At 71.8% G+C, this 915,502-nt stretch carries 841 protein-coding genes, 9 tRNA genes, 9 pseudogenes and 3 riboswitches (2 of these 862 cut by a window edge); of the genes and pseudogenes, 362 read left to right on the top strand and 497 right to left on the bottom strand.

Annotated elements, in window-relative coordinates; all coding sequences use genetic code 11:
- Positions 1–1,386 carry the 5' portion of a DAK2 domain-containing protein gene (locus tag AMK26_RS12420; RefSeq protein WP_241837865.1) on the bottom strand. 282 nt of this gene lie to the left of the window's left edge, so only the first 1,386 of its 1,668 coding nucleotides appear in the window; the start codon lies at positions 1,384–1,386; its stop codon lies off the left edge, out of view.
- Positions 1,387–1,627: 241 nt separating this feature from the next.
- On the opposite strand from AMK26_RS12420, the gene rpmB reads away from it, so the two are divergent.
- The gene (gene rpmB, locus AMK26_RS12415) at positions 1,628–1,813 is read left to right on the top strand and encodes a 50S ribosomal protein L28 (protein WP_064070327.1); all 186 of its coding nucleotides are present in this window, start codon (positions 1,628–1,630) and stop codon (positions 1,811–1,813) included.
- A gap of 87 nt (positions 1,814–1,900) precedes the next feature.
- Here the strand turns inward: rpmB and thiD are convergent, their stop codons facing one another.
- Both thiD and AMK26_RS12405 read right to left on the bottom strand, forming a co-directional pair.
- A complete protein-coding gene (gene thiD / locus AMK26_RS12410) occupies positions 1,901–2,683 on the bottom strand; it encodes a bifunctional hydroxymethylpyrimidine kinase/phosphomethylpyrimidine kinase (RefSeq protein ID WP_073754559.1) in 783 nt (260 codons plus the stop codon).
- Positions 2,680–3,651: a thiamine-phosphate kinase gene (locus AMK26_RS12405; protein ID WP_073754558.1), complete on the bottom strand. Its 972-nt coding sequence runs from the start codon at positions 3,649–3,651 to the stop codon at positions 2,680–2,682. The genes thiD and AMK26_RS12405 overlap by 4 nt, the downstream gene beginning before the upstream one ends.
- 203 nt (positions 3,652–3,854) lie before the next feature.
- Between AMK26_RS12405 and AMK26_RS12400 the strand changes: the two genes are divergently transcribed.
- Both AMK26_RS12400 and AMK26_RS12395 read left to right on the top strand, forming a co-directional pair.
- Complete coding sequence (locus AMK26_RS12400; RefSeq protein ID WP_028802415.1) at positions 3,855–4,088, top strand: Lrp/AsnC family transcriptional regulator; 234 nt, start codon at positions 3,855–3,857, stop codon at positions 4,086–4,088.
- A gap of 20 nt (positions 4,089–4,108) precedes the next feature.
- On the top strand, positions 4,109–4,603 hold the full coding sequence (locus AMK26_RS12395; protein WP_073754557.1) for a DUF3515 domain-containing protein: 495 nt from the start codon (positions 4,109–4,111) through the stop codon (positions 4,601–4,603).
- A 49-nt stretch (positions 4,604–4,652) separates the two neighbouring features.
- Here AMK26_RS12395 and AMK26_RS12390 read toward each other — a convergent pair whose 3' ends face one another.
- The 3 genes from AMK26_RS12390 to AMK26_RS12380 form a co-directional block, all read right to left on the bottom strand.
- Positions 4,653–5,801, bottom strand: a complete 1,149-nt coding sequence (locus AMK26_RS12390; RefSeq protein WP_073754556.1) for a D-alanine--D-alanine ligase family protein — start codon at positions 5,799–5,801, stop codon at positions 4,653–4,655.
- Between the two features lie 62 nt (positions 5,802–5,863).
- A complete protein-coding gene (locus tag AMK26_RS12385; protein WP_073754555.1) occupies positions 5,864–6,892 on the bottom strand; it encodes an NAD(P)H-dependent glycerol-3-phosphate dehydrogenase in 1,029 nt (342 codons plus the stop codon).
- Positions 6,889–7,641, bottom strand: a complete 753-nt coding sequence (locus AMK26_RS12380) for a lysophospholipid acyltransferase family protein (protein WP_073754554.1) — start codon at positions 7,639–7,641, stop codon at positions 6,889–6,891. Before AMK26_RS12380 ends, AMK26_RS12385 begins: the two co-directional genes overlap by 4 nt.
- Positions 7,642–7,854: 213 nt before the next feature.
- On the opposite strand from AMK26_RS12380, the gene cofC reads away from it, so the two are divergent.
- Together cofC and AMK26_RS37685 are read left to right on the top strand one after the other, a co-directional pair.
- Complete coding sequence (gene cofC / locus AMK26_RS12375) at positions 7,855–8,493, top strand: 2-phospho-L-lactate guanylyltransferase (RefSeq protein WP_241837883.1); 639 nt, start codon at positions 7,855–7,857, stop codon at positions 8,491–8,493.
- A 10-nt stretch (positions 8,494–8,503) separates the two neighbouring features.
- Positions 8,504–8,707 carry a hypothetical protein gene (locus tag AMK26_RS37685; RefSeq protein WP_241837864.1) on the top strand — a complete coding sequence of 68 codons (204 nt, stop codon included), beginning with the start codon at positions 8,504–8,506 and terminating at the stop codon, positions 8,705–8,707.
- Positions 8,708–8,793: 86 nt separating this feature from the next.
- Here AMK26_RS37685 and AMK26_RS12370 read toward each other — a convergent pair whose 3' ends face one another.
- The 4 genes from AMK26_RS12370 to leuC all read right to left on the bottom strand — a co-directional run bounded on the left by AMK26_RS12370 (position 8,794) and on the right by leuC (position 12,221).
- Positions 8,794–9,459, bottom strand: a complete 666-nt coding sequence (locus AMK26_RS12370; protein WP_073754553.1) for an HU family DNA-binding protein — start codon at positions 9,457–9,459, stop codon at positions 8,794–8,796.
- Positions 9,460–9,600: 141 nt separating this feature from the next.
- Positions 9,601–9,828 carry a hypothetical protein gene (locus AMK26_RS12365; protein WP_073754552.1) on the bottom strand — a complete coding sequence of 76 codons (228 nt, stop codon included), beginning with the start codon at positions 9,826–9,828 and terminating at the stop codon, positions 9,601–9,603.
- Between the two features lie 368 nt (positions 9,829–10,196).
- Positions 10,197–10,790 carry a 3-isopropylmalate dehydratase small subunit gene (leuD, locus tag AMK26_RS12360; RefSeq protein WP_073754551.1) on the bottom strand — a complete coding sequence of 198 codons (594 nt, stop codon included), beginning with the start codon at positions 10,788–10,790 and terminating at the stop codon, positions 10,197–10,199.
- 6 nt (positions 10,791–10,796) lie between these two features.
- A complete protein-coding gene (gene leuC, locus AMK26_RS12355; RefSeq protein ID WP_073754550.1) occupies positions 10,797–12,221 on the bottom strand; it encodes a 3-isopropylmalate dehydratase large subunit in 1,425 nt (474 codons plus the stop codon).
- Positions 12,222–12,409: 188 nt separating this feature from the next.
- Here leuC and ndgR point away from each other — a divergent pair, with 188 nt between their 5' ends.
- Positions 12,410–13,126, top strand: coding sequence for an IclR family transcriptional regulator NdgR (ndgR, locus tag AMK26_RS12350; protein WP_017947593.1), 717 nt, complete (start codon positions 12,410–12,412; stop codon positions 13,124–13,126).
- Between the two features lie 135 nt (positions 13,127–13,261).
- Here the strand turns inward: ndgR and AMK26_RS12345 are convergent.
- The 10 genes from AMK26_RS12345 to AMK26_RS12300 all read right to left on the bottom strand — a co-directional run bounded on the left by AMK26_RS12345 (position 13,262) and on the right by AMK26_RS12300 (position 17,925).
- Positions 13,262–13,334, bottom strand: a tRNA-Glu gene (locus AMK26_RS12345).
- A 19-nt stretch (positions 13,335–13,353) separates the two neighbouring features.
- Positions 13,354–13,425, bottom strand: a tRNA-Gln gene (locus AMK26_RS12340).
- A gap of 16 nt (positions 13,426–13,441) precedes the next feature.
- Positions 13,442–13,514, bottom strand: a tRNA-Glu gene (locus AMK26_RS12335).
- A gap of 60 nt (positions 13,515–13,574) precedes the next feature.
- Positions 13,575–13,647: transfer RNA gene (locus tag AMK26_RS12330), tRNA-Glu, on the bottom strand.
- A gap of 39 nt (positions 13,648–13,686) precedes the next feature.
- Positions 13,687–13,758, bottom strand: a tRNA-Gln gene (locus AMK26_RS12325).
- A 90-nt stretch (positions 13,759–13,848) separates the two neighbouring features.
- Positions 13,849–14,568 (bottom strand): HAD family hydrolase, encoded by a 720-nt coding sequence (locus tag AMK26_RS12320; protein WP_073754549.1) that lies wholly within the window; start codon positions 14,566–14,568, stop codon positions 13,849–13,851.
- Between the two features lie 9 nt (positions 14,569–14,577).
- Positions 14,578–15,255 carry a DUF4241 domain-containing protein gene (locus tag AMK26_RS12315; protein ID WP_073754548.1) on the bottom strand — a complete coding sequence of 226 codons (678 nt, stop codon included), beginning with the start codon at positions 15,253–15,255 and terminating at the stop codon, positions 14,578–14,580.
- Positions 15,256–15,408: 153 nt separating this feature from the next.
- The gene (gene gltX, locus AMK26_RS12310) at positions 15,409–16,881 is read right to left on the bottom strand and encodes a glutamate--tRNA ligase (protein ID WP_073754547.1); all 1,473 of its coding nucleotides are present in this window, start codon (positions 16,879–16,881) and stop codon (positions 15,409–15,411) included.
- Positions 16,874–17,662, bottom strand: a complete 789-nt coding sequence (locus tag AMK26_RS12305; RefSeq protein ID WP_073754546.1) for a fumarylacetoacetate hydrolase family protein — start codon at positions 17,660–17,662, stop codon at positions 16,874–16,876. The genes gltX and AMK26_RS12305 overlap by 8 nt, the downstream gene beginning before the upstream one ends.
- A gap of 77 nt (positions 17,663–17,739) precedes the next feature.
- Positions 17,740–17,925, bottom strand: a complete 186-nt coding sequence (locus tag AMK26_RS12300) for a hypothetical protein (protein WP_073754545.1) — start codon at positions 17,923–17,925, stop codon at positions 17,740–17,742.
- Between the two features lie 587 nt (positions 17,926–18,512).
- Between AMK26_RS12300 and AMK26_RS12295 the strand changes: the two genes are divergently transcribed.
- From AMK26_RS12295 to AMK26_RS12260, 8 genes are all read left to right on the top strand, one after another.
- Positions 18,513–22,217, top strand: a complete 3,705-nt coding sequence (locus tag AMK26_RS12295) for a sensor histidine kinase (protein WP_073754544.1) — start codon at positions 18,513–18,515, stop codon at positions 22,215–22,217.
- Between the two features lie 9 nt (positions 22,218–22,226).
- A complete protein-coding gene (locus AMK26_RS12290) occupies positions 22,227–22,640 on the top strand; it encodes a roadblock/LC7 domain-containing protein (RefSeq protein ID WP_064070344.1) in 414 nt (137 codons plus the stop codon).
- Positions 22,641–22,761: 121 nt separating this feature from the next.
- Positions 22,762–23,169, top strand: a complete 408-nt coding sequence (locus AMK26_RS12285; RefSeq protein WP_064070345.1) for a DUF742 domain-containing protein — start codon at positions 22,762–22,764, stop codon at positions 23,167–23,169.
- Positions 23,150–23,737 carry a GTP-binding protein gene (locus AMK26_RS12280; RefSeq protein ID WP_073754543.1) on the top strand — a complete coding sequence of 196 codons (588 nt, stop codon included), beginning with the start codon at positions 23,150–23,152 and terminating at the stop codon, positions 23,735–23,737. The genes AMK26_RS12285 and AMK26_RS12280 overlap by 20 nt, the downstream gene beginning before the upstream one ends.
- Before the next feature lie 340 nt (positions 23,738–24,077).
- Positions 24,078–27,284: a sensor histidine kinase gene (locus AMK26_RS12275; protein WP_073754542.1), complete on the top strand. Its 3,207-nt coding sequence runs from the start codon at positions 24,078–24,080 to the stop codon at positions 27,282–27,284.
- A 10-nt stretch (positions 27,285–27,294) separates the two neighbouring features.
- Complete coding sequence (locus AMK26_RS12270; RefSeq protein ID WP_006127847.1) at positions 27,295–27,708, top strand: roadblock/LC7 domain-containing protein; 414 nt, start codon at positions 27,295–27,297, stop codon at positions 27,706–27,708.
- Positions 27,709–27,805: 97 nt separating this feature from the next.
- Positions 27,806–28,387, top strand: a complete 582-nt coding sequence (locus tag AMK26_RS12265) for a DUF742 domain-containing protein (RefSeq protein WP_073754541.1) — start codon at positions 27,806–27,808, stop codon at positions 28,385–28,387.
- The gene (locus tag AMK26_RS12260; RefSeq protein ID WP_069978110.1) at positions 28,368–28,949 is read left to right on the top strand and encodes a GTP-binding protein; all 582 of its coding nucleotides are present in this window, start codon (positions 28,368–28,370) and stop codon (positions 28,947–28,949) included. The genes AMK26_RS12265 and AMK26_RS12260 overlap by 20 nt, the downstream gene beginning before the upstream one ends.
- A gap of 493 nt (positions 28,950–29,442) precedes the next feature.
- Here the strand turns inward: AMK26_RS12260 and AMK26_RS12255 are convergent, their stop codons facing one another.
- From AMK26_RS12255 to AMK26_RS12235, 5 genes are all read right to left on the bottom strand, one after another.
- Positions 29,443–29,640, bottom strand: coding sequence for an acyl-CoA carboxylase subunit epsilon (locus AMK26_RS12255; protein ID WP_073754540.1), 198 nt, complete (start codon positions 29,638–29,640; stop codon positions 29,443–29,445).
- Positions 29,641–29,651: 11 nt separating this feature from the next.
- On the bottom strand, positions 29,652–31,235 hold the full coding sequence (locus AMK26_RS12250) for an acyl-CoA carboxylase subunit beta (protein ID WP_073754539.1): 1,584 nt from the start codon (positions 31,233–31,235) through the stop codon (positions 29,652–29,654).
- Between the two features lie 154 nt (positions 31,236–31,389).
- Positions 31,390–33,717, bottom strand: a complete 2,328-nt coding sequence (locus AMK26_RS12245; protein ID WP_073754538.1) for a polysaccharide lyase 8 family protein — start codon at positions 33,715–33,717, stop codon at positions 31,390–31,392.
- A 52-nt stretch (positions 33,718–33,769) separates the two neighbouring features.
- Positions 33,770–36,169, bottom strand: coding sequence for a polysaccharide lyase 8 family protein (locus AMK26_RS12240; RefSeq protein ID WP_073754537.1), 2,400 nt, complete (start codon positions 36,167–36,169; stop codon positions 33,770–33,772).
- Positions 36,170–36,337: 168 nt separating this feature from the next.
- Positions 36,338–40,147: an endo-alpha-N-acetylgalactosaminidase family protein gene (locus tag AMK26_RS12235; RefSeq protein ID WP_073754536.1), complete on the bottom strand. Its 3,810-nt coding sequence runs from the start codon at positions 40,145–40,147 to the stop codon at positions 36,338–36,340.
- Between the two features lie 1,289 nt (positions 40,148–41,436).
- Here AMK26_RS12235 and AMK26_RS12220 point away from each other — a divergent pair.
- Positions 41,437–42,048: a YceI family protein gene (locus AMK26_RS12220; protein WP_073754534.1), complete on the top strand. Its 612-nt coding sequence runs from the start codon at positions 41,437–41,439 to the stop codon at positions 42,046–42,048.
- On the opposite strand, the gene AMK26_RS12215 is transcribed toward AMK26_RS12220, so the two are convergent.
- Together AMK26_RS12215 and AMK26_RS12210 are read right to left on the bottom strand one after the other, a co-directional pair.
- Positions 42,032–42,808, bottom strand: coding sequence for a class I SAM-dependent methyltransferase (locus tag AMK26_RS12215; protein ID WP_073754533.1), 777 nt, complete (start codon positions 42,806–42,808; stop codon positions 42,032–42,034). The two genes, AMK26_RS12220 and AMK26_RS12215, sit on opposite strands and share 17 nt — an antisense overlap.
- Positions 42,809–42,812: 4 nt before the next feature.
- Entirely contained in the window at positions 42,813–43,223 is a 411-nt protein-coding gene (locus tag AMK26_RS12210) for an ATP-binding protein (protein WP_073754532.1), read from the bottom strand.
- 111 nt (positions 43,224–43,334) lie between these two features.
- On the opposite strand from AMK26_RS12210, the gene AMK26_RS12205 reads away from it, so the two are divergent.
- Genes AMK26_RS12205 through yidD form a run of 3 tightly spaced genes read left to right on the top strand, consistent with a single transcriptional unit; the run spans position 43,335 to position 44,792 of the window.
- Positions 43,335–44,159, top strand: coding sequence for a helix-turn-helix domain-containing protein (locus tag AMK26_RS12205; protein WP_073754531.1), 825 nt, complete (start codon positions 43,335–43,337; stop codon positions 44,157–44,159).
- Positions 44,156–44,398 carry a DUF397 domain-containing protein gene (locus AMK26_RS12200; protein ID WP_073754530.1) on the top strand — a complete coding sequence of 81 codons (243 nt, stop codon included), beginning with the start codon at positions 44,156–44,158 and terminating at the stop codon, positions 44,396–44,398. Before AMK26_RS12205 ends, AMK26_RS12200 begins: the two co-directional genes overlap by 4 nt.
- Entirely contained in the window at positions 44,379–44,792 is a 414-nt protein-coding gene (gene yidD / locus AMK26_RS37680) for a membrane protein insertion efficiency factor YidD (protein ID WP_241837863.1), read from the top strand. Before AMK26_RS12200 ends, yidD begins: the two co-directional genes overlap by 20 nt.
- On the opposite strand, the gene AMK26_RS12190 is transcribed toward yidD, so the two are convergent.
- The 9 genes from AMK26_RS12190 to ureA all read right to left on the bottom strand — a co-directional run bounded on the left by AMK26_RS12190 (position 44,716) and on the right by ureA (position 54,459).
- On the bottom strand, positions 44,716–45,831 hold the full coding sequence (locus AMK26_RS12190; RefSeq protein WP_073754529.1) for an acyltransferase family protein: 1,116 nt from the start codon (positions 45,829–45,831) through the stop codon (positions 44,716–44,718). The two genes, yidD and AMK26_RS12190, sit on opposite strands and share 77 nt — an antisense overlap.
- Positions 45,832–45,847: 16 nt before the next feature.
- Positions 45,848–46,462: a 2'-5' RNA ligase family protein gene (locus AMK26_RS12185; protein ID WP_143608502.1), complete on the bottom strand. Its 615-nt coding sequence runs from the start codon at positions 46,460–46,462 to the stop codon at positions 45,848–45,850.
- Positions 46,463–46,505: 43 nt separating this feature from the next.
- Positions 46,506–46,862 (bottom strand): nuclear transport factor 2 family protein, encoded by a 357-nt coding sequence (locus tag AMK26_RS12180; RefSeq protein WP_073754527.1) that lies wholly within the window; start codon positions 46,860–46,862, stop codon positions 46,506–46,508.
- Between the two features lie 2 nt (positions 46,863–46,864).
- Positions 46,865–48,211 (bottom strand): hypothetical protein, encoded by a 1,347-nt coding sequence (locus AMK26_RS12175; RefSeq protein WP_073754526.1) that lies wholly within the window; start codon positions 48,209–48,211, stop codon positions 46,865–46,867.
- A gap of 51 nt (positions 48,212–48,262) precedes the next feature.
- Positions 48,263–49,906 carry a citramalate synthase gene (gene cimA / locus AMK26_RS12170; RefSeq protein ID WP_073754525.1) on the bottom strand — a complete coding sequence of 548 codons (1,644 nt, stop codon included), beginning with the start codon at positions 49,904–49,906 and terminating at the stop codon, positions 48,263–48,265.
- A 444-nt stretch (positions 49,907–50,350) separates the two neighbouring features.
- A complete protein-coding gene (locus tag AMK26_RS12160) occupies positions 50,351–50,905 on the bottom strand; it encodes a TetR/AcrR family transcriptional regulator (RefSeq protein WP_073754795.1) in 555 nt (184 codons plus the stop codon).
- Between the two features lie 98 nt (positions 50,906–51,003).
- Positions 51,004–52,020, bottom strand: coding sequence for an agmatine deiminase family protein (locus AMK26_RS12155; RefSeq protein WP_073754524.1), 1,017 nt, complete (start codon positions 52,018–52,020; stop codon positions 51,004–51,006).
- A gap of 13 nt (positions 52,021–52,033) precedes the next feature.
- The gene (locus AMK26_RS12150) at positions 52,034–53,755 is read right to left on the bottom strand and encodes an urease subunit alpha (protein WP_073754523.1); all 1,722 of its coding nucleotides are present in this window, start codon (positions 53,753–53,755) and stop codon (positions 52,034–52,036) included.
- Positions 53,752–54,459, bottom strand: a complete 708-nt coding sequence (gene ureA / locus AMK26_RS12145; protein ID WP_073754522.1) for an urease subunit gamma — start codon at positions 54,457–54,459, stop codon at positions 53,752–53,754. The genes AMK26_RS12150 and ureA overlap by 4 nt, the downstream gene beginning before the upstream one ends.
- A 144-nt stretch (positions 54,460–54,603) precedes the next feature.
- Here ureA and AMK26_RS12140 point away from each other — a divergent pair, with 144 nt between their 5' ends.
- Complete coding sequence (locus AMK26_RS12140) at positions 54,604–56,028, top strand: cytosine permease (RefSeq protein WP_073754521.1); 1,425 nt, start codon at positions 54,604–54,606, stop codon at positions 56,026–56,028.
- Positions 56,029–56,157: 129 nt separating this feature from the next.
- Here AMK26_RS12140 and AMK26_RS12135 read toward each other — a convergent pair whose 3' ends face one another.
- The 5 genes from AMK26_RS12135 to AMK26_RS12120 all read right to left on the bottom strand — a co-directional run bounded on the left by AMK26_RS12135 (position 56,158) and on the right by AMK26_RS12120 (position 60,670).
- Entirely contained in the window at positions 56,158–57,249 is a 1,092-nt protein-coding gene (locus tag AMK26_RS12135) for a branched-chain amino acid aminotransferase (protein WP_073754520.1), read from the bottom strand.
- Between the two features lie 244 nt (positions 57,250–57,493).
- On the bottom strand, positions 57,494–58,537 hold the full coding sequence (locus AMK26_RS12130; protein ID WP_073754519.1) for a 3-isopropylmalate dehydrogenase: 1,044 nt from the start codon (positions 58,535–58,537) through the stop codon (positions 57,494–57,496).
- Positions 58,538–58,640: 103 nt separating this feature from the next.
- The gene (locus AMK26_RS37245) at positions 58,641–58,781 is read right to left on the bottom strand and encodes a hypothetical protein (RefSeq protein ID WP_198944036.1); all 141 of its coding nucleotides are present in this window, start codon (positions 58,779–58,781) and stop codon (positions 58,641–58,643) included.
- Positions 58,782–58,999: 218 nt separating this feature from the next.
- Positions 59,000–59,545, bottom strand: coding sequence for a GNAT family N-acetyltransferase (locus AMK26_RS12125; RefSeq protein ID WP_073754518.1), 546 nt, complete (start codon positions 59,543–59,545; stop codon positions 59,000–59,002).
- Positions 59,546–60,301: 756 nt separating this feature from the next.
- Entirely contained in the window at positions 60,302–60,670 is a 369-nt protein-coding gene (locus AMK26_RS12120) for a hypothetical protein (protein WP_073754517.1), read from the bottom strand.
- 193 nt (positions 60,671–60,863) lie between these two features.
- On the opposite strand from AMK26_RS12120, the gene AMK26_RS12115 reads away from it, so the two are divergent.
- Complete coding sequence (locus tag AMK26_RS12115; RefSeq protein ID WP_073754516.1) at positions 60,864–61,808, top strand: RNA polymerase sigma-70 factor; 945 nt, start codon at positions 60,864–60,866, stop codon at positions 61,806–61,808.
- A 128-nt stretch (positions 61,809–61,936) separates the two neighbouring features.
- Positions 61,937–63,139, top strand: coding sequence for an NAD(P)/FAD-dependent oxidoreductase (locus AMK26_RS12110; RefSeq protein WP_073754515.1), 1,203 nt, complete (start codon positions 61,937–61,939; stop codon positions 63,137–63,139).
- 78 nt (positions 63,140–63,217) lie between these two features.
- On the opposite strand, the gene pruA is transcribed toward AMK26_RS12110, so the two are convergent.
- The gene (gene pruA, locus AMK26_RS12105; RefSeq protein ID WP_073754514.1) at positions 63,218–64,849 is read right to left on the bottom strand and encodes an L-glutamate gamma-semialdehyde dehydrogenase; all 1,632 of its coding nucleotides are present in this window, start codon (positions 64,847–64,849) and stop codon (positions 63,218–63,220) included.
- A 17-nt stretch (positions 64,850–64,866) separates the two neighbouring features.
- A complete protein-coding gene (locus tag AMK26_RS12100) occupies positions 64,867–65,793 on the bottom strand; it encodes a proline dehydrogenase family protein (protein WP_073754513.1) in 927 nt (308 codons plus the stop codon).
- A 173-nt stretch (positions 65,794–65,966) separates the two neighbouring features.
- Between AMK26_RS12100 and AMK26_RS36120 the strand changes: the two are divergent.
- Together AMK26_RS36120 and AMK26_RS38330 are read left to right on the top strand one after the other, a co-directional pair.
- Positions 65,967–66,815 (top strand): annotated as a pseudogene (locus AMK26_RS36120) (PucR family transcriptional regulator); the annotation flags it as partial.
- 558 nt (positions 66,816–67,373) lie between these two features.
- Positions 67,374–67,787: pseudogene (locus tag AMK26_RS38330) on the top strand (PucR family transcriptional regulator); the annotation flags it as partial.
- A 12-nt stretch (positions 67,788–67,799) separates the two neighbouring features.
- Here the strand turns inward: AMK26_RS38330 and AMK26_RS12085 are convergent.
- The 7 genes from AMK26_RS12085 to AMK26_RS12055 all read right to left on the bottom strand — a co-directional run bounded on the left by AMK26_RS12085 (position 67,800) and on the right by AMK26_RS12055 (position 78,274).
- Entirely contained in the window at positions 67,800–68,000 is a 201-nt protein-coding gene (locus tag AMK26_RS12085; protein WP_073754512.1) for an EF-hand domain-containing protein, read from the bottom strand.
- 192 nt (positions 68,001–68,192) lie between these two features.
- Positions 68,193–69,794 (bottom strand): phosphoglycerate dehydrogenase, encoded by a 1,602-nt coding sequence (serA, locus tag AMK26_RS12080; RefSeq protein WP_073754511.1) that lies wholly within the window; start codon positions 69,792–69,794, stop codon positions 68,193–68,195.
- Between the two features lie 249 nt (positions 69,795–70,043).
- On the bottom strand, positions 70,044–71,045 hold the full coding sequence (gene ilvC / locus AMK26_RS12075) for a ketol-acid reductoisomerase (RefSeq protein WP_073754510.1): 1,002 nt from the start codon (positions 71,043–71,045) through the stop codon (positions 70,044–70,046).
- A 74-nt stretch (positions 71,046–71,119) separates the two neighbouring features.
- The gene (gene ilvN, locus AMK26_RS12070) at positions 71,120–71,644 is read right to left on the bottom strand and encodes an acetolactate synthase small subunit (protein WP_019889675.1); all 525 of its coding nucleotides are present in this window, start codon (positions 71,642–71,644) and stop codon (positions 71,120–71,122) included.
- 21 nt (positions 71,645–71,665) lie between these two features.
- Positions 71,666–73,525, bottom strand: a complete 1,860-nt coding sequence (locus tag AMK26_RS12065) for an acetolactate synthase large subunit (RefSeq protein WP_073754509.1) — start codon at positions 73,523–73,525, stop codon at positions 71,666–71,668.
- Positions 73,526–73,738: 213 nt separating this feature from the next.
- Entirely contained in the window at positions 73,739–76,993 is a 3,255-nt protein-coding gene (locus tag AMK26_RS12060) for an EAL domain-containing protein (RefSeq protein WP_241837862.1), read from the bottom strand.
- 330 nt (positions 76,994–77,323) lie between these two features.
- Positions 77,324–78,274, bottom strand: coding sequence for a 2-hydroxyacid dehydrogenase (locus tag AMK26_RS12055; protein WP_198944035.1), 951 nt, complete (start codon positions 78,272–78,274; stop codon positions 77,324–77,326).
- 47 nt (positions 78,275–78,321) lie between these two features.
- Between AMK26_RS12055 and AMK26_RS12050 the strand changes: the two genes are divergently transcribed.
- The 3 genes from AMK26_RS12050 (at position 78,322) to AMK26_RS37240 (ending at position 80,795) form a co-directional block, all read left to right on the top strand.
- On the top strand, positions 78,322–79,335 hold the full coding sequence (locus AMK26_RS12050; protein ID WP_073754507.1) for an aldo/keto reductase: 1,014 nt from the start codon (positions 78,322–78,324) through the stop codon (positions 79,333–79,335).
- Positions 79,336–79,483: 148 nt separating this feature from the next.
- Positions 79,484–80,608, top strand: coding sequence for a PQQ-dependent sugar dehydrogenase (locus AMK26_RS12045; protein WP_198944057.1), 1,125 nt, complete (start codon positions 79,484–79,486; stop codon positions 80,606–80,608).
- Positions 80,609–80,621: 13 nt separating this feature from the next.
- Complete coding sequence (locus tag AMK26_RS37240) at positions 80,622–80,795, top strand: DUF6191 domain-containing protein (protein WP_198944034.1); 174 nt, start codon at positions 80,622–80,624, stop codon at positions 80,793–80,795.
- Positions 80,796–81,199: 404 nt separating this feature from the next.
- On the opposite strand, the gene AMK26_RS12040 is transcribed toward AMK26_RS37240, so the two are convergent.
- From AMK26_RS12040 to AMK26_RS12020, 5 genes are all read right to left on the bottom strand, one after another.
- Entirely contained in the window at positions 81,200–84,295 is a 3,096-nt protein-coding gene (locus AMK26_RS12040) for a helix-turn-helix transcriptional regulator (RefSeq protein ID WP_443333155.1), read from the bottom strand.
- Between the two features lie 20 nt (positions 84,296–84,315).
- Positions 84,316–84,501: a hypothetical protein gene (locus AMK26_RS12035; protein ID WP_073754505.1), complete on the bottom strand. Its 186-nt coding sequence runs from the start codon at positions 84,499–84,501 to the stop codon at positions 84,316–84,318.
- Between the two features lie 128 nt (positions 84,502–84,629).
- Positions 84,630–85,190, bottom strand: a complete 561-nt coding sequence (locus AMK26_RS12030) for a hypothetical protein (protein WP_241837861.1) — start codon at positions 85,188–85,190, stop codon at positions 84,630–84,632.
- Positions 85,191–85,247: 57 nt separating this feature from the next.
- The gene (locus AMK26_RS12025) at positions 85,248–87,560 is read right to left on the bottom strand and encodes an MMPL family transporter (protein ID WP_073754503.1); all 2,313 of its coding nucleotides are present in this window, start codon (positions 87,558–87,560) and stop codon (positions 85,248–85,250) included.
- Between the two features lie 191 nt (positions 87,561–87,751).
- A complete protein-coding gene (locus AMK26_RS12020) occupies positions 87,752–89,815 on the bottom strand; it encodes a phosphocholine-specific phospholipase C (RefSeq protein ID WP_241837881.1) in 2,064 nt (687 codons plus the stop codon).
- A gap of 490 nt (positions 89,816–90,305) precedes the next feature.
- Between AMK26_RS12020 and AMK26_RS12015 the strand changes: the two genes are divergently transcribed.
- Complete coding sequence (locus tag AMK26_RS12015) at positions 90,306–91,106, top strand: SDR family oxidoreductase (RefSeq protein ID WP_073754501.1); 801 nt, start codon at positions 90,306–90,308, stop codon at positions 91,104–91,106.
- Positions 91,107–91,213: 107 nt separating this feature from the next.
- Here AMK26_RS12015 and gatB read toward each other — a convergent pair whose 3' ends face one another.
- The 9 genes from gatB to AMK26_RS11970 all read right to left on the bottom strand — a co-directional run bounded on the left by gatB (position 91,214) and on the right by AMK26_RS11970 (position 102,130).
- Positions 91,214–92,728, bottom strand: coding sequence for an Asp-tRNA(Asn)/Glu-tRNA(Gln) amidotransferase subunit GatB (gene gatB / locus AMK26_RS12010; protein ID WP_073754500.1), 1,515 nt, complete (start codon positions 92,726–92,728; stop codon positions 91,214–91,216).
- A gap of 16 nt (positions 92,729–92,744) precedes the next feature.
- Positions 92,745–92,984 (bottom strand): hypothetical protein, encoded by a 240-nt coding sequence (locus AMK26_RS12005; RefSeq protein ID WP_073754499.1) that lies wholly within the window; start codon positions 92,982–92,984, stop codon positions 92,745–92,747.
- Positions 92,981–94,492 (bottom strand): Asp-tRNA(Asn)/Glu-tRNA(Gln) amidotransferase subunit GatA, encoded by a 1,512-nt coding sequence (gatA, locus tag AMK26_RS12000; RefSeq protein ID WP_073754498.1) that lies wholly within the window; start codon positions 94,490–94,492, stop codon positions 92,981–92,983. Before gatA ends, AMK26_RS12005 begins: the two co-directional genes overlap by 4 nt.
- Before the next feature lie 2 nt (positions 94,493–94,494).
- Entirely contained in the window at positions 94,495–94,791 is a 297-nt protein-coding gene (gatC, locus tag AMK26_RS11995; RefSeq protein ID WP_016642027.1) for an Asp-tRNA(Asn)/Glu-tRNA(Gln) amidotransferase subunit GatC, read from the bottom strand.
- 538 nt (positions 94,792–95,329) lie between these two features.
- On the bottom strand, positions 95,330–97,438 hold the full coding sequence (locus tag AMK26_RS11990; protein ID WP_073754497.1) for a putative bifunctional diguanylate cyclase/phosphodiesterase: 2,109 nt from the start codon (positions 97,436–97,438) through the stop codon (positions 95,330–95,332).
- Positions 97,439–97,664: 226 nt separating this feature from the next.
- Complete coding sequence (gene ligA, locus AMK26_RS11985) at positions 97,665–99,854, bottom strand: NAD-dependent DNA ligase LigA (RefSeq protein WP_073754496.1); 2,190 nt, start codon at positions 99,852–99,854, stop codon at positions 97,665–97,667.
- A 17-nt stretch (positions 99,855–99,871) separates the two neighbouring features.
- Complete coding sequence (locus AMK26_RS11980) at positions 99,872–100,876, bottom strand: methionine synthase (RefSeq protein ID WP_073754495.1); 1,005 nt, start codon at positions 100,874–100,876, stop codon at positions 99,872–99,874.
- Positions 100,873–101,562, bottom strand: a complete 690-nt coding sequence (locus AMK26_RS11975) for an SDR family oxidoreductase (RefSeq protein WP_073754494.1) — start codon at positions 101,560–101,562, stop codon at positions 100,873–100,875. Before AMK26_RS11975 ends, AMK26_RS11980 begins: the two co-directional genes overlap by 4 nt.
- A 28-nt stretch (positions 101,563–101,590) precedes the next feature.
- Positions 101,591–102,130 carry a TIGR00730 family Rossman fold protein gene (locus AMK26_RS11970; RefSeq protein WP_073754493.1) on the bottom strand — a complete coding sequence of 180 codons (540 nt, stop codon included), beginning with the start codon at positions 102,128–102,130 and terminating at the stop codon, positions 101,591–101,593.
- 51 nt (positions 102,131–102,181) lie between these two features.
- Between AMK26_RS11970 and AMK26_RS11965 the strand changes: the two genes are divergently transcribed.
- Positions 102,182–102,505, top strand: a complete 324-nt coding sequence (locus AMK26_RS11965; protein WP_073754793.1) for a DUF427 domain-containing protein — start codon at positions 102,182–102,184, stop codon at positions 102,503–102,505.
- 43 nt (positions 102,506–102,548) lie between these two features.
- The gene (locus tag AMK26_RS11960; RefSeq protein ID WP_073754492.1) at positions 102,549–103,337 is read left to right on the top strand and encodes an alpha/beta fold hydrolase; all 789 of its coding nucleotides are present in this window, start codon (positions 102,549–102,551) and stop codon (positions 103,335–103,337) included.
- 7 nt (positions 103,338–103,344) lie between these two features.
- On the opposite strand, the gene AMK26_RS11955 is transcribed toward AMK26_RS11960, so the two are convergent.
- The 4 genes from AMK26_RS11955 to mnmA form a co-directional block, all read right to left on the bottom strand.
- Positions 103,345–103,938 carry a hypothetical protein gene (locus tag AMK26_RS11955; protein ID WP_073754491.1) on the bottom strand — a complete coding sequence of 198 codons (594 nt, stop codon included), beginning with the start codon at positions 103,936–103,938 and terminating at the stop codon, positions 103,345–103,347.
- Complete coding sequence (locus AMK26_RS11950; RefSeq protein ID WP_073754490.1) at positions 103,935–105,704, bottom strand: alpha/beta hydrolase; 1,770 nt, start codon at positions 105,702–105,704, stop codon at positions 103,935–103,937. Before AMK26_RS11950 ends, AMK26_RS11955 begins: the two co-directional genes overlap by 4 nt.
- Entirely contained in the window at positions 105,701–106,144 is a 444-nt protein-coding gene (locus AMK26_RS11945; RefSeq protein WP_338015571.1) for a hypothetical protein, read from the bottom strand. The genes AMK26_RS11950 and AMK26_RS11945 overlap by 4 nt, the downstream gene beginning before the upstream one ends.
- Before the next feature lie 187 nt (positions 106,145–106,331).
- Complete coding sequence (gene mnmA / locus AMK26_RS11940) at positions 106,332–107,456, bottom strand: tRNA 2-thiouridine(34) synthase MnmA (protein ID WP_073754489.1); 1,125 nt, start codon at positions 107,454–107,456, stop codon at positions 106,332–106,334.
- Positions 107,457–107,516: 60 nt separating this feature from the next.
- On the opposite strand from mnmA, the gene AMK26_RS11935 reads away from it, so the two are divergent.
- A complete protein-coding gene (locus AMK26_RS11935; RefSeq protein ID WP_073754488.1) occupies positions 107,517–108,176 on the top strand; it encodes an N-acetylmuramoyl-L-alanine amidase in 660 nt (219 codons plus the stop codon).
- Here AMK26_RS11935 and AMK26_RS11930 read toward each other — a convergent pair.
- From AMK26_RS11930 to AMK26_RS37235, 3 genes are all read right to left on the bottom strand, one after another.
- A complete protein-coding gene (locus AMK26_RS11930) occupies positions 108,169–109,338 on the bottom strand; it encodes a cysteine desulfurase family protein (RefSeq protein ID WP_073754487.1) in 1,170 nt (389 codons plus the stop codon). The genes AMK26_RS11935 and AMK26_RS11930 overlap by 8 nt on opposite strands.
- Before the next feature lie 70 nt (positions 109,339–109,408).
- A complete protein-coding gene (locus AMK26_RS11925; protein ID WP_073754486.1) occupies positions 109,409–109,678 on the bottom strand; it encodes a DUF4190 domain-containing protein in 270 nt (89 codons plus the stop codon).
- A 10-nt stretch (positions 109,679–109,688) separates the two neighbouring features.
- Complete coding sequence (locus AMK26_RS37235) at positions 109,689–109,835, bottom strand: hypothetical protein (RefSeq protein WP_198944033.1); 147 nt, start codon at positions 109,833–109,835, stop codon at positions 109,689–109,691.
- A 117-nt stretch (positions 109,836–109,952) separates the two neighbouring features.
- Between AMK26_RS37235 and AMK26_RS11920 the strand changes: the two genes are divergently transcribed.
- Entirely contained in the window at positions 109,953–110,570 is a 618-nt protein-coding gene (locus AMK26_RS11920; RefSeq protein WP_073754485.1) for a TetR family transcriptional regulator, read from the top strand.
- Here the strand turns inward: AMK26_RS11920 and AMK26_RS11915 are convergent.
- From AMK26_RS11915 to AMK26_RS11865, 11 genes are all read right to left on the bottom strand, one after another.
- Entirely contained in the window at positions 110,539–111,522 is a 984-nt protein-coding gene (locus AMK26_RS11915; RefSeq protein WP_073754484.1) for a helix-turn-helix transcriptional regulator, read from the bottom strand. The genes AMK26_RS11920 and AMK26_RS11915 overlap by 32 nt on opposite strands.
- 10 nt (positions 111,523–111,532) lie before the next feature.
- Positions 111,533–112,351, bottom strand: a complete 819-nt coding sequence (locus tag AMK26_RS11910; RefSeq protein WP_073754483.1) for a thioesterase family protein — start codon at positions 112,349–112,351, stop codon at positions 111,533–111,535.
- Between the two features lie 26 nt (positions 112,352–112,377).
- Positions 112,378–113,052, bottom strand: a complete 675-nt coding sequence (locus tag AMK26_RS11905) for a trimeric intracellular cation channel family protein (RefSeq protein ID WP_073754482.1) — start codon at positions 113,050–113,052, stop codon at positions 112,378–112,380.
- 641 nt (positions 113,053–113,693) lie between these two features.
- Positions 113,694–114,899 carry an ABC transporter ATP-binding protein gene (locus AMK26_RS11900; protein WP_073754481.1) on the bottom strand — a complete coding sequence of 402 codons (1,206 nt, stop codon included), beginning with the start codon at positions 114,897–114,899 and terminating at the stop codon, positions 113,694–113,696.
- On the bottom strand, positions 114,896–115,960 hold the full coding sequence (locus AMK26_RS11895; RefSeq protein ID WP_073754480.1) for an ABC transporter ATP-binding protein: 1,065 nt from the start codon (positions 115,958–115,960) through the stop codon (positions 114,896–114,898). Before AMK26_RS11895 ends, AMK26_RS11900 begins: the two co-directional genes overlap by 4 nt.
- Positions 115,957–116,964, bottom strand: coding sequence for an ABC transporter permease (locus AMK26_RS11890; RefSeq protein ID WP_073754479.1), 1,008 nt, complete (start codon positions 116,962–116,964; stop codon positions 115,957–115,959). Before AMK26_RS11890 ends, AMK26_RS11895 begins: the two co-directional genes overlap by 4 nt.
- Positions 116,965–117,045: 81 nt before the next feature.
- On the bottom strand, positions 117,046–118,797 hold the full coding sequence (locus AMK26_RS11885) for an ABC transporter substrate-binding protein (protein ID WP_198944032.1): 1,752 nt from the start codon (positions 118,795–118,797) through the stop codon (positions 117,046–117,048).
- A gap of 85 nt (positions 118,798–118,882) precedes the next feature.
- Positions 118,883–119,881 carry an ABC transporter permease gene (locus tag AMK26_RS11880; protein ID WP_073754477.1) on the bottom strand — a complete coding sequence of 333 codons (999 nt, stop codon included), beginning with the start codon at positions 119,879–119,881 and terminating at the stop codon, positions 118,883–118,885.
- 327 nt (positions 119,882–120,208) lie between these two features.
- The gene (locus AMK26_RS11875) at positions 120,209–121,024 is read right to left on the bottom strand and encodes an enhanced serine sensitivity protein SseB C-terminal domain-containing protein (RefSeq protein WP_073754476.1); all 816 of its coding nucleotides are present in this window, start codon (positions 121,022–121,024) and stop codon (positions 120,209–120,211) included.
- Between the two features lie 36 nt (positions 121,025–121,060).
- The gene (locus tag AMK26_RS11870; RefSeq protein WP_073754475.1) at positions 121,061–121,831 is read right to left on the bottom strand and encodes an enhanced serine sensitivity protein SseB; all 771 of its coding nucleotides are present in this window, start codon (positions 121,829–121,831) and stop codon (positions 121,061–121,063) included.
- Between the two features lie 74 nt (positions 121,832–121,905).
- Positions 121,906–122,577: an AAA family ATPase gene (locus AMK26_RS11865; RefSeq protein ID WP_073754474.1), complete on the bottom strand. Its 672-nt coding sequence runs from the start codon at positions 122,575–122,577 to the stop codon at positions 121,906–121,908.
- A 154-nt stretch (positions 122,578–122,731) separates the two neighbouring features.
- Positions 122,732–122,825: riboswitch (glycine riboswitch) on the top strand.
- 155 nt (positions 122,826–122,980) lie between these two features.
- Between AMK26_RS11865 and gcvT the strand changes: the two genes are divergently transcribed.
- From gcvT to bla, 5 genes are all read left to right on the top strand, one after another.
- Entirely contained in the window at positions 122,981–124,096 is a 1,116-nt protein-coding gene (gcvT, locus tag AMK26_RS11860; RefSeq protein ID WP_073754473.1) for a glycine cleavage system aminomethyltransferase GcvT, read from the top strand.
- Between the two features lie 70 nt (positions 124,097–124,166).
- Positions 124,167–124,544 carry a glycine cleavage system protein GcvH gene (gcvH, locus tag AMK26_RS11855; RefSeq protein WP_073754472.1) on the top strand — a complete coding sequence of 126 codons (378 nt, stop codon included), beginning with the start codon at positions 124,167–124,169 and terminating at the stop codon, positions 124,542–124,544.
- A gap of 12 nt (positions 124,545–124,556) precedes the next feature.
- On the top strand, positions 124,557–125,816 hold the full coding sequence (glyA, locus tag AMK26_RS11850) for a serine hydroxymethyltransferase (protein ID WP_073754471.1): 1,260 nt from the start codon (positions 124,557–124,559) through the stop codon (positions 125,814–125,816).
- A 150-nt stretch (positions 125,817–125,966) separates the two neighbouring features.
- The gene (locus tag AMK26_RS11845; protein ID WP_073754470.1) at positions 125,967–127,337 is read left to right on the top strand and encodes an L-serine ammonia-lyase; all 1,371 of its coding nucleotides are present in this window, start codon (positions 125,967–125,969) and stop codon (positions 127,335–127,337) included.
- Between the two features lie 79 nt (positions 127,338–127,416).
- Entirely contained in the window at positions 127,417–128,355 is a 939-nt protein-coding gene (gene bla, locus AMK26_RS11840) for a class A beta-lactamase (protein ID WP_073754469.1), read from the top strand.
- Here bla and AMK26_RS11835 read toward each other — a convergent pair.
- The 8 genes from AMK26_RS11835 to AMK26_RS11800 all read right to left on the bottom strand — a co-directional run bounded on the left by AMK26_RS11835 (position 128,348) and on the right by AMK26_RS11800 (position 136,283).
- Entirely contained in the window at positions 128,348–129,289 is a 942-nt protein-coding gene (locus AMK26_RS11835) for a CopD family protein (RefSeq protein ID WP_073754468.1), read from the bottom strand. The two genes, bla and AMK26_RS11835, sit on opposite strands and share 8 nt — an antisense overlap.
- Positions 129,286–129,501, bottom strand: a complete 216-nt coding sequence (locus AMK26_RS11830) for an EF-hand domain-containing protein (protein ID WP_073754467.1) — start codon at positions 129,499–129,501, stop codon at positions 129,286–129,288. The genes AMK26_RS11835 and AMK26_RS11830 overlap by 4 nt, the downstream gene beginning before the upstream one ends.
- 86 nt (positions 129,502–129,587) lie before the next feature.
- Positions 129,588–130,235 carry an ADP-ribosyltransferase gene (locus tag AMK26_RS11825; RefSeq protein ID WP_073754466.1) on the bottom strand — a complete coding sequence of 216 codons (648 nt, stop codon included), beginning with the start codon at positions 130,233–130,235 and terminating at the stop codon, positions 129,588–129,590.
- A gap of 119 nt (positions 130,236–130,354) precedes the next feature.
- The gene (locus AMK26_RS11820; protein WP_073754791.1) at positions 130,355–131,503 is read right to left on the bottom strand and encodes a YVTN family beta-propeller repeat protein; all 1,149 of its coding nucleotides are present in this window, start codon (positions 131,501–131,503) and stop codon (positions 130,355–130,357) included.
- A gap of 394 nt (positions 131,504–131,897) precedes the next feature.
- The gene (locus AMK26_RS11815; protein WP_073754465.1) at positions 131,898–132,413 is read right to left on the bottom strand and encodes an ATP-binding protein; all 516 of its coding nucleotides are present in this window, start codon (positions 132,411–132,413) and stop codon (positions 131,898–131,900) included.
- 230 nt (positions 132,414–132,643) lie between these two features.
- Positions 132,644–133,411 (bottom strand): enoyl-CoA hydratase/isomerase family protein, encoded by a 768-nt coding sequence (locus tag AMK26_RS11810; RefSeq protein WP_073754464.1) that lies wholly within the window; start codon positions 133,409–133,411, stop codon positions 132,644–132,646.
- An 84-nt stretch (positions 133,412–133,495) separates the two neighbouring features.
- Complete coding sequence (locus AMK26_RS11805; RefSeq protein ID WP_079277545.1) at positions 133,496–134,761, bottom strand: L,D-transpeptidase; 1,266 nt, start codon at positions 134,759–134,761, stop codon at positions 133,496–133,498.
- Positions 134,762–135,080: 319 nt separating this feature from the next.
- Entirely contained in the window at positions 135,081–136,283 is a 1,203-nt protein-coding gene (locus AMK26_RS11800) for a L,D-transpeptidase (RefSeq protein WP_107420922.1), read from the bottom strand.
- Between the two features lie 197 nt (positions 136,284–136,480).
- On the opposite strand from AMK26_RS11800, the gene glgX reads away from it, so the two are divergent.
- The gene (glgX, locus tag AMK26_RS11795; RefSeq protein ID WP_073754462.1) at positions 136,481–138,763 is read left to right on the top strand and encodes a glycogen debranching protein GlgX; all 2,283 of its coding nucleotides are present in this window, start codon (positions 136,481–136,483) and stop codon (positions 138,761–138,763) included.
- Here the strand turns inward: glgX and AMK26_RS11790 are convergent.
- Genes AMK26_RS11790 through AMK26_RS11775 form a run of 4 tightly spaced genes read right to left on the bottom strand, consistent with a single transcriptional unit; the run spans position 138,760 to position 142,314 of the window.
- Entirely contained in the window at positions 138,760–139,416 is a 657-nt protein-coding gene (locus AMK26_RS11790) for a response regulator (RefSeq protein WP_073754461.1), read from the bottom strand. The two genes, glgX and AMK26_RS11790, sit on opposite strands and share 4 nt — an antisense overlap.
- Positions 139,409–140,647, bottom strand: coding sequence for a sensor histidine kinase (locus AMK26_RS11785; protein WP_073754460.1), 1,239 nt, complete (start codon positions 140,645–140,647; stop codon positions 139,409–139,411). The genes AMK26_RS11790 and AMK26_RS11785 overlap by 8 nt, the downstream gene beginning before the upstream one ends.
- 21 nt (positions 140,648–140,668) lie before the next feature.
- Positions 140,669–141,403 (bottom strand): ABC transporter permease, encoded by a 735-nt coding sequence (locus AMK26_RS11780; protein ID WP_073754459.1) that lies wholly within the window; start codon positions 141,401–141,403, stop codon positions 140,669–140,671.
- Positions 141,400–142,314 (bottom strand): ABC transporter ATP-binding protein, encoded by a 915-nt coding sequence (locus AMK26_RS11775; protein ID WP_073754458.1) that lies wholly within the window; start codon positions 142,312–142,314, stop codon positions 141,400–141,402. Before AMK26_RS11775 ends, AMK26_RS11780 begins: the two co-directional genes overlap by 4 nt.
- A gap of 152 nt (positions 142,315–142,466) precedes the next feature.
- Here AMK26_RS11775 and AMK26_RS11770 point away from each other — a divergent pair, with 152 nt between their 5' ends.
- The 4 genes from AMK26_RS11770 to AMK26_RS11755 all read left to right on the top strand — a co-directional run bounded on the left by AMK26_RS11770 (position 142,467) and on the right by AMK26_RS11755 (position 149,321).
- Positions 142,467–144,263, top strand: a complete 1,797-nt coding sequence (locus AMK26_RS11770) for an ABC transporter ATP-binding protein (RefSeq protein WP_073754457.1) — start codon at positions 142,467–142,469, stop codon at positions 144,261–144,263.
- Between the two features lie 161 nt (positions 144,264–144,424).
- Positions 144,425–146,350 (top strand): ABC transporter ATP-binding protein, encoded by a 1,926-nt coding sequence (locus tag AMK26_RS11765; protein ID WP_073754456.1) that lies wholly within the window; start codon positions 144,425–144,427, stop codon positions 146,348–146,350.
- Positions 146,351–146,403: 53 nt separating this feature from the next.
- Complete coding sequence (locus AMK26_RS11760) at positions 146,404–147,006, top strand: flavodoxin family protein (RefSeq protein ID WP_073754455.1); 603 nt, start codon at positions 146,404–146,406, stop codon at positions 147,004–147,006.
- Between the two features lie 269 nt (positions 147,007–147,275).
- Positions 147,276–149,321, top strand: coding sequence for a M4 family metallopeptidase (locus tag AMK26_RS11755; protein ID WP_073754454.1), 2,046 nt, complete (start codon positions 147,276–147,278; stop codon positions 149,319–149,321).
- Here the strand turns inward: AMK26_RS11755 and AMK26_RS11750 are convergent.
- From AMK26_RS11750 to AMK26_RS11685, 14 genes are all read right to left on the bottom strand, one after another.
- The gene (locus AMK26_RS11750; RefSeq protein WP_073754453.1) at positions 149,302–149,835 is read right to left on the bottom strand and encodes a flavin reductase family protein; all 534 of its coding nucleotides are present in this window, start codon (positions 149,833–149,835) and stop codon (positions 149,302–149,304) included. The genes AMK26_RS11755 and AMK26_RS11750 overlap by 20 nt on opposite strands.
- Positions 149,832–150,275 carry an acyl-CoA thioesterase gene (locus tag AMK26_RS11745; protein ID WP_073754452.1) on the bottom strand — a complete coding sequence of 148 codons (444 nt, stop codon included), beginning with the start codon at positions 150,273–150,275 and terminating at the stop codon, positions 149,832–149,834. Before AMK26_RS11745 ends, AMK26_RS11750 begins: the two co-directional genes overlap by 4 nt.
- Positions 150,272–156,238 carry a type I polyketide synthase gene (locus AMK26_RS11740; protein WP_073754451.1) on the bottom strand — a complete coding sequence of 1,989 codons (5,967 nt, stop codon included), beginning with the start codon at positions 156,236–156,238 and terminating at the stop codon, positions 150,272–150,274. The genes AMK26_RS11745 and AMK26_RS11740 overlap by 4 nt, the downstream gene beginning before the upstream one ends.
- The gene (locus AMK26_RS11735; protein WP_073754450.1) at positions 156,235–157,203 is read right to left on the bottom strand and encodes an enediyne biosynthesis protein UnbU; all 969 of its coding nucleotides are present in this window, start codon (positions 157,201–157,203) and stop codon (positions 156,235–156,237) included. Before AMK26_RS11735 ends, AMK26_RS11740 begins: the two co-directional genes overlap by 4 nt.
- Entirely contained in the window at positions 157,200–159,137 is a 1,938-nt protein-coding gene (locus AMK26_RS11730) for a CRTAC1 family protein (RefSeq protein ID WP_073754449.1), read from the bottom strand. Before AMK26_RS11730 ends, AMK26_RS11735 begins: the two co-directional genes overlap by 4 nt.
- A gap of 2 nt (positions 159,138–159,139) precedes the next feature.
- Positions 159,140–160,135: a DUF1702 family protein gene (locus AMK26_RS11725; protein ID WP_079277544.1), complete on the bottom strand. Its 996-nt coding sequence runs from the start codon at positions 160,133–160,135 to the stop codon at positions 159,140–159,142.
- A 1-nt stretch (position 160,136) separates the two neighbouring features.
- Entirely contained in the window at positions 160,137–161,459 is a 1,323-nt protein-coding gene (locus tag AMK26_RS11720; protein ID WP_073754448.1) for an ABC1 kinase family protein, read from the bottom strand.
- A gap of 36 nt (positions 161,460–161,495) precedes the next feature.
- Complete coding sequence (locus AMK26_RS35600) at positions 161,496–162,047, bottom strand: hypothetical protein (RefSeq protein ID WP_079277543.1); 552 nt, start codon at positions 162,045–162,047, stop codon at positions 161,496–161,498.
- A 278-nt stretch (positions 162,048–162,325) separates the two neighbouring features.
- Entirely contained in the window at positions 162,326–164,944 is a 2,619-nt protein-coding gene (gene glgP / locus AMK26_RS11710) for an alpha-glucan family phosphorylase (protein ID WP_073754447.1), read from the bottom strand.
- Positions 164,945–165,081: 137 nt separating this feature from the next.
- Positions 165,082–166,368, bottom strand: coding sequence for an FAD-dependent monooxygenase (locus AMK26_RS11705; RefSeq protein ID WP_073754446.1), 1,287 nt, complete (start codon positions 166,366–166,368; stop codon positions 165,082–165,084).
- A gap of 12 nt (positions 166,369–166,380) precedes the next feature.
- On the bottom strand, positions 166,381–167,502 hold the full coding sequence (locus AMK26_RS11700; RefSeq protein ID WP_073754445.1) for a monodechloroaminopyrrolnitrin synthase PrnB family protein: 1,122 nt from the start codon (positions 167,500–167,502) through the stop codon (positions 166,381–166,383).
- A gap of 61 nt (positions 167,503–167,563) precedes the next feature.
- Positions 167,564–168,958: an MFS transporter gene (locus tag AMK26_RS11695; protein ID WP_073754444.1), complete on the bottom strand. Its 1,395-nt coding sequence runs from the start codon at positions 168,956–168,958 to the stop codon at positions 167,564–167,566.
- Positions 168,959–169,460: 502 nt separating this feature from the next.
- Positions 169,461–170,912 carry a 4-hydroxyphenylacetate 3-hydroxylase family protein gene (locus tag AMK26_RS11690; protein WP_073754443.1) on the bottom strand — a complete coding sequence of 484 codons (1,452 nt, stop codon included), beginning with the start codon at positions 170,910–170,912 and terminating at the stop codon, positions 169,461–169,463.
- A 118-nt stretch (positions 170,913–171,030) separates the two neighbouring features.
- On the bottom strand, positions 171,031–172,005 hold the full coding sequence (locus tag AMK26_RS11685; protein WP_073754442.1) for an AraC family transcriptional regulator: 975 nt from the start codon (positions 172,003–172,005) through the stop codon (positions 171,031–171,033).
- A gap of 141 nt (positions 172,006–172,146) precedes the next feature.
- Here AMK26_RS11685 and AMK26_RS11680 point away from each other — a divergent pair, with 141 nt between their 5' ends.
- From AMK26_RS11680 to AMK26_RS11650, 6 genes and pseudogenes are all read left to right on the top strand, one after another.
- Positions 172,147–173,088: an SDR family oxidoreductase gene (locus AMK26_RS11680; protein WP_198944031.1), complete on the top strand. Its 942-nt coding sequence runs from the start codon at positions 172,147–172,149 to the stop codon at positions 173,086–173,088.
- A gap of 262 nt (positions 173,089–173,350) precedes the next feature.
- The gene (locus AMK26_RS11675; protein WP_073754786.1) at positions 173,351–175,336 is read left to right on the top strand and encodes an alpha-1,4-glucan--maltose-1-phosphate maltosyltransferase; all 1,986 of its coding nucleotides are present in this window, start codon (positions 173,351–173,353) and stop codon (positions 175,334–175,336) included.
- Positions 175,333–177,027 (top strand): annotated as a pseudogene (gene treS, locus AMK26_RS11670) (maltose alpha-D-glucosyltransferase); the annotation flags it as partial. The gene AMK26_RS11675 and the pseudogene treS, both read left to right, overlap by 4 nt.
- Positions 177,028–178,048: 1,021 nt before the next feature.
- Complete coding sequence (locus AMK26_RS11660) at positions 178,049–179,431, top strand: maltokinase N-terminal cap-like domain-containing protein (protein ID WP_073754441.1); 1,383 nt, start codon at positions 178,049–178,051, stop codon at positions 179,429–179,431.
- Between the two features lie 29 nt (positions 179,432–179,460).
- Positions 179,461–181,761, top strand: coding sequence for a 1,4-alpha-glucan branching enzyme (gene glgB / locus AMK26_RS11655; protein WP_241837860.1), 2,301 nt, complete (start codon positions 179,461–179,463; stop codon positions 181,759–181,761).
- A 59-nt stretch (positions 181,762–181,820) separates the two neighbouring features.
- Positions 181,821–182,126: a hypothetical protein gene (locus tag AMK26_RS11650; protein ID WP_143608500.1), complete on the top strand. Its 306-nt coding sequence runs from the start codon at positions 181,821–181,823 to the stop codon at positions 182,124–182,126.
- Here AMK26_RS11650 and AMK26_RS11645 read toward each other — a convergent pair.
- From AMK26_RS11645 to AMK26_RS11635, 3 genes are all read right to left on the bottom strand, one after another.
- Complete coding sequence (locus AMK26_RS11645) at positions 182,116–184,338, bottom strand: HelD family protein (RefSeq protein WP_073754438.1); 2,223 nt, start codon at positions 184,336–184,338, stop codon at positions 182,116–182,118. The two genes, AMK26_RS11650 and AMK26_RS11645, sit on opposite strands and share 11 nt — an antisense overlap.
- Positions 184,339–184,490: 152 nt before the next feature.
- Entirely contained in the window at positions 184,491–184,868 is a 378-nt protein-coding gene (locus AMK26_RS11640) for a DoxX family protein (protein WP_443333154.1), read from the bottom strand.
- The gene (locus AMK26_RS11635) at positions 184,865–185,695 is read right to left on the bottom strand and encodes a class I SAM-dependent methyltransferase (RefSeq protein ID WP_073754436.1); all 831 of its coding nucleotides are present in this window, start codon (positions 185,693–185,695) and stop codon (positions 184,865–184,867) included. The genes AMK26_RS11640 and AMK26_RS11635 overlap by 4 nt, the downstream gene beginning before the upstream one ends.
- An 89-nt stretch (positions 185,696–185,784) precedes the next feature.
- On the opposite strand from AMK26_RS11635, the gene AMK26_RS11630 reads away from it, so the two are divergent.
- Entirely contained in the window at positions 185,785–186,450 is a 666-nt protein-coding gene (locus AMK26_RS11630; protein WP_073754435.1) for a winged helix-turn-helix transcriptional regulator, read from the top strand.
- Between the two features lie 9 nt (positions 186,451–186,459).
- Here the strand turns inward: AMK26_RS11630 and trxA are convergent, their stop codons facing one another.
- From trxA to AMK26_RS11610, 4 genes are all read right to left on the bottom strand, one after another.
- Entirely contained in the window at positions 186,460–186,807 is a 348-nt protein-coding gene (gene trxA, locus AMK26_RS11625; protein ID WP_073754434.1) for a thioredoxin, read from the bottom strand.
- Positions 186,804–187,193 (bottom strand): MerR family transcriptional regulator, encoded by a 390-nt coding sequence (locus tag AMK26_RS11620; protein WP_073754433.1) that lies wholly within the window; start codon positions 187,191–187,193, stop codon positions 186,804–186,806. Before AMK26_RS11620 ends, trxA begins: the two co-directional genes overlap by 4 nt.
- A 1,638-nt stretch (positions 187,194–188,831) precedes the next feature.
- A complete protein-coding gene (locus AMK26_RS11615) occupies positions 188,832–189,098 on the bottom strand; it encodes a hypothetical protein (RefSeq protein ID WP_073754432.1) in 267 nt (88 codons plus the stop codon).
- Positions 189,099–189,182: 84 nt separating this feature from the next.
- Positions 189,183–190,763, bottom strand: a complete 1,581-nt coding sequence (locus tag AMK26_RS11610) for an MFS transporter (protein ID WP_073754431.1) — start codon at positions 190,761–190,763, stop codon at positions 189,183–189,185.
- Between the two features lie 103 nt (positions 190,764–190,866).
- On the opposite strand from AMK26_RS11610, the gene AMK26_RS11605 reads away from it, so the two are divergent.
- Complete coding sequence (locus tag AMK26_RS11605; protein ID WP_073754430.1) at positions 190,867–191,466, top strand: TetR/AcrR family transcriptional regulator; 600 nt, start codon at positions 190,867–190,869, stop codon at positions 191,464–191,466.
- Between the two features lie 2 nt (positions 191,467–191,468).
- Here AMK26_RS11605 and AMK26_RS11600 read toward each other — a convergent pair whose 3' ends face one another.
- Both AMK26_RS11600 and AMK26_RS11595 read right to left on the bottom strand, forming a co-directional pair.
- Positions 191,469–192,650 (bottom strand): YncE family protein, encoded by a 1,182-nt coding sequence (locus AMK26_RS11600; RefSeq protein ID WP_073754429.1) that lies wholly within the window; start codon positions 192,648–192,650, stop codon positions 191,469–191,471.
- A gap of 147 nt (positions 192,651–192,797) precedes the next feature.
- Positions 192,798–194,144 carry a cation:dicarboxylate symporter family transporter gene (locus tag AMK26_RS11595; protein ID WP_107420937.1) on the bottom strand — a complete coding sequence of 449 codons (1,347 nt, stop codon included), beginning with the start codon at positions 194,142–194,144 and terminating at the stop codon, positions 192,798–192,800.
- 124 nt (positions 194,145–194,268) lie between these two features.
- On the opposite strand from AMK26_RS11595, the gene AMK26_RS11590 reads away from it, so the two are divergent.
- From AMK26_RS11590 to AMK26_RS11580, 3 genes are all read left to right on the top strand, one after another.
- The gene (locus AMK26_RS11590; RefSeq protein WP_073754427.1) at positions 194,269–195,915 is read left to right on the top strand and encodes a sensor histidine kinase; all 1,647 of its coding nucleotides are present in this window, start codon (positions 194,269–194,271) and stop codon (positions 195,913–195,915) included.
- Complete coding sequence (locus AMK26_RS11585; RefSeq protein WP_073754426.1) at positions 195,912–196,616, top strand: response regulator; 705 nt, start codon at positions 195,912–195,914, stop codon at positions 196,614–196,616. Before AMK26_RS11590 ends, AMK26_RS11585 begins: the two co-directional genes overlap by 4 nt.
- Before the next feature lie 175 nt (positions 196,617–196,791).
- Entirely contained in the window at positions 196,792–197,409 is a 618-nt protein-coding gene (locus AMK26_RS11580; RefSeq protein ID WP_443333159.1) for a helix-turn-helix domain-containing protein, read from the top strand.
- Positions 197,410–197,469: 60 nt separating this feature from the next.
- Here AMK26_RS11580 and AMK26_RS11575 read toward each other — a convergent pair whose 3' ends face one another.
- Complete coding sequence (locus tag AMK26_RS11575; RefSeq protein WP_073754425.1) at positions 197,470–198,483, bottom strand: helix-turn-helix domain-containing protein; 1,014 nt, start codon at positions 198,481–198,483, stop codon at positions 197,470–197,472.
- Between the two features lie 191 nt (positions 198,484–198,674).
- The gene (locus tag AMK26_RS11570; RefSeq protein WP_073754424.1) at positions 198,675–199,700 is read right to left on the bottom strand and encodes an ATP-dependent 6-phosphofructokinase; all 1,026 of its coding nucleotides are present in this window, start codon (positions 199,698–199,700) and stop codon (positions 198,675–198,677) included.
- Positions 199,701–199,951: 251 nt separating this feature from the next.
- On the opposite strand from AMK26_RS11570, the gene pta reads away from it, so the two are divergent.
- The 3 genes from pta to pyk all read left to right on the top strand — a co-directional run bounded on the left by pta (position 199,952) and on the right by pyk (position 204,761).
- A complete protein-coding gene (gene pta / locus AMK26_RS11565) occupies positions 199,952–202,033 on the top strand; it encodes a phosphate acetyltransferase (RefSeq protein WP_073754423.1) in 2,082 nt (693 codons plus the stop codon).
- Positions 202,030–203,256 carry an acetate kinase gene (locus tag AMK26_RS11560; protein WP_107420919.1) on the top strand — a complete coding sequence of 409 codons (1,227 nt, stop codon included), beginning with the start codon at positions 202,030–202,032 and terminating at the stop codon, positions 203,254–203,256. Before pta ends, AMK26_RS11560 begins: the two co-directional genes overlap by 4 nt.
- A gap of 74 nt (positions 203,257–203,330) precedes the next feature.
- Positions 203,331–204,761 (top strand): pyruvate kinase, encoded by a 1,431-nt coding sequence (gene pyk, locus AMK26_RS11555; RefSeq protein WP_073754422.1) that lies wholly within the window; start codon positions 203,331–203,333, stop codon positions 204,759–204,761.
- Positions 204,762–204,936: 175 nt separating this feature from the next.
- Here pyk and AMK26_RS11550 read toward each other — a convergent pair whose 3' ends face one another.
- From AMK26_RS11550 to AMK26_RS11515, 7 genes are all read right to left on the bottom strand, one after another.
- The gene (locus AMK26_RS11550) at positions 204,937–205,167 is read right to left on the bottom strand and encodes a hypothetical protein (protein ID WP_073754421.1); all 231 of its coding nucleotides are present in this window, start codon (positions 205,165–205,167) and stop codon (positions 204,937–204,939) included.
- A gap of 4 nt (positions 205,168–205,171) precedes the next feature.
- Complete coding sequence (locus AMK26_RS36940) at positions 205,172–209,008, bottom strand: hypothetical protein (protein WP_073754420.1); 3,837 nt, start codon at positions 209,006–209,008, stop codon at positions 205,172–205,174.
- Positions 209,009–209,047: 39 nt separating this feature from the next.
- Positions 209,048–209,953 carry an FG-GAP-like repeat-containing protein gene (locus AMK26_RS11540; protein WP_107420918.1) on the bottom strand — a complete coding sequence of 302 codons (906 nt, stop codon included), beginning with the start codon at positions 209,951–209,953 and terminating at the stop codon, positions 209,048–209,050.
- Between the two features lie 273 nt (positions 209,954–210,226).
- The gene (locus AMK26_RS11535) at positions 210,227–211,528 is read right to left on the bottom strand and encodes a hypothetical protein (RefSeq protein WP_073754419.1); all 1,302 of its coding nucleotides are present in this window, start codon (positions 211,526–211,528) and stop codon (positions 210,227–210,229) included.
- Positions 211,518–212,072, bottom strand: a complete 555-nt coding sequence (locus AMK26_RS11530) for a DUF6114 domain-containing protein (protein ID WP_073754418.1) — start codon at positions 212,070–212,072, stop codon at positions 211,518–211,520. The genes AMK26_RS11535 and AMK26_RS11530 overlap by 11 nt, the downstream gene beginning before the upstream one ends.
- Positions 212,073–212,178: 106 nt before the next feature.
- Complete coding sequence (locus AMK26_RS11525) at positions 212,179–212,832, bottom strand: DUF6230 family protein (protein WP_073754417.1); 654 nt, start codon at positions 212,830–212,832, stop codon at positions 212,179–212,181.
- Positions 212,833–213,420: 588 nt separating this feature from the next.
- Entirely contained in the window at positions 213,421–214,392 is a 972-nt protein-coding gene (locus AMK26_RS11515) for a tetratricopeptide repeat protein (RefSeq protein WP_073754416.1), read from the bottom strand.
- A gap of 342 nt (positions 214,393–214,734) precedes the next feature.
- On the opposite strand from AMK26_RS11515, the gene AMK26_RS11510 reads away from it, so the two are divergent.
- Entirely contained in the window at positions 214,735–215,364 is a 630-nt protein-coding gene (locus tag AMK26_RS11510; RefSeq protein WP_073754415.1) for a TetR/AcrR family transcriptional regulator, read from the top strand.
- Here AMK26_RS11510 and AMK26_RS11505 read toward each other — a convergent pair.
- Positions 215,355–216,344, bottom strand: a complete 990-nt coding sequence (locus tag AMK26_RS11505) for a GDP-mannose 4,6-dehydratase (protein WP_073754414.1) — start codon at positions 216,342–216,344, stop codon at positions 215,355–215,357. The genes AMK26_RS11510 and AMK26_RS11505 overlap by 10 nt on opposite strands.
- The gene (locus tag AMK26_RS11500) at positions 216,341–217,456 is read right to left on the bottom strand and encodes a UDP-N-acetylglucosamine--N-acetylmuramyl-(pentapeptide) pyrophosphoryl-undecaprenol N-acetylglucosamine transferase (RefSeq protein WP_073754413.1); all 1,116 of its coding nucleotides are present in this window, start codon (positions 217,454–217,456) and stop codon (positions 216,341–216,343) included. The genes AMK26_RS11505 and AMK26_RS11500 overlap by 4 nt, the downstream gene beginning before the upstream one ends.
- Before the next feature lie 65 nt (positions 217,457–217,521).
- Between AMK26_RS11500 and AMK26_RS11495 the strand changes: the two genes are divergently transcribed.
- The gene (locus tag AMK26_RS11495; RefSeq protein ID WP_073754412.1) at positions 217,522–218,211 is read left to right on the top strand and encodes a response regulator transcription factor; all 690 of its coding nucleotides are present in this window, start codon (positions 217,522–217,524) and stop codon (positions 218,209–218,211) included.
- Positions 218,208–219,605: a sensor histidine kinase gene (locus AMK26_RS11490; RefSeq protein ID WP_073754411.1), complete on the top strand. Its 1,398-nt coding sequence runs from the start codon at positions 218,208–218,210 to the stop codon at positions 219,603–219,605. Before AMK26_RS11495 ends, AMK26_RS11490 begins: the two co-directional genes overlap by 4 nt.
- Here AMK26_RS11490 and AMK26_RS11485 read toward each other — a convergent pair.
- The 5 genes from AMK26_RS11485 to AMK26_RS11465 form a co-directional block, all read right to left on the bottom strand.
- Complete coding sequence (locus tag AMK26_RS11485) at positions 219,586–220,077, bottom strand: GNAT family N-acetyltransferase (protein WP_073754782.1); 492 nt, start codon at positions 220,075–220,077, stop codon at positions 219,586–219,588. The genes AMK26_RS11490 and AMK26_RS11485 overlap by 20 nt on opposite strands.
- Positions 220,001–220,498, bottom strand: coding sequence for a hypothetical protein (locus AMK26_RS11480; protein WP_073754410.1), 498 nt, complete (start codon positions 220,496–220,498; stop codon positions 220,001–220,003). The genes AMK26_RS11485 and AMK26_RS11480 overlap by 77 nt, the downstream gene beginning before the upstream one ends.
- Before the next feature lie 10 nt (positions 220,499–220,508).
- Positions 220,509–222,209, bottom strand: a complete 1,701-nt coding sequence (locus AMK26_RS11475; RefSeq protein ID WP_073754409.1) for an acyl-CoA mutase large subunit family protein — start codon at positions 222,207–222,209, stop codon at positions 220,509–220,511.
- Between the two features lie 75 nt (positions 222,210–222,284).
- The gene (locus tag AMK26_RS11470; RefSeq protein ID WP_073754408.1) at positions 222,285–222,617 is read right to left on the bottom strand and encodes a DUF3817 domain-containing protein; all 333 of its coding nucleotides are present in this window, start codon (positions 222,615–222,617) and stop codon (positions 222,285–222,287) included.
- A gap of 58 nt (positions 222,618–222,675) precedes the next feature.
- Complete coding sequence (locus AMK26_RS11465; protein ID WP_073754407.1) at positions 222,676–223,185, bottom strand: MarR family winged helix-turn-helix transcriptional regulator; 510 nt, start codon at positions 223,183–223,185, stop codon at positions 222,676–222,678.
- A gap of 159 nt (positions 223,186–223,344) precedes the next feature.
- On the opposite strand from AMK26_RS11465, the gene AMK26_RS11460 reads away from it, so the two are divergent.
- On the top strand, positions 223,345–224,364 hold the full coding sequence (locus tag AMK26_RS11460; RefSeq protein ID WP_073754406.1) for a glycoside hydrolase family 6 protein: 1,020 nt from the start codon (positions 223,345–223,347) through the stop codon (positions 224,362–224,364).
- Positions 224,365–224,518: 154 nt separating this feature from the next.
- Here AMK26_RS11460 and AMK26_RS11455 read toward each other — a convergent pair whose 3' ends face one another.
- From AMK26_RS11455 to AMK26_RS11425, 7 genes are all read right to left on the bottom strand, one after another.
- A complete protein-coding gene (locus AMK26_RS11455; protein WP_073754405.1) occupies positions 224,519–226,477 on the bottom strand; it encodes a kelch motif-containing protein in 1,959 nt (652 codons plus the stop codon).
- Positions 226,478–226,480: 3 nt separating this feature from the next.
- The gene (locus AMK26_RS11450; protein ID WP_073754404.1) at positions 226,481–228,280 is read right to left on the bottom strand and encodes a glycosyltransferase family 2 protein; all 1,800 of its coding nucleotides are present in this window, start codon (positions 228,278–228,280) and stop codon (positions 226,481–226,483) included.
- A 125-nt stretch (positions 228,281–228,405) separates the two neighbouring features.
- On the bottom strand, positions 228,406–229,056 hold the full coding sequence (locus AMK26_RS11445; RefSeq protein WP_073754403.1) for a TetR/AcrR family transcriptional regulator: 651 nt from the start codon (positions 229,054–229,056) through the stop codon (positions 228,406–228,408).
- Positions 229,053–229,733: a DUF4166 domain-containing protein gene (locus AMK26_RS11440; RefSeq protein ID WP_073754402.1), complete on the bottom strand. Its 681-nt coding sequence runs from the start codon at positions 229,731–229,733 to the stop codon at positions 229,053–229,055. The genes AMK26_RS11445 and AMK26_RS11440 overlap by 4 nt, the downstream gene beginning before the upstream one ends.
- On the bottom strand, positions 229,730–230,530 hold the full coding sequence (locus AMK26_RS11435) for a hypothetical protein (RefSeq protein WP_073754401.1): 801 nt from the start codon (positions 230,528–230,530) through the stop codon (positions 229,730–229,732). Before AMK26_RS11435 ends, AMK26_RS11440 begins: the two co-directional genes overlap by 4 nt.
- Positions 230,531–230,668: 138 nt before the next feature.
- Positions 230,669–230,962, bottom strand: coding sequence for an MTH1187 family thiamine-binding protein (locus AMK26_RS11430; protein WP_073754400.1), 294 nt, complete (start codon positions 230,960–230,962; stop codon positions 230,669–230,671).
- On the bottom strand, positions 230,959–231,303 hold the full coding sequence (locus AMK26_RS11425) for a DUF3817 domain-containing protein (protein ID WP_073754399.1): 345 nt from the start codon (positions 231,301–231,303) through the stop codon (positions 230,959–230,961). The genes AMK26_RS11430 and AMK26_RS11425 overlap by 4 nt, the downstream gene beginning before the upstream one ends.
- 148 nt (positions 231,304–231,451) lie before the next feature.
- Between AMK26_RS11425 and AMK26_RS11420 the strand changes: the two genes are divergently transcribed.
- From AMK26_RS11420 to AMK26_RS11405, 4 genes are all read left to right on the top strand, one after another.
- Entirely contained in the window at positions 231,452–232,090 is a 639-nt protein-coding gene (locus AMK26_RS11420) for an AIM24 family protein (protein WP_073754398.1), read from the top strand.
- The gene (locus tag AMK26_RS11415) at positions 232,090–232,740 is read left to right on the top strand and encodes an AIM24 family protein (protein ID WP_073754397.1); all 651 of its coding nucleotides are present in this window, start codon (positions 232,090–232,092) and stop codon (positions 232,738–232,740) included. The genes AMK26_RS11420 and AMK26_RS11415 overlap by 1 nt, the downstream gene beginning before the upstream one ends.
- The gene (locus AMK26_RS11410; protein WP_073754396.1) at positions 232,737–233,510 is read left to right on the top strand and encodes an AIM24 family protein; all 774 of its coding nucleotides are present in this window, start codon (positions 232,737–232,739) and stop codon (positions 233,508–233,510) included. The genes AMK26_RS11415 and AMK26_RS11410 overlap by 4 nt, the downstream gene beginning before the upstream one ends.
- 137 nt (positions 233,511–233,647) lie before the next feature.
- Positions 233,648–234,124: a MarR family winged helix-turn-helix transcriptional regulator gene (locus AMK26_RS11405; RefSeq protein ID WP_073754395.1), complete on the top strand. Its 477-nt coding sequence runs from the start codon at positions 233,648–233,650 to the stop codon at positions 234,122–234,124.
- Positions 234,125–234,129: 5 nt separating this feature from the next.
- Here AMK26_RS11405 and AMK26_RS11400 read toward each other — a convergent pair whose 3' ends face one another.
- Both AMK26_RS11400 and AMK26_RS11395 read right to left on the bottom strand, forming a co-directional pair.
- Positions 234,130–235,485: a sensor histidine kinase gene (locus tag AMK26_RS11400; protein ID WP_073754394.1), complete on the bottom strand. Its 1,356-nt coding sequence runs from the start codon at positions 235,483–235,485 to the stop codon at positions 234,130–234,132.
- On the bottom strand, positions 235,482–236,141 hold the full coding sequence (locus AMK26_RS11395) for a response regulator transcription factor (RefSeq protein ID WP_073754393.1): 660 nt from the start codon (positions 236,139–236,141) through the stop codon (positions 235,482–235,484). The genes AMK26_RS11400 and AMK26_RS11395 overlap by 4 nt, the downstream gene beginning before the upstream one ends.
- 117 nt (positions 236,142–236,258) lie before the next feature.
- On the opposite strand from AMK26_RS11395, the gene AMK26_RS11390 reads away from it, so the two are divergent.
- Positions 236,259–236,636, top strand: coding sequence for a PepSY domain-containing protein (locus AMK26_RS11390; RefSeq protein ID WP_073754392.1), 378 nt, complete (start codon positions 236,259–236,261; stop codon positions 236,634–236,636).
- A gap of 347 nt (positions 236,637–236,983) precedes the next feature.
- Here AMK26_RS11390 and meaB read toward each other — a convergent pair whose 3' ends face one another.
- Positions 236,984–237,943 carry a methylmalonyl Co-A mutase-associated GTPase MeaB gene (gene meaB / locus AMK26_RS11385; RefSeq protein WP_073754391.1) on the bottom strand — a complete coding sequence of 320 codons (960 nt, stop codon included), beginning with the start codon at positions 237,941–237,943 and terminating at the stop codon, positions 236,984–236,986.
- A gap of 28 nt (positions 237,944–237,971) precedes the next feature.
- Positions 237,972–239,180: an acetyl-CoA C-acetyltransferase gene (locus tag AMK26_RS11380; protein WP_073754390.1), complete on the bottom strand. Its 1,209-nt coding sequence runs from the start codon at positions 239,178–239,180 to the stop codon at positions 237,972–237,974.
- A 137-nt stretch (positions 239,181–239,317) separates the two neighbouring features.
- On the opposite strand from AMK26_RS11380, the gene mce reads away from it, so the two are divergent.
- The 9 genes from mce to AMK26_RS11335 all read left to right on the top strand — a co-directional run bounded on the left by mce (position 239,318) and on the right by AMK26_RS11335 (position 253,937).
- Positions 239,318–239,758, top strand: a complete 441-nt coding sequence (gene mce, locus AMK26_RS11375) for a methylmalonyl-CoA epimerase (RefSeq protein ID WP_073754389.1) — start codon at positions 239,318–239,320, stop codon at positions 239,756–239,758.
- 199 nt (positions 239,759–239,957) lie between these two features.
- Positions 239,958–244,043: a polarized growth protein Scy gene (gene scy, locus AMK26_RS11370; protein ID WP_073754388.1), complete on the top strand. Its 4,086-nt coding sequence runs from the start codon at positions 239,958–239,960 to the stop codon at positions 244,041–244,043.
- Positions 244,044–244,158: 115 nt separating this feature from the next.
- The gene (locus AMK26_RS11365) at positions 244,159–245,097 is read left to right on the top strand and encodes a cellulose-binding protein (protein ID WP_073754387.1); all 939 of its coding nucleotides are present in this window, start codon (positions 244,159–244,161) and stop codon (positions 245,095–245,097) included.
- A gap of 154 nt (positions 245,098–245,251) precedes the next feature.
- Positions 245,252–246,187, top strand: a complete 936-nt coding sequence (locus AMK26_RS11360; RefSeq protein ID WP_073754386.1) for an ABC transporter ATP-binding protein — start codon at positions 245,252–245,254, stop codon at positions 246,185–246,187.
- A 2-nt stretch (positions 246,188–246,189) separates the two neighbouring features.
- On the top strand, positions 246,190–246,969 hold the full coding sequence (locus tag AMK26_RS11355) for an ABC transporter permease (RefSeq protein ID WP_073754385.1): 780 nt from the start codon (positions 246,190–246,192) through the stop codon (positions 246,967–246,969).
- A 250-nt stretch (positions 246,970–247,219) separates the two neighbouring features.
- On the top strand, positions 247,220–248,182 hold the full coding sequence (locus AMK26_RS11350; RefSeq protein WP_073754384.1) for a pectate lyase family protein: 963 nt from the start codon (positions 247,220–247,222) through the stop codon (positions 248,180–248,182).
- 109 nt (positions 248,183–248,291) lie between these two features.
- Positions 248,292–251,849, top strand: coding sequence for a substrate-binding domain-containing protein (locus AMK26_RS11345; protein WP_073754383.1), 3,558 nt, complete (start codon positions 248,292–248,294; stop codon positions 251,847–251,849).
- A 112-nt stretch (positions 251,850–251,961) separates the two neighbouring features.
- A complete protein-coding gene (locus AMK26_RS11340; protein WP_073754382.1) occupies positions 251,962–253,119 on the top strand; it encodes an ABC transporter ATP-binding protein in 1,158 nt (385 codons plus the stop codon).
- Positions 253,116–253,937, top strand: coding sequence for an ABC transporter permease subunit (locus AMK26_RS11335; protein WP_073754381.1), 822 nt, complete (start codon positions 253,116–253,118; stop codon positions 253,935–253,937). The genes AMK26_RS11340 and AMK26_RS11335 overlap by 4 nt, the downstream gene beginning before the upstream one ends.
- A gap of 16 nt (positions 253,938–253,953) precedes the next feature.
- Here AMK26_RS11335 and AMK26_RS11330 read toward each other — a convergent pair whose 3' ends face one another.
- Positions 253,954–254,283 (bottom strand): ATP/GTP-binding protein, encoded by a 330-nt coding sequence (locus AMK26_RS11330; protein ID WP_073754380.1) that lies wholly within the window; start codon positions 254,281–254,283, stop codon positions 253,954–253,956.
- Positions 254,284–254,476: 193 nt separating this feature from the next.
- Here AMK26_RS11330 and AMK26_RS11325 point away from each other — a divergent pair, with 193 nt between their 5' ends.
- Positions 254,477–255,511, top strand: a complete 1,035-nt coding sequence (locus AMK26_RS11325; protein WP_073754379.1) for an LLM class flavin-dependent oxidoreductase — start codon at positions 254,477–254,479, stop codon at positions 255,509–255,511.
- Between the two features lie 66 nt (positions 255,512–255,577).
- Here AMK26_RS11325 and AMK26_RS11320 read toward each other — a convergent pair whose 3' ends face one another.
- Positions 255,578–255,970: an SCO5389 family protein gene (locus AMK26_RS11320; protein ID WP_064071815.1), complete on the bottom strand. Its 393-nt coding sequence runs from the start codon at positions 255,968–255,970 to the stop codon at positions 255,578–255,580.
- Between the two features lie 221 nt (positions 255,971–256,191).
- On the opposite strand from AMK26_RS11320, the gene nucS reads away from it, so the two are divergent.
- Complete coding sequence (gene nucS, locus AMK26_RS11315; RefSeq protein ID WP_179166412.1) at positions 256,192–256,854, top strand: endonuclease NucS; 663 nt, start codon at positions 256,192–256,194, stop codon at positions 256,852–256,854.
- 62 nt (positions 256,855–256,916) lie between these two features.
- Here the strand turns inward: nucS and AMK26_RS11310 are convergent, their stop codons facing one another.
- The 4 genes from AMK26_RS11310 to AMK26_RS11295 form a co-directional block, all read right to left on the bottom strand.
- Positions 256,917–259,718, bottom strand: a complete 2,802-nt coding sequence (locus AMK26_RS11310; RefSeq protein WP_073754377.1) for an AAA family ATPase — start codon at positions 259,716–259,718, stop codon at positions 256,917–256,919.
- A 221-nt stretch (positions 259,719–259,939) separates the two neighbouring features.
- A complete protein-coding gene (locus AMK26_RS11305; RefSeq protein WP_031073773.1) occupies positions 259,940–260,263 on the bottom strand; it encodes an STAS domain-containing protein in 324 nt (107 codons plus the stop codon).
- A gap of 170 nt (positions 260,264–260,433) precedes the next feature.
- Positions 260,434–261,282: a 3-hydroxyacyl-CoA dehydrogenase family protein gene (locus AMK26_RS11300; protein WP_064071818.1), complete on the bottom strand. Its 849-nt coding sequence runs from the start codon at positions 261,280–261,282 to the stop codon at positions 260,434–260,436.
- Positions 261,283–261,440: 158 nt separating this feature from the next.
- Positions 261,441–262,088: a TetR/AcrR family transcriptional regulator gene (locus tag AMK26_RS11295; RefSeq protein WP_073754376.1), complete on the bottom strand. Its 648-nt coding sequence runs from the start codon at positions 262,086–262,088 to the stop codon at positions 261,441–261,443.
- 80 nt (positions 262,089–262,168) lie between these two features.
- Between AMK26_RS11295 and AMK26_RS11290 the strand changes: the two genes are divergently transcribed.
- The 3 genes from AMK26_RS11290 to AMK26_RS11280 are packed head-to-tail and all read left to right on the top strand — an operon-like array spanning position 262,169 to position 264,296.
- Complete coding sequence (locus AMK26_RS11290; protein ID WP_073754375.1) at positions 262,169–262,951, top strand: ABC transporter ATP-binding protein; 783 nt, start codon at positions 262,169–262,171, stop codon at positions 262,949–262,951.
- A 9-nt stretch (positions 262,952–262,960) separates the two neighbouring features.
- Positions 262,961–263,710, top strand: a complete 750-nt coding sequence (locus AMK26_RS11285; protein WP_073754374.1) for an ABC transporter permease — start codon at positions 262,961–262,963, stop codon at positions 263,708–263,710.
- A gap of 13 nt (positions 263,711–263,723) precedes the next feature.
- Entirely contained in the window at positions 263,724–264,296 is a 573-nt protein-coding gene (locus tag AMK26_RS11280; RefSeq protein ID WP_073754373.1) for a cob(I)yrinic acid a,c-diamide adenosyltransferase, read from the top strand.
- A 177-nt stretch (positions 264,297–264,473) separates the two neighbouring features.
- Here AMK26_RS11280 and AMK26_RS11275 read toward each other — a convergent pair whose 3' ends face one another.
- Positions 264,474–265,043: a hypothetical protein gene (locus AMK26_RS11275; protein ID WP_073754372.1), complete on the bottom strand. Its 570-nt coding sequence runs from the start codon at positions 265,041–265,043 to the stop codon at positions 264,474–264,476.
- A gap of 161 nt (positions 265,044–265,204) precedes the next feature.
- Here AMK26_RS11275 and AMK26_RS11270 point away from each other — a divergent pair, with 161 nt between their 5' ends.
- The 3 genes from AMK26_RS11270 (at position 265,205) to AMK26_RS11260 (ending at position 269,051) form a co-directional block, all read left to right on the top strand.
- Positions 265,205–266,407 (top strand): sensor histidine kinase, encoded by a 1,203-nt coding sequence (locus tag AMK26_RS11270; RefSeq protein ID WP_073754371.1) that lies wholly within the window; start codon positions 265,205–265,207, stop codon positions 266,405–266,407.
- Positions 266,404–267,069, top strand: coding sequence for a response regulator (locus AMK26_RS11265; protein WP_073754370.1), 666 nt, complete (start codon positions 266,404–266,406; stop codon positions 267,067–267,069). Before AMK26_RS11270 ends, AMK26_RS11265 begins: the two co-directional genes overlap by 4 nt.
- 119 nt (positions 267,070–267,188) lie before the next feature.
- Entirely contained in the window at positions 267,189–269,051 is a 1,863-nt protein-coding gene (locus AMK26_RS11260) for a glycoside hydrolase family 18 chitinase (RefSeq protein WP_073754369.1), read from the top strand.
- On the opposite strand, the gene AMK26_RS11255 is transcribed toward AMK26_RS11260, so the two are convergent.
- The 29 genes and pseudogenes from AMK26_RS11255 to AMK26_RS11115 all read right to left on the bottom strand — a co-directional run bounded on the left by AMK26_RS11255 (position 269,044) and on the right by AMK26_RS11115 (position 298,661).
- Positions 269,044–269,742, bottom strand: coding sequence for a 4'-phosphopantetheinyl transferase family protein (locus AMK26_RS11255; RefSeq protein WP_158071110.1), 699 nt, complete (start codon positions 269,740–269,742; stop codon positions 269,044–269,046). The genes AMK26_RS11260 and AMK26_RS11255 overlap by 8 nt on opposite strands.
- A gap of 31 nt (positions 269,743–269,773) precedes the next feature.
- Positions 269,774–270,220 carry a DUF2550 domain-containing protein gene (locus tag AMK26_RS11250; protein WP_073754367.1) on the bottom strand — a complete coding sequence of 149 codons (447 nt, stop codon included), beginning with the start codon at positions 270,218–270,220 and terminating at the stop codon, positions 269,774–269,776.
- 147 nt (positions 270,221–270,367) lie between these two features.
- Entirely contained in the window at positions 270,368–270,742 is a 375-nt protein-coding gene (locus AMK26_RS11245) for a F0F1 ATP synthase subunit epsilon (protein WP_073754366.1), read from the bottom strand.
- Between the two features lie 154 nt (positions 270,743–270,896).
- Positions 270,897–272,339, bottom strand: a complete 1,443-nt coding sequence (gene atpD, locus AMK26_RS11240; RefSeq protein ID WP_073754365.1) for a F0F1 ATP synthase subunit beta — start codon at positions 272,337–272,339, stop codon at positions 270,897–270,899.
- Positions 272,339–273,256, bottom strand: a complete 918-nt coding sequence (locus tag AMK26_RS11235) for a F0F1 ATP synthase subunit gamma (RefSeq protein ID WP_073754364.1) — start codon at positions 273,254–273,256, stop codon at positions 272,339–272,341. Before AMK26_RS11235 ends, atpD begins: the two co-directional genes overlap by 1 nt.
- Positions 273,257–273,276: 20 nt before the next feature.
- On the bottom strand, positions 273,277–274,875 hold the full coding sequence (gene atpA, locus AMK26_RS11230; protein ID WP_073754363.1) for a F0F1 ATP synthase subunit alpha: 1,599 nt from the start codon (positions 274,873–274,875) through the stop codon (positions 273,277–273,279).
- A gap of 127 nt (positions 274,876–275,002) precedes the next feature.
- Entirely contained in the window at positions 275,003–275,818 is an 816-nt protein-coding gene (locus tag AMK26_RS11225) for a F0F1 ATP synthase subunit delta (RefSeq protein WP_073754362.1), read from the bottom strand.
- The gene (locus AMK26_RS11220) at positions 275,815–276,360 is read right to left on the bottom strand and encodes a F0F1 ATP synthase subunit B (protein ID WP_073754361.1); all 546 of its coding nucleotides are present in this window, start codon (positions 276,358–276,360) and stop codon (positions 275,815–275,817) included. Before AMK26_RS11220 ends, AMK26_RS11225 begins: the two co-directional genes overlap by 4 nt.
- Before the next feature lie 41 nt (positions 276,361–276,401).
- The gene (gene atpE, locus AMK26_RS11215; RefSeq protein WP_023586533.1) at positions 276,402–276,644 is read right to left on the bottom strand and encodes an ATP synthase F0 subunit C; all 243 of its coding nucleotides are present in this window, start codon (positions 276,642–276,644) and stop codon (positions 276,402–276,404) included.
- A 79-nt stretch (positions 276,645–276,723) separates the two neighbouring features.
- The gene (gene atpB, locus AMK26_RS11210) at positions 276,724–277,536 is read right to left on the bottom strand and encodes a F0F1 ATP synthase subunit A (protein WP_073754360.1); all 813 of its coding nucleotides are present in this window, start codon (positions 277,534–277,536) and stop codon (positions 276,724–276,726) included.
- A gap of 225 nt (positions 277,537–277,761) precedes the next feature.
- Positions 277,762–278,199, bottom strand: a complete 438-nt coding sequence (locus AMK26_RS11205) for a hypothetical protein (RefSeq protein WP_073754359.1) — start codon at positions 278,197–278,199, stop codon at positions 277,762–277,764.
- A 263-nt stretch (positions 278,200–278,462) separates the two neighbouring features.
- Positions 278,463–279,779 (bottom strand): MraY family glycosyltransferase, encoded by a 1,317-nt coding sequence (locus AMK26_RS11200; RefSeq protein ID WP_073754781.1) that lies wholly within the window; start codon positions 279,777–279,779, stop codon positions 278,463–278,465.
- A gap of 106 nt (positions 279,780–279,885) precedes the next feature.
- Complete coding sequence (gene glyA, locus AMK26_RS11195) at positions 279,886–281,139, bottom strand: serine hydroxymethyltransferase (protein WP_073754358.1); 1,254 nt, start codon at positions 281,137–281,139, stop codon at positions 279,886–279,888.
- 150 nt (positions 281,140–281,289) lie between these two features.
- Positions 281,290–281,519 (bottom strand): annotated as a pseudogene (locus tag AMK26_RS11190) (protein-tyrosine-phosphatase); the annotation flags it as partial.
- Positions 281,520–281,618: 99 nt separating this feature from the next.
- Positions 281,619–282,257, bottom strand: a complete 639-nt coding sequence (locus AMK26_RS11185; RefSeq protein ID WP_073754357.1) for an arsenate reductase/protein-tyrosine-phosphatase family protein — start codon at positions 282,255–282,257, stop codon at positions 281,619–281,621.
- A complete protein-coding gene (locus AMK26_RS11180) occupies positions 282,254–282,901 on the bottom strand; it encodes an L-threonylcarbamoyladenylate synthase (protein WP_073754780.1) in 648 nt (215 codons plus the stop codon). Before AMK26_RS11180 ends, AMK26_RS11185 begins: the two co-directional genes overlap by 4 nt.
- 172 nt (positions 282,902–283,073) lie before the next feature.
- On the bottom strand, positions 283,074–283,955 hold the full coding sequence (prmC, locus tag AMK26_RS11175; protein ID WP_179166411.1) for a peptide chain release factor N(5)-glutamine methyltransferase: 882 nt from the start codon (positions 283,953–283,955) through the stop codon (positions 283,074–283,076).
- A 32-nt stretch (positions 283,956–283,987) separates the two neighbouring features.
- Positions 283,988–285,067 (bottom strand): peptide chain release factor 1, encoded by a 1,080-nt coding sequence (gene prfA / locus AMK26_RS11170; protein WP_073754355.1) that lies wholly within the window; start codon positions 285,065–285,067, stop codon positions 283,988–283,990.
- Positions 285,068–285,173: 106 nt separating this feature from the next.
- Positions 285,174–285,395, bottom strand: a complete 222-nt coding sequence (rpmE, locus tag AMK26_RS11165) for a 50S ribosomal protein L31 (RefSeq protein WP_073754354.1) — start codon at positions 285,393–285,395, stop codon at positions 285,174–285,176.
- A gap of 133 nt (positions 285,396–285,528) precedes the next feature.
- Positions 285,529–286,623, bottom strand: a complete 1,095-nt coding sequence (locus tag AMK26_RS11160) for an LCP family protein (protein ID WP_073754353.1) — start codon at positions 286,621–286,623, stop codon at positions 285,529–285,531.
- 261 nt (positions 286,624–286,884) lie between these two features.
- The gene (locus tag AMK26_RS11155; protein WP_073754352.1) at positions 286,885–287,427 is read right to left on the bottom strand and encodes a hypothetical protein; all 543 of its coding nucleotides are present in this window, start codon (positions 287,425–287,427) and stop codon (positions 286,885–286,887) included.
- An 89-nt stretch (positions 287,428–287,516) separates the two neighbouring features.
- The gene (locus AMK26_RS11150) at positions 287,517–289,295 is read right to left on the bottom strand and encodes a trypsin-like serine protease (RefSeq protein ID WP_241837859.1); all 1,779 of its coding nucleotides are present in this window, start codon (positions 289,293–289,295) and stop codon (positions 287,517–287,519) included.
- 283 nt (positions 289,296–289,578) lie between these two features.
- Positions 289,579–291,681: a transcription termination factor Rho gene (rho, locus tag AMK26_RS11145; RefSeq protein ID WP_073754350.1), complete on the bottom strand. Its 2,103-nt coding sequence runs from the start codon at positions 291,679–291,681 to the stop codon at positions 289,579–289,581.
- A gap of 383 nt (positions 291,682–292,064) precedes the next feature.
- Complete coding sequence (thrB, locus tag AMK26_RS11140; protein ID WP_073754349.1) at positions 292,065–292,982, bottom strand: homoserine kinase; 918 nt, start codon at positions 292,980–292,982, stop codon at positions 292,065–292,067.
- A 293-nt stretch (positions 292,983–293,275) separates the two neighbouring features.
- Positions 293,276–294,334, bottom strand: a complete 1,059-nt coding sequence (gene thrC / locus AMK26_RS11135; RefSeq protein WP_073754348.1) for a threonine synthase — start codon at positions 294,332–294,334, stop codon at positions 293,276–293,278.
- Between the two features lie 6 nt (positions 294,335–294,340).
- Positions 294,341–295,630 carry a homoserine dehydrogenase gene (locus AMK26_RS11130; protein WP_073754779.1) on the bottom strand — a complete coding sequence of 430 codons (1,290 nt, stop codon included), beginning with the start codon at positions 295,628–295,630 and terminating at the stop codon, positions 294,341–294,343.
- Positions 295,631–295,728: 98 nt separating this feature from the next.
- Complete coding sequence (lysA, locus tag AMK26_RS11125; protein ID WP_073754347.1) at positions 295,729–297,120, bottom strand: diaminopimelate decarboxylase; 1,392 nt, start codon at positions 297,118–297,120, stop codon at positions 295,729–295,731.
- Positions 297,121–297,127: 7 nt separating this feature from the next.
- Entirely contained in the window at positions 297,128–298,102 is a 975-nt protein-coding gene (gene nrtL, locus AMK26_RS11120; protein WP_073754346.1) for an ArgS-related anticodon-binding protein NrtL, read from the bottom strand.
- A gap of 76 nt (positions 298,103–298,178) precedes the next feature.
- A complete protein-coding gene (locus tag AMK26_RS11115) occupies positions 298,179–298,661 on the bottom strand; it encodes a response regulator (RefSeq protein ID WP_079277538.1) in 483 nt (160 codons plus the stop codon).
- Between the two features lie 110 nt (positions 298,662–298,771).
- Here AMK26_RS11115 and AMK26_RS11110 point away from each other — a divergent pair.
- Positions 298,772–298,846, top strand: a tRNA-Arg gene (locus AMK26_RS11110).
- Between the two features lie 212 nt (positions 298,847–299,058).
- Here AMK26_RS11110 and AMK26_RS11105 read toward each other — a convergent pair.
- The 13 genes and pseudogenes from AMK26_RS11105 to AMK26_RS11050 all read right to left on the bottom strand — a co-directional run bounded on the left by AMK26_RS11105 (position 299,059) and on the right by AMK26_RS11050 (position 306,982).
- Positions 299,059–300,428 (bottom strand): annotated as a pseudogene (locus AMK26_RS11105) (tyrosine-type recombinase/integrase).
- Complete coding sequence (locus AMK26_RS11100; RefSeq protein WP_073754778.1) at positions 300,425–300,598, bottom strand: helix-turn-helix transcriptional regulator; 174 nt, start codon at positions 300,596–300,598, stop codon at positions 300,425–300,427. Before AMK26_RS11100 ends, AMK26_RS11105 begins: the two are co-directional and overlap by 4 nt.
- A gap of 11 nt (positions 300,599–300,609) precedes the next feature.
- Complete coding sequence (gene repSA, locus AMK26_RS11095; RefSeq protein WP_073754344.1) at positions 300,610–301,983, bottom strand: replication initiator protein RepSA; 1,374 nt, start codon at positions 301,981–301,983, stop codon at positions 300,610–300,612.
- Entirely contained in the window at positions 301,980–303,059 is a 1,080-nt protein-coding gene (locus AMK26_RS11090; RefSeq protein ID WP_073754343.1) for a DNA cytosine methyltransferase, read from the bottom strand. Before AMK26_RS11090 ends, repSA begins: the two co-directional genes overlap by 4 nt.
- A gap of 5 nt (positions 303,060–303,064) precedes the next feature.
- On the bottom strand, positions 303,065–303,244 hold the full coding sequence (locus AMK26_RS11085) for a hypothetical protein (RefSeq protein ID WP_073754342.1): 180 nt from the start codon (positions 303,242–303,244) through the stop codon (positions 303,065–303,067).
- 90 nt (positions 303,245–303,334) lie between these two features.
- A complete protein-coding gene (locus tag AMK26_RS11080; RefSeq protein ID WP_073754341.1) occupies positions 303,335–303,649 on the bottom strand; it encodes a SpdD-like protein in 315 nt (104 codons plus the stop codon).
- A gap of 23 nt (positions 303,650–303,672) precedes the next feature.
- Positions 303,673–303,828 carry a hypothetical protein gene (locus AMK26_RS36100; protein WP_103838579.1) on the bottom strand — a complete coding sequence of 52 codons (156 nt, stop codon included), beginning with the start codon at positions 303,826–303,828 and terminating at the stop codon, positions 303,673–303,675.
- 9 nt (positions 303,829–303,837) lie between these two features.
- Positions 303,838–304,029, bottom strand: coding sequence for a mobile element transfer protein (locus tag AMK26_RS11075; RefSeq protein ID WP_073754340.1), 192 nt, complete (start codon positions 304,027–304,029; stop codon positions 303,838–303,840).
- A gap of 18 nt (positions 304,030–304,047) precedes the next feature.
- Positions 304,048–304,719: a DUF2637 domain-containing protein gene (locus AMK26_RS11070; protein ID WP_073754339.1), complete on the bottom strand. Its 672-nt coding sequence runs from the start codon at positions 304,717–304,719 to the stop codon at positions 304,048–304,050.
- A gap of 76 nt (positions 304,720–304,795) precedes the next feature.
- Complete coding sequence (locus AMK26_RS11065) at positions 304,796–304,981, bottom strand: hypothetical protein (RefSeq protein WP_073754777.1); 186 nt, start codon at positions 304,979–304,981, stop codon at positions 304,796–304,798.
- Between the two features lie 2 nt (positions 304,982–304,983).
- Positions 304,984–305,190 (bottom strand): hypothetical protein, encoded by a 207-nt coding sequence (locus AMK26_RS11060; RefSeq protein ID WP_073754338.1) that lies wholly within the window; start codon positions 305,188–305,190, stop codon positions 304,984–304,986.
- An 82-nt stretch (positions 305,191–305,272) separates the two neighbouring features.
- On the bottom strand, positions 305,273–306,628 hold the full coding sequence (locus AMK26_RS11055; protein WP_073754337.1) for an FtsK/SpoIIIE domain-containing protein: 1,356 nt from the start codon (positions 306,626–306,628) through the stop codon (positions 305,273–305,275).
- A 3-nt stretch (positions 306,629–306,631) separates the two neighbouring features.
- On the bottom strand, positions 306,632–306,982 hold the full coding sequence (locus AMK26_RS11050; RefSeq protein ID WP_030170301.1) for an SCO3933 family regulatory protein: 351 nt from the start codon (positions 306,980–306,982) through the stop codon (positions 306,632–306,634).
- A gap of 154 nt (positions 306,983–307,136) precedes the next feature.
- On the opposite strand from AMK26_RS11050, the gene AMK26_RS11045 reads away from it, so the two are divergent.
- Both AMK26_RS11045 and AMK26_RS11040 read left to right on the top strand, forming a co-directional pair.
- The gene (locus AMK26_RS11045; RefSeq protein WP_073754336.1) at positions 307,137–307,868 is read left to right on the top strand and encodes an XRE family transcriptional regulator; all 732 of its coding nucleotides are present in this window, start codon (positions 307,137–307,139) and stop codon (positions 307,866–307,868) included.
- A 38-nt stretch (positions 307,869–307,906) separates the two neighbouring features.
- Positions 307,907–308,377, top strand: a complete 471-nt coding sequence (locus AMK26_RS11040; protein ID WP_073754335.1) for an NUDIX hydrolase — start codon at positions 307,907–307,909, stop codon at positions 308,375–308,377.
- Here the strand turns inward: AMK26_RS11040 and AMK26_RS11035 are convergent.
- The 3 genes from AMK26_RS11035 to AMK26_RS11025 form a co-directional block, all read right to left on the bottom strand.
- Positions 308,365–308,925 carry an HD domain-containing protein gene (locus tag AMK26_RS11035; protein ID WP_073754334.1) on the bottom strand — a complete coding sequence of 187 codons (561 nt, stop codon included), beginning with the start codon at positions 308,923–308,925 and terminating at the stop codon, positions 308,365–308,367. The genes AMK26_RS11040 and AMK26_RS11035 overlap by 13 nt on opposite strands.
- Positions 308,926–309,460: 535 nt before the next feature.
- Positions 309,461–310,543: a restriction endonuclease, SacI family gene (locus tag AMK26_RS11030; protein ID WP_073754333.1), complete on the bottom strand. Its 1,083-nt coding sequence runs from the start codon at positions 310,541–310,543 to the stop codon at positions 309,461–309,463.
- Positions 310,544–310,565: 22 nt separating this feature from the next.
- Complete coding sequence (locus AMK26_RS11025; protein ID WP_107420915.1) at positions 310,566–311,738, bottom strand: DNA cytosine methyltransferase; 1,173 nt, start codon at positions 311,736–311,738, stop codon at positions 310,566–310,568.
- Positions 311,739–312,256: 518 nt separating this feature from the next.
- Between AMK26_RS11025 and AMK26_RS11020 the strand changes: the two genes are divergently transcribed.
- The 4 genes from AMK26_RS11020 (at position 312,257) to AMK26_RS11010 (ending at position 314,882) form a co-directional block, all read left to right on the top strand.
- The gene (locus AMK26_RS11020; RefSeq protein WP_073754331.1) at positions 312,257–312,871 is read left to right on the top strand and encodes an NYN domain-containing protein; all 615 of its coding nucleotides are present in this window, start codon (positions 312,257–312,259) and stop codon (positions 312,869–312,871) included.
- 149 nt (positions 312,872–313,020) lie between these two features.
- Positions 313,021–313,080, top strand: a tRNA-Arg gene (locus AMK26_RS36935).
- A 301-nt stretch (positions 313,081–313,381) separates the two neighbouring features.
- A complete protein-coding gene (locus AMK26_RS11015; protein ID WP_073754330.1) occupies positions 313,382–313,657 on the top strand; it encodes a hypothetical protein in 276 nt (91 codons plus the stop codon).
- Between the two features lie 349 nt (positions 313,658–314,006).
- A complete protein-coding gene (locus tag AMK26_RS11010; RefSeq protein ID WP_073754329.1) occupies positions 314,007–314,882 on the top strand; it encodes an SGNH/GDSL hydrolase family protein in 876 nt (291 codons plus the stop codon).
- A gap of 7 nt (positions 314,883–314,889) precedes the next feature.
- Here AMK26_RS11010 and AMK26_RS11005 read toward each other — a convergent pair whose 3' ends face one another.
- From AMK26_RS11005 to ku, 4 genes are all read right to left on the bottom strand, one after another.
- Positions 314,890–317,580 carry a DEAD/DEAH box helicase family protein gene (locus AMK26_RS11005; protein ID WP_073754328.1) on the bottom strand — a complete coding sequence of 897 codons (2,691 nt, stop codon included), beginning with the start codon at positions 317,578–317,580 and terminating at the stop codon, positions 314,890–314,892.
- 13 nt (positions 317,581–317,593) lie between these two features.
- On the bottom strand, positions 317,594–319,462 hold the full coding sequence (locus tag AMK26_RS11000; protein WP_073754327.1) for a site-specific DNA-methyltransferase: 1,869 nt from the start codon (positions 319,460–319,462) through the stop codon (positions 317,594–317,596).
- Positions 319,463–319,763: 301 nt separating this feature from the next.
- Positions 319,764–320,531: a hypothetical protein gene (locus AMK26_RS37670; protein ID WP_241837858.1), complete on the bottom strand. Its 768-nt coding sequence runs from the start codon at positions 320,529–320,531 to the stop codon at positions 319,764–319,766.
- 232 nt (positions 320,532–320,763) lie between these two features.
- Positions 320,764–321,786 (bottom strand): non-homologous end joining protein Ku, encoded by a 1,023-nt coding sequence (gene ku, locus AMK26_RS10990; RefSeq protein WP_073754326.1) that lies wholly within the window; start codon positions 321,784–321,786, stop codon positions 320,764–320,766.
- Between the two features lie 40 nt (positions 321,787–321,826).
- Between ku and ligD the strand changes: the two genes are divergently transcribed.
- Complete coding sequence (ligD, locus tag AMK26_RS10985) at positions 321,827–322,711, top strand: non-homologous end-joining DNA ligase (protein ID WP_073754325.1); 885 nt, start codon at positions 321,827–321,829, stop codon at positions 322,709–322,711.
- Positions 322,708–323,613 (top strand): ATP-dependent DNA ligase, encoded by a 906-nt coding sequence (locus AMK26_RS10980; RefSeq protein ID WP_198944030.1) that lies wholly within the window; start codon positions 322,708–322,710, stop codon positions 323,611–323,613. Before ligD ends, AMK26_RS10980 begins: the two co-directional genes overlap by 4 nt.
- Here AMK26_RS10980 and AMK26_RS10975 read toward each other — a convergent pair.
- Entirely contained in the window at positions 323,610–324,410 is an 801-nt protein-coding gene (locus AMK26_RS10975) for a nuclease-related domain-containing protein (RefSeq protein ID WP_073754324.1), read from the bottom strand. The two genes, AMK26_RS10980 and AMK26_RS10975, sit on opposite strands and share 4 nt — an antisense overlap.
- A gap of 224 nt (positions 324,411–324,634) precedes the next feature.
- Between AMK26_RS10975 and AMK26_RS36635 the strand changes: the two genes are divergently transcribed.
- The 7 genes from AMK26_RS36635 to AMK26_RS10935 all read left to right on the top strand — a co-directional run bounded on the left by AMK26_RS36635 (position 324,635) and on the right by AMK26_RS10935 (position 333,126).
- Positions 324,635–326,854, top strand: a complete 2,220-nt coding sequence (locus tag AMK26_RS36635; protein ID WP_073754323.1) for a PBS lyase — start codon at positions 324,635–324,637, stop codon at positions 326,852–326,854.
- A complete protein-coding gene (locus AMK26_RS10965; RefSeq protein ID WP_073754322.1) occupies positions 326,851–327,099 on the top strand; it encodes a zinc-ribbon domain-containing protein in 249 nt (82 codons plus the stop codon). The genes AMK26_RS36635 and AMK26_RS10965 overlap by 4 nt, the downstream gene beginning before the upstream one ends.
- A gap of 91 nt (positions 327,100–327,190) precedes the next feature.
- Complete coding sequence (locus AMK26_RS10960; RefSeq protein ID WP_241837857.1) at positions 327,191–327,904, top strand: hypothetical protein; 714 nt, start codon at positions 327,191–327,193, stop codon at positions 327,902–327,904.
- On the top strand, positions 327,904–329,205 hold the full coding sequence (locus AMK26_RS10955) for a sensor histidine kinase (protein WP_073754321.1): 1,302 nt from the start codon (positions 327,904–327,906) through the stop codon (positions 329,203–329,205). Before AMK26_RS10960 ends, AMK26_RS10955 begins: the two co-directional genes overlap by 1 nt.
- A 570-nt stretch (positions 329,206–329,775) precedes the next feature.
- Complete coding sequence (locus AMK26_RS10945; protein ID WP_073754319.1) at positions 329,776–331,128, top strand: FtsW/RodA/SpoVE family cell cycle protein; 1,353 nt, start codon at positions 329,776–329,778, stop codon at positions 331,126–331,128.
- Positions 331,125–332,630 carry a penicillin-binding transpeptidase domain-containing protein gene (locus AMK26_RS10940; RefSeq protein WP_073754318.1) on the top strand — a complete coding sequence of 502 codons (1,506 nt, stop codon included), beginning with the start codon at positions 331,125–331,127 and terminating at the stop codon, positions 332,628–332,630. The genes AMK26_RS10945 and AMK26_RS10940 overlap by 4 nt, the downstream gene beginning before the upstream one ends.
- 43 nt (positions 332,631–332,673) lie before the next feature.
- The gene (locus AMK26_RS10935; RefSeq protein WP_073754317.1) at positions 332,674–333,126 is read left to right on the top strand and encodes a DUF3291 domain-containing protein; all 453 of its coding nucleotides are present in this window, start codon (positions 332,674–332,676) and stop codon (positions 333,124–333,126) included.
- Here the strand turns inward: AMK26_RS10935 and AMK26_RS10930 are convergent.
- Entirely contained in the window at positions 333,123–333,968 is an 846-nt protein-coding gene (locus AMK26_RS10930; RefSeq protein ID WP_073754316.1) for a hypothetical protein, read from the bottom strand. The genes AMK26_RS10935 and AMK26_RS10930 overlap by 4 nt on opposite strands.
- Before the next feature lie 35 nt (positions 333,969–334,003).
- Positions 334,004–335,107 carry a ferritin-like domain-containing protein gene (locus tag AMK26_RS10925; protein ID WP_073754315.1) on the bottom strand — a complete coding sequence of 368 codons (1,104 nt, stop codon included), beginning with the start codon at positions 335,105–335,107 and terminating at the stop codon, positions 334,004–334,006.
- A 160-nt stretch (positions 335,108–335,267) separates the two neighbouring features.
- On the opposite strand from AMK26_RS10925, the gene AMK26_RS10920 reads away from it, so the two are divergent.
- The 5 genes from AMK26_RS10920 to AMK26_RS10900 all read left to right on the top strand — a co-directional run bounded on the left by AMK26_RS10920 (position 335,268) and on the right by AMK26_RS10900 (position 341,032).
- On the top strand, positions 335,268–336,203 hold the full coding sequence (locus AMK26_RS10920) for an AurF N-oxygenase family protein (protein ID WP_073754314.1): 936 nt from the start codon (positions 335,268–335,270) through the stop codon (positions 336,201–336,203).
- Positions 336,204–336,245: 42 nt separating this feature from the next.
- Complete coding sequence (locus tag AMK26_RS10915; protein WP_073754313.1) at positions 336,246–336,974, top strand: TetR/AcrR family transcriptional regulator; 729 nt, start codon at positions 336,246–336,248, stop codon at positions 336,972–336,974.
- Between the two features lie 10 nt (positions 336,975–336,984).
- Positions 336,985–337,251 carry a hypothetical protein gene (locus AMK26_RS10910; protein ID WP_073754312.1) on the top strand — a complete coding sequence of 89 codons (267 nt, stop codon included), beginning with the start codon at positions 336,985–336,987 and terminating at the stop codon, positions 337,249–337,251.
- 74 nt (positions 337,252–337,325) lie between these two features.
- The gene (locus AMK26_RS10905; RefSeq protein ID WP_073754773.1) at positions 337,326–339,818 is read left to right on the top strand and encodes an outer membrane protein assembly factor BamB family protein; all 2,493 of its coding nucleotides are present in this window, start codon (positions 337,326–337,328) and stop codon (positions 339,816–339,818) included.
- 98 nt (positions 339,819–339,916) lie between these two features.
- Positions 339,917–341,032, top strand: coding sequence for a C40 family peptidase (locus tag AMK26_RS10900; RefSeq protein WP_073754311.1), 1,116 nt, complete (start codon positions 339,917–339,919; stop codon positions 341,030–341,032).
- A gap of 21 nt (positions 341,033–341,053) precedes the next feature.
- Here AMK26_RS10900 and AMK26_RS10895 read toward each other — a convergent pair whose 3' ends face one another.
- The 6 genes from AMK26_RS10895 to AMK26_RS10870 are packed head-to-tail and all read right to left on the bottom strand — an operon-like array spanning position 341,054 to position 347,364.
- A complete protein-coding gene (locus tag AMK26_RS10895) occupies positions 341,054–341,416 on the bottom strand; it encodes a hypothetical protein (protein WP_073754310.1) in 363 nt (120 codons plus the stop codon).
- An 11-nt stretch (positions 341,417–341,427) separates the two neighbouring features.
- On the bottom strand, positions 341,428–342,684 hold the full coding sequence (locus AMK26_RS10890) for a styrene monooxygenase/indole monooxygenase family protein (protein ID WP_073754309.1): 1,257 nt from the start codon (positions 342,682–342,684) through the stop codon (positions 341,428–341,430).
- A 16-nt stretch (positions 342,685–342,700) separates the two neighbouring features.
- Positions 342,701–343,324 (bottom strand): GTP-binding protein, encoded by a 624-nt coding sequence (locus AMK26_RS10885; protein WP_073754308.1) that lies wholly within the window; start codon positions 343,322–343,324, stop codon positions 342,701–342,703.
- Positions 343,305–343,715, bottom strand: coding sequence for a DUF742 domain-containing protein (locus AMK26_RS10880; protein WP_073754307.1), 411 nt, complete (start codon positions 343,713–343,715; stop codon positions 343,305–343,307). The genes AMK26_RS10885 and AMK26_RS10880 overlap by 20 nt, the downstream gene beginning before the upstream one ends.
- Complete coding sequence (locus tag AMK26_RS10875; RefSeq protein ID WP_073754306.1) at positions 343,712–344,221, bottom strand: roadblock/LC7 domain-containing protein; 510 nt, start codon at positions 344,219–344,221, stop codon at positions 343,712–343,714. Before AMK26_RS10875 ends, AMK26_RS10880 begins: the two co-directional genes overlap by 4 nt.
- The gene (locus AMK26_RS10870) at positions 344,218–347,364 is read right to left on the bottom strand and encodes a nitrate- and nitrite sensing domain-containing protein (RefSeq protein WP_073754305.1); all 3,147 of its coding nucleotides are present in this window, start codon (positions 347,362–347,364) and stop codon (positions 344,218–344,220) included. The genes AMK26_RS10875 and AMK26_RS10870 overlap by 4 nt, the downstream gene beginning before the upstream one ends.
- 369 nt (positions 347,365–347,733) lie before the next feature.
- On the opposite strand from AMK26_RS10870, the gene AMK26_RS10865 reads away from it, so the two are divergent.
- Positions 347,734–348,513: a hypothetical protein gene (locus tag AMK26_RS10865; protein ID WP_073754304.1), complete on the top strand. Its 780-nt coding sequence runs from the start codon at positions 347,734–347,736 to the stop codon at positions 348,511–348,513.
- 25 nt (positions 348,514–348,538) lie between these two features.
- Here the strand turns inward: AMK26_RS10865 and AMK26_RS36930 are convergent, their stop codons facing one another.
- The 4 genes from AMK26_RS36930 to AMK26_RS10845 form a co-directional block, all read right to left on the bottom strand.
- On the bottom strand, positions 348,539–348,742 hold the full coding sequence (locus AMK26_RS36930) for a hypothetical protein (protein WP_073754303.1): 204 nt from the start codon (positions 348,740–348,742) through the stop codon (positions 348,539–348,541).
- Positions 348,743–348,811: 69 nt separating this feature from the next.
- Positions 348,812–349,243 carry a MarR family winged helix-turn-helix transcriptional regulator gene (locus tag AMK26_RS10855; RefSeq protein WP_198944029.1) on the bottom strand — a complete coding sequence of 144 codons (432 nt, stop codon included), beginning with the start codon at positions 349,241–349,243 and terminating at the stop codon, positions 348,812–348,814.
- A 204-nt stretch (positions 349,244–349,447) separates the two neighbouring features.
- Entirely contained in the window at positions 349,448–349,867 is a 420-nt protein-coding gene (locus AMK26_RS10850; RefSeq protein ID WP_073754301.1) for a RidA family protein, read from the bottom strand.
- Between the two features lie 95 nt (positions 349,868–349,962).
- Entirely contained in the window at positions 349,963–352,746 is a 2,784-nt protein-coding gene (locus AMK26_RS10845) for a M4 family metallopeptidase (protein WP_073754300.1), read from the bottom strand.
- Positions 352,747–352,895: 149 nt separating this feature from the next.
- Between AMK26_RS10845 and AMK26_RS10840 the strand changes: the two genes are divergently transcribed.
- Positions 352,896–353,879, top strand: coding sequence for a helix-turn-helix domain-containing protein (locus tag AMK26_RS10840; RefSeq protein WP_073754299.1), 984 nt, complete (start codon positions 352,896–352,898; stop codon positions 353,877–353,879).
- A gap of 31 nt (positions 353,880–353,910) precedes the next feature.
- The gene (locus tag AMK26_RS10835; RefSeq protein WP_073754298.1) at positions 353,911–354,720 is read left to right on the top strand and encodes a trypsin-like serine peptidase; all 810 of its coding nucleotides are present in this window, start codon (positions 353,911–353,913) and stop codon (positions 354,718–354,720) included.
- A gap of 496 nt (positions 354,721–355,216) precedes the next feature.
- Here the strand turns inward: AMK26_RS10835 and lon are convergent, their stop codons facing one another.
- Entirely contained in the window at positions 355,217–357,634 is a 2,418-nt protein-coding gene (lon, locus tag AMK26_RS10830; RefSeq protein WP_073754297.1) for an endopeptidase La, read from the bottom strand.
- 126 nt (positions 357,635–357,760) lie between these two features.
- Here lon and AMK26_RS10825 point away from each other — a divergent pair, with 126 nt between their 5' ends.
- Complete coding sequence (locus AMK26_RS10825; protein WP_073754296.1) at positions 357,761–358,561, top strand: nucleotidyltransferase domain-containing protein; 801 nt, start codon at positions 357,761–357,763, stop codon at positions 358,559–358,561.
- 54 nt (positions 358,562–358,615) lie between these two features.
- On the opposite strand, the gene AMK26_RS10820 is transcribed toward AMK26_RS10825, so the two are convergent.
- Together AMK26_RS10820 and AMK26_RS10815 are read right to left on the bottom strand one after the other, a co-directional pair.
- A complete protein-coding gene (locus AMK26_RS10820; protein ID WP_073754295.1) occupies positions 358,616–359,173 on the bottom strand; it encodes a hypothetical protein in 558 nt (185 codons plus the stop codon).
- Positions 359,174–359,342: 169 nt separating this feature from the next.
- Positions 359,343–360,218 carry a rhomboid-like protein gene (locus AMK26_RS10815; protein WP_198944028.1) on the bottom strand — a complete coding sequence of 292 codons (876 nt, stop codon included), beginning with the start codon at positions 360,216–360,218 and terminating at the stop codon, positions 359,343–359,345.
- Positions 360,219–360,330: 112 nt separating this feature from the next.
- Between AMK26_RS10815 and AMK26_RS10810 the strand changes: the two genes are divergently transcribed.
- From AMK26_RS10810 to AMK26_RS10790, 5 genes are all read left to right on the top strand, one after another.
- Positions 360,331–361,014, top strand: a complete 684-nt coding sequence (locus tag AMK26_RS10810; RefSeq protein ID WP_073754294.1) for a spermidine synthase — start codon at positions 360,331–360,333, stop codon at positions 361,012–361,014.
- A gap of 82 nt (positions 361,015–361,096) precedes the next feature.
- Positions 361,097–361,834, top strand: a complete 738-nt coding sequence (locus AMK26_RS10805; protein WP_073754293.1) for a response regulator transcription factor — start codon at positions 361,097–361,099, stop codon at positions 361,832–361,834.
- Positions 361,831–362,913 (top strand): HAMP domain-containing sensor histidine kinase, encoded by a 1,083-nt coding sequence (locus AMK26_RS10800; RefSeq protein ID WP_073754292.1) that lies wholly within the window; start codon positions 361,831–361,833, stop codon positions 362,911–362,913. Before AMK26_RS10805 ends, AMK26_RS10800 begins: the two co-directional genes overlap by 4 nt.
- A 269-nt stretch (positions 362,914–363,182) precedes the next feature.
- Positions 363,183–367,019 (top strand): multifunctional oxoglutarate decarboxylase/oxoglutarate dehydrogenase thiamine pyrophosphate-binding subunit/dihydrolipoyllysine-residue succinyltransferase subunit, encoded by a 3,837-nt coding sequence (locus AMK26_RS10795; protein ID WP_073754291.1) that lies wholly within the window; start codon positions 363,183–363,185, stop codon positions 367,017–367,019.
- Between the two features lie 115 nt (positions 367,020–367,134).
- Positions 367,135–367,317: a DUF6104 family protein gene (locus AMK26_RS10790; RefSeq protein WP_003961784.1), complete on the top strand. Its 183-nt coding sequence runs from the start codon at positions 367,135–367,137 to the stop codon at positions 367,315–367,317.
- On the opposite strand, the gene AMK26_RS10785 is transcribed toward AMK26_RS10790, so the two are convergent.
- Positions 367,318–368,130 (bottom strand): hypothetical protein, encoded by an 813-nt coding sequence (locus AMK26_RS10785; RefSeq protein ID WP_073754290.1) that lies wholly within the window; start codon positions 368,128–368,130, stop codon positions 367,318–367,320.
- Between the two features lie 125 nt (positions 368,131–368,255).
- On the opposite strand from AMK26_RS10785, the gene AMK26_RS10780 reads away from it, so the two are divergent.
- A complete protein-coding gene (locus AMK26_RS10780; protein WP_073754289.1) occupies positions 368,256–369,086 on the top strand; it encodes a DUF4097 family beta strand repeat-containing protein in 831 nt (276 codons plus the stop codon).
- Between the two features lies 1 nt (position 369,087).
- Entirely contained in the window at positions 369,088–369,912 is an 825-nt protein-coding gene (locus AMK26_RS10775) for a PadR family transcriptional regulator (protein ID WP_073754288.1), read from the top strand.
- On the opposite strand, the gene AMK26_RS10770 is transcribed toward AMK26_RS10775, so the two are convergent.
- From AMK26_RS10770 to AMK26_RS10730, 9 genes are all read right to left on the bottom strand, one after another.
- A complete protein-coding gene (locus AMK26_RS10770) occupies positions 369,909–370,349 on the bottom strand; it encodes a type II toxin-antitoxin system VapC family toxin (protein ID WP_073754287.1) in 441 nt (146 codons plus the stop codon). The genes AMK26_RS10775 and AMK26_RS10770 overlap by 4 nt on opposite strands.
- Positions 370,346–370,615: a CopG family transcriptional regulator gene (locus tag AMK26_RS10765; protein ID WP_073754286.1), complete on the bottom strand. Its 270-nt coding sequence runs from the start codon at positions 370,613–370,615 to the stop codon at positions 370,346–370,348. Before AMK26_RS10765 ends, AMK26_RS10770 begins: the two co-directional genes overlap by 4 nt.
- Positions 370,616–370,646: 31 nt before the next feature.
- Entirely contained in the window at positions 370,647–371,216 is a 570-nt protein-coding gene (locus AMK26_RS10760) for a Clp protease N-terminal domain-containing protein (protein WP_073754285.1), read from the bottom strand.
- On the bottom strand, positions 371,216–371,425 hold the full coding sequence (locus AMK26_RS10755) for a helix-turn-helix domain-containing protein (RefSeq protein WP_056794174.1): 210 nt from the start codon (positions 371,423–371,425) through the stop codon (positions 371,216–371,218). Before AMK26_RS10755 ends, AMK26_RS10760 begins: the two co-directional genes overlap by 1 nt.
- A gap of 32 nt (positions 371,426–371,457) precedes the next feature.
- Positions 371,458–372,798 (bottom strand): glycoside hydrolase family 5 protein, encoded by a 1,341-nt coding sequence (locus AMK26_RS10750; protein WP_073754284.1) that lies wholly within the window; start codon positions 372,796–372,798, stop codon positions 371,458–371,460.
- 59 nt (positions 372,799–372,857) lie between these two features.
- Entirely contained in the window at positions 372,858–373,823 is a 966-nt protein-coding gene (locus AMK26_RS10745; protein ID WP_073754283.1) for a zinc-binding dehydrogenase, read from the bottom strand.
- Between the two features lie 58 nt (positions 373,824–373,881).
- Entirely contained in the window at positions 373,882–375,438 is a 1,557-nt protein-coding gene (locus tag AMK26_RS10740; protein WP_073754282.1) for an alkaline phosphatase D family protein, read from the bottom strand.
- Positions 375,435–376,007, bottom strand: a complete 573-nt coding sequence (locus AMK26_RS10735) for a phosphoesterase (protein ID WP_073754281.1) — start codon at positions 376,005–376,007, stop codon at positions 375,435–375,437. The genes AMK26_RS10740 and AMK26_RS10735 overlap by 4 nt, the downstream gene beginning before the upstream one ends.
- A 278-nt stretch (positions 376,008–376,285) precedes the next feature.
- Complete coding sequence (locus AMK26_RS10730; protein ID WP_073754280.1) at positions 376,286–377,503, bottom strand: NAD(P)-dependent malic enzyme; 1,218 nt, start codon at positions 377,501–377,503, stop codon at positions 376,286–376,288.
- A gap of 561 nt (positions 377,504–378,064) precedes the next feature.
- On the opposite strand from AMK26_RS10730, the gene AMK26_RS10725 reads away from it, so the two are divergent.
- From AMK26_RS10725 to AMK26_RS10715, 3 genes are read left to right on the top strand one after another with little or no spacing between them, the layout of a single operon-like run.
- Positions 378,065–379,054, top strand: coding sequence for an ABC transporter substrate-binding protein (locus AMK26_RS10725; protein ID WP_073754279.1), 990 nt, complete (start codon positions 378,065–378,067; stop codon positions 379,052–379,054).
- 43 nt (positions 379,055–379,097) lie between these two features.
- On the top strand, positions 379,098–380,042 hold the full coding sequence (locus AMK26_RS10720; RefSeq protein WP_073754278.1) for an amino acid ABC transporter permease: 945 nt from the start codon (positions 379,098–379,100) through the stop codon (positions 380,040–380,042).
- On the top strand, positions 380,039–380,800 hold the full coding sequence (locus tag AMK26_RS10715; protein WP_073754277.1) for an amino acid ABC transporter ATP-binding protein: 762 nt from the start codon (positions 380,039–380,041) through the stop codon (positions 380,798–380,800). Before AMK26_RS10720 ends, AMK26_RS10715 begins: the two co-directional genes overlap by 4 nt.
- 51 nt (positions 380,801–380,851) lie before the next feature.
- On the opposite strand, the gene AMK26_RS10710 is transcribed toward AMK26_RS10715, so the two are convergent.
- On the bottom strand, positions 380,852–381,613 hold the full coding sequence (locus tag AMK26_RS10710) for a class I SAM-dependent methyltransferase (protein WP_073754276.1): 762 nt from the start codon (positions 381,611–381,613) through the stop codon (positions 380,852–380,854).
- Between the two features lie 84 nt (positions 381,614–381,697).
- Here AMK26_RS10710 and AMK26_RS10705 point away from each other — a divergent pair, with 84 nt between their 5' ends.
- The gene (locus tag AMK26_RS10705) at positions 381,698–382,327 is read left to right on the top strand and encodes a CGNR zinc finger domain-containing protein (protein WP_073754275.1); all 630 of its coding nucleotides are present in this window, start codon (positions 381,698–381,700) and stop codon (positions 382,325–382,327) included.
- Here the strand turns inward: AMK26_RS10705 and sodX are convergent.
- Positions 382,231–382,668 (bottom strand): nickel-type superoxide dismutase maturation protease, encoded by a 438-nt coding sequence (gene sodX, locus AMK26_RS10700; RefSeq protein ID WP_073754274.1) that lies wholly within the window; start codon positions 382,666–382,668, stop codon positions 382,231–382,233. The genes AMK26_RS10705 and sodX overlap by 97 nt on opposite strands.
- Positions 382,669–382,821: 153 nt before the next feature.
- On the opposite strand from sodX, the gene sodN reads away from it, so the two are divergent.
- Positions 382,822–383,217, top strand: a complete 396-nt coding sequence (sodN, locus tag AMK26_RS10695; protein ID WP_073754273.1) for a superoxide dismutase, Ni — start codon at positions 382,822–382,824, stop codon at positions 383,215–383,217.
- A 136-nt stretch (positions 383,218–383,353) separates the two neighbouring features.
- Here the strand turns inward: sodN and AMK26_RS10690 are convergent, their stop codons facing one another.
- Positions 383,354–384,718: a hypothetical protein gene (locus AMK26_RS10690; protein WP_073754272.1), complete on the bottom strand. Its 1,365-nt coding sequence runs from the start codon at positions 384,716–384,718 to the stop codon at positions 383,354–383,356.
- A gap of 433 nt (positions 384,719–385,151) precedes the next feature.
- Complete coding sequence (locus AMK26_RS10685; RefSeq protein WP_073754271.1) at positions 385,152–385,586, bottom strand: helix-turn-helix domain-containing protein; 435 nt, start codon at positions 385,584–385,586, stop codon at positions 385,152–385,154.
- 185 nt (positions 385,587–385,771) lie between these two features.
- Between AMK26_RS10685 and AMK26_RS10680 the strand changes: the two genes are divergently transcribed.
- From AMK26_RS10680 to AMK26_RS10590, 19 genes are all read left to right on the top strand, one after another.
- Complete coding sequence (locus tag AMK26_RS10680; RefSeq protein ID WP_073754270.1) at positions 385,772–386,017, top strand: helix-turn-helix domain-containing protein; 246 nt, start codon at positions 385,772–385,774, stop codon at positions 386,015–386,017.
- A 9-nt stretch (positions 386,018–386,026) separates the two neighbouring features.
- Positions 386,027–386,245, top strand: coding sequence for a hypothetical protein (locus AMK26_RS10675; RefSeq protein ID WP_073754269.1), 219 nt, complete (start codon positions 386,027–386,029; stop codon positions 386,243–386,245).
- 90 nt (positions 386,246–386,335) lie between these two features.
- Positions 386,336–386,722, top strand: coding sequence for a phiSA1p31-related protein (locus tag AMK26_RS10670; RefSeq protein WP_143608494.1), 387 nt, complete (start codon positions 386,336–386,338; stop codon positions 386,720–386,722).
- Entirely contained in the window at positions 386,719–387,330 is a 612-nt protein-coding gene (locus AMK26_RS36925) for a hypothetical protein (protein ID WP_073754267.1), read from the top strand. The genes AMK26_RS10670 and AMK26_RS36925 overlap by 4 nt, the downstream gene beginning before the upstream one ends.
- Entirely contained in the window at positions 387,327–388,043 is a 717-nt protein-coding gene (locus tag AMK26_RS36625) for a hypothetical protein (protein ID WP_073754266.1), read from the top strand. The genes AMK26_RS36925 and AMK26_RS36625 overlap by 4 nt, the downstream gene beginning before the upstream one ends.
- Positions 388,044–388,045: 2 nt before the next feature.
- Positions 388,046–388,258 (top strand): hypothetical protein, encoded by a 213-nt coding sequence (locus AMK26_RS10655; protein WP_143608491.1) that lies wholly within the window; start codon positions 388,046–388,048, stop codon positions 388,256–388,258.
- A complete protein-coding gene (locus tag AMK26_RS10650; RefSeq protein WP_073754264.1) occupies positions 388,255–389,049 on the top strand; it encodes a hypothetical protein in 795 nt (264 codons plus the stop codon). Before AMK26_RS10655 ends, AMK26_RS10650 begins: the two co-directional genes overlap by 4 nt.
- Positions 389,046–389,390 (top strand): hypothetical protein, encoded by a 345-nt coding sequence (locus AMK26_RS10645; RefSeq protein WP_073754263.1) that lies wholly within the window; start codon positions 389,046–389,048, stop codon positions 389,388–389,390. The genes AMK26_RS10650 and AMK26_RS10645 overlap by 4 nt, the downstream gene beginning before the upstream one ends.
- Positions 389,387–389,773: a hypothetical protein gene (locus AMK26_RS37665; protein ID WP_241837855.1), complete on the top strand. Its 387-nt coding sequence runs from the start codon at positions 389,387–389,389 to the stop codon at positions 389,771–389,773. Before AMK26_RS10645 ends, AMK26_RS37665 begins: the two co-directional genes overlap by 4 nt.
- Positions 389,773–390,072, top strand: coding sequence for a hypothetical protein (locus AMK26_RS10635; RefSeq protein ID WP_073754262.1), 300 nt, complete (start codon positions 389,773–389,775; stop codon positions 390,070–390,072). The genes AMK26_RS37665 and AMK26_RS10635 overlap by 1 nt, the downstream gene beginning before the upstream one ends.
- A gap of 210 nt (positions 390,073–390,282) precedes the next feature.
- Positions 390,283–390,696, top strand: a complete 414-nt coding sequence (locus tag AMK26_RS10630) for a hypothetical protein (RefSeq protein WP_073754261.1) — start codon at positions 390,283–390,285, stop codon at positions 390,694–390,696.
- A gap of 17 nt (positions 390,697–390,713) precedes the next feature.
- Positions 390,714–391,421, top strand: a complete 708-nt coding sequence (locus tag AMK26_RS10625) for a hypothetical protein (protein WP_073754260.1) — start codon at positions 390,714–390,716, stop codon at positions 391,419–391,421.
- Positions 391,422–391,448: 27 nt separating this feature from the next.
- Positions 391,449–393,005, top strand: coding sequence for a helix-turn-helix domain-containing protein (locus tag AMK26_RS10620; RefSeq protein WP_073754259.1), 1,557 nt, complete (start codon positions 391,449–391,451; stop codon positions 393,003–393,005).
- Positions 392,989–393,318, top strand: a complete 330-nt coding sequence (locus AMK26_RS10615) for a hypothetical protein (RefSeq protein WP_073754258.1) — start codon at positions 392,989–392,991, stop codon at positions 393,316–393,318. Before AMK26_RS10620 ends, AMK26_RS10615 begins: the two co-directional genes overlap by 17 nt.
- Positions 393,315–393,551 (top strand): hypothetical protein, encoded by a 237-nt coding sequence (locus AMK26_RS10610; protein ID WP_073754257.1) that lies wholly within the window; start codon positions 393,315–393,317, stop codon positions 393,549–393,551. The genes AMK26_RS10615 and AMK26_RS10610 overlap by 4 nt, the downstream gene beginning before the upstream one ends.
- 18 nt (positions 393,552–393,569) lie before the next feature.
- A complete protein-coding gene (locus tag AMK26_RS10605) occupies positions 393,570–393,767 on the top strand; it encodes a hypothetical protein (protein WP_073754256.1) in 198 nt (65 codons plus the stop codon).
- The gene (locus AMK26_RS10600; protein ID WP_073754255.1) at positions 393,764–394,120 is read left to right on the top strand and encodes a hypothetical protein; all 357 of its coding nucleotides are present in this window, start codon (positions 393,764–393,766) and stop codon (positions 394,118–394,120) included. The genes AMK26_RS10605 and AMK26_RS10600 overlap by 4 nt, the downstream gene beginning before the upstream one ends.
- Positions 394,117–394,956: a hypothetical protein gene (locus AMK26_RS10595; protein ID WP_073754254.1), complete on the top strand. Its 840-nt coding sequence runs from the start codon at positions 394,117–394,119 to the stop codon at positions 394,954–394,956. The genes AMK26_RS10600 and AMK26_RS10595 overlap by 4 nt, the downstream gene beginning before the upstream one ends.
- On the top strand, positions 394,953–395,678 hold the full coding sequence (locus AMK26_RS10590; RefSeq protein ID WP_241837854.1) for a hypothetical protein: 726 nt from the start codon (positions 394,953–394,955) through the stop codon (positions 395,676–395,678). The genes AMK26_RS10595 and AMK26_RS10590 overlap by 4 nt, the downstream gene beginning before the upstream one ends.
- A 47-nt stretch (positions 395,679–395,725) precedes the next feature.
- On the opposite strand, the gene AMK26_RS10585 is transcribed toward AMK26_RS10590, so the two are convergent.
- Entirely contained in the window at positions 395,726–395,989 is a 264-nt protein-coding gene (locus tag AMK26_RS10585; protein ID WP_241837853.1) for a hypothetical protein, read from the bottom strand.
- A gap of 137 nt (positions 395,990–396,126) precedes the next feature.
- Here AMK26_RS10585 and AMK26_RS10580 point away from each other — a divergent pair, with 137 nt between their 5' ends.
- From AMK26_RS10580 to AMK26_RS10405, 37 genes are all read left to right on the top strand, one after another.
- Positions 396,127–396,432, top strand: a complete 306-nt coding sequence (locus AMK26_RS10580) for a hypothetical protein (protein WP_241837852.1) — start codon at positions 396,127–396,129, stop codon at positions 396,430–396,432.
- Positions 396,433–396,505: 73 nt separating this feature from the next.
- Entirely contained in the window at positions 396,506–398,038 is a 1,533-nt protein-coding gene (locus AMK26_RS10575; RefSeq protein ID WP_073754251.1) for a hypothetical protein, read from the top strand.
- Positions 398,038–398,205, top strand: a complete 168-nt coding sequence (locus tag AMK26_RS36920) for a hypothetical protein (protein WP_158071109.1) — start codon at positions 398,038–398,040, stop codon at positions 398,203–398,205. The genes AMK26_RS10575 and AMK26_RS36920 overlap by 1 nt, the downstream gene beginning before the upstream one ends.
- Before the next feature lie 19 nt (positions 398,206–398,224).
- A complete protein-coding gene (locus tag AMK26_RS10570; RefSeq protein ID WP_143608489.1) occupies positions 398,225–398,722 on the top strand; it encodes a hypothetical protein in 498 nt (165 codons plus the stop codon).
- Positions 398,719–399,369, top strand: coding sequence for a hypothetical protein (locus AMK26_RS10565; protein ID WP_073754249.1), 651 nt, complete (start codon positions 398,719–398,721; stop codon positions 399,367–399,369). Before AMK26_RS10570 ends, AMK26_RS10565 begins: the two co-directional genes overlap by 4 nt.
- 76 nt (positions 399,370–399,445) lie before the next feature.
- Entirely contained in the window at positions 399,446–399,592 is a 147-nt protein-coding gene (locus AMK26_RS36915) for a hypothetical protein (protein WP_158071108.1), read from the top strand.
- 7 nt (positions 399,593–399,599) lie between these two features.
- Positions 399,600–399,887, top strand: coding sequence for a hypothetical protein (locus AMK26_RS10560; protein ID WP_073754248.1), 288 nt, complete (start codon positions 399,600–399,602; stop codon positions 399,885–399,887).
- Between the two features lie 176 nt (positions 399,888–400,063).
- Positions 400,064–400,318 carry a MerR family transcriptional regulator gene (locus AMK26_RS10555; protein WP_073754247.1) on the top strand — a complete coding sequence of 85 codons (255 nt, stop codon included), beginning with the start codon at positions 400,064–400,066 and terminating at the stop codon, positions 400,316–400,318.
- A 1-nt stretch (position 400,319) separates the two neighbouring features.
- Positions 400,320–400,610 carry an HNH endonuclease gene (locus AMK26_RS10550; protein ID WP_073754246.1) on the top strand — a complete coding sequence of 97 codons (291 nt, stop codon included), beginning with the start codon at positions 400,320–400,322 and terminating at the stop codon, positions 400,608–400,610.
- Positions 400,611–400,625: 15 nt separating this feature from the next.
- Positions 400,626–400,913: a hypothetical protein gene (locus AMK26_RS10545; RefSeq protein WP_143608487.1), complete on the top strand. Its 288-nt coding sequence runs from the start codon at positions 400,626–400,628 to the stop codon at positions 400,911–400,913.
- A 12-nt stretch (positions 400,914–400,925) separates the two neighbouring features.
- Entirely contained in the window at positions 400,926–401,189 is a 264-nt protein-coding gene (locus AMK26_RS10540) for a DUF7352 domain-containing protein (RefSeq protein WP_073754244.1), read from the top strand.
- Positions 401,190–401,363: 174 nt separating this feature from the next.
- A complete protein-coding gene (locus tag AMK26_RS10535) occupies positions 401,364–401,912 on the top strand; it encodes a helix-turn-helix domain-containing protein (protein ID WP_338015569.1) in 549 nt (182 codons plus the stop codon).
- Positions 401,875–403,422 (top strand): terminase, encoded by a 1,548-nt coding sequence (locus AMK26_RS10530; RefSeq protein ID WP_079277535.1) that lies wholly within the window; start codon positions 401,875–401,877, stop codon positions 403,420–403,422. The genes AMK26_RS10535 and AMK26_RS10530 overlap by 38 nt, the downstream gene beginning before the upstream one ends.
- 13 nt (positions 403,423–403,435) lie before the next feature.
- The gene (locus tag AMK26_RS10525; protein WP_198944027.1) at positions 403,436–403,612 is read left to right on the top strand and encodes a hypothetical protein; all 177 of its coding nucleotides are present in this window, start codon (positions 403,436–403,438) and stop codon (positions 403,610–403,612) included.
- Positions 403,609–404,799 (top strand): phage portal protein, encoded by a 1,191-nt coding sequence (locus AMK26_RS10520; RefSeq protein WP_073754241.1) that lies wholly within the window; start codon positions 403,609–403,611, stop codon positions 404,797–404,799. The genes AMK26_RS10525 and AMK26_RS10520 overlap by 4 nt, the downstream gene beginning before the upstream one ends.
- On the top strand, positions 404,796–405,611 hold the full coding sequence (locus AMK26_RS10515) for an HK97 family phage prohead protease (RefSeq protein WP_073754240.1): 816 nt from the start codon (positions 404,796–404,798) through the stop codon (positions 405,609–405,611). Before AMK26_RS10520 ends, AMK26_RS10515 begins: the two co-directional genes overlap by 4 nt.
- 144 nt (positions 405,612–405,755) lie before the next feature.
- On the top strand, positions 405,756–407,177 hold the full coding sequence (locus AMK26_RS10510; RefSeq protein ID WP_073754239.1) for a phage major capsid family protein: 1,422 nt from the start codon (positions 405,756–405,758) through the stop codon (positions 407,175–407,177).
- 73 nt (positions 407,178–407,250) lie between these two features.
- Positions 407,251–407,601 carry a hypothetical protein gene (locus AMK26_RS10505; protein WP_143608485.1) on the top strand — a complete coding sequence of 117 codons (351 nt, stop codon included), beginning with the start codon at positions 407,251–407,253 and terminating at the stop codon, positions 407,599–407,601.
- 4 nt (positions 407,602–407,605) lie between these two features.
- Complete coding sequence (locus tag AMK26_RS10500) at positions 407,606–407,992, top strand: hypothetical protein (protein ID WP_143608483.1); 387 nt, start codon at positions 407,606–407,608, stop codon at positions 407,990–407,992.
- A 12-nt stretch (positions 407,993–408,004) separates the two neighbouring features.
- The gene (locus AMK26_RS10495; protein WP_073754236.1) at positions 408,005–408,277 is read left to right on the top strand and encodes a hypothetical protein; all 273 of its coding nucleotides are present in this window, start codon (positions 408,005–408,007) and stop codon (positions 408,275–408,277) included.
- A 6-nt stretch (positions 408,278–408,283) separates the two neighbouring features.
- The gene (locus AMK26_RS10490) at positions 408,284–408,880 is read left to right on the top strand and encodes a phage head-tail connector protein (protein ID WP_073754235.1); all 597 of its coding nucleotides are present in this window, start codon (positions 408,284–408,286) and stop codon (positions 408,878–408,880) included.
- A gap of 11 nt (positions 408,881–408,891) precedes the next feature.
- The gene (locus AMK26_RS10485; RefSeq protein WP_073754234.1) at positions 408,892–409,092 is read left to right on the top strand and encodes a hypothetical protein; all 201 of its coding nucleotides are present in this window, start codon (positions 408,892–408,894) and stop codon (positions 409,090–409,092) included.
- Entirely contained in the window at positions 409,076–409,519 is a 444-nt protein-coding gene (locus AMK26_RS10480; RefSeq protein WP_241837851.1) for a hypothetical protein, read from the top strand. Before AMK26_RS10485 ends, AMK26_RS10480 begins: the two co-directional genes overlap by 17 nt.
- On the top strand, positions 409,519–410,253 hold the full coding sequence (locus tag AMK26_RS10475; protein WP_073754232.1) for a hypothetical protein: 735 nt from the start codon (positions 409,519–409,521) through the stop codon (positions 410,251–410,253). Before AMK26_RS10480 ends, AMK26_RS10475 begins: the two co-directional genes overlap by 1 nt.
- A gap of 6 nt (positions 410,254–410,259) precedes the next feature.
- On the top strand, positions 410,260–410,670 hold the full coding sequence (locus AMK26_RS10470) for a phage tail tube protein (RefSeq protein ID WP_073754231.1): 411 nt from the start codon (positions 410,260–410,262) through the stop codon (positions 410,668–410,670).
- Entirely contained in the window at positions 410,670–411,188 is a 519-nt protein-coding gene (locus AMK26_RS10465) for a hypothetical protein (protein ID WP_073754230.1), read from the top strand. Before AMK26_RS10470 ends, AMK26_RS10465 begins: the two co-directional genes overlap by 1 nt.
- A gap of 7 nt (positions 411,189–411,195) precedes the next feature.
- Complete coding sequence (locus AMK26_RS10460; protein WP_073754229.1) at positions 411,196–411,609, top strand: hypothetical protein; 414 nt, start codon at positions 411,196–411,198, stop codon at positions 411,607–411,609.
- A 153-nt stretch (positions 411,610–411,762) separates the two neighbouring features.
- Positions 411,763–413,955 (top strand): phage tail tape measure protein, encoded by a 2,193-nt coding sequence (locus tag AMK26_RS10455; protein ID WP_073754228.1) that lies wholly within the window; start codon positions 411,763–411,765, stop codon positions 413,953–413,955.
- A 13-nt stretch (positions 413,956–413,968) separates the two neighbouring features.
- The gene (locus AMK26_RS10450) at positions 413,969–417,325 is read left to right on the top strand and encodes a hypothetical protein (protein ID WP_073754227.1); all 3,357 of its coding nucleotides are present in this window, start codon (positions 413,969–413,971) and stop codon (positions 417,323–417,325) included.
- Between the two features lie 21 nt (positions 417,326–417,346).
- Positions 417,347–417,799, top strand: coding sequence for a hypothetical protein (locus tag AMK26_RS10445; protein WP_073754226.1), 453 nt, complete (start codon positions 417,347–417,349; stop codon positions 417,797–417,799).
- Positions 417,799–418,074: a hypothetical protein gene (locus AMK26_RS10440; protein ID WP_073754225.1), complete on the top strand. Its 276-nt coding sequence runs from the start codon at positions 417,799–417,801 to the stop codon at positions 418,072–418,074. Before AMK26_RS10445 ends, AMK26_RS10440 begins: the two co-directional genes overlap by 1 nt.
- A 62-nt stretch (positions 418,075–418,136) precedes the next feature.
- Positions 418,137–418,472: a hypothetical protein gene (locus tag AMK26_RS10435; RefSeq protein ID WP_073754224.1), complete on the top strand. Its 336-nt coding sequence runs from the start codon at positions 418,137–418,139 to the stop codon at positions 418,470–418,472.
- The gene (locus tag AMK26_RS10430; protein WP_241837850.1) at positions 418,472–419,314 is read left to right on the top strand and encodes an N-acetylmuramoyl-L-alanine amidase; all 843 of its coding nucleotides are present in this window, start codon (positions 418,472–418,474) and stop codon (positions 419,312–419,314) included. Before AMK26_RS10435 ends, AMK26_RS10430 begins: the two co-directional genes overlap by 1 nt.
- A 35-nt stretch (positions 419,315–419,349) precedes the next feature.
- Complete coding sequence (locus AMK26_RS10425) at positions 419,350–419,601, top strand: hypothetical protein (protein WP_073754223.1); 252 nt, start codon at positions 419,350–419,352, stop codon at positions 419,599–419,601.
- A 35-nt stretch (positions 419,602–419,636) separates the two neighbouring features.
- A complete protein-coding gene (locus tag AMK26_RS37660; RefSeq protein ID WP_073754222.1) occupies positions 419,637–419,969 on the top strand; it encodes a hypothetical protein in 333 nt (110 codons plus the stop codon).
- 859 nt (positions 419,970–420,828) lie between these two features.
- A complete protein-coding gene (locus tag AMK26_RS10410; RefSeq protein ID WP_073754220.1) occupies positions 420,829–421,569 on the top strand; it encodes a DUF6879 family protein in 741 nt (246 codons plus the stop codon).
- Positions 421,566–422,408, top strand: coding sequence for a helix-turn-helix domain-containing protein (locus AMK26_RS10405; protein ID WP_073754219.1), 843 nt, complete (start codon positions 421,566–421,568; stop codon positions 422,406–422,408). The genes AMK26_RS10410 and AMK26_RS10405 overlap by 4 nt, the downstream gene beginning before the upstream one ends.
- A gap of 804 nt (positions 422,409–423,212) precedes the next feature.
- Here AMK26_RS10405 and AMK26_RS10395 read toward each other — a convergent pair.
- The 6 genes from AMK26_RS10395 to AMK26_RS10370 all read right to left on the bottom strand — a co-directional run bounded on the left by AMK26_RS10395 (position 423,213) and on the right by AMK26_RS10370 (position 427,379).
- A complete protein-coding gene (locus tag AMK26_RS10395) occupies positions 423,213–423,443 on the bottom strand; it encodes a helix-turn-helix domain-containing protein (protein WP_073754218.1) in 231 nt (76 codons plus the stop codon).
- A gap of 805 nt (positions 423,444–424,248) precedes the next feature.
- Positions 424,249–424,701: a hypothetical protein gene (locus AMK26_RS10390; protein ID WP_073754217.1), complete on the bottom strand. Its 453-nt coding sequence runs from the start codon at positions 424,699–424,701 to the stop codon at positions 424,249–424,251.
- A 148-nt stretch (positions 424,702–424,849) separates the two neighbouring features.
- Positions 424,850–425,290, bottom strand: coding sequence for a DUF6086 family protein (locus AMK26_RS10385; RefSeq protein ID WP_073754216.1), 441 nt, complete (start codon positions 425,288–425,290; stop codon positions 424,850–424,852).
- 65 nt (positions 425,291–425,355) lie between these two features.
- Positions 425,356–425,859: a GNAT family N-acetyltransferase gene (locus AMK26_RS10380; RefSeq protein WP_073754215.1), complete on the bottom strand. Its 504-nt coding sequence runs from the start codon at positions 425,857–425,859 to the stop codon at positions 425,356–425,358.
- A complete protein-coding gene (locus AMK26_RS10375) occupies positions 425,856–426,395 on the bottom strand; it encodes a GNAT family N-acetyltransferase (RefSeq protein WP_073754214.1) in 540 nt (179 codons plus the stop codon). Before AMK26_RS10375 ends, AMK26_RS10380 begins: the two co-directional genes overlap by 4 nt.
- Before the next feature lie 21 nt (positions 426,396–426,416).
- Positions 426,417–427,379 (bottom strand): LysR family transcriptional regulator, encoded by a 963-nt coding sequence (locus AMK26_RS10370; protein ID WP_073754213.1) that lies wholly within the window; start codon positions 427,377–427,379, stop codon positions 426,417–426,419.
- A gap of 175 nt (positions 427,380–427,554) precedes the next feature.
- Between AMK26_RS10370 and snpA the strand changes: the two genes are divergently transcribed.
- On the top strand, positions 427,555–428,208 hold the full coding sequence (snpA, locus tag AMK26_RS10365; RefSeq protein WP_073754212.1) for a snapalysin: 654 nt from the start codon (positions 427,555–427,557) through the stop codon (positions 428,206–428,208).
- Between the two features lie 162 nt (positions 428,209–428,370).
- Here snpA and AMK26_RS10360 read toward each other — a convergent pair whose 3' ends face one another.
- The 3 genes from AMK26_RS10360 to AMK26_RS10350 all read right to left on the bottom strand — a co-directional run bounded on the left by AMK26_RS10360 (position 428,371) and on the right by AMK26_RS10350 (position 429,834).
- The gene (locus tag AMK26_RS10360; protein WP_073754211.1) at positions 428,371–428,829 is read right to left on the bottom strand and encodes a DUF6304 family protein; all 459 of its coding nucleotides are present in this window, start codon (positions 428,827–428,829) and stop codon (positions 428,371–428,373) included.
- Positions 428,830–428,891: 62 nt separating this feature from the next.
- Positions 428,892–429,185: a hypothetical protein gene (locus AMK26_RS10355; RefSeq protein ID WP_073754210.1), complete on the bottom strand. Its 294-nt coding sequence runs from the start codon at positions 429,183–429,185 to the stop codon at positions 428,892–428,894.
- A gap of 64 nt (positions 429,186–429,249) precedes the next feature.
- Positions 429,250–429,834 carry a dihydrofolate reductase family protein gene (locus AMK26_RS10350; protein WP_073754209.1) on the bottom strand — a complete coding sequence of 195 codons (585 nt, stop codon included), beginning with the start codon at positions 429,832–429,834 and terminating at the stop codon, positions 429,250–429,252.
- A gap of 113 nt (positions 429,835–429,947) precedes the next feature.
- On the opposite strand from AMK26_RS10350, the gene AMK26_RS10345 reads away from it, so the two are divergent.
- Positions 429,948–430,523: a TetR/AcrR family transcriptional regulator gene (locus tag AMK26_RS10345; protein ID WP_073754208.1), complete on the top strand. Its 576-nt coding sequence runs from the start codon at positions 429,948–429,950 to the stop codon at positions 430,521–430,523.
- Positions 430,524–430,614: 91 nt separating this feature from the next.
- Here AMK26_RS10345 and AMK26_RS10340 read toward each other — a convergent pair whose 3' ends face one another.
- Positions 430,615–432,030, bottom strand: a complete 1,416-nt coding sequence (locus AMK26_RS10340) for a family 2B encapsulin nanocompartment shell protein (protein ID WP_073754767.1) — start codon at positions 432,028–432,030, stop codon at positions 430,615–430,617.
- Between the two features lie 241 nt (positions 432,031–432,271).
- On the opposite strand from AMK26_RS10340, the gene AMK26_RS10335 reads away from it, so the two are divergent.
- Both AMK26_RS10335 and AMK26_RS10330 read left to right on the top strand, forming a co-directional pair.
- A complete protein-coding gene (locus tag AMK26_RS10335; RefSeq protein ID WP_073754207.1) occupies positions 432,272–432,862 on the top strand; it encodes an N-acetylmuramoyl-L-alanine amidase in 591 nt (196 codons plus the stop codon).
- 10 nt (positions 432,863–432,872) lie between these two features.
- A complete protein-coding gene (locus AMK26_RS10330; RefSeq protein ID WP_073754206.1) occupies positions 432,873–433,796 on the top strand; it encodes a 1-aminocyclopropane-1-carboxylate deaminase/D-cysteine desulfhydrase in 924 nt (307 codons plus the stop codon).
- Here AMK26_RS10330 and AMK26_RS10325 read toward each other — a convergent pair.
- Positions 433,772–435,370, bottom strand: coding sequence for a Na+/H+ antiporter (locus tag AMK26_RS10325; RefSeq protein ID WP_073754205.1), 1,599 nt, complete (start codon positions 435,368–435,370; stop codon positions 433,772–433,774). The two genes, AMK26_RS10330 and AMK26_RS10325, sit on opposite strands and share 25 nt — an antisense overlap.
- Before the next feature lie 280 nt (positions 435,371–435,650).
- Between AMK26_RS10325 and AMK26_RS10320 the strand changes: the two genes are divergently transcribed.
- The 3 genes from AMK26_RS10320 (at position 435,651) to AMK26_RS10310 (ending at position 437,507) form a co-directional block, all read left to right on the top strand.
- Entirely contained in the window at positions 435,651–435,911 is a 261-nt protein-coding gene (locus AMK26_RS10320) for a UBP-type zinc finger domain-containing protein (RefSeq protein WP_073754204.1), read from the top strand.
- Between the two features lie 241 nt (positions 435,912–436,152).
- Positions 436,153–436,566, top strand: coding sequence for an anti-sigma regulatory factor (locus tag AMK26_RS10315; RefSeq protein WP_073754203.1), 414 nt, complete (start codon positions 436,153–436,155; stop codon positions 436,564–436,566).
- Positions 436,563–437,507 (top strand): RNA polymerase sigma factor SigF, encoded by a 945-nt coding sequence (locus AMK26_RS10310; protein WP_079277531.1) that lies wholly within the window; start codon positions 436,563–436,565, stop codon positions 437,505–437,507. The genes AMK26_RS10315 and AMK26_RS10310 overlap by 4 nt, the downstream gene beginning before the upstream one ends.
- Positions 437,508–437,652: 145 nt before the next feature.
- On the opposite strand, the gene AMK26_RS10305 is transcribed toward AMK26_RS10310, so the two are convergent.
- Positions 437,653–438,084 carry a hypothetical protein gene (locus AMK26_RS10305; protein WP_073754201.1) on the bottom strand — a complete coding sequence of 144 codons (432 nt, stop codon included), beginning with the start codon at positions 438,082–438,084 and terminating at the stop codon, positions 437,653–437,655.
- Positions 438,085–438,165: 81 nt separating this feature from the next.
- Between AMK26_RS10305 and AMK26_RS10300 the strand changes: the two genes are divergently transcribed.
- Positions 438,166–439,134 carry a diacylglycerol/lipid kinase family protein gene (locus tag AMK26_RS10300; protein WP_073754200.1) on the top strand — a complete coding sequence of 323 codons (969 nt, stop codon included), beginning with the start codon at positions 438,166–438,168 and terminating at the stop codon, positions 439,132–439,134.
- A gap of 318 nt (positions 439,135–439,452) precedes the next feature.
- On the top strand, positions 439,453–439,710 hold the full coding sequence (locus tag AMK26_RS10295) for a WhiB family transcriptional regulator (protein ID WP_003953983.1): 258 nt from the start codon (positions 439,453–439,455) through the stop codon (positions 439,708–439,710).
- A gap of 137 nt (positions 439,711–439,847) precedes the next feature.
- Here the strand turns inward: AMK26_RS10295 and AMK26_RS10290 are convergent, their stop codons facing one another.
- Together AMK26_RS10290 and AMK26_RS10285 are read right to left on the bottom strand one after the other, a co-directional pair.
- Positions 439,848–441,317, bottom strand: a complete 1,470-nt coding sequence (locus AMK26_RS10290; protein ID WP_073754199.1) for a sensor histidine kinase — start codon at positions 441,315–441,317, stop codon at positions 439,848–439,850.
- 468 nt (positions 441,318–441,785) lie between these two features.
- On the bottom strand, positions 441,786–442,835 hold the full coding sequence (locus tag AMK26_RS10285) for an SIS domain-containing protein (protein WP_073754198.1): 1,050 nt from the start codon (positions 442,833–442,835) through the stop codon (positions 441,786–441,788).
- Between the two features lie 103 nt (positions 442,836–442,938).
- On the opposite strand from AMK26_RS10285, the gene nagB reads away from it, so the two are divergent.
- The gene (gene nagB / locus AMK26_RS10280) at positions 442,939–443,724 is read left to right on the top strand and encodes a glucosamine-6-phosphate deaminase (protein WP_073754197.1); all 786 of its coding nucleotides are present in this window, start codon (positions 442,939–442,941) and stop codon (positions 443,722–443,724) included.
- Between the two features lie 73 nt (positions 443,725–443,797).
- On the opposite strand, the gene AMK26_RS10275 is transcribed toward nagB, so the two are convergent.
- The 4 genes from AMK26_RS10275 to AMK26_RS10260 form a co-directional block, all read right to left on the bottom strand.
- The gene (locus tag AMK26_RS10275) at positions 443,798–445,315 is read right to left on the bottom strand and encodes a glycoside hydrolase family 3 protein (protein ID WP_073754196.1); all 1,518 of its coding nucleotides are present in this window, start codon (positions 445,313–445,315) and stop codon (positions 443,798–443,800) included.
- Between the two features lie 8 nt (positions 445,316–445,323).
- Complete coding sequence (locus tag AMK26_RS10270; RefSeq protein ID WP_073754765.1) at positions 445,324–446,100, bottom strand: carbohydrate ABC transporter permease; 777 nt, start codon at positions 446,098–446,100, stop codon at positions 445,324–445,326.
- Positions 446,101–446,189: 89 nt separating this feature from the next.
- The gene (locus tag AMK26_RS10265; protein ID WP_079277530.1) at positions 446,190–447,212 is read right to left on the bottom strand and encodes a carbohydrate ABC transporter permease; all 1,023 of its coding nucleotides are present in this window, start codon (positions 447,210–447,212) and stop codon (positions 446,190–446,192) included.
- A 95-nt stretch (positions 447,213–447,307) separates the two neighbouring features.
- The gene (locus AMK26_RS10260; RefSeq protein WP_073754195.1) at positions 447,308–448,594 is read right to left on the bottom strand and encodes an extracellular solute-binding protein; all 1,287 of its coding nucleotides are present in this window, start codon (positions 448,592–448,594) and stop codon (positions 447,308–447,310) included.
- 294 nt (positions 448,595–448,888) lie between these two features.
- On the opposite strand from AMK26_RS10260, the gene AMK26_RS10255 reads away from it, so the two are divergent.
- The 8 genes from AMK26_RS10255 (at position 448,889) to AMK26_RS10220 (ending at position 458,137) form a co-directional block, all read left to right on the top strand.
- A complete protein-coding gene (locus AMK26_RS10255; protein WP_073754194.1) occupies positions 448,889–449,653 on the top strand; it encodes a GntR family transcriptional regulator in 765 nt (254 codons plus the stop codon).
- Between the two features lie 137 nt (positions 449,654–449,790).
- Complete coding sequence (locus AMK26_RS10250) at positions 449,791–452,034, top strand: carbon starvation CstA family protein (RefSeq protein ID WP_073754193.1); 2,244 nt, start codon at positions 449,791–449,793, stop codon at positions 452,032–452,034.
- Positions 452,031–452,255, top strand: a complete 225-nt coding sequence (locus AMK26_RS10245; protein WP_241837849.1) for a YbdD/YjiX family protein — start codon at positions 452,031–452,033, stop codon at positions 452,253–452,255. Before AMK26_RS10250 ends, AMK26_RS10245 begins: the two co-directional genes overlap by 4 nt.
- 104 nt (positions 452,256–452,359) lie before the next feature.
- Entirely contained in the window at positions 452,360–452,863 is a 504-nt protein-coding gene (locus AMK26_RS10240) for a GNAT family N-acetyltransferase (protein WP_073754763.1), read from the top strand.
- Positions 452,864–452,917: 54 nt separating this feature from the next.
- Positions 452,918–453,040, top strand: a riboswitch (cobalamin riboswitch).
- 141 nt (positions 453,041–453,181) lie between these two features.
- Complete coding sequence (locus tag AMK26_RS10235; RefSeq protein ID WP_073754192.1) at positions 453,182–455,548, top strand: ribonucleoside-diphosphate reductase subunit alpha; 2,367 nt, start codon at positions 453,182–453,184, stop codon at positions 455,546–455,548.
- A gap of 107 nt (positions 455,549–455,655) precedes the next feature.
- Positions 455,656–456,612, top strand: a complete 957-nt coding sequence (locus AMK26_RS10230) for a ribonucleotide-diphosphate reductase subunit beta (protein ID WP_073754191.1) — start codon at positions 455,656–455,658, stop codon at positions 456,610–456,612.
- A 1-nt stretch (position 456,613) separates the two neighbouring features.
- Positions 456,614–457,069, top strand: coding sequence for a ribosomal maturation YjgA family protein (locus AMK26_RS10225; protein ID WP_079277529.1), 456 nt, complete (start codon positions 456,614–456,616; stop codon positions 457,067–457,069).
- Between the two features lie 99 nt (positions 457,070–457,168).
- Positions 457,169–458,137 (top strand): helix-turn-helix domain-containing protein, encoded by a 969-nt coding sequence (locus tag AMK26_RS10220; RefSeq protein WP_073754190.1) that lies wholly within the window; start codon positions 457,169–457,171, stop codon positions 458,135–458,137.
- A gap of 4 nt (positions 458,138–458,141) precedes the next feature.
- Here the strand turns inward: AMK26_RS10220 and AMK26_RS10215 are convergent, their stop codons facing one another.
- The 9 genes from AMK26_RS10215 to AMK26_RS10175 all read right to left on the bottom strand — a co-directional run bounded on the left by AMK26_RS10215 (position 458,142) and on the right by AMK26_RS10175 (position 466,724).
- A complete protein-coding gene (locus AMK26_RS10215; protein WP_073754189.1) occupies positions 458,142–458,879 on the bottom strand; it encodes a D-Ala-D-Ala carboxypeptidase family metallohydrolase in 738 nt (245 codons plus the stop codon).
- A 168-nt stretch (positions 458,880–459,047) separates the two neighbouring features.
- On the bottom strand, positions 459,048–459,680 hold the full coding sequence (def, locus tag AMK26_RS10210; protein ID WP_073754188.1) for a peptide deformylase: 633 nt from the start codon (positions 459,678–459,680) through the stop codon (positions 459,048–459,050).
- Positions 459,681–459,780: 100 nt separating this feature from the next.
- A complete protein-coding gene (locus AMK26_RS10205; protein WP_073754187.1) occupies positions 459,781–460,761 on the bottom strand; it encodes a tetratricopeptide repeat protein in 981 nt (326 codons plus the stop codon).
- A 105-nt stretch (positions 460,762–460,866) separates the two neighbouring features.
- Positions 460,867–462,189 (bottom strand): HD-GYP domain-containing protein, encoded by a 1,323-nt coding sequence (locus AMK26_RS10200; RefSeq protein ID WP_443333153.1) that lies wholly within the window; start codon positions 462,187–462,189, stop codon positions 460,867–460,869.
- Positions 462,190–462,227: 38 nt separating this feature from the next.
- Positions 462,228–463,670 (bottom strand): HD-GYP domain-containing protein, encoded by a 1,443-nt coding sequence (locus tag AMK26_RS10195; RefSeq protein WP_073754185.1) that lies wholly within the window; start codon positions 463,668–463,670, stop codon positions 462,228–462,230.
- Positions 463,671–464,006: 336 nt separating this feature from the next.
- Positions 464,007–464,306: a mycothiol system anti-sigma-R factor gene (gene rsrA / locus AMK26_RS10190; protein ID WP_073754184.1), complete on the bottom strand. Its 300-nt coding sequence runs from the start codon at positions 464,304–464,306 to the stop codon at positions 464,007–464,009.
- Positions 464,303–464,959, bottom strand: coding sequence for a sigma-70 family RNA polymerase sigma factor (locus AMK26_RS10185; protein ID WP_198944053.1), 657 nt, complete (start codon positions 464,957–464,959; stop codon positions 464,303–464,305). The genes rsrA and AMK26_RS10185 overlap by 4 nt, the downstream gene beginning before the upstream one ends.
- 269 nt (positions 464,960–465,228) lie before the next feature.
- Complete coding sequence (locus tag AMK26_RS10180; RefSeq protein ID WP_107420912.1) at positions 465,229–465,864, bottom strand: alpha/beta hydrolase family protein; 636 nt, start codon at positions 465,862–465,864, stop codon at positions 465,229–465,231.
- A 38-nt stretch (positions 465,865–465,902) separates the two neighbouring features.
- Complete coding sequence (locus tag AMK26_RS10175) at positions 465,903–466,724, bottom strand: SOS response-associated peptidase (protein WP_073754182.1); 822 nt, start codon at positions 466,722–466,724, stop codon at positions 465,903–465,905.
- A 51-nt stretch (positions 466,725–466,775) separates the two neighbouring features.
- On the opposite strand from AMK26_RS10175, the gene AMK26_RS10170 reads away from it, so the two are divergent.
- The 4 genes from AMK26_RS10170 to AMK26_RS10155 all read left to right on the top strand — a co-directional run bounded on the left by AMK26_RS10170 (position 466,776) and on the right by AMK26_RS10155 (position 470,372).
- Positions 466,776–467,468 (top strand): M50 family metallopeptidase, encoded by a 693-nt coding sequence (locus tag AMK26_RS10170; RefSeq protein ID WP_073754181.1) that lies wholly within the window; start codon positions 466,776–466,778, stop codon positions 467,466–467,468.
- Between the two features lie 130 nt (positions 467,469–467,598).
- Positions 467,599–468,915 (top strand): 3-phosphoshikimate 1-carboxyvinyltransferase, encoded by a 1,317-nt coding sequence (gene aroA, locus AMK26_RS10165; RefSeq protein ID WP_073754180.1) that lies wholly within the window; start codon positions 467,599–467,601, stop codon positions 468,913–468,915.
- Between the two features lie 4 nt (positions 468,916–468,919).
- Positions 468,920–469,933 carry a ribosome small subunit-dependent GTPase A gene (rsgA, locus tag AMK26_RS10160; RefSeq protein ID WP_073754179.1) on the top strand — a complete coding sequence of 338 codons (1,014 nt, stop codon included), beginning with the start codon at positions 468,920–468,922 and terminating at the stop codon, positions 469,931–469,933.
- A gap of 115 nt (positions 469,934–470,048) precedes the next feature.
- Complete coding sequence (locus AMK26_RS10155) at positions 470,049–470,372, top strand: DMT family transporter (protein WP_073754178.1); 324 nt, start codon at positions 470,049–470,051, stop codon at positions 470,370–470,372.
- Here AMK26_RS10155 and AMK26_RS10150 read toward each other — a convergent pair.
- A complete protein-coding gene (locus AMK26_RS10150; RefSeq protein WP_073754177.1) occupies positions 470,338–471,027 on the bottom strand; it encodes a TetR/AcrR family transcriptional regulator in 690 nt (229 codons plus the stop codon). The two genes, AMK26_RS10155 and AMK26_RS10150, sit on opposite strands and share 35 nt — an antisense overlap.
- Positions 471,028–471,136: 109 nt before the next feature.
- On the opposite strand from AMK26_RS10150, the gene hisN reads away from it, so the two are divergent.
- The gene (hisN, locus tag AMK26_RS10145; RefSeq protein WP_073754176.1) at positions 471,137–471,937 is read left to right on the top strand and encodes a histidinol-phosphatase; all 801 of its coding nucleotides are present in this window, start codon (positions 471,137–471,139) and stop codon (positions 471,935–471,937) included.
- Between the two features lie 165 nt (positions 471,938–472,102).
- A complete protein-coding gene (locus AMK26_RS10140; RefSeq protein ID WP_073754175.1) occupies positions 472,103–472,519 on the top strand; it encodes a CBS domain-containing protein in 417 nt (138 codons plus the stop codon).
- A 75-nt stretch (positions 472,520–472,594) separates the two neighbouring features.
- Here the strand turns inward: AMK26_RS10140 and AMK26_RS10135 are convergent, their stop codons facing one another.
- Positions 472,595–474,046: a catalase gene (locus AMK26_RS10135; RefSeq protein ID WP_073754174.1), complete on the bottom strand. Its 1,452-nt coding sequence runs from the start codon at positions 474,044–474,046 to the stop codon at positions 472,595–472,597.
- Positions 474,047–474,200: 154 nt separating this feature from the next.
- Here AMK26_RS10135 and AMK26_RS10130 point away from each other — a divergent pair, with 154 nt between their 5' ends.
- On the top strand, positions 474,201–474,617 hold the full coding sequence (locus tag AMK26_RS10130) for a Fur family transcriptional regulator (protein ID WP_073754173.1): 417 nt from the start codon (positions 474,201–474,203) through the stop codon (positions 474,615–474,617).
- Between the two features lie 131 nt (positions 474,618–474,748).
- Here AMK26_RS10130 and AMK26_RS10125 read toward each other — a convergent pair.
- From AMK26_RS10125 to AMK26_RS10110, 4 genes are all read right to left on the bottom strand, one after another.
- Positions 474,749–474,822: transfer RNA gene (locus AMK26_RS10125), tRNA-Met, on the bottom strand.
- A 78-nt stretch (positions 474,823–474,900) separates the two neighbouring features.
- On the bottom strand, positions 474,901–476,757 hold the full coding sequence (locus AMK26_RS10120) for a tetratricopeptide repeat protein (RefSeq protein ID WP_073754172.1): 1,857 nt from the start codon (positions 476,755–476,757) through the stop codon (positions 474,901–474,903).
- A 226-nt stretch (positions 476,758–476,983) separates the two neighbouring features.
- A tRNA-Met gene (locus AMK26_RS10115) sits at positions 476,984–477,057 on the bottom strand.
- A 76-nt stretch (positions 477,058–477,133) separates the two neighbouring features.
- A complete protein-coding gene (locus tag AMK26_RS10110; RefSeq protein WP_073754171.1) occupies positions 477,134–480,103 on the bottom strand; it encodes a UPF0182 family membrane protein in 2,970 nt (989 codons plus the stop codon).
- A gap of 137 nt (positions 480,104–480,240) precedes the next feature.
- On the opposite strand from AMK26_RS10110, the gene AMK26_RS10105 reads away from it, so the two are divergent.
- Positions 480,241–480,798 (top strand): PPA1309 family protein, encoded by a 558-nt coding sequence (locus AMK26_RS10105; protein ID WP_073754170.1) that lies wholly within the window; start codon positions 480,241–480,243, stop codon positions 480,796–480,798.
- Positions 480,799–480,991: 193 nt separating this feature from the next.
- On the opposite strand, the gene AMK26_RS10100 is transcribed toward AMK26_RS10105, so the two are convergent.
- The 4 genes from AMK26_RS10100 to AMK26_RS10090 all read right to left on the bottom strand — a co-directional run bounded on the left by AMK26_RS10100 (position 480,992) and on the right by AMK26_RS10090 (position 484,144).
- Positions 480,992–482,080 (bottom strand): YlbL family protein, encoded by a 1,089-nt coding sequence (locus AMK26_RS10100; protein ID WP_073754169.1) that lies wholly within the window; start codon positions 482,078–482,080, stop codon positions 480,992–480,994.
- Between the two features lie 69 nt (positions 482,081–482,149).
- On the bottom strand, positions 482,150–482,320 hold the full coding sequence (locus tag AMK26_RS37230; protein WP_179166405.1) for a hypothetical protein: 171 nt from the start codon (positions 482,318–482,320) through the stop codon (positions 482,150–482,152).
- A 128-nt stretch (positions 482,321–482,448) separates the two neighbouring features.
- The gene (locus AMK26_RS10095; RefSeq protein WP_073754168.1) at positions 482,449–482,910 is read right to left on the bottom strand and encodes a molybdenum cofactor biosynthesis protein MoaE; all 462 of its coding nucleotides are present in this window, start codon (positions 482,908–482,910) and stop codon (positions 482,449–482,451) included.
- Positions 482,911–483,034: 124 nt separating this feature from the next.
- Entirely contained in the window at positions 483,035–484,144 is a 1,110-nt protein-coding gene (locus AMK26_RS10090) for an SDR family oxidoreductase (protein WP_073754761.1), read from the bottom strand.
- A gap of 190 nt (positions 484,145–484,334) precedes the next feature.
- Here AMK26_RS10090 and AMK26_RS10085 point away from each other — a divergent pair, with 190 nt between their 5' ends.
- Complete coding sequence (locus tag AMK26_RS10085; protein WP_073754167.1) at positions 484,335–485,741, top strand: zinc-dependent metalloprotease; 1,407 nt, start codon at positions 484,335–484,337, stop codon at positions 485,739–485,741.
- A complete protein-coding gene (locus AMK26_RS10080; RefSeq protein WP_073754166.1) occupies positions 485,738–486,268 on the top strand; it encodes an NUDIX hydrolase in 531 nt (176 codons plus the stop codon). The genes AMK26_RS10085 and AMK26_RS10080 overlap by 4 nt, the downstream gene beginning before the upstream one ends.
- Before the next feature lie 62 nt (positions 486,269–486,330).
- Here AMK26_RS10080 and AMK26_RS10075 read toward each other — a convergent pair whose 3' ends face one another.
- The 4 genes from AMK26_RS10075 to AMK26_RS10060 form a co-directional block, all read right to left on the bottom strand.
- The gene (locus AMK26_RS10075; protein WP_073754165.1) at positions 486,331–487,086 is read right to left on the bottom strand and encodes an AIM24 family protein; all 756 of its coding nucleotides are present in this window, start codon (positions 487,084–487,086) and stop codon (positions 486,331–486,333) included.
- 19 nt (positions 487,087–487,105) lie between these two features.
- Positions 487,106–487,786, bottom strand: a complete 681-nt coding sequence (locus AMK26_RS10070) for an AIM24 family protein (RefSeq protein WP_073754164.1) — start codon at positions 487,784–487,786, stop codon at positions 487,106–487,108.
- A 13-nt stretch (positions 487,787–487,799) separates the two neighbouring features.
- Entirely contained in the window at positions 487,800–489,455 is a 1,656-nt protein-coding gene (locus AMK26_RS10065; RefSeq protein WP_073754163.1) for a TerD family protein, read from the bottom strand.
- 108 nt (positions 489,456–489,563) lie between these two features.
- Positions 489,564–490,139, bottom strand: a complete 576-nt coding sequence (locus tag AMK26_RS10060; protein ID WP_073754162.1) for a M48 metallopeptidase family protein — start codon at positions 490,137–490,139, stop codon at positions 489,564–489,566.
- A gap of 191 nt (positions 490,140–490,330) precedes the next feature.
- Here AMK26_RS10060 and AMK26_RS10055 point away from each other — a divergent pair, with 191 nt between their 5' ends.
- Together AMK26_RS10055 and AMK26_RS10050 are read left to right on the top strand one after the other, a co-directional pair.
- Positions 490,331–491,476 carry a ThiF family adenylyltransferase gene (locus AMK26_RS10055; protein WP_073754161.1) on the top strand — a complete coding sequence of 382 codons (1,146 nt, stop codon included), beginning with the start codon at positions 490,331–490,333 and terminating at the stop codon, positions 491,474–491,476.
- A 64-nt stretch (positions 491,477–491,540) separates the two neighbouring features.
- Complete coding sequence (locus AMK26_RS10050; RefSeq protein ID WP_073754160.1) at positions 491,541–492,917, top strand: ABC1 kinase family protein; 1,377 nt, start codon at positions 491,541–491,543, stop codon at positions 492,915–492,917.
- A gap of 45 nt (positions 492,918–492,962) precedes the next feature.
- On the opposite strand, the gene AMK26_RS10045 is transcribed toward AMK26_RS10050, so the two are convergent.
- From AMK26_RS10045 to AMK26_RS10025, 5 genes are all read right to left on the bottom strand, one after another.
- On the bottom strand, positions 492,963–493,160 hold the full coding sequence (locus tag AMK26_RS10045) for a hypothetical protein (protein ID WP_073754159.1): 198 nt from the start codon (positions 493,158–493,160) through the stop codon (positions 492,963–492,965).
- A 102-nt stretch (positions 493,161–493,262) separates the two neighbouring features.
- A complete protein-coding gene (locus AMK26_RS10040) occupies positions 493,263–493,598 on the bottom strand; it encodes a hypothetical protein (RefSeq protein ID WP_073754158.1) in 336 nt (111 codons plus the stop codon).
- Entirely contained in the window at positions 493,595–493,963 is a 369-nt protein-coding gene (locus AMK26_RS10035; RefSeq protein WP_073754157.1) for a WhiB family transcriptional regulator, read from the bottom strand. The genes AMK26_RS10040 and AMK26_RS10035 overlap by 4 nt, the downstream gene beginning before the upstream one ends.
- 169 nt (positions 493,964–494,132) lie before the next feature.
- Positions 494,133–494,468: a hypothetical protein gene (locus AMK26_RS10030; protein ID WP_073754156.1), complete on the bottom strand. Its 336-nt coding sequence runs from the start codon at positions 494,466–494,468 to the stop codon at positions 494,133–494,135.
- Positions 494,469–494,638: 170 nt separating this feature from the next.
- A complete protein-coding gene (locus AMK26_RS10025) occupies positions 494,639–496,852 on the bottom strand; it encodes an ATP-dependent DNA helicase UvrD2 (RefSeq protein ID WP_073754155.1) in 2,214 nt (737 codons plus the stop codon).
- 206 nt (positions 496,853–497,058) lie between these two features.
- Here AMK26_RS10025 and AMK26_RS10020 point away from each other — a divergent pair, with 206 nt between their 5' ends.
- Entirely contained in the window at positions 497,059–497,301 is a 243-nt protein-coding gene (locus tag AMK26_RS10020) for a mycoredoxin (protein WP_073754154.1), read from the top strand.
- A gap of 15 nt (positions 497,302–497,316) precedes the next feature.
- Here AMK26_RS10020 and nudC read toward each other — a convergent pair whose 3' ends face one another.
- The 5 genes from nudC to AMK26_RS09995 form a co-directional block, all read right to left on the bottom strand.
- Positions 497,317–498,264 carry an NAD(+) diphosphatase gene (gene nudC, locus AMK26_RS10015; protein ID WP_073754153.1) on the bottom strand — a complete coding sequence of 316 codons (948 nt, stop codon included), beginning with the start codon at positions 498,262–498,264 and terminating at the stop codon, positions 497,317–497,319.
- A 70-nt stretch (positions 498,265–498,334) separates the two neighbouring features.
- Positions 498,335–499,741, bottom strand: coding sequence for a dipeptidase (locus tag AMK26_RS10010; RefSeq protein ID WP_073754152.1), 1,407 nt, complete (start codon positions 499,739–499,741; stop codon positions 498,335–498,337).
- A 10-nt stretch (positions 499,742–499,751) separates the two neighbouring features.
- Positions 499,752–503,648, bottom strand: a complete 3,897-nt coding sequence (locus tag AMK26_RS10005) for an ATP-dependent DNA helicase (protein WP_073754151.1) — start codon at positions 503,646–503,648, stop codon at positions 499,752–499,754.
- 44 nt (positions 503,649–503,692) lie between these two features.
- Positions 503,693–507,625, bottom strand: coding sequence for a UvrD-helicase domain-containing protein (locus tag AMK26_RS10000; RefSeq protein ID WP_073754150.1), 3,933 nt, complete (start codon positions 507,623–507,625; stop codon positions 503,693–503,695).
- A gap of 149 nt (positions 507,626–507,774) precedes the next feature.
- Positions 507,775–508,176: an MGMT family protein gene (locus AMK26_RS09995; protein WP_073754149.1), complete on the bottom strand. Its 402-nt coding sequence runs from the start codon at positions 508,174–508,176 to the stop codon at positions 507,775–507,777.
- Between the two features lie 179 nt (positions 508,177–508,355).
- On the opposite strand from AMK26_RS09995, the gene AMK26_RS09990 reads away from it, so the two are divergent.
- From AMK26_RS09990 to AMK26_RS09980, 3 genes are all read left to right on the top strand, one after another.
- The gene (locus AMK26_RS09990; protein WP_079277528.1) at positions 508,356–510,998 is read left to right on the top strand and encodes a lysylphosphatidylglycerol synthase domain-containing protein; all 2,643 of its coding nucleotides are present in this window, start codon (positions 508,356–508,358) and stop codon (positions 510,996–510,998) included.
- A gap of 240 nt (positions 510,999–511,238) precedes the next feature.
- Positions 511,239–512,744 (top strand): alpha/beta hydrolase, encoded by a 1,506-nt coding sequence (locus tag AMK26_RS09985; protein ID WP_241837876.1) that lies wholly within the window; start codon positions 511,239–511,241, stop codon positions 512,742–512,744.
- A gap of 56 nt (positions 512,745–512,800) precedes the next feature.
- The gene (locus AMK26_RS09980; protein ID WP_073754147.1) at positions 512,801–514,405 is read left to right on the top strand and encodes an alpha/beta hydrolase; all 1,605 of its coding nucleotides are present in this window, start codon (positions 512,801–512,803) and stop codon (positions 514,403–514,405) included.
- Positions 514,406–514,470: 65 nt separating this feature from the next.
- Here the strand turns inward: AMK26_RS09980 and moeZ are convergent, their stop codons facing one another.
- The 7 genes from moeZ to AMK26_RS09945 form a co-directional block, all read right to left on the bottom strand.
- Positions 514,471–515,649 carry an adenylyltransferase/sulfurtransferase MoeZ gene (gene moeZ / locus AMK26_RS09975; RefSeq protein ID WP_073754146.1) on the bottom strand — a complete coding sequence of 393 codons (1,179 nt, stop codon included), beginning with the start codon at positions 515,647–515,649 and terminating at the stop codon, positions 514,471–514,473.
- Positions 515,650–515,710: 61 nt separating this feature from the next.
- A complete protein-coding gene (locus AMK26_RS09970) occupies positions 515,711–516,475 on the bottom strand; it encodes a spherulation-specific family 4 protein (RefSeq protein WP_073754145.1) in 765 nt (254 codons plus the stop codon).
- Entirely contained in the window at positions 516,463–517,446 is a 984-nt protein-coding gene (locus AMK26_RS09965) for an NAD-dependent epimerase/dehydratase family protein (protein ID WP_073754144.1), read from the bottom strand. The genes AMK26_RS09970 and AMK26_RS09965 overlap by 13 nt, the downstream gene beginning before the upstream one ends.
- A gap of 131 nt (positions 517,447–517,577) precedes the next feature.
- A complete protein-coding gene (locus AMK26_RS09960) occupies positions 517,578–518,675 on the bottom strand; it encodes a hypothetical protein (protein ID WP_338015568.1) in 1,098 nt (365 codons plus the stop codon).
- A 385-nt stretch (positions 518,676–519,060) separates the two neighbouring features.
- On the bottom strand, positions 519,061–520,758 hold the full coding sequence (locus AMK26_RS09955; RefSeq protein WP_073754142.1) for a DUF3492 domain-containing protein: 1,698 nt from the start codon (positions 520,756–520,758) through the stop codon (positions 519,061–519,063).
- A 196-nt stretch (positions 520,759–520,954) separates the two neighbouring features.
- Entirely contained in the window at positions 520,955–522,208 is a 1,254-nt protein-coding gene (locus AMK26_RS09950; RefSeq protein ID WP_073754141.1) for a DUF3152 domain-containing protein, read from the bottom strand.
- An 8-nt stretch (positions 522,209–522,216) separates the two neighbouring features.
- Complete coding sequence (locus AMK26_RS09945) at positions 522,217–523,188, bottom strand: alpha/beta fold hydrolase (protein WP_073754140.1); 972 nt, start codon at positions 523,186–523,188, stop codon at positions 522,217–522,219.
- A gap of 141 nt (positions 523,189–523,329) precedes the next feature.
- Here AMK26_RS09945 and AMK26_RS09940 point away from each other — a divergent pair, with 141 nt between their 5' ends.
- The 4 genes from AMK26_RS09940 to AMK26_RS09925 all read left to right on the top strand — a co-directional run bounded on the left by AMK26_RS09940 (position 523,330) and on the right by AMK26_RS09925 (position 525,068).
- On the top strand, positions 523,330–523,554 hold the full coding sequence (locus tag AMK26_RS09940) for a hypothetical protein (protein ID WP_073754139.1): 225 nt from the start codon (positions 523,330–523,332) through the stop codon (positions 523,552–523,554).
- Between the two features lie 145 nt (positions 523,555–523,699).
- Complete coding sequence (locus AMK26_RS09935; protein ID WP_073754138.1) at positions 523,700–524,341, top strand: TetR/AcrR family transcriptional regulator; 642 nt, start codon at positions 523,700–523,702, stop codon at positions 524,339–524,341.
- 85 nt (positions 524,342–524,426) lie between these two features.
- Positions 524,427–524,654 (top strand): DUF3107 domain-containing protein, encoded by a 228-nt coding sequence (locus tag AMK26_RS09930; RefSeq protein WP_073754137.1) that lies wholly within the window; start codon positions 524,427–524,429, stop codon positions 524,652–524,654.
- Between the two features lie 147 nt (positions 524,655–524,801).
- Positions 524,802–525,068, top strand: coding sequence for a hypothetical protein (locus AMK26_RS09925; protein WP_073754136.1), 267 nt, complete (start codon positions 524,802–524,804; stop codon positions 525,066–525,068).
- 274 nt (positions 525,069–525,342) lie between these two features.
- On the opposite strand, the gene AMK26_RS09920 is transcribed toward AMK26_RS09925, so the two are convergent.
- Positions 525,343–526,098, bottom strand: coding sequence for a ferritin-like fold-containing protein (locus AMK26_RS09920; protein WP_073754135.1), 756 nt, complete (start codon positions 526,096–526,098; stop codon positions 525,343–525,345).
- 272 nt (positions 526,099–526,370) lie between these two features.
- Between AMK26_RS09920 and AMK26_RS09915 the strand changes: the two genes are divergently transcribed.
- Positions 526,371–528,515, top strand: a complete 2,145-nt coding sequence (locus AMK26_RS09915; RefSeq protein ID WP_107420911.1) for a DEAD/DEAH box helicase — start codon at positions 526,371–526,373, stop codon at positions 528,513–528,515.
- 147 nt (positions 528,516–528,662) lie between these two features.
- A complete protein-coding gene (locus AMK26_RS09910; protein ID WP_073754134.1) occupies positions 528,663–529,532 on the top strand; it encodes an alpha/beta fold hydrolase in 870 nt (289 codons plus the stop codon).
- On the opposite strand, the gene AMK26_RS09905 is transcribed toward AMK26_RS09910, so the two are convergent.
- Complete coding sequence (locus AMK26_RS09905) at positions 529,517–530,440, bottom strand: NYN domain-containing protein (protein WP_073754133.1); 924 nt, start codon at positions 530,438–530,440, stop codon at positions 529,517–529,519. The two genes, AMK26_RS09910 and AMK26_RS09905, sit on opposite strands and share 16 nt — an antisense overlap.
- Before the next feature lie 174 nt (positions 530,441–530,614).
- Here AMK26_RS09905 and AMK26_RS37225 point away from each other — a divergent pair, with 174 nt between their 5' ends.
- Positions 530,615–530,767 (top strand): hypothetical protein, encoded by a 153-nt coding sequence (locus tag AMK26_RS37225; protein ID WP_198944026.1) that lies wholly within the window; start codon positions 530,615–530,617, stop codon positions 530,765–530,767.
- Between the two features lie 95 nt (positions 530,768–530,862).
- On the opposite strand, the gene AMK26_RS09900 is transcribed toward AMK26_RS37225, so the two are convergent.
- From AMK26_RS09900 to AMK26_RS09885, 4 genes are all read right to left on the bottom strand, one after another.
- A complete protein-coding gene (locus AMK26_RS09900) occupies positions 530,863–531,468 on the bottom strand; it encodes a MarC family protein (RefSeq protein ID WP_073754132.1) in 606 nt (201 codons plus the stop codon).
- A 183-nt stretch (positions 531,469–531,651) separates the two neighbouring features.
- The gene (locus tag AMK26_RS09895; RefSeq protein WP_073754131.1) at positions 531,652–532,518 is read right to left on the bottom strand and encodes a PHP domain-containing protein; all 867 of its coding nucleotides are present in this window, start codon (positions 532,516–532,518) and stop codon (positions 531,652–531,654) included.
- A 75-nt stretch (positions 532,519–532,593) separates the two neighbouring features.
- Complete coding sequence (locus tag AMK26_RS09890) at positions 532,594–533,232, bottom strand: DUF6758 family protein (protein WP_073754130.1); 639 nt, start codon at positions 533,230–533,232, stop codon at positions 532,594–532,596.
- A gap of 275 nt (positions 533,233–533,507) precedes the next feature.
- Positions 533,508–534,098 carry a suppressor of fused domain protein gene (locus AMK26_RS09885; RefSeq protein ID WP_073754129.1) on the bottom strand — a complete coding sequence of 197 codons (591 nt, stop codon included), beginning with the start codon at positions 534,096–534,098 and terminating at the stop codon, positions 533,508–533,510.
- A 449-nt stretch (positions 534,099–534,547) separates the two neighbouring features.
- Between AMK26_RS09885 and AMK26_RS09880 the strand changes: the two genes are divergently transcribed.
- Both AMK26_RS09880 and AMK26_RS09875 read left to right on the top strand, forming a co-directional pair.
- Positions 534,548–535,681 (top strand): magnesium and cobalt transport protein CorA, encoded by a 1,134-nt coding sequence (locus AMK26_RS09880; protein WP_073754128.1) that lies wholly within the window; start codon positions 534,548–534,550, stop codon positions 535,679–535,681.
- A 14-nt stretch (positions 535,682–535,695) separates the two neighbouring features.
- Positions 535,696–536,202, top strand: coding sequence for a hypothetical protein (locus tag AMK26_RS09875; protein ID WP_073754127.1), 507 nt, complete (start codon positions 535,696–535,698; stop codon positions 536,200–536,202).
- Between the two features lie 302 nt (positions 536,203–536,504).
- Here the strand turns inward: AMK26_RS09875 and AMK26_RS09870 are convergent, their stop codons facing one another.
- Positions 536,505–537,269, bottom strand: coding sequence for a hypothetical protein (locus tag AMK26_RS09870; RefSeq protein ID WP_073754126.1), 765 nt, complete (start codon positions 537,267–537,269; stop codon positions 536,505–536,507).
- Positions 537,270–537,444: 175 nt separating this feature from the next.
- Here AMK26_RS09870 and AMK26_RS09865 point away from each other — a divergent pair, with 175 nt between their 5' ends.
- The 3 genes from AMK26_RS09865 to AMK26_RS09855 are packed head-to-tail and all read left to right on the top strand — an operon-like array spanning position 537,445 to position 540,421.
- Positions 537,445–538,719 (top strand): magnesium transporter MgtE N-terminal domain-containing protein, encoded by a 1,275-nt coding sequence (locus tag AMK26_RS09865; RefSeq protein ID WP_073754125.1) that lies wholly within the window; start codon positions 537,445–537,447, stop codon positions 538,717–538,719.
- Positions 538,709–539,245: a DUF1003 domain-containing protein gene (locus tag AMK26_RS09860; protein WP_073754124.1), complete on the top strand. Its 537-nt coding sequence runs from the start codon at positions 538,709–538,711 to the stop codon at positions 539,243–539,245. The genes AMK26_RS09865 and AMK26_RS09860 overlap by 11 nt, the downstream gene beginning before the upstream one ends.
- A gap of 42 nt (positions 539,246–539,287) precedes the next feature.
- A complete protein-coding gene (locus AMK26_RS09855; protein ID WP_073754123.1) occupies positions 539,288–540,421 on the top strand; it encodes an Mrp/NBP35 family ATP-binding protein in 1,134 nt (377 codons plus the stop codon).
- A gap of 84 nt (positions 540,422–540,505) precedes the next feature.
- Here the strand turns inward: AMK26_RS09855 and AMK26_RS09850 are convergent, their stop codons facing one another.
- The 5 genes from AMK26_RS09850 to sigE form a co-directional block, all read right to left on the bottom strand.
- Positions 540,506–541,195: a hypothetical protein gene (locus AMK26_RS09850; protein ID WP_073754122.1), complete on the bottom strand. Its 690-nt coding sequence runs from the start codon at positions 541,193–541,195 to the stop codon at positions 540,506–540,508.
- A gap of 130 nt (positions 541,196–541,325) precedes the next feature.
- A complete protein-coding gene (locus AMK26_RS09845; protein ID WP_073754121.1) occupies positions 541,326–541,775 on the bottom strand; it encodes a sec-independent translocase in 450 nt (149 codons plus the stop codon).
- Between the two features lie 150 nt (positions 541,776–541,925).
- On the bottom strand, positions 541,926–543,761 hold the full coding sequence (locus AMK26_RS09840) for a S1C family serine protease (RefSeq protein WP_073754120.1): 1,836 nt from the start codon (positions 543,759–543,761) through the stop codon (positions 541,926–541,928).
- A 92-nt stretch (positions 543,762–543,853) separates the two neighbouring features.
- Positions 543,854–544,696 (bottom strand): anti-sigma factor family protein, encoded by an 843-nt coding sequence (locus AMK26_RS09835; RefSeq protein WP_073754119.1) that lies wholly within the window; start codon positions 544,694–544,696, stop codon positions 543,854–543,856.
- Positions 544,693–545,454: an RNA polymerase sigma factor SigE gene (sigE, locus tag AMK26_RS09830; RefSeq protein ID WP_179166401.1), complete on the bottom strand. Its 762-nt coding sequence runs from the start codon at positions 545,452–545,454 to the stop codon at positions 544,693–544,695. Before sigE ends, AMK26_RS09835 begins: the two co-directional genes overlap by 4 nt.
- Positions 545,455–545,597: 143 nt before the next feature.
- Between sigE and AMK26_RS09825 the strand changes: the two genes are divergently transcribed.
- Positions 545,598–546,263, top strand: a complete 666-nt coding sequence (locus AMK26_RS09825; RefSeq protein ID WP_073754117.1) for an O-methyltransferase — start codon at positions 545,598–545,600, stop codon at positions 546,261–546,263.
- A 76-nt stretch (positions 546,264–546,339) separates the two neighbouring features.
- On the opposite strand, the gene AMK26_RS09820 is transcribed toward AMK26_RS09825, so the two are convergent.
- Positions 546,340–546,507, bottom strand: coding sequence for a DUF3117 domain-containing protein (locus tag AMK26_RS09820; RefSeq protein WP_003966491.1), 168 nt, complete (start codon positions 546,505–546,507; stop codon positions 546,340–546,342).
- A 325-nt stretch (positions 546,508–546,832) separates the two neighbouring features.
- Between AMK26_RS09820 and AMK26_RS09815 the strand changes: the two genes are divergently transcribed.
- Positions 546,833–547,615 carry an enoyl-CoA hydratase/isomerase family protein gene (locus AMK26_RS09815; RefSeq protein WP_073754115.1) on the top strand — a complete coding sequence of 261 codons (783 nt, stop codon included), beginning with the start codon at positions 546,833–546,835 and terminating at the stop codon, positions 547,613–547,615.
- A 67-nt stretch (positions 547,616–547,682) separates the two neighbouring features.
- Here AMK26_RS09815 and AMK26_RS09810 read toward each other — a convergent pair whose 3' ends face one another.
- Both AMK26_RS09810 and AMK26_RS09805 read right to left on the bottom strand, forming a co-directional pair.
- Entirely contained in the window at positions 547,683–548,273 is a 591-nt protein-coding gene (locus AMK26_RS09810) for a DNA-3-methyladenine glycosylase I (RefSeq protein ID WP_073754114.1), read from the bottom strand.
- Positions 548,270–548,614, bottom strand: a complete 345-nt coding sequence (locus AMK26_RS09805; protein ID WP_198944025.1) for a DivIVA domain-containing protein — start codon at positions 548,612–548,614, stop codon at positions 548,270–548,272. The genes AMK26_RS09810 and AMK26_RS09805 overlap by 4 nt, the downstream gene beginning before the upstream one ends.
- Before the next feature lie 104 nt (positions 548,615–548,718).
- Here AMK26_RS09805 and folP point away from each other — a divergent pair, with 104 nt between their 5' ends.
- The gene (gene folP / locus AMK26_RS09800; protein ID WP_073754112.1) at positions 548,719–549,579 is read left to right on the top strand and encodes a dihydropteroate synthase; all 861 of its coding nucleotides are present in this window, start codon (positions 548,719–548,721) and stop codon (positions 549,577–549,579) included.
- A 20-nt stretch (positions 549,580–549,599) separates the two neighbouring features.
- Here folP and AMK26_RS09795 read toward each other — a convergent pair whose 3' ends face one another.
- Entirely contained in the window at positions 549,600–550,370 is a 771-nt protein-coding gene (locus AMK26_RS09795) for a TIGR00730 family Rossman fold protein (protein ID WP_073754111.1), read from the bottom strand.
- Positions 550,371–550,447: 77 nt separating this feature from the next.
- The gene (gene dapE, locus AMK26_RS09790) at positions 550,448–551,527 is read right to left on the bottom strand and encodes a succinyl-diaminopimelate desuccinylase (protein WP_073754759.1); all 1,080 of its coding nucleotides are present in this window, start codon (positions 551,525–551,527) and stop codon (positions 550,448–550,450) included.
- Positions 551,528–551,570: 43 nt separating this feature from the next.
- On the opposite strand from dapE, the gene AMK26_RS09785 reads away from it, so the two are divergent.
- Positions 551,571–552,500 (top strand): hypothetical protein, encoded by a 930-nt coding sequence (locus AMK26_RS09785; protein WP_073754110.1) that lies wholly within the window; start codon positions 551,571–551,573, stop codon positions 552,498–552,500.
- A 629-nt stretch (positions 552,501–553,129) separates the two neighbouring features.
- Positions 553,130–553,558 (top strand): ATP-binding protein, encoded by a 429-nt coding sequence (locus AMK26_RS09780; protein ID WP_073754109.1) that lies wholly within the window; start codon positions 553,130–553,132, stop codon positions 553,556–553,558.
- Positions 553,559–553,611: 53 nt separating this feature from the next.
- On the opposite strand, the gene AMK26_RS09775 is transcribed toward AMK26_RS09780, so the two are convergent.
- Together AMK26_RS09775 and fdxA are read right to left on the bottom strand one after the other, a co-directional pair.
- On the bottom strand, positions 553,612–554,709 hold the full coding sequence (locus AMK26_RS09775) for a bifunctional succinyldiaminopimelate transaminase/glutamate-prephenate aminotransferase (protein ID WP_073754758.1): 1,098 nt from the start codon (positions 554,707–554,709) through the stop codon (positions 553,612–553,614).
- An 84-nt stretch (positions 554,710–554,793) separates the two neighbouring features.
- The gene (gene fdxA / locus AMK26_RS09770; RefSeq protein ID WP_031078476.1) at positions 554,794–555,114 is read right to left on the bottom strand and encodes a ferredoxin; all 321 of its coding nucleotides are present in this window, start codon (positions 555,112–555,114) and stop codon (positions 554,794–554,796) included.
- A 113-nt stretch (positions 555,115–555,227) separates the two neighbouring features.
- Here fdxA and AMK26_RS09765 point away from each other — a divergent pair, with 113 nt between their 5' ends.
- Positions 555,228–556,229: a GNAT family N-acetyltransferase gene (locus AMK26_RS09765; RefSeq protein ID WP_073754108.1), complete on the top strand. Its 1,002-nt coding sequence runs from the start codon at positions 555,228–555,230 to the stop codon at positions 556,227–556,229.
- A gap of 5 nt (positions 556,230–556,234) precedes the next feature.
- Positions 556,235–557,059, top strand: coding sequence for a transglutaminase-like domain-containing protein (locus AMK26_RS09760; protein ID WP_073754107.1), 825 nt, complete (start codon positions 556,235–556,237; stop codon positions 557,057–557,059).
- Between the two features lie 298 nt (positions 557,060–557,357).
- Here the strand turns inward: AMK26_RS09760 and AMK26_RS09755 are convergent, their stop codons facing one another.
- From AMK26_RS09755 to AMK26_RS09735, 5 genes are all read right to left on the bottom strand, one after another.
- The gene (locus AMK26_RS09755) at positions 557,358–558,038 is read right to left on the bottom strand and encodes a PepSY domain-containing protein (RefSeq protein WP_073754106.1); all 681 of its coding nucleotides are present in this window, start codon (positions 558,036–558,038) and stop codon (positions 557,358–557,360) included.
- A 96-nt stretch (positions 558,039–558,134) separates the two neighbouring features.
- Complete coding sequence (locus AMK26_RS09750) at positions 558,135–560,096, bottom strand: hypothetical protein (RefSeq protein ID WP_198944024.1); 1,962 nt, start codon at positions 560,094–560,096, stop codon at positions 558,135–558,137.
- Between the two features lie 143 nt (positions 560,097–560,239).
- Complete coding sequence (locus tag AMK26_RS09745) at positions 560,240–560,608, bottom strand: DUF6113 family protein (RefSeq protein WP_073754105.1); 369 nt, start codon at positions 560,606–560,608, stop codon at positions 560,240–560,242.
- A complete protein-coding gene (gene mshB, locus AMK26_RS09740) occupies positions 560,605–561,489 on the bottom strand; it encodes an N-acetyl-1-D-myo-inositol-2-amino-2-deoxy-alpha-D-glucopyranoside deacetylase (protein WP_073754104.1) in 885 nt (294 codons plus the stop codon). Before mshB ends, AMK26_RS09745 begins: the two co-directional genes overlap by 4 nt.
- 51 nt (positions 561,490–561,540) lie before the next feature.
- Positions 561,541–561,735, bottom strand: a complete 195-nt coding sequence (locus tag AMK26_RS09735; RefSeq protein ID WP_031078461.1) for a hypothetical protein — start codon at positions 561,733–561,735, stop codon at positions 561,541–561,543.
- Positions 561,736–561,892: 157 nt separating this feature from the next.
- On the opposite strand from AMK26_RS09735, the gene AMK26_RS09730 reads away from it, so the two are divergent.
- Entirely contained in the window at positions 561,893–564,037 is a 2,145-nt protein-coding gene (locus AMK26_RS09730; RefSeq protein WP_073754103.1) for a S9 family peptidase, read from the top strand.
- A 124-nt stretch (positions 564,038–564,161) separates the two neighbouring features.
- Here AMK26_RS09730 and AMK26_RS09725 read toward each other — a convergent pair whose 3' ends face one another.
- The 12 genes from AMK26_RS09725 to AMK26_RS09670 all read right to left on the bottom strand — a co-directional run bounded on the left by AMK26_RS09725 (position 564,162) and on the right by AMK26_RS09670 (position 581,138).
- Complete coding sequence (locus tag AMK26_RS09725) at positions 564,162–565,235, bottom strand: ABC transporter ATP-binding protein (RefSeq protein WP_073754102.1); 1,074 nt, start codon at positions 565,233–565,235, stop codon at positions 564,162–564,164.
- Positions 565,219–566,202, bottom strand: coding sequence for an ABC transporter ATP-binding protein (locus AMK26_RS09720; protein WP_073754101.1), 984 nt, complete (start codon positions 566,200–566,202; stop codon positions 565,219–565,221). Before AMK26_RS09720 ends, AMK26_RS09725 begins: the two co-directional genes overlap by 17 nt.
- Before the next feature lie 3 nt (positions 566,203–566,205).
- Complete coding sequence (locus AMK26_RS09715; RefSeq protein WP_079277524.1) at positions 566,206–567,162, bottom strand: ABC transporter permease; 957 nt, start codon at positions 567,160–567,162, stop codon at positions 566,206–566,208.
- Positions 567,155–568,078 (bottom strand): ABC transporter permease, encoded by a 924-nt coding sequence (locus AMK26_RS09710; RefSeq protein ID WP_073754100.1) that lies wholly within the window; start codon positions 568,076–568,078, stop codon positions 567,155–567,157. Before AMK26_RS09710 ends, AMK26_RS09715 begins: the two co-directional genes overlap by 8 nt.
- A gap of 22 nt (positions 568,079–568,100) precedes the next feature.
- Complete coding sequence (locus tag AMK26_RS09705) at positions 568,101–569,726, bottom strand: peptide ABC transporter substrate-binding protein (protein WP_073754099.1); 1,626 nt, start codon at positions 569,724–569,726, stop codon at positions 568,101–568,103.
- Positions 569,727–570,178: 452 nt separating this feature from the next.
- The gene (locus tag AMK26_RS09700) at positions 570,179–571,330 is read right to left on the bottom strand and encodes an ABC transporter ATP-binding protein (protein ID WP_073754098.1); all 1,152 of its coding nucleotides are present in this window, start codon (positions 571,328–571,330) and stop codon (positions 570,179–570,181) included.
- Positions 571,323–572,348, bottom strand: coding sequence for an ABC transporter ATP-binding protein (locus AMK26_RS09695; protein ID WP_073754097.1), 1,026 nt, complete (start codon positions 572,346–572,348; stop codon positions 571,323–571,325). Before AMK26_RS09695 ends, AMK26_RS09700 begins: the two co-directional genes overlap by 8 nt.
- Before the next feature lie 11 nt (positions 572,349–572,359).
- Positions 572,360–573,310, bottom strand: a complete 951-nt coding sequence (locus AMK26_RS09690; RefSeq protein WP_073754096.1) for an ABC transporter permease — start codon at positions 573,308–573,310, stop codon at positions 572,360–572,362.
- Complete coding sequence (locus AMK26_RS09685; protein ID WP_073754095.1) at positions 573,303–574,226, bottom strand: ABC transporter permease; 924 nt, start codon at positions 574,224–574,226, stop codon at positions 573,303–573,305. The genes AMK26_RS09690 and AMK26_RS09685 overlap by 8 nt, the downstream gene beginning before the upstream one ends.
- A gap of 157 nt (positions 574,227–574,383) precedes the next feature.
- Positions 574,384–576,000, bottom strand: a complete 1,617-nt coding sequence (locus AMK26_RS09680; RefSeq protein WP_073754094.1) for a peptide ABC transporter substrate-binding protein — start codon at positions 575,998–576,000, stop codon at positions 574,384–574,386.
- 613 nt (positions 576,001–576,613) lie between these two features.
- Positions 576,614–578,521, bottom strand: coding sequence for a translational GTPase TypA (gene typA / locus AMK26_RS09675; RefSeq protein WP_073754093.1), 1,908 nt, complete (start codon positions 578,519–578,521; stop codon positions 576,614–576,616).
- Between the two features lie 277 nt (positions 578,522–578,798).
- A complete protein-coding gene (locus AMK26_RS09670; protein WP_073754092.1) occupies positions 578,799–581,138 on the bottom strand; it encodes an ABC transporter family substrate-binding protein in 2,340 nt (779 codons plus the stop codon).
- Between the two features lie 243 nt (positions 581,139–581,381).
- Here AMK26_RS09670 and AMK26_RS09665 point away from each other — a divergent pair, with 243 nt between their 5' ends.
- The 4 genes from AMK26_RS09665 to AMK26_RS09650 all read left to right on the top strand — a co-directional run bounded on the left by AMK26_RS09665 (position 581,382) and on the right by AMK26_RS09650 (position 585,805).
- A complete protein-coding gene (locus tag AMK26_RS09665; protein ID WP_073754091.1) occupies positions 581,382–581,612 on the top strand; it encodes a hypothetical protein in 231 nt (76 codons plus the stop codon).
- 655 nt (positions 581,613–582,267) lie between these two features.
- Positions 582,268–583,125: a hypothetical protein gene (locus tag AMK26_RS09660; RefSeq protein WP_073754090.1), complete on the top strand. Its 858-nt coding sequence runs from the start codon at positions 582,268–582,270 to the stop codon at positions 583,123–583,125.
- Positions 583,125–585,038 (top strand): fumarate reductase/succinate dehydrogenase flavoprotein subunit, encoded by a 1,914-nt coding sequence (locus tag AMK26_RS09655; protein ID WP_073754089.1) that lies wholly within the window; start codon positions 583,125–583,127, stop codon positions 585,036–585,038. The genes AMK26_RS09660 and AMK26_RS09655 overlap by 1 nt, the downstream gene beginning before the upstream one ends.
- Complete coding sequence (locus AMK26_RS09650) at positions 585,035–585,805, top strand: succinate dehydrogenase/fumarate reductase iron-sulfur subunit (protein ID WP_073754088.1); 771 nt, start codon at positions 585,035–585,037, stop codon at positions 585,803–585,805. Before AMK26_RS09655 ends, AMK26_RS09650 begins: the two co-directional genes overlap by 4 nt.
- Before the next feature lie 19 nt (positions 585,806–585,824).
- On the opposite strand, the gene AMK26_RS09645 is transcribed toward AMK26_RS09650, so the two are convergent.
- The gene (locus tag AMK26_RS09645) at positions 585,825–586,856 is read right to left on the bottom strand and encodes a hypothetical protein (RefSeq protein WP_079277568.1); all 1,032 of its coding nucleotides are present in this window, start codon (positions 586,854–586,856) and stop codon (positions 585,825–585,827) included.
- Positions 586,857–587,000: 144 nt separating this feature from the next.
- Between AMK26_RS09645 and AMK26_RS09640 the strand changes: the two genes are divergently transcribed.
- Together AMK26_RS09640 and AMK26_RS09635 are read left to right on the top strand one after the other, a co-directional pair.
- Positions 587,001–589,184, top strand: coding sequence for a TPM domain-containing protein (locus tag AMK26_RS09640; RefSeq protein ID WP_073754087.1), 2,184 nt, complete (start codon positions 587,001–587,003; stop codon positions 589,182–589,184).
- Positions 589,185–589,225: 41 nt separating this feature from the next.
- Entirely contained in the window at positions 589,226–589,939 is a 714-nt protein-coding gene (locus AMK26_RS09635) for a PspA/IM30 family protein (RefSeq protein WP_073754086.1), read from the top strand.
- 17 nt (positions 589,940–589,956) lie between these two features.
- On the opposite strand, the gene AMK26_RS09630 is transcribed toward AMK26_RS09635, so the two are convergent.
- The 7 genes from AMK26_RS09630 to AMK26_RS09600 form a co-directional block, all read right to left on the bottom strand.
- Positions 589,957–592,464: a SpoIIE family protein phosphatase gene (locus AMK26_RS09630; RefSeq protein ID WP_443333158.1), complete on the bottom strand. Its 2,508-nt coding sequence runs from the start codon at positions 592,462–592,464 to the stop codon at positions 589,957–589,959.
- A 181-nt stretch (positions 592,465–592,645) separates the two neighbouring features.
- Complete coding sequence (locus AMK26_RS09625) at positions 592,646–593,074, bottom strand: ATP-binding protein (RefSeq protein ID WP_073754084.1); 429 nt, start codon at positions 593,072–593,074, stop codon at positions 592,646–592,648.
- 400 nt (positions 593,075–593,474) lie between these two features.
- The gene (locus AMK26_RS09620; RefSeq protein ID WP_073754083.1) at positions 593,475–593,888 is read right to left on the bottom strand and encodes a (deoxy)nucleoside triphosphate pyrophosphohydrolase; all 414 of its coding nucleotides are present in this window, start codon (positions 593,886–593,888) and stop codon (positions 593,475–593,477) included.
- 43 nt (positions 593,889–593,931) lie between these two features.
- A complete protein-coding gene (locus AMK26_RS09615) occupies positions 593,932–594,111 on the bottom strand; it encodes a hypothetical protein (protein WP_073754082.1) in 180 nt (59 codons plus the stop codon).
- 257 nt (positions 594,112–594,368) lie between these two features.
- Positions 594,369–595,121 (bottom strand): GntR family transcriptional regulator, encoded by a 753-nt coding sequence (locus AMK26_RS09610; protein ID WP_073754081.1) that lies wholly within the window; start codon positions 595,119–595,121, stop codon positions 594,369–594,371.
- Positions 595,122–595,293: 172 nt separating this feature from the next.
- A complete protein-coding gene (locus AMK26_RS09605) occupies positions 595,294–596,448 on the bottom strand; it encodes a DUF4190 domain-containing protein (protein ID WP_073754080.1) in 1,155 nt (384 codons plus the stop codon).
- A gap of 182 nt (positions 596,449–596,630) precedes the next feature.
- Complete coding sequence (locus tag AMK26_RS09600; protein ID WP_073754079.1) at positions 596,631–598,208, bottom strand: S8 family peptidase; 1,578 nt, start codon at positions 598,206–598,208, stop codon at positions 596,631–596,633.
- 193 nt (positions 598,209–598,401) lie between these two features.
- On the opposite strand from AMK26_RS09600, the gene AMK26_RS09595 reads away from it, so the two are divergent.
- The 6 genes from AMK26_RS09595 to AMK26_RS09570 all read left to right on the top strand — a co-directional run bounded on the left by AMK26_RS09595 (position 598,402) and on the right by AMK26_RS09570 (position 603,080).
- A complete protein-coding gene (locus AMK26_RS09595; RefSeq protein WP_241837847.1) occupies positions 598,402–599,517 on the top strand; it encodes a pyridoxal-phosphate dependent enzyme in 1,116 nt (371 codons plus the stop codon).
- Between the two features lie 59 nt (positions 599,518–599,576).
- Positions 599,577–599,825: an SCO4226 family nickel-binding protein gene (locus AMK26_RS09590; RefSeq protein ID WP_073754077.1), complete on the top strand. Its 249-nt coding sequence runs from the start codon at positions 599,577–599,579 to the stop codon at positions 599,823–599,825.
- Between the two features lie 202 nt (positions 599,826–600,027).
- Positions 600,028–601,137: an ABC transporter substrate-binding protein gene (locus AMK26_RS09585; protein ID WP_073754076.1), complete on the top strand. Its 1,110-nt coding sequence runs from the start codon at positions 600,028–600,030 to the stop codon at positions 601,135–601,137.
- Positions 601,138–601,344: 207 nt separating this feature from the next.
- Positions 601,345–601,809, top strand: coding sequence for a CPCC family cysteine-rich protein (locus tag AMK26_RS09580; protein WP_079277523.1), 465 nt, complete (start codon positions 601,345–601,347; stop codon positions 601,807–601,809).
- 158 nt (positions 601,810–601,967) lie between these two features.
- Entirely contained in the window at positions 601,968–602,447 is a 480-nt protein-coding gene (locus AMK26_RS09575) for a hypothetical protein (RefSeq protein ID WP_241837846.1), read from the top strand.
- Between the two features lie 3 nt (positions 602,448–602,450).
- Positions 602,451–603,080 carry a DUF6000 family protein gene (locus AMK26_RS09570; protein ID WP_079277522.1) on the top strand — a complete coding sequence of 210 codons (630 nt, stop codon included), beginning with the start codon at positions 602,451–602,453 and terminating at the stop codon, positions 603,078–603,080.
- On the opposite strand, the gene AMK26_RS09565 is transcribed toward AMK26_RS09570, so the two are convergent.
- Positions 602,977–603,378, bottom strand: a complete 402-nt coding sequence (locus AMK26_RS09565; RefSeq protein WP_073754075.1) for a CbrC family protein — start codon at positions 603,376–603,378, stop codon at positions 602,977–602,979. The genes AMK26_RS09570 and AMK26_RS09565 overlap by 104 nt on opposite strands.
- A 170-nt stretch (positions 603,379–603,548) precedes the next feature.
- Between AMK26_RS09565 and AMK26_RS09560 the strand changes: the two genes are divergently transcribed.
- Entirely contained in the window at positions 603,549–603,818 is a 270-nt protein-coding gene (locus AMK26_RS09560) for a type II toxin-antitoxin system Phd/YefM family antitoxin (RefSeq protein WP_019434848.1), read from the top strand.
- A complete protein-coding gene (locus AMK26_RS09555) occupies positions 603,811–604,074 on the top strand; it encodes a type II toxin-antitoxin system RelE family toxin (RefSeq protein ID WP_073754074.1) in 264 nt (87 codons plus the stop codon). Before AMK26_RS09560 ends, AMK26_RS09555 begins: the two co-directional genes overlap by 8 nt.
- Before the next feature lie 134 nt (positions 604,075–604,208).
- Here AMK26_RS09555 and ychF read toward each other — a convergent pair whose 3' ends face one another.
- Positions 604,209–605,297, bottom strand: coding sequence for a redox-regulated ATPase YchF (gene ychF / locus AMK26_RS09550; RefSeq protein WP_073754073.1), 1,089 nt, complete (start codon positions 605,295–605,297; stop codon positions 604,209–604,211).
- 163 nt (positions 605,298–605,460) lie between these two features.
- Here ychF and AMK26_RS38685 point away from each other — a divergent pair, with 163 nt between their 5' ends.
- Positions 605,461–606,228 carry a DUF6542 domain-containing protein gene (locus tag AMK26_RS38685; protein WP_443333152.1) on the top strand — a complete coding sequence of 256 codons (768 nt, stop codon included), beginning with the start codon at positions 605,461–605,463 and terminating at the stop codon, positions 606,226–606,228.
- Positions 606,229–606,249: 21 nt separating this feature from the next.
- On the opposite strand, the gene ppgK is transcribed toward AMK26_RS38685, so the two are convergent.
- Complete coding sequence (ppgK, locus tag AMK26_RS09540) at positions 606,250–606,990, bottom strand: polyphosphate--glucose phosphotransferase (RefSeq protein ID WP_073754753.1); 741 nt, start codon at positions 606,988–606,990, stop codon at positions 606,250–606,252.
- Positions 606,991–607,020: 30 nt separating this feature from the next.
- A complete protein-coding gene (locus AMK26_RS09535) occupies positions 607,021–608,019 on the bottom strand; it encodes a 4-hydroxy-3-methylbut-2-enyl diphosphate reductase (protein WP_073754752.1) in 999 nt (332 codons plus the stop codon).
- A gap of 64 nt (positions 608,020–608,083) precedes the next feature.
- Here AMK26_RS09535 and AMK26_RS09530 point away from each other — a divergent pair, with 64 nt between their 5' ends.
- The gene (locus AMK26_RS09530) at positions 608,084–609,448 is read left to right on the top strand and encodes an APC family permease (RefSeq protein WP_073754071.1); all 1,365 of its coding nucleotides are present in this window, start codon (positions 608,084–608,086) and stop codon (positions 609,446–609,448) included.
- A gap of 44 nt (positions 609,449–609,492) precedes the next feature.
- On the opposite strand, the pseudogene AMK26_RS09525 reads toward AMK26_RS09530, so the two are convergent.
- Together AMK26_RS09525 and AMK26_RS38530 are read right to left on the bottom strand one after the other, a co-directional pair.
- Positions 609,493–609,996: pseudogene (locus tag AMK26_RS09525) on the bottom strand (sulfatase-like hydrolase/transferase); the annotation flags it as partial.
- A 116-nt stretch (positions 609,997–610,112) separates the two neighbouring features.
- Entirely contained in the window at positions 610,113–610,217 is a 105-nt protein-coding gene (locus AMK26_RS38530; RefSeq protein ID WP_338015566.1) for a putative leader peptide, read from the bottom strand.
- A 120-nt stretch (positions 610,218–610,337) separates the two neighbouring features.
- Here AMK26_RS38530 and xseA point away from each other — a divergent pair, with 120 nt between their 5' ends.
- The 3 genes from xseA to AMK26_RS09510 all read left to right on the top strand — a co-directional run bounded on the left by xseA (position 610,338) and on the right by AMK26_RS09510 (position 612,526).
- Positions 610,338–611,567: an exodeoxyribonuclease VII large subunit gene (xseA, locus tag AMK26_RS09520; RefSeq protein ID WP_079277567.1), complete on the top strand. Its 1,230-nt coding sequence runs from the start codon at positions 610,338–610,340 to the stop codon at positions 611,565–611,567.
- A gap of 10 nt (positions 611,568–611,577) precedes the next feature.
- On the top strand, positions 611,578–611,808 hold the full coding sequence (locus tag AMK26_RS09515) for an exodeoxyribonuclease VII small subunit (RefSeq protein ID WP_073754070.1): 231 nt from the start codon (positions 611,578–611,580) through the stop codon (positions 611,806–611,808).
- A gap of 127 nt (positions 611,809–611,935) precedes the next feature.
- Positions 611,936–612,526 (top strand): malonic semialdehyde reductase, encoded by a 591-nt coding sequence (locus AMK26_RS09510; protein WP_073754069.1) that lies wholly within the window; start codon positions 611,936–611,938, stop codon positions 612,524–612,526.
- 211 nt (positions 612,527–612,737) lie between these two features.
- On the opposite strand, the gene AMK26_RS09505 is transcribed toward AMK26_RS09510, so the two are convergent.
- A complete protein-coding gene (locus AMK26_RS09505) occupies positions 612,738–613,256 on the bottom strand; it encodes a DUF4245 domain-containing protein (protein ID WP_198944051.1) in 519 nt (172 codons plus the stop codon).
- Positions 613,257–613,392: 136 nt separating this feature from the next.
- Here AMK26_RS09505 and glpX point away from each other — a divergent pair, with 136 nt between their 5' ends.
- Positions 613,393–614,424 carry a class II fructose-bisphosphatase gene (gene glpX, locus AMK26_RS09500; protein WP_073754067.1) on the top strand — a complete coding sequence of 344 codons (1,032 nt, stop codon included), beginning with the start codon at positions 613,393–613,395 and terminating at the stop codon, positions 614,422–614,424.
- Between the two features lie 511 nt (positions 614,425–614,935).
- Here glpX and AMK26_RS09495 read toward each other — a convergent pair.
- Together AMK26_RS09495 and AMK26_RS09490 are read right to left on the bottom strand one after the other, a co-directional pair.
- Positions 614,936–615,310, bottom strand: a complete 375-nt coding sequence (locus AMK26_RS09495; RefSeq protein WP_073754066.1) for a WhiB family transcriptional regulator — start codon at positions 615,308–615,310, stop codon at positions 614,936–614,938.
- Between the two features lie 135 nt (positions 615,311–615,445).
- A complete protein-coding gene (locus tag AMK26_RS09490) occupies positions 615,446–616,132 on the bottom strand; it encodes a DUF1707 SHOCT-like domain-containing protein (RefSeq protein WP_073754065.1) in 687 nt (228 codons plus the stop codon).
- A 179-nt stretch (positions 616,133–616,311) separates the two neighbouring features.
- On the opposite strand from AMK26_RS09490, the gene AMK26_RS09485 reads away from it, so the two are divergent.
- Complete coding sequence (locus tag AMK26_RS09485; RefSeq protein WP_073754064.1) at positions 616,312–617,967, top strand: fumarate hydratase; 1,656 nt, start codon at positions 616,312–616,314, stop codon at positions 617,965–617,967.
- Positions 617,968–618,025: 58 nt separating this feature from the next.
- Here the strand turns inward: AMK26_RS09485 and AMK26_RS09480 are convergent, their stop codons facing one another.
- Entirely contained in the window at positions 618,026–619,555 is a 1,530-nt protein-coding gene (locus AMK26_RS09480; RefSeq protein WP_073754063.1) for a ricin-type beta-trefoil lectin domain protein, read from the bottom strand.
- Positions 619,556–619,659: 104 nt separating this feature from the next.
- Between AMK26_RS09480 and AMK26_RS09475 the strand changes: the two genes are divergently transcribed.
- From AMK26_RS09475 to AMK26_RS09465, 3 genes are all read left to right on the top strand, one after another.
- On the top strand, positions 619,660–621,054 hold the full coding sequence (locus AMK26_RS09475; RefSeq protein ID WP_073754062.1) for a class II fumarate hydratase: 1,395 nt from the start codon (positions 619,660–619,662) through the stop codon (positions 621,052–621,054).
- An 82-nt stretch (positions 621,055–621,136) separates the two neighbouring features.
- Positions 621,137–621,826, top strand: coding sequence for a cytidylyl-2-hydroxypropylphosphonate hydrolase (gene fomD / locus AMK26_RS09470; protein ID WP_073754061.1), 690 nt, complete (start codon positions 621,137–621,139; stop codon positions 621,824–621,826).
- 234 nt (positions 621,827–622,060) lie between these two features.
- Complete coding sequence (locus tag AMK26_RS09465) at positions 622,061–624,376, top strand: SpoIIE family protein phosphatase (RefSeq protein ID WP_107420907.1); 2,316 nt, start codon at positions 622,061–622,063, stop codon at positions 624,374–624,376.
- Positions 624,377–624,453: 77 nt separating this feature from the next.
- Here the strand turns inward: AMK26_RS09465 and AMK26_RS09460 are convergent, their stop codons facing one another.
- Entirely contained in the window at positions 624,454–626,736 is a 2,283-nt protein-coding gene (locus AMK26_RS09460; RefSeq protein ID WP_079277520.1) for a transglycosylase domain-containing protein, read from the bottom strand.
- A gap of 234 nt (positions 626,737–626,970) precedes the next feature.
- Between AMK26_RS09460 and AMK26_RS09455 the strand changes: the two genes are divergently transcribed.
- Together AMK26_RS09455 and AMK26_RS09450 are read left to right on the top strand one after the other, a co-directional pair.
- Positions 626,971–627,912 (top strand): SPFH domain-containing protein, encoded by a 942-nt coding sequence (locus AMK26_RS09455; protein ID WP_073754060.1) that lies wholly within the window; start codon positions 626,971–626,973, stop codon positions 627,910–627,912.
- Positions 627,909–628,136 carry a hypothetical protein gene (locus AMK26_RS09450; protein ID WP_073754059.1) on the top strand — a complete coding sequence of 76 codons (228 nt, stop codon included), beginning with the start codon at positions 627,909–627,911 and terminating at the stop codon, positions 628,134–628,136. Before AMK26_RS09455 ends, AMK26_RS09450 begins: the two co-directional genes overlap by 4 nt.
- Positions 628,137–628,361: 225 nt before the next feature.
- On the opposite strand, the gene AMK26_RS09445 is transcribed toward AMK26_RS09450, so the two are convergent.
- The gene (locus AMK26_RS09445; protein ID WP_073754058.1) at positions 628,362–629,315 is read right to left on the bottom strand and encodes a LysR substrate-binding domain-containing protein; all 954 of its coding nucleotides are present in this window, start codon (positions 629,313–629,315) and stop codon (positions 628,362–628,364) included.
- A gap of 131 nt (positions 629,316–629,446) precedes the next feature.
- Here AMK26_RS09445 and AMK26_RS09440 point away from each other — a divergent pair, with 131 nt between their 5' ends.
- Positions 629,447–630,001, top strand: coding sequence for a peroxiredoxin (locus tag AMK26_RS09440; protein ID WP_073754057.1), 555 nt, complete (start codon positions 629,447–629,449; stop codon positions 629,999–630,001).
- Between the two features lie 3 nt (positions 630,002–630,004).
- Positions 630,005–630,538, top strand: coding sequence for an alkyl hydroperoxide reductase (locus AMK26_RS09435; protein ID WP_073754056.1), 534 nt, complete (start codon positions 630,005–630,007; stop codon positions 630,536–630,538).
- Positions 630,539–630,609: 71 nt separating this feature from the next.
- On the opposite strand, the gene AMK26_RS09430 is transcribed toward AMK26_RS09435, so the two are convergent.
- From AMK26_RS09430 to AMK26_RS09410, 5 genes are all read right to left on the bottom strand, one after another.
- Complete coding sequence (locus AMK26_RS09430; RefSeq protein WP_073754055.1) at positions 630,610–631,311, bottom strand: hypothetical protein; 702 nt, start codon at positions 631,309–631,311, stop codon at positions 630,610–630,612.
- Positions 631,308–632,621, bottom strand: coding sequence for an AI-2E family transporter (locus tag AMK26_RS09425; RefSeq protein WP_073754054.1), 1,314 nt, complete (start codon positions 632,619–632,621; stop codon positions 631,308–631,310). The genes AMK26_RS09430 and AMK26_RS09425 overlap by 4 nt, the downstream gene beginning before the upstream one ends.
- 133 nt (positions 632,622–632,754) lie before the next feature.
- On the bottom strand, positions 632,755–633,477 hold the full coding sequence (locus AMK26_RS09420) for a transglycosylase SLT domain-containing protein (RefSeq protein ID WP_073754053.1): 723 nt from the start codon (positions 633,475–633,477) through the stop codon (positions 632,755–632,757).
- A gap of 383 nt (positions 633,478–633,860) precedes the next feature.
- Positions 633,861–635,183: a PhoH family protein gene (locus AMK26_RS09415; RefSeq protein WP_073754052.1), complete on the bottom strand. Its 1,323-nt coding sequence runs from the start codon at positions 635,181–635,183 to the stop codon at positions 633,861–633,863.
- 288 nt (positions 635,184–635,471) lie between these two features.
- Complete coding sequence (locus AMK26_RS09410) at positions 635,472–636,233, bottom strand: isoprenyl transferase (RefSeq protein WP_073754051.1); 762 nt, start codon at positions 636,231–636,233, stop codon at positions 635,472–635,474.
- A 158-nt stretch (positions 636,234–636,391) separates the two neighbouring features.
- Between AMK26_RS09410 and mgrA the strand changes: the two genes are divergently transcribed.
- Positions 636,392–637,429: an L-glyceraldehyde 3-phosphate reductase gene (gene mgrA / locus AMK26_RS09405; protein ID WP_073754050.1), complete on the top strand. Its 1,038-nt coding sequence runs from the start codon at positions 636,392–636,394 to the stop codon at positions 637,427–637,429.
- Positions 637,430–637,789: 360 nt separating this feature from the next.
- On the opposite strand, the gene AMK26_RS09400 is transcribed toward mgrA, so the two are convergent.
- Genes AMK26_RS09400 through AMK26_RS09390 form a run of 3 tightly spaced genes read right to left on the bottom strand, consistent with a single transcriptional unit; the run spans position 637,790 to position 640,681 of the window.
- Positions 637,790–639,337, bottom strand: coding sequence for a DUF2079 domain-containing protein (locus tag AMK26_RS09400; protein WP_079277518.1), 1,548 nt, complete (start codon positions 639,335–639,337; stop codon positions 637,790–637,792).
- A gap of 31 nt (positions 639,338–639,368) precedes the next feature.
- Positions 639,369–639,767, bottom strand: a complete 399-nt coding sequence (locus AMK26_RS09395) for a cupin domain-containing protein (RefSeq protein ID WP_073754049.1) — start codon at positions 639,765–639,767, stop codon at positions 639,369–639,371.
- A 53-nt stretch (positions 639,768–639,820) separates the two neighbouring features.
- Complete coding sequence (locus AMK26_RS09390) at positions 639,821–640,681, bottom strand: prepilin peptidase (protein ID WP_073754048.1); 861 nt, start codon at positions 640,679–640,681, stop codon at positions 639,821–639,823.
- A gap of 89 nt (positions 640,682–640,770) precedes the next feature.
- Here AMK26_RS09390 and AMK26_RS09385 point away from each other — a divergent pair, with 89 nt between their 5' ends.
- Positions 640,771–641,145 (top strand): DUF192 domain-containing protein, encoded by a 375-nt coding sequence (locus tag AMK26_RS09385; protein WP_073754047.1) that lies wholly within the window; start codon positions 640,771–640,773, stop codon positions 641,143–641,145.
- Here AMK26_RS09385 and AMK26_RS09380 read toward each other — a convergent pair.
- The 4 genes from AMK26_RS09380 to AMK26_RS09365 form a co-directional block, all read right to left on the bottom strand.
- On the bottom strand, positions 641,117–642,232 hold the full coding sequence (locus AMK26_RS09380) for a hypothetical protein (RefSeq protein ID WP_073754046.1): 1,116 nt from the start codon (positions 642,230–642,232) through the stop codon (positions 641,117–641,119). The two genes, AMK26_RS09385 and AMK26_RS09380, sit on opposite strands and share 29 nt — an antisense overlap.
- Positions 642,233–642,398: 166 nt before the next feature.
- Positions 642,399–642,917, bottom strand: a complete 519-nt coding sequence (locus AMK26_RS09375) for a hypothetical protein (protein ID WP_073754045.1) — start codon at positions 642,915–642,917, stop codon at positions 642,399–642,401.
- The gene (locus tag AMK26_RS09370; RefSeq protein WP_073754044.1) at positions 642,914–643,606 is read right to left on the bottom strand and encodes an Imm52 family immunity protein; all 693 of its coding nucleotides are present in this window, start codon (positions 643,604–643,606) and stop codon (positions 642,914–642,916) included. Before AMK26_RS09370 ends, AMK26_RS09375 begins: the two co-directional genes overlap by 4 nt.
- Positions 643,607–643,674: 68 nt before the next feature.
- Positions 643,675–645,831 (bottom strand): Tox-REase-5 domain-containing protein, encoded by a 2,157-nt coding sequence (locus AMK26_RS09365; RefSeq protein WP_073754043.1) that lies wholly within the window; start codon positions 645,829–645,831, stop codon positions 643,675–643,677.
- Between the two features lie 159 nt (positions 645,832–645,990).
- On the opposite strand from AMK26_RS09365, the gene AMK26_RS09360 reads away from it, so the two are divergent.
- Complete coding sequence (locus AMK26_RS09360) at positions 645,991–646,929, top strand: endonuclease domain-containing protein (protein ID WP_073754042.1); 939 nt, start codon at positions 645,991–645,993, stop codon at positions 646,927–646,929.
- Between the two features lie 887 nt (positions 646,930–647,816).
- Entirely contained in the window at positions 647,817–648,845 is a 1,029-nt protein-coding gene (locus tag AMK26_RS36910) for a DUF3089 domain-containing protein (RefSeq protein ID WP_158071107.1), read from the top strand.
- A gap of 590 nt (positions 648,846–649,435) precedes the next feature.
- On the opposite strand, the gene AMK26_RS09350 is transcribed toward AMK26_RS36910, so the two are convergent.
- Positions 649,436–649,915: a hypothetical protein gene (locus AMK26_RS09350; RefSeq protein WP_079277516.1), complete on the bottom strand. Its 480-nt coding sequence runs from the start codon at positions 649,913–649,915 to the stop codon at positions 649,436–649,438.
- 296 nt (positions 649,916–650,211) lie between these two features.
- On the opposite strand from AMK26_RS09350, the gene AMK26_RS09345 reads away from it, so the two are divergent.
- The gene (locus AMK26_RS09345; protein ID WP_073754041.1) at positions 650,212–651,063 is read left to right on the top strand and encodes a helix-turn-helix domain-containing protein; all 852 of its coding nucleotides are present in this window, start codon (positions 650,212–650,214) and stop codon (positions 651,061–651,063) included.
- Positions 651,064–651,073: 10 nt separating this feature from the next.
- Entirely contained in the window at positions 651,074–651,265 is a 192-nt protein-coding gene (locus AMK26_RS09340; RefSeq protein ID WP_073754039.1) for a hypothetical protein, read from the top strand.
- 32 nt (positions 651,266–651,297) lie between these two features.
- On the opposite strand, the gene AMK26_RS09335 is transcribed toward AMK26_RS09340, so the two are convergent.
- The 14 genes from AMK26_RS09335 to AMK26_RS09270 form a co-directional block, all read right to left on the bottom strand.
- Complete coding sequence (locus AMK26_RS09335) at positions 651,298–651,948, bottom strand: OmpA family protein (protein ID WP_073754037.1); 651 nt, start codon at positions 651,946–651,948, stop codon at positions 651,298–651,300.
- Positions 651,948–652,553, bottom strand: coding sequence for a hypothetical protein (locus AMK26_RS09330; RefSeq protein WP_073754747.1), 606 nt, complete (start codon positions 652,551–652,553; stop codon positions 651,948–651,950). The genes AMK26_RS09335 and AMK26_RS09330 overlap by 1 nt, the downstream gene beginning before the upstream one ends.
- Positions 652,554–652,582: 29 nt before the next feature.
- Positions 652,583–653,161: a pilus assembly protein TadG-related protein gene (locus AMK26_RS09325; protein ID WP_073754746.1), complete on the bottom strand. Its 579-nt coding sequence runs from the start codon at positions 653,159–653,161 to the stop codon at positions 652,583–652,585.
- Positions 653,158–653,370 carry a hypothetical protein gene (locus AMK26_RS09320; RefSeq protein WP_073754035.1) on the bottom strand — a complete coding sequence of 71 codons (213 nt, stop codon included), beginning with the start codon at positions 653,368–653,370 and terminating at the stop codon, positions 653,158–653,160. Before AMK26_RS09320 ends, AMK26_RS09325 begins: the two co-directional genes overlap by 4 nt.
- Positions 653,371–653,483: 113 nt before the next feature.
- The gene (locus tag AMK26_RS09315) at positions 653,484–654,197 is read right to left on the bottom strand and encodes a response regulator transcription factor (RefSeq protein ID WP_073754033.1); all 714 of its coding nucleotides are present in this window, start codon (positions 654,195–654,197) and stop codon (positions 653,484–653,486) included.
- The gene (locus AMK26_RS09310; RefSeq protein ID WP_073754031.1) at positions 654,176–655,441 is read right to left on the bottom strand and encodes a sensor histidine kinase; all 1,266 of its coding nucleotides are present in this window, start codon (positions 655,439–655,441) and stop codon (positions 654,176–654,178) included. The genes AMK26_RS09315 and AMK26_RS09310 overlap by 22 nt, the downstream gene beginning before the upstream one ends.
- Positions 655,442–655,445: 4 nt before the next feature.
- Positions 655,446–656,333 (bottom strand): DUF5936 domain-containing protein, encoded by an 888-nt coding sequence (locus AMK26_RS09305; RefSeq protein ID WP_073754029.1) that lies wholly within the window; start codon positions 656,331–656,333, stop codon positions 655,446–655,448.
- A gap of 14 nt (positions 656,334–656,347) precedes the next feature.
- Complete coding sequence (locus tag AMK26_RS09300) at positions 656,348–657,286, bottom strand: type II secretion system F family protein (RefSeq protein ID WP_073754027.1); 939 nt, start codon at positions 657,284–657,286, stop codon at positions 656,348–656,350.
- Between the two features lie 132 nt (positions 657,287–657,418).
- Positions 657,419–658,762, bottom strand: a complete 1,344-nt coding sequence (locus AMK26_RS09295) for a CpaF family protein (protein ID WP_073754025.1) — start codon at positions 658,760–658,762, stop codon at positions 657,419–657,421.
- A gap of 16 nt (positions 658,763–658,778) precedes the next feature.
- A complete protein-coding gene (locus AMK26_RS09290) occupies positions 658,779–659,162 on the bottom strand; it encodes a TadE family protein (RefSeq protein ID WP_073754023.1) in 384 nt (127 codons plus the stop codon).
- On the bottom strand, positions 659,159–659,521 hold the full coding sequence (locus tag AMK26_RS09285) for a TadE/TadG family type IV pilus assembly protein (protein WP_073754021.1): 363 nt from the start codon (positions 659,519–659,521) through the stop codon (positions 659,159–659,161). Before AMK26_RS09285 ends, AMK26_RS09290 begins: the two co-directional genes overlap by 4 nt.
- A gap of 10 nt (positions 659,522–659,531) precedes the next feature.
- Positions 659,532–660,782: an AAA family ATPase gene (locus AMK26_RS09280; RefSeq protein ID WP_073754019.1), complete on the bottom strand. Its 1,251-nt coding sequence runs from the start codon at positions 660,780–660,782 to the stop codon at positions 659,532–659,534.
- Positions 660,783–660,789: 7 nt separating this feature from the next.
- A complete protein-coding gene (gene cpaB / locus AMK26_RS09275) occupies positions 660,790–661,512 on the bottom strand; it encodes a Flp pilus assembly protein CpaB (RefSeq protein WP_073754017.1) in 723 nt (240 codons plus the stop codon).
- A 55-nt stretch (positions 661,513–661,567) separates the two neighbouring features.
- A complete protein-coding gene (locus tag AMK26_RS09270) occupies positions 661,568–662,410 on the bottom strand; it encodes a hypothetical protein (RefSeq protein ID WP_073754015.1) in 843 nt (280 codons plus the stop codon).
- Between the two features lie 425 nt (positions 662,411–662,835).
- Here AMK26_RS09270 and AMK26_RS09265 point away from each other — a divergent pair, with 425 nt between their 5' ends.
- Positions 662,836–664,494, top strand: a complete 1,659-nt coding sequence (locus AMK26_RS09265; RefSeq protein WP_073754745.1) for a chitinase — start codon at positions 662,836–662,838, stop codon at positions 664,492–664,494.
- On the opposite strand, the gene AMK26_RS38325 is transcribed toward AMK26_RS09265, so the two are convergent.
- Both AMK26_RS38325 and AMK26_RS09255 read right to left on the bottom strand, forming a co-directional pair.
- Positions 664,495–664,929 (bottom strand): hypothetical protein, encoded by a 435-nt coding sequence (locus AMK26_RS38325; RefSeq protein WP_073754013.1) that lies wholly within the window; start codon positions 664,927–664,929, stop codon positions 664,495–664,497.
- 35 nt (positions 664,930–664,964) lie between these two features.
- Complete coding sequence (locus tag AMK26_RS09255; protein WP_073754011.1) at positions 664,965–666,257, bottom strand: Nramp family divalent metal transporter; 1,293 nt, start codon at positions 666,255–666,257, stop codon at positions 664,965–664,967.
- A gap of 177 nt (positions 666,258–666,434) precedes the next feature.
- Here AMK26_RS09255 and AMK26_RS09250 point away from each other — a divergent pair, with 177 nt between their 5' ends.
- Entirely contained in the window at positions 666,435–667,799 is a 1,365-nt protein-coding gene (locus AMK26_RS09250; protein WP_073754009.1) for a M14 family metallopeptidase, read from the top strand.
- Between the two features lie 48 nt (positions 667,800–667,847).
- Here AMK26_RS09250 and AMK26_RS09245 read toward each other — a convergent pair whose 3' ends face one another.
- The 3 genes from AMK26_RS09245 to AMK26_RS09235 are packed head-to-tail and all read right to left on the bottom strand — an operon-like array spanning position 667,848 to position 670,152.
- Positions 667,848–668,261, bottom strand: coding sequence for a RidA family protein (locus AMK26_RS09245; RefSeq protein WP_073754007.1), 414 nt, complete (start codon positions 668,259–668,261; stop codon positions 667,848–667,850).
- A complete protein-coding gene (locus tag AMK26_RS09240) occupies positions 668,258–669,007 on the bottom strand; it encodes an IclR family transcriptional regulator (RefSeq protein WP_073754005.1) in 750 nt (249 codons plus the stop codon). Before AMK26_RS09240 ends, AMK26_RS09245 begins: the two co-directional genes overlap by 4 nt.
- The gene (locus AMK26_RS09235) at positions 669,004–670,152 is read right to left on the bottom strand and encodes a sugar kinase (RefSeq protein WP_274536114.1); all 1,149 of its coding nucleotides are present in this window, start codon (positions 670,150–670,152) and stop codon (positions 669,004–669,006) included. The genes AMK26_RS09240 and AMK26_RS09235 overlap by 4 nt, the downstream gene beginning before the upstream one ends.
- A 124-nt stretch (positions 670,153–670,276) precedes the next feature.
- On the opposite strand from AMK26_RS09235, the gene AMK26_RS09230 reads away from it, so the two are divergent.
- A complete protein-coding gene (locus AMK26_RS09230; RefSeq protein WP_073754003.1) occupies positions 670,277–671,542 on the top strand; it encodes an amino acid deaminase in 1,266 nt (421 codons plus the stop codon).
- A gap of 11 nt (positions 671,543–671,553) precedes the next feature.
- Positions 671,554–673,128, top strand: coding sequence for an N-acyl-D-amino-acid deacylase family protein (locus AMK26_RS09225; protein ID WP_073754001.1), 1,575 nt, complete (start codon positions 671,554–671,556; stop codon positions 673,126–673,128).
- Positions 673,129–673,247: 119 nt separating this feature from the next.
- On the opposite strand, the gene AMK26_RS09220 is transcribed toward AMK26_RS09225, so the two are convergent.
- Together AMK26_RS09220 and AMK26_RS09215 are read right to left on the bottom strand one after the other, a co-directional pair.
- Positions 673,248–674,789: an FG-GAP-like repeat-containing protein gene (locus tag AMK26_RS09220; RefSeq protein WP_073753999.1), complete on the bottom strand. Its 1,542-nt coding sequence runs from the start codon at positions 674,787–674,789 to the stop codon at positions 673,248–673,250.
- Positions 674,790–674,872: 83 nt separating this feature from the next.
- Positions 674,873–675,400, bottom strand: a complete 528-nt coding sequence (locus tag AMK26_RS09215; protein WP_198944022.1) for a hypothetical protein — start codon at positions 675,398–675,400, stop codon at positions 674,873–674,875.
- A gap of 552 nt (positions 675,401–675,952) precedes the next feature.
- Here AMK26_RS09215 and AMK26_RS09210 point away from each other — a divergent pair.
- The 4 genes from AMK26_RS09210 to AMK26_RS09195 all read left to right on the top strand — a co-directional run bounded on the left by AMK26_RS09210 (position 675,953) and on the right by AMK26_RS09195 (position 684,168).
- On the top strand, positions 675,953–679,321 hold the full coding sequence (locus AMK26_RS09210) for an ALF repeat-containing protein (RefSeq protein WP_198944021.1): 3,369 nt from the start codon (positions 675,953–675,955) through the stop codon (positions 679,319–679,321).
- Positions 679,322–679,485: 164 nt separating this feature from the next.
- Positions 679,486–681,444: a DNA/RNA non-specific endonuclease gene (locus AMK26_RS09205; protein ID WP_107420904.1), complete on the top strand. Its 1,959-nt coding sequence runs from the start codon at positions 679,486–679,488 to the stop codon at positions 681,442–681,444.
- A gap of 39 nt (positions 681,445–681,483) precedes the next feature.
- Positions 681,484–682,527, top strand: a complete 1,044-nt coding sequence (locus AMK26_RS09200) for a hypothetical protein (RefSeq protein ID WP_073753995.1) — start codon at positions 681,484–681,486, stop codon at positions 682,525–682,527.
- Between the two features lie 396 nt (positions 682,528–682,923).
- The gene (locus AMK26_RS09195; RefSeq protein WP_073753993.1) at positions 682,924–684,168 is read left to right on the top strand and encodes a hypothetical protein; all 1,245 of its coding nucleotides are present in this window, start codon (positions 682,924–682,926) and stop codon (positions 684,166–684,168) included.
- 41 nt (positions 684,169–684,209) lie between these two features.
- Here the strand turns inward: AMK26_RS09195 and AMK26_RS09190 are convergent, their stop codons facing one another.
- The 4 genes from AMK26_RS09190 to AMK26_RS09175 form a co-directional block, all read right to left on the bottom strand.
- Positions 684,210–684,971 carry a polyprenol monophosphomannose synthase gene (locus AMK26_RS09190; RefSeq protein ID WP_198944020.1) on the bottom strand — a complete coding sequence of 254 codons (762 nt, stop codon included), beginning with the start codon at positions 684,969–684,971 and terminating at the stop codon, positions 684,210–684,212.
- Between the two features lie 321 nt (positions 684,972–685,292).
- Complete coding sequence (gene mptB, locus AMK26_RS09185) at positions 685,293–686,756, bottom strand: polyprenol phosphomannose-dependent alpha 1,6 mannosyltransferase MptB (RefSeq protein ID WP_073753989.1); 1,464 nt, start codon at positions 686,754–686,756, stop codon at positions 685,293–685,295.
- A gap of 37 nt (positions 686,757–686,793) precedes the next feature.
- Positions 686,794–687,636, bottom strand: a complete 843-nt coding sequence (locus tag AMK26_RS09180) for a S1 family peptidase (protein WP_073753987.1) — start codon at positions 687,634–687,636, stop codon at positions 686,794–686,796.
- A gap of 497 nt (positions 687,637–688,133) precedes the next feature.
- Positions 688,134–688,913, bottom strand: coding sequence for an SDR family NAD(P)-dependent oxidoreductase (locus AMK26_RS09175; RefSeq protein WP_073753985.1), 780 nt, complete (start codon positions 688,911–688,913; stop codon positions 688,134–688,136).
- Between the two features lie 107 nt (positions 688,914–689,020).
- Between AMK26_RS09175 and AMK26_RS09170 the strand changes: the two genes are divergently transcribed.
- Positions 689,021–690,232 (top strand): pyridoxal phosphate-dependent aminotransferase, encoded by a 1,212-nt coding sequence (locus AMK26_RS09170; protein WP_073753983.1) that lies wholly within the window; start codon positions 689,021–689,023, stop codon positions 690,230–690,232.
- An 82-nt stretch (positions 690,233–690,314) separates the two neighbouring features.
- The gene (locus AMK26_RS09165; RefSeq protein WP_073753981.1) at positions 690,315–690,707 is read left to right on the top strand and encodes an SCO4983 family protein; all 393 of its coding nucleotides are present in this window, start codon (positions 690,315–690,317) and stop codon (positions 690,705–690,707) included.
- A 57-nt stretch (positions 690,708–690,764) separates the two neighbouring features.
- Here the strand turns inward: AMK26_RS09165 and AMK26_RS09160 are convergent, their stop codons facing one another.
- Complete coding sequence (locus tag AMK26_RS09160) at positions 690,765–692,531, bottom strand: Ig-like domain repeat protein (protein ID WP_198944019.1); 1,767 nt, start codon at positions 692,529–692,531, stop codon at positions 690,765–690,767.
- A gap of 226 nt (positions 692,532–692,757) precedes the next feature.
- The gene (locus AMK26_RS09155) at positions 692,758–694,584 is read right to left on the bottom strand and encodes a phosphoenolpyruvate carboxykinase (GTP) (protein WP_073753979.1); all 1,827 of its coding nucleotides are present in this window, start codon (positions 694,582–694,584) and stop codon (positions 692,758–692,760) included.
- Between the two features lie 208 nt (positions 694,585–694,792).
- Between AMK26_RS09155 and trhA the strand changes: the two genes are divergently transcribed.
- The gene (gene trhA, locus AMK26_RS09150; protein ID WP_073753977.1) at positions 694,793–695,461 is read left to right on the top strand and encodes a PAQR family membrane homeostasis protein TrhA; all 669 of its coding nucleotides are present in this window, start codon (positions 694,793–694,795) and stop codon (positions 695,459–695,461) included.
- 119 nt (positions 695,462–695,580) lie between these two features.
- Positions 695,581–696,243 (top strand): acyl-CoA-like ligand-binding transcription factor, encoded by a 663-nt coding sequence (locus AMK26_RS09145; protein ID WP_198944018.1) that lies wholly within the window; start codon positions 695,581–695,583, stop codon positions 696,241–696,243.
- Here AMK26_RS09145 and AMK26_RS09140 read toward each other — a convergent pair.
- From AMK26_RS09140 to AMK26_RS37645, 11 genes are all read right to left on the bottom strand, one after another.
- Positions 696,209–698,614: a galactose oxidase early set domain-containing protein gene (locus tag AMK26_RS09140; RefSeq protein ID WP_073753975.1), complete on the bottom strand. Its 2,406-nt coding sequence runs from the start codon at positions 698,612–698,614 to the stop codon at positions 696,209–696,211. The two genes, AMK26_RS09145 and AMK26_RS09140, sit on opposite strands and share 35 nt — an antisense overlap.
- Before the next feature lie 50 nt (positions 698,615–698,664).
- A complete protein-coding gene (locus AMK26_RS09135) occupies positions 698,665–699,861 on the bottom strand; it encodes a glycosyltransferase (protein ID WP_073753973.1) in 1,197 nt (398 codons plus the stop codon).
- Positions 699,858–701,525 carry an ArnT family glycosyltransferase gene (locus AMK26_RS09130; RefSeq protein WP_073753971.1) on the bottom strand — a complete coding sequence of 556 codons (1,668 nt, stop codon included), beginning with the start codon at positions 701,523–701,525 and terminating at the stop codon, positions 699,858–699,860. The genes AMK26_RS09135 and AMK26_RS09130 overlap by 4 nt, the downstream gene beginning before the upstream one ends.
- On the bottom strand, positions 701,522–702,778 hold the full coding sequence (locus AMK26_RS09125) for a glycosyltransferase (protein ID WP_073753969.1): 1,257 nt from the start codon (positions 702,776–702,778) through the stop codon (positions 701,522–701,524). Before AMK26_RS09125 ends, AMK26_RS09130 begins: the two co-directional genes overlap by 4 nt.
- A gap of 271 nt (positions 702,779–703,049) precedes the next feature.
- Positions 703,050–705,083 carry a thioredoxin domain-containing protein gene (locus tag AMK26_RS09120; protein ID WP_073753967.1) on the bottom strand — a complete coding sequence of 678 codons (2,034 nt, stop codon included), beginning with the start codon at positions 705,081–705,083 and terminating at the stop codon, positions 703,050–703,052.
- An 86-nt stretch (positions 705,084–705,169) separates the two neighbouring features.
- Positions 705,170–707,044: an ABC transporter ATP-binding protein gene (locus AMK26_RS09115; protein ID WP_079277512.1), complete on the bottom strand. Its 1,875-nt coding sequence runs from the start codon at positions 707,042–707,044 to the stop codon at positions 705,170–705,172.
- The gene (locus AMK26_RS09110) at positions 707,041–708,735 is read right to left on the bottom strand and encodes an ABC transporter transmembrane domain-containing protein (protein WP_073753965.1); all 1,695 of its coding nucleotides are present in this window, start codon (positions 708,733–708,735) and stop codon (positions 707,041–707,043) included. The genes AMK26_RS09115 and AMK26_RS09110 overlap by 4 nt, the downstream gene beginning before the upstream one ends.
- The gene (locus AMK26_RS09105; RefSeq protein WP_073753963.1) at positions 708,732–709,130 is read right to left on the bottom strand and encodes a hypothetical protein; all 399 of its coding nucleotides are present in this window, start codon (positions 709,128–709,130) and stop codon (positions 708,732–708,734) included. Before AMK26_RS09105 ends, AMK26_RS09110 begins: the two co-directional genes overlap by 4 nt.
- Positions 709,131–709,164: 34 nt before the next feature.
- On the bottom strand, positions 709,165–710,988 hold the full coding sequence (locus AMK26_RS09100; protein WP_073753961.1) for a condensation domain-containing protein: 1,824 nt from the start codon (positions 710,986–710,988) through the stop codon (positions 709,165–709,167).
- The gene (locus AMK26_RS09095) at positions 710,985–712,718 is read right to left on the bottom strand and encodes a carbamoyltransferase family protein (protein WP_073753959.1); all 1,734 of its coding nucleotides are present in this window, start codon (positions 712,716–712,718) and stop codon (positions 710,985–710,987) included. Before AMK26_RS09095 ends, AMK26_RS09100 begins: the two co-directional genes overlap by 4 nt.
- 69 nt (positions 712,719–712,787) lie before the next feature.
- Positions 712,788–713,510, bottom strand: coding sequence for a hypothetical protein (locus AMK26_RS37645; RefSeq protein ID WP_073753957.1), 723 nt, complete (start codon positions 713,508–713,510; stop codon positions 712,788–712,790).
- Between the two features lie 524 nt (positions 713,511–714,034).
- Between AMK26_RS37645 and AMK26_RS09085 the strand changes: the two genes are divergently transcribed.
- From AMK26_RS09085 to AMK26_RS09045, 9 genes are all read left to right on the top strand, one after another.
- Positions 714,035–715,483, top strand: a complete 1,449-nt coding sequence (locus AMK26_RS09085) for a KamA family radical SAM protein (RefSeq protein ID WP_073753955.1) — start codon at positions 714,035–714,037, stop codon at positions 715,481–715,483.
- A complete protein-coding gene (gene vioD, locus AMK26_RS09080) occupies positions 715,458–716,618 on the top strand; it encodes a capreomycidine synthase (RefSeq protein WP_241837842.1) in 1,161 nt (386 codons plus the stop codon). The genes AMK26_RS09085 and vioD overlap by 26 nt, the downstream gene beginning before the upstream one ends.
- Positions 716,615–718,489, top strand: coding sequence for an amino acid adenylation domain-containing protein (locus tag AMK26_RS09075; RefSeq protein WP_073753953.1), 1,875 nt, complete (start codon positions 716,615–716,617; stop codon positions 718,487–718,489). The genes vioD and AMK26_RS09075 overlap by 4 nt, the downstream gene beginning before the upstream one ends.
- Before the next feature lie 132 nt (positions 718,490–718,621).
- Entirely contained in the window at positions 718,622–719,656 is a 1,035-nt protein-coding gene (gene vioC, locus AMK26_RS09070) for an arginine beta-hydroxylase, Fe(II)/alpha-ketoglutarate-dependent (RefSeq protein WP_073753951.1), read from the top strand.
- 8 nt (positions 719,657–719,664) lie between these two features.
- Positions 719,665–720,408 carry a hypothetical protein gene (locus AMK26_RS09065; protein ID WP_073753949.1) on the top strand — a complete coding sequence of 248 codons (744 nt, stop codon included), beginning with the start codon at positions 719,665–719,667 and terminating at the stop codon, positions 720,406–720,408.
- Between the two features lie 76 nt (positions 720,409–720,484).
- Positions 720,485–722,512, top strand: a complete 2,028-nt coding sequence (locus AMK26_RS09060) for an NAD-dependent epimerase/dehydratase family protein (RefSeq protein ID WP_073753947.1) — start codon at positions 720,485–720,487, stop codon at positions 722,510–722,512.
- Positions 722,509–723,246 carry a PIG-L deacetylase family protein gene (locus AMK26_RS09055; RefSeq protein WP_073754737.1) on the top strand — a complete coding sequence of 246 codons (738 nt, stop codon included), beginning with the start codon at positions 722,509–722,511 and terminating at the stop codon, positions 723,244–723,246. Before AMK26_RS09060 ends, AMK26_RS09055 begins: the two co-directional genes overlap by 4 nt.
- Complete coding sequence (locus AMK26_RS09050; RefSeq protein WP_073753945.1) at positions 723,239–724,471, top strand: ATP-grasp domain-containing protein; 1,233 nt, start codon at positions 723,239–723,241, stop codon at positions 724,469–724,471. Before AMK26_RS09055 ends, AMK26_RS09050 begins: the two co-directional genes overlap by 8 nt.
- On the top strand, positions 724,468–725,649 hold the full coding sequence (locus tag AMK26_RS09045) for a glycosyltransferase (RefSeq protein WP_241837841.1): 1,182 nt from the start codon (positions 724,468–724,470) through the stop codon (positions 725,647–725,649). Before AMK26_RS09050 ends, AMK26_RS09045 begins: the two co-directional genes overlap by 4 nt.
- Here AMK26_RS09045 and AMK26_RS09040 read toward each other — a convergent pair.
- On the bottom strand, positions 725,614–727,224 hold the full coding sequence (locus AMK26_RS09040; RefSeq protein ID WP_241837840.1) for a CocE/NonD family hydrolase: 1,611 nt from the start codon (positions 727,222–727,224) through the stop codon (positions 725,614–725,616). The genes AMK26_RS09045 and AMK26_RS09040 overlap by 36 nt on opposite strands.
- 58 nt (positions 727,225–727,282) lie before the next feature.
- Here AMK26_RS09040 and AMK26_RS09035 point away from each other — a divergent pair, with 58 nt between their 5' ends.
- Genes AMK26_RS09035 through AMK26_RS09020 form a run of 4 tightly spaced genes read left to right on the top strand, consistent with a single transcriptional unit; the run spans position 727,283 to position 731,277 of the window.
- Positions 727,283–728,800, top strand: a complete 1,518-nt coding sequence (locus tag AMK26_RS09035; protein ID WP_073753941.1) for an amino acid adenylation domain-containing protein — start codon at positions 727,283–727,285, stop codon at positions 728,798–728,800.
- Positions 728,797–729,732: a macrolide 2'-phosphotransferase gene (locus tag AMK26_RS09030; protein ID WP_079277510.1), complete on the top strand. Its 936-nt coding sequence runs from the start codon at positions 728,797–728,799 to the stop codon at positions 729,730–729,732. The genes AMK26_RS09035 and AMK26_RS09030 overlap by 4 nt, the downstream gene beginning before the upstream one ends.
- The gene (locus AMK26_RS09025) at positions 729,729–730,532 is read left to right on the top strand and encodes an alpha/beta fold hydrolase (RefSeq protein ID WP_073753939.1); all 804 of its coding nucleotides are present in this window, start codon (positions 729,729–729,731) and stop codon (positions 730,530–730,532) included. Before AMK26_RS09030 ends, AMK26_RS09025 begins: the two co-directional genes overlap by 4 nt.
- A complete protein-coding gene (locus tag AMK26_RS09020) occupies positions 730,522–731,277 on the top strand; it encodes a nucleoside 2-deoxyribosyltransferase domain-containing protein (RefSeq protein WP_073753937.1) in 756 nt (251 codons plus the stop codon). The genes AMK26_RS09025 and AMK26_RS09020 overlap by 11 nt, the downstream gene beginning before the upstream one ends.
- On the opposite strand, the gene AMK26_RS09015 is transcribed toward AMK26_RS09020, so the two are convergent.
- A complete protein-coding gene (locus AMK26_RS09015; protein ID WP_073753935.1) occupies positions 731,253–731,837 on the bottom strand; it encodes a GNAT family N-acetyltransferase in 585 nt (194 codons plus the stop codon). The genes AMK26_RS09020 and AMK26_RS09015 overlap by 25 nt on opposite strands.
- A 273-nt stretch (positions 731,838–732,110) precedes the next feature.
- Between AMK26_RS09015 and AMK26_RS09010 the strand changes: the two genes are divergently transcribed.
- The gene (locus AMK26_RS09010; RefSeq protein WP_443333157.1) at positions 732,111–735,356 is read left to right on the top strand and encodes a tetratricopeptide repeat protein; all 3,246 of its coding nucleotides are present in this window, start codon (positions 732,111–732,113) and stop codon (positions 735,354–735,356) included.
- Positions 735,357–735,423: 67 nt separating this feature from the next.
- Here AMK26_RS09010 and AMK26_RS09005 read toward each other — a convergent pair whose 3' ends face one another.
- Together AMK26_RS09005 and mca are read right to left on the bottom strand one after the other, a co-directional pair.
- Positions 735,424–735,672: a hypothetical protein gene (locus AMK26_RS09005; protein ID WP_073753931.1), complete on the bottom strand. Its 249-nt coding sequence runs from the start codon at positions 735,670–735,672 to the stop codon at positions 735,424–735,426.
- The gene (gene mca / locus AMK26_RS09000; RefSeq protein ID WP_073753929.1) at positions 735,665–736,546 is read right to left on the bottom strand and encodes a mycothiol conjugate amidase Mca; all 882 of its coding nucleotides are present in this window, start codon (positions 736,544–736,546) and stop codon (positions 735,665–735,667) included. The genes AMK26_RS09005 and mca overlap by 8 nt, the downstream gene beginning before the upstream one ends.
- A gap of 105 nt (positions 736,547–736,651) precedes the next feature.
- On the opposite strand from mca, the gene AMK26_RS08995 reads away from it, so the two are divergent.
- Positions 736,652–737,053, top strand: coding sequence for a DUF4307 domain-containing protein (locus AMK26_RS08995; protein WP_073753927.1), 402 nt, complete (start codon positions 736,652–736,654; stop codon positions 737,051–737,053).
- Between the two features lie 231 nt (positions 737,054–737,284).
- Positions 737,285–737,782 carry a transcription elongation factor GreA gene (gene greA / locus AMK26_RS08990; RefSeq protein ID WP_073753925.1) on the top strand — a complete coding sequence of 166 codons (498 nt, stop codon included), beginning with the start codon at positions 737,285–737,287 and terminating at the stop codon, positions 737,780–737,782.
- A 59-nt stretch (positions 737,783–737,841) separates the two neighbouring features.
- Here the strand turns inward: greA and AMK26_RS08985 are convergent, their stop codons facing one another.
- The 3 genes from AMK26_RS08985 to ilvA form a co-directional block, all read right to left on the bottom strand.
- Entirely contained in the window at positions 737,842–738,672 is an 831-nt protein-coding gene (locus AMK26_RS08985; RefSeq protein WP_073753923.1) for an ABC transporter permease, read from the bottom strand.
- Complete coding sequence (locus AMK26_RS08980; protein ID WP_073753921.1) at positions 738,669–739,634, bottom strand: ATP-binding cassette domain-containing protein; 966 nt, start codon at positions 739,632–739,634, stop codon at positions 738,669–738,671. The genes AMK26_RS08985 and AMK26_RS08980 overlap by 4 nt, the downstream gene beginning before the upstream one ends.
- A gap of 305 nt (positions 739,635–739,939) precedes the next feature.
- Complete coding sequence (gene ilvA / locus AMK26_RS08975; protein WP_073753919.1) at positions 739,940–741,169, bottom strand: threonine ammonia-lyase; 1,230 nt, start codon at positions 741,167–741,169, stop codon at positions 739,940–739,942.
- A gap of 112 nt (positions 741,170–741,281) precedes the next feature.
- On the opposite strand from ilvA, the gene AMK26_RS08970 reads away from it, so the two are divergent.
- The 4 genes from AMK26_RS08970 to AMK26_RS08955 are packed head-to-tail and all read left to right on the top strand — an operon-like array spanning position 741,282 to position 742,815.
- Positions 741,282–741,842, top strand: coding sequence for a MarR family winged helix-turn-helix transcriptional regulator (locus AMK26_RS08970; protein ID WP_073753917.1), 561 nt, complete (start codon positions 741,282–741,284; stop codon positions 741,840–741,842).
- A 32-nt stretch (positions 741,843–741,874) separates the two neighbouring features.
- Positions 741,875–742,324: a sigma factor-like helix-turn-helix DNA-binding protein gene (locus AMK26_RS08965; RefSeq protein WP_073753915.1), complete on the top strand. Its 450-nt coding sequence runs from the start codon at positions 741,875–741,877 to the stop codon at positions 742,322–742,324.
- Positions 742,321–742,569 carry a hypothetical protein gene (locus AMK26_RS08960; RefSeq protein ID WP_241837839.1) on the top strand — a complete coding sequence of 83 codons (249 nt, stop codon included), beginning with the start codon at positions 742,321–742,323 and terminating at the stop codon, positions 742,567–742,569. Before AMK26_RS08965 ends, AMK26_RS08960 begins: the two co-directional genes overlap by 4 nt.
- Before the next feature lie 54 nt (positions 742,570–742,623).
- Complete coding sequence (locus AMK26_RS08955) at positions 742,624–742,815, top strand: DUF1059 domain-containing protein (RefSeq protein WP_073753913.1); 192 nt, start codon at positions 742,624–742,626, stop codon at positions 742,813–742,815.
- 47 nt (positions 742,816–742,862) lie between these two features.
- Here AMK26_RS08955 and AMK26_RS08950 read toward each other — a convergent pair whose 3' ends face one another.
- The gene (locus AMK26_RS08950; RefSeq protein ID WP_073753911.1) at positions 742,863–744,017 is read right to left on the bottom strand and encodes a cystathionine gamma-synthase; all 1,155 of its coding nucleotides are present in this window, start codon (positions 744,015–744,017) and stop codon (positions 742,863–742,865) included.
- 60 nt (positions 744,018–744,077) lie between these two features.
- Between AMK26_RS08950 and AMK26_RS08945 the strand changes: the two genes are divergently transcribed.
- The 3 genes from AMK26_RS08945 to abc-f all read left to right on the top strand — a co-directional run bounded on the left by AMK26_RS08945 (position 744,078) and on the right by abc-f (position 748,053).
- Positions 744,078–745,190: a hypothetical protein gene (locus tag AMK26_RS08945; RefSeq protein WP_073753909.1), complete on the top strand. Its 1,113-nt coding sequence runs from the start codon at positions 744,078–744,080 to the stop codon at positions 745,188–745,190.
- Positions 745,191–745,605: 415 nt separating this feature from the next.
- On the top strand, positions 745,606–746,268 hold the full coding sequence (gene msrA / locus AMK26_RS08940; protein ID WP_073753907.1) for a peptide-methionine (S)-S-oxide reductase MsrA: 663 nt from the start codon (positions 745,606–745,608) through the stop codon (positions 746,266–746,268).
- Between the two features lie 150 nt (positions 746,269–746,418).
- Positions 746,419–748,053 (top strand): ribosomal protection-like ABC-F family protein, encoded by a 1,635-nt coding sequence (gene abc-f, locus AMK26_RS08935; RefSeq protein WP_073753906.1) that lies wholly within the window; start codon positions 746,419–746,421, stop codon positions 748,051–748,053.
- Between the two features lie 69 nt (positions 748,054–748,122).
- On the opposite strand, the gene AMK26_RS08930 is transcribed toward abc-f, so the two are convergent.
- Entirely contained in the window at positions 748,123–748,473 is a 351-nt protein-coding gene (locus AMK26_RS08930) for a DUF1330 domain-containing protein (RefSeq protein ID WP_073753904.1), read from the bottom strand.
- An 86-nt stretch (positions 748,474–748,559) separates the two neighbouring features.
- Entirely contained in the window at positions 748,560–749,603 is a 1,044-nt protein-coding gene (locus tag AMK26_RS08925) for an NAD(P)-dependent alcohol dehydrogenase (protein ID WP_073753902.1), read from the bottom strand.
- Positions 749,604–749,730: 127 nt separating this feature from the next.
- Between AMK26_RS08925 and AMK26_RS08920 the strand changes: the two genes are divergently transcribed.
- The gene (locus AMK26_RS08920) at positions 749,731–750,591 is read left to right on the top strand and encodes a helix-turn-helix domain-containing protein (protein WP_073753900.1); all 861 of its coding nucleotides are present in this window, start codon (positions 749,731–749,733) and stop codon (positions 750,589–750,591) included.
- An 84-nt stretch (positions 750,592–750,675) separates the two neighbouring features.
- Here AMK26_RS08920 and AMK26_RS08915 read toward each other — a convergent pair whose 3' ends face one another.
- Together AMK26_RS08915 and AMK26_RS35570 are read right to left on the bottom strand one after the other, a co-directional pair.
- Entirely contained in the window at positions 750,676–751,941 is a 1,266-nt protein-coding gene (locus AMK26_RS08915; RefSeq protein WP_073753898.1) for a L,D-transpeptidase, read from the bottom strand.
- 214 nt (positions 751,942–752,155) lie between these two features.
- Positions 752,156–752,470 (bottom strand): hypothetical protein, encoded by a 315-nt coding sequence (locus tag AMK26_RS35570; protein ID WP_241837838.1) that lies wholly within the window; start codon positions 752,468–752,470, stop codon positions 752,156–752,158.
- A gap of 133 nt (positions 752,471–752,603) precedes the next feature.
- Between AMK26_RS35570 and AMK26_RS08905 the strand changes: the two genes are divergently transcribed.
- Positions 752,604–752,885, top strand: a complete 282-nt coding sequence (locus AMK26_RS08905) for a hypothetical protein (protein ID WP_073753896.1) — start codon at positions 752,604–752,606, stop codon at positions 752,883–752,885.
- A gap of 27 nt (positions 752,886–752,912) precedes the next feature.
- On the opposite strand, the gene hutH is transcribed toward AMK26_RS08905, so the two are convergent.
- The 8 genes from hutH to AMK26_RS08865 form a co-directional block, all read right to left on the bottom strand.
- Positions 752,913–754,454: a histidine ammonia-lyase gene (gene hutH, locus AMK26_RS08900; RefSeq protein ID WP_073753894.1), complete on the bottom strand. Its 1,542-nt coding sequence runs from the start codon at positions 754,452–754,454 to the stop codon at positions 752,913–752,915.
- Positions 754,455–754,947: 493 nt separating this feature from the next.
- A complete protein-coding gene (locus tag AMK26_RS08895; protein ID WP_073753892.1) occupies positions 754,948–755,502 on the bottom strand; it encodes a hypothetical protein in 555 nt (184 codons plus the stop codon).
- A 3-nt stretch (positions 755,503–755,505) separates the two neighbouring features.
- Positions 755,506–755,877 (bottom strand): hypothetical protein, encoded by a 372-nt coding sequence (locus AMK26_RS08890; RefSeq protein ID WP_241837837.1) that lies wholly within the window; start codon positions 755,875–755,877, stop codon positions 755,506–755,508.
- Positions 755,878–756,011: 134 nt separating this feature from the next.
- Positions 756,012–757,013, bottom strand: coding sequence for an ArsR/SmtB family transcription factor (locus tag AMK26_RS08885; RefSeq protein ID WP_073753888.1), 1,002 nt, complete (start codon positions 757,011–757,013; stop codon positions 756,012–756,014).
- A 193-nt stretch (positions 757,014–757,206) separates the two neighbouring features.
- The gene (locus AMK26_RS08880) at positions 757,207–758,481 is read right to left on the bottom strand and encodes a GGDEF domain-containing protein (protein WP_079277507.1); all 1,275 of its coding nucleotides are present in this window, start codon (positions 758,479–758,481) and stop codon (positions 757,207–757,209) included.
- Positions 758,482–758,526: 45 nt separating this feature from the next.
- A complete protein-coding gene (locus tag AMK26_RS08875; RefSeq protein WP_073753886.1) occupies positions 758,527–759,315 on the bottom strand; it encodes an enoyl-CoA hydratase/isomerase family protein in 789 nt (262 codons plus the stop codon).
- Positions 759,316–759,353: 38 nt separating this feature from the next.
- Entirely contained in the window at positions 759,354–760,541 is a 1,188-nt protein-coding gene (locus AMK26_RS08870; RefSeq protein WP_073753884.1) for an adenylate/guanylate cyclase domain-containing protein, read from the bottom strand.
- Between the two features lie 108 nt (positions 760,542–760,649).
- Positions 760,650–761,501: a biotin--[acetyl-CoA-carboxylase] ligase gene (locus tag AMK26_RS08865; RefSeq protein ID WP_073753882.1), complete on the bottom strand. Its 852-nt coding sequence runs from the start codon at positions 761,499–761,501 to the stop codon at positions 760,650–760,652.
- A gap of 109 nt (positions 761,502–761,610) precedes the next feature.
- Between AMK26_RS08865 and AMK26_RS08860 the strand changes: the two genes are divergently transcribed.
- Positions 761,611–763,212, top strand: a complete 1,602-nt coding sequence (locus AMK26_RS08860) for an acyl-CoA carboxylase subunit beta (protein ID WP_073753880.1) — start codon at positions 761,611–761,613, stop codon at positions 763,210–763,212.
- A gap of 9 nt (positions 763,213–763,221) precedes the next feature.
- On the top strand, positions 763,222–763,431 hold the full coding sequence (locus AMK26_RS08855; protein WP_073753878.1) for an acyl-CoA carboxylase epsilon subunit: 210 nt from the start codon (positions 763,222–763,224) through the stop codon (positions 763,429–763,431).
- Here AMK26_RS08855 and AMK26_RS08850 read toward each other — a convergent pair.
- Positions 763,428–764,576 carry an SGNH/GDSL hydrolase family protein gene (locus tag AMK26_RS08850; RefSeq protein WP_073753876.1) on the bottom strand — a complete coding sequence of 383 codons (1,149 nt, stop codon included), beginning with the start codon at positions 764,574–764,576 and terminating at the stop codon, positions 763,428–763,430. The genes AMK26_RS08855 and AMK26_RS08850 overlap by 4 nt on opposite strands.
- Before the next feature lie 98 nt (positions 764,577–764,674).
- Between AMK26_RS08850 and AMK26_RS08845 the strand changes: the two genes are divergently transcribed.
- From AMK26_RS08845 to AMK26_RS08840, 3 genes are all read left to right on the top strand, one after another.
- Complete coding sequence (locus tag AMK26_RS08845) at positions 764,675–765,271, top strand: TetR/AcrR family transcriptional regulator (RefSeq protein WP_073753874.1); 597 nt, start codon at positions 764,675–764,677, stop codon at positions 765,269–765,271.
- Positions 765,272–765,356: 85 nt separating this feature from the next.
- Positions 765,357–765,485, top strand: coding sequence for a morphogenic membrane protein MmpB (mmpB, locus tag AMK26_RS38320; protein ID WP_274536113.1), 129 nt, complete (start codon positions 765,357–765,359; stop codon positions 765,483–765,485).
- Between the two features lie 49 nt (positions 765,486–765,534).
- Complete coding sequence (locus AMK26_RS08840; protein ID WP_073754732.1) at positions 765,535–766,143, top strand: Maf family protein; 609 nt, start codon at positions 765,535–765,537, stop codon at positions 766,141–766,143.
- A 12-nt stretch (positions 766,144–766,155) separates the two neighbouring features.
- Here the strand turns inward: AMK26_RS08840 and AMK26_RS08835 are convergent, their stop codons facing one another.
- Positions 766,156–766,596 carry a hypothetical protein gene (locus tag AMK26_RS08835; RefSeq protein ID WP_073753872.1) on the bottom strand — a complete coding sequence of 147 codons (441 nt, stop codon included), beginning with the start codon at positions 766,594–766,596 and terminating at the stop codon, positions 766,156–766,158.
- 336 nt (positions 766,597–766,932) lie between these two features.
- Here AMK26_RS08835 and AMK26_RS08830 point away from each other — a divergent pair, with 336 nt between their 5' ends.
- Complete coding sequence (locus AMK26_RS08830; RefSeq protein WP_073753870.1) at positions 766,933–768,687, top strand: acetyl/propionyl/methylcrotonyl-CoA carboxylase subunit alpha; 1,755 nt, start codon at positions 766,933–766,935, stop codon at positions 768,685–768,687.
- Between the two features lie 108 nt (positions 768,688–768,795).
- Positions 768,796–769,404, top strand: a complete 609-nt coding sequence (locus AMK26_RS08825; protein WP_073753868.1) for a TetR/AcrR family transcriptional regulator — start codon at positions 768,796–768,798, stop codon at positions 769,402–769,404.
- Positions 769,405–769,684: 280 nt separating this feature from the next.
- On the opposite strand, the gene AMK26_RS08820 is transcribed toward AMK26_RS08825, so the two are convergent.
- Both AMK26_RS08820 and AMK26_RS08815 read right to left on the bottom strand, forming a co-directional pair.
- Positions 769,685–770,656, bottom strand: coding sequence for a DeoR/GlpR family DNA-binding transcription regulator (locus AMK26_RS08820; RefSeq protein WP_073753866.1), 972 nt, complete (start codon positions 770,654–770,656; stop codon positions 769,685–769,687).
- 177 nt (positions 770,657–770,833) lie between these two features.
- The gene (locus tag AMK26_RS08815; protein ID WP_073753864.1) at positions 770,834–772,273 is read right to left on the bottom strand and encodes an NAD(P)H-quinone dehydrogenase; all 1,440 of its coding nucleotides are present in this window, start codon (positions 772,271–772,273) and stop codon (positions 770,834–770,836) included.
- Between the two features lie 139 nt (positions 772,274–772,412).
- Between AMK26_RS08815 and AMK26_RS08810 the strand changes: the two genes are divergently transcribed.
- The 4 genes from AMK26_RS08810 to AMK26_RS08795 all read left to right on the top strand — a co-directional run bounded on the left by AMK26_RS08810 (position 772,413) and on the right by AMK26_RS08795 (position 777,367).
- A complete protein-coding gene (locus AMK26_RS08810) occupies positions 772,413–772,850 on the top strand; it encodes a gamma-glutamylcyclotransferase (protein ID WP_073753862.1) in 438 nt (145 codons plus the stop codon).
- Between the two features lie 180 nt (positions 772,851–773,030).
- Complete coding sequence (locus tag AMK26_RS08805) at positions 773,031–773,855, top strand: purine-nucleoside phosphorylase (RefSeq protein WP_073753860.1); 825 nt, start codon at positions 773,031–773,033, stop codon at positions 773,853–773,855.
- Positions 773,856–774,388: 533 nt separating this feature from the next.
- Positions 774,389–776,047 (top strand): phospho-sugar mutase, encoded by a 1,659-nt coding sequence (locus AMK26_RS08800; protein WP_073753858.1) that lies wholly within the window; start codon positions 774,389–774,391, stop codon positions 776,045–776,047.
- Positions 776,048–776,167: 120 nt separating this feature from the next.
- The gene (locus AMK26_RS08795; protein WP_073753856.1) at positions 776,168–777,367 is read left to right on the top strand and encodes a hypothetical protein; all 1,200 of its coding nucleotides are present in this window, start codon (positions 776,168–776,170) and stop codon (positions 777,365–777,367) included.
- Between the two features lie 17 nt (positions 777,368–777,384).
- Here AMK26_RS08795 and AMK26_RS08790 read toward each other — a convergent pair whose 3' ends face one another.
- From AMK26_RS08790 to AMK26_RS08780, 3 genes are all read right to left on the bottom strand, one after another.
- Positions 777,385–777,975 carry a PH domain-containing protein gene (locus AMK26_RS08790; protein WP_073753854.1) on the bottom strand — a complete coding sequence of 197 codons (591 nt, stop codon included), beginning with the start codon at positions 777,973–777,975 and terminating at the stop codon, positions 777,385–777,387.
- A gap of 30 nt (positions 777,976–778,005) precedes the next feature.
- Complete coding sequence (locus AMK26_RS08785) at positions 778,006–778,605, bottom strand: class F sortase (RefSeq protein ID WP_073753852.1); 600 nt, start codon at positions 778,603–778,605, stop codon at positions 778,006–778,008.
- Between the two features lie 115 nt (positions 778,606–778,720).
- A complete protein-coding gene (locus AMK26_RS08780; protein ID WP_073753850.1) occupies positions 778,721–779,968 on the bottom strand; it encodes a hypothetical protein in 1,248 nt (415 codons plus the stop codon).
- A gap of 248 nt (positions 779,969–780,216) precedes the next feature.
- Here AMK26_RS08780 and deoC point away from each other — a divergent pair, with 248 nt between their 5' ends.
- From deoC to AMK26_RS08765, 3 genes are read left to right on the top strand one after another with little or no spacing between them, the layout of a single operon-like run.
- Positions 780,217–781,173 (top strand): deoxyribose-phosphate aldolase, encoded by a 957-nt coding sequence (gene deoC / locus AMK26_RS08775; RefSeq protein WP_073754731.1) that lies wholly within the window; start codon positions 780,217–780,219, stop codon positions 781,171–781,173.
- 5 nt (positions 781,174–781,178) lie between these two features.
- Positions 781,179–782,612: an aldehyde dehydrogenase family protein gene (locus tag AMK26_RS08770; RefSeq protein WP_073753848.1), complete on the top strand. Its 1,434-nt coding sequence runs from the start codon at positions 781,179–781,181 to the stop codon at positions 782,610–782,612.
- Complete coding sequence (locus AMK26_RS08765; RefSeq protein ID WP_073753846.1) at positions 782,605–783,507, top strand: aldehyde dehydrogenase family protein; 903 nt, start codon at positions 782,605–782,607, stop codon at positions 783,505–783,507. The genes AMK26_RS08770 and AMK26_RS08765 overlap by 8 nt, the downstream gene beginning before the upstream one ends.
- Positions 783,508–783,579: 72 nt before the next feature.
- Here the strand turns inward: AMK26_RS08765 and AMK26_RS08760 are convergent, their stop codons facing one another.
- Entirely contained in the window at positions 783,580–783,942 is a 363-nt protein-coding gene (locus AMK26_RS08760) for a hypothetical protein (RefSeq protein WP_073753844.1), read from the bottom strand.
- 54 nt (positions 783,943–783,996) lie between these two features.
- On the opposite strand from AMK26_RS08760, the gene AMK26_RS08755 reads away from it, so the two are divergent.
- Positions 783,997–784,719 carry a uridine kinase family protein gene (locus AMK26_RS08755; RefSeq protein ID WP_073753842.1) on the top strand — a complete coding sequence of 241 codons (723 nt, stop codon included), beginning with the start codon at positions 783,997–783,999 and terminating at the stop codon, positions 784,717–784,719.
- A gap of 206 nt (positions 784,720–784,925) precedes the next feature.
- On the opposite strand, the gene AMK26_RS08750 is transcribed toward AMK26_RS08755, so the two are convergent.
- Entirely contained in the window at positions 784,926–785,663 is a 738-nt protein-coding gene (locus AMK26_RS08750; RefSeq protein ID WP_073753841.1) for a SigE family RNA polymerase sigma factor, read from the bottom strand.
- Between the two features lie 149 nt (positions 785,664–785,812).
- On the opposite strand from AMK26_RS08750, the gene afsQ1 reads away from it, so the two are divergent.
- The 5 genes from afsQ1 to AMK26_RS08725 all read left to right on the top strand — a co-directional run bounded on the left by afsQ1 (position 785,813) and on the right by AMK26_RS08725 (position 789,484).
- Positions 785,813–786,490 carry a two-component system response regulator AfsQ1 gene (gene afsQ1 / locus AMK26_RS08745; RefSeq protein WP_179166385.1) on the top strand — a complete coding sequence of 226 codons (678 nt, stop codon included), beginning with the start codon at positions 785,813–785,815 and terminating at the stop codon, positions 786,488–786,490.
- On the top strand, positions 786,487–787,983 hold the full coding sequence (locus AMK26_RS08740; protein ID WP_241837836.1) for a sensor histidine kinase: 1,497 nt from the start codon (positions 786,487–786,489) through the stop codon (positions 787,981–787,983). The genes afsQ1 and AMK26_RS08740 overlap by 4 nt, the downstream gene beginning before the upstream one ends.
- Entirely contained in the window at positions 787,967–788,584 is a 618-nt protein-coding gene (locus tag AMK26_RS08735; RefSeq protein ID WP_073753835.1) for a hypothetical protein, read from the top strand. Before AMK26_RS08740 ends, AMK26_RS08735 begins: the two co-directional genes overlap by 17 nt.
- A 65-nt stretch (positions 788,585–788,649) precedes the next feature.
- Positions 788,650–789,204 (top strand): VanZ family protein, encoded by a 555-nt coding sequence (locus AMK26_RS08730; protein WP_073753833.1) that lies wholly within the window; start codon positions 788,650–788,652, stop codon positions 789,202–789,204.
- 79 nt (positions 789,205–789,283) lie between these two features.
- Positions 789,284–789,484, top strand: coding sequence for a PspC domain-containing protein (locus tag AMK26_RS08725; RefSeq protein ID WP_073753831.1), 201 nt, complete (start codon positions 789,284–789,286; stop codon positions 789,482–789,484).
- Between the two features lie 179 nt (positions 789,485–789,663).
- On the opposite strand, the gene AMK26_RS08720 is transcribed toward AMK26_RS08725, so the two are convergent.
- Entirely contained in the window at positions 789,664–789,990 is a 327-nt protein-coding gene (locus AMK26_RS08720) for a hypothetical protein (RefSeq protein WP_073753829.1), read from the bottom strand.
- A gap of 128 nt (positions 789,991–790,118) precedes the next feature.
- Positions 790,119–791,273, bottom strand: coding sequence for an adenosine deaminase (locus tag AMK26_RS08715; RefSeq protein ID WP_073753827.1), 1,155 nt, complete (start codon positions 791,271–791,273; stop codon positions 790,119–790,121).
- A gap of 115 nt (positions 791,274–791,388) precedes the next feature.
- Between AMK26_RS08715 and AMK26_RS08710 the strand changes: the two genes are divergently transcribed.
- Positions 791,389–792,159, top strand: coding sequence for an alpha/beta hydrolase (locus AMK26_RS08710; protein ID WP_073753825.1), 771 nt, complete (start codon positions 791,389–791,391; stop codon positions 792,157–792,159).
- On the opposite strand, the gene AMK26_RS08705 is transcribed toward AMK26_RS08710, so the two are convergent.
- On the bottom strand, positions 792,156–793,121 hold the full coding sequence (locus tag AMK26_RS08705) for a LysR family transcriptional regulator (protein ID WP_073753823.1): 966 nt from the start codon (positions 793,119–793,121) through the stop codon (positions 792,156–792,158). The two genes, AMK26_RS08710 and AMK26_RS08705, sit on opposite strands and share 4 nt — an antisense overlap.
- A gap of 62 nt (positions 793,122–793,183) precedes the next feature.
- Here AMK26_RS08705 and AMK26_RS08700 point away from each other — a divergent pair, with 62 nt between their 5' ends.
- The 3 genes from AMK26_RS08700 (at position 793,184) to AMK26_RS08690 (ending at position 796,238) form a co-directional block, all read left to right on the top strand.
- Entirely contained in the window at positions 793,184–794,473 is a 1,290-nt protein-coding gene (locus tag AMK26_RS08700; RefSeq protein WP_073753821.1) for an MFS transporter, read from the top strand.
- A gap of 81 nt (positions 794,474–794,554) precedes the next feature.
- Complete coding sequence (locus tag AMK26_RS08695; RefSeq protein ID WP_079277505.1) at positions 794,555–795,202, top strand: L,D-transpeptidase family protein; 648 nt, start codon at positions 794,555–794,557, stop codon at positions 795,200–795,202.
- Between the two features lie 70 nt (positions 795,203–795,272).
- Positions 795,273–796,238 carry a sigma-70 family RNA polymerase sigma factor gene (locus AMK26_RS08690; protein ID WP_241837835.1) on the top strand — a complete coding sequence of 322 codons (966 nt, stop codon included), beginning with the start codon at positions 795,273–795,275 and terminating at the stop codon, positions 796,236–796,238.
- Here AMK26_RS08690 and AMK26_RS08685 read toward each other — a convergent pair.
- The 13 genes and pseudogenes from AMK26_RS08685 to AMK26_RS08625 all read right to left on the bottom strand — a co-directional run bounded on the left by AMK26_RS08685 (position 796,171) and on the right by AMK26_RS08625 (position 810,783).
- The gene (locus AMK26_RS08685; RefSeq protein WP_073753817.1) at positions 796,171–796,524 is read right to left on the bottom strand and encodes an STAS domain-containing protein; all 354 of its coding nucleotides are present in this window, start codon (positions 796,522–796,524) and stop codon (positions 796,171–796,173) included. The two genes, AMK26_RS08690 and AMK26_RS08685, sit on opposite strands and share 68 nt — an antisense overlap.
- A gap of 52 nt (positions 796,525–796,576) precedes the next feature.
- A pseudogene (locus AMK26_RS08680) lies at positions 796,577–797,165 on the bottom strand (Uma2 family endonuclease).
- Positions 797,166–797,263: 98 nt separating this feature from the next.
- On the bottom strand, positions 797,264–798,541 hold the full coding sequence (locus AMK26_RS08675; RefSeq protein ID WP_073753815.1) for a thymidine phosphorylase: 1,278 nt from the start codon (positions 798,539–798,541) through the stop codon (positions 797,264–797,266).
- 115 nt (positions 798,542–798,656) lie between these two features.
- A complete protein-coding gene (locus AMK26_RS37640; protein ID WP_107420898.1) occupies positions 798,657–799,046 on the bottom strand; it encodes a cytidine deaminase in 390 nt (129 codons plus the stop codon).
- Positions 799,043–800,314, bottom strand: a complete 1,272-nt coding sequence (locus tag AMK26_RS37635; protein WP_073753811.1) for an ABC transporter permease — start codon at positions 800,312–800,314, stop codon at positions 799,043–799,045. Before AMK26_RS37635 ends, AMK26_RS37640 begins: the two co-directional genes overlap by 4 nt.
- 91 nt (positions 800,315–800,405) lie before the next feature.
- On the bottom strand, positions 800,406–801,515 hold the full coding sequence (locus AMK26_RS08660; RefSeq protein ID WP_073753809.1) for an ABC transporter permease: 1,110 nt from the start codon (positions 801,513–801,515) through the stop codon (positions 800,406–800,408).
- Positions 801,512–803,092: an ABC transporter ATP-binding protein gene (locus tag AMK26_RS08655; RefSeq protein ID WP_198944049.1), complete on the bottom strand. Its 1,581-nt coding sequence runs from the start codon at positions 803,090–803,092 to the stop codon at positions 801,512–801,514. Before AMK26_RS08655 ends, AMK26_RS08660 begins: the two co-directional genes overlap by 4 nt.
- Before the next feature lie 231 nt (positions 803,093–803,323).
- A complete protein-coding gene (locus AMK26_RS08650; protein WP_073753805.1) occupies positions 803,324–804,367 on the bottom strand; it encodes a BMP family lipoprotein in 1,044 nt (347 codons plus the stop codon).
- Between the two features lie 233 nt (positions 804,368–804,600).
- Complete coding sequence (locus AMK26_RS08645) at positions 804,601–805,821, bottom strand: amidohydrolase (RefSeq protein ID WP_073754728.1); 1,221 nt, start codon at positions 805,819–805,821, stop codon at positions 804,601–804,603.
- Between the two features lie 239 nt (positions 805,822–806,060).
- Positions 806,061–807,098 (bottom strand): hypothetical protein, encoded by a 1,038-nt coding sequence (locus tag AMK26_RS08640; protein ID WP_073753803.1) that lies wholly within the window; start codon positions 807,096–807,098, stop codon positions 806,061–806,063.
- The gene (locus tag AMK26_RS08635; RefSeq protein ID WP_073753802.1) at positions 807,095–807,979 is read right to left on the bottom strand and encodes an N-acetylneuraminate synthase family protein; all 885 of its coding nucleotides are present in this window, start codon (positions 807,977–807,979) and stop codon (positions 807,095–807,097) included. The genes AMK26_RS08640 and AMK26_RS08635 overlap by 4 nt, the downstream gene beginning before the upstream one ends.
- Before the next feature lie 12 nt (positions 807,980–807,991).
- Complete coding sequence (locus AMK26_RS08630; RefSeq protein WP_073753800.1) at positions 807,992–809,446, bottom strand: acylneuraminate cytidylyltransferase; 1,455 nt, start codon at positions 809,444–809,446, stop codon at positions 807,992–807,994.
- Between the two features lie 62 nt (positions 809,447–809,508).
- Positions 809,509–810,783: a DUF6716 putative glycosyltransferase gene (locus tag AMK26_RS08625; protein ID WP_198944017.1), complete on the bottom strand. Its 1,275-nt coding sequence runs from the start codon at positions 810,781–810,783 to the stop codon at positions 809,509–809,511.
- A 189-nt stretch (positions 810,784–810,972) separates the two neighbouring features.
- Between AMK26_RS08625 and AMK26_RS08620 the strand changes: the two genes are divergently transcribed.
- Together AMK26_RS08620 and AMK26_RS08615 are read left to right on the top strand one after the other, a co-directional pair.
- On the top strand, positions 810,973–811,962 hold the full coding sequence (locus AMK26_RS08620; RefSeq protein WP_073753796.1) for a glycosyltransferase family 2 protein: 990 nt from the start codon (positions 810,973–810,975) through the stop codon (positions 811,960–811,962).
- Complete coding sequence (locus AMK26_RS08615; RefSeq protein ID WP_073753794.1) at positions 811,959–813,260, top strand: polysialyltransferase family glycosyltransferase; 1,302 nt, start codon at positions 811,959–811,961, stop codon at positions 813,258–813,260. The genes AMK26_RS08620 and AMK26_RS08615 overlap by 4 nt, the downstream gene beginning before the upstream one ends.
- On the opposite strand, the gene AMK26_RS08610 is transcribed toward AMK26_RS08615, so the two are convergent.
- The 3 genes from AMK26_RS08610 to AMK26_RS08600 are packed head-to-tail and all read right to left on the bottom strand — an operon-like array spanning position 813,247 to position 815,863.
- A complete protein-coding gene (locus AMK26_RS08610) occupies positions 813,247–813,513 on the bottom strand; it encodes a type II toxin-antitoxin system Phd/YefM family antitoxin (protein WP_073753792.1) in 267 nt (88 codons plus the stop codon). The two genes, AMK26_RS08615 and AMK26_RS08610, sit on opposite strands and share 14 nt — an antisense overlap.
- 52 nt (positions 813,514–813,565) lie before the next feature.
- On the bottom strand, positions 813,566–814,222 hold the full coding sequence (gene leuE / locus AMK26_RS08605; protein WP_073754727.1) for a leucine efflux protein LeuE: 657 nt from the start codon (positions 814,220–814,222) through the stop codon (positions 813,566–813,568).
- Between the two features lie 60 nt (positions 814,223–814,282).
- The gene (locus AMK26_RS08600; protein WP_073753790.1) at positions 814,283–815,863 is read right to left on the bottom strand and encodes an acyl-CoA mutase large subunit family protein; all 1,581 of its coding nucleotides are present in this window, start codon (positions 815,861–815,863) and stop codon (positions 814,283–814,285) included.
- Between the two features lie 182 nt (positions 815,864–816,045).
- Between AMK26_RS08600 and AMK26_RS08595 the strand changes: the two genes are divergently transcribed.
- The gene (locus tag AMK26_RS08595) at positions 816,046–816,903 is read left to right on the top strand and encodes a L,D-transpeptidase family protein (protein WP_241837834.1); all 858 of its coding nucleotides are present in this window, start codon (positions 816,046–816,048) and stop codon (positions 816,901–816,903) included.
- A 208-nt stretch (positions 816,904–817,111) separates the two neighbouring features.
- On the opposite strand, the gene AMK26_RS08590 is transcribed toward AMK26_RS08595, so the two are convergent.
- From AMK26_RS08590 to AMK26_RS08540, 11 genes are all read right to left on the bottom strand, one after another.
- Entirely contained in the window at positions 817,112–818,227 is a 1,116-nt protein-coding gene (locus AMK26_RS08590) for a hypothetical protein (RefSeq protein WP_073753788.1), read from the bottom strand.
- Positions 818,227–818,973 carry an RNA polymerase sigma factor gene (locus AMK26_RS08585; RefSeq protein WP_073753786.1) on the bottom strand — a complete coding sequence of 249 codons (747 nt, stop codon included), beginning with the start codon at positions 818,971–818,973 and terminating at the stop codon, positions 818,227–818,229. The genes AMK26_RS08590 and AMK26_RS08585 overlap by 1 nt, the downstream gene beginning before the upstream one ends.
- Before the next feature lie 263 nt (positions 818,974–819,236).
- Positions 819,237–820,124 carry a hypothetical protein gene (locus tag AMK26_RS08580; RefSeq protein WP_073753784.1) on the bottom strand — a complete coding sequence of 296 codons (888 nt, stop codon included), beginning with the start codon at positions 820,122–820,124 and terminating at the stop codon, positions 819,237–819,239.
- Complete coding sequence (locus AMK26_RS08575) at positions 820,121–820,681, bottom strand: RNA polymerase sigma factor (protein WP_073753782.1); 561 nt, start codon at positions 820,679–820,681, stop codon at positions 820,121–820,123. Before AMK26_RS08575 ends, AMK26_RS08580 begins: the two co-directional genes overlap by 4 nt.
- Before the next feature lie 66 nt (positions 820,682–820,747).
- Positions 820,748–821,179 (bottom strand): hypothetical protein, encoded by a 432-nt coding sequence (locus AMK26_RS08570; RefSeq protein WP_073753780.1) that lies wholly within the window; start codon positions 821,177–821,179, stop codon positions 820,748–820,750.
- A 100-nt stretch (positions 821,180–821,279) separates the two neighbouring features.
- Complete coding sequence (locus AMK26_RS08565; protein ID WP_073753778.1) at positions 821,280–821,918, bottom strand: maleylpyruvate isomerase N-terminal domain-containing protein; 639 nt, start codon at positions 821,916–821,918, stop codon at positions 821,280–821,282.
- Positions 821,915–822,166, bottom strand: coding sequence for a DUF397 domain-containing protein (locus tag AMK26_RS08560; RefSeq protein WP_073753776.1), 252 nt, complete (start codon positions 822,164–822,166; stop codon positions 821,915–821,917). The genes AMK26_RS08565 and AMK26_RS08560 overlap by 4 nt, the downstream gene beginning before the upstream one ends.
- Positions 822,163–822,987 carry a helix-turn-helix domain-containing protein gene (locus AMK26_RS08555; protein ID WP_107420897.1) on the bottom strand — a complete coding sequence of 275 codons (825 nt, stop codon included), beginning with the start codon at positions 822,985–822,987 and terminating at the stop codon, positions 822,163–822,165. Before AMK26_RS08555 ends, AMK26_RS08560 begins: the two co-directional genes overlap by 4 nt.
- Positions 822,988–823,087: 100 nt before the next feature.
- Entirely contained in the window at positions 823,088–823,369 is a 282-nt protein-coding gene (locus tag AMK26_RS08550; RefSeq protein WP_073753772.1) for a hypothetical protein, read from the bottom strand.
- 317 nt (positions 823,370–823,686) lie between these two features.
- On the bottom strand, positions 823,687–824,703 hold the full coding sequence (locus AMK26_RS08545) for a hypothetical protein (RefSeq protein ID WP_073753770.1): 1,017 nt from the start codon (positions 824,701–824,703) through the stop codon (positions 823,687–823,689).
- A gap of 156 nt (positions 824,704–824,859) precedes the next feature.
- Positions 824,860–825,393, bottom strand: a complete 534-nt coding sequence (locus tag AMK26_RS08540) for an SMI1/KNR4 family protein (RefSeq protein WP_073754725.1) — start codon at positions 825,391–825,393, stop codon at positions 824,860–824,862.
- Positions 825,394–825,455: 62 nt separating this feature from the next.
- On the opposite strand from AMK26_RS08540, the gene AMK26_RS08535 reads away from it, so the two are divergent.
- From AMK26_RS08535 to AMK26_RS08525, 3 genes are all read left to right on the top strand, one after another.
- Positions 825,456–826,010, top strand: coding sequence for an Imm21 family immunity protein (locus AMK26_RS08535; protein ID WP_073753768.1), 555 nt, complete (start codon positions 825,456–825,458; stop codon positions 826,008–826,010).
- A gap of 404 nt (positions 826,011–826,414) precedes the next feature.
- Complete coding sequence (locus AMK26_RS08530) at positions 826,415–826,708, top strand: hypothetical protein (protein ID WP_073753766.1); 294 nt, start codon at positions 826,415–826,417, stop codon at positions 826,706–826,708.
- 106 nt (positions 826,709–826,814) lie between these two features.
- On the top strand, positions 826,815–829,538 hold the full coding sequence (locus AMK26_RS08525; protein WP_079277501.1) for an N-acetylmuramoyl-L-alanine amidase: 2,724 nt from the start codon (positions 826,815–826,817) through the stop codon (positions 829,536–829,538).
- 15 nt (positions 829,539–829,553) lie between these two features.
- Here AMK26_RS08525 and AMK26_RS08520 read toward each other — a convergent pair whose 3' ends face one another.
- The 3 genes from AMK26_RS08520 to AMK26_RS08510 form a co-directional block, all read right to left on the bottom strand.
- Entirely contained in the window at positions 829,554–830,063 is a 510-nt protein-coding gene (locus tag AMK26_RS08520) for a hypothetical protein (protein ID WP_073753762.1), read from the bottom strand.
- 57 nt (positions 830,064–830,120) lie between these two features.
- Entirely contained in the window at positions 830,121–830,900 is a 780-nt protein-coding gene (locus AMK26_RS08515) for a DUF4328 domain-containing protein (protein ID WP_079277500.1), read from the bottom strand.
- A gap of 86 nt (positions 830,901–830,986) precedes the next feature.
- Positions 830,987–832,654, bottom strand: a complete 1,668-nt coding sequence (locus AMK26_RS08510; protein ID WP_073753760.1) for a beta-N-acetylhexosaminidase — start codon at positions 832,652–832,654, stop codon at positions 830,987–830,989.
- Positions 832,655–832,799: 145 nt separating this feature from the next.
- Here AMK26_RS08510 and AMK26_RS08505 point away from each other — a divergent pair, with 145 nt between their 5' ends.
- The 11 genes and pseudogenes from AMK26_RS08505 to AMK26_RS08455 all read left to right on the top strand — a co-directional run bounded on the left by AMK26_RS08505 (position 832,800) and on the right by AMK26_RS08455 (position 842,275).
- Positions 832,800–833,459, top strand: coding sequence for a 2-oxo-4-hydroxy-4-carboxy-5-ureidoimidazoline decarboxylase (locus AMK26_RS08505; RefSeq protein WP_079277499.1), 660 nt, complete (start codon positions 832,800–832,802; stop codon positions 833,457–833,459).
- Positions 833,460–833,594: 135 nt separating this feature from the next.
- Positions 833,595–833,975: a succinate dehydrogenase, cytochrome b556 subunit gene (sdhC, locus tag AMK26_RS08500; protein WP_073753758.1), complete on the top strand. Its 381-nt coding sequence runs from the start codon at positions 833,595–833,597 to the stop codon at positions 833,973–833,975.
- Between the two features lie 8 nt (positions 833,976–833,983).
- Positions 833,984–834,463, top strand: coding sequence for a succinate dehydrogenase hydrophobic membrane anchor subunit (locus AMK26_RS08495; protein ID WP_073753756.1), 480 nt, complete (start codon positions 833,984–833,986; stop codon positions 834,461–834,463).
- 22 nt (positions 834,464–834,485) lie between these two features.
- Complete coding sequence (sdhA, locus tag AMK26_RS08490; RefSeq protein ID WP_073753754.1) at positions 834,486–836,240, top strand: succinate dehydrogenase flavoprotein subunit; 1,755 nt, start codon at positions 834,486–834,488, stop codon at positions 836,238–836,240.
- Entirely contained in the window at positions 836,240–836,998 is a 759-nt protein-coding gene (locus AMK26_RS08485) for a succinate dehydrogenase iron-sulfur subunit (RefSeq protein WP_073753752.1), read from the top strand. Before sdhA ends, AMK26_RS08485 begins: the two co-directional genes overlap by 1 nt.
- A gap of 178 nt (positions 836,999–837,176) precedes the next feature.
- The gene (locus tag AMK26_RS08480) at positions 837,177–838,367 is read left to right on the top strand and encodes a cytochrome P450 (protein WP_073753750.1); all 1,191 of its coding nucleotides are present in this window, start codon (positions 837,177–837,179) and stop codon (positions 838,365–838,367) included.
- An 11-nt stretch (positions 838,368–838,378) separates the two neighbouring features.
- Entirely contained in the window at positions 838,379–838,570 is a 192-nt protein-coding gene (locus AMK26_RS08475; RefSeq protein WP_073753748.1) for a ferredoxin, read from the top strand.
- 73 nt (positions 838,571–838,643) lie between these two features.
- Positions 838,644–840,731: a DUF4132 domain-containing protein gene (locus AMK26_RS08470; protein ID WP_143608480.1), complete on the top strand. Its 2,088-nt coding sequence runs from the start codon at positions 838,644–838,646 to the stop codon at positions 840,729–840,731.
- 186 nt (positions 840,732–840,917) lie between these two features.
- Positions 840,918–841,208: a hypothetical protein gene (locus tag AMK26_RS08465; protein ID WP_073753744.1), complete on the top strand. Its 291-nt coding sequence runs from the start codon at positions 840,918–840,920 to the stop codon at positions 841,206–841,208.
- A 42-nt stretch (positions 841,209–841,250) separates the two neighbouring features.
- Positions 841,251–841,511 (top strand): annotated as a pseudogene (locus AMK26_RS37630) (hypothetical protein); the annotation flags it as partial.
- Between the two features lie 11 nt (positions 841,512–841,522).
- Positions 841,523–842,275, top strand: a complete 753-nt coding sequence (locus AMK26_RS08455; RefSeq protein WP_073753742.1) for a TetR/AcrR family transcriptional regulator — start codon at positions 841,523–841,525, stop codon at positions 842,273–842,275.
- Here AMK26_RS08455 and AMK26_RS08450 read toward each other — a convergent pair.
- The 3 genes from AMK26_RS08450 to AMK26_RS08440 all read right to left on the bottom strand — a co-directional run bounded on the left by AMK26_RS08450 (position 842,262) and on the right by AMK26_RS08440 (position 845,671).
- A complete protein-coding gene (locus tag AMK26_RS08450) occupies positions 842,262–843,815 on the bottom strand; it encodes an ABC transporter substrate-binding protein (RefSeq protein ID WP_073753740.1) in 1,554 nt (517 codons plus the stop codon). The genes AMK26_RS08455 and AMK26_RS08450 overlap by 14 nt on opposite strands.
- 90 nt (positions 843,816–843,905) lie before the next feature.
- Entirely contained in the window at positions 843,906–845,408 is a 1,503-nt protein-coding gene (locus AMK26_RS08445) for a metallophosphoesterase (protein ID WP_073753738.1), read from the bottom strand.
- Positions 845,409–845,419: 11 nt separating this feature from the next.
- Positions 845,420–845,671, bottom strand: a complete 252-nt coding sequence (locus AMK26_RS08440) for an SCO4848 family membrane protein (protein WP_073753736.1) — start codon at positions 845,669–845,671, stop codon at positions 845,420–845,422.
- Between the two features lie 85 nt (positions 845,672–845,756).
- Between AMK26_RS08440 and AMK26_RS08435 the strand changes: the two genes are divergently transcribed.
- Positions 845,757–847,031: a D-alanyl-D-alanine carboxypeptidase family protein gene (locus tag AMK26_RS08435; protein ID WP_241837832.1), complete on the top strand. Its 1,275-nt coding sequence runs from the start codon at positions 845,757–845,759 to the stop codon at positions 847,029–847,031.
- Here the strand turns inward: AMK26_RS08435 and AMK26_RS08430 are convergent.
- The 4 genes from AMK26_RS08430 to AMK26_RS08415 form a co-directional block, all read right to left on the bottom strand.
- Complete coding sequence (locus AMK26_RS08430; RefSeq protein WP_073753732.1) at positions 846,973–847,890, bottom strand: YihY/virulence factor BrkB family protein; 918 nt, start codon at positions 847,888–847,890, stop codon at positions 846,973–846,975. The genes AMK26_RS08435 and AMK26_RS08430 overlap by 59 nt on opposite strands.
- 9 nt (positions 847,891–847,899) lie before the next feature.
- Positions 847,900–848,304 (bottom strand): GtrA family protein, encoded by a 405-nt coding sequence (locus AMK26_RS08425; RefSeq protein ID WP_107420896.1) that lies wholly within the window; start codon positions 848,302–848,304, stop codon positions 847,900–847,902.
- A gap of 86 nt (positions 848,305–848,390) precedes the next feature.
- The gene (locus AMK26_RS08420) at positions 848,391–849,302 is read right to left on the bottom strand and encodes a decaprenyl-phosphate phosphoribosyltransferase (protein WP_073753728.1); all 912 of its coding nucleotides are present in this window, start codon (positions 849,300–849,302) and stop codon (positions 848,391–848,393) included.
- Positions 849,295–850,005, bottom strand: coding sequence for a phosphatase PAP2 family protein (locus AMK26_RS08415; protein ID WP_073753726.1), 711 nt, complete (start codon positions 850,003–850,005; stop codon positions 849,295–849,297). The genes AMK26_RS08420 and AMK26_RS08415 overlap by 8 nt, the downstream gene beginning before the upstream one ends.
- A gap of 178 nt (positions 850,006–850,183) precedes the next feature.
- Between AMK26_RS08415 and AMK26_RS08410 the strand changes: the two genes are divergently transcribed.
- Positions 850,184–851,563, top strand: a complete 1,380-nt coding sequence (locus AMK26_RS08410; protein ID WP_073753724.1) for an FAD-binding oxidoreductase — start codon at positions 850,184–850,186, stop codon at positions 851,561–851,563.
- Between the two features lie 31 nt (positions 851,564–851,594).
- Complete coding sequence (locus tag AMK26_RS08405; RefSeq protein WP_073753722.1) at positions 851,595–852,395, top strand: decaprenylphospho-beta-D-erythro-pentofuranosid-2-ulose 2-reductase; 801 nt, start codon at positions 851,595–851,597, stop codon at positions 852,393–852,395.
- Here the strand turns inward: AMK26_RS08405 and AMK26_RS08400 are convergent.
- Together AMK26_RS08400 and trpS are read right to left on the bottom strand one after the other, a co-directional pair.
- Positions 852,360–852,950 carry a 2'-5' RNA ligase family protein gene (locus AMK26_RS08400; protein ID WP_073753720.1) on the bottom strand — a complete coding sequence of 197 codons (591 nt, stop codon included), beginning with the start codon at positions 852,948–852,950 and terminating at the stop codon, positions 852,360–852,362. The genes AMK26_RS08405 and AMK26_RS08400 overlap by 36 nt on opposite strands.
- A gap of 141 nt (positions 852,951–853,091) precedes the next feature.
- Positions 853,092–854,105, bottom strand: a complete 1,014-nt coding sequence (gene trpS, locus AMK26_RS08395) for a tryptophan--tRNA ligase (protein WP_073753718.1) — start codon at positions 854,103–854,105, stop codon at positions 853,092–853,094.
- An 88-nt stretch (positions 854,106–854,193) separates the two neighbouring features.
- On the opposite strand from trpS, the gene AMK26_RS08390 reads away from it, so the two are divergent.
- Both AMK26_RS08390 and AMK26_RS08385 read left to right on the top strand, forming a co-directional pair.
- The gene (locus AMK26_RS08390) at positions 854,194–854,802 is read left to right on the top strand and encodes an RNA polymerase sigma factor (protein ID WP_073754721.1); all 609 of its coding nucleotides are present in this window, start codon (positions 854,194–854,196) and stop codon (positions 854,800–854,802) included.
- Positions 854,789–855,640 (top strand): hypothetical protein, encoded by an 852-nt coding sequence (locus AMK26_RS08385; protein ID WP_241837831.1) that lies wholly within the window; start codon positions 854,789–854,791, stop codon positions 855,638–855,640. Before AMK26_RS08390 ends, AMK26_RS08385 begins: the two co-directional genes overlap by 14 nt.
- Before the next feature lie 484 nt (positions 855,641–856,124).
- On the opposite strand, the gene glyA (AMK26_RS08380) is transcribed toward AMK26_RS08385, so the two are convergent.
- Positions 856,125–857,402 (bottom strand): serine hydroxymethyltransferase, encoded by a 1,278-nt coding sequence (glyA, locus tag AMK26_RS08380; protein ID WP_073753716.1) that lies wholly within the window; start codon positions 857,400–857,402, stop codon positions 856,125–856,127.
- A 36-nt stretch (positions 857,403–857,438) separates the two neighbouring features.
- Positions 857,439–857,530: riboswitch (ZMP/ZTP riboswitch) on the bottom strand.
- Between the two features lie 108 nt (positions 857,531–857,638).
- Between glyA (AMK26_RS08380) and rocD the strand changes: the two genes are divergently transcribed.
- Complete coding sequence (gene rocD / locus AMK26_RS08375; protein WP_073753714.1) at positions 857,639–858,841, top strand: ornithine--oxo-acid transaminase; 1,203 nt, start codon at positions 857,639–857,641, stop codon at positions 858,839–858,841.
- 209 nt (positions 858,842–859,050) lie between these two features.
- On the opposite strand, the gene pdxR is transcribed toward rocD, so the two are convergent.
- Positions 859,051–860,478 carry a MocR-like pyridoxine biosynthesis transcription factor PdxR gene (pdxR, locus tag AMK26_RS08370; RefSeq protein ID WP_073753712.1) on the bottom strand — a complete coding sequence of 476 codons (1,428 nt, stop codon included), beginning with the start codon at positions 860,476–860,478 and terminating at the stop codon, positions 859,051–859,053.
- Positions 860,479–860,524: 46 nt separating this feature from the next.
- Between pdxR and AMK26_RS08365 the strand changes: the two genes are divergently transcribed.
- Entirely contained in the window at positions 860,525–861,067 is a 543-nt protein-coding gene (locus AMK26_RS08365; RefSeq protein ID WP_073753710.1) for a carboxymuconolactone decarboxylase family protein, read from the top strand.
- A complete protein-coding gene (locus tag AMK26_RS08360) occupies positions 861,064–861,789 on the top strand; it encodes an isocitrate lyase/PEP mutase family protein (protein WP_073753708.1) in 726 nt (241 codons plus the stop codon). Before AMK26_RS08365 ends, AMK26_RS08360 begins: the two co-directional genes overlap by 4 nt.
- On the opposite strand, the gene AMK26_RS08355 is transcribed toward AMK26_RS08360, so the two are convergent.
- Positions 861,768–862,919: a GNAT family N-acetyltransferase gene (locus AMK26_RS08355; protein ID WP_241837830.1), complete on the bottom strand. Its 1,152-nt coding sequence runs from the start codon at positions 862,917–862,919 to the stop codon at positions 861,768–861,770. The two genes, AMK26_RS08360 and AMK26_RS08355, sit on opposite strands and share 22 nt — an antisense overlap.
- Before the next feature lie 10 nt (positions 862,920–862,929).
- Entirely contained in the window at positions 862,930–863,091 is a 162-nt protein-coding gene (locus tag AMK26_RS36905) for a hypothetical protein (protein WP_158071106.1), read from the bottom strand.
- Between the two features lie 56 nt (positions 863,092–863,147).
- Between AMK26_RS36905 and AMK26_RS08350 the strand changes: the two genes are divergently transcribed.
- The 3 genes from AMK26_RS08350 (at position 863,148) to AMK26_RS08340 (ending at position 867,130) form a co-directional block, all read left to right on the top strand.
- Positions 863,148–863,654 (top strand): DinB family protein, encoded by a 507-nt coding sequence (locus AMK26_RS08350; RefSeq protein WP_073753706.1) that lies wholly within the window; start codon positions 863,148–863,150, stop codon positions 863,652–863,654.
- Between the two features lie 101 nt (positions 863,655–863,755).
- Positions 863,756–866,599 (top strand): SpoIIE family protein phosphatase, encoded by a 2,844-nt coding sequence (locus AMK26_RS08345; protein WP_241837829.1) that lies wholly within the window; start codon positions 863,756–863,758, stop codon positions 866,597–866,599.
- 48 nt (positions 866,600–866,647) lie between these two features.
- Positions 866,648–867,130, top strand: coding sequence for a cupin domain-containing protein (locus AMK26_RS08340; protein WP_241837828.1), 483 nt, complete (start codon positions 866,648–866,650; stop codon positions 867,128–867,130).
- 2,072 nt (positions 867,131–869,202) lie between these two features.
- On the opposite strand, the gene AMK26_RS08330 is transcribed toward AMK26_RS08340, so the two are convergent.
- The 7 genes from AMK26_RS08330 to AMK26_RS08300 all read right to left on the bottom strand — a co-directional run bounded on the left by AMK26_RS08330 (position 869,203) and on the right by AMK26_RS08300 (position 877,206).
- Positions 869,203–870,162 carry an ABC transporter substrate-binding protein gene (locus AMK26_RS08330; RefSeq protein WP_073753700.1) on the bottom strand — a complete coding sequence of 320 codons (960 nt, stop codon included), beginning with the start codon at positions 870,160–870,162 and terminating at the stop codon, positions 869,203–869,205.
- The gene (locus AMK26_RS08325; protein WP_073753698.1) at positions 870,155–872,059 is read right to left on the bottom strand and encodes an ABC transporter permease subunit; all 1,905 of its coding nucleotides are present in this window, start codon (positions 872,057–872,059) and stop codon (positions 870,155–870,157) included. The genes AMK26_RS08330 and AMK26_RS08325 overlap by 8 nt, the downstream gene beginning before the upstream one ends.
- Positions 872,056–873,228, bottom strand: a complete 1,173-nt coding sequence (locus AMK26_RS08320) for a quaternary amine ABC transporter ATP-binding protein (protein ID WP_073753696.1) — start codon at positions 873,226–873,228, stop codon at positions 872,056–872,058. The genes AMK26_RS08325 and AMK26_RS08320 overlap by 4 nt, the downstream gene beginning before the upstream one ends.
- Complete coding sequence (locus AMK26_RS08315) at positions 873,225–874,763, bottom strand: GMC family oxidoreductase (RefSeq protein WP_073753694.1); 1,539 nt, start codon at positions 874,761–874,763, stop codon at positions 873,225–873,227. Before AMK26_RS08315 ends, AMK26_RS08320 begins: the two co-directional genes overlap by 4 nt.
- 15 nt (positions 874,764–874,778) lie before the next feature.
- Positions 874,779–876,275: an aldehyde dehydrogenase family protein gene (locus AMK26_RS08310; protein WP_073753692.1), complete on the bottom strand. Its 1,497-nt coding sequence runs from the start codon at positions 876,273–876,275 to the stop codon at positions 874,779–874,781.
- A gap of 134 nt (positions 876,276–876,409) precedes the next feature.
- Positions 876,410–876,955: a hypothetical protein gene (locus AMK26_RS08305; RefSeq protein WP_073753690.1), complete on the bottom strand. Its 546-nt coding sequence runs from the start codon at positions 876,953–876,955 to the stop codon at positions 876,410–876,412.
- Entirely contained in the window at positions 876,952–877,206 is a 255-nt protein-coding gene (locus tag AMK26_RS08300) for a helix-turn-helix transcriptional regulator (protein ID WP_073753688.1), read from the bottom strand. Before AMK26_RS08300 ends, AMK26_RS08305 begins: the two co-directional genes overlap by 4 nt.
- A gap of 106 nt (positions 877,207–877,312) precedes the next feature.
- On the opposite strand from AMK26_RS08300, the gene AMK26_RS08295 reads away from it, so the two are divergent.
- Positions 877,313–878,464 carry an acyltransferase family protein gene (locus tag AMK26_RS08295; protein WP_073753686.1) on the top strand — a complete coding sequence of 384 codons (1,152 nt, stop codon included), beginning with the start codon at positions 877,313–877,315 and terminating at the stop codon, positions 878,462–878,464.
- 12 nt (positions 878,465–878,476) lie between these two features.
- Here the strand turns inward: AMK26_RS08295 and AMK26_RS08290 are convergent, their stop codons facing one another.
- The 5 genes from AMK26_RS08290 to AMK26_RS08270 form a co-directional block, all read right to left on the bottom strand.
- The gene (locus tag AMK26_RS08290; protein ID WP_073753684.1) at positions 878,477–879,466 is read right to left on the bottom strand and encodes a malate dehydrogenase; all 990 of its coding nucleotides are present in this window, start codon (positions 879,464–879,466) and stop codon (positions 878,477–878,479) included.
- Positions 879,467–879,626: 160 nt separating this feature from the next.
- Complete coding sequence (locus AMK26_RS08285; protein ID WP_073753682.1) at positions 879,627–880,787, bottom strand: XRE family transcriptional regulator; 1,161 nt, start codon at positions 880,785–880,787, stop codon at positions 879,627–879,629.
- A gap of 380 nt (positions 880,788–881,167) precedes the next feature.
- Positions 881,168–882,388 (bottom strand): NADP-dependent isocitrate dehydrogenase, encoded by a 1,221-nt coding sequence (locus AMK26_RS08280; RefSeq protein WP_073753680.1) that lies wholly within the window; start codon positions 882,386–882,388, stop codon positions 881,168–881,170.
- Positions 882,389–882,554: 166 nt separating this feature from the next.
- Positions 882,555–883,493, bottom strand: coding sequence for a DUF3017 domain-containing protein (locus AMK26_RS08275; RefSeq protein WP_079277498.1), 939 nt, complete (start codon positions 883,491–883,493; stop codon positions 882,555–882,557).
- A gap of 23 nt (positions 883,494–883,516) precedes the next feature.
- The gene (locus AMK26_RS08270) at positions 883,517–884,383 is read right to left on the bottom strand and encodes a bifunctional methylenetetrahydrofolate dehydrogenase/methenyltetrahydrofolate cyclohydrolase (RefSeq protein WP_073753678.1); all 867 of its coding nucleotides are present in this window, start codon (positions 884,381–884,383) and stop codon (positions 883,517–883,519) included.
- A gap of 224 nt (positions 884,384–884,607) precedes the next feature.
- Here AMK26_RS08270 and AMK26_RS08265 point away from each other — a divergent pair, with 224 nt between their 5' ends.
- Positions 884,608–885,183: a hypothetical protein gene (locus tag AMK26_RS08265; RefSeq protein ID WP_073753676.1), complete on the top strand. Its 576-nt coding sequence runs from the start codon at positions 884,608–884,610 to the stop codon at positions 885,181–885,183.
- A 152-nt stretch (positions 885,184–885,335) separates the two neighbouring features.
- Here the strand turns inward: AMK26_RS08265 and purH are convergent, their stop codons facing one another.
- Together purH and purN are read right to left on the bottom strand one after the other, a co-directional pair.
- Complete coding sequence (purH, locus tag AMK26_RS08260) at positions 885,336–886,889, bottom strand: bifunctional phosphoribosylaminoimidazolecarboxamide formyltransferase/IMP cyclohydrolase (RefSeq protein ID WP_073753674.1); 1,554 nt, start codon at positions 886,887–886,889, stop codon at positions 885,336–885,338.
- A complete protein-coding gene (gene purN, locus AMK26_RS08255) occupies positions 886,876–887,493 on the bottom strand; it encodes a phosphoribosylglycinamide formyltransferase (protein WP_073753672.1) in 618 nt (205 codons plus the stop codon). The genes purH and purN overlap by 14 nt, the downstream gene beginning before the upstream one ends.
- A 228-nt stretch (positions 887,494–887,721) precedes the next feature.
- Between purN and AMK26_RS08250 the strand changes: the two genes are divergently transcribed.
- Positions 887,722–888,504, top strand: coding sequence for a hypothetical protein (locus tag AMK26_RS08250; protein ID WP_073753670.1), 783 nt, complete (start codon positions 887,722–887,724; stop codon positions 888,502–888,504).
- Between the two features lie 10 nt (positions 888,505–888,514).
- On the opposite strand, the gene AMK26_RS08245 is transcribed toward AMK26_RS08250, so the two are convergent.
- Positions 888,515–890,164 (bottom strand): cell division protein PerM, encoded by a 1,650-nt coding sequence (locus AMK26_RS08245; protein WP_073753668.1) that lies wholly within the window; start codon positions 890,162–890,164, stop codon positions 888,515–888,517.
- Between the two features lie 116 nt (positions 890,165–890,280).
- Between AMK26_RS08245 and AMK26_RS08240 the strand changes: the two genes are divergently transcribed.
- Complete coding sequence (locus AMK26_RS08240; protein ID WP_073754717.1) at positions 890,281–891,429, top strand: helix-turn-helix domain-containing protein; 1,149 nt, start codon at positions 890,281–890,283, stop codon at positions 891,427–891,429.
- Positions 891,430–891,619: 190 nt separating this feature from the next.
- On the opposite strand, the gene sucD is transcribed toward AMK26_RS08240, so the two are convergent.
- From sucD to AMK26_RS08205, 7 genes are all read right to left on the bottom strand, one after another.
- On the bottom strand, positions 891,620–892,504 hold the full coding sequence (sucD, locus tag AMK26_RS08235) for a succinate--CoA ligase subunit alpha (RefSeq protein WP_073753666.1): 885 nt from the start codon (positions 892,502–892,504) through the stop codon (positions 891,620–891,622).
- A 20-nt stretch (positions 892,505–892,524) separates the two neighbouring features.
- Positions 892,525–893,703 carry an ADP-forming succinate--CoA ligase subunit beta gene (gene sucC, locus AMK26_RS08230; RefSeq protein ID WP_073753664.1) on the bottom strand — a complete coding sequence of 393 codons (1,179 nt, stop codon included), beginning with the start codon at positions 893,701–893,703 and terminating at the stop codon, positions 892,525–892,527.
- 262 nt (positions 893,704–893,965) lie between these two features.
- On the bottom strand, positions 893,966–894,886 hold the full coding sequence (locus tag AMK26_RS08225) for a hypothetical protein (protein ID WP_073753631.1): 921 nt from the start codon (positions 894,884–894,886) through the stop codon (positions 893,966–893,968).
- 96 nt (positions 894,887–894,982) lie between these two features.
- Entirely contained in the window at positions 894,983–895,921 is a 939-nt protein-coding gene (locus AMK26_RS08220) for a hypothetical protein (RefSeq protein WP_143608478.1), read from the bottom strand.
- A gap of 94 nt (positions 895,922–896,015) precedes the next feature.
- A complete protein-coding gene (locus AMK26_RS08215; RefSeq protein ID WP_073753627.1) occupies positions 896,016–897,176 on the bottom strand; it encodes a vWA domain-containing protein in 1,161 nt (386 codons plus the stop codon).
- On the bottom strand, positions 897,173–899,620 hold the full coding sequence (locus AMK26_RS08210; protein ID WP_073754716.1) for a DUF5682 family protein: 2,448 nt from the start codon (positions 899,618–899,620) through the stop codon (positions 897,173–897,175). The genes AMK26_RS08215 and AMK26_RS08210 overlap by 4 nt, the downstream gene beginning before the upstream one ends.
- Positions 899,617–900,738 (bottom strand): ATP-binding protein, encoded by a 1,122-nt coding sequence (locus tag AMK26_RS08205; RefSeq protein ID WP_073753625.1) that lies wholly within the window; start codon positions 900,736–900,738, stop codon positions 899,617–899,619. Before AMK26_RS08205 ends, AMK26_RS08210 begins: the two co-directional genes overlap by 4 nt.
- 257 nt (positions 900,739–900,995) lie before the next feature.
- Here AMK26_RS08205 and AMK26_RS08200 point away from each other — a divergent pair, with 257 nt between their 5' ends.
- A complete protein-coding gene (locus AMK26_RS08200) occupies positions 900,996–902,348 on the top strand; it encodes an SWIM zinc finger family protein (protein ID WP_198944014.1) in 1,353 nt (450 codons plus the stop codon).
- Positions 902,349–902,364: 16 nt separating this feature from the next.
- Positions 902,365–903,981, top strand: coding sequence for a DUF5691 domain-containing protein (locus AMK26_RS08195; RefSeq protein WP_073753621.1), 1,617 nt, complete (start codon positions 902,365–902,367; stop codon positions 903,979–903,981).
- A gap of 516 nt (positions 903,982–904,497) precedes the next feature.
- Here the strand turns inward: AMK26_RS08195 and AMK26_RS08190 are convergent.
- The gene (locus AMK26_RS08190; protein ID WP_073753619.1) at positions 904,498–904,911 is read right to left on the bottom strand and encodes a cobalamin B12-binding domain-containing protein; all 414 of its coding nucleotides are present in this window, start codon (positions 904,909–904,911) and stop codon (positions 904,498–904,500) included.
- A 298-nt stretch (positions 904,912–905,209) separates the two neighbouring features.
- On the opposite strand from AMK26_RS08190, the gene AMK26_RS08185 reads away from it, so the two are divergent.
- Complete coding sequence (locus AMK26_RS08185) at positions 905,210–906,022, top strand: esterase/lipase family protein (protein WP_073753617.1); 813 nt, start codon at positions 905,210–905,212, stop codon at positions 906,020–906,022.
- 229 nt (positions 906,023–906,251) lie between these two features.
- A complete protein-coding gene (locus AMK26_RS08180) occupies positions 906,252–907,733 on the top strand; it encodes a M23 family metallopeptidase (protein WP_073753615.1) in 1,482 nt (493 codons plus the stop codon).
- 6 nt (positions 907,734–907,739) lie between these two features.
- On the opposite strand, the gene pcrA is transcribed toward AMK26_RS08180, so the two are convergent.
- Positions 907,740–910,220, bottom strand: a complete 2,481-nt coding sequence (gene pcrA, locus AMK26_RS08175) for a DNA helicase PcrA (protein WP_073753613.1) — start codon at positions 910,218–910,220, stop codon at positions 907,740–907,742.
- 338 nt (positions 910,221–910,558) lie between these two features.
- Between pcrA and AMK26_RS08170 the strand changes: the two genes are divergently transcribed.
- Positions 910,559–911,722 carry a C40 family peptidase gene (locus AMK26_RS08170; RefSeq protein WP_073753611.1) on the top strand — a complete coding sequence of 388 codons (1,164 nt, stop codon included), beginning with the start codon at positions 910,559–910,561 and terminating at the stop codon, positions 911,720–911,722.
- A 45-nt stretch (positions 911,723–911,767) separates the two neighbouring features.
- Complete coding sequence (locus AMK26_RS08165) at positions 911,768–913,051, top strand: glycosyltransferase (protein ID WP_073753609.1); 1,284 nt, start codon at positions 911,768–911,770, stop codon at positions 913,049–913,051.
- Positions 913,052–913,058: 7 nt separating this feature from the next.
- On the opposite strand, the gene AMK26_RS08160 is transcribed toward AMK26_RS08165, so the two are convergent.
- Positions 913,059–913,412 (bottom strand): hypothetical protein, encoded by a 354-nt coding sequence (locus AMK26_RS08160; RefSeq protein WP_073753607.1) that lies wholly within the window; start codon positions 913,410–913,412, stop codon positions 913,059–913,061.
- Between the two features lie 242 nt (positions 913,413–913,654).
- Here AMK26_RS08160 and AMK26_RS08155 point away from each other — a divergent pair.
- Positions 913,655–914,697: pseudogene (locus AMK26_RS08155) on the top strand (NlpC/P60 family protein).
- A gap of 10 nt (positions 914,698–914,707) precedes the next feature.
- Here AMK26_RS08155 and AMK26_RS08150 read toward each other — a convergent pair.
- Positions 914,708–915,502 carry the 3' portion of an alpha/beta hydrolase gene (locus AMK26_RS08150; RefSeq protein WP_079277496.1) on the bottom strand. Its footprint extends 513 nt past the window's final position, so the window shows 795 of its 1,308 coding nt (coding positions 514–1,308); its start codon lies off the right edge, out of view — the gene reads right to left on this strand; its stop codon occupies positions 914,708–914,710.

Raw genomic sequence — 915,502 nt, 5'->3', positions numbered from 1 at the left:
CTGGCGCTCGGCGAGGGCCAGTTCGCCGTAGCGGGTGGCGCCCGCCGCGGCGGTCATGGCGACGACGTCCTCGTCGAAGCGCCGGTCCGGTTCGTGGACGGCGAGGGCGGCGATGCCCTGGACTGCGGCGCGCGTCGGGACGAGGGCGACCCGGATGCCCTCCGCACGCGCCTGTTCGGCGGCGGCCGCCGCGGTGTGCCGCAGGGTGGCGTCGTTCGGCAGCAGGACCACCTCGCGCGCGTGGGCGCGCCGGATGGCCTCGACGAGTTCGCCGCTGGCCGGCGGCTCGCCGGGGCGGGCCAGCACCGTCGTCGCGCCCGCCTCGGCGCACAGGTGGGCGAGCCCCTCGCCGGGCAGGACCGCCACCACGGCGCGCCCCGCGCGTTCCTCGGGCGCCTCGCCCCCGGACGTACCGAAGTGCGTGATCCGGATCCGGTACGGGCGCCCCGCCTCGACGCCCGCCTCCACCGCCGCGCCCGCGTCGTCGACGTGGACGTGGACATTCCACAGCCCGTCGCCGCCCACCACGACGAGCGAGTCGCCGAGCCCGTCGAGCCGGTCCCGCAGCCGCGCCACGGCCGCGTCGTCGGCCTCCAGCAGGTAGATGACCTCGAAGGCCGGTCCTGCCTCCGAGCACGGCTCCGCGGAGGGCACCACGCTCGCCCGGGGCGCGCGCGGGGTCCGCGCGGGCGCCTCCCCCGACACGGCCTCCACCAGCGCGCCCAGCACCGTGACGAGCCCGCGCCCGCCCGCGTCCACGACACCGGCCCGCTGCAGGACGGCGAGCTGCGCGGGCGTGGCCTCCAGGGCCGCGCGGGCCCCCGCGTACGCGGCGCGGGCGACCGACGCCACATCGGACCCGCCGACCACGCCGGAACCGCCGGCCACATCGGACCCCTCCGCCACATCGGACACCGCCGCCACATCCGAATCGCCCGCCGCGGCGGACGCGGCCGCTGCCGCGACGCTCAGGATCGTGCCCTCGACGGGGTGCGCGACCGCCTCCCGCGCGGACACCGAGGCCCTCCGCAGCGCCCTGGCGAGGTGGTCCGCGTCACGGCCTTCGGCGAGGACCTCGCTCATGCCCCGCAGCAGCTGCGACAGGATCGTCCCGGAGTTCCCCCGGGCGCCGATCAGCGCGCCGTGCGCCATGGCGCGTACGGTGTCGGCGAAATCGGGAGCCGTGATGGCGGCGAAGACCGCCTCCACCGCCCGGGAGGCGGACTCGACCGTCAGGTACAGGTTGGTGCCGGTGTCACCGTCCGCGACCGGGTAGACGTTGATCGCGTCGATCTCCTCGCGCTCCCGGCCGAGCGCCTCCAGCGCCAGCGAGCACCAGCTACGGACCACTGCGGAATCGAGCGCCTGCGGCAGGGTCTGCGGCACCTGGTGTCCTCCTCGAGCAGCGCTGACTGCACCGCAGCGTAGACCCCGCCCCGGGCCGGGGCCCTGGGCGGGGGCCGGGCGAACCGTGGTAGTTTCGTTGAACCGAAGCAGTCGTTGTATGCTGCTCCGGTTGCCCGATGAAAGTCGGGCCATTCCCCCGGCAACGCCACTTCAGTCACCAGATCTGATTCCGGCTCGCCGGATTTCACTGTAAGTGCATCTGAAGTCTTTGGAGTGACCCGTGGCTGCCAACTGCGACGTCTGCGGCAAGGGGCCGGGCTTCGGCAACAACATCTCGCACTCGCACCGCCGTACGTCTCGTCGCTGGAACCCGAACATCCAGCGCGTGCGTGCCGTGGTCAGTGGGACGCCGAAGCGGCTCAACGCCTGCACCTCGTGCATCAAGGCCGGCAAGGTCTCGCGCTAACGCCGACGACGGTTCGTCGTAGCGCAGCCTCTGCGGTTGCCTTGAAAAGCCGGTCCACCTCGGTGGACCGGCTTTTTGCCGTACCCGCTACCTGAAGCGCCACCCGTGGTCCACCGGCCCGATGCCGCCGCCCAGCGCGAACCCGGCCGCGATCGCCCCGGTCACGTACTCCTTGGCGGCCCGTACGGCCTCCGGCACGGCCAGGCCCTTGCCGAGGCCCGCCGCGACCGCCGAGGCGAGCGTGCAGCCCGTCCCGTGGGTGTGCCGGTTGTCGTGCCGGGGCGCGCGCAGCCAGTGCTCCTGAGTGCCGTCCGTCAGCAGGTCCACGGCGTCCCCGGCCAGGTGCCCGCCCTTGATGAGCGCCCAGCGCGGCCCGTACTCCAGCACCGCCGCGGCGGCCCGCCGCAGATCGTCCTCGCCCTCCACGCTCACGCCGGTGAGCTGGGCCACCTCGTCCAGGTTGGGCGTCGCCACGGTGGCGACCGGCAGCAGCCGCTCGCGTACCGAATCGAGCGCGGAGGCGGCCAGCAGCGAGTCCCCGTGCTTGGACACCCCGACCGGGTCGACGACCACGGGCGCGTCCGTCCCGGCCAGCAGCTCCGCGACCGTCTCCACGAGCGGCGCCGACGCCAGCATGCCGGTCTTCACGGCCTGTACGCCGATGTCGTCGACCACGCTGCGGTACTGGGCCCGCACCGCCTCCACCGGAAGCTCCCAGGCGCCCTGGACGCCCAGCGAGTTCTGCGCGGTGACGGCGGTGATCACGCTCATGCCGTGCACGCCGAGCGCCAGCATGGTCTTCAGGTCGGCCTGGATGCCGGCCCCGCCGCCGGAGTCGGAGCCGGCGACGGTCAGTACCCGCGGGATCACGCGTCCTCCTCGTAGCCCCCGAAGTGGTCCCAGCCGCCCTGGGTGTGCCAGGGCGCGCCGTCGACGGTCACCTGGGGCAGGGCGGAGGGGTTGAGGACCTCGCCGATGACCTTCCAGCGGGCCGGCAGTTTCACGTCGGGCGGGAAGGTGGCGACGATCGCGTGGTCCTCACCTCCGGTGAGGACCCATTGCATGGGGTCGACGCCGACGGCCTGGCCGATGTCGTTCATCTGGGTCGGGATGTCGATGAGCCCGGAGCGCAGGTCGATCCGCACCTTGCTGGCCTCGGCGATGTGCCCGAGGTCGGCGATCAGGCCGTCGCTGACGTCGCACATCGCGGTCGCGCCGAGCCCGGCGGCCGCCGGGCCCGCGTGGTAGGGCGGTTCGGGCCGCCGGTGGGCCTCGACGAAGGCGCGCGGCGAGCGGAACCCGCGCGAGAGGACCGCGTACCCGGCCGCCGACCAGCCCAGCCAGCCGGTGTACGCGACGACGTCGCCGGGCTGTGCCCCGCCCCGGGTGACCGGTTCGTGGTTGCGCAGGTCGCCCAGCGCCGTGATGGCCACGGTGATCGTGTCGCCGCGTACGACGTCGCCGCCGACCACGGCCGCGCCCGCGACCTGGCACTCGTCGCGCAGGCCGTCCATCAGCTCGGTGGGCCACGTGACCGGGAGTTCGGCGGGTACGACCAGGCCGAGCAGCAGTGCGGTGGGGACGGCGCCCATGGCGGCGATGTCCGCGAGGTTCTGCGCGGCGGCCTTGCGGCCGACGTCGTACGCGGTGGACCAGTCGCGGCGGAAGTGCCGTCCCTCCAGCAGGATGTCCGTGCTCGCGACCACGCGCCGGTCGGGTGCGGCCACGACCGCGGCGTCGTCGCCGGGGCCGATCCGTACCGCCGGGGTGGAGGTGAGCCGGGAGGTGAGCTCCCTGATCAGCCCGAACTCCCCCAACTCGCCGACAGTGCCCTTCATCGCTGTGCCCCTTCTGCCCCAGTGCGGTTGCGGTCGCGACCCGTCACTGCTGTAGGTACCGTCAAGTAGACCGTCAACTCGGTGCTTCGTGCGCCGGCCTCGCGCGCCACCGGCCGCGCGGGTCTCCCCGCTGCCCGCGGCGACGCGGTACCGTGGCGTCCCTTTCTTCTCCACAAGATCCTCGTGGCCGCCCTGGAGGTTCCGTGGTACAGGCGTACATCCTTATTCAGACCGAGGTGGGCAAGGCGTCGACGGTCGCCGAGACCATCTCCAAGATCCCGGGGGTGATCCAGGCCGAGGACGTCACGGGCCCGTACGACGTGATCGTGCGCGCCCAGGCCGACACGGTCGATGAGCTCGGCCGCATGGTGGTCGCGAAGGTCCAGCAAGTGGACGGGATCACACGGACCCTGACCTGCCCGGTCGTACACCTGTAGCCCCCGTCTACCCTGAGCCGGTGACGTCTTCGCACCGGCTTCGCCGCCTGCCCGCCCTGCTCTTCGCCACCGCCGCGGCCGCCACTGTCCTGCTGGCGGCCGTGGGCTGTTCCCCGACGGACGCCGAGGTGTCCGTCGCGGTTCCCAGCCCGCCGTCGGAGGAAGCCGCCCTGTGCGGCGCGCTGCACGAAGAGCTGCCGGAGACCGTCGCGGGACTCGGCCGGAGTGATCCGGAGCCGGGTTCCGATCTGACCGCCGGTTGGGGGGACGGGGCGATCGTACTGCGCTGCGGTGTCCCCCGGCCCGCCCGGATGAGCGATCCCCGTGCGGAGGGCGTCGAGGCGGGCGGGGTGAACTGGATGCTGGAGCAGCGCGAGGGCGACGGGCCCCGCTTCACCTCCACGGCACGCGAGACGTACGTGGAGGTGTCGCTGGACGAGCGGTTCGCGCACGACGCCAGCCCGCTCGCGGCGCTCGCCGACGCCGTGAAGAAGACCGTCCCCCCGAGCGTGTAGCCCCCCGTGACGTGCAGTCCCCCGTGACTACCCGTGCAGCCCCGCGTGACTACCGCAGGCCGGTCGGGCGGCGCAGGGCGGCCTGGATGAGCCGGTCGACGAGCTCCGGGTAGCTCACGCCGCTCTCCTGCCACATGCGCGGGTACATGGAGATCGGCGTGAAGCCCGGCATGGTGTTGATCTCGTTGATGACGAACTCGCCGTCGTCGGTGAGGAAGAAGTCCGCGCGCACCAGGCCCTCGCAGGACGCCGCCTCGAACGCGGCGATGGCGAGCCGCTGCACCTCGGCGGTCTGTTCCGGGGTGATCGGGGCGGGGACGACACCGGAGGCCGAGTCGATGTACTTGGCCTCGAAGTCGTAGAAGTCGTGGTCGGTGACGGGCGGGATCCAGGCGGGTACGGACGCGCGCGGGCCGTCCTCGAACTCCAGCACGCCGCACTCGATCTCGCGGCCGGTGAGCAGCGACTCGACGATGACCTTGGGGTCGTGGCGGCGGGCCTCCTCGATGGCGGCCTCCAGCCCGGAGAGGTCGTCGACCTTGGTGATGCCCATCGAGGACCCGCCACGGGCGGGCTTCACGAACAGCGGCCAGCCGTGCTCGGCGGCGAAGCCGACGATCCTCTCGCGGGCGGCGGAAGGATCCTGCTCCCACTCGCGGGGGCGGATCACCTCGTACGGGCCGACGGGCAGCCCGAAGGAGACGAAGACCCGCTTCATGTACTCCTTGTCCTGGCCGACGGCCGAGGACAGCACGCCGGCGCCCACGTAGGGCACCCCGGCGAGTTCCAGGAGCCCCTGGAGAGTGCCGTCCTCGCCGTAGGGGCCGTGCAGCACCGGGAAGACGACGTCGACGTCGCCGAGGACCTTGGGGACCGAGCCGGGCTCGCTGTAGACGACCTCGCGGCTGCCGGGGTCGACGGACAGCACGACGCTGCCCTCGTCGGACTCGGCGAGGTCGGCGACGTTCGGCAGCGCGCGGTCGGCGATGGCCATCCGCTCCGGTTCGTCGGCGGTCAGCGCCCAGCGGCCGTCGGTGGTGATGCCGATCGGCAGCACGTCGTACGTGTCCCTGTCGATGGCGCGCAGGACGGCGCCGGCCGTGACGACGGAGATGGCGTGCTCGGAGCTGCGGCCGCCGAAGACGACGGCCACGCGCGGCTTGCGCCCGGTGCTGGTGGGGAGGTTCTCGCTGCTCATATCGCGTTGAGCGTACCCGCTCCTTCCGGTCGCGTCAGCGACCGGTCGGCCGCCGGTTCGTGTCAGCGCCGCTCGGGCTTGGCGGCGCGCGACATCAGCTCCTTGAGCGCCACCATGGGCGGCTTTCCCTCGTGGACGATGTCGACGACGGTCTCCGTGATGGGCATGTCGACGTCGTGGCGGCGGGCCAGATCCAGCACGGATTCGCAGGACTTGACGCCTTCGGCGGTCTGCTTGGTGACCGCGATGGTCTCCTGCAGGGTCATGCCCTTGCCGAGGTTGAAGCCGAAGGTGTGGTTGCGGGAGAGCGGCGAGCAGCAGGTGGCGACCAGGTCGCCGAGGCCGGCGAGGCCGGAGAAGGTCAGCGGGTCGGCGCCCATCGCCAGTCCGAGGCGGGTCGTTTCGGCCAGGCCGCGGGTGATGAGCGAGCCCTTGGCGTTGTCGCCGAGGCCCATGCCGTCCGCGATGCCGACGGCCAGCCCGATGACGTTCTTCACGGCGCCGCCCAGTTCGCAGCCGACGACGTCGGTGTTGGTGTAGGGGCGGAAGTACGGGGTGTGACAGGCGGCCTGGAGCCGCTGGGCGACCGCCTCGTCGCGGCAGGCGACGACGGCCGCGGCGGGCATGCGGGCGACGATCTCCTTGGCGAGGTTGGGGCCGGTGACCACGGCGACGCGGTCCTCCGGCACCTCGGCGACCTCCTGGATGACCTCGCTCATCCGCTTGGCGGTGCCGAGTTCGATCCCCTTCATCAGGGAGACGAGGACCGTGCCGGGGGCCAGCTTCGGCGCCCATGCGGCGAGGTTGCCGCGCAGCGTCTGGGAGGGGATGGCCAGCACGGTGAAGTCGGCGTCGTGCGCCGCTTCGGCGGGGTCGGTGGTGGCGCGTACCGACTCGGGCAGTTCGGTGCCCGGGAAGTAGTCCGGGTTGGCGCGGGTGGTGTTGATGGCGTCGGCGACCTCCTGGCGGCGGCCCCAGAGGGTCACCTGGCAGCCGGCGTCGGCGAGCACCATGCCGAAGGCCGTACCCCAGGAGCCGGTTCCGAAGACGGCCGCTTTCACGGGGCGTCCTGCCGTGTCGGGGCGTGTCACTTCGCTTCCTCCCCTGCGGCCCTGCGCCGCTGTTCCAGGCGGGCCTTGCGGTGGTCGTACGGCGTGGCGGGGGCCTTCTCGCCCCTGACCTCCTCCAGGAGGGAGGTGATCGCGGTCATGATGGCCTCGGTCGCCTCGCGGAGCACCTCGGGGGTGGGTTCCTTGTCGTAGAACCGGTCGAGGTCGACGGGCGGGCCGGCCTGCACGATCAGTGTCTTGCGCGGGAAGAGGCGGAACTTGTTCTCCTTGGCGTACGGCGGCATCGCCAAGTTGGCGCCCCACTGGGCGACGGGGATGACGGGCACCTTGGTGAGCAGGGCGACGCGGGCGGCGCCGGTCTTGCCCGCCATGGGCCACATGTCGGGGTCGCGGGTGAGGGTGCCCTCGGGGTAGAAGGCGACGCATTCGCCCCGCTCGATGGCGGCGACGGCGGCGCGGAAGGCGTCCAGCGCGTTGGTCGTCTCGCGGTAGACGGGGATCTGTCCGGTGCCGCGCAGCATGGTGCCGACGAACGACCCCTTGAAGAGGTCCGCCTTCGCCAGGAAACGGGGAACGCGTCCGGTGTTGTACTGGAAGTGTCCGTACGACAGCGGGTCCAGATAGGAGTTGTGGTTGACGGCGGTGATGAACCCGCCCTCGGCCGGAATGTGCTCCGTTCCCCGCCAGTCCCGCTTGAACAGAACCACCAGTGGCGGTTTTGCGATGACCGCCGCAAGGCGGTACCAGAAGCCGATTCTGCGGCGGGACACTCGGACACCTTCCTCTGGGACTGGCTTGCCGGGGGTCAAGTGTCGCCCCGGGCCCCTGGTCTGTCGAGAACACCGTACGCCCCGCCTCGGACACCGGCGCCCCCGGTCGCGCCGGGCCCGCGCCACAATGGGCCCCGACGCGCACGGCCTGCCGAAGGGCGGCCCCGAGGAAGGAGAGCCGCCACGAACGCCGACCCGACCGGCTCCTGGTCCCTGGTCGTCCCGCTGAAGCCTCTTGTACGGGCCAAGAGCAGGCTCGCCGGCGCCGCCGGTCCGCTGGTGCGGCCACGGCTGGCGCTGGCTTTCGCGCAGGACACGGTGGCGGCGGCGCTGGCCTGCCCGGCGGTGCGGGATGTGTCCGTCGTCACGGACGATCCGGTGGCGGCGCTCACGCTCGGTGCCCTGGGGGCGCGGATCGTTCCGGACGCCCCGGCCGCGGGCCTGAATGCCGCACTGGCGTACGGGGCGCGGACGGTGCGCGCGCGGCGCCCCGGCGCGCCGGTGGCGACCCTGAACGCCGATCTCCCGGCACTTCGGCCGGCGGAACTGTCGCGGGTGCTGGCCGTCGCCTCGGAATTCCCGCGCGCTTTTCTGCCGGATGCCGCCGAAATCGGTACGACATTGCTGTCGGCGGGGCCCGGAGTGGAATTGCGCCCGGCTTTCGGCGGGGAGTCCCGGCGTCGGCATTTGTTGTCGGGTGCGGTGGAAATCCTGCTGGACGGCGTCCGCTCCGTACGACAGGACGTGGACACGGCCGACGATCTGCTGGCCGCGCTGGGGCTGGGCGTGGGGCCGCGCACGGCGGAGCGGTGGGCGGTGGACGCCCGCGCGGCGGGCGGGGCGGGCGGATAAGCTGCCGTTCATGCAGGCGACCGCGTACACGTACGACCCCGAATCCCGCAGCGGGAGTGTGCTGCTCGACGACGGCACCCCGGTGGACTTCCCCACCGCGGCCTTCGACGCGGGCGGGCTGCGGCTGCTGCGGCCGGGACAGCGGGTGCGGATCGAGACGGAGGGGCAGGGCGAGACCCTGCGGATCACGCTGGTGACGCTCCAGACGTTCTGACCCTCCGGTCCCCCACGCACCGCGGGCCGGGCTCCCTCTCGGGGAGCCCGGCCCGGCGTGTGAGCGGCCCTGGGGCCTCGTGCCGCTTACTTGCTGCGCGAGGCGGTCTTCTTGGCGGTGGTCTTGCGCGCCGTCGTCTTCTTGGCGGGCGCCTTCTTCGCCGTGGCCTTCTTCGCCGGCGCGGTCTTCTTGGCGGTGGTCTTCTTGGCGGCCGCGGTGGTCTTGGCCGGAGTGGCCTTCTTCGCCGTGGTCTTCTTGGCCGGGGTGGCCTTCTTGGCGGTGGTCTTCTTGGCCGCCGCGGTGGTGGTCTTCTTCGCCGGGGTGGCCTTCTTCGCGGCGGTCTTCTTCGCCGCCGCCGCGGTGGTCTTCTTGGCGGCCGCCTTCTTGCCGGCTGCCTTGGCGATGGTGGGCGGCGGGCCCGAAAGGCTGCCCTTGGGCGCCTTCTTGACGGCGACCTCGCCGCCCTTGGGGAGCTTCTTCGAGCCGCTGACCAGGTCCTTGAAGCCCTGACCGGCACGGAAGCGCGGAACGGAGGTCTTCTTGACCCGCACGCGCTCACCGGTCTGCGGGTTGCGGGCGTAACGGGCCGGACGGTCGACCTTCTCGAACGAGCCGAAGCCGGTGACCGAGACCCGGTCACCTCCCACAACGGCACGGACGATCGCGTCGAGTACCGCGTCGACAGCATCGGCGGCCTGCTGACGGCCGCCCATCTTGTCGGCAATCGCTTCTACGAGCTGCGCCTTGTTCACGTCTTCCCCTTCGGAGACATTGCCGGAACGAAAGTGTTCAAGCTTTTTCGCACGTTAGGCAGATATATACCGCAAATCAAACACGAAACGGGCTAATCACCCTAGTGCCGCAACGAAGTCGGCCGCCGCGGAGTTCGAGTGTCAGTCCCCTTCAGGGAATCGGCCTTCGTCGACGTCCTCCATCAACCGGTCCAGCCGCCTTGCCGCGCCCGCGAGGTCGTGCTTCGCCACGGCCGTGATGGCCAACAGCTTCCGGGACAGCGTCATCCTTACGCCCTCCGGGACTTGCAGTTCACGCACTCGGGTGTGCGCTTCTTTCAGCCGGGCCGCGACGGCCTGATAGAGCTCGAGTTGGCTGTCGCGTTCCATGCACCGATTGTGCCATCTGGGGCGAGTTGTCGCCTCCGTAGGGGGTAACTGGCCTGCTGTGGCGGCGTTTCGGGACCTGCGTACGGCCTCACCGGCCGGCGGCCCTCCGGGCCGCAAATACCGTGCGCCATCACGGAGTTCGGGCACTCCACCACCCCCTCGGCATGCTCCGGGAGGGGTGTACCAGGGCGCGGGAACGGCGTCAGCCGGATGGCCCCTCGGGTGCCTCTCACGATGACAGACAAGGCCACTTTCGGCCATCGTCTCCACGGTTCGCGCGGCGGAGTTGAGCGCGCGCATACGACGGTGCCCCCGGCCGTGGATCGGCCGGGGGCACCGGATGGTGACGCGTGGGGCTGGCGGGAGGCTCAGACCTCCAGGGTGCGCGGCTTGTGCGAGGGGCGCTTTGCCTCGTACGCCGCGATGTCCGCCTCGTTCTGCAGCGTGATGCTGATGTCGTCCAGGCCGTTCAGCAGCCGCCAGCGGGCGTTCTCGTCGAGTTCGAAGGCAGCGGTGATGCCCTCGGCGCGCACCTCACGCGCCTCGAGGTCGACGGTGACCTCCGCCTGCGGGTCGGCCTCGGTCAGCTCCCACAGCGCGTCCACGGTCTTCTGGTCGAGGACCACGGTGAGCAGGCCGTTCTTCAGCGAGTTGCCACGGAAGATGTCGGCGAAGCGGGAGGAGATGACGGCCTTGAAGCCGTAGTTCTGCAGCGCCCATACGGCGTGCTCGCGCGAGGAGCCGGTGCCGAAGTCGGGGCCGGCGACCAGGACCGTGGCGCCCTGCCGCTCGGGGCGGTTGAGGACGAACTCGGGGTCCTTGCGCCAGGCCTCGAACAGGCCGTCCTCGAAGCCGTCGCGAGTGACCTTCTTCAGCCAGTGCGCCGGGATGATCTGGTCGGTGTCGACATTGCTGCGGCGCAGCGGGACGGCCCGGCCGGTGTGGGTGGTGAAAGCTTCCATGGTTGCTCAGACTCCGGCGGTCGCGGGGGCTTCGGACAGGTCGGCGGGGGAGGCCAGGTGGCCCAGTACCGCGGTGGCGGCGGCGACCTGCGGAGACACCAGGTGGGTGCGGCCGCCCTTGCCCTGCCTGCCCTCGAAGTTGCGGTTGGAGGTGGACGCGGAACGCTCGCCGGGCGCGAGTTGGTCGGGGTTCATGCCCAGGCACATCGAGCAGCCCGCGTGCCGCCATTCGGCCCCGGCCTCCTTGAAGACCTTGTCCAGGCCCTCCTCGACGGCCTGGAGGGCGACCCGGACCGAGCCGGGGACGACCAGCATCCGTACGCCGTCGGCGACTTTGCGGCCGTCCAGGATGGCGGCGGCGTTGCGCAGGTCCTCGATGCGGCCATTGGTGCAGGAGCCTACGAAGACGGTGTCGACCTTGATGTCGCGCAGCGGCTGTCCGGCGGTCAACCCCATGTACTTCAGGGCGTTCTCGGCGGCCAGGCGCTCCGAAGCGTCTTCGTACGAAGCCGGGTCGGGGACGGACGCCGAAAGCGGCGCTCCCTGGCCGGGGTTGGTGCCCCAGGTGACGAAGGGGGCCAGCTCGGCGGCGTCGATGACGACCTCGGCGTCGAAGACCGCGTCCTCGTCCGTCTTCAGGGTCTTCCAGTAGGCGACCGCCGCGTCCCAGTCCTCGCCCTCGGGCGCGTGGGCGCGGCCCTTGAGGTAGGCGAAGGTGGTCTCGTCCGGGGCGATCATGCCCGCGCGGGCGCCGGCCTCGATCGACATGTTGCAGATGGTCATGCGGGCTTCCATCGAGAGTTTCTCGATGGCGGAGCCGCGGTACTCCAGGACGTATCCCTGACCGCCGCCGGTGCCGATCTTCGCGATGATCGCCAGGATCAGGTCCTTGGCGGTGACGTCCTCGGGCAGCTCGCCGTCGACCGTGATCGCCATGGTCTTGGGGCGGGCCATGGGCAGCGTCTGGGTGGCCAGGACGTGCTCGACCTGGGAGGTGCCGATACCGAAGGCGAGCGCGCCGAAGGCGCCGTGCGTGGAGGTGTGCGAGTCGCCGCAGACCACGGTGGTGCCCGGCTGGGTCAGGCCCAGCTGCGGTCCCACGACGTGGACGACGCCCTGCTCGACGTCGCCCAGCGGGTGCAGGCGGACGCCGAAGTCGGCGCAGTTCTTGCGCAGCGTCTCCAGCTGGACCCGGGAGACCGGGTCGGCGATCGGCTTGTCGATGTCGAGGGTGGGGGTGTTGTGGTCCTCGGTAGCGATGGTGAGGTCGAGGCGCCGCACCTGCCGGCCGCTCTTGCGCAGGCCGTCGAAGGCCTGGGGGCTGGTCACCTCGTGCAGCAGGTGCAGATCGATGAAGAGGAGGTCGGGCTCGCCTTCGGCGCGCCGGACGACATGGTCGTCCCAGACCTTCTCCGCGAGAGTCCTACCCATCGCTTTCCCTCCGGCCGGCGTGGTGTGCCGGCACCTCTAGAGATCAGTGGGCCCACGCCCGTGAACCCACGTTCCACGTGTCGGACGTCGACATCGGACCCGGTGGTCGTCGGGTCGTACGTACAGGGTGGCAAGTTCCTGGAGAAATTGAACTTGCGTTTCACAGAGTGAGACGTGAATATCGTTGCATGGACAACTCTAGCGGCGTCGGCGTTCTCGACAAGGCAGCTCTGGTATTGAGCGCCCTGGAGTCCGGTCCGGCCACCCTCGCCGGGCTGGTCGCGGCGACAGGGCTCGCACGACCCACGGCACATCGCCTTGCCGTGGCACTGGAACACCACCGGATGGTGGCGAGGGACATGCAGGGCCGGTTCATCCTGGGCCCGCGGCTGGCGGAGCTCGCCGCCGCGGCCGGTGAGGACCGCCTGCTGGCCACGGCCGGACCGGTACTGACTCATCTGCGTGACGTGACCGGGGAGAGCGCGCAGCTCTACCGGCGCCAGGGCGACATGCGCATCTGCGTCGCCGCGGCGGAGCGGCTGTCCGGACTGCGGGACACCGTGCCGGTCGGCTCCACGCTCACCATGAAGGCCGGCTCCTCGGCCCAGATCCTCATGGCCTGGGAGGAGCCGGAGCGGCTGCACCGTGGCCTGCAGGGCGCCCGCTTCACGGCGACGGCCCTGTCGGGCGTACGGCGCCGCGGCTGGGCCCAGTCGATCGGCGAGCGCGAGCCGGGCGTGGCGTCGGTCTCCGCGCCCGTACGCGGCCCGTCGAACCGCGTGGTGGCCGCCGTGTCGGTCTCGGGGCCGATCGAGCGCCTGACCCGCCACCCGGGCCGGATGCACGCCCAGGCGGTCATCGACGCCGCCGCCCGCCTGTCCGACGCGCTGCGCCGCTCCGGCTGACCGTCCGTCCCTGCTGCCGACTCCCGGCTCACCGCTTCAACGCCGCAGCGGTGGGCCGGAGTTGTCTCATCTCCCTCGTCCCTGCCCTGGAACACAAAGAAGCCCTCCCCTGCTGGGGAGGGCTTCTCCTGTACGTACCCCCGACCGGATTCGAACCGGCGCTACCGCCTTGAGAGGGCGGCGTGCTAGGCCGCTACACAACGGGGGCGTGCATCCTGATTGACGCGCTGGGCTACCAGGACTCGAACCTAGACTAAATGAACCAGAATCACTCGTGCTGCCAATTACACCATAGCCCATGGTGGTTTAGACCAGTACCCCCGACCGGATTCGAACCGGCGCTACCGCCTTGAGAGGGCGGCGTGCTAGGCCGCTACACAACGGGGGCCCTAGCGATCCTGCATCGAGGACATGGGAGCTACCCAGACGACCTCGCGGGAAGGATCTGTACCCCCGACCGGATTCGAACCGGCGCTACTGCCTTGAGAGGGCAGCGTGCTAGGCCGCTACACAACGGGGGCTTTGCGGATGAGATCCGCGATGCAGATGAGCTCTGCGAGCTGGCCTACCAGGACTCGAACCTAGACTAACTGAACCAGAATCAGTCGTGCTGCCAATTACACCATAGGCCACCAAAACGCAACCCCCGCTGGGGATTTTGTTCGGGTTACGCTTCCGGGATCCGGCCCTTTCGGCCCGCTCCCCTTGGCGCAGAAAGAACATTACCCGAAGGAGTCCGGGGCTCCAAAACGGGTATCGCCGCGCAGCAGCGGGGGCAGCTGGTCCAGGCCGGTGATCCTGGTGAGCTCGGGTCTCCCGCCGATCCCCGTCCGGTCCAGCCAGATGCCGGTGAGCCCGGCCTCGACGGCCCCCCGGGCGTCGATGTCCGGGTGGTCACCGACGTACGCGACCTCCGCCGGGCACAGCCGCAGGGCGTCACAGGCGGCGTGGAAGGCCGCGGGGGCGGGCTTGGCCACGCCCAGCTCGGCCGCGCACAGCAGTGCCTCGAAACGGTCCCGTACGCCCAGTACGCGCAGCTTGCGGTCCTGGTTGTGGATCGAGGAGTTCGACAGCACGGCGTGGCGGTAGTCGGCCGCCAGGAGCTCCAGTACGGGCAGGGTGTCCGGGAAGAGCTCCCAGGCGGCCTCGTAGTGCCTCATGTACCGGTCGAACCAGGCGTCCGCCTCCGCGTCGCTCAGGTCGGCCCCCAGGAAGTCCCGCACCCGGTCGCGCCGCTGCTCATCGAACCCGACGCCACCGGCCTCGAAGCGCCGCCAGTGGAGGGTGGTGAGCTCCTTCCACCGGGTGAGGGCCTGGTCGACGGACTCGTACCCGTCCACCAGGCCCTCGGCCCGCAGATGGCACAGCATGCCGGCGCGGTCGGCGCTCGCGTAGTCGAAGATCGTGTCATCGATGTCCCACAGGACGGCGCGGATCGGCATGATCCGAGCCTACGCGGCGGCCTGCTCCGGCTCGTGCGGTACGACGAAGAAGTCCGTGACGAAGCAGGTGACGTCGCCGGAGGCGTCCCGGCCCACCCAGGTGGGGTACGCGCCGTCGCCCCAGCCCGAGGTGAAGGCGGCGATGGTATGGCCGGTGTCCGGGTCGGTGATCACGTGCGGGCCAGGGGACCAGGCGGTCGTGTCGAAGGCGTCCCACAGCGGCCCCTCGTCGCCCTCGCAGGCGGGGAAGGAGCCGTCGCACGCCGCGTCGTAGAAGCAGCCGGTGCCGGCGTCCACGCCGTAGCCGAAGAACTCGTCGTCGCCCAGTTCCGCCAGGTCCTGGCCGGGCTGCAGGGCGAGCTCCCAGGTCTCGGTGGGCGTGTCCTTGATCACCAGGCGGGCGGCCGCCACGCGCGTGTGGGGGCTGTCGGAGGGCGGCTCGCCGGGCACGGTGATCGTCACGACGGACGCCTCCACCGCGTACCGGCCCGGCGTCACCTCGGCGGTGAAGGGCTCGGTGTCCCCGGTGCCCAGGCAGACGAACGGGTCGCAGGCCACGACACGGCCGCTCGGGAGCCACAGCTCGCCCCCGGCCGCCACCGAAACCGTGCCGGTCTCGCCCGACTCGTACGGGAAGGAGTGGCCCGGCGTGAAGTGCCGGGTCAGGTCGGGAGCGGTCATGGGCATGGTGCTGGTCCCCCAGGGCGTGAGCAGGTGGCTGCGACGCGTCGGAGCCTAGTGCGCGGGTCTGACAACGCCGGAAGGGGCGGCCACCGGGTGTCCGGTGGCCGCCCCTTCCCGAGGACGTGCGACTTACGCGGCTTACGCGGCTTACGCGGCTTACGCGGCGAGCTTCGCCAGCGCGGCGTCGATGCGGGCCAGGGTGCGGTCCTTGCCCAGGATCTCCAGGGACTCGAAGAGCGGCAGGCCGACCGTGCGGCCGGTGACCGCGACGCGGACCGGGGCCTGAGCCTTGCCGAGCTTGAGGCCGTGCTCCTCGCCGGCGGCGAGGACGGCGTTCTTCAGCGACTCGGGGCTGGTCCAGTCCGCGTCCGACAGCTTCTGGCGGGCCGTGCGCAGCAGGGCGTCGGAGCCCTCCTTCATGGCCTTCTGCCAGGAGGCCTCGTCCTGGACGGGCTCCTTCAGGAACAGGAAGTCGACGTTGGCGGTGATGTCGGAGAGGACGGTCACGCGGGTCTGGGCGTGGGGCGCGATGGCCTCCCAGGCGGCCTGGTCGAAGTCCTCCGGCGCCCAGGGGGCGTGCGGGGCCTTCAGCCAGGGCTCGCAGGCGGCGGTGAACGCCTTCACGTCCAGCATGCGGATGTGGTCGGCGTTGATCGCCTCGGCCTTCTTCAGGTCGAAGCGGGCCGGGTTGGCGTTGACGTCCGCGATGTCGAACTTCTCGATCATCTCGGGGATGGTGAAGACGTCCTGGTCGGCGGAGAAGGACCAGCCGAGCAGGGACAGGTAGTTCAGCAGGCCCTCGGGGAGGAAGCCGCGCTCCCGGTAGAGGTTCAGGGAGGCCTGCGGGTCGCGCTTGGAGAGCTTCTTGTTGCCCTCGCCCATGACGTAGGGCAGGTGGCCGAAGGCGGGGATGCCCTTGGCGATGCCCAGCTCGATCAGCGCCTTGTAGAGGGCGATCTGGCGCGGGGTGGAGGACAGCAGGTCCTCGCCACGCAGCACGTGGGTGATCTCCATCAGCGCGTCGTCGACGGGGTTGACGAGCGTGTAGAGGGGGGCGCCGTTGGCGCGGACGATGCCGTAGTCCGGGACGTTGTCCGGGGTGAAGGTCAGCTCGCCGCGGACCAGGTCGGTGAAGGTGATCGGCTCGTCGGGCATCCGGAAGCGGACGATCGACTCGCGGCCCTCGGCCTCGTACGCCGCCGTCTGCTCGGCGGTCAGGTCGCGGCACTTCCCGTCGTAGCCGGACGGCCGGCCGGCGGCGCGGGCGGCCTCGCGGCGCTCGTCGAGCTCGGTGGCGGTGCAGTAGCAGCGGTACGCGTAGCCGCCGCTGAGCAGCTTGTCCGCGACGTCCTTGTAGATGTCCATGCGCTGCGACTGGCGGTACGGGGCGTGGGGGCCACCGACCTCCGGGCCCTCGTCCCAGTCGAGGCCGAGCCAGCGCAGCGAGTCGAGGAGCTGCTGGTAGGACTCCTCCGAGTCGCGGGCCGCGTCGGTGTCCTCGATGCGGAAGACCATGGTGCCCTGGTGGTGGCGGGCGAAGGCCCAGTTGAACAGGGCGGTGCGGACCAGGCCCACGTGGGGGTTGCCGGTCGGCGAGGGACAGAAACGTACGCGGATCGCGTTAGCCACGCTTGATCACCTTGTTGGTGAGAGTGCCGATGCCTTCGATGGTGACGGCGACCTCGTCGCCGACGTTGAGCGGTCCGACCCCGGCCGGGGTGCCGGTGAGGATGACGTCGCCCGGGAGCAGCGTCATGGCCTCGGTGATGTGGACGACCAGGTCCTCGATGGAGTGGATCATGTCGCTCGTACGACCCAGCTGGCGCTGTTCTCCGTTGACGGTGCACTGGATCGTGACGTCGGCGGGGTCGAGGTCGGTCTCCACCCAGGGGCCGAGCGGGCAGGCGGTGTCGAAGCCCTTGGCGCGGGCCCACTGCTTCTCGCGCTTCTGGACGTCGCGGGCGGTGACGTCGTTGGCGCAGGTGTAGCCGAAGACGACGTCCTTGACGCGCTCGCGCGGGACCTCGCGGCACATGCGGCCGATCACGACGGCGAGCTCCGCCTCGTGGTGCAGCTCGTTCGAGAAGGAGGGGTACTCGATGGCGTCGCCGGAGCCGATCACCGAGGTGGTGGGCTTGAAGAAGGCGACGGGGACCTCCGGGACCTCGTTGCCGAGTTCCGCGGCGTGCTCCGCGTAGTTGCGGCCGATGGCCACGACCTTGTTGGGCAGGACGGGCGGCAGCAGCCGGACCTTGCTCAGTGGGACCTTGGTCCCGCTGAGTTCGAAGTCGGCGTACGGAATACCCTTGATGATGTCGAGGACGAGAGCGCCTTCTTCGCCGGGGGCGCTGTCGCCCTCGACCGCGCCGAAGGCGACATTGCCGTCGATGGAGAACCTGGCGATGCGCACGGGATGCCGTGCCCCTTACTTCCGCTGGCTGGAGTCTGACGCTCCAGGCTAACGCGGGAGGCGCACGCCACCTGCCGTTATGAGCGTGCGGCCGGGACGGGAGCGTCCATCAGGGTCGTACGGCGCGGGTTGGCGGTGCTGGCGGGGAGGTCGACCGAGTGGTCCGGCCGCACGCCCTGGTCGAGCTCACCGGCGTCGGCCAGGTGCATCAGGGTGGTGCGGCGCGGGTTGGCGATGCTGCGCATGGTCATCGTCGTCTTCATCGGTGGTTTCAGACCTCGGAGTACGGGCGCCGCCAGGGCGCTTGATTGACAGAGCTTCCACTTTGTAAAGCGTCAGGCTAAACATGGGATTCCCCGCAAATGCCGGTAGATGGCAACGATCTATATGTGAGTTTGCTCACGCACTGGGGGATGATCCCGACATTACGGGTGGCGGGACAGGGTGAGGGAATCGGACATTGCGTACCTGAATGCTGCATTCCGCTGCTGATCATGGCGACTGGGACACCCCCCACCCCTACCGGACCCACCAGCGACTCGTACGCGAAAGTCCGATTCCTCCCTGATCGGTTTCTACGGCCGGTGATGTGACCCTCACGCCGTGTGACCCCCGCTCGGGTGCGGCCCGTCGGCCTTGTTGGAGATCCGGCACTGTGCTGGAATTCCACGCACCGCCGCGGGTTCCAGACCGGCGCGCTGGGGCGCAACACAGCGCCGAGCGGCGGTGAGGAAGGGGGATTTGCGCCGGTCACTCACGACCACCACTGGAGCGCGCTCGCGCTCCACGACGCCGACACCGTCCTGTCCGTTCGCGCGGGGGGACGCCTGGTCCAGAGGTTGCGACGCTAGTGCAGGGACGTTTCAAGAGGGATGGCAACGGGTCTCCCCAGGCCCGCCAGGGCCGAGGGGAAGCTGCGGCGGAGCAGGAGCCGCGCGGCGGGACCGACCGCGGCTCCTCGCCCCAGCACACCCACAACCCGGGACCGGCGGCCGCCGGCGACGGCGGTGGTGACCGTGCGGGACGTTCGGGTGCCGGGCAGGGCGGCGACGCCACGTCGAAGGCCGGCAAGGCCGCGTCGGCGAAGGGCGGCAAGGCCGCGAAGGCCGCGAAGGCCTCGCCTGCGGTCAGTGGCCCCGCCGACGCCGGTTCGCGAATAGCCCTGCGCAACTGGCGCATCAGCACGCGTCTGGTCTCGCTGCTCGCCCTCCCCGTGGTCGCCGCGACCACCCTGGGCGGCATCCGTATCAACGAGTCCATGAACGACATGGAGCAGCTGGATCACATGCAGCTGCTCACCAAGCTGACCCAGGAGGCGACCAACCTCGCCCAGGCGCTCCAGGACGAGCGCGACCTGACGGCCGGCCCCCTCTCCAACAACATCCCCGTCACCAACCTCAAGGTCACCGAGCCGCGCGAGGACGCCAACCGGGCGCAGGCGGCCTTCCTCGAGGCCACTGCGGCCATCGGCGACACCCAGGGCAACGAGGCGCTGCAGAGCATCCGCTCCAACGTGGAGCAGATCGCCCAGCAGGTGATCACCCTCGGGCACATCCGCGAGGGCGCGTACAAGGACGGTTCACAGGACTTCCAGACGGTCGAGCGCTACAACCGTCTGATCAGCTCGCTGCTCAGCCTCTCCCAGGACATGGCGCAGGCGACCAGCAACCCGGAGATGATCAAGCGGACCCGCGCGCTGGCCGCGTTCTCGTCCGCCAAGGAGTACGCCTCCATCCAGCGCGCGATCATCGCCGCCGCCCTGCCGACGACCAAGCGGGAGCGGGGCTCGCTGGACACGAACGACCGTGAGTACGGCGTGGCCGCCCGCGAGAAGGAAGAGCAGGCCATGGACTCGTTCATGGCCATCTACAGCTCGGCGGGCGGAGACCCGACGGAGCTGCTCTCGGCCCTCGGCTCGAACAACCCCTCCATCCAGACGGCCGACGAGTACGCCGAGCAGGTGCTCCGCACCGACCAGGGGATGCAGCAGCAGAAGCCCCGCGGTTACCTGGACTGGACCGACGCGTACGACTCCAAGATGAAGGCGATGGACTCCATCGAGGCCACCCTTCTCGGCGACATGGAGAGCACGGCCCGTGACCTGCGCCAGGAGGAGCAGCGCGACGCGATCATCAACGGTGCGCTGATCCTGCTCGTCCTCGGTGTCTCGCTGGTGGGCGCGTTCGTGGTGGCCCGGTCCATGATCCGGTCGCTGCGGCGGCTCCAGGACACGGCGACCAAGGTCGCCCAGGAGCGGCTGCCCGAGCTGGTCAAGCAGCTGTCCGAGGCCGACCCGCAGGACGTGGACACGTCCGTGGAGTCGGTCGGTGTGCACTCCCGGGACGAGATCGGCCAGGTGGCCGCGGCCTTCGACGACGTGCACCGCGAGGCGGTCCGCCTCGCCGCCGAGCAGGCCCTGCTGCGGGGCAACGTCAACGCGATGTTCACCAACCTCTCGCGCCGTTCCCAGGGCCTCATCCAGCGCCAGCTGTCGCTGATCTCCGAGCTGGAGTCCCGCGAGGCCGACCCGGACCAGCTCTCCTCGCTGTTCAAGCTGGACCACCTCGCCACGCGTATGCGCCGTAACGGCGAAAACCTGCTCGTTCTCGCGGGTGAGGAGCCGGGACGCCGGTGGACCCGGCCCGTCCCGCTCGTCGACGTGCTCCGCGCCGCGGCCTCCGAGGTGGAGCAGTACGAGCGCATCGAACTGGCCGCCGTACCGGCGACCGAGGTCGCGGGCCGCGTCGTCAACGACCTCGTGCACCTGCTCGCCGAGCTGCTGGAGAACGCCACGTCGTTCTCCTCGCCGCAGACCAAGGTGCGCGTCACCGGTCACGCGCTGCCCGACGGGCGGGTGCTCGTCGAGATTCACGACACCGGTATCGGCCTGTCCCCCGAGGACCTCGCCGCGATCAACGAGCGGCTCGCGTCGCCGCCCACCGTGGACGTGTCGGTCTCCCGGCGCATGGGTCTGTTCGTGGTCGGCCGCCTGTCCCTGCGGCACGGCATCCGGATCCAGCTGCGTCCCTCGGACTCGGGCGGTACGACCGCGCTGGTCATGCTCCCGGTGGATGTCGCCCAGGGCGGCAAGAAGCTTCCCGGCAAGCCCGGTCAGGGTGGCCAGGGCGGTCAGGGTGGCCAGGGCGGTCAGGGCGCGATGCCGCAGGGCCCCTCGGGCGCGGCCGGCCGGCTGCCCGGCGGTCCGGGCGCGGCCGGTGGCGGCCGCCCGGGCCTTTCCGGCGGCCCCGGTGGCCCCGGCGGTGCGGGCGGACCGGGCGGTGCGCCCGCGGGCCGGCACGGTCTCGGCGCGGGCGCCGGTGCCGGTACGGGTGCGGGCGGTGCCCGTGGCCAGGTCGGTGCCGGATCGGGTCCTCGGGCCGCGCTGCCCGGCCGGGACGACGCGGCCGGACGGCCTGGTGGACCGCAGGGCGGGCTCCAGGGCGGACCTCAGGGCGGTCGGCCGGGCTTCCAGGGCCGACCGGGCCAGTCGGGTCCGGGCCAGGCGGGCCCGGCGGGTCAGCCGCAGCAGCCCCACCAGCCCCAGAAGCAGCCGCAGGACCCGCAGCGGCAGGGCGCCGGTGTCGCGGGTGCCTTCGGCGGCGCCGGAGGCGGCAGGGGTACGCGGGACAACGGCATCCCGACGCGCTCGGACGTCTGGCAGAGCGGCCCCGCCGACCAGGGCGCCCGCAACAACGCGCAGCAGCTGCCGCCCTCCGGTGGTCCGCGCGCCGAACTCCCCGGCGCCGCCCCGCAGCAGCAGTCCCCGCAGCCGCCCGCGCAGGCGCAGCGCCCGCAGCGTCCGCAGACCACCAGCTGGGGTGCCGACGTGCCGCGCGGCCACGACGAGCCGGCGGCCACCGGGCAGTACGCCCGCCCGTCGGCCGACCGGCAGGGCCGCCAAGACCCCGCATCCACGGCGCAGTTCGCCCGCCCCGACTACAACGCCGGGCGCCCGCAACCCGAGGCGCTGCCTCCGGCGCCCGGCGCCGGGGACGGCCCTACGCCGCTGTACGACACGCTGGAGACCAACTGGTTCCACCAGAACGGTCAGGCCCAGCAAGCGCAGCAGCCCCAGCACGGCGGCGCCGGCCAGTACCCCGCCCACGACCAGACCATGCCGACCCCGGCCGTACCGCAGCAGCCCGCGCAGCCCACCCGGCCCGCGCAGCAGCGACCCGCACCGTCGCCGCGCCGCGACGGCCAGGGCGCCGGTCAGGGCGGCACCGGCCAGGCCGCGGGCCAGGGTTCCGACGCGGCCGCGTCGTGGCGCACCTCCCCCAACGACGAGCTGGTACGCCAGGCCGAGCGGGTCCGCAAGCCCGCCGCAGGCGGCGTCACCACCTCCGGCCTCCCCCGCCGGGTCCCGCGCGCCAACCTGGTGCCGGGAACCGCGCAGGAGTCCACCCACCAGTCCGGTCCGCAGGTCTCGCGTGCGCCTGATGACGTACGCGGCCGCCTGACCAACCTCCGCCGCGGCATCCAGCAGGGGCGTCAGGCAGGCAGCTCCACCACGGGCAGTTTCCAACTCGGCCCCACTCACCAGCAGGAGCGTTAGTTGAGACCGATGAGCCAAGCGGCCCAGAACCTGAATTGGCTGATCACCAACTTCGTGGACAACACCCCCGGGGTGTCCCACACGGTGGTGGTCTCAGCCGACGGACTCCTGCTGGCCATGTCCGAAGGGTTCCCCCGCGACCGCGCCGACCAGCTCGCGGCCGTGGCGTCCGGTCTGACCTCGCTGACCGCGGGGGCGTCCCGGATCTTCGAGGGCGGCGCCGTCGCCCAGACCGTGGTGGAGATGGAGCGTGGCTTCCTCTTCCTGATGTCCATCTCGGACGGTTCCTCACTGGCCGTGCTCGCGCACCCGGATGCCGACATCGGCCTCGTCGGATACGAGATGGCACTGCTCGTCGACCGCGCGGGCAGCGTCCTCACCCCTGACCTGCGTGCGGAACTGCAGGGCAGCCTGCTCCACTGAGGCGGTACGCCCCAATCCGTACCGTCCCCCCTCATGCCTTGTTCACCGTCGGCCGCCCCCTCCGGCCCCCCACCGGCCCAGTCAGACGACAGGCAGACCACCTGCTGTCACTGGAGGATCAATGACCCCGCCCCCCGCCTCTCACGATCCGTACGGCGTCCCCACGGACGCCGGGTACGGCGTTGAAGGCGACCAGCCGCTGGTCCGGCCTTATGCCATGACCGGCGGCCGGACCAGGCCGCGCTACCAGCTCGCCATCGAGGCGCTGGTCAGCACCACGGCCGACCCGGCCCACCTGGGAAGCCTGCTTCCCGAGCACCAGCGGATCTGCCACCTGTGCCGTGAGGTGAAGTCGGTGGCGGAGGTGTCGGCGCTGCTGTCGATGCCGCTGGGCGTCGCCCGGATCCTCGTCGCCGACCTGGCGGAGGCGGGCATGGTGGCGATCCACCAGCCGGGCAATGGAGAAGCCGGCGGCACGCCGGATGTGACACTGCTCGAAAGGGTGCTCAGTGGACTTCGCAAGCTCTAGCGGCGGTTCCGGAGGGGGTCGCTCGACCACGTCCGCCAAGATCGTGGTGGCGGGCGGATTCGGCGTGGGCAAGACCACGTTCGTCGGCGCCGTCTCCGAGATCAACCCGCTGCGTACCGAGGCCGTCATGACGTCCGCTTCGGCGGGCATCGACGACCTCACCCACACCGGCGGCAAGACGACCACCACGGTCGCCATGGACTTCGGCCGCATCACCCTGGACCAGGACCTGATCCTGTACCTCTTCGGTACGCCGGGCCAGGACCGTTTCTGGTTCATGTGGGACGACCTCGTACGCGGCGCCATCGGCGCCGTCGTCCTGGTCGACACGAGAAGACTGGCCGACTGCTTCCCGGCGGTCGACTACTTCGAGAACAGCGGCCTGCCCTTCGTCGTGGCCCTCAACGGCTTCGAGGGGCACCAGCCGTACACGCCGGAAGAGGTGCGTGAGGCGCTCCAGATCGGCCCGGACACCCCGATCATCACCACCGACGCCCGGCACCGCGCCGACGCCAAGAGCGCGCTGATCACGCTCGTCGAGCACGCCCTGATGGCGCGCCTCAAGTAGACGTGGACGTACGGCAGTTGTCGTAGCGGCACTCAGGGGCCGGGTGTGTCCTTTGACACGGTCGGCCCCGGGCTTCATAACGTTTCGACAGAGAATTGCGGGGCCTCGGACACGAGACGCATCCGTATGGTGCCACTGTGCTCACATGAGCCCCGCCTTTTGGCGGGGCTCGCTCTTTATGCCCGTTTTATCTGAGGTCTGAACCACTGGTGATGACCCGATCGGGGGGTTTGGAACGCGGCCGCTTTACGTGCTGCAATGCGACGAACTCCCGAGTAGTACGGCCCTGAACAGAAAAACGGCACAACATAGGTGCCGGCGCCGAGAGGTTGTTGGTCGAGTGAGGCGAAGCACGAAAAGCGCCGCAGAGCAGCAGGCGCGGGGCAACTTCACCCCGCCCGCACGCACAGCGGTGCCGCCTGCCGATACGCCCGGATCACCATCGGCCGCCTCCGGCGGCAGCGGTGCTCCGGGCAGTTCCAGCAAGCTGTCCCCGCGCAACTGGCGCGTGGCCACCCGCCTGAACGCCATCCTCCTCATACCCGTGCTCATCGGGCTCATCATGGGCGGCTTCCAGGTCAAGACGTCGATCGACACCTGGCGGGAGGCGCAGGACGCCGAGAAGACGGCGCTGGTCGTCCGCGCCGCCTCGGACTACGGCCAGGCGCTGCTCAACGAGCGTGACCTCACCGCCGTCCCGCTGCTCAGCAACCAGCGGGACCACCCGAAGGTCACCGAGGCGCGCGCCAAGACGGACGCCGCCAAGGAGAAGTTCGACAAGGCTGTCCAGGGCATGCCCTCCGGGCAGGGCCTGGAGCGCCGGCTGGAGCTCTTCCGCAACGAGGAGCCGACACTCGAGAAGCTCCGCGACGCCGCCTACTCCAAGGCCCTGGACCCGGTGAAGACCGAAGAGGGTTACACCAAGGTCCAGCACTACCTGATGGAGTTCTCCAACGAGCTCGGGCTCGGCACCGGGAACGTCACCTCCTACGGCCGTATGGTCTACGCCGTTCAGCTCGCCCAGGCGGCCCAGTCGCTGCAGCGCTCGATCGGCACCCACCTGCTGGTCCGGCCGAGCAAGGACGACTCGACGTTCGCCCAGCAGAGCAAGGCGTTCAACTCGTACAACTACCTGGAGCAGATCGCCCTCGGCGAGTACAACTCCGGTGGTACCCAGGAGGACGTGGACAAGCTCACGGCGGTCATGAAGCGCCGGGCCGCCGAGGGTGACCGGCGGCTCAAGGCCGCCAACATCACGCTGGAGAAGGACGAGTTCGGCTCGGTCCTCGCGCCGATGGCGCAGAAGATCGGCAATGCCGAGGACGCCGACGCGATCGAGGAGCTCCAGGCCCAGGGCATCAGCAAGGAGACCTGGCTGGGCGCCTCCACGTCCAAGTTCGACGGCTACGGCGAGGTGAGCACGGATCTTGTGAACAAGGCCGTGGACGAGGCCGCCGAGATCTCCAGCGACGCCAAGACCGACGCCATCGTCAACGGCGCCATCGTCGTGATCGCCCTGCTCGCCGCGTTCATCCTGGCCGGGATGATGGCCCGCCAGATGAGCACCTCGATGAGCCGGCTGCGCACCGCCGCCTTCAACATCGCCGAGCAGCGCCTGCCGATGCTGGTCGACCAGCTCTCCCGTACCGACCCGGGCCGGGTCGACACCCGCGTACAGCCGATCCCGATCGACTCCCAGGACGAGATCGGCGAGGTCGCCCGCGCCTTCGACCAGGTGCACCGCGAGGCCGTCCGGCTCGCCGCCGAGCAGGCGCTGCTGCGGGGCAACGTCAACGCGATCTTCACGAACCTGTCGCAGCGCAATCAGTCGCTGATCGAGGGCCAGCTGACCCTGATCACGGAGCTGGAGAACAACGAGGCCGACCCGGACCAGTTGGAGAACCTGTTCAAGCTGGACCACCTGGCCACCCGTATGCGCCGCAACGGCGAGAACCTCCTCATCCTCGCGGGCGAGGAGCCCGGCCGCCGCTGGAACCAGCCGGTGCCGCTGGTGGACGTGCTGCGCGCCGCCTCCTCGGAGGTGGAGTCGTACGAGCGCATCGAGCTCACCGGCGTACCGGAGTCGGAGATCCACGGCCAGGCCGTGACCGACCTCGTGCACCTGCTGGCGGAGCTGCTGGAGAACGCCACCACGTTCTCCTCGCCGCAGACCAAGGTCCGGGTCACCGCGACCCGGCTGCCCGACGGCCGGGTCATGATCGAGATCCACGACAAGGGCATCGGCCTGACCGCCGAGGACTTCGCCGACATCAACCACAAGCTGGCCAACCCGCCGACCGTGGACGCCGCGATCTCGCAGCGCATGGGCCTGTTCGTGGTCGGCCGCCTCGCCGACCGGCACGGCATCCGCGTCCAGCTGCGCCCCTCGGGCGAGCAGGCCGGTACGACGTCGCTGGTCATGCTGCCGGACGCGATCACCCATGGTGGCGGTGGCGACCCGGCGACGGAGTCCGACTTCACCGTCTCCCAGATCATCCCGGAGCAGCAGGCCTTCGAGGCGGCCCCGCTGCGGACGGCCGCGGAGCTCGGCTTCGACGACTCCCGGTACGAGCAGTCCCCGGCCGGGGACACCACGCTGGACCCGGTGGGCCGCTCCCGGATGCGCCAGGAGCGCCGTGCGGCGCTGGGCGCGCAGCTCCAGGGCTCCGAGGGCGAACGGCCCATGTTCCGCGACGAGGTGGCGCAGGATCAGCAGCAGGAGCAGTACGGCTACGAGCAGCAGCCGTACGAGCCCCAGCAGTACGAGCAGCAGCCGTACGAGCCGCAGCGGTACGAGCAGCAGCCGTACGAGCAGCCGGACGCGTACGCCCAGGACGGCTACGAGCAGCAGCAGTACGGCGGCGAGTACGCGACCGGCGAGTACGCTGAACCGTCCTATGCGGAATCCGCTTTTCCGGCTCAGGAGCCGCAGCAGCCGCAGTACGACAGCCAGTTCGACGCCCAGCCCCACCAGGGCGAGTGGCCGGATCAGGGCGGCTACGAGCGCGGTTACGAGTCCGGGTACGGAACGGAATCGGAATCTGCGCAGGGCGCTCCCACGAACGGCCGTGAGCGCGTAGGCTTCTCCTCGGGCCCCACCCCCAGCGCCGGTCACGAGCTGACCGACGCCGGCCTGCCGCGCCGCGGCAGCCAGCAGCAGGCTCCGGCCCCGCAGCAGCAGCAGGTTCCTCAGGCGGACCAGACGCAGCCGGTCCAGCGGGTCTCGCGGAACAGCAGCGAGGACAGCGGTTCCGAGGACTGGCGCTCGACCAACGACGAGCGCTGGCAGCGGGCCGAGAAGCTCCGCGAGCCTAAGGCCGGCGGGGTCACCCCGTCCGGGCTCCCGCGGCGCGTACCCAAGGCCAACCTGGTCGAGGGCACGGCGGAGCAGACCCCGCAGGGCGGCCCACAGGTCTCCCGCGCCCCGGAGGACGTGCGTGGCAGGTTGAGCAACCTGCGGCGCGGTGTCCAGCAGGGACGCAACGCGGGAACGGACACGAACGGATCGGGCCTCGGCCCGGGTAGTACCTACAACCAGGAGCGTTAGTGTGAGCCCGATGAGCCAGGCGGCGCAGAATCTGAACTGGTTGATCACCAACTTCGTGGACAACACCCCCGGGGTGTCCCACACGGTGGTGGTCTCCGCCGACGGACTCCTGCTGGCGATGTCCGAGGGTTTCCCCCGTGACCGTGCCGACCAGCTCGCGGCGGTGGCGTCGGGACTGACGTCGCTGACGGCGGGGGCGTCCCGGATCTTCGAGGGCGGCGCGGTCAACCAGACGGTGGTGGAGATGGAGCGCGGCTTCCTCTTCATCATGTCGATCTCGGACGGCTCCTCGCTGGCCGTCCTCGCCCACCCGGACGCCGACATCGGTCTGGTCGGCTACGAGATGGCCCTGCTGGTGGATCGTGCGGGCAGTGTCCTCACTCCGGACCTCCGCGCCGAGCTCCAGGGAAGTCTTCTCAACTAGCAGACAGACCGTGCGTTTATCGCCACCGCACCATAGGGTGCGGTGGCGCGGCTCCACAGGGACATGGAACCGGTGAACGGCAGTCGGAGGAGGAAAAGTGGCAACACCCCCAGGCGGACACCACCCATATGACGGTGCGCACCAGTCGCAGGGTGAGAACGGCCAGAACCGCTTCAACTTCCCTTCCGCACCGAGCGGTCAGGGCGGCATGCAGCCGCAGCAGCCCTACCAGCAGCCGCAGCCGGGTCCCAGTTACGTCCAGCCGCAGGCGCCGCGCATCCAGCCGGTGCAGCAGCGGCGTCGTCCGGAGCCCGCGCCCACGTCGGGCAACAACACCCATAATCCGCTGGTCCGTCCGTACGCCATGACCGGCGGCCGGACGAGGCCTCGGTACCAGCTCGCCATCGAGGCGCTGGTGTCCACCACGGCCGATCCGTCACGGCTGCAAGGGCAGTTGCCCGAGCACCAGCGGATCTGCCGGCTGTGCTTCGAGATCAAGTCGGTCGCCGAGATCTCGGCACTCCTCTCCATCCCCCTCGGCGTTGCCCGGATCCTCGTCGCCGACCTGGCGGAGGCCGGACTTGTCGCCATCCACCAGCCCGGCGGCGACGAGTCCGCCGGCGGCCAGCCAGACGTGACACTGCTCGAAAGGGTGCTCAGTGGACTTCGCAAGCTCTAGCGGCGGTGCAGCCCGCTCAACCACCAGCGCGAAGATCGTGGTGGCGGGCGGATTCGGCGTGGGCAAGACCACGTTCGTCGGCGCCGTCTCGGAGATCAACCCGCTGCGTACCGAGGCCGTCATGACGTCTGCGTCCGCGGGCATCGACGACCTCACCCACACCGGCGACAAGACGACCACCACGGTCGCCATGGACTTCGGCCGCATCACCCTGGACCAGGACCTGATCCTGTACCTCTTCGGTACGCCCGGACAGGACCGTTTCTGGTTCATGTGGGACGACCTCGTACGCGGCGCCATCGGCGCCGTCGTCCTGGTCGACACCCGCCGTCTCGCCGACTGCTTCCCCGCGGTCGACTACTTCGAGAACAGCGGCCTGCCGTTCGTCATCGCGCTCAACGGCTTCGACGGCCACCAGCCGTACACGCCGGACGAGGTCCGCGAGGCGCTCCAGATCGGCCCGGACACCCCGATCATCACCACCGACGCCCGGCACCGCGCCGACGCCAAGAGCGCGCTCATCACCCTCGTCGAGCACGCCCTGATGGCCCGCCTCCGGTAGCCCCCCCCCCGCGACGCACGAGGCCCGCACACCGTGACGGTGTGCGGGCCTTCGTCGTGCGGCCGCGCCGCCGGAGCCCTGCCCCCCCCGTTGTGGACAGTCGCCCCGCAGGGCGCCCTCCCTGTTGTGGGCAGTCGTCCCGCAGGGCCCCGCCCCGCCGCCACCCCCCGTTGTGGGCAGTCGTCCCGCAGGGCGGGACGGGTGGGCACAACGGGACCGGGGCGGTGCCTCTTCCCGGTTCGCCCCGGGGCGGTGCCCGAGCGGCGGCCACCACCGGGGGGGTGGGGCGGGGCCCCTTCGGGCTCGTCTCTCCCCCAGAGGGGGCACCCCCACGAGGCCGGCGGCCTTGGGTTACGTCGACAGGGAGCCGTTACGGCGCCGCCAACCTCTGCGGGGACGCCCCTGCACGGCCGCACCCCGGCCGGTGGCCGACTGCGGGCCGGTGGGATGGCGAAGGGCCCCGCACCGGGGTGGTGCGGGGCCCTTCGGGGTTTCAGCGCTGCCAGGAGTGCGGGGCGCGGAAGCCGGGCTGGCGTTCCAGGCGGCGCCAGCCGGCGGTGGAGCGGGCCCGGCGGGCCGGCGCGGCGGCCGGGCGGGCGGAGGCGCGGGCGAGGAGGACCGCGGTGATGGCCGCCAGCTCTTCGGGGCCGGCGTGGCCCTTTTCGACGCGGAGCAGGTTGGTGTCGGTCACGTGGGCTCCTGTTACTGGGGCGGGTTGCCGTGCTTGCGGGACGGCAGGTCGGCGTGCTTCGTGCGGAGCATCGCCAGGGCGGCGATGAGCACGGAGCGGGTCTCGGACGGGTCGATGACGTCGTCGACCAGGCCGCGCTCCGCGGCGTAGTAGGGGTGCATCAGCTCGGACTTGTACTCCTTGACCATGCGGGCGCGCATGGCCTCCGGGTCCTCGGCGTCGGCGATCTGGCGGCGGAAGATGACGTTGGCGGCACCCTCGGCGCCCATCACGGCGATCTCGTTCGTCGGCCAGGCGTAGGTCAGGTCGGCGCCGATGGACTGGCTGTCCATGACGATGTACGCGCCGCCGTAGGCCTTGCGGAGGATCAGCGAGATGCGCGGCACGGTGGCGTTGCAGTACGCGTACAGCAGCTTCGCGCCGTGGCGGATGATGCCGCCGTGCTCCTGGTCGACGCCCGGCAGGAAGCCGGGCACGTCCAGCAGCGTGATGATCGGGATATTGAAAGCATCGCACATCTGGACGAACCGGGCGGCCTTCTCGCTCGCCTCGATGTCCAGTACGCCCGCCAGCGTCTGCGGCTGGTTGGCGACGATGCCGACGACCTGGCCGTCGAGGCGGGCGAGCGCGCAGATGATGTTGCGGGCCCAGCGCTCGTGGATCTCCAGGTAGTCGCCGTCGTCGACGAGCTCCTCGATCACCTTGGCCATGTCGTAGGGCCGGTTGCCGTCCGCCGGGACCAGGTCCAGCAGGACGTCCGAGCGGCGGTCGGCCGGGTCCTCGCTGGGGTGGGCGGGCGGGTTCTCCCGGTTGTTGGAGGGCAGCAGCGACAGGAGGTAGCGGACCTCCGCGATGCAGGTCTCCTCGTCGTCGTACGCGAAGTGCGCCACGCCCGACGTCTCGGCGTGCACGTCGGCGCCGCCGAGGCCGTTCTGGCTGATCTCCTCACCGGTGACCGCCTTGACGACGTCCGGGCCGGTGATGAACATCTGCGAGGTCTCGCGGACCATGAAGACGAAGTCCGTCAGGGCGGGGCTGTAGGCCGCGCCGCCCGCGCACGGGCCGAGCATCACGCTGATCTGCGGGATGACGCCCGAGGCGCGCGTGTTGCGCTGGAAGATGCCGCCGTAGCCCGCGAGGGCGGAGACGCCCTCCTGGATACGGGCGCCCGCGCCGTCGTTGAGGGACACCAGCGGCGCACCGGCCGCGATGGCCATGTCCATGATCTTGTGGATCTTCGTGGCGTGGGCCTCGCCCAGCGCGCCGCCGAAGATCCGGAAGTCGTGCGCGTAGACGAAGACCGTGCGGCCCTCGACCGTCCCCCAGCCGGTGATGACGCCGTCGGTGTACGGCCTCTTGTTCTCCAGGCCGAAGCCGGTCGCCCGGTGGCGCCGCAGCTGCTCGACCTCCTGGAACGAGCCCGGGTCGAGCAGCAACTCGATGCGCTCACGAGCGGTCAGCTTGCCCTTGGCGTGCTGGGCCTCGGTAGCCCGGTCACTCGGGCCGCGCAGGGCCTCCTCGCGCAGGGCATGCAGCTCTGCCACACGCCCACGGGCATCGGTCGGCTCGCCCTGGGTTTCGTCCACAACGGTCATGCATTGACCCTACGAAGCCGACCAAGGAAAACCCGCCGTCGACTCTGTACAGTCTCGCGCCCCATCTCCTGTGAGCCCTGGACAGAACCATTGCGCGGTGCAGCCCAAGTGCCAGCCGTGGACCCCCGTGCGTTGTGGAGGTCCAACAATAGGGTCAGATGACCACCGTGCAGCGGTGCCCGCCGCCCGCCGTGCCGGGGGCGACGCGCAGCCGGAGCGTACGGCCGGTGCCCAGGACCTCCACCGACGGGTCGTGGGAGACGACGTGGCGGGCCGGATGGTGCCAGGTGATCTCCAGGGGCCGTCCGGTGCGCGGCGGCTCGCTGACGCAGACCGTCACCGTGCGGCCCTTCCGGCGTACGAGGAGACTCGCCGGCGCGCTCGTGGTGAGCGGGCCCACCGTACCGGGCTGCCAGAAGTTCGCGGCGGTCAGGCCGAGCGAGGGCACGGCGACGGCCTGGCGGGCGGCGGTGTTGTCGACGATCTCCAGCCAGTGGGGGTCGTACGCGCGGGCCGCGACGGTCCGGCGCGAGGCGCCCGGCATCAGCAGGTAGGCGTACGAGGCGTCCGCCGGATCGGTGCCGTGGTCGAGCCAGAGCGTCTGGTACCGGCGGGTGCGGCGCTCGGTGGTGGACGTGGTGTTGATGTCCCGCCAGGCGCCGGTGCGGTCCTCGCGCAGTGCCTTGACGGGGGCGCCCCCACGTAACACCCAGCCCCCGTGCCCCTCCAGGTGCGCCCAGCGGGATCCGGGCCCGGTGGTGAGACGCGCGTCGCCCGCCTCCCCCAGGTTCCGGTTGTCGACGATCGTCTCGACGGCGACGCCGTCGGCGCAGCTGATCCCCGCGCCGAGGCAGATGACGGTGTCGGCGGCGCAGAACCAGGACTTGCGGGCCTCCAGGGTGGAGCCGAGGCCCTTGAGGTGCTGGCCGACGGCGGCGAACTCCCCGTCGGTCACCCCGCCGACCCACTGGACGGCCGGCTTCGGCTCGCCCCATTCGCCGCCCGCCCGGTCGGGCAGCCGCTTGGTCGACACGGTCGTGCCGGGCAGCCGGTAGGGGTCGACGGTGGGCCAGAACCAGTCGGTGTACTGGGCGTCGCCCCCCGGGCCCCACCAGTAGAGCATTCCGGCACCGGTGTGCCAGCCGCGCGGGTTCTCGCCGTTGCCGCACTCGTAGTACGCGATCCGCTCCGACGCCATGGAGATGTTGGCCGCCCACCCGGGGCGGCGGTGCACGGCCCGGTCCATGGCGGCGAACAGCTTGTGGCCGACCGGTTCGGGCGCGGCGGGGACCGGCGAGGCGGCGACCGCGTGGAGCCGGGCGAGGTCGGCGACGCCGAACTGGCCGGCGGTGAGGACCGGACTCACGGTGTCGCGTTCGATCCAGCCCTTCACGCGCGCGTGCCACCGGTCGCGCTCGGCGGCCGAGGCCCCGCCGGCGAGCAGCGCGATGGCGGCGATGATTCCCTGGCCGTGGAAGTGGTCGCCGCGCATGATGCCGTGCGGGTCGTTGCGGAGGATGCCCCGGCTGATGGCGCGGCCGTTGACGCTGTCCATCATCAGGCCGTTGTACAGAAGGGGCGCGTAGGCGTGCTCGACGCTGTCGAGGACGATCTGGCGGTTCGGGTCGGTGACGTCCCACGGCGACCCGGCGAGCAGGGCGAACAGCCGCCCCAGCCCGTCGAGCATGACCTGTCCGTACGTACCCGAGTAGGCGACCCAGGTGTGCTGGACGAACGACCCGTCGGCGTAGAGCCCGTCGCCCTTGGTGACGTACGGGAAGACCGGCGAGAGGGCGTCCCGGGCGAGCGCGAGCTTGGCCGGCGATCTGCCCAGGACACCGCGCAGGGCGACGGAGCGGCACAGGTCGACGCGGTTGGCGCCGGTGGACGTGCCGCTGTAGTCGCCGAGCATCGCGTCGGGGACGAAGTGGTCGACGGCGGCGCAGGCGGCCTCGACACGGGCGGGGCCGACGGCGTCGTACAGAGTGGCGGTGATGTCCATGAGGAGGCGGGGGCTGCCGATCTGCCACTCCCACCAGTTGCCGTAGCGGGTGGTGGAGGGGTTGTAGACCCGTTCGGAGAGGTGGTCGAGGCCGCGCAGGACGTCGGCGAGGAGGCCGGGGTCGCCGGTGTGGCCGGTGCCCTGCTGGGCGTACGCCTGGGTCATGGTCCACAGGCGGTGGTAGCTCTGGGTGATCCCGGAGGGCGGGTTGAAGGCGTACCCGGGCCACAGGGAGGTGTCGGTGGGGGCCATGGAGGCGCGGTAGCGGGCGGCGAGGTCGCCGGTCCCGGCGAGGCGGGAGGCGTACGGTTCGGCGGCCGGGTCGTAGCCGGTGCCGAGCTGGAGGCCGAGCCAGCGGAGGCGTAGCGCCTCGAAGTGGTCGGCGGCTGCTGTTGCTTGGGCGGGCACGGTGAGTCCCAGGGCTGCGGTGGAGGCGGTGGCGAGGAAGGTGCGGCGGGACCAAGGGGGCGCTGTTGACACGGAGAACCTCCCAGAGGCTCGGCGACGGCAAACCTTGCAGTGAGCATGACACTCACCCGAGCTGCACCACCGCTTTGTGGACCGCCCCCAGCGTGCCCGGGGTGACGCGCAGCTTCAGCGCCGACCCGGTCGCGATCACCTGTACGGAGGGGTCCTTGGACGTCACGGACGACACCGGGCGGCTCCACGTCACGTCGATGGCGGCGCCGTCCCGCAGCGGCCCGGAGACACAGACGGAGGCCGTGCCGCCGCTCTCCCGGATCATCACGCTCGCGGGCGCGGACGCGGTCACCGCGCCGGCCGTGCCGCCGAACCAGAAGTTGACGCCCGTGAAGCCCAGGGACGGCACGCGTACGCCCTGGTGGTCGTTGGTGTTGGCGAGGACGGTCAGCCAGCCGGTGTCGGCGGCGCGCGCGGAGGTCTGCGCGGCGCTCGCGCCCGGCATCAGGACGTACGCGTACGTGGCCCATGTCGGATCGGTGCCGTGGTCGAACCACAGGGTCAGGTACCGACGGGTGACGGGGTCGGTCACGGCGCCCTTGTTGATGTCGGACCAGGCGCCGGTGCGGGCCTGCCGCAGCGCCTTGACGGTGGCGCCGCCGGGGAAGACGTACCCGGCGTGCCCGGCGATGTGCGCCCAGCGCGCGCCCGTCAGGGTGGCGCTCCAGCCGGGCGTGGTGGACTGCGCCGAGCCGTCGACGGTGAAGCCGTGCACGCCGTCGGCGCCCAGGTTCCGGTTCTCGACGACCGACTCGACGCCCGTGCCGTCCCGGCCGTGGATGCCCGCGCCCAGGCACACCACCGCGTCGTCCAGGAAGAACCAGGACTTCTTGGCCATCAGCGTGGAGGACAGGCCCTTCAGGTACTGGCCGACGGCCGCGTACGTCCCGTCCGTCGCCCCGCCGACCCACCGCACATCGGGCCGGGCCACGCCCCACACCCCGCCCTCGCCGTCCGCCAGGGGTTTGCGGGAGGCGGTGGTGCCGGGCAGCCAGCAGGGGTCGACCGTCGGCCAGAAGTTGTCGCTGTACTGGCCGTTGGCGAAGTCGGAACCCCACCAGTAGAGCATCCCGGAACCGCTGTGCCAGGCGCGCAGGTTCTCCCCGTTGCCGTTCTCGTAGTACGTGATCCGGTTCGACGCCATGGAGACGGCGGCCGCCCACCCGGGGCGGCGGTGGACGGCCCGGTCCATGCCGGGGAAGAGCCGGTGGCCGACGGGTTCGGCGAGCGCCGGCGAGGTCCCGTCGGCGACGGCCTTGAGGCGGGAGAGGGCCGCGACACCGAGGGCCGGGCTGGAGAGGACCGGGCTGTAGTAGTCGCGGGCGATCCAGCCCTTGACCATGCCGTCCCAGCGGGCCTTCTCGGCGGCGGACGCGCTCCGGGCGAGCAGCGCGACGCAGGCGATGACGGCGTGCCCGCGCAGATGGTCGTCCTGCCGTATCGCGCGCGTGTCGGCCTTCTGTACGCCCCTGCTTATGGCACGCCCTGAAACCCCGTCCATGGCGAGGCCGTTGAAGAGGAAGGGTGCGTACGCCTTCTCGACCGAGTCGAACACGATCTGGCGCCCGCTGTCCGTGACCTCCCACGCCGACCCCTTGAGCAGGGCGAACAGCAGGGACAGGCCGCCGAGCATCACGGCGCCGTAGGACCCGGCGTAGGGGACGTAGAGGTGCTGGATGAAACTGCCGTCGGCGTAGAGCCCGTCGCCGGAGGTGACGTACGGGAAGACGGGTGAGAGCGCGTCGCGGGCGAGCGCGAGCTTGGCGGAGCTCTTGCCGATGACGCCGCGCAGGGCGAGGACGCGGCACAGGTCGACGCGGTTGGCGCCGGTGGACGTGCCGGTGTAGTTCGCGACCGCGCTGTTGGGGACGAAGTGGTCGACGGCGGCGCAGTGTTCGGCGATGCGGGCGGCGCCGAGGTGGTCGTACAGCAGGACGTCGATGTCGAGCAGGGCCTGCGGGATGCCGATCTGCCAGTTGTACCAGTTGCCGTAGCGCGCCTGGGAGGCGTTGTACGCCTGGTCGTGGAGGTGGTCGAGGCCGGTGAGGATCTCGGCGCGGAGGGTGGTGTCGCCGGTCAGGCCGGTGCCGGGCTGGGCGTACGCCTCGGCCATGGTGCGCAGCCGGTTGTAGCTGGTGTTGAGGTTGCCCGAGTACGTGTACGACTCGGCGTCCGTGTCCGGTTCGGGGTCGGCGTACGGGAGGTCGGGCCACAGGGAGCCGCTCGCGGGGGCCATGGTGGAGCGGAGGTCCCGGGCGGTGGCGCCGAGGGCGGCGAGCTTGGTGGCGTACGGCTCGGCGGTGGGGGTGAAGCCGGTGCCGAGGACGAGGTCGCGCCAGGTGAGGCGGAGGGTGTCGTAGGCGTCGGCCGCGTGGGAAGGGGTGGCGGACAGGGCGAGCGGGGTGGTGACGGCGGCGAGCAGGAGCGTGCGGCGGGAGGGGGAGGGAGGCATGGCGGGAGGACCTCCGAGAGGGAGAGGGCTCTGAGGTGGGGACTCTGAGGTGAGGGCTCTTGGGTGAGCGGTTTCTCTCACACGAACGCACAAACAGTCAATGAATCGCACATGACGTGCGCGAATTGATCGTTCGATCGCGTCGCCCTCTCCCCCTCCTCGGCAGGATCAACCGCCGCAGTGGAACCGGGCGTTGCCCCAGTCGGCGTGGTCGTTGCCGTTGCCGTCACCGCCGTCGCCGACGACCAGGTCGACGTACGACGCGCCCGTGACGTCCGCGCTCAGCGACCAGGCGGCGTCGGTCGCCTTCAGGACCGGCGACGTCACCTTCTCCGCCCCGTCGGCCGTGACGGTGAACCGCACGGTCCCGCGCGTCGCCTGGGCGTCGTCCACGCCCACCTCGGCGGTGAACGAGGTGCACCGGCCGCCCAGGTAGTAGCGCACGGTCGCCGGGGCGTGGGTGCCCAGGCCCTTGGCGTACGCCACTCCCCCGATCCGCAGCGGGGTGCCGTCGCCGGCGGCCGTCCCGCCGTTGGACATGTCCCGCTCGACGGGGCCCCAGCCGCTGCGGGCCGACACCCAGTCCAGGTCGCTCGCCCAGGCGTCGGCGGCCGGCGGGGGCGGCAGGGTGCGCACCGAGGTGGCGGCGGTGAGCGTCCTGGCCGTGCCGCCGACCGTGTACGAGGCCGAGGCGCCGACCTCGTACGCCCGGTACGCGGCGTCCGCCGGCGGCGTCACCCGCCACGTCGCGGTGGCCTCCCCGCCCGGCTCGACCGCCCCGGGCGTGACCGGGCCGGACGGCTCGGCGGTCGAGCCCTCCGGAAGGGTGAGCGCCACGGACGGGCTCACGGCGGCCGTCTCGTCGTTGGTGAAGGTGGCCGTGACGGTGTTGGCCCGGCCCGGCTCCAGGGCCTCACCGGCCGCCAGGGCGAGCGTCCCGCAGGCGGGGCGCCCGGTGGCCGGGCCGAGGTCGGTCACGGTGAACCGGTCGAGGACGAAGTCGGCACCGTCCGGGGCGTCGGCGCGCTTGCGCAGCCCGGTCCAGGTGTCGCCGCAGCCGGCCGTGACGGTCTCACTGAAGTGGCCGGTGGTCCGCTGCTGTCCGATCGGGGTACGGCGGCTCTCGACCGCACGAGTGCCCTTGTCATACCCGGTCACCCACTCGTACGCGCCCGCGTGGCTCGACTGGTAGTCGTACTCCACCCGGTAGCTGTGCCCGTCCTTCATGGGCACGGTCCAGGGCGCGGTGCGGTAGACGAGGCCGGTGTTCTCGTCGTGGGCCTTGAGGGACTCGGCGCCCTCCAGCACGTCATCGATGAGCTTCCCGTTCCAGCCCGCCTGGGTGTACGGGGCGTGCAGCTGGCTCACATGGGTGCGCGGGTCGTTGGCGCCGCCCGCGCCGCCCTTCAGGAACGGCCCCCAGCCCTGGTCGACGGCCTCGAAGTCCTCGTACACCCCCGGCTTCACGGTCGGCGCGTTCTCCACGATCCGTACGTCGTCCACCCGCACCCGCGCCGGGCCGCTGCCGCCCTCGGCCGTGACCGACAGGGTCACCTCGCCGCTGCCCGGCGCGGTGAAGTGGACCTTCGCGCGCTGCATCGACGTGCCGTGCCAGTCGGAGGCGGCGATCCGGTTCGGCACCGTGGAGCGCTCGACGGCCACGGAGGCGCCCCCGGCCGCCAGCGTCGTACGCCGCGTCGCCCCCGGCTGGACCTCGATCCAGGCGGACGCGCTGTACCGCTTCCCCGGCGTCAGCCCCCCGATCCGCTGGGCGATCCCGGCGCGCGCCTCCCCGGTGAGCACCGCGCTGTTGCGCCCCTGCTCGTCGGTGTCCCTCGCGACCGTCCCGGTCTTGGTCCAGGCGCCCAGCCGGGCGTCGTTGAAGCCCGGGTCCTTGACCGGCGTGCCCTCGCCCCACCGCACCGACGGCTGCGCGGGCGCCTGGTCCGGGTACAGCACGTACGCCTGCCCGGCGGCGGCGGTCAGCGTGATCCGCCCGTCCGTGGACGGCCGTACCGTCCCGGTCCGGACCCGCCCGTTGTCGGTCAGCTTGTAGACCGTGTACGTACCACCGTTCACGGCCCAGGTGCTCGTACCCCCCGCCTTGTTGTAGTGGTACAGCTTGCCCTCCCAGGGCAGCAGGTACCGGTCCCCGTCCAGGACCTTGCGGCCGTTTTCGTAGAAGGTCCGCCTGCCGTCCTCGACCGTGCCGCGCACCCCGCCCGTGAAGGTGATGTCGTTGCCGTTCCAGCGGAGGATCTGCTGCCGCTGGAGGTACTTGGCGGGCAGGTTCTTCTGCCAGATGTTCGCCGTGAAAGCGGTGTAGTCGGTCTCGCCGGTCCAGCCCTCGAAGTCCTCCAGAGCGGTCTGGCCGAGGACCGGGTGGTTGTTCCAGATGTCCTTCTCGCCGTTGCGGATGAACCGGATGATCTGCGAGTTGAGGCCCTTGTTCGTCGCGCCGCCGTAGTCCAGGTCGTTGGCCCAGTGCGACCACAGCGAGGCCCGCTCGAACTTGTCGGACCACTCCGTGCCGACGTTCCAGCCCTGCGCCTGCACGGCCTGGATGGTCTTGTCGGCGATCCAGCCGTGCGTGTAGTAGACGTCGATGTAGAGGAACGAAAGATTGCGGTCGGTCTCGTCCCTCAACTGCTGGAAGCGGCGCGCCAGATCACCGCTGTTGATGTCCCGGCGCTGGTTGATGTAGTAGCTCTGGTTGAGCCAGTTCCACCCGGGTTTCGTCTTGTCGACGAGCGTCTCGCTGAAGTTCCTGGCCTCCGGGTACGACTCGGTGGCGTTGACGTGGACGCCGAAGGTGGCGCCCCACTTCTTGCCGTTGCGCAGCAGGCTGTTGAGGTCTTCCAGCCCTCCCGCCCGCTTGTTGTAGTTGCCGCCGTAGTCCGGGTGGGCGGAGTCGTGGCCTTCGGAGCCGTACCCCTTGAGCACCGCGAGCTGCCCGAGCCCGTCCGTGGAGAGCGACACCCGCTTCACGTCGTCGAGGGTGCGGGCGAAGGGGTGGGTGGCCTGGCTGGCGAAGTTGAACGGGATGTGGGTGACGACCCGGCCGGGCGTCTGCGCGCTGCCCGGGGCCTTGATGCCGATCGTACGGAAGGCGACGGCGCCGTCCTGCCAGTCGACCCGGCCGTCCCCGTTGGCGTCGGGCGTGACGACGACCTTGGCCCACGGCAGGTCGCCGCCGCTCTCCGGCTGTGGCGCGCCGGCACCCCGGTAGGTCCACTGCCCGGACCACACCCCGACGCGTACGCTGCCGTCCGCCGCCTCGCGGGCCTGGTGCCAGAAGCGGGCGTCGTCGCCGTTCGTGGGCCCGGAGGGCTTGTCGTAACTGGAGTTCGACTCCACGGCGGCGGCGAGCGAGCCGGTGTTGACGATGGCGTACGACGCGCCGGTGGGCGCCGCCTCCGGCTGCGCGGGCACGGCCCCGAAGACGTCGGCGGTACGCGTCGAATCGGGGTCCAGCTTGGTGAACGCGGTGGCCGCGCCCGGCTCGGTGGAACCGACCGACACCAGGTCGTGCCCGGGTATGTCGATGGTCCCGACCCGGAAGGCCTCGGTGTCCCGGACGCCCGTCACCCTGAAGGTGGTGGCCCGCCCGGAGACGGTGAGCGTCGCGTCCACCTCGACCCCCGGCAGGTCGGGGAAGGCGAGCGTGTAGCGGGCGCTGGTGGCGGTGACCACGGGTTCGGCGGCCATCCGGACGGCGTACGCCGTGCCATTGAGGGTGACGGCCGTGACCGGGCTCGTACTGCCGAGCAGCCGCGCCCCGCTCGCGCGGTCGGTGTACGAGACGACACGCGGGAAGTCCCGGGCGACGGCGACGGACAGCTGGGGCGACCCGATGAGCAGGCTCTCGGTCGTGGTGGGGGGTGGCCCGGCGGCGGCGGGTCCCGCCAGGGCGAACACGGCGGCTGAGGCGGCGGCGAGGGCGCACACCGCACGTGGGGAGCGGAATCGTGGCGACATGGCCACTGGCGTAACGGTCGCCTCACCACACCGTCAACGAAACGGACCCGGTGCGGCGACGGCAGTCCAACAACCCCGGTCGGTTAATCCAAGTCCCGCTTCCGCCAGACCGGTTGGCGCCGACACCGGCCCGGTGGGCACCAGCGCAACGGCCCGCCCGGGAGGGCGGGCCGTTACGACCGCGGGACTACAGCGGACGCGCCGCTTTCATCTTTCGGTACTCGTCAACCCCCCGAGCGAACCTGCACTCTCCGGTCCGCTCGTCCACCAGAATGGGCCAATTGCCGCCCAGCCGCACTCCGCTGTCCGCACGCGGTGGGTAGATGAAGACGTAGTGACCCGGCAGGTGCAACCTGTCGGCGGGGAGGACATGGCATCCCCACTCTTCCCATTGGGGGATGTTCTCCTTCCCGAACCGCTCGGCAAGGAGGGCCGCTTCTCGTTGCTCCACGCTACTTTTCCCTCCTCCCGTGTACGGCGAAGTCATAACACTCCCAGCCTGGCACGGCGTATCCGCCGGTCTGGCCATCGGGGAACGTCATGTTCCCCGCCGCGGAGTTCCCTCAGCGCAGGGCGACCGGTTCTCCGCGGGCCACAGAATGGGAGCCCACCGGCATCGCGGGCCCGATACAACACGTTCCTGGGCCGCCATGCGCGGTACATGGACCGCCCCGAGCGGCCTGAGCGAGGAGTTCGTCCGCCATCCGGTGAAGGGCGCCGGCGGGGCACGCCCCACGAGGAGTGCTCGGGTCCCCCCACCCACCTCGCCGTGACGCGCCTACGACCTGTCGTCAAAGTGATCCAGGGTCGCGGATCATGATCGGGTCATACGCCGCCACGGACTGTCCGATGCCGACTGAACTCAGTTCATCGCCGTCATGGAGGCGATATGGGCACCCCGGCTTGGGCCCGGGCGGCCGCGTATCCAGCTCGGCCACATTCTGGGCGACAAGGGCTACAGCTCCACGTCGTTGGCACCGGCGGGCGGCAGGCTCACCGCCGGCCTGGCGGCGGAACGGAGTATCGCGGGACCGCTGTAGACCGGCCCCTTGAGGCGCCGCCGGCGTCCGCGTCGGCTGAGCTGCCCCCTTCGGCTTGGTGGCGGACTCCTTGCCGTCGCACTCGCTCATATCCCCGCTTGTTTCGCAGGTGATCTGGAGACGCGCCCACGGCAGCGTAGACGCCCGCCCCGATCGGCGACACAAGAAGTGGTTGAAAGTTGAACGGAATGGGTCTACAGTCGTTCTCGTTGAAGGTTCAACAAACCATCCCGAGGGAGTTACGTCATCATGGGTCTCTTCAGCCGCAGCACCGCGACCGCCACCGCACCCACCGCCACCGCCACCGTCGACCCGGCGCTGGCCGCCCTGACCGGGACGTACACGATCGACCCGGCCCACAGCAGCATCGGCTTCACCGCCCGGCACGCCATGGTCACCAACGTCCGGGGCGCGTTCACCGACTACGAGGGCATCCTGAACCTCGACGGCTCGGACCCGGCGGCCTCCAGCGCGTCCATCGACGTCAGGATCCCGTCGATCGACACCGGCAGCGCCGACCGCGACGGACACCTCCGTGGTGCCGACTTCTTCGACGCCGAGCGGTTCCCGCTGATGACCTTCCGCTCCACGAGCGCCGAGGCGCTCGGCGGCACGGACTACCGCATCACCGGCGACCTGACCATCAAGGGCGTCACCAAGCCGATCACCATCGACCTGGAGTTCAACGGCGCCGCCAAGGACCCGTTCGGCAACGAACGCGTCGGCTTCGAGGGCAAGGCCGAGCTGCTCCGCTCCGAGTGGGGCCTGACCTGGAACGCCGCGCTGGAGACCGGCGGCGTCCTGGTGAGCGACAAGATCAAGCTGACGTTCGAGATCTCCGCGATCAAGAACGCCCAGTGAGCGGCTTACGGGCCTCGATGAGCGTCCGGCACGAGTGAGCGACAAAGGGACCTTCGGCCTCCATGAGGCCGTGCAGGTCCCTCAGTCGTTCCCGGTACGCGTCCACCGTGAAGCCCGGCACCGTCCAGATCACCTTCCGCAGGAAGTAGACGACCGCGCCGACGTCGAAGAACTCCATCCGGAGCCGCTCCATCCGTACGTCGACGATTTTCAGCCCGGCCGCCCTCGCCTCCGCCGTCTCCTCGTCCGGGTGCCGCTTGCGGCGCAGCTCGTCGGAGAGCGGCCCGAGAAAGAACTCGATCAGCTCGAAGACCGTCTCCGGCCCCACGTGCTGGGCGAAGTACGTCCCGCCGGGCCGGAGCACCCGGGCGATCTCGGTCCACCACACCGTCGCCGGATGGCGGCTCGTGACCAGGTCGAACGCCCCGTCCGCGAACGGCAGCGGCGGCTCGTCCGGGTCCGCGACCACGACGACCCCGCGCGGGTGCAGCAGCTCGGTCGCCTTGGCGACGTTCGGCGGCCAGGACTCCGTGGCGGCCATCGTCGGCGGATAGGTGGGGACGCCCGCGAGGACCTCCCCGCCACCCGTCTGGATGTCCAGGCCGGCGGACGCGGCGGCCAGCCGCTCGCCCATCAGGCGCTGGTAGCCCCACGAGGGCCGCTCCTCGGTAGCCCGCCCCTCCAGCCAGGAGAAGTCCCAGCCGGAGACGTCGACCGAGTCGGCCTCGGCCACAAGATCCTCGAATGTACGTCGTGACATACCGTCACTGTACGAACTCGCACCACACGATCTTGCCAGGGCTCCGCTCACCCACCCCCCAGGTGTCGGACAGCGCCGCCACGAGCACCAACCCCCTCCCCGACTCCGCATCCCCGTCGGGGACCTCGGCTCGCACCTCCCCTCCCCCGCTGTCGTGCAGCTCCACGCGCAGCAGGGCGCCGCCCCGCTCCCGGTGCAGCCGCAGCCGGAAGCCCCGCCCCGGCGGGACGCCGTGCACGAGCGCGTTCGTGGCCAGCTCGCTCACGCAGAGCAGTACGTCCCCGGCCCGGTCCCCCACGCCCCACCGCCACTCCGCGAGCGCCGCCGCCGCGAACCGCCTGGCAGCCGGGACGGACCGGCGCTCGCGCCGGTAGAACGCCTCGCACAGGTACGGCAGTTGAAGTTCCTCATTCATGCACCCAATGTCACCGTGAGTGACTAGACTGTGACAGCTGAGCAAGCCGTACAGACGGTTTGTACGGCTTGAGCTGGATCAGGTACTTCGCCGGGTGGGAAGAGGGCGAGCATGCACGCTTCGAGCAGGCCCCACAAGAACACGTCCTGGCACCTCATCGGTGCCCAAGTCGGCCAGCTGCGCCGGGCGGCAGGGCTCACCCAGCCCAAGCTCGCCGAGAAGCTGAACATCCATCAGGAGACGCTCGCCTCCATCGAACAGGGCCGCAGACCCCTCAAGTACAACCTGGCGCTGGAAATGGACCAGGTGCTGGAAACGCGGGGCGTCCTGGCGGCAGGGGTGGCGCGGGTGCCGGAGCGGGAGCGATATCCCGCGTTCGCACAAGACTTCATCGACCACGAGCAGGAAGCGGTGACGCTGCTCTCGTACCAGAACCAGGTCGTCCCCGGCCTCCTCCAGACGCAGGAGTACGCGGCGGCCGTCTTCTCCTGCCTGGTCCCACCGATCAGCCCGGACGAGGCGGAGGAGCGGCTCTCCGCCCGCCTCGACCGCCACAAACTCTTCGACCGCAAGCCGGGGCCCCCGGTGATGAGTTTCCTCATCGAGGAGTCCGTCCTGAGCCGCCCGATCGGTGGCCCCACCGTCCTCCGCGACCAGATCGAACACCTGCGCCGCTACGCCGAACACCCCTACGTGGGGCTCCAGATCATGCCGACGAGGCGGGAGAAGCACGCGGGCCTCAACGGGCCGATGGTCCTGCTGGAGACACCCGACCACGAGCACCTGGCCTACATCGAAGGCCAGCGGGTCAGCTTCCTCATCGACGATCCCGACGAGGTCAGTGTCCTCCAGCAGAAATATGGGATGCTCAGATCACAGGCCCTGACGCCCGAGGAGAGCATGGGCCTGCTGGACGATCTGGCAGGAGAGGCATGACACCCGCAGCGCTCACGTGGTTCAAGTCCAGCTACAGCGGCGACGAGGGCGGCGACTGCGTCGAAGTCGCCTACGACTGGCGCAAGTCCAGCTACAGCAGCGACGAGGGCGGCGACTGCGTCGAGGTCGCCGCGCACCCCTCGGCCGTCCACATCCGGGACTCCAAGAACCCCACCGGCCCGGTCCTCACCGTCTCCCCCACCGCCTGGGAAGCCTTCGTTGCCCTCGACGAAGCGTAAGCAGGACGAGGCGGACGACGACGAAGGCTGCTGCATAGGCTGCTGCGACACCTACGCGGTGTACGGCCGGTTCTGCTGCCCAGGCGGGTGGTTGAGCGCCCTCGCGCTCGCCCTGTTCCTTCCCCCCGCCCGGGGCGGCGCCGACCCGGCCGCCCCCCGCCCGCCGGGCCGTGCCGCCGCCGCGCTGTACGCGGCCGTCCGCCACTACCGCGTCACGATCAGCCCCACCCGGCCGCCCTGCTGCCCGTACACCCCGAGCTGCTCCACCTACGCCGTCCAGGCCCTCCACCGCCACGGCGCCCTGCGCGGCGCCCTCCTCACCGCCGCCCGCCTCCTGCGCTGCCGCCCCCGAGCGGCCCGCCGACGCGGCTTCCGGGACCCCGTCCCGGACTGAGCCCCCGCAGCCACCGTTCCAGCGGGTGCTCCACCCAGTGGTACGCGGCCGCCGACAGGGTCAGGCTCAGCGCGAGCACCAGCGCCCAGGTTGTCGCCGTGTCGCCGGCGCGGCCCACGGCGACACGGATCACGATCTCGTGGATCAGGTACCAGGCGTACGACCAGTGACCGAGCCGTACCGCCCACGGACCGCCGAGGCCGGTCGCCCGGCCGTCCAGGTCGGCCCGCGCGGCGGCGGCCACCAGCAGGGCGAACAGCGGCGTGGCGAGCAACTGGGAGGCCTGGTACGGGCTGTACCAGAGCGCGTCCGGCACCGCCCACGACCAGGGCACCAGCACCAGGTGCCAGCCGATGACCAGCCACACCGCCGGCCACAGCCCGATCGGGGGCCGCCGGCCGCGCGCCACCGCCAGGCCGGTCACCACACCGAGCAGGAACTGGAGCGTCCGGGTCAGCGGCAGGTAGTCCAGCGCCCACGCGCGCGTGCCGCCGTCGGCGTACAGCGAACCGCTGAGCCACAGCAGCACCACGCCCGCGCAGACCGCGACCGCGATCCACCGCCGGCCGCGCGCCGAGCGTACGGGCGGGAGGGCCATCAGGAGCGGGAAGATCAGGTAGAACCACGCCTCGTCGCTGAGCGACCAGGCCGCCGGGTTGCCGCCCCGCAGGACGACCGGGTCGGGTACCCAGGCGTGGACCAGGAGCAGGGAGGCGGCGACGGCCTTCACCGACACCTCCTTGCCCAGGGCGAGCCACGCGCCCACCGACAGGACGGTGGTGGCGGCCAGGAGCGGCCAGATGCGGGCGAAGCGCCGCCACAGGAAGACGGTCGCGGGTACGCGTTTCCCGTCGTACGTCCAGGCCAGGACGAACCCGGACAGGACGAAGAAGAACGTGACGCCACTGCGGCCGTACCAGGCCGCCTCGCTGATGAGGGGAAGCTCCCCCGCCTGCCGGGACAGGTGGTACAGCACCACCAGCAGGGCCGCCCAGAAGCGGAGCCCGGTCAGGGAGGGGAGGAGGGTGGCGGGACGCATCCCGCGATTATGCGGGTCAGGACAGTTCCCGGCGGACGAGGACCCTGAACTCGGTGACGGACATCTCCTGCTGGAGGTCCACGCTCGGCGCCGGCCCCTTGATCGACGGGAGCGTCATGCCCTTCGCCTCGGCGGTGGGGAAGTCCTGCCGCGCCAGGCCGAGGGTGACATGCGGCCAGAACCCGTCCTCCTCGATCCCCAGCCCCCGGGTGATCCCCGTCTGGATCTCGGCCAGTTCGGGGGTGTGCCCCACCCCGAGCCGTACCTGCTCCTGCCGCTGGATGACGTCCTCGTCGTAGCGGTACGCCGGGTCCTTGCTCAGCTTCCAGCTCCCGTGCCGCACCTCGCCGGTGAGCGCGACGGTGGGCGTGGGCCACGTCCGTCCGCTCAGCATCGCGGCGGCGTCCGCCAGCCGCCCGGCGTCGGCGTCGTGCAGGAAGCCGAGGGTGATGTGGATGTGGTCGCGCTGCTGCGGCTCGACCCGGTCGGAGCAGGTGCCCTGGAGGTCGACCAGGGCGTCCACCAGTTCGGCGGGGACTCGGAGACTGAAAAAGACGTTCGCGGTACGCCATGAAGTGACGGTGAGTTTCGGTGCGTCACTTTCCGCTACCGCTGCGCTGATGTCCAGCACTGGGGAGGGGTGCCGTAGCAGCCGGCCATCGGGGGCGCGCCGCTCAGTCGGGTGACGCCGGCGTGACGTGACTCAGGGCGCACCGCCAGCGGCCGTCGCGCCACAGGAACACGTCCGTCCGCCAGTCGTCGGAGCCGGCGTTCGTGACCCGTCCGGTGAAGAGCGCCGTGTCCCCGTGGATCCGGACGCGCGGCTCGCCCACCGGCTCCATCGCCGCGTGCGTCAGCTCTCCCGACGCGACCAGCGCCAGGACGTGCTCGCGGGTCGCGACGCCCGCCTCTGACACGAGGGCCCAGTCGTCGGCCAGGTATGTGGTGATACGGTCCGGGTCGTTCGAGGCGAGGGCGGCCGCCCACTCCGCGACGACGTCCGCCAGCTCGTCGCCCACGTCGTCGGGCACGGTCAGAACCCGCCGCCGAAGTCGCCGCCGCCGAACCCTCCGCCGCCGAAGTCGCCGCCCCCGAAGCCTCCGCCGCCGCCGAAGTCCGAGGCGTTGAAGTCGCCGCCGGAGAAGTCGCCGCCCTCGTACCCGGCGCCGCCGTACTCCGACGCGTACGCCGGGGTGGAGAGCATCGAGCCGAGCATGGTGCCCATCAGCAGGCCGGGCAGGATGCCGCCGCCGAAGTACCCGCCGACCCACGGGCCGTACGCCGGTCCCGCCTCCCAGTAGGGACGGCGGCCGTACGGCGTGTCGACCGTCCGGGTCATCGGGTCATCGCCCTCCGCGAGCCGGGCGGCGTCCGCCGCGCAGACCGGCACCTCGCGCACCGCGCCACCGGCCGGGGCCCATTCCACCTCGGTGGCGGCCGGGCCGTGGCGCGGGTCGAAGAAGCAAGGTGCCCGCCGCTCGGGAAGCGGGCGGCCCTCGCGGCGGGCGGACAGGACGGCCAGGGCGTAACGGCCGTCCTCGATGGCCTCGGTCACCGCCCGTACGTCGTGGGGGTGCCTGGCCTGGCCCATCAGGGACTTGGCCTTGTCGTACGAGTCGAGGGCGCGCTCGTAGTCGGCGCGCATGGCGTCGTCGGCGCCCTTCTCGCCGGGGTGGAAGTCGAGCCGGTCCAGTTCCTCGCCGTACGCGGTGATGTCCTCGTCGACGACGACCCGCAGCCTCTCCAGGGCTTCCTGCTCCTGCTGCTCGCGCAGGCGCCGCCTGCGGCGGGTGACGGTGAGGGCGGTCGCGCCGCCGGCGGCGGCCAGGGCGCCGATGGTGATCAGTCCGGCGACCGGGGTGCGGTCACCGGGGACCCCGGACCAGGTGCTGGGCGCGTCGCCGCGCATCTGCGGCAGGGCCTGGTCGACGAAGTTGTTCAGCTCGGTGGTGGCGTCCACGCCGGGCTGGCGGACGGCGTCCGCGATGTTCTGGACCGCCCGGTTGGACATCACGGCCCGGTCGGCGCCCGCGGCGAAGTCGTCGCCGAGGCGTACGCCGTAAAGGCCGGTGATGCCGGTCTGCGTACGGAGGTCCTGGAGCAGCCCCTGCTGCGGGAACTCCGCCGTGGCGGGCAGGACCGCCACGAAGACCGGCTTGTCGGCATTCTTGATCTTGTCCGCCAGCGCGTCGGCCTCGGCCTTCGGCAGTTGGTCGGCGGCCCCGGGGTGGACGTACACCGGGCCCTGCTTCAGAGCCTCGGCCGCGTCCTGGAGCCCCGTGGCCTTGGCCCCCGCACCGGGGGCCAGGGCCAGGAGCAGCAGCAGCGTCATCGTCAGCCCCGCCAAGGCCGACAGAAGGGTGAACGGCCTGGTCCTCATACCATCGAAGCTACCCCAAAAGGGGGTAAAGAGGACATACGCGTCGGCCCTTTACTCGGCGGGATCGACGCCCGCCCGCAGCAGCCCGTACGTGTACGCGTCCTCCAGTGCCTGCCAGGAGGCGGCGATGACGTTCTCGCCGACACCCACCGTCGACCACTCGCCCTCGCCGTCGGAGGTGGTGATCAGGACACGGGTGGTGGACTGGGTGCCGTGCTTGCCCTCCAGGATGCGGACCTTGTAGTCCACCAGCTCCAGCTTGGCGAGCTGCGGGTAGATCCGCTCCAGACCCGCGCGCATGGCGAGGTCGAGAGCGTTGACCGGGCCGTTGCCCTCGGCGGTGGCGACGATCCGCTCGCCCTTGGCCCACAGCTTGACGGTCGCCTCGTTGGCATGGGTGCCGTCCGGGCGGTCCTCGACGATCGCGCGCCACGACTCGGTGCGGAAGTAGCGGCGGGCGCGGCCTTCGACCTCGGCGCGGAGGAGGAGCTCGAAGGAGGCGTCGGCGGCCTCGTACGTGTACCCCTTGAGCTCGCGCTCCTTGACGCGCTCCACGACCCGGGCCACCAGGGCGCGGTCGCCGCCGAGGTCGACGCCCAGCTCCTTGCCCTTGAGCTCGATGGAGGCGCGGCCGGCCATGTCCGAGACGAGCATCCGCATGGTGTTGCCGACGCGCTCGGGGTCGATGTGCTGGTACAGGTCCGGGTCGACCTTGATCGCGGAGGCGTGCAGGCCCGCCTTGTGGGCGAACGCGGAGACACCCACGTACGGCTGATGGGTGGAGGGGGTCAGGTTGACCACCTCGGCGATGGCGTGGGAGATGCGCGTCATCTCCTTCAGGGCCCCGTCCGGGAGCACCTTCTTGCCGTACTTCAGTTCCAGGGCGGCGACGACGGGGAAGAGGTTGGCGTTGCCGACGCGCTCGCCGTAGCCGTTGGCGGTGCACTGGACGTGCGTGGCGCCCGCGTCGACGGCGGCGAGGGTGTTGGCGACGGCGCAGCCGGTGTCGTCCTGGGCGTGGATACCGAGGCGGGCGCCGGTGTCGGCGAGGACGGTGGAGACCACGGCGTGGACCTGGGCGGGGAGCATGCCGCCGTTGGTGTCGCACAGGATGACGACGTCGGCGCCGGCCTCATGGGCGGCGCGGACGACGGCCTTGGCGTACTCCGGGTTGGCCCGGTAGCCGTCGAAGAAGTGCTCGCAGTCCACGAAGACCCGCCGGCCCTGCTCGCGCAGGTGGGTCACGGTGTCGCGGACCATCGCGATGTTCTCGTCCAGGGTGGTGCGCAGCGCCAGCTCGACGTGCCGGTCGTGCGACTTGGCGACCAGCGTGACGACGGGCGCGCCGGAGTCGAGCAGCGCCTTGACCTGCGGGTCCTCGGCGGCGGTGGCACCGGCCCGGCGGGTCGCGCCGAAGGCGACGAGCTGGGCGTGCTTGAAGCGGATCTCGTTCTTGGCGCGGGCGAAGAACTCGGTGTCACGCGGGTTGGCGCCGGGCCAGCCGCCCTCGATGAAGCCGACGCCGAAGTCGTCCAGGTGCCGGGCGATGGTCAGCTTGTCGGCGACGGTGAGGTTGATGCCCTCGCGCTGGGCCCCGTCGCGCAGCGTCGTGTCGAAGACGTGGAAGCTGTCGTCGACGGCGGTGGCGCCGCTCGCGCCGGCGACGGTATGAAGACTGTCGGTCTCCGTGGTCATGACTGTGTTGGCTCCTGTCGGATGTGGCTCCGGACTCCCTGGATCCACCTGCCCCCATTCTCGCGCGCCGCCGTTCCCGGCCGGGGTCGGGCCGGAAAACGAAAAGACCCCTCGCGGGTGCGAGAGGTCTGCGCGCGGGTCTGAGACACGGTGTCCACTGCCGCGGGGGTTCTGCCGCGATTCAGTGGTCACTGCGGACCGGCGCGCTGCTGCCCATAATCATGGCGGTAGCAAGCACGGTCGCAGTCTGCCACAGATGTGAACGCCGCTGGACCCGAGTCTCACGATGCGGGCGCCGCCCCCGGGCCCGGCCCCTCTCCGTGCCCGGCGGACGGGCCGGGGCGCCGGGGGGCGTGCCCGGCGGGCGGCCGGGGCGCCGGGGGGCGGACGTTCGGGTGCGGGCCGGTGGGCACGCGACCGGCCCTGGGCCGGATGACCCCGGTGTCAGGGCAGCAGGGTGTCCTCGAGGAAGTCGTGGACGTGGGTCAGGACCTGGGCGCGGCCCGTGCCGGGGATGCCCACGGCCACGTGGACGCTGAAGCCGTCGAGGAGGGCGCGCAGGCGGGCCGCGTACCGGTCGGGGTCGACGGTGCGCAGTTCGCCACGGGATATCCCCTCGGCGAGGAGGGCGACCAGGTCGCGGTGCCAGGCGCCCTCGATGGCGGCCTGGCGGGCGCGGGCGTCGGCGTCGGCGTTCTGCGAGCGGTTCCAGACCTCCAGCCAGAGCGTCCAGTGCGGGTCGCGCGGGCCGTCGGGCACGTACAGGTCGACGTACGCGACCAGCCGCTCCCGCACCGGCGCCGGGCGCGACAGCAGTGCGCTGCGCTCGGCGCCGAGACGGCCCTCGCTCCACTCCAGGGTCTGGAGCAGCAGCTCGTCCTTGGTGCGGAAGTAGTAGAGGAGGTGCCCGCTGCTCATCCCGACCTCACGGCCGAGCCCCGCCATGGTGAGCCCGTCGAGCCCGCGCTCGGCGATGGTCGCCATGGCGGCGGCGAGCAGCTCCTCCCGGGGCGGCGCGCTGTTGCGCCGCCGTGCGGCCGGTGTCGTACGGGGTTCGTTCACTCGTACGTTGTACCCGATCGTCCCTGTCCCCGGTGTCAGACCTTGGGCTGCTGCTGGGTGATGCAGTGGATGCCGCCGCCGCCCGCGAAGATCGTCCGCGCGTCGACCAGCGTGACCGTACGGTCCGGGAAGAGGCGGCGGAAGATGCCCGCGGCGATCTCGTCGCGCGGGTCGTCGAAGGCGCACAGCACCACACCGCCGTTGCAGATGTAGTGGTTGATGTAGGAGTAGTCGACCCACTCCCCGTCCTCCTGGAGGACCGTCGGGGCCGGGACCTCGACGACCTCCAGCCGGCGGCCCTTGGCGTCGGTCTGCTTGCGCAGCAGGTCCACGTTGGCCTTGCACAGCTCGTGATCCGGGTGGGCCGGGTCGGGCTGGGTGTGGGCGACCACGACACCGGGGCGGGCGAAGGCGGCGACGATGTCGACGTGGCCACGCGTGCCGTACATGCCGTAGTCGCCGGTCAGGCCGCGGGGCAGCCAGATCGCCTTGGTGGTGCCGAGCTTGGCGTGGATCTCCGCCTCGACCTGCTCGCGCGTCCACTCGGGGTTCCGCTCGGGGCCGAGCTGGACGGTGTCGGTCAGCAGGACCGTACCCTCGCCGTCGACGTGGATGGCGCCGCCCTCGTTGACGAGCTGGCTGCTGTGTACGGGGACGCCGGCGATGTCCGCGACATGGCGGGCGATCTTCGAGTCGTGCTCCCAGCGCGCCCAGTCCGCCGCGCCCCATCCGTTGAACACCCAGTCCACGGCGGCCAGTTCCTGGCCGTTGGTGACGAAGGTGGGGCCGATGTCGCGCATCCACGCGTCGTCCAGGTCGCGCTCGACCAGGTCGATGTCCGGGCCGAGCAGCTCACGGGCGGACGCCTCGTCGCCGGGTGCGTGGACCACGGTCACCGGCTCGAAGCGGCGTACGGCGCGGGCGACCGACGCCCATGCCTCGCGGGCCTCGCGCAGCTCGTCGTCGTTGGTGAAGGTCGGGTTCGGCCCCGGCCAGGCCATCCAGGTGCGCTCGTGGGGGGCCCACTCGGCGGGCATGCGGAAAGTGCTCATGGGGTGGGTGTCCTCAGAGGAAGTAGAGGCGGTTGAGGGAGACGGATTCGGCCGGGTCGGAGCGGACCGGATCGCCGTCGAGGGTGACGAGCCCGGTGCGGCCGTCGACCGCGACCTCGCCGATACGGGAGTTGAGCAGCAGGTCGCCGGGGCCGATGCCGCGCGTGCCGCGTACGGCGACCCGGCGGCGGCGGGTGGGCATCAGGTCGTTGCCGGCCTGCGCGGCCGCCCCGGAGACGAACGCCACCGAGATGTCGGCGGCCGTCGCCCCGAACGCCCCGAACTGCGGCCCGAGGACCAGCGGTTCGCAGGTGTCGGTGGCGGCGTTCGGGTCGCCCACGACCCCGTACGCGGGGAAGCCCGACTTCAGCACGAGCTGCGGCTTGGCGCCGAAGAACTCGGGCCGCCACAGCACGATGTCGGCGAGCTTGCCGACCTCGATCGAGCCGACCTCGTGCGCGAGGCCGTGGGCGATCGCCGGGTTGATGGTGAGCTTGGCCATGTAGCGCAGGACGCGCGCGTTGTCGTCGCCGTCCCCGTCGCCTTCCAGGGGGCCCAGCTCGGCCTTCATCTTCCCGGCCATGGCGAAGGTCCGGCGTACGGTCTCGCCGGCCCTTCCCATGCCCTGCGCGTCCGACGACGTGATCCCGATCGCGCCGAGGTCGTGCAGGACGTCCTCCGCGCCCATCGTCCCTGCCCTGATCCGGTCGCGGGCCATGGCCGCGTCGCCGGGCAGGTCGGTCTTCAGGTCGTGTACGGAGACGATCATTCCGTAGTGCTCGGCGACCGCGTCCCGCCCGAAGGGAAGGGTGGGGTTGGTGGACGAGCCGATGACGTTGGGGACGCCCGCCATCTTCAGGACGTTGGGGACGTGGCCGCCGCCGCAGCCCTCGATGTGGAAGGCGTGGATCGTCCGGCCCTCCAGCACCTTGAGGGTGTCCTCGACGGACAGGCACTCGTTCAGGCCGTCGCTGTGGAGGGCGACCTGGACGTCGTACTCCTCGGCGACGCGCAGCGCGGTGTCGAGCGCGCGGGTGTGGGCGCCCATGTCCTCGTGGACCTTGAAGCCGGAGGCGCCGCCCTCGGCGAGCGCCTCGATGAGCGGGGCGTCGTGGGAGGAGGAGCCGCGGCCGAGGAAGCCGATGTTGACGGGCCAGGCGTCGAAGGCGTTGAAGGCGTGACGCAGCGCCCATGGCGAGTTGACGCCAACACCCCAGACAGGACCGAACTCCTGTCCGATGATGGTGGTGACGCCGGAGGCGAGGGAGGCCTCCATGATGCGCGGGGAGAGGAGGTGTACGTGGGTGTCCACGGCGCCGGCCGTGGCGATGAGACCCTCGCCGGAGACGATGCTGGTGCCCGTGCCGACGACGACGTCGACGCCGTCGAGGGTGTCGGGGTTGCCGGCCCGGCCGATCGCGTGGATGCGGCCCTCTCGGATACCGATGGACACCTTGCGGATGCCCTGGACGGCGTCGATGACCAGGACGTTGCTGATCACGACGTCGCAGGTCTCGCGGACGGCGGCGGCCTTGAGGTGCAGTCCGTCGCGGGCGGTCTTGCCGAAGCCGGCGAGGAACTCGTCGCCCGGCTTCTGGGCGTCCGACTCGACCCGGACCGTGAGGCCCGAGTCGCCGAGGCGGACGCGGTCGCCGGCGCGGGGGCCGTGGGTGGCGGCGTACTCGTAGGGGGTGAGGCGGCGCGCTTCGGCGGGGTGGCCTCCGGGGCGGCTCATCGGTCGGCCTCCTGGTCAGTCGTTTCCGGTACGCCGAGGTAGCCGCAGGCGGCGGCCCGGCGCAGTGCCTCCTCGCGGGCACCCGGCGCGTCCAGCGGCCCGTCGACCAGTCCGGCGAAGCCGATGGCGATCCGGTCGCCGCCGATCGGGACCAGCCCGACCTCGTCGCTCTCGCCCGGCCCGAAGCGCACGGACGATCCGGCGGGGACGGCGAGCCGCATGCCGTAGGCCTGGGCGCGGTCGAAGTCGAGCCGCGGGTTGGCCTCGAAGAAGTGGTAGTGCGAGGTGACGGAGACCGGCACGCTCGCGGTGTTGGTGACGCTCAGCCGCACCACGGGCTCCGGATCGGAGTGCCCCGGCCCCGGCAGCAGCGCGCCCGGCGCGTCGCTCTCCTGACTGCCTCCGCCGATCGGGTCGCTGACCACGGCGAGCCGGGAGCCGTCGTCGAAGACGGCCTCCACATGGACCTCGGTCACGACGTCAGCGACGCCCGGCAGGACGTCGTCGGGGCCGAGCACCGAGCGGGCCTGCTCGATCGCCTCGGCGAGCCGCCGTCCGTCGCGGGCCGCCTCGCAGACGGTGTCCGCGATGAGGGCGGTCGCCTCGGGGACATTGAGCTTCAGACCACGGGCCCGGCGGGCCCGGGCGAGCTCGGCGGCGCCGAAGATCAGCAGCCGGTCGCGCTCCGTGGGGGTCAGTCGCACGTCACCACACCTCCTGTTTGAGCAACACTCTAACCACAAGATTCCAGGGATGGAACCATTGACGTGGGCGCTGGGCATGAGTCACATTGAGCGTCACTCTAAACATCCCCCCGACGTCGACGAGCAGAGCAAGGGAGAGCGCCCATGCCGATTGAACAGCGCGGAGTCGACACCATCCCGGAAGCGGAACGCACCAGCCGGCCGCGTGACCTCGTCTCGATCCTGCTGGGCTCGAACCTGTGCCTCGGCGTGATCGTCTTCGGCTGGCTGCCGGTCTCCTTCGGGCTGGGCCTGTGGGCCTCGGTCACCTCGATCCTGGCCGGGACGATCGTCGGCGTCGCCGTCACCGCCCCGCTCGCGCTGGTCTCGCTGCGCACCGCGACGAACCTGTCGACGTCGAGCGGCGCCTTCTTCGGCGTACGCGGCAGGCTGGTCGGCTCGGTCGTGGGCCTGCTGCTGTCCCTCGGGTACACCGCGCTGACGCTGTGGATCGGCGGCGACGTGATGCTGGGCACGCTGTCCCGGCTCTTCGACGTACCGACCGGACCCGTGGCCCACACCCTCGTGTACGTGCTGCTCGCCGGCTGTACGGTCGTGGCCGCCGTGTACGGCTACCGGCTGCTGCTGCGGATCAGCCGGTACCTCGCCGTCGGCATGACCGTGCTCCTGCTGCTCGGCGTCCTCGCGTACGCGGGCGACTTCACGACCGCGCCGCCGCCGGACACCCCGTACCTGCTGGGCTCCTTCTGGCCGACGTGGCTGCTGTCCGCCGTGGCGGCGGGGCTGAGCGGCCCGATCGCCTTCATCACGCTGCTCGGCGACTACACGCGGTACGTCTCGCCGGAGCGGTACAGCCCGCGCACGGTGTGGCGGGCGACGTGCGTGGGCCTGTTCCTGGGCCTGCTGGTGCCGCAGCTGTTCGGTACGTTCACGGCGCTGGCCGCGCGGGCGGGCCTCGACTACGCCGGGCCGCTGGTCGAGACGGCGGCGCCCTGGTACCTGCTGCCGCTGCTGGTGGCGGCGAGCGCCGGGTCGGTCGGCAACGCGGGGCTGATGCTCTACTCGATGGGCCTCGACCTGGACGCCATCGTGCCGCGCGCGACGCGTGCCAGGGCCACTCTGGTGGTCGCCGCCGTGGCGACGGTGTTCGTCTTCGTGGGCCACTTCGCGTGGGACGCCCAGTCGGCGATGACCTCGTTCGTGCTGCTGCTGACCGCGATCGGCACGCCGTGGGCGGTCATCACGCTGATGGGCCACCTCCGGTGCGGCGGGGTGTACGACCCGGAGGCGCTCCAGGTCTACAACCGGCGCGCCAAGGGCGGGATCTACTGGTTCCGCGCCGGCTGGGAGCCCCGCGCCACGGTGTCCTGGGCGCTCGGCGCGGCGGTAGGCCTCGCGGCCGTCTCGACGCCCCTGTACGAGGGCCCGCTGCTGGCGCTGACGGCCGGCGTCGACGTGAGCTTCGTCCTCTCGGGCCTGGTCGGTGGACTGGCGTACGCAGCGCTCACGGCCACCGCCAAGGCCCCGGGCACCCTCCCGGTGCCCGAACCCGAGACCGCCGCGCCCTGACGCGCGGCGCACCGCGAAGCGCCCGCGCCCTCGAGCGGGGGGCGCGGGCGCTTCGTACATCCGGCGGCTTCACCCCCGGACCCCGGCGCCGCATGCGGCGGCCGGGCCCCGGAAGACGCCGCGTACGCGTCAGGCGACCTGGTGCGTCCAGCCGTGGGGGTCGGCCGCCGCGCCGGTCTGGATGTCCAGCAGCGCCTTGCGGAGCCGCAGGGTGACCTCGCCCGGCTGTCCGCCCGACTGGGTCCACTCGCCGCTCGCCGACTTGACCGTGCCGACCGGGGTGATCACGGCCGCCGTACCGCAGGCGAAGACCTCGGTGAGGGTGCCGCTCTCGGTGTCGCGCTTCCACTGGTCGATGGAGACGCGGCCCTCCTCCGCCTCGTACCCGAGGTCACGGGCGAGCTGGAGGAGCGAGTCGCGGGTGATGCCGGCGAGGAGGGAGCCGGTGAGCTCGGGGGTGACGATGCGGTTGCCATACACGAAGTACAGGTTCATGCCGCCGAGCTCCTCGACCCACTTGTGCTCGACCGCGTCTAGGTACGCGACCTGGTCGCAGCCCTTCGCGGCCGCCTCGGCCTGGGCGAGCAGGGACGCCGCGTAGTTGCCGCCGGTCTTGGCGAAGCCGATGCCGCCCGGGACCGCGCGGACGCGGTCCTCGGAGAGCCAGATCGAGACGGGCTTCACGCCGCCCGGGAAGTACGCGCCGGCCGGCGAGGCGATGACGATGAACAGGTACTCGTTGGCCGGGCGGACGCCCAGCCCGACCTCGTTGGCGATCATGAACGGGCGGAGGTACAGCGACTCCTCACCACCGTGCGGCGGCACCCACGCCTGGTCCTGCTGGACGAGCGCGTCGCACGCGGCGACGAACATGTCGACCGGCATCTCCGGCATGGCCAGGCGCTTGGCCGAGATCTGGAACCGCTCGGCGTTGGCCTCCGGCCGGAAGAGCGAGATCGAGCCGTCGGGGCGGCGGTAGGCCTTCAGACCCTCGAAGATCTCCTGCGCGTAGTGCAGGGTCATGTTCGCCGGGTCGATCGAGAGCGGCGCGTACGGCGTGAGCTCGGCGTCGTGCCAGCCGCGCCCTTCCGTCCACTTGATCGTCACCATGTGGTCGGTGAAGTGGCGGCCGAAACCGGGGTTGGCCAGAATCGCCTCGCGCTCCGCGTCGGACAGCGGGTTCGAGGAGGGCTTGAGCTCGATCGTGGGCGTCGTCGTCATGAGTGCTGTGTCCTTACACCGTTGTGTGTGACGGACCGCGCTCACGCCGCTACACCTGCTAGGACGTCCGAGCTTTCCCGCATGCCGCGGCCCCGCGTTCGATTATCGCGCGCGTGACCCCGTGCAATGAAACGGCTATGAGAGTGCGGTCCAGGGTTGATGGTGGCACCCGGGGCCGCACAGGAGAAGCCGCCGGGTGCGTGTGCGACCCGGCGGCTGTGTCTGATGATCTTCAGTCGGCGGGTCAGCTCGCTACGCGTACCGCGAGCGCGTCGCCGATCTCGTCCGTCGTACGCGGCGTCGAGCCGTCCCGTTCCGCCAGGTCGGCGGCGACCGCCTCCTCGATACGGACGGCCTCGGCCTCGTACCCGAGGTGACGCAGGAGCAGCGCGACGGACAGGATCGTCGCGGTGGGGTCGGCCTTGCCCTGGCCCGCGATGTCGGGCGCGGAGCCGTGGACGGGCTCGAACATCGACGGGAACTCGCCCGTCGGGTTGATGTTGCCGGACGCGGCCAGGCCGATGCCGCCGGTCACGGCGGCGGCGAGGTCGGTCAGGATGTCGCCGAAGAGGTTGTCGGTGACGATGACGTCGAAGCGCTCGGGCTGCGTGACGAAGAAGATCGTCGCGGCGTCGACGTGCAGGTAGTCGGTGGTGACCTCGGGGTATTCCTGGCCGACCTTGTCGAAGATCTTCTTCCACATGTGGCCGGCGTAGACCAGGACGTTGTTCTTGTGGACCAGCGTCAGCTTCTTGCGCGGGCGGGCGTTGGCCCGCTCGTACGCGTCACGGACGACACGCTCGACGCCGTACGCCGTGTTGACGCTGACCTCGGTGGCGACCTCGTGCTCCGTTCCCGTACGGAGAGATCCACCGTTGCCGGTGTACGGGCCCTCGGTGCCCTCGCGGACGACGACGAAGTCGATGTCGGGGCGGCCGGCCAGCGGGGTCGCGGTGTTGGGGAAGAGCTTCGACGGACGCAGGTTGACGTAGTGGTCGAAGGCGAAGCGCAGTTTGAGCAGCAGCCCGCGCTCCAGGACGCCGGAGGGCACGGACGGGTCGCCGATCGCGCCGAGCAGGATGGCGTCGTGCGTCTTGAGGGACTCCAGCTCCGCGTCGGGGAGGGTCTCCCCGGTGCGGTGCCAGCGCTGGGCGCCGAGGTCGTACTCCTTGGTCTCCAGCTTCACATCCTCACGGAGGACGGAGCGAAGGACCTTCAGGCCCTGGGCCACGACCTCCTGGCCGATGCCGTCACCGGGAACCACTGCGAGATTGATGCTGCGAGACATGTCCGCACCCTACTCCCCGTCCCATTGCCTGACATGAACGTTCCAGAATGTGGACGTACGTGTCAGGCGGTGTGTCAGTGACCCGGTGGGTCAGTAGCTCCGATCAGTGGCCCGTGGCCCCGCCATTGTCCCGCCGGTCGAGGGCCCGCTGCAGCGCGGCGGCCGCGTTGCGGCGCTCGGTGTCGGTGTCGGTACGGCGGGGGGCGGTGTGGCGGACGCGGCGAACGACGGTCTCAGCGGCCATGACGATCGACTCCTTGAGATCAGAACTGATTCGAGGCGCCGGAAGGGGCGGGGAGCACGGCCGCAGGGGTTGCCTGCCGGGGGCACAGCGCTCTCGTCCGCCGTTCGCTTGATGGAGCGAGACGTTCGGCTCCTACAAAGCTAAGCGGTGGCCGAGCGTCTGTCTCCACAATTACTCGGACTTCCTACTATCTGAGACGGGGGCTCCACCGGAACCGTCTACAGGACGTCGCCGTCGCGCCAGTCGAAGAGCAGCGCCCCCGCGTCGGCGGCGGGCAGGGGGCGGCCGGCCGCCGGGCGCAGGTACGTCGAGTCCTCCTCGTCCGGCAGGTGTACGACGCCGTCCGGTCCGTACGCCTCGACGCGGCCGTTCCACAACTGCCAGCCGCGCGCCCGGTACAGCTCGGCGCCGTCGTCGGACGCGGACAGGGCGCCGAACGCGTACGCCCCGTCGACGACCTCCTCCAGCGCCGTCATCACCCGGCCGCCCAGCCCCTGGCGGCGCCGGTCGGCGCGGACGGCGACCGCCTCCACGTACCCGACGCGGTACGAGCGCCCCGCGTGCGCCACCCGGCGCATGATCACGCTGCCGTGGGCGGCGATGCCGTGCTCGTCCTCGACGTACGCGTGGACGCCGCCGAGGCCGTGGTCCCAGTCCTGGTCGGTGAAGCCCCCGTCGAAGGCGGCGTTCAGCATGGCCCGTATCGCGGCGAGGGCCGCGGGGGCCAGCTCGTAGGTGTGGGCCATGCGCAAGGAGTCGGTCATGCGGCCCACTCTCCCAGCCCCACCCCCCAGAACGCAGACGCCAACCCCGCCCACAGCCCCGAACCAGCCACCGCGCTCGCCTCCACGCGGGGCTGCGCCGACCCGTGGTCCACACCGTGGCCGTGTGCCACATGCGGGCGACTCCAGGCGAGTTGTCCACCCACGGCCACGGGCTCCGGCTGGCCACCCGTGGCCCCGGGGCGTGGCTGGCCACGCCGGGCGCAGCCGACGCCCCATGGCCCCGGGGCCGTTGGCCGACGAGGCCGCGTTGGCCGTGCGACGCCATCGTTGGGGCGCCCCCGACTGCCCTCGCTGTCCGGGCCGGCGCTGGGCCACCCGTGGCTGTCGCCGGCCGCCCGGGCCGCCCGTGGCCGGCATCGGCACACCCGGCCGTGGTCGGCCGCGCCGGGCCCTGTCCGTGACCCGTGGCCACCCGGGGCCGTTGGCCGACGAGGCCGCATTGGCCGTCCGACGTCATCGTGTGGGCACCTCGATCGCCCGCGGCTGCCGCCCACCGCTGCCCGGGGCCGCCGTTCGGCCGCCCTTGAACCGCCAGGGCCGCCGTTCGGCCGCCTGGACGTGGTTGGCCAGGCCGGCCGCCCTTGCTCAGCGGGGCCGTTGGCCGGAAGGGCCGCGTTGGCCGTCCGGAGGCGTCGTCCTCGGCGACCCGGCGCCACCCCCGGCCGACCCGGCGGACGCTCGGGGGCCGCCGGGGGCGGCGGGGGCGGCGGGGCGGGGTCCTGCGCCGTCGGAGGGTCAGAGGCGCCCGCCGGTGAGGCGGGAGAGGGGGCCGCGTTGGCGCAGTCCGGCACGGCGGCCGAGGGCGTACGAGGAGGCCACCACGGTCACCACGCTCGCGCCCGCACCGGCGGCGATGGCCTTCCTGGCCTTCACCAGCGTCCAGGCCACGCCCGCCTTGCCGACGGTCTGCCCGGCCGCCGTGCTGACGGCCGACTGGACCGTCCTCGCCGCGGACCTGGCCTTTTCGGTGGTCGCACCGCCGATCCCGGCGAGCGCCTCCTTGCCGCCGCGCGCGGACTGCGCGGCGGTGCGCGACGCGTCCTTGGCCGCGCCGCGCGCCCGGTCCTTCGTTGCCGTCGTCGTCTTGTTCGTCGTGTCAGCCATGGTGTGCGGGTAACCGCCCCGCGCGCCGCCAAACTGACGGCTGTTCACCCACGCCGTGCGGGCGCGTGGTCGGCGCCCTCGCGTCCCGGGCGCGGCTGAAGGCCAACGCGCCGCCACGGCTCCGGTGTTGGGCCGGTCACCGGAAGCCCGCTGCGCACACGAAGCACCGCGTGACCGGGCTAATATCCGAGCCATGCCGCTGACCATGAAGGACGTGGACCGGTTCGAGGCCGCGAGGCCCCGTCTTGAGGCCATCGCCTATCGCCTCCTCGGGTCCGCGAGCGAGGCCGAGGACGCCGTGCAGGAAACGTTCCTGCGCTGGCAGGGCGCCGACGCCGGGCGCATCGAGGTCCCCGAGGCGTGGCTGACGAAGGTGCTCACCAACCTGTGCCTCAACCACCTCACTTCGGCCCGCGCGCGGCGCGAGACCTATGTGGGCCATTGGCTCCCCGAGCCGCTGCTCGGCACGGACCCGATGCTGGGCCCGGCCGACACCGCCGAACAGCGCGAGTCGGTTTCGTACGCCGTCCTCACCCTCATGGAGCGGCTGTCCCCCCGTGAGCGGGCGGTGTACGTGCTGCGGGAGGCCTTCGACTACCCGCACCGCGAGATCGCCGGAATCCTCGGCATCACCGAGGCCGCCGCCCAGCAGATCCACCACCGCGCCAAGAAGCACATCGCGGACGGCAAGGCCCGCACGGAGATCGACGAGGCCGCCGCCCGGCGGATCGTCGAGGAGTTCCTGGCTGCCGCCACCAGCGGGAAGACCGAGCCGCTCGTACGGCTGCTCACCGCCGACGCCGTCTCGGTCGGTGACGGCGGCGGGAAGGTCCCGGCCCGCGCCAAGCCGTTCGAGGGCGCCCTCGCCGTCGCGAGGTTCCTGCGGGGCGTGTTCAAACCCGCACGGTCCAAGCGCGCACTGGTCGGCGGCTCGCCCGGGATCTACATCGCGACCGCCAACGGCGGACCCGCCATTGTGGCGGTCCTCGACGGCCGGGTCATCGGCATCATGTGCCTGGAGATCACCGCCGACGGCATCGCCGCGTTCCGCAACCAGGTCAACCCCGACAAGCTCCAGCGGGCGACCGAGGTGTGGGCATCCACCGACCATGGAGAACCCCTGTTCCACGCCTTCTGAGCACTGAGCGCTGAGCGCTGAGCACTGGACACTGGGCACGATGTGAGGTGCTTCACACCCTGTTCCTGTCAGGAAACGGCGCGCTGCCCGGTTCAAGGGGCGAAACCGCGAGCAGACAGGAGCAGGAAATGCAGCACCGCATCATCGTCCTCGGCGCCGGGTACTCCGGAGCCTTCGCGGCCGGCCGTCTCGCCAGGCGGCTCCACCGTGACGACGTCACCATCACCCTCGTCAACGACGAGCCCGACTTCGTCGAGCGCGTGCGGTTGCACCAGCTCGCGGTCGGCCAGGACCCGAGGCCCCGGCCCTTGAGCGAGATGTTCGCGGGCACCGGCGTCGAGTTGAGGCTCGCGCGCGTCACCGGCGTCGACGTCGACCGCAAGACCGTCGCCGTCACCGACGTGAACGGCGGCGCCGGGGAACTGGAGTACGACACCCTCGTGTACGCCCTCGGCAGCGGCTGGAACGACCAGGGCGTCCCCGGCACCGCCGAACACGCCCACGAGATCGCGAGCCGGCCCGGAGCGCTTCGGCTGCGCGAACGCCTGGCCGGCCTGGACGCCGGGCAGCCCGTGGCCGTCGTCGGCGGCGGCCTCACCGGCCTGGAGGCCGTGACCGAGATCGCCGAGGCCCGCCCGGACCTCGCTGTCGCCCTCGTCACCCGGGGCGCCCTCGGCGACCGGCTCTCCGGCAAGGGCCGCGGGCACCTGCGCAAGGTCCTCGGCACGCTCGGTGTCACCGTGCACGAGCACGCCACCGTCACCGGCGTCGAGGCCGACCGCGTCACCACCGCCGACGGCACGGCCGTCCCGGCCGCGGTCACCGTGTGGACCACCGGCTTCGCGGTCCACCCGATCGCGCGGGCCACCGCCCTGGAGGTCACCGGCACGGGTCAGATCGTCGTCGACGACACCATGCGCTCGGTCTCGCACCCGGACGTGTACGCCGTCGGCGACGCGGCCATGGTCATGGGCCCCGGCGACAAGCCGCTGCGCATGTCGTGCGCCTCGGGCGTCCCCACCGCGTGGCAGGCCGCCAACGCCATCGCGGCGCGCCTGACCGGCGGGAAGCTCCCGCACATGCCGATCCGGTACTTCAACCAGTGCATCTCGCTGGGCCGCAAGGAAGCCCTGATCCAGTACGTCACCGCCGACGACCGAGCTGTCGACGCGGCTCTGACCGGGCGGTTCGCCGCCCTCTACAAGGAACTGGCCTGCAAGAGCGGGGCCTGGGGCGTCGCCCACCCGACCTTCGGCCTGCCGACCCGCCGCCGCGCCGTACGGAAGGCGGCCCGGACGGGCGCGGCCGTCAAGGCATCGGCACCGGCCTGACTGCCGCGCCGCGTGGACACAGGACCGCCCCCGTCCGGCGTGGGGGCCGGTACGGGGGCGGTGCTTGTGGAGTGGGCGTCAGCCCATGTGCGGGTACGTGTAGTCCGTCGGCGGAACCAGCGTCTCCTTGATGGCGCGGGTCAGCGTCCAGCGCATCAGGTTCTGCGGGGCGCCCGCCTTGTCGTTCGTACCGGAGGCGCGGCCGCCGCCGAAGGGCTGCTGGCCGACCACGGCGCCGGTCGACTTGTCGTTGATGTAGAAGTTGCCCGCGGCGTACCGCAGCTTGTGCATCGTGTACGCGGCGGCCGCGCGGTCGTTCGCGATGACCGAGCCGGTCAGCGCGTACGCCGACACCGACTCCATCTGCTCCAGCATCGCGTCGTACTGGTCGTCCTCGTAGACGTACACCGCGAGGAACGGGCCGAAGTACTCGGTGGTGAAGACCTCGTTGGCCGGGTCGGTGCACTCGACGACGGTCGGGCGGACGAAGTAGCCGACCGAGTCGTCGTACGTGCCGCCCGCGACGATCGTGCAGGTCGGGTCGGCCTTGGCGCGGTCGATGGCGGCCTTGTTCTTGGCGAAGGCCCGCTCGTCGATGACGGCGCCGATGAAGTTCGTCAGGTCGGTGACGTCACCCATCTTGATGCCGTCGACCTCGGTGGCGAACTCCTCCTTGAAGCCGGAGTTCCAGATCGAGGCCGGGATGTACGCGCGGGAGGTCGCCGAGCACTTCTGGCCCTGGTACTCGAAGGCGCCGCGGGTCAGCGCGGTCTTCAGCACGGCGCGGTCGGCGCTCGGGTGTGCGACGACGAAGTCCTTGCCGCCCGTCTCGCCGACGATGCGCGGGTAGCCGCGGTACTTCTCGATGTTGGTGCCGACCGTCTTCCACAGGTGCTGGAAGGTCTTGGTCGAGCCGGTGAAGTGGATGCCCGCGAGCTCCGGGTGGTGCAGGGCCACCTCGGAGACGGCGATGCCGTCGCCCGTCACCAGGTTGATCACGCCCTTGGGCAGGCCGGCCTCCTCCAGCAGCTCCATGAGCAGCACGGCGGCGTGGGTCTGCGTCGGGGACGGCTTCCAGACCACCACGTTGCCCATGAGGGCCGGGGCGGTGGGGAGGTTGCCCGCGATGGCGGTGAAGTTGAAGGGCGTGATCGCGTAGACGAAGCCCTCCAGCGGACGGTGGTCGAGGCGGTTCCACACACCCGGGGCGTTGGCCGGCGGCTGCTCGGCGAGCAGGTCACGGGCGTACTTGACGTTGAAGCGCCAGAAGTCGACGAGCTCGCACGGGGTGTCGATCTCGGCCTGCTGGACGGTCTTGGACTGGCCGAGCATGGTGGAGGCGGCCATGGTCTCGCGCCACGGGCCGGCCAGCAGCTCGGCGGCGCGGAGGATGATCGCGGCCCGGTCGTCGAAGGACATGGCGCGCCAGGCCGGGGCGGCGGCGAGGGCCGCGTCGATCGCGTCCTGCGCGTCCTGCTGCGTGGCGCCGGCGAAGGTGCCGATGATCTTCTGGTGGTTGTGCGGCTGCACGACGTGGCCACGCTCACCGCCGCCCATCCGCTTGACGCCACCGATGGTCATCGGGAGGTCGATGGGGTTCTCGGCCAGCTCCTTGAGCTTGGCCTCCAGGCGGGTGCGCTCGGCCGAGCCGGGGGCGTAGGTGTGGACCGGCTCGTTGACCGGAGCGGGGACCTGGGTCACAGCGTCCATGAGTTCCGTAACTCCTCTTAGTTCTTGGTGATCATCGAGCGGACGAAGAACAGCAGGTTGGCCGGCTTCTCCGCGAGACGGCGCATGAAGTACCCGTACCAGTCGGTTCCGTACGCGGTGTAGACGCGCATCCGGTGTCCCTCGGCGGCGAGCCGCACGTGCTCGTCGCTGCGGATCCCGTACAGCATCTGGAACTCGTACTCGTCCAGTTTGCGCCCGGCGCGGCGCGCGAGCTCCTGGCTGATGGCGATGAGTCGCGGGTCGTGCGACCCGATCATCGGGTAGCCGTCGCCCTCCATCAGGATCTTCAGGATCCGGACGTACGCCTTGTCGATCTCGTGCTTGTCCTGGTACGCGACCGAGGCGGGCTCTTTGTAGGCCCCCTTCACGATACGTACGCGGCTGCCGTTCGCGGCGAGGCGGCGGGCGTCCTCCTCGGTACGGAAGAGGTACGCCTGGATGACGCAGCCGGTCTGCGGGAAGTCCTTCCGCAGCTCCTCGTGGATCGCGAACATCGAGTCGAGGGTGGTGTGGTCCTCCGCGTCGAGCGTGACCGTGGTGCCGATGGAGGCGGCGGCCTCGACGACGCGGCGGACGTTGGCGAGCGCCAGCTCGTGCCCGCCCTCCAGGGACTGGCCGAACATCGACAGCTTCACCGACATCTCGGCCCTGGCGCCCAGGCCCAGCTCCTCCAGGTGCTCGATCAGCTCCATGTAGGCGTCGCGCGCGGCGTGGGCCTGATCGCGGGTGGTGATGTCCTCGCCGACCACGTCCAGCGTGACCTCCAGGCCCTTGGCGACCGTCTCCTGGACGACCGGAATGACCTGCTCGACCGTCTCACCGGCGATGAACCGGCCAACGACCTGCTTGGTGCCCGGAGCGGCAGAGACAAAACGGCGCATCTTGTCACTGCGCGACGCGGCGAGGATCACGGGACCCAGCACGGGGCACCTCCACGGAACACGGATTGAAGGGGGCCATTACGGAACAGATCCGGAACGGCACGGAGAACCACCGTGAAACCTAAGGATCGCTCCGATGCTGGGCCATCGACAGCTGTCACGCATCCGTGCCGCACATCTCATACAGATGTCTGAGCGGGTGGCAGAATGTCCGGGTGAAGGCCGATTACCAAGAGCTGGTCGACGAGATCTCGGCGCTGCTGGGCGCCCCCGCGACGCTGGAGAACCGCGATTTTGGGCTGATCGCCTTCGGCGCCCACGACAGCGACGACGACACGGCGATGGACCCCGTCCGTACGCGCTCGATCCTCACGCGGAAGTCCACGCCCGCGGTGCGCGCCTGGTTCGAGGGCTTCGGCATCGCCCGGGCGACCGGCCCGGTCCGTATCCCGGCCGCTCCGGACGCGGGCGTCTACCGGGACCGGATCTGCCTTCCGGTACGCCACCGGGGCGTCGTGCTCGGGTATGTGTGGCTGCTGGACGCCGACCCGGGACCTTCGCCCGACCGGCTGACGGCGGCCATGGGGGTGGCGTCACGGATCGGCGCGCTGCTCGCGGACGAGGAGCGGGCGGACGCGGACCTCTCGCGTGAGCTGCGGGGCGTCCTGACGGCCGAGCGGGGCTGGCAGTACGACATGGCGCTGGCCGCGCTGCGCACGGCACTGGGCCGCGACGCGGACGGCCTGCACGCCCTGGTGTGCGTCGCCCCCTGGCCCGGCGCGGAAACCCCCTCGATGCGCACGGCCCCGGGCGCGGCGGCCCTGTGCACGGTGCCGTGGCCGGGACGGGAGGGCCAGGCACGGGGCGCGGACGGCACGACCGGCGTGCCTGGCGCGGCCCCGGCCGGCGCGGGCGCGCACGGCGCGCACGGCGCGGGTGCGCGCGGGCTTGGCGCGTACGGGCTGGCCGCCCTGATCCGCCTCCGTTCGGCCGACTCCCTGAGCCCCGCCCTCACGGCGGCCAGCCGCCTCCGCGACGCGGCGGCCGGCGCGCCGGCGGATGTCCCGCCCACAGCCGCATGGGCAGCCCGCGGCGGCGCGGGATCTCCGGGCCGCACAGGCACCGGGGACACCGCGGCCGCCGCCCCTGCCCAGGGCGCCGGGGCCCCCGGGCGTACCGGAGACGCCGCACCCGCCGAGGGCGTAGCAGCCGTACGGGACGCGGCGGCGGCCCCAGGCGGCTGGGCCAACGCCCGGCACGGCGCGGGCGGCACCGGGCGTACCGGCGAGGCCGGCCGCAACCGGCCCATGGGGGCCCCGGAGGCCGGCCCCACCAGGGACGCCGGGGCAGCCGGGCACACCGGGACAACCGGGAACGCCGCGGCCGAGCGGGCCACGGGGGGCGCCGGGGCCTCCGCCGCCGCGGGGCGTACCGCGGACGCGGCCCCGGCCGGGCGGGGCGCGGAGGGCCCGGGTGACCGGGCCGGGGCGGGGCGCGCCCGGCGTACCGGCAACGCCGGGCCCAGCGGGGACCTCCAGGCCAACCGCCGCGCCGGGTCCCACCGGGCCGCCGGCCAGGGCGTGGGCCAGGGCGTGGGCGCCGGGCCGCGTGCCCACGCGGAGCCCGGCGTCGTCGTGGGGGTCGCCGACCCGCGGCGGGGGCTGGGCGACCTCGGGGAGGCGTGGCGGGAGGCGACGGCCGCCGCCCGCGCGGCCATGGCCCAGCCCCGGCTCGGGCCACTGGCCCAGTGGGCGTCGATCGGACCGTACCGTCTGCTGACCGCGCTCCCCCCTGCCCCGCCCCACGACCAGGCGGTCCGCGCCCTGCTCGCACCCGCGCACACGGAACTGGCCCGCACCGCCGAGGTGTTCCTCGACTGCGCGGGCCAGGCGGGCCGCACGGCGGCGGCCCTCGGCATCCACCGGCAGACGCTCTACTACCGCCTCTCCCGCGTGGAACAGCTGACCGGCCTCGACCTTGACGACGGCGAGGACCGGCTCCTGCTCCACATGGCGCTCAAGGCGCACCGGCTCTGACCGAACGCCGCCCTAGCGGACGAACTTCGCGTACTCGTCGAAGTCGATACGGCGGTCGCCGTCCTCGTCCGCCATCCTGACGATCGTGGCGACGTGCTCCTCGCTGACGCGGCCGTCGCCGTCCAGCGACTCCCTCAGCTCCTCCGCGGTGATGTAACCATCCCCGTCCGTGTCGATCCGGTCGAACTGCTGCCGCTTGTCGCTGTTGCTCACGCCAAGGCCTTTCCCTGCGGTGATGTCTGGGCTTGGCCGTGCACACAAGGCACGTTGACCCCCTCAACGATCAACGGAACGGCAGAGATACGGGCCATCCGGACCACACCGGCACAAACAGCAACGCACCCGACCCGCGGAAAGCTCCGCGAGCCGGGTGCGTGCGTGGCTGTGCCGCCGAAGCGGTGACCGTCAGGTCAGGTTGACCGAGCGGGCCGACGTCGCGCCGATCTCGTCCGCGACCTCCGTCAGCACGTGCTGCGGGACCGTGTCGTCGACCGTGAGGACCGCGAGCGCCTCGCCGCCCTCCGCCGCGCGGGCGACCTGCATGCCCGCGATGTTCAGGCCCGCCTCGCCGAGGATGCGGCCGACGGTGCCGACGACGCCCGGACGGTCCTCGTACCGCAGGACGACCATGTGGTCGGCGAGCGCCAGGTCCACGTCGTAGTCACCGACGGCGACGATCTTCTGGAGGTGCTTGGGGCCGGCCAGCGTGCCGGAGACCGACACCTCCTCGCCGCCCGAGAGCGTGCCGCGCACGGTGACCACGTTGCGGTGGTCGGGCGACTCGCTCGACGTCGTCAGCCGGACCTCGACGCCCCGCTCCTGCGCGAACAGCGGCGCGTTCACGTACGACACCGTCTCGTCGACGACGTCCTCGAACACGCCCTTCAGCGCGGACAGTTCCAGCACCTTGACGTCGTGCTGGGTGATCTCGCCGTACACCTCGACGTCGAGCCGGACCGCGACCTCGCCCGCCAGCGCGGTGAAGATCCGGCCGAGGCGCTCGGCGAGCGGCAGGCCCGGCTTGACGTCCTCGGCGATGACACCGCCCTGGACGTTGACCGCGTCCGGGACCAGCTCACCGGCGAGGGCGAGGCGCACCGAACGGGCGACCGCGATACCGGCCTTCTCCTGCGCCTCGTCCGTGGACGCGCCCAGGTGCGGGGTGCAGACGACCTGGTCGAGCTCGAACAGCGGCGAGTCGGTGCAGGGCTCCTTCGCGTACACGTCGAGGCCCGCGCCCGCGACCCGGCCCTCCTTGAGCGCCGAGTACAGCGCCTCCTCGTCGACGATGCCACCGCGCGCGGCGTTGACGATGCGGACGGTCGGCTTGACCTTGTGCAGCGCCTCGTTGCCGATCAGACCGAGCGTCTCGGGGGTCTTCGGCAGGTGGACGGTGATGAAGTCGGAGACCTCCAGCAGCTCGTCCAGCGTGAGGAGCTTGACGCCCATCTGCGCGGCGCGCGCCGGCTGGACGTAGGGGTCGTACGCGACGATCTTCATGCCGAAGGCGGACATGCGCTGCGCGACCAGGACGCCGATGCGGCCGAGGCCGACGACGCCGAGGGTCTTCTCGCTGAGCTCGACACCCGTGTACTTGCTCCGCTTCCACTCGCCGTTCTTGAGGGCGGTGTTGGCCTGCGGGATGTTGCGCGCGGTGGCGACCAGCAGACCGCAGGCCAGCTCGGCGGCGGTGACGATGTTGGACGTCGGCGCGTTGACGACCATCACACCCGCCTTGGTGGCGGCGGAGACGTCGACATTGTCCAGGCCCACGCCCGCGCGGGCGACGACCTTGAGCTTGGTGGCCGCGGCGATCGCCTCGGCGTCGACCTTGGTGGCGGAGCGCACCAGGATGGCGTCGACGTCCACGATGGCGGGCAGCAATTCGGCTCGGTCGGCGCCGTTGCAGTGCCGGATCTCGAAGTCGGGGCCGAGCGCGTCGACAGTGGCGGGCGACAGCTCTTCAGCGATCAATACTGTCGGCTTGACGGGGGGATGCGAGCTCACGTGGGTCCTCACAAGTCCAGTGCGGACGGCCGTCCCGACGGCCGCATGCGGTGGAGGGGGCTTGCCGCGTGGAAGACGCACGACGCTGTGGGCCTGACGCGTATGTGTTGAGAAGTGTAGTGGTGGTGAGTGACATCCTTTCCGCCGCGGCGGAAGGATCACCCGTCCGTGGTTGGACAGTCAGTCCAATGACCCGTCCCATGAAGACGGGCGGGCCCGGACGTCTGTCCGGACCCGCCGCCATGAGGCTTACGCCTCCTCGTTGTCCACCCAGCTCATGAGCTTGCGCAGCTCCTTGCCGGTGGTCTCGAGCAGGTGCTCGGAGTCCTGCGTCTTGTACTCGTTGTACTTCTTCAGGCCGCCGTGGTACTCGTCCATCCAGTTCTTGGCGAACGTGCCGTCCTGGATCTCGGCGAGGACCTTCTTCATCTCCGCCTTGGTGGCGTCGGTGATGATCCGCGGGCCGGTGACGTAGTCGCCCCACTCGGCGGTCTCGGAGACCGACCAGCGCATCTTCTCCAGGCCGCCCTCGTACATCAGGTCCACGATCAGCTTCAGCTCGTGGAGGCACTCGAAGTACGCGATCTCCGGCTGGTAGCCGGCCTCGACCAGGGTCTCGAAGCCCGCCTTGACCAGCGCGGACGTGCCGCCGCACAGCACGGCCTGCTCGCCGAACAGGTCGGTCTCGGTCTCCTCGGTGAAGGTCGTCTTGATGACGCCCGCGCGGGTGCCGCCGATGGCCTTGGCGTACGACAGGGCCAGCGCGAACGCGTTGCCGGTGGCGTCCTGCTCGACGGCGGCGATCGCCGGAACGCCGCGGCCCTCCTCGTACTGACGGCGGACCAGGTGACCCGGGCCCTTCGGGGCGACGAGGGCGACGTCGACGCCGGCCGGGACCTTGATGAAGCCGAAGCGGACGTTGAAGCCGTGCGCGAAGAACAGCGCGTCGCCGTCCTTCAGGTTGTCCTTGATGGACTCCTCGTAGACCTGGGCCTGGATCGGATCCGGGATCAGGACCATGATCAGGTCGGCCTCGGCGGCGGCCTCCGCCGGCGTGACCACGCGCAGGCCCTGCTCCTCGGCCTTCGCCTTGGACTTGGAGCCCTCGTGCAGACCGACGCGGACGTCGACACCCGAGTCACGGAGCGACAGCGCGTGGGCGTGGCCCTGGCTGCCGTAACCGATCACCGCGACCTTGCGGCCCTGGATGATGGACAGGTCGGCGTCGTCGTCGTAGTACAGCTCGGCCACTGGGTTTCTCCTTGGTGTGCTGATGTTGCGTCCCACCGTACGGCGGGGAGGGATGTGGAAGTTGAGGGGTCTCGCTACGCGGAACGGTCCAGGGCCCGCAGGCTGCGGTCCGTGATGGACCGGGCGCCACGCCCTATGGCGATCGTGCCGGACTGGACCAGCTCCTTGATGCCGAACTGCTCCAGCATCTTCAGCATCGCGTCGAGCTTGTCACTCGAACCTGTTGCCTCGATCGTGACCGCCTCGGGCGAGACGTCCACGGTCTTGGCGCGGAAGAGCTGGACGATCTCGACGATCTGGGAGCGGGTCTCGTTGTCGGCGCGGACCTTCACCAGGACGAGCTCGCGCTGGATGGCGGCGCTGGGCTCGAGTTCGACGATCTTCAGGACGTTGACCAGCTTGTTGAGCTGCTTGGTCACCTGCTCCAGCGGCAGGTCCTCGACATTGACCACGATGGTGATGCGGGAGATGTCGGGGTGCTCGGTGACACCGACGGCGAGCGAGTCGATGTTGAAGCCGCGACGGGAGAACAGGGCGGCGATCCGGGCGAGGATGCCGGGCGTGTTCTCCACCAGGACGGAGAGCGTGTGCTTGGACATGTTTCTTGACTCAGCTCTCTCTCAGTCGTCTTCGTTGTCGCCGAAGTCGGGGCGGACGCCGCGGGCGGCCATGACCTCGTCGTTGGAGGTGCCGGCGGCGACCATGGGCCACACCTGGGCGTCCTCGTGGACGATGAAGTCGATGACGACCGGGCGGTCGTTGATGGCGTTCGCCTCCTGGATGACCTTGTCCAGGTCCTCCGGGCGCTCGCAGCGGATCGCCACGCAGCCCATGGCCTCGGACAGCTTCACGAAGTCCGGGACGCGGGTGCCGGCGCTGGGCTGCTTGCCGTCCGCCTCGGGGCCGGAGTGCAGCACGGTGTTGGAGTAGCGCTGGTTGTAGAAGAGGGTCTGCCACTGGCGGACCATCCCGAGCGCGCCGTTGTTGATGATGGCGACCTTGATCGGGATGTTGTTGAGCGCGCAGGTGACCAGTTCCTGATTGGTCATCTGGAAGCAGCCGTCGCCGTCGATGGCCCAGACCGTGCGGTCCGGCATGCCCGCCTTGGCGCCCATGGCGGCCGGCACGGCGTAGCCCATGGTTCCGGCGCCGCCGGAGTTCAGCCAGGTGGCGGGCTTCTCGTAGTTGATGAAGTGGGCGGCCCACATCTGGTGCTGGCCGACACCGGCCGCGTAGATGGTGCCCTCGGGGGCGAGCTGCCCGATGCGCTGGATGACCTGCTGCGGGGCGAGCGAGCCGTCCTCCGGCTGCTCGTAGCCCAGCGGGTAGGTGTCGCGCCAGCGGCTGAGGTCCTTCCACCAGGCGCTGTAGTCGCCCTTGTTGCCCTCGCTGTACTCGGCCTGGACGGCCTGGACCAGGTCGGCGATGACCTCGCGGGCGTCACCGACGATCGGCACGTCTGCGGCGCGGTTCTTGCCGATCTCGGCCGGGTCGATGTCCGCGTGGACGATCTTGGCGAAGGGAGCGAAGCTGTCCAGCTTGCCGGTGACGCGGTCGTCGAAGCGGGCGCCGAGGGCGACGATCAGGTCGGCCTTCTGCAGCGCCGTGACGGCCGTGACGGCACCGTGCATGCCGGGCATGCCCACGTGCAGGGGGTGGCTGTCGGGGAACGCGCCCAGCGCCATCAGCGTGGTCGTGACGGGCGCCTCCGTCAGCTCGGCGAGTACCTTCAGCTCGGCGGTGGCGCCGGCCTTGAGGACGCCGCCGCCGACGTACAGGACGGGCCGCTTGGCCTGGGTGATCAGCTTGGCGGCCTCGCGGATCTGCTTGGCGTGCGGCTTGGTCACCGGGCGGTAGCCGGGCAGGTCGAGCTGCGGCGGCCAGCTGAAGGTGGTCTTGGCCTGGAGGGCGTCCTTGGCGATGTCGACCAGGACCGGACCGGGGCGGCCGGTGGAGGCGATGTGGAACGCCTCGGCGATCGTCTTGGGGATGTCCTCGGGCTTGGTGACCAGGAAGTTGTGCTTGGTGATCGGCATGGTGATGCCGCAGATGTCCGCCTCCTGGAAGGCGTCCGTGCCGATCGCCTTGGAGGCGACCTGACCGGTGATCGCGACCAGCGGGACGGAGTCCATGTGCGCGTCGGCGATCGGGGTGACCAGGTTGGTGGCACCGGGCCCGGAGGTGGCGATGCAGACACCGACCTTGCCGGTCGCCTGGGCGTAGCCGGTCGCGGCGTGACCCGCACCCTGCTCGTGGCGCACGAGGATGTGACGGACCCGGGTGGAGTCCATCATCGGGTCGTATGCGGGGAGGATGGCGCCGCCGGGGATGCCGAATACCGTCTCGGCGCCCACTTCCTCGAGAGAACGGATGAGGGACTGCGCACCCGTGACGTGCTCAACGGTGGCGGAGGGCTGTCCGCCGTTACGGGCCCGCGGCTGCGGATGGTGGGCCCCGGTGGCCTGCTCGGTCATCGGCATTCTCTTCTCGAAGCTGAGGGTTTTCGCGAGGTTAGCTGGGTTGGCTCGAGTGCCAGTGCAACAAAAAACCCCTCGTGCCGTGAGGCAAGCGAGGGGAGCGCGCCGGTGTGGGTCTGCAGGGCCGTCATCAGGCCGTGCTCAGCCGACGCGCTTTCCAAGTACGAGAATTCGGGTGCGCATGGCATTGACCCTCCCCCCGGCGCACTACCAGTGTCAAGTGGGTGGGACGCGAGTCTCATTATGTGAACGAAGCGGGTGGGGCGAGCGCATCGCCGGGAGGGCGCTCGGGAGGGCGGTGGGTAGGGCATGGGGGACGGTGCCGGCGAGGGTCCCGGGGAGGGCGCCGGAGGTGCCACCGGGCGCGGGGCCGCCGGGCCTGGCACCGGCCCCTGTGGCGGGCGCGGCGTCCGGCCCTGTGGGTACGGTGCCGGGCGCGGCGCCTGGTGCGGCGCTGGACGCGGCGCCTGGTGCGGCGCCTGGTGCGGCGCCTGGGGCGGCGCTGGGGGCGGTGGTCGACGCGGGGCTCGGGACACCGTTCGGGACGCCGGTCGGGAGGGCGCCGGGACGGGCGTTCGGGAGGAGGCCCTGGACGCTCTGGTAGCCGGCGGGGATGGCACCCGGGAGGGGCTTCCCGCGGGCACCCCCGGTGAGCACCGGCACGGCGGCCCCGCCGGGTACGGGGAACTCGTCCCGGACCAGGGCGCGGCGCAGCCGGTACTCGTCGAGGGGGCCGGAGAAGGCCATTCCCTGCCCATGGGTGCACCCCATCGCGCGTAGCGCCAGGACCTGCTCCGGTACGTCGACACCGTCGGCCACGGACTGCATGCCGAGGTCACAGGCGATGCGGAGCAGCCCGCTGGTGATCTTGTGCAGCCGGGCCGATTCGACGACGCCCTCGACCAGGCCTCTGTCCAGTTTCAGTATGTCCACCGGGAGCCGCCGGAGCGCGTTGATCGCGGCGTATCCGCTGCCGAATCCGTCGAGCGCGATGCGTACGCCCAGCCTTCGCAGGCCGGCCAGGCGCCGCTCCAGCTCGTCGAAGGAGATCCGCGGGTCGCTGTCGGACAGCTCGATGATCAGGGAGCCCGACGGCAGTTCGTACGTGGTCAGCAGGGCTTCGACGGTGCCGAGCGGCATGGACCGGTCGACCAGTTTGCGGGCCGGGAAGCGCACCGACACGGGCGCGCGGTGGCCGACCCTGGCGCGCTCGGCGGCCTGCTCGACGGCCTCTTCGAGGAGCCGGCTGCCGAGCTCGGCGGCGCGCTCGGCGTCGTCCGCCACCCGGAGGTACTCGGCCGGGGTGAACAGGATGCCCTGGGCGGAGCGCCAGCGGGCCTGCGCGGCGACGGCGGCGATCCGGCCGGTGGCGAGGTCCACCACGGGCTGGTGCAGGAGCACGAACTCGCCGTCCTTGGCGGTGGTGGCGGCCGTGGCGGCAGGGGCGGTGGCGGTAGCGGTGGCGGTGGTACGCGTCCGGCCGGCCGGTTCCGTGCGGCGTGCGACATCGGCCTGCATCTGGGGCGCGTACAGCTCGACGCGGTTCTTGCCGCCCGCCTTGGCCCGGTACATGGCGAGGTCCGCGTTGCGGAGGAGGTCTCCGGCGCTGATGCCGGCCTCGGCGAAGGCGACGCCGATGGACGCGGCGACCCGTACCTCCTGGCCCTCGATCCGGTACGGCTGCGAGAGCGTGAGCCGCAGCCGGTCTGCGATCTCGTGGACCTGCGGCTCCCGCGCGGACTGGTCGGGGTTGCCGTCGCCGAGGATCAGGGCGGCGAACTCGTCGCCGCCGAGGCGGGCGGCGGTGTCCCCGGCCCGTACGGAGTCCTGGAGGCGGCGGGCGGCCTGGATGAGCAGCTCGTCGCCCGCCTGGTGGCCGAGGCGGTCGTTGACGCCCTTGAAGCCGTCCAGGTCGATGAAGAGCACGGCGGTGCCGGCGTCGCCCGCGCGGCGGCCGCTGAGCGCCTGGCGGACGCGCTGGGTGAACAGGGCGCGGTTGGGCAGGTCGGTGAGCGGGTCGTGTTCCGCGTTGTGCTGGAGCTGCGCCTGGAGGCGGACCCGTTCGGTGACGTCCCGGCTGTTGAAGATCAAACCGCCCTGGTGGCGGTTGACGGTGGACTCGACGTTGAGCCACTCGCCGGTGCCGGACTTGAAGCGGCATTCGATGCGGGTCGTGGGCTCCTCCGAAGGAGGAGCGGCCAGGAACCGCCGTACCTCGTGCACGACACCGCCGAGGTCCTCGGGATGGATGAGGGAGGCGAGCTCGGAGCCGATGAGCTCGTCGGCCTCCCGCCCGTACACGCCGGACGCGGCCGGGCTGACATAGCGCAGCACCCCGTTGGGGGCGGCGATCATGATGACGTCGCTGGAGCCCTGCACCAGGGACCGGAAGTGGTTCTCCTTCTGGGCCAGTTCATGGGTGAGGGCGATGTTGTCGAGGAGCATGATCCCCTGGCGTACGACCAGGGCGAGCACCACCGTGCACGCGGTGAAGACGACGACGCGGTCCACCGTGCGGTCCTCGATGACGTTGTACAGGATGCCGAGCGTGCACACCGCGGCCGCCAGGTAGGGCGTGAGGGCGGCGAGCGACCCGGCGATGGGACGGCTGGGCTGGCGGGGCCCCCGCGGCGGGGCGGGGCTCTCGGGGGCGCGGTTGGCGCCCCAGGGGGCGTAGGCCAGGAGGAGGGAGCCGGCGAACCAGCCCGCGTCGAGAAGCTGGCCGGAGCGGTAGTGCTCGCGCAGCAGCGGCGAGGTGAACAGGGCGTCGCACAGCACCGTCAGGGCGAGTGCGGCGATGGCGGTGTGGACGGCGGACCGGTTGGCCTGGGAGCGCCGGAAGTGCAGCGCGAGCACCATGCTCACCAGCACGATGTCCAGCAGCGGGTACGCGAGGGACAGCGCGGCCCGTGCGACGCTCTCGCCCTCGAAGCGGGCGGTGTGGGCGAGGGCCAGGCTCCAGGACAGGGTCAGCAGCGAGCCGCCGATCAGCCAGGAGTCCAGGCCGAGGCAGATCCATCCGGCGCGGGTGACCGGCCGCTTGGCGAGGACGAGCAGCCCGACGATGGCGGGCGGCGCGAAGAGCAGGAAGAACAGGTCGGCGAGGGACGGCTGCGGCACGGCGCGGTCGAGCACGACCTCGTACCAGCCCCAGACGGTGTTCCCCCCGGCCGCCATCGCCGAGGAGAAGGCGAACAGCAGCCAGGCGGGCCGGAAACGGCTGCCACGCGTGCGTGCGTAGAGGAAGCACGAGACGGAGGCGACCAGTGCGGCGGCGCTGAGGCCGAAGTCGCCCATGATCAGGGCCACTTCCTCGGAGCCCCAGCCGACGGCTGCCCCGGCGGCGTAGCCTCCGCACAGCACGGCGAGGAGCAGTTGGCACAGCAGGCCGCCCGTGCCGCCACCCGCCGCGTCGTCGGCGCCGCCGCCGGAGACGGGCGGCCGCTCGATGAGCACCCCCGGGGCGCTCACGGGGACACCGCCGCGCGCGGGTCGGGTCCGTGCGGCGTCCGCGCCTTCGACAGCCGCGCCTCCGGCGGCCGGGACGCGGTCGGGGGTCGCAGTCGGCTGCCCCGTCGCGTCGGTTCGTTCGCCCAAGCCCATCGACCGTGCATCGCCCGTCGCCCCCCTCGGATTCTGATCGGCAATCACGTCGCTCCCCTGCGCCGGTCCGTGCTCGACGCGGCCCCCAGATCGGGACGATACACCAGGATCGTCACTCAGGGACAGGGGTGCTCTACGCTCCGTGACGATCATCAGTGTTATGGGCACGCACGGCGCCCATATCGCTTCGGAGCGTGTTCAGCCGGTGGTCAGGACGGTGTTCCGCAGCGGTGCGCGCTCGGCGAAACGGGTGAGCTGTCCGGCGATGAGACGCTTCGCGCGGGGCATGAACGCCGAGGTCGATCCGCCGACGTGGGGGCTGATCAATACGCCCGGGGCGTGCCACAGCGGGTGGCCGGCGGGCAGCGGTTCGGGGTCGGTGACGTCGAGCGCGGCGCTGATCCGGCCGCTCTGGGCCTCGGCGAGGAGCGCCTTGGTGTCGACGACGGGGCCGCGCGCCACGTTCACGAGCAGGGCACCGTCCTTCATCCGGGCCAGGAAGCCGGCGTCTACGAGGTGGTGGGTGTCGGGGGTCAGCGGGGTGGACAGGATGACGACATCGGCGTGCGGCAGGAGTGCGGAAAGGTCCGCGAGCGCCTGCACGGGGCCGCGCTCGGTGGTGCGCGCGGAGCGCGCGACGCGCGCCACCCGCGCGCACTCAAAGGGCGCGAGCCGGTCCTCGATGGCCGCGCCGATCGATCCGTACCCCACGATCAGGACGGATTTGTCGGCGAGGGCGGGGTAGAAACCGGCCCGCCACTCCTCCTTGTCCTGGCCGCGCACGAAGCCGGGGATGCCGCGCAGCGAGGCGAGGATCAGTGCGAGGGTCAGCTCGGCGGTGCTGGCCTCGTGGACGCCCTTGGCGTTGCACAGCGCCACACCCGCGGGCAGCGAGCCGAGCCCCGGGGTCACGTGGTCGGTGCCCGCCGAGAGGGTCTGGACGACGCGCAGGGAGGTCATGGCGGCCATCGGGCGCACCGCGATCTCCGTGCCCTTCATGTAGGGCACGACGTAGAACACACAGTCGGCCGGGTCGGCCGGGAAGTCCGGGCCGCCGTCCCAGAAGCGGTAGGTCAGGCCGGACTCGGCGGGGTCGGGGAGCCCGTCTATCTCGTCGGCCGGAATGGGGAGCCACACGTCAGCAGTCATGGTCAGGAGGTTAGTTTGGGGAGCGGCACAAGGAGGGGTACGGGGAGTTGGAGCGCAGGACAATCGGGGCGACGGCGCTCGAAGTAGGTGCTATCGGCCTCGGCTGCATGCCGATGAGCTGGGCGTACAGCGCCTCGCAACAGCGCGGCGACCGCTCCTTGCGCACCGTGCACGCCGCGCTGGACGCCGGGGTGACGCTGCTCGACACGGCCGACATGTACGGGCCCTTCACCAATGAGCTGCTGCTGGGCCGGGTGCTCAGGGAGCGCCGGGCGGATGCCTTCGTGTCGACGAAGTGCGGGCTGCTCGTCGGGGAGCAGCACATCGTGGCCAACGGCCGTCCGGGGTATGTGCGGCGGGCGTGCGACGCCTCGCTGCGGCGGCTCCAGACCGACGTCATCGACCTGTACCAGTTGCACCGCGCAAATCCGGAGGTGCCGGTCGAGGAGACCTGGGGCGCGATGGCGGAGCTGGTGACGGCCGGGAAAGTGCGGGCGCTGGGCCTGTGCGCGATGGCGGTCCGCTCGCCGCGCCGCGCCGGTCCGGGCACGGATCTTTATGAGGGAACGATTCGGCAGCTGGAGCGGGTCCAGCAGGTGTTCCCGGTGAGCGCGGTGCAGGCCGAGCTGTCGGTGTGGTCGCCGGAGCCGTTGCGGCGGCTGCTGCCCTGGTGCGCGTCGCGGGGCGTGGGGTTCCTGGCGGCGATGCCGCTCGGGAACGGCTTCCTGACCGGGACGCTGACGCCGGGCGGTGGCTTCGAGCCGGAGGACCTGCGGGCTCGGCACCCCCGGTTCACGGCCGAGATGATGGCCGCGAACCAGCCGATCGTGGTGGGGCTGCGGCGGGTGGCCGAGCGGCACGGTGGCGAGGCGGCCGGGGTGACGCCGGCGCAGGTGGCGCTGGCGTGGGTGCTGGGGCGGGGTCGGCACGTCGTACCGGTGCCGGGGACGAAGCACGAGCGGTGGGCGGTGGAGAACGCGCGGGCGGCCGGGCTGTCGCTGACGGCGGAGGACCTGGCGGAGATCGCGGCGCTGCCGCCGGCGCGGGGGTCGTGGGACTGATTCCCGGGACGGAATCTCCGGCCGGACACGGGAACGTGATCGGCGCGAGCGGTGTATCAAGAGTAGGCATGCAGCTCACACCGCCGTTGAAGGGATCGGAACTGTGCAACGTCCTGCTGTGACGGCCGTGTTGGCCGCTGGCGCTCTGATGCTCGCGGCCGGGTGCTCGTCGGACGGGGGCGCGCGCCCCGCGGACGACCGGAGCGCCGGGTCACCACCTGCCGCGTCCGCCTCGCCCCCGGGGTCGCCCTCTCCGTCCGCGCGGTCCGCGCCGCCCGCGAAGGGCACGGTGACGGTCGTGTCCACGCTCACGGAGGGGCTGAAGTCGCCGTGGGGCCTGGCCGCCCTGCCGGACGGCGATCTGCTGGTCGCCTCGCGCGACGAGGGCACGGTCACCCGGATCGACGGGGAGAGCGGTGAGAAAACGGTGATCGGCTCGGTGCCGGGGGTGGCGCCGGCCGGCGAGGGCGGCCTGATGGGCCTGGCGCTCTCACCGTCGTACGCCTCCGATCACCTGGTGTACGCGTATTTCACCACCGAGTCGGACAACCGCATCGCCCGCATGCTGTACGACGAGAAGAAGCCGGCCGGCCAGCAGTTGGGGGCGCCCGACACGGTGCTGCGGGGCATCCCGAAGGGCACGATCCACAATGGCGGGCGGATCGCGTTCGGCCCGGACAAGATGTTGTACGCGGGCACGGGCGAGACCGGTGACACCGGCCTGGCGCAGGACAAGGACTCGCTGGGCGGGAAGATCCTCCGGATGACCCCGGACGGGCAGCCCGCGCACGGCAATCCCTCCGCGGACTCGGTCGTCTACTCGTACGGGCACCGCAATGTGCAGGGGCTGGCCTGGGATTCCGAGAAGCGGCTGTGGGCGGCCGAGTTCGGGCAGAACACCTGGGACGAACTGAATCTGATCGAGCCCGGCAAGAACTACGGCTGGCCGGAGGTGGAGGGCAAGGGCGGCAGGTCCGGCTTCGTCGATCCGGTCGCCCAGTGGAGGCCCGCCGACGCCTCGCCGAGCGGGCTCGCCGTCGCGGAGGGCTCGGTCTGGATGGCGGGACTGCGGGGCGAGCGGCTCTGGCGCATCCCGCTGGCCGGGGCGGAACCTTCGGCGGACCCCCAGGCGTTCCTGGAAGAGCGGTACGGCCGGCTGCGCACGGTCCTGGCGGCGGGCGGGAACAACGTCTGGCTGGTCACCAGCGAGACGGACGGCCGGGGCACCCCGGGGGCGGGCGACGACAGGATCCTCCAGCTGGAGGTGAAGTGAGAGGCGGAAGCCGGTGTTCAACCTGATGGAAGAGCTCTTCGCGCCGGGCCGCAAACACTCCGACGAGGAGCGCCGACGCCTGGCGCTGACCCGCGAGGACCTCGGCGACAACGACCCCTCCCGCGGCCCGATAGACCTCGCCTCGGGCACGGTGACCATACGTGCCCCTCGCCCCGCCGACGCCTGACGCCACGGAACGCCTCCCGGCCAGGACCGCCCCCGATGGCCCGGCCGGACGCCCCCACGAGGCGCCCCCGGGGTGCGGCTAGCAGCCGGGGCGCGAGCCCGGCTGGGGCGGGACCGTCCGGGCCTCGGCCTCCGGGCCGTGCGCCGACCGGGCGGGCCGTGCGCCGCGCGTGCCCGGTCGCCGGGCCACTCGGCCGTGAAGGCCGGCCGAGTGGTCGTCGCGGGGGCGACAAGGCCGGTGGTCCGGCAGCCGTATGCGCGGCCGGCGGGTGCTGAGGCAAGGCAGCGCCTACGGCGGTCGCCATGGGGCACGGCTCCATGGGCGGCGGGATGCGTGCCCGGGCAGGCGTATGGCCCTGAGACGGGCCCCCGGGGCGGGGCGGGCGGTACCAGTGCCGGGCGGGGTCAGGCGAGGACTTCGGGGAGGAGGCGCAGGCGGTGGGCGAGGGCGGCGGCTTCGCCACGGCCCGAGACGCCGAGCTTGGCGAGGATGTTGGAGACGTGCACGCTCGCCGTCTTCGGGGAGATGAACAGCTCCTCAGCTATCTGGCGGTTGGTGCGGCCCACCGCGACCAGACGGAGCACGTCCTGTTCGCGGGGCGTGAGGCCGAAGCCCTCGTCGTCCGGTTCCGGTGTCGTGGCGGCGGCCGGGGCACCGAGCGGCAGGCGGGCGCGGGCCGCGAGCAGTTCCAGGTCCTCACGCAGCGGGCGGGCTCCCAGGTGGACCGCGACGCCATGCGCCTCGCGCACCAGCTCGGCGGCGCGGTCGCGGTGGCCGCCCTGGAGGAGCAGCGCGTCCGCCCAGCGGTGCCGGGCGCGGGCCAGCTCGTAGGGGCGCTCCAGCGGGCCGAGGGCGCCCACGACCTCCGTCCAGCGGTCGGCGTCGTCGCGGCCCTCGGCGCGGGCCAGCTCGGCGGCGACGAACAACGCGTACGCCCGCCACACCGGGACCGGGGTGGCGAGCTGCTTCGCGTACGAGCGGATCCGCGCCAGCGCCTCGGGGCGCCCCTCCGCCGCGCCGGGCAGCCCGCGCGCCTCCGCCTCGGCCGTGGCGGCGGTCAGCAGCAGCGGCCAGGCGTACCGCTGGCTGCCGGGCGGGAAGCCGTTCTTCGCCGCTTCGGCCAGGCCTGCCCGTACATCGGCGATACGGCCCTGCGCGGCGGCGACGCCCAGGTCGATCTGGGCCAGCGGCAGCAGGTACTGATGCATCGGGTCGTGCGTGCCGTACGCCTCCCGGGCGAGCGCCAAGTGCTCCGCGCAGACGCCCAGTTCACCGCGGAGTCCGGCCAGCTGGGCGCGCCGGAGGTGCGCGGCGGCGCGTGGCTTGGTGCTGTAGGCGACGCGCTGGAGCCGGTGCGCGCCCTCGCCGGCCTCGTCCCAGTGGCCCAGCGAGATCTGTGACTCGACGAGGTTGCCCAGGACCCAGCCCTCGTTGTCGCGCAGGCCCCGCTCGCGGGAGAACTCCACGCCCTCGGTGGCGACCCGCACCGCTTCCCGGGAGCGCCCGACACCCTCCAGGCAGGAGGCGATGTTGACGTAGGCGCGTCCGGCCTCGTTGCGCAGGCCCAGCTCGCGCGTCCGGTCGAGGACCGCGTACTTCTCCGCGAGACCCGCCTCGATGTCGCCCGAGTCGGCCATGAGACCGCCGAGGGTGAGGCGGGCGTTGAGCTCGACCGGCTCGGCCTTGACCAGGCGGGCGTACTCGACGGCCCGTTCGGCCGCGGCGAGGCTCTCCGGGCCCGGTGCGTGCAGCATGCCCCAGCCGGCTGCCACGGCGAGGACCTGCGCGTGGACGGCGGACGGCGGCAGGCCGCGCACCAGCTCCTGCGCGGTGGCGATCTCGGCCCAGCCGTCGCCACGGCCGAGGTTCGACATGAGCCGGGACCGCTCGGTCCAGAACCAGGCGGCGCGCTGAGGGTCCTTGCCGCCGGAGGCCATGGCCGGGTCGTTGTCGTCGTCGAGGATCCGCAGCGCGCGCTTGACTATCTTCAGGGCCCGTTCGCGCTCACCGCACAGCCGCGCGGCGACGGCCGCCTCGGCCAGCAGGTCGAGGTAGCGCAGGGGGGTGGTGTCGGGGCAGCCGCACGCCGGGTACGCCTCGGCGTAGTCGATGGGCCGCAGGGACGCCCGTACGTCCTCGGGAACGTCGTCCCACAGCTCCATGGCCCGTTCCAGCAGGCCCAGTTGCTCGGCGTGCGCGTGGCGCTTGCGGGCCTCCACGGCGGCCCGGAGGACGACGGGCAGGGCCTTGGCGGCGTCGTGTGCGTGGTACCAGTAGCTGGCGAGCCGGGTGGTGCGCTCGTCGGCCCGTACGAGAGAGGGATCGGCCTCCAGCGCTTCGGCGTACCGCCGGTTGAGGCGGGAGCGCTCGCCGGGCAGCAGGTCGTCGCTGACGGCCTCGCGGACCAGGGAGTGGCGGAAGCGGTAGCCCTCGCCGTCGGGCACGGCGAGCAGGATGTTGGCGTTGACGGCGGCCCGCAGGGCCTCGATCAGGTCGTCCTCGGGCAGCCGGGCGACGGCGGCGAGCAGGCCGTACTCCACGGTGGAGCCGCCCTCGGCGACGATCCTGGCGACCTTCTGGGCGTCCTCGGAGAGCCGTTCGACCCGCACGAGCAGCAGGTCGCGCAGGGACTCGCTGAGTCCGCCCGGCTCGCCGCCGCCCTCCTGGCAGACGACGAGCTCCTCGACGAAGAAGGCGTTGCCGTCCGAGCGGCGGAAGATGTCGTCGACGAGGGCGGGGGCCGGCTCGGCGGCCAGGATGCCGGTCAGCTGACGGTGGACCTCGGTGCGGTTGAACCGGGGCAGTTCGATACGGCGGACGGTGCGCAGGCGGTCCAGCTCGGCGAGCAGCGGCCGCAGCGGGTGGCGGCGGTGGATGTCGTCGGCGCGGTAGGTGGCGACGACGACGAGCCGGCCGCGGTGCAGGGTGCGGAAGAGGTAGGCCAGCAGGTGGCGGGTGGAGGCGTCGGCCCAGTGCAGGTCCTCCAGGGCGAGGACGACCGTCCGGTCACCGGCGATGCGCTCCAGGAGGCGGACGGTCAGCTCGAAGAGCCGGGCGGTGCTGTCCTCGTTGTACGGCTCCGGGCCTGTCGTGTCGCCCAGTTCGGGCAGCAGCCGGGCCAGTTCGCCCTCCTGGCCCTCCGCCGCGGCGGCGAGCTCGTCGGGGAGCGTGCGGCGCAGGGAGCGCAGCGCGGTGGAGAACGGCGCGAACGGCAGCCCGTCCGCGCCGATCTCGACGCAGCCGCCGACGGCGACGACCGCACCCTGGGCGCACGCCTCGCCGAGGAACTCCTCCAGCAGACGTGTCTTGCCGACGCCTGCCTCACCGCCGACGAGCAACGCCTGCGGCTCTCCCGCGTTCGCGCGGGAGAGCGCTTCGGTGAGTGCGGTCAATTCACCGGCTCTGCCGACGAACACGGGACTGACGGACCTGGTCTCCACGTTGCCGAGCATCGCACAGCCCTCCGACATCACGGCACCGGATATTGGTGCGACGGCCATGGCGCGGGGCCGCCCGGCCGTCACGCGGCCGTGGCGAAGCGGCCGTGGTCGGTATTCACCTGCCCTTCGGGGGCGTTGTGGCCGGATCGGCGGGCGAGGGCGCGGCGGGCCTTGCGGGCGGCCCGGGCGACGTTGGCCAACCGCTGCGCGTCGGCCTCGCGGAGGAGGTCGGCGTGACGGGCCTGCTGGAGTTCGTAGGCGAACATGAGGGTCTCCCTGGTGGTGTCGGGGCGTTTCGTGATGCCTCGACTCTCGTTCGCCAGGGGGTGCGGCCGCATCGGGAGAGTGCCGCATCTTGGGCGGCAGGGGGGCCTTAGACGTGGGTAAGGACGCCTCAGGAGCCGGTGGTGGGCAGGGACAGGAACAGGTCGGCGTACATGCCGGCGGACAGCAGCAGCCCCAGTGCGCCCAGTACGGCTCCGGCCAGGGCCACCGCCCGGATCCACAGGGGGCGCTGGGGGCGGGTGAGCACGATGAGCCCGGTGATCAGGGCCACGACGGCGAAGAGGCCGTTGACGAGGGCGGTGGTGTGCCAGGCGTCACCGTAGATCTCGGAGATCTGCTGGGCGGGGGAGCCGGTCTGGGAGGTGGTGATCTGGCCGATGAGCGTCTCGCGCTCGGAGGCGATGCGGCCCATCCAGGTGCCGGTGAGGGAGGCGATGCCGAGGGCCGTGGCGACGACGGCCGCCGCGGCGGTGGCGAGGCCGCCGGCCTGCTCGGTGGCAGGCTGCGGCTCGTGCGGTTCCTGATCGAATTCGGCGGCGTGCTCGTCGTCGTACGCGGCCTGGTGGTCCTTGGGGTCCGCGGCCGTCCCGGCCGGGGTCTCCACCGCGGTGTCGGTGGCGGTGGCGGTGTCGGTGTCGGTGTCGTCGGTCTTGGTCGTCGTGGGGTTCATGCGCGGCACGCTAGGTGCCGTTTCTGAGAGCCCCCTTAACGCGCGAGCCCTCCGCCGCTAGGGCACGAGCTGTCCGTCGTCGCTCGAACGCTGCCACGGGATCTTCGCCTGATCGGAATCGCGGCACTCGGGGTTCTCGATGCTGATGCGCGGCAGGATGCGGTCGAGCCAGCCGGGCAGCCACCAGTTGGCGCCCCCGAGCATGTGCATGAGGGCCGGGACCAGGAGCGTACGGAGGACGAACGCGTCCAGGGCGACGGCGGCCGCCAGGCCGATACCGAACATCGCGATGACCCGGTCCCCGGAGAGGACGAACGCGAGGAACACGGCGATCATGATCACGGCGGCGGAGTTGATCACCCGGCTGGTCTCGGCGAGGCCGACCCGTACGGCCCGCCGGTTGTCCCCGGTCTCCAGCCACTCCTCGTACATCCGGCTGACCAGGAAGACCTGGTAGTCCATGGAGAGCCCGAAGAGTACGGACACCATGATCACCGGCAGGAACGGTTCGATGGGGCCGGCCCGGCCGAGGCCGAGCAGTTCGCTGCCCATGCCCCACTGGAAGATCGCGACGACGACCCCGAAGGCGGAGGCGACGGCGGCGACGTTCATCAGGGCGGCCTTCAGCGGGATGCCGATCGAGCGGAAGGCGAGCAGGAGCAGCAGACAGCCCAGGGCGATGACGACGCCCACGAAGAGCGGCAGCTTGCCGATGATGACCTGGGCGAAGTCGTCGTAGCCGGCGGTGATGCCGCCGACGTACACGTCGAGGGAGGTGCCGTTCTCGGCGGTCGGCAGGACGTCGTCGCGCAGCCGGTCGACGAGGTCGCTGGTCGCTTGCGACTGCGGCGCGGAGTCCGGTACGACGGTGAGGACGGCGGTGTTGCCGCTGCCGCTGTACGTGACCGGGCTGACCGTTTCGACGCCCGCCGTGGCGCGCAGGGCGTCGGGGAGCGTGGCGAGGGCGAGCCGGTCGTCGGCGCCGTCGAGCTCGGCGACGAGCGTGAGGGGGCCGTTGACGCCGGGGCCGAAGCCGTCGGCGAGCAGGTCGTAGGCCTTGCGGGTGGTCGTGGTGGCCGGGTTGTTGCCCTGGTCGGAGGTGCCGAGGTGGAGGCCGAACGTGGGCAGCGCGAGGACCAGCATGACCACGGCGGCGACGGCGCCCAGCAGCTTGGGGTGGCGTTCGACGAACGCGGACCAGCGGGCGGCGAAGCCGGTCGGCAGCTCCGGCTCCGGGCCGTGCTCCACCAGCCGGGCGCGCTCGCGGCGCGACAGGGCGCGCATGCCGATGAACGACAGCAGCGCGGGCAGCAGCGTCACGGACGCGGCGACGGTGAGGACGACGGTGAGGGAGGCCGCGATGGCGACGCCGTTGAGGAAGCCGAGCCGCAGTATCAGCATGCCCAGCAGCGCGATGCAGACCGTGGCGCCGGCGAAGACGACGGCCCGGCCGGTGGTGGCGACGGCGTTCTGGGCGGCTTCGGCGACCGGGAGGCCGCGTTTGAGGCCCTTGCGGTGGCGGGTGACGATGAACAGCGCGTAGTCGATGCCGACGCCGAGGCCGATGAGCATGCCCAGCATGGGTGCGAAGTCGGCCACGGTCATGACGTGGCCGAGCAGCCCGATGCCCGCGTAGGCGGTGCCGACGCTGACGAGGGCGGTGGCGATCGGCAGGAGGCTGGCGGCGAGGGAGCCGAAGGCGAGGAAGAGGACCAGGGCGGCGACGGCCACGCCGACGATCTCGGCGGTGTGGGAGGCGGGCGCCTCGGTGACCGCGACGGCACTGCCGCCGAGCTCCACCTGGACGCCGTCGCTCGCGGCCGCGCGGGCGGTGTCGACGACGGCCTGGATCTGGGCGGGCGGGATCTCGTCGGCGTGCCGGTCGAAGGCGACGGTGGCGTAGGCGGTGCGTCCGTCCTCACTGACCCGGCCGGGCGCGGAGGTGACCTCGGACGGCCCGGATCCCAGGGCGGCGCTCTGGGAGGGGGCACTGGAGGCGGGGGTCTGGGAGGCGGCTCCAGGGGCCCCGGCGGGGACCTGGGCGTGGTCGTACGGGCCGGTGACGGAGGCGACGCCGGGCAGCTCGGCGACGTCGTGGAGCATGGCCTCCATGCGGTCCTCGACGGCGGCCGCGCGGACGCTGCCCTGGGTGGTGTGCCAGACGATGGTGTCGCCGTCGCCGCCCTGGCCCCGGAAGCCTTCCTCCAGGAGGGAGGCGGCGCGGCCGGACTCGGTGCCGGGGACCTCGTAGTCGTTGGAGTACGCGGAGCCGGCGATGCCGGCGGCCGCCGTGACGCCGACCAAGGCGCAGAGCCAGAGCAGGACGGCGGCGAGGCGGTGCGTGATGCACCATCGGGCGATGGCTGCCAACGGGTGTACTCCCTGAGTGGTTCGTGCTCTCTATCGGGGATTGCCCGTAAAGAACGCATGACCTACGTACCGCCACTCTGGCAGCCTAAAGAGATCGATTGTCCCTTTCGTGGCGATACTCACAGCTCAGACACCACGGTGCGCGGAAGCCCGGGCCAAAGGTCCCGGGCTTCCGCACTCCGTCCGCCCACTCAGCCCGAGACGCTCGCCCGCCCGTTCTCGATGTGCCCCATCAGCCGGCGCCGGAAGCCCTCGGGGCCGGTGATCTCGATGTCGTACCAGCCGTGCGCATCGGCGGCGGAGTGCACGACCGTACGGCTGCGGCCGGCCTTGACGGTGACCTGCCGGGTCCAGTCACCGAGGTCGGCCTCGTCGACGTAGCCGAGGGGGCGGACCGTGAAGGTGACCGGCCCGTCGCCGGTGGCGGCCAGGGTGAGGTGTACGTCGCGCTCACGCGGGTCGATGTGCGAGGTGACCTCGGCGCCGCCCGCCGCCTTGCCGGCGAACTCGCGGCGGAAGCCGTTCGGGCCGGTGATCGTGAAGCGGTACGCCTCGCGGGTAAGGGGCACCCTCCATTGAGCCGTGCCCCTTACGTCCTGGTGCTGCGGGACGGCGAACTCGCCGGCGTACGGATAGAGCGCGAAGGGCGCGCTCGCCTTGCCCGTGTTGCTGAGCGTGACGGTCAGGGCGCCGCCCTGGACACGCCCGTGCGCGTCCGGCTGGTACGGCAGGGGCCGCGCCGGCCGCGTACCGGGCTCCTGGACGGGCATGTGCTGCACCAGCGGCGGCTGCGGGCGCCAGCGGCCGGTGAACGGCGGAATGGCGCCCGGCCGCTCCACCTCCGGCTGCGGGCGGCCGCGCCGGAAGTCGAACGCGGACGTCAGGTCGCCGGTGACGCGGCGCCGCCACGGCGTGATGTTGGGCTCCTCGATCCCGGTCCAGGTCTCCAGGAAACGGATCACCGACGTGTGGTCGAAGACCTCGGAGCAGACGTAGCCGCCCACCGTCCACGGCGAGACGACCAGCAGCGGCACCCGGATGCCGAGCCCGGTCGGCAGCCCCTTCCACCGCTCGTCGGTGTCGCCGGCCGGCGGCACGGGCGGCGGGACGTGGTCGAAGAAGCCGTCGTTCTCGTCGTAGTTGATCAGTACGACGGTGTGCCGCCAGACGTCGGGGTGGGAGCCGAGCGCGTCCAGCACCTTGTAGACGAGGGTGGCGGAGGCGATCGGCGAGGACGAGCCGGGGTGCTCGGAATCGATCGCGGAGGGCACGAGGTAGGAGACCTCCGGCAGCGTGCCGGCGGCGACGTCCGCCCGGAACGCGTCCGCGAGCCCGCCGGTCTCCACCCGTCGCAGCCCTCGCTCGAACAGCGAGCGCTCCTGTGTGGTGAGGGTCGCGACACCGTCCTCCAGGGCGGCGAGCAGCCGCGCCCGCTCTGCGGCGTCACCGGTGTCGCGCACGGCCGCGTAGAAGGACTCCATGTAGGTGTGACCGCCGGTCTTGGCCAGGGCCTTGCGGGCGATCTTCTTGAAGGTGGTGAAGAACTCGATGTTGTTGTCGGTGAAGTTCTCCCACTCGGTGTACGTCTTCCAGGTCCGGCCCGCCTTCTCCAGGCGCTCGGCGTACGTCGGCCACGGGTAGCCGGGGTGGGTGCCCTCCGCGTACGCGGCGTTGGTGACGGCGCGCGAGCCGTCGGCCTCGTACCCCGTCCACCCGCTCCACAGGTGGTTGCGGTTGGGGCTGGTCGACGTATGGATGGAGGAGTGGTACGCGTCGCAGATGGTGAACGTGTCCGCGAGCTCGTAGTGCAGCGGGATGTCGCGACGGTCGTAGTACGCCATCGTCGCGGCCGTCTTGGCGGAGACCCAGCCGTCCATCCACCCGTCGCGCCAGGCCTTGGCGCCGCCGCCCCAGGAGTGGTCGAGGTCGCCGATGTACTGGAGGTCCTTCTTCTGCGTCTCGGCGACGTCCCGGACGGGGAAGGGCAGCACGGTACGGCCGAGCGGCCCGGGCTGCTCGAAGACCGGCTTGCCCGAGGGCAGTTCGACGGCGTTGCGGTCACCGAAGCCGCGGACGCCGCGCAGGGTGCCGAAGTAGTGGTCGAAGGAACGATTCTCCTGCATCAGGATCACCACGTGCCTGACCGCCCGCAGTCCGCCGGAGGGCGGAGCGGCGGCCATCGCCGCCCGCAGCGAGGGCGGCAGCAGCGACCCGGCCGCGGCGGCGCCGAGGGCGCCCCCACCCAGCGCGAGCATCCTTCTGCGTGAAATCTCCCGCGGGTTCTCCGGTGACAAGCCCGACCTCCCAGTCGACATCCAATGGTCCCTGCGCGATCCATTGAGGGGTACGGCCGGACGCTAGTGAGCCCACGTGGCCCTGGGAAGACCCCCGGAGGGACGAAAGGTGAACGTCCAACAGGTTGCGAGGTAAGTCCAAGCGGACGGTCCACGACGGTCCACGAGCCCCCAAGGGTGGTTGCACAACAAACCATTGACGCCACCCGGCCGCCTCTTCTTGGCCACAACCCGCCAGTCACGCATGCCCCCGCGCAGCGGTGGGCAGCAGATCCCCACCCCCCACGGGACGCCATCCGGTCCCAGCCGCGGCCCCGCCTCCCGCCACCCTTGGGCGGCGGGGCCGCCGGCACAGCGACCGGCGGCCCCCGACGGGTGACCGGGCGTGCCGGGCGCCGAACGGAGTGGGACAGTCGGACCACGAAGCGGACCGTCGCCGAAGGAGCTGCCCATGGACACCGTCCTGGTCACCGGCGGGACCGGGCACCTGGGGCGGGACCTGATCGGCCGGCTGAAGCCCGCCCACCGGGTGCGCGTGCTCGCCCGGACCCGGGGCACCGACCCCGATGTGGAGTGGGTACGGGGCGATCTCCGTACCGGGGCCGGGATCAGAGAGGCCATGTCGGGGGTCCGTACCGTGGTGCACGCCGCGACCTGGTCCCCCGCCGCGCGGCGCGGATACCTGCTGCCGACCGACTTCTGGCGCAGTCCGCCGGACGTCGACGTCCACGGCACACGCCGTCTGCTCGACGAGGCCGGCCGGGCCGGAGTCGGCCATGTCGCCTACGTGTCCATCGTCGGCGTCGACCGGCCGCTCCTGCCGTACCTGCGGCTGAAGCACCAGGCCGAGGAACTGGTGCGCGCCGGTGACGTTCCCTGGTCGGTGCTGCGGGCCACCCAGTTCCACTGGCTGACCGACCGCCTCCTGGGGAAGGCCGCCCGGCTGCCCGTACTGCCGCTGCCCACGGACATCGAGGCCCAGCCGGTGGACTCCGCCGACTTCGCCGCGTACGTGGCCCAGCGCGTCGCCGACGGGCCCGGCGGGCAGTGCGAGGACTTCGGCGGGCCGGAGGTGTTGCGCTTCGGTGACCTCGTCGCGCAGTGGCAGCGGATCCGGGGCCGTCGCCGCGGGGTCGTGCGGCTTCCGGTGCCGGCCCGGTTCGAGCAGGCGGCCCGCGCCCTCACCTGCCCGGCCGGCCGCCGCGGCACCGTCACCTGGTCGGCGTGGCTGCGCAGCCATCCGCCCGAGTGACGAACGGCGACTTCAGCAGGGTCCGCACCGCGGAAAGCCGCGAGGGGCGGTACGGCGGTCTCCCGACCGCCCTACCGCCCCTCGTCCGTACCGTGGGGATCAGGCCATCAGCCCTCGGTGACCCCGAGCCGCTCAAGGATGAGCTCACGTACCCGGGCCGCGTCCGCCTGGCCACGGGTGGCCTTCATGACCGCGCCGACCAGGGCGCCGGCCGCGGCCACCTTGCCGCCGCGGATCTTGTCCGCGATGGCGGCGTTGGCGGCGATCGCCTCGTCCACGGCCGTGCCCAGCGCGCCCTCGTCCGAGACGACCTTCAGGCCGCGCTTCTCGACGACCGTGTCCGGGTCGCCCTCACCGTTCAGCACGCCCTCGATGACCTGGCGGGCCAGCTTGTCGTTGAGGTCGCCGGACGCGACGAGCTCGGTCACCCGGGCCACCTGGGCCGGGGTGATGGGCAGCGCGTCGAGCGGCGTACCCGACTCGTTGGCGTTGCGGGCCAGTTCGCCCATCCACCACTTGCGGGCCTGGTCGGCCGGGGCGCCCGCCTCGGTCGTGGCGACGATCAGGTCGACCGCCCCCGCGTTGAGGATGGACTGCATGTCGTGCTCGGAGACGCCCCACTCCTCGCGCAGCCGGTTGCGGCGCACGCGCGGCAGCTCCGGCAGCCCCTGGCGGAGCTCCTCCACCCACTCACGGGACGGGGCCACGGGCACGAGGTCGGGCTCCGGGAAGTACCGGTAGTCCTCGGCCTCCTCCTTGACCCGGCCGGACGTCGTGGAGCCGTCGTCCTCGTGGAAGTGACGGGTCTCCTGGATGACCGTGCCGCCCGCGTTCAGCACGCCCGCGTGGCGGCTGATCTCGAACCGTACGGCCCGCTCGACCGAACGCAGCGAGTTGACGTTCTTCGTCTCCGAACGCGTACCGAACGTCGAGGTGCCGTGCGGGCGCAGCGACAGGTTCACGTCGCAGCGCATCTGGCCCATCTCCATGCGGGCCTCGGAGACGCCGAGCGCCTTGATCAGCTCGCGCAGCTCGGCGACGTACGCCTTGGCGACCTCGGGAGCGCGCTCGCCGGCGCCCTCGATCGGCTTGGTGACGATCTCGATCAGCGGGATGCCGGCACGGTTGTAGTCGAGCAGCGAGTGCGAGGCGCCGTGGATACGGCCGGTCGCACCACCCACATGGGTGGACTTACCGGTGTCCTCCTCCATGTGGGCGCGCTCGATCTCCACGCGGAAGACCTCGCCGTCCTCCAGCTGGACGTCCAGATAGCCGTTGAAGGCGATCGGCTCGTCGTACTGCGAGGTCTGGAAGTTCTTCGGCATGTCCGGATAGAAGTAGTTCTTCCGGGCGAAACGGCACCATTCGGCGATCTCGCAGTTGAGCGCGAGGCCGATCTTGATGGCGGACTCGACGCCGACCGCGTTGACGACCGGGAGCGAGCCGGGCATGCCGAGGCAGGTGGGGCAGGTCTGCGAGTTGGGCTCGGCGCCCAGCTCGGTGGAGCAGCCGCAGAACATCTTGGTCTTGGTGCCGAGTTCGACGTGCACCTCGAGCCCCATGACGGGGTCGTAGGCGGCGAGGGCGTCCTCGTACGACACCAGCTCAGTGATGACGGTCACGGTGAAACTTTCCCTCTCAGCCGAACAGGACGTCGTCGTCACCGACGCGCTTCAGCTCACGCACCAGGATGGCGAGACCGGTCGCGATGGCGGCGGCGGACACGACGGCGTCCAGCAGCAGAAGCGTGTCGCTCTCGGTGCGCGCCTTGCGGGCCTGCTTGACCACGCTGAGCACACCGAACGCGGTGGTGCCGATGGACAGATACGTTCCGGCCCGGGACTTCTTGAAGCCCTTGGCCTTGGTCAGTGCACTCACAGCGACGGAGCCTCCTCCAGCAGCGGGTGGCCCCAGCGTGCCACGAAGGCGGCCTCGACGGCGGCGCCGACCTTGTAAAGACGGTCGTCCTTCGTGGCGGGGGCGATGATCTGCAGACCGACCGGCAGGTTGTCCTCCGGCGCCAGGCCGCACGGCAGCGACATGGCGGCGTTGCCGGCCAGGTTGGTCGGGATGGTGCACAGGTCGGCCAGGTACATCGCCATCGGGTCGTCGGCGCGCTCGCCGATCGGGAAGGCGGTGGTGGGCGTCGTCGGCGAGACGATCACGTCGACCTGCTCAAAAGCACGCTCGAAGTCCCGGGTGATGAGCGTCCGGACCTTCTGCGCGGAGCCGTAGTACGCGTCGTAGTAGCCGGAGCTGAGCGCGTACGTACCGAGCATGATCCGGCGCTTGACCTCGTCGCCGAACCCGGCCTCACGGGTGAGGGCGGTGACGTCCTCGGCCGACTTCGTACCGTCGTCGCCGACCCGCAGGCCATAGCGCAGGCCGTCGAACCGGGCGAGGTTCGAGGAGCACTCCGACGGCGCGATCAGGTAGTACGCCGACAGCGCCAGGTCGAAGGACGGGCAGTCCAGCTCGACGATCCCGGCGCCCAGCTCCTTCAGCAGCTCCACCGACTCGTCGAACCGCTGGAGCACACCGGCCTGGTAGCCCTCGCCGCGGAACTGCTTGACCACACCCACCCGCATGCCCTGCACGGAACCGTTGCGGGCCGCCTCGACGACCGGCGGTACGGGGGCGTCGATGGACGTCGAGTCGAGCGGGTCGTGGCCGGCGATGACCTCGTGGAGCAGCGCCGCGTCCAGTACGGTCCGCGCACACGGCCCGCCCTGGTCCAGGCTGCTGGAGAAAGCGACCATGCCATACCGCGACACGCCGCCGTACGTCGGCTTGACGCCGACCGTGCCGGTGACCGCCGCGGGCTGGCGGATGGAGCCGCCGGTGTCGGTACCGATGGCGAGCGGCGCCTCGTACGAGGCGAGCGCGGCGCTCGATCCACCGCCGGAGCCGCCGGGGATCTTCGTCAGGTCCCAGGGGTTGCCCGTCGGCCCGTACGCGCTGTTCTCCGTCGACGACCCCATGGCGAACTCGTCCATGTTGGTCTTGCCGAGGATGACGACGTCGGCGGCCTTGAGCTTCTTGGTCACGGTCGCGTCGTACGGCGGGATCCAGCCCTCCAGGATCTTCGAACCGACGGTCGTCGGCATGTCCTGGGTGGTGAAGATGTCCTTCAGCGCGAGCGGTACGCCGGCCAGCGGGCCGAGCTTCTCGCCCCTGGCGCGCTTCTCGTCGACGGCGCGGGCCTGGGCGAGGGCGCCCTCGCGGTCGACGTGCAGGAAGGCGTGGACCTTCTCGTCGACGGCGTCGATCCGGGCCAGGTGGGCCTCGGTGACCTCGACGGCGGTGAGCTCGCCGGAGGCGATCTTCTCCGCGATCTCGGCGGCGGTGAGCCTGATGCAGCTCTCGATTGTGTTTTTGGCCGTCATGGTCAGTCCTCCCCCAGGATCTGCGGCACCTTGAAACGCTGCTGCTCCTGGGCGGGCGCACCGGAGAGCGCCTGCTCGGGGGTGAGCGACGGACGGACCTCGTCCGCGCGCATGACATTGGTCAGCGGCAGCGGGTGGGAGGTCGGGGGTACGTCTTGGTCGGCGACCTCGGAGACGCGGGCGACCGCGCCGATGATGTCGTCGAGCTGTCCGGCGAAGTGGTCGAGCTCTTCGTCCTTCAGCTCCAGACGTGCCAGCCGGGCGAGGTGGGCGACCTCCTCGCGCGTAATGCCAGGCATGCAGCGATCCTCAGGGGTGAGTGTGATGGTTTTGGCCCAATCCTATGGGGCGGGGCCCCATACCCGTTAAACGGTTTGCCGCGGGGCCCTCGCGGGCCGCCCACCACCCACCCACCCACCCGCACCCGCCCACCGCCCAGGGCGGCGCCGTGCCCGCCCCCACCGACCCGCACCCGCCCACCGACCGGGGCGGGGCCGTGCAGGGTCGCCCCCGCAGAGGTTGGCGGCGACGGGCGGGCTCCCGCTCCTGGCGCCCAAGGCCGCCGGCCTCGAGGAGGTGAGCCCGGAGGGGCCCCGCCCCCCACCCACCGGCGGTGTCCGCACCGCTCCCGGGCGCACCGGGAACAGGCACCGCCCCGGTCCCGTTGCGCCCACCCGTCCCGCCCCAGCGGGACGACTGCCCACAACGAGGTGGCAGGGGCACCGCCCAGCAGGACGACTGGCCACAACGACGGGGAGGGCACCGCCCAGCAGGACGACTGGTCACACCAGGGGCAGGCACCGTCCGCCAGACGGCTGGGCACGGCGGAGGCGGCGGCTACTGCACCACCTGGTCCGCGTCCTGGGGGGCCGGGGGGAGCTCGCGGGGCGGGCGGTGCCAGCCGGCTTCGCCGCGGGCGCGGAGCCAGGCCGTCGTCTCGGCCGGCGGCATCGCGGCGGCGACCAGCCAGCCCTGGACCGCGTCGCAGCCCAGGTCCCGCAGCCGCTCCCACGTCTCGTCGTCCTCGACGCCCTCGGCGACCACGAGGAGGCCCAGCGAGTGGGCCAGGTCGACGGTGCAGCGGACGATCTCGGCGTCCTCGTTGTCGACCGCCAGCCGTGCCACGAACGAGCGGTCGATCTTGAGCTCGCTCACCGGGAGGCGCCGCAGGTGGACCAGGGACGAGTACCCGGTGCCGAAGTCGTCGAGGGACATCTTCACGCCGTGGCCGGTGAGCCCCGCCAGGGTGTCGGCGGCGCGCTGCGGGTCCTCCAGCAGGACGTGCTCGGTTATCTCCAGTTGCAGGGCTCCCGCCGGGACCCCGTGGCGGGCCAGCCGCGCGGCGACGGCACCCGCGAAGCCGGGGGTGTGGACGTCGCGCGGGGAGACGTTCACGGCGACGGGGACGTACAGGCCCTGGGCGCGCCACTTGGCGACCTGGCCGAGCGCCGTCTCCAGAACGTACTCGGTGAGGTGCGGCATCAGCCCGGAGGACTCGGCGATGGCGATGAACTCGTCGGGCGGGACCTTCCCCCGCTCCGGGTGGACCCAGCGCACCAGCGCCTCCAGCCCGGCCACGTGGCCGTCGAAGCGGACCTTCGGCTGGTAGTGCAGCTCGACGTCGCCGGCGTCCAGGGCGCGCCGCAGGTCGCCGAGGAGGCCGAGCCGGTCGGGGGTGTTGGAGTCGCGCTTCGACTCGTACACCTCGACGCCGGTGCGGTCCCGCTTGGCCTGGTACATGGCGACGTCGGCCCGCTGGAGCAGCCCTTCCGCGTCGAGCGCGTGGTCGGGGAAGACGGCGACGCCCGCGCTGGCCTCCAGGACCAGCGTGAGGCCGTCGAGGTCGAGCGGCGAGGACAGCTCGGCCGCCAGCTGCCGCGCCACCCGCTGGGCGCTGGTCGTGGAGTCGGCGGTGGGCAGCAGTACGGCGAACTCGTCGCCGCCCAGCCGTGCCACCTCCGCCCCGCGCGGCAGGGCGAGGCGCAGCCGGTCGGCGATCTGGAGCAGCAGCCGGTCGCCCGCGAGATGCCCGAGCGTGTCGTTGACGGACCGGAAACGGTCGAGGTCGATCAGTACGAGCGCCGCCCTGACGCCCTCGCCCTCGGCGTCCTCCAGCGCGGACCAGGTCCGCTCCAGCAGCCACTGCCGGTTGGGCAGTCCGGTGAGCGGGTCGCGCAACTGTTCCTCGGCCCGCGCGCGGGCGATCCACAGCGTGGAGTCCAGGGCGATCAGCGGTACGGCGAACAGCGGCAGCACCACCGGCAGGGAGACCGCGACGACACAGATCAGCGGCGCGATGCCGAGCAGCGCGACCGCGACGAGCCCCTGCCGCAGCAGCGCCGTGCGGGCGGCGGTGGGCAGCCCGCCGCTCTGCGGGGCCAGCGTGTACCACAGCAGCAGCCGGGTCACCACCAGGTACGCGCCGGCCGCCAGTGCCACTTCCGGCACGGCCTCGATACCCCATTCGAGGGGCCGCCACGGCTGTTCGACCGTCGGTACGTCCCCGAACGCGGCGAGGACCAGGGCCGCCGACCCGATGCCGAGGATGTCCGCCGCGCCGTGCAGCAGCCCCTGCCGCCAGCGGTGCCGCCGCGCCGCGCCGACCAGGACGACGACGGCGAGGCTGACGAGTCCGGCCGGCACCCACCCGTACAGGAGGAGCACGGCGAGGGTGAGCGCGGCGCCTGAGCCGGTGCCGCCCCACCAGCGGTCGCGGCCGAGCGCCACGAGGTGGCCGACGATGATGCCGGTGAGCACGGCCAGCGACCAGCCGGCCGTGGAGCCGGGGAAGAGCGCGTGGCCGCCGCTCACGGCGCCGTACAGCCCGGCCATGAGGACGAAGGCGGCGACGGCCACCACGACGGTGGGGAGCCTGGATGCGATGCCCGTGGAGGCCACGTACGCACGCGGCCGTGAAACCGGGGCGGCACTCTCGGTCGGTTTCATTCCGTCCCTCTCACAGCCGGCGGTGCCGTTGCCACGCGATGGCCCGTTGTCATGCCGGCACGGCCGGATTCGACCCCGCGTCCGTGCACGACAGGCGCCGTCTCAACAGTAGGCCGCAGAAGGCTCCGACGGGCAGCGCTCTACTGGTCTTGCCCGAATGCGACCCGGCCACCCTTATCCATCTGGTATGCGCTGAACGGGTGACCTTCACCGGGCGTTCCCCGCCCTACTGTTCGAGTGGAACCGCCACCTCGCGCGCCGCGTCCGCACCCTGTTCGAGCAGCACACGGAAGCCGTCCTCGTCCAGAACCGGAACCTTCAGCTGCATCGCCTTGTCGTACTTGGAACCAGGGTTGTCACCCACAACCACGAAGGCAGTCTTCTTCGAAACGGAACCCGTCACTTTCGCTCCGAGGCTCTGGAGGGCCTCTTTTGCGCCATCCCTGGTGTGGTTCTGCAGGGTGCCGGTGACGACCACGGTCAACCCCTCCAGCGGACGCGGCCCTTCGTCCTCACCCGAGCTCTCCTCCTCCATCCGGACGCCGGCCGCCCGCCACTTGCGCAGGATCTCCCGGTGCCAGTCCTCCTCGAACCACTGCTTGAGCGAGGCCGCGATGGTGGGGCCCACGCCCTCGACCGCCGCCAGCTCCTCCTCGCTCGCCTGCTCGATACGGTCGATCGAGCGGAACTCGCGCGCGAGCGCCTCCGCCGCCACCGGCCCCACATGACGGATCGACAGGCCGGTGATGATCCGGGCCAGCGGGCGCTGCTTGGCCGCCGCGATGTTCTCCAGCATGGCCAGAGCGTTCTTGCGGGGCTCGCCCTGCTGGTTGGCGAAGACCGTGGCGATCTTCTCCTCGCCCGTCTTGGGGTCGCGCTTGGGCAGGCCGCTGTCCTGGTCCAGGACGTACGCCCTGATGGGCAGCAGCTGCTCGATGGTGAGGTCGAACAGGTCGCCCTCGTCCACCAGCGGCGGCTCGGCCGGCTCCAGGGGCTTGGTGAGCGCGGCCGCCGCCACATAGCCGAAGTTCTCGATGTCGAGGCACTTGCGACCGGCGAGGTAGAAGAGGCGTTCACGCAGCTGCGCCGGGCACGTACGGCCGTTCGGGCAGCGCAGGTCGACGTCACCCTCCTTCATCGGCCGCAGCGCCGTCCCGCACTCGGGGCACTCGGCCGGCATCACGAACTCCCGCTCCGTGCCGTCCCGGAGGTCCGCGACCGGCCCGAGGATCTCCGGGATGACGTCACCGGCCTTGCGCAGCACGACGGTGTCCCCGATGAGGACGCCCTTGGCCTTCACCACGTCCTGGTTGTGCAGGGTGGCGAACTCGACCTCCGAGCCCGCCACCGTGACCGGCTCCACCTGCGCGTACGGCGTCACCCGGCCCGTCCGGCCCACACCCACCCGGATGTTGACCAGCTTGGTGTTGACCTCCTCCGGCGCGTACTTCCAGGCGATCGCCCAGCGCGGCGCCCGCGAGGTGGAGCCGAGGCGGCCCTGGAGCGGGATCTCGTCCAGCTTGACGACCACGCCGTCGATCTCGTGCTCCACCGAGTGCCGGTTCTCACCGAAGTACGCGATGAACTCGCGTACGCCCTCGATGTCGTCGACCACCTTGTTGTGCCGGGCCGTCGGCAGGCCCCACTCGCGCAGCAGCCCGTACGCCTCCGACAGCCGGCTGATCTCCAGCCCCTCGCGCGCGCCGATGCCGTGCACCACCATGTGCAGCGGACGGGTGGCGGTGACCTTCGGGTCCTTCTGGCGCAGCGAACCGGCCGCCGCGTTGCGCGGGTTGGCGAACGGCTTGTCGCCGGCCCCCACCAGGCGGGCGTTGAGCTCCTCGAACTTTTCCATCGGGAAGTAGACCTCGCCGCGGATCTCCACGAGGTCCGGGATCCGGTCGCCCTTCAGCCGGTCGGGCACGTCCGAGATGGTGCGGATGTTCGGCGTGATGTCCTCGCCCGTGCGGCCGTCGCCGCGCGTGGCCGCGCGCGTGAGGCGCCCCTTCTCGTACGTCAGGTTCACGGCGAGGCCGTCGACCTTCAGCTCGCACAGGAAGTGGTAGGCCGAGGTGCCGACCTCCTTGGCGACCCGGTCCGCCCAGGCGGCCAGCTCCTCGTCGTCGAAGGCGTTGTCCAGCGACAGCATCCGCTCGCGGTGCTGGACGGCCGTGAACTCCGTCTCGTACGACCCCGCGACCTTCTGGGTCGGCGAGTCGGGCGTACGGAGCTCCGGATACTCCTCCTCCAGCGCCTCCAGCGAGCGCAGCATTTTGTCGAACTCGGCGTCGCTGACGACCGGCTGGTCCTTCACGTAGTACCGGAAGCGGTGCTCCTCGACCTGTTCGGCCAGCTGCGCGTGCTTGTCCCGTGCCTCCGCCGGCACGACGTCGTGCTGTTCGACAGCCACCGTCATTCCTCCCGTTACTGACGTCACTCAGGGTTGTCCGCGAGCGATCTCGCCGCCTTGACGCAGTGGGCGAGCGCGGCACGGGCATACGCGGGTGAGGCACCCGCCAGCCCGCACGACGGGGTGACCACGAGCGACTCGGCGAGAGTCCCCGGATTCAGCCCCAGCCTGCGCCACAGCGTCCTGACACCCATGACGCTACCGGCAGGGTCTGACAATGAGGCATCGGCCGACTCGACCACGCCCACCAACAGCCTCGTGCCGCCCTCGACCGCTTCACCGATCTGCTCCTCGTCACGCTCCGTGAGCAGCCCGAAATCGAACGAGATGCCCGCAGCGCCCGCGCGCCGCAGCAGCGCGAAGGGGACGTCCGGGGCGCACGAGTGCACGATCACCGGACCGTCGTTCACGGCCACCACGTCCCTGAGCGCGCTCTCCACGACCTGCCGGTCCACCGCCCGGTACGTGCGGTAGCCGCTCGCGGTCCGCACCTGCCCGGTCAGCACGGCGGTGAGGGACGGCTCGTCGAGCTGGAGCGCCACTCGCGCGCCCGGCACCCGGCGGCGCACCTCCGCGAGGTGCGCGCGCAGCCCCTCGGCCAGCGAGGCCGCCAGGTCCCGGCAGGCGCCGGGGTCGCCCAGCGCGGCCTCGCCGCCCCGCAGCTCCAGGGCGGCGGCCAGCGTCCACGGCCCCACGGCCTGGACCTTCAGGAGCCCCTCGTACCCCTGCGTGAACTCCTCCAGGGCGTCCAGGTCCTCGCCCATCCACGACCTCGCCCGCCGGGTGTCGCGGCCCGGCCGGTCGCTGACGCGCCAGCCGCTCGGCTCGACGTGCGCGTACATCTCGACGAGCAGCCCGAGGGTGCGCCCGATCATGTCGGCGCCCGGCCCGCGCGCCGGCAGCTCCGGGAGGTGCGGGAAGTCCTCGAAGATCCCGGTGACGGTCTTGGCGGCCTCCCGCGCGTCGCCGCCCGGCATGGACCCGATCCCGGTGGCCGGGCCCCAGCTGAAGTCCTCGTGCTCGCTCATCGTCCCGGCCGCACCGTCAGGTCGTTGATCTCCGCGTCACGCGGCAGGTCGATGGCCGTCAGGATCGCCGTGGCGACCGACTCCGGGTCGATCCAGCGGGAGGCGTCGTACTCCTTGCCCTCCTGCTGGTGCACCTTGGCCTGCATGGGGCTGGCCGTACGGCCCGGATACACGGACGTGACGCGCACACCGTTGCCGTGCTCCTCCTGGCGCAGTGAGTCGGCCAGCGCCTTGAGGCCGTGCTTGGAGGCGGCGTACGCGGACCATTCGGCGTGTGCGTTCAGACCGGCGCCGGAGTTGACGAACACCACGTGCCCCTGGGACACCCGCAGTTGCGGCAGGAGCAGCCGGGTCAGCTCGGCGGGCGCGATGAGGTTCACCTCCAGCTGGCTGCGCCAGGCCTTGGTGGTGAGGTCGCCGACGCGCCCGAGGTCGACGACGCCCGCGATGTGCAGCAGCGAGTCGAGCCGGTCCGGGAGGGTCTGGTGGGAGAAGGCCCAGGAGAGCCGGTCGGGGTTCGCGAGGTCGCCGACGAGGGTGCGGGCGCCGGGGTAGGTGTCCGCCAGTTCCTTGGCACGCCCGGCGTCACGGGCCAGCAGGACGAGGTCGTCGCCCCGCTCGTGCAGGCGGCGCGCGACGGCCGCGCCGATGCCGGAGCCCGCCCCGGTGATCATGTGTGTAGCCATACGGCCCATGCTCGCATCCGGACGGCGGCTACCGGATCCCCGCACTCTCCTCCAGGTAGGCGAGGGCCGAGACCCCGTCCTCGGCGAAGAACACCAGGTCGGTGAGCGGCAGCGGCAGGAAGCCCTCGGCCTCCATCCGCCGGAACTGCTCCTTCAGGCCGTCGTAGAAGCCCGCCGCGTTGAGCAGCACCACGGGCTTGGTGTGCTTGCCGTGCTTCTTCAGCTCCAGGATCTCGGTGGCCTCGTCGAGGGTTCCGGTGCCGCCGACCATGATGACGACCGCGTCGGACTTGGCGAGCATCAGCGCCTTGCGCTCGGCGAGGTCCTTGGCGAAGACCATCTCGTCGGCCCCGGGCCGCGCCTTGGCGGCCAGGAAGTCCACGGACACGCCGACGAGCCGCCCGCCCGCCTCCTGGACCCCGTCCGCGACGACCTTCATCAGGCCGACGTCGCTGCCGCCCCACACCAGGGTGTGCCCGCCCTTGCCGAGCAGCCCGGCGAATTCGCGGGCGGGCACGGTGTAGCGCTCGTCGAGATCGGCGGCGGACAGGAAGACACAAATGTTCATGACGAAACTGTACGGGGAATGGGGTCGCCGGCCCCGGCCGTTGAACCGGCCATGACGACAGGACACCGCATCACCATCGAGCAGGGCACCGAGCATGTACGCGTCGTCCACGACGGTCACGTGATCGCGGAGAGCCGGCGCCCGCTGGTGCTGCGCGAGACGGGCTGTCCCGTGCGCTACTACCTGCCCGCCGAGGACGTCCGTACGGAGCTGCTGTCGCCCTCCGACACGCACACGTACTGCCCGTTCAAGGGCACGGCGTCCTACTGGTCCCTGCCGGGCGCGAAGGACGCGGTGTGGGCGTACCCCGACCCCGAGCCGGAGGTCGCCGAGATCAAGAACCACCTCTGTTTCTACGAAACAGAGGTGGTGTGACGGCGGGCGATGAGTTCCGCGCGCGGCGCCGGTCTACCCCGGTATGGAGAACCTCAGCGGAAAGATCACGTCTGCCGACGGCACCCCCATCGCGTACGAGCGGCGCGGTGACGGCCCGCCACTGATCCTGGTCAGCGGGGCGCTGTGCACGGCGGCGACCGAGGCGCCCCTCGCGGACCTGCTGGCGCCGCACTTCACCACGTACACCTACGACCGGCGCGGCCGGGGCGGCAGCGGGGACGCCGTCCCTTACGCCGTCGAGCGGGAGGTCGAGGACCTGGCGGCGCTCGTGGCGGAGGCCGGCGGCAGCGCGAGCGTGTACGGCATGTCGTCGGGCGGCGTACTGGCCCTTCAGGCGGCGGCGACGGGGGTCCCGATTCCCCGGCTGGCCGTGTACGAGCCGCCGTACAGTGCCGACCCGGCGAACCGGGAGAAGTTCACCGAGCAGACACGGCGCCTGGAGCGGCTCCTCGCCGACGGGCGGCGCGGTGACGCGCTGGCGCTGTTCCTGTCCGAGATGCCGCCCGACCAACTCGCGGGCCTCCGCGCCTCCCCCGCCTGGGCCGCGCTGGAGGCGGTGGCCCACACCCTGTCGTACGACCACGCCGTGCTCGGCGACAGCCTGGTGCCCACCGAGCGCCTGGCCACCGTCACCACGCGCGTCCTGGTCATCGACGGCGGCGCGAGCCCGTCCTGGCTGCGCGACGCCGCCCGCACGGTCGCCCACGCCCTCCCGAACGCCCGCCACAGCACCCTGACGGGCCAGACCCACGCGGTGGCGCCGCAGGTCCTGGCGCCGCCGCTGACGGACTTCTTCCGCGAGAGCGGCTGAGCGCGGCTCAGGAGGACGGCGAGGGCGAACCGGGTACGGGCGTCTCGGCGGACCAGAAATCGGAGCGGACGTTGGGGGTGGGGATCTTGCCCAGCGGGTACGCCGGCCCGTTCGGCTTGGTCGTCGGCTCGGCGACCTCGGACTGCTGTACGCAGGGGGTAGCGACCTCGAAGACCGCCTGTCCCGCGTGGCCGAAGACCAGACTGATCCCGAAGCCGTCGGGCGACTCCGCGAAAATGGCGGGCCGGTCCACGCTCTTCCTCACAGCCGTGATCTTGTAGCCGCTCTCTTTCCAGAAGCGTTCGATCACGCCGAGGAAACTGCCCCGGCGCTCATCCGAGATGATGGTCATGACCTTCCTGCGGCGGGAGACGTCGCAGCTTCCGGTGGTCGTGTTGTGATGCGTCCACTGGATCTCCGGGACGACCGCCTTGATCGTCGTGTCCAGCATCGCGTCGGCGTGCTCTGCCGCGTCCTGCATGTCCATGGCTGCGGTACCTCCACTCTTCTCGCTACCCCCGATGATCGTGCAGCCGCCGAGCAACGCGGCTACCAGGGCAGCCGAGACCGCCGTGTGGATGGCCCGCGTCACGTGCTTCACCGGTACTCCTCCTTGATGACGTCTTGTGGACGGCCCCCGACGATCGCAGCGATGTTCTCCGCGGACACCATGTCCTTCTTCGGCGTGAAGTACTGGGAGTGGGCGTCGAAGCCGCCGAACTCGAACACCAGGCGCGGCCCGTCATCGACCAGGAAGCGCTGGGCACCGAAGGCTTCGCTGGCCGGGTCCTTGCCGAAGTAGACGTCGTCGTTGCCCACATCCAAAAGGTCACGGAAGACGAGGCCACCCAGGGGGCCTCCCATGGCGATTTCGTCCTTCGAGGGAAGGTGCGTGACCGGGTCGTTGTCCGCCGAGCCAACGAAAACATGCTCCTTGCCAACACCCAGGTCTTCGGCCTTCTCCACACCGACTCCGGGGCTGCCCAGCAGGATGATGTCGTCCACGCCCGGAATTCCGCCCGACTGCTTGGCCGCCGTGCCCACGGTGAGCGATCCGTAGGAATGCCCGATGGCGGTGACGTGCGGATCACGGTTCTCATTCGTGGCTTCCAGCCCGGACATGAAGTTGTTGTATGCGGGGGCGCCCCTTTCGGCGTCACCCGTGCTCCCGACGTCCAGGATGCCCGGAGCGTCGTAACCCAGCCAGATGATCGACGCACTGGACGGGTCCACGTCCCGGGCGCCGATCGCCGTGTCCTCCGCCCGCTTCATCGTGTCCGTGACGAACTCGTCGTCCAGCTTGGTGCCGAGACCCGGCACGTACGCCGACACGTTCTTCGACACGTCAGGGTTGCCGTACGAGACGATCGCACGGCCGTTGCCCTCGTCCCCGACACCCAGCAGGAACATGGGCGGGTCGCTCGGCTTGCTGAGCTTGTCCTGGATCATGCGCAGTGCGTCGAGCTTCGTCTGCGAGTCGTCGTCGCCCCGCGCGGCGAGGTCGCCGATGAGCAACGGCAGGTACTTCCGGTTCGCCTCGTCACGTACGACCGCCGGGATGCCGTCCACGCCCCCGATGAGGTCCGGCGCGATGTCGAGGTACTCCCGGCGCTGCTCCTCGGGCAGGCTGTCCCACCATGCCTTGCGCTCGGCAGGGGACTTGTCCATCGGAATCTCGCGGCCGAGGTGCGTACCCGCCACATCGCGTACGCCGGCGGTGTCCTGGGCGACGTCCTTCAAGGTCGCCGCGGTGACGTCCAGGCCCTTCGCCGCCTTGAGCTTGTCCAGCGTTCCGGCGTACCTGCGGTCGATCTCGGCGGCGGATCGCACGGCTTGGCCGATTCGGTCGGCGATTTCCTGAGCCTTCTCCGCGTGGGGATTGAGCGGCTTCAGGGGCGTGTGGCCGCCGTCGCCCAGGCCTGGCCGATCCAGCGGGAGGCGCCCGCTGACCTTGCCACCGGGGGCCTCGTTCTTCCCGATGAGTGTCTCGGCGGGCGCGGCCGGATAACTGACCGAGCCGTCCTCGTGGACAGTGAGCTTCAGCTCGGCCGCCTCGTCCAGCGCCTGCTTCAACTGCCGCTGCGGTACCGCCAGATCGGCGGCCAGGCCGTTCAGGGTCGTACGGATCAGCCCGCACTCGCTGTGCAGGTACTGGTAGTTGCGGCTGAGCCGCTGCAGCCGGCCGAGGGCCGCCCCCGCGGACTGGCTCTCCTGCGTCTCGCGCAGCTTCGCCGTCATCAGCCGGTCCACCCGGATCCGGTCCGAGTCGGACCGACTGGACACCTCGTGCCACTTGTCGCCCGCGTCCTCGAACTCGGCCGGCTTCAGGTCCCGCAGGAGCTGCCAGGTCAGTGTGGTGCCGGTCACCGGTCCTGGTCGCCCTTCCGGGCCGCGTTGAACGAGCTCTCCACCGCTGTGTCGGTCTCGCCCATCTCCTTGGCGACCTTCGACAGCGCCCCGGTGAGGTACTCGCACTCGTCCCGTACGCCGGAAAGGCGTTCCTCCCAAGAGGTCAGGACCGCCTTGAGGGAGGCCACGGACGTCAGGCCCGCCGCGCCCGCGTCGATGCCCTCATGGCCCGGGCCGAGCGAGCTGCGGCTCGTCTCCGTGTTGGTGCGCAGCTCGCCGGCGGTACTGGACGCCTTGGTCCACGGCCCGCCGCTGTGGTTCAGCTTGTCGCCCCCGGGGCCCGGCGCGCTCGCCGAGGCCAGCGACATCCGCTCCTGGCCCACCCCTGCCGCAGCGCTCGGTGCCGACGCCAGCTCGTACAGTTCCTGCCACCGGTCCGAATACGTCACGGACTCCATCCCCCGTATGCCTCCTTGGACGCGTACAGCCGCACGCTGTGCGCCCCGTGACATTAGCGCAGGCCAGCGGGGTTTCCGTGACCGTGGAAGGGATCAGTCCGAAGGTTGACGCCCAGCATGTAGCAGGGCCGTCCGGGCCCGCGCAAGGGTGCGGTCACTCAACCGCGCCCCGCGCGACCGCCCCTCTTCAGGCGCCGACGGCCGCCCGGCGGGTCGTCGTGGCGATGGTGGCGGAGCCGACCACGCGGGTGTCGTCGTACAGGACGATCGCCTGGCCGGGGGCGACGCCGCGGACCGGCTCCGCGAACGTCACCCGCAGCTCGCCGTCCTCCAGGGTGGCCGTGACCGGGGTCTCGCCGCCGTGGGCGCGGAGCTGGGCCGTGTAGGTGCCGGGGCCGGAGGGGGCCGTGCCGCACCAGCGGGGCTTGATGGCGGTCAGCGCGGTGACGTCGAGCGCCTCGGCCGGGCCGACGGTGACCGTGTTGTTGACCGGCGAGATGTCCAGGACGTAGCGGGGCTTGCCGTCCGGGGCCGGGTGGCCGATGCGGAGGCCCTTGCGCTGGCCGATGGTGAAGCCGTAGGCGCCGTCGTGGGTGCCGATCCTGGCGCCGGACTCGTCGACGATGTCGCCCTCCGCCTTGCCCAGGCGGGAGGCGAGGAAGCCCTGGGTGTCGCCGTCCGCGATGAAGCAGATGTCGTGGCTGTCGGGCTTCTTCGCGACCGCCAGGCCCCGGCGCTCCGCCTCGGCGCGGATCTCGTCCTTGGTGGTGAGGGTGTCGCCCAGCGGGAACATCGCGTGCGCGAGCTGCTTCTCGTCCAGGACACCGAGGACGTACGACTGGTCCTTGGCCATGTCGGAGGCGCGGTGGAGCTCCCGGGTGCCGTCCTCGCGGGTCACGATCGTCGCGTAGTGACCGGTACAGACCGCGTCGAAGCCCAGCGCCAGCGCCTTGTCCAGCAGCGCCGCGAACTTGATCTTCTCGTTGCAGCGCAGGCAGGGGTTGGGGGTGCGCCCCGCCTCGTACTCGGCGATGAAGTCGTCGACGACGTCCTCACGGAACCGCTCGGCCAGGTCCCACACGTAGAACGGGATGCCGATCACATCGGCCGCGCGGCGGGCGTCGCGCGAGTCCTCGATGGTGCAACAGCCTCGTGCGCCGGTACGGAAGGACTGGGGGTTCGCGGACAGGGCGAGGTGCACCCCGGTGACGTCGTGGCCGGCCTCGGCGGCGCGGGCGGCGGCGACGGCGGAGTCCACGCCGCCCGACATGGCGGCGAGCACACGGAGGGGGCGCTGGGAAGTCTGAGTCATAGCCCTACCAGGGTACGGGCCCCGGGAACCAAGGCGACGTGCGTAGGCGTTGACGATCACATGGGCGAGAAAAAGCGGGGGGTCGGCCGGCGGGCCGTGCTTATCGGCGGCGGGGCGGCCGTCGTGGGCGCGGCGGTGCTGGCGCGCGACGAGCTGCGGCAGGCCTGGTACCGGGTGCCGGGCGTGGAGAAGGAGCGCGTGGCCGGTGAGCTGGACCATCCGGGCGCGCAGTGGACGGCGGCGTCACGGGCGAACTGGCGGTACGCCGACCGTCCGGACGACTTCACCATCGACCGGGTCGTCATCCATGTCGTCCAGGGCGACTTCCCGACCGCGCTGAGGGTGTTCAAGGACCCGGGCCACGGGGCGGCGACGCATTACGTCGTACGCAAGGACGGGCACGTCGCCCAGATGATCCGCGAGCTGGACGTGGCGTTCCACGCGGGCAACCGGGACATGAACGAGCGGAGCATCGGCATCGAGCACGAGGGGTTCGTGGACCGGCCGCAGGACTTCACAGGGGCGATGTACGCGTCGTCGGCGCGGCTGACGGCCGGGATATGCGCGCGGTACGGCATACCGGTGGACCGCGAGCACATCATCGGCCATGTGGAGGTGGAGGGCACCGACCACACCGATCCGGGGCCGCACTGGGACTGGGACCGGTACATGAAGCTGGTACGGGACGCCTCGCGGGCCCCGCGCGCGACAGCTAGCTGAGGCCCGCCGTCCGGGCCCGCTCCACCGCCGGGCCGATCGCCTTGGCGACCGCCTCGACGTCGGCACGGGTCGAGGTGTGGCCGAGCGTGAAGCGCAGCGTGCCCCGGGCCAGGTCCGGGTCGGTGCCGGTGGCCAGCAGGACGTGGCTGGGCTGGGCGACGCCGGCGGTGCAGGCCGATCCGGTGGAGCACTCGATGCCCTGGGCGTCCAGGAGCAGCAGCAGCGAGTCGCCCTCGCACCCGGGGAAGGTGAAGTGGGCGTTGGCGGGCAGGCGGCCCTCCGGGGCCGGGTCGCCGCCGAGGATCGCGTCCGGGACCGCCGTGACGACGGCGTCGACCAGCTCGTCGCGAAGGGCGCCGATCTCGCGGGCGTACCCCTCGCGGCGCTCGGCGGCCAGCCGCCCCGCCACCGCGAAGGCGGCGACGGCCGGGACGTCGAGGGTGCCGGAACGGACGTGGCGCTCCTGGCCGCCGCCGTGCAGCACCGGCACCGGGCTGTACTCGCGGCCCAGCAGCAGCGCCCCGATCCCGTAGGGGCCGCCGATCTTGTGGCTGGAAACCGTCATGGCGGCGAGCCCGGAGTCGGCGAAGCCGACCGGGACCTGGCCGAAGGCCTGGACGGCGTCGGAGTGCAGCGGTACGTCGAAGTCCCGTGCCACCTCGGCCAGTTCACGTACCGGCATGACGGTGCCGATCTCGTTGTTGGCCCACATCACGGTGGCGAGGGCGACGCTCGACGGGTCGCGCTCGATGGCGTCCCGGAGCGCCTCGGGGTGCACGCGCCCGTACCGGTCGACGGGCAGGTACTCGACGGTGGCGCCCTCGTGCTCGCCGAGCCAGTGCACGGCGTCGAGGACGGCGTGGTGCTCGACGGGGCTGGCCAGCACCCGCACGCGGCGCGGGTCGGCGTCCCGGCGGGCCCAGTACAGGCCCTTGACGGCGAGGTTGTCCGCCTCGGTGCCGCCGGAGGTCAGGACGACCTCGCTGGGGCGCGCCCCGAGCGCGTCGGCGAGGGCCTCGCGGGCCTCCTCGACGGTACGGCGGGCCCGGCGGCCGGCGGCGTGCAGCGAGGACGCGTTGCCCGTCACGGCGAGCTGGGCGGTCATCGCCTCGATCGCCTCCGGCAGCATCGGAGTGGTCGCGGCGTGGTCGAGGTAAGCCATGGTGCAACGATTCTACGAGCCCCCCGGCCGCGAAGGATCAGCGCCGTACCGGCCGTATCGCAGCGGGCCGTCAGGCGATGCTCCACGACACCGTGCCGTCCAGTGTGACCAGCGCGGCCAGCACGACGAGGTCGGCGACGCCGAGGCCGAGCCCGAGCAGGGCCCGCCCCCGGCGCGCGGTGTCGCGCCGCAGGGCGAGGACGGCGAGGCCGATGGCGATCGGGCCGAGCACGATGTTCATCACCAGCAGGCCCACCAGCCCCAGGACGAACGCGGCGACGGCCATCCCGTCGGCGTCACGGGTGCCGACGGCATGAGAGCGGACTGCGGCGAGTCGCATGGTGGTCTCCTCAGCGGTGCTGTCGTTCCCGGACGGCGAAGATCAGCAGCCAGACACCGATGACGGTGGCGGCGACGAGGGTGACCGGGAGCGGCACGTGTGCCACGGTCCCGAGGACGACGCCCAGCATGAGCAGGGCGGCGACGATGAAGAACATCCGATGACCTCCCTCGGTCCTCAGCGGAGTTGGAAATCGGAACAGTTGTTCACTGACTACCCAGTCTATCGAGCCCGGCACTGGAGCAGTCAGGAGAACAGTTGTTTACTGAATGACATGAGTCACACCTCCGGGATCCGGCAGGCCCAGAAGCAGAAGACCCGTCAGGCCCTCCTGGACGCCGCCCTCCACCTGCTGGAGGAGCAGAGCCTGAGCAGTCTCGGCCTGCGGGAGGTGACCCGCGCGGTCGGCGTCGCCCCGGCGGCCTTCTACCGGCACTTCCGCGACACCGCGGACCTCGGCATCGCCCTCGTCGACGAGGCCCTCGGCAGCCTGCACGGCACGATCCGTACGACCCTGGCGGCGACCGGCGACAGTGACGAACGGATCGCCGCCACCGTCGAGTTGATCGCCGGGCTCGTACACGAGTACCCCGCACACGTCCGGTTCATCGCCCGCGAACGGCACGGCGGCGTGGCACCCGTACGAGAGGCGATCGGCGGCCAACTCGACCGGTTCGCCCGGGAGGTGGCCGACGAGCTGGCCAAGCACCCCGAGAGCGACGGCTGGGAGCGGGACGACCTGCTCATGCTCGCCGGGCTGTACGTCGACCACATGGTGATGACGGCCTCGGCGTTCCTGGCGACGCCTCCCGGCGACTGGAACCGGGTGGCGCGGACGGCCCGCCGGCAGTTGCGGCTGATCAGTCTGGGGCGCCGTCACTGGCTGGACTGACGTCCCCGTACAACGCGAGAACCGCCGCCGCCCGCCGCGCCAGTTCGGCCCGCACCTCGGGCGGGTCGAGGACCTCCAGGCTGGGCCCGAAGGCCAGCAGCGCGCGGGTGTGCGGCACGTCCGGGAAGGCGAGCTCGACCCGCGCCCACTCCCCCGCCGGCTCCGGCTCCCGCACGAGTTGGGCGCCATGGATCCGTACGAACAGGTCGAGGCGCGACGCCTCCACCCGGGCCCGTACGCGCAGCCCCGCCGGCCGCTCCTCCACCTGCCTGCGCAGCGCCTCCCACACCTCCGCCAGTTCCGCCCCGGCGCGCCGCCGCACAGGATCCTCAGTGACGGTCGCCCGCCGGATCCGGTCCGCCCGGTAGAGGCGGGGCGCGCCGCGGTGGTCGGCGACCAGGTACCAGACGCCCGCCTTGACCACGAGCCCGTACGGATCGACCGTGTACGTCCTGGCCGCCTCCGTACCGCTGTGGCGGTAGCGCAGCCGCAGCCGCCGGTCCGTGAACACGGCGTCGTGCAGGACGTCCAGGTCGACGGCCGGGCTCGGCCCGCGCAGCCAGCGGTCCGGGTCGACGAGGATACGGCGGCTGGTCAACTCGGCCGCCGGGCGGTGCGGTTCCGGCAGGGCGGCCATGACTTTGCGCAGCGCGGAGCCGAGGGCCCGGTCGAGCCCGAGCGCGGCGTGGGCGCCCTCGGCGGCGAGCACGAACAGGGCGCGTGACTCGTCGGCGGTCAGGCCGGTGACGTCCGTACGGAACCCGGCCAGCAGCGCGATGCCACCGTGCCGGCCCCGCTCGGCGTAGACGGGCACGCCGGACGCGGAGAGCGCCTCGACGTCCCGGTAGATGGTGCGTACGGAGACGTCGAGGCGCTCGGCGAGCTCGGTGGCGGGGACCAGGCCCCGCGTCTGGAGCAGGAGGAGGATGGAGAGCAGCCGGTCGGACTTCACCCCCCGGACATTAACCCCGTGGTGCGCGCGCGAGTTGACGGGACTGGGCGACCAGCCGGTCGGCGCTGTCCCACACTTCCGCGTCCTCCTCCAGGAAACCGCCGGCCAGGTTGCGGGTGGTGATGGAGACCCGCAGCGGGCCGGGGGCGGGGCGGCAGCGTATGTGGGTGGTGAGCTCGACGGTCGGGGTCCAGCCGGTGAGGCCGAGCTCGAAGGAGGTCGGGGGCAGGGCGTCGACGGTGAGCAGCAGCGACAGCGGGTCGGGCTCGCGGCCGTCGGCCAGGCCGAACCAGCCGCGCATCTCGCCCTTGCCGGAGGGGGCGCCGACGGCCCAGCCCAGGGTGGTGGGGTCGAGCTTGATGTCGAGGCGCTCTGTGATGGCGGAGGAGCCGGGGATGGGAGCCGGCCCGTCGGACGGGCCGAGGCAGTGCTCGCGCGGCGGGATGGCGGGCGGCTTGGCCGTCGTCCGTACGTCGTCGGGGAGGGCGTCCAGGTCGCCGTAGGAGGCGAGGACCCGGATGCGCTCGACCTCGGTGCCGTCCTGCGCGTACTGGAAGAGCGAGGCCTGGCCGGTGGAGAGCGTACGGCCGGTACGGACCGTCTCGGTCCGGATCACGGCGGGGCCCGGCACGGACGGCGTCAGGTAGTGCGCCGAGATCGTGAACGGGTCGGGGTGCGCCAGGGCGTCGCCGAGGGCGCGGCCGAGCAGGGCGAGCAGGTAGCCGCCGTTGACGGCCTGGATGATCGTCCAGCCGGCGGAGAGCTCCGCGTCGTAGACGCCGGGCTCCCGGAGGGTCACCGCGGTGTCGCGGTCGAACTCGCTGTCCATGCCCGGCACAGTACAACAGGAAACTACTAAGCGGTAGCTTTCTCGGGCTCCTCCGTGGCGGCGGAACGGCGGTTCCAGGCACGGGGCGCCCGCCAGTGGAAGCGCATCGCGAGGAGGCGGAGCAGGAACGTGGTGAGGGCCGCCAGGCCACTGGTGAACGGGTTCAGCATCTCGAAGCGGATGCACAGCGCGACCATCGTGGCGCCCACGATGGCGGGCACCGCGTAGAGGTCCCGGTCCCAGCGGAGCAGGGACGGCACCTCATTGGCGAGTACGTCACGCAGAACGCCGCCGCCCACGCCGGTGGCCAGCCCCAGCACGGCCGAGAAGGTCAGGCCCAGGCCGTGCTCGTACGCCTTGGTCGTACCGGCGACGCAGAAGAGTCCGAGCCCGGCGGCGTCGAAGACGTTCACGGCCGCCTGGGTGCGCTCCACGACCGGATGCAGGAAGAAGACCAGCACGGTGGCGACCAGGGGCATGACGAAGTACCCGAGGTCGGTGAACGCGGCGGGCGGCACGGCGCCGATCACCAGGTCCCGGAACAGCCCCCCGCCCAGGGCGGTCACCTCGGCGAGGACGGCGATGCCGAACACGTCGAAGTTCTTGCGCACGGCGAGGAGCGCGCCGGAGATCGCGAACACGAAGATGCCGGCGAGGTCGAGCGCGTGTTGCACGGAGGGGGTGAAGAATTCCTGAAGCACCGCCCAATTGTGCCGGTTCCCCCCGGGGGCTCCGCCCCCGCCGGACGGCTACCCCCACACGACAGCACCCGCACCGTGCCGGTGAGCGCGCGGCGGGGCGCTGCAGGGCGGCGCCGGGCGCTGCGGACTCGGCTCGGGCCGGTGGCCTGCCGGCACCGGCGGGCGGACCGAGGGCTGCGGTTCCCCCCGGGGGCTCCGCCCCCGCCGGACGGCTACCCCCACACGACAGCACCCGCACCGCGCCGGTGAGCGCGAGGCGGGGCGCTGCAGGGCGGGGCCGAGGGCTGCGGACTCGGCTCGGGCCGGTGGCCTGCCAGGGGTGACCCTGCACCGGCGGGCGCGTGGCGGGGCGCTGCGGGACGTGCCCTCGGGCCGCTGGGCAGGGCGGCGGGGCGGTCCGGGCCCCGGGCCGGTGCCCGGCGTGAACCGGTTCGGACCGGGTCCGCCCGGTGGGCAGGACGGGGCCGAGGGCTGCGGTGGAGGGTGTGCGGACTCTCCACCGCAAGCTCGGTCGTTTTACGTCCGCGCACCCCCAACCTCCGCCCCCGTCCCCTCGCGCGGGTGGTGCCGGGGGCGACCCGGAAGGGGGACACGCCCCACGGAGTGGACCCAACGGCAACCGAACCGGAGGGCCGGCCGCGTCAGAGCTTCTTCGGGGCCTCGCCCTCCGTGGACAGCCCGGCGGCCGGGGCCTCGGGGGCGGCCGGGGCCTCGGGGACAGCCGACTCCGGGAGCGGCTCCTGCACCGGCTCCACGGTCGGCTCCGCCGACTTCGTGGCCGGGACGATCTCGATCGCCTCGCCCGCCGAGGCCAGCGCCGGGTCGCCCGGGGCCTGGTCCGGGGCGTTCTCGGGGTGGTGGCAGGCGACGCGGCGGCCCGGGGCCAGCTCCAGCAGGGGCGGCTCCTGAACGCGGCAGATCTCCGTGGCCTTCCAGCACCGCGTGTGGAACCTGCACCCGCTCGGCGGGGCGATCGGCGACGGCACGTCGCCCTTCAGCAGGATCCGCTCGCTCTTGGCCCCCCGCCGCCTCGGGTCCGGTACCGGGACCGCCGACATCAGGGCCTTGGTGTACGGGTGCATCGGCGCCTCGTACAGCGAGGTGCGGTCCGCCAGCTCCACGATCTTGCCGAGGTACATCACCGCGATCCGGTCCGAGACGTGCCGGATGACCGACAGGTCGTGCGCGATGATCACGTACGTCAGGCCCAGCTCGTCCTGGAGGTCGTCCAGCAGGTTCACCACCTGCGCCTGGATCGAGACGTCCAGCGCGGAGACCGGCTCGTCCGCCACGACGAGGCGCGGCTTCAGGGCGAGCGCCCGCGCGATGCCGATGCGCTGGCGCTGGCCGCCGGAGAACTCGTGCGGGTAGCGGTTGTAGTGCTCGGGGCTCAGGCCCACCCGCTCCAGGAGGGCCTGGACCTCCTTCTTGACCCCGCCCTCCGGCTCGACGCCCTGGAGCCGGAACGGCGCGGAGACGATCGTGCCGATGGTGTGACGCGGGTTCAGCGAACCGTACGGGTCCTGGAAGATCATCTGGATGTCGCGCCGCAGCGGCCGCATCCCGCCCGTGCTCAGGTGCGTGATGTCGGTGCCGTCGAACTCGACCTTGCCGCCGCTCGGCTCCAGCAGCCGGGTGATCAGCCGGCCCATCGTCGACTTGCCGCAGCCCGACTCGCCGACCACGCCGAGGGTCTCACCCCGGCGCACCTCGAAGTCGATGCCGTCGACCGCCTTCACGGCGCCGACCTGCCGCTGGAGCAGGCCCTTCTTGATGGGGAAGTGTTTGACCAGGCCCTCGACCTTGAGCAGGGGGCCGGAATCGGTACGCGTCGGTTCGTTGGTCACAGCTTCGGCGCAATCTCTTCGGTCCAGATCCGCGTGCGCTCTTCCCGCTCCATGTGGCAGGCCGAGAAGTGGCCGGAGCCCACTTCACGCAGTTCCGGGCGCTCGGTGCGGGTGATCCCGCCCTTGGGCACATCCGCGTACGGGCAGCGCGGGTTGAAGGCGCAGCCGCTCGGTACGTTGATGAGGGACGGCGGCTGCCCCTTGACCGGGATGAGCCGGTCGGTCTGCTCCCGGTCGATGCGCGGCATCGACCCGAGCAGGCCCCAGGTGTAGGGGTGCTGCGGCTCGTAGAAGATCTTGTCGACGGGGCCGCGCTCCACGCACCGCCCGCCGTACATCACCAGGATGTCGTCGGCGATCTCGGCCACCACGCCCAGGTCGTGCGTGATGATGACGACCGCCGAGCCGAACTCCTTCTGCAGGTCCCGGATCAGGTCGAGGATCTGCGCCTGGACGGTGACGTCGAGCGCGGTCGTCGGCTCGTCGGCGATCAGCAGCTCGGGGTTGTTGGCCAGCGCCATGGCGATCATGGCGCGCTGGCGCATACCGCCGGAGAACTCGTGCGGGTAGGAGTCGACGCGCTTGCCGGGCTCGGGGATGCCGACGCGGTCCAGCAGCTCGATGGCACGGGCGCGGGCGGCCTTCTTGGACACCTTGTTGTGGATGCGGTACGCCTCCACGATCTGGTTGCCGACCGTGTAGTACGGGTGCATCGCGGACAGCGGGTCCTGGAAGATCATCGCCATCTCGCGGCCCCGCAGCCGCCGCACCTCGTCGGGGTCGGCGCTCACCAGCTCCTTGCCGTCGAGCCAGATCTCGCCGCTCATCCGTACGTTCTTCCCGCGCGCGCCGAGCCGGTGCAGGCCCATGATGGCGAGCGAGGTGACGGACTTGCCGGAGCCGGACTCGCCGACGACGCCGAGGGTCTTGCCCTTCTCCAGCTGGAAGGAGAGCCCGTCGACGGACTTGACCAGGCCGTCGTCGGTCGGGAAATGGACCTTGAGGTCGCGTACGTCGAGGAACGCGCGCGCTTGTGCTGAGGGCTGGGACAGTTCGGTCATGACACCCTCACGCGCGGGTCGACGACGGCGTACAGAAGGTCAACCACGAGGTTGAGGAAGACGACGAAGAACGCCGCGAGCAGGGTGACGCCGAGGATCGGCGGCAGGTCGTTGGCGACGATCGACTGCACCGCGTACTCGCCGATGCCGTGCAGCGAGTACACCGACTCGGTGATCACCGCGCCGCCGAGCAGCAGGCCGATGTCCATGCCGAAGACGGTGACGATCGGGGTGAGCGCGGCCCGCAGACCGTGCTTGGCGACGACCCGCCGCTCGCGCATGCCCTTGGCGCGGGCGGTGCGGATGAAGTCCTCGCTCATCGCCTCCAGCATCCCGGACCGGGTGAGGCGGGCGTAGATCGCCGCGTACAGCAGGGCGAGCGAGCACCACGGCAGGAACAGGGTGTTGGCCCACTGCGAGGGGTTCTCGGTGAACGGGACGTACGTCCGGCCGAAGATCTCCAGCTTGTAGCTGAAGAGCAGCAGGAACAGCTGGGCGGTGAAGAAGATGGGCAGCGAGACACCGGCGAGCGCGCCGCCCATGGCGGCCCGGTCGAAGAACGAGCCGGGCTTGAGGGCGGAGATGACGCCGACGACGATGCCGGAGACCAGCCACAGCACGGCCGCGCCGATGGCGAGCGAGACGGTGATCGGCAGCCGGTCGACGAGCTGCGGCCAGACCTCCAGGTTGTTCTTGAAGGAGTAGCCGAAGCAGGGCGCGTCGCACTGGACGGTGGTGGGGCCCCGCTCATAGGTGGCGCCGGTGACGATCCCCTTGATGAAGTCCCAGTACTGCAGGTAGACCGGGTCGTCGAGGCCAAGGTTCCGCTTGACCGCCTCGATGTCCTCGGGCGTGGGGTTCTTGCCGATGTACTGCTGGGCCAGTTGATCGGCGGTCTGGCCGGCCAGCTTCGGCAGGATGAAGAAGATGCCGAAGGTGACCGCCGTGACGACCAGCAGCAGGATCACTGCCGCGATCAGCCGGCGGATGATGTACGAGATCACGGGGACCGGCGCCGGTGCCCGCGGGCCGCACCGTGGATGCGGGGGCCCGCGGGCACCAATGCCTTCACCTGCCTTCCGGGGCTACTTCTTCGTGGTGCCGATGTTGAGGTAGTCGTACTGACCGCTCCAGGCCGCCGAGGCGGCCATGTTGGTGCCGTGCGGCGAGCGGTAGTTCAGGACCTTGAAGTAGGTCAGCGGGACGATGACCGCCTGCTCCATGACCTTCTTGTCGACCTCGACGTACGCCGCGTCACGCGCCGCCTTGTCGGTGTTGGCGATGGCCGAGTCCAGGAGCTTGTTGACCGTCGGGTCGTCCAGCTCGGAGAGGTTGGTGTTGCCGGACTGGCCGATGGCCTTGCCGTGCACGATCTGCTTCAGGTAGCCGTAGCCGGTCGGCCAGTCGGCGCCCCACTGCATCATGATCAGGCCGATGTTCTCCTTCTTGGTGAAGGACGGGACACCGGCGTAGTCGGTGAAGTACTTGCTGCCCGGGTACTGCTTGATCTTGGCGTCGATGCCGACCTTCTTCAGCGACGCGACGACGGCGGTGGCGGCGTCGATCTCGGTCTGGCGCTCACTGCGGGCGGAGATGAAGGTGGAGATCTTCTCCTGGCCGCACGCCTGCAGGTGCTGCTTGGCCTTGGCGATGTCGCCCTTGTGACCCTCGGTGGGGTACAGGTCGAACTTCTGGTGGCCGGGGAGGTCGTTCGGCATCACCGTCGTGGCGATCTCACCGCGGATCGGCCCGCCCATCGAGGTCTGCACGGAGACCTTGTCGATGGCGTACTGCACGGCCTTGCGGCACTCGACGTTGTCGAACGGCTTCACCTTGGTGTTGATCGCCATGTAGGCGAGCCGGCCGCCGAGCGCGTTGTCGGTGTTGGCCTTCAGGTCCTCCTTGGCGAGGATCTGCGCCTGCGTCTGGGCGTCGACGCCACCGCCCTTGAGGTCGGCGATGATCTCGCCGGCCATCAGGTCCTTGTCGATGGTCGACTGGTTGACCTTCAGGTTCAGGACGATCTTGTCCGGGTACTGCTTGCGCAGCGGGTCGGTCTTGGCGTCCCAGTGCTCGTTGCGGACGAGGACGACCTGCTTGCCGTCCTGGTAGGTCTCGAACTTGTACGAGCCCGAGGAGAGGATGGACTTGGTGTAGTCCGCGCCCTTGTCCTTGGCCTTCGGCACCGGGGCGGTCTGCGGGGCGCTGACCAGGTAGTCGAAGTCCGCGAACGGTTCCTTCAGCTTGAAGACGATCGTGTGGTCGTCCGGCGTCTGGATGGACGACAGGCCCTTGTCGCTCTTGTCCTTGTAGGGGCCCTTGTACTTGTCCCCGTCGGCCAGCAGCGTCTGGAAGTAGTTGGGACCGTTGGAGAGCACGTCACGCGCGAAGTTCGAGCGCTCGACGGCGTACTTGACGTCCTTGGCCGTGACCGGCGTGCCGTCGCTGTACTTGACGCCCGGACGGATCTTGTACGTCCAGGTCTTGCCGCCGTCGCTGGGGACCCCGAGGCCCGCGGCGAGGTCGGGGACCAGCTCGTTGCCCTTCTCGCCGGGGCCCGGCTTGAAGGTCGTCAGCGGGCGCGCGTACAGCCGGCTGAAGTTGTAGATGAAGGAGTAGTACGTGTCGCCCGGGTCGAACGACTCGGGGGCGTCGGCCATCGCGTAGGTGACCGTACCGCCCTTCGCGTCCGAGGCGTTGACGACACCGGTCGTCGCCGCGTTCGCCTTGGCATTGCCCTTCGCGCCGTCCTGGCCGTCGTCCGCCTTGCTGCAGCCCGCGAGGAGCAGGCTGGCACTGCTGACGACCGCGAGAGCGGCCACTGCTGACCTTCGCATTTTCGTCGAACTCCCCTTTGTTTTCGGAAATTGTCGGTACGGTCCCGGCCCGCTGGTGCGGCCGCCGTGGATGACGTGGCAGACGTCAGCGGCTGCGCGGGTCGAGAGCGTCCCGAAGGCCATCACCGAGCAGGTTGAAGGCCAGTACGGTGATGAAGATCGCGAGGCCGGGGACGAGCATGAACTGCGGATCGACTTCGAAGAAGGTGACCGCCTCCCTCAGCATGCCGCCCCATGAGGCCTGCGGTGGCTGGATCCCGACGCCGAGGAAGCTGAGCGATGCCTCGAAGATGATGTTGGTCGGAATGAGCAGTGTCGCGTAGACGGTGATCGGCCCCACGAGGTTCGGCAGCAGCTCGCGGAAGAGGATGTACGGGCCCTTGGCCCCCATCCCGCGCGAGGCGTCGATGAACTCGCGTTCCCGCAGGGCCAGGGTCTGGCCGCGCACGATACGGGCCATGTAGGGCCAGTTGAAGAACCCGATGACGAAGATGAGCACGCTGATGTGCAGGGGCAGGCCCTCCAGGCCGAAGGCACCGCCCTGCAGGGTCGCCGAGATGGCGATGGCGAACAGCAGCAGCGGGAAGGCGAGGAACGTGTCCATGAGCCGGCTGATGAAGGTGTCCACGCGCCCGCCGTAGTACCCGGCGATCAGGCCGAGCATCACGCCGATGACGTTGGACAGGATCGTCGCGCCGAAGGCGACGACCAGCGAGACCCAGGAGCCCTCCAGGATGCGGGCGAGGATGTCGCGGCCGAACTTCGGGTCGACGCCCAGCGGGTGGTCCCAGCTCATCCCGCCGAACCCGCCCTTGGGCAGCGAGGTGTTGGGATCGACCAGGTCCTGCTGGAAGGCGTTCGGGTCGAGGCCCAGTAGCGACTGCAGCGGCCGGGAGAGCACGGCGATCAGGATGAGCAGGATGACGACCACGCCGCCGGTCACGGCCAGTTTGTCCCGCTTGAAGCGGGCCCAGGCGATCTGACCGAGTGAACGACCTTCGATCTGCTTGGACTTGACGCCTTCAAGTACGGCCTCAGGCGCCGCCTCGGCCTGTGATCCGGTGGTCTCAATGGGTGCGGTCATCGTCCCTCGTGCTCGCCGTGCCGACGGTCGCCGACAGTGCTCGACAGACCGCCCGGGTCTGCGGTGCGGTCCGTTCAGGGAGTGCGCGAGTGCGCTGCACGCATGTACGACGCCCCCTGGTTGGGGGGAGTCTTCAATGGGTTCACGATCACCCGCCAGACCTCACGGGGAATGTTTGCGCAACCGTGATGCGGGTCGTGGGCTTCCGTTATCCGGACGAGGTGATCGTCTCAGCGGACCAACTCGGCCGCTATTCCACCGAAACGGACACCGGACGCGCGGCTCGGTACGCGGGCGGGCGCGCCGCTCGGGACGCGGGCGGACGCGTCAGCCGCGGGGCGGGTAGCCGTACCCCGTACCGGGCACGACGGGCGCGGTGGCGTGGGCCTCGCGGTCGTAGAAGGGGCGCGCGTTGGCGCGCAGCCACATCGTCACCGGGTCGTACTCGTCCGACATCGCCACCGTGGAGACGGGCAGGCCGTCGGGGACGGCGGCGATGGACTGCTGCATCATGGCGCGCACCGCGTCGACGGACGCCTGGCCGGTGTCGTACAGGTCCAGGCCGATCGCCAGGTACGGGGTGCCGAGGGCCGGCTGGACCCAGGCGCGGCGCAGCGAGCGGACGGCGGGGGTGCGGTGGGCGTTCTGTGTGAACAGGGCGTAGAACTGGGGGATCTGGATGCCCGGTTCGGACAGCTTCAGCGGACCGGCGGGCATCCGGTCGAGGCCGGTGGCGATCCGTCGCAGGTCGGGCCACGGGATGCCGACGCCGCCGCCCGGGGCGTGCGGGTTGAGCCAGATGCCCCAGCGGTCGGGGTAGAGGGCGCGGGCGATGTCGCGGCCGCCGATGATCTCGTGGGCGCGGTTCCAGCCGGAGGCGGCGAGCTCCTGGGCGGAGGTGACGCACGGGGCGTACCCGAGGCCGTCGACCTCCATGTTCCCGTACTGGGCGTCGGGGGAGCCGGCCTGGCCGTGCCACAGCAGCATCCACAGCCGGCCGTCGGCGAGGGCGTGCAGGAGCGCCTCGTAGGTGTCGTAGCGTCCGGGCGTGACCTGGCTCAGCAGGTGCTCGACCTGTCCGGCCGCCGCTTGGGCCGCGTGCCCGGCCGACGCTCCGGCCGCCGCGGTGCCTGACGCGCTCACCCTGGGTCCCGCCCCTCTTCCGTCCACCGGACCAGCTTATGCGTGCCCGCGCTGGTAGAAGGGCCGTACCTTCTCCAGCATCCAGTCGCCCACCGGGTCCTGCGCGACGTCGAGCAGGACCAGGTTGACCGGCCACGCGACCTGGACCCGGCCCAGCGCCCGGCCGAGGGCGTCCATCGGTACGTTACGGTCGGCGCCCTCCCAGGAGGAGAGCTGGACGCCGACGAAAAGGACGGGGCTGTCGCCCTCGATGCTCGCCAGGCAGCGGCGGGCGGTCAGGACGGTGCTGGTGGCGTCGAACTCGGCGGCCGCGGCGGACAGGAAGTCGACCGGGTCCTCCTGCCAGTCCGGCTCGAACAGCCGCACCCGGGCACCGCGCGCGGGCCCTCCCCCATAGCCTCCGGCATGGGAGGTACCCCCAAGCGGGGTGCGGCCGGTCCGGCACAGCTCGGCGACGGCGGGCGGCGGCAGGGGGGCGCCCACGGCCCCGCCGGGGTTCACGGCGATGCCGAGCTGCGGCGGCAGGCCGCGGGCGAACTCGACGGCCGGGGCGACGGTGTACGCCATGTGGGCGCCGACGCACTGGGTGAACTGCTGCTCGGAGCTGAAGACCGGCACGTAACCCTGCCCGTCGATCTCCAGGGTGGGCAGGTCCAGGTCCGGGCTGTCGGGGCCGCCGCCGTTGGGGAGGGGCACCCATATGTGGCTACGGCCCAGGACCTCGACGAGGCGGCCTCCGGCCGCGGGGTTGCCGAGGGAGGCGGCGAGCACCTCTTCGAGCTCGTTGCCCGGCCATGCAGTGTCCACTGGTGCTTCTGGTCCTTCCCGCGCGTGCCTGTCGCTGCCCGCCAGCACCCTAACGCGGTCCGCCGTACGGCGGATCAGCCGAACGCGATCCGGGTCAGCGCGGACGCCGCCGGCCGGTCCAGCAGGACGGCGGACGCGCACCCGCGCGGCACCACGCCCCGCTCCGCGTCCCGCACCAGCCGGCCCACCGCCCGGCGGTGCCGCCCGAAGGCGTACCCGGACACGCCCCGGCCCCGCTCGCGCTGCCCCTCGCGGGCCGTGCCGGGCGTGACGTCCAGCAGGAGCAGGTGCAGGGCCGTGCCCCGCCGCCCGGCCTCCCGGGCCAGCCAGCGCCGCACCCAGGCCTGCGTGCCGCAGTCGTGGACGACGACGCTCTCGCCGGAGCGCAGCGCCCGCCGCAGCCCCGCGTAGTGCGCGAGCCGGACGAGGGGGCGGTAGACCGCGTACGGCAGGAAGCCGGGCACCCGGCGCTCCCACCGCTCCCGGGCGTCCTGCGAGTCGATGCCGCGCCCCTGGGCCGCCCGGGCGATCAGCGTGGACTTGCCGCTGCCCGGCAGGCCCGAGACGACCACCAGGTCACCGGCCGCGAAGGTCAGCGCCCGGGGGCCGCGCCCGCCGCGGTCGCGGAGGTCGCGCACGACCGGCAGGGCGGCCACCCCGGCCGCCGCCCGGCCGCGCGCGGGCAGGCCAGGCTGCGCGGGCACTCCCGCGGTCGTCGCGTACGCCCCGGTCCGCTGCAACGTCATCGCTACTCCCCCAGCTGGGTCGGCATCCTCCGACCCTTGCCCAAGAAGTGTAAAGAAAGGGTAATAAGGCACAAGCGATTTGCCGACGAGACCCCGCGTGCAATGATGTGCGCGCCGACGCACACACGTGCGTCACAACCGCATACCGGCCGCTTGAATCCGCGCGGGAGAGTTCCGGGTCCACACCCGGGCGCCGAAGGAGCAAGTTCCTCCCTTGAATCTCTCAGGCCCCGTACCGCGTGGATGAGGCAGATCTGAAAAGCGGGCCGCCCCGGCGGCTCCACCCAAGGTGCAAGCCGAGGACCGTCCCCGTACGGTCACGGTGAACCTCTCAGGTTCCGATGACAGATGGGGAGGATCGTCTTCGAGCCATGCCCGTCCTGGGACCTGGGAGCCACATCCAATGAGCACTGCCCCCCGCCTGACCGCCCTCGATGCCGTGCATCGGGCGCTCGGCGCGACCATGACCGACTTCGCCGGCTGGGACATGCCGCTGCGGTACGGGAGCGAGCGCGACGAGCACAACGCCGTCCGCACCAAGGCCGGACTCTTCGACCTGTCCCACATGGGTGAGATCACCGTCACCGGACCGCAGGCCGCGGACCTCCTGAATTACGCGCTCGTCGGCAACATCGGCAGCGTCGGTGTCGGCCGCGCCCGCTACACGATGATCTGCCAGGAGGACGGCGGCATCCTCGACGACCTGATCGTGTACCGGCTCGGCGAGACGCAGTACATGGTCGTCGCCAACGCCTCCAACGCCCGGATCGTCCTGGACGCCCTCACCGAGCGGGCCGCCGGCTTCGACGCCGCCGTACGCGACGACCGTGACGCGTACGCGCTGCTCGCCGTCCAGGGCCCCGAGTCCCCCGGCATCCTGGCGTCCCTCACCGACGCCGACCTGGACGGCCTGAAGTACTACGCGGGCCTGCCCGGCACCGTCGCGGGCGTCCCCGCGCTGATCGCCCGCACCGGCTACACCGGCGAGGACGGCTTCGAGCTGTTCGTCGAGCCGCAGCACGCCGAGAAGCTGTGGCAGGCGCTGACCGAGGCGGGCGCCCCGGTCGGCCTGATCCCGTGCGGGCTGTCCTGCCGCGACACGCTGCGCCTGGAGGCGGGCATGCCGCTGTACGGGCACGAGCTGACGACGTCCCTGACCCCGTTCGACGCGGGGCTCGGCCGGGTGGTCAAGTTCGACAAGGAGGGCGACTTCGTGGGACGCGAGGCCCTCACGGCCGCCGCCGAGCGCGCCCAGATCGCGCCGCCGCGCAAGCTCGTCGGCCTGATCGCCCAGGGCCGCCGGGTCCCGCGCGCCGGGATGGCCGTGGTCGCCGGGGGCGAGGTCATCGGCGAGGTCACCTCTGGCGCCCCGTCGCCGACGCTGGGCAAGCCGATCGCCATGGCGTACGTGGACGCGGCGCACGCCGCGCCGGGCACCGAGGGGGTCGGGGTCGACATCCGCGGTACCCATGAGCCGTACGAGGTCGTGGCGCTGCCCTTCTACAAGCGCCAGAAGTGACCACCCGCACCACTCCCCCGTTCACCACCCCGTTCACCAGCACTCCCCCGCGTACAGGAGAATTCCCGTCATGAGCAACCCCCAGCAGCTGCGCTACAGCAAGGAGCACGAGTGGCTGTCGACCGCCGAGGACGGCGTGTCGACGGTCGGCATCACGGAGCACGCGGCGAACGCCCTCGGCGACGTCGTGTACGTCCAGCTCCCGGCGGTCGGTGACACGGTGACCGCGGGCGAGACCTGCGGTGAGCTGGAGTCGACCAAGTCCGTCAGCGACCTGTACTCCCCGGTGACCGGTGAGGTCGTCGAGGCCAACGAGGACGTCGTGGCCGACCCGTCGCTGGTGAACACCGCCCCGTTCGAGGGCGGCTGGCTGTTCAAGGTACGCGTCGCGGAGGAGCCGAAGGACCTGCTCTCCGCCGACGAGTACACCGAGTTCTCCGGCAGCTAAGGACCCTCCCCGATGTCGCTTCTGAACACCCCTCTCCACGAGCTGGACCCGGACGTCGCCGCCGCCGTCGACGCCGAGCTCCACCGTCAGCAGTCCACCCTCGAAATGATCGCCTCGGAGAACTTCGCTCCGGTCGCGGTCATGGAGGCCCAGGGCTCCGTCCTGACCAACAAGTACGCCGAGGGCTACCCCGGCCGCCGCTACTACGGCGGCTGTGAGCACGTCGATGTGGTCGAGCAGATCGCCATCGACCGCATCAAGGCGCTCTTCGGCGCCGAGCACGCCAACGTCCAGCCGCACTCGGGTGCCCAGGCCAACGCCGCCGCGATGTTCGCGCTGCTGAAGCCGGGCGACACGATCATGGGTCTGAACCTCGCCCACGGCGGGCACCTGACCCACGGCATGAAGATCAACTTCTCGGGCAAGCTCTACAACGTCGTCGCCTACCACGTCGACGACGCGACCGGTCAGGTCGACATGGCCGAGGTCGAGAAGCTGGCCAAGGAGCACAGGCCGAAGCTGATCGTCGCCGGCTGGTCCGCCTACCCCCGCCAGCTGGACTTCGCCGCCTTCCGCCGTGTCGCGGACGAGGTCGGCGCGTACCTGATGGTCGACATGGCCCACTTCGCGGGCCTGGTCGCCGCGGGTCTGCACCCCAACCCGGTGCCGCACGCCCACGTGGTCACCACCACGACCCACAAGACGCTGGGCGGCCCGCGCGGTGGCGTGATCCTGTCGACGGCCGAGCTCGCCAAGAAGATCAACTCTGCGGTCTTCCCTGGTCAGCAGGGCGGTCCGCTGGAGCACGTGATCGCCGCCAAGGCGGTCTCCTTCAAGGTCGCGGCGAGCGAGGAGTTCAAGGAGCGCCAGCAGCGCACCCTGGACGGCGCCCGCCTCCTGGCCGAGCGCCTGGTCCAGCCGGACGTCACCGAGCACGGTGTGTCGGTCCTGACCGGCGGCACCGACGTGCACCTGGTCCTGGTCGACCTGCGCAACAGCGAGCTGGACGGCCAGCAGGCCGAGGACCGGCTCCACGAGGTCGGCATCACCGTCAACCGCAACGCGATCCCGAACGACCCGCGGCCCCCGATGGTCACCTCGGGCCTGCGGATCGGCACTCCGGCCCTGGCCACCCGTGGCTTCCAGGCGGAGGACTTCACCGAGGTCGCCGACATCATCGCCGAGGCGCTGAAGCCGTCGTACGACGCGGACGCGCTCAAGGCCCGAGTCTCCGCTCTCGCCGCGAAGCACCCGCTTTACCCCGGTCTGTAAACTCTTCAAGGGTTACGTACGTAACAGACCGACATGCGGGGCACCGCGCACACTGACCAGTGAGTGCGGTGCCCCACTTCATGCCCCACCCCGCGTTGTCCCTGCACCACCCCGGCAGACAGCGACGTCTTCCACCCAAGGAGTCTCCCCGTGGCCATCTCGGTCTTCGACCTGTTCTCGATCGGCATCGGCCCGTCCAGCTCCCACACGGTCGGCCCCATGCGCGCCGCCCGGATGTTCGCCCGCCGCCTGAAGAACGAGGGCCTGCTGGCCCCGACCGCCTCCATACGGGCCGAGCTGTACGGCTCCCTGGGCGCGACCGGCCACGGCCACGGCACCCCCAAGGCCGTCCTCCTCGGCCTGGAGGGCAACTCCCCCCGCACGGTCGACGTCGAGACCGCCGACGAGCAGGTCGAGCGGATCAGGAGCACGGGGCGCATCAACCTGCTGGGCGCGCACGAGATCGGCTTCGACTTCGACGAGGACCTGGTCCTGCACCGCCGCAAGGCGCTGCCGTACCACGCCAACGGCATGACCCTGTGGGCGTACGACGCCGAGGGCGCCACCCTGCTGGAGAAGACGTACTACTCGGTCGGCGGCGGGTTCGTGGTCGACGAGGCCGCGGTCCAGGGCGAGAACCCGATCGTCCCCGACGACACCGTGCTGAAGTACCCCTTCCGCACCGGTGACGAGCTGCTGCGCCTGACCAAGGAGACCGGCCTGTCGATCTCCGCGCTGATGCTGGAGAACGAGAAGGCCTGGCGCACCGAGAAGGAGATCCGCGAGGGTCTGCTGGAGATCTGGCGGGTCATGCAGGCGTGCGTGGACCGCGGCATGTCCCGCGAGGGCATCCTGCCGGGCGGCCTGAAGGTCCGCCGCCGCGCCGCGAACACCGCGCGCAAGCTGCGCTCCGAGGGCGACCCGCTGGCCCTCTCCATGGAGTGGATCACGCTGTACGCGATGGCCGTGAACGAGGAGAACGCCGCGGGTGGCCGCGTCGTCACCGCCCCCACGAACGGCGCCGCCGGCATCATCCCGGCGGTCCTGCACTACTACATGAACTTCGTCCCCGGCGCCGACGAGGAGGGCGTGGTCCGCTTCCTGCTGGCCGCCGGCGCGATCGGCATGCTCTTCAAGGAGAACGCCTCCATCTCCGGCGCCGAGGTCGGCTGCCAGGGCGAGGTCGGCTCGGCCTGTTCGATGGCGGCGGGCGCGCTCGCCGAGGTGCTGGGCGGCAGCCCGGAGCAGGTGGAGAACGCCGCCGAGATCGGTATGGAGCACAACCTGGGCCTGACCTGCGACCCGGTCGGCGGCCTGGTCCAGATCCCGTGCATCGAGCGCAACGGCATGGCGGCGGTCAAGGCGGTCACGGCGGCGCGGATGGCGATGCGCGGCGACGGCAGCCACAAGGTCTCCCTGGACAAGGTCATCAAGACCATGAAGGAGACGGGCGCCGACATGAGCGTCAAGTACAAGGAGACGGCGCGCGGCGGGCTGGCGGTCAACATCATCGAGTGCTGACACGGGATGCTGACACGCGGGTGCTGACACGCCGCCGGAACGTTTCCTTCCGGTGGTTCACCCGTGATGGGCTCGGCCCATGACGGAGAACGAGAACATCTCGACGTTACGGGGCCGAGCGGCCCGCCGCACCCTGCTCACGGCCGCCGCGGGGGCGGCCGCGCTGCTGGCGACCGGCGCGGCCGGCCCTGCCGCCGCTTCCCCTCGTGCACATGACGCCGCCGGCCGCGCGTCCGCCATCGGGCGGTTGCGGGCGCTGGAGCGGCGGCACGGGGCCCGGCTGGGCGCGGTGGCCCGCAACACGGTCACCGGCGCGACGGTGCTGTACCGGGCGGACGAGCGCTTCCCCATGTGCTCCACGTTCAAGACCCTGGCGGCGGCGGCCGTGCTGCGGGACCTCGACCGGCACGGCGAGGTGCTCGCCAAGCGCATCCGGTACACCAGGGACGACCTCGTGGAGAACTCCGACACGTCGGAGGAGTACCTGGCCACCGGCATGACCGTCGCGGAGCTGTGCTGGGCCGCCATCTGTCACAGCGACAACACGGCGGCCAACCTGCTCCTGCGCGAACTCGGCGGGCCCGCCGCCGTCACCCGCTTCTGCCGGTCCATCGGGGACGGCACCACCCGGCTCGACCGCTGGGAACCCGAGCTGAACACCTGCGAGCCGTGGCGCGTCGAGGACACCACCACCCCGGCCGCCATCGCCGGGACCTACGAGCGGCTGGTGCTCGGCACCGCGCTGAACCGGCCCGACCGCGAGCGGCTGACCGGCTGGCTGCTGGCCAACACCACCAGCACGTACCGGTTCCGCGCCGGGCTGCCGGCGGACTGGCGCCTGGCCGACAAGACGGGCGGCGGCGCGTACGGCACCAACAACGACGTCGGTGTCGCCTGGACGCCCGACGGCACCCCGGTCGTCCTCGCCGTCCTGACGACCAAGCCGGCGCAGGACGCCCCGGCGGACAACCCGCTCGTCCGCGACGCGGCCTCGGTGCTGGCCGCGGCCGTCACCTGAGCAACGCCGAGTGCACGCTGAGCCAGTGGGGGTCGGGCACCACGGTCAGGACCGCCGAGACCAGCACGACCCCTGCCAGCACCGCCAGCTCGGTGCGGGCGGGGGCCGTCGCGTCCCCGCCCCGGCGCAGGCGGCGGCGCGCGCTCACGGCCAGCGCGCTGGCCACGGCCACCAGCACGAGCTTGACGATCAGGACCCTGCCGTACGCCGTGGTGAACACCACCTCGGCCGGGAGGCGGCGCAGCGTCGAGCAGGTGCCGGTGACGGCGAGCGCGGCGTACAGCCATCCGGCGAGGCGCGCGTACCGGGCCAGCACGTCCCGACCGCCGCCGCGCAGCCACATCGTCCGCAGTACGTACCACAGCCCGCCCACCCACAGGGAGGCGGCCGTCAGGTGGACGACCGTGAGTGCGGTGCCCCACTCCGGGGTGTACGGCTCGGGGTGCGCGCGCATCGCCTCCGCGCCGATCACCAGGGCCAGCGGGCCTGCCGCCCAGCCGGGGCGCCCCAGCACGACACAACCGGCCGCCAGGGCGAAGCCGTTGGCCATGGCCAGCAGCAGCCCGCCGTCCCGCGTGCCGTACGTGGCGGTGAGGTCCAGGTCGCTGACCTCGGCCAGCAGCACGATCTGCCCGGCCGACGCGGCCGCCCCGCCGAGCGCGGCCCACAGGGCCCAGGAGCGGGGCGCGCGGCCGGCTCCGGCGAGCCGGGCACCAGCCAGTTCGCCGAGGTGCAGGGCGAGGGCGGCGAAGACGGCGGCACGCAGCACGGTGGTGGTGCCGGGCGCGGGGACGTGCAGCTCGCCGGTGCCGCGCGCGGCGATCCCGGCGCCGAACAGCGCCACGGTCATCACCAAGGGCGCGCCGATCACCAGCGCGGCACGCGTACGGCGCCGCCCGGTGGTCCGGACGGCGCCGTTGGTCGGTGTGGTCACGCCTTGTTGAGGTGCGCCCAGAACTCGTCGAAGGTGAGCTGCCCGTCGCCGTTGCCGTCCTGCGCGTTGATCACGGCCTGGGCCACGGTCTCGGTGACGTTGAAGTCGCCCAGCTGCGCCATGACGCTCTTGTACTCGGCGGCCGAGATGAGCCCGTCCCCGTTCACGTCGTACCGCTCGAACGCCTTGCGCGCCGCCTCGATGTCCGCCACTGGTCCACCCCTTCTTGGTGCATAACTGACGCCGGTCAGATTATCGGCCGGGGCGGCGGGCCGAGTTGGGGGGCCGGGCCGGACGGTCAGCGGCGCCAGGGCTCGTAGTGCGGGTTGTCCTCGCACTCCGTCATGATCTCGATCTTCTTCACCAGGTCGACCGGGCAGACGCCGACGATGTGCTTGCGGGCGATCCCGCCGGGGAAGGCGACCTCCTCCTGGTCGGCGTACTTGTGCGTGTCCCCGATGGTCTTGTTGACGTCCACGCCCTTCGGGGCGTCCACGTAGTAGTTGAAGCCGCTCTTCCACTTCTTGTAGAGGTCGTGGTCGTACGTCGTCGAGACGTACGGCGAGGGCTGGTTGACCAGGACGTACTTCTCGATGTCGTACTGGCCGTCCACCGGCGCCTTCGGGTGGAAGCCCTGCTCGAAGATCACGGCCGGCGGGCGGTTGTCCGCGCGGTAGAGCTGCTTGCAGTCCTTGCGCCAGGCGGGGGCCGGGGTGATGCGGTCCGGGTCGACCCGGCGGTCCGCCGCCGGGTACAGGCGGTCCTCGACGACCGGGCAGCTCGCCGCCGCCTTGGGGGCGAAGGCCGGGGCGGCGGCGGGAGCGGCGGCACGGGCCCCGGCGGCCCCGGCGGCAGGGGCGGCCTCGGTGGACGCGGCGGGTACGAGGAGGGCGGCGACGGACACGGCGAGCGCGGCGGCGCGGCGCCGCAGGCGAGAAGTGATCATGGCGAGCAGAATGGCCGCCGCACCCTGCCACGCCGTGGATCTTCACCCGATCGGCGGCGCGTCGGGCGGCGCGTCGGGCGGCGTGTCGGGCGGCGTGTCGGGCGGCTCCGGTGCGCGGGTCAGCGGAAGACGCCGGTGTGGCCGAGCGAGTACCGGCCGGGCTGCGGGTAGACGGCCAGGCCGTGCGGGCCGCCGCCGACCGGGATGCGGGCCAGCTGCCTGCCGGTCGTGGTGTCGATCGCGTACACCTCGGAGTCGTACCGCCCGGACAGCCACAACACCTTGCCGTCGGCCGACACCCCGCCCATGTCGGGTGAACCGAAGTCGAAGACGGAGATGGAGCCCTCGCCTCGGTTGGGGATGTACATCTCCCTGGAGTCGCGCGAGACGTACAGGCCGTGGGCGCCCTTGCCGGTGGGCAGGAGCCTGGGGGTGGCGAAGGAGTCGCCGTCCAGGACCCACACGCCGTGCGCCATCATGTCGGCGACGTAGAAGGTCTTCCCGTCGGGCGAGACCTTCACGTCCTGTGGCATGGCGCCCTGGAAGGGCAGCTTCTGCTGGGCGACGACCTTCATCCGCTCGGTGTCGACCTTCAGCAGTTCGCCGGAGAACTCGCAGCTGACGATGAAGTACCGGCCGTCGGCGGAGAAGTCGGCGTGGTTGACGCCGTAGCAGGTGACCGGCTCGGTGTGGCGCCGTTCCATGGTGTGCGGGTCGCGGAAGACCAGTTCGCGGTCGAGGGAGGCCATGACGACGGCGTACGTGCCGTTGGGCGTGAAGTACAGGTTGTACGGGTCGTGGACGTCGACGTCCTTGCCCCGGGTGCCGGTGGCCGGGTCGATGGGGGTGAGCGTGTGGCCCCGGTTGTTGTTGACCCAGAGCGTCTTGAGGTCCCAGGAGGGCACGACGTGCTGCGGCTGGACGCCGACCGGGATGGTCTCGATGACCTTGTACGTCTTGGGGTCGATGACCGAGACGGTGTTGGAGAGCGTGTTGGGGACGTACACGCGGGACGGGAAGCCCTTGACCACCGGGGAAAGCCGGCCGGGCCGGTCGGCCGCGTAGATGTCCTTGGGGTCGAGGACCGGTGGCATGCCCGGCAGCCCCGCCGGGGCGGCCTTCTTCGGTACGGAGACGGGGACGGCGGCCTGGCTGCCGCGCGCCTCGGGCCGGTCACCGCCGCCGCCGCAGCCCGGGAGCACGGCCGCCGCGGCGAGCAGCGCGGTGGCCGCCAGGAGGCTCTTCGATCGCTTCGTCAGGTGGGGCATGGTCACGCGCCCCATTAAGGGCGGCGGGGCCCTCGGCGCGCTCCCCTGCCGAGTCCGCCGGCCCTGACTCCAATCGAACCGGGCCGATGAATCACCCAACGTACCCCATATTTATTCATGCTTTATGAGGCCCGTGGCCCACCTCACCTGCGATTCATTTACCCGCTGACCCGATTTGCTGATTTCATCCCGGTTTGCTCTTTTGGTGGCAAGGCCGCCCATCTGCCATAGTCGTCAGAACACGACCCCCATTGACCCGGGCCAGGTCGTCCCAGCGTCCGTGGATACACCCCCCAAGTCCACGGCGCCCCCCACGGAAGCCCCCGCGGCGCCTCACCACAGCCGCCAGGGGGCTTCCGTGCGTCTCCGGGCGCCCCCGGGGCGCGCAACGGCGTCAGCGGTCGGAGACGCGCATCTCGAACCAGGTGGTCTTGCCGCGCGGCAGCAGGTCCACCCCCCACCGGTCGGAGAGCTTGTCGACGAGGAAGAGCCCCCGTCCACTGGTGTCCATCTCCTGCACCGGCATCAGACAGGGAAGCCCGCGCGAGGGGTCGCGCACCTCGATCCGGATCCAGCCGCGGCGGCGCAGCATCCGCAGGCCGAAGACCCGTGCCCCGGTGTGCCGGACGGCGTTGCCGACGAGCTCGGAGACGAGCAGGATCGCGTGCTCGGCGATCTGCGGGGTCAGCCCCCACTGGCGGAGCACCACGCACTGGGTGAGTCGGCGGGCGGTCGCGGCCGATTCGGGGCGGGAGGGCAGCCGCACCTCGTCCTCCGTCGGGTTGCCGAACAGTTCGATCGCCTTGAGCGCCTGTTCGTCATCCGCGGCGGGTACCCACCGCGCGGCGGTAGCGCTGCCGCGCTGCCCCGGTTGCTCCATACCTTCCAGCCCCGCCATGCCCACCATCATGGCCGCCCGGCGGCCTCCGCGTGGCCGTTCCCGCGGATTCGGTGCCCCGGAACGAACGGTTCCCGGAGCACCTCCCGGCATATGACAGTGGCACGGAAGGCCCGGAAAAGCGGCCCTGAGCTGCGGTGAAGCGGCCGACCCGAAAGAGTGGCGCGCCCATGCAACCCGAAGCCCTTACACCCCCTCCAGGCCTCCCTAAACCACCCACACGGCTGACAACTCGCTCCCCTCTAGAGGAACTTGGCCTTGCCCGGTCCCTCCTCCACGAAGCTGCGCATCCCGCGCTCCCGGTCCTCGGTGGCGAACAGCCCGGCGAACCAGTTGCGTTCCACGGTCAGGCCCGTGTCGATGTCCGTCTCCAGGCCCGCGTCGATGGACTCCTTGGCCGCCCGCAGCGCCAGCGCGGGCCCCTGGGCCAGCTTCGCGGCCCACGCGTGCGCCTGCTCGTACACCTTGGCCGCCGGTACGACCCGGTCGACGAGCCCGATCGCGAGGGCCTCGTCGGCCTTCACATGGCGGCCCGTGAAGATCAGGTCCTTGGCCTTGGACGGGCCGACGAGGCGGGCCAGGCGTTGCGTACCGCCCGCGCCGGGGATGAGGCCCAGCAGGATCTCGGGCTGGCCCAGCCGGGCGTTCTCCCCCGCGATGCGGAAGTCGGCGCACAGCGCCAGCTCGCAGCCGCCGCCCAGGGCGTATCCGGTCACGGCGGCGACGACGGGCTTGGGGATGCGGGCGACGGCGGTGAACGAGTCCTGCAGGGCCTTGGAGCGCAGCACCATGGCCGCGTGGTCCATCGCCTGCATCTCCTTGATGTCCGCGCCGGCCGCGAACACCTTCTCGCCGCCGTACAGCACCACGGCACGGACGTCGTCGCGACGGGCCGCCTCCTCGGCGAGCTCGCGCAGCCGGTCCTGGGTGGCGATGTCCAGCGCGTTCATCGGCGGGCGGTCCAGGCGGATGGTGCCGACGCCTTCGGAGACTTCGAGAGTGACTGTCATACGGGGCAGGTTAGCCGCCGTTAACGACAACGGGCCCGGTGCTGTCGGTCACATCCGAAAGCCCGGGCCCGTACGTACCAGGCGTTACGCGATCCACTCCGACCAGGGCATGTTCCAGCCGTTGAGGCCGTTCTCGGGCTGGATCTGCTTGTCCTTGGAGTTCTTCACGACCACCACGTCACCGATGATCGAGTTGTTGTAGAACCAGGCCGCCGGGGTCGATCCGTCGTAGGCGCCCCGCACGTCCCGCAGGCCCACGCAGCCGTGGCTGACGTTGGCCGAGCCGAAGGTGCCCGCCGACGCCCAGTAGTTGCCGTGGACGAAGGTGCCCGAGGTGGACAGGCGCATCGCGTGCGGCACGTCCTTGATGTCGTACTCGCCGCCGAAGCCCACGGTGGCGCCGTTCATCCGGGTCACCTTGTACTTCTCGCTGATGACCATCTGGCCGTTGTACGTCGTCGTGGACGGCGCGCCCGCGGTGATCGGGATCGTCTTGATCAGCTTCCCGTCACGGACGACCTTCATGGTCTTCGCGCTCGCGTCGACCGTGGAGACCTGGCTGCGGCCGATGGTGAACTTCACCGTCTTGGCCTGCTTGCCGTAGACGCCCGGGCGGCCCTCGACGCCGTCCAGGTTCAGCTGCACGGTCACCTTGGTGCCCGCCGCCCAGTACTTCTCGGGGCGGAAGTCGAGACGGTCGTTGCCGAACCAGTGGCCCTCGATCGGCACGGACGGCTCGGCGGTCACCTTGATGGCCTTCTCCACGGCCTCCGGGTTGGTGATGCCCCGGGTGAAGTTGATGGAGACCGGCATGCCGACGCCGACGGTCGAGCCGTCCTCCGGCGTGTAGTGGCCGATGAAGGTGTTCTTCGGTACGAGCGTGGTGAAGGTGGTGTCCTTCGCCGACTCGCGCCCCTCGGCGTCCTTGGCGACCGCGTGGACCTTGTACTTGGTGGCCGCGGCCAGGTGCCGCACCGGCTCCCAGCTGGTGCCGTCCGCGGCCAGCTTGCCCTCGACCTGGTTGCCCTTGGAGTCGGCCACGGTGACCGTGGTCAGCTTGCCCTTCTCGGCGGTTACCTTCAGGGCGCCGCTCGTGGCGACCGACGCGGCACCGTCCTTGGGCGTGATGGTCACCACGGCCTGCGAGGCCGCGTTCTCCACCTTCCCGCCGTCCTTGCCGCTCTTTTCCCCGCCCTTGCCGCTGTCGGCGGCCCCCGATCCACCGCACGCCGTCACCAGCAGCAGCAACGCCCCCAGCACCAGGGCCAGCAGACCCTTGCCCGCCCCGGTTCCACGTCCACGCCCGGCACCCACCCCGGCCGATGCACCCGATATCGGCTGCACGTTCACTTCGCTGTTCTCCCCTCGCACGGCCTGGCCCCGCCACGGCCCGCACCCCCGCACGCCCACTCGCGCGTGCACCGCGATAGATAATCACACCGCGGGCGCGCCCGAGCGCCCGCGAATGTCACCGTTCAGTCCCAACTTGTCCAGGACCGGGGCGGGCCATGCCGGAACGTGCCGGAACGGCGAGGGTCGGCCAGGGCCGATGGGGTCGGCCGGGGCGGCCGGCCGGGGGCAACCAGGCCGCCGGCCGGGGTCAGACGGGGCCGCCGGACACGGCCAGCCGGGGCGGCCGGACAGGGTCAGCCGGGGCGGCCGGACAGGGTCAGTGCAGGGCGGAACCGGCCTTCCACCGCTTCCAGTCCATGTTCCAGCCACCCAGGCCATTGTCGGGAGAGACCTTCCGGTCGGTCGAGTTGACCACCTCCACGACGTCCCCGATCAGCGTCCGGTCGAAGAACCAGCCCGCCGGGGAGTCCGCGCTGCCGCCCTTCACATCGCGCAGCCCCACGCACCCGTGACTGACGTTGGCCTCGCCGAACGTGGAGGCCGGCGCCCAGTAGTTGCCGTGCAGGAACGTCCCCGAGTCGGTCAGCCGCATCGCGTGCGGCACGTCCTTGATGTCGTACTCGCCCTTGCCGTTCTTGTCCTTGAAGCCCACCGTGGCGCCGTTCATCCGCGTCACGTCGAACAGCTCCGTCACCACCATCTTCCCGTTGTACGTGGTGGTCTTGGGCGCCCCGGCCGTGATCGGCAGCGTCGTGACGAGCCGGCCGTCACGCCGTACCTCCATGGTGTGCTTCTCGGCGTCCACCAGGGAGACCTGGGAGCGGCCCACCGTGAAGCCGACCCTCTTGTGCTGGATCCCGTACACCCCCGGCGCCCCCTCCACGTCCCTCAGCCGCAGATCGACGGTGACCCCGGTGCCGGGCTTCCAGTACGCGCGCGGACGGAAGTCCAGGCGCTCCTTGCCGAACCAGTGCCCCACCACCTCCACCGGCGGCCGGGAGGTGACGCGGATGGCGCGCTCGACGGCCGCGCGGTTCTCGATGGGCCGGTTGAAGGAGAAGGAGACGATCATGCCGGTGCCCACCGTCGAGCGGTTCTCCGGCTTGAAGTAGCCGATGAACCGGTGCTCGGGGACCGCGGTGGTGAACGTGGTGTGGCGGGCCGAGCGCCGCCCGTGCGCGTCCAGCGCGACCGCGTCCACGCTGTACTTGGCGGCCAGCGAGAGGCGCGTACCGGGCGCGGGGCGCCAGCGCAGCCCGTCCTCCGAGATCGCGCCCGCCACCTCCTCCGGCTGCGCGTCCTCGACCTTCACGACCCTGACCCGCTCCAGCCGCCCGCTGGGCACGCGCACCTCCACCCGGCCGTCCGGGGCCACACCCCTGGCCCGGTCCTCCGGCATCACCCGGATGGTGTCCTCGGGCGACCGCCCCTTGCCGCCCATGCCGAGGTCCAGACCGCCGTCACCGGTGCACCCGGCCAGCCCCGCCAACAGCCCTGCACATGTCACGGCAGCGGCCATGCCGAGCCCTGCCCGCTTCAGTACGTGTCTCACGATGCGACCAACGACTGCCACCCTCCAGGGGAAACGTGAGTGCGGGTCATGTTGGGAGCGAGGCAGTCCGGGCAGAACAGGTGGAGGACCATGTGCGGGGCCGCGGCCGGGACGCCGCGGCCTCGCAGCAAGCCGGGACCGGACGAGCCGCAGGAGGCCGGCAGGTGTCGAGCGCAGCCGAGCAGCAGGCAGTGCAGGATGCGGTGGGTGAGGCGACTCCGGACGGGAGGCCCGCCCCCGCCCCCGCCCGGGCCCGGCCCCACGGGCTGAACGGGCTCCCCCGGGATCCCGACACTCCCGTACCACCCGTCTGGCCGGGCGCGTCCACGCCGCTCGGCGCCCGCTTCCGGGCCGGGCCGGGCGGTGCCACGGGGACGAACTTCGCGCTCTGGGCGGGCGGGGCGGAGGCGGTCGAGCTGTGCCTGTTCGACGCGGACGGCACCGAGACCCGGCTGCCGCTGACCGAACTGACCCACGAGATCTGGCACGGCTTCGTCCCGGGCGTACGGCCCGGGCAGCGGTACGGCTACCGGGTGCACGGCCGCTGGGACCCGTGGACGGGCGCCCGCTGGAACCCGGCGAAGCTGCTCCTCGACCCGTACGCGCGCGCGGTCGACGGCGACTTCACGCTGCCGCCCGAGGTGTACGGCCATGTGCGGGACTGGCCCGAACAGCATGTCGCCGACACCGTGCGCGACACCCGCGACTCCGCCCCGTACGTCCCCAAGGGGGTCGTCGTCCACGATGACGACGACTGGTCCGACGACCGGCGGCCCAAGACGCCCTGGGCGGACTCGGTCATCTACGAGGTGCACGTACGCGGCTTCACCCAACGCCACCCGGGCATCCCCGAGGAGTTGCGCGGTACGTACGCGGGCCTGGCGCACCCCGCCGCGATCGAGCACCTGGTGTCGCTCGGGGTGACGGCGGTCGAGCTGCTGCCGGTGCACCAGTTCGCGCACGAGGACCACCTGCTGCGGCGCGGGCTGAAGAACTACTGGGGCTACAACTCCATCGGCTACTTCGCGCCGCACGCCGCGTACAGCGCGTCGGGCACGGCGGGGCAGCAGGTCGGCGAGTTCAAGCGGATGGTCAAGGCGCTGCACGCGGCGGGTATCGAGGTCATCCTGGACGTGGTCTACAACCACACCGCCGAGGCGAGCGAGCTGGGACCCATGCTGTCGCTGCGCGGCATCGACAACCGCGGCTACTACCGGCTGGCCGCCGACGCCCGCCGGTACGCCGACTACACCGGCTGCGGCAACACCCTGCACGTCGTCCAGCCCCATGTGCTGCGCCTGATCACCGACTCGCTGCGCTACTGGGTCACGGAGATGGGCGTCGACGGGTTCCGCTTCGACCTGGCGGCGGCGCTGGCCCGCTCGATGCACGACGTCGACATGCTCTCCCCGTTCCTCGCGACGATCGCCCAGGACCCGGTGCTGCGGCGCGTCAAGCTGATCGCCGAGCCGTGGGACGTGGGCAACGGCGGCTACCAGGTGGGGGCCTTCCCGCCGCTGTGGACCGAGTGGAACGACCGCTACCGGGACGCCGTTCGCGACTTCTGGCGCGGCGCCCTGCCCGACGTACGCGACCTCGGCTACCGGCTGTCCGGGTCCAGCGACCTGTACGCGTGGGGCGGACGGCGCCCGTACGCCTCCGTCAACTTCATCACCGCGCACGACGGCTTCACGCTGCGCGACCTCGTGTCGTACGAGCGCAAGCACAACGAGGCCAACGGGGAGGGCAACCGGGACGGCACCAACGACAACCGGTCGTGGAACTGCGGCGCCGAGGGCGAGACCGACGACCCGGCGATCAACGCGCTGCGGCGGCGGCAGGTGCGCAACCTGCTCACCACCCTGCTGCTGTCGACGGGCGTGCCGATGCTGGTGGCGGGCGACGAGATGGGCCGCACCCAGGGCGGCAACAACAACGCCTACTGCCAGGACAACGAGACCGGCTGGGTCGACTGGTCCCTGCCCGGGCAACCGGGACCGCGCGGGCTGCTGGACCTGACGTCCCGGCTGCTGGCGCTGCGCCACGCCCACCCGGTGCTGCGGCGCCGGGCGTTCTTCTCGGGCCGCCCGCAGGGCGCGGACGGGCTGCGGGACCTGGCGTGGTTCACGGCGGCGGGCGCGGAGATGACGGAGGGGGACTGGTACGCCCGGACCGCGACGATCGGGATGTACCTGTCGGGGCGGGACATCCCGGGCCGGGACGCGCGCGGTGAGCCCATCACGGACGACAGCTTCCTCGCGGTCCTCCACGCGGGCGCCGAACCGGTGGACTTCCGCCTGCCGGGCCCGCCGTGGGCGGGCGCGTACGAGCTGGTGGTGGACACCTCGCGGGAGGAGCAGGCGGAGGCGCCCGGGACGGTGCACCCGGGCGGGGAGGTGGTGACGGTGCCGGCGAGGGCGGTGCTGCTGCTGAAGGTGCGGGACTAGGACGAGCCGAGGATCCCGCGCTCGTACGCCACGGCGACCGCCGCGGCCCGGTCGCCCACGCCCAGCTTGCCGTAGATGTGGGTGAGGTGCGTCTTCACGGTGGCCTCGCTGATGAACAGCTCGGCCGCGATCCGCCGGTTGGAGGTGCCCTTGGCGACGAGTTCGAGGACCTCCCTCTCGCGGGCGGACAGCGCCTCGCCGCCGGGGCCGCCAGGCGCGTTCGGGGTCCGGACGGCGGAGACCAGGCGGGACGCGACGGCGGGTGACAGGACGGTGCGGCCGTCGGCGGCGGCGCGGACGGCCGTGAACAGCTCCTCGCGCGGGGCGTCCTTGAGGAGGTAGCCCGTGGCGCCCGCCTCGATGGCGGGGATCGTGTCGGAGTCCGTGTCGTACGTCGTCAGGACGAGGACCTTCGCGCGGGCGCCGTGCCGGGTCAGCTCCCGGATCGCGTCCACCCCGCCACCGCCCGGCATGCGCAGGTCCATCAGGACGACGTCCGGGTCCAGGCGCATCGCACACGCCACGCCCTCGACACCGCCGGACGCCTCACCGAGCACCTGGAAGCCCGGCTCGGTGGTGAACATGCCGCGCAGACCGTCCCGTACGACGGGATGGTCGTCGACGATCAGCAGGGTGATCAGGCGGTCAGTCATGGGGCACCAACGGTACGCGAGCCGACACCGCCGTACCGCCGCCCGGTTCCGATTCGACCGACACGGTGCCCGCGATGCGGGCGGCGCGGGCGCGCATGCCGTCCAGGCCGAAGCCGCCGGTGCCGGAGCGGGGCGGCAGGGCGGCGGGCCCGAAGCCGTGGCCGTCGTCGCGTACGTCCAGGGTGACCTCGTCGCCCATGTAGGAGAGGGTGACGCCGGCGCGGGAGGCGTGCGCGTGGCGGGCGGTGTTGGCGAGGGCTTCCTCCGCGATGCGGAGGAGCGTGGCGGCGACCTCGTCGTGCAGGGGTTCCTCGGTGCCGGTGACGGTGAACCGGGCGGTGACTCCGGTGCGTTCGGACCAGTCGGTCACGGTCTTGTGGAGCGCGTCGGGGAGGGTGTCGTGCTCCAGGGCGGCGGGGCTGAGGTTCTGCACGGAACGGCGGGCCTCGCCCAGGCTGTGACGGGCCAGTGCGGTGGCGCGCTCCAGGTGCACGCGCGCGAGGCGGGGGTCCGGGGCGGCGGTGACGACCTGGAGCTGGGCGATGATGCCCGTCAGGCCCTGGGCGATCGTGTCGTGGATCTCGGCTGCCAGGCGGCGGCGCTCGTCGGCGACGCCCGCCTCCCGGGCCTGCACGAGGAGCTGCGCGTGCAGGCCCGCGTTCTCGGCGAAGGCCTGTTCCAGGCGGGCGTTGGCGCGTTCCAGTTCGGCGATGGTGGCGGCCCGCTCGGCGGTCCGCTCGGCCTCCTTGTCGCCGAGGTGGGCGAAGACCAGGGCCAGGCAGACGTTGAGCACGAGCAGGGCACCGAACAGCGCCCAGTGGAGCGGTGTGACCGGCGGCAGACCACCGGACTGGGCGCCGGCCATGGTGACGGCGGTGGCGAGGAGCCCCAGGCGAGCCCGGCGGGCGGGCAGCAGCCGCCCGGCGTCGAAGTAACCGACGACGGCGAAGATCGAGATCGAGAAGAGCGGGTTGAGCCAGGTCAAGGCGCCGGCGAGCACGGTCCGTACGGCGAAGTACATCTGCATGCGTGCCGTGTGGTCCGGCTCCGGCGCGCCCCACCACACCTGGAGGGCGAGCGTGGCGACGACGAGGCCCCCGGCCACGTACATCTCCGGCCGTGTCATGAAGAAGTGCGCGGCGGCCGCCCCGATGGCGGTGGCCAGGGCCAACAGGCCGTAAGGGCCCCAGCGGTGGAGCTGGTCCCAGCGTTCCTCGACGGTCGTCGTCATGCGGCCAGTCTTCCTCGCGGATCATTCCCAGCGGAACCAGCGGGCGGCCGTCCACGTCAGCAGCGCGGTCCACAGTGCCAGCACGCCCAGGTGCGTCCAGCCGGGCCAGCCGCCCGCCGCCGCGTTGTCCAGCGCCCCGGAGGCCGCGCCGAACGGGGTGAGGTGGACGATGCGCTGGAGGGTGTCCGGCATGGCCTGCACGGGCACCCACACGCCGGCGGTGAACATCGTGGGGAAGAAGACCGCCGAGCCGACGGCCGTCGCGACCTTCTGGGTGCGGGAGACCGCGCAGACGGCCGCGCCGAGCGCCAGGGCCCCCGCGACGGCGAGGAGCAGCGCCAGGGCGTACCCGGCGGGCTGTCCGGGGAGGCGTACGCCGAAGGCGGCCCGGCCGACGGCAACGACCAGAACGGCCGAGACCAGCGCCACGGCGGCGTGGACGACCAGTTGGGCGGCCAGGAGGGCGGAGGGGCGGACGGGCGTGGTGGACATGCGGCGGAGGATGCCGCGTTCCCGGTAGCCGGCCAGGACGGGGGGCATGGCCTGGAGCCCGGCCATGGTGAGGGCGAAGAGGACGGAGACGGGGACGTACAGGTCGATGACCCGCAGCCCGCCGAGGTCGTCCGACGCCTCCCGGAAGCTGGGGACGAGACCGAGGATCACCAGGAGGAGGGTCGGGGAGACGGTCACCCAGAACACGGAGCCGGGTTCGCGGGCGAACAGGCGGGCCTCGGTCTTCAGGACGGTGGTGTTCATCGGTCGGCTCCCGTGGTGAGGTCCAGGAACGCGTCGTCCAGGCTGGCTTCGGTGACGCGCAGTTGGTGGGCGGTGATGCGGTGGCGGGCGAGCAGTGAGATGACGGCGTTGACGGTCTCGTCGGTGCCTTCGACGACGACCCGGCCTTCCTGGGTCTGTACGGAGGCGGCGTGCGGGAGCGCGGTCAGCTCCCGGTCGTCGAGCGGGCCGGAGGGCGTGAAGGAGATGACGGTGGAGACGGTGGCGCGGCGGATCAGCCCGGCGGGGGTGTCGAGCGCGGCGACCCGCCCCTTGTCGATGACGGCGATCCGGTCGCAGAGCCGCTGGGCCTCCTCCATGAAGTGGGTGACGAGCAGGACGGTGACGCCGCTGTCGCGTACGTCCTCGATCAGCGCCCACGTCTCACGGCGGGCGCGCGGGTCGAGGCCGGTGGTCAGCTCGTCCAGGACGACGGCCTTCGGGTTGCCGATGAGGGCGAGGGCGATGGACAGCCGCTGCTTCTGGCCGCCGGAGAGCGTGGCGTAGCGGGCGGTGAGGTGATCGGTGAGGCCGAGCCGTTCGGCGAGGGTGCGCCAGTCGGCGGGGCGGGGGTGGAAGGAGGCGTACAGCTCCAGCGCCTCGCGGACGGTGAGCTTGGGCTGGAGCTCGCTCTGCTGGAGCTGGGCGCCGAGGAGCCGGGTGACCTTGTCGTGGTCGGCCACGGGGTCGAGCCCTGCGACGCGTACGGTGCCGGCGTCGGGGACGCGGAGCCCTTCGACGCATTCGACGGTGGTGGTCTTCCCTGCGCCGTTGGGGCCGAGGATCCCGAAGATCTCGCCCTCCGCGACGGCGAAGGAGACGTCCGCGACGGCCGTCCTGCCGCCGTAGGCCTTGCGCAGCCCGTTCACTTCCATCATGTGGGTCGTCGACATAGGACGAGCTTGCTGGTGGGGCCGGGTGCGCCACATCGGCCGTCCCGCTCGGACCGACATCAGCCGATCGATTGATGCCTGGGTACGACCGTTGACGAGATCGGGGAAAAGCGAGTGAGCGATGTCAGTGGCGAACCGTAGGCTCGCTGCTGATGTCGGAACAGGGTGCAACGACCAAGGACCGTTCAGCCGTTCGCACATTGCTGCGGCTGTGGCCGTACGTGCGTCCGGTGCGGGCACGGGTGGGGACGGCGGCGCTCGTCGCGGTCGTGGCGTCCTGCCTGGGCCTGGTCATCCCGCTCGTACTGAAGTGGATCGTGGACGGGCCGGTGGCCGGACGCGACCCGGGAGGGGTGTGGTGGGGGGCGCTGCTGGTGCTGGCGCTCGGGGTCGGGGAAGCGGTGCTGTTCGGGCTGCGGCGGTGGCTGGTGGCGCGGCCGCTGGCGGGTGTCGAGGCGGCGATGCGCGCGGATCTGTACCGGCATCTGCAGCGGCTGCCGATCGCGTTCCACGACCGGTGGCCGTCGGGGCAGTTGCTGTCGCGGGCGACGACGGATCTGTCCCTGATACGGATGTTCCTGGCCTTCCCGCTGACGTTCCTGTTCGTCAACGGCGTGACGGTGGTGGTCGGGTGCGGGCTGCTGCTGGCGCAGGACTGGTCGCTGGGGCTGGTGCTGCTGGTGCCGGTGGCGCCGCTGATCGCGGTCTGTTCGCTGTTCGAGTCGCGGTACTCGCTGGTCGCGCGGCGGGCGCAGGACCAGGTCGGTGACGTGACGACGGTCGTCGAGGAGAGCGTGCTCGGCATCCGCGTCATCAAGGGCTTCGGCCGCCACCGCAGCCAGGCGGAGGCGTTCCGCGCCCTGTCGGAGCGGCTGCGGGGCACGGAGCTGGGCAAGGCGCGGCTGCTGGCGGGGATATGGGCGGTCATCACCATCGTGCCGGAGCTGGCGGTGGGGGCGGCGCTGGTGCTGGGCACGGTGCAGGTCGCGGACGGCGGGCTGTCGGCCGGGACGCTGGTGGCGTTCCTGTCCACGGCGCTGGCGCTGCGGTGGCCGGTGGAGTCGATCGGGTTCCTGCTGGCGATGAGCCAGGAGGCGGCGACGTCGGTGGAGCGGTTCTTCGAGGTGATGGACGAGGCGGAGGAGGACGCGGAGGAGGACGCGGGCGGGAGCGGCCCGGTCGCGGGAACGCCGCCCGGCGGTCTGCGCTTCGAGAACGTGTCGTTCCGCTACCCGGACGCGCCCGAGGGCGCGCCGCCGGTGCTGGCCGGGGTCGATCTGGTCGTCCGGCCGGGCGAGACCATGGCGCTCGTCGGTGCCACCGGCTCGGGCAAGACGACGCTGACGGCGCTCGTGCCACGGCTGCACGAGGTGACGGGCGGGCGGATCCTGCTGGACGGGGTCGATGTGGCGGCCATGTCCCGCAAGCGGCTGCGGGAGCTGGTGTCGGTGGCGTTCGAGGAACCCACGCTGTTCTCCGCGAGCGTGGGCGAGAACGTCCTGATGGGCGCGGGCCCCGGGGGCGCGGGTGAGCCGGAGCTGCGGCGCGCCCTGGAGGTCGCCCAGGCCGGCTTCGTACGCGACCTGCCGCAGGGCGCCGCGACCCAGGTCGGCGAGCAGGGCCTGAGCCTCTCGGGCGGCCAGCGCCAGCGCCTCGCCCTGGCCCGCGCGGTGCTGGGCCGGCCGCGGTTCCTGGTGCTGGACGACCCGCTGTCGGCGCTGGACGTCCACACGGAGGCGCTGGTCGAGGCGGCGCTGCGGGACGTTCTGCGGGACACCACCGCCCTGGTCGTGGCCCACCGCCCGTCCACGGTCATGCTGGCCGACCGCGTCGCCCTCCTCTCGGCAGGCCGCATCGCGGCGGTCGGCACCCACCAGGAACTCCTCCGGGACAGCCCGGAGTACGCCTGGCTCATGTCGGGAGCCGAATCGACGGACGGTGCACGATGACGGACACGGTCGGTGGAACGTCCCCGACGCCCCCTGAGGACTCCCCGGTGGACAGGGCCCCGGACGGGCTCGCTCGGGCAGCGCACGGCGAGGCCCCGGCACCAGACACGCCCACCGAAGGCCGTCCGCCCTATGATCCCCACCACACGGACCCGCCGGACATGCGCGGGGCGCCCGGCGCGGGCGGGGCGCCCGGCCCAGGTGGGGCACCCGGCGCGGGAACGGCGTCCGGCGCAGGGGCGGCCTCCGGACCGGGCGGGGAGCCCGGCGCGGGCGGGGCGCATGACACCGGGGTGAGGGACGCGTTCGACCGGGACGATCTGCCCGTGGCCGAGGGGGCCACGCGGGCGTTGTTGCGGTCGTTGCTGGTGCCGCGCCGCGCCCGGGTCGTGCTCGCCGCCGTGTTGCTGCTGCTCCAGCAGGCCGCCGTACAGGCCGGGCCGCTCCTCGTCGCGTACGCCATCGACCGCGCCGTGCCCGCCCTTGGGCGCGGCGACCGGGGCCCGCTGATCGCCGTGGCCGTGGGGTACGCGGTGTGTGCGGCGGGCGCGGGGCTGCTCCAGTACGGGTTCATCCGCACGTCGGCCCGCGTCAACCAGGACGTCCTGCTCGATCTGCGCGGGCGGATCTTCCGGCACGCGCAGGCCCTCAGCATCGACTTCCACGAGCGGTACACCTCCGGCCGGCTGATCTCCCGCGCCACCACCGACGTCGAGTCGTTGCGCGAGCTGCTCAGCGAGGGGCTTCAGGAGCTGATCGGGGTCCTGCTCTCCTTCGCCGCCATCTCCCTCCTCCTGCTCTGGCTGGACCTGGGCATCGGCGCGGTCGCGGTGGCCTCCTTCGTCCCCCTGTACCTGCTCGTACGGGTCTACCGGCGGCGCGCGGCCGTCGCGTTCAGTGCGCGCTCGACGGCCATCGCCGCCGTCATCGTGACGTTCGCGGAGACGATGAACGGCATCCGGCCGGTGCGTGCCTTCCGTCGGGAGCGGGCCAACGACGCGCGGTTCCAGGCGCTCAACCGCCACCACGAGCGCCGCAACGGCGACGCGATACTGGAGATGGCCCGCTATGTCGTCGGCTCCCGGCTGGTCGCGAACACGGCGGTCGCCGGCATGGTCCTGTGGGGCGCCTACCGGGTCGCGTCCGGGACGCTCGCGCTGGGGGTGCTGGCGGCGGCCGTGCTCTACATGCGGCGGCTGTACGACCCGATCGACCGGCTCGCGATGTTCCTCAACTCCTACCAGTCGGCGGCCGCCTCGCTGGAGAAGATCGCCGGGCTCCTCGCGCAGACCCCGACGGTCCGGGAGCCCGCCGCGCCGAAGGAGCTCCCGCCCCGCGCGGGCAACCCGGGCCGTGAGGTGGTCTTCGAGGACGTCCGTTTCGCGTACCGCACGGGCGGCGAGGTGCTGCCCCGCTTCGGGCTGACGATCCCGGCGGGGCAGACCGTCGCGGTCGTCGGTTCGACGGGCGCGGGCAAGTCGACGCTCGCCAAGCTGCTGGCCCGCTTCTACGACCCCACCGGCGGCTGGGTCCTGCTCGACGGCGTCGACCTCCGGGACCTGGCGACTCCGGAGCTGCGGCGCGGAGTGGTGATGGTGACCCAGGAGGCGTTCCTGTTCTCCGGGACGGTCGCGGAGAACATCGCGATCGGGCGCCCGGACGCCACCCGCGAGGAGATCGAGCAGGCCGCGAAGGCCATCGGCGCGCACGACTTCATCGCGGGCCTCCCCGACGGCTACGACACCGACGTACGCAAGCGGGGTGGCCGTATCTCGGCCGGCCAGCGCCAACTGGTCGCCTTCGCCCGCGCCCTGCTCGCCGACCCGGCGGTACTGATCCTCGACGAGGCGACCAGCTCCCTGGACGTCCCGGGCGAACGGGCCGTGCAGCGGGCCATGGACACCGTGCTGCACGGCCGCACGGCCGTGGTGATCGCCCACCGGCTCTCGACGGTGGAGATCGCCGACCGGGTGCTGGTGATGGAGGGCGGCCGGATCGTGGAGGACGGTCCTCCGGCCGAACTGATCAGCGGCGAGGGGCGGTTCGCGAGTCTGCATCGGGCATGGCGCGACAGCCTGGTGGGGTAGACCGGTTCGGTTTGGCGGAATATCCGTGCACGTGCATGGAGTTGGAAGCAGACATGACCACCGATGCCGCACGTACCGACCGCTCGTTCCTCTTCGTCCTCGGCAGCTCCCGCACCGACGGCAACACCGAGATCCTCGCCCGCGCCGCAGCCGCGCAGTTGCCCGTCGGCATACCTCAGCGCTGGGTGGATCTGGCCCAACTGCCGTTGCCCGACTTCCAGGACGGGCGGCACGAGACCGACGCCTGGCCGGCCGGCGAGATCGAGGAGGGGTTGCGGCGGGCCACCCTGGAGGCCACCGACATCGTCATCGCCTCGCCCCTGTACTGGTACACCCTCTCGGCGCAGACCAAGCGCTACCTCGACTACTGGTCGGGCTGGCTGAAGGTGCCCGGCCTGGACTTCAAGGAGCGGATGGCGGGCCGGACCCTGTGGGGCGTGACGGTCATGGCGCACGACGAGGAGGTCGTCGCCGACGGGCTGGTGACCGCGCTCAACAACTCGGCGGCGTACATGGGGATGCGCTTCGGCGGGGTGCTGTTCGGCAATGGTTCGCGGCCCGGGCAGGTGCGTGACGACGAGCGGGCGATGGTCCGCGCCAAGAGCTTCTTCCAGGGCGAGGCCCCGCTCGCGCGCTATCCGTACGAGGTGCGGTAACCCCGGCGCGAGGGGCCGGGTGGCCGGCCCCTCGCCGAAACGTCCGCTCAACGAACACGGGTTTTCGGGCAACGGACGAATTCCGGCCAATCTATTGACGCGCTCCTGACAGGAAGCCATTACCGGCGCCACTCTTACCCCGTTCTCCGCACCACGTGTTCGACATGCGTTCTTCCGTTCGGCCCGCACATGTTCCGCGCTCGTTCAGGCTGCTCCGACCGGCCGGCCCACCCAGCCGTCCCGGTACCCCCCTCGCAAAAGGAGTCTGCGTGAGATCCACGCCCAGCCGTCGCGCCACCGCGACAGGCGCTCTGATCGCCGCCGCCGCCATGCTCGCCGTGGGCGTGCAGACCGGTGCCGCCACCGCCGCCGACACCCCCGCGGCCCCGTCGGCCCCCAAGGCCCAGGCGGCCGGCAAGGCCGACCCAGGCGCCCTGCCCGCCGACCTCTCCCCCGCGCAGCGCACCGCGCTGATACGCGCGGCCGAGGCCACCAAGGCCGACACGGCCAGGGAACTCGGCCTCGGCGCCCAGGAGAAGCTCGCCGTCCGCGATGTCGTCCAGGACCGCGACGGCACCACCCACACCCGCTACGAGCGCACCTACGCCGGGCTCCCCGTCCTCGGCGGCGACCTCGTCATCACCGAGACCAAGGCCGGGCAGACGCAGGCCGTCAGCAAGGCGTCCCGGGCGGAGCTCAAGGGCGTCGACACCACCGCGGACATCGCCCCGGCCACCGCCGAGAAGCAGGCCCTGACCGCGGCCCGCGCCGAGGGCTCCAAGGCGACCGACGCCGAGCGCGCCCCGCGCAAGGTGGTCTGGCTCGCACAGGGCAAGCCGGTCCTGGCGTACGAGACCGTCGTCGGCGGCCTCCAGCACGACGGCACCCCGAACGAGCTGCACGTCGTCACCGACGCCACCACGGGCGCCAAGCTCTTCGAGTGGCAGGCCGTCCACAACGGCACCGGCAACACCCAGTACAGCGGCCAGGTCACGGTCGGCACCGCGCAGTCGGGAAGCTCGTACACGCTGACCGACACCGGCCGCGGCAACCACCGGACGAACAACCTCAACCGCGGCACCTCCGGCACCGGGACACTGTTCTCCGGGCCCGACGACATCTGGGGCGACGGCACCCCGCAGAACCTGGAGACGGCCGGCGCCGACGCCCACTTCGGCGCCGGGGTCACCTGGGACTACTACAAGAACGTCCACGGCCGCTCGGGCATCCGGGGCGACGGTGTCGGCGCGTACAGCCGCGTCCACTACGGCAACGCGTACGTCAACGCCTTCTGGCAGGACAGCTGCTTCTGCATGACGTACGGCGACGGGGCGAACAACGCCCGGCCGCTGACGTCCATCGACGTCGCCGCCCACGAGATGACCCACGGCGTCACCTCCAACACCGCCAAGCTCGTCTACAGCGGCGAGTCCGGCGGCCTGAACGAGGCGACCTCCGACATCTTCGCCGCCGCCGTCGAGTTCTACGCCAACAACGCCCTGGACAAGGGCGACTACTACGTCGGCGAGAAGATCGACATCCGGGGCAACGGCACCCCGCTGCGCTACATGGACAAGCCCAGCAAGGACGGCTCGTCGAAGGACTACTGGTACTCCGGTATCGGCGGCATCGACGTGCACTACTCGTCAGGACCGGCCAACCACTGGTTCTACCTGCTCTCCGAGGGCAGCGGCACCAAGACCATCAACGGCGTCACCTACGACTCGCCGACCTCCGACGGCCTGCCCGTCACCGGCATCGGCCGCGACAAGGCCGCGCTGATCTGGTACAAGGCCCTCACCACCAAGTTCACCTCCACCACCAATTACGCCGGCGCCCGCACCGGAACCGTCGCGGTCGCCACCGAGCTGTACGGCGCCGGCAGCGCCGAGGTGAAGGCCGTCGAGCACGCCTGGGCCGGTATCAACGTCGGTTCCCGCCCCGGCGGCGGCGACCCCGGCACCGGCAAGACCTTCGAGAACACCGCCGACGTCGCCATCCCGGACAACGGCGCCGCCGTCACCTCCACGGTGAACGTCACCGGCATCGCCGGCAACGCCCCCGCCGCGCTCAAGGTCGACGTCGACATCGTCCACACCTGGCGCGGTGACCTGGTCGTGGACCTGGTGGCCCCCGACGGCACGGCGTACCGGCTGAAGAACTCCAGCAGCAACGACTCGGCCGACAACGTCAAGGCCACCTACACGGTCAACGCCTCCAGCGAGGTCGCCAACGGTGCCTGGAAGCTGCGCGTCCAGGACGTCGCCGCGCAGGACACCGGCTACATCAACAGCGTCAAGCTGACCTTCCCGTAAGCCTGGAAGGATGGGAACGAGCGCCCGGCGGCACTCCCTGTGCCGCCGGGCGGTCGTGCGTACGGCGGTGGTGGAGCAGCGGCGTACGGTCCGGATCATGGGCGCTGTGCACCACCCGCCCCACCAGCAGCGTGTGGTCCCACACGTCATAACAGCTGTCGACGGCGCAGACGACCCTTGCCGCCGCGCCCGTCAGCACCGGCTGGCCGTCCTGCACCGCCCACGGCACACCCACGAAACGGCGGCACGGGGGCTCCTCCGCGAACCGCCGCGTCAGGTCGCGCTGCTCCCAGCTCAGCACGTTGACCGCGAAGGCACCGACCCGCCGGATCTCGCGGGCGGTGCGACCGGACGCGGACAGGGACACCAGCAGGCCGGGCGGGTGCAGCGAGAGGGACAGGACGGCACTGGCCGTGCAGCCGACCGGGCCGTGGCGGGCGGAGGCGGTGACGACGGTGACACAGGTGGGCATGTGCGCCATCGTGGCGCGGAAGGCGTCGGCCTCGGGATTCATTCCGGGCTCCTGTACGGGGCGAGCGCGGCGCGCAGTTCGTCCGGCACCGGAACCGGCCGCATCCCCTGCCCGGTGCGGCGCATGCACGCCACGGTCTGGCCGCCGCGCGCGACGAGCTGCGGCACGGCGGAGTTGACGCGGTAGTAGTCGAAGCCCATGCCGACCTGGTGGTCGCCGCACGCGGTCAGCGACATCCGGATGCCGACCCGGTCCATGGCGTACAGCTCGCTGAAGTACGCGCAGTGGCAGTCCACCGTCACCAGCGCCAGCCCGCCCCGCAGCGCCCGCATCACCCCCGGCGCCCGTTCGGCGAGGAACCGCTCACGGCAATGACCCTGCCAGCGCAGGTAGTTGGTGAAGTAGACGTTGCCGACGAGGTTGGTCTCCTCCAGCGTGACCAGATGTTCGTACGTGTACGTGGGTGTCGTCACCGTCGTCATCGGCCGCCCTCCCGGCTCCTCAGCACCGCCACCGCCACCGGCCCCTCCACCTGGGCCACCCGTACGACTCCGGAGGCGATCAGGGCGTCACCGGAGCGCATCAGGACCCACCCGCCGTCGAAGACGCCGCCCAGCGACAGCGGCGCGCCCGGCGGGCGGCCCGCCTTGGCCAGGCACTCCACCGCCGTCCACACCCGGGTGGCCGCCACCTCGAACGGCTCGCCGCTCTGGCGCCGCAGCAACGCGGCGAGGGCCAGGTGGTCCGTACCGAGCAGCCGCCGCCAGACGTCCTCGCCGCGCGCGGCCACGGCCTCCCAGTCGCAGGCGACGTCACCATGAGCCCCGCTCTCGGTCTGGAGCACCAGTCCGTTCAGGTGGCTGCGGGACAGGCCGGGGCGCGGGCGGCGCGCTGCCGGGGACCGTTCACCGGGCCGGACCGTCACGCGCAGTCCGCCGCCCAGGCCGAGCGCCGCCGCCACCCGCTCCAGCAGGACGGCCAGCAGAGGACCCGGCCAGGGGCGCTCCCCGCGCGGCAACGGGCCCACGTCCCTCAGCCGCAGGCCGCGCCACCGGACGACGGGACGGCCCGAGGCGTCCTGGCCCTCCACGTCCCACACGTACTCCCCGTCCGCGGCCGAGATCTCGGTGCCCCGCACCCGCTCCACCGGTCCGCCCCCCGGCCGGACCGTCAGCGACTGGGCGGCCACCGGCAGCAGCCGGCGGTGCGGCACGCAGGCCTGCAGCGCGTGCAGCGTGGCGTCGTTGGCGGACGGATCCCCCAGCAACGGCCCGGCGAGCGGCGCCCGGAACCACGGGGCGGGCCCCCCGGCGCCCAGGGTGGCCAGGCAGCCGCGCGCGGAGGGCGCGGCCAGGCTCCGCACCCGCCGGAAACGGCCGGTGTGGAAGTACAGCGGCCCGTACAGCTCGTCGGCGTACAGTTCGTCGGCGTACGGCGGCGCCTCGCCGCTCGTCGCGGGCTGCGGGTGGTGTCCGTTCGGGGAGGGCGCCGCGAGCGGGAAGACCGCGCGGAAGTGGTCCACGCAGAAGTCGTCCTCGTCACTGCGCAGTACGGCCTCGACGCGGTCCCCCCGGTGCAGCGCGCACACCCGCACCGTGCGGGACCCCTCCTCCGGTACGGTCACCGGGCTCGCCCAGGTGATGTCGCGGGCCCCGTACAGCGGCCCGCCGGCCACGGCGGAGGCCACCTGGGCCAGGGCCTCCAGCCCGAGGACGCCGGGGAGCCAGACGAGGCCGTCCAGCCGGTGGCCGGCCAGGTACGGGTCGGTGCCGAGGGCGAGCCGCGTCTCGGTGACCAGCTCCACGCCCGGGTAGTGGACGCGGAGGTCCTCCAGGAACCGCTGCGGCGGGCCGGGCACGGCGGGCACCGGCGCGTCCCGCCCGAGCCTGCCGTGCACGGCGACCGTCGGCGGCGCCCCGGTACGGGCCGCGAGGAGGCGCAGGAACAGGTCCACGCCCGTGTCGGGCGCGATCGCCGTGACGTCCTCGCGCGCCAGCGCGTCGAGCACGCCCAGGCGTACGCCCATGCCCGCGCCGGACCACACCGACCAGTCGACGTTCAGGACCCGGCAGTGCGGCGGCAGTTCGGCCGCCAGCCTTTCCGTCTCGGTACGCAGCAGGCCGTTGGCGAGGGCGTAGTGGCTCTCGCCGGGCAGGCCGTGACGGCCGATCACCGAGCCGAAGGCGGCGAGCAGCCGCAGCCGCTCGCTGGGCAGCGCCGCGAGGAGGTGGCGCAGCCCGGCGACCTTCACGGCGACGTGGGCCTCGGCGCGCGCCTCGTCCAGGTCGGCGAAGCGGGCCGGTTCGTTGATCCCGGCGGCGTGCAGGACGCCGGTGACCGGGTGGCCGAGCCGGTCGGTCAGGCGGCCAACGGCATCGGCGACCGCCGTGGCGTCGGTGAGGTCGGCCGCCTCGTACGCGACCCCCGCCCCCGCCGCGTCCAGCGCCGCCAGGTTCGTACGCAGCGTCTCGTCGTCCTCCGGCCGGGCCCGGCCGATCAGGGCGAGCCGCACACCGGTGTGCCGTGCGAGCGCCATGGCGCAGGTGTGGCCGATGCCCTTGCCGCCGCCGCTGACGAGCAGGACGTCCTCGGGGCCCAGGGGCAGCGGGCTCCCGGGGTGCGGCCCGGACTCGGGGAGCCGCAGGGCGTGTTCCGCCGGGACGTGCGGTGTGCCCTGCTCGTCGAGGACCAGCTCCTGGTAGCGGCCGGGTTCGGCGCCCGCCCAGCGGGTGGCGTGCCGGAGGCCCGCCTCGGTCGGCGGGACGCGGATCAGGGTGACGCCCAGGCCGGGGTGCTCCTTGTGGAGGCTGCCGAGGAACCCCGCGAGGGCGGTGTCGTGCGCCACGACGACCAGGCGCCCGGTGCGGAGCGCGGAACGGGCGGTGTCCAGGAGGCGGGCGATCGGGGGCGGGCCGGGGGTTTTCGGTACGTACAGCAGTTCCGTGTCCTCGCCGCTGGCGGCGCCGTACAACTCCTTCGCGCGTACGGCGAGGTCCCCGTCGCCCAGCACGGTGGTGCGCCATCCGGCGCTGGGCCGCGGCAGGGCGCCGCGCCCCGCCGGGCGCAGCCGTTCGGTGAAGCAGCGGACCCAGGTGTCGACGCCGGTGGCGACCGTGTCGGGCGCGGCGTCGCCGGCGGAGGGCAGCGCGTCGAGGGCTTCGACGAGGTCGCGCACCCGGGCGTCGGCCAGCGAGAGCGGGGCGGCCGGCGGGCGGCGGCCCATGCGGTGCGCGGCGGTGGCGGCGAGCTGGGTGACCGTGAGGGACGTGAGGTGCAGGTCGGTCAGCAGGCGGGTGTCCATGCCGATCAGCCCGGGGTCCAGTTCGGTGGCCCGCGCGAGGAGGTCGCGCACGGCGGTGGCGGTGTCCGGTGGGGCGGTGGTGGCGGTGTCCGGCGGTGCTGCCTCCGACGCGTCAGAAACCGGCTCCTTGAACGGCGGCGGCGCCGAGCACGGGCTGGCGAGGAAGGTCCTCTCCCGCCACAGGTCGATCGGCCGGGCCGCCCGGCCGGCCGTCAGCGCGTCGAGCCCCTCGCACGCCCCGGCGGCGAACAGGGCGGCCGCCGCGTGGGCGGTGGTCGCGGTGTCCGGGTCACCCGAGCCGATGGTGACCACGGGTACGCCGCAGCCCTGGTCGGCGAGGAGGGCGGCGAGGCCCTGGCCCGGCCCGCAGGCGCACAGCAGGTCGGTGTCCGGCAGGACGCCGCTGACCGCGTCCCAGAACCGCACGGGTGCGGTGACCTGGTCGGCGAGCAGAGCGGCCAGGTCGTCGTCCGGGGTGAGCGCCCTGCCGTGGACGGTGGACACCAGGCGGCGCACGGGCGGACGGAAGTCCACGGCGGCCAGCACCCGGCGCAGCGGCGGGACGCACGGCTGGACCGCCGGGGAGTGGAAGGCGTGCGACACGGGAAGCACCGTGCGGGCCACGCCCGCCCGCTCGGCTCGCGCCGCCACCTCCCGCAGGTCCGCCACCGGCCCGGCGACCACGACCGAGCGCGGGCCGTTGTACGCGGCGACGACGAGTTCGGTGCCCGCGCACAGCGCGCGCGCTGCCGACGCCTCCGTACGGAGGCTGAGCATGCCCGTCCCGGACGCGCCCAGGGCGGCCATGAGCGTGCCCCGCGCGCGGACGAGCCGGAAGCCGTCCCGTACGGAGAGGGCGCCCGACCACACCAGGGCGGTGACCTCGCCCAGGCTGTGCCCGACGGCGGCCGTCGCCGTGACGCCGAGGGCGTCCAGCAGGCGCAGACCGCCCAGCGAGGCGCGGTGGATGGCCGGCTGGGCCGTCCCGGTGCTCGTGGTGGCGGTCGGGCCGGGCGCGCCCTGGCCGGGGAACAGCAGGGTGACCCGGCCTCGTACGCCATGGCCGACCCACCCGCCCGGCAGGCGCGTCAGCCCCCCGGGCGCCGGTCCCGCCGCCAGGCAGGCGGCCACGGAGGCGGCCCGGGCGGCCAGTTCGTCGGGCGTGGCGGCGACGAGCGCGGCGCGGACCGGCCCGGCGGGCCGCTCGCGGGCCGACTGGGCGGCCAGGTCGTGGACCTCGGCGAAGGACAGCCGGGGCGCGACCTCGGCGACCCGCGCGAAGAACACCCGCAGTTCACCGGGGTCCGCCCCGGCGGCTGCGACGACGGCCTGCTCGGGCGCGGGACGCCGTACGGACAGGCCGACGCGCGGCACGGAAACGTCGGCCCGGGCCGCAGCCCCGGCGGCTCCGGGCACGGCCGGGTCGGCCCCGGCCACGGGCGCGGCGGCTCCGGCCACGGGCGCGGACACGGCGACTTCGGGCACGGCCGGGTCGGCTTCGGCTACAGGCACGGCTGCTCCAGCGGCTTCGGCCACGGGCCCGACGGCTTCAACGACCCCGGGCGCGGGCACGGCGGACCCGGCGGCCCCGGGCGCGGGCACGGCGGCCCGACGCTCGGGCACGGCAGCCCTGGGCGCGGGCATGGCGGCCCCGGGCGCGGACCGGCCGGCGTGACGCTCCGGCACGGCCGCTCCGGCCGCGCGTCCGCCCGCCGCGTGGCGTTGCCGTTCGGTGGCGGGCACCGGCTCTTCGGGGGCGGAGAGCACCAGGTGGGCGTTGATGCCGCCGAAGCCCATGGAGCTCACGCCGGCCAGGCGGGGCCCGGCCGGCCAGTGTTCGGGCCTCCGGAGGATCCGCAGCGGCGAGCCGGGGGCCCGCAGGACGGGGTGCGGGGTCTCGCAGCCGGTCGTCGGCGGCAGCACCCCGGTGTGCAGGCTCATAGCCGCCTTGATGACGCCCGCCGCACCGGCCGCCGCCTTGGTGTGGCCGATGTTGGCCTTGACCGTCCCGAGCGCCGCACGCGCGCGTGCGCCCTCCCGCAGCGCGGTCAGGGCGGTCAGCTCGACCTCGTCGCCGACCTGCGTCCCGGTGCCGTGCCCCTCGTGGAGCAGCACGTCCGCCGGGTCGGCGCCGGCCAACTCGTACGCGCGGCGCAGCGCGAGCAGTTGCCCGTCACGGGCGGGGCGGGTGATGCCGCCGTTTCCGTCGGAGGAGATGCCCCAGCCGCGGATCTCGGCGTACACGGGCAGTCCGGCGGCCCGCGCGTCGGCCGCCCGCATCAGCGCGAGCATGCCGCAGCCCTCCCCGGGCCAGAACCCGGCCGACCGCTCGTCGTACACGCGCATCCGGTCGGCGGCGAGCGCGCCGGTCTTGGCGAATCCGACCAGTTCGAACGGGTCCAGGCTCAGGTCGACGCCGCCCGCGAGGCCGAAGTCCACGCTGTGGTCCCGCAGCGCCCGGCACAGCTCGACGACGGCGAGCAGGGAGGACGCGCAGGCGCCGTCCACGGTGTAGCCGCCGCCGTGGAAGTCGAAGTGGTTGCAGATGCGGCCGGCGATCGTGTTGGACAGGGCCCCGGCGAGCGACTCCTCGGTCGTCGGCGGGAACGGCGCCAGGTAGCCGGCCGCTGCCCGGCGTACCACGTCGTCGCGTACGTCCCCGGTGATGTGGGCGGCCTCCAGGGCGGCGGCGAGGACCCGGCGTACGTACGGCCAGCGCAGCCGCAGCGTCCCGGCGCGGGTGGCGTCGCCGGTGAGGCTGTTGCCGAGGACGACGGCGACCCGGTCGCGGGCCAGGCCCGTCCCGCCGGGGAACCCGGCGTCCTCCAGGGCGCGGGCGGCGGTCTCCAGGGCGAGCCAGTGGGCGGGGTCGCCGGCCCGGTACACGGGGCCCGGGATGCGGAACGCCGACCGGTCGAACGTCCAGCCCTCCAGGACGGCCGCGTAGAGGCTGTACGTCCGGTCGGGGGCCGTGGGGTCGCGGTCGTAGTAGTCGTCGGCGTCCAGCCGTTCCGTGGGCAGGCGGCGGAAGGCGCGGCGCTGGTCGAGGACCGTCTCCCACAGCCGGTCCGGCCGCTCGGCGTCCGGGTAGCGGCAGGCCATGCCGACGATGGCGAGCGCGGGGCCGTCGTACGCGTCGCTCATCGTGACTCCGGCAGCAGCGAGGCGGGCCGTGCGGCGGCCGGCACCCGGGCCGGGGCCCGCACCGGCGTCCGCGCGAGGCGCTCGGCGGCCACCAGCACCAGCCCCCGCAGTACGCACGCGATCACCAGCGCGAAGAAGAGGCCGAAGACGATGTGGAACTGGACGAGCACGCCGTAGACGGCGGCGGTCGTCGCCCCGAAGACGGCCTGGTGGCGTGGGCGTGACGGGGTGGTGCCCGGGTCGGTGATCATGTAGTTGGTGAACAGGACGAACGCGACGCCCGTCATCGGCAGCAGCGCGCTCGCCAGGGAGATGTCCGTCAAAGCCCAGCGGATGACGCCCTGGGCCACGAATCCGCCCGCCCAGCCGGCGATCAGCGGCATCTTGTGCGTCAGCTTGGCGTTCAGCATCGTCCCGGCCGCGAGCACCGCCAGCGGGATCACCCAGTCCACGGCGCCGGAGGTCCATTCGGTGAACTGGTACGGGGGCGCGATGCCCACCCACGGGAACAGCAGCAGGACGAGGACGATGCCGGTGTTGCTGGGGTTGAGGATGTGCCGGGGGCGGCCGGCGACCCGCACCCTGACGACGTACTTGCTCGCCACGCCCGCGACGGTGGCCAGGACGGTCGGCATCAGCCGGTCGTTGGCGTACAGGAGCATCGCGCAGGCCAGGGCGGTGATGTAGGCGGGCAGCAGCAGGTCGACGACGGCGCCGGGGGAGCCGGCGGCGTACCAGGGGCGTACGCGGCGGGCGTGGGCGTCGACGGCGCCGAGCACGGCCTCGGCGGCCAGGCCGGACACCACGGCGACGACCGGGGTGAGGTAGGCCTGTTCGAAGCCCAGCACGGTGTGGCCGATGACGGTCAGTACGGTGATGGAGAGCCCGAACCGGCGCAGTGCGGCGCTGCGCGGGTCGTCGGGGCCGCCGAGCACGCGGCCCATCGTGCGGCTGAGTCCGTTCATCGTGCTGCCTCCTCGTCAAGGACCAGTTGGTGCCATCCCGGGCGGAGCGTCGTGGTGCGGGTGTGGACGCGGCCGTGGCCGTCGCGCCAGGTGAGGCGTACGGGGAGTGCGCGCGAGGTGGCCGTCTTGCCGAGCCCGAAGGTGATGTCCGGGGCGTTGACCCCGTTGTGGCCGTTGGCCGGGTACACCTGCTCGGTACGGACGGTGCCGTCCGGCAGCGTGACGGTGGCGGTGGCGCCGATGGCGGGCCGGGTGGCGCCGCCGGCGGCCGGCAGCCGCAGCCGGAGCCCCAGGGCGAGGTGCGCCGGGCCGGTGTTGCGGAACATCACCGAGGGAGCCCACTGGTTGGCCACCACGAAGTCGAGCCGGCCGTCCGCGTCGACGTCGCCGACCGCGAAGGCGCGGCTGACGGCGTCCGTACCGACGCCCACCTCGTCCGCCACATCGGCGAAGCGGCCGCCGGAGCCGGTTCCGGAGCCGGCTCCGGAACCGGCGCGTACGAAGAAGGTGTTGCGGTCGTGGCCGGACAGTTCGGTGCCGGCCGGGAAGTGGGGCCACAGCCGGGGGTTGTCCAGGATCAGGTCATTGGACATGGCCGTTTCCTGCAACTGGGCCCAGCTGTTGGTCCGTCCGGCGACGAAACCCGTGGCGTGCATGATTTCCGGGCCGCCGTCGTTGTCGAAGTCGGCCGCCTTCACGTCCCACGTCCAGCCGGTACGGGCGAGGCCCAGCGGCTCGCTGTCGTCGTCGTAGGGGGCGGTGCCCCGGTGGAGGGCGCGCCCGGCGGCAGCCGGGCTGCCGGCGGCGGTGAAGGCGAAGTTGCTCTCGTGCAGGGCGAAGTCCTCGGCGATGTTGGCGACCAGGATGTCGGGCACGCGGTCGGCGCCCAGGTGGGTGAAGGCCACGCCCATGCCCTTGAAGGAGTCCCGGCCCAGGACCTTGGACTTGGGGGTGGTGGCGTGCCGGACGCCGACCGCCTCGCGGAACCGGATGTGGCCGGGCGACGACTGGTTGACCAGCAGCTGGTCGGGGCCGAAGTCGTTGGCGACGTACAGCTCGGGGCGGTGGTCGCCGTCGAGGTCGTACGTCCCGAGGGCGAGGGTCCAGCCGCGTGCGGCGCCGGGGTCGAAGGCGCCCGGCACCTCGGTGAAGCGGGCGTCGGGGGCGGGGCCCCGGGTGGCGCCGGTGAAGCGCAGCAGCCGGTTGGTGCCGCCGTTGCGGGCGTTGGAGAGGGAGGCGTTCATCACGAGCCGGTCCGGCTGGTGGGCCGTGGGGTCCAGGACGCGGGCGCCGTCCGGGAAGTAGTTGCCGAAGACCAGGTCCAGGTGCCCGTCGCCGTCGTAGTCGCCGACCGTCGCGGCGTTGGTGTTCCACACGGCGCGGGGGCGGACGAGTTCGCGGGCCGTGAAGGCTCCGGCGGCCGGTGGCCGGCCCGCGTGGCGCATGAACAGGACGGGCGAGCGGCCCCAGTAGTAGACGATCACGTCCTGCCACCCGTCCTCGTTGAGGTCGGCGGGCAGGCACCCCATGGGCGCGGCGTACGCCGGCATGGTGGGCGCCGGCGGGCGGAGGACGAAGGGCGCGTACCGGCGGCCGGTGCCGGGCGCGGGACTGATGGTCACCGTGTCGGTGCGCGGGTCGACCAGGCAGATGTCCCGGGACACGCTGCCCCCGTCGGCGGCGAGGAGCGCCACCCCGGCGCCCACGGAGGAGATCCAGGCCGGGATGTCCTGGTACGCGGGGGCGACCGGGCGCAGGCTCCGGTCGCCGGCCCGGTGGGCGGGGGACACGAGGTGGGGGGAGAAGGCGAACCGCTGGGCGAGGCGGTCGCGTTGCGCGTCGGAGGCGGCGGGCGGCTGGGTGAGGTGCCACAGCAGCAGGCAGGCGAGGAGCGCGGTGATCCGGGCGAGGTTCCGGCGTACCAGTGCGGTCATGGTCAGCGGTCCCCTCTGCGGCTGCGGACGTACTCGGCCCGGATACCGGCGCGCCACCGCTGGTAGTGGCCGGTGCCGGTGGCCTCGGGGCCGAGGGCGGTGAGGGAGCGGACGGTCCAGTCGGCCGCCTGCTCGGCGCCGGTTCCGGTGAGGAGGGGCGCGGCCTCGGCGGTGTGCGCGGGGACGACGCCGGAGACGCGGTGGGCCTCGCAGGCGAAGGCGGCCCCCTGGGCGAGGTCCGGGCCGTGCTCGCCTGCCAGGTCGGCAAGGCGCCCCAGCTCCTCCGGTGTCGCCCCGCCCGCGTACGTGGCGGCGAGTCCGGCGCCGCTCCACAGGTCGCCGCGCCGCGCCGCCGGGAACTCCGCGATCCGCAGCGCGATGCCGTCGGGGTCTGCGCACTCGTGGAACCACAGCGCCCGCCCCAGGCCCTGGTCGCGGATGGCCCGCTCGTCGGGGGACAGCCCCCGCTCGACGTGCTGCCGCCCGATGACCCGGTCGGGGTGGAAGAAGCCCTGGTGGAAGCCGTATCCGTCCCAGGCGAGCCAGCGCTCGGGCGGGTCCGCGCCGGGGATGCCGCCCCGTGGCCGCAGCCCGAGCCGTGCGTACGCCCACCCCGCCCCCACCTGGGCGAGGTGCGGGTAACGGGCGGCGGGACCGGCCAGCAGGGCGGCGAACCGGCGGCCGCGCGAGGCGGTGAGCAGGTCCAGTACGCCGCAGGCCATGCCGGCGCCCTCGTAGGCGAATCCGCGCCGCTCGGCCGGGAGCCGTTCCACCTCTCCGGCCAGGTCGGACAGGGTGCGGGCGCGCAGGGTGGCGTGGAAGCCGCGGAGGAAGGCCTGCCCGGCGGCCTGCAGGATGTCGCGCGCCGGTCCGGGGCGGAGCCGGAAGCGGCGTACGCCGAAGTCGACTTGCGCCGTGTCCTGGCGCAGCAGGGGAATGACGACGCGGCGCAGGGGACGCGGCACGACGGCGGGAGAGGAGGAGAAAGTGGAAAGCATGTCAGCCGGACTCCTGTTTTCTCTGAGCGGCGGCAATGGCGCGTTCCATGAGGGCGATCATCAGATACGGCTTCGCCACGGCCTGGAAATCCAGATCGGGGCCGAGCGAGCGGACCGTGCCCTCCAGAACCAGCAGCGACAGAATGGGAAAGACGAATTGGGGGTCGGCGTACAGTCCGTGGCGGCGCTGAAGGGCGAAGAGCCGGACGGCGAAGTCCATCAGGTCGAAGGTGGCGGTGGTCACTCCCCCGCAGGAGTCGACGAGGGCGGCGAGGTCGCGCCGGAACGCGGCGGTGTCGGTGTCCCGGCCGGTGCGTGCGGTGGACAGCACGATGTCGGCGCAGGCCTGTCCGTCCCCGCGGCTCATCGCGTCGAAGAAGTCGGTGAACCTGTCCCGGGCGTGCTCGGTCAGGCGCACGGTGAACCCGGCGTCAACGATGGTCACGGCGCCGCCCGGTCCGCAGATCAGGTTGCCGGGGTGGAGGTCGCAGTGGACGAGGCCGTCGAGGAAGAGCATGTGGTACGCGGCGCGCAGCGCGGTGACGGCGGCCTGTTCGCCGTCCGGTCCTTCGGGCGGCGGCCGGTGCAGGTCGTCGAGGTACTCCATGACGAGGACGTCGGGGCCGCACAGCTCCTCGTACACGGCCGGCACCCGCACCTGGTCCACCTCGGCCAGGTTCTCCTTCAGGAAGCGGAGGCTGCGCCGCTCACGGTGGAAGTCGAGCTGTCCGCGCAGGGACTGGGCGAGCTGCCGCACGATGTCGGTCACCGGCACGCCGCGCAGTGGCGGCAGCGGGGCAACGAGCCGGGCGAGGGCCAGCATGATGGCCAGGTCGGTGGTCAACTGGCGTACCACACCGGGCCGGCGGACCTTCAGGGCGACGGTCCGGCCGTCCGTCAGGTCGGCCCGGTAGACGCAGGCGATGGTGCCGGCCGCCACCGGGCGGCGCGCGGCCAGGGCGGGGCCGTCGTCCCGCAGCGCGCGTCTCAGTTCGGGGCCGAAGTGCCGTGACGCGTCGCCGAGCGGGAGCGGGCGCACCTGGTCGTGCAGGGTGCTCAGCACCCGGGCGACATGACGGGGGACCACGTCGGCACGGGTGCTGAGGATCTGCGCGGTCTTGACGAAGGCGGGCCCGAGTGCGGTCACCGTGGCCAGGAGCCAGGCGTCCCGCCGTGGTGCGAAACCGGCCCTCCCCGGCACCAGCCAGCAGCGGAGGGCGAGGCAGCCCAGGAGGAGCAGCCGGACCATGAGGACGAGGCAGATACGCACGCCCCGTACGACTCCGGCGCCCGCCGTCGCCGCCGGAATGTCGGCATGGCTCATCACAGGCACCCCGCCCTCGCCGTCACCGGATCCGGTTCAGCCGCCGACGCGGACGGGGAACTTGTCGATCGAGGCGATGACCTGGTCGGTGTCCGGGTGGACCAGCTTGATCGGGTTCTCCAGCCGGTAGAAGTCCCCGTCCGGCGGGAACTTGCTGAGCTCCGGGCTCAGGAGCTTCGCGGGCTCCTTGGTCCGCAGGACCAGCGGCTCCGGGCGCGCGCCCTCGTTGCCCCCCGCGCCGGGCGGCCGCTCGATGGTCAGCTTGAACGACAGGAACATCGTCGCGCTGAGCTTCGGCGGGAAGTGCTGGACGATCTTGAGCAGGCTGTCCGGAGTCGCCTCCATGTTCTCCTGCTCGATGGTGATGCGGCCCAGCTCCGGGTGGTCGGCCTCCACCTTGTGGCCGATGACCTTGAGGACGACGGCCTTGTGGGGCGGCTCGTCGGGGTGGGTCTCCACCCGGACCTTGATGCCGCCCTTGAACTCGACGTTCACCAGGGCGGTGCGGATCTTGAGCGGCACGTTCGCCGCGTAGCAACTACAGGGGATTTCGGCGCCGATGGACGGCAGCACGGTGGCCGTGGTCACGAGCAAACCTCCGAACGTTACTCGGGGAGTGTGTGGGGTGCACTTCTGACATGCCCGAGTACCGCCGTTCGGACCATTCGCCGGAACCCATTCACCCGTCCGGGTGGTGAATTCCCCTGCTTTTGGCATCAACTAGACAGAAAGGGGTCGGCCAATAAATTCGCGGCCGGAAAAAGGCCGGCGGCCGATGTCCCGGCACGCGGGGGCGGCAGGCCGAGCGGCGCACGGCTGGTCGCCCCCCACGAGGGGAGGGGCGACGAGCCGGACAAGAACCCCGCTCAGCGCATCAGGACGCCCGCGCCCTCCCCCGTCGCCTCCGTCGGCAGCGCCACCAGCCCCAAGTCGGCGCCCGTCGCGAGGAGCCGGTGCGTCGGCAGTATCCGGACCGTGTACCCGAAGGGGCCCGTCCGGTCGAGGGTCAGGGGGCCCTCGTACACCCACCGGCCCTGCTGGTCCGGCCCGCCCGCCGGCTTCAGCGGCACCGTCTGGGCGTCCCGCAGCCGGTCGTCGGTGTCGACCCGGCCCGCCACCGCCTGGACCTCGACGTCCTCCGGCTGGAGGTCCGCGAGGGCGACCCGCACCCGCAGCGCCAGCGTGGAGCCCAGCTCGGCGACGCCGTTGGCCTCGTCCACCTCGACGTGGTCGACCGCCACGCGCGGCCACGCGGCCCGCACCCGGTTCTTCCACGCGGCCAGTTCACGGGCCGCGCCGGTGTCCAGCGACCGGTGGGCGAGGGCGGCCGGGGCGTACAGCCGCTCCACGTACTCCCGCACCATGCGCCCCGCCAGCACCTTGGGGCCCAGGTTGGCGAGCGTACGGCGGACCATCTCGATCCACCGCTCGGGCAGACCGTTCGCACCCCGGTCATAGAAGCGGGGCGCGACGCGCTGTTCGATCAGCTCGTACAGCGCGGCCGCCTCCAGGTCGTCACGCCGGTCCTCGTCCGTGGTCGGGCCGTCGGCGGTCGGGATGGCCCAGCCGAAGTCCGGTTCGTACCACTCGTCCCACCAGCCGTCCAGGACGGACAGGTTGAGGCAGCCGTTCAGGGCCGCCTTCATCCCGGACGTCCCGCACGCCTCCAGCGGCCGCAGCGGGTTGTTCAGCCACACGTCGCAGCCCGGGTACAGCTTCTGCGCCATGCCCATGCCGTAGTCGGGCAGGAAGACGATCCGGTGGCGTACGCGCGGGTCGTCCGCGAACCGGACCAGCTCCCGCACCAGCCGCTTGCCGCCGTCGTCCGCCGGGTGGGCCTTGCCGGCGACCACGATCTGCACCGGCCGCTCCGGGTGCAGCAGCAGCTCCATCAGCCGGTCGCGGTCCCGCAGCATCAACGTCAGCCGCTTGTACGAGGGGACCCGGCGGGCAAACCCGATGGTCAGGATGTCGGGGTCCAGGACCCCGTCGATCCAGCCCAGCTCCGCCGAGCCCGCGCCCCGCTGCCGCCACGAGGCGCGCAGCCGCGTCCGTACCTCCGTCACCAGCTGTTCGCGCAGGTCGCGCCGCAGATCCCAGATCTCGGCGTCGGCGATCTCGCCGACCGCGTCCCAGCGCTGCGAGCCGCCGACGCTCAGCGCGTCCTCGGCGCGCTGGGCACCGATCTTCCGCGCGCCGAGCCGGAACACCTCGGGCGCCACCCACGTCGGGGCGTGGACGCCGTTGGTGATGGAGGTGATCGGCACCTCGTCCGGGTCGAACCCGGGCCACAGGCCGGCGAACATCCCCCGGCTGACCGCCCCGTGGAGGGTGGAGACGCCGTTGGCGCGCTGGGCGAGGCGCAGCCCCATCACGGCCATGTTGAAGAGGTTGGGCTCACCGCCTGGATAGGTCTCCATACCGAGCCGGAGGATGCGCTCGACGTCGACGCCGGGCAGCTCGGCGCCGTCACCGAAGTGGCGGGCGACGAGCTCGCGGTCGAACCGGTCGATACCGGCCGGGACGGGGGTGTGGGTGGTGAAGACCGTCCCCGCGCGGACGGCCTCCAGGGCGGCGTCGAACTCGACGCCCTCCTCGCTCAGTTCCTGGATGCGCTCCAGGCCGAGGAACCCGGCGTGCCCCTCGTTGGTGTGGAACACCTCGGGCGTGGGGTGGCCGGTCAGCTCGCAGTACGCCCGTACCGCCCGGACACCCCCTATCCCCAGCAGCATCTCCTGCAACAGCCGGTGCTCGCTGCCCCCGCCGTACAGCCGGTCGGTGACGTCCCGCTCGGACGGGCCGTTCTCCTCCACGTCCGAATCGAGCATCAGCAGCGGTACGCGGCCGACCCGCGCCACCCAGATGTGGGCGTGCAGGCAGCGGCCACCCGGCAGGGCGAGGGAGACCCGGACGGGCGCGCCGCCGGGCTGTCGCAGCAGGCTGACGGGCATCTCGTTGGGGTCCAGGAGCGGGTAGTGCTCCTGCTGCCAGCCGTCCCGGGACAGCGACTGGCGGAAGTAGCCGTGCCGGTAGAGCAGTCCGACACCGATCAGGGGTACGCCGAGGTCGGAGGCGGCCTTGAGGTGGTCACCGGCGAGGATGCCGAGGCCGCCGGAGTACTGGGGCAGGGCGGCGGTGACACCGAACTCGGGCGAGAAGTAGGCGACGGCCGCCGGCAGGTCGCTGTTCTGCTGCTGGTACCAGCGGCGGCCACGCAGATAGTCGTCGAGGTCGTCGGCGGCGGCGGACAGGCGGCGCAGGAACCGCCGGTCGCGGGCGAGCTCGGCGAGTCTGGCCGCGGACACGGAGCCCAGCAGCCGGACGGGATCGCCGCCGGCCGCCCGCCACCCCTCGGGGTCGACGGCCTGGAACAGTTCACGGGTCTCGGCGTGCCAGGACCAGCGCAGGTTGCGCGCGAGGTCGCTGAGCGGCCGGAGCGGGTCGGGGAGGACGGGGCGCACGGTGAATCGACGGATTGCCTTCACGTGTTCCACCTTCGCAGGGCAGGTACGTATCGGGGCGGAACGCACGGGCGTTGTGCGTCCGCCTTCACCCTCCGACGTTATCGGCACCCCGCCCTCCGCAACCACGGCGCACTCAGGGGAGCGCGTTCACGTCGTACTCACGTCGTACTCACCGGGACCTCGTACGGGGAGCCCGCGTTGACCGTTTCCGGGTCGAACGCGCCGGTCGCGGCGTACCGGGCGGCGATCTCGCGCCGTTCGTGCGCCGGGATCACGTCGTCGATGTGCGTGAAGCCGCCGGGGGCGCGTTCATGGGCCAGATTGATGACGACCTCCGGCCCCAGGCGCCGGTTGGCGCGCTGAAGCTCCGTCATGGCGGGGCGCCTCTCGGCCTCGTAGGCGGCGAGGGCACCGGCCGGGTCGCCGGGGTGGAGGACCATGGCGTGGGCCAGGGCCCGGGCGTCGACGATGGACTGGGTGGCGCCGTTGGAGCCGATGGGGTACATGGCGTGGGCGGCGTCCCCGACGAGCGTGGTGCGGCCGTGGCTCCAGCGCAGCAGGGGCTCGCGGTCCACCATGGGGTACTCGTACGCGGCGTCGGCGGCGCGCAGCACCTCGGGGACGCTGACGCCGTCGAACTCCCAGCCGTCGTAGTGGCGGAGGAAGTCCGACACCGGGACGACACGGTTCCAGTCGCCGCGGGCGGCCGGGCCGGCGATGCTGTCGGCGGGCATCGCCAGCGCCCAGTTGACGAGGACGTCGCCGGAGGGCCGCTCGGCCATCGGGTACACGACGGCCTTCTGCCGGTCGTCGCCCGCGATGAGCATGAACGTTCCGGCCCGGCGCGCGTCCATCCACGACATGCCCCGCCACACCAGCATGCCGTTCCACGGCGGCTCGCCCTCGCGGGGGTTGAGGGCGGCGCGGACCGCCGAGCGGATGCCGTCGGCGCCGATCAGGACGTCCGGCTCCAGCGACGCCCGGCCGCCCATGGCGCCCTCCCGGTGTTCCAGGCGCACGCGCGGGCGGCCGTCGGGCAGCTGCTCGAACCCCGTCACCCGGACACCGGTGACGATCGCGGACGGGCCGAGCCGACGGCGTACCGCGTCGGCGAGGACCTGCTGGAGCCGGCCGCGGTGGATGGACAGCTGGGGCCAGCGGTAGCCGGCGCGCAGGCCCCGCGGCTCGCGGGAGATCAGCCCGCCCGAGCGGTGGTAGTAGCGCAGCTCCCGGGTGCGTACGGCGTCGGCCTCCAGGTCGTCGAGGAGCCCGAGCGCGTCGAGTTCGCGTACGGCGTTGGGCATGATGTTCAGCCCGGCGCCCACTGGCCGGATCTCGCGCGCCGCCTCCACGACGGTGACACGGGGGAACCCGGCGGCGTGCAGGGCCAGCGCGGCGGTCAGGCCGGCGACTCCGCCGCCGGCGACGAGTATGTGCGGGGTCATGCCGTCACCCCCTCACGCGGCGCTGGGGCGCGGCCGCTCCGTGGCCTGGCGCACCAGCGTCTCGTTGTCCCGGGTGAGGTCGAGCACGGAACGCAGCAGGGCGACCGGCGCTCCGCCGCTGCCCTCGTCGTACAGCCGTACCTCGTCGCTGTAGGCCTTGCGGGCGATGCCGATGTGGCGGGCGCGGAACGTCTTGAGGATGCGCAGCACCCGCGCCAGGGAGTGGGCGGACGCCAGGAGCTGGGGCGGCAGCTGGTGGACGGTCTCCCAGCTGAGCGCGGCGGACAGTTTGCTGACGGCGGAGACGCCGCCCTTGTGGGTGGCGTGGAAGTCGCGCCACGCCGGGAGGCTGTACTCGACCGATTCGTCGAGGAAGGCGTCGTAGCCGGGGTGGGGCCGGTCGCACTGCCAGACCGTCAGGTCGACCAGCCACAGCGGCACCTGGGCGGCGGCCGGGCCGAGGTAGTCGCGGCCTGCGACGTCAACCTCCTCGAAGTAGGGGCGCAGGGTGCGGGCGAAGTAGGACGGCGAGACGTTGGCGATGGTGAAGTCGATGGCGTCGACCATCGCCTGGACGTGCTGTGCGGTGCGGTCCAGGGCGAGGGCGAAGCCGGGGTCGTACGGTTCGAGGCGGGCCAGCTGGCCGCAGGTGTCGAGGGCGGCGACGAGGCTGGGGAAGACCATCCGGACGGCTTCCTGGAGGTGGGCCTCCATCTCGTGGCCGGTGTACATCCGCTGCCGGGGGCCGAGCGGGTTCCAGGTGGTGTAGTGGTGCACGGTGTCGCGGGGCACCATGTCGGTGCGGCGGGCCAGTTCCTCCAGGACGGGCAGGACCTCGGGGACGGCGGCGACCGGCTGGACGCCGTGCCGCTTGAGCGAGCCGAGCAGCATGCCGAGGTCGCGCATGGCGGCGAGCGCCTCGATGACGCACCACTCGGAGACCCGGTCGAGGTCGGGTACGAGGGTGCGCAGCGCGACGGTGAGCGCGGCGACGTCGGCGTCACGGTTCATCGCGGGGAGCGCGGCGAGCAGCGCGTCGGCGCCGAGCGGGTCGGCGTCGCGTATCTCGGTGATGCGGTAGCGCGGTTCGGCACAGGTATCGAGACCGGGCGCGACAAGGTCGTACAGGGTCAACGGGATGCCCCCCTCGGGCAGTGTGGGTTCGGGAGTGGCGCGGTGGTCGCTGGTCAGGCGGTCACCGCGGGTCGCCCACCCGGTCCTGGCGTGGCGGCGCCGGGGCGGGCGCGGGCAGGCTCAGCCGTACGGACAGCAGTGCGGCGGCGGCGGCGAACGCGGCGCCGACGAGCAGCGCCGCCTGGAAGCCCGCGGTTTCGGCCTGGGGTGTGGCCGTGCCGGTACGGGTGGTGGCCACGGCCACGAGAACGGCCAGGCCCAGGACGGATCCGAACTGCTGGCTCGTGTTGATCAGCCCGGAGGCCAGACCGGTCTCCTCGGGCGTGGCCTCTGCCGTGGCGGCCACATTGGTGGTGACCATGACCAGCGGCAGGGCGGCACCCAGCACGAGGCTGGGCGCGAGGACGGTGGTGGCGAACGTTCCGTGGGCGCTCAGGGCCAGGGCGAGCCAGACCATGCCGGCCAGCAGCAGGCCGAAACCGAGGGTCATGGTCCGGCCGAGGCCCAGGCGGAAGATGAGGCGGCCGGTCAGCGGGGCGGTGGCGACGACGACCAGGGACAGCGGCAGCAAGCCGAGTCCGCCGGCGAGCGGCGACTGGCCGAGCACGCTCTGCAGGTAGAGGCTGACCAGGAAGAACATGGGGAACAGCGCCATTTGGGCCAGCGCGCTGAGGCCGTTGGCGAGGCGCAGCGCGGGCCGCTTGAGTACGGCGGGCGGGACGAGGGGCCGGGCGACGCGGGTCTCGGTCACGGCGAACAGCGCGAGCAGCCCCGCGCCGGCCACACCCGCTACGGGACTGCGCCCGACGAGCGCGTACGCGACGAGGCCGAGGCCGCCGGTGGCGGTGAGCGCGCCGAGCAGGTCGAAGCCGCGCTCGGCGCCCCGGGTGCCGCCCTTCAGCAGGCGCGGGGCGAGCAGGCCGAGCACCGCGGCGACGGCGACGTTCAGCCAGAAGGTGGAGCGCCAGCCGAGCAGGTCGGTGAGGACGCCGCCCAGTACGGTGCCGAGGACGCCGCCGAGCCCGCCCATCGCGGCGAACGCGCCGAGCGCCTTGTGCCGGGCGGGGCCGTCCGGGAAGAGGATCAGCAGCAGCGCGAACGCGGCGGCCGCGGCGAGCGCCGCCCCGACGCCCTGCACGGCGCGCGCGGCGATCAGCGCGCCGGTGGACTGCGCGAGCCCCCCGACGGCGGAGGCGGCCGCGAGGAGGGTGAGCCCGCCGATGAACAGCCGCCGGTGCCCGAACAGGTCGGCGGCGCGGCCACCGAGGAGGAGCAGCCCGCCGAAGGTGATGAGGTAGGCGTTGGCCACCCAGGACAGACCGGCGGACCCGGCCCCGAGGTCGTCACCGACGGACGGCAGGGCGACGTTGATGATCGCCGTATCCATGATCATCAGCAGCTGCGTCGCCGCCAGCACCCCGAGCGCGCCGCGCCGGCTCTCGGACCTCCCCCTCATCGACGGCTCCCACGCCCCGGGCGGCGATGCCACCCCGGATCGGCCGGGCTCCACCGCGACGGCGCGCCCGGCATGGACGCCCCGGACCGCCCGGACAGCCCGGCCGCCGGGAGCACGCGCTCCACCCGGCCGCCGGACGCCGCCGCCCCGCCCCCCGCACGCCACGCACCGGCACCCGCGCGACCACGGCTCCGGTCCCAACCCGGATCACCGGCGAAACCCCTCCGGTCCCAACCCGGATCACCCGCGCCACCGTCCCGGTGCCACCCCGGATCGGCCACACGCACCCGCCCCGGCTGCGCACAGGCGGCGCCACCGCCCCGGTGCCAACCGGGGTCACCCGCGCCACCGGCCCGGTGCCACCCCGGATCGGCCGTGCCGGGCCGGGCCGGGGCCGTGTGCCCGGCACGGGTGGGACGGGGAATCGGGGCCCGCCCGCCCGGGGCGAGCGCGGGAGTACGGACCGCGCGGTCGGGCCGGTCCATCGCCGCCGCCCGCCCGGTCATCGGGTACTCCTCAGGTCGTAGCCGTCCAGGCAGGCCTGGGCCAGGGCTTCGCACGCCGGGGCGTCGCCCTCCCAGGCCTGTTGCATGAGATAGACGTGCGGGGCGCCGTGGTAGAAGCGTTCGTACTGTTCGTGGCGGCCCGCGAACTCCGAGCCCAGCGCGTCCCACGCCAGCTTCAGCAGCTTCACGCGGTCCTCGGCCGGGGTGCCGGGCGAGCGGATGTACTTGCGGACCAGCGGGCCCAGCTCCGGGTGCAGCAGGTCCTCGCCGGACGCGGGCAGTTGGATGACGCCGCCGCCCGCCAGGAGCTTGATCTCCTGGACGGCCTGCGGGTACAGCTCACCCGCCATGATGCGCTGCGCGAACGAGATGTCCTTGCCCGGCGCGACACCGCCACGCCCGCCGTCGACCTCCTCGTACGACGCCTCCGCCGCCAGCACGAACGCCTTGGCCTGCGCGACGCGGCCGAGGAGGCGGCCGATCGCCTGGGTGACGGGCGGCAGTTGGTAGGTGTTGTTGGCCTTGGTGATCAGGATCGCGACACCGGTGAGGAACTCCAGCTTCGTCCAGAACCGCGTCGCGGCCTGGTGCACGAAGTTCAGGTATGCGGGGGTCCGCCACCACATGCCGAACGACACGTCCACGTTCCGGTAGGCCAGTACCCGCTCCCACGGCACGAACACGTCGTCGCACACGAGCAGCGCGTCGTTCTCGTCGAAACGCGAGGAGAGCGGGTTGTCGAAGACGCTGCGCGCCTGCGCCTCGTACGACGTACGGGAGATGAACTTCAGGCCCGGGGTGTCGATCGGCACCGAGAAGCACACCGCGTGCTCGACGTCCTGCGGGGCGAGCGGCTCGATCGTGCCGACGATCACCTCGTTGCCGAAGACCGCCGCGGTGCCGATCATCTTGGCGCCGCGCACCACGATCCCGCCGTCCTTCTCGGCGACCACCCGCACCACCAGGTCGTCCTCCTCCTGCTCGGAGGCGGACCTGGTCCGGTCGATCTGCGGGTTGGTGATGGTGAAGGTCGGGTACAGGTCGCCCTCGGCGAGCCGCCGGTGGTACGCGAGGGCGGCGGCGGAACCGTCGTAGCCTTCCGTCCGGAACAGCGACGGCAGCGCCGCGAAGCCCGCCGCGCCGCCCGCCATGTAGTCGGGCGTGCGGCCCAGGAAGCCGAAGCTCGCCTCCGCCCACACCTTGTACGCCTCACGGCGCGCCACGAGGTCCTCGTACGAACGCGGGATCGCGTACGCGCGGTGGACGCCGCCCTGCGTGAGGACCGGGGTGTGCTCGGAGTCGTGCGCCAGGTCGTACAGGCGGGCGATCGAGGCGGCGGTGTTGCGGAACGCCGGGTGCGAGGTCACGTCCTCGACCCGCTCCCCGTCGAGCCAGATCTCCCGGCCGTCGCGCAGCGACGCCAGATACTCGTGACCGGACCTCGTCACCTTTTCTCCTCTTGCGGATGCCATTGCCGCAGCAGAGCCTGTCCGTTGGTCCACACCTTCGGCAATGAACGTCCGTCCAATGGTCCTTAAGAACCGGCCAGTCAGCTTCCGAAAACCATTACGCGGCACTTGCCGCACCCGCCCGGTACTCACCCGGAGTGACGCCGAACCATTTGCGGAACGCAAGGTGGAAACCGACCGCGCTCTGGTAGCCGACCCGCTGCGGCACCGCCGACTGCGGCAGGGACGTCTCGCCGAGCAGCCGCGCCGCCTCCTGCATGCGCCGCCCGGTCAGGTGCCGCGCCGGGGCCTCCCCGACCAGCGCGCGGAACGCGGCCGTGAACGCGGAGCGGGACATGCCGACCTCGCGGGCCAGCGACTCGATGGTCCACGGCTCGGCGAACCGGGTCGCGATCATCACCAGGGCGCGGCTGACGCCCGGGTGGCGCAGCACCGGCAGGGAGGCCGGGTTCTCGGCGAACTCCCGCAGCAGCGGGCGCAGCGCGAGCACCAGGGCCATCTCGAAGGCCCGCAGCGTGATCAGCCGGTCGCCGGGGCCGACGGGCCGGTCGGGGGCGGCCAGCAGCCGCAGGGTGTCGCGCAGCAGCGGTTCCCGGTCGACCTGGGTGCCGTCCAGCACCAGCGCCCAGGGCAGCGCCTTGTACAGACCTGTGGCGGCGCTGGCGTCGTAGTGCAGCCCGGCGCACAGCAGCCGGCTCTCCGGCCCCGTGCCGCCGATGCGGATCTCGCCCGAGGTGCCCGGCTGCCGCTCGGGCAGCACCGCCTTGAGCGGTACGCCCTGCCGGTCGGGCCGGTCGGAAAGCCGGTGCGCGGTCCCGGTGGGGAAGACCGCCAGGTCACCGGCGCGCAGTTCATGGGCCGACTGGCCCTCGGCGGTGATCCAGCAGCCGCCCTCGACGATGTAGTGGAGGATGGCGCAGCCCTGCTCGGCGTCGCCCTCGATCGCCCAGGGGGCGCGGACGTGCCAGCGGCTGTCGAAGACGCCGGTGAGCCGCAGCGGTTGCAGCAGCTCACTGAGGAGGTCGTCGTTCCGGGCGTCGTTGTTACCGGTTTCGGTGCGCACGGTGTCCATGGACGATCCTTCAACCCCCGCCCCGAATTGTTAATTGATCGGCCAAAGCCGCCGCCGCCAGCCTGTGAGGAGCCGTCATGGCAGCAGTCACACCCTATCGAAGGGCCAATCAGGCATATGTCGGAGCAGACGTCGGAGCCAATGTCCGAGCAGAATCAGATGCGCGTGGCGGTCGTCGGCGCGACCGGTTTCCAGGGCGGCGCGGTCGCCCGCCTGCTCACCGAGCGTGACCACCGGGTGCGTACGCTCTCCCGTCGCCCCGAGGGCGACCGGCCGCCGCTGCCCGGCGTCTCGTGCGCCACCGGCGACCTGGGCGACGCCGAGGCCGTACGGCAGCTGTTCACCGGGGCGACGCACGCCGCGGTGGTGATGCCGCTGGTGTACGAGACCGAGCAGGTGCGCGCCTACGCCCGCAACATCGCGGAGGCGGCCGTGGAGGCCGGCGTACGGCGGCTGGTCTACAACGCCAACACTCGCGTCCCCCGCGCGTCCACCGACGTGGCGGCGTTCGAGACGCGCCGGATCGCCGAGGAGGTGCTGCGGGAGAGCGGCGTACCGCTGGTGGTGCTGCGCCCGCCGGTCTACCTGGACAACCTCTTCAGCCCGTGGAACGGCCCGGCGCTGGTCAATGAGGGCATCCTCGCCTATCCGCTGCCGGCCGACGTGCCCACCGCGTGGCTGTCGCACCGGGACCTCGCGGAGGCGGTGTACGCGGCGCTCACCGTGGACGGCGCGGAGGGGCGGACGTACGACATCGGCGGCGTGCGGGCCCTGACGGGAGATGAGCTGGCGGAGCAGTTCGGCCGGGGGCTGGGGCGCGTGGTGCGTTACCGGGCACTGGCGCCGCACGTCTTCGAGCAGGGCCTGGCGCAGGCGATCGGCCCGGCCGCGGCGGCCGGGGTGGCGGGCATCTACCACTACATGGCGTCGGGACAGGAGCCGCTGCTGATGGCGGGTGACGACGGCGTGTCGGCCTCCATGTTGACGCTGGCGCCCACGCCGGTCGACGAGTGGGTGTCCCGCCAGCCGTGGCAGATCTGGGCGAACGACCCGGAGGAGCAGGACGCCCAGACGCTCACCTGAACGCCACTGGACACACCCGAGCGAGAACCGGTCCCGTTTTTCCACCCGAACGGGGCCGGTTCTCGTCGTGTCCGGCTACGCCTGAGTAGTTAACAACGCGCCGGATTGCCCACCCGAAGGGTGTGGGTAGGGCTCCTCCGGTACCCGCCCACCCGAGTGAACCCGGACAGGAGCGGTGATGCCTGCGCCCTGCCACTCGCCAACGGAGCAAGTACAAAGAGCGATACCCCGTACGCAACCCTCAGGTGATGCCGTGAACTCGCTGATTGGTCGCATTCCCGTTCTCGATGTACGCCCGCTCGTCGACTGCGGCAGAAGGCCCGCCAAGGCGGTGGTCGGCGAAACCTTCCAGATTACGGCCACGGTGTTCCGTGAAGGTCACGACGCCGTGGCCGCCAATGTCGTCCTGACGGACCCGGCCGGACACCCGGGCCCGTTCACCCCGATGCGGGAACTGGCGCCCGGCACCGACCGCTGGGGCGCCGAGGTCACTCCAACGGCCGAAGGGCGGTGGACGTACTTCGTCGAGGCGTGGGGCGACCCCATCGCCACCTGGCGGCACACCGCCGGCATCAAGATCCCGGCCGGCATCGACACCGCCCTGGTCCTCGCCGAGGGCGCCGCCCTGCACGAGCGGGCCGCCGACGGCGTACCGAAGGGCGAGGGCCGCGAGGCGGTGCTCGCCGTGGTGGACGCGCTGCGCGACCAGCGGCGCTCCCCCGAGGACCGGCTCGCCGCCGCGCTCGGCACGGAGGCGGTCGAGGCGCTGGCGGCGCACCCGCTGCGCGAACTGGTCACCGCGTCACGGCCGTTGCCGCTGCTGGTGGAGCGCGAGCGGGCGCTGTTCGGGTCCTGGTACGAGATGTTCCCCCGCTCCGAGGGCGCCCGCGTCGAGAACGGCCGACTGGTCTCGGGGACCTTCCGTACCGCCGCCGAGCGGCTTCCGGCCATCGCCGCGATGGGCTTCGATGTCGTATACCTGCCGCCCATCCACCCCATCGGCACCACCCACCGCAAGGGCCCCAACAACACCCTCACGGCCGGCCCCGACGACGTCGGCGTGCCGTGGGCGATCGGCTCCCCCGAGGGCGGCCACGACGCGGTCCACCCCGACCTGGGCACCATCGAGGACTTCGACGCCTTCGTCGAACGCGCGCGCGAACTCCGTCTGGAGGTGGCCCTGGACTTCGCCCTGCAGTGCTCGCCGGACCACCCGTGGGTCACCAAGCGCCCGGCCTGGTTCCACCACCGGGCCGACGGGACCATCGCGTACGCCGAGAACCCCCCGAAGAAGTACCAGGACATCTACCCGATCGCGTTTGACAAGGACATGCGGGGCATCGTCCGCGAGACGCTGCGCGTGCTGCGCCACTGGATGGCCCACGGCGTACGCATCTTCCGCGTCGACAACCCGCACACCAAGCCGGTCGTCTTCTGGGAGAAGGTCATCGGCGCCATCAACAAGACCGACCCGGACGTGATCTTCCTGGCCGAGGCGTTCACCCGGCCCGCGATGATGCACACCCTCGGCGCGATCGGCTTCCAGCAGTCGTACACGTACTTCACCTGGCGCAACACCAAGCAGGAGCTGACCGAGTACCTCACCGAGTTGTCCGGCGACGCCGCCGCCTGCATGCGGCCCAACTTCTTCGTCAACACCCCGGACATCCTGCACGCCTACCTCCAGCACGGCGGCCGCCCCGCCTTCGAGGCACGCGCGATCCTGGCCGCGACGATGTCCCCGACGTGGGGCGTGTACGCCGGGTACGAGCTGTGCGAGAACACGCCCGTACGGGAGGGCAGCGAGGAGTACCTGGACTCGGAGAAGTACCAACTCCGCCCCCGCGACTGGGAGTCGGCCGAACGCGAGGGCCGCACCATCGCGCCGCTGATCACCACCCTCAACCGGATCAGGCGCCGCAACGCCGCGCTGCGGCAGCTGCGCTCGGTGCACTTCCACCACGCCGACAACGACGCCGTCATCGCGTACAGCAAGCGAGCGGGCTCGAACATTGTTCTGACGGTCGTCAACCTCGATCCGCGCCACACCCACGAGGCGACGGTGTCGTTGGACATGCCGGAGCTCGGCCTCGACTGGCACGAGACCGTGCCGGTGCGCGATGAGCTCACCGGCGAGACCTATCACTGGGGCAGGGCCAACTATGTGCGCCTCGAGCCGGGTGTCACGCCCGCGCACATCCTCGTCCTGCGACCGTCCCCGCCGATCGGAGGGTCACCCACATCATGATCGTCAACGAGCCCGTCCACGACACCTTCGAGGACACGCCGGCAAAGGACCGTGACCCCGACTGGTTCAAACGAGCCGTCTTCTACGAGGTTCTGGTGCGTTCGTTCCAGGACAGCAACGGCGACGGCGTCGGCGACCTCAAGGGAATCACCGCCAAGCTGGACTACCTGCAGTGGCTCGGGGTCGACTGCCTCTGGCTCCCGCCGTTCTTCAAGTCCCCGCTCAGGGACGGCGGTTACGACGTATCGGACTACACCTCCGTACTGCCCGAATTCGGCGACCTGGCCGACTTCGTCGAGTTCGTCGATGCCGCCCACCAGCGCGGCATGCGAGTGATCATCGACTTCGTGATGAACCACACCAGCGACCAGCACCCGTGGTTCCAGGAATCCCGCAACGACCCCGACGGCCCCTACGGCGACTACTACGTCTGGGCCGACGACGACAAGCAGTACCAGGACGCGCGGATCATCTTCGTCGACACCGAGACGTCCAACTGGACCTTCGACCCGATCCGCAAGCAGTACTACTGGCACCGGTTCTTCTCCCACCAGCCGGACCTCAACTACGAGAACCCGGCCGTCCAGCAGGAGATCCTCTCCGCCCTGCGGTTCTGGCTGGACCTGGGCATCGACGGGTTCCGCCTCGACGCCGTGCCCTACCTCTACCAGGAGGAAGGGACCAACTGCGAGAACCTCCCCGCCACCCACGCCTTCCTCAAGCGGGTACGCAAGGAGATCGACGCCGCCTACCCCGACACCGTGCTCCTCGCCGAGGCCAACCAGTGGCCTGAGGACGTCGTCGACTACTTCGGCGACTTCCCCGCCGGCGGCGACGAGTGCCACATGGCGTTCCACTTCCCCGTCATGCCGCGCATCTTCATGGCGGTGCGCCGCGAGTCCCGCTACCCCGTCTCCGAAATCCTGGCCAAGACCCCGGCGATCCCGGCGAACTGCCAGTGGGGCATCTTCCTGCGCAACCACGACGAGCTGACGCTGGAAATGGTCACGGACGAAGAACGTGACTACATGTACGCGGAGTACGCCAAGGACCCCCGGATGCGCGCCAACATCGGCATCCGGCGGCGGCTCGCGCCCCTGCTCGACAACGACCGCAACCAGATCGAGTTGTTCACCGCGCTGCTGCTGTCCCTGCCCGGGTCGCCGATCCTGTACTACGGCGACGAGATCGGCATGGGCGACAACATCTGGCTCGGCGACCGGGACGCCGTACGCACCCCCATGCAGTGGACGCCCGACCGCAACGCGGGCTTCTCCTCCTGCGACCCCGGCCGGCTCTACCTGCCGACCATCATGGACCCGGTCTACGGCTACCAGGTCACCAACGTCGAGGCGTCGATGGCGTCCCCGTCGTCGCTGCTGCACTGGACGCGGCGGATGATCGAGATCCGCAAGCAGAACCTGGCCTTCGGCCTCGGCTCGTACACCGAGCTCCCGTCGTCCAACCCGGCGGTCCTCGCCTTCCTGCGGGAGTACGGGGACGACCTGGTGATGTGCGTGCACAACTTCTCCCGCTTCCCGCAGCCGACGGAGCTGGACCTGCGGCGCTTCAACGGGATGCACCCGGTGGAGCTGATCGGCGGGGTCCGCTTCCCCGCGATCGGCGAATGGCCCTACCTGCTCACCCTCGCGGGTCACGGCTTCTACTGGTTCCGCCTCCGCAAGGACGCGGCGAAGCCCGCCAAGGGCAAGGCGGTCACGGAGGCGACGGTGGCCACGGCGCCCCTTGCCGGTGGGGCCCCGTCGCGGACGGCGGCGCCGGGCACGTCCGGTGCGACCGGTACGACCGGCACGGCGGCCGTAACCGCGCCGGACACGGCGCCCGCCGGGGCGTCGGCCGACGCGGCGGCCACGACCACGGCTGACGAGGCGTCGACGGGCACGGCTCCCGGCCGGGCGGGCGGGGCCGGCGCCCCGGCTACGGGCGCTGCGGCGCAGCCGCCGGCGGCTGCGCCGGACACGGGCGACCGGGCGGCGCCCGGCGTATCCGGCACGTACGCCCGCGCGGCGGCGGCCGACTGGTCGTCGGCGCCCCGGGCGGGCGCGACGGCAGGCGACGGCGGCCCCGTGGCCACGAGCGGCACAGCGGTGACCCCGGCCGCTGCCGCGCGGCCACCGGCCGGCGCGCCCGGAGCACCCGGCCGGGCCAGCGGGGCCGGTGGGTCCAGCGCGGCCGGTGGGTCCAGCGCGGCCGGTGGGTCCAGCGCGGCCGGTGGGTCCAGCGCGGCCGGAGCGCCTGGCGGGTACAGCGGGGCGGCTGGCGCCGCCCGCGCGGCCGCGCGCACGGCAGTGACTGACCGTACGTCACCGCGCCCGGCGCCCGCGCCGGACCGGGACGGCAAGGCACCGGCACCGGCCCCGGCACCGGGATCGGGATCGGCGGGCATGCCGTCTGCCTCGCCGGGCGCCGCCCTCGGCGCGGCACCCGGCCGGTCGGCACATGCGGCCGGCAAGGACGACGCGGCGGGGGCCGCCCGCACGGCGGCCCGGGGGGCCGGGAAGGGGTGAGGACATCGGGGCGGGGCGTTTCCGGCGCCCCGCCCTGGGCACTCTCCCCCTCATACGTCGATTCGGGTCTATCTCGACCATCCCCGCCCGACACGTCCCGCACAGCCGGACAGCACTCGCCGCATTCCGGGACACTCTGCACGTTCTGTGCATTTCGTAGTGCCCGGGGAAAGGACGCGCTGCCATGTCGGAGACCGCATCCACCGCCCGGGCCCCGGTCGCCCTGCTCCCCTCACTGGTGCCCCTGCTCCACGAATGGCTGCCGCGCCAGCGCTGGTTCGCCGGGAAGGGGCGCCCCGTCACGGGGTTCGCCCTCGTCTCGGCCACCGAACTGCTCCCGCTCGACACCACCGGACCCGGCCTGCTCCACCTGCTCGTGCGGGTCCAGCAGCCGGGCCTCACCACCGCCGTCCAGGCCGACTGCTACCAGCTGCTGCTGGGCGTACGGAACAGCCTGCCGCCCCAGCTCGCCTCCGCCCTGATCGGCCACGTCCCGGACGGGCCGCTCGCCGGGCGCACGATCTACGAGGGGCTGAGCGACCCCCGGCTCGCGGCGCTGCTGCTGGAACGATTGCGCACCCCCGGCCCCATGGGTCCGCTGCGGTTCTCCCGGACCGTCGCCATCCCGGAGGGGCTGACCCCCCGCGTCCTGGACACCGAGCAGTCCAACTCCTCGCTCGTGTACGGAGATTCGTACATTCTCAAGGTCTTCCGCCGGGTCTACCCGGGCGCCAACCCGGACCTGGAGCTGCCGCTCGCGCTCGCCCGCGCCGGCTGCACCCGGGTCCCCGCGCCCGTCGCCTGGTACGAGACCGGCAACGGCCGCCCGGAAGCCAGCACCCTGGGCGTCCTCCAGCCCTATCTGCGCGGCTCCCAGGACGGCTGGCAGCTCGCCCTGGACGCCCTCGGCGCCGGACGGGACTTCACCACCGAGGCGCGGGCGCTCGGCCGGGCCACCGCCGAGGTGCACACCGCCCTCGCGGACGCCCTGCCGACCGTCGCGCTGGGCCGCCCGCAGACCGAGAACCTGGTCCACGCGATGAGCCGCCGCCTGGACGCCGCCGCGCAGGCGGTGCCCGCGCTGATGCCGTACGTCCCCGGGCTGCGCGCCGCGTTCGAGGCGGTCGGCGACCTGCCGTCGGGCAGCCGGCTGTGGCGGGCCCAGCGGGTCCACGGCGACCTGCACCTCGGCCAGACCCTGCGTACCCAGGACGGCGACTGGTCGGTGATCGACTTCGAGGGTGAGCCCGCGAAGCCGCTCGCCGAGCGCCGCCGCCCCCAGCCCCCGGTGCGCGACGTGGCCGGCATGCTCCGCTCCTTCGACTACGCGGCCCGCTCCTACCGCCCCTGGAACCCGGACTGGGCCGAGCGGTGCCGCGACGCGTACTGCACCGGGTACGCCGAGGCCTCGGGCACCGACCCGCGCGCCGAACCCGCGCTGCTGCGCGCGTACGAGACCGACAAGGCCGTGTACGAGGTCGTGTACGAGGCCCGGCACCGCCCCGACTGGCTCCCGGTCCCGATGGCGGCCATCCGCCGCCTGGCCGCGCAGACCACCACCCCGTGATGTGAACGCCCTTGAGGAGGCCCTCCCCCGTGACCCCCCGTCGTCCCACCCGCAACCCCGCCGCGCCCCCGAAGAAGGCCCCGGCCACCAAGCAGACACCCGTCGGGGACGCCACCGCCCTGCCCGCGCCGCCGCCCGGCGCCACGCCCAGGCCCCGCACGGGCGGCGCCACCACCGCCGGCGCCCCGCCGCTCGACCCCGCCGACCGGGGGCGGCTGCTCGCCGGCGAGCACCACGACCCGCACGCCCTGCTGGGCGCCCACCCGGTCGACGGCGGCATCGCGATCCGTGCCCTGCGCCCGTGCGCGCAGAGCGTGGCCGTGCTCGTGGACGGGGCGCGCACCGAGCTGCACGACGACGGCGACGGACTGTTCTCGACCGTGCTGCCGCTGCCGGAGGTCCCCGCGTACCGGCTCCAGGTCGCGTACGACTCCGGCATCATCGAGGTGGACGACCCCTACCGCTTCCTGCCCTCGCTCGGCGAGCTTGATCTGCACCTGATCGGCGAGGGCCGGCACGAGGAGCTGTGGAAGGCGCTCGGCGCCCACCCCATGACCCACCAGGGAGTCACCGGCACCCGCTTCACGGTGTGGGCGCCCAACGCGCGCGGGGTGCGGCTCGTCGGCGAGTTCAACTACTGGGACGCCGGCACCGGCCTGCCACTGCGCTCGCTGGGCCGCACCGGGGTGTGGGAACTGTTCGTCCCCGGCCTGGGCGAGGGCGCGCTGTACAAGTTCGCCGTCACCGGGCCCGACGGGCACTGCTCGCTGCGCGCCGACCCGATGGCCCGCCGCACCCAGTGCCCGCCGGACACCGCGTCCATCGTCACCGCCTCCCACTACGAGTGGCAGGACGCCGACTGGCTGGCCCACCGCGGCGACCGCCCCGTCCACGAGGCCCCCTTCTCCGTGTACGAGGTGCACCTGCCGTCCTGGCGGCCCGGCCTGACCTACCGGGAGCTGGCCGAGCAGCTGCCCGCGTACGCCAAGGACCTGGGCTTCACGCACATCGAGCTGATGCCGGTCGCCGAGCACCCCTACAGCCCGTCCTGGGGCTACCAGGTCACCGGTTTCTACGCGCCCACGGCCCGCCTCGGCACCCCCGACGACTTCAAGTACTTCGTCGACGCCTGCCACCGCGCCGGCATCGGCGTCCTCGTCGACTGGGTGCCCGCCCACTTCCCCAAGGACGACTGGGCGCTGGCCCGCTTCGACGGCACCCCGCTGTACGAGCACCCCGACCCGCGGCGCGCCGAGCACCCCGACTGGGGCACCCTCGAATTCGACTACGGGCGCACGGAGGTGCGTAACTTCCTCGTCGCCAACGCCGTCTACTGGTGCGAGGAGTTTCACATCGACGGCCTGCGCGTCGACGCCGTCGCCTCCATGCTGTACCTGGACTACTCGCGCGAGGGCGGCGACTGGGCACCCAACGAGTACGGCGGGCGCGAGAACTTCGACGCGGTCGCCTTCCTCCAGGAGATGAACGCCACCGTCTACCGCCGCTGCCCGGGTGTCGTCACCATCGCCGAGGAGTCCACCGCCTGGGAGGGCGTCACCCGCCCCACCGACCACGGCGGCCTCGGCTTCGGCCTGAAGTGGAACATGGGCTGGATGCACGACTCGCTGGTGTACGTCTCCAAGGAGCCCGTGCACCGCAAGTACCACCACAACGAGATGACCTTCTCGATGGTGTACGCGTACAGCGAGAACTACGTCCTGCCCATCTCGCACGACGAGGTCGTGCACGGCAAGCAGGCCCTGGTGACCAAGATGCCGGGCGACTGGTGGCAGCGGCGCGCCAACCAGCGCGCGTACCTGGGCTTCATGTGGGCGCACCCCGGCAAGCAACTGCTGTTCATGGGGCAGGAGTTCGCCCAGGGTGCGGAGTGGTCGGAGGCGCACGGCCCGGAGTGGTGGCTGACGGAGGACGACTACCACTCGGCGGGCGACCACCGGTCCATGCGCGACCTGGTCCGCGACCTCAACGCGGTGTACGCCGCCACCCCCGCCCTGTGGGAGCGGGACACCGTCCCGGAGGGCTTCCAGTGGTCGCTCGGTGACGCCGCCGAGGACAACGTGTTCGCCTTCCTGCGGTACGACGCCCAAGGCGCCCCCCTGCTGTCGGTGAGCAACTTCTCGCCGGTGGTGCGGCACGAGTACCGGCTGTGGGTGCCGGACCGGATCTCGGCGTGGGCGGAGGTCCTCAACACCGACGCGGCGGCGTACGGCGGCAGCGACGTACGCAACACGGATCCGGTGAAGCCGGAGGGCGGGCATGTGCAGCTGACACTGCCGCCGCTCGCGACGGTGTGGCTGAAGCCCGCGTGATCCGGATGCGGGCGTAATCCGGATGCGGGGAGGCCGGTCGTACGGCGACGATGTCGGCCATGAACGACCTCCCCGCACAGACCCTGCTGGTGTTCGACCGTGACGACTGGGTGTACGTCGTGCCTTCCTTCGAAGCCGCGGCCGTGGAGTTCGAAGCGGTGGACGTGGCTGACGGGACGTACGAGGCCTTCACGCTCGACGGCGAACGGGTCGCCCTCACCGCGCCCGGGGGCTGGCGGGGCCCGGTCCTCGTCGAGGCGACCGGGCAGCGGGACATGGCCGCGCTGCGGGAGCGCATCCGGCGCAGCTCGGGCTCGCCCGCGCCCACCCCCGAAGAGCTGGCCCGGCTGCACCTCAGCCGCTGACGCGGACGACCCCCAGCCGCTGGGTGGCCCGGGTCAGCGCCACGTACAGGTCGTTGACGCCGTGCGGCCCGCCGGAGCGGATGCCGTCCGGGTCGGCGACGATCACCGTGTCGAACTCCAGGCCCTTCGCCTGCCGCGGCTCCAGCAGCACGACCGGCCGGGTGAGGTCGGGGTCCGGCCCGTGCGCGGCACCGGGCAGCCGATCGCTGATCGCCCGGTGGTGGAGGGCCGGGGCGATCACAGCGAGCCGCCCCTCGGCCGGCCGTTCCCGGCGTACCGCCTCGGCGACCTCGCCCGCCAGGTCGCCCGTGGTCCTCTCCCAGGGCGGCACGCCCGTGGAGCGCACCGAGCGGGGCGGGGCGAAGTCCGGGTCCTCGGCGCGGCGCACCGCTGCCGCGACCTCCATGATCTCGGCGGGCGTGCGGTAGTTGACGCCGAGGCGTACGTGCTCGAATCGGTCACCGACGTACGGGCCGAGGATGTCCTGCCAGGAGCCGCAGCCCGCCGCGTCACCGGTCTGGGCCGGGTCGCCGACGAGCGTCATCGAACGGGTCGGGATGCGCCGCATCAGCAGCCGCCACGCCATCGCGGACAGCTCCTGCGCCTCGTCGACGATGACGTGCCCGAACGCCCACGTCCGGTCGGCGGCGGCGCGCTCGGCGGCGCTGCGGTGGTCGGCCTCCTCGTGCCGCTCGGCGAACCGCTCGGCGTCGATGATGTCGTGGGCGCCCAGCACCTCCGACTCCTCGTCCTCGAACTCGTACGTCCGCGACGCGTAGCTGACGTCCAGCACGCCCTGCGCGTAGGCGATACGGGCGCTGCGCTCGCGCTCGGCGGCGGCGCGGGCGGCCGAGTCGTCCTCGCCGAGCAGCTCGGCGGCCTCGTCCAGCAGCGGTACGTCGGCCTCGGTCCACGGCCCTCCGTCCCGGCGTACGAACTCCGCCTCGCCGTCCGGCAGATAGCCCTCCGGGTCGGCGAGGAAGTCGGCGACCAGCCGCTGCGGGGTGAGCGTGGGCCACAGCTCCTCGATCGCCGCGTGGACCCGGGGGCTCGCGGCGATCTCCTTGCGCATCTGGGTGATGTCGGACGGGTCGAGGAGGTTGGGGCCCCCGAAGGGGTCGGCGCCGAGGCGTTCGGCGAGCTGGTCGGTGAGCGTGTCGATGATCCGGAACGCGAACCGCGGGCGGGCCAGGTTGTGCGGCAGGCCGGTGGAGCGGGCGTCCCAGCGGGCGTCCTCGGCCATGTTCCGGTCCAGCAGGAGCGTGCCGTAGTCGTCGTGGTCGATCTCCAGGGGCGCGCCGGTGGGCGGCACGGTCTGCCGGTCGCGCAGCACCCGGGCGAGGACGTCGGCCATGCCCGCGCGGCCCTTGATCTCGGCGGCCTCCGGGGTGTCGGCGCCGGTGGCGCGGACGCCGGGGAACAGCTCGCCCAGGGTGGCCAGCAGCACGCCCGTCTCGCCCAGCGAGGGCAGGACTTCGCCGATGTAGCCGAGGAACGCCGGGTTGGGCCCGACGATGAGCACCGCCCGGCGGGCGAGCTGCTCGCGGTACGCGTAGAGCAGGTACGCGGCGCGGTGCAGCGCGACGGCGGTCTTGCCGGTGCCGGGCCCGCCCTCGACCACCAGGACGCCCTTGTGCGGGGCGCGGATGATGCGGTCCTGCTCGGCCTGGATGGTCTGCACGATGTCGTGCATACGGCCCGTGCGGGCGGCGTCGAGCGCGGCGAGCAGGACCTCGTCGGCGTCGGGGCTCTCGTGCCCGGTGCGGGTGGTGTCGGTGAGGTCCAGGATCTCGTCGTGCAGGGCGGTGACCTCGCGCCCCTCGGTGGTGATGTGGCGCCGGCGCCTGAGCCCCATGGGCTCGTACCCGGTGGCGAGGTAGAACGGCCGGGCGACGTCGGCGCGCCAGTCGATGACGAGCGGGGTGCGTTCCTCGTCGTCCTCGCGGATTCCGATGCGCCCGATGTGGTGGTCCCGCCCGTCCCGGAATTCCAGCCGCCCGAAACACAGCCCGTTCTCCCCCGCGTCGAACGCGGCCAGCAGCCCGGACTGCTCGGCGACCAGCACATCACGCTCCAACCGCGCCTGGAACCCGGTGCCTACGTCCTTGAGGGCGGCCTGGACGACGGTTTCGGCCTGGTCCCGCAGGTGGTCGAGTCGCGCGTAGAGCTCATTGATGAATTGCTGCTCTTTCCGATATTCCTCGGTTGACAATCCGACTCCTGACGCGATACAGTGCGTTTATTGAACTTCCGTGTGCTTTTTCTTCACCCGCACACGAACCATCAAATATACGCGACGAAACACCCCGGCCGTCAATTCGACCGGGGCATTTTTGTATGCGTTCGTACGCGCCATCGGCCTCGTCAGCCCAGTGCCAGGGCACCGGCCACCGGCGCCATGTACACCAGGGGGAACGGGATGTGGCCGTACGACCGCGCCCGGACCACGGTGACGACGGCCCCGGTGAAGTACAGCACCAGCCCGATCCCGGCCGCCACACCGACCGCCGGCACAAACAGGCCCACCAGCAGGCCCACCGCACCCGCGGCCTTGGCCGCGCCCAGCCAGGGCCACCACGACCGGGGCACACCGTAGTCGGCCAGGGGCCGCACGACCCACGCGGCGTGGAAGAAGACGGCGCCGGCGGAGAAACCCGCCATGGCGGCGGCGAGGAGGGTGACGACAACGTGGCTGGTGAACACCAGGAGTTGCTCCCGTCGGATCGTGAGTGGGTCGGTCACCGCTCTGACACGCGGCGGCCGGGAGATGTGACAGCGGCCCCGCCGCGGACCACCGCCAGCAGATACGCCGACTCCACCCGTACGGCCGGCCCCGGCGCCCGGTTCCACTCGGCGAAGACCGCCGCCACGTCGTCGTGCAGCGCCTCCCACGCGCCGCTCGCCTCCAGCCGCCGCCGCTCCACCCGCACATGGCCCGCGGCCCGTACCCAGAAGGCCGCCGCCTCCACGGGCGAGGCGAATTCCAGACGTACGTGCTCCACCGTCGCCGTCACCTCGGCCGGACCGGCCGCCGCGAACTGCTCGTACACGAAGGCCTCGTCGCCCCAGCGGGTCGGAGGCGCCGCGCCCGGCGGGGGCGGCGGAAGGTACCGGCCCATGGCCCGGTTCGCCGCGGCCATGAAGCCGTCGGGCGTCCAGGCCGCCGACACGACCAGGCCTCCCGGCGCGCAGCACCGCGCCATGGAGGCCGCGGCCAGACGGGCGTCGGGCGCGTACATGGCCCCGAACACCGTCACCACACGGTCGTACACACCGCTCAGCCGCTCGGCGGGCGCCTGCTGCCACGTCACGCCCAGCCCCTCCTCACGGGCGCGTCCGGCGGCGACCGCGAGGAGTTCCGGTGTGGGGTCCGCACCGGTGACGACCGCGCCCAGGCGCGCCGCCGCCATGGCGGCGTTCCCGGTCCCGCAGCCGACGTCCAGCAACGTCGTCCCCGGTACCGGTCCCGCCGCGGCGACCGCGCGCTCGGCGGCCGGAGCCAGCAGCCCGGCCATCGCCGGATAGTCGCCGGCCGCCCACGTGGACGCTGCTACAGGTGTGTTGGTCACGGTCCTGCCCTCTCGTCGGGTGCCACGCCAACTGTCGTACGCTCCGACCGGCCGTCGGCGGTACAAGAAATGGACCGGAGGGGGAACGGGTGCCACGAGGAGTCGAGTACTGCCCGGTGACGGCCGGGGTCGAAGCCGTGGGCGACCGGTGGACCCTGCTCGTGCTGCGCGAACTGCTGCTGGGCTCCTGCCGGTTCAACGACATCCACCGGGGGCTGCCCGGCATCAGCCGCACCCTGCTGTCGGCGCGCCTGCGCCGGATGCAGGCCTGGGGGCTGCTCGCCCGGGTGCCCGACGACGACGGGCGGCCCGTGTACCGGCTGACGGACGCCGGTGCCGACCTGGAGCCGCTGGTGTGGCAGCTCGGCGACTGGGCGCGGCGCTGGTGCTTCGGCGACCCGGTGCGCGAACAGCTCGACGGCGGGTGGCTGCTGTGGCGCCTGCGGCAGTTCGTCCGGGCCGACGCCCTGCCCGGCCGGCGCGTGGTGGTGGAGTTCGCGTTCCTGGGCGCGGCGGAGGGCCCCGTGTGGCTGGTCCTCGCCCCCGGGGACGTCAGCGTGTGCCGCCGCCACCCCGGACACGACACCGACCTGTGGGTGACCGCCGATCTCGCCGAACTGCACCGGGTGGTGGCCGGGACCACGACACTCGCCACCGCCTGCCGGGCGGGCCTGGTCCGGCTCGACGGGGAACCCGGTCTCGTCGCCGGGTTCCCCGGCTGGTTCGCGTGGCGCGTCCCGGCGGATCAGGCGTGAGCCGGCGGATCAGGCGTGAGCCGGCGGCAGTACGTCGTCCAGCTCCTGGAGCAGGCGACGCCTGGGACGGGCGCCGACCATCGACCTCACCGGTTCGCCGGCGCGGAACACCATCAGCGTGGGCGTCGACAGCACCGCGTACCGGGCCGTGGTCTCCGGGTTCCGGTCGACGTCGAGCTGGACCACCTTCAGCCGGTCCACCTCCTCGGCGGCGACCGCGCCCAGCACCGGACCCAGTTGGCGGCAGGGGCCGCACCAGTCGGCGGTGAACTTGACCAGGACCGGGCGGTCGGCGGACAGGACCTCCGTGGCGAAGTCCGCGTCCGTCACCTCCGCCACTCCGTCGGTGTGGATCATTTGGTCGTCCTCTCGAATTCGCAGCGGGGTTCGGGCGTCTCCGTCGCCAGCGCGAGCCGGGCGGCGACCTCCGCGCGTACCGACTGGAGCTGGTCGATCAGACCGTCCAGCTCGGCGAGCTTGCGCCGGTACACGTCCAGCGAGGCCGGGCAGGAGTCCCCGGCCGGATGCCCGGCACGCAGGCACTCCACGAACGGGCGGGTCTCCTCCAGCTCGAACCCGAAGTCCTGAAGGGTCCGGATCTGCTGGAGCAGCCGCAGGTCGTCCTCGTCGTACGTGCGGTAGCCGTTCTCCGCACGCCGGGCCCGCAGCAGGCCCCGGGACTCGTAGTAGCGCAGCGTCCTCGTGGACGTACCCGCGCGCTTCGCCAGCTCGCCGATTCGCATGCCGCCGACGGTAGAGGTTGACGCGGACGTCAAGGCAAGAACGGAGCGCGGCCGCCGGCCTGATGGGACGCCCGGGGCGGGGCGTCCCGTCCAGGCGGCCCAAGCCACGCCCCGGGGGCGGGCCGTGCGGTGCCGGTCACCGTTCCGGGCCGCCCTCCCTCCCGAGAGTCGCGGGCTCCGGCGCCCGCAACCCGCGCCCCGGGGGTGGGCCGTGCGGTACTGGTCACCGTTCCGGGCCGCCCTCCCCTCCGAGAGTCGCGGGCTCCGGCGCCCTGTCAAGGGCGCTTCGCGTCGGCTTCGCCGATGGGCTTCGCCCACCCTTGACAGGCCACCTCCGCCCGCGCGTTTTCTCTCGGAGGGCGGCCCCGGGGAGCAGGCATCCCGGGGGACCAGCCGCAAGAGTCGGGCTCGTTGCCGAGGCGGCCCAGCCGGGCAGGCGCGGCAGAGGAATGGGGCGGTGACGGCTCGGCTAAGCGGCTGCGGCCCGTCTTCGGGTTGCGGCACAAGACCTCGCTCCGGTGGGTGGTGGGTGCGCGGCAGTGCGATGGGGCTTCTGGGCTGGGTTCGGCGACTGCGGCCGGGTGAGGGGCTGGGGTTCAGGCAGGTGGCTGGGGTGGGTGCGGGGCTGGGCCCGGGTGTTGCCCTGTCCGGCCGGGGGCATGGCGGGGGCGTCGGGCCCCGGGACGGTGAAGCTCCCGGCGCGGTCCGGTCTTCGACTCGGGCGCGGGGCCACGGCCTCCCGGCGACTCGGGTGCGGCCGGGGCACGCCCCGCTGCTCCTGTACCCGGGAAGGTCCGGGAAGGGGCGGCCCCTCCAGTCACAGCCGTATCGGCCCCCTGGGGTTGTGGGCGGGATCGGACACCCCTGCCCGGATGCGCTTGGCCGGGAGGTGTCCTACACCGCCCGCAACTCCCCGGCTGTGGTGCAGGTGTGACGGTGGGGGCGAGTGGGGCGACGTGGTGAGGCAGGCGGGGCCAGAGGGACGGATCCGGACACCGGGTGCCCCGCAGGGCCCGCCTGGAGGCGTGGCCTTCCCGGCCCGGCTGATGCTCTACGGGACCCGCTGGCGGTCCCCGGGGCCCAGGACACCCCAGCCGACACCACAGGACGACCCCCCTGCCCTCTCCAGTCACAGCCGTGTCACCTCGCCGGAGTTGTGGGCGGCATGGGACACCCACAGCCCCCGACACCACAGCGGGGAGGTGTCCCACACCGCCCACAACTCCCCCACCCCGGTGCTGCTGTGACCGAGGAGACGGGTGGGGCCTCCCCTCTGTGACAGGCGGGGCCGGTGAGGTGCCCGGGCGCCGCTCCGCCACGGCAACACCCCGGCCCAACCCCCATCTCACCCCAGCCACCTGCCTGCACCCCAACCCCTCACCCGCCCGCAGCCGCCGAACCCAGCCCGGAAGCCCCATTCCACTGCCGCGCACCCACCACCCACCGAAGCGAGGTCTTGTACCGCAGCCGAAAGGCGGCCGTCCGCCGCCGAGCCGACAGCGAGCACCCCATTCCACTGCCGCGCCCCCTGCGGCGCCCGTCTCCCGGCCACGAACGGCACGGGGAAAGGGACGCCCCTCCCGGGCCCGTTCCCCCGGGCCGCCCTCCGAGTGGGAAAAGGCGGGCGGAGGCGGCCGGTCAAGGGTGGGCGAAGCCCATCGGCGAAGCCGACGCGACCGAAGGGAGCGCCCTTGAGGGGACGCTGGAGCCCGCCACACTCGGAGAGAGGGCGGCCCACACGCCCACCATGAACGGGACGTTCGCCCCCGGGGCGTCGGTGGCGGCCCGCACGGTCACCATGAGCGGACCGCCCACCCCAAGGGCGGCGGCCCACACGCCCACCATGACCAGCACGCCCACCCCGAGGGCGGCGGCCCACACGCCCACCATGAACAGCACGCCCACCCCCGGCTCCCCGCCCCCGCCCCCGCCCCCGGTCGCCCGGTCCGTGACGTGCGGCCCCCCGGCGGCACGTCACGGGCCGGGGCGTCAGCGGGCGGCTCGCCTCGGCAGGAGTACCGCCACCAGTACCGTGCCCGCCGCCAGGATCGCCGCGCCGACGAGGCTGGTGTGGGCGACCGCGTCGGAGAAGGCGGAGCCGACCGCGTCGGTCATCCGGCGGGCGGCCTCGCCGAGTTGGGCGCCCTGCTGCGGGGTGGCGGCGTGGGCCGCCCGGTCGGCGATGCCGTGGGCGACGGCGTACCCGGCGCCCACCGAGTCCTGGGCGGTGGACAGCGCCGAAGCGGGCAGTCCGGTGCCCCGCGTCGCGTCGGCGAGGTTCGAGGAGTACGAGGACGCCAGGACCGAGCCGAGCAGGGCGATGCCGAGCGAGCCGCCGAGCTCCAGGGACGTGTCGTTGACGGCGCCGCCGACGCCCAGTTCCGCCTCGGGGAACGCGCCCATGATCGCGTCGGTGCACGGGGAGAGCGCCAGGCCGATCGCGACGCCCAGGGTGACGAGCGGGGCGACGAGGTCTCCGTACCCGGAAGCCGCGTCCACCCGCGTCAGCAGGGCGAGGGCGACCGTACCGAAGGCCATGCCCGCCGTGACCGTGACCTTCATGCCGAGGCGCGGCGTGAGGAACCCGGTCAGCGCCGAGCCGGCGAAGACGGCGCCCGCGAGCGGGAGCATGCGCACGCCCGTGTCGAGCGGGTCGTACCCGAGCACGAACTGCAGGTGCTGGGTGAGGTAGTAGAAGGCGCCGAAGACGGCGAGGAAGAAGAGGGCGACGGCGAGGTTGGAGCCGGCGAAGCCGCGGTTCAGGAAGCGGCGGACGTCCAGGACGGGGCGCGGGTGGCGCAGCTCCCAGGCGACGAAGGCGACCAGCCCGGCGCCCGCGACGACCGCCGCCCCGATGGCCTTGGCGTCCCAGCCGAAGTGCGGGCCCTGGATGATCATGTAGACGAGGGCGCCGATCCACACCACCGAGAGCAGCCCGCCGACGTAGTCGATGCGGCCGTGCCGGGCGGCCTTCGACGGCGGTACGAGGGTGAAGGCGCCGATGACGGCGAGCGCGGCGACCGGGACGTTGATCAGGAAGGTGGACGCCCAGCCGTGGTTTTCCAGCAGGGCGCCGGCGACGAGGGGCCCGGCGGCGATGGCGATGCCGGCGGTGGCGGTCCACAGGACGATGGCCTTGGCGCGCTCGGCGCGCGGGAAGGTCGCGGCGAGCAGGGACAGGGTGGCGGGCATGATCATTGCCGCGCCGACGCCCATGACCGCGCGGGCGGCTATGACTCCGGTCCCGGAGTCGACGAGCGAGCCCGCCACCGAGCCGGCGCCGAAGACGACGAGTCCGAGGACGAGGGCGCCGCGCCGGCTGTACTTGTCGCCGATCGCGCCGAGCAGCAGCATCAGCGCGGCGTACGGGACGGTGTAGCCGTCGATGACCCACTGGAGGTCGGAGCTGGTGAGGCCGAGGTCCTGGGTCATGTCGGGGGCGGCGACCGTGAGGGCGGTGTTCGCCATCACGATGATCAGCAGGCTGAGGCAGAGCACGAGCAGCGCCCACCAGCGCTGAGCGTAGGGTCCCTCCATCCTCTCGACCGGCTCGTTCCTGACGAGGCGCATGCCCAGTCCACCCTTCCGTACGGTCACGATCTTGCACAGCGCTGTGCAATTACACACGGCTGTGCAATTTACGGGACTGCACAGGCATGTGCAAAATGAACCCGTGACCTCAGGACGAGCCGACGCCAACCGCCGCCGTATCGAGCAGGTGGCCCTCACCGAGCTGCTGCGCGACCCGGACGCCTCCATGGACCAGATCGCCCGCGCGGCGGGCGTCGTGCGCCGGACCGTGTACGGCCACTTCCCGAGCCGCGAGGCGCTGATCGCCGCACTCGTGGACAGCGCGGTCGAGTCGGTGGCACAGGCGCACGCCGGCGGGCGCGAGGGCGTGGACGATCCGGCCGAGGCGCTGGCGAGGGCCACGCTCGCGGTGTGGGAGATCGCCGACCGTTACCGGCTGCTGGTGGCCCTCGCCCAGCGCAGCGTCACGATGGAGGGCATCCGGGAGCGGCTCACGCCGGTGCGCGAGGCCTGCGCGGCGGTGCTCCAACGCGGGCTGGACGAGGGCGCGTTCACCTCCCCGCTGCCCGCCGCCGCCCTCGCGTACGTACACGAGCAGGTGCTGTTCGGGCTGATGGAGGCGGTGAACGCGGGCGCTCTCGCGGCGGACCGGGCCGGGCGGTCCGCCGCGGTGACGATGCTGATCTCGGCCGGGGTCCGGGCCGGGCGGGCGGAGGAGCTGGTGGAGTCGCTGGAGCCGTAGGCTCAGCGGTCCAGCCCCGGCAGCGCCGCCTCCGCCACCTTCCCCGCCCGCTCGCGCTGCGGGAAGTCACCGACCTTCACGCGGGCGACCTCCTTGGCCGTGCGGTAGTCGACGACCGAGACCTCGTCGCGGTTGGAGAGCGTGACGAAGCAGTGGTGGCCGCCGGGGGCGGTGAGGGACCAGTAGGGCAGGGCGCCGGTCTCGTAGTGGACGAAGCCGTCGGTGGTCAGGGCGGGGCGGGAGACGACGGCCGTGTAGTCGTCGATGGTCCCGGCCATGCAGAGCTTGTCGCCCGCGCCGTTCATGGCCATGCCGTGGTGGGCGGAGTTCTGCGGGTAGTCGTCGGGCTTGAGCGCCGCGCCCGCCGCGCTGAACGGCATCTCGACCGTCCGTACCGTGCGCCCGGCCACCAGGTCGTACTCGATGAAGCCGTTGAGGTAGGAGAGCTGGGCGTACATCGTCTTCTCGTCCGGGGTGATCACGGCGGGGCGGACGCCCTTGTCGAAGGCGTACTTCCGCAGCACCTTCAGCGACTTGGCGTCGGCGACCGTCACCTGCTTGGTGCCCTTGAGGGCGTTGAGGGCCTTGGGGAGGGACGTGATGCCGATGGACATGTTGTAGATGCGGTCGCCGTCCGCCGAGTACATGTTCTCGTGCGGGTACGTGCCGGTCGGGAACTCCCCGGTGATGCGGCCGGTCGCGGTGTCCAGGGTCTGGGACTTGCCGGCCGTGATGGCGGAGACGACGAAGGTGGAGCCGTCCGGGGAGAGCGCGGCATGGTCGGCCTTGAGGCCGTCGAGGTGGGTGCGCCAGAGCTGGCGGCCGGACGCGATGTCGTACGCGGCGGCGTCGCCGAGGTTGCCGCGCGAGACGTAGAGGGTGCGGCCGTCGGGTGAGAGGTGGGCGTCGTCGACGAACTTGTCGCCGCCCGCCTGCTGTTTGACGACCTCGTAGGCGGCGCGGCGGATCGGGTTCATGCCGGCGAGGATCTCGTCGAGGTCGGGGATGACGTCGAGGGAGCCGAGGTTCTGATACGTACGGGAGTCGAGGAAGCTGACCGTGCCGTCGGCGCTGTTGCCCACGACGACGACATCGCGCAGCGCTTCCGGCTCGGCGGCGGTGACCGAAACGGGGGTGAGGGCCAGCGTGAGGGTGAGGGCGAGCAGTGCCGGAAGACGTGACATGGGAGTCCCTTCACATGAGTCAGCGGCATGCACATGCCAGGACAGGGGCCCTACGATGACACGTCGCCGTTACCAGCGGTAAGGCCAGGAAACGTAAAACCGCGCGGGAGACGCCTCCCGCGCGGTTCTCCGACCCGTACGTCGACGTCAGACCTTGACCGGCTCGCGCGACTCGGGCACCTCGTCCGTGTCGTCGGCCGCCGGGGCGTGGTCGTCGACCAGGGTCTGCTCGTCGAACGGCACCCGCCCGGCGAGGACTTCGGCCACCCGCGCCTTGTCGATCTCCTTCGTCCAGGTGCCGACGAGGACGGTGGCGACGGCGTTGCCCGCGAAGTTGGTCAGGGCGCGGGCCTCGCTCATGAAGCGGTCGATACCGACGATCAGGCCGACGCCGTCGACCAGTTCGGGGCGGTGCGACTGGAGGCCGCCGGCCAGGGTGGCGAGCCCGGCGCCGGTAACGCCCGCCGCACCCTTCGAGGCGATGATCATGAAGACGAGGAGGGAGATCTGCTCCCCGACCGAGAGCGGGTTGCCCATCGCCTCGGCGACGAAGAGCGAGGCCATCGTCAGGTAGATGGCGGTGCCGTCCAGGTTGAAGGAGTAGCCGGTCGGAACGGTGATGCCGACGACGGGCTTGCTCACGCCCAGGTGTTCCATCTTCGCGATGAGGCGCGGCAGCGCCGACTCGGAGGAGGAGGTGGAGAGGATCAGCAGGAACTCCCGGCCCAGGTACTTCAGCAGCGTCAGGATGTTCACGCCCGCCACCACCCGCAGCAGGGCGCCGAGGACGACGAAGACGAAGACGGCACAGGTGAGGTAGAAGCCGACCATGATGACGGCGAGGGACTTCAGCGCGTCCACGCCCGTCTCGCCGACCACGGCGGCGATGGCGCCGAAGGCGCCCACCGGGGCCGCCCACATGATCATCGCGAGGATACGGAAGACCAGGCGCTGGATGTGTCCGATGCCGCGCAGCACCGGCTCACCGGCCCGGCCCATGGCCTGGAGCGCGAAGCCCGCGAGGAGCGCGACGAGGAGGGTCTGGAGGACCTCGCCCTCGGTGAAGGCCGAGACCAGGGTCTTTGGGATGATCCCGAGGAGGAAGTCGACGGTGCCTTCGCTCGCCCCCGACGCCTGCTTCTCACCGGCTGCGGCGACCTCGTCCGTCAGGCGCAGGCTCGCGCCCGGCTCCAGCAGGTTGCCGACGACCAGGCCGATGGCGAGGGCGACGGTCGACATGACCATGAAGTAGCCCAGCGCCAGTCCGCCGACCGCGCCGACCTTGGCGGCCTTGCGCACCGAGCCGACGCCCAGCACGATCGTGCAGAAGATGATCGGCGAGATCATCATCTTGATCAGGTTCACGAAGCCGGTACCCAGCGGCTTGAGCTCGACGGCCACGCCGGGGGCGGCGAAGCCCACGGCGATGCCGAGTACGACCGCCGCGATGACGGCCAGGTACAGATAGTGGGTACGGTCCCGTCGTGCGGCCACGGGGTCCTCCTCGGTGAGTCGCTCCACTGTCCCTGTGGATCCCCGAGACCATCTCTCACCTTGTGGGGGCGGTCACCGTTGCGTACCTTTCGTTCACACATTTTCGGACAGGCAGACTCAACCCATGCGCCTCTCGCACACTCGCCCCCGCAGCCTCGCCGGCCAGCTCTTCGCGATGCAGGTCGTGCTGGTGGCCGCGATCGTGGCGGGGTGCGCGATCTTCGCGTACGTGAACGACCGCGGCCAGGCGGAGGAGACCGCGCGCCGGCAGACGACGGCGACCGCGACGGCGGTCGCCCGCTCCCCCGCGGTCGTCGAGGCGGCCCGCTCGGCCGACCCGACGGCCGTGCTGCAGCCGTACGCCGCCTCCCTCGTCGGCGAGTCGGGGCCGGGCGTCACCTTCGTGACGATCATGGCGCCGGACGGGACGCGGTGGACGCACCCGGAGCCGGACCGGATCGGCAAGAAGTACCTGGGGCACATCGAGGAGGCGCGGCGGGGCGCGACGTACTCCGAGACCTACAAGGGAACGCTGGGGCGCTCGGTGCGGACGGTGACGCCGGTGTACGACCGGGGCGAGGTCGTCGCGCTGGTGAGCGCGGGCATCACCGTCGACCGGATCAGTGAGCAGCTGCGCGGGCAGGTCACCGCGCTGCTCGGGATGGCGGGCGCGGCGCTGGCGCTCGGCGGCGCCGGTACGTATGTGATCAACGCGCGGTTGCGGCGGCACACGCACGGGATGAACGCGGCCGAGCTGAGCCGGATGCACGACTACCACGAGGCCGCGTTGCACGCGGTGCGGGAGGGGCTGCTGATGCTGGACGGGCAGCGGCGGATCGCGCTGGTCAACGACGGGGCGCGGGAACTGCTGGGGCTGGGCGAGGACGTGGTGGGCACGCCCGTGGCGGAGCTGGGCCTGCCGGTGTCCCTGACGGGGGCGCTGCTGGCCGCCGAGCCGCGGGTGGACGAGCTGCACCTGACGGCCGATCGTGTGCTGGTGGTGTCCACCCGGCCGGTGATCGGCGGGGAGCGGCGCGGGACGGTGGTGACACTGCGGGACCACACGGAGTTGCAGGCGCTCTCGGGGGAGCTGGACTCGGAGCGCGGGTTCACGCAGGCGCTGCGTTCCCAGGCGCACGAGGCGGCGAACCGGCTGCACACGGTGGTGTCGCTGATAGAGCTGGGGAGGGTCGAGGAGGCGGTCGGGTTCGCCACGGCGGAGCTGGAGCTGGCGCAGGCGCTGACGGACCGGGTGGTCGACGCGGTCGCCGAGCCGGTGCTGGCGGCGCTGTTGCTGGGCAAGGCGGCGCAGGCGAACGAGCGGGGCGTGGAGCTGGTGCTGACGGAGGACAGCCGGATCGACGACGGTGTGCTGCCGCCGACGCTCCCGGCGCGTGACCTGGTGACGATCCTCGGCAACCTGATCGACAACGCCCTGGAGGCCGCCCAGGGGAGCCGGGTCTCGCGGGTCACGGTGACCGCGCGGGCGGACGAGGGCGCCGGTGAGCTGCTGCTGCGGGTCGCCGACTCGGGGCCGGGCGTCGGCCCCGACGACCACGACGCGGTCTTCGAACGCGGCTGGTCCACCCGCGGCCCGGGCCGGGGCCTCGGCCTCGCCCTCGTCCGCCAGGCCGCCCAGCGGGGCCGTGGGGTCATCGTCCTGGGCCACGGCCCGGACGCGGGCGCGGAGTTCACGGTCCGGCTGCCCCTGGGGCCGGGGGAACGCGGTTCAGTGGACGTACCGGCGTGCGGTGTGGAGGTGCCGTCGTGACGGCGACGACCGGGCCGTCCATCAGAGTCCTGGTCGTCGAGGACGACCCCGTCGCGGCGGACGCGCACGCGCTGTACGCGGGGCGGGTGCCCGGGTTCACCGTGGTCGGGGTGGCCCACTCGCGCGCGGCGGCCGGGCGGTTGCTGGAGCGGACGGCCGTGGACCTGATCCTGCTGGACCTGTACCTGCCCGACGGGCACGGGCTGCAGCTGCTGCGGTCGTTGCGTGCCGCCGGGCACCATGCCGACGTCATCGCGGTCACCTCCGCCCGTGACCTGGCGATCGTGCGCGAGGGCGTCTCGCTCGGCGTGGTCCAGTACGTACTGAAGCCGTTCACCTTCGCGACCCTGCGCGACCGCCTCACCCGGTACGCCGAGTTCCGCGCGGCGGCCGGGGAGGCGTCCGGCCAGGAGGAGGTGGACCGGGCGCTGGCCACCCTGCGTACGCCGCAGCCCGTCGCCCTCCCCAAGGGCCTGAGCGCCCCGACGCTGGCCGCCGTCACCCGTACCCTCCGCGAGTCGGCCACCGGGCTGACGGCCGCCGAGGCCGGGGCGGCCGTCGGTATCTCGCGGATCACCGCCCGCCGGTACCTGGAGCACCTGGTGACCGCCGGGCAGGCCGAGCGTAGCCCGCAGTACGGCCAGGTCGGGCGACCCGAGCTGCAGTACCGGTGGATGACCCCCGGGGCCCGGGCACGGTAAATTACCGACAGGTAGGGCGCTAGCGGGCGCATCTGGACGTTCCTACGACATTTGGCCTTGGGTGAACGCACCGTAGCCAAGCGTGACCCTGTGCATCTACCTTGTGCGCGTGCACTCTCCCCCGTCTCCACCGTTCAACGCCCTCGCCGCGCGCCGACTGCGTGAGGCGCTGGGAATGGCCCCCGCCCACGTCGCGTACGGCCTGCGCGCCCAGTACGGCCTCGGTGTCCCGCCCGAAACGGTGATCGCCTGGGAACGCGGCGTGGCCGCTCCCGACGCGCGAGAGCTCACCGCCCTCGCCGGCGTCCTGTGGTGTTCGCCCGGCGAACTGCTGGCCGCCGCCACGACCCTGCGCGAGCACCGCATCGCCCGGGCCATCGCGCCCGAGGACCTCGCCCGCCGGGTCGGCCTCGACATCAAGGCGTACCTGCGCATGGAGGAGTCCGGCCGCTGGCGCGGCAACGAGCGCCAGACCGCCGCGCTCGCCGAGGCCCTGTCCCTAGGGCCGCGCGAGCTCATCCAGGCCACGGGCCGCGACGAGGAGCTGGCGGACCTGCTGCGCAGCGCGGCGACGACGCGCTGGCAGGCGTACGTGAAACCGGCGGCCAAGCTGCTGCCGATGGACCGCGGCCACCTGGAGAACGTGCTCCAGCAGCTGCACGCCGACTACCAGTCGCGGATGGTGGCGACGAACAGCTGGGGCTCCGACGTGACCGGCGACAGCGGCGGCCAGGCGGGCCGGGAGTACCTGGCGCGGATCGTGGAGCACTTCTGGGAGCTGGCCCGGCTGTGACCCACCCGGCCGCGACCCACCCGGCCGCGACTCACCCGGCCGTGACTCACCGACGGTGACTCACCGGCGGTCGAAGCTGAACAGCTGACCCGCGCCGGTGTCGTCGTCACACGCCCGCTGGACGACGTCCGTCCACGGCTCGGCCGAGGCGTCCCGAACCTCCAGGCACAGCTCGGAGTGCGCCGACCGGATGCGGTAGCCCTGGGCGGGGTCCGGGAAGGGCTCGATACGGAACGCCTCGCGCGGGCCCCGCTTGCCGCACTCCTGGTCCATGAGCGGCGCGCCGTCCTGCTCGACGGCCTCCACGGGGATGCCGGAGCAGCCGGGCCCGTAGTCGGGGTGGTCCGAGTGGAGCCGCCACAGGCCGCCGCTCAGCGGTACGAGTGAGTAGCGCGGCACGACCGCCCCGGCGCACGGCACCTGGTACACCTGGCCGCTCCGCTGCCCCCGCCGCTCGTTCAGGCACAGGCCCGAATGGACCGCCCGTACGTCCACGCTCCCGGCGGCGGGCGCCGTGACCGGGGCGGCCCGCTGCCGTACGTGGTCGGTGTCGTCGCCCCGGACGAACGCCACCACCGTGAGGGCGGCGATCACGAGCGCGAGGACACCCACGACCGGCACGAGCACCCGCCACCGCGTCCGCCGGGGTCCGGGCGCCGGCGTACCGGCATCGGTTCCGCGCCCGTCCGCGGCCGCGGCGCGGGACCCGGCGTCGCCCGGCCCCGCGGCCTCGCGTCCGGCCCCGGAGTCACCGAAGCCACCGGAGCCCTCGGCGCCGGCGTAATGCCCCCGTACCGCGAGTTCCTTGCGGACCGTCAGCCAGTTCTCCAGCGCCTCCGGGCCGGCGCCGCACGCGCGGACGAATGTCGTGAGCAGTTCCTCGCGCGGCACCGTCGTACGCGCGAGCATGTTCGCGACCGTGGAGCGGGGCAGGACGTCGCCGACCGCCTCCGCGCGGGTGGAGAGTTCGCGGTAGGTCAGGCCCGACCAGTCCTTGAGGGCCTGGAGCCGCTCGATGAACCCGGCGGGGTCGTGCGCCTCCCGGGGGTCGGGAGCCAGTTCCCCGTCGGCCATGCGCCACCCTCCCTCTCTCCGTTCCGCCCCCGGGACGGAGTTGGGACATGTCCCGGACAGGCACCAGCCTTGTCGAAGAGGCGGCCCACCTCAAGAGTGGAAGAAGGACGAACGGCCTTGATCGTCGACGGGGGAGACGATCAAGGCCGTTCGGCACGCGGACGCCGACGCCGACACCGACGCCGAGAGGGTCAGAAGACCGACTCCGCCTCGTACATCCGGGTCCCCGGCACCGTCTTCAGCCTCGTGACCGCCTCGGCGAGCGGCACCATCACGACGTCCGTGCCGCGCAGCGCCGTCATGTTGCCGAACTCCTTGCGGTGCGCCGCCTCCACCGCGTGCCAGCCGAAGCGGGTCGCGAGGACGCGGTCGTACGCGGTCGGCACGCCGCCCCGCTGGACGTGGCCCAGGATGACCGGACGGGCCTCCTTGCCGAGCCGCTTCTCCAGCTCGGCGGCGAGCCGGTTGCCGATGCCCTGGAAGCGCTCGTGGCCGAACTGGTCGATGGCGCCCTTGGCGTACTCCATCGAGCCCTCGGCCGGGTGGGCGCCCTCCGCGACGCAGATGACGGCGAACTTCTTGCCGCGCGCGAACCGCTCCTCGACCATCTTCACCAGGTCGTCGACCTCGAAGGGCCGTTCGGGCAGGCAGATGCCGTGCGCGCCGCCGGCCATGCCGGACTCCAGGGCGATCCAGCCGGCGTGCCGGCCCATCACCTCGACGACCATCACCCGCTGGTGGGACTCGGCGGTGGTCTTGAGACGGTCTATGGCCTCCGTCGCGACCATCACGGCCGTGTCGAAGCCGAAGGTGCGGTCGGTCGAGGAGATGTCGTTGTCGATGGTCTTCGGTACGCCGACGACGGGCATCCCGGCGTCCGACAGCATCCGGGCGGCGGTCAGCGTGCCCTCGCCGCCGATGGGGATGAGGACGTCGATCCCGTACCGCTTCTGCAACTCCTCGCAGTTCTCGGCGGCTTCCTGGAGCCGGGCGCGCTCCAGGCGGGCGGAGCCGAGGATGGTGCCGCCGCGGGCGAGGATGCCGCTGACCGCGTTGAGGTCGAGGGGGCGGTAGTGGCCGTCGAGCAGGCCCTTGAACCCGTCCTCGAAGCCGATGACCTCGTCGCCGTGGCCGGTCATGGCCCGGTGCACGACCGACCGGATCACTGCGTTCAGGCCGGGGCAGTCGCCGCCTGCGGTGAGAACTCCGATGCGCATCGTGCTGTGTCTCCTGCTCGGTAGTGGTACGGGTGAGCCTTCCCGAATTGTCCCACGGCAGGCGGTCGGCTCGGGCTCACGCCGCCCGCGCCGAGGGGCTTCCGTACCCGGGTTCCCCCGTCTTCGCAGGCCAGACGCCCGGCGGGCGCCCTACCCAGCCGCAGAGGTATTGTCAAGAGGGTATTGCCACCCTCATGGGCTTTTTTATTCACACATGCATTCGATGATCGACATTCGACGGGAGAGCTTGCGTGGCGCGCAGCGTGTACGTGACCGGGATCGACCGCGGGGACGGCCGACAGGTCGTGGAGCTGGGAGTCATGGAGCTCCTGACCCGCCAGGTGGACCGTGTGGGGGTGTTCCGGCCGCTGGTGCACGACGGTCCCGACCGCCTCTTCGACCTGCTGCGGGTGCGCTACCGGCTGTCGCAGGACCCGGCCACCGTCTACGGCATGGACTACCAGGAGGCGTCCGCGCTCCAGGCGGAGAAGGGCACGGACGAGCTGGTCGCGCAGCTGGTCGAGCGGTTCCACCGGGTGGCGCGGGACTACGAGGTCGTGCTGGTGCTCGGTACGGACTTCCACGCCACGCAGCTGCCCGAGGAGCTGGCGCTGAACGCCCGGCTCGCCAATGAGTTCGGCGCCTCGGTCATACCCGTGGTCGGCGGCAAGGGTCAGGACGCCGACGCGGTGCGCGCCGAGACGCGCAACGCGTTCCGGGCGTACGAGAGCCTCGGCTGCGACATCCTCGCCATGGTCGCCAACCGGGTGGCGCCCGAGGACCGCGACGCGCTCGCCGAGCGCCTCGCCGCCCGGCTGCCCGTCCCCTGTTACGTGCTGCCCGACGAGCCCGCTCTGTCCGCGCCGACGGTCGCGCAGATCCGCCAGGCGCTGGGCGCCGATGTGGTGCTGGGCGACGACTCGGGGCTGGCGCGCGACGCCCTGGACTTCGTCTTCGGCGGCGCCATGCTGCCGAACTTCCTGAACGCCCTGACGCCCGGCTGCCTGGTCGTCACCCCCGGCGACCGCGCCGACCTGGTGGTGGGCGCGCTGGCCGCGCACTCGGCCGGGACGCCGCCGATCGCGGGCGTGCTGCTGACCCTGAACGAGCGGCCGAGCCGGGAGATCCTCACCCTGGCGGCGCGGCTCGCGCCGGGCACCCCGGTGCTGTCGGTGAGCGGCAACAGCTTCCCGACGGCCGCCGAGCTGTTCTCGCTGGAGGGCAAGCTGAACGCGGCGACGCCCCGCAAGGCGGAGACCGCGCTCGGGCTGTTCGAGCGGCACGTTGACACCGGCGACCTGCTGAAGCGGATCTCGGTGGCGCGTACCGGCCGGGTCACGCCGATGATGTTCGAGCACGACCTGCTGGAGCAGGCGCGGGCGGACCGGCGCCGGGTGGTGCTGCCGGAGGGCGCGGAGGAGCGGGTGCTGCGCGCCGCCGACGTCCTCGTACGCCGCGATGTGTGCGAACTGACGCTGCTGGGTGACGTCGAGGCGATCCGCAAGAAGGCCGCGGACCTCGGTATCGACCTGAAGGACACCCAGCTGATCGACCCGTCGGCGAGCGAGCTGCGCCAGCGCTTCGCGGAGCGGTACGCCGAGCTGCGCGCCCACAAGGGGGTCAGCGTGGAGCTGGCGTACGACGTGGTGTCGGACGTCAACTACTTCGGCACGCTGATGGTGCAGGAGGGCCTGGCCGACGGCATGGTGTCGGGCTCGGTCCACTCCACGGCGGCGACGATCCGGCCCGCCTTCGAGATCATCAAGACCAAGCCGGACGCGCGGATCGTGTCGTCCGTCTTCTTCATGTGCCTGGCCGACCGGGTGCTGGTGTACGGCGACTGCGCGGTCAACCCGGATCCGAACGCCGAGCAGCTCGCGGACATCGCCGTCCAGTCGGCGGCGACGGCCGCCCGGTTCGGGGTGGAGCCGCGGATCGCGATGCTGTCGTACTCGACGGGTACGTCGGGTTCGGGCGCCGACGTGGACAAGGTGCGCGAGGCGACGAAGCTGGTGCGTGAGGCGCACCCGGAGCTGAAGATCGAGGGCCCGATCCAGTACGACGCGGCCGTCGAGCCGTCCGTCGCGGCGACGAAGCTGCCGGGCTCGGAGGTGGCGGGCCAGGCGACGGTGCTGATCTTCCCGGACCTGAACACCGGCAACAACACGTACAAGGCCGTGCAGCGCTCGGCGGGCGCCGTGGCCGTGGGCCCGGTCCTCCAGGGTCTGCGCAAGCCGGTCAACGACCTGTCGCGCGGCGCGCTCGTCAGCGACATCGTGAACACGGTCGCGATCACCGCGATCCAGTCCCAGCAGAAAGCAACGCACTCGTGAGCAACCCCGTGAGCAACGCGAACACCGCCTCCCGTGTCCTCGTCCTCAACTCCGGCTCGTCGTCCGTGAAGTACCAGTTGCTCGACATGCGTGACGGCGCGCGCCTGGCGGTCGGTCTGGTGGAGCGGATCGGTGAGGACACGTCCCGCCTGGTCCACACGCCGCTGGCCGGTGGGGAGCAGCGCGAGCGTACGTCCGCGATCGCCGACCACGAGGCGGCGCTGAAGGCGGTCGCGGAGGAGCTGGCGGCGGACGGGCTGGGCCTGGACTCGCCGGAGCTGGCGGCGATCGGGCACCGGGTGGTGCACGGCGGGCTGAGGTTCTCGGCGCCGACCGTCATCACGGACGAGGTCCTCGCCGAGATCGAGCGCCTGGTGCCGGTCGCGCCCCTGCACAACCCCGCCAACATCACCGGCATCCGTACCGCCCAGGCGCTGCGCCCGGACCTTCCCCAGGTGGCGGTGTTCGACACGGCGTTCCACACGACCATGCCGGAGTACGCGGCGCGGTACGCGATCGACGTCGAGACGGCGGACGCGCACCGGATCCGCCGCTACGGCTTCCACGGCACGTCGCACGCGTACGTCTCCCGCAGGGTGGCGGGCCTGCTGGGCAAGGACCCGTCCGAGGTGAACGTGATCGTGCTGCACCTGGGCAACGGCGCGTCGGCGTCGGCGGTGGCGGGCGGCCGGTGCGTAGACACCTCGATGGGATTGACCCCCTTGGAGGGGCTGGTGATGGGTACCCGCTCCGGCGACGTCGATCCGGCGGTCGTTTTCCACCTGAAGCGGGTGGCCGGAATGTCGACCGATGAGATCGATGTCCTGCTGAACAAGAAGAGCGGATTGGTGGGGCTTTGCGGCGACAATGACATGCGTGAGATCCGCCGGCGGATCGATGAGGGCGACGAGCGGGCGCAGCTCGCGTTCGACATTTACATCCACCGGCTGAAGAAGTACATCGGCGCTTATTACGCGGTGCTCGGCCGGGTGGACGCGGTGGCGTTCACGGCGGGTGTCGGTGAGAACGCGGCCCCGGTGCGGGAAGCTGCCGTCGCGGGCCTGGAGGAGCTGGGCCTGGCGGTGGACGCGGGTCTCAACGCGATCCGCTCGACGGAGGCGCGGCTGATCTCGCCCGAGTACGCGCGGGTGGCGGTGGCGGTGGTGCCGACGGACGAGGAGCTGGAAATCGCGCAGCAAACCTACTCACTGGTCCACGACTGAGCGGACCCGCGCCCATTTGTACATTCCACCAGACGGAATATTCCGCAGTGAAACAAACCGATAGGATCCGCCTTATGCGCCGTTCCAAAATCGTCTGCACACTGGGCCCCGCCGTCGACTCGTATGAGCAGCTGAAGGCTCTCATCGAGGCCGGTATGAACGTGGCCCGCTTCAACATGAGCCACGGATCCCACGCTGAGCACGAGGAGCGGTACCACCGTCTCCGCCAGGCGGCCGAGGACACCGGCCGGGCGGTGGGCGTCCTCGCCGACCTCCAGGGCCCCAAGATCCGTCTGGAAACGTTCGCCGAGGGGCCGGTCGAGCTGGTCCGCGGGGACGAGTTCACCATCACCACCGAGGACGTCCCCGGTGACAAGTCCATTTGCGGTACCACCTACAAGGGCCTGCCCGGAGACGTCTCCAAGGGCGACCAGATCCTGATCAACGACGGCAACGTCGAGCTGCGCGTCATCGAGGTCGACGGCCAGCGCGTCAAGACGATCGTCGTCGAGGGCGGGGTCATCTCCGACCACAAGGGCATCAACCTGCCGGGTGCCGCCGTGAACGTCCCGGCCCTGTCCGAGAAGGACGTCGATGACCTGCGCTTCGCGCTGCGGATGGGCTGCGACCTGGTCGCCCTGTCCTTCGTACGCGACGCCAACGACGTCAAGGACGTCCACAAGGTGATGGACGAGGTCGGCCGCCGCGTGCCGGTCATCGCCAAGGTGGAGAAGCCGCAGGCCGTCGAGAACATGCAGGACGTCGTCATGGCGTTCGACGGTGTGATGGTGGCCCGGGGCGACCTGGCCGTCGAGTATCCGCTGGAGCGGGTCCCGATGGTGCAGAAGCGCCTCATCGAACTGTGCCGCCGCAACGCCAAGCCCGTGATCGTGGCGACCCAGATGATGGAGTCCATGATCACCAACTCGCGCCCCACCCGCGCGGAGGCGTCCGACGTCGCCAACGCGATCCTGGACGGCGCGGACGCGGTCATGCTGTCCGCCGAGTCCTCGGTCGGCGCCTACCCGATCGAGACCGTCAAAACGATGTCGAAGATCGTCACGGCGGCGGAGGAGGAGCTCCTCTCCAAGGGCCTCCAGCCCCTGGTCCCCGGCAAGAAGCCCCGCACCCAGGGCGGCTCGGTCGCCCGCGCGGCCGCCGAGATCGCGGACTTCCTGGACGGCAAGGCCCTGATCGCCTTCACCAAGTCCGGCGACACCGCCCGCCGCCTCTCCCGCTACCGCGCCCAGCAGCCGATCCTCGCCTTCACGACGGAGGTCTCCACCCGCAACCAGCTCACCCTGAGCTGGGGCATCGAGTCCTTCGTGGTCCCCCACGTCGACAACACGGACGCGATGGTCGACCTCGTCGACGCGGAGCTGCTGAAGCTCCAGCGCTACAACGAGGGCGACACCATGGTCATCACCGCCGGCTCCCCTCCGGGCGTCCCCGGCACCACCAACATGGTCCGCGTCCACCACCTGGGCGGCCAGTCCGCCTCCTGACGGTTCACCCATGTGGGCCGCATCTTCCGTACGCGGAGGGTGCGGCCCACCGGCATTCCTCGATGGGGACGACGACGCCGGAAACGCGCGCCCGCCCGACGCACCCGAAGTGGGAGAAGGGAGGCCCCCGGTGCACGTGCACCGGGGGCCTCGCTCGTCGTGCCGTCCTGGTCGGTCAGGTGGTGACTTCCTCGCCCGCGGAGTTCCAGGCACGGCTGAAGCCGCGACCCCGCTCCACGATGGTCACCATTCCGGGCCCGTACTCGATGTCGCCGGCGATCTCACCGGGCGCGACCGGCGGCCACTCGACGTCCAGGTGGTCCCCGGGGGACAACTCGTACTCCATCCCCGACGGCTCGAACTGAACGGTGAGCGGCGCCTCTGCCGCCGATACTCGGAACTTCATCTGCCTACCAGTTCTTGAGGATGTACGCCATCAGGTCCGCGCGAGGACCCGCGCTGGGGTTCTGCGGCGTCACCGTGCGGACCTTGTCGTAGTACTTGAACACGGTCTCCACCTGGCTCCTGGTGAACCCCGCGTTCTTGACCTTGGCCACGTGCGCGGCGTTCATGTAGTTGAGGTTGTCGAGCTTGTTCGCCCACAGGACACCCTTGCCCAGGCCCGCCGCATTGGCGTATCCATGGGCGCGTGCCACGGCGTTCACGGCTTCGAGCTCCTGGGCAACCGCTGCCGCGGTCGTCGCCGCGCGCGTCACGCCCGCCGTCGCCTCGGCCGTCATGCCGGCCTGCCCCGCGGCCGTCACGGCCTCCGTCATGCCCGAGCCGGCCACGGCGGCGGCCCGGATGGACTTGACGATCTTGGCGGCCACCCCGATGACCGCCGGTACGACGATGGCCGCCGCCCACAGACAGGCGCTGACCTTGAGGTCGTTCCAGCAGTCCACGAAGTCCTGGGTGAGCCCCCGTGCGAAGCCCTCCAACACGGACTTGGTGAGCTCGAAGCCGTCGACGTGGACCTTGCGCTGCTCCCGGATGTCGATCGGCGCCGAGTCGACGTACTGGACCTCCAGGTCCCCGATGCACTCCGCGAGCGGCACGTCCGGGAAGGTGCACAGGACGACGAAGTACAGCATCATGCCGGTGACGTGGTAGTCGACGGTGTAGTCGCAGCCGTTGGTGCCCGTGCAGAACCCGTCCGACGAGGCCGTGGTCGAGACCCCGTAGGGCACGCCCATGACTTCCGCCGCGCCCGCCATACCGGTCGTGCTCGCCTGCTGGACCTGCGCCTCGTCGCGCTTGTCCTCCTCGGTGCGGCTCGCCGCCGCCTGCGCCTCGGTCGCCGCCTCCTGTGCTCGGGCGGCAGAGGCCTCGGCGGTCGTCGCATCGCGCTCCGCCTGGTCGGCGACGCCACGCGCGCTGCTCGCATCGGCTTCGGCGGCCGTGGCCGCGTTTCGAGCCGAGGCCGCGTCGCGCTCGGCCTCCGTCGCCGCCGCGTCGGCCGCGGAGGCGTGGGTGCCCGCGGCATCGGCGGCGTTCTGCGCGGCTTCCGCGTCTTCCTTGGCCTGCCGGTCGTACTCGACGGTGTTGGCCTCGGCCTTCTGCGCCGCCTTCGCCGAGGCTTCGGCCGCGTTGGCCGATGCCTGCGCCTGCGCCGAGGACGCCGCCGCCTTCGCCGCGTACTCCGCCGCCTGGGCCGCGGCCTCCGCCGCCACCTTCGCGTCGGCACTCGCCTGTGCGGCCAGGGCCTTCGCCTCGGCGGCCGCCTTCGCCGCCTGGACGGACTTGGCCGTCGCCACGGCCGCCTGCTGTTCCGCCAGCGTCTTGGCGGCCTGCCCGGTCAATACGGCCAGACCGGCCGAGGAGTCGCTCTCCTTGTACGGCGACCCGAGCTCGATCGCGTCATTGGCCGGCTTGATGACCTGCGCCGCGGAGTCACGGGCGGCCGTGGCCGCCTGCGACGTGGCGTACGCGAACCCGGCCGTGCGGACCGCGTCGACACCCGCCGCGATGGACTCCGTACGGGCCACCGCCGCGTCCGCCTTGGCCTTCACGGCGTTCTGCCGCGCCGTCTCCGCCAGCGCCTTGGCCGTGACGGCGTTCCATTTGGCCGCCCATGCCGCGTCGATGGCATCGGCCGCGGCCGCGTGCGCCTTCTTCACCGCCGCCTCGGTGATGGCCACATCCGCCTTGGCTCCGTCGGCCGCGGACTGAGCCCGCTTGGCCGCCGCGTCGGCACGGGTCGCCGCCGCGCGGGCGTTGGACGCCGCCGTGGTGGCCTCGTTGGCAGCGGTGCGCGCCGATGTCGCGGCGGACGTCGCGTTGTTGGCGGCGGTACGGGCCTCGCTGGCAGCGGCTCGTGAGGCTTCCGCCGCCGCCGTTCCTTCGTCGGCGGCCGCCTTGGCCTCCAGGGCCGCGGCCCTGGCGTTGAGCGCGTCCCGGTTCTTCTCGGCGGCCAGTGCCCGGTCCCGGGCCGCGACCGCGTCGCCCTCTGCCTTGAGCGCCGCGTCCTTCTTCGTGGCGGCGGTGGTACCGGCACTCTGGGCGGCGCTCAGTTGCTCCGCGGCGATCTGCCGCTGCGACTGCGCCGTCGCCTCGGCGTTGGCGGCCTTGGTGCGCTCCGCCTCCGCCAGTTCCTTCTGCGACTTGGCGTAGGCCGCTTCCGCCTCCGCGGTCCTGCGTTTGGCGTCCGCGTCCTCGGCAGCGGTCTTCGCCTCGGCCTCGGCCGCCTTGGCCCTGTTCTCGGCGGCCTTCGCCTTGGAGGCGTTCTCGGCGGCCTTGACCGCCTGTGCCGCGGCGCCCTCGGCGGCGGCCTTCGCCTGAGCGGCGGCCTCCTGAGCGGCGATCCGGCGGAACTCCGCCTTCGACGCGTGCGCCTGGGTCTCGGCGAGTGCCATGAGGGTCTTGCTGTCGGCCGCGGAGGCGCGGGTGGCGTTCGACGCGGTCTCGGCCGCCTTGAACACCGCCTGAGCAGCGGCCGCGGACGCCTTGGCCACCTGAACGGCCTGTTGCCCGTACAGCAGGCCCCGGCCGCGCGGCTGGCCGGCCGCGTCGGCGATCGCGTACGCCTGCTGCTTGGCCGTCTCGGCCTTAGCCGCCTCCAGCTGGGCGAGCTGCGCCGCCCGCGCGGCGACGAACACCCGTCCCTGCGCCCGGGCCCGCGCGTGCACGATGTTGTTCTTGATGGTGGTGAAGGTCACCTCGTCAGGGCGGTCTTCGGTCTGCTTCAGCCAGTACGCCTGCCATTCGGTGAGCCGGCTGGCGATGATCGACTGTCCCAGTGCCTCGCCCAGCGCCTGAGCGGCCACGGTCAGCTGCTTGGAGGCGTTCGCCTCGGCGCCCAGGATGGTGTCGCGCTGGGCACGCTGCCCGGTCAGTTCGGCCTGCCACTCGGTGGAGGCGACCACCAACGCGGGGCCCATCACCTTGTGCGGGTCCTGCGGGTTCTCCGTCGCGCACGACGCGAACCGCGATTTCAGCGCCTCGACATCGAGACGGAACTCCATGGTGTCCGGCGCCGGCGCGCTGGTGGGGAAGCCGCCGTGCTGGAGGAAGAGGCGGGCGTCATCCGCGTACATCGGATGCATCCACGTCAGGTGCTCGAAGGCCTGGCGGGCCTCGAGGATCTCGCCACCGTCCGGCGAGTAGCGGACGGTGCCGATCGCGTTGACCGCGTCAACGGATTCCTTGCTCGCGAGAGGAGTCTGGTCCTCGTCGAAGAGGTCGAACTGGGAGTGCCAGAAGCGCTCCGCCACCCAGTTCGACAGCCCCACCTTGACGAAGGGGTCGTCCTTGTCCTCCACCCATTCGAAGACACCGTCGACCGAATGGTTCAGCGGCGTCGACCCGAAGGTGGGGCTGAGGGCTTCCTCCCAGACCTCGGAGCGGTTGTTCAGCTCGTCGAGCTTTGCGCTGGCCCAGCCCTTGTCCTTCTGGAAGGCGACGTCGAGCGGCGGGGGCGGATCCTTCCAGAACGCCAGGTCCGCGGCCGTGCGCAGTTCGGCCTCGGTGGCGTTGAGACCGCCACGGGCGACGGCCTTCAACTCCTGGCCGCCCTTGCGCAGCATCAGGCTCATGGTGCACTGGTCCGCCCGCACCTGGGCGGCGTTGTCCAGGTCGTAACCGAGCGGTTCGTCGATGTCGGCGGCGAGCTGTACCGGCGCGTGTAGGGACGGGAGTTGGTTTCCTGTGACGGATACGGCGAGGGCCGTCGCGAGGGCCGTCGCGCTCAGCAGCCGGGTCCACCGGCCGGAGATGTGGCGTCTTGGAGGGGGAGCGTTCGTACGCATGGTGATGTCACCGTTCTGGTGCGCGGGGAAAGGGGGAGGTCAGAACAGGGTGTTGAAGGCGGCCCAGCCGGAGGTGCCGATCTGAACCCGGGGCGCGAAGGGCGCGCTCGCCGTGCCGGTGCCCTTGAACAGCCACAGGGCGCCTGCCGTGTCGCTGGCGATCAGGTCCGCCTTGCCGTCGCCGCTGTTGTCCCCGGTGGAGACCAGCGCCTTGTATCCGTCCCATCCCGTGCCCACCGTGACGCGGGCTCCGAGCACGGCGTCCGCGGTGGCGTTGCCGGTGCCGGGGTAGATGTAGAGGGTGCCGGTGGTGGACCGGGCGATCAGGTCGGCCTTGCCGTCGCCGGTGTAGTCGCCCCTCCCCGTCAGGACGTTCATGCCGTTCCAGCCGCCGGTGCCGATACGGATCCGGGGGGCGAGGGTGGCGGTCGAACGGCCCTGGTACAGCCATAGCGCGCCGGCCGCGTCACGGCCGATCACGTCCTCGTCCGCGGTCCCCACCATGTTGCCGGGCGACATGGTCAGGTTGTAGATGTGCCAGCCAGTGCCGTGGATCTTGGTGTCGGTGCCGCGCTCGGCCGTGTAGTACAGCGTCCTGTCCAACTGGAGGAACAGGTCCCGGCCGGTCCCGCCTTCGGAGAAGCGCGCCTGGAAGAGCGTTGTGGCGTCGCCGTACCCTCCGCCGAGGCTCACGGCGGCCTTGACGCCGCCGGTGCCCTTGGGTTCGTACAGGAAGAGCCGTCCGTCCGTGGTGCGGGCGTACAGCGGGAGCATCGGCGCTCCGGTGGCCGCCGTGGCCGTTCCGGAAGCGGCGGCGGTGCTCTCGGTCGCCCAGGGGGCGGACGGCAGGGCTGTCGCCGTCCCGAAGGCCAGTGCGGCTGCTGCCGTGAGCCCGACAGCGCACATCACCGCCCCGCGCAGGGAGCGGCTGAGGTGTCTGAGCATGAGTGTGTGGGGTCCCTGTGTGTTCGCGTGCGCGAACACACCTGGATACGGACCACGATTTTCGATCGCCCCCCGGCTGCCCGCGCGCCGGGTCCGCGACCGCGACACGCTCACTCTAGGCACGTGTAACCGGGATTGTGAAGAGAATATGAGGAAGCCGTGAAACCTCTACACATGCATCAACCAGTGCAGCCGACAGGGAAGTTACGGTGGCCTCCCCGCCTGGTCGCGGGGAGGCCGTCGCTTTGTGCGGCTCCCGGAAGGCCTGCTCGGTCAGCCCTCGATGAAGTTCTTCAGGCCCGGCACGGTGAGGTCGCCACCGAACTGGCCCGCCTGCGTGACCTTTACGTCAGTGAAGAACGCGAAGGGGACGTTGAGCGGGGGCGGGGTCTCGGGGCTGAACTCGATCGGAATGATGCCGAAGAGGTTGCCCTTCAGCGACTCGGTGTACATCGTCACCGTGCCGCCGCGGATGGTGGAAGTGGACCCCGGGCGGGACGTCACGTGACCCGTGTGGCCCTCGGAGTGGACCGTGAGCTGGTGGAGGTCCTTGATGTCGACCTCGCTGGCGGTGAACTTCAGGACCTTTTTGACCTTGCCGCCGTAGGTCTTGACCTCCACGATGCCGTGGTAGTCGAGCCCGCGCAGGGTGAGCATCGTGCTCTCCAGCCTCCACGGTTCGTCGGGGAGCAGCGGGATTCCGGGCTCCAGCTCGGCGGCGGCGAGGGCATCCGGGTCGGCGGTCGGACAGGGGAAGCGCGGCTTGGCGCCCTCGGGGATGTCCTCGTCCTTCTTGGGGTCGAGTCCCTTGACGTCCTCCGGAAGCTCCTCCACCTCGGCGCCTGCCTCGTCGGCGGCGTCCTTGATCGCTTCCTTGGTCTTGTCGACGACGTCGTCGACCTCGTCGACCTCGCCGTCCTTCTCGGCCGGCTTCTGTGCGGGCTCGGTCGACGGCTCCGTGGACGGCTCGGTCGAGGGCTCGGCGGACGCCGGCGGCGTGGTGGGGGCGGTGGTCGACGGGGTCGCCGTCGGCTCGTCCTTGTCAGGGCCGTCGAAGACGTCCTTGATCGCGTCACCGATTCCCAGCGGGTCCAGGGGGTTCCTGGTCTCGGTGGGCGTGGGGGTGGGCGTGGGCGTCGGAGTCGTGGAGGGCGCCGGGCTCGTGGCGGCGGGAGGCTTCGTCTCGCCGGCCTTCGGCTCGGTGGTCTCCGTCTCCGTCTCTGTCTCCGTCACGGACGGGCCGGCGCCGGGTATCGGCTCCTTCTCCTCGTCCGCCCCGGGGGTCTCGGTCGTGCTCTGCGACGGCGTGGGCGTCGGTGACTCGGACTCCTCCGGCTTGTCGGACTCCGACGGCTCGTCCGATCGCGTCACGCACGGGCCGGGCGCGAAGGGGATGTCCTTCTCGTCGGCGATGGCGAGCTTGGGTGTCATACCGAGGCCGACGAGTACGGCGGTGGGCATCGCGGCCAGGGCTATCGCCTTGCCCGCCGGCGCCTGGAGCTTGGTCAGCAGCGACTTCCTCGGAGCCGCGTGTCGCGGCCCCTTTCTCGTCGGCTGGGTGTCGTCACCCCGCACTGTTCCTCCCGCCGTTGGCGTCGATCGTGCTGTCGGTCGCGTTGGTCTGCGGGGTCACGGCCGAGAGTTCGTCGGCCCGATCGTCGAAAGGCGCGGAGACCCCTTCGTCGCCTTCCGGCAGCCCTGCTTCATCCGTCGACTCCTCCTTCACCGGCTCACCAGGCACCCAGGAGGCGGAAAGGGCGCCGCCGATCAGGGCGAAAAGGAAGCCCATAAGGAAGCCGCCGATGTTCGCGACGGGCAGGGACACGAGGGCCAGGACGATCGCGGCGACACCCGCGAACACCCGCACGATGGAGTGGAACCACATCGTCAGGCCCAGCGTGACCAGCAGGACGCCGATGATCAGCGAACCGGCACCGGCCGTGGTCGCCATGGCGATGGTCATGTTGCCGAGTCGGAGGTCGGCGTACGGCAGATAGGCGATCGGCAGACCGCCGATCATGGTGAACAACCCGCCCCAGAAAGGCCGGTTGCCCCGCCACGCCCGGAAGCGCAGCCGCCAGTAGGTGAATCCGCGGGAACCAGTGGACTCGGCGCTCATGGAAAACAGCTCCCTGGAAGCGGTGGTGCTGGAAAGAAAAAGAAGGAGGGAGAGGTGGCCCGGACGGGCAGGCTCGCCAGACGCGTTCCCGCCCGTCCGGCACGTGCTAGTCCTGGAAGCACTCCTTGGTGCCACGGTGGAGCTTGAGCTCCAGGTCAGGCAGCCGGAAGGTGCCGGCCGTGGTCGCCCACGCCTTCTGGCGCACGTTGGTCAGCGTGACGTCCTCGGCACGCTGGGCAAAGCCGAACGGGCTTGCCTTGTCCTCGGTACCCGGCTGGATACCGGGGTCGCCCTTCTTCTTGGGCAGGGAACCGGCGGCAACACCGATGTCGATCTTCTCGAAGTAGGCGTCGGCCTCGAGGTCCGAGACATCCAGGTAGATGTCCGTGGCCTCGACCTTGCGGTCACCCGTACCGGCCTTCAGCTCCAGGCTGACCGTACCGATGAGCGGCACGTGCGGCGTCACGACGGACTGGCACATGTTGGAGATCGTGGCGGACTTGAAGCCCGACACCGCCACTGGCGCGGCGAACTTCTCACCCTTGAGGGTCTTGCCCTCGGCGTAGCTGCCGTACTGGACGAAGTTCTTACCGGTGAGCTCAGAGGCCCTCACCTTGAATTCCTGGCCGGAGATGCTGAACGACGCCGCCAGCGCTCCCTGTGCCAGGCCGATGCCTATCGCGGCCGTCGCGGCCACGCTCGGCACCATGACAACGGCGAACCGCTTCCATCTGGTCCCACCGCGAACCTGGGACTTCATAGATTTCCTCCTTCTCGGACGTACATCTCCGGATCGGGCCCAGGGCCCGTCCTGGGATGGGAGAAGTGCTACGTCCTCGGGAAGGAGAGCGCCCGTAGATCAGGCGCGAGCAGCGTCCGAATCACCGGCGATCACCCCCGAGCGACAACCACTGGCCACGCCTTCGCGCAACCCTGCTTGGACAGGCCCTGCCGGGATGGGCAGGAACCCCCCTGTCCGGGGCCGGCGGCAGTGCGCCGGCCCGCTCGGTGGGGACCCGCTCCCGTGAGCGCGGCTGGTTGCCGGGCTGGTACGGGATTGGACCGAGCGTGGCCGATCGTGGTCCATTCACGGCTTCGACACAAGGGGGTTCGTTACTGGCTAGTAACGGGTGGATAACCACCCCACGACGGGGTGATGTCGCCCGGGCACACAGGGTGCTACCGGCCGGTTCGACAGAACGGGATTTCGACGGCAAAAGCCGGACATAAAGAGGGTGTTGATTTACTGCAAGTAACAGCGGCCGCGTTTACCAAGTTTTGGTAAAGCACGGCCGCCTTTTGTCACTGTGTCGCCAAATCGTCGGTGACCCGACGAGGATTCAGCGCGTCAGAAGAGCACCCGGGCGAGCGCCGCACGGGCCTTGGTGACGCGCGGGTCGTCGGGGCCGATGACCTCGAAGAGCTCCAGCAGCCGCACCCGCGCCGTGTCGCGGTCCTCGCCCGCCGTACGGCGCACCGTGTCGACGAGCCGGCCGAACGCGTCCTCCACGTGGCCGCCCACCAGATCCAGGTCGGCGGCGGCGAGCTGGGCCTGGACGTCGGCCGGGTTGTCCGCGGCGTTCTTGCGGACCGTCTGCGGGTCCATGCCCTGGACCCGGGAGAGGAGTTCCGCCTGGGCGAGGCCCAGCTTGGCCTCCGTATTGCCCGGGTCGTCGACCAGGACGTTCTTGTACGCCTGGATCGCGCCGCCGAAGTCGTTCGCGTCCAGCGCCCGCACCGCCGCCTCCAGCAGCGCGTCGTACGGGCCGGCCGGCTGCGCCGGGGCCGCCGCGGCGGGACCCTCCGCGCCGGGCTCGACCGCGATGCCGGTGAGGCCGAAGCGCTCCTCGCCGACCTGGATCAGCTGGTCCAGGGTCTGGCGGATCTGCGCCTCGGGCGCGGCGCCCTGGAAGAGCGGCAGCGCCTGGCCGGCGACCACCGCGAAAACGGCCGGGATCCCCTGGATCCCGAACTGCTGCATCAGCATCTGGTTGGCGTCGACGTCGATCTTGGCGAGCACGAAGCGGCCGTTGTACTCGACGGCCAGCCGCTCCAGCAGCGGGCCGAGCTGCTTGCACGGTTCGCACCACTCGGCCCAGAAGTCGATGACGACCGGGACCTCGGTGGAGCGCTGGAGGATGTCGCGCTCGAACCCCGCCTCGTCGACATCGATCACCAGGGCCGACGGGGGTACGGCTCCGCCGCCGCCCTGCCGGGCGGCCTGGGCGCGCGCCTGCTCCGCCTTCGCCTTGGCCTCTCCGGCCGCCTTCACCGCGGCGAGGTCGACGACGCCGCTCATGGACATGTTCCTAGGCTGCATGGGTACATCCTCCCCCTTCCGCGCGCGTAACCGGTAAGCCATGGCCGAACCGGTGGCCCATGGCCGCCGAACCGCCATGGCCGGACCGCGGCCGCCCGCGCGCCCCCCGCCGGTCTGCGGGGCGTACGGACGTACGCGATCCAGCAGCTGTCCCGCTGATGTTCTCGGCACCGGGTCCCCACCCTGGTGCCAGTGGTTGTCGCTCCTGGCCGCTCAAAGCCTTTCGCTACGGGTCGTAGCGTAACCCCGATCCACGGCGACGGGGGCCCGGACGGGCCGGTGAACTGCCTCACATGTACGGGCCGGTAACACCGGGCGTACTCGCCGGTATGGTCGAGCGTCATGTGCAGCAGCTCCAGCCCTTCCGCCCACGGTCGTACCGGCGGCCGCCCCCGCTCGGCCGAGGCCGACGCCGCGATACTGGAGGCGACCCGGGCGGCCCTGGTCGAGCTGGGCTGGTCCAAGCTGACGATGGGGGACGTCGCCGGCCGCGCCGGGGTCGCCAAGACGACGCTGTACCGGCGCTGGGCGAGCAAGAACGAACTGGTCGTCGACGCCGTCGCCGTCCTCTTCGACGAGCTCGAACTGCCCGACCGGGGCAGCCTGATGGCCGACATCGAAGGCGTGGTGCTCCAGTTCGCCGCCCTGCTGGAGCGGCCCGAGACCAAGACGGCACTGATGGCCGTCATCGCCGAGTCCACCCGCGACGAGCCGCTGCGCGAGCGGATACGCACCTCCATCGTGGACCGGCAGAAACGACTCGTCCTCGCCGGGCGGCGCCGCGCCCAGGCCCGCGGCGAGCTGCCCGCGCACCCCGCCTCGACGGCCGGCACCGACGACCTGATCTTCGACGTGATCGCCGGGGCGGTGGTCCACCGGGCGCTGGTGAGCGCCGAACCCGTCGACGCCGAGTGGGTCCAGCGGTTCACCGCCCTGCTGCTGGGGGGCCTGGGAGCCGCCGCTCAGACCTGATAGCGGCCGGCCGCGAAGAGGTGCGGGTGGTCCGCGATCCACTCCGACGTACGCTTCAGGCCCTCCTCCAGCGGCACCTCCGGCCGCCAGCCCGCCCACTCCCGCGCCCGTCCGTTGTCCGACAGCAGCCGCTCCACCTCGCTGCCCGACGGGCGCAGCCGCGCCGGGTCGACGACGACCTCGACGCCGTCCCGCCCCGACGCCTCGATCAGCTTGCGCGCCAGCTCCCCGACCGCGATCTCCCGCCCCGTACCGAGGTTGACCACCTCGCCCAGAGCCCGGTCGCACTCCGCCAGCGCCAGGAAGCCGCGCGCGGTGTCCGTGACGTAGGTGAAGTCCCGGGTCGGGGTGAGGGAGCCGAGCTTGATCTGCCGGGCGCCCGCGTGCAGTTGGGCGAGGATGGTGGGGATGACGGCACGGGCGGACTGGCGCGGCCCGTAGGTGTTGAAGGGGCGTACGACCGTCACCGGCAGCTCGAAGGCGTGCCAGTGGGACAGCGCCATCATGTCGGCGCCGATCTTGGAGGCCGAGTACGGCGACTGCGGCTGGAGCGGGTGGTCCTCGCCGATCGGGACGGTACGGGCGGTCCCGTACACCTCGCTGGTGGAGGTGTGGACCAGGCGCCGCACGGCGTGCCGCCGGCAGGCCTCGGCGACGTTCTCGGTGCCGGTGACGTTCGTCTGGACGTACGCGCCCGGCGAGTCGTAGCTGTACGGGATGCCGATCAGCGCGGCCAGGTGGAAGACGGTGTCGCAGCCGGCGACGGCGTCCATGACGCGCCCGGGGTCGCGGACGTCACCCGCGATCAGCTCGACGTCGTCCATGCGGTGGGCGAGGTTGCCCTTGTCGCCGTACGGCTTGTAGTGGACGAAGGCGCGGACGCGGGCGCCGCGTTCACGGAGCAGGTCGACGAGGGTGGAGCCGATGAAACCTTCGGCGCCGGTGACGAGGACGGTGCGGTCGGTCCAGTCGGTGGTCATGCGTATTCCTTCACGTACGAGGCGAGGTGGAGGACCCGCTCGGCGAGCAGGTCGGTGGCGCGGGCGTGCGGGCCGGGCGCGGCGGCGCCGCTCATCGCGGCCAGCCGGGCCGGGTCGGCGAGGAGCGGCTCGATAAGCGCGGCGAGGCGGTCGGGGGTCGTTTCGGCGTCGGGCAGCAGGAGGCCGGCGCCCGCGTCGGTCAGCACGCGGGCGTTGTGCGTCTGGTGGTCGCCGGGGGCGTGCGGGTAGGGGACGAGGACGGCCGGTACGCCGGTGGTGGCGAGTTCGGCGACGGTCGCCGAACCGGCCCGGCACACCACCAGGTCGGCGGCCGCGTACGCCAGGTCCATCCGGTCCAGGTAGGGCACCGCGCGGGCGACGGGGTTGCCCGCGAGGGCGCGCCGGGTGGCGTCCAGCGCCGCCGGGCCGGTCTTGACCAGCAGGTGGACGTCGGTGCGGTGCCGCCACCGGCCGGCGAGCCCGAGCGCGGCCTCGGTGAGCCGCCGGGCGCCGAGGCTGCCGCCGTTGAACAGCACCAGGCGCCTCCCCTCGGGGACGCCCAGCTCCCGCCGGGCCGTGGGGCGCAGCGCGGTGCGGTCGAGGGCGGCGAGCGGGGCGGCGATGGGCATGCCGGTGGTGACGGCGCCCGGGAGGTGGCCGGTGTCGAACGCGACGGCGATGTGCGGCGTGAGGCGGGCGGCGAACCGGTTGGCGCGCCCCGGGACGGCGTTGGACTCGTGGATCAGGCTCGGCAGTCCGGCCGTCCTGGCCCCCAGGACGACGGGCGCGCTCGGGTAGCCGCCCATGCCGACGGCGACCTGGGCGCGCTGCTCGCGGAGGATGGCCCGCACCTGTGCGGCCGAGCGCAGCAGGGCGGCGGGCAGCAGGTACCGCTTGGCGCCGAGCGCCGGGTCGAAGGGGATCATGTCGACGGTGTGGAGGCGGTATCCGGCGGCCGGTATCAGTTCGCCCTCCAGGCCACGGGTCGTGCCGACGAAGGCGATCACGGCGTCGGGCACGGCCCGGCGCAGGGCGTCGGCGATGGCGAGGCCGGGGTAGATGTGGCCGCCGGTGCCACCGGCGCCGATCACGACGGAGAGTGGTGTGCGCATGGACCGGGACGGTTCCGGAGCGGCTTAAGAGGGTTCTAAGAACGGGTTTTGGCAGGGTGTCCCGTATGAGCACAGCGAAGGTCCTGGTGGTCGACGACGATCCGGAGGTACGGGCGGCCGTCGAGGACGGTCTGACGGTGGAGGGGTACGAGGCCCGGGGCGCGGCGGACGGGCTGGCGGCGCTGTCGGCGGTGGCCGCCTGGCAGCCGGACGTGATCGTGCTGGACGTGATGATGCCGGTGCTGGACGGGCTGGCGGTGTGCCGGCGGCTGCGCGCGCTCGGCGACCGTACGCCCGTCATCGTGCTGACCGCGCTGGGTTCGGTGAGCGAGCGGGTCGACGGGCTGGACGCGGGCGCCGACGACTACCTGGTCAAGCCGTTCGCGCTGGACGAGCTGACCGCGCGGCTGCGGGCGCTGCTGCGGCGTACGGCGCCGGTGCCGGACGGGCCGGAGCCGGAGCTGACCTTCGCGGACCTGGTGGTGGACCCGGCGACCCGCACCGGCAGCCGCGCGGGCCGCCCGCTGGAGTTCAGCCGTACCGAGTTCGCCCTGCTGGACCTGCTGCTGCGCCATCCGCGGCAGGTGCTGCCTCGAGAGCTGATCCTGGAGCGGGTGTGGGGCCAGGACTTCGGGCCCGACTCCAACTCCCTCGCGGTGTACGTCGGTTACCTGCGCCGCAAGCTGGAGGCGGCGGGCGAACCGCGCCTGGTCCACACCGTGCACGGCGTCGGCTACCGGCTGGACGAGTCGTGAGCGCCCGGCGGCGGCTGGGCGCCCGGTGGCGGAGGCGGCGGCCGCTGCGTACGCGGCTGGCGGTGGCCGCGTCGGCGGCGGTGGCGCTCGTCGCGGTGGGCGTGTGCACGGCGGCGTTCTTCGTCATCCGGTACGCGATGTACCACCAGCTGGACCTGAACCTCACCCAGTCGGCGACCCGGGTGACTCAGCAGAACAGGGGCGAGCCGCCCGGTGTCCTCGCGGGCGAGTGCCGGTTCCTGTCGGCGCCCGCGTGCGCCCAGATCGTGCCGTCACAGGCGCGGGCCGACCCCTCCGAGCCGTACCTGCTGCCGGTGACCGCGCCGGTGCGGGAGGTGGCGGCCGGCCGACGCGCCGCGTACTACAGCAACATCACGCTGGCCGACGGGCACGCGGCACGCATGCTGACGACGCCCTTCGGCAAGGGCGAGGCGCTCCAGGTGGCCCTGCGCGCCGACACCGTGGAGAAGGGCGTACGGCAGGCGGCCGGGCTGCTCGCGGCGGTGGGCGGCGCGGGGGTGGTGCTGGCGGCGGCCCTCGGGTACGGCGTGTCCCGGACCGGGCTGGCTCCCGTCGCCCGGCTCACCGCGACCGCCGAGCGGATCGCCGCGACCCGCGACCCCCGGCACCGGATCGAGCTGCCGGAGGGGCCGCCCGGCCGGGAGGACGAGGTGACGCGGCTGGCGGCCACGTTCAACACCATGCTGGGCGAGCTGGAGCAGTCGGTGACCGCGCAGCGCCGGCTGGTCGCGGACGCCTCGCACGAGCTGCGCACCCCGCTCACCGCGCTGCGGACCAACGCCGAGCTGCTGGCCCGCGCCGACCGGCTCAGCCCGGCGCAGCGGGAGCGGGCGTCGACGGCGCTGGGCCGCCAGTTGCGTGAGGTGACCGGCCTGGTGGGCGACCTGATCGAGCTGGCCCGGGACGAGGAACCGCGGCCGCTGGTCGAGGAGGTGCGCCCGGCGGCGCTGCTGGAGCACACGGTGGCCACCGCCCGTACGCACTGGCCGCAGGTGGCCTTCACGCTCCGGATCGACGAGGCGGGGTGCGCGCTGTCCCTGCCGGGCGTGCCCGCCCGATTGTCCCGGCTGCTCACCAACCTCCTCGACAACGCGGCCAAGTTCAGCCCGCCCGGCGGGGCGCCCGTCGAAGTGGAGCTGACCGGACGGGAGGTGACCGTCCGGGACCACGGCCCCGGTATCGCGCCCGAGGACCTCCGTCACGTCTTCGACCGCTTCTACCGTGCCGAATCGGCGCGCGCCCTGCCCGGTTCGGGTCTCGGCCTGGCGATGGCCCGCCAGATCGCCCGCGCGCACGGCGCGGAGCTGACCGCCGAGAACGCCCCGGGCGGCGGGGCCCTGTTCCGCCTCGCCTTCAGAGGTGACGGTGCATGACGTGCAGCCCCACGTACCCCTTCTCGGGGTGGTGGAAGGCCTCCGGCACCGTTCCGACGATCCGGAACCCGAGCCGCTCGTACAGCCGTACCGCGTGCACGTTCGTCTCCACGACCGCGTTGAACTGCATGCCCCGGAAGCCACGCTCCCGCGCCCACTCCAGGCTGTACTCGACGAGCGCCCGCCCCACGCCCCGCCCGCCGTGCGCGGGGTCGGTCATATAGCTGGCGCTGGCGATGTGCGCGCCGTTGCCGCCCTGGTTGTTGTTCATCTTGGCCGTGCCGAGGACCGCGCCGGTCTCGTCGTCGACGGCGACGACCGTACGGTTCGGGGCGGGCAGCAGCCACCAGCCGCGGCCCTCCTCCTCGCCCAGGTCGAGCGGGTAGGTGAAGGTGTCACCGGCGGCGACGATCTGGTGGAAGAACGGCCAGATGGCGGGCCAGTCGGCGGCGGTGGCTTCCCTGATGCTGATCTGCATCCGCCCAGCATGCCCCGCCCCCGGTCCCAGGCGCATTCGGGTTTCGACCGACGCGTACGAACCGTTCCGGCGGCCCCTCCTCCGGCGGCAGCAGCCCGGCCCGTACGAGGGCGGCGCGGCCGGCCATCACCCCGGCGTCCCGGAAGGCCCGCTCCGAGGAGTCCAGCTCGTGGTGGCGCCCGTGGGTGAGGAGGACGGCGGCGGTCGTGCCGCCCAGCCCCTCCCGGACGCCCGCCCAGAGGGCGTCCGCGTACTCGGGCGGCAGCAGCTTCGCCGGGACCAGGTTGAGGAACTCGCTCTCCCCGTCCGGTCCCGGCGGCTCGAAGTCGGCGTCGAACAGCGCGAACGGCCCGCAGGCCCCCACGTACCAGTAGCGGACGGCGACGCCGGGGACCGGTACGGGGAGGGCTGCCATACGACCCAGCCTAGAAGCCCGGCGGCTCCGTGTACGTGCCCCACTCCTCCCGCAGGGCGTCGCAGATCTCGCCGAGCGTGGCCTCCGCCCGTACGGCGTCCAGCATCGGCTCGATCATGTTGGAGCCGTCCCGCGCGGCGGCCAGCATCCCGTCCAGCGCGGCCCGCACGCGCGTGTCGTCGCGGCGTGCCTTGCGCTCGCCGAGGACCCGGACCTGCTCCCACTCGACCTCGTGGCTGACCCGGAGGATCTCCAGGTCGCCGGTGACGGACCCGTGGTGGCAGTTGACGCCGACGACCCGCTTGTCGCCCTTCTCCAGGGCCTGCTGGTAGCGGAAGGCGGACTCGGCGATCTCGCCGGTGAACCAGCCGTCCTCGATGCCGCGCAGGATGCCGGAGGTGACCGGCCCGATGGGGTGCTGCCCGTCGGGGTGGGCGCGAAGGCCCCGTTCCTTTATGCGGTCGAAGATCTTGTCGGCGTCGGCCTCGATGCGGTCGGTGAGCTGCTCGACGTACCAGGAACCGCCCAGCGGGTCGGCGACGTTGGCGACGCCGGTCTCCTCCATCAGCACCTGCTGGGTGCGCAGGGCGATCTCGGCGGCCTGCTCGGACGGCAGGGCGAGGGTCTCGTCGAGGGCGTTGGTGTGGAGGGAGTTCGTCCCGCCGAGGACGGCGGCGAGGGCCTCCACGGCCGTCCGCACCACGTTGTTGTACGGCTGCTGCGCGGTGAGCGAGACGCCGGCGGTCTGGGTGTGGAACCGCAGCCACTGCGCCTTGTCGGTCTTCGCGCCGTACACCTCCTTCATCCAGCGGGCCCAGATGCGGCGGGCGGCGCGGAACTTGGCGATCTCCTCGAAGAAGTCGACGTGCGCGTCGAAGAAGAAGGACAGGCCGGGCGCGAAGACGTCCACGTCCAGGCCGCGAGACAGCCCCAGCTCGACGTACCCGAAGCCGTCGGCGAGCGTGTACGCCAGCTCCTGCGCGGCCGTCGCGCCGGCCTCGCGGATGTGGTAGCCGGAGACGGAGAGCGGCTTGTACGCGGGGATGTCGCGGGCGCAGTGCTCCATCAGGTCGCCGATGAGGCGGAGGTGGGGCTCGGGCTGGAAGAGCCACTCCTTCTGGGCGATGTACTCCTTGAAGATGTCCGTCTGGAGGGTGCCGTTGAGGACGCCCGGGTCGACGCCCTGCCGTTCGGCGGCGACGAGGTACATGCAGAAGACGGGGACGGCCGGCCCGGAGATGGTCATGGAGGTGGTGACGTCCCCCAGGGGGATGTCCTTGAAGAGGACCTCCATGTCGGCGGCGGAGTCGATGGCGACGCCGCAGTGCCCGACCTCGCCGAGCGAGCGGGGGTCGTCGGAGTCGCGTCCCATGAGGGTCGGCATGTCGAAGGCGACGGACAGGCCGCCGCCGCCGTTGCCGAGGATCATCTTGTAGCGCTCGTTGGTCTGCTCCGCGTTGCCGAAGCCGGCGAACTGGCGGATGGTCCAGGTGCGGCCGCGGTAGCCGGTCGGGTACAGGCCCCGGGTGAAGGGGTACTCACCGGGCCAGCCGATCCGCTCGAAGCCGTCGTAGGTGTCGCCGGGCCGGGGCCCGTAGACGGGCTCCACGGGGTCGCCGGAGAGCGTGGTGAAGTCGGCGTCGCGCTTGTGGGCGGCGTCGTAGCGGGCCTGCCAGCGTCGGCGGCCTTCCTCGATGGCGTCAGCGTCCATACCTTCGAATTTACTAGGACGTCCTAGTAAATGTCGATGGCCGACGGCCGTACGCGTGGCGTACGGCCGGGGGCGTCAGGCCTTGGCGACGACCGGCGACGCGTCGGCGAGCAGCGGCTCGACGTCGCGGGTGACCTTGCGCTCGACGAAGAAGGCGGCGAAGGGGATCGTGCCGGAGAGCAGGATCCACAGGAGCCTGCCGAACTTCCACCGGGCCTTGGAGCCCAGGTCGAAGGCGAAGATCAGGTAGATGATGTAGAGGACGCCGTGGGTCTGGGAGACCATGAAGGTCACGTCCTCGCCCGTGTCGAACCCGTACTTGAACACCATGCACGTGCAGAGCACGAGCAGCATGACGGCGGTCACATAGGCCATGACCCGGTAGCGGGTCAGCACGCTCCTCTTCATGGCGTCGAGCGTAACGTGACGTTCCGGGCGATCTTCGCGCGGGCCTCCCCCTACGGGGTCACTTCTCCTCGAAGTCGTGGGCCGCGATCCGCAGCGGCCGCAGCATCGCGAAGATCTCGGCGCACTCCTCCGCGTCGTACACGCCCAGGCCGAAGTCCATCGCCATCAGGTCCGCCGTCGCCGCCTCGACGACCTCGCGGCCCTTGTCGGTGATGGAGGCGAGGGTGCCGCGCCCGTCGTTGGGGTTGGGGCGCTTGGCGACCAGGCCGGACCTGACCAGCCGGTCGACGGTGTTCGTCACGGACGTCGGGTGGACCATCAGCCGCTCGCCGATCTTGGACATCGGCAGCTCGCCCTCCTTGGAGAAGGTGAGCAGCACCAGCGCCTCGTACCGGGCGAAGGTCAGCCCGTAGGGCTTGACCACCGCGTCGACCTCCGCGAGCAGGATCTGGTGGGCCCGCATGATCGAGGTGATGGCGGCCATGGAGGGGACGGGCCCCCAGCGGCGCTGCCAGAGCTCGTCGGCACGGGCGATGGGGTCGAACGGGAGACTGAGCGGCTTCGGCACGTCATCGACCTTACCGACAGGTCACATGCTGGTCAGCCCCGTCTCGCGCTTCGGTCCCCCGCCGTCACGGCGTGGTGTCGCAGCCGGACTCACTGTGACCGTTATGTCACGATTGCCCGGTCTGTTCGTCCGTAGCTCACAGCCATACGAGGGGGCTGGATGTCCGGCCACAGATCGTCCCGCGTCGTCACGGCCCTGCTCCTGGCCGCCGCCCTGGCCGGCGGCTGCGCCTCCGGCGGGGGTGGTGAGGGCGAGGAGGGACCCGCCCAGGAACCCGTCGGCCGGAGCGCGCCCGCCAAGGGCTCGCCGTTCTGGGTCGACCCGAACAGCCCGGCGGCCCGCCAGGTCACGGCGTACGAGGCCGAGGGCCGCACCGGGGACGCCAAGCTGCTGCGGCGGATCTCCGAGCGGCCGGCCGCCCAGTGGCCGGCCTGGAACAACCCGGCGGCGGACATCCGGCGGGCCGTGCGCGGGGCGGGGCCGGGGAAGCAGACGGTCGTCCTGGTCGCTTACAACATCCCCCACCGCGACTGCGGCCTGTACTCGGCGGGCGGCGCGGCGAGCCCGGAGGCGTACCGGGAGTGGATCGGCTCGTTCGCCGAGGCCATCGGGGACGCGCCCGCCATCGTCGTCCTGGAGCCGGACGCCGTGCCGCACCTGGTGGACGGCTGCACGCCCGTCCAGCACCACGAGGAGCGCTACCAGCTGCTCGCCGAGGCGGTGGACCGGCTCAAGCGGCAGCCGGGCACCAAGGTGTACCTGGACGCGGGCAACCCGGCCTGGATCAAGGACCCGGGCAAGCTGGTGGAGCCGCTGCGGCGCGCCGGTGTCGCCAAGGCGGACGGCTACTCGCTGAACGTGTCGAACTTCCAGACCACGCCCACGGTCACCGCCTTCGGTACGGAGCTGTCGGCGCTCCTGGGCGGCGCCCACTTCGTCATCGACACCAGCCGCAACGGCGCCGGCCCGCTCCCGGGCGACGGCGAGGAGGCCTGGTGCAATCCGCCGGGCCGGGCGCTCGGCACGCCGCCGACCGAGAACACCGGCGACGAGCGGGTGGACGCCTACCTGTGGATCAAGCGCCCCGGCGAATCGGACGGCACCTGCCGGGGCGGCCCGGCCGCCGGGACGTGGTGGCCGGAGTACGCCCTGGGCCTGGCGCGCCGCGCGAAGGCGTAGCCCGGCGCAGGGCGTGACGCGGCGCGAGGCGTCCCGGCTCAGGCGTGACCCGGCGCGAGGCGTGACCCGGCGCAAGGCGCCCCGGCTCAGGGCGTGACCCGGCGCGAGGCCTGGCCCGGCGCGAGGCCTGGCCCGGCACCAGGCCTGGCCCGGCTCAGTCGACCTGGATCCACTTCGCCACCGAGGGCCGCCCGTCCTTGTCGACCACGAACAGCATGTACCAGCCGGGCGGGACCAGGGTCCTGTCCAGCGGCGCCTCGATGGTCACCGCGTCCGCGCCCTTGGTCAGCCCCAGCTCGATGGAGCGCTGCTCCACGTCCGTCGTGTGCGTGACCGCGCTGGGCCGCATCAGCCGCGCCTTGGCGATGCGGGCGGCGTCCTTGGTGCGGAAGGTGGCCCGGCCGTTCTGGTCGAGCTCCTGGGGGCCCTCGCCCAGCACCGGCCGGGCGTCGGCCCCGGCGCCGTGCAGGTACGGCGGGGTGAAGATCTCCACGCGCTGCTCGAACGTCCCGAGCTTGGTGTTGTCCTTGTCGTCGAACAGCGGGTCCGAGCCGAACGTCGCCACCCGCCCGTCCGGCAGCAGCAGCGCCTCCGAGTGGTAGTTGCGGCCGACGGTGGGGTCGGCGGCCTGCCGGAAGGAGTCGGTCTTCGGCTCGTAGAACTGGGCCTTGAGGATGTCGCTGCCGCTGCGGCCCCGGTACTCCTTGGACCCGCCGGTGGTGAAGACGGTGTCGTCGGGGAGGAGGACGCTGCTCAGGTAGCGGGTGCCCTGGGGCAGTGACGGGCCGGTCCGGAAGGCGGGCCTGGCGGCCTTGAGGTCGATGACGGCCGTGCGGGCGGTGGACAGCGCGGACTCGCCGACCCCGCCGCCGCCGAGCACCATCAGCTTCTGGTCCTGCGCGGGCGGCAGGATCAGGGAGGCGGAGGTCTCCAGCTGGTCGGGGTCGGTGATGCCCCCGATCTCCTGGAAGGTGTTCTTCTTCAGGTCCCACAGGCCGGGTACGCGGCCCTTCTCGGCGGGTCCGTAGCCGGCGTTGGAGCCGGTGTAGAAGAGTTTGCCGCCCTGGGTGAGGAAGAGCGCGGGATAGGTGGGGAAGTAGCGGAAGGGGCCCTTGGTCCACTTCTTCGTCTTCGGGTCGTAGATCTCGTTGTCGCCGGGGACGACGTCGCCGACGTCGTTGAGGCCGGAGACGGCGAGGACCCTGCCGTCCTGGAGCGTCACCAGCGTCGGGTACCAGCGGGCGTCCTTCATGGGCGCGACGGGGACGTACTTCTCGGCCTTGGGATCGAACTCGTACGCCGCCTTGATGCCCTGGAAGTCCTGCTTCTCCGTGGTGAGCTTCTGCGCGATGCCATAGACGTTTCCGGCGTCCTTGCCCTTGAGGCCGACGACCTTGTACTGGGCGGCCTCGGTGGTCAGGGCCTTGGGGCCCTCCGTCCTCGCCTCGACGAAGACGCGGGCCTCGGCGGCGGTGACCTTGGTCTCCCACGGTTTCATCTGGCCGCTCTTGAAGTACGAGATCTTGAACTCGCGCTTGGCCTTGGGGACCGTCACGTCGAACTTCGACACGTACTCGACGCCCGACGGAGAGCGGAAGACGGTGCCCTTCTTGAGGGTGATGGCCTTGTCCGGGCTCTCGTTCTTGACGCGCATGCCGCCGCCGGCACGCTTGACCTCGCCGTCGAGGACCTCGTAGCGGGCGGTGCCGCCGGCCACCAGGAGGCGTCCGTCGGGGAGCTGGCTGTGTCCGGCGCAGAAGAAGTCCTCCGGGGTCGGGATCTTCTTGTAGGTGTTCTTGACCGGGTCCCACAGGATGGTGTCGAAGGTGCCCGCGTCGAACTTCTTCTGGTCGTTGCCGGAGCCCGCGATGAGCAGCACCTTGCCGGTGTGGAGGAGGGCGGCGTGGATGGCGTTGAGCCGGTACTCCCCCGGCACGTCGAGGTGCTGCCATGAGCCGTACTTGGCCTTGTAGCCGGGCTGGGAGATCTTGTACGCGTGGTACTTCGCCTCGGCGAAGGAGAGCGCGGCGGGCGCGTTGAGGCCCGCGAGCAGGACCACCGCTCCGCCGCCCAGCAGGGTCTTCTTCAGCTTCTTCGACGGCCGGTAGGCCATGGTTCAGTTCCCTCCTGTCGTCGTGGCGAACGCGGGCTCGGGCTCGTCGCCGGTCTTCGGCGTGACCTTCGCCTTCGCCGCCACCGGCGGGGCGGGCTTGGGTTCCGGGGCACGGAGGCGGACACGGGCCCGGCGCTCCTGGAGCAGGCCCCAGCCCCAGACGCCGACCGGGGCGAGCGCGATGGCGAGGGCGAGCACCGCCCAGGTGCGCATGGCGGCGTGCGTGTGGTCGAGGAACACGGAGGCGGCGAGCGAGGCGACCAGCACGGCCGCCCAGTACAGGTGGATACGGAAGGTGGCGGGCCGGTCGGGGCTCGCCTCGCCGCCCTTGGGGGTGACGACGAACCGGCCCTGGGTGCGCAGCAGGGCCGAGACGAGCGACTTCAAATAGATGGGCGCGCAGAGCGCGGACATCGCCATGCCGGCCAGTCCGCCCGAGCCCTCCGGTTCGTGGGGGGAGACGTTGTGGCGGCGGTTCCACAGGTAGAGGCCGATCTGGAGGGCGGCGGCGTCGCTGTAGAGCATCAGCCAGACGGAGGACGACACCTGGGTGCCGGAGGCGCCGAGCCAGAGGAACAGGACGCAGGACAGGATGCCGAGGAACCAGTTGACGGCGGTCATCGGGTAGTAGACGAGCATCAGGGTGTAGTTGAGCAGCCGCCCCGGCGGCACCCGGAAGAACGCCTTCCCGTACTGCTTGAAGAGCGTCTCGTACGTGCCGCGCGACCAGCGCAGCTGCTGGGTGAAGAAGTCGGTCCAGGAGGCGGGCCCCTCCCCCACCGCCAGCACGTCCGGGGTGTAGACGGACCGCCACAGGTGCCCGGTGCGCGGGTTCTTGGTGCGGTGCAGCTCGAAGCCGGTGGCCATGTCCTCGGTGATCGAGTCGTACAGCCCGCCGATCTGCTTGACGGCGGCGACGCGTACGACGTTGTTGGTGCCCACGAACATGGGCGCGTGGTAGCGGTTGCCGGCGCGCTGGATGAGGGCGTGGAAGAGGAACTGCTGGGACTCGGCGGCCTTGGTGACGGGTGAGGTGTAGTTGCCGTACACCTGGGGGCCGACGACGAAGGCGATGTCGGGGTCGCGGAAGTAGCCGAGGGTGCGTTCCAGGAAGTTGGGCAGCGGTATGTGGTCGGTGTCGACGGAGGCGAAGAAGTCGTAGTCGTCGCCGTGCATGGCGATCCAGGCGTTGTAGTTGCCGTGCTTGGTCCTGGCCTTGTGCACGCCCTTGGGGCGGTTCCAGGCGGGGACGCCGGCACGGGTGAAGTGGCGTACGCCGAGCTCCCGGCACAGCGCCTTGGCCTGCTCGTCGTCGCCCTCGTCGAGCAGCCACACGTCCAGCCGTCCCTCGTGCGTGACGCGGACGGCCCCTTCGAGGGTGGCGCGGACCATGGAGAGGGGTTCTTTGCCCGGTACGTAGGTGGTGAGGAACGCGACGCGGGTGCCCTTCTTGGGGAAGACCGGGACGGGATCGCGGGCGACCATCGTGGCGTGGGCGATGGAGACGACGTTGACCAGCATGAACAGGCAGATCAGCCCGATGGACACGAGCATCACGGCGTCGAACCTGACCAGCCACCGGTCGCCGCCCTCGCGGGTGGTCCAGTGGGTGGGCCAGACGAGGTACACGAGCAGGACGGCCGAGAGCACCGGGGCGAGCGTCATCAGCAGGACGGCCCGTATTCGGTGCGGTTCCTGGGAGAGCAGGCTGCGGTACCGGACCTGATACGCCGTCCGGTCCGGTTCCGTCAGGGGACCGGCGAGACGGCTGTAGGTGTCGTAGTCGTAGCCCTCCGGCCGCACGGTGCCTCCAGCTGTCGAGCGGGTCGCTATACCCCCACGAAAGGGGAGATTTGGCGACGTGTCGACTGGAGGCGTCCGAGCGGGCGTTTCTGCGCCGGATGCGGTTTGACGGGCTCGGCGGGGTGTCAGCCGCGTCCGGTGGTACGCCGCAGCCGGTGCCGCACCGCCCGCTGCCCCAGCGGCCCGAGCTCGTCGAGAACGGTGACCAGCGCCGCGAGCTGCTCCAGCGCGTCCAGGGCCCGTCGGGCGCCGTCCCCGTCGACGCCCTCGTACAGCTCCAGGCCGACGAAGGAGGCGGCCACGGCCCGCGCGAGGCCCGCGATGTCGGTGAACTCGGCGAGCGGGGTCCCGGCCAGCACCCGGGTGAGGACCTTTTCCAGCTCGTCGATCCACAGGTCGAGCCCGGCGGCGGTGGCGGGCGCGAGGCGCGGCTGGGTCTGGGCGCCGGCGAGGAGCTGGCCCAGGAAGGCGACGCTGCCCGCCGCGCGCTCCTCGGCGTGCAGCTCACGGCCCAGGGCGAGCAGCTCGGCGAGGCCGCTCACCCCGGCGAGCCGGTCGCGGTAGCGGGCGACGGTCTGTTCGGCGCCGTGGCGGCAGGCGGCGGCCAGCAGCTCGTCGACGGAGCCGAAGTGGTAGAAGACGAGCGCCTGGTTGACCCCGGCTGCGGCGGCGACGGCGCGGGCGGAGGTCTTGGCGATGCCCTGTTCGGCGAGGGTGCGCAGCGCCCCCTCCAGCAGCTTGACCTTGGTCTCCTGGCTTCTGGCTTCCGCGCTCACGCCCGTATCTCCTCGCGTACCGGGCGCAGCCCGGCCCGCACCCCGAGCGAGCGTACGTCGGCGTAGTGGGCGGTGAAGGACCCCTCGTAGCCGAAGAGCGGGCCGACGTACCGGTTGGTGACGCGGACGCGGATGCGGAAGCGGCCGGTGGTGTCGTCGTAGGACTCGCGCACCTCGGCCTCGCCGCCGATCAGCTCCGGTACGCGGACGTCGATCCGCCCCTCGCGGAAGCGGTGTTCCCCGGAGCGGATGAGCAGGGAGCCGTCGGGCTCCGCGCTCAGGTGCAGGTCGCTGGCGAGGTGCTGGTGGGTGCCGAGGTAGTCGAGCACGCAGCCGCGCTCGGCGCTGTGGACCATGGTGGCGTCGAAGCGGCGTTCCCCGCCGGGCAGGGCGAAGGTGCGGACGAAGGTGACGGTCTCGCGGCCGTACGCGTCGGTGTAGGGGACGTTCTCGATGGTGAAGGGGACGCGCCGGCCGGTGCGCGGGACGAGGATGTTGCGGGTGCCGCCGAGGGCGAGGAACGGTTTGACGAAGGCCGGCCCGTGCCAGACGCGGTCCATCACGCCCCGGCCTACGCACATCTCGCCGCTGTCGAGACCGACCGAGAAGCGCCGCCGCAGCTGGGGGTGCAGCCGGTGGAAGTCGTCCCCCATGGCGCGGGCGAAGATCGAGGTCATGCGTGCTCCAGGGTGGCGAGGAGGGCGGGTGCGGCGGTGCGCGCGGGCGGGGTGCGCCGGCAGCGCCGGGCGGCGGGCGTACGGCGGGAGGGCCGGGCGAGCAGGGCGACGGCGGCGAGCGCGACGGCCCCGAGCCCGGCGAGCAGGCCGGCTGCCCCGCCGGGCGGCGCGGCGGCGATCGGCCCGGTCCACACCGTGCCGCCGAGGGCCGCCTCCTCCGCCTGGACGCCCGGGCACACCGCCCACAGGCAGCCGAGGAACGCCACGGCGACCGCGAGGGTCCGTACCGCCAGTTCCGCAAGGGCGTGGGCCAGTGAGCGTGCGGGGCTGATGCCCTGCTCGCACCACAGCCGCAGCCGGTCGAAGGACCATGCGGTCGCCCAGCCCATCAGGGGCCGGAACACCAGCCGGTCGGCCACCGCGCCGAAGCGTCCCCAGCGCGGCCGGTAGTCGTAGCCGGTGAGGAAGCGGATCCCGTCGGGTGTGGGGACGTAGCGCCAGTAGCCGCTGCCCTCGGCGAGGAGCGAGAGCGGGTCGGGCGAGGCGAACCGCAGGGCCGAGACCCGCTCGCCGCCGGCCCGGTGGCGCTCCCCCGCGGAGACACCGGTGCTGGCGACGGTCAGGAAGGGCAGCACCCGGGTCGCGTACCGGAACCGCTGGGGTTTCCCGGGCGGCCCCGGCAGGTGGGTGATCTCCGTGAACCGGAGGTCCCACCGTTGGTGCTGGGCCGGGTCCTGGGTGCGTTCCCACAGGGTCTCGAGGTCGGCGCGTATACGCGTCTCTATGTAGAGCCCCATGACGATTCCCCCTCGGCGCGCGTCTTGAGCGACTGCTCAACCCAACCTACAGCGGTTTGAGCACTCGCTCAATACACGCCCCATGAAAAACCCCCGGCCCTCTGGGACCGGGGGTTCGCGCGTCACGCGCCGGGCGCATCAGGCGGAGAGGTGGCGCTCCACCGTCTCGACCTTGGCGGTAAGGCCGTCCGTGACACCCGGCCGGACATCGGCCTTCAGGACGAGTGAGACGCGGGGCGCGCGCGCCTCCACGGCGGCGACGGCTCGCTTGACGACGTCCATCACCTCGTCCCACTCGCCCTCGACGGAGGTGAACATCGCGTCGGTACGGTTCGGCAGGCCCGACTCGCGGACCACGCGCACCGCGTCCGCGACGTACTCGCCGACCTCCTCGCCGACGCCGAGCGGGGTGACGGAGAAGGCGACGATCATGCGTTCACCGTGCCCTCGCGGCGGGCGCGGGAGGCGATGACCGCCTCGTCGGCGGCGCGCCGGAGCTTGCGGTCGGCGAAGAAGCCGCCGAAGGGCAGCACGGACAGCACGAAGTACAGCGCGGCTGTCTTCACGTCCCACTTCGTACGGTTCCAGGCGTCCAGCCAGAACAGCACGTACAGGATGAACAGCACGCCGTGGATCGCGCCCATGACCGGGACCGCGTTGAACTCCGTCGTGCGCTTCAGCACCGAGCAGACGAACAACAGGATGAACGACACGGCCTCCGGGGCGGAGACCAGTCGGAGGCGGTGGAGGGAGGCGGCGGTCTTGATGTCCACGAGGCAGCACCTTCGTCGTGAGCGATCTTGTGAATCGATGCACAAGCAACCCGTCCATTGTGACAGGCCGCTGTGCCCGCCCTTTGTCAGGGTCGGGATCCTCCCCAGGTCTCTCCCCGCACCCCCGGCCACCGGCTACCGTCGTCGCGTGGCAACGTTCCGACTCCAAGGCAGCAAAGTGCTCGCCGTCGACATGACCGGCGACGCCGTCAAAGCGAAGAACGGCTCGATGGTCGCGTACGACGGCCAGATGGCCTTCAAGAAGATGTCCGGCGGTGGCGAGGGCCTCCGCGGGATGGTCACCCGCCGCCTCACCGGCGAGCAGATGGAGCTGATGGAGGTGAAGGGGCAGGGCACCTGCTATTTCGCCGACCGCGCCTCCGAGATCAACCTGGTCTCCCTCCACGGCGACAAGCTGTACGTCGAGTCCAGCAACCTGCTCTGCGTCGACGCCGCCCTGCGCACCGGCACCAGCTTCACCGGCCTGCGCGGCGGGGCGACCGGGACCGGGTTGTTCACCACCACCGTCGAGGGCAGCGGCCGGGCCGCGATCATGTCGGACGGGCCGGCCGTGGTGCTGCGCGTGACGCCGCAGTACCCGCTGTCCGTCGACCCCGGCGCGTACATCGCCCACCAGGGCAACCTCCAGCAGAACTTCCAGTCCGGTGTGACCTTCCGCACACTCATGGGCGAGGGTGGCGGCGAGGCGTTCCAGATCCGCTTCGAGGGCGACGGTCTCGTGTACGTACAGCCGAGCGAGCGCAACACGGTCGGAGGGGACGTCTGATGCCGTTCCGCGAGGTCAATTCGAAGATGGTGGAGGCCACCATCTCCCCCGGACAGAAGATGTTCAGCCAGCGTGGCGCGATGCTGGCCTACCGCGGTGACGTCACTTTCACGCCGAACACGGCCGGCGGCCAGGGCGGGGTGATGTCGATGATCGGCCGCCGCGTGGCCGACGAGGCGACGCCGCTGATGACCGTCGAGGGCAACGGCACCGTCATGTTCGGACACGGCGGCCACCACATCCAGGTCGTCGACCTCACCGGCGACACCCTGTACGTCGAGGCCGACCGCCTGCTCGCCTTCGACGGCACGCTCCAGCAGGGCACGATGTTCATGGGGTCCCAGGGCGGCGTCATGGGCATGGTGCGCGGCCAGGTGACCGGGCAGGGCCTGTTCACCACGACCCTCAAGGGCCATGGCGCGGTCGCCGTGATGGCGCACGGCGGAGTGATCGAACTGCCCATCACCCCGAACCGCCCGGTGCACGTGGACCCGCAGGCCTACGTCGCCCACCACGGCGACGTACGCAACAAGCTGTCGACCGCGCTCGGCTGGCGCGACATGGTGGGGCGCGGCTCCGGCGAGGCGTTCCAGCTGGAGCTCAGCGGCAATGGCGCGGTGTACGTCCAGGCGTCGGAGGAGAAGCTGTGAGCACGCCCGTCATCCACGACCCCACCACCCTCCCCAGCGACGACAACGTCAATCCGTACACCTTCTGCGTGGAGCTGAAGGGCTCCCAGTGGTTCCTGCAGAAGGGCAAGATGATCGCCTATTACGGGCGGATCGACTTCAATGGCATCGGGCACGGCCGCCTGGACCGGCTCGTCCGCTCCAGCTTCCACTCCCCCCTCCACGCGAGCGACTGGGTGGTGGCGGAGGGCAGCGGCAAGATGCTGCTCGCGGACCGCGCGTTCGACGTCAACTCCTTCGACCTGGACGACGGCAACCTCACCATCCGGGCCGGCAACCTCCTCGCCTACCAGCCCTCCCTCGCCCTGAAGCAGTCGATCGTGCCCGGCTTCCTCACCCTCATCGGCACCGGGAAGTTCGTCGCCGCCTCCAACGGCCCGGTGGTCTTCATGGAGCCGCCGCTCCGCGTCGACCCGCAGGCCCTGGTCGGCTGGGCGGACTGCCCCTCCCCCTGCCACCACTACGACCATGGCTACATGACGGGCGTGATGGGCGGCCTGCGGGCGCTGACGGGGCTCGGCGGGGCGTCGGGCGAGGAGCACCAGTTCGAGTTCGCCGGGGCCGGGACGGTGCTGCTGCAGTCGACGGAGGTGCTGATGCCGGAGCAGGCGACGGGTGCGGTGCCGCACGAGCCGGGGGTGCCGGGGGCCGGATCCGGCCAAGGTCACCACGGGTCGACACCGCGTCTTCCCGGACAGCTGGGGGACCTCCAGCGTCGCTTCGGACTGTGAGCGGTAGTCTGCTGAGTGTGACGCCCTCGAACGTCTGCGCCCTTGACCCGGTGCGGCCGCGAGGACGGGGGGCCGGCGTGCCCGGCGTCACCGACCCTCATTCGTCCAGAATTCAACTTCTTAGGTAGAATCCATATATGGAGACCGAGACGGCCACCAACTGGCTGACCGATGCCGAGCAGTGCGCCTGGCGCACCTATCTGGACGTCAACAGGCTGCTGACGTACCAGCTGGAGAAGGACCTCCAGCCGTTCGGCCTGACCATCAACGACTACGAGATCCTGGTCAACCTCTCCGAGGCGCCCGACCGACGCCTCCGGATGAGCGACCTGGCCGCCGCGACGCTCCAGTCCAAGAGCCGGCTCTCCCACCAGATCACCCGTATGGAGAACGCCGGCCTGGTCCGCCGCGAGAACTGCGAGTCCGACCGGCGCGGGCTGTACGCGGTCCTGACCGAGCAGGGCATGGAAACCATGCAGAAGGTCGCACCGCACCACGTCGACTCCGTGCGCAAGCACTTCATCGACCTGCTGAGCCCCGAGGCCCTCGGCGACCTGCACAAGTCGCTCACCCCCATCGCGGACCAACTGCGGGGCCTCCGCGGCAAACCGTAAGGGCCTCACCCCGCCGGCAGGCGCAGCACGAACAGCGCACCGCCCTCCGCGGCGCGCCCGACCGTGAGCGTGCCGCCGTGACGCACCGCCACGTCACGGGCGATGGCCAGGCCCAGGCCCGCGCCGCCCGCGTCGCGGCTGCGGGCATCGTCGAGGCGTACGAACCGTTCGAAGATCCGCTCCCGCTCGGGCTCCGGCACGCCGGCCCCGTCGTCCGCGACGGTGAGCACGACGTGCCGGCCCTCGCGGCGCACCGTCACGGCCACGGAGGCCTCCGCGTGCCGCTGGGCGTTGTCGAGGAGGTTGCCCAGCACCCGGGTCAGCTGGGCGCGCGAGCCGTCGACCTCGGCGTCCTCCGCCTCGACGCGCACCGGCACCCTGTCCCCCACCCGCTGGGCCACCTCCTCCCGCACCAGGGCGGCCAGGTCGAACCGCCCCTGCCCGGGCCGCTCGCCCGCGTCCAGGCGGGCCAGCAGCAGCAGGTCGGCCGCGAGTTGCTGCAGCCGTACGGTGTCGGCGACCGCCCCCGGAACGTCCAGCAGGTCCGGGTGCGCCGCCCCCACCTCCAGCTGGGTGCGCAGGCTCGCGATGGGGCTGCGCAGCTCGTGCGACGCGTCGGCGACGAACCGCCGCTGCCGCTCCACACTCGCCTCCAGCGCGGCCAGCGTCTCGTTCGTCGTCCGCGCCAGCCGGGCCACCTCGTCCCGCGTCGCCGGTTCCGGCACCCGCCGCGACAGGTCCGCCGACGCCGTGATCGCCGCCATCTCCCGCCGGATGCCCTCCACCGGTTTCAGCGCCCGCCGGGTCACCAGCCACGTCACGCCCGCCACGACCAGCAACAGCAGCGGCAGCGCGGCGAGCATCGCGTCCCGCACCCCCGCGACGGTCGCCGCCTCCGTGGCCAGCGGCGCGCCGGCGTACACGGTCACCCCGGACGACACCTCGACGGCGGCGAAGCGGTACGTCGCCGTCTCACCGTCGACGGTGACCGCGCCCGTCGAGTGGTCCACGTCCTCCGACACCTCACCGCGCCCGGCGGCGCCGCCCGCGACCGCCTTCGTACCGGGGCTCCCCGTTCCCCCGATGGCCTCGATGTCCTCCCCGACGGCCACCACCCGCCCCTCCTCGTCCACCACCTGCACCGGGTGCTCCTCGGTGTCGTCGGGCAGGTCCAGCTTCGCGAAGGGCGTGCCGCCCGCGATCTGCGAGGCCACCGAACGCGCCGACACCTCCGCCTGGAGCTCCGCCTGGTCCACGAGATTGCCCCGCAGCACCCCCAGCAGCGCGACCCCCGCCACCACCAGAGCCAGCGCGACGACGAGCGTCGCCCCCACCGCGGTCCGGGCGCGTACCGACCTCACCGCTCCTCCAGCCGGTACCCGGCACCCCGCACGGTCGTGATGACCCCGGCCCCCAGCTTCCGCCGCAGCGCGCTCACATACACCTCGACGATGTTCGGGTCGCCCTCGTACGCGAAGTCCCAGACGTGCTCCAGGATGTCCGCCTTCGACACCACCTCACCCACCCGCGTGGCCAGTTGCTCCAGCACGGCGAACTCCTTCGCCGTGAGGGCCACCTCCTCCTCCCCCACCCGCACCCGCCGGCCCGCCGTGTCCACCGTGAGCGTCCCCACCCTCAGCACGGGCGACGGACTGCCCCCGCGCCGCCGCAGCAGCGCCTTCACCCTCGCCACCAGCACCACGTACGAGAAGGGCTTGGTCAGGTAGTCGTCGGCGCCCGTGTCCAGGCCCTCGGCCTCGTCGTACTCACCGTCCTTGGCGGTGAGCATCAGGATCGGCACATCGTGCCCGGCCGCCCGCAGCGCCCCGCACACGCGGTAGCCGTTCATGCCGGGCAGCATGATGTCCAGCACGACCAGGTCATACGTACCGGTCCCCGCCCGGTGCAGCCCCTCGGCCCCGTCATGGACCACATCCACGGCGAACCCCTCGGCCCGCAGCCCGGCGGCCAGCGACAGGGCGAGCCGTTTCTCGTCCTCCACGATCAACAGGCGCATGCGTTCAGGGTCCCAAACGGAACCTGAAGAAGCCTTCAGCCGCCTTCAGGCTGCGTTCAGCGAGCCGGCGGCACCGTGGTTGCCGTACCGAGAAGGCACCGACATTCGGAGGCATCCATGAAGCGCAACATCGTCATCGCCACGGTCACCGCGGCGGCCTTGCTCACAGGTGGCACAGCGGCCGCGTTCGCCTCGTCGGCGGACGACGCCGCCCCGTCGAAGGTCCACCACGCGGCGACCCAGGTGGACGACGACCGCGACGACGCGTCCGACGCCGACGAGGCCCAGCGCGCCGTCCAGGGCATCAAGGTGACGGCCGACGAAGCCCTCAAGGCCGTCGCGAACCACGGCACCGTGGTGTCCCTCGACCTGGACGACGACGACAACAGGAAGTCCTGGGACGTCGAGCTCCTGACGAAGGACGGCAAGGTCCAGGACTGGGACGTCGACGCGCAGACGGGCAAGGCCGCGCAGGACACCGACCAGGACGACTGACGCCCCGCGGACGGCGTGCGGGCGGGTGGAGCCGTGCAGGGTCGCCCCCGCAAGGGTTGGCGGCTCGCAAAGGACTCCCTTGCACGCGACCCAAGGCCGCCGGCCTCGAGGAGGTGAGCCCGGAGGGGCCCCGCCCCCACCCACCGGGGGTAGCCGCCGCCGGGGCACCGGGGAAGGGGTGCCGCGCCGGGGCGAACCGAGAAAGGGCGCCGCCCCGTCCCGTTGTGCCCACCCGTCCCTCCCCCTAGGGCTCCGCCCTGGGGGGACCCCCAGCGGGACGACCGCCCACAACGGGGAGGGCGAGGCCAACGGGGCGACCGCCCACAACGGGGACCGGCACGGCGCCGCTACTGCCCCGTCAGGCCCGCCACCAGTTCGTCCGCCGCCGCATACGGGTCGGTCTCGCCCGCGACGATGCGGTCCGCCAGCGTGTCCAGGCGGCGGTCGCCGTGGAGGTCGCCGATCCGCTCGCGGAGCGCGGTGACCGCGATGGTCTCGACCTCGTGGGCCGCCCGCGCCCGGCGGCGTTCCGCGAGAACGCCCCGTTCCTCCATCCACGCGCGGTGCTTCTCCAGCGCCTCGACGACCTCGTCGACGCCCTCGCCGCGCGCGGCCACCGTCTTCACGATGGGCGGCCGCCAGTCGCCGGGCCCGCGCGCCTCGCCGAGGCCCAGCATGTGGTTCAGCTCCCGCGCCGTCGCGTCGGCCCCGTCCCGGTCGGCCTTGTTGACGACGTACACGTCACCGATCTCCAGGATGCCCGCCTTCGCGGCCTGGATCCCGTCGCCCATCCCGGGCGCGAGCAGCACCACCGACGTGTCGGCCTGGGAGGCGATCTCCACCTCGGACTGCCCGACGCCCACGGTCTCCACGAGGACGACATCGCACCCGGCGGCGTCCAGCACCCGGATCGCCTGCGGCGCCGCCCACGCGAGCCCACCCAGGTGCCCCCGGGTGGCCATCGACCGGATGTAGACGCCCGGGTCCGACGCGTGCTCGGACATCCGGACCCGGTCACCGAGCAGCGCGCCGCCGCTGAACGGCGACGACGGGTCCACGGCGAGCACGCCCACCCGCTTCCCGGTCTTCCGGTACGCGGTGACCAGCGCCGACGTCGAGGTCGACTTGCCGACACCGGGCGAGCCGGTCAGGCCCACCACGTACGCGCCGCCGGACAGTGGGGCCAGCGCCGCCATCACCTCACGGAGCTGCGGGGACGCCCCCTCCACGAGCGAGATCAGCCGGGCCACGGCACGGGGCCGGCCCTCCCGTGCCTGGGCGACCAGTGCGGGGACGTCCACCTTCACGTACGTAGCTCCTTACTCGCAGCGAGGATTACTTGCCGTTGCCCGGGACGCGCAGGATCAGCGCGTCGCCCTGGCCGCCGCCACCGCACAGCGCCGCCGCGCCGACCCCGCCGCCGCGCCGCTTGAGCTCCAGCGCCAGGTGGAGGACGACACGGGCGCCGGACATGCCGATCGGGTGCCCGAGCGCGATCGCGCCGCCGTTGACGTTCACCTTTTCCGGGGATACCCCGAGGTCCTTCATTGACTGCACGGCCACAGCGGCGAACGCCTCGTTGATCTCGATCAGATCAAGGTCGGCGACGTCCAGGCCCTCCTTCTTCAGGGCGTGGGCGATCGCGTTCGACGGCTGCGACTGGAGCGAGTTGTCCGGCCCGGCCACGTTGCCGTGGGCGCCGATCTCGGCGATCCAGTCCAGCCCGAGCTCCTGGGCCTTGGCCTTGCTCATCACGACCACGGCCGCCGCACCGTCGGAGATCTGCGACGACGTACCGGCGGTGATGGTGCCGTCCTTCGCGAAGGCGGGGCGCAGCTTGCCCAGCGACTCCACCGTGGTCTCGGGGCGGATGCCCTCGTCCTTGCTGAAGACGACGGGCTCGCCCTTGCGCTGCGGGATCTCGACGGGCGTGATCTCGGCCTCGAAGATGCCGTTCTTCTGCGCGGCGGCGGCCCGCTGGTGGGACAGGGCGGCGATCTCGTCCTGCGCCTCGCGCGGGATGCCGAGGCGCGTGTTGTGCTTCTCCGTGGATTCGCCCATGGCGATGTTCTCGAAGGAATCGGTGAGGCCGTCGTACGCCATGGCGTCGATCATCTCGATCGCGCCGTACTTGTAGCCCTCGCGGGACTTGGGCAGCAGGTGCGGCGCGTTGGTCATGGACTCCTGGCCGCCGGCGACGATCACGTCGAACTCGCCGGCGCGGATCAGCTGGTCCGCGAGGGCGATGGCGTCGAGGCCCGACAGACACACCTTGTTGATGGTGAGCGCGGGCACGTTCATGGGGATGCCGGCCTTGACGGCCGCCTGCCGTGCCGGGATCTGCCCTGCCCCGGCCTGGAGCACCTGGCCCATGATCACGTACTGCACCTGGTCGCCGCCGATGCCGGCCCGGTCCAGTGCGGCCTTGATGGCGAAGCCGCCGAGGTCGGCGCCCGAGAAGGTCTTCAGCGAGCCGAGCAGGCGGCCCATGGGCGTGCGTGCGCCCGCGACGATGACTGAGGTGGTACCGGTCGTTCCAGACATGAGGCACGGCCCCTTGGAGTGGAGAGTGAACGAGGGTTTACCGCCAATGTACTGAGCGGTACGTGTCCTGGTCACCGGGCAGCCAGTGTGATGGCGCGCACGTTGCGTAACCACCTCCGCCGCGCTGCACTGGTCCCATGCTGACGCGAATCGACCACATCGGGATCGCCTGTTTCGACCTCGACAAGACTGTTGAGTTCTACCGTGCCACGTACGGCTTCGAGGTGTTCCACAGCGAGGTCAACGAGGAGCAGGGGGTCCGTGAGGCCATGCTCAAGATCAACGGGACCTCCGACGGCGGCGCCTCCTACCTCCAGCTCCTGGAGCCGACCCGCGAGGACTCCACCGTCGCGAAGTGGCTGGCCAAGAACGGCGAGGGGGTCCACCACATCGCCTTCGGCACGGCGGACGTGGACGGCGACGCCGCCGCGATCCGTGAAAAGGGTGTGCGGGTCCTGTACGACGAGCCCCGCATCGGATCCATGGGGTCCCGTATCACGTTCCTGCACCCCAAGGACTGCCACGGCGTCCTGACCGAACTGGTCACATCGGCCGAGCCGTCCTCCACGGAGCACTGACGGGAGCACTGACGTGGAGCACTGACCTCCCGATTCCCGGCCCGGTAGAGTGGGCGGCTCCGGGCCGGGGCCGGTCGGGGCCGTGCCGCGGCGTCGTGGTCGAGCCATTCGATCTGACACCATTCCCCGGGGGGCCGTTCGCCGGCGAACGGTGCTCGTACAAAGAGAGTTGCGACCAGGGGACGGATGGGACCGCGCAGTGCGGGGCTACGAACGCCAGGAGAGCCACCGGGCTGACGACCACCTTTCGCGGTTCGAAGCCGAGATGGACCGGCTGAAGACCGAGCGGGAGAAGGCCGTCCAGCACGCCGAGGACCTCGGTTACCAGGTCGAGGTGTTGCGCGCCAAGCTCCATGAGGCGCGCCGCACGATCGCGTCCCGGCCGGCGTACGACAACGCCGACATCGGCTATCAGGCCGAGCAGTTGCTGCGGAACGCCCAGATCCAGGCCGACCAGCTCCGCTCGGACGCCGAGCGGGAGCTGCGCGAGGCGCGGGCCCAGACGCAGCGGATACTGCAGGAGCACGCCGAGCACCAGGCCCGCCTCCAGGCGGAGTTGCACGCCGAGGCGGTGCAGCGGCGCCAGCGGCTCGACCAGGAGCTGTCCGAGCGCCGCCAGACGGTCGAGGCGCACGTCAACGAGAACGTGGCGTGGGCGGAGCAGCTGCGCGCCCGTACGGAGGCGCAGGCGCGCCGCCTGATGGAGGAGTCCCGCGCGGAGGCCGAGCAGGCCCTGGCGGCGGCCCGCGCGGAGGCCACCCGGCTCGCCGAGGAGGCCCGCCGGCGGCTGAGCGCGGAGACGGAGACGGCCCGCGCGGAGGCCGAAGCGATCCTGCTGCGGGCCCGCAAGGACGCCGAGCGGCTGCTGAACGCGGCGTCCACGCAGGCGCAGGAGGCCACCAGCCACGCCGAGCAGCTGCGCAGCACGACGACCGCCGAGTCGGACCAGGCGCGCCAGCAGGCCGCCGAGCTGAGCCGGGCGGCCGAGCAGCGGATGGCCGAGGCGGAGGAGCGGCTGCGCGAGGCCCGCGCGGAGGCCGACAAGGTCGTCGCGGAGGCCCGTGAGGCGGCGGCCAAGCGGCTGTCGACGGCCGAGTCGGAGACGGAGCAGCGCACCCGTACGGCGAAGGCGGAGATCGCCCGGCTGGTCGGGGAGGCGACGAAGGAGTCCGAGGCCCTCAAGGCGGAGGCCGAGCAGGCGCTGGCCGACGCACGCGCAGCGGCGGAGAAGCTGGTCGCGGAGGCCTCCGAGAAGGCCCGTACGGCGGCGGCGGAGGATTCGGCGGCCGCTCTCGCCAAGGCGGCGCGTACCGCCGAGGAGGTGCTGTCCAAGGCGTCCGACGACGCGCAGGAGACCACCCGCAAGGCATCGGAGGAGGCCGAGCGGATCCGCCGCGAGGCGGAGGCCGAGGCGGACCGGCTGCGGGCCGAGGCGCACGACACGGCCGAGCAGCTCAAGGGCGCCGCCAAGGACGACACCAAGGAGTACCGCGCCAAGACGGTCGAGCTCCAGGAGGAGGCGCGCCGGCTGCGCGGCGAGGCCGAGCAGCTGCGGGCGGAGGCGATCTCCGAGGGCGAGCGGATCCGGGGCGAGGCGCGGCGCGAGGCGGTCCAGCAGATCGAGGAGGCGGCGAAGACCGCCGAGGAGCTGCTGACCAAGGCGAAGGCGGACGCGGACGAGCTGCGGACGGCCGCGACGGCCGAGAGCGAGCGGGTCCGTACGGAGGCGATCGAGCGGGCGACGGCCCTGCGCACGCAGGCCGAGGAGACGCTGGAGCGCACCCGTACGGAGGCCGAGCAGCTCCGTACGGAGGCCGAGGAGCAGGCCGAGTCGGTGAAGGCCGCGGCCGAGCAGGCCGCCGCCGCGCTGCGCGAGGAGACCGAGCGGGGCATCGCGGCCCGGCAGGCGGAGGCCGCCGAGGAGCTGGCCCGGCTGCACACGGAGGCGGAGGCGCGTCTCACGGCCGCCGAGCAGGCGCTGACCGAGGCGCGGGCCGAGGGCGAGCGGATCCGCCGCGAGGCCGCCGAGGAGACCGAGCGGCAGCGCGGCGAGGCCGCCGAGCGGATCCGTACGCTCCAGGCGCAGGCCGAGCAGGAGGCGGAGCGGCTGCGTACGGAGGCGGCGTCGGACGCGTCGGCCACGCGCGCGGAGGCGGAGAACAGCGCGCTCCGGCTGAGTTCCGAGGCGGCCGCGGAGGCGGAGCGGCTCAAGAGCGAGGCGCAGGAGTCGGCCGACCGGATGCGGGCGGAGGCGCAGGCCGCCGCCGAGCGGGTGACGGCGGAGGCGGCCGAGGAGCTGGCCGCCGCGCGGGAGGAGGCGAACCGGCGCCGCCGCGAGGCGGAGGAGACACTGGGCGCCGCGCGCACGGAGGCGGACCAGGAGCGGGAGCGGGCGCGCGAGCAGAGCGAGGAGCTGCTGGCGTCGGCGCGCAAGCGCGTCGAGGAGGCGCAGACCGAGGCGCAGCGGCTGGTCGAGGAGGCGGACCGGCGGGCGACCGAGATGGTGTCGGCGGCCGAGCAGACGGCGCAGCAGGTGCGGGACGCGGTCGCGGGGCTGCACGAGCAGGCCGAGGAGGAGATCGCCGGGCTGCGGTCGGCGGCCGAGCACGCGGCGGAGCGGACGCGTACCGAGGCGCAGGAGGAGGCGGACCGGGTCCGTTCCGACGCGTACGCGGAGCGGGAGCGGGCCGCGGAGGACGCGGGCCGGCTGCGGGAGCGGGCCCAGGAGGAGACGGAGGCCGCCAAGGCGCTCGCGGAGCGCACGATGGCGGACGCGATCACGGAGTCGGAGCGGCTGCGGGCCGACACGGCCGAGTACGCGCAGCGGATGCGGACGGAGGCGTCGGATTCGCTCGCCTCGGCGGAGCAGGACGCGGCACGCGCGCGTGCGGAGGCCCGCGAGGACGCCAACCGCATCCGGTCGGAGGCGGCGGCGCAGGCGGACCGGCTGGTCGGCGAGGCGACGAGCGAGGCCGAGCGGATGGCGGCCGAGGCGGCCGAGCTGCTGGCGACGGCGGAGCGGGACGCGGCGCGGCTGCGTACCGAGGCCGAGCAGGTCAAGGCGGACGGTGAGGCGCAGGCCGAGGCGCTGCGGGCGGCTGCCCGGGCGGACGGCGAGCAGGTCCTGGACGAGGCGCGCAAGGCCGCCGACAAGCGGCGGGCGGACGCGGCGGCGCAGGCGGACCAGCTGATCGGCGAGGCGACGAGCGAGGCCGAGCGGATCGGTACGGAGACCGCCGAGCGGGTCGAGCGGCTGGTCGCGGAGGCGACGGCGGAGGCGGAACGCCTGCGTACGGAGGCGGCCGCGGAGGCCGAGCGGCTGCGTACCGAGGCCTCGGCGGAGGCCGAGCGGCTGCGGGCGGAGGCGGCCGAGACGGTCGGTTCCGCGCAGCAGGCGGCGGAGCGGATCCGCGCGGAGGCGGAGCGGCTGCGCGGCGAGACGGAGGCGGCGGCCGAGCAGGTGCGTGCCGAGGCGCGGGCCGAGGCGGACCGGGTGGTCGACGAGGCGCGCGAGGCGGCGGCCAAGCGGCGGGCGGACGCGGCCGAGCAGGCCGACCAGCTCATCGCGAAGGCCCAGGAGGAGGCGCTGCGGGCGACCGCGGAGGCGGAGTCGCAGGCCGACACGATGGTGGGCGCGGCCCGCAAGGAGGCCGAGCGGATCGTCTCCGAGGCGACCGTCGAGGGCAACTCGCTGGTGGAGAAGGCCCGTACGGACGCGGACGAGCTGCTGGTCGGGGCGCGGGGTGACGCGACGGCCATAAGGGAGCGGACGGAGGAGCTCCGCCGGCGTACCGAGGCGGAGATCGAGGAGCTGCACGAGCGGGCCCGCCGGGAGAGCGCCGAGCAGCTGAAGTCGGCGGGCGAGCGGGTCGACAAGCTGGTGAAGGCCGCGACCGAGCAGCGGGCCGAGGCGGAGGCGAAGGCGAAGGAGCTGCTGGCCGAGGCGAACTCGGAGGCGAGCAAGGTCCGTATCTCGGCGGTGAAGAAGGCGGAGGGGCTGCTCAAGGAGGCCGAGCAGAAGAAGGCCACGCTCACCCGCGAGGCGGAGAAGATCAAGGCGGACGCGCAGCGCGAGGCCGAGAAGATGATCTCCGAGGGCAAGCGGGAACTGGAGGTGCTGGTGCGCCGCCGCGAGGACATTCAGGCGGAAATCTCCCGTGTCCAGGACGTGCTGGAGGCGTTGGAGTCTTTCGAAGCGCCTGCGGGGGGTACCAAGGAGGGCGGGCTCAAGGCCACCGCGGCGGCCGGAGTTACCCGTTCGAGTGGCAAGTCAAACGACGAGTAAGCCACTCAAAAGGCTGGACATTCTCCAGTTTGAACAAGCATCCGCTCGAAGACACGCCGCATAGCCCCCTAGGATTCCCCCTAACACCTCACCGGTCTCATTCGACAGGAACCCCATGAGCGACACTTCCTCCCCCTTCGGCTTCGAGCTCGTGCGGCGTGGTTACGACCGCGGTCAGGTGGATGACCGCATTACCAAGCTCGTCGCCGACCGAGACAGTGCTCTGGCCCGAATCACCTCTCTGGAAAAGCGCATCGAGGAGCTCCACCTCGAGACGCAGAACGCCCAGGCCCAGGTCAGCGACGCCGAGCCGTCGTACGCCGGTCTCGGTGCCCGCGTCGAGAAGATCCTCCGCCTCGCCGAGGAGGAGGCGAAGGACCTGCGCGAGGAGGCCCGTCGCGCCGCCGAGCAGCACCGCGAACTCGCCGAGTCGGCGGCGCAGCAGGTGCGCAACGACGCCGAGTCGTTCGCGGCGGAGCGCAAGGCGAAGGCCGAGGACGAGGGCGTTCGGATCGTCGAGAAGGCCCAGGGCGAGGCGAACTCGCTGCGCGCCGAGGCGCAGAAGGACGCCCAGTCGAAGCGCGAGGAGGCGGACGCCCTCTTCGAGGAGACCCGGGCGAAGGCCGCGCAGGCCGCCGCCGACTTCGAGACGAACCTCGCCAAGCGGCGTGAGCAGTCCGAGCGGGACCTGGCCTCGCGCCAGGCCAAGGCGGAGAAGCGTCTCGCCGAGATCGAGCACCGGGCGGAGCAGCTGCGCCTGGAGGCGGAGAAGCTGCGTACGGACGCGGAGCGCCGGGCCCGGCAGACAGTGGAGACGGCGCAGCGCCAGGCCGAGGACATCGTGGCGGACGCGAACGCCAAGGCGGATCGTATCCGCAGCGAATCGGAGCGCGAGCTGGCGGCGCTGACGAACCGTCGCGACTCGATCAACGCCCAGCTGACCAACGTCCGCGAGATGCTGGCCACGCTGACCGGTGCGGCCGTGGCCGCGGCCGGCTCCCCGGTGGACGACGAGCCGGTCTCGCGCGGCGTCCCGGCGCAGCAGACCCGCTAGTTCTCCCGAGGGCCCCGCGCGGGCCCACGACGTGCACGCCCGGCCGGCCGTGCGCGCGTGGGCCCCGCGGGGCCTTTCGCGTACCGCTTCCGCGGCGGAAGTGGGCCGTGTCATTCCGGTGGCGGGGGGCTTCGGGCGCCCGTAGCGTGGACGGGTGATCGAGCTCGAGGGTCTAACGAAACGTTTCGGTACGAAGACGGCGGTCGACCATCTCTCCTTCCAGGTCCGCCCGGGCGTGGTGACGGGCTTCCTCGGGCCCAACGGGGCGGGCAAGTCGACCACGATGCGGATGGTGCTCGGTCTGGACCATCCGACGAGCGGGACGGTCCGTATCGACGGCCGTCACTACCGGGAGCTCGACGAGCCGCTGAAGTACATCGGCGCGCTGCTGGAGGCGCGGGGGCTGCACGGCGGGCGCACCGCGTACAACAACCTGCTGTGCCTGGCGCAGTCGAACCGCATTCCGCGGCGCCGGGTCCGGGAAGTACTGGATCTTGTGGGTCTGGCGGCCGTGGCCAAGAAGAAGCCGAAAGGTTTTTCGATGGGCATGGGGCAGCGACTGGGAATCGCCGCCGCGCTGCTGGGTGATCCGCAGATCTTGATGTTCGACGAACCCGTCAATGGTCTGGACCCCGAGGGAATTCACTGGATCCGCAATCTGATGAAGGCGCTGGCCGCCGAAGGCCGGACGATCTTCGTTTCCAGTCATCTGATGAGTGAAATGGCCCTGACGGCGGACCACTTGATCGTGATCGGCCAGGGCAAGCTGCTCGCGGACACGTCTATGGCCGATTTCATCCAGCGGAACTCGCGCAGTTATGTGCGGCTGCGCTCGCCGCAGCGGGAGCAGCTGCGCGACGCGCTCCACTCCGCCGGCCTCGCGGCGGTCGAGGCGGACAACGGCACGCTGGAGGTCGACGGCGCGACGCCGGAGCAGATCGGCGAGCTGGCGGCCCGCCACGGGGTCACGCTGCACGAGCTGAGCGCCCAGCGGGCCTCGCTGGAGGAGGCGTTCATGCAGATGACGGCGGCGGCGGTCGAGTACCACGCGCACGCCACGGCCGGGCCCCAGTGGACGAAGGAGGTCTGACGATGGCATCCGTCCCCGCGGTCCTCCAGTCGGAGTGGACCAAGATCCGTACGGTGTCCTCGACGGTCTGGACGCTGGCGAGCGCGCTGGTCGTCACCGTCGCGATGGGCGCGGCGCTGTCGGCGCTGGTGCGGGAGACGTTCGACGAGATGCCGCCCATCGAGCGGGCCACCTTCGACGCGACGGTGGTCAGCTTCTCCGGCATGCTGCTGGGCCAGCTGGCGATGGTGGTCTTCGGTGTCCTCGTGGTCGGCACGGAGTACACCACCGGGATGATTCGTACGTCGCTGGCGGCGGTACCGCAACGGGCCACGTTCCTCTTCAGCAAGATCGCCGTGGCGGGCGTGCTGGCGGTGGCGGTGGGCCTCGCGACCAGCTTTTTGTCCTTCTTCCTCGGCCAGGCCCTGCTGGGCGAGCACCGCACCACCATCGGCGAGGAGAACGTCCTGCGCGCGGTGATCGGCGGCGGCCTCTACATGGGCCTGATGGCGGTGTTCTCGATGGGCGTGGCGGCGATGCTGCGCTCGACGGTGCTCTCGCTCGGCATCCTGGTCCCGTTCTTCTTCCTCATCTCCCAGATCCTGTCGGCCGTGCCGAAGGCGAAGGAGGTCGCCGAGTACTTCCCCGACCAGGCGGGCTCCACGATCATGCAGGTCGTCCCGGGCGCCCTGGGCAGCGACCCGGCGCCGTACGGCCCCTGGGGCGGCATGGGCATCATGCTGCTGTGGGTCGCGGCGGCGCTGCTCGGCGGGTACGCGGTGCTGAAGCGCCGGGACGCGTAACGCGGACGCGTGACGTACCGGCGGCGGGGCGGGCCTACGCCGGTCGCCCGCAGGTGTCGAACCGGCCGCGCGCAATAGTCCACATGGGGCTCACCATCGTCCACAGGCCCCGCCCTAGCATCGTCAGTGAGCCGGCCGCGCGGCACCGGTACGTACCGCAGCACATCCCCAGCACGCATGCGTACACATGCGCGCGCTCGCGGTACGCACGACGAAGTCCAGCCCATCCCCCATCGGACGGAGTTCTCCCATGCGCAGGACGAGCGCACGGTACAAGCTGGCCGGCGCGGTGACCGCGGCCGTGGCCGCGGTGGCCCTCACCGGCACGACCGCGGCGAGCAGCGGGGCGGTCGAGCCGGCCGCCGTGGCCGCCGCCGGGCCCATCGGCTTCGGCGCCGGGACGACGGGCGGCGCGGGCGGCGCCACCGTCACCGTGTCGAGCGCCTCCGCGTTCATCGCCGCCGTACAGCGGACGGACCCGGTGACCGTGCAGGTGAACGGCACGATCTCGCTGAGCTCGATGACGAAGGTGGCCGCCAACAAGACCGTCGTCGGGGTCGGCACCGCCGGCCGGATCACCGGCAGCGGCCTCAACGTCAGCGGGGTCTCCAACGTCATCATCCGGAACCTGACCTTCACCGGCTCCAACGACGACGCGATCAACGTCCAGGAGTCGACCAGGGTCTGGATCGACCACAACGACATCTCGGGCGCCTACGACGGCGCCGTCGACATCAAGCGCGCCTCCGACTACGTCACCGTGTCGTGGAACCGCACGCACCACCAGAACAAGAACATGCTGCTCGGCCACTCCGACAGCAACGGCGCCCAGGACACCGGCAAGCTGCGCGTGACGTACGTCAACAACTGGTTCGACGGCACCACGCAGCGCAACCCGCGCGTGCGGTTCGGCAACCCGGTGCACGTCCTGAACAACTACTTCAGCAACATCGGTGACTACGGCGTGGCCTCCACGGAGAACGCGGGCGTGCTCGTCGAGGGCAACTACTTCGAGAACACCGACGACCCGTTCCACGTCGGTGAGGGCGACTCCGACCCCGGCTCGCTGGTGGCGCGGAACAACCACTTCGTCAACTCGGGCGCCGGCCAGACCAGCGGCACCGTGAAGGCCATCCCGTACAGCTACACGGTGGCCACCCCGTCGAGTGTGAAGTCCCTCGTAACGGCGGGTGCGGGCGTCGGCAAAATCTGACGGCGCGCGCGGCGGTCCTCACCCTCCCCAAGGGTGGGGGCCGCTCCCGTTGCCGCGCGCGTCACGGGTCTTGTCCGGGCGCGGGACCCGCCACTATCGTCCAGAGCCCATGGCGGCAGGCGCACCCGCACGGGCCAGGCGCCCGACGCTCGCCCTGGTCACGGCCAACATCCACCTGGGCGTCGGCGCGACCCTGTGGTCCGGGGTGCTCGCGGCGGCCGAGCGGGGCGACGCCAACCTGGTGTGCCTGCCGGGCGGGCCGCTGCGGCCGGAGGGCTCCCCCCGCAACGCGCTGTACGAGCTGATCGGCGAGGACCGGCTCGACGGGGTGATCTGCTGGACCTCCACCCTGGCCCTGCCCGCCGGGAGCGAGCAGGGCTCGCGGCTCGCGCGCCGGCTGGGCGCGCTGCCGGTCGTCAGCCTCAACCAGGACCTGGCCGGGCACGAGACGCTGCTGCTCGACAGTCACGCGGGCATGCGGGAGGCCGTCGGCCACCTCGTCGAGACGCACGGCTGCCGCCGGCTCGCCTGTATCCGCGGCCCGTTGACCCATCCCGTCTCGCTCGACCGCTACCGCGCGTACACCCGTGCCGTCGCCCGCCACCGCCTCCCCGCCGACCCGTCCCTGGTGGCCGCCACCGCCGACTTCGCCGGCGGGGCGGGCGCCTCGGCGCTGCGCGTCCTGCTGGACGTGCGGGGGCTGCGGCCGGGCCGGGACTTCGACGCGCTCGTCGCGTGCAGCGACGTCCTGGCCGCCGACGCGCTGCGCTCGCTGACGCAGCGGGGCATCCGGGTGCCGGGGGACGTGGCGGTCGTCGGGTTCAACGACTCCCTCGAAGCCCGGCTCGCCGACCCGCCGTTGACGTCCGTGTCGCTGCCCTTCGCCGAACTGGCCGCGCTCGCCGTGGACACCCTGCTGGCGCGGCTGCGCGGGACGCGGCCGCCCCCGCGCAACGTGGTCCCCGGGACGCTGGTCACGCGCCGGTCCTGCGGCTGCCACTCGCCGCTGGTGACACAGGGCCGGCCGACCGGCACCTCAGCGCCGGAACCCCCTGACCGGGCCACCGCCGGGCGGTACGCGGCCGGTCCGGTGACCACCGGGCGGTACGCGGCCGGGCCGGACGCAGCCGGTTCGGTGACCGCCGGGCCGTCCGCCGCCGGGCCGGCGGCCGTCGCCTCGGAGCCGGACGCCGCCGTGCCGTTCGCCGCCGTGCCCCGGGCCGCCGAGGAACTCGCCGCCGCCTTCCGGGCGGACCTCGACGCGGAGTCGGGCGCGGCGTTCCTGTCCCTGCTGGAGGCCCTCATCGGCACCGAGGTCCGCACCTTCGACGACGCCTCCGCCTGGGACAACGCCCTGCTGCGCGCCCGCGAGACGGCGCTCACCACGCTGCCTCCCGCCCTCCGGTCGTACGCCGAGCGGCTCTTCGGGCAGGCGCGGCTGATGGTCGCCGACAAGTCGCACCGGCTGCTGGAGTACGAGCGGTGGGTGAAGGAGCAGGAGGCCCGCCGGCTGCGGGAACTGGGCACGGCGCTCACCACCGCCGTCGACACCGACGCCCTCGTCGACGCCCTGGCCCGCCACCTGCCCGGCACGGGAGTCCCGGGCTGCCGGCTGGTGCTGTACGGGGACGAGGAGGGCGTGGCCCGTCCCGTACTGTCGCGTGCCGAACGGGCCGCGCAAGCGGTACCGGGCGGCGGCCCGGACGCCCCGTACCCCGTCGGCCGGATCCTCCCGGACGCCCTGCTGCCGCGCGACGACCACCGGTTCACGCTGGTCGCCGAACCGCTCCACATCGGTGACGAACAGCTCGGCTTCGCCCTGTTCGACGCCTCGCCCGGTCGGGAAGGCGCCGCCCAGCGCGGCCCGGTGTACCGGGCGCTGGGGGACCAGATCAGCGCGGCGCTCAAGGGCATCCGCCTGTTCGACGAGGTACGCCGCGCCCGGGACGCCGCCGAGCAGGCGAACCGCCTCAAGACGCGGCTCCTCGACAACGCCACCGACGAACTGCGCACCCCGGTGGAGACACTCCTGCGCCACACCGGCACCGCGGGCGGCGCCCAGGACCCCGCCGCCGCCCTGCGCGTCGCCCACGCCGACGCGGGCCGCCTGCTGCGGCTCATCGACGACCTGCTCGACCTGTCCCGGTCCGAGATCGACGCCCTGGACCTGTCACGGGAACTCCTCGACCCACGTCCGCTGCTCACCGCGGCGGCCGCCGGCGCGGGCGTGCCCCTGACGCTGCGAGTGCCGCCGCGACTGCCCGCGATCAGCGCCGACGGACCACGGCTGGCCCAGATCCTCCGCAACCTCCTGACCACCGCGGCCGCCCTCACGAGCGGCCCGGCTCCCCTCACCCTCGCCGCCGGCGTACGCCTCCCCGGGCTGCTCGTCCACCTCACCGGCCCGGACCTGGCCCTTCCTTCCGGCGACGGCGACGGCGACGGCGACACCGAGCACCTCTTCGAGCCGTTCGCCTCAGACGCCCCCGGGACGCGGCTCAGCCTGGCGATCGCGCGCCGGCTGGCCGTCCTGCACGGCGGGTCCGTGACCGTGTACCGCGCCCCGGGGCGGCGCGGCTTCCGTCTGGAGCTGCCGCTGCCCACCCCGGCCGACGCGTCCGGGTCCCCGGCCGGAGGCGGCCGCCGCACCCCCCTCCTCGTGGCGAGCGCCGCCGCGCCGCCGCGCGAGGTCACCAGCATCGCCCGGCGCCACGGCCTGCCGACGCACCGGCTGCACCCGGACGAGGACGTCGCCTCGCTCCTGGCCGACCGCGCCCCGGCCGCCGTCGCCTGGGACGTCGTCCAGGCCCGCCCGCACGAATGGGCGCCCGTCCAGCGCCTGCACGACCACCCGGCGTGCCGCCACGTCCCCTTCCTGCTGTACGGACCGGTCCGGGGCCGTGACCTCGCCGGCGCGCTGCACGCCCTGCGCCCCTCGGAGCCGGCCGAGCCCGTCGTCGTCGCCGACGGCCACGCGGCCGACCGCGAGCGCCTGCGGCGGCTGCTGGCCGGCATCCTCCCGGGGCGTACGGTGCGCACCGCCGCGGACGGCACCGCCGCCACGGCCCTCCTCGCCGAGGAGCTGCCCTGTTTCCTCGTCGTGGCCCGCGACCTGGCGGACATGGACGGCTTCGCCGTCGTGGAGCGCATGTACGAGACGGCCTCCGCGCGCCGGTTGCCGGTCGTCCCGGTACTGATGCTCAGCGGCCACGGGTTCACCGCCGACGACGTCCACCGCGCGGAGCCGTACCCCGGCCTGGTGCTCCTCGGGCGCGGCATCCTCACCGACGGCGAGCTGACCGCCCTGCTCACGGCGATGGCGCGGCGCACCGACCCGGCGGCCCTGCGCTCGTACGCCCCGGTCCGCCACGCCCTCGCCCACATCGAGCAGCACTACCGGCGGCAGCTGTCCCGCCGGGAGATCGCCCAGCGGGCCGGTGTCAGCGAGAACCACCTCGGCCGCCTCTTCCACCGCGAGCTGGGCCTGACCCTGTGGGACTACCTGACGCGTCTGCGCGTGCTGCGCGCGAAGGAACGGCTGCGCCACAGCGACGAGAGCGTGCAGGCGGTGGCCCGTGCGGTCGGCTTCCACGACCGCGCCTACTTCAGCCGCGTCTTCCGCAAGGTGACGGGCGTGGCGCCGCACGTCTACCGGGAGGCCTCATGACGGAACGGTCTCTTTTACGGCTTGGCCGGAACCGTCAAGGGCTCGATAGGCTCTTACCTCCTACGGGGGCCCTGCGCCCTGATGCGACCCGACCTGTCGATGGGGCTGGAGAATGATCGAGGCAGTCGGCCTGACGAAGCGCTACGGCGCCAAGACGGCCGTGTACAACCTTTCCTTCCAGGTGCGGCCCGGCACCGTCACCGGCTTCCTGGGGCCCAACGGCTCCGGCAAGTCGACCACCATGCGCATGATCCTCGGCCTGGACCGGCCGACGTCGGGCCACGTGACCATCGGGGGGCACCCCTTCCGGCAGTTGCCGAACGCGCCGCGCCAGGTGGGCGCGCTGCTCGACGCCAAGGCGGTGCACGGCGGGCGCAGCGCGCGCAACCACCTGCTGTCGCTGGCCCAGCTCGCCGGTATCCCGGCGCGCCGGGTGGACGAGGTGCTGGGCGTGGTCGGGCTGCAGGACGTGGCCCGGAAGCGGTCCAGCGGGTTCTCGCTCGGCATGGGGCAGCGGCTCGGTATCGCGGCCGCGCTGCTCGGCGACCCGCAGGTGCTGCTGTTCGACGAGCCGGTCAACGGCCTGGACCCCGAGGGCATCCTCTGGGTGCGCAACCTGATGAAGGCGCTGGCCGCCGAGGGCCGGACGGTCTTCGTCTCGTCGCACCTGATGAGCGAGATGGCCCTGACCGCCGAGCACCTGATAGTCATCGGCCGCGGTCAGCTGATGGCCGACATGAGCGTCAAGGACTTCATCTCGGCCAACTCCGCGGACTTCGCCCGGGTCCGTACGCCGCAGACGGAGCCCGCGCAGCGGGAGAAGCTGATGGGCGTGCTCGCCGAGGCCGGCGGGCAGGTCATGTCGGAACCGGACGGCGCCCTGCGCGTGACCGGGCTGCCGCTGCCGCGCATCAGCGACCTGGCGCACGGCGCGGACGTACGCCTGTGGGAGCTGTCGCCGCACCAGGCGTCGCTGGAGGAGGCGTACATGCGCCTGACCCAGGGCGCGGTGGACTACCGCTCGACGGCCGACCAGAAGGCCGGGCTGATGCGGCAGCCGGACCCGATGGGGTACGCGCCGCCGCAGCCGGTCGTTCCGGAAGTGCCGCAGCAGGGCTGGTACGCCCCGCCGCCGCCCGGGCAGAACCCGTACGCGGGCGGACAGCAGCCGGGCGTACAGCAGCCGCCGCAGGGCTACCAGGCCGCGCCGCCCCCGCCCGCCGCAGCCCCCGCCCCCGCAGACCTGAGCAAGAGCGAGGACGCCCGATGACCACCGCCCCCTACCAGCAGCAGCAGTACACCTCACCGATCCCGGTGCGCCGCGCCCACCTCGGGGACGCGCTCGCCTCCGAGTGGACCAAGATCCGCTCGGTGCGCTCCACGATGTGGACGCTGGGCGTCATGGTCGTGCTGATGCTGGGCGTCGGCCTGCTCGCCGCCGTGGCGGTCTCCGCCTCCGGCACCGACATGGGCGGCGAGTCGGTCCTGGTGCTCGGTTTCTACGGCGTCCTGCTCGGCTCCCTGTGCGTGGTCACGCTCGGGGTGCTGACCATCGCGTCCGAGTACGGCACGGGCATGATCCGTACGACGCTGACGGCGTGCCCCTCGCGCAGCCGGGTGCTGCTCGCCAAGGCCGTCGTCTTCTTCCTGCTCACCTTCACCGTCACCACGGTCACCGCCGCGCTCGTCGCCGCCATCCACTCCGGCATGGTCGGCTCCGGCACCGCGACCGGTGAGCAGTGGCTGCGCGCGACGGTGGGCGCGGGGCTCTTCGTCGCCGTCCTGGGGCTGCTGTCCCTCTCCGTGGGCGCGCTGATCCGGCACTCGGCGGGCGCGATCACCGTGATGATCGGTGTGATGCTGCTGCCCCTGGTGGCGGGGATGTTCATGTTCTCCGAGTCGCTCGCCGACGTGCGGGAGGTGCTGCTCGAGTACGCGATCCCGAGCCTGCTCATCGCCTTCTACAGCGAGCAGGGACTGAGCCAGGGCGGCCCGCACGGCTGGACGCCGCTGTGGATCCTGCTCGGCGTGACCGCCGTCGCGATGACCGGCGCGTTCTTCGCCATGGACCGGCGCGACGTGAAGTGACGCACGGCGCCCCCGCTCAGTGGCGGGGCGCGTTACGGGACCGCTGCACCCGCGTGGTGCGGCGGTCCTTCGCGTTCCAGCACGCCTTGTGCCAGTGCCGCCGGTCGTCCACGCCGCCGTACTCGGGCCAGGCCACCACGTGCGGGACGCTCGCCGGGATCTCCTGGTCGCAGCCCGGGCAGCGGTACCGCTTGCCGGCGGCGCTCGCGCCCGCCACATGACGGACCGACCACTCCTCGTCCTGCCAGGATTCGCTGCGCTGGAAGCCGCCGTATCTGTCGCCCGACTCGCCGCTGTTCATGTTCGGCTTCTCGCCGCCACGGGGGCGGTTGCGGCGCGGGGACAAGGAACACCTCACTGGGGCGGGCGCGGACTTCTGCCCGTCCAGCCTAAGGGTCGCGACTGTGGGTACTCGCACCGTTCGGTTCGAGTTACCGGAAAATCGCAACAACTTGCCCGTGGGCCGTTGCCTTTGGCACCTGCCAGGCGTTGTTGCCAGTGAGGGGAGCCGCGTCGGCCGGTCAAGGAGGCATAAGGCGATGCGTGTGGGAACGTTTGTACTGGCGGCGCAGTTTCCCGGCCAGGGCCAGGGGGAGACGCTGCACCGGGCGGTGCGGTCGGCGGAGGTGGCCGAGGAGGCCGGGCTGGACTCGGTATGGCTGGCCGAGCACCACTTCGTACCGTACGGCGTGTGTCCCTCGGCCGTGACGCTCGCCGCGCTGTTGCTCGGCCGGACGCGTCGCATCCGGGTCGGCACGGCCGTGAGCGTACTGCCGACGACCCATCCGGTCGCGCTGGCCGAACAGACGGCGCTGCTGCACCTCACCTCCGGCGGGCGGTTCACCCTCGGTGTGGGCCGGGGCGGGCCGTGGGTCGACCTGGAGGTGTTCGGCGCGGGCCTGGCGGCGTACGAGACGGGGTTCCCTGAATCGCTGGACCTGCTGCTGCGCTGGCTGCGCGAGCCGCGCGTCGCGGCGGACGGGCCGCGCCACCGGTTCCGTGAGGTGGCGGTCGTACCGAGGCCGCAGGAGCTGATCGACGGCGATCCCGTACCGGAGACGGTGCTCGCCTGCACCTCGCCGCGGAGCGTGAAGCTGGCCGCCGAGCGGTGCCTGCCGATGCTGCTCGGGATGCACTGCGGGGACGAGGAGAAGGCCGGCATGGTCGCGCTGTGGCGGCGTGAGGCGCTGGCCGCCGGCCACACCCCGGACGCGGTCGCCCGGGCGGCGGGCGGCCATGTGTCGGCCGGCGTGGCCCAGATCGCGGACCGGACGGCGGACGCGGTGGAGACACTGCTCAAGGCGATGCCCGGCTGGATGAAACAGGGGCTGGACGCCCATGTCACCGTCGACGGCAGGCACCGCGCGATGCGCGACCCCGTCGCCTATACGGAGCTGCTGTGCCGACTCCACCCGGTGGGGTCGGCGCGGGTGGCCGCCGACCGGCTGGCGGCGACCTCGGAGCGTACGGGCATCACACGTTTCGCGCTGCTCGTCGAGGGCTCCGGCGATGTCGCGGCCACGGAGGAGAACGTCCGGCGGCTGGGGGCGGAGGTGGTACCCCGGCTCGAATGATGGCCACCATGCTGCCGCCCCTGCACCAGTTGCACCTCCCGCGATGCGGAGCGGCAGCACAAGGCGTCAGCAGTCGCGCAGAGTCGGCGACTGGTTCAGCAGCTGGGCTCGTACGGAGGTGAAGCGGGCAAGCCGCTCGTCGACCGAGGAGTCCAGCGGGAACACCGCGACGCGGTGGCAGTTCTGGAACGCCAGACGCACGCCGAAGTGCCGCTGGAGCGCACCCCGGATCGCGTCACTCGCCAGCGCGCGAAGCAGCTGGCCGCGCGCCTGCTCGTCCGGCGGCGGCGTCTGGTTGTCGGCGAACGCACCGCCGTCCACCTTCAGCTGGGCTACCAGAGAGCTGATCATCTCCCACGCGTAGGGCAGGGAGGTCCGGACGCAGTCGACGAAGTCGGCTTCGTCGACCTCGCCTCGCTCGGCCTGTTCCAACAGCGCCGGTGAGACGTCGAGCGACATGGGTTCTCCTCTCGCGGCCCCGGGGACTCGGGGCCTTACGGGCAGGGAAGGAGGACGCCCCCCGCACGACACGCAGCGTGCACGAGCGACAACCTCCCGCTTCCACGGTAAGCGCGCTGTCCGGACCGCACCAGGAGATTGGGTGGACAACCGGCCATGGGAGAAGGGGAGTTTAGGGCCGAATCGCGCGGAAGAGCGTGTGTCTTGTAGCGTTGCCGACCATGCGTCTCGTCATCGCCCGCTGCTCCGTGGACTACGCGGGCCGGCTCACCGCCCACCTGCCCTCCGCGCCCCGTCTGATCCTGGTCAAGGCGGACGGCAGCGTGTCCATCCATGCCGACGACCGGGCGTACAAACCGCTCAATTGGATGTCGCCGCCCTGCACCCTCAAGGAGGGTGATGACCGTGTTTGGACGGTCGTGAACAAAGCGGGCGAGAAACTGATCATCACGATGGAGGAAATCCTCCACGACTCGTCGCACGAACTCGGTGTCGATCCCGGCCTCATCAAGGACGGCGTGGAAGCACACCTCCAGGAGCTCCTCGCCGACCGGATCGAGACACTCGGCGACGGCTACACCCTGATCCGCCGCGAGTACCCGACCGCCATCGGGCCCGTCGACATCCTGTGCCGCGACGCGGACGGCGCGACCGTGGCCGTGGAGATCAAGCGGCGTGGCGAGATCGACGGGGTGGAGCAGCTCACCCGCTATCTGGAGCTGCTCAACCGCGACCCCCACCTGGCGCCGGTGAAGGGCGTCTTCGCGGCCCAGGAGATCAAGCCGCAGGCCCGCGTCCTGGCGACGGACCGCGGGATCGGGTGCGTGGTGCTGGACTACGACGCGCTGCGCGGCATCGAGGACGACAAGCTGCGGCTGTTCTGAGCCGTTTTCCGTACGCGTACGGCCCCGGGTTCCCTGAGGGATCCCGGGGCCGTAGGCGTGTCTCAGGCGGCCGTCCCGGTCGGGGTGGGGTCGCTGCTCGGGGCGGGTGCGCTCTGGGTGGCACCACTGGTTTCGCTGCCCTCGGTGCCACCGCTGGTCGTGCCGCCGCCGGCGCCGCTGGTCGTGTCGCCCGTGGTGGACCCGCTGGTGGTGTCGCCCGTGGTGGACCCGCTGGTCGTGTCACCGGTGGTGGACCCGCTGGTCGTGTCCCCCGTGGTGGACCCGGTCGTCGTGTCACCCGACGTCGACCCGCTCGTTGTGTCACCCGACGTCGACCCGCCCGAGGTGGTGTCGCCCGTTGTGCCACCGGACGTGGAGCCGCCCGTGGACCCACCGGTCGTCGTGCCACCCGTCGTCGGGGCGCCCGTGGTGGGCCCGCTGCTGGTGGGGCTGCCCGAGCTGGGCCCCGACGTGGTCGGCGTCGTGCCGCCCGTCGTGGTGGACGGGTCGCCCGACGGGGTGGACGGGGTGCCGGCGGAGCCGGTCTCGCCCGGGCGGGCCGATGAGCCGGGCGTGCCGGGAGAACCGGAACCGCCTGTGCCGCCGCTGTCGCCGCCGTCGTCCCCGGGGTGGCGGGTGGAGCCCTGATCCGGCTCGTCCGCGTCGAGGCCGCCGTCGCCGCCCTCCTCGTTGGCCGACTGGTCGGACGTGACCCGGCCCGAGCCGCCCTTGCCGTCGTCGCCGCCCGAGGTCGCGCCCAGGGTCACCACCGTGCCCAGGACGGCCGCGAGGATGGCGCCCGCGCCGGCCGCCACCAGGTTGCGCCGGGCCCCGTTCAGGATCGTGCGCCGCGGGGTGGGCCCGGCCTTGGCCGCCGGGGCCGGCGGATCGGGGTGGGTGATGAGCGTTTCGGTGTCACCGCTGAGGCCCGGCAAGGCGGCCGGCTTCGGCTTGGGCGTGGCCGCCGGTACGCCGCCGGGCGGGGACGCCGACTCCTCGTACCGCGCCGCGGGCACCTCCTCGCCCGCCGCCGTCCTGCCGCCCAGCAGCGGCCCGCGCTCGCGGTCGGCGACCAGGGCCAGGGCGCGCCGGCCGGCCACCGTGCCGCGCTTGTCGGCGAGGGCGCCGCGCATGGCGATGGACGCCTCCAGCTCGGCGCGGGCCCGGTCCAGGTTCCCGGCGCACAGCGCGAGGACGCCCAACTCGTGGTGGAAGTAGGCCTCCTCGGCCACCTCGCCGGCGTGCCGGGCCGCCTCCGCGCCGGTCCGCAGCGCCCGCTCCCAGGCGCCCCAGTGCAGCCCGGCCGCGAACGCGGGCGCCGCGCTGCGGGCCAGCGCGACCGCCGTATCGGCGTACCCCTCCTCCTCGTCGGCGGAGGAGGCGGAGACCAGGCCGGCCGAGCCGCCGGGGGTGTCGGAGCCACCGGGGCCGCCGAAGGCACTCCCCACGGCGGAGACGTCGGAGCCGCCCGAGCCGCTGTCCGCGGCGGCCTGCACCAGCGCGGTCAGCGCGGCCAGTACGGCGTCCGCCTCGGCGGCCGCCCGCTCCGGGCTGACCGAGGGGTGGCCGACCCACCAGGCGTAGTGGTGGGCGGCGGTGTGGGCGCGGTCGGCGGCACCCTCGTCGTAACCCTTGGCGACGAGCTGCGCCATGACACCGGGGGCGAGCCGGTAGCGGGTGCCGACGGGGGTGAGCAGTCCGCAGCGCAGCAGCTCACCGAGGGCGGCGTCCGCGTGCGTGTCGTTGACGAGCGCCGGCAGGTGCGCCTGGTGCGGCACCTCCCCGCCGAGCGCGACGGCGAAGCGCAGGGTCTCGCGGGCCGACTCGGAGAGCCGGGAGGCGAGCAGCGGGACGGGTGCCGCGCCGTCGCCGAGCGAAGGCAGCGGTGCCTCGCGGCCGTCGGCGAAGACGTTGTCGTCGTCCTCGTCGTCCGACGGGCCGGCGCGCAGTTCGTCGCGCTGCCGCAGCAGGGCACCGGCCTGGACGAACCGCAGCGGCAGGCCCTCGGATTCGAACCAGAGGTCACCGGCCCAGTTGGCCTCGTCGTCGGTGAGCGGCCGGTCGACGCCGCGCTCCAGCAGCTCCAGCGAGGAGCTGCGGTCGAGCCCGGAGAGGAACACCTCTTCGAGGTGGGAGTCCGCGGAGGGCGCGGCGACGTCGGGCGTGGCGGCGAGCAGATACGCGCACTCGGGGGTGGCGGCGAGGAGCTCGTCCAGCGCGGTGCCGCCGAACTCCAGGTCGTCCAGGACGACGACCGCGCCGATCTCGTGGACGGCGGCCAGCAGCCCGGCGCGGTCGGGGCGGTGGGCCGGCGCGCGGTGGACGGTGGCGAACAGCTCGTACAGCAGCTCGGTGGGCGTGCGGTGGTGGCCGGAGAGCCGGACGACACCGTCGGGCGCGAGGCCGGCGCAGTCGGACGCGACGGCGGCGAGCAGCGAGGTGCGCCCGGAGCCGGCCGGTCCGGTGAGCCGTACGGAGCGGCCGCGGGACAGCAGCCGGACCAGCCGCTCGCGTTCCTCCTGGCGCTCCAGGAGGGGCAGCGGCGGGGCCGCGGGGCCGGGCGGTACGGGCGGGCCGGCCGCGCGGGTGAGGCCGGCGCGCTCCTCGGGGGTGTGGCGGCCGGGCGGTTCCGGCAGGCGCCCGGGCGGGCACGGTTCGATCTCGCTGCCGTCTATCGGGTTGATGGTGAGCAGGAGGTCGCCCGAGACGAGCTGGGCGGTACGGGCCTTGCCCGGTGGTGCGCCCCCCTGCCCGTGGGCGGGCGGCGGGCCGTCGTCGCGCGTGCTGCGCGGGCGGCCGTCGTTGTCGCCGCCGCGGTCGTCGTCGTGGCCGAAGTCTTCCGGTCCCCGGTTGATCGGGTCCATCTGAAAGCTCCCCAAAAGCGTGGTGCGCCGAAGCCCCTCCCGGCCTTGCACGCCCGCTGTCGCTTCTGGTCCGGTGCCCGCCGGGTGGGTCCGTCAATCGGCGGGCGACCGAACCCTAGACCTTCGCTCAGTATGAATGAAGAGCCGGGGTGGCACGGCGCCCAAGACGTCACGGTCTTGTGAGGATTGGGCGCCTGGTGCGGTTTACCAGGCCCGTACCGTTACACCCGGGGCAACGTTTCGGCGGCGATGCCGCCCTCGATGGCGAGGATGCGGTGCAGCCGGGTGGCCACCAGCAGGCGCTGCATCTGGGGCGGTACGCCCCGCAGCACCAGCCGGCGCCCGCAGCGGCCCGCTCGCCGGTGGGCGCCCATGATGACTCCGAGGCCGGTGGCGTCCCAGGAGTCGAGGCCGGTCAGGTCGAGCACCAGGTCGCCGGCTCCGTCGTCGACGGCCGAGTGCAGGACCGTACGGGCGTCCGCCGCGCTGCGGACGTCGAGGCGGCCCCCGACGACCAGCTCGGCGTGGTCGCCCCTGATGTGCATATGCGCTCCCCGAGAGTGCGTTGTCGTCACGTCTGTGCGTCGTGCGCGTCTTTCGTCGTCACGTACTTCTATGCAACAACTGACGGCCTGACCGGCGGACCAGTTGCGCCTTGTAAGCGAACCGATATCGAATTCACCCCGAGGGGTGATGGCGAAACGGTCGATACGGCTCAGTGCTTGTAGAAGCCCTGCCCGCTCTTGCGGCCGATGTCACCCGCGTCCACCATCCGGCGCATCAGCTCCGGAGGGGCGAACTTCTCGTCCTGGGACTCGGTGTAGATGTTGCTGGTGGCGTGCAGCAGGATGTCCACGCCGGTGAGGTCGGCGGTCGCGAGCGGGCCCATGGCGTGGCCGAAGCCCAGCTTGCAGGCGATGTCGATGTCCTCGGCGGAGGCGACGCCCGATTCGTACAGCTTCGCCGCTTCGACGACGAGGGCCGAGATCAGACGGGTCGTCACGAATCCGGCGACGTCACGGTTGACGACGATGCAGGTCTTGCCGACCGACTCGGCGAACTCGCGTGCGGTGGCGAGGGTTTCGTCGCTGGTCTTGTAGCCGCGCACCAGTTCGCACAGCTGCATCATCGGGACGGGCGAGAAGAAGTGGGTGCCGACGACGCGCTCCGGGCGCTCCGTCACGGCCGCGATCTTGGTGATCGGGATGGCGGAGGTGTTGGAGGCGAGGACGGCGTCGTCGCGTACGAGCTTGTCGAGCGTACGGAAGATGTCGTGCTTGACGTCCAGCTTCTCGAAGACGGCTTCGACGACGATGTCGGCGTCGGCGGCCGCGTCCATGTCGGTGGTCGTGGTGATCCGGGCCAGGGCGGCCTCGGCGTCGGCGGCTTCGAGCCTGCCCTTGGCGACGAACTTGTCGTACGAGGCCTTGATGCCGTCGGTGCCGCGGGTCAGGGCCGCGTCGGTGACGTCACGCAGCACGACCTCCCAGCCCGCCTGGGCCGAGACCTGCGCGATTCCGGACCCCATGAGTCCGGCCCCGATGACGGCGAGCTTCCTGGCCACGATCTTCCCCTTAACACCCGTTTACTCTTCGGCTCTTCGCGGAGGTTAGCGGGCGCGCGCGGCCGTGTGGCGCCGAAGAGATGCGCGTCACGTCTCGAATGACGGACATCACACCGATACGGGCGGCGGGGTGAGCTTCCACGGGCCGGTGAGCCGGTTCACCCGGCCGGCCGTACCGCGTACTCCAGCACCTTGCGCCCCATCAGCTCCTCCATCTCGTCGAGCAGGCCGAGGGCTTCACGGGCGACCTCGCCGATGTCGCGGCGCTTGACCATCTCGGTGCCGATCCAGGCCATGAGCGTGCTGTGGATCCAGGAGAGCTGGCCGGCGACGAGCGTCGGCATCGGGTCGCCGTCGGCGGCCGCCGTCTCCTCGGCGAGGGTCGCGGTGAGGCCGGCGAGCGCCTCCTGCTGGATGGCCCAGAGGCGGGAGCGCAGGGCGTGGGCGTCGGTGATGACCCGCATGAAGTCGGCCCAGCCGGCGAAGAGGCCGACGGTGGGCGACTGGCTCACGACGGCGGCGCGCAGTTCGCGCAGGACGGCGTCGGCGGCGGACTCGCCGGGGCGGCGGCCGCGGACGTAGCGGGAGAGCCGGTCGACGACGTCCTCGCCGCGGTCGAGGAACAGGTCCTCCTTGGCCGGGAAGTAGTTGTAGACGGTGTTGACGGAGACGTCGGCGGCCCGGGCGATCTCGGCGATCGTCACCGCGTCGAAGCCGCGCTCCAGGAACAGGCCCGTGGCCACGTCGGAGATGTGCTGCCTGGTCTGCCGCTTCTTGCGCTCTCTCAGTCCCTCGGTCGTCGCCATGCCTTCCATCCTAGCTTTTCTGGGCTCAGTGAAAACTTGGTGTCGTTGCAAATTTTGGGTGACTCTGTTTTTCTGGCGGCATGCCCATCATCAGTACGGCCGGACTGGCCCACACCTTCCGCACCCGGGGCGGCCCCGTCGAAGCCGTCCGCGGCATCGACCTGACCGTGGCGCCCGGCGAGATCCTCGGCTTCCTCGGCCCCAACGGCGCCGGGAAGACCACCACGCTGCGCATGCTCACCACGCTCCTCCCGCCGACCGGCGGCGCCGCCACGGTCGCCGGCCGCGACCTGCTCGGCGACCCCGCCGGCGTACGGCAGCGGATCGGGTACGTCGCCCAGTCCGGCGGCGTCGACCTGTCCGTCTCCGTGCGCGAGGAACTGGTCACCCAGGGCCGGCTCTACCGGCTCTCCAAGGCCGAGGCGGCCGCCCGCGCCGGCGAACTGGCGCGCGACCTGGACCTGACCGGGCTGCTGGACCGCCCGTGCGCGGCGCTGTCCGGCGGGCAGCGGCGGCGCCTGGACATCGCGATGGGACTCACGCACCGTCCCGAGGTCCTCTTCCTCGACGAGCCGACCACCGGCCTCGACCCCGGCAGCCGCGCCGACTTGTGGCAGCTGGTGCGCCGGCTGCGCGACACGTACGGCACGACCGTCTTCCTCACCACCCACTACCTCGACGAGGCCGACGAACTGTCCGACCGGCTCGTCGTCGTCGACCAGGGCGCGGTCGTCGCGGAGGGCACCCCGGCCGCGCTCAAGGAGCGGTACGCCGGGTCGGCCGACGCGTCGCTCCAGGACACCTTCCTCGCCATCACCGGGCGCGGCCCGGCGCCCGCCGACACCACGCCCATCGCCGTCTAGGAGACCCGGATGCTGTTGCACGACACCGCGCTCGTCTTCGGCCGGTACGCCCGCCAGACGCTGCGCTCCAGGTTCCAGCTGCTCTTCGGCGTCCTGATGCCGCTGCTGTACCTGGTCTTCTTCGGCCCGCTGCTCACCGGCCTGCCGCTCGCCTCGGACGGCGACTCCTGGCAGGTCCTCGTCCCCGGGCTGCTGCTCCAGCTCGGCCTCTTCGGCGCGTCGTTCGCCGGGTTCGCGATCATCATCGAGAAGCAGATGGGGGTCGTCGAGCGGATGCGGGTCACCCCGGTCAGCCGGCTGGCGCTGCTGCTGGGGCGGGTCCTGCGGGACGCCGCGCTCTTCGTCTTCCAGGCGGTGCTGCTCGTACTGGCCGCCGTGGCGATGGGCCTGCGGGCGCCGCTGGGCGGGATCCTGATCGGCTTCGGCTTCGTCGCCGTCCTGACGGTCGCGCTGGCGTCGCTGTCGTACGCGCTGGCGCTGAGGCTGCCCAAGCCGCAGGAGTTCGGGCCGGCCATCAACGCGGTGGCCATGCCGTCGATGCTGCTGTCCGGCCTGATGCTGCCGATGGCCCTGGCCCCGGCCTGGCTCGACCTCCTCTCGCACCTCATGCCCTTCCGCTACCTGGTGGACGCGGTGAGGGCCGGGTACGTGGGTGATTACGCGAGCCCCGCGATGCTGTACGGGGTCCTCGTCGCGGCCGCTTTCGCGGCCCTGGCCGTGACGGTGGGCACAGGTGTGTTCCGCAGGGCCCGCGCGTAACTAGGCTGGCCGCATGGTCAATCTGACGCGCATCTACACCCGCACCGGCGACAAGGGCACGACGGCACTCGGCGACATGAGCCGCACCGCCAAGACGGACCTGCGGATCGCGGCGTACGCCGACGCCAACGAGGCCAACGCGGCCATCGGCACCGCGATCGCGCTGGGCGGTCTCGACGAGTCGGTCGTCAAGGTCCTCGTCCGCGTCCAGAACGACCTGTTCGACGTGGGCGCGGACCTGTCGACGCCGGTGGTCGAGGACCCGAAGTACCCGCCGCTGCGGGTGGAGCAGTCCTACATCGACAAGCTGGAGGCGGACTGCGACCGGTTCCTGGAGGACCTGGACAAGCTCCGCTCCTTCATCCTCCCGGGCGGCACGCCCGGCGCGGCCCTGCTGCACCAGGCCTGCACGGTCGTCCGCCGCGCCGAGCGCTCGACGTGGGCGGCGCTGGAGGTCCACGGCGACACGATGAACGCCCTGACGGCGACGTACCTGAACCGGCTGTCGGATCTGCTGTTCATCCTGGCGCGGACGGCGAACAAGGAGGTCGGGGACGTGCTGTGGGTGCCGGGCGGGGAGCGCTGAAGCGGTCCGCGAGATCGGCGAGCACGTCGGCCATCGTGGCGCGAGGCTCGGCGCCCTCCTCGGCGAGGGTCCGCAGGGCCCGACGGGCCAGACGTTCGTCGGCGGCGGTCTCCAGGGCGTCGGACGCGGGGTGGACGTCGCGCGCGGGTACGGAGTCATCCATTCCCGTGAGCGTAGTCATTCACGTACGCCCACAGGCTCCGATGCCTCATCCACAGGGGCCTTCCGCGGCCAGATCGCGTACGACAGGGCGATCAGGCCGTGGATGCCGGCCGTCCGCCACGCCACGCCCATCCAGCTCTCCAGCGAACCGGTGCGGGTCGCGTCGCCCACGTACAGGATCGCGAGCCACAGCAGGGCGGTGGCGACGGCCGCCGCGACGAGCGTGCCGAGCCAGACGCGGGCCTCGTAGCGGGCGCGGGCCATGCCGTAGCGGGGCGGCCCCGGCGGACGCGGGCCGCCCGCGAGGCGGTGGGCGGCGTGGCCGTCGAGCCACTTCACCGTGCGGTGGCCGTGGCCGACGGTGTACCCGATGTACAGCGCGGCCACCCCGTGCCGCGCGCTGGGTACGGCGCCGTTCTTGAGGTCGAGCGCGGTGACGACCAGCAGGACGACTTCCAGCAGCGGCTCGCACAGCAGCAGGGCCGCGCCCGTTCGGGGCATCTTCAGCAGGTAGCGGGTGGCGAGGCCGGCGGCGAGCAGCACCCAGAAGCCGACTTCACAGATCACGATGAGCGCGACGACCACGGCACTCTCCCTTCGGTACCCCTCCAGCCTTCCGGCCGCCGCGCGCCGTTTCGTCGTCACCGGTGACGAATCGGTACTGCACCCTTCGATGTAGTGCGATGTAGTCGGCGCTCCGACCGCACGGCGAGGTCCGGGCGGCGCGCACCGTGTTGGATGGACGGGTGACACTTCCCCGTACGCACCGCGACGACGTGCTGATCGGCGCCGCCGGGCTGGCCTGCGGCCTGCTGCTGTGGTCGTTCGGGCTGTACACGCAGGGACCACGGGCGCGGGTGCCCGCCGGTCCGGTGGTGCTGGTGCCGCTGCTGGCGATGACCTCGCTGGCGTTCGTACGCCGGACCATGCCGCGTACGGCGCTGCTCGCCGGGACCGTCGCGGTGGTCGCGGACCAGTTCACCCGGGGCAATCTGATGACGGTCGTGATGTTCGCCGACATCGTGTACGCCGCCGTGGTGTACGGGCCGCCCGCCTCCGCCCGCCGGATCCCCGTGACCACCGGGCTGATCACGATCGCGGTGACGCTCGGCTTCCTGGCCTGGTTCCGGGAGCCGGAGGCGCTGCTGATCGGCGTGGTCACCGCGCTGATCACGTTCTTCCCGGCCATCACCGGCGCCGTGGTCCGCAACCACCGGCAGGCCGCCGACACCGCCCGCCTGCGGGCCGAGCAGACCGCGCTGCTGGCGGAGATGGACCGCCGGCAGGCGGTGATCGCCGAGCGGTCCCGGATGGCGCGGGAGCTGCACGACCTGGTGGCGGGCCACCTGTCCGCGATCGCCATCCACTCCACCGCCGCGCTCTCGCTGGACGATCCGAGGACGTCCCGCGACGCGCTGGGCGTCATCCGGGAGAACAGCGTCGACGGCCTGGCCGAGATGCGCCGGCTGATCGGCCTGCTGCGCGACAGCGCCGGCCATGACGAGCCCGCCGCCGCGCCGACGCTCGACGGCCTGGACGCCCTGGTGCGGCAGGCCGGGATGAACGGCTCGGCGAGCGGCCTGACGTTCCGGCTGGTCGACGACCGGGCGCCGGACACGGCGCTGCCCGCACCCGTCGAGCTCGCGGCGTACCGCATCGTGCAGGAGTCGCTGACGAACACGCTCAAGCACGCGGACGCGGGGGAGGTGACCGTCGCGCTGCAGTGGGCCGACCATGCGCTGACGGTCGAGGTGACCAGCCCGTACGGCGCCGTGAGGCCAGGGCCCCGCGCGCCCGGGTCGGGGGCCGGTCTGGTGGGGATGCGGGAGCGGATCGCGCTGCTGGGCGGCGTGTTCGAGGCGGGCCCCGCCGAGGAGGGGGGCGGGAGGATCTGGCGGGTACGGGCGGAGCTGCCCGTGGCGGAGGACGACAAGGAGCCGTCGGCATGACCGGAACCCCACGCGTACGCGTACTCGTGGCCGAGGACCAGAGCGCGGTGCGTGCCGGGCTGGTCCTCATCCTGGGCACCGCGCCCGGCATCGAGGTGGTCGGCGAGGCCCGGGACGGCGAGGAGGCGGTGCGGCTCGCGCGCGAGCTGCGGCCCGACCTGGTGTTGATGGATGTTCAGATGCCGCGCCTGGACGGGGTGTCGGCGACCCGTCAGGTGGTTGCCGAGTCCCTCGCCGACGTGCTGGTCCTGACGACGTTCGATCTGGACGAGTACGTCTTCGGGGCGTTGCGCGCCGGGGCGGCGGGGTTCCTGCTGAAGAACACCGAGGCGAAGGACCTGATCGAGGCGGTACGGACGGTGGCGCGCGGCGAGGGCCTGATCGCCCCGGCGGTGACGCGCCGGCTGATCGCCGAGTTCGCGGCGCCGGCCCGGCCGGTACGGGGGGAGGACGCGCCCGATCCGTCGGTGCTCGACGTGCTGACGCGGCGGGAGCGGGAGGTGCTGTCGTGCCTGGGCGAGGGGTTGTCGAACGCGGAGATCGCGGTACGGCTGCGGATGGCGGAGGCGACGGTGAAGACGCATGTGAGCCGGCTGCTGGGGAAGCTGGAGCTGCGCAGCAGGGTGCAGGCCGCGGTGCTGGCGCAGGAGTTGGGCGTATGACACAAGCGGAGACACCTATGGTCTGGACCTATTGACGATTGGTCCAGACCTTCCTACGCTCACGGCGCGCACCTTTCACGGACCCCCACCGTTGTCCGTCCGCATCTTGAGGAGCACCGTTGAGCACTCAAGCACTTCCGCGCAGAACGAGATTCCGGGCCAGAGCCACGGCCGGACTCACCGCCCTGCTGCTGCCGCTGGCCGCCATGGTCGGCCTCGCCTCCCCCGCCCAGGCCGCGACCTCGGCGACCGCCACGTACACCAAGGTCTCCGACTGGGGCTCCGGCTTCGAGGGCAAGTGGACGGTGAAGAACACCGGCACCACCTCCCTGTCCTCCTGGACCGTCGAGTGGGACTTCCCCTCCGGTACGTCGGTCACCTCCGCCTGGGACGCGACCGTCACCAGCAGCGGCACCCACTGGACCGCCAAGAACGTCGGCTGGAACGGCACCCTCGCCCCCGGCGCCTCCGTCTCCTTCGGGTTCAACGGCACGGGCACCGGATCCCCCTCCGGCTGCAAGATCAACGGCGGCTCCTGCGACGGCGGCCCCACCGTCCCCGGTGACAACCCGCCCTCCGCCCCCGGCACCCCCAGTGCCTCCGAGATCACCAACACCTCGGTGAAGCTGACGTGGACCGCCGCCACCGACGACAAGGGCGTCAAGAACTACGACGTGCTGCGCGACGGCGTCAAGGTCGCCACGGTGACGGGCCTGACGTACACCAACACCGGCCTGACGGCCGGCACCGACTACTCGTACGCCGTCCAGGCGCGCGACACCGCCGACCAGACCGGACCGGTCAGCGGCTCCCGCGCCGTGCGCACCACCGGCGGCGGCACCGACCCCGGCCCCGGACCGGGCCCCGGCGCCAAGATCAACCTGGGCTACTTCACCAACTGGGGCGTCTACGGGCGCAACTACCACGTCAAGAACCTGGTGACGTCCGGCTCCGCGCAGAAGATCACGCACATCAACTACGCCTTCGGCAACGTCCAGAACGGCAGGTGCACCATCGGTGACGCCTTCGCCGACTACGACAAGGCCTACACCGCCGACCAGTCCGTCGACGGCAAGGCCGACACCTGGGACCAGCCGCTGCGCGGCAACTTCAACCAGCTGCGCAAGCTGAAGGCCCAGTACCCGCACATCAAGGTGCTGTGGTCGTTCGGCGGCTGGACCTGGTCCGGCGGCTTCGGCCAGGCCGCGGCGAACCCGGCCGCCTTCGCCCAGTCGTGCTACGACCTGGTCGAGGACCCGCGCTGGGCCGACGTCTTCGACGGCATCGACCTGGACTGGGAGTACCCCAACGCCTGCGGCCTGTCCTGCGACACCAGCGGCCCGGCGGCCTTCACGAACATGATGCAGGCCATGCGTGCCAAGTTCGGTGCCAACAACCTGGTCACCGCGGCCGTCACCGCCGACGCCTCCTCCGGCGGCAAGATCGACGCGGCCGACTACGGCGGCGCCGCGAAGTACGTCGACTGGTACAACGTGATGACGTACGACTTCTTCGGCGCCTGGGCGGCGAAGGGCCCGACGGCCCCGCACTCCCCGCTCACCTCGTACCCCGGCATCCCGCAGCAGGGCTTCAACTCCGCCGAGGCCATCGCCAAGTTCAAGGCCAAGGGCGTCCCGTCCGCCAAGCTGCTCCTCGGCATCGGCTTCTACGGCCGCGGCTGGACCGGCGTGACGCAGAAGGAGCCGGGCGGCACCGCCACGGGCCCGGCGGCCGGCACGTACGAGCAGGGCATCGAGGACTACAAGGTCCTGAAGAACTCCTGCCCGGCCAACGGCACGATCGCCGGCACGGCGTACGCGCACTGCGGCACCAACTGGTGGAGCTACGACACCCCGGCCACCGTCACGTCCAAGATGGGCTGGGCCAAGAACCAGGGCCTCGGTGGCGCGTTCTTCTGGGAGTTCAGCGGTGACACCGCCAACGGGGAGCTGGTTAGCGCCATCAGCAACGGCCTCAAGTAGCGGCGTCGAACCCCACCTCGTGCCGCACCACGCGGCACCGATCGCCCAGGACGGCGACCGCTGCCCGGTAGCCGTCACCCGCGTCGACATCATGGAGCCGCACCGGCAGGTGCGGCTCCGCTCGTTCCCGCCACTCCAGCAGCGCGGCCGGTGCCCCCGGCGCGCTCACCGTCAGCAGCGCGGGCTCCACCGCCAGGCCGTCCCCGGTCGCCTTGAGCACCGCTTCCTTCCGCGCCCAGTAGCGGGTGAAACCCCACGCCCGCTCCCCGGCCGGTAGCCGCTCCAGCTCATCCCGCTCGGCCACGGCCAGCACCACCGGCGCGAGATCCGCCGCCCTGCCGTCCTCCGCCACCCGCTCGATGTCCACCCCGACCGGCCCGGCGAGCGACAGCGCGACCGCGACCTTGTCCCCCGAGTGCGACAGCGACAGCTCCAGAGCCGAGTCCACCAGCCCCGGCTTCCCGTGCGGATCCGGCCGGTCGCAGTGCCGGCACTCGTGCGTGAACCGCACCTCGCGCGGATCGCCCCCGAGATGCGCGGCGACGAGCCGCCGCAGCAGGGCGTGCGCGGTCAGATACAGCGCGCGGTCCGATTCCCGTACGAAAGCGTCATGGCGTGCCCGCTCACGCGCGTCGAGGAGCTCCAGCAGGGGACTGCGCGACGGTACGCGGACGGCGTCGGCGATCCACACATGGCACTCCCCCGCCCCCACCCGGGGTATGTCAGGCCACATTGACGCGCTGCCCAGGAGGAGCCGCCTCGAGCCAGGCGAGGAAGCCGGTGAGCGCGTCCTCGCTCATCGCCAGCTCCACGTGGCGTCCGTGGTGCAGACACCCCAGCACCACCGAGTCGGAGAGCAGGGCCAGCTCCTCCTCGCCCTCGGGCATCCGGCGCGCGAGCACCTCGATGCCGGAGCGTTCCAGGATGCGGCGCGGGCGGGGTGCGTACGAGAAGACCCGGAACCAGGCGATCCGGTCGCCGCTGTAGCGGGCGACGCCGTACACCCATCCCTTGCCGGAGACGTCACCGTCGTCCGGCACGTTCCAGCGCAGGCTGCAGTCGAAGGTGCCACCGGAGCGCTGGATCAGCCGCCGGCGCAGTCCGAACACGAAGAGTGCGATCACCACCAGTGCGACGACCAGGGCGCTCACCAGCAGAGCGAGGAACATCTCCACCGACCTCCTCGCATCGTTCGTTCAACGAAATACACCCTGCACCTGCATCGACCTCAGCCGCGGCACGATCTGGATGATTCCAGACCGGGCCGCGGCTGAGGGCACAACTGTCGGCGCGGTGCGCCCAGGTCCCGGAAGGACCTAGTGCACCGCCACCGCGCGCAGCCGGACCTCGGCGCGCCGCTCGGCGGCGGCGTCCGACTCGGCCTTCGCGCGCTCCAGCGCACGCTCGGCGCGCTGGGGGTCGATCTCGTCCGCCAGCTCGGCGATCTCGGCGAGCAGCGACAGCTTGTTGTCGGCGAACGTGATGAAACCGCCGTGCACGGCGGCGACGACAGTCCCGCCCTCACTCGTACGGATGGTCACCGGGCCCGACTCCAGCACACCGAGCAGCGGCTGGTGGCCGGGCATGACGCCGATGTCGCCGGACGTGGTGCGCGCGATGACCAGGGTGGCCTCGCCGGACCAGACACTCCGGTCCGCGGCGACCAGCTCGACGTGCAGCTCAGCAGCCAAGGGTGGCTCCTCGGGTCACCACCCGGCGTGTGCCGGGTGTTGGGTCATAAGTCTAGTAGGGCACCCGACGCGGAAAACGCCGGGCCCCTCGGTCATACGGAGGCGTACGAAAGGGGGCGGGACGAGACCCGCCCCCTTTCATGAGTCACGGGACTCAGGAGACGCCGAGTTCCTTGGCGTTCTTCTTGAGGTCCTCAAGACCACCGCACATGAAGAAGGCCTGCTCGGGGAAGTGGTCGTACTCACCGTCGCAGATCGCGTTGAACGCGGCGATCGACTCGTCGAGCGGCACGTCCGAGCCGTCCACGCCGGTGAACTGCTTGGCGGCGTGGGTGTTCTGGGACAGGAAGCGCTCGACGCGACGGGCACGGTGGACAACGAGCTTGTCCTCCTCGCCCAGCTCGTCGATACCGAGGATCGCGATGATGTCCTGGAGGTCCTTGTACTTCTGCAGGATCCCCTTGACGCGGGTGGCCGCGGCGTAGTGGTCCTCGGAGATGTAGCGCGGGTCCAGGATCCGGGACGTGGAGTCCAGCGGGTCCACGGCCGGGTAGATGCCCTTCTCGGAGATCGGACGGGAGAGAACCGTCGTCGCGTCGAGGTGGGCGAAGGTGGTGGCCGGGGCCGGGTCGGTCAGGTCGTCCGCGGGGACGTAGATCGCCTGCATCGAGGTGATCGAGTGACCACGCGTCGAGGTGATGCGCTCCTGCAGCAGACCCATCTCGTCGGCCAGGTTCGGCTGGTAACCCACCGCGGACGGCATACGGCCGAGCAGGGTGGACACCTCGGAGCCGGCCTGGGTGAACCGGAAGATGTTGTCGATGAAGAAGAGCACGTCCTGCTTCTGCACATCGCGGAAGTACTCCGCCATGGTCAGACCGGCCAGGGCGACGCGCAGACGGGTGCCCGGGGGCTCGTCCATCTGGCCGAAGACCAGGGCGGTCTTGTCCAGAACGCCGGACTCTTCCATCTCCGCGATGAGGTCGTTGCCCTCACGGGTGCGCTCGCCGACGCCCGCGAAGACGGAGACGCCCTCGTGGAGGTTGGCGACACGCATGATCATTTCCTGGATCAGCACGGTCTTGCCGACACCGGCACCACCGAACAGACCGATCTTTCCACCCTTGACGTACGGGGTGAGAAGGTCGACGACCTTCAGGCCGGTCTCGAACATCTCGGTCTTGGACTCGAGCTGGTCGAAGTCGGGGGCCTTGCGGTGGATCGGCCAGCGCTCGCCGACGTTGGCGTTCTCCTCGGGCTGGTTCAGCACCTCACCGAGGGTGTTGAACACCTTGCCCTTGGTGAAGTCGCCCACCGGCACCGTGATGCCGTTGCCCGTGTTGGTCACCGGGGCCTGGCGGACCAGACCGTCGGTGGGCTGCATCGAAATCGTACGGACCAGGCCGTCGCCGAGGTGCTGGGCAACCTCCAGGGTCAGCGTCCGCTTGACGCCTTCCTGGGCCGGGTCGTCGACCTCGACGTGCAGTGCGTTGTAGATCTCCGGCATCGCGTCGACGGGGAACTCCACGTCGACGACCGGGCCGATGACCCGCGCGACGCGGCCCGTCGCCGTGGCCGTCTCAACAGTGGTGGTCATTACTTGTCACTCCCCGCGGTCGCGTCGGCCAGGGCGCTCGCGCCACCGACGATCTCGCTGATTTCCTGGGTGATTTCGGCCTGGCGGGCCGCGTTGGCAAGCCGGGAGAGGCTGTTGATCAGGTCTCCGGCGTTGTCGGTCGCCGACTTCATCGCGCGACGGCGGGCGGCGTGCTCGGAAGCGGCGGCCTGCAGCAGTGCGTTGTAGATACGGCTCTCGACGTACCGCGGCAGCAGGGCGTCGAGGACGTCCTCGGCCGACGGCTCGAAGTCGAACAGCGGAAGGATCTCGCCCTTGGTCCCCGTCTCCTCCACAGCCTTGTCAAGGCTGAGCGGGAGCATCCGGTTCTGCACGGGCGTCTGCGTCATCATCGACACGAATTCCGTGAAGACGATGTGCAGCTCGTCGACCCCACCCTCGGCCGTCTCCGTGGTGACGGCCTCGATGAGCGGTGCGGCCACAGCCTTGGCGTCCGCGTAGCTCGGGCTGTCGGTGAAGCCGGTCCACGACTCCGCGACCTTGCGCTCGCGGAAGCCGTAGTAGGCGACACCCTTGCGGCCGACGATGTACGTGTCGACCTCCTTGCCCTCGCCGCGCAGCCGCTCGGTGAGCTGGTCCGCGGCCTTGATGGCGTTGGACGAGTAGCCGCCGGCCAGACCGCGGTCGCTCGTGATGAGCAGGACCGCGGCCCGGGTCGGGTTGTCCGTCTCGGTGGTCAGCGGGTGCTTGGTGTTCGACCCGGTGGCCACCGCGGTGACCGCGCGAATGAGCTCGGTCGCGTACGGCGTGGAGGCCGCCACCTTGCGCTGCGCCTTGACGATGCGCGAGGCGGCGATCATCTCCATCGCCTTGGTGATCTTCTTGGTCGCCGTGACGGATTTGATGCGACGCTTGTAGACCCGGAGCTGCGCTCCCATGAGTCAGGTCCCTTCCGTCGTCACTTCGAGACGTTGGCGGTGGCCGGGGCGTCCTCGGCCAGCAGCTTCCCGTCCGAGGTCTCGAACTGCTTCTTGAACGCGGCGATGGCGTCGGCGACGGCCGTGAGGGTGTCGTCGGACATCTTCGCGCCCTCGCGGATCGAGGTCATCAGCGGCTTGTGCTCGCGGTGCAGGTAGTCCAGCAGCTCCGACTCGAAGCGGCGGATGTCCCCGACCGGGACGTCGTCCATCTTGCCCGTGGTGCCGGCCCAGACGGAGACGACCTGGTTCTCGGTCGGCATCGGCTGGTACTGCGGCTGCTTCAGCAGCTCGACCATGCGCTTACCGCGCTCCAGCGAGGCCTTCGACGCGGCGTCCAGGTCGGAACCGAAGGCGGCGAACGCCTCCAGCTCACGGAACTGGGCGAGGTCCACGCGCAGCCGGCCGGAGACCTGGCGCATCGCCTTGTGCTGGGCGGAGCCACCGACACGGGAGACCGAGATACCGACGTTCAGGGCCGGGCGCTGACCGGCGTTGAACAGGTCGGACTCCAGGAAGCACTGGCCGTCGGTGATGGAGATGACGTTGGTCGGGATGAACGCCGAGACGTCGTTGGCCTTGGTCTCGACGATCGGCAGACCGGTCATCGAACCGGCACCCATCTCGTCGGAGAGCTTGGCGCAGCGCTCCAGCAGACGCGAGTGCAGGTAGAAGACGTCACCCGGGTAGGCCTCGCGGCCCGGCGGGCGGCGCAGCAGCAGGGAGACGGCACGGTAGGCGTCGGCCTGCTTCGACAGGTCGTCGAAGATGATCAGGACGTGCTTGCCCTGGTACATCCAGTGCTGACCGATGGCGGAGCCGGTGTAGGGCGCCAGGTACTTGAAGCCGGCCGGGTCGGACGCCGGGGCGGCGACGATGGTCGTGTACTCCAGGGCACCGGCCTCCTCCAGCGCGCCGCGCACGGACGCGATGGTGGAGCCCTTCTGGCCGATGGCGACGTAGATGCAGCGGACCTGCTTCTTCGGGTCGCCCGAGCGCCAGTTGTCGCGCTGGTTGATGATCGTGTCGACGGCCAGGGCGGTCTTGCCGGTCTGGCGGTCGCCGATGATCAGCTGGCGCTGACCACGGCCGATCGGGGTCATGGCGTCGACGGCCTTGTAGCCGGTCTCCATCGGCTCGTGCACCGACTTGCGCTGCATGACCGTGGGTGCCTGCAGTTCGAGGGCGCGGCGGCCCTCGGTCGCGATCTCGCCGAGACCGTCGATCGGGTTGCCGAGCGGGTCGACGACCCGGCCCAGGTAGCCCTCGCCGACAGCGACGGACAGGACCTCGCCGGTGCGGGTGACCGGCTGGCCCTCCTCGATGCCGCTGAACTCACCGAGGACAATGGCACCGATCTCGCGCTCCTCGAGGTTGAGGGCGAGGCCGAGGGTGCCGTCCTCGAACTTCAGCAGCTCGTTCGCCATGGCCGAGGGCAGACCCTCGACCTTCGCGATGCCGTCGCCGGCAAGGCTGACCGTACCGACCTCCTCGCGCGAGGCCGCGTCCGGCTTGTACGACTGGACAAAGTTCTCCAGCGCGTCCCGGATCTCCTCCGGCCGGATCGTGAGCTCCGCCATCTGGGTTCCCTGCTCTCCTTGTTGGGCCCGAAGTATCTTTGGGGGATCTGGGGGCTCCCCCCAGAACTTCTGCATCCTCTGCACGGCCCAACCGGGCCGTAGGTAACGCTTGTTGAGTTGGTGCTGGTCAGCCGGCGAGTCGCCGGGCCGCCTCGTCGAGACGCCCTGCGACGGTGCCGTTGATGACCTCGTCGCCGACCCGCACCGTGATCCCGCCGAGGACCGTGGGGTCCACGTCCAGGTTCAGGTGCATCTGGCGGCCGTAGAGCTTGGCCAGCACGGCGCCGAGGCGCTGCTTCTGCTGGTCGCTCAGCGGGACCGCCGAGGTGACGACCGCGACCATCCGGTCCCGGCGCGCCGCGGCGAGCTTGGACAGGGACTCGAGTCCCGCTTCCAGGCTACGTCCCCGGGGCTGGGTGACGAGACGGACGATCAGCCGCTCCGTGACCGGGTTGGCCTTGCCGCCGAGCAGGCTGCGCAGCAGCTCGCTCTTGGCGGACACGGTGGCCGCCTTGTCGGTCAGCGCGGACCGCAGCTCGGTGCTGGACTGGACGATCCGGGCGAACCGGAACACCTCGTCCTCGACGTCGTCGAGCGTGCCGGCCTGCTGCGCCGCCGTGAGGTCCGCGGTGTTCGCCAGCTCCTCGAGGGAGTCGACGAGGTCACGCGAGTACGACCAGCGGGACCGGACCATGCCGGAGACCAGGTCGACGGCTTCCCCGCCCACCTGACCGCTCAGCAGTCGCGTGGCCAGCTCGGCCTTGGCCTCGCCGCCCTGCGCCGGGTCGGTCAGGACCCGACGCAGCGACACCTCGCGGTCGAGCAGCGCGGTAACGGCGGCCAGCTCACCGGCGAGCTTCGCCGCGTCGACCGACGTGTTGTCGGTCAGCGCGTCGAGACGCTCGCGTGCGGCAGCCAGTGCCTCGCGGCTCGCTCCGTTCATCGGGCGGCCTCGGCCTTCTCCTCGAGCTCGTCGAGGAAGCGGTCGATGGTACGGCTCTGGCGGGCGACGTCCTCGAGGGACTCGCCGACCAGCTTGCCGGCCAGGTCGGTGGCGAGCTTGCCCACGTCCTGGCGCAGCGCGGTCGCCGCGGCCTTGCGGTCGGCCTCGATCTGGGCGTGGCCGGCCGCGATGATCTCCTCGCGCTGGCGCTGGCCTTCCGCCTTCATCTCCTGGATGATCGCGGTGCCCTGCTCCTGCGCCTCCTGACGCAGCCGCGCGGCCTCGTGGCGGGCCTCGGCGAGCTGAGCCTTGTACTGCTCCAGCACACTCTGGGCTTCGATCTTGGCCGCCTCGGCCTCCTCGATACCGCCCTCGATGGCCTCGCGGCGCTGCTCCAGAACCTTGTTGATGTTCGGGAGGAGCTTCTTGGCGAGGAAGCCGAAGACGATGGCGAAGGCGATCAGGCCGATGACCAGCTCGTCGAGATGCGGGACGATGGGAGGCTGAGGCTCCTCCGTCGCCGCAAGGAACAGAGCGTTCACATCAGTGCCTTCCGTGAAAGGGGTTGGGCTGTCGGTCCGGCTTACTGGAAGACGAAGCCCATGACGATGCCGATGAGGGCGAGCGCCTCACAGAAGGCGAAACCCATGATCTGGTTGGTACGGATCAGACCGGCCGCCTCGGGCTGGCGGGCGAGGGCCTGGGTGCCGTTACCGAAGATGATGCCGACGCCGACGCCGGGGCCGATGGCCGCGAGGCCGTAGCCAACAGCGTTCACGTTGCCGGAGACGGTGTTCTCGGCGGCGAGGGTCTGGAGAACGGACATGCCGGATCTTCCTTCTCTTTCAATGACCCGGTGGGGGTTGGCCACCGGATGACTGGGGGTCTTGAGGGGAGGGGCTGGCTCAGTGGTGCTCGGAGAGCGCGCCCTGTACGTAGCTGCACGCCAGGAGGACGAAGACGTACGCCTGGACGGCCTGGATGAAGAGCTCGAAGGCGGTCATCACGATGACCATCACGAAGGAGGCGCCGGCGTAGACGAAGCCGAGCCCGTTCATGAGGTACCACGTGGCCAGCGAGAACATCACGAGAAGCATGTGGCCGGCGAACATGTTCGCGAAGAGCCGGACCGCGTGCGTGAAGGGCCGGATGATCAGGTTGGAGAGGAACTCCAGCGCCATCACCAGCGGGAGGATGGCACCCAGGCTCTTGTCGTAGCCGAGGATGTTCTTCCAGCCGCCCACGAAACCGTGCTTCTTGAACGTGAGGCTGACCCACGTCACGTAGACGATCAGGGCGAGGCCGGCCGGGAAGGCGATCAGCGAGGTGACCGGGAACTGGGCCAGCGGAATGATCGACCAGAGGTTGAGGATCCAGACGAAGAAGAACAGCGACACCATGAAGGGGACGTACTTCTCGCCGTCCTTCTTGCCGATGATCTCGTAGACGATGCCGCGGCGGACGAAGTCGTACCCGGCCTCACCGACCATCTGGACCTTGCCGGGCACCAGCTTCGGCTTCGCGAAGGCGGCCCAGAAAAAGGCGACGATCAGGATCGAGCCCAGGAACGCGAGCAGCATGGGCTTCGTGAACTCGAAGCCGGCCACGGTGGCGATGGGCTCGTACATGAACGAGTGGAGGCCCGGTGCCGGGAAGCCACATCCCTTGATGAAGAGGTGACAGCTCGGGTCGAAGGCAAGCGTCTGGTCAGCACTCACCGCGGGCTCCTTCAGCGTGGCGCATAGGTACGGCAACCTCGTTGTGTCGGCGCGGCACGCAGCCGCGGGTCGGCACTGGACTGGTCTTACGGATGGGGGGGCGGCGGTTCGGCGTCGAGCCTCGCGCTGGGACAGGCGTCAGCTCGGATGCCCGCGCCCGCAGTGCCGCAGTTGGCACCGGACGATAGCAGCATCGTGAACGCGCATTTATCCCGGCCCTACTCCTCACGTCGACGGCCCCGTCTTCTCGGGCTTCGAGCCCTTGTCGGACGCGGGGTCCACGTAGAGGATCTTGGCCTTCATGTAGGCGCGGGCCTGGGCCGCGACCCAGACGATGGTCGCCGCGAGCAGCGTGAAGGCAAAGGCCTTGAAGTCGAACAGCGAGGTGTTCTTCAGCAGGGCCATGATCATGAACAGCAGCAGCAACTGGGCCATGTAGAGCATCAGCCCCATGGCCTGGAAGAGCTGGGGCAGCGACTTGGCCGTCCGCTGGAGCACCACCAGCCCGATCCCCATGAAGAGGACGACCACGAGCGTGCCGGCCACGGCGCCGAGAGCCCCCTTGCCGCCGGCGACCACACCGCTCACCACGGTGGCGACAGCGCCGGTGGCGAGGGTGGGTACGGCGGCGTACAGCAGGGTGCGTGCGTCGTTGGACGGCATGGCGGCATCTCCGCTTGCTGGTGGGGGCAGTGGTGTCGTCATGGACGAGCGTAAGCCCGGTCCGAGGCGTGCTCTCGGGGGCCGAGGAACCGTCGCACTACGGTCCTTCGGCTCTGTCGCCGGGTCTCGTGAACGGTATCACAAACTATTTGATGAGGTCTTTACCCTGAGGTGTGCTGACTCTCACACATGAGAGTGACCCTGCGCGTGTGTGCAGGACAGCGGGCCGGTTTACGTGGTATTGGCCGCGCTTGTGAGGCCCGTCAACCGCGCGTTCCGGCCTTCCGCCGGTCGTGGAGCTCGGGAAGGGCGCTGAGGGCGGTCGCCCCGTTGACCCCCGCCGGGACCGGTACGCGTTCCTCCTCACCGTACGAGGGGGACGGCGCCGCCGCCGCGGCCACCGGCTCCACCTTGCGGCGGCGGTAGCGCGGCGGAACGAAGGCCTCCGCCCAGCGCGGGGCGCGCGGCGTGAAGCGCGGCAGCAGCAGCAGGACGAGTCCGATGGCGCTCAGCGCGACGATGACCAGCACGATCCACATCGACGCCGAGTGCACCGAGTACGCCAGCGTCCCGAAGGCGATCAGCGCCGACCAGAAGTACATGATCAGCACCGCCCGGCTGTGCGAGTGCCCGATCTCCAGCAGCCGGTGGTGCAGGTGCCCCCGGTCGGCCGCGAACGGCGACTGGCCGTTCCACGTCCGGCGCACGATCGCCAGGACCAGGTCCGCCACCGGGATCGCGATGATCGTCAGCGGCAGCAGCAGCGGGATGAAGACCGGCAGCGCGGCGTGCGTGGCCTCCCGGGTCGAGCCCTCGAAGATCTTCAGCGCGTCCGGGTCGACCTGGCCGGTGATCGAGATCGCGGAGGCGGCCAGCACCAGGCCGATCAGCATCGAGCCGGAGTCACCCATGAAGATGCGCGCCGGGTGCATGTTGTGCGGCAGGAAACCCAGGCACATGCCCATCAGGATCACCGCGAACAGCGTCGCGGGGGCGGCGGCCTCGATGGTGAAGCCGTACCAGATCCGGTAGGCGTACAGGAAGAACGCGGCGGCGGCGATGCACACCATGCCGGCGGCCAGACCGTCGAGGCCGTCGACGAAGTTCACCGCGTTGATGGTGATGACGACCAGGGCGACCGTCAGCAGCGTGCCCTGCCACTGGGTGAGCGCGACCGTGCCGATGCCCGGGATGGGCAGCCACAGGATCGTCAGGCCCTGCATGACCATCACGCCCGCGGCGATCATCTGGCCGCCGAGCTTGATCAGGGCGTCGATCTCGAACTTGTCGTCCAGCACGCCGATCAGCCAGATCAGGGCCGCGCCGGACAGCAGCGCGCGTGGCTCGTTGGACAGCTCGAAGACGCTGTTGAGGTTCGTCAGGTGGTCGGCGACCAGCAGCCCCGCGCACAGCCCGAAGAACATGGCGATACCGCCGAGCCGCGGCGTCGGTTCTCGGTGCACGTCCCGGGCGCGGATCTCCGGCATCGCGCCGGCCGCGATGGCGAACTTCCGCACCGGGCCGGTCAGCAGATAGGTCACCGCGGCCGTGACACAGAGCGTCAGCAGGTAATCACGCACGGGCTGCCCCACAGGAATCGCTGGCCATCTCAGCCCCACACCCTAGCTCTGCTCTGCCCATGGTTGAGGACACACGGGTGCCGCGGGCGGTTGCACGGCCGCTCTTCTACCCCCGATACGGGGGAAATCGCTCGGCCAGTTCACGTACGTCCGACCGGACTTTTCCGGCCGCCTCCTCGTTCCCGCGCAGCGCCGCCGTGAACAGCGCGGCGATCCGCTCCATGTCCGCGGCGCCCATGCCCTGGGTCGTCACGGCGGCGGTACCGAACCGGATGCCGCGCCCGTCCCCGTACGGCAGGGCGCAGGTGTCCAGCACGATGCCGGCGGCCGCCAGGCGGGCCTTGGCGGCGCGCCCGTCGATGCCCAGGGGCGCCGGATCGGCGGTGATCAGGTGGGTGTCGGTGCCGCCGGTGGTGATGGCGAAGCCCTCCTGGGCGAGCGCGTCCGCGAGGGCGCGCGCGTTGGCCACCACCTGATGGGTGTACGCCGCGTACGCCGGTGTCGCCGCCTCCGCGAACGCCACCGCCTTGGCGGCGATCGTGTGCATCTGGGCGCCGCCCTGCGTGAACGGGAACACCGCGCGGTCGATGCGCTCGGCCAGCTCGCCGCCGCACAGCAGGAGGCCGCCGCGCGGGCCGCGCAGTACCTTGTGCGTGGTCGCGCAGACCACGTCGGCGTACGGGACGGGGTTGGGCGCGGCCCCGCCCGCGACGAGCCCTATGGGGTGGGCGGCGTCGGCGATGAGGCACGCCCCGACCTCGTCGGCGATCTCGCGGAACTCGGCGTAATCGATGTGCCGGGGGTACGAGATCGAGCCACACACGATCGCCTTCGGCTTGTGCTCGTGGGCGAGGACGCGGATCTGCTCGTAGTCGAGGAGGCCCGACTCGGCGTCGACGCCGTAGGGGACGAAGTCGAACCAGCGGCCGGAGAAGTTCGCCGGCGACCCGTGCGTGAGGTGGCCGCCGTACGCCAGGCCCATCGCCAGCACCGTGTCACCCGGCCGCAGCAGCGCCGCGTACGCCGCGAGGACGGCCGAGGAGCCGGAGTGGGCCTGGACGTTGGCGTGATCGGCACCGAAGAGGGCGGTGGCCCGCTGGACGGCGATCCGCTCGGCGGCGTCCGCGTACTCACAGCCCCCGTGGTACCGGGTGCCGGGGTAGCCCTCGGCGTACTTGTTGGCGAGCGGCGACCCGAGCGCGGCGAGCACGGCGGGCGAGGCGAAGTTCTCGGCGGCGATCAGCTGCAGGCTGTCGGCCTGCCGCCGCCGCTCGCCCGCCAGTACGTCGGCGATCTCCGGATCCTGCCGTCGCAGGACGTCGACATCACGCACATCGGCAGCAGCAGCGGTGACCGGCATCAGTGGCTCCATGCGTGGGCGGGCCCCGTCTCCCCCAATGTAGGCCCGCGAACCGCTCCGCGCCCCGCCAACGCCACATCACCGCCGGGTCGGCACCCCGGTCAAGGCCGTGACCACCCGGGCCCCATCCCCGACGGAGCCCGTCGCCCGTCAGCGCCGGGTCGGAACGCCCGTCAGGGCCGTGACCACCGGATCCAGGCCTGCTGGAGCTCCTCACCGATCGAGCGGAAGAACGTGATCGGCGCACCGTACGGATCGTTCACCTCGTCCGCCTCCGCGCTGGAGGGAAGCAACCAGCCACGCAACGCCGCCGCGGCACGAACCAGGGCGCGAGCGCGTTCCACCATGCCGTCGCTGAGAGGGTCCGGCAACCTGGCCGGAACCCAATCCCCCACGCGCCCCTCGCACTGCTCGGCCCCAGAGGGCCTCACAGGCTTCGGGAGCGCTGCGCCGGCCTCCGGCCGACGGAGCCGCCCCCGTCAGCGCCGGGTCGGAACGCCCGTCAGGGCCGTGACCACCGGATCCAAGGCCTGCTGGATCTCGTCACCGATCGAGCGGAAAAACGTGATCGGCGCACCGTACGGATCGTTCACCTCGTCCGCCTCCGCGCTGGGAGCAAGCAACCAGCCACGCAACGCCGCCGCGGCACGAACCAGGGCGCGAGCGCGTTCCACCATGCCGTCGCTGAGAGGGTCCGGCAACGTGGCCGGATCTATCGCCCGTACGAGGCGGGTGAACTCCTTCAGGGTGAACGTGCGCAGGCCCGCCGAGTGGCCCATCGAGATGACCTGGGCGCGGTGGTCGCGGGTCGCCGTCAGCACCAGGTCGGCGCGGATGACGTGCTCGTCGAGCAGCTCGCGGCCGACGAAGCCGCTCGCGTCCGCGCCGAAGTCGGCGAGGACGATCTCGGCGTTGGCCTCCATGGGGGCGCCCTCGTGGCCCCAGGTGCCAGCACTCTCCACGATCAGCCCACCGCCCATGGGGTCGCCCAGGCGGGAGCACAGGGCATGGCGGGTCAGCCGCTCGGTGATCGGCGAGCGGCAGACGTTGCCGGTGCTGACGTGGAGGATGCGGAACGAGTTCTCCGTGCCTATGCCACGCCCCTCAGGGGCGGTCAACTGGCCACCTCGAGATCGGGTACCACCTTGCGCAGCTCGTCCACGGACAGGGCGCCCGCGCGCAGCAGGACCGGGACCTCGCCGGTGACGTCGACGATCGACGACGGGACGATGCCCGGCGTCGGGCCGCCGTCCAGGTACACGGAGACGGAGTCGCCGAGCATGCCCTGCGCGGCGTCGCAGTCCTCGGGCGCCGGGTGGCCGGTCAGGTTGGCGGACGAGACGGCCATCGGGCCGACGTCGGTGAGCAGCTCGATGGCGACCGGGTGCAGCGGCATCCGGATCGCGACGGTGCCGCGCGTGTCGCCGAGGTCCCACTGGAGCGACGGCTGGTGCTTGGCGACCAGGGTCAGGGCGCCGGGCCAGAAGGCGTCGACGAGCTCCCAGGCCTGCTCGGAGAAGTCCGTGACGAGGCCGTGCAGGGTGTTCGGGGAGCCGATCAGGACAGGGGTGGGCATGTTGCGGCCGCGTCCCTTGGCCGCGAGCAGGTCCGCGACGGCCTCGGCGCTGAAGGCGTCCGCACCGATCCCGTACACGGTGTCGGTGGGCAGCACGACGAGCTCGCCACGTCGGACGGCGGACGCGGCCTCACGCAGGCCGGTCGTGCGGTCGGTCGCGTCGTTGCAGTCGTATCGCCGTGCCATCAGCGGGCCTCCCATTTCATGGTCACTCGGTTCACCGCCGGGACGCTCGAGCGTGCGCCCACGGTCGATCGTGCTCGGTCCCCTCGGGACCTCCGCGCGCTCTCCCTTTCGGCACCGGCGCTCCCCGGCTCACTCGTTCCGGGCGCCTCCGGCGCCGCTGCGCACCGTGCCGTCATGGCGTCGCCTTGCGCGCGGTCGCGAAGCGCGGGCGGTTGTTCAGGTCGGGGTGGTCGGCGGCGTCCGCCCAGCCGGCCTCCTCGTTGAAGATCCACGGCACCTGGCCGCCCTGGGTGTCGGCGTGCTCGACGACGACGAGGCCGCCGGGGCGCAGCAGCCGGTGGGCGGTGCGTTCGATGCCGCGGATGGTGTCGAGGCCGTCCTCGCCGGAGAAGAGCGCCATCTCCGGGTCGTGGTCGCGGGCCTCGGGCGCGACGTACTCCCACTCGGTGAGGGGGATGTACGGGGGGTTGGAGATGACCAGGTCGACCTGGCCGTCGAGCTCGGGGAGGGCCGTCAGGGCGTCTCCCTGGTGGACGGTGACCCTGGACCCCTCGGCGTTCTTGCGCGTCCACACCAGCGCGTCCTCGGACAGCTCCACGGCGTGCACGCGCGAGCGCGGCACCTCCTGGGCCATGGCGAGCGCGATGGCGCCGGAGCCGGAGCACAGGTCGACGATCAGCGGCTCGACGACGTCCATCGCCCGTACGGCGTCTATGGCCCAGCCGACGACCGACTCGGTCTCGGGGCGGGGCACGAAGACACCGGGGCCGACCTGGAGCTCCAGGTAGCGGAAGAACGCCCGCCCGGTGATGTGCTGGAGCGGCTCGCGGGCCTCGCGGCGCGCGATGGCCTCCCAGTAGCGGGCGTCGAAGTCCGCGTCCTTGACGTTGTGCAGCTCTCCCCGCTTGACGCCGTGCACGAACGCGGCGAGCTCCTCCGCGTCGAAGCGCGGTGACGGCACGCCGGCGTCGGCCAGCCGCTGGGTGGCCTGGGCCACTTCGGCAAGCAGCACACTGCGGGGGCTTGGGGGTCGCCCCCCAAAATGTTGCTGCACGCTGGTCCTCCGGGCTGAGCAAATATCGAGTGTTACTGGGCGGCAGCGAGCTTCGCGGCGGAGTCGGCGTCGACACACGCCTGGATCACCGCGTCGAGCTCCCCGTCGAGCACCTGGTCCAAGTTGTACGCCTTGAAGCCGACCCGGTGGTCCGAGATCCGGTTTTCCGGGAAGTTGTACGTCCGGATCTTCTCGGACCGGTCGACCGTACGCACCTGGCTGCGGCGCGCGTCCGCGGCGTTCTTCTCGGCCTCCTCCTGGGCCGCGGCGAGCAGCCTGGAGCGCAGGATACGCATGGCCTGCTCCTTGTTCTGGAGCTGGCTCTTCTCGTTCTGGCAGGAGGCGACGATGCCGGTCGGCAGGTGGGTGATGCGTACGGCGGAGTCGGTGGTGTTGACGGACTGGCCGCCGGGCCCCGAGGACCGGTAGACGTCGACGCGCAGGTCGTTGGCGTGGATCTCGACGTCGATCTCCTCGGCCTCGGGCGTCACCAGGACACCGGCGGCGGAGGTGTGGATACGGCCCTGCGACTCGGTGGCGGGCACGCGCTGCACGCGGTGCACCCCGCCCTCGTACTTCAGCCGCGCCCAGACGCCCTGGCCGGGCTCGGTGGCACCGTTGCCGCCCTTGGTCTTCACGGCGACCTGGACGTCCTTGTAGCCGCCCAGCTCGGACTCGGTGGCGTCGATGATCTCGGTCTTCCAGCCGACGCGCTCGGCGTACCGGAGGTACATGCGCAGCAGGTCGCCGGCGAACAGGGCGGACTCGTCGCCGCCGGCGCCCGCCTTGATCTCCAGGATGACGTCCTTGTCGTCGCTGGGGTCGCGCGGGACGAGCAGCAGCCGCAGCTTGTCGGTCAGCTCCTCGCGCTGCTTCTCCAGCTCCCTGGCCTCGGCGGCGAAGTCGGGGTCGACCTGCGCGTACTCACGAGCGGTCTCGATGTCCTCGCCGGTCTGCTTCCAGGAGCGGTACGTGGCGACGATCGGGGTCAGCTCGGCGTAGCGCTTGTTGAGCTTGCGGGCGTTGGCCTGATCGGCGTGGACCGAAGGGTCGGCAAGCTTCTTCTCGAGATCGGCGTGCTCGCCGATCAGTTCCTCGACCGCCTCGAACATCGGGGGCTCCTGGTTTTCAACGAAATGGCTGCTGTGGAAGACGGCAAAGCGCCGGTCCCGGCCACCCCGGCGACGCGGGGCGGCCGGAGACCGGCGCAATGGCTCGCTACTTGGCGGAGCCGGCCTTCTTGCCGAAGCGGGCCTCGAAGCGGGCCACACGGCCACCGGTGTCGAGGATCTTCTGCTTGCCCGTGTAGAACGGGTGGCACTCGGAGCAGACCTCGGCACGGATGTTGCCGCCCTGGATCGTGCTACGGGTGGTGAACGACGCGCCACAGGTGCAGCTGACCTGCGTCTCGACGTACTCGGGGTGGATGTCGCGCTTCAAGGGTGTCTCCTAGTTTCGGGAGGGCGCCGGGTCGCACGTGCGGGCTGCGCGTGCGTGAACCGGGGCCGACGTACCAGTCTGCCAGGACCGGCCGTATCTCCCAAAACCGGGGGGTGGCCGGATCTATTCCGGGCTACTTGACCACGCCGTCGGCGTGTCCCTTGGCGGCGTCCTTGGTGGCGGAGGCCGGGATCGGCCGGTCGGCCTTGAGGGCGGCCCACACCTGCTGGGACTGGGCCTCCAGCGGGACGACGCGGTTGAGGTCGGCGGGGTCGTACCGCACCGGCAGCGTGATCATGTGGACGTCGTCGGCGCCGAGCTGTTTCAGGCCACCGGCGAAGTCGGCGAGCTCCTTGACGGAGTCGAGCTCGGAGTCGGGGGTGATCGCCTTGGTGGCGGTGTCGGCGAGGTCCCACAGCTTCTTGGGGTTGGTGAAGACACCGACGCTCTTGGCCTGCTCGATGAAGGCCTTCATGAACGCCTGCTGGAGCTGTATGCGGCCGAGGTCGCTGCCGTCGCCGACGCCCTTGCGGGTGCGTACGAGGCCGAGGGCCTGCTCGCCGGTGAGGGTGTGGGTGCCCGGCGCCAGGTCGAGGTGGCTGCTCTTGTCCTTGATCGCCTCGGTGGTGGTGACCTCGACGCCGCCGAGCTCGTCGATGAGCTTCTTGAAGCCGGTGAAGTCGACCTCGATGTAGTGGTCCATGCGGATGCCGGACATCTTCTCGACGGTCTTCACCGCGCAGGCCGGGCCGCCGACCTCGTACGCCGTGTTGAACATGGCCTTGCGCTCGCCGGGGACCGTCGCACCCGTCTTGTCGGTGCAGTCGGGCCGCTCGATGATCGTGTCGCGCGGTACGGAGACGACGCTGGCCTTCCGGTGGCCCTCGTCCAGGTGCAGGATCATCGCCGTGTCGGAGCGGGCGGCGCCCTCGTCCCTGCCGTACGCGCCGTTGGCGCCGGAGCGGGAGTCGGAACCCAGGACCAGGATGTCCATGGAGCCGTTGTCGACGTTCCGGGGGCGCTCGTCGTCACGCAGCTGGGCGTTGATGTCGACGCTCTGGATGTTGCCGTTGAGCGTGAAGTAGACGTAGCCGAGCCCGCAGCCGCTGACCAGCACCAGCCCGGCGGCGGACCACGCGGCGACGGTGAGCGCCCTGCGTCCCTTGGCCGGTTCGCGGCGTCGGCGTCCGGTGGCGCGTATTCGGCTGGTCTTCCCCTGCTCGGCCATGTTCTCCTCAGTCCCTCGCTGGTTCCGCTACCCCCAGCCGTGGTGATCAGGCGTGGTGATCAGGCGCTGCTGACCTGTCAGACGGGGAGGCGGACCAAAGGGTTGCACGGCCGGCTAAGAGGTACTTAAGAAGGCGCTGTGCCCACCGCGCGGGTGCGCGATGGGCGCAGGCAGCTTCTCACCTGTGGTTTTGCCGGGAGCCTGCCGCGTGCGCCAGACGCGGTCGGCGGTCGGCGGCGTGGCGAAGCTCGCAGGGGGATGTCACTTCTCGAGCCTGAGTGCGAACGCGCAGCCGACGATCTGTTCGTACTTCTCGCCGTCCTGCTCGTACTGGAACCGGCAGCCCTGCCCCTTCTCCCGGATCGGTCCGGTGATCTTCAGGTGCGCCGCGTAGTAGTACCCGCTGAAAGAGTTGGGCTCCACGACCACTCCGGCCGCGGAATGGTCCACGAGCCGGCTGAACCGCGGCATGTGCGGGACGCCCTCCTTGGCGAGGAGGGGCACCCCGTCCGTGTCGTCCAGATCGAACGCGGGATAGCCCGCGACCTCCAGGCCGGCGGGCACGTCGATCAGTTCCACCTTGGTGATGCGCAGCGGCCGGCTGCTCTGGTTGTAGGGCAGCGGCAGGGCGAACCACCACTCCTCCCCCACCCGCGCATGGTCGTATCCGACCGTTCCCTGCGCGTGCTGTCCGCCATGGATCGCCTCCCCGGCCCGTCGGCCGTCGAACGCGGGCGAGCCCGACCACCCGGCCAGGAACCCCACGGCGACCACGACGAGGGCGAGCACAATCTTGGTACGCATGGGAGAGCGGCCTTCCGCTTGGTCTGGCGCGACTGTGCCCGCCGTGCGGGTGCACGGCGGGCACAGGGGCGTTGCTGGGGTGGACCGGCTCAGCCGAGCAGGTTGTACGCCTGCCAGCCGCTGCCGAAGTCCTTGCGGGCGAGGAAGCCGCCCTTGCCGCTGCCCGGGTACAGCCAGAGCTTGCCGGCCGTGTCTCGGGTCAGGACGTCGGCGACACCGTCGCTGTTGACGTCACCGGTGGTGACCAGGGCGTTCATCGAGCCGAAGGCGCCGACGAGGACGGGCGCGGCCCACGGCTTGGTGGCGACGCCGGTGCCCTTGTACAGGTAGGTCTTGCCGTCCGTGGCACGGGCGAAGATGTCCGGCTTGCCGTCGCTGGTGAAGTCACCGTGACCGCGGATCATCGTGAACTTGCCCCAGCCGGTGCCGACGGAGACGGGGGCGTTGAAGCCACCGTTGCCCCGGCCCGGGTAGACGCGCATGGTGCCGGCCGAGTCGACCGCGACCATGTCGGGCAGCTCGTCCCCGGTGACGTCACCGGGGGTGAGGATCGCCTTGTGCTTGCCCCAGCCCTTCGCGACGAGCTTGTGCTGCCACTCTTCGGCGGCGGGGACGAAGTGCGACCAGTAGATGTCACCGTTGTAGCGGTTCAGGATGTCCGCGTAGTCGTCCCGGTCCAGGTCGTTCTGCAGCGCCAGCGTGTAGCCGCCGAAGTAGCCCATGTTCTCCGTGCGGCTCAGCGAGGTGACCCTCGACGTCCACGCGAACATGGTCGAGTCCGACGCACGGCGGGCCAGCAGGTCCGCGGTGTGGTCGTAGTTCCAGTTGGCGTCGTCGACGCGGGACTGGATCGGCGCGGAGTACGTGGAGACCTTCGCGTACACGCCGTACTTGCCGGCGGCCGAGCAGTTCTCGTCGCCCCACGACACGATGCCGACGAGGCGGCCGCTGACGACCAGCGGGCCGCCGGAGTCACCGTTGCAGGTGGTCTCGCTGGTCTCGTCGCTGCCGGTCGGCGCGGCGCCGGCGCACAGCATGTGGCCCTTGATGAAGCCGTCCGGGTAGGCGGCGGCGCAGTTGCTGTCCGAGACGATGTCGGCGTCGGCCACCTTCAGCGTCTGCGAGGCGCTGTTGGGCTCGGTGGAGCTGGTGCGGCCCCAGCCGTAGACCTTGCCGTCCAGGCCCGCCTGGTACAGCGCGCCGTCCGTCGGCTGCGCGAGCGGCAGAGGCTTGACGGTGGTCGGGGCGGTCAGTGTGAGGACCGCGACGTCCGCGTCAAGCGTGTACGGGCTGTACGCCGGGTGGTTCCACTGCCGGTAGGCGCCGAAGAGCTGACCGCCGTGGAAGTTCCACGAACCGTCGGCGTTCTCGGTGGGCAGCTGGTCGGTGCCGGTGATGACCGTACCGTTCTGGTACCACTTGATGCCCTTGACGCAGTGCGCCGCCGTGGCGACCTTCGTCGGAGCGATCACGACGCCGCCGCAGAAGTACCCGGCGCCGGTGGCGTCCGAGAAGTGGAGCTGCGCCATCCAGGGCGCGGCCGAGATGGTGGTCTCGGAGCCGCCGATGATGCGGGCGCTCGGGGCGCTGCCGCTGTCGGAGGCGGCGGCGTCCGGCTGCTCGACCAGGGAGCGCTCGCTCTTGGCGTCGCCCTCCATCGCCTTGGCGGCGCGCTGGCGCAGCTCTTGCTGCGGCGGCTGCGAAGGCTTGTTCATCTCCGCGCTGATGCGGGGGGCCTCGCCGGCCTCCGCGGAGTCCGAACCGGTGACCGCGATTCCCGCTCCCACCAGGGCGACGACTGCGGCCGCGGCCGGCAGCGCCAGTGTCATACGGCGCCGGTGACGGCCGCCGCGCGTGCGTATCTGCACTGAGTAAACCCCTTGGGTCGACCCGGCGAAGCACGATTGCCACGCCGGAAGAGTCCATGACGATGGCGGGGTACGGCTGGTGTGCGGGCAGCGAGCCGGAAAACCCCCCTGGCCTCGGCTCGTGCTGCGCGGCGGAATCCCCCCACCTCAAGGCGCTGATGCTACAGCTGTCAACTCCCGCTTGACCAGCGTCGGGTGAGAAGACAGTGAAAATCGAAACCGCCCCGTCACCGAAGTGACGGGGCGGTCCCTTTTGTACCCTGTGCCGTTGTGCCGTTGGACGTCAGTCCTTGCCGTTGCCGGCCGACGGGGTCGTCTGCTGGATCTGCAGCAGGAACTCGGCGTTCGACTTGGTCTGCTTCATCTTGTCGAGCAGCAGCTCGATCGCCTGCTGCTGGTCGAGCGCGTGCAGCACCCGGCGCAGCTTCCAGACGATGGCGAGCTCGTCGCTGCCCAGCAGGATCTCCTCCTTGCGGGTGCCGGACGCGTCGACGTCCACCGCCGGGAAGATGCGCTTGTCGGCGAGCTTCCGGTCGAGCTTGAGCTCCATGTTGCCGGTGCCCTTGAACTCCTCGAAGATCACCTCGTCCATGCGCGAGCCGGTGTCGACCAGCGCGGTGGCCAGGATGGTCAGCGAGCCGCCGTCCTCGATGTTGCGCGCGGCACCGAAGAAGCGCTTCGGCGGGTAGAGCGCGGTCGAGTCGACACCACCGGAGAGGATGCGGCCGGAGGCGGGCGCCGCGAGGTTGTACGCGCGGCCCAGGCGGGTGATCGAGTCGAGCAGGACGACCACGTCGTGACCCAGCTCCACGAGGCGCTTGGCGCGCTCGATGGCCAGCTCGGCGACGGTGGTGTGGTCCTCGGCCGGGCGGTCGAAGGTCGAGGAGATGACCTCGCCCTTGACCGACCGCTGCATGTCGGTGACCTCTTCCGGACGCTCGTCGACCAGGACGACCATCAGATGGCACTCGGGGTTGTTGTGGGTGATCGCGTTGGCGACCGCCTGCATGATCATGGTCTTGCCGGTCTTCGGCGGGGCCACGATCAGGCCTCGCTGGCCCTTGCCGATCGGCGACACGAGGTCGATGATCCGCGTGGTCAGCACACCCGGGTCGGTCTCCAGACGGAGACGGTCCTGCGGGTAGAGCGGGGTCAGCTTGTTGAACTCGGGGCGGTTGCGGCCCGAGTCGGCGGCCATGCCGTTGGCGGAGTCCAGGCGGACCAGCGCGTTGAACTTCTCGCGGCGCTCGCCCTCCTTCGGCTGGCGCACGGCACCGGTGACGTGGTCACCCTTGCGCAGGCCGTTCTTGCGGACCTGGGCGAGGGAGACGTACACGTCGTTCGGGCCGGGCAGGTAGCCGGAGGTCCGGATGAACGCGTAGTTGTCGAGGATGTCCAGGATGCCCGCGACGGGGATCAGGACGTCGTCCTCGGAGACCTGCGGCTCGCCGGCCTGGAAGTCGTCGCGGCCACGACGGCCACGACGGTCGCGGTAGCGGCCGCGACGGCCCCGACGGCCGCCCTCGTCGTCGAAGTCGTCCTGCGGGCCGCCCTGGGGCTGCTGGCCGCCCTGGCGCTGCTGGCGCTGGCCGCCGCCGCCCTGCTGGTCGTCGCCCTTGCCGCCGCGGTCGCGCTGGCGGTCACGCTGACGGTCCCGGCGCTCGCCACGGTCGCCGCCGCGCTCGCCCCGCTCGCCGCGGTCGCGCTGGCGGCCCCGGCTGCCCTCGGCGGTGTCGAGGGACGCCTCGGCCTTGGCCTCGGGCTGCCCGTCGGTCCTGGTGTCGGTCCTGGCCTCCGTACGGACGTCCGTACGGGCCTCGGTGCGGACGTCGCCCTCGGGGCTGCCGGCGGGCGCGGTGGCGCGGCGTCGGCGGCGCTCGCCCACGGGGTGGTCGTCACCGGGGGCACCGCCCTGCTCCGGCGAGGCCGAGAGCTTGGGGGAGGGCTGACCGGGGATCTCGATCTGCTGCTGCGCGACGGCCTTGTCGGCCTTGTCGGCCTTCCCGGCGGCCTTCTCGGCCTTGTCGGCGCTCTTGTCGACGGCCTTGTCGGCGGCCTCCTCGCCCGTACGGGCCTTGGAGGTGGCGCGGCGCTTCGGCTTGGTCTCGGCGCCTGCCGCCGCGTCGGCGGTCTTGGGCGCGGATGCGCCGCCGCCGGCCTGCGCCTCCTTGATGACCTCGATCAGCTGGCTCTTGCGCATGCGCGCGGTGCCCCTGATGCCGAGGCCTGACGCGACCTGCTGCAGCTCGGCCAGGACCATGCCCTCGAGGCCGGTGCCGGAGCGGCGGCGCCGTGACGTGGTGCCAGTGGCAGCACCTGCGGCGGGCGCGGTGGTGTCGACACTGTTGTCGGCAGTCACGCCCATCAGATCGGTGGTGTCGCTCACGAAGGGTCCTTCCCTGGAGCGGACGTCGGCCTTCTGGCTCGGCGACCGGTTGTGCTGTCCGACAGCGGTCCTTGATCGGTGGACCGAGTCGGGGCGGTGGTCCCGCCGGGTACGGCGGAGAAGAAAAAACGTGCTTGGGTCCGGCCCGAGGCCCCCTGCTCGGCCCGCTCCTGGGAAAAGCGAGGGGTGTCGCGCGCCGGTTCCGGAGCGTGCTCGAAACTGCTCAGGCAGGCTGCTCAGGCAGTGGAGGAGGCTCCCGGAAGAATGGTGGTCCCGGATGGGGACACTCAGCACCGCGCCACAAAGACGTCGGGTGCAGACTCGAGGTTAACACTACCGGCTCCAACAAACATTCCCCCTCTCCAACACCGGCAACCGTGTACCTACGGGGCGAGCGGCAGGACGCTCGCACCCGAGACGTCGAGGGCCAGCCTGTTGGCCGCCCAGCCGTCGCCCGCCAGCCGCGCCACCTTCTCCGCCGCGCCGTTCTCGGCCAGCGCGAGCACCGTGGGGCCCGCACCGGAGATGACCGCGGGAACGCCGTCCGCACGCAGTCGGTTCACCAGTTCCACGCTCTGGGGCATGGCAGGCGCCCGGTACTCCTGGTGGAGGCGGTCCTCGGTGGCGGCGAGCAGCAGCTCGGGACGCCGGGTCAGGGCCTCGACCAGCAGCGCGGCACGGCCGGCGTTGACCGCGGCGTCCACGTGGGGGACGGTGCGCGGCAGCAGGCCGCGGGCGGTCTCGGTGAGGACCGGCTTCCCGGGGACGAAAACCACCGGAACGATGGAATCGGCCGGATCCATCCTGATCGCCCGGGCGGAGCCGCCCTCCATCCAGGCGAGCGTGAAGCCTCCGAGCAGACAGGCGGCCACGTTGTCGGGGTGACCCTCGATCTCGGTGGCGAGCTCCAGCAGCGCCGCGTCGTCGAGTCTGGCGTCGCCGCCTATGGTCACCGCGCGGGCGGCGACGATGCCGGCGCAGATGGCCGCCGAGGAGGAGCCGAGGCCGCGGCCGTGCGGGATGCGGTTGGCGCAGACGACCTCCAGGCCGCGCGGCTGCCCGCCGAACAGGTCGAAGGCGGTGCGCAGGGAGCGTACGAGCAGATGGCTCTCGTCACGCGGGAGGGTGTCGGCGCCCTCCCCGGCGATGTCGATGTGCAGCCCGGAGTCGGCGACCCGGACGACGACGTCGTCGTACAGCCCCAGCGACAGGCCGAGGGCGTCGAAGCCCGGGCCGAGGTTGGCGCTGGTGGCGGGAACGCGCACCCGGACGGCGGCGGCGCGGAACGCGGGACCGGCCATCGCTCGATGACTCTCCTTGAATCTGACGACGAGATGTCGCGGTTTTCGAGGTTCGGGGTTTGACGAGAAGCGGGATGGTGACGAGAAGTACGAAGACCCATGGGCCGCAACGGCGTCAACGGCAAGAGCACCGCGGCATATGCGGCGGGGCGGGTTCAGTACAGCCTATCGAAGGAAGGTTCTGTGGCGACATAGGGCGCACAGGAGGCGCACGATGCGTGTCGCGAGCCTGCCTGTGCTCCTGTGTACGGCGCTGTGCGGGTTGCGGTTTTCGGCCAGACTTCGACCGGCGCTCAGATGAGGCCGAGCCGCTCCGCCGCGGTTGCCGCGTCGACCGGCACGGTGACCGGCTGCGGCGCTCCGGCGACCGCCCAGTCCGGGTCCTTCAGGCCGTTTCCGGTCACGGTGCACACGATCGTCTGCCCCGGGTCCACCTTGCCCTGCTCGGCGGCCTTCAGCAGGCCGGCCACGGACGCGGCGGAGGCGGGCTCCACGAAGACGCCCTCCTGGGAGGCCAACAGCCGGTAGGCGCGCAGGATCTCACGGTCCGTCACCTCGTCGATGAACCCGCCCGACTCGTCCCGGGCCTCCAGCGCGTACGTCCACGAGGCCGGGTTGCCGATCCGGATGGCGGTGGCGATGGTCGACGGGTCCTTGACGACCTCGCCGCGCACGATCGGCGCGGAGCCGGAGGCCTGGAAGCCCCACATGCGGGGCGTACGGGTGGAGACCGCGTCCGCCGCGTACTCCTTGTAGCCCTTCCAGTACGCGGTGATGTTGCCGGCGTTGCCGACGGGCAGGACGTGGATGTCGGGGGCGTCGCCCAGCATGTCCACGATCTCGAACGCGGCGGTCTTCTGGCCCTCGATACGGACCGGGTTGACCGAATTGACCAGCGCCACCGGGTAGTTGTCGGACAGCGAGCGGGCGAGGGTGAGGCAGTCGTCGAAGTTGCCGTCGACCTGGAGGATCTTGGCGCCGTGCACCAGGGCCTGGCCCATCTTGCCCAGCGCGATCTTGCCCTGCGGCACGAGGACGGCGGACACCATCCCGGCGCGCACGGCGTACGCGGCGGCGGAGGCCGACGTATTGCCCGTGGAGGCGCAGATGACGGCCTGCGCGCCCTCCTCCTTGGCCCGGGTGATGGCCATGGTCATGCCGCGGTCCTTGAAGGAGCCGGTGGGGTTGGCGCCCTCGACCTTCAGATGGACCTCACAGCCCGTGCGCTCGGAGAGCACCTGCGCGGGCACGAGCGGCGTGCCACCCTCACGGAGGGTGACGACGGGGGTGGTGTCCGTGACCGGCAGCCGGTCGCGGTACTCCTCGATGATTCCGCGCCACTGGTGAGTCATTGCTGGTTACTCTCCTTCGACCCGCATGATGCTGGCGACACCACGCACGGTGTCGAGCTTGCGCAGCGCCTCGACGGTCCCGGAGAGGGCGGCGTCGGGCGCGCGGTGGGTGACGACGACGAGGGACGCCTCGCCGTCCTTGCCCTGCTGGCGCACCGTATCGATGGATACGCCGTGCTCGGCGAAGACCGTCGCGACCTGGGCGAGGACGCCCGGCTTGTCGGCCACGTCGAGGCTGATGTGGTACCGCGTCACCACGTCGCCCATGGGGCTGACGGGGAGCTGGGTGTACGCGGACTCGCCGGGGCCCGTCGCGTCGTTGAGGCGGTTGCGGCAGACGGCGACGAGGTCGCCGAGGACGGCGGACGCGGTCGGCGAGCCGCCGGCGCCCGGGCCGTAGAACATCAGCTGGCCGGCCGCGTCGGCCTCCACGAACACGGCGTTGTACGCGCCGCGCACCGAGGCCAGCGGGTGGCTGAGCGGGATCATCGCGGGGTGCACGCGCGCGGTGACGGACCCGCCGTCGGCGGCGCGCTCGCAGATGGCGAGCAGCTTGATGGTGCAGCCCATGCGCTTGGCGGAGGCGAAGTCGGCGGCGGTGACCTCGGTCATGCCCTCGCGGTACACGTCGTCGAGGCGTACGCGCGTGTGGAAGGCGATTCCGGCGAGGATGGCGGCCTTGGCGGCGGCGTCGAAGCCCTCGACGTCGGCGGTCGGGTCGGCCTCGGCGTACCCGAGGGCGGTGGCCTCGTCCAGCGCCTCCGAATACCCCGCCCCGGAGGTGTCCATCTTGTCGAGGATGAAGTTGGTCGTGCCGTTCACGATGCCCAGCACCCGGTTGACCTTGTCGCCGGCGAGGGACTCGCGCAGCGGGCGGATCAGCGGGATGGCGCCGGCGACGGCCGCCTCGTAGTACAGGTCCTGGCCGTGCTGCTCGGCGGCGGCGTACAGGTTCTGGCCGTCCTCGGCGAGGAGCGCCTTGTTCGCGGAGACGACGGAGGCGCCGTGCTCGAACGCGGTGGTGATCAGCGTACGGGCGGGCTCGATGCCCCCGATGACCTCGACGACGACGTCGATGTCCCCGCGTTTGACCAGGGCGGTGGCGTCGGTGGTGATGAGCTCCTGGGGGATGCCCGCACGCACCTTGGAGGGCCGGCGGACGGCCACACCGGCGAGCTCGACGGGAGCGCCGATGCGCGCCGCGAGGTCGTCGGCGTGCGTCGTCATGATGCGCGCCACCTCTGAGCCGACCACTCCACAGCCCAGCAGCGCCACCTTCAGCGGACGCGTACGCATCATCCGACCTCACTTCTCATACTTCTACGGTGTGGACCAGTCTCACTCACCGGACGGAAGTTTCTCCCTTCCGTCCGGATTATGAGACATCTATTTCATCAACCGACATCGAGACGCAGAAGATCTTCCTCTGTCTCGCGCCGGACGATCACGCGCGCCTCACCGTCGCGGACGGCGACGACGGGCGGCCGGAGTACGTGGTTGTAGTTGCTGGCCATGGAACGGCAGTACGCCCCGGTGGCCGGAACCGCGATCAGGTCCCCCGGCGCGATGTCGGCCGGCAGGAACGCGTCCTTCACCACGATGTCGCCACTCTCACAGTGCTTGCCGACGACACGGCTGAGCATCGGCTCGGCGTCGCTCGTCCGCGACACGAGCGCGACGGAGTACTCGGCGTCGTACAGGGCGGTGCGGATGTTGTCCGACATGCCGCCGTCGACACTCACGTACGTACGCAGCCCCGCGAGCGGCTTGACGGTGCCGACCTCGTAGAGCGTGAACGCGGTGGGCCCGACGATGGCGCGCCCCGGCTCGACGGAGATGCGCGGCGTGCGCAGCCCCGCCGCCTCGCACTCCCGCGTCACGATCTCGTTGAGCGCCTTGGCGATCTCGTGCGGCTCGCGGGGGTCGTCGTCGGAGGTGTACGCGATGCCGAGGCCGCCGCCGAGGTCGATCTCGGGCAGCTCGACGCCGTGCTCGTCGCGGACCTCCTTGAGCAGCCCGACCACCCGGTGCGCGGCCACCTCGAACCCGGAGGTGTCGAAGATCTGCGACCCGATGTGGGAGTGGATGCCGATGAGCTCCAGCCCGTCGAGCTTCAGCGCCCGCCGGACGGCCTCGGCGGCCTCGCCGCCCGCGAGCGCGATGCCGAACTTCTGGTCCTCGTGGGCGGTGGCGATGAACTCGTGGGTGTGGGCCTCGACGCCCACGGTCACCCGGATCTGCACCTTCTGCCGCTTGCCCAGGCTCTGCGCGATGTGAGCCACCCGCACGATCTCCTGGAAGGAGTCGAGCACGATCCGCCCGACGCCGGTGCGCACGGCCCGCTCGATCTCCTCGGCGGACTTGTTGTTCCCGTGGAACGCGATCCGCTCGGCGGGCATGCCGGCGTCGAGGGCGGTGGTCAGCTCACCGCCCGAGCAGACATCGAGATTGAGCCCCTCTTCCTTGAGCCACCGCACGACGGCCCGCGACAGGAACGCCTTCCCGGCGTAGAAGACGTCGGCGTCCTTGCCGAAGGCGTCGGCCCAGGCGCGGCAGCGGGCGCGGAAGTCGGTCTCGTCGACGAAGTAGGCGGGGGTGCCGAACTCCTCGGCGAGCCGGGTCACGGGAATCCCGCCGACCTGGACGACGCCGTCGGTGTCACGGCTGACGGTCCGGGCCCAGACCTTCTCGTCGAGCGCGTTGAGGTCGGCGGGCGGGGCGGCGTAGTGGCCCTCGGGCATGACATCGGCGTGACGGGGCCCGGCAGGGTGTGCGGAACGGCTCATTTCTCTCTCACAAGTAGTCAGGGGCGCTGATGCCGAGCAGGGCCAGGCCGCCGGCCAGCACCGTCCCGGCGGCTTCGGCGAGGGCGAGCCGGGAGCGGTGGGCGGCCGAGGGTTTCTCGTCGCCGAGGGGCAGCACGGTGTGCTGGAACCCCAGGAACGCGTCGGCGGTGGCCTCCAGGTGCCGGGCGACCCGGTCGGGGGCGCGGTGGCGGGCGGCGGCTTCGAGAACGGCGGGGTGGTCGCCGAGGGCGGCCAGGAGGCGGGTCGCGTCGACATCCTCTTCGTACGCGGGGCTCATGTCGAGCTGCGCGCCGTTGCGGAGGAGCGCCCTGGCCCGTGCGTGGGCGTACCGCACGGTGAACAGCGGGTTGGCCTCGCTCTGCACGAGGAGCCCTTCGGGCGGGAGCGGCCGGTCGTGCGCGGCGGGCCGCAGCAGGCCCCACCGGGCGGCGTCGGGGCCCAGGGCGTGGACGTCGTAGGCGGCGGGGAGGGGGCTCAGGGTCACGGTGGTGGCCCCGGCGTCGTGCACGCCGGCCCCCTGGGCGATCAGCAGCCGCCGTACGGCGTCGGCCATGACGGTGGCGCGTACGTCGCCACGGTGGCTGAGCCGGAAGGTGTGCCCGGCCAGCGAGTCACCGTGCCCGTACCGCTCGCCCGCGTCGAGGATGTCCCGGACCAGGGCGTGCCGGCCGCGGTCGGCCAGGGTGATGTTGAGGAACCCGGGCCCGGTGATCTCGACGCGCTCGATGCCGTCGGCCTCCGCGATCCGGGGCCGCAGCACCTCGGCGAGCTGGAGCGGCGCCATCCCCGCCTCGCGGGCGAGCTGGAGCGCGGCGTTGGTGGCCCAGTCCCCGCACCCGCCGGGCCGGGGCCGCTCCACCGTGACCCGCTCGGGCACCCGCGCCGGGGCCCGCAGCGCACCCTCGCCGACCGCGCGGCGCACGGCGTGCAGCACGGTGAGGGAGAGGTCCGCGGGGGTCACGGGACAAGCGTATGGGAGGAGCGGGCTTCGGGCGGAACCGGTTTCGCCATCCGGTCAGCGCCGGACGGCCACCCTGTCAGCCCCAGGCGCTCCCGGCCCACCCGGCACCCCGCCGGCCGTCGAGCGGCGGCGGACCCTCCCGGTGCCTGAGCTGCCGCACGAGCCGTACCAGCTCGGCCGGCTCGAAGGGCTTCGCCAGAAACGCGTCGACCCCGGCGGCGAGCCCGCTCTCCACCTCGTACCGCGTGCACGCGCTGATGATCGCCACGGGCAGGTCCCTGGTCCGCGGATCGTCCCGCAGCCGCTCGGCGGTCCGCAGCCCGTCCAGCCGCGGCATGACCACGTCCAGGGTCACCACGTCGGGCCGGACGTGGTGGACGACGTCCAGACACTCGGCACCGTCGGCCGCGGTCACGACCTCGAAGCCCTCCAGCTCGAGATTGACCCTGATCAGCTGCCGGATGACCCTGTTGTCGTCCACGACGAGCACCCGGCCGGACACGCCTGACACAACTCGAGAGTAGGTCGCGCCCCTGCCCTGCGTCCGGGTTTTCCCCACTTCCGCCCCACACGGGCGACCCGGCCTGCCGCGCCCCGCGGAAATACCAGTTCACAGCCACCGCCCGGGAGCTGGTAGGGTTCTACCCGTCGCCGCCGAACGCGGCGGACGCCCCCGTAGCTCAGGGGATAGAGCAACGGCCTCCGGAGCCGTGTGCGCAGGTTCGAATCCTGCCGGGGGCACCATGGATTAGGTGCCCAAAGACCCCGTCACCAGCGGAAACGCTGAGGCCGGGGTCTTCGCGTATGTGCCGGCGTATGCCGCTCGGAGCGGCCGTATGTCGGGGTCCGTGGACTATTCGTGGACAGGATCTTGGGGCATCGGCCCTGGTCAGCTCCAGGATGGCGAAGGCCCCCGGACGGATCCAGGGGCCTGAAGCCTCGTACGGCGCGCGGGATCACTCGTACTCGCGCAACAGCTCTTCGATCTTGCGATTGGCGATCTCCTGCCGACCGTCGATGCACTTCGCGTAGCGGCTCAGCAGGACCTCGACGCTGTTGCCCGCGCGCTCGGCGACCTCAGTCGCGTCGACACCGGAGTTAAGCCAGGTCGACAGCGCCGAGTGCCGCAGGTCGTACGGACGGGCGGCGAGCGGCGAGGCGACAACGGCCGGCGGAAGAGCGAGCGCGCGAGCCTCCTGCCACACGCGGTAGTACGTGGACGAGCCCACCACTCCCCCGCGCTCGTTTGTGAACAGCCGCCCGTCCTTCGCAGTTCCGAACGTATCGAGGTGATCTCGGAGGATCGCCACGAGCTGAGGCGGGATCGGCACGGGACGGACCTCTTCGACGGGCCGGTTCTTGAGTCCGCGATCGTCGTGCGTCTCGCCGGAATCGGTCCACCGCTTGCCGACGCTGGGGCGGGTGCGATTTAGCAAAGCCGTTCCCCAGCCCGTTTCCGGCAGTTTCAGGTCTGCCTCTTTGAGGCCGACAGCCTCAGCCGGGCGAAGGGCGCCGTAGTACATGCAGGCGAAGAAACCGACGAGTCGCCGGCCGCGCGCACGGCCATATCCGCCGACGTACGAGACCGCAGTCAGCAGAGCACGAGCCTGTTCGGGGTTCGCCACTACTCGGGGGTCTACTTCCTTGACCACCTTCGGTTTCTTCCAGCGAACCGCAGTGATCGGATTCTCTTTGAACTCGCCGAGATCCACCGCGTAGTGCATGGCGTTGACCAGAGTGCGCCGCTTGCGCCGTACGGTTTCTGCCGCAGCCGCCGTTCCGTCGAGCTTGAGCTTCAGGGAGTCCAGGACGACCCTGCCGACCGCTGCGTCGGCGAGGTCCGAGAGAGGGCGCGATGCCTTGGCCACCCAATGCAGGGTGTTCGCGATCTCGGTCGGCAACTCGCTGTCGTCCGGGCCGGGAAGGACGAAAGCCCAGTTACGAAGCGCCTTCCTGAGGAGGTCATCGGCCGGCCGCCCAGGACGATCGTCGAGGAGCGCCACGGTGACAGCGGTCAACGACTCGTTGATCCCGTCGCGAGTGTTCGGCGCAGCGTGCGGCCATTTCATGGCGAGGTACTTCAAGGCGAAGGCGTACCACGTCATCGTGGGCGCCTTTTCGACCATCGAGTCTGGCAGCCCGGTAGCCGCGTCGAACTCCTCGCCGTCGCGCATTGCACGCAGGAGCTTGGAACGGTAGTTGTCCGCGAGTCCCTTGGTGCGGAACTGTTCGGAGAACACGTTCCCGGAGACGATCCACCTCACTAGGACGGCTTCTTGGTGTTCCTTTTCCGGACGCCCCAGACTTTCACGTCGAGTGACTTCACGCCGCTGCCCTCTCTCGACTGTTCAGCCACGCCGTGAAGTCGCTGCGCCACACCCGCAGTTCGCCCTTGGGCAGCTTGAAAGCTCGCGGAGCCTGCCCCAGTTCTCGCCAGCGGTAGAAGGTCCGGCGTGATACCCCTTTGAGTTCGGCGAGGATTTCCGGAACGGTCATCAGCTCGTCTTTCACGCCAATTCTCCTTCCAAGGCTTCGCGTGCGATTTCGCGGTTGAGTTCGATGTCCCGCCGGATGGTGGCGGCGAGGGCGGACTCACCGGGGGTGTGGCCGTGGCCGGCGTACTGCCAGTCGGCGAGGACGAGGACGGTGTCCGGCTCGTGTTCGTCCAGGCCGAGGGCGGCGCGTTCCTGTGCGGCGCGGAAGTCGGCTCGGGTCTGGCGGAGGGCGCCGAGCGTGGTCGAGTAGCGGCGGGACTTGGACGAGAAGTGCCCGCGGAAGCCGAGCATGTGAGCCCAGGCCCACAGGCGCCGGTCCGGGTACAGCTCATCCAGGTCCCGGCAGGCGGTGATCAGGCGGCGCACGTGGTCGGGGACGCCGTGGCGGTCGAGTTCGGAGAGTTCGCCGATGCGCCGGTCCAGGGTGCCGGTGTTCTCCGCCGCCTTGGTGGCGTACTTGGCCACGTAGGAGGCGACCGCCTGTTCCGTGAGGTCGGAGCCGTCCCCGAACGCCTTGACCGGCCGTACGTCGAGCTGTCGGCCCCACTGGAAGGTGCGGTCGGGTTGGTCGCCGGCAGCGGGAACACTGACGCGGCTGTAGGGGTGTGCGGCGGCGGCGCGGATGGCGTCGGTGAGCAGGTCGGTGGTGGCCCAGGACGGCGGGGCGGAGTCGGCTCCGTCGGGACCGTCGAGGCGGATCACGGCATGGAAGTGGACGGCTCCGCGCTTCTGGAACTCGGCGACCTTGCCGTAGGACAGTCGGCAGGCGTCGGCGAGTTCGCGCTGTGTCAGCCCGGCACGCTTGGCGATCTCACAGCGGAGCCGGTTGATGGTACGCATCCACAGATCACCGGCGTGATTGTTGAAGAGCACGGCGCCGGCGTAGTCGTACGTAGCCGGATCGAGCGCCGCGCCAAGGGCGGTGTCGTCGGCGGGGTGGCGAGTGCCGCAGCGGCAAGCGCCACGGTCGGGCCGGTTGTGGACCGGGCCGAACGAGGGCGCGGTGAAGGTGGCGAACACCCGCGGGTGATCCCGGACGGTGGCGGGGATGTCCTTGTCCGGGTCGCCAGCGAGTCCGGCGCAGATCAGGTGATAGGTGTCACCGGCGTAGGTCCAGGCGCAGGCGGGGCAGCGGGAGGCCCGGCGATTGCCGCAGGCGACACGGAGCCGTCCGCCGGGCTCGTTCTCGGTGCTGTAGCGGTGCAGGGTCTCCCCGGTGACCTTGTCCTTGTGGACGACCCAGCCGCGCAGGTGGATCGGGTCGGCGCAGCCGCCGGTGCACTTGATCTGGTCCTGCCAGCGGTCGAAGCCGGGGAGCCCGGCCACCCGGAAGAGGTCCCCCAGGGTGACCGGGTCCAGGCCCGCGAAGGTCGCGGTGTCAGTCACGCGGCCACCCCCACCACGGCCGAGACGAGGGGCCGAAGTACGGCGGTGGCGAGCAGCGGCGGCACGGCGTTGCCGATCTGCTCGAACTGCCGGGTCTTGCTGCCCTGGAAGGGGTAGCCATGGCGGAAGGCCTGAAGTGCGGCAGCTTCGCCAGTGGTGATGCGGACCGATTCCGGCTGCGACGAGTCGACCCGCTGCCAGGAGACATCGTTGCTGGCACGGCCGAAGAGCAGCGTAGCGGCGGGCTCGTCGATGCGCCGTACGGTGGCGTTGGCCTGGTTGCCGTGGCGCAGGACCCAGGTGCCGCGCCGCTGGGCGTCCAGGAGAGCCTTCCGGGCCTGTGTGGGGAAGGGTTCAGGGCCGCCGCTCTTGCCACCGCCGGCAGTGACGGTGGGAGCCGGGCGGTCGCTGGCGCCCCACCCCAAGGCGTGGGCCATGGTGACCCACGGGGCCAGGGCAGGGCCAAACAAGGTGTCCGGGCCGGGTTTCTGGGCGTGGGTGGGCTCCGGCGGTGCAGCGGCACGGGTCTGGGAAGCGAGCAGAAAGGCCCGGCGGCGGGTCTGCGGGACGCCGTAGTCGGCCGCGTTGAGCACGCCGGTCCAGACGGAGTAGCCGATGCTGCGCAGGATGCTGGCCGTGTGGACGAACAAGGGGGCCACGGCGGGGACCTCTTCCAAGGCGATCCAGTCGGGGTGCAGGTCGAGGGCGTAGCGCAGGGGTTCCACGACGAGCAGGGAGCGCGGATCGGTGCAGGCGGCGCGCAGCGCGGCGCGGGTGTCGTTCCTGCGGGCGAGGTCATCGAGGCACTGGTGGCACAGGTCCCGGTCGACGTTTCCGGCGCGCAGTCCGGCGGCGCTGAAGGTCTGGCAGGGCGGGGAGGCGATCAGTCCCGTGACCTTCCCGCGGAGTGGTGCGGTGGAGTAGTCGGCAACGTCGGCGCGGATCGTGGTGTGTCCGGCGGCGGCGCGGGTGGCGCAGGCGGCGGGGTCGATCTCGATACCGATGTCGCTCAGGCCGAGGGCGCGCAGTCCCTCAGACCAGCCGCCGGGGCCGGCGAAGAGGTCGAGGACGGTCACTCGGATCACCTCCCGGTGCGGACGAGGGCGGCCGGGTGGGTGTGGCCGGTGCCCTCGCAGGTCGGGCAGTCAACGCGGAGGGTGACGCGGGTGCCGTCGAGGTGACGGGTGCCGGTGTCGATGGCGACGGTGGCGAAGCCGTCGCAGTCGCGGCAGATCGGCATGTTCGGGTTGCTCTGAGGCATGATGGGCCGTGCCTTTCTGGTCCGTGGATCGGGAAGGGGAGGCGCCCGGAGCGGCGGAGACTTGGCGGTCGAGGCCGCTCCGGGGGCCGGTCAGCGCCGCTTGGTCTCGGAGGCGAGCAGCGAGCGCACGACGAGGGCGACGACGGCGACCGAGGCGCCGGTGATGGCGACCGCCAGGAGCATGGAGACGAGGACGGTGCCGACGACCAGGACGACGGCGGTACCGCCGCCGACGAGGGCGAGCACGGTGCCGGGGGTGAGATGCACCACCGGGCGGGACGGCGCCGGGGCCGTCGAGACCGGCGGGGCCTGGACGCTGGGAAGGACGGCGGTCGGCTCGACGACGGCGGGCGGGGTGACGTGCCCGGTCGGGGTGGGCATGGCCGGGATCTTCGGGCGGAGCATGTTGGGACTCCCTTCCGGAGGGCTTACTTGATCAGGCCGTTGATGGCCGGGGCCAGGACGCTGTCAGCGAGGAGGAAGCCGCCGAGCAGGAGGACGGCGATGAGCCAGGCCGGCGGGCGGATGAGCTTGACGCCGAGGTAGCCGACGACGAGCAGCGCGAACCAGAGCGGGACCTGCACGTGAGCCTCCTAGCGGACCTTGCAGCGGTGGGTGCGGGCGGCGAGCTGGGCGGCGGACTGGCTGGAGTAGTCGGCGGACCAGCCGCAGTCGTCGGTGGTGCACACGGCGGCGTGCTTGGTCTGGCCGTGGCGGTCGCGGTGGGTGCCGATCTGCACCGGGCCGATCTGCATCACGGAGTGGAAGAAGTCGCGCATGGGCATGGCTGAACTCCTTGTCTGTCAGAAGAGTTGGGCGGCGATGGCGTCGGCCATGGGCGCGGGGACGCCGAGGCGGGCGCGGAGGGTGTCGGTGTCGATCGGGGAGCCGGTACGGGCCTCGTGGTCGGCGGCGACCTTGCGCGCATGAGCGACCAGCGGAGCCGGGACCGCCACCTCGGGAGCAGGAGCAGGTGCGGGGACCGGGTCGGCGGCGGGTAGCGCCGGGGTGTCGTCGGCTGCGGTGACCGGCTCCGGAGCGGACTCCGGTTCGGCGGCGGACTCGGGGGCTGGGTCGGTGGCCAGGGCAGGAGCCGCCGTTACGGGTGCCGGATCGCTGGCCGAGTGGGCGAGCAGGGTGCCGCCGAGGAAGGCGAGCGCAGGCCATCCGGCGATGCCGAAGCGCAGCCAGGCGGGCGGGTGGGCCAGGTCGAGGAAGCCAGCGGTGGCGACGTTGGCGCCGAGCGAGGCGAACAGGGCGATCAGGAACCAGCACCAGGCGAGCCGGGACGGGCCGCTGTTGCGCAGCCGACGCCAGGCGGCGACAAGGAGCAGGTCCACGCTGACCGGGTAGGCCCATGCCTTCCAGCCGGACTGTCCAGCGGCGGCGGCCAGGTCGTGAAGGTGGGCGAAGGACAGGGCGCCGGCGATCACGGCCTGTACGAGGACGGCGTCCGGGCGGATCGAGCGGGTCATGTCGTCACCTCCCTTTGCGGGTTGAGCCAGGGGCGGGGCGGGGATCGAGGTCCAGCCGCCCCACCCCGGCAGGAGTTCAGTCGGTCGAGGCTTCGCCGGATCCCCAGCAGGTCAGGCACAGCCCGGTCTGCCGGTCGTCGGTGGCACGGCCCTTACGGCCGCCGACCCGGACGGTTTCGGTGATCTCGCCGGTGCCCTTGCAGTCGGGGCACGGCTTCGGCCGGGGCTTGCGGCGGGCGGCGGGCTTCTTCGCGGTCGGCACGGTCACCACCCCTCGCCGGGGTACTCGGGGCCCTCGTTCGGGTCGTAGCCGGGCGGGAAGGTGCCGGGCGGCGGCTCGGGCAACGACGCCGCCAGGCACGGGCCCACGGTGTCGATGAAGTCCTGGTCAGCGCCGATCCTGTCGGCGTACAGGGCCAGGTCGCCGAGCATCACCACGGTGCGGTTGAAGTCCTCGCAGTCGGGGCACATGGCGGGCGATCTCCCTTCTTCGGGCATGGCTCGGGTAGGGACCTGACGCGATGCGGTCGCGCCAACCGTGGAGCGGGAGGGATCAGGCAGTAGCCGGGATAAACTCAACGGCCGGGGCGTCAACCGGCGTCGGGATGGCAAGCGCCGGCCGGAAGGGGGCCAGGGCAGGCAGGTCAGGGGCTAAGTCGGCGTACCGGTTGCAGGTGTTCACGGCCTGGCGCAGGGAGGTGTGCGGGGCGCGGATGCGGGCCCAGCCGCCGGTCGAGTCGCCGGTGATGGCGACGCCGGGCATGTCGGTCGGGATCTGGATCGCGGCGAGGACGGCGTCTGGGGCGATGTCGCCGAAGGCCATGTTCGCGCTGGACTCGTCGTTGACGCGGTGGGCGGTCCGGCCGGTGAGCTGGGCGCGGAGCATGGTGATGCCCTTGCCGAGTTCGGAGCCGAAACGCTGACCGCAGATCTCCAGATAGATGCCGGCAGCGCGGCCGAGCTGGGCGAGGCGGGCGAGCGCGGTGATGATCCGGTCCCGGCGCTTCTCTTCCTCCTTGGTGGCGAACAGGGCGAGTTCGGCGACCTCGTCGACCAGGACCACGATGGGCACCGGGCGGAGGTCTTCCGGCAGGTCCCAGATGTCGGCGGCTATCTCCGCGTCCGGCACGTCAGCGGTGATGCGCTGTTCGGCGCGGATGAGCTGGTAGACGTCCTCCATGTGGGACACCAGGGCGTCGAGGAGTTCGGCGGCGGTGTCCTGGTTGTCGGCGAGCGCGGAGAACCGGCGAGCCAGCGGGAACAGCTCCACGCCTTGCTTGCAGTCGATCCCGACCAGGGCGACCCGTTGCGGGGCGAGCGCTGCCACGAGGTTGCGCTGATAGACGGACTTGCCGGACTCCGTGGCCCCGAGCGTCAGCGCGTGCGGGACGGCTCGGTAGTCGCGGTAGTGGACCGCGCCATCTTCCCGAAGGGCGACCGGGACCCGCATCGGACGGGTGTCGACCTTGGCTGGCATCTGCACCCGCTTGAGCACGTCGTAGCCGGTCATCCGCACTTCCACGACGCCGGAACGCAGTTCCCGCGAGGTCACGCCGTACATGGCGAACGAGTGCCGCAGCCGGTCACACGAGGCCGCCACGTCGAAGGCGTCCTGACCGGGACGGAGCTTGAGCCGCAGCACCAGCCCGGTACGGGTCGGCCGCAGACGCAGGATGCGAGGGGCGCGGGGACCGGGGACCGGTCGGTTCGTGGCCCGAGCCAGGGTGAGGCGCCAGCGCGAGGGAGGGACCGTCAGCCCGCAGGCGTCCATGACGGACGCGTACCGGACGAGGACCCGCACCACGGCGAGGGAGACGCCGAAGGTGAGCCAGTACCAGGCGGGGCGCCGCCACCGCAGGAGACCCGCAGCGGCGACGACCAGCACCAGGGCGACGGTCAGCCACGTCATGGCTCAGGCCGCCTTCACGGAGGTGTCGACCAGCGAGGTGACCGCGACCGCGCGGAACGAGATCCCATGCCGCTTCTGGCCGTTGAACTCGTTCTCCCACGGCCGGGCGACCAGGCCCGTAAGAGCAACCGGGGTGCCCATGGCCAGCTCACCGGAGATGCCCGACTCTGGCACAGCCACGCTGATGACCTCGGCGCTGCCGTTCATGATGAACACCACGTCCACGGTCCACAGGGTCTCGCCGCTGTCACGGTCCACGGCCAGCTGACCAGTCTGACGGTTGGCAACCTTCTTCTGCGGGGGCTGAGCGACCATCACGGTCGCGCCGGAGGTCTCGACGGGGATCTGACGCATCGTCTGTCTCCAAATCTCGGAGCGGAACCGCCTTGTCCGGCGGTGAGATCAGGAGACCGCGAAACGCGGTGGACACATCACGGTCCGTATGGACGTTTAGGGACGTCTGAACTATCGTCAAAACGTCCCAGCAACGTCCCAGAGAGGGCACGTCATGGCGAACGAGCGTCTGCGCGCGACGATTTCGGCAAAGGGCGAAACGATCCAGTCAGTTGCTCAGCACGTCGGCGTGGACCCGAAGAGCGTCGAGCGGTGGATCACGACCGGCCGTACGCCGCACCGGGGACACCGCTGGAAGGCAGCGAGCTTCCTGGGCGTCGACGAGGTGTATCTCTGGCCCTCCGTAGAGAAGCAGGCCGAGACTGCCAGCACTTCCGAGCTGATCACGTACTACCCGCACCGGGGCGCGGTTCCCGCGTCGCTATGGTCATCTCTGATCGAGAAGGCAACAGACCAAGTCGGGATCCTCGTCTACGCGGGATTGTTCCTCTTCGACAGCCACCCAGATCTGCCGGACCTGTTGGCGGAGAAGGCGAAGGCCGGCGCCCAGGTGCGCATCCTGCTGGGAGACCCGGACTCAGAAGCCGTCCGACAGCGGGGCGAGGAGGAAGGCATCGGCGGCGATCTAGCGGCACGCGCACGGATCACCCGTCGCTACCTCGAACCGGCGATGACCACGCCAGGTGTTGAGGTTCGACTCCACGACACGATCCTCTACAACTCGGTCTACCGGTTCGACGATGACGTGTTGGTGAACCCGCACGTCATCGGTGCGCCGGCCGGGCAAAACCCGGTCCTGCACTTCCGCTACCTCCCCGGTGCCCGCACATTCCGGCACTACATGCGGAGCTTCGACTACGCATGGGAGCGTGGACGGCCCGCGTAGCCCATCGCTTCCGCACCGAGGCATGCGACGCTGGATGCATGGCACGTGTTGACTACTTCAACGATCCGAACGCCCCGAAGGCGAACAGCATCGTTCCCTCGGTCACGGCGGTGGCCACGAACGATGCTGGTGAAGTCCTCCTGATCCGCAAGACGGACAACGATCTGTGGGCGCTGCCCGGAGGCGGGGTTGATGTTGGAGAGTCCGCGCCCGACGCAGCCGTGCGCGAGACGAAGGAAGAAACCGGGATCGATGTGGAGGTGACCGATCTAGTCGGCATCTACACGAATCCGGCCCACGTCATGGCGTACGACGACGGCGAAGTCCGGCAGCAGTTCTCCATCTGCTTCCGGGCCCGCATCACCGGCGGCGAGGTACGGACGAGCAGCGAAAGCAAGGAAGTGGCGTTCGTCGCTCCGAGCAAGCTGGACGAGCTGAACATCCACCCGTCCATGCGCATGCGGATCGATCACGGCTTGGCAGGCCGACCCGAGCCCTACATCGGCTGATCAGCGAGACGTGCGCGCGTACGGTCCACAGCAGCACCCAGGTACGGCCGAGCTTTGCTGATCGCGGTGTGCACTTCGCTGCCAGGGTCGTAGCGAACCAAGATCTCGTCAATCCGCCGGTCGAAGTCGAAGGACTGCCCCGCGGGACCAGTGGTCATGTCGGCGTAGATCAACGCGTCCAAGACTGGCGAGTCCTCCCGTTCGTACACGGCCAGCTCAGCAGTCAGACCGCGCTGCTCAGCCTCATACACAGCGCCTGAGTGGTGGGCGACCAGCCGCACGAGACGTGAAGGCGCACCGAGTGTTTCCAGGTAGCGCGCACCGTCGAGCGGATGGAAACCCGTGTCCCGCAGTTCCGGCGCGTAACCGATGTCGTGGAGCCATGCTGCAGCAACCAGGAGGTCGCGGTCATCTTCGGCCACGGCCGGCGAAACCTCGCGAGCGCGTTGGGCGACAGCTTGGGTATGCAACCAGCGGTTTCCGAGCGGAGGCAACAGGGCCTCAGCCAGTTCGGCCGCCCCCTGAGGCGTGTCCAAAGCAGATGACATGGAACGCACGGTAGCGGACCAGACGGACAGACGGACAGCCCTGGTCAGACGCTCCGGATCTTGGCGCGGTGGAAGTTTCCCTACATCATCAAGGGCTCGCTTCGCTCGCCGTTGCTTCCGGCCTCCTGAACTGCAAGCAGTCCGGTCACAGATCGGAGGTGCCGCGCACAGCGCGGCGGCGCCGGCCGGTCGCCGGCGCGCCGCCCCTCCTTGCCTTCGTCACCGGGGCCGCGCGCCGGCGCCCGTCCGCGCCCACAAGGGGGCGAAGGTTAGGCCGGGGTAAGGGTGCGACGGCCCAGCCGAGGTCAGAACACCGTCGTGGCTGGGGCGGTCGGCTCCACGGCTTTAGGCAGCCACTTTGGCGCGAGCCTCGAAGATCATGGCCCCAACGTCGTGCTTTACCGGGCAGGTCCACAGACTGCCCGACGCGCCGGAAGCTTACGGGGCCATGATCACTCGCGCCAAAGCAGCTCCAGCCCAAAGCCGCTCCACCGACCTTTGCAGGCTCGACCCACCCGACGCACGCGAAAATAGTTCACCCCTCGTCCGGAAACAAGTCAGCCCAACGATCCAATTCATGTTGGGCGACTTCAATTTCCGACATCCGCTTGTACATACCATCCGGAAAGGAAGAAAGGATCTCAAGAGTGTCGTGACTTGACCAAACGAAGAGGTCCCGCATGAAGGATGAAACGCTTTCGCTGACTTTTACCACACGGCCGTAATCCCTCTCAAGCCGTATGGTGGTCCTCTCATTCGCAAGGAGAGACCTGTGGCCATCGGTGTGAACTACGAGAGCGGCCCGCGGTATTTCCGCGTCGGCGACACTACGGACGAACTGCTCAAGCTCTTCCGGGGTGACCGGCTTTCCGCGCACTTCCACGGCGAGCAGCGGTGACCCGTCCTCGCGAAGTGCGTGGACGTCTCCAGGGAAGTCCCTCGACGGGTCGTTCAGTCTGCGTGAGGCCACTTTGGGGTAAGTCATGTCAAGCGCGGCAGCTACGCAGGCCTGAAGCTTTCGGGGCATGTCGGCGCCCGAAGTCACGAAGCTTTCTGTCTGAGCGATCAGGCTCGCTTCGACGATTGCACTTCCGCTCACAACTCGCCGCTTCTTGCGGGCCGCTTCGATGCAAACCGTCAAGACGGCAGCTAGGGCGGATTGGGCCTGCTGACGCGTGTAGCCCTCGGCGTCCACCATCTGCAAGGCAGATTGCAGATGCTCAAAATACGGCCGTGCACTTCGCTGGATGCGTTCAATCTCCGAGTAGTGGTCGTAACGGAAGAACGGCTGATTATTCAGCGGCTCCCGCCCGGTGGCCTTGAGATCGAAGCCGAGTTCCACTGACAGGGGCACCAGAACACCATGCGCCAAGGTCCGGTGGGAGTACGAACGATCGCTGTACTCCTCCTTGATCGACAGCGGATCGACAGCCTCGTTACATGCTCTCGCGAGCAGGGCGACACACAAGGCCGGCGTGTAGGTCCGAGGAGCCTTCTCCTCGCGCAAGCTCCGCGCAAGATAGATCCAGTACTCCGGGAGGTCGCTCGCCTCCACGGCCTCTGTGAATGCCGTCCGCAAAGCATATGCGGCCGTTTTCTTATCGATTCGAATCCCCATTTTACCCCACCCCTGGGAGATGCTAGATCAGTGAAAGCTGCTCATTGCAGGCTTGCCCTGTCTCATCGAGCATGGGTTGCACATAACCCATCTGCTCCATGAGGGCACGGACAACGACCTTCCCCAACTCTACTGGTACGGCATTGCCGATCTGCCTTTGCACTTCACGTCGCCCTCCTGCGAATTGGAACTCGTCAGGGAAGGTCATGATGCGCTTCATCTCAGGCACAGTGAATCGGCGAGCGCGAGCTTCACCCTTTCCATTTTGGACGTTTTCCCAATGGAAGGGACCCACCCAGGGACCTGGCTGCGCTTGAAGTGTCGTAGAAGGCCGGTCGGGTTCTGCACGCAGAAGAAATGTCCAGTATCGGCTCCGCCACTTGAAGACGTTGCGCCCTTCATAGCGGTCAGTGTGCCACAGGTAATTCTGCCCAGGGGGTACTTCTGCGGCCAGGTCAGCATATGTACCCTCAACGATATCGCTCAGGTCAATTGGTTCTTTTGGTAGCCCCTGAAAGGCCTGCCTTAGCCCCACGAACGGAATCTTCGAATGGTCGATTACGCGATCACGTTCTGATTCACCTGAGTGCGTAGATTGAGGGAAGTGAAATGTTTTCCCATCCCTGCGCCCTACGACGAAAACCCTGCGGCGGAGTTGAGGAACGCCATACTCCGCAGCAAGGAGGATTTTGTACGAGGGATTGTAGCCTGCATCCCTCAATCCCTCGATAAGGCGATCGAACTGGGCTTTGTGTGTCTTGTAAGTGAGCCCCTGAACGTTTTCTAGGATGAAAGCTTCAGGCTTACTCTCGCGAACCACACGGACATATTCATCGAGCAGAGAGGCGTTCGGGTCAGCACTGTTCCGCTTCTCTTCGATCCAAAAGCCAGACTTACTAAACGGTGTACATGGGGGTCCGCCGATCAGCAGGGTGGCATCACCCCGTTTCAGCCCGCCTGCTTCCAAAATCTGCTCAGTCGGCGTGGTCTGGATGTCCCCGCACAACGTTTTGGTGTGCGGAAAGTTCTGGGCGAGTGTTTGCAGAGCTGTCTCGTCATAGTCCGTTGCGACGGCAACACGAAGTGGTGATCCGCTGCCGTCATGGCTCAGTGGTGGCTCGGCACAACGCTCAACAGCGCAGTCCAAGCCACCCGCGCCGGAGAAGAGACTGATCACAGGCAACTCGCGATTCACCGCGCCACAGTAGCGCAACCCTGTGGCCCGTCCCGAAGCTACGCAGGTCCTCGGGATGCGTCAGCCAAGGCGTGGTCCGGGTCATGAGAGGCGACCCGTCAACACCTAGTGACTGGCATCACCGTCCAACCAAACGGCAATGAACGATTGCGGCCAGAAGTGGCCGGCACGACAGCAGCACAGGACAGCCAACAGCCGCACGAGGGGCTACCCGCATCTACACTTGATCAACCGGCCGTGAGGCCACCATCAACCACGGTCCTAGCGGTGCCAGCCAGCACTACACGACGCCGTGCGGACTACACAGAGGCGCAGCATGCGCCGGGGCTGCCACGTGCGGAGACGCGAACCGCGTCAGCAGACGGCATGCCCTGAACGAGCGACGGTTACTTAAAGTAGCCAAGATGAGACGTGCGGTCGTATTGCGATCTACTCCCCGACGCGTTAAGTTCTACTCACTCCTCCCCGTCGTCTGGGCCTAGCCCGCACTGGCGGGGATTATTCGTTCCGGGGGGTCCTTGAGCGACAGAGTCGTCGTCTTCTACGACTATCAGAACACCTACATGCAGGCCCGTCGGCTCTACCACCAGGGCTGGGAAGACTGGAGCATGGGCCAGTTCGACCCCGTAGCCCTCGCCCGGCACCTTGCAGCCGACAGCCCCTATGACCGCCATCTTCATCAGGTGCGTATCTATCGTGGCCAACCCGACGCGAGCAAGCAGCCCGGCTCCTACGGCGCCTCACGACGGCAGCACTCCCAGTGGGAGAGCGACCCCCTCGTTCAACTTGTCACCCGGCCCCTGCGCTACCCACCTGCGTGGCCCAAGGAGCGACCCCAGGAAAAGGGCATCGACGTCCAGCTCACTCTGGACTTTGCCGTCATGGCCACTCGCGGCGAGTACGACGTTGGGATCATGGTGTCTACCGACACCGATCTGAAACCCGCACTCGAATACGTGGCAGAGCTGACAACCTCCCGGGGTAGGCCACGAGCAGAAGTGGCACCCTGGTCCGTCAACGGCCAGCACTGCCGACGGCTCGCCATCAGCCACAGAAACCTCTACTGCCACTGGATAGGCGAAGACGTCTACAAGAGGGTCCAAGACAAGACTGACTACACCCGCAGTACCTGAAGAGGCGAAAGGTCTCTTTGGGCCAGCCAACGCTCCTGTGCTCAGAGGTCAGGTCAAATCCCACGACAGACACCGCACCGGCAACGGGCCGCGGACCATCTGTGGACTAGTTCCGTTCAGCCCGCTGCAAACGGCGCTCTGATCTGCGGAGATCTGTGGGCGAGCAACGGCCTCCGGAGCCGTGTGCGCAGGTTCGAATCCTGCCAGGGGCACAGAAGCCGGAACAGCGTGATCATCCCGCTGACCAGCACATGTGCCAGACATCGAGAGCCGGATCCAGTCCCACTGGGTCCGGCTCTTTGTCGTTGTCGTTCGCGGCCCTCGGGAGCCGCCCCCGGGAGCTGAACGAGGTCCTCCGTTGTGAACGGGGTACGACGGCCGTCGACCGGCGGGACGCATGTGGCGCGCTCAGCCCATGTGCGCTTGAGTGTCCACGCCAACTCGGCGATGAGCGCAAGGGGTTGACGTTGAAGGGACGGCGACAAGCCCCCCGTCACGCTGACGCCGGACATGGTCCGCACCGCCCTCCTCAGCAAGGCGAGCGCCCCCAAGGGCTTCGACAGCTCCGAGTACGACGGTGAGGTCGCCTTCGGCATCCTGGCCTTCCAGAGCCCGGGAGACGCCAGAGCCACGTACAAGGCCCTGGTCACCGAGGAGCGCGGCAAGGCCGAGAAGGACGGCAAGAAGGGTGAAGCCTTCGTGGAGAAGCCGAACTACAACGACCTCGCGAAGCTCCGGATCGACCGGCTGAAGAAGACCGCCCAGGGCACGAACCCCGACGTGTGAGCCGCCCGGCCTCCCGAGCTCCGGCTCCGCGCGACCGCCGGGCCGGGGCGGAGGCCGGGCGCACCTGAGGAGGAACGGCGGGTACCTGGCTGCGCTCCCTGTCCGGGTGGCGGCGGGCCCGGGCGGGGAATTGGACGGTCACTGAACTATTTAACGCTGGACGTCTTGACGCACCGTCACTCCGGCCACATATTACGTGCCAGTACGACTGACCAGTAACTGCGCGCAGTGCACCTCGCACCATCGACGGCGGGCGGACGGGACCGCCTGCCGCCGCTCTCGTGTGCCTTCTGGCCCTCCCCGGCGGCAGAAGGCTTCCGCCCCTTCTCCGAGCCCGAGAGGCGCCGTCATGCGATCAGTTCCGTCGAGCCGCCGTACCCGCACCCTTCTCGCCGCCGCCACCGCCACCCTCGCCCTCACGGCGGGGCTGGGCGCGAGCCCCGCCATGGCCGCGGACACACCGGTCAACCGCTATGTGGCCCTGGGCGATTCGTACGCCTCCGGAGCCGGTGTTCCGGACCAGGTCGACTCCGCCTGCACCCGCTCCAACCGCAACTACCCCACTCTGGTCAACGCCGCGCTCGCGCCCACCGCCCACAAGGACGTCACGTGCGGAGGAGCCACCACCGTGCACATGACGTCCGCTCAGAACAGCTCGGCCCCGCCGCAGTTCGACGCGCTGAGCGCCGACACCTACCTGGTCACCCTCACCATCGGCGGCAACGACATCGGCTTCGCCGGGATCATCACCCGCTGCGTGACCCTGGGCCTGTTCAACCTCGCCGGCTCCCCGTGCAAGAACAGCTACACCTGGACCGGCACCGACCGGCTCGCCGCCACCATCAACGCCACGGCGCCCAAGATCGCCGCCACCATCGACGGGATCCGCGAACGCGCCCCGCACGCACGGGTCCTGGTCACCGGATACCCCGCGATCCTCCCCGACGACGGCACCAACTGCCCCTCCGTGGTCTCGATAGCCAAGGGCGACGCCCCCTGGCTGAGAGACACCCACAAGCGCCTCAACACCATGATCGCCGCTCAGGCCGCCGCGAACGGCGCCGTGTACGTGGACACCTACACCGCCTCCATCGGGCATGACGCCTGCAAGCCGGCCGCGACCCGGTGGATGGAGCCCCTCGCCACCAACGCCGCCGCGCCGTTCCACCCCAACGCGGCCGGTGAGGCGGCGATGGCCGACGCGGTCCTGGCCGCCGCCCGCTGACCGGCTCTCACCCCATCCGCTCCGTCCGCCCCGCCGGGCTCCGTACCTGTTCCGCCGCCGGCCCCAAGTGGATACGCCGCCGCCCGTCGGGGGTCTCGCGCACCACGGCCCGGTCCGGGCAGTAGTCGCCCAGCGGCGTCGGCACGCGGAACCCGGCGGGGAGCCCGGTGGAGAGGACGACACGGTCGTCGCCCTCGCGGCCATCGGGCTCCCCGGACAGTTCCTGCGCGTAGACGCCGCCCGTGCCGACTTCGGCGTACGTGACGCCGCCGGCCAGCAGCCTCCGCTTGCGGGCCGTGACGACTCCGGCGACCAGGTCGGTGAACTCCTCCGGGTTGGCACGGAAGTCGGCCAGCCGGCCGCTCTCGGTCAGGATGCGCCGGACGGAGCGGCGGGTGAGCCGGGTGCGGTCGGCCAGTTCGCCGAGGATGTCCGGGAGCGGGATGTCCCCCTGGTCGACGCGTTCCGGGGCGGCGGCCGTCCCGCGGGCGGTGGTGGCGAGCCCGGCCCCGGTGACGCGGACCTGGCCCTTGGTCCAGCGCATGCGCGCCGGCGTCACCGGCGGGGCCGCACGCAGGTCGCGTACGCACTGCGCGATCAGCTTCTCGCTGTCAAAGTCCACCCGGTACGCCGTGCGGTGCCGGGCCCGCTCCCACAGTTCCCGGAACGCCTCGCTCCCGAAGGCCCGCGCGGGCGCCTCGGCGGTGGCCCCCGGTTCCCGGTTCCTGATCCTCAGGCCGCGGGCGCGCCGGGTGAGCAGCTCGGCGACGGTGGCGGTCAGGGGGGCGAACCCGGGCGGGAGGGTGAAGGTGTTCTCCGTGAGGGCCCGCGAGAGGGCCGCGGTGTCGATCGCGCCCGCGCGGTGGACGTACCCCTCCGCGCGGAGGTGCGCGAAGAGGCGTACGGAGGCGTCGAAGCCGATCGGGACGGCGGGGTCACCGGGTGAGGGCAGGCCGGCGAACTGGTGCGGCTCGACGACGCCGAAACGGATCCGCTCGGTGGTCTGAAGCTCTCTCTGGAGCCCGGCGGCGAACTGCTCGTAGCTCTCACCGGCGATCACCGTGAGCCTGTTCACCTCGGAGCCCTGCACCCGGCGGCCGTCCTGGTCGACCGCGAGGCGCAGACCGCGGCCGATGGTCTGGCGGCGCTGGCGCTCCGTGCCCATCTCGCGGAGGCCGCAGATCTGGAAGACGTTGGGGTTGTCCCAGCCCTCCCGCAGCGCCGAGTGCGAGAAGAGGAACCTCAGCGGCTCGTCCAGGCTCAGCAGCCGCTCCTTGTCCCGCATGATCAGGTCGTACGCCCGCGCGGCCTCCGCCCCGTCCTGGCCGCGGCCCTCGCCGATGTCCTTCCAGATGCCCTTCCTGTCGCAGGCGAAGTAGCCGCCGTGCACGGCGGCCGGGTCCGCCCCGCTCAGCCGCCGGTACTCCTCCTCGAAGATCCGCGCGTAGTCGCCCTTGACCGGCTTCCCGTCGTCCCCGTACGCCCGGTAGCGGTCGACGCGGTCGATGAAGAACAGGCTGAGCACCTTGATGCCCCGGGGGCGCAGCAGGAGTTCCTTGTCGAGGTGCTCGCGGACCGTCCTGCGGATCAGCTGCCGGGCCTTCTCCAGGTGCGGGATGTCACCGTAGGCCTCGCCGATACGGAGGCGGTGGCCGGCGCCGGGGCCGCGCAGCTGCAGGAACTCCTCGCCCCGGGTCTTGTCGATCTCGCCGATCCGGAGGCCCTCGTACACGGAGCGCCCGGTGACCACGTCGAGCCGGTCGCCGTCGCGGACGACGACGCCGGTGCGGCGTACGCCACCGCCCCTGGCGGCGACGTCCAGCTCGACGGTGGCGGAGAGGTCGTTCTTCCTGGTGCTGAGGGACAGCAGGCGGACGTACGGGCGGCTGTGGGCGTTCTCGACGGCGCCGCCGGCGACCTCGATCTGCTTGACGAGCCCGGCCTGGTGGGCGTCGACGGCGTCGAGCCGGTAGACCATGTCGTAGGTGTCGGTGTGGGTGGCGGAGTAGCGCAGGGTGAAGAGCGGGCGCATGGCAGCCAGGGCCTGTCTGCCCTTGCCGTTGAGGCCGCCGTCGACGCTCTGCGGCTCGTCGACGATCAGGATGGGTCGGGTCCGGCGGATCAGGTCGATGGGGGCGTCGCCGCCGGTCTTTTCGCTGGGCTGGTGGATGAGGGCGGTGTCCTTCTTGTTGATGGCCGCCACGGTGGTGACCATCACCTGGATGCCGGTGTCGTACGCGAAGTTCCGCACCTGCCCGAGCCGGGCGGAGTCGTACATGAAGTACGTCAGCGGCGTCCCGTCGTACAGGGCCCTGAAGTGCTCGGCGGTGGCCCGCAGGGACGTGCGGACGCCCTCCTTGATGGCGATCGAGGGGACGACGACGACGAACCTGGTGAAGCCGTAGTGCCGGTGGAGTTCGTGGATGGTGCGCAGGTAGACGTACGTCTTGCCGGTGCCCGTCTCCATCTCGACGGTGAAGTTCAGGTCGTCGGGGTCGGGGTCCGGCGAGGGGGCGAGGCCGCCGCGGAGCTGGACGGCACGCAGGTTCTCGCCGAGCCGCTCGCGGGTGAGGGTGAGCCGGTTGGCGAGTTGGGCGGCGGGCGGGCACGCGTTGCCGTGGAACAGGTCGCGGACCGCGTCGACGGCCTTGCGCTGGTGGTCCAGCTCGGCGTTGAAGTGCAGGCGGAGACCGGTCATGCGCTCCCCTCGCCTACAGGCTCTTGACGAAGGGGAAGCCGTACTGGTCGAGGATGGCCGCCATGGTCGCCTTGGCCACGTCGTCCCGGAACGCGATGTCCCTGAAGTAGACGGACACCTCCCCCGCCGGGTCCAGCTCCTTGCGCCAGTCGACGATGCCGTGCGCGAGGGCCTCGACACGGTCCCTGCCGATGGTGTCCGGGGCGGGCAGGCAGGCGAACAGCAGGCCGCCGCCGGCGCAGTGGACGGCGACACCGCCGAAGGTCCGCCTCTCCACGGGCAGGGAGAGGTCCAGGCCCCGGCCGAGGAGAAGTTCGTACAGCACGTCCTGGTCGGTGCGGCCGGGGGCGATGGTGTCGACGAGCTCCAGGGTCTGCTGCTCGACGTCCTGGCGGGCGGTGTCCCAGCGGAGGATGCCGGACTCGCCGAGCGCGAAGGAGCGGAAGCCCCGGTCGGGGGCGGCCGGAAGCGCGGTGGCGGCCGCGCGCAGCCGGGCGCGGGTGATGTCGGCGACGGTGGGGTGGTCGGGGTGGCCGGTCGGCTCGGGGATCTGGACGAGGATGTAGCGCCGGTTGCCGCCGTCCTCGGCGTTGGCCTGGAGGACGGCGTCGCCGGTGGTGCCGGACCCGGCGAAGAAGTCCAGGACGATGTCCTCGGTATCGGGCCGGGTCGCGAGGGTGAGGACGCGGCGGATGAGCGTCGTCGGCTTGGGGGTGTCGAAGACGCTGTCGGAGGAGGCGAACGTGACGCGCTCCAGCAGCTCGCGCTTGGCGTCCTGGTTGTGGCCCACCTCCTCGTACGACCAGAGCGTCTGGGGAACGCGGCCCTGTCTGACCTCGGAGAGGAAACGCTTGACGGCGGGCCTGTTGGTGCCGTCCCGGCCCCACCAGATGCGGTTGTCCGCGTCCATTTCTCGCATGGTCCGCTCGGAATACCGCCAGTACGTTCCGGGCGGCGGTCCCTCGATGACCCGGCCGCCGGGCGTGGTGATGGGGTAGGTGCCCTTGCTGTAGTAATTCCGGGCGGTGAAGTTGTCGGCCTTCCAGGGCCCTCGCGGGTCGTTGTCGGGATTCTTGTACGCCGCGTTCTGCTCGTCCGTGCGCGGCAGCAGTCCCGGTGTCCAGGCGTCGGCGTCCTTCGCGTACACGAGGAGGTAGTCGTGGTCCTCGGAGAAGTGCCGGGCGCTGTTCTTGGGGGAATAGACCTTCTGCCAGATCACGGTGGCGACGAAGTTCTCCGGGCCGAAGATCTCATCCATGACGGCACGCAGGTGGTGCACCTCGTGGTCGTCGATGCAGATGAAGACGACACCGTCCTCCCTGAGGAGGTTGCGGGCCAGGAAGAGGCGCGGGTACATCATGTCGAGCCAGGCGCTGTGGTAGCGGCCGGAGGTCTCGACGTTGCTGCTCAGACGGCCGCCGTCGCCGTCCAGCCGGCCGGTGAGTGCGAGGTAGTCGCGTACGCCGTCCTGGAAACTGTCCGGGTAGATGAAGTCCCGTCCGGTGTTGTACGGCGGGTCGACGCAGATCAGCTTGACCTTGTGGGCACAGCTTTTCTGCAGGAGCTTGAGGACTTCGAGGTTGTCGCCCTCGATCACGAGGTTCCTGGTGGTGTCCCAGTCGACGCTCTCGGCGGGTCGGGGCAGGAGGGTGCCGTCGCTGGGCAGCCGGGCGAGTTCGGCCGCCCGCCGCTTTCCGTGCCAGGTGAGGCCGAACTTCTCCCGGCCTCCGGCCGGGTCGCCGCCCAGGAGTTCACGCAGGGCGTCGAGATCGATACCGTCCTCGGTGAAGGCGCTGGGGAAGAGCTTCTTCAGCTGCGCGACGTTCTCGCCCACCAGGTCCAGGGACCTGGTCTCGGGATCACCCGGCCGCATCCGCCGCATCGACACCGTGTCCGTCCGCCGTTCCTGTCATCCGTGCGCCGGCTGGTCCCGCGGAATCGCTGTGCCGGCGTCACCACGTGAGCGCAACCGTACCGCCCGCGCGTCGGTGAGGGCGGGCTCTCCGCCCGGGTGCGGTTGCGCTGCCCGGGCGGCGGGCGGGACGGCCTGCAGGACCTGGTTCTGCTCGGGGCGTGGGGCGAGCCGGGGCGGCGGGCGCCGAGCGAGTACTGGCTGTCCGACCTGTCCTGGCCGCGCCTCGCGACCGGGCGGGTGGCCGGACCGGCCCCCGCACGTCCCATGGTCAGCCGCGGCGCCGCACGTCCGCGCAGTCGACCTCCACGGAGGCGCCATACGGTTCGATCGCGGTCCGTGTACCGGTGGTGCTGCCGGACAGACACAACTGGCCGCCCATGACCCGCAGGTCGAGGACGAACGTCACCTTCTCGCCGGAGCGTCGCACACCGTGGATCCGCTCGTCGAGGTAGCCGAGGCCGCGCAGGGCGTCCTCGACGTGCGACGGCGTCGGGTCGGACGTACCGTCGAGGGCCTTGGTGATGCGGCGGGCGTGGTGGGACGCCGCGCACGTCTCCACGGCGCTCAGCTCGGCCTCCTCCGTGGCGGCTCGGGCGGGCCGGGGCTTCTCCGTGGGCAGCGGCTCGTCCGGGACCGGGACGGGCACCTCGGGCACGGGCTCGGGCGGCACGGGCTTGGGCTCGGGCGGCACCGGCCCGCCCTGCCGCGGTGGCTCCGGCTCCCCCGGCAGATCCGGGGCCGGGACGTCCCCCGCGCACGGTTCGGCGACGGAGAGGAGGAGTTCCATGAACGTGAGGAACTCGGGGCCTGCGGTGTCGGCGGGGTCGACCGGGGGCTCGGCCGTGGGGCCGGCGGCAGCGGACCGGGCCGGGGCGGCACCGACGGTGGCGGCCTTCGCGTCCCCGCCGCCCGCACGCTCGGCACCGCAGGCGGTGAGGGCGAGTGCGCACAGCGCCGCCAGTGCCGCGCCGCGCCGCACGCGGGAGGGTCTGAGGGTACGGCCGACGCGGGTGTTGCGCTGGTGAGTTGGTGTCATGCCGGCAGTCTGGTTCCGGGCGGTGAACCGGTCATGAGTACGGCTACTCAGAGCCGGGGCGCGCTTGGTCGGTGAACGTGCCGCCTGCGAAGGTGCCGCTCACGTCCTCCAGGTAGGGCGCGAGGTAGCCCGAAGGCGGACGCGTTGTGGGCGGTGTGGGACACCACCTGGCGTGGGCGCGGGCTCTGGGTGTCCCGTACCGCCCACAACGCCGTCTCGCCGGCGCCAGGGGTCAGGAGGCACGCTTGCGGGGCGATGCCTTCTTGGTGGTGGACTTCTTCGCCGTGGTCTTCTTGTCGGCCGCCTTCGTTCCGCTCGCGGCCGTCTTCGAGGTGGACTTGCGGGCAGGGGCCGCCTTCTTCGCGGTCCCGGACGACTTGGCCGTGGACTTCTTCCCGCCACTCTCCTTGGGCGCGGCCCGGGCGGCGGTCTTCTTGCGGCCCGGCAGTTCGTGCACGGACGCCTCCGGCTCGCCCTCTCCGCGGGCCTCGCGGGCCGCGCGTACGCTGCTCTCCAGGGCGGCCATCAGGTCGATGACCTGGCCGCCGGGCTTCTCCTCCTTCGGCGCGGCGACCTCGGCGCCCTCCGCCTTCGCGGCGATCATCTGCTCGACGGCCTCCCGGTAGTCGTCGTGCAGGGTCTCGATGTCGACCTCGCCGAGCGTGTCCATCAGGGCGTCCGCCAGGTCGAGTTCGGCGTCCCGGACGGTGACGGAGGTGTCCGGGGCGACGCCCTCGGGGCTGCGGATCTCGTCCGGCCACAGCAGCCCGTGCATGGCGATGACGTCGTCGACGACCCGCAGCATTCCCAGCCGCTCGCGCCCGCGCAGCGCGAACTTGGCGATCGCGACCCGGTCGCTGCGCTTGAGCGCCTCGCGCAGCAGCGTGTACGGCTTCGCGGCCGGCACGCCGTTCGCCGACAGGTAGTACGCCGTGTCGATCTGGAGCGGGTCGATCTGCGACGCCGGTACGAAAGCGACGATCTCGATCGTCTTGGCGGTCGGCAGCGGCAGCTGGGCCAGGTCCTCGTCGGTGATCTGGATCATGGTCCCGTCGGCCTCTTCGTACGCCTTGCCGATCTCCTCCGACGACACCTCCTCGCCGTCCAGCTCGCACACCTTGCGGTAGCGGATCCGGCCGCCGTCCTCCGTGTGGATCTGCCGGAAGGAGATGGACCGGTTCTCGGTCGCGTTCACCAGCTTGATAGGGATGCTGACCAGACCGAACGAGATGGCGCCATTCCATATGGATCGCACGGTTCATCCCTTTCGTACCGATTCATGGGATTCTCATCGTATGACGCCGATCACGGAGGTGGAGGGGCGGCGGCTGGCGCTCAGCAACCTGGAGAAGGTCATCCACCCCGCCACCGGGACCACCAAGGGCGAGATCCTGCACTACTACGCGACCACCGCCCCCGCCTTCCTCCCCCACCTCCTGGGCCGCCCCCTGTCGTTCCTCCGCTACCCGGACGGCCCCGACGGCCAGCTGTTCTTCACCAAGAACCCGCCGCCCGGCACACCCTCCTGGGTGAAAACCGTCTCCGTCCCCCGATCGGAGGACAAGAACGCCCACCAGGTGATCGTCGAGGACCTCCCCTCCCTGATGTGGGCGGCGAACCTGGTCGTGGAGTTCCACACCCCCCAATGGCTGGCCGACGCCCCCGCCCTCGCCGACCGGCTCGTCCTCGACCTCGACCCCGGCGCGCCCGCCACCGTCGTCGAATGCTGCAAGGTCGCGCTCTGGCTGCGGGAGCGGCTCGCGGCGGACGGACTGGAGGCGTACGCCAAGACGTCCGGCGCCAAGGGCCTGCACCTGTACGTGCCGCTGGAGCCGGCACCCTCGGAGCGGGTCCAGGCGTACGCGAAGCAGCTCGCCGTCGAGGCGGAGGCGGACCTTCCGGCGCTGGTCGTGCACCGGATGACCAAGTCCCTGCGACCCGGCAAGGTCTTCGTCGACCACAGCCAGAACAACGCCGCCAAGACGACGGCCGCCCCCTACACCCTGCGCGCCCGCCGCGAACCGGCCGTCTCCGCACCCGTGACCTGGGAGGAGGTCGAGGCCTGCGGCAACCCCGCGCAGCTGGTCTTCCTCATGGAGGACATGGCCCCGCGCCTGACGGACTACGGGGACCTGCTGGCGCCGCTGCTGGACCCGGACCGGGCGGGGCCGCTGCCATGATGCTGAAACCTCCCCTGAAGGTGGCCCTCGCGCAGACCGTGGAAGCACTGCCGCGCGAGGCGGGACTGGCGTACGAACCCAAGTTCGACGGTCACCGGATGGTGATCTTCCGGGAGGCGGCGGGTGAGGGCCCCGGGGTGGTCCTCCAGGCCCGCTCGGGGCGGATCGTCACCGCCGCGTTCCCCGATCTGGTGGCGGCCGCCCGGGAGTTGCCCGACGGCACGGTGCTGGACGGCGAGGTGGTCGTCTGGCGGGAGGGCCGCATCGACTTCGCCGCCGTCCAGGGCCGGGCCGCCGCCACCCCCGGGCGGGCGCCCGGGCTGGCGCGGCGGCTGCCCGCCTCGTACGCCGCCTTCGACGTGCTCGCGGCGGACGGCGCCGACCTGCGGCGCCGGCGGTACGCGGACCGCCGCGAGCGGCTGGTGGAGCTGCTCGCGGAGCTGGGCCCGCCGATCCAGCACGTCCCCATGACGACCGACCCGGAACTGGCCGCCACCTGGTACGAGACGCTGCCCGAGATCGGCGTCGAGGGCCTGGTCGTCAAGCGCCTGGACCAGCCGTACAAGGCGGGCACGCGCGCGTGGCGCAAGATCCGGCACACCGACACCTGGGACGCGGTGGTCGTCGGGTTCACCGGTGCCCAGCAGCGGCCCGCCTCCCTCGTCGTGGTCCTCCCCGACGACGACACCCCCGTCGTCTCCAGCCCCCTGCCCCCCGCGCTGCGCGTCCGCGCGGGTGCCGCGCTCGCCGCCCTGACGCCGGGCGAGGCGGACACGGCCATGGCGGTGGGCCTCGGCGAGGTGCCCTACCGCCGCGTACCGCCGGAGCTGACGGCGGAGGTGGCGACCGGCACGACCCGGCACACGGTGACGACGGTGCTGCGGCTGAAGGAGCCGGGTTAGAGGCGGAGCCAGGTACGGCGGTCGCGGGCCGTCGCGTACAGGGCTTCCACGTCCGCCGGTTTCAGTACACCCCCGAGCCTCGCCAGGGACGGGATCTCGCCGTCCCTCAGCACCCGTACGTCCCCGAGGCCCGGCAGCACGTCCAGGCGGCCCGGGTCGGCCACCGCCAGGACCGGACGCACGGCCGTGGCCAGGGCGTGCGCGGCCCGTTCGGCGTCGCGGCGGGCCCAGCGAAGGAGCGGCTCGGGCGCCGCGCGGCCGGTGGCGACCGCCGGGTCGGCGATCCGGACCCGTCGGCCGCGCGCCGCGACGGTGCGTACCGCGAGCACGCCGGCGGGGCCGATCGCCAGGTGGTCGATCAGGGCGGAGCCCGGCAGGGGTACGCAGTGCAGGACCCGCCAGCCCGCCCCGTCCAGCCCGTCGAGGGCGTCCCCGACGCGCGCCTGCGCGGCGAGCCGCGCGAGGCGCGGGTCCAGGCGGGGGAAACGGCGCCGGGCGGTGGCCTGGAGTGCGGCGTGCAGGGCTTCGCCCGGGCGGTTGGGGGCGAGGTCGTCGTCGGGGTGGAGGGTGAGACGGTCCAGGTCGGAGGCGGTGGGGACGGGCGGCGGGCCGACGGTGACCTCGCCGGTGACGTAGGGCGCGAGCGCGGCCCGCACCTCGTCCTCGTACGCCTCGGACAGCAGGCTGATCCGGCCGCTGTCCCGGTCGTACCAGGCGACGTCCCGGCCGTCCGGCAGGCTGACCCACAGCCGGTGACCGCCGCCCCGGCCAACCGGCGTGACGCGCAGTGCGGTCATGCCCCATCACCCCCACGCCCATGGGAACAGCCGGGCCTCTCGGGGGCAAGAGAAGAGCGGGAGAAGGGCGGGAGCCGGGCATGGAGACGAGCCGGAGTCGGGCGCGGAGACGAGCCGGAGTCGGGCCGGAGAGACGGTCGGTGCGTGTCCGATTGCCGGGGCACGGCTGTCGGTGGTGTGGTGCACTATTGCCCCTTAATGCAGTGTTCGCGGGGAGGGACGGCATGTTCACGGGGATCGACGAGGTCGACTGGGCCTCGCTGGGTCATGCCTACGGTCCGGCCGACGATGTGCCCGAGCTGCTGCGCGGGCTCGCTTCTCCCGACCCGGTGGAGCGGGAGGTCGCGCTGGACGGCATGTACGGCGCGGTGCACCACCAGGGCGATGTGTACGACTCGACGCTCGCCTGCATCCCCTTCCTGCTGGAGCTGGTGGCCACACCCGGGGTGCAGGACCGCGGCTGCATCGTCGAGCTGCTGACCAGCATCGGCGGCATCGACCTGGGCGGCGACGACGAGCTGGACGAACTGGATCCAGACGACGAGGAGTTCGAGGACGCGGCGAACTACGCGATGGCGGCCGCCGCCGTCGCCGCCGGCGCGGACGTGTTCCTCGCGCTCGTCGGCGACAGGGACCGGGAGGTGCGCCTCGCGGCGCCGGGCGCGCTCGCCTCGCTGCACGGGGATCCCGCGCGGGTGCTGGGCCTGCTCCGGGAGCGGCTGACCGTCGAGACCGACACGGAGGTGCGGCTCGCCCTGGTGGAGGCCGTGGGCCGGATCGCGCTGCGGTACGAGTCGCTGCGCGACGAGATCGTCGACTGGCTCGGCTGGCTGATGGGCGCCGCCCAGGACCCGGCGCTGCGCCTCGCGGCCCTCGCCCAGCTGGCGCGGTGCGCCCCCGCGCGGCTGCCCGGCGACGTCGTGGTGACGGTGACGGAGCTGCTGGACCGGCTGCGGGAGGCGCCCGGACGACGGGACGCGGCTCCGTCGGTGGCGGGTGGGTGGGCCCTGCCGGCACACCCGACCGGTCTGGCCGAACTGTGCGAGCTGGCCGACCTCGCCGATGTCGCCGACCTCGCCGACCTGGCTGACGTCACCGAGCTGCCGGAGCCGTTCGACGCGCGGCCCGGTGCGCCCACCCTGGTGGGCCAGTTGCGGGAGCTGCGCGAGGAGCAGCGGGCCGGGCGCGGCGCGGCGTGGGCCGACGACCTGCTGCGGACGCTGCACAGCGCCCTGGACGACCGGGTCGAGGACCGGATCGCGCTGGTCACCGCCCAGTTGCACAGCCCCGACTGGGGCCGGCGGGCGGACGCGGTGTGGATGTGCGGCGGCCTGCTGCGCACATGGCGGGGGGCGTACGACGAGGTCGTGCGGCTCGTCGGGGCGCAGCTGGCCGATCCCGAGCCGCGGCTGCGCGAGGCCGCCGTGGCGAGGCTGGAGACCCTGTTCGAGGTGGCCCGCCCGGCGGCGGACGCGCTGGCGGCCAAGGTGGCGGCCGACCCGGCGCCCTGGGCGCCGGAGCGGGTGGGCGGCCGGTTCGGGCTGAGCAACGCGCTGCTGGCCCTCACCCGTACCGGTGATGCACGGGCGGTGCCAGCGCTGGCCCGTGCCCTGCAACAGCCCGATCTGGACAGCCGGCTGGGCTACGCCATCCCCCACCTGGGCAAGGACGGCGCCCCGTTGATCCCCGCGCTGCGGCACCGGCTCGGCGGGCTGCCGCTGGACGAGGAGCTCGGCGAGGAGGCGAGCCCGCTGCTGCTGGCGCTGGCGCACCTGGGCGCGGCGGAGGCGCTGCCGGAGGTGCTGCGGGTGCTGCGCGGGGCGCCCGCGTTCCGCCGGGAGTGGGTGGTGGGGTCCGCGCTGCGGGCGCTGACCGCGTTCGGGCCGGCGGCGGGCGAGGCGGCCGGTGACCTGCGGGCGCTGCTGGACGACTGCTCGGTGGCGGTGTCGACGTCGGCGGCCCGGGCCCTGTGGGCCGTGGAGGGCGACGCCGGCGCCGTACTGCCGGGGCTGCGCGCCCTGCTGCGCGCGCCGGACGCGGCGCGCAGGCGGAAGGCGGCGTGGGCGGTCGGCGCGATGGGGCGGGCTGCCGTGGCCGCGGCGCCGGAGCTGCGGGCGTGCCTGGCGGTGCCCGAGGTGTGGCTGCGGGTGGACGCGGCCGTGGCGCTGTGCCGGGTGACCGGGGAGGTCCGGGAGGCCACGCCGGTGCTGGTGGGAGCCTGGAGGGAGAACCGGCACACGCGCGTGGAGATCGCCGAGTGCCTCGCCGAGCTGGGGTCCGTGCCGGCGGAGGCCGCCCCGCTGCTGCAGGCGGAGCTGGCCCGCACGCGCCGGCACAACGTGTCGGAGGGCACCTCGGGCGACCACGACGTCCACCACGACGAGAAGCTGCTGGCGCTGTGCCGGCGGGCACTGGGCCACTTCCGGGAGGAGACCGGCGAATGATCATCTTCGGGACGAAGGGGTACCTCCAGCAGCTGGCGATGCTGACGCTGGTGTGCGGCCGGTGCGGCAATCCGGCCGCGCACGCGCTGCGGAAGAAGACCACCAAGTTCACGCTGTTCTTCGTGCCGCTGTTCCCGTTCTCGACGTCGTACGCGACGCAGTGCACGTTCTGCGGCGCGGAGGAGCGGATCACGCGCGAGCAGGCGGACCGGATGCTGTCGGGCGACGCGTCGCGGGCACGATGACGGCGGGTGCCGGGCGTACGAGTCGACAAAAAGGACTTCCGTACGAATAAGGTTTACGGGAAGCCCGGCCCCGTCCCCAGTCAGGAGCACCGTGAGCCCGCACCGCCCGGCCGTGTACGCGGCGCTGCTGCTGCCCGGCGTGGCGGTGGCCGCGTCGCTGGTGCTGGCGGGCTGCGGCGACGCGGGTGAGCTCCAGAGCGCGGGCCCCACGCCGACGGCGATCGGCCCGGTCCGGCTGTGGCCGGACCTGCCACCCGTCACGGCGCCTCCGTACGACTACGGCGAGAGCGACACCGCGCAGGTGCCCGGCGTGCGCGTACCGGGCGGTGACGTCCACCGGGTCGACCCGGTGGACGTCGTACAGGCCGAGGTGGCGGCGCACCCCGACGAGTACAGCGGGCCGGACGGGATGTACCAGGAGACGGCCGGGCAGATCCGGGAGTGCAAGCGCGAGCCGAGGCGGTGCCCGGTGATGACGCCGTACTACCGGGACCTCACCGGCGACGGCAAGGACGAGCTGGTCGTCGGCATCCGCATGCCCGACCAGCAGACGGGCCTTCGTGTGTACATGCCCGAGAAGGGCGGCCTGACCCGGATCATGTCGACCGTCGACCAGGTCGTGGGCGTACAGCTCGCGGGCAAGGACCTGGTCGTACGGGTGGTCTCGGCGGGCATCCCGGGATACGAGTACCGCACGGCGTGGTCGTGGGACGCCCAGCAGCGGACGATGCTGCCGACGCGGGACGAGATCATCCGGGTGAAGCCGGTGCCGCCGACTCCGTCTCCGGGGCGGGGTGGTGCGTGATGCGACGCCCGCGACGCCTGCGCCTGCCTGCCTGGATGGCGACGCTGACCTGGAAGGCCGGCGTCTTCATCACGGTGATGTGCTGCGCCCTGGCCGCCCTGCTGGGCGCCCTGGTGCATGTGTCGGTGACCCGTCAGACGGTGGACACCGCCCGGGAGAAGGCGCTGGACCGGCTGGAGGAGGTCACGCGCGCGTACGAGGCGGGCGAGCCGTTGCCGTCGTACGCGGGCGTCGACCCGGACGGCCTGCCGTCCTCGCTGCGGGGCCTGGCCGTCCGGGGCGAGCGCGGCACGCTGGTGGCCGACGACCTCGCGGGCCGGCCCACCATGTGGGCGGCCGGGCCCGCCGACGGCCGGGCGCTGGCGGTGCGCGTGGACTACTCGCTGAGCGCGAGCACCATCAGCGGGCTGGACAAGGCGATCCTCGGCTCGTCGGTGCTGGCCATCGGGGCGACGCTGCTGGTCGGCTCGTTCGCGGTGACCCGGGTGACGCGGCGGCTGCACCTGACGGCGCAGGTGGCACGGCGGATCAGCGCGGGCGACCTGGACGCGCGCGTCAACGACCCCCGTACGAAAGACCCTTCGCACCCGGAGGACGAGGTCGCCACGGTGTCCGGGGCACTGGACACGATGGCGTCCAGCCTCCAGGGCAAGCTGGAGAGCGAGCAGCGCTTCACGGCGGACGTGGCGCACGAGTTGCGTACACCGCTGACCGGGCTGTCGGCGGCGGCCGAACTGCTGCCGCCGGGGCGGCCCGCGGAGATGGTGCGGGACCGGGTGAAGGCGATGCGGGCGCTGACGGAGGACCTGCTGGAGATCTCCCGGCTGGACGCGCGCACCGAGAAGGTCGACCTCGACGTGCACGAGCTGGGCCCGCTGGCCGAGCGCGTGGTGCGGGCCTCGGGCACCGACACGGAGGTACGGATCGTCCGGGACGCGCGCGTGGAGACGGACAAGCGGCGCCTGGAACGGGTGCTGGGGAACCTGGTGGCCAACGCCCACAAGCACGGCCGCCCGCCGGTCGCCCTGACGGTGGACGGCCCGGTGGTGACGGTCCGCGACCACGGTCCGGGGTACCCGGAGTACCTCCTGGAACACGGGCCGCAGCGGTTCCGTACGGAGAGCGGCAGCAAGGGCCACGGGCTGGGGCTGACCATCGCGGCGGGGCAGGCGTCGGTCATCGGTGCGGAGCTGCACTTCACGAACGCCCCCTCCGGCGGCGCCGAGGCCCACCTGACGCTCCCGGAGTACCAGGACGCCCCCGCCGACACGGTCCCCCCGGCCGGCCCGACACCCCCCTGACGCCCCCGTTGTGGGCGGTCGCCCCTGGGGCGGTGCCCCCGTTCTGGGCGGTCGCCCCTGGGGCGGTGCCTCCCCTCCCCGTTGTGGGCAGTCGTCCCGCAGGGCGGTACCCCTCCCGGCCCCCGTTGTGGGCAATCGTTCCGCAGGGGCGATGGGGGTCCCCCCTGCTCGAGCGAAGCCGAGAGCTTGAGGGAGGGTGGGCACAACGGAACGGGGCGGCGCCTTTTCTCGGTTCCCCCCGGGGCGGTGCCCGAGCGGCGGCTACCCCCGGTGCATGGGGGGCGTGGCCCCTCCGGGCTCGTCTCTCCCCCAGAGGGGGCACCCCCACGAGGCCGGCGGCCTTGGGTTCTCCGGTTGGGAGCCCACGTGTCGCCGCCAACCTCTGCGGGGACGACCCTGCACGGCCCCACCCCGGCCGGTGGCCGACTGCGGGCCGGTGGGAGGGGGCACGGCACCGCCGCGGGTGGAGGGCGACTGCGGGCCGGTGGGAGGGGCACGGCACCGTCCCGGCGGTGCGCCGCACACCCGGCATAACGGACATATGCCGCCCCGCTTGCTACGTTGCCTGACATGACCGCACCGAGGACGCACAAGCGCAGGGGCGTGGAGCTGTCCCTCCTCGTCGGGGCCGTCCTCATCGCCGTGTACGGGTACGTCGGCGTCGGTCTCGCCAGAAGCGGTGCCGTGCCGCCCGACGCGGCCTCGTACGGGGCCGGGCTCGGGCTGCTCGCCCTGCTCGCGCACCTCGCGGTCCGGTTCCGCGCCCCGTACGCCGACCCGCTGCTGTTGCCCATCGCGGTCCTGCTCAACGGGCTCGGGCTGGTCCTGATCTACCGTCTCGACCTGGAGACCCCCGCCGACCACGCCGCGCCCACCCAACTGGTGTGGTCCACGCTCGGCGTCGGGCTGTTCATCGCGGTGGTCGTCCTGCTCCGCGACCACCGGACCCTGCAGGGTTACGCGTACGTGTCGGTCGCCGCCGCGCTGCTGTTGCTGCTGGTGCCGATCTTCTTCCCCGCCGTCAACGGCGCGAAGATCTGGATCCGGATCGGCGGGTTCTCCTTCCAGCCCGGTGAGTTCGCCAAGATCCTGCTCGCCGTCTTCTTCGCCGCGTACCTCGCCGCGAACCGCAACGCCCTCACCCACACCGGCCGCCGCGTGTGGGGCGTGCAGCTGCCCACCGGGCGGGTGCTCGGGCCGGTCGTGGCGATCTGGCTGGTCAGCGTGGGCGTGCTGGTGCTGGAGCGGGACCTCGGTACCTCGCTGCTGTTCTTCGGGCTGTTCGTGATCCTGCTGTACGTGGCCACCGGCCGCACCGGCTGGGTCGCCGTCGGGCTGCTGCTGGCGGCGGCCGGGGCGTTCGTGGTCGGCAGCCTCGAACCGCACGTCAACAGCCGGGTGGAGGACTGGCTGCACCCCTTCGCGTCCATCGAGGCGGGCCAGGGGCCGGGGCAGCTCGCGCAGTCGCTGTTCGCCTTCGCCGCGGGCGGGATGCTGGGCACGGGGCTGGGGCTGGGGGACTCCGTGCTGATCGGGTTCGCCGCCAAGTCCGACTTCATCCTGGCCACCGCCGGCGAGGAGCTGGGACTCGCCGGGTTGACGGCCGTCTTCCTGCTGTACGCCTTGCTGGTGGCGCGCGGGTTCCGGGCCGGACTGGCGCTGCGGGATCCGTTCGGCCGGCTCCTGGCCACCGGTCTGGCCTCCATCCCCGCTCTCCAGGTGTTCGTCATCGCGGGCGGGGTGATGGGCCTGATCCCGCTCACCGGCATGGCCATGCCCTTTCTGGCGCAGGGTGGTTCGTCGGTCGTCACCAACTGGATCATCGTCGCTCTGCTGATCCGCGTCAGCGACTCCGCCCGCGCTCCCGAGCCCGAGGGCGTCGAGCCCGGCGCCATCCTGCCCGTTGTGACGGAGGTCCGGTGATCCCCTGCATCCGGCACGCCGCCGTACTGTGCCTGCTCCTGCTGGCCGCGCTGCTCGTCAACGCCGCCCGCGTCCAGGTCTTCGAGGCGCCGGCGCTGGACAAGAATCCGGCCAACCGGCGGCTGGTGATGGCCCGTTACGCCGAGCCGCGCGGCGACATCGTCGTCGACGGCACGCCCGTCACCGGCTCCAGGGACACCGGCGAGCAGCTGCGCCACGAGCGCACGTACACCGAAGGACCGCTGTACGCACCGGTCACCGGGCACGCCTCGCAGACGTACGGAAACACCCTCCTGGAGCACGCCGAGGATCCGGTCCTGTCGGGGACGAGCCCGATGCTGGCGCCCTTCCCGTTCTGGCACGACCTCAGCCGTACGCGGCCGGCGGGCGGCGACGTCGTCACCACCATCCGCGAGCCGCTCCAGCGCGCCGCCTACGAGGGGCTCAGCGGCAGGCGCGGCGCCGTCGCCGCCATCGAGCCGTACAGCGGGCGCATCGTGGCGCTGGTGAGCAGCCCCTCGTACGACCCCGGGCTGCTGTCCGGCACCGGCCGCGAGGTGGCCGCGGCGTGGCACAGGCTCAACGCGGCGGTGGACCAGCCGATGCTCAACCGGGCGCTGCGGCAGACCTATCCGCCGGGCTCCACGTTCAAGATCGTGACGGCGGCGGCCGCGATGGACGCCGGGATCGTCACGGACGTCGACGCCCCGACCGGCACCCCGGACCCGTACCTGCTGCCCGGCACGCGCACCGCGCTGCCCAACGAGGCGAAGGGCTGCGGCAACGCCTCCCTGGCGTACGCGATCCGCTGGTCGTGCAACACGGTGATGGCCCACCTCGGGGTGAAGGTGGGGGCGGCCGGGATGCTCGACGCGGTGGGGCGGTTCGGGTTCAACGACGCCTCGCTGCGCGTCCCGTCGGCGGTGGCCAGGTCCAACTTCGACACCGAGATGACGTTGGACCGGCTCGCGCTCTCCGCCATCGGCCAGTACGACACGACGGCCACCCCGCTCCAGATGGCGATGGTCGCCGCGGCGGTCGCCAACGGTGGGGAGATCGCCCAGCCGCACCTGGTGGACCGGACGACGACGGCGGACGGCGCCACCGTGACGCAAGCCGTCCGCCGTACCTACCGGCAGGCGATGCTGCCGCCGACGGCGCTGCGGCTGCAGCAGCTGATGGTGGACGTCGTGGACGGCGGTTCGGGCAGCAACGCGGCGATCCCGGGCGCGAAGGTCGGCGGCAAGACCGGCACGGCGCAGCACGGCGTGGGCAACATCGGCACTCCGTACGCGTGGTTCATCGGCTGGGCGCAGCGGGAGGACACCGGACGGCCGGCGGTCGCGGTGGCGGTGGTCGTGGAGGACGCGTCGGCGAACCGGGAGGACATCAGCGGTGGGGGCAGCGCGGCGCCGATCGCCCGCTCGGTGATGGAGGTGGCGCTGCGGGAGGAGGAGCGGCGGGCGGAGGAGCGGCGCGGCGCCGGTCGTCTCGGTCCGTGAAATGCGGGCGGGCGGCCGTCAGGGCCGTGATTATGGTGCGCCCATGGACTTCCAGCTCGCACAGGTGAACATCGCCCGGCTCAGATTCCCCCTGGACTCGCCGGAGTTGAAGGACTTCGTCGACGCGCTCGACCCGGTGAACGCCACGGCCGACGCCACCGACGGTTTCGTCTGGCGGCTGCAGAGCGAGGGCGGCGACGCCACCGACGTACCGGTGTTCGGCGACGAGTGGCTGATCATCAACTTGTCGGTGTGGCGGGACATCGACGCCCTGACGGCGTTCATGTACCGGGGCCGGCACCGGGAGCTGCTGAGCCGCCGGCACGAGTGGTTCGAGCGGGTCAAGGAGGCGATGACCGCGCTGTGGTGGGTGGAGGCGGGGCACCGCCCGACGGTGGAGGAGGCCGAGAAGCGCCTCCTCCACCTGCGCGAACAGGGCCCGACACCGCACGCGTTCACGCTGCGGAGGACCTTCCCGCCGGGGGACCTCGGCTAGAGCGGCAGGCGTATCTCCGAACGGACCTTCAAGGTCAGCTCGGCGGCCGCGGCCAGGTCGATGTCCTCGGGCTTCTGGCCGACGTTCGCCGCGTCGACGACGGCGACACCGGCGGCGGTGTTGCCGTCGGCCCAGGCGCACATGGGGAAGGTGACCTTGTTGCCCGCCTCGGTGTTGGTGAGCACCTCGCACTCGACCTTGACGTCGGAGCCGGCCGGGGTGACGTCCTTGGCGGGTGTCTCGATCTTCGCGTTCTGCGCGGTGCCGGCGCCGCTCAGCAGGCTGCGCCGCTGGACGTCGGGGTTCTTGATCTGGCCGTAGTACCCGGAGACGACGAGTGCCTTGAGCCCGCCGTCCTTCTGGGCGGTGTACTGGGCCACGGCCGCTCCGCCCGTGCGGACGTTGGGGTCGTAGGTGTCCTCCAGCACCTTCTTGCCCTCGGTGCCGGACATGTCCTGGGCGAGCGTGTACTCGCTGTCCAGGAGCGTCTTGGGGACGGTGAGCTTGTGCGTGGCCTCAGGGAAGGGCGTGTCGTCCCCGGCGCCGTCGATGACCATCTTGACGCCGTAGCCGAGGCAGCCGAGCAGGACGAGGGATCCGGCGACGATGCCGACGACCAGCCCGGTGCGCTTCTTGCGCGGCGGCTGCGGGGGTATCGGGCCGCCGTACGGCCCCGGCTGCCCGGGGTACTGCTGCGGGAAGCCGGGCTGCGCACCGTAGGGGCCGGGCTGGGCACCGTACGGGCCGGGCTGCCCGCCGGGGTACGGGCCGGGCTGCGGCTGCTGCTGGTACGGGCCCGGGTACGGGCCGGGCGGCTGCTGGGGCGGAGGCGGCATGGTCATGCCCGCAGGCTACGTCACGGGCACGAAGGCCCTGATCACGAGCCACCCTCCGCGATCGCCTCGGTCACCTCCGCGACCCGCTCGGCCTCCTCGGCCGCGAACCGTTCGCGGTCGAGCTGCTCGGCGATCTCCTCGTCCTGGGTCATCAGCAGGTCCAGGTTGGAGTCGCCCAGCTCGAAGACCCCCATGTCGACGTAGGCCTTCTGGAGCCGCTCGCCCCACAGGCCGATGTCCTTGACGCAGGGGACGATGCGGCTGAAGAGGAGTTTGCGGAAGAGGTGGAGGAATTCGGACTGCTCGGAGTACTCCTCCGCCTCCTTCGTGGAGACACCGAAGTTCTCCAGCACCTCCACACCGCGCAGCCGGTCGCGCATGAGGTAGCAGCCCTCGATGACGAACTCCTCGCGTTCGCGCAGTTCGGCGTCGGTGAGCTGCTGGTAGTAGTCGCGCAGCGCCATCCGCCCGAAGGCGACGTGCCGGGCCTCGTCCTGCATGACGTACGCCAGGATCTGCTTCGGCAGCGGCTTGTCCGTCGTGTCCCGGATCATCCCGAACGCGGCGAGGGCGAGGCCTTCGATGAGGACCTGCATGCCGAGGTAGGGCATGTCCCAGCGGGAGTCGCGGAGGGTGTCGCCCAGCAGGCCCTGGAGGTTGTCGTTGATGGGGTAGAGCATCCCCACCTTCTCGTGCAGGAAGCGGCCGTAGATCTCGGCGTGCCGGGCCTCGTCCATGGTCTGGGTGGCGGAGTAGAACTTGGCGTCCAGGTCGGGCACGGACTCCACGATCCGGGCCGCGCAGATCATCGCGCCCTGCTCGCCGTGCAGGAACTGGCTGAACTGCCAGGAGGCGTAGTGCTTGCGCAGCTCGCCCTTGTCCTTCTCGGTCATCTTCGCCCAGTGGCGCGTCCCGTACAGCGTCAGCGCCTCGTCCGGGGTGCCGAGGGGGTCGTACGGGTCGACCTCCAGGTCCCAGTCGATGCGCCTGGCGCCGTCCCACTGCTTGTCCTTGCCCTTCTGGTAGAGGGCCAGCAGCCGGTCGCGGCCGTCGTCGTACTCCCAGCTGAAACGGGCCGCGCCGGTGGCGGGCACCTGCCAGGTCGGGTCTCCCGGGTCCTTGCTGTAGAGGTCGTGCGTCGACACGGACGGCTCCTTCGCCTGTGCGCTGACGGGTACTTGGCAGGCTCACACGTTGGTAGACGCCGGGTCAACAAGTCGGGCACAGGGGATTGACGGCCTTACTGACAGGCAGTCTCATAAGGAGTGACCCCCGGTAACACCAACTGCGCGAGGTGCCCCGCTCATGACGACCGTGACCGAACGCGACATACGTCTGCTCCGCGACGCGCTCGGCCCGCTCCGGGACCGCGAACAGGTCGCCGAGCGCCTGCTCGAGTCCTCGGCCAAGCACTCCTTCGACCCCGACAAGGAACTCGACTGGGACGCCCCCATCGAGGACGGCAAGTGGTTCTGGCCGCCGGAGCTGGTCTCCCTCTACGACACCCCGCTGTGGCGGAAGATGTCCGAGGAGCAGCGGATGGACCTGGCCCGGCACGAGGCCGCGTCGCTCGCCTCGCTCGGCATCTGGTTCGAGATCATCCTGATGCAGTTGCTGGTCCGGCACATCTACGACAAGTCGGTCACCAGCAACCATGTGCGGTACGCGCTCACGGAGATCGCGGACGAGTGCCGCCACTCGATGATGTTCGCGAAGATGATCCAGAAGGGCGAGGCCCCGGCGTACCAGGTGCCGCGCGTCTACCACAACATGGCACGCGTCCTGAAGACCGTGTCGACGACCCCCGGTTCGTTCGCCGCCACGCTGCTCGGTGAGGAGATCCTCGACTGGATGCAGCGCCTCACCTTCCCCGACGAGCGCGTCCAGACCCTGGTGCGCGGCGTGACCCGCATCCATGTGGTGGAGGAGGCCCGCCACGTCCGGTACGCGCGCGAGGAGTTGCGCCGCCAGATGGTGACCGCCCCGCGCTGGGAGCAGGAGTTCACCCGGCTCAGCTGCGGCGAGGCGGCGCGCGTCTTCTCCGTCTGCTTCGTCAACCCCCAGGTGTACGAGAACGTCGGCCTCGACCGGCGCGAGGCGGTCGCCCAGGTCAGGGCCAGCGGCCACCGCCGCGAGGTCATGCAGTCGGGCGCCAGGCGGCTGACGGACTTCCTCGACGACATCGGGGTGCTGCGGGGCGTGGGCCGCAGGCTCTGGAAGAGTTCCGGCCTCCTCGCCTGAAGCCCGGCCCTACGGAGGATGGGGCGGAGTTACGCTGCGGGCATGACCAGTGCCGCCGCGCCCACGCCCGCGTACCGACGGCTCAGCGTCGGGGAGCGCCGTACACAGCTCCTCGGCGTCGCCCTCTCGCTCTTCGCGCACCGGGCGCCGGAGGACGTCTCGCTCGACGACGTCGCCGAGGCGGCCGGTGTCTCGCGCCCACTCGTGTACCGCTACTTCGCGGGCGGCAAGCAGGAGTTGTACGAGGCGGCGCTGCGGTCGGCGGCCGACGAGCTGGAGCTGTGCTTCGCCGAACCTGCCGTCGGCCCGCCCACCGAGCGGCTCGCCCGCGTCCTCGACCGGTACCTCGCCTTCGTCGACCAGCACGACGCCGGGTTCAGCGCCCTGCTCCAGGGCGGCAGCGTCGCCGAGACGTCCCGTACGACCGCGATCGTCGACGAGGTGCGGCGCGCGGCCGCCGAGCAGATTCTGCTCCACCTGGGTGTGCCGGACCCGGGGCCGAGGCTGCGGATGATGGTGCGTACGTGGATCGCGGCGGTCGAGGCGGCGTCACTCATCTGGCTGGACGAGGACAAGCGGCCGCCCGCCGGCGAGTTGCGCGCCTGGCTGGTCGACCACCTGATCGCACTGCTGACGGCGACCGCCGCGACCGACGAGCAGACGGCCGGGGCGGTGGCGGTGCTGCTGTCGCAGGAGACGGCCGAGGGGCCGGTGGGCACGCTGGCGCGCCGGGTGATCCCCGTGGTGAGCGAGGCCGCGCACCTCCTGTGACACTGGCGGGGTGCGAAGCGAGAACACCCCCTTCTACGGCGGCCCGCTGGACGGCCGGGTCCTGCCGGTCCTGACCGGCCTGACCGGCCATCCGCCCAAGTGGTACACGGTCCCCGTCCCGGCCGGTGACGGCGGCCCGCCCGCCGTCCACGTCTACCGCCGCGTCCCCTCCGGCTACACCAGGCGTCTCGGGCTCCAGCGGGGCTGGAAGTACGAGTACGCCCCCGAGGGGCGCGAGCGGCGCCGGCTGAACTGGCCCTGGTCCCGGAAGTCGTAGGATCACGGGCATTCGGGCCGCCGTGCCGCCAAAGGGGGAGCTTCCGCATGGAATCGTCGTCGCCGTTCCAGCCGATCGAGCCGCTGCGGGACGGTGATCCCCGCCGCCGCGGCCCGTACACCGTGCTCGCCCGCTTCGGGGAGTCGGCGAGCGCGGTGCGGTATCTCGCGCGGGACGGTGAGGGTACGACGGCCGTGGTCACCGTGGCGTCGGCCGCGCTCGCGGAACTGCCCGCGTTCCGGCGCCGGTTCGCGGCCGAGGCGCGGACGGCCGAGCGGCTGGCCGGCGGCTGGGTGCCGCGGCTGCTGGAGGCGGCCGTCGAGGGACCCGAGCTGTGGACGGCGTCACCCTACGTACCCGCGCTCACCCTCGGCGAAGCGGTCGCCGGTGCCGGGCCGTTGCCGGAACGGGCGGTACGGGTGCTGGGCGCGGGGCTCGCCGAGACGCTGTCGCGGGTCCACGCGACCGGCGCCGTGCTGCACGGGCTGGCCCCCGGGACGGTGCTGCTGGCGGCCGACGGGCCCCGGCTGACCGCGTTCGGCGCGCTGGGCGCGGCGGAGTCGGCCCGGGCCGGTGCGGGCGGCCGGCTGTCGGTACGGCTCGGCTACCTCACCCCCGAGCAGGTCGCCGGCCACGAGCCCGGCCCGCCGTCGGACGTCTTCGTGCTCGGCCTGCTGCTGGCGTACGCCGCCACCGGCACCCCTCCGCTCGCGGACGCGGCGGCCATCGCGGACGCCGAACCGGAGCTCGGCGCGGTCCCGGAAACCCTGCGCCCGCTGATCGCCCGGTGCCTCGCCAAGTCCCCGGAGGACCGCCCCGGCGCCGGAGAGGCCGCCGCGGCCCTGGCCCTCGAAGGCGCGTCGGCCCTGGCCCGGGACGGCTGGCTGCCCGACCGCCTGGTCGAGGCGCTCGACGACCAGGCGGCACGGGTGGCGGCGCTGAAGGACGCGGAAGAGGGGGTGGCCGTCGGGCGCGACACGGCACCGCCGGACGCCGACTCGGGCGGCCCCGGCCGCGAGGACCCGGACGCGCACGGCGCGGACGGGCACGAGCCGGACCAGCGGCACGCCGTCGACGCGCACGAGCCGGACCGGCGGGACGGCGGCGGGCAGGACACCACCGGGGCCGACGCCGACGGGCGGACCATGCGTGTCGGGCGGGTCCGTGCGCGGCAGGAGCCTGCCACCACCGAACTCGTGGCGGCACGCGCGCCGCGGGCCGCCGAGCCCGTCCTCCTCCCGCCCGCCCCGCCGGTGCAGGCGCAGGCCCCGGTGCCCGCGCTGCCGGTGCCGGTTCCGGCGGCCGCGCCGGCGGCAGCCGGCCCCAGGCTGTCCCGGCGCGGCCTGCTGACCGGGCTGGCCGCCGGGGCGGCCGGTGCCGTTCTCGGGGGCGGGGGCGTGCTGGCGTTCACGTCCGGTGACGGCGGCGAGGGGCCGCGTACCGACGCCAGGCCCGCCGCCCGGCCCCGCCCTGCGGTCGCGGGGGTACCGCCCCAGCCGCGCTGGGCGTACGAGCACCCCGCCACCGCGCGCGGCACGCTGAACGCCGCCGTCTGGCGGGGCCGGACCCTGGTCCTCACCTCCGACGCCCACACCACGGCCGTGGACCTCGCCACCGGCCGGCGCCTCTGGCAGCGCGCCGACGCCGCCTCCGTACACCGCGCCCTGACCGTCGGGAACGACCGGCTGGTCGTCGTCGGCGCCGACGGGTTCCGGCTGCTGGCGCCGGAGGACGGCACGGTCGAGGGCCGGGTGACGTACCCGGACGGGGTCCGCCTGGCGGCGGTCGCCGGGCACTCGGGCGACGTCGTCTGGTTCACCGGCACCCTCGCGGCCCGTACGTACCTCTTCGCGTACGACGTCGCCCGGTCCAAGGAGCTGTGGCGGATCCAGGTGCCCAACGGCCGCGCCCCGTACGCCCCCGCCTACGAGGTGCTGGCGCTGCGGCCGGACGCCCTCGTCGTGCGCCAGGATCCGCGGTCGCTGACGGCGGCGCAGGTCAAGGCCGCCAAGGGGCTCGCGGTCTTCTACTCCCACGACCGGGCGACCGGCACGCGCCAGTGGTTCCGGCCGTTCGGCGCGGCGCGGCCGGGCAGCACGGTGTCGGGGGACGAGTCGGGGCGGCTGTACGCGGCGGTCGGGGACGGGCTGCACGCCTTCGACACCCGTACCCGCAGGCCGCTGTGGCAGCTGCCGGGCGGCGGCGTCTTCGGGCGGGCCGAGGTGCGGGGCGGCACGCTGTACGTCGCGGACCGTTCCCGGACGGTGTACGCGGTGGATCCGGCGACCGGCACGGCGCGCTGGCGGCGCGGTACGGAGGCGGCGGCGGGCGGCGACGTGCCGGGCGTGACCGTCAGCACGAGCGGCCGCACCCTGCTCGTGGCGGACGGCGCGCAGGTCACCGCGTTCGGGGCGGGCGACGGGCGGCGGCTGTGGAAGTTCCAGGACGCCGGGGTCCAGGAGCCGGGCGGCAAGGACACGTCGGCGGCGTACCGCGTGCTGGCGGCGGGCGCCGCGGGGGTGGTGGTCCGCCGGGGCCGGATGTTCTACGCGGTGCCGGTGGAGTGACCGGGACGGGTGACCGTATTGGGCCGATCCGACCACACACGCATTTTATGCGTTAGTCGTATCATCCACCGCCCCATGATGGGGGCGGAGGTGATGACATGTCAGGAAAGCTGCAGCGGTCGGTGTGCGTGGCCGCACTGCTGGCCGCGCTGCCGGCCGCCCCCGCCGCCGCCGCGCCCGAACCGCCGGAATCCACCGTGCCGGAGATGCTCACCCAGCTCCGCACGCTGTACCAGCAGGCGGAGGAGGCGACCGAGACGTACAACGCCACCGAGGAAGAGCTGAAGGCGCTCACCGCCGAGACGAAGAAGCTCACCGGCGACCTGACCCGGACCCGCGATTCCCTCGCCCGCGCCCGGGCGGAGGCCGGCCGGCTGGCCCGCGCCCAGTACCAGGGCCGTACCGACTTCTCCTCCTCCCTGCGCCTGCTGCTCGCCCGCGACCCCGACCACGCCCTGGACCAGCACCACCTGCTGCGGCGCGCGGCCCGTGAGCGGGCGGCGATCGTCGCCCGGCTGGAGAAGGGGGAGAAGCGGGCGGACCGGCTGGCGACGGCGTCGCGCAAGGCGCTGGACCGCGAACAGACGCTGGCCGAGAAACAGAAGAAGGCGCGCGACGAGGTCACGGCACGCCTGAAGGAGGTCGAGGAAACCCTCGCCACACTCTCCGACGAGGAGGTCGAGCAACTGACCTCCCTGGAGGAGACCGAGACGGCGGACGCCCAGCGCGAACTCCTCGCCACCGGCGAGCTGGAGCCCGACGGCACCCGCACCCCCTCCGAACCGGGCGGCCAGGCCCTCGCGTACGCCGCCGAACAGATCGGCAAGCCGTATGTGTGGGGCGCCGAAGGCCCGCGGTCCTTCGACTGCTCGGGCCTCACCTCCCGGGCCTGGGCCACGGCGGGCCGCCCCATCCCCCGCACCAGCCAGGAACAGTGGCGCACCCTGCCCAAGGTGCCGCTACGCGCCCTCCGCCCCGGTGACCTGGTGGTCTACTTCCCCAAGGCCACCCACGTGGCGATCTACCTCGGCGACGGCCTGGTCATCCACGCCCCCCGCCCCGGCGCCCAGGTCAAGGTCTCCCCCATCGCCGCCAACCCCCTCCTCGGCGCCGTCCGCCCCGACCCCGCGGCCCGCTCCCTCCGCTCCTACACCCCGCCGGAGCTGCCCACGGGCGCGGCGGGCGGCTCCGACGAGGGGTACGACGAGGGCTAGCCGGGCCCGGGAAGGGGCGGCTCAGTGGTCGGAGTAGCTGAAGTCGCCGACGGTCCAGCCGCTGACGTCCTCGATGGCCACCCGGTACATCCCGCCCGTCTCGGGGATCCCGATGTTGCCCTGCAGGATCCGGGCGACGTGGAAGTGCAGATGCGTGGGCGGCTTGTCGGGGCCCGGCCGGTCGGCGGCGAAGACACCGGAGAAGGGGCCGAGGCGGTCCGAATCCCGCAGGACCTCCGACACCCGCTGCCGCCACACGGCTTCGGGGGCCAACCGCCCGGTGATGACAGCGCCGCCGATGACCACGGTCAGCGACATCTGGGTGCTCTGCTCGGACTCGACCTTGGTGGCGATGTCAGTGAGGAGTTCATCAGCGTTCGACATGAGAGCCGATTCTATTCACCGGCCGGGACGGGGGACGCGTCGGTGACCGAGGCGAGGTACGCGGCCGTCTTGTCCGGGTCGTAGAAGAAGCTCTCGAAGTCGGCCGGGTCGTTGAAGCCGTTCGCGAATCGGTTGGCGACCGGGGGGAGCTGGCCGGCGGCGCCGATGAGGTTCAGGACGTGCTCCGGGGGGACGCCGAGCATGGCGTTGGTCCACTTGGTGACGTGCTGGGCGGTGTCCCAGTAGCGGTCGAAGGTCTGCCGCATCCAGGCCTCGTCGAACGGCTTGTCGCCGTGCTCGGTGATCGACGCGAGGTACGACGCCGCGCACTTGGACGCCGAGTTGGAGCCCTGGCCTGTGATCGGGTCGTTGGCGACGACGACGTCCGCGACGCCGAGGACCAGGCCACCGCCGGGGAGGCGGCCGATGGGGTTGCGTACGGTCGGGGCGTACCGGCCGGACAGGGTGCCGTTGGCGTCGGTCAGCTCCACCTTGGTGGCCCGCGCGTACTCCCAGGGCAGGAACTTCTCCATCAGCTCCAGCGTCAGCGCCAGGTGCTCGGAGGGGTCCTTGACGCCCTGGAAGACGTCGAGCGGGCCGCCCGGGATGCCTTCCCAGAAGAGGATGTCGGCGCGGCCGGTGGTGGTGAGGGTCGGCATGATGAACATCTCGCCGACGCCCGGCACCAGGTTGCAGCGGACCGCCTCGACGTCCGGGTGCTCGGGGCGCGGGCCGAGCCCGTGCACGTACGCGACGGCCAGCGCGCGCTGCGGCTCGCTGTACGGGGAGCGGGACGCGTCCCTGCCGAACATCGACACCAGCTCGCCCTTGCCCGCCGAGACGAGCACCAGGTCGTACGTACGGGAGAAGTAGTCCAGGTCGGAGACCGCCGCGCCGTGGATGACGAGCTGGCCGCCGCGCTGCGCGAAGGTCTCCATCCAGCCGGCCATCTTCACCCGCTGGTCGACGGACTGGGCGTACCCGTCCAGCGTGCCCAGCCAGTCGATCAACCTCTGCGACTCCGGCCCGGCGACGGAGACGCCGAGGCCCTCGATCTTCGGGGCCTGGGACTCCCAGAAGTTGATGCCGAGGTCCCGCTCGTGCTGGAGCGCCGTGTGGAACATGCACTGCGTGGACATGACCCGGCCGGACCGGATCTCGTCCGCCGTGCGGTTGGACATCAGGGTGACCTCGTACCCCTGCGACTGGAGGCCGAGGGCGAGCTGGAGTCCGGACTGCCCGGCTCCGACGATGAGTATCTTCCGCATCGAAGGTCTCTTTTCCTTACTCAGGGGTGGTTTCGAGGGCGCGGGCGACCAGCGCCAGCAGCGACTCGACCACCGTGATCCGCTTCCGGGCGTCCATGATCACGATCGGTACGTCCTTGGGCACCGTGAGCGCCTCGCGGACGTCCTCGGGCTCGAACAGCTCGGTGCCCTCGAAGTGGTTGACCGCCACGACGTACGGCAGGCCGCAGCTCTCGAAGTAGTCGAGCGCCGGGAAGCAGTCGGTCAGCCGCCGCGTGTCGGCCATGACGATGGCGCCGATCGCGCCGCGCACCAGGTCGTCCCACATGAACCAGAACCGCTGCTGTCCGGGCGTACCGAAGAGGTACAGGACGAGGTCGTCGTCGAGCGTGATGCGCCCGAAGTCCATGGCGACGGTGGTGGTGAGCTTGTCGGGCGTCGCGGTGAGGTCGTCGGTCTCCTCGCTCGCCTGCGTCATCAGCGCTTCGGTCTGCAGCGGCGTGATCTCGGAGACGGACCCGACGAAGGTCGTCTTGCCGACGCCGAAGCCGCCCGCGACCACGACCTTCGTCGCGATGGGGGCGCGGGTGTGGTCGAGCTGCCAGGACCGGACCTCTTCCTGGGGTTCGTCCACCGGTATCTCAGAGACGGCGGAGGCCACTCAGCACCCTTTCGAGCAGTGCGCGGTCGGGCTGGCCGGTGCCGTGACCGGTCCCGTACACGCGGATCCTTCCCTGGTCCGCCAGGTCGCTGAGCAGCACCCGGACGACTCCCAGCGGCATCTTCAGCAGCGCGGAGATCTCCGCCACCGTACGCATACGGCGGCAGATCTCGACGATGGCCCGCATCTCGGGCATGACGCGGGACGCGAGGCTGCCGTTGGTCAGCTCCTTGCGCTCCTCGGGCGCTTCGAGCGCGGCGACGAACGTCTCGACGAGCAGGACGTGCCCGAAGCGGGTGCGGCCGCCGGTGAGCGAGTAGGGGCGGACGCGGGCGGGCCGCCGTCCGCCGCCCCGGACCGGCAGCCGGCCGGCGGCGGATGCGGAGGTCATTCGGCACTCTCCATCGACTTGCGCAGCTCGCTGCGGAGTTCGGGCGTGAGTACGTGTCCGGCGCGGCCCACGAAGAGCGCCATGTGGTACCCGACGACGCTCATGTCGCAGTCGGGCGTGGCGTGCACGCCGAGCAGCGAGCCGTCGCTGATCGACGTCACGAAGACGCTGCCCTCCTCCATGGCGACCATCGTCTGCTTGACGTTGCCGCCGTCCATGAGCTTGGCGGCGCCGATGGTGAGGCTGCCGATGCCCGAGACGATGGTGGCGAGGTCGGCGCTGGAGCCGCGGGGACCGTCGGACCGGGCCGCGGCCGCCGGGGCCTTGCCCTTCCGGTCGGCCGGGTCGGAGGAGAGCAGCATCAGCCCGTCGGACGAGACGACGGCTACGGAGCGGACTCCTGGCACCTCCTCGACGAGGTTGCCGAGCAGCCAGTGCAGGTTCTTGGCCTCGCTGCTCAGTCCGAACGGTGCGGTGCCGGTCGTACTGCCGGTCGTCGCAGTCAACTGCGTGCCTCCTCGACTGTGTCCCCCGTCTCTTCGGTACGTACCGCTTCCACCTGCTGGGTGCTCTCCGCGATCTCGGCCTCGGCGTCGCGGCGGCCCTCCTTGGCGCCCTGGTGGAACCCGCCGAGCCGGCGCCGCAGCGCCTCGGCGTCGACCCCGCCCTTGCGCCCGGCGGGCGGCGCGGAGTGTTCCACCACCTTGGGCGTCCGCTTGGGCAGCCCCTTGTCGGTCACCCGCTCCCACTTGGGCTCGCGGGCACGCGGCGCGTCCCCGTCCCGCGCCTCCTGCGCGTCGGCCCGTTCATGCGCCTCGGCGGCGCGGTCGAGGTCGGGCGCGCCCCCCTGCCCGGCCGCCGTCTCCGCCCCGGGCGCGGGCCGGGACGCGGGCTCGGCTCCCGGCCGGTGCGCCGGGTCGGGCTCGTCCTCCGGACCGGGCGCCGGGTCGGGCTCGGCTCCCGGCTCCGGCTCTCGCGGGGCGCGGACCTGAAGCGTGGTCTCGGGCGCGGGGTGCCCGGCGTGGGCGTCCGGCTCGGGCGTGGCCTGCGCGGGCGCGTCACCGGCGTGGGCGTCCGGCGTGGGCGCGTGCTCGGCGTGGGCGTCCCGCGCCGGGGCGCCCGGCGCGGGGTCGGCCCCGGCAGGGGCGTCCTGCGCCGGGACGTCGCCCGCGAGGGTGTGCCCGGCAGGGGTGCCGGTCTCGGTCCCGGTCTCGGCGGCCCCGTGCTCGGCGGCGGTGGTCGGCGCGGGGACGTCCTCGGCAAGGGTGCCGGTCTCGGCGGCCCCGTGCTCGGAGGCGTCCTGCGTGGGCGCGGCCGGGGCCGGGGCGCCCTCCGTGGAGGTGCCCTTGGCGCGGAGGGTGGCTTCGGCGGCGGCGACCAGGGGGTCGCGGGGCGTGCGGGAGCCGGGGAGGGTGTTGGAGTTGGCCTCGGCGACCGAGCCGGGGAGGTTCAGCGTGGGGGCCGTGCCCGCGACGGTGACCGACGGGGGCAGGGCGGCCGGCGGGGCTTCGGGGAGCAGGGCGGAGGGGAGGACGACGACGGCCGTCACGCCGCCCTGCTTGTGCTCGCGCAGCTGGACCCGTACCCCGTGCCGCGCCGCGAGCAGCGCGGTCACCCGGATGCCGAGGCCCTCGCCGTCCCGGTCGGCGTCGGACTGGGACTCCGTCTCCGGGCCGGCCAGGCGGGCGTTCAGCTCGGCGAGCCTGCCCTCCGTCATCCCTATGCCCTCGTCCTCGACGGAGAGCATCACCTCGCCGCTCTCCAGCAGCCAGCCGGAGAGCTGGACTTTCGCGTCCGGCGGCGAGAAGGACGTGGCGTTCTCCAGCAGCTCGGCCAGCAGGTGCGAGAGGTCGTCGGCGGCGAACCCGGCCACGTACGCGTGCGGCGGCAGCGACTGGATGGTGACCCGCTCGTACCGCTCGATCTCGCTGACGGCGGCGCGCAGCACGTCGACCAGCGGGACCGGGCCCTGGTGGGCGTGGTTGTGCTCGTGTCCGGCGAGGACGAGCAGGTTCTCGCTGTGCCGCCGCATGACCGTGGCCATGTGGTCGAGCTTGAAGAGCGTGGCGAGCCGCTCCGGGTCCTGCTCGCGCTCCTCCAGCTTCTCGATGACGGCGAGCTGCCGTTCGACGAGCCCGAGCGTACGGAGGGAGAGGTTGACGAAGGTGTGGTGGACGCTGCCGCGCAGCGCTTCGAGCTCGGTGGTGAGCTCGGCGGTCCGTTCACCGATTTCGGCGCGGACGCCCGCCAGCTCGGCGGTCAGGGCCTCGCGGGCGGCGACGGCGTCGGTGCGCTCGGCGTCGAGCCGCTCGGCGCGGGCACCGAGGTCGAGGAGCTTGCCGTGCAGGGTGTTGAGGGACCGTACGACCTGGGCGAACTCGTCGTTGCGGCCGGTGTAGCGGACCGGCTCCTCCGTCTCGGGCGCGGCAGCGAGCCGGGCGGCACCGATACGCAGCACGGCGAGCGGCTGGGTGAGGGTGCGGGCGACGGCGGTCGAGACGCCGATCGCGATGAGCAGGCAGCCGCCGAGGAGCGCGATGCGCAGTTCGAGCGCGGTGACGTCGTCGTCGCGCAGCTGCTCCATGCGCCGCACTTCGCCGGTGGCGAGGGAGGACTCGACGCCCCGCATCTGCTCGATACGGGCGGTGAGGGTGGCCCGGAGCTTCTCCTGGTCGGTCCTGCGGTCGCCGTCGGACAGTTCGGGCCGGTCGGTGAGGCGCGCGAGGTACGCCTCGGCGCTCTTGACCTCGGGGCCGGTGACCGTGGCGGCGAGGGAGTCGCGGGCGGCGGGCGGGGCGGCCTGGTCGAAGTCGGCGAGGGCGGCCTGTTCGCGGACGCGGGCCGCTTGCGCGGCGGCGCTGAGGGCGCCGCGCGTACGGTCGGCCTCATCCCCGGCGGGGTCCTCGGGCTCGACGTACTGGCCGGTGACGGGGTCGTAGACGAGGCCGGTGTTCTTCTTGCCGGGGACGGCGAGCGCGCCGAGGAGCAGGCCGCGGGTGGCGGAGGCCTGGTCGACGGCGCGGCCGAGTTCGGCGAGGGCGCGGGTACCGGCGCCCGCGTCGGCGGCGCGGGCGGGGGTCTTGTCGGCGAGTTCGGCGGAGAGGGCCTGGAGCTTGTCGATGACGTCGGTGTACGCCCGGTAGGCCTCCATGGCGGTGCCCTTGCCGGTGAGGGCGGTGCGCCGGACGGCGGGCAGTCCCGCGAGCTCGCGGCGGAGGTCGGCGGGCGCCTCGGCGTGGATCTCGTCGATCTGCCGGTCGACGCGGGCGCGGTGGGCGGCGTCGATGCCTGGGGCGGCGCCCTTGTCCGAGGGCTCGCCGCGCTGGTCGCCGTTGGCGCCGCCCTGGTCGCCCCCGTCCGAGGGCTCGCCCTCCTTGGTGCCCCGTCCCGCGGCGATGTACGCGGTGACCTCGTCACGCTCGTCCGCGAGGGAGTGCGCGAGGGTGACCGCCTGCCGGTTGAGTTCGGCGAGGGTCACCAGCCGCTGGGAGTCGGTGAGGTCGCCGGAGGCGGTGAGGACGGCCGGGGCTCCGGCTCCTATGACGGTGATCCCGACCAGCGCGACGCCGGCGACGAGCCGGCTGCGTACGCGTACGCCGCGGCCGCCCGGTGTCTGGGGATCGCCGGGAGTCTCACTGCGCTTCTGCACCGGTGCTCACATTCTTGAACTCGTCCGCCCATGAAGCAGAGGTGACGACCGCTCACGCAGGCGAACAGCCCCCCGACCCCTGGTACGGCCTCGACCATTCCAGCGCTTTTGTTGAGGGAGGCACACGTCGGCCACTCCGCCACCCGAACGAGTGAACAACACTCCTGAGTTGGCGAACAACTCTCCCGGGCACATGCCCCGGCGACACGCGGGGCGACGGGTTGAAAGATCCGCTCGGGCTTTGGCAGGATGCCCGCCCGCATCTTGCCGGAGGACCGGATTCCGCCGTTACGCGCTTTCTGACCTGCCGGTACAGGCCAAGTCCCGCCGTCCGTGGGCCCTGTGAAGAAGTCATGCAGACTGGGCCCCATGCACACCGAGATCTCCTCCGTCCCGGGCGCGCCGGAACGCCCCAATGAGGACTGGGCTTCCGTGGCGGTTCCCGCGTCCGGCCAGGGCGGCACGCTCGTACTGCTGGACGGGGTCACACCCCCGCTCGACGACGACGGTTGTGAGCATTCGGTGCCCTGGTTCACCGCGAGACTCGGGGGCGCGCTGACCGAACTGTCCGGTTCACGCCCGGACCTGACGTTGACCGGGATCCTGTCGGAGGCAATTCGGCGCACGGCCGACGCCCACCGCGACACGTGTGACCTTTCTCACGCGCGTACGCCCCAGGCGACGGTGGTCCTGGCGCGCTGGGGCGCGGAGCGCGTCGAGTACCTCGTGCTGGCCGACTCGGTGCTGCTGCTGCGGTCGCCGGAGGGGGCGGTCCGTGCGGTGGTGGACGACCGGCTCGACCGGCTGCCGCCCGGCTCGCTGGCCTCCCACGCGATCACGGACGCGACCGTGCGGAACAAGGAGGGCGGTTTCTTCACGGCGGCGGCCGACCCGTCGGTGGCGGCCCGCGCGGTCACGGGCAGCGCCCCGGCGTCCGAGGTGCGGGCCCTGGTCGCGATGTCGGACGGGGCGACGCGCTGGACGGAGGTGTTCGGGATGGGCGACTGGGCGGACTGCTTCGCGGTGGTGGCCAAGGAGGGCCCGCGCGGGCTGATCGCCCGGGTGCGGGAGCTGGAGGCGTCGCCCTCGTACGCGTACCGCTGGAAGCGGCACGACGACGCGACGGTGGTGTACGTCGAGGTCCAGTGACCCGGGCGTCGCCTCCCTCACCGCGTCAGGGGCGGCAGACGTCCGTCGCGGTGACCGCGCCTCCAGGTCCACCGCAGGCTCCCCGGCCGCTGATGCCGGAGGTGATGCCGTCGCCGACGCGCTGCCAGTCGGTCTCATGGGCGGGGGTGCGGGCGTGGGCGGCGGTGGCGGTGCCGGGCGCGATGAGCACGGCGCCCGCGAGGGCCGCGCCGAGAACGTTCCTGATCATCGGTCGATGACGGGGCGGCGGGCGCTCTTCCGGCCACCATGGGCCGGGTGTCGACTCCCCGAAAGGTGGTCAGCTCTCCGCCGGGGTGTTGAGCTGGTGCAGCAGCCGGGCCAGTTCGGCGACCTCGGCCCGGTCCCAGCCGGCGAGCTTGCGTACGTAACGGGCGCGGCGGGCGTCGCGTACGCGGCGGAAGCGGCCGCGGCCCTCGTCGGTGAGGCGTACGAGGGAGGCGCGGCCGTCGGCGGGGTCGGGGTCGCGGGCGACGAGCCCGAGGTCCTCCAGGGCGCGCAGCTGGCGGCTCATGGTGGCCTTGCCGACGCCGAAGTACGCGGCGAGTTCGGTGGCGCGCTGGGTGCCGGCCTCCTCCAGGCGGACGAGCAGGCCGTAGGCGGCCGGTTCGAGGTCGGGGTGGACCTCGCGGGCCATTTCGCCGGACGAGGCGCGGGCGCGGCGCAGGAAGACAGCCAATTCACGCTCCAGGGCAAGGAATTCCTCGTCCACTTCGGCGTCATTCCCCGTACGGCTTTGCTGCACGTCAGCACCCCTCGCGCGCTTTCTTCGGCTGTGAAAGTGGTTTTCGGCGGCGGCCATTGCCGCAGCTCGACCAGTATTTCGCAGGCATAGACCAACGGCGGCACCGAACCCCTCTTCCGGGGGCCGCTTCTGCGTGCGTGGCGACATGGCGTCAACAGCCGCCGGTGGGCCTCATCCGGGCAGCGCGACGGTGAGGTCCACCTCGACGAGCTGCCCGGTGAAGCCGAGCTGGGCCACCCCCAGCAACGTACTGGCGCTGGTGAACGCGCCCCCGAGCACCGACCGGGTGAGCCGCTCCCACGCGCCCGCGAGGACGGCCTGGTCCGCGCTGCGTACGTAGATGACGGACCGCACGACGTCCTCCGGGCGGGCGCCCACGGCCTTCAGCGCCTCCAGCGCGTTGGCCGCGACCTGGTCGATCTGCGCGCCGACATCGCCCTCCCCCACCAGCGTCCCGGCCTCGTCCAGCGGGCACTGCCCCGCCAGATGTGCCGTTCGGCCGGCTTCCACCACCGTGATGTGGTGGTACCCGGGCGTCGGGTGCAGCCGCTCGGGGTTGATCCGGGTGATCCGCCGCGTTGTCTCGGTCATGGCGGGGAGTCTGCCGAACGGCCGGCGGTGTCGCACCGCGATTACGCCCGAACCCCCCGGCGCGGACGGGCGCCGGGGGGTCGGCAGGGGAGGCCTCAGCCGCAGCGGCCGGCCGGGCGGGTACGGGTGACGAGGTTCGTCCAGCCCGTCGTGCCGTCGATCCAGACCACCCGGGTGCCTTCGAGCGCCGCCGGGGAGAGCTGCTCGCCGCGGTTGCAGGAGACGCGGTCCTTGCGGGTGCCGTCGGTGGTCAGCTGCCAGTTCTTCGGCAGGGTCTCGTTGCGGTACGACGTGTCCGGCAGGGACGCGTTGACCGTGACCGCCGACTCCGAGACCGTCAGGTCGGCCGCGATCAGCGCGCCCGGCTTGCCCTCGGCACTGATGTCGTACGCGCCGGTGCCGTCGAGGTTCGCGCGGCGGATGCCCATCCGGCCGCCGTCGGCGATGTTCTCGTCGGTGAGCCAGAAGACGTGGCGGCCGTTGAGGCCGGTCTGCCCCAGGGTCTGCGGCTCGTCCAGCCGCTCGGTCAGGGTCTTCTTGCCGGTCCTCGGATCGAGGAGCTCCACGCCGAGCCGGTACTCACCGTCCTCCGGGTACAGCTTGGCGTACGCGATCCTGCCGTGGGCGAGGGACGGGAGCCCGGTCAGGACGTCGTCGTCGCCACCGTCCACGTACGTGGGCGTGACGTCGCCCGGCCGCAGGTGGACGACGTGGCGGGTGAACAGGCCGAGCGTCTCGAAGACCGTCACCCCGTTCTCGACCCGCAGCCCGGAGACGTCCGACGTCGTGGACGCGTACAGCTTCTTGATGGGCCCGCCCGCGATCGGCCGGGACAGGACGTCCACGCTCGTCGCACCGTACGCCGCCCAGACGACGGTCTTTCCGTCCGTGGCCGGGTGGACGTGGTAGCGGCCGTCGTTGGGGCTGATGAGCTTCGGGGCGCCCGTGCCGTCCGCACGGCCGGCGTAGACGGAGTACGGCTCGGTGCCGTCGTCGTTGGACTGGGAGACCGTCCACCAGCCGCCGCCCGCCTGCACACCGGTGCCGGTGGTGTTCAGCTTGCCCAGCAGCTCGTCGGAGTCGACGCCCAGCGCCTCCTCCCAGCCCGCGACGATGCCGTGGGCGTTGAAGGAACGCTTGGCGGCGTTCAGCGCTTGCCCGGTGACGCCCAGGTCCTTGGCGGCGGCGAGGACCGCGTTGCGGCCGTCGGTGAAGCCGTCCAGCGGGGTCATGTACTCGGTCAGCGCCTTGTACACGATCCGGTCGGCCTGCTCGGCTCCCAGGTCATGGCGCATGTCCCACAGCGCGCCGGAGAAGACGGTCGAGTTGAGGTGCACGCCGCCGTTGTCGGTGCCGAACGTGGCACCGAGGAAGTCCTTGGACGTGGTGGCGCCGTCGTTGAGGTCGCGCAGCGCGCAGGCGCGGGGCGTGGCCTTGCGGCACAGGTCCTCGCCGATGAGGCCCGAGTCCGGGTGGTCCATCGCCGTGCCGGACTGCGTGACGTCGATGGCGTTGCCGAAGTAGTCGGCGACGGCCTCGTTGAGGGCGCCGGACTGGCCCGCGTAGACCAGGTTGGCGGTGTTCTCCACGACGCCGTGGGTCATCTCGTGCCCGACCACGTCGAGGTCGGCGGAGAGCGGCTTGTACTCGCGGTCGCCGGAGCCGTACACCATCTTGGTGCCGTCCCAGAAGGCGTTGACGTACGGCAGGCCGAACTGGGTCACGCCCACGAGTGAGTTGACCGCCGAGCCGCGTCCGTCGAGGCCGTCCCTGGCGTGGTGCTTCTTGTAGTAGTCGTAGACCTGCCCGGCCGCCCAGTGCGCGTCCACCGCGCCCGCGTCGGTGGCGTCCTTGCCGAACTCCGCGCCGGCCGAGCCGAACTCCCTGAGGTCGGCCGGCCAGCCGCCCAGCACGTCGTAGACGTCCTTGTCACGCGCGTCCCACGTGGTGAGCGCGGCCTTGCTGCCGTCCGCCATCCGGGCCCGGTCGGCCAGCACGTACCGGCCGTCCGCGGCCTTGCTGACGTTGAGGTCCACCTTGGCGCCGTTGAGCAGCGTGCCACTGCCGACGGTCCCGGTGCCCGGGTCGGCCGGGGCGTCCGCCTTCTTCACGGCCGTCCCCGTCGCGGCCTTCGGCGGCGTGAGCGTCTTGATACCGCTGAACTGCAGCACCGGGAACCCGGCCCGCGCGTCCACGTACACATGCTGGAGCACCGGCCCGCCGGTCGCCGGATGCGTCCCGCGTACGGTCACGTGGTACGTCAGCAGGCCCTCGCCGCGCGGGATGACGACGAGGCCCCCGGCGGTGCCGTGCAGGGGCGCGGTCTTCTTCGCGTCGTCCTTGGAGAGCCGGTGGCCGCCGAGCCGCCTCTGCGTCGCGGTGACCGCGCGGCGTACCGCCACGTCCTTGGCCACGGCCGGGGTCACCCCGGTCGTGAGGTCCGTGAAGTACTTGCCGGACGTGCCGGTGACGACCCGTTCACCGCCCTTGTTCTCCATCCGCACCACGTACTGCCCGCCGAGCACGGGCACGCCCTGGTGCTTCTGCTGGAGCCGTACGGTCTCCTCCGCGCCGCGCTTCAGCGTCTGTACGGGGGCGAGATCACGCCCCGGTTCGGCGATCTTGTAACGGCTCTCCTTGGCGGCCAGGTGCCCCCGCGCCGCGTCCGCCGGGCTCGCCTTCGCGTCCGCCGCCTCCCGGATGCCGTCGACGAGCGCGGGGGTCGCGGTGCGCGCCCCCGGGATGACGTCGGCGGGCGGTTCGGTGGCCGGCGGGGTCGCCGCCGACGCCGGAACCGCGGTGATCAGGAGCCCGGCGGCGGCGAGCAGCGCCGCTCCCCGGGCCCCCGCCCGTATGCCGGGCCTGCTGGGTTTGCGCACAGTCCGTACCCCTCCCACGTGCTGGTCAGCCGTTCAGGTGGTCATGGCCATGCAAGCGGTGAGGGGTCAAAGGGACAACGGATCAAGGGGGTTGAGAAGTGGACACGCACACTTGTGTGGCCTGTGAAGGCGGAGTGAGAATCCGACGCATGATCCAGGGAGAACTGACCACTCTCGGCCTGGGCAGGACCGAGGAGCGCGCCTACGAGGCGCTGCTGAGGGAACAGGCGGACGGGGCGGACGATCTGGCGCGGCTGCTGGACCTGCCGCGCGAGCGGCTGGACGCGGCGCTGGACCGGCTCGTCGAGCACGGTTTCGCCCGGCCGCCCGATCCGTCGTCCGACGAGGGTGACGCGCTGCCGCACCCGGCCGCGCCCGCCGCCGCGATCCGTACGCTCATCCACCGCCGCCAGGCCGAACTGCACCTGAAGTCGGCGGAGCTGGCGCGGTTACGGATGGCGGCCGACCGGCTGGTGGGGGACGACGGCGAGCCGGGTACGAGCGGCGGGGGCGTGGAGGTGGTGACGGGGCGGCGGGCGATCGCCGAACGCGTGGACCGGCTGCTGGCCGCCGCCGAGCGGGAGGTGGTGATCCTCGACCGGCCGCCGTTCACCTCGCCGGACGTCGGCGCGCTGCTGGCCCGGGGCGTGGAGGTACGGGCCGTGCTGGACCGGGCCGGGCTGACGGATCCGGCGCGGACGCGGGCGCTGTCCTGCCTGGCGGGGCGGGGGCTGCGGGTACGGGTCGCCGGGGACGTCCCGGCGAAGCTGCTCGCCGTGGACCGGCGGGTCACGCTGCTGCCGCCGACCGACGCGGCCGGTCCGAGGGCGTCCGCGCTGGTGGTCGGCGACGGGCTGCTGTGCGGGGCGCTGGTGCCGCTGTTCGAGACCGTGTGGGAGCGGGCCACGCCGCTGGGCGCGGAGGACGACGGGACGGGCGCGCTGCCCGGGCCGCAGCGGGAGTTGCTGGGGCTGCTCGCGGCGGGGCTCAAGGACGAGGCGATCGCCCGCCGCCTGGGCGTCCATGTGCACACGGCGCGGCGGCGGATCAGCCGGCTGCTGGAGTCGCTGGGCGCCCGGACGCGGTTCCAGGCGGGGGCGCGGGCGTCGTCGCGCGGATGGCTGGATGACTGAGCGGGCGTGACCATGGGCAAGGATGGGGCCCATGCGCTGCAAGAGGCCGTTGCCGTGGACCGTCGCCTGGGTCGTCGCCTGGATCGTCGCCGTCCTGACCACCGCCACCGCGTGCGGGGGGCCGTCCCATTCCGCCCCGCGCCCGGACGCCGAGGGCCCGGCGGGCAAGCCGCCGGCGCCGCAGCGGTCCGCGGCGCCCTCGACCGGGCTGCCGTCGGTCGGGGTGCTGCTCGACGAGGACGGCCACTGGTGCACGGCGAGCGTGGTGGACAGCCCGAAGGGCAACGTCGTCGCGACCGCCGCGCACTGTGTGTACGCGGACGGCGCGGCGAGCTCCGACTTCTCGTTCGCCCCGGCGTACCGGGGCAGCGCCGGCAACCCGGCCCCGTACGGCACGTGGAAGGTGCGTACGGTGCAGGTGGCCGACGCGTGGAAGGCCGCCGGCGACGACGCGGACGCGCATGACTACGCCTTCCTGACGCTGGCCCCGGACAGCCGGGGCCGCCAGGTGCAGCAGGTGGTGGGCGCGGCGCCGCCGGAGTGGGCGTCCGGTCCGCAGCGCCGCGTGACGGTCGTCGGCTACCCCAACAAGGACCACAACCCGGCCGACGGCCCCATCTCCTGCACCACGGACACCCGGCGGGACCCGGACCTGGCCGGCTCGATGGTGATGGAGTGCGACGGCTTCTTCGACGGCACGAGCGGCAGCCCATGGCTCGCGGACGGCCGCCTGATCGGCGTACTGAGCGGCGGGGACACGGACACGGAATCGACGGCGGTGCTCTTCGACGCGCGGACGCGCGCACTGTACGACCGGGCGGTCGAGGCCTCCGGTACGTGACCCACCCCGCGCGCCGCACGGCACGGGCCCCGGGCACTGGGCCCACGCCGCACGGCACGGGCCCCGGGCGATGGGCCCTCGCCCGCGCGCCCACCGCGCCGGGCGTCGCGGAGCCCCGCCACGCGCGTGGGCGCGACGGGACTCACCGGGACGGGCCCCCGGCGGCGGGCCCCACGCGGCAGGCGAACCACGGAAGCCCGGCCTGCGGCCGCCCCCGACGCGCCCGGGCGCCCCGCGCGGGACCGAATCCGGATGGGACGCCCCAAGCCGCCGCCCCGGTCGCCGACCGGGGCGGGTGCCCGGCCAAAGCCGGTCGCCGACTCCGGCGAAAGACCGGCCCCGAGGCGGGCACCCGGCTTGCGGAACGAGCGCCCCGGCCAGAGCCGGTCGCTGACCCGCCGGGAAGCCGGGCCGGGCGTCGGTCCCGGCCCGGGGCGGACGCCCGGCCCGGGACCCGCGCCCGCACGTGGCCGGGGGCGGGGCGTCCGGGGCGGGGTCAGGCCGCGACGGGGGCGGACGCCGGGGTCGTCGTCGCGGGTGAGAGGGCCAGCTCCAGGACCTGGCGGACGTCCGTGACCGGGTGGACGTCCAGCTTGTCGAGGATCTCGGCCGGGACGTCGTCCAGGTCGGCCTCGTTCCGCTTGGGGATCACGACCGTGGTGATGCCCGCCCGGTGCGCGGCCAGCAGCTTCTGCTTGACGCCGCCGATCGGCAGCACCCGCCCGGTCAGGGAGACCTCGCCGGTCATCGCCACGTCCGTACGGACCAGGCGGCCGCTCAGCAGGGAGGCGAGGGCGGTCGTCATCGTGATGCCCGCGCTCGGGCCGTCCTTGGGCACCGCGCCGGCCGGGAAGTGGATGTGCACGCCCCGGTCCTTCAGCCCGGTGACGGGCAGCTCCAGTTCGGCGCCGTGGGAGCGCAGGAAGCTCAGGGCGATCTGCGCGGACTCCTTCATCACGTCCCCGAGCTGGCCGGTCAGCGTCAGACCCGCCGCGCCGGTCTCCGGGTCGGCCAGCGACGCCTCCACGAACAGCACGTCACCGCCCGCGCCGGTGACCGCGAGTCCGGTGGCGACGCCGGGCACGGCGGTGCGGCGCTCGGCCGGGTCCTGGGCGGACTCGGGCACGTGGTGCGGCCGCCCGATGAGCCCGCGCAGGTCGCCCTCGCCGATGGTGACGGGCAGTTCCCGCTCGCCCAGTTCGTGCTTCGCGGCGACCTTGCGCAGCAGCCGGGCGATCGACCGCTCCAGGTTCCGTACGCCCGCCTCGCGGGTGTACTCGCCCGCGAGCTTGCGCAGCGCCGACTCGTCCAGCGTCACCTCGCCGCTCTCCAGGCCCGCCCGCTCCAGCTGGCGCGGCACCAGGTGGTCCCGGGCGATGACGACCTTCTCGTCCTCGGTGTAGCCGTCGAGCCTGACGATCTCCATCCGGTCGGCGAGCGCCTCGGGGATGGCCTCCAGGACGTTGGCGGTGGCGAGGAAGACCACGTCGGACAGGTCGAGTTCGACCTCCAGGTAGTGGTCGCGGAAGGTGTGGTTCTGCGCCGGGTCGAGGACCTCCAGCAGCGCCGCCGCCGGGTCGCCCCGGAAGTCGGAGCCGACCTTGTCGATCTCGTCGAGCAGGACCACCGGGTTCATCGACCCGGCCTCCTTGATCGCCCGCACGATCCGGCCGGGCAGGGCGCCCACGTACGTACGCCGGTGGCCCCGGATCTCCGCCTCGTCGCGTACGCCGCCGAGGGCGACCCGCACGAACTTCCGGCCCATCGCGTGCGCCACCGACTCGCCCAGCGACGTCTTGCCGACGCCGGGCGGGCCGACCAGCGCCAGCACCGCACCGCCGCGCCGCCCGCCGACGACGCCCAGACCGCGGTCGGCGCGCCGCTTGCGTACCGCGAGGTACTCGGTGATGCGCTCCTTCACGTCCTCCAGGCCGGCGTGTTCGGCGTCGAGGACCTCCTTGGCGCCCTTGATGTCGTAGCTGTCCTCGGTGCGCTCGTTCCACGGCATCTCCAGGACCGTGTCGAGCCAGGTGCGGATCCAGGCGGTCTCCGGGTTCTGGTCGCTGGACCGCTCCAGCTTGTCGACCTCCTTGAGAGCGGCCTCGCGCACCTTCTCGGGGAGGTCGGCGGCCTCGACGCGGGCCCGGTAGTCGTCGGACTCCTCGCCCTCCTTCTCGCCGTTGAGCTCGCGCAGCTCCTTGCGTACGGCTTCGAGCTGGCGGCGCAGCAGGAACTCCCGCTGCTGCTTGTCGACGCCTTCCTGGACGTCCTTGGCGATGGACTCGGCGACGTCCTGCTCGGCGAGGTGGTCGCGCAGCTGCTCGGTGGCGAGCTTCAGGCGGGCCACCGGGTCCTCGGTCTCCAGCAGCTCGACCTTCTGGGCGACGGTCAGGAAGGGCGAGTAGCCGGAGTTGTCGGCGAGCGCGGAGACGCCGTCGATCTGCTGGACCCGGTCCACGACCTGCCAGGCGCCGCGCTTCTTGAGCCAGCTGGTGGCGAGCGCCTTGTACTCCTTCACAAGATCGGTGATCTGCCCCGGCAGCGGGTCGGGCACCGACTCCTCGACGGCGGTGCCCTCGACCCACAGGGCGGCACCCGGGCCGGTCGTACCGGCGCCGATCTTCACGCGGCCACGGCCGCGGATGAGCGCGCCGGGGTCGCCGTCGGAGAGCCGCCCGACCTGCTCCACGGTGCCGAGGACGCCGATCCCCGCGTACGTCCCGTCGATGCGCGGCACCAGCAGGACCTTGGGCTTGCCCTGCGTCCCCGAGGACCGCGCGGCGGCCTGGGCGGCCTCCACCGCGGCTCGTACCTCGGAGTCGGACAGGTCCAGCGGCACCACCATCCCGGGCAGCACGACCTCGTCGTCGAGCGGCAGCACGGGCAGGGTGAGCGGTGTGGACGTCGAAGCCATGATCTCCCCTTCGGCAGTCAAGTTGAGCTGTACACACTCAATGCTTATGACTGCTGCGGTGTTCCCCACGCGTGTTCGCTCTGAGCGATCAACCTCTCGCAGCGTGGAGCGGGCAGAGTGGGGCGCATGCTGAACGAGGACGGGACGCTGGCACGCGAGGGCGCGCTCGACCGCGTACCGGAAGCCTTCGCCCCGGTGGTCGGCGCCGCCCGCGTACGGATCGGGAAGGTCTTCGGCCCCACGCGTCTGCACAGCGCCTACCTGTACGGCAGCATTCCGCGCGGCACCGCCACGCCCGGCGTCTCGGACCTGGACCTGCTGGTGGTGCTGCGCGAGGAGCCGACGGACGCCGACCGGGACGCGGTCGCGGACCTGGGGGCGGAGCTGGACCGCCGCTTCCCGCAGATCGACGGCGCCGCGGTCCTGCTGGCCGGCGTACGCGCGGTACTGAGCGAGCTGGAACGGCACGACCTCGGGTTCTTCGTCGCCTGCCTGTGCACCCCCCTGCTGGGCGAGGACCTCGCCGGGCGACTGCCCCGCTATCGGCCCACCTCGCTGCTCGCCCGCGAGACCAACGGAGACCTGGCGCTGCTGCTGCCGCGCTGGCGGCAGCGGGCGGCCGCCGCCACGACGGCCGCGGAGCGCGGGCGGCTCGGCCGGTGGGTGGGCCGTCATCTCGTACGTACCGGCTTCACTCTGGTCATGCCGCACTGGGGCGACTGGACGAGCGACCTGAAGGAGATGGCGGAGGTGTTCGGCGGCTACTACCCGCGGCGGGCGGCGCAGATGCGGACGGCCGTGGCGGTGGGGCGCGGCGGGGCGGCGGACGCGGATCCGGCCGTGCTGGGCACGCTCATCGACGACATGGGCCCGTGGCTGGCGGCCGAGTACCGGGCGGTGCACGGCGTGAAGGCGCCCCGGCCGTGAAACAGCTCCGGCTCGTCGCTCCGGGCGGGGGCGACGAGCCGGAGAGCGGCGGGCTCAGTCCTCGTTCACGAACTCGCAGTTCGTGGCGGTGTCGTCGCCCGGGTCCGTGAAGACCGTGTCCGACCCGCCACCACAGGTCACGACCTCGTCGCCGCCGCCACCGTCCCTGACGTTGATCGTGTCGCTGCCGGAGTTGGTCGACACGGTGTCACTGCCGGATCCGGCGTCGATCGTGGCGTTCCGCGCCACCTGCACGGTCGCGGTGTCGTTGCCGTCACGGAGTGTGGCACTGAGCCGGGAGACACCGCTGAGGGTGCCGCACCTGGCTTCGGTGGGGTCGTTGTTCCACCGGACGCACCCTGGTCCCGGCGTGATGCCGTCGAGGTCCTCGACATGCAGATAGGAACCGACCGCGAAGAAGCGGACGCGGTTCCGCACCTCGCCGGCGTCCCCTCCGTCGCGTGCGCCGACCGAGACGTGTCCGAAGCTCCGGACCACCGTGGAGGCCGCCGGCTGCGCGGACGCGGGTGAGGCGACCATCAGCGGCAGTGCCAGGCCCGCGACCACGGCCGGGATGGCCAGTCGCTTCAGGGTGCTGCTCGTGATCTTCATGCTCTGTTCTCTCTCCTTGGGGCGAAGAGGGCGCCGCGACCGGCCACCCGGCGTCAGTGAAGCAGCGCGTGACCAGGCATGCACCATTTGTCATACTTTCGCGGGGCAAGAGGGTGTACGCACCGGTTCTTCCGGGGCCGGGACCGTACGGGCCAGGCGCGCCGAGCCGTCAGGCGCGCCGAGCCGTCAGGCCCAGCAACGGCCGGCAGCCGACACCGACCAGCAGCGCCAGCGGGTGGCCCCAGTCGGTGAGCGGGTCCTCGAAGGCCACCAGGTCATGGAGCAGCATCGCCGACACCCACGCCAGCACGATGCCGCGCGCCACCGGGGTGAGCAGCCCGGCCAGGGCGCCGACGGACGCCATCAGCCCGAAACTGATGCCGTAGTCGAGCCGGTGCAGGGACGAGTCCGGCAGGTGACCGGCCAGCACGGCCAGCCCGACGGGGATCTCCGTGGCGAGCGTCGCCACCACATGACCCACCAGGAACACGGCGGCCGCCCGCCACGCCCCGATGCGGCGCTCCAGCGCCGTCAGGACGAACACGAACCCGATGGCGTACGGCGAGAACAGTCCGCCCGCCACCCACAGCGCGCTGGCGACCAGGACGAGCAGCGGCGTACGCGTCAGATGGGCGACGTCGGTACTGGAGGCGCGCAGCAGTCGCGCGACGGTGTCGGGGTCGCCGTACTCGGCGAAGAGCGAGGTGGCGACCAGGACGAGGGTGTACCCGAAGGTGAACGGTGTCCCGGTGGGCGTGGGCAGCAGCCGCGCCGCCCGCCGCCACCTGGCAGCGGTACGGGTCGTCACGGAGACCGTGGCGGTGGCGGCGGGCGCGGTGACCTCATCGGCTCCGGTGACCTCATGGGCTCCGGCGACCGGCTCGCCGACCGCCCGGCCCTCGGCGGCCGTGACCGGACCGGCGGCCGTGGCCCGACCGGCGGCCGTGCGCTGCGCCGGGATGGCCTTCAGCAGCCCGACGCCGTCACTCGTCCCACGCGTCCGGAGCTGAGGCACCGCGAGGCCGCCCTTCCTCTTGTTCGACAAACCCCCAGCACACTCCCCCGGCTCAACCTTGCCCCAGCCGACACGATCATGTGCGGCCCGGTCCATGACATAGGTCACAGCGACGGGCCCGCCCCTCGCTACGCTGAGGATCATGGCTGTGACGACACACGCGCGAACACCCCTGACGCTCGACCGCCGTGAGGGCCCGTACGGCGAGGTGGTGCTGCGCCGGCGCGGCGAGGACTTCGAGATCATCGCCAACGGCACCTTCCTGATGGACACCTCCGACGGCCGGTCCGAACGGCTGCTCGTCGACGCCGCCCTCCGCGCGCTCGGAACCCGGCCGCACCCCTCCGTGCTCGTCGGCGGGCTCGGGGTCGGGTTCTCGCTGGCGCACGCGGCCGGCCAGCCCGCCTGGGGGCGTATCGCGGTCGTCGAGCGGGAGGAGGCGATCATCGACTGGCACCGCGAGGGCCCGCTCGCCCGGATCTCCGGCGAGGCGCTCGCCGATCCCCGCACGGTGCTGGTGCACGACGACCTCGTCGCGTACGTCCACAGCTCCCCCGACACGTTCGACGCGCTGTGCCTGGACATCGACAACGGCCCCGGCTGGACCGTCACGGAGGACAACGACAGCCTCTACTCACCGGCCGGTCTGGCGGCCTGCGCGGCCCGGCTGAACCCCGGCGGAGTCCTCGCCGTGTGGTCCGCCCAGCCGTCCGCCGATTTCGAAGAGTCATTGCGGAATGCCGGGTTCAGCGGGGTAAGAACCGAAGAGGTCCCCGTTGCCCGGGGCGTACCGGACGTGGTCCACCTCGCTGTTCGCCCTGCGTAGCCGGGACGCGGTCGGTGCCTTTACGCTGCTGACCGAACACACGGATCTACACGCTCGCGCAGGACGCGACAGGGGCGGGGCGATGGAGCAGACACACACCAGCCACAACGGCACGGCGGTCGCGCCGGGTACACAGCGCCGCGTGCTGGTCGTCGAGGACGACACCACCATCGTCGAGGCCATCTCCGCCCGGTTGCGGGCCGAGGGCTTCCTGGTGCAGACGGCCACCGACGGCCCGGCGGCCGTGGACGCGGCCGAGGCGTGGCAGCCGGACCTGATGGTCCTCGACGTCATGCTGCCGGGCTTCGACGGCCTGGAGGTCTGCCGCCGGGTGCAGGCCCAGCGGCCGGTGCCGGTGCTGATGCTGACGGCCCGCGACGACGAGACCGACATGCTCGTCGGCCTCGGGGTCGGCGCGGACGACTACATGACCAAGCCGTTCTCGATGCGGGAGCTCGCGGCGCGGGTGCACGTCCTGCTGCGGCGCGTCGAGCGGGCGGCGCTGGCCGCCGTCACGCCGCGCAGCGGCATCCTGCGGCTCGGCGAGCTGGAGATCGACCACGCGCAGCGGCGCGTACGGGTCAAGGGCGAGGACGTCCATCTCACGCCGACCGAGTTCGACCTGCTGGTCTGCCTGGCGAACACCCCCCGCGCGGTCCTCTCCCGCGAGCAGCTGCTCGCGGAGGTGTGGGACTGGGCGGACGCGTCGGGCACCCGGACCGTGGACAGCCACATCAAGGCGCTGCGCCGCAAGATCGGAGCCGAGCGGATCCGTACGGTGCACGGTGTCGGTTACGCCCTGGAGACGCCCGCGCCATGAGATCGCTCCGGTCCCGGCTGCGCTCGGTCTCGATCTCGATCAAGACCAAACTGGGCACCCTCGTCGTCGTGTCGGTCTTCATCACGACCGGCCTGCTGATGGTGGCCCTGCGCACGGAGACCGAGCTGCGCTTCATCACCGTCTTCTCGGTGATCGCCACGCTGCTGATCACCCAGTTCGTGGCGCACGGCCTGACCGCGCCGCTGGACGAGATGAACACGGTCGCGAAGTCCATCTCGCACGGTGACTACACCCGCCGGGTGCGCGGCGCCGACCGCCGGGACGAGCTGGGCGACCTGGCCTCCACGATCAACCGCATGGCCGACGACCTGGAGGCGGTGGACCGGCACCGCAAGGAGCTGGTGGCGAATGTCTCGCACGAGCTGCGTACGCCGATCGCGGCGCTGCGCGCGGTGCTGGAGAACGTCGTGGACGGCGTCTCGGCCGCCGATCCGGAGACCATGCGCACCGCGCTGAAGCAGACCGAGCGGCTGGGCCGGCTGGTGGAGACGCTGCTGGACCTGTCACGGCTGGACAACGGTGTCGTACCGCTCCGGTCGCGGCGCTTCGAGGTGTGGCCGTACCTGTCGGGCGTGCTGAAGGAGGCCAATCTGGCCGCCGCGCAGCGCGGGCTGGGGTCCAATTCGGGCAGCCACACCCGTACGGATGTGCATCTGCACCTGGACGTGTCGCCGCCCGAGCTGACGGCGCACGCGGACAGCGAGCGGCTGCACCAGGTGGTGGCGAACCTGATCGACAACGCCGTGAAGCACTCACCGCCGCACGGCCGGGTGACGGTACGGGCCCGGCGCGGGCCGCTGCCGGAGTCGCTGAACCTGGAAGTGGTGGACGAGGGGCCGGGCATCCCGGAGTCCGAGCGGCACAAGGTCTTCGAGCGGTTCAACCGGGGCAGCGTCCCGGCACCGCACGGTCCCGGCAGCGACGGCGGTACGGGACTGGGCCTGGCGATCGCCCGCTGGGCGGTCGATCTGCACGGCGGGCGCATCGGGGTGGCCGAATCCGCACGTGGATGCCGTATTCAGGTCACCCTTCCAGGGATCCCTCAGCAGCGCGGTTGACGTAGGGTTCGAACCGGAAGGGCTCGTTCTGCGTAGAGACAGGCAGGACGTGGCCGAGGGTGTGCGCCGGCAGGGGCCGCAGCCGCGCTGTCCCCTACCCAATCGCAGGGCAACCACGCTTGTTTCCCGCCATTTCCAGCGCCGAAACACATCTCCAGATGTGATCTACGCGACGATGGAGCGCCCGGTCTGCACGTCCCGGCCAGGGAGGCGTAGCCTTTATTTCCGCTGTCCATCACCTTGTGAAGCGGAAGAGGGCGGTTGCCGCCGTGTCGTCTCAGTCCCCCAGTAACTCGAGTATCTCGACCGACCAAGACGGGCAGGGTCCTTCGAACCCTGCCGCCGCGTTCGGTGCCAATGAGTGGCTCGTCGACGAGATCTACCAGCAGTACCTCCAGGACCCGAATTCGGTCGACCGTGCCTGGTGGGACTTCTTCGCCGACTACAAGCCGGGCGCCGCGTCCGGCTCGGCGGACAAGCCCGCGGGCGAGGGTGCCGTAGCCGCGGGGGCTGCGAATACCGCGCCCCCCGCCCAGGCCCCGGCTCAGGCCCAGCCCCAGGCCCCGGCCCCCCCGGCGCAGCCGGCAGCAGCGGCACCCGCACAGGCCGCTGCCGCCCAGGCTCCCGCCGCCAAGGCCCCGGCGCCCGCCACCCCGGCCCCCGCCGCGAAGCCCGCGTCCGCACCCGCGCCCGCGCCCGCCGCCAAGGCGGAGCCCAAGGCCGCCCCCGCCGCCCCCGCCGGCCCCGAGTACGTGCCGCTGCGCGGCCCGGCCGCCGCGGTCGCCAAGAACATGAACGCCTCGCTGGAGCTGCCGACCGCCACCTCGGTCCGCGCCGTCCCGGTGAAGCTGCTGTTCGACAACCGCATCGTCATCAACAACCACCTCAAGCGCGCCCGCGGCGGGAAGATCTCCTTCACACACCTCATCGGGTACGCGATGGTGCAGGCCATCAAGGCCATGCCGTCGATGAACTACTCCTACGGGGAGAAGGACGGCAAGCCGGTCCTGGTCAAGCCGGAGCACGTCAACTTCGGCCTCGCCATCGACCTGGTCAAGCCCAACGGCGAGCGCCAGCTGGTCGTCGCGGGCATCAAGAAGGCCGAGACGCTCGGCTTCTTCGAGTTCTGGCAGGCGTACGAGGACATCGTCCGCCGCGCCCGCAACAACAAGCTGACGATGGACGACTTCACCGGCGTCACCGTCTCGCTGACCAACCCCGGCGGCCTCGGCACCGTCCACTCCGTGCCGCGTCTGATGCCCGGTCAGTCGGTCATCATGGGCGTCGGCTCGATGGACTACCCGGCCGAGTTCCAGGGCACCTCGCAGGACACCCTGAACAAGCTGGGCATCTCCAAGGTGATGACCCTCACCTCGACGTACGACCACCGGGTCATCCAGGGTGCCGCGTCGGGCGAGTTCCTCCGTATCGTCGCGAACTTCCTGCTCGGCGAGAACGGCTTCTACGACGACATCTTCGAGTCGCTGCGCATCCCCTACGAGCCGGTCCGCTGGCTCAAGGACATCGACGCGTCGCACGACGACGACGTCACCAAGGCCGCGCGGGTCTTCGAGCTGATCCACTCCTACCGGGTCCGCGGCCACGTCATGGCCGACACCGACCCGCTGGAGTACCGCCAGCGCAAGCACCCCGACCTGGACATCACCGAGCACGGCCTGACGCTCTGGGACCTGGAGCGGGAGTTCGCCGTCGGCGGCTTCGGCGGCAAGTCCATGATGAAGCTGCGCGACATCCTCGGCGTGCTGCGCGACTCGTACTGCCGCACCACCGGCATCGAGTTCATGCACATCCAGGACCCCAAGCAGCGCAAGTGGATCCAGGACCGCGTCGAGCGCCCGCACTCCAAGCCGGAGCGCGAGGAGCAGCTGCGGATCCTGCGCCGCCTCAACGCCGCCGAGGCGTTCGAGACGTTCCTGCAGACCAAGTACGTCGGGCAGAAGCGGTTCTCGCTGGAGGGCGGCGAGTCCGTCATCCCGCTGCTGGACGCGGTCATCGACTCCGCCGCCGAGTCCCGCCTCGACGAGGTCGTCATCGGCATGGCCCACCGCGGCCGCCTCAACGTCCTCGCGAACATCGTCGGCAAGTCGTACGCGCAGATCTTCCGCGAGTTCGAGGGCAACCTCGACCCGAAGTCGATGCACGGCTCCGGCGACGTGAAGTACCACCTGGGCGCCGAGGGCACCTTCACCGGCCTGGACGGCGAGCAGATCAAGGTCTCGCTGGTCGCCAACCCCTCGCACCTGGAGGCGGTCGACCCGGTCCTGGAGGGTGTCGTCCGCGCCAAGCAGGACGTCATCAACAAGGGCGGCACGGACTTCACCGTCCTGCCCGTCGCCCTGCACGGTGACGCGGCCTTCGCCGGCCAGGGTGTCGTCGCCGAGACGCTCAACATGTCGCAGCTGCGCGGCTACCGCACCGGCGGCACGGTCCACATCGTCATCAACAACCAGGTCGGCTTCACCGCCGCCCCGGAGTCGTCGCGTTCGTCGATGTACGCGACCGACGTGGCCCGCATGATCGAGGCGCCGATCTTCCATGTGAACGGCGACGACCCGGAGGCCGTGGTCCGCGTGGCGCGGCTCGCCTTCGAGTTCCGCCAGACGTTCAACAAGGACGTCGTGATCGACCTCATCTGCTACCGCCGCCGCGGTCACAACGAGGGCGACAACCCGCAGTTCACCAACCCGCAGATGTACAGCCTGATCGACAAGAAGCGCTCGGTGCGCAAGCTCTACACCGAGTCGCTGATCGGCCGCGGCGACATCACGCTGGAGGAGGCGGAGCAGGCGCTCCAGGACTTCCAGGGCCAGCTGGAGAAGGTGTTCGCGGAGGTCCGCGAGGCCACCTCGCAGCCCGGCCCGGCGCAGAGCCCGGAGGCCCAGGCCGAGTTCCCGGTCGCCGTCACCACCGCGGTCTCCCAGGAGATCGTGAAGCGGATCGCCGAGTCGCAGGTCAACATCCCCGACCGGATCACCGTCCACCCGCGTCTGATGCCGCAGCTCCAGCGCCGCGCGGCCTCGGTCGAGGACGGCACGATCGACTGGGGCATGGGCGAGACCCTCGCCATCGGCTCGCTGCTGATGGAGGGCACCCCGGTCCGGCTCGCCGGCCAGGACACCCGCCGCGGCACCTTCGGCCAGCGCCACGCGGTGCTGGTGGACCAGGAGACCGGCGAGGACTACACCCCGCTGCAGTACCTCTCCGAGGACCAGGCCCGCTACAACGTCTACGACTCGCTGCTCAGCGAGTACGCGGCGATGGGCTTCGAGTACGGCTACTCGCTGGCCCGGCCCGAGTCGCTGGTGATGTGGGAGGCCCAGTTCGGTGACTTCGTCAACGGCGCGCAGACCGTCGTGGACGAGTTCATCTCCTCGGCCGAGCAGAAGTGGGGCCAGACCTCCGGCGTCACGCTGCTGCTGCCGCACGGCTACGAGGGCCAGGGCCCGGACCACTCCTCGGCCCGCCCGGAGCGCTTCCTCCAGCTGTGCGCGCAGAACAACATGACGGTCGCCATGCCGACCCTGCCGTCGAACTACTTCCACCTCCTGCGGTGGCAGGTGCACAACCCGCACCACAAGCCGCTGATCGTCTTCACCCCGAAGTCGATGCTGCGCCTGAAGGCCGCCGCGTCGAAGGCGGAGGAGTTCACCACCGGCGGCTTCCGCCCGGTGATCGGTGACGAGTCGGTGGAGGCGAACGCGGTCCGCAAGGTCGTCTTCTGCTCCGGCAAGGTCTACTACGACCTGGAGGCCGAGCGTCAGAAGCGCGGCGTCACGGACACGGCGATCATCCGCCTCGAGCGCCTCTACCCGCTGCCGGGTGCGGAGCTCCAGGCCGAGATCTCCAAGTACCCGAACGCCGAGAAGTACCTGTGGGCCCAGGAGGAGCCGGCGAACCAGGGTGCCTGGCCGTTCATCGCGCTCAACCTGATCGACCACCTCGACCTGGCGGTCGGCGCGGACATCCCGCACGGCGAGCGCCTGCGCCGCATCTCGCGGCCGCACAGCTCGTCGCCGGCGGTGGGTTCGAAGAAGCGCCACGAGGCCGAGCAGGCCCAGCTGGTGGCCGAGGTCTTCGACGCCTGACCGGCGGTCGTACGAGTCGGAGGGCCCGGCGCGCATCTCAGGATGCGGGCCGGGCCCTCCGCCGTGAGCAGTGCATATCCTGACGGGGAACGTTCTGACCTTTTTGGAGCACGTCTTGTACTTCACCGACCGTGGCATCGAGGAGCTGGAGAAGCGGCGCGGCGAGGAGGAGGTCACCTTCGAGTGGCTCGCCGAGCAGCTGCGTACGTTCGTCGACCTCAACCCCGACTTCGAGGTTCCCGTGGAGCGGCTGGCCACGTGGCTGGCACGGCTGGACGACGAGGACGAGGACGAGTAGTCACCGCCCCTGCGGGCGGGCGCGGAGGCGGTCGTAGGTGAGGCCCAGCGCGCCCTGGGCGATCAGCAGCGCGGCCGCCGTCGCCCAGCCGGGGTTGCGGCGGGTGAGCGCCCAGGCCAGGAGGGGGAGGCCCGCCGCCAGTTGGGCGGTGGCGAGTGCGCGGGCGCGGGGGCCGCGGAGCCAGGGGCCGAGGGGGCCCTCCTCCACGGCGTCCAGTTCGGTGCGTACGGCGTCGAGCCAGCCGTGCCATTCCACCGGCTCCGCCCCCCGGGCCTCGGCGGCGGCCCACAGGCGGGCGGCCGGTTCGCCGGGGACGAGGCCCTGCGGGAGGGTGAGGCCGTGCCGGGACAGGACGGCCAGCAGGCCCAGCAGGCGGGCCGGGGCGTCGGCGTGCTTGTCGGGGCGGGTGAGGGGTTCGAGGTCCTGCACGTCCAGGACGGGGTCGAGCCCGAGGCGGGCGGCGAAGGTGTGCATGGCCTCGTCCTCGCCGGCGGGGGTGCCGTCCGCCAGCCAGGTGTAGCCGACGGGGCGGCGGAAGCCGGTCGCGAGGACGCATCCCGCGCGGTCCGCGTCCCACCACAGGGCCACCACCGGCCACGTCACGCCGACCGTCAGGGCGCCGGCCCAGCCCGCGATGACCCGGTCGACCGGGTCGGCGCCCTCCAGCCACGGCTTCCCCTCGGGGACGAGCACGCTCCAGTCCGGTCCGGCCGGGGCGAGGAGCAGCCGCTCGCGCAGCAGCAGGGCCGGCGGGCGTACGGAGTCACGGTCGGCCCGGCAGAACAGCAGCGCGCCCGGGGAAGTCGCGTTCATGCGGCTTACGCTAGGCCAATTTGTCCCGTTACGGCGACGTTGGGGCGCACTTGACTTCGCCGGACCGCGATATATCGTGTATCGAAACTGACGCGATATGTTGCGTCACGTCCCAGGGAGGCCCCATGCCGGAGTGGTCCGTCACCGAGCCCACCAAGCTGACCCTCGACGACACACCCGTGACGGCGCTCAGCGTGCGCATCGTCGACGGGACCGTCAACGTCGTGGGCACCGACGAGGACACCGCCCGGCTGGAGGTCTCCGAGATCGAGGGCCCGCCCCTGATCGTCACCCAGCAGGGCTCCACCCTGACCGTCACCTACGAGGACCTTCCCTGGCGGGGGATCCTCGACTGGCTGGACCGCAAGGGCAGGCGCCGCAGCGCCGTCGTCTCCCTCGCCGTCCCGGCCGGCGCGCGCGTCGAGGTGGGCGTGATCGGCGCCGGCGCCGTCGTCTCGGGCATCCGCGGGCGTACGGACGTACGCGGCGTCACCGGCGACACCACACTCGTCGGCCTCTCCGGCGAGGTCCGCGCCGACACCGTCTCCGGCGGCGTGGAGGCCCAGGCCGTCACCGGGGAGCTCCGCTTCAAGTCCGTGTCCGGCGACCTCACCGTGGTCGACGGGGCCGCCACCTCCGTACGCGGCGAGTCGGTCAGCGGCGACATGGTCATCGACCTCGACCCCGCCGGCGAGCCCACCGACATCCGGCTCACCACCGTCTCGGGCGAGGTCGCCATCCGGCTGCCGCACCCCGCGAACGCGGAGGTCGAGGCCAACACCGTCGGCGGGAGCGTCTCCACCGCCTTCGAGGACCTGCGGGTGACCGGACAGTGGGGCTCCAAGAAGATCACCGGCCGGCTCGGCAACGGCAAGGGCACCCTGAAGGCCACCACGGTGTCCGGCTCCATCGCGCTGCTCCGCCGGCCCGAAGCCCCCACCGGAAAGGTGCTCTGACATGCCCCCCGTCTTCGCCCACGGCCGGCTCCGCCTCTACCTGCTCAAGCTCCTCGACGAGGCGCCGCGCCACGGCTACGAGGTGATCCGGCTGCTGGAAGAGCGCTTCCACGGCCTGTACGCGCCCTCCGCCGGCACCGTCTACCCGCGCCTGGCCAAACTGGAGGCGGAGGGCCTGGTGACGCACGCCACCGAGGGCGGGCGCAAGGTGTACTCGCTCACCGACGCCGGTCGCGCGGAACTCGCCGGCCGCGGCGGCGAACTGGCCGACCTGGAGCGGGAGATCCGCGACTCGGTCTCCGAGCTGGCCGCCGAGATCCGCGACGACGTGCGCGGCGCGGCGGGCACACTGCGCCGCGAGATGCGGGCCGCGGCGGGCGAGACCCGTACGCCGCCGGCCGGGGGCGACGACTGGGCGGCGTGGCGCCGGGCCAAGCAGGAGTGGAAGGACCAGGCACGCCGGGCCAAGGACGAGTCCCGGCGCGCCCGCGAGGACGCGCGGGCGGCGCGCCAGGAGATGCAGCGGATCGCCCAGCAGGTCCAGGACCATGTGATGCGGGGCGAGGGCCTGGCCGACCTCGCCGGGCGCCTGGGCGGCCTGCTGGGCGGCGCGGCCCCTCCGACGCCGCCGGAGTGGGCCCACGACTCCGGCACGTCCGCCGACCCGGCGCGGGACCTGGAGCGCCTGCTGGACCGCTTCCGCGACGACATCCGCGACGCGGCGCGCGACCACGGCGTCACCGCCACGCAACTTGCCGAAGCCCGCCGCCACCTCTCCACGGCGTCGGCCCACATCGTCGCGCTGCTGAAGGGCCCGGGCGACTAAAGAGGGTCGTCCGGCAGGATGCGGAAATGGCTGTACGCGCCACTGATCGGCCGCACGGTACGGAAGTCCCGGATGTCCCGCGTGAGCACGGCGTCGGTGCCGTACTCGGCCGCCAGGCAGACGTTCACCGCGCCGACGAGGTCCAGATCGAGATGCCCGTAGCGGGCCCGTACGGCCAGGGCGGCGTCGAGGAGTTCCGCCGTGGTGTCGGCCAGGAGCAAACGCGTGGACCTGGCCCGCGTCGAAAGCGAGCGGAGGATGCTGTCGGCGGCGGCCCTTCCGGCACGGGAGGTGGCCACCTGGTGCACCTCGGTGAGCGCGAGAGGTGTGGCGACGAGAAGGCTGCACGCGTCTGCCGCCTTCCTCGCCGCCAGATGAGCCGGATCCGACCGGTTGAAGAGGGTGAGCAGCCCCGACGTGTCCGCTACGGCGATCACGTGCTCCGCTCCTGGTTGCGTCGCTCCCGCGCCGCACAGCCCGCCGCGACCGCGCTGCGGATCTCATCCTCGCCGACGGGACCGCCGAGATCGAAGGTCTCCTCGTCGTCGAGGAACGGCTCGTCCCAGATGCGGGTGGCAAGGGCGATGCGATGGATGCCCTCGCGGATTATCTCCGCCTCGGAGATGCCCTTGCGGGCAGCCGTCTCCTTGATGAGGGCGAGGTCGCTCTCATCCGCGTACACGTTCGTTCGCTTCAGCGCCATACCTCAATGGTACAGGTCATGTACCACCCCCTCAGCTCGCCTTGACCCCACCCTCCCCCGAGCCGGGCAGCGCCCGCTCCAGCGCCCCGTACGTCGCGCCATGCTCCGCGAGGACGTCCGCGACGACGCCGGGGCGGGCCGCGAGGGCCAGCAGGAGGTGCTCGTCGCCGATGTGGCGGTCGCCGCGGCCCAGCGCGACGCGGAGGGACTGCTCCAGGGTGCCCTTCGCGGGACGGGTGAAGGGCAGGTGGCCGGACCACCGGCGTTTCGGCTTCCGGTCGCCCGCCAGGGCGCCCGGCCCGTGGGCCGCCTCGATCTTGGAGACGATTTCCGTCACGTCGATGCCGATGCCCGCCAGCGCGTCCGCGTCCGCCCGCGTCAGGCCGCCGCGCCGGCGGGCCTCGGCGAGGGCGGACTCCACGGAGGCGCGCCGGTCGGTGATCCCGAGCGCGGCGAAGGCGACGGCCGACCGCGTACCCTCCAGGTCCAGCAGGGCGAGCAGCAGGTGTTCCTCGGTGACGGAGTCGGCGTCCACCCGTTCCGCGTACGTGACGGCTCCCTTGACGACGTTCCGGGCAGCCTCGGTGAATCGCTCGAACATCAATGCCTCCCGTACTTCTTGTGTACGGCCTGCCGGCTGACGCCCAGCTCGGCCGCGATCTCCTGCCACGACCAGCCCTGGGCCCGGGCGCTGCGGACTTGTACGGCTTCCAGCTGCTCCAGCAGCCGCCGCAGCGCGGCCACGGCCCGCAAGCCCACCCGGGGGTCGCGATCGCCCGCGCGTGCGGCGAGATCGGTTGCTTCGGTCATGGTGTCAACTTACGTTGACAAACGGGCCCACGTCAACCCCGGTTGACGACAACCGTGACCGTCGCGCCCGGCACCGCGCGTACCACCACCCGCCCCGCCGGGCTCGGGACCACCCACGCCCGGCCCTCCACCGCCACACGCCAGCCGCTCGGGCCGGGAGGCAGGGACAGCTCCGTCGCGCCGCCGCGCCCCGCGACGTACGTCAGCCGGGACGGGGTCTGCGCGATCACCCGGCCCGCCACCGCCTCCGCGTACGGCGCGGCCGTCTGCTCCTTGTTCGTACGCCAGGCGCCCGAGCCGTCCACCGCGCAGTACCCGCCGCCGTAGCACCAGACATAACCCGCCCACCCCGAGCTGTAGCGGTTCAGGGACGCGAGCGCCTCGCGGTAGAAGCGGCCCATGTTCGGCAGGGAGTTGTTCAGCGGGCCCCACTCCCCCACCACGATGGGTACGCGGTACTCCTTCGGGTAGGCGGTGACCGCCGCCTCGTACGACTCGATCCAGCCCGCCGACGGGTCGTAGTCCGCGCCCGCCTCCATCGCGGTGTTGTAGAAGTGCGGGGCGTAGACGACCTTGTGGTCCTTGATCCTGCCGAGGCCGGTCGGGACGCCCTCGCCCACGATCGGGGTCGGCTCGACGAACAGCCAGTTGTCGTCGTCGACCGAACGGACCGCGTCCGCGAGCCGGTTGTACATGGGCGTGAGGTGGTCGCGCTCGATCCGCCGGGCCGCCGTCGGCAGGTCCTCGCCCTCGCGCAGCTCGCCCATCGGCTCGTTGATGAGGTCGTAGCCGAGCACGGCCGGGTGGTGCTCGAAGCGGTCGGCGAGGACGCGCCACATCCTCGCCTGGGCGGCCGCCAGGTCCTCGTCCTCGTACAGGTGCGTGAAGGCGCGCTGGACGGCCGGCTCGAAGTACTCGGCGAACCAGTCGTCGGGGTGCGGGGTGAACGGCAGGCCGTCGGTGCGGGTGGCCCACTCGGGGATGCCGCGGTGGCCGAAGGCCGGGCCGAAGACGTCCTGGTGGGCGTCGATCAGGACGTACATGTCGTGCTTGTGCGCCCAGTCCAGGATCCGCTCGATCTTGCGGAGGTACGCCTCGCTGTACTGGCCGCGCCTGGGCTCCAGGTCGTCCCAGAAGACCAGCAGCCGGGCGAAGTTGAAGCCCTGGGCGCGCATGTCGCGGAAGTGCTTCTCGGTGATGGCGGACAGCGCCGCGTCACCGCGGTGCGTCTTGTCCTCGACGTTCCAGCCGCGCAGCGTCAGGACGCGGCCCCGGTCGTCGGTGAGGCGGGGTATGTCCGGATCGGTGGACGCCGCCCGGGCGGACGGGGCGAGGGCCAGCAGGGCGGAGAGCGCGAGAGCGACGGTTCGCATGGGGGACCTCCGGCACGATCGACAGTGCCGGAGATCCCATCAGCGGAACTGACGCTCCATCAAGAGTTCGTCAGGACAATCTTGCCGAACAGGTCGCCGGCCGCCATCTTCTCGAAGCCCTCCCGCGCCCGGTCCAGCGGCAGCACCTCGTCGATGACCGGCCGCACTCCGGTCGCCGCGCAGAAGGCGAGCAGGTCCTCCAGCTCGTCCTTGGTGCCCATCGTCGAACCGACGACCTTCAGCTCCAGGAAGAAGATCCGGGTCAGCTCGGCGTGCGAGGGCCGGTCGCCGCTCGTGGCGCCCGAGATCACCAGCGTGCCGCCGGGGCGCAGCGACTTCACCGAGTGCGACCAGGTGGCCGCGCCGACGGTCTCGATGACCGCGTCCACCCGCTGCGGCAGCCGCGCGCCCGGCTCGTACGCCTCGACCGCGCCCAGCTCGACCGCGCGCTTGCGCTTGGCCTCGTCGCGGCTGGTGGCGAAGACCCGCAGCCCGGCCGCCCTGCCGAGGACGATGGCCGCCGTGGCGACCCCGCCGCCCGCGCCCTGCACGAGGACCGAGTCGCCGGGGCGTACGCCCGCGTTGGTGAAGAGCATGCGGTACGCGGTGAGCCACGCGGTCGGCAGACAGGCGGCCTCCTCGAAGCTCAGCTCCTTCGGCTTCGGCAGGACGTTCCACACCGGGACGGCGACCTTCTCGGCGAACGTGCCCTGGTAGCGCTCGGTGAGGATGGAGCGCGGTTCCTTCGGGCCGACGCCGTGGCCGCTCTGGCCGATGACGGAGTGGACGACGACCTCGTTGCCGTCCTCGTCGAGGCCGGCGGCGTCGCAGCCGAGGATCATCGGCAACTTGTCCTCGTCCAGACCGACGCCCCGCAGGGACCACAGGTCGTGGTGGTTGAGGGAGGCGGCCTTGACGGTGACGGTGGTCCAGCCGGGACGGACCTCGGGGGCGGGGCGTTCGCCCAGCTCAAGTCCGTTCAGGGGCTGGTCGCGGTCGATTCGGGCGGCGTAGGCAGCGAACATGACCTTGAGGTTAGGGCGGGCCGGTGCGCGGCGGAACCGCGCACCGGTGTGACGTACGTCAGTCCCGCCTCCACTGGGCGGGGCTGTTCTTCGTCGCCGGGTCCTCGTATGAGCCGGTCCTCCCCCGGTCCACGTGGAAGGTGGTGAGGGTGGAGACCGGTGAGAGCGGGTCGCGGCGGTCGGCGATCACCCGCATATGGGTGCTGAACCGTTCCGGCGTGACCTCGTAGACGTCGTATCCGTACCGATTGCCCTCGAAGTACTTCAGATGCGGGTTGGCCTTGCCCATGAGGGGGCCGTTGGTCGCGTTCCAGTCGGCGGAGTACGCGCCCGAGGTCACCGAGTGGGCCGTGAACTCGGTCCCCACCAGCGGCGACGACGTGTCGTCGAAGTCGACCCGGATGTCGTCGACAAAGGCGGAGTGCCAGTCGCCGGTGATGACGACGAGGTCCTCCAGGCCGCTGCTGTGGACATGGTTCAGGACCTCCTTGCGCTCGGCGAGGAAGCCGTCCCACTGGTCGGTGAACATGTACGAGCCGCCCGGCCGGCCCCGCAGCTGGCTGAGCATGATCGAGTTGGCCCACACGTGCCAGGAGTCGGGCGCCCGGTCGATGTTCCCCTTGAGCCAGGTCTTCTGGGCGGCGCCCAGGATGGTGCCGTTCGCCAGGTTCTGGGCCGACCGGTAGGAGCGCAGGTCGAGGACGGTGAGCTCCAGCAGGTCGCCCCAGCGGCGTGCCCGGTGGATCTCGGGGTCGGGCAGGGCGGCGGTGGCGGAGTTGTCGCGGTGCGGCATGTTCTCGTACCAGGCCTGGTACGCGGCCGCCCGCCGCTGCATGAACGGCGCCCCGCCGCCCGTACCGCTGTAGTCGTTGACGACCTCGTGGTCGTCCCACGTCAGGAACCACGGGTGGGCGGCGTGCGCCTCGCGCAGGGAGGCGTCGCCCTTGTAGAGGGCGTGGCGGCGCCGGTAGTCGGCGAGCGTGAGCACCGCGGGCCCCTCGTGGTCACGGACGTGGTCGCCTCCCACCGGCCCGTGTTCGTAGATGTAGTCGCCGAGGTGGACGACGAAGTCGACGTTCTCGCGAGCGATGCCCCGGTGGGCGGCGTAGTAGCCGTCGTGGAACGCCTGGCAGTTGGCGGCGGCGAACCGTACCCGCGAGACGCTGCCGACCGGCGCGGTCTTCGTCCGGCCGACGCGGCTGGTCTTCCCCAGCGCCTTGAAGGCGTACCAGTAGTGGCGGCCCGCTTGGAGGCCGCCCACGGGCACGTGGACGCTGTGGCCGAGCGTCGCGGAGGCGGGGGCCGTGCCCCGGGCCACGACCCGGCTGAGGGCCTGGTCCTCGGCGACGACCCACTCGACCTCGACGATCTCGGGCAGCTTCTGCTCGGCGGCGAGCGGCTCGGGCGCCAGGCGCGTCCACAGCACGACACCGGTCGGCTGCGGGTCGCCGGAGGCGACACCGAGCGTGAAGGGCGCCGGGTCGTAGTCGGCGCCGAGCGCCTCGGCCGCCTCACGCGCCTGTGCGGGCGAGAGGCCCGCGCTGAGCGGCCAGACGACGTTCAGGGCGCCGGCGGCTCCGGCGGCCTTCAGCAGGCCGCGTCGGTCGAGCGTCACTTCTGTACCCCCGTGAGCGTGAGTGTGATCCCGTCCGCGTAACCGTCGTTGGAGGTGCCGCTTCCGGTACGGGTGAAAACGAGGAGCACGCGCGCGGTGCGGGCGCCGGGCGGTACGGCCGACCCGGCGGTGCGCTGGAGCAGTCCCGTACGGCTCCTCCGCTCGGTGGCTGTCACGGGCCCCAGCACGCTCAGGGCCACCGGGGTCCCCCTGCCGTCCCGGAACTCCACCGACAGCCGGGCGCCGTCCTCCTGGGACGCGTATCCGCCGAGCCAGGCGCCCACCGCGTACCGCACCTGGCCGGCGTCGACGGCCGCGTGGCCGGTCGTCCCGGTGGCGGGCAGGGCGATGTCCTGGAGCAGGGCGGTGCGGGGCGAGTTCCCGCCGGAGAAGAACCGGCTGCCGCGCTGCGCGGGGCCCGGGTCGGAGGCGGTGGGGTAACCCCCGCCATGGGTGTACGCGATCAGTGCGGGCGCGCCCTGCACGACCTGCCAGCCGGTGACGGTCCCGACGGGCTCGGCGGTACCTCCGGGACCGCTCTCGGCGTCGCCGTTGACGACCAGATTCACTCGCGCCTCCTGTGTTCGGTTGTCCGTGGGGTGGCCTGGCGCGCTGCATCACAGCAGCCCCACATGAACCTCCGGAAGAGCGGCGGCGAACATTGCGCGGGCGGTCCAAGGACCCGTACGGAAAGTCCAACCCCGGCACGCGGAAGGGCCCCGTTCCGGCTCCCACAGGAGCCGGAACGGGGCCCTTGTCGGACACACGCACCCCGCCGGGTACACGCGGCGGTCACGCACCCCGCACAGAGGTGCCGGCGCCCGGCCACGCACCCCGCACGGGGGTGCTAGCGCCGGGCGACGCCCTCCGCACGCGCGGCGGCGGCCACCGCGGCCGTCACCGCCGGGGCGACCCGCTCGTCGAACGGCGACGGGATCACGTAGTCGGCGGCCAGCTGGTCACCGACCACGTCCGCCAGCGCGTTCGCGGCGGCGATCTTCATGCCCTCGGTGATCCGGGACGCCCGCACCTGCAGCGCGCCCGCGAAGATGCCGGGGAAGGCGAGCACGTTGTTGATCTGGTTCGGGTAGTCGGACCGGCCGGTGGCCACGACGGACGCGTACTTGTGCGCGACGTCGGGGTGGACCTCCGGGTTCGGGTTGGCCATCGCGAAGACGAAGGCGTTCGGCGCCATCGACGCGATCGCCGGCTCCGGCACCGTACCGCCGGAGACGCCGATGAAGACGTCCGCGCCGGCCAGCGCGCTCTCCAGGGAGCCGGAGAGGCCGGCGCGGTTGGTGAGCTCGGCGAGCTCGCGCTTGACCGGCGTGAGGTCCTCACGGTCCCGGCTGACGATGCCCTTGCGGTCCGCGACCGCCACGTCACCGAGGCCGGCCTCCAGCAGGAACTTGGCGATGGCCACACCGGCCGCGCCGGCGCCGGAGATCACGGCGCGCAGCTCGCCGAGGCCGCGCCCGGTGAGCTTCGCCGCGTTCCGGAGGGCGGCCAGGGTGACGACGGCGGTGCCGTGCTGGTCGTCGTGGAAGACCGGGATGTCGAGCCGCTCCTGGAGCTTGCGCTCGATCTCGAAGCACCGGGGTGCCGAGATGTCCTCCAGGTTCACGCCGCCGAAGGACGGCGCGAGGCGGACGACGGTGTCGACGATCTCGTCCGTGTCGGTCGTGGCGAGCGCGATGGGCACCGCGTCCACGCCGCCGAACTGCTTGAAGAGGATCGCCTTCCCCTCCATGACCGGGAGGGACGCCTCCGGGCCGATGTCACCGAGTCCCAGCACGGCCGTGCCGTCCGTCACGACGGCGACGACCTGGGACTTCCAGGTGTAGTCGTGCACGAGCTCGGGCCGCTCCGCGATGGCGCTGCACACCTTGGCGACGCCGGGCGTGTACGCGAGGGACAGGTCGTCCTTGTCGCGGATCGGCACCGTCGCCTGGACGGCCATTTTGCCGCCCCGATGCAGCGCGAACGCCGGATCGAAGGGCTCGTCGGAGGCACTCTCGGTGCTGTTGTCACTGTCGCTGCGAGGATTGACGATCTCCGCTGCCATGTGTTGACCCCTTAAGTCATTTCGTTCGAGGGTGGCCACTCCTGGTTGAGGAGGGGTGGGCGGGCACCGCGTCCGTGCCTGCGCGAGGCGGTTGGCCCGCCCTTGCAGGGAGAGGTACGTACGCGTCGGGCGCGCCGCACACGCGCCCTGAGCCCCGGATGAGGGGTGTAAGGATCCTTCTTACCGGACGGACCGCTCTGTCGACGAGTCGGTATCTCATATGAGCCTCGACCCCGGCCACAGCCTGGATCCGGTGGCATGACTCATCGCCGGTTTTCTGGACAAGTCCGCACGCGCCCCGGTTTGCGGCCGGTATCCCGTCCGAATGACGAGATCGACCGGAGATTTTCCGGCGAAAAGAAGGCAACCCCGCAGAAGGTCCGGCCCTGATGTACCGGCCTGTTGGGGTTCGGGGGTCTCCCGTTATCCGATTTTGACATGCGGGGCCCCCTGTTGGGGCCAGTCCGAATGGCAAGATGCCGTAATCACACGTGGTCGCGACACCCGATGGTGCGTGCGCGACCGCTTGGCAACTCCCTCACCCGCCGGAGGAACCCGACCATGACCGCAAGCACCACCCGCTGTACGACCGCCGCGAAGACCGGGACGACCCGGACGTCCCGGACAGCCGCGGTCGCCGCGATCGCGGTCGCCGGCTCCATGCTGCTGACCGCCTGCGGCGACCAGACCGACAAGCCGGTCAAGACGGACCAGGCCACCGGCAAGCCGGCCATCGCCGCACCGCTCGCGGACCGGCTGCCCCAGGCCATTCGCGACAAGGGTGAGATCAAGGTCGGCTCGGACATCGCGTACGCCCCCGTCGAATTCAAGGACAAGGACGGCAAGGTCGTCGGTATCGACCCGGACCTCGCCGACGCCATGAGCAAGCAGCTCGGGGTGCGCCTGGTGTTCGAGAACGGCACCTTCGACACCCTGATCACAGGTCTGCGCGCCAAGCGCTACGACATCGCGATGTCGGCGATGACGGACACCAAGGACCGCCAGCAGGGTATCGACTCGGAGACCAAGAAGAAGGTGGGCGAGGGCGTCGACTTCGTCGACTATTTCAACGCCGGTGTGTCGATCTACACCAAGAAGGGCGCCGACAAGGGCATCAAGACCTGGGCCGACCTGTGCGGCAAGAAGCTGGTCGTGCAGCGCGGCACCGTCTCCGAGGACCTGGCCAAGGCCGAGTCCGCGCGGTGTGTGAAGGCCAAGAAGGGCAAGATCGCGATCGAGGCCTTCGACACCGACCAGCAGGCCCAGACCCGGCTGCGCGCCGGCGGCGCCGACGCCGGCTCCTCGGACTTCCCGGTCGCGGCGTACACGGTCAAGACCTCGGGCGGCGGGAACGACTTCCAGATCGTGGGCCCGCAGGTCGAGGCCGCGCCGTACGGCATCGCCGTCGCCAAGGGAAACACCCAGCTGCGTGACGCGATCAAGGCCGCGATGGACGCCGTCATCGCCAATGGTGACTACAAGAAGATCCTGGAGAAGTGGGGTGTCGCCGCCGGTGCGGTGACCGAAGCCAAGATCAACGGCGGTTCCTGATCCCCGGCCACCAGCGCCACGTAGGCCCCTGAAAGGCACCACCTTGACTACTGACATCAAGAAGACGGGCCCGGAGGACGCCACGCCGCCCGCCGGACCGGAAGCCATCAAGGCGATCCCCGTCCGGCACTACGGCCGGTACGTCACCGCCGTCGTCGCCCTCGCGCTCTTCGCCGCGATCATCTACGCCTTCGCGCAAGGCAAGATCAACTGGGGCGCCGTCCCGGACTACTTCTTCGACGGCCGGATCGTCGAAGGCATGGGACAGACCCTCCTGCTGACCGTCCTGTCGATGGCGATCGGCATCGTCGGCGGCATCGTCCTCGCGGTGATGCGGCTGTCGAAGAACCCGGTGACCTCGTCGATCGCCTGGTTCTACATCTGGTTCTTCCGGGGCACCCCGGTCCTGGTCCAGCTCTTCGTCTGGTTCAACCTGGGCCTGGTCTTCGAGTACATCAACCTCGGCCCGGTCTACAAGGACGAGTGGGCCGACTTCATGACGCCGTTCCTGACGGCGCTGCTGGGCCTGGGCCTGAACGAGGCCGCGTACATGGCCGAGATCTGCCGCGCCGGTCTCCTCGCGGTCGACGAGGGCCAGACCGAGGCCTCCCACGCCCTCGGCATGAGCCACGGCAAGACCCTGCGCCGGATCGTGATCCCGCAGGCGATGCGCGTGATCGTGCCGCCCACGGGCAACGAGGTCATCAACATGCTGAAGACGACCTCGCTGGTGGCGGCCGTGCAGTACTACGAGCTGTTGCGCAACGCCCAGGACATCGGCCAGACGTCCGGCGCCCCGGTGGAGATGCTCTTCCTCGCCGCGGCCTGGTACCTGATCCTGACCTCCATCCTCAGCGTGGGCCAGTACTACCTGGAGCGCTACTACGCGCGCGGCTCCTCGCGCCAGCTGCCGCCGACCGTGCTCCAGCGGATCAAGGCCAACGTGTTCTCCCTGTCCAACCGACCGGCCGCGGGAGGTACCGCATGACCGCCATGGTGAAGGCCGAGGGCGTGCACAAGTCCTACGGCGCGGCCCACATCCTCAAGGGGATCGACCTGGAGGTGGCGCCCGGTGAGGTGTTCTGCCTCATCGGTCCCTCCGGTTCCGGCAAGTCGACCTTCCTGAGGTGCATCAACCACCTGGAGAAGGTCAACGCCGGCCGGCTGTACGTCGACGGCGAGCTGGTCGGCTACCGCCAGAAGGGCGACAAGCTGTACGAGCTGAAGGACAGCGAGGTCGCGCTGAAGCGCCGGGACATCGGCATGGTCTTCCAGCGCTTCAACCTGTTCCCCCACATGACGGCGCTGGAGAACGTCATGGAGGCGCCGGTCCAGGTCAAGGGCGAGTCGAAGGCCGTGGCCCGGGAGCGGGCGGTCAAGCTGCTGGACCGGGTGGGGCTGGGCGACAAGGCCGGCAACTACCCCTCCCAGCTCTCCGGCGGCCAGCAGCAGCGCGTGGCCATCGCGCGGGCGCTGGCGATGGAGCCGAAGCTGATGCTCTTCGACGAGCCGACGTCGGCGCTCGACCCGGAGCTGGTGGGCGACGTGCTGGACGTGATGCGGGACCTGGCCGAGTCGGGCATGACGATGGTCGTCGTCACGCACGAGATGGGCTTCGCCCGTGAGGTCGGCGACTCGCTGGTGTTCATGGACGGCGGTGTGGTGGTCGAGTCGGGCAACCCGCGCGACGTGCTGACCAACCCGCAGCACGACCGGACGAAGGCGTTCCTGTCGAAGGTGCTGTAGTACGCGCACACGGAGGGGCGGTACGGGTCACCCGTACCGCCCCTCCGTCGCTCATTTCAGCGCCAGCACCAGCGCGTCCGAGGGCGAGGACCACACCGCCCGCGCCTCCGCGAACCCGGCCTCCTTGAGGGTGCGCGCGTGCCACTCCAGGGAGGGCGTGTCCCCCTCGGCGTGCTCGCCGTAGATCGCGAACCGCTCGGCCGTCGGCCCGGCCAGGACCGGGTCCTCGGCGGCCAGGTCCCACCAGGAGGACCAGTCGAGGGCGCCACCGGCCTTGGCGCGGTCCATGGCGGCGTGCCGGTGGGCGCGCTCGGCGGCGTTGATCCGGGGCGTGGACTCGTCCCTCATGTGGTCGGCGTTCATGAACACGCCGCCCTCGCGGACGAGCCCGCCGAGCTGCCCGTACAGCGCGGCGAGGGGCTCGGTGCGCAGCCAGTGCAGGGCGGTGGCGGTCAGGACGGCGTCGTACGACTCGTACGGCAGCGCCCGCACCCACTGCGGGTCGGTGAGGTCGGCCCGTACGAAGGTCACCCGGTCGTCGCCCTCGAAGTACCCCTCGGCGATGGCGAGGAGCGCGGGGTCGAGGTCGACGCCGGTGCTGACGGCGTCGGGGAACCTCTTCAGCAGCCGGTCCGTGATGCTCCCCGTACCGCACGCGAGGTCGAGGACCCGCGGCGCGGGGCCGGTGAACGCCTCGACCATGTCGAGCATGACCCGGAACCGCTCCTCGCGGTCGGGCATGTACCACTCCTGCTGCCGGTCCCAGCTTTCCTGCCACGCGCGCCAGTCGGTTCCCGCAGTCGTCTCCGTCAACGCGACCTCCGTAATACCCTCGTATCAGACCTGTCTGTTACTCGTTCTGTTCCCGACCCTAGACCGCCGCCGTAAGGACTACAAGTGGAACTGGCCTATTACTCGGACTATGCCGTACGTCTGGTGAACACCGAGGAGCCGGCGCGCAACAAGGACTCCCTCACCTCCGTGGAGGCGGTCCGCGACCTGTTCGGCGAGGCCTCGCAGATGGCGCGGCGCGCGACCGACGCGGACGTCACCCGGTTCCGGTCGGTACGGGCACGGCTGCGGGCGGTCTTCACCGCGGCCGACGCGGGCGACCAGACGCACGCCGTGGACCTGCTCAACTCGCTGCTGCTGGAGTTCCCGGTCAGCCCGCAGATCTCCGGCCACGAGACCCTCGACGACGAGGGCCGGCCGCGCTGGCACTTGCACCTCGCGGACCACCCGTCCAACGCGACCGCCGGGTACGCGGCGATCGCCGCGATGGGCCTGGCCTTCCACCTGACCGAGTTCGGCGCCGACCGGCTCGGCCTGTGCCAGGCGGCCCCGTGCCGCAACGCGTACCTGGACACCTCCACCAACCGGTCCCGCCGCTACTGCTCGGACCGGTGCGCGACGCGTGCGAACGTCGCCGCCTACCGGGCGCGCAAGCGCCTGGAGACGGAACGGTCGGCGAGCACCGGCCGCACCGCCGACACCAGCCAGGAGAGCACCACCCCGACCGACCGCTGACGCCCGGGCCGTATCCCCCGGTACCGCGCCCGCACCCGGCCCAGCACCAGATCCTCCGGTACGGGGCCGAAGGAGCGGCTGTCCACGGCCTCGGCGGCCCGGTTGTCCCCGAGCACCCACCAGCCGCCGTCGCGCCGCTCCACGAGCCGCTTCACGATGAGCAGGTCCTGCTGCAACGGGTGCCGCAGCACCACCACGTGCCCCGCGCGCACCGGCGCCCCGTAGTGCACCAGCAGCCGGTCACCGTGGTGCAGGGTGGGCACCATCGACGGCCCGGACACCTCCGCGACACCGAACGGCGCCCTGGGCCCGCGCTCGTGCTCCCGCCCCTGCTCCGTCATCCGGCACACCTCCTGGACCTTCCTGGACCTTCCTCCACGAGTCCCATGGTCACCCTGGACTTTTGTCGTAAGCCCATGGGGGCACCCGCGAAAACCCGTCTGCCACGGAGTAATGTCCCACCTGAGAAGACGATCACGAGGAAGGACAGCTCAATGCTCTCCCGCCTGTTTGCCCCGAAGGTGAAGGTCAGCGCGCACTGCGACCTCCCCTGCGGTGTCTACGACCCGGCCCAGGCCCGTATCGAGGCCGAGTCCGTCAAGGCCACGCAGGAAAAGATGCAGGCCAACGACGACCCGCACTTCCAGGCGCGCGCGACGACCATCAAGGAGGAGCGCGCCGAGCTCGCCAAGCACCACGTCTCGGTGCTGTGGAGCGACTACTTCAAGCCGCCGCACTTCGAGAAGTACCCGGAGCTGCACCAGCTGGTCAATGACGCCCTGAAGGCCCTCTCGGCCGCCAAGGCGTCGACCGACCCGGCGACGGGCCAGAAGGCGCTGGACTACATCGCCCAGAGCGACAAGATCTTCTGGGAGACCAAGAAGGCCTGATCGTCGCCCGGCGAATAGCGTGACAGCCCAGGCCTGGAGTGCAGGTCAGTGGCACAAAGAGAGCGGCCCGACCGCGTGAGGCGATCGGGCCGCTCCGTGCCCTAAAGATCATTTGGGAGACGTTTGGGAGACGAGGTCAGGACGAGCGCCTGATCTCCCACTCCGCCCCGGTGCTTGCCTCATCCGTGAGCGACTTCTCCCACAGTTCCTGGAGCCCCTTGGCGATAGCCAGTTCCATCTCGGGGGACGTGTGCGAGTACGTACCTTCCACGCCTTTCAGCTTGTGGCCCATCCGTTCCTCCACAGCGACCCTCGGGTGGCCCTGCTCGTCCAGCCAGACCTTGTGCCCATGCCGGGTGCCGTGGGGCACCATGTCCTCCACGCCTTCAACGGCAGGCAGGGCGGACTGCGCGCGTCGGCCACGGCGCTTCGGCTCCGCCTTCTGGCCGTGGAGGATCGGCTGCCAGAACCGGCCGTAGAACTGGTCGTCAACGCGCAGCGGCTTGCCGCGCTGGGATGGGAACACCAGGATCTTGTGCGTGTTCATCGCGAGCAGCTCTGACAGGAGGTCGGCCAGGAAGGGCGGCAGGATCAACGTCCGGTAGCTGCTGTATTTGGGCGGCAGCAGCGTGAAGCCCTTGGGGAGCAGCATCTGCTGCCCGGCGCGGAGGCGCGCTCCTGCTGCGAGGTCGTTGGCCTTGGCGACCTCTTCGGCCCGATCAGCGTCGGCCAGGCGGAGGGCCGCGATCGATTCCAGTGTCTCGCCACGGTTGACGATGTGCTTGGCTGACTTGCTCAGCCACTGCCCTTGCCACTGCACTCGCAGCGATCGACCGTACTCGAGGCCGAGCAGCTGCAACTGGTCCCGGCGAAGGCCGGCCACCTCGCCCATGCGGACGCCGGTGTACGCCATGGTCAGGATCATCACGTACCACTGGAAGCCCCGCAGCGCTCTGGCGTTCTCCGCGACGAGCCGGGCCTGCCTGGGGGTCGGCCACACGTACTCGTCGGCGGTGTCAACGGGGACGTGGCGGCCGCGGCGGCGCTTTGAGGCGGTGGGCATGGGGTTGAAGGGGATCAGACGTTCCTCGACGGCGTCGTCCAGGAGCATGCGCATCACGCCCTCGATGCCGTCCACGTAGTTCTTCTTGAAGCGACTCTTCAACTGGGTCTGCCAGGCCCGGTAGCTCATCGACGTGATGTCGCCGATCGGGACGTTCTCCCACTGCGGCCGGATGACCGCGTTGATGCGGCTGTCGTAGGTCTCTTCGCTCATCTCGGAGACGTCAAGTACCTTGCGCCACTCGGTAATCCACTCTCCGAACAGCTTCCGGCCGTCGCTGGGGTTGACGAACACCTTGCGCTTGACGTCGGTCTCTTGAGCGCGGCCCCAGTCGAGTGCGTCTTGCTTGGTCTCGAACCCGCTCTCCGAGTCGTACTTGCCGTTGGGGAGTTGGTACCTGACCCGCCAACTCCTGCCGCGCTTCTCTGCGTACGCCACCGCCCGCGTTCCCCTTTGGTGTCCCCGACGGCCGCGGCAGGCACCCCTGACTGCCTTGGCCTATCCGTTAGGACTGCATCATGTGACCCGCAGCGGACAGCTGAGGCAGTCACATGAGCTGCAGTCGACTCCCTGACGTGCCATCAGGGTTCGCGCCGCGCGTCTGGCTGACTCGCTCCGCGTTCCCTCAGGCGTCACTACGCACACGATTCTGCCGTTCACCCGGCCTGACCAACTGAGACATCCGGCATAGTCCGGACCGGGGTTGAAGGCTATGAACTGGTGCTGCATAGGCCCCCTCTCGTGCGGCTGGAAGACCCCCACGTGATGAGCCTTACATACCGAACGCGCGGCCGAAAGAATATGTCAGCAGCATTTATCGAACCCACCGTAACGGTTCCGTTACAGGCGAAAGGTTGTACGACTGAGATGTTTAGCCCTCATCTTCAGGTGGGACGATGCCCTGCCGCTGGAGTTCCTGGAACACCGCATCACTGAACTTCGCCATGGTGCCCGTCGGCACCTCCGGCATCGTTGCGACGATCGCGTTGTGCACCGCCTTGCGCACGCCCTCCCTACTGTCTGCGACCTCGGCGATTCGCACCCCCGCGACGATTTCGCCGGCCTCCTGCGCCTCCTCTGCACCCTCCAGTACGGCCTGGCACGCCCCCGGGGCCCAGCCGAGCGCCTTCTCGATCTTGGCGTAGGTCACATCCCGGACGGTCGCCCCGTTTTCGACGCGCATGTAGGTAGTGATCGTCAGTTCAGCGGCCTCAGCCGCTTTCGCCTTATGCCACCCAAGACTGATGCGGCGTTGTCTCACGAGCCGGGCAAGGCGTTCCCGGCTCGCGGGGTCGGTTGTAGCCATGTCGGCATTTTCTCAGGAACCCCTAGGTACCGCCAGGAACGCGTTTCGGCCTGCACGCAGCTTTAACAGTCTCTTGAGGTTCATGCGCGAAGGAACATCCAGAAACAGCTAGAAGTTACTAGTTCCTGCGATGTTACCCACAGGTAGTGCTAGCAGTTCCTAGTAGTTCCTGTTAGCTTCTGGACATGAAGGCACCCCGAGCTACCTACGAGGTGGACGGGGCGGCAATCCGCAAGATCCGCATGTCTCGCGGCCAATCGATCGCCGACCTCGCCCGCATCGCTGGTCTCACCAGCAGCTATCTGTCGCGGCTGGAAACCGGCGTCCGGCGCCGCACGCGACCCCCCACCTACCTGGCCCTGCGGGCCGCCCTGGGCCTCGCGCCCGACGACGACAGCCTCCTCGCCTCGAGCGAGACCGCCCCCGAATGAGGTGACCCAATGACCGCCACCGCCACCCCCACCGTGGAGGACTTCACCGACGTCGACGAGACCGCCAAGCGGCTCGGCATCGGTAAGCGTCGCCTGCGCGACGGCGTCAACCACTTCGGCTACCCCGCCCACCGAATGGGCCGGAAGTTGATGTTCAGCCCCCAGGACCGCGCCGAGATCGCCGCGCGCCACCGGATCCCCGGCCAGCGCAAGATGCGCGCCGTCTGAATCCAGGAGAACGGGGTCGGACGGGCCCTGCCCGGCCCGTACACGACCCCTCCGGCAGTACCTCATCCACTCGAGAAGAACGAGGTCACCGTGAGCAATCACCTTACCCACCCCGCCCCGGGCATCCCCCCGGGGACCGCCCGGCCCGTGTGGACCTTCAAGGACAAGGGCATCGTGTTCGAGCTGGACCGCCCCTGGATCGACGTCTACGGCGCCCACTGGGAGTGGACCGGCCTGGACACCGAGTCCGGCGAGCCGCTGATGCAGTGCGACACCGACCCCCCGCTGCCGTTGTCCGAGGGCTACACGACGTACGGCCCGTGGATCCCGGCCCCGCGCCAGGCCACCCCGGCCGAGAAGCTCACTGCGATCGAGACCCCACAGGACCAGCCGGCCCCCGTGGTGGCCAAGCCCGCCGAGGCCCCGACGCCCAGCATGTTCGCCGCGCTGCTCCGGCGGCTGAGGGGGCGCTCGTGAGCACCGTACACGTGAGCGCGGCCGCCGTCGCGGCTGCTGCCAGGACGTTGCAGGCGGCGCACGCCTCCTACAACGGATACGGCCGTATCCCGGGCGCCTTGTACGGGCATCTGGCCCAGGCTCTGGCCGCTGTCGGTCAGTTGGCCGGCGAGTTGGACCAGGCGGTGTCCGCGCTCGGCGCGCTGCCCGTGCCGGTCGCCGGTTCGCTGGCCGAGGAGAACGCCCGGCTTCGGGCACAGGTCGCCGAGTTGGAGGCCCAGGTTCCGTACCGCGAAGTGTGGGACAGCGGGCTGCCGCCGGGCGGCCTGGTGTGCAGCGTGTGCGGGCAGCCGGTGGAGTCCGAGCCGTGCCCCCAGCACGCGCAGCAGGGCTCGTTCCTCCGTCCCTGGTCCGCACACCTGGACGCCAAGTCGCTGGACAACTTCCTGATCGACCTCGGCCGTGCCACGGAGTGCGAGCCGCTGGACGCGGCGGTCGCGGAGATCGAAGCGACCGTTGCCCGGTGGCGGGCGTGGGCGTCAGAGCAGGAGAGGGTGCGCCGCTCGGTCGACGCGCAGTTCCCGGTCGTGGCCGCGGTCCTCGCCGACACGGACGGGGGAAGTCGATGACCGAGCAGCACGGTGGCCGTACTACCGCCGAGATCCGGCTGGGCCAGTACATGGAGCAGCGGGCCCGGTTCAGCGTCGCGACCTACGACAGCGGCAACGAGAAGGCGCTGCACGAGATCGCGCTCGCTCTGCGCGACGAGGTGGAGCGGCTGCGGGCCCGGGTCGCCGAGCTCGAGCCGTACGCGCCGATCGAGTTCGAGCTGGTGGCGCCCGCTCAGGTGCAGTGCCCGGTGTGCCACATGCACATGAACACCGGCGACCACACGCACCCGGAGGCGAGCGCGGACCCGCGCCGGGCCGCTGCGGTGGAGAGGCTGCGTGCGCTGCTGGCACGCCAGCAGGCCTCGCCCGCCATGACGGCCCGGGCGGCCGGCACCTTCCACACCATCGACCCGGACACACCGGAGGATGCGCCGGCCGCGCTGCTGGCGCAGCAGCTGCGTACGTCGCAGCCAGACGTGACCGCCACTGACGTCCGCTCCACCACCGAACTGCGCCTGACCGTACGGCCGCAGTCCATGGAGGCATGGTTGTGGTGGCTCGGGATGCTGAGCGTTGACACCCGCACCGTGACCTGCAGGGGCAGCGTAACCACCGGCCACGGCCGTCGCGGCGACGTCGCCGTGGTCTTGGTCGGCGACGGCGTGGGCGGCCTGCAGGCCGACGCCTTCTCCTACGTCCAGCCGCGCCAGGGGCAGGGGGCGGAGTCGTGATCGTGTTCCTGAGCATCACGGCCGCCATCGTCGGCCTGCTCGCCGTCCGGTGGGCCATCAACGCCGACAGCGACCGCCAGTCGCCGGCGCCCCGCCCGGCGCCGGTGGACCCGCCGTCCGGTTCCCTGGTGATCCGCCACCCCTCCCACGCCGCGACCCGCGCCTACCTGGCCGCTCACCCGCTGCCCGGACAGCAGGACGGGGGCAGGTCGTGAACACTCCCCAGGCGGACCGGCGCGCGTACCTGCTCGGCGCGCTGCGCGAGTCGGGCATGCGCATCGAGGACGCGCACCAGCTGATGGACGACTACGACGCGACCGAGCGCGCCGAAGCGCTGCGCCAGGTCCCGCGCCGGGTCGACGCCACCGAGCCGCTGACGGCGTACGGGCGGCTGCTGGCGGCGCTCGTGGTGTCGCCGGAGGTCCGGCCCGGGCAGGCCCCGGCCTTGATCGCCGACCGTGACGCCGATGTCCTCGCCCAAGCCGCCGCGCGGCTGCGCGGGTTCATCGACCACGGGTTCACCGACCCCGCAACGCTCCTCGACGCCGTCCGCGCCTACTCCAGCGACCTCACGGGGAAGGACACCCGCTCGGCGGGCGAGTCCACCCCGGTGGTCGTGCGGCGTGTCGACTGCGTCCTCGAGCCCGCCCGGGGGGACGGCGAGAGCGAGACGACCGTGGGCTGTATCGCCGAGGACGGCCGGCCCGTCGCTCTCCTTCTCGACGACGCCACCCGCGCCAAGCTCGCCGACTGGCTGCGCCTGGCCGGTCACGACCTACGCGCCGAGCGCCTGGACATCCTCCGCCGCGCGGTCAAGTCCTGGCAGGGCGAGTGGACCCCCGTCCGTGCGCGCCGCCTGTACCAGGCGCACGGGATCGACGTCGGCGCGAACGTCGCGCGCCGAGACCTGCGGCTCCTGGGCCGCCAGGGCCTGCTCGTCGTCAACGACCGCGACCCGCACCACCGCGCCTACCGCCTCAACACCTGGAAGGACTCCCGCCGATGAGCAGCACTCGTGAGCAGTACGTGACCGGCCTGCGTGATCTGGCCGACTGGCTGGAAGCCAACCCGGACGTGGGCGTCTCCATGAGCGGGGACCGTCTCCTGTACCCGCTGCACAGCAATGCGGCGGTGGAGGCCTTCGCCGAGCAGGTCGGCCGGGAGGTCACCGTCGACGAGGGCGGCAACGCCTCGGTGGCCGTGGTCTTCGGGCCGATCGTCTACCACGCCTACGGCTACGCCGATTTCGACGAGCACTGCGCCCGCGTGGACGAGCGGCAGGCGCGGTCGTGGGCCGAGAGCCACGGCCTGGCCCTCATGCCCAAGCCGGACGACGAGGCGGCATGACGATGCAGGTGGAGATCGAGCACGGCACGCCCAAGGGGTACAGCCAGCACCGGTACTACAAGGAGCTGCCCCCCTGTGCCCGGTGCCGCAAGGCGCACAGCGAGAAGGCGAGCGCGGACGCCAAGCGCCGTGCCGAGGAGCGGGCGCAGCGGTGGAACGGCGGCCTGGTCGGTAAGGGCCGGGTCGGCCGGGCGGTGGCGGTCGGGCGGGACTGCCCGGCCGCCGGGTGCGGCTCGCTGGCCAACGAGCCCCGGCCCGCCGCGGGCATGGTGCGCGTGAGCGTGTCCGGCTCGAGGGAACCGGCCCGCTGGTACTGCGCGGGCGGGTGCGCCGGGTACGGGCAGGCTCTGGCTGAGATCCGCGCCATCGGCGGTGGCCAGTGATGCCGGAGGACTGGATCGGGTACGCCGCCTTGCTGATCGTGGTCTCCGGGCTCGGCACACTGGTGATGGGCGTGGCCTGTGTCGTCCTGGCCGTGGTGCGTGGCGGCCGCCGCTTGTTCGGCGGCCGCCGCGCCCGGGCCACCCAGCCCGAGGCCGCCACGCCGACGCCCGCACCCGTGCCGTACATCTACCGGGCCTGTCACACCCCGGTGTGCGGCCACATGCACACCCGGCACTACCCGGCCGGCCCCGGCCAGTGGGTGTGCGGCGGGTGCCACGCGACCGTGGCCGAGGTGTGAGCGGCTCGAAGGGCCCGTGCGAGGACGTCGCACAGCCGCACGGGCTCACCTACGCCCGCCTCTACTTCACGGGCCGCAAATGCGACAAGCACTCGCCCAACGCCTGGGCCGGGCGGCCGGAGACGCCGCCCGGCCCGGGCTGGCCGCCCGGCGCCTACCTCTACCTCACCCCCGACACCGACCCCGTTCCCGAGGAGCAGGAGCACGACCATGACGACCACCCCGACCCGGCCGCGCCCGACGCCGCTGGACCTGGCGAACGCGGCCGCCGACCGCGCCCTGACCCGCGGGGCCGTGGTCACGGATGAGCCGTTCCGGCTGCTGTGGGAGAAGGGGATCCTGCGCTCACCGCTGATCCCCCACCACCGGCTGGTCGCACTCGCGCTCGCCAGCCGCGCCGACTACGCCACCGGCCGCATCCCCGCCGACCGGCAGCCGTTCCTCGACGGACTGGTGGCCGACACCCAGCTCAACCGCGGCCAGGTGGCCGTCGCGCTGAACGTGCTCCTCCAGCGCGGCTGGGTCCGGCGCGCTGCCAAGGACCGCTACCGGGCCTACGAGAGCGCCCGGCTCCGCCTCACCATCCCCGCGCTGCTGCTCAAAGGCATGCGCCGCTCCTCCTGACGACGAACGGACACACCGTGAAGACCAAGACCCTGCACTGGACCGACTCCCTGACCGACAGCGTGTACGCCCTGTGGGAGACGGCCACCGAGTACCGCACCGCATACCTGCACGCCTACCTCGCCCGCCACAACGCGGAGTTCGACCGCCGCCGCATCCACGACGGCGTCATCGGCATCTGCAGGCGGCTGAACGACCGCGGCGACACCCGCCACCACCGCCGTGCCCCTCACTTCCACGCCCTGTCCCTGATCAGCGACGCCTACCGGCGCGCCGAGCGGGAGCTGCAGCAGCGGTACGAGGACGCCGCCCTGCTGTACGCCTCCGGCGCGGCCTGGGCCATCGCCAGCGTCCAGCGCAGCGAGACCCCGCCGGTGGTGGAGTTCACCGAGGCTGACGGGCAGCTGGCCCACCACGGTCTGGAGATCAGCGGCCTGGACCGCTACGCCGGAGCGCACGCACTGCGGGTCGCGTACCAGGACCTGGCGGTGAAGCTCGGCGCGGCCGGCTACGCCGAGGACCTGGCCGCCCGCGAGTACCTCGCCGACCACGAGGCCGGCGAACTGCACGCCGCCCTCGACGACGCCGCCGGTATCGCCGATGCCGCCTACGCCTACGGCCAGCTCGCCCACAAGGCCCTGCACTTCGTGCTGCTCGAGCCGATCCGGGACCGCGAGCGCCAGCTGGCCCTCGCCCGCGCCCTGCGCGCCGCCTCCGACAACTGACCGATCTTCCGTTTGGAGTTGACCCCGATGTCCGCCGTGCCGCGACGAGCAGCAGCAGCTGCTCCGTGCCAGGAGCCGCCCAGCGCGGCCACCCAGGCACACCCGCGCGCCGGCGGACAGCGGGTCCGCGTCCCCCTGCGCCTGGTCGTAGGTGCTCAGTACGCCGATGCGGCCCTGAGCGTCTACGTCAAGATCGCAGCACTCGCCCAGCGCGCCGAAGGCTGTACCGCCCGCGTGGAGACAATCGCCGGGTACCTCGGCATGTCCAAGTCGGCTGTTGAGCGGGCTCTGAAGCAGTTGCGCAACCCCGACCCCATCGACGGCCTGGTGGAGGTGCCGACCCTACGGCGCACCCTTCCCGGCGGCCGCGGCCAGTCCGCCCTGCGCACCGTACGGCCCGCCGAACCGGACGAGCTGTTCGTGTGGATCCCGGTGCGCGCCGCCGAGGCCCTGACCCCGCGCCTGCTGCGCCTGTACGCGCTGATCGCGTACGCGGTCGCCCGGTCCATCCCGGTGTCGGCCGCCGACCTCGGCGAGCTGCTGCGCCACCAGACCGGCAAACAGGCCGGCGAGCACCTCGGCGAGCGCCAGGCCCGCCGCCTGGTCGACGAGCTGGGCGCGCTCGGCTGGATCACCGTGGACCACCGGGCCGGTCACCAGGGCCGCCACGCCTACACCGTCCACCGTCACCCGCTGCTGGCCGGTGCGGACATCCATGACGGATCCGGTCCGGACTCCTCTGACGGATCCCTCACGTCTAGGGAAGACCCCAGGACTGACCGACCTGCGATGAGGCGCCGGGGTGATCTTTCCCTCCGCCGTAGGCGTCTACCGCAAGTAGCGCGAGGCCCTGTGGAAAACCGCGCTCCGGCGACCTTCCGCCCGGCGGTGGGCCGGGCCACAGACGGCGGCAGCAGCCGGAGGCCGCTGGACGGATCCGGTCCGACGCTGTCCGCCCGAGCGTGGGCGGTACTCGAGCCCGTACGGCACCTGCTCGCCGACGCCACGCTGACGTCGTGGGCGGTCGGCCGGATCGAGACCGAGATCAGTCGGCAGCTCGCCGCCGGGGTCGGCATGGAGCGGATCACCACCCGCCTCACCCGCCGCTACGCCGGGCTCACCGGCGAGGTCCGCGACGGCGCCCGCTGGATCATCGGCGTAGGTCTACCCCGCGACGGCCTCAACCGGCCCAACGCCTGCGCCCTGGACGTCTGCGAGGACGGCACCATCTGGCACACCGGCCAGCCCTGCGGCGTGTGTGCCGACCTCGCCGCCGCGGCCGCCGCCCGCACCGCCGAGGGCCTACCGCCCCCGCCCCCGCCGGCTCCGCCCCCGCCCGTGCCCGCTGAGGACTGGATCCCGGTACCGCGCCCGGTCCCGGACGGGGCCACACCACCGGAGCTGACCCGGGCGCAGCGCGCGGCCCTGCGCGAGGCCGCCACCACCGCCGACGTGCTGGCCGCCGTCACGGCGTACGGACGCGCGGCCGCCGGGCGGCTGTACGGCCTGCGCCTGGTCAGCGAGGCCCTGAACCACTTGGACGAATACCACCCCGAAGGAGCGCCCCATGCCGCCTCTCAGTGACCACGACGTCATCCCCTGCCCGACCTGCGGCGCCCGGATCCGGTGGACCGTCACCGCCGCCGGAAAGGGCCTGGCCGTCAACGCCGACCCCGACCCGGCCGGCAACACCGCCGTGTACGCCGACGTCACCGGCCGGTTGCGCTCACGCGGGCTGACGAAGGAGCGGCCGACCCTCGAACACGCCGAATGGCGCGCCGTGCCACACATCGCCACCTGCACCGCCCCCAGGCCGCGCACCGGGCGCAGCAACGGCGGCGCCGCGCGGCAGCGGGCAGGGGTCCGGCCGGTGCGCTGGCAAGGGTGGCAGCGGTGAGCACCGCCTGGGAGCGGCTGATGTCCGAGGCCATCCCCACCGGCACCTTTGGCGACGCCCAACCGTCCCAGCACCGCGCCCAGTCCGGCTCACGCCCCTGGACCACCCAGGAGCAGCTCGACCACCGCCACGCCCTCGATGAGGCCCTCGACGGCTGGGAGTACGCCGGAGAAACCCGCACCCCGCACACCACCCGCCACCTCCGCCCCGTCCCCGAAACCCCCGCCGCCTGACCGCCGAAGGAGCGCCCCGTGGTCATCCGCTGCCTGTCCTGCCGAGCCCCCCGCAACCCGCGCACGTACCTGTGCCGGTCGTGCTGGTACCAGCTGCCGGTAACCACCCGCGTCCGCCTCACCCGGCCCGACAGCTACGCCCTGGCCCGGCTGCGGGAGCTGAACGGCCAGCTGACCGCCGGCGTGCCGCTCGGCGAGATCGAGGTGGCCGCGTGATCACCCCGTACGCCCGCATCGCCGGGCTCACCGCCACCGCGCTCACGCTGGCCGCCCTGGCCGTGCTGTACGCCCGGGCCGACGTCGGACCCATGGCGGCCGGCCACACCGCGGCCGCCCTGGTCGTCGCTGAGGCCGCCCGCTACGCCTACCGCACCGCCGCCCAGGAACGTGCGGCCGCCATCGCAGCCGAGCGGCGCGCCCGCGCGCACCTCTCCACCGACCGGATCCTGGCCGATCGCATCAGCCTCGGCTGGGCCGACCTCGAGGACACCTGCTGCCTCGAGCACTGGGCCAGCCGCGGCACCGCCCACGAACCAAGCTGCATGCACTGGAAGGAACCGACCCCATGACCGAGCCCCAGCACCCCACCGACACCTGCCGTCCCGTGGAGATCGACGGTGAGCTGATCCGTGTACGCATCAGCGGTGATCTGAGCGACGAGTCGCGGGCCGCCCTCGCGGAGATCATCCGGGCAGCCAAGCGCAAGTTCGCCGCCGAGCACCCGCCCTGGCACACCGCCGACACCATCACCAGCGACGCACTCGACGTCCTGTACGCGCGAGCGGAGCACGCCGACAGCGTCACCGCTCAGGCCAAACGTCTACTCACCAGGCGCACCGAGACGCTGCGTGAGCGCGCCGAGCGCGCCGAGGCCGCTCTCGCAGCAGCCAACGCCCGTGCCGACAAGCTCAGCGCCACGCTCTGCGACGTGCTCAGCCACCTGGTCCACCCAGGCCACCCCGGCGAACCCTGCCTGCGGACCGGATGGATCAGCGTCAAGACCGTCGACCGCTGGCGTGCCGCCCTCACCTGGACGGATCCGAGCTGGCAGTGCCCCAACTGCGGTGGGCTCGTCCCCCACAGCCAGCAGGACGTCCACCTCCGCAGCGAGGCCGAGGCCGCCCTCGACCGCGTGCGCGACGCCGCCACCCTCCGCCGACAGGGACTCATCAGCCAGCTGGAGCTGTACGCGGTAATCGACGCCGCCCTCGAGGAGCCCGGCCAGCCTGAGCCCGAGCCGGACAGCAACGACGGCCACGACTGGGAAAGCCGCCGCGACCCGTGGATCTGTGGCCACTGCCAGATGTCGCACCCCAAATGGGTGCTCAGCCAGAACCGTGAGCCCTGCCCCGGACCGGCCACCCCGAGCGCCGCCCTCGACGAGCCCAAGGAGCCCACGACGTGAACTGTCCGACCTGCCGAAGCGGCCTCGATGACGCTGATGCCTGCCCGGCCTGCACACACCGCGTCCTCGGCTGGCTCGCCGAACTCCCGCTCCTGGTGCCGCTCCTCGAGGACCTGATGCACCCGACGGCCGGCCCGGCCCGGCGCGGCGGCGGTGGCCGCGCACACTCCCCGGCCCCTGTCGACCTGCGAGTCCTGGACCTCCTCGGCCCCGGGCAGCCGGTCCTCATCGCCGACCCGCACGGCGACCAAACCGGCGGCATCCCGCTCACCGCCCTGCTGTACGGGTGGGCCCGCTACATCGCCACCGAGCACCCGGCCGTACGGCGCGACCGGCACGGTACCGCGCACATCGACCGGTGCGACAGCGCCTGGTCCCGCCACGGCGGGGACGTCGCCGCCTGGTGCGCCTGGCTCACCGGCTACGTCCCGTACGCCATGACCCGCCCGTGGGCTCCCGAGATGTACGACCAGCTCGAGGACGCCGTACGCCGCGCCCGGTCCCTGACCGGCACCGTGGTCCGCCGCACCCCCAAGGACGCCCCCTGTCCGGCCTGTACGGCGTTCGCGCTCGTCGCGATCGATGGGGAGTGGCATGTGGAGTGCGAGGCGTGCGGCCACCGGCTCACTCCTGACGAGTACGACGCGCACCGCGCCGAGGTTATGCCCGCTCTGGCGGCCATCGCGCTGCACCACCTCCTGCCGCGCATGAGCGCGGCGTGACAGCGCGAAGCCCCCGCCCGCTGGGCGGGGGCCCGCAGACGCGCGGCTTACTCGTCCGAGGCCGGCGGCTTGCCCTTCAGGTCAGTGCGCCAGCCAGGCCGAGTTACCCGGTTCCTGAAGTACGGGGCGGCCAGCCGGTAGTCGACGGCGTTCGTCTTGCCGACCCTCATCACCGGGGGGAAGGCCGGGTCCTCCCGGGAGATCTTCGACAGCCGCTGATGCGAGATCGTCTCCACGATCCCGTCAGCAACGAGTCTCCGCGCGAGCTCGCGGAACGACACCATGTCCGGCCCTCCTTCGGCTTCGGCCATGGGCACCATCCTGTCTGACCCTGTTGCCATGTGGCAACAGGGTCGGTACGTTGATTCCGGCAACAAGGAACGGCCCCGGTCGGGCTTCCACACACCGACCGGGGCCAGCCATCAACCTGCGCAACCAGGAGATGACCATGCCCGAGCGTACCTACCCGTCCCAGGCCGAAGAAGGTCTGCGCCGCGCCGCCACCGCCGTCCCCCGCCAGGACGTCAGCGACACGCTCCTGGCCATCGCGGACCGCCTGACCGACGTCCGCCCCGACGGCCCCATGCGCGAGCCGCTGCGCATGGCCCTGGCCTTGCGCTTCTCCCAGGCCCACTACGGCGTCGGCGAGGGCACCGAGGCCCTCGAACGCGCCGTCCTGGCCCTCATGCCGCGCATCACCCGCCCGATCACCCGCGGCGAGTACGGGCTGATCCTGCACCGCGCCGCCCGCTGACCACCCCGGCCGGCCGGGCCCCGGACCACCCCCGCCGAGGCCCGGCCACCCTCACGCTCCAAGGAGCCACCCCGTGACCGCTGACCAGCTCACCCGGTGGGCTGTCGAACACCCCTGGCCGACCGCCACCGCAGCCGCCACCGTCCTACTCATCACCGCCGCCGCTACCTGGAGTGCGGTGCGCGCCGTCCGCAGCGCTACCTCCGGCGCGGTCGTTGTCGCCGCCGCCGGTGCACTGGTGTGTACCGCCTACTCGGCGGACACCAGCTGGCGGTTCGCCGGCAACTGGCTCGGCATGACGGACACGACCGAGCGGGCCGTGATGTTCGCGGCCGCCGAGGTCGCCCTGCTCGCCTGCGGCATCATGGCCCGCGCCAACAAGGCCGCCACCGCTACCGACACCGAGGCAGGCACGCCCGGGGTGCCCGGGGTGCTCGTCTGGGTCATCACCGGCGTGCAGATCATCCCGTGCTACGCCGAGTCCGGCCTGATCGGCGGCACCGTCCGCGCGGTCATCGGCCCCGTGATGGCCGGTCTGCTCTGGCACCTCGCCATGGGCCTGGAAATCCGGGTAGCACGCCCAGCCGCCCTGTCCACCGGCCTACCCGCCCTCATCGGCCGCGAGCTGCGTGAACGGCTCCTGTCCTACCTGGGGCTGGCGACCCGGGACCGTACCGCGGAGCAGATCACCCGCGACCGGGCCACCGCCCGCGCCGTACGCCTCGGAGCCCGCCGCCGCCTCGGCCCCTGGGGACGCGCCCGCCTCGCCGCCGCCGTCTCCCGCGCCCAGGCCGGCACCAACGCCACCCAGCGGCACCGGCTCCTGCAGGACCTCGCCGCGCGCCGTACCTCCGGCGAGCTGCGCACCATGGCCCTACCTTCCCCGTGGGTAGTCGACTTGGTACCCGAGCCCTACCCGGCTACCCCGCTCGGCGTGACCGGCGCCCAACTCCGGGCCATGGACCCGCTCGCCGCCGTGCGCCAGGTGCACGCGGCGCGCCCGGGTGCTACCCCGGCCGAACTCGCCGCGCTGCTCACCGAGTACGGGGTACCCGTCTCCGAGGCCCAGGTACGGGTAGCTACCCGAGCGGGCAACCCGCCTGCCGCGCCCCGCGCGCCCCATCCGGTCGCGGCGCCCGCCGAGCGCCCCGAACTCGCCGCCGTACCCGATCCGCTACCCGGCGCGGACGCCGAGGTACCCGGCTCTGGCCTGCACCTCTACCTCGCCCCGATGCCCGAGGTACACCCTGAGGTAGCCGCACCCGCGCCCGTGTCGGCCGCGCGGGTAGACCGGCCGCGCCGCGTGCACGCACAGGTACCCCTGCCCGACTGGGCGCGCTGGATGACCCCGCGGCCGCCGGACCACGGCGAGCAGGCCGACCCGCCCGCTACCTCCCACGACCCCACCGACAATCCGGAGCCGCTACCCGGCGACCCGGCAGGTAGCGACCCCCTACTCGACAGGGCCCGCAAGGTGAACGCCGCCTACCTCGACCTGCACGGCCGCCCGGCACCCGTCGCCGTCCTCAAGTCCATGCTGCGCATCGGCCAGGACAAGGCCCAGCAGCTGCGCGACCAACTGCAGCCGGACCGGAGGACCGCGTGATGCCCCTCACCCTGATCGGGTTCGGCACGGCCGCCATGGTCGCCGGCCTGGCGCTCGTCGTCCTCGCCCCGCGCACCGTCCGGGCCGAGTACGCGGTGCCCGCCGTGAAGACCGTCGCGCTCGTCACCGCCGCTGCGGCCGCCGTCGCCGCCCTCTTCCACCTCTAAGGACCCCTCCATGCCGTACATGGCCATCAACTTGGGCGGCGTCGCCATCGGCGTCGGCATCGTCGTCGTCTTCCTCATCCGCTGGCACCTCCGCGAGAAAAGGAGGTTCGGCGCCCTGGTGCCGTTCGTACTCTCCCTGCTGTACGGGATGCTCCTCGCCCTGGCCGCACTCGGCGCCTGGTCGCTCCTCGGAATGACCACCTGGGTCGCCCTGTGGGCCGGGAATGTCGCCGGATACGTCGGCCTCGTCTTTGGCGTCGGCGGCACCGCGCCGGACGTCACCCGCGCACAGCAACTCGCCCTGACGCCCGGCGGTTACGTGATCGTCTTCCTGATCACCATCGCACTCGCCGCATTCCTCTACTGGGGGCCCCGCACGTCCACACTCAAGATCGTCTTTGGGTGTTTGGCCGGGATCCTCATGGCCCTGTCCGGCAACGTCGCCGGGGTCGCGGCCATCCCGCTCGGCAGCGGCGTGAACCTCGCCGGCTCGGCGTTCACCGGGGTCTTCGGATGAGCGAGATCGAGCAGCCGACCGAGCCGGAGCCCAGCGGCGAGCCGGACGAGCCCAGGGGAGTGAGCGAGCGCACCGCCCGCCTGATCCTGTGCGTCGTCGCGGCGCTCGCTGTGTGGGGGATCGTCGCCGTCTTCCCGTGGATCGCGTACATCGCCCTCGGCGTCCTGCTGTGCCTCGGCTGGCAGCGCGGCCACGCCCGCTGGACCGCCCGTCAAGACGCCCAGGCCGAGGACAAGACCCCGGAGGAACCCGAACCCGAGAAGGACATGGGCACGGCGCTGCGGCATCTCGTCGGCGACGACAACGGCGTCCTGCTCACCGGGCTCCGCGACTACCTCAAACTGCCCGACACCCGCACCGTGCGGAACCTCCTGCACGCGTCCGGCATCCGGGTCCGTGAAGGCGTGCGTACGAGCGGCGGGAATGGGCCGGGGGTCCACCAGGACGACATCCCGCCCGCCCCTCCCCTCACCGACGGCGCGCCCGGGGACGGTTGTTGTTGCAGGTCAGACACCAACGCCAACACCAACAACAAGCACCCGACCAGCCGCCGAGAGGGGTTGCGTGTAGAGGCCATCGGACAAGCGGGGGCAGTCGTTCACGACGTCTCCGAGGGTCGCCGCCACCACGCGGTGCGCACCCGCTGAAGCCCCGGGGCGGCCGCATCCGCCAAGACACCGGCCGCCCCGGTTCCCATCCCACACGAGAGACAGGACCGCCATCATGGCACCGCTGAAGAAGACCATGCCGACCCGCGACCCGAAGCAGGCCGTCCCCGAGAACCCCCACAGCAACCAGTACTCCGCGATCACTGGCGGCTACACCAACCGCGAAGAGAAGCCTGTGCCGGGCGCCCCGAAGAAGGGATGATGGCGGCATGACCGAGCGCTTCCGCTACAGCGGGCCAGCGACCATCGGCGGCATCAACTACCCCTCCGTGACGCTGACCGAGGAACCGCCCGAAGCCGGGGTCCGCTACTGGACTGGTGCGACATCCTTCCCGGCCGCCAGCGCGCCCGAGGGCTTCTCCGCCGACTGCGGGGCCCATGGCCCCGTCCGGGTGGTGCTGCCCGACGGCCGCACCGGCATGGCCTACCTCGACGTCCGCCGCGAAGGCACCGACTGGACACTGCGCCGCACAGGGGCCGGCGCCGCTCCGATGTAGGCGCCCCGCCCCCGCGAGACCGGCCCCGCCGCGCACGCCCCCGTCACGGCGGGGCCAACCCACACGACTGGACAAGATCGCGACTTAGCGTCACACTGCTGCCAGCAGCACACGTGTGCCCATCGAGCCCCTGCCCCACCAGGCGGGGGCTTTCGCGTTACCCAGGAAGGAGCCCCATGGCCACCACCTGGCTCACCACCGCCGAGGCCGCCGCCCACGCCGACCGCGCCCGCCAGCTCATCACCGCCGGCGCCGCCCGCATCCGGCCCGCCACCATCCGACAGTGGGCCACCCGCGGCCACCTCCAAGCCGCCGGCCTCGACGAGGACAACCGCCCCCTGTACCGCCTCGCCGACGTCGCCCGCGCCGAACTCGCCACCCGCGCCCGCGCGCTGCGCCTGGTCGGCATCACCTCACCGAGCCCGAACTGACATGGCCGGTCGCGCCGACCTCACCTCGTACGCCTACCGCAAGGCCCGCGCCCGCGTCCTGGCCGAGTCCGACGTCTGCATCATGTGCGGCCACGGCCAGGCCGACGCCACCGACCACGTCATCCCCGTGAGCAAGGGCGGCGCCCAGACCGACCCCGACAACCTCGCCCCGATCCACGGCGTCGACGGCTGCCCGGTCTGCGGACGCAAGTGCAACAACGACAAGGGCAACAAGTCCCTGGCCGAGCTCACCCGCCTGGTCACCTCCCGCGACTGGTACGCCGGACCGTAGAGAGGACACACCGTGGTGGACGTCAGCAGCATCACCTACCTGGAGATCGACGGCCAGGACATGACCGACTACATCCAGACCAAGCCCACCTCCTGGACCAAGAGACACCAACTGCACGTCCGCCACCAGGTCGAGTCCCGGCCCGGGCCAGCCGAACCCGACGGCACCCAGTGGATCGAGCACCGCGCGACCGGCATGGTGCACCTGCTGTGCAACTGCGGCTACACCTCCGGCTGGATCCCCGTACAGGAACTGCCCAGCATGGGGGAGCTCCTCGACCGCCACGGCGTGGCTACGACGTAGGGAGGGCGCGCGATGCCGAACGCCATCTACCGCTACGAGATCCCCGTGGACGACCAGTGGCACGAGCTGGAGCTGACCGGCGCCGTCCTGCACACCGCCGCCCGCACGCCCGACGTGGTCGAGCTCTGGGCCCTGCACACCACCAGCCCCACGCCTCGCCGTAGCTTCCGCGTGTTCGGCACCGGCCAGCCCCTGCCGGCCGAGCCGCTGCGCCACGTCGGCACCGCCCTCACCGCGCATGGTGCCCTGGTGTGGCACGTGATGGAGCGCGTGTGACCTGCATCAACGTCCGCTATCCCGCGAGCTCGCTGACCGGCCAGGCCCGGGCGCGCCCCGGTTTTTAGCGGTGATCATCCTCCCAGCCCCGCGCCCAGCTTTTTTATTTCTCTCCCTGGCCCCTCCCAGGGGCCGCCATGATCGCGGGTCGGCCTTCGGCATATAGGGGAGGCGATGATGGCGGCTCGCCCCCTCGAGATTGGCGAGGCTGGCGCACGGGTGGCGGCCCAGGTCGCCGCCTGCCGCCAACGCCGCGGCTGGGATCAGCAGACCCTCGCCGCGCGGGTGTCTGAGTCCGGCCGCCCCATGAGCACCTCCGTCCTCGGCAAGATCGAGGCGAGCGCCCGACGGGTGGACGTCGACGACCTGGTGGCGATCGCTGCCGCCCTCGGTGTCCGGCCGGCCCGCCTGCTGACCGACACCGACCAGGACCAGGAGGACCCCGACCCGTTCGCCGAGGCATCCGCGCCCGGCATGGTGCGGCGGCGCGTGCTGGAGGACATCGACGCGCTCGGTCCCCTCGAGGACCTGGACCCCACGGCGCCGACCCTGGCCGCGGTAGCGGTGCGGCTGGCGCAGGAGATCGACGCGCCCGCCTCGCTCGGCAACAGCCTGCACGCCCTGGCCAAGGAACTGCGTGCGGTCCTGGCCGAGCTGCGGGGCCTGGCGCCCAAGGAGCCGCACGATGACGACGACCTCGGTGACCTGGCGTCCCCCGACTGAGTTCGTCGATCAGTGCCGCGAGCTGTACGGGCTGAACTGCCCGCCGATGTGGGGCACCCCGCGCCGCCCCGAACTGCCCACCCTGGGCGGCAAGGTCGCCAAGGTCATGGAGCGGCTCGGGTACACGCCGATGCCGTGGCAGCGATACGTGTGGGACGTCGCCCTCGAACTCGACCCGGCTACGGGGATGTTCTGGCACCGCAATGTCGGGCTGTCCGTACCGCGCCAGCAGGGCAAGACTCAGGGCATCCTCGCGGTCAAGGTCCATCGCGCCAGCGCGTGGAAGCGGCAGCGGATCATCTACGCCGCCCAGACGCGGTCGATGGCGCGGGAGCGGTGGGAAGACGAGTTCTGGGTCACCATCGAGGCCTCGCGTCTGGCGCGCCGATTCCACATCCGGAAGAACAACGGCCACGAAGCGATCATCAACCGGTCCACCCGGTCGCGGATCGGCATCACGTCCAACACCGAGAAGGCTGGCCACGGGCCGCCGCTCGACCTGGGCGTGATCGACGAGGCGTTCGCGCACGAGGACGACCGGCTTGAGCAGGCTTTCAGCCCCGCCATGCTGACCCGGCCCATGGCGCAGCTGTGGTGGGCGTCCGCCGGCGGCACCGAGAAGTCTGTCTTCCTCAACAAGAAGCGGAAGGCCGGACGGGAGTTGATCGAGGAGCTGTGGAAGACCGGGGTGCACCCGCGTACGGCGTACTTCGAGTGGTTCGCTCCGGACGACCTGCCCCGGGATGATCCGGCGACCTGGTGGGCGACGCTGCCCGCCCTCGGGCACACGGTGACCGAGGACACGATCCGCGCCGAGCTCGAAACGCTGGACCCGGCCGAGTTCGACCGGGCCTACCTCAACCGGACCCGCAAGGCCGCGCCGCCGGTCGACCCGAACGTGCCCAAGGCGTCGTGGCCGGGCCTGGTTGATAAGGAGTCCCGGCCGAGTGGGCCGATGGCGCTGGCCGTCGATGTCTCCCAGGACCGGGCCCATGCCTCGATCGGCGTGGCGATCCGTCGGCCTGATGGGCGGGTGCACCTGGAGCTGGTCGACCGGCGCGCCGGTACGGACTGGGTGGTGCCTGCCGTGGTGCGGCTCAAGAGGCTGTGGAATCCGCTGGTGGTCGCCATCGGCTCCTCGAGCACCCCGGCCGGATCGCTCATCGACGACCTGGTGGCCGCCGGTATCACCGTGCCCGAGGCCAAGGAGAAGAAGGCCCCGCACCGCGGGCACCTGGTGGTCGTGCGGACCGGTGACATGACCGAGGCGTGCGGGCAGCTGGCGGATGCGATGCGGCAGGGCACCGACCGGCACCTGGACCAGGCGCCGCTCACGGCCGCTGTCAACGGCGCCCGCACGCGGCGGGTCGGCGACGCGTGGACGCTCGACCGCACCAGCAGCCTCGTCGACATCTCCCCGCTGGTCGCCGTCACCGAGGCCCGGTGGGCGCTGCTCACCAAGGGGCCGGCCGTGGTCGACGACTACGACGTCCTCGATTCGATCTACTGAGAGGAGCGGTGTGGTGCGCGAGCAGATGACCACGTGGCTCGACGTCCTGGGCCTGCTGCTCGTCGCGGCCGGCGCCGCGGCGGGCGCGTACCGGCTGCTGGGCTGGGCGGCGCTGGCCGTGGCGGGCGTCGTGGTCCTGGCCGGTTCCCTGACCGCCGCCCGCAGGGGCGGGGGAGGTGAGGGCCCGTGAGCCTGTTCGGACCCTCCCGCCGCTCGTGGGCTCCGCCGACCGCCGATCAGCTCATCCCGCGCCGCCCGGACCGGCGCGCGGGTAATGCGCTGGTGACCAACGAGTCCGCCATGCGGAACTCGGCGGTGTGGGCGTGTCTGCGGCTGCGGGCCAACCTGATCTCCACCATGCCGGTCGACGTCTACCGCAAGGTGGGCGGGATCCAGGTGGAGGTGCCCAAGCCCCCCGTCCTGCAGAAGCCGGGCGGCGAGCGGGTGGACATCGTCGAATGGCTGTACTCCAGCCAGATCGACCTCGACCGCGCGGGCAACTGCGTCGGCATCATCACCGCGCTCGACGGGCTCGGCTTCCCTGCCCGGATAGAGCTGGTACCGATTGCCGAGGTGACCGTCCGTGTGAAGGCCGGCGCGCTGTACAAGTACCGGATCGGCGGTGAGGAGTTCGACCCGTCCCGGATCTGGCACGAACGCCAGTACACGCTGTCGGGCATGCATGTAGGCCTGTCCCCGGTGGCGTTCGCGGCTTACTCGATCGGCGAGTACCAGTCGATTCAGCAGTTCGCGCTCGACTGGTTCGGCAACGGCGCCGTCCCCTCGGCGCACCTGAAGAACACCGCCAAGACGATCGACCTGGCCTCCGCCGAGGAGACCAAACGGCGCTTCAAGGCGGCCACTCAGAACGGGGACATCTTCGTCACCGGCCAGGACTGGGACTACAAGATGATCCAGGCCGAGGCGGCCGGCTCGGACTGGATCGAGGCCAAGCGGTACGGCATCGCCGACATCGCGCGGTTTTTCGACTGCCCTGGTGACCTGATCGACGCGGCCGCCTCCGGCAGCTCGGTGACCTACGCGAACATCGGACAGCGCAACCTGCAGTTCCTGATCATGTCTCTCGGCCCGGCGATCATCCGGCGGGAGAACGCGCTGTCCTCGCTCACCTCCCGGCCGCGGTTCGTGAAGCTCAACAGCGATGCGCTGCTGCGCATGGACCCGCAGAGCCGCGCGCAGATGCTGCGCACCCAGATCGAGTCCCGGCAGCTGGCGCCGTCCGAGGCGCGCGAGCTCGAGGACCGGCCGCCGTTCACCGAGTCCCAGCTGGCCGAGTTCGACCGGCTGTTCGGCAAGGGCACCAGCCCCACCCCGACTCCGCAGCCCATCCCCGCAACCCCAGGAGCGACGCCATGACCACCATGACCGCCTTGCGGGAGCAGGCCGCCGCCGCGCGGTCCGCCGCCGCCGGCACCACCGCCATGCCCGTCCCCCGCGACCGGCCCGAATCCCCCGAGCTGCGGTTCTCCTCCCAGCTGCGCGCCAAGAAGGTCGAGCGCGACGGACAGGAGTGGTACCAGATCGAGGGCTACGCCTCGGCGTTCGAGCAGGGCTATGAGATGTGGGACATGTTCGGCCCCTACACCGAGATCGTCAGCCACGGCGCGGCCGACGCCACCTTGGCGGCCGACCCCGAGGTGGTGTTCCGGTTCAACCACGCCGGAACCCCCATGGCCGGGACGAGGAACGGCAGGCTGCAACTGTGGGCGGACGACGCGGGCCTGGGGCAGCGGGCGTGGGTCAACCCCAAGCGGGCCGATGTGCAGCTGCTCGTCCAGGCCCTCGAGGACGACGACGTACGCGAGCAGTCGTTCATGTTCCGCATCACCTCGGGCCAGTGGTCCCCGGACTACACCGAGTACCGCATCAACTCCTTCGACCTGGACCGCGGTGACGTCGGCCCCGTCACCTACGGCGCCAACCCCCACACCTCGGTGAGCGCCCGGTCCGGCGAGTTCCTCGCCTCCATCCCCAACCTGCCGCCGATCGTCGCCCGCGAGGCGTACGAGCGGCTGGCAGCACGGTCGGATCTGACCATCCCGGCCACCCGCGCCACGGTGCCCGCGACGGCACCGGCCGCGCCGGCGGCCCCGACGGACGCGCCCAAGATGGGCCGCTCCATCGCGATGCTCCGAACCCGGCTGCTCGTGTCCGACGACGACTACTGAGCACGCCGCCCCCTCTTCTTTCCCCGGCACGCCCTCCGGCAGATCGCCCGGAGGCGGGACCAGGGCCCATGCCCGGCAGATGCCCCGGGCCGCCCGGTCGCGCCGCAACACACCACCACCCGATCTACCGGAAGGACTACCGGCATGCCCGGAACCATTGACGACCTGATCGCCTCGATCGAGGTCGAGCTGGAGGCCGCCCACAAGCGGCTGAAGAAGTGCGGCGCCGAGGTGCAGCTGATCCTCGACAAGGCGCAGCAGGACGGCCGTTCGGCCCTCACCGTGGAAGAGGATGAGCGGGTCGCCGAGCTGTTCGCCGGCCGGGACCAGGCCCGCAGCGACATCGCGGGCATCGAGAACAAGCTGGCCAACGCCAACAAGATCAAGACTGAGGAGATGGAGCGGGAGCAGAAGGCCCGGGAAGCCAAGCCGACCCAGGCCCGCCGCCCCTCCTACGACCAGGTCGCCCGCGTCGGCAACGAGGAGCGCACCTACCGCAAGGACCAGGACCCCCTCGGCAAGGGCTTCCTGATGGACATCTCCCGCCAGTTCCTCTTCCAGGACGTGGAGGCGTCCTCCCGCCTGGCCCGGCACATGCAGGAAGAGCGGGTCGAGCGGGCGGAGTACATGCAGCGCGCGACCGGCACCGGCTCGTTCGCCGGCCTGACCGTGCCGCAGTACCTCACCGACCTGTACGCACCGGCCACCGCCGCGCTGCGGCCGTTCGCCGACGTGTGCAACAAGCACCCGCTGCCCGAGTCGGGCATGTCGATCGAGATCTCCCGCATCACCACGTCCTCGGACGCGGGACTGCAGGCCTCGCAGAACACGGCCGTCACCAACCAGGACATGGACGACACCCTGCTGACCGTCCCGGTGCAGACCGCGGCCGGGCAGCAGACCGTCTCCCGCCAGGCCATCGACCGCGGCAACGGCATCGAGGACGTCACCATGCAGGACTTGTTCAACCGGGTTGCGACCCGGCTGGACACCACCCTGCTCAACCAGGCCACCACCGGCCTGAGCGCCGTGGCGCAGGCCAATGCCTACACCGACGCCAGCCCCACCGGCGCCGAGATGTACCCGAAGATCCTCGGTGCGGCCGCGGGTGTGGAGGCCAACCTGCTCGCGATGGGCGCGCCCAGCCACGCGGTGATGCACTCGCGGCGCTGGTACTGGCTGTCCAGCCAGATGTCCTCGACATGGCCGATGATCAACACTGTCGGTCTGCCGGTCCAGGCGAGCGGCCAGCTCAACCCCAACAGCAGCTACGCCTCCGGCCCCCGGGGTGTACTGCCGTGCGGGCTCGAGGTCATCGTCGACAACAACATCGCCACGAACCTCGGCGCGGGCACCAACGAGGACGAGCTGTACGTCGTCCCCGCCTCGGAGTGCCACCTGTGGGAGGACCCGAACGCGCCGCTGTTCATCCGGGCCGAGCAGCCGGCCGCGGCCAGCCTCGGCGTGCTCCTGGTCGCCTACTCGTACTTCGCCTACACCTTCGGCCGCTACGTCAACGGCATGCAGAAGGTGGGCGGTACGGGCCTGGTCACCCCGGCGTTCTGATCCGGCCAGGGCGCCGGACGGCGACGAACCGTCCGGCGCCTTGCTGCTACACGCCTTCGCGAAGGGATGGAACGTGGGACTCAGGAACGTACAGGCCGAGGTGGCCTTGCCCTCGGCAGCGCGCGGCGCGGGCACCTACACCAGCGGGCCCCTGGCCGCCGCGGGCACGGCGGCCGATGTGCTGCTGTCCGTGCACTGCACGGCCGCATCCGGCACGCCGACGCTCGACTGCTCGCTGGAGGAGTCGGCCGACGGCAGCACCTGGACGGCCGTGCCCGGCAGCGCGGCCGCGCAGCTGGCCGCGGTCGGCAACCGGGTGGCGGGGGCCGGGATCACGAAGAACTACGTCCGCGTCACCAGCACGGTCGGCGGCACCACGCCGAGCATGACGTACCGCGTCGCGCTGTGGATCAGGCCGGAGTGAGCTGATGGCAACCATTCAGGCCATGGCCGGCGGGACCCTGCCGAACCAGGCGACGCTGTCGAACGCCCAGACCGGCAATGGCGTATCCACCAACGTCGCAGACCGCGGCGGCGTCACCGAGCGCCCCGCGCTGCTGAAGATCACGACCACCGTCGGTGCGACGCCGACGTGTACGTACGCGATCGAGGGCAGCGCGGATGGCACCAGCTGGTTCCCCGTGGCCTACGCCGACTCGGCAACCCCGGAAACCGTGAGCGTCGCGACCTTCCAGCTCACGACCGCGACGACCACCTACAAGATCCTCCGGCCGGACCAGCCGTGGCGGTTCGTGCGGCTGGCGTACTCGGCGAACACGAACGTCACTAACAGCGCTGACGTCACGATCTTCTAAGGAGAAAGCACCATGGCACGGGACGAAAACATGATCGCCGCCCTGAAGCGGGAGCGGGCGGTGTACGAATCGCGCGGCGACGACAACCGCGTGCGCCAGGTCGACGAGCAGCTGCGGCACTACGGCCACAACCCCGAGCAGCCGGCCGAGGACGACGGGCCGCAGGGGCGGACCGGGGCCGATCCCCAGCAGCAGACCACCCAGGCCGCCACCCCGGCCGCGAAGAAGACCGCGCCGCCGCCGGCCAAGAAAACGGCCGCGCCGCCCGCCAAGACCCAGGAGTAAGGCGCGGTGGCCAACGAGTACGCCAGTCTGGCCACGCTCAAGGCGTCGCTGAACATCGAGGCCAGCGACACATCCCGCGACGATCTGCTGAACCGGGCGCTGAACTCGGCGTCCCGGTCGATCGACAAGTCGACCGGCCGCCGCTTCTGGCTGGACGCGGCGCCGGTCGCCCGCACCTACCGGCCCTCGGGCCGGACCGTGTACGAGGACGACGGCCAGGTGCTGCTCGTCGACGACATCGGCAGCACCAGCGGGCTCACCGTCGAAACCGGCTCCGCGCCGTCCTGGACGGTTGTGACCGGGTACGACACGCTCCCCGACAACGCGCTGGCAGACGGCCGGCCCGTCACCGCCCTGCTGCGGGTCAACGGCGACTGGGGCTATGCCACCTCCCGCATCCGCGTCACCGCGCGGTTCGGCTGGCCGGCCGTGCCCGGCGACATCGAGCAGGCCGCCCTCATCCAGGCCGCGCGCCTGTACAAGCGCAAGGACTCCCCCGAGGGCGTCATGGGATCCGCCGAGTGGGGCGTGGTGCGCCTGTCCCGCCGGGACCCCGACGTCTGGAACCTGATCGAGCCGTACGTCCGCCCCGGATTCGGATAAGGGAGGCAGCCATGCGTATCCGCATGCTCGTCGACATGACCGGCACCCGCGACGGCCAGCCCTGGCCCAACAAGGGCCAGGAGGCCGACCTGCCCACCGCCGCGGCCGCACACCTGGTGGCCTCCGGCGTCGCCGAGGAAGTCACCGACGAGCCGCCCAGGCGCAAGCGCCGTTCAGGGGGTGACAGCGATGCAGATGAGCGCAGTACGTGACGCCATCGCCACCGCCGCCCGCACCGTTGTTCTGCCCGCCGGCGCCGGAAAGCTCACCGCGACCGGCTACGTACCGGACGCCGTGGCGGCGCCGCACTTCTTCGTGGGCGAGTACTCCGTCACGTTCGACCGTGCGATGCGCCGTGCGCTGGATGAAGTGGAGTTCACCTGCCGCGTCCTGGTGGGCCGGGCCGACGACAAAGCCGCGCAAAAGACCCTCGACGCGCTGCTGTCCGGGTCGGGGGCGGCGTCGCTGAAGGTGGCGATCGAGGCCGCCCGCGGGGCGCCCGGCCAGTACGCCCTCGGCGGCCTGGCCCACGACCTGCACCTGATGCGCATCCAGGGCTATCGCTGGTACGAGCACCAGGGCACCCAGTACATCGGCGCCGAGTTGGTCATCAAGGTCATCGGGGAGGGGAACGCGTAATGGCGAAGTTCGTCCTGCTGGACTGCCGCCTCTTCGCAGTCGGCGCCGATCTGTCCGGCGCCTCCAACAAGATCGAGCTTGCGGCCGAGCACGAGGAGAAGGAAGCCACCAACTACCGCTCCGGCGGCTGGAAGGAAGTCCGCGGCGGTCTCGGCTCGGCGGAGATCAGCGGCGAGGGCCAGTGGAACGCGGGCGATCCCTCGCTGGTCGACGACGCCTCCTTCGCCCAGCTCGGCGGACTCGGCCCCTGGACGGTCTGTCCCCAGGACTCCACCGTCGGGGCGCTGGCCTACCTGACCCGGGCCATGCGCGCCGACTACAAGCTCGGCGAGGCGGTGGGCGAGATCGCCCCGTGGACGGGCACCGCCAAGAGCAGCTGGCCCCTCGCGCGCGGGCAGATCGCCCACCCGCCCGGGCTGGCACGCGCCGCATCCGGCTCGGGCACCGCGCTGAACCTCGGCGCGGTCAGCAGCGGGCAGCGCCTGTACGCCGCGCTGCACGTGTTGTCGGTGGCGGGCACCACGCCGAGCCTGACGGCCCGGATCGAGTCCGACGCCGACGCCTCTTTCGCCTCGCCCACCACCGTGGCCACGTTCACCGCCGCCACGGCCGCCGGCGGGGAGATCCTCCGCACCGACGGCACCGCCATCACCGATACGCACTACCGGGTCGCCTGGACCATCACCGGCACGAACCCGTCATTCATGTTCGCTGTCTCTCTGGGAATCAGGTGATCACCCATGCCCATGATGGTCCTGCTCGCACAGCACCTCAGCCTCAACGGCAACAACCTCTCCGAGTACACCCGCAAGGCCGAGCTCACGGTGGAGGTCGAGGACAAGGACGTCACCACCTACGCCAGCCTCGGGTGGAAAGTCGTCCTCGGCGGCCTCAAGAGCGGGGAGCTCAGCATCGAGTTCCTGCAGGACGTCGCCGCAACCAAGATCGACGCCATCATGTGGCCGCTGCTCGGCACGGTCGTGCCGTTCGTGACGCGTCTGGACTCCGCCGCCGTCGGCACCTCCAACCCCCAGTACTCCGGCAGCGTGCTGATCAAGAGCTGGAACCCCATCGAGGGCGCCGTTGGTGATGAGGCGTCCGTCTCGGTCAGCTACCCGACCTCGGGAGCAGTGACCAGGGCGACGGCCTGATGCCCAGCTCGGGCCCGCCGTTCGAGCTGGAATGCACCCACGAAGGCCTCGACGCGCTCGTGCGGGCGATCCGCGCCCAGGCCGACGGCAAGCAGCTACGCAAGGACCTCGCGAAGAACATGCGCGAGGCCCTCAAGCCCGCGGCCGCGCTCGCCAAGAGCAACATCATGGCGATGTCCTCGGCAGGGCTGTCCACCAGCACTCCCGGTCTGCGCTCGGCGATCGCCAAGAAGATCCGCCCCGAGGTCAAGCTGGGCGGCCGCTGGTCCGGCGCCCGCGTGAAGGCCTTCAAGACACCCGGGCTGCGGGGCTTCCCCAACGCCCCCAAGCGCACCAACCGGCGCGACGGCGGCTGGCGCACCCTCACCTACGGCCACGAACCGTGGCGCACCCAGTACGGCAAACGCCACTGGTTCGACGAATCGTTCGAGGGCCAGGACGCCCGCTTCAAGCAGGCCGTCCTCGACGCGATGAACGACATGGCCCAGCGGCTCGCCGACCGGGCCCAATCCGGATAGGAGCCACATGTTTCTGATCTACCAGCCCGACGGGCAGGACGAGCCGACCCGCTGGCGCTACAACCCCCGCCGCGGCCTGATGGCCGTCGAACGCGAGGACATCGAGCGCCGCACCGGCATGACGTACAGCGAGTTCACCGGGGCCGTCCTCAAGGGCTCCTCGGTGTGCCGCCGCGCGCTGCTGTACACCTTCCTGCGCCGCGACCACCCGAAGACCCGGTGGGAGGACGTGGACTTCCAGTGGGACGAGCTGCGCCTGGAGTACTCCCAGCAGGAGTGGCAGCAGATGCGCGAGGCGGCCGCCGACCGCCTGCACGGCGAAGAGCTGGCCGCCGCCCTGGAGGAGTTCGACCGGCAGATGGCGACGGCCATCGACGACGCCGAGGAGTCGGGAAAAGCGAGTCTGCCCGTCGCCGACTGAGCCAGCTCGGCAACGCCGCCCACCTGCTCGGCATCCGCCCCTGGGAGTGGGACCTGCTCACCGTCGACCAGGCCGACGCACTCCTTGACTGGCTCGATGAGTACCGCAAGGCCCAAGAAGAGGCCGAGGCCAAGATGAAGAGGAGGTGACGCCATGTCGGACACCTCCCTGGTCTTCAACCTGGTGGCCCGCGACCAAGCGTCAGGCGAGGTCTCGCAGATGGCCGAGCGGTTCAACACCGCGGCCGCGACCATCGGTACCGGGTTCGCGGCCGCGCTCGGCGCCGGTGTGCTGACGCACCTGGACATGGAAGCGGCCGGCGACAAGCTCGCCGCCCAGCTCGGTGTCGGCCCGGCCGAGGCGGCCGAGCTGTCCAAGGTGGCAGCGAGCGTCTACCAGGACGCCTGGGGCGACTCGATCGAGACCGTCAACGAGGCCGTCAAGGGCGTCTATCAGAACATCGGCGACACCAGCCAGGCCGAGGGCGGCCTCCAAGGGGTCACCACCAAGGCGCTCGCCCTGGCGGAGACGTTCGGCCAGGAGGTCGGGCCGACCACGGCCGCCGTCGGGCAGATGCTGAAAACCGGCCTGGCCAAGGATGCCGACGAGGCGTTCGACATCCTCACCCGCGGTTTCCAGACCGGCGCGAACAAGGCCGACGACCTGCTCGACACCATCAACGAGTACGGCACCCAGTGGCGGAAGTTCGGCCTCGACGGGCAGACCGCCATGGGCCTGATCAGCCAGGGTCTCAAGGCCGGCGCCCGCGACGCGGACATCGTGGCCGACGCCGTCAAGGAGTTCTCCATCCGGGCGATCGACGGATCCGAGTCCACCGCCGACGGGTTCAAGGCCATCGGCCTGTCGGCCGCCGACATGTCCGCGAAGATCGGCAAGGGCGGGGACACCGCGACCGCCGCGCTCGATCTGACCCTGGACCGGCTGCGCGCCATCGAGGACCCCGTGCTGCGGGACCAGGCCGCGGTCATGCTGTTCGGAACCCAGGCCGAAGACCTCGGTGAGGCCTTGTACAGCCTGGATCCGTCGACCGCGGTGGCCGCCCTCGGGCAGGTCGGCGGCGCCGCCGAGAAGATGACCAAGACAGTGGGCGACAACCCCAAGGCCGCGCTGGAGTCGTTCAAACGGTCCGTCATGGCCGAGCTCGGCGAGGCGGCCGGCATCATCGTCAAGTTCGCCACCGAGAACCAGGCCGTAGTCGTACCGCTCACCTACGCGTTCGCCGGCCTGGCGGCCACGGTCCTGGTCGTCAAGGCGGGCATGGCCACCTACGCGGCGCTCAGCGCCGTAGTGACCGGCGCGCACGCGCTGATCTCCCTGTCCTGCTGGACGGTCATCGGCAACTGGACCCGCATGATGGCGATCGGCCTGATGGCCTACCTCCGCATCGGCGCGGCCGCAGTAGTCTCGGCGGCCACCACCGCGCTCGCCTGGACCGGCAGCACGCTGGTGTCCATCGGCACGTGGATCGCAGCTGTGCTCCGGGCGAGCGCGACCGCCGTCGCACAGTTCGCCGTGATGGCCGCCCGGGCGATCATCTGGGCCGCCATCATGGCCGCCCAGTGGCTTATCGCCATGGGCCCGATCGGCTGGATCATCGCCATCGTCATCGCCCTGGCCGCGCTGATCATCGCTAACTGGGACAAGATCAAGCAGTTCACCGGCAAGGCCTGGGACTGGATCTGGGGCAAGATCCAGGGCATCGGCCGCTCGATCATGGCGTACATCACCAACTTGCCGATCGTGCGGTTCTTCATACAGCACTGGGACAAGATCAAGCTCGGTCTCGCCGCCAAGATTGTCGGCCTGATCCAGCTGGTGCGGGGCCTGCCCGCCCGGATCCGCAGCGGCCTGGGCAACTTGGGCAACTTGCTGTACAACGCGGGCCGGGACGTCGTCATGGGCTTGTGGAACGGCATTCAGGCCATGGGCGGCTGGTTGAGGGACACCTTGATCGGCTGGGCGCGGAACCTGATCCCCGGTCCGATCGCCAAGGCCTTGGGCATCGCCAGCCCTTCGAAGTACATGGCCGACCACATCGGCCGGTGGATCCCCCTGGGCGTCGTCGACGGCATCCACGCCGGGCAACCGGCGCTCGAGCGGACCATGTCCGAACTCGTCCAGGCACCCACCTCCGCCCACGCGATGTCGACCGGTCGCCAGCTCGGCCAGTCCGCCCCGCTCACGCGCGGCGGCGCGGGCGGGGGTGGGCTGGTCACCGTGCGGTTCGACTTCACGGGTGCCGACGGCGCGCTGAAGACCGCCATTCAGAAGATCGTCCGCGTCGACGGCCGCGGGGACGTGCAGGTCACGTTCGGCCAGAGGTAGGGAGGCAAGGGACGTGAGCTTTCCCGTCCAGCCGCTGGACGTCCGTACCGAGCTGCAGATCGGCGGGGTGTGGACGGACATCAGCGCCGACGTCTACACCCGCTCGCCCATCACCATCGACCACGGCCGCAAGGACGAGGGCACCCGCACGGATCCGTCGAAATGCGCGCTCGAGCTGAACAACAAGCTGGGCAAGTACAGCCCCCGCAACCCGATGAGTCCGTACTACGGGCTCATCGGCCGCAACACCCCCATCCGGGTCTCCGTCCCCGGTGATGAGTCCTACCTGCTCCTGGACGGCACGGCGGCCGGTTTCGCCTCCACCCCGGACGCGGCCGCCCTCGACATCACCGCCGACATCGACCTGAGGGCCGAGGCCTCGCTGGACTGGACCGCGCCCGGTACCCAGACTCTGATCGGCAAGTGGGGCGGCGCTGGCGCCCGCAGCTACCTGCTGATGATCGAATCCGGGATCCTCGCGTTCCGCTGGTCGACGGACGGCACCAACGGATTCTTCGTCAGCCTCACCCTGCCGCACATGCCCCGCCGGGGCGCCGTGCGCGCCACCATAGATGTCGACAACGGGGCGGGCGGCCGCACCACCCGCCTGTACTGGGCGGAGTCGTTGGACGGGCCGTGGACGCAGATCGGCTCCGACGTCGTCACCACGGGCACCACAAGCATCTTCAACTCCGCCTCCGGGCTCGCGGTGGCGCCCTCCGATGTGTCCTCCGGGCGTCTGCCGGCCGTGGGCCGTATCCACCGCGCCGAAGTCCGCTCCGGCATCGACGGCACCATCGTCGCGAACCCCGATTTCCGTACCCTTGCGGCGGGCGCGTCCGGGTTCACCGACTCGGCCGGCCGCGCCTGGACGGTCACCGCGCCCGCCACGGTCACCAACCGCGCCTTCCGGTTCACCGGCGAGGTCTCGTCCTGGCCGTCCCGGTGGGACGTCTCGGGCAAGGACGTGTGGACCTCCATCGAGGCGGCAGGAATCCAGCGCCGCATGGGCCAGGGAAAGAAACCCCTGGCCTCCACGCTGCGCCGCCGCATCCCGAGCGGATCGCCGCTGGCGTACTGGCCGATGGAGGACGGCGAAAACGCCACCCAGGCCTACAGCACCGTGCCCCGTGTCCTGCCGCTGACCACCTCCGGGTTCGACTACGCCGCCGAGGACGGACTGGGCGGCTCCAGCCCACTGCCCAAGCTCGGCGCCACTGCCTCATTTCGCGGGCCGATCCCGCGCCGCACCGCCAGCGGCTGGCACGTCGAAATGGTCTACCGGCTGCCCACCATGCCCGCCGCGCAGACCGAGATCCTCCGCGTCACCGTCACCGGATCGGTCGCGCGGACGGTCGTCGTCTACGCCTCGACCGCCGGGGTACGCCTCGAGGCCCTGGACATCACCGGCGACGTCATCGTGTCCGTCATCTACAGCGACCCAGGAGCCATCGGGCAGTTCACCGCCCGGTGGAACCGGCTGCAGGTCTTCACCAGCGACGAGGGCGGCGGCACGACCCGCATCACCGCCCGCTGGCGCGACATCAACGGCGCCGGCGGCATGTCCTGGGTCACCACCACCTTCACCGGCGCCATGGGCGCCGCCACCGCCGTCTCCGGCACCTACGGGGCCGCGACCGAGGGCATGGTCCTCGGGCACCTCGCGGCGTTCGACGTCCCCGGCACCGGCACGACCGCGGGCGTCACCATCTACGACCAGGCCGACGACGGCTACACCGGCGAGAGCGCCATCGACCGCCTCGCCCGGCTCACCCGGGAAGAGAACATCGGCTTCGACTGGATCGACGGCGACACCACCCGGGCCAGCGAAGCGATGGGCCCGCAGCGCCCCGAGACCCTGCTGGAGCTGCTGCAGACCTGTGCCGACACCGACGGCGGCGTGCTGTATGAGGACCGTGAGCGCCTCGGCCTGCTCTACCGGGACCGCACCAGCCTCTACAACCAGACACCCCGCCTCGCCCTCAACTACGAGACCGACGGGGAGGTAGGGCCGCCCCTGGAGCCGGTGGAGGACGACCAGAAGGTCCGCAACGACGTCACCATCACGCGGGAGGGAGGCTCCTCGGCGAGGGCCGTCGACGAGACCAGCCCCCTGTCCATCCAGGCACCGCCGGACGGTATCGGCCTGTATGACGAGTCAGTGACCCTGTCCCTGGCCACCGACGGGCAGGCCGAGCAGATCGCCGCCTGGCGCCTGCACCACGGCACCTGGGACGAGGCCCGCTATCCGTCCGTACGGCTCATGCTGCACGCAGCCCCCCACCTCATCCCCGACCTGCTGGCCCTGCAGATCGGCGACAAGGCCACCATCACCAACCCGCCCGCCTGGCTGCCGCCGGACGACATCGAGCTCCTCGTCCAGGGATACACCGAGGTCCTCGACCAGTACACCTGGGACGTCGTCCTCAACTGCAGTCCAGCCCGGCCCTGGACGGTCGGTGTACTCGAGGACGAGGTGCTCGGCCGCCTGGACACCGACGGCGCGGTCATCGGCGCGGCCGTGGACGCCACGGCGACCACGCTGGAGGTCCACACGGATACGGCAGTCGGGCCGCGCTGGATCGACTCCGCGGGCTATCCGGCCATGTTCCCGTTCGCCGTCCAGTTCGGCGGCGAGCGGGCCACCGTGACGGCCATCGTCAACCGCGCCGACACCTTCACCCGTACGGTCGCCAGCGGCTGGGGCACCTCGTCCAGCGGCCAGGCCTGGACGGAGCTCGGCGGCCTGACCTCGGACCGGTCGGTCGACGGCACGCGGGGGGTGATCACCCTGCCCGCGAACGTGGACACCATCCGCCGGCAGATCCTCACACCGGCTGTCGCCGACGCCGAGGTCCTGGTCTCCATCAGCCCCGGGCAGGTGTCCACGGGCAACTCCCTGATCCCCGGGGTGCTGCTGCGCCATGTCGACGGATCCAACTTCTACCGGGTCCGGCTGCACTTCCGTATCGACAGCGCCGTCTACCTCGTCGTCACGCGAGGGGGAACCGAGCAGGGCGCCCAGGTCGTCACCGGCCTCACCTACGCGGCCAACGACGTCTTCTGGCTGCGGGCGAAGGTGATCGGCGACAGGGTCCTGGGCCGCGTCTGGAAGGACGGCACCCCAGAGCCCCATGACTGGGGCATCGACCGCACGATCACCACCAGCCCGATCGCCTCCGGCGGGGTGGGGGTCAGCGGGTCCGCGCTCGGCGGGCTCACCAACGTCAACCCGGTCACCCGCTACGACAACTTCGAAGTGATCACGCCGCAGCGCTTCACCGTCGCCCGCAGCGTCAACGGCGTCAGCAAGAGCCACGGGGCGGGTACGGCTCTGTCCCTGCACGACCCCATACGCCTTGCGCTCTGAACAGAAGAAGGGGGGTAGTCCATGCCGTTCCTGGCCGGGCAGAAGCTGACCGCCGGACAGCTCGACCGCATCCAGCCCCGCATCTATGAGGGCGCGGCCACCTCCGCGCTCGCGGTGTCGACCACCACCTACGCCGACATCGTCGGCGCCACGGTCACCTTCACCACTACCGCCGCCAACGCCAAGTTCAAGGCGGATGCCGTCTTCGACGCCTCGGTGGGCACGACGTCGGCGACCAACCTCATGGTCGGCCGCCTGGTCGTCGACGGCACGCCGGACTCCGGCGGCCTGGCCGTCTACGCCATGGACGTCCAGGACCGCGCCACCATCGCCCAGGAGTGGACCGGCACCCTCGCCGCCGCCGGTACCCACACGCTCAAGCTGCAGGGCGCCTGCACCGCCAGCGGCAGCGGCTCCGGCAACTTCCTGCAATCCGACACCAAAATCATCGTCACGGTCACGGAGGTGCCCTGATGCTCGTCACCCAGAAACACGAAGCGCTGGTGTACGACGGCACGAACGGTGCGCACATCGCCGGCGAGTGGCTCGACGACACCACGCTCCTCGACGACGACGGCCAGGTCCTGCGCATCGAGGTCGCCGGATGGCCGGCCCAGCAGCACGAGATCCCGGCGGGCTCCTACGTCATCCGCTACTACGGCAAGACCTTTCGCGAGGCGCTGCCCCCGGACGAGTTCGCGGAGCGCTGGGCGGAGGTGCCCGAGCCGCCCGCGCCCGCGTCCGCCTGACCTGACCACCGCCGCCCCGCGCCAGTCCGGCCCGGGGCCTTTCTCGATGCCTTGGAGGCCCCGTGTCCCAGCCCGTGCCAGCCGTAGGCCGGATCGTCCACTACGTCAGCTATGGCACCCCAGGCGGCGAGTACGGCAAGGCGTGCCGCGCTGCCATCATCACCGGCGTTCCTCCCGCCGGGGTAGGCGGTGAAGACCGGGAGACGCTTCAGCTCGCCGTGCTCAGCCCGACCGGCATGCACTTCAACACCGCGTACCACGACGAAGGCGACGAGACCCCCGGAGCACCCGACTGCCCCAGTCCTGACTCGCACGGCGCCCCGCTGCGCTACTGCTCATGTGGCTGGGCCGAAGGCGAGCGCGCCGGCGGTACGTGGCACTGGCCGGAGCGTGTCTGATGGCCTGGTATCCCGCAGCGACCCGGATGGAACTGCAACCCGAGTCCGACGCCCAACCGGCGATCCGGCCCACGCAGTTCATTCTCCACAGCATCGCCGCCCCGTGGACGGCGCGGCGGATGTACGAGTACTGGCGCGACAGCACGGCGCTCGACAGTCATTTCGGCCTCGGATACGAGGGCGACCTCGCCCAGTACATCGGCACCGAGACCCGCGCGGACGCCAACTACCAGGCGAACCGCCGCCCGGACGGTACGGGGGCGGTGTCCATCGAGACCGCGTCGAACCTGAAGCACACCGACCCGTGGACCGACAAGCAGGTCCAGGCGCTCATCGAGCTCGGGGTGTGGCTGCACCAGCGGCACGGCATCCCGCTGCGCATCTGCCGCTCGGCGTCGGACCCGGGCTACGGCTACCACCGGCTGCACGCGGCGTGGTCGACCGGCGGCACGGCCTGTCCCGGAGACGCGCGTGTCGAGCAGTTCAAGAAGGTCGTGTTCCCCGGAATCGTCGCCCGCGCCACCACCCCCGAGCCGCCTTCCGAGGAGGAAGACATGACCCCCGAGCAGGCCAAGCAACTCGCCCTCGCTGCGTCGCAGATCAACACCGTCTACCAGGAACGCCGCCTCTACTCCTGGGGCTACAAGAACCCCAACGTCGACTCGCGCGACACCTACGGCGTCCTCACCGACATCGACAAGCGCGTCCGGGAACTGGAGTCCGCCACCCTCACCGACGCCCAGGTCGCCGCCATGGCCGACAAGGTGGCCACCAGCCCCGCCCTGGCCCACCGCATCGCCGAGCTCGTCGCGGAGAAACTCGCCGCCCGCCTCGCCGAGTAACCCCCGCCCCTCTCACAGAAAATCGGAGTGCCCCCATGAGTCACGTCACCACCATCGGCAAGACCGCCCGCACCTACGGCAAGGACCTCGCCGAGCGGATCGTTTGGACGTTCCTCTTTGCAGCTGGCGCCGTGGCCCTCGCGGCCGGCCCCGCCGACATGTTCTCCGCCTCCTTCTGGGAGGTAGCTGGAGCGGCGGGCATCGCTGCTGTCGGGTCGCTGCTGAAGGGGCTGTTCGCGCGGCTCGTCGGCGACGAGAACAGCGCGTCGACCGCACCGGGCGTCTGACCGCACCATCCCCCACATGACCGGAGGTACCGCGCGTGGACGCTGCGACGCTCGGCGCACTCGGCGTGATCGTCGTCGGGCTCGCATCGGCCACCGCGGCCTGGATCGGGCAGCGTGGCGCCAACCGGAGCTCACAGTCCGGTGTCGTCATCAGCGGCTACGGCGGACTCGTCAACGAGTTGCAAGAGGAACGCGCGGACCTCCGGACCAAGCTCGCCGAGGCCGAGCGGCTGCTGGCGGCCGCGTACGCCGAGCTGGCTGGCGAGCGCGCCGACAAAGCCCGCCTGCAGGCACAGATCACCGAGCTGAACGCCGAGATCACTCGGCTGCGCGGTCGCATCGCCGAACTGGGAGGACAGCCCACGTGACCCGAACACGCATCGTCCTCTCCGAACGCTGGCGCGGTTTCGCCGTCGCCGCCGTGCTGTTCGTCTTGTCCGGCGCGGTGGTGCTGGTGTGGATGCGGATCGACCAGGCCGACCGGCGCGCCGAGCAGTTGGCCAGCGAGGCGAACCGCCGCGGGGACGCCGTCAGCACCCTGGCGGGTGATGTGCGGGTACTGCGGGCGCAGGTCGCTGCCCAGGGTGAGACGCCGGCAGCGCCGGATCCGGCGCAGGCGGTGGAGGATTTGCCGGACCGGGCCGAGGTGCCAGTCCCGATACCCGGTCCTTCGGGTGAACAGGGTGAGCCGGGCAAGCCGGGCCGGGACGGCGCCGACGGGACGCCGGGCGAGGACGGCCAGCCCGGTGAACCCGGACAACCGGGCGCGTCCGGCCCACCCGGTCCAGAAGGTCCCCAGGGACCCCAAGGGCCAGCAGGCCCGGAAGGGCCCCAAGGCCCGGTCGGGCCGGAAGGTCCGACCGGCGCCCCGGGGAAGGATGGCGCGACCGGTCCCCAGGGTCCGCCTGGGCAGTCGTGCCCGGACGGCTACTCGTGGCAGACACCGGAGTACGACCCTTACGCGAAGGTCTGTCGGCAGGACGGCGCTCCACCACCGGACCCAGAGCCGGGCGCGCCCGTCCCGCTCGCGCTCGATCCGGCGCGAAGGCAGTACCCATGACGAACGCCCCCTGTTCTCCTCTCGGGGAGGGCAGGGGGCGGCTTCGTCGTTTCTGTTGCGCGCAATCGGCCGACCTTGCCAAAGGGTCACAATTTCCGGCAACCCACAGGTGCACCATCGCTACTCGGCGCATTCTGTTGCCTCAACGACTCGCATCGGAGGGCTACATGACGCTCAGGTTCATCGGCACGACCAGCGACGGCGGCGACTGCCCCACTCTGTACGAGATCGAGGCGACCGGCGACATTCTCGTACAGGGCGACCGGGTGACCGACCCCGAGCACTTGGCGCGGCTCCGCGACGTCAAGGAGAGTGAGACGTTCGTCGTCGTGCCGCGTAGCCTCCTCACCCGCTTCTCCCCACGGCATGAGCCCGCCGCCATGGTCCCGTTCGCGGACATCGCCCACCTGTTCCGCGACTTCAAGCACACCGCGTGGCGTCTGGAGACTCGCCGTGGTTACGCCTCCGACCGCAACAGCGCCAAGTGGCAGCGCTGGCAAGCCGGGGACGATATCGCTGCCGAGCCAGCCGACGACTGGCGCCGCAACGTCGCTGAGCAAGTGGCTCTGGGCAAGCGGTTCGAGCGGGTCCGGCTCGTGGATGACCCGCCGACGGAGGGGCAACAATTCCTTCTCGCGTCCGGGCAGAGCAACGTGCGTGCGGGCGAGGACATCCGCAACCTGACCCGCGCTGATGCCCAGGGCCTCGGGCTGCCGGACTGGGACTTCTGGCTCTTCGACTCCCGAATTCTCGCCCGGTTCGTGTTCGACGAGAACGACACGACAATGGGCGTGATCGTCAGCGAGGACCCCGCCGAGGTCCTCGCCGCCTGCCAGGCCCGCGACACGGCCTGGCATCACGCCATCCGTACCGCGGACTTCGCCAGGCGGGTACGTTCCACTGTGTGAGCACCGACTTCCAAAACGGTCGTGAAGTCCTCGGCGCGCGGCTACGTGAGCTGCGCACCGAGGCCGGCCTCGACGGCAAGGGCCTGGCCGAGCGGCTTGGCTGGCAGCGCTCCAAGGTCTCCCGCCTGGAGAACGGTAAGCAGACCCCGTCCGTGGCCGATCTGAGCGCGTGGGCGTCGGCAGTCGGCCGACCGGACCTGACTGCCGAGCTGAAGGGCCGCCTCACTGGTCTGGAGACCACGTACAGGTCGTGGCGGCGGCAGCTCGCGGGCGGATACCGCGCGCGGCAGGAGCTGGCGATCGCTGAAACGGCGAGTACCAAGACGATCCGCGGTTTCGAGGTGGCCCGGATCCCTGGCCTGTTCCAGACGGCCGACTACGCTCGGCATACCTTCGAGGCCAATGCCGAGTTTCGGCAGGTGCCCAAGGACATCGAGGAGGCCGTTCGGGTCCGTATCCGCCGGCAGGAAGCCCTGTACGAGGCGGGCAAGCTGTTCCGGTTCCTCCTCTGGGAAGGCGCCCTGTACGTGCGTACGTCCCCGGCGGGTGTGCACGCCGCCCAGTTGGACCGGCTCGTCAGCCTGATCGGCCTGGACACTGTGGAGCTCGGCATCGTGCCGCTCGGAGCGCAGCTGCGCCGAGCGCCCGGGCACGGATTCTGGATCTACGATCAGCGGCTCGTCATCGTGGAGACCATCAACACCGAGATGTGGCTGGACGACGAGGACTCCATCCGGCTGTACGAGCGGGCGTGGGACTGGCTGGGGGAGCCAGCGGTGTATGGGCATCAGGCGCAGCGGTTGATCGGTCGCGCGCGGGCAGCCCTTGACGCGGCTTGAGCAATGACGGGCAAAGGCCCGGGTGGCGGGCGCAATCTCACGCAATCAGCGAGCAATTGATCAGCTGACGTTCGTACGTTGCTGGTCATGGAGACGGGAATCCAGCCCCTCGGGGCAGCATCTGATCAATGGTGTCACTGGCACAAGGGCCCCTCGGGGACCGCCCGGCCGGTGCAGCTCGCCGAGCGTCAGTCCGGCCCGCCCGTCCGGCTGTACGCGTGTGCGCCGTGCCGCGAACAGCGCGGCCTCACACCTCTGGAGGGGACGTGACTGCCCCGGTGCCGGCCCGCGAGCAGCGTACGGACCTCTCACCCGAGTGCCGCCTGAACGAGCATGGTTTCTGCACCCGTCCCATCGATCTCCATTTGCCGAGCGACGGGCCCCACGCTCGGCCTCTCTTGACGCTGCGGTGCGCGTGCGCCTGCCATCGGGGGGTGCGGCGGTGACTGCCATGTCCGGCACGCGGTTCTGTGTGCACTGCGACGAGCCGATCGACGGCGAGGCCGAGCGGGTTGAGGCGCCCATCTGTGACAGCGGCGCCCGGCCGGACGCGTGGCGGCACCCCGGGTGCGGGCCCGCGCAGGCGCCGTACGTCCGACGCTCCCCGTACGACCGATGATCTCCGCCCGCTGCTGCAACCGACGGCGGAACGCAGCAGCGGGCGGGCAGACGCTCCAGCCGGCCCCATCCCGTCAGTGGCCGGCCGGAGCCGGCCCCTGCCCTACCCGTGGCCCTGGAAGTGCCCGGCGCTCCGCCGACCGGGCGGGCCAGCCGTCCCTGTGTGGCGTCTCGGGGGGCAGGGGCCTACCGGACGAGGTCTTCAACCGGCACATCGAGAGCGTCGGCGATAAGCACCACCGTGCTGTAAGGGGGGTCACTGGTACCACGCTCGATGCGCTGGAGTGTGCGCCGGTCGATACCGGCCATCTCCGCGAAAACCTCCTGGGTGAGGTTGCGGTGGAGCCGAACGTCCCTGATGCGGTCGCCAAGCACCCGGCGTCTCAGGAGGACCCAGTCGGGTAGTTCGCGTGGCACTCGACAAACGCTGTGACCTGCATGATCCTGTGTCAGCGTCTGAGCAGACGCTTTTTTCGATCAAGCCTCACCCTCAGACGGCCGCCCGCCCACCGAGCACCCCCGGTGGGCGGGCGGCTCTTTGCCGTACCTGCAGGCCACGCGCCTGGGAGGCGTGGGAGACGATTTGGGAGATGATCAAGAAGCCTCGTTGCGCAACGCTGCTAGGAAATGCTAGATACTGCTAAATGGGCGCAACTCGTCTGTGCAGGTCAGAGCGATATGGCCTGGTCAGCACCCGTGGGCCCTAGCCTCCCCGGAGAGCGACAAGATCTTCTGGGAGACCAAGAAGGCCTGATCGTCGATCACGCTCTTCCCGACCGCACCCGCCCCGCAGGCCGCCGAACACGGCGTCCACGACGGGCCGGGTGCGGTCTTCTTCTCGTGGCCACACCAGCGCCGTAAGCCGCAGCACACCGCGCCTCCGGGGCCGCGGGTCTGCCCTCCATACCTGGCAAGGCCGCAACATCGCAGGACGGAACCCCGCATCCACCGGCGCGCACCGACGGCAGCATCGCCGACGAGCCGTGAGGGCACCCACGCCGAGAGGCCGCGCCGTTCGAGGCGGGCACCTATCGACGACAGGCGAGGACGCCACCGAGGCACGTGATCGCGTACGTCCCGTGCCGGGCGATGTGGTCGGTCACCAAGGCGGGGGCTCGGTCAATGGTCGCGTCGGGTCCAAGGACGTCGTACTGGACCTTGCCCGTACGGCCGCCTGTGGCCCTCAAGAGAAGCTCCGGGCCGTTCGGCCGCCACCTTGCGATCAGTGGAACCAGACGACGAGCCGCACATGGTCCCCGCCGTGGAGTTCGCTGAGCGTTCGCATCACGCTCCAGACGGGTGCCCAGTGGGTCTCGTTCCTCGCGACGCTGTCGCGGCGTCGGGTGCCGGAGCCGTCTGTCTCGCTCCAGTCGGCGGCGGCGAGCTCGGACCAGGTGATCCACGTTGTGCCGTGTACGTCAGATGGGCCGCCATAGGCGGCGTACTCGGTTCGCAGCGCCTCGGACGCGTCGGCCGGAAAGCCGCGGCCTTCGGCCAGCGGGCGGAAGCCGAAGTAGTTGCGGATGCCGAAGAGACAAGCGACGGCGTCGTAGGCGTTGCCGTTGTTGAGGAGGAGTAGGTCGATAGCGGCCTCCCACACGGAGTCCTCGTCGTCGGGTCCCCAGAGGCGGGCACCCGGTCGGCACTCGATCATCCCGCTGACTTCAGTGGACATGCCGGGATCCTGCCTGACTGACACCTGCCTCGGCATGCGCATTTGCCGTCACTCGGTCTCCCTCGCCGGACATGTCGGTGCCCACCCTGAAGGCGCCCACCGGCCCAGCTTGGACGCAGCTGGACCGCCCTCTTAGCCGCCGTTGTGGTCAGCGAGGCATGCGCCGCCCCAGCTCCTGTGCTTTGTCGCGCAGTCCCGCACCCCAGGCTCCGCCTTCCACCGGGGCCGACATACCTGTGACGGCGCAAACGTGCACGTCTTCGAGCGGCCCCTCCAGGTCGGCTCCGAGCTGTGTCCAATCCACCCGGATTCCGGCGCGCTCTGCGAGGACGAGCACTGTGGCGGTGAAGCCTTCGGAAAGCGCGAGCAATACGGCGTGGCTCGTTCTTCGGCGCAGCGCCAGCAGGGCCTTGACGAAGGTCTCGAAGACGGCCGGGTCCATCCGGCATTCGTCGTTCTCCATCGGCCCGATGCCCGATGAGAGACCCAGCTCCGCCTCGAAAAACGCCACGTGGTGCTGGAACATGCGGGCGGCCTTATTGGATGGGTTCCACAGGGTCTCGCCGTCCATATCGAAGTACTGACTCATCGTCGTCCCATTCAGGAGATGACGACGGGCCGGCGTATCCAGCCGGATCACCGCCGTCGCAGGTATCACGGCCTCGTGGTGTGCGGGCCGTGCGGGACGGAGAGGGTGTAGCGGAGCTTCTCCTTGGCCTGGGCGCCCAGGCGGTCGTAGAAGCGGATCGCGCCCTCGTTCCAGGCGGGGGTCTGCCACTGGACCTGCGTCAGGCCCAGGGCGTGCGCCTCCGCGATGACGGCGTTCATCAGCATCGGGCCCGCCCCGAGGCCCCGTTGGCCGGCCTCCAGGAACAGGCAGTCCAGGTGGAGGTATTCGCGGCCGTCCCAGGTGGAGAGCTCGGGGGCGCAGGTGGCGTAGCCGACGAGGTGGCCGTCGCCGGGGCGTTCGGCGACCAGGCAGCGCAGGCGCGGGGCCTCGGTGGCGAAGAGCAGCGCGGCGAGCCGGTCGGCGAGGCCCGGGGCGGGCGGGGCGGCCTTCTCGTACGCGGCGTGCTCGGCGGCCAGTTCGGCGACGCGTGGCAGGTCCGCGGGGCGGGCGTGGCGGATCGTGAGGGAGGGCGGAGCAGTGGGTGTCATGGGTACATCCTGACCGGCGGGGCGTCGTGGGCCCATGTCAGGAGCGTGTGGGTGCGGCCGTTGCTCCGTACCGTCTCGGGCGGCTCGTCCGTGAGGCGGAAACCGGCCGCGCGGGCGACGGCCGTGCTGGCGGCGTTGTCCGGTTCGATTTGGAGGATCACCCGTGGCAGGCCCAGCACCGCGTGGGCGTGGCCGGTCAGCAGGCGGGTGGCGCGGGAGGCGAGGCCCTGGCCCCGGTGGGCGGCGCCGACGGCGTACCCGAGGGCGCCTTGGACGAGGCCGAGCAGGACCTCGCCGAGCGGTGCTCCGCCGTTCTCGGTGATGGCCAGGTGGAGCCGGGTGCCGTCGGCGCGGGTGCGGCGGATCATCGTCAGGTACGCCCGTGCCGCGGCCTCGTCGAAGGGTGAGGCGAGGGGCGTGCGGTATGCGACGGCGGGTTCGTCGAACAGTGCGGTCATGGCGGGGACATCCGCGTCCGTCCACTCACGCAGCACGATTTGGCCGTCGGTGAGGGTCAGGGGCGGCGTGGTGGGCATGGGTGCCTTTCGTGGAGGGTGTCAGGCCGCTCGGGCCAGTGGGCTGCCGTGGCGCAGCAGCCACTGCCGGTACGCCGAGGTCCGCAGCGCCACCTCGCGGTAGGCGGCCGCGAGGTCCGCGTACGCCGACTCCGCGCACCCCGTGCCGGTGCTCGTCCCGGGGCGGCTGTAGAGCAGCAGGCGCACCGCCAGCGGGTCGCCCCGTAACGGCCGTATCGCCATGTCGTCGCGCGGGCCCGACGTCGGCTGGCAGGGCGCGACCACCTCGCCCGCGACGATGAGCGACGCGGCCGTGTGGTAGTCGCCGTGCAGCACGGGCGGGTCGATCCCGGCCGCCCCGAGGACCCGGCGCAGCCCGTCCCACTCGCCGTCCACGGTCGGGTCGACCATCCAGCGGTCACCGGCCAGGTCGGTGAGCGCCACGACGGGCGCGGCGGCGGCCGGGTGGTCGCGTGCCATGGAGACGAACTGGGGCTCCCGTTCGACCAGTACGCGCCGCTCCAGCCCGTCCGGTACGCGCAGCGGGCAGCCCTCCACCTCGTGGACGAACGCCACGTCCAGCTGCCCGGCCGCCAGCGCCCGCAGCAGGGCACCCGCCGAGACGTCCATGTGCAGCGAGATGTCGGTACCGGGCAGCCGGTCCCGCAGCCGGCGCAGCCAGCCCGCGAGCGCCCGGCTGGCGGTGGAGCCGACGCGCAGCCGGGCGCCGTCGGCGCGGGCGGCGGCCGCCCTGGTCTCGGTGACGAGCACGGCCATCTGGGCCACGAGGGGGCGGGCACGGCTGAGGACGGCGTGGCCCATCGGGGTGGGCCGGCAACCGGTCCGTTCGCGTGCGAACAGTTCGGCGCCCAGGGCGTGTTCGATACGCCGCAGCTGGGTCGTCAGGGACGGCTGGCTGACGCCGAGCAGGCGGGCCGCCTTGTGCAGGCTGCCCGTGTCCGCGATGGCGCACAGCGCCCGCAGGTGCCTCACCTCCAGCTCCATGTCCCGAGGGTAGGACCGGCGCTGTGCGTAACACCAGACGCGGCAAGGGACTTGGGAGGCGGGCGATGCGCCGGTGCTATCGCCCGTTGACATCATCCGTACGGCGCGCCGGCTCCTCGACACTCTCCCCAACCGAACGGCCCACCCAGCCGTTCAGGATCACGAGGAGCCCCCCATGAGACACCCCAAGGCCGTGCTGGCCGCTGCCCTGAGCCTCGCCGCCGCCCTGGCAGCCGTACCGGCCGCGACCGCCACCGCCGCCGCGCCCACCGCCGCCGCTCCGGCGACGACGTCGTACGCCGCGTACGCCGGGTCCGCCGAGGACGCCAAGGCCAACCGGGCCTTCTTCGAGGCCGTCATGGAGTCGGTCGCCGAGAAGCGCGCCGCCAACCCGGGCGCGCAGGCCGTCACCGTCGTCTACTCGGCGGCCAACGCCCCTAGTTTCCGCACCCAGATAGCCCGCTCCACCCAGATCTGGAACAGCTCGGTCAGCAATGTGAAGCTCCAGGAGGGCAGCAACCCGGACTTCCGGTACTACGAGGGCAACGACTCCCGCGGCTCGTACGCCAGTACCGACGGCCACGGCCGGGGCTACATCTTCCTCGACTACCGGCAGAACCAGATCTACAACTCCACCCGCGTCACCGCCCACGAGACCGGTCACGTCCTCGGCCTGCCCGACCACTACTCCGGGCCGTGCAGCGAACTGATGTCCGGTGGCGGCCCCGGTCCGTCGTGCCAGAACGCCCAGCCGAACGCGCAGGAACGCGCCCGCGTCGACTACCTGTGGCGGGCCGGCCTGGCCGCCGCCCTGGCCAACGCCTCCTGACCCACCCCGACCCCCGTCGGGCCACACAGGCCCGGCGGGGTCCCCGGGACCGCCGGGGCCACCCGGCCACCCGGCCACCCGGCCGCCGGGGCCCTCGGGACCGCCGGGGCCCTCGGGACTGCCGGGCCCCCGGGCCTCCCGGGACAGGAGGCGCCGGGTGCGTCACGCGGCGGCCTCGGTGCCCTCCAGGAGCTTGCGGCCGAAGCGGGTGCCGGGCGGCAGCTGGCGCAGGATGCGGTCGAGGGCCTGGTCGAAGTCGCCGCCGGCGAGGCCCGATTCGTACGCCGCTCCCCCGCAGTGCAGGGTGAGCTGAAGATCCACTCGCTCGGGTGAGCCCTCGGACAGGGCTTCACCCAGGGCCAACAGACAGCTGAGGGTGGCCTGTTGGGTGGTGCCGTCGGTGAGGACCGGCAACGGCAGGTCCCACTCCAGTACGCAGCCGGCCAAGGGCAGGCCGCCGTTCTCCTCCGCCGCGCGCAGCCCGTCAAAGCTCGGGCCCGCGTACTCCACGCCCCTGATGCGGGTGGCGATCCGCCGCCCGTCCGCCGCGATCACGATCGATTCCGCACCGCGGCGGTCCCGGTACCAGCCGGTCCAGACTTCCGTCGACTCCGATGACATGGCGCGGACTGTAGCGGTAGGACCGCCTCCCACGTGCGGCCGGTCACCCCCGGAGCCGGACTTCAGCCGGTCTCGGCCCTCTTGCCCGGCTCGTCCTGCGGGCCGCTCTCCGGGCCGCCTCGCGGGGCCTCCTCCTGGCCGCCCCGCGGGGCGTCCTCCGGGTCGTCCTTCAGCTCGTCCGCGTACCGCTCGCAACCGGGGTTGCTGCATGGCCCGGGCTCCCACACGGGGGCCCAAACGCCGAGGATCTTGCGTCGCTTGAGGACCGTCCCCACAGGCTGTCCGCAGGTGGGGCACTGACGCTCGGGCCCTGCCTGCGGGCGGCGGACGGTCCGGCGTCCTTCGCTGCTGCCCATGGCCCCAGGATATGGCGGTTTCGGCGGTCCGGACAGTTCCTGGAGCCGGACGGGGGGGCGGCGGTCAGCGCTTCCTGCCGTACCAGCGGACCACGACCCCGTTGTCGAAGGCCCGCACCGCGTCCAGGGCGAAGTCGGTGACGGTGAAGCCGCTGCCGAACATCGGCATGCCGGAGCCGTACACCTGCGGGTAGGTCTTGATCACCAGCTCGTCGATCTCGTCGAGGAGCTCGCCGGCGATCCGGGAGCCTCCGCAGAGCCATATGCCCAGCTCACCGTCCTCCACCTTGAGCGCGCGGACCCGGTCGACGATGTCGTCGCGGACGATCTCCACGTCGGGGTGCGGGGACTTCTCCAGGCTGCGCGAGGCGACGATCTCGCGCAGGTGCCCGTAGGGGCTGGGTACGCCGGCGTCCAGGCCGACCTGGTAGCTGCCGCGGCCCTGGATCACGGTGTCGAAGTGCTTGTTGTCCGCGTCGGCGATCCCGAGCGCCGCGCGGCCCTGGACGGGCAGCGCGTCGGGGTACTCGGCCGCGAGCCAGGCCAGGTACTCGTCCCCGGCGAACTGGACCATCGACGATGCGTCGCCGTTCGGGTCGCCGATGAAGCCGTCGATGGAGCAGGCGACGAGGTAGGTGAGCTTGCGCATACGGATGTCCCCCGTGGTCGGTGGTCGACGTCGGGCTGCGAGGCCGCAACCACGACAGCTATAGTGCTCCAGACGTAGTGGTTGTGCAAGAGCTTTTCTCAGGAGGCCGCCGCATGGCGAGGAATCCGGAACGCAGAACGGCGCTGCTCGACGCCGCGATCGACGTCCTGGCGCGGGAGGGCGCACGCGGGCTGACCTTCCGGGCCGTGGACGCCCAGGCGGGGGTCCCGGCGGGTACGTCGTCCAACTACTTCGCCCACCGCGACGACCTGCTCACCCAGGCCGGCTCGCGCATCCACGCGCGGATGGTCCCCGCACCGGAGAAGGTCGACGCGGCGATGCGGCCCGAGCCCAGCCGGGAGCTGGTCACCGAGCTGATGAAGTGGCTGGTGCGGCGGATCGCGGCGGAACGCACCGGCTACCTGGCGATGCTGGAGCTGCGCCTGGAGGCCACCCGGCGCCCCGCCCTCCAGGCGGAGCTGACCCGGGCCGTGCGGGCCGACCTCGACGAGAACACCCGCTTCCACCTGGACGCCGGGCTGCCGGGCGACGCGGACACCGTGCTGGTGCTGTACCTGGCCATGACGGGCGTGCTGCTGGAGCACTTCACCCTGCCCGGAATGCTCTCCGATCAGGAGCTGGACCGGGTCGTGGAGACGGTGGTGGACAGGATCGTGCCCGCCCGGTGACACACCGGGGGATACGCAGGGGGGTACGCCGGGGGCGCCGGGCCCCGGACGGCTCGGCGCCCCCGCCCTGACCGGGGGCGTCACCGGGGCGTCACCGCCAGCGGCTGACCTCCACGTTCTCCAGCACCCCGAGCGCGTCGGGCACGAGGATCGCCGCCGAGTAGTAGGCGGTGACCAGGTACGAGATGATCGCCTGCTCGTCGATGCCCATGAACCGGACCGACAGGCTCGGCTCGATCTCGTCGGGCAGTCCGGTCTGGTGGAGCCCGATGACGCCCTGGTCCTCCTCGCCCGTACGCATACAGATGATCGAGGTGGTGCGGGCCTCGGAGACCGGGATCTTGTTGCACGGGAAGATCGGTACGCCCCGCCAGGCGGGGATCTGATGGCCCGACACCTCCACCGTGTCCGGGACGAGGCCCCGCTTGTTGCACTCGCGCCCGAAGGCGGCGATGGCGCGGGGGTGGGCGAGGAAGAGCTTGTTGCCGCGGCGGCGCGAGAGCAGCTCGTCCAGGTCGTCGGGGCCGGGCACGCCGTCGTGCGGCTGCAGCCGCTGCCCGTAGTCGCAGTTGGACAGCAGCCCGAACTCCTTGTTGTTGATGAGCTCGTGCTCCTGGCGCTCGCGCAACGCCTCGACGGTGAGCCGCAACTGCTGCTCGGTCTGGTTCATCGGCTGGTTGTAGAGGTCGGAGACGCGGCTGTGGACCTTCAGCACGGTCTGGGCGACGCTCAGTTCGTACTCGCGCGGGGAGGCCTCGTAGTCGACGTACGTGTGCGGCACGACCGCCTCGCCGACGTGACCGGCCGACAGGTCGATGGCCTTCTCGCCGTACGCGTTGGTGCGCTGGTGGGGCAGGGACGCCAACGCCTCCAGGTGCCCGGCCAGCGACTCGGCGCGCTCCGCCAGGTTCGTCACGTCGGCGCGGGTGAGCTCCAGCACGGTGCACGCGGTCGCGGCGCGGGCCGTCCACTCCCAGGTGGCGTCCTGGTCGACCAGGGAGCGGTCTCCGAAGTAGGCCCCGTCGGCGAGGACGCCCAGCACCGCCTCGTCGCCGTAGGGACCGGTACCGATCTGCTCGACCTTGCCGTGTGCCAGCAGGAACACCCGGTCGGTCCGCGTGCCCGCCTCGGCGATGACCTCACCGGGTGCGAACTCCCGCTGCGTGCACCGCTGCGCCAGCTCGGTGAGCGCCGCGCCATCCTCGTACGAGCGCAGTGCCGGCAGCTCCCGCAGCTCGTCCGGGATCACGGCGACCCGCTCGGCGGTCTGCACGAACGTCACGCGCCCGTCGCCCACCGAGTAGCTGAGCCGCCGGTTCACCCGGTACGTGCCGCCCTGCACCTGCACCCACGGAAGCATCCGCAGCAGCCACCGGGAGGTGATCTCCTGCATCTGCGGAACCGACTTGGTGGTGGTCGCCAGGTTCCGCGCGGCGGCCGTACCGAGACTCTGCTGCGGCGGTGCCTGCTCCGAGCGGGTTTCCTCGCCAACCGAACCAACCGACATGAACATCCCTCTCGATCATGGACTGACCTTCAGAGGAAAAGCCTTTCAGCACAGGGCGTAGTGACACCATTACACAAATGAGCGAGACTGGATCTTCACTCACGGGGCATGACAGGTGTTTCCCCGTCCTCTCCAGCCCCACAGCGCGGTTGTCCGGATCGGCTCGCACGCCGTACGAACACAAGAGTCGCCCCCGCCCATCGGGTACTACCGCGACAGGCACAACCACGAAGGAGGCGGCATGGCCCCACCCATGTCCGCGAACGGCTTCCTCGACGCGCTGCGCGACGAGGGCCTGACCGTCGTCGAGGTCGGCGACTGGCGTCACCACAACCGCAACCACAAGGGACCCTGGGGCCCGGTGCACGGTGTGATGATCCACCACACCGTCACCAAGGGCAGGGACTACACCGTCGATCTCTGCCGGAAGGGCCGCCCGGGCCTGCCCGGTCCGCTCTGCCACGGTGTGATCACTAAGGACGGGTGCGTCCACCTGGTCGGCTACGGCCGCGCCAACCACGCCGGCAACGGCGACCGCGACGTGCTGCGCGCCCTGATCGCGGAGAAGACACTCCCCCGCGACAACCAGGCGAACGTCGACGGCAACCCCCACTTCTACGGATTCGAGTGCGAGAACCTCGGCGACGGGAAGGACCCGTGGCCCGAGGCACAACTGCTGGCCATCGAGAAGGCGGCGGCCGCGATCTGCCGCCGGCACGGCTGGACCGCCCGCTCGGTCATCGGCCACCTGGAGTGGCAGCCTGGCAAGGTCGACCCGCGCGGCTTCTCCATGAAGACGATGCGGGCACGCGTCGCGGAACGGCTGACGTGACAATGGCCGGGTGAACGCGCTCGGCCTGTCCTCCCTCGACCCGCTGCTCCCCTCCCCCCTGGAGCCGGTCGAGGACGAGCGCTTCACCCGGCACGGCGTGCGGCTGCTGCTCAAGCGCGACGACCTGATCCACCCGGACCTGCCCGGCAACAAGTGGCGCAAACTCGCGCCGAACCTCATCCGCGCGGCCGGGCGGCCCGTCCTCACCTTCGGCGGCGCCTACTCCAACCACCTCCGCGCCACGGCCGCCGCCGGCCGCCTGCTCGGCTTCCCCACCACCGGGGTCGTACGCGGCGACGAACTCGCCGGCCGCCCGCTGAACCCGTCGCTCGCCCGGTGCGCGGCGGACGGGATGCGGCTGCTGTTCGTGGACCGCGCCACGTACCGCGCCAAGGGCGACCCCGAGGTGCTCGCACGCCTCCTCCGCGACGCTCCGCCGGGCAGCTTCGTCGTCCCCGAGGGCGGCAGCAACGCCCAGGCGGTACGGGGCTGTACGGAGCTGGGGCGGGAGCTCCGCGCCCAGGGCGCGGACGTGGCGGCGGTCGCGTGCGGGACGGGCGGCACGCTCGCGGGGCTGGCGGCCGGGCTCGGCGAGAACCGGCGGGCGATCGGCGTACCGGTCCTCAAGGGCGGGTTCCTGGCGACGGACATAAAAGCCCTCCAGGAGGCGGCGTTCGGCGGCCCGGCGGGCGACTGGAGCCTCGACGAGCGGTTCCACTTCGGCGGCTACGCCCGTACCACACCCGCCCTGGAGGAGTTCGCCGCCGACTTCGAGGCACGGCATGGACTCGCCATCGAGCGCATATATGTCGCCAAAATGCTGTACGGACTCGTCACCCTCGTCCAGGAGGGGGCCTTCCCGCCCGGAACCGCCGTCGTGGCCGTGATCACCGGCCGCCCGGACCCCGGTCAGCCGTCGGACGCCTCCCGGTAGGCGGCGGCCTCCTCCAGGTCCAGCCGGCGCAGCAGCGTACGCATCATCTCGTCGTCGATGTGCCGCTCGTCCCGCAGCCGCACGAACACCTCGCGCTCCGCCGCGATCATCTCCCGCGCGAGCCGCCGATAGGTGTCGTCCGCGGACTCGCCCGTGATCGGGTTGGCCGCGCCGAGCCGCTCCCACACGGCGTTGCGCCGCCGCTCCAGCACCGCCCTCAGCCGCCCGGCCAGCGGCCCCGGCAGCGCGTTGCGCTCATCCCTCAGCAGCTCCTCCAGGCGCTCCTCGGCGGCCCGTGACGCCTCGTTCTGCGCCTGCGCCTCCGCCAGCGTCTCGGCCTGCGCGTCCCGCCCCGGCACCTTCAGGGCCCGGATCAGCGGCGGCAGGGTGAGGCCCTGCACCACCAGGGTGCCGATCACCGTGGTGAACGTGAGGAAGAGGACCAGGTTCCGCGCGGGGAACGCCTCCCCCGCCGTGGTCACCGGGATGGAGAAGGCGATCGCCAGCGACACCACGCCCCGCATCCCCGCCCAGCCGACGATCACCGGCGCGGTCCGGTCGACGCCCGGCTCCCGCTCCCGCACGCGCCGCGACAGCGCGCGCGGCAGGTAGGTCGCCGGAAAGACCCAGACGAACCGCACCACCACCACCGCGGCGAACACCCCCACCGCGTAGAGGGCGGTCTCGCCCATCCCGTACGTACCGAGCTCGCGCACCACATGGGGCAGCTGCAACCCGATCAGCGCGAAAACGGACGTCTCCAGCACGAAGGCGACCATCTTCCACACCGCCTCCTCCTGGAGCCGGGTGGCGAAGCCCACCTGCCACGCCCGGTGCCCCAGGTAGAGGGCCACCACCACCACGGCGAGCACCCCGGACGCGTGCACCCGCTCGGCGGCCGCGTACGCGACGAAGGGAATCAGCAACGACAGCGTGTTCTGCAGCAGCGGCTCACGCAGGCACCGGCGCAGCCAGTGGATCGGCACCATCAGCACCAGCCCCACCCCGATCCCGCCGACCGCCGCGAGCGCGAATTCCCCGATCCCGCCGGCCCAGCTGACGCCCTCGCCGACGGCCGCCGCGAGGGCCACCTTGTAGGCGGTGATCGCGGTCGCGTCGTTCACCAGGGACTCGCCCTGCAGGATCGTGGTGATCCGGCCGGGCAGCCCGAGTCGCCGCGCGATGGCGGTGGCGGCCACCGCGTCCGGCGGCGCGACGACGGCGCCCAGCACCAGGGCGGCGGTCAGTGGCAGGTCCGGCACCATCAGATGCGCCAGATACCCCACCGCAAGCGTCGCAAAAAGAACATAACCCACCGACAACAGGGCAACGGGCCGGACATTGGCCCGCAGGTCCAGGTACGAGGAGTCCAGCGCGGCCGTGTGCAACAGCGGCGGCAGCACCAGCGGCAGCACGATGTGCGGGTCCAGGGTGTAGTCCGGCACTCCCGGTACGTACGAGGCGGCGAGCCCCGCCGCCACCAGCAGCAGCGGCGCCGGAACCGGCGTCCTGCGGGCCACCCCCGCGATCGCGGCGCTCACCGCGACCAGCGCCACCAATGGCAGTGCGTCCATCGTCTCCCCACTCTCGCGATGCACCACGGGTTGGGCACCGGCGTTCCGCCCCGGTACCACCCGCCCAACAGCAACCACCGAGGCCCCGCCTCGGTCCACCACCGGTGGGGCACCGGCGTTCCACCCAGGTACCACCCGCCCAACAGCAACCACCGAGGCCCCGCCTCGGTCCACCACCGGTGGGGCACCGGCGTTCCGCCCAGGTACCACCCACCCAACAGCAACCACCGAGGCCCCGCCTCGGTCCACCACCGGTGGGGCACCTCGTAACCTGGCAATCATGCGCGAGTGCCCGCACGCGGCCGAACTGCCACGGCCCGAGCCCACCCCACTGTCCGAGACGTGCCCCGAGTGCGCCGCCGACGGCACGCACCCGGTGCAGCTGCGCCTGTGTCTGTTGTGCGGGCACGTCGGCTGCTGCGACTCCTCGGCCGGGCAGCATGCCACCAAGCACTTCAAGGACACCGGTCACCCGGTGATGCGGACCTTCGAACCCGGGGAGAAGTGGCGTTGGTGCTTTGTCGACGGTTCGATCGTGTGAGGTCTGGGTACGTCAACCCTCCGCCGGTTTCTCGCGATTGGGCCCCTCAGACCTCTAGCCACTGTCCGTACTCATATGCTTACCATGAGTGACAGCCGCCGGAGCGGGGGTCCCGGCGACACGGCACCATGGATCGCGATAGCGTCACGGCGGACTACGCACACCTGCGTACCGCACCGGTTCGGGGGAGATCTCCCCTCTTCCGAGCCCCGAAAGAGCTTGTGCCACCTTGGAGGTGAGGGTGTCCCAGATCGCAGGCGAGCCCGGGACCCAGGACTTCGTGGAAGTCCGGCTGCCCGCTGCGGGTGCCTACCTGTCCGTGCTGCGTACGGCCACGGCCGGCCTGGCGGCGCGTTTGGACTTCACCCTCGACGAGATCGAGGACTTGCGCATCGCGGTCGACGAGGCGTGCGCGATCCTGCTCCAGCAAGCGGTGCCCGGCTCGGTCCTGAGCTGCGTGTTCCGCCTCATCGACGACTCCCTGGACGTCACGGTCTCGGCGCCCACGACCGACGGCCGGGCCCCGGAGCGTGACACGTTCGCCTGGACGGTGCTCTCGGCGCTGGCCGGCAAGGTCGACTCGTCCGTCGCCGACGACCGGACGGTCTCCATCAGCCTGTACAAACAGCGCGGCGCGGGACCCGGGCCGGCGTGAGGAACGGGGACGGTCCGGTGCGAGACGAGGAGCGCGGCCCACGGGTGTTGAGCTCGCCGGAGGGCATCCCGGAACAGCAGGCGCGGCCGCACCCGGTGGACGGTCTTTTGGATGCGCCGGAGCAGGCGCAGGCGGAGCGGGCGGCCCAGATGAGCGAGCAGCAGAACCAGTACCACCACCACGATCCGCACGACCGCAGTGGTGCGCGGGCGATGTTCATCCGGTTGCGCACACTGCCGGACGGCTCGCCCGAGCGGGCGGAGCTGCGCAACCAGCTCGTACGGATGCACCTGCCGCTGGTCGAGCACCTCGCGCGCCGCTTCCGCAACCGGGGGGAGCCGCTGGACGACCTGACGCAGGTCGCCACCATCGGCCTGATCAAGTCGGTCGACCGCTTCGACCCCGACCGGGGCGTCGAGTTCTCCACGTACGCCACTCCCACCGTGGTCGGCGAGATCAAGCGCCACTTCCGCGACAAGGGCTGGGCGGTACGGGTGCCCCGCCGCCTCCAGGAGCTGCGCCTCTCCCTGACCACGGCCACCGCCGAGCTCTCCCAGCTGCACGGCCGCTCCCCGACGGTGCACGAGCTGGCCGAGCGCCTCGGCATCTCGGAGGAGGAGGTCCTGGAGGGCCTGGAGTCCGCCAACGCGTACTCGACGCTCTCGCTGGACGTCCCGGACACGGACGACGAGTCCCCCGCCGTCGCGGACACGCTGGGTGCGGAGGACGAGGCCCTCGAAGGAGTCGAGTACCGGGAGTCCCTCAAACCGCTCCTGGAGGACCTCCCGCCTCGGGAGAAGCGGATCCTTCTCCTCCGATTCTTCGGCAACATGACCCAGTCGCAGATCGCCCAGGAGGTGGGCATCTCCCAGATGCACGTCTCGCGCCTGCTGGCCCGGACGCTGGCGCAGCTGCGCGAGAAGCTGCTGGTCGAGGAGTAGCCCCCCGGCAGGCCACCGTGCCGCACGGCCCCGGGAGGAACCGGGAAGAGGGCGCCGCCCCGTTCCGTTGTGCCCACCCGTTCCTCCCCCTAGGACTTCGTCCTGGGGGGACCCCCAGCGGAACGACTGCCCACAACGGGGGGCGTCAGGCGCGGGGGCGGATGCCCAGGGCCTCGGTGGTCTGGGGGTGGACCAGGAGGACCAGGCCGGCGACCGCCGCGACCGCGAGGGCGATGCCCCCGGGGATCGCGGCGCTCGACGCCTGGAGGAGCGTCCACGCCACCGGGAGGGCCATCAGCTGGGTGATGATCGCCGGCCCCCGGCTCCAGCTGCGGCACCGCAGCAGTCCCCGCGCGGCCAGCAGCGGGATCAGCCCGAGCGCGAGGAGCGTCGCGCCGCCCGTCAGGGCCTGCGTCAGGTCGTCCGGCCGGCCCGTGAGGCTCGTCACGAGCAGGTACGCGCCTCCGGCGAAGAGGGCGAGCGCCTCCAGCGCGGCCACGACCGCGGCGGCGGTGACCCGGGCGGGGCGGGAAGCGGAAGAGGAGGTCTCGGCGGGGGTCTGCTCCGTACTGCTCACCCTCGCAGGGTAGCCGCCGGGCCTGTCCACCGACCGGGCCGGGGCTGGGCCCGGTACCGCGCGGTAGGTAACCTGGCGGGCATGCGCGCACTCCTCGTGGTCAATCCGGCAGCCACCACCACCAGTGCCCGCACCCGTGACGTACTGATCCACGCGCTGGCCAGCGAGATGAAGCTGGAGGCGGTCACGACCGAGTACCGGGGCCACGCCCGTGACCTGGCCCGCCGGGCCGCCGAGTCCCGGGACGTCGAGCTCGTCGTCGCCCTCGGTGGCGACGGCACCGTCAACGAGGTCGTCAACGGGCTGCTGCACCACGGCCCCGACCCCGACCGGCTTCCGCACCTCGCGGTGGTGCCCGGCGGGTCCACCAATGTCTTCGCCCGCGCGCTGGGCCTGCCGAACGACGCCGTGGAGGCGACCGGCGCGCTGCTGGACGCGCTGCGCGAGCGCCGCGACCGTACCGTCGGCCTCGGGCTCGCGGCGGGCACGCCCGGCACGGAGGACGAGTCCGTTCCGGCCCGCTGGTTCACCTTCTGTGCCGGTTTCGGCTTCGACGCGGGCGTGATCGGCCGGGTCGAACAGCAGCGCGAGCGCGGCAAGAGATCGACGCACGCGCTCTACATCCGGCAGGCGATGCGCCAGTTCCTGGACGAGCCGCACCGCCGGCACGGCAAGATCACGCTGGAGCGCCCGGGCGCGGACCCGGTCCACGACATCGCGCTGTCGATAGTCTGCAACACCGCGCCCTGGACCTACCTGGGCAATCGTCCGGTGTACGCGTCGCCCGCGGCGTCCTTCGACACGGCTCTCGACGTACTCGCGCTGAGCCGGCTGTCGACGGCCTCCGTGGCGCGGTACGCGACCCAGCTGCTGACGTCCAGCCCGGAGCGCGGCCCGCACGGCAAGCACGCTCTCTCCCTGCACGACCTGACCGACTTCACCTTGCATTCGAAGGTGCCGCTGCCCTTCCAGATGGACGGAGACCACCTGGGTCTGCGCAGCAGCGTGACGTTCACAGGCGTTCGTCGTGCACTGCGTGTGATTGTGTGAGTGGAAGGGCCGTTGGTCCTTTATCTCGAACGTATGGGCCAGGGTCCACCCCATAGAAGTACGGCTGTGACCTAGCCGACACCGAGGAATCAAAAAAAACTTTCCGGAAGGGGTTGTATCCGCCGCCGAGGTTTGCGAATCTCTACATGGCGATCGGGACGGCCCGCAGGACCGGCCTCCAGTGAGAGCCAGAACCCCTCCTCAAATCCAGGACCACACCAGTTCATCTGGCGTTCGGCCCTTCACTTGTTGAGGGATTCGTGAAAGCGTTCACATTCACAAGCAACTTGCATGCAACACCAAGGAGAGGTAGCAGCCATGGACTGGCGTCACAACGCCGTTTGTCGTGAGGAAGACCCCGAGCTGTTCTTCCCCATCGGCAACACCGGTCCTGCGCTGCTGCAGATCGAGGAAGCCAAGGCTGTCTGCCGTCGCTGCCCCGTCATGGAGCAGTGCCTGCAGTGGGCGCTCGAGTCCGGCCAGGACTCCGGCGTCTGGGGTGGCCTCAGCGAGGACGAGCGTCGCGCCATGAAGCGCCGCGCCGCCCGCAACCGGGCGCGTAACGCCAGCGCCTGAGCGACGCCACCGCTACGAGCCTGAAGCCAGGCGGCGCGTACAGCGTGTACGCACTGACCCGCCTCCCGAGCCGCAGCGCGCAGCAGTAACCCAAAGCGTTCGAGCCCCGGACCGTCTCCACGGTCCGGGGCTCGCTGCTATTTCTGCGCCTGTACGGGAACGTCGAGGACCACGCGCGTACCGCGCCCGGGGGCGGGCTGCATGTCGAACGTACCGCCGAGTTCGCCCTCCACCAGTGTGCGGACGATCTGGAGACCGAGGTTGCCGGCGCGCTGCGGGTCGAAGCCCTCGGGAAGTCCGCTGCCGTCGTCCTGAATGGTGATCAGCAGCCGGGCGTCCCGGGCGCGCGGGTCGCCGCGTACCGCCGAGACCTCGACCGTGCCGTGTTCGTTCGGGGCGAAGGCGTGCTCCAGGGCGTTCTGGAGGATCTCGGTGAGGACCATCGACAGCGGGGTGGCGACCTCGGCGTCGAGGATGCCGAAGCGGCCGTTGCGGCGGCAGGTGACCTTGCCGGGTGAGATCTCGGCGACCATCGAGATCACCCGGTCGGCGATCTCGTCGAACTCGACGCGCTCGTCGAGGTTCTGCGAGAGCGTCTCGTGCACGATGGCGATCGAGCCGACGCGTCGCACCGCCTCGTTCAGTGCCTCGCGGCCCCGGTCGGAGTCCATCCGGCGGGCCTGGAGGCGCAGCAGGGCGGCGACGGTCTGGAGGTTGTTCTTCACCCGGTGGTGGATCTCCCGGATGGTGGCGTCCTTGGTGATCAACTCGCGCTCGCGGCGCCGCAGTTCGGTGACGTCCCGGAGCAGGACCAGCGAACCGATCCGGGTGCCCTTGGGCTTGAGCGGAATCGCCCGCAGCTGGATCACTCCCCCGTTTCCCTCGACCTCCGCCTCGCGCGGCGCGTATCCGCTGGCCAGCTTGACCATGGCCTCGTCCACCGGGCCCCGGGAGGGGGCGAGTTCGGCGGTGATCTGGCCGAGGTGCTGGCCCACCAGGTCGGCGGCGAGGCCGAGGCGGTGGTACGCGGAGAGGGCGTTGGGCGAGGCGTACTGGACGACGCCGTCCGCGTCGAGCCGGATCAGCCCGTCGCCGGCGCGCGGCGAGGCGTCCATGTCGACTTGTTGACCGGGGAAGGGGAAGGTGCCGGCCGCGATCATCTGGGCCAGGTCGGAGGCGGACTGGAGGTAGGTCAGCTCCAGCCGACTGGGGGTGCGCACCGTCAGCAGGTTCGTATTGCGCGCGATCACTCCGAGGACGCGGCCCTCGCGGCGTACGGGGATGGACTCGACCCGTACCGGGACCTCCTCGCGCCACTCCGGGTCGCCCTCGCGCACGATGCGGCCCTCGTCGAGCGCGGCGTCCAGCAGCGGGCGGCGGCCGCGCGGGACGAGGTGGCCGACCATGTCGTCCTGGTAGGAGGTGGGGCCGGTGTTGGGCCGCATCTGCGCGACGGAGACGTACCGGGTGCCGTCGCGGGTCGGGACCCACAGGACGAGGTCGGCGAAGGAGAGGTCGGAGAGCAGTTGCCACTCCGAGACCAGCAGGTGGAGCCACTCGAGGTCGGTCTCACTCAGAGCGGTGTGCTGGCGTACGAGGTCGTTCATGGAGGGCACATGTGCGAGCGTACCTGTGCCGCCGAACCGGATGAACCTGGCGTTTGGCCGGTCCGTGGTGGAGGATGGGCGCGTACATATGGTCTGTCATACGGATGGACAGACCGATTGGTCTAGTCCACACTGAACCAGTGACACACTAGAGCCTCCATCCTCCCCGCACAGGAGGGTGGATCGAGGAACCCGGCGCTCTCTGCCCTGACTGCGCCGAGTCCTCCACACGGCCGCGGGACCGCACACCCGACGGCCGGGCAACTCCGGGCTGCGGTGCCGGACGGGTTGAGGGTCCCGTCCTGGCGCCGCGGCCCGCGGGTGCACCTCTCTTCCGCCGCCCCCGCGTTCCTCGGCCCTTCCTCGGCCCGGCGGCCTCGAAAGCTTCGGCCGACGGCCGGACTCCGTCCGGCACCGGGCTTTCCGCGTCGGCGTCATGTTTCCGCCAGGCACCACCGACGTCAGGGATCAATGCGTCTCGGTGACCTTCGCCAGGGCGCGGGGGGCGTCGGGGTCCTGGCCCCGGGCGATGGTGACCTCGTAGGCGAGGAGCTGGAGCGGCAGGATCTCCAGGATCGGCTGGAGCTCCTCGGGCAGCCCTTCCGTGGGCAGTACGAAACCGGCCGAGGCGGCCTCGACCTGCGGGCGGGGGCCGACGACGACCAGGTCCGCACCGCGGCCGCGGAGGCGGTCGAGGACCGGCTGGAGGGCGGCGCCGCCCTTGCCGTCGGGGACGACCGCGATGACGGGCGAGATGTTGTCGACCATGGCGAGCGGGCCGTGCAGCAGGTCCGCGCCCGAGTAGGCGAGGGCGGGGATGTAGCTGGTCTCCATCAGCTTCAGCGCGGCTTCCTTGGCCGTGGGGTAGCCGTAGCCGCGTGAGGTGATCACCATGCGCTCGGCGAAGCGGTAGCGGCCGGCCAGGGCGCGCACCTCGGCGCGGCGGTCCAGGACCTGGGCCGCCAGGTCGGGTACGGGGCCGGCGGCCGCGCTGCCGCCGTCGCCGCGCAGGCCCTCGACGAAGAGGTAGAGGGCGAGCAGCGAGGCGGTGTACGTCTTGGTCGCGGGCAGCGCCCTCTCCGGACCGGCCAGGATGTCGATGTGGTGCTCGGAGACCGCCGCGAGCGGCGAGTCCGCGTTGTTGGTGACGGCGAGGGTGACCGCGCCCGCCTCCCGGGCGGCCTTGGTGGAGGCGACGAGGTCGGGCGAGCCGCCGGACTGGCTGACGGTGATGACGAGGACGTCGGTGAGGTCGGGCTTCGCCCCGTAGGCGGTGGTCGTCGACATGGACGTCAGCCCGCAGGGCAGGCCGAGCCGGATCTCCAGCAGGTACTTGGCGTACAGGGCGGCGTTGTCGGACGTACCGCGTGCCGTGAGCAGGACGAAGCGGGGCCGCCGGGCCGCGATGGCCGCCGCGACGGTACGGATCGCCGGTGCGCCCTGCTCCAGGATCCGGCGCAGCACGGCAGGCTGCTCCGCCATCTCGCCCGACATGATCCGGCCCGGCTGCTCACTCATGGCCAACAGTCGAGCACGGGCGCCCGAGAAGCCGCCAGTCGGGAGGGCCATTCTGCTAGATTGGTCTATACCACATACGTACTCCGAGATCGGCAGGCCCAGCGTGGAAGTTGTCATCGTCCAGGACGCCAAGGCAGGCGGCGAACTCATCGCCGAGGGCATCGCCGGCCTTCTGCGCCGCAAGCCCGACGCGCTGCTCGGCGTGGCCACCGGTTCGACCCCGCTGCCCATCTACGACGCGCTGACCGCGAAGGTCCGGGCGGGTGCCGTGGACGTCTCGCGCGCCCGGATCGCCCAGCTGGACGAGTACGTGGGACTGCCGTCCGGGCACCCCGAGTCGTACCGCTCCACCGTGCTGCGCCAGGTCGTCGAGCCGCTCGGGCTGAGCCCCGACGCCTTCATGGGTCCCGACGGCTCCGCCGCGGACGTCCAGGCGGCATGCGATGCGTACGACAGGGCGCTGGCCGAGGCGGGCGGCGTGGACCTCCAGATACTCGGCATCGGCACCGACGGGCACATCGGCTTCAACGAGCCGTGCTCCTCGCTGGCCTCCCGCACCCGCATCAAGACGCTGACCGAGCAGACCCGTGTCGACAACGCGCGGTTCTTCGGGGGCGACATCGACCAGGTGCCCCACCACGTGATCACCCAGGGCATCGGCACCATCCTGGAGGCCCGCCACCTGGTCCTCCTCGCCACCGGCGAGGGCAAGGCCGAGGCCGTGGCGCAGACCGTCGAGGGCCCGGTCGCCGCCCTCGTACCGGCCTCGGCGCTCCAGCTGCACCCGCACGCCACGGTGGTCGTCGACGAGGCGGCCGCGTCCAAGCTGAAGCTCGCGGACTACTTCCGTCACACGTACGCCAACAAGCCGTCCTGGCAGGGCATCTGAGCGTTCCACGGGCGCGCACGCGGAAGGGGCCGGTACCCCCGATCGGGTACCGGCCCATTCCTGTACGTGCGGCTCACGCGCCCGCGATGACCTCCGCCGCCGCCGTCCCGCACACCCGCGCCGCCCCGTACGTCGCGATGTGCAGCGCCCCGCGCGCCGGGGCCTGGTTCACGCCCATCTCGACGACCACCGTGTCCGGGCGGGCCGCCAGCAGGCCGTCCAGCGCCCGGTCCATCCACGGGTGGCGGTGGACGTCCCGTACGACCGCGACGATCCGCCGCTCCCCCGCGTCCCGCAGCACCCGGTCCACGGCCACGTCGGCCGCGTACGTGCCCGTCGTCGTCCCCGGCAGCAGCCGGGCCAGCTCGGGGCCGACGCCCCAGGGGGTCTCGTCGCCGACCGCGATGTTGGCGACCGGGGTGAACGCGGCGACGTGGGCCGGGGCGGTGAGCGGCACGCGCGAGCCGGTGACGCTCAGCGCGCGCCGCGCGGCCACCAGACCGATGCCGGTGGTGTCGGTGCCGGGCGCGCTCCCCTCCTCCGGAACCGCGCCCGGCCCGGCTGTGGCCCCCCTGGCCCGGTGAGCCCTGGTCCACGACGCGAGCGCGCGCACCCGCGCCGCCGCGTCGGCCAGCCGCTCCTCGGGCAGTTCGCCGGTCCGTACCGCGTCGACCAGCGCGTCACGCAGGCGCAGGACCGTCTCCTCGTCCGCCAGGCCGCCGCCGACACACAGGGCGTCGGCGCCCGCGGCGATCGCGAGGACGGAGCCGCGCTCGATTCCGTACACCGAGGCGATGGCCTGCATCTCCATGCCGTCGGTGACGATCAGGCCCTCGTAGCCCAGCTCCTGGCGGAGCAGGCTGGTGAGGATCCGCGGGCTCAGGGTCGCCGGTCGGTCCGGGTCGAGCGCGGGGAGCAGGATGTGCGCGCTCATCACCGACATGGAACCCGCGGCGATCGCGGCGCGGAACGGCACCAGCTCACGTGCGTGCAGTGTGTCCAGGTCCGCATCGACGCGAGGCATCGCGAGGTGCGAGTCGACGTTGGTGTCGCCGTGGCCGGGGAAGTGCTTGGTGCAGGCGGCCACGCCGGCGGACTGCATGCCCTCGATGTACGCCACGGTGTGGCGGGCGACCAGCTCCGGGTCGGCGCCGAAGGAGCGTACGCCGATGACCGGGTTGTCCGGGTCGGAGTTGACGTCCGCGGAGGGGGCCCAGTTGAAGTCGACGCCGCACGCGGCGAGCCGGCGGCCCAGTTCGGCGGCCACGGCTCGGGTCAGGCCGGGGTCGTCGACCGTGCCGAGCGCGAGGTTGCCGGGGAAGGACGAGCCGGTGTGGACCTCCAGGCGGGTGACGTCGCCGCCCTCCTCGTCGATCGCGACGAGGACGTCGTCCCGCTCGGCCCGCAGGCGGGCAGTGAGCGCCGCCAGTTGGCCGGGGGTGGCGATGTTGCGGCCGAACAGGCCGACGGAGGAGAGCCCTTCGCCGATGCGGCGCAGCAGCCAGTCGGGCGGGGTGGTGCCGGTGAAGCCGGGCTGGAGGACGGCGAGCGCGTCGCGGGTGAGGGTCCCGGGACGTACGAGAGTCGTCATGAGTGCCGTTATCCCTTCACTGCGCCGGCGGTCATGCCGCCGACGGCCCGGCGCTGGAGGAACAGGAACACGATCAGAACGGGGAGGGCGAAGAGCGAGGAGGCGGCCATGGTGGCGCCCCAGTCGCTGCCGAAGGCCGTCTGGAACTGGGTCAGCCACAGGGGCAGGGTCTGCGCGGTCTTCTCCTTGTTGAGGATCAGGACCATCGCGAACTCGTTCCAGGCGGTGATGAACCCGAACAGCGAGGTGGACATCAGGCCGGGTGCGAGGAGCGGGAAGATCACCTTGCGGAAGGCCTGGCCACGGGTGCAGCCGTCGATCTGGGCGGCCTCCTCCAGCTCCACCGGGACGGCGGCGATGAAGCCGCGCAGGGTCCAGATGGTGAAGGGCAGCACCATGACGAAGTAGATGGCGGTGAGCAGCGGGATGCTGTTCAGCATGGAGCTGTCGCGGGCGATCATGTACATCACGATGACCATGACCTCCCAGGGGGCCATCTGCGCCATCATGACGCCCAGCACCAGGCCCTTGCGGCCGCGGAACTTCATCCGGGCGATGGCGAAGGCGGCGGCCAGGGCGACGACCAGGGCCAGGAGGACGGCGCCGATCGTGACGGTGAGGCTGTTGCCCACGTACGTCCAGAACAGGTCGACGCCGGTGGCGGTCGGGTAGTTCTCGAACGTCGGCGTGAACAGGAACACCGGGTCCTTGGTGAGGATCTCGGACTGCGGCTTCAGCGACGAGCTGAACATCCAGTAGACCGGGAAGACGAACAGCACGGCCATGACGAGCGCGGTGAGGTTCTTGGCGACGGTTCCCGGCCGCAGCGGCTTCCTCGTGCGGAGGACCTGCGGGGTCTGCGGGTGAGTGGTGCTCACTGCTCCTCCTCCTGCTTCAGGATCAGGCGGAAGTAGAAGGACATGGCCGCGATCAGCATCAGGATGGTCAGTACGGAGATGGCGGCGGCGAGGCCGTAGTGCGCCTGGCCCTGGCCCTCGATGTAGGCGAAGACCGGCAGGGTCTCCGAGCCGCGGTCGGGGCCGCCGAGGTTCATCGCGTACACCTGGGCGAAGACCTTGAAGACCCAGATGATCTCCAGGAACGTGCTGATCAGGAAGAACGGCTTCAGGTTGGGGAAGACCACGGACCAGAACGTCCGCCAGCCGTTCGCGCCGTCCATCTTGGCGGCCTCGTACAACTCGGTGCCGACGGTGGTGAGACCGGCGTACATGTTGAGCGCGACGAACGGGATCGAGCCCCAGACCACCAGGAGCGTGACGATGACGAGGGTGGAGAAGCCGGTCTCGAACCAGTTGTGCTGCTCGTAGCCCGAGAAGCCGAGCGTGCGCATCAGCCAGTTGGCGACGCCGAACTGCTCGTCGAACAGCCACCGGAAGACGGTGACGGAGGCGACGACCGGCATGGCCCAGGCGAGCATCAGCGACAGCGACAGGACCAGGCGCATCTTCTTGCCGAGCCGGTTGAGCAGCAGGCCGGTCAGAGTGCCGATGATCATGATCAGTACGACGTTGGCGGCCGTGAAGGCGACGCTGCGCAGGACGACGGTCCAGAACTGGGAGTCGCCCAGCAGCTCCGTGTAGTTCTCGACGCCGATCCACTCGGGTTTGCGGGTGATCAGTTCCTTCCGGTTGACCTGCTGGAAGGAGAGGATCACGTTCCGGATCAGCGGATAGAGCAGCAGCACCGCCATGGACAGGATGGCGGGGGCGATCAGCAGGTACGGCAGCACCCCGCCCGGCAGGGAGCGCCTGCCGCGAGGACGCTTCAGGACGTGCGTCGAGCCGGACGGGGGTGGCGGGGTCTTCGACTTCCCCGCCGCCTTCCCGGGCGCGTCCGAAGGAGCGGTGCTCACCGCTCCCTGGGAGTCCACGGTCATGGTCTTCATTCCTCGCGGTTCTGGGCTGACCGGGTCAAGGCCCGGTGGTGCGACCGGCGTGGGGTTACCGGTCGCACCACCGGGGGCTACGGCGGTTACTGCTGGTTGACGCGCTCGGTGATCACCTTGTCGGCCGCCTCGGCGGCCTTCTTGGCGTCCTCACCCTTGAGCACCTTGGTCATGTAGTCCTTGATCGGGTTGGGCGCCGTCTCGACGTTCGCCCAGCCCGGAGTGACCGGGGTGATCTTGCCGACGGGCGCGGCCTTGGCCATCGCCTCGGCGAACGAGCCGGCGGCCGGCGTGAACTGCGCCGCGTCGTTGTTGGGGAGCAGCGCGCCCTGGGTGGCCTCGGCGTACTTGGCCATGTGCTCCTTGCCGGCGGCCAGGGCCAGCCACTCCTTGGCCAGGTCCTTGTTCTGCGAGCGCTCGGACACCGCGAGGTTCGAGCCGCCGAAGAAGACGGAGCCGGGCTTGTCGGCGGTCTTGCCCGGGATCGGGAAGTAACCGAAGTCGGCGGTCTTGCCGGCCTTCTTCATCGCGTCGATCGCGCCGCCGGCCTCCCAGCCGAGGCCGATCCAGGACGCCACGCCGCCCTTGGGAATGATGTCGGTGGACTGCTGCGGGGTCGCCTCGTCCTTGTCCTTGGGAGCGGTCGAGTACGACTGCAGCTCCTTGTAGAAGTTCATGGCGGCCACGGCCTCGGGAGAGGACAGGTTGCCCTTCCACTTGTCGCCGTCCTTGACGGCGAGGTCGCCACCCTCGTCCCACACGAAGCCGGCGTAGACGTACCAGCTCTGGCCGGGCAGGTAGATGGGCTGCGACTTCGGGTCGGACGCCTTGAGCTTCTTCAGGCCGTCGATCCACTCGGCGCGGGTCTTCGGCGGGGTCACGCCGGCCTTCTTGAAGGCGGCCTTGTCGTAGACGACGACGCGGTTGGCGGCGTACCAGGGGGCGGAGTAGAGCTTTCCGTCCAGCTCGTTGGAGGCGAGCATGCCCTTGTTCCAGCCGTCGGCGCCGAGCTTGGCCTTGTCCTCGGTCAGGTCGGCGAGGCCGCCCGTGGCCGCGTAACCGGCGGTCTGGGTGTTACCCAGCTCCAGGACGTCCGGCGGGGTGTCCTCGGAGAGGGCCGTGGTGACCTTCTCCTGGATGCCGTTCCACTGCTGGATCTCGACCTTGACCTTGACGCCCTTGTGCTTGGCCTCGAACTCCTTGTTGACGTTCTTGATCCAGGCGTCGGGAGCCGAGCCGTCCATCACCCAGACGGTGAGGGTCTTGTTGCCACCGGCGTCGGTGCTGCCCCCCTTGCCGTCGTCCGAGCCACACGCGGCAATACCGACCATCATGCCTGCGACGCCTATCGCCGCGATGAGCTTGCGCTTCACGCCACCCTCCTCAGGGATGCCTGCAAACCCTGCCCCCACCGCGAAGCCATACCGGTGTAGTGCCCGTGCTGCCCGTGGGACTGGGACCTGATCTTTAATGGTTTAGACCAGTAACCCGGAGCTTGGCCTAGACCTTTAGGGGTGTCAAGGGTGTATAAGAAGGGCAGTCGGGTCCGTTACCGGACCGACACCTGAGGGAGGGCGACGACCCGTGACCGGTCCGTGCCACCATGTGAGCCGCAATAGACGGAGGAGCCGGTGACGGCAACAGCACAGGAGTCGGGAAGGCGGGCCATGGCCACGGATGGGGGCGGTACCGAGACCGAGAGCGGGAGCGCCACCCGCACCGCGCGCGTGCCCAAGTACTACCGGCTCAAGCGGCACCTGCTGGACATGACGGAGACCATGCCTCCCGGTACGCCGGTACCGCCGGAGCGCACGCTCGCCGCCGAGTTCGACACCTCCCGCACGACCGTGCGGCAGGCGCTGCAGGAGCTGGTCGTGGAAGGGCGCCTGGAGCGCATCCAGGGCAAGGGCACGTTCGTCGCGAAGCCGAAGGTCTCGCAGGCGCTCCAGCTCACCTCGTACACCGAGGACATGCGCGCGCAGGGCCTGGAGCCCACCTCGCAGCTCCTCGACATCGGGTACGTGACGGCCGACGACACCCTCGCCGGGCTGCTCGACATCTCGCCCGGCGGGCGCGTGCTGCGCATCGAGCGGCTGCGGCTGGCGAGCGGCGAGCCGATGGCCATCGAGACGACGCACCTGTCCGCCAAGCGCTTCCCGGCGCTGCGGCGGTCCCTGGTGAAGTACACCTCGCTCTACACGGCGCTGGCGGAGGTGTACGACGTCCACCTCGCCGAGGCCGAGGAGACCATCGAGACCTCGCTGGCCACCCCGAGGGAGGCGGGCCTGCTCGGTACGGACGTGGGCCTGCCGATGCTGATGCTCTCCCGCCACTCGCTGGACGAGAACGGCGAACCGGTGGAGTGGGTGCGCTCGGTGTACCGGGGCGACCGGTACAAGTTCGTCGCGCGGCTGAAGCGGCCGAACCGCTGAGGCGCCGGCCGAACGGCCCCTGACGTGGCGTCACCCAAAGCGTTGCCGTACCGATATGCGGACGGGGGGTGACGCTGCGCGAGGCACTCCCCTAGATTTCCTGCGCATTACAGGTGATCAGCGAGGGGACGTGCACCATGCCAGAGCCGTCGGCACCACCGAACACTTCACGGACGGGCCTCGCCCCGAAGTCGATCGTGATCTGGTCGCTCGTCGCCCTCGCGGGGGCGGCCGGCTGGGGCATGCTCGCGCTGTCCCGGGGCGAGGAGATCTCGGCCGCCTGGATGCTCGCGGCCGCGCTCGGCTCGTACGCGATCGCCTACCGCTTCTACTCCCGCTTCATCGCGAACCGGGTGCTCAAGGTCGACAAGACCCGCGCCACGCCCGCCGAGCGGCTCGACAACGGTGTCGACTTCCACCCCACCGACCGCCGGGTGCTCTTCGGCCACCACTTCGCGGCGGTCGCGGGCGCGGGCCCGCTGGTGGGCCCCGTGCTCGCGGCGCAGATGGGCTACCTGCCCGGCACGATCTGGATCATCGTCGGCGTGATCTTCGCCGGTGCCGTCCAGGACATGGTGACGCTCTTCTTCTCCACCCGCCGCAACGGCCGTTCGCTCGGCCAGATGGCCCGTGACGAGATCGGCCCCTTCGGCGGGGCCGCCGCGCTGATCGCGGTCTTCGCCATCATGATCATCCTGCTGGCGGTGCTGGCCCTGGTCATCGTCAACGCCCTGGCGCACTCGCCGTGGGGCGTCTTCTCCATCGGCATGACCATCCCGATCGCCCTCTTCATGGGCGTCTACCTGCGGGTGCTGCGGCCCGGCCGGGTCACCGAGGTCTCCGTCATCGGCGTCGCGCTGCTGCTCCTGGCCATCGTCGCGGGCGGCTGGGTCGCCGAGTCCTCCCTCGCGGAGACCTTCACCCTGGAGCCGGGCACACTGGTCATCTGGATGGTCGTGTACGGCTTCCTCGCCTCCGTCCTGCCGGTGTGGCTGCTGCTCGCCCCGCGCGACTACCTCTCGACCTTCATGAAGGTCGGCACGATCGCCATGCTCGCCCTCGGTGTCTTCCTCGCCCTGCCGACGCTGAAGATGCCCGCGGTCACCGACTTCGCGAGCCGCGGCGACGGTCCGGTCTTCGCCGGCTCGATGTTCCCCTTCGTCTTCATCACCATCGCGTGCGGCGCGCTCTCCGGCTTCCACTCCCTGGTCTCCTCGGGCACCACCCCGAAGATGGTCCAGAAGGAGACCCAGATCCGGATGATCGGGTACGGGTCCATGCTCACCGAGTCGTTCGTCGCCGTCATGGCGATGATCGCGGCCTGCATCATCGACCCCGGTCTCTTCTTCGCCGTCAACTCGCCCGCGGGCGTGGTCGGCACGACGGTGCAGTCCGCCGCCGAAGCGGTGTCCAACTTCGGCTTCACCATCTCGCCCGACCAGCTGGCGCAGGCCGCGGCTGACGTGGAGGAGGCGTCGCTGCTGTCCCGGACCGGCGGCGCGCCGACCTTCGCGCTCGGCATGTCGGAGATCTTCTCGGCGGTCGTCGGCGGTACCGCCATGAAGGCGTTCTGGTACCACTTCGCCATCATGTTCGAGGCGTTGTTCATCCTGACGACGCTGGACGCCGGCACCCGCGTGGGCCGCTTCATGCTCCAGGACACGCTCGGCAACCTCTACAAGCCCTTCAAGCAGGTCAGCTGGAAGCCGGGCGTCTGGTTCGCCAGCGCGGTCGTCGTCGGCGGCTGGGGCTACTTCCTCTGGGTCGGTGTGCACGACCCGCTGGGCGGCATCAACCAGCTCTTCCCGCTGTTCGGCATCGCCAACCAGCTGCTGGCCGCCGTGGCGCTGGCCGTCTGCACGACGCTGCTGGTCAAGTCGGGGCGGCTGAAGTGGGCCTGGGTCACCGCCGTCCCGCTCGCCTGGGACGTGGCGGTCACCCTCACCGCCAGCTGGCAGAAGATCTTCTCGGCCGACCCGCGGGTGGGCTTCTTCGCCCAGCGGGACAAGTACCAGGCGGGCATCGACTCCGGGCAGGTGCTGCCGCCCGCCAAGTCGATGGACGACATGCACACCGTCGTCACCAACTCCACGGTCGACGGCGTCCTTTCCGCCCTCTTCGCCCTCCTCATCATCGTGGTGATCGCGGACGCGGGACGGGTCTGCTACAAGGCCATCACCGACCCGGCCGGCGTGAAGCTCTCCGAGGAGCCGTACACCGAGTCCAAGCTGATCGCCCCGGCCGGGCTGTTCCCCACGGCCGAGGAGAAGGCCGAACTGGTGGCGGCCGGGCTCGGTCCCGAGGGCGGCATCCGCAAGGACGGCGGCCGCGAGGACGGCGGCACCGGTGAGGCGGTAACGGCCGGGAGCGGCTCGAAGTGAGCGCCTCGGTGGCCACCGGGCCGGGCGGCCGGCTGCGCCGCGCCGTCGGCTGGGTCCGCTGGTACGTACGTGAGGTGTCCGGCGAGGCCGCGTACGACACGTACGTCGCCCACACCCGCGCCTGCGACCCGGACGCCGAGGTCATGACCCGGCGCGAGTTCGAGCGCCGGCGCACCGACGCGCGGGAGGCCGACCCGCGCGACGGGTTCCGCTGCTGCTGACGTGCTGCTGAGGTGCTGCTGAGCGGGTGACGGCACGACGGGCCGCCGTGTTTCCGGGGACGGAAATGCGGCGGCCCGTCGCCGTGCGCGGCCACACTCGCACCATGGACATCACCATCAGGGCGGTACGGCCGGAGGAACACGACACGCTCGCCGAGGTCACGGCCCAGGCGTATCTCGGCGACGGGCTGCTGGACTTCGGGGAGAGCGACGAGTACCTGATCGACCTGCGGGACGTGGCCCGGCGGGCCGCCGAGGCGGAGGTGCTCGTGGCCGTGGAGCAGGACGAACGGGTGCTGGGCGGCGTGACGTTCGTCGCGCGCGGCGGCGGGCCGTGGGCCGACCTGGCGCTGGACGGGGAGGCGGAGTTCCGGATGCTGGCGGTGGCCCGGGACGCCCGCCGGCGCGGCGCGGGCGAGGCGCTCGTACGGGCGTGTGTGGAACGGGCGCGGGCGGTGGAGGGGTGCCGGCGGCTCATGCTGTCGTCGCAGGCGTCCATGCGGGCGGCGCACCGGATCTTCGAGCGGCTGGGGTTCGTCCGGACCCCGGAACGGGACTGGCAGCCCGTTCCGGGCGTGACGCTCTTCACGTACGCCCTGTCCCTCTGACACTCCGGCCGACACAACATGTGGGGGGTGCCTCAACTGGCGCCCCCCACATGTATGCTCGTGCTCGCTGTCGCCGCAGGGGAATCCGGTGCAAATCCGGAACTGTCCCGCAACGGTGTGTTGGTGTGCCTTTGTGTACGTACGAGTCCGAAGACCTGCCGACAGCGCGCCCGGACCGTCCGGCCCGGGTGCCCAGACGTCCGGGCCTCGCGGAATGGGCCGGTGGACGCGGTGCCCTGCGCCCTTGTGCCCGGGCGTGCCCGCTTCCCCTGCCCGCGAACCGCGGTGGCCCCGAGCCGAGCGAGGGAGAGCCCCCACGTGACCATCGCGCCAGCCGATCCGGTTTCAGCGATCGAGAGCGACGGAAACGACGGCAGCGACGGACCCGGGACCGTACTGCTGCGGACCCTGACCGACCTCACCGCCGATCTGCCCGACACCGACCCCGGCCGGGTCGCCGCCGCCGCGCTGCGGGGCCGGCACGCCGGTTCGGACGAGGCCGAGCTGCGCGAGCTCGCCACCGAGGCGGCCGCCGGGCTGATCGCCGAGGACCCCGCGTACTCCCGGCTCGCGGCGCGGCTGCTGACCCGGACCATCGCGGAGGAGGCGGCCGGGCAGGGCGCGGTGGCGTTTTCCGCGTCGGTGGCCGTGGGGCACCGGGAGGGCCTGATCGCGGACCGTACGGCCGCGTTCGTGACGCTGCACGCCGAGCGGATGGACGCGCTCATCGACCCGGCGGCCGACGACCGGTTCGGCTACTTCGGGCTGCGGACGCTGTACTCGCGCTACCTGCTGCGGCACCCGATCACGCGCAAGGTCATCGAGACGCCGCAGCACTTCATGCTGCGCGTGGCGGCCGGGCTGGCTGAGGACGACTCGGTACGGGCGCTGGACGAGGTCGCGGCGCTGTACGGGCTGATGAGCCGCCTCGACTACCTGCCCTCCTCCCCCACGCTGTTCAACTCCGGCACCCGCCACCCGCAGATGTCCTCGTGCTACCTGCTGGACTCGCCGCTGGACGAGCTGGACTCGATCTACGACCGCTACCACCAGGTGGCGCGGCTGTCGAAGCACGCGGGCGGCATCGGACTGTCGTACTCCCGCATCCGGGCGCGCGGTTCGCTGATCCGGGGCACCAACGGGCACTCCAACGGCATCGTGCCGTTCCTGAAGACGCTGGACGCCTCGGTCGCGGCCGTGAACCAGGGCGGGCGGCGCAAGGGCGCGGCGGCCGTGTACCTGGAGACGTGGCACGCGGACATCGAGGAGTTCCTGGAGCTGCGCGACAACACGGGCGAGGACGCCCGGCGTACGCACAACCTGAACCTGGCGCACTGGGTCCCGGACGAGTTCATGCGCCGGGTCAACGCCGACGCCCAGTGGTCGCTGTTCTCGCCGGCCGACGTGCCGGAGCTGGTCGACCTGTGGGGCGAGGAGTTCGACGCCGCGTACCGCAAGGCGGAGGCGGCGGGGCTGGCCAAGAAGACCATGCCGGCCCGTGACCTGTACGGCCGGATGATGCGTACCCTCGCGCAGACCGGCCAGGGCTGGATGACGTTCAAGGACGCCTCCAACCGGACCGCGAACCAGACCGCCGAGCCCGGCACGGTCGTGCACTCCTCCAACCTGTGCACCGAGATCATCGAGGTCACGAACGACGGCGAAACGGCCGTGTGCAACCTCGGTTCGGTCAACCTGGGCGCCTTCGTCGCCGGCGGTGACATCGACTGGGAGCGGCTGGACGAGACCGTCCGCACGGCCGTCACGTTCCTCGACCGGGTCGTCGACATCAACTTCTACCCCACCGAGCAGGCCGGGCGGTCCAACGCCAGGTGGCGGCCGGTGGGCCTGGGCGCGATGGGCCTCCAGGACGTCTTCTTCCAGCTGAAGCTGCCGTTCGACTCCCCCGAGGCGCGTGCCCTGTCGACCCGTATCGCCGAGCGGATCATGCTCGCGGCGTACGAGGCGTCCGCCGGCCTCGCCGAGCGCAACGGCCCGCTGCCCGCCTGGGAGAAGACCCGCACCGCGCGCGGTGTCCTGCACCCCGACCACTACGATGTGGAGCTGAACTGGCCGGAGCGGTGGGAGGCCCTGCGCGCCCGGATCGCCGAGGTCGGCATGCGCAACTCGCTGCTCCTCGCCATCGCCCCGACCGCGACGATCGCCTCGATCGCGGGCGTGTACGAGTGCATCGAGCCGCAGGTGTCGAACCTCTTCAAGCGCGAGACGCTCAGCGGGGAGTTCCTCCAGGTCAACTCCTACCTGGTGGCCGAGCTGAAGCGGCTCGGCGTGTGGGACGCGCAGACCCGTGAGGCGCTGCGCGAGTCCAGCGGCTCGGTGCAGGGCTTCACCTGGATCCCGGCCCATGTGCGCGAGCTGTACCGGACGGCGTGGGAGATCCCGCAGCGCGGCCTGATCGACATGGCGGCGGCCCGTACGCCGTTCCTGGACCAGTCGCAGTCGCTGAACCTGTTCCTGGAGACGCCCACCATCGGCAAGCTGTCGTCGATGTACGCGTACGCCTGGAAGCAGGGCCTGAAGACGACGTACTACCTGCGCTCGCGCCCGGCGACCCGGATCGCCCGTGCCGCGTCCGCGACCACCGTCCCCGCCCAGCAGGTGTCCGAGCCCGACGCCGTCGCCTGCTCCCTTGAGAACCCCGAGTCCTGCGAGGCCTGCCAGTAATGCCCTCCCGTCGCCCGACCACCACCCCTGATGGACGGCGCTTCGCGCCGGAAGCCCCTATTCAGAAGAACCTTCTCGACCCGGGCTTCGAGCTGACCCTGCGCCCGATGCGCTACCCGGACTTCTACGAGCGCTACCGGGACGCCATCAAGAACACCTGGACCGTGGAGGAGGTCGACCTCCACTCCGACGTCGCCGACCTCGCCAAGCTCACGCCCGGCGAGCAGCACCTGATCGGCCGCCTGGTCGCGTTCTTCGCGACCGGTGACTCGATCGTGGCGAACAACCTGGTGCTGACGCTCTACAAGCACATCAACTCCCCCGAGGCGCGGCTGTACCTGTCGCGGCAGCTGTTCGAGGAGGCCGTGCACGTCCAGTTCTATCTGACGCTGCTCGACACCTACCTGCCCGACCCGGAGGACCGCGCCGCGGCGTTCGACGCCGTGGAGAACATCCCGTCCATCCGGGAGAAGGCACAGTTCTGCTTCCGCTGGATGGACTCGGTCGAGAAGATCGACCGGCTGGAGACGAAGGCCGACCGCCGCCGCTTCCTGCTGAACCTGATCTGCTTCGCCGCCTGCATCGAGGGCCTGTTCTTCTACGGCGCGTTCGCGTACGTGTACTGGTTCCGCTCGCGCGGCCTGCTGCACGGCCTGGCGACCGGCACCAACTGGGTGTTCCGCGACGAGACGATGCACATGAACTTCGCGTTCGAGGTCGTCGACACCGTCCGCAAGGAGGAGCCGGACCTCTTCGACGACGCGCTCCAGCAGCAGGTCACCGACATGCTGCGGGAGGCCGTCGAGGCGGAGCTGCAGTTCGGCCGCGACCTGTGCGGTGACGGCCTGCCGGGCATGAACACCGAGTCGATGCGCCAGTACCTGGAGTGCGTCGCCGACCAGCGCCTGACGCGCCTGGGCTTCGCCCCGGTGTACGGCTCGGAGAACCCGTTCTCGTTCATGGAGCTCCAGGGCGTCCAGGAGCTGACGAACTTCTTCGAGCGCCGCCCGTCCGCCTACCAGGTGGCGGTGGAGGGTTCCGTCGACCTCGACGAGGACTTCTGACGTGCTCGGTACGCGGTCGGCGGCGTGTGCCGCCGCCGCGCTGACCGTCGCCGCGGGCCTGGGTGTCCGGTCCGCGGCGACGGGCGCCGTCGCGACGTACGCCGGGGACGCGCTGTACACCGTGCTGATCGTGACGCTGGTGGTGCTGGCCGTGCCCCGGCTGCGGCCGGTGGCGGTGGCCGGGATCGCGCTCGGGTTCTCCTGCGCCGTGGAGCTGTTCCAGCTGACGGGCGTCCCTGCCGCGCTGGCCGCTCACAGCAGGCTGGCGCCGCTCGTCCTCGGCACCTCGTTCAACGCCCCGGACCTCTTCTGGTACGCGGTCGGCGCGGCGGCCGGCTGGGGCGTGCTCGCCGGGTGCTCCGCCCTTCGCAGTTGCCGGTCGATGGCGCGTTCCCGGGCGTGCCACACGAGTGAGGGGAGCGTGACGAGGAGGATGAGCCCGGTGAGCCCGAGGTAGTTCAGGAGTGCGGTCATGTCCTCCACTGTCGTCGCTCCGTACGCGAAAAATCAGTGGCAGGACTGTCACCAACCATCGAATTACTGCCACACTCATGGCATGTTGAAGAATGTGGCCGCCGTGCTGCTGGAGGGTGTGCACCCCTTCGAACTCGGGCTGATGTGCGAGGTCTTCGGCCTCGACCGCAGCGACGACGGGCTTCCCGTCCACGACTTCGCCGTGGCGTCCGCCGAGGGCTCCCGGCTGCGGACCCACGCCGGTTTCACGATCGGCGTGGAGCACGGGCTCGAACGGCTGGCGGAGGCGGACCTCGTCGCGGTCCCGGCCGGCGGCGGGTATGTGAACCGCCCGTACCCCGAGCCCCTGCTCGCGGCGCTGCGCGATGCCGTCGACCGCGGGGCGCGGGTGCTGTCCGTGTGCACCGGCGCCTTCGTGCTGGGCGCGGCGGGGCTGCTCGACGGCCGCCGCTGCACGACGCACTGGCGGCACGCGGCCGAGCTGGCCCGGCGCCATCCCCGGGCGCTGGTGGACCCCGATGTGCTGTACGTCGACGACGGCCCGGTCATCACGGCGGCGGGGACGGCGGCCGGGATCGACGCCTGCCTGCATCTCGTACGGCAGGAGTACGGCTCGGAGGTCGCCAACACCATCGCCCGCCGCATGGTGGTGCCGCCGCACCGGGACGGTGGCCAGGCCCAGTACATCGACCGGCCGCTGCCGCGCAGCCGGTGCGACACGGTCGGGGAGGTGCTCGACTGGATGGAACGGCACCTGGACCGGGAGATCACCGTCGAGCAGCTGGCGGTACGCGCGCACATGTCACCGCGCACCTTCGCCCGCCGGTTCCAGCAGGAGACGGGGACGACGCCCTACCGCTGGCTCCTGCGCCAGCGGGTGCTGCTGGCGCAGGAGTTGCTGGAGGCCACGGACGACACGGTCGACGCGATCGCCGGCCGGGCCGGTTTCGGGAACGCCGCCGCGCTGCGGCACCACTTCCTCCGCACGCTGGGGACGACCCCGAACGCGTACCGCCGTACCTTCCGGGGGCCGCTGCGGGGCGTGGCCTGACCGGTCAGATGCCGCAAGCGGAGGCGGACCAGTAGCGGCTCGCGCGGTGGTCGAGGTGCGTGTGGTCGCCGTGCCCGGGGTAGCCCGGACCGAGGATGCCGTTGAAGCCGTGGTTGCGGGCCTGCTGCGCCAGTCTGCACAGCGAGTGGGGGCCGGCGCCCAGGTCGGCGGCGTCCCCGTACAGGTGGCGGCTGCCGGACGCCCCGCCGACCGCGTCATTGCAGGCGTACGAGCGGAAGCCGCTGGTCACGGTGATGGGCTGGTCGCCGAGCGCGTGCCGCATGGCCTCCAGTTTCCACATGGTGCGCAGCGCGTTGGACCTCGCGGTGGCGGCGCTGACGGCTCCGCCCTCCCAGGTGGTGTTGCAGTCGTTGAGTTCGGCGTAGCTGAAGTGGACGGGTGTGCAGTCGTCGTCCTGGAGGGCGTAGAGCTTGCTGAAGGTGGCGCTCCCGGCGATGCCGTCGGGGTTGAGTCCGTACGCGGCCTGGAAGCGCTTGACCGCTGCGGTGGTGGCCGGGCCGTAGGCGCCGTCGACGGCGAGGACGCCGCCGTAGCCGGGGTAGCCGGCGACCCGGATCTGGAGCTGGGTGACGTCGGCGCCGGAGGCGCCCTGGGAGAGGGTGCGCGACCAGGTGTAGCAGCCGTCGGCGTGCGCGGTGCCGGCGGTCGCGACGACACCGGCCAGCGATGCCGACATGAGCATGACAAGCGAGAGGAGGAGTCGTACGGTGCGTCCGGGCATCGGACCTCCATCGTCGTGAGGGACGCCCACGAGACTGACCGGCGGGTCCACGCGCGTCAACAGGTCCTGAGTGCTTGTCATTTGCCGGACCAATGGCGGCCAGGGGCACGTCATACGAAGGCCCCGTCCCGGTCACCGGAACGAGGCCTTCCGGCTGGGTCGGCTGTGTCAGTCGTTCGGGACGACCGGGTAGCGGGGCGTGCCCTCGGCCATCTGCTTCAGCGCGTCCTTGCGGTCCCGCTTCGAGAGCCGGTCGATGTACAGGTACCCGTACAGGTGGTCCGTCTCGTGCTGGAGGCAGCGGGCGAAGTACCCGGTACCGCGCACCTTGATGGGGTTGCCCTTGATGTCCTGGCCGCGCACCACCGCGTAGTCGGGCCGCGCCAGCGAGGCGTACGCGCCCGGCACGGACAGGCACCCCTCGTTGGAGTCGTCCAGGACGCGCCCCTCCACCGGCAGCTCCTCCAGCACCGGGTTGCACACCACGCCCACGTGCCGCACGCCCTCGTCGTCCATGCAGTCGTAGACGAAGACCTTCAGGTCGACGCCGATCTGGTTGGCGGCCAGGCCCACGCCCTCCGCCGTCCGCTGGCTGGCGAACATGTCGTCGACCAGCCGCGCGAGCTCGTCCCCGAACTCCGTGACGTCCTTGCACTCCTTGTGCAGCACCGGGTTGCCGACCACCGTGATCGGGCGGGAGGTGCCGCGCTCGCGGTACGCGCGCTCGCGCTCCTCGCAGTCCTCCGTGTCGACGATGAAACCCTCGTCGTCGACCTGCTGAGCCGTCTCCTGCTGCGCCATGTCCGCTTCTGCGCCTTCCTGAGTACCCGATGCCGCGCCGTACCCGTACAGCACGCCGCGCGTTGTGCCCGTACAGCCTACGGGGCGCCGGTGACAGGGGTCAGCAGACTTCCTCGAGATCCCGCCACTCACGGCTGTCCGGGCTGTCCGCCACCCAGCCGTCCAGGAGTCCCCGCACCAGCCCGGCGGGCGCCGCGATGCCGCACTCGCGCTCCGGCACCCACAGCTCGCCCGGCGACCGGTGCCCCAGCGGCCCCGGGTGCCCCGGCTCGCTGTGGTCGTGCGGGTCCAGGTGCTCGCCCTCGCCCTCGGCGCTGGGCATCCGCGACTCGGAGCAGGCCCGGCACAGCAGCCGTACCGACGACGACCAGTCCTCGGCGGCGAACCCGGCGTCGGCGGCCAGCCGCTCCAGGGCGTCCCGGTCGTCCTCGGTGGCCGCCTCCAGGAGGACGACCCAGGTGGGGACGGGGGACGGCGCCCACAGTTCGATCTCGTCGAACACGGGGAAGCTGTGCCCGGCCGATGTGGTCCGCTCCCCGTTGGGCACCCCGTCGTGCAGCACGACCTCGCCCCAGCGCCGCCCCGAGGACGGCAGCGGGATGGACAGCACCTCTATGCGGGCCGGGTCGAGCCGGCGGCCCCAGACCACCTCGGCCTCGCCCTCCGGCGACAGCCGTACGGCGGCGCTGCCCAGCTCCATCCCGGTCGGCTCCCCGCCGGCCGCGGCGGCCCCGGGCACCTTCAGCCCGTAGGCCTGCCAGGCACGGCGGGCCAGCGGCCAGTCCTGGAGCGCGGTGGCGGCGATGCCGACGTTCCACCAGTCGGGGGCACCGGTCTCCTTGTCGAGCAGGGCGACGGCCCGCAGCCCCGCGGTGCGCGCCTGCTCCCAGTCGTGCCGGAACTTGTGCAGGAGCGCCAGGTTGAACCAGGACTCCGAGAGCCAGGGCTCCAGGTCCGCCGCGCGCGTCAGCAGCGCGCCCGCGTCCTCGTACCGCCCGTCCCCGATCAGCGTGAACGCGCGGTCGGTGGCCTGCCGCCACGAGGCGGAGGGCCGATGCCGTACCTTCCCGAAGATCCTCACGATTCCCGCCTGCCGGTCTGCCGGTCGCTGAAGGTCTCTGCCCCCGGACACCCTCTTGTTCGCATCCAACCATGCCGGGTCGCACGCCCGCTCATTACCCATGGGTTACCCAGGCGCCGGGCCCGTGACGCCGCCGCGGGCGAGGACTCTGGCGAGCGACTCCACCACGTTCGGGTGATAGTCGCGCGCGGTGCCCAGCCGCAGCCGCTCCAGGGCGCACAGCGCCCCGTCCGGGTTCTCCGCGCCTTCCCGGGACAGCTCGTCGTACGCGTTGACGGCGCGGACGATCCGCGCGGGCAGCGGCTGCTCGTGGTACGGGTCGGCCTGCCGCTCCACGACGACCGCGACGGCCGCCGGTACGCCGGTCTGGCGCACCACGGCGCCGCCCAGCAGCGCGATCCGGCGCTGCTCGGCCTCCGGGAGACGGGCCGTGGCGCCTTCCGGTACGGGGTCGACCAGGGACAGCTGTCCGATGTCGTGCATCAGTGCGGCGTACTCCAGAACGGTCAGGTCGGGCCCCGACAGTCCCAGCTCGCGCCCGACGGCGCGGCTGAGCGCCGCCACCCGGTGTGCGTGTCCGGGGGACGTGTACCCGGCGATCTCGGTGGCACGCGCGAGGGAGGCGATGGTCTGGCGGTACGTGTCGCGGACGGCGGCGTACCGGCGGAACGACAGCTGGGTCAGCAGCAGCGGTACGCAGAACACGGGCAGGGCCCACAGGCCCGCCACGGCCACGGCCAGGGCCATCACGGCGCCGGTGGCGCACACGGCGGAGCCGATGCCCGGCAGGGCGCGCAGCTGGTCGCGCAGCAGCGGGCCGTAGGGGTGACCGGTGCGGGCGCGCAGCAGCAGGGCGGCGAGCACCGCGTCGCACAGCGCGGTCATCACGAGGAGGGCGAGGAGGAACAGCGCGTAATAGTGCCCCCGTCCAACGGCCCTCAATAGCTCGCCCGAGTTGTACAGGGGCTGGAAGCAGACGGCGGCGAAGCCGACCGTGAGGACCCGACGGGTCACCTGGTCGAGCGCCACCCCCCGCCCCCGGGCGACCTGCGGTACGGCTCCGACCAGGGCGGCCGCGACGACGACCGCGACGATCTGGGCGGCACCGTGAGTGGTGGGCCGCCCGGCGCACTCGCCGAGCAGCGCGTACGCGAGGGCGCCGGCCGCCGCGAGGGGCGCGGGCTCCCTGGCCCGTGGCTCTTCGAGCGCTGGTGGCCCGCCGGCGCCCGGCCGGGCGCCGCAGCGGGTGAGTTCACCCACCGTGATGAGGACTCCGAAGGCCAGCGCGGTCCCCGGCTGGGCCATCCCGTGCCACAGGGTCCAGCCGAGCCCGGCCGCGGCGACCGTGCCGGCGGCGGTGTGGAGGAGCCCACTGGCGGTGACGGACACCCCGCGCGGTCGTGGCTGTGGCTGAGTCCGTGGCGTCACCGCGCGCCGTGGCTGCGGCTGTGGCCGTGGCCGTGGCGTCACCGCGCGCCGCCCCGGGCCGGGCCGTGGCCGGGCGCCGGACGCCACCCTGCCGGGACGTTTCCGCGCGGACGCGCCGGGGTATCGGGGGCGGCGTTCGCGGACCGCCCGGAGCCCTTGCCGGGGGCGGCCCCACCGGCCGGCACCGTCTCGTCGGCCGTGACCGCCGTCCGCCAGCCGTGCCGGTCCAGGGCACGCACCAGCGCCCGGACCATCCGCGGGTCGAACTGCCGCCCCGCGCACCGCTCCAGCTCCGCCACCGCCGTCGCCACCGGCCGCGCCCTCCGGTACGACCGGGTCGACGTCATGGCGTCGAACGCGTCGGCGACGGCGACCACACGTGCCGCCTCCGGGATCCGGTCGCCGCTCAGCCCGTACGGGTAGCCGCTGCCGTCCATCCGCTCGTGGTGGTGCAGGATCGCGGCGCGTGCCTCGCCCAGGAACCCGATGCCGCGCACGATCTCGTGCCCGTACTCCGGGTGCAGCTCGATCACCCGCCGCTCCTCCGGGGTCAGCGGCCCGTCCTTGCGCAGCACCCGCGTCGGGACGCCCAGCTTGCCGACGTCGTGGAGGATCCCGGCGAACCGGATCACATCGAGCCGTGCCTCGTCCATGCCCAGTTCGCGGGCGATGAGCACCGAGGCGTGACCGACGCGTTCGCTGTGCCCCCGGGTGTAGGTGTCCTTGAGGTCGACGGCCTGGACGAGCGCGCGGATCGTGGCCTGGTGGGCGGCGCGCTCCCGGTGGTACTGGGCGTACACCCAGCAGGAGATGTACATGGGCAGCAGGACGAACAGCGCGGCCGGCCAGCCGTACGGGCTGCGCCACAGCACCGCCATCATCAGCCCGGCCAGCCCGTGCACGGCGTGCGGGGCGATCGCCCGGAGCAGCAGCCCGCGCCAGGCGCCGCGCACCGGCACCCGTTCGGCGGTGGCCAGGATGCCGCCGTCGAGGGCGGTGACCACCAGGCAGAAGGTGAGCGCGGCGGCGCCGGCGGGCAGCAGGACGTACGGGAAGTCGGAGGCGGCCACCGCGGCGGGCCCGTCCAGGAGCAGGGCGGCGTGCGCGGCGGCCCACGCGGCGAGGGCGAGCTGCGCGGCGCGCCAGATCCGGCGGGGCGGGGCGGGCCGGTGCTCGACGTGGGAGACCAGGGCGCCCGGTACGGCGACGAGGGCGGCCGCGGCGGGCGGCAGCAGCAGGGCGGCGGCGAGCAGCACGGGAAAGAACGATCCGGCACCCACCGGGACGGACCCGGTGTCGAGCGCCCGGCCGAGGAGGGGGCAGCGGGCGGGCCACTCGCACACGGCGTAGAGCGCGGCGAGGAGCGCGAGGGCGGGCCAGGGCGTCCGGGCACCGGGGCCGAGCGCCGGGAGTGCGAAGGTGACGGCGCACAACACGGCTCCCGCGATGTACGCGCGCGCCGCTGCCGGAATCTCCACCACCGTCTCCCCGCCGTCTCGTCGGCCTCGCGTTTCCGCCAAGTGGACCGTCAGGCTAACCAGTTGGCTCCGGCGCGGCGGCGGGACGAAACCGATTAGCACCTTCGGGTGACGGGAGGAATGACGTGAGGAAAACGGGGCCCGGCGAAAGCCCGCGCCCCCGGGAAGGGCGTCGCACCGAGCCCGGGACGGGCAGCGCACGTGCCCCGGAACGGCGGAGGGGCGCGCCCCGAAACGGCGGCGCACCGCACCCCCGGAACGGCGAAAGACCGCGCCCGGGAACGGCGGAGGGGCGCGACACCAACGTGGCGCGCCCCTTCTCCCGCAGAGCGGCGGGTGTTACTCCTGGGTGGCGGCCGTGATGTCGTGGTCCGGCACGGCCTCTCCCGACCGGATCAGCTCGATCCGGCCCATGACCTTGGCCCGCAGGTCGGCCGGGACGTCATCATGTCCGCAGCACCGCTTGACCAGCTTCTTCACGGCCTGTTCGAGCCCGTACTTCTCCAGGCACGGGGAGCACTCCTCGAAGTGCACCTCGAACTTGGTGCAGTCGCTGTCGGGCATCTCGTGGTCGAGGAACTCGTAGAGGTGGTCCAGGACCTCCGAGCAATCCGTCTCGTGCGGCTCTCCGCAGCTCATGAGCCCGAGCCTTTCCCGTTGTTCGACGACTCTCCGGCGCCCGCGGGGACCAGTCCGCGTTCGCGGGCGTAGTCCTCGAGCATGCCGCGCAGCTGGCGGCGGCCACGGTGGAGTCGGGACATCACCGTACCGATGGGCGTACCCATGATGTCCGCGATCTCCTTGTACGCAAAGCCCTCGACATCGGCCAGATAGACGGCGATGCGGAACTCCTCGGGGATGGCCTGGAGGGCTTCCTTCACGTCGGAGTCGGGCAGGTGGTCCAGCGCCTGGGATTCGGCGGACCGCAGACCGGTGGACATGTGCGACTCGGCACGGGCGAGCTGCCAGTCCTCGATCTCCTCGGCGGCGCTGCGCTGGGGCTCGCGCTGCTTCTTGCGGTACGAGTTGATGAAGGTGTTCGTGAGGATCCGGTACAGCCACGCCTTGAGGTTGGTGCCCTCACGGAACTGGTGGAAGGACCCGTACGCCTTCGCGTACGTCTCCTGCACGAGGTCCTCGGCGTCGGCGGGGTTGCGCGTCATGCGCAGCGCCGCCGAGTACATCTGGTCGAGGTACTCGAGGGCGTCGCGCTCGAAACGCGCGTTGCGCTCGGCCGTGGTCTCCTCGTGGCCGTCGTCGGTCCCTGTGTCGGTCCCAGTGACCGGACCCACCTCCTCCAGCGCTGCGGCGGCGAGACCGAGTGCGGACCCGCTCGAATCGGAGAATAGTCGACCTTCCGGGGACAGGTCCTTCCGATTTTTCCCACCCGGTGTGCGACTCGACAGGCCAGGGGCGGTCCTGGCCGCGGGCAGCACGGTCCAGTCCAGCTCGGTGGCGGCCTGCGACCGGCTCGGGCAGATGGTCGAACCCATGCGACAAACTCCCTCTCCTGGCTCTTCTCTCTCACCGACGCTCGTCACAACACCGGCCGGGCCGTCCGTCATTCCCGCAGGGCCTCGACCCATGCGGCGACCCCGTCGGTGATCACCTTCAGGGCCTCCTCCTGGGTGAGGGGCGCCCGCTTCGGCACCGCGAACCCGTGATCGCCGAAGGGCACCTCGACCAGCTCGTGGTCCCCGTCGGGGAACTCGGCCGGCCTGCCGAAGGGGTCGTTGCCGCCCTGGACGACGAGGGTGGGCACCCCGGCGCCGAGCAGCTCGGCCGCGCGTGACTTCTCGGGGCTGCCCGGCGGGTGCAGCGGGAACGACAGGGCGAGTACGCCGCGGGCGTCCAGCTCCCGCGCCGTACGGCAGGCCACGCGGGCGCCGGCGCTGCGCCCGCCGGCCACCACGGGCAGGCCGGGGGCGCGCAAGGCAGGCCACAGGTCGCGCCAGCCCTCGTCGAGCCGCTTGGGAGCGGGGGCGAGCTTCTTGCCCGCGACCCGCCAGGGCTGCTCGACCAGCGCGACGGTCACCTCCGCGGCGGGCAGGGTGGCGGCGAGCGCCTGGAGGTCACGGGCCTCGATGCCGCCGCCGGCGCCGTGGCCGAGGGCCACGACGAGGCGGGCGCCCTCGGCCTCGTACCAGGTGATACGGGCGTCGCCGAGGCCGGTCGGGACGGTTTCGGTGGTGGTCACCCGGCCATCCTGCCGCGTGCCGGGCGCGCCTGCCGCGCTCAGAACAGCGTTCCCTCCTCGGGGGCGGCGATTTCCTCCAGCAGTTCGGGGCCGTTGTTGCGGACGTTGCTGACGGCGGTGGTCACCGGGTAGGCCCGCATCAGGCCCGCGGGCGGCGGGGTGAGCAGGGAGCGCAGGTCGTCGGTGTCCGTGCGGGCCGGGTCCAGCCAGGCGTCCCACCCGTCGGGCGTCAGCATCAGCGGCATACGGGGGTGGATGTCGGCCAGTGAGCGCGGGCCCTCGGCGGGGGCCACGCCCAGGGGATCCTTGTCGGCCTCGGTGGTGATCACCGAGCAGGTGGCCCACCACGCCTGCGGGTGGTCGGGCGGCAGGGTGGGGTCGCGCCAGAACTCGTACAGCCCCGCCATCGCGAAGACCGACCCGTCGGCGGGCGTGACGAAATACGGCTGCTTGCGGGGGCGCTTCTTCTTGCCCTGCTCCTCCAGCTGCCGCTCGGCGGCGCCGGTCACCCACTCGTAATAGCCGTCGGCGGGCAGGATGCAGCGGCGCTGGGCGAACGCCCGCCGGAAGGACGGCTTGTCGTGCACGGTCTCCGCGCGGGCGTTGATCATCCGGGCGGCGCCCTCCGGCGTCTTCGACCAGGACGGCACCAGGCCCCATTTCAGGACCCGCAGCTGCCGAACCGGACGGTCAGGATCCGCGTCCTTGTCCTTGAGGGGGCGTTCGAGGACCGCGTACACCTCTTTGGTGGGGGCCACGTTCCAGTCAGGAGCCAGGGTCTCCTTCGGCTCCCATTTCTCTATCTGGAAGAGTCCGGTCAGATCCTCGGGCCTACGACTCGCCGAATAACGTCCGCACATACCTGCCAACACTGCCACGTGCCACTGACACCATGAGGAGCCGTCCGAGAAATGGCCAGCACCGACATCCTCGGTACCCAGCCCGCCCCGGACCTGTGGCTCGTCGTCGTCACCGCCGCGGCGGCCCTCGCCGTGACCGTCCCGCACCGGGTGTGGCGCGTGGCGCGCAACGCCGTCACCATCGCCCACGAGGGCGGCCACGGGCTGATCGCCCTGCTCACCGGCCGCCGCCTGGACGGCATCCGGCTCCACTCGGACACCAGCGGCCTCACCGTCAGCCGTGGCAGGCCCACCGGCCTCGGCATGATCCTGACCGCGGCCGCCGGCTACACCGCGCCCTCCCTGCTCGGCCTCGGCGGCGCCTGGCTGCTCGCCGCACACCGCGTCACCCTGCTGCTGTGGATCGCCACGGCGCTGCTGATCACCATGCTGGTGATGATCCGGAACGCGTACGGGGCGCTCACCGTCATCGTCACGGGTGCGGCGTTCCTGCTGGTGTCCTGGCTCACGGAGCCGGACGTCCAGTCGGCGTTCGCGTACAGCGCCGTGTGGTTCCTGCTGCTGGGCGGGGTACGTCCGGTCTTCGAGCTCCAGGCCAAGCGGCGGCACGGTGGTGCGCCCGACTCGGACGCCGACCAGCTCTCGCGGCTCACGCACGTCCCGGCGCCGCTGTGGCTGTTCTTCTTCCACGCCGTCTCGCTGTGCTCCCTGATCGGCGGCGGGCGCTGGCTGCTGGGTCTGTAGCACCAGGGTGCGGGACGTGCGCCGCGTGCCCGGTCCGTGCGCCCGCCGCACGCCTTTGTGAACCGATACGGGTCCTGGCTGCTCGGTCCGTGATCGGCCATGACCACTTGCCCCGTCTAAAGTGAGGGGCATGACCGAAACCCCCGCACAGTTCGATCTCTGGCCGGCCCCGTACGCGAGTGGAGCCGTGGACGCGACCGTCACCGTGCCCGGGTCCAAGTCGGTCACCAACCGGGCCCTGGTGCTCGCCGCCCTGGCCTCCGAGCCCGGCTGGCTGCGGCACCCGCTGCGCTCGCGCGACACCCTGCTGATGGCGGAGGCCCTGCGCACGATGGGCGTCGGCATCGAGGAGGGCGTGGGCCCGGACGGTACGGGCGAGCGGTGGCGGGTCATCCCGGCGGGCCTGCACGGCCCGGCCACGATCGACGTCGGCAACGCCGGAACGGTCATGCGCTTCCTCCCGCCGGTCGCGGCACTGGCGACGGGCCCGGTCCACTTCGACGGCGACCCGCGCTCCTACGAGCGCCCGCTGCACGGGGTCATCGACGCGCTGCGCACCCTGGGCGCCCGGATCGACGACGAGGCGCGCGGCGCGCTGCCGATGACCGTGCACGGTGCGGGGGCGCTGGAGGGCGGCCCGGTGGAGATCGACGCCTCGTCCTCGTCGCAGTTCGTCAGCGCCCTGCTGCTGTCGGCGCCGCGCTTCAACCAGGGCGTGGAGGTCCGGCACACGGGCGCCAAGCTGCCGTCGATGCCGCACATCCGGATGACCGTCGACATGCTCCGCGCGGTGGGCGCCCAGGTCGACGAGCCGGAGACCGGTGGCGAGCCGAACGTGTGGCGGGTCTCCCCCTCCGCGCTCCTGGGCCGCGACCTGACCGTCGAGCCGGACCTGTCCAACGCGCAGCCGTTCCTGGCGGCCGCGCTGGTCACCGGCGGGCGGGTCACCATCCCCGACTGGCCGGAGCGCACCACCCAGCCCGGTGACGCGCTGCGGGAGATCTTCACCGAGATGGGTGGCTCCTGCGAGCTCACCGAGGAGGGCCTGACCTTCACCGGAACGGGCACCATCCACGGCATCGACGTCGACCTGAGCGAGGTCGGCGAGCTGACGCCCGGCATCGCGGCGGTCGCGGCCCTCGCCGACTCGCCCTCCACCCTGCGCGGCGTGGCCCATCTGCGGCTGCACGAGACGGACCGGCTGGCCGCGCTCACCAAGGAGATCAACGAGCTGGGCGGCGACGTCACCGAGACGGCGGACGGTCTGCACATCCGCCCGCGCCCGCTGCACGGCGGCGTGTTCCATACGTACGACGACCACCGGATGGCGACGGCCGGGTCGGTCATCGGCCTCGCCGTCGAGGGCGTGGTGATCGAGAACGTGGGGACGACCGCGAAGACCCTGCCGGACTTCCCGCAGATGTGGACCGGAATGCTCGAGGCCTGACGACATGCGCCGCTACGGCAAGAACCCGGACGAGGACGACATCCGTTCCCGTCCCAACCCCAAGGGCAACCGCCCCCGTACCAATATCCGGCCCAAGCACGAGGACGCCGCCGAGGGCATGGTCCTCACCGTGGACCGCGGCCGGCTGACCTGCCTCGTCGACGACCGGGTCGTCATGGCGATGAAGGCCCGTGAGCTGGGCCGCAAGGCGGCCGTCGTCGGCGACCGGGTCTCCCTGGTCGGCGACCTGTCCGGCAAGAAGGACACCCTCGCGCGGATCGTCCGGATCGAACCCCGCGCCTCGGTGCTGCGCCGCACGGCCGACGACGACGATCCGTACGAGCGGGTGGTCGTCGCCAACGCCGACCAGCTGGCCATCGTCACCGCCCTCGCCGACCCCGAGCCCCGCCCCCGGCTGATCGACCGGTGCCTGGTCGCGGCGTACGCCGGCGGCCTGGAGCCCCTGCTGGTGCTCACCAAGTCCGACCTCGCCCCGGCCGAGAAGCTGCTGGAGCTGTACGGCGCGCTGGACATCCCGTACGTCGTGACCAGCCAGGACGAGCTGTACGACGGGCACACCGCCGCCGACCGGGTCCGCGAGTACCTGGCGGGCCGCACCACCGCGTTCGTCGGCCACTCGGGCGTCGGCAAGACGACGTTGGTGAACGCCCTCGTACCGGAGGACCGCCGGCGGCTGACGGGTGACGTCAACGCGGTGACGGGCCGCGGCCGGCACACCACCACCTCGGCGCTGGCGCTGCCGCTCGACCGCGCGGACGGGTGGGTGATCGACACCCCGGGCGTACGGTCCTTCGGGCTGCACCACGTCGATCCGTCCCGCGTCATCAACGCCTTCCCGGACCTCGTACCGGGGACGGAGAACTGCCCGCGCGCGTGCAGCCACGACGAGCCGGACTGCGCGCTGGACACCTGGGTCGCGGAGGGTCACGCGGATCCGGCCCGGCTGTATTCGCTGCGGCGGCTTCTCGCCACGCGGGAGCGACGCGAAGGTGACTGAGTCGCGCACGTTTGCGGGTACCTCCGCCTGGTAAGTGCATAATCGCACCAAGTGACACAGTGGCAGGAAGCAGTCACCGACATCACCGAGGTCACCGACGCGGGAGGCACTGACGATGGCGTGGCTGCTGGTGATTGTCGCCGGGTTCCTGGAGACGGGTTTCGCGGTCTGCCTGAAGCTGTCGCACGGCTTCACCCGGCTGTGGCCGACGGTCGCGTTCGCCTGCTTCGCCCTCGGCAGCTTCGGACTGCTGACGCTGGCGCTGCGGAAGCTGGACGTCGGCCCGGCGTACGCGGTGTGGACCGGCATCGGGGCGGCGGGCACGGCGATCTACGGGATGATCTTCCTCGGGGATCTGGTGTCGGTCCTGAAGATCATCTCGATCACGCTGGTGATCGTCGGAGTCATCGGGCTTCAGCTGTCGGGCTCGTCGCACTGACGCCCAGTGCGTGACGCACCAGGGCGCCGAGGTCCTGCGTACCCGGTGCGATCACGTACGAGAGGGCCAGCCGCACCGCCAGTTCGCACGCCCCTTCGGCCTCACCGTGCCCCAGCGCGGCCCGCGACCGTTCCCGTACGGCGGCCACGAGCTCGCCGGGGGCCGGCGCCCCGGCGTCGGCGCGGCGCTGCGCGGGCGTGCCGGCCGGCGCCCGGGAGCGGGCGGGGGCGGGGCGCGGCGCGGGCAGCCGGTCGCCCCAGCAGCCGGTGAGCAGGGCGCGCAGCAGCGGCCGCTCGGCCGCCTCGCCGACGGTCCACTCGGCGACCGAGACGAGCCGGTCGATGGCGCCGTCGCCGTCGCCGGGCCTGTCCGCGGGCCTGTCCTGGGACCTGTCGTCGGGCCTGTCCTGGGGTCCGTCCTCGGGCCTGTCGTCGTGCCTCTCCTGGAGGGCGCGTTCGACCCCGTACAGATAGGCGTCGGCCTCGCGCCGCACCAGGGCGCGGGCGAGGCCGTCCTTGCTGCCGAACTCGTTGTAGAGGGTCTGCCGGGAGACCCCGGCCGCGGACGCCACGTCGACCATCCGGACCGCCGACCAGGGCAGTCCCCCGAGCGCCGTCATGGCGGCGTTCAGCAGTGCTTCTCGCGCGGTGGGCATCGTCGCCTCCCAGGCCGTCGCCTCGGCTCTGCGCTCAGAGTTGACGGGCGTCCACGCACTGTCAATAGGCCCTGCTGAACGAGCTCGTCCCCCGGGATAGAGTCGGCCCATGGCCGATTACCACGATGATCTGCGTCTTGCCCACGTCCTCGCGGATGCCGCCGACGCCGCCACCATGGACCGGTTCCGGGCCCTGGACCTGAAGGTCGAGACCAAGCCGGACATGACCCCGGTGAGCGAGGCGGACAAGGCGGCCGAGGAGCTGATCCGCGGCCATCTGCAGCGGGCGCGCCCGCGCGACGCGATCCTGGGCGAGGAGTACGGCGTCGAGGGCACCGGCCCGCGCCGCTGGGTGATCGACCCGATCGACGGCACCAAGAACTACGTCCGCGGGGTGCCCGTGTGGGCGACGCTGATCGCGCTGATGGAGGCGGGGCCCGGCGGCTTCCAGCCGGTCGTGGGCGTGGTGTCGGCGCCGGCGCTGGGCCGCCGCTGGTGGGCGGCGAAGGGGCTGGGCGCGTACACGGGGCGCAGCCTGACTTCGGCGACGCGCGTCCACGTGTCGAAGGTGGCGGAGCTGTCGGACGCCTCGTTCGCGTACTCCTCGCTGAGCGGCTGGGAGGAGCAGGGGCGGCTGGACGGCTTCCTCGACCTCACGCGCGCGTGCTGGCGGACGCGCGGCTACGGCGACTTCTGGCCGTACATGATGGTCGCGGAGGGCTCGGTGGACATCTGCGCGGAGCCCGAGCTGTCGCTGTGGGACATGGCGGCGACGGCGATCGTGGTGCAGGAGGCGGGCGGTACGTTCACCGGCCTCGACGGGCAGCCGGGCCCGCACAGCGGCAACGCGGCGGCGTCGAACGGGCTGCTGCACGAGGAGCTGCTGGGGTACCTGAACCAGCGGTACTGATGCTGACCGCCCGTCATGGCGTGAGTGCGCCAGGTGGTGCACACCCCTTGTTGAGCCCCGGGCGAGCTGCCACTCTGAGAATCCCCCCACTTGTGAACTTGTGAATTCCTTCTTGTTGAAGGGTTCACCAAGTCGAGGGATTTCACCAAGGAGGTGGCTCCATCCATGCTCGTCCGTGACGCCATGAGCACGGTGGTCCTCACCATCGGCCCCGCACACACCCTGCGCCAGGCGGCCGCTCTGATGGCGGCGCGCCGCGTCGGCGCGGCGGTCGTCCTGGACCACGACACCAGCGGCCTCGGCATCCTCACCGAGCGGGACATCCTCGTCTCCGTGGGATCCGGCCAGAACCCCGACATAGAGACGGCGGGCGCGCACACCACCACCGACGTCGTCTTCGCGGCGCCGGGCTGGACCCTGGAGGAAGCCGCACAGGCCATGGCTCATGGCGGTTTCCGGCACCTGATCGTGCTGGACGGCGACGGGCCGGTCGGCATCGTCTCCGTACGCGACATCATCCGCTGCTGGGCGCCGGTGCGGCTGCGCGAGGCACGGCGCGAGGCGACACTGACCGCCGGCTGACGGCGGGCATACGAGAGGGCCGGCCCCCGCGACGGGAGCCGGCCCTCTGTATTACGACAAGCGATCCAGTGCTGTTCAGCCGCGCAGGGCCTGGACCGCGGCCTCCAGCCGCTTGCCGTAGTCCTCGTCCGCCTGGCGGAAGTTGTTGATCGCGCGCTCGGCGATGTCGTCGCGCGACACCTTGGCGATGAAGCCCGCCAGGTTCGCGATCAGACGCTCCTTCTCCGCCTCCGACATCAGCCGGTAGAGGTTGCCCGCCTGGACGAAGTCGTTGTCCTCGGCGTGGACGGGCGCCTCGTGGTCGCCGGTCACACCGGTCACCGGCACCGGCTGCCACAGCGGGCGGCCGGTCTGGTTCGGGCCGCCGAAGCTGTTGGGCTCGTAGTTCTTCGCGCCCTGGTGGCGGCCGTCGTACAGGAAGCCGTCACGGCTGTTGGTCCGCGCCTCGGTGGCGTGCGGCCGGTTCACCGGCAGGTGGTCGGCGTTGATGCCGACGCGGTAGCGGTGGGCGTCGCCGTACGCGAAGAGACGGCCCTGGAGCATCTTGTCGGGCGAGGGGCCGATGCCGGGCACGAAGTGCGCCGGGGAGAAGATCGACTGCTCGACCTCGGCGAAGATGTTCTGCGGGTTGCGGTTGAGCTCCAGCTTGCCGATCTCGATGACCGGGTAGTCCGCGTGCGGCCACACCTTGGTGAGGTCGAACGGGTTGAAGCGGTACGTCGCGGCCTCGGCGGCGGGCATGATCTGCACACCGACGGTCCAGGACGGGTAGTCGCCGCGCTCGATGGCCTCGCGCAGGTCGCGCTGGTGGGAGTCCGGGTCCTCACCGGCGAGCTTGTTGGCCTCGTCCTGGGTGAGGCACTTGATGCCCTGGTCGGTCTTGAAGTGGTACTTGACCCAGAAGACCTCGCCGGCCTCGTTGTTCCACTGGAACGTGTGGGAACCGAAGCCGTCCATGTGGCGGTAGCTCGCCGGTATGCCGCGGTCACCGAACAGCCAGGTCACCTGGTGCGTCGACTCGGGCGACAGGCCCCAGAAGTCCCATACGTTGTCCGCCTCCTGGGAGCCGGTGTACGGGTCGCGCTTCTGGGTGTGGATGAAGTCGGGGAACTTGATGGCGTCCTTGATGAAGAACACCGGGGTGTTGTTGCCGACGAGGTCGTAGTTGCCCTCTTCGGTGTAGAACTTCAGCGCGAAGCCGCGCGGGTCACGGACGGCGTCGGCCGCACCGAGGTTGCCCGCCACGGTCGAGAAGCGGAGGAACGTCTCCGTCTGCTTGCCGACCTCGGAGAGGAACTTCGCCCGGGTGTACTTGGTGACGTCGGCCGTCACCGTGAAGGTGCCGTACGCACCGGCGCCACGTGCGTGGACCACGCGCTCCGGAATGCGCTCACGGTTGAAGTGCGCGAGCTTCTCCAGCAGCAGCTGGTCCTGGACCAGAACCGGACCGCCGACGCCCGCGGTCTCGCTGTTCTGGTTGTCGGCGACCGGCGCGCCGGCCTCCGTGGTGAGCGGTCCCTGCGTCACGTGCGCCTCCTGCGTGTGTCCTGCCATGTCCTGCAAGTCCTGTCCCTTGGCTAATGCCGTTCCCGATCCTACAATGGACATTGTCTAAGTCAAGCCCTCATCCAAAGCCACACCCATTCGGGACTGAAGTCCCCTCCCTGTTAGGCTGGTCCTCATGAGTGACCTGTTGGAACGACTGCGCGGACGCGGCTGGCGAATGACCGCACAGCGGCGTGTCGTGGCCGAGGTCCTCGACGGGGACCACGTACACCTGACCGCCGACGAGGTGCACGCGCGCGCGGTGGAGCGGCTTCCGGAGATCTCCCGCGCGACGGTGTACAACACGCTGGGTGAGCTGGTGACGCTGGGTGAGGTCCTGGAGGTCTCCACGGACCGCCGCGCCAAGCGGTACGACCCGAACGCCCACCGCCCGCACCACCACCTGGTGTGCGCCCAGTGCGGCGCGATCCGCGACGTACACCCGACGGGCAACCCGCTGGCGGACCTGCCGGCCACCGAGCGCTTCGGCTTCACGATCTCGGACGTGGAGGTCACGTACCGGGGCGTCTGCCCGAACTGCGCCTCCGCCTGACGCGTCTCGACGAAAGCCCCCGGCCGCGCGCCGGGGGCTTTCGTCGTACGGTGCGCACGTCGTACGGCGCACGGCGCGCACGGAAAACGCCGAAGGCCCGGATCCGTCAGGATCCGGGCCTTCGGTTTCAGTAGCGGGGACAGGATTTGAACCTGCGACCTCTGGGTTATGAGCCCAGCGAGCTACCGAGCTGCTCCACCCCGCGTCGGTGAACACAACCTTACGGGACCGTGTGGACCAGCGCAAATCCATAAGCAGGGCTTGGGCCGCGTACGCACGCGCCCTACGCGGTGAGCTCCTGGTGCAGCGCCTCGCTGAGCCGTGCCGCCCGCTCGGCGACCTCGGCCGGGCCCAGCTCGACCGCGCGGGCGCACCAGCGGCGGCCCTCGGTCAGCTCGCCCCGGCGGGCGGCCAGCAGCGCCAGGCGCAGGGCGGCCCGGCCGTGTCCGGCACGCGCGGCGCGGGTCCACCAGAGCGAGGCCTCCCGCTCGTTCCCGTCGCGGGCGAGCAGCAGGCCGAGGTTGAAGGCGCCGTTGCGGCTGCCCGCCTCGGCGGCCTCCCGGTACCAGCGGGCCGCCTCCGCGGTGTCCCCGCGGGCGGCGGCCAGCATGCCGACCCGTACCTGGGCGCGGCGGTGGCCCTGCTCGGCGGCCCGCTCGTACCACTCCTCGCACTCGCTCTTGGGCGCCTGCGGCTCGCCGAGCGCGGGCGGTCCGGTGGGCGCCTGGCGGGCGTCCAGCACGGTGGCGAGGCGGAACGCGGCCTCGGCGCTGCCGCCGCCCGCCGCACACCGCAGGTGGCGCTCGGCCTCCCGCTCGTCGCCGTCCCGGAGGCGGGCGATGCCGACCTGGAGCGCGGCCTCGGTGTGGCCGGCCGCGGCGGCCCGCTCGTACCAGCGCAGCGCCGTCTCGTCGTCGTCGCGACCCGCGTAGAGGATGCCCAGGTTGAACGCGGCGTCGACGCTGCCGGCCTCGGCGGCCTTGGAGAACCAGGGTTCGGCGCCATTGGGGTCGCCGCTCTGGAGGAGCAGGATGGCGAGCGCGTTGGCGGCCTCGCGGTGACCGGCGTAGGCGGCGCGCCGGTACCACTGCTCGGCCTGGGCGATGCGGTTCTGGGCCGCGAACAGCAGGCCGAGGTTGTACGCGCCGTTCACATCCCCCGCGTCGGTGGCCGCGCGGTACCAGCGCTCGGCCGTCTGGTGCTCGCCGCGGGCGGCGTGCAGGGCGCCCAGCGCGTTGGCGGCGTTGCCGTCGCCGTCCTGGGCGGCGCGCAGCCACCAGACGGCGGCGCTCTCCTCGTCGCCCGCGTCACGGAGCAGGAACCCGAGCGCGCACGCGGCGCGGGTCTCGCCGTCCTTGGCGGACGTCAGGTACCAGCGGCCGGCCTCCTTCAGCTCGCCGCGCCGTTCGAGGATGGCCCCGAGGTGCAGGGCGGCGCGGCGGTGGCCACGGGCGGCGGCCTGCCGGTACCACTGTTCGGCGGTCTCGGTACCGGTGGCGGCGGCGGCGGTGTCGTCGGCGGCCTGCGCCTGGGCCTTGCGCTCCAGGGCGCGGGCCAGGCGGTAGGCGGCTTCGCGGTGGCCCTGCTCGGCGGCGGCGCGCAGCCACCGCTCGGCGCCGACGTCGCTGCGGTGCTCCAGCAGGTCGGCCAGGGCGTACGCGCCGAGCGCGTGGCCCTGCTCGGCGGACTGGCGCAGCCAGTACTCGGCCGCCGGCTCGTCGCCGCGCTCGCGGTAGTGGCGGCCCAGGGCGTGGGCGGCGGCCGCGGAACCGGCCACGGCGGCGATGCGCCACCAGCCGGCGGCCTCGTCGGCGTACCCGCGCTGGTGGAGGAGGACACCCAGGTTGTTGGCGGCGGCACGGTCGCCGTCGGCGGTGGCGGCGCGCAGGTAGGGCTCGGCGCCGTCGAGGTCGCCGCGGCGCAGCAGCAGGGCCCCGAGGACGCTCATGGCGGCGGTGTCGCCGTTCTCGGCGGCGCGGCGGTGGCGCTCCTCGGTCTCGACGGCGTCACCGGTCTCAGTGCTGTCCATGGCGGTGGTCTCCATGACAGCGTCACCCATCACATCTGCGGCGCTTTCGGCGTGCCGCTGCACAAACCGCCCTGTCTCCAACAGAGTTGCCCTGTCCCCCATAATTCCCATCGTCGCACCACCTGCTACCCGCGTACACCTGGTATACCGCAGCCAGTGAGGTCACTTCAGCGTTTTGTCGACATGCCCACAGGGAGACAAGTCAAACACGTTGCACCCCAACTGCCCCCGTCAGGGCCGTTCTTCACATGAGCCCCGGCCGGTCAGCCAAGAGCCCCTCTCCCCACAAACACGACAAGGGCCCGGATCCTGGAAGGATCCGGGCCCTTGCTTTCAGTAGCGGGGACAGGATTTGAACCTGCGACCTCTGGGTTATGAGCCCAGCGAGCTACCGAGCTGCTCCACCCCGCGTCGTTGTGTCACTACCGTATCACGACCCGGAGGTCCCCCCGCCCGCCCCGAGGACGGGCAGGGGGACCGCCCTGGTTCAGCCGCCCGACGCGGGCTTGTCGGCGCCCGCCGCATCGGCACCGGGCTTGGGCTTGGCCGCCCCCGCCGCGGGCTTGTCGGCGTTCTTGCCGCCGTCGGTCTTGCGCTGGGCGTCCGCAGCGGCGACCCGCTGGAGCGCCTCCGCCAGCGCCTCCTGCGCCTTTCCGTACGCCGTCCAGTCACCCTTCTTCAACGCCGCCTCACCGTCCGCGAACGCCTTCTGCGCGTCCGCGATCGCCTGCTGCAGCGCCGACTCACCGGTGGCCGGCGGCTTGGTCGGGTCACTCGGCGGCGGTGTGGTCGGCGTCTCGCCGTCCACCCCGAAGACCGCGTTCAGCGCCTTGGCGAGGTTGTCCTCGAACACCGTGGTGTCCTTGGTGGTGTCGCCTTCCGGCTGGTCCGCGTCGACGTACGACACCGCCACCTTCCGCATCAGCGGATACGCGGCGTTGCGGCCCTGCGCGTAGATCGGCTCGACGTACAGGAAGCCGCCGTCGAGCGGCACGGTCAGCAGGTTGCCGTACTGGATGTCGGAGTCGGCACCCTTGAGGTCACGGACGAACTGGGCCACGGAGGGCAGGCTGTTGAGCTTGTTCTGCACCTGCGCCGGGCCGGGGACGTCCTGGGTGACCCTGAGCAGCCTTATCCGGCCGTAGTCCTTGCTGTTGGCGTCGGCGTCCACCGCCATGAAGCCGCCCAGGTTGGGCCGGCCGTTCGGCGTGAACGTCGTCGTCAGCGAGAACCGCTGCCCCGTGTCCCCGGGCATCTTCATGCTCAGGTAGTACGGCGGAACCGCGTTGCCGTCCTTGTTGGTCGGGTCGTCCGGCACCTGCCAGGCGTCACTGCCGCTGTAGAACTGGGCGGGGTCCTGGACGTGGTACCGGGTCAGCAGCTCGCGCTGGACCTTGAACATGTCCTGCGGGTAGCGCAGGTGCTCCCGGAGGTCGGCCTTGATGGCGCTCTTCGGCTCGACCGTGCCGGGGAACGCCTTCATCCAGGTCTTGAGGACCGGGTCCTTGGTGTCCCACTGGTACAGCTTCACCGTGCCGTCGTACGCGTCGACGGTGGCCTTGACCGAGTTGCGGATGTAGTTGACCTGGTTCTGCTGGGCGACGACCGCGCGCGTCTGGTTGCCGGCGGTGAGGGAGTCCGTGGTGGTGTCCCCCAGCGTCGTACGCGACGCGTACGGGTAGCCGTTCGTCGTCGTGTAGGCGTCGACGATCCACTGGATGCGGCCGTCGATGACCGCCGGGTAGGCGTCGCCGTCGATGGTCAGCCAGGGGGCGACCGCCTCCACGCGCTGCTTGGGCGTGCGGTTGTACAGGATCTGCGAACCGTCGCCGATGGCTCCCGAGTAGAGGATCTGCGGCTCGCTGAAGGCCACGGCGTAGGCGGCCCGGTTGAAGGCGTTGGAGAGGCTGATCCCGCCCTCGCCCTTGTAGCTGGTGGTCTTCTCGCCGTTCTCCTCGTAGTCGAGCTCCTTCTGCGGACCGCCGACGATCGAGTACTGCTCGGTCTTCTCGCCGTAGTAGATCCGCTGCTCGTACTTCGGGAGCTGGCCCTTGGTCGGCAGGCCGGCCTCGGTGAAGACCGGGGAGCCGTTGGCGTCCGTCGCGGTGCCCGTGGCCATGATCGCGCCATAGCCATGGGTGTACGTGAAGTGGTCGTTGATCCAGTTCCGCTTCGGGATGCCCTTGATGTTGAGCTCCCGCAGACCGATGACCGTGTCCTTGCCCTGGTACCGGTCGACGTCGAGCGTGGTCGGGAACTGGTAGTACTTCCGCCGCTGCTCCAGCTGCTGGAAGGTCGGCGACACGATGTTCGGGTCGACCAGCCGGTAGCTGGCGGCGGTGTCGGCGTCGGCCCGCAGCTTGTCCTTGGCCTTGACCGTGGACTTGCCGGAGTAGTTCTCCGGCTTCGTCTGGTCGATGTCGTACGCCTTGCGCGTGGCGTCGATGTTCTTCTCGATGTACGGCGCTTCCTTGGCCTGCTCGTTCGGCTGGACCTGGAACTTCTGCACGATCGCCGGGTAGAGCCCGCCGATCAGGATCGCCGACAGCACCATCAGGCCGAAGCCGATCACCGGCAGCTGCCAGGTGCGGCGCCAGAGGGTCGCGAAGAACAGCACGGCGCAGATGGCGGCGATGCAGAAGAGGATCGTCTTCGCCGGAAGGTAGGCGTTGGCGTCGACGTACCTCAGGCCCGTCCAGTTGCCGGTCGCCTTGAAGTCGCTGGACTTCACGGCCAGGCCGTACCGGTCGAGCCAGTACGCGACCGCCTTCAGCGAGACGAAGACGCCCAGCAGGACGGAGAGGTGCCCGGTCGCGGCGGCGGTGGCCCGCGCGCCGGGGCTGGTGATGCGCAGCCCGCCGTACAGGTAGTGCGTCAGGGCGGCGGCGATCAGCGACAGCACGGTGGCGGCGAAGCCGAAGCCCAGCAGGAACCGGTACCAGGGCAGGTCGAACGCGTAGAACGCCACGTCCATCCCGAACTGCGGGTCCTTCTCACCGAAGGGCACCCCGTTGACCCACATCAGCCAGGTGCGCCACTGGCCGGAGGCGGAGGCACCGGCGATCAGCCCGACCAGGGCGGTGATCGCCAGGAGCACCCACTTCTTGTACGGGGCCACTCCCATCCGGTACCGGTCCAGGCTCTGCTGCTCCAGCGACATGGCGCTCAGCGGCGGGCGCAGCCGGTGCGCGAGCCAGATGTTCAGTCCCACCGCCACGGCCATCAGCAGCCCGAAGACGGCGAACAGGCCGATCTTGGTCCACAGGGTGGTGGTGAAGACGGACGAGTAATTGACGGACCTGTACCACAGCCAGTCCGTCCAGAACCCGGCGAACATGACGAAGAGCATGGCCAGGACGGCCAGTACCCCCAGTGTCATGAGCAGGGTACGGGCCCGCCGGGACGGCCGGCCGACTCTGATCCGTGGCCCGGTCGGGCCTCCGCCGCGGTCCGGCATCTGGAAAGCCAACGTGCGCCCCTCGAGTAGCGGTCGTGTGGTGAAGCAGGCCCAGCGATCGTAGAGCCCACTCATGCAACTTACTGAAGCTTTACCTAGTTCCCGCCTCCGGGTCGAAAGGAGGCAGGATATTGACCATGTCCAACGTTTCTCCCTCAGGCCCCCCGATGGCCGCCAGCCCGCTGACCCGCGCGGTACTCGAGATCGACGAGTACGCGTCCGGCCTGGGCTGGGACCAGCCGGCCCGGCTCTTCGCCCTCGTCGACACCGTCCAGCTGCGCTCCCAGGAGCCGGGGCTGGCGGCCCAGCTCGGCCTCGACAGCGACGAGGCCGCCGCCCCCCTCACCCCGATCGAGCAGGACGAGATCCCCGCCGACCGGCCGCTCGACGAGTTCCTCGCCACCGTCGCCTGGCCGGATGCCGTGGCGGGCTGCGCGATGACGGTGGAGCGGCTGATGCTCCCGCCGTCCGCCGAGACCTCCGTCCCGGACGGCCTCGACGAGGCGGGCCTGGCCAAGTGGGTCGCCGCCCACCCCGACCGCCAGGAGGTCCGCATGACGGTGGCTGTCCTCCGCGACGGCGCCCGTGAGTCGGCGCTGCGGCTGCGCGAGAAGGACTCCCCCACCGAGGTCCTCACCGGCGCCGACCTCGTCCCTGGCCTCGCCGAAGCCCTCGCGGCCACGTTCGAGTCCTGAGCGGCCCCGGAGACGGGGGCGGGCCGGTACGAGGCCCGGCCCGGCCTGGGTCCGGAGCCGACGGACGCGGGGCCGACGGACGCGGAGCCCACGGACGCGGAGCCCACGGACGCGGGGCCGACGGACGCGGGCTGCCTGGCAATGCTTGCCCACGGCGGCCTGGCCCGACCGGCGGGCGTGCCTGTCCGGTACGTCAGCCGGTCGCGCAGCTCGGGAGGCCGCTGGTGGTGCCCTTGCGGATCTTCTCGAGGGACTTCACCGCGTCCTTGATGGTGTTCACCTTGATCAGCGTGAGCCCGTCAGGTGTGTCGGACGTCGCCGCCGCGCAGTTGTCGGCGGGCGTCAGGAAGTACCGGGCGCCCGCGTTCCGCGCACCGACCAGTTTCATCTCGATGCCGCCGATCGGGCCGACCTTGCCCGAGTCGTCGATCGTGCCGGTGCCCGCGACGAACGTGCCGCCCGTCAGGTCGCCCGGAGTCAGCTTGTCGACGATTCCGAGGGAGAACATCAGGCCCGCGCTCGGGCCGCCCACGTCGGCGAGCTTGATGTCGACGGTGAACGGGAAGGTGTGGTCCGTCCCGGCCTGGATGCCGACGATCGCCCGGTCGCCCTCGTCGGACTTCTTGGTGGTGAGGGTGACCCGCTCGGTCGTGGTGGGCTCCCGGCCCGCCTTCTCGGCGGCCGCCGCCTCCTTCGCCGGGACGATGGTGAAGACCACGTCCTCCTTGGGCTTGTGCTTGGTGACGAGCTTGGCCACGTCCTGCGGCGCCTTGACCGCCGTACCGTCCACCGCCTTGATCACATCGCCGGCGTGCAGCGTGCCCTCGGCGGGGCTGTCCTTCTGGACGGAGGAGACGACCACGCGGGACGCGACGGGGATGCCCAGCTGCCCGAGGGCGGCGACCTTCGCGCTCTCCTGGGACTGGCTGAATTCCTCGGCGTTCTCCTGGGTCGACTGCTCCTCGGTCTTGCCGTTCGGATAGAGCGTGTCGTGCGGCACCACGACGCTGTCGTGGGCGAGCCACCCGTAGACCGCCTCGACCAGGTTCATCTTGTAGTCCGCACCGGTGACCCTGACCGTCGTCATATTGAGATGCCCGGTCGTGGGGTAGGTCTTGTGGCCGGAGATCTGCAGCACCGGCTCGCCGTCGGCCTCGCCGAGCGTGTTGACCGTCGGTCCCGGGCTCATCTCCGAGTAGGGCACCGGAAAGAACACGCCTGCGCAGAGCAGCGCGATGAGGACGAGGGTGGAGGCGAGCATCGTCGCAGTGCGGCGTGGCATGGAACGACAGTACGGGACACGTGTGTCCGTGCACCCCCGGGGCCGGTCCGTACGGGGGGCCGTGGGCCGTCAGGCCGTGCCGCTGCCCGAGTGGGACTTCTCCATCACCTCGCGGAAGCGCGCATAGCCCGCCAGCTCGGCCACATCACCGGTGGTCCGGTCGCGGGAGGCCCAGCTTCCCCATATCGCAGCACCGATGGCAGCGAAGAGCGGAATCAACAACCAGGCGAGAACTGCCATCACGCGACCTCCCGTCCCCAATGAGCACAACCCACGAACTGATCAGCAGATTAACCATCCGCCGGTTCAACGCTCACGCCAGGGGTCGGGTTACGCAAATCGGACGGTTGACCACCGTCCGGAACCGGTCAGCAGGCGCCGACCCACTCCTCTGTCCCGTCGGAGAACCGCTGGTGCTTCCAGATCGGCACCTCGTGCTTGAGGTCGTCGATCAGCTTGCGGCACGCCTCGAAGGCCTCTCCCCGGTGCGGGCACGACACGGCGACCACGACGGCCAGGTCGCCGACCGTCAGGTCGCCCACCCGGTGAACGGCCGCGAGTGCACGTACCGGATAGTCCGCGACGACCTTCTCCGCGACGCGGCGCAGCTCGGCCTCGGCGGTGGGGTGGCTGGAGTACCCGAGGGCATCGACGTCGGCGCCACCGTCGTGGTTGCGCACGGTGCCCACGAAGAGGGCCGTCCCGCCGGCCGCGTCGTCACCGACGGCCCGGAAGACCTCGTCGAGGGAGAGCGGGGTGTCACGGATCGCCAGCAGCCGGATCGGGGCCGCCGCCGCGCGCTCGCCGGGGTGGTCGTACGTGGGTGCCATGCAGCCATCGTGCCGCACGGGACCGACATCGCGGAATAGCGTTTTCGACCTGCCCGGCCACGCGCGCGTTGGAGCCTCCTACAGAGCACGCGCCCCGCGGTTCTGCGGCCGGCGCCGCGGCCCGCTACAGACCGCGGCGCTTGCGGGCCCGGCGTACCAGAGCGGCGGTGCCCAGCAGGGCGACCGTCGCGCCCGCGGCGCCCGCCGCCGTGGCGTCCTTGCGGCCGAGGCGGCGTCCGGCGACCGTATGGCGTCCCTCGACCTCCTCCAGGAGCGCGGCGAGGACCTCCTCATTCGTCCACCGCGGCCGCCAGCCCGCGTCGTGCAGCCGCCCGACGCTGACCACCCACGGATGCATGGTGTACGCCAGGTCACCGGCCGGCGACGGGGTGAGCCCGATCCGGTGGAGCCGCGCGGCCGCGCCCAGGGCCACCGCGGAGGGCAGCTCCATGCGCCGGATTCCGCTCAGCTCCTCGACCTCCTCCTGTTCCAGCCAGCCGTCGCAGCCGACCGCGAACTCGCCCTCGACCTTCTCCAGCGCCGCGTACTCCAGGGCGCTGACCAGGTCCTCGACGTGGCAGAACTGCCAGGCCGGACGCGACCCGGCGACCACCAGCAGCCGGGGCGACTCGAAGTACCGGGTCAGCGCCGTGTCGGTGCCGCCCACCAGGACGGCCGGGCGTACGACCGTGACGTTCAGGCCAGGGTGCGCGCGGGGCGCCCGGCGCGCGAGGCGCTCGATCTCCAGCAGGTCACCCACCCCGGTGGCCTCGGCGGTCGCCCGCAGCTCGGCGTCCTCGGAGAGCGGGATGTCGTTGTCGGGCAGCGCCCCGTACACCATCGCGGAGGTGCACAGCACGACCCGGTGCACACCCGCCGCCGCCGCGGCGGTCAGCACGGTCTGCGTGCCGCGCACGTTGTACGCCGTACGGGCCGCGGCGTCCGTTTCCAGGTCGAGGTCGAGCGCCAGGTGCACCACGACGTCGGCACCGCGCAGCTTCTCGGCGATGGCCGGGTCCCGCACGTCGAGGATGTGCCACTGCGCCTCGGAGACCTCGCCGCGGCGCTCGTCGATGGCGATGACCTGTTTGACCTCCCCGGACGCGGCGAGGCGCCGGACGAGCAGGTCTCCGACGCCGGAGGCGGCGCCGGTGACGGCGACGACGGGGCCGCGGCCGGCGGACTGGGTTGAAGGGTTTCGCGCTGCGCGAACCTGCGGATCTGGGGAACTCACCGGGCGTCTCCAGCGGTTGTCTTCAGTACGTACGTGTATGACGCGTACGTACCAGGTGGCGTCCATCCTGCCGCAGGCCATGAGCCGGTGGAGCACCGAGCCCACATCCGGCTCGGATGTCTACGCTGGTGGTGTTGTCGGGCAGCCGCCGCCGGCAGGAAGCCGGCGGCCCTACGAGCCGAGGAACCCCGTGAGTGACACCCCATTCGGATTCGGCCTTCCGCCGGAGGAGCCGGACGACGGCGACGAAGGCAAGAAGAAGGGACCCGCCGAAGGTGGCCAGGGTGCCGGTGGCAACCCCTTCGCGGGGTTCGGCGGCATGCCGGGCGGCGGGGACAACCCGTTCGCCGCGATGTTCGGCTCGCTGAACCCCTCGGACCTGGGGGCGGCCTTCCAGCAGCTGGGGCAGATGCTGAGCTATGAGGGCGGTCCCGTCAACTGGGACATGGCCAAGCAGATCGCCCGCCAGACGGTGTCGCAGGGCACACCCGACGGCACGAAGGACGCCAGCGTCGGTCCGGGCGAGAAGGCGGCCGTCGAGGAGGCCGTGCGCCTGGCCGACCTGTGGCTGGACGGTGCGACGTCCCTTCCGTCGGGGGCGAGCACCGCCGTGGCCTGGAGCCGCGCGGAGTGGGTTGAGGCGACCCTGCCGGCCTGGCAGCAGCTGGTCGACCCGGTCGCCGAGCGGGTCGGCGCGGCCATGGGGGACGTCCTGCCCGAGGAGATGCAGGCCATGGCGGGCCCGCTGATCGGCATGATGCGCTCCATGGGCGGCGCCATGTTCGGCCAGCAGATCGGCCAGGCCGTGGGTGTCCTGGCCGGCGAGGTGGTCGGCTCGACCGATGTCGGACTGCCCCTGGGGCCGGCCGGCAAGGCCGCGCTGCTGCCGCTGAACGTGGCGGCGTTCGGCAAGGACCTGGGCGTGCCGCAGGACGAGGTGCGGCTGTACCTGGCGCTGCGCGAGGCCGCCCACCAGCGGCTCTTCGCGCACGTGCCGTGGCTGCGCTCGCACCTGTTCGGCGCGGTCGAGGGGTACGCGCGCGGGATCAAGGTCGACACCGGCAAGCTGGAGGACGCGGTCGGCGGGCTGGACCCGTCGAACCCCGAGCAGCTGCAGGAGGCCCTTCAGCAGGGCATGTTCCAGCCGGAGGACACGCCGGAGCAGAAGGCCGCCCTGGCCCGTCTGGAGACGGCGCTCGCGCTGGTCGAGGGCTGGGTGGACGCGGTGGTGCACGAGGCCGCCAGGACCCGCCTGACGTCCGCCGACGCGCTGCGCGAGACGCTGCGCCGGCGCCGGGCCTCGGGCGGCCCCGCCGAGCAGACGTTCGCCACGCTGATCGGTCTGGAGCTGCGTCCGCGCCGGCTGCGGGACGCCGCGCGGCTGTGGGCCTCGCTCACCGACGCGCGTGGTGTCGACGGCCGGGACGGCCTGTGGGAGCACCCGGACATGCTTCCGACGGCGTCCGACCTGGACGACCCGGACGGCTTCGTCCACCGCGAGCACCTGGACTTCTCGGAGCTGGACAAGATGCTCGGCGAAGCGGCCGGCAACAAGGAACGGCCCAAGAGCGACGACGAGGACGACACCGACAAGTGAGCCTGCACGATGACGCCGTCCTCGTACTGAAGGGGTACGCAGGGTCCGGGGACCAGGCGGAGCTGCGCCAGGTCTATCTGGACCACCTGGCGGCGCACCCGGACGGGATGTGGAAGGCCTGCGGGGCCGGGCACCTGACGGCCAGCGCGCTGGTGGTGGACCCGGAGCGCGGCCGGGTGCTGCTGACCCTGCACAAGAAGCTGGGCATGTGGCTCCAGATGGGCGGCCACTGCGAGCCCGGTGACGACACGGTCGCCGGGGCGGCGCTGCGGGAGGCCACGGAGGAGTCCGGCATCCCCGGCCTGACGCTGCTGCCGGGCGGGCCGGCCCGGCTGGACCGGCACCCGATCCCGGCGCCCTGCCACTGGCACCTGGACGTGCAGTACGTGGCGGTCGCGCCGCCGGACGCGGTGGAGGCGATCAGCGACGAGTCGCTGGACCTGCGCTGGTTCGGCTACGAGGAGGTGGCGGGCGTGGCCGACACCTCGGTCGTACGGCTGGTGGAGGCGGCCCGCGCGGCGCTCTAGGGCATGTGTAAGGGGCGGTCGCCAGGTGCGGCCGCCCCTTACAAGCCTGACATGCGCGGTGCTCAGTTCCAGGCGTTGTTCTGGTTCTGGGCGTGCGCGCCGTGCTGGCCCACGCCGAACTGGGCGCCGAGACCCTGCCCGATCCCGGCGGTCTGCGGCGGCATCACCTCACTGGGCTGGACGAGCGCGAACCCCTGGCCCAGGAAGCTCAGTTCCCAGCCCTCCCCGGTGTTGCCGCGGCGGCGGCGCACGTTGGACGAGTGGGTCTGCGCCTGCATCTGGACGCGCAGCGACGACGACCAGGCGACGATCGCGTCGGCGTCGACGCTGACGTACTTGTCCGGGGTGACGTGCATCATCAGCGGCTGGCCGGATGTCATCAGGGCGACCTTGCCCCGGCCGGAGATGTTCAGCTGGTACTTGCCGGAGCCGGAGATGCCGTACTGGCTGTCCACGGCGATGACCTCGGTGTGCAGCGTGGAGTCCAGCGCCAGCACATAGGAGCTGTCCACGGTCATGCCCTCCTGGTCGACGTCCACGACGTGGATGTACTGGGCCAGGTTGGCGAAGTAGACGGTGCCCTGCCCGGAGCAGCGCATCAGGTCCAGGCCCTCGCCGGTGTTGGCGCGGGCACGGCGCTGGTTGTTGTTCTGGTACTCGCCGTCGAAGTCCATCAGCCCCTGGTACGCGACCATGGCGCCCTTGCGGGCGAGGACGTCGTCGTGCCCGGTGAGGGCGACCCGCAGGAGCTGCGGGTTCTGCACGACGTACCGCTCCTGGCTCTGCTGTTCGGTGTGGCTGAAAAGCGGGCTCTGCATGGTGTGTTCTCGCTCCCCCTCAGCCCCGGATCCGCAGACGGTCGGTGCTGTCCTCGCTCGGCTGTACGACGACGATGCCCTGCCCCGAGAAGGCCATCTGGTACGCCTCCCCGCTGCCCCGCCCGATCAGGGAGGAGGCCTTGAAGCTGCGCTTGCCCTTGACCTTGAGCGTCGGCGACCAGGCGACGAGCGCGTCGGGGTCGACGTACGTCTCGTCCTCGCCGCGGCCGCAGTCGACGACGATCGGGGTGCCGCGCGAGGTCAGGGCGACCCAGCCGGTGCCCGCGATCTGCACGTTCCACAGGCCTTGCCCCGCGAACTTGGCCAGGCCCTTCACCTTTTCGACGCCCCACTGGAGGTGTGCGTCGAAGGCCAGCACATTGGTGCCGTTGACGGAGATCGAGTCATTGTTGAGGTTGATGACGACGACGTCGGCGCCGTAGTCGGCGAGGTAGAGCAGGCCGTCGCCGGAGCACTTCATGATGGGCGCGCCCTCACCGGTGACCCACTGGGAGGCGATCTGGCGGACGGCGGGAGGGTTGGGCTCGTACTGGACGAAGCCCTCGTAGGACACCATCGAGCCGGTGCGTGCGTACAGGTCCTGGCCGGAAGCCATGGCGACCTTGAGCATGTGACGGCCGTGGTTCTCCATCCGGGCCGCGACCGGGGTCGGGGCGTAGCCCGCGAGCTGCTGGTTCATTGTTCGGGCTCCCTCAGACCTCGTAGGGCTGGACGACGATGAAGTTGCCGGGGGCGCCCCGGAACTGGAGGTTGACGGTCTCTCCGCTGTGGCCGGGGTAGGCGTTCCGGCGCAGCCGGACCTGGCTGGAGAGGATCACCTGGGAGGCGGACGACCAGGCGACGACGGCGTTGCAGTCGGCGAAGGTGGTCGGCGTGACGGGCAGGACGACGGGGACGCCGTGGGTCTTGACGACGACCGTGCCGGTGCCGGTGAACTGCATGGTGAACAGTGCCCCGCCGGGGATGCCGTGGCCCTCGATGCGGCGGACCTCGTACTGCAGCGACTCGTCGAAGGCGAGCACGTTCTCCGCGGAGACGCAGATGCCGTCGCCCTGGAGCTCGATGGGGTGCAGATGGGCGCCGGTCTCGGCGAGGAACACCTGGCCGCGGCCGGTGCAGCGCATCAGCTGCATCTCCTGGCCCGTGGCGTTGCCCACGATGCGGCCGGAGAAACCGGCGCTCTTGTAGCCGAAGTCGACCTTGCCCTGGTACATGACCATGCTGCCCTGCCGGGCGAGGACGGGCGTGCCGCCCATGGCCAGGTCGACCCGCATGAGCTGCTGGTTCTGCGGCGTCCAGCGCTGGCCGGTGGCGGTCTCGCGGTACTTCTGGAGCGCGGCCTCCAGCCCGGCGCCGGTCTGGGGCACGCCCTGCGGGGCGCCCTGGGGCATCCCGCCGGGAGGCGCACCGACGGGCGGCTGCTGACCGTAGGGCTGGGCGTACTGCTGCTGGGCGTACTGCTGCTGGCCGTACGGGGCAGGGGCTGGGGCCGGCTGGCCGTACGGCGGCGGGGTGGCGCCGGGCGGCGGTGTCTGGCCCGGTACCTGGCCGTACTGCGGCTGCTGGGGCGGCTGGCCGTACGGGGAGGGCGGGGCCGGCGTCATCGGCGCGGCGAGCGTCGGCGCGGCGTGCATGGGCTGCTGCGCCGGTGCGGGCGCCGGTGCGGGCGCGGGCGCCGGTGCTGCGGGGGCGCCGAACGACGGGGCGGGCTGCGGCGCCTGCGGCGTGGCCGGTGCGGCGGGCGTGCCGGGGGCGGCGAACGGCGGCGGGGCGAAGGACGGCGCCGCGGCCTGCGGTTGCTGCGGGGCGGCCGGCTCCTCCTCGGCGACCTCGCCGCCGAAGTTCTTGAGCAGCGCTTCCAGCCCGCCGTCGAAGCCCTGGCCGACAGCGGCGAACCGCCACACGTCCTTGAGGTAGAAGTCCCCCAGCATCACCGCGCGTTCGGTGCTGAACTCCGAGCCGTCGAACGCGTACCGGGCGACCTCCTCGCCGCCCGCGACGATACGGATGTACCCGGGCCCGACCTGGGACATCTGTCCTGCGCCGTCGATCGTCGCGGTGAAGGACAGCTTGTGGATGTGCGCCGGGACGCGGTCGAGGGTGACGCGGAACGACTCGGTGTCACCGGCCTGCGCGCCGAGCAGCTGGATGGACTCCTCGGGCGACTTCGGCTGGTTGAAGAAGATGAAATACCGGTCGTCCGAGAGCTGCTCATTGGCATCGAGACCGAAGCAGCTGATGTCGAAGGTCAGCCCTGGAGCGGCGATCTGCACCCCCACGTACAGATCGGTTCCGGGTGTGAGATCGCTGATCTTGGCCTTGTGGCCCCGTTGGAATTCCCTGGCCATGCGTAACGACCGTCCCCCATCCCGATTTTTGAATGCGTCGCGTCAGGCTAACGGCTGGCGACGACAATGAGCCAAGTCGGGACTGTTTCGGTACAGGATCGACGAATGTCACTCTCCGCGAGCGGTCGGCAGGTGCGGCAACCGGCCCGCCGCGACGACTCCTTCGAGGTAACCGCGGGCCCGTTCGGTGCGGGGGTAGGCCTCCAGCAGCCGCCAGAACCGGGGTCCGTGGCCGGGCACCAGCAGATGGGCCAGCTCATGGACGAGTACGTAGTCCACGACGTACTCCGGCATGCCCTGCAAGCGGTGCGACAGGCGGATGCTGCCCTCCACCGGGGTGCAGGAGCCCCAGCGGGTGTTCTGGTTGGTCACCCACCGCACGGACGTCGGCCGCGCCCTGCCGTCGAAATACTGGGTGGACAAGCGTTCCGCGCGCTCGGCCAGCTCGGCGTCGCCGAGGATCCGCTTGCTCTCCTGGGCGGCGAGCTTGTCCAGCATCACGTTCACCCAGCGCCGCTCCTCCGCCTCCGACATCCGGGCGGGGATGAGCACGACGGTCCGGTCGCCCTCGCGGTAGGCGGAGACGGTTCTGTTGCGCCGGGAGCTCCTGCGGACCTCGACCGCACTCGTCCCCGGACGGCGGGGCGGGTCGCTTGTCGGACTGCGCTGTGGGTCGGCGGGCACGCCCCGACGTTACCCGCTGTCAGCGGAGGAAGTCCCGCCTCCGGAACGGTTCGGGCCTGATCCATCCACAGCCTGCACCATTTGAACGACTAATACCCCCGCCCTGTGGACAACTTTCCGCGGCTGCCGTCGGCGCCGGGCATTCTGACGCCGGGGACATCGACGAGGATCGGCGAACACGGGGGGCGGATATGCATCCGATGGTGAAGCCCGCACTGCGGCGTGCCTGGCGGAATCTGCAGTTCGTGCAGTTCGGGGCGGCGCCGGCGCATGCGGTGGTGCTCGGCCCGGTGGACACCACGACGGGCAGTCTGCTCACGCTGCTGGACGGGACGCGCGGGCTGGAGCTGCTGCGCGAGGAGGCGCGGGGACTGGGGCTGCCGGACGGGCGGCTGGAGGCGCTGCTGGACCGGCTGGCGGAGGCGGGGCTGCTCGACGACGCGACGGCCGCCGACCCGGCAGCCGATGCGTTGCGACGGGAGGACGGCGCACTCGACCGGCTGCGCGCCGACCTGGCGTCACTCTCCGTCGTCCACCGGGAACCGGGTGGGGCGACCCGGCGGCTGGCGGCCCGGCGGAGCATGCGGGTGCAGGTGAGGGGCGCTGGGCGGGTGGGGGCGAGCGTCGCGGCGCTGCTGTCGGCCTCGGGGGTGGGCAGGGTGGAGGTGCTGGACGGCGAGCGGGTGGAGCCGTGGGACGTGGCGCCCGGCGGGCTGCCGGCGGAGGCGGTCGGTGAGCGGCGCGACGCGGCGGCCCGGCGGCTGGTGGGGCGGTCGGCGCCGGGCGGCCGGGTGCCGCGGGCGGAGCGGGCGGGGAGGGAGGCGGGGTCGGAGCCCGGGCTCTCGCTGGTCGTGGTCGCCCCGCGGGACGGCCTGGCGGCGTTCGCCCCAGATCCGGTGCCCGCCGACGACTGGGTGGCCACCGGCACCCCTCATCTGTACGTGGGGGTGATCGAGGCGACGGGTGTGGTGGGCCCGCTGGTGCTGCCGGGCGGCACGGCCTGCGCGGGGTGCGTGGAGCTGGAGCGGTCGGACCGGGACCCGGTGTGGCCGAGGATGCTGGCGCAGTGGCGTTCGGGACGGCAGAGCAAGGTGCCCGGGTGTGATCTGGGACTCGCGGCCGCGGTGGCGGGTCTCGCGGCGGCGCACGCGCTGTCCTTTCTGGACGGGGAGCTGCCGGCGAGCACGGGCGCCCGGTGGGAGGCTTCCCTGCCCTTGCTGGAGTGGCGCTCGGAGCGGATGTGGCCTCATGTCGCATGCTCCTGCAGGGCGGCCGGGCGCGGACAGGGGGTGCGTGCCTCGGGGCCCGGGAGCGGGCAGGACACAATGGCTGGGTAACCGCGGTCGGCACAGCGACGACGAGGGCAAACGCGGCACGGCAGTCTGGGATTTGGAGGGGCGCATGTCTGATCTTCCCCGGAAGGCGGTAACCCGTACCGCCAAGTTGGCCGCGTTGCCTCTGGGCTTCGCCGGCCGGGCCACATGGGGGCTGGGCAAGCGGATCGGGGGCAAGTCCGCGGAGATCGTGGCCCGTGAGCTGCAACAGCGCACGGCAGACCAGCTGTTCAAGGTCCTCGGTGAGCTCAAGGGCGGCGCGATGAAGTTCGGGCAGGCGCTGTCCGTCTTCGAGTCGGCGCTTCCGGAGGAGATGGCGGGTCCCTACCGGGCGGCACTGACCAGGCTCCAGGAAGCGGCTCCGCCGATGCCGACCCGTACGGTCCACTCGGTACTGGAGCAGCGGCTGGGCGGACAATGGCGGGAGCTGTTCCTGGAGTTCGAGGACAAGCCGTCGGCGGCCGCTTCGATCGGCCAGGTGCACCGGGCCGTGTGGCACGACGGGCGCGAGGTCGCGGTGAAGGTGCAGTACCCGGGTGCGGGTGAGGCGCTGTTGTCGGACCTGGCTCAGCTGAGCCGGTTCGCCCGGCTGCTGGGGCCGCTGATCCCGGGCATGGACATCAAGCCGTTGATCACGGAACTCCGGGACCGGGTGTCGGAGGAGCTGGACTACGGCCTGGAGGCGCAGGCCCAGCGGGAGCACGCCGAGGAGTTCCTGGACGATCCGGATGTGGTGGTGCCGGATGTGGTCCACCAGTCCGACCAGGTGCTGGTGACCGAGTGGATCGACGGGATACCCCTGGCGGAGATCATCGCGGACGGTACGCCGGAGCAGCGGGACCGGGCCGGGCAGTTGCTGGCACGGTTCCTGTTCTCGGGGCCTGCCCGGACGGGGCTGCTGCACGCGGACCCGCACCCGGGGAACTTCCGGCTGCTGCCGGACGGAGGCGACGGGGACGCTGTGGAGGGCTGGCGGCTCGGTGTACTGGACTTCGGCACCGTGGACCGGCTGCCGGGCGGTCTGCCCGAGACCATCGGGGCGTGTCTGCGGATGACCCTGGAGGGTAACGCGGACCGGGTGTACGAACTGCTCCGCGAGGAGGGGTTCGTCAAGGAGACCATCGATCTCGACCCGGACGCGGTGCTGGAGTACCTGCTGCCGATCATCGAGCCGGCGGAGGCCGACGAGTTCACCTTCACCCGTGGCTGGATCCGCAGCCAGGCCGCACGCATCGCCGATATCCGTTCCCCCGCACACCAGTTGGGCAAGCAGCTCAATCTGCCGCCCTCGTACCTGCTGATCCACCGGGTGACGCTGAGCACGATCGGGGTGCTGTGCCAGCTGAACGCGACGGTGCGGCTGCGGGACGAACTCGAGTCGTGGCTGCCCGGTTTCCTGCCGGAGGGCGACGAGGATCCGGCCCCGGCGGAGGCGCACGCCTGACCGGGGCTGCTGGAGTTTCCCCGGCCCGGGCGGGCCGGGGAAGCGTCACCACCAAGCGGAGTCGAGTCTGCTCTCGATGGCTCTGAGGTGGGCCCGGGCGCAGTCGTCGCAGAAGTAGAGGCGGCTGCCGTTCTCCACGGAACAGGTCCAGGTCACCGGGAGACTGTCGGCGGTCGCGCCGCAGCGGGAGCACACCACGCTCTGCGCGCCCGGCTGCGCGGGGGGAGAAGTCCGCTCGTTCACTACGAGACGATAACTCCGCCGGGCGGCTCGGGCCGCGCGCAACGCACCGCGGGGACCGGACGTGAACGACCGGTCCCCGTGTGTCGATCAGTGCCTATGGCACTAGTGCATGAGGGCCATGGCCAGCGCGCGGCGGGCACGCAGGGACACGCGCTCGGCGCGGCGCTGCATGCGCCGGGCGGCGACCAGGCGCAGGGCCTGGCGTTCCGCGTCGGCTTCCCGCATGCGGTCGTGCATATGGGCACGAGCCAGGGCTTCTTGGATGAGTTGCATCTCACGGTTCCTGTTCTGACGCGAGGCGTTCGCGCCGATGGTGGTGACGTCTGGGGTCGCGGAGCCGGACGGCTCGCTGGTGGAAGAGGTCATCGGGGCCTGCTTCTGGGGATCGTGCGTGAGGGGGCGGTCGATGGTTCCGGTGCGCATCGCGATGGCGGTCATGCCGTGACCGGGTTCTTGCGCGGGCGGCCACGGGGCCGCTTCCGGGCGACGACCACGCCCTGGACGAACAGCTCGCCGCCCCAGACGCCCCACGGCTCGCGCCGCTCCTTGGCACCCGCGAGGCAGGCCTCCATGAGCGGGCAGGTGCGGCAGAGCGACTTGGCGTACTCGACGTCGGCCGGCGACTCGGCGAAGAAGACCTCCGGGTCGTAGGAACGGCACGGGACGGGTACGCCGAGGTTCTCGATGGCGTCGTCGAGCGCGGTGAGCGCGGTGAGGGGGGTCAAGGTGGGGTCCTCCGTGAGACCGGGCGGGGGGATCGTTTCGGAAGGCGGTACGGACGGGGCGTGCGCTTCGAGTTGCACGGTGTCGTTTTCCTCGTCTGGTCGGTCCGGCCTGTTGGCCGGTGGGCTGGTACCGGGTACTGCGTCGTCCCGAGGCCCCTTCGCTCCGTCTCCCTCATGAGGGAAAACAGAAGGGCCGCGGATCCCGGGTGGGGTTCCGCGGCCCTGAAGGCGCCGGCCTGATCCTGGATCAGGCTGGATCACTCCAGGGTTCGAGCCCACGGAAGGCCCACATCGTGTGGTGCTGCTGCGTCTGCGTCTTGGTTTCGGCACCGGTCGCCGCAAAGGCATAGGCCTTGGCCTCGCCTGCTGCTACTCCTGCTTCCAGTGCCTTGGTCGGTCGCTCATTGCGGCGCTCCCGGACGGGAAGAACCGCGAGGAGGGTGGCAGGACGCACGGCCGCGAAGCCGGACATACCAGTGCCAATGAACGCCGAACCGGAGAGGCCGAGCGGGCAGGCGGAGACGACCGAGCGATCGGTCATTTTGGCGGTGGTGCTGATGAAGCTGGTGTTGATGCTGATCACTGGAATCGCCTCCTCTCGGCGTCTCAAGGGGGATCGGCCGCAACCGGTCCCGCGCGTATTCGGATAAGTACAGCACGAAGCCAGGGCTTCGGAGAAGCCGCTGTTTCCGTGGTTAAGAACCTATGGGGCTTGACGGGGCAGGCGCAAACTATTTTTCCGACGAGTTTGGATCACTCCTCCTCGTCTCCCTCCCTGCGCTCCTGACCTGCGCAGATGGCCAGGACATCGACTCCGAAGCGGTCGAGCTTGCGGGCGCCGACACCGGAGATGCGGGCCAGCTCACCGTCCGTGGAGGGAACGGCCTCGGCGATCGCCATCAGGGTCTTGTCGGTGAAGACGCAGTACGGGGGCTGACCCAGCTTCCTGGCCTGCTCCGAGCGCCACTCCCGCAGCCGCTCGTACAGGGCCTCGTCCATGTCCGACGGGCAGTCCTCGCAGCGCATCAGCTTCATCTCGCCCGCGTCGGTGAGCGTCGCGCCGCACACCCGGCACCGCACCGGTCCCCGGCGCCCTCGCCGCGCGCCGCCCGCCGTGCCGCCGCCCCGCTCGATACCGGCACCGCCGCCCGCGGTGCGGGTCCCCGGTGCGGTGGAGCCGGGGCGCAGCCCGGTCAGGAACCGGGTGGGGCGGCGCGAGGCGCGGCCACCCGGGGAGCGGGCGAGCGCCCAGGACAGAGAGAGGTGGAGCCGGGCGCGGGTGACGCCCACGTACAGCAGGCGGCGTTCCTCCTCGACCTGCTCATCGGTCTTGGCGTAGGTGATCGGCATCATGCCCTCGGTGAGTCCGACCAGGAACACCGCGTCCCATTCCAGGCCCTTCGCCGAGTGCAGCGAGGCGAGGGTCACGCCCTGGACCGTGGGGGCGTGCTGGGCGGCGGCGCGCTCGTCGAGCTCCGCGACCAGGTCCCCGAGAGTCGCCCCGGGCCGCGCGCGGGCGAAGTCCTCGGCGAGGCGGACCAGCGCGGCCAGGGACTCCCAGCGGTCGCGGACCGCGCCCGAGCCGGCCGGCGGCTCGGTGGTCCAGCCCTTGGTCGACAGCACGGCCCGCACCTGCGAGGGCAGGTCCTCGGCGTCGTCCAGCAGGGAGTCGTTGCCCCCGGCGCGGGCGGCGCCGCGCAGCGCGATGCCCGCCTCCCGTACCTCCGCGCGCTCGAAGAAGCGCTCGGCGCCGCGCAGCTGGTAGGGCACGCCCGCGTCGGCGAGGGCCTGCTCGTACACCTCCGACTGGGCGTTGATCCGGTAGAGCACGGCGATCTCACCGGCCGGGACTCCCGCGGCGATCAGGTCGCGGATGCGGCGGGCGGTGCCTTCGGCCTCGGCAGGCTCGTCCGCGTACTCGGTGTAGACCGGCTCGGGGCCCGGGTCCCGCTGGGAGATCAGCTCCAGGCGGTGCTCGGCGGCGCGGCCGCGGGCCTGGGCCAGCAGGCCGTTGGCCAGGTGCACGACCTGGGGTGTCGAGCGGTAGTCACGGACCAGTTTGACCACGGTGGCGTTCGGGTGCCGGGTGCGGAAGTTCAGCAGGTGGTCGGGGGTGGCGCCGGTGAAGGAGTAGATCGTCTGGCTGGCGTCGCCCACCACGCACAGGCTGTCGCGGTCGCCGAGCCACAGGTCGAGGAGGCGCTGCTGGAGCGGTGAGACGTCCTGGTACTCGTCCACCACGAAGTGCTGGTACTGGCGGCGGATCTGGTCGGCGATGTCGTGCCGGTCCTGGAGGATGCCGACGGTCAGCAGCAGGACGTCCTCGAAGTCGATGGCTCCGCGGTCCCGCTTGAGCTGCTCGTACATGGAATAGATCTGGCCAATTTCGGCAGGGTCGCGCGGGGCGTCGCGGTGTGCCTTGGCGACCGCGGCCGGGTAGTCGGCGGGGACGGTCTGGGTGACCTTGGCCCATTCGATCTCGCTCGTGGTGTCCCGCAGCTCGTTGCGGTCGAGCCGGATGCGGCAGCGGGCGGCCGCCTCGGCGACGAGCTGCACCTTGCGCTCCAGTAGCCGGGGCAGCTCACCACCGACGGCTTTCGGCCAGAAGTATTGGAGCTGGCGGAGGGCCGCCGAGTGGAACGTACGCGCCTGGACACCGCCCGCGCCGAGCTGCCGGAGCCGGCCGCGCATTTCGCCGGCGGCCCGGTTGGTGAAGGTGACGGCCAGCACACTGCTGGGCTGGAGTATGCCCGCGCGGACGCCGTACGCGATGCGGTGGGTGATCGCGCGTGTCTTGCCCGTGCCGGCGCCCGCCAGCACGCACACCGGACCGTGCAGGGCGGTCGCCACCTCGCGCTGCTCGGGGTCCAGCCCGTCGAGCACCGCGTCGGCGTCCTCGGGCGGAGCCATGAACTGGCTCGGGCCCGGGACCTGCGGGAAGAGAGTGGAGTGCGTTGCTGCTGTCACCCTGCCATGCTGCCAGGTCGCGCGATACGGACGGGACGGTTGTCCACAGGGCCGGTCCCTTAGTCGTACTAATCCGCGGTCGGGCCGGTGGCAGCCGTACGACGCGCGGTCGTACTCATGCGGGAATGGTGGCGCGGGCCGATACGTTCTGCCTCCTGGTGCCACACGGCACCTGACCCCCCGAGCGACCCGAGGAGCGCAGGACGATGCAGGGCAGCCTGACGATGTACAGCACGACGTGGTGCGGCTACTGCCGGCGGCTGAAGAGCCAGATGGACCGTGAGGGCATCGCGTACACCGAGATCAACATCGAGCAGGACCCGGAGTCGGCCGCGTTCGTGGAGAAGGCCAACGGGGGCAACCAGACTGTCCCGACCGTGCTTTTCGCGGACGGGACGACCCTGACGAACCCCTCGCTGGCCCAGGTGAAGCAGAAGATCGGCGTCTGACCGGGGGCCGGGCCTTCAGGCCACGTTTCCGGGCTTCGGCAGCGGCTTGCCGTACCAGAGCTCGATCAGACGGGCCGCGATCGAGATTCCGTAGGGGGGAAGGACCTCGCCGGACTCGAACGCGGCCCGCAGCTCTTCCCGGGAGAACCAGCGGGCCTCCTCGATCTCGTCCCCGTCCACGTTGATCTCCGACGACGTGGCCCGCGCCATGAAGCCCAGCATCAGGCTCGACGGGAACGGCCACGGCTGGCTGGCGACGTACTCGACCTCGCCGACCGTCACCCCGGCCTCCTCGAAGACCTCCCGGGCCACCGACTGCTCGATCGACTCGCCCGGCTCGACGAAGCCCGCGAGCGTGGAGAAGCGGCCCTCCGGCCAGTGCACCTGCCGGCCCAGCAGCGCCCGGTCCTCCTCGTCCGTCACCAGCATGATCACGGCCGGGTCGGTACGCGGGTAGTGCTCGGCGCCACAGGCGGGGCAGCGGCGGATGTGGCCGGCGGCCGCGATCACCGTGCGCTCGCCGCAGCGGGAACAGAAGCGGTGCAGCCGCTGCCAGTTCTCCAGCGCCACCGCGTGCACCATCAGCCCCGCGTCTCGCGGGGACAGCAGCAGCCCCGCCTCGCGCAGACCGGCCGGCCGGGCGGACTGGTCCATGCGGCCCGGCAGGGAGTCCTTCTGCAGCGCGAAGTAACGGACGCCGTCCTCGTCCGTGCCCAGGAAGTACCGGTGGGTCTCGGTGACCGGCGCTTCAAAGGCGGGGGTCATGACCAGTTCGGTACGGCCGTCGGGGGTGTCGTCGATCAGGACCTGCCCGCCGGAGACCACGAAGACCCGGGTCGTGGGGTGGCTCCATGCCGCGGCCAGCCACGCCTCGTCGAGACGGTGGTGGGCCGCGCGGTCGATGCCGCTCGGGGCGGTGAGGCCGATCGGACGGTGCCCGGCCTCGTTACTGATGATGCTCACTGGTGCTTCCAACTCCCCCGGTGGATGGGTTCTCCTGGGTGTCTGGTGCGGCGGTTCGGCGGGGTGCGGCTCAGCGGAGTGCGGTGGACAGGTCGCCCCACAGGTGGGCGGTCGTCTCCACGCCCTTGAGCAGCAGGTCCAGCTCGACCTTCTCGTTCGGTGCGTGCCAGCCGTCGGACGGTACGGAGATGCCCAGGAACAGCACCGGCGCGGCCAGTACGTCCTGGAGGTCGGCGGCCGGGCCCGAGCCGCCCTCGCGCGTGAAGCGGATCTTCGCGCCGTCGAAGGCCCGGCTCATCGACCGTACGACCGACTGGAGCGCCGGGTGGTCGAGCGGCGTCAGGCAGGGGCGGGTCGGCGCACCGAAGGTGATCTTGTGGCGGATACCGGCGGGCACGCGGGCGGCGACCCAGTCGCGTACGGCCGCCTCGATCACGTACGGGTCCTGGCCCGAGACCAGCCGGAACGACAGCTTCAGCTGGGCGGAGGAAGGGATGATCGTCTTGCCGCCGGGGCCCTGGTAGCCGCCGCCGATGCCGTTGACCTCGGCGGTCGGGCGGGCCCAGACCCGCTCCAGGGTGGAGTAGCCGGCCTCGCCGAGCGTCCCGTACGAGGTGGCGTTGGCCAGCCACGACGCCTCGTCGAACGGCAGCTCGGCGATCAGCGCGCGCTCGGCGTCGGTCAGCTCCTCGACGTCGTCGTAGAAGCCGGGGATGGTCACCCGCTCGTTCTCGTCGTGCAGCGCGGCCACCAGGCGGGCGGCGACCGTGGCCGGGTTGGGGACGGCGCCTCCGAACGCACCGGAGTGGATGTCCTGGTCGGGGCCGTACAGCTCGATCTCGCAGTCGGCCACACCACGCAGGCCCGTGCACACGGTGGGCGTCGTCTCCGACCACATGCCCGTGTCCGAGACCACCACGGCGTCGGCGGCGAGACGGTCGCTGTGCCGTTCCACGAGCGCCCGGAAGTGCGGGGAGCCGGATTCCTCTTCACCCTCGACGAGCAGCTTGAGGTTGACGGCGGGGGCGGTGCGTCCGGTCAGTGCGAGGTGCGCGCGCACGCCCAGGGTGTGGAAGAACACCTGGCCCTTGTCGTCGGCGGCACCGCGCGCGTGGAGCCGGTTTCCACGGATCACCGGCTCGAAGGGGTCGCTGTCCCAGCCGTCCTCGCGGGCGGCGGGCTGGACGTCGTGGTGGCCGTAGACCAGGACGGTGGGGGCATTCTCCTCGCCGGAGGGCCACTCGGCGAAGACCGCCGGGGCCCCTTCGGTCTCCCACACCTCGGCGACCGGGAAACCGGTCTGCTTGAGCTTCGCCGCGAGCCACTCGGCACTGCGCCGTACGTCCGGGGCGTGCGCGGGCTGCGCCGACACGGACGGGATGCGCAGCCACTCGGCGAGGTCGTCGAGGAAGGCGGCGCGGTGCTGCTCTATGTACCCGCGTACGGTCTGGACGGCGCTGTCCGGGGTGTCGCTCATGCCCTTGAGCCTATCCGGCATCGGGGGCCGTCCCGTCGTCCGTCCCACGGAGCAGGATGCTCTCCAGCTCGGTGCGTCCGGGGAGGTGCTCCGGGCGGACGACTTCACCCGTCCGTACGTAGACGAAGGCGGCCGTGACCGCGTCGAGCGGCAGCCCGTGCTGCTCGGCCCAGGCGAGCCGGTAGACCGCGAGCTGGAGGGGGTCGGCGGTGCGGGAGCGGTTGGTCTTCCAGTCGACGATCTCGTACGTACCGCTTGCGCGGTCGTAGTAGACGGCGTCGATGCGACCGCGGACCACCCGGCCGGCCAGGGCCAGCTGGAAGGGCGCCTCCACGCGGTGGGGGGTGCGGTGGGCGTACGCGGTGTTCTCGAACGCCTCCTTCAGCGCAGCCAGGTCCCGCTCGTCGGCGATCTCCGGCTCGTCGGCGAACACCTCCCCGCCGGGGAGTTCGTCCGGCCCGAGCATCGGCAGCGGCGGCACCTCCTCGAACCGGGCCTCCACCCACGCGTGGAACCGCGTCCCGCGCCGCGCGGCGGGCTGCGGCGGGCGCGGCATGGGGCGGGCCAGCTCCTGCGCGAACCCGTCGGGATCGGCGGCGAGGTGCAGCAGCTGGGAGGCGGACAGGGACGGCGGGAGGAGGACGTCGCGGGTGGTGGCGCGGGCGCGGAGCAGCTCACCTGTGAGGGCGTCGAGATCGCGGTCCCACGACGCGATGGTGCGGGCCTCCTCGGGCGTGAGGCGCTCGCCCGGCCGGGCGGCCGGGCGCTCGGAGCCGGGGCGTGCCGATCCGGGACGGTCGGAGTCGGGGCGGCGGTCGGGGTCGGGACGGTCGGAGTCGGGGCGGCGGTCGGGGCCGGGGCGGTCGGGACCGGAGTCGCCGGGGCCGGGGCGATCGGCCGCGACCGCGCGCGGTGCGGTGCCCCGGGAGTCGGCCTCGCCGCGCCGGGGGGCGGGCAGGACGGTGGGCGGAGTGGTGGCCTCGGCGTGACCGCCGCGTACGCGGTCAGCGGGCAGGTCGGTCGCCCAGTCGTCCCAGTCCGCGAGGTCGTCGGGCCACGGCTCGTCGGGATCCGGGTGCTCGGGGAAGCCGGGGGAATCGGGGAAGTCTGGGGAATCGGGGAAGTCGGGGTCCGGGTGGCCCAGGTACGCCGGGTGCTCCGGGCCCGGGTCACCCCGGTGGCCCGGCTCGGCCGGGTGGCCCGGGTAGGACCGGTCCGCGTGGTCCGGATACCGAGCGTCCGGGGCCAGGCCCTCCGGGACAGGGTGGCCCGGACCGAGGTCGTCCGCGTCCGGGCGGGCCGAGGTCAGGTCCTCCGGCCCGGAATGGTCCGCCTGGCGCGAGCGGCCCCGGTGGGCTGGGTCGGCCGGGTCCGGGAAGGTGGCGGCCAGGGCGCCCCGGGGCACGGGCTCCGGCATGGAGTCCAGATATGCGATGACCTTGTCGGCGGCGGCACGGCGGCGGGCCAGCGAGGTGGGGTCCAGGGGGAGCGGCCAGGCGTGGTCGGCCGTGGACTCCTGGAGCATCGGGTTCTCGGCGTCGTCGGCCGGCTCGTCCGCCCAGGCCTCGATCTCGCCGAAGCCCGCCGCGCAGTGGTCGTACAGCGCGTGCAGGAACGGGGACGGGCCCCTGGGCCGCTTCTGGGAGGGCCCCCACCAGTGGGCCGAGCCCAGGAGGAGCGTGCGGGGGCGGGTGAAGGTCACGTACCCGAGGCGGAGCTCCTCGGTGTGCTGGTGGTCCTTCATGGCGTCCTTGAAGGACTTGAGGGACTTGGCGTCCCAGTCCTCGATCGCCGGGAGGGTCGGGGCGTCGCCGCGCAGCGCGTGCGGAAGGACCTGGGGCTGGGCGGTCCAGGACTCGCGGGACCTGGTGCTGGGGAACTGGGAGGTGACCAGGCCCGGGACGGCGACCACGTCCCACTCCAGGCCCTTGGACTTGTGGGCGGTCAGGACCTTGACGGTGTTCTCGCCACCCGGCAGGGCGTTGTCCAGGCCCTTCTCGTACTGCGCGGCCGTACGCAGGAAGCCCAGGAAGGCCAGCAGGGTCGCCTCGCCGTCCAGGGAGGCGAAGCCGGCCGCTATGTCGAGGAAGTTCGAGAGCGTCTCGCGGCGGCGGGCCGCCAGGGCGTGCGGGGAGGCGGACAGCTCCACCTCCAGGCCGGTGGTGGCCAGGATCCGGTGCAGGACGTCCATCAAGGGGTCGGCCAGGGAGCGGCGCAGGTCACGCAGTTCGGTGGCGAGGCGGGCGAACCGTACCCGTGCCTCGGCCGAGAAGGGCAGGCCGTCCTCCTCACCGGCCGCCGGTTCGAGGAAGGTGTCCAGGGCGTCGGCGAGCGAGACGACCTCGGAGGGGTCGACGCCCTCGACCGCCGCCGCGAGGCGCTCGTCGGGGTCCGTGTCGCCGTCGTCCCGTGAGCGGTGGACGAGGAGCCTGGCGCGACGGCCCAGCAGCGCCAGGTCGCGGGCGTCGATGCGCCAGCGCGGGCCGGTGAGCAGCCGTACGAGGGAGGCGTTGGCGCCCGGGTCCTGGAGGACCTCGCAGACGGCGACCAGGTCCGCGACCTCCGGCAGGTGCAGCAGCCCGGACAGGCCCACGACCTCGACCGGGACGTCCCGCGCGACCAGGGCGGCCTGGATCTCGGGGAAGTCCGTCGCCGTACGGCACAGGACGGCTATGTCGCCGGGCTCCTTGCCGGTCCGTACGAGATGGGCGATGGAGTCGGCCAGCCAGGCGATCTCCTCCGCCTGGGTGGGCAGGAGGGCGATCCGGACCGTGCCGTCGCGTTCCGCGCCCGGCGCCGGGCGCAGCGCCTCCACGCCCGCGTGCATCGCGCGCAGGGGCTCGGCCAGCCCATTGGCGAGGTCCAGGAGGCGGCCGCCACTGCGGCGGTTCTCGCTGAGGGAGAAGCGGGTGGCGGGGGTGCCGTCCGCGTACGGGAAGTGCTCGGGGAAGTCGTCCAGGTTGGCGACGGACGCGCCGCGCCAGCCGTAGATCGCCTGGCAGGGGTCACCCACGGCGGTGACCGGGTGTCCGGTTCCCCCGCCGAAGAGCCCGGACAGCAGCAGCCGCTGCGCGACGGACGTGTCCTGGTACTCGTCCAGGAGCACGACCCGGAACTCGTCGCGCAGGATCGCCCCCACCTCGGGCCGGGTGAGGGCCAGCTCGGCGGAGAGGGCGATCTGGTCGCCGAAGTCGAGCAGGTCGCGCTCGCGCTTGGCCGCGCGGTAGCGGATGACCAGCTCGGTGAGCTCGCGGCGGGCCTCGGCCGCCTCGGGGACCTTGCGCAGGTCGGCGTTGGTGAGGCGGGCGTCCTCGAGGGCGGCGAGCAGCTCGGCGTCGTGACGGAGGAGATGGGTGGGGCGTACGAGGTGTTCGGCGAGCTCCGCATCGAGGGCGAGCAGGTCGCTGACGAGGGTGGGGAAGGACTTCGTCAGGGCGGGGTACGGCCCGGGCGCCTCGCGCAGCACGCGCGCGGCGAGCTGGTAGCGGGTGGCGTCGGCGAGGAGGCGGGCGGTGGGCTCCAGGCCGATGCGCAGGCCGTGGTCGGTCAGGAGCTGCCCGGCGAAGGCGTGGTACGTGGAGATGCGCGGTTCGCCGGGCGGATTGTCGGGGTCGATGACGTCGGGGTCGGTCACCCCGGCGCGTACGAGCGCCTTGCGGACGCGCTCGGCCAGCTCGCCGGCCGCCTTGTTGGTGAACGTCAGGCCCAGGACCTGCTCGGGGGCGACCTGGCCCGTGCCGACCAGCCAGACCACCCGGGCGGCCATCACCGTCGTCTTCCCGGAACCGGCTCCGGCCACGATGACCTGCGGGGCGGGCGGCGCGGTGATGCAGGCCGTCTGCTCCGGGGTGAACGGGATGCCGAGGAGCTCCTTGAGCTGCTCGGGGTCGGTGAGGCGAGTGGTCACGGTCAACGAGGCTAACCGCCCCCACTGACAGTCCTCACCCGTGCTCACTCCACGATGTGGCGGCCCTCGGGGCGGGCGCTGCACGAGGCGCGGAACGCGCAGTGGTCGCAGTGCTTGCCGGTGGCCGGGGTGAACCGTTCGTCCAGTACGCGGCCGGCGGCGGTGGCGAGCAGGTCCCCGACCCACTCGCCACTGAGCGGCTCCTGGGCCTGCACCTTGGGGAGGGCCTCCCCGCCCTCCTTCTTGGGCGCGGCCTGACGCAGCTGGACGAGTTCGGCGCCGCCGGGCTCCGGGCGGCGGCCGTCGAAGACCTCGTCGACGGCGCCTTCGCGGACGGCGAGCTGGTAGACGGCGAGCTGGGGGTGGTGGGCGACCTCGTCCTTGGTGGGGGCCGCCTTGCCGGTCTTGAAGTCGACGACGTAGGCCCGGCCGTGCTCGTCGGCCTCGACGCGGTCCATGGAGCCCCGGATCCGTACCTCGTACTCCCCCGCCTCCAGGGTGACGTCGAAGTCGTGCTCGGTGGCGGCGGGTGTGCGGCCGCCACGGTCCATCACGTGCCAGCGCAGGAACCTTTCCAGCGCCACGCGCGCGTGCTCCTTCTCCTGGGCCGACTTCCAGGGGGCGTCGAAGGCGAGGGCGTCCCAGACGGAGTCGAGGCGCTCCATCAGAACGGCGAGGTCGGCGGGGGTGCGGCCGGAGGCCACCTCGTCGGCGAGGACGTGGACGACGTTGCCGAAGCCCTGGGCGGCGGTGGCGGGCGCGTCCGCCTTGACCTCGCGGCCCAGGAACCACTGCAGGGCACACGTGTTGGCGAGCTGGTCCAGGGCGCTGCCGGAGAGCGCGACGGGGCGGTCGCGGTCGCGGAGGGGGACGGTCGAGCGGGTCGGCTCGTACAGACCCCACCAGCGGTAGGGGTGGGCCGCGGGGACGAGCGGCTGCCCCTCGTCGTCGGTGAGCGCGGCGAGCCGGGCCAGGCGCCGGGCGGCCGCGTCGCGCAGCGCCGGGGACGCGTCGGGGTCGACGGTGGTGGCGCGCAGTTCGGCGACGAGCGCGGCCACGGCGAGGGGGCGGCGGGGGCGGCCGGTGATGTCCTTCGGCTCGACGCCGAGCTCGGTGAGGAAACGGGACGGCTGGTCGCCGTCGTCGGCGGGCGCCTTGACGGCGGTGACGACGAGGCGGTCGCGGGCGCGGGTGGCGGCCACGTAGAAGAGCCGGCGCTCCTCGGCGAGGAGGGCGCCCGGGGTGAGCGGCTCGGCGATGCCGTCGCGGCCGATGCGGTCGGCCTCCAGGAGGGAGCCGCGGCGGCGCAGGTCGGGCCAGAGGCCTTCCTGTACGCCGGCCACGACGACCAGGCCCCATTCGAGGCCCTTGGAGCGGTGGGCGGTCATGAGGCGTACGGCATCGGGGCGCACGGGCCGCTTGGAGAGGGTGTCGGCGGCGATGTCCTGGGCGTCGAGCTCTTCGAGGAAGTTCAGGGCGCCGCGGCCGCCGGTGCGCTCCTCGGCGCGGGCGGCGGTGTCGAACAGGGCGCACACGGCATCGAGGTCGCGGTCGGCGTTACGGCCGGCGGCACCGCCCCGGAGCGCCGCCCGCTGGAGGCGGGCGGGCCAGGGTGTGCCGTTCCACAGCAGCCACAGGGCCTCCTCGGCGGTGCCGCCGCCGGCGAGGAGCTCGCGCGCGTCCCGGAGCAGCGCGCCGAGCCGCTGGGCGCCACGGGCGTACGAGGGGTCGTGCGTCACGAGCCGCTCGGGCTCGGCGAGGGCGCGGGCGAGCAGCACGTCGGAGGGCGGCGGGACCTTGTTGCCCCCGGCCCGCTCCTCATCCCGCAGGGCCCGCCCGAGGCGGCGCAGATCGGCGGCGTCCATGCCACCGAGGGGCGAGGCGAGCAGGCTGATCGCCGTCTCGGTGTCGAGCCACGACTCGGCCCCCGCCCCGGAGGCGCCGGCCTCGGGCGCTTCGCCCGGCCCCACCGGCGCGCCGGCGCCCTCGTGCGCCTCGTCGCCGCTCCCCGGAACGGCGAGTCCGTCAAACGCCGCGTCATCGGCCCCTGTGGGGGCCGGGGACCCGGAGGCCGCGTCGTCGGCCCCTGTGGGGGCCGGGGACCCGGAGGCCGCGTCACCGGACCCCGTCGCGGCGAGTGCCCCGGCGACTGCGTCATCGGCCGCGGTGGCGACGACGGCCAAGGCGACTGTGTCACCGGCCCCTGTGGAGGTGGGGGCCCCGGAGGCCGCGTCACCGGACCCCGTAGGGGCGGGGACACCGGAGGCCATGTCGACGGACCCCGTGGCGACGCGGGCCCCGGCGGCTGCGTCACCGGGCCCTGTGGCGACGACGGCCAAAGCGGCCGCGTCATCGGCCCCCGTGGAGGCGGGGGCCCCGGAGGCCGCGTCACCGGACCCCGTCGCGGCGAGTGCCCCGGGGGCTTGGTCATCGGCACCGGTAGGGGGGACGTCCTCCGGACCTTCGCCGCCGGGACCGGCGACGGCACGGTGCTCGGCGGGTTCGGCGTCGGGACCGGCGACGGCGCGGCCCTCGGCGGCTGTCCCGGGGGCGGAGGCCGCACCCTGCGGCTCGGGAGCCGGAGCCGTGGCCGGCACCGCCGGGGTCGCCGGGGTCGCCGCCGCGCGCAACGCGGTCAGCAGCGGGGCCACCGCCGGTTCGTGGCGCAGCGGGACGTCGTTGCCGTCGACCTCGACGGGGACGCCCGCCGAGGTGAGGGCGCGGCGCAGGGTGGGGATGGTGCGGCCGCCCGCGCGGACCAGGACCGCCATGTCGTTCCACGGGACCCCGTCCTCCAGGTGGGCGCGCCGCAGGATGTCGGCGATGTTGTCGAGCTCCGTGGAGGGGGTCGGGAAGGTGTACGTCTCGACCCGGCCGCCGTCCCGTACCGCCGCCAGGTCCCGGTGCGCCCTGGCCTTGTCGGCGGGCAGGCGCGGCAGCGGCATCCGGGTGGTCAGCAGCCGCGTGGCGGCCAGCAGGGCGGCGCCCGAGCGGCGCGAGGTGGTCAGGACGGCGACCGGCGCGGGCGTACCGTCCGCCCGGCGGAACATGTCGGGGAAGTCCAGGATCCCGTTGACGTCCGCGCCCCGGAACGCGTAGATCGACTGGTCCGGGTCGCCGAACGCGTACAGCGTCCGTCCGCCCCCCGCCAGCGCCCGCAGCAGCCGGACCTGCGCCGGGTCGGTGTCCTGGTACTCGTCGACGAACACGGCGTCGTAGCCGGGCAGCGTCGCCGCACCGGCCAGCGGCACCGCCCGGTGGACCAGCTCCGCGTAGTCGAGCACGCCCTGCATGTCGAGCACGTCCAGGTACTCGGCGAGGAACTCGGCCGCCGCCGACCAGTCCCGCCGCCCCGTGCGCGCCGCGAAGTCCGCGAGGGCGCGCGGGCCCAGGCCCAGCTCGCGCGAGCGGGCGAGCACCGCCCGTACCTCGTCGGCGAAGCCACGCGTGGTCAGGCAGGCCCGCAGCTCGTCGGGCCAGTGGATACGGGCCAGGCCCTCCCGCTCCATCTCCAGCTGACCCGCCAGCAGCTCGCGCACGGCGAGGTCCTGTTCGGGGCCGGACAGCAGCCGCAGCGGCTCCGAGAAGAGGTCCGCGTCCTGATGGGCGCGGATCAGCGCGTAACAGAAGGAATGGAACGTCGTCGCCTGGGGGGCCCGCACGCCGCCCATCCGCGCCGCCATCCGGTCGCGCAGTTCCACGGCCGCCTTGCGGCTGAAGGTGAGGACCAGGATCCGTTCCGGGTCGGTGCCCTGGGCGACGCGCGCGGCTACGGCCTCCACCAGCGTCGTCGTCTTGCCGGTGCCCGGTCCGGCGAGGACCAGAAGCGGCCCGCCGGGATGGTCAACCACAGCGCGCTGCGATGCGTCCAGGAGAGGGGGGTCCACGGGAGCCGGCGGGGTACGCACCAGTCGGTACGCGCCCGGGGTCCGCCCGCGAGACGGCGTACGCCCGGTGGTAATCGAGGAGGAACTCACGTGGATCGCCGGTCCTGGTGGGTGTGCTGGTGCTGAGGATGCTGGGTGGGTGCGGTGAGGACGCTGTGCGGGACGACGCTACGCGTACTCCGTACGGTCGTGCCCACGATGCCCACCCTGTCCGCCACGCCGCCGCATGGCCGAAGCTGTCACCTGTGAGCCATCACACTGGCGCCGCCGCCGGAACCGCTGCCTCCACCGCCTCCCGAACCGTCACCGCCGTCCCACCGCGCCCGCCGCATGTCGAGCCGCGGCAGATGGCCCTCGGCCCGGCGCGTGGCCTCGCGCAACGGGGTGCCCTCCTCCCTGTAGTGACCCAGGGCACGCAGCTCGTGGCCCGGCAGGAGCTGCCCGTCGGTCCGCACCACCCGCCACCACGGCACCGCGCCGCCGTAGAGCGCCATGACGCGCCCCACCTGACGCGGGCCGCCCTCGCCGAGCCACTCGGCGACGTCCCCGTACGTCATCACCCGGCCGGCCGGGATCAGCTCGGCGACTTCCAGCACCCGTTCCGCGTACTCCGGAAGCTCCTCAGCACTCACCCGGTCCATCCTGCACCACACCACCGACAGCGGGGGCAATGCACCCTGATGGCCCCCCGTACCGCCCGGTCATGCCACCATCTTCCGGGCGGTGACCGGTGATACGAGACCGACAAGAGACAGACGCGGCGAAGGGGCAGGATGTGCGGCCTCCCGAGGTGGCGACCACTTCGGGGCCTCCTGAGACGATGGAGAAGAATGAGACGAAGGAGACGGTATGCGTGAACGCGGAGAGGAACATCGACCGCGTCTCCGGTGACGAGCCGCTTCTCGCCGCCCGCGTGCACCGGCCGTCCGACCTGCTGCGCCTGCTCATCGGCATCCTCGCGATCGGCGTCGTCATCGCCATCGCCGCCTTCGCCCACGCCACCACCACCGGCCTGGAAGAGGACATCAGCAAGGGCACCGGCCAGGCCCCCGACGTGTTCGTCAAGGTCGCCGGGCTCGTCTCCAGCATCGCCGTCCTGCTCGTCCCGGTCGCCTTCGCGATCGAGCGGCTGATCAAGCGGGACGGACTGCGTATCGCGGACGGCGTCCTCGCCGCCGTACTGGCGCACGGCGTCACCCTCGCCACCGACCTGTGGGTCGCCAGGGCCGCGCCCAGCACGATCCAGGAGGCACTGACACAACCCCAGGCAGGGGGCGGCCTCTCCGACCCCGTCCATGGGTACCTCGCTCCCGTCATCGCCTATATGACGGCCGTGGGAATGGCCCGCAGGCCGCGCTGGCGGGTGTCCCTGTGGGTGGTGCTGCTGCTGGACGCCTTCGCGATGCTGGTCGCCGACTACACCACGCCGTTCTCCATCATCCTGACCATCCTGATCGGCTGGACCGTCGCCTACGGCACGCTGTACGCGGTCGGCTCCCCGAACGTCCGGCCCACCGGCCAGACGCTCCTCGCCGGGCTGCGCCACGTCGGCTTCCGCCCGGTCACCGCGATGCGCGCCGAGGACGTCACCGACTCCTCCGAGCAGGGCGACCGAGGCCGCCGCTATCTCGTCACGCTGGAGGAGGGCCCGCCGCTCGACGTCACCGTCGTCGACCGCGAACAGCAGGCCCAGGGCTTCTTCTACCGGGTCTGGCGCAGGCTGACCCTGCGCGGCATCACCACCCGCCGCTCCTTGCAGTCCCTGCGCCAGGCCCTGGAGCAGGAGGCGCTGCTGGCGTACGCGGCCATCGCCGCCGGCGCCAACGCGCCCAAGCTGATCGCGACCGCCGAGCTCGGCCCGGACGCCGTCATGCTCGTGTACGAGCACCTCGGCGGCCGTTCCCTGGACGCCCTGACGGACGACGAGATCACCGACCAGGTCGTGCGGGGTGCCTGGCAGCAGGTGAAGGCGCTCCAGTCGCGGCGTATCGCCCACCGCAGGCTGACGGGCGACGCCCTTCTGGTGGATCGTTCCGGCAAAGTGATCATCACAGATCTCCGGGGCGGGGAGATCGCCGCCGGTGACCTCGTCCTGCGCATGGACATCGCGCAGCTCCTCACCACGCTCGGCCTACGGGTGGGGGCGGAGCGCGCGGTGGCCGCCGCCGTGGACGCACTCGGCCCGGACAGGGTCGCCGACTGCCTGCCGCTGCTCCAGCCCATCGCCCTGAGCCGGTCGACCCGTGCCACCCTGCGCAGACTCGCGCGGGAGCGTGCGCAGCGGGAGCGGGAGGCGGTGCTCGCCGCGTCGGCGGCGGCCAAACAGGCGCGGCTGGAGGGCCACGCGGAGAAGAGCGAGGAGGAGAAGCGCGCCGACCGCAAGGCCGTACGCGCCGAGAAGCAGGCCGAGAAGCGCGCCCTGGACGAAGCCCTGGACGAGGCCCGCGAGGAGGACCTGCTGGTCCAGATCCGGCAGCAGGTCCTCCTCATCCGGCCGCAGGCCCCGGTGGAACCGGTGCGGCTGGAGCGCATCAGGCCACGGACGCTCATCAGCCTCATCGCGGGCGCCATCGCCGCGTACTTCCTGATCTCGCAGATCGCCAAGGCGTCGCTGTCGGTGTCCACGTTCGCCCAGGCGGACTGGGCCTGGGTCGCGATGGCGCTGCTCTTCTCCGCGCTCAGCTATGTGGCGGCCGCGATGAGCCTGCTGGGCTTCGTGCCGGAGCGGGTGCCGTTCGGGCGGACGGTGGTCGCCCAGGTGGCGGGCTCGTTCGTGAAGATCGTCGCCCCGGCGGCGGTCGGCGGTGTGGCGCTCAACACCCGCTTCCTCCAGCGTTCCGGCGTACGGCCCGGGCTGGCGGTGGCCAGCGTCGGCGCCTCGCAGTTGTTCGGGCTGGGGGCGCACATCCTGCTGCTGCTCGCCTTCGGCTACCTGACGGGCACGGAGAAGACCCAGGACTTCACCCCGTCCAGAACCGTGATCGCGGGCCTGCTGACGGTCGCGGTACTGGTGCTGGTGGTCACGGCGATCCCCGCCCTGCGCAAGTTCGTCTCGACCCGGCTGCGGTCGCTGTTCGCGGGCGTGGTGCCACGGATGCTGGACGTGCTGCAGCGGCCGATGAAGCTGCTCACCGGAATCGGCGGCATGCTGCTGCTGACGGGCGCGTTCGTGCTGTGCCTGGACGCGTCGATCCGGGCCTTCTCCGACGGTGAGCAGCCGCTGAGCTACGCCAGCCTCGCCGTGGTCTTCCTCGCCGGAAACGCCATCGGGTCGGCCGCCCCCACGCCCGGCGGTGTCGGTGCGGTGGAGGGCGCGCTGACCGTCGGCCTGGTGGCCGTGGGCGGCCTGCCCACGGAGGTGGCGGCGCCGGCTGTGCTGCTGTACCGGCTGATGACGCTGTGGCTGCCGGTGCTGCCGGGGTGGTTCTCGTTCAACTTCCTGACCCGGAAGGGCGCGCTGTAGCCGACGGGCCGCGGGGGCCGGGCCCTACCACCCGCATGGACCTCGTCACGGGCGCCGGGCAGGAGCCGGGCGCACCATGGGTCCATGACCATCCGCGCCGCCCGGCCCGCCGCCACCCGCACTCCACGGCGTGCCGCCGCGCGCGCCGCCCGGCCCGTCGTCCGGTCCGCCGTCCCGCACACCACGCGGTCCGCCGCCCGGTCCGCCGCCGTGCTCGCCGCCGCCACCGCCACCGTACTGATGGCCGCGGGCTGCTCGGGCAACGGTGACAAAGGCGGCCGGGACCCGGACCGGCCCAAGGAGCTGGCCACCCAGAAGCTGACCTGGGACGCGTGCCCCGGCCCCTCCCTCCAGGAGGGCACCGGCACCGCCCCGTCCCCACTGCCCGGCGGCACCAAGTGGGAGTGCTCCTTCATGCAGGCCCCGCTCGACTACGCGGACCCCGGCGGCGAGACCATCGAGCTGGCGCTCATCCGGGCCAAGGCGTCCGACCCGGCGAAACGGATCGGCTCCCTCGTCTTCAACTTCGGCGGTCCCGGCGTCTCGGGCGTCACCGGCCTGCCCTCCTTCGCCACTGACTACGAAACCCTGCGCACCCGTTACGACCTCGTCAGCTTCGACCCGCGCGGGGCCGGCCGCAGCGACAGCGTGGAGTGCCAGGACGACCCGGAGCTGGACGCGTTCTTCGCGCTCGACTCCACACCCGACGACGCGGCCGAGGAGAACGCCTACCAGGAGGGGCTGAAGAAGTTCGCCGACGCCTGCGAGGAGAACTCCGGCGGCATGCTCGCCCACGTCGGCACCGTCAACGCCGCCCGGGACCTGGACCTGATGCGCCAGGTGCTCGGCGACACCAAGCTGCACTACTTCGGCATCTCGTACGGCACCGAACTGGGCGGCGTCTACGCGCACCTGTTCCCGAAGAACGTCGGCCGCGCCGTCTTCGACGCCGTCGTCGACCCCACCGGGAGCGCGGAACAAGGCGCACTGGGCCAGGCGAAGGGCTTCCAGCTCGCGCTGAACAACTTCGCCGAGGACTGCGTCAAGCGCGGGGACGCGTGCAAGCTGCCGGGCAGCGACGCCAAGGGGATCGAGCGCTTCATCACCGATCTGCTCGCCCGGCTCGACAAGAAGCCCATCACGGGCCTCGGCGAGCGCAAGCTCACCCAGTCCCAGGCCGCCAACGGCATCATCCAGTCCCTGTACTCCAAGGAGTACTGGCCCTACCTGGAACAGGGCCTCGACGAGGCGGACGGCGGCGACGGCGGGCTGCTCCTCGCCCTGTCGGACTCCATGAACGGCCGCGACCAGAACGGCAACTACAGCAACGTCCAAGCGGCCAACGCGGCCATCAACTGCGTCGACGACAAGGCGCGGTTCTCCGTGCCCCAGGCGAAGGCGAAGCTCCCCGAGTTCCGCGAGGCGTCCCCCGTCTTCGGTGACTTCATCAGCTGGGGCCTGATCAGCTGCTCCCAGTGGCCGGTCCCCGGTACCTGGGAGCACCCCGACGTCAGCGCCCCTGGCTCGGCGCCCATCGTGGTCATCGGCAACACCGGTGACCCGGCCACACCGTACGCGGGGGCCAAGGCGATGGCGGCCGCCCTGGGCAAGGGCGTCGGCGTGGAGGTGACGTACCGGGGCCAGGGGCACGGCGCGTACAACAGCGGCGACGCGTGCGTGAAGCGCGTGGTGGACGCCTACCTGCTGGACGGCACGGTGCCGAAGCCGGGGACCGTGTGCCCGTAGCTCTGTCAGTGGCCCCGCCTAGGATGTCGGTCCAGTACAGGAGTTTGGGGGGACACATGTCCATGCGCGTACGGGCCGGAGGCCTGGCGGTCGCGGCGGCACTGGTGGCCGGGCTGGTCACCGGCTGCGACAGCGGCGGCGAGACCGGCAGCGGCGGCACGAACACCGGCAGCCGCACCGGCGGTACGGGCAGCACGGGCGGTACGGGCAGCACGGGCGGCAGCGGTGATACGTCCCCGGCCGGTCCGACGGCCTCCCTGCCCGCCGCGCTCACCGGCCAGAAGCCGGACTGGCGCGGCTGCGAGGCACCCGACGGCGGCGAGAAGCCCGGCCCGGAATGGCGCTGTACGAGCGTGAAGGTACCGCTCGACTACGCGAAGCCGGACGGCGAGACCCTCTCCATCGCGCTGATCCGCAAGGAGGCCCGCGACAAGGGCCGCCGGATCGGCTCCCTGCTGTTCAACTTCGGCGGGCCCGGTGCCTCCGGGGTGGCCGCCATGCCGCAGGCGGCCGAGCATTTCCAGGAGCTGGGCGCCCGCTACGACCTCGTCGGGTTCGACCCGCGCGGTGTGGGCCGCAGCTCCGGGGTGGTGTGCCGCGACAGCAAGGAGCAGGCCGCCTCCCTGGCCCGGGTCGACCTCACACCGGACACACCCGCCGAGGAGGCCGCCTTCCTCAAGGACGGTGCCGACTTCGGCGCCGGCTGCGCCAAGCGGTCCGGCAAGGTCATCGGGCACGTCACCACCAGCAACACGGCACGGGACATGGACCTGATGCGCCAGGTGCTCGGCGACAAGAAGCTCAACTACATGGGCTTCTCCTACGGCACGCAACTGGGCGGGACGTACGCCCACTTGTTCCCGCGCAACGTCGGGCGGACCGTCCTGGACGCGGTCGTCGACCCGACGGCGGACGCGGCGGGCCACGCCCGCAACCAGGCCACCGGTTTCCAGCGGGCGCTGGACAACTACTTCACGTCCACCGGTGAGGGGACCAAGGCGGGCAACGCGCGCGTGACGGCGCTGCTGAAGCGGCTGGACCGCGAGCCGCTGTCCACCGCCGACGGCCGCAAGCTCACACAGAGCCTCGCGCTCACCGGCATCGCGATGACCCTGTACTCGGAAGAGACGTGGCCCTACCTCACCGAGGGACTCAAGGAGGCCGACGCCGGCCGGGGCGACGCCCTGCTGCGACTCGCCGACATGTACAACGACCGGGGCGCGGACGGCTCCTACGGCACGCAGTCGCACGCACAGCGCGCCATCTCGTGCGCCGACAGCAGCAGTCGGCCGACGGCCGCCGAGGCGAAGGCGCTACTGCCGGAGTTCCGGAAGATATCGCCGGTCTTCGCCGAGTTCATGGCCTGGGACACGGCCGGCTGGTGCGCCGACTGGCCGGTGAAGGGCGAGAGCGCCACACCGGAGGCGAGCGCTCCGGGCGCGGGGCCGATCCTGGTCGTGGGCACCACGGGCGACTCCGCGACGCCCTACGAGGGCGCCAAGAAGATGGCGGACGAGCTCGGCGCGGGCGTCGGTGTCCTCCTCACCTACAAGGGCGAGGGGCATGGCGCGTACACCAGCGACAGCACATGCGTGCGGGACACAGTGAACGACTACCTGCTGGAGGGAAAGGTCCCGGCGAGCGGCAAGACCTGCTCCTGAGTCCCGGAACAAGCGGAGGGGGCCGGACCCGTGAACCGGATCCAGCCCCCTGCACAGAGCGTGGCCTAGTAGACCGGCTTCTGCGGCTCGATCTGGTTGACCCAGCCGATGACGCCACCGCCGACGTGCACCGCGTCCGAGAAGCCCGCCGACTTCAGCACGGCGAGGACTTCCGCACTGCGGACACCCGTCTTGCAATGCAGGACGATCTTCTTGTCCTGCGGGAGGTCCTGGAGGGCGTTGCCCATCAGGAACTCGTTCTTCGGGATCAGACGGGCGCCGGGGATCGAGACGATCTCGTACTCGTTCTGCTCGCGGACGTCGATGATGTCGATCTTCTCGCCCTCGTCGATCCACTCCTTGAGCTGCTTGGGAGTGATCGTCGAGCCGAGCGCCGCCTCCTGGGCCTCCTCGGACACGACGCCGCAGAAGGCCTCGTAGTCGATGAGCTCGGTGACGGTCGGGTTCTCGCCGCAGACCGCGCAGTTCGGGTCCTTGCGGACCTTGACCTGGCGGTACTGCATCTCCAGGGCGTCGTAGATCATCAGGCGGCCGACCAGCGAGTCACCCACGCCGGTCAGGACCTTGATCGCCTCGGTGACCTGGATGGAGCCGATGGACGCGCACAGCACGCCCAGCACGCCACCCTCGGCGCAGGAGGGCACCATGCCCGGCGGCGGGGGCTCCGGGTACAGGCAGCGGTAGCAGGGGCCGTACTCGGACCAGAAGACCGAGGCCTGTCCGTCGAAGCGGTAGATCGAACCCCAGACGTACGGCTTGTTCAGCAGCACGCAGGCGTCGTTGACCAGGTAACGCGTGGCGAAGTTGTCCGTGCCGTCGACGATCAGGTCGTACTGGCTGAAGATGTCCATCACGTTGTCGGCCTCGAGCCGCTCCTCGTGAAGGATCACGTTCACGTACGGGTTGATGCCGAGCACGCTGTCGCGTGCGGACTCGGCCTTGGAGCGGCCGATGTCGGACTGGCTGTGGATGATCTGGCGCTGCAGGTTCGACTCGTCGACCTCGTCGAACTCCACGATGCCGAGCGTGCCCACGCCGGCCGCGGCCAGGTACATCAGGGCGGGCGAGCCGAGGCCACCGGCGCCCACACAGAGCACACGGGCGTTCTTCAGCCGCTTCTGCCCGTCCATCCCGACATCCGGGATGATCAGGTGGCGGGAGTACCTGCGGACCTCGTCTACGGTGAGCTCGGCAGCCGGCTCGACCAGGGGTGGCAGCGACACGGGGACTCCGTTGGTCGGTAGTCAGTACGGTTGTTCTTCCGTAACACTGCCACGGCCCTCCTCATTCCGAGACACCTGGTCCGATCTGCGAGACGATTTCGTCCCAGTAGCCGGGCAGAGCCGCGAATGGATCATTTTGTCCGGTGCGGTCGGCGCTCCGGTCGGTGAAGAAGATCGTCCCGGCGCCCTGCCAGCGGGCGATGCGCACCGCCTCTTCGAGATGAGTGCGCGGCACCCCGTGGACGAGGTGCACAAACCGCTCGGGTGGATGGTCCGCGGTCCATTCCGCCACCTGTGACCAGCGGTATTCCGCCCAGGGCCCGCAGAAGGTGACCAGCTGGTCGGCGATCTCCGCGTAGCCGGGGTACGGGTGCGAGCCGTGGCCCAGCACCAGGTGCCCTCCGTCGGCGTGCTCCAGGATCACCTCCAGCGTGGCCGTCGTACGCCGTACGGCGGCCAGGTCGGCCCGGTCCGTGGGACAGCGGTCCAGCAGGTAGCCGTCGACCTGGTACCAGTCCAGGAAGCGGTGCGCGTCGGAGACGATCTCGCCGAACGGGCGGGAGCCGTGCCGGAGGTCGAGATGGCCCAGCACCCGGACGCCCGCGTTGCGCAGCTTTCCGGCCGCCTCCAGGCAGTGCGGATCGGGCCGGGCCCCCGGGCCGTCCGCGACATTGAGGACGGCCCAGTGCAGGGGCGTACCGGGGCGGGTCAGCTCGGCCCACTCGACAGGGGCGAGCAAGGGGTGGGCGTAGCCGGGGACGCCGAAGCCGAGCCGTTCGGCGCCGGTCGCGGAGAGCCCCGTGTCCGTACGGGTCAGATGCGGCATGCGGCCTCCATCCAGATGTCGGCCAGGGATTCCTCCAGGTTGATGCGGGGCCGCCAGCCGAGCCGGTCGCGCGCGGTACGCACGTCCGCCTGCTGCCAGCTGCCGCACCCGTCGGGGTACGGATGGGCCCCGGCGGCCGGCTGGTCGGGGAGGCTCTCGCCACGCTGGGCGCCGATGGACGCCAGGGATCCCATCGCCGACAGCGACGGCCTGCTCGGCGCGTCCAGCTCGTGCAGGGCGCCCCCGTACCCGGCGACCCTGGCGAGGACGGCGGCCGCGTCGCGGAGCCGTACGGCACGGCCCGTGCCGATGTTGACGATGCCCTGCGCGGCCGAGAGCGAGGCGGCGTGCACGGCGCGCGCCACGTCGCGTACGTCGACGAAGTCGCGCTGCACGCCGAGGCCGCCGAGCTTCAGCTCGCCGTCACCGGACTGCATGGCGCGCCGCATGGCCTCCGCGAGCCGGCCGAGCGGCGACCCGGCCGGGGTGCCGGGGCCGACCGGCGAGAACACCCGCAGGACGACCGCGTCCAGGCCGGCGCCGAGGACCAGCTCGGTGGCGGCCAGCTTGGACACGCCGTACGGGCCGCCGGGGCGCGGCACCGCGTCCTCCGCGGTGGACGAGCCGGGCTGCGAGGGCCCGTACTCGGAGGCGCAGCCGAGCTGGACCAGACGCGCCCCGCAGCCGCTGCGGCGCAGCGCCTCGCAGACGGTGGCGACGGCGACGGTGTTGTGCCGGGTCAGCTCGCGGGCGCCGCCGCGGGTGGTCCCGGCGCAGTTGATGACGACACCGGGGTGGACCGCGTCCAGGAACCGGGTCAGCGCACCGGGGCTGCCGCCCGCGAGGTCGAAGCGTACGTCGGCGTCGTCGCCGCGCCCGAGGGCGGTCAGGTGGACGGCCGGGTCGGCGAGGAGCCGGTCGGCGACGAAGCGGCCGATGAATCCATTGGCACCGAGCAGCAGCACCCTCATCGCGCGCCCCCTTCGCGCCGACCGGCTGTTGCGGGGGTTTGGGGGGTCATGTCCGTTGTCTCCTTGTGGATGTGCTGATGAAGGGGGTGAAGAGGTGTACGCGGGTACGGGCCGGGTCCGGAGCCGCCGGGTCAGGTGACGGTGGCGTCGGCATGGGCGGAGGCCCGGGCGAGTACGGCGGTGGCGTGCGCCAGCAGGGCGAGGGCGGCAGCGCCGCACGCGAGCGTGGGCACGGCTGCGGCACCCCAGCTGTCGACGGCCGCCTGGACGGGGCGGGCGAGCCCGTCGCAGCCGGGGAGGCGGGCGGCGAGGACGGACGCGAGGGCGAGCGCCTCGGTGGCGGAGGCGGCGAGGAGCCCGGTGGCGGCGGCTCCGGCGAAGCCGTGGACGGTGAGCAGCCGGGCGAGGAAGAGGAGGGTGCCGAGGGCCAGGGCACCGCCGCTGACGGAGCCCTTGTCGAGAACGGTGCCCACGAGCGCGAGCAGACCGGTCAGGGCGGCGGTGTAGAGCCCGACGACCGCGAGGAGCAGGGGGCGGGTTCCGGCGGCGAAGTCCTTCAGGCCGCGGCTGCCGGCGAGTCCGCGCCGTGCCCGTACGGCGAACAGGTGCGCGCACCAGGCCGCGGGGGCGACCGCGACGGCGAGGGCGAGCAGCGGCGCGGTGGCCGCGGGCCAGGTCCCGTCGGGGCCGCCGATGAGGAGCTGGTCCAGCAGGCCGTCGCCGAACACGGCGTACGCGAGCAGAAACCCGGTCCACGCGCGCGTGCCCGGTGCCGAGCGCCCGGCGGCGCGCAGCGGCCCGCGGCGGAGGCATGCGGTGAGCGCCACGGCGAGCCCCACGGCGCCGGCCACGCCGACGGCCGCCCTCAGCGGCCCGCCGGTGGCGGCGAGGCCCGCGACGGTGAGCGCGCCCAGGGCGCCGGGCAGCAGAACGACCCAGCCGGTGAGCGCGGCTGCCGCGGCTGCCGTGCCGGGTACGGAGGCGGGCCGTGTCCAGGCGCTGTCGTCACGGCGCGGCACGCGCGCGTACAGCTCCTCGGCGAGCGAGAACACGTCCCGGTGCCGGAACCGGGCAGCCGTGCGGTCGGTCACCCCGTGGGCCTCCAGCCCGGCGGCGATCTCCAGCGGGTCGACCGCCCGCTCGCACAACTCCCGGTGCCGGTGCAGCAACGCCTTCACCGGATCGGCCGGCCCTCGCCGGACCACCCCGGCGCGCTGTCCCTCACCCACGCGGACAGCGGCGGCACCCGCACGCCGACCGCCCCCCGCACCGCGCCCGCCCGCTGGGCCGCCCACCCCGCCGGGTCCAGCCGCCACGCCGACAACGCCCGCCGTACCGCGCCCCGCCGCGCCCGCCACGGGCTCGACCACCCCGCCGGGTCGGGCCATCCCGCCCGGTCCAGCCGCCGTACGGCGTCCGCCCGTGTGAGGTGCGCCCGTCGGCGGGGTGACTGGGGCGCCGGGGGTGGGTGCCCCGGCGCCGGACGCCGCCCGCACCGGGCCGTGGTGGCCGGACGGTTCGTCGTGAGCGGCCCCGAGCGCGGGCTCCGAGAGGACCGCTTCCGCCCGGCTGTCCCAGGTGGGGCGAGCGGCAGGCCCCGTGCGTGTGCCTCCGTCAGACATGGCCGTCCACCCTCCCCGCGCCCGTGGCCGCGTACGCGCCCACCGGGTCCGCCCAGGCCGGGGTCGTCGCGCCACCCGGTCCGCGTCCCGTCCAGTGCCCCGGCACGTACGCCTCGGCCGGGTGCGCGAACGGCAGGGGCTCGCCGTCCGCGCCGACGGTCTCGGCGTCGCGGCGCACGGGCGCGTGGGAGATGAGCTCCAGGTAAATGCCGCGAAATGCCGCGAGGTTCTGCTCCACCGTGAACAGTTCGAGTGCGCGGGCGCGTGCGGCGGCGCCCAGCCGTTCGCGGCGCGCCGGGTCGCGCAACAGCGCCAGGCACGCGTCGGCGAGCGCCCGCGGATTGCGCGGGGGCACGACCAGTCCCGTACCACCGATGACCTCGACGACCGCGCCGACGTCCGTCGAGACGGTGGCGCGCCCGCACAGCATGGCCTCGACCAGCCCGACCGGGAAACCCTCGACCACGCTGGAGAGGACGACCACGCCGGCCGCGGCGTACGCGTCGGTGAGGTCGGGAGCGTACGGGCCGCCGAGGTCCTCGAAGGACACGGGATTGTCGCCGACGGCATGCGCGTCGGCGGCCTCGTCGGGGAAAAGCTGGGCTGCCAGGGCCTCGCAGTGCGCGCGGTAGGTGGCCGATTCGACGGCGCGGGCGGGCGCCGAGGAAACGACCCTGAGCCGCGCTTCCGGCTCCTGACTCCGTACCTCCGCGAAGGCGTGCAGCAGCCCGACGAGGTCCTTGGCGGGCTCGATCCGGCCGACCCACACCAGCGTGCGCGGATCGCCGCTGTCGGCTCCCTCGCCCACCGCCGCGAACCGCTCGGCCTCCATGCCCGGGTAGACCGTGCGCAGCTTGGCACGCTCGGCACCGCACCTCTCCTGCCAGCGGCGCGCGTGGGTGTTGCCGGGCGTGATGAGGGCGGCCTGCCGGTACACCTCGGCGGCCAGGCACCCGTGGAAGGCGGCGAGCAAGGCGCGCACGGGAGCGCTCAGCGGCGCGTCGGCGGCCGCGAGGTAGTGCGCGCGCAGCTGTACGCCGTACTCCGTGACCAGCAGCGGAACGCCGAAGAAGCGTTTGGCCAGCAGTCCGGGCAGGGCCGCCGTGCCGCCGGACGCCGCGTGGCAGAGATCGACCGCACCCAGGCCGCCGTCCTCGCCGTACCAGTCGAGGGAGAGGGGGCGCAGGGCGCGCTCCAGCCGGTCGGCGAAGGCGAGGTGGTCGGGGACGGTGGCGCCGTGCACGCCCCGGCGCGCACCACCCGCGCGGCAGGCGGATTCCAGGGCGCGAACGGCGGCTTCCGAGCGGAGGGCGGCGGGGAGGCCCCCGTACTCCCGGCCGAGTTCGGCCAGCCCGTACAGCCCTTCCGCGAAGCCGGTCCCGCTCTCCCCCGGTCCGCACAGGGCGGCGGCGAGCTCCTTGAAGCAGGTGACGAAGCGCCGGCGCTCACGCCTGCCATAGGCGCGGCCGTGCCGCGGAACGCCATCGGGGCCCCACAGCGGAGCCGTACGCACGCGCTGCACCTGGGGCGGGAGCGGGACCCAGCCGCCGTCCTCCTGCCGCGCGCTGCGGCTGAGCGCGTAGACGTCGAATTCGTGCTGCGCGAGCCCGCGCACGAGCCGGTCGCACCAGAGCCTGGACTCACCCGACGCATACGGGTATCCACCCTCGGTGAGCAGTCCGATCCGCACGAGTACACCCCCGATCTCCCTTGTGTGCGGCCACCGTTGGTCCGGCGACTCACAGCGGGAAGAACGTAAGCGGATATGCCGGTGGCGTGATGGACGGTTGTCCGTTGCGCCACCGGAAGGGGTGAATGCTCGTAACTTTCCTGCACCCGTCGCGTTTCGACGCGCTACAGGCGAATTCGCCCGATCGACCGACCGGTCAACCGCCGGGGAAGACCCACGGGTTGGGGCGGCACTTGATGCCCTCGACCTCCAGCGACTTGGTCTGCTGCTGCATCACGGGCGCCAGTGCGCCCGGCGTACGGCAGTTCACATGGTTGTACCCCAGCCGGTGCCCGACCTCGTGGTTGATCAGCATCTGCCGGTACGGGAGCATCGCGTCGGCCCCGTACGTCTCCGAGCCCTGTGCCCACCGGTACGCGTTGATCATCACGCGCTCGGTGGCGGCGGAGTCGCACGAGACGTTGTCGACGGTCGTGTCCAGCCCGGACTTGGCGCACCAGACCCCGGTGGTGCCCGGACTCGCCAGCGTGATCACGAACTCCGCCTCACCGCTGGAGACCCGCTCGAACGTCATGGCGCCGCCGTGCGCCCAGCTGCGGTCGTCGTTCAGGGTCTGCTGGACCGCCCGCGCGAACAGCGCGGGGTCGAGCCCGAGCCCCTTCTCGACGTCGATCCGGTAGCGCACCTTGCGGCCCTTGCCCGGTGCCTTGTCGGTGCCCGGCACGACCTCGAACTCGCCGGACCCCTTCATCCGCGGGTCCAGCGGGAACCGCTTGGCCATCAGCTGCGCGTACGTCGGCGGGGCGGCGCGCCGTGCGGCCTCGGGCGGGGCGGGGCGCTCGTCGGAACGGTCCGACCGTGCCCCGGTGCCCGCGTCGGCCGCGCGGCCGGCGCTCTCGCCCGCCGAGCGGGAGTCGGAACCGCCCGGCCCGACGCCGGTGACCTGACCGGCCACGACGACGGCGAGGACGGTGGTGACGGCGGCGGCCGCGATGCCGGTGAACGTACGGCCCCTGCCGCCGCCGCTCCGGCCGCCCCCGCCCCTCTTCGGGTCGTCCTCCTGGAGGCGGGGCTCCTCGGGCGCCGTCCCGGGCGGGGCGCCGTCGAAGGCCTCGACGAAGTCGCGCCGGGGTCCCGGTATCCGCGCGCCGGCGCCCACTCCGGTCGCCGGGACCGTGGACGGGGCCGCGGAGGGGGCCGGCCGGGTCGGTGCGCCACGCCAGTCGCCGTACCGGCCGGGCTCGCCCCAGCCACCGCCCGGTTCGTGGTGCTCGGGGTGGCCGCCCCGCACATACTGCTGGCCCTGGCCCTGGTGCTGGTGGTGCGGTTCGGGAGGTGCCGCGGAGGCTTTGCGCCGGCGCCCGGTACCCGAACGCGCCCCCTCTCGCACCGCGCCCGTGGCCTGCTCGGAGCCCTGAGGTGCGGGGCCTTTACGACTATGTCGTCCCACGCCCCGGATCAGCTCCCGTCGCTGTCGTCGCTGCCGTCGATCAGTTCCCGTACGGCCTGCGCGACCGTCTCCGGGTACTCCATCATCGCCACGTGCCCGGCGTCCGGAAGCGCCAGCAGCCGCGAGTCGCGGAAGGCGGCCGACGCCCGGCGCGCCATGCGGAACGAGACCAGCTGGTCGCGCCCCCCGTACACCAGCAGCGTCGGCGCGAGCACGCGCTCCGCCTGCCGCCACAGCCCGTGCTGACCGCCCAGCGTGTACGCGTCCACGATGCCGCGCGCCGAGCGGGCCATCGCGTCCCAGAAGTACGGCAGCGCCAGGCGCCGCTCCATCTCCTCCACGGCGTTGCGGAAGCCCTCGTCGCTGACCCGCCCGGGGTCGCCGTAACAGAGCCCGAGCACGCCGCGCACCCGCTGCTCCGCCGTCCAGTCCCGGGTGAGCCGGGTGAAGAGGGAGGCGACGCCGGGCAGCGCGAGCAGCGCCGTGGGCCAGGCTCCGCGCTGCGCCCGCAGCTCCGGCAGCGCGGGCGAGATCAGCGTCAGCGTACGGACCAGGTCGGGGCGGACGGCCGCGACGCGGGTGGCGACGGCGCCGCCCAGCGAGTTGCCGACCAGGTGGACGGCTCCGCGCCCGGCGGAGTCCAGCAGCCGGATCACCGCGCGCGCGTGCGCCGTGACGGAGTAGTCGCCGTCGTCCGGCGGCGGGGAGTCACCGAAGCCGGGAAGGTCGACCGCCTCGCCGTCCACGACGTCCTCGAGCAGCGGCATCAGGGCCGACCAGTTCTGCGAGGAGCCGCCGAGCCCGTGCACGTACAGAGCGGGCGGCAGCCCCGTGCGGTCCGACGGCCGGTGGCGCACGTTCAGCGTCAGTCCGGGCAGCGTCACGGAGCGCAGCCGCTCGCCCTCCGCGACCCGTACGGCGCTCACCCGCGGGCCCGCCGCGGTGGCGGCGACGGATTCCGGCAGCTCGGTCGAAGACATGCGGCAATGTTACGAGACGATCACGCAGGCACCGATGTGTTCGCCGTCACAGATCGCATAGCGCGTAGAAGGGGTACCTCATAGGCTCATACGTGAGGGCATTTCGCCCAGGCCCCCGCCCGCCCATGTGAAAGGGAGCCCATGACCGTCGACCCGAACGAACCGGAAACCTTCGAAGCCGACACCACCGAGTCGACCGTGACGCTGGACGAGGAGACGCCCGAGGCCGACGCCGCCGAGCAGCACACCGAGCTGCAGCAGCGCACCGACGACCCGCTCACCCGGATCGATCCGGGCGTGGTGAACGAGGCCGACGCGGCTGAACAGACCCGCGTGGTCACCATGGACGAGGACGACTACCGCTGATTTGGTCGGTTTAATGTTGAATCTCCGGCTACCCCACGCGTCCGGTACGTGAAATTCTGCGCTCGCAGCGCGCACAGCCGGGTTACCCAAAAGTACGATGGCGGGCGCGGCGCACAGCGCGCAAGGATCGATTTTGGGAGGCGGCGTGACAGCCATCGAGCAGACAGAGGCGGCGCGCCCGAGGGGCACGCGCCTGCCGCGCCGAGCCCGACGCAACCAGCTCCTGGGCGCCGCCCAGGAAGTGTTTGTCGCACAGGGATACCACGCGGCCGCGATGGACGACATCGCGGAGCGCGCCGGCGTCAGCAAGCCGGTGCTGTACCAGCACTTCCCCGGGAAGCTGGAGCTGTACCTGGCCCTGCTGGACCAGCACTGCGAGTCGCTGCTCCAGGCCGTGCGCACGGCGCTCGCCTCCACCACGGAGAACAAGCTGCGCGTGGCGGCCACCATGGACGCCTACTTCGCGTACGTGGAGGACGAGGGCGGTGCCTTCCGCCTCGTCTTCGAGTCGGATCTGACGAACGAACCGGCGGTGCGCGAGCGCGTCGAGCGGGTCTCGCTGCAGTGCGCGGAGGCGATCTCGGAGGTCATCGCCGAGGACACGGGGCTGTCCAAGGACGAGTCGATGCTGCTGGCCGTGGGCCTGGGCGGCGTCTCCCAGGTGGTCGCGCGGTACTGGCTGTCCAGCGAGTCGGCGATCCCGCGCGAGAAGGCGGTCCAGCTGCTGACGTCGCTGGCGTGGCGGGGCATCGCCGGCTTCCCGCTGCACGGCTCGGAATCCCACTGATGATCGGTGTCGTCTCTCCGGGCTAATGTGTGCAGCGTACGGCGCGGCTGACCGCGCAACGCTGACCGTTCGGAGGGACATAGCCGTGGAGGTCAAGATCGGCGTGCAGCACGCGCCCCGGGAGATCGCTCTGGAGAGCGGGCAGTCCGCCGAGGAGGTGGAGCGCGCGGTCACCGACGCGCTGGCCGGAAAGACGCAGCTGCTCAGCCTGACGGACGACAAGGGCCGCAAGGTCCTGGTGCCGACGGACCGGATCGCCTACGTGGAGATCGGCGAGCCGGCGAAGCCGCGGGTGGGCTTCGGGGCGCTCTGAGCAGTACGGCAGTACGACGCGAAGGCCCGGCGGGGTTGCTCCCGCCGGGCCTTTCACGTGCCCCACGACGAGGATTGCGTTTCACGCGCATCGGGTAGTACGGCCTGTGACCGTTTTGCCCGCCCCGCCGTCCGCGAGGTGATCCGCGTGTTCTGGGAAGCTTTCGGCTCCGTCGTGCTCGGATTCGCACTGTCCTGGGCGGCCGCCCACCGCCTGGCCGACCGGCTCCCGTCACGCCGCGTGGTCCTCGGCGCGGGGGTGCTCGGCGCGTTGTTCGGCGCCCTGATCACTCACGCGGCGCTCGGCCCGGGCCACGCGCTGGGCACCGTGCTCGGCGCGGTCGCGGTCGCCGCGGTCGTCCTCTCCCTGCTGCTGCGCCCGGCCCGCCGCCTGCGCCGCTCAGCGGCCACCTGACCGGGGCCGCGCGCCCCGGTACCCCTTGGGCTCCGCCCCCGGGCCCCTTGGCGGGGCGAGGCTGGTTGTACGTCGGGGCTGACGCCCCACGCCCCTGGGCGCGGCAGCTTCGCGCCGAGAATGACCACCAGCGCGCGGCGCGGCAGGCGCCCAGAAACCTCAGGCCCGCCCCCGGCACGGCTCCGCGCCGGCCCCGAAAGGGCCGCCCCCGCCGGTACGGCGACCGGCGCGGGCAGCGGGACGGGCCCGTGTCAGCGGATGGGCGGCCGCCCCGTCAGGCAGCCAGACCCAGCGCGGCCATGCGCTTGGTGTGGGCCTTGGTGATGCGCGAGAACATCTCGCCGACCGCCGCCAGGTCGAAGCCGTCCGCGACGCCGCCGACGAGCATCGTGGACAGCGCGTCGCGCTCCGCCACCACCCGCTGGGCCTGGGACAGGGCCTCGCCCATCAGGCGGCGGGCCCACAGGGCGAGACGGCCGCCCACCCGCGGATCGGCCTCGATCGCGGCGCGCACCTTCTCGACGGCGAAGTTGCCGTGCCCGGTGTCGTCCAGCACCGCCAGCACCAGCGCGCGCGTGTCGGAGTCCAGCCGGACGGCGACCTCGCGGTAGAAGTCGCTGGCGATCGAGTCGCCGACGTACGCCTTGACCAGGCCCTCCAGCCAGTCGGACGGCGCGGTCTGGCGGTGGAAGTCGTCCAGCGCCTTCGCGAACGGCTCCATCGCGGCCGTCGGCTCCGCGTCGATCGCCGTCAGCCGGTCCCGCAGCCGCTCGAAGTGGTGGAACTCGGCCGACGCCATCTTCGCCAGCTCCGCCTTGTCGGCGAGCGTCGGCGCGAGCTTCGCGTCCTCGGCCAGCCGCTCGAAGGCCGCAAGCTCTCCGTACGCGAGCGCGCCGAGCAGGTCCACGACCGCGGCGCGGTACTGGGGCTCGGCGGAGGCACCGGCCCAATCCAGGGCGGCGATCCCGGTCGGTTCGTCGGCGGAAGCAGCGGAAGCAGCGGAAGCGGCGGCGTTGTCAGGCGTCTCCATAAAGCGCACAATAGCCCGCCCGCCGCGGCACGGAAGGCCCTGGTCATCCACTGCGGCCTGCAGTGTGACCTCCCCCTCCTTATGAATTGACCCAACACACCTGCGCGGATCCGGGGTACAGTGATATTGCGCCTGCTGAGTATGCAGTCATGTTCGTACGTACTCGGTGGGCCATCTCATGAATGAGGATGCCCGGTCGGTGGCCCGATCGGCTCCGACCCGACAGCCCTCCGTGCGCGCACCGCGCCGCACATGAGGGGCCCCTCAGCGGTATGACGCTAGAGCGACGGCAGTGGTCCCGTGCCACTCGGCTGCGATCTCGCGGTCTGCGGCCGGACAGTCACCGGCACGGTAAGACCCCCAAGCGTTCGCCTCATGCCGCGTCTCACAGAAGAGGCAGCACCCTGACTACGACTTTCCGAGAGCTCGGGATCCTTCCCGAGACGGCCGAGGCGCTCGAAGCCGTCGGCATCACGTCCCCCTTCCCCATCCAGGAGATGACCCTTCCGGTCGCACTCTCCGGCACCGACGTCATCGGCCAGGCCAAGACCGGCACCGGCAAGACTCTCGGTTTCGGCCTGCCGCTGCTGGAGCGCGTCACCGTCCCCGCGGACGTCGAGGCGGGCCGGGCGAAGCCCGAGCAGCTGACCGACGCCCCGCAGGCGCTGGTGGTCGTCCCCACCCGCGAGCTGTGCACCCAGGTCACCAATGACCTGCTCACCGCCGGCAAGGTCCGTAACGTCCGCGTTCTCGCGATCTACGGCGGCCGGGCGTACGAGCCGCAGGTCGAGGCCCTGAAGAAGGGTGTCGACGTGATCGTCGGCACCCCGGGCCGTCTTCTCGACCTCGCCGGGCAGCGCAAGCTGGACCTGTCCAAGGTCAAGGCCCTCGTCCTCGACGAGGCCGACGAAATGCTCGACCTGGGCTTCCTGCCCGACGTCGAGAAGATCATCAACATGCTTCCGGCGAAGCGCCAGACCATGCTGTTCTCGGCGACCATGCCGGGCGCGGTCATCGGCCTGGCCCGCCGCTACATGTCGCAGCCCACCCACATCCGCGCCACCGCGCCGGACGACGAGGGCGCGACGGTCGCGAACATCGCGCAGTACGTGTACCGCGCGCACTCCATGGACAAGCCCGAGATGGTCTCGCGCATCCTGCAGGCCAACGGCCGCGGGCTCGCGATGATCTTCTGCCGTACCAAGCGCACGGCGGCCGACATCGCCGAGCAGCTCGAACGGCGCGGCTTCGCCTCCGGCGCGGTCCACGGCGACCTCGGCCAGGGCGCCCGCGAGCAGGCGCTGCGCGCCTTCCGCAACGGCAAGGTCGACGTCCTGGTCTGCACCGACGTCGCGGCCCGCGGCATCGACGTCGAGGGCGTCACGCACGTGATCAACTACCAGTCCCCCGAGGACGAGAAGACCTTCCTCCACCGCGTGGGCCGCACGGGCCGCGCGGGCAAGAAGGGCATCGCCGTCACGCTGGTGGACTGGGACGACATCCCGCGCTGGCAGCTGATCAACAAGGCGCTGGGCCTGAACTTCCACGACCCGGTCGAGACGTACTCGACGTCCCCGCACCTGTACGCGGAGATGGACATCCCGGAGGGTACGAAGGGCGTCCTGCCGCGTGCCGAGCGGACCCGTGCCGGCCTGGACGCCGAAGAGGTCGAGGACCTCGGCGAGACCGGCGGCCGCGGTTCGCGCGGACGGCGCTCGGAGCGTTCGGACCGTACGGAGCGTACGGAGCGTACGGAGGAGCGCCCGGAGCGTACGCGTACGCCGCGTCAGCGCCGTCGCACGCGGGGCGGCGCCCCGTTGGCGGCCGACGCCCCGGTGACCGCCGAGGCGGCGACCACCACGGCTCCCGAGGCCCCCGCGGCCGAGGAGACCCCGGCGCCCCGCACCCCCCGCCGGCGCCGTACCCGCACCCGCGCGGGCGCCCCGGCGGCGGAAGCCGCGGCCACCGCGCCGGTCGAGGCCGTGGCGGAGGTCGCGGAGGAGCCCACCAAGCCCCGCCGCCGCACCCGCAAGGCCACCGAGCCGGCCGCCGAGGTGACCACCGACACCCCGGCAGCCACCGAACCGGTCGCCGAGACCAAGCCCCGCCGCACCCGCAAGGCCACCGAGCCGGCCGCCGAGGTGACCACCGACGCCCCGGCAGCCACCGAACCGGTCGCCGAGGCCAAGCCCCGCCGCACCCGCAAGGCCGCCACCGCCCCGGAAACCACCGACGCCCCGGCAGCCACCGAACCGGCCGCCGAGACCAAGCCCCGCCGGCGCACCCGCAAGGCCACCGAGCCGGTCGCCGCGGTGACCACCGACGCCCCGGCAGCCACCGAGCCGGCCGCCGAGGCCAAGCCCCGCCGGCGCCGGGCGACGAAGAAGGCCGTGGCCGCCGCCCAGCCCGAGAGCTGACGGCCCACGACTGACGGCTGACGGCTGACGGCCACGACCGGCAGCCCACCGCCGCATCAGGCACACGGCGACGGCCCCGCCCCCACCCGGGAGGCGGGGCCGTCGCCGTGTCGGCGCCCGGGGCGCACGCCCCGCTAGCCTCGTTCCATGAGCCGCCCGCCCACGTTCACCCCGCCCCCCTGCGCCCGTGCCCACGCTCTCCGCACGTCGCGCGGTGACTTCGCCGTGCTGGACGCGGCGCCCGCCGACGGTACGGAGCCGAAGGGAACGGCCCTCCTGCTGCCCGGGTACACCGGGTCCAAGGAGGACTTCATCGCCATGCTGGAACCGCTCGCCGACGCCGGCTACCGTGCCGTCGCCGTCGACGGCCGCGGGCAGTACGAGACGCCCGGCCCCGCCGATCAACAGGCGTACGCCCAGGAGGAGTTGGCGCGCGACGCGCTGGCCCAGGCGGAGGCGCTCGACTCCGGCCCGGTCCACCTCCTCGGCCATTCCCTCGGCGGCCAGATCGCCCGCGCCGCCGTACTGCTCGACGCGCGGCCCTTCGCGACGCTCACGCTGATGTCGTCCGGGCCCGCCGAGGTCGCCCCGGCCCAGCAGGAGAAGATCAAGCTGCTGAGCGACGCGCTCGCGGTGATGACCATGGGTCAGGTGTGGGACGCCATGCGCGCCCTGGACCCGCCCGAGGACGCCGACGAGGCCGGCAGCCGCCGCGAGGACCTCCGCCGCCGCTGGCTGCTGCACAATCCGGCGCAGTTGCTGGCCACCGGCCGCCAACTGACCATGGAACCCGACCGGGTGGACGAGCTCGCCGCGCTGCGCCCGCCGCTGCCCGTGCACGTCATCTCGGGCGTGCGGGACGACACCTGGCCGGTGCCGCTCCTCGACGCGATGGCGGACCGGCTGGGCGCCCACCGCACGCGCGTCGAGGGCGCCGAGCACTCACCGAACACGGACCGGCCGGTGGAGACCGCGACTGCCGTGTCCCGGTTCTGGGACCGTCAGAACCGCGACTGAAGGTGCTGCCAGAAGCCGTCCCGCAGCGACCGCCGCAGCACGGCGTGCCCGCGCAGGGACCGGCTCAGCACCCGCTCCGCCTCGATGAGCAGGTCCTGGTCCACGGGTCCGGGCAGGTACGGGTGGCCGGGCAGCAGCTCGGCCATCGCTGCCTGGCCCCGCTCGGCCAGCCACGTCTCCGCTATCCGGGCGCCCACGAACCGCACCTCGTCGCGTGACGGCGGCGGCTCGCCCTCGCTCTCGTACGTCGTCACGGGCCGCCGGGTTATGTAGGGGCGGCAGAAGTCGAGGTCGAAGGTGCGGGTGCTGTCGACCTCCCAGAGCAGCGGTTCGGCCTGGTTGCGGCCGTCCGCCGCCTCGATGCCCCAGAGGTGGACGCGCGCCCCGTAGCCCTGGGCGGCCTCGACCGCCGAGACCAGGTCCTCGTCGCCGCCGACCAGCGCCGCGTCGCTGATGGCGCGGTGGCGGGCCAGCGACTCCAGGTCCGTCCGGATCAGCGAGTCGACGCCCTTCTGCTGGTTGTTGGCGTTGAGGTTGCCGAGCCGGACCTTGACGTCGGGGAGTTCGGCGATCGCCTGCTGTTCGGGGGTGTGGATGCGGCGCCGGGCACCGTCGTACCAATAGACGCGCAGCAGCCGGCTGTCCGCGAAGATGGTGCGGGCCTTGTCGATGAAGGCCTCGATGAGCCCTTCCGCGTCCAGGTCGAAGGAGCGCCGGTCCTCGGTGCCCGCCACAAGCAACCCGGCCGCAGCATGGACGTAACCGGCGTCGACGAAGATGGCGTGTGTCGAGGGCGTCTTGGCGACCTCGGCCAGCATGCGCTGCAGGAGCTCATTGGTGCGCTCCAGGCGTGCGCCGAGTTCGGTGAGGCCGAGGCTGGGAGCGGGGGTGTCCGCGTCATGGTTCATACGGGGCTCATTGTCCGCCGCCGGGCGGGTGCTCGCCACCACCCATCTGGGATTACTTAGACGGCCGAAAATTTTCTTTAGCGTAGGGAATGTTTGCCCCCTACATACCGTTGGCACTCGTACGGAACACAGTTCTCCAGCAGGAGGATCAACTCAGGACGAAGGGAGAAGCCCATGCGCTTCGAGATTCTGCGACTCGACGACGTCGACGGCACGGCCGTGGACAGCACCGTCGTGGACGCTGCCTCCGTCAACCGGATCGTGCAGCAGGCCGCCTCGGTCGGCCAGCGCATCTGGATCCGCCCGGCCGGGACCACGGCCTCATAACGAGAACGAGCCACCGCGCCCCCGCGCGGACTCCGCCGCCCCGATCGTCGGGAGCCGGAATCCGTACGGGGGCGCAGTGATGTCGCGGTGAGGTGTCACGCCCCCTGGATGACCTGGGTGACGCCGTTGATGATCTGCTGCACCGCGATCGCCGACAGCATCATTCCGGCGAGCCGGGTCACCAGCACCACACCGCCGTCCTTGATGATGCGGATGATCAGCAGCGAGTAGCGCATGGTCAGCCACAGCACGACGTGCATGGCGACGATCGCCGCCCACACCGAGACCTGCCCGCTGACGCCGTCCGCGTGCTGCACGGCGAGGATCACCGACACGATGGCGCCGGGACCGGCCAGCAGCGGCATGCCCAGCGGTACGAGGGCGACGTTGACGTCCTTCGTCTGCTTGGGTTCGTCGGTCTTGCCGGTCAGCAGGTCGAGCGCGATGAGCAGCAGGAGCAGACCGCCCGCGATCATCAGGGCGGGCACGGAGACATGCAGGTACGCCAGGATCTGCTGGCCCAGGATGCCGAAGACGGTGATCACGCCGAAGGCGACGGCGACGGCCTGCCAGGCCATCCGGCGCTGGACCTTGGTGGCCCGGCCGGAGGTCAGGGCGAGGAAGATCGGGGTGATCCCGGGGGGATCCATGATGACAAAAAGGGTGAGGAAGAGGGAGCCGAAGACGGCGACGTCGAACACAGTGAGGGCCTTGCGGGAGGAGGGTCGTACAGGGAACTGCGGTTGCGGATGGGGCTGAGGTCTCGTGGGCGGGATCCCGCCGCGAGGAGCCACGGACGGCGTCCCGCGGCGCGGGGACCGGGCGGAGGTCCGCCGAGGGGCACACCGCGGGCGGTGTCGCGGGCGCGGTGTCGGCCCCCAGGGTTACGCCGGGGAGGGTCCCCCCGTGCCCGGGACCGGGAACGCGCCGGTCGCGCGGCGCGTGATCTCGCCGTAGATCTCCGGGTCGGTGGTGTGGTCGCCGAGCCGGCAGGTCTTGCGGGTGCCGTGGTAGTCGCTGGAACCGGTCGTCAGCAGGCCGAGCTCGGCGGCGAGGCCGCGCAGCCGGGCGCGCGTGGGCTCGTCGTGGTCCATGTGGTCGATCTCGATGCCGTCGAGACCGTACGCGGCGAGCTCGGCGATGACCGACTCGGGCACCGTGCGGCCGCGCTTGGCGGCGCCGGGGTGCGCGAAGACGGTGACGCCGCCGGCCGCCTTGACGAGCCGGATCGCGGTGAACGGGTCGAGCTCGTGCTTCTCGACGTACGCCCGGCCGCCGTCGGCGAGCCACTGGGGCGTGAAGGCGTCGGAGACGCTGGGGACGACGCCGAGCTCGACGAGCGCCTCGGCGATGTGCGGCCGGCCGACGGAACCGTCACCGGCGATGGCGGCGACGCGCTCCCAGGTGACGGGGACGCCCAGTTCCTGGAGCTTGCCGATCATGCCCTGGGCGCGCGGGACGCGGTCGTCGCGCACCAGCTCGCGCTCGCGGGCCAGCTCGGGCTCGTCCGGGTCGAAGAGGTACGCGAGCATGTGCATGCCGATACCGTCGATCCGGCACGAGAGTTCGGCGCCCGTGACCAGGGTGAGGCCCTCGGGGAGCGCGGCCATCGCCTCGGCGTGGCCGCGCGTGGTGTCGTGGTCGGTCAGCGCGACGACGTCGAGCCCGGCCGCGGCGGCGCCGAGCACCAGCTCGGCGGGGGTGTCCGTACCGTCGGAGGCCGTGGAGTGGGTGTGCAGGTCGATGCGCACGACGCGGGGCTCCGGGGCTCGGGACGGACGGGGGACTGCTCAAGGATACCGGCCCTCACACCCGTCCCCACGCCGTCAGTCCAGCAGTCTCGGGCTCAGCGCCCCGCACGGGAGCAGCTCCACCTCCGAGCCGGCCTCCCGGAGGTCGGTCAGGACGAGCTCGTCGTACATCAGCAGGCCCGACTTCTCGGGCCAGACGATGGCCCACAGCCACAGTCCGCGGGCCTCGCCCGCGAAGACCGCGCGGTCCTCGGGGGCGTCGCTGACGTGCCAGAGCGGGGTGGGCCGGCCGGCGGCGAGGACCTTGGCCTGCGGGCGGGTGCCGACGCACATGTGGGGGCCCGGGTCGGGGCCGTCGAGCCCGGCGTACCGCGCGCCCAGGCCCACCCCCAGCTCCTCGGCGATCAGCAGCAGCTCCCCCACGCCCCCGAGCGGCCCGGGGCCCGAGCAGGCGACGACGGTGGCCCGGCCGCCGCTGCGGTCGTCCCCCGCGTACGCCACACCGGTGAACAGCCACCCCACCGGCAACGGCCACGGCATCCAGACGGGCACCTGGGACCGGTGCGTGACGACGCCGAGCGCTTCCACGCTGGGCGGGATCACGGGCTGCAGCGGGTGCACGGCGCCGTGCACGTCGCACTGCCAGGAGTCGGAAAAGAGACCGGGCGCCCTGACCCGGCCTCCGCACTTCGGGCAACTGGGTTCGCCCCTCATAGGGTTCAACGGTCCTCCCCGGTCGTCGCCTCGTCAAGGACGATCACCCGTCCGGTGTGCCGCTCCCCCCACAAATATGGATGCGTCTTGCACCCATGTGGACTCCTCCGGCCGGACCGGTGGACCCGGCCCTGCCGTCCGTCGCCAGGGCCCGCACGCGACACCCGGCCAGGTGCCGCTGCCGTTCCCCTCGCCGGCTCCCGGCCGCCGCCGCGCCGTACCCCGCGCCGAAGCCCAGCACCCACCGGCCCGCCTCCGGGACCAACGGACCGACGTCAGCCGAGAGTTACGGACGTACGCAGCGGATCGCGCAGGTCCGTACCGGCCGCCAGCCACCGCTCCTGGAGCGCCTGCGCACCGTGTACGCGCTTCCACGCGGCCTCGTTGGGCGTCATCGGCAGCAGCGGCAGGAAACGCACCGGGTCCATCGGCGCGTCCAGCTCCAGGTCCTCCACCAGACCACCGGGCTCCGCGACCAGCACGGAGGTGAACGGGGCGCCCGGCCACAGGGGTTCGCCGGTGTCCAGGGACGCGCCCGGGGCCACGACCACGCCCTCGACCTGCGGCGAGGCGGCGAGGACGGCGAGCGGGCGCAGCACCTTGTCGGTGTCGGCGCGTCCCGCCCGTACGGTCAGGAGCAGCTCCGCGCGCGGGCCCTTGACCGGGTCGGCGAGGGCGTCGGCCGGGTCGGTCATCGGCTGGGCCGACATGCCGAGCGTGGCGTATCTCACCAGGCCGAGGGCGGCGTCCGGGAAGCGGAGGACCTCGACGCGGTCGGTGCCCAGGAACGTCACCGCGGCGCGCGCGTCCGGGTCACCGAGGGCGGTACGCAGCCGGGCCTCGACCAGAGCAAGAACTTCTCCCATGCGGGGAGCATAGAACGCGTATGGAACGGGCAAAGTAAGGGATTGACCCGTAGTCGGCTGATAGTCTTGGCCGTCTGCTGGTCGGGACAGCACGCCAAGCGTCGCTTTCCAGTCCCGACAACACGTCATCCCTTACGGGGGACCGGCCGGAGGAGGTGGGGCTGCGGTGGATCGAAGTCGACCGTGCAGTACCAACCGCTCTTCCGCCCGCGGCTTTTCTCTGTGACCTGAGAGGCATCTCACCTGCCTGCTCCCGCTCGTCCTCATGGGGCGTGAGTGTGAGGTCATGGCTATTCGCACGACGGAAGAGCACACCGTTTTGCCTGTCTGTAGCGAACGCCGTCACCGCGATCCCGCGGTGCCGCCCGCTTTGCGGACGTAAGGAACGCCACGTCCCCATTCCGGGCTGTGCCACGCCCCGCGACGGCCTCTCCGTGAAGGAGCCAGCCATGTCGATGATCCGTGACCTGCGCGCAGCGGTCCGCCCGTCCCTGCGCAAGAGCAGTGCCCCCTACAACACGTACACCTCCTACGACGCGACCCGGGACCCGTCGACGTCCACCGCGGTCGTCGACTGCGCCGTGTACCGCGACGGCCGCCGGCTGAAGGACGACGCGACCGACGTGTGCCTGACGCCCCGTGAGGCCATGCGGCAGGTGCGTGAGGGCGGCGGCTTCGCGTGGATCGGGCTGCACGAGCCGACGGAGGCGGAATTCGCCGGTATCGCGGCCGAGTTCGGGCTGCACCCGCTGGCCGTGGAGGACGCGGTCCACGCGCACCAGCGGCCCAAGCTGGAGCGGTACGACGACACCCTGTTCACCGTCTTCAAGACGATCCACTACGTGGAGCACGCCGAGCTCACCGCGACCAGCGAGGTCGTCGAGACCGGTGAGGTGATGTGCTTCACCGGCCGGGACTTCGTGATCACCGTCCGGCACGGCGGGCAGGGCTCGCTGCGCAACCTGCGGCACCGGATGGAGGGCGAGCCCGAGCTGCTGGAGAAGGGGCCGTCGGCGGTGCTGCACGCCATCGCCGACCACGTGGTGGACGGCTACATCGCGGTCGCGGACGCCGTACAGATCGACATCGACCAGATCGAGATCGACGTCTTCTCGCCCCCCGCCAAGGGCTCCACGCGCGGCGCCGACACCGGGCGGATCTACCAGCTCAAGCGTGAGGTGCTGGAGTTCAAGCGGGCGGTGTCGCCGCTGCTGCGGCCGATGCAGCTGCTGAGCGAGCGGCCCATGCGGCTGGTGGACCCCGACATCCAGAAGTACTTCCGGGACGTCGCCGACCACCTGGCGCGGGTCCAGGAACAGGTCATCGGCTTCGACGAGCTGCTGAACTCCATCCTCCAGGCCAACCTGGCGCAGGCGACGGTCGCGCAGAACGAGGACATGCGCAAGATCACGTCGTGGGCGGCGATCATCGCCGTACCGACGGCGGTGTGCGGCGTGTACGGCATGAACTTCGACTACATGCCGGAGCTGCGGTGGAAGTTCGGCTACCCGCTGGTGCTGGTCGGGATCTCGGTGATCTGTTTCGCGATCCACCGCACCCTGAAGCGCAACGGCTGGCTGTAGCTAAGCTGCGTGCCATGACAGACGCACTTCTCGACCAGGCCCTCGTCGAGGAGGCCACCAAGAAGTCCGGCCTCATCTGGGTACGGGGCCAGGGCCCCGCCCGCGCGCTGTGGCACGTGTGGCTCGACGGCGCGGCGTACGTCGTCGGCGACGGGCCGGGCGAGCAGCCGCTGCCGGGGCTGGCGGACGGCTCCGCAGCCGAGGTGACGGTACGCAGCAAGGACAAGGGCGGCCGTGTCGTCGCCTGGACGGCCGCCGTGACCGAGCTGGCCCCGGGCTCCGAACCATGGGAGGCGGCCGTCGCGGAGCTGAAGGGCAAGCGGCTGAACGCCCCGGACGCGGAGACGATGACCGACCGCTGGGCCCGCGAGTGCCGGGTGCTGCGCCTGGCCCCGCAGGGCGGGACCACCGCCCACCCGGACGGCTCCCTGGCGGCCGCCCCGCTCCCCACCCCGGCCACCACCCGCCACCCCATCCCGGCGGCGCTCCCCCGACTCCTGCTGAAGCGCAAGAAACGCTAGGTCGTGTCCGCGAGGCCTGGCCCGCGACGCCCGGCACGCACGGGCCCTGCCCCTCACCCGACGACCCGCACCCGGCATCCGGCCGGGCGGGGCCGGGCGGGGCCGTGCGGGGTCGCCCCCGCAGAGGATGGCGGCGAAGGCTCGGCTCCCGAGCACGTAGCCCGAGGCCGCCGGCCTCGGGGAGGTGAGCCCGGAGGGGCCACGCCCCCACTCACCGGACAGGCACCGCCCCGGGGCGCGCCCACGCCGGACCGGCGCCCGGGGCCCGGCACGGCCGGGCCGCGAGCGACCGGCGATCAGGGTCAGTCGCTGGTGCGCGGCAGCTGGCGGCCGTAGTCGAGGGTTTCGTCCTTGGACGGGGGCGTCAGGGGGAAGGTCTTGTTCCAGTCGGACAGGACGACCACGCCCGCGCCGCCGCCCCGGGCGAACTGGAGCGGGTAGGGAGTGCCCTCCAGGGAGACGTCGAGGGTGCCGCCCTCGCCCTTCGGGCCGCCCGCGACCTTGATGGTGCGGATGCCGCCGACCTTGGAGCGGTCGCCCTTGACGAGGTCGCCGTGCAGTTCCAGCAACCCGTTGAGCAGGACGTTCATCTCCGTGAAGCCGCGCAGCTGCTTGTACGAGGGGTCGTCCTGCGGCACCTTCACGTACATGTCGTCGAGCTTGTCCGCCGCCTTGGTGCCGGAGTCGTCCGGCTCCTCCTCCGCGCTCGTCCAGAAGTCCGCGTCCGCCCGCAGATAGAGCGCGTCACCGACCCGCAGCAGCTCGAACGTGGACGTCTTGGTGACGACCGACCCGCTCGCGCCCGTCTCGTTCAGCCGCATGTTCAGCGTGTACGTACCGCCCTTGCTGACCAGCTTCCCCGACAGCCGTACCGCCTTGGCGCCGTCAGCCGCCGCCCGTGCCTTGGACTCGATCTGCGTGGCGGACAGTTTGCCCATCCCGTTCGTGCCCGCGTCCGGATCGACGGGTTCCTCTCCGCAGGAGGTGAGCACCGCGGTCAGCCCGGCGCACAGCACGAGGGGGAGGGCGGCCCGGCGGGCGCGCGAAGCCGGGGCGAGAAGGGTCACCAGCGCACTGCCTCTCATCAAACCGTGGGGGGTTGGCAGACGGCAGCGTACCTGTGTCGTATACGGCGGTCGGCAGAGAGCCGGACGGACGCCCTGCCTGGGCGACCCGCACCAGGACGGGCTAGCCTGAATCGGCATAAAGTTCTCAATTCCGGCGCACGAGGAGGTGTGCGGCATGGCGGCAGGCGCCCGTATCTTCGTCTCGCACCTCGCCGGCATCCCCGTCTTCGACCCCAACGGCGACCAGGTCGGCCGCGTCCGCGACCTCGTCGCGATGCTGCGCGTCGGCGGCCGCCCGCCCCGCCTCCTCGGCCTGGTCGTGGAGGTGATCGGACGCCGTCGGATCTTCCTGCCGATGACCCGGGTCACCGGCATCGAGTCCGGCCAGGTCATCACCACCGGCGTGCTGAACGTACGCCGCTTCGAGCAGCGCCCCACCGAGCGCCTGGTCCTCGGCGAGCTGCTCGACCGCCGCGTCCGGCTGGTCGAGGACGGCTCCGAGGTGACCGTCCTGGACGTCGCCATCCAGCAGCTCCCGGCCCGCCGCGACTGGGAGATCGACAAGGTCTTCGTCCGGCGGGGCGGCGGCGGGGCGTTGCGCCGCAAGGGCGAGACGCTGACCGTCGAGTGGTCCGCCGTGACCGGATTCTCGCTGGAGGAGGTGGGGCAGGGCGCCGAGAGCCTGGTCGCCACCTTCGAGCGGATGCGCCCGGCCGACCTCGCCAACGTCCTGCACCACCTGAGCCCCAAGCGCCGCGCCGAGGTAGCCGCCGCCCTCGACGACGACCGGCTCGCCGACGTCCTGGAGGAGCTGCCCGACGACGACCAGATCGAGATCCTCGGCAAGCTCAAGGAGGAGCGGGCCGCCGACGTCCTGGAGGCCATGGACCCGGACGACGCCGCCGACCTGCTGTCCGAGCTGCCCGAGGAGGACAAGGAGCGGCTGCTGACGCTGATGCGGCCGGACGACGCCGCCGACGTACGCCGCCTGATGTCGTACGAGGAGCGTACGGCGGGCGGACTGATGACCACCGAGCCGATCGTGCTGCGCCCCGACGCGACGGTCGCCGACGCGCTCGCGCGCGTACGCCAGCAGGACCTCTCCCCCGCCCTCGCCGCCCAGGTGTACGTGTGCCGGCCGCCCGACGAAACGCCGACCGGCAAGTACCTGGGGACGGTGCACTTCCAGCGGCTGCTGCGCGACCCGCCCTTCACCCTCGTCTCGGCGATCGCGGACACCGACCTGGAGCCCCTCCCGCCGGACACCCCGCTGCCCTCGGTGACCAGCTACCTCGCCGCGTACAACCTGGTCGCCGCCCCGGTCGTGGACGAGAGCGGATCGCTGCTCGGCGCGGTCACCGTCGACGACGTACTGGACCACCTGCTGCCCGAGGACTGGCGCGAGACCGAGTTCCTCCCGGACACGGAGGACGCCGCGCATGGCCGCTGAGCGTGCGCAGGAGCGGCCGCCCTCGCCGCGCATCCGGCTGGACCAGCCGGGCGAGCGGCGGCCGAGGCTGCTGCCCGCGTACGACCCGGAGGCGTTCGGGCGGCTGTCGGAACGGATCGCCCGCTTCATCGGCACCGGCCGGTTCCTCGTCTGGATGACCGCCGTCGTCGTCGTGTGGGTCCTGTGGAACACCTCCGCGCCCCACGCGTGGCGCTTCGACGAGTACCCGTTCATCTTCCTGACGCTGGCGCTGTCGCTCCAGGCGTCGTACGCCGCCCCGCTCATCCTGCTGGCCCAGAACCGGCAGGCCGACCGCGACCGCGTCACCCACGAGCAGGACCGCAAGCAGAACGAGCGCTCCATCGCCGACACCGAGTACCTGACCAGGGAGATCGCCGCACTGCGCATGGGCATGGGCGAGGTCGCCACCCGCGACTGGATCCGCTCCGAGCTGGAGGACTTCATCAGGGAGCTGGACGACCGGAGCGCCGGATCCCGGCACGGAAGTGACGAAGCCGACCGCTGACAGCCTTTCCGGAGCCAGGGTCCGGCGCCGTACCATCTCCGTATGGTTACGGAAGACGCGGTGCGTGAAGCACTGGCGACGGTGAACGACCCCGAGATCAACCGACCGATCACTGAGCTCGGCATGGTCAAGTCGGTGGAGATCGGTGGGGACGGGGCGGTCGCCGTCACCGTCTACCTCACGGTCTCCGGCTGCCCGATGCGCGAGACGATCATCACCCGCGTGAGCGAGGCCGTCTCCCGCGTCGCGGGCGTCACCGGCGTCGACGTGACGCTCGACGTGATGAGCGACGAGCAGCGCAAGGAACTGGCCGCCGCGCTGCGCGGCACCACCGCCGAGCGCGAGGTGCCGTTCGCCAAGCCGGGCTCGCTGACCCGGGTGTACGCGGTCGCCTCCGGCAAGGGCGGCGTGGGCAAGTCGTCCGTGACCGTGAACCTGGCCGCGGCGATGGCCGCCGACGGGCTGAAGGTCGGTGTCGTGGACGCCGACATCTACGGCCACAGCGTGCCACGCATGCTCGGCGCGGACGGCCGCCCCACCCAGGTCGAGAACATGATCATGCCGCCGTCGGCGAACGGCGTGAAGGTCATCTCCATCGGCATGTTCACGCCCGGCAACACGCCGGTGGTGTGGCGCGGCCCGATGCTGCACCGCGCGCTCCAGCAGTTCCTCGCGGACGTGTACTGGGGTGACCTGGACGTCCTGCTGATGGACCTTCCGCCGGGCACCGGCGACATCGCGATCTCGGTCGCGCAGCTGGTGCCGAACGCCGAGATCCTCGTCGTCACCACACCGCAGCAGGCGGCGGCCGAGGTCGCCGAGCGCGCCGGTTCCATCGCCGTACAGACCCACCAGAAGATCGTGGGCGTCGTCGAGAACATGGCGGGCCTGCCCTGCCCGCACTGCGACGAGATGGTCGACGTCTTCGGCACGGGCGGCGGCCAGCGGGTCGCCGACGGCCTGACGCGGACCACCGGCGCCACGGTCCCGGTGCTGGGTTCCATCCCGATCGACGTACGGCTGCGCGAGGGCGGCGACGAGGGCAAGCCGGTCGTCCTGACCGACCCCGACTCGCCGGCGGGCGCGGCACTGCGCGCCATCGCGGGCAAGCTCGGCGGCCGCCAGCGCGGCCTGTCGGGCATGAGCCTGGGCATCACGCCGCGCAACAAGTTCTGAGCACATGAAAGGGGCGGCCCTTGCGGGCCGCCCCTTTGTCATGCCGTCCGTACGGGCCTACGCGTACGCGCCGTCCGTACGGGCCTACGCGTACGCGGCGATGTCCCGCACCACCGCGAAGCCCAGCCCGTACGCGCTCATCCCCCGCCCGTACGCACCCAGATGGACCCCGGCCGCCGTCGTACCGGCCAGCACCCAGCCGAACTCCGACTCGCGGTAGTGGAACGGCACCGGGACGCCGTCGACCGGCAGGGAGAGCGTCGACCACTCCGGCCCGTTCAGGTCGTCGGCCAGCTCGAACGCCGTCTCGGTCTGCTGGTCCAGCCAGTCGTCCCGCAGCGAGTGGTCCAACTGGGGCGGCCAGGTGTACGCGAGGAGCCCCGAGCCGGCCAGCCAGGCGGCGGAGGACACGGTGGTGGCGTCCAGCACCCCCGTACCGTCACCGCTGCGCCGCACCGGGCTCGCGGCGACCGTGACGACGGCCGCGAACCGCTCCTTGTCCGCCGCCTCGAGCCGGTCCGGCCGTATCGACGGCTCGTCGCCGTGCCCGATCGACCCGTGCTGGACCGTACCGTCGGCGGACGTGCCGACCTGCATCAGCCAGCGCGGCCCGGTGAACGCCTCGTCCAGCCCGTACCAGGGGAACGACGCGCGCAGATAACCCTCGACCGTACGCCGGGCCGCGGGCACCCCCTCGGGCGTCCCGGTCGCCTCGGGCGTCGACGTGGTGCCGGGTGCGGCACCCTGCGCCCCTACTCGACTCGTCGTCTCCATCTGCCCGGCCGCCTCCTCGATCCGTGGAGTCCGGTACGGCACCGCCCTGACGGGGGTTCTCGCAACCGGACAGATGGAGAGGATAGCCACCTTGCGGGAACTCCTCCCGGAAGAGCGGCGCGAGCGGGCCTCAGGTGGCGTCGGCGTCGTACGGCGGGCGGTCGCCGTGGTCGGGCTTGTCGCCCTTCTTCAGCAGGTCGGGACCGGCACCGGCCGAACCGTTGACCCCGGCGTGGACCGCCGGAACCGACACGTCCGGCTCCCGGCCGTTGACCGCGTCGGCGACGTCGTTGATCTCCTTCTTGAGATCGAAGCTGCTGCGGATCTCCTTCAGGTCCTCGTTCTCCGTCAGCTGCTTGCGGATGAACGTCTTGGGGTTCAGGTCCTCGAATTCAAAGTCCTTGAACTCCGGTCCCAGTTCGCTGCGGATGTCGTGCTTCGCGCTCTCCGAGAAGTCGCGGATCTTGCGGATGAAGCCGGAGATGTCCTGGATGACCTTCGGCAGCTTGTCGGGGCCGAAGACGAGCACGGCAAGGACCACGAGCGCCACCAGCTCGAGTGCGCCTATGTCATTGAACACCTTGCTGCTCCTTCACAGGGTCCGGTCCGTGGTCCGTGGTCGATGGTCCGCTCGGTCAGGCCCGGGGCCGGGGGGCCCGTAACACGGTACCTGGCCGGACTGCCGGGGCGGTACCTCGCGGTGACCTCGTGGTGGCCTCCCGGTGGACGTTCAGCCACCCGCGGACGAACCGAGCGTCAGCGTCTTCGTCTGCTCCTTGCCACCGCGTTCCAGGGTCAGCCGGAGCTGGTCGCCGGGGCGGTGGGCGCGGATCTTCACGATCAGCTCCTCGCCGCTGTGCACGCGCTGGCCGTCCACCTTGGTGATGACGTCACCGGGCCGGATGCCCGCCTTGGCGGCGGGGCCGCCGGGTGTGACGGACGCGCCGCCGTCCTGGGCCTTCTCGCCGACCCGGGCGCCGTCGCCGGTGTACTTCATGTCGAGGCTGACGCCGATGACGGGGTGGTTGGCCCTGCCGGTGTTGATCAGCTCCTCGGCGACGCGCTTGCCCTGGTTGACGGGGATGGCGAAGCCGAGCCCTATCGACCCGGCCTGGCCGCCGTCGGGACCGGAGCCGCTGTCGGCGGCTCGGATGGCGCTGTTGATGCCGATGACCCGGGCCTTGGAATCGAGCAGCGGGCCGCCGGAATTGCCGGGGTTTATCGGGGCGTCGGTCTGGAGCGCGTCGACGTAGCTGATGTCGCTGCCGTCGCCCTTCTCGCCGCCCGCGGTGATGGGCCGCTCCTTGGCGCTGATGATGCCGGAGGTCACGGTGTTCTGGAGGTCGAAGGGGGCGCCGATCGCGACGACCGGGTCGCCGACGCGGACGTTGTCGGAGTTGCCGAGCGGCAGCGGCTTGAGGTTGGAGACGCCCTTCACCTGGACGACCGCGAGGTCGTAGCCGCTGTCCTTGCCGACCAGCTCGGCGACGGCCGTCTCGCCACCGCTGAAGGTGACGGTGATGTCGCCGGAGGTGCCGGCCGGATCGACGACGTGGTGGTTGGTGAGGATGTGGCCCTGCTCGTCGAGCACGAAGCCGGTGCCGGTGCCCTGCTCGCCGCCGCCGCTGACGTGGAGGGTCACCACGCCGGGCAGGGCGCTGGCCGCGATGCCGGCGACACTGTCGGGTGCCCGGTCGCCGTCCTCCGGGCCGGCCTGGGGCAGCTCGACGGTGGTGAGGCCGCCGTGCCGCTCGATGTACGCGCCGACACCGCCGCCGAGTACGCCGGTGAGCCCGGCGAACAGCAGCGCGGCCACCACGGCGAGTCCACGGCGCCCCTTCCGGCTCCGCCGCACGGGCCCGGGCCCGGCCTGGCTGAGCGGCTGCTGCGCCCCGGCACCGGGGGTGCTCCAGGGGTCGTACTGCAACCACTGCGACGGCTGCGGGTGCGGGTGCGGGTGCGGGTGCGGTGTGGCGGGGGACTGCGGGTGCGGGTGCGCCGCGGCAGACGGCTGCGGGTGCGGGAGCTGTTGCGGCGTCCCGTACGCGGGCGGTACGGCGGGCGGTACGGCGGTCCCGTGCGCGGGCGTCGCCATCGGCCGCTGCACCGGCGGCGCGGGCGCCCACGGCCCGGGCTCGCCGTAGGGCGGGGTGCTGTACTCGTCCGGCTGATGCAACGGCTGCGGCCGCGCCACCGCCGAGCCCTGCGCCCCGGCATGCGCGGGCGCGGGGCCGGGTTCGGGTGCCTCGGCGAGGGCCGGCGCGGGGCCGGGTTCGGCGTCCGGCCGGGGCGCGAGCGTGCCCGGCGACGGTGCGGCGGGCGCGGCTGTGAGGCCCGGCTCGGCTGCCTCGGCGGGGGCCGGCTCGGGGCCGGGTTCGGCGCCCGGCTGGGGCGCGGGCGTGACCGGCAAGGGTGCGTCCGGCTCGGGGTCGGCCGGGGTGGTGGTCGGCACGGGTGCCGACTCAGGCGCCTGGGCGGAGCCCGGCGCGGGGGTGCCCGCTTCCGTCACCGTGTGCTGCCGCATCGGGCGGCTCCACCACTTCGGCTTGGGCTTCCCGTCGTCCATGTTCTCCCCGCTGCGTACCCGTCCGCGCCCCGTCGGGGCGCCCCTGCGCAGGATTCAACCAGGTCCGGTGGCCGCCGCGCAGGGGGCGCCGGTCAGCGGCCCACGGGGAGCGGGAGCGAGCTGGGTGACGGGGTGGCCGTGGCGAGGAGCGGCGCGGGCCCCGTGGGACGTATCAGCGGTGCGGGCGGCGTGGTGTTCAGCGCGCTCACCGCACCCCCCAGCGGGGTCGCCGACAGAAAGGGATGGGCTCCCGGCCGCTGCACGGCGTGGAGCGGCACGGCCGACAGCGGCGCGGCCGGCCGGTCCGTCGCTCTGACCGGCCCGTACCCGCCGCCCCGGCGGCGGGTGTTCTCGGCGGCACCGCTACCGGTGCCGGTACCCGTGCTCTGGGCCTGGCCCGGCGACGACCGCAGCGGCGTGACGTTGTTGCCCGTACCGTCGCCCCGTGCGTCCACCGTGGCGGCCGTCGGCAGGGCACCGCCCAGGGCGATCGCCGCGAACGACACCGCGCTGGCGGCGGCGAACGCGAACCTCCGGCCGCGCCATGACGAACGCTCCGTCTCCTGGCGGCCCACGTCGTGGATGCGGAAACCCGCATCCGCTCCCCCGGCATAGCCGAAGGGGCCGGGTCTCACTCCGAACGCGGCGTCGCCGCCGAAGGGTCCGGGTCCTCCCCTGTCGTCGTCATCGCCCGGAGCACCCCCGGGCAACCCCTGGAGGCGTGCGAGCAGCCCCTCGGAGGGCGGCGGCGGGGCGGCCTGGGCGAAGACGCTCTTCAGCCGGCGCTGTGCGTCGGCCTCGGCCTTGCACCTGGGGCAGGTCGCCAGGTGGGCGAGGACCCGCTCACGGGCGTCATGACCCAGCTCGCCGTCGACGAGCGCGGCGAGACGGTCCCCCAGGTGGTGCTCGGCGGGGGTCGGACGTGTGCCACTCACGCGGGTCCGCCCTCCCCGCCCACGGCCACGAAGGTGCGCTGCTCGGCCCGGGCCTCGGGCGATCGGTGCTTGAGGGCCTTGCGCAGATGCGACCGGCCGCGGTGGATCCGGCTGCGGACGGTGCCGAGCTTGACCCCGAGGGTCGCGGCGATCTCCTCGTACGACAGCCCTTCGATGTCGCACAGGACCACGGCCGCGCGGAACTCCGGCGCGAGGGTGTCGAGGGCCTGCTGGACGTCGGCGTCGAAGTGCGTGTCGTGGAAGACCTGCTGCGGGGACGGCTCACGGCTGGGCAGCCGCTCCGCCGCGTCGTCGCCGAGCGCGTCGAACCGGATGCGCTGCTTGCGGCGGACCATATCCAGGAAGAGGTTGGTGGTGATGCGGTGCAGCCAGCCCTCGAAGGTGCCGGGCGTGTACGTGGACAGCGAGCGGAAGACCCGCACGAAGACTTCCTGCGTGAGGTCCTCGGCGTCGTGCTGATTGCCGGTCAGGCGGTACGCGAGGCGGTAGACCCGGCCACTGTGCGTGCTGACGATCTCCTCCCACGAGGGCGGAGTCCACGCCTGCGATTCCGCATCCGATGCGAAGGTCGCGGTGGTGGGTGCGAAGTCGGCGGGCATGGAACGGTCAGCGGTGTCGGTCACGGATTTCGGCTCACCCGCCGACCTGAGAAGGCGCCGCAGCACTCCTCCCCGATCCACAGGCGCAGCCGCACCTCCCCTATCGGCTCTGGTGGTGTCCAGTGGAGCCCCTACCATAGCCACCTCGCCCGTTAGCTCCGGATAAGAATCTTTACGTGAATTTGGGGCCGTCTTCCGGTCTTGGTCCATGTGCTCCCCCTGCCCTCCACAACGCGCGGTCCCATCTGCGGGTTCCCGGGCCCGAACGGCTACAGTCACCGTTGCGCCAACTACGGGGACAGGAGAGGGTCATTACCGCCAACCGGCAGACGAGCTGGGCGTTCGCCGACGCCTTTGTCGCCGAGGACGAAGCACTGCGCTGGGCCCGTGACCGGGCCCGGGACGCGGGGCTGCCCTCGGTGTCGCCAGGCACCGGCGCCGCGCTGCGTCTGCTGGCGGCCACGGCGGACGCCAAGGCGGTGGCGGAGATCGGCACCGGTACCGGCGTCTCCGGTATCTACCTGCTGGAGGGCATGCGGCCCGACGGCGTCCTGACCACGGTGGACCCGGAGCCGGAACGCCAGCAGTTCGCCAAGCAGGCGTTCCGGGCGGCGGGCTTCGCCGGGAACCGGGCCCGTTTCATCCCCGGCCGCGCGCTCGACGTACTCCCCCGCCTCGCGGACGGCGGCTACGACCTCGTCTTCTGCGACGGCGACCGCACCGAGTGCCTGGACTATCTCGCTGAATCGTTGCGCCTGCTGCGACCGGGTGGTCTGGTCTGCTTCGAGGGCGTCTTCGCGGACGGCCGTACGGTGGATTCGGCGGCCCAGCCGGCCGAGGTGCTCCGGCTGCGGGAGCTGCTGAGGGCGGTACGCGAGAGCCAGGAGCTGCTGCCGTCGCTGCTGCCGGTGGGCGACGGGCTGCTGTGCGCGGTGCGGCTCGGCTGACCGTACGAAAACCCCGGCCCGGTCGCGTCACCGCGTACCCGTGCCGGGGTTTTCGGAAAACAGGGGGCGTTCCGCGTCAGCCGACGACCTTCTTGAGTGCGTCGCCGAGCGCGTCGGCCTCGTCCGGAGTCAGCTCGACGACAAGCCGACCGCCGCCTTCGAGCGGAACGCGCATGACGATGCCCCGCCCCTCCTTGGTCACCTCGAGCGGGCCGTCGCCCGTCCGCGGCTTCATGGCCGCCATGCTCGTTCCCCTTCCTGAAACCAGCTCATCGTCGCCGACGGCCCTCTGGCATGGGCACGCATCACCGGCATCGAACACATTGCTTCCAGGTCATTATCCCGCATGGCAGGACCCGATGACCAACATCGGTCGGCATCGCTTACGCAACGCGCTCTCGCAAAACCGTCCAATTCGGCGATACGCCTGCGATACTGCGCCGCCGCACACGGTGGCGGGGCCGCACTTTCTTTGACGCAGGTCACATGTCCGGGCGCATGCCCGGTCGCGATGATCTCCGCCATGCTGGGCGGGACATCACCGCCGTAGCCGCAAAGGGGACCCTGCCATGGCCGACACCGTGCTGTACGAGGTGGGCGACGGACTCGCCACGATCACGATCAACCGGCCCGACGCCATGAACGCGATGAACACGGAGGCGAAGGTCGCCCTCCGGGACGCGGTCCTGGCGGCGGCGGAGGACACCGCCGTACGGGCGGTCCTGCTGACCGCGACGGGCCGGGCGTTCTGCGTGGGGCAGGACCTCAAGGAACACGTCTCGCTGATCGGCACCGAGCACACGATGAGCACCGTGCGGGAGCACTACAACCCGGTCATCCGGGCGATCACCTCGATGCCGAAGCCCGTCGTCGCCGGGGTGAACGGGGTCGCGGCCGGGGCGGGCTTCGGCTTCGCGCTGGCGGCGGACTACCGGGTGGTGGCCGACACGGCGTCCTTCAACACCTCCTTCGCGGGGGTCGCCCTGACCGCCGACTCGGGCGTCTCCTGGACGCTGCCCCGCCTGGTGGGCCCGGGGCGGGCGGCGGACCTGCTGTTCTTCCCGCGCTCGATCACGGCGCAGGAGGCGTACGAGCTGGGCATCGCGAACCGGCTGGTCCCGGCGGCCGACCTGGCGGCCGAGGCGGAGTCGGTTGCCCGCGCCCTCGCGGGGGGCCCGACGGTGGCGTACGCGGCGCTGAAGGAGTCGCTCGCGTACGGGGCGACCCACACGCTGGACGAGGCCCTGGACAAGGAGGACGAGCTCCAGACCAAGGCGGGCGCGTCCGAGGACCACGGGATCGCGGTCCAGGCGTTCCTCGCCAAGGAAAAGCCGAAGTACCTCGGCCGCTGACCCCTCGGGTGGGGTGCCGAGTGAAGGTGGCCGATCGTGCAAGGGCGGCGGGGAGCGGGCCTCCAGGTCAGACCCGGCCGCCGCCGCGGGCCGCGCAGGTGGTGAGGTGGTCGTCGACCAGGCCGCAGGCCTGTATCAGGGCGTAGGCCGTCGTCGGGCCGACGAAGCGGAGGCCCTGCTTCTTGAGGGCCTTGGACAGGGCCGTCGACTCGGGCGTGACCGCCGGGACGTCGGCGATGGTGCGGGGGGCCGGGCGGGAGGCGGGGTCGGGGGCGTACGACCAGATCAGGGCGTCCAGCTCGCCCGGTGCCCAGCCGGCCAGGACGCGTGCGTTGGCGAGGCAGGCGTCGATCTTGGCGCGGTTGCGGATGATCCCGGTGTCGGCCAGCAGCCGCTCCCGGTCGGCGTCGGAGAACTCCGCGACCGCCGCGATCTCGAAATCCGCGAACGCCCGGCGGAAGCCCTCGCGGCGGCGGAGGATCGTGATCCAGGACAGGCCCGACTGGAAGGCCTCCAGGCAGAGCCGTTCGAACAGGGCGTCGTCGCCGTGGACGGGGCGTCCCCACTCCTCGTCGTGGTACCGGATGTAGTCCTCGGTGGACAGGCCCCACGGGCAGCGCGGCTTCCCGTCCGGGCCCGGCAAAGCCTCGCCGGTCACTGGTCCCGCTCCTCCCCCGGCGCGTCGGGCCGACGGGGCCCCTCCGCGCGGGCTCCCGCCAGCGCGGCTTCCAGCTCGGCGATCCGCGCGTCCCGCTCGGCGAGCTCGGCGCCGAGCCGCCCGAGGACGTCGTCCACCTCCGCCATCCGGTACCCGCGCGGCGCCAGCGGCAGCCGCAGCGCGTCGATGTCGGCGCGGCCGACGGGGCGGGTCAGCGGCAGCTGGTCCACCGTGTGCTCGGGCGCCGCCTCGGGAAGCACGTCGCTCTCCCCGCCGCCGATCACGGCGAGGGTGACCGCGGCAACGACCACGACCATCGCTACAGCCAAGAACCAGAACACGACCGTGCCTCTCCACCGGGAGCGAAAACGTAACGCTGCCGATCGTGCCATGCGCCACCGACAGTTAAGGTCGCAGGCGACGGAACGCGAGGAGGACGAACGGGATGCTGCGCTTGGGACGGCGTGAATTCGACGCGCACGAGCCGGTGATCATGGCCATCGTGAACCGGACCCCGGACTCCTTCTACGACCAGGGCGCCACGTTCCGCGACGAGCCGGCGCTCGCCCGCGTCGAGCAGGCGGTGTCGGAGGGTGCCGCCATCATCGACATCGGCGGGGTGAAGGCCGGTCCCGGAGAGGAGGTGTCGGCCGAGGAGGAGGCGCGTCGCACGGTCGGCTTCGTCGCCGAGGTCCGCCGCCGCCACCCGGACGTGGTGATCAGCGTCGACACCTGGCGGCACGACGTGGGCGAGGCGGTCTGCGAGGCGGGCGCGGACCTGCTGAACGACGCGTGGGGCGGGGTGGACCCGAAGCTCGCGGAGGTCGCCGCGCGGTACGGCGCGGGTCTGGTCTGCACGCACGCGGGCGGCGTGGAGCCGCGCACGCGGCCGCACCGGACGACGTACGACGACGTGATGGCGGACATCCTGCGGGTGACCCTCGGCCTGGCGGAGCGCGCCGTGGAGCTGGGCGTACGCCGCGACGGAATCATGATCGATCCCGGTCACGACTTCGGGAAGAACACCCGGCACAGCCTGGAGGCGACGCGCCGGCTGGGCGAGATGACGGAGACGGGCTGGCCGGTGCTGGTGTCGCTGTCCAACAAGGACTTCGTCGGCGAGACGCTCGACAAGCCCGTCAAGGAGCGGGTGCTGGGCACCCTCGCGACGACGGCCGTGTCGGCCTGGCTGGGCGCCCAGGTGTACCGGGTGCACGAGGTGGCGGAGACCAGGCAGGTGCTGGACATGGTGGCGTCCATCGCGGGTCACCGCCCCCCGGCGGTCGCCCGCCGGGGTCTGGCGTAGCCCTGCCCGTCAGGGGCGGCTCAGGGGCGGCCGGGTCCGGTCTCCTTGGTGACCAGGGCGACCGCCTCGTCGACGTCGTCCGTGACGTGGAAGAGCATCAGGTCCCGCTCCGAGGCCTTGCCCTGGGCGATCACCGTGTCGCGCAGCCAGTCGACCAGGCCCGACCAGTACTCCGTACCGAAGAGCACGATCGGGAAGCGGGTCACCTTCCGCGTCTGGACCAGGGTGAGGGCCTCGAACAGCTCGTCCAGGGTGCCGAGGCCGCCCGGCAGGACGACGAAGCCCTGGGCGTACTTGACGAACATGGTCTTCCGTACGAAGAAGTAGCGGAAGTTGACGCCGATGTCGACGTGCGGGTTCAGGCCCTGCTCGAAGGGCAGCTCGATACCGAGGCCCACCGAGATGCCCTTCGCCTCCCGCGCCCCCTTGTTGGCGGCCTCCATGGCACCCGGGCCGCCGCCCGTGATCACCGCAAAGCCCGCCTCGACCAGCGCCCGGCCGATCCGTACGCCCGCCTCGTACTCCGGCGTGCCCGCCGGGGTGCGGGCCGAGCCGAAGACGCTGATCGCGCTGGGCAGTTCCGCCAGCGCGCCGAAGCCCTCCACGAACTCCGACTGGATGCGCATGACCCGCCACGGGTCGGTGTGGACCCACTCGGAGTCGCCCGCGGTGTCCAGCAGCCGCTGATCGGTGGTGCCGGGCTGGACCTGCTCCCGGCGGCGCAGTACCGGCCCCAGCCGCTGCTCGGCCAGCGCTCGCAGTCCTTCGGCCTCGGCCTCGGGGTTGCCCATGATCCGCTCCCTCCGCTGAACATCGTTTCCCGCTCAGGGTAGGGCGACGGACGTGACAAAAGGCGAAATCACGGAGGTCAGGCAGTGAGCCAGTCGTACAGTCGGCGTTCACAGTGCGTGATCTTGTCGACGGCGACGTGCTCGTCCCGCTTGTGCGCGAAGAGCGCGTCACCGGGGCCGTAGTTGACGGCGGGCACACCCAGCGCGCTGAACCGGGACACGTCCGTCCAGCCGAACTTGGGCTGCGCGGTGCCGCCGACCGCCGCCATGAAGGCCGCGGCGGCCGGGTGCGACAGCCCCGGCAGGGCGCCGCCGGTGTGGTCGTCCACCACGAATTCGTCGACGCCGCAGTCCGCGAACACCTCGCGTACGTGGGCCTCCGCCTCCTCCATGGAGCGGTCGGGCGCGTAGCGGTAGTTGACGATCACGGTGCACTCGTCGGGGATGACGTTGGTGGCCACCCCGCCCTCGATCCCGACGGCGTTGAGGCCCTCGTGGTACTCCAGCCCGTCGATCACCGGGCGGCGCGGTTCGTACGCGGCCAGCTTCGCCAGGATCGGAGCGGCGGCGTGGATGGCGTTGCACCCCATCCAGCTGCGCGCGGAGTGGGCGCGCTCGCCCTTGGTACGGAGGTGCACCCGCAGCGTGCCCTGGCAGCCGCCCTCGACCTGGCCGTCGGACGGCTCCAGCAGGACGGCGAAGTGGCCCTCCAGCCACTCGGGGTGTGCGGCGGCCACATGCCCGAGCCCGTTCAGGTGGGCGGCGACCTCTTCGTTGTCGTAGAAGACGAAGGTCAGGTCGCGGTTGGGCTCCGGGACGGTCGCGGCGATGCGCAGCTGGACGGCGACGCCCGACTTCATGTCCGAGGTGCCGCAGCCCCACAGGATGCCGTTGTCGTCGAGCCGGGAGGGGACGTTGTCGGCGATCGGCACGGTGTCGATGTGTCCGGCCAGCACGACGCGCTCGGCCCGGCCCAGGTTCGTCCGGGCGACGACGTTGTTGCCGTACCGGTCGACGGTCAGGTGCGGCAGCGTGCGCAGCGCCTGCTCGATCGCGTCGGCGAGGGGCTTCTCGGTGCCGCTGACGGAAGGGAAGTCGACGAGCGCGGCGGTGAGCGCCGGGCCGTCCTGCGTGAGGTCCAGCATGGTGGCAGGCATGGTCTCGGACATGGTGCCGAGCCTAACCCGGCCCTCCAGTACGGTGGGCTCCGTGTCCGAGTCCACCCGTCCTCGCCGGCCTCGGCGACCTCGCCGACTGAGAATCGCCGTCGCGCTCGCCGTGCTGCTGGCGGTCATCGCGTACGTCGTCGTGCAGTACGTCACCGGCGGCAAAGGCGCCCCGCGGTGCGTCGTGGGCAGCGGGAACAACACGTACTGGTTCACCCCCGAGCAGGCGTCGAACGCCGCGACGATCTCCGCGGTGGGGACGTCCCGGGGCATGCCCGAGCGGGCGGTCACCATCGCGCTGGCGACCGCCCTGCAGGAGTCGGCCCTGCGCAACATCCGCTACGGCGACCGCGACTCCCTCGGCCTGTTCCAGCAGCGGCCCTCGCAGGGCTGGGGCACCGAGGCGCAGATCCTCGACCCGGTCTTCTCGTCGGGGAAGTTCTACGACCACCTCGCCAAGGTGCCGGGCTACTCCCGGCTGCCGTTGACCGTGGCCGCGCAGCGCGTACAGCGCAGCGGGTTCCCCCAGGCGTACGCGAAGCACGAGCCGGACGCCGCGCTGCTCGCCGCCGCGCTCACCGGGCGCTCGCCCGCGTCCCTGACCTGCACGCCCGGCAGCGGGCAGGTGAAGGCCGGTGATCCGGCGAAGGTACGGGCGGAGCTGAAGCGCGCGTTCGGTGAACTGCCCCGGGGCGGGGCGGCGCCGGAGATCTCCGTACCGGTGCGGGCGACGGCGGCCGGCTCGGCCGGCTCGGCCGGCCCCGAGGGCGCGACGCCCGGCGGCGGCTCGCGCCGCGGCTGGGAGCTGGCCCAGTGGGCGGTGGCCCAGGCGGACGCTCTCGGGCTCGCGGAGGTGTCGTACGCGGGCCGGGTGTGGAGCGTGGCGGAGGCCGAAGACGGCTGGCGCTCCGCCCCCGCCGGTACGTCACGTCCCGACGAGGTCCGCATCCGCGTGACGCGGTAACGCCGGGCCGTTCGTGCCGGTCCGCCCCGGGCGCGGCCTGCATCGGGTGGGGCCTGCATCGGGTGCGGCCTGCCCCGGGTGCGGCATACCCCCGGTGCGGCCTGTATCGGGCGCGGCCTGCAGCGGAGCGGCACAGGCGCCGGGCGGCGCGGGAGGTCGTGGGTGGGGGCGTGGCCCCTCCGGGCTCACCTCCTCGAGGCCGGCGGCCTCGGGCACGCCGGATCGGGAGCCCTCCCATGGCCGCCGACCTCTGCGGGGGCGACCCTGCACGGCCCCGCCCGGCCGCCTTGCGGCTGCCACCTATGCCTGGCGGGGCGGGAGTCGAAAAGTGGCGCGGGCGTGCGTACGGGAATTCACTCGGGCGGGGCACTCGGCATCGCGTCATCGGCTGGTTTTGTCCCAGACCGTTTTTCGGCGCCGATTTCCCTGGGAGCGCTGGGAAGTGACGGTTCTTCACGCCCGCGGAACTCTGCTCGTTTGTCCGGTTTTAGGTGGAGCCGATAATGCGACGCATTACCAACTCTTTACCTCGGGCCACCGCAACCTCCCCCGCCCTCCGACCGGTTGTCACAGCGTCCGATCGTCGGACAGGCACCACAGTCAACGACCTCTCCCGTCGAAGGAGCATCATGTCCCTCCCCCTGACCCGTCGGATCGCCCGTGCCGCGCTGCTGATCGCAGCGGGCGCAGCTCCCGTGGTCGGTGCGGCCGGCTCCGCAAGCGCCGTGGACCTCTCCAAGGGTCCCGAACTGGGCGGCGTGAGCAGCCTCGACACCGCCTCGGCGACCGGCACCGTCAGCGGCGCCTCCGAGAGCACGACCGGCCTGGTCGGCGAGGCCGGCAGCAAGGCGGTGAAGCAGGCCGTTCCCGCCGCGGGCAAGACCGTCGCCAAGACGGGCGAGGCCACCACGCCCGTCGCGCAGAAGGCCGCCGGTGACGCGGCCGGCAACGCCGGCGAGCTCGTCGGCGGGGCCGCGGGCGCCGCGCCCACCGACGCGCTCGGCGGCGGCGTCCCGGCGGAGCTGCCGGTGAAGACCCTGCCGGCGCTCGGCCAGTAGCCGTACGCATGGCGAAGGGCCCGGGGGCATTCCCCCGGGCCCTTCGCCATGCCTCAGCCCAGCCGCTTGACCGCGGCCTCGACCCGCTCGTCGGTGGCCGTGAACGCCACCCGTACGAACCGCTCCCCCGCCGCGCCGTAGAAGTCGCCGGGAGCGACCAGGATCCCGAGGGACGCCAGGTACGCCACCGTGTCCCAGCACGGCTCGTCGCGGGTCGCCCACAGGTACAGGCTCGCCTCGCTGTGCTCGATGCGGAAGCCGTGCGTCTCCAGGGCCGTGCGCAGGGCGGTCCGCCGCGCCGCGTAACGGGCGCGCTGCTCGGCCACGTGCGCGTCGTCGCCGAGCGCCGCGACCGTCGCCGCCTGCACGGGCGCGGGCGTCATCATCCCGCCGTGCCTGCGGATCTGGAGCAGCTCGCCCAGCACGGCCGCGTCGCCCGCGATGAACGCGGCGCGGTAGCCGGCCAGGTTCGACCGCTTGGACAGCGAGTGGACGGCGACGATCCCCTCGTACGAGCCACCGCACACATCCGGATGCAGTACGGAGACGGGGTCGGCCTCCCAGCCGAGTTCCAGGTAGCACTCGTCGCTGAAGACCAGGACGCCGTGCTCACGCGCCCAGGCGACGATCCGGGTCAGCTCGTCCTTGGGGATGACCCGGCCGGTCGGGTTGGACGGCGTGTTCAGCCACAGCAGCTTCAGCCCGGCGGGGTCCAGCTCGGTGGGGTCGTCGTAGACGACCGGCGTCGCGCCGCACAGCCGCGCGCCGACCTCGTACGTCGGGTAGGCCAGCCGCGGGTAGGCCACCGTGTCTCCGGCGCCGAGGCCCAGCTGGGTCGGCAGCCACGCCACCAGCTCCTTGGAGCCGACGACCGGCAGCACGTTGGTGTGCGCGAAGCCGCGCGCCCCCAGGCGCCGCTCGCACCAGCCGGTGAGCGCGTCACGCAGCTCGGTCGTCCCCCACACCGTCGGATAGCCCGGCGAGTCGGCCGCGGCCACCAGGGCCCGCTGGATCACCTCGGGGACGGGGTCCACGGGCGTGCCCACGGACAGGTCCACGATGCCGTCCGGGTGGGCCGTGGCCGTCTTCTTGTACGGCTCGAGCTTGTCCCACGGGAAGACGGGGAGGCGTGAGGAGACGGGGGAGGACACGGTGCTCGCTTTCTTCTGCTTCAGGGGCGAAAACACATCGGTCCCGTACAGCGGCGGGAGCCGTACGGGACCGAGGGTGCGCGATCAGCCGTTCTGCGGCGGCAGGGCGGCGATGAAGGGGTGGTCGCGCTCGATCAGGCCCAGCTTCGAGGCACCACCGGGCGAACCCAGGTCGTCGAAGAACTCGACGTTCGCCTTGTAGTAGTCCTTCCACTCCTCGGGAGTGTCGTCCTCGTAGAAGATCGCCTCGACCGGGCAGACCGGCTCACAAGCACCGCAGTCGACGCATTCGTCCGGGTGGATGTACAAGGACCGCTGGCCCTCGTAGATGCAGTCGACGGGGCACTCCTCGATGCACGCCTTGTCCTTGACGTCGACACAAGGCTGCGCGATGACGTAGGTCACGCTGGTCGTTCCTCCTCGGTAGGGCTGTTTGCGCGGGAGCGCGGCGTCGTCGATGCCCGCACCTAGTATCTCCGTTCTTGGGACGGAACCGAACAGGAGGGGCGGACTGAGCTGTGGAATTCACTGCGGGCGGACGGCTGGAGGTCCGGATCGGCCCCTCTGACGTGGGTAAACGAGTCTCCGTCCGCCGGTTGAGCGACCCTGGAGCGCGGTCGGAGAAGTTCACCGACACGGTCGGTGTTCTCACATCATGGACCGGGGGTGTGCTGCTGATCACACGACGGACCGGGGAAACTGTCCGTATTCCGGAATCCACGCTGGTCGCGGGCAAGGTCGTACCCGCCGCACCCGCCCGCCGCCGGGGCCCCGCGGCCGGTTTCGAGGAGCTGGCGCGGGTGACCGCGCGGGCCTGGCAGCCGGTGGAGAGCGAGCCGCTCGGTCAGTGGACGCTGCGGGCGTCCCACGGGTTCACGCGGCGGGCCAACTCGGTGCTGCCGCTCGGCGATCCCGGCATGCCGCTGGACGACGCCCTGGCACGCGCGCGTGCCTGGTACGAGGAGCGCGGCCTGCCCCCGTACGTCCAGACGGCGACCGGCGCGGAGGGCACCCAGGAGCGGCTGTGCGCGGCGCTGGACGAGCGGGGCTGGCACCGGGAGGTCACGGCGGAGGTACGGATCGGGGCGCTGGCGCCGATCGCGGACCTGCCCACCGAGGGCGTACGGCTGTCCCGCTCCGTGGACGAGGCGTGGCTGCGCCGCTACAACCGCTCGGGCGTGCCCGGCCCCCACGTCCTGCACGTCCTGAACAGCGGCCCCTCCGTATGGTTCGCCTCCCTGCCCGGCGACGGCGACGTCCCGGCGGCGATCGGGCGGTGCGTGGTCGACGGGCGGTGGGCCGGGTTCATGGCGGTCGAGGTGGACCCGGCGTACCGCAGGCAGGGCCTCGGCACGGCGGTCATGGCGGCACTGGCCGGCCGCGCCCTGGACGAGGGCGCGTCCGCGGCCTGGCTCCAGGTGGAGTCGGACAATGGTGGTGCTCTCGCCCTGTACGAAGGGATGGGCTTCGCCGTCCACCACCTGTACCACCACTTCCGATCTCCCGAAGCGGGTACGTGACGCGTATGCACACCACCGAGTGGCGCCGCCGGTTCGCCGAGGAGGCACGCGAGGAACGGCCGGACCTCGCGACGCTGTGCCTGCTGGTGGGCGCGGAGGCGGACCCGGCGCTCGGACAGGCCGGGATGGACGCCGCCGAGATCGAGCTGGACCGGCTGGCCGGGCTGCTGCCGTACGGGCTGCGCGGCCCGCGCTCGTGGGTGGCCGCGCTCGCCGTCCTCCTCGGCGAGCGGTGCGGCTTCCACGGCACGCCCGGCGACTACCAGCGCCTGGAGTCGTCGCTGCTGCACGAGGTGCTGCGGCGCCGCAGGGGCCTGCCGATCCTGCTGTCGGTGGTGTGGATCGAGGTCGCCCGGCGGGCGGGCGCGCCGGTGTACGGCGTGGCGCTGCCGGGGCACTTCGTGATCGGCTTCGGCGACCCGGAGGAGCAGGTGCTGGCGGACCCGTTCGCCGGGGGCCGGGCGCTGACCGGAGCGGACGCGGAGCTGCTGGTGACCGGGGCGACCGGCGAGCGCCTGCACCCCTCGATGCTGGTCCCCACGGACCCCTTGCAGATCATGCAGCGGATCCTCAACAACATCCGCGCCTGGGCCTCCGTACGCCCGGAGCGCTCGGACGTCGCCCTGTGGGCGGTCGAGCTGTCCCTGCTGCTCCCCACCCACCCGGCCCGCCTGCGTTACGAGCGCGCCCAGCTGCTGGTCCAGCGCGGCGACTTCCTGACCGGCGCGGCGGAGATGGACGCGTACGCGGAGGTGGTCGCCGCCGTCGAACCGACCGTGGCGGAGACGGTCCGCCACCGGGCCCGAGCGGCCCGCGCGATGCTCAACTGACACGCTCTCGCAAACGGCACCCGTCCGGCGCCCCCTCCCCACCGGTCCGCACCCGGCCGACGGCCGGGCGGGGCCGTGCAGGGTCGCCCCCGCAGAGGTCGGCGGCCATGGGAGGGCTCCCGATCCGGCGTACCCGAGGCCGCCGGCCTCGAGGAGGTGAGCCCGGAGGGGCCACGCCCCCCACGGGTGGAACCCGCACCCCGCGCCAGGGCGCCGCCACGGGGGCCCGCACCCCGCGCCTGGGCGCCCACCGCCGGGGCGGACCCGCACCAAAGCCGCCGCGCCCGCGCGCGCCGGGTCAGTCGCGGTCGACGTGTTCGCGGACGATCTTGCCGGTCCGGGTGTCGATGTCGTACGTCGTCTTGTACCAGTCGTTCGTCGTCACGACGTCGACGGACCAGACGGTGTCGTCCAGTTCGACGGCCGCGACCGTGCCCTTCTTGCGGTCGGTGGCCGTCTTGACGGCCTGCTGCGGGGTGACCTTGGCGGCGGACAGCCGCCCGGCGAGCTCGCGCTTGTCGTCCGGGGCCTGGCCGGTCTCGACTCGCGACTCGGTCACCTTGCCGGAGACGGCGTCGACGCGGACGGTGTAGGCGGTGCCGTCCTGGGCGGCGACCGTGGAGACCCACTCGGGGGTGCGCGGGCCGGGGCTCGGGCTGCCGACGGCGGAGCGCGCCCACTTCAGCTCGATCTCGGCGAGCTTCCCTTCCTGTACGCCTGCCACGGCCGTCCCGGCCGCCTTGTCCCACGGCACCTTTGTGGCCTGGATCAGTGCCTTGCGCTCCGCCTGGTCCTCGGTCAGGCGGCGCGGCGAGACGGTTGCGCCGGGGCTGCCGTACGGGGAGGGCGCGGCGGCGGCGACACGCGGTTCGCGGTCGTCCCCGCAGGCGGTGAGGAGAGGGGCCGTCGCGACGACGGCGCACGCGGCAACGGCGACGGAGACGATTCGGCGGCGGCGGAGGCGGAGCTGTGCGGTCATGTCCGCACCGGTAACCCCTTGGGGGCCCGGCCATGCCGAGTCGTCCTGGAGCCACCCGAACGGCCCCCGCCCGCGGTGGGGCGGGGGCCGGCGGGGTCAGCCCTGGGGGTCGAGTTCGATCGTCTCGGTGCGCTCGGCGGGGGTCTTGCCGAGCAGGGCCGTCTGCATCGCGTGGGCGACGTCGTCGGCGGAGACCTCGTGCTGCTTGCCGTCGCCCTTGGTGATCATGACGCCGTCGAAGACGCCCTCCAGCAACTGGTCGATCGCCTTCTTGTTGTAGACCTCGACCAGGCGGCCGTTGATCGGCTTCATGGAAAGGATCTTCGGCAGCGACCTGGCCGGGCCGAACTTGATCTCCTTGCCGCCCGCCCTGATGATCACCGCGTCGGACATGGCGGGCTCGGCGAACTCCTTCATCGCCCGGTCCAGTTCGGTCTGGGTGATGGTCGGTTCCTTGGTGACGACGGGCAGCTCGACCGTGTTCGTCCGGCCGGTCTCGACCTGGGCGCGGTAGGCGTCCCGTACCGAGATCATCGACCGCTGGACGTCCAGCGCCTTGCCGGCCTTGCCGGGTACGGCGACGGCCTTGCCCGGCTCGAACTTGATCGTGCCCTCGGTGGCCGAGCCGGAGACGCCCGCCAGGTCGGTCAGGGCGACGCTCAGCTTCTCCTCGTCGACCGGGATGACCGGCTGGGCGACGCGCTCACCGCCGAAGAGGGAGCCGATCACCGAGACGGGGTTGTAGTCGGCGCCCGCGGCGGCCCGGACGGTCTCCTGGGCGTCCAGGGACAGGCCGGCCTTTTCCGGGGCCAGTTCTTCCTTCTTGCCGCCCACGCTGAGCTGGAGGGGGGCGGTGGCGCGCTCGCCGAACGCGGTTTCGAGCTTCTGGACCGCCTGCTCCTTGGTGCCGCCGCCGATGTCGACGCCGAGGACCGTGGTGCCCTTGGGTACCTCGGAGTGGTTGAGGAGCAGACCGGCGCCGTACGCGACGCCGGTCAGGACGACCACCGCCACGCCCAGGAGGACCAGCTTGGACCGGCCCTTCTTCTGCGGGCGGGCGGGCGCGGCCGCGGGAGCCGGCGCCGGGGCCGACGTGGGGGCCGGGGCGGCCGGGGCGGCCGGCGGCGCGGCGGCGGCCGGCTCGGGGTCCTCGTACAGCGCGGCGCCCCGGTCGGTGGCGACCTGCGCCGGGCCGGAGACCGGGAACGGCGAGGGGCCGCGGTGCTCCGGCGGGACCACGGGGATGCCGCTCGTGAGCGTGTCACCCGACACGTTGCCGCCGGCCGGCGGCCCGGCGGGCGGGCGCACCGCGCCCTGCTCGTACGAAGACTCGTACGAAGTCTCGTACGAGCGATCGAACGGAGCCCCGGGCTCGAACTCCGGCGCGGGGTTCTGCGGCGTCAGTACGGCGGTGTCGTCGGACATCCACGGCACGGCGCTCATGCTGCCGGTGACCGGGCCCGTCGTCGGACCGTTCGGGTGCGCCGGGCGGCCGGGGGCCATCGCGTCCGCCGCGAGGTCGTCCAGGGCGCTGTGCGGGCGGGGGGCGTCCCCGCGGGGGCCTTGCGGGGCCGGGCCCTGCGCGGGCGACGACGGAGTCGAGGCGGGCGCCTGCTGGGGCGCGGACGAGGCCGAGGGCGAAGCCGCGGGCGTCGGGGGCTTGCGGGGGGCGAACCAGTCGCTGGCCGGCTTCTCCTCCGCCTGCGGCTCCTCCACCGGCTTCGGCGAGCGCGCCTCCGCGACCGGCGGCCGCTCGGCAGCGGCCCGCGGGGCCGGAGTTCCGCCGGCCGCGTCCGTCTCGCCGACCGGCTTGCGCACCACGACCGGCGGGATCGGCCGCGAACCGGGGATGTTGATCCGGATGCGGGTGGTCAGCGTGGTCTCGGTCCTGGGCTCGTCCGGCTCCGCCGCGGCGGCTCCGGCGCTCTCGTCCGGTGCGTCCTGCGTCGGGTGCAGCGACGGATACTGGCGCGATCCGTACGGCGGTGTACCCGAGGGGTACGCGGCTCCGCCGCGCCCCTGGGGGCCGGAGGACGAACTGTCAGTTTCACGACTCAAAGCAGGTTCTCCCGGTTGGCTCCGCCGCCCGCTCTTACACGTGCGGGCGCTCGGCGGCGCGCACCACCATACTGGCCGCCGCCGCCGGGTATCCCGCGACCGGGGGAAGCGGGATCGGTCATTCCGGCCCAAGCCAGGGCACGTCACACGCCAAGTGGGCCGGTTCCGCCGTCCCGGTGCGGGAGCCGTGACATGGTGGCGCACATCACAGCGGCGGCCATGCCGCCCAGGACGTACACCAGCTCGGCGCCACCGCCCCAGAAGACCTGGTCTCCCTCGGGCCGGCCGAGGCTGACCAGCACGACGGCGACCAGCCAGCCGACGCCGGGCGCCACCACTCCCAGCTGGGTGCCGGTCGCGCGCAGCGCGCCGTAGAACAGCCCCACGCAGGCGGCGAGCGCGAGGAGCAACCCACCGGGGAACCACGCGGATTGGACCAGCGCCCCGGCGAGGCCGACGACCGCCCCGAGGACGGCGAGGCCCGCGTACGAACCGATCCGCGCGGCCTTCATGACGCCACCCCGGCGAACAGGTCGTCCTCCCGCCGGCCGGCCGGGGCGCCGGACCTGCCCTGTACCAACTGGTAGTACTCCGTGGTGAAGATGGGCTGGCCCAGATCGTTGGAGAGCGCGAAGAAGGCGCCCTCCACGGCGATTTGCGTGGCGTGGGCGCGCATGGCCGCCGCCTTCCGTTCCGCGTAGTCCGTCCCGTCGATCTCGGCCGTGACGACCGAGTCGTCCACGACGCCGGGTACGTCGCCGATCGAGCCCACGGCGGGGAACACGCCCGCCGCACGCAGTCGGGCGAAGCCCTCCTCGGCGACCGTGCGCGGCACCCGGTTCCAGTAGATCTTGGCGATCTCGTGGGTGTCCCCGAGGTCGCGCCGGAAGGCCGGCTCGGCGGCCAGTTCGGCGGCGCGCATCGCGACGCGGTGGGCCTGGATATGGTCGGGGTGCCCGTAGCCGCCGTCCGGGTCGTACGTCACCAGGACCTGGGGGCGGACGGACCGGATGATCTCGACGAGGTGGGGGGCGGCGTCGTCCACGTCCGTGTTCCAGAAGGCGCCGTCCCGGCGGTTCTGCTCGGCGCCCATCATCCCGGAGTCGCGGAACCGGCCGGGCCCGCCCAGGAAGCGGTGGTCGGTGACGCCCAGCTCCTTCATCGCGGCGGCCAGTTCGCCGACGCGGTGAGGGCCGAGCCGGTCCTCCCGGTCGGGCGCCAGATGGGCGAGGGCGGGCGGGATGACCTCGCCCTCCTCGCCGCGTGTGCAGGTCACGAGGGTGACCTGGGCACCCTCGGCCGCGTACTTGGCCATGGTGGCGCCGTTGTTGATCGACTCGTCGTCGGGGTGCGCGTGCACCAGGAGCAGACGACGGGCGGGGAGTTCCGTCATACGGACACCCTAGAACGTGGCGCCCGGAAGGTGGCGCCCGGAACGTACCGCCTAGAACTTGATGCCGCCGATCATGCTCGCCACATTGGTGGTGAGCTCACTGATGGTCGGGGCGATGGAGGAGCTCGCCAGGTAGAAGCCGAGCAGCATGCAGACCGCCGCGTGTCCACCCTTCAGACCGGACTTCTTGATCAGCAGGAAGACGACGATCGCCAGCAGCACCACCGCCGAAATCGAGAGTGCCACGGCGGTTCACCTCCATACATATTCGTTCCGGACCGGGCAGGGCGCATGTGCCGGAGGGTACATACCCACCTGGCGCTACGGATCATAACTATCCGTTCCCACGCATCGATCGGTGCACGGCAGCACATGGGGGCGCACGACCGCTACTTTCGGTCGTATGACCTCCAGGCAACAGCTCTCATTCCCTCGCCAGTACGCACGGACGCAGCGCTACACCCTTGGTGTTCCCCGGGCGTTCACCGTCTCCCCCGACGGCTCCCGGGTCGTCTTCCTCCGCTCCCCCTCCGGCACCGACCGAGCGAACCGGCTGTGGGTGCTCGACCTGCACGACGGCGCGCGCGAGCGCGTGGCCGCCGACCCGGACGCGCTGCTGGGCGGCGCGGAGGAGGAGTTGTCGCCCGAGGAGCGGGCGCGCCGTGAACGCAGCCGTGAGGGCGCGGGCGGCATCGTGGGGTACGCGGTGGACGGGGCGGTCGAGTTGGCGGCGTTCGCGCTGTCGGGGCGGCTGTTCGTGGCGGAGCTGCGGGCCGGGACGGCGCGTGAACTGCGCGTACCGGGCCCGGTGATCGACCCGCGACCGTCGCCGGACGGGCGGTACGTGGCGTACGTGGCCGGGGGCGCCCTGCGGGTGACGGGCACCGGTGGCGAGGGGGACGGCGACGGCGGCGGCGACCGCGCGCTGGCCGAGCCGGAGGACGGGAACGTCACGTACGGGCTGGCGGAGTTCATCGCGGCCGAGGAGATGGGCCGCTCCCGCGGCTTCTGGTGGTCGCCGGAGTCGGACCGGCTGCTGGTCGCGCGGGCCGACGACAGTCCCGTACAGCGCTGGTGGATCTCCGACCCGGCGCATCCGGACCGGGAGCCGGTGAAGGTGGCCTATCCGGCGGCGGGGACGGCCGACGCGGAGGTGTCGCTGTGTCTGCTCGGCCTGGACGGCACGCGTACGGAGGTCACGTGGGACCGGGCGCGCTACCCGTACCTGGCGCGGGTGCACTGGTCGTCGGACGGGGCGCCGCTGCTGCTCGTACAGGCCCGTGACCAGCGTACGCAGCTGTACCTGGCGGTGGACACCGCGTCGGGGACGACCCGGACGGTGCATGTCGACGAGGACCCGGATTGGCTGGAACTGCTCGGTGGGGTGCCGGCCTGGGCTCCGGACGGGCGGCTGGTGCGGATCGCCGACGAGGGCGGGGCGCGGGTGCTGGCCGTCGGCGACCGGACGCTGACGGGTGCGCAGCTCCACCTCCGCGGGGTCCTGGACGTCGGCGAGAACGACGTGCTGGTGTCGGCGTCGGCGGGTGAGGAGGCCGCGGAGGCGGAAATTGGCGAGATCCATGTGTACCGGGTCAACGAACTGGGCGTGGAGCGCGTCTCCGAAGGGCCCGGAGTGCACTCGGCGGTCCGGTGCGGGGCGGTGACCGTCCTGGCGTCGGCGCGGGCCGGTGAGCCGGGGACGACCGTGCGGGTGCTGCGGGACGGCAAGCCGGTGGCGGAGGTGGCGTCGTACGCCGAGCGGCCGGTGCTGTCGCCCCGCCTGACGCTCACCGAGGCGGGCGCGCACCGCATCCCGTGCGCGGTGCTGCTGCCCCGGGACTACGAGGAGGGCGACGGGCCGCTGCCGGTGCTGCTGGACCCGTACGGCGGGCCGCACGGGCAGCGGGTGGTGGCGGCGCACAATCCGCACCTGACCTCGCAGTGGTTCGCCGAGCAGGGTTTCGCGGTGGTCGTGGCGGACGGGCGGGGCGCGCCGGGCCGCTCGCCCGGCTGGGAGAAGGCGGTCAAGGACCGGCTGACGCTGACGCTGGACGACCAGATCGAGGCGCTGCACGGGCTGGCGGACCGGTTCCCGCTGGACCTGGACCGGGTGGCGATGCGGGGCTGGTCGTTCGGCGGCTACCTGGCCGCGATGGCGGTGCTGCGGCGGCCGGATGTGTTCCACGCGGCGGTGGCGGGTGCGCCGATGTCCGATCTGCGGCTGTACGACACGCACTACATGGAGCGGTATCTGGGCCTGCCGCAGGAGGCGCCGGAGGTGTACGCGGCGAACTCGCTGATCACGGACGACGGTCTGTCGGCACCGGAGAACCCCACCCGGCCGCTGATGATCATCCATGGGCTGGCGGACGACAATGTGGTGGCGGCACACACGCTGAAGCTGTCGTCGGCGCTGCTGGCGGCGGGCCGGCCGCATGAGGTGCTGCCGCTGACGGGCGTGACGCACATGACGCCGCAGGAGCAGGTGGCCGAGAACCTGCTGCTGCTCCAGGTGGACTTCCTGAAGCGGTCACTGGGTCTGGCGTAGGCGCACGGCGACCGGCCGGGGCGACATGGCGCGCCCCGGCCGGTCCACGGCACCCGCACGGCCGTACGCTGTTCAGGCTGGCGTGTCCGTATATCGAAACGGCGTCCGGCAAGTTGCCTGGGTGTTAACGGAATTGGGGCCGATCGGCCCATTTGTCCTTGAGACCCCCTTGGGGCTCGACCGGGACCACCTGTTTCTCCTCCGCGAAGTGGCACGCCGACTCGTGCCGCGCCGGAGTGTCCACGTCCCGGAAGGCCGCCGGGACCGCGAGCAGCGGCACCTCCAGCGCGCACCGCTCGCGCGCCTTCCAGCAGCGGGTGCGGAAGCGGCAGCCGGAGGGGACGGCGGTGGGCGAGGGTACGTCGCCGGTGAGCAGGATCCTCTCCCGCTGCTCCCGCGCCTCCGGGTCGGGTACGGGGACGGCGGACAGCAGCGCCTGGGTGTAGGGGTGGGTGGGGTGGTCGTAGATCTCGGTGTCCGTCCCGGTCTCGACGATCCGCCCGAGGTACATCACGCCGACCCGGTCGGAGATGTGCCGGACGATCGACAGGTCGTGGGCGATGAACACGTAACTCAGGCCGAACTCGTCCTGGAGCTTCTCCATCAGGTTGATCACCTGCGCCTGGACGGAGACGTCGAGGGCCGAGACCGGCTCGTCGGCCACGATGACCTCCGGCTGGAGTGCGAGGCCGCGGGCGATGCCGATGCGCTGGCGCTGGCCGCCGGAGAACTGGTGCGGGTAGCGGTTGATGTACTCGGGGTTGAGCCCCACCACGTCCAGCAGCTCCTGCACCTTGCGGCGCCGGTCGCCCTTCGGGGCCACCTCGGGGTGGATCTCGTACGGCTCACCGATGATGTCGCCCACCGTCATCCGCGGGTTGAGCGAGGTGTACGGGTCCTGGAACACCATCTGGATGTTCCGGCGCACCGCCTTCAGCGCCCGCCCGGACAGCTTGGTGATGTCCTCGCCCTTGTAGAGGATCTGCCCGGAGGTGGGCCGCTCCAGGCTGACGAGCATCTTGGCGACCGTGGACTTGCCGCAGCCGGACTCGCCGACGATGCCGAGCGTCTCACCGGGGTCGAGGGCGAAGGAGACCCCGTCGACGGCCTTGACGGCGCCGATCTGCTTCTTGAACAGGATGCCGCGCGTGAGGGGGTAGTGCTTGACGAGCTCGCGCGCCTCAAGAAGGGGAGGCATCGATGGTCTCCTCCCAGAAGTGGCAGGCGCTGCGCCGGTCCTCCGAGACCGGGTACAGGGGCGGTACGTCGATACGGCACACGTCCCGGGCGCGGGGGCAGCGCGGGTGGAAGGGGCAGCCGGGCGGGGTGGCCGTGAGGTTGGGCGGCAGGCCCTTGATGGCGTACAGCTCCCGGCCCTTGTGGTCCAGGCGCGGGATGGAGTCGAGCAGCCCCCGGGTGTAGGGGTGGGCGGGTGCCTTGTAGATGTCGTGGACGGGTGCGGTCTCGACGATCCGCCCGGCGTACATCACGGCGATCCTGTCGGCGACGTCGGCGACGACGCCCAGGTCGTGGGTGATGAGGATGAGGCCCATGGCGAGTTCCCGCTGGAGTTCGGCGAGGAGTTCCATGACCTGGGCCTGGACGGTGACGTCGAGGGCGGTGGTCGGCTCGTCGGCGATGATGAGCGCCGGTTCGAGGGCCATCGCCATGGCGATCATGATGCGCTGGCGCATGCCGCCGGAGAACTGGTGCGGGTACTGGCCGACGCGTTCCCGGGCGGCGGGGATGCGGACACGGTCCATCAGCTCGACGGCCTTGGCGCGGGCGTCCTTCCTGGACATGCCGCGGTGGACGACGAACATCTCGCCGAGCTGGTCGCCGACGCTGAGCACGGGGTTCAGCGACGACAGGGCGTCCTGGAAGATCATCGCCATTTCGGCGCCGCGGACCGTACGCCGGGCGTCCTCCTTCAGTGTCAGCAGGTCCCGGCCCTGGAAGAGGACCTCCCCGCCGGTGATCCGGCCCGGCGGCATGTCGAGGATGCCCATGACGGCCTGGGCGGTGACGGACTTGCCGGAGCCCGACTCGCCGAGGACGGCGAGCGTCTCGCCCGCGTCGACGGCGTACGTCACACCGTTGACGGCCTTGGCCACCCCGTCCCGGGTGCGGAACTCCACGTACAGGTCGCGCACTTCGAGGAGCACGTCTCACCTCAGCTTCGGGTCGAGGGCGTCGCGCACCGCGTCGCCGAGCATGATGAACGCCAGGACGGTGACGCTGAGGGCGCCGGCCGGCCACAGCAGCATGTGGGGGGCGTTGCGGATCTGCGGGGCGGCGTTGGAGATGTCGATGCCCCAGGAGACGGTGGGCGGCCGCAGCCCGACGCCGAGGAAGGACAGGGTTGCCTCCAGCGCGATGTACGTACCGAGGGCGATGGTCGCGACGACGATGACCGGGGCGACGGCGTTGGGCGCCACGTGCCGCAGCAGCATCCGCCCGCTGCCGGCGCCGAGGGCCCGCGCGGCCTGGACGTAGTCGTTCTGTTTGGCGGTGATGACCGAGCCGCGGGCGATCCGGGCGACCTGCGGCCAGCCGAGCAGCACGATGAAGCCGACCACCGGCCAGACGGTGGAGCTGGTGACGACGGACAGGAAGACCAGGCCGCCCAGGACGACGGGGATGCCGAAGAACACGTCGGCGATCCGGGACAGCAGCGCGTCCCACCAGCCGCCGAAGAACCCGGCGAGCCCGCCCAGGAGGCTGCCCAGCAGGGCGGCGCCGAGGGTGGCGCAGACGCCGACGGTGATGGAGGCCCGCGCCCCGTACACCGTGCGGGTGTACACGTCGCAGCCCTGGGTGTCGTACCCGAAGGGGTGGCCGGGGGCGGGGCCCTGTTGGGACTTGGAGAGGTCGCAGCGCAGCGGGTCGGCGGCGGTGAGGATCTGCGGCCAGAGGGCGATCAGGACGAGGAAGACGATGAGGGCCGCGGAGACGAGGAAGACCGGGTTGCGGCGCAGTTGGTGCCAGGCGTCGGACCACAGGCCGCGGGGGCGGCCGGTGGTGGGCCTGTCCGGGGGCTGGGGCTCGCTCACCGGCGGGGCGGGCGCGCCGCCCGCGCCGGCCGGGGCGATGACGTCCGTGGCGGGGTCGAGGCGCTCAGGCATAGCGGATCCTCGGGTCCAGGACCGCGTACAGCAGGTCGACGAGCAGGTTCGCCACCAGGAAGACGATGACGAGGATGGTCACGAAGCCGACGACGGTGGGCGCGTTGTTGCGCAGGATGCCCTGGTAGAGCTGGTAGCCGACGCCGTGGATGTTGAAGATCCGCTCCGTGACGATCGCGCCGCCCATCAGGGAGCCGATGTCGGCGCCGATGAAGGTGACGACCGGGATGAGGGAGTTGCGCAGCAGGTGGCGGGTGATGACCCGGTGACGCGGCAGGCCCTTGGCGATGGCGGTGCGGACGTAGTCGGCGCGGACGTTCTCGGCGATGGAGGTGCGGCTGAGCCGCGTGACGTAGGCGAGGGAGACCAGGGCGAGGACGACGCCGGGGAGGATCAGCTCGTCGATGCGGGCGTCGGCGGGGACGGAGGGGCGTACCCAGCCCCATTTCACCCCGAGGAGGAACTGGAGGAGGTAGCCGGAGACGAAGGTGGGGACGGAGATGACGACGAGGGTGAGGACGAGCAGACCGGTGTCGAGGGGGCGGCCGCGCTTGAGGCCGCTGATGACGCCGAGGGTGATGCCGATGACGATCTCGATGACGATGGCGACGAGGGTGAGGCGCAGGGTGACGGGGAAGGCGGAGGCCATCAGCTCGGTGACCTTCTGGCCGTTGAACGCGGTGCCGAAGTCGCCCTGGAAGATGGCGCCCATGTAGAGCAGGTACTGCCTCCACAGCGGCTGGTCGAGGTGGAGGTCCTTGCGGATGCGGGCGGCGGTGGCGGGGTCGGGCGCCTTGTCGCCGAAGAGGGCCGCGACCGGGTCGCCGAGCGCGTACACCATGAAGAAGATGAGGAACGTGCTGCCGATGAACACCGGGATCATCTGGAGCAGCCGCCGGATCACATAGCGTCCCATGGGGGCTCCGGAGGATCGGGGGTCAGCTGACCTTGATCTGGTCGTAGACGGGGACGCTGAACTGGTTGAGGGTCACGTCGGAGAGCCGCTCCGAGTAGCCGGCGCTGCCGTTCTGGTACCAGAGCGGGATGGCCGGCATCTGGGCGGCGAGGATCTGCTCGGCGGCCTGGAAGTCCTTGACGGCTGCCGCCTGGTCGGTCTCGCGGTTGGCCTTGTCGACGAGGCCGTCGAACTCCTTGTTGCTGAACTTGCCGTAGTTGGAGGACCCGCCGGTGTAGTAGAGCGGCTCCAGGAAGTTCTGGATGAGGGGGTAGTCGGCCTGCCAGCCGGAGCGGAAGGGGCCGGTGAGCTTGTACGTCGTCTGCTGGTCGCGGAAGTCGGCGAAGGTGCCGATGGGGCTGACGGTGCAGACGGCGCCCCGGCCGAGCGCGTTGTTGACACTGTTGCACACGGCGTCCATCCAGGCGCGGTGCGAGCCGGTGTCGACGTTGGAGGTGAGCGTCACCTTGCCGCCGGGCAGGCCGCCGCCCTCCTCGATGAGCCGCCTGGCCTCCGTGGGGTTGTAGGCGCAGGCGTCGCCGCAGATCCCCTTGTAGCCGCCGTCCGCGCCGAGCGCCGGTGAGGTCCAGTCCTTGGCGGGGGTGCGGGTGCCCTGGAAGATCTGCTTGGTGATCTCCTCGCGGTCGACCGCCATGGACAGGCCCCGGCGGACCTTCTCCATGCCGGGCTTGTTCCACTCGGGCCGGTGGAGCGGGAAGACCAGGGTCTGGATGATGAGGGCGGGCTGGTTGATGTAGCGGTCGCCGAGGTCGCCCTCCACGTTCCTGAGCGCTTGCGCGGGTACGTCGTCGAGGAGGTCGAGGTGTCCCGAGATCAGGTCGGTGTAGGCGCTGTTGTTGTCGGTGTAGACGATGAGGTCCACGCCGCCGTTGCGGGCCTTGTCCTCGCCCTTGTAGCCGTCCCAGCGGCGCAGCTTCATGTTGCTGCCGCGGGTGTACGACTCGACGGTGTACGGGCCGTTGCCGACGGGCTTGGCGAGCCAGGCGTCGTGGTCGGTGAAGAACACCCGGGGCAGGGGAACGAACGCCTGGTAGCCGAGGGTCTCGGGCCAGGTGGAGAACGTGTCCTTCAGGGTGACGGTGAAGGTGCGGTCGTCCTTGACGACCAGGCCGCGCATCGTCTTGGCCCTGGCGGGTCCGGAGGCGGGGTGGACGTCGTCGTAGCCGACGATGTCGCTGAAGAAGGGCGAGTTGGCCTGCTTGTTGTCGACGTGGGCCCCGTAGTTCCAGGCGTCGGTGAAGGACCTGGCGGTGACGGGCTCGCCGTTGCTGAACGTCCAGCCCGGCTTGAGGGTGATGGTGAAGTTCCGGGAGTCGGTCGTCTCGATCTTCTCGGCGACCGTGTCGCGGGCCTCGCCGGTCTTCGGGTCGTACCTCTTGAGGCCCCGGAAGAGCATGTCGAGGACCTTGCCGCCCTGGACCTCGTTGGTGTTGGCCGGTTCGATCGGGTTCTGGGGGTCGCCCCAGGAGGAGCTGACGATCCCGTCGGCGCCACCGCCACCGCCACCGCTGCCGCCGCCGCAGGCGGTCGCCGCGAGGGCGACGGCCACCGCGGCCGCGGCCCACCTGGCGTGCGTGGCTCCGCGCATGGATGCCTCCCGTGGTCGTGGTCCTTGGTCTCGCCCTAGGCCCACATACCACCCCATACGGTGCATGGGTGCACGCTGTACCCGCCCGTCCGGGCGCCGCACCACCCGCATGCGCGACGGCCGCGGGCGCGGAAGGGCCGCACGCGCGGCCCCGGCGGGCCCGCACGCGCCGGCATCCGTACGACGGCCTCCCGGCCATGCCGCCGGCTCCGACTCCATCAGGCGCGCCCGGCGGCAGGGCACCCGGGACCGGCCCCGCACGCGCCAGGACGCCTCGCCCGGCCGGGCCCGGCAGCCCCACCCCGACGGCCCCGCGCCGGCCGGACCGTAGCCCCGCGCGGCGGGCGGCGGGCGGCACGGCACGTGCGGGTACGCGAGCACGGCGGGTACGCGAAGGTGCCCCGGCCGGGTGGGGCCGGGGCACCTTCGTACGCGTAGAGCCGCGCCGCGCCTTACGCCGCGTGGACGACGTCCTTCTCCTCGGCGAAGTGGCACGCCGACTCGTGCGCCGCCGGGCTGTCGGAGCCCCGGAAGTGCTCCGGGATCGCCAGCAGCGGCACCTCCTCGGCGCACTTGTCCTCGGCCTTCCAGCACCGGGTGCGGAAGCGGCAGCCGGACGGCGGGTTGGCCGGCGACGGGACGTCACCGGTCAGGATGATCCGCTCGCGGCCCTCACGGGCGTCCGGGTCGGGCACCGGGACCGCCGACAGCAGCGCCTGGGTGTAGGGGTGCGTCGGGTGGTCGTAGATCTGTACGTCCGTACCGATCTCGGCCATCTTGCCGAGGTACATCACGCCGACCCGGTCGGAGATGTGCCGGACGATCGACAGGTCGTGCGCGATGAAGAGGTACGAGAGGTTGAACTCGTCCTGGAGCTTCTCCATCAGGTTGACGACCTGCGCCTGCACCGAGACGTCCAGCGCCGAGACCGGCTCGTCGCAGATGATGATCTCGGGGTTCAGGGCCAGGCCGCGGGCGATGCCGATGCGCTGGCGCTGGCCGCCGGAGAACTGGTGCGGGTAGCGGTTGATGTACTCGGGGTTGAGCCCCACCACGTCCAGCAGTTCCTGCACCTTGCGGCGCCGGTCGCCCTTCGGGGCCACCTCGGGGTGGATCTCGAAGGGCTCACCGATGATGTCGCCCACCGTCATCCGCGGGTTGAGCGAGGTGTACGGGTCCTGGAACACCATCTGGATGTTCCGGCGCACCGCCTTCAGCGCCCGCCCGGACAGCTTGGTGATGTCCTGGCCCTTGTAGAAGATCTCGCCCGCGGTGGCCTTCTCCAGCATCATCAGCAGCTTGGCGACCGTGGACTTGCCACAGCCGGACTCGCCGACGATGCCGAGCGTCTCGCCCTGGTAGAGGTCGAAGGAGACCCCGTCCACGGCCTTGACCGCACCGACCTGCTTCTTGAACAGGATGCCCTGGGTCAGCGGGAAGTGCTTGACCAGGCCCCGCACCTGGAGGATCGGCTCGCCGCGCTCCACCGGGGCCTCGATCGCCGCCACGGCGGCCGTCTCGGTGGCCGCCTCGACGGTCTCGACCTCGGTGACGTTCGGGGTCGCGTCCACGGCCGCCTCATCGTTCTTCCTGAGCTCAGCCATGGATCGTCTCCTTCCAGAAGTGGCACGCGCTGCCACGGCCCGGCAGCTCGCCGCCGTCCTGCTCCGTCACCGGCACCAGGGCCGGGATCTCCGTACGGCAGATGTCGTCCGCCTTCGGGCAGCGCGGGTTGAAGGCGCAGCCCGGCGGGATCTTCATCAGGTTGGGCGGCAGGCCCTTGATCGCGTACAGCTCCTGGCCCTTCTGGTCCAGGCGCGGGATGGAGTCGAGCAGGCCACGGGTGTACGGGTGCGCGGGGCGCTTGTACAGCTCGTGGATGGGCGCGTTCTCGACGATCCGGCCCGCGTACATCACCGCGATCTTGTCGGCGACGTCCGCGACCACACCCAGGTCGTGGGTGATCAGGATCATGCCCATGTTCTCCTCGCGCTGGAGCTCCGCGAGCAGGTCCATGACCTGGGCCTGGACGGTCACGTCGAGCGCGGTGGTGGGCTCGTCCGCGATGATCAGGTCCGGCTCCAGCGCCATCGCCATGGCGATCATGATGCGCTGGCGCATACCGCCGGAGAACTGGTGCGGGTAGTCGTTCACCCGCGCCGCCGCGGCCGGGATCTTCACCCGGTCCATCAGCTCGATCGCCCTGGCCTTGGCCTCCTTGCGGGACAGGCCGAGGTGGACGCGGTACATCTCGCCGAGCTGGTAGCCCACCGAAAGCACCGGGTTCAGCGCGGAGAGCGCGTCCTGGAAGATCATCGCGATCCGGCGGCCGCGGATCTTGCGGCGCTCCTCGGCGGACATCTTCAGCATGTCCTCGCCGTGGAACAGGATCTCGCCCTTGGGGATCCGGCCGGGCGGCATGTCGAGGATGCCCATGATCGCCTGGGCGGTGACCGACTTGCCGGATCCGGACTCGCCGAGGACGGCGAGGGTCTCGCCGGCGTCGACGCTGTAGCTGACGCCGTTGATGGCCTTGGCCACGCCGTCCCGGGTGTGGAACTCGACGTGCAGGTCGCGCACTTCGAGCAGCGGAGCGCTCGTCTTCTTGTCGATGGTGGTCAACGTACGCCCTCCTAGCGCAGCTTGGGGTCGAGGGCGTCGCGAACAGCTTCGCCGAGCATGATGAACGCGAGGACCGTGATGCTCAGGAACAGCGACGGGAAGAGCACCATGTGCGGGGCGCTCAGGAAGCGGTCCTGGCCGTCACTGATCATCAGGCCCCAGGAGATGTTCGGGGCCTGCACACCGATACCGAGGTACGAGAACGCCGCCTCGGCCGAGATGTAGACACCGAGGTTGATCGTGCTGACCACGATCACCGGGGCGACCGCGTTCGGCAGGATGTGGCGCATCGCGATGCGCCAGCCGTTCGCACCCAGGGCGCGGGCGGCCATCACGTAGTCGTTCTGCTTGTTGGTGATCACCGAGCCGCGCATGATGCGGAACAGCTGCGGCCAGCCGAGCACCGCCATGATCAGCGAGACGGTGACGACGTTGCCGGTGCCCAGCATCGCCAGCACGAGCAGACCGCCGAGGAGGGTCGGGATGGCGAACCAGATCTCGGTGAAGCGGGACACCAGGGCGTCCAGCCAGCCGCCGCGCAGACCGGCGATCATGCCGAGGACGCCGCCGACGAGCGTGGTCAGCACCGAGGTGAGGATGCCGACGATGATCGAGTTGCGGGCGCCGTAGATGGTCCGGGCGTAGATGTCGCAGCCCTGGACGTCGAAGCCGAACCAGTGCGCGCCACTGGGCGGGGTGACCGAGTTCGCCAGGTCGCAGAAGCCCTTGGCGTACGGGTCCTGGCTGGTGAAGAGCTGCGGGAAGACCGCCATGACGAGCAGGAAGAGGATCAGCACGGCGGAGACGAGGAAGACCCAGTTGTGCGTCAGGTCGCGCCACGCGTCGCTCCACATGCTGGCGACCCGCTCCGGCTTGTCCTCCTTGGTCCGCACGGGACCCCCGGGCGTGGCCGTCTTGACGGCCTCGCTCTCCTCGACGGTGGTGGAGGTGTTCTCAGGCATAGCGGATCCTCGGGTCGAGCACGGCGTAGAGCAGGTCCACGAGCAGGTTCGCGGCGATGTAGACGAGGACGAGCACGGTCACGATGCTGACGACGGTCGTCCCCTGTCGCAGGTACACGGCCTGGTAGAGGGTGCCGCCGATGCCGGGGATGTTGAAGATGCGCTCCGTGATGATCGCGCCGCCCATCAGGGCGCCGAGGTCGACACCGAGGTACGTGACGATCGGGATCAGCGCGTTGCGCAGTCCGTGCCGCACGATCACCCTCGGACGGCTCAGGCCCTTGGCGGTTGCGGTGCGCACGTAGTCGGAGCGCATCGTCTCGATCATGCTGGTGCGCGTGAGCCGGGCGATGTACGCGAGGGAGACGGACGCCAGGACGACGCCGGGGAGGAACAGTGTGGTGATGTCCTCGGCGCTGTAGGAGATCGGGACGAGCGCCCACTGCACGCCCAGCACGAGCTGGAGCACGTTGCCCAGGACGAACACCGGGATGGAGACCAGGAGGAGGGTCGACAGCAGCACCAGGTTGTCGAGGAACTTGCCGCGGCCGAGCGCCGCGAAGACACCGGCGACGATGCCGGCGACGGCCTCGACCAGGAAGGCGATGCCGGCCAGCTTGAGCGTGACCGGGAAGGTCTCGCTCATGATCTCGGACACCTCACGGCCGGTGAAGTCGGTGCCGAAGTCACCGGTCATCACACCGGAGATGTAGTACCAGTACCGCTGGTAGAGCGGGTCATTGAGGTGGTACTGCTCTCGCAGGATGGCTGCGATGTTCGGATCCGCCTTCTTCTCTCCGGCCAGTGCCTGGATGGGGTCACCGGGCAGCAGGAAGACAAGGCAGTAGAGAAGTATTGTCGCGCCGAGCAGTACGGGTATCGCCTGCAGAAGACGCCTGATCACATAACGACCCATCAGGTCTCCAGTTGTACGGATACCGGGAGGGGCACACCAGTGGGCCCCGCCCCGGGTGAGGGGTAATCGACAACGAGACGGCAGAAGGGGGGTGACGGGGCAGAACCCCGTCACCCCCACTGCTGTCAGGATCTCCCCGCGGAGATCCTTTGAACCGTCAGGCGGGGTTGACCGTGGTCCAGTCGACCTGGGTCATGTTGTCGATCCGCACGCCCGGCTTGAGGTTCTTGCTGAGGCCGGCGTTCAGCTTGTAGAAGTACACCGGGATGTACGGCATCTCCTTCAGCAGGATGTCGTCGGCCTGCTGGTACGCCTTGATCGCGGCGTCCTCGGTGGTCGCCGTGTCGCCCTGGTCGAGGAGCTTCTCGACCTGCGGGTTGACGTAGCCCGAGTAGTTGGAGCCGTGCTCGATGGCGTCCTCGGAGAAGATCGGGCGCAGGTAGTTCTCCGGGTGCGGGTAGTCCATGGACCACGCCAGGCGGAACGCGCCGCTGTACTTCTTGTCACCGAGGTCGTTCAGGATGGACTGGAACTGCTCGAACGGCTTCACGGTGACGGTGATGCCGAGGTTCTTCTCGAGCTGGCCGGCGACGGCGGTGATCCACTCCTTGTGGCCACCGTCGGCGTTGTAGCCGAGCTCCATCTTGTTGCCCGGCAGGCCGCCCGCGGCGTCGAAGGCCTTCTTGGCCGCGGCCGGGTCGTAGGTGCAGGGTGCGCCACAGGCGCCCTTGCGGTAGCCCGGGACCAGCGGGTTGATGAAGTCGTCCGCCGGCGTACGGGTGTTGACGAAGATCTTCTCGGTGATCGCCTTGCGGTCGATCGCCTGGGAGATCGCCTTGCGGATCTCCGGCTTCGCGAAGACCTTGTTGTACTTGATCGGGAAGCCGACGTAGCCGACGCCGGAGTCGGTGCCCTGGATGTAGCGGTCGCCCAGGTCCTTGGCGGCGGTCATCATCGCGGACGTCGGGATGGTGTCCATGATGTCGACGCGGCCACCGAGCAGGTCACGGTAGGCGGTGTCCTGGCTGCTGTAGATCTTGAACGTGACGCCCGAGATCTTGAGCTCGCCCGCGTCGGGGTGCTTGTCGTACTTGACCGTCTTGATCTGCTGGTTGCGGACGAACTTGCCGTCCATCTTGAACATGCCGTTGCCGATGGGCGCGGTCTCGAAGCCCTTCGGGTCCTTGAAGAAGGCCTTCGGCAGCGGGAAGAACGCGTTGAAGCCCAGCATGGACTTGAAGGCGCTGAACGGAGCCGTGAGCGTGACCTCGAGGGTCTTCTCGTCGACGACCTTCAGGCCCTTCATCTTGTCGGTCGCGGGCTTCTTGCCCTCGCCCGGGTTCAGGTCGGCGTACCCGTCGATCTTGTTGTAGAGCGGGTTCGTCTCCTGCGTGTTGTCCTGGTTGGCGCCGTAGTTCCAGGCGTCCGCGAAGGACTGCGCGGTGACCGGCTCACCGTTGTGGAAGGTGTAGCCGTCCTTGAGCTTGATCGTCCAGACCTTGCTGTCCTTGGTCTCGATCGACGCGGCCATGTCGAGCTGGGTCTCGTTCTTCTCGTCGTACCGCACGAGGCCGGTGAACAGGGCGTTCATGACCTCGGAGCCCTCGGACTCGTACGTGTTCGACGGGATCAGACCGTTCTGGGGCTCGCCGAGCTCCATCACGACCTGCTTGGCACCGTTGGCCTTGCTGTCGCTACCGCCACCACAAGCAGTGGCTGCCAGGGCGACGACTATCGCGCCCGCGACCCACTTGGCGCTGTTGGCACCGCGCATGGGTTCCTCCTCATGAGTCCACTTGTCACTACAAGAAGGGCACTTCGAGGTTGCATGCCGACACCCCTGACGGCGATGACCCAAGTGCCCCGAGTGTGCTCGTGAGTCGGCGCTCCCCACAGCGCGTGACCCATTGACCCGAGCTCAATGGAGCCAACTATTAAGTACGTCCGGGCCGTAAACCACACTTAAAGGGTCTCGTTTTGGCAACATCACCAAGGGCCTGAAGACCGAAATCCGGACAAAGCGATCACAGACAGACACCCGCGAAACGGACCGTTAACACATGTTCCGGAGAGCGACGGTCGATATCCGGACGCTTCGGCAGCGAAAACGCGTTGACGTGCGGTCAGCCGGCACCCACGAGGATCGGCCAGTACGGGGGCAGGGTCCCCGTACTGGTATAGGAGGCGGGTGCTCCGCTCCCCGGGCCGGGCTCGGGCCGGCCCCGCGCGGGAACGGCCGCATGAAAAACTCCCCGTCCTGGGAGGGGTTTATCCCTCCCAGGACGGGGAGTTGACAGCTCAGGCGCCGGGACGGCACCGGAACCGCCGGCTGCCGCGGGCCGGTGGCCCGTGCCCCGGCGTGCCGGTGCGTGCCTTGCGTGCCTGTGTCAGCCGTTCTTGGCGCGCGAGGCGGCGCGGGCGCGCTCGCGCTGGTCCAGGTTCACCTTGCGGATACGGACGGCCTCCGGGGTCACCTCGACGCACTCGTCGTCGCGGCAGAACTCCAGCGACTGCTCCAGGGAGAGCTTGCGCGGCGGGACGATCGCCTCGAACGAGTCGGCCGAGGACGACCGCATGTTCGTGAGCTTCTTCTCCTTGGTGATGTTGACGTCCATGTCGTCGGAGCGGGAGTTCTCGCCGACGATCATGCCCTCGTACACCTCGGTGCCCGGCTCCACGAAGAGGACGCCGCGCTCCTGGAGGTTGGTCATCGCGAAGGCGGTGACCGCGCCGGAGCGGTCGGCGACGAGCGAGCCGTTGTTGCGGGTCGTCAGCGTGCCGAACCACGGCTCGTGACCCTCGTGGATGGAGTGGGCGATGCCCGTGCCGCGCGTCTGCGTCAGGAACTCCGTACGGAAGCCGATCAGGCCGCGGGACGGCACGACGAACTCCATGCGCACCCAGCCGGAGCCGTGGTTGGACATGTTGTCCATCCGGCCCTTGCGGACGCCCATGAGCTGCGTGACGGCGCCCATGTGCTCCTCGGGCACGTCGATGGTCATGCGCTCGACCGGCTCGTGGACCTTGCCGTCGATCTCCTTGGTGACCACCTGCGGCTTGCCGATGGTCAGCTCGAAGCCCTCGCGGCGCATCTGCTCGACCAGGATGGCCAGCGCCAGCTCACCGCGGCCCTGCACCTCCCAGGCGTCGGGGCGCTCGGTGTCCAGGACGCGCAGCGAGACGTTACCGACCAGCTCGCGGTCCAGGCGGTCCTTCACCTGGCGGGCGGTGACCTTGCGGTCCTTGACGGCCGCCTTGTTGTCCGCGCCCTTGCCGGTGGCGCCCCGGCCGACCAGCGGCGAGGTGTTCGTACCGATGACCATCGAGATCGCGGGCTCGTCGACCGTGATCAGCGGCAGCGCGATCGGGTTCTCCGGGTCGGCCAGCGTCTCACCGATCATGATGTCCGGGATACCGGCGACGGCGCAGATGTCACCGGGGCCCGCCACCTCGGCCGGCTTGCGGGTGAGCGCCTCGGTCATCATCAGCTCGCTGATGCGTACGTTGGCGACGGTGCCGTCGCGCTTGATCCACGCGACCGTCTGGCCCTTGCGCAGCTCGCCCTGCTCGACGCGGAGCAGCGCGATACGGCCGAGGAAGTTGTCGGCGTCGAGGTTGGTGACGTGGGCCTGGAGGGGGGCCTCCTCGTCGTACACCGGGGCCGGGATGTGCTCCAGGATCGTGGAGAAGAACGGCTCCAGGTTGGTGGAGTCGGCCGGGACCGTGCCGTCCTCCGGCTTGGTCAGCGAGGCGATGCCGTCACGGCCGCACGCGTAGACGATCGGGAACTCGATCTGCTCCTCGTCCGCGTCCAGGTCCAGGAAGAGGTCGTAGGTCTCGTTGACGACCTCGTCGATCCGGGAGTCCGGGCGGTCCGTCTTGTTGATGCAGAGGATGACCGGCATCCGGCGCTGCAGGGCCTTGCGGAGCACGAAACGCGTCTGCGGCAGCGGGCCCTCGGAGGCGTCCACGAGCAGCACCACACCGTCGACCATCGACAGGCCGCGCTCGACCTCACCACCGAAGTCGGCGTGGCCGGGGGTGTCGATGATGTTGATGGTGATCGGGGCCCCGCCGTCCTTGGGGTGGTACTTCACCGCCGTGTTCTTGGCGAGGATCGTGATGCCCTTCTCACGCTCCAGGTCGTTCGAGTCCATCATGCGGTCGTCGACGGAGTCGAGCTGGTGGGCGGCGAAGGCGCCGGCCTGCTTGAGCATGGCGTCGACGATGGTCGTCTTGCCGTGGTCGACGTGGGCGACGATGGCTACGTTACGGATGTCGTGGCGCGTGGGCATGAGTGGCTTGCGCTTCTCTCGGATCGTGGGTGCGGCGTCTCTTTGTTCCTCGTACGCCCGCCGGGCGGACGCGCCACGGCTGTGTCCATGGTACGGGGCCGACGCGCGAAGGGCGTCTCGGCCCGTCCGGAGAAGATCGAACAGGTGTCTGGCGGTGCACTGGGGGTGCTTGCGTGGGCCCGGGTCATGGTCCGCACGCGAGCTTGCCCGCCGGGGGTACCGGCGGGCAAGCGACTTGAGCGGATTCTGAGGTTGGGGCCCGGTGCGCGGTGCGCTGCTACTTCTGCCTGAAGCCGATGTTCTCGTAGCGGGGGGTCGCGAAGCCGAAGGCCCCGGCGTTCACCACCGTCGTCCTCGCCGCCACCAGCTGCGGCCGCTGGTAGAGGGGGATCGAACCGGCCGCGGCCCAGATCCGGGCGTCGGCCTGCTTCACCAGGTCACGGGCCGCCTTCTCGTCCAGCTCGGCGGCTGCCTGGTCGAAGAGCTGGTCGATGTGGTCCGTACCGACCCGGGTGTAGTTCTGCTCCACCAGCAGGGAGCCGTCGGCGGCCGGCTGGGGCTTGGCGAAGATCGGCCGGCCGTCGGTGGCGGGGTAGGCGGTGGCGGGCCAGGAGTAGAGGGCCAGGTCGAAGTCGCCGGAGGCGATGTGGTCCTTGAAGTAGCTGTCGTCGGGGACCTTGACGATCTCGGTGCCGATGCCGATGCGGCCGAGCATCCGGGCGATCTTGTCGCCGACCGTCCGCAGGGACTCGGAATCGGGGCCGGCGGGGAGGACGAAGCGGAGCGTGAGCGACTCGCCGTCCTTGCCGAGCGGACCGGCGGCCGCGCCGGCGGGGGCCGCCGGGGCCGGGGCGGCGGTGCCGCGGGGGGCGTAGGCGCCGGGGGCCCCGCCTCCCTGGGCCTTGGGCTGGTCGGGCGCGCCCTTGTCGGTGTCGGTCTCGGTGCTCAGGGCTCGCACCTGGCGGTGGAGGGCGATGCCCTGGGCCGCCGCGGCGGGGGCGGGGGCCAGCACGTGCGTACCCTCCGGTCCGTCGTTGCCGCCGATGGCGGGCTCGGCGGGCTTGTCGTCGCCGACGATGTACAGGCCCTCGTCGGACGGTACGTCGTTCTTCCCGCCCTTCTCGTCCCGGGCGGGCGTGGCGCCGGCGGCGGGCTTGTTCGCGCCGGGATTGTTGGCGGCGGGCTTGTTGGCGGCGGCGGACGCCTCGGCGCCCGCCTTCGTGCCGTCCTTCGGGCCGGCGGGCTTACGGGCCCCGCCCCGCGTCCAGCCCGCGTCGGCCAGGAGCTCCTGGGCCTCCTCGGTGTCCTGGCCGCCCAGGGCGCCGCTGCTGTCGGCGTACGCCTGCTGCCCGGCGAGCGCGAGGTGGCTGCCGACCGGCTGCGCGGGCAGCCCGAGCGGCTTCAGGACCGCCTCGGCGAGTTCCTGGCGGTTCAGCGCGCGGGCCACCGCCCGGCGTACCCGGTCGTCGGAGAGCGGGCCGCTCTCGCCGTTGAGCGCCAGTTGTGTGTACGCCGGCTCCAGCGACTTGCGGACCGCGTAGCCGCGCAACGCCTTCTGCTCGGCCGCGTACGCCGCGAGGGCCTGCTGGTTCTTCAGCCGTGCCGCCTGGAGGAGCCGGGCCTGCGCGGGATCCGCCGGGGGCCCGGCGTTCGCGGCGGCCGACGGGGCCGTGTCCGTACCGGCGCCGGGGGCGGCGCGGTCCGCGTCCTTGACCGCGCGGGCGATCCGGTCCGCCGTGGCGCGGTCGATCTCCGCGAGGTCGAGCAGGCCCGCGGCGAGCGCGGTGGCGCGGCCGGAGCGCGGGACGGCACGCAGCACGATCGCGTCGAGCTTGGCCGGCTGCCCCCACCAGCGGGGGTTGCGTACGAGCGTCGCCGTACCGCTCCTGGCGTCGACGCCCTTGAGCTGGAAGGGACCGGCCGACGTGGCCAGCTGCGTACGGGCACCGTCGTTGAAAGTGGCCGGCGTCCCCATGACCTGCTTGGGGTAGAGCGGCGAGAAGAGGGCGCGCCAGTCGGCGTACGGCTTGTTGAAGGTGACCCGGACCTCCAGGTCACTGGCGCCGCGCTCGATCTTCTCGATGCGCTCGTAGCCGGCGTTGCGGGCGGTCCAGTAGGCGGAGTCCTTGCCGCTGAGGGCGTGCCACTGGGCGACGAAGTCGGGGGCGCCGATCTCGCGGCCGTCGGTCCACACCGCCTGCTGGTTGAGCTTGTAGAGGACGACCTGCTTGGGTTCGCGCTCGATGATCTCGGCGGATTCCAGGTAGTCGGGGTTGCGCTGGGGGCGGCCGCGGTCGTCGAGGGTGAAGAGGGTGGGCAGTACGGCCTGGGTGATGCGGGTGGTGGTGGCGTCGGCGTCCGCCTGGAAGGCGTTGAGGGTGGCGGGCATCGCGTCGACGGCCCAGCGCAGCGTGCCTCCGTCGGCGACCTTGTCGCGGGCGGCGGCGGCGATGTCCTGCGGGACGGCCCTGGCGTCGCTCTCCTCGTCGGAGGAGCTGCATCCGCTCAGTACGGAGACGGCGAGTACGCCGGTGGTGAGGAGGACGGCGGACCGGAGCGTGCGGGAACGGGGGCCCCGGGAGCATGTCCTCCCCCGAGGGGCGCCGACGTGGGACATGTCTTTTACCTCTTCGTCCTGTTTTGTGGAATTTAGAGATGATCACACCTATTGCCCATACACTGAAAACGACCGGCAGGGCCCCGTGGCGGCGACACGGCGGCGGTGCGCGCAAACACCACCCGTGCGGCCCAAGCCTCGGAAGAGTGGAATCCGCGCGCATGGCTTCACAATGGGGGATGTGACGCGCGACACTCTCAGGCGCGTGTTTGCCACCCGCGATCGCGGAAGTGAGGGCAATTCATGTCTCTCGAAGACGATCTGACCGAGGTCAAGCGCCGCCTTGAGGAGCTGGCCCGATCGGTCATCCAACTGGAACGGAACCTCGCGCAGCAGCGCGAGGGCAGGCCCGTTCCCACAGCGGTCGGCCGGCCCGAGGGCCTGGTGACCATCCCGGACACGCCGTACGACAGCTCCCTGTGGACCGACTCGGACGACGAGGGCCTGGGCGCGCGGGACCGCCGCGCCCCCTGACGGGGGTGGTGGCGCGCGCGGTGCCGCGGGATGACCGGGAGGTGCGGAACGTCCGCGCCGGGCCGTCCGGCCGACGTGCCCGCGGCGCGGTCGCCGAGTACGGCAGGGTCATGGCGGGCCGGGCGGCCGGTACGAGGGGCCTTGGCGCCGGGCCGGGGTGCCGGTCCGGCGCGGCTGTCCCGTACCGAGGGCCGGGTACCGAGTGCCGGCCCCTTCGGGTCTTATCGGCGGGACGTGCCAGGGCTGCGCAAGGGCCACGCCGGGGTTCGTGCCCCGGAGTCCGCGCCGGGCCCGGCCCCGTACCGCCGTGGGCCGCCCGGACCGCCCCGTACCCCCGCGAGCCGGGCCGGCCGGACCGGACCGCGCCCGGCAATGCCGGGGCCCCGTACCCGACGGCGCCGGCCGCGCCGTCTGCCGTGAGGCGGGCGCCACCCCCGGACCCACCCGCCGCCGGTGCCGTTCCGGCGCGCCGCCCGTCTCCTCGGGGACGTACACCGGCCGACCGGCACGCGCGGGCCCCGCACCCAGCAAGTCACCCCCGGTCCGCACCCTGACCGCCCTGCACCGGCACCGGCACCGGCACCGGAATGGGAATCGGAACCCACCCTCACCGACCGGCACGCGCCACGACCGGCACGCGCCCTAGGAGACCCCGTTGGCCACTGGCACCGAACAACCACCACCCGACACCGACCCGGCCGCCCCCGGCGCCCGCGCCGGCCGCGCCGGCGTGCACAGCCCGGCACGCGCCACCATCGCGGCGCCCCACCTCCGTACCGACCGCTGGTGGCTGGCGCCCGCCGCCACCGCCGCCGGGCTGCTGGCGTTCATCGTCTACTCGACCTGGCGGGCCTTCGCGAACAGCGACTACTACGCCGCGCCCTACGTCTCGCCGTTCTACTCGCCCTGCCTCGCCGAGAACTGCGTGCCCATGAAGGACGGCCCCAACTGGGAGATCTTCGGCAGCTGGTGGGGCCTGTCCCCCGCCCTGCTGATCCTGATCTTCCCGCTCGGTTTCCGGCTGACCTGCTACTACTACCGCAAGGCCTACTACCGGGGCTTCTGGGCGTCGCCCCCGGCCTGCGCCGTCGCCGAGCCGCACAAGACGTACACCGGCGAGACCCGCTTCCCGCTGATCCTGCAGAACATCCACCGGTACTTCTTCTACGCCGCGCTGCCGGTCGCCGGGATCCTGACCTACGACACCGTGCTCGCCTTCCGTGACGCGTCGTACGAGTGGGGCCACATGGGCCTCGGGACGCTGGTCTTCCTCGTCAACATCGTGCTGATCTGGGCGTACACGATCTCCTGCCACTCCTGCCGGCACATCGTCGGCGGCCGCCTCAAGCACTTCTCCAAGCACCCGGTGCGCTACCGGCTGTGGGGCTGGGTCGGCAAGCTGAACGCCCGTCATATGCAGCTCGCCTGGGCCTCCCTGCTGAGCGTCGCGCTCGCCGACTTCTACGTGTACCTGCTCGCCAGCGGTGCTTTCGACGATCCGAGGTTCTTCTGATGACGCAAGCGGAACGGCAGCAGTGGGACGTCGTCGTGGTCGGCGCCGGCGGGGCGGGGCTGCGGGCCGCCATCGAGGCGCGGGAACAGGGCGCCCGTACGGCCGTGATCTGCAAGTCGCTGTTCGGCAAGGCCCACACGGTGATGGCCGAGGGCGGCATCGCCGCCTCCATGGGCAACGTCAACGCCGGGGACAACTGGCAGGTCCACTTCCGCGACACCATGCGCGGGGGCAAGTTCCTCAACCAGTGGCGGATGGCGGAGCTGCACGCGCGCGAGGCGCCGGACCGGGTGTGGGAGCTGGAGACGTGGGGCGCCCTCTTCGACCGCACGAAGGACGGGCGGATCTCGCAGCGCAACTTCGGCGGCCATGAGTACCCGCGCCTGGCCCACGTCGGCGACCGCACGGGCCTGGAACTGATCCGTACGCTCCAGCAGAAGATCGTCTCCCTCCAGCAGGAGGACTTCCGCGCCTTCGGCGACTACGAGGCCCGGCTGAAGGTCTTCCAGGAGTGCACCGTCACCCGTGTCCTCAAGGACGACGACGGCCGGGTCGGCGGGACCTTCTGCTACGAGCGCGAGTCCGGCCGCTTCTTCGTGCTGGAGGCGCCGGCGGTCGTCCTGGCGACCGGCGGGATCGGCAAGTCCTTCAAGGTGACGTCCAACTCCTGGGAGTACACCGGCGACGGGCACGCCCTGGCCCTGCTGGCGGGCGCGCCGCTGGTGAACATGGAGTTCGTGCAGTTCCATCCGACCGGCATGGTCTGGCCGCCGTCGGTGAAGGGCATCCTGGTCACGGAGTCGGTGCGCGGCGACGGAGGGGTGCTGCGCAACTCCGAGGGCAAGCGGTTCATGTTCGACTACGTCCCCGACGTCTTCAAGGAGAAGTACGCGGAGTCGGAGGAGGAGGGCGACCGCTGGTACGAGGACCCGGACAACAACCGGCGTCCGCCCGAGCTGCTGCCGCGCGACGAGGTCGCCCGCGCGATCAACTCGGAGGTGAAGGCGGGTCGCGGATCGCCGCACGGCGGGGTCTTCCTGGACGTGTCCACGCGCATGCCGGCCGAGACGATCCGGCGCCGGCTGCCGTCGATGTACCACCAGTTCAAGGAGCTGGCGGACGTGGACATCACGGCCGAGGCCATGGAGGTCGGTCCGACCTGCCACTACGTGATGGGCGGTGTCGCCGTCGAGTCGGAGACGGCCGCGGCGCTCGGCGTGCCGGGGCTGTTCGCGGCCGGTGAGGTCGCGGGCGGCATGCACGGCTCCAACCGACTCGGCGGGAACTCCCTGTCCGACCTGCTGGTCTTCGGCCGCCGGGCCGGGCTGTACGCGGCTCAGTACGCGAGCGGCCTGCCCGCCCGCCCGGAGGTGCCCGACGCCCAGGTCCACGCGGCGGCCGCCGAGGCGCTGCGGCCGTTCAGCGGCGAGGGTGTCGCCGGGGCGGGGTCGCGGCCGGAGAACCCGTACACCCTGCACCAGGAGCTCCAGCAGACCATGAACGACCTGGTCGGCATCATCCGCCGGGCGGAGGAGATGAAGCAGGCGCTGCGGACACTGGCCGAGCTGCGGCTGCGGGCCCAGGGCGCGGGTGTCGAGGGGCACCGGCAGTTCAATCCCGGCTGGCACCTGGCGCTGGACCTGCGGAACATGCTGCTGGTCAGCGAGTGCGTGGCACGCGCGGCGCTGGAGCGCACGGAGTCCCGGGGCGGGCACACCCGGGAGGACTGCCCGGCCATGGAACGCGAGTGGCGGCGGGTGAACCTGCTGTGCCGCATCGCCGACCCGGATTCCCCGGAGGGGCAGATCGCCCTCGAACGTACGACGACCGAACCCATCCGTCCCGACCTGCTCGCCCTGTTCGACAAGGAGGAGCTGGTCAAGTACCTCGCCGAAGAGGAGCTCTACGAGTGACCAGCTATGACGCGAGCTTCCGGGTGTGGCGGGGCGACCCGGACGGCGGAGGTCTGAAGGACTTCACCGTCGAGGTGAACGAGGGCGAGGTCGTCCTCGACATCATCCACCGGCTCCAGGCCACCCAGGCGCCGGACCTGGCGGTTCGCTGGAACTGCAAGGCCGGCAAGTGCGGTTCGTGCAGCGCCGAGATCAATGGCCGGCCCCGGCTGATGTGCATGACGCGGATGTCGGTGTTCTCGCGCGACGAGGTCATCACGGTGACCCCGCTGCGGGCGTTCCCGGTCGTCCGCGACCTGGTGACGGATGTGTCGTTCAATTACGAGAAGGCACGGGAGGTTCCGTCCTTCGTCCCGCCGCCGGGCGTGGCAGCGGGTGAGTACCGGATGCAGCAGATCGACGTGGAGCGCCCGCAGGAGTTCCGCAAGTGCATCGAGTGCTTCCTGTGCCAGGACACGTGCCATGTGGTCCGGGACCACGAGGAGAACAAGGGCGCCTTCGCCGGGCCGCGCTTCCTGATGCGCATCGCCGAGCTGGACATGCACCCCCTGGACGCGGCGGCCGAGTCGGGACTCGACCGCAAGAGCACCGCGCAGGAGGAACACGGGCTCGGCTACTGCAACATCACCAAGTGCTGCACGGAGGTGTGCCCGGAGCAGATCAAGATCACCGACAATGCGCTGATCCCGCTGAAGGAGCGGGCGGTGGACCGCAAGTACGACCCCCTGGTCTGGCTCGGCAACAAGATCACCCGCCGGAAGTCCTGACCCCCGCCCCGGACCGGGCCTAGTGCCAGCCCGCCTTGTACGCGGCCCAGTCCTCCTCCTTCGCGGCGAAGTCGACGTACAGCGCGACTCCGAACCGCTCCCGGTCGCGGTCCGTGCGCCCCAGGCCCAGCCTGGTGCCGCGGACCGCGGCCGCGACGGTCTCCGCCGACTCGTGGTGGCCCAGGTCGTCCTCGTGGAAGAACGGCAGGCCCATCAGCAGATCGGTGTCCTCGGGCGTGACCTCCAGGGCGAGCGAGGTCTGCTGGGCGACATAGCCGCCGTACATGCCCTCCAGCGGCATCCAGGTGTCGTAGGACATCACCGCTATCTGGTCGACCCGGCGGGCCACCTCCCCGAAGAACTTCTGCGACCACCACTTCTCGCTGCCGCTCAGCGCGCCGTTCACGGCGTGGGCCCCGGGCAGCGGGTCTATCTGGTGGGCGGCGACCGACAACGGTGCCTTGCGCGCCCGCGTCACCTCGCCCAGGTCGTCGAGGAGCGAGAGGTAGTGGGGGTCGTCGGAGAGCAGCGGCTCCAGGTCGAAGTGGACGCCGTCGAAGCCCGCGTCCAGGATCTGCCGCGTCGAGCGCACGACGGCGGCCCTGGACTCGGCCCGCTCCAGCCGCAGCCCGTTCGGCCCCTCGGTGGCCAGCACGTCACCGAGCCAGGCCTGTACCCGTATGCCGGGCATCTCGCGGTGCACCGAGTCGATCAGCCACCGCGCCCTGGGGTACCGCGCGGCGGGCAGGGTCCCGTCGTGCTCCAGCGGCCCCGCGTGGACGTACAGGTCCCGGATGCCCGTCCCCTTTATCCGCGCGGCGAAGGCGTCGAGATCGGCGTCCTTCTTCCGCCCGTCCACCCAGGCGTGCCCGAGCCAGATGGCGTCCTTGCCGCGTGTCTTCGTGCCCTCCTGCAGATCCCCGGCGTAGTTGATCCGCAGCGCCGCCCAGGCGGCGAGCGGGGGAAGCGCGATCAGCAGCACCAGCGCGAGCGCGACCCGCTTGAGCCACCTGAGTCCCGGGCTCCCCGATCTGGCTCGCATCCCCCGCATCGCCCGCATGACCCGCGTCGTCCGCACGTTCACATCAAGCCCCCCATCAGCCGTACCGAACGATCACCACACTAGCGCTCGTCACTGACAGTCACGATCGATGCTGGGTCGCGCACCCGCACACACGGACATAGCCTCACGAATGTGACGCGGATAGCCACCCGGGCCTTCCTCGCTGTCCTGCTCGGTGCACTGGTGGCGGCGTGGTGGCTGGTCCTGCCCGGCGTGCCGGGCGCACACGCCGACGATCCGGTCGACCTGTCCCGGCAGGGCCAGATCACCGACAAGGTCGCCGCCCTGGAAGGCCGCGAGCGCGAGGTCGCCCAAGCCCTCGAAGCGCTGTACGACGAACGGCGCGTCCAGCTCTTCGTCGTATACGTGCGCGACTTCTCCGGGCATTCGGCACAGGACTGGGCCGACACCACCGCGGTCAGGAACGGGCTCGGGGCGGACGACGTGCTGCTCGCCGTCGCGACGCACGACCGGCGGTACGCCTACTCCGCCGATCCCGGCTCCGGCCTCACCCGGGCAGCGCTGGACGAGGTCGCGCGGACGGCCGTCGAACCGGCGCTGCGACAGAACGACTGGGCGGGGGCGGCGATCGGTGCCGCCCGTGGGTACGAGGCCGTACTCGCCGGGCGGCCGGTGCCCGCTCCCGCCATCACGCCGGGGCCGGCGGACCCGGGCGGCGAGGGGAGCCCGGGCGCCGATCTGATCCTTCCGGTGGTGCTGGTCGTCGGGGCCGGCGCGGTGGCGGCGTACACGTACACCAAGCGGCGCCGGCGGGCCGCGACGCGGACCACGCCGCACGGCGAGCCGCGGTGGGGCATGGCCGGGCCTTCCGTGGACGAGCTGGACGCCCGCGCCAAGCAGGTGCTCGTCGACACGGACGACGCCGTACGGACGAGCGAGGAGGAACTGGGGTTCGCCGTCGCCCAGTTCGGCGAGGAGGCGGCGACACCCTTCACGGAGGCGGTGGCGTACGCCAAGGGCGAGCTGACGGCGGCCTTCCGGCTGCGCCAGGAACTCGACGACGCGTACCCGGAGGACGAGGCGTCCCGCCGCCAGATGCTGGAGGAGATCGTCGCGCGCTGCGGGGACGCCGACCGGCGGCTGGACGCGGAGGCGGAGGCGTTCGACCGGTTGCGTGCCCTGGAGCGTACGGCGCCGGAGGCCCTGGCCGCGGCGGAGTCGTCGTTCCGTGAGGTGAGCGGCCGGGCGGACCTGGCGGAGGCGGCGCTCGTCGCGATGCGTGAGCGGTACGCGGAGTCGGCGGCCGCGCCGGTGGCGGGCGGTGCCGGGCAGGCCAGGGACCGCCTCCTGTTCGCCTCGGACAACCTGGAGCGGGCGCGGGAGGCGGTGGAGGGGGACGACAACGCCACGGCGGCGGTTCATGTACGGGCCGCCGAGGGCGCTCTCGACCAGGCGGTGCGGCTCGTCGACGCCGTGGACCGGCGCGCGAGGGAACTGGCGGAGGCCGCGGGCCGGCTGCCGACCGCCCTCGCCGACACGGAGGCGGACCTCGCCGATGCCGGCGGGCTGGTGGAGGGCACGGCGGAAGGGGTGCCGACGGCCGGCCTGCGGGGCCGGATCGCCCGCGCCGAGTCGGTCGTCGCGGACGTACGGAGCGCGGTGGAGGGCGGGCGGTACGACCCGATCGACGCGCTGCGGCGGGTCGAGGAGGCGGACGCCGCGCTGGACGAGGCCCTGGCGGGCGCGCGGGAGCGCGAACAGGGCGCGCGCCGGGCACGCGCGCTGCTCGACCAGGCGATGTTGACGGCGGGGTCCGCCGTGGAGGCGGCGGCGGACTACATCACGACGCACCGCGGGGCGGTGGGCGCTCAGGCCCGTACCCGGCTGGCGGAGGCGCAGCGCCGGCTGGAGCGGGCGCACGAGCTGGCGGAGGGCGGCGGCACGGCGGGTGGCGCGGCCGGCGCGGGCGGCGGGGCCGGCGGGGGTGACGGGGCCGGCGCGGGTGACGCGCAGGGCGCGCTGGCCGAGGCGCGGCAGGCCGATGTGCTGGCCCGGCAGGCGCAGAGCCTGGCCGAGCAGGACGTGAGCGGGTATGGGAACGCGATCGGGCCGGGCGGTGTATCCAAGGCAGGAGGTGGCGGCGGGCTCGGCGGTGCGGTGCTCGGCGGGATCCTCCTCGGCGGACTGTTCGGCGGTGGTGGACGGGGAGGCGGGGGACATGGCGGCGGGTACGGCGGGGGCTTCGGTGGCGGATTCGGTGGGGGCTTCGGCGGGGGTTCGGGCGGAGGCGGCGGGCCCGGCCGCTTCGGCGGCGGGGGCACGCGTGGCCGGCTCGGCGGTGGCGGCCGGTTCTGATCCGGCTCCTCCCTTTCATCGGACGTACAAGGAGAAGTGCCATGACCAAGCAGACCGTCCTCGGCCGGGTCGCCCAGCTGGCGAAGGCCAATGTCAACGCGCTGCTGGACCAGGCCGAGGACCCGCGGCTGATGCTGGACCAGCTCATCCGCGACTACACCGCCAACATCACCGAGGCCGAGCAGGCGGTGGCGTCCACCATCGGCAATCTGCGCCTGCTGGAGCAGGACCACCAGGAGGACGTGGACGCGGCCCGGGAGTGGGGCGAGAAGGCCCGGGCGGCCAGCAGGAAGGCGGACGAGCTGCGCGCGTCGGACCGGCCGGCCCTGGCGGACAAGTTCGACAACCTGGCCAAGGTGGCGCTGGGGCGGCAGCTCCAGTCGGAGAAGGAGGCGAGGACCGCCGAGCCGACCATCGCCTCCCAGCGGGAGGTGGTGGACACGCTCAAGGCCGGCCTGGAGGAGATGAAGGCGAAGCTGACCCAGTTGCGGGCGAAGCGCGACGAGCTGGTGGCCCGCGCCGCGTCGGCCCGGGCGCAGAACCGCATGATGGACGCGGTCAGGAGCATCGACCTGCTGGACCCCACGAGCGAGCTGAGCCGCTTCGAGGACAAGGTGCGACGGGAGGAGGCCAAGGCCCTGGGCAAGCAGGAGCTGGCCGCGTCCTCGCTGGACGCGCAGTTCGAGCAGCTGGAGGGCCTCGGCGACCGCGCGGAGATCGAGGCCCGGCTAGCGGCCCTCAAAGCGGCCGCCTGACCTCCGGCCGCCGGGCCTCAGAACATGCTCAGCAGCTGGTCGACCGTCGGTTCCGTCGTGGCGTCACCGACCGGGAGGGGCAGTTCGAACCAGACGGTCTTGCCGCGCGGTGTGCGGCGCGAGCCCCAGCCCGCGCTGAGCAGGCCGACCAGCTGGAGGCCGCGGCCGCCCTCGTCGGTGTCGCGGGCCCGGCGCCGCCGGGGCTGGACCAGGCCCGCGTCCCACACCTCGCAGACGAGGGTGCGGTCGCGCAGCAGGCGCAGCCGTATCTCACCCTCGCCGTAGCGCAGCGCGTTGGTGACGAGTTCGCTGACGAGCAGCTCGACGGTGTCCACGAGCGGTTCGAGGTCCCAGGCGGTCAGCTGTGCGCGGGCCAGCTCCCGGGCGCGTCCCACCGACCGGGGCTCGCGGGGCAGCCGCCAGTCGCCGACGGCCTCGGCCGGCAGCCCCTGGATGCGGGCCATCAGCAGCGCGATGTCGTCCTCGCCGTGCCGGGTGTCGAGGGTGTTCAGGACGTGGTCGCAGACGTCCTCCAGCGGTCGGCCGGGGTCGGTCAGCGCGCTGCGGAAGGCCAGTATGCCCTCGTCGAGGGGGTGGTCGCGGGACTCGACGAGCCCGTCCGTGTACAGGGCGAGCAGCGCGCCCTCCGGGAGTTCGATCTCCACCTCCTCGAAGGGTTCGCCGCCGACGCCCAGCGGCATCCCGGGCGGTACGTCGAGCAGCAGCGCCGCCTCGCCGGGTTCGACGAGCACCGGTGGCAGATGGCCGGCGTTGGCGAAGGTGCAGCGGCGGGTGACGGAGTCGTACACGGCGTAGACGCAGGTCGCGAGGTAGACCTCGGACAGCTCCGGGCCGCGTGCCTTGGTGGTGACCCGGGAGGCCTGCCCGCCTCCGGTGGGGGTGCCGAGGCCCCGGGCGATCTCGTCGAGGTGGGAGAGGACCTCGGCCGGTTCCAGGTCGAGCTGGGCCAAGGTGCGTACGGCGGTGCGCAGTTCCCCCATGGCGACGGCGGCCCGCAGCCCGCGCCCCATGACGTCGCCGACGACCAGGGCGGTGCGGTGGCCGGGCAGCTGGATGACGTCGAACCAGTCGCCGCCCACCTCGGTGGCGGTGTTGCCGGGCAGGTAGCGGCAGGCGATGTCCAGGCCGGCGGCCTCGGGGTCGCCGGGCGGGAGGAGGCTGCGCTGGAGGATCAGGGCCCGCTCGTGCTCCCGCCGGTAGAGGCGCGCGTTGTCGATGCAGACCGCCGCGCGGGCGGCCAGCTCGACGGCGAGCGCGCGGTCCCGCTCGCCGAAGGGCTCGCTGCCCTTGGTGCGGGAGAACTGCGCCAGTCCGACGACGGTGTCGTGCGCGACCATCGGCACGACGAGGGTGGACTGCACGAGGCTGCCGTCGACACCCGGCATGTCACGCAGCCGCCCGGTGCGCAGGGCGCCCGCGCAGGGCGAGTTGAACGGGTAGCGGTGGACGGCGCCGACGTCTATGGGCGCGGTCTCGCAGCATCCGGGCGTGGACCCGGCGCTCACCAGGGGGGCGTCGGAGACGGCGCTGGCGAAGGCGACCCGGCGCAGTTCGGCGCTGGCGCCGTCCGCCCTTCCCGGTGGTGCCTCGTCACCGCTGAGCAGCCCTTGGTAGAGGTCGACGGAGGCGAGGTCGCAGAAGCCGGGCACGGCGACGTCGAGGAGTTCGCGGGCGGTGGTCTCCAGGTCGAGGGAGTTGCCGATGCGGGCGCCCGCGTCGTTGAGGAGGGCCAGGTTGCGGCGGGCGCTGGCCGCCTCGCGGGCGGCGATCTGGCGCCGGGTGACGTCGGTGCCGAGTCCGGCCACGCCGATGGGGCGGCCGGATCCGCTGTGTACGCGGTAGAGGTTGATCGACCAGTGCCGGCGTTCGGTGCTGCCCGGCACCGCTCCGGTGATCGACAGGTCGGTGACGGACTCGCCGGTTTCCAGCACCCGTCGCAGGGCGGCGGTCATCCGCTCGGCCTCGGGACGGGAGAGGTAGTCGTGGACGGTGCGGCCGCGGTGGTCGTCGGCGGAGCCGCCGAAGACGGTCGCGAAGCGCTGGTTGGCGCGCTTGACCGTGAGGTCCGTACCGAACAGGAGGAAACCGAAGGGCGATTGGCCGAAAATGGCCTGCGAAGCGGCGAGATCGGTCTCTATCCGGCGCAGTGCGCGGACATCGACGACGATGCAGAGTGCCGCCTTCTCGCCGCGCTCGGTCTCGCTCGGCATCACATAGACCTCGGCGATGCCGCGCGTCCGCCGCTCCCCCGGCATCCGGAAGGGGACCAGGCCCGTCCACTCCTTGCCGTCAAGGATCTCGGAGACCTTGCGGTGGCCGCGCGGCCGCAGCTCGGCCGGCATGAACGCCTCGACCGGGTCCTTGCCCCTGACCTCCTCGGCGGTGATGCCGAACAGGTCGGTGGCGCGCAGGCTCCACTGGTCGACCAGCCCGTCGGGGCCTATCGAGAAGGACGCGACTCTGATGTAGTCATAGATCGAGCCAGGCGGACTGCTCTGCCACATGACGCTGTTCGCCGTCTCAGGTATCTCGCTCACGCGACCGTCCCCTCCAGCTCACCGCACCGGACCGGCCATTCCCGCAGTATTCAGCACTACGGCCCCCGGCGGCACGACGTTCACGATCACAGGGTGGTCTCGTTCGTTTTGAGCCGAGCCCGAAGGTGATCGTTGTCCCTTCAGTCTTCTAACCAGGCAGGGCCAGCTCGAACCACACCGTCTTGCCCGACCTGCCCTTTCGGGTCCCCCAGCGGCGGGCGGTGCAAGCGACGAGTTGCAGCCCTCTGCCGCCCTCGTCGTCCGGGCCGGCGACCCGTTCCAGGGGCGGATCCGGAAGCGGATCGGAGACCTCGACGAGCAGCGCCGGGTGAGAGGGGAAGGGTTCCTCATCAGGGTGGAGCCGGATCAGCCGGACTCCGATCGGGCCCGAGGCATACCGCAGCGCATTGGTCACCAGCTCGCTCACCAGCAGCACCGTCACATCGCCGATCGCCGGGTCCAGCCGCCACGCGCGCAGCGTGTCGCGGACCGCATGGCGGGCGGCGCGTACGGCGTCGAGTTCAGCCGGAAAAGTCCACTCGGCGCACTCGCCTTCGGTGTCGATCACGCCGACCACTTCCCAGACCGAGCAGCAGACCCACGTCCAATTTCGGTGGGTTAATCAGCACATACCCGATATTCAGGGCGGGCTATCGCCACGGTGGGCGCATCGTGGCACGAACGGCGTACACCGCGGCCGCGCACTCCGCACCGAGGACCGTCCGCCCGCGCGCGTCGGCGCGCCCCCGAACGACTGCGCGCGGCCGGGCGCCGGCCCGGCACCGGCACACCGCCCCGCCTTCGGGCGGCGGATCCCCACGGGGCGTCAGGCGACTGCGGCCCGGCGCCACGGCACACGTCACACGTCACACCGGGTCGGCGGGGCCCGCTCAGGGCACGGCCGGGCACGGGGGCAGGGCGTCGGGCGCGGGGGCAGGGCGTCAGGCGTGGGGGCCGGGCGTCGGATCAGCAGGCCGTCAGGCCGGGTCGGCGGCCGTCCCGGTGGGCAGTCGGCGCGCGACCTCGGCCACGGCGGGACGGTCCTGATCCAGCCAGTCGACAGTGTCCAGTTCGTACCGGAACAGCCAGCGCAGTTCGTCGTGGTCCTCCAACGGGCGCGGTTCACCGGAGACAAGCCGGGCCGTCCACACCTGGAGTACGTAACCGGGCGCCAGCGGCCATTCGCCGGGGATCCGTTCGCCCGGCTCCGCCTCCACGCCCAGTTCCTCACGCAGCTCGCGCACGAGCGCCTGCTGCGCGCTCTCGCCCGGCTCCAGCTTGCCGCCGGGCAGCTCCCAGCGGCCGGCCAGCTCCGGAGGGGCGCTACGGCGTGCGGCCAGCAGCCGCCCCCGGTCGACGACGGCCCCGGCCACCACCACACGATCTGTCATGCGCCGGAGCGTAACCCGCGGCCGGCCGGCGCCCCGCCCGCGGTCAGCTCGCGGGCTGACCGACGCGCTCCACCCAGTAGAGCTGCTTGTGTCCGCGGGTATCGAGGCTGTCGGCGATCTTCTGCGCCTCGTCCCTGGTCGCGTACCTGCCCACCCGATAGTGGTTGCCGTTGTCGTCCTGCCGGATCACCAGCCAGGGAAGGACCGCGCCGCTCTCACTCATCCCGCCTCACCCTCCGCCGGCCTGCACGCTTCTAAGCATCCCCACGAAACCGCAATCCGCATATGCCTGAGCCTACGCCTGACCTTTACTGAGCGGATACGTCTTTTTACAAAGAGATACGCATCCGGCCAGGAATCGGGTGAGGAAAGGGGGCGCACCCGGCCGGGTGCGCCCCCTTGCGCGAAACCGCGCGGATCTGAATGCCCGTCAACCGGCCCCGACCACAGCCACAGCCACAGCCACAGCCACAGCCACGGTCACCGCACCGGAAGGTGATAGGTGATCCGGTACCGGTCGGCCGGCACGACGACGTCGGCCGTCTCGACCGCCCGCCCCGAGGCGTAGTACGTACGCTCCACCACCATCACCACATGACCCGGCACGCCCCCGAGTGTCAGCAACTCCTCCGCCAGCCCGGGCCGCGCCCCGACCTCCTCCACCACGTTGTCCACGACGACGTCGATCGCGGCCATCCGCTCGACGACCCCGCAGCCGCCGAGCGGCCCCTCCTCGGGCAGCATCACCGGCGTACGCCCCGTGACGGCGAGCGGCTCCCAGGAGGTGGAGAGCATCATCGGCTCCCCCGCGTCCCGGAAGACGTACCGCGTCCGCATCACCCGCTCGCCCGGCTCGACGCCGAGCCGCTCGGCGATCGCGGCGCTCGCCGGTTCCTGCTCGCTGCTGGACTCCCACGTGCCGCGCGCGCCTTCGGCCGCCTGCTCCTGCCGGAAGGGATTGGCGCCGGCCGTCAGCCCGTACCCCGAGCGGGCGATCCGGCGCGGCACGGGCCGCTCCCGTACGTACGTCCCCGACCCCGAGCGGCCCTCCACCAGACCCTCGGCCATCAGCACCTTGCGGGCCTCCAGGGCGACGGTGTCGGAGACGCCGTACTCCTCCCGGATGCGGGCCTGCGAGGGGAGCCGGGTGTGGGGAGGGAGCGAGCCGTTGACGATCTTCTCCCGGAGATCGCTCGCAACGCGCAGATAGGCGGGCTGCTCACCGAAGGTCACTGGCCACTCCCATCAGGTTGACAGACAGCAACAGCCTGGCAACCGTCCGTTGCGCAACGCAAGCATGGGCCAAGGTTTCACTCGAAGTGATGACCGCCGTTTGAGCACCAGTTCACCATGGGTACGAGCCCGAAGCCGGTGCCCCGGGAGAGGGACGCCGGCCCCGTACCACTCAGGTGGTCCCCGCGCTGTCCGCCGGCGGCGTCACGTCCAGCTTCAGCGCGCCGCGCACCTTCGCGCCCATGTCGGCGGGCAGCCCGTCGTACGCGGGGTCGTAGTGCTCCCAGAAGGTGTCCGGGTCCGTGGCGTCCGCCATCTTCGCCCAGTGCTTCCGGGCCGACTCCAGCTCCTCGACCAGGTCCGTCACCGGCTGCTGCGCGCCGGCCGGCCACGGGTGCGCCCGCAGCTTCGCGACCGCCCCGCTCAGGGTCGACGACACCTTCCCGGCCCACGCCACGTTGGCCTCCTGGTCCTCCTCGACGTCGGCCTCCGGCTCCTCCCACAGGGCGGCGTCGATCTGGTTGACCGGCTTCAGGAAGGCCAGCTGGTGCTCGTCGAGGGTCGTCTCGTCGCTGCGCACCGAGCCCGTGAGCTTGCCCTTCTCGGCGGCGAAGGCGCAGGTCACGGCGCGGTCCCCGATCGCCCAGCTCTCCTTGCTGGGCTGGTAGTAGTACATCCACGCGTTGTCGGGGATCGCCCAGCTGTCCAGCGCGTACGCCGCGTTGAGCACATCGCACCGCTTCTCGGCGATCGGCTCGATGGGCTTGTCGCCGGGCCACTTGTCGAACTCGGTGATCTTGAAGGTGCCGGTTATCTCACCGTCGTGCGGCTTGGCACAGTCGACGATCGTGACGTCGGCGGTCTCTGCCTCGATGGCGCCGCTCGGGCTGTTGAAGCACTGCCCCTTGCGCAGGTCGAAGGTCGAGCGCGTACGCGACACCTCGTCCGCGACCTCCCGCGCGCCGTCGTAGACGTCGCGGAACGCGCCCGTGGCCAGGCCTGCCACCACCAGCAGCGTGCTGACCAGGGAAAGGATCATGCCGGTGATCGCCAGCCCCTTGCCCCGCTCGCCCTTCTTCCTGATCCGCCCGAGCGCGATCCCGCCGAGGATCAGGCCGAGCGGCGGCACCAGGCACACGATGCCGACGACGAGTGAGGCGATGGCGAGCCCGTTGACGCTCGCCGAGGGCGGCGGCGGTCCCGGGACGCCGTAGAACGGCGGGTGCGGCTGCTGGGGCGGGGGCCAGCCCTGGGGGGCGCTCTGGGGGGATCCCTGAGGGGACCCCTGGGGCGATCCCTGGGGCGGTCCCTGGGAGGACGGTTCCACGGTTCTCGGTGCTCCTGTCGGGGGCGGGACGAATCGAATGCGCGCGCGGCTGGCGCATCGTACGCGGTCGACGGCAGGAGGCGGAATGCGAGTAACGAAGGGAACATTCCAGGCGAATGACGGCAACACGAAGGGGTGGTCACCGCAAGCCGGTGACCACCCCTCGTCAGTCACTCAACGTTTCAGAACTGCAGGGCCCAGGAGTCGATCTTCCCGGTGTCGTAGTTCGCGTTGTCACTCACCCGCAGCTTCCACGTGCCGTTCGCGACCTCGGACGAGGCGTTGACCGTGTACGTGGTGTTGATGTTGTCGGAACTGCCGCCCGTGCCATAGCCCTTGAGCGTGTACGCGGTGCCGTCGGGCGCGATGAGCTGCACCTGGAGGTCACCGATGTACGTGTGAACGATGTTCACAGGCACCTGAAGAGTTGACGGGGCGTTGCCCGTGACGCCGCTGACGGTGATCGGCGACTCGACGGTGGAGTTGTCGTTGATCGCGTAGTCGGCGGTGTTCTCGAATCGCTTGCCGGGCGGCGGGGTGGTGCCGCCGTCACCCACGTACAGCAGGCGGTTCGGGGAGCCGGTGCCCGGGTTGCCCACCACGCCGCTGGTGGCGGCGGAGGTGAGGGCGGTGGCGACCTGCGACGGGGTGGCCGTCCGGTTGTTCGCCAGGTACAGGGCCGCGGCGCCGGCGACGTGCGGGGTCGCCATCGACGTACCGGAGATGGTGCTGGTGGCGGTGTCGCTGTTGTTCCACGCGGAGGTGATGGAGGAGCCGGGCGCGAACAGGTCCAGCACGCTGCCGTAGTTGGAGAAGCTGGAGCGCGCGTCCGTGCTGGTGGTCGAGCCGACCGTGATGGCCTCGGTGACGCGCGCCGGCGAGGTGCCGGAGGCGTCACGGCCGTCGTTGCCCGCCGCGATGGCGTACGTGATGCCGGAGGCTATGGAGTTGCGTACGGCGGTGTCGAGGGCGGAGTCCGCGCCGCCGCCCAGACTCATGTTCGCCACGGCCGGCTTGACGGCGTTACGGGTCACCCAGTCGATGCCCGCGACGACCTGCGCGGTGGTGCCGGAACCGGAGTTGTTGAGCACGCGGACGCCGACGATCCTGGCCTTCTTGGCCACACCGTAGGAGGACCCGGCGACGGTGCCGGCGACGTGCGTGCCGTGACCGTGGCCGTCCTGTGCCGTGTTGTCGTTGTCGATGGCGTCGTAGCCGTAGGAGGCCCGCCCGCCGAAGTCGCTGTGGGTGATGCGTACGCCGGTGTCGATGATGTACGCGGTGACGCCGTCGCCCGCCGGCTCGGGGTAGGTGTAGCTCTGGTTGAGCGGCAGGGCGCGCTGGTCGATCCGGTCCAGGCCCCAGGACGGCGGCGACGGCTGGGTGCCGTTGATGCTGAAGACGCGGTTCTGTACGACGGAGTCGACGGCCGGGTCGGCGGCGAGCTTCTTCGCCTGGGCCTCGGAAAGTTCGACCGCGTAGCCGTTGAGGGCGGAGGTGTACGTCTTCTCGATCTTCGCGCCGTACTTGGCGGCGACCGCCTTGCCCGCCTTGGACTCGGCGTCGGCGGCGGACTCGTCGAGGGTGACGATGTAGCTGCCCGCGATGGCGCCGGGGGCTCCGGCGTTCTCGATCACGCCTTCCGGGGCGGCCTCGGCCGCGGTGGCCGGGAGGGCGGAGAGGGTGCCGAGCGCGAGGGCGGCGACGACGGTGGCGCCGGCTGCGGCCAGTCTTCGCCGCGGGGTACGCATCACTGACATGTGAGGGGTCCTCCTCATTGGTGGTGCGTTGCTGTGGGGGTTTGCGACAGGGGCATGACAAGCAAGCGCCACTGGGTACGCGGCGTTGCCGGAATCCCACTGCCGAGCGAAAGATTGACCGATCCATAGGAATCACACAAGGGTCCTGACGCGCCGGTAACAGGCCCGCCACACAAGTGACATGCTGCGGTTCATGACGATCACGACGGCATACGTATGTCCGCGATGCGGCGCCGGATCATCCGTTTCGTCCCTGACCTGGCGCTGTCCCGAATGCCGGGGCCCTTGGGACCTGGATTTCACGGCCGCCCCCGTCCCCCTGGCGTCGCTCGCGGGCCGCGTCGGTTCACTGTGGCGGTACGAGGAGGCGCTGCCGCTCTCCGATCCGCAACTCTCGCTCGGCGAGGGCCGCACCCCGCTCGTCCGCCTCACGGACACCGTCTCGGCCAAGCTCGACTTCCTGATGCCGACCCTGTCGTTCAAGGACCGCGGCGCCGTCATGCTCGCCGAGCTCGCCCGCCGCCTCGCGCCGCGCCGCGTGATCGCCGACAGCAGCGGCAACGCGGGCACCGCCATGGCGGCGTACTGCGCCCGCGCGGGACTGGACTGCACGGTGTACGTCCCCGAGGGCACCTCCCCCAAGAAGGTGGAACAGATCCGCGCGCACGGGGCACGGCTGACGGTCGTCCCCGGCGACCGGGAGGCCACCGCGCGGGCCGCCCGCGAAGCCGCCGACGAGCCGGACACCTTCTACGCCTCGCACGTCTTCAACCCGTACTTCCTGCACGGTACGAAGACGTACGTGTACGAGCTGTGGGAGGACCTCGGCGGGCGGCTGCCCGGCACCCTCGTCGTCCCCGTCGGCAACGGCACCCTGCTCCTGGGCGCCGCCCTCGCCACCGCCGAGCTGTACGCGCACGGCCTGATCCGGTCACGCCCCGCCCTGGTGGCCGTACAGGCGGAGGCGGTGGCGCCGCTGGCGGAGGCGTTCCGGGCGGGCGCCGACGACGTGCCGGCCCCGGCGCCGATGAGGGCCACCCTCGCCGAGGGCATCGCCATCCCGTACCCGCCGCGCGCCCGCCAGATCCTGCGGGCGGTACGCGAGTCGGGCGGCACCTTCCTCACGGTGACGGAGGAACAGATCCGGGCCGCACAACTGGACTTGGCCGCGCGTGGGCTGTTCGTCGAGTCGACGGGCGTGGCGTGCTGGGCGGCCATCACCGCCGAGCCGCGGGACGGCGGCGTCGTGGTCCCCCTGTGCGGCGCCGGCGCGAAAACGGGCCTCGCGGCCGGTTCGCGCGCCACCTGACGCCGGCGGGTGCAGCATGGAAGAGGGGCCGAAACCGAACAGCCGGAGGAGCGGGAGCCATGGGCACGTACATGGACGTCCACCGAGGAATGAAGGGCATCACGTCCGAGCAGCTGAGCGAGGCCCACCAGGCGGACCTCGCCATAGAGAAGGAGGAAGGCGTGCACTTCGAGCGGGCCTGGGCCGACCCGGAGTCTGGCACCGTCTACTGCCTGTCCACCGGCCCCTCCGCCGAAGCCGTCAAGCGCATCCACGAACGCACCGGCCACGCCGCCGACGAGATCCACGAGGTGCCCCTGTCGGTCTGACGACAATGGCAATCCCTCACCAAGGGGCAGGCCTGCGGGCCCGCCCCTTATAGCACCCCATACCGCCGAGCCCCCGCGCACGGCCCCTGCCCCGCCCCCATCGACCTGGAGATTTCTCGGCTCGGCTACCCTCGGCGCCACTGACGATCACTCTGCGATCCGGCGAACCGCAACCGGATCGGCACTCGGGAGACGCCAAGGCATGCATACGCCACCATCGACACCAGCCGAGCGGACCGACGAATCAGCCGTCCGGATCGGCGCTCTCGCGCCGCTGACGCGGCCTGGCTGGGTCGAGGCAGGCCGGCACTTGCTCGCTGGACTCGAGCTGGCCGTTCGCGACGTCAATGACGCCGACGGGATCGTCGGAAGGCCACTGGAGCTGGTGGTCCGGGACACCGCGGCCGATCCACAGAGGGCCGCGGCGGCCGTGGACGAATTGGCCGGCCTGGGCGTGGCTGCCCTGGCGGGGGAGTATCACAGCGTCGTGGCTCGCGCCGCTGCTACCCGGGCCGACGCCCTCGGCCTGCCGTTCCTCTGCTCGTCAGCGGTTCTCGACGCGCTCACCGAGGAGCCGACGGAACGGGTCGCGCGCCTCGCCCCGCCGCAGTCACGGGGCTGGCAGCTCTACGCGGCCTTCCTCCTCGGGGCGGGCCACAGCCGCATCGCCGTAGCGGCCCAGCCGAGCGTCTACTGGGCAGCTGGAACCCGCATCCTGCGGGACCACCTCGCTCCACGCGGCGGCACCGTCATCGAACTCGACATGAGCGCACTCTCCCCCGCCGCGGTGTGCGACGCACTCGTCGACCACCGCGCGACGGCCCTCCTCCTTCTGGTCGGCCACCCGGAGCCGGCAGTGTCGATCGTCAAGGCTGTCCGCGACGACAAACGCCTCGCCGAGACCCTGATCGGTGCCCCGGCCGGGCAACCGGAATTCGCCGAATGGGCGATGCTGCTGGGCGACGACGGCGCCGCGATCCCGTTCCTGCGCTACCTGCCCGAGCGCCTGAGCCCACTCGGCGCGCGAGTCGAGACGGCCCTCCGCGAGCGGCTGTCCGAAGCGCCCTCCTTCGTCGCCTTCGAGGGCTACGACACCATCGCCGTCCTCGCCGATGTGCTGCGTTCCTACGGCACGGACCGGGCGCGCACGGCCGAATCCTGGCCGCGCGTCGCCGTCGAAGGCACCCGCGGGAAGATCCGGTTCTCCCGCACACCAGGCATCAGCGTCTGGCAATGGGCCTGGCCGCCCATCCAGATCGTCGATCGAGATCCGGCGGAACCCGACCGCTTCCGGGTCCTCCACGCCGGCTGACAGACCACGGAGGCCCGGCTGCCCGGCTCTGTCCCTGACCTGCGCTGGAGCCCCCTCCAGGGCTTTGACCTGGGGTTTCCGTGTTGGCGTGCGTCGGCTTCCGACGGGCGTTCACGGCTGTCCTGCGGGCCGGCTGCGGACCGGCCGGGCAGGCGGAGGCCGAGAAATCCATGGCGCACCGGCGGGACCGGCAAGGAGACTGCCCAGGTGAGCGACCGCTACCCCTGCCCATGCTGCGGGCACCGCGCGCTGGGCGAGATGCCCGGCTCGTACGAGATCTGCCCCGTCTGCTTCTGGGAGGACGACGGGGTCCAGTTCCGCTGGCCGGCCATGAGCGGCGGCGCGAACAGGGTCTCCCTGATCGAGGCCCAGCGGAACTACAAGGACTTCGGCGCCTGCGACCAGCACGGCCGACGGTACGTCCGCCCGCCGGCCGAGGACGAGCCGCTCGACCCCACCTGGCGCCCCATCGACCTCACACGCGACTGCTTCGAGGACTGGGCGCCCCGTGGCCCGACGACCGCTCGGTGCTCTGCTGGTGGCTCCTCACCTTCTGGCGCCGCGACCACCTGGTGTCATGACCACCCGCATCGAGAGACTCATCCAGCAGCTCGACGACTCGACCGGCTCGTCGTACGACGCCCGCGCCGAACTGATCTGGATCGGCGCTGACGCCATTCCCGCCATCATCGACGGACTGCCCTCCCTCGGCGGCTTCGGGCATCTGACCGCCATCGAGGTCTTCGAAGAGGTGGCGGACCCACGCTGCGGCCCCGCCCTGATCGCCCTCCTGGGCAGCGACGACCCCCACCGTCCGGGAATGGGCGGCGATGGCCCTGGCGAGCCTGGAGATCGACGGCGCGGTCGAGCCCCTGCGCCGCGCCTACCTAGCCTGCCTGGAACGGGCGACGCCACCGGACTGGAGCGAGCCGGAAGGCATCCGCTGGGCCCTGACGGAACTCGGCGCCCGCACCCCTGTAGTCCCGCCGCTCACCGCGCGCCTACGAGCCACCACTGCGGACAACGCCCCCGGCTGGCCCTCGACCCACTTCACCGACATCATCAACGACTTGGCCGACCACGCCCAGGCGATCCTCTACTCCCAGTTCTGGCGAGTGGACGCCGACCGCACGTACGGCGTCTCCGGCACCGGCCTGGACTGGGAACTCGACTGGACCGCGCCCTGGGAACACCTGGTCGAAGAGTCCCGTACCTGGTCCCTGCTGGAAGCCTTCGAAGCCCCCACCGGCGACAGCATCTTCGTCGCCCCCACCTGGATCGACCGTGCCGACCTGTACCCGGAGAGGTGACCGATGCCGTCCCAGCACCCCGAGGAAATCGGCTACGGCCATGTGGTCGAGAGCTACGTGACGAGGATGTACGCGGGCCTCCCGCGCTACCTCGTACTGAATGGCGGGCGCTTTCTGAGCCCCCGGTGGCGGCACACCACCCGCTTCACCCAACACCTACTCAATGACGCCGCCGCAATCACCGACGAGGAACTGGAAGCCCTCCTCGTATACGAATGGCGCTCGCGCCTCACCGCCGGCTGGCTGATCGGCGTCGACCGCCGCGACCGGTTTCGGACACGCATCGGCGGTCTGCTCCTGGCCAGCGAGGTCTGCTACTCGGGCAGCGCCTACTGCTTCGCCCTGGCCCGCTTTGGCACGCACGCGGACGCCGAGATCCTCACCGCCTACCTCGACCGCTATCTCCCCCGCACCGACCTGCACTACGACCAGCCCGCCGCCCTGGGCGCCCTCCTCCGCCTCGATGCCCTCCTCGGCACCCAGCACGCCGACCGCTTCACGGAGACCGACGGTCTCTGGGACCACTGGGTCAAAGGCGTGCGACGCCTCGGCAACCCCAGCCACACCCCCGCCGAAGTTCGCCGCTGGACGGACCTCCACTGCGAATTCGCCAACGGCTGGACCCAGCCATAGCCGCGGCCGCCTGACTGCTGCTATGCGGAGTCCGCGTACGCCATGTATCGGCCGCAAGTGCGGCACATGAGGAAGGTAGCCGGTGAGCTGACTGTCCTTGTCCAGAGCACCCAGATAGCTCTCCACTGCCTCGGCAGACCAGCCCCCACGCGCCGGCCTCGCTGCGCAGCTCCTCCCAGGCATCCGGGAACGTGGCCAGCTCGGCCGCCCCCAGCGCCCCCATGAACGCCGTACCGTCACCGCAGTGAAAGAACCACCGCGGGTCCTGCCAGGAGGAGAAGCCCGGCGTACACGCCATCCCAGCGCCGGAAAGAACCAAGCCAGCGCTCTCACCTGCGGAAAGGTGATTTCAGGCGACCCCGGCCAGCACGGCGCGAATTCATCCAGCACATCCAGTACGAGCGATGGAGCGCCATCGACTCGCAGCGCGTATTGTGTACACATGGGACACTCGGTACGCTTGTGCGCATGACGCAGCCGCTGCCCATAGAGTCCATCCGCGACGTGCGCGCGCACCTGGCCGAGGTCGTGGAGCGCGCGGACCGCGACGACGTACCCACGGTGATCACACGCCGGGGCAAGGAAGTCGCCGCCGTCGTCTCCATCGAGGTGCTGCGCAAGTACCAGGAGTGGGAAGAGCGCGAGATCAACCGGATCATCGACGAGCGCATGGCCAACCCCGCGCCCGGTATCCCGATCGAGGACATCATGAGGGAGACGCTGGCACGCGGTGAGTGAGTACCGAACCGTCTTCCGCCCCGAGGCACAGGCCGAGCTTCGGAAGATCCCTCGCGACATGGCACTGCGCATCCTGGCCAAGCTGACCGAGTTGGAGACCGACCCCCTCGGCTTCAACACCACCGCACTCGTGTCCCAGCCCGAACGACGCCGTCTGCGCGTCGGCGACTATCGCGTCATCTACACGATCGACAACGGGGAGCTGGTGGTCTGGGTCGTTCACGTGGGGCACCGGTCCACTGTTTACGAGACCTGATTGCCGCTGACCCCACGTCAGAATATCCAGCACCCATCCAGCACGGTGACGACGAAGGGGTCGGACTCGACAGAGTCCAACCCCTTCTGACGTGCGTGTTTGCCACGTCAGCGACGTGGTGTTATTTCATCCGCTCACACGTTGAAGCGGAACTCGACGACGTCGCCGTCCTGCATCACGTAGTCCTTGCCCTCCATGCGGGCCTTGCCGGCCGCGCGGGCCTCGGCGACCGAGCCGGCGGCGATCAGGTCGGCGAAGTGGATGACCTCGGCCTTGATGAAGCCCTTCTGGAAGTCGGTGTGGATGACACCGGCCGCCTCCGGGGCCGTGGCGCCCTTCTTGATCGTCCAGGCGCGGGACTCCTTGGGGCCGGCCGTCAGGTAGGTCTGGAGGCCCAGGGTGTCGAAGCCGACGCGGGCCAGGGTGGCCAGGCCCGGTTCCTCGGCGCCGACGGACTGGAGGAGCTCCATGGCGTCCTCCTCGTCGAGCTCGGCGAGGTCGGCCTCCAGCTTGGCGTTGAGGAAGATCGCCTCCGCCGGGGCGACCAGGGCGCGCTGGTCGTCCTTGAACGCGTCGTCCATCAGCTCGTCCTCGTCGACGTTGAAGACGTAGAGGAACGGCTTGGTGGTGAGCAGGTGCAGGTCGTGCAGCAGCTCGGCCTTCTCGCTGCCCTGGACGATGCCCTGGGAGAACAGCGTGTCGCCCTTCTCCAGGATCTCCTTGGCCGCCTCGACCGCCGCCACCTTGGGCGCGATGTCCTTCTTGATCCGGGACTCCTTCTGGAGGCGCGGCAGGACCTTCTCGATGGTCTGGAGGTCGGCGAGGATCAGCTCGGTGTTGATCGTCTCGATGTCGTCCTTCGGCGAGACCTTGCCGTCGACGTGGACGACGTTCTCGTCCTTGAAGGCACGGATGACCTGGCAGATCGCGTCCGACTCGCGGATGTTCGCCAGGAACTTGTTGCCCAGGCCCTCGCCCTCGCTCGCGCCGCGCACGATGCCCGCGATGTCGACGAAGTCGACCGTGGCCGGCAGGACGCGCTGCGAGTTGAAGATCTCGGCCAGCTTGGTGAGGCGGTCGTCGGGGACGCCGACGACGCCGACGTTCGGCTCGATGGTGGCGAACGGGTAGTTGGCCGCCAGCACGTCGTTCTTGGTCAGGGCGTTGAACAGGGTCGACTTGCCGACATTCGGCAGGCCGACGATTCCGATCGTGAGCGACACGTTGGCGACTTCCCTAGAAGTGAGGATGGTGGGCCGACCCCCCAGTTTACGGGCGTGGCGGACCGGGCAGCGACGGCAGCCGGGAGGCGAACTCTTGGCCAAGGTCACTCAAAGGGCGTGTCCCATGCCGGATTCCCGGCCCCTCGCGACCTACGTTGTCCAGGTGGAGCAGCACAGGAACAGTTCCCCTCAGCGCCGGCAGCGGGCGCAGTCCCCGGCGGGGCCCGTGGGTCCCTCGGCGTCGGCGGCCCCGCCGGCCCCGTCCGCCGCCCCGGGCGCCCTGCCGCAGGGCGCGCTCATCGACGGCGCGGGCGTCCGCCCCGTCGGGACACGTCCGGCCTCACGGCCCGGCGCCAGACCCGGCCCGGGAAGCGGGCCCGGCGGCGGCCGGCCCAGCGGTGGTGGCGGGGCCGGCGGTCCCGGCGGGGGCGGGCCGGAGGGCAAGCCCGGCGGTGGGCCCAGGCGGCCGGCCGGCAGGCCGGGGCGGCGGCCCGTGCCGCCGGTGGTGCTCGCGCTGCGCAGGCTGCCCTCCCCCCGGCTGACCGGGCTCGGCGCCGGGCTGTTCGCCGCCGCGTCGATGTTCCTGCTCGGCTGCCTGGACTGGCTGCTGTTCGACGGCTCGCCCCTGGTGTACGGGCTGCTCTTCCTGCCCGTCAGCGCCCTGACCGCGCTGTGGGTGCGGGCCGCCGACCTGGTCACCGCGCCGATCAGCGTGCCCATCGCATTCGCCGTCGGTGTCGTCCCGATCGCCGGGGGCACCGGCGGCCTCGGCGGCCGGATCATGGCCGTGGTCACCGCGCTCGCCGTGCACGCCGGCTGGCTGTACGGCGGCACGCTGGTGGCCGGCCTCATCACCTCCGTACGGAAGGTACGGCAGATGGGGCGGCGGCAGCGGACCGCGGCCGCCGCCGCCCGGGCCACCCAGCGCTGACGTACACCGCCGGGGGACGCCTCAGCGGGCCGCGGCGGCCATCGCCGCGCCCACGATCCCCGCGTTGTTCTGCAGCTCCGCCGGGACGATCTCGGCGCGCACGCCCTGGATCAGCGGCAGGAACTTCTCCGCCTTGCGGCTCACGCCGCCGCCCACGATGAAGAGCTCCGGCGAGAACAGCATCTCGACATGGGCCAGGTACTTCTGCACCCGGTGCGCCCAGTCCTCCCAGCTCAGGTCCTTGTCGTCCTTGACCTTCGTCGACGCCCGCTTCTCGGCCTCGTGGCCGTCCAGCTCCAGATGTCCCAGCTCCGTGTTGGGCACCAGCCTGCCGTCCGTGAAGACCGCGCTCCCGATGCCCGTACCGAAGGTCAGCACGATCACCGTGCCCTTGCGGCCGCGCCCCGCGCCGAAGGTCATCTCCGCGATCCCGGCCGCGTCCGCGTCGTTCAGGATGGTGACCGGCATACCGCCGAGCCGGTCACCGAGCAGCGCGGTCGCGTCGACGCCGACCCAGCCCTTGTCGACATTCGCCGCCGTACGGATGGTGGAGCCCGTGACGACACCGGGGAAGGTGACGCCGACGGGGCCGGACCAGCCGAAATGGGCGACGACCTCGGCGACGCAGCCCGCGACACCGTCGGGTGTCGCGGGCTGCGGTGTCAGTACCTTGTGGCGGGGCTCGGCCAGATCTCCGCGCTCCAGGTCCACGGGAGCGCCCTTGATCCCCGACCCGCCGATGTCCACTCCGAAGACGTTCATGGACACAACGTTACGGCGAGCCGCTGACAGTCACTGCTTCTTGTGGAGAGCGGCGGCCTCGGCGCGCAGGTCGCGGCGCAGTTCCTTGGGCAGCGAGAAGGTGATCGACTCCTCGGCGGCCTTCACGATCTCCACGTCCTCGAAGCCGCGCCCCGCCAGCCACTCCAGGACGCCCTCGACCAGCACCTCGGGGACGGAGGCGCCGGAGGTGACGCCGACCGTGGAGACGCCTTCCAGCCAGGCCTCGTCGATCTCGTCGGCGAAGTCCACCAGATGGGCGTCCTTCGCGCCGGCACCGAGGGCGACCTCGACGAGGCGGACGGAGTTGGAGGAGTTCTTGGAACCGACGACGATGACCAGGTCCGCCTCGGCGCCCATCTGCTTGACGGCGGTCTGGCGGTTCTGCGTGGCGTAGCAGATGTCGTCGCTCGGCGGCGAGATCAGCTGCGGGAACTTCTCCTTCAGCTTGTCGACCGTCTCCATGGTCTCGTCGACCGAGAGGGTGGTCTGGGACAGCCAGACGACCTTCGACTCGTCCCGTACGGTGACGTTCTCGACGTCGTCCGGGCCGTCGACCAGCGTGATGTGGTCCGGGGCCTCGCCGGAGGTGCCGATGACCTCCTCGTGGCCCTCGTGGCCGATGAGGAGGATGTCGAAGTCCTCGTTGGCGAACCGGACCGCCTCCTTGTGGACCTTGGTGACCAGGGGGCAGGTCGCGTCGATCGTCGCGAGCTTGCGCTCGGCGGCCTCCTGGTGGACGGTCGGCGCCACCCCGTGCGCGGAGAACATCACGATGGACCCCTCGGGGACCTCCGCCGTCTCGTCGACGAAGATGGCGCCCTTCTTCTCCAGGGTCTGTACGACGTACTTGTTGTGCACGATCTCGTGCCGGACGTAGATCGGCGAGCCGTACTGCTCCAGAGCCTTCTCCACGGCGATCACGGCACGGTCCACGCCCGCGCAGTAGCCACGCGGAGCGGCGAGGAGGACGCGCTTGTCGGACGACGGGCTGGCAGGCGTAGCAGTCATGTCCCCCATCGTAAGGGCGTGTATGAGCGGCGGAAGATCCGCCACGTCGCTGAGACTGGGGGGCATGGCCGGCACCACCAGTACGCAGGAGACCGACGAGCACAGCGGGCTGCGGCGGGAGCTCGGATTCCGGGACCTCGTCGTATACGGGCTGCTTTTCATCGCCCCCATGGCGCCGGTCGGCATTTTCGGCACCCTGGACGCGAAGTCGCACGGTGCCGTCGCGCTGGTTTATGTGGTGGCGACGGTGGCGATGGCGTTCACCGCTTTCAGCTACGCCCAGATGGTGCGGGTCGCCCCCCAGGCGGGATCGGTCTTCGCGTACGCGCGCAAGGGGCTGGGCGAGGGGCCGGGCTTCGTCGCCGGGTGGATGGCGATGCTGGACTACCTGCTGATCCCGGCCGTGGCGTACCTCTTCGCGGGCATCGCCATGGAGGCGCTGGTGCCGTCCGTGAACCGGTGGGTGTGGACGGCGCTCGCCGTGGTGGTCACCACGCTGCTCAACCTGTGGGGCGTGCGGGCGGCCGCCCGGGTGGGCTTCGCGGTGCTGGCGCTGGAGATCGCCGTGCTGCTGGTGTTCGTGGTGTCGGCGGTCGTGGTGCTGGTACGGGACGGGGCGCAGCGCGGGTGGCTGTCGCCGCTGACGGGGGACGTCGGGTTCTCCTTGGGCGCGGTGCTGGGAGCGGTGTCCGTGGCGGTGCTGTCGTACCTGGGCTTCGACGCGATCGCGTCGTTCGCGGAGGAGGTCACGGGCGGTTCGGCGAAGGTGGCGCGGGCGGTGCTGTTCTGCCTGGCCATGGCGGGGGTGCTGTTCGTGGCGCAGACGTACCTGGTGGCACTGCTGGAGCCGGTGTCGTCGGCGCAACTGGCGGCGGAGCCGGCGCGGCAGGGTTCGGCGTTCTACGACGCGGTGAACGCCTCGGTGGGGGCCTGGCTGCACGACCTGGTGGCGACGAGCAAGGCGATCGGCGCGGCGTTCGCGGCGCTGGCGGGCCAGGCGGCGGCGGGGCGGCTGCTGTTCGCGATGGCCCGCGACCGGCGGCTGCCGCGTGTGCTGTCCCGTACGGACGCGGGGGTGCCGCGCGTGGCGCTGCTGCTGGCCGCCACGGTGACCATGGTGGCGGCGGTGTGGGCGGCGCGGCGCGACGACGGGATGGACCACCTGGTGTCGGTGGTGGACATCGGGGCGCTGACGGCGTTCGTGCTGCTGCACGCGAGCGTGGTGGGGTGGTTCGCGGTACGGAAGGCGGGGACGGGGGCGCCGCCGCACTGGCTCAAGCACGTGGTGCTGCCGGTGGCCGGTGCGGTGATCCTGGTCGCCGTCATCGTCGAGGCGGCCACCTCCGCCCTGGTGGTGGGCTCCCTGTGGCTGGCGGTGGGCCTGGTGGTGCTGGCGGTGCAACGGGGCCGGCGGGAAGAGGTGGCGTAGGCCCCGTGACGGCCCCCTCCCCCGGAGGGGGAGGGGCCCCTGGCTCAGCGTGCGCCTGGGTACGGGAGCAGTTGCGCGTCGATCCGTTCCCACCGGGCCCGCAGCTCACCGAGCAGGGCCGGTTCGGCGGACGCCCTGTCCGCCTGCTCCCGCTGGTCGGAGGCGAGGTGGAACAGGCGGTCACGGCCGTCCTTGCCCCGGTAGTACTTCCGCTCACCCCGCCGCAGCGCCCGCTCCCCGCGTACCCGCCAGAACAGCGGCCGCTCCGGCAGTTCCTCGCCGCGCAGCAGGTGGCCGGCGAGGCTGGTGCCGTCGAGAGGGTGGGCGGGGTGGGGCCGGGCCTCAGCGACGCCCAGCAGGGTGGCCGTCCAGTCCGGCGAGAACACCGGTTCGTCGCTCACCTGGTGCGCGTCCAGGCGGGCCGGCCACCGCACGATGGTGGGGACGCGGATACCGCCCTCCTGGAGGGAGCCCTTGTTGCCCGACAGGGGCCAGTTGCAGGAGAAGCGTTCGCCGCCGTTGTCGCTGGCGAAGACGACCGAACGGTTCCCCGGGCGCGGACCGGCGACCGGCGGCCAGCCGTCAGCGACCGGTGGTCGGCCCACGACGATGAGCGCGCGAGGGGGTGCGGCCGGCCGTACCGGTGGCCGGGACGAAGGCGCCGTCAGGCGCGCGGGCAGGCGCAGGGACAGATCGCGCTCGCGACACGGACGAGGTCGACGTGGCGGCGCTCCACCAGAGTGACCGCACGGTCACGGGAAGCCTGCATGGGCCGGAGCTTCATGGACCGCGGCGGTCGCTGTCAACGGCCGTTCGTGTCGCGGACGTACGGGGCCCGGGCGATTCCGGGGCGGCCGCGTTGTCGGTGCGGGCGCGTACGCTCGCGTCCATGGGTCTCAATACGTCTGCCGAAGCTCCCCTGCCCGTCGGTGAGGTGTCGCGGCTCATCGGGGGCTGGATCGACCGGCTCGGTGCCGTCTGGGTGGAGGGACAGATCACCCAGCTGTCGCGGCGGCCCGGCGCCGGCGTGGTGTTCATGACGCTGCGCGATCCGTCGTACGACATCTCCGTGAGCGTCACCTGCTACCGGCAGGTGTTCGACGCGGTCGCGGACGTCGTGTCCGAGGGCGCGCGGGTCGTGGTGCACGCCAAGCCCGAGTGGTACGCCCCGCGTGGGCAGCTGTCGCTGCGGGCGGCGGAGATGAAGCCGGTCGGGATCGGGGAGCTGCTGGCCCGGCTGGAGATGCTGAAGCGGTCCCTGGGCGCGGAAGGGCTGTTCGCGCTCGACCGCAAGAAGCCGCTGCCGTTCCTGCCGCAGCTGATCGGGCTGGTCTGCGGCCGTGCGTCGGCCGCCGAGCGGGACGTCCTGGAGAACGCGCGGCGCAGGTGGCCGGCGGTCCGCTTCGAGGTGCGGAACGTGGCGGTGCAGGGCGTCCATGCCGTGCCGCAGGTGGTGCAGGCGGTCAAGGAGCTGGACGAGCTGCCGGACGTGGACGTGATCATCGTCGCCCGGGGTGGCGGCAGTGTGGAGGACCTGCTGCCGTTCTCGGACGAGCAGCTCGTACGGGCGGTCGCCGAGTGCCGTACGCCGGTGGTGTCCGCGATCGGGCACGAACCGGACTCGCCGCTGCTGGACCTGGTGGCGGACCTGCGGGCGTCCACGCCGACGGACGCCGCCAAGAAGGTCGTCCCGGACGTGGGCGAGGAGCTGGAGCGGGTGCAGGCGCTGCGCGACCGTGCGCTGCGCACCGTGCAGGGCCTGATCGACCGCGAGGAGCGGGGCCTGGCCCACGCGCTGGCCCGCCCGGTGATGGAGCACCCCCAGCGGATGGTCGAGGAACGGGAGACGGAGGTGGACGCCCTGCTGGCGCGCAGCCGCCGGGTCCTGGGCCATCTGCTGGACCGGGCGGACTCCGAGCTGACGCACACGCACGCGCGCGTGGTGGCGCTCTCGCCGGCGGCGACGCTGGAGCGGGGGTACGCGGTGCTCCGGCGGGCGGACGGTTCCGTGGTCCGGTCGCCGGCGGAGGTCGCACCGGACGAGGAGCTGCGTGCGCGGGTCGCTGAGGGCGACTTCGCTGTGCGCGTGGCCGCCGACGTTGTCGTACCCCGCCCGTAGGGTGGTGCGCATGGCAGCCAACACGACGGAAACGGCGATCGGGTACGAGCAGGCGCGCGACGAGTTGATCGAGGTCGTGCGCCGGCTGGAGGCGGGCGGTACGACGCTCGAGGAGTCGCTGGCGCTGTGGGAGCGGGGCGAGGAGCTGGCCAAGGTGTGCCGCCGCTGGCTGGAGGGCGCCCGCGCCCGCCTGGACGCGGCGCTGGCCGAGCAGGAGGCCCCGGCGGGCCAGGAGGAGTGAGCCTCCGGAATCGGCGTGTGAGGGGACTCACGGGTTGCGCGCGCCCGGTTTAGTTGAAACTTAACCTATCTCGGGCGTACGGTGGAGCACATCGCTTGATCCTTTGCACCTTCGAAAGGCACGCAGCATGTCCCTCGTTCTTGACCCCGCCGCCCAGGACCTCCTCTTCCGTGAGGCCCGCACCGCGAACACCTTCACCGACGAGCCGGTCACCGAGGAGCAGGTCCAGGCGATCCACGACCTGGTCAAGTACGGGCCGACCGCCTTCAACCAGTCGCCGCTGCGCATCGTCCTGGTCCGCTCCGCGGAGGCCCGTGAGCGCCTGATCCCGCACATGGCGGAGGGCAACCGGGCCAAGACCGCGTCGGCTCCGCTGGTCGCGATCCTGGCCGCCGACAACGAGTTCCACGAGGACCTTCCGAAGCTGTTCCCGCACTTCCCGCAGGCCAAGGACGTGTTCTTCGCCGAGCGCCCGGTCCGCGAGCAGGCCGCCGCTCTGAACGCCGCGCTCCAGGCCGCGTACTTCATCGTGGGCGTCCGCGCCGCCGGCCTCGCCGCCGGCCCCATGACGGGCTTCGACTTCGCGGGCGTACAGAAGGAATTCCTCGACGACGACCACACCCCGCTGATGATCGTCAACATCGGCAAGCCGGGCGAGGACGCGTCGTACCAGCGCAGCCCGCGGCCGGCGTACGACGAGGTCGTCACGACCGTCTGACCCGCGCCGAAACGACCGGCGGCCCCGAGCACCATCCCCCTGGTGCCCGGGGCCGCCGCCTTGTGCCGTCGGGCCGCCGCCCTGTCCCGTCGGGCCGCGCCGTCATGTTCCGTCAGGCCGCCGCGCCTTGTCCCGTCAGGCCGCCGCACCTTGCGCCGTTGGGCCGCCGCCCTGTCCCGTCGGGCCGCCGCCGTCCCGCCGGACGGGGGCGTCAGGCCTGCTTGGCCGGCCGGAGCGCCGTCACCATCCGCGCGAGCTGCTCCTGCGTCGCCGTACCGGTCACGACCGTCGTGACGCCCTTCTCGTGCAGCACCAGCGCGTCGTACTTCGGCCCCTCCCAGCGCTGCCAGGTCTTCCCCGCCAGCTGCAGCGTCCGGCCCGTGTCCGACGCCTGGTGGGTGACCTTGGGGACGTACTTCTCCGGCACCGCCGTCGACTGCTCCACCGCCACGTACTGCCGGTCCGGGGTCAGGAACCCGAGGTGCCAGGCGTCGTCGTCCTGGCGGTCGTACTCCACCGAGGTGGGCGTCCAGCCCTTCGCCAGTCCCTCGGGCGCCATGACCGGGTACGGCGCGGCACGCTGTGCCGTCACCAGCTCGACCCGGTAGTCGACCGGCTTGATCGGGTCCGCCTTGTCGTCGTGCGGGACGAAGAGATAGATCACGCCCGCCGCCGCGCAGATGACCGCCATCGACTGGAACATCCCGCGCACTGTCTGCTTGCCACGCATACCTGCCACGCCCCCTATGGTCGCATCAGCGTGGCCTGCTCATACGTGGGCCCCTCTGCTCAATATGTCGACCTACCGATAGAGTCGCAGCACCCTCTTCACTTGCGGCCGTCGCCGTACAGAAAGGTGCGTTCCGATGACCGACAATCATCTGCCGTCCGAGCTCGAGGTCTCGCCCGAGGCTCCCGACCGCAACCTGGCCCTCGAGCTGGTCCGGGTCACCGAGGCCGCCGCCATGGCCGCCGGCCGCTGGGTCGGCCGTGGCGACAAGAACGGCGCCGACGGCGCGGCGGTACGGGCCATGCGGACCCTCGTCTCCACCGTGTCGATGAACGGCGTGGTCGTCATCGGCGAGGGCGAGAAGGACGAGGCCCCGATGCTGTTCAACGGCGAGCGGGTCGGCGACGGCACCGGCGCCGAGTGCGACATCGCCGTGGACCCGATCGACGGCACCACGCTCACCGCGAAGGGCATGCCGAACGCGATCGCCGTGCTGGCGGCCGCCGACCGCGGCTCCATGTTCGACCCGTCGGCGGTGTTCTACATGGACAAGCTGGTCACCGGCCCGGAGGCCGCGGACTACGTCGACATCAACGCCCCGGTGTCCGTGAACATCCGCCGCGTCGCCAAGGCGAAGCACTCCTCTCCCGAGGACGTCACCGTCGTCATCCTGGACCGCCCGCGCCACGAGGGCATCGTCAAGGAGATCCGCGAGACGGGCGCGCGCATCAAGTTCATCTCGGACGGCGACGTGGCCGGTTCGATCATGGCGGTGCGCGAGGGCACGGGCGTGGACCTGCTGATGGGCATCGGCGGTACGCCCGAGGGCATCATCAGCGCCTGCGCGATCAAGTGCCTGGGCGGTGTCATCCAGGGCAAGCTGTGGCCCAAGGACGACGAGGAGCGGCAGCGGGCGCTCGACGCGGGTCACGACCTGGACCGTGTCCTGTCCACGAACGACCTGGTCAGCGGGGACAACGTGTTCTTCGTCGCGACCGGCATCACGGACGGCGAGCTGCTGCGCGGCGTCCGCTACCGCGCGGAGACGGCGACGACCTCGTCGCTGGTCATGCGCTCGAAGTCGGGCACGATCCGGCAGATCGACTCGACGCACCGGCTGTCGAAGCTGCGCGCGTACAGCCAGATCGACTTCGACCGCGCGAAGTAGCCGAGCGCGGCGGTACGGATACGAAGAAGGGGCGCCCCCATGTGCGGTGGGGAGCGCCCCTCTCGCATGCCCGCGCCTGCGGCCGTGACCGGAGCCCAGGTGCCGGACGGGCCCCACGTCCCGTCGCGGCCGGGTGCCGGGGGCCGGGTCCGTGGCGCGGGTACCAGGCCCGGTCCGGCGCGGAGTGCCGGTGCGGCGGCCTTGCCACGGGCTCCGGCGCCGCGTAGCCGGTGCCGCCAGTACCGCCCTTACGGGTGCCGTACCGACGGCAGGGCAGCGAGGCGTGTCGTGGGCGATGCCGGTGCCGGCACGCTCTGCCGACGCACAGGGCCGCATACCTTGCCGGCGGTGCACGGCCCGCGAGGCACCCCCGTATGCGCCGCGCGTCCCGCCGGCGCACAAGGCGCGTCCTGCCTGCGCACGGGCCACGCCCTGCCGGAGCCCGGTGCCGTCCGTAACCGGCCGCGGCCATGCGGGGGCGGGGGCCGACCCGGAGGGGTGGCCGAGGGGCTCAGCCCGCGGCGGCGATCTGGGGGCCCGTCGAGGCGGCCTTCTTCAGTTCCACCTCGCGCCGCCTGCGCCGGGCCAGTACGACGCGCCGCTCGGCCGCCGTCAGGCCGCCCCACACGCCGTACGGTTCGGGCTGGAGCAGCGCGTGCTCGCGGCACTCGACCATGACCGGGCAGCGGGCGCAGACCCGCTTCGCGGCCTCCTCGCGCGCCAGCCGGGCGGCCGTGGGCTCCTTGGACGGGGCGAAGAACAGGCCTGCTTCGTCCCGGCGGCACACCGCCTCCGTGTGCCACGGACCGGCCTGGTCATCCCTCGCCGGAAGGCGCTGGGAGGGGACGGCGGCGACCTGGAGGGGCTGATGCGGCAGTTGCAGCACGGTCTACTCCTGACGACGGCTTCGCGAGCGAGAGACGATGCAGCAAGCCCTACCCGCTGTGCGCGCGCCTATGCACTGCGTGGCAGTCCGTTCCGGCGTGTGGGATTCCGGGCGGCCCGAACCGGCCGTGGCTCGTCAATGCCCCATGTGCTTACGGGCTTTGGCGTGCAGGTCGGCGATGAACCTGCCGCGCTTCGGCCGTGCCTCGACGTTGCCGAAGACCGCGTATCCGTTGATGACGACGACCGGCGCCTCGGGGTCGGTCGCCTCCAGGGTGTCCACCTCGAAGTTGCCGAAGACGCCGGTGCCGCCGCCCCGCAGCGTGATGTTCTCGGGGACGCGGACCTCGACATTGCCGAACACCGAGGCGGCGTTGATCGTGGTCAGACGCTGCGTGAAGATCGCCTCCGTGAGGTCGATCTCGACGCTGCCGAAGAGGGAGAACGCGTTGGTCCGCCGCCCGACGCGCCAGCGGCCCTTGCGCGTGGTGCTGGAGAAGACGGCGATCAGCTTGTCGGCCGGGGCCATGCCGGCGGCGTCCTCGGGACCGTACGCGTACGCCTGCCGCGGCGACGGTTCCCGGTGCGGGCCGCGCGCGGCGGGCAGGTCCTGTACGAGGGGTTCCAGCTCGCCGACCGTCTTGGCGCGATAGACGGCGTCGATGCGCTCCCCGTGCTCCTCCGCGTCGATCCGGCCCTCGGCCAGGGCGTCCCGGAGGATGTCTGCGATCCGGTCCCGGTCGGCGTCCGAGGCCCGGATCGTCGGCTCGGCGGCGGGTTCGGCCGGCACGGCCGACTTCTGGGGCTGCTTTTCGAGGTCCACGATCCCAGCCTAGCGAAACGCGATACATCGCGACTAGGGGTCGAGGCGACGAACCGGCGCAATCGGCCCCGGCAACTGAGCCTTACCTCACAGGTTCGGGCGGCTCGGGGCGCTCTACGCTTGTGGACGCGCTGCCAATGGAGGCCGCGCCGCTGTCTGCCGAGTGAGGAATGGCCGTAATGCCAGAGTTTGCGTACTCCGATCTGCTCCCGCTGGGAGAGGACACCACGCCCTACCGCCTGGTGACCGCCGAGGGTGTCTCCACCTTCGAGGCCGACGGCCGTACGTTCCTCAAGGTCGAGCCCGAGGCGCTGCGCAAGCTCGCCGAAGAGGCGATCCACGACATCCAGCACTACCTCCGCCCGGCGCACCTCGCGCAGCTGCGCAAGATCATCGACGACCCGGAGGCGTCGGCCAACGACAAGTTCGTCGCGCTCGACCTCCTCAAGAACGCCAACATCGCGGCCGCCGGCGTCCTGCCCATGTGCCAGGACACCGGCACGGCGATCGTCATGGGCAAGCGCGGGCAGAACGTCCTCACCGAAGGTGAGGACGAGAAGGCCCTGTCGCGCGGCATCTACGACGCGTACAAGAACCTCAACCTGCGCTACTCGCAGATGGCTCCGCTCACCATGTGGGAGGAGAAGAACACCGGCTCCAACCTCCCCGCCCAGATCGAGCTGTACGCGACCGACGGCGGCGCGTACAAGTTCCTGTTCATGGCGAAGGGCGGCGGCTCGGCCAACAAGTCGTTCCTCTACCAGGAGACCAAGGCGGTCCTCAACGAGGCCTCCATGATGACGTTCCTGGAGCAGAAGATCCGCTCCCTGGGCACCGCCGCCTGCCCGCCGTACCACCTCGCGATCGTCGTCGGCGGCACATCCGCCGAGTACGCACTGAAGACGGCCAAGTACGCCTCCGCGCACTACCTGGACGAACTGCCGGAAGAGGGCTCGATCCTGGGCCACGGCTTCCGGGACAAGGAGCTGGAGGAGAAGGTCTTCGAGCTGACGCAGAAGATCGGCATCGGCGCGCAGTTCGGCGGCAAGTACTTCTGCCACGACGTACGCGTGGTCCGCCTCCCCCGGCACGGCGCGTCCTGCCCGGTCGCCATCGCCGTCTCCTGCTCGGCCGACCGCCAGGCCGTCGCGAAGATCACCGCCGAGGGCGTCTTCCTGGAGCAGCTGGAGACGGACCCGGCGCGCTTCCTGCCCGACACGACGGACGAGCACCTGGAGCAGGACGGCGACGTCGTCAGGATCGACCTCAACCAGCCGATGGACGACATCCTCGCCGAGCTGACCAAGTACCCGGTCAAGACCCGGCTGTCGCTGACCGGCCCCCTCGTCGTGGCGCGTGACATCGCGCACGCCAAGATCAAGGAGCGGCTGGACGCGGGCGAGGAGATGCCGCAGTACCTGAAGGACCACCCGGTGTACTACGCCGGTCCGGCGAAGACGCCCGAGGGGTACGCCTCCGGCTCCTTCGGCCCGACGACGGCCGGGCGCATGGACTCCTACGTCGAGCAGTTCCAGGCGGCGGGCGGCTCCAAGGTCATGCTGGCCAAGGGCAACCGCTCCAAGCAGGTCACGGACGCGTGCCACGCGCACGGCGGCTTCTACCTGGGCTCGATCGGCGGCCCGGCGGCCCGCCTCGCGCAGGACTGCATCAAGAAGGTCGAGGTCGTCGAGTACGAGGAGCTCGGCATGGAGGCGGTCTGGAAGATCGAGGTCGAGGACTTCCCGGCGTTCATCGTCGTGGACGACAAGGGCAACGACTTCTTCCAGGACCCGGCCCCGGCGCCGACGTTCACCTCGATCCCGGTGCGTTCCTGACCACGCCGGACGCGTACGGGCCCGGTCACCCCTCACGGTGGCCGGGCCCGCGCGTGCATCAGGCGAACCGCTGCTTCGCCGTCCCGTCGCACGTCTGGAGCCGCAGCGGGTCCTTGGCCGCCGCGAGGGTGACGCACAGGGACGTCGCCGCCGCCGGGCGCAGCGTCGCGCCCTGGCGGACGAACTTCTGGTTGGCCGCGCCCGAGCAGTTCCACAGGACCAGGGCCTTGCCCGCCTGGTAGGCGGCGCCTGGCACGTCCAGGCACCGGTCGTGGGTCAGCGCCGTGTGGAGGGACCCGCGCGCCGGGTCGTACCACCAGTCCTGGTTCCGCCCCTGGTGGCAGTCCCAGCCGCCGACCGCCGTGCCGTTGCGCGTGACCGCGCCGGTGACGTCCACGCAGGTGCCGGTGGCCTCGCCCCGCAGTGGCTTGAACATGTCGTCCCACGCCCCCGGCAGCAGCACCGGCCTGCCCGTCGACGCGGGGTCGGCGCAACTGGCCTCACGCGCGCCCGCGTTGTACAGCTGGGTCAGGCAGGAGGCGAAGGCCGCGTGGCCCGCCGCGTTGGGGTGGAAGGACTGCCGTACGGAGTTCTCGTCCGGCAGGCCTGGCTTGGACAGGTCGATGTAGAGGCCGCGCGCCCAGGTGTCCTCCATGCAGACCTCGTGCCCGTGGAAGAGCCGGGAGTTGTCGAGGTACACGGCCCCGGTGTTGGCCGCCGCGCGCCGCATGCCGCGTTCGAAGGCGGGTACGGCGGTGTTGCGGCCCCAGACGGTGTCGGAGTCGTACCCGAGGCCGCCGCAGGCGAGCTTGCCGGGGAAGTTGGGGTTGTCGTGGAAGTCGGGGCCGATGGGGCTCGGGTAGCCCATGACGACGAGCTTGTAGTCGCCGTCGGCGTACCCGGCGTCGCGCATCACGGTGCGCAGGTCGCGGACGGTCTGCTCGACCTTGGGTACGAGGGCGTCGACGCGGGCCTGCCAGCCCGGCGCGTACTTGGGCTCGCACGGGCCCTGGAGGGTGAGGTAGCGGGTGACGCAGTCGGTCATCACCGGGCCGAACTGCAGGTCGTCGTTGGCGCCGGCCACCAGCAGCACCATCTTGATGCGGGTGTTCCGCGCCTTGATGGCGAGATTGTCGCTCTGGACGAGCTCGTCGGCGTACTGCTTGCTGCCGCCGATGCGGATGTTCGGCGTGGCCGCGCCGGAGCAGGAGACGTTGAAGGTGACGTCGGCGGGGATGCCGGTGCGGTGGATGGCGGCCTCGGGCGAGCGGTGGCACCAGTTGTCGGGGCCGTTGGTCGGCGGCTCGTACGTGCCGACGCCCTCGCCCGAGATCTCGCTGTCGCCCAGCGATATCAGGCCGGTCTTTCGCTCGGCGAGCGGCCGTTCGGCGGGAGAACCGTACAGCTTGGTGGCCTCGGCGGCGCGGATGGCCTCCAGCTCGGGCGGGAGTGGTACGGATGCGGTGCCGGCACGCGGCGTGTCGGCGGCGGTGGCGGCGGTCGTCCCGCCGAGCACGGTGGCGAGCGCGGCCACGGCCGCGACCGTACATCGGAGTCCGAACCCGGCTCTGGTACCGGTGCGCGTCATTGCGCCTCCTGGAAGTGGGGTTACCCACGGTTTTTACTGGCCGGTACGGGGTCTGGGAATACGCAGAACAAGACAAGTGCTCAACTTTTGCAGGAGGTTGAACCATGACGGATGTGCCGGACTACCGGGTCGAGCACGACTCCATGGGAGAGGTGCGCGTCCCCGCCCACGCCAAATGGCGGGCCCAGACCCAGCGGGCGGTGGAGAACTTCCCCATCTCCGGACAGCGCCTGGAGCGCGCCCACATCGAGGCGCTGGCCCGGATCAAGGCCGCCGCCGCGAAGGTCAACGCGGAGCTCGGCGTCCTCGACAAGGACATCGCCGGCGCCATCCAGGAGGCCGCCGCCGAGGTCGCCGAAGGCCGATGGGACGAGCACTTCCCCGTCGACGTCTTCCAGACCGGCTCCGGGACCTCCTCCAACATGAACACCAACGAGGTCCTCGCCACGCTGGCCGGCGAGCGCCTCGGCCGCGACGTCCACCCCAACGACCACGTCAACGCGTCCCAGTCGTCCAACGACGTCTTCCCCTCCTCCATCCACATCGCCGCCACGGCCGCCGTCACCCACGATCTCGTCCCGGCCCTCGAACACCTGGCCACCGCCCTGGGGCGGAAATCAGCCGAATTCGCGGACGTCGTCAAGTCCGGCCGTACCCACCTGATGGACGCGACCCCGGTCACGCTCGGCCAGGAGTTCGGCGGCTACGCCGCACAGATCCGGTACGGGGTCGAACGGCTGCACGCCTCGCTGCCGCGCCTCGCCGAACTGCCGCTCGGCGGTACGGCGGTCGGCACCGGCATCAACACCCCGCCCGGCTTCTCCGCCGCCGTCATCGCCGAGGTCGCCCGCGCCACCGGACTGCCGCTCACCGAGGCCCGCGACCACTTCGAGGCACAGGGCGCGCGCGACGGGCTCGTCGAGACGTCCGGACAGCTCCGTACGATCGCGGTCTCACTCACCAAGATCGCCAACGACCTGCGCTGGATGGCGTCCGGCCCCCGCACCGGCCTGGCCGAGATCAACCTCCCGGACCTCCAGCCCGGCTCGTCGATCATGCCCGGCAAGGTCAACCCGGTGATCCCCGAGGCCGTCCTGATGGTCGCCGCCCAGGTGACCGGGAACGACGCCACGGTCGCGGCGGCCGGCGCCGCCGGGAACTTCGAGCTGAACGTCATGCTCCCCGTCATCGCCAAGAACCTGCTGGAGTCCATCCGGCTCCTCGCGAACGCGGCGCGCCTGCTCGCGGACCGTACGGTCGACGGCGTCACCGCGAACGTGGAGCGGGCGCGCGAGTACGCCGAGTCCTCCCCGTCCGTCGTGACGCCGCTCAACAAGTACATCGGCTACGAGGAGGCGGCGAAGGTCGCCAAGAAGTCCCTCGCCGAACGCAAGACCATCCGCGAGGTCGTCATCGAATCGGGGTACGTGGAGCGCGGTGACCTGACGCTCCAACAGCTCGACGAGGCCCTCGACGTACTGCGGATGACCCGCCCCTGACCTGGTGCTTCGTACGCCGTCGGCCCCGCCGCCCGTGATCTGCGTCGCGGCGTGGCCAAAGGCGCACCTCTAAGATCTGCGCATGACAGCCGAGACGACGACAGGGAGAGGAGCGCGCTCCGGCGGCGCGCGCTGGGCGCCGGGCGCCCGCATCCTGTGGCGCTACCGCGACAACGGCGGCGGTCACATCCACATCTGCCGGCCCGTGACCGTCGTCCAGGACACCGACGACCTGCTCGCCGTGTGGATGGCGCCGGGCACCGAGTGCGTCAAGCCCGTGCTCGCCGACGGCAGCCCGGTCCACGAGGAGCCGCTCGCCACCCGCTACACCGCGCCGCGCACCACCGTACGCACCCGGTGGGAGGGAGCCGGGGTGCTGAAGCTGGCCCGGCCGGACGAGCCGTGGTCGGTGTGGCTGTTCTGGGAGCGCGGCTGGCGGTTCCGCAGCTGGTACGTCAACCTGGAGGAGCCGCGCACCCGATGGGCGGACGGCGTGGACTCCGAGGACCACTTCCTGGACATCTCGGTGTACCCCGATCGCAGCTGGCTGTGGCGCGACGAGGACGAGTTCGCCCAGGCGCAGCGCAGCGGCCTGATGGGCCCCGCACAGGCCCGGCGGGTAAGGGAGGCCGGGCGGGCGGCCGTCGAGGTGATCCGCGCCTGGGGCGCGCCGTTCGCGGACGGCTGGGAGGACTGGCGGCCGGACCCGGACTGGGCGGTTCCGGAATTGCCCGCGGACTGGGATCGCACCCCGGCGCACACGGCTCCATGAGACCCTTGATGCGCCCCTGGGGTGCAAACGTAGGATCGTCCTCCGCACGTTGGCGGAGCAGTAACGACTGAGTAGAGACCAGGAACTGACCGTAAGTCATCCATGAGGGGGTGGAGCCGTGCCTGATCCGTGCCCGTATCCGTCACCCCTTGTCGACGCCGCCCTCAGAGCGGGTATAGCGCCTGACAGAGCGATCGCCTCGCACTACCGGCCCGGACGGACGGAATCCCACGCGTGACGGAGCATCCCACCTCCCACGAAGGCCGACAGCCCCTGGCTGCCCGGCCGCAGGAACGCACCCGGCCGCGGCAGGAGACGCCCCCGTCCCCCGCCGCGCCGCCCGCGCCTGCGCCCGCGTCGGCGCCCCGCGCGGGTGCTGCCTCTGCCCCGTCGTCCGCGTCGTCCGCGTCGTCCCCGACAGCCGCCGCACCGGGCGGCCCGGGACGCGGGGCGGCAGGCCGCGGCACCTCCCCGGGCATGACCGGTGCAGGCGCCGGTGCCGGGGCTTCCGGGCACGGGGCGGCATCGTCCGGCCACGCATCCGCGCCGGGCGGGAACATCGCCGGGACGGCCGGGCACACGGGTGGCTCTTCCGGACACGGCGGGCCCGCCCAGCCAACCGGGCACGGAGCCGGGCGTGGACCGTCCGGCCATGGCGGCACGCCCGCCGGGCGCGGCGCCGGGGCGGACGGGCAGGCCGGTGGAGCCGCCCTGCCGGGCGCCGCCGGAACCGGGACCGGGACCGGGCCGGGCGGCTCGCCCGCCGGGCCGGCCGGGCCGCTGGACGGGCTGCCCCTCCAGGGCGGGGCCGCTCCGGGCGGCGGCGGCCAGGAACCGGTGGCGGCCGCGCGGCGCGAGGGCGACCGGCTGCGCTTCGTGGGCGCCGCCACGCGCCGGATCGCCCGGGGCATCGACCTGGACGAGATCGTGCTCGGCCTGTGCCGGGCCACCGTGCCCACGTTCTCCGACGCCATCCTCGTCTACCTCCGCGACCCGCTCCCCGTCGGCGACGAGCGGCCCGTCGACCCGTTCGTCCTCCGCCTCCGCCGTACCGACAGGCTGCGTTTAACGGAGGACGACACCGACCTGGGTCTCTCCGCGGCCGACCCGGACACCGACCTCGACCTCGGCCCGGCCGCCGAGCTGTGCGAGGTCCAGGCCGGCGGCGCCCTCGCCGAAGTGCTCCGTGGCGTACGCCCGGTCTTCGGCGACTCGGCGGCCGCCCGCGCCGCGCTGCCCGAACTGCTCGGCGACGGGCGCTCCGTACCGTCCGGGCACCGGGCGATCCTGGCGCCGCTGCGCGGCCGGCGCCGGGTGATCGGCGCGGCCGTGTTCCTCCGCCGCCCCGACCGGCCGCCGTTCGAGCCGAACGACCTGCTGGTGGCGGCCCAGCTGGCCACGCACACGGCGCTCGGCATCGACAAGGCGGTGCTGTACGGGCGCGAGGCCTACATCGCCGACGAGCTGCAGCGCACCATGCTGCCGGAGAACCTGCCGCAGCCCACCGGCGTGAAGCTGGCCTCCCGCTACCTCCCGGCGGCCGAGACGGCCCGGGTCGGCGGCGACTGGTACGACGCGATCCCGCTGCCCGGCAGCCGGGTCGCCCTGGTCGTGGGCGACGTGATGGGCCACTCCATGACGTCCGCCGCGATCATGGGCCAGCTGCGTACCACCGCGCAGACCCTCGCCGGGCTCGACCTGCCGCCGCAGGAGGTGCTGCACCACCTCGACGAGCAGGCCCAGCGGCTCGGCGAGAACCGCATGGCGACCTGCCTGTACGCGGTGTACGACCCGGTCGCGCACCGCATCACCATCGCCAACGCGGGCCACCCGCCGCCGATACTGCTCCACCTCGGCGGCCGCGCCGAGGTGCTGCGCGTCCCGCCGGGCGCACCCATCGGCGTGGGCGGCGTGGACTTCGAGGCGGTCGAGCTGGACGCCCCCGCCGGGGCGACCCTGCTGCTGTACACCGACGGGCTCGTCGAGTCGCGGCTGCGGGACGTGTGGACCGGGATAGAGCAACTGCGTGAGCGGCTCGCCGCGACCGCCCAGTTGACCGGCCCGGACCACTCGCCTCCGCTGGAGGCGCTGTGCGACGACGTGCTGGACATGCTCGGCCCGGGCGACCGGGACGACGACATCGCGCTGCTCGCCGCCCGCTTCGACGGGATCGCGCCGAGCGATGTCGCCTACTGGTTCCTGGAACCGGAGGAGCAGGCCCCCGGCCGGGCGCGGCGCCTCGCCCGGCGGGCGCTGGCGCGCTGGGACCTGGAGGACCTGTCGGACAGCGTCGAGCTGCTGGTCAGCGAGGTGGTCACCAACGCGGTGCGGTACGCGGAGCGGCCGGTGACGCTGCGGCTGCTGCGGACGGACGTACTGCGCTGCGAGGTCGGTGACGACTCGCCGCAGCTGCCGCGCCAGCGGCGGGCACGGGACACCGACGAGGGCGGGCGCGGCCTGTTCCTGGTGAACCGGCTGGCCCGGCGGTGGGGTGCGACGCGGCTGTCGACCGGCAAGGTGGTCTGGTTCGAGCTGCCGACGCGTATCTGAGACGCCTCGGCGATGACATGACGGTGGCCGGGCCCCTGCGGAAGGGGCCCGGCCACCGTCGTGTGTCGTCTCTCAGGTCACGGCTTGGGCGGCTTCAGGTCGCCGGAACCGCCGGAACCACCGGATCCGCCGTCGCCCGGGTCGCCGGTCGGGTCGCCGCCGTCACCACCGCCGGTGGTGCCACCGGTCTCGCCCTCGGTCGGGTCGTCGGTCGGGGTTTCCGTCGGGGTCGGGAGCGTCGGCGTACGGGTGGGCGTGGGGGGCGTACGCGTCGGGGTCGGCTCCTCGGTGGGCGACTCGGTCTCGGTCGGCTCCTCGGTGGGCGACGCCGTCTCGGTCGGCTCCTCGGTGGGCGACGCCGTCTCGGTCGGCGCGGGCGGGGCCGTCTCGGCGAGGTCCAGGTCGAACCGGGCGTCGGAGCCGCCGTCGAGGGCGCCGAGTGTGTAGTCGGCCCAGATGCGGGCGGGGAAGCCACCGCCGTTGGCGCGGCCGGAGTTGGCGGTGCCGGTGAGGGTGACCTGCTTGCCCTTGTCGGCGTCCTCGCCGAAGAGGGCGACGACCGTGGCCAGTTCGGGCGTGTAGCCGGCGAACCAGGCCGACTTGTTGTTCTCCGAGGTGCCCGTCTTGCCGGCCGCCTGGTACGCGGAGGTGTTGGCCTCGAAGCCGGAGCCGTTCTTCACGACGCCGGTGAGGGCCGCGGTCACGGTGTCGGCGCTCTCCCGGCTGATGACCCGGTCGCCGATCGGGGGCTCCGTGCGCTCGAAGACGCGGTCCTTGTGCTCGGCGGACTTCACGATCGCCGGCGTGACCTTCTTGCCGTGGTTGTCGAGGGTGGCGTACACCCCGGCCATGTCCCACGTCGAGGCGCCCATGGTGCCCAGCGACATCGCGGGCTGCTCGACGAAGCTCTCGTCGTCCTTCATGCCGAGGGCGAGCGCCGTCTTCTTCACCTTGGCGGGGCCGGCGTCCACGATCATCTGGGCGAAGACCGAGTTGATGGACTTGTTCATCGCCTCCTGCACGGTGACCGGGCCGTAGCTGCGGTCGTCCTCGTTCTGCGGGGCGAAGGGGGTGTCGCTGCCCTCGACGGGGCGGCGGCTGGTGCCGTCGTAGATCGTGTTGAGGCCGATCTCGTCACCGTTCTGCGTCCTGGCGCCGTTCTCCAGGGCGGTGGCGAAGACCAGGGGCTTGAAAGTGGAGGCGGGCTGGTAGTCGCGGCGGGTGGCGTTGGACATCCAGTGCTCGGTGGCGCCGACGCCGCCGTACAGCGCGACGACCTTGCCGGTCTTGGGGTCGACGGAGGTGGCGCCGGCCTGGACCGTCGCGTCGACCTTGTTGTTCTTGCGGTCGAGGTGGTCCTCCAGCTGCTTGTCGACCGCCTTGACGAGTTCCTTCTGCCGCTTCTGGTCGATGTTGAGGGTGATGTTCCAGCCGCCGGCGTCGATGTCCTCCTCGCTGACGCCCTGGCTGATCAGCTCCTGCTTGGCGGCCGCGACGAGGTAACCGGTCTGGCCCTCCATGCCGGGCGCGGCCTTGGGCGCCTGCGGCACTGGGAACGTCTGCTCGGCGCGCTGGGACCGGCCCAGCCAGCCCTCCTCGACCATGTTGTTCAGTACGTAGTTCCAGCGCTCCTTCACCAGTCGGCGGCCGGTGGGGCTGGCGGCGTTCCAGTCGTACTGGCTGGGCGCCTGGAGGAGGGCGGCGAGGTAGGCGCCCTGGGAGACCGTCAGCTTCTCGGCGTCGACGCCGTAGTACGCCTGGGCGGCGGCCTGGATGCCGTACGCGCCGCGGCCGTAGTAGCTGGTGTTCATGTACCCGGCGAGGATGGCGTCCTTGTCCATGCGCTGGTCGACCTTGAGGGAGATCACCAGCTCCTTGAGCTTCCGGGTGACCGTCTGGTCCTGGTCCAGGTAGTAGTTCTTGACGTACTGCTGGGTGATGGTCGAGCCGCCCTGCTTGCCCTTGCCGCTGAGGGTGTTGAGCAGTCCACGGGCGGTGCCCATGAAGTCGACGCCGGAGTCCTGGTAGAAGGACTTGTTCTCGGCCGCGACGAACGCCTTCTCCACGTCGTCCGGGATCTTGTCCAGGCCGACGATCTCGCGGTTGATCTCACCGGTACGGGCGAGGATCTTGCCGTTGCTGTACTTGTAGACGTTGCTCTGCATCGTCGCCTGGGCGTTGGCGGTGGGCACCGGCACGAGCAGGTAGACGACGTAGAACGCGCCCATCGCGAGCAGGCAGAGCCCGAAAAAGGTGCCCAGCAGTTTCTTCCAGGTGAAGAAGCGGCGTATGCCCGCGCCTTCGGTCTTCGCCCCGCGCGCCCCGCGTTCCCGCGCCCGTCGCGCTTCCGCTCGACCCATCGCTCCGTCGCTCCGCTCTGCTCATCTGCGAATCAGCTCAGAAAAGTAACACCACGGGTACCGACAAAGCTCAACGGATCCGGTCTTTTCCGGACGTGAGAATGAGCACCCGTCTCACTGGAACCGACTCTTCAGGGGTGCGGAGGGTTGCCATGTGCGATAAAGTGATATCACTTTGCTAGTCCAGCGCCTGACCGGCGCCGGACCTCACCGGCAGACGGAACGGGGACGACCATGACCACATCGACCAACCGCGGTGCCTTGGCGGAAGACCTGCCCGACATGCCCGCGCCACGGGTACGGGAGTTCGCCGCGCACAGCATCGGCGGCGGGCTTGCCCTGCTGCTCGGCCTCGCCGGACTCGCGGCCGGCGTCTGCCTGGTGGTGGCGGGTGCGGCCACCGGCTCGACGGGCGGGAAGGTGGCGCTGATCGTGACCGGCGTGCTGGTGGCGTTCGCCGCGTTCCTCGCGATGTGCGGGCTGAACATGGTGGCGCCGGGCGAGGCCCGGGTGGTGCAGCTCTTCGGGCGGTACCGGGGCACGATCCGTGACGACGGGCTGCGCTGGGTCAACCCGCTCACCTCGCGGTCCAAGATCTCCACGCGGGTGCGGAACCACGAGACGGCCGTCCTCAAGGTCAACGACGCGTACGGCAACCCCATCGAGCTCGCCGCGGTGGTCGTGTGGAAGGTCGAGGACACCGCGCAGGCCATGTTCGAGGTGGACGACTTCCTCGAGTTCGTCTCCACGCAGACGGAGGCGGCCGTGCGGCACATCGCGATCGAGTACCCGTACGACGCGCACGACGAGGACGGGCTGTCGCTGCGCGGCAACGCCGAGGAGATCACCGAGAAGCTGGCCGCCGAGCTGCACGCGCGCGTGGAGGCGGCGGGCGTCCACATCATCGAGTCGCGGTTCACGCACCTCGCGTACGCGCCGGAGATCGCCTCCGCGATGCTCCAGCGCCAGCAGGCCGGCGCGGTGGTCGCGGCGCGGCGGCAGATCGTGGACGGCGCGGTCGGCATGGTCGAGGCGGCGCTGGACCGGCTGGAGGAGCGTGACATCGTGGAGCTCGACCCGGAACGGAAGGCGGCGATGGTCTCCAACCTGATGGTGGTGCTGTGCGGCGACCGCGCGGCGCAGCCGGTGCTGAACACGGGCACCCTGTACCAGTGACGCCGCCGCCGGACCGCCGCCAGCGCAAGCAGGTGCTGCTGCGCCTGGACCCCGCGGTGTACGAGGCGCTGGCGCGCTGGGCGGCGGACGAGCTGCGCAGCGCGAACTCCCAGATCGAGTTCCTGCTGCGCAAGGCCCTTTCGGACGCGGGCCGCCTGCCCCCCGCCCCGGGCCCCCTCCCCCGCCGCGGCCGCCCCCCGAAAACCCCTCCGCCCCCGGACTAGGCCCGCCGCGCCGGCTCTCGGGCGGCCCGCGCGACGGGCCGTTCGCCGTTCCGGCGGGGTGCGCCCGGCGGGGTCGCCCATGCGCGCATGCGCACCGTTGGGGTCCGCTCCGTGGGGCGTGTCCCCCTTCGGGCCGAGCCAGGACCCGGGCGCCCCACGTACAACCCAGCGCCCTGTCAGGGGGTCCGGGGGCTTGCCTCCGGTTTCGGGAAGGGGCGCCGGTGGTTACGACTCCGGGCCCAGCACCCGGACCGGCAGGACCGCCATCGCCTCCCGTAGCGCGCCGGCCAGTTCCTCGAACTCGGCCTGGCGGGCCGCGCCCGTGCGCATGGCGAGGGCGATGCGCCGGGAGGGGGCCGGGTCGGCGAACCAGCCCGTCACGAGGCGGTCGTTGCGCCCGGTCTCCACCGTCACGGCGGTGCGCGGCAGCAGGGTGACCCCGAGGCCGCCCGCCACCAGCTGGACCAGCGTGGACAGGCCGGCCGCGGTGGTGGTGACCGCGGCGCCGTCCTCGCGCCCCGCCTCGCGGCAGATGTCGAGCGCCTGGTCGCGCAGGCAGTGCCCCTCGTCCAGGAGCAGCAGCCGCAGCTCGCGCAGCGCGTCGCGCGGGATGTCGGTGCGGCCTCCCAGCCAGTGGTCCTCGGGCGTGACGAGCACGAAGTCCTCGTCGAACAGGGGCAGTTCGGTGACGCCGGGCACGCCCAGCGGGACGGCGAGCAGCAGCAGGTCGAGCCGCCCGGCGGCAAGGCCCTCCAGCAGGGACGAGGTCTGCTCCTCGTGGACCTGGAGGTCCAGCTCGGGGTACCGCTCGTGGACCAGGCGCAGCACCGTCGGCAGCAGGTAGGGCGCGACGGTCGGGATCACGCCGAGCCGCAGGACGCCCGTGAACGGCGCATGTGCCGCCTCCGCCTCCTCCATCAGCTTCCCGACCGCGTCCAGGACGGCCCCGGCCCGTACCGCGAGGCGTTCACCGGCGGGTGAGAGCAGCACCTTGCGTGTCGTACGCTCCAGCAACTGGACACCGAGTGCCTCTTCGAGTGCCGAAACCGCGCCCGAAAGGGCGGGCTGGCTCATTCCGATCGCGGCGGCCGCGTCCCGGAAGTGCAGGTGCTCGGCCACGGCCACGAACGCCCGGAGCTGGGCCAGACTGGGCTGCTTACCCTTATATACGGACACCACTGATAACCACCTTCGATCAACACGACGCAGTCTAGCTATTTCACTGATCAATGCACGCCGTGCCATGCTGTGGCTCCGTCCAACCCCCTCGGAAGGCCTCAAAAGGGACTTCCCAGCTGCAAGGAGAGCGTGTGCTCACTGTCGGTGACCAGTTCCCCACGTACGACCTGACCGCCTGTGTGTCGCTGGAGAGCGGCAAGGAGTTCGCGCAGATCGACCACAAGTCCTACGAGGGCAAGTGGCGCGTGGTGTTCTTCTGGCCGAAGGACTTCACCTTCGTCTGCCCCACCGAGATCGCCGCCTTCGGCAAGCTGAACGACGAGTTCGCCGACCGTGACGCCCAGATCCTGGGTGTTTCCGGCGACTCCGAGTTCGTGCACCACGCCTGGCGCAAGGACCACGCCGACCTGCGTGACCTGCCCTTCCCGATGCTCGCGGACTCCAAGCACGAGCTGATGCGCGACTGCGGCGTCGAGGGCGAGGACGGCTTCGCGCAGCGTGCCGTCTTCATCGTCGACCCGAACAACGAGATCCAGTTCGCCATGGTGACCGCCGGCTCCGTCGGCCGTAACCCCAAGGAGGTCCTGCGGGTGCTGGACGCCCTGCAGACCGACGAGCTGTGCCCCTGCAACTGGACCAAGGGCGAGGACACCCTCGACCCGGTCAAGCTGCTGGCCGGTGAGTGACCCATGGCCCTCGACGAACTGAAGTCCGCCATACCGGACTACGCCAAGGACCTGAAGCTGAACCTGGGCTCGGTCATCGGCAACAGCGAGCTCCCCCAGCAGCAGCTGTGGGGCACGGTCCTGGCCTGCGCGATCGCCTCGCGCTCGCCCAAGGTCCTGCGCGAGCTGGAGCCGGAGGCCAAGGCGAACCTGACGCCCGAGGCGTACCAGGCCGCCAAGTCCGCCGCCGCGATCATGGCGATGAACAACGTCTTCTACCGCACGCGCCACCTGCTCTCCGACCCGGAGTACGGGACCATGCGCGCCGGTCTGCGGATGAACGTCATCGGCAACCCGGGCGTGGACAAGGTCGACTTCGAGCTGTGGTCGCTCGCCGTCTCCGCCATCAACGGCTGCGGCATGTGCCTCGACTCGCACGAGCAGGTGCTGCGCAAGGCCGGCGTGGAGCGCGACACGATCCAGGAGGCGTTCAAGATCGCCTCGGTGATCCAGGCGGTCGGCGCGACGCTCGACGCCGAGGCCGTCCTCTCGGAGTAGTCGGGTACGCGGACGAGGAGGGGCCCACCGGCATCCGTGCCGGTGGGCCCCTTTCGCAATCGCTCAGTGGCTCAGTGCCGGAGCCCGGCCATCAGCGCCTTCATGTCCTCGACCATGAGGTCCTTGACCCCCGACATGGCGGACGCGTCGGGCTCCGGCGGTTCCTCCCCCGTTTCGGGGTCGTACTCCGTGTGCATGCTGACGAAGAGCGTCAGCACCGCCTGCCCGTCCAGCACCTTCAGCCCGGCGAAGCCTTCGCCGTCCTGGGCGTAGAACGCCCGCTCCCCCACGCCCTCAACGGGCTCCCAGTCCAACTCGTCCCAGCTGGGGGCGGTCTCGGCCGGCTCGAACTCCGGCCCCGGGTCGGTCTTCTTGTGCAGGGCGTACGAGAGGTCGGCGCCGAACGACTGCTCGCCGGAAACGAACGTCACCGAGCACTGGACCTGGTCCAGAGCCTCGTGGGCCTCGTGCATGTCCTGCGACGCCCCGTCACGCGTGCCGAAGGCCGTGCTCAGGGCCGCCAGCTCCGCCTCCTCGCACAGGTCGTCAGGCGTGCGGTAACCGCCCAGGCCCGGTCCGACGGCCTGGTACGCGTACAGCCCGCCCGCCCAGAGGGCCGAGGCCACCAGCGCGCCGCCGAGCGCCCACAACCAGGGGCGCGGCGCCCGCCGCTCACCGCCCGGCTCCGGCTCCACGGCCGGCGCGGGCCCGTACGGTGACGGCGGTGTCGGTACGTCCCCGTCGCCGCCGACGAGTTCGGGTTCCGATATCACTCGCCCTCCTCGGTCCCGGCCCTCGGCGGTGGCGTCGGCGCGGTGCCGTGGGCCGTCGCGCCGGGCGGCGCGCGCAGCGCCTGTTCCTGGCCGTACGCCCGCAGATAGCCGACGACCGTGTTGGTGACCGCGACGAGCGGGACCGCCACCACCGCGCCGCCGATGCCGGCGGTCAGGCCGCCCGCCGCGACGGTGAGGACGACCGCCAGCGGGTGCACGCGCACCGCGCGGCCCAGGATGAACGGCTGGAGCACATGGCCCTCGATCTGCTGCACCGCGAGCACCACGAGCAGCACCATCAGGGCGGTGAACACGCCCTGCGTGACCAGGGCGACGATGACCGCCAGGGCACCCGAGACGACCGCGCCGACCAGCGGGATGAAGGAGAAGAGGAAGATGAAGACGCCCAGCGGCACGGCCAGCGGCACATCGAGGAAGTAGATGCCCAGTCCGATGAAGATGGCGTCGATCATCGCGACGATCACCGTGCCGCGCACATAGGCGGTCAGTGTGCGCCAGGCGCGCGGCCCGGCGCCCGCCACTCCGGGGCGGGCCTGGGCCGGCATCAGCTTCAGGAACCAGTTCCACACCTTCCTGCCGTCGTACAGCAGGAAGAGGGTCGAGAACATCGTCAGCAGGATGCCGGTGAGGATCTCCACCATCACCGTCACGCCCTGCAGACCGGCGGAGGTGATTTCCTCCGTGTTCGTCCCGATCGTGTCGCTGAGGTTCTTGGCGATGTCGTTGATCTGCTGTTCGGTGACGTGGAAGGGGCTGTCCAGCAGCCACTGCTTCAGCTCGTCGATGCCGTCCCTGACGCGGTCGGAGATGTCGCCCAGGTTGTCCATCACCTGCCAGACGACGAACCAGCCGACCAGCCCCATGATGATGAAGCCGGTGATGGCGGTGAGGGCGGTGGCGAGCCCGCGCGGCAGGCCCCACCTCCGCAGCCGGGCCACGGTGGGCTGGAGCAGCGCGGTGATCAGCAGCGCGGCGACGAAGGCGAGGACCACCAGCTGCACCTCGCTGATGACCTTCATCAGCACCCACAGGGTGCCCGCGAGGACCAGCAGCCGCCAGCCCGCCTCGGCCGCGACGCGGATGCCCCACGGGATGGCCGCGACGGGATCCGGCCGTGCGGCGACGGCGGGGGCGTACGCGGGAGGAGCGGGCACGCTGTCCGGTACGGCCGCGGGCTCCTCGCCGGGCTCCTCCCCGGACGCACCCGCGGCTCGGCGCTCGTCCAACCGCTGTCCCATCCGGGTCAGGCCGGCTCCCAGTTTGCCGAGCCACCCTGGCACTTTCGACATGATCTTCTCTCTTCCCCCCACCACTCCCCCCGGGAGTTACGGCCCCGACGGTACACGCACGGAGCCCCTCACCGTAGGACGGTGAGGGGCTCCGGAAAGTTGAGCCGGGGGCGTGCCCCCTGGTACCCGTGGCCTAGTACCAGTTGTTCGCCTGCCAGAAGCTCCAGGCGCCGCACGGGCTGCCGTAGCGCTCGTTCATGTAGTTCAGGCCCCACTTGATCTGGGTGGCCGGGTTGGTCTGCCAGTCGGCACCGGCCGAGGCCATCTTGGAGCCCGGCAGCGCCTGCACCAGACCGTACGCGCCCGAGGACGGGTTCTGCGCGCGGTAGTTCCAGTCGGACTCGTGGTCCACGATGTTGCTGAAGCACTGGAACTGGTCGCCGGGGACCATCTGGCGGGCCATCGCCTGGACCTCGGCCACGCTGTAGGACGACTGCGCGGCGAAGCTGGAGGCGCTGCGGACCTCGTCGCGGCTGGCGCGCTCGGCGGCCTCACGCTCCTTGCGCTCCTGCTCGGCCTTCTCCGCCTCGGCCTTCTTGACCTCCGCCTCGGCGGCGGCCTTCTTGGCCTCGGCGTCCTTGGCGGCCTGGATGCGCGCGGCTTCCTCGGCGGACTTCTGCGCGGCCGAGTCGGCGGCGGCGGCCTGGGCCTCCGCCTGCTGCGTCAGCGACGAGACCTGTACCTGGGCCTGCTCGCCGACGGGGATGTCGGCCAGGAGCGTCGTGTTGGCGGCGGCCGCCTCGAAGTTGTCGTTCGAGGGCTGGGCGTTGCCCGAGGCAACACCCACGACGGCGCCGACAGTGGTGACCGCAGTGGCCGAAGCCACCGCGAATCCCCGGACCGAGATCCGGCTCACACGGTTTCCTTCCAGCATCGTCCGCTTAGGTGACCTCGCGGGCGAAAATCTTGCCCCTGACGCTGGTCCCCCCACTGCTGGGTCACGGGGGACACGGGCCCGGTGGGCAACTCCCTTGCGGGAGAGCCGCGTGGTGCTGCGGGCGGCATACGGCGAACGACTGTTGAGTTGTGTCACAAGGTGACAGGGGTGCCGTATGCGGGGCCTGACGGAAGCAAGACTCTGCCCGACGGCGACGCCGCAAGGCAATTCTTCGTTGCGTGTGAAAGCTCACACCCCAATAGCCCCAGGAGTTTTGCGCATTCCATCGCACAGCGCGACGCCGCCCGGCTAAGCTCTCGCGCTTTGCCGGGCGGCGCCCCTTGCATACCGGATTTGGGAGGTTAAATCTGGCCGTCCTCCAGCATTTCGGTCACAAGCGCCGCGATCTGCGACCGCTCCGATCGGGTCAGCGTGACGTGCGCGAAGAGCGGATGACCCTTCAGTTTCTCGACCACGGCGACGACTCCGTCGTACCGCCCGACCCGGAGATTGTCCCGCTGCGCCACGTCATGCGTGAGAACGACCCGGGAATTCGCCCCGATACGGGACAACACGGTCAGCAGGACGTTGCGTTCGAGGGACTGGGCCTCGTCCACGATGACGAACGCGTCGTGCAGCGAGCGGCCCCGGATGTGCGTGAGCGGCAGGACCTCCAGCATGCCCCGGCCCAGCACCTCCTCGATGACCTCGCGCCCCGCCACCGCCGAGAGCGTGTCGAAGACCGCCTGCGCCCACGGGCTCATCTTCTCGGCCTCGGAGCCGGGCAGATAACCGAGCTCCTGGCCGCCGACCGCGTACAGCGGCCGGAAGACCATCACCTTCTGGTGCTGCCGGCGCTCCAGGACCGCCTCCAGCCCCGCGCACAGCGCGAGCGCCGACTTGCCGGTGCCCGCCCGGCCGCCCATCGAGACGATGCCGACGTCCGGATCCAGCAGCAGATCGAGCGCGATGCGCTGCTCGGCGCTGCGGCCACGGATGCCGAACGCCTCCCGGTCGCCCCGGACGAGGCGTACGTTCCCCTCGGCGGTGACCCTGCCGAGCGCCTTGCCGCGCTCGGACTGGAGCACCAGCCCGGTGTGCACGGGCAGGTCGGCGGCCTCCGGGACGTACAGCTTCTCCTCCGCGTACAGCAGGTCGACCTGCTCGGCGGAGAGCGGCAGTTCGGACATTCCGGTCCAGCCGGAGTCCGTGATGGCGAGCTCCGCCCGGTACTCCTCGGCGAGGAGACCGACGGACGACGCCTTGATACGGAGCGGCAGGTCCTTCGACACGACGGTGACGTCGTACCCCTCGGCCTGGAGGTTGCGGGCCACGGCCAGGATCCGTGAGTCGTTGTCACCGAGGCGGTAGCCGGCCGGCAGGACGGCGGGATCCGAGTGGTTGAGCTCCACACGCAGGGTCCCGCCGAACTCCCCGATGGGGAGCGGGGCGTCGAGGCGGCCGTACCGGACCCGGAAGTCGTCCAGCAGGCGCAGCGCCTGCCGGGCGAAGTACCCGAGCTCCGGGTGGTGCCTCTTGGCCTCCAGTTCCGTCACCACGACGATCGGGAGCACGACCTCGTGCTCCTCGAAGCGGGCCATGGCGCCGGGATCGGCCAGCAGGACGCTGGTGTCGAGAACGTAGGTGCGCCTGTCGTTGAGCCGGCGCTTTGTGCTGTTCACCACGGAAGGACCTACCCCCTCAGGTGAGGTCGGGTGCGACTTCGACGGCGTCGCGGGGGGATGGGGCCGGGCTCTGGCCGCGATGCGCGGGCCGAGCTCCGGCCCTCCGCGTCGTCCGCGCATGTCTGCACGGTCGTCCTGGTGCAAAGGGCCTCCCGGGTGAGCGGGCTGGCGTGCCGCTCACACTGGAAGGGGTATTCCCTCGAACGCGCGGCGCCATGCCATGGCATATGACGACGCGTCGGTGAACAGGTGGTGACGGACCCCGTCAGGTTCTCGGGGAACGTTCCGTCAGGTGCCGTAGCGGCGGTGGCGGGCCGCGTAGTCACGCAGCGCGCGGAGGAAGTCGACCTTGCGGAAGGCCGGCCAGTGGACCTCGCAGAAGTAGTACTCCGAGTGGGCGCTCTGCCAGAGCATGAAGCCCGACAGGCGCTGTTCGCCGCTGGTACGGATCACCAGGTCCGGGTCCGGCTGGCCGCGCGTGTACAGGTGCTCAGAGATGTGCTCGACGTCGACGATCTCGGCGAGCTCCTCGAAGCTCGTGCCCTTCTCGGCGTGCTCCAGCAGCAGCGAGCGGACCGCGTCCGCGATCTCCTGCCGGCCGCCGTAGCCCACGGCGACGTTCACGAGTATTCCGGTGCGGCCGCGGGTGGCCTCCTCGGCCTCCTTCAGCACCTTCTGCGTACGCGCGGGCAGCAGGTCCAGCGTGCCCACGTGGTGGACGCGCCAGCGGCCGTCGGCGGCCAGGTCGCGGACCGCGTTCTCGATGATGCCGAGGAGCGGGACCAGCTGCTCCTCCGGCCGGTTGAGGTTGTCGGTGGACAGCATCCAGAGGGTGACGACCTCGACGTCCGTCTCGGCACACCAGCCGAGCAGCTCCTGGATCTTGCTCGCGCCGGCCTTGTGACCCTGCTCCGGAGTGCCGCCGGACGCCTTCGCCCAGCGGCGGTTGCCGTCGAGGATGACGCCGATGTGCTTGGGCACCTGGGCGTGGTCGAGGCGGCCCTCCACCCGGCGTGCGTAGAGCCTGTACACCAGGTCGCGCAAGTTCACCGATCTCACCTCTCGATTGCGTACGGGCCCGCCACGGCGTCGGCCCAGGGGGATCACATCCGGCCACACCGCGGCTGTCCCCGAAGCCGCCACATTACTGCGCGGGGGTCACGGCGGCCCAACCCGGTCTGTCACAAGTCCGTGATAAGGAGAGAGGCGTGACTGAATCCCCCGCATACCGCCCCGCCGGTGACCGTTACGACTCCATGGAGTACCGCCGCACCGGCCGCAGCGGGCTCAAGCTGCCCGCCATCTCGCTCGGCCTCTGGCACAACTTCGGCGACGACCGCACGCTCGCCTCGCAGCGCGCGATCCTCCGCCGCGCCTTCGACCTGGGCGTGACGCACTTCGACCTGGCGAACAACTACGGCCCGCCGCCCGGGTCCGCCGAGGCGAACTTCGGCAAGATCTTCGCCCAGGATTTCACCCCATACCGGGATGAGCTGGTCATTTCCACCAAAGCGGGCTACCTCATGCACCCCGGGCCGTACGGCGAGTGGGGCTCCCGCAAGTACCTGCTGTCCTCGCTCGATGCCTCGCTGAAGCGGATGGGCCTCGACTACGTCGACATCTTCTACTCGCACCGCTTCGACAAGGACACCCCGCTCGAGGAGACGATGGGCGCCCTGGCCTCCGCCGTGCAGCAGGGCAAGGCGCTGTACGTCGGCGTCTCCTCGTACAGCAGCGAGCAGACCGCCGAGGCCGCCGGGCTGCTGCGGGAGATGGGCGTCCCGGCGCTGATCCACCAGCCGTCGTACTCGATGATCAACCGCTGGACCGAGGACGACGCGCTCCTCGACACCCTGGAGGAGCAGGGCATGGGCTGCATCTCCTTCGCGCCGCTCGCCCAGGGCCTGCTCACCAACAAGTACCTCCAGGGCATCCCCGAGGGCTCGCGCGCCACCCAGGGCAAGTCCCTGGACCCGAACCTGCTGTCCGAGGAGGTCGTACGGCGACTGCGCGGCCTCGACGAGATCGCCCGCCGCCGCGGCCAGTCGCTGGCGCAGCTGGCGCTGACGTGGGTGCTGCGCGACGAGCGGATGACGTCGGCGCTGATCGGCGCGTCGAGCGTGACGCAGCTGGAGGAGAACATCGCCGCGCTGGCCGGGGCGCCGCTGACGGAGGAGGAGCTGAAGGAGATCGACTCGTACGCGGTCGACACCGCCGGCACCAACATCTGGGCGGCGCGGAGCTGAGCTGAGCTGAGCGGCGCGGAGCTGCGGCCGCTCCGGCCGCGAAGGAGAAAAAACGGGCCGGTCCGTGGGGGGGATACGGACCGGCCCGAGGGGGGGTTTCCACCATAACCCTTCGTAAGTGATGCTGCGTGCCACGACAGGCCGCAACCACGCTCCGAAAATCCGGGACCCCGCCCCGAGCACGGGATCCGGCCGGTTCCTGTCCTCCCCAAGGGGGACCCCGCCGGAAAGGCGCCGGGTTGACGGCCCTCGCCGGGCACGGCGGCGTTCCGGGAGCGCGGTCACCGAGCGCGTACACCGGAGTTCGGTCACCGAGTTCGGCCACCGAGTTCGGCCACCGAGCGCCGTCACCGAGCGCGTTCACCGGCGCAGCAGGGTGATGCCGTCCCGCGCGGCGACCTTCCGGTAGCCGTACCGCTTCTGAGCGGCGGCCAGCTCGGCCTCCTGCTGCTCGACGGGGTAGGGCCAGTGACCCGTCTTGTACGGCCAGGCCTCCGGGGCCCGCCGGTCGTGGATGATCCACTCGGCGGTGGGCGGCGGGAGGCGTTTCCTGTCGTACTGGTACAGCTTCCCCTCCACCGGGAACGTCGGGAAGAGGACGACCGTGCAGCGCGAAGTGAGCTGCGGGACCAGGCGGTTGGAGGCGGCGACGGTCGCGCCGTCGGGGATCCGCGCGAGCAGCGCCCGGGCGGCCTCCACGTGCTCGGTCGTACGCCAGGTGGCGCGCTGGAGCAGCTGGGCGAGCGGGAAGGACGGCAGCATCACCACCGTCACGGCGAGGACGGTGGCGAGCGAGGCGCGGAGGTGGCGGGCGGCGAGCGGGTGGTCGGGCACCCCCGGGGGGCCGGTGCGGCGCCACATCGTGAGCGCGTCGATCAGCCCGGCGAAGACCACCGGCATCAGCACGGCGCTGTAGTGGAACGCCGTACCCCAGTGGAAGCCGTTGTCCGACATCATCCGCCAGGCGAGCGTCGGCACGGCGATCAGCGACAGCGGCGAGCGCAGCGCGAGCAGCGCGGACGGGGCGAAGACCAGGACCAGTGTCATGGCCTTGATGTCAGGACGCAGCGCGTCGAGCGGTGCGTGGGCGAGGGTGCTGAGCAGCGAGCCGTACCCCTCGGCGAGGTTGCCGCCGTGCGCGTACCCCCCGGCGGGATGGAAGGCGGGCATGAGCAGCTTGATCTCGACGAGTGAGCCGATGAGCCCGGCGGTGGCGGTGACGAGGCCCAGTCGCCGGGGGCCTCGGAAGGCGATGTACGCGCCGACGGCGGCGACGGTGAGCCCCAGGTCCTCCTTGACCAGGAGCATCGGTGCGGCCCACGCGACGGCCGCGCGCCAGCGCCGGTGGGCCAGGGCTTCGAGGCAGCAGGCGAGCAGCGGTACGGCGAGGGCGACCTCGTGGAAATCGAAGGCGGCGGCCGACGCGATGCCCCAACTCAGCCCGTACGCGGCGGCGACGGTGTGGGCCGGCCGGCGGCCGAGCGCGCGGGCGGCCCAGCGGGCGAGCGGGACGACGGCGAGGGCGAGCAGCGCGGACTGGGCGGTGAGCAGGCACAACGGGGACGGCCAGAGCCGGTACAGCGGGGCGAGGACGGCGAGGAGGGGGTGGAAATGGTCGCCGAGGAGGTTGAAGCCCTCGCCTCGCAACGGCACGACGGGGGCGCGGAGTTCGGCGTAGGCGCGTACCGCCTGCTCGAAGATGCCGAGGTCGTAGCCGGTGGTCCGGAGGAGGACGTGGCGGCGTACGGCGACGGTCGCGTACAGCGCGAAGAGCACCGCGGCCCAGCCCCAGGGGAGCAGGGCCGCGGGGAGGCTGGTCCTGGTCAGGCGGGTCGCGGCGGCCCTGGGGACCCGGGTGAGGGTGACCTGGGTGACCTGTCGTGACCTATTGTCAGGGGAAGTCCGCATATGTCCGCATGCTAGGACGCGGACGGGCACCTCAGCGCAGGTCGTGGCCTGTGGTGCTGTCGACGTGGTCCGGAATCTCCCCCTCATGGCGGTCACCGGTGGACAGGGTCCCGGACGGCTCGAACATCAGAATCGACGCCCCGTTCGGCGCGGACGGCTTGTGCTCGGTGCCCTTCGGTACGACGAAGGTGTCACCGCGCCGCAGCTCGACCGTCCGCTCGGAGCCGTCGGCCTCGCGCAGCGCGATGTCGAACTGCCCGTCCAGGACCAGGAAGAACTCGTCCGTGTCGTCGTGGACGTGCCACACGTGGTCGCCGGCGGCGTGCGCTATCCGCACGTCGTAATCGTTCATACGGGCCACGACGCGGGGGCTGTAGATGTCGTCGAAGGTGGCGAGGGCCTCGGTGAGGTTGACCGGCTTCGTATCCATGGGTCGATACTGCCCCGGCGCGGCGCCGGGTGTCCCGTGCATTTCCCACCGGTTCAGGCGACCGGGACCGCCGCGAACGCGCCCAGCAGCACCCCCACCAGCGCCCCACCGATCATGAACGGACCGAACGGGATCGCGCTCTTGCGGCTCGCCCGCCGCAGCACGACCAGACCGAACCCGTACACCGCCCCGAACAGGAACCCCGCGAAGGCGCCCACGAACAGCACGCCCCAGCCGTACCAGCCGAGCACCACGCCCAGCGCGAGGGCGAGTTTCACGTCACCGAAGCCCATGCCGCTGGGGTTCACCAGCAACAGCACGGCATAGCCGGCGCCCAGCGCGAGCCCGCCGAGGAGTGCGGACGGCCACGCCCCCGCGTTCCCCGGCAGCAGCGCGGCCACCCCCAGCAGGGCGGCCGTCCCGGCGGCGAGCGGCAGCGTCAACCGGTCCGGCAACCGGTGCACGGCCCGGTCGACCAGGGCCAGCAGCACCGCGACCGGCGCGGCCAGCAGCCACACCACCAGCTCCGGCCGGGGCCCAGTCGCGGCGGCGAGCGCCCCGCAGACCAGGGCGGTGACGACGGGGACGGTGGTGGCGGGGGGTACGGCAGGGGCGGCGGGTTCGGTGGGGACGGCGGGTACGGCGGGGACGGCAGGGACGGCGGCGGGCGGAGAGCTTTCCGGGCGGGGCGCCGGCCCGCCCGCACCACCCACCGGTACGGCCACCGCGACACACACGCCGCAGCGCGGCGCCCCCAGCCAGCCGCGCGCCGGCCCCGTGAACGGGTGCCCGGCGGGGCAGGCGTCCCGCCACGGCTCGTCCGGCTCGACGGACAGGCGGTACGCGGCGCGCGGCACGAGCAGGCCGGTGGCGGCGCCCCACAGGACGGCGACGGCGATCAGCGTGGCGTACACGCACCCGACCCTAGGGCGGGCCGGCCGCCCGGTCATGGGCCCACGGGCCCACTGCCGCCGCACGCGGGCCCACGCTACGGTCGTCGCCCATGGGGAGCCCACGGAAATGGCGCGACGGAACCGGCCGGTTGACCCTCCCGGAGGGCTCCGTCCCCGTCGAGATCGCCGCGTCCTACACCACCCGGAGGCGCGGCCTGCTCGGCCGGGACGGTGTCGACGGGGCGCTGCTCCTCAGCCCCTGCAACAGCGTCCACACCTTCCGGATGCGGTTCACCATCGACGTGGCCTACCTGGACCGGGACTTGCGGGTCGTCGACCTCGTCACCATGCCGCCCGGGCGCCTCGGTCTGCCCCGCCCACGCGCCCGCCACGTCCTGGAGGCCGAGGCCGGGGCGCTCGCACGGTGGGGCGTCCGGCCCGGCACCCGCCTGACGATCACGGCGGACCCGCCCCCAGCAACGTGAACGCCCCGTAGGCCCCCGACGCCAGGGCCAGCCCCGCCACCACCACGACCAGCGTCCGGTCCCGCAGCCGCGCCAGGGCCACCGCCGCCGGGAGCAGCAGCGAGAACGCCGGCATCATCAGGCGCGGCCGGGAGCCGAAGTACGCGGCGCCGACCAGCGAGATGACGACGACCGCGACGGTGTACACCAGCACCGGCAGCGGCTGCCGCTGCCTGACGCACAGCCACACCACCCAGCCCACCAGCGCCAGCGCCGCGCACAGCCCCACCCCGGCGAGCGGCACCGGACCGGTCAGGTTCCGCCACACGAACCGGACCAGCGCCACGCCCCCGTCGATGCTGTTGCCCCACGCCGCCTGCACCTCGAAGTACGCGGTCGCGCTCCCCTCCCGTACGGCGACGAAGACCACGTACCCGAGCCAGCCCAGCGGCGCGAGCAGCACGCCTACGGCCATCCGCACGCTCAGCCGGCGCTCCCCGACGACGGTCGCGAGCGCCGTGACACCGAGCGCCGCCACGAGCGCGGCCGCCGACGGCCGGGTCAGGCCCGCGGCCACGCACAGCGCGCCCGCCCATATCCACCGGTCGCACAGCACCGCGTACAACGACCAGGCGGCGAGCGCGGTGAACAGCGTCTCCGTGTACGCCATCGACTGCACGAACGCCGTCGGGTAGACCCCCCACAGCACCGCCAGCACCACCCCGGCGCGCCGCCCGGCGACGCGCGCCCCGACCGCGTAGATCCCCCAGGCCGCGGCGAGCGACGCCGCCCACGACACGACCAGACCAGCGGTCGCCGCGTCGATCCGCAGGACCTCCGACAGGCCCCGCTCCAGGGCGGGCAGCAGGGGGAAGAACGCCAGGTCGGAGTGGACGCTGCCGTCGGGGAGCGTGACCTCGTGACCGTACCCGTGCTCGGCGATCCGCACGTACCAGACGGAGTCCCAGCGGCCCTTCAGCCGGTGCAGGGCGTCCTCACCGGCCACGGCGGCGGCGACCGCGAGGACCGCCAGCCCGACCGCGCGTACCGCCGCATAACCCCAGAGGGCGGGCGCGGCGGAGGCTGGTCGGTCGTCTGGCTGGGACATGCGCCCGATTATCGCGGCCCGCACTGACAGCCGGCGCCCCGGAGGCAGCGACCGCCGTCAGCGTCGGGGATCAGTCGCCGGGGGCGTCGGGGGTCGGGGGTCAGCGCCGGGGGTCAGCGTCGGGAGGCGGGGGTCGGGGGTCGGGGGTCGGGGGTCAGCGCCAGGGTCAGTCGCCGGGCAGCTCCTCGATCGGTACGTCGCTGACGGCCGCAACCATCATGTGCGGGGCGTCCTCGTCGCACTGCCCGACGCTCACCGCCACCCAGCGCGGCCCGTGCGGCGCCCCGACCGGCCCCCACACCATCAGCTCGCCGTACAGGTCGAAAGCGCGCAGCTCCGCGAAGAGCGGCAGCACCGACTCGTCGTCGGCCTCCCCGGTGACGAACGCCCGCATGCTCACCTCCCGGTGCGGCCCCCACCGCTCGTCCAGCGCGCTCGTCAGGGCGGCGAGATACTCCCCGGCCTCATCCTGCGCGGCGTCCCACTCCGGGCCCGGAACGCCGAAGTAGGCACGGCTCTCCCACAGGAGTTTCAAGCGGAAACCGGCGCCATAGCTGCCGCTCCAGCCCTCCTCCTCGGACGGCTCCCACGCGGTGGGCCCGCCCACCGGCACCGGCAGGGCAAGGAGCCCGTCGACGGCGGCAACGGCCTCCGTGACGTCGAACGGGGTCCCCGTGGCCTTCACAGCTTGGCCCTGTCCATGGGGCGGGGCAGCGCCTCCAGGGCACCGGTGCTACGGACGTCCCTATTGACGGCGACGACGCCGGCCACACCCGCGTCGCTCCCCGAAAGGTCCAGCAGCAGCCCGCCGTGCTCGGTCGGCTCCGCCTTGCCCGGCACATCGTGGCCCCCAAGCAGCGCGGCGCGCCGCTCGGACAGGTAGCCCACCCAGCCGACACACGCCTGGCCGGGCTCGCGGCCGTCGTCCTCCAGGGCGAGCTGGAGTTCCGTCTCCGTCACCTCGCCCCAGTCGACGTCCCACGCCTCGGCGAGGGCGCGGAGGATACCTGCGTACGGGAGGGACGGGCGGCCGGCGTCCGGGGCGGTGACCGTGACCACCACGCTCATGGCGAGGTGCTCGGACACCCCTCCCCCGGTGCCGCTGACGGTCACCTTGACCGGGTTCGCGGCGGGCGTTGCCAGCGCCATGGCGTACCCCTTGCGGTCCGACCAGTCGTCACCCGCGTTGCTCTCGCGGAGGTACGCGGCGAGGGCGTCAGGACCGGCGTCGCGTACGTCCCCGATCGGCTCCCACGCGCCGAAGACCGCCGGCTCGATCTCGGACAGCCGGGTGAGGAACGTGCTCCAGCGGACGGCCAGCTCCTGTTCCGACTCGGGCCTGGGCCCCCAGAAGCCCCGTACGACGCGCCTCATGGTCTGTCCTCCTATGCGAGCCTGCCCTCTTCCGCATCCTAGGGACCGGATGTCGCCGGGACGGGCTTTCACCCGCCGGGCTTCATCGGGCCGGAGACCGGCCGTTCCTGCGGCGTGTGGACCACCTTGATCGGCAGGTCCTCGTCGAGGAACGCCAGTCGCGCCGCCCGCGCGACCATCGGATCCGAGAAGTGCCACTCGATGGCCCGGCCCCCGGACGCGGCCACCTGGCCCCGCGCCTCCTCCAGGAACCTCGCCCTGCCCGACTCCGTCAACTGCGCGATCGGCTTCCCGTCCTGCTTGGCCAGGTACCCGGTGTAGCCCAGCTTGGCCTCCAGGAACGTCTGCCGGTCCGCGTCCCACCCGTCGTACTCGACCGGCCGCCTGCCCGCATCCGGATGCGGTACGACGTACTCCTTGCCGCGCACGGTGCCACTGACCTGCTCCTGGTAGCGCAGCCACGCCTCGTTGAACCAGGTCGGCTCCGGATTGCGGTTACGGCTGCGCCAGGCGCCGTCGCCCTTGTCGGCGTCCCCGAGCTCGGGGTCCTTGAGGTCCTTGGCCCACTCGGGCGGCTCGTAATTGCGCGGGTCGTTCTTGTCGCCGGGTGTGGGCGGCGGCCACTCCTTGGGCCCGTTCCGCTTCTTCTTGGCGTCCTCGACGGCCTGCTCGGCCGCGTCCGCGTCCCGGTCGGACTGCCGGGCGGCCTCCGTCCTCTCCGGGTCGTCACCCTCACCGCAGGCCGGCGGCTCGGCGAGCAGCCGTACGGGGACGGCGGCGGGCGGCAGGCCGGAGGCGAGGAGGCCGGTGCCGCCGCCCGGGACGCCACGGCCGCCGCCCCAGCTGAACACGCAGCCCTTGAGGCCCGCCTTCTCGGCCGCCTCGTCGGCATGGCGGCGCGCCTCGCGGGCGGCCGCCTCGGCGGCGTCCACGTCCCCGGCGTCGGCGGCCTTCCGGGCCTTGGCCGCCGCCTCGGACGCCTTCTGGGCCAGCTCCCCGACCTCGCCGAGCTTCCCCAACTTGCCCAGCTTGCCCAGCTTCCCGACGAGCTTCGCCTCGCCGTAGCCGGGGATGAACAGAGACCCGACGTTCCACAGCACGGCGCCGATGGCCTGGCCCTGGTCGCCCCGGTTCCACATGTCGCGGACGTCGCCCCCGACGAACACGTCGTCCAGGACCTTCACTCCCGTGCCGAGGGACGCCTTGCCCAGGGCCAGGACGGCACCCAGGTAGTCGCCCTTCCGCCAGTTGTCGAGGGCGCTTCCGGCGTCCTTCAGCCACTGCTCGCCGAGGCTCTTGCCGTACTCCTTGATGCCCTCCCAGGCCTTGACGGGGTGCAGGATCGTGTCGAACGTGCCCGTGATGTCGCCCCACAGGCCGTCCTTGAAGACGCCCTCGAAGAACCCGCCGACCTGGCGGGCGCCACAGGAGAGGAAGGCGCCGATCCCGGAGGTGCAGCTCTCGCCCTCGTCCTCCTCCCCCTCTTCGTGCGTGGCGAGCTCGTCCTCGGACGTGGCGGGCTCGTCCTGCCCGGTCCCGTCTTGTTCGGCACCGCCCTGTTCCGCAGAACCGGCCTCGACGTCCGAGGAACCGTCCCCACCACTCGCCTCGCACCCGGCGCCCACCACCGCACACACCGCCGCCCGGAGGCCGCCGACGACCTGGCCGCCGACACCGGACAGCACCAGGGCGCCGACGATCGCCGCGACGAGCAGAACGAGCCCCACGTACTCCGTGGTCGTCTGCCCTCCCTGCGTACGCCACTTGACCATCCCGGCCCAGCGGAACGGCCGGCGCGCCGCACGCTCCCGAACCGGCAGCAGGAACCACGCGCGCGTGGACCCCCGGCACAGCAGCAGGATGACGACGACGGGGATCACCAACTGCGGTACGCCACGCTCGTTGCCGTCCGCCAGCGTGCCCAGGGCTCCGACGACGAACCACCCCTGTACGGCGAGCAGCCCGCGCCGTACCCACACCCCGCCCGTCCACACCCGCCTGCTCACCAGGAACCCGGCCGTACCGGGCAGCGCCCCGTACAGCACCCAAGCGATCAGCTCACCGTCCACGCCGTCCAGCGACGCGGCCAGCAGCAGCACGCCGAACCCACCGAGCAGCGTGACCGCGAACACCAGGCGGACCAGGAGCAGTACGGCCTGAAGCGCACGCGGCATCGGTCGCCGCTGCGGCACAACTCCGTCGGCTCCGGCCCCTGTTGCAGACATGCCCCGACGCTAGGGCGACCGCCCTCACCCGGTCTTGGGCCCCAGGGCCCAACCTGCCCCGGCACCAGGCCCCTTCCCCTATCTGGGCGTAATCGGACCGGTGAAGGCAGAGACGGCCACCGGCACCGGGTAAGCCCGCTGCAACGGAGGGGGAAGGGCATGAAGACACACGCCAAGCAGGACTTGACCGCGCTCGCCCAGGGCGGAGTGCTGCTCACCGCACGGGCGCTGGAGGCCGGATGGTCCCGGCGCCGCCTGCACCGGCGGCTGCGCGCCGACGGCTGGACCCGCGTACGCGAAGGCGCGTGGGCGGCGCCCGGGCGGTCCGTCGACTGGGAGACGGAGGCCCGTGCCGTACAACTGCTCCGGCCACGCCTCGTCTGCAGTCACCGTACCGCCGCGAGACTGCACCGCATCGAGCTCCTGCGCTCCGGCCCGGGACCTGAGCCGGCCGAGTTCACGGATCCCAGTGCCGACGGCTCCTCGTGGCGGGGCCCGGCCCGCCGCGTGCACAGAATGACGCTCACAGACGCCGACTGCACCGTACGGAGAGGGCTGCGCGTCACCACCCCGGTGCGCACGGTCGGCGACCTGATGAGACGGGGCCCGCGCGACCACGCCCTGGTCTGCGCCGACTCGGCGCTGGCCAAGCGGGTGGTGCACGGGGTGCGCCGGCCACCGCTGCTCGGGCGGGCCGATCTCCACGCCGAGCTCGCCTCCGCCCGCAAGGGCGGCGTGGCGGCCCGGGAGTGGCTGGCCCTCGCCGACCCGGCGTCCGGCTCCCCGGCGGAGACGATCGCCCGGCTGCGTATGCACGACGCGGGCCTCCACCCGGAGTCGCAGCCGCAGTTCTGGACCCCGGAAGGCCAACGCATCCAACCGGACTTCCTCTTCCGCGAGCAGGGCCTGGTCGTGGAGATCGAGGGGTACGCCTACCACGGCACCCGAGAGGCCCACGCCCGTGACGTGCACCGGATGAACGCCCTCCAGGCGTGCCCGGGCGTACGGCAGGTTCTGCGCTTCACGGCAACGGACGTGCTCCACCGCCCGGACTACGTGATCGCCACCATCCGCCAGGCCCTGACCCGCCTGGGCTGAACGCCCCGTTCATGGTGGGCGTGTGGGCCGCCCTCTCTCCGAGTGTGGCGGGCTCCAGCGCCCCCTCAAGGGCGCTCCCTTCGGTCGCGTCGGCTTCGCGATGGCCTACGGCCACCCTTGACCGGCCGCCTCCGCCCGCCTTTTCCCACTCGGAGGGCGGCCCGGGGAAACGGGCCCAGGAGGGACGCCCCTTTCCCCATGCCGTTCGTGGCCGTGAGACGGGCGCCGCAGGGGGCGCGGCAGTGGAATGGGGTGGCGCGGCTTGGCTAAGCGGCTGGCGGCCGTCTGTGGGTTGCGGTACGGGACCTCGCTTCGGTGGGTGGTGGGTGCGCCCCAGTGGCATGGGGCTTCCGGGCTGGGTTCGGCGGCTGCGGGTGGGTGAGGGGCTGGGGTTCAGGCAGGTGGCTGGGGTGGGTGCGGGGCTGGGCCGGGGTGGAGCCGAGGGGCCCCCTGGAGCCCCTTCCGCCACACCCGTACCGGCTGGCAGGGGTTGTGGGCGGTGTGGGACACCCTCCCTTGAAGACGGGGAGGCGTATGGGTGTCCCAGAGGACCCATGACGCCCACGGCGGTGTGCATCCGCACGGGGGTGCTTGTGCCCGCGCCCAGCACTCATGGTTGGCCCTGTCCGGGTTCTGCGGGGGGCGGTACCGTCCGGTTGGTATGTACATGCCCATGTGAGCGAGGGAGCAGGTACGTGAAGGTCATGAACAAGCGCAGCCCCCGACGTGCCCGGACGGCGCTGTCCGGCTTACTGGCGGGGCTCGTGCTCATCGGCGGCCACGCCGCTCCGGTCGCGGCCGAGGCAACACGCGACGGCGGCCCTGGTGGGAGCACGGTCTGGCTCTGTCACCCTGGGCAGCGGGCCGCTGACGCCTGCCGCAGCAGCATGGCGACCACCGTGCAACGGCACGGCGCGCCCGACCGGGTCGTCGATCCCGGCATGCCCGCACGGCAACCGGTCGACTGCTTCTACGTCTACCCGACGGTGTCCGAGGAACCGACGCTGAGCGCCAGCCTCGAGATCACCCCGCACGTCCGGGCCATCGCCGAGCACCAGGCCGCCCGCTTCTCCCAGGTCTGCGACGTCTACGCCCCGGTGTACCGGCAGCGCACCCTCACCGCCCTGCAGAACCCGGGCGGTTACACCCCCGAACAGCTGAGGGAGGCGTCCCGCATCGCCTACGGCGACGTGGCTCGCGCCTGGCAAGAGTATCTGGCCCAGGCGGAACCGGGCCGTGGCGTCGTGCTCGTCGGCCATTCCCAGGGGACCGGCATGCTGCGTCAGTTGATCCGCAACGAGATCGACCCGAAGCCCGAGGCCCGCGCGCGGCTGGTGTCCGCCCTGCTCCTCGGCGGCAACGTGCTCGTGCGCAAGGGCTCCGACCGAGGCGGGGACTTCGCCACCGTCCCGCTCTGCCGGAGCGAGCGGCAGACCGGCTGCGCGGTCGGCTTCGCCACGTTCAACGCCACCCCGCCGGCGGACAGTGCCTTCGGACGCTCCCCGTCCGTGCCCGACCCCACCGGCGGGCCGTGGGGCCCCGAGTACGAGGCCGCCTGCACCAACCCCGCCTCCCTCAAGCACAACCACGCCCGCACCGCACGCACTCTGGTGCGCACCGACCCCGTCCCCGGGCTGCTCGGTCAGGCAGTGCGGGTGATGTACAACGGGGCCCCGCCCACCGCCGACACCCCCTGGGTCGTTCCTGCCGACCGGCACACCGTGCAGTGCGTACGCGCAGGCGGTGCGCACGTGCTCATGGCGACCCCCACACCCGGCAGCAGCACCCTCACCCCGTCGCCGAACCCCGCCTGGGGCCTGCACCTGGCCGACGTCAACCTCGCCCTGGGCGACCTGGTCAACCTCATCCGGATCCAGTCCCGGGCTTACGCACACAGCCACCAAACCGGTCGATGACCCCCTCTGCACCAGGGGCATGGGCGGAGTGGGACACCTCAGCCCTGCCGGACTCCCGGCAATAGGTGTCCCACACCGCCCACAACCCCTGCCAGCCGGTACGGGTGTGGTGGAAGGGGCTCCAGGGGGCCCCTCGGCTCCACCCCGGCCCAGCCCCAGACCACCCCAGCCACCTGCCGGAACCCCAGCCCCTCACCCACCCGCAGCCGCCGAGCCGGGCCCGGAAGCCCCATGCCACTGCCGCGCACCCACCACCGGCAGGAGCGAGGTCCTGTACCGCAACCGGAAGACGGCGGCCCGCCGCCGAGCCGAGAGTGAGCACCCCATTCCACTGCCGCGCCCCTTCCAGCACCCGCCTCCCGGCCATGAACGGCACGGGGAAAGGGGCGTCCCTCCTGGGCCCGTTCCCCCGGGCCGCCCTCCGAGTGGGACAAGGCGGGCGGAGGCGGCCGGTCAAGGGTGGGCGAAGCCCATCGCGAAGCGACGCGACCGAAGGGAGCGCCCTTGAGGGGACGCCGGAGCCCGCCACACTCGGAGAGAGGGCGGCCCACACGCCCACCATGACCAGCACGCCCACCCCGGAACGGTGATCAGCGCGGCAGGACCACCCATGACTTGGTGCCGCGATGGGGCGGCGCCGCCTCGCAGAGGCCCCACTCCCCGCCCCAGTCGTCCACCACCGCCGCCAGCAGCCAGAGCGCCCGGTCGCGCCGCCGGGCGCAGAGCGCCTCCGCGACGGGGTCACGGTGACGCGGATGCTGGTCCCAGACGACGAGACGGAGGGCGTCCTGCCTGTAGCGGAGGGAAAGGTACACACCCTCCCCGGGCGTCAAGCGCGCGGCGGCACCCACGAGTTCGCTGGCCGCAAGTTGCGCGGGCGGGAGGAACCGGTCCAGCCCGTGCGCGTGGAGGGTTGCCCGTACGGCGTTGCGGACGACGGCCGCGCTACGGAGTTCCCCCGGCACGGTAAGGCTGTAGGCCAGCCCCTCGGGGTGCGGCCGGCTGGGCGGCCGACGACCGGGGCCAGGCGGTACGACGGGGCAGAGCGCGGTGCGCAGGGTCGGCGACATGACGGACTCCCTTGTCCGGAGCGGAAGCGGAATGGGTGGTACCCGTTCGGCGATCTCTCTTCGCATGGGTGCGCACGAGTGGCTCACGGGGCGTGACGTTTGCGGGCGAGTGGTGGCCTGTCGCTGCGGGCGCATGGCCGCGCGATGCACTTCCACTCCGTTGCGTGAGCGGTGCACTACACAAGGCATCCAGAGAGGGGCCAAAAGTTCCACCCGATCCGGAGAACATGGGCCCGAGATGGCGTGAGCTTCCTCCTGAGCGGCAGACTGCCCACGGGCACAACGGAGGGACTGTCATGGCCGCCAGAACGTCTCCAACGGAGCGTCAGAAGAGGCTCGGCGCGGAAGTTCGTAAGTTGCGGAACGCTTCGGGGATGTCCGCCGAGGCGGCTGCGGCGCTGCTCGGCGTCGACCGAGGGAAGATCTCCCACATAGAGTCGGGCGTTCGCGCCATCAGCCCCGAGCGCCTCCGTACCCTTGCCTGCAACTGCGCATGCGACGACGAGCGGTACGTCGCAGCACTCGCCGACATGGCCACGCCCGCCAAGCGCGGCTGGTGGGAGCGGTATCGCGGAACCCTTCCGGCGGGGCTGCTCGACATCGCCGAACTTGAGGCGTACGCCCGCCGCATCAGGTCCGCTCACTCCGTTCACATCCCGGGCATCCTCCAGACCACTGACCACGCCCTGGCGGTGTTCCGGGTCGTGATTCCCCGGCTGCCGGAGGGCGAGATTGCGCTGCGATTGGCACACCGGATGGAGCGCCAGCGGCTACTTGCCTCCGACGACGCGCCGGAGTACGCCGTCGTCATCCACGAAGCGGCACTGCGCATGCAGTTCGGGGGAAGGGCCGTGGCGCGAGCCCAGTTGGAGCACTTGCTGACTGTGAGCGAACGGCCTTCGATCACCGTGCTGGTGCTGCCCTTCGAGGCGGGCGCCTTCCCTGGGGCCGGCCAGACCATCAACTATCTGGAGGGTCCTGTACCGCAGCTCGACACCGTCCAGATCGACAACTCGCACGGCCCGGACTTCCTGCACACCGAGGCACAGTTGGCCAAGTACCGCGCGCATCTCGACTGGATGGAACGCATCGCTCTGCCTGTGGAGGAGTCCCGCGACTTCGTCCACACCATCGCACGCAGCCTTTGAGGGAGACGCCATGACCGACATCACGTGGGAAGAGCCGTTCTGCGGCGAGGGGGCGAGCTGCTTCCGCCTCGGAACCGACGCCGACGGCAACGGCTACATCGCCGTGCTCGGTGAGGAGGACCGTTACCTCACCGACAGCCGGGAGGCGCTGCGGAACCTGATCCGGGACATCAAGGCCGGCAAGGCGGACCACCTGCTGTAGGCGCTCCGCCTTGCCGGCCTGAGAACGGCACGTCAGCCGCGCGGGAAGGAGACCTCCACGCGGCGGTTCTTCTTGCGGCCTTCTTCGGTGCTGTTGTCCGCGATCGGGTACTGCTCGCCGTACCCACGGATCTCGTACGTGATCCCGCCGGAGGTGAGCATGGGCGACAACACCTTGTGCACGGCGTCCGCGCGCTGCTTGGACAGGACGTCACCGTGGGCGGAGGAGCCGAGGTTGTCGGTGAAGCCGAAGATGCGGACCTTGGTGGCGTTCTGCTTCTTGATCTCTACGGCGATGGCGGCGATACGGGAGTTCGCCTCGGCGGTCAGCTTGGCGCTGTCCTTGCCGAACAGGACTTCCGCCTGGAGCGCGAACTTCAGGTTCGAGCTCGTCTCCTCGCGCCGCTCCTCGCCGCCTTCGGACTCGACGATCGAGATGAGAGGCAGCACCTTCGCAGGTGCGAGGGTGGCGCCGTCGCGCATCTTGAGGCCGGGTGAGTTCCCGTCGACTTCTGGTGGTGGCTCGGTCGACTCGGTACCTGGAGGCGTACTCGGGATGTCATCGGCGTACGCCCCGGAGGCGCCGGTGAACTGGACGCCGGTGAACAGCACGACGGCAGCGAGCACGGACGCTGCGGGGCGGCGTACGGAGGTCCTGCGGGGGCAGGGCGTGGGGGTACGCATCACGAGATCTCGATCGTCGCGGGTGGCATCAGCGGCAGCTGGAAGTCCACCTGAGAGGTGGTGGCGGGTGGCGCAGGGAACTGGGCGAAGATGCTGATGCTCTCCCCCGCCTTCACGGCGCTGATGCCAGTGGTGGTCAGCGGATAGCCTTCCGTGTCACGCAAGACGTAGTAGCGCTTCTTTTCGACCTTGTCCACAAGGGTGGCTCCCGCGAGGGATGGTCCAGTCCGCTTTACGTTGAGTTCCTGGCCATTCCAGTTACTGGGGGCGATCAGCATCTTGGCAGTAGTGTTCTTCAGGGTCCCGGTTACGGTCAGAAAGCCGCCCTGGTCCCTTACGGCCGTGTGAACCACAATCTGGAACCCGTTGCTGCCGTTGATCGTCGCCAGTGTCTGGCTCGCGTCCGGCGTCGTCGGTCCGGCATTCTCCGACTTACCCGGATCGGAAGGTGCAGAGGAAGCGCTGCCCGCCTTTTCCGGTTCCTTGTCGGCACCGTCATTGCCCCCACCGTCGCCACCACCACAAGCGGACAGGAGCACAGCCAATGCCACAGCGGTCACTCCGGCCGCCGCTCTGCGCGGTGCCATCCCGTACCGATTACTCATGAGTGCCATTCCTTTGCGTTCCTTCGCGGTCAGTCCTCGGCGAGCCGGACTTCGAAGAGGTCGGACATATCCGGGAGATCAGTCAGGTCCAGATCTACGACGTCACCCTCGCAGTCAAGCGACCCAGGGGAAGCAGCACTGTCGTCATCGGCGGGCTCAAAGCTGCACCTGGGAATGACGATCGCTGTGGCCGTGGCCTTGGCGTGCTGGCCCTCCGTGCCGGGCAAAACGGTGTCCCCGACCGGCTTGAGGGAAGTCACCCAGACTGTTGAGCCCCAACGGCCGTCGTTCAAAGAGGCGCAATCGTCGACCTCCGCGCCGTTCTGTCCGGCGTAGTAGTGGCTCGCACCGCACCCGTCGAGCGTGGGAATCAGGTCGCCGTTGAGCAGATCCCCGAGTTCGTCGATGGTGAGAGCGAAACTGTCCCGCTGCTCACGGGCCGCTGCCAGAGCGGCCGCGTCCGCCGCTGATTGGGCCCCGTTACGGGTGGCTCCTGCTTGACCGACCGCGAAGAACGCAAGCGCAAGAAAGAGCAGGCTCGCCACCACGAATACGTACAGTGGCGAAGCCTGCCCTGACTCGCGCGATGCGTGCCTGGTGACCGTCAGCCACCGCCGATAATTTCCGTGACCCGCGTCACGAGGTTGGTAGCGATCGTGTCCCCCACGCCCGACCCCACCACCGCCGCGATGATCACCCCCACCAGGATGATGATCCCGACGTACTCGACGGCTCCCTGCCCCCGGTCCCCCCGGCGCTTGAGCGCCGCAGCGGTTGTCTTCGCCCACGTACCCACGTACAGCGTGATGTTCGACATGGTGGTCTCCTCCGGGCTCGTACAGCTCGATGGGGGGAACGTACGGCGGGTGGAGGTGGCCGGGCATGGGCCTGGGGGCCCAAGTGGGGGCCCAATTGGGGGGTTGGGGGTGGTCAGCCATGGGTGTGTCCCCCTCCGTGCCAGATGGCGATGGCCTGGCCGCGGCTTTCGGCGTTGAGCTTGGCGAAGATGCGGTTGATGTGGTTCTTGACCGTCTTCTGGCTGATGAAGCACGTGGCGGCGATCTGCTGATTGGTCATACCCGACGCGATCAGGTCCATCACCTCCACCTCCCGTTGGCTCAGTAATGAATGTGCCATACTCGCTTGCTGCTGCGAAGAGGTTCGGGAAAAATCTGGACCCCGCCCGCCAGTTGGTGGCGACGTAGGCGTTGCAGACGCATAGTGGGCGCGGACGGTCGCCAGCAGGGCGTTCGACGCCGTGTGGGTGAAATGCGCACGGCCCAGTTTTGCGTCGCGTACCGCGTCGACGAGTTGGTCGGCCGTGAACTCGCCGTGGACGAGGTAGCCGCACGCGCCGAGGCGGAGGGCCTCGTGGACGATGTCCGACTCGCGGCTGTACGTGGTCATCAGGACGGGCGCCAGGCGTACCAGGTGGGGCAGGGCCGCGATGCCGTCGACGCCTGGCATGCGGACGTCGAGGAGGATGACGTCCGGATGGTGGCGTACCGCCTCCTCGTACGCCTCGCGGCCGTCGGAGGCCTGGGCGGCGACCTCGATGTCCTCGCGGCCGGACAGCAGGGCGGTGAGGCCCGCCCGGACGACGGGGTTGTCGTCGGCGACGATCACTCGCAGGTGGTCATGCATGGTGGTGCACCCTCCGTTTCCAGCGCCCGTACGGGCAGTTCCAGCCGGACCTCCGTGCCCTTCGTGGCCCGCCCCCGGCCGATGCGGATGCGGGCGCCTATCGACGCGGCGCGCTCGACCATGCCGACGAGGCCGAAGTGGCCCGCCCGTTTCAGGTCGTCGAGCGTCGTGCCGGCGGGGAGGCCGTGGCCGTCGTCGTAGACGCTCAGGCGCAGGACGTCGTCGGTCACGCCCGCCGACACGGTGACGCATGACGGCCGGCCGTGCCGGTGGGCGTTCTCCATGGCCTCCGAGGCGATGGCCAGGAGCTGGCGGGCCACCGCGTGCGGGGCGCGGGGCGGGGCGGTGCCCAGCGGGCGGTACGTGGTGCGTACGCCGTGGCGACGGGCGAAGTCGGCGGCGCGTGCCGCCAGTTCGGCGGCGACGTCCACCCCGCCGTCCAGGCCCGACTCGCGGCGGAGGTCGGCCAGCAGCTCGCGCGACTCGGCGGCGGCGCGGCGGGCGGAGCGGGCGACGAGTTCCGCCTGGCGGCGCACCGACGAGGGGTCCGCGCGGTCCACGGTGGACGCCAGGCCGTCGGCGGCCAGCGCCAGCCCGTGCAGGGTCTTGGCGACCGAGTCGTGCATCTCGCGGGCGAGCCGCGCCCGTTCGGCCTCCACGGCGCCGGTGACGGCGAGGCGGGCACGTGCCTCGGTGAGGGCCTGGCTCGCGGCGCCGAAGTCGAGGATGAGGCCCCGGAGGGTGGAGCCGACCGCTCCGGCGATCACGCACAGGCCGGGGAAGAGGAGCGAGGAGGGCTCCACCGCGACCTCGGTGCTCACGCCGTACGACAGGAGCAGCAGCAGCGACTGGAGTACGGCGAAGAACGCGGCGCCGCGCCAGCCGTACAGCAGGCCGGCGAGCAGCGGCGTACAGATGGTGACGTACGCGAGCGTCGACTCGGGTGACGCGGTGGCCAGCAGCAGCGCGCCGAACAGCATGTCGCCGGCCAGCACGACGGGGTGGCGCAGCAGGATGCGGCCGAAGCGCTCCCAGTCGCGCAGCACGACGTACGACACCATGAAGGTGATGAGGACGGCGGCACCCACCAGCCAGGTGCCGAGGCCCGGCGCGGCGCCGTCGAGGGCGAACGGGGACGCCAGCACGATCATCGCCAGCCGGAAGCCGAACACCTGGCGGCACAGTGCCTGGAGGGCGTTGATCTGGAGGGGGAGGGAAGGGGGATCCGCTGTTCTCAGTGGCATGGGGTCACCCGCCGATGATGTCCGTGAAGTCGACACCGGAGCCGTAGTAGAAGCTCAGGGCGATCAGGATCATGGTGGCGGGCAGCATCACCATCGTCACGACGAGTGTGGTCTTCGGTACGGCCTTGGCGGCGGTGCGCCGTGCGTTCTGGGCGTCCGTGCGCCGCATGTCGTTGGCGATCTGGATGAGCGTGTCGACGATGGGCGCGCCCAGTTCCTCGCCCTGCTGGAGGGCGGTGACGAACATGGAGACCTGCTCGGAGGCGTTGCGTTTGCGCAGCTGGTCGAAGGCGTCGCGGCGGCTGACGCCCATGTCCATCTGGCGCAGCGTGATGCGCAGTTCGTCGGCCCACGGGCCGGAGTACTTCTCCGCGACCCGCTCCAGGGCCTGGCGGAAGCCGAGGCCGGCGGAGACGACGACGGCGAGGACGTCGAGGAAGTCGGGCAGGGTGCGCTCGATGTCGTCGCGGCGGCGGCGGATGGCGAGCCGGAGCAGGACGTCGGTCCAGGTCAGCCCGTACAGCAGGATGACGACGGCGACGACCGTCTGGCCGCGTGCCAGCATGGCGAGGGCGGCGAGGATGCCGAGGAAGCCGTAGACGGCGCGGCGGGCGGCGTACCGGTCGACGGTCATGCCGCCGGGGTTGCCCGCCATGTCGAGGCGGCGGCGCAGCGCGTCGACCCGCTTGGGGCCCATCATGCCGAGGACGGCGGGGGCGTAGCGCATGCCGAGCCGGTCGATGCCGGAGCCGACGGCGGTGGTGCGGGTGGCGCCGACTTCGAGGGCGAGGACCAGGTCACCGGGGAGTTTGGCGTCGGCCCGGTACATGCGGATGCCGTGGAAGACGCCGTACACGGACAGGCCGATGACGGCCGCGTACAACAGGCCCATGACGTGTCACCTCCTCAGACGCGGATGCGGGACAGGCGGCGGATGAGGACGAAGCCGGCGGCGTAGAGGCCGAAGGCGAGGACGGAGCCGATCTGGCCGGCGACCGAGCCGGTCATCTTGTCCAGGGCGCCGGGGGCCATGCCGTTGATCATCAGCAGGAAGCCCAGTCCGAGGAGGGGCAGGGCGAAGGCGGTGACCTTGACCTGGGAGAGGAGGGTGACGACCTCGCGCCGGGTCTCCTTGCGCTCCTCCAGGGTGCCGGTGAGGTTGCGGAGGGAGGTGACGACCTGGCCGCCGGCGCGGTTGGACAGGACGAGGGTGGAGACGAGGACGACGAGTTCGCGGGAGGGCAGCCGGTCGGCGAGGTCGCCGAGCGCGTCGTCGAGGCTGTGGCCGACGGCCAGCTGGTCGGCGACCTTGCGGAGCTCCTCGCCGGCCGGGTCGTCGAGCTCCTCGGCGGCCATGGCGATGGCGGTACGGAGGGCGAGGCCGGCCTGGGTGGCGTTGGCGAGGACGCGGGTGAGCTCGGGGAGCTGGTTGATGAACGCCTCGGTGCGCTTCTGGCGCTGCCAGTTGAGGAACGCGGCGGCGCCCCACAGGCCGGCGAGGGCGGCGAGGACGCCGAAGAACGGGGCGAAGACCGCGCCGACGGTGAAGTAGATCCCGAGCAGGGCGGCCACCGCGTAGACGGCGTACTCGCCGGGGGTGAGGTCGAGTCCGGTGGCGGCGATCTTGCGTTCGATGCGGCGGCCGAGGGCGGTGGTGCGCAGGCGCCGGTCGACGCGTACGAAGCGGCGGCGCCGGCCGTGGAGGGGGACGTGTCCCGTCTGGGTCATCCGGGCCACGATGGCCTGGCGCTGCGCCTTGCCGGACGCGTAGACGTGTACGCCGGCGACGCCCAGCGCGCAGGCGAGGAGCGTGACACCGAGCGTCAGGAGGGGGACGTTTTCCATGGTGGTCCATCGGTCCAGTCAGGGGCGGCGGGCGGGGCCGGGCGGCGGTCGGGCGGCGGGCTGTCGGGGGCGGAGGTCGGGCGGAGGTCAGGCGGTGGGCGGCGGTCGGGCGGGGCCGGTCGGGGGCGGGGGTCAGCCGGTCGTCGCGCGGCGGAGGGCGAGCTGTTCGTCGGTCTGGGCGACGCCGAAGGCCGCCGGTATGGCCTCGCTCTTGAGGTAGAGGCGTTCGGCGACGCGGCGCGGGAGCGGGTGGTACTCGAAGTGGCCGTGGATCCGGCCGTCGGCGGCCATCGGCTGGGCGGCGAACCGGCAGACGGTCACGATGCGGTACTCCTCACGCCCGTGGGAGTCGACGATCGCGATTTCGGTGATCTTGCGGGCGCCGTCGGCGTGCCGGGTGAGCTGGACGATGACGTCGACCGCGCTGTTGATCTGGTCCTTGATCGCGACGAACGGGACCTCCACCTCCGACATGGAGCCGAGGGTCTGGAGGCGCATCAGGGCGTCCTCGGCGCTGTTGGCGTGGACGGTGGCGAGGGAGCCGTCGTGGCCGGTGGACATGGCCTGGAGCATGTCGAGGGTCTCGCCGCCTCGTACCTCACCGACGATGATCCGGTCGGGGCGCATGCGCAGCGAGTTGCGTACGAGGTCGCGGATGGTGACCCGGCCCTTGCCCTCCACGTTCGGGGGGCGGGCTTCGAGGGTGATGACGTGGGACTGCTGGAGCTGGAGTTCTGCCGAGTCCTCGATGGTGACGATGCGCTCGCCCTCGGGGATGAGGCCGGACAGCGCGTTGAGCAGGGTGGTCTTCCCGGTGCCGGTGGCGCCGGAGACGATCACGTTGAACTTGGCGCGTACGAGCCCGGCGAGCAGCATCACCATGTGCTCGTCGAGCGAGCCGAGGGCGACCATCTCCTGGAGCGTGAAGGCGCGGGGGAAGCGGCGGATGGTGAGGATGGGGCCGGAGAGGGACAGCGGCGGGATGATGACGTTGACGCGTTCGCCGCTGGGCAGGCGGGCGTCGACCATCGGGTTGGACTCGTCGACGCGGCGGTTGACGGTGGAGACGATCCGTTCGATGGTCTGCATCAGCTGCTCGGTGGAGGAGAACCGCATCGGCAGCTGTTCGAGGCGGCCGCGCCGCTCGACGAAGACCTGCTCGGGGCCGTTGACCATGATTTCGCTGATGGAGGCGTCTTCGAGGAGCGGTTCGAGGATGCCGAGCCCGAGGGCCTCGTCGACGACGCGGCGGATGAGCTGCGAGCGCTCGGTGGAGGACAGGACGGGGCCCTCGCGGCTGATGATGTGGCCGAGCACCCGCTCCAGGCGGGCGCGGCGCTCGGCGGTCGCCAGGGCGGACATCTCCGCGAGGTCGATCTCCTCCAGGAGCTTGACGCGGTAGACGCCGACGAGGTGGTTGTCCTCGCCCTTGCCGTTGACCGGCTCGGGACTGGTGATGCGCGCCCGCAAGCTCATGTCGTTCTCAACTCCCTCAGTCGGTGGCGGGCGTGGTGACGGGCATGGTGGTGGACCTCTGGGCGCTGGGGAAGCTGAACAGCGGAATGACGGAGGGGATGGGGACGGTAGCGGTGGCGGTGACCTCGTCGCCGCCGCCCGGGGAAACGGTGACACCCGTGTCCAGCCAGGCGCTCGTGGCGGCTTTGCCGGCAGCACCGGCGTTCGCGGTCGGGTCCTGCGACGCCACCCGCGCCGCCGCTCTCGACGCCGTACCCGCCTGCTGTACGGCGTACGCCACGAACCCGAGCTGGACGGCCGCCAGGGCGGCGATCAGCAGCACGGTGACCCAGCCGACGAACTCGACCGCCGACTGGCCGGCGTCTCCGGCGCGCCGCCCTTCACGTACGTACGCGGTCATCGGTCGCCCTCCCTCGCGACGGACGCCGTGCCGGTCACGGGTACGGGGATGTCGAAGCCCGGGAACAGGACAGGGACGTTCAGGTCGACCGACGCCGTGTACAGGTCGCCGTCGGGATAGCAGTTCGCCTGCGCCGTCCACGCCCCCGAGACGCTCCCCTGCGCCGCCGCCGCGCACGCCCCCGCCCCGCCCACCGTCCCCGCGCGGGCCGCCGCGTCCGCCGCGTTGCCGGCCAGCGACCAGGCGTAGCCGACGAGGGCGGCCTGCCAGAGCAGGACGATCACGCCGAGGACGACCGGGACCATGCCGGTGAACTCGACCGCGACCTGTCCCCGGTCATTTCCGTGACGGCGTCTCATGACGTATCCCCTACCTGTTGCCGCGCCCGCGCCGCAGCCCCACCGAGCCCCGGTCGCCGCGGAACTTCCCCTGCCTGCTTTCCCCTTCCACTGCCTTCACGATCCCCAGTTCGCCCGCCAGTGCCCACAGCGCCTGCTTGACGGACGACTTGGCTTCCAGGTCCTGCATCCGGCCGGCGTCGACGACCGACTGGAGTTCCTTGAAGTTCGCGGGTACGGAGGTCCTCGTGACGCGCGTGCCGGTGATCTTCTCGACGAGCGGGGGCTGGATCTCGGTGTTGCGGATGTGCCGGTTGACGACCGTCACCGTCTCCTCCGCCTTGCGGATCTGGAGCCGGTCCCAGAGCCGGACCATGCGCTTGGCGGCGCGCACGGCCACCACGTCCGGGGTGACGACGAGCAGCGTGGTGTCGGCCATCTCGATGGCGGCGGCGTTGGCGCTGTCGAGGTGCGTACCGCAGTCGATGACGACGACCTCGTAGCGGTTGCGCAGCGCGCTGACGATCTGGCGGACCGACCGGTCGCTGACGTCCTCGCCCCGCTCGCCCTCCCCCGGCGCGAGGAGCAGCCCGATGCCGGTCTGGTGGGCGTACAGGGCGTCCTGGAGCACCCGGGGCGATATGTCCTGGACGGCGGCGAGGTCCACGACGGACCGCCGGAACTGCACGTCCAGGTACGACGCCACGTCCCCGGCCTGGAGGTCCAGGTCCACCAGCGCCACGCTCAGGCCGGACGCCCGGGCGGCGAGGGCGAGCTGTACCGCGGTGACGGTGGTGCCGACTCCGCCCTTGGCGCCGCTCACGGTGATGACCCGGCCGCCCGGTCCGGTGAAGACGTCGCCGCCCTGTCCGAGGTGGCGCCGTACGCCCACGGACCAGGCGGCCGCGGACTGGACGCGCTGGGCGAGTTCCTCGTACGACAGGGGCAGGCCGATCAGGCCGCGGGCGCCGGAGTCCATGGCGGCCGAGTAGAGGCCGGGGCCCGCGTCGGCGGTGACGAGGACGACGCCGACGGCGGGGAAGCGGAGGGCGACCTCCCGGATGAGTTCGAGTGCGGGGACGGGCCCGATCCCGCCGTGGACCAGCACGACCTCGGGCAGTTCGTCGAGGGACTCGGCGGCGAGCCGCGCGAGGGTGTCGATCAGGGAGGTCGAGTCGCCGACCGGTCCGGCGGGTTCGGCGTCGGGGAGCTGGCTGAGGAGGGTGGTGATGGATCGGGCGGCGTCGGCGTCACCGACGGCCGGGAGGATGCGTGTGGTCATCCGGCCCTCACTTGTTCTTGTCTTCGTCGAGCGTGTAGCTGCCCTCGCCGGGCCGGAGGACGGTGGGGCTGTTCCTGGGCAGCAGGGCGAGCCGTACGTGCTCGGCGAACGACTCGGCGTAGGCCACGCGCTGGGCGTCGGTGGTGGAGAGCGCGAAGGTGATCGGTACGGCTTCCCGGATGCCGATGCCCCGGTTGTCGTCGCGCTTGCCGTCGAGCGGGGTGAGTTTGCCGACGTCGAGGACGCGGGCGTTGGCGACGATGATGCGGGACTCGGCGACGGCGCCCTTTTCGCGGTTGTCGTCGTCGAAGGTGGCGAAGATGTTCACCAGCGAGCCGGCGGTGATCTTTCCGGCGACTCCGGTGGAGGCGTCGATCATGATGGCGATCTCCTGCTGGCCGTTCTCCAGCGCGGGCCGTCTGGCGATCATGTCCTCCTGGAGCAGTGAGCCCTTTTTGAGGTCGGTGACGGCGATTTTGTCCTTGACGACGGAGAGGTCGGTGACGGCGTTTCCGGAAAGCCAGCGCTTGGGCATCTTTATCCTCTGGAACTGGCCGGGCTGGAGAGCCGTGTAGGCCGCCACGTCGGCTTTCAGTTCGTACGCGTCGACTTCCGGCCCGACCTTCGCATTCACGTCGCTGATCACCGTGACCACACCGGCGAACGCGCCGAGGGCGCACAGGACCGAAAGGAGCAGCAGAATGACACCGCGACGCTGACGTGAGTTCATGGGCGGGGCGACCTCGTGAGGAGACGTAGGCGTGGGAGTGGGCGTATCGGGTGGCTCATGCCGTTCCCTGGCTGAACTCGGGCGGCACGAGCGGGGCCGAGCAGAATCCGCAGCGGTCCCCTATGAGGTCGATTCCGCACCAGGAGCACACTTCCCGCCGTACGGAGGCGACGAGTTGGTAGAGGACCGAGATGTCGGGGAGAAAGGCGGCGAATTCCATCATCTTCGCCGTCCCCCACCATTTCGGCGAGTCGGCCGGCAGCGCGCTCTCCACCACTCCTTGTACGCGCCAGGCGGGCGCGAGGCTCTCGGTGACCCAGTCGGACGTCAGCTGTCCCCGGGCCAGCATCAGCTGCGTACCGAACTCCGGCCCGGCGAGCTGCTCCCCGGTGCCGATCCTGATCAGCTGCGGTGCCGGGGTGGCGAGGACGCCGAACTGTGAGCCCGGGACCCAGGACTTGGCGTGGGACTTCAGGCTCACGGGGACGCGGTCGAGCCGGGTGACGGTGTTGAGGACGGCGCCCGCGTAGATGTAGTGGGACAGCAGCCGGGCGGCAGAGGCGACGACGCCGGGGCTGAAGTCGCAGATGGACAACTGGCGCAGCTGGCGTACGAGGACGGCGACGCCGAGCGGCGGGAGGTCCAGTTTCAGGAGCGCGATGCGGTCGCTCTCCAGGACGGAGCGGACGGTGTGCAGGCGGCGTTCGTGGGGGGCGGGGAGGGAGGCGGGGTACAGGGCGATGACGTAGCCGTGCTGCTCGACCATGACCTGCATGTCGGCGACGGCGGCGTCCAGCGGCTGCGCGTCGGGGGACGGCAGCAGGGCCGCTGTGGGGGTCTGGTGGTCGGTCGGTGGTAGCACCAGATCGGCGCTGGTGACGGCGATTGCGGTCGGCACGCTGGTTCCCCGTTCGGCTCCGGCCGCCGGGATTCCGGCGCACCGCAGATACCTGCCTTACCTGCTTTACGTGCTCTGCCTGCTCCTCCACGCTCACTCCTGCCACCCGCACTTTAGCCAGGTCTGAGGGGGCAGAGAACAGCTTTCAGATCGCTCGCTCGCACTGCGTGGACGACCCGTGGGTGACCAATCCGGACGAAGGCGTCAGTGGTTAACTCCTGTTTCTTTCCAGAGGTCTTGACAAGTCGATTGGTCTGGACCAGCTTTACGAAAACGGCGGTGGCCACCGTTCCCCAGCACCTCCCCGACTCCCCCACCGGAGGCAGCACGTGGACCCCTCACACCGCACACGCGAAAGCGCACGCAGACCCGCACGCAGACCCGCACGCAGACCCGCACGTCGCGGCAGATGGCTCGGCGGGACCCTGGCGCTGGCCGTAGGCGCCGGGTTCGCCCTCGTCGGCGGGGCCGCCGGCACCGCGCACGCCGCCGACGTCAACGTCGCCAAGAACGCCGGCTTCGAGTCCGGGCTCGCCAACTGGACGTGCTCGGCCGGCAGCGGCGCCACCGTCTCCTCCCCCGTGCACGGCGGGGCCGCCGCGCTCCGGGCCACGCCCGGCGGGCAGGACATCGCCCGGTGCGCGCAGACCGTGGCGGTCAAGCCGAACTCCACGTACACGCTGAGCGCCTGGGTGCAGGGCGGGTACGCGTACCTCGGCGCGAGCGGCACCGGGACGACGGACGTGTCGACGTGGACGCCGGACTCGGCCGGCTGGAAGCAGCTGACCACCCGCTTCACGACCGGCGCGAGCACGACGTCCGTCACCGTCTACACGCACGGGTGGTACGGGCAGCCCGCCTACTACGCCGACGACATCTCGGTCTTCGGGCCCGACGGGGGCGGCGGGGGCGACCCCGACCCGGTGGTGCCGGCCACGCCCAGCGGGCTGGCCACCGGCGCGGTGACCTCGTCGTCCGTCGCCCTGAGCTGGAACGGCGTCTCCGGCGCGACCGGCTATCACGTCTACCGGGACGGCACCAAGGTGCAGTCGGTGACCGGGACGTCGGCGACCGTGACCGGGCTGGCCGCGAACACCTCGTACAGCTTCCAGGTCAGCGCGGTGAACGCGGCCGGTGAGTCGGCGAAGTCGGCGGCGGTGACGGGGAAGACGTCCACCGGTGGGACCAACCCCAACCCCGCCGTGCCGCGCCACGCGGTGACCGGCTACTGGCAGAACTTCAACAACGGTGCCACGGTGCAGAAGCTGCGGGACGTGCAGGCGCAGTACGACATCATCGCCGTGTCGTTCGCCGACTCCACCGCCACGCCCGGCCAGATCGTCTTCAACCTGGACCCGGCCGTCGGCTACGCCTCGGTCGCCGACTTCAAGGCCGACATCGCGGCGAAGAAGGCCGCCGGCAAGTCGGTGATCATCTCGGTGGGCGGCGAGAAGGGCAACGTCACCATAAACAGCGACGCGTCGGCGACGGCCTTCGCGAACAGCGCGTACGCCCTGATGCAGGAGTACGGCTTCAGCGGGGTCGACATCGACCTGGAGCACGGCATCAGCTCCACGTACCTGACCAAGGCGCTGCGTCAGCTGTCGGCGAAGGCCGGGCCCGGGATGGTACTGACGATGGCGCCGCAGACCATCGACATGCAGAACACCGGAACGGAGTACTTCAAGACGGCGCTGGCCGTGAAGGACATCCTCACGGTGGTCAACATGCAGTACTACAACAGCGGTTCGATGATGGGCTGCGACAACAAGGTGTACGCGCAGGGCTCGGTCGACTTCCTCACCGCGCTCGCCTGCATCCAGCTGGAGGGCGGCCTCGACCCCTCGCAGGTCGGGCTCGGCGTGCCCGCCTCACCGCGTGGCGCGGGCAGCGGCTACGTCGACCCGTCGATCGTGAAGAACGCGCTGGACTGCCTGACGCGCGGCACCGGCTGCGGCTCGTTCAAGCCGTCGAAGACGTACCCGGCGCTGCGCGGGGCGATGACCTGGTCCACGAACTGGGACGCCACCGCCGGCAACGCCTGGTCGAACGCGGTCGGGCCGCACGTCCACAACCTGCCGTAGCTACCGTCCGGCGAGGTAGTGGTGCAGTACGGGGCCCAGTTCCGCCAGCCACTGGTGGAGCTGGGCCTTGCGCTTGGCGTCGATCCGGCACTCGTACAGCATGCCGCTGGGGTGGGTGACGGACACCATCAGCACGTGGCCGTACGGGGCCGGGGCGAAGTGGACCGTGGAGACGCCCGCCCACGGGAAGTCCATGGTGTGGCCGTTGACCTCCAGGGACACCCCGGACGGGTCCACGATCACGGAGTTGCGCCGGTCGTGCGCCACGAACTCGGGTCCGTCGGCGAGCGGCAGCGTGTACGGGGCCGGGTACGAGGCGGGGTACGGGGCCGGGTACGAGGCGGGCGCCGGGGCCGGGCCGCCGTACGGCGCCGGTGATGCGCCGTACGGCGGCTGTATCGGTATCGGCGGGCCGAACCCGGGGGGCGTTGTCATGCCCCCAGTATCGCCAACGTGACCAGGCCCGCGCCCTACCAGGGCAGCTCGCGCACCTGCTGCACGCACAGCACCACGAACAGCAGCCCCGCCGCGCCCAGCACGCCGTTGCTCAGCCAGCCGTTGCGCCATTCGCGCGGCGTACGGGAGGAGTTGAGCAGCCACACCAGGGTGAGGGCCAGGAACGGCATGAAGAAGGCGCCGATCACGCCGTAGACGATCACCAGGCCGAACGGCTGGTCCAGGAAGAGCAGGGACATCGGCGGGAACGTCAGCCACAGCAGGTACGCGCGGAAGGGCAGCGACTTCTCTCGTACGCCGGCCGCGACCTCCTCGCCCGTGGTGGCGCCCCGCTTGCGGTAGTGGGTGACGAAGTCCGAGAACATCAGGCTCACGCCGTGCCACACGCCGATCAGGGACGTGATGGAGGTGGCGAAGAACCCGATGAGGAACAGCTTGGAGGTGACGGTCCCGTACTGGTCCGCCAGGACGTTGCCGAGGTCCAGGAGTCCCTTGTCGCCCTTGGCGAGGGCGACGCCGGAGGAGTGGAGCAGCTCGGCGCCGACGAAGAGCATGGCGACGACGAAGACACCGGTGGTGATGTAGGCGACGCGGTTGTCCAGGCGCATCACCTTCATCCAGGAGGTGTCCGTCCAGCCCTTGGCGTTGACCCAGTAGCCGTACGCGGCCAGCGTGATCGTGCCGCCGACGCCGCCGATCAGGCCGAGGGTGTAGATCAGCGAGCCGCCCGGGAGGACGGGTACGAGGCCCGCGAGCGCGTCGCCGAGGTGCGGGGTGACGCGGATGGCGAGGTAGACGGTGACGACGAACATGACGCCGACGAGGATCGTCATGACCTTCTCGAAGACGGCGTACCGGTTGAACCAGACGAAGACCAGTCCGCCCACGCCGCACAGGACGGCCCACCACTTCAGGTCCATGACGCCCGGGAACAGCGCCTGGAGGGGCAGGGCGCTGGACGACATGGCGGCCGCGCCGTACACGAAGCCCCAGATGGCGACGTATACGGCGAAGTAGACGGTCGTCCAGGCGCCGAGGCTGCGCCAGCCGTCGAAGAGGGTGCGGCCGGTGGCCAGGTGCCAGCGTCCGGCGGCCTCGGCCAGCGAGATCTTGACGAGGCAGCCGACGACGGCTGCCCACAGGAGCGTGTAGCCGAACTTGCTGCCCGCGATGAGCGTCGCGACGAGGTCGCCGGCGCCGACGCCGGTCGCGGCCACGACGATGCCGGGCCCGATGTAGCGCCAGCTCGCCTTGCGGAGCCGGGGGCCCGTCCCCTCGGTCTCGCCCTGTTGCGCGGTGTCTGCCATGCGTTGCCGCCTTTCATTCACCCGACGTCACGTCACCAAAGCGCGCGGCGCGGTGATCGCGCAAGGGGTACGGGGGGTGACGCCACGACCGGATGCCTACTTGACGCGCTCATGCCACGGCCGGACGATGCCTCGCACGGGGCAACCCACCCCGTACCCCCCACCGCAGGAGACGACATGCGCATGCGCATACGCGGCACACGCGGCATACCCGGCAGAAGGTCCGCCACCCTCACGGCCCTCCTGGCGCTCGCCGTCGCGGCACCGCTCACCGCCACCACCACGACGGCCGCCGACGTGCCGACCGCCCCCGCCGCCACCACGGAGGAGGTCATCCGGCAGTACGAGATCCACGGCCCGTCCACCCCGGCCGAACGCACCGCCCTCGCCGCCACCGGCGTGTCCATCGACGAGGCCGACGACCACGCGGTCGTCGTCAGCGCCAACGCCGAACAGGCCCGCAAGCTGCGCGCCCTCGGCCACAAACTCGAAGCCCTGCCCGCCCCGCCCGACCGGACCGGCGGCAAGGCCTCCGGCACCTCCCTCGGCGCCATGGACTTCCCCTCCGCCGACTCGCGGTACCACAACTACGCCGAGATGAACGCGGAGATCAGCCAGCGGCTCCAGCAGTACCCGGGCATCATGAGCCGCCGCGTCATCGGCAAGTCGTACCAGGGCCGCGACATCGTCGCCATCAAGATCAGCGACAACGTGGCCACGGACGAGAACGAGCCCGAGATCCTCTTCACCCACCACCAGCACGCGCGCGAGCACCTCACCGTCGAGATGGCGCTGTACCTGATGCGTGAGTTCGGCGCCGGCTACGGCTCCGACTCCCGGATCACCAGCGCCGTCAACAACCGCGAGATCTGGATCGTGCCGGACCTCAACCCCGACGGCGGCGAGTACGACATCGCCACCGGCTCCTACCGTAGCTGGCGCAAGAACCGGCAGCCCAACTCCGGTTCGTCGTACGTCGGCACGGACATGAACCGCAACTGGAACTTCAAGTGGGGCTGCTGCGGCGGCTCCTCCGGCTCCCCCAGCTCCGACACCTACCGCGGCACCGCGCCCGAGTCCGCCCCCGAGGTGAAGGTCGTCGCCGACTTCGTCCGCTCCCGGGTCGTCGGCGGCAAGCAGCAGATCAAGGCGGGCATCGACTTCCACACGTACAGCGAACTCATCCTGTGGCCGTACGGCTACACGTACAACGACACGGCCCCCGGCCTCACCCAGGACGACCGCGACGCCTTCGCCACCGTCGGCCGCAAGATGGCCGCGAGCAACGGCTACACGCCTGAGCAGTCCAGTGACCTGTACATCACGGACGGGTCCATCGACGACTACCTGTGGGGCGCGCACAAGATCTTCGGCTACACCTTCGAGATGTACCCGCGTTCTTCCTCGGGCGGCGGCTTCTACCCGCCCGACGAGGTCATCGAGCGCGAGACGAGCCGCAACCGGGACGCGGTGCTGCAACTGATCGAGAACGCGGACTGCATGTACCGGTCGATCGGCAAGGAGCAGCAGTACTGCGCGTAGTGCCCGAGGGCCGTCGCGGTACGGGATTCCCCGCCGTACCGCGGCGGTTCAGCCGAGCGCGGCCAGTGCGTCGATCTCGATGAGCAGGCCGGCGGGGAGGCCGACGTAGACCGTCGTACGGGCGGCGGGGACGGCGGTCAGGTCGGCGAAGTACGCGTTGTAGATCTCGTTCATCTCGGCGAAGTGCGCCGTGTCGGTGAGGTAGACGCGCATCATCATCACGTCGTCCCAGCTCGCGCCGCCCTCCTTCAGGACCGCCTCCACGTTGGCGAGGGTCTGGAGGGTCTGCTCGCGCAGGGTCGGCCCGGCGACGGTCGGGGGCTCGCCCTCGACTGCCGGGAGGAAGCCGACCTGGCCGGCCACCTGGAGGATGTTGCCCTTGCGTACGCCGTGGGAGAAGCGGGCGGGCGGGGCGGTGTGGGTGGCGGGGGTGATCGCGGTCTTCGGGGTCTTCCCGGTCATGCGGTGTCCTTGCCTGAGTAGTCACGGCTGATGGCATCGGCGGTGCGGCGCACCAGTGGGAGCAGTGCGAGGAGTTCCTCGGCGGTGACGACGACGTTGGGCGCGGACACCGACATGGCGGCGACGACCCGGCCGTCCGCGCCGCGGATCGGGGCCGCGACGCAGTTGATGGACTCCTCGTGGCCACCGAGGTCGGTGGCCCAGCCCTGTTCACGTACGGCCGCCAGCTCCTGGAGGAAGGCGGCGGCGTTCGGGATCGAACGGGGCGTGTACATGGGGTAGTCGAGCTTCGCGGCCAGCGCGCGGCGCTCGGCCTCGGGCAGGTCGGCGAGCAGCAGCTTCGCCACGGCGGCGACGGTGATCGCGACGGGCTTGCCGATGCGTGAGTACATGCGGACCGGGTAGCGGCTGTCGACCTTGTCGAGGTAGAGCACCTCGCCTTCCTCGTACACGGCGAGGTGCACGGTGTGCCCGGTCTCCTCGCCCAGCTGTACGAGGTGTGGGTGGGCGATCTCGCGGATGTCGAGGTTCTCCACGGCTTCCTGCGCGAGGGCGAACAGCCGGGCGCCGAGGCGGTAGCGCTGGTCCTGCTGGCGGTAGACGAGCCGGTGCTCATGGAGGGTGCGCAGCAGCCGCAGGGCGGTCGACTTGTGTACGCCGAGGGCGCCGGCGACCTGCCCGAGGTCGGCGGGGCCGCGCGCGAGCAGCGGCAGGATGCTGAGCGCGCGGTCGACGGTCTGGCTCATGGCGTACGTACCTCCTGGTCTTCCCCGGTCCGCGTCCAGCCGGGGCCGAGGTGCAGTCTCTCCCAGGCGTCGTCGTCGAGGCCGGCGAGGCGGTCGGCGTGTGCGGTGGCGGGCGGGGTGCCGAGGTCGCCGGGGACGGTGAGCGCGGCGGCGGCGTGCAGGTGCCCGTGCCGGAGGCGGTGCTTGAGCGTGCGGCCGCGGAGGGTGGCGGACAGGAACCCGGCGGCGAAGGCGTCGCCGGCCCCGACGGGGGCGACGACGTCGACGCGGGGGGCGGGGACGAAGGTGACGGTGTCGCCCTGCCGGGGCCGCGCCCCCTGTGCGGGAGGGGAGGTTTCACCGTGGGGACTGACGCTCCCACACCCCCGGTGCGCGGCAGCTTCGCGCCGCGGGGCGCGGGGGTCCGGGGGCGGAGCCCCCGGTTCAACGCCCGCGCAGCGGCTGAACGCCGTCGCGCCACGGCCGCCCTGCTTCACCACCAGTACGCACGGCTCCGGCAGCGCCGCCCGGATCGCCGCCGCGCCCCGCAGGGACCACGCCGCCTCCGCCTCGTCCTCGCCGACGAAGACGAGGTCGGCGCCCCGGGCGAGGTCGAGGAGGACCGAGGGGTCGGCGCCGCGCCACAGGCCCGGCCGGTGGTTGACGTCGAAGGAGAGCAGGGGGCGGCCGGGGCGGCGGGCGGTGAGGGCGCGCATCAGGGCCAGGCAGCCGGCGGAGAGCGCGGCGGTGATGCCCGACAGGTGCAGGACGCGGGCGGGGGCGAGGTCCTCGTACGGGACCGTCTCCGGGGACATCGCGGAGGCGGCGGACCCTGCCCGGTAGTAGACGACCTCGTGGGCGCCGTTGGCCCGGTCGGTGGCCGTGCGGAAGTAGATGCCGGTGGGGCGGGTGGGGTCGCGGCGTACGGCGGCGGTGTCGACCCCGTACGCGGCGACGGCCTCCACCAGGTGGTCGCCGAAGCCGTCGGCGCCGACGCGGCTGACCCACCGCGTCCGGTGGCCGGCGGCGGCCAGCGCGCAGGCGACGTTGGACTCGGCGCCCCCGATGGCGCGGGCGAAGGACGGCACGTCGGCGAGGCGGCCGGGGCGGGAGGGCAGGAAGGTGACCATGGACTCGCCGAGACAGACGACGTCGGTTGCGGTCACTCTGGGGCTCCTCACTGGGTCCCGGCGGATCCATTGACCCGGCGTTGCGCCGGATGTTAGACACCACCGAGCGATATACGCAATGAGCGTTGCAGAGAATGCAACAGATGGGGAACGGGTTGCCATGGCCTCCGAGCACCTCAAGGACGAGCGCGTCGACCACCGGTTCAAGGGGCTCCCCATCGACGCCGAGGGCCTGACCGTCGGCGAGCTGGCCGCCCAGCGCCGCGACCTCTTCACCGGCGGCTTCACCACCCCTGTCCTCGCCCTCTCCGCCGAGGCCCTGGAGCACAACCTGGCGCTGCTGGAGACATACGCCGAGCGGCACGGCCTCGCCTTCGCGCCGCACGGCAAGACGTCCATGGCGCCGCAGTTGTTCGACCGTCAGGTGGAGTACGGCGCCTGGGGGATCACGGCGGCCGTGCCGCACCAGGCCCGCGTCTACCGGACCTTCGGCATCCGGCGGATCTTCCTCGCCAACGAGCTGGTCGACGCCGCCGCCCTCCGCTGGCTCGCCGCCGAACTCGCCGACGACCCGGACTTCCGCTTCATCTGTTACGTCGACTCCGTACGCGGCGTCGAGCTGATGGACCAAGCCCTGCGCCGTTCCCGGCGCCCCGTCGACGTCGTCGTGGAGCTCGGCGCGGGCGACGGCGCGCGCACCGGGGCGCGTACCGAGGCGGAGTGCGCCGCCGTCGCGGACGCCGTGGCCGCGACGAGCACGCTGCGCCTCGTCGGCGTCGCCGGGTACGAGGGCGAGGTGCCGGAGGCGACGACCGGCAGCGTACGGGCCTGGCTGCGCCGCCTCACCGCCCTCGCGGTCGAGCTCGACAAGGCGGGCCGCTTCCCGGCCGGCCTGGACGAGATCGTCGTCAGCGCGGGCGGCAGCGCCTGGTTCGACACGGTCGCCGAGGTGTTCGCCGAACTGCCGCCGCTGTCCCGCCCGGTGCTGAAGCTGCTGCGCTCGGGGGCGTACGTGTCCCACGACGACGGCCAGTACCGCAACCTCACGCCTTTCAACCGGGTCCCGGAGGAGGGCGCCCTCCAGCCCGCCTTCCGCCTGTGGGCGCAGGTGGTGTCCCGCCCGACGGCGGAGCAGGCGTTCGTCAACGCGGGCAAGCGGGACGCCGCGTACGACCTCCACCTCCCCGAGGCACAGGTCGTCCGCTCCGCGCGCGACGGGTCGGTCCGCCCGGCGGACGGGATCACGGTGAGCCGCCTGTCCGACCAGCACGCCTGGCTCGACACGACGGCCGAGGCGGAGCTGGAGGTGGGCGACTGGGTCGGCATGGGGCTGTCGCATCCCTGCACGGTGTTCGACAAGTGGCCGCTGATCCCGCTGGTCGAGGCGGACGGCACGGTCGTCGACTACATCCGTACCTTCTTCTAGGAGCGGCCGCCATGGACCTCGTCATACGGGACGTACGCGTCGTCGACGGCACCGGCGGCCCCTCCTACCGCGCCGACGTCGGCATCACCGGCGGCAGGATCGCCGCGATCCGCCGGGAGGGCGACCGGCCCCTGCCCGCCGCACGCGTCCTGGACGCGCACGGGCTCGCCCTCGCCCCCGGCTTCATCGACATGCACGCCCACAGCGACCTCGCGCTGCTCCGCGACCCCGATCACAGCGCCAAGGCCGCGCAGGGTGTCACGCTCGAAGTGCTGGGCCAGGACGGCCTGTCGTACGCGCCGGTCGACGACCGCACCCTCGGCGAGGTCCGCCGGGCCGTCACCGGCTGGAACGGCGACGGCTGCGACATCGAATTCGACTGGCGGACCGTCGGCGAGTACCTGGACCGGCTGGACCGTCAGGGCATCGCCGTCAACGCCGCCTACCTCGTCCCGCAGGGCACTGTCCGCGCGTACGCCATGGGCTGGGAGGACCGCCCGCCGACCGGCGCCGAGCTGACCCGCATGAAGCAACTCGTCGCCGAGGGCATGGAGCAGGGCGCGGTCGGCATGTCGTCCGGCCTCACCTACACGCCCGGCATGTACGCGCGGGACGCCGAACTGACCGAGCTGTGCCGGGTCGTGGCGGCGTACGGCGGCTACTACTGCCCGCACCACCGCAGTTACGGCGCGGGCGCGCTGGAGGCGTACGAGGAGATGGTCGCCCTTACCCGGGAGGCCGGCTGCGCGCTGCACCTGGCCCACGCCACCATGAACTTCGGCGTCAACAAGGGCAGGGCACCCGAGCTGCTCGCGCTGCTGGACGAGGCGCTGGCGGACGGCGCGGACATCTCGCTCGACACCTACCCCTACACGCCCGGCTGCACGACGCTCGTCGCGATGCTGCCGAGCTGGGCGGGCGAGGGCGGCCCGGAGGCGGTCCTGGCCCGCCTCCGCGACGAGGCGACGGCCGAGCGGATACGCCACCACCTGGAGGTCACCGGCTCGGACGGCTGTCATGGCGTACCCGTCGAGTGGGACACGATCGAGATCTCGGGCGTCACCGATCCGGCGCTGGCGCACTTCACCGGCCGCCGCCTCGACGGCTGGACCACCGCCCGCCGCCTGCTGATCGAGGACCGGCTGGGCACGACGATCCTCCACCACGTCGGCCACGAGGAGAACGTCCGGGCGATCATGCGCCATCGCGTCCACACCGGCGGCTCGGACGGCATCCTCCAGGGCGCCAAGCCGCACCCGCGCGCGTACGGCACGTTCCCGCACTACCTGGGACGGTACGCGCGTGAGCTGGGCGTCCTGTCGCTGGAGGAGGCGGTCGCCCACCTCACCTCCCGCCCCGCCGCCCGCCTCCGCCTCCCCGACCGGGGCCTGGTCCGCGAGGGCCACCGCGCCGACCTGGTCCTCTTCGACCCGGCCACGGTCGCGGCGGGCGCCACCTTCGACGCCCCGCGCACCCTGCCGGCCGGCATCCCGTACGTGCTGATCGACGGCCGCTTCGTCATCGCCGACGGCCGGCGGACGGACGTCCTGGCGGGCCGCGCGATCCGCCGTACGCCCGCGTCCTGAACATGTCGGCAATGGCAAGCCGCGTGGGAGAAGTCCGGCGAAAAGCTTCACTGGGCATGAGGGATCTCCCCCGCACTCTTGAGAGGAGTGCGAGGGAGAGTCGGAGGTCGTCCCGCCGCTCAGATGATGCGGTAGGGCGCCCAGCCGGTGCCGACCTGGTAGCGGCTGGGGAAGGCCTCCATGCCGGGCTTTCCGGTGCCGGGGTAGACCCACAGCGTGCCGTCAGACGCCTGACGGGTCAGGACATCGGTGATCCCGTCGCTGTTGAAGTCCCCGGTGCGAGTGACGTCCTGGGTCTGCCAGCTCCTGCCGACCTGGTACCGGGTGGCGAAGGTCTCCATGCCGGACTTTCCAGTGCCGGGGTAGACCCACAGCGTGCCGTCGGACGCCTGACGGGACAGCACATCAGTGCGCCCGTCGTTGTTGAGGTCGCCGGTGGTGATGACGTTCTGGCTCTTCCAGCTGGTACCGACCTGGTAGCGGCTGGGGAAGGCCTCCATGCCGGGCTTTCCGGTGCCGGGGTAGACCCACAGCGTGCCGTCGGACGCCTGACGGGTCAGGACATCGGTGATCCCGTCGCTGTTGAAGTCCCCGGCGCGAGTGACGTCCTGGGTCTGCCAGCTCCTGCCGACCTGGTACCGGGTGGCGAAGGCCTCCATGCCGGACTTTCCGGTGCCGGGGTAGACCCACAGCGTGCCGTCGGACGCCTGACGGGACAGGAGGTCACCGATGCCGTCGTTGTTGAGGTCGCCGGTGGTGATGGCGTCCTGGCTCGTCCAGCTGGTGCCGGCCTGGAAGCGGGTGCCCAGGGCGCCCATGCCGGGCTTTCCGGTGCCGGGGTAGATCCACAGAATGCCGTCGCTCTTGACGGCCGCGAGGTCGGCCTTGCCGTCACCGGTGAGGTCGTCCGGATTGCGCGAGGTGGCGTGCTCGACCCAGGCGCTGATGTCATCCACACGGGTGTCGATAGCACCGGTACGGGTTTCGGCCGGATCGATGCCGAGACATCCGCCCTGCCAGGAACGGGAGTTGATGGCGACGAGTTCCGTGGTGCCGTTGACGGTGCGCAGGGCGGGACCGCCGGCGTCGCCCTTGCAGACGGTCGCGGTGTCGGAGCCGTTGAGGTCCACTGTCGTGGCCGTGGTTGACGCGACGGTGAACGTGCCGGTGTGAAGCTTGTCGGGCACCCATTCGGTCTTGGTGCGTCCGAATCCGGCCTTCACCAGCTCCTCACCCTCGGTGGCGGGCGTGGTCGCCAACCGGACGGGCGTGATGCCCGGATCGGTGATCTTGGCGGCGAGTTTGACGAGCACCAGGTCCCGGTCGGCATGGGGGACGAGCCGGATGGCCGACAGGACGCTGCCGCCGGCCTGGGTCAGGTCGGTGCGGCCGACAGTGACGGTGGTGGTAGTGGCGGGTTTGCCTGCGGGCGGTTTGCCGTCCGCGGCGAAGCAGGTGGCCGCGGTCAGGACCCACTGCCGGTCGATGAGGGTGCCGGTGCAGGCGGTCTCTTCACCGACGTTGATTTTCGCGACGTAGTTCAGCTGTGCCGGGGCGTCGGCTCCGGTGAGTGCGGTGGCGGGAGCAGCGCTCAGCACGACGGGGGCCGCGAGCAGGGCAGCGGCCAGCGCGGAGAGACGAGGGCGTCTGGAGAGGTACATGAATGTGGCTTCCTGGGCACGAGGGCCGCGCGTCCTGTGGGCACGGGACCGCGGAGTGGTGAGCATGTCGATGGTGACTGCGGTTACTTGGAGGACCTGATCTCGACGAGCAGGTGATCACGGCCCTCTGGGTCCGCGGTTTCACCCACCGAGGTCCAGGCGTTCTTGTTGATGTCGAACGACTTCTCCTCGGTACCTACGGTCATGTCGACCGAGGTCGTGTAGTCGTTGCCCTTGACCGCGTAGACCGCGGGGATCTCCAGGGTCAGCCAGCCGGAGTCGCCCACCACCTTGAAGCAGATCTTGTCCGTCTTGTCACGGGCCAGGATCTCCAGGAGGCCGGTGCCGGCCGCACAGTCGGCCAGGGTGATGTGCCCGTCACCGCGCTTGAGGACGATGTTCTTCTCGGCCAGGATCTTGTCCGCGTTCGGGTAAGTGAAATCCTCCACCGTGTAACCGGGGGCGTCCCCCGCGACCAGTGCGGTGGGGCCCGTCTGCTGCGACGCCCCGCCGGGGATGCCCGTGGTCGCCGTGATCCAAGCCAGGGCGCCGACCGCGGCCGCGCCCAGTGCGCGCCGCGCAAGCCGCTTGCGCTGCGGCTTCACGGGCATTCTGCTGTATTCCTTCATTGCATCCCCAAGTTCGTCGCTGACGGCCGAATGTTCATCATCGGGCTCGAAATCGGGTGCACAGGAATGCGATATCAACATCGCCCTGCCGGGCATGCTCCAACTCCTGCGGAAAGCAGTTCCCTTACCTCTCAAAACGAGAGGCCCCCTGTCCCGGCGATCATCATCCGCTTCCCCATACCAACATGAAGTGGCCCTCAGGTCGAGTGAAAAAACCCATGCATACCGGCGCAATCCCTACGCATGCTTCGTGATCTACGTCACCGCTTGTAAAGGTTGTGCCGAAAGTTGTGAAGGACATGTAAATGAATACTGAGGGACGATCAGAAGCGGATTCGCAGCGTCCGTTGAAAGACCGGACTCTTCAATTGGTCCCTCCGGTATGAGAGGTTGATAAGGTCCGGCACTAGAACGAGCTCCGCCTACACGCGACTTCGCACTCATGGGCATTCCATCCCGCGGGCACGTCGGAAACCGGCCTGCCAGGGAGATCCGACATGTCCTGTCCACAGCTCACACGAGGACAACTCTCTTATGCAGACAACTTTCTGGAGCCGGCGCCGCGTGCTTGGTGCGCTCGCCGCCACCACCGCCGTAGCCTCCACGCCCTCGGTGCTCCTCGCCCCGGTCGCCGCCGCGGTGGAGGGCACTGCGCCGGATCCCGTCCCCCTGCCGGCCACCGAGCGGGCGAAGGTGGTCAAGGCCTGGATATCGGGCGGAAGAGGCGTCAAGTCCGCCGCCGCCCGGGCCCTGGTCGGCTCCGAGAGCGAGATCCAGACCTTCCTGGCCGAAACGCTGCCGAACCAAACCGTGCAGGACAACCGCGTCGCCATCGTCAGCAGCCTGGACCGCGCGGGCAAGGGCCTGCGCCGTGAGGCGGTCGCCGCCCTCGACAACGGTGACGCCGCCATCGCCGACTTCCTGAGGGGCGGCTTCAAAACCGCCATCCTCGAGGACCTCCAGGTGGCCACCACCATCGTGTCGGGCACCGGCGACAGAGCGGTCCGCCGAGCCGCCACCGCCGCCCTGACCGCCGGCACCGAGCAGTCCCTGATCGCGTTCCTCACCGACACCCAGTACGACGCACGCCTGGAGGACGCCCGGGTCCAGGTGGCCACCATGCTGACGCAGGCCGGCCCGGAGGTGCAGAAGTACGCCGACCGCGCCCTCAGCGGCAGCGCGTCCGACGTGGAGTGGTTCATCGAGACCGGGCAGCACATCGCCCGTGCCCGGGACCAGGAGTCGGCGACGATCGAGGAGCTCGTCGCCGTCGTCCAGCGGGAGGGCAAGCGCGCCGAGCGCGAGACGAACCTGGCCGTCGAGGCCTCCGCGCGCGCCCAGACCGCCGCGGACAAGGCAAAGGAGGCGGCGGAGAAGGCCGCCGCCGAGGCTGCGGCTGCCCAGCAGGATGTACAGAAGTCCGGGGCGGCGGCCCGCAAGGCGGCGGGCGCCGCGAAGGGCGCGGCGGATGCCGCTCGTAACGCCATCAACGCCTCGAACGCCGCTGTGTCGGCGTCCCGTCGCGCCTCCTGGGCCGCCACCGGCGCCGCCCAGGCCGCCGCGAACGCCGGCAGCGCCGCGGCCCGCGCCTTCCATGCCGCGATCGGTGCCTCCAAGGATGCCGGCAAAGCCGAGGCCGCCAAGAACGCTGCGGTCGCCGCCCGCAACGCCGCGGCCAAGGCGCGTACCGCGGCCAAGGCGGCCGACCAGGCCGCCGTCGCCGGAACCAAGGCAGCCGCCGCCGGTACCGCCGCCGCCTCCGCCGCACGCAACGCGGCCGCCGCCGCGAACGCCGCCGCCCAGGCCGGTGCCGCCGCCGGTGCCGCACAGTCGGAGGCCGCGGAGGCCAAGCGCCAGGCCGCGATCGCCTCCAGCGCCGCGAACCGGGCCACCAATGCCGCCTCCGCCGCCCATACCCTCGCCACCACCGCGGCCGCGGCCGCCCGCACCGCCCGGGACGCCGCCAACACCGCGGCGGACCACGCCGACAAGGCGGCGGCCGCCGCCGAGGAGGCCGTGAAGTACGCGGGCCAGGCCGTCGACTACGCCAACAGGTCCACCGCCCACGCGGCGGCGGCCGTGCTGGCCGCCAACACGGCCACCAAGGCCGTCTCGGACGCCCTCCTGGTGGAGCAGAACGCGCGGAAGGCCGAGGCGGAAACCCTTGAGCAGGACAAGCTGCAGGCCATCGAGGAGGTCAGGCTGCTCGCTGAGATCGAGACGAAGGAGATCACTGCCTATCAGAACAAGGTCGCCCAGGCGCAGCAGACCGATCAGGCGACCAAGGACCTGATCACCAAGGCCGAGCAGGCGCTGGCGGCGAACGACATGGAGCTCGCGGCGGTCCAGGGGCGCAAGGCGGCCGTCGCCCTGCTCAACTCCAGGGGTGCCTGGACCCGGCAGGCGGCCCAGTTCGCCCTCTCCGGCTCGGACGACGACGTGTACGCCTGGATCGACCTCGACCGGCACCTGGCCCAGGTTCAGGACGACCGGGAGACCACGCTCCACGTGGCCACGATCGCCGGCCCCAGGATCGCCGAAGCGGCCCAGGCCGCCCTGGAGAGCCCTGATTCCAAGGCGGTCGGCGACTTCCTCACCGGCGGCATGAAGAGGGCCTCCGACGAGGACAACCGGGTGGCGATCACTCGCATCCTGGACTCGAATCCCGGCAAGGCCGTCACCGAGGCGGCGAACAAGGCACTCGACATCAACACCACCGAATCGCTGCAGAACTTTTTCGACGACGAGTACCCCCGGGCGATACGGGAGGACGACGCGGTCCTCACCCTCACGCTGATGGAAACCGGGGGTGCCTTCACCAAGGCGTACGCCGAGGTGGCCATGGAGGGGCCCACCTGGATGCGCCGCAACTTCGTCTCCCTGGTGCAGTACCGGACCGCCCAGCTCGACCACGACACCGCCACCCATGTAGCCGCGATCCGGGGCGCCATCGCGGCTGCGGCGAAGATCGCCGAAAAGGCGCAGGAGAACGCCGCCTTGGCATCCAAGGTCGCAGCCGACGCCCGGAGTGCCGCCGCCGAGGCCAAGGAGTGGGCGGCCAAGGCACTTGACTCCGCGGCCAAGGCCGAGGACTACGCCGACGAGGCCAGGCGGAACGCGGACGCGGCCGACAAGTCCGCCGCCGACGCCAAGGCGTCCGCGGCACGGGCGAGCGCGGCGGCGTCGACCGCCCGTAGTGCCGCCCGCTCCGCGAACTACTCGGCGAACAAGGCGATGGACTCCGCCCGTTCCGCCCTGAAGTCGTCGTACAGCGCTCAGGCTTCCGCCGCGAGCGCCCGCGCTTCCTCGATCGCCGCGGGCAAGGACGCGGCGACGGCGGCGGCCGCGGCCACCGAGGCCAGGCGGATCGCTGCGGCCAAGCGTGAGGCCGAGCTCAGGGCCGCTGCGAAGGAGGCTGCCGAGAAGGCCCGCCGTGAGCGGGAGGCCAAGATCAACCCGGCCGACAAGGACACCAACGACCAGATCAACCCCAACGGCACCAGCACGGACGCCGACGAGTGGTGGAACGACGCCGGCTTCTACGCCGACGCGTTCAACGCGATCAGTGTCGGCGCCGGGTTCCTGGCCGCGGGCTGCGCCCTCGCCGCCCTGGTGTTCCCCCCGGCCGCCGCGGCCGCCGGCTTCTTCGCCGCGGTCTCGATGGGCGCCAGCGGCCTCGGCACCCTCTTCACCGGCATCGAACACGGCTTCACCAGTGGCGAGTTCATCGACTCCGCCATCGGCACCGGCCTGAGCCTGGTCACCTTCGGCCAGTCCAAGTGGATCGGTGCCGCGGACAAGGCCCTCGGCGGCAAGCTCATCAAGCCCGTCGTCGGCAAGATCGCCGACGTCGGCGAGGACGTCGTATCGGGGGCCACCAAGGTCCTGTCGTCCATCTTCTGACCTGCGTCCTAGCGCTCGGCGCCTGGGCCGGGACCGAACGGCCTCGGCCCGAGCCCGGCCGGTCCCCATCGCACGAGAACGAGGGGCACCGCTGTGCCGGTGCCCCTCATTGCCCTTACCGAAGCCGTCGGGGCACCCACGCCAACAAGAGAGGTATGACAATCATGCATGCGATACGACGTGGTCGGCCGGGACGGAGACGTGCCCGGTCGACCGTACTGGCCCTGGTGACGGTGGTGACGCTGGGGCTCACCACGACCGGCATGAGCTCGGCGCAGCAGGGGGCCCAAGAGAAGCCGCAGCGGGTGAGCAGGCTCGACTCGGCGGACCTGCCGGCCACCGCCCCCCTCACCGGGACCGGCAGGTTCGCGGCCGGCTCCGGTGAGGAATGCACCGCCACCGCGCCGGGCTCCAAGGAGCGCCGCGCGGGTGCCGTCGAGTCCTGTGTGACGGTCGCCCCCGCCCCTGCGAAGGCGAAGGCGAAGGCGAAGTCCCGGGCAGCCAGTGCCCCCGCTGCTGCCGCTGCCACCGGCAGCTGCTCCATCACCAACCCCGGCAACTACAGCTACGAGCGCTTCTCGTACTGCGTGACCGGCATCAACGTCACCTACATCCTCCGCGACAGCAGGGGTGTGGAGATCGGACGCGGCGTCCTGGAGGTCTCGACCGGCGCCGACCTGTCCCCGACCGCCACGACCTGGAGCGAGCAGGTCACCGTCAAGATGACGGCCGCCTCCGGCGATGTCACCTCCCTGAACGCCAAGTTCCGAGCGTCCTGCGACGCCGGCTGCACGGCCACCAAGACCGCGCCCTGGTACGGCGGCGCCATCACGCTCGGCCAGACCCTCACCGGCAACGTCACCTACTCCTCGCCCCAGACGACGGGTAGCTCCGCCTCGTTCTTCACGTCCTACGCGATGTACGTGACGTCCCCGAACACGACGCCGACCGACCCGAACGCGTCGTGGAAGAACCCGCGTCAGATCAGGTGCGACCACGCGGTCGGCGGCACTTCGGTGGCGGGCTGTGCCGTCCCCTCCGTCATGGCCGTCGTGCCGATGAAGGCGACGAGCGCGGACGCGGGCGGCGCCGTGGCCGCCTACGGCTGGGCGCAGAACAACCTCAACGGCGCCTGGGGCAAGAAGGGCAGCCCCCTGACCCGGTCGACGAGCGGCGTGGCCGGTCGTACCGCCAGCACGTGCGCCGGTTTCACGGCCCAGACGGACCTCGTCGGCTCTGACAGCTGTGGCGACTTCCCCTTCGGGGAGGCGAAGGAAGGCGGTGCCCCCGGCGACCGGTGCGTCACGGTGATCCCCAACCTCGGCAACGGCGAATGGGACACCTACGTCCTGAACGACGCCAACATCCTGGACCGTACCTCACCCTGCGTGCAGGCCCATGTCACGCCCGCCGAGAAGCAGTTCGCCGACACTCAGCTTGCCGACGGCTTCAAGGATCAGCGCGTGATCGACGCCGACCAGTTCGAGCTGACGTTCTCGTTGCCGGACACCGGCCCGCAGGCCAGCTGCCTGAACGACCCCCCGCCGATCAACCACCTTCCCAACGGCGACGGCTGGTTCTACAACACCACCGAGCCGGTTCCGCTTGTCAACCAGACCGCCCCGGCGGACGGGCCCGGAGTGCGGCCGACCCAGGCGACGGCATGCCTGGGGAGGAAGATCACCGACGGAAGCGGAACCAGCGATCCCGTCACCGGGTGGAAGGACGCGGAGGCGTTCAAGAAGGCGAGCCAAGTCACCAACGGGCTGGCCCGGTGCCATCTCATCGCAAAGGTCCTCGGCGGAATGGGCACGACTGCGGAGACTCGGTCCAACCTCGTCCCCTGCTGGCAGTCCGGGATGAACACGGGCACGCCCAGCATGCGGACCTACGAGAGCATCGCGCAGACGATGATCAAGGACCCCGCCTCCAGTCTCGGAGCGAACGACGCGGTCTTCTACCAGGTGACACCCGTCTACAAGGACGCGAACAGCACCATTCCGGTGGGCGTCACCATGAGCGCTAACATCCAACGGGCGAACGGGACGACCGAGGTGCTGTTCCCCAGCGTCTACGTCACCAACACCCTGCAGAACACCGGGACGCTCAACCTCGGTAACTGATACACAGATCCGCACCAGTGCACGCCAACGGGAGCCGGCATGAGTTTCACCACCCCACCGCGGCCGTTCGACATCACCGCGCTCTTCCCTCAGATGGCCCCGCTGGCGCGCAAGGCGACCCGGCTGCACCCGCGTCCGGGGTTGCCGACGGTGCAGGACAGCTCCGTCGGCGGGCCGCTGCTGTGGCCCGCCGACGAGCCGTGGCCGTACTGCGACGAGCCGCATGACAGGCACGCGGCGCCGGTGGTCCACTCACCGGACGACATCCGGCTCCTCCGCCGCGTCCTTGCCGCATCGGCCGAGCGGCTGCACCTCGACCCCGAGGCAGCCCAGTGGACTCCCGAGGAGCTGGAGACCTTGGAGCGGATCAGGGCGGGCCGCCCGTGGTTCGACGGCCCGATCCCCCTCCTGCCCGTGGCCCAGATGTACGCCCGCGACGTCCCCTTCCCCTGTCCGCCCGACGCGGACCTCCTCCAAGTCCTGTGGTGCCCCTTCGACCACGCGGAATACGCCCACCCCAAAACCGCACTCTTCTGGCGCTCCTCCGCCACCGTCACCGACGTCCTCAACGCACCGCCCGAGCCGCCGATCGTCCAGCTCGGCTACTACCTCCCGGAGCCGTGCCTGTTGTCACCGGAGCAGGTCACTGAGTTTCCCCACCCCAGGGAGCTGGACAACGAGCTGCGGGAGCAGTTGGACGACGCGAGCCGCTGGGGGTCGATCGACCCCTCGCAGTACAGCACGTACACGCACGACCTGGGCGAGCTCTACCTGGGCAACCTCTCCACCGCCCCCGGCTGGAAGACCGGCGGCTGGACCAGCTGGGGTGACATCGACCCCGTCGACCGCCCCTGCCCCGAGTGCGGCACCGAGGAGGTCCCGCTCCTCACCATCGCCTCCTCGGAGTGGGACGGCATCAGCAAGTCCTGGATCGCCGAGGAGGAACCGACGAACCCGGCCCCGCCTCCCCTGGGCGCTCGGGACGGCAACTTCACCTTGATCGACATCGTCGGCGGCTACAACCTCCAGCTCCACGTCTGCCCGGCCGACCCGTCCCACCCCCATATCGAGCTGGTCCAGTAAGCAAGCCCTGCGCCCGAGTACACCGAGACGCCACGAGCGCGCTTCCGGTACCTCGGAGAACTGAGCTCTGTCGGCGGGCCGCTCCTTTGGCCCGCCGACGACCCCTGGCCGCACCGCGAAGGACCGGACCAGCCGCACGTGATTTCGGGCGCATCACACTAGGCTCCAGATGTATGCGAGTTCATCTTCTTGGCGGAGACGGGAGTAGCGCGACTGTGGGTCTCGACTCTGCGCCCGCTACAGAATGTGACGGATTCGCACGGGGGTGCTAGTAGGGTAATGTGACCATCCGTGATAAGCCCCAATGACCTCACTGTTGCTTCTCAGCACCGAGCAGGCGATGTGGGGTCCTCCGAGACCCGCCGGAGAAAGGGCATACGTCGGTCGCGCCGGTGGATGCTCCCCGCGCTGATCGCCATCGCATACATAGTTCTCCAGATCATCGGCAGGCCCACCCTGGCGCCGGCCAATGACGCCTACCGTTACAACCAGGCCGCGCTGCAGTTCCTCGGTGACTCTCCGGAGCAGGCGCACCGGACCGCGTTGAAGGCGTACTGCCACGACAAGGTGCGACGGGAGATGCGCTCCCACGAGCTGAAGCCGGAGAACCTGCGCGATGACGCTGCTCCGTACCCCACGCCGGGGAAAGGGTTCTCCGCCTGCATGGCGGAGTCGGCTGACGGGCTGAAACCGCTCAGCCCTCGCTATGAGCGCATATTCGATGTCCGGCCGGGGTTCCCGGTGCTGGCCGCGCCGTTTGTCGCCGTGTTCGGCGCGGGTTCGGGACTGCTCGTCACCTCGGTCCTGTTCACCGTTGCCGGCGGCCTCTTTGCCTACCTGCTGCTGCGCGCCGTAGGGGCACCTGCAAGGTTCGCCCTACTCGGCCAGGCCTTCTTCTACGCCTGCCCGATCGGCTGGTGGGGTGGATATCCCCTCACAGAGGGCCCCGTACTCGCTCTTACCATGAGTGCCTTGTTGGGTGCGTGGTGGCTGTTCAACCGTCGCCTTACCGCAGGAGCGATCCTGCTCGCCGGGTCCATGGTGGTGGGCACAGCTGTCAAGTACTCGACTTTCCTGCTCATCGCGGGGGCATTGGCGGCCGCTGCGATGGTGTGCCTGGCACTAGTGGCCGGCACGAGGCATCGGGGCACGTATTTCATGGCTGCCCTGAATGCGGCCGTGGTTCTCGGGATCGGTGCGCTCAGCATGCACTACAACCTGCCGGGCAGTACCGAGACGTTGCAGGACACTTTCACTGATCACTTCGCCCAGCCCGATGTCGCCGCCCCCTGGCCCATGCTGGTCGAGCTGAACGGCAACTACTGGACCCACTGGATTCAGGAGCAGGTCCGCAGCCCCTGGCTTGTCGTTGCTGTCGGCCTCGGCGCATGGGGCCTGTTCCGGCACAGCCGTGCGCTCGGCTGGATCGTTCTGGCCGTCGGACTGACGGGCATCGCGGCCGAGATCGCGCACCCCGTCGACAGCCAGGGCGACCGGCTCATGCTCAACGTGTGGGTTATCGCCGTCGTCGGTTTGCCCCTCCTGCTCCACCAGCTCATCCAGGGCCGTGAGAGGGTTCCGCAGCTTCCTGTTGCCGGCACCACATCCGACAGCCAGCCCGTGTCCCGGAGCGCTCACTGAATTGAGGTCCGTCCTGCGGGTCCCGCAGGACGGACCTCAATTCAGCCGCGTCGCAGGAGCGCCCTGGCCCTGTGGCCAAGGCCCCAGGCGGTCACCCGCCACAGCGCCTCCGCCACGATCGCGCGGCTCATCTTGCTGTCGCCCCGCTCCCGCTCGACAAAGGTGATCGGCACCTCGACGACATGGAAACCGGATCTCACGGTCCGCCAGGCCAGATCAACCTGGAAGCAGTACCCCTGGGAGGCGACCTCGGCCATACCCAGTCCTTCCAGCGTCTCTTTGCGGAACGCCCGGAAGCCGCCGGTCACATCGCGGATGGGTACTCCGAGCATCAGACGGGAGTAGAGGCTGCCGCCTCGCGACAGGAACTCCCGGGACTTGGGCCAATTCACTACGCTCCCGCCGGGTACCCAACGCGACCCGAGCACCAGATCCGCACCGGGCAGCGCCGTAAGCAGGCGGGGCAGTTCCTCGGGGCGGTGAGAGCCATCGGCGTCCATCTCGACCAGGACGCCGTAATCGTTCTCGATGCCCCAGCCGAACCCGGCCAGATACGCCGCGCCGAGGCCTTCTTTGCCCTTGCGGTGCAGGACGTGAATATGGCTGTCGTCGGCTGCGAGCTCGTCCGCGATCTTGCCGGTGCCGTCCGGACTGTTGTCGTCGACAACAAGAATGTGCGCATCGGGCACGGAACTACGGACCCGAGAGGTAATCGCCGCGATGTTCTCGGCCTCGTTGTAGGTCGGAATGATCACCAACACCGTGCCGAGCGGGCCTGTGGTCCGCTGACCGCCTTCACTCACTGTGTATCCACCTCGTGTGCTTGCCGGTACAGAGGCCCGGCTGGTCCCCGTGAGCATACGGGCCTGAACGCGAACGGCAGTGCGAGGGGTGATAAGGGCGCCTGTATGGGAAATGGGCCTATCGGCCCCGAGGCGCGGCCGTCGCTGCGCTGTGGTCGCCATTGGGCAGGGTGAAGAACAGTCCGCCGACGACCTGATAGCCGGAGCTCCAGGGCACTCGGTGTGCGCCCGGAGCCCGGTGGTGTTCACAAATGCCCCTGGCAGGAGCCATGCCGTCGGTTTGGGCTTCGCGGCAGTGGTGCGCCGGCCGGGATGCCGCCGTCAGGGCGTACGTGCCTCGACCCGCTCCGCCTCGCGAGGGCCGTGCGCCCGGCGCCGGTCCGGTGCGGCGGCCGTGTCGCGGCGTACCAGCACCGTCCCGACGACGCAGGCGAGGGCCGCCAGGGCGAAGCCGTACGCCGGGGTGCGGCCGGAAGGGGCCGTCTCGTAGACGAGGGCGGCGGACAGCACCATCAGGACGCGGCCCGCGCGGCCGTCCCACGCCGTGGCGGCCACCACGGTGGCGCCCCACAGCAGGTACCAGGGCTGGACCATCGGCGAGAGGGCCACCAGGGCGACGAGGGCCAGGCCCAGGGCGTGGACCGGGTCGAGACGGCCGCGCGCCGAGCGCCACGCCAGGTACGCGATGAGCGCGAGCGCCGCCGCGAGGCCCAGGCGCTGGACGGCTGCCTTGACCGGGTCCGGGTCCGCCCCCAGCAGCAGGTGCAGCAGCTCGCCCAGGGCGAGGCCCACGTCGCTGGTGGCCGAGAGCGCGGTGTGGATCGTCCCGGCGACGCTCTGCGTGCGCAGCCAGCCGAACCCCGTGCCGGCGGCCACCGTCGCGCCCACGGCCACCGCCCCGGCGATCACCCCCGGTACCAGCAGCCCCTTCGCCACGCGCCGTACGCGCGGGCCGGTCGCCGCCCTGCCGACGATCACGCCGATCAAGAGGAGCGCCACGGCGGCCGGGGACTTGACCATCATCGCGAGGCCCACGACCGCGCTGCCCGCCATCCACCTACCGCGCCGGGCGAGAACCACGCCCGCCAGCATGAGGGCGATCATCAGCCCGTCGTTGTGCATGCCGCCGACCACGTGCATGAGCAGGAGCGGGTTGAGCGCGCCGAGCCAGAGAGCACCGCGCTCCCCTTCCTCACCACGCTCCCGGCCCAGTCGGCGCAGCGCCCACACGATCAGGGCCAGCGCCGCCACGGCGATCAGCCGCATGCCGAGTACCGCAGGCACGATCGTCCCGCCGGTGGTCCAGGTCACCGCCTGCGCCAGCACCAGGAAGACCGGCCCGTACGGGGCGGGTGTGTCCGTCCAGTGGCCGCCGACGCTCGCGGCGGCGTCCCCGCCGAGGCCGGCCGGGTCCAGGACGGAGGGACCGGCGCCGTACACGTCGTGGCCCTCCAGGACCATCGCGCCCTGGGCGATGTAGCTGTACACGTCGGCGCTGTAGAGGGGCGGGGCGAGAAGCAGGGGGGCGGCCCACCAGGCGAGCGTGGTGAGCGTCTCGCGCACGGACGCTCCGGCCCGGCCGTACCCCCACCAGGCGACGACGAGCAGCGTCAGCCCGGTGTACGCGAGGACGGCGGCCGCCGCCGTGACCCCCGGCCCGTGGGGGACCCAGATCCCCCACGGGTCGCGGGCCGGCAGCGTACCGGCGGCCCAGCCGCCCACGGCCGTCGCGACCGACCCGGCCGCGCCGAGCCGGCGGTACCCGACAGCGCTCATTGCCCACATGACCCGCCAACCTATCGGGCGGGCCGTGCCCGCTCGGCTAGGGCTTGGGCAGCGTGCAGCCCGGCCGGCCGAGGTCGATCTTGTTGCCGGTGCCGACGCAGGCGACGATGCCGTACGTCTGCTGGCCGTAGTTGATGCCGTGGCGGACGGTCACGGTGCCGTTCTCGTCCACCTCGCAGGGGTTGTTCATCGTGCAGCGCTGCCCGTCCTCGTTGCCGGTGTTGTTGACGGCGACGACCTTGCCGGTGGCGTTGTCGACGACGGGCGAGCCGGAGGTGCCGCCGATGGTGTCGCAGGCGGCGGTGTAACGGACGGAGTCCTTCATCGTCCAGCCGGCTTCCTTCAGGCGGTACGCGAAGCCGTCGATGGAGCAGCTGTAGATCCGCTTCCAGTACCCGGAGACGACCTTGATGGCCGTGCCCTGCGCGGGGCGGGTCGCGTTCAGCTCCAGGGCCTTGATGTTGTGGCGCGCCTGAATCTGGGCGTACGTGCTGGTCAGCTCGTACAGGGAGACGTCGGTGTCGGTCATGGTCGCGTACGCGATCTTGGTGGCGCGCAGGGTGGCGACCTTGGTGCCGGCGGAGTTGAGCAGGCTGAAGGTGCGGGTGGAGGGCTTGTCGACGACGACGGTGCCGGGACCGGGCATGCCGCTCTCCAGGCAGTGGCCGTTCGACAGCACGAGCGCGGGATCGGTGGGCTGCGAGCCGGGCACACGGACGACGGAACCGGAGCAGTTGCTGAGCGCGACGGTGCCGGCGAAGTCGACGGCCTTGGTGGTGGGAGCCGGTGCCGGGGCTGGTGCCGGGGCTGCTGTGGCGCTTGTGGCGCCGGCTCCGAGGAGCGCGAGTGCGAGCAGCGCGCCGGCGAGAGGCTTACGCATGTGGGGGGTCCCCTCTGGCGATGACTTTTGTCATGCGCATTCTGAGGGGTGGGGCGGGTGCGGGAGGAGAGCGTTTTCGGCCGTGCGCCCGGGTGCGGCGCCTGTCGCGGGTGGTGGGGCGTGGCCCCTCCGGGCTCACCTCCTCGATGCCGGCGGCCTTGGGTACGTCGGAAAGGGAGCCCTTCCGGCGCCTCCCCCAAGCTCTGCGGGGGCGACCCTGCACGGCCCCGCCCCGGTCGTACGCCGACTGCGGCCCGGTGGGGCGAGGGAAGCCGGGTGGCCGAGGCCGCGTGCACACGAGATCGGGCGCGCTGGCTCCGACCACGGCGAGAAGGGGCCGTGCAGGGTCGCCCCCGCAGCGGTTGGCGGCGACGAGACCGGGTGGGCACCCCGCCGACCGCGAGGAGGTGAGCCCGGAGGGGCCCCGACCTTGGCCCACCGGCCGCAACCGACCCGGCCACGCCGCGCGCCTCGCCAGCCGCACCCCCCCCGGGGGGTCAGTCGTCCGCGAGGGCCTGGGCGAAGCCGGTGTTGACCGCCAGGAGGCCGCCGTCGACGCGCAGGGTGGTGCCGGTGATCCAGGAGGCGTCCCGGGAGGCGAGGAACGCCACCGCCGCCGCGATGTCCTCGGGTTCACCCACTCGGCCCAGCGGGTAGACCCGGTCGGCCAGGGCGTCCAGGACGTGCTCGCGGCCGGCCCAGGCGCGGGTGCGGACCGTGCCGGGGTTGACCTGGTTGACGCGGACGCCGCGCGGCGCGGCGTCGGCGGCCAGCGTGCGGGTGAGCGAGGCGAGCCCGGCCTTGGCGGCGCTGTACGCGTGGCCGCCGAAGGCCTGCTCGGCGTTGACGGACCCGATGGTGACGATCGCGCCCCGCCCCGACGCCGCCAGGTGCGGCAGCGCCGCCCGTGCGCACCGCAGCGCGCCGATCAGGGTGACGTCCAGGGACCGCTGCCAGGTCTCGTCGGCCTCGTCGCGGAGGCTCGGCGCGTCCGGGGTGCGGGCGAAGGCGTTGTTGACGAGGACGTCCAGGCGCCCGAAGGTCTCCACGGCGTACGCCACCGCCGCCTCGACCGCGGCCGTGTCGCCCACGTCGCAGCCGTACGCCGCCGCCCCGGGGATCGTCCCGGCGACCTCCCGTGCGAGGTCCTCGTCGATGTCGGCGATCAGCACCCGGGCGCCCTCGGCGGCGAGTCGGCGCGAGGTCGCCTCGCCGATGCCGCGTGCCGCGCCGGTGATCAGTACGCCGTACCCGTCGAAACGTCGCAGAGCGGCCATCCGCCGATGATGCCCGCCCGGGTGCGGGCGATCAAGGGTCCCTCGCGCGGGGGCGAAGTGGCACAAAACACGAGGCGCCCCACCCGCCACCGCCGTAAGCTCGCGACATGCAGGTGATCCAGTCCACGAAGCTCGCCAACGTCTGTTACGAAATCCGGGGCCCGGTGCTCGAGGAGGCGATGCGGCTGGAGGCTGCGGGTCACCGGATCCTGAAGCTCAACACCGGCAACCCCGCCGCCTTCGGCTTCGAGTGCCCGCCCGCGATCCTCGAGGACATGCTGCGCAACCTCGGCGAGTCGCACGGGTACGGCGACGCGAAGGGCCTGCTGTCCGCGCGGCGGGCGGTCATGAGTCATTACGAGACCAAGGGCATCCCCCTCTCCGTCGAGGACATCTACCTCGGCAACGGCGTCTCGGAGCTGATCCAGATGTCGATGCAGGCGCTGCTCGACGACGGTGACGAGGTCCTCGTACCGGCCCCGGACTATCCGCTGTGGACGGCGTCGGTGTCCCTCGCGGGCGGTACGGCGGTGCACTACCGCTGCGACGAGCAGGCCGACTGGATGCCGGACCTCGCCGACATCGAGCGCAGGATCACCGATCGCACCAAGGCGATCGTCATCATCAACCCGAACAATCCGACGGGTGCGGTGTACGACGACGAGATGCTGCGCGGGCTGACGGAGATCGCGCGGCGGCACAATCTGGTCGTCTGCTCGGACGAGATCTACGACAAGATCCTGTACGACGGGGTCACGCACACACCGACCGCGGCGATCGCGCCCGACCTGCTGGTGCTGACCTTCAACGGCATGTCGAAGAACTACCGGGTGGCCGGTTACCGCAGCGGCTGGCTGGCGGTGTGCGGGCCGAAGGCGCATGCCTCGTCGTACATCGAGGGCCTGACGATCCTGGCGAACATGCGGCTGTGCGCCAACATGCCGGCGCAGCACGCGATCGCCGCCGCGCTCCAGGGGCGGCAGTCGATCGAGGCGCTGGTGCGGCCGGGCGGGCGGCTGCTGGAGCAGCGGGACGTGGCGTACGAGCTGCTGGTGCAGATCCCGGGCGTGACGTGTGTGAAGCCGAAGGGCGCGCTGTACCTGTTCCCGCGGCTCGATCCGGACGTCTACAAGATCAAGGACGACCGGCAGATGGTCCTGGACCTGCTGCGGGCCGAGAAGATCATGGTGGTGCACGGGACGGGCTTCAACTGGCACGAGCCGGACCACTTCCGGATCGTGACGCTGCCGAACGCCACGGATCTGGCGGATGCCGTGACGAGGATCGGGAACTTCCTCGACGGCTACAGCCAGCACTGACCCCCGTACATGGAGTCAGCTCAACTTTAGACAGAATCCAAGGTAGGATGGTCTCCTGTCACCGAGCAGGAGGCCGTCCACCATGTACGAACCGATCCGCACCAAGTCGGTCCACCGGATGGCCGACGACGCCCAGGACCGCATCCCGCACCGTTCGCGCGAGGAGGAGCTGGACATCCAGCTCGCCGGGCACCTCGCCGCCCTGCTCGCCGTCACCGACGAGCTCGGCGACGACGCGGCGGCGGAGCGCATCGCCCAGCAGGTCGCCCGGCTGCGCGGCGCCCCGCCCGCCCGGCACGCGGGCCTGACCGGCGCCGACCCGGCGGCCCTGCACCGCCGCGCGCACGCCCTCGCGGGCCGCGCCCTGGTCGTCGCCGCTTCCCGGGCCGACACGGCCGCCGCGATCCTCTCCGCCGAGCGCATGGACGCGCACACCGCCGCACTGGAGCAGTTCAGCCCGGTCGGCGCCCTCTGACGGCCCCGGTCCGCGCCCGGGGAGGGCGCGGGCCGGGTTGCCACTACTTCGGCCGCGTCAGCGGCGTACCCACACCGTCGCCTCGGCGCTCGACGCCGCGTGGACGTCGTCGCCCGCGTAGCTGACGGTGTACGTGACCGAACCCCGCGTCCGCGGCAGGTCGTTGATCCGGAACGTGCCGTCCGCCGCGACCGCCACCGAGGTGAGCGTGCCGGTGCCGAGCCGGTCGGCGCGCTGGACCGCGAGCGCGATCCCGGCGGGCAGCGCGGGCCCCTGCGCGGTGAACGTGCCGGTGATCTCCAGGCCCGCGCTCTTGGACGCCTCGGCGGGCGCGGTGAGCGTGATCGCGCTCGGGGCCTTGGCCACGGACACGGTCAGGCTGACGTCCTCGGCCGGGCGGTGCGTCAGGTCGCCGAGGAAGGACAGCGTGTACGTCGCCTCCCCCACCCGCGCGGGTACGTCGAGCACGGTGAACGTCCCGTCGGCTGCCACCTCGGCGGGGGCGGTCTTGCGCGTGCCGTCCGCGTCGGTGCGTACGGCCGTCACCTTGACCGGCTCGGTGGGCGCGGGCCCGTCCAGCTCCAGGCGGCCCCGGATGCCGACCGGCTCGCCGACGACGGCCTGGCCGGGGGTGGAGGTGAGCCCGCCGGTGAAGCGGGAGTCGTACTGGGCGGCCGGCGGCTGGATGATGTGCAGCCAGAAGGCGTTGCCGGGCGCGTTGGTGGTGAGCGCGAAGAGCCGGGAGCCGTCCGCGGACCACTCAAGGCCCCGCGGGACGACCCGGTTGCCGTCGAGCTCGCCCTCGTAGGCGAATTCCAGCGCCGTGGTGCCGTTCGCCGGGTCGGCGGGCTGGATCAGCAGGTCGGGCGTGGAGCCGGTGGCCGAGGCACCGCGCGCGACGTACTTCCCGTCGCCGCTGAAGGCGACCCCGGAGGCGACCGCCCCTTCGGGCAGCGGCTGGTACGGGGCCGGGGCGTCGGACAGGTCACCGGAGTTCAGCAGCCGGGTGCCGTGGGCGGCGTCCGCGACCGCGAGGCGCTTGCCGTCCGCGCTGACGGCCAGGTCCTTCAGGTCCAGGCCGCCTTTGCCCTCGGCGTCCGCGAAACGGCGGGCGTCGCCCCGTACGGGAGTGGCGCCGCTGGTGTCGAAGGACGTCAGGGCGGGGTCGGTGGCCTTCTCGTTCTTGACCTGGCCCATGAACAGACGGTTCTCGGCGCCCGCGCCGGTCTCCAGCAGCATCCGGCCAGTGATGTTCCAGGCGGTGACGTTGTAGGCGCCGCCGCTGACGAAGTCGAGTCCGTGAACGGCGTACGCGCACTCGGACTCGTACTGGGCGTTCCCCCTGGTGTGCCACTGCTTGCCGCCCGAGAAGGCGAGTTCCCGCCCGCACGTGTCGCTGTACGCCGGGGTCCGGCCGGTCAGCTGGAGCGTGGCGGTGTCGTACGTGGCGATGGACTCGCGCTCGCCGGCGTACAGGGTCGTGCCGTCGGTGCTCAGCGCGAGTCCGGTGACCGGGCTCGCGCCGGTCAGGGTTGCGATCTGCTGACCCTGGAAGTTGTAGACGAGGACCTGGCCCTTGTCGTTGTAGTAGTAGGACCGCTTGTCCGCGATGTACACGCGCTCACGCGCGGAGTCGACGACCATCGCGGAGTACGAGGAGATCGGCAGCTTGGCGACGACCTCGCTCGCGTCGGCGGCGTACGCGGCAGGTGCGGCGGCCGCGACCAGGCCTCCCGTGCCGAGCGTGAGCGAGAGGGCGACGAGCGTGGATGTGACGCGTCGTCGCGAACGTACGGATCGTACGGATCGTACGGATGTACTCAACTGAGCCCCCCACAGGCATGATTGGCCCCCTCCGTGAGGAGAGGGACACGTGGGGGAAATGTAACTGCCGTGCACAGCTTGTGCACAAGGGTTCGAAAACCGGGCGTGGGAAAGTTCGGCCCCCGGAGCCTGAGGGGACTCCGGGGGCCGATCGCATCGCGGCGGGTCATTCGTGAACCCACAGGTCAGGGCGGATGCAGGCTGACCCGCCGCGAAGTCTTCCGGGTCAGCCCAGGCGGGCGACCAGCGAGCGGTACTCGTCCCACAGTTCCTTCGGCGTGTGGTCGCCGAAGGTGTTGAGGTGCTCGGGGATCAGGGCGGCCTCCTCGCGCCAGACCTCGGTGTCGACCTTCAGCAGGAAGTCGAGGTCCTCCTCCGGCAGGTCGAGCCCGTCCGTGTCGAGGGCCCCGCGCGTCGGCAGGATGCCGATCGGCGTCTCGACGCCCTCGGCCTTGCCGTCCAGGCGCTCGACGATCCACTTGAGCACGCGGCTGTTCTCACCGAAGCCGGGCCAGACGAACTTGCCCGCGTCGTTCTTGCGGAACCAGTTGACGTAGTAGATCTTCGGCAGCTTGGACCGGTCGGCGGCGTTCTTGCCGACCTTGATCCAGTGGGCCATGTAGTCGCCCATGTTGTAGCCGCAGAACGGCAGCATGGCGAACGGGTCGCGGCGCAGCTCGCCGACCTTGCCCTCGGCGGCGGCGGTCTTCTCGCTCGCCACGTTCGCGCCGAGGAAGACGCCGTGGTTCCAGTCGAAGGACTCGGTGACCAGCGGGACGGCGGTGGCGCGGCGGCCGCCGAACAGGATCGCCGAGATCGGCACGCCCTTGGGGTCCTCCCACTCGGGCGCGATGATCGGGCACTGCGAGGCGGGGACGGTGAAGCGGGCGTTGGGGTGGGCGGCCGGGGTGTCGGAGTCCGGCGTCCAGTCGTTGCCCTTCCAGTCCGTGAGGTGCGCCGGGGCCGTCTCGGTCATGCCCTCCCACCACACGTCGTTGTCGTCGGTGAGCGCGACGTTGGTGAAGACGGCGTTGCCCCACAGGGTCTTCATGGCGTTGGCGTTGGTGTGCTCGCCGGTGCCGGGCGCGACGCCGAAGAAGCCCGCCTCGGGGTTGATCGCGTACAGCCGGCCGTCCTCGCCGAACCGCATCCACGCGATGTCGTCGCCGATCGTCTCGACGGTCCAGCCGGAGATCGTGGGCTCCAGCATCGCGAGGTTGGTCTTGCCGCACGCGGACGGGAAGGCGGCGGCGACGTACTTGGGCTCGCCCTGCGGCGGGGTGAGCTTGAGGATCAGCATGTGCTCGGCGAGCCAGCCCTCGTCGCGGGCCATGACGGACGCGATGCGCAGGGCGTAGCACTTCTTGCCGAGGAGGGCGTTGCCGCCGTAGCCGGAGCCGTACGACCAGATCTCGCGGCTCTCGGGGAAGTGCGAGATGTACTTGGTGGAGTTGCAGGGCCACGGGACGTCCTGCTCGCCTTCGGCGAGGGGGGCGCCGAGGGTGTGGACGGCTTTCACGAAGAAGCCGTCGGTGCCGAGCTCGTCGAGGACCGCCTGGCCCATGCGGGTCATGGTGCGCATGGAGACGGCGACGTACGCGGAGTCGGTGATCTCGACGCCGATGGCGGAGAGCGGCGAGCCGAGGGGGCCCATGCAGAAGGGCACGACGTACATGGTGCGGCCCTTCATGGAGCCGCGGAAGATCCCCTTGTCGCCCGCGAAGATCTCCTTCATCTCCGCCGGGGCCTTCCAGTGGTTGGTCGGGCCCGCGTCCTCCTCCTTCTCGGAGCAGATGAAGGTGCGGTCCTCCACGCGTGCGACGTCCGTCGGGTCGGACGCGGCGTAGTACGAGTTCGGACGCTTGATGGCGTCGAGCTTGCGGAACGTGCCCTTGGCGACGAGCTCCCCGCACAGGCGCTCGTACTCGGCCTCTGAACCGTCACACCAGACGACGTTGTCCGGCTGCGTGATGCTTGCGATCTCGTCGACCCAGGAGATCAGCTCCTGGTGGTTGGTGGGGACGGTGGTGGGAGCCGCATTACCGCGCGCCACGATTGCTCCTTGTTGAGGGGTTTTGGGTTGTCTGCCCCGTGGGGGCTGCGACCCGGATGCTTCACTGCATGGATCTCTTGGCGCTCATCCGGTGCCGACCGCACTCATCTGATCATCCGTGCCTTGTGCGCATATGTCCAGAGGACCTCTCACGTGAGCATGGCCACTCGCTCCTGGTACCTACGGAGGCGTCGGTAGCATTCCGGGCATGACTGCAGCCAGGTCCGAAGTGACCGAGATAGAACCTCCGCCGGTGAAACCGAGGCTGCGCGGCTGGCTGCACGCGGGCATGTTCCCCGCCGCGCTCGTCGCGGGCATCGTCCTCACGGTGCTCGCCGACTCGACGCGCGGCAAGATCGCCTGCGGCATCTACGCCGTGACAGCCTGCCTGCTCTTCGGAGTGAGCGCCCTCTACCACCGGGGCGACTGGGGCCCGCGCGCCACCGCCGTACTGCGCCGGCTGGACCACGCCAATATCTTTCTGATCATCGCGGGCACCTATACCCCGCTGACCCTGCTCCTGCTCCCCGACTCCACCGGGCGGGTGCTCTTGTGGGCGGTCTGGGCGGCCGCGGTGGCGGGGATCGCGTTCCGGGTGTTCTGGGTCGGCGCCCCGCGCTGGCTGTACACGCCGTGCTACATCGCGATGGGCTGGGCGGCCGTCTTCTTCCTGCCCGACTTCATGCGCACGGGCGGCATCGCGGTGCTGATCCTGGTGATCGTCGGCGGCGTGCTCTACAGCCTGGGCGGCGTGGTGTACGGGCTCAAGCGCCCGAACCCGTCGCCGCGGTGGTTCGGATTCCACGAGGTCTTCCACTCCCTCACGCTCGCGGCGTTCGTCGCCCACTACGTCGGCATCTCGCTGGTGGCCTACTAGGGGCTGTCCGCCGGACACCCCCCAGTACGCCTGACCCGGATCCCCGGACGGGAAACGGCCGTGGCGCCCCCGCGCCACGGCCGTTCGCCGTTGCGGGGCGATGGCCGACAATGAGCCGCATGGCCGCCGAATTCCTCGACCCGCTCGACCCGCTCGATCCGCTCGATCCGCTCACCCGGGAGCACCGGCCCATGGGGCTGCGGGAGCGCAAGAAGCTCAAGACCCGGATCGCGATCCGCCGGGCCACCTACCGGCTGATCGCCGAGCAGGGGTACGAGGCGACCACCGTCGAGCAGATCGCCGAGGCGGCCGAGGTCTCGCCCAGCACCGTCTTCCGGTACTTCCCGGCCAAGGAGGACATCGTCCTCACCGACGAGTACGACCCGGTCATGGAGGCGGCGCTGCGCGGGCGGCCCGCCGGCGAGGACCCGCTGGAGTCCCTCCGCAGTGTCATCACCCGGACCGTGGCCGCCTTCCTGGAGCACGAGCCGGAGGAGACGCGGCAGCGCGCCCGGCTGTTGGTGGAGGTCCCGGCCGTACGCGCCCGGATGACCGAGACGATGGCCGAGACCTCCCAGATGCTGTCGCGCGTGATGGCGGACCGCACCGGCCGGGCGGCGGACGACCTGGAGGTACGGGTCTTCACCGCCGCCGTGACGGGTGCGCTGCGCGAGGCACTGGTCCACTGGGCCGAGCGCGACCAGCAGGACGACCTGGTCGCGCTCGTGAACCGCGCCCTCGACACGCTCAGGGGCGGGCTTTCGCTGGAGCGCCGCCCCTGACGGGCGTGTCCCCCTTTCCGCAGGCCACGCCGTCCCGGTTCGGGTCGAGCCGCAGCGGGTCGTCCTTGCCGTTGACCTTCAGGCGGCCGTAGTCGTGGACCGCCAGCCAGTCGCAGCGGGCCTTCGTCGTCGCCTTCACCGACCGCGGGAACACCGTCGGTACGCACACCCCGGCCGTGCCGTAGTGCCGGTCGCACCCGGCGATCCGGGGGCTGACCGGCGCCGCGTCCCGCTTCTTCAGCGGCTTCTTGGGGGTGGCGGCGAGATCGCCGGCGAAGTCGTGGACGTGCGCCGACCTCTCCGCCTCCGCCGCCATCGCCGCCGGTCCGCCCAGGTGCACCCACTGGGCGATGGACGGGATGCCGTTCGCGTCGACCGCGAAGAGCATGTACCAGCCGGGCGGGGCGAGGTTCGGGTTGCCGGTGACGTTCAGGTCGACCGTACGGTCGTCGATGACGGACAGCGGCAGGTCCACGAACCGCTGGTTGGGGTCGGAGGAGTGGGTGACGGCCGCCGGGCGGATCAGCTCCGCCTTGGCGATCGGACGGTCCACCGTGATCCGCTGGGTGTCGCCGTAGTTCCACCGGCTGTCGATCACCGAGGTGATCTGCGGGCGCGCGCCCTTCAGCAGGTACGGGGGCGTGTAGATCGACACGTCGTGGTTGTACGAGCCGTTGCCGGGGTTGTCGCCGACCGCCATCACCCGGCCGTCGGGCAGCAGGAACGCCGACGAGTGGTACCCGCGCGGCACCGGGTCGGCGGCCATGCCCGCCTGGTACGTGTCGGTGGCCGGGTCGAAGATCGACGCCTCGAACACCGGGTCGGCCCGGTCGTGCAGCGCGCCGCCGGTCTCCAGGACCTTGCCGTCGGGCAGCAGCACCGCCGACACGTACATCTTCCCCTCGTCGCCGGTCTGCGGGCGCTTGCCCTGGCCCTGGTCGACCAGGCCGTGCGGGATCGGCGGCCCGGCCACGTAACCCGGGTTGGGCTGCTTGAGGTCGATGATGTCGGTGAGGCGGTTGGCGGCGGGGTTGCGCTCGTTGTTGCCGCCGCCGATGGTCAGCACCCGCTGGTCCTGGGCGGGCGGCAGCAGGACGCTCGCGGACTCGTCGCGCTCGTCCTTGTTCCTCAGGCCGGGGACGTCGGTGATGGTGTTCTTGTCGTAGTCGTAGATCGAGGCGCCGGTGCCCGGGGTGCCATTGCCGAAGGTGTGGCTGCCGGAGTAGAACAGCCGCCCGTCCTGCATCAGGATCATCGACGGGTACAGGCCCCAGTACGACCAGGTCTGCTTGACCTCGTTGACCGGTAGCCACTTGTTCTGTACGGCCGAGAACTTCTCCGCCGTCACATTGCCGGTGGAGTCCTCCTTCAGGCCGCCGAAGGAGATGACGTCACCATTGCCGAGGATCGTCGCCGACGGGTACCAGTGCCCGTCGTGCATGTCGTTGGTCTTCACGTACGACTCGGTGGCGGGGTCGAAGATGTACGAGTCCTTCAGGCCCTGGTAGCCGATCTTGCCGTCGGCGGACGGGTAGCCCTTGTTGCCGCTCATCACCAGCACCCGGCCGTCGGAGAGCTGCACATGGCCGGCGCAGAACATGTCGACGGGGGTGGGGATGGTCTTGAAGGAACCGTTCACCGGGTCGTACACGGCGGAGGTGAAGGTGCCGGCCCTGAACATCTCCGGGTCGTTGCCGGAGCCGGCGATCAGCAGCACCTTGCCGTTGTGGAGGACGACGGAGTGCATGGAGCGGACCGGGTTCTTGGTGGCCAGGACCTCCCACTTGCCCTTGGCGCACTCCTCGGCGGTGCCGGTGCAGACCGGGTCGGGCGCGGGCGGGGTGACCTCCTCCATCACGTAGTCGTCGGTGGTGACGCTGCCGGTGCCGAAGACGGACACGCCCCAGGCGATCTTGTCGGTGCCGGGCGGCACGACGGGCGTGCGCACCTCGGCGCGGGTGTAGGAGGCGGCGAGCGGGAGGGTCTTGAGGTCGGTCCAGTACTGCCAGCCGGCGGTCGTGTCGTGCCGGAAGAGGGTGATGGCCGTGTCCGGGGTCGTCGACTTGTACCAGAGGGACAGGTCGTACTGCCGCTCGGCGGCGACGGCCGGGGCGCAGGCGTTGGACTCGGTGATCAGGGCCTTGCGGTCGCCGTCGACGCGGCGGGTCAGCTCGACCTTCATGGCGCTGGTGCCGGTGTGGGCGTCGGTGGTGGTGGTGAAGGTGAAGTCGTTGTTCCCCCAGCCGGACGTGGACCAGCATTCGGGCATGCCGGTGTGGTCCGTGCCCGGGGTTTCGAAGCCGGGGTTCTTGATGAGGTTGATCCCGGCGGCCGCCGGGGGCTGGGCGGCCAGGAGGAGGCCGGAGGTCATGGCGCCGATGGCGAACAGGGCCGCTCCTCGCCTTCGTCGAGGGGTCGGTTTCACCGGAGGTTCCTTCCTGTGCGGGCCGGACGCGCTCTGCGGGGCAGGTAGACCAGCGCCTCGGTGCCGGCGAAGCGCAGGACGAACGTGGTGAGCAGCGCGAGGGCGGTGGCGGGCAGCACCGCCATGTGGAGCTGCCCGACGAACAGGGCGATCAGTGGTATGCGCAGGACGAGGTCGGCGTTGGCGAGGAGCGCGAAGCGCCCCACGCGGTCGGCCCAGTGCCGGTGGTGGCGGCGGTCGCGGAAGAGCAGCACCTCGATGAGGAGGAAGTTCCAGGCGACGCCGAGCTGGTTGGCGAGGATCTCGCCGGGCAGGTAGTGCAGCCCGGCGCCGGTGAGCACGTACAGGGCGGCGAGGTTCGGTACGAAGCCGGTGAGGCCGATCAGCCCGAAGGCGACCATGCGGGCGAGCGGGGACGCGGTGCGCAGCTCGACGAGGTGGCGGAGGAACCGCACGCCTTCCCTGGCCGTGGACTTGGACTCGCCGGCGAACCGTTCCTCGAAGACGAACGGCACCTCGGCGACCCGGGCCGGACGGCACCGTACGGCCAGCTCCATGAGGATCTTGTAGCCGAGGGGCTTGAGGGTGTCGGTGGTGAGGGTGTCGGTGGTGAGGGTGGCGCGCCGGATGGCGAAGAAGCCGCTCATCGGGTCGCTGATGCCGCCGAGGGCGCGTGGGAAGAGCGCCTTGGCGAGCCAGGTCGCGCCGCGCGAGACGGCGACGCGGTAGCCGCCGGCGAGTCCGGCGCGGCTGCCGCCGGGCAGGTAGCGGCTGGCGACGACGAGGTCGGCGTCCTCCTTCTCGCCGGTGGCGACGAGGTCGGGGACGAGGGCGGGCGGGTGCTGGAGGTCGGCGTCCATCACGACGATCCAGTCGGCGGTGGCGGCCTTCAGCCCGGCGACGACGGCGCCGCCGAGGCCGCCGTCGGGGGTGTCGCGGTGGATGACGGAGACGGGGAAGGGGCAGTCCCGGGCGGCGTCGGCGATCACGGCCGGGGTGTCGTCGGTGGAGTCGTCGACGAAGACGATCTCGCACGGGAGGCGGTCGGGCACCGTCGCGGCGATGCGGCGCAGCAGCTCCCGTACGTTGGCGGACTCGTTGAAGGTGGGGATGACGACGGTGACGGCACCCGGCTCGGGTACGTCGTCGGTGACCGGGGCGACGTGCTCGGCGCCGGTGGGCTGGATGGTCAAGAGGCCTCCGCTCGGCTGTTCCGGTCTCCGGTGATCTTCCGGATCTCGATGCGTTCCTCGCCCTCGCCGAAGGTGGCGACGGGCGTCGAGTGCTCCAGCGCCGCCTTGACGTTGGGCAGGTCACGCGCGTCGCGCCGGACGGTCGGGGAGGCGACGACGTAGTCCAGGTCCCGCCAGCCGCGGGGCATGGTCTTCGTCACCGCCGGGTCGAGGTCGGCCTTGTAGAACCAGATGGCCCCCAGCCCGGGTTCGTACCCGGCGTGGACGAGGTCGAGCCAGAGCGCGTCGTCGACCAGCACGCGTGTGTGGGCGGGGTCGGGGACCTCGCGGCCGAGCCAGGCGGCGGCGGCCCGGTAGGGGGCGTTGGCGTCGGCGGTCATGGCGGTGCGGTCGCCGTCGTACCAGCGCGGGACGACGTACACGGCCGCCGTGGCCGCGAGCAGGACGGCGACGGTCCGGCGGACGGCGGTGCCGAGCGGGGCCCGGTGCGGGCCGTGGGGCGTGGCGATCGGGCGGCGCAGCACGGCGTGGGCGACGCTGGCCGCGCCGCCGGCGAGGACCAGGGCGAGGAAGGGCAGCGCCTGGATGACGTACATGGCGGGCAGGTAGCCGGAGGGGCGCATGGCGACGACCGCCAGGATGGCGACGGCGAGCGCCGGTCCGGCCAGGGCCCGCGCGGTGACCGACCACCGGAGGGTGAGCAGGAGCAGGGCGGCGCCGGCGAGGCCGCCGAGCGGCAGGACACGGTCGTAGTAGAGCCAGGAGTCGAGCACCCCGTTGGAGCCGGTGCCGTCGGTGAGGATGAAGCCGGAGCCGGGGCGGCTCATCTGGTAGGTGATGCCGTCCCACAGGGAGACGTGTCCGTCGCCGGGCAGCAGCTCGCCCTTGAGGAGCGCGAACAGCGGGTAGGAGAAGCCGATCAGCGCGCAGGCGGTGATGGCTCCGGTGACGGCGAACTTGCGGGTGTCGCGGTGGCCGTGGCGCCACATGGTCACCAGCAGCGCCGGGAGGACGACGAGCATCGTCTCCTTGGTGAGGACACCTGTGGCGGCGGTGATCCCGGCGCCGAAGTGGTGCCACAGGTGCCGGTCGGGTGAGGCGGCGAGGCAGAACGCCAGCAGCATCCACATCACGGCGAGGTTGTCGAGGAAGATCTCCCGCTGCAGGACGACGGAGAGCGGGGAGAGCCCGAACAGCGCCATGGCCAGGCCCGCGGCCCAGCGGGGCAGCCACAGGCGGCGCGCCAGCACGTACAGGAGCACCGCGCTGGCGGCGCTGACCAGCAGCATCGCCAGGCGCATGGAGGCGACGGTCATCGTCTCGGGCGCGATCAGCGACGGTATCCAGGTGAGGGCGGCGAGCTGCATCCAGCCGAGCGGCGGGTGATCGTACCAGTACGTGTAGTGGGCGAGGCCCCGGCCGTTCTGCACGGCCCACGCCTGGGCGAGGTAGGTGCCCTCGTCGTCGCTGAGGGTGGGGTACTGCTGGATGTTCCAGCCCTGGACGAGGAGGATCGCCACGAGCAGCACGCCGCACAGGATCAGGTCGGGGCGGGAGCTGCGGAAGCGTATGACGGGCCGGGTGACCAGCCGTCTCTTGTCGTGCGGTGCCGGGACGGCGATCGTCTCGGGGGCTGCGGGAGCCGCGGGAAGGGTGGCGGTCATCGGGTGGCTTCCTCCCGTACGAGGTGGGCGCCGACGTGGCTGGTGAGCTCCCACTCGTTGCGGCCGCGCTGCTCGCGCCAGACCGCGCGGACCGCCGCGCCCGCCAGCAGCAGCTGGTAGAAGGGCCCGCCGACGATGAGCTTCAGGTAGTGGACGAGCCGTACGCGCAGCCCGTACTGCCTGCCGAAGTCGTGCAGTCCGACGATCTCGAAGACGAACGTCACCATCGCGGTCAGCAGGGGGAGGAAGGTGATGACGGCGATGCCGATGGGGACGTCGAGGAAGAGCGCGACCGCCACGTTGAGCGGGATGATGACGCCGGTGAAGGCCTGCATGAACGGCGTCATGAGGGTGTAGCGGGCGAGCATCCGCTGCCCGAGCGTGGGCAGTTGCTTCCAGTCCTTCTTGCGGTAGACCTGGAGGAAGCCCTGGTTCCAGCGGGTGCGCTGTTTGAGCAGGCTCATCAGGGTGCCGGGGGTCTCCTCGCGGGTGACCATGTCGGCGTCGTACGCGACGACGACCTTCTTGCCGACGCTGGAGAGCCGCACGCCCAGGTCGCAGTCCTCGGCGAGGCAGTTCTGGTCCCAGCCGCCGGCCTCGCGCAGCACGTCGGTGCGGACGAAGACGGTGTTGCCGCCGAGCGGGATGAAGCCCTTGGCGGCGTGCAGGTGGAGGCGGGAGCGGAACCAGAAGAAGTACTCCAGGCAGTTGCGCAGGGAGTACCAGCTGGAGTGGAAGTTGATCAGCTGGACGCCGCCCTGGACGACGTCGGCGCGGGTGGCGGTGAAGGCGTGGTCGACGTGTGCGAGCAGCTCGGGGTGGACCTGGTCCTCGGCGTCGAAGACGCCGACGACGTCGCCCCGGCAGTAGGGCAGGGCGGTGTTGAGGGCTTTGGGTTTGTTCTTGGACTCGTGGGTGTCGACGACGACGCGTACGCGGCCGGGGTCGCGGACGGCGGCCCGTTCGGCGACCTCGGTGGTCTCGGGGTCGTCGTGGCCGACTATCACGATGATCTCGAAGTCCCGGTGGCTGGACTCCAGCAGCCGGTCGATCGTGTGCTCCAGGACGAGCTGTTCATGGCGGGCGGGCAGCAACAGCGAGAACGACAGCCCCTGTTGCCCGTCCGGGCTCTGGAATCGGGTGGCGGCGAGCGTCTCGGGCGTACGCCAGGCGTGCATCTGCCACCACAGGGTGAAGGCGGCCATCCAGAAGAGCGCCAGCGAAATGGCGGCGACGGACACGGATACGAGCACGGAAAAGTTCCCCCCTCCGGCCGTGCCGCGGCGGAGCAGGTGCGCGCACCGGTGGTCGCACCGGTGTCACGCCGCCGCAGTACGGTCGTTCCCCAAGAGACATGTCAGGGGCGGATCGCGGCAGGACCCCCCTGGCCGTCGACGCCCTCGGTCAACGTCCGCACACGCCCTCCCCAGAACATGCGCGGAGTCTCCACTCCTTATGTCCGATGAGAATAGAGGTAGGGACTGACATTCAGGCGCTGTCCCGATAAAAACTGTGTTTTCAGCGTCAGTTGGCCAGTTTGCGCGCCAGGTCGTCCGGATCCGTGGTAGGCGCGTCGCAGGTGAAGTGGCGGCAGACGTACGCGGCGGGCTGCCCGTCGACCAGGGGCCGGTCCTTGAGCAGCGGGAACTCCTCCTCGCCGCCGTCCGGTTCGCCGAAGGCGACGACGGCGCCGGGGGCGGCACCGAGGAGCGCGGTGCGGTGCAGGGCGCGGGCGGTGTCGTCGTCCGCCCGGCCGACGACGGCGACCTCGCGCGGCCCGTCGAGGAGCGCCTCGGCGACGGCCAGGCCCCAGCCGATGAAGCGGGGCGCGCGCGGGCCGAGGGCCTTGACCACGCCGAGGGCGCCCTCGGCGGCAATGCGGTGGGCCTCGGAACCGGTGTGGGCGGCGTACGCGAGGAGGGCCCCGGCGGCAGCGGTCCAGCCGGAGGGGGTGGCGTTGTCGGTGGGGTCCTGGGGGCGGCGGATCAGCCGTTCGGCGTCGTGGGCGGTGTCGTACAGCGCGCCGCCCTCGCCGGTGAACTGGTCGAGCACGATGTCGAGGAGGAAGCCGGAGAACTCCAGCCACACGCCCTCGCCGGTGACGGCGGCCAGCGCCAGGAACCCTTCGGCGACGTCGGCGTAGTCCTCCAGCACCCCGGCGTTGGCGCCGGCGTGCCCGTCCTTGGAGGTGCGGGCGAGCCGCGCGGAGCTGTCCATGTGGAGCCGTACGAGCAGGTCGGCGGCCTCCGTGGCGCGTTCGACGAGGTCGGGGCGGTCGAAGTAGGCGCCGGTCTCGGCGAGCGCGGCGATCGCCAGCCCGTTCCAGGCGGCGACGATCTTGTCGTCGCGGCCGGGGCGGGGACGCTCCTCGCGGGCGGCGAGCAGCCGCTGCCGGATCCCCTCCATGCGCTCGGCGTCCACCACCCCGGCGCCCTGCGGCAGTTGCAGCACGGAGGACCCGTGCTCGAAGGTGCCCTCCTCGGTGACGCCGAAGTACTGGGCGGCGTACGCGGCGTCCTCCTCGCCCAGGACCTCGCGCAGCTGCCCGGGCGTCCACACGTAGTACGCGCCCTCGACGTGCTTGCCCGTCCCGTCGTCGGAGTCGGCGTCGAGCGCGGAGGCGAAGCCGCCCTCCGCGGTGCGCAGTTCCCGCACCATGAAGTCGGCCGTCTCCACAGCCACCCGGCGGGCCAGGTCGCTGCCGGTGATCCGCCACAGGTGGGCGTACACGCGGCACAGCAGGGCGTTGTCGTACAGCATCTTCTCGAAGTGCGGCACGACCCATTCGCGGTCCACCGCGTAGCGGGCGAACCCGCCGCCGAGCTGGTCGTAGATGCCGCCCCTGGCCATCGCCTCGCAGGTGTCGGCGGCCATCTGCAGGGCGCCCTCGGCGCCGGTGCGGGCGTAGTGGCGCAGCAGGAACTCGACCACCATGGACGGCGGGAACTTCGGCGCCCCGCCGAAGCCGCCGTGCCGGTCGTCGTAGTCGCGGGTCAGCCCGAGCAGCGCCTGGGCGAGCTCCTGCTCGCCGGGCGCACCGGCCCCGCCGTAGGCGAGGGAGCGCCCCGCCAGCTCCCGCACGATGTTCCCGGCGACCTCGTCGACCTCCGCGCGCCGGTCGGCCCAGGCGACCGCGACGCCCTGGAGCACCTGGTGGAAGGACGGCATGCCGTGGCGGGGCGCGGGCGGGAAGTACGTACCGAAGTAGAACGGCTCGGCCTCGGGCGTCAGGAAGACGGTCATGGGCCAGCCGCCGTGGCCGGTGGCGGCCTGCACGGCCTCCATGTAGACGGCGTCGACGTCGGGCCGCTCCTCTCGGTCGACCTTGACGGGGACGAAGTGCTCGTTGACGTACGCGGCGGTCGTCTCGTCCTCGAACGACTCGTGCGCCATCACGTGGCACCAGTGGCAGGAGCTGTAGCCGACGCTGAGCAGCACGGGCACGCCGCGGCGCCGGGCCTCCTCGAATGCCTCTCCCGTCCAGGGCCACCAGTCGACCGGGTTGTCGGCGTGCTGAAGGAGGTACGGGGACGTCTCATGGGCCAGTCGGTTCGGCATACCCCCATCCTCGCGCACCTCCCTGCGTCCCGCCCATGCGCCACAGGCAGCACACAAACAGCTCGCGCGGCCGGTACGGCCTCCGGTCAGTGCCGTCCCCGTGTGTGCTCCCCCGCCGCCGGGTCCGAGTGCCGGGCCGCCTGCCATGAGCGCCACAGAGACGCGTAGGCACCGTCCGCCGCCAGGAGTTCCTCGTGGCTGCCGAGCTCGACGATCCGGCCCCGGTCCATGACCGCGATGCGGTCGGCGTACCGCACCGAGTCCAGGCGATGCACGATGGAGATCACCGTGCGGCCTTCGATCAGCGCCGCGAGAGAACGCTCGACCCGGCGGGAGGCGGTGGAGTCCAGTAGCGCCGTGGCCTCGTCCAGGACCAGCGTGTGCGGGTCGGACAGCAGCAGCCGGGCCAGTGCCAGCTGCTGGGCCGCCGACGGGGACACCGGAGCGGCGCCCGGCCCGATCTCGCTATCGAGGCCGTCGGGGAGCCCGCGCGCCCAGTCCGTCAGCAGGACGGTCTCCAGCGCCTCCCACAGCCGCTCGTCCGGCGGGGCCTCCTCACGGGCCAGCGTGAGGTTGTCCCGTACCGTGCCGGTGAACACGTGCTGCTCCTGCGTGACGAGCACGATCTCACGCCGTAGTTGGTCCACCGGCAGGGTGCCGATCTCGGCGCCGCCGATGCGTACGGTCCCCCGGGTGGGATGGTGCACGCCGGCGAGCAGTTTGCCGAGGGTCGACTTGCCCGCACCGGAGGCGCCGACCACAGCCAGGCGCTCGCCGGGGCGGATGTCGAGCTCGATGCCGGACAGGACCTCGCGGCCGGGGCCGTAGCCGAAGCCGACCCCTTCCACCCGGATGGCGTGACCCTCGATGGCCGCCGGCGGCCGCGGCTCCTCGCGCGGCAGCCGGTCCACGCCCAGGATCCGGCGCAGCGCGGCGTTCCCGATCTGGAGTTCGTCGGTCCAGGTCAGCAGGTCGTTGAGGGGCTCGCCGAGCGCCTGCACGTACAGCACCACGGCGGTCAGCTCGCCGAGCCCCACAGCACCCCGCTGGTAGGCGAGCCCGCCGATGAGCAGGCACAGCGCCATCGGCACCATGGTGGCGAGGTCCAGGCTGGGGAACCAGATGGTCTGGAGCCAGGTGGTGCGCTGCCGGGTGCGTACCACCTGGTCGACGGCCGCGCCGTGGCGCTTCACCTGGCGGGGCCCGAGCCCCAGGGTCTCGACGGTGGCGGCACCGCGGGCGGTCTCGTGCGTGACGGCCAGGACGTCGGCCTCCTCGGCGAGCAGCCGCTGGTACGCGCGGGTGGCGCGCGGCCGGTACCACCAGGTCGACAGGGCGGCGAACGGTATCCCGGCCAGCAGCCCCAGCGCGAGCAGGGGCGAGGTCAGCAGGATCGCCGCGACGGTGAACACCAGGCTGACGGCGGCCAGCGCGATGCGCGGGACGGCCTGCCGGATGCTCTCGTTGAGGCGGTCGGCGTCGGTGGTGGCGCGGCTGAGGAGGTCGCCGGTGCCGACGCTCTCCACCTCCGCCAGCGGCAGCCCGAGGACCCTGCGGACGAAGTTCTCGCGCGTTTTGGCCAGGACGCGCTCACCGAGCAGGGTGGCCTGGGTGCGGGCCGCGCGGGCGAGCAGCGCGTGCGCGACGAGGATGGCGACGAAGGCCAGGGCGAGCAGGTCGACCCGGCCGGTGGTGGTGCCGGCTTTGACGGACTCGACCAAGTGGCCGAGAAGCCGGGGGCCGATGAGGCCGGCCACCAGGGCGGCGGCGAACAGCGCGAAGCTGAGGAGCAGCCGGGCTGCCTCGCCACGGAGGAAGGCGCCGATCCAGACGCGGACGTCGGCCCGGTCGGCCAGCGGCAGCCGGCCCGCCTCGGCGCGGCCCGGCGGCCCGGCGGGCGCGGGGCCGGGAGGCGGGGCCGGGGCGGCGCCGGCGGAAGCCTGGGTGGGGGTCGTCGTCACGAGGGCACTCCTGCGGAGCGGTCGGGGCTGCCGGGGACGTGGCCCGCGTCGAGGCGGACCTCTCGGTCGGCGACTCCGCACCACAGCGGGCTGTCGCTGAACACGATGGTGGTGCGACCCGCGCGGGCGGCGGCCACGCGTTCGACCACCCGCGCCTCGGTGTGGGCGTCGACGGAGGAGGTCGGGTCCTCCAGCACCAGGACGTCGGGGGCCGCGAGCAGGGCCCGCGCGAGGACGAGGCGCTGGCGCTGACCGCCGGACAGGGCCCGGCCGCCCTCGTCGAGGCGGGTGTCCAGGCCGGCGGGGAGGGCCTCGACCACGTCGTCGGCGTCGGCGGTGAAAAGCGCGACGTCCAGGTCGCGTGGGGAGCGGGCGGCCTCCGCGGTCAGCTCCTCCCGTACGGTGCCGCTGAACAGGGTGTCGGCCGGCCCGGACCGGAGCACCCGGGAGCGCAGTTCGGCGAGGTCCACCCGGTCGAGCGGGACGCCGCCGAGCAGCACGGCCGGGGCGCCGTCGCCGGACCGGCCCGGGCGGGTGAGCCGGTCAGCGAGGTTCCCGGTGCGGTCGGCGGGGGCGACGACCACGGTGAGCTGTCCGGCCTCGGCGGCGATGCCGGTGTGGGCGTCCACCAGCGAGAGCGGTCCCGGCGGCAACGGCTCGGGGTGCGCGGGCTGGGTGGTCTCGGGGGTGAGGCGCAGCAGGGTGCAGACCCGGCCGGCGGCGACCTTGGCCAGGCTGAGCGTTTCGGCGGCCTCGGTCGCGGTGCTCACCGGGAGGGTGAGGAAGGCCGACGCGCCGTAGAAGGCGACCAGTTCGCCGGCGGTGATGGTGCCCTGCACGGCGAGGCGGGCGCCGAACCAGACGATGCCGACGGTGACGAGGCCGGGCAGGAAGACCCCCGCCGCCTGGAGCCAGGCCTCCATCCGGCCGGCCGACTCGCCGGCGCGCCGCACCTCCTGGCTGGTGCGGCGGAAGCGCTCGGCGAAACCGGCCTCGCCGCCGATGCCGCGCAGGATCCGCAGGCCCGCGACGATGTCGCCGGCCTGGGAGGTGGCGATGCCCATCTGCTCGCGCTGGGCCTCGTCGCGCTCCTGGAGCGGCCGCAGCAGCGGTCCGATGCCCAGGACGGCGGCCGGGACGCCGATGAGCACGGCCAGCCCGAGCACGGGCGAAGTGGCGGTGAGGGCCACGGCCACCAGCACGGCGGCGAACACCGCGCCGATGGTGCGGCCGACCACCTCGAAGGCGTTGCCGATGCTTTCGACGTCGGCGGCGGCCGAGGCGGCCACGTCGCCGGAGCGGGCCTTGCCGCCCAGAGTGGCGCCCAGCCGGACCACGTGCCGCATCAGTAGGCGGTGGGTGTGCGACAGGGCGTGCGCCTCGGCGCCCACGGCGGCCTGGATCAAGCCGGCGCCGGCGAGGGCCTGGACGATGCCGAGGACCAGCGCGAACAGGGACCACAGGTACAGTCCGGCCTGGCCACTGCCCTGGCCGGCCTCGTCGATGGCCCTGCCGATGACGAGCGGGATCAGGGCGAGGGGGACCATCCAGACGGCACCGAGCACGCCGCTCAGCACCAACGGCCAGGGCCGGATTCGCACCAACCACCACAGGTAGGCCCAGGGGCCCCGCACGTCCGCCTCGGGCAAGGAGGCGGGAGCCACCGAGGCGTCGAAGAACCGGTTGCTCACAGGTACCGGTCCCGGGTGGCCGCGCAGCCGGCCTTGCCGGTGCGGGGGTGCGGTTCGGGGACCGCGACGATCCGGTCGGGGACGAGGTACGGGGGGAGCGTGGCACGCGGGTGCGCGCGCCGCGCGGCGGGTTCGGCCGTGATGCCACCGTCCTCCGGCGCCGTGCCGTCGGGTGTGTCGAGGGTCGCGCCGATGTCGCTGACGCTGTGGTGCGGGGTGACGGCCACGGGCGGGTGCGGACCGCGTGCGGGGGTGGCGGACAGGTCGGCCACCGCCCCTGCCCGGCCGGCCGGGCGGCCGTGTCGGACCGTCGTTCCGTTGTCGGTGACCGCCGGCCGGCCGGGGTCGGGGCAGGCGATGACGAAGAAGGGGTCGAGCACGCTGGGCAGAGTCATGGCAGGTGTCTTCTCGTGTCCGTCCGTGGGGTGTTCAGCTGCTGCGTGTCCCGGCCGCGTCGGGTCCCGCCGTGTCGAGGAGGGCCGTGAGGGCAGCCCGGTGGCGGGCGGCGAGGTCACGTACGGTCGCCTCGTCGTGCAGGGCGGTGGAGTACCACCACTCGACGCGCAGTACCTCGTCGTCCGTCGTGGCGATCACCTCGATGAGGTGAGGCCGCGTCCAGTGGGGGGCGGTGATGTCGCCGACGGGCTCCGGTGCCACGTCCGGCAGAACGGTGCGCAGCGGCAGGGTGTCCGCGTCGTCGCCCTCGAAGTCGAAGGAGACATCGCTGGGCGGGGCAGCGCGCAGGGCGGCCGCGATGCGCGGTCGGCCGTGGCGGCTGAGCGCGCCGTACCCCACTCCGCCGCCGGGCATGGCCGCGAGGTGGCCGACCGTCCGGGCGAGCCGTTCGGCCGCGCTGCCGGGGGCCAGGTCCATGCGGACGGGCACGGTGGTGGTGAACCAACCGGTGGTGCGGGCCAGATGGGTGTCGCCGACGGCCTCCTCGCGCCCGTGCCGCAGGATGTCCACCCGGACCGCCGTCTCGTCGAGCCAGTCGGCCAGCGTCTCGCCCAGGGCGTGCAGGACGAGGTCACCGGGGTGGGCACGGTGGGCGCGGGCCGCCGTGTGGAGGCGGGCGGTGAGCTCCCGGGGGAACTCCTCGCGATGGGTCGCGGCGGTGTGGGCGGTGTTGACGGCCCGCGGGTCGTCGACCGCGTGGTCCAGCGGGATGGTCGCGGGGGTGCTGACCACGTCGGTCCACCACTCGGCTTCCGCCTCGGTCTCGGGGGTGCGTGCGTGGGCGGCGAGCGCCTGAGCCCACTCGGGGTACGAGGTGCCCTCGGCGCACCAGGCGTCGTCCCGGCCGGCTTCCAGCGCCGTGTACAGCTCCTCGAGATCTTCCAGGAGGACGGACCACGAGACCATGTCGAACGCGATCTGGTGGATGACGATCAGCAGCCGCCCCGGGCGGGCCGGGCCCGCGTCGAAGCGGACGAACCGGGCCACACGTCCGGTCCGCGGGTCAAGGGCCTCTTGTTCGACCGCGCAGCGCAGGGCGATCGCGGCCGGCAGTTCGGGGTCGGCGAGTTCGGAGATGTCCATCGTGTCCAGCACCGGGCCCAGGGCCTTGGCGGGCGGGCCGTCGGCGGCAATGGCCGCCACGACCTGCCGGGGCCGCCGGGCCGGGGGCGCCTCGACCGCCAGGCGCAGCGAGGCGTGCCCGGCGACCAGCCGGCGCACGGCCTCGGCGAACAGCTCGGCGTCGAGGCCTGGCCGGGTGGTGAGGAGCAGCGCCTGGTTCCAGTGGCCCCGGTCGCCGGTCTGCTCCTCCCAGGCCTGTTCCTGCGGAGGGGTGAGTACGACCGGACCATGGCCGGCGCCGGGCGGCGCGGCGTCGGCGGTACGGCGGCGGGCGGCGCGTTCGGCGACCAGCGCGGCCAGCCGGGCCGTGGTCATCTCGGGGGCGGCCAGCTCCGGTAGCTGTACGCGGACGCCAAAGGTGGCGTCGATGCGGCGGGCGGTGCGGATGAGGTCGAGGGAGTCGACGCCGAGGTCGAGCAGCGGGGCCGACGGGTCGGCCCGAGGCGCGAGTACGGTGTCGGCGAGCCAGGCGTCGAGGCATGCGTGGATCTCCTCGGCGGTGGGGCCGGCCGGGCCGGTGGAGTCGGCCGGGCCGGTGGAGTCGGCCTGGTGGGCGTTCTCCTCCGCCACACCGTTCTGGCCGTTGTGGCCGGCACCCGGGGCCGCGGCGCCGGCCCCCGCGGGGGCGCCGGCGTCCGCGGCGGGACCGAGGGGCGGGCGGGCCCGGGCGGTCATGCGCCGGCCTCGCCCAGGGCGCCGTCGGGGCGGCGCACCAGGAACGGCCCGAGGGCCAGGGCGTCCATCGGCAGCCGGTGGAAGGTGGCGAGGGCGTCGCGCGGGCTGCAGACGACTGGTTCGTCGCGGCCGTTGAAGGAGGTGTTCAGTATGACGGCGGTGCCGGTGTGCTCGCCGACCTTGCCGATGAGCCGGTGGTAGAGGGGGTCGACGTCCGCGGAGACCGTCTGCGGCCGGGTGGTGCGGTCGCTGTGGACCACGGCGGGCATGACGGCGGCGCCGGCCTCGGTGACCGGAGTGGTGACGATCATGTAAGGCAGCGGGGTCGTGGTGCCGATCAGTGCGTCGGCCGCCTCCTCCTGCATGCTCGGGGCGAACGGCCGCCACGCCTCCCGGTCCTTGATGCGGACGTTGACCCGGTCGCGGGTCTGCTCCGGGTTCGGCACGGCGACCATGCTGCGGTGGCCGAGGGCGCGGGGGCCGCCCTCGGCCCGGCCCTGGAACCAGCCGGCCACTCCGCCGGCGGCCAGGACGTCCGCGGTCGCGGCGGCGATGTCCGCGGGCTCGGTGTAGGCGGTGCCGGAGGCATCGAGGACCCGGCGGATCTGGTCCGGGCTCCACTGCGGACCCCAGGCCACCGAGCCCTTCATGGGCTGGATCCGGTCGCCCTCCTGGGCCGCGACCCAGACCGCCGCGCCGAGCGAGACGCCCTGGTCGCCGGCGAGGGGCTGGACGAAGAGGTCTCGGACCTCGGGCATGCGCATGAGCTTGCCGTTGAGGGTGGCGTTGAAGCCGACGCCGCCCGCGATCAGCAAGGTGGTCTCGCCGCTCTCCCGGAGCAGGGTGCGTACGACGGCCATGACCGCGCGCTCCAGCGCTGCCTGGGCCGTCGCCGCGATGTCCCGGTACTCGAACGGGTCCCGGTCGGTGACCTTGGTGTAGCGGCCCACGCGGGGGTCGAAGCGGCGGGCCGAGCGGTTGGGGGCATCCGGCAGCACCTTCTCCAGATGCTCAAGCCAGTGCCGTATGGTGGCCGTCTCCTCGTCGGTGCTGCCGGTGGAGCGCAGGTCCGGCGGGACGACGCCGATGGTGAAACCCTCGTCCGTGAAACCGAAGGCGCCGCCGAAGGTGAGGTCCTGGGGGGTGCCGTACGAGGCCAGGCCCATCATCTTGCCGGCCGCGTCGGAACCGAGGCCGGCGTACTCGCAGACCGCGGCGTAGAAGTAGCCCAGTGACCAGCCGGGCGTGTAGCTGCGCAAGGTCTTGATCTCGCCGTCGATACCGACGGCGAGGGTGGTGCTCACGTCCTCGCCCTGGCCGTCCAGGACCAGGATGGCGCCGCGGTCCCGCCCGGAGAGGTGGTAGGCGCTGGCGGCGTGGGCGATGTGGTGGTTGACGAACGTCAGCCGCGGGTCGCGGGTGCGCGGGAACAGCGCCTTGGGCAGCAGGTGTTCCAGCGCGGCGGCGTCGTCGGCGAACCAGTCCAGGCACCGGTCGCGGAAGAGCTTGGGCAGGTCCCACCCGTGGGCGACGACGTCGATGTCGTCCAGGGTGAGACCGCCCTCCGCGAGGCAGTGGGCGGCGGCGTTGAGGGGCGCCTCTCCGTAGGCGTGCTTGTTCCGGGTGAAGCGTTCCTCCTCCGCCAGGGCGATGACTTCGCCGTCCACGACGAGGCAGGCAGCACCGTCGTGGCTGGCGCCGGGCCAGCCGTTGACTCCGAGCACACGCATGGTCAGTCCCCAAAGGTCGGTCGGGATCGTCCGGTGCACCCCGGGCCCAGTGGGCGCGGGATGCACCGGTCACGCCAACCGATCTTGTCGGCCCGCCGAGTTGTACACGACCTTCGACGTTGTGCGGAGATCGGCGGCGAAGATCGCGGACGCCGCCTTCAGCACCTCGTTCGCGCGCCGCAGCTCCTCGACCTCACTGCGCAGCCGGCGCAGTTCGGCCCGTTCGTCGAGGGTCAGCTCGTCCGTGGCGGGGCCGTTCGCGGAGGCGGTGGGCGGGAGGGTGCCGGGGTGCCCCCAGCCGTGACCGGGCATCCGGTCGGGGCCGCGGTCCGGCTCCCGGTCCCGGGCGGGTCCGTTGTCCGGCTCCCGGTTCCGGGCCGGTCCGTTGTCCGGCTCCCGCTGCAGGGCCGCCACATCGTCCGGTTCCCGGTTCCGGGCGGGACCGCGGACCGGGACACGGTTGTCCATATCCCGGGCCTGGTCGCGGGCGCGGCCCGCCGCCGGGGCGGCGCCCCACCCGGCGTCCCCGTCCGCGCCGCGCTCCGGGCCACCCGGCCCGGCCCCGCGCCGGCCGGACCGAGGAGGTTCCCGCTCCGGGCCGCCCAGCCGCCCGGGTCCGGGTGCGTCGCGTGCTTCCAGTTCGCTGCTGACGCTGTGCCAGCGGCGCGACCACGACGCCAGGTCTCCGCCGCATGCCGCCACATAGGCGAGGGTCACCTTCAAGGAGGGTTTGTGCAGTCCCCGGGCGGCCTCGGCGAGCGTGGCCACGGAGTAGTGCGCCAGTTTCGCCATGGTGCGGTACGAGGGGTTCCCGGCCTGCCTCCGTAACGTGCGCAAGTCGTGGGCGAATGCCTCCAGTGGTCCTGCGGAAGGGTCCAGTGACCGCTCTGGCCTGGGCACATTTCCCCCTAGTAAATCGGTTGTCTCGACAAGGCGCGCAGGTCCCGTCGGGCCGTACAACCGTGGTCAGCGGTGTCCGGCCCCGACGGCACGATCAGCCGGAGACCGCTGGAATCCCGACAGGGAGGCCTCCGCACCGGAGCTGCGGCTATTGGTACATGCCACTGACATACACATCAACTCATCAACCGATAATTCCGGCCAGCCCCGGAGCCGCTCGCCCGGGTCGGAACGGCCGTCCGCTCGACCCTCAACACCGGCCGGACGCTTCCGCTTCCCGCTGTGCCACCCCGAGTTGTACAGGGGCAGTCGGCGGTTGCACCCCGTACAAATACCCCTCGTGTACAACCTCCCACGCTCTGCAAGATCGACGGCAGGCGATACGGCCGAAACCGATGGGATTGGGTGGCGGGTTGGTGGACACAGCACGCAGCCGGACGGAATCAGCAGCACCGGAAGGCGCCTACGAGTACCGCAGCCGTCCACTCGTGGAGCCGGACTGGCGGCGCTTGCCCGGGTGGCGCGACGTCACCGCGGCCGAGTGGGCCGACCCCCAGTGGCAGCGCGCGCACTGCGTGAAGGACGCGAAGGGCCTGCGCGTGGTCATGGGCGACTTGCTGGACGAACGTTTCTACGAGGACTGGGAGCAGGACCGGCTGCACCGCGCCACCATGTCGGTGCTGCTGCCGCCCCAGATGATCAACACCATGGCGCCGGAGGCGGCCGCGGCCCGTCCGGGCGAGCTCACCAAGGCGTTCTACGACGACCCGGTACGCCGTTACATGCTGCCGGTCTTCTCCGACCGGCACCCGCAGTGGCCCTCGCATCCGATGGCCAGCCGGGACTCACTGCACGAGCAGGACATGTGGGTGGTGGAGGGGCTGACCCACCGCTACCCCACCAAGGTGCTGGCCGAGCTGCTGTCGACGTGCCCGCAGTACTGCGGGCACTGCACGCGGATGGACCTGGTGGGCAACTCCACGCCCCAGGTCGCCAAGAACAAGCTCCAGCTGAAGCCGGCCGACCGGGCCGACCGCATCCTGGAGCACCTGCGCGCCTCCCCCGGCATCCGGGACGTGGTGGTCTCCGGCGGCGACCTGGCCAACATGCCGTGGCCGCGCCTGGAGCGCTTCATCGGCGGCCTGCTGGAGATCGAGTCGATCCGGGACATCCGGCTGGCGAGCAAGGCACTGGTCGGCCTGCCCCAGCACTGGCGGTCCGGTCCGGTGCTGGAGGGCGTCGCCCGGGTGGCGCGGACGGCCCGGTCCCGCGGGGTGCGCATCGCGCTGCACACCCACGCCAACGCCGCCCAGCAGATCACGCCCGCGGTGGCGGAGGCGGCCTGGGCACTGCTGGGCGCGGGGCTGCACGAGGTGCGCAACCAGGGGGTGCTGATGCGCGGGGTCAACGACAGCGCGCACGACCTGCTGGACCTGTGCTTCGCGCTCAGCGACCACGCGGGGATCACGCCGTACTACTTCTACATGTGCGACATGATCCCCAACGCCGAGCACTGGCGGGTGCCGCTGCATCAGGCCCAGTTGATTCAGCGTCAGATCATGGGCTATCTCCCCGGTTTCGCCACGCCCCGCATCGTGTGCGACGTGCCGATGGCCGGCAAGCGCTGGGTGGAGCAGGCCGACTCCTACGACCGCGAGCTCGGCATATCCCACTGGAGCAAGAGCTACCTCACCCCGCTGGAAGCGGCGGACCCCGTGGCACGCAGCGGCTCGTACCACTACTACGACCCGATCGACACGCTTCCGCTCGCCGGGCAGCGCTGGTGGCGGGACACCCATCCGAGCACCCGTCAGGGGCAGAAGGGACAGTTGAACAACCATGAGCAGCCTGCGTCCGCTGCGTGAGGACCCCCCGGTGCTGGAGGAGTGGTACCGCCGGCACCTGGGCCCCGGCATCCACGACATCAGCTCCAGCGGCGTCCACCCGTACACCTTCGCCGAGATACGCGAACTGTGCCGCATCCCGGCCGAGGACCTGGACGCAGTCGTCATGGACGACAGCGTCTCCCAGGGGGGCGCGGGCATCCGGCAGGCGATCGCCGACCGGTACGCGGACGGGGACGCCGACCGGGTGCTCGTCACCCACGGCTCCAGCGAGGCCATCGCGCTCACGCTGGGCACCATGCTGCGGCCCGGCGACCGGGTCGTCGTCCAGCAGGGCATCTACCACTCGCTGGGCCACTACCCGCGGGCGGCGGGCTGCGAACTCGCCGAGCTGCCGGCCGCGGCCGTGCGCGACGGCGAGATCGACGAGGACGTGCTGGAAGGCCTGGTCACGCCGGGGACCACGGCCGTCATCGTCAACTTCCCGCACAACCCCTCAGGGGCCACGCTCTCGCCCCAGGGTCTGAAGGCGCTCACCGAGCGGACCGCCGCCGTCGGCGCGACCCTGGTGTGGGACGCCGCCACCGGCGAGATCGCGCACCGCTGGGACGTCCTGCCTGACCCCGCCGCCACCCGCGGCGACACGGTGTCCTACGGCACCTTCTCGAAGACCTTCGGCCTGCCGGGGCTGCGGGTCGGCTGGGCCATCGCGCCGCCGGAGCTGATCAGCGCCGCCTTCCCCCTGCGCGACCGGACCACGCTCTTCCTGTCCCCCCTGGTCGAGCTGGTCGCCGAGCGGGCGATGCGCCACGCCGACGTGCTGATCGGCACGCGGGCGGCCGAGGCGCGGCGCAACCTGGTGCACCTCACGGAGTGGATGGCCCGGCACGAGGACCTGGTGCGCTGGACGCCGCCGGAGGGCGGGGTGTGCGCGCTGCCCGTCTTCCGCGAGCTGGAGGAGGCCGCGGCCGGTCCCGCGGCGGTGGAACGGTTCTGCCTGGAGCTGCTCTCCCGCCACCGCACGCTCCTGGTGCCGGGTACGGCCTTCGGCGAGCCGCATGGCGCCCGCCTCGGCTTCGGCGGCCCGGAGGAGGGCTTCCGGGCCGGGCTCGCGGAGCTGTCGGAGTTCCTGCGCACCCGCGGGGACGTCCGGTGACCACCGTGGAGGAACCCGACGTGCTGGACCTGTGGGACCGCCGCGTACGCGAACACCCCGACGCAGCCGCACTGGTGACGCCGCATCAGGTAATGACCTACCGGTCGGTGGACCGGCTGACCGATGCCTGGGCCGGTTCCCTGGCCACGCGGGGCGCGGGCCCCGGGCGGCTGGTGGGCCTCGCGTTCCCCGACCCCGGCCGCACGGTGCTGGGCATGGTCGCGGCGTTGAAGGCCGGGGCCGGGTTCACCGTCCTGGACGACCGGCTGCCCGCCGCCGCGCGGGACTCGCTGGTGCGCCGTACGCAGGCGGCCGTGTGGCTCGGCGACGGCGCCCACGCACCGGCGACGGCGTACGTGCCGGCCGGGCCCGCCGACACCGGCGGCCGGACGGCGGACGCGGGCGGCTCCACGCTCCCGCTCCCGCGGCCGCCGCGGGCGGCGGTCGGCAGCGACGTCGCGTACGTGCTGTTCACCTCCGGGTCCACCGGGCAGCCCAAGGGCACGGTCATCGAGCGCGACTCGCTGCGCCGATTCGCGGTCGCGGTCGCCGAGCGGCTGGAGCTGGCCGCCGAGGACCGCTGGCTCCAGGTCTGCTCGCTGGGCTTCGACGTACTGATCGAGGAGGTCTTCCCGGCGCTCGTCTCCGGCGCGGCCGTGGTGTGCCGGGCCGACACCCAGGCCCTGGACGCGGAGGAGTTGCACACCACGATGGCCCGCACCGGGACCACCGTGGTGGAACTGTCCACGCAGTACTGGCTGGAGTACGCCCGCTGGCTCGACGGGCACGGCCTGACCACCCCGGCGGAACTGCGCCTGGTGGTGGTCGGCGGCGAGCGGATGGACCCGCGGCCCTACCGGGAGTGGCAGGCCCGCCAACCGGCCCGGCTGGCCCACGTGTACGGGCTGACCGAGTGCACCGTCAGCTCCACCATGTACACCGGCCTGCTCCCGGCCGACGCCGAGGAGGTGCCGCTCGGCACGCCGCTGCGGGACGTGGAGGTCAGCGTCCGGCGCGACGGACGGCCGGTGCCGCAGGGCGAGTCCGGCGAGATCCACATCGGCGGACCGCTGCTGGCCCGCGGCTTCCTCGGCGACGAGACCGCCACAGCCCGCCGGTTCGTCCCCGACCCGCTGTCCGCCGCCCCCGGGGCGCGCGTGTACACGACGGGCGACCTGGGCCGGATCGACGCCGACGGGAACCTGATCTTCCTCGGCCGGCTGGACGACCAGGTGAAGGTCCGCGGCCACCGGCTGGAGCCGGCCCGGGTCGAGCGCGCCCTGTGCGAGAACCCTGCCGTGGACCAGGCCGTGGTGTTCCCCGACCCGCGGACCGGAACCGCGCTGTGGGCCTTCACCGTCCCGGCCGACCCGCGGCTCGCCCCGCTGCCCGGCGAGGTGGTCCGCCTGACAGGGGCGGAGAGGGACGCGCTGGTGGCGCCGCTGGCGGCACACCTGCCCGACTGGGCCGTGCCCAGGGTGCTGTACCGGGTGTCGGTCCTGCCGAAGAACCCGCACGGCAAGATCGACAAGCGCCGGCTGAGCGACTGGACGAGCGCGGCGGGGGCCGGCGTTCCGGGGCAGCTCCCGGACACGGCCAACGGTCCGGACAGGGACAGGCCGGAGCCCCGCGACGAGCCGCTGTCCACCGTCGTGGACCTCTTCCGCGAGGTCCTGGACGCGCCGGCGATCGGCCCCGACGACGACTTCTTCGAGCACGGCGGGCAGTCCCTGCTCGCCATGCGCCTGCTCGCGCGGCTGCGCGAGTCCTTCCCCGCGGCGGCCGGGCTGCGGGCGAGCACCCTGCTCCGGTGTCCGACCCCCCGGCTGCTGGCCGGGGCGCTCCCGGTCGCCGAGACCACCCGGTCCTGACCGGCCGCGGCACGACCGCTGTCGCGCACCTCACGGACCATCGCGTCACCCAGCACCACCCGAGGGCCCGCGACCCCGGCTCGGAGCCGCCCGCGGGCAGTAACCATCCCCGACACTCAGCGAGAGTTGGCCATGTCGAACCTCACCGACCAGTCCACACGCAGCTACACCCTCACTCCCGACGAGGCCGCCGCGACCGCGCAGCTCACCCTCGAACTGGCCGCCACCTATCCGTCCTTCGGCGACGCCGTCCTGCTGCGCGACCTGCCACGGCTCGCGGCCCGGCTGCCGCTGGGCGTGCAGCACTTCCTGCGCGACTTCAAGCTGGGCGACCGCCACGGCCACGTGGTCGTCCGCGGGCACGAGTTCGACCAGGAACGTATCGGGCCCACGCCGGAGCACTGGCGCGGCCGCCGCCGGCCCGGCCCGGAGTTCCCCGAGGAACTGCTGCTGATGCTGTACTCGGCGCTGCTGGGCGAGCCCTTCGGCTGGGCCACACAGCAGGACGGCCACCTCGTGCACGACATCTTCCCGATCCGCCAGCACGAGAACGACCAGCTCGGCATGGGCAGCAAGGAGCTGCTGACCTGGCACACCGAGGACGCCTTCCACCCTTACCGCAGCGACTACCTGATCCTGGGCGCGCTACGCAACCCCGACCACGTGCCCACCACGGTCGGCGAGCTGGACCTGTCCTCGCTGTCCGACGAGGACATCGACATCCTCTTCGAACCGCGCTTCTTCATTGCGCCGGACGAGTCGCATCTGCCGAAGAACAACACCATCACCTCCGAGGAGGAGGCCACCCGCTTCGCCACGATCCAGAAGATGATCGACGAGCGGCCGCTCGGCCCGCTGCTGTACGGCTCGCGGCAGGACCCGTACATGCGTCTGGACCCGTACTTCACCTCCGTGCCGGAGGACGACGCCGACGCCCGTCGTGCCTATGACGCGCTGTTCAAGGTGGTGGACGCCGGGATGCGGGAGGTGGTCGCGGACCAGGGCGACGTGCTCATCATCGACAACCACCGGGCCGTGCACGGCCGCCTGCCGTTCCAGGCCCGCTACGACGGCACCGACCGCTGGCTCAAGCGGGTGTGCGTCACCGCCGACCTGCGGCGCTCCCGCCCGATGCGGGCCACGGCCGAGACCCGGCTGCTGGGCTGAGCGCACCGGTGGCACTCACCCTCACCGACCTGTCCCGCGACCCGTGGCTGCTGCCCGAGGTGGACGCCCTGATCGGCGCCAACATGCCCGCGTTCATGAGCTGGGAGTCCCCCGGCAACTGGCGCTGGCACGGGATGTACGAGCGCTACCCCGCCCACCAGTTCTGCCTCGTGGACGGCGACGGCACTCTGGTGGCGGCGGCCAACGGGCTGCCGGTGCGCTGGGACGGCACCGCCTCGTCGCTGCCCTCCGGCAGTGACGAGGTCCTGGTGGAGGCCGTCGACCACGGCCCGCCGGACCACCCGGACGCCGTCTGCATGCTGTCGGTGTCCGTCCATCCCGCGCACCGGGCGGCCGGCCACGCCGAGCGGCTGCTGACCGAGGTCCACGCCAGGGCCGCCGGGCAGAGCCCGCGCGGGGTGATCATCCCGGTCCGGCCCACGCGCAAGCCGCGCTATCCGCTGATCCCGATCGAGGAGTACGCCGCCTGGCGCCGCCCCGACGGCCGCTGCTTCGACCCTTGGCTGCGCACGCACCTGGAGCTCGGCGCCCGGCGGCTGGGAATCGCCCACCGTTCCCTGGTGATCCGTCAGCCGGTTCCCCGCTGGGAGGAGTTCCTCGGGCACCCGCTGCCGGGTCCTGGCGACTACCCGCTGCCCGGCGGCCTGGTGCCGCTGCGAGTCGCCGAGGACGGTCACGGGACGTACGCCGAACCCAACATCTGGGTGCACCACCCGGCCGACGCGCCGTGACCCGCGCCGCGCGGCCCCGCGTCAAAAGTGCCCGCCCCCTCCTGAACCATCCCCTTTCCGACCCCCTGGAGAACCCATGCCTCCCGTACGCCTCGCCATCGTCGGGTGCGGTGCCGCCGCCCGCGGCTGCCACGTGCCCGCCCTGCCACCGCTGAAGGGCGACGTGCAGCTGACCGCACTCGTCGACCGGGACCCGCGCCAGGCGCGGGCCGCGCTCGAGCTCTACCGCGAACTCGGCGGGACCGGTGCCGACGAGGTGGTGATCGCCACCGACCCGGCCGAGGCCGCGGACACCTTCGACGCCGCCGTGGTCGTCGTCCCGCACACCCTGCACGCCCGGACCGTTCAGTCGCTGCTCGCCGCCGGCAAGCACGTGCTGCTGGAGAAGCCGATGACCACCTCGGTCGAGGACGCCCGGCACCTGGTCGACCTCGCCGCCGATGCCTCCGCGCCGGTGCTCGCGATGGCCCATCCGCGGCGGCTCTTCCCCGCGTACGCCTGGGTCAAGCGACTCGTCGAGGGCGGCGATCTGGGCGATGTGGTGCGCGTCGACTGGGCGGAGGGCCACCCGTACGCCTGGGAGCCGGTCTCCTGGTCGATGTTCGACCGGCGGCTCGCGGGCGGCGGGGTGCTCACCGACACCGCCTCCCACGTCTTCGACACGCTGCTGTGGTGGCTGGGCCCCGACGTGGAGGTCGTCCGCTACGAGGACAACTCCCTCGGCGGCGTGGAGACCGACGCGAGCGCCCACCTGCGGTTCGGCACCGTCGACGTGCACTGCGAGTTCAGCCGGCTGCGCGACCTCGGCATCTCCTGCCGGGTGACGGGCACCAAGGCGACCGTGACCATCGGTACGGATTTCCCGGCCGGCGAGTGCACCCTGGTCACCTCGGACGGCGTGGAACTGCACCGGGGCGACGTGGAGGCAGTGGCCCCCGCCCAGGGCGAGTGGGAGCTGCTGTTCACCGAGCAGCTCGCCAACTTCGCCGCGGCCGTGCGCGGCACCGCCGCCGTGCACTCCGGCCCCGAGGACGGTCTGCGCGTCGTCGAACTGATCCAGGAGTGCTACGGCGGCGCCCGCGAGGACGCCGCACAGCCCTGGACGACCCGCGGCGCGGTGCCCGACGCCGACGGCGCAGCGCTCGACGGCCGCACGGTGGCGGTCACCGGCGCGAGCGGCTTCATCGGCGGCCGCGTCGTCGAGCGGCTGGCCCTGGGCACGCGGGCCCAGGTCCGGCCGGTGGTGCGCGGCTTCGGCCGGGCCGCGCGGCTGTCCGTCCTGCCGCAGGACCGGCTGGAGTTCCGCCAGGCCGACCTGCTGGGCACCGACGGTCTGCGGGCCGCCTTCGAGGGGTGCGACACCGTCGTGCACTGTGCCTTCGGCAGCGCCGGTGACGAGGCGGACCGCTGGGCGGCCTCCGTCGAGGGCACCGCCAACGTCCTGGCCGCCGCCCGCGCCGCCGGGGTCCGGCGGGTGGTGCACCTGAGCACCATCGACGTCTACGACCCCGCCGCCACCGGTGAGCTGACCGAGGAGTCGCCGGCCCGCCCGGCCGATCCGGCCGACCGCGAGTACGAGCAGCAGAAGCTCGCCGCGGAGCGGCTTGTCCTCGACGCCCACGGACCCGACCTGGAGACCGTCGTGCTCCAGCCCGGCGTGGTCTATGGGCCGTGGGGCGGCCAGTGGACCACCGCGCAGCTGCGGCGCGCCGAAGGCGACTTCGCCGCGCTCCCGACGGGCGAGGACAGCGGCGTGTGCAACGCCGTGTACGTGGACGACCTGGTGGACGCGGTGCTCCTGGCCGTCGGCGAGGACGCGGCCGCCGGTCAGCGCTTCCTCATCGGCAACGGCGAAGCGCTCGGCTGGGGCCGGTTCTTCGACGCGATCCGCTCCCTGCGGGGCCTGGGTGAGCCAGCCGGGCAGTGCGCCGGCGATCCGGTGCCGGACTGGGAGCTGGAGCTGTACCGCTCGACCGCGCGGGCCCGGTACGACAAGGCCGAGCGCCTGCTCGGCTTCACCGCGCGTACCCCCTTCGCCGAGGGCGTCGAGCTGAGCGGGCAGTGGGCGGCCTGGGCCCGGCAGGTGCCGGAGGTGCGGTCGTGACGGGGGTCACCGATGTGCTGGTCGTCGCGCCGCACCCCGACGACGACGTCATCGGCTGCGGCGGTTCCATCGCCAAACACGTGCGGGACGGCGCCCGGGTGACGGTCGTCATCGTCATCGGGCGCGAGCGCAGCGCCCTGGACGGCGAGGTCGGCGACGCGGAGTTCGCCGCTGAGACGGAGACCGCCGCGAAGACGCTGGGCGTGCACCGCTGCATCCGCTTCGACGAGCCGTCACGGGACTTCACGCTCTCCCGCCGCGTGCACCTGGACCTGGTGCGGGTGATGCGGGAGGTGCGGCCGCAGGTGGTCTACCTGCCCCATGACAACGACGACGACGTCGAGCACCGCATGGTGCACCAGCTGACCACCGAGGCGCTCTGGATGGCGCAGTCGGAGTTCTTCCAGGAGGCGGGCGAGCGGCCGATGCCGGCGCCGCACCTGGTGCTCGGCTACGAGGTGTGGGCGCCGATGGCCCGGTTCCAGTACGCGGAGGACATCGACGGCCAGATCGAGACCAAGGTCGAGGCGATGCGCGCGTACGTGTCGCAGCTGCGCCACGCCGCCTGGGACGAGGGCATCCGGGGGCTGGCCCGCTACCGGGGCGCCGTCTCCGCGGGCTCGGGCCACGCGGAGGTGTTCCAGGTGCTGAGCCTGCACAGCCCGCCCGCGGCCGACGGACCGGCCGCCGCGGCGGGGTCGCCGGGCGAGGGGCCGGGAGGCGGCCGTGACTGAGCGACTCCTGGTGTGCGGGCTCGGTTCGGGGATGGACCACTCGCTGGCCGAACTCCGGTCGCCCCAGCGGGAGCTGGTGGTGGTCACCGACACGCCCACCGACCGGGCGCGGGCGGCGGCGGACGTGCTGCTGGTCTGCGACCCGGCCGACAGCACGGCGGTCCTCGCGGAGCTGTCAGCGGCCGGCGTCGACCGCTTGGACGGCGTGTTCTCGCTCGGTGCCGACAACCCTCCGGTGATCAGCGTGCTGGCCCACCGGTTCGGCTGCCCCGGCCTGCCCCTGGAGACGGCGCTGAACTGCACGCTCAAGGACCGGCGGCTGGCGATCCTGCGCGAGGCGGGCCTGGACCTCCCCCGGTTCGCGACCGCCGAGAGCGTGGCGGAGGCGCTGCGGGCGGTCGCCGAGGTCGGCCTGCCGGCCGTGCTCAAGCCGAGCGACCAGACCGGTTCGCTGGGCGTGATGAAGGTGGAGTCGCCCGAGACCGTACGGGAGACGGCGGCCGAGGCGCTGCGGCTCAGCCCCGTCGGCCGGATCGTCGTCGAGGAGTTCCTGGAGGGGACCGAGCACACGCTGGCCGCCTTCATGGTCGACGGCGAGCTGCACCGGTTCGGTTTCGCCGACCGGGAGTACGGGCGCAAGGAGGAGTTCGCCCCTTACTTCTTCGAGGGCGGCGACACGCTCCCCAGTCGGCTCACCCCCGAGCAGATCGACGAGGTCACCGACACCGTGCGGCGAGGGGCGCGGGCTCTGCGCCTGGACCCGGCGGTGATCAACACCGACATCCTGCGTACCCGTGACGGCCGGGTGGTGCTGTTGGAGATCACCGGCCGGCTCACCGGTGCGCGCATCGCCACCGAGGTGATGCGGCTGGCCACCGGGGTGGACCCGCTGCCCAACGTGGTGCGGCTGGCGCTGGGCCGGCCGCTGGAGCTCTCCGAGCTGCGTGCGACACGGGACAGGGCGGCGGTACAGCGGTTCCTGCCGGCGGACGGCGGGGTGGTGGAGTGGGTCGGCGACCCGCGCGATGTCGCCCGCCGGGTGGGGGTGCACGACGTCTTCTGGGGCATCGAGCTGGAGCCCGGCACCGTGGTGCCGCCCTACCGCGGCGGGGCCGACGTCCTGGCGGGGGTGATCGCGTACGCCGACGAGCCGGCCGAGGCGGAGGCGATCGCCGAGCGCACGCTGCGCGCGCTGCCCCTGCGGTTCAAGGCTCCGGCGCGATGACCACGACACCGGCGACGACCGTGCGCGGACCGCTGCGCACCGACACGGACACCCGCGTGCACACGGGCACGCACACCGACGAGACGAGGGAGAACGGGATGGCCCCCGACCCAGTGGGCGAGGCCGCGGTCGAAGAGGGGATCGCCCGCACCGCCGTGATCATCGCCCTGCGCGACGACCTGCGGATCGCCGACTGCATCGCGTCGATCGACGAGGACGTCGAGATCGTGCTGGCGCTCAACGGCCCCAGCGACGCGGTGCTGAAGCTGATCGCCGAGCACCCGCGGCCGCTGACGGTCACCGAGATCGACGACGTCGGCAACCTGGGCGCGGCCTACAACGCGGGCGCCGCCGCCACCGACCGGCAGTACCTGCTGCTCATGGACTCCGACTGCACCTTCGCCCCGGGTGTGGTGCGGGCCATGGTCCGCACGGTGCTGACCGCCCCGGTGGTCAAGGGGCAGGTGGTGTACGGCGAGTCGGACGGGCTGCTCAGCAAACTGACCGCCCGGGTCCGCGAGTTCGACGAGGGTGACTACGTCAGTGCCCTGTCCCCGCCGCTCATCTACAACCGGGCGATCGTCGACCATATCGGCGGCTACCACTTCGACGAGCTCATCCACTGGTGCGAGGACCGGGAGTTCGACTTCCGGCTCCAGTTGGCCGGCATCCCGGTGGTGTACCTGCCCGAGGCCCGGATCTTCCACGACGCCCAGCACGGCTTCGCGAACATGCGCAGCTACTTCCGCTACGGCGTCGGCGAGGGCATCGCCCAGGAGACGGGAGTGTTCACCACGCCGACCGTGCCGGTGCTGTGGCGGCTGTACGAGGCGAGCAGGACGCTGGTGCACTGCGCCCGCGACAAGGGCGCGGGGGCCGCGGCGTACTACGCGCTGCTGAAGGTCGCCTTCCACGCGGGGACCGTGCACCACCTGCTGAACGACCCGTACCGGGTCCGGGACCGCTACCCGGCCTCGGCCAAGCGGGCGCGAATGGTGCGGTCGATCCCGCAGCACAGCACCCGCCTGACCAAGGCACAGCTGCGGCGGCTACGGCGGGCGCACTGGGAGGCCGGCCGGCGGATCGAGAAGGTGACCGACCTGTCGGTCTTCCATCAGGACGCCGCCGGCCCGGCCGTCGCGTCAGCCGCCGGCGAGAAGCGGCAGCAGCAGGCGTGAGGGATGGTCACCGCCGTGGTGGACGGTGTGGCGCGCGACCACCCGGGGATGGACGTCGAAGCGCGGTGCGTTGCTGGCCGCGACCTCCAGGCGGACCCGGTGCCCGGTGCGGAACACATGGCCGATCGCGCCGAGGCGGACGGTGACCTCGACCGGCCGGCCGGGGCCGGGCGGGTCGCCCGCCCCCGGCGCCGTGGCCGGCTCCAGCCGGTGGATGCCGTCACACAGCAACTCCGCCCGGCCGTTAGGCCAGACGTCGACGAGCTTGCCCGTCACGTCGGCGCCCGCCGCGTCGGGAGTGACGTAGACCGTCAGGACGGTGTCACCGACCACGGTCAGCGGGGCGGTGAGCGGTGCGCCGGTGAAGCACAGGACGTCGCCGCGCTGCTCCACCTCGCGCTGGTCCAGCGGGCCGCAGTCGCCGCCGGTGAACTGGCCGGGCAGGGCGGTGGCGCCACCGGTGGTGGGCACGGGGTCGGCCGGGTCGTGGCGTATCGCGTCGCTGCCGGCCGCCCGCGGTGTGGGTCCGGGCGTGAGCCGCCGGCCGTCCAGGTGGAGCACGTACTCCTCCGTGCCGGGCGCCGGCCAGTCGGCGAAGGAGCGCCACTCGTCGGCACCGGTGAGGAAGAGCCGTACCGGCTCGGGGGCCGCCGCACCGGTCCGCCGCCCGCGCAGGTGACGGTCGAAGTGGTCCAGGTGCAGGCCGGTGACGTCGAGCTCCCGCTCATCGGCGGCGAGCCCGTAACGGCGCTGCGGGAAAATGCCTCCGGTGACGCAGTGGGACCAGGGGCCGACCACCAGACGCGTCTCCACGCCCTGTTCCCTGATTCCCCGGTAATTCTCCAGGGCACCGGCCAGGAATATGTCGTACCAGCCCGTCAGATTCAAAACCGGAACATTTATCGACGCATACGCCTCGCGCGGTGCGGCACGCTTCCAGTACGGGTGGCCGGAGGGGTGCTCGAGCCATTGCCGGTAATAGGGCGCAAGCCGGTCCAGGAGGTCCCCGGCGGCGTCCGGATCCGCGTACAGCGCGTCGATCCGGTCGACCGCGCCGGCCACCTCGGCCAGCTCCGGCCCGGCCAGCCCGGCCCCGCTGAGCAGCAGGTCGTACAGCACCCAGTAGAGGAGGAAGCCCAGCTGGAAGGCGCCGCCCTGGCGGGTCCAGCCCTCGTCGAACCCCGAACCCGCCACGTGCGGCGCGACGGCGCCCAGACCGGGCGGCCGCTCGCTCGCCGCGAGCAGCGCGGCCATGCCCTCGTACGACCGGCCGAACAGACCGGCCGAGCCGTCGCACCACGGCTGCCGCACCGCCCAGGCGACGGTGTCCGCGCCGTCCGCGGCCTCGTTCCAGTAGGGCTCGAAGGCGCCGCCGGAGGCGAACCGGCCGCGGACGTCCTGCACCAGCAGGGCGTATCCGGAGCGGACCAGCCGCAGGCCGTCGACGGAGGCCCCGCCGGGGCTTCCCGCCTTCCCGTAGGGCGTCCGCCGGATGAGCACCGGCACCGCCCCGGCCGTCTCCGGGCGGTAGAGGTCGGCGCTCAATAACACGCCGTCCCGCATGGGTATTTTCACATCGTGTTCCACAACAATACGCACCCGCCAATATTCCAACACCTCACGGGAATTCACAATGAAGTCCTCCGAAACCTCGTTTCTGGAACCGTTTTTCGACACGGCGCGCAACGATCCGGGGCGGCCGGCCGTGGTCGACAACGGTCTCGTCCTCACCTATGGCGCCTTCGCCTCCTGGGTGCTGTCGGTGGCCGCCGCCGTGGAGCCGCGCACGGCGGAGCCCCAGCCGCCCGTGGGTGTCGTGGTGCACCACTCCGCCCGTGACGTGGCGGCGATCCTCGGCGTGCTCGCGGCGGGACGGGCGTACGTGCCGTTGGAGGCCCACCACCCCGAGGCCCGGCTGGAGGAGATCCTCCGGCGGGTGGGCTGCCGGGAGGCGGTGACGACCGCGGAAACCGGCTGGCAGCCGGCCGTCGAGAAGGTGATCACGCCACGCTGGGCACCCGCCCCCGCGGCGTCCGCGGCGTCCGTCGCGCCGCCGTGGCCGGGCCCGCCGCCGGAGGAACCGGCGTACGTGCTGTTCACCTCCGGCTCCACCGGCGAGCCGAAGGGCGTGGTGGTCCCCCACCGCGCCCCGGCGGCCGTGGTGCCGCCGCTGCGCGGCCTGTACGGCGTCGGCGAGGGCGAGTTCGTGCTGCACTTCCACGGTGCGGGCGGTGACACGAGCCTGGAGGAGATCCTCCCGACCCTGACGGGGGGCGCCACCCTGGTCATCGACGACGGGGCGCGGGAGGACTTCGCGCGGGTGGCGGAGGAGCAGCAGATCTCGGTCGCGGTGCTGCCCACCGGGTTCTGGGACGGTCTGACGGGTGATCTGCTGCACCACGGCGCCCGGCTGCCCACGTCCCTGCGCACCGTGGTGATCGGCGGGGAGGCGGTGCGCGCCGACATGCTGGAGCGCTGGCGCCGGCTCGGCGGCGCCGAGGACGTCCGGCTGCTCAATACCTACGGCTCCACGGAGACCGCCCTGGTCACGCACGCGGTTCAGCTCGCCGGGCCGGGCGCCCCCACGCTGCCGGAGACCGGCGGGGACCTGCCCATCGGGCTCCCCCTGCCGCATGTGGGCCAGCGGATCGACGACATGGGTGAGTTGTACGTCTCCGGGCCCGGCCTGGCCCTCGGCTACCACGACGACCCCGAGGCGACGGCGGCCCGGTTCACCGAACACGCCGGAGTCCGCTCGTACCGCACGGGGGACCTGGTCGGCGAGGCGGCCGGCGGTGTCCTGGTGTTCCGGGGGCGCTGCGACCACCAGGTCAAGATCCGCGGTTTCCGGGTGGACCTGCTCGACGTCGAGGCGCTGATCGGACGGTGCGAGGGGGTGTCATCGGTCGCGGCCGCCGCAGTGGAACGGGCCGGGCACTCCTCTCTGGCCGCCTTCTTCGTGCCGCTGCCGGCCGTTGAGCCGGGCGCGGTCGCCGCGGGCATCCGCGACCGGCTGACGCGGACGGCACCCCCGCACCTGGTGCCGAGCATGATCGTCCCGGTGGACGCGCTGGAGCGGACCCACACCGGCAAGGTGGACCGGAACGCGACCCGCGACCGCCACCTGGGCGCCGTGGAGGCCGCCCGATGAGCGCCGCCGCCATGCCCCCGGGGGCGGAGGCCGCCGAACTGGCCGCGTACGCCTCGCGCAGGCTCGGCGTGGCGCTCGTACCGGAGTCCGCGCGCGGCGACGACAGCGGCTGGGACTTCCGCGTCACCCACATCCGCGCCGCGGACGGCACGCACTGGATACTGCGGCAGCCGCGGCGGCCGGAGGTCTCCGGCCAACTGGCCGTCGAGGGCGCCGTGCTGGGCGCCGTACGCGACCGGGTCCCGGTGCCGGTGCCCGACTGGCGGCTGCACACCCCGGACCTGGTCGCCTACCCGCGCCTGTCCGGCGAGGCGGCGGGGAGCGAGGACCCGGTCACCCTCACCTACGGCTGGTCGATGGACCCGCTGGCCCGCCCGGAGTGCTACCTGGAGCCGCTCGCCCGCTGCCTGGTCGCCGTGCATTCCACGCCGCTGGACGGCACCTGGGAGCTGCCGGGACGGCACGGGGCCGACCCCCGGGCCGTGCGCTCCGGCATCGCGGACAAGCTGGCGCGCGCACGCGCCGAACTGGAGCTGCCCGCCGCCGGGGTCAGGCGCTGGCAGGAGTGGCTGGACGACGACCGCCTGTGGCCCGACCGCCTGGTGCTCGTCCACGGGGACGTGCACCCGGGTCACACCCTGGTGGAGCGCCGCCCATCCGGCCCCCCGACGCTGTCGGGGCTGCTGGACTGGGCGAACGCCGGTATCGGCGATCCAGCGGTGGACTTCGTCGACATGCTCTACGCCGGCGGCCCGGGGGTCCTCGACCGCCTCCTGGACGCCTACCGGGCGGCGGGTGGCAAGGTGCCCGACGGCATGCGGTCGCACATCCTGGCCCGCGCGTCCTTCCTGTGGGTCCATGTGGCCCTGCGCGGGCTGGACACCGGCCGCCCGGCGTGGACGGAGATCGCGCTACGGAGGATGGGCCGGTGAGCGGCGGGACGGCGTACACGGTCCACGGCTCCGGGCGGCCGGTGGTCCTGGTCGCCGGCGCGGGAGGCACCGGCCGGATCTGGGAGCACCACCAGGTGCCCGCGCTCACCGCGGCGGGCCACCAGGTGATCACCTTCGACCACGGCACCGCCGGCTCCCGCCCCGGCCACGTGGCCGCTGCGGTACGGCAACTCCTCACCGAGCTGCGGCTGCCGCCCTGCCCGCTGGTCGGCCACTCCCTGGGGGCCCTGGCGATCCAGGAGCTGCTCCTCACCGATCCGCACCTGGCGAGCGGCGCGGTGCTGGCCGCGACGCGGGGACGGCCCGACGCGGTCGGCGACGCGCTGGCCCGCGCCGAGGCCGCGTACGCCGAAGCCGGCAGCCGACTGCCGCCGGAGTACGAGGCGTTCGTACGGATGGTGCAGAACCTCTCCCCCAGGACCCTGGCGGACGAGAACGCGGTCGCGCAATGGCTGGACCTGTTCGAGATCGCCGCGCTCAGCGGTACCTCCGCCGCCGTGCACCGCCCGCGCCCGCCTGCCGCCGACCGGCTGGCCGCGTACGCGCGGATCACCACGCCCCTGCTGGTGGTGGGCTTCGCCGACGACATGCTGGCTCCCGCCCACCTGAGCCGTGAGGTGGCCGCGGCGATCCCAGGCGCCCGCTACACGCAGCTGGCGGACACCGGCCACCTCGGTTTCCTGGAACGGCCCGACGCCTTCAACAGCGTCCTGCTGGACTTCCTCGCCACCCTCCCCACCCTCCCCACGACCGACCCCGGAGCATCCCGTGTCCACTGAGTCCCTCACTGAAGCCCCCGCCTCGGTCGAGGTGGTGTACGTCGGCCACGAGCAGCCCGAGTCCTGGGACGCGGCCGTGTACCTGTGCGGACCCACGCCCACCGACCCCGAGGAGCCGTCCTGGCGCCCGTCCGCGGTCGAGGCCCTACGCGCCGCCTGGGACGGCGCGGGGCGACTCGCGGTCTTCCTGCCGGAGCCCGCCGCGGGCGGATCCTACCCGCCTTACGCGGACCAGATCGCCTGGGAGGAGGAGGCGATGGGCCGCTCGGACGTGGTCCTGTTCTGGATCCCCCGGGAGATGAACCGGCTCCCCGGGCTGGTCTCCAACATCAAGTGGGGGATGTGGTACGACTCGGGCCGGGCGGTGCTCGGTGCTCCGCCGGAGGCCGAGCGCATGGCGTACCTCCTGCACTTCGCCGAGGCGTTCGGGGTGCCGGTGGAACGCACCCTTCCGAGGGCGGCGGGAGCGGCCCTGCGCGCGGTGGGCCGCGGCTCCCGCCGCACCGGCGGCGAGCGGGCCGTCCCACTCGTGGTGTGGCGGTCCGAGCACTTCCAGAGGTGGTACGCCACCCGCCGGTCCGCGGGTTGCCGGCTGCTTGACGCGCGCCTGGAGTGGTACGAGCGGGCCGCGGTCCCGGACGGGCACCCGGCCTGGCTGCTGACCGTCATGGTCGCGCCGGGCGACGGGGCCGTCCCGTCCGTGCACCGCCTGCTGTCCGTTCAGGGGCAGGGCATGCTCATGTAGAGCGCTTGCTCGCCCTCCGAGGGGGTGCCGTGGTAAAGGCTGGTGTCCAGCCCGCAGAAGGCGAAGCCCATCCGCCGGTACGCGTGGATCGCCGGCGCGTTGATGTTGGTGACCTCCAGCCAGAGGTGCCCGGCACCCCGCTCGCGGGCGAACTCCACCGCGAGCCCCATCAGCGCGCGGCCGACCCCTCGGCCCCGGTGCTCCGGGTCGATCTCGATGTCATCGATGGTCAGCCGGCGGTTCCAGCCGGAGTACGAGACGGCGATGAACCCGGCCAGGTCGCCGGCGGCCCCGTGGGCGACGAAGGTACGCGAGTCGGTGCCGTCCCCGTCGTCCCCGTCGTCCCCCTCGTCCCCGTCGTCCCCGTCGTACTCGTCCTCGGGGAACACCTTGGTCAGGGGCAGGGCCACCGCGATCTCCCGCAGGGCGAACCCGTCGTCGGTGACGGTCACCTGGAAGACCGTGTCGGTGGTGAAGGAGCCGTCCAGGGCCTTGATGGCCTGGGCGTCCTCGGGGACGGCGCTGCGGTACCGGTAAGCGGTGCTGTCAACAGTGGTCACGGCACGACGCTAAGACCGCTCGGAACACGACAGGACGGCTTCCGGCCGACCACGCCCGTGAGACAGGGCGGTGCTGCACCCGGCCGAGGCGGGTGAACAGGGCCCGGCGGGCTCACCCCGTCCGGCGCAGGCCCGGGAATCGCCGCACGCGCCTCGCGTGTCCAGGGGTGTCTGGGGCGTCCCGGGTTATCCACAGCCTCTCGCGCCGATCAGCCCTGCGGCGGACACTTGTCGGAAAGTGATCGCTTGCGGAGGGGGACGCGGATGACGCAGTTGCGGGAGAGCCATCGCGCGGAGGCCGAGCGGCTGTTGGCCCGGGCCGTGGAGGAGGAGGTGCGGCGCTCGGGCGGCCGGGCCGACGCGGGGGTGCTGCTGGCACGGGGCCGGGCGGCGCTGGACACCCTGGCGGCGAGCGCCGCGGAGGAGTACGCGGCGTATGCGGCGGCGCTGGAGGCGGTGGAGGCGGGCCGGCTGTCGCTGTCGGAGCGGTTCAGCGGGCAGGCCGTCGGGACGCCCACGCTGGTCACGGCGGTCGCGGCGGTGGCGGCGATCGGCGCGGACCTGGCGCTGGGCACGGCGACGGGCACGGCGCTGGGGGCCGGGGCGGTGGTGGCGGTCGCCGGGGCGGCGGCGACGGTGCTGAAGGTGACCGCGGCGCACTGGCCGGCCGCGCACCGCCGGGCCGGCGCGCTGGGCCAGCCGGGCGGGCCCGAGCAGTTGCGGCTCCAGTGGCTGACGGCGCTGGAGGTACGGGGCATACGCCCGTTCCTGGACCAGCAGCGGATCCTGGCGGCGGCCGCCGCGCCGCAGAAGCCGGCCGACAAGGCGCCGGCGCTGCGCGGCGTGGACCGCAGCGCCGTCGCCCGCCGGCGCACGGCGCTGGAGCAGTCGTTCGGCCACCTTCCGGAGGCCGGGGAGCCGTTCGCGGGGCGGCGCGGGGAGCTGGAGCGGATCGAGCGGTGGGTGCGGTCGGGGCGTGCGGCGACCGAGACGCGGCCGACGGTGGTGGTGCTGCACGGCGAGCCGGGCGCGGGGCGGACCGCCCTTGCCGTGCGGGCCACGCACCGGCTGCGGGACCTGTTCCGCGGGGCGTGCCTGGTGGACCTGCGGGGCACCGGCCTTGACGGGCAGCCGGTGTCGACGCGCGACGCGCTGCTGCACCTGCTGAACCGGCTGGGCGCGCCGCGCGAGCAGTTGCTGCTGCGCGACCGCTCCTCGTCGGCGCCGGCGCAGGTGCGGCGGCTGGCCGAGCTGTACCACCAGCACCTGACGGGGCTGCCGGTCGTGGTGGTGCTGGACGACGCGGGGGACGCGGAGCAGGTGCGGACGCTGATACCGGAGCGGTCGGAGAGCCTGGTGCTGGTGACGGCGCGCGAGCCGCTGGAGCTGGGCGACGACGTGCCGGCGTGGGTGCACCACCTGCCGGTGGCGGGCCTGGACGCGGCGGGCGCGGAGTACCTGCTGCGGGAGGTGGCCGGGGGCGCGGAGCGGGGGCCGTACGACGCGGAGGCGGCCGAGCGGGTGCGGGAGTTGTGCGGGGGGCTGCCGCTGGCGCTGCGGGTGGCGGGCTCGGCGGTCGGCGCCCGGTCGACGGCGGAGGTGGCCCGGCTGCTGGAGCGGCAGCCGGGTGGTCCGGTCGAGCGGGCGGTGGCGGCGCGGTACGGCACGGACCTGGACGAGGACCAGCGGCGGCTGCTGCGGCGCCTGGCGCTGGCGGGGCGGGCGTCGCTCGGGGCGGCGGCGGCCGGGGCGCTGCTGGCGGCCGGGGAGGACGAGGCGCACAAGCGGCTGCGGGAGCTGGCGCGGGCGGGCCTGCTGGACCCGGTGCGGGGCGACCGGTTCCGGCTGCACGACGCGGTGCGGGCGTTCGCGGCGGCGCGGCTGGGCGACGAGGAGGACGCGGGCGACATCGCCGCCGCCCAGGAGCGGCTGATCAGGAACTACGCGGAGCTGGCCGACGCGGTGATCCGCATGGTGGACGGCAAGATGTCGACGCGGGCCGGCAAGGGCGCCCGGTTCGGCGGGCACGGGTTCACCTCGCTGGAGGCGGCGCTGCGCTGGCTGGACGACGAATCGGCGTTCATCACGGCGGCGCTGCGCAACGCGGAGGGCGTGAGCCGGCAGACGGTGCTGGACCTGCTGGGCGCACTGTGCGACTACTGCCTGCTGCGCGGCGACCTGTACCGGCTCGGTGAGCTCCAGGAGCTGACCGAGGCAGTGGACCAGGGGCTCCTGGCGCGGTCGGTGCGCTGGCGGACCGGTATCGCGGCGCGGCAGCTGGGCGAGCTGGACACGGCGCGCACGACGCTGACGTCGGTGGTGTCGCTGTATCAGGAGGCCCAGCAGGACGCGGGGGCGGCGCTCGCGCTGTGCTCGCTGGGCATCACGCTCCAGCACCAGGGCAATCTGCCGGAGGCGGCGGCGAGGCTGCGGGAGGCGCTGGAGCTCCAGGCGTCGCCGGAGCTGGCGGCGGACCGGGCGTGGACGCTGCACGCCCTGGCGGCGGTGGAGCGGGACCGGGCGAACATCGCGGAGGCGCTGACCCTGCTGGACACGGCGCTGACGCTGCACCGGGAGAACGAGTCGCTGCACGGCGAGGCGTGGGCGCACTTCCAGCTGGGCCAGGTCCGGCTGCGGCTGGGGGACGTGCCGCGCGCCGAGGAGGAGCTGCGTACGGCGCTGGAACTGTACGGGCGCACGCACGACGGGCGCGGGGAGGCGTGGGCGCTGACCCAGCTGGGACGGGCCCGGCTGGTGGACGGCGACCCCGGCGCGGCGGCCGGCCAGTTGCGTACGGCCGTGGTCCGGCACCGTGACAACGAGGACGCGCGGGGCGAGGCGTGGACGCTGTACTACCTGGGCCAGGCGCTGGAGGACGAGGGCGAGACGGATGAGGCGGTACGGGAGCTGGAGCGGGCCCGCACGATGTTCTCCCGGATGCGGGACGTGTACGGCCTGGCGTGCGCCCGCCACCACTCGGGCCGCGCCACCCGCGACCAGCGCGCGGCCCGCACGGGCAACCTCCGCAACTCGGGCTTCGCCCGGCAGCTGCTGGTGGACGCCCGCGCGGACTTCCGCCGTATCGGAGTGGCGCACGGCGAGGCGTGGACGTGCCTGGAGCTGGCCGTCATCGACGCGGGCAACAGCAGGGCGCCCCAGGCGCTCGCGCTGTGCGACGAGGCCACCGCCCTGTTCGCCTCGTACGGCGACCTGCGCGGCGCGGACTGGTCCCGTTTCCTGCGCTGCACCCTGCTTCCGTACGCCTCCCCGGGCGGCGTGGACGTCGGCACGGTCGTCGCCCAGCAGGAGCTGGCCCAGCTGACGGACGCCGGGCACCCGGCCCGTGACCCGCGCCTGGAGGACGCCCTGGCGGCCTGGTCGCTGGTCCTGGAGCGCGGCATCCGCCTGGAAGCGCCCTGGCAGGCCTGGCCCCTGGGCCTGACCCCGAACCGGCACGCGCGGGAGGTGATGGGCGTCCCGGCGGAGGCGGGGACCGGAACGGGCTCGCCCCGCTCCTGATCCGGGCATGGCGCGGCTCCATGACCACCACGCGGTGGTCATGGAGCCGTGACATCGGGCCTGGGGCCTACCGGGCGCTCTTGCCCGGCGTGCTCTCGGCGCCCGTCGCCGCCGTTTCCGGGGCGTCGGGGGCCTCCTCGAAGTCGATCTTGCCCATGTGGCGGTTCATCGACTTCATCAGCAGCCATACGCCCGCGGCCATGACCGCGAAGACGATGAAACCGAGGACGCCGGGGGTCACCTTGTTCTCGTCGAGCTCCTTGGCGGCGAGCGGGACGAGCTGGGTCAGTGCCTGGTGTGCGCTCATGTCAGGCATTGTCGCGGATGCCCGCGAAGAGGTCGTCCTCGGGGAGGGAGGTGTCCACCACGGACTTGGCCAGCTCGTAGTCCTCCGTCGGCCAGACCTCCTTCTGGATCTCCATCGGGACGCGGAACCAGCCGCCGTCCGGGTCGATCTGCGTCGCGTGGGCGATCAGGGCCTTGTCGCGGATCTCGAAGAAGTCGGCGCACGGGACGTGCGTGGTCAGGGTCCGCTCGGCGCGCTCGAACTCCTTCCAGCGCTCCAGCCACTCCCCGTACGGCGACTCCAGGCCCCGGGCCAGCAGCGCCTCGTGCAGGGCGACCGTGCGGGGACGGTTGAAGCCCTGGTTGTAGTAGACCTTCAGCGGCTGCCAGACCGGGCCGAACTCCGACTCCGGGTACTTCTCGGCGTCCGCCGCACCGTCGAAGGCCACCATCGTGATCTTGTGGGTCATGATGTGGTCGGGGTGCGGGTAGCCGCCGTTCTCGTCGTATGTGGTGATGACCTGCGGGCGGAAGGTACGAATGGACTTCACCAGGCGGCCGGCGGCCTTGTCGACGTCCTCCAGGGCGAAGCAGCCCTGCGGCAGCGGCGGCAGCGGGTCGCCCTCGGGAAGGCCGGAGTCGACGAAGCCCAGCCACTCCTGCCGGACGCCGAGGATCTCGCGGGCCTCGTCCATCTCCTTGCGGCGTACCTCGTGGATGTTCTCCTCGATGTACGGGTCGCCCTGGAGCTTCGGGTTGAGGATGGAACCGCGCTCGCCCCCGGTGCAGGTCACGACCAGCACGTCCACCCCCTCGGACACATACTTGGCCATCGTCGCCGCGCCCTTGCTCGACTCGTCGTCGGGGTGGGCGTGAACGGCCATCAGTCGCAGCTGCTCAGTCAAGACTCGATCCTCAATGAATGGTCACTTCAGGCGGCTTCTATAGTGACGGAATCGGTGGGCGGAAAATTCCGCCGTCCGGGAAGTCGGCCCAGGAGAGGAACGATCATGAGCGCGGTGCGGGAAGGGCTGCCCGAGGGCCGCTACGGCCGCTCGGCGGACGAGCGCGCCGACCGCAAGCTCAAGATCGTCGGCTCGGTCCTGGGCGTCGCGCTGCTCGCCATGGTCGGCTGGTTCGGGTACGACTACATCGCCGGCCAGAGGATCAGCGCCGAGCTGATCAAGTTCGACGTCTCGGCCGACGACCGGGTCCAGGCGCACCTGGAGGTGCGCAAGGACAGGGACGCCAAGGGCTCCTGCACGCTGCGCGCCCTCGCGGAGGACGGCAGCGAGGTGGGCCACAAGGACGTCCGCTTCGACCAGGCGACCGACCGGATCGACGAGGTCGTCACCGTACGGACGACGGCGAAGGCGACGAGCGCGGAGCTCCTGGGCTGTACGTCGGAGTAGCCCGCGCCACGCACCCCTCGCGCCGCCCGCACCCGCAACGCACCCGCCACGCATCCGCCCACGCATCCGCGCCGCTTCCGCTCCGTGACCTGCGCGGACACAAATTCCGTGGCTTTCGTCCTCCCCCTTCCCCGCCGAAATTGTTAGGCTCGTGGTTTCGCCCATCCAGGAAGGCACAATCCTTCTGGGTAGGGCGATGCTTTGTATTCCCAGTACCGACGAGGAGCACCTGTGACCCAGACCAGCGAAAACGTCACCTGGCTCACCCAGGAGGCGTACAACCAGCTCAAGGCCGAGCTGGAGTACCTGTCTGGTCCCGCGCGAACCGAGATCGCCGCGAAGATCGCGGCTGCGCGCGAGGAGGGCGACCTGCGCGAGAACGGCGGGTACCACGCGGCCAAGGAGGAGCAGGGCAAGCAGGAGCTGCGCGTACGCCAGCTCACCCAGCTCCTGGAGCACGCGAAGGTGGGCGAGGCTCCCGCGGAGAGCGGCGTCGTGGCGCCCGGCATGGTGGTCAGGATCGCCTTCGACGGCGACGAGGACGACACCCTGACGTTCCTGCTCGCCTCGCGCGAGTACGCGAGCTCCGACATCGAGACGTACTCCCCGCAGTCGCCGCTCGGCTCGGGCGTCAACGGCAAGAAGGTCGGCGAGGACGCGCAGTACGAGCTGCCGAACGGCAAGAAGGCGTCGGTGACGATCCTCGACGCGAAGCCGTACTCGGGCTGACAGCAGCACCGAAGGGCCGGGCCGCTGGGCCCGGCCCTTCGTGCGTGTTACGCCGCCGATTACGCCGCCGAACGGTACTTGCGCACCGCCAGCGTGCGGAACACCGCGATGATCACCAGCGACCAGAGGACCGAGGCGAGCACCGGGTGCTCCATGGGCCAGGCCGTGGAGTTCGTGACGCCCGGGTTGCCGAACAGCTCGCGGCACGCCTGCACGGTGGCGCTGAAGGGGTTCCACTCGGCGATGTGCCGCAGCCACGGCGTCATCCGGGACGAGTCGACGAACGCGTTGGACAGGAACGTCACGGGGAACAGCCAGATCAGCCCGCCGGACGTGGCCGCCTCGGGCGTACGCACGGACAGGCCGATCAGCGCGCCGATCCAGGAGAAGGCGTACCCGAGCAGGAGCAGCAGCAGGAACGCGCCGAGCGCCTTGGGCACGCCCTCGTGGATGCGCCAGCCGACGAGCACGGCGACGACCGCGAGGACCACGACGGTGAGCGCGGTCTGTACGAGGTCGGCGAGCGTACGGCCGGTGAGGACCGCGCCGCGGGCCATGGGCAGGGACCGGAAGCGGTCGATGAGGCCCTTGTGCATGTCGTCGGCGATACCGGCGCCCGCACCGGCCGTGGCGAAGGTGACGGTCTGGGCGAAGATGCCGGCCATCAGGAAGTTGCGGTAGACGTCCGGGTCGGTGGTGCCGCCGATGTTCATGGAGCCGCCGAAGACGTAACTGAACAGCACCACGAACATGATCGGCTGAATGAGCCCGAAAATGATCATTTCGGGGATCCGGGACATCCGGATGAGATTCCGCCGGGCGACGACGAGGGAGTCGGCGACCGACTGGGCGATGCCGCCGCGCGGTTTGGGGGCGGTGATGGCGCTCACTTCGCGGCCTCCTCGTCGGCCAGTTCGGCGGCGTGGCCGGTCAGTGAGATGAACACGTCGTCGAGGGTGGGCCTGCGCAGGCCGATGTCGTCGATCTCGACGCCCCGGGTGTCGAGTTCGCGGATGACCTCGGCGAGCAGCTTGGCGCCGCCGGTGACCGGGACCGTGAGCTTGCGGGTGTGCGTCTCCACGGCGACCTCCCCCTTGCCGAAACCGGCGAGGACGGCGCGGGCGGGGTCGATCTGGTCGGGCTGGTGGACGACGACCTCGACGCGCTCGCCGCCGGTACGGACCTTGAGCTGGTCGGCGGTGCCGCGGGCGATGACCTTGCCGCGGTCGACGACGCAGATGTCGTGGGCCAGGTGGTCGGCCTCCTCCAGGTACTGCGTGGTCAGCAGCAGGGTCGTACCGCCGGCGACCAGTTCCTGGATGACGTCCCACAGCTGCTGCCGGTTGCGCGGGTCGAGGCCGGTGGTCGGCTCGTCCATGAACATCACGGGTGGCGACACCACGAGCGCGGCGGCGAGGTCGAGGCGGCGGCGCATGCCACCGGAGTAGGTCTTGGCGGGGCGGTCGGCGGCCTCGGCGAGGTTGAACCGCTCCAGCAGCTCGCCCGCGCGTATCTTCGCGGCCTTGCTCGACATCTGGTAGAGCTGGCCGACCATGTGGAGGTTCTCGCGGCCGGTGAGGTACTCGTCGACGGCGGCGAACTGACCGGACAGGCCGATGGCCCGGCGGACTTCATTGGGGTGCTTGAGGACGTCTATGCCCGCGACGACCGCCTTGCCGCTGTCGGGCCTGAGCAACGTGGTGAGTACGCGTACGGCGGTGGTCTTGCCGGCACCGTTGGGGCCGAGCAGCCCCAGGACGGTCCCTTCGGGGACATCGAGGTCCACTCCGTCCAGAGCCCGTACGTCGCCAAAGGTCTTGACCAGACCTTCGGCGTGAATTGCGCCTGGCATGTGGGTTCTCCCGTTGATGGGGTGAATCGCTACCCAAAGCGTAGGGACGCCGGACGGAGCCCGCCCGGGCAATTATGTGACCACCATAACGCGATACATCGCGACCTACAAGGGCCTCCGCCCGCTGGGCGGTGCCTCCCCCATCCCGTTGTGGGCAGTCGTCCCGCCGGGCTCGCCCGCCGCCGCCCCGTTGTGGGCAGTCGTCCCGCTGGGGCGATGGGGGTCCCCCCTGCACGGCCCCACCCCGGCCGGTGGGCATCTGCGGGTCGCGCGCGGGACGACTGCCCACAGCGGGACCCCGCCCGTCAGGGCATCACCGTGTACCCCGCCTCCCGCAGCGCCGAGGCGACCTCCTCGCAGTGCTCCGGGCCCTTGGTCTCCAGGTGGAGCTCCACCTCCACCTCCGTCAGCCCCAGGCGCGGGTCGGTCCGTACGTGCCCGACGTCCAGGACGTTGGCGTCGGCGACCGACAGGACGCCCAGCAGCGTGGCGAGCGCGCCCGGGCGGTCCGTGAGCCTGAGCCGGAGGCTCAGGTAGCGGCCCGCCGCCGCCATGCCGTGGCGGAGGATGCGCTGCATCAGCAGCGGGTCCACGTTCCCGCCCGACAGCACCGCCACCACCGGCCCCTTGAACGTCTCCGGCGCGCTCAGCAGCGCCGCCACCGGGCTCGCCCCGGCCGGTTCGACGACCAGCTTGGCCCGCTCCAGGCACAGCAGCAGCGCCGACGACAGGGCGTCCTCCGACACCGTGCGCACCTCGTCGACCAGCTCCTCCACGATCCCGAACGGCACGTCCCCGGGGCGCCCCACCTGGATGCCGTCCGCCATCGTGGGCGAGCAGTCGATCGCCAGCGGGTGGCCCGCCGCCAGCGACGGCGGGTACGCGGCGGCGGCCTCCGCCTGGACGCCGATCACCTTCACGTCCGGCCGCAGCGCCTTGACCGCCACCGCGATGCCCGCCGCGAGCCCACCGCCGCCGACCCCGACGACGATCGTCCGCACCTCCGGGCACTGTTCGAGGATCTCCAGCCCCACCGTGCCCTGCCCCGCGATGATGTCCCGGTGGTCGAAGGGGTGGATGAACACCGCGCCCGTGTCGTGCGCGTACTCCTGCGCCGCCGCCAGCGTCTCGTCGACCACGTGCCCGTGCAGCCGTACGTCCGCCCCGTACTCCCGCGTCGCCGCGACCTTCGGCAGCGGGGCGCCCACCGGCATGAAGACCGTGGAGCGCACGCCCAGCAGCGACGAGGCGAGCGCGACGCCCTGCGCGTGGTTGCCGGCCGACGCCGCGACGACGCCCGCCGCCCGCTCCTCCGGGCGCAGCCCGGAGATCCGCACGTACGCGCCGCGCAGCTTGAACGACCCGGTCCGCTGGAGGTTCTCGCACTTGAAGTGGACCGGCGAGCCCACCAGCCGTGACAGGTACCGGCTGCCCTCCATGGGCGACACCCTGGCCACCCCGGAGAGCATCTTCTGCGCCCCCCGGATGTCGTCGAGGATGAGGGGGTGTGAGGGGTATGGCGTACCGAAGCTCATGACGCCAAGTCTTGCAGCTCATCACGTTTGTGCAGCGCCGGTACCAAGGCGCACCGGGCCGCGTACTCTGTCCCCCACCAACCGACCACCACCGCACGAGAGAGCCCCAGCCATGCCCACATCCCAGGACATGACGACTGATCTTGACCACGGTCTCCTCGATGCCCTCCAGCACCAGGTGGCCGTCTTCGCCCGGCGGGCCGAGCAGACCCGGCTGGGCGGCACCGGCCAGCTCCGCAACTCGATGGACCGGGCCGCCTACCTGCTCCTCAACCGCCTCGACCAGGAAGGCCCGATGGGCGTGAAGGCCCTGGCGGCGGGGATGGGCATCGACTCGTCCACCGTCACCCGCCAGGTCGCGCCGCTGGTGGACACCGGCCTGGTCAAGCGGACCTCGCACCCGGAGGACGGCCGCGCCGTCGTGCTCCAGCTGTCGCCGCGCGGCCAGGCCCGCCTGGAGGAGGTCCGCTCCTCACGGCGCCGGCTGATGGCCGAGGTGACGGACGGCTGGACCGAGGAGGAACGCGAGTCGTTCTGCACCCTGCTCACCCGCTTCAACTCCGCGCTCTCCGCCCGGCAGGCCGGTCTGCCGCCCGCCGAGAGCTCGGCCGAGAGCGCGGCCGAGAGGGTGGCCGAGAGGGTGGCCGAGACGGAGACGGCTCCGGCCTCTTGACCCGGGCCGGGACCCTGGCCTGATATGAGGACGTGCGAGAGCGGCAGGCGACGACGCACCACCAGCACCGGCGCCGGCGCGACCGGGACTTCGAGGCGTTCGTCGCGGGCGCCGCGGGCCGGCTGCTGCACGCCGCCACGCTCCTGACGACCGAGCCGCCGGGCCGCGCCCCGCGCGCGGGGGCGCTGCTGACCGCCGCGCTGGCGGCCACGTACGCCCGCTGGGACCGGCTGCGCGGCGAGGACCCGTACGACCTCACCCGTCGCGAGCTGGCCACCCGCTTCGCCCGCGCGGCCTGGCGCTTCCACCGCCCCTGCGGCGGGGTGCTGTCGCGACTGACCCCGCTGGAACGGCTCGTCGTCGTGCTGCGCCTGTACGAGGGTGTCGCCGAGGAACAGACGGCGGCGCTGCTCGGCCTCCCGGTGGAGCGGGTCCGGTCGACCTGCACCCGCGCGGTCACCGTCCTCAGGCGGCCCGCGTGAACGACCGCAAGGAGGACGAGGTGCGGCGCATGCTGGCCGCCCCGCCGCGCGTCCAGCTCCCGCCGGACCTGCTGCCCCGCGCGATCAGCCGGGGCACCCGCAGCCGGCACCGCGCCCGGCTGCTGCGCCGCGTCCTGTGGGCGCTGCTGACGGCGGCGGCGGTCGCGTTCGCGGTGTGGGCGTCGGTCGCGGAGCCGTGGCGGCCACCGTCGTCGGGGGTCACGCCACCGTTCGAGGGCTGGTGAGTCGCGGGCCTACGCTGGATGCAGCGGCGCACTTCACTCATGTAGGAGGTCGCCATGGCAAGGAAAGTCGCCGATTGCCGCGACACCCCCAGCGTCATGGGGTGCACCCTCACCATCAGCGGTGAGGAGGAGGAAGTCGTCAGGGCCGCCGCCGAGCACGCGGTGTCCGTCCACGGCCACACGGACGGACCGGAACTGCGCGACATGGTCCGCCGGTCCCTGAAGGACGAGAGGGTTCCCGCCTGACTGGACGGGGGCACCCCGGCTCAGGTGCCCCCGCCGCACATCCCGTCTCAGCCCAGCGCCTGGCGCAGGTCCGCCAGCAGGTCGTCGGCGTTCTCGATGCCGACCGACAGCCGCACCAGATCCGCCGGGACCTCCAGCAGCGACCCGGCGACGCTCGCGTGCGTCATCCGGCCGGGGTGCTCGATGAGCGACTCGACGCCGCCCAGGGACTCGCCCAGCGTGAACAGCCGGGCCCGGTTGCAGACCTCGACGGCCGCCTCCTCGCCGCCCTGGACACGGAAGGAGATCATGCCGCCGAAGCTCCGCATCTGCTTGGCGGCGACCTCGTGCCCCGGATGCTCGGGCAGGCCCGGGTAGAGGACGCTCGTCACCTTCGGGTGCCGGGTCAGCATCTCGGCGACCCGCGTCGCGTTCTCGCTGTGCCGGTCCATGCGTACGGCCAGCGTCTTGATGCCGCGCAGGACGATCCACGAGTCGAAGGGCCCGGCGACCGCGCCCATCGCGTTCTGGTGGTACGCCAGCTCCTCGCCGAGCGTCTCGTCGGCCGTCACCAGCGCGCCGCCGACGACGTCGGAGTGGCCGCCCATGTACTTGGTCAGCGAGTGGACCACGACGTCCGCGCCGAGCGCGAGCGGCTGCTGCAGGTAGGGGCTGGCGAACGTGTTGTCGACGACGAGCCGGACGCCGGCCGTGCGGGCGACGTCCGCGACGGCAGCGATGTCGGTGATGCCGAGCAGCGGGTTCGACGGCGTCTCGACCCAGATCGCCTTCGTACGGTCGGTGATCGCGTCCCGTACCGCCGCCGGGTCGGAGGTGTCGGCGACCGACCACTCCACGCCCCACCGTGCGACGACCTTCGCGAAGAGGCGGAACGTGCCGCCGTACGCGTCGTTCGGGATGACCACGTGGTCGCCGGGCACCAGCAGCGTCCGCAGCAGGCAGTCCTCGGCGGCGAGGCCGGAGGCGAAGGCCAGGCCGCGCCGGCCGCCCTCCAGCGCCGCGAGGTTCTCCTCCAGCGCGCTGCGCGTCGGGTTGGCGCTGCGGCTGTACTCGTAGCCGCCGCGCAAGCCCCCTACCCCGTCCTGCTTGTAGGTGGACACCTGGTAGATGGGCGGGACGACCGCGCCGGTAAGCGGGTCGGCGGTGTTGCCCGCATGGATGGCGCGGGTCTCGAAGTTCTGGTGCGTGTGCTCGTCGCTCATGAGGCCCGAGGGTAGTCGCGGGCGGCGTCGCGCACCGGACGCGTCCGGGACAATGGCCGTATGGAGATTCTCTGGTTCCTGATCGCGGTGGCCATGATCGGCATGGTCCTCGCGCCGTGGCTGCGGCGCCGCCGGGGTGATGGCGGCGGTATCCGTCTGGTCGCGCCCGGTTCGCCGGACGCCGCCGATCCGAGCGCGTACGGCTTCGTACGCCAGGAAGACCTCGACGTACGGATGCCCGGACCGGACCAGGACCTCCTGGACGTACTGGACGTGGTGCAGCGCACGCAGGACTGGCGGGCCGCGTCGCAACTGCTGGCGGGCACCGACAAGGACGGCGAGGTGCGCTGGCAGCGGGTGCAGGCGTTCGCGGGCGCGGCGTCGCTGGAGCTGGCGCAGCAGCCCGGTACGGGCGGCGCCTGGCTGCGGGCGTGGCGCGCGGACAAGCCGAAGGACCCGGGCGGGGCGCAGGTCCACGCCGAGTTCCTGGTGCAGCAGGCGTGGCGGTCGTCGTCGGCCGACCGCGACGACTTCCGGATCATCCTGGAGGAGGCCCGTACGGTCTGCGAGCAGGCCGCGCTGCTGTCGCCCGGCGACCCGGTCCCGTACATCGTCGAGCTGGCCGTGGCGCGGGGCCTGGGCTACACCCACGAGCAGTTCGACCAGGTCTGGGCGAAGATCATCGACCGTGCGCCGCAGCACATGGGCGCGCACCTGGCGGCCCTCCACTACTGGTGCGAGAAGTGGCACGGCTCCGGGGCGGACGCCGACCGGTTCGCGACGGCGGCCGCCGCGCGCGCCCCGCGGGGGTCGCTGCTCGCCGCGCTGCCGCTGTTCGCGGTCTTCGAGCACCTGCCGGAGGTGGCGCTGGTGCAGGACTTCTACGGCACCGAGGTGGTGTCGAAGGCCATGGAGGGCGCGCTGTACGCGGTGCACTCGGCCCGCCCGGACGACCCGATGCTGGCGCACGTACGCCACCTGCTGATCCACTTCCTGGTACGGGCGGAACGCTGGTCGGAGGCCATGCACCAGCTGGTCCACGTGGACGGCCACATCGGCGCCCTGCCGTGGACGCTCAGCGAGGACCCGGCGGCGGAGTACGCGGTCTACCGCGCCCTGGCGGTCGCGGGCTACGAGGCCAACGGCGGCAGCCCGGCGACGCTGCCGCACTGACGGGTCCCGGGCCCGGCCCCGCCCGTACGGGTGCGGTGCCGACATCCGTCGGCCCGCGCACGGGTGCCCACCTACGGTCCGTCGGCCCGCGCACGACGAGCACCTGCCCGCCGGTCTTCAGGCCGCGAAACGGGGAGGCCTGCGCACTGCGGGCCTCCCCGCAGGGCGGGGCCTGCGGACTGCGGGCCTGCCCGCAGGGCGAGGCCTGCGGACCGGGCCCCGGCCCGCCGACGAGGTCGGGCCGCCTACCGACCTGCCGGGCCTGCCGGCCCGCCTCCCGACCTGGCGCAACCGTGCGCGCTCCGCGCGCTCGCGCGCTGCGGACGCCGTCCGGCCGGCCGGCGCGGAATTCCCCCCGTGCCCGGAACGTTGTTCCGGTGCCGCCCCGGCGTCGCCGCGACAAGGAGACCGAGTCATGCTGTTCGGCCGCACCCCCGTGCTCCCCACCCCCGACCAGGCCCTGCGCGGCCGCCCGGAGCCCGGTTTCACCGTTCCCGCCCGCCACACCGTCCTCGGCAACCCCCTCCTGGGCCCCTACCCGGAGGGCCTGGAGGTGGCGGACTTCGCCCTGGGCTGCTTCTGGGGCGCCGAGCGGAAGTTCTGGCAGACCGACGGTGTCTGGACGACCCTCGTCGGCTACCAGGGCGGCTACACGCGAAACCCCTCCTACGAGGAGGTCTGCTCGGGCATGACGGGCCACACGGAGGTGGTCCGGGTGGTCTTCGACCCGAAGGCCGTCTCGTACGAAACGCTCCTGAAGCTCTTCTGGGAGTCCCACGACCCCACTCAGGGCTTCCGCCAGGGCAACGACGTGGGCACCCAGTACCGCTCGGCGATCTACACCCACTCCCCCGCCCAGGCGGCGGCCGCCGAGTCCTCCCGCGACGCCTACCAGCGGGTCCTGACCGGCTCCGGATACAGGGCGATCACCACGGAGATCCTCCCCGCCGACGACCGCCCCTTCTACCCGGCCGAGGCCTACCACCAGCAGTACCTCGACAAGAACCCGGGCGGCTACTGCGGCATCGGCGGTACGGGCGTGAGCTGCCCGGTCGGCGTCGCCTCGGCGGACGACTGACCCGGCTTTATCGGCTGGAGCGGCACCCCGCCCTTCCCTACACTCGGGCACATGGGTTCGTACTACTTCTTTCTCTGATTCCGGGCGCGGACGCGCAGGCGTCCCGTCATGCCCCGTCCTTTCCGAACCCGGACATCAGGGAAAGAAATCATGCGCGATCGCGCCCACGACCCCTCTCAATTGACCCTCAAGGACGTGTCCAAGGCGTACGGGGACCGCTCCGTGCTGGATCAGGTCACGTTCACCGTCCGCCCCGGTGAGAAGATCGGCGTCATCGGGGAGAACGGCTCCGGCAAGTCCACGTTGTTGCGGATGCTCGCCGGGGCCGAGGCGCCCGGCAGCGGGGAGGTGACCGTCCGCTTCCCCGGCGGGGTGGCCCATCTCGGGCAGACCCTGGACCTGGACCCGGCGGCGAGCGTGCAGGACGCGGTGGACGCGTCGCTCTGCGAGCTGCGGGCGATGGAGCGGCGGCTGCGGGCGGCCGAAGCAGCCCTCGCCGAGGCGTCGGAGGCCGAACTGGCGGCGTACGGCGAGCTGTTGAGCGCGTACGAGGAGCGCGGCGGTTACCGGGCGGATGCCCGGGTCGACGCCGCCCTGCACGGGCTGGGCGTCGGGCACATCGGGCGCGGGCGGCCGCTGGGGTCGCTCTCCGGTGGCGAGCAGTCGCGGCTGGCGCTGGCCTGTGTGCTGGCGTCGGGCGCCGAGCTGCTGCTGCTCGACGAGCCGACGAATCATCTCGACCGGCAGGCGACCGGCTGGCTGGAGGAGCGGCTGCGGGCGCACCGGGGCACGGTGCTGGCCGTGACGCACGACCGGGTGTTCCTGGAGGCGGTGGCGACCGCGCTCCTGGAGGTCGACCGGGACACGCGGGCGGTGACGCGGTACGGGGACGGCTGGGCCGGTTACCGGACGGCGAAGGCCGCCGCCCGCCGCCGCTGGGAGCTGGACCACCAGGCGTGGCTGGACGACGTGGCGGACACGGAGGCCCTGGTCGCGGCTGCCGGACAGCGGCTGGCCGCTTCGGGCAAGGACCCGCGCGAGGGCTTCGGCAAGCACCGGCGCTCGCACGAGGCGAAGCTGTCCGGGCGGGTCAGGACGGCGCGGCAGCGGCTGGAGCGGCTGCGGCGGGAGCCGGTCCCCGCGCCGCCGGAACCGTTGCGGTTCGCGCCCCGGCTGGTCGCGCCGGACGCCCAGGACGTGGCGGTGGAGCTGAACGGTGTGGTCGTCGGCGACCGGCTGCGGGTGGCGGGCCTGCGCGTCGGGGCGGGCGGCCGGCTGCTGGTGACCGGCCCGAACGGTGCCGGGAAGACGACCCTGCTGCGGGTGATCGCCGGGGACCTGCGCCCCGACGCGGGCACCGTGCACCGGCCGGGGCGGGTGGGCTACCTGCCGCAGGAGCTGCCCGCGCGCCCGTCGCGCCGCCCGCTGCTGGCGGCGTTCGCGGCCGGGCGCCCCGGTGCGCCGGAGGACCACGCGGAGGAGCTGCTGGCGCTCGGGCTGTTCCGGGAGGAGGACCTGCCGGTTCCGGTGGCCGCCCTGTCGGTGGGCCAGCGGCGGCGGCTGGAGCTGGCCCGCCTGGTGACACGTCCGGCCGGCCTCCTCGTACTGGACGAGCCGACGAACCATGTGGCGCTCGGCCTGGTGGAGGAGCTGGAGGCGGCCCTGGCGGCGTACGAGGGGGCGGTCGTCGTGGTCTCGCACGACCGCCGCTTCCGCAGCGCGTTCGCCGGCGACCGGTTGGAGCTGAGGGCGGGCCGGGCCGTTAGACCGGGCGCCGGGGCCTGAGGTCGCAAGGGCCTGCCGCACAGGCCTCAAGGCCGCGCACGCCTGAAGCCACACAGGCCTGACCCGCCGTCAGGCGGTCTGCGCCGCCCGCAGCATCGCGGCCGTCGCCGTGACGTCGTAGTCGGGGGCGACTCCGTCGATGAGCAGGACGTCGCCGCTCATGTGCCGGGTCCGAAGCGGGACGAGCCGCTGGTAGGCCTCGGAGTCGTACCAGTCGCGCGCGTGGTCCAGCGACGGGAACCCGATGATGACGAGCGCGGTGTTCCACTCGCCCTCGCGGACCTCCATGGCCGGCGCGCCGTGCACGAGGAACCGGCCGCCGAAGGGGTCGAGGGTGGCCTGGATGCGCTCCATGTAGGTGAACACCTCGTCGTCGAGCGCGGCGGCGGGGCGCAGGTTTCCGATGGCGTACGCGGGCATGGGGTCCTCCTCGTGGGTGGGAACGACCCCATGCTCCCTGCGTGGGCGTACGGGGTCGATTACCCCGGACGTCATCGACAGCGCCGTCAGATCGTCGCGGTGTCGATGACGAAGCGGTACCGCACGTCGCTCTTCAGCACGCGCTCGTACGCCTCGTTGATCTGATCCGCGCGGATCAGTTCGATCTCCGCGCCCAGGCCGTGCTCGGCGCAGAAGTCCAGCATTTCCTGGGTCTCGGCGATCCCGCCGATCATCGAGCCGGCGAGGGTCTTGCGGCCGCCGATGACGGAGAAGAGGTTCAGCGAGACGGGCTCCTCCGGCGCGCCGACGTTCACCAGGGCGCCGTCGGTCTTCAGCAGGCCCAGGTAGGCACCGAGGTCCAGCGGCGCGGAGACCGTGGAGACGATCAGGTCGAAGGTGCCGGCGAGCTTGTCGAAGGTCTCCGGGTCGCTGGTCGCGTAGAAGTGGTCGGCGCCCATCGCGAGGCCGTCGTCCTGCTTGCGCAGGGTCTGGCTCAGGACGGTGACCTCGGCGCCCAGCGCGTGGGCGATCTTCACGCCCATGTGGCCGAGGCCGCCGAGTCCGACGATGGCCACGTTCTTGCCGGGGCCGGCCTTCCAGTGGACGAGCGGCGAGTAGAGGGTGATGCCGGCGCACAGCAGCGGGGCGGCGACGTCGAGGGCGAGGCCGTCGGGTATGCGGACGGTGTAGTTCTCGTCGACGACGATGTGGGTGGAGTAGCCGCCGTAGGTGGGTTCGCCGCTGCGGTCGAGGGCGTTGTACGTGCCGGTCATGCCCTCGACGCAGTACTGCTCCAGACCCTGGCGGCAGTAGTCGCACCGGCGGCAGGAGTCGACGAAGCAGCCCACACCGACCCGGTCGCCGGCCTGGTACTTCGTGACCCCCGCACCGACCTCGGTGACGATTCCGGCGATCTCGTGGCCGGGCACCATCGGGAAGATGCCCTCGCCCCAGCCGTCGCGGGCCTGGTGGATGTCGGAGTGGCAGATGCCCGCGTACCTGATCTCGATCAGTACGTCGTGCTCGCCGACCGCCCGGCGCGGGATGGTGGTGCGCTCCAGCGGGGCGTTGGCGGCGGGGGCTGCGTAAGCGGAGACGTTCGTGGTCATGGCAGTGAGTCTGCCGGTGCCGGCGCGGGCCGCCCAGGTCTCTGTCGTTCGTACGTCCGCTGTGCGTACTACTGGCAGGGACAGGATCAGCCGCCTGTCGGTACGTACGACCCGGAATACTTGACGTATGGATCAGCGTGCCGAACTGAGTGAGTTCCTCCGCTCCCGGCGGGCCCGGCTGAAGCCGGAGGACGTCGGGCTTCCCGAGTTCGGGCGCCACCGCCGGGTACCGGGGCTGCGGCGGGAGGAGCTGGCGCAGCTGGCCGGCGTTTCCGTCGCGTACTACACGCGCCTGGAGCAGGGCAACGGCCGCAACGTGTCCATCGAGGTGCTGGACGCGATCGCGCGGGCGCTGCGTCTGACGGACGCCGAGCGTGACCATCTGACGCACCTGGCGAGGCCGACGCACAAGAAGAAGCGGCGGGTGCCGGCGACCCGGCCGCAGACGGTGCGCCCGGCGCTGCAGCACCTGCTGGACGCGATGGAGGGGGTGCCGGCGTTCGTCCTGGGGCGGCGGCTGGACATCCTGGCCTGGAACAGGCTGGCGCGGGCGCTGTTCGGGGACTTCGCGGCGCTCCAGCCGCAGGAGCGGAACATGGCACGGCAGCTGTTCCTCGACCCGAACGTCCGCGATCTGTACGTCGACTGGGAGGCGAAGGCGACGGAGGTGGTGAGCGCGCTGCGGCTGTACGCGGGCTGCTCGCCGGACGATCCGCAACTGTCGACGCTGGTCGGTGAACTGTCCGTGAAGAGCTCGGAGTTCCGCGAGCTGTGGGCGGCGCACACGGTGCAGGAGAAGGGGCACGGCGCGAAGCGGCTGCACCATCCGCTGGTGGGCGAACTGACGCTGGCGTACGAGACGCTGCGGCTGCCGGACGACCACGACCTGAGCCTGGTGACGTACACGGCGGAGCCGGGCACGCCGTCGGCGGAGTCGCTGCGGCTGCTGGCGAACTGGGGGGTCGACGAGGTCGCGGGGGCGCGCTGAGCGCAGCGGCGTACGTAGCGTGCGTACGACGACGGGCGGCGGCCCTCCGTGAGGAGGACCGCCGCCCGTTCGTTCAGTGGTGGCTCAGACGGCCGAGCCGGCCTTCCACTCCGCCCAGCTCATGTTCCAGCCGTTGAGGCCGTTGTCCGGGGCGATGGTCTTGTCCTTGGAGTTCTTGACGACGACCACGTCACCGACGATCGAGTTGTCGTAGAACCAGGCACCGGGCTGCTTCGGGTCGTTGGCGCCCTTGGCGTCGTTGAGGCCCACGCAGCCGTGGCTGGTGTTGACCTTGCCGAAGATGGAGTCCGAGCCCCAGTAGTTGCCGTGGATGAAGGTGCCCGAGGTGGACAGCCGCATGGCGTGCGGCACGTCCTTGATGTCGTACTCGCCCTTGCCGTCCTTCTTGGTGAAGCCGACCGTCGAGCCGTCCATCCGGGTCTCCTTGAACTTCTCGGAGATGACCATCTGGCCGTTGTAGGTCGGGTTCTCGGGGGCGCCGGCGGAGATCGGGATGGTCTTGATCGTCTTGCCGTCCTGGGTGACCGTCATGGTCTTGGCGGCGGCGTCGACGGTGGAGACCTGGTTGCGGCCGATGGTGAAGGTGACGGTCTTCTGCTGGACGCCGTAGACGCCGTCGGAGCCCTCGACGCCGTCGAGGTTCAGCTTCAGCGTGACCTTGGAGCCCTCGGCCCAGTAGTTCTCGGGGCGGAAGTCGATGCGCTGGGAGTTGAACCAGTGGCCGACGATTTCCTGGCCGCTGGTGGACGAGACGGTGATGCCGGACTGGACGGCCTTCTTGTCCGTGATCGGCTTGTTGAAGTTGATCGAGACGGGCATGCCGACGCCGACCGTGGAGCCGTCCTCGGGGGTGAAGTTCCCGATGAAGCTGTTGTCCTTGGAGACGGTGGTGAAGGAGGAGTTCTCGTGGGCCTCACGGCCCTCGGAGTCCTTGGCGGTGGCGGCGATCTTGTAGGTGGTGGCCCGCTCCAGCTGCTCGCTGGGCTTCCAGCTGGTGCCGTCGGCGGCGATCTCGCCCTTGACGGTCGTGCCGTCCGGGGCGGTCATCGTGACCTGCGTGAGCGTGCCCTCGCTGACAGTGACCTTGGCGTCGTTGTTGATGCCGGCGTTCTGCGCGCCGTTCTTCGGGGAGATCGTTATTCGGGCCTCGGAGGCGTCCTTCGCCGCCGCCGCGTCGACCTGGGACTGTGACGTCTTCGAGCTTTCGGAGGCGTCGGCCTCGTCCTCACCGCCGGTGCAGCCGGTGAGCACCAGTACGCCGCCGAGCAGTGCGGACGCGGCCGCCAGGCCCTTGCGCCGCTTGCTGTCCGTCATCACACGCTTCTCCATCGTCGCCGATTCCCTGCCAACTGTCTCAACAACACCCATAACAACCCGTCCCGTTCCCCATCCGGTACGGATGTGGGGAACACCACTGATCGACGCGCCCGGGGGAGCCGTTGGTTCCCGATCTTCCCGAGGTATACCGATGCGCGTGAAATGGGCCCCGGACGCGCCCGCCACAGCGGCGGTCCGGGACCCGGAGCGTGTCACAGGTCACACGCTACGGCCGTACGTCGTCGAGGTGATCCTCATCATCCTCCTCATCCAGGTCCCACATCTCCGCGTCGGGGTCGTACTCGACCTGCTCGCTGCTCCACGACGCCTGGGCGAGCTCCACGCCGGGCACCTGGCCGAGCAGGTCGACCGGCTCGACGAGGTAGGCGAGAGCTTCCGCTTCGTCTTCTCGTACCGCGGATCGGGCGTGCGTACGCTCCTCGTCCGGCATGAATTCGTCGGCTTCGACGCGCTCCAGCGCGGCTCCGGTGAGTTGGTCGTTGTCCGTCACTTCCAGCAGCAGTTCCACGCGAAGGCGCACATACCGTGATGTCTCAGAAGGGCTCATATGACGGAGCGTAAGCCGCCGGGGCCCATGACTTTCCAGCGACCCGCTGTGTTCATTAGCATCGGCGCACCCACCAATTCTCGGTTCCGCAAAAGGATCTGAATCTGTGTCCGTCGCACGTCGACCGCTGCTGACCGCCACCGCCGCCGGGACCCTGCTCGGTGCGCTGTGGTTCGTCCCTTCGGCCAACGCCACCGTTGAGCGGCCACCCGCGGAGCAGCACGAAACGAGAACGTCCACGGCCGCGAAGGGCCAGGAGCAGCTGGTCCTGGCCGACACCGGCGGCGTGGACACCACCCCGTACCTGATCGGCGGCGCGGCCTTCCTCGCGATGGGGACAGGGCTGGTGGCCTTCGCCGTACGACGAGGGGCGCACACCGTCCTGTGACGGTGCGCGCCCCGGCGCAAGGCGTCGTCAGGCCAGCGGGCCGGTGACCTTCTCGACCGCCTCGACGAGCTTCCCCTCCCGTACGAAGGCGTCGGCGGCCTCCAGGTCGGGCGCGAGGAAACGATCCGGCCCGGGGCCCTGGACGCCTGCCGCACGCAGCGCCTCGATGGCGGCGCGGGAGGCGGGCGCCGGGGTGAGCCCGTCGCGCAGCTCGATGGCGCGGGTCGCGGCGTACAGCTCGACGGCGATGATCCGGCCCAGGTTGCCGACGGCGGTGCGCAGCTTGCGGGCGGCGGACCAGCCCATGGAGACGTGGTCCTCCTGCATGGCGGAGGACGGGATGGAGTCGGCGGAGGCCGGGACGGCGAGCCGCTTCAGCTCGCTCACCAGGGCGGCCTGTGTGTACTGGGCGATCATCAGCCCCGAGTCGACACCCGCGTCGTCGGCGAGGAACGGCGGCAGGCCGTGGGAGCGGTTCTTGTCGAGCAGCCGGTCGGTGCGGCGTTCGGCGATGGAGCCGAGGTCGGCGGCGGCGATGGCGAGGAAGTCCAGGACGTACGCGACGGGCGCGCCGTGGAAGTTGCCGTTGGACTCGACGCGGCCGTCGGGCAGGACCACCGGGTTGTCGACGGCGGAGGCCAGCTCCCGCTCGGCGACGAGCCGGGCGTGGGCCATGGTGTCGCGGCCCGCTCCGGCGACCTGCGGGGCGCAGCGCACCGAGTAGGCGTCCTGGACGCGGGGGGCCTCGTCCTGCTGGAAGTGGCCGGTGAGGCCGGAGCCCTTGAGGACGGCGAGCATGTTCGCGGCGGCGGCGCCCTGGCCGGGGTGCGGGCGGATGGCGTGCAGCTCGGGCGCGAGGACCTTCTCCGTACCCAGGAGCGCTTCCAGCGACAGGGCGGCGGTGATGTCGGCGGACTTGTAGAGCTTGTCGAGGTCGTCCAGGGCCATGATCAGCATGCCGAGCATGCCGTCGGTGCCGTTGAGGAGGGCGAGGCCCTCCTTCTCGCGGAGCTCGACGGGCTCGATGCCGTGCTCGGCGAGGAGCTCTCCGGCGGGGCGGACGCGACCGTCGGGGCCTTCGGCGTCACCCTCGCCCATCAGGGTGAGCGCGCAGTGGCTGAGCGGGGCGAGGTCGCCGGAGCAGCCGAGGGAGCCGTACTCGTGGACGACGGGGGTGATGCCCGCGTTGAGCACGTCCGCCATGGTCTGCGCGACCTGGGGCCGGACCCCGGTGTGCCCGGAGCAGACGGTCTTGAGCCGCAGGAACATCAGCGCCCGCACGACCTCGCGCTCGACGGGCGCGCCCATGCCGGCGGCGTGCGAGCGGACGATGTTGCGCTGCAGCTGGGCGCGGAGCTCGGGGCTGATGTGCCGGGTGGCAAGCGCGCCGAAGCCGGTCGAGACGCCGTAGACGGGCTCGGGCTTGGCGGCGAGGGCGTCGACGATCTCGCGGGCCTTGGCGAGCGCGGTGAGCGCCTCCGGGGAGAGCTCGACACGGGCGTTGCCGCGGGCCACGGCGATGACGTCCTGGGCGGTGGCGCCGGACGTCCCCACCACGACTGTGTGCATATCCATATTCAGCAGCGTACGGACTGAATCCCAACGTGTCACTACCCCGCTTCCCCGGCACCCCTTACGACCTCCCCGGGACCGTACCCCCAACCCCCAACGGGCCGGGCCCCCGTCTCCCACCGGCCGGCAGATGCCCATAGCCGGAGCCCGTACCCCCGTCCCACGGATGGCCACCGCCCGGGGTGGGTCCGTACAGGGTCGCCCCCGCAGAGCTTGGGGGAGGCTCGGTAACGGCTCCCAACCGTCGCGCCCAAGGCCGCCGGCCTCGTGGGGGTGCCCCCTCTGAGGGAGAGGTGAGCCCGGAGGGGCCACGCCCCCCACCCCCCGGCAGGCCACCGACCCGCACCGGGGCCACCGGCGGGGGCGGGCGGGGACGGCACCGCCCCGGGGGGAACCGGGAACGCGCACCGCCCCGGGTGGTCGCTGTAAGGCCCCATCGCCCCAGCGGGACGACGGCCCGCAACGGGGGAGGCGCCGCCCAAGGCCAGGGTCAGAAGCGGAGCGGTACCTCCGCTGGAAGTGTGGGATAGACCCGGGCCCATTGCCCCGTCACACAGTCGACCACCCGTGTCTCGTCCCTCGCCGAACGAGCGAAGGCCTTCAGGCTCCGCTCCTTCCCCGTCAGCACGACACCCCTCCGGCTCAGGCAGTCGCCGACCGCCGCCCGCAAGGGCGCGTCCATGACCTGCGCCCGGCCCTCGACGAACGTCGGCTCGACCATCGACAGATGGGAGAGATTGCAGCTCTGTACGGCGTTGTTGTACGTCTTCGGTTCGCCACGTGGCGTGATGTCGTAGATCAGTGTCAGATTGTCGGCCGGGCTGAGGATGGGCTCGCTGACTGGGTACCCGGCGTCCCTGACGCAGGAGACGAACCGGCCCATGGCCGTGCGGTATTCGGCCGCGCTGACCCGGCCGTCCTTGAGCGCCCAGTCCTGCCCGGGAAGCGGTATGTCGCCGGCCTCCCGGCCACCGTCCAGGCCGGCCTGAGCGCAGCCTGAGACGGTGGCCAGGAGCAGCGCGACGACGAGCATCGCCCTGCGCATGGGTCAGGAGTAGGTGACGTTGCAGGAGTCACAGCCCCAGTGCAGGCCGTTGCGGGCCTGGCTGCTGGAGGTGTAACTGGTGTAGGCGGAGCTGCTGCTGCCGTACTTGCGGGTGGTCTGGTAGCCGTCACTGCGTATCAGGGCCGCGCTCAGTCGGCCGGCGCAGTCGCCCGATGACTTCGTGGTCTGCGCCCAGCTGTAGCTTCCGGTGAAGCCGCTGGACACATAGTTGCTGCCACAACTGCGGTTCACGGTACGGTTGTTGCCCAGCGCCTGCGCGTCGGTCGCGACGAGCACCGGCGCCACCGCGACCAGTGCCGTCAGGCCGGCTGCCGCCACGGACTTCCGCAGGGACGAAAGGGAGAGCACTGCCACTTGGTCTCACGATCCTTTCCAGGTCCGTCGGTTCCTGAGCTGGAACCGACATGACTGACGCTACGGATCACGCTGAGGCGGTCGAACCCTTTGCGTTCTGATGCAAAGGGCTCCCGCCCAGCCCCTGTCCAGGCTCAGACGCCGTGAACCAGACCCGTCCCCAGCGCCGTACGCGTGTGCCGGACGGAACCACCGAGCCGCTCGCTGACCACCAGGCCGGCCCGGCGTAGCGCGGTGGCGTGACGGCTGGCCGTGGAGACAGAGGTGCACAGGCGCACGGCGAGCTCGGTCGTGCTGTGCGCGCTGTCGAGGAAGCGCAGGGCGGCGGCGCGGGTCGGCCCGATCAGCTCGTCGAGACCGTTGAGACCGGCCTCGCCGAAGCTGCCCGAGCTGGAATCTTCCGGCTTCGGGATCCACAACGGCTGCCGCGCCACCGGAAACACCAGGGTCGGCGGCAGCTCTGGATCGGCGAGGGCGATCGGATGGTTGTGGCAGAAGAAGCTGGGGATCAGCAACAGTCCGCGCCCATTCAGGTCGAGGCTCTGCGCGACCGGATAGTCCACCTCCAGCACCGGGGGCCGCCACTGCATCTGGGGCCCGAGGCTGCCTAGCAGTTCCTCGCTGCCCTGCGCGATGAACCGCCGCGCATGGCGGTTCGCGTCGCGCGCGACGAGCGCCGCGCCGACGGGGGCATACGGCGCCAGGACGTGGGCGTGGTAGCCGCGTAACGCGAGGCCGAGCCGACGCAGGGCCTCGAGACGCCCGGCCGTGACATCGCTGAACCAGACCGGCGACCGAGGGCGGGACTCCGCGAGCCGGCTGATCTCCGCGCGCAGCTGCCCCTTGCCGGTGGACAGCACCTGGTCGACTCCGCCTTCCAGGGAGGTGACGTGGCCCGGGGGCGTCAGGAAGTCGGGGAAGTAGGAGCTGATCGGGACGAGCGCCGACAGCAGGTGCACATCCCGGCCCATGCCCGCATGGGTCAACTTTTTGCGGGCGAGGCGGCTCCAGGGCGCGAAAAACGGGTCGGGGCTGAGGAGTTGATGGAGACTCAGCACGATTTCCCACATGACGTCCGGCTCATCCGCGAGCCGGACGCGCCCCAGATCGAGATCGCTGAAACGGATATGGAGCACAAGTCCCCCTCTTGTGATCGCATGGTCTGTGACCCAGGAGACCTCACCGCCCTAAACATCCCATGGACGTCCTCTTGTCAGGGCGGCCACGCGTCCCGGTTCAGCATCCACACCCGGGCCGAAGTACGCCCGCCGGGCTACCGCCCACAGCAGGGAGGCACCGGCGGCGGACGGTTCCGCGCCGGACCGCGCTCTACGGGCCGGGCCGGTCCGGCTCGGCGCCCGGCTCCGTGCCGACGGCCGGCTCCGGCGGGGCGGGCGGCGCCGCAGGGGCCACAGAACCCCCAGGCACCGCAGAAGCCCCAGGCGCCCTCGGCACCCCAACCACCCCCGGCTCCGCCGGGGCGTCGCGGAAGGTGCGGCGGTCGCGGGCGGCCGCCGGGGGGTGGTCCGCCAAGGCGATGACCGTGCCGTCCCGTCCCGCCACCACCGGCTTGAGCGACCGCGCCGCCTTGGCCCGGTACTGCGCCGCGTCCGCCAGCCGGAACAGCCGCCGTGCCGACTGCACCGGTCCGATCGGGTCACCGGTCGACGCCACCCCGCACGCCACGCCCTCGCCCAGCTCCAGCTCACCGGCCCGTACGCACAGCTCGTCCGCCGCCCGCACCACCTCGTCCGCCTCCGGTCCCACCGACACCAGGCAGAACTCGTCACCGCCCAGCCGCGCCGCCAGCGCGCCCGGCAGCATCGCCCCGCAGTACGACAGCACCGAGCCGAACCGCTCCAGCAGCCGGTCCCCCGCCGCGTGCCCGTGCGTGTCGTTGACGCGCTTGAGGCCGTTCAGGTCGCAGACCACCAGCGACACCACCGTCCCGTCCGCCAGGAAGCGCTCGACCGCCTCGTCCAGCCGCATGTCCACCGCCCGCCGGTTGGCGAGCCCGGTCAGCGGGTCGGTGAAGGCGAGCCTGCGGACCTCCTCCAGGCGCTCGGTCTGGGCGATCCCGGCCGCGACGACCGACGCGAGCACGGTCGCGAAGTCCGCGTCGCCGCGGTCGAAGACCGGCGCCCCGGCCGGCCGGGCCACGTACAGCTCGCCCCACGCCCGCCCGTGCATCACTATCGGCGCGACGACACAGCAGCCGCGCCCGCGCCGCCGCAGGGCGGCCACCCTCTGGTGGCAGTAACCGGGCTCCCCCGCCTCCGGCCCGTGCGCCGTCTCCACCCAGGCGTTCGGCTCCCCGCCGCCCGCCCACCGCTCGTGCAGGAACTCGGTGATCTCGGAGAACTGGTGCACCGGGTACGTCTCGGAGTCCGGGAACTCCTCCTCGTCCGGCGCCCGCTCGCCCGCGTTGACGAGCACCTTGAGCCGGCCGAGGTCCCGCTCCCACATCGAGAGCGCGGCGAACGTCCCGCGGAGCGCGTCGCGCGCGCCCAGCGCGGCCGCCCGCCAGGTCTCGCGCGGAGTGTGCGCCGACGCCATGGCCTGCGCGAGCGCCACTACAGCGCGTAGCCGGACATCCTCACCCATTCCTCAAGCTTAGGGAGGATGCCCGACTTTTCACTCCCAGACCTTTCACTCCCCGGGCCACTCGGGCTTCCGCTTCTCGTTGAACGCCGCCACGCCCTCCGCCCGGTCGCCCGAGAAGGCCACCGACCGCCATGCCGCGTCCTCGACCTCCAGGCCCGCCCGCAGGTCCAGCCCGTGCCCCAGCCGCATGGCGCGCTTGGCGGCCCGCAGCCCGACCGGCGAGTTGCCGGCGATCCGGGTGGCCAGCTGCAGGGCGCCCTCACGGGCGTCGTCCACCAGCTGGTCCACCAGCCCCAGCGACACCGCCTCCGCCGCCGCCACGCGCCGCGCCGTGAACACCAGCTCCGCTGCCCGGGCGGCCCCCACCCGGCGTGGCAGCAGCTGCGTCCCGCCACCGCCCGGAATCACGCCCACCGACACCTCGGGCAGCCCGACGACCGCCGTCGCGTCGGCCACGATCAGGTCGCAGGCGAGCGCCAGCTCGAACCCGCCGCCCAGCGCGAAGCCGTGCACGGCGGCGACCGTCGGCATCGGCAGCTCCAGCACGCCGGTGTACGCGCCGCGCGCGACCGGGCGCTGGCGCACCAGCTCGGCGTCGCTGAGCGCGTTGCGCTCCTTGAGGTCGGCGCCCACGCAGAACGCCCGCTCGTTGGAGGAGGTCAGCACGGTCACCCGTACCGACGGATCCGCGCCGAGCGCCTCGCACGCGGCGCCGATGCAGCGGGCCATCTCCGTGGAGACGGCGTTCATGGCCTTGGGCCGGTCGAGGACCAGTTCCGCCACGTGCTCATGACGGCGTACGGCGACGAATTCTCCGAAGCGCTGCTCGGACATAAGGCGAAACCCTCCCGGTTAACGAGCGTTAGCGACCGCTACCCGGGGATCTTAGGCTCCCGCCGCGTCAGCAGCCAGGGCTCGATCACCCCGAGGCCTCGCACCGGCCGCTGCCACATCGGCTGGAGCGCGAAGCGGTACGAGGGCGGCGCCTCGCCCTCCTTCTCCGCGCGCGCCACCTCCTCCGCGACCTGCGCCTCCGACACCGGTGCCTCGCCCGTGCGCGACAGCTCCTCCGCGAGCGCCCCGTCGACCAGGACCGCGTCCTTGGGCGCTATCGAGGTGAGCCGGCTCGCCAGGTTCACCGTCGTACCGAAGACGTCGCCCATCCGGGTCGTGACCGTGCCGAAGGCGATGCCGACGCGCAGCGCGGGCATCGTCTCGTCGTGGCCGAGCGTCTCGATGAGCCGCAGCGCGATCTCGGCGGCCGTACCGGCGTCGTCGGCCGCGTACAGCACCTCGTCACCGAGCGTCTTGATCAGCCGCCCGCCGTGCGCGGCGACCAGGTCGGCCGAGGTGGTCTCGAACGCCTCGACCAGCTCGCCCAGCTCCTCCTCCTCCAGGCGCCGGGTCAGCCGGGTGAAGCCGACGAGGTCCGCGAAGCCGACCGCGAGGCGCCGGTCCACCATCTCCTCGTCGTCGGCGGCCTGCACGACCCGCCCGGTCGCCGCCGCGAGCTGCCGCCGCCACACGTACACCAGGAATTCCTGGAGCTCCGGCAGCAACAGCTCCACCAGGGGATACGTCACTTCAGTACGCGTCATGCCGGGCTCGGGCGGCTCAGTGAGGCCCTCCAGGAACGAGTCGATCTGCCATTCGGCCAGCCGGGCGGTGGTCTGGCCGGTGGACCGGGCCACCTGCACCGCCATCGGCTCGCTCAGCAGCCCCGCCTCCACCAGACCGGCCAGCCGCCGCAGCGCCAGCACGTCCGCCTCCGTCAGCGCCTTGGCCTGGCCGATGTCGGCGAAGCCCATGGCGCGCCAGAACCGGGAGGCCAGGTCCATGGAGACACCGGCGGTGCGGGCCGCCTGGAAGGGGGTGTAGCGGCGCTCGGCGCCGAGGATCAGCTGCTCCAGGCGGATGGCCAGGGGGTCGTCGGTGGGCTCCGCCGTGTGGTCGACGACATGGTGGGGGGTGGGGTACTCCGCCCCGCCGGGCGTTCCGCTGGGCCCCGCCCCCCTCGGCCCGGACCCGGACCCGCCCGAGTTCGCGTCGTCGACGGTCACCGGCCGCCTCCTGCCCGTTCCCTGCGCACTGTCCTGCCGATCTGTAGCTGGATCGTCGTCAACGATACGGCAGGTGTGCCCTGGCTCACGTCCGGGCGGCCCAGCGCGTTAGTCCACCGGGCGCAGATGCACGATGTCGCCCGCTCCCACGGCCTCCCGCTCTCCGCCGGGCGGCGCCACCACCAGCCGCCCGTCGCCGTCGATGGCGACCGCCTCGCCCGTGAGGGTGCGGTCGCCGGGCAGCTCGGCGCGGACGGTACGGCCGAGGGTGGCGCAGCCCGCCGCGTACGCCTCCGCCAGTCCGCACGCCACCGGGTCGCCGCCGGCCGCCGTCCACCGGCCGTACCACTGCTCCAGCGAGCGGAGGACGGCGCGCAGCAGCGTGTCGCGGTCGGTGGAGATCGCGTTCGCGAGGAGGAGGGAGCCGGCCGTGGGGACGGGCAGCTCCTCCTTACGGAGGGTGACGTTGAGGCCGAGTCCGACGACGATGCCGTCGTCGCCGGCCCGCTCGGCGAGGATGCCGCCGGTCTTCCTCTCTTCGCCTTCGACCCTCACCATCAGGTCGTTGGGCCACTTCAGCGCCATGTCGACACCGGCGGCACGGGTCAGCCCGGTGGCGGCGGCGACTCCGGTGAGCAGCGGCAGCCAGGCGAGGCGGGCGACGGGGACGTCCGGCTTGAGCAGGACGGAGAAGAACAGGCCGGAGCGGGCGGGCGCGGACCAGGTGCGGTCCAGACGGCCGCGCCCGGCCGTCTGCTCCTCGGCGAGGAGGATCGCGCCCTCGGGGAGGCCGGCGGCGCGGGCGGCCAGGTCGGAGTTGGTGGAGCCGGTGGCGGGCACGATGTCGAGGGAGGTCCACCGGCCGCCGGGCCGGAGGAGGGCGCGGCGCAGGGAGGCGGCGTTCAGGGGCGGTCGTTCGAGGTCGGACCAGGGGCTCCCTGGACCAAGTGAGGGCGTCATGCAAGCCAGCGTAGGTGTGGTAAACACCGCACTGCCGAAGGCCATGCCCGCCGATACGCTACGGGTCAGTAGCCAACGATCCCGTGACCATGCAGGGAGCCGCATCCCGATGTCCGAGCCGGTCAAGCCCCAAGAGCCCCAGAAGATCGACATCCATACGACCGCGGGCAAACTCGCGGATCTGCAGCGCCGTATCGACGAGGCGACGCACGCGGGCTCCGAGCGCGCCGTCGAGAAGCAGCACGCCAAGGGCAAGTTGACGGCCCGGGAGCGCATCGCCCTCCTGCTGGACGAGGGTTCCTTCGTCGAGCTGGACGAGTTCGCCCGGCACCGCTCCACCAGCTTCGGCCTGGAGAAGAACCGCCCCTACGGAGACGGTGTCGTCACCGGGTACGGAACGGTCGACGGCCGCCCGGTGGCGGTGTTCTCGCAGGACTTCACGGTGTTCGGCGGCGCGTTGGGCGAGGTCTTCGGGCAGAAGATCATCAAGGTGATGGACTTCGCCCTGAAGACCGGCTGCCCGGTCATCGGCATCAACGACTCCGGTGGCGCCCGTATCCAGGAGGGCGTCATGGCCCTCGGCATGTACGGCGAGATCTTCCGCCGCAACACCCATGCCTCGGGAGTGATTCCGCAGATCAGCCTGGTCGTCGGCCCGTGTGCGGGCGGGGCCGTGTACTCCCCGGCCATCACCGACTTCACGGTGATGGTCGACCAGACCTCGCACATGTTCATCACGGGCCCCGACGTCATCAAGACGGTGACGGGCGAGGACGTGGGCTTCGAGGAGCTGGGCGGTGCCCGGACGCACAACACCGCCTCCGGTGTGGCGCACCACATGGCGGGGGACGAGAAGGACGCCATCGAGTACGTCAAGTCCCTCCTGTCGTACCTGCCGTCGAACAACCTCTCCGAGGCGCCCGCCTTCCCGGAGGAGGCGGATCTGGAGCCGAGCGACGAGGACCGCGAGCTGGACGTCCTCATCCCGGACTCGGCGAACCAGCCGTACGACATGCACACCGTCATCGAGCATGTGCTGGACGACGGTGAATTCCTGGAGACGCAGGCGCTGTTCGCGCCGAACATCGTCACGGGGTTCGGGCGGGTGGAGGGCTACCCGGTCGGCATCGTCGCCAACCAGCCGATGCAGTTCGCGGGCTGCCTGGACATCAACGCCTCCGAGAAGGCCGCCCGGTTCGTCCGTACCTGCGACGCGTTCAACATCCCGGTGCTGACCTTCGTCGACGTGCCGGGGTTCCTGCCGGGCGTCGGCCAGGAGCACGAGGGCATCATCCGGCGCGGCGCCAAGCTGATCTACGCGTACGCCGAGGCGACCGTCCCGCTGATCACGGTGATCACGCGCAAGGCGTTCGGCGGCGCGTACGACGTCATGGGCTCCAAGCACCTGGGCGCCGACCTGAACCTGGCGTGGCCGACCGCGCAGATCGCGGTGATGGGCGCGCAGGGCGCGGTGAACATCCTGCACCGGCGCACCATCGCGGAGGCCGACGACGTCGAGGCGACGCGGGCGCGGCTGATCCAGGAGTACGAGGACGCCCTGCTCAACCCGTACACGGCGGCCGAGCGCGGTTACATCGACGCGGTCGTCATGCCGTCGGAGACGCGGACGCAGATCGTCAAGGGCCTGCGTCAGCTGCGTACGAAGCGGGAAAACCTGCCCCCGAAGAAGCACGGCAACATCCCCCTCTAAGGAGCCCCCATGATCAAGGTTCTGCGGGGCAACCCGACCCCGGAGGAGCTGGCCGCCGCCCTGGCGGTGGTCCAGGCGCGCGCCGCCGCGACCGCCTCGGCGGCCTCCGGCGGCGCGGAGCGCGTCCCCGAGGGCTGGTCCGACCCGGCGAGGATCGCCCATACGCGCCGCCCGCAGCCGGGCCCGCGGTCGTGGACGCGCTCGTACTGGCCCCTTTAAAGCAGGGGTACGACGGCCTCCGCCATGACGCGGTATCCCGCGTCGTTGGGGTGGAGGCCGTCCTCGTACGCGTACGCGGGGTTGAGGCGGTCGGGGTCGGCGGGGTCGGCCATGAGCCGGTGGAAGTCGATGACGGCGTCGAACTCGCCGGACTCGCGCATCCAGTCGTTGACCTCGCCGCTGACCTTGGCGGCCCGGTCGCTCCAGTGGGTGGTGCCCTTGAAGGGCAGGATGGTCGCGCCCACGATCCGTACGCCACGCGCGCGTGCGGCGCGTATCAGGGTGCGGTAGCCGTCGATCAGTTCGGCGGCCGACACGGCCGGGGCGGGCTTGTACGTGGGCTGGTCCCGGGCCTCGCTGAAGCCGATGTCGTTGAGCCCCTGGAGGAGGACGACCGTTCCGGCGCCGGGCAGGTCGAGGGCGTCGCGGTGGAAGCGGGCGGAGGACCGCTCCCCGTACCAGGCCGAGTCGTTGAGCAGCAGGTTGCCGCCGATGCCGGCGTTCAGTACGGGGCGGTCCGTGCGCTCGGCGAGGGCGTCGGACCAGCGGCGGTCGGCGTTGGGGGTGGAGCCGAAGCCGTCGGTGAGGGAGTCGCCGAACAGCACGGCACCCGGCTGAGGGGCCCGGGGGCCGCTCACGTCCACCCCGGTCAGGTAGTACCAGGACTGGGTCGTCCCGGTGAACGGCGTACCGGTGACGTCGTCGCGGTGGTCGCCCTCGGCGCGGTAGGTGTCGGTGAAGCCCTGGGCGTGGAAGGTGGCCGGGCCGGTGGTGCCGGCGAGGTACAGCGTGACGGTCAGCCGGTCCAGGCGCTCCAGGGCGAGCTCGGCGGCGTCGCTCTCGGTCTGCCCGTGCGCCGGGACGGCCACCGACCGCCGCCCTCCGAAGGTGAGGTGGCGCAGGGTCCCGGACCGGACGGCCGCGCCGGTGTCCGTACGGGCGATGGCGACCCCGGTGATGTGGAGCGGGGAGGTCCCGTACGCGTTCGACAGCCGGATCCGGACGCGGTCGCCGGCGGCGGTGACGCGGAGGACCTGGCGGACGGTGTGGTCGGAGAAGCCCTCCTGGGACCAGTTCGGGGTGAACCCGGTGGAGGGAAGCTGGGGGGAGGCGGTCCAGGCGGCGGTCCAATGCGTCGTCGTCATCGTTCGACTCCTAACGGGAAGGAATTTCCATTAAGCTGCACGGGGCGACCGTACCACCACACCGCAACTAAACGAAACAGGAGTCCCATTTGGAATCCATGCCCGGCACCGTCCGCCCCGGCGGCCGCACCGCCAAGGTCCGCGCCGCCGTCCTCCGGGCCACCGAGGAGGCGCTGGCCACGGAGGGCTTCCACGCCCTGAACATGGACCGGATCGCCGCCGGCGCGGGCGTCGGCAAGACCACCGTCTACCGGCGCTGGGGCTCCCCCGTCGGCCTGATCGCCGACCTGCTCCGCGACATGGCCGAGCGGTCCGTCCCCGCCTCGGACACCGGCTCGCTCGAAGGCGACCTGCGCGACAACGCCACCCTCGTCGCCACGGCCCTCACCGACCCGCGCATGGGCCCCGTCTTCCGGGCGGTCATCGCGGCGGCGGCCTGCGACGAGGAGTGCGCCACCGCCCTGCACGGCTTCTACGCGGCCCGCCTCGGCGAATGGGCCACCGTCGTGGAACGGGCCGTCACCCGCGGCGAGGCCCCGCCCGGCACCGACCCGGTCGAGGCCCTGCGCGCCGTCTCCGCCCCGCTGTACTACCGCTTCGCGGTCAGCCACGAGCCGCTCACCGCCGCGGACGAGGAGCGGGCGGTGGCGGCGGCCCTCGCCGCGATCCGCGCGGGGGTGTTCACCACCCGTTGACCAGCCCGTGATTAGTCCGTAAGCACCGCGGTGCCTGAGTACGCGTACTCAGGCGCCGGGCGGACCCCGCCAGCAGGATCGAAGGATGCTGTGGTCCGACCCCGAGAACGAACCCCCCGAAGAGATGCGCGACATGCAGGCGATGCTGCGCCGCGCGGGGATTCTGCTGGCGCTGGCGATGCTGCTGGCGATGCTCGTGGTGGGCCTGCACTGACACCGGCGCCGAGCCGTCACCCGTGGGCGTTTTCCGTACGATGGCGCCCATGACTGCTGCTCAGCGCCGCCGCCTCGTCCTGGCCTCCGCGTCCCCCGCCCGCCTCGGTCTGCTGCGGCAGGCCGGGCTCACCCCCGAGGTGATCGTCAGCGGGATCGACGAGGACAAGTTCACCGCCCCGACCCCGGCCGAACTGGCGCTCGCCCTCGCCGAGGCCAAGGCCGCCCACGTGGCCGCCAAGCCCGAGGCGAGCGGCGCGCTGGTGATCGGCTGCGACTCGGTGCTGGAGCTGGACAAGCAGGCGCTGGGCAAGCCCGCCGACGCCGAGGAGGCCACCGCCCGCTGGAAGGCGATGCGCGGCCGCGCCGGCATCCTCCAGACCGGCCACTGCGTCTACGACACCACCGCCAAGCGGTACGCCTCCGCGACCGCCTCCACCCTGGTCCGCTTCGGCGACCCGACGGACGAGGAGATCGCGGCGTACGTCGCCAGTGGCGAACCCCTCCACGTGGCGGGCGCGTTCACCCTCGACGGCCGCTCGGCGCCCTTCATCGACGGCATCGACGGCGACCCGGGCAATGTGATCGGCCTGTCCCTGCCGCTGCTGCGCCGCCTGCTGGCCGAACTGGGCATCGCGATCACCGACCTGTGGGGCTGACCCTCCCCCGCGTCACGCCGCCGCCACGCCGCCCTCCACGGGCGGCGCCGGCTCCTCGCCCTCCGGCGCGTACAGCACCAGCGAGGCCACGATCAGGCCCAGCACGACCATCATGTACGCGAACGCCGCCCACCCCACCAGGCCCACCGTCACCGCGCCCAGCACCCCGTGCGTGATCGCGCAGGTGATGAGCACGATCCGCGCGACCCGCCCCAGGGCGCCGTCCCGTACGCCCAGGCGCACCAGCAGCGCCCCGCACAGGGCCACGTACGCCCCGAAGACACCGCCCATGACCCAGATCGCGGTGACCATCAGGTCCGGGTCGAGGCCGTCCAGCGACATCCGCTGGCCGCCCATGACCTTGGCGAGCACCATGTGCAACAGCACCAGGCCCGCTGCCTCCAGGATCAGCACGATCCCGGCCGCCAGCGCTATCGGTCTGCGGGCCACCATGGGCACTCCCCTGCCAGTACGGACGACAGCGCGCAGGCTACTGACTGGTAAACGTACGAACAAGGGTTCTGGCAGCGCGGCAAAGAATCATTCGCCCATTCGTAGGGACTCCACAAAGAAACGGGATGCCCCGCTGGCCGTGAAGACAGAGACCTTGACCACACCTCAGGGTTACTGTTCCGTCCAGAAGCCCTGCGTAACGTGGTGCGACAAGGGATTTCACGACTCCACCGCGGCTCGAATCACGCTCCGTGTGGGCAAGCTCACCATGGGGGACGGGTCGAAAGGCCGTGTCGGCTGTCCCTAAACTCAGCTTGTTTCAAGGAGGGAGCCATCGTGCGCAAGGTGCTCATCGCCAACCGTGGCGAAATCGCTGTCCGTGTCGCCCGTGCCTGCCGGGACGCCGGGATCGCGAGCGTAGCCGTCTACGCCGATCCGGACCGGGACGCCCTGCACGTCCGTGCGGCCGACGAGGCGTTCGCCCTGGGCGGTGACACCCCGGCCGCCAGCTATCTGGACATCGCCAAGGTGCTCCAGGCCGCGGCCGATTCCGGCGCGGACGCCATCCATCCTGGGTACGGATTCCTTTCCGAGAACGCGGAGTTCGCCCAGGCCGTCATCGACGCGGGCCTGACCTGGATCGGCCCGCCGCCGCAGGCCATCCGGGACCTGGGCGACAAGGTCGCCGCCCGTCACATCGCCCAGCGCGCCGGCGCGCCGCTGGTCGCCGGCACGCCCGACCCGGTCTCCGGCGCGGACGAGGTCGTCGCCTTCGCCGAGGAGCACGGCCTGCCGATCGCCATCAAGGCGGCCTTCGGCGGCGGCGGACGCGGCCTGAAGGTCGCCCGCACCCTCGAAGAGGTGCCGGAGCTGTACGACTCCGCCGTCCGCGAGGCCGTCGCCGCCTTCGGCCGCGGCGAGTGCTTCGTGGAGCGGTACCTGGACAGGCCCCGCCACGTGGAGACGCAGTGCCTGGCGGACAAGCACGGCAACGTCGTCGTGGTGTCGACGCGTGACTGCTCGCTCCAGCGCCGCCACCAGAAGCTGGTGGAGGAGGCCCCGGCGCCGTTCCTGTCGGCCGAGCAGAACGCCGAGCTGTACCGGGCGTCCAAGGCCATCCTGAAGGAGGCCGGCTACGAGGGTGCCGGCACCGTGGAGTTCCTCGTCGGCCAGGACGGCACGATCTCCTTCCTGGAGGTCAACACCCGTCTCCAGGTCGAGCACCCGGTCACCGAGGAGGTCACCGGTATCGACCTCGTACGCGAGATGTTCCGTATCGCCGACGGCGAGGAGCTCGGGTACGACGACCCCGCCGTACGCGGCCACTCCTTCGAGTTCCGCATCAACGGCGAGGACCCGGGCCGCAACTTCCTCCCGGCCCCCGGCACGGTGACCACGTTCGCCCCGCCGAGCGGCCCGGGTGTCCGCCTGGACGCGGGCGTGGAGTCCGGCAGCGTCATCGGCCCCGCCTGGGACTCGCTGCTCGCCAAGCTGATCGTCACCGGCGCGACGCGTGAGCAGGCCCTCCAGCGGGCGGCCCGTGCTCTCGCCGAGTTCCAGGTCGAGGGCATGGCCACCGCCATCCCCTTCCACCGCGCTGTGGTGGCCGACCCGGCGTTCACCGCGAACCCGTTCCGCGTGCACACGCGCTGGATCGAGACGGAGTTCGTCAACGAGATCAAGCCGTTCGCCGCCCCCGCCGCCACGGAGACGGAGGAGGAGCCGGGCCGCGAGACCGTCGTCGTCGAGGTCGGCGGCAAGCGCCTGGAGGTCTCGCTGCCGTCCTCCCTGGGCATGAGCCTGGCCCGCACGGGTCTGGCCGCGGGCGCCAAGCCCAAGCGCCGCGCCGCCAAGAAGTCCGGCTCGGCCGCCTCGGGCGACACGCTCGCCTCCCCGATGCAGGGCACGATCGTCAAGGTCGCGGTCGAGGAGGGCCAGGAGGTCAAGGAGGGCGACCTCATCGTCGTACTCGAGGCGATGAAGATGGAGCAGCCCATCAACGCCCACCGCGCGGGCACGATCAAGGGTCTGTCGGCGGAGGTCGGCGCGTCGGTGACGTCCGGCGCCGCGATCTGCGAGATCAAGGACTGACACACCTCACCACAGGGGCCCGTCGGCACAGGCCGGCGGGCCCCTCGCCATGTGCGCGATGGCATGCTGGAGGGCAGAAGGGCGGGGCCTGCGAGGGAGGACGGCGCGATGGCGACGAGTACGGCGGCGGGCGGGACGGCGGCGGACAGGGCGCCGGGTGCACCGCGGCCCATGCGCGCCGACGCACGCCGCAACTACGAGCGGCTGCTGAGCGAGGCGCGGGCCGCCTTCGCGGAGCACGGCACCGACGCGTCGCTGGAGGACGTCGCACGCCGCGCGGGGGTCGGGATCGGCACGCTGTACCGGCACTTCCCGAACCGGCACGCGCTGATGAACGCCGTCTTCCAGGAGGCGCTCCACACCCTGCTGGAGCGGTCCCACGACCTGGCCGCCTCGGAGCAGCCGTGCACGGCGCTGGTGGAATGGCTGCGCGCCATCGTCACCCACGCGGGTGAGTACCGGGGCCTGGCCCGCGCGCTCATGTCGGCGTCGCACGACACGAGTTCGGCCCTGTCCCAGTGCAGCACGCCCATGCGCGCGGCCGGCGAGCGCCTGCTGGTCCGCGCCCAGGAGGCGGGCGCGGTACGGGCGGACGTGTCGATCGGCGACCTGATGCAGCTCACCAACGCGATCGCCCTGGCGGCCGAGCAGTCCCCGGACGACCCGGAGCTGGCCGACCGACTGCTGATGCTGACTTTGCGCGGCCTGAAGGCCTGAAGGCCTGACGTCCACCCGACCCGAACCGTAACGGGCCGAAGGCGCCCATCGCCGTGCCCGGCGCCGTCGCCCTGCCTCGGGCACCCGGCGCCTGGCATCGTGGCATGGCGCCCAGCCGACGGGCGGGTGCCCTGTCTCGGGTGGCCGCGCCCGGAGGCCGGCCGAGGCTCCGGTGTCGCGCCGCGTGGCCCGGCCCCCCGGGTGGACGCCCGGCTTCAGGCCGGCGACTCCCGGCACGGGCACGTTCGCACGCGCGTCGGCCCGCCCCCGAGGGGCGCGCTCAGCGGCGGCGGAGGTCGGCCACCCGTGCGCTGCGCTCCGGGGGCTGGCCGTCCGCCGGGAGGGAGGCGCTGCGCAGTTGCGGGCCGCCCGGGTGGCGGCCGCGCTGGCCCGGCAGGGGGACGTCCCGGCGGGCCTGCCGGCCCGGTGGCGGGGCGCCCTCCGCGCCGGACGCGCCGGACGCGCCGGGCGCCGGGCCGGCCACGGTGACCTGGACGCCCTGGTCGGCCAGCGCCTGCAGCTCGGTGCCCGCCCGGTCGTCGTGGACGGGCGGCTCGTCGGTGACCAGCCGGGTGATCACGTCCGTCGGCACGGTCTGGAACATCGTGTCCGTACCGAGCTTGGTGTGGTCGGCCAGCACGACCACCTCCGCCGCCGCCTGGACCAGCGCCCGGTCGACGCTCGCCGACAGCATGTTGGACGTGGACAGGCCCCGTTCGGCGGTGAGCCCGCTCCCGGACAGGAACGCCCGCGAGACTCTCAGCCCCTGGAGGGACTGCTCGGCCCCGCTGCCCACCAGCGCGTAGTTGGAGCCGCGCAGGGTGCCGCCGGTCATGACGACCTCCACCCGGTTGGCGTGGGCCAGCGCCTGGGCGACGAGCAGCGAGTTGGTGACGACGGTCAGCCCGGGTACGCGGGCGAGCCGGCGGGCCAGCTCCTGGGTGGTCGTCCCCGCGCCGACCACGATGGCCTCGCCCTCTTCGACGAGCCCGGCGGCCACGTCGGCGATGGCCGTCTTCTCGGCGGTCGCGAGATGGGATTTCTGCGGGAAGCCGGACTCTCGCGTAAAACCGCCCGGCAGCACCGCACCGCCGTGCCGGCGGTCGAGGAGTCCTTCTGCCTCCAGTGCCCGCACGTCACGCCGTACGGTCACTTCGGAGGTCTGGACGACGCGGGCGAGCTCCCGGAGCGATACCGCCCCGTTGGCGCGCACCATTTCAAGGATCAACTGACGACGTTCTGCAGCGAACACGAAACTGACAGTAACCCCAGCGACCGTTTCTTTGCAGCGGTATGGGCCTATTACGCGAAGTTGCGAACAGACGGGCCCGCCAAGTGGTATAGGCGGGCCCGTCCGGGAACGTTCCTTGACCGATCGATGTCCCGACTTGCCGGGGGTTGCCGGGTGTTGTCCCTCAGCTCTGCGGAGCTACGCCTCGGCGCTGGTCTTCCGGGTGTGCAACTGTCGTGCCACCTCGGCGATCGAGCCCGACAGGGACGGGTACACGGTGAAGGCGTTTGCGATCTGTTCGACCGTCAGGTTGTTGTCGACGGCGATCGAGATCGGGTGGATCAACTCCGAGGCGCGCGGGGCGACCACGACACCGCCCACCACGATCCCCGTTCCGGGCCGGCAGAAGATCTTGACGAAGCCGTCCCTGATGCCCTGCATCTTGGCGCGCGGGTTGCGCAGCAGCGGCAGCTTGACGACCTTGGCGTCGATCTTGCCGGCGTCGACGTCGGCCTGGGTGTAACCGACCGTGGCGATCTCGGGGTCGGTGAAGACGTTCGCGGAGACGGTCTTGAGGTTCAGCGGGTTCACCGTGTCGCCGAGGAAGTGGTACATCGCGATCCGGCCCTGCATGGCGGCGACCGACGCCAGCGCGAAGACGCCGGTGACGTCACCGGCCGCGTACACCCCGGGCGCCGAGGTGCGCGAGACCCGGTCGGTCCAGATGTGGCCCGAGTCCTTGAGCCGTACGCCGGCCTCCTCCAGCCCCATCCCGGCGGTGTTCGGGACGGCACCCACGGCCATCAGGCAGTGCGACCCGGAGATGACCCGCCCGTCCGCCAGCGTCACCTCGACCCGGTCCCCCACCCGCTTGGCGGAGGCGGCCCGGGAACGGGCCATGACGTTCATGCCACGGCGCCGGAAGACGTCCTCCAGGACGGCCGCCGCGTCCGGGTCCTCGCCGGGCAGCACGCGGTCGCGCGACGAGACCAGCGTGACCCGGGAGCCCAGCGCCTGGTACGCGCCGGCGAATTCGGCACCCGTCACACCCGAGCCGACCACGATGAGCTCCTCGGGCAGCTCGTCCAGGTCGTACACCTGCGTCCAGTTGAGGATGCGCTCGCCGTCCGGCAGGGCGTCGGGGATCTCGCGCGGGTGGCCGCCGGTCGCGATCAGTACGGCGTCGGCGGTGAGCGTCTCCTCGCTGCCGTCGGCGGCGGTGACGATCACCTGGCGGGAGCCGTCCACCGCCTGGCGGCCGTCGAGCCGGCCCCGGCCACGCAGCACGCGCGCGCCCGCACGCGTGACGGAGGCGGTGATGTCGTGCGACTGGGCGAGGGCGAGCCGCTTCACACGCCGGTTGACCTTGCCGAGGTCGACGCCGACGATCCGGGCGGCCTGCTCGATGTGCGGGGTGTCGTCCGCGACGATGATGCCGAGCTCCTCGTGGGAGGAGTCGAAGTTGGTCATCACCTCGGCCGTGGCGATGAGGGTCTTCGAGGGTACGCAGTCGGTCAGGACGGACGCTCCGCCGAGGCCGTCGGTGTCGACGACGGTCACCTCCGCGCCGAGCTGGGCGCCCACCAGGGCCGCCTCGTATCCGCCGGGTCCGCCACCGATGATCACGATCCGGGTCACTGGGGTTACGCCTCGCGCTCTCGTCACGGCAGGGATGCAAGTACGTACCCCATTGTCCCGCACGACCCGGGCGGCTTCCGCCCGGGGCCCTCGATCGGGAAACAGCGCTCACCCCCGGCCCTCCCGTACCCTCGATCCCATGTCGCTCTACGCCGCGTACGCCGGCAACCTCGACGCGCGGCTGATGACCCGCCGCGCCCCGCATTCCCCGCTGCGCGGCACGGGCTGGCTCAACGGCTGGCGGCTGACGTTCGGCGGCGAGCAGATGGGCTGGGAGGGCGCGCTGCCCACGATCGTGGAGGCGCCGCGTTCCCAGGTGTTCGTCGCGCTGTACGACATCGCCCCCATGGACGAGGACTCCATGGACCGCTGGGAGGGCGTCGGCCTGGACATCTACCGGCGCATGCGGGTGCGGGTGCACACCCTGGAGGGCGAGGAACCGGCCTGGGTGTACGTCCTCAACGGCTACGAGGGCGGCCTGCCCTCGGCCCGCTACCTGGGTGAGGTCGCCGACGCCGCCGAGTCCGCGGGCGCCCCGCACGACTACGTGATGGAGCTGCGCAAGCGTCCCTGTTGAGGTGCTCTTGTCGGAAACGACAAGACAACGATCCGAGCTCCGTGGGCATCGTCATCTACGCGCGTAGGCAATCTCCGGCTACGCTCTTGTGCGTACTGCATTTTTCCGGGGCCGGCCCCCGGACCCCCGGTCCTCGTGAGCGGCCCGGGGCGACTGTTACTTCGCGAGGCGAGAGACTCTGTGAACGCAACTGCCACCCCGGACCACCTCCAGGGCGACCCCTACGCCGCCGCCGCCGACGCCGCCGCGCGCCTGCGCGAGCTGACCGGCGCCGAGACCCACGACGTCGCCCTGGTGATGGGCTCCGGCTGGGCGCCGGCCGTCGACGCGCTCGGCGCGCCCGACGCCGAGTTCCCGGTCACCGAGCTCCCCGGCTTCCCGCCGCCGGCCGTCGAGGGCCACGGCGGCAAGATCCGCTCGTACACGATCGGTGACAAGCGCGCCCTGGTCTTCCTCGGCCGTACGCACTACTACGAGGGCCGTGGCGTCGCCGCCGTCGCCCACGGTGTGCGCACCGCCGTCGCCGCCGGCTGCAAGACGGTCGTGCTGACCAACGGCTGCGGCGGCCTCCGCGAGGGCATGCGCCCCGGCCAGCCGGTCCTGATCAGCGACCACCTCAACCTGACGGCCGCCTCGCCGATCGTCGGCGCCAACTTCGTGGACCTCACCGACCTGTACTCGCCGCGCCTGCGCGCGCTGTGCAAGGAGGTCGACGAGACGCTGGAAGAGGGCGTGTACGTCCAGTTCCCCGGCCCGCACTACGAGACCCCGGCCGAGATCAACATGGTCCGCGTCCTCGGTGGCGACCTGGTCGGCATGTCGACCGTCCTCGAGGCCATCGCGGCCCGTGAGGCGGGCGCGGAGGTCCTGGGCATCTCCCTGGTCACCAACCTCGCGGCGGGGCTCTCGGGCGAGCCGCTGAACCACGAGGAGGTCCTCCAGGCGGGCCGCGACTCCGCCGCGCGCATGGGCGAGCTCCTGACCCGGGTCCTGGCCCGCCTCTGACCCACCCGGGGCCGCCGCCCCACACTCCCGGCGGGGCTCCGCCCCGGGGCCCCTGGCGGGGTGGACGTCGGGTGTACGCGGGGTCCGACGCCCCGTAGCGGGGCCTCCGCCCCCACACCCCGGCGCGAGGGCTTCTGTCCCCCACCCCGCCCCTTCCCGAAACCGGGGGCAAGCCCCCGGGCCCCCTGACGGCCCCCACACCCCCAGGCGCGGCACTTCGCGCCGCGAGGCCGGACAGCGTGGGGGACGTGTGCCCACCCCGAAGGGGGACGCGCAGTGGGGCGTGTTCTGGGCGTAAAACGACTGAGCTTGCGAAGGAGAGCCCAGGACATGCCCCACGGAGCGGACCCGACGGGACCCCTCCCGGACGGGCCGTCCCGCGCGACCGACGGCGCCCCGCCCGGGTGCGGGCGACGCCGCGACCCGACGGCGCCCCGCCCGGGCGGGCAGGCGTACCGGGACGGGGACCGGCGGGCGGGGTACCGGTACCCGTAGCGCAGACCAGTCGTACGACATCCAGAGAGGCAGACACCGTGCAGCAGAACCTCATCGCGCAGGCGGAGGCGTGGCTCGCCGAGGACCCGGACCCCGAGACGCGCGACGAGCTCGCCAAGCTCATCGAGGCCCAGGACCTCGACGAGCTCGCCGCCCGGTTCAGCGGCACACTCCAGTTCGGCACGGCCGGGCTGCGCGGCGAGCTGGGGGCGGGGCCCATGCGGATGAACCGGGCCGTTGTCATCCGGGCGGCCGCCGGGCTCGCGGCGTACCTCAAGAGCAACAAGAGCCACAAGAGCAACGGCGACACCGGCGGCCTCGTCGTCATCGGCTACGACGCGCGCTACAAGTCCGCCGACTTCGCCCGCGACACCGCCGCCGTCATGGTCGGCGCCGGGCTGCGCGCCGCCGTCCTGCCGCGCCCGCTGCCCACGCCCGTCCTGGCGTACGCCATAAGGCACCTGGGCGCCGTCGCCGGTGTCGAGGTGACCGCCAGCCACAACCCTCCCCGCGACAACGGCTACAAGGTCTACCTGGGCGACGGCTCACAGATCGTGCCGCCCGCCGACACCGGCATCGCCGCCGAGATCACCGCGATCACGAGCCTGAACGACGTGCCGCGCGCCGAGGACGGCTGGGAGACCCTCGGGGACGAGGTCCTGGAGGCCTACCTGGCGCGTACGGACGCCGTCCTGACCCCCGGGTCCCCCCGTACCGCGAACGTCGTCTACACGGCCATGCACGGCGTCGGCAAGGACGTCGTCCTCGCGGCCTGGGAGCGGGCCGGCTTCCCCGCGCCGGCGCTCGTGGCCGAGCAGGCCGAGCCGGATCCGGCGTTCCCGACCGTCGCGTTCCCGAACCCCGAGGAGCCCGGCGCGATGGACCTGGCGTTCGCCAAGGCCCGCGAGGTGCAGCCGGACATCGTCATCGCCAACGACCCGGACGCCGACCGCTGCGCCGTCGCCGTCCCGCACCAGGACGACTGGCGCATGCTGCGCGGCGACGAGGTCGGCGCGCTGCTCGCCGCCCACCTGGTCCACAAGGGCGCCACCGGCACCTTCGCCGAGTCGATCGTGTCGTCCAGCCTCCTGGGCCGGATCGCCGAGGCGGCCGGACTGCCGTACGAGGAGACCCTGACCGGCTTCAAGTGGATCGCCCGCGTGGAGGGCCTGGCCTACGGCTACGAGGAGGCGCTCGGCTACTGCGTCGACCCCGGCGGCGTACGCGACAAGGACGGCATCACGGCCGCGCTGCTGGTGGCCGAGCTGGCCTCGGAGCTGAAGGAGCAGGGCCGTACCCTCTCCGACCTGCTGGACGACCTCGCCCTCGCGCACGGGCTGCACGCCACGGACCAGCTGTCCGTCCGCGTGGAGGACCTGAGCGTCATCGCCGACGCCATGCGCCGGCTGCGGGAGCAGCCGCCGACCGCGCTCGCCGGGCTGACCGTGACGTCCGCCGAGGACCTGACCAAGGGCACGGACAAGCTGCCGCCCACGGACGGTCTGCGGTACTACCTGGACGGTGCCTTCAAGGCCCGCGTCATCGTCCGCCCCAGCGGCACCGAGCCGAAGCTGAAGTGCTACCTGGAGGTCGTCGTCCCGGTCGGCCACGCCAGTGAGCTGGCCGACGCGCGGGCGAAGGGCGACGAGATCCTGGCCGCGATCAAGCGGGACCTGGCGGCGGCCGCCGGCATCTGATCGCACCGGCAGACCCCGTACGGGTGAATCCCGTACGGCACTTGACGCAGGGGCCCGGTACGCACCCCGGCCCACCGAGCAGGGTCACCGGTACCGCAGCCGAGCCCCTGGAGCGCCACCGTGCCGCCGTCGGTGATCACCCCGCGCCCGACCGTCCCCGCGTCGCGCCGGCCTCCGTCGCCGGCGGGCGGGGGCGTACGGGAGCGGACCGCCCGCTCGCTGCGGTACGCGCGGTACGCCGCGCCCGCGCTGCTCGGATACCTGGCGGTCCGGCTGTTCGGGCTGCTGGTGCTGGCCCGCTGGGCGCGCCTCAAGCAGCACGGGGTCTGGCCGACGCTGGCCACGTCGTGGGACTCGGACTGGTACCTGGGCATCGCCGACCACGGGTACCAGGACTCCCTCGGCACCCGGATGGACTCCAACAACCTGGCGTTCTTCCCGCTCTACCCGGTGCTGATCAAGGCGGTCGCGGGCGTCACGCCCGGCTCCCGCGCGTCGGTCGCGCTGGTCCTGGCGGTCGCCTTCTCGCTGGTCGCAGCCTGGGGCGTCTTCGCGGTCGGTGACCGCCTCCACGGGCGCCGCGCCGGCACCGTACTGGCCGTCCTGTGGGGTGCGCTGCCGGTCGGGATCGTGCAGTGGATGGGCTACACGGAGTCGCTGTTCACGGCCCTGGCAGCGTGGGCGCTGTACGCCGTGCTGACCGGCCGCTGGTACGCGGCGGCCGCCCTCACCGTGCTCGCCGGGCTGACGCGCCCCACCGGGATCGCCCTCGCGGCCGCCGTGACGGTGACCGGTCTGGTCGCGGCGGCCCGCACGCGCGCGTGGCGCCCGTTCGCCGCCGCGCTGACCGCCCCGCTGGGCTGGCTGGGGTACGTGGCCTGGGTGGGCGCCCGGGTGGGCCGCTGGGACGGGTACTTCGCGGTGCAGCGGCTGTGGCGCAACGCGTGGGACGGCGGGGCGGGCACCCTCCGCTGGATGCGCGAGCTGCTGGCGTACGACCGGACGCCCCAGCTGTTCCTGGTGGCCGTCTCGGCGGTGCTGGTGGCGTCGGTGGCGCTGTACGTGCTGTGCCTGGCCGACCGGCAGCCGCTGCCGCTCCTGGTCTTCTGCGGGGCGCTGCTCCTGGTGGTCCTGGGCAGCGGCGGGGTGTACTTCCCGCGCGCCCGCTTCCTGCTGCCCGGCTTCCCGCTGCTGCTGCCGCTCGCCGTGGCGGTGAGCCGGGCGCGGCCGGTGGTGGCGGGGCTGGCGGTGGGCGCGGCGGTGCTGTCGTCGGCGTGGCTGGGCGCGTACATGCTCCTGGTGTGGCCGGGGCCGCCCTGAGGGGACCGCCGTGGCGCTCAGACCACAGCGAGGACCACGAGCAGGACCAGTCCCGCGAGCACCGGGGCGATGATCTCGTACGCCCACCGGATGTGCGGGTCGCCCTGCGCGGTGGGCCGTGAAGCGCACCGCTCGGCCAGCTCGCGCAGGTCGGCGACGGTCTGGTCGGCCCCGGCGGTCCTGCCCGCCTGAGCGTCGTCGCTCGGCACGCCCCGGTCCTGCCTCCGTGCCGCCTTCTTCCGCTCGCGCAGCGAGACGGGCACCGACCACAGCTGGTACTTCGTACCGTCCCGGGTGAGGACCTCGCTGGAGTACCCGGCCCGCACGTCCGCGACCGCCGCCCACGGCAGGTCGATGGTCCGGAAGGGGTTCCGTACGCGCATCCGGTCGGCGCCCGCGTACACCACGGGCCGGAAGGTGAAGGCGACGATCAGCGGCACCACGAGCAGCAGTGCCGCGACGGCGAGCAGGCGCACCCGGCCGTCGCCCGTGAGCAGGGCGTCACCGCCGATCCAGGCGGCGAAGCCGAGCAGCAGCAGACCGCCCACGATCCCGGCGGTCGAGCGGTAGGACCGGTCGGCGTACTGGGGCTCCTGGGGGGTCGTCATACGGCCGATTCTGCCTCACGGGCGGTGGACTCACGCGACGAGATCGGCGTACAGGATGATGTTGTCGGGCCGGTGGCCGTCCACCAGTTCGCCCCCGCAGGTGATCAGGCGCAGCTCGGGGCGGGCGGTGTCGCCGTAGACCTTCCGCGTCGGGAAGGCGTTCTTGTCGACCTGTTCCAGTTCGCGTACGCGGAAGACGGCTGTGGTGCCGTCGGCGCGCCGGACGCTGATCTCGTCGCCGGTACGCACCTTGGCGACGTCCTTCAGTACGGCGGGGCCGTCGGCGGTGTCGAAGTGGCCGATCAGTACGGCCGGGCCCGTCTCGCCGGGGGTGACGCCCTTGTCGTACCAGCCGATCTTGTCGGCGTCGGCGACGGACGGCACCTCGACGGTGCCGTCGGCGGCGAGACCGAGGTCGAGCACGGGTCCGGTGTCGACGCCCGCGGCGGGGATCTCGACCCGTACGGGCTTGGACCGGGCCATGGGGGCGGCGGCCTCGGCGCCCGCCTTGGGAGGGGCGGTGGCGGGCTTGACGTGGGCGGGCGGCGTGGCGTCGGGGCTGTCCGCCGGGGCGCCGCAGCCGGCCGCGCCGGCGAGGGCGATGAGCACGACGGCGAGCCGGTGCTTCACGGAGGCTCCTGGGTACGTGGGCGGCGGGCCGCCGCGGGGGTGTGCGCGGCGGCCCGCCTGGGGTGGAAGTGGCCTGCTCGGGTCAGGGGATCAGGTCACGGGACAGAGAGGGTGATCAGCCGCGGTCGGCGGCCTGGCGGCGGCGCATGGCGACGAAGCCCAGACCGGCGGCGGAGAGCGCGGCGGCGCCCGCGCCGGAGGCGATCAGCAGGGTGTGGTCGCTCTCGCCGGCCGTCTCGGCACCGGCGGCGACGCCGCCCTTGGGTACGACGGACGTCTGCGAGATGGTGCCCTGCGCGGTGGTGGCGGCGGGGGTCGCGGTGGGGGTCGCGGTGGCGGTGGGCGTGGCCTTGTCGCCGCCCTTGTCCGTGCCCGTGCCCGTGCCCGTGCCCTTGTCCGTGCCCTTGTCCGTGCCCTTGTCCGTGCCCGTGCCCGGGACGTCGGCACCGACGTAGACGGCGGCGCTCTGGGTGGCGGCGCCGATGATGTAGTGGGAGAAGGTGCCGTTCCGGTCGAGAACGACGACGGCCGAGCCCGTACGCGAGACGACGCGGCCCGTGTCGTCGACGAAGAGAACGCCCCTCGGGCAGCCGTCGCTGTCGCACGAGGAGACCGCGTAGCGCCCCTCCGCGTAGGTGATCTTGATGAGCTGACCGTTGGGCAGCTTGTACACACCCGGCTTGGCGCCCGTCACGACGTTCTCGAGACCGAGCCAGTTGTACGTCGAACCGTCCGCGTTGAGGACGAAGTACTGGACGTCGTTCTGGCTGGCCACCGAGCGGCCGTTGGCGTCCAGGACACCGAGCGACTCACCGTCGATGAAGGCGTCAGCGCGGTGGTGGTACGTGCTGACCTGGTAGATCTTGACGTACGTGCCGTTCTTCAGGGTGCCCGTACGGATCAGCGCGCCCATGTCCTCGTCGACCTGGCGGGAGATCACCCGGCCGTCGGCCTTGAGGTACACCTCGACGCGGTTGTACGTCCGCTTCTCGCCCTCCTTGAGGGTGAACAGCGTCTTGCCGCCCTTGTGGACGTCGGCCTCGAACGCGCCGTCGACCGTGAAGACCTGCGCGGACATGCCCTCCACGAGCTGCACGGTCTTGACCGGCTCACGCTCGCCCTTGTTCCCCGCTGCCGGCTTGGCGTCCGGGCCGGCGGGCTTGTCGGCCGGGGCAGCGGGCTTCGTGTCCGGCGTGACGGCCGTGGCGGCCCCGGCCGCGTCCGAGGCAGCGGGCTTCGCGTCGGCGGCGGTCGCCGGCCGGGTGCCCTCGGCGGCGAAGGCGGTGGTGGCCGCGGCCACGGGGGTGAGGGCGGCACCGGCGAGGACGGCGGTGGCGATGGCGGTGCGAAGGGCGAAACGCATGACGACTCCGTGAAGCTGAAGAAGAGTGGATGAGGAAGGAAGAGCCGCATGCCGCCTGCTCGTTCGGGTGGGGCCGGTGAGTTCTGGCGGGCTGCGTGAACAAAGTTATGGATCTTGTGTGTGGGGGGTGTCCGCTCCCTGTCACAGGCGCGTGACAGAGCTCACGGCACCCGTGACCACCAGCGCTTTTCCACAACCCTCCACTCCGGGGCTGTACAGGCCGCTACGCGCGTAGATATGCTCAAGTGGTGACCATGCCCACCACCACAGCACCCGCATTCGCTGACGTGACCGCGTCCGGCAGCACACTGCGCCGCTTCCTCCACGGGCTGCCCGGCGTCGACGCCGTCGGCCTCGAAGCGCGCGCAGCGTCTCTCGGCACCCGTTCGATCAAGACCACGGCCAAGGCGTACGCCATCGACCTGGCCATCTCGATGATCGACCTGACGACGCTCGAAGGCGCGGACACCCCGGGCAAGGTCCGGGCGCTCGCCGCCAAGGCCGTCAACCCCGACCCGACCGACCGGACCACCCCGCGCACCGCCGCGGTCTGCGTCTACCCCGACATGGTGGCCCACGCCAAGGCGGTCCTGACCGGTACGGACGTGAAGGTCGCCTCCGTGGCGACCGCCTTCCCGGCCGGCCGCGCCGCCCTCGACGTCAAGCTCGCGGACACGCGTGACGCCGTCGCCGCCGGGGCGGACGAGATCGACATGGTGATCGACCGCGGGGCGTTCCTCGCGGGCGACTACCTGAAGGTGTACGAGGAGATCGTCGCCGTGAAGGAGGCCTCGGGCGCCGCCCGCCTGAAGGTCATCTTCGAGACCGGCGAGCTGTCCACCTACGACAACATCCGCCGCGCCTCATGGCTCGGCATGATCGCCGGGGCGGACTTCATCAAGACCTCGACCGGCAAGGTCGGCGTCAACGCCACCCCCGCGAACACCCTGCTCATGCTGGAGGCGGTGCGCGACTTCCGCGCCCAGACCGGGGTACAGGTCGGGGTGAAGCCCGCGGGCGGCATCCGGACCACCAAGGACGCCATCAAGTTCCTGGTCCTGGTCAATGAGACCGTCGGCGAGGACTGGCTGGACAACCACTGGTTCCGGTTCGGCGCATCGAGCCTGCTCAACGACCTGCTGATGCAGCGTCAGAAGCTGGCCACCGGACGTTACTCCGGTCCCGACTACGTGACGGTGGACTGATCACCATGACCAAGTTCGAGTACGCACCCGCCCCCGAGTCCCGCTCGGTCGTCGACATCGCGCCGTCCTACGGCCTGTTCATCGACGGCGAGTTCACCGAGGCCGCGGACGGCAAGGTCTTCAAGACCATCTCGCCCGCCTCCGAGGAGGTGCTCTCCGAGGTCGCCCAGGCCGGCGCCGAGGACGTGGACCGGGCCGTGAAGGCCGCCCGCAAGGCGTTCGAGAAGTGGTCGGCGCTGCCGGGCGCCGAGCGCGCCAAGTACCTGTTCCGGATCGCCCGGATCATCCAGGAGCGCAGCCGTGAGCTGGCCGTCCTGGAGACCCTGGACAACGGAAAGCCGATCAGGGAGACCCGCGACGCGGACCTCCCGCTGGTCGCCGCGCACTTCTTCTACTACGCGGGCTGGGCCGACAAGCTCGACCACGCCGGCTACGGCGCGAACCCGCGCCCGCTCGGCGTCGCCGGCCAGGTCATCCCCTGGAACTTCCCGCTGCTCATGCTCGCGTGGAAGATCGCCCCGGCGCTCGCCACCGGCAACACGGTGGTGCTCAAGCCCGCCGAGACGACCCCGCTGTCCGCCTTGTTCTTCGCGGACATCTGCCGCCAGGCGGGCCTGCCGAAGGGTGTCGTCAACATCCTTCCGGGTTACGGGGACGCCGGCGCCGCGCTCGTCGAGCACCCGGACGTGAACAAGGTCGCCTTCACCGGCTCCACCGCTGTCGGCAAGGCCATCGCCCGCCAGGTGGCGGGCACGAAGAAGAAGCTCACCCTGGAGCTGGGCGGCAAGGGCGCCAACATCGTCTTCGACGACGCCCCCATCGACCAGGCCGTCGAGGGCATCGTCACCGGCATCTTCTTCAACCAGGGCCAGGTCTGCTGCGCGGGCTCGCGCCTGCTGGTCCAGGAGTCCATCCAGGACGAGCTGCTGGACGCCCTCAAGCGCCGCCTGTCGACGCTCCGCCTCGGCGACCCGCTGGACAAGAACACCGACATCGGCGCGATCAACTCCGCCGAGCAGCTGGCCCGGATCAAGGCTCTGGCCGAGACGGGCGAGGCGGAGGGCGCCGAGCGCTGGTCCCCGGCCTGCGAGATCCCGACCTCCGGTTTCTGGTTCGCCCCGACGCTCTTCACGGGCGTCACGCAGGCGCACACCATCGCCCGCGACGAGATCTTCGGCCCGGTCCTGTCGGTGCTGACGTTCCGTACCCCGGACGAGGCCGTCGCCAAGGCCAACAACAGCCAGTACGGCCTGTCCGCCGGCATCTGGACGGAGAAGGGCTCCCGCATCCTCGCGGTGGCGAACAAGCTCCGCGCGGGCGTCGTCTGGGCCAACACGTTCAACAAGTTCGACCCGACCTCGCCCTTCGGCGGCTACAAGGAGTCGGGCTTCGGCCGCGAGGGCGGCCGCCACGGCCTGGAGGCGTACCTCGATGTCTGAGCACAATGACCGTCTGAGCGTCTTCAAGACCTACAAGCTGTACGTCGGGGGCAAGTTCCCCCGCAGCGAGAGCGGCCGGGTGTACGAAGTGCAGGACCACAAGGGCAAGTGGCTGGCCAACGCGCCGCTCTCCTCCCGCAAGGACGCGCGGGACGCGGTCGTCGCGGCGCGCAAGGCGTTCGGCGGCTGGTCGGGCGCGACGGCGTACAACCGGGGCCAGATCCTCTACCGGGTCGCCGAGATGCTGGAGGGCCGCAAGGGCCAGTTCGTGCACGAGGTGGCGCACGCGGAGGGCCTGTCCAAGTCGAAGGCGGCCGAGGTCGTCGAGGCGGCCATCGACCGCTGGGTCTGGTACGCGGGCTGGACGGACAAGATCGGGCAGGTCGTGGGCGGGGCGAACCCGGTCGCCGGCCCGTACTTCAACCTGTCCACCCCCGAGCCGACCGGCGTCGTCGCGATCGTCGCCCCGCGCGAGTCGTCGTTCCTCGGCCTGGTCTCCGTCGTCGCCCCGGTGATCGCCACCGGCAACACGGCGGTCGTCGTCGCCTCCGAGAAGGCCCCGCTCCCGGCGCTGTCCCTGGGCGAGGTGCTGGCCACCTCGGACCTGCCGGGCGGTGTCGTCAACGTCCTGTCCGGCAAGGCGGCCGAGATCGCGGCGCCGCTCGCCGCGCACCAGGACGTCAACGCCATCGACCTGACGGGCGCGGACGCCGAGCTGGCCCGCGAGCTGGAGATCGCCGCCGCGGACAACCTCAAGCGCGTCCTGCGTCCCCAGGCTGTGGACGGCGAGGACTTCACCGCCGACCCGGGCACGCACCGCCTGACCGCGTTCCTGGAGACCAAGACGGTCTGGCACCCCACGGGCTCCCTGGGCGCCTCGGGCTCGTCCTACTGAGCCGACTCGTACCGAACGGCTCCGCCTCCCCTCCGTCCGGGGGAAGCGGAGCCGTTCTCGTGCGCCTGGGTCTCAGCCGGGAATGGCCCCGCCCAGCACCGGCCCGGCCACCGGCACGGCCGGGAGGCTGGTCAGGGAGCCGGTCGCCGAGGTCGTCTCCACCGGCTTGAAGTCGCTGACCTGCGTACCGACCCCGTTGTTGAGCGGGTCCACCCCCGTCTGCGCGAGCGGGTTGACCTTCAGGTTCTTGGCCACCCCCGTCACATGCGGCACGGCGCCCATCGTGGCCTGGAGGGCCGCCTGGGGGTCCGTCTTCGGCAACTGCGGCACCTGTGGTGGCTGCACCAGGGCGTGCGCCGTGCCCCCCGTGACACCGAGGGCGGCGCCCAGGGCCGAAACGGTCAGCCCGGCCTTCAGCAAGGTATGACGTGTCATGGAAGCTCCTGCCACCTGCGTAACGTATCGGGTACGCACCGTATTTGAGATGTGATGCTCGATACCAACGGGCTCCTGACGGGGTCCCCCGACCGGGTCAATGGTTCAGACTGGTGTCCCGTGAGTTCCCAACCGATCCCGACCCGCGTCGTGCTGCTCGCGGGCCCCTCCGGCTCCGGCAAGTCCTCCCTCGCGGCCCGCACCGGCCTGCCCGTGCTGCGCCTCGACGACTTCTACAAGGAGGGCCACGACCCGACGCTCCCGCTCGTCCCGGGGAGCGCGGACGTCGACTGGGACTCCCCGCTGTCCTGGGACGCGGACGCGGCCGTGGCCACCATCGTGGAGCTGTGCGCCACCGGACGTACGACCGTTCCCGTGTACGACATCGCCACCAGCGCGCGCGTCGGCCGGGAGGTCCTCGACATCGAGCGCACGCCGCTGTTCGTGGCGGAGGGCATCTTCGCGGCGGACATCGTTGCGCGGTGCCAGGAACTCGGCGTCCTGGCCGACGCCCTGTGCCTGCGCGGCCGCCCGTCCACCACGTTCCGCCGCCGGCTGCTGCGGGACCTGCGCGAGGGCCGCAAGTCGGTGCCCGTCCTGCTGCGCCGGGGCTGGCGCCTGATGCGTACGGAACGCTCGATCGTCACCCGCCAGACCGCTCTGGGCGCCCACCCCTGCGACAAGGCCGAGGCCCTGGGCCGCCTCGCCGCCGCCGCGGCCGGCCGCCACCGCGCCCCGGCGGCCCCCGCCCCGACGCGGGCCCCGGAACCGGCGTAACGGCCCGGGGGACACGGCCCGGGACACACCTAACGCCCGGGACACAGCTGAGGGCCGGACAAGACCCCCCGTCTTGTCCGGCCCCGCGCTTTTTCCCCCGTACCCCGTTGTCCCCCGTGATCCCCCCGTCCCCCGTTTCCCCGTTCCCCCCGTCCCCCGATCGCCGCCCGCCGTCTCCCCCGAAACCGCGGCCGGCCCCCCTGCCTTCAGGCCACGAGCTGGCCGAAGGACTCCTCCTCGTCACGGCCGAAGCTGAGGACGTCGTCCTCGCGCAGCCGGCGCAGGGAGCGCCAGATGCTCGACTTCACCGTGCCGACACTGATGTCCAGGATCTCCGCGATCTCCGGATCCGTACGGCCCTCGTAGTAGCGCAGGACCAGCATCGTGCGCTGCAGTTCGGGCAGCCGGGCGAGCGCCTGCCAGAGCACCGCGCGCAGTTCCGTGCCGCGCATCGCGTCGGTGTCGCCGGCGGACTCGGGGAGTTCCTCGGTCGGGTACTCGTCGATCTTCCGCCGCCGCCAGGCGCTGATGTGCAGGTTCGTCATGGTGCGGCGCAGGTAGCCGCCGACCGCCGCCTTGTCGCTGATGCGGTCCCAGGCTCGGTACGTCGAGAACAGCGCGCTCTGCAGCAGGTCCTCGGCCTCGAACCGGTCGCCGGTGAGGTGGTAGGCGGTGGCGTACAGGGAGGCGCGGCGCTCCCGCACGTAGGCGGTGAACTCCGCCTCCGTGAGGTTCGTCCGCTCCCCCGAGTCCTCCCCGTACGCCGCTCCCCCGTCAGACACGGCGACCATGTACGGCGCCTTGTGCTGACGCCCGGTACCGCGAACGCACCCCCGCCCGTTCACGGCACCGGACTTCTCCGTACCGGACCTCTCCGTGCTCCGCGTGACGTCGTGGAGACGCGTGACAACTGCGCTTGAGGTGGTGCTGTGCAGTGCGTTCATCTCGCGCCCCCCGTCGGTTGGAGTCTGCTTCGGTCCGTGTGCCAAAGAGCTTGCCCTGGCCAGTTCATAGCGGTGTCCGCCGACTGTCACAGACCTGTCACAGCCCCCGGCGGTCGAACTGTCCCGCCCCCATGGGACAGAATGACGGCGTGCCTTTCCTGTTGCTGATCGAGGACGACGATTCCATCCGCACGGCCCTCGAACTCTCGCTGTCACGCCAGGGCCACAAAGTGGCCACCGCGGCGACGGGCGAGGACGGCCTGAAACTGCTGCGTGAGCAGCGGCCGGATCTGATCGTGCTGGACGTGATGCTGCCCGGCATCGACGGTTTCGAGGTGTGCCGGCGCATCCGGCGTACCGACCAGTTGCCGATCATCCTGCTGACCGCCCGCAGCGACGACATCGATGTGGTCGTGGGCCTGGAGTCCGGCGCGGACGACTATGTCGTCAAGCCGGTGCAGGGCCGGGTGCTGGACGCGCGGATCCGGGCGGTGCTGCGGCGCGGCGAGCGGGAGTCGACGGACTCGGCGACGTTCGGGTCGCTGGTGATCGACCGGTCGGCGATGACCGTGACGAAGAACGGTGAGGATCTCCAGCTGACGCCGACGGAGCTGCGGCTGCTGCTGGAGCTGTCCCGCCGGCCGGGCCAGGCGCTGTCGCGGCAGCAGTTGCTGCGGCTGGTGTGGGAGCACGACTACCTGGGCGACTCGCGGCTGGTGGACGCGTGCGTCCAGCGGCTGCGGGCGAAGGTGGAGGACGTGCCGTCCTCGCCGACCCTGATCCGTACGGTCCGTGGTGTGGGCTACCGGCTGGACGTGCCTGCGTGAGAAGGACGAGTCTGCGGCTGCGCCTCGTCGTCGTCTTCGCTCTCGTCGCGCTGACCGCCGCCGCGTCCGCGTCGGGGATCGCGTACTGGCTCAACCGTGAGGCGGTGCTGAAGCGTGCGCAGGACTCGGCGCTGAACAACTTCCGTCAGGAGATGCAGCGGCGTGCCGCCACGCTGCCGTTGCAGCCGACGGAGGAGGAGCTGCGGCGGACGGCCGAGGAGATGTCGGCCGGCGGTGTCGGGTACGGCGTGGTGCTGCTGGGCGAGCGGGCCAAGGGCAAGCCGATCGTGGGGGTGTCGGATCCCGACCGGTTCACCATGGACGACGTGCCGGAGGCGCTGCGGGCCGCGGTGAACGAGCGGCAGGAGGTGGCGGACGGCAACGAGTACCCGTACCACCTCTTCTGGCAGCGTACGACGCGCGACGGCACGCCGTACCTGGTGGGCGGTACGCGGATCGTGGGTGGCGGGCCGACCGGGTACATGCTCAAGTCGCTGGAGCCGGAGCGGCAGGACCTGAACTCGCTCGCCTGGTCGCTGGGGATCGCGACCGCGCTGGCGCTGATCGGTTCGGCGCTGCTCGCGCAGGCGGCGGCGACGACCGTGCTGAAGCCGGTGCACCGGCTCGGGGAGGCGGCGCGGCGGCTGGGCGAGGGCGAGCTGGACACCCGGCTGCGCGTGACGGGGACGGACGAACTGGCGGAGCTGTCCCGGACGTTCAACAGCGCGGCGGAGAGCCTGCAGAAGAAGGTCGCGGACATGAGCGCGCGGGAGGAGTCGAGTCGTCGCTTCGTCGCGGACATGTCGCACGAGCTGCGTACGCCGCTGACCGCGCTGACCGCCGTGACGGAGGTGCTGGAGGAGGAAGAGGACGCTCTCGACCCGATGATCGCGCCGGCCGTCAAGCTGGTGGTCAGTGAGACGCGGCGGCTGAACACGCTGGTCGAGAACCTGATGGAGGTCACCCGCTTCGACGCGGGTACGGCGCGGCTCGTCCTGGACGACGTCGACGTCGCCGACCAGGTCACGGCGTGCATCGACGCGCGCGCCTGGCTGGACGCGGTGGAGCTGGACGCCGAGCGCGGGATCATGGCGCGGCTCGATCCGCGTCGCCTCGACGTGATCCTGGCGAACCTGATCGGCAACGCGCTCAAGCACGGCGGCTCGCCGGTGCGCGTCGCGGTGCGGACGGAGGGCGACGACCTGGTCATCGAGGTGCGCGACCACGGGCCTGGCATCCCCGAGGACGTACTGCCGCATGTGTTCGACCGGTTCTACAAGGCGAGCGCGTCGCGGCCGCGTTCGGAGGGCAGTGGTCTCGGTCTGTCGATCGCGATGGAGAACGCCCTGATCCACGGCGGTGACATCACGGCGGCCAACTCGCCGGACGGAGACGGGGCGGTGTTCGTGCTGCGGCTGCCGCGTGACGCGTCGCGTACGGATACGGCGCCGGAAGAGCAGCAGGAGGGTGGCGGTGATGAGGGTGGTGCGTGAGCGGCGGGGCGCCGTCGCGCTCGTGGGGGTCGCCGTGGTCGCCGCCGTCGCCTCCGGCTGCGGGATCCGTACGACGTCGGTGCCGGTCGACGCGGGCGCCGCGCCGTCGCGGCTGCCGTGCAGCGTGTCGGGCGAGGACGTCGCGTCGCGCTCGCAGGCGCAGTCGGTGCCGGTCCGGGTGTACCTGGTGTGCGCGTCGGGTCTGGAGGCGGTGGACCGTACGGTTCCGCAGACCGACGACAAGAACCCGCAGGGCAGCCGGGTGGCGACGGCCCAGGCGCTGCTGAACCAGCTCCTCGCGGAGCCGTCGCCGGGTGAGCGGGAGGCGGGGTTCACCACCTCCGTCGAGGGGCCGCTGACCGTGTCGGCGGCGCGTGCGGACGACCCGGAGGGCGCGCTGCGGCTGAGCCGCCAGCCCGAGGACCTGCCCGCGGCGGCGCTGTCGCAGATCGTGTGCACGTACGCGGAGAACGGCGCGACCGCCGACGGCGGCACCGCCCACCTCGGCGGCCCGGGCCCCTACCCGGCCCGCCGCTACGCGTGCACGGCCCAGCTCAGGGAACGCCCGGACTCGGCGCCTCCGACCCGCCCGTCGTCCTGACCGGCCGGCCGGACCCGGCGGATGGGAGCGGAACCGATCGTGCCGGGTGGTGCGTCTTGGGGGGCGTGCAGCGTCATGGTTCGGGCGGCAGTGCCGTCATCCGCTTCCGCGCGGCGGGGCTCATTCTCCTCCTTGCCCATCTGGTGCTCGTGGGGTGGCTGACGCTCCGGCCGCTGGACGTGATGTGGGTGACGGCGGCCAATCTGGAGCCGTTGGCCGGGATAAAGGCCGATCTGGCGATGGGCCCGGTAGAGGCGGCGAGACGGATCGGCGAGGGGCTGTTGCTGCTGGCGCCGCTCGGGGTGCTGCTGCCCATGGCGGGTGGCCGGCTGGACGTCTCCCCGTGGGCCTCGCTGGCCCGTACGGTCCTGGCGGGCGCGCTGGTGTCGCTGGGCATCGAGCTGTTGCAGACGGCGGTGCCGGGGCGGGTCGTGGACGTGGACGCGCTGCTGCTGAACACCGCGGGCGTGGCGCTGGCGCACCTGGCGGTGGTGCCGGCCTGGCGGGGGCGGCTGCGGCGGCGGCATGGGCTGGGACGGGGCCAGAGGGTGGGGGTCCTGCGGGATGACGTCTCTCAGGGTGCGACCCCGAGGATTCCCAGGGTCGGGATCGCCCCCTAGTCCGACGTTTTGTCCGGGGCTTTCGGGCGAGGATGGAATTACTCGAACGAATCGACGTCATCTCGCGAAGGAGCCCACCATGGCCGCACTTGTCCGCCCCCGCGACGGAAAGATGATCGGTGGAGTGTGCGCGGCGCTGGCGCGGCGCTTCGGCACCTCCGCGACGACGATGCGCGTGATCTTCGTGGCGTCGTGCCTGCTGCCGGGACCGCAGTTCCTGCTGTACCTGGCGCTGTGGATACTGCTGCCGTCGGAGAAGGCCGCGAAGCCGGCCTGGTAGCACTCCGCCGACGACGACGGGGCGTACGCGAACGGGGCGTACGCGAACGGGGCGTACGCGAACGGGGCGTACGCGAACGGGGCGTACGCGAACGGGGCGTACGCGAACGGGGCGTACGCGAACGGGGCGCGCACCTTCACCAGGTGCGCGCCCCGTTCGCGTACGCGGCTGCCGGAGGCTCAGGCTCCGAGCGCCGGGAGGGTGCCGCCGACGGGGAGGCCGCCGATGAGGTCGGTGACGGTGGCCGGGTCGACGGGAACGCCCTGGATCGAAGCGTTCTTGGTGGCGGCGGCGGTCAGCTCCTGACCGGTGGCCAGCAGCTCGGCGGCGCTGTTCGGAGCCTGCTCGACGGCGGACTGGAGGACCGGCACCGCGGTGGCGGTGGCGGCGCCCAGCGCGGCGCTCGTGGGCGTCGTGGTGGCCGCGGATGCGGTGCCGGCGGCGGCAGCGGCGAACGCGGCGCCGAGGGCGGCGACACCGAGGGTCTTGGCGGCAGACTGCTTCATCGAAACTCGTCCTTGGGGGAACTCGGGGAAAGATGAGCGGCTCTGCAACTTAGTCATCGTTCCGTGACCCCCGCAAACACCCGAAACGGCCAGGTCATGGAATTCCCGGCCGTTTGCGGATGCTGCCGTCAGGGCGTCTTCGGCGAGGATTCGCTGGTCGTGGCGGTCTGGCGGAACAGCCATTCGGACTTCAACTCGGCGTACCCGGGCTTGATCACGTCGTTGATCATCGCCAGGCGTTCGTCGAAAGGAATGAAAGCTGATTTCATCGCATTGACGGTGAACCACTGCATGTCGTCGAGCGTGTAGCCGAACGTCTCGGTCAGTAGCTCGAATTCACGGCTCATGCTGGTGCCCGACATCAGCCGGTTGTCGGTGTTGACGGTGGCCCGGAAGTGCAAGGTGCGCAGCAGCCCGATGGGGTGCTCGGCGTACGACGCGGCGGCACCGGTCTGCAGGTTGGACGTCGGGCACAGCTCCAGCGGGATGCGCTTGTCGCGTACGTACGCGGCGAGGCGGCCGAGCGTGACGGTGCCGTCCTCGGCGACCTGGATGTCGTCGATGATGCGCACCCCGTGGCCGAGGCGGTCGGCGCCGCACCACTGCAGGGCCTGCCAGATCGACGGCAGGCCGAAGGCCTCGCCCGCGTGGATGGTGAAGTGGTTGTTCTCGCGCTTGAGGTACTCGAAGGCGTCGAGGTGGCGGGTGGGCGGGTAGCCGGCCTCGGCGCCCGCGATGTCGAAGCCGACGACGCCGTTGTCGCGGTAGCGGTTGGCGAGTTCGGCGATCTCCAGGGCGCGGGCGGCGTGCCGCATGGCGGTGAGCAGGGCGCCGACGCGGATGCGGTGGCCGTTGTCGCGGGCGCGCCGCTCGCCGAGGCGGAAGCCCTCGTTGACGGCTTCGACGACCTCTTCGAGGGTGAGGCCCTTCTCCAGGTGCTGTTCGGGCGCGTAGCGGACCTCCGCGTACACGACGCCGTCCTCGGCGAGGTCCTCGGCGCATTCGGCGGCGACGCGGACGAGGGCCTCGCGGGTCTGCATGACGGCGCAGGTGTGCGCGAAGGTCTCCAGGTAGCGCTCCAGCGAACCGGAGTCGGCGGCCTCGCGGAACCAGATGCCGAGCTTGTCCGGCTCGTGTTCGGGCAGCGCCGTGTATCCGGTCGCGTCGGCGAGGTCGATGATCGTGCCGGGGCGCAGACCGCCGTCGAGGTGGTCGTGGAGCAGCACCTTGGGGGCGCGGCGGATCTGGTCCGCGGTAGGGATGGTGGGTGTCTGGCTCGTCATTTTCGAACTCTAGCCCCTACGCGCGTAGAGGGAACCTCTTTCGCACGGCTGTCGATACGTAACAGTGACCGCGCGTACGAGTGGCGTACACCTCGTCTTCTGAGACTGTTCTGCCATGGCACACCACGCACTCGTAGGTACGTCGGGCGCGCGGGCGCCCAGGCTGGGCCGGCCCGTGGGGGCGTCCGTTTCGGCGGTGGGCGGCGTGTTGCTGCTCCTCCCGGACGGGGAGCCGGTCTCGGGGCGCGGCCCGTCGCCGGTCGCGCACGCGGCGGCCCTGCCGCTGGCGCGCCGCCTGGCCCGGGCGGGGCGTTCGGAGGGGCTGGTGGCCCATGTGGTGCGCTACCGGGGGCGCGGCTGGAACGGCGCGGACGCGCGGCTCGCGGCGGACGCGCGGTGGGCGGCCTCGGAGGTCGTACGACGATACGGCGACGTCCCGGTCTGCCTCGCCGGGCGCGGCATGGGCGGCCGGGCGGCGCTGCGCGCGGCGGGCCACACGGCCGTCAACTCGGTGCTGGCACTTGCCCCTTGGCTGCCGGAGGACGACGTGGCGGCGGCACCCGAACCGGTGAAACAGCTCGCCGGACGCCGGGTGATGATCGTGCACGGCACGAATGACACGCGTACGGATCCGGAGCTGTCGTACCGGCTGGCGGAGCGCGCGAAGAAGGCCAACCGGGACACCTGCCGCTTCGAGGTCCACTCGGACGGCCACGCGCTGCGCGAGCACCACGAGGAAGTGGTCGCGCTGGTCACCGACTTCGTCCTGGGCGCGCTGTTCGCCCACCCCTTCTCCCGCCCGGTCGCCGACGCCTTCGCCGCGCCCCCGCCGCTGGGCCTGCGGATGCCGCTGGCCTCGGGGTTCGGCAACGCCCTGCGGCGCTAGGCGGTGTCGGCCCCGGAGAGCAGACGGCCCCGGCGGGAGAGCAGGAACCGTTTGAAGGCGGCCACCGGGGGTGTGTCGGGGTGGCCGTCGAGCCAGGCGACGCCGATCTCGCGGGCGGCGCGCGGGGCCGTGACCGTGAGCTCGACGACGCCGGGGCGGGCGACGGCCGGGGGCGGCAGGAGAGCCACGCCGAGCCCGGCCGCGACCAGGCCGCGCAGCGTCTCGGCCTCCTCGCCCTCGAAGGCCACGCGCGGGGTGAAGCCCGCCTCGGCGCACAGGGCGTCGGTGATGCGGCGCAGCCCGTAGCCCGGCTCCAGGGTGACGAACGTTTCGTCGGCGGCCTCCGCGAGGCGGACGCGCTTGCGGGCGGCCAGCCGGTGGTCGTCCGGGACGACGAGGCGGAGGCGCTGTTCGTCCAGGCGGCGGGCGACCAGGTCGGGGGCGTCCGGGACCGGTGAGGTCAGGCACAGGTCCAGGTCGCCGGCGCGAAGGCGCTCGATCATGGCCTCGCCGTAGTTCTGGACGAGCGTGAAGCGGACCCTGGGGTGGTCGACCCGGAAGGCGCGGATGAGCTCGGGTACGGTCTCCGAACCCATGGTGTGCAGGAACCCGAAGGCGACCCGCCCCGCCGAGGGGTCCGCGTCCACCCGTACCGCGTCGGCGGACCGCTCCACCTCCGCCAGCGCCCGCTCGGCGGAGGCCAGGAAGGTGCGCCCCGCCGGAGTGAGCGATACCGTGCGGCCCTTGCGGGCGAACAGCGCGACACCCAGGTCCTGTTCGAGGCGGACCATGGCCCGCGACAGCGTCGACTGCGGCACGCCCAGGTCGTGCGCGGCGCGCGTCACATGCTCGTGGCGGGCGACCGCCGCGAAGTACGCGAGCCGCGGCGCAAGCAGCAGCCCCATGTCTTCTTCGTTACTGTTCGGTGACAGCCACTCCCGTGAGCTGTGGTTATGCGCCATGGGAACGATTAAAGCCGTTCCATGCATTGGACGCATGAAGCGGGGGTGCCTACGGTCGAGACATGCCTTCCGCCAGTACCAAGGCGGCCGCCACCGAAGCGGTCGCCGACACTCGCCTTTCCCCCGGCCGCCCCGGCTACCGCCGGATGAGCTTCGCGCTCTTCGCCGCCGGAGTCGCCACCTTCGCCCTCCTCTACGCGACGCAGGCCCTGCTCCCGGCCGTCTCCGCCGACTTCGGCGTGAGCGCCTCGGCCGCCAGCTGGACCGTGTCCGCCGCGACCGGCGCGCTCGCCCTGTGCGTCCTGCCGCTGAGCGCCCTGTCCGAGCGGTTCGGCCGCCGCACGATGATGACCGCCTCCCTCGCGGTCGCCGTCGCCCTCGGCCTGCTCGTGCCGTTCGCGCCGAGCCTGGAGTGGCTGGTGGCGCTGCGCGCCGTGCAGGGCGCCGCGCTCGCCGGGCTGCCCGCGTCGGCGATGGCGTACCTGGCGGAGGAGGTGCGGCCGAAGGCGCTGGTCGCCGCGATCGGCCTGTTCGTGGCGGGCAACAGCATCGGCGGCATGAGCGGCCGGATCGTCACCGGCTGGGCGGCCCAGCTGTGGGGCTGGCGGGCGGCGCTCGCCGTGGTGGGGCTGATGGCGCTGGTGTGCGCGGTGGTGTTCCGGCTGATGATCCCCAAGGCGCGGCACTTCGCCGCCGGGTCGCTGCGGCCCCGCGCCCTGGCGCGGACCGTTCGGACGCACCTGTCGGACCCGCTGCTGATGCGGCTGTACGCGATCGGCGCGCTGTTCATGACGGTCTTCGGCGCCGTGTACACGGTGATCGGCTACCGGCTCGTCGAGGCGCCGTTCTCGCTGCCGCAGGGCGTGATCGGCTCGATCTTCCTGGTCTACCTGGTCGGTACGGTGTCGTCGGCCGCGGCCGGCAAGCTGGTCGGCCGGATGGGACGGCGCGGGGCGCTGTACCTCGCGGTGACCACGACGGCCGCCGGTCTGCTGCTGTCGCTGTCGGACGCGCTGGCGTCGGTGCTCCTCGGCCTGGTGCTGATCACGGCCGGGTTCTTCGCCGGACACGCGGTCGCCTCCTCCTCCGTGAGCCGCACGGCGAAGACGGGCCGGGCACAGGCGTCGGCGCTGTACCAGTCGGCGTACTACATCGGCAGCAGCGTGGGCGGCACGCTCGGCGCGGTCGCCTTCCACGCCGGCGGCTGGACGGGCACGGTCCTGCTGGGGCTGGTCGCCGTCCTCGGCGTCGTCTCCCTCACCCTGTACGGGACGCACGCCGCGCGCGTACAGAACCGCACGTCTCGCGAAACGTACAACCACACCGCTTCCCCGCGCGTCCTAAGGGCATAACAACCACAAGGGGCTCCAGGGGGAGTGGTGGACGTGGGTGGGATACGCGGGAGAGCCGGGGTCGCGCTCGGGCTCACGGGGATGATCGTGCCGCTGACGGTCGCGCTGGGCACGGCGCCGGCGCAGGCGGCGTCCTGTACGACGTCGACCGGGCCGTACCAGCGGCAGGTCGAGAAGTTCATGGGCCGGCCGGTGGACGGGAAGCAGTCGCCGGCCGACTGCAAGGCGATCCAGACGTTCCAGCGCTGGCACGGGATCACACCGACCATCGGATACGCCGGGGAGGTCACCTGGCGCACGATGAACACGATCCTCCAGCAGCGGGCCGCGGGGAAGAACCCCAACGCGGCGGGGAAGTGCCCCACCGACAAGGGGCGCATCGCGTGCGTGGACCTGACGCGGCAGCTGAGCTGGATCCAGGACGGCGCCAGGCTGACGTACGGGCCGGTGCCGGTGCGGACCGGCCGCGACGGCGACGAGACCCGTACCGGCGCGAGGAAGATCTACTACCGCAACATCGACCACTGGTCGACGCTCTACGACGTCCGGATGCCGTACGCGCAGTTCTTCGACGGCGGACAGGCCTTCCACTCCGTCACCAAGTCCATGTACAACCCGCCCGGTTCACGGGGCTGCGTGAACATGCGGCCCGCCGACGCGAAGGCGTACTGGAACCGTTTGAAGAACGGCGACGACGTGTACGTCTACGGGCGCAAGCCCGGAACCTGACCCGCGTTGTCAGTGCCCTCCTGTAGCTTCCGTGAGTGAGGCAAGGGGAAGCGCGACAGGGGTGGACACCATGAGCGATGCGGCCGTACAGGACCAACTGGAGCAGTACCGGACCGAGTTGACCGGGTACTGCTACCGCATGCTGGGATCGGCCTTCGAGGCGGAGGACGCCGTCCAGGACACCATGGTCCGGGCGTGGCGGAGTTTCGAGAAGTTCGAGGGCCGGTCCTCGGTGCGCTCCTGGCTGTACCGGATCGCGACGAACGTGTGCCTGGACGCGCTGAACGCGGGCAACCGCCGGGCGCGGCCGATGGACCTGACCGCGCCGACCCCGGTGGCGCAGGCGCAGCTGAACTCGCGCCCGGAGGTCACCTGGCTGGAGCCGGTGCCGGACGGGCGGGTGATGCCGTCGGTCGCCGACCCGGCGGAGACGGCGGTGGCCCGGGAGACGGTGCGCCTCGCGTTCGTGGCGGCGCTCCAGCACCTGCCGCCCAAGCAGCGGGCGGTGCTGATCCTCCGCGAGGTGCTGGCGTGGAAGGCGAGTGAGGTGGCGGAGCTGCTCGGCACCTCGGTCGCGTCGGTCAACAGCGCGTTGCAGCGGGCGCGGGCGACGCTCGCCGAGTCCGAACCGGCGAGGACCGACACGGCCGACCCGCTCGACGAGGAGCAGCGAAAGCTCCTCGACCGGTACGTGGCGGCGTTCGAGGGGTACGACATGGCGGCGCTGACCGCGCTGCTCCACGAGGACGCCACGCTGTCCATGCCGCCCTACGACCTGTGGCTCCGGGGCCACGACGACATCACGGGCTGGATGCTGGGCGTCGGCGAGGTGTGCCGGGGCTCGCGGCTGGTTCCGGTGGTGGCCAACGGCACGCCGGCGTTCGCGCACTACCACCCGGATCCGGAGGGCGGTTTCAGCCCGTGGGCGCTCATGGTCATCGAGATCGTGGACGGAAAGGTCTCGGGCATCACGTCGTTCCTGGACGTGAAGCGCTGGTTCCCATTGTTCGATCTCCCGGAGCGGCTGGAGGCGTGACCTCACCGAGCAGCCCGTCCAGCCCGACCAGCTCCAGCAGCTCCCGGAAGGCGGGCTGCGCGCCGCGTACGGCCATCCGATGGCCCAGCCGCTGAGCGGTCAGCCGGAGCCGGGCGAGCGCCTCGACGGTGGCGAGGTCCGGCCGGGTGACCCCGCCGACGTCACAGACGACGTCGCCCCCGCCGCTCCCCATGAGCAGGGCGGTCAGCTCCTCGCAGAGGCGGGGTACGTCGGCGGGCTCGATGACGCCGGCGACGCGCAGGACGATCGGATCCGTGGTGTCCACATGGAAGGAGACCCGAGCCGGGGGCGGAACTCATCGGTGGACAGCGCGGGGCTCAGCCGGCGGGGAACTCACTGGTGTCGATGGTGAGGTCGAAGGGGGCGGGGAGGCGCAGCTCCTCGCCGTACTTCACTGTGTCGAGCACGCGGTACATGCCGTTCTTCGGCTCGCCGTACAGCGTCGCCGTGGGGCGCCCTGTGTGCCAGCTGTCCAGCAGCAGGTAGAGAGGCACGCCCGCCGTGGCGTAGCCGTGCAGCTTCTCGACACGGTCGTGGTTGGCGTTGGACTTCGCGGTGATCTCGACGACCAGTTCGGCGGCGGTGGCGGGGATGTAGTGGCCGGGTTCGTTCAGCACGGCTTCCGGAGCCACGACCAGATCCGGGATGAACATGCCCTGGCGGGAGGGGATGGCGACGGCGAGGGTCTGGTACGCCCCAGTCCTCGGGGATCGCTGTGTACAAACGCCTGTGCACCTTGTGCGCGACGCTGTTGTGGTTGTTGGCGGGCGTCGGTGACCCGGTGACGATCCCCTCGATGATCTCCACCTTGCAGCCCTCGGGTGCGTCCAGCTCTTCCCAGAACTGGACGAGCTCGTCCCAGTCGTCGCCGCTGTTCGGCTGAGACTCGACGGCGAGTGCCCTCATGGCGGTCTCCTCATATCGGTGCGTCACCGATCCCAGCATGCCGAACGGGGCCGGTGGAGGTCCACCGGCCCCGTTCACCCGTACGAGGGCACGGCTGGTCAGGCGATACGTTCCAACACCACCGGGCTCGGCTCGTGCGCCGTGCCGCCGGCCGCGATGTCGTAGGCGCCGTCCAGGGACTTGAGTGCGTAGTCGAACTTCTCCGGGGTGTCCGTGTGGAGGGTGAGGAGGGGCTGGCCCGCCGTGACCGTGTCGCCCGGCTTGGCGTGGAGTTCGATGCCGGCGCCCGCCTGGACCGGGTCCTCCTTGCGGGCGCGGCCGGCGCCCAGGCGCCAGGCGGCGACGCCGACGCCGTACGCGTCGAGGCGGGTCAGGACGCCCGAGGAGGGGGCGGTGACGACGTGCTGTTCGCGGGCGACGGGAAGTTCGGCGTCCGGGTCGCCGCCCTGGGCGGCGATCATGCGGCGCCAGACGTCCATCGCGGAGCCGTCGGCGAGGGCCTTCGCCGGGTCGGCGTCCTTGATGCCGGCCGCGTCGAGCATCTCGCGGGCGAGCGCGAGGGTCAGCTCGACGACGTCGGCGGGGCCGCCGCCCGCGAGGACCTCGACGGACTCGCGGACCTCCAGGGCGTTGCCCGCGGTGAGGCCCAGCGGGGTCGACATGTCGGTGAGGAGCGCGACGGTCTTCACACCGTGGTCGGTGCCCAGGCCCACCATGGTGGAGGCAAGCTCGCGGGCGTCGGCGATGTTCTTCATGAACGCGCCCGAGCCGACCTTGACGTCCAGGACCAGCGAGCCCGTGCCCTCGGCGATCTTCTTGGACATGATCGAGGACGCGATCAGCGGGATCGCCTCGACCGTGCCGGTGACGTCGCGCAGCGCGTACAGCTTCTTGTCGGCGGGGGCGAGGCCGTCGCCCGCCGCGCAGATCACCGCGCCGGTGGTGTCGAGGACGTGCAGCATCTCCTCGTTGGACAGCAGCGCCCGCCAGCCGGGGATGGACTCCAGCTTGTCGAGCGTGCCGCCGGTGTGGCCGAGGCCCCGGCCGGACAGCTGCGGTACGGCGGCGCCGCACGCGGCGACCAGCGGCGCGAGCGGCAGGGTGATCTTGTCGCCGACGCCGCCCGTGGAGTGCTTGTCGGCGGTGGGGCGGGACAGGGAGGAGAAGTCCATCCGCTCACCGCTGGCGATCATCGCGGCGGTCCAGCGGGCGATCTCCGTACGGTTCATGCCGTTGAGCAGGATCGCCATCGCCAGCGCCGACATCTGCTCGTCGGCGACCTCGCCGCGCGTGTAGGCGTCGATGACCCAGTCGATCTGCTCGGGGCTCAGCTCGCCCCGGTCCCGCTTGGTGCGGATGACGGAAATCGCGTCCATGGCTTTAAGGATTCCTTCCAGTACGCGCAGAGAGAAGCAGGGAGAAGCAGGGAGAAGAACAGTGGGGTGGAGAAGGACGACCCCTCCGCGGACAGCGCGGAAGGGTCGTCCCGTCCTAGGTGAGGTGCTGGGGCCCGAACGCCTGCGGCAGCATGTCGGCGAGCGTCAGCACGCCCGCCGGGGTGTCCAGCAGCAGTTCGTCGCCGCCGAACTCGTACAGCAGCTGCCGGCAGCGGCCGCACGGCACCAGCACCTGGCCGCGCCCGTCCACGCACACGAAGTGCGTGAGCCGGCCGCCGCCCGTGGCCTGGAGCTGGGAGACCAGCCCGCACTCGGCGCACAGGCCGATGCCGTACGAGGCGTTCTCCACGTTGCACCCGGTGACCGTGCGCCCGTCGTCGACGAGGGCCGCCGCGCCCACCGCGTAGCCGGAGTAGGGGGCGTACGCGTGGGTCATGGCCTCGCGGGCGGCGTCGCGCAGCCCCTGCCACGGGTCGGACGTCACTTGCCCTGGCCCCTCTTGTACGGCATGCCGTCCGCCTTGGGCATCCGCAGCCGCTGCGCGGAGACGGCCAGCACCAGCAGGGTGGTGACGTACGGCGCGGCGTCGACGAACTGGCTGGGCAGCGCGTCGGTGAGCGCGTACCAGGCGAAGAGCCCGGCCGACACGGCGGTGGCGACGGCGGCGGCCACGTACCGCTTCTTGTACAGCTGCCAGATGACCAGTGCGGCCAGCAGGATCGCCAGCAGCAGGAGCATGGCGTGGACGTTCTCCGCGCCTCCGCGCAGCTTGAGGCTGTCGGTGAAGCCGAACAGTCCGGCGCCGAGGGCCATGCCGCCCGGCATCCAGTTGCCGAAGATCATCGCCGCGAGGCCGATGTAGCCGCGGCCGCCGGTCTGGCCCTCCTGGTAGATACCGGTGGAGACGATGGCCAGGAAGGCACCGCCGAGGCCCGCGAGGGCACCGGAGACGAGCACGGCGATGTACTTGTACTTGTAGACGTTGACGCCCAGGGACTCGGCGGCGACCGGGTTCTCACCGCACGAGCGCAGCCGCAGGCCGAAGCCCGTGCGCCACAGGATCCACCAGGTGGCGGGGATCAGCAGCAGCGCGACGACGGTGAGCAGCGACAGGTTGGTGACCAGGCCGCCGAGGACGCCCGCGAGGTCGGAGACGAAGAACCAGTGCTTGGCCTGGAGGTCGGCCAGTCCGTCCGACATCCCGGGGATGGTGATGTCGGTGATCTGGTCGATGCGCGGCGACTGCTTCGACGAGCCGCCCTCGGCCTCCGCGAACGTGAAGTTCGACAGGTAGCGGGTGACGCCGACGGCGAGGATGTTGATCGCCACACCGGAGACGATGTGGTTGACGTTGAACGTGACCGTCATCAGCGCGTGCAGCAGCCCACCGAGCACCCCGCCGAGGATGCCGAGCGCGACACCGGTCCACGGGCCCCACTGGTAGCCGGCCCAGGCGCCGAACCAGGTGCCGAGGATCATCATGCCTTCGAGGCCGATGTTGACCACGCCGGCCCGCTCGGCCCACAGGCCGCCGAGGCCGGCCAGGCCGATCGGGATGGCCAGCTGCAGGGCGCCGGAGATCTGGCCCACGGAGGTGAGGTCGTTCGCGCCGCTGATGACACGGACCAGCGAGAACAGGGCCAGGCCGCCCGCGATGAGCAGCAGGATGACGGGCAGGGACAGCCGGCGGCGTCCGCCGCCCTTCTTGGGCGCCGCGGCCGCGGCCGTGACAGTGCTCGTGGACTCGCTCATGCTGCCCTCAACTCGTTTGCTTCTCCGCCCGCACGGCGCAGCGGTGCGGCTTTCGTGGTCGTCTGCGGCCCGGCGGCCATGCGTGCGTCGTTCACGGAGCCACGGCCTCCTTCTTCTCGCGGGCCTGGGCGGCAAGCTCCTCGCCGACCTTCTGCTGCTGACGGCGCAGCCCGTACTGCCGGACGAGTTCGTACGAGACGACGACCGCGATCACGATCAGGCCCTGCATGATCGTGGTGATCTCCTTCTCGTAGCCCTGGGTCTCCAGGGAGCCCGCGGTCTTCTCCAGGAAGGAGATGAGCAGGGCGGCGAAGAAGATGCCGACGGGGCTGTTGCGGCCGAGCAGGGCGATGGTGATGCCCGTGAAGCCGACACCGACGGGGAAGCTCAGGCTGTACGTGTGGGTCTGGCCGAGCAGCATCGGCATGCCGGCGAGGCCGGCGACCGCGCCCGAGATCAGCATGGCGGTGAGGACCATCTTCTTGGCGTCCACGCCGCTCGCCTGGGCGGCGGTGCCGCTGGCGCCGGTGGCGCGCAGGTCGAAGCCGAAGCGGGTGCGGCTGAGGACGAACCAGTAGACGATGCCCAGCGCGAAGGCGACGAAGGTGAAGCCGTAGACGGTGCCGCCGTCCAGGTCCAGGCCGGGCATCCAGCCGGACTCGGGGATCTCACCGGTCGTCAGGTCGTTGGAGCCGGGGAGCTGCACACCGAAGTTGGCGGGCAGGATCAGCCAGGCGATCATGCTGTTGGCGATGGCGTTGAGCATGATCGTCGCGACGACCTCGCTGACGCCGCGCGTGGTCTTCAGGATGCCCGCGATGCCGGCCCACAGGGCGCCGACGACCATGGCGACGACCACGATCAGCAGGATGTGCAGCGGCCCGGGCAGCGTGACGGCGGCGCCGGCGACCGCGGCGAGCATCACCGCGAGGCGGTACTGGCCGTCCACACCGATGTTGAACAGGTTCATCCGGAAGCCGATGGCGACGGCCAGCGCGGCGAGGTAGTACGTGCCGGTCTGGTTGAGGATGTTGACCTGGACGTCGACGTACTGCGCGCTGTCGACCATCAGCGGGTACAGCCCGAACGGGTCCCGGCCCGAGACCAGCAGCACCACGGTGGTGAGCAGGAAGGCCACGACCAGGGCGAGCACCGGGCCGGCGAGGCCCAGGATCAGCCGGTCCTTGTCGAACTTCTTCATCGGCCCTCACCGTTCGCGTTCTCGTTGTGCTCAAGGTGGCCGGTGGCGGCGCCGGTCATGGCCGAGCCCAGCTCCTCGGGGGTGATCGTGGCGGGGTCGGCGTCCGCGACCAGCCGGCCGCGGTACATCACCCGCAGGGTGTCGGAGAGCCCGATGAGCTCGTCCAGGTCGGCGGAGATCAGCAGCACCGCCAGGCCCTCGCGGCGGGCCTCGCGGATCTGGTCCCAGATCTGCGCCTGCGCCCCGACGTCCACACCGCGGGTGGGGTGGGCGGCGATGAGGAACTTGGGGTTGTGGCTCATCTCGCGGCCGACGATCAGCTTCTGCTGGTTGCCGCCGGACAGGGAGGCCGCGGTGACCTCGATGCCGGGGGTGCGTACGTCGTACTCGCGCACGATCCGCTCGGTGTCGCGGCGGGCGGCCTTGAGGTCGAGCAGGCCGCGCCTGCTGTTGGGCGCCTCGGTGACGTGGCCGAGGATGCGGTTCTCCCAGAGCGGGGACTCCAGCAGCAGGCCGTGGCGGTGACGGTCCTCGGGGATGTAGCCGATGCCGCCCTCGCGGCGCTTGCGGGTCGGCGCGTGGGAGATGTCGTCGCCGTCGAGGGTGATCACACCGCCGTCCGGGTCGCGCAGGCCGATGAGCGCCTCGATGAGCTCGGTCTGGCCGTTGCCCTCGACGCCGGCGATGCCCATGACCTCACCCTTGTGGATGGTGAAGTCGATGCCCGCGAGGACCTCGCGGACGATGCCGTCCGGGTCGGTCTCGGTGAGCCTGAGGTCCTCGACCTTCAGCATCGGTACGTCGGTGACCGTGGACTCGCGGGTCTCCGGGGAGGGCAGCTCGGCGCCGACCATCAGCTCGGCGAGCTGCTTGGTGGTGGCGGTGCGGGGGTCGGCGGTGCCGACGGTGGTGCCGCGGCGGATGACGGTGATGTCGTCGGCCACGGACAGCACCTCGCCCAGCTTGTGCGAGATGAAGATGACGGTGAGTCCCTCGGCCTTGAGCTCGCGCAGGTTGGCGAAGAGCGCGTCGACCTCCTGCGGGACGAGCACGGCGGTCGGCTCGTCGAGGATGAGGGTGCGGGCGCCGCGGTAGAGGACCTTGAGGATCTCGACGCGCTGGCGGTCGGCGACGCCGAGCTGCTCGACGAGGGCGTCGGGGCGGATGTTCAGCCCGTACGCGTCCGAGATCTCCATGATCTTCTTACGGGCCCGGCCGCCGATGCCGTACAGCTTCTCGCCGCCGAGGACGACGTTCTCCAGCACGGTGAGGTTGTCGGCCAGCATGAAGTGCTGGTGGACCATGCCGATGCCGATGGCGATGGCGTCGGCCGGGCTGGAGAAGGAGACCCGCTTGCCGTCGATGGTGATGGTGCCCTCGTCCGGCTTCTGCATGCCGTAGAGGATCTTCATCAGGGTCGACTTGCCGGCCCCGTTCTCGCCGATCAGGGCGTGGACGGTGCCCTTGCGGATCGTGATGTCGATGTCGTGGTTGGCGACGACGCCGGGGAAGCGCTTGGTGATGCCGCGCAGTTCTACGGCAGCAGCCGGCGGCGACGACGGACTGGACGCGTTGATGACGCACTCTCCTTGGCGGGAAAGGAGCGGGTGAGCGGGAGGGGGCAGATCCCGAAGCTATCGCGCCGCGCGGGGCTCTACGCGCGTAGCGACAGCGAAGGGGAGAAACCAGGGGCCCCCGACGGGGTGCCCGGGGCGCGGGACCGTGGGGCGCGGGACATGGTCCGGGTCCGGAGAGGGCGGCGGCGCCACCCCTTCCGGACCCGCGGAAACCACGTTCCGGCCGCGCGGTTACGGAGCGGTCTTGACCTTGATCTTGCCGGCGATGATGTCGGCCTTGGCCTTGTTCACCGCGGCGGTCACGGCGGTCATCTTGGTGTACGCCGGGTTGGAGGCGGCCAGGCCCACGCCGTCCTTGTCGAGGCCGTAACGGACCTCACCGGACTGCGGCTTGCCGTCCTTGACCGACTTGATCAGGTTGTAGACGGAGTCGGAGACGTCCTTGGTCACCGAGGTGAGGATGTACTCCTTGTAGGCCGCCAGGCCCTTCTGGTTGTACTGGTCGGAGTCGACGCCGATGGCCCACTTCTTGGCCTTGGCGGCGGCCTCGATCGAGCCCGAGCCGGCGAGACCGGCGGCGGCGTAGATCACGTCGGCGCCGGCGTCGAGCTGGCCCTGCGCGGCGGCCTTGCCGAGGTCGGGCTTGGAGAAGCCACCGAAGTCCGGCGGCTGCGTCAGGTACTGGACCTTGACGTTGACGTTCTTGTCGGTGTCCTTGACGCCCTGGACGAAGCCCGCCTCGAACTTCTTGATCAGCGGGGTCTCGACACCGCCGATGAAGCCGACGGTCTTGGACTTGGTCACCTTGGCGGCGGCGACACCGGCCAGGTAGGAGCCCTGCTCCTCGTTGAACACCAGGTTGGCGATGTTCTTGCCGGTCTTCGAGGTGTCGTCGATCAGGCCGAAGGTGGTCTTCGGGAACTTCGGCGCGACCTCGGCGATGGCGGGCGCGTACGCGAAGCCGACACCGATGACCGGGTTGTTGCCGGCGCGGGCCAGCTCGGTCAGGCGCTGGACCTTGTCCGGGTCGCCCTCGCCCTCGCTGGGCTCGGCCTCGGCACCCTTGATGTCGAGTTCCTTCTCGGCCCTCTCCAGGCCGGCGAAAGCGGCGTCGTTGAACGACTGGTCGCCACGGCCACCGATGTCGTACGCGATGGCTGCCTTGGCTTCGCCGTCGGAAGCGCTGTCCGACGTTTTTCCGCCACACGCGGTGGCGCTGAGCGCGAGTGCCGCGGATGCGACGCCCACAGTTGCGATCCTGGTGATCCGGCGCAAGGGAGGCTCCTTCGACCTGACCTAAGCGCCTCTTCCGGCGCTGGTTTCGCGGCGATCGTAACGCGCGTAGATGTCAGGTAAAGGCCTGTTCGGTAGCCGTTACCAGATCGACGCGAACAGCGCATGACGTCCGCGATACCGCCACGAGGCGTAATGGGGCACTGCCGGTTGGTGACCGGAAATGGCGGGTCGGGTGAGCCTCGTGGCGGGCCCGTTGCGGGGCGGCGCGGGGGTCAGAGACCGCCGTCGATGAGCGCGGCGGCGGTGAAGAGCTCGACGCCGACCTGGATGGCCCGCTCGTCGACGTCGAAGTTGCCCCGGTGCAGGTCGAGCCTGGCCGTATCACCCGGGCGGCGGACGCCCAGGCGGGCCATCGCGCCGGGGACGTGCTCCATGTACCAGGAGAAGTCCTCGCCGCCCAGGCTCTGCTCGGTGTCCTCGATCGCGTACGCCCCGCACCGCGCCTCCATCGCGTCGTGCAGCAGCTGCGCGACGGAGGCGTCGTTGACGACGGGCGGGACGCCCCGGACGTACTCGATCTGGCACTTGGCGCCGTGCAGCGTCGCCACCTCGTCGATCGCCGCGTACACCTGGTCCGGGGCGTGCCGCCAGGCCTCCAGGTCCAGGCAGCGGACCGTGCCGCCCAGCTCGGCGCGCTGCGGGATGACGTTGGGCGCGTGCCCCGCCTCGATGCGGCCCCAGGTCAGGACCAGCCCGGCACGGGTGTCGATCCGGCGGGACAGCAGCGCGGGCGCGTCGACGGCGACGCGGGCGGCGGCGGTGACCATGTCGGTCGTCAGGTGCGGGCGCGCGGTGTGACCGCCGGGCCCGTCGAGGGTGACCTCCAGCCGGTCGCAGGCGGAGGTGATCGCCCCGGTGCGCAGCCCGATCCGGCCCGCGTCCACGCGCGGGTCGCAGTGCACGGCGACGATCCGTCCCACGCCGTCCAGTACGCCGGCGTCGATGGCGGTGATCGCGCCGCCCGGCATGACCTCCTCGGCGGGCTGGAAGATCAGACGTACCGCGTTCGGCAGCAGGCCCTCCCGGGCCAGGTCCGCCAGCACCAGGCCGGCCCCGAGGACGACGGTGGTGTGCACGTCGTGGCCGCAGGCGTGGGCCCGGTCCGGCACGGTGGAGCGGTACGGGACGTCCGTCTTGGTGTCCGGGATGGGCAGCGCGTCGATGTCGGCGCGGATCGCCAGCATGGGGCGTACGCCGTCCCACGTACCGATGTCGCACATGAGCCCGGTGCCGCCGGGGAGGATCCGGGGGGTGAGCCCCGCCGCTTCGAGCCGCGTCTTGATCGCCGCGGTGGTGCGGAACTCCTGGAAGCCCAGCTCGGGATGCATGTGCACATCCCGGCGGAACGCGATCAACTCGGCGCGCAGGCTCTCGGGCAGCGCGCCGAGCAGGGGCGTATCGCCGGGAACGTCTGTTTCGGGGTCGCGGGACATCACCTTGTTCACCCATGAAAGGGTAGGCGCGTTTCGCCCTCAACTAACGTGTGATCTACAAAACTTCAGCCCGATAGGGGAAAGAAACCCTGGGCAGCGGGCTTGAGGGCAGGGCGAAGTGGGTAAACTCACGCGTTTTCAGGCTTTTGTCGATCTCTCTCGGTCTGCTTCCGGTCAGGTGTTCGCGTTCGTGATCGGGTACCCGGTGGGGCGGTTTCCTACGCTCGCGGTGAGAGCGGTCACGCTCCCGTGAGCGACAGGCCGTGCACCGACCGCGCCGACTCGGCCACCCCCGCCAGGAAGCCCTGCGCCCGGGGCGAGGCGGTCTCGCGCAGCCACTCCGGCGCTATCCCGCACACGGCGATGGTGACGCCGGTGCCCACGAGCGCCGCCGGCAGCGTGTGCACGACCGTGGAGGGGAAGCTCAGCACCGTACGGCCGATCGGGCCGCGCCGGGCGATCAGCTCCAGCGGCAGGTCCGGCCGGACGATCTCCAGGCCCGTCTCCACCGCTATCCGGTGCAGCTTCTCCACGCTCTCGCGGCGGTGCGCGAAGTAGCGCGTGGCGCCGTGGGCGGCGGCCAGCGCGGCGACGGCCTCGGCGTACCGGTCGGGGTCCACCACGCCCGTCTCCACCAGCGAGGTGCCCACCAGGTCCGCGCCCCGGGTCAGCCGGGGCGGGCCGAATCGGCCGCGGGTCCAGGCGAAACGGTTGACGGTGACGGTGGTGCCCGCCGGCGCCTCGACCGGCAGGGCGGTGAAGATCTCCACGCTGCGCCGTCGCCCGGGGGCGAGCCGGCGGCGGGCCAGGGCGGTGACCGGCGCGAGGGCCAGTTCGCGCGGGCCCCGTACGCCGCGGCGGTGCCAGCGCACCAGCCGTTCGCCCCGGGCGAGCTGGGCGGCGAACTCCATGGTGGCCGTGCCGTCGTCGACCACCGTGAGGGCGCGCGGCCCGAAGAGCGTCAGCAGCAGCTGTACGTAACGGGAGAACGGATCACCGATGATCACCCGCTCGGCGCGCACCAGGGCCGGCGCCAGCTCCCGCAGCGCCCGTGGCAGTGCGCCACGGCCGCCCCGGGCCTCCTGCCAGCGGACCGTGAACCCCTCGTCGCGGGCGAGCTGGGCCATGCGGCGCAGCTGGCCGCGCGACATCGGGTCGGTGGGCGACAGCACGACGATGGTGAGGTCGGGGCGGCCGGCGTGGTGGGTCCACTCCAGGACGTTCAGGAGCTGGACGGGACTCTCGACGAAGGCCAGGTGCGAGGAGGCGGTGGTCATACCGTGGCCGGGACCCTGCGGAGCTTCTTCATGGGGCCGAGCTCCGACTCGTACACCTTCTTGACGCCGTCGCCGAGCGCGGTCTCGATGGTGCGGATGTCGCGTACGAGACGGGCGAGGCCGCCCGGCTCGACGGAGGCCGCCTGGTCGGAGCCCCACATGGCGCGGTCGAGGGTGATGTGGCGCTCGACGAAGCAGGCGCCGAGCGCGACGGCGGCGAGCGTGGTCTGCAGGCCCGTCTCGTGGCCGCTGTAGCCGATGGGGATGTTCGGGTAGTCCCGCATCAGGGACTGGATGACGCGCAGGTTCAGCTCCTCCGCCTTCGCCGGGTAGGTGGAAGTGGCGTGGCACAGCAGGATGTTGTCGCTGCCGAGGACCTCCACGGCGTGGCGGATCTGCTTCGGGGTCGACATGCCGGTGGAGAGGATCACCGTGCGGCCGGTCGCGCGCAGCGCACGCAGCAGCTCGTCGTCCGTGAGGGACGCGGAGGCGACCTTGTGGGCGGGGAGGTCGAACTTCTCCAGGAACGCCACGGCCTCGGTGTCCCACGGGGAGGCGAACCAGTCGATGCCGCGCTCGCGGCAGTGCTCGTCGATGGCGCGGTACTCGTCCTCGCCGAACTCCACGCGGTGGCGGTAGTCGATGTACGTCATCCGGCCCCAGGGCGTGTCGCGCTCGATGTCCCACTGGTCGCGCGGGGTGCAGATCTCGGGGGTGCGCTTCTGGAACTTCACGGCGTCGCAGCCCGCGTCGGCGGCGGCGTCGACGAGGGCGATGGCCTTGTCGAGGTCGCCGTTGTGGTTGATGCCGATCTCGCCGGTGATGTAGACAGGCCGGTCCGGGCCGGCGGTCTTGCGGCCGAGGGTGCGGAGGCGGTTCATCGTTGCGGTTCCTTACGTTGCGGGGGTGTGCAGGGTGGGGCCGAGGAGCCAGGCCGCGATCTCACGGATCGCGCCCGCGCCGCCGGGGGTGGTGGTGACGGCGCGGGCGGCGGCCCGTACGGAGTCGTGGGCGCTCGCGACGGCGACGGGCCAGCCGACGAGCCCGAAGCAGGGCAGGTCGTTGACGTCGTTGCCGGCGTAGAGCACCCGCTGGGGGTCGATGGCGTGGTCGTCGCACCAGTGCTTGAGCGCCACGTCCTTGCGGTCGACGCCGTGCAGGACGGGGACGGCGAGCTTGCGGGCGCGGGCGGCGACGACGGGGTTCGTCTCGGTGGACAGGATCAGCAGCCGCACGCCGGCGCGGCGCAGCGCGGCGACGCCGAGGCCGTCGCCCCGGTGTACGGCGACGAGTTCGCGGCCGTCGGAGTCGATGAGGACGCGGTCGTCGGTCTGGGTGCCGTCGAAGTCGAGGACGACGGCGTCGACGTCGGCGGCGGTGGGAGTGGCGGGCTCGTCGAGGAGGGGCGCCAGCGCGCGGGCGCGGGCCAGGTCGTGCGGGTCGTCGACCTCCAGGACGCGGGCGGGGTCGGTGACGACGAGCGCGGTGTGGCCGAAGAACCGGTGCCGGTGGGTACGGAACCCGCGCGCGTCCATCCCGTACGCGGCGCCCGTCTCCAGGTACTCGGGCTCCCGGTCCTGGCGCCGGGGGCGGTGGGCCTTGTCGTGGTTCACGCCGTGAGCGCCGTGAGCGCCGTGAGCGCCGTGAGCGCCGTAGCCGCCGTGGGCGGCCGCCGGTGGAGCCGTGCGGCCCGGTCCGTGCTGCGCGTCCGGACGCGGGTCCGGCGTGGACAGCGTGCCCAACGTGTTCGGTGTGCCCGGCCGCTCGGTCCCGGTGGGGCGGGAGGCGTCGCCCGTCGCCGGGGGCGGCGTGACGCCCGCGCCGTGCTGCGTGCCCGGCGCGCCTGGCGTGTCCGTCTCCGTGTCGTCGGTCGCCGGGGGCGGGGTCTCGCGCCAGAGGAAGCCGTGGGACGGGGCGACCGTCAGGGCCGTGTCGGCGCCGTCCGCCAGGATCCGGGCGGCGACGCCGTCCACGTCCGACGCGGTCAGGAACGGGCTGGTGCACTGGACCAGCAGGACGACGTCCACCGGGCGGGCGTGCAGGGCCTCGAAGGCGTCCAGCGCGTGGAGCACCGCCGCCTCGCTGGTCGCCGTGTCGCCGGACAGGGCGGCCGGCCGGTGGACCGCCTGGGCGCCCGCCGCGCGGGCGGTGTCGGCGATGGCGGGGTCGTCCGTCGAGACGACCACGTCCGTCACGCGCCGGGCGCCCAGGCAGGCCCGTACGGCTCGGGCGACCAGGGGTATGCCCCCGACCGGTGCCAGGTTCTTGGCGGGTACGCCCTTGGAGCCGCCCCGGGCGGGTATGACGGCGAGCACGGTGGGCCGGGCGGAGTGGCCGGGCGCCGTCACGCGCGCTGTGGGCGCCGGGCGGTCCGGGGGCGGTGGCGGTGGCGGGGCCGTGGGGCGGGCGGTCACAGTTCCCCCAGGCGGCGGATCGCCGGGGCCACGCGCTGGACCCCGTGGCGGTAGAGGCCGCGGGCCGCGTCGCGCAGCAGGCGGCGTACCGGGCTCGTGGCGGGCGGCTCGGTGGTGGTGTCCAGGCGGTGGCGGGCCAGCACGCCCGGGAGGTATCCGGGGGCGGTCCCGGGCGTGTAGTACGGGGCGATCGGGGGCAGCGCGGGCGCGGCCAGCAGGTCGAGGACGCGGGCGCGGGCCGCGTCGAAGGCCGTCTCGTACGAGCCGTCCGGCGCCACGCCCTGGTCCGCCAGCCAGGCGGCGTCCGGGCGCGGGCGGTGGCCGCCGTCCAGCCGGTCCCAGGAGGTCAGCAGCCCGGAGCCGATGAAGTGGTGGTTGCCGAGCACCTCGCGTACGCCCAGGTCGGTCAGGACCGCCGTCGGCACGCCCCGGTGCAGGGCCTCCAGCGCGGCCGTCGAGGAGACGGTGACCAGCAGATCGGTGCGGTCGAGGACCTCGCCCATGTGGCCGTGGACGAGGCGGAAGTTGGGCGGCAGCGGACCACGGGCCAGCTTCTGGTACGGGTGCTCCTCCACGTGCGTGGTGTGCTCGCCCGGCTTGGAGCGGAGCTTCAGCAGCACCTCGCGGTGCGGGTGCAGCCGGGCGTGCTCGACCAGCCGGCGCAGCAGGTACGCGCGGTCGGCCCGCGACGCCGGTACGGAGGGCTGCGCGGCGAACACGACGGTGTCCCGGTCCGGCACCGGCGTGTAGGGCGCCCCGCCGAGGAACGGCAGCGCCGCCTCGACCACCGCCGACGCGTCGGCGCCGACGCCCTCGTACACGGCGCGGAACCGCCGGGCGTCGGCGGCCGAGTTGGCGAGCACGACGTCCGCCCCGTGCCGCAGCAGCAGCCCGTCGGCGAGCTTCTCGTACACGACGCCGACATAGCCGGTGACGACCACCGGGCGGCGCGGCAGCACCATCCCGGCCAGGCCGTGCAGCATCGCCTGGACGGTGCCGCCGACGAGCGCGAGGACGACCACGTCGTACGCCTCGTCCCGCACCGCGCGGAGGAACTCCGCCCCGGTCACCTCCCGAGGGGCGGCCACGTCGGCGCCGACCTCGGCGAGCTGGCGCGCGGTCGGGGTGGCCCGGCCGCGCAGGACGAAGCCGGTCACCCGGGTGTCGGAGGGCGGGCTGATGCGGCGCGCCGTCAGGGCGCCCCATTTCCATCGGGTGTCGGAGTCCGCGAGTACCGCGATCCGCACCGCTTCACGGTTGCGTGAGGGCACGCCGAGGACGTTAGAAAGGCGCACGGCCCGCCCGGCCCAACTCGGCCGCAACAAACGGTGAACAGCGTCTGGCGGCAATCCGGCGGAGATCCGGAGGCAATCCGGTTAATGAGCGCGCCGCTCAGTGTTCACCGCGCATCCCTTTCCCGGTCGGGCCGAATGACGGTGGCTGCGCCTACCGTCTCGCGGGTGGTCAAGCTCTCCGTCGTCGTGCCGTTCTACAACGTGCAGACATACGCCCCGGACACCCTGATGAGCCTGCGTGCCAATGCCCGCGAGGACTTCGAATTCCTGCTCGTCGACGACTGTTCGACGGACGGGACGCCGGAGATCCTCGCGCGTGCGGCGCGCGACCTGCCGGGGGCGGTGCTGCTCCGCCACGAACGCAACGGCGGGCTGGCCACCGCCCGCAACACCGGTATCGACGCGGCCCGTGGCGAGTACCTGGCGTTCCTCGACGGCGACGACTGGCTCGCGCCCGGCCATTTCGCCCGGGTCCTCGCCACGATCGAGGAGCTGGGCTGCGACTTCGTCCGTACGGACCATGTGCGGTGCACGGCCAAGTCCCGTACCGTGCACCGCGTTCCGGTGGGCCGGCGCGGGGTCGTGCTGCGGCCGCGCGACGCGATCCTGCCGGCCGAGCGGTCCACCTCCGTCGACTACCCGTACGCCTGGGCCGGGATGTACCACCGGCGCCTCGTCGACCGGGGGCTGCTGCACTTCACCGACGGTCTGCGCACCGCCGAGGACCGGCCGTGGATATGGCGGCTGCATCGCGAGGCGGATTCCTTCGCGGCGATCGGTACGCTCGGCGTCTTCTACCGGCGCGGTGTCTCCTCGTCCCTCACACAAATCGGCGACATTCGACAGCTGGATTTCATCCGCGCTTTCGACCAGGTACTGGCGGAAACGGCGAAAGACCCGGATGCGGAAAGGCTGCTGCCGAAAGCCGTACGCACATACTGCGCGATCATCGCTCACCATCTGGGCTCGGTGGAACGGTTCGAGGCGCCGGTCGCGCGGAAATTGCGCACGCTGAGCGCGGCCGCCCTGAAACGGATGCCGCAGCACATTCTGAACGACGCCCTCGACACGATGGACGCCGAGCGGGCGTCCCGGCTGCGCGGGCTGCGCCGCCGCCCCGTAGCGGGCTCCGCCGCCCTGGAGGCCACGGCATGACCACCCAGATCTTCTACGCCTCCACCCTCTACGGCGCCGTCACCCTCGCCGCCGCCCTGGACAGCGGCTGTTTCCCGCCCGCCGACCGCCGGCTGCTGCTGGTCGCGAACAACGCGGCGATACCGGAGACGGCCGTCCCGCTGGACCGGATGCCGGGCTTCGAGCGGCTGCGCGACCGCTTCGACTCCGTCCTGTCGTGGAACGACACCATCGCGCCGTTCCACCCGGGCGGCTGGTCGCCGCGGCCGGACGACGTACCGCTGTGGGAGCGGTATCTGCGGCTGCTGTGGGGACTGGGCGAGGACCGGGTGGAGCTGGTCCTGGAGTCCCTCCAGGTGGCGCCCGCGCTGACGCTCGCGCAGCTGTTCCCGGACGCGGCGATCGACGTGTACGCGGACGGGCTGATGAGCTACGGCCCGACGCGCAACAAGCTGGACCCGCTGGTCGGCGAGCGGGTGCGGCGGCTGCTGCACCTGGACCTGGTGCCGGGGCTGCGGCCGCTGCTGCTGGCGGAGTTCGGGGCGGCGGCGGAGGTGGTGGCGGCGGAGGCGTTCACGAAGGTCGTGGCCGAACTGGCGGACGCCGGGCCCCTGGACGCCCCCGAGGGCCCGGCCCTGCTCCTGGGCCAGTACTTGTCCGCCCTCGGCATCCTCTCCCCCGCCGAGGAGGAGGAGCTGCATGTACGGATGGTGCGCGGCGCCGTGGCACGCGGGCACCGGCACCTGGTCTTCAAGCCCCACCCGGTGGCCCCCGCGTCCTGGTCGCGGACCCTGGAGCGGGAGGCGGACGCCCTGGGCGCCGAACTGACCGTGCTCGACCGGCCCGTCCTCGCGGAGGTCCTCTTCCGCCGACTGCGGCCCGCGCTGGTGGTGGCCTGCTTCTCGACCGGGCTGTTCACGGCGGCCCGCTTCTACGACCTGCCGGTCGCCCGGCTCGGCACCGGGATGCTGCTGGACCGCCTCTCCCCGTACCAGAACAGCAACCGGGTGCCGGTGACCATCGTCGACGCGCTGCTGCCGGACCTGGAGACCGGCGAGGCCCACGGCGTGGAGGACCTCACCGGCCTCCTCCACGCCGTGGGCTTCGCGATGCAGCCCCAGGTCCGCCCCGATCTCCGCCCGGCGGCCGAACGGTACCTGTCCGCCCACCTCGACGCCCGCTCCCGCCGCTACTTCAGGCGCCGCCGCCTCACCGTGCTCGGGCTCCCGGGCGGCGTCCCGGTGCCGCGCAACGCGCTGGCGCGCCGCCTGCTCCGGTGGGCGCGCCGCTTCCGGCGCGCGGTCGTCAGGGCGTCCTGACGACCGGTTCCCGGATCTCCGTGACCTGCTCGTGCGTCATCGGCGGTCCGGTCGGAACGGACTCGCGGGCCCTTGCCTCGGCGATATCGGCTTCGTCCCGCAGGCGTTCGAGCTCTTCCAGCTCCTCTATCGGGACGAGGGCTGCGGCAGGCTTGCCGTACTCGCTGATCAGGATGTGCTCGCGGCCGTGCCGGACCCGACCGACGAGCTGACCCAACTGGTTGCGCGCTTCAACGAGCGGGTAGGTATCCATGACAGGACTGTACACACTCGCGGGTGTGTACGTACCGTCATCGACAGCAAAGTCACGCGCTCGTGAGCGACAGCTTCACCGCGAAGCCGAGGAACAGCGCGCCCGCCGCCGAGGTGGCGGTGGCGGACAGGCGCTTGCGGCGGCGGAACGCGGCGGCCAGGTGCGTACCGGTGAATATCAGCAGCGTGAGGTAGAGGACGCTCGCCGCCTGCGCGAGCGAGCCGAGCACCAGGAAGGAGAGCGCCGGGTACTGGTACGCCGGGTCCACGAACTGGACGAAGAACGCGATGAAGAACAGGATCGCCTTGGGGTTCAGCAGGCTGATCACGAAGGCCCGCCGGAACGGCCGCTCGGACACGGGCGCCGGGCCGGGCTCGCCGGGCTCCTCCGCCGCCCGCTCGCGACGGGTGCGCCACATGCCCCAGGCCGCGCGCAGCATGCCGAGGGCCAGCCAGGACAGGTAGCCGGCGCCCGCGTACTTCACGATCCCGAACAGCAGCGCGTTCGTCTGGAGCAGCGAGGCGACACCGGCCGCCGACAGCGTCATCAGCACCGTGTCGCCGCACCACACGCCGGAGGCGGCGACATACCCGGTCCGGACGCCGCGGCGGGCGGCCACGGACAGCACGTACAGCGAATTCGGCCCCGGCAGGAGAATGATCAGGACGAGACCCGCGAGATAGGTCGGCAGATCGGTGACACCCAGCATGAAGCGGAGTGTCGCACGGGGGTACGACACTCCGCCTTGGCGTCCGTCACACCGGACGGGTCAGAAAGCGTCCGTCGGGACGTACGTCCCCCACACCTCACGCAGCGCGTTGCACACCTCGCCGACCGTGGCCCGCGCCTTGAGGGCGTCCTTCATCGGGTACAGGACGTTGTCCGTGCCCTCGGCCGCCTTCTTCAGCTCGGCGAGCGCCGCGTCGACCGCCGCCTGGTCGCGCTCGGCGCGCAGCTTGGCGAGGCGCTCGGCCTGCTGGGCCTCGATCGCCGGGTCGACGCGCAGCGGCTCGTAGGGCTCCTCCTCGTCGAGCGTGTAGCGGTTGACGCCGACGACGACGCGTTCGCCGGAGTCGGTCTCCTGCGCGATGCGGTAGGCGGAGCGCTCGATCTCGTTCTTCTGGAAGCCGCGCTCGATCGCGTTGACCGCGCCGCCGAGGTCCTCGACCTTCGTCATGAGTTCGAGGGCGGCGGCCTCCACGTCGTCCGTCATCTTCTCGATGACGTACGACCCGGCGAACGGGTCGACGGTGGCGGTGACGTCCGTCTCGTACGCCAGGACCTGCTGCGTGCGCAGCGCCAGGCGGGCGCTCTTGTCGGTGGGCAGCGCGATGGCCTCGTCGAAGGAGTTGGTGTGCAGTGACTGCGTACCGCCGAGGACGGCCGCCAGGCCCTGCACGGCGACGCGCACCAGGTTCACCTCGGGTTGCTGGGCCGTCAGCTGCACGCCCGCCGTCTGGGTGTGGAAGCGCAGCATCAGCGACTTGGGGTTCTTCGCGCCGAACTCGTCCCGCATCACCCGCGCCCAGATCCGCCGCGCGGCCCGGAACTTCGCCACCTCCTCCAGGATGGTGGTGCGGGCGACGAAGAAGAACGACAGGCGGGGCGCGAAGTCGTCCACGTCCATGCCGGCGGCGACAGCGGTACGGACGTACTCGATGCCGTCCGCGAGGGTGAACGCGATCTCCTGCGCGGGCGACGCCCCGGCCTCCGCCATGTGGTAGCCGGAGATCGAGATCGTGTTCCACTTCGGGATCTCGGCCTTGCAGTACTTGAAGATGTCGGCGATCAGCCGCAGCGACGGCTTCGGCGGGAAGATGTACGTGCCGCGTGCGATGTACTCCTTGAGCACGTCGTTCTGGATGGTGCCCGTCAGCTTGTCCGCCGGGACGCCCTGCTCCTCGCCGACGAGTTGGTAGAGCAGGAGCAGGAGAGCGGCCGGGGCGTTGATCGTCATCGACGTGGAGACCTTGTCCAGCGGGATCCCGCCGAACAGCACGCGCATGTCGTCGATCGAGTCGATCGCCACGCCCACCTTGCCGACCTCGCCGTGCGCGATCGGCGCGTCGCTGTCGTGCCCCATCTGGGTCGGCAGGTCGAAGGCGACCGACAGGCCCATGGTGCCGTTGGCGATCAGCTGCTTGTAGCGGGCGTTGGACTCGACGGCGGTGCCGAAACCGGCGTACTGCCGCATCGTCCAGGGCCGGCCGGTGTACATGGTCGGGTAGACACCGCGCGTGAAGGGGTACGAGCCCGGTTCGCCCAGTTTCTCGTCGGGGTTCCATCCGCTGAGGGCGTCCGGCCCGTACACCGGCTCAATGGGAAGTCCCGACTCCGACTCGCGCGCCATGTGCTGTGCCCTCCGATAGACCTACTCGCTGGTACCGACCCTCGCGACGGACTGTAGCGGCGGGCGTGCGGCCGGTGGAGAGCCGCACGCTGGGACCTTCCTCACAGCATGCGCCGCGGTGCGCAACCAAGCACCCCTGGGAAGCATCCATTAGGTACAGATCATCGATTCGGGGGGCTCCTGTGCACCGTACGTCCGTCATACGCAGAGCAGTACTGGCCGCTGCCGCCGTCGCCCTGGCCGCCACCGGCTGCACCACCCAGGCCGTGGGGGCGGCCGGGGTGTCGGCCTCGCCGTCGGCCGCGTCGCCCGCGGCCTCTCCCTCTCCCTCTCCCTCGCCGTCGTCCGGCGCGTCCGCCGCCGGCGGCGCCGAGCCGACGGCTTCCGCCCCGGCCTCGTCGCCTGCCGCGAAGGTGCTGATGGCGGAGGGTACGGAGAACGAGCAGGTACGCGAACTCCAGGCGCGGCTGCGCCAGCTCGGCCACTTCCACCGCAGCCCCACCGCCTTCTACGGCTCGATGACCGCCAAGGCGGTCTCGTCCTTCCAGAAGACGCGGGCCTTGCCCGCCACCGGCACGGTCGACGGGACGACGTGGGAGAAGCTGACGGCCGCCTCGCGCAAGCCGACCGCCGAAGAGCTGCGGCCGCCGACCACCAACGAGCTGGACAAGCCCGACGCGCGCTGTATGACGGGCCGGGTGCTGTGCATCAGCAAGGAGAGCCGGACCCTCGCCTGGATGATCGACGGCAAGGTCGTCTCCGCGATGGACGTCCGCTTCGGCTCCGAGAACACGCCGACCCGCGAAGGCATCTTCAAGGTCGACCGCAAGGAGCGGGAGTGGGAGTCGACGCTCTACCACACGTCGATGCCGTACTCGATGTTCTTCAGCGGCGGTCAGGCGGTGCACTACTCGTCGGACTTCAAGGCCCGCGGCTACAACGGCGGCTCGCACGGCTGCGTCAACGTGCGGGACATGGACCGGCTCGCTGCCGTGTTCGGCCAGGTGAAGGTCGGCGACAAGGTCGTCGTCCACTGGTGAGCAGTGGGGAGAAGAGAGGGCGCGGGCGGGACCGGGGGAACGTGTCCCGCCCGCGCCATGTGCGCTGAGCCGTAGGTACGGGGGGAACCCCGGCTCTTCGCGCTGCCGATGACCAGTCGGCTCACTCAGTACTGCGCCACAGGCCGGAAAAACGTCACACCTCTGCGGAAGAAATTTTGAAACCGCTGGTCAGAGGGGCCAGAGGGGGTCAGAAGACCAGGCCGGTCCGACGTACGGAGAGCGCGGGGGCCAGCGGGCTCCAGGAGACGGTCGGGCGCGCCGCGTCGGAGTCGGCGCCCTCTTCGCCGCCGTCGCGGCCCTCGTCCTCGCCGCCACCGGCGCCACCGCCCGAGCCGCTGCCGCCGCTGCCGGTACCGGTGCCGCCGGCGCCATTGCCGCCGCCCGAACCGCCGCTGGTGCCGTTCTGGTGCTGCGCGTCGCCGGCCAGCACCTTGTCGCAGAAGCGCTTGAGGTTGGCCGCGCCCCGCGCGTCCTCCTCCAGCAGCTTCTTGCGCTCGGGGTCGAGGCGGCCGTCGCGGTAGTCACGGCAGTCCCGCACGGTCTGCGCGAACCAGGTGTCACCCGTATCGGCACCCGGACCGGAGCCGGTACCCGAACCCGACCCGCCGCCGTCACCGTCACCCGTGGCGCTGCCGGGCCCGCCACCCGAGCCGTCGTCGCCCCCGACGCCACCGGTCCGCCCATGGTCCGGCCGCCCCGGAACACGGTCCGTGCCCGTGCCGGGCGTCGCCGACCCGGACGGCGGCACGCTCCCCGGCTCGCCGGCCGTCCCGGGCGTGGCGGAACCCGACCCACCGGTCGGGTCACCCGACGCCGACGTACCGGGGGCGGGCTCGGCGGACACCGACACGGCGGGCACCGGCTCGCTGTCGCCGCCCAGGACGGGCAGCACGCCCGTACCGGCCGCCACGGCCACGCCGCCGACGGTCAGCCCGGCGACCGAAGCGGCCAGGCCCCACCGCACGGGCCGCGCCCAGCGCATGCGCCGACGGGGCCCCAGCCGGTCGTGTACGGTCCCGAGGTCCGGTACGTCCGAGACGCCCGGCACGCCGGACAACGGTGTCACAGCGGCCCGCGCCCCGGCGGCCTTCTCCGCCCGTACCTCACGGAACGCCGCCAGCGCGGCCTCCTCGCCCGGCAGCCCGCCCCTCGCGGGGTCCGCGGCCGCGCGCATGGCGTCCAGCGCCCGCGCCACTCGCCGGGCCCGCTCCCACGCGTGATCGTCGACGGGGCCGACAGGTTCACCCCGCAGCAGTCTCTCCGCCGCGTCCTGGTCGAGCCATTCATCCCGCTCGTCGGCCATCACATGTCCTTCTGCGTGCGCGAGCGCCAATGCGTCACACCGGCACGCGCCCCGGAACCCACTCGGCGCTTGGGCTGTGGCGGTACGGCGCCCAGCGCGCCGGACGCGGTTCCGGTCGAGTCGCGCCCCGCGTCGGCGGCGGCCCTCGCGCCCGCTTCGGCGCCCGTGCCCGCTTCGGCGCCCGCGGCCGTGTCCGTGTCCGCGTCCAGCAGCTCGGCCAGCCGCTTCAGTCCACGGTGCGCGGCGGTGCGTACGGCGCCGGGCCGCTTGCCCAGCGTCTTGGCGGCGCTCTTGGCGTCCAGCCCGACGACGACACGCAGGATGACCGCCTCGGCCTGGTCCTGCGGGAGTTGCGCGATGAGGTTCATGGTGCGGCCGGTGGCCAGGGCTTCCATCGCCTCGCCCGCGGTGTCGGACTCGGCCGGCTTGTCGGTGAGTTCGGTCTCGTCCCCGCCTATGGCGGGGCGCCTGCCCCGCATGCGCAAGTGGTCGAGGGCGCGGTTGCGGGCGATACGGGCCGCCCAGCCCCGGAAGCGGTCGGCGTCCCCGCTGAACCGGTCGAGGTCGCGGGATATCTGGAGCCACGACTCCGACGCGACGTCCTCCGCGTCGGCGTCGCCGACCAGCGTGCGTATGTAGCCGAGCAACCGCGGGTGCACGGCGCGGTACACAGCACGGAAGGCGTCCTCGTCCCCGTCCTGCGCCGCGAGCACTGCGGTGGTCAGCTCCGCGTCGTCCCCCAGCACTCCCACTACCTGTTCGTCATCGCGGCTGGTCACCGCCGTCACTACGCCCGGCGCGCAGCAGCACGCTACGTGGTCATCCGGCGTCACGTCCATGTCTTGTACAACCTGCAACATCACGTTGACGCAGTGCGGTGTGACAGAAACCGCACGGGTGGCGCTGATAGGAGTACGGGGCCGTACAGCGGACCCGTGGACGACGACCGGGGCCTCTCCTGTGGGGGGTGGCGGCCCCGGTCGTCCTCCGCCCCGGACCCGGGTGCAGGTCACGGCTTCCCGCCCTGGCCGCGCGTGGCGCTCTCGCCGCCGCCGCTCTTGTCACTCTTGCCGCTTTTGCCACCGTGGTCGTGGCCGCCGCCGTTGCCCGTGCCTGTGCCTGTGCCCTTGGCCGTGCCACTGCCACTCCCGCTGCCACTGCCCGTGCCGTTGCCGGAAGGGGCGCCCGGCCCCGCCGGCGCCGGATCGGCACCCGGCTTCCGGCCGGCCGTCGTACCGCCCGCCTTCGTACCGCCCGCTCTGGCACCGGACCCCGTCGCACCGGGCTCCGGCCCCGGCTTGCCGTCGGGCTTCTGGCCGGGCTTCCCGCCGGGGCGACCACCGGCTCCGCCCCCCTCGGCTCCCTTCCCCGAACCGTTGCCCCTGTCACTGCCCTGGTTCTTGCCCTGCTCCTGGCCCTGGTCCTGGCCCTTGTCGGCACCGGGCGTGGGCGTCGAGCGCGTCGGCCGTGCCGTCGGGCGCTGCTGCGTACGCTGCCACTCCGCGACCGGCGTACCGGACACACCGCCGTCCGGCGTGGACGCCGTCGAAGGCCCGGGCTTCGGAGCCGCCCCGCCGTCCCCGCCGCCGAACGGCGAGCGGATCGCGCCGGTCTGCGCCGCCACAGCGACACCGCCCAGCAGCACGGTCGCCGCCAGCCCCATCGCCGTGGCCCGCAGCGAACGCCGCCGCCGCCGCTCCCGGGCCGGCCTCCAGTCGTCGCGCCGCCGGGTCCTGCCCGCCGCGTGCGCGCCCTCGTCCCGGGCCGCCCGGAAAGCGGCGACCGCGCGTTCCTCGGCCGCCGGGTCGACCTCACCGCCCCGCACGGCAGCCGCCAGCAGCGCGGCCGGCACCGCGGCGACACCGTCCGCTTCGCGCGGGTTCCTGTCCCTGCTCATCCCCAAGCTCCGCCCTGCGCCAGTCGCCCGGCGAGTTTCTTCAGTCCTCGGTACGCGGCGGTGCGCACCGCTCCCGGCCGCTTGCCCAGCACCCGCGCGGTCGCCGGGCCGTCCAGGCCCACGACCACACGCAGCAGCACCGCTTCGGCCTGCTCGCGCGGCAACCCGCGAATCATCGCGAGCGCCTGCTCCGTCGAGAGGCTCTCCAGCGCCGCGGCGGCCGTGTCCTGGCCGCCCGGCAGATCCAGTACGTCTTGTTCGATTAAAGAGGTACGGGGGCTTCGCTTCTGCTTGCGCAGATGGTCGAGCGCCCGGTGGCGGGCGATGGTCGCCGTCCACCCGCGGAAACCCGCGCCGTCGCCCTGGAACCGCCCGAGGTCCCGGGCGATCTCCAGCCACGCATCGGCGGCCACGTCCTCCGCATCGTCGCCGACGAGCCCGCGTACGTATCCGAGCAGCCCTGGGTGGACCAGCCGGTACGCCTGCGCGAACGCGTCCTCGTCCCCCTGCTGGGCGCGCTCGACGGCAGCGCCGAGCTCCGTGTCGTACGCCCCCACACTGCCCTCTTCGCGCCGCCCGTCACAGATCCCCCACCCTTCTCTGCGCCCGGGCAGCCGGAAGTGTCACAGCAGCACCTTGCGACCGGCGCGCCCGTGCAACATCAGATAGAAGTGCTGTACGGACTCCTCGGACCCCGCCTCGAACCGGTTCACGACCTTGCCCAGCGGGTTCCAGGCCCGCCCGTCAGGCATCACGATGCCGACCGGCTGCCCGAAGTACTCCCGCTGCCCGGCGTCAAAGTCCACCCACTCCGCCCCGGCCCGCCGCACGATCACCTCCCCGGCGTACGCACCGAGCCCGCACAGGAACGGCTCGACCCGCGACCGCTCGGGCTGGTCGCGCCTCAGCCCGTCCACCACCAGGTCGACGAGCCGGAGGCTGGCGACGCTGAAGTCGAGCGGCAGCCGGTTCCGTTCGGTCACCCGCGCCACGAACTGCGTCACATAGGCACGGACGTTCCGAGCGCCCGGCAGTGTGCTGAAGTCCCCATCCATGCCAGACCCAGCGACCCGGGCGCCTCGATCGTCACGCTGAACGGAACGTGTGGCTTCTCATACGGCGACTTCACACCACTCGTACAACCATTCGCAACGCTCAGTCGTCTGCGACGTCCCCGTACCAGCGCCAGGACGTCAACCGCTCCCGGCCCCGGATCTCGCCCCGGCCGGTCGCCCACAGGAGGGTGTCCCACGCCGGTGTGTCCGTCGGGGCGTCGGGGAAGAGCCGCAGCAGGACGCGGTGGCACAGCTTCGGCGGCGCGCTCCAGGGCAGGCCGAGCCCCTGGGTGACGTCATGCGCGTGTACGAGGGTCTCGACGACGCCCATCGCGGCGAAGCCCTCCGGGTCGGACACCCCGAACCCGTGGTACGCCCGCACGTGCGGAGGCGTGACCCGCACCATCGCGGCGAGCATGGACCCGCACGCCTCCAGCACCTGGAGCAGTCCGGCGGGCCCGGCCCTCCGGTCGGCGTACGTGACGTTGGCGGGTCCGCCCGGCCGCCGCGCCTCCCACAGGAACGGCACCTCGTCGTCGAGGGGCGGGCGCTCGGGGCCGAGCTGGGCGGCGTACGCGAACAGGTCGTCCGCCAGGTGCTCGACCGTCTCCCAGCACGTCCACTCCAGGGACCCGGCCTTGGCGTCCCAGTCGGCGTCGCCGTCCGCCAGGCGGAGGGTGCCCACCGCGAGGCGGACGGCGGTCAGGACGTCATCGGCGCTGACGGGGGCGGTGGTCAACGGGCGGCCACCGTCGCGTAGGTGACGAAGGAGGACCAGGCGGTCGGCGACAGGGCGAGCTGGGGCCCGGAGGGGACCTTGGAGTCGCGGACGTGGATGGTGGAGGGGCAGCTGGCGACCTCGACGCAGTCGTCACCGGAGCCGCCGCTGTAGCTCGACTTGTGCCAGGAGAGAGCGACTTCGACACAGCTGTCGCCGTCGCCTCCGCTGTAGCTGCTCTTGAACCAGGCCAGTTCGTTGGTGCTCATAGCGCTCCTCGCAGTCGCGACAGCAGACCCCGGGAGTCCTGGGGAGTGAGGGCCTGCGCTCGCAGTTTCCCATAGCGCATCTGAAGCACGCTGATCGTTTTGGGATCGACGACGAAGATGCCGTGCTCCTGCCCCTCGCAGTACCCGAGCCACTGATTCTCCGGCGTCTCCGCCAGTCGAATCGGCCCGTCCACCGCAGCATGGTGCCCCCGGTCCAGCGGCAGGACCTGCACCGCCACATTCCGCAGCTCCATCACGCCCAGCACATGATCGAGCAGCTCCCGCGTCACCTCCGCCCCGCCCACGTGATGGTGGAACAGGTGCTCCTCGATGACGAAGTTGTACGCCGAGTTCGGCCGCTCCCGGAGCAACTTCTGCCGCTCCAGCCGCGCCGCCAGCTGCTCGTCCACCTGCTCGTCGCTCAGCGGCGGCAACTGGCCCCGGAACAGCACCCGCGCGTACGCCTCCGTCTGCAACAACCCCGGGACCACCCGCGGTTCGTACGTGTCCAGGCTGATCGCCGACGCCTCCAGCAGCGCCCACTTCCGGAACCACACCGCCAGCCCCGGCTTCCGGGTCAGGTGCCGTGACGCCTTCCGCAGCGCGCCGAAGGCCTCGAGCTTCTCCTCGGCCCGCTCGACGAACTCATGCGTGGGGAAACGCCGGCCCTGCTCCACGGAGGCGAGGTAATGGACCGAGTACCCCAGCTCCGTCGCCAGTTCCTCCTGCGTGTACCGCGCGTTCTCGCGGAACGCCTGGAGTACGGCGCCGAAGGTCCTGAGGCTCTCGGAGCGTTCGGGCTCGATGATGCTTTCTGTCATGCCGGTGACCCCCGGGTCGTTCATGGTCCACCCCGCGTCGGGTCACCCATGCTCACAGGAGGTCACGCGTACCGTCCACCCACCGTACCCGTACAGTTACTCACTGTACGGGCTCGGCCCAGGCGGCGTACCCCAGCACCGTGTCGCCGTCCGCCAGGTCGAGGCGGGCGCGCGGCCCGTAGTGGATGCGGTACGCGACGCCCTCGATCTCCACCAGGCCGCACTGCGTACCGCCGTCCCTGGGCTCCTGGAACCCCGGGCTCTCGACCACGTCCCACCCGGCCTCGCGGGCCAGGTACACCCACTCCTGGTAGGCCTCTTCGTTCCCGCCGACGTCCGGATCGGTGTCGCCGACCCGGATCAGGATCTGCACGGGATCCACTCGCCGACCCCTCGCCATCGCCGACCTCCCGCAGTCCCGGGCCTGTACCGCCAACCGCCTGTGACGACGAGTCCCCCCGGACGGCCGGGTCAGAACCCACCGAACACACCGAGATCCTCCGCCGCCCACAGGGCCGCCACGCCGAACCCCAGGCAGCACACCCCGAGGCCGCACATGGCGTACCCGGTCCGCGAGGGGCATGAACTGCAGGAAGAGCCAGAGGAGGGCAACTCACGCAGAGCACCCTTGTGAACCGGGCCAACAGCATGACTCTGGGGCGGCGCAATGGACGCCGCCCCAGGATGTGCCCCTGACGGCTACACGGGCTCCTCTTCGAAGGCGAAGCCGTCCTCGGGGAGCCCGTCCTCGCCGACGCCTTCCTCGTCCATCATGGCGCCGGCCAGGCCGCCCATGATCTCCTCCAGGTTCAGCTCCGTGGCACCGGCCGGGGCCGTGGGCGTCTGGCCCTTGCTCATCCGCAGCACCACGCCGAGCTTCTTGACCTTGGCGTCCTCGGCCAGCTTGGCGAGGTCGATGTTCACCTCGGTCAGCTCGCCGTTCTTCAGCGTGAAGTCGGCCGTGACCTTGGCGTTCGGGGCGTCCTTGAGGTCCTTGTCCGTCGGCAGCTCCATGCCCGGCGGCAGGTCCTTCGCGAACGGGCGGATCTCGCCGAACAGCTCGGTGATCAGCGTGCGGAACGGGGCCGTGGCGGTGATGTGCTCGGTGCCGTCCTCGCCACCGGCGGTCTTGAAGTCGACCTCGCGGGCGATGACCTCGCGCACGGCCTCCACGAGCTTCTTCTGCGTCTTGGCGTCGAGAGTGGGCTCCGGCGAGGGCTTGGCGCCGGGCGCCTGCCCCATCTCCTCGCCGGTCTTCTCCAGCTCCTTGGTGTTGAACTTGACCCACTCGCCCTCGATCACCTTCTTGAAGGGCTCGGCCTCCGGGGGCAGGTCGTCGGTGGGCGGCAGGGGCTTGTCCACCACCTTGGCGATGGTTTCCATGTCCGCGCGGACGTACGTGTAGTCCCCGACGACCCGGTACTCGACGAGGTCGCCGTCCGCGTTGCTGAACTTCATGGCCATGCCGATGAAGTCCTTCTCGCCGGACTCGTCGAGCGGCTTCTTCGACTGCACGGTGACACTGATCTTCGCGCCGCTGAGCAACTCGGCGGCCTCGTCGGGCATCTCCTCACCGGGCTCCGGGTCCGACGCGGCGTCCAGCGCCTTGAGGGTCTTGGCGTCGGTGTCCAGGTCGAGCTCGAAGGAGAGCGACTTCTCCTTGCCGAGCTTCTCGAAGGCCTGGTCGAGCTTCTTCCCGGCGGACAGCTGCTCCACCGTGCCGCAGGCGGCCGAACCCGCCAGGACGGCGCCGACGACTGCGGTTGCGGTCAGGGTCTTGCGTATGGCGGTGATGATGGTCTCCTCGTCAGTGCGATCACGGCGTGATCACTCAGGAGACTCACAACTCCCCCAAAGGGTTGCCCTGCCGCCTCACTCGTCGTCGAACCACGGCTTGCCCGCGGCCCAGTGCGCGACCCACTCGGCGAAGCCCGCCCCGAACGGTATGGCGCCCTCACCACAGATGTTCCAGATGTGCCCACGCTGCGGGCCGGTGACGACAAGGTGCCAGTACATGCCGCAACCGTCCGTACCGAGCACGATCGAACCATGGTCGAAGACCTGGCCGAGGATCGGCTCGATCTCCTCCTCCGGCCTCTCGTCGTCCTCCCACAGCCACGCCTCGGTCAACGGAAAGGGCCGGCTCAGATCCCGCTGCGGTCGGCCGTCTCCCCAGTCGTTCGGCAGCTCGGCCAGCCCCACCAACCCGTAGTCCGGCGGCCCGGCATACGAGCCGTCGGTCATCTCGGCGACGAACGTCCGGTACGGCTCGGGCACCACGATGCCGTGCTCCGCCTCGAAGGCCCGCACGGCGTCCCAGCCCAGCGCCGATTCACCACCGTCGTCCACGTCGAAGGCGGCGCGAAGTGCGGCGAGGTCAGCGGGGTGGGCGTGTTCGGTGTCCATGCGGCCCATGGATACCACCCGGCAGCCAGGGTCTTGTCAGTGGCCGAGTGCACACTGACGCCATGAAGCGCACCTGGGTGGAGTCAATGGGCGGGCCCCTCGCCGTCGTTCCCGTTTCCGCGCTGGCCGGATGGGGCGGCTGCACCGAAGGCGGGATGATCGTCGGCGACACCGATACGCCGGACGACTACGACCGGGCGTGCGCGGTGGAGGACCTGGCCGAGGCGATCGCGATCAGAGGCGGGGAGTCCGAGGCCCTGATCCTTGGGGACGAACCCGCCACCACCTGCTACCTCCCGGAGCACCGCGCCTTCCTGCGATGGCTGGCGGCCTCGTCCGAAGCCGAGCTGACCGCCGCGGCCGAGCGCGTCCTCACGAGCCCCTCGACCGCCTGGGAGGACTGCGGCACCTGGACGACGGACGGCCCGGCGGTGCTCATGGACTCGGTGAGCGCCGGCACCGACCTGGACGTCGCGTACCCGGGCGGCGGTCTGCCGGAGCAAGCACCCGTCCCACTGCCCGCCGGCACCTGGAGGGTCCGCGCCGTCCACACCAAGGCCGACGAGCACACATGGATCGGTCTGGTGCAGCTCCTGAGCTACAACGATCCCTCGTAGTAGTCCCCGGTCTCGACGTCATGTGCGAAGGACGTCCAGAACCCCTCCGGGGCCTCGGCCCGCTGCCCCGCAGCCCATTTCACCGAGGTGTCGTCGGACGACGGGTAGAACGGGAAGGTACGGAATCTTCACATCGATCCCTTTCGCAATGCGCCTATTTCGGCGCACGCGAAATGGGCACACGGAACGAGCCGGCCGGAGGTTTCCGGACCGGCTTTGCATACTGCGGCGCGATTTCCAGTCAAGTGCCTGACGGTGAGTCAGCCGTTCGGACAATCAGGGCAGTTCGGGGTCGAAAGGGCGCCGATACGTCCGATTTTTCCGGTCGCTCGCGCCGGGTCGGGCGGGTGGTGTATAACCGCCCGGTTCCGCATCGAACTCGATTCACGGAAAGCCGCACTCCCATGGCATGCAGCACGGAATCCGAAAAGCCCGGCCCGGACCGGCGCGGTCCGGCGATCGCCGGTGCCGTCCTGCTCGCCTGCGGCGGTCTCGTCGGCTACGGCGTCCTGAACACCGAGGACCGGCCCGCGCCACGGGCCGTGCCGACCGCCGATGTGACCTACGAGGTCACCGGGACCGGCACCGTCGAAATCTCGTACGCGGGGGGCGCCACAAACGGCGCGGCGGCGGTCGAGAAGGCCGTCACCCTGCCCTGGAACGGTCCAGGCGCGCCACGTGCACCGGCCCCCGACTGACCGCGAACAAGCCGTAAACAGTAAAAGCGAATTCCCGGCACGACTTTTCTGAGGAGTGGGGCATTTGAGCCCGCGACGCAAAGCGCACGCGTACAGACCTCTGAGCATGAAACGCAGAACCTGGCTGACTCTCGCCGCCGTCGTGGCCGGCGGCGCGGGAATGGTCACCGTCGCCGTGGCCGGTCCGTCCGGCGACGGGCCGGCCAAGGGCCCGGCCGAGCGGCCGGCGAAGCTGCGGACGCTGGGGCTCGGCGGGGGCAAGGCCGGCGAGCGGACGCTGCCGAGCACCGAGACCGAGGAGTTCTCGCTCGTCGGCATCGGCTGGGGCGACGCGAAGACCCGGGTGACGGGCGACGCCAGGGTGCGTACCCGGGACGCCGTGACCGGCAAGTGGACCGACTGGCAGCCGCTGGACCTGGACTCCCACCTCCCCGACGGCGCGGAGGTCCCCGAGCGCGGGGCGTCCGAGCCCACCTGGGTCGGCCCCTCCACCGCCGTCCAGGTCAAGGTGACCTCCGGCAAGGCCCTGCCCAAGGACCTGAAGGTGCACCTGGTCGACCCTGGCGTCACAGCCGCCGAGTCGGCGAACGGGGCGGCCCTGCCGAAGGGCCGTGAGGCGGAGCCCACCCTCGCGGCCGAGAACGCGGCGTACGCGGCGTACGCGGTCGAGGAGACCACCGAGCCGGTTCCGGCGGACACGGCGACGGCGACGACGACCGCTCCGGCGACGACCGAGCCGACCGCCACAGCCACCGCCACCTCCACCGCCACGGAGACCACGCCGGCGCCCACGGAGACGACGCCCACCGCGACGCCCACCCCCACCCCCACCGCGACCGTCCCCGTCCCGCCGCCGTCCACCGTCAACCGGCCGCCGATCATCTCGCGCGCCGAGTGGGGCGCCGACGAGTCGATCGTCGACGACCCGCCGGAGTACCTGGACAAGATCCAGGCGGTGTTCGTCCACCACACCGTCGACACCAACAACTACAGCTGCGCCCAGTCCCCCGCCATGGTCCGCGCGATCATGACGTACCACGTGAAGACCGAGGGCTGGAACGACCTCGGCTACAACTTCCTCGTCGACAAGTGCGGCCGGGTCTTCGAGGGCCGTGGCGGCGGCGTCGACCTGCCGGTCAAGGGCGCGCACACGTACGGCTTCAACAGCTACTCCACCGGTATCGCCTTCCTCGGCGACTTCGAGGGCGACGCCGCCGCCGGCAAGCCCGCCGCCAAGCCGACCCGGGCCGCGCTGGAGTCGGCCGCCCGCGTCGCCGCCTGGAAGCTCGGGCAGTACGGCGGCGACCCGCAGGGCAAGGTCACGCTGACCGCCCAGGGCAACACCGGCGTGTGGGACGAGGGCGAGAGCGCCACGCTCAACGTGATCTCCGGTCACCGCGACGCCTTCGCGACCGCCTGCCCCGGCCGCAACCTGTACTCCGAGCTGTCCGACATCCGCGCCTTCGCCGCCGGCCCGGGCCGCAACTCGGCGGTCCCCACCGCCGACATCGACCGTGACGGCATCACCGACCTGGTCGCCCCGCTGCCCAAGTACGCGTCCGGCGCGGGCCAGGTGAAGGTGGTGCGCGGCACCACCGACGGGCCGAGCCTCACCTCGCGCCTCACGATCGACCAGAACAGCACCGGCGTGCCGGGAGACAACGAGGCCTCCGACTCCTTCGGCACGGCCACCGCGTACGGCGACTTCAACGGTGACGGTTACGCGGACCTGGCGGTCGGCGCGCCCGGCGAGGACGACGACTCGGGCCACACGGACACCGGTTCGGTCACCGTCCTCAACGGGCCGAAGCTCGACTCCGGTGTCTCGTACATGACCTCGCCCGCCTATCGGCGCAGCGGGGACAAGCTCGGCACCGCCGTCACCATGGGCGACTTCAACGCCGACGGCAAGGCCGACGTGCTGTCGGTCGCGCCCGGCATCCCGGGCCGCTGGTGGGTGTTCGAGTCGAAGAACGCCTCGTACCCGACGAAGGCCGGTTACCTGAGCGACACGGCCAACACCTCGGTGGTGTCCTTCGCGTCCGCCGCGAGCGGCGACTTCAACAAGGACGGGTACGCGGACGCCGCGATCACCTACCGCGACTCCTCCGGCGTCGGCCGGATCGTCGCCCTGAAGGGCACGGCGAACGGCCTGGAGCGGATCGGCGTCCTCTACCCGCGCGGCGGCCGCTCGCTCGCCGCCGGCGACATCAACGGCGACGGGTACGACGACCTCGCGATCGGCCAGCCCAACGGCACCGAGTCGGGCCACACCGCCACCGGCGGCGCGGTCGCCCAGGTGCTGGGCTCCGCCACCGGCCTGACGGCGACCGGCCGCGCCACGTTCCAGCAGAACTCCACCGGTGTGCCCGACACCGACGAGTCCGGCGACACGATGGGCGCGTCCGTCGCGATCGGTGACGTCAACCTCGACGGGTACGGGGACGTCCTGACCGGCCTGCCGGGCGAGGACCTGACGCGGGGCGGGGTGAACCAGGCCAACGCCGGGCAGGTGATCCTGCTGCGCGGCTCGTCCACCGGCATGACGGCGACCGGCTCGGTCACGTACTCCGAGGACACCACCGGGGTGCCCGGTGACTCGGCCCCGAACGAGCGGCTCGGCGCGGCGGTCGTGCTGACCGATCTGTCCGGTTACGGCCGGGCGGACCTGGCGCTCGGCGCGGACGGCGAGTCCGCCAACAACGGCGTGATCCTGCAGCTGGACAACAGCAGCACGTCCGGCGTCGTCCCGTCGTCCGGCATCTACTACGGCGTCAACAGCCTGGGAGCCGGGACGGGCCTGAACATCGGCCGCCTGCTGGCGCCCTGAGCCGTTGGCGCGGGGTCACGCGCCGCGTTCGCGGCGCGAGACCACGGCCCGCAGCACCCGCCGGGCCTCGGCCGACACCTCCAGTACCGGCCGGAGCCCGGCGGCGGGCGGGCCGTCGGACGGTGTGCCGGCGAGGAACTCCAGGATCCGCACCTGGCGCCGTTCCTCGGCCTCCACCAACGGCCCGCCGCCGAGCTGTTGGTGCAGTTCCAGCGCGGTGAGGGAGCACGCCTCCGCCCATGCGCGCAGCGCCGCCCCGTCCCACTCGGACGGGGCGGCGCCGAGCATTTTCCGTACGAGTACGGCGGAGTCGGCGTCGTCGGTCTCCTCCAGCGCCGCCCGTACCTCCCCCAGCCGCTCGGCCCAGCCCGCCCCGCCCTCGGCCACGCTCTGCCACAGCGGGCGGAGGAGGTCGTCGGGCGCGGGGTCGAGCAGGGGAAGGCAGCGGTCGAGGCAGGCCAGTGCGGAGGCGGCCAGCCCCCGTTCGCCGGCCTCGGCGATCAGTTCCTGCGCGCTCTGACTCATGGACGTCTCCCGTCGCGGACGCGTACTCCCCTTACTGCGCCGCTCGGCCGGAATTCGTCACTGCGTGTGGCCGGAAACCATCGGTTCTGCGACGGTCGGGACGGGTCCCCGCATGGCCTTGGCGTGCTGCATCGCCGTCAGCCGGCGGACGACGAGGATGGCACACAGGGCGGCCGCGACGCTCACGGCGTCGGCGACCACCAGCAGCCGGGTGGCACTCATGATCTCGTGAAACGTGTCGGCCTTGTCGTACGCCATCCCCGCTCCCCGCCCGAGGAGAGCCGTCAGGACCCACAGCGCCCACCACACGTTGAGAATGGTGGCGCGCTCGTTCTTCGCCGGGGCGCCGTAGGGGGCACGTGTGCTCGCCCGCCAGCTCTCGCGGGTGATACGGCGCGGCATCCACAGGTTCACGACGGGGACGAACCAGCCGCCGATCGCCCACCCCGCCCCGCTGGTCAGCACGTCCGGGGCGAAGACGGCGGCGTTCCGCCGCACGCGGTGGAGCCAGCTGATGAAGACGACGGCGGTCGCGACCACGGACAGCACCTGCAGCCTGCCCGCCCATGCCATGAGCAGGTCCGCCCGATCGGCTTCGGACACCGGCCCTTCCCAGTGGCCCGCCGCCACGTCACGGGCGAACCGGTGCATATGCTCGTCGGCGAAGACCGCGAACAGGTCCACGACGATCACGAAGCACAGCAGGACGACGACGGCGCGACCGAGGCCCACGGGTGAGCGGAGGAAGGGCCCGGCGGCGGGCGCCGGCACCGCGCAGGCGCCGCAGACGCCCTGTCCGGTCGAGGCGGTGTTCATCCCGCAGGTGGTGCACAGCATGGTCGAGCCGATCCCCCGTAGTCACGTCATGTACGCGACCGGTCGCGTACCGCCCGCGCACCGTATCTCAGCCGCCGGTCAGCCGGTCAGCCGGACAGCCGGTCAGCCAGTGCCCGGAAGTCCTCCCACGTCAGCTGTGGCCGGGCCGGGTCCCACAGTTTCTGGGCGACCGCCCGCAGCGGCATCCGGATGCCGTTCGCCACCTGCTCGGCCGTCTGGGAGTTCGCCAGGTCGCACCAGACGGCGAACCGGCCGCCGAGGATCTGGTCCGCGTACCGCTCCGGCACCGCCGACGAGCCGCGCAGCACCAGCGGCGTCCACTCCTGGTAGATGCGGCGGCCGGTGGGGTACGTGAACTGGTTCGGCTCGCCGAGCACGTAGTAGAGGTACTCGTCGTTGAGGTTCACCACCTGGCGGCCCTCGCGCAGGTACTCGACCGGTTCGCGCGCGCCGATCTCCTTGCCCGTCCAGTACTCGACCTCGATGTCCTTGTGGGCGTTCACCGCGCCTCCGGCGAAGAAGCCGTCGTTCCAGGCCTTGGCCTTCTTCTTCTCGGCGCTGACGACGGCCGCGCGGTCGTTCAGCCAGCCGGTCGCCAGGTCCTCGACGCCCGCGCCCTGGCCGTACTTCTGCCGCGCGGCCCGGGCGAGCTGCGGGTAGGAGGCGGCCGGGTCGCGCACGGTCAGCGCCTGGTACTCGTCGGCGCCGATGTGGAACCAGGGGCCGGGGAACAGGTCGGCGTACTCGCGCAGCAGGTCATCGACGATCCGCGCCGACTCGGGCTTGGAGATGTCGATGGCACCCTGCCGGGGCGTGCCCTGGACGTTGCGCAGCTGGAGCCGCGGGTGCGCCCGCAGCACGGCGCCGAGGTGTCCGGGCGAGTCGATCTCGGGGACGACGCTGATGTGCAGCCGGTTGGCGAGCGCCACGATGCGGCGTACCTCGGCCTTGGTCAGGTGCGGCTGGGAGACCACCTCGGGGTGCGAGCTGGACTCGATGCGGAAAGCCTGGTCGTCCGAGAAGTGCAGGCCGAGCTGGTTGAGCTTGAGGTCGGCCATGTCGCGCAGCCGCTCCTCGATCCAGGCCGCGCTGAAGTGCTTGCGGGCGATGTCGAGGTTCAGGCCGCGCTGCGGCTTGGCGGGCCGGTCGCGGATGACGCCCTCCGGCACGGCGCCGCCGGAGCGGAGCGCCTGCTTGACGGTCCGGGTGCCGTAGAAGACCCCGGCCTGGTCCGGCGCGGATATCCGTACCCGTCCGCCCCGGGTGGTCAGGGTGTACGACTCGGGCCCGCCGGCCTGCCCGGTGTTCAGCGCCAGCTCGATGTCGCCGGTGCGGGCGGCGGCCTCGCCGCGGTACGCCGTCTTCAGCTCGCCGGCGAGCAGCCGGGCCTCGTCCGCGAGGACGCCGCTGCCCTTGGCGACGACGACCGCGCTGCCGCCGCCGGGCCGCCAGCCGGGGCCGCGGGCGGGTTCGTGGTCGCGTACGGAGGGGATGGTGCGGGGCGGGACGGAGAGCGGATACGTCCGTGTGGGTGACGGAGTCGGCGACGCCTCGGGGGTCGTGGCCTTCGGGGTGGTGGCCTTCGGGGTGGTGGCCTTCGGGGTGGTGGCCGCCGGAGTCGTCGCGGTGCCGGGCGCCGCCGTGCCCCGGTCGCCGTCGCCGCCGTTCCCGCAGCCCGCGACCGTGAGGGAGAGCACCACGGCCGCGACGAGACCCCCTGTGGAATGCCGGTTCACGCGCTTACCTCCGTCCATGGGCGGTCCATGGGTGTACGGAAACTCTCCCTTCCGAGTGAACTTCTCGCATCTCACGTACAGCGCACGCTCACCCTGGGTAACGTTGTGCCCCTTCCCTCACACCTTCCCCTCATCTCCCGCTGTCCTTTTCGAGGAGCCCACGATGGCCGGCGACTCCACCGCAGGCGCCCCGAAGCGACCGCCCACCGCGGGGACCGCCCGCCCCCGGCACCCCCAGCCCGAGACCGCCGCGCCCGGAACCGCGCGCCCCGGAGCCACCCGTACCCGCGCCATACCTGCCCAGGCCCGCGCCTCCCACTCCCTCGGAGGAGCCGAAGGGCTCGTCCGGTTCAACGCCGCCCCGGCCGGTGCCGCCGAGGCCGCGCTGCTCGCCTGCTGCGGCAGCCGCCGCTGGGCGCGGCGGATCGCCGCCCACCGCCCGTACCCCACGCTCGACGCCCTCCTCGCCGCCGCCGACGAGGCCGGCTACGACCTGGTCGGCGCCGACCTCGACGAGGCGCTGGCCGACGAGACCTCGTTCGCCCTGCCGCCGGGCACCCACGCGGCCGCCCACCTGGCGTGGGACGCCGCGCGCACGGCGTACGAGGACCGCTTCCGTCACGCGTTCGTGATCTGCCTCGACGGCCACCGGCCCGAGGAGTACCTGGACCAGGCGCTGGCCGGTATCCGTTCGCGCCTGGGAAACCAGCGGGACGAGGAGCGGGCGATCGCCGCCGACGAGCTGCGGCGCCTGGCTCGTGCCCGTTTGTCCCGTCTGATCGGACGACCGGGCCCCTCAGGTAGCCCGTCCGTGCCTGTTTGATCACACCTGAGGACCCCGGGCGAGGGAACCGACAAGTCGTCGCTACGATGACCGGGGCCGGTGGACCGTACCCGGCCGGGTCAGACCGACATCGAAGCCGGCCGACCCTGATCCCCGCTCCCGGAGGGTTTTTCCGTGCCGGCTGGAACGCTGTACCGCGGCCGGGAAGGCATGTGGTCGTGGGTGGCTCATCGAGTCACCGGCGTCCTCATCTTCTTCTTCCTGTTCGTACACGTGCTGGACACCGCTCTCGTCCGCGTCTCCCCCGAGGCCTACGACGAGGTCGTCGCCACCTACAAGACTCCGCTCGTCGCGCTGCTGGAATACGGCCTTGTCGCGGCCATCCTCTTCCACGCGCTCAACGGCCTTCGCGTGATCGCCGTGGACTTCTGGTCCCAGGGCCCGCGCTACCAGAAGCAGATGTTCTGGGCCGTGATGGGCATCTGGTTCGTCCTGATGGTGGGCGCCCTCTACCCCGTCCTCGGCCACGCCGTACGCGAAGTGTTCGGGAGCTGACGCCAGACATGTCCACTGATCTGACCAAGTCCGCCGTCGGCCCCGTCGAGGACGAGAGCCTCTACGACGTCGACAACCCGGCTCCCCTCATCGAGCCGCCCCGCAAGCGGACGGGGAAGACCCCGAAGTCGACCCGTGGCAACTTCGAGATGGCCGCGTGGCTCTTCATGCGCCTGTCCGGCATCGTGCTGGTCGTCCTCGTCATCGGCCACCTGCTGATCCAGCTCGTCCTGGACGGCGGCGTCTCCAAGATCGGCTTCGCCTTCGTGGCGGGCCGCTGGGCGTCCCCGTTCTGGCAGGTCTGGGACCTGCTGATGCTGTGGCTGGCGATGCTGCACGGCGCCAACGGCCTGCGTACCGTCATCAACGACTACGCCGAGCGCCCGAACACGCGCCTGTGGCTCAAGGGCCTGCTGTACACCGCCACGGTGTTCACCATCCTTCTGGGCACGCTGGTGATCTTCACCTTCGACCCGAACATCCGCTAGGCACGGGGCTGAGGAAATCCGCATGAAGATCCACAAGTACGACACCGTCATCGTCGGCGCCGGTGGCGCGGGCATGCGCGCCGCCATCGAGGCGACGAAGCGCAGCCGTACCGCCGTGCTCACGAAGCTCTACCCCACCCGCTCCCACACGGGCGCCGCGCAGGGCGGCATGGCCGCCGCGCTGGCGAACGTGGAGGAGGACAACTGGGAGTGGCACACCTTCGACACGGTCAAGGGCGGTGACTACCTGGTCGACCAGGACGCCGCCGAGATCCTGGCGAAGGAGGCCATCGACGCCGTCCTCGACCTGGAGAAGATGGGCCTGCCGTTCAACCGGACCCCGGACGGGACGATTGACCAGCGCCGCTTCGGCGGCCACTCCCGCAACCACGGCGAGGCGCCGGTCCGCCGGTCCTGCTACGCCGCGGACCGCACCGGCCACATGATCCTCCAGACGCTGTACCAGAACTGCGTCAAGGAGGGCGTGGAGTTCTTCAACGAGTTCTACGTCCTCGACCAGCTCATCACCGAGATCGACGGCGTCAAGACGTCCTCCGGTGTGGTCGCCTACGAGCTGGCCACCGGCGAGATCCACGTCTTCCAGGCGAAGGCCGTGATCTACGCGTCCGGCGGCACCGGCAAGTTCTTCAAGGTGACGTCCAACGCCCACACCCTGACCGGTGACGGCCAGGCCGCCTGCTACCGGCGCGGCCTGCCGCTGGAGGACATGGAGTTCTTCCAGTTCCACCCGACGGGCATCTGGCGCATGGGCATCCTGCTGACGGAGGGCGCCCGTGGTGAGGGCGGCATCCTCCGCAACAAGGACGGCGAGCGCTTCATGGAGAAGTACGCGCCCGTCATGAAGGACCTCGCGTCGCGTGACGTCGTCTCCCGCTCCATCTACACGGAGATCCGCGAGGGCCGCGGCTGCGGTCCCGAGGGCGACCACGTCTACCTGGACCTCACCCACCTGCCGCCGGAGCAGCTGGACGCCAAGCTCCCGGACATCACCGAGTTCGCGCGCACGTACCTCGGCATCGAGCCCTACACGGACCCGATCCCGATCCAGCCGACCGCGCACTACGCGATGGGCGGCATCCCGACCAACGTCGAGGGTGAGGTCCTGGCCGACAACACCACCGTCGTGCCGGGTCTGTACGCCGCCGGCGAGGTCGCGTGCGTGTCGGTGCACGGCGCCAACCGCCTGGGCACCAACTCGCTCCTGGACATCAACGTCTTCGGCAAGCGCGCCGGCATCGCCGCCGCCGAGTACTCGGCCAAGGCCGACTACGTCGACCTGCCCGAGGACCCCGCCTCCTTCGTACGGGACCAGGTCGAGCGCCTGCGCAACTCCACCGGCAGCGAGCGGGTCTCGGTGCTGCGCAAGGAGCTGCAGGAGACCATGGACGCCAACGTGATGGTGTTCCGCACCGAGCAGACGATCAAGACGGCGGTCGAGAAGATCGCCGAGCTGCGCGAGCGGTACAAGAACGTGGCCATCCAGGACAAGGGCAAGCGGTTCAACACGGACCTGCTGGAGGCCATCGAGCTGGGCAACCTGCTCGACCTGGCCGAGGTCATGGCCGTCTCGGCACTGGCCCGCAAGGAGTCCCGCGGCGGTCACTACCGCGAGGACTACCCGAACCGCGACGACGTCAACTTCATGCGCCACACCATGGCGTACCGCGAGGTCGGCGCCGACGGCTCCGAGACCGTGCGTCTCGACTACAAGCCCGTCGTCCAGACCCGCTACCAGCCGATGGAGCGTAAGTACTGATGGCTACCCCCGTACTGGACAAGGTCGAGGCGGACTCCGCCGCCTCCCCCTACATCACGGTGACCTTCCGGATCCGCCGGTTCAACCCGGAGGTCTCGGACGAGGCGCAGTGGCAGGACTTCCAGATCGAGATCGACCCCAAGGAGCGTGTCCTCGACGCCCTCCACAAGATCAAGTGGGACGTCGACGGCTCGCTGACCTTCCGGCGCTCCTGCGCGCACGGCATCTGCGGCTCCGACGCGATGCGGATCAACGGCAAGAACAGGCTCGCCTGCAAGACGCTGATCAAGGACATCAACCCGGACAAGCCCATCACGGTCGAGGCCATAAAGGGCCTGACGGTCCTCAAGGACCTGGTCGTGGACATGGAGCCGTTCTTCCAGGCGTACCGCGACGTCATGCCCTTCCTCGTCACCAAGGGCAACGAGCCGACGCGTGAGCGGCTGCAGTCCGCCGAGGACCGCGAGCGGTTCGACGACACCACCAAGTGCATCCTGTGCGCCGCGTGCACGTCGTCCTGCCCGGTGTTCTGGAACGACGGCCAGTACTTCGGTCCGGCCGCGATCGTCAACGCCCACCGCTTCATCTTCGACTCGCGCGACGAGGCCGGTGAGCAGCGGCTGGAGATCCTCAACGACAAGGACGGCGTGTGGCGCTGCCGCACCACGTTCAACTGCACGGACGCCTGCCCGCGCGGTATCGAGGTCACCAAGGCGATCCAGGAAGTGAAGCGCGCGCTGATCACGCGCCGCTACTGACACCTCCCGGCGTCCGCTTTCCGGCGTCTCGCCGCAGGGCCCGCTCCCGTGAGGGAGCGGGCCCTGCGGCGTGCGCGTCGCCCATACCGGTGGTTTGGCCGAACTACGCGTAGACCAGATGGATGCCTCGGGCATGTAGTGGAGATCGGCAATCCGACTCACCCCCCGCGAGGTCCCCATGACGGAAGCCGTCGCGTTCCCCCAGGACCGCTCCTGCCCCTACCACCCGCCCACCGCCTACGCACCGCTGCGCGAGTCGCGCCCACTGTCCCGGGTCACGCTCTACGACGGCCGCTCGGTGTGGATGGTCACCGGGCACGCCACCGCCCGCCGACTCCTGTCCGACCAGCGGCTGTCCACCGACTCCACCCATGAGGCGTTCCCGGCCCCCACGGAGCGCTTCGCGGCCGTACGCAGCCGCCGCCGTGCCGCCCTGCTGGGCGTGGACGACCCCGAGCACAACGCGCAGCGGCGGATGCTCATCCCGAGCTTCACGCTCAAGCGCACGGCCGACCTGCGGCCGCGCATCCAGCGGACGGTGGACGAGCTGATCGACGCCATGGTCGCCCAGGGCCCGCCGGCCGAGCTGGTGTCCGACTTCGCCCTGCCGGTGCCGTCCATCGTCATCTGCGACCTGCTGGGCGTGCCGTACGCCGACCACGACTTCTTCGAGGAGCAGTCGCGCCGGCTGCTGCGCGGCCCGGCGGCGCGGGACATCGAGGACGCCCGTGAGCAGTTGGAGGGCTACCTCGGCGATCTGATCGAGCGTAAACGCGACAAACGCGGGGACGGCGTCCTCGACGACCTGGTCGCACAGCAGCTCGCCGAGGGCCGGCTCGACAAGCAGCTGCTCATCGAGCTGGCCACCATCCTGCTCGTGGCAGGTCACGAGACCACGGCGAACATGATCTCGCTGGGTACGTTCACGCTGCTCCAGCACCCGGAGCAGCTGGCCGAGCTGAAGGCCGACCCGGCGCTGATGCCCACCGCCGTGGAGGAGCTGCTGCGGTTCCTGTCCATCGCCGACGGGATGCTGCGGGTGGCGCGGGAGGACATCGACATCGCGGGGGTGACGATCCGGGCGGACGACGGCGTCGTCTTCTCGACGTCGGTGATCAACCGGGACACCTCCGCGTACGCCGAACCCGACACGCTGGACTGGCACCGGTCCGCCCGCCACCATGTCGCGTTCGGCTTCGGCATCCACCAGTGCCTGGGGCAGAACCTGGCGCGGGCCGAGATGGAGATCGCGCTGCGGACGCTCTTCGAGCGGCTGCCGGGGCTGCGCCTGGCGGCGCCGGCCGGGGAGATCCCGTTCAAACCGGGGGACACGATCCAGGGGATGCTGGAGCTCCCCGTCACATGGTGAGGGCGGTTGTGATGGACATTGTGATCGACAAGGGCGTCTGCATCGGTGCCGGGCAGTGCGCCCTGACCGCGCCGGCGGTCTTCACCCAGGACGACGACGGGTTCAGCGAGCTGGTGCCGGGCGGCGAGGACGGCGCCGGGAGCCCGCTGGTGCGGGAGGCGGCCCGGGCGTGCCCGGTGGGTGCCATCAAGGTGGCGACCTGACGGTGACCACCCGGCGGGGCGCCGCCCCGCCGGGTCGGCCGGGTTGTCAGTGCCGTGCCCTACCGTCGTGGTCATGGTGGGGACCGAGAAGAGCCTGGAAGTCAGGCTGTACGAGGCGGGGGTGCGGGAGCGCACCGGGGGCGGCGCCGAGGTGCAGGAGCTGCTGCAGTCGCTGACGGTGGCGGAGCAGCGGCGGGCGGCGCTGTGGTTCCACGAGAAGCTGTGCCGCAGCGGCGCCGGCCGGGGCAACGAGTGGGCGGTGTCGTGGCTGTCGACACGGCGGCTGGGGTGGTCGGCCGCGGAGGCGGACGAGCTGCTGCGCCGGCTGGTGGGTGCGGAGGCGCTGGTCGATCCACAGCAACTGCTCCAGCAGTTCGCGCCCTTGATGCTGCTGCCCCTGTCCGCCGCGGTGGAGTCCGGCGGTTGCGACCGGATGCTTCTGCGTGCCGCGCGCACGGCGTCGCTGTCGGCCTGGGGCGACCAGGACGAGGACGCGACGAACGCGGTGATACGGCGGCGGCTGGACGCCCTGATCGGGCCGGACGTGGAGGACGGCACGGGCCTGCCGGCCACCCTGCTGGACGACGAGGACGACTACGGGCCCCGGATGCGGGCCGAGCACACCGGGCTGCTGGGCGGCCCGGGGGTGGTCGCGTTCCTGGAGCACTGCGCCGGCCAGGACAAGACGCGCGCCACCAAGCGGTGGCGGAAGCGGGCCGCCGAGCTGCTGGCGGAGGCGGAGCGGGGCGAGGAGGTCGTACGGGCCCTGCTGGAGGGCATGGCGGAGCAGCCGGAACATCTGGTGGTCGCGCCGCAGTCGTGGGGTGTCCGGCGGTGGGCGGGCATCGCGGGCGAGCGCAACGAGCGGCTGGTGCGGGGCCTGGTGTGGGCGGCGGCCGCGCTGCGGGGCGGCTGGGTGGTGCCGGCGATCGGCCGGGTGGCCCTCAACGCGGGTACGGGCACGGGCGGTTCGGGCGGCTGGTGCCGTGACGCGCGGATCGCGACGGGGGCGGTGGCGGTGCTCGGCGAGTTCGAGGGCGCCGAGGGCGAGCAGGCGGTGCGGTGGCTGGGCCGGTTGAAGGGCAGGGTCCGCAACAGGACGGTGCTGAAGGGCATCGCCACGTCCCTCGACGCGGTGGCGGCCCGCAGCGGGCTCACGCCGTCGATGCTCGCCGAGCGCGGGGTGCCGTCCCTGGGGCTGGACGCGCGCGGGATGCGGGAGGAGGAGCTGGGGGCGTACACGGCCGTGCTGTCGGTGGAGCCGTCGGCCACCGCCTCGCTGAGCTTCCGGGGCCCGCAGGGGCAGGTGCTGAAGTCGGCGCCCAAGGCGGTGCGGGAGGAGCACGGCGAGCGGGTGGCGGCCGTCCGGGAGGCGTCGAAGCGGCTGCGGGCCCTGCTGGCGGCCGAGCGGGCGCGGCTGGAGGAGCACCTGGTGGCGGGCACGCGATGGCCGGGCGCCGACTGGGAGCGGTACTACGCCGACCATCCGGTGACGGGGCCGTTGGCGAGGGCGCTGGTGTGGGAGGTGTGCGAGGACGGGTCCGCGGCCGGGACGGGCTGGGTTTCCGGGGTGCCGGAGCGGGCGGCCGGCGGGTGGGCGCTCGCGGGCGCGGAGGGGACGGCGACGCCCGTCGGCGCGGGGGCTCGGCTGCGGCTGTGGCACCCGGTGCGGGCGGACGAGGACGAGATACGGGAGTGGCGGGCGGTGCTGGGTGAGCGGGCGGCGCGCCAGCCGTTCCGGCAGGTGCTGCGGGAGGTGTACCGGGGCGTGGGCGTTCCGGCCGGGGGGCGGGTCCTGGAGTACGGGCGGGTGCGGGCGCTGATGGGTGAGCGGGGCTGGGGAGGCGGGCATCTGGGGTACTTCGGCGCCGGGTACGCCACGGAGATGGTGCGGGAGCTGCCCCGGCGCGGTGATCTGCCGGCCGGGGCGGAGCCGGTGTGGCGGGCGGTGCTGCCGCTGGAGCTGGTGGACCGGCGGGACGCGGACGGGGGCGTCGCGTCCCGGTGCGTCACGGGGGCGCTGCGCTTCGAGCGGGGCCAGGGCGGTCCGCGCGCCCCGTGGGAGGCGGCCGGGACGGGGGCGGTGCCGCCGCTGGTCCTGTCGGAGGCGCTGCGGGACGTCGCTCTGTTCACGGAGGTGGCGGCGGCACCGGCCGGGTGACCGCGGTCGCGTAGGTACGGCCCCGTGCGGAGATGAGCATCCGCGCCCATGTGGTGGCGGTGTCCCCGCCGCGAGCATGGTGCACACCCGCGCGCACGGAAGGACCTGACGGTGAACCACGGCACATACGCGACCCCCCGAGGACCATGGCGGCCGGCACCCCGGCCTCGCCGGGGGCGGCCTGTCGTGGCCGTCCTGGCCGCGGTGCTGTGGGCGGTCACCCTCGCCTCGCTCGCGTGGCTGACGTGCCTGGTGGCCATGGCGGCGGTCTGGGGCGCGGCGGCCGGGGCACCGATGGGCGGCTTCCTTCTGCGGTGCGCCCTGATCGTCGCCGGTGCCGCCGCCGCCGTCATCGCCCTGGCATGCGCGCCCGGCATCCGCCGGACGGCCCCGTCGACCCGCCTGCTGCTCACCGGCGCCCTGGCCTGCCCGGCGCCCACGGCCCTCGCGATCTGGACCTGGATCCACGCCGGTTGACCGCCCACCCCAGCAATTTGAACATGTCCAAAGGCGGTCGGCCTGGACCACCGGGCCGCGCTGGAGGAGATCACGGTCGTCGGGGACGCCGGCCAGGTCTACCGCTCGACCGCCGCGTTCATCGTCTGCCTGTGGGCTCTGGCCGAGTACCGGTCCAAGGCCCACTGGCTGGCCACCCCGGCCGGGATGCCCTTCGCCCGGGCCACCGTCCTCGCCGCCGCCAGGTGGCGCGAGGTCCTCGCACCGGCGGGCGGCCGGGGGTGCGGGGACGGCCGGTGCGGCGTACCGGACACGCCCCACTAGGCTCGGGCAGCGTGAAGGACGTGAACGACGTGACGGACGCCCAGGCGCCGAAGCCCGCCCGGCCCGCCAAGGCCCCCAAGAGCGAGCAGACCCGCACCCTCATCCTCGAAACCGCGCTTCGGCTCTTCCAGGAGCGCGGGTACGACAAGACGACGATGCGGGCCATCGCCCAGGAGGCGGGCGTCTCCGTCGGCAACGCCTACTACTACTTCTCCTCCAAGGAGCACCTGGTCCAGGGCTTCTACGACCGGCTGGCCGCCGAGCACGAGGCGGCGGTCCAGCCCGTCCTCGCGGGCGACAAGGACCTCGCGGTACGGATCCGGGACGCGCTGCTGACGTGGCTGGACGTGGCCGAGCCGTACCACCCCTTCGCGACCCAGTTCTTCAAGAACGCCGCCGACCCCGAGAGCCCGCTCAGCCCCTTCTCGGACGAGTCGGTCGCCGCCCGCGAGGCCGCCGTCTCCATCCACGAGCGGGTGCTCTCCGGCTCCGACACCAAGACCGCGCCGGAACTGGCCGGGCAGCTCCCGCACCTGATGTGGCTGATGCAGATGGGCCTGGTGCTGTTCTGGGTGTACGACCGGACGGAGGGCACCGAGCGCAGCCGCCGCCTCGTCGAGCGCACCGCGCCCATCGCCGCGCGGGCGATCGCGCTGTCCCGGTTCCGGGTGCTGCGGCCGCTGGTGCGGCAGGTGCACGAGGTGCTGGAGGAGTTCATGCCGGGCGCGGTCGCCGCCAAGAGAACAGCGCCTAGATCCAGTTGAGCTGCCACAGGCGCCAGATGCCCGTGCCGTCCGACAGGTACTGCGACCCGGCGACGTCGGTCGTGCTCACCACGTAGTCCTTCTTCTGCCACAGCGGGACGAGCGGCACATCCGCCGCCACCTGCCACTGGATCGACTCGAAGTCGCTCATGGCCCGGCCCCGGTCGCCGTACTGCTGGGTGGAGGCGATCAGCCGGTCCACACTGGGGCTCGCGTACCCGTTGTGGAGGGTGTTCCCACGCCCGACGAGGGGCTCGGTGAAGCTGTCGGGGTCGGGGAAGTCCGGCAGCCAGCCCAGCCCGTACGCGTCGTACGCGCCCTTCGCGTACCCCCTCTGGAAGGCCTTCCACTCCACCTCGACGACCTTCACCTCGAACAGTCCCCCGGCCTGAAGCTGCCTGCGCAGCTCGGCGGCTTCGGCGGCGTACGTGGGTCCGGCGCGGTGGGCGTAGGTGAACCGGACCGGCGTCTCGACGTCCGCGTCCCGCAGCAGCTTCCTCGCCCGTTCCGCACTGGGCTCCGGATTCTCGTCGTGGAAGGCGGTGTTGTGGCCGGGGAAGCCCTTGGGGATCAGGGAGTAGAGGGGCTCCACGGTGGAGTGGTACGCGCCGGTGACGATCCGGGACCGGTCGACGAGCGCGGCGACGGCCTTGCGTACCGCCTTGTCCGCCATCGGCGAGCCGGCACGCAGGTTGAAGACGAGGTTGCGGATCTCGGGGCTGTCGGCCTCCGTCATCTGGACGCCGTCCGCGCTCGGGTCCAGCTCGGACAGCGTCTTCGGTGGCAACTGGCGGTGGGTGACGTCGACCTCGCGGGCCGTCCAGGCGGCGGCGAGCCCGTCGGAGTCCTTGAAGTACCTGATCTCCACCGGGCCGCCGGGCTTGCGGATGGCGCCCTTGTAGCGGGGGTTGGGTTCCAGGAGGGCGCGACTGCCCGGCTCGTACGCGGTGAGGACGTACGGGCCCGAGCCGTCGACGCCATGGCCCTCGCGCAGCGCGTCCTTCGGGTACAGGGTGCGGTCGACGATCGCGCCGGCGCCGGTGGCGAGCTTCTGCGGGAACGTCGCGTCGCGGGCGCCGAGGTGGAAGGTGACCGTCAGACCGTCGGCGTCGACGCGCCGGAGGTCGGGGAAGAGCGCCCGCGGACCGACGTCCGACCTTATGGCGAGCACCCGCTCGAAGGAGTGCTTGACGTCCTCGGCGGTGACCTTGCGGCCATTTGCGAAGCGCAGGTCGTCGCGGAGCACGCACCGGTACGTCTGGAGGTTCATCCCGGTGAACTCACAGGCGAGGGCGGCGTCCGGGACGGGGACGGTGGCGCCGGGCTCGAAGGTCAGCAGCGACTGGAAGACGTTGCTGTACAGGGCCCAGGAGCCGGCGTCGTAGGCCCCGGCGGGATCCAGGGACGTCACCTCGTCCGTCGTGCCGACGGTGATCGGGTCGTCCCGGCCGCCGGCCGAGGGAAGTAACTGCCAGCCCCCGATTCCGGCCGCCAGCAACAGGACGCAGATGACGAGGACTCGTAAACGCACCGACCGCATGCCGTGATTCCCTTCACGCCACCCCTGCCGCGACGGAGTCACCCAATCACACGCTGTTGAATTGTGGAAGGCTGAACTTTCACACCGTCATCATGCTTGTGTGGACGCCAGTTGAACGACCGTGATGTCGGAGGGCGCGCCCACCCGGACGGGCGGCCCCCAGGCGCCCGCGCCCCGGGACACGTACAGCTGGGTGTCGCCGTACTGTTCGAGCCCGGCGACGGTGGGGTTGGCGAGCTCGGCGAGGAAGTTGCCGGGCCAGAGCTGACCGCCGTGGGTGTGGCCGGACAGCTGGAGGTCCACCCCGTGCCGTACGGCGTCGTGGATGACGACCGGCTGGTGCGCAAGCAGCACGGCGGCGCGCGCCCGGTCGCGGTCGCCGAGGGCGGCGGCGAAGTCGGGGCCGTCGCCGTAGTTCTCGCCCGCGACGTCGTTGACCCCGGCGAGGTCGAACCCGGCCGTCTCGACGCGCTCGTTGCGCAGCGGGCGCAGGCCCAGTTCGCGTACGTGGTCGACCCACTCCTCGGCCCCGGAGAAGTACTCGTGGTTGCCGGTCACGAAGAACGACCCGTCCCGGGCCCGGAGCTGCGCGAGCGGCTCGGCGGCCTGGCCCAGGTTCTCGACGCTGCCGTCGACCAGGTCGCCGACGACCGCGACGAGGTCCGGCTGGGTGGCGTTGATCGCGTCCACGATGCGCTGGGTGTGGGCCCGCCCCAGGATGGGCCCCAGGTGGATGTCGCTCACCACCGCGATCCGGTACCCGTGCGCGGCACGCCCCAGCTTGGCGAGCGGCACGGTGACCCGCTTGACGCGCGGCCCCCGCAGGACCCCGTAGGTCCCGTACCCGACGGTGCCCACGGCCGCAGCCGCCGCGGCCCCGCCGACGACCCGCGACACGAACAGCCGCCGGGAGACGGCAGGGCCGTCCTTCGCGGACGCGGTGGCGGGCGGTACGTCGTCGACGCCCGTCCCCCCGGGCGCGCGGACCTCCGGGGCGGCGGCCGCGCGGACGGTGGTCGCGGGGGCGGTGGTCGCGGGGGCGGGTTCCTCCGGCGCGGTGGCGGTCGGGGCGGTGAGGGTCGGGGCGCCGGCGGCAGCAGGACCCCCGGGCGCGGAAGCGGGTGCGCCGGGCGAGGGTGTCCCCGGCGCGGAGTGACCCGGCGGGGTGCCGCGGCCGGCCGGTACCGGGGACGCGCCGGGCGCCGCGGGCGTGCCGGGCGCGGGCGCCACGGAGGCCGGCGCTCCGGCGGTCGGCGCTCCGGGCGTTCCGGGCGCCCGGCGGTCCAGGGCGCGGCGCAGGAGGGGGCGTATCGCCTCACCCACCACCAGGGCGAGGACCACGTACAGCAGCAGCGCCAGCCACAGGAAGCCCGGCCAGGCCACCACCTGCTGGAGCGGGAACGGCGCCCCGGCCCGCCCGGCCGTCAGCGCGCCCACCGACAGCAGCGGCAGCACGATCAGCGCGACCGTGCCCACCCGCCGCGCCACACCGCCCGGCACCGTCACATCGCGCACCAGGCGACGCCATACGTACCAGTGCACGGCGCCCAGCAGGCCGAGGACAGCGACGAGCACCAGCAGGACCAGCAGCACAGCCCAACCCCCTATGCGTGGCGTGAGCCGCGGCGCAACGCGCGCACGCCACGCAACCCGATGACGCCCACCACCGTCCCCAGAACAAAGGACGTCACGGCGAGCAGCAGATGGACCCAGAAGTAGGCAGTCGGGTCGCCCGCGTCGTCGAAGGCGAGACCGCTCGCGTCGTTCCAGAGATTCTTGACGAAAGTGATCCAGATGAACCAGCTCCACACCCCGAAAGCGAGCAGGAACCAGGAGGCGGAGCGGCTGAGCTTCATGGGTTCAGTATCGCCGCCACCGCTCGGGGGCCTCCTGCGGGGTGTGGTGTCGGCTTCCGCGAAGCCTCCCTGTACGTTCTCGACCGTGTCCGCTCTGAGAAAGACCGCGCTGACGGTCGCCGCCGCCGCGCTGCTGCCCGTCCTCACCGCCGCTCCGGCCCTGGCGAGCCCGCCGGCGGACAAGGAGGACAAGCAGCCGCAGCCGCCCGCCGCCATGTCCACGGTCGGCGGGGTGAAGCTGGGCAGGCCCGGCACGCAGGTGAACCTGGCCCCCGGCGTGCCCGTGCTGCCCAAGGAGGTGACGGGCCGCTCCTGGATCGTGGCGGACGCGGAGAGCGGCGACGTGCTGGCCGCGCACAACGCCCACTGGCGGCTGCCTCCCGCCTCCACCCTGAAGATGCTGTTCGCGGACACGGTGCTGCCCAAGCTCCCCAGGACACAGACGCATGTGGTCACCGCCGAGGAGCTCGCGAAGGTCGGCGAGGGCTCCAGCCTCGTCGGGGTGAAGGAGAAGCAGAGCTACACCGTCCACGACCTGTGGCTGGGCGTCTTCCTCCGCTCCGGCAACGACGCCGTGCACGTCCTGTCGTCGATGAACGGCGGCATCGCCAAGACCGTGAAGGACATGAACGACCGCGCCGCCGAGCTGCAGGCGCTCGACACGCACGTCGTCTCCCCGGACGGGTACGACGCCGTCGGCCAGGTCTCGTCCGCGTACGACCTCACGCTCATCGCGCGCAGCGGCATGCAGAACAGGGACTTCCGGGAGTACTGCTCCACGCCCCGAGCGAAGTTCCCCGGGGAGGTCAAGCCCGGCAACAAGAAACGGTCGACGTTCGAGATCCAGAACACCAACCGGCTGCTGACGGGCGACTACGGCATTCCCGCGTACCAGGGCATCGCCGGCGTCAAGAACGGCAGCACGACGCACGCGGGCGCCACCTTCACCGGTGTCGCCGAGCGGAACGGCAGGGTGCTGCTGGTCACCGTCATGAACCCGTCGGCGAAGGAGGGCCACGCCGTCTACAAGGAGGCGGCGCGTCTGCTGGACTGGGGGTTCTCGGCGGCCGGGAAGGTGAAGCCGGTCGGCGAGCTGGTGCCGCCGAAGTCGGCGCAGACCGGCCCGGGGACGGGCGAGAGCGGCGGGAACGCGCAGACCGGCCCGGGCGGCGGCGACCAGGCCGCCGGTGAGGGCAACGGCAAGGCGACGGTCGCGGCGGCCGGCGGCTCCGGCGGGGCCGGGACGGCGCTGGCGGTGACCGGCGGGGTGCTGGCGCTGCTGGCGGGCGGGGCGTTCCTGGTCAACCGCCGCTGGCCGCTTCCCGATCTCGTACGCCGTCGTCGTCACACTGAGCGGTAGCGGCCGCCGCCCTGGAGCCGGTGGCCGTCCACGCGGCGCAGAACAGCAGCAGCTTGGCGGTGAAGTTGATCCACAGCAGGAGCGCGACGGGCACCCCGAACGCCCCGTACATCGACTTCGCCGCCACGCCCTTCATATAGCCGCCGAGCAGCAGCTTCAGCGCCTCGAAGCCGACCGCGCCGATCAGCCCCGCCACGACGAGGCGGCGGCGCGGCGGCTGGACGCCGGGCAGCAGCGTCAGGACGTACAGCAGGATCAGGAAGTCGGCGAGGACGGCGACCGCGAGGGCGCCGGTCTGGAGGAGTACGCCACCGGCGCCGCCGCCGGAGATCCCGAGCCGTTCGGCGGTCCAGCCGACGGCGGTGGAGCCGAGGCCGGAGGCGGCGAGCGAGCCGAGGCCGATCGCGCCGAGGCCGAGCAGGATCACGGCGTCCTTGCCCTTGCGTACGAAGGGGTTGTCGTCGTCGCAGTCGTCGATCCCCCACACCGCGCGCAGGCAGTCGCGCATGGAGCCCACCCAGCCGATGCCGGTGAAGAGGAGGAAGGCGCCCGCGACGAGTCCGACGGGGCCCGCGTTGGTGACGAGCGTGTCGAGGTCGAGCTGCTCGGAGATGCCGGGAACCTGCTCGGCGAGCTTGTCCTCGATGTCGCGCAGCTGTTCGGCGCTGAGGAGCGCGGCGCCGACGGCGGCGGCGACGGTGATCAGCGGGAAGAGCGCCAGGAAGCTGATGAAGGTGATGGCGGCGGCCAGGCGGGTCCAGTGGGCCTCGTCGAGGGTCTCGTACGAGCGCCAGGCGTGCGTACGCATGAGGCGGGCGGCCCAGGGGCCGATGACGGGGAGCTTGGTCAGCCAGTCCATGAGGTGCGCCTACCCTCTCGCCCCGAAGACGAGTGCGCGTGTCCCCCAGAAGCGCAGGCAGGTGGCGAGGACCATGCCCACGCCGAGCCCGGAGACGGTGTCGGCGAGCGGGGACGTGAGCCCGAGCCCGTAGTGCGACACGCCGAGGCACGCCAACTGCACGGCCGCGCCCGCGAGATTGACGCCGAAGAACGCCCCGTACTGGCGGAGGTGGATGCTCCGGCGGCGGTACGTACCGAGGGCGTTGCCGAGGTACGCGACGGTGCAGCCGGCGAGGAAGGCGAGGGCCTTGGCGGGGAGGGGGTCGAGGTGGGGGCGGAGGAGGAGGAAGAGGGCGAGGTCGGCGGCGTACGCGAGGGCGCCCACGCCCAGGAATCCCGCCACCTCGCGTCCCAGCACAGGCTGCCTCGCCACTGGCTCCCGCCTCACAGGCCCACTCCACACAGGACCACGCCTCACACGCCCAAGCCTCACAGGTCCCCTCCTCACCGGCCCCCTCCTCACAGGTCCGCCACCGCCATCCCGTACATCGACAGCCACGCGAGCCCGATGACGGCGAGGGGGCGGTCGCGCAGGACGACGTCCTCGGGGGCGCCGGCGGTGCCGCGGTCGGCGAAGACGGCGTAGCGGAGGACGGCGAGGATGAAGGCGATGGTGGAGAGCTGGCGCCAGGTGCCGCTGTGTTCCAGGGCCCAGAGGCAGTAGCCGAGCACGGCGACGCCGGCGGCGAGCTGCCAGACGAAGCGGAGGTAGCCGGTCGTGTACTCGTTGAGCAGGACGCGGGTTTCGCCACCCCGGCCCGCCATCTGCACGGCCTCCGAATAGCGCTTGGCGGCGACCATGAAGAGGGCACCGAAGCCGGTGGTGATGAGGAACCAGCGCGAGAGCGGAATGCCGAGCGCCACCCCGCCGATCATGGCGCGCATCACGAAGCCGGTCGTGACGACGGCGAGGTCGACGACGAGGACGTGCTTGAGGCGGAGGCAGTAGGCGAGCTGCATGACGAGGTACGCGGCCAGCAGCGCGGCCGTCAGCTCGTTGCACAGCGCGGCGCCGCCGACGAGCGCCCCGAGCGCGAGGATGCCGCCGCTCCCGTATGCCACGGACACGGGGACGTCCCCGGCGGCGACGGGGCGGCGGCACTTGACGGGGTGGGCGCGGTCGGCGTCGGCGTCGCGGGCGTCGTTGATCAGGTAGACGGCGGCGGCCGCGGCGGTGAACAGCATGAAGACGATGCCGAGTTGGAGGACGGTGTGCCGGGACGCGAGCTGACCCGCGGCGGCGGGCGCGGCGGCCACGAGGACGTTCTTGACCCACTGGCGGGGCCGCGCGGCCCGTACGAGCCCGAGCGGCAGCACGACCGCCTGGGGCACCGGGCGGGTGACGGCCGCCGCGACGGTCGGCTCACCCACGGCGGTGCCCCGGGTGCCGGGCGGCGCCCATGCAGAAACGATCCGCCCCGTCCCGCAGGACCCAGCGCCGCCCCAGCCGCGCCGTCACGGCACCCAGCAGGGCACCGGCGGCCACGTCGGTCGGGTAGTGCACGCCCACGACGAGCCGGGACAGCCCCATCGCCGCCGCCACGGGCAGCCCGAGGCGCCGAACGCCCGGCCGCAACGCCCCGAACGCCACCGCCGCCGCGACCGCCCCGGCGGCATGCGAACTCGGAAACGAGTACCGCCCCACAACCGGTCTGAACAGCCCCCGCGCGTGGCCGCCGCCGCCCACCCCGTCACCGCACCCGCAACACCCCGCCGACCCGGTCGCCCCCGACCCGGTCGCGTCGCCGGGGCCGTGCCGGTCGTGGTGGGCGGGGCCGCCCGGGACCCCGGCGCACGCGCAGGAGCCGGTCAGGGTGGCGGGACGGGGGCGGCGTGCCAGGCGTTTCAGGGACATGCCGGCCAGGTGGGCCGTGGCCGTGAGGGTGGTGGCGCGGAGCCAGGCGCCCCGGCGCGGACGGTCGGTGGCGGCGCCGACGAGGCCGGCAGCCAGCCAGAGCGCGGCGTGTTCGCCGGCGTACGACAACGTCCGGGCGGTCGCCGCCACCGCCGGCCGGCGGCGCCCGTAGGCGTGCAGCGCGCTCAGCAGCGACCGGTCGGCCCCCGCGTATCGCATCCTCCGCCACCCCTTTCCTCGTCCGTGGACGGGTGCACCAGGGCCGACTCTGGCGCGCCGTCCGCCCGAGGACGCGGCAATCTTTCATGACACTCGTTTAATCACCCATTTCGGCGAGCCGGGCGACTCAGCCGACAAAGCCCTCAAATGCCCCGGATCCGGCGATACGGTCCCGTCCATGCCGTCCACGCCACCCACCCCCGAGGCCGACAACCCCACCGAGCCGGTGACCGGCTGGGGCCGAACCGCTCCCAGCGTCGCCCGCGTCCTGCGCCCCCGCAGCTACGAGGAGGCCGCCGCCGCGGTCCGCGCCTGTGGCACGCGCGGGGGCATCGCCCGCGGCCTGGGCCGCGCGTACGGCGACGCGGCGCAGAACGCCGGCGGCTCCGTCCTCGACATGACCGCCCTCGCCCGCATCCGCTCCATCGACGCGGACGCGGGCCTCGTCGTGTGCGACGCGGGCGTCAGCCTGCACCACCTGATGGAGGTGCTGCTGCCGCTCGGCTGGTTCGTCCCGGTGACCCCCGGCACCCGTTACGTCACCGTCGGCGGAGCCATCGGCGCCGACATCCACGGCAAGAACCACCATGTCTCCGGCTCCTTCAGCCGCCACGTACGCGCCTTCGACCTCCTCACCGCCGACGGCACGATCCGCACCGTCGTCCCCGGCACCGACCTCTTCGACGCCACCACCGGCGGCATGGGGCTGACCGGAGTGATCCTCTCCGCCACCGTCCAGCTCCTCCCCGTCGAGACGTCCCTGATGTCCGTCGACACCGAACGCGCCGCCGACCTCGACGACCTGATGGCCCGCCTCACCGCCAACGACCACGGCTACCGCTACTCCGTCGCCTGGATCGACCTGCTCGCGCGCGGGGCCGCCACCGGCCGCGCCGTACTCACGCGCGGCGATCACGCCCCGTACGACGCGCTTCCCCGCCGCGCCCGGCGCGACCCGCTGGCCTTCCGCCCCGGCGGCAGGCTGCCGGCCGCGCCCGCCTTCGTACCCGAAGGGCTCCTCAGCCGCGCGACGGTCGGGCTGTTCAACGAGCTCTGGTACCGCAAGGCGCCCCGCCACCGCACCGGCGAACTCCAGCGCCTGTCCGCGTTCTTCCACCCCCTGGACGGCGTCCCGCACTGGAACCGGGTGTACGGGCGCGGCGGCTTCGTCCAGTACCAGTTCGTCGTCGGGTACGGGCGCGAGGACACCCTGCGCCGCATCGTCGCCCGGATCGCGCGCCGGGGCTGCCCGTCGTTCCTGGCGGTCCTGAAACGGTTCGGCGAGGGCGACCCCGGCTGGCTGTCCTTCCCCATGCCCGGCTGGACGCTGGCGCTGGACATCCCTGCCGGGCTGACCGGCCTCGGCGCGTTCCTGGACGAGCTCGACGAGGAGGTGGCGGGCGCGGGCGGCCGGGTCTACCTCGCCAAGGACTCGCGGCTGCGCCCGGACGCGCTGCGCGCCATGTACCCGCGCCTGCCGGACTTCCTCGCCCTGCGCGCCGAGTTGGACCCCCGCTCGGTGTTCACGTCGGACCTCGCCCGCCGCCTGGGCCTGTAAGGCCTGTAAGGCCTCTAAGGAGTACGTCGTCATGAAGGATGCCTTCGGCGCCCCCCAGTCCCTGCTCGTCCTCGGCGGCACGTCCGAGATCGCCCTCGCCACCGCCCGCCGCCTGATCGCGCGCCGTACGCGGACCGTGTGGCTCGCCGGCCGCCCCTCCCCCGCCCTGGACGCCGCCGCGGCGTCGCTGCGCGAACTGCGCGCGCAGCCCGACGCGGCGGCCGTCCACACCGTCCCGTTCGACGCGCTGGACCCCGCCGCGCACGAGGACGCCCTGGGGAAGGTGTTCGCCGAGGGCGACATCGACATGGTGCTGCTCGCCTTCGGCGTCCTGGGCGACCAGGCGCACGACGAGCAGACGCCGCTCGCCGCCGTACGCGTCGCCCAGACCAACTACACCGGCGCCGTTTCCGCCGGCCTGACCTGCGCCAACGCACTGCGGGCGCAGGGGCACGGCTCCCTGGTCGTGCTGTCGTCGGTGGCCGGCGAACGTGCCCGCCGCGCCAATTTCATCTACGGCTCCAGCAAGGCCGGCCTGGACGCCTTCGCCCAGGGCCTGGGCGACGCCCTGCACGGCACGGGCGTGCACGTCATGGTCGTCAGGCCCGGCTTCGTACGGACCAGGATGACGGCCGGGCTGACGGAGGCCCCGCTGGCGACGACACCGGAGGCGGTGGCGTACGCGATCGAGCAGGGGCTGCGGCGCCGGTCGGAGACGGTGTGGGTACCGGGCACGCTGCGGGTGGTGATGTCGGCCCTCCGGCACCTGCCGCGCCCGGTCTACCGCAGGTGCGTCTCAGCTGCGGGTGGTGGCCGGTTCGTCGACGGGTGAGCCCTGGGCCGGCACGGACGGCGCCGGGCGGCCGGCGCCGAAGTCGTACTCGTACAGCTTCCGCCACACCCCGTCCGCGCCCTGCTCGTACAGCGCGAAGGAGCCGACGGTCCACGACGCCTCGAAGTCGGCCAGCTCCTCGTACGCCCGGTCCATCGCCTCCTCGGCGATGCCGTGCGCCACGGTCACGTGCGGGTGGTACGGGAACTGCAGCTCCCGCTCCAGCGGGCCCGACGTGTCCCGGACCCGCTGCTGGAGCCAGGAGCAGGCCGCCGCGCCCTCCACGACCTGGACGAAGACGACCGGCGACAGCGGCCGGAACGTGCCCGTGCCGGACAGCCGCATCGGGAACGCCCGGCAGGCGGCCGCGACCCCGGCGAGGTGCGCCCGGACCGCGGGCAGCCGCGCCGCCTCCACCTCGGTCGGCGGCAGTAGGGTGACGTGCGTGGGGATGCCGTGCGCGGCGGGATCACCGAAGCCCGCGCGCCGCTCCTGGAGCAGGCTGCCGTAGGGCTCCGGGACCGCGATCGAAACGCCGAGCGTTACGGTCCCCACGTCGTTCTCCTCAAGTCTCAGTCGTCGGCTTCAGCCGCCAGTGTGGCGGCTGTACCCATCGCGTGGCCAGAGTGGTTGGACCCGGCACCGGAGCAGCGCCGGTGCCATACCGGCGCTGCGCCGGTGCGACACCGGCCCGTTTCAGTGCTTGGCGGGCAGGAAGCCCACCTTCTCGTACGTCTGCGCGAGCGTCTCGGCGGCGACCGCGCGGGCCTTCTCCGCGCCCTTGGCCAGGACGGAGTCCAGCGTCTCGGGGTCGTCCAGGTATTCCTGGGTGCGGGTTTTGAAGGGGGTCACGAAGTCGACCATGACCTCGGCGAGGTCGGTCTTCAGCGCGCCGTACAGCTTGCCCTCGTAGCTCCGCTCCAGGTCGGGGACGGAGGTGCCGGTGAGGGTGGACATGATCGTCAGCAGGTTGCTGACGCCCGGCTTGTTCTCGGGGTCGAAGCGGATCACGGTGTCGGTGTCGGTGACCGCGCTCTTCACCTTCTTCGCGGTCGCCTTGGGCTCGTCGAGGAGGTTGATCAGGCCCTTCGGGGTGGAGGCCGACTTGCTCATCTTGATCGACGGGTCCTGAAGGTCGTAGATCTTCGCCGTCTCCTTCAGGATGTACGGCGCGGGGAGGGTGAACGTCTCACCGAACCGGCCGTTGAACCGCTCCGCGAGGTCGCGCGTGAGCTCGATGTGCTGGCGCTGGTCCTCGCCGACCGGGACCTCGTTGGCCTGGTACAGCAGGATGTCCGCGACCTGAAGAATCGGGTACGTGAACAGGCCGACCGTGGCGCGGTCGGCGCCGTGCCTGGCGGACTTGTCCTTGAACTGGGTCATGCGGGAGGCCTCGCCGAAGCCCGTGAGGCAGTTCATGACCCAGCCGAGCTGGGCGTGCTCGGGAACGTGGCTCTGGACGAAGAGCGTGCAACGCTCCGGGTCGAGGCCGGCGGCGAGCAGTTGGGCGGCGGCGAGCCGGGTGTTCGCACGCAGCTCCGCCGGCTCCTGCGGAACGGTGATCGCGTGCAGGTCGACGACCATGTAGAAGGCGTCGTGGGTCTCCTGCAGCGCGACCCACTGACGGACCGCACCGAGGTAGTTGCCGAGGTGGAACGAACCGGCGGTGGGCTGGATTCCGGAGAGCACACGTGGACGATCAGAGGCCATGCTCCTCATTCTCTCAGGCGCCGCCGACAGCTCGGAACGGATGCCGTGGTGGGGGGAACCGATCGCGGGCGGCCGGTGTATTCAGAGTGTGAGGACGCGGGAGGGGGGCCGCATCGTCGTCGACGAGGCCGCGGTGATCGCACGGGTACGCGCCGGGGAGGCGGAGGCGTACGCGGAGCTGGTCCGCGCCTTCACGCCGGTCGCGCTGCGGGCGGCCGTCGCTTTCGGCGCGGGTGCGGACGCGGAGGATGTGGTGCAGCAGGCGTTCTTCAAGGCGTACTGCTCGCTGGGGCGGTTCCGGGACGGCGCGGCCTTCCAGCCGTGGCTGCTGCGGATCGTCATGAATGAGACGAGAAACACAGTGCGCTCGGCGGTGCGGCAGCGGGCCGTCGCGGGGCGGGAGGCGGAGCTGCTGGCCGCCGAGCCGCTGATACCGGAGTCGGCGGACCCGGCGGTGGCGGCCGTGGAGCTGGAGCGGCGCGCGTTGCTGACGGCCGCGCTGGAGGCGCTGAGCGAGGAGCAGCGCCAGGTCGTCACCTACCGGTATCTGCTGGAGATGGACGAGGCCGAGACGGCTGAGGCGCTCGGCTGGCCGCGGGGCACGGTGAAGTCGCGGCTGAGCCGTGCGCTGAAGAAGCTGGGCCGGATGCTGCCCGGCGGTCCGGAAGGGGAGGGGGTGAGTGATGAGCACGGGTGAGGAACGTGGCCGGGAACGCGGCCGGGAGCATGACCCGGAACGTGCCCTGGAGCACGACCCGGAGCATGCCCTGGAGCGTGGGCTCGAGCGGGAGCTGCGGGAGCTGGGGCGCGGGCTGCGGGTGCCGGACGTGGGCGGGCAGTCCATGGCCGAGCGGGTGCTGGCGCAGCTGCTGGCGGAGTCGGTGGCGGAGCCGCCGGGGCGGGGCGAGCGGATCCGGGCGTGGGCCCGGCGGCGGTGGCGGGCGCTGGGTGTCGCGCTGTCCGGGGCGCTGGTCGTGCTGGTGCTCACGCCTCCGGTGCGGGCGGCGGTGGCGGACTGGTTCGGCTTCGGCGGGGTGCAGGTGCGGTACGACCCCTCGGCGACGCCCGCGCCGGGGGCGAGCCCGGTGGTGCCGGGGTGCGCGTCGCCGGTGCCGTTGGCGGAGGCGGGACGGCGGGCCGGGTTCGAGCCGCGGGTGCCCGGCGCGCTGGGGGCGCCGGACGCGGTGTCGGTGGGCGAGGCGCCGGGCGGCCGGCATGTGGTGAGCCTGTGCTGGCACGAACCGGGGCGCACGATACGGCTGGACGAGTTCCCGGCGCGGCTGGACGTCGGCTTCGGCAAGACGGTCCGGGAGCAGCCCGAGTACGTGGAGCTGGGCGGCGTCGGGTCGGGGTACTGGTTCGCGCGCCCGCATCTGCTGACGTTCCCGATGACGGACGGGGAGGGCAGGCTGTGGACCCACTCGCAGCGCACGGCGGGCCCCACGCTGTTGTGGACCGCGCACGACGGCCTGACCCTCCGCCTGGAGGGCGAGCCCTCCCAGGCCCGCGCCCGTTCCATCGCGGAGTCGACCTAGGCCCCGGGGCGCCGTCCGCACGGGTCCGTGGACGGTGGGCCCGGCCTCGCCCGGGGTGTGGCCCGGGTGGCCCGAGGGAGGGCCGGACCGTACGGAGTGGCTCACAGACCCGGGGCGCCCAGGGCCGAGGCGGGGCCGCACCAGGCGTGGCCGGGGTGGCCGGACTGGGCCAGGCCGGGTGGCCGACCGGGGCCGGGAGCCCCAGGCCGACGCCAAAGGCCGAGTCCGCCCAGGAGGTACGCCACCGGGCCCGGCTTCGGGGGCGCGCCTGGGGTGGGGCGTCTGCCGGAGGCCGGGAGCCGCCCCGGGAGCCCGCCCCAGGGGCCCGCCCCGGGTGCGGCCGCCGCCCAGCGGTGGGCGGGGGACGCAGCCGGGGCAACCGGCCCGGGGCGGGCCTGCGCGGTGGGCCGGGAGGCCGGGAGCCGGCCCCCGGGGGGCCACCCTGCCGGGGCGCCGGACCCCGGGGCGGGCCTGGGGGTGGGTGTCAGGCCGGGAGGCCGGGGGCCGGGTGGGCGGCCATCAGGTCGGCGACCTCGGCGCGGATCGTGGCGAGGGCGTCCTCGTCGCCGGTGCGGGCGGCGGTGACGCCCCGGTCGATCCAGTGGGCGACGGCCGCCATGTGCTGCGCACCGAGACCGCGGGAGGTGAGAGAGGGAGTGCCGATGCGGATGCCGGAGGGGTCGAACGGCTTGCGGGGGTCGTAGGGGACGGTGTTGTAGTTGACGACGATTCCCGCCCGGTCCAGGGCCTTCGCGACGATCTTGCCCGGCACGTCCTTGGAGGTGAGGTCCATCAGGATCAGGTGGTTGTCCGTGCCGCCGGAGACGAGGTCGAAGCCGCGGACGAGGAGCTCCTCGGCAAGAGCCTTGGCGTTGGCGACGACCGCGTGCGCGTAGTCACGGAAGGAGGGCTGGGACGCCTCGTGGAGGGCCACGGCGATGGCGGCGGTGGTCTGGTTGTGCGGGCCGCCCTGGAGGCCCGGGAAGACCGCCTTGTCGATGGCCTTGGCGTGCTCCTCACGGCACATGAGCATCGCGCCGCGCGGGCCGCGCAGCGTCTTGTGGGTGGTCGTGGAGATCACGTCCGCGTGCGGCACCGGCGACGGGTGGGCGCCACCGGCGATCAGGCCGGCGATGTGCGCGACGTCGGCGACGAGCACGGCCCCCGCCTCGTGGGCGATCTCGGCGAACGCGGCGAAGTCGATGGTCCGGGGAAGGGCGGTGCCACCGCAGAAGATGACCTTGGGGCGCTCCTTGAGGGCGAGATCGCGCACCTCGTCGAAGTCGATGAACCCTGTGTCCTGGCGTACGCCGTACTGGACGCCACGGAACCACTTGCCCGTCGCGGAGACGCCCCAGCCGTGGGTGAGATGACCGCCCATCGGGAGGGCCATGCCCATCACGGTGTCGCCGGGCTCGGCGAACGCGAGGTAGACGGCGAGGTTGGCCGGGGAGCCGGAGTAGGGCTGGACGTTGGCGTGGTCGACGCCGAAGAGCGCCTTGGCCCGGCCGATGGCGAGCAGCTCGACCTGGTCGATGTTCTGCTGGCCCTCGTAGTAGCGCCGGCCGGCGTAGCCCTCGCTGTACTTGTTCTGCAGGACGGTGCCCGAGGCCTCCAGGACGGCCTGCGAGACGTAGTTCTCGCTCGGGATCAGTCGAAGCGTCTCGCTTTGCAGGCGCTCCTCCGCGCCGACGAGAGCGGCGAGTTCGGGATCGGCGGCGACGAGAGCCGGGTGATGAGCGGGAAGGGGAAAGCTGGTCATGGCGTCCTCCAGGGGACCGGCAGCACGGACAAGGTCTCCGGGTGCCCAGGCGGGCGGCACCCTCGTGTGATCTGCCGCGCACGGCTTCCCCGGGGTCGCTTCCCCGTACGCCAGTCGCCGCGCGTACCGCCCAGCCTAGCCGCCACACCGCGCGCGAGGTTTCTTCGTCCGCATGGCGAGCGACGATAGAAAGGGGCGCCACCACCGCCCCCGGCCGCAGGACGAACGGAGACCCCGTGTCGAGAACACACGATGTGATCGCTTCCGCGGAGGCGCACAGCGCGCACAACTACCACCCGTTGCCCGTCGTCGTCTCTTCGGCGGACGGTGCCTGGATGACCGACGTCGAGGGGCGCCGCTACCTCGACATGCTCGCCGGCTACTCGGCGCTGAACTTCGGCCACGGCAATCGGCGGCTGATCGAGGCCGCGAAGGCGCAGTTGGAGCGGGTGACGCTGACGTCGCGTGCGTTCCACCACGACCGGTTCGCGGACTTCTGCGCGCAGCTGGCCGAGTTCTGCGGTATGGAGATGGTGCTGCCGATGAACACCGGGGCGGAGGCGGTGGAGACCGCCGTGAAGACCGCCCGCAAGTGGGGGTACCGCGTCAAGGGCGTCCCGGACGGCATGGCGAAGATCATCGTGGCGGCGGGCAACTTCCACGGCCGTACGACCACGATCGTCAGCTTCTCCACCGACCCCGAGGCGCGGGCGGACTACGGCCCGTACACGCCGGGTTTCGAGATCGTGCCGTACGGCGACCTCACGGCGATGGACGAGGCCATGACGGACAACACCGTGGCCGTGCTGCTGGAGCCGATCCAGGGCGAGGCGGGCGTGCTGGTGCCGCCGCCCGGGTACCTGCCGGCGGTCCGGGAGCTGACCCGGCAGCGGGACGTGCTGTTCATCGCGGACGAGATCCAGTCGGGCCTGGGCCGCACGGGCCGGACGTTCGCCTGTGAACACGAGGGCGTGGTCCCGGACATGTACGTGCTGGGCAAGGCGCTGGGCGGCGGTGTCGTACCGGTGTCGGCGGTCGTGTCGAGCGCGGCGGTGCTCGGCGTCCACCGGCCGGGCGAGCACGGCTCGACGTTCGGCGGCAACCCGCTGGCCTGCGCGGTGGCGCTGGAGGTGCTGGCGATGCTGCGCACGGGCGAGTTCCAGCAGCGGGCGGCCGAGCTGGGCGACCACCTCCACCAGGAGCTGGGGCTCATGGTGGGCCAGGGCGCCGTGGAGGAGGTGCGCGGCCGCGGCCTGTGGGCGGGCGTGGACATCGTGCCGAGCCTGGGCACGGGGCGGGAGGTCTCGGAGAAGCTGATGGACCGCGGGGTCCTGGTGAAGGACACCCACGGCTCGACCATCCGTATCGCCCCGCCCCTGGTGATCAGCAAGGAGGACCTGGACTGGGGCCTGGAACAACTGCGCCAGGTGCTGCGCTGACCGTCGGCGAACGGCGACCATCACGGCGCCCCGAGCCGCGGTGACCGCCAGAGGGACGGCGCCCGGCACGGGACGGTGACCCCGCAGGAGACGGCGCCCCGGCACGGGACGGTGACCCGGCACGGGGCGGCGCCCGGCACGGGGCGGCGCCCCGCGCGGGGACGTGGCACGGGGCGCCGGGCCCCGGCCGGAACCAGGGCCGGCCCCGGTCAGGGAAGGGCGCGACAGAGGGCGTCCAGGGCGCCGGTCCAGGCGCTGTCCGTGGGGGTGGCGTAGCCGACGACCAGGGCGTCGCGGCCGCGCGGCACGTCGGGGTGGCGGAAGCGGTCCAGGCCCTGGACGGCCAGGCCCTGCCAGGCGGCGGACTGGACCACGGTGCGTTCGGTGCCCGGCGGCAGCTCCAGTACGGCGTGGAGGCCCGCCGCGATGCCGCTCACGCGGACGTCGGGCGCCCGTTCGGCGAGCGCGGCCACGAGCTGGTCGCGCCGCCGGCGGTAGCGCAGCCGCATGCCCCGTACGTGCCGGTCGTAGGCGCCGGAGCGGATGAACTCCGCGAGCGTCAGCTGGTCCAGCGCGCTCGACACCCAGTCGGAGTGCCCCTTCGCCACCAGTACGTCCCCCACCAGGTCCTCCGGCAGGACCATCCACCCCAGCCGGAGCCCGGGCGTCAGGGACTTGCTCGCCGTACCGAGGTAGACGACCCGCTCGGGGTCCAGGCCCTGGAGGGCGCCGACCGGCTGGCGGTCGTAGCGGAACTCGCCGTCGTAGTCGTCCTCCAGGATCAGCGCGCCCGTCCGCCGCGCCCAGTCGACGGCCGCGGCGCGCCGGTCCGGCGGCAGCGCGCCACCGAGCGGGAACTGGTGCGCCGGCGTGATGAGGACGGCGCCCTGGCGGCCCAACTTCCCCGTGCGGGTGCCGTGTTCGTCGAACGGCAGCGCGGGCGTGCGCAGCCCGGCCTCCGTGAGCAGGTTCCAGTGGATGTCGAGCCCGTACGACTCGACGGCGACGTCCCGCACCCGGCGTCCGCGCAGCACCTGCGCCATCAGCCGCAGCCCGTGGACGAAGCCGGAACAGATGACGATGCGGTCGGGGTCGGCGTACACGCCCCGCGCCCGCGCCAGGTAGTCGGCGAGGACGGTACGCAGCTCGACGCGGCCGCGCGGCCCGCCGTAGCCGAGCGCCTCGTGCGGGGCGGACGTCAGCGCCCGGCGGGCGGCCTTGAGCCACTCGGCGCGCGGGAAGGAGCCGAGGTCGGGCATGCCGGGGTGCAGGGTGTGTGCGGGGGGCCTGCGGACGGGCGGGCGCCGGGCCGGAACAAAGGCCCCCCGCCCCGGCCCCGCGCGGTTCCCCGCCCCCGGGCCGGGGCGCGGCGCGGCGCGCCGGGCCACGCGCGTGCCGGAGCCCTGACGGGCGGTGAGCCAGCCCTCGGCGACGAGCTCGGCGTACGCGTCGGCGACCGTGTTGCGGGCGATGCCCAGGTCGGCGGCGAGCGACCGGGACGACGGCAACCGCGTCCCGGGCGCCAGCCGCCCGCTCCGAACGGCCTCCCGCAGCGCGTCCATCAGGCCGGACCGCAGCCGCGGACCTCGTAGCTCCACATGCAGATCGGTCCCGAAAGTGGCCCAGGAATCTGTCATGGAAGTGGACCATACCTCTGCGCCACACCCCCCGTACGGTGATCACATGACGACGAACACGAACACGAACACGGACACGAACACGAACGAAACCGAGACCGCGTACGCGCCCGAGCACACCCCCCGCCTCGCCTGGGCCAAGCAGGCGCCCGAGGTCTACAAGGCCATGGTCCGGCTGGACGCGGCCGCCCGTCAGGGCGTCGACCCGGTCCTCCTCGAACTGGTCAAGATCCGTGCCTCGCAGCTCAACCACTGCGCCTACTGCCTCGACATGCACACCAAGGACGCGCTGGCGGCCGGTGAGTCGGTCGAGCGGATCGTCCAGCTCAGCGCCTGGGAGGAGTCGCGGCACTTCTACACCGAGAAGGAGCTCGCCGCGATCGAACTGACCGAGGCCATCACCGTCCTGACGGACGGTTTCGTCACCGACGAGGTGTACGAGCGTGCCGCCAAGCACTTCGAGGAGGCGGAACTGGCCCAGCTGATCGCCGCGATCACCGTCATCAACGCCTGGAACCGCTTCGCCGTCACCAGCCGCATGGTCCCGGGCCACTACACGCCGGGCCAGTTCCAGGGACTCGTCAAGTGACCGACGCCGTCACCGCCTTCCGCGCCCTGCACCACGGCCGGGCCCCCGGGGATCCCCTGATCCTGCCCGGCCCGTGGGACGCGGTCAGCGCCCGGGCCTTCGAGGACGCCGGTTTCCCGGCCCTCGCCACGCCGTCCGCGGGGGTGGCGGCGTCACTCGGGTACGAGGACGGGGCGACGCCCGCGGACGAGATGTTCGCGGCCGTCGCCCGGATCACCCGGTCGGTGTCCGTCCCGGTGTCGGCGGACGTGGAGGGCGGCTACGGCCTCGCGCCGAAGGAACTGGTGGCCCGCGTCCTGGACGCCGGCGCGGTCGGGGTGAACCTGGAGGACTCCCGGGCCGGAGCGCTCAAGGACCCCCGGGCGCACGCCGACTGGCTGGCGGAGGTACGGGCGGAGGCGGGCGGCCAACTGTTCGTCAACGCCCGCGTGGACACCTTCATCCGTGGCGTCACGGACCCCGAGGAGGCCATCACCCGGGCGCGGCTGTACGTCGAGGCGGGCGCCGACTGCGTCTACCCCATCGGCGTACCGGCCGAGCACCTGCCGCTGCTCCGCGCGCGGATCGACGGGCCCATCAACGTGGCGCCCTTCCTCGGCAGCCCGCCGGTCGCGGAACTGAGCCGCCTGGGCGCCACGCGCATCACCTTCGGCCCGGGGCTGCTGCACCGCGCGACGGCCGCGGTGCGGGAGATCGCCGATCAGCTGCGGCGCAGCTCGTAGACCGCCTGGTCCTCACCCTCGGCGGCCTTGGTGAAGCCGGCGCGGGCGACGACGCCGTGCGAGGGGGCGTTGCCGCGGTCGACGGTGGCGCGCAGGACGGTCGCCTCGGACCGGGCGAAGGCCCAGTCGGCGAGGGCGCGCAGGGCCTCGGTGGCGTAGCCGTGGCCGCGGGCGCCCTCCACCAGGTCGTAGCCGACCTCCGCGCGGCCGTCCGCGTCCGGGGCGGCGTGGAACCCGATGGCGCCCAGCGCGCGCCGGTCGGAGGCGCGGACGATGGCGTACGTGCCCCAGCCGGGTCGGTACGTCCCCGCCTCACGGGCCTTCGCGACCATCCCGCCGGCGAACCGGGTGCCCTCCGGCGGGCCGCCGTCCGTCCACGTGAAGCCGCCGTCGCCGCCGCCGTGCAGGTCGGCCCCGGACCTCGGGGTCACCTCGCACAGCAGCAGCCGTTCGGTACGGAGGGGATCGGCGTACCAGCGCCAGACCGCCGGGCGCGGCAGGCCCTCCAGGTCGGTCCGGCCCGTGGCCCACAGCAGGGTCCGCCAGGGGTCATCGATGCGCGGGACGTGGGGGAAGAGGCGGTCCAGGACGCGGGCGCACAGGTGGTCGGGCGGCCGCCAGTCGGGGACGTCGAGGGCGCCGAGGATGTCGTACGTGTGCAGCAGCACCTCGACGACGCCCATCGCGGCGAAGCCGTCCGCCCCGGCCATGCCGAACGGGTGCCAGGCCCGTACGCCGTCGGGTGTGGTGCGGACGGCGGCGGACAGGAGCCCGCCGGTCGCCTCGATGACGCGGACCAGCCCGGCCGGGGTGGTGCCCGGCTCGGCGCTGTTCTGGAAGGGGACGTAGGAGTCGGTGGAACGGCCGGTCAACTGGGAGGCGTAGCCGGTGAAGTCCCCGGCGATGTGGACGGCCGTGTCGTAGCAGCTCCACTCCAGCCCGGCCGCCGGCCCGGTCCAGTCGCGGTCCGCCACGCCGCGCAGGGCGCGGGCGGTGACGGCGACGGCTTCGTCGACGTCCTGTGCCGCGATGACCCCCGCGGCCCCTGTGGCCCCCGTGGCCCCTGTGGTCCCCGTGGCCCCCGTGGCCCCCGTGCTGCCCGTACTCCCCGTGCTGCCCATGATCCCCATGGCGGCGACCCTAGAGCCGTACGCCCGCCGTGGCCACCGTATATGGCGGGTCGGCGACAGGGGCGGCGTAACCGTGCACGGCCACCGTCCGCCCGTCGTGCGCGTGTACGTCGGCGAGGACGTGGACGCATTGGCCGATATCCGCTGGGCCGCGTTCCCGTACGTGATCCATTCTTGGATCCACACAGCCCACACGCCTGTCCGCCGCAGACCCCCGAGGGACCCACCATGACCACCGAACGCCCGGAGCCACCCCTCGTCGGCGAGGAACGCGCGATGCTGCGCGCCTTCCTCGACTACCACCGCGCCACCCTGGCCATGAAGTGCGAGGGTCTGTCCGACGAGGACCTGCGCCGCCGCTCGATGCCCCCGTCGACGCTCTCCCTCCTCGGCCTGGTCCGCCACATGGCGGAGGTGGAACGCGCCTGGTTCCGCCGGACCATCAACGGCGAGGACGTCCCGCTGGTCTGGTCGCCGACCGACGACTACCAGGCGGCGTACGACCCGACGGGCTCCACCCGCTCGGAGGCGTTCGCCGCCTGGGAGGCGGAGGTCGCACACGCCCGCCGCATCGAGAAGTCGGCCGCGTCGCTCGACGTCACGGGCCACAACGCCCGGTGGAACATCGACGTATCCCTGCGCCACGTCATGCTGCACCTGATCCACGAGTACGCGCGCCACAACGGCCACGCGGACTTCCTCCGCGAGGGCATCGACGGCACCGTCGGCGCGTGACGCACCGAAGGGCATCCTGATCAGGTCACCGGCCCTGAGACGCCCGCCGTGGACCGACGCCCGGGGCCGCGATGAACGATTTGCCCGATTATCCTGGCTTTGTGGACGATCGCGGTGAGCAGAGGCCGCCCGACGGCGGAGTGCGTCCGGAGATCCTCGCCTCCTGGCAGCGCTCGCGTTCGCTCGGCATCGACACCGAGGGCGCCGCCCTGCCGGTCGAGACCGACCTCGATCCGGACTCCCGCCTCATCAGGGCCGCCGGGCCGGTGCTGGACCAGCTGTGCGAGCGGTTCTCCGGCCTGCCCATCACGGTGGCGCTGGCCGACGCCCGGGCGAACATCGTGGACCGGCGGGGCGACCCGGTGGGGCTGGAGCTCATGGACGCCGCCTCCCTGGTGCCGGGTGCCAATGTCGACGAGCAGTTCATGGGCACCAGCAGCGTCAGCATGGTGCTGAGCACCCGGGCGCCCTTCATGGTCGTCGGCCAGGAGCACTTCCTGCACAACCTCAAGGAGCTGACCTGCATGGCCGCCCCGGTGCGCGACCCGGTGGGCGGCACCGTGCAGGGCGCGGTCAACCTCTCCGTACCCAGGGACCTCGCCGAACCCGGCATGGCCCTGGTCCTGCAGGACGCCACCGACCGCATCGCCGAGCGCCTGCTGGAACTGAGCACCGCCAGGGAACGCAACCTGATGAGCTCCTTCCTCCGGGCCAGGGAGCGCGGCGAGCACGCCGAGCTCCACCTCGACTCCGGCGAACTCGCCCGCCTCGGCGCGGCGGCGCCCCAGCTGGCCCCGGACGAGCGGCTGGCACTGCTGGAGAACGCCATCGAACTGATCGGCTCCGACAGCGAGGCGTTCGCCGAGGTCCCGCTGGCGGGCGGGCGGGTGGCCACGCTGCGCCGCCGGGCGCTGCACCACGGCGACGCGGAAGGCGCGGCCGTCGAGGTCACCTTCGCGGACACGGGCGGTGACACAGGGCGAGACACCGGCCGGGACACCGGCCGGGACACCGGCCGTACGGGGGCCACCGCGACCGCCCCGGACGGCCGTGACGTACCGCTGCTGCGCCGCCCGGCCGGCGAACCCGACCGGCCGGAGCCCGACCAGGACGACGCGCCCGGCGACCGGCCCGACGCGTGGCTGCTGCTGGTGGGCGAACCGGGCGTCGGCCGCCTGGCCGCCGAGGCGCGCGGGCGGCTGTCGCTGCTGAACGAGGCGGGCGTCCGCGTCGGCACCACCCTGGACATGCGGCGCACCGCCGAGGAGCTGGCGGAGATCGCCGTGCCACGGTTCGCCGACCTCGTCGTGGTCGACCTCGTGGAGAGCGCCCTGGCGGGCGAGGAACCCCCGACCGGGCGGCCCGGCCCCGGTGCGGCGCTGCGCCGCGTGGCCGCCTGGGCCGGCGAGGACTCCCGCGACGCGCGGATCGGCGGCGTGGACGAGCCGGTCGCGTACCCGCCCGGCAGCCCGCAGGCCCGGTGCCTCACCACCGGCCGGCCGGTCACCGACTCGGTGCTGACCGCCGCCCTGACCGGGCCCCCGGCCGGCACCGAGCACCCCGTCGACCTGCTCGGCGAGGGCGTGCACTCCTACCTGGGCGCCCCGCTGTGCGCCCGGGGCGCCGTCCTGGGCCTGGCAGGGTTCTACCGGCGCGGCCGGACCCGGCCGTACGAGCAGGACGACCTGACCCTCGCGGGCGAGCTGGCGGCCCGTACCGCGATCAGCGTGGACAACGCCCGCCGCTACAGCCGCGAGCGCGACGCCGCCCTCACCCTGCAACGCAGCCTGCTGCCGCGCGACACGCCCCGGCTGACCGCCGTCGACCTCGCCTCCCGCTACCTGCCCGCCGACGCCCGGGCGGGCGTGGGCGGGGACTGGTTCGACGCGATCCCGCTGTCCGGGATGCGCGTGGCCCTGGTCGTCGGCGATGTGGCCGGTCACGGCCTCCAGGCGGCCGCCACCATGGGCCGGCTGCGTACGGCGGTGCACACCCTGGCCGCCATGGACCTGCTGCCCGAGGAGGTCCTGACCCACCTGGACGACCTGGTCAGCCGTACGTCCGGCGACCCCGCCCACGGGGAGGACCCCGCGACGGCGGCGACCTGCCTGTACGCCGTGTACGACCCGGTGTCCTGCCGCTGCACGGCCGCCCGGGCCGGTCACCCGCCGCCCGCGCTGCTGCCGCCGGACGGCGCCCCGCGCCTGATCGACCTGCCGGCCGGCCCGCCGCTCGGGCTCGGCGGACTCCAGCCGTACGAATCCGCCACGGTCGACCTGCCCGAGGGCAGCCTCCTGGCCCTCCACACCGACGGCCTGCTCAAGGAGAGCCGCGGCTTCGGCGACACCGACACCGACGCCCGCACCCGGCAGCTCCTGGCCGCGCTCGCCGGGGCGGAACAGTCCCTGGACCGGATCTGCGACCGGATCACCGGCACCCTCCTCCCCGACGGCCCGCGCGACGACGTGGCCCTCCTCCTGGCCCGCGTACACGCCCTGCCCGACGACCGGGTGGCGTCCTGGGAGCTGCCGTCCGACCCCTCGATGGTCGCCAGGGCCAGGGAGCTGACGCACCACCAACTCGCCGAGTGGGGCCTGACGGACCTGGACTTCAGCACCGGTCTGGTGGTCAGCGAGCTGGTCACCAACGCCGTACGGTACGGCGGCCGGGGCCCCGTCAGCCTGCGCCTGCTGCGCGACGGCTCCCTGATCTGCGAGGTGTCCGACCGCAGCAACACCTCCCCCCGCATCCGCCGCGCGGCCACCACGGAGGAAGGCGGGCGCGGCCTGTTCCTGGTGGCGCAGTTCACCAAGAGCTGGGGCGCCCGCTACATGCCCCAAGGCAAGACGGTGTGGGCCGAACAGGTCCCGCACACCGGCCGGCACGCCCCGGAGCCCGACGAACAGGCGCTGCTGTCCATGTTCGACGACCCCGACCCGGGCTGAGCCGGGGACCGACCGACCAACCGACCGCGAAGGGCGGTGTACGCAGTGGTGGAGCACCGGATACTGGGTCCGGAGGACGGCGAGCTGTACCAGCCGCAGCAGGCGTGCGGGGACCGATTCCTGGTCAACGGCCGTGAGTGGGGCGGCCACTTTTCGCTGGTCGAGCACCGCCTGCCACCGAAGGTGCTGGCGGCGCCCGTCCACCGGCACACCCACGAGGACGAGTTCAGCTTCATCCTCGAAGGAACGGTGGGTGCGAGGTTCGGGGACGAGGAGGTCGTGGCCCGGCCCGGTGATCTCGTGTTCAAGCCGCGCGACGAGTGGCACACCTTCTGGAACGCGGGCGAGACCCCCGCCCGGCTACTGGAGATCATCTCCCCGGGAGGCCTGGAGGAGTTGTTCCGGTGGCTCGACCAACTGGGCGAGGAGCTGAGCCCGGAGGGACTGCAGCAGAAGGCGGGCCCGTACGGCTGCTCGACGGACATGGACGCGACCATGGCACTCATCGCGAAGCACGGCCTGGTGTTCTAGGCCTCGGACCGGCGAGTTCAGGAACGGCAGCACCCGCCACGGCCGGGAACCAGCGGCCGCCGTCCGTCCGCTGCGTCCAGTGCTTCGACTCGGACGGCTCGGCCATCGGGAACAGCAGGCTCCCCGGCGCCGGCCGTCCTCGGCGAGGGTCACGCGCTCGCCGGTCGCCTCCACGAGAGCGACGAGGCAGCGGAAGTCCACGGCGTCGTCCGGTACCTGATCCACTCTCGAAAGGTGGGCGGTCACCCGGCCGCTCCACACCACGCTCGCCGCACGCGCCCGTCTCCCGGCAACAGCAGTTGACGGTCCGGTATCGGGCACCGTTCCGGGCCGCCCTCCCTCCCGAGAGTCGCGGGCTCCGGCGCCCTGTCAAGGGCGCTTCGCGTCGGCTTCGCCGATGGCCTACGGCCACCCTTGACAGGCCGCCTCCGCCCGCGCGTTTTCTCTCGGAGGGCGGCCCCGGGAGCAGGCATCCCGGGGGGCCAGCCGCTGCGCCGGGGTTCGTTGCCGAGGCGGCCCGGCCGGGGCAGGCGCGGCAGAGGAATGGGGCGGCGGCGCTTGGCTAAGCGGCGGGCGGCCGTCTTCGGGTTGCGGCACAAGACCTCGCTCCGGTGGGTGGTGGGTGCGCGGCAGTGCGATGGGGCTTCTGGGCTGGGTTCGGCGACTGCGGGCGGGTGAGGGGTCGGGGTGCAGGCAGGTGGCTGGGCTGGGTGCGGGGCTGGGCCCGGGTGTTGCCCTGTCCGGCCGGGAGCCGGGGGGATCGCCCCTCCAGTCACACCCGTATCGGCTCACCGGAGTTGTGGGCGGGATGGGACACCTCCCTGCCGTTGTCACCGGGCCCCTGGGTGTCCCGTACCGCCCACAACTCGCCTGCCCAGGTGCCGGTGTGGCGCAGGAGGCAGGTGGGGCGTTCCCGTGAGGCGGGCGGTGCGGGTAAGGACAGGCGGGGCAGCAGGGGGGCGGCGGCGCAGCTCTCCGGACCGGCGCGACGCCCGACCGCATGCCCGGCCAAGCCCCGGCCCCGGCCCGGATCAGTGCGCGGCCCCGGGGGCCACAGTCAGCCCCCGCCCGCAGCCGCCAGCACGACGCCCGGCCTTCCCCGCCCCGCTGCGCCACACGCCCCACCGGCCCGCCTCTTCGCCCCCTCCAGCCACACCCGTACCGCCGCACCGAAGTTGTGGGCGGGATGGGACACCCACAGCCCCCGACACCACGGCGGGAAGGTGTCCCACACCGCCCACAACTCCCCGATCCCGGTGCTGGTGTGACCAAGGGGACGGATGGGGCCTCCCTGTGGGGCAGGCGGGGCCGGTGAGGTGCCCCGGAGCAGCCACGGGCGGCAGGGCCCGACCGGGCCCGCGAGCCGACAGGCCGACCGGCCGGGCAGCCAGCCACCCACCCACACCCACGCCTCCACCCCGGCCGCCGGGCGGGGCAACACCCCGGCCCAGCCCCGCACCCACCTCAGCCACCTGCCTGAACCCCAACCCCTCACCCACCCGCAGCCGCCGAACCCAGCCCGGAAGCCCCATGCCGCTGGGGCGCACCCACCACCGGCAGGAGCGAGGTCCTGCACCTCAGCCGGGAGACGGGCCGCAGCCGCTTAGCCAAGCCGCGCCGCCCCATTCCACTGCCGCGCCCCTCCAGCACCCGCCTCCCGGCCACGAACGGCACCGGCAAAGGGGCGCCCCTCCCGGGCCCGTTCCCCCGGGCCGCCCTCCGAGTGGGAAAAGGCGGGCGGAGGCGGCCGGTCAAGGGTGGGCGAAGCCCATCGCGAAGCGACGCGACCGAAGGGAGCGCCCTTGAGGGGGCGCCGGAGCCCGCCACACTCGGAGAGAGGGCGGCCCACACGCCCACCATGACCAGCACGCCCACCCCCGGGGCGGCGGCCCACACGCCCACCATGAGCAGGGCGCCCACCCCGAGGGCGGCGGCCCACACGCCCACCACGACCCGCCCGCCCACCCCCGGCGCTGGAGGGCCCACACGGCCGGCATCACCAGGGCGTCCGCCCCAGGAACCGGCGGGTCCACACGGCCACCATGAGCAGGGCGTTCAGGGCGAGCTCTCGGCTAGGAGGGGAGCCAGGCCCGCCACGTCGGCTCGTTCTGCTTGACCCACTTCTCCGCCGCCGCCTCGGGGGAGAGCTTCTGCTCGGCGATCATCAGCGCCACGTCGTTCTGCGCCTCCGTCGTCCAGCGGAAGTTCTTCAGGAAGGCGGCCGCCTTCCCGCCCTTCTTCGCGAAGTCGGCGTTGAGGAACTTCTGCAGCGGGGTGTGCGGGTAGGCGCAGGCGACCTTCTCCGGGTCGGCGTCGCAGCCCTCCTTGTACGCGGGCAGCTTCACCTCCGTCATCGGCACCTTCTCGAACAGCCACTGGGGCTTGTACCAGTACGTCAGGAAGGGCTTCTTCTCCTTGGCGAACTGCTTGATCTGGGTGATCTGCGCCGCCTCCGAGCCCGCGAAGACGACCTTGTAGTCCAGGCCCAGGTTCTTGACCAGCGCCTTGTCGTTGGTGACGTACGACGGGGAGCCGTCCAGGAGCTGGCCCTTGCCGCCGCTTTCCGCCGTCCGCAACTGGTCGGCGTACTTGTTGAGGTTCTTCCAGTCGGTGACGTCCGGGTGGGCGTCCGCGAAGTACGTCGGTACGAACCAGCCGATGTGGCCCGTCACGCCCAGGTCGCCGCCGGGCGTGATGGTCTTCTTGTCGTTGACGTACCTCTGTTCCTGTTCCGGGTGGCCCCAGTCCTCCAGGAGGGCGTCCACCCGGCCCTGGCTGAGGGCGTCCCAGGCGGGGACCTCGTCGATTTGGACGGTGTCGACGCGGTAGCCCAGCTCGTGTTCGAGGAGGTACTTCGCCACGGCGACGTTGGCCTGGGCGCCCACCCAGGACTGGACGGACAGGGTGACCGTCTTGGTGCCCTGGGCGGCGGCGTACGGGGACGCCTGCTTGGTCATGTCGGCCGCGCCGCAGGCGGTGAGGGGCAGCAGGGTCACTGCGGCGACCAGGGGTGCGGTGATGCGCTTACGCATGTCGGGCCTCCTTTCCGGTCGGCTGGGTGACCCGGTCCAGCATCAGGCCCAGGCAGACGATCGCGGCGCCCGCGACCAGGCCGGTCGCCAGGTCGCCCTGCGCGAGGCCGAAGACGACGTCGTAACCGAGCGCTCCACCGCCGACCAGGCCGCCGATGATGACCACGGCGAGGACGAGGACGACCGCCTGGTTCACGGCCAGCAACAGCGCCGGTCGCGCCAGCGGCAGCTGCACCTGGCGCAGTTGCTGCCAGCCGGTGGCGCCGAGCGAGCGGGCGGATTCGAGCGCGACGGGGTCGACGCCGCGAAGGCCCTGGGTGGTGATGCGTACGACGGCGGGCAGGGCGTACACCACGGCGGCGGCGACCGCCGGGGCGCGGCCCACGCCGAAGAGGGCGACCACCGGGATCAGGTAGACGAACTGCGGCATGGTCTGGAAGACGTCCAGGACCGGGCGCAGCGCCCGCTCCACCCGGCCACTCCGCGCCGCCGCGACGGCGACCGCGAAGCCCAGCACCAGCGTGACGGCGACGGCGGCCAGCACCTGCGACAGGGTGTCGAGGGAGGCGTCCCACACGCCCAGGACGCCGATGGCGCCCATGGCGGCGACGGCCGTCAGCGCGGTACGCCAGGTGCCGACGAGCAGCGCCAGCGCACCGACGAGGAGCAGCAGCGCCCACCAGGGCAGTGCCTGGAGGCCGTCGCGTACGGGGTCGAGGACCCAGCCGGTGAAGTGCGCGGCCCAGTCGGCGGTGCCGCCGATGACGGGGACGCCCGAGTAGAGGTGGGCGGTCATCCAGTCGACGGCGCGGTTGACGGGCTCGGCGATGTCGACGTGCCACGCCTGGGGCCAGGTGAGCCCGCCGCTCAGGCGGCCCACGACGGCGGCGGCCAGGACGGCGACGCCGCAGGTGGCCCAGTCGCGGCGGCGTACCGCCCGCGCGCCGGTGGCCGTGCGGTCGAGCACGACCGCGAGGAGCACGATGGGGATGCCGGCGGCGAGGGCGGCGCCCACGTCGACGGACGCCAGCGCCTGGTAGACGCGGTCGCCGAGGCCGCCGGCGCCGATGACGGAGGCGATGACCGCCATGGACAGGGCCATCATGATCGACTGGTTGACGCCGAGGAGCAGTTCCTTGCGCGCCAGCGGGAGCCGCGCGGTGAGCAGCCGCTGCTTGCCGGTCGCGCCGAGGGAGGCGGAGGCTTCGAGGACGCCGGGGTCGGCGCCGCGCAGGCCGAGGGCGGTGAGGCGGGCCATGGGCGGGGCGGCGTAGACGACGGTGGCGAGGACGGCGGCGGGGACGCCGATGCCGAAGACCAGCACCACGGGGAGCAGGTATGCGAACGCGGGCAGCACCTGCATGGTGTCGAGGACGGGCCGCAGTGCCCGGTACGTACGGTCGGAGAGCCCGGCGGCGAGGCCGAGCAGCGCGCCGAGTGCGACGGACGCGGCGACGGCGACGACCATGAGGGCGAGGGTCTGCATGGTGGGCACCCACATGCCGAGCAGTCCGCACACGGCGAACGCGGCGACGGTGGTCAGCCCGAGGCGCAGGCCCGCGACGCGCCAGGCGACGATCCCGGCGACGGCGGTGACGCCGGCCCAGCCGGCGGCGAGGAGCACGAGGTAGACGCCGCGCACGGCGAGGACGACGGCGTTGCTGATGTGCCCGAAGAAGTACAGGAACAGCGGGTGGCTGTCGCGGTTGTCGACGATCCAGTCGCTGGCGGTGCCGAGGGGTCCGGACAGGTCGACGATGAGGGAGGCGGGCCAGGTGCCGCCGCCGGCGAGGAGGAGGCCGAGCGGCAGGAGGACGAGGGCGGCGGCCAGCGGCCAGTAGCGGCGGAGGGCGGCGGGCGGTCGTAGCCGTACGGGGGCGGTGAAGGTCGCGGTCATGCCGCCGCCTTCCCCGCGGGGGCGGCCTCCCCCGTGACGGCCGCCTCCCCGGCGGGGTGCGCGTCCCGGGCAGCCGGAGCCGCCCCGGTGCCGGGCGCGGGGACGCCCGCGACGACCGAGAGCAGGCCCTCGTGGTCCACGACGCCCACCCAGCGGCCGGCGTCGACGACGCGTACGGGGCCGCCGGTGCGGGCGACCGCCTCGATGGCCTCGGACACGGTGGCGCCGGGCGCGACGGCCGGGCCGGAGTCGGCGTCGTCGGCGCAGGGCGGGCGCATGGCGGTGCGTACGGTCATGACCTGCTCGCGCGGCACGTCGCGCACGAAGTCGCGTACGTAGTCGTCGGCGGGCGAGCCGACGATCTCCTCGGGCGTACCGAGCTGCACGATCCGGCCGTCGCGCATGAGGGCGATGCGGTCGCCGAGGCGCAGGGCCTCGTTGAGGTCATGGGTGATGAAGATCATCGTGCGGCCCTCCTCGCGGTGGAGCCGGATGACCTCCTCCTGCATGTCGCGCCGGATCAGCGGGTCGAGGGCGCTGAACGGCTCGTCGAACAGGAGCACTTCGGGGTCGACGGCGAGGGCGCGGGCGAGGCCCACGCGCTGCTGCTGGCCGCCGGAGAGCTGGCCCGGCTTGCGGTCCTCCAGGCCTTCCAGGCCGACCTTGGTGACGACCTCGGCGGCCTTGGCGCGCCGTTCGGCGCGGCCCATGCCCTGGATTTCGAGCCCGTACGCCACGTTGTCGACGACCGAGCGGTGCGGCAGCAGGCCGAAGTGCTGGAAGACCATGGCGGCGCGGTGGCGGCGCAGGTCACGCAGCCGGGACCGGTCCATGGAGAGGATGTCCTCGCCGTCGATGGCGACGGTGCCGGAGGTCGGCTCGATGAGCCGGGTCAGGCAGCGTACGAGGGTGGACTTGCCGGAGCCGGACAGGCCCATGACGACGAACACCTCGCCCTTGCGGACGTCGAAGGAGACGTCGCGGACGGCGGCGGTGCAGCCGGTGCGCTCGCGCAGTTCGGTGGCGGGGAGGTCGGCGAGCTCGGCGGAGTGGGGTACGCGGTCGGCCTTGGGGCCGAACACCTTCCACAGGTTCTCGACGGAGAAGACGGGGGCGGTCGTGGCGGGGGCGGTCGTGGCCGGGGCGGTCGTGGCGGGGGTCGTACTCATCGGGCGTCACCTCGCAGCAGGTCGGCGGCCTTCTCCCCGACCATCAGCACGCCGATCATCGGGTTGACGGCGGGCATGGTGGGGAAGACGGACGCGTCGGCGATCCGGATGCCGTGGAGTCCACGGATCCTCAGGTCGGGTCCGACGACGGCCTGTTCGTCGTCGACGGCACCCATGCGGCAGGTGCCGGCCGGGTGGTAGACGGTGTGGGCGGCCTTGCGGGCGTATTCGCTGAGTTCCTCGTCGCCGGTGATCTCAGGGCCGGGGCAGACCTCGCGCTTGAGCCAGCCGGCGAGCGGTTCGGCCTTGGCGATCTCGCGGGCGATGCGGATGCCGTCGACGAGGGTGCGGCCGTCGTAGTCGTCCTCGTCGGTGAAGTACCGGAAGTCGAGAGCGGGCTTGACCTCGGGGTCGGCGCTGGTCAGGTACAGGCGGCCACGGCTGCGCGGCTTGGGGATGTTGGGCGTCATCGACACGCCGTGCGCGGGGCGTTCGTAGCCCAGCCGCTCCGGATTGTCGGTGAACGGGATCTGGTAGAAGTGGAACATCAGGTCGGGGCCGCGCGACTCGGGGTCGCGGCGTACGAAGAGTCCCGCGTCGCTGTCCATGGCGGAGTTCTCGGGGATCGGCCCGTCCGTCTCCCAGACGATGACCGACTCGGGGTGGTCGAGCAGGTTCTCGCCGACGCCCGGCAGGTCGTGGACGACGGGGATGCCCAGCTTTTCGAGGTCCTGGCGCGGGCCGATGCCGGAGTGGAGCAGCAGCCGGGGCGTGTCGACGGCGCCCGCGCAGACGAGGACTTCGCGCCGCGCGGTGATGAGCTGCTCGGTGCCGTCCTTCGTACGGACGTGGACGCCGGTCGCCGTCGTACCGTCGAGCTCCAGCTTGTACGCCCAGGTCTCCAGCATCAGGTGGAGGTTGGGGCGCGTGTCCATGATGGGGTGGAGGTAGGCGACCGAGGCGGAGGAGCGCTTGTTGTCCTCCGGGTGGTACGCGAGGTCGAAGAAGCCGACGCCCTCGTGGAACGGTTTCTTGTTGAAGCCCTCCACGCGCGGGACGCCGAGCGCGGCCTGGGCGGCGTCGACGAAGTCGCGGGCGATGGCGTTCCGGTCGTTCTCGTCGACCGGGACGATGTTGTTGAGGAGCTTGTCGTAGTACGGGTCCATGGCGGCGGCGTTCCAGCCGTCGGCCCCGGCCTCCTGCCACTCGTCCCAGTCGGACGGCAGCGGCTTGAAGGAGATCAGCGTGTTGTGCGAGGAGCAGCCGCCGAGGACGCGGGCGCGGCTGTGCCGGATGTGGGAGTTGCCGCGCGGCTGCTCGGTGGTGGGGTAGTCGTAGTCGAGGTCGCCGCCGAGCAGGCCCATCCAGCGGCGCAGGGTGAGGACGTCGGGGCGGTCGACGTCGGACGGGCCGCCTTCGATGACGGCGACGGTGACCTCGGGGTCCTCGGTGAGGCGGTGGGCGAGGACGGAGCCGGCGGTGCCGCCGCCGACGATGACGTAGTCGTAGTCGTAGTCGTACGTTGTGCTGTTCACAGGTTCTCCCGCTCGTCAGCCCGCGAACCAGCGCACGGGGCGCGGGGCGAGGTTCTGGTAGACGTGCTTGGTCTCGCGGTATTCGGCGAGCCCGGCCGGGCCCAGCTCGCGGCCGATGCCGCTCTTGCCGAAGCCGCCCCACTCCGCTTGCGGCAGGTAGGGGTGGAAGTCGTTGATCCAGACGGTGCCGTGGCGCAGTCGTCCGGCGACGCGGCGGGCGCGGCCGGGGTCGGCGGACCAGACGCCGCCGGCCAGGCCGTACTCGGTGTCGTTGGCGAGGGCGACGGCCTCGTCCTCGGTGCGGAAGGTCTCGACGGTGAGGACTGGTCCGAAGACCTCTTCGCGGACGACGCGCATCTCGCGGTGGCAGCGGTCGAGGACGGTGGGGCGGTAGAAGTAGCCGTCGCCGTACGCGGGGCCGGTGGGGCGTTCGCCGCCAGCGCGGAGGACGGCCCCTTCGGCGAGGGCGGAGGCGACGTACTCCTCGGTGCGGGCGAGCTGCTGCGCGGAGACGAGGGGGCCGCACTCGACGCCCTTGTCGGTGCCGCGCCCGATGCGGATCCTCTCGGCGCGGCGGGCGAGTTCGGCGACGAACCGCTCGCGCAGCGACTCCTCGACGATGAGGCGGGAGCCGGCCGAGCAGACCTGGCCGCTGTGGATGAAGGCGGCGTTGAGGGCCTGGTCGACGGCGGTGTCGAAGCCCTCGTCGGTGGCGCAGGCGTCGGCGAAGACGACGTTGGGGTTCTTGCCGCCGAGTTCGAGGGCGACCTTCTTGACGGTGTCGGCGGCGGCGCGCATCACCTTCGTACCGCTGACGAGGCCGCCGGTGAAGGACACCAGGTCGACGTCGGGGTGTTCGGACATGCGGGCACCGACGGGGTCGCCGGGGCCGGTGACGAGGTTGGCGACGCCTGCGGGCAGTCCGGCCTCGGTGAGGAGCCGGATGAGGGCGACGGTGGTGAGCGGGGTGATCTCGCTCGGCTTGATCACGAACGTGTTGCCCGCCGCCAGCGCCGGGGCGATCTTCCAACTGGCCTGGAGGACGGGGTAGTTCCACGGTGTGATCAGCGCGCAGACGCCGACGGGCTCGTGGACGACGACGCTGTGGATGTCGGGGGATCCCGCGTCGACGACCCGGCCGCCGCTCTCGTTCATGACGAGGTCGGCGAAGTAGCGGAAGGCGTCGGTGACGCAGTCGACGTCGACGCGGCCCTCTTCCAGGGTCTTTCCGGCGTCGCGGCTCTCCAGCAGGCCGATCGTCTCGCGGTCGCGCTGGAGCAGGTCGGCGACGCGGCGCAGCAGCGCGGCCCGTTCGGCGACGGGGGTGCGGGGCCAGGCGCCCTGGTCGAACGCGGTGCGTGCGGCGGCGATCGCGGCGTCGGTGTCCTCGGTCCCGCCTTCGGCGACGACCGCGAGGGTCGTGGCGTCGGCGGGGTCGAGGATCTCGCGCGTGGCGCCGGTGGCGGCTGCTCGCCACTCTCCGCCCACGTGGATGGTCTGTTGGTCCGACACGTCGCGTTTGCCTTCCGTTCCCGTTCATTCGTCACCGACGGTGGTCGGCGACCGGGGTCCCTGCCCTCGGGAACGGAAAGCATGCGCGAAAGTGGGTTTGCTCACTCCCCGCCGGGGTAGCGGGGCGGTCGCGCTCAGTCGCGGGCGGCGGTTTCGAGGGCCTCGTCGGCGACCTCGTCCGGAAGGTCGTCCTGGACTCGCAGGCAGGCCACCCAGGCGGGCAGCATCCAGTGCGTGACCAGCAGGGCGAAGAGCGCCGGGAACAGCACGCCACCGTCGTAGCGGACCCCGCCGAGCCAGGCGGCGAGCCCCGTCCCGGCCGCCCCGGCGAACAGCAGCCCGAGGGTGATCCGGTGGGCGATGGCCCGGACCCGGTCCCGCTCGACGAGCTGGCGCTCGTCCAGCATGCGGCCGCGCAGCTCCAGCAGCCCGCGCGTGGCGCCGTTGATGGCACCCATGGCGACGCACCAGGGCAGGACCAGCGCCAGCAGGGCGAACGGCATCCACAGCGGGCCGAGGTGGACGCTGCCGAGCCAGAGCGCCACCGAGGCGGCGGTGAGCGCGATGTGCGCCGCGACCCAGGCGCGGCGGCGTGCGGCCGTGCGGCCCAGGGCCTGCATGTCGCGCCTGTTCATGATCGCGTACATCCGCCGGTCGTGGCGCGTCGCGGTGATGGTCACTGCTTCCTCCCGTTGTCCCCGTAAAGCTCCGTGGTGAGCGGCTGGAACGGCTCCAGGGAGAACAGCGCCTCCACCGGCAGCCCGAAGTAGCGGGCCGCCTTCAACGCCAGGTCAAGGCTCGGGTTGTACTGCCCCCGCTCGATGTAGCCGATGGTCTGGTAGTGGACGCCCAGGGCGTCGGCGAGTGCCTGGCGCGACACCTTCCGCTCCGCCCTGACCACGGCCAGCCTGTTGTGTACCTGCTCGCTCATGTATAAGAAGTACTACATCTCATAGCACTTTCGCAATGATCCGAATGGATGACCGGTTCGGGCGTCGCTCCCGGCCAGGGGGTCCCGGCCGACCTAGGGTGCGTCCATGCGCAGCAGCGACGACCGCGTCTACCTCGCCCCCGTCGACCATCTGCGGGCCGTCGCCGCCGTGCTCGTCGTCCTGTACCACGGCTGCCAGCTGCTGAGCGCGCGCATCGAGGGCCGCCGCTTCGTCCCTGCGACGGACTGGTTGTACTCGGACAACCCGGCCGCCACGCTCGTCTTCGAGGGCCACACGGGCGTCGCCCTGTTCATGGTCCTGTCCGGCTTCATCTTCACCGTCGGCGCGTACGGCAAGCCGGTCCGCTACGGCCGCTTCCTCACCAACCGGCTGCTGCGCGTCTACCCGCTCTACCTGGTCGTCGCCGTCCTGGGCCTCGCCACCCAGGTCGCCATGCCCACGTTCCAGGACCTGCTGCGGATCCTGACGTTCGCGACGCCGACACAGCCGTACGGCGGCGTCTTCTGGACGCTCTGCGTGGAGATGCAGTTCTACCTGGTCTTCCCGCTGCTCAACCGGCTCCTCGGCGAGCGCGGGCCGGGCGCCCTGCTGCGGCTGCTGGCGGCGGTGTCGCTGCTGCGGGCGCTGGTGTGGCTGAGCAGCCCGGTGCCCGAACCCCACACCGCGTCGCTCTACCTGGGCCTGGCCGGGCGCATCGACCAGTTCCTGCTGGGGATGCTGGCCGCCTGGGTGTACGTGCACCACCGGGACCGGCTGCGGGCCGCGTGGCTGCCGCCGGTGGCGCTGGCCCTGGCGCTGGGGCTGCTCTGGTCGTTCAACCAGGTCCACGGGTTCGTCTCCGACAGCCCGCTGAAGCTCGCCTGGAGCGGGGCGGAGGGCGCGGTGTGGGCGCTGGTGGTGGCGGCGTACGTCGCGAAGTGCCGGGACGGGGCCGGTGGGTGGCTGTCGCGGGCCCTCGCCCGGCTGGGGGAGGTCAGCTTCTCCGTGTACCTGACGCACTTCATGGTGCTGACGGTGATCGGCGAGTGGGGCCGGTTCCCGGGCGGCCTGCCGCCGGTGTGGGCCGCGTTCCTGGTCACGCTGCTGGTGGCCCTGCCGCTGACGGTCGCGGTGTCGTTCGTGACGTACCACGCCATCGAACTGCCCTTCCTCCGGCTGCGGCGCCCGTACGTCGGCGCCACCGCCCCGGTGGAAACACCGCGCCCCCGGCAGCGGGAGAGCTACCGGGGGCGGTGAAGTGGCGGGGCGTCAGAGCAGGCCGAGCCCACGAACCGCGTCGCGCTCCTCGGCGAGCTCCTGCACCGACGCGTCGATGCGGGCGCGCGAGAAGTCGTTGATGTCCAGGCCCTGGACGATCTCGTACCTGCCGTCCTTGCAGGTGACCGGGAAGGAGGAGATCAGGCCCTCCGGGACGCCGTAGGAGCCGTCCGACGGGATGCCCATGGAGGTCCAGTCGCCCTCGGCGGTGCCGTTCACCCAGGTGTGGACGTGGTCGATCGCGGCGTTCGCGGCGGAGGCGGCCGAGGACGCGCCACGGGCCTCGATGATCGCGGCGCCGCGCTTGGCGACGGTCGGGATGAAGGTGTCGGCCAGCCACTGCTGGTCGCCCACGACCTCGGCGGCGCTCTTGCCGGCGATCTCCGCGTGGAAGATGTCGGGGTACTGGGTGGCGGAGTGGTTGCCCCAGATCGTCAGCTTCTTGATGTCGGTGACCGGGGCGCCGGTCTTCTTCGCCAGCTGCGAGATCGCGCGGTTGTGGTCCAGGCGGGTCATCGCGGTGAAGCGCTCGGCCGGTACGTCCGGGGCGGCGGCCTGCGCGATGAGCGCGTTGGTGTTGGCCGGGTTGCCGACGACGAGGACCTTGATGTCGTCCGCGGCGTGGTCGTTGATGGCCTTGCCCTGCGGCTTGAAGATGCCGCCGTTGGCCTCCAGCAGGTCGCCGCGCTCCATGCCCTTCGTACGGGGGCGGGCGCCGACGAGGAGGGCGACGTTGGCGCCGTCGAAGGCGACGTTGGGGTCGTCGGTGATCTCGATGCCGCGCAGCAGCGGGAAGGCGCAGTCGTCGAGCTCCATCGCGGTGCCCTCGGCGGCCTTGAGGCCCTGCGGGATCTCCAGGAGGCGCAGCTTGACCGGCACGTCCGCGCCGAGCAGGTGGCCGGAGGCGATGCGGAAGAGGAGCGCGTAACCGATCTGGCCGGCCGCGCCGGTGACGGTGACATTCACGGGAGTGCGGGTCATGGCGATCTCCGTAAGACAGCTGGCGGTGGGGGTCCCTGCCCCTGGTGCTGGACACCCCTTCCGATCTTCTGATCGATCGATGTCTCGACGTGAAGAGATATCCAGCGGTCAGGCTATCGGACCCGCGCCCCCGCGCACCGCCGCCCCCTTGTGTCTCGGCTCACTGCTCGTCCGTACAGCCCTTCGTGTCGTTCGCCAGCGTGGCGCAGGCCTTCGGCTCGGCGCCGTCGGCCACCGCCACCATCGGCGTGTACGCGTCCTTGTCGATCTTCACCGAGCCGTTCTGCGTCTCGCCGCCCGCGGAGATCGTGACCTTGTCGCCGGCCACCGCCTGGGTGATACGGGCCCATGCCGCCCCGCACGTCTCGCTGTAGCGGACCTCGACCTTGGCCGTGCCGACCGTCGCGGACTGGGTCGTCGTGGCGTACTGGCCGCCGCAGCCCATGGCCTCGGGGTCCTGGCCCGTGCAGTCGTCGCCGGCGCACTTCACCCCGGCGGGCAGCGACTTGGAGGCGCTGGTGCTGGGGGTGGCCGTCGGCGACTGCGCGACGTTCCCGGCGGGGCCGTCGTCGCCGCCGAGGTCGGTCAGCAGGACGGCCGCGGCTATCACCAGCAGGGCACCCACGACGCCGGCCACGAACACGGCCACCTTGCGCTTGCCCTGCGGCGCGGACCGGGACGGGCGCCGCCGGGAGGGGGACGAGGACGGGGGCCCGGACGGGCGCCCGGACAGGGGCGCGGACGGGGGCGCGGACGGGGACGGTGTCGCGGAGGCCGCCGGGCCACGGCGGGCGGGCCCGTTGGGGCCGCCGTCGGGCGGTATGACGGACGGCCGCTCGGCGGCCCGCCCGGCACCTCGGTCCGGGGCGCGGCCGGGGCCCCGCTCGGCGGGGCGGTCGGCACCCCGGTCCGGGGCGCGGTCCGCCCCCGGTGTCGCCTTCACCCGCGACGAGCCGTCGGCGCCCGGCCCGGCGGTGCCGCCGAACTCGCCCAGCGCGGCGCGCGCCTGGGAGATCCGTATGGCCTCCATCGTCATGTCGTGGCGCATCTCGGCGCGGCTCCAGGCGCGCTCCGCGAGCTCCCACATGGTGGTGAGGTGCACCGGGTTCGTCCCGGTCACCTCGGCCAGCGCGACGATCGCCCCCCTGGGCGCGAGGAGCCGCCCGTTGAGATAGCGCTCCCACGACGTCTTGCTGTACCCGGTGCGGTCCGAAACCGCGGCGATGCTCAGACCGCTGCGGTCCACCAGCCGGCGCAGCTGACTCGCGAACTCCTTGACCTGCGGGTCGAGTTCCTCCGGTAGCGCCTTCCAACGAGGCATTGCCTCCCCCTTGTCCCCCCGTACGTGCCTGATGTGCTCCCCGCGCTGCGTGCCCCCTGACGCCTCACGGTGCTCACCGAGGTCTCCACCGAGGTGTCACCGAGAGGGATGCGCGGAGCCAGGATGACAGTTCCTGGAGCGGGGGCGCACGGGCGCATCCGGAACATGGGCGTGCCCCCTTACGCGCCCCTGTCCTGAGTGCCGCCCCAGTTTCGCATCCGTTGCGGGTCGATCACACCATGCCGGAATGGTCACCTCCGTGCCACAGGCCCCGGACATGTCTTGAACGCGCTTGGCGAGTGCATGACGCTCATACGCAGGTCACGGCGCCCGTCCTGCTCGGGGGAGAGGACGGGCGCCGCGACCCGCCGTGCCCGGGCTCACATCGACAGCATCCGCTTCTGCAGGCCGGTGTCGAGGACGTCCAGGAACTGTTCCGTGGTCAGCCACGGGTGCTCGGGGGAGATCAGCAGGGCCAGGTCCTTGGTCATCTGGCCGCCTTCGACCGTCTCGACGCAGACCTGCTCCAGGGTCTGCGTGAACCGGGTCACCTCCGGCGTACCGTCCAGTCTGCCGCGGTGGGCCAGGCCCCGGGTCCAGGCGAAGACCGAGGCGATCGGGTTCGTCGAGGTCGGCCTGGACTGCTGGTGGCGGCGGTAGTGGCGGGTGACCGTGCCGTGCGCGGCCTCCGCCACGACGGTCCGTCCGTCGGGGGACATCAGGACGGAGGTCATCAGGCCGGGCGAGCCGAAGCCCTGGGCGACGAAGTCGGACTGGACGTCGCCGTCGTAGTTCTTGCACGCCCAGACGTATCCGCCCTCCCACTTCAGGGCCGAGGCGACCATGTCGTCGATCAGGCGGTGCTCGTAGGTCAGGCCCGCGCTGTCGAAGTCCGCCTTGAACTCGGCGTCGAAGACCTCCTGGAAGATGTCCTTGAAGCGCCCGTCGTACTTCTTCAGGACCGTGTTCTTCGTGGACAGGTAGACGGGGTAGCCGCGGGCCAGGCCGTAGCGGAACGAGGCGCGCGCGAAGTCGCGGATCGAGTCGTCGTGGTTGTACGTGGCGAGTGCGACTCCGGAGCCCGGGAAGTCGTGGACCTCCAGCTCGACCGGATCGGACCCGTCCCCCGGCGTGAAGGTGAGGGTGAGCGTGCCGGGGCCGGGGACCCTGAGGTCGGTGGCGCGGTACTGGTCGCCGAAGGCGTGGCGGCCGACGACGATCGGCTTGGTCCAGCCCGGGACGAGCCGGGGCACGTTGCTCATGATGATCGGCTCACGGAAGATCACGCCGCTGAGGATGTCGCGGACGGTGCCGTTGGGCGAGCGGTACATCGCCTTGAGCTTGAACTCCTCGACGCGCGCCTCGTCCGGCGTGATCGTGGCGCACTTGACGCCGACGCCGTACCGCTTGATGGCGTCGGCGGCGTCGACGGTCACCCGGTCGCGGGTGGCGTCACGGTTCTGGATGCCCAGGTCGAAGTACTTCAGCTCGACGTCGAGGTACGGCAGGATCAGCCGGTCCCTGATGAACTGCCAGATGATGCGGGCCATCTCGTCGCCGTCGAGCTCGACGACGGGATTGGCTGCCTTGATCTTGGACATGAGGCGGTACGTCCCTCTCGCGCGGCGACGACATGTCTCGTTCGTCAAGGTACTCGCGAGGACGTACGCGCCCCCTGTCCGGCGCGGCCGTCCGGGGCGGCGGCCGCGCGGGGCGGCGGCCGCGCGGGGCGGCGACCGTGCGGGGCCGGTGGTGCGGGGCGGCCGTCTAGCGCACCGCGAACCGGACGGCGTCCTCCAGGAACGGGATCTCCAGCCAGGGATCCGGCTGGGTCATCAGCGACAGCAGCACGATGCTGGCCCCGAGCACGCCGTACGCGGCCATGTCGGTGAAGCGGGACCGGACGGCCAGCATCCCGACGGAGGGCAGGACGCGCCGCATGGCGGCACCGGTCAGCAGGGCGACACCGATGAGCATGGCCCCGATCCGCGGCGCCTGCGGGAACGGGTCGAACCCGACGACCAGCAGTCCGAGCGCGGTCAGCCCCAGCACGGTGAGCAACGGCCACTGCCGCGCGGGCGCCGGCGCGTCCCCCGGCGCCGCCCGGCCGCCCCCCTCCGGCCGCGCGGTGTCCCGCGTGACGGTGGGCGGCCTCCGTGACGCCCGCACCGGACGCACCGCCTCGCCGGCGTCGGCGGGTCCGGCGACGGCGCGCCCGGCCGAACGGTCGGCGGCGGGTCCGGCGGCGTGGCCCTCGGCCGGGCGGGCGGCCGAGCCCTCGGCCGGGCGGGCGGCGGCGCGAGGCTCGTCGGCACCGGCGGGCGCGGCAGGATCGGCAGATTCGGCAGCCGGGCCGTCGGCCGAGTGAGCGGCTGAGCCCTTGGCCGGGCGGGCGGCGGCGCGGGCGTCGGCGGGTTCGGCAGCCGGGCGGGCGGCGGCGGTGGCGACGGGCCCGACCGGGCCGGTGGCCGGGTCGCCGGTGGCCGGGTCGCCGGTGGCGTCGCGACCGGCGGCCCGGGCGGGCTCGGCCGCGAGCGGGCGGTCGCCGACCAGGCCGGTGGCGGGGGCGGCGGCGGGCTTGCGGGCGGGGTCCGCATCCGGGCCCGGGCTGCCGGCCGAGCGGTGGCCGCCGGAGCTCTCCGCAGCCGGAGGACCGCCACCGCTCACGCGTGGGGTGGCGGAGTCGTCGTTCGCCCGTACGCCCATGGGGTCGCCCTCTCCCGTCCGGCTCAGCTCGCGGTCGCGGCGGCGGCGCGCTCGGCCGCCTCGACGACGTTGACCAGCAGCTGGGCACGCGTCATCGGGCCGACACCGCCCGGGTTCGGGGCGCGCCACCCGGCGACCTCGTTGACGCCCGGGTGCACATCGCCGACGATCTTGCCGCTCTCGTCGCGGCTGACGCCCACGTCCAGCACCGCCGCGCCCGGCTTGACGTCCTCGGGCTTGATCAGGTGCGGTACGCCCGCCGCGGCCACGATGATGTCGGCCCGCCGCAGGTGCGCGGCGAGGTCCCGCGTACCGGTGTGGCACTGCGTGACCGTCGCGTTCTCGGACTTACGGGTGAGCAGCAGCGGCATCGGGCGCCCGATGGTCGTGCCGCGGCCGACCACGACGACCTCCGCGCCGTTGATCTCGACGCCGTGCGCGCGCAGCAGCGTGATGATGCCGTTCGGGGTGCAGGGCAGCGGGGCGGGCTCGTTGAGTACGAGGCGGCCCAGGTTCATCGGGTGGAGCCCGTCCGCGTCCTTGGCCGGGTCCATGAGCTCCAGGATGCGGTTCTCGTCGATGCCCTTGGGGAGCGGCAGCTGCACGATGTAGCCGGTGCAGGCGGGGTCCTCGTTCAGCTCGCGTACGACCGCCTCGATCTCGTCCTGCGTGGCGGTGGCGGGCAGTTTCCGCTGGATGGAGGCGATACCGACCTCCGCGCAGTCGCGGTGCTTGCCCGCGACGTACTTCTGGCTGCCCGGGTCGTCGCCGACCAGGATGGTGCCGAGGCCCGGGGTGATGCCCTTGGCCTTGAGGTCCGCCACGCGGGCGGTCAGTTCGGACTTGATCGCGGCGGCGGTGGCCTTGCCATCGAGAATCTGGGCGGTCATGTGCCCATCCTCGCGGATGACCCCGCCCCGGTTCCAATTCGCCTGTGCGCGAGGTTGCACTTGCACAACACCTCGTTATTCCGACTGGACAAAAAGTCGACGATAGGACAACGATGATCGGCGCAGTGCCGCGGGCAGTGCCGGGGGGCAAAACCGCTCAAAAGTATGTGAAGTTCCTCCGCGCGGGCCGCGCCGTCCCCGCACATCAACGGAGGAAACCCGCCATGAGCTTCGGCGACCCGAACAATCCTTACGGCCAGCCACAAGGCCAGCCGCAGCAGCCCGGTTACGGCTACCCCCAGCAGGGCCAGCCGCAGCAGCCCGGCTACGGCTACCCCCAGCAGCAGGCCGGTGTCGGCGGTTACCCGGCTGCGGCCCCCCAGATGCCGGGCAGCGCCAAGACCGCGCGCGTCCTGCTGTGGGTGATCATTGCGCTTCAGGTCGTCTACGCGGTCTACGCGTTCTCCCAGATGGGCACGGTCGATGAGGCCGTCGGCCAGAGCGGCAGCGGCCTCAGCGGCGAAGACGCGGAGGTCGTGTCCGACTTCGCCAAGGGCGCCATCGCCGTCTTCGCCGGCATAGCGCTCCTCTTCGCCGTCCTCGGCCTCGTGCTGGCACTCATGTTCAAGAACGGCGCCAACGGCGTCCGCGTCTGCACCATCGTCTGGGCATCGTTCGCCATCGTCGGCGGTCTGTTCCAGCTGCCGATCGGCATCGCGACCCTGGTCGTCGCCATCATCCTCATCGTCTTCGCGGCGAAGGGTGACACCGCCGCCTGGTTCAAGCGGCCGCGTCACTGAACCGGCTGCCCGGAGAAGGGCCGTGTGCCACCGCTCTCCGGCGGTGGCACACGGCCCTTCGTCGTCGCCGTCCGGAGGACATCGCCGCCGAGCTGCCGGGCCGCGTCCTTCTGGAGGATGCGGCCCGGTGTCGCGTCGTGTCAGTCGTCGGGTCAGTGGAAGAAGTGGCGCGTGCCCGTGAAGTACATCGTCACGCCCGCCTTCTTCGCCGCCTCGACGACCAGCTCGTCGCGGACCGAACCGCCCGGCTGGGCGACGGCCTTCACGCCGGCCTCGGCGAGGACCTCGAAGGCGTCGGGGAACGGGAAGAACGCGTCGGACGCGGCGTACGAGCCACGGGCGCGCTCCTCGCCGGCCCGCTCGACGGCGAGCTTGGCCGAGTCGACGCGGTTGACCTGGCCCATGCCGACGCCGACGCTGGCGCCGTCCTTGGCGAGCAGGATGGCGTTGGACTTGACCGCGCGGCACGCCTTCCAGGCGAAGGCCAGCTCGGCCAGCTCGTCGGCGGGCAGGGCCTCGCCCGCGGCGAGGGTCCAGTTGGCCGGGTCGTCGCCCTCGGCCTGGAGGCGGTCGGTGACCTGGAGGAGCGCGCCGCCGTCGATCGGCTTGACCTCGACGGGGGCGGACGGGGCGTCCGGGCAGCGCAGCACGCGGATGTTCTTCTTGCGGGAGAGCACCTCGACCGCACCGGCCTCGTAGTACGGCGCCACGATCACCTCAGTGAAGATCTCGGCGACCTGCTCGGCCATCTCCACGGTCACCGGCCGGTTGACGGCGATGACGCCGCCGAAGGCGGACAGCGGGTCGCAGGCGTGGGCCTTGCGGTGCGCCTCCCCGACGTCGGCGCCGATCGCGATGCCGCACGGGTTCGCGTGCTTGATGATCGCCACGCACGGCTCGGAGTGGTCGTACGCGGCCCGGCGCGCGGCGTCGGTGTCCGTGTAGTTGTTGTACGACATCTCCTTGCCGTGCAGCTGCTCGGCCTCGGCGAGGCCGCCCGTCCCGTCGACGTACAGCGCGGCGCCCTGGTGCGGGTTCTCGCCGTAGCGCAGGACGTTGCCGCGGGCGTACGTCGTCCCCAGGAAGTCCGGGAAGCCGCTGTCGTCGGCGGCGGCGTACTCGTCGGCGAACCAGGACGCCACGGCGACGTCGTACGCGGCGGTGTGCTGGAACGCCTCGGCGGCCAGGCGCTTGCGGGCGGTCAGGTCGAAGCCGCCCGCCTTGACGGCGTCGAGGACGTCGCCGTACCGGGCCGGGGAGGTGACGACCGCGACGGAGGGGTGGTTCTTGGCGGCGGCGCGCACCATGGAGGGGCCGCCGATGTCGATCTGCTCGACGCACTCGTCGGGCGTCGCGCCGGAGGCGACGGTCTCGCGGAACGGGTACAGGTTCACGACGACCAGCTCGAACGGCTCCACGCCCAGCTCGGCGAGCTGCTCGCGGTGCGTGTCCAGGCGCAGGTCGGCGAGGATTCCGGCGTGCACGCGCGGGTGGAGGGTCTTGACGCGGCCGTCCAGGCACTCGGGGAAGCCGGTGAGCTCCTCCACCTTGGTGACCGGGACGCCGGCCGCGGCGATCTTCGCGGCGGTGGAGCCGGTGGAGACCAGCTCGACGCCGCCCTCGTGCAGCCCGCGGGCGAGCTCCTCCAGCCCCGTCTTGTCGTAGACACTGATCAACGCGCGACGGATGGGCTTATTCACCGACATGAACCTTTCGTCCCTCAATGCGGTAGCCGTGCCGGGCCAGACGCCCCACGACCTCGACGAGCAGCGAACGCTCGACTTCCTTGATGCGCTCATGGAGAGCGGCTTCGTCGTCCTCGTCCCGGACCTCGACCACGCCCTGGGCGATGATCGGGCCGGTGTCGACGCCGTCGTCGACGAAGTGGACAGTGCATCCGGTGACCTTCACGCCGTGCGCGAGCGCGTCGCGCACTCCGTGGGCACCGGGAAAACTGGGCAGCAGGGCCGGGTGCGTATTGACGATCCGGCCGCCGAACCGGGCCAGGAACTCCTTGCCGAGGATCTTCATGAACCCGGCCGAGACGACGAGGTCGGGCTCGTACGCGGCGGTCGCCTCGGTCAGCGCGTGGTCCCACGCGTCGCGGGTGGCGTGGTCCTTGACCCGGCAGACGAAGGTGGGCAACCCGGCGCGCTCGGCGCGCTCCAGCCCGGCGATGTCGTCGCGGTCGGCGCCCACGGCGACGATCTCGGCCCCGAAGCCCTGCGGGTCCTCGGCGATGGCGTCGAGCAGAGCTTGCAGATTCGTCCCCGATCCGGAGACCAGGACGACGAGGCGGGCGGCAGCCACGGGGAGCACTCCTTGCTTGTGTGGTCCTACGAACGAATCGCGCCCCTCGATACGGGGAACTCTACGAAGGAGCCGACCGTCAGCAACGATACCGGCACACCGAGCCGCCCCCACGGGACGGGGGCGGAGCCGGGGGGTAGCGTCTGGGTACAGAGCCGTCCCCGAACGGACGGACACGACGACACAAGACCTCGTACGCACCGGGTCTGAGGGGAAGACGTTCACCACATGCCGGACCGCCGACGCCAGTCCACGGAGTCCCCGTCCACGTCCACGGACGAGAACAATCCGTTCGCGCCGCCGCCCGAGGGCAGGCCGGACCAGCCGTGGCAGCCGCGCCACCCCGAGAACGGCGGCGACTCCGGGGCCGACTCCGGGTCCGACTCCGGCTCCGGGACCGGGTCCGACTCCGGTTCGGGCTCCGGTTCGGGCTCCGACGAGCGCCCGGAGCGTCCGGCCTGGGGCAGCCAGTGGAGCCCGCGGCAGCCGGGGCGCTCCTCCGGCGGCTTCGGTAGCCGACCGAGCGGGGACCAGCAGGGCGGCGGGCAGGGTCCGGGCGGCCCCGAGGCGCCCGCTCCGCGCTGGGACCCGACCGACCCGGCGCAGCGCCGCGCCCGCTACGCACTGCTGTCGGGCATGTGGGCGTTCTTCTTCGCGATCTTCGACTTCCCGGAGATCGCGCTGCTGCTGGGCGCCCTGGCCCTGTACTGGGGCATCAGCTCGCTGCGCGGCGCGCCCCGCCCCGCCGCCGCCGGCCAGGTCGCCACCACCGGTTCCCCCGCCCCGGCCGGCCCGCCGCCCGGCTCCGGCCGCCCGCAGACGACGGCAGCGGTGAGCGGTCTGGTCACGGCGGCGCTGGCGCTGATGATCGTGGCGGCGACGTTCACGATCCAGCTCGTCTACCGCGACTACTACGCGTGCGTGGACGACGCCCTGACGAAGACGGGCCAGCTGTCCTGCAACGAGCTGCTCCCCGAGCCGCTGCGTGACGTCTTCGGCGTACCGGAGTGATCAGGAGCAGTCAGGGCTCCTGAGCGGGCCCGGCTGCCTTGTCGTCGGCACCTTCGTCCGGTGTGGCGGGGGTGTCGTCGCCGGTGGGGGTGCCGTCCGGCACGGCCGGGCCCGCCGACGGGGCGTCCGCGGCGTGCGGGGGCGGGGGGAACGCGGCCATGAGGCCGCCCGAGGCTTCCTTGAGGGCCGTCCAGCGGGCTTCGCGGGCCGACGGCTCCTCCCAGGCGGCCGGGAGGAAGTCGTACGGCTCGAAGGCCGGGTCGCCGGGGTCGTCCTCGGGAGCCCGGCCGGGAGCGGGCGCGACCGACGCGGGGGCAGCCGCATCCGGTGACGGCACCGGTACCGGCACTGCCCTGCTCTCGCCTCCCGCACCGCCTCCCGCCCCGTCCGCCGTTCCGCCCTCGCCCCGTCGCCGCCACGCCCGCACCGCCAGCGCCACCGGCACGCCAATGGCCGCCGTCCACGCCACCGCCGCCCCGCCCACGCGCCACCACACGGGGCCGAACGCCCCCAGGCGGCCCGTCCCCAACGGCCCGCCCGAGGCCGCCGCCAGTACCGCCGCTCCCGCCCCAACCAGCACGGCCGCCAGCAGGGCGGCCACCGCCGTGTCCCGTACGCCGACCTCCCGTACGCCGGCCTCCCGTACGCCCGCGTCCCTCGCCCGCCGCCCGCAGTACCGGCCGACCGCCGCGCCCGCCGCCACCGGCACCACCGCGGCCGTCCAGTTCACCCAGGTCCCGCGCCCGTCCGCCGGCAGGGCGGCCAGCAGCGGGAAGGGGGGCAGCCCGGCGGCCCCGGTCACCACGAGGGGGGTGGCCGTCGCCCCCGTACCGAGCAGGAATCCCGGACCGAGCCCGTACGCCGCGCCCCACACCGCCGCGTTCGGGACGAGCGCGAGCGCCAGCAGCAGCAGCGCCATCCGCCCCGACCAGACGCCGGACAGGCCCAGCAGCGACTCGCGCGCCGCGCCCGCGTGCCACACCAGCGACACCGCGACCAGCACCGCTCCCCCGCCGGCCAGCGCGCCCAGCCCGACGCCCGCGGCGCGTACGGCGACGGCCGTGCGGGAGCGGGCGAGTTCGACGCGGATCCGCTCCGGCACCCATGCCGGGAGGGGCCCCGACGGGCGCCCGTGCGCCGTCCACACCCCGGCGGCCGCGGCGAGCGCGACGAGCGGCGGGAGGTGGAGCGCCGCGCCGAGGGGCTCGGCGGGCAGCGGCCCGCCCGCCGCGTACCCCACGGCCCCGGCCGCCACCAGCAGGTAACCGATCGTCACGGCACCGACCGCTCCGCTCGCCGAGGGTCCCGGCCGCGCCTCGCCGGGCTCTGCGGCGTCCCGCGCGGTCCGGTACACCAGCCACACCGGCAGCGCCACGAGCAGCAGCGGGACGACTCCGACGGGGGCGGGCGGCCCTTCGAGCGTGGCGGGGCGCACCAGTTCCACACCGTGGGCGAGGAGCCAGACGCCCGCGGCGACGTGCAGGGCGCCGCCGGGGCCGCTGTCGGGGTACGGGGAGCTGATCCACATCACCATCACCAGGACGGTGACGGAGCCGAGCCCGAGCCCGGCGGCGAGCGCGCCGCGCACACAAGCCCCGGCCAGCGCGGCGGTGCGGCCGCCCTGGACGAGGGCCGGCGGGTGGTCGGTCGCTTCGGTCACGGCGCCATGCTGCCAACGACACGCGCTTGATCCACGTAACGGGCGAATAGCCGGTGTGGCGCGCAATATACGGTTATGTACTTTTCCGCTGAGTGCAGTCCTGCATGGGGCCGGCCATGACCCAGACCACGACCACGACCACCCCCATCCCTTCCGCGCCCCCGCTGCCGTCCCCCAAGGAACGGCGCAGGCTGCGCGAGGCGATGTCCATGACGGAGGAGCAGCTCGCCCAGCTGGTCGGGGTCACGCGCGCGACGGTCCGTTCCTGGGAGACGGGGCGCACAAACCCGCGTGGGCGCAAACGGGAGGCGTACGCGAAGCTCCTGGGCGCCGCCCAGGAGGGCGGGTCCGCCCGCAACCCGTCGCCGAGGCCGAAGCGCCGGTCACAACCCGAGCGGGGGCAGGACCCGTCTCGACCGCCCGTCCCCGGGCCCGCCGCGACCGGCACCGAGGCGGGGGCCGCCCCCCTTGGCCCCGCCGACGCGTTCGACGCGTTGTACGCGTACGCCGCCCCCGGCCTCGTACAGCAGGCCTACCTGCTCACCGGGCGGCGCCGGCTGTCCCGGGAGGCCGTCGAGTACGCCTTCCACCTGGCCTGGGAGCGCTGGCCGGAGGTCGCGGTGGACCGGGACCCGGCCGGGTGGGTGAGGGCGGCCATGCACGAGTACGCCCTGTCGCCCTGGCACCGGCTGCGCCCCTCGCACCGGCACCCCGACGCCCCCACCACCGACCGGGCCGCCCGCGCACTGCGCGGCGCGCTGCTGGAGCTGCCGCCCGCGTACCGCCGCACGCTGCTGCTGTACGACGGGCTGGGCCTGGACCTGCCGGAGACGGCCGCCGAGACGGAGGCGAGCACCCCGGCCGCCGGGAACCGGGTCCTGCACGCCCGCGAGTTGCTCGCCGAGCGCATCCCGGAACTCGCCGACCCGGCGGTCCTGCACAAACGGCTGGCCTCGCTGCTCGCCAAGGGCCCCACCATGGTGCTGGCCACGCCCCGGACCGTACGCACCGGCAGCGAGCGCCGGGCCAGGTTCTGGACCAGGGCGGCCATCGGGCTGACGACGCTCATCGTCGGCGCGACCGCGTTCACCCTGGCCACCGCGCCGACCGGCTACCGGCCGCCGCTGGCGCCGGGCGAGGCGGTCGGCGGGGTCCCGGTCCTCAGCGGCCCACAGCGGCTGACCCCCCAGGACGAGGCGCTGCGCGACCGACTGCGCGCGGAGCCGGTCACCGGGCCGCCCCGTCTGGTACCGGACACGCACTGACGTCGCCGGACGCGAGGCGCCCCCCGCGGCGGCCGCGTTCACGCCGGCGACGCTCCTCGGGGCCGAAGCGGTGTGCGCCGTCCACCACGGCGGAGAATGGCGATGGGCCCGCCCCCGGATGTATGTCCGGGGGCGGGCCCATCGCCTGTGCGGCAGTGATCAGGCAGCCGTGGCTCAGCCGGCGGCTGTGCTAGTTGCCAAGGATGGCGCGCGCCAGCTTGGCCGTCTCGGTCGGGGTCTTGCCGACCTTGACGCCCGCGGCCTCCAGGGCCTCCTTCTTCGCCTGCGCGGTGCCGGACGAACCGGACACGATCGCACCGGCGTGGCCCATCGTCTTGCCCTCGGGGGCCGTGAAGCCCGCGACGTAGCCGACGACCGGCTTGGTGACGTTCTTGGCGATGAAGTCGGCGGCCCGCTCCTCCGCGTCGCCACCGATCTCACCGATCATCACGATCAGCTCGGTCTCGGGGTCGGCCTCGAAGGCCGCGAGCGCGTCGATGTGCGTCGTACCGATGACCGGGTCGCCACCGATGCCGACGGCCGACGAGAAGCCGATGTCGCGCAGCTCGTACATCATCTGGTAGGTCAGCGTGCCCGACTTCGACACGAGACCGATGCGGCCCGGCTTGGTGATGTCGCCCGGGATGATGCCGGCGTTGGACTGGCCGGGGGTGATCAGGCCGGGGCAGTTCGGGCCGATGATCCGGGTCTTGCCGCCCTTCTCCACGGCGTACGCGTAGAACGCGGCGGAGTCGTGGACGGCGATGCCCTCGGTGATGACGACGGCCAGCGGGATCTCGGCGTCGATGGCCTCGACGACGGCGGCCTTGGCGAAGGCCGGCGGCACGAAGAGGACCGAGACGTCGGCGCCGGTCTTCTCCATCGCTTCCTTGACGGAGCCGAAGACCGGGACCTCGGTGCCGTCGAAGTCGACGGTGGTGCCCGCCTTGCGCGGGTTCACGCCACCGACGATGTTGGTGCCGTCACCCAGCATGAGCTTGGTGTGCTTCATGCCCGTGGCACCGGTCATGCCCTGGACGATGACCTTGCTTTCCTTGGTCAGGAAGATAGCCATGGTGTTTCTGACCTCGTCCCTTACTTCGCAGCCGCGAGCTCGGCGGCCTTGTCGGCCGCGCCGTCCATGGTGTCCACGCGCTGCACGAGCGGGTGGTTGGCGTCCGACAGGATCTTGCGACCCAGCTCCGCGTTGTTGCCGTCGAGGCGCACGACCAGGGGCTTGGTGACCTCTTCGCCACGCGAGGACAGCAGGTTCAGGGCCTGGACGATGCCGTTGGCGACCTCGTCGCAGGCGGTGATGCCGCCGAAGACGTTGACGAAGACGGACTTGACGTCCGGGTCCCCGAGGATGATCTCGAGGCCGTTCGCCATGACCTCGGCGGAGGCGCCGCCGCCGATGTCGAGGAAGTTGGCGGGCTTGACGCCACCGTGCGCCTCACCGGCGTACGCGACGACGTCCAGGGTCGACATGACCAGGCCGGCGCCGTTGCCGATGATGCCGACCTCGCCGTCGAGCTTGACGTAGTTGAGGTTCTTGGCCTTGGCGGCAGCCTCGAGCGGGTTGGCTGCGGCCTTGTCCTCGAGCTCGGCGTGGTCGGGGTGGCGGAAGTCGGCGTTGGCGTCGAGGGACACCTTGCCGTCGAGGGCGATGACGCGGCCGTCGGCGACCTTGGCCAGCGGGTTGACCTCGACGAGGAGGGCGTCCTCGGCGACGAAGGTCTTCCACAGGGTCACGAGGATCTCGGCGACCTGGTCCTTGACCTCGGCCGGGAACTTCGCGGCCTCGACGATCTCGCGGGCCTTGGCCTCGGTGACACCCTCGTTGGCGTCGACCGGGATCTTCGCCAGGGCCTCGGGCTTGGTGGCCGCGACCTCCTCGATGTCCATGCCGCCCTCGACGGAGGCCATGGCGAGGAAGGTGCGGTTGGTGCGGTCGAGGAGGTACGAGACGTAGTACTCCTCGGCGATCTCGGGTGCCGTCTCGGCGATCATCACCTTGTGGACCGTGTGGCCCTTGATGTCCATGCCGAGGATGTCCGTCGCGCGGGCGACGGCCTCGTCCGGCGTGGCGGCCAGCTTCACGCCGCCGGCCTTGCCGCGGCCGCCGACCTTCACCTGCGCCTTGACGACCGAACGGCCGCCCAGTCGCTCGGTCGCCTCGCGCGCCGCCTCAGGCGTGTCGATGACTTCACCGGCCAGCACCGGTACACCGTGCTTGGCGAAGAGGTCCCTCGCCTGGTACTCGAACAGGTCCACGCGCGTCCGTCCCTTTTCTGGTGATCGCGGTTCCGTTGTCTGCGTGGGCGTGCCGCGGAGGGCAACGTGACTGCGCTGTCACAAGGGAGGCGTACACGGTGTCCGTGGACGCGGCATGTCCGTCTCGCAGATTATCCCCGTGAGACCGAGGCACCTAAATCGCAGATCACACCGGAGCGGTGATACCTGTCACAGGCACGAACCTCAAACGGGCGGCCCCACCGACTGTGAGACCGCCCGTTGCTACGGATTTCGTACCGGATCAGACGCCGTAGGGGAGGTAGTCCGGGGTGACGGTGCCGACCGTGCCCTGGACGCCGGAGACGGCGTTGCCGGCGAGCGGCTGGACATCGCCGGTCACGCCCTCGACCAGGCCGGTCGCGAAGGGCTGGACGTCGCCCGTCACGTCGTACGCGAACGGCGCCACCTCACCGGTCACGCCGCCCACCAGGCCGGTCGCGCTGCCGCTGACGCCCTGCGCGACCGGCTGGACCTGGTCGGCGACGGCCTGGACGAGCGGCTGCACGGAGCCCGTGACACCGTCCGCGAACGGCTGCACCTGGCCGGCCACACCGCCGGCGAGCGGCTGGACGCCGGAGACGACGTCGGTGGCGAACGGGTACGCGTCGGAGACCACGTCCTCGACGAGGACGCCCGCGTCCCCGGCCGCCTGGCCGGCGACCGGCGCGGCGGAGTGGACGGCGCGGTACGCGATGGGCGGCAGCGCGTCCTGGGCGGCGGCGTCCGCGACGGGGGTGGCGGTGGCGACGGGGTCGCTCTGCACCTCGTGGGCGAAGGCGGAGAGGGGGCCGAAGAGGTAGTCGATCTCGCCCTCCGCCTCCGTCCGGACCTCGGCACCGACGCCCTGGACCTGGGCGGTGGTGTCCTGGACCTGAGCGGTGGTGTCCTGCACCTGGGCTGCGGTGCCCTGGACCTCGGTGGTCGCGTACCGGGCGTCGGTGGTGACGTCCTGGGTGACCTGCTGCTGGGTGTCCTGGACGTGGGTGGTGACGGCGGCCGTGGTGTGGTCCGTGACCGTGTCGGCCGCGTCGACCACCTTGTCGGGGGTGGAGAGCGGCACGGAGACGGACACCTCGGCCGCGCTGGCGGCGGCGGTGCCGATGGCCCACATGCCGGTGGCGGTGGCGGCGACGGCTATGGAGCGGCGGATGTTCTTGTTCATGGGAGCGTAGGTTCCTTCGAATTCACGTGTGTGGTGACGGCGGGCAGACCTGTCCCGCCCCCGCGCGGCAGGTCTTGAGCGGGGGGAAGGCCTGCCCTAGCCGGGGAATTCGAGGATGTTGTGGGGCCGGTCGTGGACGGGCGCGGCGGTCGCCGGCAGCGCGGTGCCCCGGACCGGTCCGGCGTGGGCGTCCGCCGTGGACGCCAGGGCGTGCTGGTCGCCCGCGCGGGGCGCGCCGCCGTCGCCGGCGGCCGACTGCCGGAGAGCGCCATGGCACGGGCCGGGCGCGACGGGCAGCGGGGCGGCGAGGACCGCGTCCGCCGGCCGGCCGGGCCGGTCCTGGGCGGTGCGGGCCTCCATGTCGCCGTACCTGTACCCGTACCCGTACGCGGGCCATGACTGTGTGGCGTGCGGGAGGACGGCCGGAGCGCCGGGTGCGGTGGCCTCGGGCCCGGACGTGCCGGGCGACGCGCTCAGCTGTCCGGGCCGGGACGCGGGTCCCGGCTCGGTCTGCGGTCGCGACTGCGGGTCCGTCTGGAGGGCGCCGGGCACGTGCGCCGGCGGCGTCCGAGGCGGCACGGGAACGGCGGGGGCGACCGGTGCCGTCGGCCACTCCGCCTGCGGCGGAAGGGCTCCGGTGGGGTCCTGTACGACGCCGGTGACGGACTCGGTCACGGCGCCGGTCGCTGCCCCCGCACCACCGGCCACTGCCCCGGCACCGGCGACGGGCTCGGCACCGGCCACCGGCTCGGCGGCCGCTCCGGCCTCGCGCACGGCGTCGGTGACGCGGTCGCCCGTGGCGGCGGGGACGGCGTCGGGCGCGTCCGGGAGCCGCTCCGTGGCGGCCGACCGCTCCACCTGGGTGGCGGCGGTCGCCGTCGACGGCTGGTCCGCCGCGTGCGCCGGGTTGCCGCAGAGCATGCCGAGGGCCAGCAGGCCTCCGAGGAACAGCACGACCGCCAGCGCACGCCGCGCCACCGCCCCGCGCTCGGTGCGCGGGGCGGCAGCGTGCGTGAGAGCTGCTGCGGCAGTCACGGTGTCCGGAATCCTCCCCATGCGCGGCACATCGTCTTCCGCGTACGTCGCGCTGATGCTTGCACGAACATCCCGGGTTGGCGCAAGTCCCGTGTTACTGATGGGTCACCATGTCCGGTATGGGCAGGGGCCGCTTCTCGATCGCCGCGGCCATCACCTCCGGGAAGAGGTCCGGGCTGCACGCGAACGCCGGTACCCCCAGCGCCGCGAGCGCCGCCGCGTGTTCGCGGTCGTACGCCGGCGCTCCCTCGTCGGAGAGCGCGAGCAGCGCCACGAACTGCACGCCCGACGCCTTCATCGCCGCCACTCGCTTCAGCATCTCGTCGCGTATGCCGCCCTCGTAGAGGTCGCTGATCAGGACGACCACGGTGTCGGCCGGGCGCGTGAGCCGCGACTGGCAGTACGCCAGCGCCCGGTTGATGTCCGTGCCGCCGCCGAGCTGGGTGCCGAACAGGACGTCGACGGGGTCGTCGAGCTGGTCGGTGAGGTCGACGACGGCCGTGTCGAAGACGACGAGCCGGGTCGCGAGGGAGCGCATGGAGGCCAGCACGGCTCCGAACACCGAGGCGTACACGACGGACGCCGCCATCGAACCGGACTGGTCGATGCAGAGCACCACGTCCTTCTTCACGGATTGCGCGGCCCGCCCGTACCCGATGAGCCGCTCGGGCACGATCGTGCGGTGCTCCGGGAGGTAGTTCTTCAGGTTCGCCCTGATGGTGCGGTCCCAGTCGATGTCCCGGTGGCGCGGCCGGCTGACGCGGGCGCTGCGGTCGAGCGCGCCGGTGAGCGTGGCGCGGGTGCGGGTCGCGAGCCGCTTCTCCAGGTCGTCGACGACCTTGCGTACGACGGCCCGTGCCGTTTCCTTCGTCGTCTCGGGCATCGCCTTGTTGAGCGAGAGCAACGTGCCGACGAGGTGGACGTCGGCCTCGACGGCCTCGAGCATCTCCGGCTCCAGCAGCAGCGTCGACAGACCGAGCCGGTCGATCGCGTCACGCTGCATCACCTGCACGACGGAGCTGGGGAAGTAGGTGCGGATGTCGCCGAGCCAGCGGGCGACGGACGGCGCCGACGCGCCGAGACCCGCGGACCGATCGCGCCCGCCGCGGCCCTTGCTGTTGTCCTTCTCCCCGTACAGCGCGGCCAGGGTGCCGTCCATGGCGGCGTCGGTCCCGGCGAGCGTGCGGCCCGTGCCGTCGGCCGCGCCGCCGCCCAGTACCAGGCGCCAGCGCCGCAGCCGCTCGTCCTCACTCACTGCTCCACCCCCAGAAGGTCGTTGTCGTCCGTGCCCGCCGTGCCCAGCAGCAGCCGCAGCAGCGGCAGCACCGCGTCCGCACGGGTCCGGTCCAGTTCAGCGGCGAAGCCTGGCACCCCGGCCTCCGCGCGGGCGGGGCCTCCGCTTTCCGGGCCGCGCCGCACCAGCTCGCCCAGCGTGCGCCGCACGCCCGGTTCGTACGCGGAGAACGTACGCCGCAGCAGCGGCAGGACATCGGTGAACGCCTCCGCCGGGACGCCGGTGAGCCAGGCGTCGACGAGCCCGAGGAGCCGTTCGTCGTGGACGAGCAGCATGCCGCCGCCGGGGTTGGCCGCGCCCCCGCCGACGAACCCCTCGATCCAGGCGGCCGCTTCGGCGGGCGGCGTTCCCGGCGAGAGGGCGAGCCCCATCAGCCGGGCGGCTTCGTCCTCCGCGAGCCGCCCGTCGTCCAGCAGCAGCCGGGCGGCGCGTCCCCGTATGACGCCGGGCACGCTGTCGCGGTCGGCGAGCGTGACCAGGACGCCGGCCCAGCGGCCGGTGAGGTCCTCCGTGCCCTCCTCCGTCCCCTCCTCCGCGCCCTCCCCCGTGTCGTCCTTCGTGCCGTCCTCCGTGCCCCGCTCCGTGTCGTCCTCCGTGCCCGGCAGGAGCCGGATCGCGGTGTGGACGGCGTCCAGGTGGGCGCGCATCTCGGCGGCGCCGTCCGCGTCGAGGCCCGTGCACGCGGGCGGCAGGCCGACGCAGACGCGCTGCGCGAGCCCGGTGGCGACCTCGCCGAGCGCGGCCGTGTCCGTGGCGCGGACGTCGCCGTACCGCAGGGAGCGGGCCAGCGCCGGGAGGGCCTGGGCGAGGTGGCCGACGTCCGCGTCGAGCGCGGCCCGGTCGGCGAGGGCCTTCATCACCACGGGCAGCGCGTCGGAGAGCCCGGCCAGGAGGCACCGTTCGGCGAGGGCGGTGACGTCGGCGAGCGTGGCCGCCGACGTGGCTTCCGATTCCGCCCTGGCGGTGGCGGCGGCGAGGACGGTGGTGCCCCACATGCCGGCTTCGGCGACCCGTACGTGCAGCTCCGGCTCCCAGCGCAGCCGCCAGGTCTCCCGGAACGTGCCGGTGCTGCCGCGTCCGGCGGCCGGTTCGCCCCAGCCGACGCCCAGGAGCCGCAGCCGGTGCAGCAGCCGGCTGCGCGCGGCGTCGGTCTCCTTGCGCAGGTCCAGGTCGAGCTCTCGCTCCAGGGCCTCGGGCTTGAGGCGCAGGGCGCGCTGGAGCCTGGTGAGGTCGCGTTGCAGGGGCACGGCGGGGGCGCTCTCGGGGACTTCGCCGAGCGCGTCGCCGATGACGAGCCGGTCCTTGATGAGCCCGAGCGGCACGTCGGAGCCGTCGCACATCACCGCCCGTACGGCGTCGATGGTCTCGGTCAGGCCCGCGAGGGGACGCCCGCGCATGGCGGCGAGCGTCCCGGCGAGCCGTACGGCCTCGATGACGTGGGCGGAGGAGACGATCCGGTCCTCGGCGCGCAGCAGCCCGGCGACCTTGGTCATCCAGCGCTCGACCGGCCGGTCCGGGGCTCCGAACAGATGCCCGTACCAGCCGGGTGAGTCGATGCCGGCGCCGTAGCCGCTGTGCCGGGCGAGCCTGCGGTGCGTCCAGGGCACCCAGGTGATCCCCGTCTTCACCTTGGGCAGGCCCTTGAGGAGGGCCCGGTCGGCGGTGACGGTGGTCTTCGCGGCGAGCGCGGGCACGTGCCAGGCTCCGCAGACGACGGCCACGCCGTCCCCGTGCGTCTTGCGCGCGGCGCGGAGCTGGAGGCGCATGTATGCCTCGCGGATCAGATCGCGGTCGTGTCCGCCGTGTCCGTACGTCTCGCGCAGGGCGGCCATGGCGTCGGCGAGACCGGTGAACACCGCGATCGGGTCGTGGTCGCCGGTGCCCGGCGGCCCGTTGGGTGCGGCGCCGGTGCCGCGGTGCTCGATCACGTCCTCCCACCAGCGCTCGGGGTCGTCGTACCCGGCGGTCTCGGCGAGGACGGCGATGGGGTCGATCCGCAGTCCGTAACCCTGCTCGTCGCCTCCGCCGCCGTCCGCCTCCTCCCCTTCGCCGTCCGTCCAGGTGGGGTCCTTCGCCATGGCGAGCGTGTGGGTGGCGGGCAGGTCGATGAAGTGGACGGCGGCGCCGTGGTCGAGCGCCCAGCGGATCGCGACCCACTCGGGGGAGAACTCGGCCATCGGCCAGAAGGACGCCCGGCCGGGGTCATCCACGGCGTGCGCGAGCAGCGCGACCGGGGGGCTCATCCGCTCGTCGGCGGCGAGCGGCAGCAGCGCGTCCCCTTCGGGCGGCCCTTCGATCAGCACGGCCGGGGGCTTGGCGGCGTCGAGCGCGGCCCGCACGGCGCGGGCCGATCCGGGGCCGTGGTGGCGGACGCCGAGCAGCAGGGGGCCGGTGGCCGCCGTCATGCCGACACCTCCCGGCACGCCCGGTAGAAGTCCTTCCAGCCGTCCCGTTCACGGACGACGGCCTCCAGGTACTCCTGCCAGACGACCCGGTCGGCCGCCGGGTCGCGGACGACGGCGCCGAGGATGCCGGCGGCGACGTCTCCGGGGCGCAGTACGCCGTCGCCGAAGTGGGCGGCCAGCGCGAGGCCGCCCGTGACGACGGAGATCGCCTCGGCGGTGGAGAGTGTCCCGGAGGGCGACTTGAGCTTGGTGCGGCCGTCGGTGGTCACGCCGTCGCGCAGTTCGCGGAAGACGGTGACGACCCTGCGGATCTCGTCGATGCCCTCGGGCGTGGCGGGCAGGTCGAGGGAGCGCCCTATCTGGTCGACGCGCCGGGAGACGATGTCGACCTCGGCCTCCGGTGTCGCGGGCAGCGGGAGGACGACGGTGTTGAAGCGGCGGCGCAGCGCGCTGGACAGCTCGTTGACGCCGCGGTCGCGGTCGTTGGCGGTGGCGATGAGGTTGAATCCCCGTACCGCCTGGACTTCCTGTCCGAGCTCGGGGATGGGCAGGGTCTTCTCGGACAGGATCGTGATCAGGGAGTCCTGCACGTCGGCGGGGATGCGGGTGAGCTCCTCGACGCGGGCGGTCATGCCGTCGGACATGGCCCGCATGACCGGGCTGGGCACCAGGGCCTCGCGGCTGGGCCCGTGGGCGAGCAGCTGCGCGTAGTTCCACCCGTAGCGGATGGCTTCCTCGGGGGTGCCGGCCGTGCCCTGCACCAGGAGGGTGGAGTCGCCGCTGACGGCGGCGGCGAGGTGTTCGGAGACCCAGGTCTTGGCGGTGCCGGGGACGCCCAGCAGGAGCAGTGCGCGGTCGGTGGCGAGGGTGGTGACGGCGACTTCGACGATCCGGCGCGGTCCCACGTACTTCGGTGTGATCACGGTGCCGTCGGTCAGCGTGCCGCCGAGCAGGTAGGTGGCGACGGCCCACGGCGACAGCCGCCAGCGGGCCGGGCGCGGCCGGGCGTCGGCCGCGGCGAGTGCCGTCAGTTCGTGCGCGAACGCGTCCTCGGCGTGCGGGCGCAGGGCCTCGCCGCGGGATGTCTCGGTGGCTTCGGTGGTTTCGGGCACGGTCATGGATCCCCCTCCAGATCGTGTTCGACCGGGTGTGGAACCAACCGTGCACCATGCCACTGACAACCGGCCGTTTCCGCAGCTCAGGGGCGGAAACGGCCGTTGTGCGACCGGAGTTGGCGGGCGGTCGGCCGGCGACGGGCGACACGGCGATGCAGCCGGTGCTCCTTCCCGACCCGCTCGGCGGCCTCGTCCCCACTCACCCGGGCGAATTCGCAGGTCAGGGCCGATTGTCAGTGGGACCACCTACCGTCGTTCCCATGAATCAGCAGGGGGTGCGCTGGACGGCGGAACAGGTGCTGGCTCTGGCTCCTGACGACGCCTCACGCAGAGCGGGCAGCAAGCTCGGCACGGCCGGGTCGTGGTCGGGCGGGGGAAGCGACGGCTCGGGGGCCGTCTGGGGGTTGTGCAAGGGCAGCGGAAGCACGCCGTACCGAACGGTCGTCGACACCACGGGCCCGGCGTACGCGTGCAGTTGTCCCAGCCGGAAGTTCCCGTGCAAACACGCGTTGGGGCTCTTGCTGCTCTGGGCGGCGGACGGGGAGGCCGTGCGCGGCTCCGGGCCGCCGGACTGGGCCGAGCGGTGGCTGGCGGGCCGGCGGGCACGCGCGGCCGGCGGGAAGGAAGCGGAGACGGGCGCCGGCCGGCCGGCGAAGAGCGCCGACCCCGAGGCGGCCCGGCGCCGGGCGGAGCAACGGAGAGCGCGGATAACCGCGGGCACCGAGGAGTTGGAGCAGCGGCTCGCCGACCTGCTGCGCGGCGGGCTCGCCTCCGCCGACCGGTCGGGGTACGAGCTGTGGGACGAGACCGCGGCGCGGATGGTCGACGCGCAGGCGCCCGGCCTGGCCGGCCGGGTCAGGGAGCTGGGGGCGATACCGGGCTCAGGGCCCGGCTGGCCGGTGCGGCTGCTGGAGGAGTGCGCGCTGACGCATCTGCTCGACCGGGCCTGGCTGGACATCGAGCGGCTGCCGGAGCCGCTGGCCGCGACGGTCCGCACCCGGGTGGGGCTGACGGCGCCCGCCGGCGGCCCCGCGGTGCGCGACCACTGGTCGGTCCTCGCCCGGTACGACACCTCGGACGGCAAGCTGACCACGCGCCGCGTCTGGCTGTACGGCAGGGACGGCGGGCGAACGGCGCTGCTGCTGTCGTTCGGCGCGGCCGGGCGCGCCCCCGGCATCACCCTGCCGGTGGGCGTGGTGATCGACGCCGAGGTCACGCCGTACGCGGGGGCGGCCCAGCTGCGGGCCGAGCTGGGCGAGCAGTTCTCGGTGCCGGTGCCCGACGCCGGGCCGCCGCCGGGCGGGCCGGTGGCCGACGCTGTCGCGGCGTACGGGACAGCCCTGCGGGACGACCCGTGGCTGGACTCCTGGCCGGTGACGCTGGCCGACGTCATACCCGTGCCGTTGCCGGACGGCGGCTGGCAGCTGGCCGACGCCGACGGCAGGTGCGCCCTGCCGGTCGCCCCGGCCGCGCTCGCCCGGCCCGGTCTGTGGCGGCTGGCCGCGCTGTCGGGCGGCAGGCCGGTCACGGTGTTCGGCGAGTGCGGGCACCGAGGCTTCACCCCGCTGACCGCCTGGTCGGCGGACACGCCCGAGACGGTCGCGCTGACCTGAGCGTACGGAGGACACGATGACCACCACGACCTGGGAAGACCTCGTCACCTCGGCGCTGCTGGGCACCGACCGCCGGGCGCCGGCTTCCGACGTGCCGGCGCCCGGCAAGGACGCGCCGGTCGCGCTGCTGGACGCCGCCGCGCTGCACACCGTCCGGCGGCGGGCGGGCCTGCTCCCGGGGCCCGCCGCCAGCCTGCCCGAGCCGGCGCCGCGCGACGAGCGGCCACCGCTTCCCGACGCGGCCCGGCGCCGGCTCGCCCAGTTGCTCGCCGACCGTTCCGGCGCGTCCTCGGGCGGCGGCCGCCGGGGCACGGCACCCGACCTCACGGAGCTGCTCCCGCAGTGGCTGGCGGCGGCGAACGAGCACGGCTACCAGGCGCCTGCGTCCGTGCTGCCCGCGCTGCTCGACGCGGCCCGCGCCCGCACCGATCTGCGCCCCGCCGCGTTGACGTTCGCCGGGCCGCGCGGGCTGTGGCTTGCCCGGCTCAACCCGGAGTGGCGGTTCGCGCTGCGCGGCGGCTCGGGCGGGACCACGCTGCCCGACCCCACCGACGAGGCCGCCGTGCGGTGCCTGTGGGAGGAAGGCCTGTTCGCCGAACGGGTGGCCCTGCTCGGAGCCGTACGGGCACACGACCCGGCCGCCGCGGCCGCCCTGCTGGGCTCGACCTGGTCCGGCGAACGGGCCGAGGACCGGCTGATGTTCCTGGACTCACTGCGTACGGGTCTGTCCGACGCCGACGAGCCGTTCCTGGAGCAGGCGCTCTCCGACCGCAGCCGCAATGTCCGCTCCACCGCCGACGAGCTGCTCTCCGCGCTGCCCCGGTCGGCGCTCGCCGGACGTATGGCCGACCGGGCGGCCACGTGCGTGGGCCTGGACCGTACGGGCGACCAGGCGGCCATCACCGTCGAGGCACCGCACGAGTGCGACGCGGGCATGCAGCGCGACGGCGTCCTGCCCGACCCGCCGACCGGCCGGGGCGAACGCTCGTGGTGGCTGGGCCAGTTGGTCGAGTCCGCCCCGCTCGCCATCTGGCCCTCCCGGCTCGGCGGCCGCACCCCCGAGCAGATCGTCGCCCTGCCGGTCGCGGACGACTGGCGCGACGAGCTGCACGCCGCGTGGTGCCGCGCGGCGGTCCGGCAACGGGACCCCGCCTGGGCCCGCGCACTGCTCGGCCCGCCCACCACACCCCCGGCGACCGGCCCGGGCACGTCCTCGCTCGCCGAGCGGTCGAAGCTCCTGTCCATCCTGCCCGGCGACGAACGGGCCCTCTGGGTCGCCGACTTCATCGCGGCGCACGGCCTCTCGGAGGCGTTCCAGCTGCTCGGCGTCTGCGCCGTCCCCTGGGCCGAGCCGCTCGGCCGCGCGGTGGTCGACGCGCTGGACATCGCCCGCGACGCGGGGAGCTACCCCTGGAGCTTCAGCGGCGTCATGGGACTGGCGGAACGCTGCCTCGACCCGGCCCAGGCGGACCGCCTCGAGATCCTGACGGCCCTCCCGGACGAACCGGAGGGCGCGTCCCCGGGCGCGGGCGGCTACTGGTCGGAGGCATTCCAACGCCTGGTCGCCACGCTACGGCTCCGCGCGGCGATGCGCACCGAACTCCAGGGCCGGGGCCCTGGTGACGGGGGGTGAGCCGTAGGGGGTTCCCCCACCCCGAAACCGGGGGCAAGCCCCGGGCTCCCCGTGGTGGCTGACGCCCCCACACCCCCGGGCCGCGGCAGCTTCGCGCCGCGCAGGTGCCCGGCGCTTCGGCTCGCCCCCGAAGGGGGACGCGCAGTGGGGCGTGTTCTGGGCGTAAAACGACTGAGCTTGCGAAGGAGAGCCCAGGACACGCCCCACGGAGCGGAGCCAACGACACACGTACGCGCACGGGCAACCCCCGAACCGCGCGCCCCGAACAGAGCCGCACCCGCCCGGGCACCCGGCCATCAGGCCACCCAACCGAAGGGGCACCGACCGGCACGGGGAGCCCCCGGCACGGCACCGACCGGCACGGGCACCCGGGCACGGCACCCGGCCGGCACGGACACCCCACCGGGGACCCGGCACGCCACGCCCAGGGAGGCGCCCCGCCGGGGGACGCCGCACCCGGCACGGGCACCGAGCCCGAGGGCTGCAGCGGTGGCGCCCGGCCGGAGAGGCGGCGGGTTACGCCTCGGCGGAGACGCGAACGTTGGCGTTGACCCAGTCCACGATCGACGCCGTCGTCGCGCCGGGCGTGAAGATCTCCGCCACGCCCTTCTCCTTCAGCGGCGCGATGTCCGCGTCCGGGATGATCCCGCCACCGAACACCTTGATGTCCTCCGCGTCGCGCTCCTTCAACAGCTCGAGCACCTTCGCGAACAACGTGTTGTGGGCGCCCGACAGGATCGACAGACCGATCGCGTCCGCGTCCTCCTGGATCGCCGTGTCGACGATCTGTTCCGGCGTCTGGTGCAGGCCGGTGTAAATGACCTCCATACCGGCGTCACGCAGCGCCCGCGCGATCACCTTCGCGCCGCGATCGTGGCCGTCGAGACCCGGCTTGGCCACCACCACGCGGATCGGACCGGTCACACCCATCACTGCCTCCACATGCGTCCCCCGTACCTATATGCCGGGGAGGTGAACGAACGTTATCTACAGCATCCCGCAACCGGCCGTTTCGCGGTGGATAGCGAGGGGGAAATCACACGTGGGACATGTTCGCTACGCGTCGTACCCGCACCGGGCGGCCCATCGGCCACAGGAGAAGCCGGGACGATCGCTACGGGAGCCGCAACGAGGTCGTCGTATCACCGTGCCGCCAGCCGCGCGGCGCGGCGGTACGGCCCCATCGCCACTACCCCTCCGAGCCGGCACCCCAGTTCGGAGGTCGGCCGTGAAGGTCCTGTTGCCCTGGAAGGTGCTGCCCTTCTTTCCGTTACGGCTGTCCGCCGCGCTGATCAAGGCCACCGCCCTGGAGGTGGCGATCCTCGCCGGTCACCTCCTCCTCTACCCCACCGGCATCGCACCGGAACGCCGGCCGCCCACCACCACACCCACCGGCGGCCGCGGCGCCCACCCGCCCACCGTGCTGCTGCACGGCTTCATCGACAACCGCTCCGTCTTCGTCCTGCTGCGCCGCTCCCTCGCCCGGCACGGCCGGCGCCATGTGGAGTCGCTCAACTACTCGCTGTTGACGTGCGACATCCGGGCGGCCGCCGAGTTGCTCGGCCGCCATGTCGAGGAGATCTGCGACCGCACCGGGCACGGCGAGGTCGACATCGTCGGGCACAGCCTGGGTGGGCTGATCGCCCGCTACTACGTGCAGCGGCTCGGCGGTGACCGGCGCGTACGCACCCTCGTCACGCTCGGTACGCCGCACTCCGGCACGACCGCCGCGCCGCTCGCGGGCGCGCACCCGCTGGTGCGCCAGATGCGTCCCGGCTCATCCGTCGTACGGGAGTTGAGCGAGCCGGCCCCGCACTGCCGTACGCGCTTCGTCAGCTTCTGGAGCGATCTGGACCAGTGGATGGTGCCCGTCGAGACGGCGCGCATCGACCATCCGGACCTGATCGCGCGGAATGTCCGCGTCAGCGGGATCGGCCACCTCGCGCTGCCCGTTCACCCCGCGGTCGCGGCCGGCATCCGTGAGGTCCTGGAGTGCGACGGAGCGACCGCCGGAACCTCCGATTCCATGTCGGTGGCCTGACACCACACGACCAGACTTCGAACATTCCTCGAACGTAAGGCCAAAGCTCTGCCCACACTCCGCCGAAAGGCGGCCGAATGCCCGTTTCCCCCGGGCCTAAAACCCACGGAAGATTGTCGCTTGCGCGTACCGCCGGGTACAGTCGCGCCCACTGCTTTCCCCTCTGGGTCGCCCCTTCGCCGGGGCCGATCCCAGACCTGGTCCTGCTGCCGAGGCGAGAGAGAAGTTGGTGAACGACCAGCACCCCCACGCCGGGTACGTCGGAAACGACGCGTATTCCACGGGCAGCTTCGAGACCGGCAGTTTCGAGACCACCGGCAGCTTCGAGACGGATCCCCTCTTCGGCGCCCTTCCCGGCACGTACGAGAACGCCTACGAAAGCAGCAGCGGTAGCAGCGGCGGCTACTACGCCGACCCCGGCGGACAGAGCGGCCAGTACGACAGCAGCCAGTGGGCCGCCGCCACCGCCCCCCAGCAGTGGGCCACCACGGACACCACCGGGTACGTCGAATACTCCGAGCACACCGGGCAGTGGGACGCAGGCGCCTGGAGCGAGGCGAGCGCGTACGACACCACCGGCCAATGGAACGTGGCCGCCGCGGCCACCGCCTCCTACGACAACGGGGCCTACGACGCCACCGCCTGGAACTACGCCGCCGCGCCGGCCGAGACGTTCACCGTCCCCGAGCAGTACGACTATGCGGCCGCCGACCAGCTGCCCACGCCGGAACCCCACACGGAACCCGAGCACGAGCCCGAGCACGAGGCCGCGGCCGAACCGGAGCTCGCGTACGAGCCCGCCCACGAATACGAGCCCGAGCCCGAGCCCGCCTACGAGTACGAGCCCGAGTCGCAGCCCGAGCCCGACCCCGCCGCCGCGGCCGCCGCCGCGGCCGTGCATGAAAGCCCCACCCAGACCGCGCTCGCCCCCGTCGTTCCCCGCCCCGCCCGAGGCAGCCGCGGCCGTCGCCGCACCCCCGCCAAACGTTCCGCGCTCCTCACCGTCGCCGTGCCCTCCGCCTGCGTGATGGGCGTCGCCGGTATCGCCGCCGCATCGGTCAGCGGCCTCACGGGCAGCGCCACCGGCGAGACCAAGAGCGACGAGAAGGCGGTGACCGCCGCGGACCCGGCCGCGGTCCAGCCGGTCGTCGCCAACAGCGAGCTCGACACCCAGCTGGCCGCACTCAGCGCCGACGCCCGCGACTTCGGCGACCGCGCCAGCCGCACCCAGGAGCGCATCGACCTCAAGGCGCGCCAGGAGGCGGAGCGCAAGAAGCGCGAGGAGGAGGCGGCCCGCCGGGAGGCGATGCGCCCCAAGTTCGCCCTCCCCGTCGAACTGCACCAGCTCAGCGCGCGCTACGGGCAGGCGGGCGTCAACTGGATGTCCCTGCACACCGGTATCGACTTCCCGGTCCAGTACGGGACGCCCGTGATGGCCGCGACCGACGGCACCGTCCGCACCCAGTGGAACAGCGCGTACGGGAACATGGCGATCGTGACCGCCAAGGACGGCACCGAGACCTGGTACTGCCACCTCAGCAGCACCAAGATCCGGTCCGGCGAGGTCAAGGCGGGCGACGTCATCGCGTACTCGGGCAACTCCGGCAACTCCACCGGGCCCCACCTCCACTTCGAGGTACGGCCCGGCGGCGGCGCCGCGATCGACCCGCTGCCGTGGCTGCGCAGCCACGGCCTCGACCCGACCAGCTGAGAACCGCTACAGCTTCTCGACCGGCGCGTACCGCAGCAGCAGCCGCTTCGGCTTCTCGTCACCGAAGTCGATCGTCGCCTGCGCGTCCGCGCCCACTCCCGTCACCGCCATCACGGTCCCGAGCCCGAACTGGTCGTGCGTCACCCGGTCCCCGACCGCCAGCGAGATCACCGGCTTGTCCGTCGTACGCCGGGTGGCGAAGCCGGACGGGCCGCCGCCGCGCGACCGCGCCGAGAGTGACGAGGACAGCGACGACGCGATCCCGGACGTCGGACCGGCGGGCTTGGCCATCGCGCCCGTACGCTTCCACTCCAGGTGCTGTCCCGGGATCTCCTCCAGGAACCGCGACGGCGGGTTGTACGAGGGCTGGCCCCAGGCGCTGCGCATCGTCGAGCGCGTGAGGTAGAGCCGCTCGCGGGCGCGGGTGATGCCGACGTACGCCAGGCGCCGCTCCTCCTCCAGCTCCTTGGTCTGGCCGAGGGCGCGCATGTGCGGGAAGACGCCGTCCTCCATACCGGTCAGGAACACCACCGGGAACTCCAGACCCTTGGCGGTGTGCAGCGTCATCAGTGTGATGACACCCGAGCCTTCCTCGTCCTCGTCGGGGATCTGGTCGGAGTCGGCGACGAGAGCGACCTGCTCCAGGAACTCGGCCAGGGTGCCCGTGCCTTCGCCCTCGCCGCGCTCCTGCTCGAATTCGAGGGCGACGGCGGCGAGCTCCTGGAGGTTCTCGATCCGGGTCTCGTCCTGCGGGTCGGTGGAGGCCTGGAGCTCGGCGAGGTATCCCGTCCGCTCCAGCACGGCCTCCAGGACCACCGCCGGGCCGGCGCCCGAGTCCACGATCGTGCGCAGCTCCTCCATGAGCGTGTTGAACCGCTTCACGGCGTTCGCCGACCGGGCCGCCATGCCGTACGCCTCGTCGACGCGGCGCAGCGCCTGCGGGAAGGTGATCTTCTCGCGCAGCGCCAGCGCGTCGATCATCGCCTCGGCGCGCTCGCCGATGCCGCGCTTGGGGACGTTGAGGATGCGGCGCAGCGGGACGTTGTCCTCGGGGTTGGCCAGGACGCGCAGGTACGCGAGGACGTCCCGGACCTCCTTGCGCTCGTAGAAGCGGACGCCGCCGACGACCTTGTACGGCAGGCCGACGCGGATGAAGATCTCCTCGAAGACACGGGACTGGGCGTTCGTCCGGTAGAAGACGGCGACGTCGCCGGCCTTCGCCTCGCCCGCGTCCGTCAGCCGGTCGATCTCGTCGGCGACGAACTGCGCCTCGTCGTGCTCGGTGTCCGCGACGTACCCGATGATGCGGGCGCCCTCACCCGCGTTGGTCCACAGGTTCTTGGGGCGGCGGCTCTCGTTGCGCTCGATGACCGCGTTGGCGGCGGACAGGATGGTCTGTGTGGAGCGGTAGTTCTGCTCCAGCAGGATCGTCGTCGCGTCCGGGTAGTCCTCCTCGAACTGGAGGATGTTGCGGATGGTCGCGCCGCGGAAGGCGTAGATCGACTGGTCGGCGTCGCCGACGACGCACAGCTCGGCCGGGTCCAGGTCCTCGTACCCGGTCCCCACCAGTTCGCGTACGAGGGTGTACTGGGCGTGGTTGGTGTCCTGGTACTCGTCGACGAGGACGTGGCGGAAGCGGCGGCGGTAGTGCTCGGCGACGTCGGGGAAGGCCTGGAGCAGGTGGACCGTCGTCATGATGATGTCGTCGAAGTCCAGGGCGTTGGCCTCGCGCAGCCGCGCCTGGTACATCCGGTACGCCTCGGCGAGCGTCTTCTCGAAACCGTCGGCGGCCTGGTCGGCGAAGGCCTCCTCGTCGATCAGCTCGTTCTTCAGGTTGGAGATCTTGGCGCTGAACGACTTCGGCGGGAACTTCTTGGGGTCGAGGTCCAGGTCGCGGCAGACCAGCGCCATCAGCCGCTTGGAGTCGGCGGCGTCGTAGATCGAGAAGGACGATGTGAAGCCGAGCTTCTTCGACTCGCGGCGCAGGATGCGGACGCACGCGCTGTGGAAGGTCATGACCCACATGGCGTTGGCGCGTGGGCCGACGAGCTGCTCGACGCGCTCCTTCATCTCGCCGGCGGCCTTGTTGGTGAAGGTGATCGCCAGTATCTGGCCCGGGTGGACATGGCGGGTGCCCAGCAGGTGGGCGATGCGGTGGGTCAGCACCCGGGTCTTGCCGGAGCCGGCGCCGGCGACGATGAGCAGCGGCGAGCCGGTGTGCACGACGGCGGCGCGCTGCTGCTCGTTCAGCCCCTCCAGCAGCGCGGCGGGGTCGACGACGGGGCGCGGGGCGCCGTCGCGGTAGTACGCGTCCCGGGCGCCCCTGGCCGGGGGCACGTCGAAGCGGTCCCCGAAGAGGTCGTGCGGGATCTCCTCCGCGGCCGGGGCGTCCCCGGGGCCCTCGGAGTCCTCGGGCGGCGGCGGGTGCTCCTCGGAGGTGTGGTTCCGGAGGTCCGCCAGGAAACTGTCGTCAAAGAGGCTGCTCATCGCCTATCGAGTCTAGGCCGCCCCACTGACAGCCGTGGACGAACGGCCGATGCGCCGACAACAGACCCGATTCGTCACCCTCCGTATCGATTCGACGACATCACGCCAAGGTCACGAAAACGTATCGGGCATATCGAACATCATCCTTCACAGCACCACCACAGGTTGGCTAGCGTGCTCGCCCAAGCGGTCCGTTTTCCCCTCGGCGAACCACGCCAATCGGATCACCCACGCCGAATTCGTGCTGCGCTCATGGCAGTTCGGAACCGGGACCCCAAGGGCACCTTCCGTTCCGCCCGAACCTGACAGCTGACCCGGTAGGCGGTCCACGGAAGGAGATGCCGGCCTTGGCGTCGCATCGCAAGCCGCGCACGCGCACCTTGCAGACCCTGCATGCACACTCCCCCGCCGTCGGGGTCACGACGGCCGCCGCCCTGGCCTCGGTCACGCTCCTGTCGTCACAGAGCGCGACCGCCGCTCCCGGCGCGCCGGGCGACCCGGACCGGGGGCCGACGGTCGAGGAGGTCCAGAGAAAGGTCGACGACCTCTACCGGCAGGCGGGCACGGCGACGCAGCGGTACGACAAGCTCGACGACGCCGCCCGGCGTACGGAAGCGCTGGACGAGCCCCGCCGCGCCTTCGGCAGCTACGCGGCCGCCCCGTCCCGCTCGGGCGGGCCGGGTCCTGCCGCGCCGCTGGTCTTCCCGGAGAGCCCGCAGTCGTTCGTGGACCAGGCACAGCCGATGGACCGGCTCACCGACCGGCAGCACGAGACGCTCACCGAGTACGAGACGCGGCAGGCGGAGGCCGCGAAGCGGCGGGCGGAGGCGACGCGCGAGCTGGAGTCGCTCACCGCGTCGCAGGCGTCCCTCCGTGCCACCAAGCAGACCGTGCAGCGGAAACTGAGCGACGCGCGGGCGCTGCTGTCGCGCCTGACGGGCGAGGAGCGGGCGCGGCTCGCGGTGCTGGAGCGCGAGCGAGAGGAGGAGGCCCGCCGCCGGGCCGAGGTGAAGGCGCGGGCGGAGGCTGGGGCACGGGCGGAGGCTGGGGCACGGGCGGAGGCGGAGGCGCGGGCGGAGGCAGAGGGGGCCCGCGAGCACCGCACACAGCCGTGGCGGCACGAGCGGCATCCGGCCGTGGACGGCGGCTGCACCGCCAAGGCCGGCAAGGTCCTGGCCTTCGCCGAGGCGCAGATGGGCAAGCCGTACGTCTGGGGCGCGACCGGCCCGAGCTCGTACGACTGCTCCGGGCTCACCCAGGCCGCGTGGCGGGCGGCGGGCGTCGACCTGCCCCGTACGGCCTGGGACCAGGTGAAGGCCGGGACGCGGGTCGCCGTGGAGGATCTGCGCCCCGGCGACCTGGTGTTCTTCCACGACGACATCAGCCACGTCGGCATCTACAAGGGCGAGGGCAAGATGATCCACGCCCCCAGGCCCGGTGCGAACGTCCGCGAGGAGTCCATCTACTCCCTGCCCGTCCACAGCAGCGTGCGCCCGGCCTGACATGACCTGACATGACCTGACACGAACGTGACATGGGGGGGAACCATGACCGACCGCCGGCTCACCGTCCTGTTCGTACCGGAGAGCGCCTACGGGCCGACGAACAACTGCGTCGGTATCGGGGACGTACTGCGCCGGCGGGGCCATCGGGTGGTGTTCGCCGCCGAGGCGTCCTGGCGCGGGAGGCTGAGCGCGCTCGGCTTCGAGGAGGACCTGGTCGACCTGGCGCCCCCGGCAGAGGGCGCGCAGGATCCCGGACAGTTCTGGAAGGACTTCGTCCGGGACACCGCCCCGGAGTTCCGCAAGCCGACCTTCGAGCAGCTCGGCACCTGGATCAAACCGGTCTGGGAGGAGCTGGTCGCGGGCGCCCGCCACTGCGAGCCGCAGCTGAAGCGGATCATCGAACGGGTGCGCCCGGACGTGATCGTCGAGGACAACGTGGTGGCGTTCCCCGCCCTGCTGACGGCCGGCGTGCCGTTCGTGCGGATCACCTCCTGCAACCCGCTGGAGATCAAGAGCCCCGGCGTCCCGCCCGCCTTCTCCGGCCACCCGGCCGACGACGACTCCGGCTGGGCGGCCTTCCGGACCGAGTACGACCGCACGCACCGGGCACTGTGGGAGGACTTCAGCGGGTGGGTGGCCGAGCAGGGGGCGCCGCCGCTGCCGGAGCTGGAGTTCATCCACGAGGGCGGCACCAACCTGTACGTGTATCCCGAGGCGGCGGACTACGCGCGCGTGCTGCCGCCCCACTGGCATCGCCTGGACTCGTGCGTACGGGAGACGGACGAGGCCTTCGCCGTGCCGCCGTCCCTCGCCGAGCGCGGCGGGGCACTGGTCTACTTCTCGCTCGGATCGCTGGGGTCGGCGGACGTGGAGCTGATGCGCCGCGTCATCGGGGTCCTGGCGAGGACGCCCCACCGCTACATCGTCTCCAAGGGCCCGCTGCACGACGAGATCGAGCTGGCGCCGAACATGTGGGGCGCGGAGTTCCTGCCGCAGACGTCCGTCCTGCCGCTCGTCGACCTGGTGATCACGCACGGCGGCAACAACACGACGACGGAGGCGCTGCACTTCGGCAAGCCGATGATCGTACTGCCGCTGTTCTGGGACCAGTACGACAACGCGCAGCGCGTGCAGGAGCTGGGCTTCGGTGTCCGGCTGGACACCTACCGGTTCACGGACGAGGAGCTGACCGGGGCCCTGGAGCGGCTCCTGGGCGACACGGCGCTGCGCGAGCGGCTGGCCGCGACGGGCGCGGTGATCCGGGAGCGGGACGGGCTGCGGCGGGCGGCCGGCCTGATCGAGGAAGCGGCCGCCCGGGGCGCCTGAGGGGCGGTCAGGTCCAGAGCGTGGCGATGAAGATGTTCGCCATGGTGAGGCCGCCCACGGCGCCGAAGACGGCCTTGTCGACCCGCTCCTCGTCGCGCTTGACGTACACCAGGCCGAGGATGACGACCAGGATCGCCAGCTTCACACCGATCTTGATGTTGTTCACGGCCTGGTCGTCGGCCTGGTTGAGGCCGACCAGGACCACTCCCGTGACCAGCATCGTCAGCGCGCCGTGCAGCATCGCGGGGCCGAGGCGCGCCGTACCCTCCCCCATCGCCTTCATCTGGGTCAGGAAGCCGCCCAGGAGAGCGGCGATACCGATGATGTGCAGCGCGACGAAGACATTGATGAGTACGTCCATGGGGCGGAGCCTAGCCGGGGCAATACCACCGGCCGTCGGTCAGGGTTGCCTCATTCGTCGCATCGGTCACGGCTGATAACGGAATGCGGGATTCCGGCAGCGTGCCCCCTCTCAATCCGCCCGCGAAGCCTCACCTACGGCCAATTGCGGTCATGCCCGCGCCCGCCCGTGACTCCCAGGTTTAGCGTCCTCCCCCAGGCCCCGTCCCGCCGGGGACGACCGAAGGGAAGTGACCCGCCACCGTGGCAGCGCACCGGAAACCCAAGCAGCGGACGCTGAGCAGCCGCACGGCCCTCACCCTGGCGCTCGCCGGGGTGGCCGGCGCCACCGCCTTCGAAGGTTCCGGGCACGCCGAGCCCCGCCTCACACCCGCCCAGGTCAAGGCGCGGGCCGACCGGCTGTACCAGGAGGCCGAGGAGGCCACCGACAAGTACAACGGCGCCAAGGAGGAGGTGCGGCGGGCCGAGGCGTCGCTGGAGGCGCTGCGCGACGAGGCCGCCCGCCGGACCGCCCGCCTCAACGCCGCCCGCGACGCGCTCGGCTCCATGGCCACGGCCAGTACCGGAACGGCGGCCTCGACCCCGCCGTCCAGCTCGCCCTCTCCACCGACCCCGACACGTACCTACGAGGCGCCGCCCTCGCGGAACGGGTCGGCGACCGGCGGTCCACCGCCGTCGCCGCCGCCCGCAGCCAGGTCACCGAACTCGCCCGGCTACGCGCCGAGGCCGCCGGCCGGCTGCGTGAGCTGAAGGCCCGGCGGGCCGAGCTGGGCCGCCACAAGGCGACCGTCCAGGGCAGGATCGCCGCCGCCGAGCGGCTCCTGGCCCGGCTCACCACCGCCCAGCGCGCCGCGTACGACGGCGCCTCGGGTACGGGGCGGGCGGCCGCGCCTACGGAGCGGGCGGCCGCGCCACAGGGCCCGGTCCGGGCGCCCAACCCGCGTGCCGCGCAGGCCGTCTCGTACGCGTACGGAGCCTTGGGCAAGCCGTACGTGTGGGGCGCCACCGGGCCCTCCGCCTTCGACTGCTCGGGGCTCACCCAGGCCGCCTGGCGTTCCGCCGGGGTGTCGCTGCCCCGCACCACGTACAGCCAGATCGACGCCGGACAGCGCGTGTCCCGTTCCGCCCTGGCCCCCGGCGACCTGGTGTTCTTCTACTCGGGCGTCAGCCATGTCGGCCTCTACATCGGCGGCGGCAGGATGATCCACGCCCCTCGCCCCGGTGCCCCCGTACGGATCGCGCCCATCGACGAGATGCCGTGGGCGGGCGCGACACGCGTGGCGTGACGTCCGGGCACTACGGGCGGCCCCCGACGGACAAGGCCCCCCGGCCCGTCCCGGACCCGGCCCCTTGGCCCACGCCCGCGGCCATCCCCGCGCCGGACCCCTGGCCCTGGCCCTGGGCCCCGTCCGGCACCTGGTCCTGCCCCGCGTCCGGCGCCTGGTCCTGGCCCGCGGCACCGGGCCCCGCGCCGGCTCCCGCGTCCGGCCCCGTGCCCTCGGTGCGGAACTGCTGCGTGAGCCACTGGAAGACCGACGGGACCTCCCGTACCCAGGTGCTCACGCGGTGACCGCCGTAGACCTGCTGGACGTCGATGCGCGTCGGCGCCCTGGACGCCTCCCGCAGCGCGACGCCCTGCTGGTAGCCGTCGCCCCCGTCGCCGGTGAGCAGCAGCGTGACCCGGGGCGGGACCGGGGCGGCCTTGAGCATGGTGAGCGGGTTGTGGGCGTGCCGCAGCTCCGGGTCCTTGCCGGTGAGCGAGGACGGCTCGGCGGCCGGGTCGTTGTAGCCGGACATGCTGACGCCGAACCGGTAGCGGTCGGGGTGGGCGATGGCCAGCTTCGTGGCGCAGTGGGCGCCCGACGAGAACCCCACGACCGCCCAGCCGTCGGCCCTGTCGGAGGCCCGGAAGTTGTCGATGACCATCTTGCGTACGTCGACGCTGAGCCATGTGTCGGCGTTGATCTTGCCGGGCACGTTGGCGCAGCCGGTGTCGGTGTGGCCGAGGAGGTGGCTGCGCGGCGCGACGAGGATGAACGGCTCGACGGTGCCGTTCCGCATCAGCGGCTCCAGCTGCTTGTTGGCGTGCAT

This window comes from Streptomyces sp. CB03234 (genome assembly GCF_001905885.1).
Lineage (GTDB): Bacteria > Actinomycetota > Actinomycetes > Streptomycetales > Streptomycetaceae > Streptomyces.
The sequence above is the reverse complement of the archived record's forward strand: the minus strand, read 5'-3'. Positions and strand labels throughout refer to the sequence as shown.

Bases quoted from the DNA above. Each gene is read 5' to 3' on its own strand.
- AMK26_RS12405 (WP_073754558.1), bottom strand. From the start codon at position 3,651: ATGAAGGGCACTGTCGGCGAGTTGGGGGAGTTCGGGCTGATCAGGGAG.
- AMK26_RS12390 (WP_073754556.1), bottom strand. From the start codon at position 5,801: ATGAGCAGCGAGAACCTCCCCACCAGCACCGGGCGCAAGCCGCGCGTG.
- AMK26_RS37685 (WP_241837864.1), top strand. From the start codon at position 8,504: ATGCAGGCGACCGCGTACACGTACGACCCCGAATCCCGCAGCGGGAGT.
- AMK26_RS12365 (WP_073754552.1), bottom strand. From the start codon at position 9,828: ATGGAACGCGACAGCCAACTCGAGCTCTATCAGGCCGTCGCGGCCCGG.
- leuD (WP_073754551.1), bottom strand. From the start codon at position 10,790: ATGGAAGCTTTCACCACCCACACCGGCCGGGCCGTCCCGCTGCGCCGC.
- leuC (WP_073754550.1), bottom strand. From the start codon at position 12,221: ATGGGTAGGACTCTCGCGGAGAAGGTCTGGGACGACCATGTCGTCCGG.
- ndgR (WP_017947593.1), top strand. From the start codon at position 12,410: ATGGACAACTCTAGCGGCGTCGGCGTTCTCGACAAGGCAGCTCTGGTA.
- AMK26_RS12320 (WP_073754549.1), bottom strand. From the start codon at position 14,568: ATGCCGATCCGCGCCGTCCTGTGGGACATCGATGACACGATCTTCGAC.
- AMK26_RS12315 (WP_073754548.1), bottom strand. From the start codon at position 15,255: ATGCCCATGACCGCTCCCGACCTGACCCGGCACTTCACGCCGGGCCAC.
- AMK26_RS12300 (WP_073754545.1), bottom strand. From the start codon at position 17,925: ATGAAGACGACGATGACCATGCGCAGCATCGCCAACCCGCGCCGCACC.
- AMK26_RS12290 (WP_064070344.1), top strand. From the start codon at position 22,227: ATGAGCCAAGCGGCCCAGAACCTGAATTGGCTGATCACCAACTTCGTG.
- AMK26_RS12285 (WP_064070345.1), top strand. From the start codon at position 22,762: ATGACCCCGCCCCCCGCCTCTCACGATCCGTACGGCGTCCCCACGGAC.
- AMK26_RS12270 (WP_006127847.1), top strand. From the start codon at position 27,295: ATGAGCCAGGCGGCGCAGAATCTGAACTGGTTGATCACCAACTTCGTG.
- AMK26_RS12250 (WP_073754539.1), bottom strand. From the start codon at position 31,235: ATGACCGTTGTGGACGAAACCCAGGGCGAGCCGACCGATGCCCGTGGG.
- AMK26_RS12240 (WP_073754537.1), bottom strand. From the start codon at position 36,169: ATGCCTCCCTCCCCCTCCCGCCGCACGCTCCTGCTCGCCGCCGTCACC.
- AMK26_RS12235 (WP_073754536.1), bottom strand. From the start codon at position 40,147: ATGTCGCCACGATTCCGCTCCCCACGTGCGGTGTGCGCCCTCGCCGCC.
- AMK26_RS12220 (WP_073754534.1), top strand. From the start codon at position 41,437: ATGGGTCTCTTCAGCCGCAGCACCGCGACCGCCACCGCACCCACCGCC.
- AMK26_RS12215 (WP_073754533.1), bottom strand. From the start codon at position 42,808: ATGTCACGACGTACATTCGAGGATCTTGTGGCCGAGGCCGACTCGGTC.
- AMK26_RS12210 (WP_073754532.1), bottom strand. From the start codon at position 43,223: ATGAATGAGGAACTTCAACTGCCGTACCTGTGCGAGGCGTTCTACCGG.
- AMK26_RS12205 (WP_073754531.1), top strand. From the start codon at position 43,335: ATGCACGCTTCGAGCAGGCCCCACAAGAACACGTCCTGGCACCTCATC.
- AMK26_RS12200 (WP_073754530.1), top strand. From the start codon at position 44,156: ATGACACCCGCAGCGCTCACGTGGTTCAAGTCCAGCTACAGCGGCGAC.
- AMK26_RS12190 (WP_073754529.1), bottom strand. From the start codon at position 45,831: ATGCGTCCCGCCACCCTCCTCCCCTCCCTGACCGGGCTCCGCTTCTGG.
- AMK26_RS12175 (WP_073754526.1), bottom strand. From the start codon at position 48,211: ATGAGGACCAGGCCGTTCACCCTTCTGTCGGCCTTGGCGGGGCTGACG.
- cimA (WP_073754525.1), bottom strand. From the start codon at position 49,906: ATGACCACGGAGACCGACAGTCTTCATACCGTCGCCGGCGCGAGCGGC.
- AMK26_RS12155 (WP_073754524.1), bottom strand. From the start codon at position 52,020: ATGAGCACTTTCCGCATGCCCGCCGAGTGGGCCCCCCACGAGCGCACC.
- AMK26_RS12150 (WP_073754523.1), bottom strand. From the start codon at position 53,755: ATGAGCCGCCCCGGAGGCCACCCCGCCGAAGCGCGCCGCCTCACCCCC.
- AMK26_RS12140 (WP_073754521.1), top strand. From the start codon at position 54,604: ATGCCGATTGAACAGCGCGGAGTCGACACCATCCCGGAAGCGGAACGC.
- AMK26_RS12135 (WP_073754520.1), bottom strand. From the start codon at position 57,249: ATGACGACGACGCCCACGATCGAGCTCAAGCCCTCCTCGAACCCGCTG.
- AMK26_RS12130 (WP_073754519.1), bottom strand. From the start codon at position 58,537: ATGTCTCGCAGCATCAATCTCGCAGTGGTTCCCGGTGACGGCATCGGC.
- AMK26_RS37245 (WP_198944036.1), bottom strand. From the start codon at position 58,781: ATGGCCGCTGAGACCGTCGTTCGCCGCGTCCGCCACACCGCCCCCCGC.
- AMK26_RS12125 (WP_073754518.1), bottom strand. From the start codon at position 59,545: ATGACCGACTCCTTGCGCATGGCCCACACCTACGAGCTGGCCCCCGCG.
- AMK26_RS12120 (WP_073754517.1), bottom strand. From the start codon at position 60,670: ATGGCTGACACGACGAACAAGACGACGACGGCAACGAAGGACCGGGCG.
- AMK26_RS12115 (WP_073754516.1), top strand. From the start codon at position 60,864: ATGCCGCTGACCATGAAGGACGTGGACCGGTTCGAGGCCGCGAGGCCC.
- AMK26_RS12110 (WP_073754515.1), top strand. From the start codon at position 61,937: ATGCAGCACCGCATCATCGTCCTCGGCGCCGGGTACTCCGGAGCCTTC.
- pruA (WP_073754514.1), bottom strand. From the start codon at position 64,849: ATGGACGCTGTGACCCAGGTCCCCGCTCCGGTCAACGAGCCGGTCCAC.
- ilvN (WP_019889675.1), bottom strand. From the start codon at position 71,644: ATGTCCAAGCACACGCTCTCCGTCCTGGTGGAGAACACGCCCGGCATC.
- AMK26_RS12065 (WP_073754509.1), bottom strand. From the start codon at position 73,525: ATGCCGATGACCGAGCAGGCCACCGGGGCCCACCATCCGCAGCCGCGG.
- AMK26_RS12055 (WP_198944035.1), bottom strand. From the start codon at position 78,274: ATGACTGCTGACGTGTGGCTCCCCATTCCGGCCGACGAGATAGACGGG.
- AMK26_RS12045 (WP_198944057.1), top strand. From the start codon at position 79,484: ATGCTCGCGGCCGGGTGCTCGTCGGACGGGGGCGCGCGCCCCGCGGAC.
- AMK26_RS12040 (WP_443333155.1), bottom strand. From the start codon at position 84,295: ATGGCCGTCGCACCAATATCCGGTGCCGTGATGTCGGAGGGCTGTGCG.
- AMK26_RS12035 (WP_073754505.1), bottom strand. From the start codon at position 84,501: ATGTTCGCCTACGAACTCCAGCAGGCCCGTCACGCCGACCTCCTCCGC.
- AMK26_RS12030 (WP_241837861.1), bottom strand. From the start codon at position 85,190: ATGAACCCCACGACGACCAAGACCGACGACACCGACACCGACACCGCC.
- AMK26_RS12020 (WP_241837881.1), bottom strand. From the start codon at position 89,815: ATGCTCGCGCTGGGTGGGGGCGCCCTCGGCGCCGCCGCGGCCGGGTCG.
- AMK26_RS12015 (WP_073754501.1), top strand. From the start codon at position 90,306: ATGGACACCGTCCTGGTCACCGGCGGGACCGGGCACCTGGGGCGGGAC.
- gatA (WP_073754498.1), bottom strand. From the start codon at position 94,492: ATGACGGCCAAAAACACAATCGAGAGCTGCATCAGGCTCACCGCCGCC.
- gatC (WP_016642027.1), bottom strand. From the start codon at position 94,791: ATGCCTGGCATTACGCGCGAGGAGGTCGCCCACCTCGCCCGGCTGGCA.
- AMK26_RS11990 (WP_073754497.1), bottom strand. From the start codon at position 97,438: ATGAAACCGACCGAGAGTGCCGCCCCGGTTTCACGGCCGCGTGCGTAC.
- ligA (WP_073754496.1), bottom strand. From the start codon at position 99,854: ATGACGGTGGCTGTCGAACAGCACGACGTCGTGCCGGCGGAGGCACGG.
- AMK26_RS11980 (WP_073754495.1), bottom strand. From the start codon at position 100,876: ATGAGCGAGCACGAGGACTTCAGCTGGGGCCCGGCCACCGGGATCGGG.
- AMK26_RS11975 (WP_073754494.1), bottom strand. From the start codon at position 101,562: ATGGCTACACACATGATCACCGGGGCGGGCTCCGGCATCGGCGCGGCC.
- AMK26_RS11970 (WP_073754493.1), bottom strand. From the start codon at position 102,130: ATGAACATTTGTGTCTTCCTGTCCGCCGCCGATCTCGACGAGCGCTAC.
- AMK26_RS11965 (WP_073754793.1), top strand. From the start codon at position 102,182: ATGACGACAGGACACCGCATCACCATCGAGCAGGGCACCGAGCATGTA.
- AMK26_RS11960 (WP_073754492.1), top strand. From the start codon at position 102,549: ATGGAGAACCTCAGCGGAAAGATCACGTCTGCCGACGGCACCCCCATC.
- AMK26_RS11945 (WP_338015571.1), bottom strand. From the start codon at position 106,144: ATGGAGTCCGTGACGTATTCGGACCGGTGGCAGGAACTGTACGAGCTG.
- mnmA (WP_073754489.1), bottom strand. From the start codon at position 107,456: ATGACTCAGACTTCCCAGCGCCCCCTCCGTGTGCTCGCCGCCATGTCG.
- AMK26_RS11935 (WP_073754488.1), top strand. From the start codon at position 107,517: ATGGGCGAGAAAAAGCGGGGGGTCGGCCGGCGGGCCGTGCTTATCGGC.
- AMK26_RS11930 (WP_073754487.1), bottom strand. From the start codon at position 109,338: ATGGCTTACCTCGACCACGCCGCGACCACTCCGATGCTGCCGGAGGCG.
- AMK26_RS11925 (WP_073754486.1), bottom strand. From the start codon at position 109,678: ATGCGACTCGCCGCAGTCCGCTCTCATGCCGTCGGCACCCGTGACGCC.
- AMK26_RS37235 (WP_198944033.1), bottom strand. From the start codon at position 109,835: ATGTTCTTCATCGTCGCCGCCCTGCTCATGCTGGGCGTCGTCCTCGGG.
- AMK26_RS11920 (WP_073754485.1), top strand. From the start codon at position 109,953: ATGAGTCACACCTCCGGGATCCGGCAGGCCCAGAAGCAGAAGACCCGT.
- AMK26_RS11910 (WP_073754483.1), bottom strand. From the start codon at position 112,351: ATGGACAGCGAGTTCGACCGCGACACCGCGGTGACCCTCCGGGAGCCC.
- AMK26_RS11895 (WP_073754480.1), bottom strand. From the start codon at position 115,960: ATGACCGAACTGTCCCAGCCCTCAGCACAAGCGCGCGCGTTCCTCGAC.
- AMK26_RS11885 (WP_198944032.1), bottom strand. From the start codon at position 118,797: ATGCGAAGGTCAGCAGTGGCCGCTCTCGCGGTCGTCAGCAGTGCCAGC.
- AMK26_RS11880 (WP_073754477.1), bottom strand. From the start codon at position 119,881: ATGACCGCACCCATTGAGACCACCGGATCACAGGCCGAGGCGGCGCCT.
- AMK26_RS11865 (WP_073754474.1), bottom strand. From the start codon at position 122,577: ATGACGTTGCAGCGGACCGGGGCGTACGCGACGACCGCGGGAGTGCCC.
- gcvT (WP_073754473.1), top strand. From the start codon at position 122,981: ATGAGCACTGCCCCCCGCCTGACCGCCCTCGATGCCGTGCATCGGGCG.
- gcvH (WP_073754472.1), top strand. From the start codon at position 124,167: ATGAGCAACCCCCAGCAGCTGCGCTACAGCAAGGAGCACGAGTGGCTG.
- glyA (WP_073754471.1), top strand. From the start codon at position 124,557: ATGTCGCTTCTGAACACCCCTCTCCACGAGCTGGACCCGGACGTCGCC.
- bla (WP_073754469.1), top strand. From the start codon at position 127,417: ATGACGGAGAACGAGAACATCTCGACGTTACGGGGCCGAGCGGCCCGC.
- AMK26_RS11825 (WP_073754466.1), bottom strand. From the start codon at position 130,235: ATGATCACTTCTCGCCTGCGGCGCCGCGCCGCCGCGCTCGCCGTGTCC.
- AMK26_RS11820 (WP_073754791.1), bottom strand. From the start codon at position 131,503: ATGCCCCACCTGACGAAGCGATCGAAGAGCCTCCTGGCGGCCACCGCG.
- AMK26_RS11815 (WP_073754465.1), bottom strand. From the start codon at position 132,413: ATGATGGTGGGCATGGCGGGGCTGGAAGGTATGGAGCAACCGGGGCAG.
- AMK26_RS11810 (WP_073754464.1), bottom strand. From the start codon at position 133,411: ATGACAGTCACTCTCGAAGTCTCCGAAGGCGTCGGCACCATCCGCCTG.
- AMK26_RS11800 (WP_107420922.1), bottom strand. From the start codon at position 136,283: ATGGCCGCTGCCGTGACATGTGCAGGGCTGTTGGCGGGGCTGGCCGGG.
- AMK26_RS11790 (WP_073754461.1), bottom strand. From the start codon at position 139,416: ATGACTGACCGCCTGATCACCCTGCTGATCGTCGACGACCATCCCGTC.
- AMK26_RS11785 (WP_073754460.1), bottom strand. From the start codon at position 140,647: ATGACGACGACCGTCGAGGAACGCTGGGACCAGCTCCACCGCTGGGGC.
- AMK26_RS11780 (WP_073754459.1), bottom strand. From the start codon at position 141,403: ATGAACACCACCGTCCTGAAGACCGAGGCCCGCCTGTTCGCCCGCGAA.
- AMK26_RS11775 (WP_073754458.1), bottom strand. From the start codon at position 142,314: ATGTCGACGACCCACATGATGGAAGTGAACGGGCTGCGCAAGGCCTAC.
- AMK26_RS11770 (WP_073754457.1), top strand. From the start codon at position 142,467: ATGTCGGAACAGGGTGCAACGACCAAGGACCGTTCAGCCGTTCGCACA.
- AMK26_RS11765 (WP_073754456.1), top strand. From the start codon at position 144,425: ATGCGCGGGGCGCCCGGCGCGGGCGGGGCGCCCGGCCCAGGTGGGGCA.
- AMK26_RS11760 (WP_073754455.1), top strand. From the start codon at position 146,404: ATGACCACCGATGCCGCACGTACCGACCGCTCGTTCCTCTTCGTCCTC.
- AMK26_RS11750 (WP_073754453.1), bottom strand. From the start codon at position 149,835: ATGAATCCCGAGGCCGACGCCTTCCGCGCCACGATGGCGCACATGCCC.
- AMK26_RS11745 (WP_073754452.1), bottom strand. From the start codon at position 150,275: ATGACGACGGTGACGACACCCACGTACACGTACGAACATCTGGTCACG.
- AMK26_RS11740 (WP_073754451.1), bottom strand. From the start codon at position 156,238: ATGAGCGACGCGTACGACGGCCCCGCGCTCGCCATCGTCGGCATGGCC.
- AMK26_RS11735 (WP_073754450.1), bottom strand. From the start codon at position 157,203: ATGAACGGACTCAGCCGCACGATGGGCCGCGTGCTCGGCGGCCCCGAC.
- AMK26_RS11730 (WP_073754449.1), bottom strand. From the start codon at position 159,137: ATGACCGCACTGGTACGCCGGAACCTCGCCCGGATCACCGCGCTCCTC.
- AMK26_RS11725 (WP_079277544.1), bottom strand. From the start codon at position 160,135: ATGCTTTCCACTTTCTCCTCCTCTCCCGCCGTCGTGCCGCGTCCCCTG.
- AMK26_RS11720 (WP_073754448.1), bottom strand. From the start codon at position 161,459: ATGAGCCATGCCGACATTCCGGCGGCGACGGCGGGCGCCGGAGTCGTA.
- AMK26_RS11705 (WP_073754446.1), bottom strand. From the start codon at position 166,368: ATGACCCCGCACATACTCGTCGCCGGCGGCGGAGTCGCCGGCCTGACC.
- AMK26_RS11695 (WP_073754444.1), bottom strand. From the start codon at position 168,958: ATGAGGGGGAGGTCCGAGAGCCGGCGCGGCGCGCTCGGGGTGCTGGCG.
- AMK26_RS11685 (WP_073754442.1), bottom strand. From the start codon at position 172,005: ATGGACACCGTGCGCACCGAAACCGGTAACAACGACGCCCGGAACGAC.
- AMK26_RS11680 (WP_198944031.1), top strand. From the start codon at position 172,147: ATGTCCGAGCAGAATCAGATGCGCGTGGCGGTCGTCGGCGCGACCGGT.
- AMK26_RS11660 (WP_073754441.1), top strand. From the start codon at position 178,049: ATGTCGGAGACCGCATCCACCGCCCGGGCCCCGGTCGCCCTGCTCCCC.
- AMK26_RS11650 (WP_143608500.1), top strand. From the start codon at position 181,821: ATGAACGACCTCCCCGCACAGACCCTGCTGGTGTTCGACCGTGACGAC.
- trxA (WP_073754434.1), bottom strand. From the start codon at position 186,807: ATGATCCACACCGACGGAGTGGCGGAGGTGACGGACGCGGACTTCGCC.
- AMK26_RS11620 (WP_073754433.1), bottom strand. From the start codon at position 187,193: ATGCGAATCGGCGAGCTGGCGAAGCGCGCGGGTACGTCCACGAGGACG.
- AMK26_RS11610 (WP_073754431.1), bottom strand. From the start codon at position 190,763: ATGCGCCTCGTCAGGAACGAGCCGGTCGAGAGGATGGAGGGACCCTAC.
- AMK26_RS11600 (WP_073754429.1), bottom strand. From the start codon at position 192,650: ATGTCACGTCTTCCGGCACTGCTCGCCCTCACCCTCACGCTGGCCCTC.
- AMK26_RS11590 (WP_073754427.1), top strand. From the start codon at position 194,269: ATGCGCCTCTCGCACACTCGCCCCCGCAGCCTCGCCGGCCAGCTCTTC.
- AMK26_RS11580 (WP_443333159.1), top strand. From the start codon at position 196,792: ATGGCCCCCGCCCACGTCGCGTACGGCCTGCGCGCCCAGTACGGCCTC.
- AMK26_RS11575 (WP_073754425.1), bottom strand. From the start codon at position 198,483: ATGGCCGACGGGGAACTGGCTCCCGACCCCCGGGAGGCGCACGACCCC.
- AMK26_RS11570 (WP_073754424.1), bottom strand. From the start codon at position 199,700: ATGCGCATCGGAGTTCTCACCGCAGGCGGCGACTGCCCCGGCCTGAAC.
- pyk (WP_073754422.1), top strand. From the start codon at position 203,331: ATGCGCCGTTCCAAAATCGTCTGCACACTGGGCCCCGCCGTCGACTCG.
- AMK26_RS11550 (WP_073754421.1), bottom strand. From the start codon at position 205,167: ATGAAGTTCCGAGTATCGGCGGCAGAGGCGCCGCTCACCGTTCAGTTC.
- AMK26_RS36940 (WP_073754420.1), bottom strand. From the start codon at position 209,008: ATGCGTACGAACGCTCCCCCTCCAAGACGCCACATCTCCGGCCGGTGG.
- AMK26_RS11540 (WP_107420918.1), bottom strand. From the start codon at position 209,953: ATGCTCAGACACCTCAGCCGCTCCCTGCGCGGGGCGGTGATGTGCGCT.
- AMK26_RS11530 (WP_073754418.1), bottom strand. From the start codon at position 212,072: ATGAGCGCCGAGTCCACTGGTTCCCGCGGATTCACCTACTGGCGGCTG.
- AMK26_RS11525 (WP_073754417.1), bottom strand. From the start codon at position 212,832: ATGAAGTCCCAGGTTCGCGGTGGGACCAGATGGAAGCGGTTCGCCGTT.
- AMK26_RS11515 (WP_073754416.1), bottom strand. From the start codon at position 214,392: ATGCAGCCTAGGAACATGTCCATGAGCGGCGTCGTCGACCTCGCCGCG.
- AMK26_RS11510 (WP_073754415.1), top strand. From the start codon at position 214,735: ATGTGCAGCAGCTCCAGCCCTTCCGCCCACGGTCGTACCGGCGGCCGC.
- AMK26_RS11505 (WP_073754414.1), bottom strand. From the start codon at position 216,344: ATGACCACCGACTGGACCGACCGCACCGTCCTCGTCACCGGCGCCGAA.
- AMK26_RS11500 (WP_073754413.1), bottom strand. From the start codon at position 217,456: ATGCGCACACCACTCTCCGTCGTGATCGGCGCCGGTGGCACCGGCGGC.
- AMK26_RS11495 (WP_073754412.1), top strand. From the start codon at position 217,522: ATGAGCACAGCGAAGGTCCTGGTGGTCGACGACGATCCGGAGGTACGG.
- AMK26_RS11480 (WP_073754410.1), bottom strand. From the start codon at position 220,498: ATGGCAGCCCTCCCCGTACCGGTCCCCGGCGTCGCCGTCCGCTACTGG.
- AMK26_RS11475 (WP_073754409.1), bottom strand. From the start codon at position 222,209: ATGGACGCTGACGCCATCGAGGAAGGCCGCCGACGCTGGCAGGCCCGC.
- AMK26_RS11470 (WP_073754408.1), bottom strand. From the start codon at position 222,617: ATGAAGAGGAGCGTGCTGACCCGCTACCGGGTCATGGCCTATGTGACC.
- AMK26_RS11460 (WP_073754406.1), top strand. From the start codon at position 223,345: ATGTCCGGCCACAGATCGTCCCGCGTCGTCACGGCCCTGCTCCTGGCC.
- AMK26_RS11455 (WP_073754405.1), bottom strand. From the start codon at position 226,477: ATGGCCTACCGGCCGTCGAAGAAGCTGAAGAAGACCCTGCTGGGCGGC.
- AMK26_RS11440 (WP_073754402.1), bottom strand. From the start codon at position 229,733: ATGACCTCGATCTTCGCCCGCGCCATGGGGGACGACTTCCACCGGCTG.
- AMK26_RS11435 (WP_073754401.1), bottom strand. From the start codon at position 230,530: ATGGGGCTCTACATAGAGACGCGTATACGCGCCGACCTCGAGACCCTG.
- AMK26_RS11430 (WP_073754400.1), bottom strand. From the start codon at position 230,962: ATGATCGTCGCCTTCTCCGTCACCCCGCTCGGCGTCGGCGAGGAGGTC.
- AMK26_RS11415 (WP_073754397.1), top strand. From the start codon at position 232,090: ATGCCGTTCCGCGAGGTCAATTCGAAGATGGTGGAGGCCACCATCTCC.
- AMK26_RS11405 (WP_073754395.1), top strand. From the start codon at position 233,648: ATGGAGACCGAGACGGCCACCAACTGGCTGACCGATGCCGAGCAGTGC.
- AMK26_RS11395 (WP_073754393.1), bottom strand. From the start codon at position 236,141: ATGCGCCTGTTGATCGTGGAGGACGAGAAACGGCTCGCCCTGTCGCTG.
- AMK26_RS11390 (WP_073754392.1), top strand. From the start codon at position 236,259: ATGAAGCGCAACATCGTCATCGCCACGGTCACCGCGGCGGCCTTGCTC.
- AMK26_RS11380 (WP_073754390.1), bottom strand. From the start codon at position 239,180: ATGTCTGGAACGACCGGTACCACCTCAGTCATCGTCGCGGGCGCACGC.
- mce (WP_073754389.1), top strand. From the start codon at position 239,318: ATGCTGACGCGAATCGACCACATCGGGATCGCCTGTTTCGACCTCGAC.
- AMK26_RS11365 (WP_073754387.1), top strand. From the start codon at position 244,159: ATGAGCGACACTTCCTCCCCCTTCGGCTTCGAGCTCGTGCGGCGTGGT.
- AMK26_RS11355 (WP_073754385.1), top strand. From the start codon at position 246,190: ATGGCATCCGTCCCCGCGGTCCTCCAGTCGGAGTGGACCAAGATCCGT.
- AMK26_RS11350 (WP_073754384.1), top strand. From the start codon at position 247,220: ATGCGCAGGACGAGCGCACGGTACAAGCTGGCCGGCGCGGTGACCGCG.
- AMK26_RS11345 (WP_073754383.1), top strand. From the start codon at position 248,292: ATGGCGGCAGGCGCACCCGCACGGGCCAGGCGCCCGACGCTCGCCCTG.
- AMK26_RS11340 (WP_073754382.1), top strand. From the start codon at position 251,962: ATGATCGAGGCAGTCGGCCTGACGAAGCGCTACGGCGCCAAGACGGCC.
- AMK26_RS11335 (WP_073754381.1), top strand. From the start codon at position 253,116: ATGACCACCGCCCCCTACCAGCAGCAGCAGTACACCTCACCGATCCCG.
- AMK26_RS11325 (WP_073754379.1), top strand. From the start codon at position 254,477: ATGCGTGTGGGAACGTTTGTACTGGCGGCGCAGTTTCCCGGCCAGGGC.
- AMK26_RS11320 (WP_064071815.1), bottom strand. From the start codon at position 255,970: ATGTCGCTCGACGTCTCACCGGCGCTGTTGGAACAGGCCGAGCGAGGC.
- nucS (WP_179166412.1), top strand. From the start codon at position 256,192: ATGCGTCTCGTCATCGCCCGCTGCTCCGTGGACTACGCGGGCCGGCTC.
- AMK26_RS11310 (WP_073754377.1), bottom strand. From the start codon at position 259,718: ATGGACCCGATCAACCGGGGACCGGAAGACTTCGGCCACGACGACGAC.
- AMK26_RS11305 (WP_031073773.1), bottom strand. From the start codon at position 260,263: ATGCACATCAGGGGCGACCACGCCGAGCTGGTCGTCGGGGGCCGCCTC.
- AMK26_RS11295 (WP_073754376.1), bottom strand. From the start codon at position 262,088: ATGGCGACGACCGAGGGACTGAGAGAGCGCAAGAAGCGGCAGACCAGG.
- AMK26_RS11290 (WP_073754375.1), top strand. From the start codon at position 262,169: ATGCCCATCATCAGTACGGCCGGACTGGCCCACACCTTCCGCACCCGG.
- AMK26_RS11285 (WP_073754374.1), top strand. From the start codon at position 262,961: ATGCTGTTGCACGACACCGCGCTCGTCTTCGGCCGGTACGCCCGCCAG.
- AMK26_RS11280 (WP_073754373.1), top strand. From the start codon at position 263,724: ATGGTCAATCTGACGCGCATCTACACCCGCACCGGCGACAAGGGCACG.
- AMK26_RS11265 (WP_073754370.1), top strand. From the start codon at position 266,404: ATGACCGGAACCCCACGCGTACGCGTACTCGTGGCCGAGGACCAGAGC.
- AMK26_RS11250 (WP_073754367.1), bottom strand. From the start codon at position 270,220: ATGTTCCTCGCTCTGCTGGTGAGCGCCCTGGTCGTCGCACTGGTGGTG.
- atpD (WP_073754365.1), bottom strand. From the start codon at position 272,339: ATGACCACCACTGTTGAGACGGCCACGGCGACGGGCCGCGTCGCGCGG.
- AMK26_RS11235 (WP_073754364.1), bottom strand. From the start codon at position 273,256: ATGGGAGCGCAGCTCCGGGTCTACAAGCGTCGCATCAAATCCGTCACG.
- atpA (WP_073754363.1), bottom strand. From the start codon at position 274,875: ATGGCGGAGCTCACGATCCGGCCGGAGGAGATCCGGGACGCGCTGGAG.
- AMK26_RS11225 (WP_073754362.1), bottom strand. From the start codon at position 275,818: ATGAACGGAGCGAGCCGCGAGGCACTGGCTGCCGCACGCGAGCGTCTC.
- atpE (WP_023586533.1), bottom strand. From the start codon at position 276,644: ATGTCCGTTCTCCAGACCCTCGCCGCCGAGAACACCGTCTCCGGCAAC.
- AMK26_RS11205 (WP_073754359.1), bottom strand. From the start codon at position 278,199: ATGCCGTCCAACGACGCACGCACCCTGCTGTACGCCGCCGTACCCACC.
- glyA (WP_073754358.1), bottom strand. From the start codon at position 281,139: ATGCCGGTCACCGCTGCTGCTGCCGATGTGCGTGATGTCGACGTCCTG.
- AMK26_RS11180 (WP_073754780.1), bottom strand. From the start codon at position 282,901: ATGGCACGGCGATACGACTGCAACGACGCGACCGACCGCACGACCGGC.
- prfA (WP_073754355.1), bottom strand. From the start codon at position 285,067: ATGTTCGAGGCGGTCGAGGAACTGATCGGCGAGCACGCCGATCTCGAG.
- AMK26_RS11160 (WP_073754353.1), bottom strand. From the start codon at position 286,623: ATGGCCGAGCAGGGGAAGACCAGCCGAATACGCGCCACCGGACGCCGA.
- AMK26_RS11155 (WP_073754352.1), bottom strand. From the start codon at position 287,427: ATGCGTACCAAGATTGTGCTCGCCCTCGTCGTGGTCGCCGTGGGGTTC.
- thrB (WP_073754349.1), bottom strand. From the start codon at position 292,982: ATGGCCGGTCCCGCGTTCCGCGCCGCCGCCGTCCGGGTGCGCGTTCCC.
- thrC (WP_073754348.1), bottom strand. From the start codon at position 294,334: ATGACTCACCAGTGGCGCGGAATCATCGAGGAGTACCGCGACCGGCTG.
- AMK26_RS11130 (WP_073754779.1), bottom strand. From the start codon at position 295,630: ATGCGTACGCGTCCGCTGAAGGTGGCGCTGCTGGGCTGTGGAGTGGTC.
- lysA (WP_073754347.1), bottom strand. From the start codon at position 297,120: ATGAGCCGTTCCGCACACCCTGCCGGGCCCCGTCACGCCGATGTCATG.
- AMK26_RS11100 (WP_073754778.1), bottom strand. From the start codon at position 300,598: ATGACCGTTCCGGAAATCCTCGCCGAACTCAAAGGGGTATCACGCCGG.
- AMK26_RS11085 (WP_073754342.1), bottom strand. From the start codon at position 303,244: ATGCCTCAGAGCAACCCGAACATGCCGATCTGCCGCGACTGCGACGGC.
- AMK26_RS11080 (WP_073754341.1), bottom strand. From the start codon at position 303,649: ATGCTCCGCCCGAAGATCCCGGCCATGCCCACCCCGACCGGGCACGTC.
- AMK26_RS11075 (WP_073754340.1), bottom strand. From the start codon at position 304,029: ATGCCCATGCGCGACTTCTTCCACTCCGTGATGCAGATCGGCCCGGTG.
- AMK26_RS11070 (WP_073754339.1), bottom strand. From the start codon at position 304,719: ATGACCCGCTCGATCCGCCCGGACGCCGTCCTCGTACAGGCCGTGATC.
- AMK26_RS11060 (WP_073754338.1), bottom strand. From the start codon at position 305,190: ATGTGCCCCGACTGCGAGGACTTCAACCGCACCGTGGTGATGCTCGGC.
- AMK26_RS11055 (WP_073754337.1), bottom strand. From the start codon at position 306,628: ATGACGTGGCTGACCGTCGCCCTGGTGCTGGTCGTCGCCGCTGCGGGT.
- AMK26_RS11050 (WP_030170301.1), bottom strand. From the start codon at position 306,982: ATGCGTCAGATCCCCGTCGAGACCTCCGGCGCGACCGTGATGGTCGCT.
- AMK26_RS11045 (WP_073754336.1), top strand. From the start codon at position 307,137: ATGGCGAACGAGCGTCTGCGCGCGACGATTTCGGCAAAGGGCGAAACG.
- AMK26_RS11040 (WP_073754335.1), top strand. From the start codon at position 307,907: ATGGCACGTGTTGACTACTTCAACGATCCGAACGCCCCGAAGGCGAAC.
- AMK26_RS11035 (WP_073754334.1), bottom strand. From the start codon at position 308,925: ATGTCATCTGCTTTGGACACGCCTCAGGGGGCGGCCGAACTGGCTGAG.
- AMK26_RS11030 (WP_073754333.1), bottom strand. From the start codon at position 310,543: ATGGGGATTCGAATCGATAAGAAAACGGCCGCATATGCTTTGCGGACG.
- AMK26_RS11015 (WP_073754330.1), top strand. From the start codon at position 313,382: ATGGTCCGCACCGCCCTCCTCAGCAAGGCGAGCGCCCCCAAGGGCTTC.
- AMK26_RS11010 (WP_073754329.1), top strand. From the start codon at position 314,007: ATGCGATCAGTTCCGTCGAGCCGCCGTACCCGCACCCTTCTCGCCGCC.
- AMK26_RS11005 (WP_073754328.1), bottom strand. From the start codon at position 317,580: ATGACCGGTCTCCGCCTGCACTTCAACGCCGAGCTGGACCACCAGCGC.
- AMK26_RS11000 (WP_073754327.1), bottom strand. From the start codon at position 319,462: ATGCGGCGGATGCGGCCGGGTGATCCCGAGACCAGGTCCCTGGACCTG.
- AMK26_RS37670 (WP_241837858.1), bottom strand. From the start codon at position 320,531: ATGACACCAACTCACCAGCGCAACACCCGCGTCGGCCGTACCCTCAGA.
- ligD (WP_073754325.1), top strand. From the start codon at position 321,827: ATGACGCCGATCACGGAGGTGGAGGGGCGGCGGCTGGCGCTCAGCAAC.
- AMK26_RS10980 (WP_198944030.1), top strand. From the start codon at position 322,708: ATGATGCTGAAACCTCCCCTGAAGGTGGCCCTCGCGCAGACCGTGGAA.
- AMK26_RS10975 (WP_073754324.1), bottom strand. From the start codon at position 324,410: ATGACCGCACTGCGCGTCACGCCGGTTGGCCGGGGCGGCGGTCACCGG.
- AMK26_RS36635 (WP_073754323.1), top strand. From the start codon at position 324,635: ATGTTCACGGGGATCGACGAGGTCGACTGGGCCTCGCTGGGTCATGCC.
- AMK26_RS10965 (WP_073754322.1), top strand. From the start codon at position 326,851: ATGATCATCTTCGGGACGAAGGGGTACCTCCAGCAGCTGGCGATGCTG.
- AMK26_RS10955 (WP_073754321.1), top strand. From the start codon at position 327,904: ATGCGACGCCCGCGACGCCTGCGCCTGCCTGCCTGGATGGCGACGCTG.
- AMK26_RS10945 (WP_073754319.1), top strand. From the start codon at position 329,776: ATGACCGCACCGAGGACGCACAAGCGCAGGGGCGTGGAGCTGTCCCTC.
- AMK26_RS10935 (WP_073754317.1), top strand. From the start codon at position 332,674: ATGGACTTCCAGCTCGCACAGGTGAACATCGCCCGGCTCAGATTCCCC.
- AMK26_RS10930 (WP_073754316.1), bottom strand. From the start codon at position 333,968: ATGACCATGCCGCCTCCGCCCCAGCAGCCGCCCGGCCCGTACCCGGGC.
- AMK26_RS10920 (WP_073754314.1), top strand. From the start codon at position 335,268: ATGACGACCGTGACCGAACGCGACATACGTCTGCTCCGCGACGCGCTC.
- AMK26_RS10915 (WP_073754313.1), top strand. From the start codon at position 336,246: ATGACCAGTGCCGCCGCGCCCACGCCCGCGTACCGACGGCTCAGCGTC.
- AMK26_RS10900 (WP_073754311.1), top strand. From the start codon at position 339,917: ATGTCAGGAAAGCTGCAGCGGTCGGTGTGCGTGGCCGCACTGCTGGCC.
- AMK26_RS10895 (WP_073754310.1), bottom strand. From the start codon at position 341,416: ATGTCGAACGCTGATGAACTCCTCACTGACATCGCCACCAAGGTCGAG.
- AMK26_RS10890 (WP_073754309.1), bottom strand. From the start codon at position 342,684: ATGCGGAAGATACTCATCGTCGGAGCCGGGCAGTCCGGACTCCAGCTC.
- AMK26_RS10880 (WP_073754307.1), bottom strand. From the start codon at position 343,715: ATGACCTCCGCATCCGCCGCCGGCCGGCTGCCGGTCCGGGGCGGCGGA.
- AMK26_RS10865 (WP_073754304.1), top strand. From the start codon at position 347,734: ATGCACACCGAGATCTCCTCCGTCCCGGGCGCGCCGGAACGCCCCAAT.
- AMK26_RS36930 (WP_073754303.1), bottom strand. From the start codon at position 348,742: ATGATCAGGAACGTTCTCGGCGCGGCCCTCGCGGGCGCCGTGCTCATC.
- AMK26_RS10850 (WP_073754301.1), bottom strand. From the start codon at position 349,867: ATGACCGAGACAACGCGGCGGATCACCCGGATCAACCCCGAGCGGCTG.
- AMK26_RS10840 (WP_073754299.1), top strand. From the start codon at position 352,896: ATGATCCAGGGAGAACTGACCACTCTCGGCCTGGGCAGGACCGAGGAG.
- AMK26_RS10835 (WP_073754298.1), top strand. From the start codon at position 353,911: ATGCGCTGCAAGAGGCCGTTGCCGTGGACCGTCGCCTGGGTCGTCGCC.
- lon (WP_073754297.1), bottom strand. From the start codon at position 357,634: ATGGCTTCGACGTCCACACCGCTCACCCTGCCCGTGCTGCCGCTCGAC.
- AMK26_RS10825 (WP_073754296.1), top strand. From the start codon at position 357,761: ATGCTGAACGAGGACGGGACGCTGGCACGCGAGGGCGCGCTCGACCGC.
- AMK26_RS10820 (WP_073754295.1), bottom strand. From the start codon at position 359,173: ATGAAGATCACGAGCAGCACCCTGAAGCGACTGGCCATCCCGGCCGTG.
- AMK26_RS10810 (WP_073754294.1), top strand. From the start codon at position 360,331: ATGGCTGTGACGACACACGCGCGAACACCCCTGACGCTCGACCGCCGT.
- AMK26_RS10805 (WP_073754293.1), top strand. From the start codon at position 361,097: ATGGAGCAGACACACACCAGCCACAACGGCACGGCGGTCGCGCCGGGT.
- AMK26_RS10800 (WP_073754292.1), top strand. From the start codon at position 361,831: ATGAGATCGCTCCGGTCCCGGCTGCGCTCGGTCTCGATCTCGATCAAG.
- AMK26_RS10785 (WP_073754290.1), bottom strand. From the start codon at position 368,130: ATGAACGCGACTTCCCCGGGCGCGCTGCTGTTCTGCCGGGCCGACCGT.
- AMK26_RS10780 (WP_073754289.1), top strand. From the start codon at position 368,256: ATGCCGGAGTGGTCCGTCACCGAGCCCACCAAGCTGACCCTCGACGAC.
- AMK26_RS10775 (WP_073754288.1), top strand. From the start codon at position 369,088: ATGCCCCCCGTCTTCGCCCACGGCCGGCTCCGCCTCTACCTGCTCAAG.
- AMK26_RS10765 (WP_073754286.1), bottom strand. From the start codon at position 370,615: ATGGCGCTGAAGCGAACGAACGTGTACGCGGATGAGAGCGACCTCGCC.
- AMK26_RS10760 (WP_073754285.1), bottom strand. From the start codon at position 371,216: ATGTTCGAGCGATTCACCGAGGCTGCCCGGAACGTCGTCAAGGGAGCC.
- AMK26_RS10755 (WP_056794174.1), bottom strand. From the start codon at position 371,425: ATGACCGAAGCAACCGATCTCGCCGCACGCGCGGGCGATCGCGACCCC.
- AMK26_RS10750 (WP_073754284.1), bottom strand. From the start codon at position 372,798: ATGCGAACCGTCGCTCTCGCGCTCTCCGCCCTGCTGGCCCTCGCCCCG.
- AMK26_RS10745 (WP_073754283.1), bottom strand. From the start codon at position 373,823: ATGTTCGCTGCCTACGCCGCCCGAATCGACCGCGACCAGCCCCTGAAC.
- AMK26_RS10730 (WP_073754280.1), bottom strand. From the start codon at position 377,503: ATGGCAGCGGAGATCGTCAATCCTCGCAGCGACAGTGACAACAGCACC.
- AMK26_RS10725 (WP_073754279.1), top strand. From the start codon at position 378,065: ATGACCGCAAGCACCACCCGCTGTACGACCGCCGCGAAGACCGGGACG.
- AMK26_RS10715 (WP_073754277.1), top strand. From the start codon at position 380,039: ATGACCGCCATGGTGAAGGCCGAGGGCGTGCACAAGTCCTACGGCGCG.
- sodX (WP_073754274.1), bottom strand. From the start codon at position 382,668: ATGACGGAGCAGGGGCGGGAGCACGAGCGCGGGCCCAGGGCGCCGTTC.
- sodN (WP_073754273.1), top strand. From the start codon at position 382,822: ATGCTCTCCCGCCTGTTTGCCCCGAAGGTGAAGGTCAGCGCGCACTGC.
- AMK26_RS10685 (WP_073754271.1), bottom strand. From the start codon at position 385,586: ATGGCTACAACCGACCCCGCGAGCCGGGAACGCCTTGCCCGGCTCGTG.
- AMK26_RS10680 (WP_073754270.1), top strand. From the start codon at position 385,772: ATGAAGGCACCCCGAGCTACCTACGAGGTGGACGGGGCGGCAATCCGC.
- AMK26_RS10675 (WP_073754269.1), top strand. From the start codon at position 386,027: ATGACCGCCACCGCCACCCCCACCGTGGAGGACTTCACCGACGTCGAC.
- AMK26_RS36625 (WP_073754266.1), top strand. From the start codon at position 387,327: ATGACCGAGCAGCACGGTGGCCGTACTACCGCCGAGATCCGGCTGGGC.
- AMK26_RS10645 (WP_073754263.1), top strand. From the start codon at position 389,046: ATGAGCAGCACTCGTGAGCAGTACGTGACCGGCCTGCGTGATCTGGCC.
- AMK26_RS37665 (WP_241837855.1), top strand. From the start codon at position 389,387: ATGACGATGCAGGTGGAGATCGAGCACGGCACGCCCAAGGGGTACAGC.
- AMK26_RS10635 (WP_073754262.1), top strand. From the start codon at position 389,773: ATGCCGGAGGACTGGATCGGGTACGCCGCCTTGCTGATCGTGGTCTCC.
- AMK26_RS10630 (WP_073754261.1), top strand. From the start codon at position 390,283: ATGACGACCACCCCGACCCGGCCGCGCCCGACGCCGCTGGACCTGGCG.
- AMK26_RS10620 (WP_073754259.1), top strand. From the start codon at position 391,449: ATGTCCGCCGTGCCGCGACGAGCAGCAGCAGCTGCTCCGTGCCAGGAG.
- AMK26_RS10615 (WP_073754258.1), top strand. From the start codon at position 392,989: ATGCCGCCTCTCAGTGACCACGACGTCATCCCCTGCCCGACCTGCGGC.
- AMK26_RS10595 (WP_073754254.1), top strand. From the start codon at position 394,117: ATGACCGAGCCCCAGCACCCCACCGACACCTGCCGTCCCGTGGAGATC.
- AMK26_RS10585 (WP_241837853.1), bottom strand. From the start codon at position 395,989: ATGGCCGAAGCCGAAGGAGGGCCGGACATGGTGTCGTTCCGCGAGCTC.
- AMK26_RS10580 (WP_241837852.1), top strand. From the start codon at position 396,127: ATGCCCGAGCGTACCTACCCGTCCCAGGCCGAAGAAGGTCTGCGCCGC.
- AMK26_RS36920 (WP_158071109.1), top strand. From the start codon at position 398,038: ATGCCCCTCACCCTGATCGGGTTCGGCACGGCCGCCATGGTCGCCGGC.
- AMK26_RS10570 (WP_143608489.1), top strand. From the start codon at position 398,225: ATGGCCATCAACTTGGGCGGCGTCGCCATCGGCGTCGGCATCGTCGTC.
- AMK26_RS10565 (WP_073754249.1), top strand. From the start codon at position 398,719: ATGAGCGAGATCGAGCAGCCGACCGAGCCGGAGCCCAGCGGCGAGCCG.
- AMK26_RS36915 (WP_158071108.1), top strand. From the start codon at position 399,446: ATGGCACCGCTGAAGAAGACCATGCCGACCCGCGACCCGAAGCAGGCC.
- AMK26_RS10560 (WP_073754248.1), top strand. From the start codon at position 399,600: ATGACCGAGCGCTTCCGCTACAGCGGGCCAGCGACCATCGGCGGCATC.
- AMK26_RS10555 (WP_073754247.1), top strand. From the start codon at position 400,064: ATGGCCACCACCTGGCTCACCACCGCCGAGGCCGCCGCCCACGCCGAC.
- AMK26_RS10550 (WP_073754246.1), top strand. From the start codon at position 400,320: ATGGCCGGTCGCGCCGACCTCACCTCGTACGCCTACCGCAAGGCCCGC.
- AMK26_RS10540 (WP_073754244.1), top strand. From the start codon at position 400,926: ATGCCGAACGCCATCTACCGCTACGAGATCCCCGTGGACGACCAGTGG.
- AMK26_RS10535 (WP_338015569.1), top strand. From the start codon at position 401,364: ATGATGGCGGCTCGCCCCCTCGAGATTGGCGAGGCTGGCGCACGGGTG.
- AMK26_RS10530 (WP_079277535.1), top strand. From the start codon at position 401,875: ATGACGACGACCTCGGTGACCTGGCGTCCCCCGACTGAGTTCGTCGAT.
- AMK26_RS10515 (WP_073754240.1), top strand. From the start codon at position 404,796: ATGACCACCATGACCGCCTTGCGGGAGCAGGCCGCCGCCGCGCGGTCC.
- AMK26_RS10510 (WP_073754239.1), top strand. From the start codon at position 405,756: ATGCCCGGAACCATTGACGACCTGATCGCCTCGATCGAGGTCGAGCTG.
- AMK26_RS10500 (WP_143608483.1), top strand. From the start codon at position 407,606: ATGGCAACCATTCAGGCCATGGCCGGCGGGACCCTGCCGAACCAGGCG.
- AMK26_RS10495 (WP_073754236.1), top strand. From the start codon at position 408,005: ATGGCACGGGACGAAAACATGATCGCCGCCCTGAAGCGGGAGCGGGCG.
- AMK26_RS10485 (WP_073754234.1), top strand. From the start codon at position 408,892: ATGCGTATCCGCATGCTCGTCGACATGACCGGCACCCGCGACGGCCAG.
- AMK26_RS10480 (WP_241837851.1), top strand. From the start codon at position 409,076: ATGAGCGCAGTACGTGACGCCATCGCCACCGCCGCCCGCACCGTTGTT.
- AMK26_RS10475 (WP_073754232.1), top strand. From the start codon at position 409,519: ATGGCGAAGTTCGTCCTGCTGGACTGCCGCCTCTTCGCAGTCGGCGCC.
- AMK26_RS10470 (WP_073754231.1), top strand. From the start codon at position 410,260: ATGCCCATGATGGTCCTGCTCGCACAGCACCTCAGCCTCAACGGCAAC.
- AMK26_RS10465 (WP_073754230.1), top strand. From the start codon at position 410,670: ATGCCCAGCTCGGGCCCGCCGTTCGAGCTGGAATGCACCCACGAAGGC.
- AMK26_RS10460 (WP_073754229.1), top strand. From the start codon at position 411,196: ATGTTTCTGATCTACCAGCCCGACGGGCAGGACGAGCCGACCCGCTGG.
- AMK26_RS10455 (WP_073754228.1), top strand. From the start codon at position 411,763: ATGTCGGACACCTCCCTGGTCTTCAACCTGGTGGCCCGCGACCAAGCG.
- AMK26_RS10445 (WP_073754226.1), top strand. From the start codon at position 417,347: ATGCCGTTCCTGGCCGGGCAGAAGCTGACCGCCGGACAGCTCGACCGC.
- AMK26_RS10440 (WP_073754225.1), top strand. From the start codon at position 417,799: ATGCTCGTCACCCAGAAACACGAAGCGCTGGTGTACGACGGCACGAAC.
- AMK26_RS10430 (WP_241837850.1), top strand. From the start codon at position 418,472: ATGGCCTGGTATCCCGCAGCGACCCGGATGGAACTGCAACCCGAGTCC.
- AMK26_RS10425 (WP_073754223.1), top strand. From the start codon at position 419,350: ATGAGTCACGTCACCACCATCGGCAAGACCGCCCGCACCTACGGCAAG.
- AMK26_RS10410 (WP_073754220.1), top strand. From the start codon at position 420,829: ATGACGCTCAGGTTCATCGGCACGACCAGCGACGGCGGCGACTGCCCC.
- AMK26_RS10390 (WP_073754217.1), bottom strand. From the start codon at position 424,701: ATGTCCACTGAAGTCAGCGGGATGATCGAGTGCCGACCGGGTGCCCGC.
- AMK26_RS10385 (WP_073754216.1), bottom strand. From the start codon at position 425,290: ATGAGTCAGTACTTCGATATGGACGGCGAGACCCTGTGGAACCCATCC.
- AMK26_RS10380 (WP_073754215.1), bottom strand. From the start codon at position 425,859: ATGACACCCACTGCTCCGCCCTCCCTCACGATCCGCCACGCCCGCCCC.
- AMK26_RS10375 (WP_073754214.1), bottom strand. From the start codon at position 426,395: ATGCCCACCACGCCGCCCCTGACCCTCACCGACGGCCAAATCGTGCTG.
- AMK26_RS10370 (WP_073754213.1), bottom strand. From the start codon at position 427,379: ATGGAGCTGGAGGTGAGGCACCTGCGGGCGCTGTGCGCCATCGCGGAC.
- snpA (WP_073754212.1), top strand. From the start codon at position 427,555: ATGAGACACCCCAAGGCCGTGCTGGCCGCTGCCCTGAGCCTCGCCGCC.
- AMK26_RS10360 (WP_073754211.1), bottom strand. From the start codon at position 428,829: ATGTCATCGGAGTCGACGGAAGTCTGGACCGGCTGGTACCGGGACCGC.
- AMK26_RS10355 (WP_073754210.1), bottom strand. From the start codon at position 429,185: ATGGGCAGCAGCGAAGGACGCCGGACCGTCCGCCGCCCGCAGGCAGGG.
- AMK26_RS10350 (WP_073754209.1), bottom strand. From the start codon at position 429,834: ATGCGCAAGCTCACCTACCTCGTCGCCTGCTCCATCGACGGCTTCATC.
- AMK26_RS10345 (WP_073754208.1), top strand. From the start codon at position 429,948: ATGGCGAGGAATCCGGAACGCAGAACGGCGCTGCTCGACGCCGCGATC.
- AMK26_RS10340 (WP_073754767.1), bottom strand. From the start codon at position 432,030: ATGTCGGTTGGTTCGGTTGGCGAGGAAACCCGCTCGGAGCAGGCACCG.
- AMK26_RS10335 (WP_073754207.1), top strand. From the start codon at position 432,272: ATGGCCCCACCCATGTCCGCGAACGGCTTCCTCGACGCGCTGCGCGAC.
- AMK26_RS10325 (WP_073754205.1), bottom strand. From the start codon at position 435,370: ATGGACGCACTGCCATTGGTGGCGCTGGTCGCGGTGAGCGCCGCGATC.
- AMK26_RS10320 (WP_073754204.1), top strand. From the start codon at position 435,651: ATGCGCGAGTGCCCGCACGCGGCCGAACTGCCACGGCCCGAGCCCACC.
- AMK26_RS10300 (WP_073754200.1), top strand. From the start codon at position 438,166: ATGCGCGCACTCCTCGTGGTCAATCCGGCAGCCACCACCACCAGTGCC.
- AMK26_RS10295 (WP_003953983.1), top strand. From the start codon at position 439,453: ATGGACTGGCGTCACAACGCCGTTTGTCGTGAGGAAGACCCCGAGCTG.
- AMK26_RS10290 (WP_073754199.1), bottom strand. From the start codon at position 441,317: ATGAACGACCTCGTACGCCAGCACACCGCTCTGAGTGAGACCGACCTC.
- AMK26_RS10285 (WP_073754198.1), bottom strand. From the start codon at position 442,835: ATGAGTGAGCAGCCGGGCCGGATCATGTCGGGCGAGATGGCGGAGCAG.
- AMK26_RS10275 (WP_073754196.1), bottom strand. From the start codon at position 445,315: ATGACGACTCTCGTACGTCCCGGGACCCTCACCCGCGACGCGCTCGCC.
- AMK26_RS10270 (WP_073754765.1), bottom strand. From the start codon at position 446,100: ATGGCCGTGCTGTTCGTCTTCCCGGTCTACTGGATGTTCAGCTCGTCG.
- AMK26_RS10265 (WP_079277530.1), bottom strand. From the start codon at position 447,212: ATGACCGTGGACTCCCAGGGAGCGGTGAGCACCGCTCCTTCGGACGCG.
- AMK26_RS10255 (WP_073754194.1), top strand. From the start codon at position 448,889: ATGGCCACGGATGGGGGCGGTACCGAGACCGAGAGCGGGAGCGCCACC.
- AMK26_RS10250 (WP_073754193.1), top strand. From the start codon at position 449,791: ATGCCAGAGCCGTCGGCACCACCGAACACTTCACGGACGGGCCTCGCC.
- AMK26_RS10240 (WP_073754763.1), top strand. From the start codon at position 452,360: ATGGACATCACCATCAGGGCGGTACGGCCGGAGGAACACGACACGCTC.
- AMK26_RS10230 (WP_073754191.1), top strand. From the start codon at position 455,656: ATGCGCTACCCGGACTTCTACGAGCGCTACCGGGACGCCATCAAGAAC.
- AMK26_RS10220 (WP_073754190.1), top strand. From the start codon at position 457,169: ATGTTGAAGAATGTGGCCGCCGTGCTGCTGGAGGGTGTGCACCCCTTC.
- AMK26_RS10215 (WP_073754189.1), bottom strand. From the start codon at position 458,879: ATGCCCGGACGCACCGTACGACTCCTCCTCTCGCTTGTCATGCTCATG.
- def (WP_073754188.1), bottom strand. From the start codon at position 459,680: ATGGCGCAGCAGGAGACGGCTCAGCAGGTCGACGACGAGGGTTTCATC.
- rsrA (WP_073754184.1), bottom strand. From the start codon at position 464,306: ATGAGCTGCGGAGAGCCGCACGAGACGGATTGCTCGGAGGTCCTGGAC.
- AMK26_RS10175 (WP_073754182.1), bottom strand. From the start codon at position 466,724: ATGTGCGGACGTTATTCGGCGAGTCGTAGGCCCGAGGATCTGACCGGA.
- AMK26_RS10170 (WP_073754181.1), top strand. From the start codon at position 466,776: ATGGCCAGCACCGACATCCTCGGTACCCAGCCCGCCCCGGACCTGTGG.
- aroA (WP_073754180.1), top strand. From the start codon at position 467,599: ATGACCGAAACCCCCGCACAGTTCGATCTCTGGCCGGCCCCGTACGCG.
- rsgA (WP_073754179.1), top strand. From the start codon at position 468,920: ATGCGCCGCTACGGCAAGAACCCGGACGAGGACGACATCCGTTCCCGT.
- AMK26_RS10155 (WP_073754178.1), top strand. From the start codon at position 470,049: ATGGCGTGGCTGCTGGTGATTGTCGCCGGGTTCCTGGAGACGGGTTTC.
- AMK26_RS10150 (WP_073754177.1), bottom strand. From the start codon at position 471,027: ATGCCCACCGCGCGAGAAGCACTGCTGAACGCCGCCATGACGGCGCTC.
- hisN (WP_073754176.1), top strand. From the start codon at position 471,137: ATGGCCGATTACCACGATGATCTGCGTCTTGCCCACGTCCTCGCGGAT.
- AMK26_RS10140 (WP_073754175.1), top strand. From the start codon at position 472,103: ATGCTCGTCCGTGACGCCATGAGCACGGTGGTCCTCACCATCGGCCCC.
- AMK26_RS10130 (WP_073754173.1), top strand. From the start codon at position 474,201: ATGAGTGACCTGTTGGAACGACTGCGCGGACGCGGCTGGCGAATGACC.
- AMK26_RS10120 (WP_073754172.1), bottom strand. From the start codon at position 476,757: ATGGGAATTATGGGGGACAGGGCAACTCTGTTGGAGACAGGGCGGTTT.
- AMK26_RS10110 (WP_073754171.1), bottom strand. From the start codon at position 480,103: ATGCCGGACCGCGGCGGAGGCCCGACCGGGCCACGGATCAGAGTCGGC.
- AMK26_RS10105 (WP_073754170.1), top strand. From the start codon at position 480,241: ATGTCCAACGTTTCTCCCTCAGGCCCCCCGATGGCCGCCAGCCCGCTG.
- AMK26_RS10100 (WP_073754169.1), bottom strand. From the start codon at position 482,080: ATGCCACGCCGCACTGCGACGATGCTCGCCTCCACCCTCGTCCTCATC.
- AMK26_RS37230 (WP_179166405.1), bottom strand. From the start codon at position 482,320: ATGGCAGTTCTCGCCTGGTTGTTGATTCCGCTCTTCGCTGCCATCGGT.
- AMK26_RS10095 (WP_073754168.1), bottom strand. From the start codon at position 482,910: ATGGCACCCACGTACGACCACCCCGGCGAGCGCGCGGCGGCGGCCCCG.
- AMK26_RS10075 (WP_073754165.1), bottom strand. From the start codon at position 487,086: ATGCAGAGCCCGCTTTTCAGCCACACCGAACAGCAGAGCCAGGAGCGG.
- AMK26_RS10070 (WP_073754164.1), bottom strand. From the start codon at position 487,786: ATGAACCAGCAGCTCGCGGGCTACGCCCCGACCCCGGTCGCGGCCCGG.
- AMK26_RS10065 (WP_073754163.1), bottom strand. From the start codon at position 489,455: ATGGCCAGGGAATTCCAACGGGGCCACAAGGCCAAGATCAGCGATCTC.
- AMK26_RS10055 (WP_073754161.1), top strand. From the start codon at position 490,331: ATGCATCCGATGGTGAAGCCCGCACTGCGGCGTGCCTGGCGGAATCTG.
- AMK26_RS10050 (WP_073754160.1), top strand. From the start codon at position 491,541: ATGTCTGATCTTCCCCGGAAGGCGGTAACCCGTACCGCCAAGTTGGCC.
- AMK26_RS10040 (WP_073754158.1), bottom strand. From the start codon at position 493,598: ATGACCGCCATCGCGATGCGCACCGGAACCATCGACCGCCCCCTCACG.
- AMK26_RS10020 (WP_073754154.1), top strand. From the start codon at position 497,059: ATGCAGGGCAGCCTGACGATGTACAGCACGACGTGGTGCGGCTACTGC.
- AMK26_RS10010 (WP_073754152.1), bottom strand. From the start codon at position 499,741: ATGAGCGACACCCCGGACAGCGCCGTCCAGACCGTACGCGGGTACATA.
- AMK26_RS09995 (WP_073754149.1), bottom strand. From the start codon at position 508,176: ATGGACCGGGTGAGTGCTGAGGAGCTTCCGGAGTACGCGGAACGGGTG.
- AMK26_RS09990 (WP_079277528.1), top strand. From the start codon at position 508,356: ATGGAGAAGAATGAGACGAAGGAGACGGTATGCGTGAACGCGGAGAGG.
- AMK26_RS09985 (WP_241837876.1), top strand. From the start codon at position 511,239: ATGGCCGCGGGCTGCTCGGGCAACGGTGACAAAGGCGGCCGGGACCCG.
- AMK26_RS09980 (WP_073754147.1), top strand. From the start codon at position 512,801: ATGTCCATGCGCGTACGGGCCGGAGGCCTGGCGGTCGCGGCGGCACTG.
- AMK26_RS09970 (WP_073754145.1), bottom strand. From the start codon at position 516,475: ATGCCGCATCTGACCCGTACGGACACGGGGCTCTCCGCGACCGGCGCC.
- AMK26_RS09965 (WP_073754144.1), bottom strand. From the start codon at position 517,446: ATGAGGGTGCTGCTGCTCGGTGCCAATGGATTCATCGGCCGCTTCGTC.
- AMK26_RS09945 (WP_073754140.1), bottom strand. From the start codon at position 523,188: ATGTCTTCGACCGAGCTGCCGGAATCCGTCGCCGCCACCGCGGCGGGC.
- AMK26_RS09940 (WP_073754139.1), top strand. From the start codon at position 523,330: ATGACCGTCGACCCGAACGAACCGGAAACCTTCGAAGCCGACACCACC.
- AMK26_RS09920 (WP_073754135.1), bottom strand. From the start codon at position 526,098: ATGGAGACGCCTGACAACGCCGCCGCTTCCGCTGCTTCCGCTGCTTCC.
- AMK26_RS09915 (WP_107420911.1), top strand. From the start codon at position 526,371: ATGACGCTAGAGCGACGGCAGTGGTCCCGTGCCACTCGGCTGCGATCT.
- AMK26_RS09910 (WP_073754134.1), top strand. From the start codon at position 528,663: ATGAGCCGCCCGCCCACGTTCACCCCGCCCCCCTGCGCCCGTGCCCAC.
- AMK26_RS09905 (WP_073754133.1), bottom strand. From the start codon at position 530,440: ATGAACCATGACGCGGACACCCCCGCTCCCAGCCTCGGCCTCACCGAA.
- AMK26_RS37225 (WP_198944026.1), top strand. From the start codon at position 530,615: ATGCGCTTCGAGATTCTGCGACTCGACGACGTCGACGGCACGGCCGTG.
- AMK26_RS09890 (WP_073754130.1), bottom strand. From the start codon at position 533,232: ATGAGGGGCGAACCCAGTTGCCCGAAGTGCGGAGGCCGGGTCAGGGCG.
- AMK26_RS09885 (WP_073754129.1), bottom strand. From the start codon at position 534,098: ATGGGAGAAGTTCTTGCTCTGGTCGAGGCCCGGCTGCGTACCGCCCTC.
- AMK26_RS09880 (WP_073754128.1), top strand. From the start codon at position 534,548: ATGTCGATGATCCGTGACCTGCGCGCAGCGGTCCGCCCGTCCCTGCGC.
- AMK26_RS09875 (WP_073754127.1), top strand. From the start codon at position 535,696: ATGACAGACGCACTTCTCGACCAGGCCCTCGTCGAGGAGGCCACCAAG.
- AMK26_RS09865 (WP_073754125.1), top strand. From the start codon at position 537,445: ATGGCGGCAGGCGCCCGTATCTTCGTCTCGCACCTCGCCGGCATCCCC.
- AMK26_RS09860 (WP_073754124.1), top strand. From the start codon at position 538,709: ATGGCCGCTGAGCGTGCGCAGGAGCGGCCGCCCTCGCCGCGCATCCGG.
- AMK26_RS09855 (WP_073754123.1), top strand. From the start codon at position 539,288: ATGGTTACGGAAGACGCGGTGCGTGAAGCACTGGCGACGGTGAACGAC.
- AMK26_RS09850 (WP_073754122.1), bottom strand. From the start codon at position 541,195: ATGGAGACGACGAGTCGAGTAGGGGCGCAGGGTGCCGCACCCGGCACC.
- AMK26_RS09840 (WP_073754120.1), bottom strand. From the start codon at position 543,761: ATGGACGACGGGAAGCCCAAGCCGAAGTGGTGGAGCCGCCCGATGCGG.
- sigE (WP_179166401.1), bottom strand. From the start codon at position 545,454: ATGGTAGGGGCTCCACTGGACACCACCAGAGCCGATAGGGGAGGTGCG.
- AMK26_RS09820 (WP_003966491.1), bottom strand. From the start codon at position 546,507: ATGGCGGCCATGAAGCCGCGGACGGGCGACGGCCCGCTCGAGGTGACC.
- AMK26_RS09815 (WP_073754115.1), top strand. From the start codon at position 546,833: ATGGCCGACACCGTGCTGTACGAGGTGGGCGACGGACTCGCCACGATC.
- folP (WP_073754112.1), top strand. From the start codon at position 548,719: ATGCTGCGCTTGGGACGGCGTGAATTCGACGCGCACGAGCCGGTGATC.
- AMK26_RS09795 (WP_073754111.1), bottom strand. From the start codon at position 550,370: ATGGGCAACCCCGAGGCCGAGGCCGAAGGACTGCGAGCGCTGGCCGAG.
- dapE (WP_073754759.1), bottom strand. From the start codon at position 551,527: ATGCCTGCCACCATGCTGGACCTCACGCAGGACGGCCCGGCGCTCACC.
- AMK26_RS09780 (WP_073754109.1), top strand. From the start codon at position 553,130: ATGTCCCTCCCCCTGACCCGTCGGATCGCCCGTGCCGCGCTGCTGATC.
- AMK26_RS09760 (WP_073754107.1), top strand. From the start codon at position 556,235: ATGCACACCACCGAGTGGCGCCGCCGGTTCGCCGAGGAGGCACGCGAG.
- AMK26_RS09755 (WP_073754106.1), bottom strand. From the start codon at position 558,038: ATGACCGCACAGCTCCGCCTCCGCCGCCGCCGAATCGTCTCCGTCGCC.
- AMK26_RS09745 (WP_073754105.1), bottom strand. From the start codon at position 560,608: ATGAAGGCCGCGCGGATCGGTTCGTACGCGGGCCTCGCCGTCCTCGGG.
- mshB (WP_073754104.1), bottom strand. From the start codon at position 561,489: ATGACGGAACTCCCCGCCCGTCGTCTGCTCCTGGTGCACGCGCACCCC.
- AMK26_RS09730 (WP_073754103.1), top strand. From the start codon at position 561,893: ATGACCTCCAGGCAACAGCTCTCATTCCCTCGCCAGTACGCACGGACG.
- AMK26_RS09725 (WP_073754102.1), bottom strand. From the start codon at position 565,235: ATGCCTCCCCTTCTTGAGGCGCGCGAGCTCGTCAAGCACTACCCCCTC.
- AMK26_RS09715 (WP_079277524.1), bottom strand. From the start codon at position 567,162: ATGCCTGAGCGCCTCGACCCCGCCACGGACGTCATCGCCCCGGCCGGC.
- AMK26_RS09710 (WP_073754100.1), bottom strand. From the start codon at position 568,078: ATGGGACGCTATGTGATCCGGCGGCTGCTCCAGATGATCCCGGTGTTC.
- AMK26_RS09705 (WP_073754099.1), bottom strand. From the start codon at position 569,726: ATGCGCGGAGCCACGCACGCCAGGTGGGCCGCGGCCGCGGTGGCCGTC.
- AMK26_RS09700 (WP_073754098.1), bottom strand. From the start codon at position 571,330: ATGGCTGAGCTCAGGAAGAACGATGAGGCGGCCGTGGACGCGACCCCG.
- AMK26_RS09690 (WP_073754096.1), bottom strand. From the start codon at position 573,310: ATGCCTGAGAACACCTCCACCACCGTCGAGGAGAGCGAGGCCGTCAAG.
- AMK26_RS09685 (WP_073754095.1), bottom strand. From the start codon at position 574,226: ATGGGTCGTTATGTGATCAGGCGTCTTCTGCAGGCGATACCCGTACTG.
- AMK26_RS09680 (WP_073754094.1), bottom strand. From the start codon at position 576,000: ATGCGCGGTGCCAACAGCGCCAAGTGGGTCGCGGGCGCGATAGTCGTC.
- typA (WP_073754093.1), bottom strand. From the start codon at position 578,521: ATGCCCACGCGCCACGACATCCGTAACGTAGCCATCGTCGCCCACGTC.
- AMK26_RS09670 (WP_073754092.1), bottom strand. From the start codon at position 581,138: ATGTCCCACGTCGGCGCCCCTCGGGGGAGGACATGCTCCCGGGGCCCC.
- AMK26_RS09665 (WP_073754091.1), top strand. From the start codon at position 581,382: ATGTCTCTCGAAGACGATCTGACCGAGGTCAAGCGCCGCCTTGAGGAG.
- AMK26_RS09655 (WP_073754089.1), top strand. From the start codon at position 583,125: ATGACGCAAGCGGAACGGCAGCAGTGGGACGTCGTCGTGGTCGGCGCC.
- AMK26_RS09645 (WP_079277568.1), bottom strand. From the start codon at position 586,856: ATGCGGGGGATGCGAGCCAGATCGGGGAGCCCGGGACTCAGGTGGCTC.
- AMK26_RS09635 (WP_073754086.1), top strand. From the start codon at position 589,226: ATGACCAAGCAGACCGTCCTCGGCCGGGTCGCCCAGCTGGCGAAGGCC.
- AMK26_RS09630 (WP_443333158.1), bottom strand. From the start codon at position 592,464: ATGTGGCAGAGCAGTCCGCCTGGCTCGATCTATGACTACATCAGAGTC.
- AMK26_RS09620 (WP_073754083.1), bottom strand. From the start codon at position 593,888: ATGACAGATCGTGTGGTGGTGGCCGGGGCCGTCGTCGACCGGGGGCGG.
- AMK26_RS09615 (WP_073754082.1), bottom strand. From the start codon at position 594,111: ATGAGTGAGAGCGGCGCGGTCCTTCCCTGGCTGGTGATCCGGCAGGAC.
- AMK26_RS09600 (WP_073754079.1), bottom strand. From the start codon at position 598,208: ATGTCAGTGATGCGTACCCCGCGGCGAAGACTGGCCGCAGCCGGCGCC.
- AMK26_RS09595 (WP_241837847.1), top strand. From the start codon at position 598,402: ATGACGATCACGACGGCATACGTATGTCCGCGATGCGGCGCCGGATCA.
- AMK26_RS09590 (WP_073754077.1), top strand. From the start codon at position 599,577: ATGGGCACGTACATGGACGTCCACCGAGGAATGAAGGGCATCACGTCC.
- AMK26_RS09585 (WP_073754076.1), top strand. From the start codon at position 600,028: ATGCATACGCCACCATCGACACCAGCCGAGCGGACCGACGAATCAGCC.
- AMK26_RS09575 (WP_241837846.1), top strand. From the start codon at position 601,968: ATGGCCCTGGCGAGCCTGGAGATCGACGGCGCGGTCGAGCCCCTGCGC.
- AMK26_RS09570 (WP_079277522.1), top strand. From the start codon at position 602,451: ATGCCGTCCCAGCACCCCGAGGAAATCGGCTACGGCCATGTGGTCGAG.
- AMK26_RS09565 (WP_073754075.1), bottom strand. From the start codon at position 603,378: ATGGCGTGTACGCCGGGCTTCTCCTCCTGGCAGGACCCGCGGTGGTTC.
- AMK26_RS09560 (WP_019434848.1), top strand. From the start codon at position 603,549: ATGACGCAGCCGCTGCCCATAGAGTCCATCCGCGACGTGCGCGCGCAC.
- ppgK (WP_073754753.1), bottom strand. From the start codon at position 606,990: ATGAACGTCTTCGGAGTGGACATCGGCGGGTCGGGGATCAAGGGCGCT.
- AMK26_RS09535 (WP_073754752.1), bottom strand. From the start codon at position 608,019: ATGACTGCTACGCCTGCCAGCCCGTCGTCCGACAAGCGCGTCCTCCTC.
- AMK26_RS09530 (WP_073754071.1), top strand. From the start codon at position 608,084: ATGGCCGGCACCACCAGTACGCAGGAGACCGACGAGCACAGCGGGCTG.
- AMK26_RS38530 (WP_338015566.1), bottom strand. From the start codon at position 610,217: ATGCAGGCTTCCCGTGACCGTGCGGTCACTCTGGTGGAGCGCCGCCAC.
- xseA (WP_079277567.1), top strand. From the start codon at position 610,338: ATGGGTCTCAATACGTCTGCCGAAGCTCCCCTGCCCGTCGGTGAGGTG.
- AMK26_RS09515 (WP_073754070.1), top strand. From the start codon at position 611,578: ATGGCAGCCAACACGACGGAAACGGCGATCGGGTACGAGCAGGCGCGC.
- AMK26_RS09510 (WP_073754069.1), top strand. From the start codon at position 611,936: ATGTCCCTCGTTCTTGACCCCGCCGCCCAGGACCTCCTCTTCCGTGAG.
- AMK26_RS09505 (WP_198944051.1), bottom strand. From the start codon at position 613,256: ATGCGTGGCAAGCAGACAGTGCGCGGGATGTTCCAGTCGATGGCGGTC.
- glpX (WP_073754067.1), top strand. From the start codon at position 613,393: ATGACCGACAATCATCTGCCGTCCGAGCTCGAGGTCTCGCCCGAGGCT.
- AMK26_RS09485 (WP_073754064.1), top strand. From the start codon at position 616,312: ATGCCAGAGTTTGCGTACTCCGATCTGCTCCCGCTGGGAGAGGACACC.
- AMK26_RS09480 (WP_073754063.1), bottom strand. From the start codon at position 619,555: ATGACGCGCACCGGTACCAGAGCCGGGTTCGGACTCCGATGTACGGTC.
- AMK26_RS09475 (WP_073754062.1), top strand. From the start codon at position 619,660: ATGACGGATGTGCCGGACTACCGGGTCGAGCACGACTCCATGGGAGAG.
- fomD (WP_073754061.1), top strand. From the start codon at position 621,137: ATGACAGCCGAGACGACGACAGGGAGAGGAGCGCGCTCCGGCGGCGCG.
- AMK26_RS09460 (WP_079277520.1), bottom strand. From the start codon at position 626,736: ATGGGTCGAGCGGAAGCGCGACGGGCGCGGGAACGCGGGGCGCGCGGG.
- AMK26_RS09455 (WP_073754060.1), top strand. From the start codon at position 626,971: ATGACCACATCGACCAACCGCGGTGCCTTGGCGGAAGACCTGCCCGAC.
- AMK26_RS09435 (WP_073754056.1), top strand. From the start codon at position 630,005: ATGGCCCTCGACGAACTGAAGTCCGCCATACCGGACTACGCCAAGGAC.
- AMK26_RS09425 (WP_073754054.1), bottom strand. From the start codon at position 632,621: ATGTCGAAAGTGCCAGGGTGGCTCGGCAAACTGGGAGCCGGCCTGACC.
- AMK26_RS09400 (WP_079277518.1), bottom strand. From the start codon at position 639,337: ATGCGGACTTCCCCTGACAATAGGTCACGACAGGTCACCCAGGTCACC.
- AMK26_RS09395 (WP_073754049.1), bottom strand. From the start codon at position 639,767: ATGGATACGAAGCCGGTCAACCTCACCGAGGCCCTCGCCACCTTCGAC.
- AMK26_RS09385 (WP_073754047.1), top strand. From the start codon at position 640,771: ATGGGGAGCCCACGGAAATGGCGCGACGGAACCGGCCGGTTGACCCTC.
- AMK26_RS09380 (WP_073754046.1), bottom strand. From the start codon at position 642,232: ATGTCCCAGCCAGACGACCGACCAGCCTCCGCCGCGCCCGCCCTCTGG.
- AMK26_RS09370 (WP_073754044.1), bottom strand. From the start codon at position 643,606: ATGAGGCGCGTCGTACGGGGCTTCTGGGGGCCCAGGCCCGAGTCGGAA.
- AMK26_RS09365 (WP_073754043.1), bottom strand. From the start codon at position 645,831: ATGTCTGCAACAGGGGCCGGAGCCGACGGAGTTGTGCCGCAGCGGCGA.
- AMK26_RS09360 (WP_073754042.1), top strand. From the start codon at position 645,991: ATGAAGACACACGCCAAGCAGGACTTGACCGCGCTCGCCCAGGGCGGA.
- AMK26_RS36910 (WP_158071107.1), top strand. From the start codon at position 647,817: ATGGCGACCACCGTGCAACGGCACGGCGCGCCCGACCGGGTCGTCGAT.
- AMK26_RS09350 (WP_079277516.1), bottom strand. From the start codon at position 649,915: ATGTCGCCGACCCTGCGCACCGCGCTCTGCCCCGTCGTACCGCCTGGC.
- AMK26_RS09345 (WP_073754041.1), top strand. From the start codon at position 650,212: ATGGCCGCCAGAACGTCTCCAACGGAGCGTCAGAAGAGGCTCGGCGCG.
- AMK26_RS09340 (WP_073754039.1), top strand. From the start codon at position 651,074: ATGACCGACATCACGTGGGAAGAGCCGTTCTGCGGCGAGGGGGCGAGC.
- AMK26_RS09335 (WP_073754037.1), bottom strand. From the start codon at position 651,948: ATGCGTACCCCCACGCCCTGCCCCCGCAGGACCTCCGTACGCCGCCCC.
- AMK26_RS09330 (WP_073754747.1), bottom strand. From the start codon at position 652,553: ATGAGTAATCGGTACGGGATGGCACCGCGCAGAGCGGCGGCCGGAGTG.
- AMK26_RS09320 (WP_073754035.1), bottom strand. From the start codon at position 653,370: ATGTCGAACATCACGCTGTACGTGGGTACGTGGGCGAAGACAACCGCT.
- AMK26_RS09315 (WP_073754033.1), bottom strand. From the start codon at position 654,197: ATGCATGACCACCTGCGAGTGATCGTCGCCGACGACAACCCCGTCGTC.
- AMK26_RS09310 (WP_073754031.1), bottom strand. From the start codon at position 655,441: ATGCCACTGAGAACAGCGGATCCCCCTTCCCTCCCCCTCCAGATCAAC.
- AMK26_RS09305 (WP_073754029.1), bottom strand. From the start codon at position 656,333: ATGGGCCTGTTGTACGCGGCCGTCATCGGCCTGTCCGTGTACGGCGTC.
- AMK26_RS09300 (WP_073754027.1), bottom strand. From the start codon at position 657,286: ATGGAAAACGTCCCCCTCCTGACGCTCGGTGTCACGCTCCTCGCCTGC.
- AMK26_RS09295 (WP_073754025.1), bottom strand. From the start codon at position 658,762: ATGAGCTTGCGGGCGCGCATCACCAGTCCCGAGCCGGTCAACGGCAAG.
- AMK26_RS09290 (WP_073754023.1), bottom strand. From the start codon at position 659,162: ATGACCGCGTACGTACGTGAAGGGCGGCGCGCCGGAGACGCCGGCCAG.
- AMK26_RS09285 (WP_073754021.1), bottom strand. From the start codon at position 659,521: ATGAGACGCCGTCACGGAAATGACCGGGGACAGGTCGCGGTCGAGTTC.
- AMK26_RS09280 (WP_073754019.1), bottom strand. From the start codon at position 660,782: ATGACCACACGCATCCTCCCGGCCGTCGGTGACGCCGACGCCGCCCGA.
- cpaB (WP_073754017.1), bottom strand. From the start codon at position 661,512: ATGAACTCACGTCAGCGTCGCGGTGTCATTCTGCTGCTCCTTTCGGTC.
- AMK26_RS38325 (WP_073754013.1), bottom strand. From the start codon at position 664,929: ATGACAACGCCCCCCGGGTTCGGCCCGCCGATACCGATACAGCCGCCG.
- AMK26_RS09255 (WP_073754011.1), bottom strand. From the start codon at position 666,257: ATGGCAGACACCGCGCAACAGGGCGAGACCGAGGGGACGGGCCCCCGG.
- AMK26_RS09250 (WP_073754009.1), top strand. From the start codon at position 666,435: ATGCGCATGCGCATACGCGGCACACGCGGCATACCCGGCAGAAGGTCC.
- AMK26_RS09245 (WP_073754007.1), bottom strand. From the start codon at position 668,261: ATGACCGGGAAGACCCCGAAGACCGCGATCACCCCCGCCACCCACACC.
- AMK26_RS09240 (WP_073754005.1), bottom strand. From the start codon at position 669,007: ATGAGCCAGACCGTCGACCGCGCGCTCAGCATCCTGCCGCTGCTCGCG.
- AMK26_RS09230 (WP_073754003.1), top strand. From the start codon at position 670,277: ATGGCCTCCGAGCACCTCAAGGACGAGCGCGTCGACCACCGGTTCAAG.
- AMK26_RS09225 (WP_073754001.1), top strand. From the start codon at position 671,554: ATGGACCTCGTCATACGGGACGTACGCGTCGTCGACGGCACCGGCGGC.
- AMK26_RS09220 (WP_073753999.1), bottom strand. From the start codon at position 674,789: ATGTACCTCTCCAGACGCCCTCGTCTCTCCGCGCTGGCCGCTGCCCTG.
- AMK26_RS09215 (WP_198944022.1), bottom strand. From the start codon at position 675,400: ATGCCCGTGAAGCCGCAGCGCAAGCGGCTTGCGCGGCGCGCACTGGGC.
- AMK26_RS09210 (WP_198944021.1), top strand. From the start codon at position 675,953: ATGCAGACAACTTTCTGGAGCCGGCGCCGCGTGCTTGGTGCGCTCGCC.
- AMK26_RS09205 (WP_107420904.1), top strand. From the start codon at position 679,486: ATGCATGCGATACGACGTGGTCGGCCGGGACGGAGACGTGCCCGGTCG.
- AMK26_RS09200 (WP_073753995.1), top strand. From the start codon at position 681,484: ATGAGTTTCACCACCCCACCGCGGCCGTTCGACATCACCGCGCTCTTC.
- AMK26_RS09195 (WP_073753993.1), top strand. From the start codon at position 682,924: ATGCTCCCCGCGCTGATCGCCATCGCATACATAGTTCTCCAGATCATC.
- mptB (WP_073753989.1), bottom strand. From the start codon at position 686,756: ATGTGGGCAATGAGCGCTGTCGGGTACCGCCGGCTCGGCGCGGCCGGG.
- AMK26_RS09180 (WP_073753987.1), bottom strand. From the start codon at position 687,636: ATGCGTAAGCCTCTCGCCGGCGCGCTGCTCGCACTCGCGCTCCTCGGA.
- AMK26_RS09175 (WP_073753985.1), bottom strand. From the start codon at position 688,913: ATGGCCGCTCTGCGACGTTTCGACGGGTACGGCGTACTGATCACCGGC.
- AMK26_RS09170 (WP_073753983.1), top strand. From the start codon at position 689,021: ATGCAGGTGATCCAGTCCACGAAGCTCGCCAACGTCTGTTACGAAATC.
- AMK26_RS09165 (WP_073753981.1), top strand. From the start codon at position 690,315: ATGTACGAACCGATCCGCACCAAGTCGGTCCACCGGATGGCCGACGAC.
- trhA (WP_073753977.1), top strand. From the start codon at position 694,793: ATGACTGCAGCCAGGTCCGAAGTGACCGAGATAGAACCTCCGCCGGTG.
- AMK26_RS09145 (WP_198944018.1), top strand. From the start codon at position 695,581: ATGGCCGCCGAATTCCTCGACCCGCTCGACCCGCTCGATCCGCTCGAT.
- AMK26_RS09140 (WP_073753975.1), bottom strand. From the start codon at position 698,614: ATGACCTCCGGCCTCCTCCTGGCCGCCCAGCCCCCGGCGGCCGCCGGG.
- AMK26_RS09130 (WP_073753971.1), bottom strand. From the start codon at position 701,525: ATGACCGCCACCCTTCCCGCGGCTCCCGCAGCCCCCGAGACGATCGCC.
- AMK26_RS09120 (WP_073753967.1), bottom strand. From the start codon at position 705,083: ATGCCGAACCGACTGGCCCATGAGACGTCCCCGTACCTCCTTCAGCAC.
- AMK26_RS09105 (WP_073753963.1), bottom strand. From the start codon at position 709,130: ATGACTCTGCCCAGCGTGCTCGACCCCTTCTTCGTCATCGCCTGCCCC.
- AMK26_RS09100 (WP_073753961.1), bottom strand. From the start codon at position 710,988: ATGACCGCCCGGGCCCGCCCGCCCCTCGGTCCCGCCGCGGACGCCGGC.
- AMK26_RS09095 (WP_073753959.1), bottom strand. From the start codon at position 712,718: ATGCGTGTGCTCGGAGTCAACGGCTGGCCCGGCGCCAGCCACGACGGT.
- AMK26_RS37645 (WP_073753957.1), bottom strand. From the start codon at position 713,510: ATGGCGAAACTGGCGCACTACTCCGTGGCCACGCTCGCCGAGGCCGCC.
- vioD (WP_241837842.1), top strand. From the start codon at position 715,458: ATGAGCAGCCTGCGTCCGCTGCGTGAGGACCCCCCGGTGCTGGAGGAG.
- vioC (WP_073753951.1), top strand. From the start codon at position 718,622: ATGTCGAACCTCACCGACCAGTCCACACGCAGCTACACCCTCACTCCC.
- AMK26_RS09060 (WP_073753947.1), top strand. From the start codon at position 720,485: ATGCCTCCCGTACGCCTCGCCATCGTCGGGTGCGGTGCCGCCGCCCGC.
- AMK26_RS09045 (WP_241837841.1), top strand. From the start codon at position 724,468: ATGACCACGACACCGGCGACGACCGTGCGCGGACCGCTGCGCACCGAC.
- AMK26_RS09035 (WP_073753941.1), top strand. From the start codon at position 727,283: ATGAAGTCCTCCGAAACCTCGTTTCTGGAACCGTTTTTCGACACGGCG.
- AMK26_RS09030 (WP_079277510.1), top strand. From the start codon at position 728,797: ATGAGCGCCGCCGCCATGCCCCCGGGGGCGGAGGCCGCCGAACTGGCC.
- AMK26_RS09005 (WP_073753931.1), bottom strand. From the start codon at position 735,672: ATGCCTGACATGAGCGCACACCAGGCACTGACCCAGCTCGTCCCGCTC.
- AMK26_RS08995 (WP_073753927.1), top strand. From the start codon at position 736,652: ATGAGCGCGGTGCGGGAAGGGCTGCCCGAGGGCCGCTACGGCCGCTCG.
- AMK26_RS08980 (WP_073753921.1), bottom strand. From the start codon at position 739,634: ATGCCAGGCGCAATTCACGCCGAAGGTCTGGTCAAGACCTTTGGCGAC.
- ilvA (WP_073753919.1), bottom strand. From the start codon at position 741,169: ATGAGCTTCGGTACGCCATACCCCTCACACCCCCTCATCCTCGACGAC.
- AMK26_RS08970 (WP_073753917.1), top strand. From the start codon at position 741,282: ATGCCCACATCCCAGGACATGACGACTGATCTTGACCACGGTCTCCTC.
- AMK26_RS08955 (WP_073753913.1), top strand. From the start codon at position 742,624: ATGGCAAGGAAAGTCGCCGATTGCCGCGACACCCCCAGCGTCATGGGG.
- AMK26_RS08950 (WP_073753911.1), bottom strand. From the start codon at position 744,017: ATGAGCGACGAGCACACGCACCAGAACTTCGAGACCCGCGCCATCCAT.
- AMK26_RS08945 (WP_073753909.1), top strand. From the start codon at position 744,078: ATGGAGATTCTCTGGTTCCTGATCGCGGTGGCCATGATCGGCATGGTC.
- msrA (WP_073753907.1), top strand. From the start codon at position 745,606: ATGCTGTTCGGCCGCACCCCCGTGCTCCCCACCCCCGACCAGGCCCTG.
- abc-f (WP_073753906.1), top strand. From the start codon at position 746,419: ATGCGCGATCGCGCCCACGACCCCTCTCAATTGACCCTCAAGGACGTG.
- AMK26_RS08930 (WP_073753904.1), bottom strand. From the start codon at position 748,473: ATGCCCGCGTACGCCATCGGAAACCTGCGCCCCGCCGCCGCGCTCGAC.
- AMK26_RS08925 (WP_073753902.1), bottom strand. From the start codon at position 749,603: ATGACCACGAACGTCTCCGCTTACGCAGCCCCCGCCGCCAACGCCCCG.
- AMK26_RS08920 (WP_073753900.1), top strand. From the start codon at position 749,731: ATGGATCAGCGTGCCGAACTGAGTGAGTTCCTCCGCTCCCGGCGGGCC.
- AMK26_RS08915 (WP_073753898.1), bottom strand. From the start codon at position 751,941: ATGGAGAAGCGTGTGATGACGGACAGCAAGCGGCGCAAGGGCCTGGCG.
- hutH (WP_073753894.1), bottom strand. From the start codon at position 754,454: ATGCACACAGTCGTGGTGGGGACGTCCGGCGCCACCGCCCAGGACGTC.
- AMK26_RS08895 (WP_073753892.1), bottom strand. From the start codon at position 755,502: ATGCGCAGGGCGATGCTCGTCGTCGCGCTGCTCCTGGCCACCGTCTCA.
- AMK26_RS08880 (WP_079277507.1), bottom strand. From the start codon at position 758,481: ATGGGTGAGGATGTCCGGCTACGCGCTGTAGTGGCGCTCGCGCAGGCC.
- AMK26_RS08875 (WP_073753886.1), bottom strand. From the start codon at position 759,315: ATGTCCGAGCAGCGCTTCGGAGAATTCGTCGCCGTACGCCGTCATGAG.
- AMK26_RS08865 (WP_073753882.1), bottom strand. From the start codon at position 761,501: ATGACGCCCTCACTTGGTCCAGGGAGCCCCTGGTCCGACCTCGAACGA.
- AMK26_RS08860 (WP_073753880.1), top strand. From the start codon at position 761,611: ATGTCCGAGCCGGTCAAGCCCCAAGAGCCCCAGAAGATCGACATCCAT.
- AMK26_RS08855 (WP_073753878.1), top strand. From the start codon at position 763,222: ATGATCAAGGTTCTGCGGGGCAACCCGACCCCGGAGGAGCTGGCCGCC.
- AMK26_RS08850 (WP_073753876.1), bottom strand. From the start codon at position 764,576: ATGACGACGACGCATTGGACCGCCGCCTGGACCGCCTCCCCCCAGCTT.
- AMK26_RS08845 (WP_073753874.1), top strand. From the start codon at position 764,675: ATGCCCGGCACCGTCCGCCCCGGCGGCCGCACCGCCAAGGTCCGCGCC.
- mmpB (WP_274536113.1), top strand. From the start codon at position 765,357: ATGCTGTGGTCCGACCCCGAGAACGAACCCCCCGAAGAGATGCGCGAC.
- AMK26_RS08840 (WP_073754732.1), top strand. From the start codon at position 765,535: ATGACTGCTGCTCAGCGCCGCCGCCTCGTCCTGGCCTCCGCGTCCCCC.
- AMK26_RS08835 (WP_073753872.1), bottom strand. From the start codon at position 766,596: ATGGTGGCCCGCAGACCGATAGCGCTGGCGGCCGGGATCGTGCTGATC.
- AMK26_RS08825 (WP_073753868.1), top strand. From the start codon at position 768,796: ATGGCGACGAGTACGGCGGCGGGCGGGACGGCGGCGGACAGGGCGCCG.
- AMK26_RS08810 (WP_073753862.1), top strand. From the start codon at position 772,413: ATGTCGCTCTACGCCGCGTACGCCGGCAACCTCGACGCGCGGCTGATG.
- AMK26_RS08790 (WP_073753854.1), bottom strand. From the start codon at position 777,975: ATGACGACCCCCCAGGAGCCCCAGTACGCCGACCGGTCCTACCGCTCG.
- AMK26_RS08780 (WP_073753850.1), bottom strand. From the start codon at position 779,968: ATGCGTTTCGCCCTTCGCACCGCCATCGCCACCGCCGTCCTCGCCGGT.
- AMK26_RS08770 (WP_073753848.1), top strand. From the start codon at position 781,179: ATGACCAAGTTCGAGTACGCACCCGCCCCCGAGTCCCGCTCGGTCGTC.
- AMK26_RS08765 (WP_073753846.1), top strand. From the start codon at position 782,605: ATGTCTGAGCACAATGACCGTCTGAGCGTCTTCAAGACCTACAAGCTG.
- AMK26_RS08760 (WP_073753844.1), bottom strand. From the start codon at position 783,942: ATGACACGTCATACCTTGCTGAAGGCCGGGCTGACCGTTTCGGCCCTG.
- AMK26_RS08755 (WP_073753842.1), top strand. From the start codon at position 783,997: ATGCTCGATACCAACGGGCTCCTGACGGGGTCCCCCGACCGGGTCAAT.
- AMK26_RS08750 (WP_073753841.1), bottom strand. From the start codon at position 785,663: ATGAACGCACTGCACAGCACCACCTCAAGCGCAGTTGTCACGCGTCTC.
- AMK26_RS08735 (WP_073753835.1), top strand. From the start codon at position 787,967: ATGAGGGTGGTGCGTGAGCGGCGGGGCGCCGTCGCGCTCGTGGGGGTC.
- AMK26_RS08725 (WP_073753831.1), top strand. From the start codon at position 789,284: ATGGCCGCACTTGTCCGCCCCCGCGACGGAAAGATGATCGGTGGAGTG.
- AMK26_RS08720 (WP_073753829.1), bottom strand. From the start codon at position 789,990: ATGAAGCAGTCTGCCGCCAAGACCCTCGGTGTCGCCGCCCTCGGCGCC.
- AMK26_RS08715 (WP_073753827.1), bottom strand. From the start codon at position 791,273: ATGACGAGCCAGACACCCACCATCCCTACCGCGGACCAGATCCGCCGC.
- AMK26_RS08710 (WP_073753825.1), top strand. From the start codon at position 791,389: ATGGCACACCACGCACTCGTAGGTACGTCGGGCGCGCGGGCGCCCAGG.
- AMK26_RS08705 (WP_073753823.1), bottom strand. From the start codon at position 793,121: ATGGCGCATAACCACAGCTCACGGGAGTGGCTGTCACCGAACAGTAAC.
- AMK26_RS08700 (WP_073753821.1), top strand. From the start codon at position 793,184: ATGCCTTCCGCCAGTACCAAGGCGGCCGCCACCGAAGCGGTCGCCGAC.
- AMK26_RS08695 (WP_079277505.1), top strand. From the start codon at position 794,555: ATGATCGTGCCGCTGACGGTCGCGCTGGGCACGGCGCCGGCGCAGGCG.
- AMK26_RS08690 (WP_241837835.1), top strand. From the start codon at position 795,273: ATGAGCGATGCGGCCGTACAGGACCAACTGGAGCAGTACCGGACCGAG.
- AMK26_RS08675 (WP_073753815.1), bottom strand. From the start codon at position 798,541: ATGGACGCGATTTCCGTCATCCGCACCAAGCGGGACCGGGGCGAGCTG.
- AMK26_RS37635 (WP_073753811.1), bottom strand. From the start codon at position 800,314: ATGAGCGAGTCCACGAGCACTGTCACGGCCGCGGCCGCGGCGCCCAAG.
- AMK26_RS08660 (WP_073753809.1), bottom strand. From the start codon at position 801,515: ATGAAGAAGTTCGACAAGGACCGGCTGATCCTGGGCCTCGCCGGCCCG.
- AMK26_RS08645 (WP_073754728.1), bottom strand. From the start codon at position 805,821: ATGTCCCGCGACCCCGAAACAGACGTTCCCGGCGATACGCCCCTGCTC.
- AMK26_RS08640 (WP_073753803.1), bottom strand. From the start codon at position 807,098: ATGACCACCGCCTCCTCGCACCTGGCCTTCGTCGAGAGTCCCGTCCAG.
- AMK26_RS08635 (WP_073753802.1), bottom strand. From the start codon at position 807,979: ATGAACCGCCTCCGCACCCTCGGCCGCAAGACCGCCGGCCCGGACCGG.
- AMK26_RS08615 (WP_073753794.1), top strand. From the start codon at position 811,959: ATGACCACCCAGATCTTCTACGCCTCCACCCTCTACGGCGCCGTCACC.
- AMK26_RS08610 (WP_073753792.1), bottom strand. From the start codon at position 813,513: ATGGATACCTACCCGCTCGTTGAAGCGCGCAACCAGTTGGGTCAGCTC.
- leuE (WP_073754727.1), bottom strand. From the start codon at position 814,222: ATGCTGGGTGTCACCGATCTGCCGACCTATCTCGCGGGTCTCGTCCTG.
- AMK26_RS08600 (WP_073753790.1), bottom strand. From the start codon at position 815,863: ATGGCGCGCGAGTCGGAGTCGGGACTTCCCATTGAGCCGGTGTACGGG.
- AMK26_RS08590 (WP_073753788.1), bottom strand. From the start codon at position 818,227: ATGGCCGACGAGCGGGATGAATGGCTCGACCAGGACGCGGCGGAGAGA.
- AMK26_RS08580 (WP_073753784.1), bottom strand. From the start codon at position 820,124: ATGAGCAGGGACAGGAACCCGCGCGAAGCGGACGGTGTCGCCGCGGTG.
- AMK26_RS08570 (WP_073753780.1), bottom strand. From the start codon at position 821,179: ATGGATGGGGACTTCAGCACACTGCCGGGCGCTCGGAACGTCCGTGCC.
- AMK26_RS08560 (WP_073753776.1), bottom strand. From the start codon at position 822,166: ATGAGCACCAACGAACTGGCCTGGTTCAAGAGCAGCTACAGCGGAGGC.
- AMK26_RS08555 (WP_107420897.1), bottom strand. From the start codon at position 822,987: ATGACAGAAAGCATCATCGAGCCCGAACGCTCCGAGAGCCTCAGGACC.
- AMK26_RS08540 (WP_073754725.1), bottom strand. From the start codon at position 825,393: ATGGACACCGAACACGCCCACCCCGCTGACCTCGCCGCACTTCGCGCC.
- AMK26_RS08535 (WP_073753768.1), top strand. From the start codon at position 825,456: ATGAAGCGCACCTGGGTGGAGTCAATGGGCGGGCCCCTCGCCGTCGTT.
- AMK26_RS08530 (WP_073753766.1), top strand. From the start codon at position 826,415: ATGGCATGCAGCACGGAATCCGAAAAGCCCGGCCCGGACCGGCGCGGT.
- AMK26_RS08525 (WP_079277501.1), top strand. From the start codon at position 826,815: ATGAAACGCAGAACCTGGCTGACTCTCGCCGCCGTCGTGGCCGGCGGC.
- AMK26_RS08520 (WP_073753762.1), bottom strand. From the start codon at position 830,063: ATGAGTCAGAGCGCGCAGGAACTGATCGCCGAGGCCGGCGAACGGGGG.
- AMK26_RS08515 (WP_079277500.1), bottom strand. From the start codon at position 830,900: ATGCTGTGCACCACCTGCGGGATGAACACCGCCTCGACCGGACAGGGC.
- AMK26_RS08510 (WP_073753760.1), bottom strand. From the start codon at position 832,654: ATGGACGGAGGTAAGCGCGTGAACCGGCATTCCACAGGGGGTCTCGTC.
- AMK26_RS08505 (WP_079277499.1), top strand. From the start codon at position 832,800: ATGGCCGGCGACTCCACCGCAGGCGCCCCGAAGCGACCGCCCACCGCG.
- AMK26_RS08495 (WP_073753756.1), top strand. From the start codon at position 833,984: ATGTCCACTGATCTGACCAAGTCCGCCGTCGGCCCCGTCGAGGACGAG.
- sdhA (WP_073753754.1), top strand. From the start codon at position 834,486: ATGAAGATCCACAAGTACGACACCGTCATCGTCGGCGCCGGTGGCGCG.
- AMK26_RS08485 (WP_073753752.1), top strand. From the start codon at position 836,240: ATGGCTACCCCCGTACTGGACAAGGTCGAGGCGGACTCCGCCGCCTCC.
- AMK26_RS08480 (WP_073753750.1), top strand. From the start codon at position 837,177: ATGACGGAAGCCGTCGCGTTCCCCCAGGACCGCTCCTGCCCCTACCAC.
- AMK26_RS08475 (WP_073753748.1), top strand. From the start codon at position 838,379: ATGGACATTGTGATCGACAAGGGCGTCTGCATCGGTGCCGGGCAGTGC.
- AMK26_RS08470 (WP_143608480.1), top strand. From the start codon at position 838,644: ATGGTGGGGACCGAGAAGAGCCTGGAAGTCAGGCTGTACGAGGCGGGG.
- AMK26_RS08450 (WP_073753740.1), bottom strand. From the start codon at position 843,815: ATGCGGTCGGTGCGTTTACGAGTCCTCGTCATCTGCGTCCTGTTGCTG.
- AMK26_RS08440 (WP_073753736.1), bottom strand. From the start codon at position 845,671: ATGAAGCTCAGCCGCTCCGCCTCCTGGTTCCTGCTCGCTTTCGGGGTG.
- AMK26_RS08430 (WP_073753732.1), bottom strand. From the start codon at position 847,890: ATGGACTGGCTGACCAAGCTCCCCGTCATCGGCCCCTGGGCCGCCCGC.
- AMK26_RS08415 (WP_073753726.1), bottom strand. From the start codon at position 850,005: ATGCGATACGCGGGGGCCGACCGGTCGCTGCTGAGCGCGCTGCACGCC.
- AMK26_RS08410 (WP_073753724.1), top strand. From the start codon at position 850,184: ATGCCGTCCACGCCACCCACCCCCGAGGCCGACAACCCCACCGAGCCG.
- AMK26_RS08405 (WP_073753722.1), top strand. From the start codon at position 851,595: ATGAAGGATGCCTTCGGCGCCCCCCAGTCCCTGCTCGTCCTCGGCGGC.
- trpS (WP_073753718.1), bottom strand. From the start codon at position 854,105: ATGGCCTCTGATCGTCCACGTGTGCTCTCCGGAATCCAGCCCACCGCC.
- AMK26_RS08385 (WP_241837831.1), top strand. From the start codon at position 854,789: ATGAGCACGGGTGAGGAACGTGGCCGGGAACGCGGCCGGGAGCATGAC.
- glyA (WP_073753716.1), bottom strand. From the start codon at position 857,402: ATGACCAGCTTTCCCCTTCCCGCTCATCACCCGGCTCTCGTCGCCGCC.
- pdxR (WP_073753712.1), bottom strand. From the start codon at position 860,478: ATGACAGATTCCTGGGCCACTTTCGGGACCGATCTGCATGTGGAGCTA.
- AMK26_RS08365 (WP_073753710.1), top strand. From the start codon at position 860,525: ATGACGACGAACACGAACACGAACACGGACACGAACACGAACGAAACC.
- AMK26_RS08355 (WP_241837830.1), bottom strand. From the start codon at position 862,919: ATGGGGATCATGGGCAGCACGGGGAGTACGGGCAGCACGGGGGCCACG.
- AMK26_RS36905 (WP_158071106.1), bottom strand. From the start codon at position 863,091: ATGGATCACGTACGGGAACGCGGCCCAGCGGATATCGGCCAATGCGTC.
- AMK26_RS08350 (WP_073753706.1), top strand. From the start codon at position 863,148: ATGACCACCGAACGCCCGGAGCCACCCCTCGTCGGCGAGGAACGCGCG.
- AMK26_RS08330 (WP_073753700.1), bottom strand. From the start codon at position 870,162: ATGCGTAAGCGCATCACCGCACCCCTGGTCGCCGCAGTGACCCTGCTG.
- AMK26_RS08325 (WP_073753698.1), bottom strand. From the start codon at position 872,059: ATGACCGCGACCTTCACCGCCCCCGTACGGCTACGACCGCCCGCCGCC.
- AMK26_RS08320 (WP_073753696.1), bottom strand. From the start codon at position 873,228: ATGAGTACGACCCCCGCCACGACCGCCCCGGCCACGACCGCCCCCGCC.
- AMK26_RS08300 (WP_073753688.1), bottom strand. From the start codon at position 877,206: ATGAGCGAGCAGGTACACAACAGGCTGGCCGTGGTCAGGGCGGAGCGG.
- AMK26_RS08295 (WP_073753686.1), top strand. From the start codon at position 877,313: ATGCGCAGCAGCGACGACCGCGTCTACCTCGCCCCCGTCGACCATCTG.
- AMK26_RS08290 (WP_073753684.1), bottom strand. From the start codon at position 879,466: ATGACCCGCACTCCCGTGAATGTCACCGTCACCGGCGCGGCCGGCCAG.
- AMK26_RS08285 (WP_073753682.1), bottom strand. From the start codon at position 880,787: ATGCCTCGTTGGAAGGCGCTACCGGAGGAACTCGACCCGCAGGTCAAG.
- AMK26_RS08280 (WP_073753680.1), bottom strand. From the start codon at position 882,388: ATGTCCAAGATCAAGGCAGCCAATCCCGTCGTCGAGCTCGACGGCGAC.
- AMK26_RS08275 (WP_079277498.1), bottom strand. From the start codon at position 883,493: ATGGGCGTACGGGCGAACGACGACTCCGCCACCCCACGCGTGAGCGGT.
- AMK26_RS08270 (WP_073753678.1), bottom strand. From the start codon at position 884,383: ATGACCGCCCAGATTCTCGATGGCAAGGCCACCGCCGCCGCGATCAAG.
- AMK26_RS08265 (WP_073753676.1), top strand. From the start codon at position 884,608: ATGAGCTTCGGCGACCCGAACAATCCTTACGGCCAGCCACAAGGCCAG.
- purH (WP_073753674.1), bottom strand. From the start codon at position 886,889: ATGTCGGTGAATAAGCCCATCCGTCGCGCGTTGATCAGTGTCTACGAC.
- AMK26_RS08250 (WP_073753670.1), top strand. From the start codon at position 887,722: ATGCCGGACCGCCGACGCCAGTCCACGGAGTCCCCGTCCACGTCCACG.
- AMK26_RS08240 (WP_073754717.1), top strand. From the start codon at position 890,281: ATGACCCAGACCACGACCACGACCACCCCCATCCCTTCCGCGCCCCCG.
- sucD (WP_073753666.1), bottom strand. From the start codon at position 892,504: ATGGCTATCTTCCTGACCAAGGAAAGCAAGGTCATCGTCCAGGGCATG.
- AMK26_RS08225 (WP_073753631.1), bottom strand. From the start codon at position 894,886: ATGAACAAGAACATCCGCCGCTCCATAGCCGTCGCCGCCACCGCCACC.
- AMK26_RS08210 (WP_073754716.1), bottom strand. From the start codon at position 899,620: ATGACGGCGGCCACCGGCCCCCTGCTGCTCGGCGTCCGCCACCACGGC.
- AMK26_RS08205 (WP_073753625.1), bottom strand. From the start codon at position 900,738: ATGACCGTGCCCGAAACCACCGAAGCCACCGAGACATCCCGCGGCGAG.
- AMK26_RS08200 (WP_198944014.1), top strand. From the start codon at position 900,996: ATGAATCAGCAGGGGGTGCGCTGGACGGCGGAACAGGTGCTGGCTCTG.
- AMK26_RS08195 (WP_073753621.1), top strand. From the start codon at position 902,365: ATGACCACCACGACCTGGGAAGACCTCGTCACCTCGGCGCTGCTGGGC.
- AMK26_RS08190 (WP_073753619.1), bottom strand. From the start codon at position 904,911: ATGGGTGTGACCGGTCCGATCCGCGTGGTGGTGGCCAAGCCGGGTCTC.
- pcrA (WP_073753613.1), bottom strand. From the start codon at position 910,220: ATGAGCAGCCTCTTTGACGACAGTTTCCTGGCGGACCTCCGGAACCAC.
- AMK26_RS08170 (WP_073753611.1), top strand. From the start codon at position 910,559: ATGCCGGCCTTGGCGTCGCATCGCAAGCCGCGCACGCGCACCTTGCAG.
- AMK26_RS08165 (WP_073753609.1), top strand. From the start codon at position 911,768: ATGACCGACCGCCGGCTCACCGTCCTGTTCGTACCGGAGAGCGCCTAC.
- AMK26_RS08160 (WP_073753607.1), bottom strand. From the start codon at position 913,412: ATGGACGTACTCATCAATGTCTTCGTCGCGCTGCACATCATCGGTATC.